The sequence below is a fragment of the Staphylococcus sp. IVB6240 genome (assembly GCF_025558425.1).
Taxonomy (GTDB): domain Bacteria; phylum Bacillota; class Bacilli; order Staphylococcales; family Staphylococcaceae; genus Staphylococcus.
This window is the reverse complement of the sequence record NZ_CP094718.1, coordinates 57,672-980,417: the sequence shown is the minus strand read 5'-3', so window position 1 is coordinate 980,417 and position 922,746 is coordinate 57,672. Positions and strand designations below refer to the sequence as shown.

Annotated in this window: 861 protein-coding genes, 12 tRNA genes, 10 rRNA genes, 2 other RNA genes, 26 pseudogenes, 4 riboswitches and 1 other annotated feature (1 of these 916 cut by a window edge); of the genes and pseudogenes, 183 read left to right on the top strand and 728 right to left on the bottom strand. The window is 36.4% G+C overall.

The window, feature by feature from the left end; genetic code table 11:
• The 63 genes and pseudogenes from mutS to MUA88_RS04520 all read right to left on the bottom strand — a co-directional run.
• Positions 1–596 carry the 5' portion of a DNA mismatch repair protein MutS gene (gene mutS / locus MUA88_RS04830; protein WP_481906609.1) on the bottom strand. 1,996 nt of this gene lie to the left of the window's left edge, so the window shows 596 of its 2,592 coding nt (coding positions 1–596); it begins with the start codon at positions 594–596; the stop codon falls past the left edge of the window.
• A 134-nt stretch (positions 597–730) separates the two neighbouring features.
• Entirely contained in the window at positions 731–1,243 is a 513-nt protein-coding gene (thiW, locus tag MUA88_RS04825) for an energy coupling factor transporter S component ThiW (protein WP_262604979.1), read from the bottom strand.
• Positions 1,244–1,354: 111 nt separating this feature from the next.
• Positions 1,355–1,747: a YlbF family regulator gene (locus tag MUA88_RS04820; RefSeq protein WP_262604978.1), complete on the bottom strand. Its 393-nt coding sequence runs from the start codon at positions 1,745–1,747 to the stop codon at positions 1,355–1,357.
• On the bottom strand, positions 1,747–3,291 hold the full coding sequence (miaB, locus tag MUA88_RS04815; RefSeq protein WP_262605891.1) for a tRNA (N6-isopentenyl adenosine(37)-C2)-methylthiotransferase MiaB: 1,545 nt from the start codon (positions 3,289–3,291) through the stop codon (positions 1,747–1,749). Before miaB ends, MUA88_RS04820 begins: the two co-directional genes overlap by 1 nt.
• Positions 3,292–3,438: 147 nt before the next feature.
• A complete protein-coding gene (locus tag MUA88_RS04810; protein WP_262605890.1) occupies positions 3,439–4,305 on the bottom strand; it encodes a 2-oxoacid:ferredoxin oxidoreductase subunit beta in 867 nt (288 codons plus the stop codon).
• Positions 4,306–6,066 carry a 2-oxoacid:acceptor oxidoreductase subunit alpha gene (locus MUA88_RS04805; protein ID WP_262604975.1) on the bottom strand — a complete coding sequence of 587 codons (1,761 nt, stop codon included), beginning with the start codon at positions 6,064–6,066 and terminating at the stop codon, positions 4,306–4,308. It lies immediately after the preceding gene.
• A gap of 119 nt (positions 6,067–6,185) precedes the next feature.
• Positions 6,186–6,980 (bottom strand): TIGR00282 family metallophosphoesterase, encoded by a 795-nt coding sequence (locus tag MUA88_RS04800; protein ID WP_262604974.1) that lies wholly within the window; start codon positions 6,978–6,980, stop codon positions 6,186–6,188.
• A 134-nt stretch (positions 6,981–7,114) separates the two neighbouring features.
• Positions 7,115–9,265 carry a heavy metal translocating P-type ATPase gene (locus MUA88_RS04795; protein WP_262605888.1) on the bottom strand — a complete coding sequence of 717 codons (2,151 nt, stop codon included), beginning with the start codon at positions 9,263–9,265 and terminating at the stop codon, positions 7,115–7,117.
• Positions 9,252–9,629 (bottom strand): ArsR/SmtB family transcription factor, encoded by a 378-nt coding sequence (locus MUA88_RS04790; protein WP_262604972.1) that lies wholly within the window; start codon positions 9,627–9,629, stop codon positions 9,252–9,254. Before MUA88_RS04790 ends, MUA88_RS04795 begins: the two co-directional genes overlap by 14 nt.
• Before the next feature lie 137 nt (positions 9,630–9,766).
• Positions 9,767–11,326 (bottom strand): ribonuclease Y, encoded by a 1,560-nt coding sequence (rny, locus tag MUA88_RS04785; RefSeq protein WP_262604971.1) that lies wholly within the window; start codon positions 11,324–11,326, stop codon positions 9,767–9,769.
• Positions 11,327–11,628: 302 nt separating this feature from the next.
• Positions 11,629–12,678, bottom strand: a complete 1,050-nt coding sequence (recA, locus tag MUA88_RS04780; RefSeq protein WP_262604970.1) for a recombinase RecA — start codon at positions 12,676–12,678, stop codon at positions 11,629–11,631.
• A gap of 206 nt (positions 12,679–12,884) precedes the next feature.
• Positions 12,885–14,045 (bottom strand): CinA family nicotinamide mononucleotide deamidase-related protein, encoded by a 1,161-nt coding sequence (locus MUA88_RS04775; protein WP_262604969.1) that lies wholly within the window; start codon positions 14,043–14,045, stop codon positions 12,885–12,887.
• A gap of 241 nt (positions 14,046–14,286) precedes the next feature.
• Positions 14,287–14,871, bottom strand: coding sequence for a CDP-diacylglycerol--glycerol-3-phosphate 3-phosphatidyltransferase (gene pgsA, locus MUA88_RS04770; protein WP_262605887.1), 585 nt, complete (start codon positions 14,869–14,871; stop codon positions 14,287–14,289).
• A 39-nt stretch (positions 14,872–14,910) separates the two neighbouring features.
• Positions 14,911–15,306: a helix-turn-helix domain-containing protein gene (locus MUA88_RS04765; protein ID WP_262605886.1), complete on the bottom strand. Its 396-nt coding sequence runs from the start codon at positions 15,304–15,306 to the stop codon at positions 14,911–14,913.
• A gap of 16 nt (positions 15,307–15,322) precedes the next feature.
• Positions 15,323–16,156 (bottom strand): YmfK family protein, encoded by an 834-nt coding sequence (locus tag MUA88_RS04760; RefSeq protein WP_262604966.1) that lies wholly within the window; start codon positions 16,154–16,156, stop codon positions 15,323–15,325.
• A gap of 46 nt (positions 16,157–16,202) precedes the next feature.
• Positions 16,203–16,904, bottom strand: coding sequence for an elongation factor P 5-aminopentanone reductase (ymfI, locus tag MUA88_RS04755; protein ID WP_262605885.1), 702 nt, complete (start codon positions 16,902–16,904; stop codon positions 16,203–16,205).
• Positions 16,901–18,190: an EF-P 5-aminopentanol modification-associated protein YfmH gene (gene yfmH / locus MUA88_RS04750; RefSeq protein ID WP_262605884.1), complete on the bottom strand. Its 1,290-nt coding sequence runs from the start codon at positions 18,188–18,190 to the stop codon at positions 16,901–16,903. Before yfmH ends, ymfI begins: the two co-directional genes overlap by 4 nt.
• Entirely contained in the window at positions 18,183–19,448 is a 1,266-nt protein-coding gene (yfmF, locus tag MUA88_RS04745) for an EF-P 5-aminopentanol modification-associated protein YfmF (RefSeq protein ID WP_262604963.1), read from the bottom strand. Before yfmF ends, yfmH begins: the two co-directional genes overlap by 8 nt.
• A gap of 25 nt (positions 19,449–19,473) precedes the next feature.
• Positions 19,474–20,190, bottom strand: a complete 717-nt coding sequence (locus MUA88_RS04740) for a GntR family transcriptional regulator (RefSeq protein ID WP_262604962.1) — start codon at positions 20,188–20,190, stop codon at positions 19,474–19,476.
• 3 nt (positions 20,191–20,193) lie between these two features.
• Positions 20,194–22,560, bottom strand: a complete 2,367-nt coding sequence (locus MUA88_RS04735) for a DNA translocase FtsK (protein WP_262604961.1) — start codon at positions 22,558–22,560, stop codon at positions 20,194–20,196.
• A gap of 131 nt (positions 22,561–22,691) precedes the next feature.
• The gene (gene rnjB, locus MUA88_RS04730) at positions 22,692–24,365 is read right to left on the bottom strand and encodes a ribonuclease J2 (RefSeq protein WP_262604960.1); all 1,674 of its coding nucleotides are present in this window, start codon (positions 24,363–24,365) and stop codon (positions 22,692–22,694) included.
• A 173-nt stretch (positions 24,366–24,538) separates the two neighbouring features.
• Positions 24,539–25,441 (bottom strand): annotated as a pseudogene (locus tag MUA88_RS04725) (nucleotidyl transferase AbiEii/AbiGii toxin family protein).
• 109 nt (positions 25,442–25,550) lie between these two features.
• The gene (locus tag MUA88_RS04720) at positions 25,551–26,150 is read right to left on the bottom strand and encodes a DUF6088 family protein (protein ID WP_262605883.1); all 600 of its coding nucleotides are present in this window, start codon (positions 26,148–26,150) and stop codon (positions 25,551–25,553) included.
• A gap of 154 nt (positions 26,151–26,304) precedes the next feature.
• The gene (gene pnp, locus MUA88_RS04715) at positions 26,305–28,398 is read right to left on the bottom strand and encodes a polyribonucleotide nucleotidyltransferase (RefSeq protein ID WP_262605882.1); all 2,094 of its coding nucleotides are present in this window, start codon (positions 28,396–28,398) and stop codon (positions 26,305–26,307) included.
• Positions 28,399–28,556: 158 nt separating this feature from the next.
• On the bottom strand, positions 28,557–28,826 hold the full coding sequence (rpsO, locus tag MUA88_RS04710; protein WP_095116414.1) for a 30S ribosomal protein S15: 270 nt from the start codon (positions 28,824–28,826) through the stop codon (positions 28,557–28,559).
• A 105-nt stretch (positions 28,827–28,931) separates the two neighbouring features.
• The gene (locus MUA88_RS04705; protein ID WP_262604957.1) at positions 28,932–29,903 is read right to left on the bottom strand and encodes a bifunctional riboflavin kinase/FAD synthetase; all 972 of its coding nucleotides are present in this window, start codon (positions 29,901–29,903) and stop codon (positions 28,932–28,934) included.
• Positions 29,904–29,921: 18 nt separating this feature from the next.
• On the bottom strand, positions 29,922–30,839 hold the full coding sequence (truB, locus tag MUA88_RS04700; RefSeq protein WP_262604956.1) for a tRNA pseudouridine(55) synthase TruB: 918 nt from the start codon (positions 30,837–30,839) through the stop codon (positions 29,922–29,924).
• A 109-nt stretch (positions 30,840–30,948) separates the two neighbouring features.
• Entirely contained in the window at positions 30,949–31,293 is a 345-nt protein-coding gene (gene rbfA, locus MUA88_RS04695) for a 30S ribosome-binding factor RbfA (RefSeq protein ID WP_095116408.1), read from the bottom strand.
• Between the two features lie 117 nt (positions 31,294–31,410).
• The gene (locus MUA88_RS04690; protein WP_262604955.1) at positions 31,411–31,566 is read right to left on the bottom strand and encodes a hypothetical protein; all 156 of its coding nucleotides are present in this window, start codon (positions 31,564–31,566) and stop codon (positions 31,411–31,413) included.
• 254 nt (positions 31,567–31,820) lie between these two features.
• Complete coding sequence (locus MUA88_RS04685; RefSeq protein ID WP_262605881.1) at positions 31,821–32,132, bottom strand: efflux permease Rv1217c-related protein; 312 nt, start codon at positions 32,130–32,132, stop codon at positions 31,821–31,823.
• Positions 32,133–32,172: 40 nt separating this feature from the next.
• Entirely contained in the window at positions 32,173–34,368 is a 2,196-nt protein-coding gene (infB, locus tag MUA88_RS04680; protein ID WP_262605880.1) for a translation initiation factor IF-2, read from the bottom strand.
• Positions 34,369–34,379: 11 nt separating this feature from the next.
• Positions 34,380–34,691 carry a YlxQ family RNA-binding protein gene (locus MUA88_RS04675; RefSeq protein WP_262604952.1) on the bottom strand — a complete coding sequence of 104 codons (312 nt, stop codon included), beginning with the start codon at positions 34,689–34,691 and terminating at the stop codon, positions 34,380–34,382.
• A complete protein-coding gene (gene rnpM / locus MUA88_RS04670) occupies positions 34,688–34,975 on the bottom strand; it encodes an RNase P modulator RnpM (protein WP_262604951.1) in 288 nt (95 codons plus the stop codon). The genes MUA88_RS04675 and rnpM overlap by 4 nt, the downstream gene beginning before the upstream one ends.
• 11 nt (positions 34,976–34,986) lie before the next feature.
• Positions 34,987–36,177 (bottom strand): transcription termination factor NusA, encoded by a 1,191-nt coding sequence (nusA, locus tag MUA88_RS04665; RefSeq protein ID WP_262604950.1) that lies wholly within the window; start codon positions 36,175–36,177, stop codon positions 34,987–34,989.
• 20 nt (positions 36,178–36,197) lie between these two features.
• Positions 36,198–36,665 (bottom strand): ribosome maturation factor RimP, encoded by a 468-nt coding sequence (gene rimP / locus MUA88_RS04660; RefSeq protein WP_262604949.1) that lies wholly within the window; start codon positions 36,663–36,665, stop codon positions 36,198–36,200.
• A gap of 124 nt (positions 36,666–36,789) precedes the next feature.
• Entirely contained in the window at positions 36,790–41,100 is a 4,311-nt protein-coding gene (locus tag MUA88_RS04655) for a PolC-type DNA polymerase III (RefSeq protein ID WP_262605879.1), read from the bottom strand.
• Positions 41,101–41,389: 289 nt separating this feature from the next.
• A complete protein-coding gene (locus MUA88_RS04650) occupies positions 41,390–43,093 on the bottom strand; it encodes a proline--tRNA ligase (RefSeq protein ID WP_262605878.1) in 1,704 nt (567 codons plus the stop codon).
• A gap of 27 nt (positions 43,094–43,120) precedes the next feature.
• The gene (gene rseP, locus MUA88_RS04645; protein ID WP_262604946.1) at positions 43,121–44,401 is read right to left on the bottom strand and encodes an RIP metalloprotease RseP; all 1,281 of its coding nucleotides are present in this window, start codon (positions 44,399–44,401) and stop codon (positions 43,121–43,123) included.
• Positions 44,402–44,407: 6 nt separating this feature from the next.
• Positions 44,408–45,538: a 1-deoxy-D-xylulose-5-phosphate reductoisomerase gene (locus MUA88_RS04640; protein ID WP_262604945.1), complete on the bottom strand. Its 1,131-nt coding sequence runs from the start codon at positions 45,536–45,538 to the stop codon at positions 44,408–44,410.
• A gap of 15 nt (positions 45,539–45,553) precedes the next feature.
• Positions 45,554–46,336 carry a phosphatidate cytidylyltransferase gene (locus MUA88_RS04635; RefSeq protein WP_262604944.1) on the bottom strand — a complete coding sequence of 261 codons (783 nt, stop codon included), beginning with the start codon at positions 46,334–46,336 and terminating at the stop codon, positions 45,554–45,556.
• Between the two features lie 14 nt (positions 46,337–46,350).
• Positions 46,351–47,112: an undecaprenyl pyrophosphate synthase gene (uppS, locus tag MUA88_RS04630; RefSeq protein WP_262605877.1), complete on the bottom strand. Its 762-nt coding sequence runs from the start codon at positions 47,110–47,112 to the stop codon at positions 46,351–46,353.
• Positions 47,113–47,404: 292 nt separating this feature from the next.
• Positions 47,405–47,959, bottom strand: a complete 555-nt coding sequence (gene frr / locus MUA88_RS04625) for a ribosome recycling factor (RefSeq protein WP_262604942.1) — start codon at positions 47,957–47,959, stop codon at positions 47,405–47,407.
• Between the two features lie 18 nt (positions 47,960–47,977).
• Positions 47,978–48,700: a UMP kinase gene (pyrH, locus tag MUA88_RS04620; protein WP_095116382.1), complete on the bottom strand. Its 723-nt coding sequence runs from the start codon at positions 48,698–48,700 to the stop codon at positions 47,978–47,980.
• Positions 48,701–48,855: 155 nt separating this feature from the next.
• Positions 48,856–49,734, bottom strand: coding sequence for a translation elongation factor Ts (gene tsf, locus MUA88_RS04615; RefSeq protein WP_262604941.1), 879 nt, complete (start codon positions 49,732–49,734; stop codon positions 48,856–48,858).
• An 87-nt stretch (positions 49,735–49,821) separates the two neighbouring features.
• Positions 49,822–50,610 carry a 30S ribosomal protein S2 gene (rpsB, locus tag MUA88_RS04610; protein WP_095116378.1) on the bottom strand — a complete coding sequence of 263 codons (789 nt, stop codon included), beginning with the start codon at positions 50,608–50,610 and terminating at the stop codon, positions 49,822–49,824.
• Between the two features lie 164 nt (positions 50,611–50,774).
• Positions 50,775–51,548 carry a GTP-sensing pleiotropic transcriptional regulator CodY gene (gene codY, locus MUA88_RS04605; RefSeq protein WP_262604940.1) on the bottom strand — a complete coding sequence of 258 codons (774 nt, stop codon included), beginning with the start codon at positions 51,546–51,548 and terminating at the stop codon, positions 50,775–50,777.
• A gap of 13 nt (positions 51,549–51,561) precedes the next feature.
• The gene (gene hslU / locus MUA88_RS04600; protein WP_262604939.1) at positions 51,562–52,971 is read right to left on the bottom strand and encodes an ATP-dependent protease ATPase subunit HslU; all 1,410 of its coding nucleotides are present in this window, start codon (positions 52,969–52,971) and stop codon (positions 51,562–51,564) included.
• Positions 52,972–52,987: 16 nt separating this feature from the next.
• Positions 52,988–53,530, bottom strand: a complete 543-nt coding sequence (gene hslV / locus MUA88_RS04595) for an ATP-dependent protease subunit HslV (protein ID WP_262605876.1) — start codon at positions 53,528–53,530, stop codon at positions 52,988–52,990.
• A 6-nt stretch (positions 53,531–53,536) separates the two neighbouring features.
• Entirely contained in the window at positions 53,537–54,427 is an 891-nt protein-coding gene (xerC, locus tag MUA88_RS04590; RefSeq protein WP_262605875.1) for a tyrosine recombinase XerC, read from the bottom strand.
• A gap of 323 nt (positions 54,428–54,750) precedes the next feature.
• Positions 54,751–56,058, bottom strand: a complete 1,308-nt coding sequence (trmFO, locus tag MUA88_RS04585; protein WP_262605874.1) for an FADH(2)-oxidizing methylenetetrahydrofolate--tRNA-(uracil(54)-C(5))-methyltransferase TrmFO — start codon at positions 56,056–56,058, stop codon at positions 54,751–54,753.
• A 20-nt stretch (positions 56,059–56,078) separates the two neighbouring features.
• Entirely contained in the window at positions 56,079–58,148 is a 2,070-nt protein-coding gene (topA, locus tag MUA88_RS04580; protein ID WP_262604935.1) for a type I DNA topoisomerase, read from the bottom strand.
• A gap of 102 nt (positions 58,149–58,250) precedes the next feature.
• Complete coding sequence (dprA, locus tag MUA88_RS04575; RefSeq protein WP_262604934.1) at positions 58,251–59,123, bottom strand: DNA-processing protein DprA; 873 nt, start codon at positions 59,121–59,123, stop codon at positions 58,251–58,253.
• Positions 59,124–59,255: 132 nt separating this feature from the next.
• Positions 59,256–60,164 carry a succinate--CoA ligase subunit alpha gene (sucD, locus tag MUA88_RS04570; protein ID WP_262604933.1) on the bottom strand — a complete coding sequence of 303 codons (909 nt, stop codon included), beginning with the start codon at positions 60,162–60,164 and terminating at the stop codon, positions 59,256–59,258.
• A gap of 21 nt (positions 60,165–60,185) precedes the next feature.
• The gene (gene sucC, locus MUA88_RS04565) at positions 60,186–61,352 is read right to left on the bottom strand and encodes an ADP-forming succinate--CoA ligase subunit beta (protein WP_262604932.1); all 1,167 of its coding nucleotides are present in this window, start codon (positions 61,350–61,352) and stop codon (positions 60,186–60,188) included.
• 256 nt (positions 61,353–61,608) lie between these two features.
• Entirely contained in the window at positions 61,609–61,878 is a 270-nt protein-coding gene (locus MUA88_RS04560) for a hypothetical protein (RefSeq protein WP_262604931.1), read from the bottom strand.
• An 85-nt stretch (positions 61,879–61,963) separates the two neighbouring features.
• Positions 61,964–62,575: a hypothetical protein gene (locus tag MUA88_RS04555; RefSeq protein WP_262605873.1), complete on the bottom strand. Its 612-nt coding sequence runs from the start codon at positions 62,573–62,575 to the stop codon at positions 61,964–61,966.
• Positions 62,576–62,610: 35 nt separating this feature from the next.
• Complete coding sequence (locus MUA88_RS04550; RefSeq protein WP_262605872.1) at positions 62,611–62,994, bottom strand: hypothetical protein; 384 nt, start codon at positions 62,992–62,994, stop codon at positions 62,611–62,613.
• A gap of 147 nt (positions 62,995–63,141) precedes the next feature.
• Positions 63,142–63,927: a ribonuclease HII gene (gene rnhB, locus MUA88_RS04545; RefSeq protein ID WP_262604928.1), complete on the bottom strand. Its 786-nt coding sequence runs from the start codon at positions 63,925–63,927 to the stop codon at positions 63,142–63,144.
• The gene (gene ylqF, locus MUA88_RS04540) at positions 63,914–64,795 is read right to left on the bottom strand and encodes a ribosome biogenesis GTPase YlqF (protein WP_262605871.1); all 882 of its coding nucleotides are present in this window, start codon (positions 64,793–64,795) and stop codon (positions 63,914–63,916) included. Before ylqF ends, rnhB begins: the two co-directional genes overlap by 14 nt.
• 276 nt (positions 64,796–65,071) lie before the next feature.
• Positions 65,072–65,725 carry a Crp/Fnr family transcriptional regulator gene (locus tag MUA88_RS04535; RefSeq protein ID WP_262604926.1) on the bottom strand — a complete coding sequence of 218 codons (654 nt, stop codon included), beginning with the start codon at positions 65,723–65,725 and terminating at the stop codon, positions 65,072–65,074.
• Between the two features lie 131 nt (positions 65,726–65,856).
• Positions 65,857–66,084, bottom strand: a complete 228-nt coding sequence (locus MUA88_RS04530; protein ID WP_262604925.1) for a heavy-metal-associated domain-containing protein — start codon at positions 66,082–66,084, stop codon at positions 65,857–65,859.
• A gap of 77 nt (positions 66,085–66,161) precedes the next feature.
• On the bottom strand, positions 66,162–68,015 hold the full coding sequence (locus tag MUA88_RS04525) for a heavy metal translocating P-type ATPase (RefSeq protein ID WP_262605869.1): 1,854 nt from the start codon (positions 68,013–68,015) through the stop codon (positions 66,162–66,164).
• 257 nt (positions 68,016–68,272) lie between these two features.
• On the bottom strand, positions 68,273–69,271 hold the full coding sequence (locus MUA88_RS04520; protein ID WP_262605868.1) for an alpha/beta hydrolase: 999 nt from the start codon (positions 69,269–69,271) through the stop codon (positions 68,273–68,275).
• Between the two features lie 628 nt (positions 69,272–69,899).
• On the opposite strand from MUA88_RS04520, the gene MUA88_RS04515 reads away from it, so the two are divergent.
• Both MUA88_RS04515 and MUA88_RS04510 read left to right on the top strand, forming a co-directional pair.
• On the top strand, positions 69,900–70,283 hold the full coding sequence (locus MUA88_RS04515) for a GtrA family protein (RefSeq protein ID WP_262604922.1): 384 nt from the start codon (positions 69,900–69,902) through the stop codon (positions 70,281–70,283).
• A 62-nt stretch (positions 70,284–70,345) separates the two neighbouring features.
• Positions 70,346–72,895: a YfhO family protein gene (locus MUA88_RS04510; protein ID WP_262604921.1), complete on the top strand. Its 2,550-nt coding sequence runs from the start codon at positions 70,346–70,348 to the stop codon at positions 72,893–72,895.
• Between the two features lie 202 nt (positions 72,896–73,097).
• On the opposite strand, the gene rplS is transcribed toward MUA88_RS04510, so the two are convergent.
• From rplS to MUA88_RS04415, 19 genes are all read right to left on the bottom strand, one after another.
• Complete coding sequence (rplS, locus tag MUA88_RS04505) at positions 73,098–73,448, bottom strand: 50S ribosomal protein L19 (RefSeq protein ID WP_044360991.1); 351 nt, start codon at positions 73,446–73,448, stop codon at positions 73,098–73,100.
• Positions 73,449–73,564: 116 nt separating this feature from the next.
• Positions 73,565–74,287 (bottom strand): tRNA (guanosine(37)-N1)-methyltransferase TrmD, encoded by a 723-nt coding sequence (gene trmD / locus MUA88_RS04500; RefSeq protein WP_262604920.1) that lies wholly within the window; start codon positions 74,285–74,287, stop codon positions 73,565–73,567.
• Positions 74,284–74,787: a ribosome maturation factor RimM gene (gene rimM, locus MUA88_RS04495; RefSeq protein ID WP_262604919.1), complete on the bottom strand. Its 504-nt coding sequence runs from the start codon at positions 74,785–74,787 to the stop codon at positions 74,284–74,286. Before rimM ends, trmD begins: the two co-directional genes overlap by 4 nt.
• A 245-nt stretch (positions 74,788–75,032) precedes the next feature.
• On the bottom strand, positions 75,033–75,308 hold the full coding sequence (rpsP, locus tag MUA88_RS04490) for a 30S ribosomal protein S16 (RefSeq protein WP_095116331.1): 276 nt from the start codon (positions 75,306–75,308) through the stop codon (positions 75,033–75,035).
• A 119-nt stretch (positions 75,309–75,427) separates the two neighbouring features.
• Positions 75,428–76,795, bottom strand: a complete 1,368-nt coding sequence (ffh, locus tag MUA88_RS04485) for a signal recognition particle protein (protein WP_262604918.1) — start codon at positions 76,793–76,795, stop codon at positions 75,428–75,430.
• Between the two features lie 13 nt (positions 76,796–76,808).
• A complete protein-coding gene (locus MUA88_RS04480; RefSeq protein WP_262604917.1) occupies positions 76,809–77,141 on the bottom strand; it encodes a putative DNA-binding protein in 333 nt (110 codons plus the stop codon).
• On the bottom strand, positions 77,128–78,345 hold the full coding sequence (gene ftsY / locus MUA88_RS04475) for a signal recognition particle-docking protein FtsY (protein WP_262604916.1): 1,218 nt from the start codon (positions 78,343–78,345) through the stop codon (positions 77,128–77,130). The genes MUA88_RS04480 and ftsY overlap by 14 nt, the downstream gene beginning before the upstream one ends.
• Before the next feature lies 1 nt (position 78,346).
• The gene (gene smc, locus MUA88_RS04470) at positions 78,347–81,916 is read right to left on the bottom strand and encodes a chromosome segregation protein SMC (protein ID WP_262605867.1); all 3,570 of its coding nucleotides are present in this window, start codon (positions 81,914–81,916) and stop codon (positions 78,347–78,349) included.
• 3 nt (positions 81,917–81,919) lie between these two features.
• Positions 81,920–82,651, bottom strand: coding sequence for a ribonuclease III (gene rnc / locus MUA88_RS04465; protein ID WP_262604914.1), 732 nt, complete (start codon positions 82,649–82,651; stop codon positions 81,920–81,922).
• 95 nt (positions 82,652–82,746) lie between these two features.
• The gene (locus MUA88_RS04460) at positions 82,747–82,980 is read right to left on the bottom strand and encodes an acyl carrier protein (RefSeq protein ID WP_044361001.1); all 234 of its coding nucleotides are present in this window, start codon (positions 82,978–82,980) and stop codon (positions 82,747–82,749) included.
• A 186-nt stretch (positions 82,981–83,166) separates the two neighbouring features.
• A complete protein-coding gene (gene fabG / locus MUA88_RS04455) occupies positions 83,167–83,904 on the bottom strand; it encodes a 3-oxoacyl-[acyl-carrier-protein] reductase (protein WP_262604913.1) in 738 nt (245 codons plus the stop codon).
• Positions 83,897–84,823 (bottom strand): ACP S-malonyltransferase, encoded by a 927-nt coding sequence (gene fabD, locus MUA88_RS04450; RefSeq protein WP_262604912.1) that lies wholly within the window; start codon positions 84,821–84,823, stop codon positions 83,897–83,899. The genes fabG and fabD overlap by 8 nt, the downstream gene beginning before the upstream one ends.
• A complete protein-coding gene (gene plsX / locus MUA88_RS04445; RefSeq protein ID WP_262605866.1) occupies positions 84,816–85,802 on the bottom strand; it encodes a phosphate acyltransferase PlsX in 987 nt (328 codons plus the stop codon). Before plsX ends, fabD begins: the two co-directional genes overlap by 8 nt.
• Position 85,803: 1 nt before the next feature.
• Positions 85,804–86,364, bottom strand: coding sequence for a transcription factor FapR (fapR, locus tag MUA88_RS04440; RefSeq protein ID WP_262605943.1), 561 nt, complete (start codon positions 86,362–86,364; stop codon positions 85,804–85,806).
• Positions 86,365–86,966: 602 nt separating this feature from the next.
• Positions 86,967–89,012, bottom strand: a complete 2,046-nt coding sequence (recG, locus tag MUA88_RS04435; RefSeq protein WP_262604910.1) for an ATP-dependent DNA helicase RecG — start codon at positions 89,010–89,012, stop codon at positions 86,967–86,969.
• 2 nt (positions 89,013–89,014) lie between these two features.
• Positions 89,015–89,884 carry an L-serine ammonia-lyase, iron-sulfur-dependent, subunit alpha gene (gene sdaAA / locus MUA88_RS04430; RefSeq protein WP_262604909.1) on the bottom strand — a complete coding sequence of 290 codons (870 nt, stop codon included), beginning with the start codon at positions 89,882–89,884 and terminating at the stop codon, positions 89,015–89,017.
• Positions 89,885–89,898: 14 nt separating this feature from the next.
• Positions 89,899–90,564, bottom strand: coding sequence for an L-serine ammonia-lyase, iron-sulfur-dependent subunit beta (sdaAB, locus tag MUA88_RS04425; RefSeq protein ID WP_262604908.1), 666 nt, complete (start codon positions 90,562–90,564; stop codon positions 89,899–89,901).
• Positions 90,565–90,741: 177 nt separating this feature from the next.
• Positions 90,742–92,409 carry a fatty acid kinase catalytic subunit FakA gene (fakA, locus tag MUA88_RS04420; protein WP_262604907.1) on the bottom strand — a complete coding sequence of 556 codons (1,668 nt, stop codon included), beginning with the start codon at positions 92,407–92,409 and terminating at the stop codon, positions 90,742–90,744.
• A gap of 12 nt (positions 92,410–92,421) precedes the next feature.
• Positions 92,422–92,796, bottom strand: coding sequence for an Asp23/Gls24 family envelope stress response protein (locus MUA88_RS04415; RefSeq protein WP_262604906.1), 375 nt, complete (start codon positions 92,794–92,796; stop codon positions 92,422–92,424).
• Between the two features lie 527 nt (positions 92,797–93,323).
• Here MUA88_RS04415 and rpmB point away from each other — a divergent pair.
• A complete protein-coding gene (gene rpmB, locus MUA88_RS04410; protein WP_086429264.1) occupies positions 93,324–93,512 on the top strand; it encodes a 50S ribosomal protein L28 in 189 nt (62 codons plus the stop codon).
• Positions 93,513–93,635: 123 nt separating this feature from the next.
• On the opposite strand, the gene MUA88_RS04405 is transcribed toward rpmB, so the two are convergent.
• The 9 genes from MUA88_RS04405 to def (MUA88_RS04365) all read right to left on the bottom strand — a co-directional run bounded on the left by MUA88_RS04405 (position 93,636) and on the right by def (MUA88_RS04365) (position 102,653).
• Positions 93,636–94,274: a thiamine diphosphokinase gene (locus MUA88_RS04405; RefSeq protein WP_262604905.1), complete on the bottom strand. Its 639-nt coding sequence runs from the start codon at positions 94,272–94,274 to the stop codon at positions 93,636–93,638.
• 5 nt (positions 94,275–94,279) lie between these two features.
• Positions 94,280–94,930: a ribulose-phosphate 3-epimerase gene (rpe, locus tag MUA88_RS04400; protein WP_262605865.1), complete on the bottom strand. Its 651-nt coding sequence runs from the start codon at positions 94,928–94,930 to the stop codon at positions 94,280–94,282.
• Positions 94,930–95,805 (bottom strand): ribosome small subunit-dependent GTPase A, encoded by an 876-nt coding sequence (gene rsgA / locus MUA88_RS04395; RefSeq protein ID WP_262605864.1) that lies wholly within the window; start codon positions 95,803–95,805, stop codon positions 94,930–94,932. Before rsgA ends, rpe begins: the two co-directional genes overlap by 1 nt.
• Positions 95,806–96,008: 203 nt before the next feature.
• Entirely contained in the window at positions 96,009–98,093 is a 2,085-nt protein-coding gene (gene pknB / locus MUA88_RS04390) for a Stk1 family PASTA domain-containing Ser/Thr kinase (protein WP_262605863.1), read from the bottom strand.
• Entirely contained in the window at positions 98,090–98,833 is a 744-nt protein-coding gene (locus MUA88_RS04385; protein ID WP_262604901.1) for a Stp1/IreP family PP2C-type Ser/Thr phosphatase, read from the bottom strand. The genes pknB and MUA88_RS04385 overlap by 4 nt, the downstream gene beginning before the upstream one ends.
• 6 nt (positions 98,834–98,839) lie before the next feature.
• On the bottom strand, positions 98,840–99,934 hold the full coding sequence (rlmN, locus tag MUA88_RS04380; RefSeq protein ID WP_262604900.1) for a dual-specificity RNA methyltransferase RlmN: 1,095 nt from the start codon (positions 99,932–99,934) through the stop codon (positions 98,840–98,842).
• Position 99,935: 1 nt separating this feature from the next.
• Positions 99,936–101,240, bottom strand: coding sequence for a 16S rRNA (cytosine(967)-C(5))-methyltransferase RsmB (rsmB, locus tag MUA88_RS04375; RefSeq protein ID WP_262604899.1), 1,305 nt, complete (start codon positions 101,238–101,240; stop codon positions 99,936–99,938).
• Positions 101,240–102,172 carry a methionyl-tRNA formyltransferase gene (gene fmt / locus MUA88_RS04370; RefSeq protein ID WP_262605862.1) on the bottom strand — a complete coding sequence of 311 codons (933 nt, stop codon included), beginning with the start codon at positions 102,170–102,172 and terminating at the stop codon, positions 101,240–101,242. The genes rsmB and fmt overlap by 1 nt, the downstream gene beginning before the upstream one ends.
• A complete protein-coding gene (gene def / locus MUA88_RS04365; RefSeq protein ID WP_262604897.1) occupies positions 102,165–102,653 on the bottom strand; it encodes a peptide deformylase in 489 nt (162 codons plus the stop codon). The genes fmt and def (MUA88_RS04365) overlap by 8 nt, the downstream gene beginning before the upstream one ends.
• A gap of 309 nt (positions 102,654–102,962) precedes the next feature.
• On the opposite strand from def (MUA88_RS04365), the gene MUA88_RS04360 reads away from it, so the two are divergent.
• Positions 102,963–108,866 (top strand): SdrD B-like domain-containing protein, encoded by a 5,904-nt coding sequence (locus MUA88_RS04360; protein WP_262605861.1) that lies wholly within the window; start codon positions 102,963–102,965, stop codon positions 108,864–108,866.
• Between the two features lie 92 nt (positions 108,867–108,958).
• Here MUA88_RS04360 and priA read toward each other — a convergent pair whose 3' ends face one another.
• From priA to gmk, 4 genes are all read right to left on the bottom strand, one after another.
• On the bottom strand, positions 108,959–111,367 hold the full coding sequence (priA, locus tag MUA88_RS04355; protein WP_262605860.1) for a primosomal protein N': 2,409 nt from the start codon (positions 111,365–111,367) through the stop codon (positions 108,959–108,961).
• Positions 111,364–112,575, bottom strand: coding sequence for a bifunctional phosphopantothenoylcysteine decarboxylase/phosphopantothenate--cysteine ligase CoaBC (gene coaBC, locus MUA88_RS04350; RefSeq protein ID WP_262605859.1), 1,212 nt, complete (start codon positions 112,573–112,575; stop codon positions 111,364–111,366). The genes priA and coaBC overlap by 4 nt, the downstream gene beginning before the upstream one ends.
• A gap of 123 nt (positions 112,576–112,698) precedes the next feature.
• A complete protein-coding gene (rpoZ, locus tag MUA88_RS04345; RefSeq protein ID WP_262560629.1) occupies positions 112,699–112,908 on the bottom strand; it encodes a DNA-directed RNA polymerase subunit omega in 210 nt (69 codons plus the stop codon).
• Positions 112,908–113,531, bottom strand: a complete 624-nt coding sequence (gene gmk / locus MUA88_RS04340) for a guanylate kinase (protein ID WP_262604894.1) — start codon at positions 113,529–113,531, stop codon at positions 112,908–112,910. Before gmk ends, rpoZ begins: the two co-directional genes overlap by 1 nt.
• Positions 113,532–113,872: 341 nt before the next feature.
• Here gmk and MUA88_RS04335 point away from each other — a divergent pair, with 341 nt between their 5' ends.
• Together MUA88_RS04335 and MUA88_RS04330 are read left to right on the top strand one after the other, a co-directional pair.
• A complete protein-coding gene (locus MUA88_RS04335) occupies positions 113,873–115,579 on the top strand; it encodes an Rqc2 family fibronectin-binding protein (RefSeq protein WP_262605858.1) in 1,707 nt (568 codons plus the stop codon).
• Positions 115,580–115,797: 218 nt separating this feature from the next.
• Positions 115,798–116,211 carry a VOC family protein gene (locus MUA88_RS04330; RefSeq protein WP_262605857.1) on the top strand — a complete coding sequence of 138 codons (414 nt, stop codon included), beginning with the start codon at positions 115,798–115,800 and terminating at the stop codon, positions 116,209–116,211.
• Between the two features lie 47 nt (positions 116,212–116,258).
• On the opposite strand, the pseudogene MUA88_RS04325 reads toward MUA88_RS04330, so the two are convergent.
• From MUA88_RS04325 to bshC, 33 genes and pseudogenes are all read right to left on the bottom strand, one after another.
• Positions 116,259–117,083, bottom strand: a pseudogene (locus MUA88_RS04325) (N-acyl homoserine lactonase family protein).
• Positions 117,080–117,520, bottom strand: coding sequence for a MarR family winged helix-turn-helix transcriptional regulator (locus MUA88_RS04315; RefSeq protein WP_262605856.1), 441 nt, complete (start codon positions 117,518–117,520; stop codon positions 117,080–117,082). The pseudogene MUA88_RS04325 and the gene MUA88_RS04315 overlap by 4 nt, the downstream one beginning before the upstream one ends.
• Positions 117,521–117,716: 196 nt before the next feature.
• Positions 117,717–118,325, bottom strand: coding sequence for an orotate phosphoribosyltransferase (pyrE, locus tag MUA88_RS04310; RefSeq protein ID WP_262604889.1), 609 nt, complete (start codon positions 118,323–118,325; stop codon positions 117,717–117,719).
• Entirely contained in the window at positions 118,325–119,017 is a 693-nt protein-coding gene (pyrF, locus tag MUA88_RS04305) for an orotidine-5'-phosphate decarboxylase (RefSeq protein ID WP_262604888.1), read from the bottom strand. The genes pyrE and pyrF overlap by 1 nt, the downstream gene beginning before the upstream one ends.
• Positions 119,018–119,938 carry a dihydroorotate dehydrogenase gene (locus tag MUA88_RS04300; protein ID WP_262604887.1) on the bottom strand — a complete coding sequence of 307 codons (921 nt, stop codon included), beginning with the start codon at positions 119,936–119,938 and terminating at the stop codon, positions 119,018–119,020.
• Positions 119,935–120,699, bottom strand: a complete 765-nt coding sequence (locus tag MUA88_RS04295; protein ID WP_262604886.1) for a dihydroorotate dehydrogenase electron transfer subunit — start codon at positions 120,697–120,699, stop codon at positions 119,935–119,937. Before MUA88_RS04295 ends, MUA88_RS04300 begins: the two co-directional genes overlap by 4 nt.
• Positions 120,700–120,713: 14 nt before the next feature.
• Positions 120,714–123,887 (bottom strand): carbamoyl-phosphate synthase large subunit, encoded by a 3,174-nt coding sequence (gene carB, locus MUA88_RS04290; RefSeq protein WP_262605855.1) that lies wholly within the window; start codon positions 123,885–123,887, stop codon positions 120,714–120,716.
• Positions 123,880–124,980: a carbamoyl phosphate synthase small subunit gene (locus tag MUA88_RS04285; protein ID WP_262604884.1), complete on the bottom strand. Its 1,101-nt coding sequence runs from the start codon at positions 124,978–124,980 to the stop codon at positions 123,880–123,882. The genes carB and MUA88_RS04285 overlap by 8 nt, the downstream gene beginning before the upstream one ends.
• On the bottom strand, positions 124,980–126,257 hold the full coding sequence (pyrC, locus tag MUA88_RS04280) for a dihydroorotase (RefSeq protein WP_262605854.1): 1,278 nt from the start codon (positions 126,255–126,257) through the stop codon (positions 124,980–124,982). The genes MUA88_RS04285 and pyrC overlap by 1 nt, the downstream gene beginning before the upstream one ends.
• A gap of 14 nt (positions 126,258–126,271) precedes the next feature.
• On the bottom strand, positions 126,272–127,150 hold the full coding sequence (locus tag MUA88_RS04275) for an aspartate carbamoyltransferase catalytic subunit (protein WP_262604882.1): 879 nt from the start codon (positions 127,148–127,150) through the stop codon (positions 126,272–126,274).
• Positions 127,151–127,163: 13 nt separating this feature from the next.
• The gene (locus MUA88_RS04270) at positions 127,164–128,462 is read right to left on the bottom strand and encodes a uracil-xanthine permease family protein (protein WP_262604881.1); all 1,299 of its coding nucleotides are present in this window, start codon (positions 128,460–128,462) and stop codon (positions 127,164–127,166) included.
• Between the two features lie 199 nt (positions 128,463–128,661).
• Entirely contained in the window at positions 128,662–129,186 is a 525-nt protein-coding gene (pyrR, locus tag MUA88_RS04265; RefSeq protein ID WP_262604880.1) for a bifunctional pyr operon transcriptional regulator/uracil phosphoribosyltransferase PyrR, read from the bottom strand.
• A gap of 387 nt (positions 129,187–129,573) precedes the next feature.
• The gene (locus MUA88_RS04260; RefSeq protein ID WP_262605853.1) at positions 129,574–130,491 is read right to left on the bottom strand and encodes an RluA family pseudouridine synthase; all 918 of its coding nucleotides are present in this window, start codon (positions 130,489–130,491) and stop codon (positions 129,574–129,576) included.
• Positions 130,492–130,494: 3 nt separating this feature from the next.
• Positions 130,495–130,980 carry a signal peptidase II gene (gene lspA / locus MUA88_RS04255; protein WP_262604878.1) on the bottom strand — a complete coding sequence of 162 codons (486 nt, stop codon included), beginning with the start codon at positions 130,978–130,980 and terminating at the stop codon, positions 130,495–130,497.
• Between the two features lie 369 nt (positions 130,981–131,349).
• Positions 131,350–132,003 carry a hypothetical protein gene (locus MUA88_RS04250; RefSeq protein ID WP_262605852.1) on the bottom strand — a complete coding sequence of 218 codons (654 nt, stop codon included), beginning with the start codon at positions 132,001–132,003 and terminating at the stop codon, positions 131,350–131,352.
• A 214-nt stretch (positions 132,004–132,217) separates the two neighbouring features.
• Positions 132,218–132,553 carry a hypothetical protein gene (locus MUA88_RS04245; RefSeq protein ID WP_262604876.1) on the bottom strand — a complete coding sequence of 112 codons (336 nt, stop codon included), beginning with the start codon at positions 132,551–132,553 and terminating at the stop codon, positions 132,218–132,220.
• 256 nt (positions 132,554–132,809) lie between these two features.
• On the bottom strand, positions 132,810–135,557 hold the full coding sequence (ileS, locus tag MUA88_RS04240) for an isoleucine--tRNA ligase (RefSeq protein ID WP_262605851.1): 2,748 nt from the start codon (positions 135,555–135,557) through the stop codon (positions 132,810–132,812).
• Between the two features lie 188 nt (positions 135,558–135,745).
• Entirely contained in the window at positions 135,746–136,345 is a 600-nt protein-coding gene (locus MUA88_RS04235) for a DivIVA domain-containing protein (RefSeq protein ID WP_262605850.1), read from the bottom strand.
• A gap of 25 nt (positions 136,346–136,370) precedes the next feature.
• The gene (locus MUA88_RS04230) at positions 136,371–137,141 is read right to left on the bottom strand and encodes a YlmH family RNA-binding protein (RefSeq protein WP_262605941.1); all 771 of its coding nucleotides are present in this window, start codon (positions 137,139–137,141) and stop codon (positions 136,371–136,373) included.
• Between the two features lie 175 nt (positions 137,142–137,316).
• Positions 137,317–137,607, bottom strand: a complete 291-nt coding sequence (locus MUA88_RS04225) for a YggT family protein (protein WP_262604873.1) — start codon at positions 137,605–137,607, stop codon at positions 137,317–137,319.
• A 10-nt stretch (positions 137,608–137,617) separates the two neighbouring features.
• Entirely contained in the window at positions 137,618–138,184 is a 567-nt protein-coding gene (locus MUA88_RS04220; RefSeq protein WP_262605849.1) for a cell division protein SepF, read from the bottom strand.
• 4 nt (positions 138,185–138,188) lie between these two features.
• Positions 138,189–138,863 (bottom strand): YggS family pyridoxal phosphate-dependent enzyme, encoded by a 675-nt coding sequence (locus tag MUA88_RS04215; protein ID WP_262605112.1) that lies wholly within the window; start codon positions 138,861–138,863, stop codon positions 138,189–138,191.
• Positions 138,853–139,674 (bottom strand): peptidoglycan editing factor PgeF, encoded by an 822-nt coding sequence (gene pgeF / locus MUA88_RS04210; RefSeq protein WP_262604871.1) that lies wholly within the window; start codon positions 139,672–139,674, stop codon positions 138,853–138,855. The genes MUA88_RS04215 and pgeF overlap by 11 nt, the downstream gene beginning before the upstream one ends.
• 178 nt (positions 139,675–139,852) lie before the next feature.
• Entirely contained in the window at positions 139,853–141,010 is a 1,158-nt protein-coding gene (ftsZ, locus tag MUA88_RS04205; RefSeq protein WP_262604870.1) for a cell division protein FtsZ, read from the bottom strand.
• Between the two features lie 29 nt (positions 141,011–141,039).
• Positions 141,040–142,434 (bottom strand): cell division protein FtsA, encoded by a 1,395-nt coding sequence (gene ftsA / locus MUA88_RS04200; protein ID WP_262604869.1) that lies wholly within the window; start codon positions 142,432–142,434, stop codon positions 141,040–141,042.
• Positions 142,435–142,799: 365 nt separating this feature from the next.
• The gene (locus tag MUA88_RS04195; protein WP_262604868.1) at positions 142,800–143,684 is read right to left on the bottom strand and encodes a cell division protein FtsQ/DivIB; all 885 of its coding nucleotides are present in this window, start codon (positions 143,682–143,684) and stop codon (positions 142,800–142,802) included.
• A gap of 13 nt (positions 143,685–143,697) precedes the next feature.
• The gene (murD, locus tag MUA88_RS04190) at positions 143,698–145,047 is read right to left on the bottom strand and encodes a UDP-N-acetylmuramoyl-L-alanine--D-glutamate ligase (protein WP_262604867.1); all 1,350 of its coding nucleotides are present in this window, start codon (positions 145,045–145,047) and stop codon (positions 143,698–143,700) included.
• Complete coding sequence (gene mraY, locus MUA88_RS04185; RefSeq protein ID WP_262605848.1) at positions 145,048–146,013, bottom strand: phospho-N-acetylmuramoyl-pentapeptide-transferase; 966 nt, start codon at positions 146,011–146,013, stop codon at positions 145,048–145,050.
• 334 nt (positions 146,014–146,347) lie between these two features.
• The gene (locus tag MUA88_RS04180) at positions 146,348–148,498 is read right to left on the bottom strand and encodes a penicillin-binding protein (RefSeq protein ID WP_262604865.1); all 2,151 of its coding nucleotides are present in this window, start codon (positions 148,496–148,498) and stop codon (positions 146,348–146,350) included.
• Complete coding sequence (gene ftsL / locus MUA88_RS04175; protein WP_262605847.1) at positions 148,479–148,877, bottom strand: cell division protein FtsL; 399 nt, start codon at positions 148,875–148,877, stop codon at positions 148,479–148,481. The genes MUA88_RS04180 and ftsL overlap by 20 nt, the downstream gene beginning before the upstream one ends.
• Positions 148,878–148,889: 12 nt before the next feature.
• The gene (rsmH, locus tag MUA88_RS04170; protein WP_262604863.1) at positions 148,890–149,825 is read right to left on the bottom strand and encodes a 16S rRNA (cytosine(1402)-N(4))-methyltransferase RsmH; all 936 of its coding nucleotides are present in this window, start codon (positions 149,823–149,825) and stop codon (positions 148,890–148,892) included.
• Positions 149,826–149,843: 18 nt separating this feature from the next.
• Positions 149,844–150,275 (bottom strand): division/cell wall cluster transcriptional repressor MraZ, encoded by a 432-nt coding sequence (gene mraZ / locus MUA88_RS04165; protein WP_262604862.1) that lies wholly within the window; start codon positions 150,273–150,275, stop codon positions 149,844–149,846.
• A gap of 144 nt (positions 150,276–150,419) precedes the next feature.
• Positions 150,420–152,033: a bacillithiol biosynthesis cysteine-adding enzyme BshC gene (gene bshC, locus MUA88_RS04160; RefSeq protein WP_262604861.1), complete on the bottom strand. Its 1,614-nt coding sequence runs from the start codon at positions 152,031–152,033 to the stop codon at positions 150,420–150,422.
• A 131-nt stretch (positions 152,034–152,164) separates the two neighbouring features.
• Here bshC and MUA88_RS04155 point away from each other — a divergent pair, with 131 nt between their 5' ends.
• A complete protein-coding gene (locus tag MUA88_RS04155) occupies positions 152,165–152,617 on the top strand; it encodes an N-acetyltransferase (RefSeq protein ID WP_262605846.1) in 453 nt (150 codons plus the stop codon).
• Between the two features lie 259 nt (positions 152,618–152,876).
• Here the strand turns inward: MUA88_RS04155 and MUA88_RS04150 are convergent, their stop codons facing one another.
• Entirely contained in the window at positions 152,877–153,008 is a 132-nt protein-coding gene (locus MUA88_RS04150; RefSeq protein WP_262605845.1) for a beta-class phenol-soluble modulin, read from the bottom strand.
• 376 nt (positions 153,009–153,384) lie between these two features.
• On the opposite strand from MUA88_RS04150, the gene MUA88_RS10940 reads away from it, so the two are divergent.
• Together MUA88_RS10940 and MUA88_RS04145 are read left to right on the top strand one after the other, a co-directional pair.
• Positions 153,385–153,456, top strand: coding sequence for an alpha-1/alpha-2 family phenol-soluble modulin (locus MUA88_RS10940; protein ID WP_106904272.1), 72 nt, complete (start codon positions 153,385–153,387; stop codon positions 153,454–153,456).
• A gap of 211 nt (positions 153,457–153,667) precedes the next feature.
• Positions 153,668–153,741: transfer RNA gene (locus tag MUA88_RS04145), tRNA-Arg, on the top strand.
• Positions 153,742–153,910: 169 nt separating this feature from the next.
• Here MUA88_RS04145 and MUA88_RS04140 read toward each other — a convergent pair.
• The 43 genes and pseudogenes from MUA88_RS04140 to MUA88_RS03940 all read right to left on the bottom strand — a co-directional run bounded on the left by MUA88_RS04140 (position 153,911) and on the right by MUA88_RS03940 (position 188,100).
• The gene (locus tag MUA88_RS04140) at positions 153,911–154,099 is read right to left on the bottom strand and encodes a hypothetical protein (RefSeq protein WP_262605844.1); all 189 of its coding nucleotides are present in this window, start codon (positions 154,097–154,099) and stop codon (positions 153,911–153,913) included.
• A complete protein-coding gene (locus MUA88_RS10915) occupies positions 154,092–154,208 on the bottom strand; it encodes a hypothetical protein (protein ID WP_346014880.1) in 117 nt (38 codons plus the stop codon). The genes MUA88_RS04140 and MUA88_RS10915 overlap by 8 nt, the downstream gene beginning before the upstream one ends.
• Positions 154,209–154,634: 426 nt before the next feature.
• Positions 154,635–155,276 carry a hypothetical protein gene (locus MUA88_RS04135; RefSeq protein ID WP_262604857.1) on the bottom strand — a complete coding sequence of 214 codons (642 nt, stop codon included), beginning with the start codon at positions 155,274–155,276 and terminating at the stop codon, positions 154,635–154,637.
• Between the two features lie 13 nt (positions 155,277–155,289).
• On the bottom strand, positions 155,290–155,952 hold the full coding sequence (locus MUA88_RS04130) for a hypothetical protein (RefSeq protein ID WP_262604856.1): 663 nt from the start codon (positions 155,950–155,952) through the stop codon (positions 155,290–155,292).
• 158 nt (positions 155,953–156,110) lie between these two features.
• A pseudogene (locus tag MUA88_RS04125) lies at positions 156,111–156,683 on the bottom strand (N-acetylmuramoyl-L-alanine amidase); the annotation flags it as partial.
• A gap of 16 nt (positions 156,684–156,699) precedes the next feature.
• Positions 156,700–157,716 (bottom strand): restriction endonuclease subunit S, encoded by a 1,017-nt coding sequence (locus MUA88_RS04120; RefSeq protein WP_262605842.1) that lies wholly within the window; start codon positions 157,714–157,716, stop codon positions 156,700–156,702.
• On the bottom strand, positions 157,694–159,604 hold the full coding sequence (locus tag MUA88_RS04115) for an HsdM family class I SAM-dependent methyltransferase (RefSeq protein ID WP_262605841.1): 1,911 nt from the start codon (positions 159,602–159,604) through the stop codon (positions 157,694–157,696). The genes MUA88_RS04120 and MUA88_RS04115 overlap by 23 nt, the downstream gene beginning before the upstream one ends.
• Before the next feature lie 346 nt (positions 159,605–159,950).
• Positions 159,951–161,420, bottom strand: a complete 1,470-nt coding sequence (locus tag MUA88_RS04110) for an SH3 domain-containing protein (protein ID WP_262605840.1) — start codon at positions 161,418–161,420, stop codon at positions 159,951–159,953.
• Between the two features lie 35 nt (positions 161,421–161,455).
• Positions 161,456–161,947 (bottom strand): phage holin family protein, encoded by a 492-nt coding sequence (locus tag MUA88_RS04105; RefSeq protein WP_262605839.1) that lies wholly within the window; start codon positions 161,945–161,947, stop codon positions 161,456–161,458.
• Positions 161,947–162,237: a hypothetical protein gene (locus MUA88_RS04100; protein ID WP_262605838.1), complete on the bottom strand. Its 291-nt coding sequence runs from the start codon at positions 162,235–162,237 to the stop codon at positions 161,947–161,949. Before MUA88_RS04100 ends, MUA88_RS04105 begins: the two co-directional genes overlap by 1 nt.
• Before the next feature lie 42 nt (positions 162,238–162,279).
• On the bottom strand, positions 162,280–162,447 hold the full coding sequence (locus MUA88_RS04095; protein ID WP_262605837.1) for a hypothetical protein: 168 nt from the start codon (positions 162,445–162,447) through the stop codon (positions 162,280–162,282).
• Positions 162,434–166,774, bottom strand: coding sequence for a phage tail spike protein (locus MUA88_RS04090; protein ID WP_262605836.1), 4,341 nt, complete (start codon positions 166,772–166,774; stop codon positions 162,434–162,436). The genes MUA88_RS04095 and MUA88_RS04090 overlap by 14 nt, the downstream gene beginning before the upstream one ends.
• Positions 166,775–166,789: 15 nt before the next feature.
• Positions 166,790–168,298: a phage distal tail protein gene (locus MUA88_RS04085; protein ID WP_262605835.1), complete on the bottom strand. Its 1,509-nt coding sequence runs from the start codon at positions 168,296–168,298 to the stop codon at positions 166,790–166,792.
• Complete coding sequence (locus tag MUA88_RS04080; RefSeq protein ID WP_262605834.1) at positions 168,295–173,232, bottom strand: phage tail tape measure protein; 4,938 nt, start codon at positions 173,230–173,232, stop codon at positions 168,295–168,297. Before MUA88_RS04080 ends, MUA88_RS04085 begins: the two co-directional genes overlap by 4 nt.
• 16 nt (positions 173,233–173,248) lie before the next feature.
• A complete protein-coding gene (gene gpGT / locus MUA88_RS04075) occupies positions 173,249–173,392 on the bottom strand; it encodes a phage tail assembly chaperone GT (RefSeq protein WP_262605833.1) in 144 nt (47 codons plus the stop codon).
• A 59-nt stretch (positions 173,393–173,451) separates the two neighbouring features.
• Complete coding sequence (gene gpG, locus MUA88_RS04070; protein WP_262605831.1) at positions 173,452–173,823, bottom strand: phage tail assembly chaperone G; 372 nt, start codon at positions 173,821–173,823, stop codon at positions 173,452–173,454.
• 67 nt (positions 173,824–173,890) lie between these two features.
• Complete coding sequence (locus MUA88_RS04065; protein WP_481906607.1) at positions 173,891–174,070, bottom strand: hypothetical protein; 180 nt, start codon at positions 174,068–174,070, stop codon at positions 173,891–173,893.
• Positions 174,071–174,087: 17 nt separating this feature from the next.
• A complete protein-coding gene (locus tag MUA88_RS04060) occupies positions 174,088–174,711 on the bottom strand; it encodes a major tail protein (RefSeq protein WP_262605830.1) in 624 nt (207 codons plus the stop codon).
• 12 nt (positions 174,712–174,723) lie between these two features.
• Positions 174,724–175,134 carry a hypothetical protein gene (locus tag MUA88_RS04055; RefSeq protein WP_262605829.1) on the bottom strand — a complete coding sequence of 137 codons (411 nt, stop codon included), beginning with the start codon at positions 175,132–175,134 and terminating at the stop codon, positions 174,724–174,726.
• Positions 175,135–175,139: 5 nt separating this feature from the next.
• The gene (locus MUA88_RS04050; protein ID WP_262605828.1) at positions 175,140–175,541 is read right to left on the bottom strand and encodes an HK97 gp10 family phage protein; all 402 of its coding nucleotides are present in this window, start codon (positions 175,539–175,541) and stop codon (positions 175,140–175,142) included.
• Positions 175,531–175,899 (bottom strand): hypothetical protein, encoded by a 369-nt coding sequence (locus MUA88_RS04045; RefSeq protein ID WP_262605827.1) that lies wholly within the window; start codon positions 175,897–175,899, stop codon positions 175,531–175,533. The genes MUA88_RS04050 and MUA88_RS04045 overlap by 11 nt, the downstream gene beginning before the upstream one ends.
• Positions 175,883–176,170 carry a phage gp6-like head-tail connector protein gene (locus tag MUA88_RS04040; RefSeq protein ID WP_262605826.1) on the bottom strand — a complete coding sequence of 96 codons (288 nt, stop codon included), beginning with the start codon at positions 176,168–176,170 and terminating at the stop codon, positions 175,883–175,885. The genes MUA88_RS04045 and MUA88_RS04040 overlap by 17 nt, the downstream gene beginning before the upstream one ends.
• 17 nt (positions 176,171–176,187) lie before the next feature.
• The gene (locus tag MUA88_RS04035; protein WP_262605825.1) at positions 176,188–177,387 is read right to left on the bottom strand and encodes a phage major capsid protein; all 1,200 of its coding nucleotides are present in this window, start codon (positions 177,385–177,387) and stop codon (positions 176,188–176,190) included.
• A gap of 11 nt (positions 177,388–177,398) precedes the next feature.
• Positions 177,399–178,112, bottom strand: a complete 714-nt coding sequence (locus tag MUA88_RS04030) for a head maturation protease, ClpP-related (RefSeq protein WP_262605824.1) — start codon at positions 178,110–178,112, stop codon at positions 177,399–177,401.
• Complete coding sequence (locus MUA88_RS04025; RefSeq protein WP_481906606.1) at positions 178,075–179,253, bottom strand: phage portal protein; 1,179 nt, start codon at positions 179,251–179,253, stop codon at positions 178,075–178,077. Before MUA88_RS04025 ends, MUA88_RS04030 begins: the two co-directional genes overlap by 38 nt.
• Positions 179,254–179,272: 19 nt before the next feature.
• Positions 179,273–180,940, bottom strand: coding sequence for a terminase TerL endonuclease subunit (locus MUA88_RS04020; protein WP_262605822.1), 1,668 nt, complete (start codon positions 180,938–180,940; stop codon positions 179,273–179,275).
• Positions 180,927–181,307 carry a hypothetical protein gene (locus tag MUA88_RS04015; RefSeq protein WP_262605821.1) on the bottom strand — a complete coding sequence of 127 codons (381 nt, stop codon included), beginning with the start codon at positions 181,305–181,307 and terminating at the stop codon, positions 180,927–180,929. The genes MUA88_RS04020 and MUA88_RS04015 overlap by 14 nt, the downstream gene beginning before the upstream one ends.
• 127 nt (positions 181,308–181,434) lie before the next feature.
• Complete coding sequence (locus MUA88_RS04010; RefSeq protein ID WP_262605110.1) at positions 181,435–181,734, bottom strand: HNH endonuclease; 300 nt, start codon at positions 181,732–181,734, stop codon at positions 181,435–181,437.
• Between the two features lie 605 nt (positions 181,735–182,339).
• Entirely contained in the window at positions 182,340–182,738 is a 399-nt protein-coding gene (locus MUA88_RS04005; RefSeq protein ID WP_262605820.1) for a hypothetical protein, read from the bottom strand.
• 64 nt (positions 182,739–182,802) lie between these two features.
• Positions 182,803–182,952 (bottom strand): DUF1514 family protein, encoded by a 150-nt coding sequence (locus tag MUA88_RS10975; RefSeq protein ID WP_498050572.1) that lies wholly within the window; start codon positions 182,950–182,952, stop codon positions 182,803–182,805.
• The gene (locus MUA88_RS04000) at positions 182,952–183,179 is read right to left on the bottom strand and encodes a hypothetical protein (protein WP_262605819.1); all 228 of its coding nucleotides are present in this window, start codon (positions 183,177–183,179) and stop codon (positions 182,952–182,954) included. The genes MUA88_RS10975 and MUA88_RS04000 overlap by 1 nt, the downstream gene beginning before the upstream one ends.
• Positions 183,179–183,361, bottom strand: coding sequence for a transcriptional activator RinB (gene rinB / locus MUA88_RS03995; RefSeq protein ID WP_262605818.1), 183 nt, complete (start codon positions 183,359–183,361; stop codon positions 183,179–183,181). Before rinB ends, MUA88_RS04000 begins: the two co-directional genes overlap by 1 nt.
• On the bottom strand, positions 183,354–183,503 hold the full coding sequence (locus MUA88_RS03990) for a DUF1381 domain-containing protein (RefSeq protein WP_262605817.1): 150 nt from the start codon (positions 183,501–183,503) through the stop codon (positions 183,354–183,356). The genes rinB and MUA88_RS03990 overlap by 8 nt, the downstream gene beginning before the upstream one ends.
• 36 nt (positions 183,504–183,539) lie before the next feature.
• Positions 183,540–184,058, bottom strand: coding sequence for a dUTP diphosphatase (locus tag MUA88_RS03985; protein WP_262605816.1), 519 nt, complete (start codon positions 184,056–184,058; stop codon positions 183,540–183,542).
• Entirely contained in the window at positions 184,058–184,345 is a 288-nt protein-coding gene (locus MUA88_RS03980) for a hypothetical protein (protein WP_262605815.1), read from the bottom strand. Before MUA88_RS03980 ends, MUA88_RS03985 begins: the two co-directional genes overlap by 1 nt.
• Positions 184,332–184,532, bottom strand: coding sequence for a hypothetical protein (locus MUA88_RS03975; protein WP_262605814.1), 201 nt, complete (start codon positions 184,530–184,532; stop codon positions 184,332–184,334). The genes MUA88_RS03980 and MUA88_RS03975 overlap by 14 nt, the downstream gene beginning before the upstream one ends.
• Positions 184,525–184,743 (bottom strand): hypothetical protein, encoded by a 219-nt coding sequence (locus MUA88_RS03970; protein WP_262604833.1) that lies wholly within the window; start codon positions 184,741–184,743, stop codon positions 184,525–184,527. The genes MUA88_RS03975 and MUA88_RS03970 overlap by 8 nt, the downstream gene beginning before the upstream one ends.
• 157 nt (positions 184,744–184,900) lie before the next feature.
• Positions 184,901–185,074: a helix-turn-helix domain-containing protein gene (locus MUA88_RS03965; protein ID WP_262604832.1), complete on the bottom strand. Its 174-nt coding sequence runs from the start codon at positions 185,072–185,074 to the stop codon at positions 184,901–184,903.
• Positions 185,075–185,170: 96 nt separating this feature from the next.
• Positions 185,171–185,587: a RusA family crossover junction endodeoxyribonuclease gene (locus MUA88_RS03960; RefSeq protein WP_262604831.1), complete on the bottom strand. Its 417-nt coding sequence runs from the start codon at positions 185,585–185,587 to the stop codon at positions 185,171–185,173.
• Positions 185,574–185,792, bottom strand: a complete 219-nt coding sequence (locus tag MUA88_RS03955; protein ID WP_262604830.1) for a hypothetical protein — start codon at positions 185,790–185,792, stop codon at positions 185,574–185,576. The genes MUA88_RS03960 and MUA88_RS03955 overlap by 14 nt, the downstream gene beginning before the upstream one ends.
• Positions 185,789–187,027: a DnaB helicase C-terminal domain-containing protein gene (locus MUA88_RS03950; RefSeq protein WP_262605813.1), complete on the bottom strand. Its 1,239-nt coding sequence runs from the start codon at positions 187,025–187,027 to the stop codon at positions 185,789–185,791. The genes MUA88_RS03955 and MUA88_RS03950 overlap by 4 nt, the downstream gene beginning before the upstream one ends.
• Positions 187,020–187,373, bottom strand: a complete 354-nt coding sequence (locus tag MUA88_RS03945) for a replicative helicase loader/inhibitor (RefSeq protein ID WP_262605812.1) — start codon at positions 187,371–187,373, stop codon at positions 187,020–187,022. Before MUA88_RS03945 ends, MUA88_RS03950 begins: the two co-directional genes overlap by 8 nt.
• Positions 187,345–188,100 (bottom strand): conserved phage C-terminal domain-containing protein, encoded by a 756-nt coding sequence (locus MUA88_RS03940; RefSeq protein ID WP_262605811.1) that lies wholly within the window; start codon positions 188,098–188,100, stop codon positions 187,345–187,347. The genes MUA88_RS03945 and MUA88_RS03940 overlap by 29 nt, the downstream gene beginning before the upstream one ends.
• 54 nt (positions 188,101–188,154) lie before the next feature.
• On the opposite strand from MUA88_RS03940, the gene MUA88_RS03935 reads away from it, so the two are divergent.
• Positions 188,155–188,637 carry a hypothetical protein gene (locus MUA88_RS03935; protein WP_262605809.1) on the top strand — a complete coding sequence of 161 codons (483 nt, stop codon included), beginning with the start codon at positions 188,155–188,157 and terminating at the stop codon, positions 188,635–188,637.
• Between the two features lie 15 nt (positions 188,638–188,652).
• Here MUA88_RS03935 and MUA88_RS03930 read toward each other — a convergent pair whose 3' ends face one another.
• From MUA88_RS03930 to MUA88_RS03895, 8 genes are all read right to left on the bottom strand, one after another.
• Positions 188,653–189,327 carry a putative HNHc nuclease gene (locus MUA88_RS03930; RefSeq protein WP_262605808.1) on the bottom strand — a complete coding sequence of 225 codons (675 nt, stop codon included), beginning with the start codon at positions 189,325–189,327 and terminating at the stop codon, positions 188,653–188,655.
• Positions 189,328–189,338: 11 nt separating this feature from the next.
• Positions 189,339–189,755 (bottom strand): single-stranded DNA-binding protein, encoded by a 417-nt coding sequence (locus tag MUA88_RS03925; protein ID WP_262605807.1) that lies wholly within the window; start codon positions 189,753–189,755, stop codon positions 189,339–189,341.
• Positions 189,755–190,426, bottom strand: a complete 672-nt coding sequence (locus MUA88_RS03920) for an ERF family protein (RefSeq protein WP_262605806.1) — start codon at positions 190,424–190,426, stop codon at positions 189,755–189,757. The genes MUA88_RS03925 and MUA88_RS03920 overlap by 1 nt, the downstream gene beginning before the upstream one ends.
• Positions 190,426–190,908, bottom strand: coding sequence for a siphovirus Gp157 family protein (locus MUA88_RS03915; RefSeq protein WP_262605805.1), 483 nt, complete (start codon positions 190,906–190,908; stop codon positions 190,426–190,428). The genes MUA88_RS03920 and MUA88_RS03915 overlap by 1 nt, the downstream gene beginning before the upstream one ends.
• Positions 190,909–191,178, bottom strand: coding sequence for a DUF1108 family protein (locus MUA88_RS03910; RefSeq protein WP_262605804.1), 270 nt, complete (start codon positions 191,176–191,178; stop codon positions 190,909–190,911).
• A gap of 81 nt (positions 191,179–191,259) precedes the next feature.
• Positions 191,260–191,439 (bottom strand): hypothetical protein, encoded by a 180-nt coding sequence (locus tag MUA88_RS03905; protein WP_262605803.1) that lies wholly within the window; start codon positions 191,437–191,439, stop codon positions 191,260–191,262.
• A gap of 1 nt (position 191,440) precedes the next feature.
• Positions 191,441–191,764, bottom strand: a complete 324-nt coding sequence (locus tag MUA88_RS03900) for a DUF771 domain-containing protein (RefSeq protein WP_262605802.1) — start codon at positions 191,762–191,764, stop codon at positions 191,441–191,443.
• A 99-nt stretch (positions 191,765–191,863) separates the two neighbouring features.
• Positions 191,864–192,028, bottom strand: a complete 165-nt coding sequence (locus MUA88_RS03895) for a hypothetical protein (RefSeq protein WP_346658230.1) — start codon at positions 192,026–192,028, stop codon at positions 191,864–191,866.
• 79 nt (positions 192,029–192,107) lie between these two features.
• On the opposite strand from MUA88_RS03895, the gene MUA88_RS03890 reads away from it, so the two are divergent.
• Positions 192,108–192,647: a hypothetical protein gene (locus tag MUA88_RS03890; RefSeq protein WP_262560540.1), complete on the top strand. Its 540-nt coding sequence runs from the start codon at positions 192,108–192,110 to the stop codon at positions 192,645–192,647.
• Positions 192,648–192,704: 57 nt separating this feature from the next.
• On the opposite strand, the gene MUA88_RS03885 is transcribed toward MUA88_RS03890, so the two are convergent.
• From MUA88_RS03885 to MUA88_RS03875, 3 genes are all read right to left on the bottom strand, one after another.
• A complete protein-coding gene (locus MUA88_RS03885) occupies positions 192,705–192,911 on the bottom strand; it encodes a hypothetical protein (RefSeq protein ID WP_262605801.1) in 207 nt (68 codons plus the stop codon).
• Between the two features lie 88 nt (positions 192,912–192,999).
• The gene (locus MUA88_RS03880; RefSeq protein ID WP_262605800.1) at positions 193,000–193,785 is read right to left on the bottom strand and encodes a phage antirepressor; all 786 of its coding nucleotides are present in this window, start codon (positions 193,783–193,785) and stop codon (positions 193,000–193,002) included.
• 21 nt (positions 193,786–193,806) lie between these two features.
• A complete protein-coding gene (locus tag MUA88_RS03875) occupies positions 193,807–194,034 on the bottom strand; it encodes a BetR domain protein (protein ID WP_262605799.1) in 228 nt (75 codons plus the stop codon).
• A gap of 173 nt (positions 194,035–194,207) precedes the next feature.
• Between MUA88_RS03875 and MUA88_RS03870 the strand changes: the two genes are divergently transcribed.
• The 6 genes and pseudogenes from MUA88_RS03870 (at position 194,208) to MUA88_RS03850 (ending at position 198,665) form a co-directional block, all read left to right on the top strand.
• Positions 194,208–194,822: a LexA family protein gene (locus MUA88_RS03870; RefSeq protein ID WP_262605798.1), complete on the top strand. Its 615-nt coding sequence runs from the start codon at positions 194,208–194,210 to the stop codon at positions 194,820–194,822.
• Between the two features lie 10 nt (positions 194,823–194,832).
• Positions 194,833–195,000 (top strand): annotated as a pseudogene (locus tag MUA88_RS10910) (DNA-binding protein); the annotation flags it as partial.
• Positions 195,001–195,118: 118 nt separating this feature from the next.
• Positions 195,119–195,484 (top strand): FlgT C-terminal domain-containing protein, encoded by a 366-nt coding sequence (locus MUA88_RS03865; RefSeq protein WP_262605797.1) that lies wholly within the window; start codon positions 195,119–195,121, stop codon positions 195,482–195,484.
• Positions 195,485–195,536: 52 nt separating this feature from the next.
• Complete coding sequence (locus MUA88_RS03860; RefSeq protein WP_262605796.1) at positions 195,537–196,565, top strand: Abi family protein; 1,029 nt, start codon at positions 195,537–195,539, stop codon at positions 196,563–196,565.
• 353 nt (positions 196,566–196,918) lie between these two features.
• Positions 196,919–197,572 (top strand): CPBP family intramembrane glutamic endopeptidase, encoded by a 654-nt coding sequence (locus tag MUA88_RS03855; protein ID WP_262604809.1) that lies wholly within the window; start codon positions 196,919–196,921, stop codon positions 197,570–197,572.
• 67 nt (positions 197,573–197,639) lie between these two features.
• Entirely contained in the window at positions 197,640–198,665 is a 1,026-nt protein-coding gene (locus MUA88_RS03850; RefSeq protein ID WP_262605795.1) for a tyrosine-type recombinase/integrase, read from the top strand.
• Positions 198,666–199,320: 655 nt separating this feature from the next.
• On the opposite strand, the gene MUA88_RS03845 is transcribed toward MUA88_RS03850, so the two are convergent.
• The 3 genes from MUA88_RS03845 to MUA88_RS03835 form a co-directional block, all read right to left on the bottom strand.
• A complete protein-coding gene (locus tag MUA88_RS03845; RefSeq protein WP_262604807.1) occupies positions 199,321–199,428 on the bottom strand; it encodes a putative holin-like toxin in 108 nt (35 codons plus the stop codon).
• A 542-nt stretch (positions 199,429–199,970) separates the two neighbouring features.
• Positions 199,971–200,774, bottom strand: coding sequence for an LPXTG cell wall anchor domain-containing protein (locus MUA88_RS03840; protein WP_262604806.1), 804 nt, complete (start codon positions 200,772–200,774; stop codon positions 199,971–199,973).
• 174 nt (positions 200,775–200,948) lie between these two features.
• A complete protein-coding gene (locus MUA88_RS03835) occupies positions 200,949–201,332 on the bottom strand; it encodes a hypothetical protein (protein ID WP_262605794.1) in 384 nt (127 codons plus the stop codon).
• Between the two features lie 167 nt (positions 201,333–201,499).
• On the opposite strand from MUA88_RS03835, the gene MUA88_RS03830 reads away from it, so the two are divergent.
• Positions 201,500–202,594, top strand: coding sequence for an IS30 family transposase (locus tag MUA88_RS03830; protein WP_481906600.1), 1,095 nt, complete (start codon positions 201,500–201,502; stop codon positions 202,592–202,594).
• Positions 202,595–202,706: 112 nt separating this feature from the next.
• On the opposite strand, the gene MUA88_RS03825 is transcribed toward MUA88_RS03830, so the two are convergent.
• The 14 genes from MUA88_RS03825 to zapA form a co-directional block, all read right to left on the bottom strand.
• Positions 202,707–203,405: a prolipoprotein diacylglyceryl transferase gene (locus MUA88_RS03825; RefSeq protein ID WP_262605793.1), complete on the bottom strand. Its 699-nt coding sequence runs from the start codon at positions 203,403–203,405 to the stop codon at positions 202,707–202,709.
• Between the two features lie 364 nt (positions 203,406–203,769).
• Complete coding sequence (locus MUA88_RS03820; protein ID WP_262604804.1) at positions 203,770–204,099, bottom strand: hypothetical protein; 330 nt, start codon at positions 204,097–204,099, stop codon at positions 203,770–203,772.
• Positions 204,100–204,371: 272 nt separating this feature from the next.
• On the bottom strand, positions 204,372–204,872 hold the full coding sequence (locus MUA88_RS03815) for a YfcE family phosphodiesterase (RefSeq protein WP_262605792.1): 501 nt from the start codon (positions 204,870–204,872) through the stop codon (positions 204,372–204,374).
• 2 nt (positions 204,873–204,874) lie between these two features.
• Entirely contained in the window at positions 204,875–205,456 is a 582-nt protein-coding gene (locus MUA88_RS03810) for an XTP/dITP diphosphatase (protein WP_262605791.1), read from the bottom strand.
• 12 nt (positions 205,457–205,468) lie between these two features.
• Complete coding sequence (racE, locus tag MUA88_RS03805) at positions 205,469–206,266, bottom strand: glutamate racemase (RefSeq protein WP_262605790.1); 798 nt, start codon at positions 206,264–206,266, stop codon at positions 205,469–205,471.
• Positions 206,267–206,434: 168 nt separating this feature from the next.
• Positions 206,435–207,241 carry a succinate dehydrogenase iron-sulfur subunit gene (gene sdhB, locus MUA88_RS03800; protein WP_262604800.1) on the bottom strand — a complete coding sequence of 269 codons (807 nt, stop codon included), beginning with the start codon at positions 207,239–207,241 and terminating at the stop codon, positions 206,435–206,437.
• Complete coding sequence (sdhA, locus tag MUA88_RS03795; protein WP_262604799.1) at positions 207,241–209,007, bottom strand: succinate dehydrogenase flavoprotein subunit; 1,767 nt, start codon at positions 209,005–209,007, stop codon at positions 207,241–207,243. The genes sdhB and sdhA overlap by 1 nt, the downstream gene beginning before the upstream one ends.
• Before the next feature lie 33 nt (positions 209,008–209,040).
• Positions 209,041–209,652, bottom strand: a complete 612-nt coding sequence (locus MUA88_RS03790; RefSeq protein ID WP_262604798.1) for a succinate dehydrogenase cytochrome b558 subunit — start codon at positions 209,650–209,652, stop codon at positions 209,041–209,043.
• A gap of 163 nt (positions 209,653–209,815) precedes the next feature.
• On the bottom strand, positions 209,816–211,606 hold the full coding sequence (gene uvrC, locus MUA88_RS03785) for an excinuclease ABC subunit UvrC (protein ID WP_262605789.1): 1,791 nt from the start codon (positions 211,604–211,606) through the stop codon (positions 209,816–209,818).
• 178 nt (positions 211,607–211,784) lie between these two features.
• Positions 211,785–212,099 (bottom strand): thioredoxin, encoded by a 315-nt coding sequence (gene trxA, locus MUA88_RS03780; protein ID WP_262605788.1) that lies wholly within the window; start codon positions 212,097–212,099, stop codon positions 211,785–211,787.
• A 76-nt stretch (positions 212,100–212,175) separates the two neighbouring features.
• Positions 212,176–214,524, bottom strand: a complete 2,349-nt coding sequence (locus MUA88_RS03775; RefSeq protein WP_262604795.1) for an endonuclease MutS2 — start codon at positions 214,522–214,524, stop codon at positions 212,176–212,178.
• Positions 214,525–214,540: 16 nt separating this feature from the next.
• Positions 214,541–216,253 carry a DNA polymerase/3'-5' exonuclease PolX gene (gene polX / locus MUA88_RS03770; protein ID WP_262604794.1) on the bottom strand — a complete coding sequence of 571 codons (1,713 nt, stop codon included), beginning with the start codon at positions 216,251–216,253 and terminating at the stop codon, positions 214,541–214,543.
• A 191-nt stretch (positions 216,254–216,444) separates the two neighbouring features.
• Positions 216,445–216,963: a CvpA family protein gene (locus MUA88_RS03765; protein ID WP_262605787.1), complete on the bottom strand. Its 519-nt coding sequence runs from the start codon at positions 216,961–216,963 to the stop codon at positions 216,445–216,447.
• 1 nt (position 216,964) lies between these two features.
• The gene (gene zapA / locus MUA88_RS03760; protein WP_262605786.1) at positions 216,965–217,231 is read right to left on the bottom strand and encodes a cell division protein ZapA; all 267 of its coding nucleotides are present in this window, start codon (positions 217,229–217,231) and stop codon (positions 216,965–216,967) included.
• Between the two features lie 153 nt (positions 217,232–217,384).
• Between zapA and rnhC the strand changes: the two genes are divergently transcribed.
• Entirely contained in the window at positions 217,385–218,317 is a 933-nt protein-coding gene (rnhC, locus tag MUA88_RS03755) for a ribonuclease HIII (protein WP_262604791.1), read from the top strand.
• Between the two features lie 1,302 nt (positions 218,318–219,619).
• On the opposite strand, the gene pheT is transcribed toward rnhC, so the two are convergent.
• The 5 genes from pheT to MUA88_RS03730 form a co-directional block, all read right to left on the bottom strand.
• Positions 219,620–222,025 (bottom strand): phenylalanine--tRNA ligase subunit beta, encoded by a 2,406-nt coding sequence (pheT, locus tag MUA88_RS03750; RefSeq protein ID WP_262605785.1) that lies wholly within the window; start codon positions 222,023–222,025, stop codon positions 219,620–219,622.
• The gene (pheS, locus tag MUA88_RS03745; protein WP_262604789.1) at positions 222,019–223,083 is read right to left on the bottom strand and encodes a phenylalanine--tRNA ligase subunit alpha; all 1,065 of its coding nucleotides are present in this window, start codon (positions 223,081–223,083) and stop codon (positions 222,019–222,021) included. The genes pheT and pheS overlap by 7 nt, the downstream gene beginning before the upstream one ends.
• Positions 223,084–223,431: 348 nt before the next feature.
• Positions 223,432–224,178, bottom strand: a complete 747-nt coding sequence (locus MUA88_RS03740; RefSeq protein WP_262604788.1) for a TrmH family RNA methyltransferase — start codon at positions 224,176–224,178, stop codon at positions 223,432–223,434.
• Between the two features lie 203 nt (positions 224,179–224,381).
• Positions 224,382–224,555, bottom strand: coding sequence for a 50S ribosomal protein L32 (rpmF, locus tag MUA88_RS03735; RefSeq protein WP_044359826.1), 174 nt, complete (start codon positions 224,553–224,555; stop codon positions 224,382–224,384).
• 62 nt (positions 224,556–224,617) lie between these two features.
• Positions 224,618–225,145 carry a YceD family protein gene (locus MUA88_RS03730; RefSeq protein ID WP_262605784.1) on the bottom strand — a complete coding sequence of 176 codons (528 nt, stop codon included), beginning with the start codon at positions 225,143–225,145 and terminating at the stop codon, positions 224,618–224,620.
• Between the two features lie 127 nt (positions 225,146–225,272).
• On the opposite strand from MUA88_RS03730, the gene MUA88_RS03725 reads away from it, so the two are divergent.
• Positions 225,273–226,406 (top strand): nucleotidyltransferase, encoded by a 1,134-nt coding sequence (locus MUA88_RS03725; protein WP_262605783.1) that lies wholly within the window; start codon positions 225,273–225,275, stop codon positions 226,404–226,406.
• 80 nt (positions 226,407–226,486) lie between these two features.
• On the opposite strand, the gene coaD is transcribed toward MUA88_RS03725, so the two are convergent.
• Both coaD and rsmD read right to left on the bottom strand, forming a co-directional pair.
• Entirely contained in the window at positions 226,487–226,972 is a 486-nt protein-coding gene (gene coaD / locus MUA88_RS03720; protein ID WP_262604786.1) for a pantetheine-phosphate adenylyltransferase, read from the bottom strand.
• Positions 226,965–227,516, bottom strand: coding sequence for a 16S rRNA (guanine(966)-N(2))-methyltransferase RsmD (gene rsmD / locus MUA88_RS03715; RefSeq protein ID WP_262604785.1), 552 nt, complete (start codon positions 227,514–227,516; stop codon positions 226,965–226,967). Before rsmD ends, coaD begins: the two co-directional genes overlap by 8 nt.
• A gap of 60 nt (positions 227,517–227,576) precedes the next feature.
• Between rsmD and MUA88_RS03710 the strand changes: the two genes are divergently transcribed.
• The gene (locus tag MUA88_RS03710) at positions 227,577–227,966 is read left to right on the top strand and encodes a DUF7147 family protein (protein WP_262605108.1); all 390 of its coding nucleotides are present in this window, start codon (positions 227,577–227,579) and stop codon (positions 227,964–227,966) included.
• On the opposite strand, the gene MUA88_RS03705 is transcribed toward MUA88_RS03710, so the two are convergent.
• Positions 227,967–228,224: a DUF2129 domain-containing protein gene (locus MUA88_RS03705; RefSeq protein WP_481906564.1), complete on the bottom strand. Its 258-nt coding sequence runs from the start codon at positions 228,222–228,224 to the stop codon at positions 227,967–227,969.
• A gap of 83 nt (positions 228,225–228,307) precedes the next feature.
• Between MUA88_RS03705 and MUA88_RS03700 the strand changes: the two genes are divergently transcribed.
• Positions 228,308–229,237, top strand: a complete 930-nt coding sequence (locus tag MUA88_RS03700; RefSeq protein ID WP_262605782.1) for a lysophosphatidylglycerol phospholipase D — start codon at positions 228,308–228,310, stop codon at positions 229,235–229,237.
• Between the two features lie 42 nt (positions 229,238–229,279).
• On the opposite strand, the gene MUA88_RS03695 is transcribed toward MUA88_RS03700, so the two are convergent.
• The 6 genes and pseudogenes from MUA88_RS03695 to lacA form a co-directional block, all read right to left on the bottom strand.
• Positions 229,280–229,714, bottom strand: a complete 435-nt coding sequence (locus tag MUA88_RS03695; RefSeq protein WP_262605106.1) for a YlbF/YmcA family competence regulator — start codon at positions 229,712–229,714, stop codon at positions 229,280–229,282.
• Positions 229,707–230,783 (bottom strand): CAP-associated domain-containing protein, encoded by a 1,077-nt coding sequence (locus tag MUA88_RS03690; RefSeq protein WP_262604783.1) that lies wholly within the window; start codon positions 230,781–230,783, stop codon positions 229,707–229,709. The genes MUA88_RS03695 and MUA88_RS03690 overlap by 8 nt, the downstream gene beginning before the upstream one ends.
• Before the next feature lie 155 nt (positions 230,784–230,938).
• Positions 230,939–231,918 (bottom strand): annotated as a pseudogene (gene lacD, locus MUA88_RS03685) (tagatose-bisphosphate aldolase).
• A 14-nt stretch (positions 231,919–231,932) separates the two neighbouring features.
• Positions 231,933–232,862 (bottom strand): tagatose-6-phosphate kinase, encoded by a 930-nt coding sequence (lacC, locus tag MUA88_RS03680; RefSeq protein ID WP_262605781.1) that lies wholly within the window; start codon positions 232,860–232,862, stop codon positions 231,933–231,935.
• 12 nt (positions 232,863–232,874) lie between these two features.
• Positions 232,875–233,390: a galactose-6-phosphate isomerase subunit LacB gene (gene lacB / locus MUA88_RS03675; protein WP_262605780.1), complete on the bottom strand. Its 516-nt coding sequence runs from the start codon at positions 233,388–233,390 to the stop codon at positions 232,875–232,877.
• 27 nt (positions 233,391–233,417) lie between these two features.
• On the bottom strand, positions 233,418–233,846 hold the full coding sequence (gene lacA / locus MUA88_RS03670) for a galactose-6-phosphate isomerase subunit LacA (RefSeq protein ID WP_262605779.1): 429 nt from the start codon (positions 233,844–233,846) through the stop codon (positions 233,418–233,420).
• 425 nt (positions 233,847–234,271) lie between these two features.
• Between lacA and MUA88_RS03665 the strand changes: the two genes are divergently transcribed.
• The 3 genes from MUA88_RS03665 (at position 234,272) to MUA88_RS03655 (ending at position 236,655) form a co-directional block, all read left to right on the top strand.
• A complete protein-coding gene (locus MUA88_RS03665; RefSeq protein ID WP_262604779.1) occupies positions 234,272–234,763 on the top strand; it encodes a PTS sugar transporter subunit IIA in 492 nt (163 codons plus the stop codon).
• A 41-nt stretch (positions 234,764–234,804) separates the two neighbouring features.
• Positions 234,805–235,107 carry a PTS sugar transporter subunit IIB gene (locus MUA88_RS03660; protein ID WP_262604778.1) on the top strand — a complete coding sequence of 101 codons (303 nt, stop codon included), beginning with the start codon at positions 234,805–234,807 and terminating at the stop codon, positions 235,105–235,107.
• Between the two features lie 147 nt (positions 235,108–235,254).
• A complete protein-coding gene (locus MUA88_RS03655; protein WP_262605778.1) occupies positions 235,255–236,655 on the top strand; it encodes a PTS galactitol transporter subunit IIC in 1,401 nt (466 codons plus the stop codon).
• Between the two features lie 145 nt (positions 236,656–236,800).
• On the opposite strand, the gene MUA88_RS03650 is transcribed toward MUA88_RS03655, so the two are convergent.
• From MUA88_RS03650 to cyoE, 3 genes are all read right to left on the bottom strand, one after another.
• The gene (locus MUA88_RS03650; RefSeq protein ID WP_262604776.1) at positions 236,801–237,556 is read right to left on the bottom strand and encodes a DeoR/GlpR family DNA-binding transcription regulator; all 756 of its coding nucleotides are present in this window, start codon (positions 237,554–237,556) and stop codon (positions 236,801–236,803) included.
• Between the two features lie 199 nt (positions 237,557–237,755).
• Complete coding sequence (locus MUA88_RS03645) at positions 237,756–238,217, bottom strand: DUF420 domain-containing protein (protein ID WP_262604775.1); 462 nt, start codon at positions 238,215–238,217, stop codon at positions 237,756–237,758.
• A 25-nt stretch (positions 238,218–238,242) separates the two neighbouring features.
• Complete coding sequence (gene cyoE / locus MUA88_RS03640) at positions 238,243–239,154, bottom strand: heme o synthase (protein ID WP_262604774.1); 912 nt, start codon at positions 239,152–239,154, stop codon at positions 238,243–238,245.
• 246 nt (positions 239,155–239,400) lie between these two features.
• Here cyoE and MUA88_RS03635 point away from each other — a divergent pair, with 246 nt between their 5' ends.
• On the top strand, positions 239,401–240,309 hold the full coding sequence (locus tag MUA88_RS03635; protein WP_262604773.1) for a COX15/CtaA family protein: 909 nt from the start codon (positions 239,401–239,403) through the stop codon (positions 240,307–240,309).
• 51 nt (positions 240,310–240,360) lie between these two features.
• Here MUA88_RS03635 and MUA88_RS03630 read toward each other — a convergent pair whose 3' ends face one another.
• From MUA88_RS03630 to MUA88_RS03620, 3 genes are all read right to left on the bottom strand, one after another.
• The gene (locus MUA88_RS03630; RefSeq protein ID WP_262604772.1) at positions 240,361–243,813 is read right to left on the bottom strand and encodes a pyruvate carboxylase; all 3,453 of its coding nucleotides are present in this window, start codon (positions 243,811–243,813) and stop codon (positions 240,361–240,363) included.
• Between the two features lie 277 nt (positions 243,814–244,090).
• Entirely contained in the window at positions 244,091–245,308 is a 1,218-nt protein-coding gene (gene ftsW, locus MUA88_RS03625; protein ID WP_262604771.1) for a cell division peptidoglycan polymerase FtsW, read from the bottom strand.
• A gap of 96 nt (positions 245,309–245,404) precedes the next feature.
• Positions 245,405–245,680, bottom strand: coding sequence for an Fpa/YlaN family protein (locus tag MUA88_RS03620; protein WP_262604770.1), 276 nt, complete (start codon positions 245,678–245,680; stop codon positions 245,405–245,407).
• 136 nt (positions 245,681–245,816) lie between these two features.
• On the opposite strand from MUA88_RS03620, the gene MUA88_RS03615 reads away from it, so the two are divergent.
• Positions 245,817–246,299: a hypothetical protein gene (locus tag MUA88_RS03615; RefSeq protein ID WP_262604769.1), complete on the top strand. Its 483-nt coding sequence runs from the start codon at positions 245,817–245,819 to the stop codon at positions 246,297–246,299.
• 3 nt (positions 246,300–246,302) lie between these two features.
• On the top strand, positions 246,303–246,488 hold the full coding sequence (locus MUA88_RS03610) for a DUF2197 domain-containing protein (RefSeq protein ID WP_262604768.1): 186 nt from the start codon (positions 246,303–246,305) through the stop codon (positions 246,486–246,488).
• A 21-nt stretch (positions 246,489–246,509) separates the two neighbouring features.
• Here MUA88_RS03610 and MUA88_RS03605 read toward each other — a convergent pair whose 3' ends face one another.
• Both MUA88_RS03605 and typA read right to left on the bottom strand, forming a co-directional pair.
• Complete coding sequence (locus MUA88_RS03605) at positions 246,510–247,637, bottom strand: NADH-dependent flavin oxidoreductase (protein WP_262604767.1); 1,128 nt, start codon at positions 247,635–247,637, stop codon at positions 246,510–246,512.
• A 137-nt stretch (positions 247,638–247,774) separates the two neighbouring features.
• Positions 247,775–249,622: a translational GTPase TypA gene (typA, locus tag MUA88_RS03600; protein ID WP_262604766.1), complete on the bottom strand. Its 1,848-nt coding sequence runs from the start codon at positions 249,620–249,622 to the stop codon at positions 247,775–247,777.
• Between the two features lie 97 nt (positions 249,623–249,719).
• Here typA and MUA88_RS03595 point away from each other — a divergent pair, with 97 nt between their 5' ends.
• Entirely contained in the window at positions 249,720–249,905 is a 186-nt protein-coding gene (locus MUA88_RS03595) for a DUF5325 family protein (protein ID WP_262604765.1), read from the top strand.
• A gap of 76 nt (positions 249,906–249,981) precedes the next feature.
• Here MUA88_RS03595 and MUA88_RS03590 read toward each other — a convergent pair whose 3' ends face one another.
• Complete coding sequence (locus MUA88_RS03590; protein ID WP_262605777.1) at positions 249,982–250,797, bottom strand: inositol monophosphatase family protein; 816 nt, start codon at positions 250,795–250,797, stop codon at positions 249,982–249,984.
• A 111-nt stretch (positions 250,798–250,908) separates the two neighbouring features.
• On the opposite strand from MUA88_RS03590, the gene MUA88_RS03585 reads away from it, so the two are divergent.
• Positions 250,909–251,520, top strand: coding sequence for a YktB family protein (locus MUA88_RS03585; RefSeq protein WP_262604763.1), 612 nt, complete (start codon positions 250,909–250,911; stop codon positions 251,518–251,520).
• A gap of 372 nt (positions 251,521–251,892) precedes the next feature.
• Here the strand turns inward: MUA88_RS03585 and MUA88_RS03580 are convergent, their stop codons facing one another.
• The 13 genes from MUA88_RS03580 to MUA88_RS03520 form a co-directional block, all read right to left on the bottom strand.
• The gene (locus MUA88_RS03580; RefSeq protein WP_262604762.1) at positions 251,893–252,372 is read right to left on the bottom strand and encodes a DUF4064 domain-containing protein; all 480 of its coding nucleotides are present in this window, start codon (positions 252,370–252,372) and stop codon (positions 251,893–251,895) included.
• Between the two features lie 131 nt (positions 252,373–252,503).
• Positions 252,504–253,541 carry a lipoteichoic acid stability factor AuxB gene (gene auxB / locus MUA88_RS03575; RefSeq protein ID WP_262604761.1) on the bottom strand — a complete coding sequence of 346 codons (1,038 nt, stop codon included), beginning with the start codon at positions 253,539–253,541 and terminating at the stop codon, positions 252,504–252,506.
• Positions 253,542–253,635: 94 nt separating this feature from the next.
• Positions 253,636–254,706, bottom strand: a complete 1,071-nt coding sequence (locus MUA88_RS03570; RefSeq protein ID WP_262604760.1) for an ABC transporter substrate-binding protein — start codon at positions 254,704–254,706, stop codon at positions 253,636–253,638.
• Entirely contained in the window at positions 254,703–255,515 is an 813-nt protein-coding gene (locus MUA88_RS03565; protein WP_262604759.1) for an ABC transporter permease, read from the bottom strand. The genes MUA88_RS03570 and MUA88_RS03565 overlap by 4 nt, the downstream gene beginning before the upstream one ends.
• The gene (locus tag MUA88_RS03560; RefSeq protein WP_262604758.1) at positions 255,512–256,318 is read right to left on the bottom strand and encodes an ABC transporter permease; all 807 of its coding nucleotides are present in this window, start codon (positions 256,316–256,318) and stop codon (positions 255,512–255,514) included. The genes MUA88_RS03565 and MUA88_RS03560 overlap by 4 nt, the downstream gene beginning before the upstream one ends.
• Positions 256,305–257,405 (bottom strand): ABC transporter ATP-binding protein, encoded by a 1,101-nt coding sequence (locus MUA88_RS03555; protein ID WP_262605776.1) that lies wholly within the window; start codon positions 257,403–257,405, stop codon positions 256,305–256,307. Before MUA88_RS03555 ends, MUA88_RS03560 begins: the two co-directional genes overlap by 14 nt.
• Positions 257,406–257,417: 12 nt before the next feature.
• Entirely contained in the window at positions 257,418–257,957 is a 540-nt protein-coding gene (locus MUA88_RS03550; protein ID WP_262604756.1) for a helix-turn-helix domain-containing protein, read from the bottom strand.
• A 127-nt stretch (positions 257,958–258,084) separates the two neighbouring features.
• On the bottom strand, positions 258,085–258,357 hold the full coding sequence (locus MUA88_RS03545; protein ID WP_262604755.1) for a UPF0223 family protein: 273 nt from the start codon (positions 258,355–258,357) through the stop codon (positions 258,085–258,087).
• A 72-nt stretch (positions 258,358–258,429) separates the two neighbouring features.
• Entirely contained in the window at positions 258,430–259,836 is a 1,407-nt protein-coding gene (lpdA, locus tag MUA88_RS03540) for a dihydrolipoyl dehydrogenase (protein WP_262604754.1), read from the bottom strand.
• Between the two features lie 3 nt (positions 259,837–259,839).
• Positions 259,840–261,144 (bottom strand): dihydrolipoamide acetyltransferase family protein, encoded by a 1,305-nt coding sequence (locus tag MUA88_RS03535; RefSeq protein ID WP_262605775.1) that lies wholly within the window; start codon positions 261,142–261,144, stop codon positions 259,840–259,842.
• Between the two features lie 183 nt (positions 261,145–261,327).
• The gene (locus tag MUA88_RS03530) at positions 261,328–262,305 is read right to left on the bottom strand and encodes an alpha-ketoacid dehydrogenase subunit beta (protein WP_262604752.1); all 978 of its coding nucleotides are present in this window, start codon (positions 262,303–262,305) and stop codon (positions 261,328–261,330) included.
• A 3-nt stretch (positions 262,306–262,308) separates the two neighbouring features.
• On the bottom strand, positions 262,309–263,418 hold the full coding sequence (pdhA, locus tag MUA88_RS03525; protein ID WP_262604751.1) for a pyruvate dehydrogenase (acetyl-transferring) E1 component subunit alpha: 1,110 nt from the start codon (positions 263,416–263,418) through the stop codon (positions 262,309–262,311).
• Positions 263,419–263,574: 156 nt separating this feature from the next.
• The gene (locus MUA88_RS03520) at positions 263,575–264,207 is read right to left on the bottom strand and encodes a YkyA family protein (RefSeq protein WP_262604750.1); all 633 of its coding nucleotides are present in this window, start codon (positions 264,205–264,207) and stop codon (positions 263,575–263,577) included.
• A gap of 360 nt (positions 264,208–264,567) precedes the next feature.
• Between MUA88_RS03520 and def (MUA88_RS03515) the strand changes: the two genes are divergently transcribed.
• The 3 genes from def (MUA88_RS03515) to rnjA all read left to right on the top strand — a co-directional run bounded on the left by def (MUA88_RS03515) (position 264,568) and on the right by rnjA (position 267,623).
• Complete coding sequence (def, locus tag MUA88_RS03515; protein ID WP_262605774.1) at positions 264,568–265,119, top strand: peptide deformylase; 552 nt, start codon at positions 264,568–264,570, stop codon at positions 265,117–265,119.
• A 606-nt stretch (positions 265,120–265,725) separates the two neighbouring features.
• Entirely contained in the window at positions 265,726–265,941 is a 216-nt protein-coding gene (locus MUA88_RS03510; RefSeq protein ID WP_095116104.1) for a DNA-dependent RNA polymerase subunit epsilon, read from the top strand.
• Positions 265,941–267,623, top strand: coding sequence for a ribonuclease J1 (gene rnjA / locus MUA88_RS03505; RefSeq protein WP_262604748.1), 1,683 nt, complete (start codon positions 265,941–265,943; stop codon positions 267,621–267,623). Before MUA88_RS03510 ends, rnjA begins: the two co-directional genes overlap by 1 nt.
• Before the next feature lie 57 nt (positions 267,624–267,680).
• Here the strand turns inward: rnjA and MUA88_RS03500 are convergent, their stop codons facing one another.
• Positions 267,681–268,340: a potassium channel family protein gene (locus MUA88_RS03500; protein ID WP_262604747.1), complete on the bottom strand. Its 660-nt coding sequence runs from the start codon at positions 268,338–268,340 to the stop codon at positions 267,681–267,683.
• Between the two features lie 295 nt (positions 268,341–268,635).
• Here MUA88_RS03500 and MUA88_RS03495 point away from each other — a divergent pair, with 295 nt between their 5' ends.
• Complete coding sequence (locus tag MUA88_RS03495; RefSeq protein WP_262604746.1) at positions 268,636–268,863, top strand: glutaredoxin family protein; 228 nt, start codon at positions 268,636–268,638, stop codon at positions 268,861–268,863.
• A gap of 48 nt (positions 268,864–268,911) precedes the next feature.
• Here the strand turns inward: MUA88_RS03495 and ptsP are convergent, their stop codons facing one another.
• The 5 genes from ptsP to auxA form a co-directional block, all read right to left on the bottom strand.
• Positions 268,912–270,630 carry a phosphoenolpyruvate--protein phosphotransferase gene (gene ptsP / locus MUA88_RS03490; RefSeq protein ID WP_262605773.1) on the bottom strand — a complete coding sequence of 573 codons (1,719 nt, stop codon included), beginning with the start codon at positions 270,628–270,630 and terminating at the stop codon, positions 268,912–268,914.
• Complete coding sequence (locus MUA88_RS03485) at positions 270,630–270,896, bottom strand: phosphocarrier protein HPr (RefSeq protein WP_095116095.1); 267 nt, start codon at positions 270,894–270,896, stop codon at positions 270,630–270,632. The genes ptsP and MUA88_RS03485 overlap by 1 nt, the downstream gene beginning before the upstream one ends.
• 153 nt (positions 270,897–271,049) lie before the next feature.
• Entirely contained in the window at positions 271,050–271,580 is a 531-nt protein-coding gene (locus MUA88_RS03480) for a DUF697 domain-containing protein (protein WP_262605772.1), read from the bottom strand.
• 54 nt (positions 271,581–271,634) lie between these two features.
• The gene (locus MUA88_RS03475) at positions 271,635–272,807 is read right to left on the bottom strand and encodes a class I SAM-dependent rRNA methyltransferase (protein ID WP_262604743.1); all 1,173 of its coding nucleotides are present in this window, start codon (positions 272,805–272,807) and stop codon (positions 271,635–271,637) included.
• Positions 272,808–272,947: 140 nt separating this feature from the next.
• Complete coding sequence (gene auxA, locus MUA88_RS03470; RefSeq protein WP_262605771.1) at positions 272,948–274,267, bottom strand: lipoteichoic acid stability factor AuxA; 1,320 nt, start codon at positions 274,265–274,267, stop codon at positions 272,948–272,950.
• Positions 274,268–274,533: 266 nt separating this feature from the next.
• Between auxA and graF the strand changes: the two genes are divergently transcribed.
• The 4 genes from graF to MUA88_RS03450 all read left to right on the top strand — a co-directional run bounded on the left by graF (position 274,534) and on the right by MUA88_RS03450 (position 277,760).
• Positions 274,534–274,665 carry a glycopeptide resistance-associated protein GraF gene (gene graF, locus MUA88_RS03465; protein WP_262604741.1) on the top strand — a complete coding sequence of 44 codons (132 nt, stop codon included), beginning with the start codon at positions 274,534–274,536 and terminating at the stop codon, positions 274,663–274,665.
• Positions 274,666–274,746: 81 nt separating this feature from the next.
• Positions 274,747–274,846, top strand: a riboswitch (TPP riboswitch).
• 133 nt (positions 274,847–274,979) lie between these two features.
• The gene (locus MUA88_RS03460; RefSeq protein ID WP_262604740.1) at positions 274,980–275,555 is read left to right on the top strand and encodes an ECF transporter S component; all 576 of its coding nucleotides are present in this window, start codon (positions 274,980–274,982) and stop codon (positions 275,553–275,555) included.
• A 14-nt stretch (positions 275,556–275,569) separates the two neighbouring features.
• Entirely contained in the window at positions 275,570–276,976 is a 1,407-nt protein-coding gene (locus tag MUA88_RS03455; RefSeq protein ID WP_262604739.1) for an ABC transporter ATP-binding protein, read from the top strand.
• Positions 276,969–277,760: an energy-coupling factor transporter transmembrane component T family protein gene (locus tag MUA88_RS03450; protein ID WP_262604738.1), complete on the top strand. Its 792-nt coding sequence runs from the start codon at positions 276,969–276,971 to the stop codon at positions 277,758–277,760. Before MUA88_RS03455 ends, MUA88_RS03450 begins: the two co-directional genes overlap by 8 nt.
• Before the next feature lie 150 nt (positions 277,761–277,910).
• On the opposite strand, the gene purD is transcribed toward MUA88_RS03450, so the two are convergent.
• From purD to purE, 11 genes are read right to left on the bottom strand one after another with little or no spacing between them, the layout of a single operon-like run.
• Positions 277,911–279,149 (bottom strand): phosphoribosylamine--glycine ligase, encoded by a 1,239-nt coding sequence (gene purD, locus MUA88_RS03445; protein ID WP_262605770.1) that lies wholly within the window; start codon positions 279,147–279,149, stop codon positions 277,911–277,913.
• 15 nt (positions 279,150–279,164) lie between these two features.
• On the bottom strand, positions 279,165–280,643 hold the full coding sequence (purH, locus tag MUA88_RS03440; RefSeq protein ID WP_262605769.1) for a bifunctional phosphoribosylaminoimidazolecarboxamide formyltransferase/IMP cyclohydrolase: 1,479 nt from the start codon (positions 280,641–280,643) through the stop codon (positions 279,165–279,167).
• 15 nt (positions 280,644–280,658) lie between these two features.
• Positions 280,659–281,225, bottom strand: coding sequence for a phosphoribosylglycinamide formyltransferase (gene purN, locus MUA88_RS03435; RefSeq protein WP_262604735.1), 567 nt, complete (start codon positions 281,223–281,225; stop codon positions 280,659–280,661).
• 2 nt (positions 281,226–281,227) lie between these two features.
• Positions 281,228–282,256, bottom strand: a complete 1,029-nt coding sequence (gene purM / locus MUA88_RS03430; protein WP_262604734.1) for a phosphoribosylformylglycinamidine cyclo-ligase — start codon at positions 282,254–282,256, stop codon at positions 281,228–281,230.
• Positions 282,257–282,259: 3 nt separating this feature from the next.
• Positions 282,260–283,681: an amidophosphoribosyltransferase gene (purF, locus tag MUA88_RS03425; RefSeq protein ID WP_262604733.1), complete on the bottom strand. Its 1,422-nt coding sequence runs from the start codon at positions 283,679–283,681 to the stop codon at positions 282,260–282,262.
• On the bottom strand, positions 283,660–285,849 hold the full coding sequence (gene purL / locus MUA88_RS03420; protein ID WP_262605768.1) for a phosphoribosylformylglycinamidine synthase subunit PurL: 2,190 nt from the start codon (positions 285,847–285,849) through the stop codon (positions 283,660–283,662). Before purL ends, purF begins: the two co-directional genes overlap by 22 nt.
• Positions 285,842–286,522: a phosphoribosylformylglycinamidine synthase I gene (gene purQ, locus MUA88_RS03415; protein ID WP_262605767.1), complete on the bottom strand. Its 681-nt coding sequence runs from the start codon at positions 286,520–286,522 to the stop codon at positions 285,842–285,844. The genes purL and purQ overlap by 8 nt, the downstream gene beginning before the upstream one ends.
• A 1-nt stretch (position 286,523) precedes the next feature.
• Entirely contained in the window at positions 286,524–286,784 is a 261-nt protein-coding gene (gene purS, locus MUA88_RS03410) for a phosphoribosylformylglycinamidine synthase subunit PurS (protein ID WP_262560453.1), read from the bottom strand.
• Between the two features lie 3 nt (positions 286,785–286,787).
• Positions 286,788–287,489, bottom strand: coding sequence for a phosphoribosylaminoimidazolesuccinocarboxamide synthase (gene purC, locus MUA88_RS03405; protein WP_262604730.1), 702 nt, complete (start codon positions 287,487–287,489; stop codon positions 286,788–286,790).
• 1 nt (position 287,490) lies between these two features.
• The gene (purK, locus tag MUA88_RS03400) at positions 287,491–288,618 is read right to left on the bottom strand and encodes a 5-(carboxyamino)imidazole ribonucleotide synthase (protein WP_262604729.1); all 1,128 of its coding nucleotides are present in this window, start codon (positions 288,616–288,618) and stop codon (positions 287,491–287,493) included.
• Entirely contained in the window at positions 288,605–289,087 is a 483-nt protein-coding gene (gene purE / locus MUA88_RS03395) for a 5-(carboxyamino)imidazole ribonucleotide mutase (protein ID WP_262605766.1), read from the bottom strand. Before purE ends, purK begins: the two co-directional genes overlap by 14 nt.
• Before the next feature lie 209 nt (positions 289,088–289,296).
• Between purE and folD the strand changes: the two genes are divergently transcribed.
• Entirely contained in the window at positions 289,297–290,154 is an 858-nt protein-coding gene (folD, locus tag MUA88_RS03390) for a bifunctional methylenetetrahydrofolate dehydrogenase/methenyltetrahydrofolate cyclohydrolase FolD (protein ID WP_262604727.1), read from the top strand.
• 474 nt (positions 290,155–290,628) lie between these two features.
• On the opposite strand, the gene qoxD is transcribed toward folD, so the two are convergent.
• The 5 genes from qoxD to MUA88_RS03365 all read right to left on the bottom strand — a co-directional run bounded on the left by qoxD (position 290,629) and on the right by MUA88_RS03365 (position 295,377).
• Positions 290,629–290,919 (bottom strand): cytochrome aa3 quinol oxidase subunit IV, encoded by a 291-nt coding sequence (gene qoxD, locus MUA88_RS03385; RefSeq protein WP_262560448.1) that lies wholly within the window; start codon positions 290,917–290,919, stop codon positions 290,629–290,631.
• Positions 290,916–291,524 carry a cytochrome aa3 quinol oxidase subunit III gene (qoxC, locus tag MUA88_RS03380; protein ID WP_262604726.1) on the bottom strand — a complete coding sequence of 203 codons (609 nt, stop codon included), beginning with the start codon at positions 291,522–291,524 and terminating at the stop codon, positions 290,916–290,918. Before qoxC ends, qoxD begins: the two co-directional genes overlap by 4 nt.
• Positions 291,517–293,502, bottom strand: a complete 1,986-nt coding sequence (gene qoxB, locus MUA88_RS03375) for a cytochrome aa3 quinol oxidase subunit I (protein ID WP_262605765.1) — start codon at positions 293,500–293,502, stop codon at positions 291,517–291,519. The genes qoxC and qoxB overlap by 8 nt, the downstream gene beginning before the upstream one ends.
• 2 nt (positions 293,503–293,504) lie before the next feature.
• Positions 293,505–294,608, bottom strand: a complete 1,104-nt coding sequence (qoxA, locus tag MUA88_RS03370; RefSeq protein WP_262605764.1) for a cytochrome aa3 quinol oxidase subunit II — start codon at positions 294,606–294,608, stop codon at positions 293,505–293,507.
• A 439-nt stretch (positions 294,609–295,047) separates the two neighbouring features.
• On the bottom strand, positions 295,048–295,377 hold the full coding sequence (locus tag MUA88_RS03365) for an immunoglobulin-like domain-containing protein (protein WP_262604724.1): 330 nt from the start codon (positions 295,375–295,377) through the stop codon (positions 295,048–295,050).
• A gap of 203 nt (positions 295,378–295,580) precedes the next feature.
• On the opposite strand from MUA88_RS03365, the gene MUA88_RS03360 reads away from it, so the two are divergent.
• Positions 295,581–296,726: a globin domain-containing protein gene (locus tag MUA88_RS03360; RefSeq protein WP_262604723.1), complete on the top strand. Its 1,146-nt coding sequence runs from the start codon at positions 295,581–295,583 to the stop codon at positions 296,724–296,726.
• A gap of 91 nt (positions 296,727–296,817) precedes the next feature.
• Here MUA88_RS03360 and MUA88_RS03355 read toward each other — a convergent pair whose 3' ends face one another.
• Positions 296,818–297,447 carry a PepSY domain-containing protein gene (locus MUA88_RS03355; RefSeq protein ID WP_262604722.1) on the bottom strand — a complete coding sequence of 210 codons (630 nt, stop codon included), beginning with the start codon at positions 297,445–297,447 and terminating at the stop codon, positions 296,818–296,820.
• 262 nt (positions 297,448–297,709) lie between these two features.
• On the opposite strand from MUA88_RS03355, the gene MUA88_RS03350 reads away from it, so the two are divergent.
• The 4 genes from MUA88_RS03350 (at position 297,710) to MUA88_RS03335 (ending at position 304,147) form a co-directional block, all read left to right on the top strand.
• The gene (locus MUA88_RS03350) at positions 297,710–298,906 is read left to right on the top strand and encodes an LCP family protein (protein ID WP_262604721.1); all 1,197 of its coding nucleotides are present in this window, start codon (positions 297,710–297,712) and stop codon (positions 298,904–298,906) included.
• Positions 298,907–298,930: 24 nt separating this feature from the next.
• On the top strand, positions 298,931–299,401 hold the full coding sequence (locus MUA88_RS03345; protein WP_262605763.1) for a DUF2538 family protein: 471 nt from the start codon (positions 298,931–298,933) through the stop codon (positions 299,399–299,401).
• Between the two features lie 156 nt (positions 299,402–299,557).
• Positions 299,558–299,983, top strand: a complete 426-nt coding sequence (locus tag MUA88_RS03340; RefSeq protein WP_262604719.1) for a GNAT family N-acetyltransferase — start codon at positions 299,558–299,560, stop codon at positions 299,981–299,983.
• Positions 299,984–300,166: 183 nt separating this feature from the next.
• Positions 300,167–304,147: a GW dipeptide domain-containing protein gene (locus MUA88_RS03335; RefSeq protein WP_262605762.1), complete on the top strand. Its 3,981-nt coding sequence runs from the start codon at positions 300,167–300,169 to the stop codon at positions 304,145–304,147.
• 118 nt (positions 304,148–304,265) lie between these two features.
• Here the strand turns inward: MUA88_RS03335 and MUA88_RS03330 are convergent, their stop codons facing one another.
• Positions 304,266–306,065 carry an acyltransferase family protein gene (locus tag MUA88_RS03330; protein WP_262604717.1) on the bottom strand — a complete coding sequence of 600 codons (1,800 nt, stop codon included), beginning with the start codon at positions 306,063–306,065 and terminating at the stop codon, positions 304,266–304,268.
• 233 nt (positions 306,066–306,298) lie between these two features.
• On the opposite strand from MUA88_RS03330, the gene MUA88_RS03325 reads away from it, so the two are divergent.
• Together MUA88_RS03325 and MUA88_RS03320 are read left to right on the top strand one after the other, a co-directional pair.
• Positions 306,299–307,309, top strand: coding sequence for an acyltransferase family protein (locus MUA88_RS03325; RefSeq protein ID WP_262604716.1), 1,011 nt, complete (start codon positions 306,299–306,301; stop codon positions 307,307–307,309).
• Between the two features lie 134 nt (positions 307,310–307,443).
• Entirely contained in the window at positions 307,444–308,613 is a 1,170-nt protein-coding gene (locus tag MUA88_RS03320) for an aminotransferase class I/II-fold pyridoxal phosphate-dependent enzyme (protein ID WP_262604715.1), read from the top strand.
• A gap of 62 nt (positions 308,614–308,675) precedes the next feature.
• On the opposite strand, the gene menB is transcribed toward MUA88_RS03320, so the two are convergent.
• The 4 genes from menB to MUA88_RS03300 are packed head-to-tail and all read right to left on the bottom strand — an operon-like array spanning position 308,676 to position 313,309.
• Positions 308,676–309,491 (bottom strand): 1,4-dihydroxy-2-naphthoyl-CoA synthase, encoded by an 816-nt coding sequence (menB, locus tag MUA88_RS03315; protein WP_481906563.1) that lies wholly within the window; start codon positions 309,489–309,491, stop codon positions 308,676–308,678.
• Positions 309,492–309,506: 15 nt separating this feature from the next.
• Complete coding sequence (gene menH / locus MUA88_RS03310; RefSeq protein WP_262604713.1) at positions 309,507–310,301, bottom strand: 2-succinyl-6-hydroxy-2,4-cyclohexadiene-1-carboxylate synthase; 795 nt, start codon at positions 310,299–310,301, stop codon at positions 309,507–309,509.
• Positions 310,288–311,961 carry a 2-succinyl-5-enolpyruvyl-6-hydroxy-3-cyclohexene-1-carboxylic-acid synthase gene (gene menD, locus MUA88_RS03305; protein WP_262604712.1) on the bottom strand — a complete coding sequence of 558 codons (1,674 nt, stop codon included), beginning with the start codon at positions 311,959–311,961 and terminating at the stop codon, positions 310,288–310,290. The genes menH and menD overlap by 14 nt, the downstream gene beginning before the upstream one ends.
• The gene (locus MUA88_RS03300; protein ID WP_262604711.1) at positions 311,954–313,309 is read right to left on the bottom strand and encodes an isochorismate synthase; all 1,356 of its coding nucleotides are present in this window, start codon (positions 313,307–313,309) and stop codon (positions 311,954–311,956) included. Before MUA88_RS03300 ends, menD begins: the two co-directional genes overlap by 8 nt.
• Before the next feature lie 179 nt (positions 313,310–313,488).
• On the opposite strand from MUA88_RS03300, the gene MUA88_RS03295 reads away from it, so the two are divergent.
• Positions 313,489–314,427 (top strand): 1,4-dihydroxy-2-naphthoate polyprenyltransferase, encoded by a 939-nt coding sequence (locus MUA88_RS03295; RefSeq protein WP_262605761.1) that lies wholly within the window; start codon positions 313,489–313,491, stop codon positions 314,425–314,427.
• Positions 314,428–314,489: 62 nt separating this feature from the next.
• Here MUA88_RS03295 and MUA88_RS03290 read toward each other — a convergent pair whose 3' ends face one another.
• Genes MUA88_RS03290 through MUA88_RS03280 form a run of 3 tightly spaced genes read right to left on the bottom strand, consistent with a single transcriptional unit; the run spans position 314,490 to position 316,465 of the window.
• Positions 314,490–315,251, bottom strand: coding sequence for an ABC transporter permease (locus MUA88_RS03290; RefSeq protein WP_262604709.1), 762 nt, complete (start codon positions 315,249–315,251; stop codon positions 314,490–314,492).
• Positions 315,248–315,898 carry an ABC transporter ATP-binding protein gene (locus tag MUA88_RS03285; RefSeq protein ID WP_262604708.1) on the bottom strand — a complete coding sequence of 217 codons (651 nt, stop codon included), beginning with the start codon at positions 315,896–315,898 and terminating at the stop codon, positions 315,248–315,250. The genes MUA88_RS03290 and MUA88_RS03285 overlap by 4 nt, the downstream gene beginning before the upstream one ends.
• Positions 315,899–315,901: 3 nt before the next feature.
• On the bottom strand, positions 315,902–316,465 hold the full coding sequence (locus tag MUA88_RS03280; RefSeq protein ID WP_262605760.1) for a GNAT family N-acetyltransferase: 564 nt from the start codon (positions 316,463–316,465) through the stop codon (positions 315,902–315,904).
• Positions 316,466–316,610: 145 nt separating this feature from the next.
• Here MUA88_RS03280 and MUA88_RS03275 point away from each other — a divergent pair, with 145 nt between their 5' ends.
• Positions 316,611–317,027, top strand: a complete 417-nt coding sequence (locus tag MUA88_RS03275) for a YolD-like family protein (protein WP_262605759.1) — start codon at positions 316,611–316,613, stop codon at positions 317,025–317,027.
• 141 nt (positions 317,028–317,168) lie between these two features.
• Here the strand turns inward: MUA88_RS03275 and MUA88_RS03270 are convergent, their stop codons facing one another.
• Both MUA88_RS03270 and MUA88_RS03265 read right to left on the bottom strand, forming a co-directional pair.
• Positions 317,169–317,771, bottom strand: a complete 603-nt coding sequence (locus MUA88_RS03270) for a CPBP family glutamic-type intramembrane protease (protein ID WP_262604705.1) — start codon at positions 317,769–317,771, stop codon at positions 317,169–317,171.
• 6 nt (positions 317,772–317,777) lie between these two features.
• A complete protein-coding gene (locus MUA88_RS03265) occupies positions 317,778–317,963 on the bottom strand; it encodes a YkvS family protein (RefSeq protein ID WP_095116015.1) in 186 nt (61 codons plus the stop codon).
• A gap of 191 nt (positions 317,964–318,154) precedes the next feature.
• Here MUA88_RS03265 and lplA point away from each other — a divergent pair, with 191 nt between their 5' ends.
• Entirely contained in the window at positions 318,155–319,147 is a 993-nt protein-coding gene (gene lplA / locus MUA88_RS03260; RefSeq protein ID WP_262605758.1) for a lipoate--protein ligase, read from the top strand.
• A gap of 88 nt (positions 319,148–319,235) precedes the next feature.
• On the opposite strand, the gene MUA88_RS03255 is transcribed toward lplA, so the two are convergent.
• A complete protein-coding gene (locus MUA88_RS03255; protein ID WP_262604703.1) occupies positions 319,236–319,445 on the bottom strand; it encodes an IDEAL domain-containing protein in 210 nt (69 codons plus the stop codon).
• 357 nt (positions 319,446–319,802) lie between these two features.
• Here MUA88_RS03255 and MUA88_RS03250 point away from each other — a divergent pair.
• From MUA88_RS03250 to MUA88_RS03240, 3 genes and pseudogenes are all read left to right on the top strand, one after another.
• Positions 319,803–320,303: pseudogene (locus MUA88_RS03250) on the top strand (competence protein ComK); the annotation flags it as partial.
• A 552-nt stretch (positions 320,304–320,855) separates the two neighbouring features.
• Positions 320,856–320,930, top strand: a tRNA-Asn gene (locus MUA88_RS03245).
• Position 320,931: 1 nt separating this feature from the next.
• Positions 320,932–321,020: transfer RNA gene (locus MUA88_RS03240), tRNA-Ser, on the top strand.
• A gap of 500 nt (positions 321,021–321,520) precedes the next feature.
• On the opposite strand, the gene MUA88_RS03235 is transcribed toward MUA88_RS03240, so the two are convergent.
• The 10 genes from MUA88_RS03235 to MUA88_RS03190 all read right to left on the bottom strand — a co-directional run bounded on the left by MUA88_RS03235 (position 321,521) and on the right by MUA88_RS03190 (position 332,915).
• Positions 321,521–322,120 (bottom strand): hypothetical protein, encoded by a 600-nt coding sequence (locus MUA88_RS03235; protein WP_262604701.1) that lies wholly within the window; start codon positions 322,118–322,120, stop codon positions 321,521–321,523.
• The gene (locus tag MUA88_RS03230) at positions 322,107–322,259 is read right to left on the bottom strand and encodes a hypothetical protein (RefSeq protein ID WP_262604700.1); all 153 of its coding nucleotides are present in this window, start codon (positions 322,257–322,259) and stop codon (positions 322,107–322,109) included. The genes MUA88_RS03235 and MUA88_RS03230 overlap by 14 nt, the downstream gene beginning before the upstream one ends.
• A 545-nt stretch (positions 322,260–322,804) precedes the next feature.
• Positions 322,805–323,218 (bottom strand): GNAT family N-acetyltransferase, encoded by a 414-nt coding sequence (locus MUA88_RS03225; protein ID WP_262604699.1) that lies wholly within the window; start codon positions 323,216–323,218, stop codon positions 322,805–322,807.
• Between the two features lie 302 nt (positions 323,219–323,520).
• Positions 323,521–325,032, bottom strand: coding sequence for a bifunctional metallophosphatase/5'-nucleotidase (locus tag MUA88_RS03220; RefSeq protein WP_262604698.1), 1,512 nt, complete (start codon positions 325,030–325,032; stop codon positions 323,521–323,523).
• 173 nt (positions 325,033–325,205) lie between these two features.
• The gene (locus MUA88_RS03215) at positions 325,206–326,564 is read right to left on the bottom strand and encodes a TrkH family potassium uptake protein (protein WP_262604697.1); all 1,359 of its coding nucleotides are present in this window, start codon (positions 326,562–326,564) and stop codon (positions 325,206–325,208) included.
• Positions 326,565–326,583: 19 nt separating this feature from the next.
• A complete protein-coding gene (locus MUA88_RS03210; RefSeq protein WP_262605757.1) occupies positions 326,584–328,227 on the bottom strand; it encodes a S1C family serine protease in 1,644 nt (547 codons plus the stop codon).
• A 191-nt stretch (positions 328,228–328,418) separates the two neighbouring features.
• Positions 328,419–329,213: a TerC family protein gene (locus MUA88_RS03205; protein ID WP_262604695.1), complete on the bottom strand. Its 795-nt coding sequence runs from the start codon at positions 329,211–329,213 to the stop codon at positions 328,419–328,421.
• Positions 329,214–329,412: 199 nt separating this feature from the next.
• A riboswitch (yybP-ykoY riboswitch) is annotated at positions 329,413–329,518 on the bottom strand.
• A gap of 102 nt (positions 329,519–329,620) precedes the next feature.
• Positions 329,621–331,183, bottom strand: a complete 1,563-nt coding sequence (locus tag MUA88_RS03200) for a peptide chain release factor 3 (RefSeq protein WP_262604694.1) — start codon at positions 331,181–331,183, stop codon at positions 329,621–329,623.
• Positions 331,184–331,201: 18 nt separating this feature from the next.
• The gene (locus tag MUA88_RS03195; RefSeq protein ID WP_262604693.1) at positions 331,202–331,441 is read right to left on the bottom strand and encodes a YueH family protein; all 240 of its coding nucleotides are present in this window, start codon (positions 331,439–331,441) and stop codon (positions 331,202–331,204) included.
• Positions 331,431–332,915, bottom strand: coding sequence for a UDP-N-acetylmuramoyl-L-alanyl-D-glutamate--L-lysine ligase (locus tag MUA88_RS03190; RefSeq protein WP_262605756.1), 1,485 nt, complete (start codon positions 332,913–332,915; stop codon positions 331,431–331,433). The genes MUA88_RS03195 and MUA88_RS03190 overlap by 11 nt, the downstream gene beginning before the upstream one ends.
• Before the next feature lie 368 nt (positions 332,916–333,283).
• On the opposite strand from MUA88_RS03190, the gene MUA88_RS03185 reads away from it, so the two are divergent.
• Positions 333,284–334,459, top strand: a complete 1,176-nt coding sequence (locus MUA88_RS03185; RefSeq protein WP_262605755.1) for a diglucosyl diacylglycerol synthase — start codon at positions 333,284–333,286, stop codon at positions 334,457–334,459.
• A complete protein-coding gene (gene ltaA, locus MUA88_RS03180) occupies positions 334,437–335,624 on the top strand; it encodes a lipoteichoic acid biosynthesis MFS flippase LtaA (protein ID WP_262604690.1) in 1,188 nt (395 codons plus the stop codon). Before MUA88_RS03185 ends, ltaA begins: the two co-directional genes overlap by 23 nt.
• 33 nt (positions 335,625–335,657) lie before the next feature.
• Here the strand turns inward: ltaA and MUA88_RS03175 are convergent, their stop codons facing one another.
• From MUA88_RS03175 to MUA88_RS03165, 3 genes are all read right to left on the bottom strand, one after another.
• Positions 335,658–336,167 carry a 2'-5' RNA ligase family protein gene (locus tag MUA88_RS03175; protein ID WP_262604689.1) on the bottom strand — a complete coding sequence of 170 codons (510 nt, stop codon included), beginning with the start codon at positions 336,165–336,167 and terminating at the stop codon, positions 335,658–335,660.
• Positions 336,168–336,217: 50 nt separating this feature from the next.
• A complete protein-coding gene (locus tag MUA88_RS03170) occupies positions 336,218–336,955 on the bottom strand; it encodes an esterase family protein (RefSeq protein ID WP_262605754.1) in 738 nt (245 codons plus the stop codon).
• 77 nt (positions 336,956–337,032) lie between these two features.
• A complete protein-coding gene (locus MUA88_RS03165) occupies positions 337,033–338,616 on the bottom strand; it encodes an alanine/glycine:cation symporter family protein (RefSeq protein WP_262604687.1) in 1,584 nt (527 codons plus the stop codon).
• A 306-nt stretch (positions 338,617–338,922) separates the two neighbouring features.
• On the opposite strand from MUA88_RS03165, the gene cozEa reads away from it, so the two are divergent.
• Both cozEa and fabI read left to right on the top strand, forming a co-directional pair.
• Positions 338,923–340,011 (top strand): lipoteichoic acid biosynthesis protein CozEa, encoded by a 1,089-nt coding sequence (gene cozEa, locus MUA88_RS03160; protein ID WP_262604686.1) that lies wholly within the window; start codon positions 338,923–338,925, stop codon positions 340,009–340,011.
• Positions 340,012–340,153: 142 nt separating this feature from the next.
• Entirely contained in the window at positions 340,154–340,924 is a 771-nt protein-coding gene (fabI, locus tag MUA88_RS03155; RefSeq protein ID WP_262604685.1) for an enoyl-ACP reductase FabI, read from the top strand.
• 141 nt (positions 340,925–341,065) lie between these two features.
• On the opposite strand, the gene MUA88_RS03150 is transcribed toward fabI, so the two are convergent.
• Genes MUA88_RS03150 through MUA88_RS03125 form a run of 6 tightly spaced genes read right to left on the bottom strand, consistent with a single transcriptional unit; the run spans position 341,066 to position 346,985 of the window.
• Positions 341,066–342,898: a monovalent cation:proton antiporter family protein gene (locus tag MUA88_RS03150; RefSeq protein WP_262604684.1), complete on the bottom strand. Its 1,833-nt coding sequence runs from the start codon at positions 342,896–342,898 to the stop codon at positions 341,066–341,068.
• A gap of 11 nt (positions 342,899–342,909) precedes the next feature.
• Complete coding sequence (gene mgtE, locus MUA88_RS03145) at positions 342,910–344,295, bottom strand: magnesium transporter (protein ID WP_262604683.1); 1,386 nt, start codon at positions 344,293–344,295, stop codon at positions 342,910–342,912.
• 21 nt (positions 344,296–344,316) lie between these two features.
• The gene (locus MUA88_RS03140) at positions 344,317–345,171 is read right to left on the bottom strand and encodes an RluA family pseudouridine synthase (RefSeq protein ID WP_262605753.1); all 855 of its coding nucleotides are present in this window, start codon (positions 345,169–345,171) and stop codon (positions 344,317–344,319) included.
• Entirely contained in the window at positions 345,168–345,977 is an 810-nt protein-coding gene (locus MUA88_RS03135; protein ID WP_262604681.1) for an NAD kinase, read from the bottom strand. The genes MUA88_RS03140 and MUA88_RS03135 overlap by 4 nt, the downstream gene beginning before the upstream one ends.
• Positions 345,978–345,979: 2 nt before the next feature.
• Positions 345,980–346,621: a GTP diphosphokinase gene (gene yjbM, locus MUA88_RS03130; protein ID WP_262605752.1), complete on the bottom strand. Its 642-nt coding sequence runs from the start codon at positions 346,619–346,621 to the stop codon at positions 345,980–345,982.
• A gap of 16 nt (positions 346,622–346,637) precedes the next feature.
• The gene (locus MUA88_RS03125; RefSeq protein ID WP_262604679.1) at positions 346,638–346,985 is read right to left on the bottom strand and encodes a UPF0738 family protein; all 348 of its coding nucleotides are present in this window, start codon (positions 346,983–346,985) and stop codon (positions 346,638–346,640) included.
• 131 nt (positions 346,986–347,116) lie between these two features.
• On the opposite strand from MUA88_RS03125, the gene MUA88_RS03120 reads away from it, so the two are divergent.
• From MUA88_RS03120 to MUA88_RS10905, 6 genes and pseudogenes are all read left to right on the top strand, one after another.
• On the top strand, positions 347,117–347,695 hold the full coding sequence (locus tag MUA88_RS03120) for a CYTH domain-containing protein (RefSeq protein ID WP_262604678.1): 579 nt from the start codon (positions 347,117–347,119) through the stop codon (positions 347,693–347,695).
• A gap of 122 nt (positions 347,696–347,817) precedes the next feature.
• A complete protein-coding gene (locus MUA88_RS03115; RefSeq protein WP_262604677.1) occupies positions 347,818–348,189 on the top strand; it encodes a truncated hemoglobin YjbI in 372 nt (123 codons plus the stop codon).
• Positions 348,190–348,205: 16 nt separating this feature from the next.
• Entirely contained in the window at positions 348,206–349,000 is a 795-nt protein-coding gene (yjbH, locus tag MUA88_RS03110) for a protease adaptor protein YjbH (RefSeq protein ID WP_262605751.1), read from the top strand.
• Positions 349,001–349,236: 236 nt separating this feature from the next.
• Positions 349,237–350,443 (top strand): annotated as a pseudogene (locus MUA88_RS03105) (MFS transporter).
• A 353-nt stretch (positions 350,444–350,796) separates the two neighbouring features.
• Entirely contained in the window at positions 350,797–352,818 is a 2,022-nt protein-coding gene (locus tag MUA88_RS03100; protein WP_262604675.1) for a helix-turn-helix transcriptional regulator, read from the top strand.
• A 308-nt stretch (positions 352,819–353,126) separates the two neighbouring features.
• Entirely contained in the window at positions 353,127–355,361 is a 2,235-nt protein-coding gene (locus MUA88_RS10905; RefSeq protein ID WP_481906605.1) for an LPXTG cell wall anchor domain-containing protein, read from the top strand.
• A gap of 288 nt (positions 355,362–355,649) precedes the next feature.
• Here the strand turns inward: MUA88_RS10905 and pepF are convergent, their stop codons facing one another.
• The 4 genes from pepF to spxA all read right to left on the bottom strand — a co-directional run bounded on the left by pepF (position 355,650) and on the right by spxA (position 360,049).
• The gene (gene pepF / locus MUA88_RS03085; RefSeq protein WP_262605750.1) at positions 355,650–357,461 is read right to left on the bottom strand and encodes an oligoendopeptidase F; all 1,812 of its coding nucleotides are present in this window, start codon (positions 357,459–357,461) and stop codon (positions 355,650–355,652) included.
• A 73-nt stretch (positions 357,462–357,534) separates the two neighbouring features.
• Positions 357,535–358,494: a competence protein CoiA gene (locus MUA88_RS03080; RefSeq protein ID WP_262605749.1), complete on the bottom strand. Its 960-nt coding sequence runs from the start codon at positions 358,492–358,494 to the stop codon at positions 357,535–357,537.
• Between the two features lie 123 nt (positions 358,495–358,617).
• Positions 358,618–359,322: an adaptor protein MecA gene (gene mecA / locus MUA88_RS03075; RefSeq protein ID WP_262604672.1), complete on the bottom strand. Its 705-nt coding sequence runs from the start codon at positions 359,320–359,322 to the stop codon at positions 358,618–358,620.
• 331 nt (positions 359,323–359,653) lie between these two features.
• Positions 359,654–360,049 (bottom strand): transcriptional regulator SpxA, encoded by a 396-nt coding sequence (spxA, locus tag MUA88_RS03070; RefSeq protein ID WP_044360477.1) that lies wholly within the window; start codon positions 360,047–360,049, stop codon positions 359,654–359,656.
• 315 nt (positions 360,050–360,364) lie between these two features.
• Between spxA and trpS the strand changes: the two genes are divergently transcribed.
• Entirely contained in the window at positions 360,365–361,357 is a 993-nt protein-coding gene (trpS, locus tag MUA88_RS03065) for a tryptophan--tRNA ligase (protein WP_262605748.1), read from the top strand.
• A gap of 60 nt (positions 361,358–361,417) precedes the next feature.
• On the opposite strand, the gene MUA88_RS03060 is transcribed toward trpS, so the two are convergent.
• The 6 genes from MUA88_RS03060 to opp3b all read right to left on the bottom strand — a co-directional run bounded on the left by MUA88_RS03060 (position 361,418) and on the right by opp3b (position 368,014).
• Complete coding sequence (locus tag MUA88_RS03060; RefSeq protein WP_262605747.1) at positions 361,418–361,966, bottom strand: DUF4256 domain-containing protein; 549 nt, start codon at positions 361,964–361,966, stop codon at positions 361,418–361,420.
• Between the two features lie 101 nt (positions 361,967–362,067).
• Positions 362,068–363,732, bottom strand: coding sequence for a peptide ABC transporter substrate-binding protein (locus tag MUA88_RS03055; protein WP_262604669.1), 1,665 nt, complete (start codon positions 363,730–363,732; stop codon positions 362,068–362,070).
• Between the two features lie 21 nt (positions 363,733–363,753).
• Entirely contained in the window at positions 363,754–364,695 is a 942-nt protein-coding gene (locus MUA88_RS03050) for an ABC transporter ATP-binding protein (RefSeq protein ID WP_262604668.1), read from the bottom strand.
• Positions 364,696–365,769, bottom strand: coding sequence for an ABC transporter ATP-binding protein (locus MUA88_RS03045; RefSeq protein ID WP_262604667.1), 1,074 nt, complete (start codon positions 365,767–365,769; stop codon positions 364,696–364,698).
• Positions 365,770–366,026: 257 nt separating this feature from the next.
• Positions 366,027–367,088, bottom strand: coding sequence for an oligopeptide ABC transporter permease (gene opp3C, locus MUA88_RS03040; RefSeq protein WP_262604666.1), 1,062 nt, complete (start codon positions 367,086–367,088; stop codon positions 366,027–366,029).
• Positions 367,088–368,014, bottom strand: a complete 927-nt coding sequence (gene opp3b / locus MUA88_RS03035; protein WP_262604665.1) for an oligopeptide ABC transporter permease — start codon at positions 368,012–368,014, stop codon at positions 367,088–367,090. The genes opp3C and opp3b overlap by 1 nt, the downstream gene beginning before the upstream one ends.
• A gap of 252 nt (positions 368,015–368,266) precedes the next feature.
• Between opp3b and MUA88_RS03030 the strand changes: the two genes are divergently transcribed.
• Positions 368,267–368,647: a DUF3899 domain-containing protein gene (locus MUA88_RS03030; RefSeq protein WP_262604664.1), complete on the top strand. Its 381-nt coding sequence runs from the start codon at positions 368,267–368,269 to the stop codon at positions 368,645–368,647.
• A gap of 85 nt (positions 368,648–368,732) precedes the next feature.
• Here MUA88_RS03030 and fabF read toward each other — a convergent pair whose 3' ends face one another.
• Together fabF and MUA88_RS03020 are read right to left on the bottom strand one after the other, a co-directional pair.
• Complete coding sequence (gene fabF, locus MUA88_RS03025) at positions 368,733–369,977, bottom strand: beta-ketoacyl-ACP synthase II (RefSeq protein ID WP_262605746.1); 1,245 nt, start codon at positions 369,975–369,977, stop codon at positions 368,733–368,735.
• Positions 369,978–369,993: 16 nt separating this feature from the next.
• Complete coding sequence (locus tag MUA88_RS03020) at positions 369,994–370,935, bottom strand: beta-ketoacyl-ACP synthase III (protein ID WP_262604662.1); 942 nt, start codon at positions 370,933–370,935, stop codon at positions 369,994–369,996.
• 150 nt (positions 370,936–371,085) lie between these two features.
• On the opposite strand from MUA88_RS03020, the gene MUA88_RS03015 reads away from it, so the two are divergent.
• On the top strand, positions 371,086–371,280 hold the full coding sequence (locus MUA88_RS03015; RefSeq protein ID WP_262604661.1) for a DUF2929 family protein: 195 nt from the start codon (positions 371,086–371,088) through the stop codon (positions 371,278–371,280).
• 52 nt (positions 371,281–371,332) lie between these two features.
• On the opposite strand, the gene MUA88_RS03010 is transcribed toward MUA88_RS03015, so the two are convergent.
• The 4 genes from MUA88_RS03010 to MUA88_RS02995 form a co-directional block, all read right to left on the bottom strand.
• Positions 371,333–372,220 (bottom strand): 5'-nucleotidase, lipoprotein e(P4) family, encoded by an 888-nt coding sequence (locus MUA88_RS03010; RefSeq protein ID WP_262604660.1) that lies wholly within the window; start codon positions 372,218–372,220, stop codon positions 371,333–371,335.
• A gap of 328 nt (positions 372,221–372,548) precedes the next feature.
• Entirely contained in the window at positions 372,549–375,161 is a 2,613-nt protein-coding gene (gene clpB, locus MUA88_RS03005; protein ID WP_262605745.1) for an ATP-dependent chaperone ClpB, read from the bottom strand.
• A 150-nt stretch (positions 375,162–375,311) separates the two neighbouring features.
• Positions 375,312–377,129: an acyltransferase family protein gene (locus tag MUA88_RS03000; RefSeq protein WP_262604658.1), complete on the bottom strand. Its 1,818-nt coding sequence runs from the start codon at positions 377,127–377,129 to the stop codon at positions 375,312–375,314.
• A 209-nt stretch (positions 377,130–377,338) separates the two neighbouring features.
• Positions 377,339–377,647, bottom strand: coding sequence for a metal-sulfur cluster assembly factor (locus MUA88_RS02995; protein ID WP_044360495.1), 309 nt, complete (start codon positions 377,645–377,647; stop codon positions 377,339–377,341).
• Positions 377,648–377,758: 111 nt separating this feature from the next.
• Between MUA88_RS02995 and MUA88_RS02990 the strand changes: the two genes are divergently transcribed.
• Both MUA88_RS02990 and MUA88_RS02985 read left to right on the top strand, forming a co-directional pair.
• Positions 377,759–378,580 carry a Cof-type HAD-IIB family hydrolase gene (locus tag MUA88_RS02990; protein WP_262604657.1) on the top strand — a complete coding sequence of 274 codons (822 nt, stop codon included), beginning with the start codon at positions 377,759–377,761 and terminating at the stop codon, positions 378,578–378,580.
• 14 nt (positions 378,581–378,594) lie between these two features.
• Positions 378,595–379,920: a CoA-disulfide reductase gene (locus MUA88_RS02985; RefSeq protein ID WP_262605744.1), complete on the top strand. Its 1,326-nt coding sequence runs from the start codon at positions 378,595–378,597 to the stop codon at positions 379,918–379,920.
• Positions 379,921–379,982: 62 nt separating this feature from the next.
• Here MUA88_RS02985 and MUA88_RS02980 read toward each other — a convergent pair whose 3' ends face one another.
• The 6 genes from MUA88_RS02980 to MUA88_RS02955 all read right to left on the bottom strand — a co-directional run bounded on the left by MUA88_RS02980 (position 379,983) and on the right by MUA88_RS02955 (position 391,350).
• Positions 379,983–380,366 (bottom strand): YisL family protein, encoded by a 384-nt coding sequence (locus MUA88_RS02980; RefSeq protein ID WP_262605103.1) that lies wholly within the window; start codon positions 380,364–380,366, stop codon positions 379,983–379,985.
• A gap of 275 nt (positions 380,367–380,641) precedes the next feature.
• Complete coding sequence (locus tag MUA88_RS02975) at positions 380,642–381,544, bottom strand: fumarylacetoacetate hydrolase family protein (RefSeq protein ID WP_262605743.1); 903 nt, start codon at positions 381,542–381,544, stop codon at positions 380,642–380,644.
• A gap of 82 nt (positions 381,545–381,626) precedes the next feature.
• The gene (gene addA, locus MUA88_RS02970) at positions 381,627–385,262 is read right to left on the bottom strand and encodes a helicase-exonuclease AddAB subunit AddA (RefSeq protein WP_262605742.1); all 3,636 of its coding nucleotides are present in this window, start codon (positions 385,260–385,262) and stop codon (positions 381,627–381,629) included.
• Complete coding sequence (addB, locus tag MUA88_RS02965; protein WP_262604653.1) at positions 385,259–388,726, bottom strand: helicase-exonuclease AddAB subunit AddB; 3,468 nt, start codon at positions 388,724–388,726, stop codon at positions 385,259–385,261. Before addB ends, addA begins: the two co-directional genes overlap by 4 nt.
• A gap of 138 nt (positions 388,727–388,864) precedes the next feature.
• Positions 388,865–389,443, bottom strand: a complete 579-nt coding sequence (lepB, locus tag MUA88_RS02960; RefSeq protein WP_262604652.1) for a signal peptidase I — start codon at positions 389,441–389,443, stop codon at positions 388,865–388,867.
• 575 nt (positions 389,444–390,018) lie between these two features.
• Positions 390,019–391,350: a glucose-6-phosphate isomerase gene (locus MUA88_RS02955; protein ID WP_262604651.1), complete on the bottom strand. Its 1,332-nt coding sequence runs from the start codon at positions 391,348–391,350 to the stop codon at positions 390,019–390,021.
• A 199-nt stretch (positions 391,351–391,549) separates the two neighbouring features.
• Between MUA88_RS02955 and MUA88_RS02950 the strand changes: the two genes are divergently transcribed.
• The 3 genes and pseudogenes from MUA88_RS02950 to MUA88_RS02940 all read left to right on the top strand — a co-directional run.
• A complete protein-coding gene (locus MUA88_RS02950) occupies positions 391,550–392,752 on the top strand; it encodes an argininosuccinate synthase (protein ID WP_262604650.1) in 1,203 nt (400 codons plus the stop codon).
• On the top strand, positions 392,745–394,118 hold the full coding sequence (argH, locus tag MUA88_RS02945) for an argininosuccinate lyase (RefSeq protein ID WP_262605741.1): 1,374 nt from the start codon (positions 392,745–392,747) through the stop codon (positions 394,116–394,118). The genes MUA88_RS02950 and argH overlap by 8 nt, the downstream gene beginning before the upstream one ends.
• Before the next feature lie 310 nt (positions 394,119–394,428).
• Positions 394,429–394,719 (top strand): annotated as a pseudogene (locus tag MUA88_RS02940) (ornithine carbamoyltransferase); the annotation flags it as partial.
• Positions 394,720–394,827: 108 nt separating this feature from the next.
• Here the strand turns inward: MUA88_RS02940 and MUA88_RS02935 are convergent.
• The gene (locus MUA88_RS02935) at positions 394,828–396,036 is read right to left on the bottom strand and encodes an IS110 family RNA-guided transposase (protein WP_262604648.1); all 1,209 of its coding nucleotides are present in this window, start codon (positions 396,034–396,036) and stop codon (positions 394,828–394,830) included.
• Between the two features lie 284 nt (positions 396,037–396,320).
• Between MUA88_RS02935 and MUA88_RS02930 the strand changes: the two are divergent.
• Positions 396,321–397,034: pseudogene (locus MUA88_RS02930) on the top strand (Rossmann-fold NAD(P)-binding domain-containing protein); the annotation flags it as partial.
• Between the two features lie 19 nt (positions 397,035–397,053).
• Positions 397,054–398,007: a carbamate kinase gene (gene arcC, locus MUA88_RS02925; RefSeq protein WP_262605740.1), complete on the top strand. Its 954-nt coding sequence runs from the start codon at positions 397,054–397,056 to the stop codon at positions 398,005–398,007.
• Positions 398,008–398,031: 24 nt separating this feature from the next.
• Here arcC and MUA88_RS02920 read toward each other — a convergent pair whose 3' ends face one another.
• From MUA88_RS02920 to MUA88_RS02900, 5 genes are all read right to left on the bottom strand, one after another.
• Positions 398,032–399,276, bottom strand: a complete 1,245-nt coding sequence (locus MUA88_RS02920; protein WP_262604646.1) for a Glu/Leu/Phe/Val family dehydrogenase — start codon at positions 399,274–399,276, stop codon at positions 398,032–398,034.
• A gap of 102 nt (positions 399,277–399,378) precedes the next feature.
• Positions 399,379–400,581, bottom strand: coding sequence for an ornithine--oxo-acid transaminase (locus tag MUA88_RS02915; RefSeq protein WP_275982317.1), 1,203 nt, complete (start codon positions 400,579–400,581; stop codon positions 399,379–399,381).
• Positions 400,582–400,781: 200 nt separating this feature from the next.
• On the bottom strand, positions 400,782–402,326 hold the full coding sequence (gene pruA / locus MUA88_RS02910; RefSeq protein ID WP_262604645.1) for an L-glutamate gamma-semialdehyde dehydrogenase: 1,545 nt from the start codon (positions 402,324–402,326) through the stop codon (positions 400,782–400,784).
• A 352-nt stretch (positions 402,327–402,678) separates the two neighbouring features.
• On the bottom strand, positions 402,679–403,284 hold the full coding sequence (locus tag MUA88_RS02905; protein WP_262605938.1) for an arginase family protein: 606 nt from the start codon (positions 403,282–403,284) through the stop codon (positions 402,679–402,681).
• A 23-nt stretch (positions 403,285–403,307) separates the two neighbouring features.
• Positions 403,308–403,529 carry a hypothetical protein gene (locus MUA88_RS02900; protein ID WP_262604644.1) on the bottom strand — a complete coding sequence of 74 codons (222 nt, stop codon included), beginning with the start codon at positions 403,527–403,529 and terminating at the stop codon, positions 403,308–403,310.
• Positions 403,530–403,805: 276 nt separating this feature from the next.
• On the opposite strand from MUA88_RS02900, the gene ygs reads away from it, so the two are divergent.
• On the top strand, positions 403,806–404,195 hold the full coding sequence (gene ygs, locus MUA88_RS02895; protein ID WP_481906561.1) for a S1 domain-containing post-transcriptional regulator Ygs: 390 nt from the start codon (positions 403,806–403,808) through the stop codon (positions 404,193–404,195).
• 93 nt (positions 404,196–404,288) lie between these two features.
• Here the strand turns inward: ygs and mhqD are convergent, their stop codons facing one another.
• The 6 genes from mhqD to MUA88_RS02865 all read right to left on the bottom strand — a co-directional run bounded on the left by mhqD (position 404,289) and on the right by MUA88_RS02865 (position 408,023).
• Complete coding sequence (mhqD, locus tag MUA88_RS02890) at positions 404,289–404,879, bottom strand: methylhydroquinone degradation carboxylesterase MhqD (protein ID WP_262604643.1); 591 nt, start codon at positions 404,877–404,879, stop codon at positions 404,289–404,291.
• 16 nt (positions 404,880–404,895) lie between these two features.
• Positions 404,896–405,504, bottom strand: coding sequence for a flavin reductase family protein (locus MUA88_RS02885; protein WP_262604642.1), 609 nt, complete (start codon positions 405,502–405,504; stop codon positions 404,896–404,898).
• Between the two features lie 21 nt (positions 405,505–405,525).
• Positions 405,526–406,488: a ring-cleaving dioxygenase MhqE gene (mhqE, locus tag MUA88_RS02880; RefSeq protein WP_262605739.1), complete on the bottom strand. Its 963-nt coding sequence runs from the start codon at positions 406,486–406,488 to the stop codon at positions 405,526–405,528.
• Positions 406,489–406,561: 73 nt separating this feature from the next.
• Positions 406,562–406,993 (bottom strand): MarR family winged helix-turn-helix transcriptional regulator, encoded by a 432-nt coding sequence (locus MUA88_RS02875; protein WP_262605738.1) that lies wholly within the window; start codon positions 406,991–406,993, stop codon positions 406,562–406,564.
• 153 nt (positions 406,994–407,146) lie between these two features.
• A complete protein-coding gene (locus tag MUA88_RS02870) occupies positions 407,147–407,407 on the bottom strand; it encodes a DUF1871 family protein (RefSeq protein ID WP_095115890.1) in 261 nt (86 codons plus the stop codon).
• 22 nt (positions 407,408–407,429) lie between these two features.
• Positions 407,430–408,023: a peptidylprolyl isomerase gene (locus MUA88_RS02865; protein WP_262604639.1), complete on the bottom strand. Its 594-nt coding sequence runs from the start codon at positions 408,021–408,023 to the stop codon at positions 407,430–407,432.
• A gap of 72 nt (positions 408,024–408,095) precedes the next feature.
• Here MUA88_RS02865 and kapB point away from each other — a divergent pair, with 72 nt between their 5' ends.
• The 8 genes from kapB (at position 408,096) to MUA88_RS02825 (ending at position 414,376) form a co-directional block, all read left to right on the top strand.
• Positions 408,096–408,476 carry a sporulation phosphorelay system protein KapB gene (gene kapB, locus MUA88_RS02860; RefSeq protein ID WP_262604638.1) on the top strand — a complete coding sequence of 127 codons (381 nt, stop codon included), beginning with the start codon at positions 408,096–408,098 and terminating at the stop codon, positions 408,474–408,476.
• A gap of 130 nt (positions 408,477–408,606) precedes the next feature.
• Positions 408,607–411,024, top strand: a complete 2,418-nt coding sequence (locus MUA88_RS02855; protein WP_262605737.1) for a Na+/H+ antiporter subunit A — start codon at positions 408,607–408,609, stop codon at positions 411,022–411,024.
• On the top strand, positions 410,987–411,433 hold the full coding sequence (locus tag MUA88_RS02850) for a Na(+)/H(+) antiporter subunit B (protein ID WP_275982320.1): 447 nt from the start codon (positions 410,987–410,989) through the stop codon (positions 411,431–411,433). Before MUA88_RS02855 ends, MUA88_RS02850 begins: the two co-directional genes overlap by 38 nt.
• Complete coding sequence (gene mnhC1, locus MUA88_RS02845) at positions 411,433–411,780, top strand: Na+/H+ antiporter Mnh1 subunit C (protein ID WP_095115882.1); 348 nt, start codon at positions 411,433–411,435, stop codon at positions 411,778–411,780. Before MUA88_RS02850 ends, mnhC1 begins: the two co-directional genes overlap by 1 nt.
• On the top strand, positions 411,770–413,269 hold the full coding sequence (locus MUA88_RS02840) for a Na+/H+ antiporter subunit D (protein WP_262605937.1): 1,500 nt from the start codon (positions 411,770–411,772) through the stop codon (positions 413,267–413,269). Before mnhC1 ends, MUA88_RS02840 begins: the two co-directional genes overlap by 11 nt.
• A gap of 1 nt (position 413,270) precedes the next feature.
• Positions 413,271–413,759 (top strand): Na+/H+ antiporter subunit E, encoded by a 489-nt coding sequence (locus MUA88_RS02835; protein WP_262604635.1) that lies wholly within the window; start codon positions 413,271–413,273, stop codon positions 413,757–413,759.
• A complete protein-coding gene (locus MUA88_RS02830; protein WP_262605098.1) occupies positions 413,749–414,042 on the top strand; it encodes a Na(+)/H(+) antiporter subunit F1 in 294 nt (97 codons plus the stop codon). The genes MUA88_RS02835 and MUA88_RS02830 overlap by 11 nt, the downstream gene beginning before the upstream one ends.
• Positions 414,020–414,376 carry a Na+/H+ antiporter subunit G1 gene (locus MUA88_RS02825; RefSeq protein ID WP_262604634.1) on the top strand — a complete coding sequence of 119 codons (357 nt, stop codon included), beginning with the start codon at positions 414,020–414,022 and terminating at the stop codon, positions 414,374–414,376. The genes MUA88_RS02830 and MUA88_RS02825 overlap by 23 nt, the downstream gene beginning before the upstream one ends.
• Before the next feature lie 47 nt (positions 414,377–414,423).
• On the opposite strand, the gene MUA88_RS02820 is transcribed toward MUA88_RS02825, so the two are convergent.
• From MUA88_RS02820 to MUA88_RS10935, 5 genes and pseudogenes are all read right to left on the bottom strand, one after another.
• Positions 414,424–414,732 (bottom strand): GNAT family N-acetyltransferase, encoded by a 309-nt coding sequence (locus tag MUA88_RS02820; protein ID WP_262605097.1) that lies wholly within the window; start codon positions 414,730–414,732, stop codon positions 414,424–414,426.
• Positions 414,733–414,738: 6 nt separating this feature from the next.
• Entirely contained in the window at positions 414,739–414,927 is a 189-nt protein-coding gene (locus MUA88_RS02815; protein ID WP_262604633.1) for a GNAT family N-acetyltransferase, read from the bottom strand.
• A gap of 417 nt (positions 414,928–415,344) precedes the next feature.
• Positions 415,345–415,512: a hypothetical protein gene (locus MUA88_RS02810; RefSeq protein ID WP_262604632.1), complete on the bottom strand. Its 168-nt coding sequence runs from the start codon at positions 415,510–415,512 to the stop codon at positions 415,345–415,347.
• 115 nt (positions 415,513–415,627) lie between these two features.
• Positions 415,628–416,161 (bottom strand): annotated as a pseudogene (locus MUA88_RS02805) (cysteine hydrolase family protein).
• Between the two features lie 30 nt (positions 416,162–416,191).
• Positions 416,192–416,341, bottom strand: a pseudogene (locus MUA88_RS10935) (hypothetical protein); the annotation flags it as partial.
• A gap of 591 nt (positions 416,342–416,932) precedes the next feature.
• Between MUA88_RS10935 and argS (MUA88_RS02800) the strand changes: the two are divergent.
• Positions 416,933–418,611 (top strand): annotated as a pseudogene (gene argS, locus MUA88_RS02800) (arginine--tRNA ligase).
• Between the two features lie 349 nt (positions 418,612–418,960).
• Here argS (MUA88_RS02800) and MUA88_RS02795 read toward each other — a convergent pair.
• The 6 genes from MUA88_RS02795 to MUA88_RS02770 all read right to left on the bottom strand — a co-directional run bounded on the left by MUA88_RS02795 (position 418,961) and on the right by MUA88_RS02770 (position 424,575).
• Positions 418,961–419,338: a PaaI family thioesterase gene (locus MUA88_RS02795; protein WP_262604629.1), complete on the bottom strand. Its 378-nt coding sequence runs from the start codon at positions 419,336–419,338 to the stop codon at positions 418,961–418,963.
• A gap of 25 nt (positions 419,339–419,363) precedes the next feature.
• A complete protein-coding gene (locus MUA88_RS02790) occupies positions 419,364–420,677 on the bottom strand; it encodes a Na+/H+ antiporter family protein (protein WP_262605736.1) in 1,314 nt (437 codons plus the stop codon).
• Between the two features lie 192 nt (positions 420,678–420,869).
• Positions 420,870–422,336, bottom strand: a complete 1,467-nt coding sequence (locus MUA88_RS02785; RefSeq protein WP_262605735.1) for a M17 family metallopeptidase — start codon at positions 422,334–422,336, stop codon at positions 420,870–420,872.
• Positions 422,337–422,484: 148 nt separating this feature from the next.
• Positions 422,485–423,687, bottom strand: coding sequence for an NAD(P)/FAD-dependent oxidoreductase (locus MUA88_RS02780; protein ID WP_262605734.1), 1,203 nt, complete (start codon positions 423,685–423,687; stop codon positions 422,485–422,487).
• Positions 423,688–423,966: 279 nt separating this feature from the next.
• Positions 423,967–424,326 carry a HesB/IscA family protein gene (locus MUA88_RS02775; protein ID WP_262604625.1) on the bottom strand — a complete coding sequence of 120 codons (360 nt, stop codon included), beginning with the start codon at positions 424,324–424,326 and terminating at the stop codon, positions 423,967–423,969.
• 12 nt (positions 424,327–424,338) lie between these two features.
• Positions 424,339–424,575, bottom strand: a complete 237-nt coding sequence (locus tag MUA88_RS02770; protein WP_262605733.1) for a YuzB family protein — start codon at positions 424,573–424,575, stop codon at positions 424,339–424,341.
• Positions 424,576–424,839: 264 nt separating this feature from the next.
• On the opposite strand from MUA88_RS02770, the gene MUA88_RS02765 reads away from it, so the two are divergent.
• Positions 424,840–425,904, top strand: a complete 1,065-nt coding sequence (locus tag MUA88_RS02765; protein ID WP_262604623.1) for an NAD(P)/FAD-dependent oxidoreductase — start codon at positions 424,840–424,842, stop codon at positions 425,902–425,904.
• A gap of 51 nt (positions 425,905–425,955) precedes the next feature.
• Here the strand turns inward: MUA88_RS02765 and MUA88_RS02760 are convergent, their stop codons facing one another.
• Positions 425,956–426,198 carry a NifU family protein gene (locus MUA88_RS02760; protein WP_044360536.1) on the bottom strand — a complete coding sequence of 81 codons (243 nt, stop codon included), beginning with the start codon at positions 426,196–426,198 and terminating at the stop codon, positions 425,956–425,958.
• A gap of 103 nt (positions 426,199–426,301) precedes the next feature.
• Between MUA88_RS02760 and MUA88_RS02755 the strand changes: the two genes are divergently transcribed.
• Positions 426,302–426,643 (top strand): YuzD family protein, encoded by a 342-nt coding sequence (locus tag MUA88_RS02755; protein WP_262604622.1) that lies wholly within the window; start codon positions 426,302–426,304, stop codon positions 426,641–426,643.
• 49 nt (positions 426,644–426,692) lie between these two features.
• On the opposite strand, the gene MUA88_RS02750 is transcribed toward MUA88_RS02755, so the two are convergent.
• Genes MUA88_RS02750 through MUA88_RS02740 form a run of 3 tightly spaced genes read right to left on the bottom strand, consistent with a single transcriptional unit; the run spans position 426,693 to position 428,883 of the window.
• Positions 426,693–427,658, bottom strand: a complete 966-nt coding sequence (locus tag MUA88_RS02750) for a 2-hydroxyacid dehydrogenase (RefSeq protein ID WP_262605732.1) — start codon at positions 427,656–427,658, stop codon at positions 426,693–426,695.
• 4 nt (positions 427,659–427,662) lie between these two features.
• Positions 427,663–428,448 carry a 5' nucleotidase NucF gene (locus tag MUA88_RS02745; protein WP_262604620.1) on the bottom strand — a complete coding sequence of 262 codons (786 nt, stop codon included), beginning with the start codon at positions 428,446–428,448 and terminating at the stop codon, positions 427,663–427,665.
• Positions 428,449–428,883 (bottom strand): DUF86 domain-containing protein, encoded by a 435-nt coding sequence (locus MUA88_RS02740; RefSeq protein WP_262604619.1) that lies wholly within the window; start codon positions 428,881–428,883, stop codon positions 428,449–428,451.
• Between the two features lie 98 nt (positions 428,884–428,981).
• Between MUA88_RS02740 and MUA88_RS02735 the strand changes: the two genes are divergently transcribed.
• The gene (locus MUA88_RS02735) at positions 428,982–429,248 is read left to right on the top strand and encodes a DUF3055 domain-containing protein (protein WP_262604618.1); all 267 of its coding nucleotides are present in this window, start codon (positions 428,982–428,984) and stop codon (positions 429,246–429,248) included.
• Between the two features lie 70 nt (positions 429,249–429,318).
• On the opposite strand, the gene MUA88_RS02730 is transcribed toward MUA88_RS02735, so the two are convergent.
• The 19 genes from MUA88_RS02730 to sufC form a co-directional block, all read right to left on the bottom strand.
• On the bottom strand, positions 429,319–429,687 hold the full coding sequence (locus tag MUA88_RS02730; protein ID WP_262605096.1) for a YutD family protein: 369 nt from the start codon (positions 429,685–429,687) through the stop codon (positions 429,319–429,321).
• Positions 429,688–429,706: 19 nt separating this feature from the next.
• Positions 429,707–430,624, bottom strand: a complete 918-nt coding sequence (gene lipA / locus MUA88_RS02725) for a lipoyl synthase (RefSeq protein ID WP_262604617.1) — start codon at positions 430,622–430,624, stop codon at positions 429,707–429,709.
• Positions 430,625–430,709: 85 nt separating this feature from the next.
• A complete protein-coding gene (locus MUA88_RS02720; protein WP_262605095.1) occupies positions 430,710–432,029 on the bottom strand; it encodes a bifunctional metallophosphatase/5'-nucleotidase in 1,320 nt (439 codons plus the stop codon).
• 15 nt (positions 432,030–432,044) lie between these two features.
• Positions 432,045–432,875, bottom strand: coding sequence for a sulfite exporter TauE/SafE family protein (locus tag MUA88_RS02715; RefSeq protein ID WP_262604616.1), 831 nt, complete (start codon positions 432,873–432,875; stop codon positions 432,045–432,047).
• Positions 432,876–432,881: 6 nt separating this feature from the next.
• Positions 432,882–433,730, bottom strand: a complete 849-nt coding sequence (locus tag MUA88_RS02710) for a DUF72 domain-containing protein (protein ID WP_262604615.1) — start codon at positions 433,728–433,730, stop codon at positions 432,882–432,884.
• A gap of 102 nt (positions 433,731–433,832) precedes the next feature.
• Positions 433,833–434,900 carry an NAD(P)H-dependent flavin oxidoreductase gene (locus MUA88_RS02705; RefSeq protein ID WP_262605094.1) on the bottom strand — a complete coding sequence of 356 codons (1,068 nt, stop codon included), beginning with the start codon at positions 434,898–434,900 and terminating at the stop codon, positions 433,833–433,835.
• 30 nt (positions 434,901–434,930) lie between these two features.
• Positions 434,931–435,929, bottom strand: a complete 999-nt coding sequence (locus MUA88_RS02700) for a hemolysin family protein (RefSeq protein ID WP_262604614.1) — start codon at positions 435,927–435,929, stop codon at positions 434,931–434,933.
• Between the two features lie 292 nt (positions 435,930–436,221).
• Positions 436,222–436,833, bottom strand: a complete 612-nt coding sequence (locus MUA88_RS02695) for an FMN-binding negative transcriptional regulator (RefSeq protein ID WP_262604613.1) — start codon at positions 436,831–436,833, stop codon at positions 436,222–436,224.
• A gap of 11 nt (positions 436,834–436,844) precedes the next feature.
• Positions 436,845–437,351: a GNAT family N-acetyltransferase gene (locus MUA88_RS02690; RefSeq protein WP_262604612.1), complete on the bottom strand. Its 507-nt coding sequence runs from the start codon at positions 437,349–437,351 to the stop codon at positions 436,845–436,847.
• Positions 437,352–437,446: 95 nt separating this feature from the next.
• Complete coding sequence (locus MUA88_RS02685) at positions 437,447–437,848, bottom strand: MFS transporter (RefSeq protein ID WP_262605730.1); 402 nt, start codon at positions 437,846–437,848, stop codon at positions 437,447–437,449.
• A 207-nt stretch (positions 437,849–438,055) separates the two neighbouring features.
• Positions 438,056–438,646 carry an MFS transporter gene (locus MUA88_RS02680; protein WP_262605729.1) on the bottom strand — a complete coding sequence of 197 codons (591 nt, stop codon included), beginning with the start codon at positions 438,644–438,646 and terminating at the stop codon, positions 438,056–438,058.
• A gap of 252 nt (positions 438,647–438,898) precedes the next feature.
• Positions 438,899–439,102: a hypothetical protein gene (locus MUA88_RS02675; protein WP_262604609.1), complete on the bottom strand. Its 204-nt coding sequence runs from the start codon at positions 439,100–439,102 to the stop codon at positions 438,899–438,901.
• Positions 439,103–439,135: 33 nt separating this feature from the next.
• Positions 439,136–439,249 (bottom strand): DUF2335 domain-containing protein, encoded by a 114-nt coding sequence (locus MUA88_RS10930; protein ID WP_481906570.1) that lies wholly within the window; start codon positions 439,247–439,249, stop codon positions 439,136–439,138.
• 110 nt (positions 439,250–439,359) lie between these two features.
• Complete coding sequence (locus tag MUA88_RS02670) at positions 439,360–439,554, bottom strand: hypothetical protein (protein ID WP_262604608.1); 195 nt, start codon at positions 439,552–439,554, stop codon at positions 439,360–439,362.
• Positions 439,555–439,745: 191 nt separating this feature from the next.
• Entirely contained in the window at positions 439,746–441,143 is a 1,398-nt protein-coding gene (gene sufB, locus MUA88_RS02665) for a Fe-S cluster assembly protein SufB (protein ID WP_262604607.1), read from the bottom strand.
• Between the two features lie 77 nt (positions 441,144–441,220).
• A complete protein-coding gene (gene sufU / locus MUA88_RS02660) occupies positions 441,221–441,679 on the bottom strand; it encodes a Fe-S cluster assembly sulfur transfer protein SufU (RefSeq protein ID WP_262560331.1) in 459 nt (152 codons plus the stop codon).
• Positions 441,669–442,910, bottom strand: coding sequence for a cysteine desulfurase (locus MUA88_RS02655; protein WP_481906608.1), 1,242 nt, complete (start codon positions 442,908–442,910; stop codon positions 441,669–441,671). Before MUA88_RS02655 ends, sufU begins: the two co-directional genes overlap by 11 nt.
• 28 nt (positions 442,911–442,938) lie before the next feature.
• Entirely contained in the window at positions 442,939–444,246 is a 1,308-nt protein-coding gene (gene sufD, locus MUA88_RS02650) for a Fe-S cluster assembly protein SufD (protein WP_262605727.1), read from the bottom strand.
• A gap of 27 nt (positions 444,247–444,273) precedes the next feature.
• Positions 444,274–445,041, bottom strand: a complete 768-nt coding sequence (sufC, locus tag MUA88_RS02645) for a Fe-S cluster assembly ATPase SufC (protein WP_262605726.1) — start codon at positions 445,039–445,041, stop codon at positions 444,274–444,276.
• 310 nt (positions 445,042–445,351) lie between these two features.
• Between sufC and popT the strand changes: the two genes are divergently transcribed.
• Positions 445,352–446,200 carry a polyprenyl-phosphate transporter PopT gene (popT, locus tag MUA88_RS02640; protein WP_262605725.1) on the top strand — a complete coding sequence of 283 codons (849 nt, stop codon included), beginning with the start codon at positions 445,352–445,354 and terminating at the stop codon, positions 446,198–446,200.
• 55 nt (positions 446,201–446,255) lie between these two features.
• Here the strand turns inward: popT and MUA88_RS02635 are convergent, their stop codons facing one another.
• The 8 genes and pseudogenes from MUA88_RS02635 to MUA88_RS02600 form a co-directional block, all read right to left on the bottom strand.
• Positions 446,256–447,077, bottom strand: a complete 822-nt coding sequence (locus tag MUA88_RS02635) for a MetQ/NlpA family ABC transporter substrate-binding protein (RefSeq protein WP_262604602.1) — start codon at positions 447,075–447,077, stop codon at positions 446,256–446,258.
• Positions 447,078–447,136: 59 nt separating this feature from the next.
• Positions 447,137–447,960, bottom strand: a pseudogene (locus MUA88_RS02630) (MetQ/NlpA family ABC transporter substrate-binding protein).
• 120 nt (positions 447,961–448,080) lie between these two features.
• The gene (locus MUA88_RS02625) at positions 448,081–448,896 is read right to left on the bottom strand and encodes a MetQ/NlpA family ABC transporter substrate-binding protein (protein ID WP_262604601.1); all 816 of its coding nucleotides are present in this window, start codon (positions 448,894–448,896) and stop codon (positions 448,081–448,083) included.
• A 23-nt stretch (positions 448,897–448,919) separates the two neighbouring features.
• Positions 448,920–449,615 carry a methionine ABC transporter permease gene (locus MUA88_RS02620; protein ID WP_262604600.1) on the bottom strand — a complete coding sequence of 232 codons (696 nt, stop codon included), beginning with the start codon at positions 449,613–449,615 and terminating at the stop codon, positions 448,920–448,922.
• Complete coding sequence (locus MUA88_RS02615; protein ID WP_262605724.1) at positions 449,608–450,636, bottom strand: methionine ABC transporter ATP-binding protein; 1,029 nt, start codon at positions 450,634–450,636, stop codon at positions 449,608–449,610. Before MUA88_RS02615 ends, MUA88_RS02620 begins: the two co-directional genes overlap by 8 nt.
• A 92-nt stretch (positions 450,637–450,728) precedes the next feature.
• A riboswitch (SAM riboswitch) is annotated at positions 450,729–450,837 on the bottom strand.
• A gap of 39 nt (positions 450,838–450,876) precedes the next feature.
• Positions 450,877–451,194, bottom strand: a complete 318-nt coding sequence (locus MUA88_RS02610; RefSeq protein ID WP_262604598.1) for a thioredoxin family protein — start codon at positions 451,192–451,194, stop codon at positions 450,877–450,879.
• A gap of 139 nt (positions 451,195–451,333) precedes the next feature.
• On the bottom strand, positions 451,334–451,714 hold the full coding sequence (gene gcvH / locus MUA88_RS02605; RefSeq protein WP_262604597.1) for a glycine cleavage system protein GcvH: 381 nt from the start codon (positions 451,712–451,714) through the stop codon (positions 451,334–451,336).
• Positions 451,715–451,783: 69 nt separating this feature from the next.
• Positions 451,784–452,137, bottom strand: a complete 354-nt coding sequence (locus MUA88_RS02600; protein WP_262604596.1) for an arsenate reductase family protein — start codon at positions 452,135–452,137, stop codon at positions 451,784–451,786.
• A gap of 193 nt (positions 452,138–452,330) precedes the next feature.
• Between MUA88_RS02600 and MUA88_RS02595 the strand changes: the two genes are divergently transcribed.
• Positions 452,331–452,654, top strand: a complete 324-nt coding sequence (locus MUA88_RS02595) for a thioredoxin family protein (RefSeq protein WP_262604595.1) — start codon at positions 452,331–452,333, stop codon at positions 452,652–452,654.
• A gap of 52 nt (positions 452,655–452,706) precedes the next feature.
• Here MUA88_RS02595 and MUA88_RS02590 read toward each other — a convergent pair whose 3' ends face one another.
• The 3 genes from MUA88_RS02590 to MUA88_RS02580 all read right to left on the bottom strand — a co-directional run bounded on the left by MUA88_RS02590 (position 452,707) and on the right by MUA88_RS02580 (position 455,050).
• A complete protein-coding gene (locus tag MUA88_RS02590) occupies positions 452,707–453,255 on the bottom strand; it encodes a nitroreductase family protein (RefSeq protein WP_262605723.1) in 549 nt (182 codons plus the stop codon).
• 61 nt (positions 453,256–453,316) lie between these two features.
• Entirely contained in the window at positions 453,317–454,036 is a 720-nt protein-coding gene (gene aroD / locus MUA88_RS02585; protein WP_262605722.1) for a type I 3-dehydroquinate dehydratase, read from the bottom strand.
• A 9-nt stretch (positions 454,037–454,045) separates the two neighbouring features.
• Positions 454,046–455,050, bottom strand: coding sequence for a D-2-hydroxyacid dehydrogenase (locus MUA88_RS02580; protein WP_262604592.1), 1,005 nt, complete (start codon positions 455,048–455,050; stop codon positions 454,046–454,048).
• Positions 455,051–455,185: 135 nt separating this feature from the next.
• On the opposite strand from MUA88_RS02580, the gene MUA88_RS02575 reads away from it, so the two are divergent.
• Positions 455,186–455,605: an Ohr family peroxiredoxin gene (locus tag MUA88_RS02575; RefSeq protein WP_262604591.1), complete on the top strand. Its 420-nt coding sequence runs from the start codon at positions 455,186–455,188 to the stop codon at positions 455,603–455,605.
• Positions 455,606–455,664: 59 nt separating this feature from the next.
• Here MUA88_RS02575 and MUA88_RS02570 read toward each other — a convergent pair whose 3' ends face one another.
• A complete protein-coding gene (locus MUA88_RS02570; RefSeq protein WP_262604590.1) occupies positions 455,665–455,904 on the bottom strand; it encodes a hypothetical protein in 240 nt (79 codons plus the stop codon).
• 227 nt (positions 455,905–456,131) lie between these two features.
• Between MUA88_RS02570 and MUA88_RS02565 the strand changes: the two genes are divergently transcribed.
• Positions 456,132–456,791, top strand: a complete 660-nt coding sequence (locus MUA88_RS02565) for a hypothetical protein (protein ID WP_262604589.1) — start codon at positions 456,132–456,134, stop codon at positions 456,789–456,791.
• Positions 456,792–457,042: 251 nt separating this feature from the next.
• Here MUA88_RS02565 and MUA88_RS02560 read toward each other — a convergent pair whose 3' ends face one another.
• The 15 genes from MUA88_RS02560 to MUA88_RS02485 form a co-directional block, all read right to left on the bottom strand.
• Positions 457,043–457,411: a hypothetical protein gene (locus tag MUA88_RS02560; RefSeq protein ID WP_262604588.1), complete on the bottom strand. Its 369-nt coding sequence runs from the start codon at positions 457,409–457,411 to the stop codon at positions 457,043–457,045.
• Positions 457,412–457,517: 106 nt separating this feature from the next.
• A complete protein-coding gene (locus MUA88_RS02555; RefSeq protein ID WP_262604587.1) occupies positions 457,518–457,826 on the bottom strand; it encodes a phage head closure protein in 309 nt (102 codons plus the stop codon).
• Positions 457,827–458,036: 210 nt separating this feature from the next.
• Entirely contained in the window at positions 458,037–459,680 is a 1,644-nt protein-coding gene (locus tag MUA88_RS02550; protein WP_262604586.1) for a terminase large subunit, read from the bottom strand.
• Entirely contained in the window at positions 459,673–459,993 is a 321-nt protein-coding gene (locus MUA88_RS02545; RefSeq protein WP_262604585.1) for a hypothetical protein, read from the bottom strand. The genes MUA88_RS02550 and MUA88_RS02545 overlap by 8 nt, the downstream gene beginning before the upstream one ends.
• Positions 459,994–460,410: 417 nt before the next feature.
• Positions 460,411–460,692, bottom strand: a complete 282-nt coding sequence (locus MUA88_RS02535; RefSeq protein WP_262604583.1) for a head-tail connector protein — start codon at positions 460,690–460,692, stop codon at positions 460,411–460,413.
• A 57-nt stretch (positions 460,693–460,749) separates the two neighbouring features.
• Entirely contained in the window at positions 460,750–461,979 is a 1,230-nt protein-coding gene (locus MUA88_RS02530; protein ID WP_262604582.1) for a phage major capsid protein, read from the bottom strand.
• Between the two features lies 1 nt (position 461,980).
• Positions 461,981–462,547, bottom strand: a complete 567-nt coding sequence (locus tag MUA88_RS02525; protein WP_262604581.1) for an HK97 family phage prohead protease — start codon at positions 462,545–462,547, stop codon at positions 461,981–461,983.
• Positions 462,534–463,778 carry a phage portal protein gene (locus MUA88_RS02520; protein WP_262604580.1) on the bottom strand — a complete coding sequence of 415 codons (1,245 nt, stop codon included), beginning with the start codon at positions 463,776–463,778 and terminating at the stop codon, positions 462,534–462,536. Before MUA88_RS02520 ends, MUA88_RS02525 begins: the two co-directional genes overlap by 14 nt.
• Before the next feature lie 47 nt (positions 463,779–463,825).
• Positions 463,826–464,158, bottom strand: coding sequence for a hypothetical protein (locus MUA88_RS02515; protein WP_060551474.1), 333 nt, complete (start codon positions 464,156–464,158; stop codon positions 463,826–463,828).
• Between the two features lie 310 nt (positions 464,159–464,468).
• A complete protein-coding gene (locus tag MUA88_RS02510; RefSeq protein WP_262604579.1) occupies positions 464,469–465,917 on the bottom strand; it encodes a DNA primase family protein in 1,449 nt (482 codons plus the stop codon).
• The gene (locus tag MUA88_RS02505) at positions 465,881–466,813 is read right to left on the bottom strand and encodes a primase alpha helix C-terminal domain-containing protein (protein ID WP_262605721.1); all 933 of its coding nucleotides are present in this window, start codon (positions 466,811–466,813) and stop codon (positions 465,881–465,883) included. Before MUA88_RS02505 ends, MUA88_RS02510 begins: the two co-directional genes overlap by 37 nt.
• Before the next feature lie 30 nt (positions 466,814–466,843).
• Entirely contained in the window at positions 466,844–467,140 is a 297-nt protein-coding gene (tscT, locus tag MUA88_RS02500; RefSeq protein WP_262604577.1) for a type II toxin-antitoxin system toxin TscT, read from the bottom strand.
• Positions 467,141–467,142: 2 nt separating this feature from the next.
• Complete coding sequence (locus MUA88_RS02495) at positions 467,143–467,553, bottom strand: pathogenicity island protein (protein ID WP_262604576.1); 411 nt, start codon at positions 467,551–467,553, stop codon at positions 467,143–467,145.
• A 10-nt stretch (positions 467,554–467,563) separates the two neighbouring features.
• Complete coding sequence (locus tag MUA88_RS02490) at positions 467,564–467,758, bottom strand: pathogenicity island protein (protein WP_262604575.1); 195 nt, start codon at positions 467,756–467,758, stop codon at positions 467,564–467,566.
• A 13-nt stretch (positions 467,759–467,771) separates the two neighbouring features.
• A complete protein-coding gene (locus MUA88_RS02485; RefSeq protein ID WP_262604574.1) occupies positions 467,772–467,990 on the bottom strand; it encodes a helix-turn-helix transcriptional regulator in 219 nt (72 codons plus the stop codon).
• Positions 467,991–468,194: 204 nt separating this feature from the next.
• Between MUA88_RS02485 and MUA88_RS02480 the strand changes: the two genes are divergently transcribed.
• The gene (locus MUA88_RS02480) at positions 468,195–469,034 is read left to right on the top strand and encodes a helix-turn-helix domain-containing protein (RefSeq protein WP_262604573.1); all 840 of its coding nucleotides are present in this window, start codon (positions 468,195–468,197) and stop codon (positions 469,032–469,034) included.
• Complete coding sequence (locus tag MUA88_RS02475; RefSeq protein WP_262604572.1) at positions 469,024–470,130, top strand: site-specific integrase; 1,107 nt, start codon at positions 469,024–469,026, stop codon at positions 470,128–470,130. The genes MUA88_RS02480 and MUA88_RS02475 overlap by 11 nt, the downstream gene beginning before the upstream one ends.
• A gap of 124 nt (positions 470,131–470,254) precedes the next feature.
• On the opposite strand, the gene ssrA is transcribed toward MUA88_RS02475, so the two are convergent.
• The 15 genes from ssrA to MUA88_RS02400 form a co-directional block, all read right to left on the bottom strand.
• Positions 470,255–470,615, bottom strand: a transfer-messenger RNA (tmRNA) gene (gene ssrA / locus MUA88_RS02470).
• A gap of 75 nt (positions 470,616–470,690) precedes the next feature.
• Complete coding sequence (gene smpB, locus MUA88_RS02465) at positions 470,691–471,155, bottom strand: SsrA-binding protein SmpB (RefSeq protein WP_262604571.1); 465 nt, start codon at positions 471,153–471,155, stop codon at positions 470,691–470,693.
• Between the two features lie 17 nt (positions 471,156–471,172).
• Positions 471,173–473,518: a ribonuclease R gene (rnr, locus tag MUA88_RS02460; protein WP_262605720.1), complete on the bottom strand. Its 2,346-nt coding sequence runs from the start codon at positions 473,516–473,518 to the stop codon at positions 471,173–471,175.
• Between the two features lie 41 nt (positions 473,519–473,559).
• Positions 473,560–474,300, bottom strand: a complete 741-nt coding sequence (locus MUA88_RS02455; RefSeq protein WP_262604569.1) for an alpha/beta hydrolase — start codon at positions 474,298–474,300, stop codon at positions 473,560–473,562.
• 110 nt (positions 474,301–474,410) lie between these two features.
• Positions 474,411–474,644, bottom strand: a complete 234-nt coding sequence (secG, locus tag MUA88_RS02450) for a preprotein translocase subunit SecG (RefSeq protein ID WP_095115665.1) — start codon at positions 474,642–474,644, stop codon at positions 474,411–474,413.
• 68 nt (positions 474,645–474,712) lie between these two features.
• Entirely contained in the window at positions 474,713–475,180 is a 468-nt protein-coding gene (locus MUA88_RS02445; RefSeq protein WP_262605719.1) for a hypothetical protein, read from the bottom strand.
• A gap of 110 nt (positions 475,181–475,290) precedes the next feature.
• Entirely contained in the window at positions 475,291–476,379 is a 1,089-nt protein-coding gene (locus MUA88_RS02440) for a YkvI family membrane protein (RefSeq protein ID WP_262604567.1), read from the bottom strand.
• Positions 476,380–476,384: 5 nt separating this feature from the next.
• Positions 476,385–477,728, bottom strand: coding sequence for an aspartate aminotransferase family protein (locus MUA88_RS02435; RefSeq protein WP_262605936.1), 1,344 nt, complete (start codon positions 477,726–477,728; stop codon positions 476,385–476,387).
• A 235-nt stretch (positions 477,729–477,963) separates the two neighbouring features.
• Positions 477,964–479,268: a surface-displayed alpha-enolase gene (eno, locus tag MUA88_RS02430; RefSeq protein ID WP_262604566.1), complete on the bottom strand. Its 1,305-nt coding sequence runs from the start codon at positions 479,266–479,268 to the stop codon at positions 477,964–477,966.
• Between the two features lie 122 nt (positions 479,269–479,390).
• Complete coding sequence (gene gpmI, locus MUA88_RS02425) at positions 479,391–480,908, bottom strand: 2,3-bisphosphoglycerate-independent phosphoglycerate mutase (protein WP_262605718.1); 1,518 nt, start codon at positions 480,906–480,908, stop codon at positions 479,391–479,393.
• 1 nt (position 480,909) lies between these two features.
• Complete coding sequence (tpiA, locus tag MUA88_RS02420; protein ID WP_262605717.1) at positions 480,910–481,671, bottom strand: triose-phosphate isomerase; 762 nt, start codon at positions 481,669–481,671, stop codon at positions 480,910–480,912.
• 41 nt (positions 481,672–481,712) lie between these two features.
• On the bottom strand, positions 481,713–482,903 hold the full coding sequence (locus MUA88_RS02415; RefSeq protein WP_262604564.1) for a phosphoglycerate kinase: 1,191 nt from the start codon (positions 482,901–482,903) through the stop codon (positions 481,713–481,715).
• Positions 482,904–483,094: 191 nt separating this feature from the next.
• Positions 483,095–484,102, bottom strand: coding sequence for a type I glyceraldehyde-3-phosphate dehydrogenase (gene gap, locus MUA88_RS02410; protein WP_262605716.1), 1,008 nt, complete (start codon positions 484,100–484,102; stop codon positions 483,095–483,097).
• 31 nt (positions 484,103–484,133) lie between these two features.
• Positions 484,134–485,162: a sugar-binding transcriptional regulator gene (locus tag MUA88_RS02405; RefSeq protein WP_262604562.1), complete on the bottom strand. Its 1,029-nt coding sequence runs from the start codon at positions 485,160–485,162 to the stop codon at positions 484,134–484,136.
• Positions 485,163–485,814: 652 nt separating this feature from the next.
• Positions 485,815–486,462 carry a hypothetical protein gene (locus MUA88_RS02400; RefSeq protein WP_262604561.1) on the bottom strand — a complete coding sequence of 216 codons (648 nt, stop codon included), beginning with the start codon at positions 486,460–486,462 and terminating at the stop codon, positions 485,815–485,817.
• Between the two features lie 476 nt (positions 486,463–486,938).
• Here MUA88_RS02400 and MUA88_RS02395 point away from each other — a divergent pair, with 476 nt between their 5' ends.
• Positions 486,939–487,844, top strand: a complete 906-nt coding sequence (locus MUA88_RS02395) for a TIGR01777 family oxidoreductase (RefSeq protein ID WP_262605715.1) — start codon at positions 486,939–486,941, stop codon at positions 487,842–487,844.
• Positions 487,845–487,971: 127 nt separating this feature from the next.
• Here the strand turns inward: MUA88_RS02395 and MUA88_RS02390 are convergent, their stop codons facing one another.
• The 3 genes from MUA88_RS02390 to clpP form a co-directional block, all read right to left on the bottom strand.
• Positions 487,972–488,460 carry a GNAT family N-acetyltransferase gene (locus tag MUA88_RS02390; protein ID WP_262605092.1) on the bottom strand — a complete coding sequence of 163 codons (489 nt, stop codon included), beginning with the start codon at positions 488,458–488,460 and terminating at the stop codon, positions 487,972–487,974.
• A gap of 52 nt (positions 488,461–488,512) precedes the next feature.
• Positions 488,513–489,298, bottom strand: a complete 786-nt coding sequence (locus MUA88_RS02385; RefSeq protein WP_262605714.1) for a VOC family protein — start codon at positions 489,296–489,298, stop codon at positions 488,513–488,515.
• A gap of 140 nt (positions 489,299–489,438) precedes the next feature.
• Positions 489,439–490,056 carry an ATP-dependent Clp endopeptidase proteolytic subunit ClpP gene (gene clpP, locus MUA88_RS02380; protein ID WP_262605091.1) on the bottom strand — a complete coding sequence of 206 codons (618 nt, stop codon included), beginning with the start codon at positions 490,054–490,056 and terminating at the stop codon, positions 489,439–489,441.
• Between the two features lie 640 nt (positions 490,057–490,696).
• Between clpP and MUA88_RS02375 the strand changes: the two genes are divergently transcribed.
• Complete coding sequence (locus tag MUA88_RS02375) at positions 490,697–490,897, top strand: cold-shock protein (RefSeq protein ID WP_044360936.1); 201 nt, start codon at positions 490,697–490,699, stop codon at positions 490,895–490,897.
• Positions 490,898–490,946: 49 nt separating this feature from the next.
• Here MUA88_RS02375 and MUA88_RS02370 read toward each other — a convergent pair whose 3' ends face one another.
• The 21 genes from MUA88_RS02370 to fakB1 form a co-directional block, all read right to left on the bottom strand.
• The gene (locus tag MUA88_RS02370) at positions 490,947–491,312 is read right to left on the bottom strand and encodes a DUF1304 domain-containing protein (RefSeq protein ID WP_262604558.1); all 366 of its coding nucleotides are present in this window, start codon (positions 491,310–491,312) and stop codon (positions 490,947–490,949) included.
• Positions 491,313–491,617: 305 nt separating this feature from the next.
• Entirely contained in the window at positions 491,618–492,562 is a 945-nt protein-coding gene (whiA, locus tag MUA88_RS02365) for a DNA-binding protein WhiA (RefSeq protein WP_262604557.1), read from the bottom strand.
• A 20-nt stretch (positions 492,563–492,582) separates the two neighbouring features.
• Positions 492,583–493,599, bottom strand: a complete 1,017-nt coding sequence (locus MUA88_RS02360) for a gluconeogenesis morphogenetic factor MgfK (RefSeq protein ID WP_262605713.1) — start codon at positions 493,597–493,599, stop codon at positions 492,583–492,585.
• Positions 493,596–494,510, bottom strand: coding sequence for an RNase adapter RapZ (rapZ, locus tag MUA88_RS02355; RefSeq protein WP_262604555.1), 915 nt, complete (start codon positions 494,508–494,510; stop codon positions 493,596–493,598). Before rapZ ends, MUA88_RS02360 begins: the two co-directional genes overlap by 4 nt.
• A 170-nt stretch (positions 494,511–494,680) precedes the next feature.
• Positions 494,681–495,613 carry a thioredoxin-disulfide reductase gene (trxB, locus tag MUA88_RS02350; protein ID WP_262604554.1) on the bottom strand — a complete coding sequence of 311 codons (933 nt, stop codon included), beginning with the start codon at positions 495,611–495,613 and terminating at the stop codon, positions 494,681–494,683.
• Positions 495,614–495,688: 75 nt separating this feature from the next.
• Positions 495,689–497,125 (bottom strand): tetratricopeptide repeat protein, encoded by a 1,437-nt coding sequence (locus tag MUA88_RS02345; RefSeq protein WP_262604553.1) that lies wholly within the window; start codon positions 497,123–497,125, stop codon positions 495,689–495,691.
• A gap of 15 nt (positions 497,126–497,140) precedes the next feature.
• Positions 497,141–497,626 carry an acyltransferase gene (locus MUA88_RS02340; protein ID WP_262604552.1) on the bottom strand — a complete coding sequence of 162 codons (486 nt, stop codon included), beginning with the start codon at positions 497,624–497,626 and terminating at the stop codon, positions 497,141–497,143.
• Positions 497,627–497,628: 2 nt separating this feature from the next.
• Positions 497,629–498,471, bottom strand: a complete 843-nt coding sequence (gene lgt / locus MUA88_RS02335; protein WP_262604551.1) for a prolipoprotein diacylglyceryl transferase — start codon at positions 498,469–498,471, stop codon at positions 497,629–497,631.
• Positions 498,468–499,409 carry an HPr(Ser) kinase/phosphatase gene (gene hprK, locus MUA88_RS02330; protein ID WP_262604550.1) on the bottom strand — a complete coding sequence of 314 codons (942 nt, stop codon included), beginning with the start codon at positions 499,407–499,409 and terminating at the stop codon, positions 498,468–498,470. Before hprK ends, lgt begins: the two co-directional genes overlap by 4 nt.
• Positions 499,410–499,659: 250 nt before the next feature.
• On the bottom strand, positions 499,660–499,923 hold the full coding sequence (locus MUA88_RS02325; protein ID WP_262605712.1) for a hypothetical protein: 264 nt from the start codon (positions 499,921–499,923) through the stop codon (positions 499,660–499,662).
• An 87-nt stretch (positions 499,924–500,010) separates the two neighbouring features.
• A complete protein-coding gene (uvrA, locus tag MUA88_RS02320; RefSeq protein ID WP_262604548.1) occupies positions 500,011–502,854 on the bottom strand; it encodes an excinuclease ABC subunit UvrA in 2,844 nt (947 codons plus the stop codon).
• A gap of 5 nt (positions 502,855–502,859) precedes the next feature.
• Entirely contained in the window at positions 502,860–504,842 is a 1,983-nt protein-coding gene (gene uvrB, locus MUA88_RS02315) for an excinuclease ABC subunit UvrB (protein ID WP_262604547.1), read from the bottom strand.
• Between the two features lie 218 nt (positions 504,843–505,060).
• Positions 505,061–505,303 (bottom strand): CsbA family protein, encoded by a 243-nt coding sequence (locus tag MUA88_RS02310; protein ID WP_262605090.1) that lies wholly within the window; start codon positions 505,301–505,303, stop codon positions 505,061–505,063.
• Between the two features lie 5 nt (positions 505,304–505,308).
• Positions 505,309–505,950, bottom strand: a complete 642-nt coding sequence (locus MUA88_RS02305; RefSeq protein WP_262605089.1) for a YfbR-like 5'-deoxynucleotidase — start codon at positions 505,948–505,950, stop codon at positions 505,309–505,311.
• A 99-nt stretch (positions 505,951–506,049) separates the two neighbouring features.
• Positions 506,050–506,817, bottom strand: a complete 768-nt coding sequence (locus MUA88_RS02300; RefSeq protein ID WP_262604546.1) for a CHAP domain-containing protein — start codon at positions 506,815–506,817, stop codon at positions 506,050–506,052.
• A gap of 183 nt (positions 506,818–507,000) precedes the next feature.
• Positions 507,001–508,123, bottom strand: a protein-coding gene (prfB, locus tag MUA88_RS02295; protein ID WP_262604545.1) for a peptide chain release factor 2 whose coding sequence is annotated in 2 segments (ribosomal slippage) — positions 507,001–508,050 and positions 508,052–508,123 — 1,122 coding nt in all. Because the reading frame shifts where the segments join, the coding sequence is not laid out codon by codon here.
• Between the two features lie 34 nt (positions 508,124–508,157).
• Entirely contained in the window at positions 508,158–510,686 is a 2,529-nt protein-coding gene (gene secA, locus MUA88_RS02290) for a preprotein translocase subunit SecA (protein ID WP_262605711.1), read from the bottom strand.
• A 235-nt stretch (positions 510,687–510,921) separates the two neighbouring features.
• Entirely contained in the window at positions 510,922–511,479 is a 558-nt protein-coding gene (gene hpf, locus MUA88_RS02285) for a ribosome hibernation-promoting factor, HPF/YfiA family (protein ID WP_262604543.1), read from the bottom strand.
• A gap of 64 nt (positions 511,480–511,543) precedes the next feature.
• Positions 511,544–512,104 carry a ComF family protein gene (locus MUA88_RS02280; protein ID WP_262605710.1) on the bottom strand — a complete coding sequence of 187 codons (561 nt, stop codon included), beginning with the start codon at positions 512,102–512,104 and terminating at the stop codon, positions 511,544–511,546.
• Between the two features lie 98 nt (positions 512,105–512,202).
• Positions 512,203–513,489: a DEAD/DEAH box helicase family protein gene (locus MUA88_RS02275; protein ID WP_262604541.1), complete on the bottom strand. Its 1,287-nt coding sequence runs from the start codon at positions 513,487–513,489 to the stop codon at positions 512,203–512,205.
• Positions 513,490–513,601: 112 nt separating this feature from the next.
• Positions 513,602–514,486 carry a fatty acid kinase binding subunit FakB1 gene (gene fakB1, locus MUA88_RS02270; RefSeq protein ID WP_262604540.1) on the bottom strand — a complete coding sequence of 295 codons (885 nt, stop codon included), beginning with the start codon at positions 514,484–514,486 and terminating at the stop codon, positions 513,602–513,604.
• 364 nt (positions 514,487–514,850) lie between these two features.
• On the opposite strand from fakB1, the gene MUA88_RS02265 reads away from it, so the two are divergent.
• Positions 514,851–515,492 (top strand): YigZ family protein, encoded by a 642-nt coding sequence (locus MUA88_RS02265; RefSeq protein ID WP_262605935.1) that lies wholly within the window; start codon positions 514,851–514,853, stop codon positions 515,490–515,492.
• Positions 515,493–515,793: 301 nt separating this feature from the next.
• Entirely contained in the window at positions 515,794–517,002 is a 1,209-nt protein-coding gene (locus tag MUA88_RS02260) for an IS110 family RNA-guided transposase (protein WP_262604648.1), read from the top strand.
• A 432-nt stretch (positions 517,003–517,434) separates the two neighbouring features.
• Here MUA88_RS02260 and pepT read toward each other — a convergent pair whose 3' ends face one another.
• The 3 genes from pepT to MUA88_RS02245 are packed head-to-tail and all read right to left on the bottom strand — an operon-like array spanning position 517,435 to position 519,964.
• Positions 517,435–518,670: a peptidase T gene (pepT, locus tag MUA88_RS02255; RefSeq protein WP_262604537.1), complete on the bottom strand. Its 1,236-nt coding sequence runs from the start codon at positions 518,668–518,670 to the stop codon at positions 517,435–517,437.
• Between the two features lie 13 nt (positions 518,671–518,683).
• A complete protein-coding gene (locus tag MUA88_RS02250; protein WP_262604536.1) occupies positions 518,684–519,187 on the bottom strand; it encodes a threonine/serine exporter family protein in 504 nt (167 codons plus the stop codon).
• A gap of 15 nt (positions 519,188–519,202) precedes the next feature.
• Positions 519,203–519,964, bottom strand: a complete 762-nt coding sequence (locus tag MUA88_RS02245) for a threonine/serine exporter family protein (RefSeq protein ID WP_262604535.1) — start codon at positions 519,962–519,964, stop codon at positions 519,203–519,205.
• A 433-nt stretch (positions 519,965–520,397) separates the two neighbouring features.
• Between MUA88_RS02245 and MUA88_RS02240 the strand changes: the two genes are divergently transcribed.
• Positions 520,398–522,038 carry an NUDIX domain-containing protein gene (locus MUA88_RS02240; protein ID WP_262604534.1) on the top strand — a complete coding sequence of 547 codons (1,641 nt, stop codon included), beginning with the start codon at positions 520,398–520,400 and terminating at the stop codon, positions 522,036–522,038.
• A gap of 45 nt (positions 522,039–522,083) precedes the next feature.
• Here the strand turns inward: MUA88_RS02240 and gdpS are convergent, their stop codons facing one another.
• A complete protein-coding gene (gdpS, locus tag MUA88_RS02235) occupies positions 522,084–523,154 on the bottom strand; it encodes a GGDEF domain-containing protein GdpS (protein ID WP_262604533.1) in 1,071 nt (356 codons plus the stop codon).
• A gap of 286 nt (positions 523,155–523,440) precedes the next feature.
• Here gdpS and MUA88_RS02230 point away from each other — a divergent pair, with 286 nt between their 5' ends.
• Positions 523,441–524,481, top strand: coding sequence for a glycosyltransferase family 4 protein (locus MUA88_RS02230; RefSeq protein ID WP_262604532.1), 1,041 nt, complete (start codon positions 523,441–523,443; stop codon positions 524,479–524,481).
• Between the two features lie 65 nt (positions 524,482–524,546).
• Here the strand turns inward: MUA88_RS02230 and MUA88_RS02225 are convergent, their stop codons facing one another.
• From MUA88_RS02225 to MUA88_RS02215, 3 genes are all read right to left on the bottom strand, one after another.
• Positions 524,547–525,653 (bottom strand): glycerate kinase, encoded by a 1,107-nt coding sequence (locus tag MUA88_RS02225; RefSeq protein ID WP_262604531.1) that lies wholly within the window; start codon positions 525,651–525,653, stop codon positions 524,547–524,549.
• Positions 525,654–525,766: 113 nt separating this feature from the next.
• Complete coding sequence (gene ytxJ / locus MUA88_RS02220) at positions 525,767–526,087, bottom strand: bacillithiol system redox-active protein YtxJ (protein ID WP_262604530.1); 321 nt, start codon at positions 526,085–526,087, stop codon at positions 525,767–525,769.
• 236 nt (positions 526,088–526,323) lie between these two features.
• Complete coding sequence (locus tag MUA88_RS02215) at positions 526,324–527,202, bottom strand: EMYY motif lipoprotein (protein ID WP_262604529.1); 879 nt, start codon at positions 527,200–527,202, stop codon at positions 526,324–526,326.
• A 116-nt stretch (positions 527,203–527,318) separates the two neighbouring features.
• Between MUA88_RS02215 and MUA88_RS02210 the strand changes: the two genes are divergently transcribed.
• The 3 genes from MUA88_RS02210 to MUA88_RS02200 all read left to right on the top strand — a co-directional run bounded on the left by MUA88_RS02210 (position 527,319) and on the right by MUA88_RS02200 (position 529,176).
• The gene (locus tag MUA88_RS02210; RefSeq protein ID WP_262605709.1) at positions 527,319–527,834 is read left to right on the top strand and encodes a GrpB family protein; all 516 of its coding nucleotides are present in this window, start codon (positions 527,319–527,321) and stop codon (positions 527,832–527,834) included.
• 83 nt (positions 527,835–527,917) lie between these two features.
• On the top strand, positions 527,918–528,853 hold the full coding sequence (murB, locus tag MUA88_RS02205) for a UDP-N-acetylmuramate dehydrogenase (RefSeq protein ID WP_481906560.1): 936 nt from the start codon (positions 527,918–527,920) through the stop codon (positions 528,851–528,853).
• A gap of 5 nt (positions 528,854–528,858) precedes the next feature.
• Entirely contained in the window at positions 528,859–529,176 is a 318-nt protein-coding gene (locus tag MUA88_RS02200; protein ID WP_262604526.1) for a CHY zinc finger protein, read from the top strand.
• 63 nt (positions 529,177–529,239) lie between these two features.
• Here MUA88_RS02200 and nrdF read toward each other — a convergent pair whose 3' ends face one another.
• The 3 genes from nrdF to nrdI form a co-directional block, all read right to left on the bottom strand.
• The gene (nrdF, locus tag MUA88_RS02195) at positions 529,240–530,202 is read right to left on the bottom strand and encodes a class 1b ribonucleoside-diphosphate reductase subunit beta (RefSeq protein WP_262605934.1); all 963 of its coding nucleotides are present in this window, start codon (positions 530,200–530,202) and stop codon (positions 529,240–529,242) included.
• A gap of 118 nt (positions 530,203–530,320) precedes the next feature.
• A complete protein-coding gene (nrdE, locus tag MUA88_RS02190) occupies positions 530,321–532,426 on the bottom strand; it encodes a class 1b ribonucleoside-diphosphate reductase subunit alpha (RefSeq protein WP_262604525.1) in 2,106 nt (701 codons plus the stop codon).
• Positions 532,389–532,787, bottom strand: a complete 399-nt coding sequence (gene nrdI / locus MUA88_RS02185; protein WP_262604524.1) for a class Ib ribonucleoside-diphosphate reductase assembly flavoprotein NrdI — start codon at positions 532,785–532,787, stop codon at positions 532,389–532,391. The genes nrdE and nrdI overlap by 38 nt, the downstream gene beginning before the upstream one ends.
• An 821-nt stretch (positions 532,788–533,608) precedes the next feature.
• Between nrdI and MUA88_RS02180 the strand changes: the two genes are divergently transcribed.
• The 3 genes from MUA88_RS02180 to MUA88_RS02170 all read left to right on the top strand — a co-directional run bounded on the left by MUA88_RS02180 (position 533,609) and on the right by MUA88_RS02170 (position 536,703).
• Complete coding sequence (locus tag MUA88_RS02180; RefSeq protein ID WP_262604523.1) at positions 533,609–534,487, top strand: DMT family transporter; 879 nt, start codon at positions 533,609–533,611, stop codon at positions 534,485–534,487.
• Between the two features lie 19 nt (positions 534,488–534,506).
• Complete coding sequence (queF, locus tag MUA88_RS02175; protein ID WP_262604522.1) at positions 534,507–535,007, top strand: preQ(1) synthase; 501 nt, start codon at positions 534,507–534,509, stop codon at positions 535,005–535,007.
• Between the two features lie 184 nt (positions 535,008–535,191).
• Positions 535,192–536,703: a peptide MFS transporter gene (locus MUA88_RS02170; RefSeq protein WP_262604521.1), complete on the top strand. Its 1,512-nt coding sequence runs from the start codon at positions 535,192–535,194 to the stop codon at positions 536,701–536,703.
• Between the two features lie 189 nt (positions 536,704–536,892).
• On the opposite strand, the gene MUA88_RS02165 is transcribed toward MUA88_RS02170, so the two are convergent.
• The 6 genes from MUA88_RS02165 to MUA88_RS02140 all read right to left on the bottom strand — a co-directional run bounded on the left by MUA88_RS02165 (position 536,893) and on the right by MUA88_RS02140 (position 545,009).
• The gene (locus tag MUA88_RS02165; protein WP_262605708.1) at positions 536,893–537,420 is read right to left on the bottom strand and encodes a 5' nucleotidase, NT5C type; all 528 of its coding nucleotides are present in this window, start codon (positions 537,418–537,420) and stop codon (positions 536,893–536,895) included.
• Positions 537,421–537,494: 74 nt separating this feature from the next.
• A complete protein-coding gene (hisC, locus tag MUA88_RS02160; RefSeq protein WP_262604519.1) occupies positions 537,495–538,544 on the bottom strand; it encodes a histidinol-phosphate transaminase in 1,050 nt (349 codons plus the stop codon).
• A gap of 142 nt (positions 538,545–538,686) precedes the next feature.
• Positions 538,687–540,201, bottom strand: coding sequence for an ABC transporter permease/substrate-binding protein (locus MUA88_RS02155; protein WP_262605707.1), 1,515 nt, complete (start codon positions 540,199–540,201; stop codon positions 538,687–538,689).
• Positions 540,198–541,154: an ABC transporter ATP-binding protein gene (locus MUA88_RS02150; RefSeq protein WP_262604517.1), complete on the bottom strand. Its 957-nt coding sequence runs from the start codon at positions 541,152–541,154 to the stop codon at positions 540,198–540,200. The genes MUA88_RS02155 and MUA88_RS02150 overlap by 4 nt, the downstream gene beginning before the upstream one ends.
• Positions 541,155–541,344: 190 nt before the next feature.
• Positions 541,345–543,123: a DNA helicase RecQ gene (recQ, locus tag MUA88_RS02145; RefSeq protein WP_262604516.1), complete on the bottom strand. Its 1,779-nt coding sequence runs from the start codon at positions 543,121–543,123 to the stop codon at positions 541,345–541,347.
• 11 nt (positions 543,124–543,134) lie between these two features.
• Positions 543,135–545,009: an ABC-F family ATP-binding cassette domain-containing protein gene (locus MUA88_RS02140; protein ID WP_262604515.1), complete on the bottom strand. Its 1,875-nt coding sequence runs from the start codon at positions 545,007–545,009 to the stop codon at positions 543,135–543,137.
• 113 nt (positions 545,010–545,122) lie between these two features.
• On the opposite strand from MUA88_RS02140, the gene MUA88_RS02135 reads away from it, so the two are divergent.
• Positions 545,123–545,938, top strand: coding sequence for a ZIP family metal transporter (locus tag MUA88_RS02135; RefSeq protein ID WP_262604514.1), 816 nt, complete (start codon positions 545,123–545,125; stop codon positions 545,936–545,938).
• Between the two features lie 68 nt (positions 545,939–546,006).
• Here the strand turns inward: MUA88_RS02135 and ltaS are convergent, their stop codons facing one another.
• The 7 genes from ltaS to MUA88_RS02100 form a co-directional block, all read right to left on the bottom strand.
• Positions 546,007–547,941: a polyglycerol-phosphate lipoteichoic acid synthase LtaS gene (ltaS, locus tag MUA88_RS02130; protein ID WP_262604513.1), complete on the bottom strand. Its 1,935-nt coding sequence runs from the start codon at positions 547,939–547,941 to the stop codon at positions 546,007–546,009.
• A gap of 448 nt (positions 547,942–548,389) precedes the next feature.
• Positions 548,390–549,391: a 5-oxoprolinase subunit C family protein gene (locus tag MUA88_RS02125; protein WP_262605706.1), complete on the bottom strand. Its 1,002-nt coding sequence runs from the start codon at positions 549,389–549,391 to the stop codon at positions 548,390–548,392.
• Positions 549,391–550,071, bottom strand: coding sequence for a carboxyltransferase domain-containing protein (locus MUA88_RS02120; protein WP_262604511.1), 681 nt, complete (start codon positions 550,069–550,071; stop codon positions 549,391–549,393). Before MUA88_RS02120 ends, MUA88_RS02125 begins: the two co-directional genes overlap by 1 nt.
• Positions 550,072–550,086: 15 nt before the next feature.
• Positions 550,087–550,305, bottom strand: coding sequence for a hypothetical protein (locus MUA88_RS02115; RefSeq protein WP_262605705.1), 219 nt, complete (start codon positions 550,303–550,305; stop codon positions 550,087–550,089).
• A 3-nt stretch (positions 550,306–550,308) separates the two neighbouring features.
• Positions 550,309–550,917: an aminotransferase class IV gene (locus tag MUA88_RS02110; RefSeq protein ID WP_262604509.1), complete on the bottom strand. Its 609-nt coding sequence runs from the start codon at positions 550,915–550,917 to the stop codon at positions 550,309–550,311.
• Positions 550,918–550,919: 2 nt separating this feature from the next.
• Entirely contained in the window at positions 550,920–552,062 is a 1,143-nt protein-coding gene (gene pabB, locus MUA88_RS02105; protein ID WP_262604508.1) for an aminodeoxychorismate synthase component I, read from the bottom strand.
• Positions 552,046–552,639 carry an anthranilate synthase component II gene (locus tag MUA88_RS02100; protein ID WP_262604507.1) on the bottom strand — a complete coding sequence of 198 codons (594 nt, stop codon included), beginning with the start codon at positions 552,637–552,639 and terminating at the stop codon, positions 552,046–552,048. Before MUA88_RS02100 ends, pabB begins: the two co-directional genes overlap by 17 nt.
• 449 nt (positions 552,640–553,088) lie before the next feature.
• Between MUA88_RS02100 and queC the strand changes: the two genes are divergently transcribed.
• The 4 genes from queC to MUA88_RS02080 all read left to right on the top strand — a co-directional run bounded on the left by queC (position 553,089) and on the right by MUA88_RS02080 (position 555,700).
• Entirely contained in the window at positions 553,089–553,760 is a 672-nt protein-coding gene (queC, locus tag MUA88_RS02095) for a 7-cyano-7-deazaguanine synthase QueC (RefSeq protein WP_262605704.1), read from the top strand.
• Positions 553,757–554,185, top strand: a complete 429-nt coding sequence (queD, locus tag MUA88_RS02090) for a 6-carboxytetrahydropterin synthase QueD (protein ID WP_262605703.1) — start codon at positions 553,757–553,759, stop codon at positions 554,183–554,185. The genes queC and queD overlap by 4 nt, the downstream gene beginning before the upstream one ends.
• Entirely contained in the window at positions 554,186–554,902 is a 717-nt protein-coding gene (queE, locus tag MUA88_RS02085; RefSeq protein WP_262605702.1) for a 7-carboxy-7-deazaguanine synthase QueE, read from the top strand.
• A gap of 108 nt (positions 554,903–555,010) precedes the next feature.
• Positions 555,011–555,700, top strand: a complete 690-nt coding sequence (locus tag MUA88_RS02080) for a hypothetical protein (RefSeq protein ID WP_262604503.1) — start codon at positions 555,011–555,013, stop codon at positions 555,698–555,700.
• 195 nt (positions 555,701–555,895) lie between these two features.
• Here MUA88_RS02080 and MUA88_RS02075 read toward each other — a convergent pair whose 3' ends face one another.
• From MUA88_RS02075 to MUA88_RS02065, 3 genes are all read right to left on the bottom strand, one after another.
• A complete protein-coding gene (locus MUA88_RS02075) occupies positions 555,896–557,533 on the bottom strand; it encodes a CDP-glycerol glycerophosphotransferase family protein (RefSeq protein WP_481906559.1) in 1,638 nt (545 codons plus the stop codon).
• A 77-nt stretch (positions 557,534–557,610) separates the two neighbouring features.
• A complete protein-coding gene (locus MUA88_RS02070; RefSeq protein ID WP_262604501.1) occupies positions 557,611–558,639 on the bottom strand; it encodes an alcohol dehydrogenase catalytic domain-containing protein in 1,029 nt (342 codons plus the stop codon).
• Positions 558,632–559,348 carry a D-ribitol-5-phosphate cytidylyltransferase gene (locus tag MUA88_RS02065; protein WP_262604500.1) on the bottom strand — a complete coding sequence of 239 codons (717 nt, stop codon included), beginning with the start codon at positions 559,346–559,348 and terminating at the stop codon, positions 558,632–558,634. Before MUA88_RS02065 ends, MUA88_RS02070 begins: the two co-directional genes overlap by 8 nt.
• 412 nt (positions 559,349–559,760) lie before the next feature.
• Between MUA88_RS02065 and MUA88_RS02060 the strand changes: the two genes are divergently transcribed.
• Complete coding sequence (locus MUA88_RS02060; protein ID WP_262605701.1) at positions 559,761–560,348, top strand: hypothetical protein; 588 nt, start codon at positions 559,761–559,763, stop codon at positions 560,346–560,348.
• 74 nt (positions 560,349–560,422) lie between these two features.
• Complete coding sequence (locus MUA88_RS02055) at positions 560,423–560,680, top strand: GlsB/YeaQ/YmgE family stress response membrane protein (RefSeq protein ID WP_262605087.1); 258 nt, start codon at positions 560,423–560,425, stop codon at positions 560,678–560,680.
• A gap of 49 nt (positions 560,681–560,729) precedes the next feature.
• Here the strand turns inward: MUA88_RS02055 and MUA88_RS02050 are convergent, their stop codons facing one another.
• Positions 560,730–561,359, bottom strand: a complete 630-nt coding sequence (locus MUA88_RS02050; protein WP_262604498.1) for a TetR/AcrR family transcriptional regulator — start codon at positions 561,357–561,359, stop codon at positions 560,730–560,732.
• A 7-nt stretch (positions 561,360–561,366) separates the two neighbouring features.
• Positions 561,367–561,594, bottom strand: coding sequence for an ABC transporter permease (locus MUA88_RS02045; RefSeq protein WP_346658231.1), 228 nt, complete (start codon positions 561,592–561,594; stop codon positions 561,367–561,369).
• Positions 561,595–561,866: 272 nt separating this feature from the next.
• Here MUA88_RS02045 and MUA88_RS02040 point away from each other — a divergent pair, with 272 nt between their 5' ends.
• Positions 561,867–563,075 carry an IS110 family RNA-guided transposase gene (locus tag MUA88_RS02040; RefSeq protein ID WP_262604648.1) on the top strand — a complete coding sequence of 403 codons (1,209 nt, stop codon included), beginning with the start codon at positions 561,867–561,869 and terminating at the stop codon, positions 563,073–563,075.
• A gap of 101 nt (positions 563,076–563,176) precedes the next feature.
• On the opposite strand, the gene MUA88_RS02035 is transcribed toward MUA88_RS02040, so the two are convergent.
• From MUA88_RS02035 to ybaK, 8 genes are all read right to left on the bottom strand, one after another.
• On the bottom strand, positions 563,177–564,079 hold the full coding sequence (locus tag MUA88_RS02035) for an ABC transporter permease (RefSeq protein WP_262605700.1): 903 nt from the start codon (positions 564,077–564,079) through the stop codon (positions 563,177–563,179).
• 1 nt (position 564,080) lies between these two features.
• Complete coding sequence (locus tag MUA88_RS02030) at positions 564,081–564,800, bottom strand: ABC transporter ATP-binding protein (protein WP_262604494.1); 720 nt, start codon at positions 564,798–564,800, stop codon at positions 564,081–564,083.
• Between the two features lie 479 nt (positions 564,801–565,279).
• The gene (locus MUA88_RS02025; protein ID WP_262604493.1) at positions 565,280–566,287 is read right to left on the bottom strand and encodes a glycosyltransferase family 2 protein; all 1,008 of its coding nucleotides are present in this window, start codon (positions 566,285–566,287) and stop codon (positions 565,280–565,282) included.
• 218 nt (positions 566,288–566,505) lie between these two features.
• Complete coding sequence (locus MUA88_RS02020; protein ID WP_262605699.1) at positions 566,506–567,852, bottom strand: hemolysin family protein; 1,347 nt, start codon at positions 567,850–567,852, stop codon at positions 566,506–566,508.
• 422 nt (positions 567,853–568,274) lie between these two features.
• Positions 568,275–570,179 (bottom strand): PTS fructose transporter subunit IIABC, encoded by a 1,905-nt coding sequence (locus MUA88_RS02015; RefSeq protein WP_262605698.1) that lies wholly within the window; start codon positions 570,177–570,179, stop codon positions 568,275–568,277.
• A gap of 1 nt (position 570,180) precedes the next feature.
• Positions 570,181–571,104 (bottom strand): 1-phosphofructokinase, encoded by a 924-nt coding sequence (gene pfkB, locus MUA88_RS02010; protein ID WP_262605697.1) that lies wholly within the window; start codon positions 571,102–571,104, stop codon positions 570,181–570,183.
• A 2-nt stretch (positions 571,105–571,106) separates the two neighbouring features.
• Positions 571,107–571,856, bottom strand: a complete 750-nt coding sequence (locus tag MUA88_RS02005; RefSeq protein ID WP_262605696.1) for a DeoR/GlpR family DNA-binding transcription regulator — start codon at positions 571,854–571,856, stop codon at positions 571,107–571,109.
• A gap of 205 nt (positions 571,857–572,061) precedes the next feature.
• Entirely contained in the window at positions 572,062–572,544 is a 483-nt protein-coding gene (ybaK, locus tag MUA88_RS02000; protein WP_262604488.1) for a Cys-tRNA(Pro) deacylase, read from the bottom strand.
• Between the two features lie 364 nt (positions 572,545–572,908).
• On the opposite strand from ybaK, the pseudogene MUA88_RS01995 reads away from it, so the two are divergent.
• A pseudogene (locus tag MUA88_RS01995) lies at positions 572,909–573,226 on the top strand (transposase); the annotation flags it as partial.
• 161 nt (positions 573,227–573,387) lie between these two features.
• On the opposite strand, the gene norA reads toward MUA88_RS01995, so the two are convergent.
• Positions 573,388–574,551 carry a multidrug efflux MFS transporter NorA gene (gene norA, locus MUA88_RS01990; RefSeq protein WP_262605695.1) on the bottom strand — a complete coding sequence of 388 codons (1,164 nt, stop codon included), beginning with the start codon at positions 574,549–574,551 and terminating at the stop codon, positions 573,388–573,390.
• Between the two features lie 303 nt (positions 574,552–574,854).
• Between norA and MUA88_RS01985 the strand changes: the two genes are divergently transcribed.
• Complete coding sequence (locus tag MUA88_RS01985) at positions 574,855–575,562, top strand: CPBP family intramembrane glutamic endopeptidase (protein ID WP_262604487.1); 708 nt, start codon at positions 574,855–574,857, stop codon at positions 575,560–575,562.
• A gap of 81 nt (positions 575,563–575,643) precedes the next feature.
• Here MUA88_RS01985 and mdh read toward each other — a convergent pair whose 3' ends face one another.
• From mdh to MUA88_RS01965, 4 genes are all read right to left on the bottom strand, one after another.
• On the bottom strand, positions 575,644–576,582 hold the full coding sequence (gene mdh, locus MUA88_RS01980; RefSeq protein ID WP_262604486.1) for a malate dehydrogenase: 939 nt from the start codon (positions 576,580–576,582) through the stop codon (positions 575,644–575,646).
• Positions 576,583–576,782: 200 nt separating this feature from the next.
• Positions 576,783–577,067: a hypothetical protein gene (locus MUA88_RS01975; protein WP_262604485.1), complete on the bottom strand. Its 285-nt coding sequence runs from the start codon at positions 577,065–577,067 to the stop codon at positions 576,783–576,785.
• Positions 577,068–577,105: 38 nt separating this feature from the next.
• Entirely contained in the window at positions 577,106–578,014 is a 909-nt protein-coding gene (locus MUA88_RS01970; protein WP_262604484.1) for an aldo/keto reductase, read from the bottom strand.
• 78 nt (positions 578,015–578,092) lie between these two features.
• On the bottom strand, positions 578,093–578,983 hold the full coding sequence (locus MUA88_RS01965) for a CobW family GTP-binding protein (RefSeq protein ID WP_262605933.1): 891 nt from the start codon (positions 578,981–578,983) through the stop codon (positions 578,093–578,095).
• 253 nt (positions 578,984–579,236) lie between these two features.
• Between MUA88_RS01965 and MUA88_RS01960 the strand changes: the two genes are divergently transcribed.
• The 5 genes from MUA88_RS01960 (at position 579,237) to MUA88_RS01940 (ending at position 582,925) form a co-directional block, all read left to right on the top strand.
• Positions 579,237–579,683 (top strand): MarR family winged helix-turn-helix transcriptional regulator, encoded by a 447-nt coding sequence (locus tag MUA88_RS01960; protein ID WP_262604483.1) that lies wholly within the window; start codon positions 579,237–579,239, stop codon positions 579,681–579,683.
• Between the two features lie 238 nt (positions 579,684–579,921).
• Entirely contained in the window at positions 579,922–580,773 is an 852-nt protein-coding gene (locus tag MUA88_RS01955) for an undecaprenyl-diphosphate phosphatase (RefSeq protein WP_262604482.1), read from the top strand.
• 230 nt (positions 580,774–581,003) lie between these two features.
• Positions 581,004–581,753 (top strand): hypothetical protein, encoded by a 750-nt coding sequence (locus MUA88_RS01950; protein ID WP_262604481.1) that lies wholly within the window; start codon positions 581,004–581,006, stop codon positions 581,751–581,753.
• Positions 581,753–582,214, top strand: coding sequence for a YaiI/YqxD family protein (locus MUA88_RS01945; protein WP_262604480.1), 462 nt, complete (start codon positions 581,753–581,755; stop codon positions 582,212–582,214). Before MUA88_RS01950 ends, MUA88_RS01945 begins: the two co-directional genes overlap by 1 nt.
• Positions 582,215–582,358: 144 nt before the next feature.
• The gene (locus MUA88_RS01940; RefSeq protein WP_262605085.1) at positions 582,359–582,925 is read left to right on the top strand and encodes an LOG family protein; all 567 of its coding nucleotides are present in this window, start codon (positions 582,359–582,361) and stop codon (positions 582,923–582,925) included.
• A 28-nt stretch (positions 582,926–582,953) separates the two neighbouring features.
• Here the strand turns inward: MUA88_RS01940 and MUA88_RS01935 are convergent, their stop codons facing one another.
• The 3 genes from MUA88_RS01935 to MUA88_RS01925 all read right to left on the bottom strand — a co-directional run bounded on the left by MUA88_RS01935 (position 582,954) and on the right by MUA88_RS01925 (position 584,435).
• Positions 582,954–583,532: a GNAT family N-acetyltransferase gene (locus MUA88_RS01935; protein ID WP_262604479.1), complete on the bottom strand. Its 579-nt coding sequence runs from the start codon at positions 583,530–583,532 to the stop codon at positions 582,954–582,956.
• A gap of 152 nt (positions 583,533–583,684) precedes the next feature.
• Positions 583,685–583,984: a hypothetical protein gene (locus MUA88_RS01930; RefSeq protein WP_262604478.1), complete on the bottom strand. Its 300-nt coding sequence runs from the start codon at positions 583,982–583,984 to the stop codon at positions 583,685–583,687.
• Between the two features lie 97 nt (positions 583,985–584,081).
• The gene (locus MUA88_RS01925; protein WP_262604477.1) at positions 584,082–584,435 is read right to left on the bottom strand and encodes an SA0632 family lipoprotein; all 354 of its coding nucleotides are present in this window, start codon (positions 584,433–584,435) and stop codon (positions 584,082–584,084) included.
• 212 nt (positions 584,436–584,647) lie between these two features.
• On the opposite strand from MUA88_RS01925, the gene MUA88_RS01920 reads away from it, so the two are divergent.
• On the top strand, positions 584,648–585,331 hold the full coding sequence (locus MUA88_RS01920) for a hypothetical protein (RefSeq protein WP_262605694.1): 684 nt from the start codon (positions 584,648–584,650) through the stop codon (positions 585,329–585,331).
• Between the two features lie 322 nt (positions 585,332–585,653).
• Here MUA88_RS01920 and MUA88_RS01915 read toward each other — a convergent pair whose 3' ends face one another.
• The 10 genes from MUA88_RS01915 to MUA88_RS01870 form a co-directional block, all read right to left on the bottom strand.
• The gene (locus MUA88_RS01915) at positions 585,654–586,148 is read right to left on the bottom strand and encodes a DUF456 domain-containing protein (protein WP_262604475.1); all 495 of its coding nucleotides are present in this window, start codon (positions 586,146–586,148) and stop codon (positions 585,654–585,656) included.
• Positions 586,149–586,170: 22 nt separating this feature from the next.
• Positions 586,171–587,376 carry a sugar efflux transporter gene (locus MUA88_RS01910; RefSeq protein ID WP_262604474.1) on the bottom strand — a complete coding sequence of 402 codons (1,206 nt, stop codon included), beginning with the start codon at positions 587,374–587,376 and terminating at the stop codon, positions 586,171–586,173.
• A gap of 136 nt (positions 587,377–587,512) precedes the next feature.
• On the bottom strand, positions 587,513–588,400 hold the full coding sequence (locus MUA88_RS01905) for a LysR family transcriptional regulator (RefSeq protein WP_262605693.1): 888 nt from the start codon (positions 588,398–588,400) through the stop codon (positions 587,513–587,515).
• 122 nt (positions 588,401–588,522) lie between these two features.
• Entirely contained in the window at positions 588,523–589,086 is a 564-nt protein-coding gene (locus tag MUA88_RS01900; RefSeq protein WP_262604472.1) for a ribonuclease FAU-1 family protein, read from the bottom strand.
• 392 nt (positions 589,087–589,478) lie between these two features.
• Entirely contained in the window at positions 589,479–590,192 is a 714-nt protein-coding gene (locus MUA88_RS01895) for a YebC/PmpR family DNA-binding transcriptional regulator (protein ID WP_262604471.1), read from the bottom strand.
• Positions 590,193–590,268: 76 nt separating this feature from the next.
• Positions 590,269–591,270 (bottom strand): HesA/MoeB/ThiF family protein, encoded by a 1,002-nt coding sequence (locus MUA88_RS01890; RefSeq protein WP_262605692.1) that lies wholly within the window; start codon positions 591,268–591,270, stop codon positions 590,269–590,271.
• A complete protein-coding gene (locus MUA88_RS01885; protein ID WP_262604468.1) occupies positions 591,270–592,037 on the bottom strand; it encodes a thiazole synthase in 768 nt (255 codons plus the stop codon). Before MUA88_RS01885 ends, MUA88_RS01890 begins: the two co-directional genes overlap by 1 nt.
• 1 nt (position 592,038) lies before the next feature.
• Positions 592,039–592,239: a sulfur carrier protein ThiS gene (gene thiS, locus MUA88_RS01880; protein ID WP_346014894.1), complete on the bottom strand. Its 201-nt coding sequence runs from the start codon at positions 592,237–592,239 to the stop codon at positions 592,039–592,041.
• On the bottom strand, positions 592,239–592,835 hold the full coding sequence (locus MUA88_RS01875; protein WP_262604466.1) for a thiamine phosphate synthase: 597 nt from the start codon (positions 592,833–592,835) through the stop codon (positions 592,239–592,241). The genes thiS and MUA88_RS01875 overlap by 1 nt, the downstream gene beginning before the upstream one ends.
• A gap of 95 nt (positions 592,836–592,930) precedes the next feature.
• Positions 592,931–593,040: riboswitch (TPP riboswitch) on the bottom strand.
• A 134-nt stretch (positions 593,041–593,174) separates the two neighbouring features.
• Complete coding sequence (locus MUA88_RS01870) at positions 593,175–593,807, bottom strand: Bax inhibitor-1/YccA family protein (protein WP_262605691.1); 633 nt, start codon at positions 593,805–593,807, stop codon at positions 593,175–593,177.
• A gap of 226 nt (positions 593,808–594,033) precedes the next feature.
• Here MUA88_RS01870 and MUA88_RS01865 point away from each other — a divergent pair, with 226 nt between their 5' ends.
• Positions 594,034–594,918 carry a LysM peptidoglycan-binding domain-containing protein gene (locus MUA88_RS01865; protein WP_262605690.1) on the top strand — a complete coding sequence of 295 codons (885 nt, stop codon included), beginning with the start codon at positions 594,034–594,036 and terminating at the stop codon, positions 594,916–594,918.
• Between the two features lie 168 nt (positions 594,919–595,086).
• On the opposite strand, the gene MUA88_RS01860 is transcribed toward MUA88_RS01865, so the two are convergent.
• The 16 genes from MUA88_RS01860 to MUA88_RS01785 form a co-directional block, all read right to left on the bottom strand.
• A complete protein-coding gene (locus MUA88_RS01860) occupies positions 595,087–596,088 on the bottom strand; it encodes an inorganic phosphate transporter (protein ID WP_262604463.1) in 1,002 nt (333 codons plus the stop codon).
• 13 nt (positions 596,089–596,101) lie between these two features.
• Entirely contained in the window at positions 596,102–596,719 is a 618-nt protein-coding gene (locus tag MUA88_RS01855) for a DUF47 domain-containing protein (protein WP_262604462.1), read from the bottom strand.
• Between the two features lie 545 nt (positions 596,720–597,264).
• Positions 597,265–598,473: an IS110 family RNA-guided transposase gene (locus MUA88_RS01850; protein ID WP_262604648.1), complete on the bottom strand. Its 1,209-nt coding sequence runs from the start codon at positions 598,471–598,473 to the stop codon at positions 597,265–597,267.
• Positions 598,474–598,777: 304 nt separating this feature from the next.
• Positions 598,778–600,685, bottom strand: coding sequence for an ABC transporter permease (locus MUA88_RS01845; RefSeq protein WP_262605689.1), 1,908 nt, complete (start codon positions 600,683–600,685; stop codon positions 598,778–598,780).
• Complete coding sequence (locus tag MUA88_RS01840) at positions 600,675–601,436, bottom strand: ABC transporter ATP-binding protein (protein ID WP_262604460.1); 762 nt, start codon at positions 601,434–601,436, stop codon at positions 600,675–600,677. Before MUA88_RS01840 ends, MUA88_RS01845 begins: the two co-directional genes overlap by 11 nt.
• A 105-nt stretch (positions 601,437–601,541) precedes the next feature.
• The gene (locus tag MUA88_RS01835) at positions 601,542–602,561 is read right to left on the bottom strand and encodes a sensor histidine kinase (protein ID WP_262605688.1); all 1,020 of its coding nucleotides are present in this window, start codon (positions 602,559–602,561) and stop codon (positions 601,542–601,544) included.
• Positions 602,548–603,228 (bottom strand): response regulator transcription factor, encoded by a 681-nt coding sequence (locus tag MUA88_RS01830; protein ID WP_262604458.1) that lies wholly within the window; start codon positions 603,226–603,228, stop codon positions 602,548–602,550. The genes MUA88_RS01835 and MUA88_RS01830 overlap by 14 nt, the downstream gene beginning before the upstream one ends.
• A 194-nt stretch (positions 603,229–603,422) precedes the next feature.
• Complete coding sequence (locus tag MUA88_RS01825) at positions 603,423–604,451, bottom strand: alpha/beta hydrolase (RefSeq protein ID WP_262605687.1); 1,029 nt, start codon at positions 604,449–604,451, stop codon at positions 603,423–603,425.
• 42 nt (positions 604,452–604,493) lie between these two features.
• Positions 604,494–605,561: a YkvI family membrane protein gene (locus MUA88_RS01820; RefSeq protein ID WP_262604456.1), complete on the bottom strand. Its 1,068-nt coding sequence runs from the start codon at positions 605,559–605,561 to the stop codon at positions 604,494–604,496.
• A gap of 397 nt (positions 605,562–605,958) precedes the next feature.
• On the bottom strand, positions 605,959–607,353 hold the full coding sequence (locus MUA88_RS01815; RefSeq protein WP_262605686.1) for an MDR family MFS transporter: 1,395 nt from the start codon (positions 607,351–607,353) through the stop codon (positions 605,959–605,961).
• 183 nt (positions 607,354–607,536) lie between these two features.
• Entirely contained in the window at positions 607,537–608,037 is a 501-nt protein-coding gene (locus MUA88_RS01810; RefSeq protein WP_262604454.1) for a hypothetical protein, read from the bottom strand.
• 100 nt (positions 608,038–608,137) lie between these two features.
• On the bottom strand, positions 608,138–609,154 hold the full coding sequence (locus MUA88_RS01805) for a FecCD family ABC transporter permease (RefSeq protein ID WP_262604453.1): 1,017 nt from the start codon (positions 609,152–609,154) through the stop codon (positions 608,138–608,140).
• Positions 609,151–610,152 (bottom strand): FecCD family ABC transporter permease, encoded by a 1,002-nt coding sequence (locus MUA88_RS01800; protein ID WP_481906568.1) that lies wholly within the window; start codon positions 610,150–610,152, stop codon positions 609,151–609,153. The genes MUA88_RS01805 and MUA88_RS01800 overlap by 4 nt, the downstream gene beginning before the upstream one ends.
• Positions 610,153–610,173: 21 nt before the next feature.
• Entirely contained in the window at positions 610,174–610,977 is an 804-nt protein-coding gene (locus tag MUA88_RS01795; RefSeq protein WP_262604451.1) for an ABC transporter ATP-binding protein, read from the bottom strand.
• Between the two features lie 472 nt (positions 610,978–611,449).
• The gene (locus MUA88_RS01790; RefSeq protein ID WP_262604450.1) at positions 611,450–612,283 is read right to left on the bottom strand and encodes a YitT family protein; all 834 of its coding nucleotides are present in this window, start codon (positions 612,281–612,283) and stop codon (positions 611,450–611,452) included.
• A gap of 339 nt (positions 612,284–612,622) precedes the next feature.
• Complete coding sequence (locus MUA88_RS01785) at positions 612,623–613,849, bottom strand: NupC/NupG family nucleoside CNT transporter (RefSeq protein WP_262605685.1); 1,227 nt, start codon at positions 613,847–613,849, stop codon at positions 612,623–612,625.
• A gap of 433 nt (positions 613,850–614,282) precedes the next feature.
• Here MUA88_RS01785 and MUA88_RS01780 point away from each other — a divergent pair, with 433 nt between their 5' ends.
• From MUA88_RS01780 to MUA88_RS01770, 3 genes are read left to right on the top strand one after another with little or no spacing between them, the layout of a single operon-like run.
• Positions 614,283–614,519, top strand: a complete 237-nt coding sequence (locus tag MUA88_RS01780; protein WP_262604448.1) for a FeoA family protein — start codon at positions 614,283–614,285, stop codon at positions 614,517–614,519.
• Positions 614,512–616,506 carry a ferrous iron transport protein B gene (feoB, locus tag MUA88_RS01775; protein ID WP_262605684.1) on the top strand — a complete coding sequence of 665 codons (1,995 nt, stop codon included), beginning with the start codon at positions 614,512–614,514 and terminating at the stop codon, positions 616,504–616,506. The genes MUA88_RS01780 and feoB overlap by 8 nt, the downstream gene beginning before the upstream one ends.
• The gene (locus MUA88_RS01770; RefSeq protein WP_346014892.1) at positions 616,460–616,681 is read left to right on the top strand and encodes a FeoB-associated Cys-rich membrane protein; all 222 of its coding nucleotides are present in this window, start codon (positions 616,460–616,462) and stop codon (positions 616,679–616,681) included. The genes feoB and MUA88_RS01770 overlap by 47 nt, the downstream gene beginning before the upstream one ends.
• Positions 616,682–616,723: 42 nt before the next feature.
• Here MUA88_RS01770 and MUA88_RS01765 read toward each other — a convergent pair whose 3' ends face one another.
• The gene (locus MUA88_RS01765) at positions 616,724–618,454 is read right to left on the bottom strand and encodes an ABC transporter ATP-binding protein (RefSeq protein ID WP_262604445.1); all 1,731 of its coding nucleotides are present in this window, start codon (positions 618,452–618,454) and stop codon (positions 616,724–616,726) included.
• A 224-nt stretch (positions 618,455–618,678) separates the two neighbouring features.
• Between MUA88_RS01765 and pbp4 the strand changes: the two genes are divergently transcribed.
• Positions 618,679–619,953: a penicillin-binding protein PBP4 gene (gene pbp4 / locus MUA88_RS01760; RefSeq protein WP_262604444.1), complete on the top strand. Its 1,275-nt coding sequence runs from the start codon at positions 618,679–618,681 to the stop codon at positions 619,951–619,953.
• Positions 619,954–619,994: 41 nt separating this feature from the next.
• Here pbp4 and tagD read toward each other — a convergent pair whose 3' ends face one another.
• From tagD to MUA88_RS01745, 3 genes are all read right to left on the bottom strand, one after another.
• Positions 619,995–620,393 (bottom strand): glycerol-3-phosphate cytidylyltransferase, encoded by a 399-nt coding sequence (tagD, locus tag MUA88_RS01755; protein WP_262604443.1) that lies wholly within the window; start codon positions 620,391–620,393, stop codon positions 619,995–619,997.
• 75 nt (positions 620,394–620,468) lie between these two features.
• Positions 620,469–621,566, bottom strand: a complete 1,098-nt coding sequence (gene tarB, locus MUA88_RS01750; protein WP_262605683.1) for a teichoic acid glycerol-phosphate primase TarB — start codon at positions 621,564–621,566, stop codon at positions 620,469–620,471.
• 78 nt (positions 621,567–621,644) lie between these two features.
• Complete coding sequence (locus MUA88_RS01745) at positions 621,645–622,448, bottom strand: ABC transporter permease (RefSeq protein WP_262604441.1); 804 nt, start codon at positions 622,446–622,448, stop codon at positions 621,645–621,647.
• Between the two features lie 323 nt (positions 622,449–622,771).
• On the opposite strand from MUA88_RS01745, the gene tagH reads away from it, so the two are divergent.
• Positions 622,772–623,566, top strand: coding sequence for a teichoic acids export ABC transporter ATP-binding subunit TagH (gene tagH, locus MUA88_RS01740; protein ID WP_262604440.1), 795 nt, complete (start codon positions 622,772–622,774; stop codon positions 623,564–623,566).
• A gap of 71 nt (positions 623,567–623,637) precedes the next feature.
• Here the strand turns inward: tagH and tarA are convergent, their stop codons facing one another.
• Positions 623,638–624,420: an N-acetylglucosaminyldiphosphoundecaprenol N-acetyl-beta-D-mannosaminyltransferase TarA gene (tarA, locus tag MUA88_RS01735; protein ID WP_262604439.1), complete on the bottom strand. Its 783-nt coding sequence runs from the start codon at positions 624,418–624,420 to the stop codon at positions 623,638–623,640.
• 313 nt (positions 624,421–624,733) lie between these two features.
• Between tarA and MUA88_RS01730 the strand changes: the two genes are divergently transcribed.
• Positions 624,734–625,507, top strand: a complete 774-nt coding sequence (locus MUA88_RS01730) for a M50 family metallopeptidase (RefSeq protein ID WP_262604438.1) — start codon at positions 624,734–624,736, stop codon at positions 625,505–625,507.
• A 106-nt stretch (positions 625,508–625,613) separates the two neighbouring features.
• Here MUA88_RS01730 and MUA88_RS01725 read toward each other — a convergent pair whose 3' ends face one another.
• A complete protein-coding gene (locus MUA88_RS01725) occupies positions 625,614–626,261 on the bottom strand; it encodes a metal-dependent transcriptional regulator (RefSeq protein ID WP_262604437.1) in 648 nt (215 codons plus the stop codon).
• 120 nt (positions 626,262–626,381) lie between these two features.
• Between MUA88_RS01725 and MUA88_RS01720 the strand changes: the two genes are divergently transcribed.
• Genes MUA88_RS01720 through mntC form a run of 3 tightly spaced genes read left to right on the top strand, consistent with a single transcriptional unit; the run spans position 626,382 to position 628,901 of the window.
• Positions 626,382–627,161, top strand: coding sequence for a metal ABC transporter ATP-binding protein (locus MUA88_RS01720; protein WP_262604436.1), 780 nt, complete (start codon positions 626,382–626,384; stop codon positions 627,159–627,161).
• The gene (locus MUA88_RS01715; RefSeq protein ID WP_262604435.1) at positions 627,136–627,975 is read left to right on the top strand and encodes a metal ABC transporter permease; all 840 of its coding nucleotides are present in this window, start codon (positions 627,136–627,138) and stop codon (positions 627,973–627,975) included. The genes MUA88_RS01720 and MUA88_RS01715 overlap by 26 nt, the downstream gene beginning before the upstream one ends.
• Complete coding sequence (mntC, locus tag MUA88_RS01710; RefSeq protein WP_262604434.1) at positions 627,972–628,901, top strand: manganese ABC transporter substrate-binding lipoprotein MntC; 930 nt, start codon at positions 627,972–627,974, stop codon at positions 628,899–628,901. Before MUA88_RS01715 ends, mntC begins: the two co-directional genes overlap by 4 nt.
• A gap of 54 nt (positions 628,902–628,955) precedes the next feature.
• On the opposite strand, the gene MUA88_RS01705 is transcribed toward mntC, so the two are convergent.
• The 8 genes from MUA88_RS01705 to MUA88_RS01670 are packed head-to-tail and all read right to left on the bottom strand — an operon-like array spanning position 628,956 to position 635,353.
• A complete protein-coding gene (locus MUA88_RS01705; protein ID WP_262604433.1) occupies positions 628,956–629,396 on the bottom strand; it encodes a Na+/H+ antiporter subunit G in 441 nt (146 codons plus the stop codon).
• Positions 629,371–629,673 (bottom strand): monovalent cation/H+ antiporter complex subunit F, encoded by a 303-nt coding sequence (locus tag MUA88_RS01700; RefSeq protein WP_262604432.1) that lies wholly within the window; start codon positions 629,671–629,673, stop codon positions 629,371–629,373. Before MUA88_RS01700 ends, MUA88_RS01705 begins: the two co-directional genes overlap by 26 nt.
• The gene (locus MUA88_RS01695) at positions 629,670–630,152 is read right to left on the bottom strand and encodes a Na+/H+ antiporter subunit E (protein ID WP_262604431.1); all 483 of its coding nucleotides are present in this window, start codon (positions 630,150–630,152) and stop codon (positions 629,670–629,672) included. Before MUA88_RS01695 ends, MUA88_RS01700 begins: the two co-directional genes overlap by 4 nt.
• Positions 630,153–631,652 carry a Na+/H+ antiporter subunit D gene (locus MUA88_RS01690; RefSeq protein ID WP_262605682.1) on the bottom strand — a complete coding sequence of 500 codons (1,500 nt, stop codon included), beginning with the start codon at positions 631,650–631,652 and terminating at the stop codon, positions 630,153–630,155. It abuts the gene before it with no gap.
• Positions 631,645–631,989: a Na+/H+ antiporter Mnh2 subunit C gene (mnhC2, locus tag MUA88_RS01685; protein WP_095115379.1), complete on the bottom strand. Its 345-nt coding sequence runs from the start codon at positions 631,987–631,989 to the stop codon at positions 631,645–631,647. The genes MUA88_RS01690 and mnhC2 overlap by 8 nt, the downstream gene beginning before the upstream one ends.
• Positions 631,986–632,411: a monovalent cation/H+ antiporter subunit B gene (locus MUA88_RS01680; RefSeq protein ID WP_262604429.1), complete on the bottom strand. Its 426-nt coding sequence runs from the start codon at positions 632,409–632,411 to the stop codon at positions 631,986–631,988. The genes mnhC2 and MUA88_RS01680 overlap by 4 nt, the downstream gene beginning before the upstream one ends.
• Complete coding sequence (locus tag MUA88_RS01675; protein WP_262605681.1) at positions 632,398–634,779, bottom strand: DUF4040 family protein; 2,382 nt, start codon at positions 634,777–634,779, stop codon at positions 632,398–632,400. The genes MUA88_RS01680 and MUA88_RS01675 overlap by 14 nt, the downstream gene beginning before the upstream one ends.
• Positions 634,780–634,801: 22 nt before the next feature.
• Entirely contained in the window at positions 634,802–635,353 is a 552-nt protein-coding gene (locus MUA88_RS01670) for a tyrosine-type recombinase/integrase (RefSeq protein ID WP_262604427.1), read from the bottom strand.
• Positions 635,354–635,587: 234 nt separating this feature from the next.
• Between MUA88_RS01670 and sroA the strand changes: the two genes are divergently transcribed.
• Both sroA and MUA88_RS01660 read left to right on the top strand, forming a co-directional pair.
• Positions 635,588–635,794, top strand: coding sequence for a sigS mRNA-stabilizing protein SroA (gene sroA, locus MUA88_RS01665; RefSeq protein ID WP_262604426.1), 207 nt, complete (start codon positions 635,588–635,590; stop codon positions 635,792–635,794).
• Positions 635,795–635,807: 13 nt separating this feature from the next.
• On the top strand, positions 635,808–636,023 hold the full coding sequence (locus tag MUA88_RS01660) for a DUF2922 family protein (RefSeq protein WP_262604425.1): 216 nt from the start codon (positions 635,808–635,810) through the stop codon (positions 636,021–636,023).
• A 50-nt stretch (positions 636,024–636,073) separates the two neighbouring features.
• On the opposite strand, the gene MUA88_RS01655 is transcribed toward MUA88_RS01660, so the two are convergent.
• Entirely contained in the window at positions 636,074–636,307 is a 234-nt protein-coding gene (locus tag MUA88_RS01655) for a hypothetical protein (protein WP_262604424.1), read from the bottom strand.
• 198 nt (positions 636,308–636,505) lie between these two features.
• Between MUA88_RS01655 and MUA88_RS01650 the strand changes: the two genes are divergently transcribed.
• From MUA88_RS01650 to sarA, 3 genes are all read left to right on the top strand, one after another.
• Positions 636,506–637,441 carry a DMT family transporter gene (locus MUA88_RS01650; RefSeq protein ID WP_262605680.1) on the top strand — a complete coding sequence of 312 codons (936 nt, stop codon included), beginning with the start codon at positions 636,506–636,508 and terminating at the stop codon, positions 637,439–637,441.
• A gap of 419 nt (positions 637,442–637,860) precedes the next feature.
• Positions 637,861–638,724, top strand: a complete 864-nt coding sequence (locus MUA88_RS01645; protein ID WP_262605679.1) for an HlyD family secretion protein — start codon at positions 637,861–637,863, stop codon at positions 638,722–638,724.
• A gap of 566 nt (positions 638,725–639,290) precedes the next feature.
• Positions 639,291–639,662 carry a global transcriptional regulator SarA gene (gene sarA, locus MUA88_RS01640; protein WP_262604421.1) on the top strand — a complete coding sequence of 124 codons (372 nt, stop codon included), beginning with the start codon at positions 639,291–639,293 and terminating at the stop codon, positions 639,660–639,662.
• Positions 639,663–639,713: 51 nt separating this feature from the next.
• Here the strand turns inward: sarA and MUA88_RS01635 are convergent, their stop codons facing one another.
• From MUA88_RS01635 to hemQ, 18 genes are all read right to left on the bottom strand, one after another.
• The gene (locus MUA88_RS01635) at positions 639,714–640,433 is read right to left on the bottom strand and encodes a hypothetical protein (protein WP_262604420.1); all 720 of its coding nucleotides are present in this window, start codon (positions 640,431–640,433) and stop codon (positions 639,714–639,716) included.
• Between the two features lie 135 nt (positions 640,434–640,568).
• Positions 640,569–641,075 carry an SA0570 family protein gene (locus tag MUA88_RS01630; protein ID WP_262604419.1) on the bottom strand — a complete coding sequence of 169 codons (507 nt, stop codon included), beginning with the start codon at positions 641,073–641,075 and terminating at the stop codon, positions 640,569–640,571.
• Between the two features lie 94 nt (positions 641,076–641,169).
• Entirely contained in the window at positions 641,170–641,970 is an 801-nt protein-coding gene (locus MUA88_RS01625; RefSeq protein ID WP_262604418.1) for an alpha/beta fold hydrolase, read from the bottom strand.
• Complete coding sequence (locus MUA88_RS01620; RefSeq protein ID WP_262604417.1) at positions 641,957–642,673, bottom strand: HAD family hydrolase; 717 nt, start codon at positions 642,671–642,673, stop codon at positions 641,957–641,959. Before MUA88_RS01620 ends, MUA88_RS01625 begins: the two co-directional genes overlap by 14 nt.
• 43 nt (positions 642,674–642,716) lie before the next feature.
• The gene (locus tag MUA88_RS01615; RefSeq protein WP_481906558.1) at positions 642,717–643,679 is read right to left on the bottom strand and encodes a FecCD family ABC transporter permease; all 963 of its coding nucleotides are present in this window, start codon (positions 643,677–643,679) and stop codon (positions 642,717–642,719) included.
• The gene (locus MUA88_RS01610) at positions 643,672–644,520 is read right to left on the bottom strand and encodes an ABC transporter substrate-binding protein (protein ID WP_481906567.1); all 849 of its coding nucleotides are present in this window, start codon (positions 644,518–644,520) and stop codon (positions 643,672–643,674) included. Before MUA88_RS01610 ends, MUA88_RS01615 begins: the two co-directional genes overlap by 8 nt.
• Positions 644,521–644,761: 241 nt before the next feature.
• On the bottom strand, positions 644,762–646,420 hold the full coding sequence (gene argS, locus MUA88_RS01605; RefSeq protein ID WP_262605678.1) for an arginine--tRNA ligase: 1,659 nt from the start codon (positions 646,418–646,420) through the stop codon (positions 644,762–644,764).
• Position 646,421: 1 nt separating this feature from the next.
• Positions 646,422–646,832, bottom strand: coding sequence for a YwiB family protein (locus MUA88_RS01600; protein WP_262604413.1), 411 nt, complete (start codon positions 646,830–646,832; stop codon positions 646,422–646,424).
• Positions 646,833–646,961: 129 nt separating this feature from the next.
• Positions 646,962–647,489, bottom strand: coding sequence for a YwhD family protein (locus MUA88_RS01595; protein ID WP_262604412.1), 528 nt, complete (start codon positions 647,487–647,489; stop codon positions 646,962–646,964).
• 22 nt (positions 647,490–647,511) lie between these two features.
• Positions 647,512–648,810: an HD domain-containing protein gene (locus MUA88_RS01590; protein WP_262604411.1), complete on the bottom strand. Its 1,299-nt coding sequence runs from the start codon at positions 648,808–648,810 to the stop codon at positions 647,512–647,514.
• A gap of 24 nt (positions 648,811–648,834) precedes the next feature.
• The gene (locus MUA88_RS01585) at positions 648,835–649,314 is read right to left on the bottom strand and encodes a GNAT family N-acetyltransferase (RefSeq protein ID WP_262605932.1); all 480 of its coding nucleotides are present in this window, start codon (positions 649,312–649,314) and stop codon (positions 648,835–648,837) included.
• Positions 649,315–649,399: 85 nt separating this feature from the next.
• A complete protein-coding gene (locus tag MUA88_RS01580; protein ID WP_262605677.1) occupies positions 649,400–649,939 on the bottom strand; it encodes a flavodoxin family protein in 540 nt (179 codons plus the stop codon).
• A 176-nt stretch (positions 649,940–650,115) separates the two neighbouring features.
• Positions 650,116–650,454, bottom strand: a complete 339-nt coding sequence (locus MUA88_RS01575; RefSeq protein ID WP_262604408.1) for a YuzB family protein — start codon at positions 650,452–650,454, stop codon at positions 650,116–650,118.
• Positions 650,455–650,548: 94 nt separating this feature from the next.
• The gene (locus MUA88_RS01570; RefSeq protein ID WP_262604407.1) at positions 650,549–652,093 is read right to left on the bottom strand and encodes an SLC13 family permease; all 1,545 of its coding nucleotides are present in this window, start codon (positions 652,091–652,093) and stop codon (positions 650,549–650,551) included.
• A 263-nt stretch (positions 652,094–652,356) separates the two neighbouring features.
• Positions 652,357–652,821, bottom strand: a complete 465-nt coding sequence (locus MUA88_RS01565; RefSeq protein ID WP_262604406.1) for a threonine/serine exporter family protein — start codon at positions 652,819–652,821, stop codon at positions 652,357–652,359.
• Between the two features lie 11 nt (positions 652,822–652,832).
• Positions 652,833–653,591 carry a threonine/serine exporter family protein gene (locus tag MUA88_RS01560; RefSeq protein ID WP_262604405.1) on the bottom strand — a complete coding sequence of 253 codons (759 nt, stop codon included), beginning with the start codon at positions 653,589–653,591 and terminating at the stop codon, positions 652,833–652,835.
• Between the two features lie 22 nt (positions 653,592–653,613).
• A complete protein-coding gene (locus MUA88_RS01555) occupies positions 653,614–654,960 on the bottom strand; it encodes an APC family permease (RefSeq protein ID WP_262604404.1) in 1,347 nt (448 codons plus the stop codon).
• A 221-nt stretch (positions 654,961–655,181) separates the two neighbouring features.
• Positions 655,182–655,940, bottom strand: coding sequence for a hydrogen peroxide-dependent heme synthase (gene hemQ / locus MUA88_RS01550; protein ID WP_262604403.1), 759 nt, complete (start codon positions 655,938–655,940; stop codon positions 655,182–655,184).
• Positions 655,941–656,103: 163 nt separating this feature from the next.
• Between hemQ and pta the strand changes: the two genes are divergently transcribed.
• From pta to MUA88_RS01535, 3 genes are all read left to right on the top strand, one after another.
• A complete protein-coding gene (gene pta / locus MUA88_RS01545; protein WP_262605676.1) occupies positions 656,104–657,093 on the top strand; it encodes a phosphate acetyltransferase in 990 nt (329 codons plus the stop codon).
• Positions 657,093–657,932: a lipoate--protein ligase family protein gene (locus tag MUA88_RS01540; RefSeq protein WP_262605675.1), complete on the top strand. Its 840-nt coding sequence runs from the start codon at positions 657,093–657,095 to the stop codon at positions 657,930–657,932. The genes pta and MUA88_RS01540 overlap by 1 nt, the downstream gene beginning before the upstream one ends.
• 100 nt (positions 657,933–658,032) lie before the next feature.
• A complete protein-coding gene (locus MUA88_RS01535) occupies positions 658,033–658,173 on the top strand; it encodes a hypothetical protein (RefSeq protein WP_157728659.1) in 141 nt (46 codons plus the stop codon).
• 58 nt (positions 658,174–658,231) lie between these two features.
• On the opposite strand, the gene MUA88_RS01530 is transcribed toward MUA88_RS01535, so the two are convergent.
• Together MUA88_RS01530 and MUA88_RS01525 are read right to left on the bottom strand one after the other, a co-directional pair.
• Positions 658,232–659,935, bottom strand: coding sequence for a DHA2 family efflux MFS transporter permease subunit (locus tag MUA88_RS01530; protein ID WP_262604400.1), 1,704 nt, complete (start codon positions 659,933–659,935; stop codon positions 658,232–658,234).
• Positions 659,936–659,950: 15 nt separating this feature from the next.
• Complete coding sequence (locus MUA88_RS01525) at positions 659,951–660,598, bottom strand: HlyD family secretion protein (protein ID WP_262605674.1); 648 nt, start codon at positions 660,596–660,598, stop codon at positions 659,951–659,953.
• A gap of 120 nt (positions 660,599–660,718) precedes the next feature.
• Here MUA88_RS01525 and MUA88_RS01520 point away from each other — a divergent pair, with 120 nt between their 5' ends.
• Positions 660,719–661,276: a TetR/AcrR family transcriptional regulator gene (locus MUA88_RS01520; RefSeq protein WP_262605673.1), complete on the top strand. Its 558-nt coding sequence runs from the start codon at positions 660,719–660,721 to the stop codon at positions 661,274–661,276.
• A gap of 271 nt (positions 661,277–661,547) precedes the next feature.
• On the opposite strand, the gene MUA88_RS10890 is transcribed toward MUA88_RS01520, so the two are convergent.
• The 3 genes from MUA88_RS10890 to MUA88_RS01505 are packed head-to-tail and all read right to left on the bottom strand — an operon-like array spanning position 661,548 to position 662,522.
• Positions 661,548–661,847, bottom strand: a complete 300-nt coding sequence (locus MUA88_RS10890) for an ATP-binding cassette domain-containing protein (protein WP_276580938.1) — start codon at positions 661,845–661,847, stop codon at positions 661,548–661,550.
• Position 661,848: 1 nt separating this feature from the next.
• Positions 661,849–662,382 (bottom strand): ABC transporter ATP-binding protein, encoded by a 534-nt coding sequence (locus MUA88_RS01510; RefSeq protein ID WP_262605672.1) that lies wholly within the window; start codon positions 662,380–662,382, stop codon positions 661,849–661,851.
• Positions 662,383–662,393: 11 nt separating this feature from the next.
• Complete coding sequence (locus tag MUA88_RS01505; RefSeq protein WP_262604396.1) at positions 662,394–662,522, bottom strand: hypothetical protein; 129 nt, start codon at positions 662,520–662,522, stop codon at positions 662,394–662,396.
• Positions 662,523–662,861: 339 nt separating this feature from the next.
• On the opposite strand from MUA88_RS01505, the gene MUA88_RS01500 reads away from it, so the two are divergent.
• The 5 genes from MUA88_RS01500 (at position 662,862) to MUA88_RS01480 (ending at position 666,935) form a co-directional block, all read left to right on the top strand.
• On the top strand, positions 662,862–663,374 hold the full coding sequence (locus tag MUA88_RS01500; protein WP_262605671.1) for a DUF4242 domain-containing protein: 513 nt from the start codon (positions 662,862–662,864) through the stop codon (positions 663,372–663,374).
• A gap of 97 nt (positions 663,375–663,471) precedes the next feature.
• The gene (locus MUA88_RS01495; RefSeq protein ID WP_262604394.1) at positions 663,472–664,212 is read left to right on the top strand and encodes an ABC transporter ATP-binding protein; all 741 of its coding nucleotides are present in this window, start codon (positions 663,472–663,474) and stop codon (positions 664,210–664,212) included.
• Positions 664,213–664,225: 13 nt separating this feature from the next.
• Positions 664,226–665,182 carry an ABC transporter substrate-binding protein gene (locus MUA88_RS01490; RefSeq protein ID WP_262605670.1) on the top strand — a complete coding sequence of 319 codons (957 nt, stop codon included), beginning with the start codon at positions 664,226–664,228 and terminating at the stop codon, positions 665,180–665,182.
• Positions 665,183–665,190: 8 nt separating this feature from the next.
• Complete coding sequence (locus tag MUA88_RS01485) at positions 665,191–665,877, top strand: ABC transporter permease (RefSeq protein WP_262605669.1); 687 nt, start codon at positions 665,191–665,193, stop codon at positions 665,875–665,877.
• A 14-nt stretch (positions 665,878–665,891) separates the two neighbouring features.
• Positions 665,892–666,935 carry an acyl-CoA dehydrogenase family protein gene (locus MUA88_RS01480; RefSeq protein ID WP_262605668.1) on the top strand — a complete coding sequence of 348 codons (1,044 nt, stop codon included), beginning with the start codon at positions 665,892–665,894 and terminating at the stop codon, positions 666,933–666,935.
• Positions 666,936–667,036: 101 nt separating this feature from the next.
• On the opposite strand, the gene MUA88_RS01475 is transcribed toward MUA88_RS01480, so the two are convergent.
• From MUA88_RS01475 to MUA88_RS01460, 4 genes are all read right to left on the bottom strand, one after another.
• Complete coding sequence (locus tag MUA88_RS01475) at positions 667,037–668,488, bottom strand: APC family permease (RefSeq protein ID WP_262604390.1); 1,452 nt, start codon at positions 668,486–668,488, stop codon at positions 667,037–667,039.
• Between the two features lie 303 nt (positions 668,489–668,791).
• Entirely contained in the window at positions 668,792–669,154 is a 363-nt protein-coding gene (locus tag MUA88_RS01470) for a DUF423 domain-containing protein (protein ID WP_262604389.1), read from the bottom strand.
• Positions 669,155–669,169: 15 nt separating this feature from the next.
• Complete coding sequence (locus MUA88_RS01465) at positions 669,170–669,490, bottom strand: DUF5327 family protein (RefSeq protein ID WP_262604388.1); 321 nt, start codon at positions 669,488–669,490, stop codon at positions 669,170–669,172.
• Position 669,491: 1 nt separating this feature from the next.
• Positions 669,492–670,151 carry a uracil-DNA glycosylase gene (locus MUA88_RS01460; RefSeq protein ID WP_262604387.1) on the bottom strand — a complete coding sequence of 220 codons (660 nt, stop codon included), beginning with the start codon at positions 670,149–670,151 and terminating at the stop codon, positions 669,492–669,494.
• Positions 670,152–670,308: 157 nt separating this feature from the next.
• On the opposite strand from MUA88_RS01460, the gene thiD reads away from it, so the two are divergent.
• The gene (gene thiD / locus MUA88_RS01455; protein WP_262604386.1) at positions 670,309–671,139 is read left to right on the top strand and encodes a bifunctional hydroxymethylpyrimidine kinase/phosphomethylpyrimidine kinase; all 831 of its coding nucleotides are present in this window, start codon (positions 670,309–670,311) and stop codon (positions 671,137–671,139) included.
• A 344-nt stretch (positions 671,140–671,483) separates the two neighbouring features.
• Here the strand turns inward: thiD and MUA88_RS01450 are convergent, their stop codons facing one another.
• From MUA88_RS01450 to MUA88_RS01395, 12 genes are all read right to left on the bottom strand, one after another.
• Positions 671,484–672,683 (bottom strand): MFS transporter, encoded by a 1,200-nt coding sequence (locus tag MUA88_RS01450; protein ID WP_262605667.1) that lies wholly within the window; start codon positions 672,681–672,683, stop codon positions 671,484–671,486.
• A 259-nt stretch (positions 672,684–672,942) separates the two neighbouring features.
• Positions 672,943–674,124 carry a DUF1958 domain-containing protein gene (locus MUA88_RS01445; protein WP_262605666.1) on the bottom strand — a complete coding sequence of 394 codons (1,182 nt, stop codon included), beginning with the start codon at positions 674,122–674,124 and terminating at the stop codon, positions 672,943–672,945.
• A gap of 165 nt (positions 674,125–674,289) precedes the next feature.
• The gene (locus MUA88_RS01440) at positions 674,290–674,790 is read right to left on the bottom strand and encodes a hypothetical protein (RefSeq protein WP_262604383.1); all 501 of its coding nucleotides are present in this window, start codon (positions 674,788–674,790) and stop codon (positions 674,290–674,292) included.
• A 322-nt stretch (positions 674,791–675,112) separates the two neighbouring features.
• A complete protein-coding gene (locus MUA88_RS01435) occupies positions 675,113–675,370 on the bottom strand; it encodes a hotdog family protein (protein WP_262605665.1) in 258 nt (85 codons plus the stop codon).
• Positions 675,370–675,726: a VraC family protein gene (locus MUA88_RS01430; protein WP_262604381.1), complete on the bottom strand. Its 357-nt coding sequence runs from the start codon at positions 675,724–675,726 to the stop codon at positions 675,370–675,372. Before MUA88_RS01430 ends, MUA88_RS01435 begins: the two co-directional genes overlap by 1 nt.
• Complete coding sequence (locus MUA88_RS01425; protein WP_262604380.1) at positions 675,680–676,840, bottom strand: thiolase family protein; 1,161 nt, start codon at positions 676,838–676,840, stop codon at positions 675,680–675,682. Before MUA88_RS01425 ends, MUA88_RS01430 begins: the two co-directional genes overlap by 47 nt.
• A complete protein-coding gene (locus MUA88_RS01420; RefSeq protein WP_262605664.1) occupies positions 676,837–678,195 on the bottom strand; it encodes an AMP-binding protein in 1,359 nt (452 codons plus the stop codon). Before MUA88_RS01420 ends, MUA88_RS01425 begins: the two co-directional genes overlap by 4 nt.
• A gap of 110 nt (positions 678,196–678,305) precedes the next feature.
• On the bottom strand, positions 678,306–678,851 hold the full coding sequence (gene hxlB / locus MUA88_RS01415) for a 6-phospho-3-hexuloisomerase (RefSeq protein ID WP_262604378.1): 546 nt from the start codon (positions 678,849–678,851) through the stop codon (positions 678,306–678,308).
• A 4-nt stretch (positions 678,852–678,855) separates the two neighbouring features.
• On the bottom strand, positions 678,856–679,491 hold the full coding sequence (hxlA, locus tag MUA88_RS01410) for a 3-hexulose-6-phosphate synthase (protein WP_262605663.1): 636 nt from the start codon (positions 679,489–679,491) through the stop codon (positions 678,856–678,858).
• A 204-nt stretch (positions 679,492–679,695) separates the two neighbouring features.
• A complete protein-coding gene (nagB, locus tag MUA88_RS01405; RefSeq protein ID WP_262604376.1) occupies positions 679,696–680,421 on the bottom strand; it encodes a glucosamine-6-phosphate deaminase in 726 nt (241 codons plus the stop codon).
• 10 nt (positions 680,422–680,431) lie between these two features.
• Complete coding sequence (locus MUA88_RS01400; protein ID WP_262604375.1) at positions 680,432–681,100, bottom strand: N-acetylmannosamine-6-phosphate 2-epimerase; 669 nt, start codon at positions 681,098–681,100, stop codon at positions 680,432–680,434.
• A 17-nt stretch (positions 681,101–681,117) separates the two neighbouring features.
• Positions 681,118–682,644: a maltose/glucose-specific PTS transporter subunit IIC gene (locus tag MUA88_RS01395; RefSeq protein ID WP_262605662.1), complete on the bottom strand. Its 1,527-nt coding sequence runs from the start codon at positions 682,642–682,644 to the stop codon at positions 681,118–681,120.
• A gap of 122 nt (positions 682,645–682,766) precedes the next feature.
• Between MUA88_RS01395 and MUA88_RS01390 the strand changes: the two genes are divergently transcribed.
• The 4 genes from MUA88_RS01390 (at position 682,767) to folE2 (ending at position 685,684) form a co-directional block, all read left to right on the top strand.
• Complete coding sequence (locus MUA88_RS01390) at positions 682,767–683,573, top strand: MurR/RpiR family transcriptional regulator (RefSeq protein ID WP_262604373.1); 807 nt, start codon at positions 682,767–682,769, stop codon at positions 683,571–683,573.
• A gap of 82 nt (positions 683,574–683,655) precedes the next feature.
• Complete coding sequence (locus tag MUA88_RS01385) at positions 683,656–684,036, top strand: YojF family protein (RefSeq protein ID WP_481906557.1); 381 nt, start codon at positions 683,656–683,658, stop codon at positions 684,034–684,036.
• A gap of 18 nt (positions 684,037–684,054) precedes the next feature.
• Positions 684,055–684,732, top strand: a complete 678-nt coding sequence (gene bshB2, locus MUA88_RS01380; protein ID WP_262605661.1) for a bacillithiol biosynthesis deacetylase BshB2 — start codon at positions 684,055–684,057, stop codon at positions 684,730–684,732.
• Between the two features lie 70 nt (positions 684,733–684,802).
• The gene (gene folE2, locus MUA88_RS01375; protein WP_262604371.1) at positions 684,803–685,684 is read left to right on the top strand and encodes a GTP cyclohydrolase FolE2; all 882 of its coding nucleotides are present in this window, start codon (positions 684,803–684,805) and stop codon (positions 685,682–685,684) included.
• 151 nt (positions 685,685–685,835) lie between these two features.
• On the opposite strand, the gene MUA88_RS01370 is transcribed toward folE2, so the two are convergent.
• The 4 genes from MUA88_RS01370 to tadA all read right to left on the bottom strand — a co-directional run bounded on the left by MUA88_RS01370 (position 685,836) and on the right by tadA (position 688,372).
• Complete coding sequence (locus tag MUA88_RS01370; RefSeq protein ID WP_262604370.1) at positions 685,836–685,925, bottom strand: type I toxin-antitoxin system Fst family toxin; 90 nt, start codon at positions 685,923–685,925, stop codon at positions 685,836–685,838.
• Between the two features lie 430 nt (positions 685,926–686,355).
• Positions 686,356–686,922 carry an NADPH-dependent FMN reductase gene (locus MUA88_RS01365; RefSeq protein WP_262604369.1) on the bottom strand — a complete coding sequence of 189 codons (567 nt, stop codon included), beginning with the start codon at positions 686,920–686,922 and terminating at the stop codon, positions 686,356–686,358.
• 31 nt (positions 686,923–686,953) lie between these two features.
• Positions 686,954–687,811: a Cof-type HAD-IIB family hydrolase gene (locus MUA88_RS01360; RefSeq protein ID WP_262604368.1), complete on the bottom strand. Its 858-nt coding sequence runs from the start codon at positions 687,809–687,811 to the stop codon at positions 686,954–686,956.
• An 84-nt stretch (positions 687,812–687,895) separates the two neighbouring features.
• Positions 687,896–688,372, bottom strand: coding sequence for a tRNA adenosine(34) deaminase TadA (tadA, locus tag MUA88_RS01355; RefSeq protein ID WP_262604367.1), 477 nt, complete (start codon positions 688,370–688,372; stop codon positions 687,896–687,898).
• Between the two features lie 65 nt (positions 688,373–688,437).
• Between tadA and MUA88_RS01350 the strand changes: the two genes are divergently transcribed.
• Both MUA88_RS01350 and MUA88_RS01345 read left to right on the top strand, forming a co-directional pair.
• Positions 688,438–689,061, top strand: coding sequence for a deoxynucleoside kinase (locus MUA88_RS01350; RefSeq protein WP_262604366.1), 624 nt, complete (start codon positions 688,438–688,440; stop codon positions 689,059–689,061).
• Complete coding sequence (locus MUA88_RS01345) at positions 689,048–689,710, top strand: deoxynucleoside kinase (RefSeq protein ID WP_262604365.1); 663 nt, start codon at positions 689,048–689,050, stop codon at positions 689,708–689,710. Before MUA88_RS01350 ends, MUA88_RS01345 begins: the two co-directional genes overlap by 14 nt.
• A 54-nt stretch (positions 689,711–689,764) precedes the next feature.
• Here MUA88_RS01345 and MUA88_RS01340 read toward each other — a convergent pair whose 3' ends face one another.
• From MUA88_RS01340 to MUA88_RS01320, 5 genes are all read right to left on the bottom strand, one after another.
• The gene (locus tag MUA88_RS01340; RefSeq protein ID WP_262605660.1) at positions 689,765–692,359 is read right to left on the bottom strand and encodes a YfhO family protein; all 2,595 of its coding nucleotides are present in this window, start codon (positions 692,357–692,359) and stop codon (positions 689,765–689,767) included.
• A 225-nt stretch (positions 692,360–692,584) separates the two neighbouring features.
• Positions 692,585–693,322: an HAD family hydrolase gene (locus MUA88_RS01335; RefSeq protein ID WP_262605659.1), complete on the bottom strand. Its 738-nt coding sequence runs from the start codon at positions 693,320–693,322 to the stop codon at positions 692,585–692,587.
• 236 nt (positions 693,323–693,558) lie between these two features.
• A complete protein-coding gene (locus tag MUA88_RS01330; protein WP_262604362.1) occupies positions 693,559–694,641 on the bottom strand; it encodes a branched-chain amino acid aminotransferase in 1,083 nt (360 codons plus the stop codon).
• Between the two features lie 171 nt (positions 694,642–694,812).
• A complete protein-coding gene (locus MUA88_RS01325; RefSeq protein WP_262604361.1) occupies positions 694,813–695,772 on the bottom strand; it encodes an NAD-dependent epimerase/dehydratase family protein in 960 nt (319 codons plus the stop codon).
• Positions 695,773–695,991: 219 nt separating this feature from the next.
• Positions 695,992–697,182: a glycine C-acetyltransferase gene (locus MUA88_RS01320; protein WP_262604360.1), complete on the bottom strand. Its 1,191-nt coding sequence runs from the start codon at positions 697,180–697,182 to the stop codon at positions 695,992–695,994.
• A 112-nt stretch (positions 697,183–697,294) separates the two neighbouring features.
• On the opposite strand from MUA88_RS01320, the gene MUA88_RS01315 reads away from it, so the two are divergent.
• Together MUA88_RS01315 and MUA88_RS01310 are read left to right on the top strand one after the other, a co-directional pair.
• Positions 697,295–698,461, top strand: a complete 1,167-nt coding sequence (locus MUA88_RS01315; RefSeq protein WP_262605658.1) for an amidohydrolase — start codon at positions 697,295–697,297, stop codon at positions 698,459–698,461.
• Positions 698,462–698,997: 536 nt separating this feature from the next.
• Entirely contained in the window at positions 698,998–699,105 is a 108-nt protein-coding gene (locus tag MUA88_RS01310; RefSeq protein WP_095115235.1) for a putative holin-like toxin, read from the top strand.
• A 222-nt stretch (positions 699,106–699,327) separates the two neighbouring features.
• On the opposite strand, the gene tuf is transcribed toward MUA88_RS01310, so the two are convergent.
• The 30 genes from tuf to MUA88_RS01160 form a co-directional block, all read right to left on the bottom strand.
• On the bottom strand, positions 699,328–700,515 hold the full coding sequence (tuf, locus tag MUA88_RS01305; RefSeq protein WP_262604358.1) for an elongation factor Tu: 1,188 nt from the start codon (positions 700,513–700,515) through the stop codon (positions 699,328–699,330).
• A gap of 153 nt (positions 700,516–700,668) precedes the next feature.
• The gene (gene fusA / locus MUA88_RS01300) at positions 700,669–702,750 is read right to left on the bottom strand and encodes an elongation factor G (protein ID WP_262605657.1); all 2,082 of its coding nucleotides are present in this window, start codon (positions 702,748–702,750) and stop codon (positions 700,669–700,671) included.
• Positions 702,751–702,895: 145 nt separating this feature from the next.
• Positions 702,896–703,366 (bottom strand): 30S ribosomal protein S7, encoded by a 471-nt coding sequence (gene rpsG, locus MUA88_RS01295; RefSeq protein ID WP_014614746.1) that lies wholly within the window; start codon positions 703,364–703,366, stop codon positions 702,896–702,898.
• Between the two features lie 65 nt (positions 703,367–703,431).
• Complete coding sequence (rpsL, locus tag MUA88_RS01290; RefSeq protein WP_044359258.1) at positions 703,432–703,845, bottom strand: 30S ribosomal protein S12; 414 nt, start codon at positions 703,843–703,845, stop codon at positions 703,432–703,434.
• A gap of 94 nt (positions 703,846–703,939) precedes the next feature.
• Positions 703,940–704,194, bottom strand: a complete 255-nt coding sequence (locus MUA88_RS01285; protein WP_262604356.1) for a ribosomal L7Ae/L30e/S12e/Gadd45 family protein — start codon at positions 704,192–704,194, stop codon at positions 703,940–703,942.
• A 189-nt stretch (positions 704,195–704,383) separates the two neighbouring features.
• Entirely contained in the window at positions 704,384–708,001 is a 3,618-nt protein-coding gene (gene rpoC, locus MUA88_RS01280) for a DNA-directed RNA polymerase subunit beta' (protein WP_346014889.1), read from the bottom strand.
• Positions 708,002–708,160: 159 nt separating this feature from the next.
• Positions 708,161–711,715 carry a DNA-directed RNA polymerase subunit beta gene (gene rpoB / locus MUA88_RS01275; protein WP_262605656.1) on the bottom strand — a complete coding sequence of 1,185 codons (3,555 nt, stop codon included), beginning with the start codon at positions 711,713–711,715 and terminating at the stop codon, positions 708,161–708,163.
• 209 nt (positions 711,716–711,924) lie between these two features.
• Positions 711,925–712,533, bottom strand: coding sequence for a class I SAM-dependent methyltransferase (locus MUA88_RS01270; protein WP_262604354.1), 609 nt, complete (start codon positions 712,531–712,533; stop codon positions 711,925–711,927).
• Between the two features lie 241 nt (positions 712,534–712,774).
• Entirely contained in the window at positions 712,775–713,140 is a 366-nt protein-coding gene (gene rplL, locus MUA88_RS01265; protein ID WP_103358666.1) for a 50S ribosomal protein L7/L12, read from the bottom strand.
• Positions 713,141–713,184: 44 nt separating this feature from the next.
• On the bottom strand, positions 713,185–713,685 hold the full coding sequence (gene rplJ / locus MUA88_RS01260) for a 50S ribosomal protein L10 (RefSeq protein ID WP_095115223.1): 501 nt from the start codon (positions 713,683–713,685) through the stop codon (positions 713,185–713,187).
• A gap of 49 nt (positions 713,686–713,734) precedes the next feature.
• Positions 713,735–713,873 (bottom strand) — a sequence feature (ribosomal protein L10 leader region).
• A gap of 103 nt (positions 713,874–713,976) precedes the next feature.
• Positions 713,977–714,672 (bottom strand): 50S ribosomal protein L1, encoded by a 696-nt coding sequence (gene rplA, locus MUA88_RS01255; protein WP_262604353.1) that lies wholly within the window; start codon positions 714,670–714,672, stop codon positions 713,977–713,979.
• A 193-nt stretch (positions 714,673–714,865) separates the two neighbouring features.
• On the bottom strand, positions 714,866–715,288 hold the full coding sequence (gene rplK, locus MUA88_RS01250; protein ID WP_044359250.1) for a 50S ribosomal protein L11: 423 nt from the start codon (positions 715,286–715,288) through the stop codon (positions 714,866–714,868).
• Positions 715,289–715,453: 165 nt separating this feature from the next.
• Positions 715,454–716,002, bottom strand: a complete 549-nt coding sequence (gene nusG, locus MUA88_RS01245; RefSeq protein ID WP_262604352.1) for a transcription termination/antitermination protein NusG — start codon at positions 716,000–716,002, stop codon at positions 715,454–715,456.
• Positions 716,003–716,021: 19 nt separating this feature from the next.
• Entirely contained in the window at positions 716,022–716,201 is a 180-nt protein-coding gene (gene secE / locus MUA88_RS01240; protein ID WP_262604351.1) for a preprotein translocase subunit SecE, read from the bottom strand.
• An 18-nt stretch (positions 716,202–716,219) separates the two neighbouring features.
• On the bottom strand, positions 716,220–716,363 hold the full coding sequence (rpmG, locus tag MUA88_RS01235) for a 50S ribosomal protein L33 (protein WP_262604350.1): 144 nt from the start codon (positions 716,361–716,363) through the stop codon (positions 716,220–716,222).
• 58 nt (positions 716,364–716,421) lie between these two features.
• The gene (locus MUA88_RS01230; protein WP_262605655.1) at positions 716,422–716,724 is read right to left on the bottom strand and encodes a helix-turn-helix transcriptional regulator; all 303 of its coding nucleotides are present in this window, start codon (positions 716,722–716,724) and stop codon (positions 716,422–716,424) included.
• Entirely contained in the window at positions 716,702–717,004 is a 303-nt protein-coding gene (locus MUA88_RS01225; protein WP_262604348.1) for a sigma factor, read from the bottom strand. Before MUA88_RS01225 ends, MUA88_RS01230 begins: the two co-directional genes overlap by 23 nt.
• Positions 717,005–717,083: 79 nt before the next feature.
• Positions 717,084–717,605: an NYN domain-containing protein gene (locus MUA88_RS01220; RefSeq protein WP_262604347.1), complete on the bottom strand. Its 522-nt coding sequence runs from the start codon at positions 717,603–717,605 to the stop codon at positions 717,084–717,086.
• A gap of 3 nt (positions 717,606–717,608) precedes the next feature.
• Positions 717,609–718,358, bottom strand: coding sequence for a 23S rRNA (guanosine(2251)-2'-O)-methyltransferase RlmB (gene rlmB / locus MUA88_RS01215; protein WP_262605654.1), 750 nt, complete (start codon positions 718,356–718,358; stop codon positions 717,609–717,611).
• Positions 718,359–718,361: 3 nt separating this feature from the next.
• A complete protein-coding gene (locus MUA88_RS01210) occupies positions 718,362–718,712 on the bottom strand; it encodes a Mini-ribonuclease 3 (RefSeq protein ID WP_262605081.1) in 351 nt (116 codons plus the stop codon).
• Between the two features lie 43 nt (positions 718,713–718,755).
• Entirely contained in the window at positions 718,756–720,156 is a 1,401-nt protein-coding gene (cysS, locus tag MUA88_RS01205; protein WP_262605653.1) for a cysteine--tRNA ligase, read from the bottom strand.
• On the bottom strand, positions 720,140–720,781 hold the full coding sequence (gene cysE / locus MUA88_RS01200) for a serine O-acetyltransferase (RefSeq protein WP_262605652.1): 642 nt from the start codon (positions 720,779–720,781) through the stop codon (positions 720,140–720,142). The genes cysS and cysE overlap by 17 nt, the downstream gene beginning before the upstream one ends.
• Positions 720,782–721,080: 299 nt before the next feature.
• A complete protein-coding gene (gene gltX / locus MUA88_RS01195) occupies positions 721,081–722,535 on the bottom strand; it encodes a glutamate--tRNA ligase (RefSeq protein ID WP_262604343.1) in 1,455 nt (484 codons plus the stop codon).
• A gap of 339 nt (positions 722,536–722,874) precedes the next feature.
• Positions 722,875–723,357 carry a 2-C-methyl-D-erythritol 2,4-cyclodiphosphate synthase gene (gene ispF, locus MUA88_RS01190; protein ID WP_262604342.1) on the bottom strand — a complete coding sequence of 161 codons (483 nt, stop codon included), beginning with the start codon at positions 723,355–723,357 and terminating at the stop codon, positions 722,875–722,877.
• Positions 723,350–724,048 (bottom strand): 2-C-methyl-D-erythritol 4-phosphate cytidylyltransferase, encoded by a 699-nt coding sequence (gene ispD / locus MUA88_RS01185; RefSeq protein WP_262604341.1) that lies wholly within the window; start codon positions 724,046–724,048, stop codon positions 723,350–723,352. The genes ispF and ispD overlap by 8 nt, the downstream gene beginning before the upstream one ends.
• Positions 724,049–724,091: 43 nt before the next feature.
• A complete protein-coding gene (radA, locus tag MUA88_RS01180) occupies positions 724,092–725,453 on the bottom strand; it encodes a DNA repair protein RadA (RefSeq protein WP_262605651.1) in 1,362 nt (453 codons plus the stop codon).
• A gap of 156 nt (positions 725,454–725,609) precedes the next feature.
• On the bottom strand, positions 725,610–728,057 hold the full coding sequence (locus MUA88_RS01175) for an ATP-dependent Clp protease ATP-binding subunit (protein WP_262604339.1): 2,448 nt from the start codon (positions 728,055–728,057) through the stop codon (positions 725,610–725,612).
• A gap of 16 nt (positions 728,058–728,073) precedes the next feature.
• Positions 728,074–729,075 carry a protein arginine kinase gene (locus MUA88_RS01170; RefSeq protein WP_262604338.1) on the bottom strand — a complete coding sequence of 334 codons (1,002 nt, stop codon included), beginning with the start codon at positions 729,073–729,075 and terminating at the stop codon, positions 728,074–728,076.
• Positions 729,065–729,601 carry a UvrB/UvrC motif-containing protein gene (locus MUA88_RS01165; RefSeq protein ID WP_481906587.1) on the bottom strand — a complete coding sequence of 179 codons (537 nt, stop codon included), beginning with the start codon at positions 729,599–729,601 and terminating at the stop codon, positions 729,065–729,067. The genes MUA88_RS01170 and MUA88_RS01165 overlap by 11 nt, the downstream gene beginning before the upstream one ends.
• A gap of 20 nt (positions 729,602–729,621) precedes the next feature.
• Complete coding sequence (locus tag MUA88_RS01160; protein ID WP_262605080.1) at positions 729,622–730,083, bottom strand: CtsR family transcriptional regulator; 462 nt, start codon at positions 730,081–730,083, stop codon at positions 729,622–729,624.
• Positions 730,084–730,248: 165 nt separating this feature from the next.
• Between MUA88_RS01160 and MUA88_RS01155 the strand changes: the two genes are divergently transcribed.
• On the top strand, positions 730,249–731,454 hold the full coding sequence (locus tag MUA88_RS01155; protein WP_262604337.1) for a NupC/NupG family nucleoside CNT transporter: 1,206 nt from the start codon (positions 730,249–730,251) through the stop codon (positions 731,452–731,454).
• Positions 731,455–731,579: 125 nt separating this feature from the next.
• Here the strand turns inward: MUA88_RS01155 and pdxT are convergent, their stop codons facing one another.
• Together pdxT and pdxS are read right to left on the bottom strand one after the other, a co-directional pair.
• On the bottom strand, positions 731,580–732,137 hold the full coding sequence (pdxT, locus tag MUA88_RS01150) for a pyridoxal 5'-phosphate synthase glutaminase subunit PdxT (RefSeq protein ID WP_262604336.1): 558 nt from the start codon (positions 732,135–732,137) through the stop codon (positions 731,580–731,582).
• Between the two features lies 1 nt (position 732,138).
• Positions 732,139–733,026: a pyridoxal 5'-phosphate synthase lyase subunit PdxS gene (gene pdxS, locus MUA88_RS01145; RefSeq protein ID WP_262560070.1), complete on the bottom strand. Its 888-nt coding sequence runs from the start codon at positions 733,024–733,026 to the stop codon at positions 732,139–732,141.
• 107 nt (positions 733,027–733,133) lie between these two features.
• Here pdxS and pdxR point away from each other — a divergent pair, with 107 nt between their 5' ends.
• The gene (gene pdxR / locus MUA88_RS01140) at positions 733,134–734,534 is read left to right on the top strand and encodes a MocR-like pyridoxine biosynthesis transcription factor PdxR (protein ID WP_262605650.1); all 1,401 of its coding nucleotides are present in this window, start codon (positions 733,134–733,136) and stop codon (positions 734,532–734,534) included.
• A gap of 74 nt (positions 734,535–734,608) precedes the next feature.
• Here pdxR and MUA88_RS01135 read toward each other — a convergent pair whose 3' ends face one another.
• From MUA88_RS01135 to MUA88_RS00805, 67 genes are all read right to left on the bottom strand, one after another.
• Entirely contained in the window at positions 734,609–736,537 is a 1,929-nt protein-coding gene (locus tag MUA88_RS01135) for an FUSC family protein (RefSeq protein WP_262605649.1), read from the bottom strand.
• Between the two features lie 73 nt (positions 736,538–736,610).
• Positions 736,611–736,725 (bottom strand): 5S ribosomal RNA (gene rrf, locus MUA88_RS01130).
• A gap of 73 nt (positions 736,726–736,798) precedes the next feature.
• Positions 736,799–739,723, bottom strand: a 23S ribosomal RNA gene (locus MUA88_RS01125).
• Positions 739,724–739,877: 154 nt separating this feature from the next.
• Positions 739,878–739,954 (bottom strand) — tRNA-Ile (locus tag MUA88_RS01120).
• A 104-nt stretch (positions 739,955–740,058) separates the two neighbouring features.
• A 16S ribosomal RNA gene (locus MUA88_RS01115) occupies positions 740,059–741,609 on the bottom strand.
• Between the two features lie 233 nt (positions 741,610–741,842).
• Positions 741,843–741,957 (bottom strand): 5S ribosomal RNA (gene rrf, locus MUA88_RS01110).
• Between the two features lie 73 nt (positions 741,958–742,030).
• Positions 742,031–744,956: ribosomal RNA gene (locus MUA88_RS01105) — 23S ribosomal RNA — on the bottom strand.
• Between the two features lie 357 nt (positions 744,957–745,313).
• A 16S ribosomal RNA gene (locus tag MUA88_RS01100) occupies positions 745,314–746,864 on the bottom strand.
• Between the two features lie 132 nt (positions 746,865–746,996).
• Positions 746,997–747,072: transfer RNA gene (locus MUA88_RS01095), tRNA-Ala, on the bottom strand.
• Between the two features lie 18 nt (positions 747,073–747,090).
• Positions 747,091–747,164 (bottom strand) — tRNA-Pro (locus tag MUA88_RS01090).
• A gap of 9 nt (positions 747,165–747,173) precedes the next feature.
• Positions 747,174–747,250 (bottom strand) — tRNA-Arg (locus MUA88_RS01085).
• Between the two features lie 15 nt (positions 747,251–747,265).
• A tRNA-Leu gene (locus MUA88_RS01080) sits at positions 747,266–747,354 on the bottom strand.
• A gap of 8 nt (positions 747,355–747,362) precedes the next feature.
• A tRNA-Gly gene (locus MUA88_RS01075) sits at positions 747,363–747,437 on the bottom strand.
• 18 nt (positions 747,438–747,455) lie between these two features.
• Positions 747,456–747,528 (bottom strand) — tRNA-Lys (locus MUA88_RS01070).
• A 6-nt stretch (positions 747,529–747,534) separates the two neighbouring features.
• Positions 747,535–747,610: transfer RNA gene (locus tag MUA88_RS01065), tRNA-Thr, on the bottom strand.
• 3 nt (positions 747,611–747,613) lie between these two features.
• Positions 747,614–747,689, bottom strand: a tRNA-Val gene (locus tag MUA88_RS01060).
• Positions 747,690–747,703: 14 nt separating this feature from the next.
• Positions 747,704–747,818: ribosomal RNA gene (gene rrf / locus MUA88_RS01055) — 5S ribosomal RNA — on the bottom strand.
• Together the 16S, 23S and 5S rRNA genes with 9 tRNA genes alongside form the textbook arrangement of a ribosomal RNA operon.
• Before the next feature lie 395 nt (positions 747,819–748,213).
• Positions 748,214–749,701 (bottom strand): lysine--tRNA ligase, encoded by a 1,488-nt coding sequence (gene lysS / locus MUA88_RS01050; protein ID WP_262604333.1) that lies wholly within the window; start codon positions 749,699–749,701, stop codon positions 748,214–748,216.
• Positions 749,702–749,721: 20 nt separating this feature from the next.
• Entirely contained in the window at positions 749,722–750,714 is a 993-nt protein-coding gene (gene dusB, locus MUA88_RS01045) for a tRNA dihydrouridine synthase DusB (protein WP_262604332.1), read from the bottom strand.
• Between the two features lie 46 nt (positions 750,715–750,760).
• Positions 750,761–751,240 carry a 2-amino-4-hydroxy-6-hydroxymethyldihydropteridine diphosphokinase gene (gene folK, locus MUA88_RS01040; protein ID WP_262604331.1) on the bottom strand — a complete coding sequence of 160 codons (480 nt, stop codon included), beginning with the start codon at positions 751,238–751,240 and terminating at the stop codon, positions 750,761–750,763.
• 1 nt (position 751,241) lies between these two features.
• A complete protein-coding gene (gene folB / locus MUA88_RS01035; RefSeq protein WP_262605648.1) occupies positions 751,242–751,604 on the bottom strand; it encodes a dihydroneopterin aldolase in 363 nt (120 codons plus the stop codon).
• A complete protein-coding gene (folP, locus tag MUA88_RS01030) occupies positions 751,594–752,385 on the bottom strand; it encodes a dihydropteroate synthase (RefSeq protein WP_262605647.1) in 792 nt (263 codons plus the stop codon). Before folP ends, folB begins: the two co-directional genes overlap by 11 nt.
• Positions 752,386–752,656: 271 nt before the next feature.
• On the bottom strand, positions 752,657–753,586 hold the full coding sequence (gene cysK / locus MUA88_RS01025) for a cysteine synthase A (RefSeq protein ID WP_262604328.1): 930 nt from the start codon (positions 753,584–753,586) through the stop codon (positions 752,657–752,659).
• A 127-nt stretch (positions 753,587–753,713) separates the two neighbouring features.
• Positions 753,714–754,595 (bottom strand): Hsp33 family molecular chaperone HslO, encoded by an 882-nt coding sequence (gene hslO, locus MUA88_RS01020; RefSeq protein WP_262604327.1) that lies wholly within the window; start codon positions 754,593–754,595, stop codon positions 753,714–753,716.
• Positions 754,596–755,098: 503 nt separating this feature from the next.
• Positions 755,099–757,180: an ATP-dependent zinc metalloprotease FtsH gene (ftsH, locus tag MUA88_RS01015; protein ID WP_262605646.1), complete on the bottom strand. Its 2,082-nt coding sequence runs from the start codon at positions 757,178–757,180 to the stop codon at positions 755,099–755,101.
• Between the two features lie 172 nt (positions 757,181–757,352).
• A complete protein-coding gene (gene hpt, locus MUA88_RS01010; protein WP_262604325.1) occupies positions 757,353–757,895 on the bottom strand; it encodes a hypoxanthine phosphoribosyltransferase in 543 nt (180 codons plus the stop codon).
• The gene (gene tilS / locus MUA88_RS01005; protein WP_262605645.1) at positions 757,885–759,174 is read right to left on the bottom strand and encodes a tRNA lysidine(34) synthetase TilS; all 1,290 of its coding nucleotides are present in this window, start codon (positions 759,172–759,174) and stop codon (positions 757,885–757,887) included. Before tilS ends, hpt begins: the two co-directional genes overlap by 11 nt.
• A 115-nt stretch (positions 759,175–759,289) precedes the next feature.
• Complete coding sequence (locus MUA88_RS01000; RefSeq protein WP_095115156.1) at positions 759,290–759,667, bottom strand: S1 domain-containing RNA-binding protein; 378 nt, start codon at positions 759,665–759,667, stop codon at positions 759,290–759,292.
• Positions 759,668–760,111: 444 nt separating this feature from the next.
• Positions 760,112–760,492, bottom strand: coding sequence for an FtsB family cell division protein (locus MUA88_RS00995; RefSeq protein ID WP_262604323.1), 381 nt, complete (start codon positions 760,490–760,492; stop codon positions 760,112–760,114).
• A gap of 25 nt (positions 760,493–760,517) precedes the next feature.
• Positions 760,518–760,775 (bottom strand): RNA-binding S4 domain-containing protein, encoded by a 258-nt coding sequence (locus MUA88_RS00990; protein WP_262604322.1) that lies wholly within the window; start codon positions 760,773–760,775, stop codon positions 760,518–760,520.
• Positions 760,765–761,949: a MazG nucleotide pyrophosphohydrolase domain-containing protein gene (locus tag MUA88_RS00985; RefSeq protein ID WP_262605644.1), complete on the bottom strand. Its 1,185-nt coding sequence runs from the start codon at positions 761,947–761,949 to the stop codon at positions 760,765–760,767. Before MUA88_RS00985 ends, MUA88_RS00990 begins: the two co-directional genes overlap by 11 nt.
• Complete coding sequence (locus tag MUA88_RS00980; protein ID WP_262604320.1) at positions 761,949–763,478, bottom strand: oligosaccharide flippase family protein; 1,530 nt, start codon at positions 763,476–763,478, stop codon at positions 761,949–761,951. Before MUA88_RS00980 ends, MUA88_RS00985 begins: the two co-directional genes overlap by 1 nt.
• A complete protein-coding gene (gene mfd, locus MUA88_RS00975) occupies positions 763,456–766,980 on the bottom strand; it encodes a transcription-repair coupling factor (RefSeq protein WP_262605643.1) in 3,525 nt (1,174 codons plus the stop codon). Before mfd ends, MUA88_RS00980 begins: the two co-directional genes overlap by 23 nt.
• On the bottom strand, positions 766,977–767,549 hold the full coding sequence (pth, locus tag MUA88_RS00970) for an aminoacyl-tRNA hydrolase (RefSeq protein ID WP_262604318.1): 573 nt from the start codon (positions 767,547–767,549) through the stop codon (positions 766,977–766,979). The genes mfd and pth overlap by 4 nt, the downstream gene beginning before the upstream one ends.
• 189 nt (positions 767,550–767,738) lie before the next feature.
• Entirely contained in the window at positions 767,739–768,386 is a 648-nt protein-coding gene (locus MUA88_RS00965) for a 50S ribosomal protein L25/general stress protein Ctc (RefSeq protein ID WP_262605642.1), read from the bottom strand.
• A 140-nt stretch (positions 768,387–768,526) separates the two neighbouring features.
• Positions 768,527–769,492 (bottom strand): ribose-phosphate diphosphokinase, encoded by a 966-nt coding sequence (locus tag MUA88_RS00960; protein WP_262604316.1) that lies wholly within the window; start codon positions 769,490–769,492, stop codon positions 768,527–768,529.
• A 67-nt stretch (positions 769,493–769,559) separates the two neighbouring features.
• Complete coding sequence (glmU, locus tag MUA88_RS00955) at positions 769,560–770,930, bottom strand: bifunctional UDP-N-acetylglucosamine diphosphorylase/glucosamine-1-phosphate N-acetyltransferase GlmU (protein WP_262604315.1); 1,371 nt, start codon at positions 770,928–770,930, stop codon at positions 769,560–769,562.
• 369 nt (positions 770,931–771,299) lie between these two features.
• Positions 771,300–771,587 (bottom strand): septation regulator SpoVG, encoded by a 288-nt coding sequence (gene spoVG, locus MUA88_RS00950; RefSeq protein WP_262604314.1) that lies wholly within the window; start codon positions 771,585–771,587, stop codon positions 771,300–771,302.
• A gap of 113 nt (positions 771,588–771,700) precedes the next feature.
• Entirely contained in the window at positions 771,701–772,078 is a 378-nt protein-coding gene (locus MUA88_RS00945; protein ID WP_262605641.1) for a RidA family protein, read from the bottom strand.
• Between the two features lie 18 nt (positions 772,079–772,096).
• Positions 772,097–772,918, bottom strand: a complete 822-nt coding sequence (gene purR, locus MUA88_RS00940; protein WP_262604312.1) for a pur operon repressor — start codon at positions 772,916–772,918, stop codon at positions 772,097–772,099.
• A 27-nt stretch (positions 772,919–772,945) separates the two neighbouring features.
• On the bottom strand, positions 772,946–773,794 hold the full coding sequence (gene ispE / locus MUA88_RS00935) for a 4-(cytidine 5'-diphospho)-2-C-methyl-D-erythritol kinase (RefSeq protein WP_262605640.1): 849 nt from the start codon (positions 773,792–773,794) through the stop codon (positions 772,946–772,948).
• 405 nt (positions 773,795–774,199) lie between these two features.
• On the bottom strand, positions 774,200–774,466 hold the full coding sequence (locus MUA88_RS00930; RefSeq protein ID WP_262604310.1) for a Veg family protein: 267 nt from the start codon (positions 774,464–774,466) through the stop codon (positions 774,200–774,202).
• Between the two features lie 100 nt (positions 774,467–774,566).
• On the bottom strand, positions 774,567–775,457 hold the full coding sequence (gene rsmA, locus MUA88_RS00925; RefSeq protein ID WP_262605639.1) for a 16S rRNA (adenine(1518)-N(6)/adenine(1519)-N(6))-dimethyltransferase RsmA: 891 nt from the start codon (positions 775,455–775,457) through the stop codon (positions 774,567–774,569).
• A gap of 6 nt (positions 775,458–775,463) precedes the next feature.
• On the bottom strand, positions 775,464–776,003 hold the full coding sequence (rnmV, locus tag MUA88_RS00920) for a ribonuclease M5 (protein ID WP_262604308.1): 540 nt from the start codon (positions 776,001–776,003) through the stop codon (positions 775,464–775,466).
• A 35-nt stretch (positions 776,004–776,038) separates the two neighbouring features.
• Positions 776,039–776,806 carry a TatD family hydrolase gene (locus MUA88_RS00915; protein WP_262605638.1) on the bottom strand — a complete coding sequence of 256 codons (768 nt, stop codon included), beginning with the start codon at positions 776,804–776,806 and terminating at the stop codon, positions 776,039–776,041.
• A gap of 76 nt (positions 776,807–776,882) precedes the next feature.
• The gene (gene metG / locus MUA88_RS00910; protein ID WP_262605637.1) at positions 776,883–778,850 is read right to left on the bottom strand and encodes a methionine--tRNA ligase; all 1,968 of its coding nucleotides are present in this window, start codon (positions 778,848–778,850) and stop codon (positions 776,883–776,885) included.
• A 66-nt stretch (positions 778,851–778,916) separates the two neighbouring features.
• Positions 778,917–779,759, bottom strand: a complete 843-nt coding sequence (rsmI, locus tag MUA88_RS00905; protein WP_262604305.1) for a 16S rRNA (cytidine(1402)-2'-O)-methyltransferase — start codon at positions 779,757–779,759, stop codon at positions 778,917–778,919.
• Between the two features lies 1 nt (position 779,760).
• Positions 779,761–780,009 carry a GIY-YIG nuclease family protein gene (locus MUA88_RS00900; protein WP_262604304.1) on the bottom strand — a complete coding sequence of 83 codons (249 nt, stop codon included), beginning with the start codon at positions 780,007–780,009 and terminating at the stop codon, positions 779,761–779,763.
• Positions 780,002–780,727 carry a tRNA1(Val) (adenine(37)-N6)-methyltransferase gene (locus MUA88_RS00895; RefSeq protein WP_262604303.1) on the bottom strand — a complete coding sequence of 242 codons (726 nt, stop codon included), beginning with the start codon at positions 780,725–780,727 and terminating at the stop codon, positions 780,002–780,004. The genes MUA88_RS00900 and MUA88_RS00895 overlap by 8 nt, the downstream gene beginning before the upstream one ends.
• Positions 780,728–780,740: 13 nt before the next feature.
• A complete protein-coding gene (gene yabA / locus MUA88_RS00890) occupies positions 780,741–781,100 on the bottom strand; it encodes a DNA replication initiation control protein YabA (protein WP_262604302.1) in 360 nt (119 codons plus the stop codon).
• Between the two features lie 13 nt (positions 781,101–781,113).
• Complete coding sequence (locus MUA88_RS00885; RefSeq protein ID WP_262605931.1) at positions 781,114–781,917, bottom strand: PSP1 domain-containing protein; 804 nt, start codon at positions 781,915–781,917, stop codon at positions 781,114–781,116.
• Positions 781,918–781,922: 5 nt separating this feature from the next.
• Positions 781,923–782,852 carry a DNA polymerase III delta subunit-related protein gene (locus MUA88_RS00880; RefSeq protein ID WP_262604301.1) on the bottom strand — a complete coding sequence of 310 codons (930 nt, stop codon included), beginning with the start codon at positions 782,850–782,852 and terminating at the stop codon, positions 781,923–781,925.
• Positions 782,853–782,968: 116 nt separating this feature from the next.
• Positions 782,969–783,298 carry a cyclic di-AMP receptor DarA gene (gene darA / locus MUA88_RS00875; protein WP_262604300.1) on the bottom strand — a complete coding sequence of 110 codons (330 nt, stop codon included), beginning with the start codon at positions 783,296–783,298 and terminating at the stop codon, positions 782,969–782,971.
• Positions 783,299–783,370: 72 nt separating this feature from the next.
• Positions 783,371–783,991, bottom strand: a complete 621-nt coding sequence (gene tmk, locus MUA88_RS00870) for a dTMP kinase (protein ID WP_262604299.1) — start codon at positions 783,989–783,991, stop codon at positions 783,371–783,373.
• A 1-nt stretch (position 783,992) separates the two neighbouring features.
• Positions 783,993–785,333: an aminotransferase class V-fold PLP-dependent enzyme gene (locus MUA88_RS00865; protein ID WP_262605636.1), complete on the bottom strand. Its 1,341-nt coding sequence runs from the start codon at positions 785,331–785,333 to the stop codon at positions 783,993–783,995.
• A 356-nt stretch (positions 785,334–785,689) separates the two neighbouring features.
• Positions 785,690–785,804 (bottom strand): 5S ribosomal RNA (gene rrf / locus MUA88_RS00860).
• A gap of 73 nt (positions 785,805–785,877) precedes the next feature.
• Positions 785,878–788,803: ribosomal RNA gene (locus MUA88_RS00855) — 23S ribosomal RNA — on the bottom strand.
• A gap of 356 nt (positions 788,804–789,159) precedes the next feature.
• Positions 789,160–790,710: ribosomal RNA gene (locus tag MUA88_RS00850) — 16S ribosomal RNA — on the bottom strand.
• A 482-nt stretch (positions 790,711–791,192) separates the two neighbouring features.
• Positions 791,193–791,789: a recombination mediator RecR gene (gene recR, locus MUA88_RS00845; RefSeq protein WP_262604297.1), complete on the bottom strand. Its 597-nt coding sequence runs from the start codon at positions 791,787–791,789 to the stop codon at positions 791,193–791,195.
• A 1-nt stretch (position 791,790) separates the two neighbouring features.
• Positions 791,791–792,111, bottom strand: a complete 321-nt coding sequence (locus MUA88_RS00840; RefSeq protein ID WP_103358368.1) for a YbaB/EbfC family nucleoid-associated protein — start codon at positions 792,109–792,111, stop codon at positions 791,791–791,793.
• A 120-nt stretch (positions 792,112–792,231) separates the two neighbouring features.
• Positions 792,232–793,932, bottom strand: coding sequence for a DNA polymerase III subunit gamma/tau (dnaX, locus tag MUA88_RS00835; RefSeq protein WP_262605635.1), 1,701 nt, complete (start codon positions 793,930–793,932; stop codon positions 792,232–792,234).
• Positions 793,933–794,083: 151 nt separating this feature from the next.
• Positions 794,084–794,620, bottom strand: coding sequence for a GNAT family N-acetyltransferase (locus tag MUA88_RS00830; protein ID WP_262604295.1), 537 nt, complete (start codon positions 794,618–794,620; stop codon positions 794,084–794,086).
• Positions 794,621–794,905: 285 nt separating this feature from the next.
• Positions 794,906–795,175: signal recognition particle sRNA large type (ffs, locus tag MUA88_RS00825), an RNA gene on the bottom strand.
• A gap of 60 nt (positions 795,176–795,235) precedes the next feature.
• Positions 795,236–795,961: a trehalose operon repressor gene (gene treR / locus MUA88_RS00820; protein ID WP_262605634.1), complete on the bottom strand. Its 726-nt coding sequence runs from the start codon at positions 795,959–795,961 to the stop codon at positions 795,236–795,238.
• Positions 795,962–795,977: 16 nt separating this feature from the next.
• Positions 795,978–797,618 (bottom strand): alpha,alpha-phosphotrehalase, encoded by a 1,641-nt coding sequence (gene treC, locus MUA88_RS00815; protein ID WP_262605633.1) that lies wholly within the window; start codon positions 797,616–797,618, stop codon positions 795,978–795,980.
• 100 nt (positions 797,619–797,718) lie between these two features.
• Entirely contained in the window at positions 797,719–799,161 is a 1,443-nt protein-coding gene (gene treP / locus MUA88_RS00810) for a PTS system trehalose-specific EIIBC component (RefSeq protein WP_262605632.1), read from the bottom strand.
• Between the two features lie 193 nt (positions 799,162–799,354).
• Positions 799,355–800,959 carry an L-lactate permease gene (locus MUA88_RS00805; RefSeq protein ID WP_262605631.1) on the bottom strand — a complete coding sequence of 535 codons (1,605 nt, stop codon included), beginning with the start codon at positions 800,957–800,959 and terminating at the stop codon, positions 799,355–799,357.
• Between the two features lie 545 nt (positions 800,960–801,504).
• Between MUA88_RS00805 and lqo the strand changes: the two genes are divergently transcribed.
• Positions 801,505–802,995: an L-lactate dehydrogenase (quinone) gene (lqo, locus tag MUA88_RS00800; protein ID WP_262605630.1), complete on the top strand. Its 1,491-nt coding sequence runs from the start codon at positions 801,505–801,507 to the stop codon at positions 802,993–802,995.
• 17 nt (positions 802,996–803,012) lie between these two features.
• Positions 803,013–803,114 carry an SE2200 family small protein gene (locus tag MUA88_RS00795; RefSeq protein WP_262604289.1) on the top strand — a complete coding sequence of 34 codons (102 nt, stop codon included), beginning with the start codon at positions 803,013–803,015 and terminating at the stop codon, positions 803,112–803,114.
• Between the two features lie 120 nt (positions 803,115–803,234).
• On the opposite strand, the gene MUA88_RS00790 is transcribed toward MUA88_RS00795, so the two are convergent.
• The 3 genes from MUA88_RS00790 to MUA88_RS00780 form a co-directional block, all read right to left on the bottom strand.
• Complete coding sequence (locus tag MUA88_RS00790; RefSeq protein WP_262605629.1) at positions 803,235–813,887, bottom strand: GA-like domain-containing protein; 10,653 nt, start codon at positions 813,885–813,887, stop codon at positions 803,235–803,237.
• Between the two features lie 468 nt (positions 813,888–814,355).
• Positions 814,356–815,081: a DUF3169 family protein gene (locus tag MUA88_RS00785; protein ID WP_262605628.1), complete on the bottom strand. Its 726-nt coding sequence runs from the start codon at positions 815,079–815,081 to the stop codon at positions 814,356–814,358.
• Positions 815,082–815,251: 170 nt separating this feature from the next.
• On the bottom strand, positions 815,252–816,133 hold the full coding sequence (locus tag MUA88_RS00780) for a LysR family transcriptional regulator (protein ID WP_262605627.1): 882 nt from the start codon (positions 816,131–816,133) through the stop codon (positions 815,252–815,254).
• Positions 816,134–816,247: 114 nt separating this feature from the next.
• Here MUA88_RS00780 and MUA88_RS00775 point away from each other — a divergent pair, with 114 nt between their 5' ends.
• On the top strand, positions 816,248–816,817 hold the full coding sequence (locus MUA88_RS00775) for a sugar O-acetyltransferase (RefSeq protein ID WP_276580969.1): 570 nt from the start codon (positions 816,248–816,250) through the stop codon (positions 816,815–816,817).
• A gap of 12 nt (positions 816,818–816,829) precedes the next feature.
• Positions 816,830–817,813 (top strand): alpha/beta hydrolase, encoded by a 984-nt coding sequence (locus MUA88_RS00770; protein WP_262605626.1) that lies wholly within the window; start codon positions 816,830–816,832, stop codon positions 817,811–817,813.
• A gap of 59 nt (positions 817,814–817,872) precedes the next feature.
• Here MUA88_RS00770 and gtfB read toward each other — a convergent pair whose 3' ends face one another.
• The 8 genes and pseudogenes from gtfB to MUA88_RS10925 all read right to left on the bottom strand — a co-directional run.
• Positions 817,873–819,216, bottom strand: a complete 1,344-nt coding sequence (gene gtfB, locus MUA88_RS00765; protein WP_262604283.1) for an accessory Sec system glycosylation chaperone GtfB — start codon at positions 819,214–819,216, stop codon at positions 817,873–817,875.
• Positions 819,209–820,717, bottom strand: a complete 1,509-nt coding sequence (gene gtfA, locus MUA88_RS00760) for an accessory Sec system glycosyltransferase GtfA (RefSeq protein ID WP_262604282.1) — start codon at positions 820,715–820,717, stop codon at positions 819,209–819,211. The genes gtfB and gtfA overlap by 8 nt, the downstream gene beginning before the upstream one ends.
• Positions 820,718–820,733: 16 nt before the next feature.
• A pseudogene (gene secA2 / locus MUA88_RS00755) lies at positions 820,734–823,124 on the bottom strand (accessory Sec system translocase SecA2).
• Entirely contained in the window at positions 823,121–823,999 is an 879-nt protein-coding gene (asp3, locus tag MUA88_RS00750; RefSeq protein ID WP_262605625.1) for an accessory Sec system protein Asp3, read from the bottom strand. Before asp3 ends, secA2 begins: the two are co-directional and overlap by 4 nt.
• A 1-nt stretch (position 824,000) precedes the next feature.
• On the bottom strand, positions 824,001–825,539 hold the full coding sequence (gene asp2 / locus MUA88_RS00745; protein WP_262605624.1) for an accessory Sec system protein Asp2: 1,539 nt from the start codon (positions 825,537–825,539) through the stop codon (positions 824,001–824,003).
• Entirely contained in the window at positions 825,529–827,073 is a 1,545-nt protein-coding gene (asp1, locus tag MUA88_RS00740) for an accessory Sec system protein Asp1 (RefSeq protein ID WP_262605623.1), read from the bottom strand. Before asp1 ends, asp2 begins: the two co-directional genes overlap by 11 nt.
• A 10-nt stretch (positions 827,074–827,083) precedes the next feature.
• Positions 827,084–828,307, bottom strand: coding sequence for an accessory Sec system protein translocase subunit SecY2 (gene secY2 / locus MUA88_RS00735; protein ID WP_262604278.1), 1,224 nt, complete (start codon positions 828,305–828,307; stop codon positions 827,084–827,086).
• 87 nt (positions 828,308–828,394) lie between these two features.
• A pseudogene (locus MUA88_RS10925) lies at positions 828,395–829,933 on the bottom strand (LPXTG cell wall anchor domain-containing protein); the annotation flags it as partial.
• 1,102 nt (positions 829,934–831,035) lie between these two features.
• On the opposite strand from MUA88_RS10925, the gene MUA88_RS00720 reads away from it, so the two are divergent.
• Positions 831,036–831,254, top strand: a complete 219-nt coding sequence (locus MUA88_RS00720) for a hypothetical protein (RefSeq protein WP_262605964.1) — start codon at positions 831,036–831,038, stop codon at positions 831,252–831,254.
• Between the two features lie 749 nt (positions 831,255–832,003).
• Here the strand turns inward: MUA88_RS00720 and MUA88_RS00715 are convergent.
• Positions 832,004–832,132: pseudogene (locus MUA88_RS00715) on the bottom strand (KxYKxGKxW signal peptide domain-containing protein); the annotation flags it as partial.
• 527 nt (positions 832,133–832,659) lie between these two features.
• Between MUA88_RS00715 and MUA88_RS00710 the strand changes: the two are divergent.
• Positions 832,660–833,394, top strand: coding sequence for an NAD-dependent protein deacylase (locus tag MUA88_RS00710; RefSeq protein WP_262604276.1), 735 nt, complete (start codon positions 832,660–832,662; stop codon positions 833,392–833,394).
• A gap of 51 nt (positions 833,395–833,445) precedes the next feature.
• Here the strand turns inward: MUA88_RS00710 and deoB are convergent, their stop codons facing one another.
• The 9 genes from deoB to MUA88_RS00665 all read right to left on the bottom strand — a co-directional run bounded on the left by deoB (position 833,446) and on the right by MUA88_RS00665 (position 843,243).
• A complete protein-coding gene (gene deoB / locus MUA88_RS00705; protein ID WP_262604275.1) occupies positions 833,446–834,624 on the bottom strand; it encodes a phosphopentomutase in 1,179 nt (392 codons plus the stop codon).
• Between the two features lie 30 nt (positions 834,625–834,654).
• Positions 834,655–835,317 carry a deoxyribose-phosphate aldolase gene (gene deoC / locus MUA88_RS00700; protein ID WP_262605622.1) on the bottom strand — a complete coding sequence of 221 codons (663 nt, stop codon included), beginning with the start codon at positions 835,315–835,317 and terminating at the stop codon, positions 834,655–834,657.
• A 13-nt stretch (positions 835,318–835,330) separates the two neighbouring features.
• Complete coding sequence (locus MUA88_RS00695; RefSeq protein ID WP_262604273.1) at positions 835,331–836,686, bottom strand: MFS transporter; 1,356 nt, start codon at positions 836,684–836,686, stop codon at positions 835,331–835,333.
• A gap of 12 nt (positions 836,687–836,698) precedes the next feature.
• Positions 836,699–837,406: a purine-nucleoside phosphorylase gene (gene deoD / locus MUA88_RS00690; RefSeq protein ID WP_262605621.1), complete on the bottom strand. Its 708-nt coding sequence runs from the start codon at positions 837,404–837,406 to the stop codon at positions 836,699–836,701.
• A gap of 339 nt (positions 837,407–837,745) precedes the next feature.
• Positions 837,746–838,483, bottom strand: coding sequence for a GntR family transcriptional regulator (locus tag MUA88_RS00685; protein ID WP_262604271.1), 738 nt, complete (start codon positions 838,481–838,483; stop codon positions 837,746–837,748).
• A 256-nt stretch (positions 838,484–838,739) separates the two neighbouring features.
• Positions 838,740–839,207, bottom strand: a complete 468-nt coding sequence (locus tag MUA88_RS00680; protein ID WP_262604270.1) for a hypothetical protein — start codon at positions 839,205–839,207, stop codon at positions 838,740–838,742.
• Between the two features lie 394 nt (positions 839,208–839,601).
• The gene (locus MUA88_RS00675) at positions 839,602–840,963 is read right to left on the bottom strand and encodes a gluconate:H+ symporter (protein ID WP_262605620.1); all 1,362 of its coding nucleotides are present in this window, start codon (positions 840,961–840,963) and stop codon (positions 839,602–839,604) included.
• 18 nt (positions 840,964–840,981) lie between these two features.
• Positions 840,982–842,358: a four-carbon acid sugar kinase family protein gene (locus MUA88_RS00670; protein ID WP_262604268.1), complete on the bottom strand. Its 1,377-nt coding sequence runs from the start codon at positions 842,356–842,358 to the stop codon at positions 840,982–840,984.
• Positions 842,359–842,367: 9 nt separating this feature from the next.
• Positions 842,368–843,243, bottom strand: a complete 876-nt coding sequence (locus tag MUA88_RS00665; protein ID WP_262604267.1) for an NAD(P)-binding domain-containing protein — start codon at positions 843,241–843,243, stop codon at positions 842,368–842,370.
• Positions 843,244–843,363: 120 nt separating this feature from the next.
• Here MUA88_RS00665 and MUA88_RS00660 point away from each other — a divergent pair, with 120 nt between their 5' ends.
• The gene (locus MUA88_RS00660; RefSeq protein WP_262604266.1) at positions 843,364–843,966 is read left to right on the top strand and encodes a GntR family transcriptional regulator; all 603 of its coding nucleotides are present in this window, start codon (positions 843,364–843,366) and stop codon (positions 843,964–843,966) included.
• 396 nt (positions 843,967–844,362) lie between these two features.
• On the opposite strand, the gene MUA88_RS00655 is transcribed toward MUA88_RS00660, so the two are convergent.
• The 7 genes from MUA88_RS00655 to MUA88_RS00625 form a co-directional block, all read right to left on the bottom strand.
• The gene (locus MUA88_RS00655; RefSeq protein ID WP_262605619.1) at positions 844,363–845,085 is read right to left on the bottom strand and encodes a membrane lipoprotein lipid attachment site-containing protein; all 723 of its coding nucleotides are present in this window, start codon (positions 845,083–845,085) and stop codon (positions 844,363–844,365) included.
• A gap of 510 nt (positions 845,086–845,595) precedes the next feature.
• The gene (locus MUA88_RS00650; RefSeq protein WP_262604263.1) at positions 845,596–846,582 is read right to left on the bottom strand and encodes a hypothetical protein; all 987 of its coding nucleotides are present in this window, start codon (positions 846,580–846,582) and stop codon (positions 845,596–845,598) included.
• Between the two features lie 173 nt (positions 846,583–846,755).
• Positions 846,756–847,508: a hypothetical protein gene (locus MUA88_RS00645; protein ID WP_262604262.1), complete on the bottom strand. Its 753-nt coding sequence runs from the start codon at positions 847,506–847,508 to the stop codon at positions 846,756–846,758.
• Between the two features lie 153 nt (positions 847,509–847,661).
• Positions 847,662–847,859: a helix-turn-helix domain-containing protein gene (locus MUA88_RS00640; protein WP_481906555.1), complete on the bottom strand. Its 198-nt coding sequence runs from the start codon at positions 847,857–847,859 to the stop codon at positions 847,662–847,664.
• Between the two features lie 10 nt (positions 847,860–847,869).
• Positions 847,870–848,193, bottom strand: coding sequence for a DUF2975 domain-containing protein (locus MUA88_RS00635; protein WP_262605618.1), 324 nt, complete (start codon positions 848,191–848,193; stop codon positions 847,870–847,872).
• A 35-nt stretch (positions 848,194–848,228) separates the two neighbouring features.
• Entirely contained in the window at positions 848,229–848,384 is a 156-nt protein-coding gene (locus MUA88_RS00630; RefSeq protein ID WP_262605617.1) for a hypothetical protein, read from the bottom strand.
• Between the two features lie 87 nt (positions 848,385–848,471).
• A complete protein-coding gene (locus MUA88_RS00625; protein WP_262605616.1) occupies positions 848,472–849,695 on the bottom strand; it encodes a Fic family protein in 1,224 nt (407 codons plus the stop codon).
• Positions 849,696–850,033: 338 nt separating this feature from the next.
• Between MUA88_RS00625 and MUA88_RS00620 the strand changes: the two genes are divergently transcribed.
• The 4 genes from MUA88_RS00620 to xylE all read left to right on the top strand — a co-directional run bounded on the left by MUA88_RS00620 (position 850,034) and on the right by xylE (position 855,534).
• The gene (locus MUA88_RS00620) at positions 850,034–851,188 is read left to right on the top strand and encodes an ROK family transcriptional regulator (protein WP_262604258.1); all 1,155 of its coding nucleotides are present in this window, start codon (positions 850,034–850,036) and stop codon (positions 851,186–851,188) included.
• A gap of 121 nt (positions 851,189–851,309) precedes the next feature.
• The gene (xylA, locus tag MUA88_RS00615) at positions 851,310–852,632 is read left to right on the top strand and encodes a xylose isomerase (RefSeq protein WP_262605615.1); all 1,323 of its coding nucleotides are present in this window, start codon (positions 851,310–851,312) and stop codon (positions 852,630–852,632) included.
• A 5-nt stretch (positions 852,633–852,637) separates the two neighbouring features.
• Positions 852,638–854,128, top strand: a complete 1,491-nt coding sequence (gene xylB / locus MUA88_RS00610; protein ID WP_262604256.1) for a xylulokinase — start codon at positions 852,638–852,640, stop codon at positions 854,126–854,128.
• A 17-nt stretch (positions 854,129–854,145) separates the two neighbouring features.
• The gene (xylE, locus tag MUA88_RS00605; protein ID WP_262604255.1) at positions 854,146–855,534 is read left to right on the top strand and encodes a D-xylose transporter XylE; all 1,389 of its coding nucleotides are present in this window, start codon (positions 854,146–854,148) and stop codon (positions 855,532–855,534) included.
• A 115-nt stretch (positions 855,535–855,649) separates the two neighbouring features.
• Here xylE and MUA88_RS00600 read toward each other — a convergent pair whose 3' ends face one another.
• The 3 genes from MUA88_RS00600 to MUA88_RS00590 all read right to left on the bottom strand — a co-directional run bounded on the left by MUA88_RS00600 (position 855,650) and on the right by MUA88_RS00590 (position 857,558).
• Positions 855,650–855,781 (bottom strand): hypothetical protein, encoded by a 132-nt coding sequence (locus MUA88_RS00600; protein WP_262604254.1) that lies wholly within the window; start codon positions 855,779–855,781, stop codon positions 855,650–855,652.
• Between the two features lie 73 nt (positions 855,782–855,854).
• Entirely contained in the window at positions 855,855–856,190 is a 336-nt protein-coding gene (locus MUA88_RS00595) for an SdpI family protein (protein ID WP_262604253.1), read from the bottom strand.
• Positions 856,191–856,880: 690 nt separating this feature from the next.
• Positions 856,881–857,558: a YjiH family protein gene (locus tag MUA88_RS00590; RefSeq protein ID WP_262605614.1), complete on the bottom strand. Its 678-nt coding sequence runs from the start codon at positions 857,556–857,558 to the stop codon at positions 856,881–856,883.
• Between the two features lie 41 nt (positions 857,559–857,599).
• On the opposite strand from MUA88_RS00590, the gene MUA88_RS00585 reads away from it, so the two are divergent.
• Positions 857,600–857,815 carry a hypothetical protein gene (locus tag MUA88_RS00585; RefSeq protein WP_346658013.1) on the top strand — a complete coding sequence of 72 codons (216 nt, stop codon included), beginning with the start codon at positions 857,600–857,602 and terminating at the stop codon, positions 857,813–857,815.
• 129 nt (positions 857,816–857,944) lie between these two features.
• Here MUA88_RS00585 and MUA88_RS00580 read toward each other — a convergent pair whose 3' ends face one another.
• The 5 genes and pseudogenes from MUA88_RS00580 to MUA88_RS00560 all read right to left on the bottom strand — a co-directional run bounded on the left by MUA88_RS00580 (position 857,945) and on the right by MUA88_RS00560 (position 861,240).
• Positions 857,945–858,640, bottom strand: coding sequence for a zinc ribbon domain-containing protein (locus MUA88_RS00580; RefSeq protein ID WP_262604251.1), 696 nt, complete (start codon positions 858,638–858,640; stop codon positions 857,945–857,947).
• 21 nt (positions 858,641–858,661) lie between these two features.
• Positions 858,662–858,877, bottom strand: a pseudogene (locus MUA88_RS00575) (hypothetical protein); the annotation flags it as partial.
• A gap of 327 nt (positions 858,878–859,204) precedes the next feature.
• Positions 859,205–859,273, bottom strand: a pseudogene (locus tag MUA88_RS00570) (zinc-ribbon domain-containing protein); the annotation flags it as partial.
• Positions 859,274–859,488: 215 nt separating this feature from the next.
• Complete coding sequence (locus tag MUA88_RS00565) at positions 859,489–860,409, bottom strand: YdeJ family lipoprotein (protein WP_262605613.1); 921 nt, start codon at positions 860,407–860,409, stop codon at positions 859,489–859,491.
• Positions 860,410–860,535: 126 nt separating this feature from the next.
• A complete protein-coding gene (locus MUA88_RS00560; protein WP_262604248.1) occupies positions 860,536–861,240 on the bottom strand; it encodes a GntR family transcriptional regulator in 705 nt (234 codons plus the stop codon).
• 122 nt (positions 861,241–861,362) lie between these two features.
• Here MUA88_RS00560 and MUA88_RS00555 point away from each other — a divergent pair.
• The 3 genes and pseudogenes from MUA88_RS00555 (at position 861,363) to MUA88_RS00545 (ending at position 865,611) form a co-directional block, all read left to right on the top strand.
• Positions 861,363–863,270: pseudogene (locus MUA88_RS00555) on the top strand (beta-glucoside-specific PTS transporter subunit IIABC).
• A gap of 13 nt (positions 863,271–863,283) precedes the next feature.
• Positions 863,284–864,720 (top strand): annotated as a pseudogene (locus MUA88_RS00550) (6-phospho-beta-glucosidase).
• 66 nt (positions 864,721–864,786) lie between these two features.
• On the top strand, positions 864,787–865,611 hold the full coding sequence (locus tag MUA88_RS00545) for a Cof-type HAD-IIB family hydrolase (RefSeq protein ID WP_262604247.1): 825 nt from the start codon (positions 864,787–864,789) through the stop codon (positions 865,609–865,611).
• A gap of 131 nt (positions 865,612–865,742) precedes the next feature.
• On the opposite strand, the gene MUA88_RS00540 is transcribed toward MUA88_RS00545, so the two are convergent.
• The 5 genes from MUA88_RS00540 to MUA88_RS00520 form a co-directional block, all read right to left on the bottom strand.
• Positions 865,743–866,258, bottom strand: a complete 516-nt coding sequence (locus MUA88_RS00540) for a YceI family protein (RefSeq protein ID WP_262604246.1) — start codon at positions 866,256–866,258, stop codon at positions 865,743–865,745.
• A gap of 150 nt (positions 866,259–866,408) precedes the next feature.
• A complete protein-coding gene (locus MUA88_RS00535) occupies positions 866,409–866,609 on the bottom strand; it encodes a TM2 domain-containing protein (protein ID WP_095114983.1) in 201 nt (66 codons plus the stop codon).
• A 57-nt stretch (positions 866,610–866,666) separates the two neighbouring features.
• Positions 866,667–867,335 (bottom strand): ABC transporter ATP-binding protein, encoded by a 669-nt coding sequence (locus tag MUA88_RS00530; protein ID WP_095114981.1) that lies wholly within the window; start codon positions 867,333–867,335, stop codon positions 866,667–866,669.
• Positions 867,336–867,352: 17 nt separating this feature from the next.
• Complete coding sequence (locus MUA88_RS00525) at positions 867,353–868,402, bottom strand: ABC transporter permease (RefSeq protein WP_262604245.1); 1,050 nt, start codon at positions 868,400–868,402, stop codon at positions 867,353–867,355.
• A 191-nt stretch (positions 868,403–868,593) separates the two neighbouring features.
• Positions 868,594–868,677, bottom strand: a complete 84-nt coding sequence (locus MUA88_RS00520) for a type I toxin-antitoxin system Fst family toxin (RefSeq protein WP_262605076.1) — start codon at positions 868,675–868,677, stop codon at positions 868,594–868,596.
• A gap of 3 nt (positions 868,678–868,680) precedes the next feature.
• Here MUA88_RS00520 and MUA88_RS00515 point away from each other — a divergent pair.
• Positions 868,681–869,549 (top strand): annotated as a pseudogene (locus MUA88_RS00515) (ATP-binding cassette domain-containing protein); the annotation flags it as partial.
• A 42-nt stretch (positions 869,550–869,591) separates the two neighbouring features.
• Here MUA88_RS00515 and MUA88_RS00510 read toward each other — a convergent pair.
• The 5 genes from MUA88_RS00510 to MUA88_RS00490 form a co-directional block, all read right to left on the bottom strand.
• On the bottom strand, positions 869,592–870,074 hold the full coding sequence (locus tag MUA88_RS00510) for a CPBP family intramembrane glutamic endopeptidase (protein WP_262605612.1): 483 nt from the start codon (positions 870,072–870,074) through the stop codon (positions 869,592–869,594).
• 15 nt (positions 870,075–870,089) lie between these two features.
• Positions 870,090–870,434, bottom strand: a complete 345-nt coding sequence (locus MUA88_RS00505) for a hypothetical protein (RefSeq protein WP_262604241.1) — start codon at positions 870,432–870,434, stop codon at positions 870,090–870,092.
• Positions 870,435–870,471: 37 nt separating this feature from the next.
• Positions 870,472–870,789, bottom strand: coding sequence for a helix-turn-helix domain-containing protein (locus MUA88_RS00500; RefSeq protein ID WP_095114966.1), 318 nt, complete (start codon positions 870,787–870,789; stop codon positions 870,472–870,474).
• Positions 870,790–871,040: 251 nt separating this feature from the next.
• The gene (locus tag MUA88_RS00495) at positions 871,041–871,463 is read right to left on the bottom strand and encodes an antibiotic biosynthesis monooxygenase family protein (protein WP_262605611.1); all 423 of its coding nucleotides are present in this window, start codon (positions 871,461–871,463) and stop codon (positions 871,041–871,043) included.
• 30 nt (positions 871,464–871,493) lie between these two features.
• A complete protein-coding gene (locus MUA88_RS00490; protein WP_262605610.1) occupies positions 871,494–872,867 on the bottom strand; it encodes a cryptochrome/photolyase family protein in 1,374 nt (457 codons plus the stop codon).
• 183 nt (positions 872,868–873,050) lie between these two features.
• Here MUA88_RS00490 and MUA88_RS00485 point away from each other — a divergent pair, with 183 nt between their 5' ends.
• Positions 873,051–873,476 carry a pyridoxamine 5'-phosphate oxidase family protein gene (locus tag MUA88_RS00485; RefSeq protein ID WP_262605609.1) on the top strand — a complete coding sequence of 142 codons (426 nt, stop codon included), beginning with the start codon at positions 873,051–873,053 and terminating at the stop codon, positions 873,474–873,476.
• A 178-nt stretch (positions 873,477–873,654) separates the two neighbouring features.
• Here the strand turns inward: MUA88_RS00485 and MUA88_RS00480 are convergent.
• Together MUA88_RS00480 and MUA88_RS00475 are read right to left on the bottom strand one after the other, a co-directional pair.
• Positions 873,655–874,036 (bottom strand): annotated as a pseudogene (locus MUA88_RS00480) (FAD-dependent oxidoreductase); the annotation flags it as partial.
• Positions 874,033–874,293 carry a hypothetical protein gene (locus MUA88_RS00475; RefSeq protein ID WP_262605608.1) on the bottom strand — a complete coding sequence of 87 codons (261 nt, stop codon included), beginning with the start codon at positions 874,291–874,293 and terminating at the stop codon, positions 874,033–874,035. The pseudogene MUA88_RS00480 and the gene MUA88_RS00475, both read right to left, overlap by 4 nt.
• Before the next feature lie 424 nt (positions 874,294–874,717).
• Here MUA88_RS00475 and MUA88_RS00470 point away from each other — a divergent pair, with 424 nt between their 5' ends.
• From MUA88_RS00470 to MUA88_RS00460, 3 genes are read left to right on the top strand one after another with little or no spacing between them, the layout of a single operon-like run.
• On the top strand, positions 874,718–876,232 hold the full coding sequence (locus tag MUA88_RS00470; RefSeq protein WP_262605607.1) for a class I SAM-dependent DNA methyltransferase: 1,515 nt from the start codon (positions 874,718–874,720) through the stop codon (positions 876,230–876,232).
• On the top strand, positions 876,222–877,493 hold the full coding sequence (locus MUA88_RS00465) for a restriction endonuclease subunit S (RefSeq protein WP_262605606.1): 1,272 nt from the start codon (positions 876,222–876,224) through the stop codon (positions 877,491–877,493). Before MUA88_RS00470 ends, MUA88_RS00465 begins: the two co-directional genes overlap by 11 nt.
• Positions 877,477–880,599 carry a type I restriction endonuclease subunit R gene (locus MUA88_RS00460; RefSeq protein WP_262605605.1) on the top strand — a complete coding sequence of 1,041 codons (3,123 nt, stop codon included), beginning with the start codon at positions 877,477–877,479 and terminating at the stop codon, positions 880,597–880,599. Before MUA88_RS00465 ends, MUA88_RS00460 begins: the two co-directional genes overlap by 17 nt.
• Before the next feature lie 130 nt (positions 880,600–880,729).
• Here the strand turns inward: MUA88_RS00460 and MUA88_RS00455 are convergent, their stop codons facing one another.
• The 15 genes from MUA88_RS00455 to MUA88_RS00385 form a co-directional block, all read right to left on the bottom strand.
• On the bottom strand, positions 880,730–881,506 hold the full coding sequence (locus MUA88_RS00455) for an EcsC family protein (protein ID WP_051605018.1): 777 nt from the start codon (positions 881,504–881,506) through the stop codon (positions 880,730–880,732).
• Positions 881,507–881,537: 31 nt separating this feature from the next.
• The gene (locus MUA88_RS00450; protein WP_037576880.1) at positions 881,538–881,717 is read right to left on the bottom strand and encodes a hypothetical protein; all 180 of its coding nucleotides are present in this window, start codon (positions 881,715–881,717) and stop codon (positions 881,538–881,540) included.
• A gap of 6 nt (positions 881,718–881,723) precedes the next feature.
• Positions 881,724–882,026 carry a hypothetical protein gene (locus MUA88_RS00445; RefSeq protein WP_262605604.1) on the bottom strand — a complete coding sequence of 101 codons (303 nt, stop codon included), beginning with the start codon at positions 882,024–882,026 and terminating at the stop codon, positions 881,724–881,726.
• Positions 882,027–882,526: 500 nt separating this feature from the next.
• A complete protein-coding gene (locus MUA88_RS00440) occupies positions 882,527–883,405 on the bottom strand; it encodes a helix-turn-helix transcriptional regulator (protein ID WP_262605603.1) in 879 nt (292 codons plus the stop codon).
• 207 nt (positions 883,406–883,612) lie between these two features.
• Positions 883,613–883,828, bottom strand: a complete 216-nt coding sequence (locus tag MUA88_RS00435) for a hypothetical protein (RefSeq protein ID WP_031886433.1) — start codon at positions 883,826–883,828, stop codon at positions 883,613–883,615.
• A gap of 18 nt (positions 883,829–883,846) precedes the next feature.
• Positions 883,847–884,356, bottom strand: coding sequence for a DUF1643 domain-containing protein (locus MUA88_RS00430; protein WP_262605602.1), 510 nt, complete (start codon positions 884,354–884,356; stop codon positions 883,847–883,849).
• Positions 884,357–884,368: 12 nt separating this feature from the next.
• On the bottom strand, positions 884,369–884,680 hold the full coding sequence (locus MUA88_RS00425) for a DUF960 family protein (protein WP_105966009.1): 312 nt from the start codon (positions 884,678–884,680) through the stop codon (positions 884,369–884,371).
• 95 nt (positions 884,681–884,775) lie between these two features.
• Positions 884,776–885,114, bottom strand: coding sequence for an SAUGI family uracil-DNA glycosylase inhibitor (locus tag MUA88_RS00420; RefSeq protein WP_262605601.1), 339 nt, complete (start codon positions 885,112–885,114; stop codon positions 884,776–884,778).
• A 105-nt stretch (positions 885,115–885,219) separates the two neighbouring features.
• The gene (gene ccrC, locus MUA88_RS00415) at positions 885,220–886,896 is read right to left on the bottom strand and encodes a cassette chromosome recombinase CcrC (protein WP_262605600.1); all 1,677 of its coding nucleotides are present in this window, start codon (positions 886,894–886,896) and stop codon (positions 885,220–885,222) included.
• A gap of 224 nt (positions 886,897–887,120) precedes the next feature.
• Positions 887,121–888,740, bottom strand: a complete 1,620-nt coding sequence (locus tag MUA88_RS00410) for a DUF5906 domain-containing protein (RefSeq protein WP_262605599.1) — start codon at positions 888,738–888,740, stop codon at positions 887,121–887,123.
• Positions 888,740–889,108, bottom strand: coding sequence for a hypothetical protein (locus MUA88_RS00405; protein ID WP_262605598.1), 369 nt, complete (start codon positions 889,106–889,108; stop codon positions 888,740–888,742). Before MUA88_RS00405 ends, MUA88_RS00410 begins: the two co-directional genes overlap by 1 nt.
• On the bottom strand, positions 889,101–890,201 hold the full coding sequence (locus MUA88_RS00400; RefSeq protein WP_262605597.1) for a DNA polymerase: 1,101 nt from the start codon (positions 890,199–890,201) through the stop codon (positions 889,101–889,103). Before MUA88_RS00400 ends, MUA88_RS00405 begins: the two co-directional genes overlap by 8 nt.
• Positions 890,202–890,425: 224 nt before the next feature.
• Positions 890,426–891,901 carry a DUF6038 family protein gene (locus tag MUA88_RS00395; protein WP_262605596.1) on the bottom strand — a complete coding sequence of 492 codons (1,476 nt, stop codon included), beginning with the start codon at positions 891,899–891,901 and terminating at the stop codon, positions 890,426–890,428.
• Positions 891,902–891,918: 17 nt separating this feature from the next.
• Entirely contained in the window at positions 891,919–892,425 is a 507-nt protein-coding gene (locus MUA88_RS00390; RefSeq protein WP_019469178.1) for a DUF8453 domain-containing protein, read from the bottom strand.
• Positions 892,426–892,954: 529 nt separating this feature from the next.
• Positions 892,955–902,995, bottom strand: a complete 10,041-nt coding sequence (locus MUA88_RS00385; protein WP_262605595.1) for a YSIRK-type signal peptide-containing protein — start codon at positions 902,993–902,995, stop codon at positions 892,955–892,957.
• 234 nt (positions 902,996–903,229) lie between these two features.
• Between MUA88_RS00385 and MUA88_RS00380 the strand changes: the two genes are divergently transcribed.
• On the top strand, positions 903,230–904,324 hold the full coding sequence (locus MUA88_RS00380; RefSeq protein WP_481906604.1) for an IS30 family transposase: 1,095 nt from the start codon (positions 903,230–903,232) through the stop codon (positions 904,322–904,324).
• A 301-nt stretch (positions 904,325–904,625) separates the two neighbouring features.
• On the opposite strand, the pseudogene MUA88_RS10920 reads toward MUA88_RS00380, so the two are convergent.
• Together MUA88_RS10920 and MUA88_RS00365 are read right to left on the bottom strand one after the other, a co-directional pair.
• Positions 904,626–905,768, bottom strand: a pseudogene (locus MUA88_RS10920) (IS3 family transposase).
• A 188-nt stretch (positions 905,769–905,956) separates the two neighbouring features.
• Positions 905,957–908,020: a heavy metal translocating P-type ATPase gene (locus MUA88_RS00365; RefSeq protein ID WP_262605592.1), complete on the bottom strand. Its 2,064-nt coding sequence runs from the start codon at positions 908,018–908,020 to the stop codon at positions 905,957–905,959.
• Between the two features lie 651 nt (positions 908,021–908,671).
• Here MUA88_RS00365 and arsR point away from each other — a divergent pair.
• Genes arsR through MUA88_RS00345 form a run of 4 tightly spaced genes read left to right on the top strand, consistent with a single transcriptional unit; the run spans position 908,672 to position 911,017 of the window.
• Positions 908,672–908,986, top strand: a complete 315-nt coding sequence (gene arsR / locus MUA88_RS00360) for an As(III)-sensing metalloregulatory transcriptional repressor ArsR (protein WP_262559971.1) — start codon at positions 908,672–908,674, stop codon at positions 908,984–908,986.
• Positions 908,983–910,275, top strand: a complete 1,293-nt coding sequence (arsB, locus tag MUA88_RS00355) for an arsenite efflux transporter membrane subunit ArsB (RefSeq protein ID WP_262605591.1) — start codon at positions 908,983–908,985, stop codon at positions 910,273–910,275. Before arsR ends, arsB begins: the two co-directional genes overlap by 4 nt.
• A gap of 17 nt (positions 910,276–910,292) precedes the next feature.
• Entirely contained in the window at positions 910,293–910,694 is a 402-nt protein-coding gene (arsC, locus tag MUA88_RS00350; RefSeq protein WP_262604239.1) for an arsenate reductase (thioredoxin), read from the top strand.
• Positions 910,695–910,717: 23 nt separating this feature from the next.
• The gene (locus tag MUA88_RS00345; protein WP_346657954.1) at positions 910,718–911,017 is read left to right on the top strand and encodes a chromate transporter; all 300 of its coding nucleotides are present in this window, start codon (positions 910,718–910,720) and stop codon (positions 911,015–911,017) included.
• 171 nt (positions 911,018–911,188) lie between these two features.
• Here the strand turns inward: MUA88_RS00345 and MUA88_RS00340 are convergent, their stop codons facing one another.
• Positions 911,189–911,731, bottom strand: a complete 543-nt coding sequence (locus MUA88_RS00340; RefSeq protein ID WP_262559970.1) for a recombinase family protein — start codon at positions 911,729–911,731, stop codon at positions 911,189–911,191.
• A 113-nt stretch (positions 911,732–911,844) separates the two neighbouring features.
• Between MUA88_RS00340 and MUA88_RS00335 the strand changes: the two genes are divergently transcribed.
• The 3 genes and pseudogenes from MUA88_RS00335 to MUA88_RS00325 form a co-directional block, all read left to right on the top strand.
• The gene (locus MUA88_RS00335; protein WP_252559394.1) at positions 911,845–913,296 is read left to right on the top strand and encodes a SulP family inorganic anion transporter; all 1,452 of its coding nucleotides are present in this window, start codon (positions 911,845–911,847) and stop codon (positions 913,294–913,296) included.
• A gap of 12 nt (positions 913,297–913,308) precedes the next feature.
• Complete coding sequence (locus MUA88_RS00330; protein ID WP_252559391.1) at positions 913,309–913,722, top strand: universal stress protein; 414 nt, start codon at positions 913,309–913,311, stop codon at positions 913,720–913,722.
• A 10-nt stretch (positions 913,723–913,732) separates the two neighbouring features.
• Positions 913,733–913,925: pseudogene (locus tag MUA88_RS00325) on the top strand (IS5/IS1182 family transposase); the annotation flags it as partial.
• A gap of 372 nt (positions 913,926–914,297) precedes the next feature.
• On the opposite strand, the pseudogene cstB reads toward MUA88_RS00325, so the two are convergent.
• Positions 914,298–915,632, bottom strand: a pseudogene (gene cstB / locus MUA88_RS00315) (persulfide dioxygenase-sulfurtransferase CstB).
• Between the two features lie 110 nt (positions 915,633–915,742).
• Here cstB and MUA88_RS00310 point away from each other — a divergent pair.
• Entirely contained in the window at positions 915,743–916,837 is a 1,095-nt protein-coding gene (locus MUA88_RS00310) for an IS30 family transposase (protein ID WP_262559967.1), read from the top strand.
• A gap of 368 nt (positions 916,838–917,205) precedes the next feature.
• On the opposite strand, the gene MUA88_RS00305 is transcribed toward MUA88_RS00310, so the two are convergent.
• Genes MUA88_RS00305 through MUA88_RS00280 form a run of 6 tightly spaced genes read right to left on the bottom strand, consistent with a single transcriptional unit; the run spans position 917,206 to position 922,536 of the window.
• A complete protein-coding gene (locus MUA88_RS00305) occupies positions 917,206–917,841 on the bottom strand; it encodes an ATP-binding cassette domain-containing protein (RefSeq protein WP_262559965.1) in 636 nt (211 codons plus the stop codon).
• Complete coding sequence (locus tag MUA88_RS00300; RefSeq protein WP_262559964.1) at positions 917,834–918,601, bottom strand: ATP-binding cassette domain-containing protein; 768 nt, start codon at positions 918,599–918,601, stop codon at positions 917,834–917,836. The genes MUA88_RS00305 and MUA88_RS00300 overlap by 8 nt, the downstream gene beginning before the upstream one ends.
• Positions 918,568–919,335 (bottom strand): ABC transporter permease, encoded by a 768-nt coding sequence (locus MUA88_RS00295; RefSeq protein ID WP_262559963.1) that lies wholly within the window; start codon positions 919,333–919,335, stop codon positions 918,568–918,570. Before MUA88_RS00295 ends, MUA88_RS00300 begins: the two co-directional genes overlap by 34 nt.
• Positions 919,335–920,291 carry an ABC transporter permease gene (locus MUA88_RS00290; RefSeq protein WP_250396298.1) on the bottom strand — a complete coding sequence of 319 codons (957 nt, stop codon included), beginning with the start codon at positions 920,289–920,291 and terminating at the stop codon, positions 919,335–919,337. Before MUA88_RS00290 ends, MUA88_RS00295 begins: the two co-directional genes overlap by 1 nt.
• A 2-nt stretch (positions 920,292–920,293) precedes the next feature.
• Positions 920,294–921,847 carry an ABC transporter substrate-binding protein gene (locus MUA88_RS00285; RefSeq protein ID WP_262605590.1) on the bottom strand — a complete coding sequence of 518 codons (1,554 nt, stop codon included), beginning with the start codon at positions 921,845–921,847 and terminating at the stop codon, positions 920,294–920,296.
• Entirely contained in the window at positions 921,844–922,536 is a 693-nt protein-coding gene (locus MUA88_RS00280) for a class I SAM-dependent methyltransferase (protein WP_262559960.1), read from the bottom strand. Before MUA88_RS00280 ends, MUA88_RS00285 begins: the two co-directional genes overlap by 4 nt.
• Between the last annotated feature and the right edge of the window lie 210 nt (positions 922,537–922,746).

The window sequence follows — 922,746 nt, the reverse complement described above, 5'->3', positions numbered from 1 at the left end:
TTGACTTGATAGTTTGTTTCCGAAATAGTGTCACGGACTGTCATGGTTTCTGTAATCATACTGAATTGACGCTTTAGATGGTCTGGCAGTGGTTGTGTCACAACAATTTCATTAGGTTTAATCGTCGTTACTTCATTAATTAATGTACTTTCATCTTCAAAATGTGTGACTTTTAATTCACCTGTTGAAATATCACAGTAACTGAGCGCATAGTCGCCATCGTGAACAAAACTTAAAATATAGTTATTTTGTGTTTCATCCACACCACCTTGTTCCATCACAGTACCTGGTGTTACGATACGCACAACTTCACGCTTTACCATCCCTTTGACTTGTCTCGGATCTTCCATCTGTTCACAGATGGCTACTTTATATCCATTTTGAATCAGTGTTTCAATATACCCATCAGCTGAGTGAAATGGTACACCTGCCATTGGTATCGGGTTTGCTTTTTTCGCGTCACGTTTCGTTAATGTAATTTCTAATACACGTGCTGCTGTAATCGCATCTTCATAAAATAATTCATAAAAATCACCCAGTCTAAAAAACAGTAAAGCATCTTGATGTTGTGACTTAATTGAAAGATACTGTTTCATCATCGGTGTCACATTTGTCATTTTATATCACAATCCTTTAAATCTCTTTTTTTCATTATGTATATCATTTACGCTTATATCCATATGTATAAAGGCTAGACGATACGCAACATTCGATTCGCCTAGCCTATTCGTCATTTTAACTTGTGTTTTGTATAATTTTCTATCTTTTTAAGCAATCCGCGCTTCTTCAATATGATCAGTAAAGCATAGCTAATCGCTGCCCCAATCATACTTGATAGGATAAATGCGGCCATCAATGGTTTAATTAAAAAGCCATCCATGTGTAAAATCCAAGCAAGTGGGATACACATAAGACTCCCAATAATTCCTGTCCCAATCACTTCACCAATGGCAGCGACAAAGAGATGACGGTTCACATAGTAAAAGAGACTCGCTAAAAGCACACCAATCATACTTCCTGGAAAGGCAAATGCTGTACCCGTACCAAAGATAACTCGAATACATGATGAGATAAATGCTTGCGCAAGTCCATACCACGGACCTAATAACACAGCACTTAAAACATTAATAAAGTGTTGTACTGGCGCTGCTTTAATCGGACCAACTGGTATGACAATGACTGTACTTAATACAACATTCAGCGCAATCAATAACGCCGTTAACGTTAGTTTTTTATTATTCATTATCTATCTCCTTTTCATGAACTTTTAAGAGCTTGATTTCATTGTTAAAACAAATATTTGTTGACATGCTTAACGTTCAACCTTGATCTCCAGATTATTTGTTTTAATCATTTACTCACTTTTATCTTCTGATGCCTCTGTTTCAAGTTGGGTATCCAACCGAGTAATGTCTATTCCGTCTTCTAATGTCTCAATAATAAATTGAATCGCATCATTGGCCTCTCGCTGTGCTTGACGAAACTCCGAAACGATCGGCATATCATCAATTTCTGTTTGAATAGCTTGAATGGTTTCCTCAGAACGTTGATATGCCACTGGCTTGTCATAATTCTGCAAGTTCACAGATTGTTTTTGTTGTTGTTTCAACATATTCATTTGTTCAGCAATATGCTCATTTTGATGAATTTGTGCTTCAACTTGTTTATAGTATTGGACAGTTTCCAAATTTTGAATGGATTGCTGCAGCTCACGTGCTTTGCGCAACACATCTTCTTTATTTGTCATTATTGACTCACCAAAGTTGCGTCACTCACACCGATAAATTCACCATTTAATGAATATTGTTTTGCTTCCACAATCTTCACATCAACAATTTTACCAATCATTGATTTTGGTGCGCGGAAGTTCACAAGTTTGTTACGTTCTGTGTATCCTGCTAACACTTCATCATCTTTTTTACTTGCACCTTCACATAAAACTTTCACTGTTTTACCTTCATATGCTTTTAATGCTTCTGCTGAATACTTACCGACTAACTGATTCAAACGTTGTAAACGTGCCTTTTTAACTTCTGTAGGCACATTATCTTTCATTTTAGCAGCAGGTGTGCCGTCACGTTGAGAGTAAAGATACGTATACGCATGCTCAAAGCCTACTTCTTCATACAACGTTAACGTTTCTTCAAACTGTTCTTCAGTTTCATTTGGGTAACCAACGATAATATCTGTTGTTAATGCTACATTTGGAATAGCTGCTTTAATACGACGCACTAAATCTAAATATGCTTCACGTGTGTATTTACGTCCCATGATTTTAAGCACTTGGTTATTCCCTGATTGTACGGGTAAGTGAATGTGTGGCACGATGTTACAACCTTGTGCGATTACTTCAATCATGCGATCTGTGAAGTCCCATGGATGACTTGTTGTAAAACGGACACGTGGAATATCAATTTTCGCAATATCTTCTAATAAATCGCCAAGACCATATTCGATATCTTCTAAGTCTTTACCGTATGAGTTTACGTTTTGACCGAGTAATGTAATCTCTTGATATCCTTGTCGTGCAAGATCACGTACTTCATCAATAATATCTTGAGGACGACGGCTACGCTCTTTTCCGCGGGTAAATGGCACAATACAGTATGTACAGAATTTATCGCAACCATACATAATATTTACCCATGCCTTAATACGACCTTCTCGTACTTTCGGTAAGTTCTCAATTACATCGCCTTCTTTTGACCATACTTCAACGACCATGGCTTTTGAAAGATAGGCTTCTTCCAAAATTTGAGGTAGACGGTGAATATTATGGGTACCGAAAATCATATCTACGTTTTGGTATGATTTTAAGATTTTATTGACGACTGATTCTTCTTGTGACATACAGCCGCATACACCAATTAAGCAATCTGGGCGTTCTTTCTTAATATGTTTTAAATTCCCAATTTCACTGAATACTTTATTTTCTGCGTTTTCACGGATCGCACATGTATTCAATAAGATCACATCCGCAATATTCACATCTTCTGTTGGCGTATAGCCAAGTGCTGACAAAATACCCGCCATGACTTCTGTATCATGGGCGTTCATTTGACAACCATATGTTTTAATTAAAAATGTACGTCCTTTCCCCATATCACGATATTTTTCATCGATTTGGAAGTCACGGTTATAGACGATTTCTTCTTTACCACGTTTTTTTGCTTCTTTTAAACTTGGTGGCTGATAAACGTGATCAAAATACTTGCTGTAGTCTTTTTCTTCTTTATCTTTACGATTTGCAAGAACATCTAGTGTCCCAGCTTTTCTTTGTTCTTCATTCACATGCAAAACCCTTTCTGCCCTTATATCATCTCTCAATTATATTAAAAATTAGTATAAAGTGCAATTTCTCATCGTCCACAATATGATCCCATAAATAGAGAAAGCTGAAGTTCCTATTATAGGACTTCAGCTGTTCACTTTAAAAATCTATACAAATTGTTTTGTTAATGATTCAAATTGTGTTTCTGTTAATTGAATATCTTGATGTGCTAAAGGCGTTTCACCTAGTGATTCAATTTGTGATTCATAAGATGGTGTTTCTGTATCTTGATATACAATCCCTTTTACAAGTGAGTCATGTTCAACAACTGTTTGAATCGCACGTTGTTTATCTGACGTATCATAACCTTCAATATCATTTAAATCCGTTAAATGTTCCTTGAACCAATCGTACGTATTGATTTTATTGTAAGTTACGCATGGTGAGAACACATTTACAAATGAGAATCCATCGTGATTAATCGCATCTTCAATCATTTTTGTTAATGCTTTAATATCACTTGAGAATCCTTGTGCCACAAATGTAGCACCTGATGATAATGCTAATTCAAGTGGCGCAACATTTTGTTCAATGTTCCCTTTTGGCGTTGTTTTTGTAACAAAACCTGGTGCTGATGATGGTGATGTTTGACCTTTTGTTAACCCATAAATTTGGTTATCCATAACGATATATGTGATATTCATGTTACGACGTAAAGCATGGATTGTATGTCCCATACCAATCGCATAACCATCTCCGTCACCACCTGAAGCAATAACAGTTAAATCACGGTTTGCCATTTTTACCCCTTGTGCAAGTGGTAATGCACGTCCATGAATTGAGTGAACACCATAAGAATTGACATAACCTGATAGTCGTCCAGAACAACCAATCCCTGTAATTAATGCCACTTCATCTGGTTCTAAGCCAACATTTGCAGCCGCTTTTTGAATGGCAGCTTGTACTGAGAAGTCACCACATCCTGGGCACCAGTTCGGTTTGACGTTATTTCTAAAATCTTTGAATGTAGCCAATTAGATTCTCTCCTTTTGTGAATTTAAAAGTGATAAGCCTTTCGTTTCGATTTCATGCGGTAAGAATGGTGTGCCGTCATATTTCGTTTGGTTTACTAATTTGTCACCTAAATTCACATTCATTTTGATGATGTTTGCAAGTTGTCCTTGATAGTTGTGTTCTACCACGACTACTTTTTTCGCACGATCAACTGCTTCTTGAATGATATCTGTTGGGAACGGGTGTAACTGACGAATTTGTAAATGTTCCACTTTGTGTCCGGCAGCTTCTAAACGTTCTGTACCTTCTTGAATGGCACCTTTTGTTGAGATAAAACCAAGATAAAGTAAATCTGATTCTTCATATTTTAAAGAACCTTCAACTGGTTTTTCAATACGTAAGTTTGCTGTTTTACGCATACGTTTATCCATTTGGTCTTGACGGTTTTGTGCCGCTTCACTCGGCTTACCTTGTTCATTATGTTCAACACCTGTGACATGGTGAATACCACCTTTGACACCAGGAATCGGTCTTGAAGATACACCTGATTCTGTCACTGCATAGCGTTTGTAGTAATCTTTATCTTCAGGATCACGTTCGATATCTTCTGTAATTGTTGCACCACGGTTGATTTGAACTTTATTGAAGTCTAAATTTTTAACCGTTTGCTTACCAAGTGATAATTGTAAGTCACTCAATAAAATAACTGGACATTGATACATTTCAGCTAAGTTAAATGCCTCAACTGTTAAGTAAAATGCATCTTCTGCATCAGTTGGCGCTAAAACAATTTTCGGAATATCACCATGTGTTCCGTAAATCATTTGCATTAAGTCTGACTGTTCCTGTTTTGTTGGAAGACCCGTTGATGGACCTCCACGTTGTGTATTCATGATGACAAGTGGTGTTTCTGTCATACCAGATAAACCAATCGCTTCCATCATCAATGAAAGACCAGGACCTGCTGAAGCTGTAAACGCTCTGACACCACCATAGTTTGCACCTATCGCCATTGTTGCGGCCGCAATCTCATCTTCTGTTTGAATGACTGTACCGCCTACTTCTGGTAAATGATCAATCATGTACTCCATAATTTCAGATGCTGGCGTAATTGGATAAGCTGCCATAAAGCGTGAACCGCCTGCAATTGCACCTAAACCAATCGCTTCGTTTCCAATCATATATAAATGAGGTACATTTTCACTTTCAGCTAAATCAAAGTCGCCTTTGATATTGCCTAGTTCTTCATTCATTAAGCGATGACCTTCGTGTAATGCCTGAATATTGAGGTCAACGACTTTTTCACCTTTTTTCTCGAACATACCGGTAATAAGCGCTTCAAATGGTTTAATATCTAATGACATTAACGCAGCGGTTGCACCGATTGCTACCATGTTTTTCATTAAAGTCGTACCCAATTCTTTTGCTGTTTCTGTAAAAGGCATCACAAGTAGTTGCGCTTTACAATCTTCAGGTTTTTCTGGCTTCGCTTTCGCATCCGCTAAAATCACACTATCTTCACGCATTTCATGATGATTCAGTTCAATCGTTTCTTGATCGAACGCAATTAATATATCTAAATCGTCACTAATCGCATGTACAGGTGTTGTTGACACACGGATTTTATTATTCGTATGTCCGCCCTTAATGCGGCTAGAAAAGTGACGATATCCGTATAAATAATATCCTTTGCGGTTCATCGCAGTCGCAAAGATTTCACCCGTAGATTCAATCCCTTCACCTTGCTGACCTCCGACTTTCCACGATACTTGAGATTTCATTCATTTAGCCTCCTAGACGTTTATCTTCTTTGTTTATCATATCAAAAGAACCCACTATATGTGCAATAAAATAGTGGGTTTTATTAAAAATCATACTAATGGACGATACGTTTTTTTCATTAATACTTCATTGGGTGATCTTCATTGATAAGTACACGTTCAATATGTTTCGCTGACCCATCTGAGTTAAGTTCAATAAAGACACCGGATAACACACTACGCCCTTCATCAGGTACAACATGTCGTTGTGGCAAACTCGTAATAAAACGTTCGATCACTTCATCGCGATTAATTCCTAAAATACCATCGTAATAACCTGTCATGCCAACATCTGTGATGTATGCTGTCCCTTGTGGCAAAATACGTTCATCTGACGTTTGAATATGCGTGTGTGTACCAACAACAGCACCCACTCTACCATCTAAATACCAGCCCATCGCATTCTTTTCAGAAGTTGTTTCCGCATGAAAATCCACAAATATATAATCTGTTTCTTTTTTCGCTTCTGCAATCAATTGATCTGCTTTTTTAAATGGATCGTCAATATCTTGCATAAAGGCACGACCTTGCAAATTGATAATAGCCAGTTTCTTATCATTTAATTTAATTGTACGCATACCAATACCTGGTGCTTCTTCAGGAAAGTTTGCTGGTCGAACCATACGTGTCGCATCTTCAATAAATTCATATATTTGACGTTGACCGTATGTATGATTCCCCATCGTCATAAAGTCCACACCATCACGCAGTAACTCTTTATAAATTTTTTCAGTAATCCCTTTTCCATGTGCAGCATTTTCTGCATTCACAATAGTCACTGATGGACGATAATGTTGCTTCAATTGTGATAATTGCTCGCTGATAGCTTGTCGTCCTACCTTACCGACGATATCTCCAATAAATAAAATTCTCATTTAATACGTCCTCTCTTCATTGACACAGGGGGTTGAGACAGATGACATCCGTATGATAGCAAATCGATGAGCAGTGTCCCAACCACTTGTATAAAAATACTCACTTATCTATTTTAACGTGCGACTTTTCGATGTCAATGCTCCGTTATATCTTTCACATATAAAAGTCGAAGGGCATTTAATGTGACAAGCAGTGTGGCACCCATATCAGACATAATCGCAATCCATAAAGTCAGCCAGCCTGGAATGACGAGTAACAAGGCTAAAATTTTTAAGCCAAGCGCAATGCCTACATTCCACTTTATCGTACGCATTGTTAAGCGACTCAAGCGAACAGCATATGGTAGTTTCGACATATCATTACTTAATAATGCAATATCTGCCGTTTCTAGTGCTGTATCCGTACTTGCACCACCCATTGCAATACCGACATTTGCACGTGCTAATGCCGGTGCATCATTGATACCGTCGCCGATCATTGCAACTGGTTGCTTGTCACCTAACTCTTCAATATAGTTCAACTTATCTTCTGGCATTAAGTTTGCATATACATCTGTAATGCCAACTTCATCACCAATTGTTTTCGCAGTATAAGCGTGATCCCCCGTCAACATCACACGCTGTGTAATACCAAGTTTTGCCAATTGTGCAATGACTTTTTGAGATTGTGGTCGTACTTGATCTTGTAACGCAATTAATAAATGTAACGCATCGTCTTGTTTTACGATTACAACTGTTCGACCTTGCTGTTGTTGTTTTTCAATCTGTTCATCAATCTCAGGTGTTAATTCATCTTCAAATAACTTAGGTTGTCCTATAATCATTGTGTGTGGACCAAATGTTCCTTGAATGCCTTGTCCAGTTAATGTTTGCACATGATCCATCGTCTGATCTTGTGCATGATCTATTTTATCTTCAAAATAGTAAACAATCGCTCGCGCAAGTGGATGTTGTGTTGTTTGCTCTAAAGCGACCACACGATATAACATGTCTTGATCAGTTGATGTTTCTGATAATTGAATGACATCCACAACATGAGGCGCGCCTTGGGTTAATGTTCCTGTTTTATCAAACGCCATTGTTTTCACTTTACTCAACTGTTCTAAATGAATACCACCTTTAATAAGTACACCGTTTTTAGCTGCTGTACTAATACCCGAAACAATTGAAACGGGCGTAGAAATAATTAATGCACAAGGACACCCCACAACAAGTACTGATAACCCTTGATAAATCCAATCATACCAGTTTGCACCTGTGACGATAGGTGGTATCACCGCAACACCTAGAGCGATGATCATAATAAGCGGCGTGTAATACCGTGCAAATCGTTCTATAAAAGCTTGTGCCGGTGCTTTATTGACTTGTGCTTCTTCAACCATTGCAATCACTTTAGCAATCGTTGTTTCATCTGAAGCTTTTGTTACTTCAATTTCCAAAATACCATCTTGGTTTAATGTTCCTGCATAGACCTCATCTTCAATACCTTTTTCAACCGGAATCGACTCACCAGTGATTGCTGCTTGATTGACCGTAGCATGACCTGATCGAACAATACCATCTAACGCTATCTTTTGGCCGGCCTTTACATATAACCTTTCTCCAACTGCCACTTCTTCAACAGGTACCTCAATCTGATTGCCATTTCTTAAAATGATGGCCGTATCTGGGGCAATGGTCATCAGTGAAGCCATGGATTCTCTCGCTTTATCCATTGAAAAACGTTCTAGTGCTTCACTTAATGCAAATAAAATCACAACAACAGCGACTTCTCCCCATTCGCCGATAAGTATACCGCCAATCACTGCAATGGTCATAAGCATACGCATATCAAACTCTAAATGGATAAGATTACGCAATCCCTCTTTTAATAGTGATAAGCCGCTTATCATGACTGCCGACACGAATAATAATGGTGTGAGTATCGTTTCAGTATCATATAACCATTGTGACAAATAACCAAATACAATAAGCAATGTTGAAAACCATAAAGTTTGGTGATTCATAAAAAATTGCTGTATTTTTTCAATTAATGATTGTGGTGCTTTTTCTATCAATTGTTCAGTCTTTGCTACTTCATCATCAAAAACTTCAATATTCTCAAAAGCACCTGCTGCCTCTATCTCTTCTATCGTTGGTGAACCTTGTACATAAATTTTTGAAGCGCCAAAGTTCACTGTAGCAGATGACACGGATGGCAATGCCTCGACATTACGTTCAAACTTCGCAGCACAATTGGCACACGTCATCCCTTCTACACGATATGTTTTCTTATTTGTTGTCATACGTCATCACTTCTTCCTTATGCGCAATCGAAATCATCATAATTTGGCGAATGTGTGCGTCATATATGCGATAAAAAGCACGCTTCCCTTCTTTTCGATAAGTCACCACACCATTTTTATACAGTAAACGCAAATGATGAGACGTATTTGCAACTGTTAAATTTAATACTTCAGCTAAATCACAGACACAGAGTTCATCGTGCACACATAATAAATAAGTAATCTTAGCACGATTAATATCTGCAATACTTTTAAACATCAGACTGACACTCTCAATATTAGTTTGAGCCAATGTTTCTTTTGCCTCTTGAACATGTGCCTCATCAATTATAAATGCATCACAACCCATTTCATTTTTAGCCATTGTATCTCACATCCTCATTCAAGTATTCACTTGAATATAATATAACGAATCCCTACTTTTTATTCAAGTATCCACTTGAATGTTCCATTCTAAAAATGGCATAAAAAAACAACCCCACACATTGTGAGGTTGCTTCTCTATTTTGCATATTCGACCGCTCTCGTCTCACGGACAACTGTCACTTTAATATGACCTGGATATTGAAGTTCCCCTTCAATTTGGTCTTTAATATCTCTCGCTAATCGATGAGATTGTAAGTCATCGATTTCTTCTGGTGATACAATCACGCGAATTTCACGTCCCGCTTGAATCGCAAATGCCTTTTCAACACCATCATAATTTTCAGAAATGGCTTCAAGACGTTCTAAACGTTTGATATAATTTTCCAACGTTTCTTTACGTGCACCTGGACGTGCTGCTGATAATGCATCTGCAGCTGCCACGAGGATTGAAATAATTGATGTTGGCTCTACATCGCCATGATGTGAATGGATTGCATTAATTACAGTTGGTGATTCACCATATTTCTTTGCAAGCTCCACACCAATCTCCACATGACTACCTTCAACTTCGTGGTCAATGGCTTTACCAATATCATGTAGTAAACCAGCACGTTTCGCAATTGTAACATCTTCATTCAATTCTGCAGCTAACATACCAGATAAGTGCGCTACTTCAATTGAATGTTTCAAGACGTTTTGTCCATAACTTGTACGGTAATGCATACGACCAAGTATTTTAACAAGATCTGGATGCATATTGTGAACATTTAATTCAAATGTCGCTTGTTCCCCAGCTTCGCGAATGATTTCATCTACTTCACGACGCGCTTTGTCGACCATATCTTCAATTCGTCCTGGATGGATACGACCATCAGATACTAAATTAATTAAGGCCGTTTTAGCGATCTCGCGGCGTATAGGGTCAAAACCTGATAAGATGACTGCTTCTGGTGTATCATCAATGATTAAATCGATACCTGTTAACGTCTCAAGCGTGCGAATGTTACGGCCTTCACGTCCGATGATACGACCTTTCATTTCATCATTCGGTAAGTTAACAACAGATACCGTTGATTCTGACGTATGCTCAGCTGCGAATCTTTGTACTGTCGTTGCTAACAACTCTTTCGCCGTTTGATTGACTTTTTCTTTTGCTTCACGTTCTTTTTCCTTAACAAGCACTGCAATATCTTGTGACAATTCATTTTCAACACGTTGTAATTGTTCATCACGTGCTTCTTCTTGTGTGAGACCGGAGATGCGTTCTAATTCTTGTTCGTGTTTCATTATTATTGTTTGAACACTACTCTCTTTTGCATCTACTTGTTGTTGTCTTTCTTCAAGTTTAGATTCTTTTTGGTCTAAAATCTCATCCTTCTTATCAAGTAAATCAGATTTTCGTTCCAAGTTTTCCTCTTTTTGAAGAAGTCGGGATTCTTGTCGTTGAAGTTCGCTACGACGTTCTCTCAGCTCGCTTTCAACTTGCTCACGAATCTTTTGGTTTTCTTCTTTTGCTTCAAGCAATTTCTCTTTTTTTAGATTCTCGGCGTCTTTTCTCCCCTGTTGGACAATATCATCAGCAGTATTTTTAGCTTGTACTTGCTGTTGATGTATTAAATTTTGGGCGATAAAATACCCCGCAACAACTCCTAGAATAATACCCAGCAAAATGAGTAAGAGGGTTAATAAATTCACACAAACACCTCCTTTTTCTAGGATTTGATCTGTATATAAACAATTCTATATGATTATATGAATATCACTAAAAATCATACATGTATAATTGTACGTTTTGAAGTCAGAAAAATCAAGACTTGAGTCATGACAACATCATCAATTCTTTAACTTATGAAAGTGAAAATTTCCTATTATTTTACTTTTTGTTCTGTGCATATCTTTAAATAAACAGTTGGTAGCTGATCTAAGTTAATCAATAAAAGATGGAACAGCCCGTCGCAACAAGCCATCCCACCTTAAATGAGTCTTTTTATTTTATATTATGCATCAAATAATGTATCTGCTTCTTCTGTTTGATCTTCAGCCTCAACTTCTGAATCACCAGCGATGCCTAATTTTTCACGTAGCTTTTGATCAATTTCCGCTTCTAAAGCTGGATTCTCTTTTAAGAACAGTTTTACATTTTCTTTACCTTGGCCCATACGTTCTCCATTATATGAATACCATGCACCAGATTTATCTACAATATCATGCGCAACACCCAAGTCGATTAACTCACCTTGGCGAGAGATACCTTGTCCGTACATAATATCTACCTCAGCCACTTTGAATGGTGGTGCTACCTTATTTTTTACAACTTTAATTTTTGTACGGTTACCAACTATATCTTGCCCTTGCTTCAACTGTTCGGCACGTCTTACTTCTAAACGAACAGAGCTATAGAATTTTAAGGCACGTCCCCCTGGTGTTGTTTCAGGATTACCGAACATAACACCTACTTTTTCACGAATTTGGTTAATAAAGATAGCTGTTGTTTTAGATTTTGAGATTGCTGCTGATAGTTTACGCAATGCTTGTGACATTAAACGTGCTTGTAAACCAACATGCGTATCTCCCATTTCGCCTTCAATTTCAGCTTTTGGTGTTAATGCTGCTACTGAGTCGACAACAACAATATCGACAGCACCACTACGAACAAAGGATTCTGCAATCTCTAAACCTTGTTCCCCGTGATCGGGTTGTGAAAGATATAGGTTATTAATATCAACACCTAACGCCTCTGCATAAACTGGGTCTAATGCATGCTCGGCATCGATAAATGCTGCTACCCCACCATTTTTTTGTACTTCAGCTATGGCATGTAAGGCAACTGTTGTTTTACCAGAACTCTCTGGTCCATAAACTTCAATGATACGTCCTTTCGGGTAGCCACCTACTCCTAGTGCGTGGTCTAAGGTTACTGATCCTGTTGAGATCGTTGATACGTTACGGTCTTTGTTGTCACCCAACTTCATAACCGCACCTTTCCCGAATGACTTTTCCATATTTTTGATTACTGTATCTAGTGCTTTCTGACGTTCATTATCCAATGATTGTACCTCCTAGTAGCGAATATCGTTTCGTTCTATCTATTCTAATTATCACTTATATAATTTGTTAAACGTTTATTCCATGTGCTTTTGTTGATTTATTTATACTATACAAGCTCCAATCTGAAATTACAAGTATTTTAGCGAATATTTGTTCGCTTATTTTCGATTGGTGTCCAACAATACGAACAAACGTACTTTAGTTTCTACTTCTCAAGTGTTGCTTCTTTGAGCCAATTCAACCACTCAATGAGCACATAGTTTTGACTGCGGTCTCGAATTAGATTGCGATATGTAGCCATTTTAAATTGCTTTAATCCAAATAAATCACCATCTAAGAAACCGATATACACTTGTTCATCAACTGCTAAAAGACTGATTGCTTGTTCTGTATTGAATTGTGATTGAACAAGTTTTGCACTGACTTGTACCTGTTCTTGAATCGATGCATCTATTTGTATATAGGATGGATGATGCAATAGATAGCCTTGCAAACGCTGTTGATGATCTGCTTGTTTTAAACGTGCATTCAGTAAACCATCTGTTACGCCATCATACACTGCAATACTTTTTTGCTGATGATTCATAACAGCTTGTTCGGGTGTCATGTTGTCCGAACCATAGTAAAATTCACCAATTCTAGAAAGGATCTCTATTTTGATAGGCGCAATCAATTCTCGGCATGTTTCAATATCCTCACCACTTGCTGTTAAACGGATTGTAACCTCATGTTTTCCTGCTAAAGGAGCAATCGTTGGATTTGATTGTTGCTCGATAAGATCTAATAATTCCGTTTCAGCCTGAGACTCACCAATACCACAAAAACGTAGTACTTCAGAAAAGATTGTCTGATCCGATTGTACAAAGAACGGCATCATTTCATTATCGACCATAGGCTTCATCTCACTTGGTGGCCCAGGTAACATGACAACATGTGTATCCTCATAGACAACATACATACCTGGTGCCATTCCTACACGGTTCGCCAAAACTTCAGAACCTTCTATAACAAGCGCTTGTTGTTTATTATTAGGTGTCATCACTTTATCTTGTGATGCAAAATAAGATTCAATAAACGCAAGTGCTTCTTCGTCCATAATTAATTGTTTATTCAACACTTCTGCCACTGTTTGTTTTGTTAAGTCATCTTTCGTTGGCCCAAGACCACCTGTATAAATAACAGCATCATATTGATCAATTGCTCGTTCTGTTACACGTTTTAAACGCTCTGGGTTATCACCTACAACAATATGTTCTAATACATGGTGACCCGCTTCATTTAACACACGGGAAATATATTGTGCATTTGTGTTGGCAATCTGCCCTAATAGCAATTCAGATCCAACACCAATGATACAAACTCTCATCTCCTGTTTCCTCCCCAAAAATCACTTTCTATCATGATAAATTATCTTTAAAATGCTTATTCATTATACCCTACACACGATTTGAATAACCAAGAAATGCTTCATATTTCATCAAATAAATCTCAATCATTATCGATTATCCATGATAACGACTCAACATTTTCTGCACTTAAAAAAGTGATATTCAAAACCTCTTTAAAGATTAAGAATATCACTTTATACTTTTTCTCATATCTCGAGATTATTTTTTATCTTGTAAAAAGACGTCGCGTCCTTTATAGAAATATTCAACACCAGATAAGATTGTGAAGAATACACCAATATATAACAATACTTGTCCGAGAGAGAAACCGATCCATTGACTTAATGGTTCACCTAATAAAATAAATACTAACGCAACCATTGTAACAGCTGTTTTAACCTTACCTAATTGACCAGCTGCACTGACAAATCCTTGCTCAATTTGTAGTAAACGTAAGCCTGTGACAGCAAACTCACGTGCAATAATAATAATGGCAACAACTGAATTTGTAAGACCGAGTTCAACGAGTACAATCAATGACGCTGATACAAGTAGTTTGTCTGCTAATGGATCCAAAAATTTACCCATATTCGTGACGAGTTGCCATTTACGCGCAAGGTAGCCGTCCACAAAGTCACTAATAGATGCCAAAATAAAAATTAAGCCGCTGATTAAAAATTCAATACGTACCTCTTGTCCTCCAAAAAATGCCATTTGCCCCATACCAAAATCAACAAGTGCAAATAACATAAAGAGAGGAATTAGTATCACACGAAATAGTGTGATCTGATTAGGTATATTCATGATTCATCCTCTTTCTAATAATCTTTTTATACCGATTCATTATAACACAAGTCCAAATACAGCCCAAAAAACAGCTGTTACACCAATAAGACTTGCAATAATCATCGCAACTTGCTTTGTTTCTTTATCACGATTTTGAAATTGTGCTGATTTTTCGCCATTTGATAATTGTTTCAATGCTTCTGAAGCAAAACGGTGGGTTTTCGGTAACTCTTCTCGATGTTTTTCAAGAAGTTGCACACTATCCATATTGACCGCTTGTGCATATTTACGTATAAAACCAATTACGTATGTAGGTTGATTCAACGTCTCAAATTGATTATTTTCAATCGCAATTAACGTTTCACGTTGGATATGTGTCCGAGATTCTAACTCAGTTAGTGTCATCCCTAAACGCTCTCTCTTACTCTGTAAAACTTCACCAATTAATCTCACTGATTCAACCTCCTACTTAAAATCCTCCGAAACCATCACCAAATCCACCAAATGGATCACCAAAATCTAAGTTATTTTTACTTTTTACAGTTTTTTGTTTCATCTCATCATATGCAATTTCTTGATTCTCTTCTGCACGTAATTCAATGATGTAGTCAAAGTCATCCATTTCATACTCACTCGCTTCGACGAATAAATCTGGATGTTCCACCACCTTAGCAGATGGTAAAGTCATCACTTCACGCACTAATTCTTGATGTTTTGGGTTTTGTTCCCTTGCTGTTACAGCTCCATCAATGATATAAACGTGATCTTTGTCATATTCACCTTTGATTAATGAACTGCGAACTGTTTGTTTAATGAGCGTTGAACTAATAAACAACCAACGTTTATGAGCGGAAACGCTCCCTGCAACAATTGACTCTGTTTTTCCAACTCGTGGCATCCCACGAATACCAATCAACTTATGACCTTCTTGTTTGAAAAGTTCTGCCATAAAGTCTACAAGTAGCCCCAAGTCATCTCTTTCAAAGCGGAAGATTTTTTTGTCTATTTCATCTTGTTTCAAATAACGACCATGGCGAACAGCCAATCGGTCTTTTAATTCAGGCGGTCTTAATACATTCAATGAGATATCATCAATTTCTTTCAATAATGTCTCAAAGCGTTTTACCTTTTCTTCACTATCTGACTTAATGATAAATGCACGTGTTGATGTTTGTATCCCATTGATAGAACCAATATTAATCCCCATCATACCGAGTAAGCTTGAAACATCCCCTAGTAAACCTGCTCGGTTCTTATTAATATCATACTCCAAATACCACTCTTTTTTTTCAGTCATCGACATATCGCTCACCCCTTCAAACACGGATCTCTTTTTCATATTATAGCAATTATGTGTACCAGCCACCATTAATACGTTGAACTGTACCCGTAATACTTTGAGCACGTGGTGAAATCAGATGATTAACAATATGTGCAACTTCTTCAGGGGCAACAAAACGATTCTGTGGCAGTTCTTCCAATAAAGCGGAACGTGTTTCTTCGTCCAATTGTTCAGTCATCGTTCCTGATACAACACCAGGTGCAATGGCATTAACTGTGACAGAAGTCATCGCAAGCTCTTGACTTAATGCTTTCACAAAGCCAATTTGAGCAGCTTTCATTGAAGAATAGATGGTTTCAAAACTCGCTCCAGCTTCTCCCCAAATCGATGAAATCGCAATAATACGGCCATGCGGTCGTTGCATTAACTGCCCGACAAAATGCTGGCAGAGTTTTATAAAATTAAATACATTAATACGGTATGTTTCATCAATTTGTGCATCCGTCATGTCTTGTAGCATGCCGAACACACTGCGGCCACTGACATAAATCAACGCATCTAAGTTTTGAATGAAAGATAAGCGTTCAAAGTCGATTGACTGCGACACATCTAGTTGAAGTAATTGGACTGGTTGACCATCATATCGCTTCGTTAATTCATCAGGCGATGTACGATGATATGTCAAAATCACTTCATATCCTTCAGAAAGTAACTCTTGAACAACTGCTGTACCTATTGTACCAGAGCCACCTACAACGAGTGCTTTCATGATGGTTTAATCTCCAATCGGCTATCTACAACATTCTCTAAATCCAAGCGTTGACGAGCCGTTTCATTCATTGAATCTAGCGTAATTTCATCAATGATTTCTAGCAATTCAAATAATGCCACACCATCAAAATAATATTTTGTTGCTTGGTTCGCAATATGTTCTGGTGAGTTCAAGCTTGAAATATACTCACCGATAAATTGTCTTTTCAGTAATTCAAATGCTTTTTCATCTTCAACACGCCCAAGTTTAGCTTGCAACTCTGCTAACAAACGCTCCTTCAATTGATCAGGTGCATCTGTTGTTGATGTGACAAGTGAAAAACTGTATGTGTGTTCAATGACCGTTTGATAGCTAAATGTCGCATCAATCAAGTGTTCATTCAATAATGATTGATAAAACGGTGTCTCTTCTCCATAAATCAATTCAAAGAAAAATGACATTTCCATATCTTCTTGCACACGTCGTCTTTGTGATACATCCAATTGATTATTTTTAAATCCTAACATCAATCTTGGTGATTGTACTTGCATCTCTTCTCGCATCTCAGCTTCAAGTACAGGATGTGCTTCTTGTAAAGGATCTCGAACAATCTCAGGTTGTGCTTCAATATGACGTGCATCTTCATGTGTTTTTACGAGCTCATAAATATGTGCCGGATCCACATCACCTACCACAAATAACACCATATTAGATGGATGGTAAAATGTTTCATAACATAAATATAAGTCATCTTTCGTAATGTCATAGATGCTTTCAACACTACCAGCAATGTCTACTTTAACAGGATGGTCATGATACATCCCACGTAAGGTATTAAACATCAGACGATAACCAGGTTGCTCTTGATACATTTTAATTTCTTCAGCGATAATCCCTTTTTCTTTTTCTACTGTTTCTTCAGTAAAATAAGGAGATTCCACCATTTTTAAAAGGCGTATGATATTTTCATCAATATAGTTAGTCGCACTGAATAAATAACTTGTACGATCAAAACTTGTAAAGGCATTGACTTGTGCATCATATTCCGCAAACTCCGTAAATAAGTCACCCTCTTCTTTTTCAAACAACTTATGTTCTAAAAAGTGCGCTACCCCGTCAGGCACTGTCACAAATTCGTCTGATTGATGTGGCTTGAATCGTGAATCTAATGAGCCAAAATTCGTTGTGTACGTCACAAATGTTTTTTGAAATCCACGTTTAGGAATAACAAAAAGTGTGAGTCCATTATCCAATTGTGCTTGATGTACTGTTTCATCGATGTGTTGATAATAGGTTTTATTCACTTTGATCCACCGCCTTTGTCATAATATAAATGGTATCAAGTTGTGCCTTTTGACATAACTCTTGTATATCCGCTTTTGTTACTGCTTGAATACGTTCAATAAATGATGTCTCAGGTTCAGGTTTTTCTACTAAAATTTGATTATGCATTAATTCAATCATTTGTTTAGGGCGATCTTTCAGTTCTTTGCGGTGCGATAAAATAATCTTTTTCGCAAGCGCCATTTTTTCTTCAGTAAAATCTCCCTGCTTGAATTGTTCGAAAGCCTCAATAATTGTATTCTTTGCGTCTTCATAATCAGCACTTGATACACCACTTAGCACATATAGAAAACCATTCTTGCCATCAATTTGTGAGTAGATCGAATAAGCTAGACTTTTCTTTTCACGAACTTCGTTGAAAAGTACAGATGATGGGTCGCCACCAAACATCATATTAAACACAACGAATGCGGGATAATCCACTTCACCATATTGTGTTGGAAAACGGAAGCCCATATTGAGTTTAGCTTGATCAATCTCAGCTGTTTCAACGACTTCATTGACTGCTTTATCAGGATAAATATCTTGTAACTGATGATTGCGTTCATACATGAATGGCTTCAAATTAAAGGCAGCTTTCAGTTTTTCTTCTGCTGCTTGCTCATCTACATTCCCCACCACATACACTGCACAACTATCATGTTCAAGCATATTTTGATATGTATCGAATAGCGTTTTAGGTGCGATACGATCGATTTGTTCAAGTTGACCAACTGCTGGATAACTATAAGGATGGTCCCCAAACATATTTTTTAATAGATGCAAGTACGAAAGTTGCGTTTTATTATCTTCAATCGCAATCAACTTATTTTGTAATAATCGTTTTTCTTGTTGTAAAAATGTCTCATCAAACGCTCCTTGATTCACAAGTGGATTCAAAATCACTTCTTTAAGGAGTTGAATCCCTTCATCAAATAAAGGCAGTGAATCCTGTAAAAAGCGTTCATTTGCAATTTCTAAACTCACTGTTATCACGTGATGATCCTTGAATTTTGACACATTACTATTTAAATATGCCCCATATAAATATGACAAATGCTGATTAAAATCTTTATCTGTTGGATATTGTTTCGTCGCACGAACAAGCATTTTACTAAGTAATGCTCTTGCTGTCATTGTTTCAGTATCTAATGGTGCCATAAATTTAAACATGATCGTTGTCGTTTTAAATTTATCAGTTGGCAGTACACGTACTGGTAACTTTTCATATAATGTCATATATCTTCCTCCCTTATAAACCAAATTATTGTCGTTTTCTAACCGTCTTAAACTTCACGAGACTACTCTTAAAATAATTCAATGAATAAAGTATCGGTTTTCCATCATTTGTATAATGAACTTGTTTCAATAGCATCAAGCCATCATGTGGATCTGCTTCAAGTGCCTCAGAAATATATGGTTCGTAGCTAATCGCTTCAATTTCTGTTTCAGCATATGCAATGGTTTGTTGTGTTGCACTCTCAATTGCTTTAAAGATAGACGTTTGCTGATCGTGTGTGTCAAAATATTGTAGGACATTCTCAGCAACTTTATCCAAGCAATAAACAACAGGACTATCGTCAGCTGTTCGAATTCTTTCGATAACTGTCATCGTCGTTCCTTCTTCAAGTTTTAACACACGACAATCATCTCGTGATGCCGGTTCTTCATCTAAACTTAAAAAGACTGTCCCTTCACGATATCCTTTATCTGTAATCATGCGACCAACACTCATTAACTCGTCAAGCGGATAAAAGAAGGGCTGCATCTTCTTGACACGTGCACCTTCCTCAAAGTTTTCCGTTACGATTTGTTCTGTAACAAGTTCATGAATCGCACCTTGTACATCATCCGTTTTTACGTCACATGTTCGTGCAATCGTTAATAAACTTGGTAACATATCACTTGGTTTTAGTCGTCCACTTTCTATCTCTGCTAATACCCACTCTTTTACTTTATTTACATCTGGATTAATAGACACGTATTACACCTCTTTATCATTTAAATCTACTAGTATTTGTCTTGGCTTGCTTCCCTTTTGTGGTCCTATTACTTGATTGCGTTCTAAATCATCCATAATGCGAGACGCGCGATTATAACCAATTCTAAATTGACGTTGTAATAGAGACGTACTTGCTTTTTGTTGCTCAATAACGAATAAATACGCATCGTTATACAATGGATCATCGCTTTCTGCTGCAGATGCGTCTACTTGACTATCTGGTGTCATCTCTTTCACATAATTGGCTCGTTGTTGTGCTACTACATAGTCAACTACTTTTTGTACTTCTTCATCACTTAAGAATGCACCTTGAACACGTGTTCTAGTAGAACCACCATTTTTAATAAACAACATATCCCCTTTACCGAGTAACTTCTCAGCACCACCGCTATCAATAATTGTACGAGAATCGGTTTGAGAACTGACCGCAAATGCGATACGTGATGGAATATTATTTTTAATAAGCCCAGTAATAACGTCTACAGATGGTCTTTGTGTCGCAATAATTAAGTGTATACCAGCTGCACGCGCCATCTGTGTGATTCGTGTAATGGCAGTTTCTACATCTTTACCTGCTACCATCATTAAGTCAGCCAATTCATCAACGATCACAACAATATAAGGTAACAATGGATGTTTTTCACCAAGTTCTTTATTTTGTCGTTCTATAAAAGCATTATAGCCTTTGATATTACGTGTACCTGAATGTTGGAAAAGATCATAACGTCGCTCCATTTCACCTACCACTTTTTCCAGTGCCTGTGCAGCTTTATGAGGGTTTGTCACAACAGGTGTTAACAAGTGTGGAATGCCATTATAAACATTCAGTTCCACCATTTTCGGGTCAATCATCATCAGCTTTACTTCATGTGGCTTGGCATTTAACAAAATACTTGTAATCATACCGTTAATACACACAGATTTCCCACTACCTGTTGAACCAGCAACAAGTAAATGCGGCATTTTATCTAACTCTGCTGTGATTGGTTCACCAGAAATATCACGACCAAGTGCCACTTCCAATTTATTTTTTGCTGGAAACTTCTCATCCAACACTTCTTTTAAGGTTACAAGTGAAATATGATCATTTGGTACTTCTATACCTACCGCAGATTTCCCCGGTATCGGTGCCTCAATACGGATATCCTTCGCTGCAAGGGCAAGTGCTAGATCACTATGCAAGTTCACAATTCGGCTTACTTTCACACCTTGTGCAGGTTGAATTTCATATTGTGTAACGGCAGGTCCAATTCGAATTTGTGTCACTTTGGCATTTACACCAAAGTTTTTGAGTGTTGTCTCAAGTAATCTACCTTTTCTTTGGACTTCCGATTTTGCAACTGATTGCTGTTTTGTCGGTGCATTTAATAAAGAAATAGGTGGTAACTTGTACGCTTGATTTTCAACTTCACCCGCTTCTGAAATAGATCCTTCAGCAGGTGTCATATCATCCGAAGTTTCTGTTTCATCTTTTGTTACTGACTGCTTAGGAGATGAGGTTGCTGTATTTTGCATTGATTGCGTTGGTGTTGGAACATCATTCACAGGTGTATTGGCTTCAGCCTGACGTGATGTTTGGTGTCTGAGAATCGGGATAGAAGGAATATCTTCCTCATCTTCCTCTTGTACTTCAACAAAGTTTGACACATCTTTAGGTGCTGTACTTTCTGCAGCACGTTGTTGTCGTTTTTGTTCTTTTTTTTCTGAATGACTCATGCGGTGTTGCTCATATTGTTTTGTTAAAGAAAAATAAGCTTTCCCAATACTTTTCTTTGCCTGTTCAAACCATACTTTTAATACATCACGATGACTTTTTTTGGCGAGTAAAATACCCGTTGATACCAATAACAAAAGTGTCAAGATAACAACACCTGCTATAGAAATAAGGGGCACAAGTATTTCGAGTAAATAATATCCAATAACACCCCCACCGAAATTGGGAAATGTTTCTGTTTCATACTGTTTAAATACATATGATAAGACATGTTCCCTTCTTGCTTGCATACCATTTGTGATACGGTAAATGATTTGTGCAACAAATAAGAGCGCAATTTGTCCAACAATGGACCCTGTTAAACGTCTCGTTCTTGGTAACTTGCCGTTATACGCTAAAAAGCCTGTCGCTAAAAGGATAAGAATATATGTTAAATAACGTGTCCAGCCAAATAAATAATTAAAAAAACTATCAATGCCTACCCCTATCATGCCCAATTGAAAAATGCCGAGGACAATAATAACAACGACGATTATCGCTATGACAAAGCGAATGGGTGAATCTTGTTTCTTTTTCTTTGGTGCACGTTTCTTACTGCGCGACGTTTGTGATTTACGCTTTTTTGTTTGCGCCATACATCGTCACCTACTACTTTCTATCAAAATATGTATTATGTAAAAAAGCGAACCCACTCTTCAAAACTAAAATACATTTTAAAGAGTAGGGTTCGTTTTTTATAGTCGTTACTATCGTATAAGACGTATTGTTAAATCTCAGAAATAACTGGAATAATCATTGGACGTCTGCGTGTACTTTCAAATAGTAATTTACTAATTTGATCACGCATGTTTTGTTTGATTTCTGACCATTCAATACGTTTTTCTTGCAATCCTGCCTCGACGATTTCACGTACCTTTTCTTCCGCTTCTTTTAATAAAGCTTCACTCTCACGTACATAAACGAACCCACGTGATTGAATTTCAGGACCTGCAGCAATACGACGATTTTTTGGATCTAATGTTACAACTGCGATAAAAATACCATCTTCTGCTAACAAGTGACGGTCACGTAACACAATATTACCGACATCACCGACACCAATACCATCGATTAACACGTTGCCTGCATTAACTTTTTCGTTCAACGTCATATCGTTACCATCAAAGTTAATCACATCGCCAGATTCCACTAAGAAAATCTTTTCAGCATCTACACCTGCTTCACTTGCTAACTTCGCATGTGCAATTTGCATCTTAAATTCCCCTTGTACAGGAATGAAATATTCAGGTTTCATCATATTTAACATGAGTTTAAGCTCTTCCATACAACCATGACTCGATGCATGAATTTGTTTGTTGTTCGGGATAACAATCGCACCAGCACGTGCAAGTTCATTCAATGTATCACCGATAATCACTTCCATGTTTGCTGAAGCAGTAATTGCTAAAAATACTGAGTCGCCACGTTGGATATTCATGATTTTATGTTTATTTTGTGCCATTTGACTCAATGCTTCTACAGGTTCACCTTGCATACCTGTCGCAATGATAATGACTTCGTTTTTTGGATAGTTTTCCACTTCATTAATTGGAATAAGTAAATCTTTTGGAATATCGAAATACCCCATTTTACGTGCAATGCTAAATGAACTTTCAAGTGAACGTCCCAAGAATGACACTTTACGATTCAAGCGACTTGCAATATTTAACACTTGTTGAATACGCACAAAGTTAGATGCATAACATGATACAATAATACGACCTTGTGCTTTAGTGAATGCATCAAACATATGGCTTTCGATCACATTTTCTGGCGTGTTATAACCTGGTTTTTCTGCCTCTGTTGAATCACTTAATAATGCAAAAACACCTTCATCGCCAATTTCAGCCATGCGTTTCAAATCAGGCGCATAATGACCATGTAAACTTTGGTCAAACTTAAACTCGCCCGTGTAGACAATGGCACCATAAGATGTATGGATGCATACACCTAAACTATCTGGAATACTGTGTGTTGTATTGAAAAATGTCACGTTCACACTCTTGAAGCGCATAACAGATTCATTATTAACGACATAATAGCGTACTTTTTTGTCAATTTGACGTGCACGCATATTTTCTTTAATCAATCCAATTGTCAACTTAGAACCATATACTGGTGCATCCACTTGTTCTAAAACATATGATACAGCACCAATCGCGTGTTCATGACCATGCGTTAAAAAGATCCCTTTTAACTTATGCTTATTTTCAATGACATATTGAATGTCTGGGATTACGATATCAATCCCAAGCATTTCATCTTCTGGGAACTTTAACCCTGCATCTAGCATAAACATTTCATCGTCAACTTCTACGATATACATGTTTTTAGCAATTTCACCCACACCACCGAGTGGTATGATACGTATATTTTTATTTTTCTTTTTTACTAAATTCAAAATGTTACCTCCTAATAAATATAACCCGTCCATATTACAGTCATACTTTATTATAGTAGATATTAGACATTGTGTACACTGTTTAAGGAATATATGAAAGATAAAAGATATTAAACGCACTTGACCATTCTATGTGAAGATTGTATGCCAATTTTAACTTGTATCATTTCATTTTATCTCAAAGTAATATTATGAATCTCAGTTTCTAACATCTTAATCATTTTCATCACTTCTTCAAATGAAGGATAATCATTAAAAAATATTTCTTTCATATTCTCATAGTCTTGTTCAATTTCTTTTAAACGATATGATTCTGGTATTAAACGAATTTGCTCGAGCGTTGCTTCATCATACTTCGCCCAATTTCTAGGATAAAATTTCATTTTAAATTCAACTACTTTTTCTAACAAATTATTAGATCGAAAAGCTCTTTCCTTGTAAATAGACTGACTGAAGCAATACAAATCGTAATAATGACGAGCATATCGAAGAGGCATTTTACTTGTTTCCGGACGATTTGCTTCGTGATACAAAATGGTTGTCTTTTCCCAAAAAGTCCTCTCCGGCAACACTGTTCTCACGGCAATACTTTCTCCTTCAAAAAGTATAGGATAAATATCCATCAAACCCGGTTTCACTTCAACAATTTCAGACGGTGTCCATGCTGCTAACGCTCCAATCTCTAATCGAACAAATGGTTGAATATATCTAGATAAAGATTCACTTGGATACCTGAATAAAATTGTCTAAGAATCATTAGGATCAATAATCAAACTAAATTTATCCATTAATTTGGATGACAATGCATCATTCAACTCTGGTAACAGATGTGTCTCAAGAAATGCTCTTGCCTTATTATTTGATTGTTTATTAAACTTTATTTGTCTTGTATTTGAGCGAATTGCCCAAGGTTCATTCACATCATACCCTAATGCTCTCCAATCCAAAATCAAATCTATATCTTCTGAAAATCTTTTAATGAGACCGTAACATTTAGATAGACTTGTCCCCCCTTTAAATGTGAAGTGTTTTCGCCATTGACTTTGATTAAATATAAAATTTAGAATAAAGCACACCCAATAATCTTTCTCTAAAATAGCTTCATTTACTCCTAATTTATTTGATGCATTTTTAAAAACTGCTTGTAACTCATAATTAGATACTGATTTAAAATTAAATATTATTTCACTCACCTATTTCACGTATAATACGATAAATCCAAGCGGTTGTCATTTTTCCTTCTTCAAGTATTAATGCTTTATCATTACTATCTAATCTCTCTCTCAGCAATTTAATATGGATTTTATTGATATTTTCTTTACCTATCGTTTTAATAGCTTGAATAACAGTTGCTGTTAATGTGGACATTTGAGAAATTTGATTGTTCGTATTTTTTTTAAAAGTGATTTTCGTATTCCCAATTGTATAGTCAACATATCGCCCATCAGAGATAAAAATCCATTTTGAAGGCACTTGTGACGATAAACCTAAAATATTTAGCGCCGTATTTCCTGAGGGGGCAATTGTCCAATGATGTTTGCGTGCAATGGCATTGGCAACTTCTTTTGTATCCGCAGATTCATATTCATTGATCACCTCAATATATCCTGGATTATGATATACCCCTTTTAATACACGTTTGATTTCGCCATTATCTACCATTCTATTCAAATTCTTTCTAACTGTTTCATAATCAGCAATCTCTAAAAAGTCATTTGCAATAAATACTGTATTTTTAGGAAGTCCTTCGATTTTTGATTTGATTTCTGATTTATACGTTGTCATACTAACCACCTCTTGTCCCAAATATTATACATTTTTGGGACAATTATGCGAATTATTATTAATATAATAATTTAACTAAAAAAGCAGATGATTAAGGTGCAATACCTTAATCTATCTGCTTTTTCAAGTCATTATTATATTTTATTAATTGTAGTTATAGTAAAACTTTATGAGATGCGTTGACACGACCTTGTTTATCGATTTCAGTAACCTTCACTTTGATCACGTCACCCATCGCTAATTTATCTTCAACTTTTTCAATGCGTTCTTTTGAAATTTGTGAGATGTGTACTAAAGCATCTTTGCCAGGGAACAACTCAACAAATGCACCGAATTTTTCAATGCGTTTTACTTTAGCATCATAGATTTGACCTACTTCTGCTTCACGTACAATGCTTTCAATCCATGCACGTGCTTGGTTGATCATCTCTTGATCTACAGAACCGATGTATACAGTACCATCTTGTTCGATGTCTAATTTAACACCTGTTGCATCAATGATTTCGTTGATTTGTTTACCGCCTGGTCCGATGACATCACGGATTTTCTCAGGTTTAATTGTCATGATTTCCACTTTAGGTGCATATGCACTTAATTCAGAACGTGGTTGATCAATTGTTGAAAGCATGTGGTCTAAAATAGCAAGACGACCTTTACGTGCTTGTTCTAAAGCTTCTTCAATCACTTCTTTTGTTAAACCATCAATCTTAATATCCATTTGAATAGCTGTAATACCATCTTTTGTACCAGCAACTTTGAAGTCCATGTCTCCTAGGGCATCTTCCATCCCTTGAATATCCGTTAAGATTGTGTAGCTTTCCTCACGTGTCACTAATCCCATTGCGATACCTGCAACTGGTGCTTTAATCGGTACACCAGCATCCATCAATGCAAGTGTTGAACCACAGATAGATGCTTGTGAAGATGATCCATTTGATTCTAATACTTCACTTACAATACGAACTGTGTATGGGAAAGTTTTTTCGTCTGGAATAATATATTTTAATGCACGTTCACCTAATGCACCGTGACCAATTTCACGACGACCTGGCGCACGAACTGGTCCCGTTTCACCTACTGAGAAGTTCGGGAAGTTATAGTGATGCATAAAACGTTTCTGTTCTTCTTCTCCAAGACCATCAATTAATTGATATTCTGAAATTGAACCAAGTGTTAATACAGATAACGCTTGTGTTTGACCACGTGTAAATAAACCTGAACCATGCGCACGTGGTAATAAACCAACTTCAGATGATAACGGACGAATTTCATCCGGTTTACGACCATCTGGGCGAATTTTTTCATCTGCAATTAAACGACGTACTTCTTCTTTAATTAATTTATTGATTGTCGAGTTAACTTCTTTAAGAACCGCTTCATTTTCAGGATCATTTTCATCTTCAAATTGACCAATTACGCGTTCTTTAATTGCATCTAAGTTTGCTTCTCTCTCTTGTTTGTCAAAAGTTAAGATTGCCTGGTTTAAGCCTTCTTGTTGCGTTAATTCAACAACGCGATCAATAAGTGCTTGGTCTTTTTCTTCCGGTACAAATTCACGCTTCTCAGGTTGTAACGTATCAATAATTTGTTGTTGGAAGTCACATAAACGTTTGATTTCTTCATGTCCAAATAAAATCGCTTCTAACATTTCTGCTTCAGTGATTTCGCTTGCACCCGCTTCTACCATGTTCACTGCATCTTTATGACCAGCTACTTCTAGATCTAAACGTGAAACTTCTTTTTGTTCGAAGTTCGGATTGATTACATATGCCCCATCGACATAACCTACATTAACCCCTGCGATTGGACCTTGGAACGGAATATCTGAAACACTTAAAGCCATTGATGATCCGATCATCGCTGCCATTTCTGGTGAACAGTTTGGATCTGCACTTAATACGGTATTGATGATTTGGACATCATGACGATAACCGTCTGGGAACAATGGACGAATTGGTCTGTCGATTAGACGTGCTGTTAATGTTGCTTCATCACCAGGACGTCCTTCACGTTTTTTGAAACCTCCTGGAATTTTCCCTGCAGCATACATTTTTTCTTCATAATTCACTGTTAATGGGAAAAAGTCGCCGTCACGTGGTTCTTTCGATGCTGTTGCTGTAGATAACACAACTGTATCGCCGTAACGTACTAATACAGCACCATTCGCTTGTTTTGCGAGTTGTCCCGTTTCTATTGTTAACGGTCGGTTTGCCCATTCCGTTTTAAAAACCTTTTTTTCTTGAGACATGATGAATCTCCTCTCCTACTGTTTAAACATTTCGTACTTTTTTATACATATAAACATTATAGCTTACATTTTCTCTATTTAATAGTTAAAAAAAGAAAGAAACCAAATCATTGGTCTCTTTCGATTTCACTTTATCTCTAAAGATATTTTGCGTAAAATTAACGACGAATACCTAAAGACTTAATAAGTTCACGGTAACGTTGAACATCTTTGTCACGTAAGTAGTTTAATAAGTGACGACGACGTCCTACCATTTTTAATAAACCACGACGTGAATGGTGGTCTTTTTTATGAGTACGTAAGTGTTCGTTTAATGCAGTGATTTCTGCAGTTAAAACAGCGATTTGTACTTCAGGTGAACCTGTGTCTGTTTCGTGTGTGCGGTATTCTTTGATTAATTCGTTTTTGCGTTCTTGTGAAATTGCCATGTGTCAATTTCCTCCTTTAAATTTGTAATATGCCTTAATCTGAGTAAGGCGTCGGAGTCTCAACCTACCAAGACTAAGGTCTCTATCGAATTCATTCAATAGACTTTATATAGTATATGATACATCATCTTCAAAATCAACTGATAAAAGGTATTTTGCACGTTCTTTGTCTTGATTCATCTGTGCAACTAGTGGATCAATGCCATCAAATTTCATTTCTGGACGAATATAATGATGCCAGTTTAACGTCACACGTTCTCCATAAATATTTTCTTCAAAATCAAAAATATTCACTTCAATAACAACTTGTGGTAAGTCATCATGGAAAGTCGGTTTAACACCCACATTACAAACGCCTCTATATACCTTATCGCTTGTACCAATTTTCAAGCTCACAGCATAAACACCTTTTGCAGGTAACACGTAATCATCACTCAAATGAATATTTGCTGTTGGGAATCCAATTGTACGACCGCGTTTTTCACCTTGAACAACAGTCCCTTTCACTTGATAACGATAACCTAGTGCTTCGTTAACCTCTGCCAGGTTGCCCTGTGTTAAATCACGACGAATGGCTGTTGTTGAAATTTTTTCATCATTTAAATCTTGTTTGCTAACAGTAATACATTCAATCTGATCTGTATATTCCTGTAACATCGCCATGTTACCTTTACCATACTTACCAAAAGTAAAGTCAAAGCCAGCAACTGCTACTTTTACATGGTTATTGACAAGGTAATCTTGAATAAACGCTTCAGGTGATACTTCCGCAAAACGGCTTGAAAAATTAACAACGATACAGTAATCAATTCCCTTACAACGCAGTAATTCAAGTTTATCATCTAAAGGTGTTAAATAAGTCGTGCGCTTTTGTTTAGGATTTAGAACAACTGATGGATGTGGGTCAAATGTCATGACAGCTTTTTTCAATCCTCGTTCTGATGCTACTTCATCCAGTTTTTTAAACAACGCTTGATGACCTCGATGTAAACCATCAAAAAAACCAAGTGCGATGGCAATATCTTCTTGAATGTATTGATCCTTTTGAATAGGATGTGTAATTTCAATAACTTCCATTTTTACGTCATACTCCTTCTAGTTAAATACCTTTTTCGGTTTGATTTCATTTTCTCTTGATGGATGCACCTCATATATCGCTAAAACTTCATCTGTAGTTGCATCAACCATGATAAGTGTTTGATTAAAATCAATATCAAATTGCGCGCGTTCAAACTTCTGGCCATTTTTAATTCTTTGAATAAGATTTGCATCACGCACTTTATATTGTGGGAAAGCTTTTAAGCCATATATGAGCGGTAATAGCGCATCCGTTAACGTCTCGTCGTCATGACGTGCTTGAATGGTTTCTAATGTGAGTGCTTGTGCGTTATCAAAACCACCACTATTTGTTCGTGTTAAGCGTGACATGTGTGCTGGATAGCCAAGTGCTTTCCCGATATCCGTTGCAAGTGTTCGAATATATGTCCCTTTACCACAAGTCACATCCATTTCAAACGTTGCCTTACCATCATTAGTGATAACATCAGATACTCTTTGAATGTTTTCAATATGTACCTGACGTTCAGGACGTTCGACTTCAATCCCCTGGCGTGCATATTCATAAAGTTTTTTACCATTTACTTTGACTGATGAATACATCGGAGGGATTTGTGTCATCCATCCTGTAAATGCTTTCAATATGTCATCCACACCTTGATTGGTAATAACATTCGCATCCACTTGCTTCTGATCAACCACATCCCCTGTTTGATCTTCAGTTGTTGTAGAAACACCTATTGTCACTTCGGCGTGATAGGTCTTCCCCATATCCATGACATAGTCACTCACCTTAGTAGCTTGTCCAATACAAATAGGCAACACACCATCTACTTCTGGATCCAAGGTACCTGTATGTCCTACTTTTTTTGTTTTGAGAATTTTACGCAGTTTAAATACAACATCATGACTCGTCAAACCACGTGGCTTAAAAACCGGTAATATACCATGATACATAAATATGGCTCCTTATCCGTATAAATTTCAAACAGAACTATAAAAAACAAAAGCTAGGATATATGATTCATCGGTTTAGACCGCATGACATATCCTAGCCTTATCACTGTTAATCTTGTTTGTGTAAACCTTGAATTAATTGTTCGATACGATTACCGTATTCAATCGATTCGTCATATTCAAATTGTAATTCTGGAATAATTCGGAGGCGCATACGTTGCCCAAGTTCTGATTTTAAGAAACCAGTTGCCTTTTCTAGTCCTTTGAATGTATCTTGACGTTCTTTGTCATTACCAAGCACTGTGAAATACACCTTTGCTAATGACAAGTCATTCGTAGGTTGTACATCTGTAATTGTTAAAAATCCAACGCGTGGATCTTTTAATTTATTGTTGATGATATCCATTAATTCTTTTTTCATTTGTTCACCAACACGTTCAGCTCTCATGTTCATCTTTTTCACCTCTTTATGTGTTGTTTCGCCGTTCACTTCAATAACTCATTATATATGACGAGTGAAGTGAACGTCAATCATTGGCGCTTGTCTTAAAACTTGTTACATTGTTCTCGATTATTCAATTTTATTTCTGATACCACATATCAGAAAGACAAGTCCCATTAAAAAAATAATTAAAGTGCCACCCCAGAGGTCGGGAGATAATATAAGCATAATCAATGCCATTAAAACCCCTGCAATTCCTAATAATAAATCAAGCTTTCCATTCATTTTATTACCCCACTCAAGTCAATGTATCTTAATACATTGATTATACCATTTTAAATTATTTTCTAATAGTGACATAAGATTGATATTTAATTCCACAATAATTCAAAAAAGATCTTGCAGTCGATTAATTTTGTCAGGTTTGGAGTGATATGGCATAAATTTTGCTCTTTAAATCAAGCAGTAGAATGGATATTAGCTGACTTTTCGTCCTCTCACACCACCAAGCGTAAGAATTCTATAAACGATTATGGTTGCTATCCAATTAAATCTCTTTTTCGATAACCTACATATCCTAAGACGATAAATAGAATACTCATTATAGTTAAAGTTATAAAAGTGATCACATCAAAACTGTCTTTTGGCATTTGTTGAAGCCAATTCAATATAGCTGGTTTTGAAAACCATTCTGGTAAGTCTAAAATATTGCCGAAGTAGGAGATGATAAAATTATATCCAAGATATGCATAAGTAATTTTTCCAAATTTTGGTTCCCATCTAAACGCTAAAGCTGCAAGACTCGCAAATAATAATACAGCAGGTAAAAAAGAAAGAAAAACAAGCTTCACTTGATTACTATCAAATGAAACGTGTTTCTCTTTGAACTATTTATCTTTCAATTTCAACCATAATGAATGCTTCGATTACGTCGCCTTCTTTAAGGTCATTGAATTTCTCGATTGTGATACCACATTCGTAACCTTGCGCTACTTCTTTCGCATCATCTTTGAAACGTTTTAATGAATCAAGTTCACCTTCAAAGATAACAATACCGTCACGGATAACACGTACGCCAGCATCTCTTGTGATTTTACCGTCAGTCACGTAGCTACCTGCAATTGTACCCACTTTAGAAACTTTGAATGTTTGACGTACTTCTGCTTGTCCGATTACTTTTTCTTCGTATTCAGGATCAAGCATACCTTTCATTGCTGATTCAATTTCTTCAATAACATTGTAGATAACACGGTGTAAACGCATATCTACGTTTTCAGCTTCAGCAGCACGTTTCGCACCAGCATCTGGACGAACGTTGAAACCAATGATGATACCATTAGACGCATTTGCTAATGTAACGTCTGATTCGTTGATGGCACCTGTCGCTGTATGAATAATACGGACATTGACGCCTTCAACATCAATTTTCATTAATGATGCTGCTAATGCTTCAACAGAACCTTGAACATCACCTTTAATAATGACATTTAAGTCTTTCATTTCACCTTGTTTCATTTGTTCGAACAAGTTATCAAGAGAAACGTTTTTGCTTTCTTGACGTTGTTGGATAATGCTTTCTTGTTCACGTGCTTCACCAATACGGCGTGCTTTTTTCTCATCTTTAAAGACTACGAAACGGTCACCGGCTTGTGGTACAGCACTTAAACCAGTGATTTCAACTGGTGTTGATGGACCTGCTGTTTTAATACGTTTACCAAGGTCATTCACCATCGCACGTACTTTACCGTGTGTATTACCAACTACGATCGCATCTCCTACATGTAATGTACCATTTTGAACAAGTAATGATGCTGCTGGTCCACGTGATTTATCTAATTCAGCTTCGATAACTGTTCCGACTGCTGCTTTATCCGCATTCGCTTTTAATTCTTGTACTTCAGAAACTAATACAAGCATTTCTAATAAGTCATCGATACCTTCACCACTTAAAGCTGAAAGTGGAACGAAGATTGTGTCGCCACCCCAGTCTTCAGGAATTAAGTTGTATTCAGCAAGCTCTTGCATTACACGGTCTGGATTTGCTGTTGGTTTATCAATTTTGTTTACAGCGACAATAATTGGTACTTCTGCTGCTTTTGCATGGTTGATGGCTTCGATTGTTTGTGGCATCACACCATCATCTGCAGCAACAACAAGTATTGTAATGTCAGTCACTTGCGCACCACGTGCACGCATTGTTGTAAACGCCGCATGTCCCGGTGTATCTAAGAATGTAATTTTATTGCCTTTATTTTCGATTTGGTATGCACCGATATGTTGTGTGATACCGCCTGCTTCACCTTCAGTAACATGCGTGTTACGAATAGAGTCAAGCAATGTTGTTTTACCATGGTCAACGTGACCCATAATTGTCACAACTGCAGGACGTACTGTTGCATCCTCATCTTCTTCAACGTCTTCAAAGTAAACGTCTAAGTCGTTTGCATCAATAACCACTTCTTCTTCAATTTCAACACCATAGTCTGATGCTACAAGTTCTAACGCTTCTACATCTAATGCTTGGTTGATGTTTGCCATAATACCAAGTAAGAAAAGCTTTTTGATGATTTCAGATGCATCTACACCCAACTTACCAGCAAGTTCACCTACTGTAATGCCTTCAGTGTAAGTGATTTTAGATGGCATTTCTTTTGGTTCAGCTGGTTTTGATTGTTGCTGTTGTTGTTTTTTCTGTTGATTATTTTTATTATTACGTTTATTTTTCTTGTTGTTTTGTTGGTTGCCTTTATTATTTTTAGACTGTTGGTTGCCTTTATTATTTTTAGACTGTTGGTTGCCTTTATTATTTTTAGACTGTTGGTTGCCTTTATTATTTTTAGACTGTTGCTTTCCTCTACCTTGTTGGTTGTTGTTATTAGCTGGTTTGTTGTCTTTCTTAGGGGCCGCTTCTTTTTTATCGTTATCAGCTTTTTTGTTGAAAGCTTTGTCTAAAATTTTCACATGATCCGCTTCTAACGTTTGCATGTGGTTTGACACATCAACACCATTTTTCTTTAACTCATCAATGGCATCTTTACTTTTGATGTTTAATGATTTTGCATATTCATAAATTCTTTGTTTACTCATTCAACCACTCCTTACTCTTCTTCATCGATCATTGCTATTAACTTCTTAGCAAAACCGCTATCTGTAATCCCGATATTTACACGTGACGCTTTTCCAATAGCCACTCCTAATTCATGTCGATTGCTTACTACACGATAAGGTGTTTTGTAGGTTGTACATTTGTTCATTAATGTTTTCTTCGTATTCGGTGATGCATCCTCTGCAATCAATACAAGTTTCAACCGACGTTTCTTGATTTCTGCTACAAGAACAGATTCTCCTGTTTTCACCTTACCTGCGCGCATGGCTAACCCTAAAAAATTCAAAAATTGTTGTTGATTCATTTGCTAGGTATCTCTTCCCGATAAATTAATCGAATAATCTCTTTATACACAGGTTCTAATGTTTCTTGAGATGCTTTGAAAAATTGCTCAAGTTTTTGTGCTTCCTGTGCTTGTTCTACTAACGCAACATCTTTGCTGACGTATGCACCTCGACCTTGCATTTTACCAGTCGCATCTGCTGCGATGTTACCTTCTTTATTTTGAACAACACGAATCATTTCTTTTTTTGGTTTCATCTCGTTGGACAAAATACATTTTCTCATAGGAATTTTTCGTTTTTTCATGAAAATCCCCCCTATTTTTCTTCTGATTCATCCTCTAATTCAACGACCTCTTCATTAACATCATTGACGGTGACTTCATCCGCTGTTTCACTATCAACAACTACTTCTTCATCCTCCACTGCTGGGACTTCTTCAGTAGTTGGTTGAGGTTGATCAAGTCCTAATTCTTTTGCATCAGTTTCAGACTTAATGTCGATTTTCCAGCCAGTTAATTTCGCAGCTAAACGGGCATTTTGTCCACGTTTACCAATGGCAAGTGATAATTGATAATCTGGAACGATGACTGTTGTAGATTGATTTTCTTCATCAACAATCACATCAACTACTTGTGAAGGGCTTAAAGCATTGCGTACAAAGACTTTAGGATCTGCATCCCATTGTACGATATCAATTTTTTCTCCACCTAGTTCTTCAACAACTGCCTCAACACGTGCACCTTTTGCACCGACACAAGCGCCGACTGCATCAATATCATTGTTTTCTGCATATACACTGATTTTTGAACGATCTCCTGCTTCACGCGCAACAGACTTCACTTCAACTGTACCTTCAAAAATTTCTGGCACTTCTTGTTCAAATAAACGTTTTAATAAACCAGGATGACTACGTGATACAAAGATTTGAGGTCCTTTTGTAGTTTGTTCAACTTTGTTCACATACACTTTAATGCGTTCATTTGGTAAGTATGTTTCATTCGGGCTACGTTCTGCTTCAGATAAAACAGCTTCTGTTCTTCCTAAGTTTACGTATACATAGCGATGATCCACACGGTCAATAACACCTGTTACGATATCATTTTCTTTATCGATAAATTCTTCATATAAAATTTCACGTTCTGCATCTCTTAAGCGTTGCATAACAGCTTGTTTTGCTGCTTGTGCCCCTACACGACCGAAGTCATTTGGTGTAACGTCTTCTTCGTAAATGTCGCCAATTTCATATGCAGGGTTTTTAACTAATGCTGTTGATAAGTCGATTTCCTCACGATCATCAAAGACTTCTTCCACTACTTCTTTACGTGCGATGACGTGGAATGTACCACTGTCTAAGTTTAATTCAACACGTACGTTACGCGCACTTTCATAGTTCTTTTTATAAGCTGTGATTAATGCGGCTTCAATCGCATCTACTAATACTTCTCTTGGAATTCTTTTTTCTTTTTCTAAATATTCAGTTGCTAATAATAGTTCATTACTTTTCACGAATCTTCCTCCTTACATCATTAAAGCATGACTGCATGACGTGCTTTCGCTATTTTATCTCGTGGGATTGTGATTACTTTTGTTCTAGCTTTAATCTTCACGGTCATTTCAATTGTGTCTTCCGCTACCGCTGATAATGTGCCGAGCCATTCTTTATCACCGTCAATTGGTGCATATAGTGATACAAAAACAGGTTTTCCGATTGCTTTTTGGAAATCTTCCTCTTTCTTAATAGGTCTTTCTGCACCTGGTGATGCAACATCTAGATAATAGGCTTGTGAAATGGGATCATGTTCATCCATGACTTCACTAAAATGTTCTGATGCACGTGTACAATCATTTAAATCCACGCCACCTGGTTTATCAATTGAAATACGCAAATAATGATCGCGTCCTTCTTTTACAAACTCTACATCTACTAATTCATACCCTAAGTCGTCAAGGACAGGTTGTATCAACACTTCTACTTGCTCTGTAATTTTACTCATACGTGCCCCCCTATCAGTGACATACAAACAGAAAAGAGCGGGTAACACCCACTCTTTCTGCTTGAGTCCATTTTTATAAGCAATATTATTATAGCACATATCCAACATGACGACAAATGAGAAACTACATGTCAAAGATAGACAGTTGTGCTTTGTCTGGCATATTTGGTAATGAACCAAGTTCGTCCAGATATTCAATAATCTTTGCTGAAACACCCGCTTTTTTATTTAAATCTTCTTTTGATAAGAATGGTCCTTCTTCACGTGCTTCAACAATACGACGTGCTACGTTTTCACCTAGACCTGGTACTGCAATGAATGGTGGAATAAGCGTGTCACCTTCAATAATAAACTCGAAGGCTTGGCTTTTCTCTAGACTTACTGGTTGCATTTTATAACCACGGTGTGCCATTTCATTCATAATTTCTAAGACGACTAAAACATCTTTTTCTTTTTTACCTAGGTCCATAAAGCGACTGTACATATCTTTCACTGTATTTCGAATGCTATCTTTGTCTTTAATCATTGTTAATAGATCAAAGTCTGATGCACGGACTGTGAAGTAACTAGCGTAATAGTATAAAGGATGATGTACTTTGAAATATGCAATACGTACGGCCATTAGTACATATGCGGCTGCATGGGCTTTCGGGAACATGTATTTAATTTTTTTACATGAATCCAAATACCATTCTGGCACATCATTATCACGCATCGCTTGTTCGAACTCATCCGTTAATCCTTTCCCTTTACGTACGGATTCCATGATTTTAAAGGCAAGGGCAGGTTCCAGTCCAGCGTACATTAAAAATACCATGATATCATCACGACAACCGATACAGCTAGATAATGTACATGTTCCGCTTCGTACGAGGTCTTGAGCATTACCAAGCCATACGTCCGTACCGTGTGATAGGCCAGAAATTTGAACTAGTTCTGAGAAAGTGGTTGGTTTCGTATCTTCTAACATTTGACGTACGAAGCCTGTCCCAAATTCTGGCACACCGAATGTTCCTGTCTTAGCGAGAATTTCTTCTTCTGTCACACCAAGTGTTTCAGGAGAACTAAAGATACCCATTGTTTCTTTATCATCTACTGGAATCGTTTTTGGATCAATGCCAGAGAGGTCTTGTAACATACGAATCATGGTTGGATCATCGTGTCCAAGAATATCGAGTTTTAAGACGTTATCATGAATGGAATGGAAGTCAAAATGTGTTGTCATCCATGCTGAGTTTTGTGCATCTGCAGGATATTGAATCGGTGTGAAATCATAAATATCCATATAGTCTGGCACAACGATAATACCCCCTGGATGCTGACCTGTTGTACGTTTTACACCGGTACAACCTTTCACTAAGCGGTCTACTTCCGCACCACGTTTATGCATGCCTTGGTCATTGAGATAACCTTTTACGAATCCAAATGCTGTTTTTTCAGCGACTGTACCAATTGTCCCTGCACGGAACACATAGTCTTCACCAAAAAGCACTTTGGTATAGTTGTGCGCATGTGGTTGATATTCCCCACTAAAGTTTAAGTCGATATCCGGTACTTTGTCTCCTTTAAATCCTAAGAATGTTTCGAACGGAATATCTTGTCCTTCTTTAATCAATGGTGTTCCACATTCACATGTTTTATCCGGTAAGTCAAATCCAGAACCAACTGAACCATCATTAAAGAATTCACTCTTCTTACATTTTGGACAAATATAGTGTGGTGGTAACGGGTTCACTTCCGTAATTTCAGTCATTGTCGCAACAAAACTTGAGCCGACCGAACCACGTGACCCTACTAAATAGCCATCTTCTAATGATTTTTTAACCAATCGCTGTGAAATCAAATAAATAACCGCAAAACCATTACCAATAATACTGTCTAATTCTTTTTCTAAACGATCGATAACAATTTGAGGCAGGTCATCACCATACAACGCTTTGGCATTGCGATAACTCATTTCACGGATTTCTTCATTCGCACCATCCATATTTGGTGTATGTAACTTATCTTTAATCGGCACAACTTCTTCAATACGATCTGCAAGCGCACGCGTATTCGTCACAACTAATTCCTTAGCACGTTCTTCCCCTAAGAAATGAAAATCAGCTAACATTTCATCTGTAGTACGGAAGTGTGCTTCAGGTAATGTCGAACGGTTCAATGGATTACCTGGTTGTGATGCAATTAAAATCTTACGTGCAATGCCATCATGTTCATGTAAATAATGAACATTTCCCGTTGCAATCACCGGAATTTGATTGGTTTCTCCTACCGCAAGTATACGCTCATAAATTTCTACAAGTGTTTCGTGATCTCGAATCAGCTCTCGATCTAATAAGTCTTGATACAAAGCAGGTGGTTGAATTTCAATGTAATCATAATACTTCGCAATTTTTTCAACTTCTGCTTGATCACGTTGCATCACTGCTGTAAATACTTCCCCTTCATCACACGCTGTTCCGACAAGAATTCCTTCACGATGCTCATCTAATACCGAACGTGGAATACGTGGTGTACGGTAGAAATATTTCACTAATGATTGGCTGACAATTTTAAATAAGTTCTTTAAGCCCGTTTGGTTTTGTACGATTAACGTTACGTGTTGTGGACGCGCACGCTTATACGCATCTTCATTTGATAACTTTTGGTTAATCTCTTGATGATTATGTACATCTAATTCTTTCAACTGAGCTAACATCTTCACAAAAATATAGGCAGTTGCTTCTGTATCATAAATCGCTCTATGGTGTTGTGTGAGTTCTACACCATATTTTTTAGCTAAGAAGTTCAAGCCGTGCTTACCATAGCTTGTATTAATCGTACGAGAAAGCTCTAGCGTATCGATAACACCATTTGTTGAAGGTCCAAAGCCTAATCGCTCATATCCCGTATCAATAAAGCCCATATCGAAGGAAGCATTATGCGCAACAAATATCGCATCGCCGACCCACTCTTTAAATTCTGTTAAGACCGTTTCAATTTCTGGCGCATCTCTCAACATATCGTCATTAATATGTGTCAGGTTTTTAATCGTTTCAGATAATTTTTCATGTGGATTACTAAAGCGTTCAAACTTATCTATAATTTCGCCATCTTTTACTTTTACGGCAGCAAGTTCAATGATTTTATCATACTGGTTTGAAAGACCTGTTGTCTCAACGTCAAACACGACATAAGTGGCTGATTGAAGCGGTATATCTGTTGGCTTATAAGCAATAGGCACCCCGTCATCAACAAGCATCCCTTCCATACCATAAATCATTTTAATGCCATGTTTTTTCGCTGCAGCATATGCATCTGGATAGGCTTGTACAACATTGTGATCCGTTACAGCAATCGCATCGTGTCCCCATTTAGCCGCCTGTGCGACATAATCTCCAATATTCGTCACACCATCCATTTGACTCATCGCTGTGTGCAAATGGAACTCAACGCGTTTTTCTTCGGCTTTATCTTGTTTTTCCGTATGCTTAACTTCTTCAATGTCAGACATCATCATCACAAGATCACGGATGTACATATCCTCTTCAATGCGACCTTGCGCACGAATCCACTTACCTTCTGATAGTGCCTTGAAATGCTCTAAGTCATCTTTGTTTTTACGTGTGAACATTTTTAATACAAGTGAATCTGTATAGTCCGTTACTTTCAACTCAACAATATGACGTCCACTCTTCAACTCTTTCAAGTTAATATCAAAAATAACCCCTTCAATTGCCACTTTGAATTCTTCCTCAATAATGTCAGAAATTGGACGAACATTTTCAACTTGAATCGGTTTACCAATTTGGCATTTATCGACTGTTGCACCACTTTCTTCTTGTTTAGCACGTTGTTCTTTCATTTTTTCAATTTTTTCTGTTGCTTCACGCGCACTCTTTTCATCTTCTTCTTGTATATGCGCTTCTAACGATGCAAGATCATCATCTTGACCTGACGTATCTGTTTCAAACACGACTTTATCAACATCAAAACCACACTGTTTCAATGCTTTTACCAAACTACCATTACATACTTTATCAAAGTGATCTCGTTCAATATCATTTTGAACCAACACTTTTACGACTGGCCCAGAGATAATCAAACGTTTTTGACGTAATTGTCCTTTTACTTTTGGAGACAATGCCGTTTGATCAATACAGTCAGCGAAGTACTTTAATAAATACTCGTCTTGGTTGGCTGATGATTGTACGCGAATTTGCCAGTTTACCTTAGCAATATCTTTAAACGTTTCTTTCATCGCATGCGTGAATACAGCATAATCTTCATAACGCATTAAATATGGCAGTGTGATGTGGAACGTCCATTCACGTGTTTTTTCAGAAACATCCACACGTGTTAAAGCACTTTGCGACACCATATCTTCATCAAAATGATCGAGCATATTCAGTTGTTTAAGTAGAATTTTAAATTTTTCTTGGTTCTGTATGTCCATATTTTAATCCACCTTATTGATCGTATAGATAAAGCCTCTATATGTATAAAAATATGAATAGGAGTGGGACTGAAATCTCACTATTAACAAGAGTTCACAGCCCCACCCCAACTAGGATGCTTGAGTTTAACGAGCTTTGTAGAGTTTGGAACAAAAGTGCTTTTCATTTTGTCTCATCACTTATAGTAACTGTTTCTCAAAACATAAATTTACTATGTCTCAATCTCATTTTCATATCATTAATCTCAACAATTATATTCTATTATAGCAAATGCTTGCAATTGAAAGCTTAGAGTTGCTCATAAAGTCCATCGATATAATCAACTAATGCATCGACTTTGATTTCTTCACTTTCAACTGTGTCACGGCGTTTCACTTCTACGATACCGTCTTCAGCATTTTTACCGACAACGACACGAATTGGTAAACCGATAAGGTCAGCATCATTGAATTTAACACCTGCACGTTCTTGGCGATCATCATATAACACATCATATTTTTCTTGAAGTGTTGCATAAAGTTTATCTGATAACTCGCTTTGTGCTTCTTTTTTAGGATTCACTGTAATTAAATGTAAATCATATGGAGTTACTGACTTCGGCCAAATAATACCGTTATCGTCATGGTGTTGTTCGATAACAGCACTTAATGTTCTTGATACACCGATACCGTAGCAACCCATTGTTAAGTTTTGTTCACGACCTTGATTATTTAATACTGTCGCTTTCATTGCTTCAGAGTATTTTTCACCTAACACGAATACTTGTCCTACTTCGATACCTTCAGCAAACTTCGCTGGTCCCGAACCATCTGCAAGTGGTTCACCTTCAAGGATGAAACGGAAGTCTCCAAAGCCATCTACTGTAAAGTCGCGATCAATCACAGCATTGACGAAGTGATAGCCATCTTCATTCGCACCTACTGGGATATTGACTAAGTCTTGTACAGAATGATCTGCGTACACTTTAATATCACGATCTGTAACAGGGCCTAATGATCCAGGAGCAGCTCCTAATAAATTGCGAATCTCATCTTCCGTTGCCATTTCAATGTTATCTGTTTGGAAGTAATCTTTTAACTTCACGTCATTGATTTCATGGTGTCCTCTAATTAAAATCATCGCAAAGTCGCCATCCACTTTAAATATCATTGATTTCGTTGTTTGTTCTAATGGTAATTCTAATAATTCTGCAAGGTCTTTCGCCGTTTTAATATTTGGTGTTGCGATTTTTTCTAATGCTTTTGGTGCTTCTTTTTCTGCATCAGATGGTGTATAAACAACTTCTGCTTTTTCAATATTTGCAGCATAATCACTATTTTCACTGTAAACAATCGTATCTTCACCTATCGCACTCAATGCATGGAATTCATGTGTATAATTCCCACCAATCGCACCTGAGTCAGCAACAACTGGACGTACATTTAAACCGACACGTTTGAAAATGCGTTTATAAGCATCATACATATCTTGATACGTCTTCATTAAAGAGTCTTCATCCGTGTGGAAAGAATAAGCATCTTTCATGATAAATTCACGACCGCGTAATAAACCAAAACGTGGGCGCTTTTCATCACGGAACTTTGTTTGAATTTGGAAAAGTGTTAATGGTAATTGTTTATATGAACGCAATTCATCACGAACTAATGATGTGATGACTTCTTCATGCGTTGGTCCTAATGCAAATTCACGTTGGTTACGATCACGTAAACGCATCAGTTCTGCGCCATATGCTTCCCAACGTCCTGATTCTTGCCATAATTCTGCATGTTGTAAAACTGGCATTACCACTTCTACAGCATCAATACGTTCCATTTCTTCACGAATAATTTCTGAAATTTTGTGAATAGCTTTTGTTGCAAGTGGTAAATAACTGTACACACCTGCTGTATTTTGTTTAATCATTCCTGCTTTCAAAAGAAGTTGGTGGCTGATTGCCTCTGCTTCTGCAGGAACCTCACGTAATGTCGGTATAAAGACTTTCGATTGCTTCATTCTTAAAAATGCCTCCCTTTATATGAATTATAAGAAATATCTTTGTATGTCGTTCCAAGTAACTAAAATCATGATAATCATCACAAATACCGCACCTGCTGCAACAATAACTGTTTCAGCTTTTTTATTTGCTGGTTTTCTAAAAATAGCTTCGTATAATACGAATAAAATACGGCCACCATCTAATGCTGGAATTGGCAATAAGTTCATAATTCCTAAGTTGACACTTAATGCTGCTGTCCAAGTGATTAAGTTGATAAGCCCCGTTTTTACAACAGTGTCCACATTTTTATAAATACCAACAGGACCGTTTAACATATCAAAACTAAAATCACCCGTGAAGATACTGCCAATCATACTCACCACTGCAATAAAAATGAGTTTACCAAAACGTAATGTTTCTTCCCCTGCATATAGAATGGGGTCGACTAATGAACGCTCTTTAGTTGGTAAAAAACCAAGTTGGTAATCTGTTTGCTTACGGTTTTTAGTCACTGAGACTTCAGATTTTTCTGGTGTAAATTTTTTAGTAATGGTTTGACCATCACGATCCACCTTAATCTCAGTCTCTTTTCCATTTGTTTCTTTTAAGGCAGATTTCACATCACGAAAATGGTTGATTTTCTCTCCGCCAATTTCAGTGATCGTATCTCCTTTTTTAAGACCAATTTGTTCAGCTGCCATGCCTTTTGCAACTTGATCAATGGTCGGTGTCGGCGTACCTTGATAATATGCGAGCCCGAGCAATAATACAAAGGCCAAAATAAAGTTGAACAGTGGTCCAGCGAATAACGTTAAAAACTTTTGTAATGGTTTTTTGTGTGTAAATTGACGATCGCGAGGTGCAATTTGAATCAAACTACCATTCTCAACAAAGTATGCTTTTTCAGCAATCTTATATTGATGGCGTGCATCATCATATGCTGCGATACCTTCAATGTACATCTCTTCTTCTAAATCCACTTTTTTTACTTCAAGTGCTTCAATTTGTTGGAATTTATGTTGATCATCAAGAATGACATGTGTGATTTCATCTTGTTCATTCAACTTAATACGGATGTGCATCCCTGGTTGAACAGGTGATTCTTCTAAACCATCTCCAGCCATACGTACATATCCACCAACTGGTAAAAGACGAATGGTATACAATGTTTCATTTTTTCGGAAAGATAATATTTTTGGTCCCATCCCTATCGCAAATTCTGGACACATAATACCTGCACGTTTTGCAAAAAGCATATGTCCATATTCATGTACGGTAACAAGTAAACCAAAAACAATAATAAATGCAATAATGGTTACAAACACAGATTGCTACACCTCATATTCCTTATTTTTATACTGATGATCCACTGCTAATATTTGTTCAAGTGTCGGTTGTTGGATCACTTGGTGTGCGTCCATTTCTTTTTCAATGAGACGTTCAATATCTAGAAAGCCAATCTCACGGTTTAAGAATTTCGCAACAGCGACTTCATTAACTGCATTCAACACGACTGGCATAGTACCACCTATTTTCAATGCATCATAAGCGTATTTTAAACATTTATAGCGTTCTAAGTCCATTTTTTTGAAGTTGAGTTGTGCTACTTCTGCTAAGTTAAGCGCAGGTGCATCATGTTCGATGCGATTTGGATAAGTAAACGCATATTGAATTGGCATACGCATATCTGGTGTTCCAAGTTGTGCCATGACACTTGTATCAACAAACTCTACCATCGAATGGATAATGCTTTCTTTATGCAAAATTGTATCAATTTGATCAATTTCCAAATCAAATAACCATTTTGCTTCAATGACTTCAAAACCTTTGTTCATCATTGTAGCTGAATCAATCGTAATCTTTTGACCCATTGACCAGTTTGGATGATTTAAGGCATCTTCTACTGTTACATCTTCAAGTTGATCACGTGTTAAATCTCGAAATGAACCACCACTCGCAGTGATCGTAATTTTCTTCACTTGTCGATGATCTTCACCATTCAAACATTGAAAAATCGCTGCATGTTCCGAATCAACTGGTAAAATATTCACACCATATTTTTTAGCATGTGCCATGACGAGTTCACCTGCAACAACAAGTGTTTCTTTGTTTGCAAGTGCAATATCAATACCATGTTCTATTGCTGCAATGGTAGGTGGGAGTCCGACACTCCCAACTAATGCATTTAACACGAGATCATTGTGCGAGGCTGTCGCTACTTCCTTCAATCCCTCATCACCATATACAACTTTTACATCTAAGTGTGAAAATCGTTGTACATCTTCTTCAAATTGTACAGATACGATTTCTGGGTGAAGTCGTGATGCGATCGCAACAGCTTCATCAACACGACGTCCAACAGTTAAACCTACCAACTTAAAATGATCTGGATGACGTTCAATCACATCGATCGCTTGTTGACCAATCGATCCAGAAGCACCTAATATTGCTATGTTTTTCATTTATTTCACTTCACTTTACATTTGAATTAAGAATATATTCATTAATGGTAATACGAACATAAAACTATCAAATCGATCAAGAATACCACCATGTCCAGGTAAGAGACGACCCGAATCTTTAACACCAAAATGACGTTTAAATCCTGATTCCACTAGGTCGCCAAGCTGGCCAAACGCACTTAAAACCACTGTTAAGACAAGAATCCAAACCATATTCAAGTCAAATGATACAAAGAACATGAATACGATTGGTACTAATAGACTACAGAATAGACCACCAATAAATCCTTCGATAGTCTTATTTGGGCTAATCACTGGCCATAGCTTATGCTTCCCAAAAGAGCGACCAAATATGTATGCACCTGTATCTGTCAGCCAAACAATTAAAAGACCGAATAGAATGAAATGTAACCCTGCTTCTCGTGTTTCATAAAAATACATAAATCCTATACCGACGTATGCTACGGACATCAAACAAAAGGCAGCGTCCATAAAACTAAAACGGTTTTTAGACATGACGGTGTAACTTAAAATAACAAAACTTAAAATAATGAGCCCCTTTTGTTGTAAAATCGGCACCCATGTCCCAAATTCTTCAGGAAGCATAATGATCATCAAACCGGCTGCGCTTATCAATCCAGGTATTGATAGAAAGCGGATTCGATTCATATTCAACAATTCTTTCAAGGCAATTAATGCAAGACCAAATGTAAATACCATTAACGTGTTACCACCTATTAATAAAATAGGCAAAAACACAATCAGTGCGATTATTGTTGTAATCGTTCTAACCTTCATCTCAATACTCCTATCTACAATCCCCCAAAACGTCTTTGGCGCGATTGATATGTTTTTATACATGCTGTTAAATCTTCTTCACTAAACTCCGGCCACATTTTTTCATTAAAAATAAATTCACTATACGAAAGTTGCCAAATCAAAAAGTTGCTAATACGTTGTTCACCTGAAGTGCGGATCAATAAGTCAGGATCTGGGAATTCAGATGTCATTAAATAACGCGAAAACTCTTTTTCAGATAACTGATCAATCTCACTATCAGACGCATTTTTATATTGCTTAATGACTTGATGAATGCCATTCATAACTTCTGCACGTCCCCCATAATTAATCGCAAAAATAAGTGTTAAACCCGTATTATCAGCTGTTTTTAACTTTGCTTCTTCAATTGCTTGAATTGTTTTAGTTGGTAATTCATCCATAAAACCAATTGTTTCAACCTTTACATTTTTCTCAATGAGTTCTGGTAAAAATGTATTTAAAAAGTTAACAGGAAGTCCCATGATGTAATTAATTTCTTCTTGTGGCCTTGACCAGTTTTCAGTTGAGAATGCATATAACGTTAAATACTTCACATCTAAATCACTTGCTGCACGCGTAATCGCCTTAATTGTCTCCATTCCTTGATAGTGACCTTTAATTCTTGGCATTTTACGCTGTTTTGCCCAACGTCCATTACCATCCATAATGATCGCAATATGCTCTGGTATATGCTGCAAGTCTAACGCATCATGCTGCATCTGTTTATCGTCGTTCTTTCTAAATTTCTTAAACATGCGTGTTCCTCCGAGCCTATAGTGTCTCTAAAATATATCATCTTACAGTAAAACATTCACCTATCATTCTACCACACTCAATAAGCTCATTAAATAAACATAAAAAAAACTGTACCAAAGTCTGATTCGGTACAGTTTCAGTATTTTGATTCCTATTGTTCACCTATCGAATGGCACTCATTTCCATTCACATCTCAAATTGTAATAACCACTTCTATACATGAAGATTTCCATCCACATCATATATAACGCGATGCCACATTATGAGATGAATAGACGCAATACGTATCATCTATACAGACATAATATCTTTTTCTTTATCTGCAACGAGTTGATCAATTTCTTTAATTGCTTCATTCGTAACATCTTGTACTTCATCTGAAGAAGAACGTAATTCATCTTCTGAAATTTCACCGTTTTTCTCTTGTTTTTTCAATGAGTCATTCGCATCACGACGAATGTTACGAACTGAAACTTTTGCGTTTTCACCTGTTTTCTTCACTTCTTTAACAAGTTCTTTACGACGTTCTTCAGTTAAAGCAGGCACAGTAATACGGATCACTTCACCATCACTTGTAGGGTTCACACCTAAGTTTGCAGCAATGATGGCACGTTCGATTTCTTTTAATGATGTTTTATCATATGGAGAAATCACTAATAAACGTGCTTCAGGCACATTGATACTTGCTAATTGTTGAACAGGTGTTGGTGCACCATAGTAATCTGCATTAACGCCTGCTAAAAGGTTTGAATTGGCGCGACCAGCATTAATTTGTGCTAATTCACGCGATAAGTTTTCTGCAGATTTTTTCATACGATCTTTTGCGTCTTTAATAATTGCATTCATTAATAACTCACCTCTATATTATTTTGTAATGATTGTTCCAATATCTTCACCTAATACAGCACGTTTGATATTTCCTTCTTCCATAATTGAGAAGACTTTTAATGGAATATCGTTGTCCATACAGAATGAAGAGGCTGTTGAGTCCATTACTTGTAATCCTTCTTGTAATAATTGGATGTAAGTTAGGCGCTCATATTTTTGTGCATTTGGATCTACTTTTGGATCAGCTGAGTAAACGCCATCTACATTGTTTTTACCCATTAAGATTACTTCTGCTTCTACTTCAGCTGCACGTAATGCTGCTGTTGTATCAGTAGAGAAGTATGGGTTACCAATACCTGCTGCAAAAATAACAACACGTTTTTTCTCTAAATGACGAATAGCACGACGACGAATATAAGGTTCTGCTACTTGTTTCATCTCAATTGATGTTAACACGCGCGTATCACAATCAAGTTGTTCGAGACTATCTTGTAATGCTAATGCGTTCATTACTGTTGCAAGCATTCCCATGTAGTCCGCAGTACCACGGTCCATGCCTAAGTCACTTCCCGTTTTCCCTCTCCAGATGTTACCGCCACCAACAATAACGGCTACTTCTGTATCAAGTTTCGCTACTTCAGCTACTTGTTGTGCAATACTTTTGATAATGATTGGATTAATACCAAATCCTTTTTCTCCTGCCAATGCTTCTCCACTAAGTTTCAAAACGACACGCTTATATTTTGAAGTTTCAGTCATCATTAATTAACCTCTCTATACATATTATATGGAACAATACAAGTAAAGAAGACACAATAGGTATCTTCCTTAGCCACGGCTTCAACATCAATGCATTGAAGTCATGCAAAGGAGGACACAACAGGTGTCTTCTTTCTTATACAAAACCGTGTTGATTATTTCATTTGTCCTTTTACTTCGTCCGCAAAGTTTTCTTCGCGTTTTTCTAAACCTTCACCAACTTCGTAACGTACGAAGTCAACTAATTTACCACCTTTTGATTTAAGGAATTGTTCAACAGTTTGGTCAGGATCTTTAACGAAGTCTTGGTTAACTGCACAGATTTCTTGTAAATATTTACGTAAACGACCTTCAACCATTTTTTCAACGATGTTTTCTGGTTTACCTTCGTTTAATGCTTGTTGTTTTAATACTTCTCTTTCGTGAGCGATTTCTTCTTCGCTTACTTGATCAGATGAAACATATTTAGGGTTGATTGCAGCGATGTGCATAGCAACGTCTTTTGCAGCTTCTTCGTCAGTTGAACCTTCAACAACTGAAAGTACACCAATGCGTCCACCCATGTGTAAGTATGCACCGAATGCATCATTATCAGTTTTAGTTCTTACTTCGAAACGACGTAAGCTTAATTTTTCACCGATTGTTGAAATTGCTTCTGTCATGTGTTCAGAAACTTTTTTACCGTTTGGTAATGTTGTTTCATTTAATGCTTCTACAGTATCAACTTTAGTGTCAAGGATTTGGTTAGCGATTTCTTTTACAAGCTCTTGGAAACCTTCGTTACGTGCAACGAAGTCAGTTTCAGAGTTGATTTCTACAACTACAGCGTCGTTACCTTTAACTTCTACATGTGTAATACCTTCAGCTGCAATACGGTCTGCTTTCTTAGCAGCTTTTGCGATACCTTTTTCACGAAGGTAGTCAATCGCTTTATCGATATCACCTTCAGTTGCTTCAAGCGCTTTTTTACAATCCATCATACCAGCGCCAGTTCTTTCACGTAATTCTTTTACAAGTTTAGCTGAAATTGCCATTCAGTATTCCTCCAATATTAATTTATAGTTTATTTTAAAAAAAGGGAGATAAGCATCAATATCTTATCACCCATTTAAAGATTCTACTTACTTAGATTCAACAGATGCTTCAGTTGATTCTGCTTCAGTTGTTTCTGCTTTTTCATCTTCATTTAAGTCGATGTTTTGCTCAGCTGCTACTTCGTCGTTAGATACGCCTTGTTGACCTTCTAAGACAGCGTCAGCCATTTTACCAGTTAATAATTTAACCGCACGAATCGCGTCATCGTTCGCTGGGATAACGTAGTCGATTTCATCTGGGTCACAGTTTGTATCAACAATACCAACGATTGGAATGTTTAATTTACGTGCTTCAGCAATCGCGTTACGCTCTTTACGAGGGTCAACTACGAATAATGCTTGAGGCATTGATTTCATATCACGAATACCGCCTAAGAATTTGATTAAACGGTCGTATTCTTTTTTAAGTTCAACAACTTCTTTTTTAGGAAGTACGTCGAATGTACCGTCTTCTTCCATTTTTTCAATTTCTGAAATGCGGTGTACACGTTTAGAAATTGTTTTGAAGTTTGTTAAGATTCCACCTAACCATCTTTGGTTAACGTAGAATTGACCAGCACGTTCTGCTTCAGCTTTCACTGATTCTTGTGCTTGTTTTTTAGTACCTACGAATAAGACTTTACCGCCTTCTTCAGATACTTGTTTCACGAAGTTGTAAGCTTCTTCAACTTTTTTCACTGTTTTTTGTAAGTCGATAATGTAGATACCGTTACGCTCAGTGAAGATGTACTTTTTCATTTTTGGGTTCCAACGGCGTGTTTGGTGACCGAAGTGAACACCAGCTTCTAACAATTGTTTCATTGAAATAACTGCCATAATAAAATTCCTCCTATTGGTTATCTTCCTCCACGTTAACTCATATAAAAACGATTTGAACAACCGCACCCATTTATATGCTCGTTAGACGTGTGTGTTTTGGCTTTTCATAGCCGCATATAAATATACCATATTGGTTCTCTATATGCAACAGTAAAAACTGATTATTCTACACGCTCTAATTCTTCAAGAAAGGCTTGTTTTTTAACTTTAATAAATGTCCCTTTCATACCAAGTGAACGTGATTCAATAACACCTGCACTTTCTAATTTACGTAAAGCATTTACGATCACTGAACGTGTAATACCCACACGGTCAGCTACTTTTGATGCAATAAGTAATCCTTCTGTACCACCAAGCTCTTCAAAAATGTGATCAATTGCTTCTTTTTCAGAATATGATAAAGAGTTGATTGCCATTGAGATGGCTGCTTTGTCGCGTGCTTCCGCTTCAATTTCAGAATGTTTTTCACGTAGAATTTCCATACCAATAACTGTTGCAGCATATTCTCCTAATACAAGGTCGTTTTCTTCAAATGGTTCTGATAAACGGCCAAGCACTAATGTACCTAAGCGTTCCCCACCACCAATAATTGGGAAGATTGTTGTCTCTGAGTCTTCAAATAAGCTTCTGCTTTCAAGTGGGAAGACTGATAATGGGTCTTCAATATCAATGTTAGATGTTGTTTCATAAACATGCATTAACTTTTCCGTATATGCATCTGGAATATGTTTGTCATCTAACATTTTAATAATACGGTCATTTTTTAATAATTCATTTAGGCAAGATCCTAAGATTTTACCTCTTCTTGAAACGATAAATACGTTTGTCACTGTTACTTTACTAATTGTTTGTGCAACATCTTTAAAGTTTACCGAAATCCCTTTATGTTTTTGTAATAAGCTACTTAATTCTCTCGTCTTTGATAATAAGCTCATATTTCTACTCCTTTTATAAAATAAATTCACTTAAATCTTTATTTGTTGAAATTGTTTTTAACTTGTCGTCTACATACTGTGGCGTAATATCAACATGTGCATGTGGCATATTCGCCGCTTCAAATGATAAATCTTCTAACATTTTTTCTAAAATTGTATGCAATCGTCGTGCACCAATGTTGTCCGTTTCCTGGTTGACATGATATGCCATTTCAGCAAGGCGTTGAATTGCTTCTTCTGTAAAGTTCACAGTCACTTCTTCCGTCTGAAGCAATAATTCATATTGTTTAATCAATGATAATTTTGGTTCTGTTAAGATTCTTACAAAGTCATCCACTGTTAAACTTTCAAGTTCTACACGAATTGGGAAACGCCCTTGCAATTCCGGAATCAAGTCACTTGGTTTAGATACATGGAACGCACCTGCACCGATAAATAACATGTGTTCCGTACTTACCGTACCATATTTTGTTTTAACCACGCTACCTTCAAGAATAGGTAGAATGTCACGTTGAACACCTTGGCGTGACACATCTTGGCCCATTCCTTGACTGTTAGATGTGGCTACCTTATCAATCTCGTCAATAAAGATAATCCCCATCTGTTGTGCCAAATCTAATGCTTCTTGATTTGCTGTCTCATGATCAATCATTTGATCTGCAAATTCATCAGTCAATATTTTACGTGCTGTTTTAACAGGTACTTCTTTCTCAACTTTTTTCTTAGGCATCAGTTGATTCATCATTTCTTGCATTTGCTCATTCTGTTGCGTTCCTAACATACCAAGTGCACCTGGGTCTTGTTCGACTTTGATGCGTACTTTTTCTTCTTCCAATTGACCCGCTAAAAGTTGACGTCTGATTTCAGAACGCTTAGTTTTAATTTCTTCTGTTGGTGGCTCTTCCTCTTCTTCTTGTTGCTGACCAAAATTAGGTAATGCTCCACCAAACAGCGATTCTAATGGGTTGTTCATATTTTGTGCTGCTTTCTTCTTCAGACTCGGCACAAGCAATTTAACAAGTTTGTCATTTGCTTTAGCTGAAGCTTCATCTTGAACAGCTGCCTTTTTTTGATCTTTAACTAATCGCACTGCAACATCAACAAGGTCACGGACCATGCTTTCAACATCACGACCTACATATCCAACCTCAGTGAACTTTGTCGCTTCTACTTTTACAAACGGTGCTCCAACAATTTTGGCCATACGTCTTGCAATTTCAGTTTTACCGACACCTGTAGGTCCCATCATTAAAATATTTTTTGGTGCAATCTCTTGTTTCGTTTCTTCATCTAACAAACTGCGACGATATCGATTTCGTAATGCAATCGCAACTTTTTTCTTCGCTTCATCTTGTCCTACTATATACATATCCAACTCTGAGACAATATCTTTTGGCGTTAACTTAATACCATTTGTATTCATCAAATATAAACCTCCATTATAATTCTTCAACGATGATATGGTCATTTGTAAATACACATATCTCAGATGCAACTTTTAAACTTTCATATGCCATCTCACGTGCTGAAAGATGAGATGCATGTCGTTTTAAAGCACGACCTGCACTTAGTGCAAAGTTACCACCTGAACCAATTGCAATTAAATCATCATCAGGTGCAATCACTTCACCCGTACCGCTCACAACTAATAAATTGGAAGCATCCATGACGATAAGCATTGCTTCAAGTTGACGAAGCTGCTTATCTCCTCGCCATTCTTTAGCAAGTTCTACTACGGCTCTTTCTAATTTACCGCTGTACTGCTGTAGTTTGGTTTCAAACTTTTCAAAGAGCGTAAAAGCGTCAGCAACACTACCAGCGAATCCAGCAATAACTTTGCCATTGTATAATCTTCTTACTTTTTTGGCGGTGTTTTTCATAATCACTTGTTGCCCTAATGTCACTTGACCGTCACCAGCCATTGCAGCTTGTCCATTATGTCTCACTGCATAAATCGTTGTTGCATGAATTGATGAACTCATAAATCATTACTCTCCTTTAGTCGCACGTGGGTGCGCTTGTAAGTAAACATGTCGTAGTTGTTGATTCGTCACATGTGTATATCGCCCCGTTGTCGATAAATTTACATGCCCTAACAAGCTCTGAACTGTTCTGAGATCTGCGCCTGCATCTAATAAATGCGTCGCAAATGTATGTCTCAACTTATGCGGATGAATCGATGTGACACCCGTTGTTCGCTTTACAATGTCATTGAGTAAATAACGGACGCCTCTTTCCGTAATCGGCTTCCCTTGCATATTTACAATGAGGAATTCATGTGTTGTATGCTGGATAGGTCCGAACGAAGAAAAATATTCCAAGAGGCTTTGTCGACAAAACTCTCCAAATGGAACGATACGTTCTTTCTGCCCCTTACCCATGACTTTGAGTACAGACATCGATAAATCAACATCAGATTTTTTCAATCCAACAAGTTCAGATACTCGAATTCCTGTTGCATAGAGTAGTTCGAGAACAACACGGTCTCTCAAACCCTTTTTTTGATCTTGCATCACTGTTTCAAACAGTGCTTCCATTTCTTCAGCATAAAAAAATGATGGTAAGTAGCGTTCCTTTTTCGGATGTACCAATTGTACAAATGGATTCGTGATATGCTCGTCTATCGTCATCCAATAGGCATAGAAACTGCGCAACGTTGAAATTTTTCGTGAGACGGTTGTACGCTGCAGTCCCATGTCATATAACAATTGTAAAAATCCCCTCGCATCTTGATAGCTAAAAGATTGCAATGTTAATTGCTCCTGTACCAAAAAGCGATTAAATTGAACGATGTCATCATGATATGCTTTCAATGTATGTTCTGAGAATAGGCGCTCATATTTGAGCATATTAATAAATTGTTGTTGGATTTCTTCCAATGTAAAAACCCCTCCATCATAAGCATTGTAGCACAATGACAAGGGGAACTGCATTGAATAAGTGTGAAATATTCACATTTATCTAAATTTTACTACTTTTGACTGAGAAACTAAATTCTTACTGATTTTATAAGGTTTTGGCTACAAACTTATAAGAGTGACTTGATATGCAAATAGGCTTTAAAAACCTTTTTGTATACCAGTCACTCTTTAGTGTTGATGAAATTGTTGTTGAAGATTTATAGTGCTGACACGTGATTCATAATAAGCAATCTAGTGAATCACTTCATACCGCTCTCCATTCTACAATCTTTGATATGAAATTAATTTAACGTCTTTTTAAAACTGTCAAGGTAAGTTAATGCACGATCAGCTAATGCTTCATAACGCTCTTTCTTATCCTTGATGCGTTCAGGTGATGCTGGAACGAGTCCAAAGTTCGCATTCATCGGTTGGAAGTTTTTATTATTTTCTGCATGAGAGATATAATATGCCATACTTCCTAGCATCGTTTCTCTTGGGAAAATAACATCCCCTTTACCGAGCATACGATGTGCGAGATTAATTCCTGCAATCATACCACTTGCTGCACTTTCTACATATCCTTCTACACCTGTCATTTGACCAGCAAAGAATAAGTTTGGACGTGCTTTGAACTCATACGTTTCAGATAAAACACCTGGTGAATTGATGAATGTATTACGATGCATTACACCATAACGAACGATGTCTACATTTTCAAGCCCAGGAATTAAACGTAACACTTCTTTTTGTTCGCCCCATTTTAAACGTGTTTGGAAACCAACAATATTATAAAGGGTACCCGCTGCATCATCTTGTCTTAATTGAACAACCGCATATGGACGTTTTCCTGTTTTTGGATCTTCCAATCCAACTGGCTTCATTGGACCAAATAATAATGTTTTAGAACCACGACTTGCCATCACTTCAAATGGCATACATCCTTCGAAATACTTCTCTTTTTCAAAGTCTTTCATCGGTGCCACTTCTGCCGCTAATGTTGCTTCATAGAATCGTTCAAATTCTTCTTTTGTCATCGGACAGTTAAGATATGCTGCTTCACCTTTGTCATAGCGAGATTTTAAGTACACTTTATCCATATCGATAGAGTCTTTTTCAATGATCGGTGCTGCTGCATCATAGAAATACAATTGATCTGCACCAGTTATCGCAACGATTTCTTCCGCTAAGCCTTCAGTTGTTAATGGGCCTGTTGCAATAATCGTTGGTCCCTCAGGAATCTTTGTAATTTCTTCATTTTTAACTGTTACATTTGGATGATTTTTAAGTGTACCTGTAATGTATCCTGCAAAATCATGACGGTCAACAGCAAGTGCACCACCCGCTGGTACACGTGCTTTATCTGCTGCCGCAATGATAAGCGAATCTAAGCGTCGCATTTCCTCTTTTAAAACACCTACCGCATTCGTTAAGGCGTTCCCTCTTAACGAGTTAGAACATACAAGCTCAGCAAACTTGTCCGTATGGTGTGCTGGTGTTTGTTTAACAGGACGCATCTCATATAAATTCACTTTAACCCCACGTTGTGCAAGTTGATAGGCTGCTTCTGATCCTGCAAGACCTGCACCAATAATATTGACTGCTGTCATTGAAATGCTCCTTTATTATATTATTTTACTGCTTCTTCTTTATAATCACAGTTCGAACAAACGACTTGCGTTGTGCGACCTTTTTTATGTTCTGCTAAATAATGATTACATTTTGGACAATCACGTCCGATTGGTTTATCCCATGAAACAAAGTCACATTCTGGATAATTTGAACAGCCATAGAATATCCGGTTCTTCTTAGATTTACGTTCAACGACGTCTCCTTCTTTACATGTTGGACACTTCACACCAATCGGTTTGACGATTGCTTTTGTATTGCGACAATCAGGGAAGTTTGAACATGCCATAAACTTACCATAGCGGCCCATTTTAATGACCATTGGATGTCCACATACTTCACAATCTTCGCCAGCTGGTTCATCTTTAATTTCGATTTTCTCCATTTCAGACTCAGCACGCGCGACATCTTGCTTGAAGCTGTTATAAAAATCGCCAACTACTTTACGCCAAGCAATTTCACCATCTGCAATTCTATCTAGTAATGTTTCCATATTTACAGTGAAGTCTACATCAATAATCTCAGGGAAATATTCTTTCACCTGTTCATGTACGATTTCCCCTAATTCAGTAGGTACAAAACGTTTACTTTCACTTTTTACATAGTTACGTTTCTGGATGGTATCAATGGTTGGTGCGTATGTTGAAGGTCTACCAATTTTCAATTCTTCTAATGTTTTAACCAGTCTCGCTTCAGTATAGCGTGGTGGTGGTTGCGTAAAGTGTTGCGCTGGTTCAATATTAGTCGCAATCACTTCATTGCCTTCTTCTAATTTAGGGAGACGATTTTCTTTTTCTTTCTTCGCATCATCATCCGCTTCAACATAGAGCGTCATGAAACCTTTAAATTTAATTGTTTGGCCATTTGCACGGAACTTGATATCTCCTTGCTCTATGTCGACAGCAACTGTATCTAGAATAGCAGCTGCCATTTGACTCGCTACAAAACGTTCCCAAATTAATTTATATAATCTAAATTGATCACGTGTTAAGTAGTTTTTCACTTCGTCAGGTGTACGCAACGTACTTGTCGGACGAATGGCTTCATGGGCATCTTGATCACCCTGTTTACCCTTGTTAACAGTTTTAGAAATATATTCTTTACCATACTGCTTCTCAATGTATGATTTTGCTTCAGCTTGCGCATCTTTAGAGATACGTGCTGAATCAGTTCTCATATAAGTAATCAAACCAACTGTGCCACCACGTTTTAAGTCGATACCTTCATATAATTGTTGCGCAATCATCATTGTTTTTCGGGCTTTAAAGTTTAATTTACGTGCCGCTTCTTGTTGTAACGTTGATGTTGTAAATGGATTCGCCGGTTTACGCGTACGTTCTTTTTTAGTTACCTTCGTCACTTCAAAACGGTCACCATCTAAAGCATCCGTAATTAATTTGACATCATCTTTATTCGTTAATTTGAAAGGTTTCCCTTTATAATGAAGAAACTTTGCAGTAAATTTAGACTTTTGATAACGAAATGCGCCTTCAATTGTCCAATACTCTTCTGGTTTGAAGTTTCTGATTTCATTTTCTCGATCAATCACAAGTCTTAAAGCGACGGATTGTACACGCCCTGCTGATAACCCTTTTTTTACTTTCTTCCAAAGTACAGGAGAAATGTTATAACCAACTAATCTATCTAAAATACGTCGCGCTTGTTGTGCATCCACGAGCTCCATTTCAATACCACGTGGGTTTTTGAAACTTGCCTTCACTGCATCTTTTGTAATTTCGTTGAATACGACTCTATTATCTGTTTGATCTTCTAGGTCTAATATATTTGCTAAATGCCATGCAATTGCTTCACCTTCACGGTCCGGGTCACTTGCAAGAAAGACTTTTTTTGCTTTCTTTGCATGTCTCTTTAACTCTTTAACGACAGGACCTTTCCCACGAATTGTAATATATTTAGGTTCGTAGTTATCTTCTACATCTACGCCCATTTGACTGCGCGGTAAGTCTCGCACATGTCCCATTGAGGCAATCACTTTATATTTTTTTCCTAAATATTTTTCTATTGTTTTAGCTTTTGCAGGCGATTCAACAATGACAAGATTCTCTGCCAATGGAGATCCCCCCTTGCAATTTCTGATTACAAATGTAAATGATAAACGCTCAAATTTATATTTGTCAATGTTTTACTATTATTTCACTAGGGTTTTCCGGAATTATTGACAATAATCTTTCATAATATCTTTTTCTGATAATATAATTTCAGCACCTTCTTGAATTCTAAGCAAATTGCCTTTTGTATAAGGATTATATATATCCCCCGGTAAAACATACACATTGCGATTTTGTTGAAGTGCTTGATCCACTGTAATTAGTGCACCACTTCGTTCTTTCGCCTCTGTAATGAAAACACCTTTTGAAAGACCACTAATGATTCTATTTCGTTCTGGAAAACGAAATTTTGCCGGTGGAACGAATGGCGGATATTCACTGATTGTTATATGATATTTCTCCATCTCATCACGTAAGTATCTAGTATCTCTTGGATAATGATGTAAATGTCCAAAGCCTAATACACCGATTGTTGCACAGCCATTTTTAATCGCAATTTCATGAGCAAGTGCATCCGCACCTTTTGCTAGACCGGAAACAATTGTCAATTTCGCTTTTGCAAAATGTGGCATAAAATCACTTAATACTTTGTTCGTATATTGTGTATGTACTCGTGATCCTACAATTGCAAGTGTATTGGAATGTTTTAAAAGTTGGCATTTACCTCTGCAGAAAAGAATAGGTGGTGGATCATAAATGTACTTTAATAAATGAGGATATTGGGAGTCATCAATACTGACAGCATGAATATTTTGAGTAATCAATTGTTGTTCAATCACATGGATATCTATAGTTTTAAGCGTATTTACTTTAGCTTGGATATGTCTGTCTCGACATGCCTCAAGCCTTTCTATTAATATATGTTTCTTACCTACAAGTTTTTCAAAATCTGGGAATAATCTATAAATTTGGCGGGTTGTAAAACCACTATAAATGAGGAGTAAAAGTAGCTGTTTATTTGATAACGGTTCTGTCATCAGACACCTCCGATTTTAAAAATGAGAATGCAAAAATGGCAGGACCTCATTCTTCATTAAAGAATGTAGGCCCCACCTTAAACATTTGATACATTATAAAAACGTAACAAATGCTTTTTATAAAATCATTACTTATTTATTCACTGTTAAAAGTGATTCATAAATACCTGCTTCTTTAGCAGCTTCAATTAAAGTTGCACCAATTTCAGATGGTGTATCTGCTGTTTTAATACCACAGCTATTTAAAGTTTTAATTTTTTCAGCTGCTGTCCCTTTACCACCAGAGATAATCGCACCGGCATGACCCATACGTTTTCCTGGAGGAGCTGTTTGACCACCAATGAAGCCAACAACTGGTTTTGTCATGTTAGCTTTAATCCATTCTGCTGCTTCTTCTTCAGCAGTACCACCGATTTCACCAATCATAACAACTGCTTTTGTATCTTCGTCATTGTTGAATGCTTCTAATACATCGATGAAGTTTGTACCATTAACTGGGTCCCCACCGATACCAACAGCTGTTGATTGACCGATGCCTTCTTCAGTTAATTGATGTACTGCTTCATAAGTTAATGTACCTGAACGAGATACAACACCTACATGGCCTTTTTTGTGAATATATCCAGGCATGATACCAATCTTAGTTTCATCTGAAGTGATAACACCTGGGCAGTTAGGTCCGATAAGACGTGTCTTCTTACCTTCTAAGTAGCGTTTTACTTTAACCATATCCACAACTGGAATATGTTCTGTAATACAAATAGCTAAGTCTAACTCAGCATCTGCACATTCTAAAATCGCATCTGCTGCGAATGGTGCAGGTACATAAATAACTGATACAGTTGCACCTGTTTCATTTTTTGCTTCTTCTACTGTATTGAATACTGGTACGCCTTCAACCACTTGGCCACCTTTACCTGGTGTAACACCTGCTACGATTTGTGTACCATATTCTAACATTTGTTTAGTATGGAAAAGGGCAGTTGACCCTGTAATACCTTGTACGATAACTTTCGTATTCTTATCTACAAATACACTCATTTTAGTTGTCCCATCCTTTCCTTACGCTTCGTTTACAAGTTTAACAATTTTTTGTGCACCTTCAGCCATTGTGCTTGCTGGCTCGATTGCTAAACCTGATTCTTCCAAGATTTGTTTACCTTGTGCAACATTAGTACCTTCTAAACGTACAACTAACGGTAATGTAAGGTCTACTTCTTTAACCGCTGCTACAATACCTTCAGCAATAACGTCACAACGCATAATTCCACCAAAGATATTTACAAAAATACCTTTAACGTTATCATCACCTAAGATGATTTTGAATGCTTCTGTAACTTTTTCTTTTGTAGCGCCGCCCCCTACGTCTAAGAAGTTTGCTGGCGTACCATTGAAGTGGTTAATTGTGTCCATTGTAGCCATTGCAAGACCTGCACCGTTAACCATACAACCGATGTTACCATCTAAAGCGATGTAAGAAAGGTCATATTTTGATGCTTCGATTTCTTTTGGATCTTCTTCTTCTAAGTCGCGTAATTCTTGAATATCTTTGTGACGGAATAATGCATTGTCATCAAAGTTGATCTTAGAGTCTAAAGCTAATACGTCTCCATCACCTGTTAAAACAAGTGGGTTAATCTCAACGATTGAGCAGTCTTTTTCAATAAACACGTTGTAAAGTGAAATTAAAAACTTAACTGCTTTGTTGACTGATTCTTTAGGAATATTGATGTTGAATGCAATACGACGTGCTTGGTATGGTGCAAGACCTACCACTGGATCGATTGTTTCTTTGAAAATCTTTTCAGGTGACTTCGCAGCAACTTCCTCGATCTCAGTTCCCCCTTCTTCAGATGCCATTAATGTGACACGATCCGTTGCACGGTCAATAACAAAGCCTACATAGTATTCTTTTTTGATGTCCGCGCCTTCTTCAATGTAAAGACGTTTTACTTCTTTACCTTCAGGACCTGTTTGATGTGTTACTAGAACTTTGCCTAATAACTCATTCGCATACGTTTCAACCTCAGATAAAGACTTAGCAATTTTAACACCGCCAGCTTTACCACGGCCCCCTGCATGGATTTGTGCTTTTACTACATAAACATCTGTGTCTAATTCTTTCGCTTTTTCAACAGCCTCTTCAGCTGAGAATGCAACACGCCCCTCAGGTACTGCTACGCCCATTGAGCGAAAGATTGCTTTTCCTTGATACTCATGGATATTCATACTCCATCCTCCTGTTTCTTAAGGTTAAGTTCAATTACAATTATAGAAAATGTAAGCGCTATTGTAAACAGATACATACTACTTTCATATATTCATTTTTTGTATTTTAAGCCATTCAAAACAAAAAACACTCGCTTAAGACACCATTCATAAAACTGTATACAAATATATGATATTGCATCAGCGTCCCAACTTGTAATAAAAAAACACCCCGTTTGAATAAACAAACAGAGGCGTTATGATTCGCATTGATGTATTATTTATCAGTTTGGAATGTCACTTGTGTTTCTTCATCCATCGGAACACTCACAATTTTTTGATCGTCTTCAGCAGATTCTACGACAAAGTTGTGTTCTTTCAATAAACGAATAAGATCTAATTGTGATAATTCTTCTACTGATACATTTAAGTTTTCTTCAATTTCATTTTTGATTTTTGCTAATGTTGCTTCGTCTTCAGTAATCTCAGCTTCTTTTTCTTCAAAATGTACTAAGACTGAATATAGCTTTTGTAATGTTTCATCCATAAATTAACATATCCCTTTCTTTTTGGCATGTATATATTTAGTAAAACATAAATCTAGACGTTTGAAAACTATTTACTATGATCTTCTATTGGGTTACTTCAATATGGCCCTGATGATATCGAACACTTTGACCTTGCTGAACTTTTTCATATTCCTCTTTAGTCAATACAATAAGACGTTCTTGATCGTTGTTCCCTTTTATCGTCACAGTATATAACTTTTCGCCATCTTTCACATATTTTTTTAAAATTTGCTTTTGAGATTCGATGGACATTTTCTTTTGTAATTGTGAATCATGATGATATTTATGACCTGTTATCATTTGATAAAATAGTAAGTTATTATAATAACCCGTAATTTGATATTGCATATAAAAAGGCAACCCTTCATGATATGTTGATCGAACAGGCACCATTGGATGGTAACTTGATGATGATTTCAATTGCTGTTGACTAGTAGTTCTACTTTTCTGCACCCCACGTTGTTTTGTTCCTTGCAATTGTTGACTTCTAGTCGCATTTTGTCTCGCACTGTTAAGTTGTGCACGTTGCATAGATTGTCGGCTTGCATTGATTGACGATTGTCTTGCTGTCATACTTGAACGAGATGCACTACTCGATGAGGAACTCGTTGTAGATTGCGTTGATGAAGTCGTACTGTTCGCTTCCATTTGTTCAGGAATTAATAATGGCAGCATGAAAAAGCAAATGAACGTGACAAAAAGTCGATTTCTCATTGGCCATCACTCAATTCACTCTTTTCGACTATTTCTCCTTCTACATGATCGTCACCGAATGTCATATATGGTGGACGATATACATGTACCTTCTTCCCGTCTTTCACAAAAAATGGCGCACTATCATCTTCAATAATATGTTCATAAACATAGTCTAAGTTCGTATACATATGTTTTAGTTTTCCTTTTTGTTTGTACGCAATATCTACTTTAGGATAATCTTCGTCACCGTTGTTTAAAATTTCATAATAGACAAGTTCATGTTTATATTTTTTTATCGCTTCTTGATCAGGAGATTTTACAGGTTCTTCTCTACCACATGCACTTAATGTCATAAGAAAGAGTATTAAAACACTACTCATTGTAATCAACTTTTTCATTCAATCATCCTTTCGATTTATTAAATATTAAACATGATTCACTCATCACACTTACTTCCATTATATTGTAATAGTACTCATAGCGCAAAGTATCAAAAAAATCACTCACCTGTTAAACAAATGAGTGATTATACAAACGAAAATGATTTACTTATATCGTGATTTGATGGGTTCAAATGATAAACGATGGATTGGACAAATACCTTGACTCTCTAGTCCAGCAAGATGTTTAGCCGTCCCGTATCCTGCATTATGCTCAAAATCATATCCAGGATAATCTTTAGCGTATGCACCCATTAAGTCATCTCGGTATACTTTAGCGATAATGCTAGCCGCTGCAATAGACACACTATTGGCATCGCCTTTAATAATATTTTGTTGAGGCGCTTTTAGTTGCTCTAGTGTCATCGCATCGATTAAATAGTGAGTAGGTGTTACAGATAAGTCTTCAATGGCACGATACATTGCTAACTTAGTTGCCTCATAAATGTTTAGCGTGTCAATCTCTTCAACTGTTGCAACACCAATCCCCCATGATCGAACATTTTCTTTCAATGACTGATTCAATACTTCACGTTTTTCTGCATTCAACTGTTTAGAATCATTAATACCGATATGTTGATGATTCGGTTCCAATATCACAGCACTCGCAACAACGGGACCCGCTAATGGGCCACGTCCTACTTCATCAATACCACATATTAATGCGTCAGGTTGTCTTTCTAAAATATCTTGTTCGTAGCGAGACATCCGTGCATACTGTTTCACTAATTGTTCCTGTTTTTCCAGTTGTTTTCGACGGGATCGAAAAGCTGCCTGTACTCCTTTACGCGTATCATTACGATCTGGGTGCGCATCAAGCATATCAATTGTCGGAACATCTGCCAGTAATGCTTTGATTTCTTGAATGGTTTTCTTCTTAATCTCTGTCATCTGACATTTCCTTCAATTCATCATATAGGTCAAAACAGTATGCACCGATTTTTGCATTACGAATATCATTAATAATCAACTCTATAACCGCTTCGTAGTCTATTTCATTTCCTCGTTGCAATAAGCCACGTTTACGACCAATCGCATCAAACCATTCTAAGTTTTCCGCATCTTTCGGTACATCAATTTTATAGTGTTGAATAAGGCTTTCATAATCGTGTTCAATTAGAAAATTCAAGCCATAAATCGCCACTTCATCCAAATGGACAATACTATCCTTAATCGCACCTGTCAGACTCAGTTTTTTACCGATAAGCTGATCTTCAAACTTCGGCCATAAAATCCCTGGCGTATCTAATAATTGAAGTGACTTCCCAACTTTAATCCATTGTTGTTGTTTCGTCACACCCGGTTTATTACCTGTTTGTGCAATAGAACGGTTGGCTAGTTTATTAATTAATGTCGACTTTCCAACGTTTGGAATGCCAACGATCATCGCACGAATGGCACGTGGTTTAAGTCCTTTCGCTTTTTCACGTGCAAATTTTTCTTTTGTTGCTTCGATTGCTGCCGCTTCAACTTGTTTCAAACCTTTACCGTGCTTGGCATCTACCGCAACTGAATATGCCCCCTTATCCTTGAAGAACGCATACCATTTTGACATTTCACGTTCATTTGCCATGTCTTTTTTATTTAAAATAACGACACGTGGTTTTTGCTGAATCACTTCATCAATCATCGGATTTCGTGAACTATATGGAATACGTGCATCCACTAATTCAAATACAACATCAACCTTTTTTAATTGTTCAGTCACTTCACGTCTTGCTTTTGCCATATGTCCAGGGAACCATTGTATTGTTGCCATTATATTTATCTTCCTTTCACCATAAAAATACATGTTTCAAAATTTTTTATCTTAACATCACACGCTATCACGATGTGTTCTATATATTTCTGATTGTTTAAACCATTCTATATTGTAACATGATTTTTTATGAACGTTGTTTCAATTTTTAAATAGATGACTCCGTAATGGTTATGATAGATATCCTCTAAATATTTTATAAAAAAGAACATGAAAAAAGGTGCCATCATCACTCACATATATGATGCAAACGATCTAACACCTCTCATCAGTTATTCATATATTTTCTAAACCTGAAACATCTAAAATTGAAATATTTCGTCCTTTTCTATCAATGTAACCCAATTGTTCAAGATATTTTAACTTTCTTGATAATGTTTCTGGTGTTGTCCCTAGGAAAGTAGCTAAGTCTTTCATAGACATCGGGATAACCACCTTGTCACTTTCCTCAGCTGTCATAAGATCTAATAAATATGATACGAGTCGTTCTTCAATTTTCTCCATTGAAAGAAATTGTGTTTGTTGCTCTAACTGTGCCACTTTTTGCATGTTGAACTCTAGTAATTTCATAGAAAGATGTGGGTGTTCTACCAAAATCTCATTAAAATCTTTTTTGCTAATTGAACAAATTGTTGTTTTCCCTAAAGCCTCTCCAAAACGCGCCTCATTTTCAACACCGAATAATTGGCTTTCCCCTTCATAATTTCCTGGTTCAACAACACGTAATAATTGTTCTTTGCCATTACTCGATAATTGATAGATTTTCATATTCCCTTGGGCAACAATATAGAGTTGCTCATCACCTGGTTGAAAGATGACATCGCCTTTTTGGAAATGGGATACCTTAGCACGTTCGTTAATTCTTTCCAGGTCTTCTTTGTCGAGTTGATGGAATAATGGGACCAACGACACACACAAATGTTCTGACATCAAATCCCTCCTCTGAGCTTGTTATTCTACCTTCAGTTTAACGTACCCAAACCTTTTATTGAACTATTTGATATCAGATTTTTAAGTTAAACAATCTGATTCTCAGATGCTGATGATTCCGTTGGTATTCCTTACTTTTCCGTTGCTTTTAAAACTTCATATCCCATTGATTCAATCGTATTCACAATTTGATCTAAGTTTACTTTTTCTGAATCGAATGTTGCTTTTACTTTACTGGCATTGAACATCACTTTGACAGTCTCTGCATTGACACCCTCTAAACGTTTCATTGCAGCTTCTATTTTCTGAATACATGATGGGCAAGTGAGTGTTTCTAATTTTAAAGTAGCGTTTTTCATAATAATCTTCCTCTCATATTTGGTAGTTTTATCGTAACAATTTATAACGTTTTAGAAATTGATATCTATTAAGTTTTTCATATTTTTTGTTTATATTTTATTAGGCGCATACCATTTAATATAACAACTAAAATACTCGCTTCGTGGACAAACATGCCAATTGCCATATTCATCCAATTACTGAATATAATACTTAACAGAAGTACGACGACAACGAGCAATGCGATCACAATATTTTGAATCATATTTCTTCTAATCGCTTTGGCTAACCCAATAGCGTGTGGCAAATGATGGAAATCTTCATTCATTAAAACAACATTGGACGTTTCAATAGCAACATCTGTTCCAGAACCCATTGCAATACCAATATCAGCAAGTGCAAGTGATGGACTGTCATTGATACCATCCCCAATAAAAGCAACAGTTTCATTATTTTTCTGTAATTGACTAACGAAAGCTGATTTATCATTAGGCAGCATATTGCCACGGCCTTCCGTTAACGCTAATGCTTGGACGACACGATTCACTGTCCCTTGGTTATCACCTGATAAGACAATTTGTTTTTTGACACCTAATGCTTTTAATCGTTCTAGATCTTGTTTTAGTCCATCTCGAACTTGATCTTGTATGCCGTGGATCAATGCGATTGTGCCATCCACTACTGTGATGACAATTGAGTTCCCTTCACTTTCAAGACGTACAATATCATTGTTGATTGTTTCTGTGATTTCAACTTCAAATTGGTCTAAAATTTGACGGTTACCTACGATGATTTGCTGGCCATCAATTGTCGCAGTCATCCCGCCACCTTTGACTACATTTAAATCAGTGACTTCATATTTTTCAACTACATCATAATAATCGATAATCGCTTTGGCGAGTGGATGGTTTGATGAAGACTCCAGACTCACCAAATAGTTAATCGCATTCTTGTGCATATTTGAATAGATGATTTCTTCATTTACGCGAGGCGTCCCATAAGTTAAAGTTCCAGTTTTATCGAATAAAATGGTATCAATATGACTTAAGCGATGAATGACTTCACTGCCTTTCAATAAGATGCCATTTCTCGCACCATTTCCTAATCCTGCAACGTTAGATACGGGTACACCAATAACTAATGCACCTGGACATCCAAGGACAAGAATTGTCACAGCGAGTTCTAAGTTTTTCGTAACCATCCAAATGACAATGGCTAATACTAAAATAAATGGCGTGTAGTATTTTGCAAATCGATCAATAAATCGTTCCGCTTCAGATTTTGAGTCTTGAGCCTCTTCCACTAACTCAATAATCTTACCGAATGTCGTTTCTTCCCCGACTCGTTCTGTTTTAACATGTAACATGCCATCTTCCAACATTGTTCCTGCAAAAACTTTGTCGCCAACTTCCTTAGAAACAGGGATGGATTCACCTGTAATACTCGCTTCATTAACGGTCCCACCTCCGAATGTGACGACACCATCAACAGGGACACTTGTTCCAGTTTTTACAAGTATCGTATCAGAGACGTCGATCTCATCAATGTCTGTTTCAACGAACTCTCCGTTACTTTCTAGTTTTAATGCTGTTTCTGGTGATAATGCGACTAAATTTTGAATCGCAGACCGTGTTTTATTTAATGTACGTTGTTCTAGATAAGCCCCTAATAAAAATAGAAAGGCCACGACAGCAGATTCTTCAAAATTTTTAACAAATAATGCCCCAATGATTGCAATAGAGACAAGTAAATCAATACTGACTATTCGCACTTTCAATGCTTGTATTGCTTGTACAAAGATCGGCGCCCCACCGAAGATAGAAGCAATAACTAAAAGTCCTTCTACTATCATTGTATTGCCCAAGGTGATATGTGTAACAATTGCCACAACTAATAACAATGTAACAATGAGTAGTAAGTAATTCTTATATTTTAAGATAAGCTTTTGCATATGATGACCTCCTTGTTAATTTAAGGATAGTACATGATATGTAGAAAAAAATTGTTTAATATCAAGTTTTGACATAAAAAGGAGTGGGACAAAAAAATCTTTGTCACTTTAAAAGATTTTTTCGTCCCACCCTAGAAAAGGTGACTAGAAGTTTTTCACTTCAGACACTCACTGCTATTTAACTTATTTCTATATTCAAAGGAATGAGCTGAGCACTATATCTTAGTTCCTTATTAAGAAATCAGGTTTCTTTTTAATTATTGTTCCAACACAGACGCCATAAAATCCAATTGTGCTGTATGTACTTTTTGTGCATACGAATTTTCAACTTTAAGTTCAAATACATGAAAAAGTAATGCTTCTGATTGATCAAATACGACGAGTTGAGAGTCTACACCTAAGTGCTTTAATTTGTGATGAAGTGCCTGTGCCTGTTTTGTAAATGAACCAAAATTCCCATCACTCATAAAAGTTGGTGGAAATTGCTTATTTACATTATTTAAGATAGAAGATTCCATCACTTCCTCCGAATGCGCTACATCATTCGTTTGGAAATAAGAACGAATCAGCGTTTCGAATAACCAATCTGTCGCAAATAGTTGTGTATTCCCTACTTCAGGGGTATCTAATAGGCCACTCACTGAAATAAAGCCTTTAGGTACCATGTGATTGTCTACATTTGCAGGTACAATTCCCAATTCTTTAGCATAACTTTGATTGGTAAGTAACAATACCAACTGTCCACTGACTTGCGCACCCACTGAGTCACCAGAAAAGATCATTTTACTTGGATCTATACCATATGTTTCAGCATGTTTTATCACATATGAAAGTGCTTGATTGGCTTGAACAAGTGTATCAGGATAATGTGCGTCAGGGCTTAAAGTATAGTTGATGTTGACCACATTGTAACCTTGTTTCACAAATTGATATAAAGATTGTTCACGATAAGTTTTGTCATCAAAAGCATATCCTCCACCATGAATATAAAATAAAGTGCCTTTAGGTTCTGGTGAGGTATAAATATCTAATACTGTATTATCTTGGTGCTGTTCATAAACAATATTTTTGTAATACATCGTCCCGTCATTACTTTCTGACTTTTGTGTTTTACCAGTCAATTTTCCGGCTATAATATCCTGGGATGCACGTGTTAATGTGTCGGGATAAAATGCGTTATATGTCAGTCCCATTAAAATCACGCGTAACAGAATCAAAAACATATAACCTGACAATGCAATCAATTTTTGAATCATATTTGTTTTTTGAGGTCTGTATGTTCGTATATCATAAAATATTCGAATTAAGCTACCTATCGCTGTTATCAGTATAGAAATGGTCATTACTGGATAGCTTTGCCACATAACAAGTAGGACATTTCCTATTATTGAAATAAGCGCTATACCTTTTATGACAATTCCTTCTTGGTAACGGAAACCAATTATTACGCGTATAAATAGTATGATGATTATGATTGATGCGAACAAAAGCATATTTTGAAAAAAGATAAATAAGCTCGTGGCCAAAATAAATATAGCGGTATCTAAATATTTGATGTAGTTCATGTGTGTTCTCCTTGTTGATACACTGATGATACTATTTTGATTTGAAAAAATAAATTAAACTACAAAAATGAGTTTGAATAATACATACATTTCATCAAATTATCGTTTTTTAATTCATTATTTTATAAACTTATATTTGTTAGAACAGCCATTTATGTTTTTCAGCTTCTGCTTAAGGATGATTTCCTTAGTAATTATCCATTTACCGACACAAAATTGATAACCTATGAAGAATGTTTTATGGTATATTTTATCAGTAGGTTTTATGCTTTAAGTACAATTGTGCTTAGTATCATATACGAAAGTAGGATTTATAAAGATGAAAAACGAACGTCTTTTTGAAATAATCCGTTTTATTATTGTAGGCGGATTAAATACAGTTAACTATTACATTGTCTATTTACTGTTATTACACGTATTTCATATACAATATTTAATCAGTCATATTATTGGATTTATTGTAGCTTTTATCATCTCGTATTATTTAAATTGTTATTTCGTTTACAAGGTGAAACCAACACTTAAAAAGTTCTTAGCATTTCCACTTACACAAGTCGTCAATATGGGTGTTCAAACATTGCTCATCTATCTATTTGTAGACTTCTTGGATTTCAATGAATCGATTGCGCCATTTGTTGGGCTTATCGTTACAATTCCAATCACATATGTTTTATCAAAGTTTATTTTAACGAAGCGCTTCTAGCCTTTGAGTGAAAGAAGAAAGAGTGAAAGAAATTGAAGAATAACTACCGCATCCGAGGTCGGATGAAAATTGTACTACTTGCATTTTTTGTAGGTGCGATTGTGTACGCCCCGGTACTCTATCGCTTCCTTGCACACGGTGTCATTCATAGCGGAGAAGGAGACGGCTTCAAACAAATGATGCCGTTCCAACTTTTCCTATATGAACGTATGTCTAGCCTATCCTCTTTTTATGATATTGGTTTAGGACTAGGCGGAGATTATTTTACAGATTTATCTTATTACTACACAACCTCTCCTATAATGTATATTAACTTCCTATGTATCAAACTTTTTCAAATGTTTGCCTCTATAGATCCATCACAAATTGATTTTTGGCCCGCAAATCAAATTTTTGTTGCGTATTTCAAATGTGTTTTAACTTTCTTAGTGACGTACGGTATGTTTAAAAAGTTTAATTTGCGTAACCCTTATCGTTTTGTAGGAGCGATGTTGTATAGTACATCAACAATTTTATATTATTTTAACTTTACTTGGTCATTTTTTGGTGACATCATGCTATTCTTACCCCTTTCTATTTGGGCAATGGAACGCTTTTTTAGAAAACGGAAGATTGGGCTTTTTATTGTTGCCATAGCATTTACATTATTTTCTAACTTTTATTTTAGTTACTATGAAGCTTTGGCGCTGGGTGCCTATTTAATCTATCGTATGATTTTCACACACCCAGATGACGTCATTACACGTTGGAAAAAATTATGGTTACTCATTCCAGCTGTGCTGATGAGTTTATGTATTGCATCATTCGGTTTTTTAACAGGTGTTCACTCATTTACAAATAATGACCGACAGCTGAATGATTTTGAAATTCCAGCCGTCATTGATTTCTCACAAAAATATCATATTTTTTCAAACGGCTTTTATTTTACAATTACTTTTATAGCACTGGTCGCATTGTTCACTTTCAAGTTTTACCGCTATTATTACTATCGCATGTTCGCAATATTAACTTGGGTATTATTATTCGGTGCACTTACACCTTATTTTGATAGCATGTTCAATGGATTTTCATACCCGCAAAGACGTTGGGGTTACTTACTCATCTTATCAACGAGTGTTCTTATTTCAATATGGTTGCGATACATTACCGAACTCACATGGCGAGATTATTTAATTTCTCTATCGCCATTGATTCCTTTAGGATTTGCAACTCTCTTCTTTTCTGAAGGTCGTATGTGGTGGATGATTGCGAGTGCTCTCATCTTGATGATACTAGCCTATTATGTATATTATCGAAAGCCAATATCTAAACAAATAATGTATCTCATTGCTGGCTTATTTGTGATTCAGCAGTTTCTATTATTATTAAACTATCATACAAATAATATCATCCCGCATGAAGCGGACACATCAAGGCTTCATTCAGCGAAGTATCACAGCGCTGAACTTCAGAAAAAAATAGATGAAATCACAGATAGACAATCACCTCTTGAACGCATTGATTACATGAGTAACTATGCAGTTAATTCAAGTATGATTTATGGTTTTAACGGTGTTGCACTTTATTCAAGTATCTTTGATGGTGAAATTCTAGAATACTATGATAAACAGATGCAGATTAATATGGAATATGATAGTAACAGTACATATCGTCTACTCGGTGATCGTGCGAACCTCTATGCATTATGGGGTGTGTCTGACCGAATTAAAAAAGGAGATGACCCATCTATTGCTTTTGGTATGAAACCTGAAGAACAGATTCAAGAAGGCAATACGACATGGTTGCATAGTCAAAATACTTTTCATTACCCCGCTACTCATCTTACTTCTAAAGTATATGATGAGAAAGATTTAAAATCACCGCTTGATCGTGAACATGCCATGTTACAAGGTGTTGTATTAAATGGGGAATCAAAGAATACGACATTTAAAGCCAACCCTAATCTTTTAAAAACAGCGACGATAACACCCCGTGATGCTGAAAAAGATGGTAATCGCTTAAAAGTTAAGAAGACACTTGGTGGCCTCGATATTTCAATGCCAGCAAATGCTCAAAAGCAATATAAAGACTATTACTTAGAGATGGACGTCGAATTGCTAAGTCCAGATCAAGCACACTATTTAAAAGTCGATGATTTCCATCAACGTCGTACGAGATTAGATTATAAATATAAACGCTTTGTTACACATATCACAGTAAGGGTTCCTGCTAAAGAAACGATGCAGCTTAAACTCAAAAAAGGAACATATCGTGTGAAAATTAAAGGAATTTATGGTGAAAACTACGAAACCTTAAAACAAGCACAACAAGATGTGACCCCTGTTAAAGTCACACAACATCAACGACATATGCGCGTTGATTTGCATCCAAAGACATCTTCTTATCTTGTACTTCCGCTTCCATACCGTAATGGATTGAAAGCAGAAGCGAATGGAGAAGCAAGACCTGTAAAGCAAGGAAATGGCTTACAAACGGTGATTCCAGTTAAAAAAGGAGATCGTAGTTTAATACTCAGCTACGAACTACCTTATTGGCGTATTTACGTTGCCTTAACGATAATTGGATTAGTCAGTGCCTTTATATATCGTGGGTGGTTACGCCGCAAAATATAAATTTAAAGAATCGACAACCTTTCTATTATGGGGCTGTCGATTCTTTTTGGTTTGTTTTCTATTGCTTTTATCTTTCTTTAGGGTCAATATGCTTAACATTGTAACGGCAAATTGCATAAAATCAAAAAACAGACTTAATATCTGATTATCAGATATCAAGCCTGTTTTTATGTTAGTATCGCACTGTGGATGTACGATATGATTAACGGATTTCTTGGATACGTGCTGCTTTACCACGTAAGCTACGTAAGTAATAAAGTTTCGCACGACGTACTTTACCACGGCGTTTCACTTCGATTTTCTCGATTTTTGGTGTGTGTACAGGGAATGTACGTTCAACACCAACACCTGAAGAAATTTTACGAACTGTGAAAGTTTCTGAGATACCGCCACCGCGACGTTTAATTACAACACCTTCGAATACTTGGATACGTTCGCGAGTTCCCTCTACGATACGTACGTGTACACGTAAAGTGTCACCAGGACGGAATGATGGAATATCATCACGTAATTGTGATTGTGTTACTGCTTCGATTAATTTGTGGTTTGTCATTATTTATTCTCTCCTTCAAACTATGTTCTTGCCTTGACAATAAATAGCAGCGGATCATAGTGTTATTTGTGCTTTCACACTTAAAATATACTAGCATACTTCAGATTATAATTCAATCATCTTTTGAAACGTTCGATAATTTTTTTATCTTCATCCGTTAATGGATAAGATGCTAATAAATCCGGACGCTTTGTAAATGTTCGATATAACGATTGTTCATGACGCCATTTTTCAATATGTGCATGATTACCTGATAACAATACATCTGGTACATCATGACCATCAAATGATCTTGGACGTGTGTATTGCGGATATTCCAATAAGCCACTTGAAAATGAATCATCTTCGTGTGATACTTGATTGCCAAGTACATCCGGTAATAAACGGACAATTGCATCGGTCATAACCATAGCAGGTAGTTCCCCACCTGTTAAAACGTAGTCACCTACCGAAATCTCATCAGTAACAAGTTGCTTACGAATGCGCTCGTCATACCCTTCATAATGTCCGCAAATAAAAACAAGGTGCTCTGCTTCAGACAATGATTCTGCAAGCTTTTGATTAAATGGTTGTCCCTGTGGTGTCATTAAAATCACACGTGTCTCTGGTGTCGTCTCTAGCTCTCTCATCGCATTGAATATCGGTTCTGGTTTTAATACCATTCCTTGACCGCCACCAAACGGATAGTCATCCACTTGATTATGTTTATTGTTTGCATAATCTCTAAAATTAATCGTTTGTGTGGATAGCTGACCTTTTTCACGCGCTCGTTTCAAAATAGATTGATTTAATACACCTTCAAACATTTCAGGGAATAGTGTTAAATAGTCAATTCTCATTCATTTAACAATCCTTCCATTGGTGTAATCACGATTTTTCTCGCATCGACATCTACACTTTGTACAACATCTGCAATGTAAGGGATAAGGTGCTCTTTTTCGCCTTTAACGACCCAGACATCATTTGCACCTGTTTCAAAAATTTCTGTCACACGACCTATTGGTTCATCCCCATTAAACACTGTGCAGCCAATGATATCAGAATAATAGAATTCATTTTCTTCTAATTCTATCTCTTCATGATCACGTTCCTGAGTGAGCTTAGCCCCTTTTAAATGCTCAATATCATTAATGTTATGGATACCTTCAAATGTGAGCATGTGCAAGCCTTTATGCATGCGATGTCCTCTGACAGTGAGGTCTGTTGTTTTCCCTTTTAATTCTGCTTGCAGGACTTCACCTGGTTGGAAGCGAACATCTGTAAAGTCAGAGTCAGATTTTACCTTCACTTCCCCCTTAATACCATGTGTATTCACAATGGTACCTACTTCAATCTTCACACAAACTACCTCCTTACAATTTTTCTATTACGAATGCGCTTCTTTCATATCTTCTTTATGTCCGTATTCCAGAAGCAAAATTCTCGGCAGAACTTCTCAATTTAACAAAATAAAAAAGCTATTTTGCGCATTGCTTCCGTTCTGCTCGAATTTAAAACGCTTCTTTCATATCTTCTTTATTTCTAATAAAAACAGTGAGACAAAACCACTATTTGATTTGTCCCACTGTTTAAGTGTGTTTCGTATTATTTTGAACGTTTTTGTTCGTCAAATGTTTTTAAGATACCTTCACGTGATAAGATGTTGTGAACTGTATCAGTTGGTTTCGCACCGTCTTTTAACCATTTTAAAGCTAATTCTTCGTCGATTTTAACTTCTGGTGCATTCACTGCTGATGGGTTGTAAGTACCGATTTGCTCGATAATACGACCATCACGTGGTGAACGTGCGTCAGCTACAACGATACGATAGAATGGATTTCTTTTTGAACCTAAACGTGTTAAACGAATTTTTACTGCCATTTATAATTCTCTCCTTCAAAGTCATAAGTTTTGTTATCTACAAGAAATAATAATAACAGGTTATAGAACCTTTGTAAAGAGAAAATACTTTACCTTTTTATTTTCTTGTAAATCATTTTCTAGAACGGTAAGTTCATGCCTTTCAACATGTTTTGTAATTGGCCTTGTTTGCCTTTTTTACCTTTACCGCCACCTGTAAATTGTTTCATCATCTTCTTCATATCATTAAATTGTTTGATAAGACGATTGACTTCTTGTAATGAACGACCTGAACCATTCGCAATACGACGTTTTCTAGATACGTTCAATTTTTCTGGATGTTCTCTTTCGTCTAATGTCATTGATTGAATAATCGCCTTGATATGATCAATTTGCTTGTCACTCATATTTAATTGATCCAAGCCTTTTACTTTGTTCATACCAGGAATCATTTTCATAATGTCATCCAATGGGCCCAAGTTTTTCACTTGATCCAATTGTTCTAGGAAGTCATCCAATGTAAATGATGAAGTACGCATTTTTTTCTCAAGATCTTTAGCTTTTTCTTCATCAACATCTTGTTGCGCTTTTTCAATTAAGCTTAAAACATCACCCATACCAAGAATACGAGATGCCATACGTTCTGGATGGAAGAGTTCTAATCCATCCATTTTCTCACTCATACCGACAAACTTGATTGGTTTCTGTGTGACGGCACGAATAGATAGCGCTGCACCACCACGTGTATCCCCATCTAATTTTGTTAAAGTAACACCTGTTACATCAAGTTGTTGGTCGAATGATTCAGCTACATTGACAGCATCTTGACCTGTCATCGCATCTACAACCAACATAATTTCATTTGGTTTTGCAATTTCTTTGACTTCTTGCAATTCATTCATCAATGCTTCATCAATATGCAGACGACCTGCTGTATCGATAATCACAAAATCTAAGTGTTCTTCTTTGGCATGATTTAAAGCATTTTCAACAATTTGTTGTGGTTTAATTTGATCGCCTTCTGAATAAACAGGGATATCAATTTGCTTACCCACCGTTTGTAATTGTTTGATGGCAGCAGGTCGATAAATATCAGCAGCAACTAATAGTGGCTTTTTGTTGTATTTCTTGCGCATTAAGAGTGCTAACTTACCTGCAGTTGTTGTTTTACCTGCCCCTTGTAAACCAACCATCATCACAACTGTTGGTGGCTTTTTCGCCATTGTAATCGAGCTGTTGTCTCCACCCATTAACGTTGTCAATTCTTCTTGAACAATCTTGATGACTTGTTGTCCAGGTGTGAGTGATTTCATGACATCTGAGCCAAGTGCACGTTCTGAAACTGTCTTAACAAAGTTTTTAACTACTTTGAAGTTAACGTCTGCTTCAAGTAAAGCCAGTCGTACTTCACGCATCATTGTCTTGATATCAGCTTCAGTCACTTTACCTTTGCCTTTAATTTTTTGCATTGTCGCTTGTAAACGATCGGATAATCCTTCAAACGCCATAAAGTGACCCTCCTTATTCTAATTCTTCCAATTCTTGTATATATTGTTCGAGTGTTTCTGGTTCATGAATATGATCACGCAACGCACGATATAACTCTTGGCGCCGAGTGAAACGACGGTATAAGCCGAGCTTCTCTTCATAATCTTCTACAAGCTCACCCGTTCTTCTTATGTTATCATACACGGCTTGGCGGCTCACTTCAAATGTATCTGCTATTTCACTCAATGCATAGTCCTCTAAATAATATAAGCGTAAATAATTACGTTGTTTTTCAGTGAGTAATGATTGATAAAAATCATATAAATAATTCATGCGTAATGTTTTGATTAAATCATTCTCTGCCATCACTGTCTGCCTCTTCTGTTTGTGTTTCTTCATCCGCAACATTTTCTTCAATCATATCTGCAAATAAACCATACACGTAACTTTCTGCATTAAATGGTTGAAGGTCATCCATTTGCTCACCAAGTCCTACATATTTAACTGGAATATGCATTTCATTACGGATTGCAAGTACAATACCACCTTTAGCTGTTCCATCTAATTTCGTTAATACAATCCCTGTTACATTCGTTACTTCTTTAAATGCTTTTGCCTGTGCTAACGCGTTTTGACCTGTTGTTGCATCCAAGCATAATAAAACTTCATGTGGTGCATCTGGCATCGCACGACCAATTACACGTTTTACTTTTTCAAGTTCATTCATTAAGTTTTGTTTGTTCTGTAAACGACCTGCAGTATCACAAATTAAGATATCTGCACCTTTATTTTTCGCTGCATTCATCGCATCGTACATCACTGCTGCTGGATCCGCACCTTCACCTTGGCGAATGACTTCAACGCCGACACGTTCACCCCATACTTCAAGCTGTTCAATAGCCCCCGCACGGAATGTGTCACCAGCTGCTAACATTACTTTTTTACCTTGTGATTTGTAACGATGCGCTAGTTTACCGATTGTTGTTGTTTTACCTACACCGTTGACACCCACCATTAAAATGACATTTAAACGTCCATCTTCAATTGCCATCTCTTCAGATTTGTCGTCTTCTTGATGATAGATTTCAACAATTTTTTCAACAATGGCTTCACGTAAGTCGACGGTCTCTGTGATATTACGACGTTTTGCTTCCATACGTAACTCATCTACTAATTCCATGACCGTATTAAAGCCAACATCTGCTTGAATCAACATTTCTTCTAATGCTTCAAAGAAATCTTCATCAACTTTTCGATAATGGGCTAATAAATTATTTAATTGATTTTGGAAGTTCTCACGTGACTTTTCAAGTCCATCACGGAACTTCGCACCAATTTTTTGAGATTCAATTTCTTCAAATTCTTCAATTGAAATTAAGTCATCATCAAAGTCTTGATGAGACCAATCGTCATTTGTTGCTGATGACGTTTGTGATACGTCAGATGTTACTTTTTGGGCCGAATCTTCTTCATCACTGCTTAGTTCTGTTTGTGTTTCAACATTTTCCTCTTGTGGTTTCACTTCTTCAGACTTTGCAAACTTATCTTTTAATCGTTTAAAAAAGCTCATGTTATTGTTGCTCCTCCTTCATCACTTCATCAATTGTATTTAAATTCACACTGACTAATTTAGATACTCCCAGTTCTTGCATGGTTACGCCATACAGTCTATCACACATTTCCATTGTCCCTTTACGATGTGTAATAACAATGAATTGCGTTTGTTCAGAGAGTGTTTTTAAATAAGATGCATAACGCATGACATTTGCTTCATCAAGTGCTGCTTCCACCTCATCTAATATAACAAAAGGTGCTGATCGTACTTGTAAAATCGCAAATAATAATGCAATGGCACTCAACGCGCGTTCACCCCCACTGAGTAATGACAAGTGTTGTAACTTCTTGCCCGGTGGTTGAACTTTAATATCCACACCTGCTGTAAGATAATCATCTTCAGTCAATAGCAATTCTGCTTGTCCGCCACCAAAAAGCGTTTGAAATACTTCTGAAAAATGCTTTTGAATTGCATGGAATGTTTCACTAAAGCGTGTGACTACTTCTTGGTCCATTTCATCAATCAACTGTTCCAGCGTTGCCTTTGCTTCTCGCAAATCATCACGTTGTGCGCTTAAGAATGTATAGCGTTCGTTGACTTCTTCAAATTGTGCGACTGCATTCATATTGACAGGCCCCAATTCATCAATAGACATTTGTGTTAATTTTACTTTTTGTCGCAATGCCTCTATCTCTTGTCCATGATCAGGATAGGTTTTGGCAGCATGTTCATAGGTCATATGATAGCGCGTCGACAAATGGTTAAGGCCATGATCAATTAGAACATCCAAACGTGATTGCGCCCCTTTTATTTCTTGGTAGCGATTTTCAACCATTAGAAGTTGTTGATGTGTATCTTCCAATGCATGTTCATTTGATTCAATCAATTGTTCAATCGATTGACGTTTAATGCGCAATTCATCCTGTTCTTGTATCAACAAGTCTTTTTGTGATTGCGTCGATTGGATTTCTGTTTCTAACTTTTTCAATGTCGTATCATCATTTACTTCATCAGAATTCACAATGGCTAATTGTTCTTTTAATTTTTGTTGTTGTGTTTTGATTTGATCATGCGTTTGTTTTAATCGTGTTTCTGTCTGTTTTTGTGTACGCAGACGTTCATTTAACACGGCTAAGTCAGATTGTTTCTGATGTAACTGTTGCTGACATTCAGCAAGTTGTGCTTTCCCTGCTTTTGTTTCTGTTGTCAATTGCTTAATTTGGCGATCCAAAGTAGTAAGTTGCGCTTCAATTTCATCCTTGCGCTTTTCTTGTTCAGCAAGTGTTGCCTCACCTTTATCACGTTGATAGCCATCATTTTTTTCAAATTCAAATGCTTCATGATCATGTTGAAGGCGTTGTACGATTTCTTGATATCGATCATGTTCCAAGTCTAAGTCATGTAGTACTTGTTTTAAGTGATTGTATTGTTGTTGTAACTTCACATATTCATCACTATATCGTGTCTGCTCTGCCTTTTTATCAGCACAGAAACGTTCTAGTTGCTTAGTTTTTTCTAGATAATCTGCAAGTTGTTCCTCTAACTGATGAACTTCATCTTTTTGACGTAATAACGATTGACGTTGTGCGGTACCGCCACCTGTCATTGAACCACCTGGATTAACAACGTCGCCATCTAATGTAACAATACGTACTTTATAACCAATCATTTGTGCCACTTCATTGGCATGCTTAAGTTCATCTACAATCAGTATGCGACCTAATAAATGATTCATAATTGGTTGATATACTTGTTCAGTTGATACTACATCGTTCGCTACAGCGATAAAACCTGGATGTTGTTGTGCTTTTTGAACCAAATACGGCTCCATTTGTTTAGATTTAATGACATTCAGTGGTAAAAATGTTGCACGTCCAAGTCGCTTCGTTTTTAAATATTGAATCGCTTGGCGTGCCGATGCTTCATCTGTTGCGATGACGTGTTGCATACTTGCCCCTAATGCCGTTTCAATCGCAGTCGTATACTTAGAAGGTACATCAATTTTCTGTGCTACAGCACCGTGAATCCCTTTCAAAGTATCTGTCGCTTTTAGCACTGCTTTGACACCTTGATAGAAAAAGCTCAAATCATCTTCTCGCATTTTCATACTATCAATACGTGACTTCAATTTATCATTGTAGCGATAGGCTTGATGTAACTTTTCTTCAGACTCAGATTGTAGCTGTGTCACTTCAGTGAGTGCCAATTCTGTTTCTTTACTTCTCGTTGTGACACTTTCAAGTTGTTTTTGTTTTTCTTGCTGTTCTGATTTAACACGTGCTAGTTCTGTCTTAGCTTCATTTAATTTGGCATAAGACTCAGACATGCGTGAATCTAAGCGTGATTGTTTCTTTTGATGTTCTTCAAGTGTACGTGTCAAAAAGCGAATCTCGTTATTAATAGCAGATTGCTCAGTCATTAACTGATAATATTGATCCTTTAACGTTTCTACATCCTCATCTTTAATAGACTGTAGGTCATGATATGCCGTTTCGAGTTCATGAACTTCCTGTGTCAGTTGTTGTTTTTGTTTTTTCAACGCAGCAAATTGTTCCTGCACTTCTGACAATTCTTGATCGACATCAGTTTGTTGTGCGTTCAAATCCAACTGCTCTTCTTCTATTCTGGCATTGGTCTGAGATTGGTTTTTTTGACGCTCTTCAATCAGATGATATTGGCCTGTCAGTTTTTCAACTTGCTCTGTAGCTTCTATAAGTTTTGCATTGAGTTGTTCTAACTGACTATCAAGATCAAATCGCTCTCCCTTTTTTGATTTAATGGTATGCATCAAATGATGTTTTTTACTTTGCGCACGTTCTTGTTCGCCCTTCAAATCATTAAGCGTTTCATCGTGTTCTGCAATTTGTGCCTTATAAGCGTCAATATCATGCACCGTTACTTTGACATCACTTTCCTGTAAAATTTCAGAGAGTGCTGTATATTCTTTGGCAATCGCCGCTTCTTCTTTTAAAGGTTCTACACGTGCCTCCAAATCAACAAGAATATCTTCTACTCGCGTCAAGTTATCTTCTGTTTGTTCAAGTTTATTTAATGATGCCGCTTTACGCTTCTTATACTTCAAAACACCAGCAGATTCTTCAATAATTTGACGTCGATCAATCGGTTTTGCATTTAATACTTCATCAACACGACCTTGAGAAATAATACTAAAAGCTTCCTTGCCTAAACCAGAATCAAGAAAAAGCTCTGTTATATCTTTTAAACGTTGTTGATCATTATTTAAATAATATGCACTCTCTCCACTACGATACAATCGACGTGTAACAACAACTTCATCCGCATCAATATTAAGAATACGTTGAGAATTATCAAGCTTCAACTGCACTTCTGCATAATTTTGTGCATTTCGATGTTTAGCACCTGAGAAAATAATATCTTCCATCTTGCTACCACGTAATGAACGTGCAGATTGCTCACCTAATACCCATTTGATCGCATCGGTAATATTACTCTTTCCACTACCATTTGGTCCTACAATTGCTGTGACACCTTTATCAAACTGTATTTGAGTCGGTTCTGCAAAAGACTTAAAACCATATGCATCAATAGACTTTAAATACACCATCGCTTACTCCTTATTGGTCATTTTTACATAGGCTCTTTCAGCTGCCTTTTGTTCTGATTCTTTTTTTGTTCTACCTTGACCTACTGCAATAGGTTTTGCATCTAACAATACTTCAGATGTGAATTGTTTGTTATGCGCAGGGCCTTCTTCTTTTGCAATACGATAGGTTAATTCACCTAAATGATATTGATGGATATATTCTTGAAGTTTCGTTTTGAAATCAACAACCCCCATCAATGTCTCATCTTCAATATGTGGGAAAATCGCATATTCCGCAAATTGTCGCACAACTTCTAACCCTTGATCTAAATATAATGCCCCTACAAACGCTTCAAATGCATCTGAAACTAAGGCTGGACGTGTACGCCCCCCTGTTTTTTCTTCGCCATTACCTAACAAAATTAATGGATTCAAATCAATATTCGTCGCAAATATTACAAGTGAGGGTTCACACACAATTGTTGCACGCATCTTTGTCAAATTCCCCTCAGGTAGATGAGGATATTGATCGTATAAATAGCGTGATACCGTCAATTCTAATACCGCGTCACCTAAAAATTCTAATCGCTCATTGTGCATTAAGCGTGGCATATTGAAATCATTAATAAAACTTGAATGTGAAAATGCCTGTTGATATATGTCTACGTTATTGTAAGGTAACCCTAGCTCTTTCATTTTTTGATCGAATTTTTCTCTAAATATTTCAACCAGTGTTTCTTTGCTCAACTTAGCCATTTCTATTGCCTCCTTTTTTTATTGCAAATTAATGGTATAAAAACATCTTTTAGTAAAAAAACTGAGCCGACAAACATCGACTCAGATGAAATTAATTATTTTTCAAGTGTATTAATGAAATTAACAGCGTCGCCTACTGTATTGATTTTTTCCGCTTCTTCATCCGGAATTTCTGTACCGAATTCATCTTCTAATTCCATCACTAATTCTGCGATGTCAAGTGAATCTGCGCCTAAATCATCTTTGAATGATGCACCTTCAGTGACCTTATCAGCATCTACGCCTAAACGGTCAACGATGATGTCTTTTACTTTATCGAAGTTTTCCACAGTCTGTCACCTCCTTTAAAGATTCAAGGATACACCCTTGGTCGACTGTAGTGATTCTTTTAACTGATCATACCCGACTGTTATATTTTGCCATGATATTGTCAGAATTACAAGCCACGTCATCGTGTGTTTTCTTAACAAGGCGTTTCCTTTATATTATAGCATGGATCCTGCCATATAGCAGATTTATTCCATGTGCATACCACCGTTGACATGAATCGTCTGACCAGTGATATAACTTGCTTTTTCAGATGCTAAAAACGCAACAGTATGTGCGATATCTGTATCTTGTCCAAAACGACCGAGTGGAATTTGACCTTTCATTGTCTCTTTCAACTCATCACTCAATGCATCTGTCATATCTGATACGATAAATCCTGGTGCAACAGCATTCACTGTAATATTACGCGATGCCAATTCACGTGCTGCTGTTTTGGTCATCCCAATCACACCTGCTTTTGTTGCAACATAGTTAATTTGACCAGGATTCCCAACTGCACCAACAACACTTGTTAAGTTAATAATACGTCCTTGGCGTTGTCTTAACATTTGAGGTGTTACTTTTTGGATACAGTTAAACACACCTTTTAAGTTTGTATCAACAACATCATCCCACTCATGTTCTTTCATACGCATCAGTAAGTTATCACGCGTAATACCTGCATTATTTACAAGCACATCCACTGAACCGAAAGTTTGAACAACCTCTTTGATCATCGCTTTCACTTCATCTCCATTGGCAACGTTTGCTTGAATGGCGATACTTTCTTGCCCTTTATCTTGAATTTCTGCAACGACTGCTTCTGCTTTTTCTTTATTACCTGCATAGTTTACAACAACATGATAACCTTCTTCAGCGAGTTGTAATGCGATACTACGTCCAATACCACGTGATGCACCAGTTACTAATGCTACTTTAGTCATTCGCTAACCATTCCTTTACATCTTCGAGTGTTTGAATCGAAGTTATTTTAACATCTCTATTAATTTTCTTTACAAGACCCGATAACACTTTATTAGGACCAATTTCTACAAAGTGTGTGACACCTTGTGCAATCAACCATTCTATTGAATCAATAAATTGTACAGGTGAATACAATTGCTCAATCATATGTGCTTTGATCACTTCTGCATCTGTTTCACCCTGTGCATGAACATTTTGAACAACAGGTACTTTTGCATCATGCCAGTCAAATTGATTGATATAATCTGAAAAATCATCTGCAATGACTTTCATCATTGACGCATGGAATGGACCAGACACTTGCAATGGCATCACACGTTTCGCACCTAAAGACTTTCCTTCTTTAACAAGTTGATTAATCGCCGTTGCATGACCTGATACAACAATTTGACCCGGGCAATTGATATTGGCAGGTTCTACCACTGCTTCATCCGTTGAAATTTTATCACAAATGTCTCTTACTTCTTCAAGTGATAAGCCAAGGACAGCAGCCATGCTCCCTACACCACTTGGAAAGGCTTGTGCCATTAACTCTCCACGACGACGGACAATCTTAACAGCATCTTCAAATGCTAGTACACCATTCGCAACAAGACTAGAATATTCTCCAAGACTATGTCCTATTACATAATCTGCTTCAGGTTGCCCCATTGCTGTATATAGTGCTGCACTATGAGCTAATAATGCAGGCTGTGTATTTTCTGTTTGTGATAAAACACCCTTGGTATCTTCAAACATTGTTTCCAATAAGTCGAAGTTCACACTAGTCTCTGCAGTATCTAAAAGTGATTTTGCTGAAGTATCTCCTTCATATAAATCTTTAGCCATACCTACTTTTTGTGCCCCTTGACCTGGAAACATAAAAGCTGTTTTACTCACTCGCTTCACCAACCATTTCACGCATATTATCTACAATTTTAGTTTCAGATGCGACTTTTGCCTGGCGGATGGCTGAATAAAATGCTTTGGCGTTCGAACTACCATGTGTCTTTACAACAACGCCATCTAGTCCAAGCAACACTGAACCACCGTATTCCGAATAGTCCATTTGTTTCGCGATGCCTTTAATATCTTTTTTCAATACAAGTGCTGCCAATTTATTTTTAGCACTTGATAAAATATTTTGCTTAATGACTTTTCCAAATGATTTTGCAACACCTTCTAAGTTTTTCAAAATCATGTTACCAGTAAAGCCATCTGTCACAATAACATCTGCTTCATCTTCTAAAATTGATTTCGCTTCAATATTACCGACAAAATTAAATTGTGATGTTTCTGCCATTAATTTATATGCTGCTTTTGTTAAGTTATTGCCTTTTTGCGCTTCTGTCCCAATATTTAACAATGCAACTTTTGGATTTTCAATACCACGTAATTTTTTAGCATAAACATGACCTAAAACAGCATTTTGATAAAGATGTTCTGCTTTGGCATCTGCATTGGCACCTAAGTCTAATAACACCGTTCCTTTTCCACTGACAGATGGAATCGTCGCAACAAGCGCAGGTCTTGCAACACCTGGTAATCGGCCAACAACAAATAATCCAGCTGACATTAACGCACCTGTATTCCCAGCAGAAACACAGGCTTCTGCTTCACCATTTTTCACTGCTTCTGCCATGCGAACCATTGAACTATCTTTTTTTCTTTTAATCGCACGAACCGGTTCATCTTCCATTGTGATTCTTTCTGAAGTATGACGGAATGTAATACGTGGATGGTTTAACGTATATTGCGCTTCGTCACCAAATAGGATTATTTCTAGATCTTCAAAATCATTGATTGCCTTTTCTACAGCTTCTAAGACGATTTGTGGTGCATCGTCGCCACCCATCATATCTACAGCTATTTTTACCATGTTATTCATCCTCACTTATATAATACATTTTGAAAATACCTTCAAAAACCTTTTCGTCACCTACATATGAGCTGACAGTCATTTCATAATATTTATCATCATGATGTGCAACTTTTGCTTCAGCCATCACACTATCACCGAGATGTACAGGTTTTACGAAATGGATATGACTCTCCTTCGTTAAAACAAAACCATGTTTAATCATGGCAACACATAATGAGTTCGCCTGCGCAAACACAATATGACCACGTGCGATATTATTTCGAGAGAAGACATCATTTCCCGATATTACTAGTAATGACTTGGCAGATTGATTAGGTTCTAACGCAATAATATCGCCGATAATATCTTGATTCTCCAAAGAACTAATATGCGGATACTGTTCTTCAGCAACTTGTTTTACTCGCACACGCAATTCTGGAATATGTAATTGATTACGATCAAGGCGAATGGTCTGAATACTCACTTCATACATTTCGCTTAATGCTTGATCGGTTATAAAAGGATTTTGTTCTATCGTTTGTTGAATTAACTTTCGTCTTTCATTTTTATTTCGTTTCACTTCATCGCCACCATCATTTAGTACCAAGTCATAATTGGTTATTGTATATTTTAACACGTTCTTACTTATCTTCAAAATGATTTAATATAGTCATTTCTAAAGTAAAAATAATCCATTGTGTTTGAGTATATAAATAAGCAGGGATAATGAAAACTTATATTCACAAAAGTTTTCATTATCCCTGCCTCAAATCATTATTTAATTTTTTTAAATATTAGAAACCCTTGATGGCAGTAGATGACTGATATGTGACTTCACCTAACGGCTCGTCTCATATCTAGTCATCCTTGCCGGGGCACTATATATCAGTCTCAGACATATTCATTTTATATGCTGGTAAACTGATAAACGGTGTCCCAAAAGCAGGATTTTCGGCAGAACTACCACGATTTCGGCAAAATTTGAAAAGCAATTTTGCTCATCATTTTGTTCTGTTCATAGCTATATTCGCTTTTTATTCCTATTTCTTTATACACTAAAAAGCCTTGATGGCAGTAGATGACTGATATGTGACTTCACCTAACGCTCGTCTCACATCTAGTCATCCTTGCCGGGGCACTACGACGAAATCTTTGCTTCGCATGAGATTTCTGTAGTGCTCCCTAATCAAAGCTTTGATGTAACATATTTCGTTCGATAAATTCTCTTAGGCGATCAAATTCTTCTGTAAAGAATCGGCCGGATTGAATCATTTCCGCCGCTTCATCACGCGCGACTTCTAACATACGATAATCTTCAACTAGGTTTGCAACTAAGAAATCTGGCAAGCCGCTTTGTTTTACACCGAAGAAGTCGCCCGGTCCACGCATTTCTAAATCACGCTCACTTAATTCAAAACCATCTGTTGTTTGTGTCATGATGGTCATCCGTTCAATCCCTGTTTCCGTTTTAGGAGAGGCGATTAAAACACAATAACTTTGATGATCGCTTCGCCCCACACGGCCACGCAATTGATGGAGTGTTGAAAGACCAAAACGATCAGCATCATAAATCATCATGAATGTGGCATTCGGAACGTTAACACCTACTTCAACAACAGTTGTTGATACAAGAACATCCAACTCATGAGCGCTAAAGCGTTGCATCACATCATCTTTTTCATCTGGACGCATTTTACCGTGTAATATACCAATGTGACGATTTGGCAATTGCATTTTTAAGTTCTCATACAATGCAATGACATTTTGCACGTCCTCTAAATGTTCAGAGCTTTCAATAAGCGGTGAAATCACATAGGCTTGACGCCCTTTTGCTAATTCTTGTTCCATTTGACCAAGTACACGATCATAGCCCTCATGCTTCACCCAATGTGTGATGATAGGCTTACGTCCTTTAGGCATACTTTTAATAGAGGAGACGTCCATTTCTCCAAATACAGAAATTGCCAATGTTCTCGGAATAGGTGTCGCTGTCATAAATAACACATTGCTCAACGCACCTTTTTCACGTAATTTCTGACGTTGTTCTACCCCAAAACGATGTTGTTCGTCTGTAATCACAAGACCTACGTCATGAAAAACAACATCATCTTGAATGAGTGCGTGCGTACCAATCAAACAGTCGATTTCTCCATTCGCTAATTGTTCCAAAAGAAGTTGTCGCTTCTTACCTTTAACAGAACCTGTTAGTAATGCGACATTCATTCGATCACCAAAAAGTGACGTTAAACTTTCAGCATGTTGTTCTGCTAAGATTTCTGTAGGTACCATTAAGGCAGACTGATACCCCGCAGTTTTTAAAGCATACATACAAACGGCTGCAACGACTGTTTTCCCCGATCCAACATCTCCTTGCAGTAAACGATGCATTCGAATAGGCGCCTTCAAATCTCTAAATATTTCATTGATACTTTGTTTTTGACCATCTGTCAATTCAAACGGCAAATCATTGATAAAGGCTTTGACTAATTCAATATCATACTGCACTGCAACGGCTTGATCCGAACTTTTTTCTAAGCGATTCAGCCACTGCATTCTTAACTCAAACATAAAAAATTCAGTAAACGCAAAAGTACGTCTTGCCCTTAAAATCATTTCTTGACTCGGAGCCTCATGTAATGTGTGAAGCGTATCATGCAATGATTCCAATTTGTATTTCTGTCGTAATGTTTCGGGTAACCATTCATGAATCGTAACATCCTTTAACGTTGCTTGAATCATATCTCGTAAATTTTTCTGTTTGATGCCTTCTTTCACACGATATACAGGTGTGAATTGCGCATCAGCCAATTGTGTCATATCCGTAAACATCTTTTGCCCATTAATCTCTTGTTTACGACGTGACCAACGGCCTTTCACAACTACAGTATCATGCAATTGGACTTTGTTTTTAAGATAATGTTGATTAAAAAATACAACTTTTACAGCAATATCATTGATCATCATATGCACTGTAAGTTTAGAGCGATTTCGTCCTAAAAAGGCAACAGTCGGTGTAGAATAAACTTGCCCTTGAACAGTAACTGTTGACTCATCTTCTGCTTGTGTCAAATCTACAATGGAATTATCTTCATAACGTGTTGGCAAATATAATATTAAGTCTTGTACCGTATGAATATTCATTTCATTTAACAAGGTTAAACGCTTTGGTCCAAGACCTTTAATGTCTTTCAGTGCATAAGGATTTTCAATTATCGCTATTTTTGTCATTTTTAATCACCAAATATTTGTTGTTTTAAACGTTCTCCAGTTGGTGTACCTGCCAAACCACCTCGTCCAGTTTCTCGCAATTCAACAGGCATTGTTTGACCGATACGGTGCATGGCATCAATTACTTCATCTGTCGGAATACGAGATGAAATACCTGCTAATGCCATATCTGCAGAGACAATCGCATTAGATGCACCTGCAGCATTTCGCTTAACACATGGAACCTCTACAAGTCCAGCAACTGGGTCACATACTAATCCCAACATATTCTTCATACAAATAGCAAATCCTTCTGCTGATTGTTGTGGCGTCCCACCTGCTGCTTCGACAATCGCTGCCGCTGCCATGGCACTCGCTGAACCTACTTCAGCTTGGCAACCACCGGCAGCCCCTGAAATAGAAGCATTATTTGCAACGACAAAGCCAAAAGCACCTGATGTGAGTAAAAAGTTAAGCATGCCTTGTCGATCTAGTTGCAGTCTCTCTTTTAAAGCAAATAACACACCTGGTACAACACCCGCAGATCCTGCAGTTGGCGTCGCACAAATTTTACCCATTGCAGCATTTACTTCGTTTGTCGCAACAGCTTTACTAATTGCATCTAAAACTAAGTTGCCAGCTAATGCTTGGCCACTCGCCATATATTGTTGCATTAAAACGGCATCGCCACCTGTCAAACCTGTTTTAGAAGTAACACCATTGAGTCCTTCTGCAACAGCATTTTCCATTGTTGTTAAGTTGCGATCCATATGCATATAAACTTCTTCTTTCGTCAAACCTGACACTGACATTTCTTGTTCAAGCATCACTTCATAGATGGCTTTCCCTTCAGCTTCACATTTAGCAATTAATTCTTTTACACTCTTAAACATTCGAACCCCTCCAATCAATCTTCACCCATAAGTGATACTGTGATAATACCTGGTATATCTCGTATTTCTTCAATCATTTCGTCACTGATTGATTCATCTAATTCACAAGTCATCAGTGCCTGATCTCCCTTTTCTTTTCGTGAAACATGCATGCTTCCCACATTGATGCTATTTACCCCCAGAATATTCGCTACTTTCCCGATTGTACCGAATGTGTCTTTGTGGAAAACAAGTAATGTTGGGTAGTTACCACTAATATTGATTGGGAATCCATTAATTGCGACGATTTCAATTTTACCACCGCCAATAGAGACACCTTCTACTGAAATGGTTGTTTCACCATCAGTCATATCAATAATGGCTGTATTTGGATGTGAACGATCTTCAGACATTTCAATAAAGTTCACGCGCATACCAAGCTCATTTGCAGTTTCTAAGCTTGTTTCGATGCGACTATCATCCGTGTCATACCCTAACAAGCCACCTACTAATGCGACATCCGTTCCATGGCCTTTATAAGTTTCCATAAATGAACCAAATAGGTAAATATCTGCTTGTGCAGGTTGCCCTCCAAATAGTGATCTAGCAACAAGACCAATACGCACAGCCCCCGCAGTATGCGATGACGATGGCCCCACCATCGTTGGTCCTATAATATCGAATATGCTTTTAAATTTCATAAGCTTCCCCCTGATTTTCATTATTTCTATTGCCATTATAACAATACCCAATTCTTTGTAAAATGTTCTTGATTTCCATCAATTTAACATAATACACGCACAAAAAGTGGGACAGTCTTCTCAAAGTAATTAAGAAAAAATGTCCCACTTGTCTATTACATTCTACAATCTATCACTTTATTCAACAGAGAATAAATATGGATAAATTGGTTGTTGTCCGTTTTGAATTTCAATTTCAACATCTTCAAAGTGTTCTTCTACATATGACTTAATAAATGATGTTTGTGCTTCAGTCGCTTCTTCACCAGTGATGACAGTTAAAATCTCACTATCTTCACTCAGCATAGCTTCTAAAGTTTGTTTCAATGTCTCGTTAACATCACGATCACTTACAACAATCTTATCTTCAATTAAGCCCATGTAAGCATCTTTTTCAATGTTGATACCATCAATTTTCGTATCACGTACTGCATATGTGATAGAACCTGATGTGACGTCCGCTAATGCTTCTGTCATCGCGTCAGCATTATCTTGTAATGAAGCAGTTGTGTCATAACTAAACATCGCTGCAATACCTTGTGGCACTGTACGTGTCGGTACAACAACAGCTTCTACATCCACAATTTCAGCGGCTTGTTGGCTTGCCATTTGAATATTTTTGTTATTCGGTAAGATAATGGCACGTTTGCAACCACTTTCTTGAATGACTGTCACAATATCTTCAGTAGATGGATTCATTGTTTGACCACCACTAATAATATGTGTTGCACCCATTGATTTAAAGAGCTTCGTGATTCCGTCACCCATTGAAATCGTAATAATCGCTGTTTCCACTTTTTCAGTAGCTGCTGGTCCTGTTGTTGCTTCTTTATCAGATTTTCCAGCTTCTTTACGCAATACTTCACGGTGTTGCTCACGCATGTTTTCAGCTTTTACTTTAATTAATTCACCATATTTTTGACCGAATGAAAAGACTTCTCCTGGTGTTTCAGTATGAACGTGAACTTTAACGATTTCATCATCACTAATAACAAGTAATGAGTCACCGAATTCACTCATATCTTCTCTGAAAGTTGCTTCATCAAATGGCGCTTTACCTGATTGGAAACGAACCATCATTTCTGTACAGTAACCATAAACGATATCTTCTGTATTAATGACACCGTGGAAATCATGGTCATCGTTGAAGAATTCTTCTTTGTCTACTTTTGGTGTTTTAGATTCAATTGTTTCACCGTTCATCGCTTTAATAAAGCCTTCATAAACAAGTGTTAAACCTTTACCACCACTGTCGACAACACCTACTTCTTTTAATACAGGTAATAAGTTAGGTGTGTTTTCAAGTGATTTTTGTGCTGCTTCATATACTGCTGTCATGACTTCTAAGCAGTCATCTGTTTTTTCAGCCGCTTCAACTGCCGCTTTCCCAGCATCTTTTGCAACTGTTAAAATTGTTCCTTCAACTGGTTTCATAACTGCTTTGTAAGCTGTTTTGACACCTGCTTCGAAACTACTTGCGAATTGTTTTGCATCAATTTCATTATACTCTTCAAGTGCTTTTGAAAAACCACGGAAGATTTGTGACAAGATAACACCTGAGTTACCACGTGCCCCCATCAATAAACCTTTAGAGAAAGATTTACCTAAGTCACCAATATGACTTGTTGGATTGTTTTGTACTTCCTCTTTACCTGAAGTCATAGATAGATTCATATTCGTCCCAGTATCTCCATCAGGTACTGGATATACGTTGAGTGAATCAACTAAATCAGCATTGTTTGATAAGTTTTGAGCCCCTTGTATAATCATATCGGCAAATAAATTACCGTTGATTTTCGTAACCATGCAAATGTCCTCCTATTTGTCGTTCCCGTCATTGTTAAAACGTACGCCTTGTACGAATATATTAACTGAGTTTACTTTTAATTTTAATGTGTGTTCTAATGTATATTTTACTGTTGATTGTACATTTTGTGCGACTTCTGAAATCTTAACGCCGTAGCTGACGATAATATACATGTCTACATCTAAAGTACCGTCATTTTCTCTTACAACAATCCCTCTTGCGTAATTTTCATGACCTAATATTTCAGCAATACCATCGCGTACTTGTTGACGAGATGCCATACCAACAATTCCGTAACATTCAACTGCTTTGCCGCCTACTACAGAAGCGATCACCTCATTTGAAATATCGATACTACCGTAATCATTTGTAATTTCTAATGCCATATCGTTACGCCTCCCATTCTCTTTTAATGCGTTTCATTCATCTAAAGTGTTAAAGTTCATTATTCAAATTGATTGTTTTAATCTTAAAATACTAAGGTACATATTACAAATATTTTACTATTTACAGAATACGTACGCTACTATAATGAATAAATGAAGATAGTAAACGAGGGTGTGAAAGAAGTGTTTTGAATTCGAGCAAAACTCAAGCAGTTTTTAAAGTAGCTCTTTTGTTTTGTTGAATTGTAACTGTTGAGAATTCGACTTCTTGGACACAGACATAAAGCAGTTGGACACTACTTTTAAAACACTATTCATCAATTTTCCAACCTATAAATGCATTATGTCTCAGCCTTATTTCCTACCTTGTAAGTAATCACAATAGTAAATTATAACAGAAACTCATGCGTACACAAAGTAATTTATGAATATCTCTATCTTTTTATTGCACATATTCTGTGATTATGATATATTACCGTAGTATGTAGTAGCAAAGTGTATTTGTATTTCTTAAAGGAGGTACGATGATGGGTAAAGAATGTTTCGTAACAGGACGTAAAGCATCAACTGGTAACAGACGCTCACACGCATTAAACTCAACGAAACGTCGTTGGAATGCGAACTTACAAAAAGTGAGAATTCTTGTTGATGGTAAACCTAAAAAAGTTTGGGTTTCAGCACGTGCTTTAAAATCAGGTAAAGTAACACGCGTATAATTTTAATATTATAAGAATCAAACGAGACTATATGTGGCAGTCTCGTTTTTTTGTATCCTTTTTTAATAAAAGAATAGACATTATTCATGTTTTGAATAATGCCTTATCCTTACTTAGTTAATTCTATTTATCTCGACTTCTCATTTGATACACCATGCCTCGGTGTACATAAACGGTCCCCGCTTTATCTTGAAATTCATTTGAAATGGTTAACGTTGAACCTATTTTTAACACTTCTTGATCCAAATTATATTTGAACCCTTTCAGTGATAAAGTAACCGCATCTGTCGCAGGAACAAAAGAGATATATGGATAACAAAGAAGTCGGTCTATTACATGTTCTCCCTCTGTAAGCAGTGAAATTTCATTCTGGTCGTCTAATAACCGAATTCGATATGTTTGATTCTCTGGTGCTTTCAATAACTGCATTGCACCCATAAAATGATCGAGTCGACCACCTGTCGCACCGTAGATATCAATTTCTTCAAATCCTTGTTCAATTGCTTTTACGACCCCTAATGCTAGATCAGTATCTGCTTTTTCAGCTGGAACTGGAGCTATATCTGTACGTTCTGCAATCCATCGTCGTTCTTCATCGGAAACTGAATCAAAATCACCGACTGTTAAATAAGGCTGAATGCCTTGTTCCAATAAAATTTTCGTACCACGATCAACGCCGCCCCATACTCCATCCTGATTGTTCACAAACACATCTGTCGGGAGTCCACGATCACTACATAATAACTGAATTCGTTTTGGCATGATGCTTACGCCTGCCCTTTTAAACGACTTACAGCATCTGCATAATCTTCTTGGTTAAAGAAGTATGAGCCGGCAACTAACCAGTCAGCTCCTGCTTCAACAACTTGTTGTGCGGTTTCAGCATTGACACCGCCGTCCACTTCGATTTTGAATAATAAGTTTTGTGCTGAACGCACATTTTTAAGCTCACGGATCTTATCAAGTGTTGCAGGAATGAACGCTTGTCCACCAAACCCTGGATTTACAGACATCACAAGAACAAAATCGATATCGGTTAATAATGGCTGAATCATTGAAACTGGTGTGCCAGGATTAATTACAACCCCAGCCTCTTTCCCATTCGCCTTAATTTTTTGAATTGCCCGGTGAATATGTGGTGTTGCTTCTACATGAACAGAGACTTTATCAGCCCCTTTTTGACAAAATTCATCAATATAAGGTTCTGGATTGGCAACCATTAAATGCACATCAATTGGCAATGAAGTACCTCTTCTCACTGCTTCTAAAATAGGAAAACCAATTGAGATATTCGGAACAAATTGACCATCCATGACGTCAAAATGTAATCCATCAACACCCGCTTTTTCAAGCGCCTCAATTTCATCGTTTAAAGTTAAAAAATCTGCTGAAAGTAAAGAAGGAAAAATATTTGTCATTAGTATCGTACCTTTCGATTAGATATTTCTTGGAATAGTTGTTCATAATGTTGGTATCTAAATTCAGCGATGTCTCCATCTTCCACCATCTTTTTCACATGACACTTAGGTTCATTCGTATGCGAACAGTCCCTAAACTTACACAGCGCACTCGCCTCTTTTATTTCTATAAAATAATCACCTAAATCTTGCTTTTCTATATGATCAAAATCAAGCGCACTAAAGCCAGGTGTATCAGCAATATAGCCATTTGCACGTGGATATAGTTCAACATGACGTGTCGTATGTCGACCTCGGTTTAAAGATTGTGAGATACTATTTGTTTCTATTGCTAATTCTGGACGGAAACGATTCAGCAATGTAGACTTACCGACACCTGATTGACCACTTAGCACGGCAATGCCCGGTTCCCATTCATTAAATACCGCTTGGACATCATCATCTTCACCCACAAATTGCGTTTCATAACCAATTTGTTGATAAACTTCCAAAAACTGCTTAATTTTTTCACGTTGCGCTTCGGAAGCTAAATCTTTTTTCGTTATGATAATTCGCGGTGATAGATTGTAAGAATGTGCAATCACTAAAAAACGATCCAACAGTTGTGTTGAGAAGTCTGGTTCTACAGCACTCATTACGATCACGAGTACATCGATATTACTCACTGGTGGTCGTTTAAGCTCATTTTTACGCTCATGAATATGTTGAATATAGCCAGAAGCATGTGTCTCAAAATCAATATCTACAATATCACCAACAACGGGTGTTATTTGCTTTTTTCTAAAAAGACCACGTGGTTTTGCATCAAATTGTTCACCTTCCACATCCACTCGGTAAACACCACTGATCGACTTAATTATTTGTCCTTTTTTCAAATTCACACCTCTTCTAAATTTTCATTTTCAAATTATACTCATTATATCAAAATATGCTACGGGATACAGCTAGAGGGTTGGTCAAAAGCACATAGGATTTTGCGTTGTAAATTGCAATTCACAAAGCTCATGATATTCATGAAAGTAAAAAGCATCCAGAATACCGATTAGATTCGACATCCTGGATGCGCAACATTTATTCGTTAAAAATCATCATACTTAATTTCTTTACTATCTACTTCTTTACCGTCTACAACGACACGATAACTTGCACTACCACCATCTTCAATCGTAAAGTTCAAAACTTGTGATGTACTGTTTTTAATTTCAAATGTTTTTGGACTTTTGCCATCATTGTTTTTATCTTTCACATATACTTCTACTTTTTGTGGTTTATTATCTTTTCCAGAGTATGGAATGACTAATGATTGCGTATACGTCTTATCATATTTTGGTTCGTCTTCTGAATCATCATCTTCTTTTGTTGATGATTTGGATACGTCTTTAGATGAATTCTCTTTCGGTTTATTTTTCAGCTTGTCTGCTTTAGATGCACCTTTAGATACAATAAACTTTACTTCTGATCCTTCATCCACTTCAACATCTTTCGGCGTTTGTTGAATAATATGATCTTCTTTAACCTTATTATCTTCACGTTCATCAGTCACTGTCACTTTTAAACCTTCTGCCTCAAGTTCAGCTGTCGCAACGGAAATATCTTTGTACGTATAATCTTTTACATACACTTGTCGTTTACCTAGAGACTCTGTAATCTGAACAGCTTCTTTCTTCACAGATACTTCTGATCCAGGCGTAATACTTTGCCCTTCAATATGACCTTTAGGAATCTCATTTTGTGTATATGCTGTTGTATAGCTCACTTTTTCAAAACCTAAATCGCTCAATATTTTTTCTGCTTCAGACTTTGATTTCCCTACTAAATCCGGCATTTTTTCGATATGTTCACCTTTAGAAATCATCAGATCAACAGCACTGTCTTGTTTAACCTTCGAACCTGCTTTTGGGTTAATAGATGCTACTTGCCCCTCTGCGTATTGATCACTATAAGTCTGAGACACTTTGCCTACTTTAAGATTTTTTTCTGCTAGTGTGTCTGTCGCACGTTGTTCCGTTTGACCTAACACATCTGGTACTTGACTATATTTATTCCCCATCACTGCAGCAGCTACAAAAAAGGATAATCCTAAAAACAGCAATAATAATACCAATCCTGCAAACACTTTTTTCTTACGTGAACGCTTTGGCTTTCCTGCATATGCTCCGGCCATCGCTGCTCGATGCGTACGCGGCGGTGGTGTTGGATTAGGTTGCTTCTTTTCTGTTTCAACAATTGGAATATGCGCTGTTTGGTTCGTTGCTGGTTCCTGTTGTTGTTTTAATGCACTTTTATCTAAAGCAACTGTTTTAGTAATTGCCTCATCCGCTTTATAAACAGGCTCGTTTGAACGATTTGGTTCTAATACTGTCGCAACATCATGTGCCATTTCTGACACGGTTACATATCTATTAGCCGGTTCTTTCTCTGTGGCTCTTAAAATAACGTTACTCAGAGCTTGTGGGATTTCTGATTGTTGTTCCGTAATATTAGGAACAGGTTCTTGAATTTGTTTAATTGCGATACCAACTGCTGTTTCACCACTAAACGGTGGCTCACCAGTTAACATTTCGTATAAAACAATCCCAATCGAGTATATATCAGAACGTTCTCCAGTTTTTTCGCCTTTTGCTTGTTCAGGTGATAAGTATTGAACAGTCCCTATCACATGATTGGTTTGTGTCATCGTTGTTTCACTTAATGCTTTTGCAATACCGAAATCAACAATTTTTAATGTATTTTGTGGATCAATCATGATGTTTTGCGGTTTAATATCTCGATGAACGATGCCTTGCTCATGTGCATGTTGGATACCTTGAAGAATTTGTTCAACAAAATCGATCGCTTGTTTAGGCGCAATCGGGCCATGTGATTTTATATATTCAGATAAAGTCATGCCGTCAATATATTCCATCACAAAATAGAAACAATCATCTTCCTCACCGACATCCAATACACCTACGATATTCGGGTGAGACAATTGCGTCGTATTCTGAACTTCGCGTTCAAAACGGTCAATTGTCTTTTGTCGTTCACTTGCTGGAATCTGTATCATTTTGATAGCAACTTTGCGATCCAAAATCGTATCAACAGCACGATACACTTTGGACATACCGCCGCCACCTAGGATTTCTTGAATCTCATAGCGTTCATCAATCATACGACCCATCATACCGGTTCACCCGCAATCTCTGCCAAAATAAACGTTACATTGTCTTTCGCTTCATTCTCTTCAGCTCTTGCCAATAAACGTTCACCTAAATCGTACAAATTTGCATCTTCATTAAGGATTTCTTGTAATTCGGATTTTGTCACATAGTCTGTCAAACCATCCGTATTCATCAATAAATACTGATAAAAATGAGTACGTCTTGTATAAATATCTGGTTTTACATGTTTATCCGTACCCATTACTTTTGTAATAATGTGACGTTTAGGATGTTGAAAAGCTTCTTCTTCGGTTATTTGTCCTAGCATGACGAGTTGATTCACAAATGTATGATCCATCGTCACTTGATTACATTCTCTACTATTAATTAAATATGCACGTGAATCACCGATGTTAGCGAAAATAATATGATTATCAAACACAATGGCACAAACACAAGTTGTTCCCATTCCTCTATATGCTTCATTTTCCTGAGACAATGTATAAAGTTCAAGATTCACCTCTTGTAATGTGCGTTTCAACCAAGCTTCTGCTTGATCCGCTTCGATTAAGTTTTCACGTTCAAATCGTGTTTGTAGTGATTCTAAGACATATTGCGACGCCACTTCACCTGCCAAGTGACCACCCATGCCATCGCACATGACAAGTAACTGTTGATCTGTCTGGTTATAAAACACACCAGCAGCATCTTCGTTTTGATCACGGTAATCTCCTGTTATCGAATAAAGTTCTGCGTTTAACATCGCTTTCTACCTCGTTTCTGCTTCTCGTTCCTTTGCACGCAATTGACCACATGCTGCATCAATATCTGCACCTTGTTCACGACGAATCGTTGCGTTAATGCCGAGACGTTTTAGTTCTTTTTCAAACTTAAAGATATCTTCTTTTGGCGTTTTGACATAGTTACGTTCTGGTACGTGGTTCACTGGAATTAAGTTTACATGACAATTTAGATGCTTAATCAATGCTGCAAGTTCACGCGCATGTGTTAACTGATCATTCACACCACCGAACAAGCCATATTCAAACGTAATACGACGATTTGTTTTCTCTTGGTAGTATTCGATCGCTTCAATTAACTTTTTCACATCATAGGCACGGTTAATCGGCATCAATTGTGAACGAATTTCATTATTTGCGGCATGTAGACTAATTGCAAAGTTGATTTGTAATGATTCATCCGCAAAGTCATAAATACGTGGAACGATACCTGAAGTAGATACTGTAATATGACGTGCACCAATATTTAAACCATTGTCATCATTAACGATTTTTAAGAAGTCCATCATCTCATCGTAGTTTTCAAATGGTTCACCAATCCCCATGATAACGATTGATGATACACGCTCGTCTGTTTCATCTAATGCTTTTTGTACAGTTAATACTTGTGAAACAATTTCACCTGCTTCAAGGTTACGCTTTAAGCCACCTAGTGTTGAGGCACAGAACGTACAACCAATTCGGCAACCTACTTGTGTTGTTACGCAGACTGAATTGCCATACTCATGTCGCATTAAAACTGTTTCAATCGTATAGCCATCTTGTAATTCAAATAAGAATTTAATTGTTCCATCGCGACTTTCTTGTCGAACAACTGTTTCTAATGTTGTCATTGTAAAGTTATCGGCTAACAATTGACGTAGATCTTTTGATAAGTTTGTCATTTCTTCAAACTGATCAACACGTTTTTCGTATAACCATTCAAATATTTGTTTCGCTCTAAAACTTTGTTGTCCATGTTCTTTTAACCAATCTTTCATTTCATCAAAGCGAACTGAATAGATGGATTGTTTTTCAAAATCAGGTAAGAATTTGTTCTTTTTCTTCTTTTCTGCTGTAATCATCTCACTGATCCTTTCTTCTAATCTTTGTTATAAAAAAGCCGTCTGCATCGTAATCTTGTGGTAAAAGTTGTAATGTTTTAACTTGTTGATCTGTTCTTGGATCTTTTATCGTTACGAATTCAAATTCTGGATGTGCTTTCAAAAATGTATAAATAACATTCTCGTTTTCCATTTGTTCTATTGTACAGGTTGAATAGATCAGCTCGCCACCTATTTTTAAATTTTGAGCAACATTGTTAAGGATTTGTAATTGAATCTTAACCAATTCATCAACCGTTTCTTGTGTCATCGTATATCGAATTTCTGGTTTATGACGTAAAACACCTAGTCCACTACATGGTGCATCGACTAAAATACGATCAAATTCACCTTCATATGGCACCGTTGCATCATGTTGATGTGCTTCGATACCAGAGAGTCCTAATTTATTGATATTATGCTGAATCAATCCAATTTTGTGGTCATGAATATCAGTTGCCAAAATATGACCTGAACCATCTAAAATTTCAGCCATATGACATGACTTACCACCTGGTGCGCTACAGCAATCCAACACATTGTGACCAGGTTGTAGATTCATCATTTCAGCTACAAACATAGAACTTTTATCTTGAATGCTAATTTTACCTTGTTTAAATAGTTGAGATTGCATCACACCAGTTCCTTCGACAATCAGACAATGTGTGATATCACGATCTTGCTGTACGTGATATCCTTCTTCTTCCAATTGTTGAACAACAGATGCAACTGATATTTTTGTACGGTTTACACGCACTGTCTGAACAGCAGGCAATAGCATTTGTTCTGCAATAGCTTCTGTCGTTTCTAAACCAAAGTGCGTTTTCCAATGTCGGATAATCCATGTCGGCAAACTGTAACGAACAGACAAGCGTTCATCTTTATTTTTAACACTATCAATATTTCTCAATGGTTGTGTTGTTGCTTGTCTTAAGATGGCATTCACTGTGTTACCTGTTTGTTTGCCGCCACGTTGCTTTGCAATTTCAACTGCTTCATTAATAATTGCGTGTGTCGGAATCTTATCCATATAAACAAATTGATACAAGCTCATCCACAAAAGTCTTCTTACCCAACCTTTAACTCTTGTCTTGATAAAAGGTTTTAGATAAAAATCTAATGTCAGTTTTCGTTTTAATGTCCCATATACAAGTGCTGTATACAACCCTCGGTCTGCAGGACTCAACTCATGCTCTTGTAAAACTTCATTCATTTTTAAGTTACTATATGCGCCATCCTTTAAGACCGCTTCTAATGTCTCGAAACTTAGTTCTCGTACAGTACTCATTAATGTAGTTCCTTTCCTACTAATGCATCTTGATAGCCACTTAAGAAGTTTGCAACAGGCATACGCTTTTTACCTGCGAGTTGAATTTCAGTTAACGCAATCGCATCATCAGAACCTGTTCCAACAATGATTTGTTTTTTTGTTGTTTCAAGGATTTGTCCTGGCATACCTTTTTTATCTGAAACAATTTGTGCTTGGTATAGCTTCATCACTTTATCATCCAGCTTTGTATAAGCTACTGGCCATGGTGATAAGCCACGAATATGGTTAAAAATAGCACGTGCATCTTTTGTCCAATCAATACGTTCATCTTCTCGTTGAATGTTAGAAGCAAAAGTTGCTTTATCAGATTCTTGCGGCGTACGTGCATTCGTTCCATTTAAAATGCTTGGCAGCGTTTCCTGTAAAAGCGCTGTTCCAAGATCACTTAACTTATCATGCATTGATCCTACATTATCCGTTTCTTCTATTGGAATGGCACGTTGTGAAATAATGTCTCCAGCATCTAATTGTTTTACCATGTACATAATTGTGACACCTGTTTCTGCTTCACCATCGATAATAGATTGATGAATTGGTGCACCTCCACGATATTTAGGTAGTAAAGACGCATGCACATTAACAGCACCATATGTTGGGTGTGAAAGTAATGATTCTGGCAATAATTGTCCAAAAGCTGCAGTGACGATTAAATCACACGGCATATTTAATAGTGTTTCTAACTCTTCAGACCCTATAAGCTTTTCGGGTTGGAGAACAGGAATATCATGTGCCACTGCTACTTTTTTCACAGGGGGCGGTGTCAGTGTTCTTTTTCTTCCTACAGGTCTATCTGGTTGTGTAACAACAGCAATCACTTCTTCTGTTTCAATTAACATCTCTAATATTTTTGTTGAGAAATCGGGTGTTCCCATAAAAATAATTTTACTCATCCTCTAAATACGCCTCCAATTCATCTTCCGTTACTTCTTTATGCATTTTATCAATAAACAAAATACCATTAAGTGTATCCATTTCATGTAAAATCATACGTGCGATATCATCATAAGCTGTCAACTCTACTTGATTTCCATTTAAGTCATTACTTTTCACAACAATCATACGACTTCTTTCAACTTCACCATAACGTCCCGGTACACTCATGCAGCCCTCAAGCTCTGTCGCCATTTCTGAACTTGCTGAACTAATTTCTGGGTTAATCAGTTGTAGTAAACCATCTTGCCCCATATCAATAAGTGCTACTTGTTGATTGACACCAATCTGTGGTGCCGCAATTGCCTGACTCCCCATCTCATACATTGTATCTTCCAAATCTTCTATTAATGAAGTTAATTTTTCATCATATTGAGACACCGGCTCAGTCTTCTGTCGCAAATTGGATGTGCGATAATTTAAAATTTTTTTCACTGCCATAATGCACACTCCTCTTTCGAAATTCATCATTTCATTATAGCTTAAATCTGTGTTAAACGATAGTTTCACAATTTTTATTCACTTTTAAAACCTGTTATATCAATATTTTTGGCATTCTATAAATTTAATAATTTCAAAACGACAATAATAGCTAAAAACAATAGTACGCATTCCTAAATATTAGTATCGTAAAATAGAAATAAAATAAATTTTTGTATTAAATTTCGATGTTGTTTTTATAAAAATGTTAGCATATAATTTCTTTAGCAGTATGAATATACGCTAAATTATATGTATAGGGGTGTAAATATGAGCAATAAGTACGATTTTATTCCGAATCGGTTGAATAAGTACTCTATTCGAAAATTTACGGTCGGCACGGCATCAATTTTAGTTGGTGCAACATTACTTTTCGAATTAAGTGATGACGCCAAAGCGGATGAAATTGAAACACAGGAAACAGCAGTCGCAAACGATGATGACACAGATGATCATAGCGATGCACAAACAGAAGACGCAGCCCTTCTGAACAACGAAAATGTGTCAAGTGAAGAAACACTTAGCACAGAAGAAAACAGCGTAGAATCTCCATCGATCAACACAGTAGAAAACACACAAGTTGAAACAACAAATGAAGAATCAACAGTAGCAGAGGAAAATGTTAAGACAGATGCAAAAGTTGATACGGTGAAACCAAGTATCGAAACAGAAAATACTGCAACAGATTTAAAAGAGGCATCTGAAGAAACTACACCAGCTAAAGAGGAAAAGGTTTCTGTAAAAGAAGAAGATGCAGTGAAAACATCAGAAGTTGTTACAGCAGTGAAAGAAGCATCACAACCAGAATCAAATACTGATACAATAGATGCTACAGCTGTTGAGAACACATTAACTCCAGCAGATACACAACCAGAACAACCCACTTCAAAACAAAACTTAATTCTAACTCCATCATTTGAAGACATCAGCACGAATTCAATTCCAACAGGTAACATTCCAACAAATGAAAAATATTTTGCTGCAATACTAACACCAGGTACAGGGTTTAGAACGGGATATTATTACCAACCTACGACATATATATATCCTAGACGTTGTGGTTGTGGTACACCACCTCCACCGCCTCCACCACCAAAACCAGTCATTCGTTTGCATAAACTAGGTGATATGGTATGGAATGACTCAAATAGAAATGGTATTCAAGATTTAGATGAAGAACAAGGTATTAGTGATGTAACAGTTGTATTAAAAAATGCGTATGGTGAAGAAATCAACCGTACTACAACGGATAAAGATGGTTACTACACATTTACTGACTTACCTACTGGCGAATACACTGTAAAATTTGAAACACCGAGAGGTTATCGCCCTACACTAGTTGGACGTGGCTTTGACGATAGTAAAGACTCTGATGGAACAACAGCAAATGTCTACTTATCTAGTGATGACTTAACAATTGACTCTGGATTCTATCAAATTACACCAACATACAATATTGGTGATAAAACTTGGAAAGATGAAAATCAAAATGGTATTCAAGATGAGCATGAGGAAGGTCTTGGTGGCGTAACTGTTATTTTAAGAGATAAAGATGGTAATGAATTAAAACGTACGGTATCAGACGCTCATGGTGATTACAGCTTCAACAACTTAGATCCTAATGACTATATTGTTGAATTTGTCACACCGCATGCATATGCACCAACTATCTCAAATATTGGTGGTAATTACTATGATGATATTGATTCTGATGGATTAAAAGTTAAAGTTCACTTAACAAATAATGATGTCACTATCGACTCTGGGTTCTATCGAATTGCAGACACTGTTCGTGTCGGTGACTATGTATGGGTAGACAAAAATAAAGATGGTGTTCAAGGAGAAGACGAACAACCTTTACCAGGTGTCACTGTTATTTTAAAAGATTCAGAAGATATGGAAATTGCTCGTACAGTTACTGATGAAAATGGTAATTATATTTTCCAAGATTTAGAGCCTGGTCACTATGCAATCCAGTTTGTTACACCAAAAGATTATAAACCAACTCAAGCTGAACGTGGTGGCGATGATGAAAAAGACTCGGATGGTATCTATGTAGAGGTAGAATTAGATGATGATGACGTTACAATCGATTCTGGTTTCTATAAAAAACCTTCTACGCTCGTTCTAGGCGACTACGTTTGGGAAGATGTCAATAAAGATGGACTTCAAGACAGTAATGAACCAGGACTTGCAGGTGTAACTGTTATTTTAAAAGATGGTCAAAATCATGAAATCACACGTACTACTACAGATGGAACGGGTCACTATCAATTTGATCATTTAAGTAACGGAAACTACATTGTTGAATTTGTTACACCTAATGACTACCAACCAACTTTAGTTGATCAAGATATTACCGGTAAAAAAGACTCTAATGGTTTAATTGTACCTGTTCGACTTGATGAAGATAATCATACGATTCATTCAGGTTTTTATCGTACAAATCACTCATACAAAATTGGTGACTACGTATGGGTAGATGAGAATAAAGATGGTATTCAAGATGCAAATGAAGCACCCCTACCAAATACAACGGTTATTTTATATGACCATAACGGCGAAGAAATTAAACGTACAGTAACAGACGAAACAGGTCATTACCTATTTGATCAACTTCAAAAAGGTAACTATGTTGTTGAATTCTTTGCACCTGAAGGCTATACCGTAACAAAAGATAACCAAGGAACTGATGATTCAAAAGACTCTGATGGCTACCTTGTAAATGTTAATCTTACTGGAGATGACATGACGATTGACTCTGGTTACTACAAAGTACCAAAGCTAGATCTCGGTGATTATGTTTGGGAAGATACAAATAAAGATGGTATCCAAGACGAAAATGAACATGGAATTCCTGGTGTAAAAGTAACATTAAAAAATGATGAAGGTTATCCTATTAGAACAACTACAACAGATGAGAACGGTCACTATATTTTCAAAAATGTCACAGTTGCACATTATACAGTGGAGTTCACTACACCAGATGGTTATGAACCAACACAAGCAAATCAGGGCTCTGATGATTCAAAAGACTCTGACGGCACTACAGTTGACGGTGCATTAAGTGATCACGATATGACGATTGATGCTGGATTCTACAAGAAAAAATATCAATTGGGAGACTATGTATGGGAAGACACGAATAAAGACGGTGTCCAAAATGACAATGAGTCCCCTATTAGTCATGTCGTTGTAATTCTTAAAGATGCTCAAGGTAATGAAATTACTCGTACAGAAACTGATGACACAGGACATTACTTGTTTGATGAACTTGAAAAAGGTAAATACACTGTTGAATTTGTGACGCCAGATGGTTATACAGCAACAACGACTAATCAAGGCGATGATTCAAAAGATTCTGATGGTCTTGTTGTACCTGTTGACTTACAAGATAACAACTTAACAATTGACTCTGGTTTCTATAAAGCAACATATCAAATCGGGAACAAAGTTTGGGATGATACAGATAATGACGGTATCCAAGATGAAGATGAGCCAGGTATTCCAAATGTCACAGTTATCTTAAAAGATAAAGATGGTAATCCAGTAGAAACAAAAACAACTGATGAGAATGGTGAATATCATTTCCCTAATGTTCCTCCTGGTGACTATACAGTTGAGTTTGTTACACCTGATGGTTATGAACCAACAAAACCAAATCAAGGTACAGATCCAGAGAAAGATTCTAATGGTACAACTGTTGAAGTACATGTCACAGATAATGATGAAACAATTGATTCTGGCTTCCATAAAAAACCAAAATATAAAATTGGTAACTATGTATGGGAAGATATTGAAAGTATTGAACTTGCGGCTGAAAACGAAGAATATGCAGATTTAGGCTATCAAGATGAAGATGAAAATCCTATTGCAAACGTCACAGTCATTTTAAAAGACGCTTCTGGTTCAGAAATTAATAGAACAACAACTGATGCTGAAGGACATTACTTATTCGATAATCTTGATCCAGGTCACTATACAGTTGAATTTGTAGCACCAGATGGTTATGTACCAACACCGGAACACCATGCACCAAAGAGACCATGGGATGACAAAGTACCAGAACTTGACAAAACACGTGATTCAGACGGTTTAGTTGTTCCTGTTGACTTAACAAACGATGACTTAACGATTGATTCTGGATTTGTTAAGAATGATTTCATGTTACATGGTATGGTATCCATCGACATGAATGATAACGGTACAAGTACTTATAATGGTATCGGACAACATGATGACCCAGACATGTTTGCTGAAAATGTTACTGTCATCTTAAGAGATGAAAACGGTGTTGAAGTTGCTCGTACAACGACAAATACACATGAAAATCCAAAGAGCTCAGGCGATGCAATAGTGGATGGCTATTGGTTTGAAGGCCAATACGTATTCCCTCATTTAAAACGTGGTCATTACACAATTGAAATTATCCCACCTGAAGGCTATCGCCTTTCAACATACAACCGTATTGTTCCGAATAGTATAGATTATGTGGAAATACCAGATGAATGGAAAGTAACTAACGAAGGTCTTTTAATCCCAGTTGACTTGAAGAGCAGTGAATTCAATCATTATACGGTTCTAACACATGATGTAACCCTTGGTGATAAAGTTTGGGAAGATACAAATAAAGATGGTATGCAAGACCCAGATGAGCAAGGTATCTCAAATGTTACAGTCGTATTAAAAGATGCAAATGGCACTGAAGTTGCGCGTACTACAACTGACGAAAATGGTAATTATAAATTTAAACAACTTGTTCGTGGTCATTACACAGTTGATTTCGAAACACCAGCTGGATACACATCTACCCTTTCAAACCAAGGTAGCGATGATACAAAAGATTCTGATGGATTATCAGTTGAAGTTGACTTACAAGATGATAACATGACTATCGATTCTGGTTTCTATAAAATACCATTATTTACAATCGGTGATAAAGTTTGGGAAGACACAAACGAAGACGGCATTCAAGATCCTAACGAACCAGGATTATCAGGAGTTCATGTTACTTTAACAAATGAAAACGATGAAGTCATTAAAGAAACAACAACTGATGAAAACAGTGGATATCACTTTGATGAATTACCACCAGGTACGTATGTTGTGAAATTTGAAACACCAGAAGGTTATACACCATCCCCAGTAAATACAACTGAAACTGATAAAGACTCGGATGGTACATCTGTAACTGTAACACTTAAAAATGACGATGAAACAATTGACTCTGGATTCCATAAAACAACACCAGATCCAACAACTGATGTAGATACTGATGGCGCCACTGATCCTAATACACCTGATGTAGATACAGAAGAACATCCAACAACACCAGATCCAGATAAAGATACAGACTCAGATAGTGATGCAGACAGTGATTCTGATTCGGACAGCGACTCTGATTCGGATAGTGACTCTGATGCCGACAGCGATTCTGACTCAGACAGCGATTCGGATGCAGACAGCGATTCTGATGCAGACAGCGATTCTGATGCAGACAGCGACTCTGACTCTGACAGCGATTCTGACTCTGATAGTGACTCTGATTCGGACAGCGATTCGGATTCTGATAGTGACTCTGACTCCGACAGTGACTCTGATTCGGACAGCGATTCGGATTCGGACAGTGATTCGGATTCGGACAGTGATTCTGACAGTGACTCTGATTCGGACAGCGATTCTGACTCTGACAGCGACTCTGACTCTGACAGTGACTCAGACTCTGACTCTGATTCGGACAGCGATTCGGATTCGGACAGCGATTCGGATTCGGACAGTGACTCTGATGCTGACAGTGACTCTGATGCAGACAGCGATTCTGATGCAGACAGCGATTCTGATGCAGATAGCGACTCGGATTCTGACAGCGACTCTGACTCGGATAGCGATTCTGACTCGGATAGCGATTCTGACTCGGATAGTGATTCTGATGCAGATAGTGACTCTGACAATAGTATCAATGAAGATATTGTTACTGAATCAGAAAATGAAACACAAACAAGTTCAAACAGTAAATCTTCAGATAACAACTTAAAAGATCAACAACATAATCTGAAAGCTTTACCTGAAACTGGTCAAAACACTGCAAATACAACATCATTTGGTGCATTATTTGCTGCTATTGGTTCATTACTTCTATTCGGGCGTAAGAAAAAACGTGAAGAAAATAAGTAATATCTAAAAAAAGAGGGGCGCGTCCCCTCTTTCTTTATACAAAATAAGCTACGATTCTCTACATTTTGTAATGAATCGTAGCTTTTATTTTTTTACATCATCATATAGGGACCGATATCTATACGAAGTGCAAGTTTATCTTGTTCGTAACGTTCATGATAATAATCATCTAAATAACGTAACGCATTAATTAATTCAGGTTCACTTTTATATTTTAATAAAATTTGAAAACGGTATTCATTATTGATACGTGCCAATGCTGCAGGTGCAGGGCCAAGAATAAATGACTTATCTGTCACATGTTGTAATATAGTTTGATGCACGTGGGTCGCTGCTTGTAATGCAACTTTCATTTTCTCATGTGTTATCGTAAAGTTAATCAAGAAGAAGTATGGTGGATATTTCGCTAACTGACGAAACTGCATTTCCTTCTCATAAAAGGCCAGATAATCGTTGGCTTGTACATCTTGAATCGCATAGTGATCTGGATTGTATGTTTGAATAATCACTTCACCTGTTTTTTCATGTCGTCCAGCACGACCTGCTACTTGTGTCAACAATTGGTAAGTTCTCTCACTCGATCTAAAATCAGGTAGATTTAACATGGTATCTGCATTCAATACGCCTACTAATGTTATGTTCGGAAAGTCCAAGCCTTTCGAAATCATTTGTGTACCAAGTAGAATATCTCCTTTACCCTCACCAAAAGCTTTTAATAATTTTTCATGACTTCCCTTTTTACTCGTTGTGTCAACATCCATTCGAATAATTCGAGCAGTAGGAAAACGCTCTTGAATCAATTCCTCTACACGCTGTGTCCCTGTACCCATTTGTTGAATATGTTCACTCCCACAACTTGGACATTGGAATGGCGCTGGTTCATGGTAACCACAATAGTGACACTTCAGTTCATGTGTTGTTTTATGATAGGTCATTGAAATATCACAATTCGGACATTGTGGTACGTGGCCACAATCACGACAAAGCATAAATGACGCATAACCACGGCGATTTAAAAATAATACCACTTGTTCTTGCTTATTCAATCGGTCTTCAATTGCTTTTGCCAAATCTTCTGAGAATATAGAACGATTGCCACTTGCCAATTCCTCTCTCATATCACGTATTTTAACTTCAGGTAATTGTTGATTATTCACACGCGTTGGCATAGAAAGCAATGTATAGACATTCTTAGTAGCACGGGCATAACTTTCCAGGCTTGGTGTGGCACTACCTAATACAAGTGGGCATTGATGATAGCGACTACGCCATTCTGCAATTTCTCTGGCATGATAACGTGGATAATCCTCTTGTTTATAGGTTGCTTCGTGTTCTTCATCAATGATAATCACACCTAAATTTTTAAATGGTGCAAAAACACTTGACCTGGCACCAACACTTACTCTTGCGCGTCCATCTCGAATTTTTTGCCATTCATCATATCGTTCTCCATGAGATAAACCAGAATGTAGAACAGCCACTTCATCACCGAAGCGACCTTTAAATCGTTGTACCATTTGCGGTGTCAATGCAATCTCTGGCACGAGCATCATTGCTTCTTGATGTCGTTCTAACACTTGATCAATGATTTGCAAATATACTTCCGTTTTACCAGAACCTGTGACACCATGTAATAAAAATGTCTCAGCTTGTTTTGATTCTGCTGCATGATTGATTTGATCATAAGCAACTTGCTGTTCTTTCGTAAGTTGGCGCTTTGTTTCTTTTTCAAAAATACGTCCTTCGTAAGGATTACGTTCAACGACAACATCGTATTTTTCAATCACACCATTACGTTCTAACGTATTGATTGCTGATTCTGAAAAACCCATTTCCTTCAACTCTCGCAGTCGGACAGGGCGATGCTGTTCATCTAATAAAAATGCCAGCACATCGTACTGTTTAGGTCTTTTCTCTAAATCCATTAAAATACTATCGCCCATGTCTGGTTGAATGACTCGCACAGCACGTTGTTTCTTTTTGGCTGTATGCTGTGACAACAGGGTCACTTCATGCACCGCACCCTGTTTCATATAAGCTAATAAGTCATTCACATCTTCATTTGCTTGTGCAGCTTTATATGGGTAAATACCTTCTTGATTAAACCTTTGTAATAAATATTCCGGTAATTTTTCAGCTTCAGTTATCTTAAATGCTTTTGTATATTTTGCTTTAATGGCACTGGGCAACATCGCTTCTAAAATGGAGATACGTTTTGACACAAAGTAATGACTATACCACTCACTCAATTTAACGAGTTCTTCTGTCAATTCTGGTTGAATATCCTTTACTTCATAAATGGGTTTCAAGCGATGTATCTCAATATCTGATTGTTCATCTGGTACGATTTGCATCACATAGCCTTGAATTTTTCGAGGACCAAATGGAACAAGTACACGCACACCAGGTTGTACAACATTCTGTAAATCTTCCGGTATGAGATAATCGAACGTTCTATCAACACTTTTAGCTGCAACATCCACAATAACTTGTGCAATCATTCATGCCATCTACTTTCTAATGTACCTAAAATTTTATATGCCAGTTCTTTCTTTGGCCCTTTTTCAATTGGTTGGGCATCTCCTTCTTTAAAGTATAATGTCACTTCATTTTGATCCGAATTAAAACCAATCGAACGGTCCCCAACATTATTCGCAATAATTACATCGGCTTTTTTACGCGTTAATTTATCTTTTGCATAATGTGCCACATCACGTGTCTCAGCAGCAAATCCGACTAATTTTTGATGTGTTTTATGTTCTCCTAAATATTTTAAAATATCTTTCGTACGGTTAAATTCAACCGTTAAGTTACCATCTTGTTTTTTTAATTTATGTTCTAATTTTGACACAGGCGTATAATCTGATACGGCAGCTGTTTTAAACACAATATCTTGTGCATCAAAACGTGAAACAACCGCTTCAAACATATCTTCTGCACTTGTTACTGGAACAAATGTCACATCTTGTGGAACTTCAATATGAGTTGGTCCTGATACTAATGTTACTTCTGCTCCTCGACTAACGAGTGCTTCTGCTAAAGCATATCCCATTTTTCCTGATGCTCGATTGGACACATAGCGCACTGGATCAATCTCTTCAATTGTTGTACCAGCTGTAATCAATACTTTTTTACCTGTAAAATATGTGTCAGTTAATATATTTTTCTGTGTGTTTGTTTCTCCTAGCTGTTTGAGCGAAGCAATGATATCTAACGGCTCTGCCATACGCCCTTTTGCGACATATCCACACGCTAAGAACCCTTCGCCTGGCTCAAGAAAATGATAGCCATCCGTTTTCAGTGTCTTCATATTTTCTTGTATACGCGGATTTTCATACATATGCACATTCATCGCCGGTGCAATTAACTTTGGTGCAGTCGTAGCAAGCAGTGTCGTTGTCACCATATCATCTGCAATGCCGTGACTTAACTTAGAAATGGTATTCGCTGTAGCGGGTGCAACAATCACAGCATCTGCCCAATCGCCTAATGTAATATGTTGGATCTCTTCTGGATTCTGTTCAATAAATGTATCTGTATATACAGCATTTCTACTAATAGCTTGAAACGATAATGGCGTTACAAACTGTTGCGCATTGTCAGTCAACATCACACGAACATCGTACCCTGCTTGTGTTAACTTACTCGTTAAATCAATGGCTTTATAGGCTGCGATTCCACCAGTCACCGCTAATAAAATGTTTTTCATAATGTCACTCCTGATTTTTATACTCTTATGAGCATTATAATATATTTATGCTTATTTTTGCTGAATATATCTATGAAAAAAAGACTCAGTCTCACTCGGAGCCAAGTCTTCATTCAATATTTATTAATAGTCTTTTAAGTCTACATTCGGCTTAACTTTACTTGAAGCCATCTCTTCTAATGCGCGTCCTACCGTCTTCTTACTCGTATAATCATCGAGTAATAATCCTTCTGGGTCTTCTTGAATTTCTCTTGCGCGTTTAGCTGCTGTCGTTGCGATGAGGTATTTAGAGTTCACTTTATCTTGTAAATGATGTAACGGTGGATATAACATTATTTTTTAGCCTCCAATAACATTTTTCGATATTTTGCTTCGATGCGTTCACGCTTCAGGTGTTCAGCTTCCACAATTGATTGAATACGGTCTTTTGCTAAGTCTACTTCATCGTTAACAACGACATAATCATAAAGATTCATCATTTCAACTTCTTTGCGTGCTTCATCCACACGTCGTTGAATTTTTTCAGATGATTCTGTACCGCGACCAATTAATCGTTCTTTTAGATGATCAAGACTCGGTGGTGCTAAAAAGATAAACAATGCATCAGGAAATTTTTTACGCACTTGTTTCGCACCTTCTACTTCAATCTCAAGAAATACATCATGACCTTCATTCATAGTGTCTTTTACATATTGAACCGGTGTCCCATAGTAGTTCCCTACATACTCTGCGTATTCGATAAAAGCATCTTGTTCAATGAGTTGTTCAAATTCTTCACGTGATTTAAAGAAATAATCAACGCCATCTTGCTCGCCTTCACGCATATCACGTGTCGTCATCGAGATTGAATATTTATAAGATGTATGCGGATCATCAAATATACGTTTTCTTACAGTTCCCTTCCCAACACCAGAGGGACCTGAAAGAACGATAAGTAAGCCTTTTTCAGTATCCATGCCTAACGACCTTTCTACGTTATTCTTCTAGTTATTATCATATCTTAACACAAGTTGATTTCCCTTGTATAGGGCGAGTATTACAACACTTCATATTTTACAGTAAGTGACGTTATTTAGAAATACATTTTTATAAAAAAGCATGCGACATAATTATAAAATGAACGAAATGTCACGTCCTAAATTCATAAGCAGGCTGTTTAACCAGCAATAAACTATATTCGTTTTTTATCTTTTATTAAATATGTTGTCTATTCCTATTCTCAATTCGTACAATCTCTATCCCTTATTTGTGTATGTTATAATAATGAAATGAATGAATAGAAAGGTGGCAATGAAATATGGCTTTTGATGGCCTCTTCACGAGAAAAATGGTTGCTGATTTACAAAGTTTAGTCAGCGGTCGTATTCATAAAATTAACCAACCGGAGAATGATACAATCTTGATGGTCATACGACAAAATCGTAAAAATCATCAGCTCTTGTTATCCATTCACCCTAACTTTGCACGTATTCATCTTACAACTAAAAAGTACGATAATCCGTTTGAGCCACCCATGTTCGCACGTGTCTTTCGTAAACATCTTGAAGGTGGCATCATTCGTGCCATACGTCAAATTGATAATGACCGTCGTGTGGAAATAGATGTTGAAAGTAAAGATGAGATTGGCGATACAATTCATAGAACCGTTATTTTAGAAATTATGGGGAAACATAGTAATCTTATTCTAGTTAATGAGGAATATAAAATTATTGAAGGTTTTAAACACCTCACACCAAATACCAATCAATATCGTACCGTGATGCCAGGCTTTCAGTATGAAGGTCCCCCTGCTCAAAATAAAAACAATCCATATGACTATCGTGGTGAAGATGTATTACAGTTTGTAGATTTTAATGCAGGACGTATCGACCGACAATTGCTACAGGCTTTTGAAGGTTTCTCTCCTTTAATTACAAAAGAGATTGTGTCACGTCGTCACTTTATGACAGCACATACGTTGCCTGAAGCATTTGATGAAGTTATGGCTGAGACTGATGAAGCAGATGTACCTGTTTTTCATAAAAATCATGAGACAGGTAAAGAAGATTTTTACTTTATGGCATTATCACAATTTGATGATGACGTTGTGCGTTATGAATCTCTCCACGAATTGCTAGATCGCTTTTATGATGCACGTGGTGAACGCGCACGTGTCAAACAACGTGCCAATGACCTCGTAAAACTTGTTCAACAACTATTACAGAAGTATCAAAATAAATATCGCAAGTTATTAGATGAACAACAAGGCACACAAGAAAAAGAGTTACAACAACTATACGGAGAATTAATTACAGCAAATATTTATCAGTTGAAACAAGGAGATAAATCGTTAGAGGCGCTCAATTATTATACGGGGGAACAAGTGACGATACCGTTGAATCCAACAAAGTCTCCAGCAGAAAACGCGCAATACTACTATAAGCAGTATAATCGTATGAAAACACGCGAACGCGAGCTCACACACCAATTAACCTTAACAGAGGAAAATATACAGTATTTCGAAAATATTGAGCAGCAACTGGCACATATTACAGTGGACGATATAGATGAAATTCGTGAGGAATTAGCTGAGCAAGGCTTTATTCGCCAACGTAAACAGCATAAGAAAAAGAAATCAGGCGCAATCAAATTACAAGCCTATCAGTCTACAGATGGCGATACCATTCTTGTCGGTAAAAATAACAAACAAAATGATTACCTAACAAATAAACGTGCACAAAAATCACACTATTGGTTCCATACAAAAGATTTTCCGGGCAGTCACGTCGTTATCTTAAACGATGCCCCTTCTGATCAAACAATAGATGAAGCTGCGATGATTGCTGCATACTTTTCAAAAGCGGGTCAATCGGGTCAAATTCCTGTAGACTTTACACAGATTAAGCATGTCCATAAGCCGAGTGGTGCAAAGCCTGGGTTTGTGACATATGATCATCAACAAACACGCTATGCCACACCGGATTATGATAAAATTCAATCTTTAAAACAATCAGAGTCTAAATAAGTGTTATCTTAAATACCAACGTAAGAATAGCCAACCTAAACCAAGAATGGCTAACATTGCTAATATTGGAATCACTAAATTCATGCTAATCATCAATAATAACCTCCACATATGATTTATTCTTATTGTAACTGGTTATATAAAGAAGTAAAAGTGTAAGACTATGCAAGTTCTGTAAATAGTAAGTTTAAAATTATATTGCAAAGGAGTTAATACAAATGCAAATTCCTAAAATCACACCATTTTTAATGTTTAATGGCGATGCAGAAGCAGCCATTAAAAAGTACACATCACTTTTTGAAGACAGCGAAATCATTACAATGGTCAAATACGATGAAACAACACCAGAACAAGCTGGCAAAGTACAACACGCCATCTTTACTTTGAACAATCAAGTTTTCATGGCGATTGACAATATCAATGGTACACCAATCGAAATGACACCTGCCACATCACTTTATATTACTGTAAAAGATGTCTTTGAAATGGAACGTCTCTTCAATGGCTTAAAAGATGGTGGCGCGATTCTAATGCCTAAAACAGCAATGCCGCCTCAATATCGCGAATTCGCTTGGGTACAAGACAAGTTTGGTATGAACTTCCAACTCGCCTTACCCGAAAAGCAAAAATAACGCAAAAAAGACCTCACTTGGAGGTCTTTTTTTCTGGCTCTTCACACTTATAATGTAATGACATGCGGTTTTGTATTCGCATCATGGTTTGCTAAAGCTTCGATACAATTTTCATCATTTGCTTTCTTTTTCACCCAATTCAATGATGCACGCGCTTCTTCTTTGTTATCTAATACACCTGGTAAAATATTTTCTTCCCAAGATTTATTTGCATAGCCAACATCAGCTGCTAATAATACGAATTTGTCATCATCTTCTTTTTTTATCATCGTTGCACATAATCCTTTACTGTGCCCCGGACACCATATCATTTGAACTGTTTGATCACCAAATAAATCAAATGAATAACCTTTTGGACCTAATCCAGTATGTGATAATGGGAATGATTTGAGCGTAACACCCTTCCACTCATGAGAAAGATAATGCATTTTATCCTTTTTAATCGCTTTGAATTCAGGCTCACTTAATAAAATATTTTTAGCATCTTTAACATGTCTTAAACCATCAACATGATCACAATGCATATGACTCATTAACACATAATCAATGTCTTTCGGTTCGTATCCCAATCGTTTTAATTGTTCATGTACTGCTTGTCCTTCAGGTAAATCAGCCTTGTTGACCGGATATTGGAAGAGTAAGTTTCTAATTTGTTTCGTTCTATTATCTGTATGCCAGCCTGTATCAATTAATATTCAACCTTTTGGATGTTCAACTAAATATACAGATACTGGAATACTAATCTGATGTTTCTTTGAACGGAATAACCCTGTCCAAGCAAGTGGTCTGTTTGATTCATAGCCGAATGGAAGTGCTTCGTCAACAATGACTTCTCCTGTGTGTAATACATGTATCTTGATGTCGTTTGTCATATATTTTTCTCTCCTTGTTTTAGCAACTGGTCAACTTCACGCATATTTGAAAAAAATTCAGCTGCTTGTACTTTGTCTAAATTTAATTTCTTCATGAATGATTCATAAAGAATGCGTTGTCTTTCTTCATAAAAACGGATGCCCTCATCTGTTAGTGTAATCACTTTTTCTCTTTTATCTGATGAACTAATTCGTGTCACAAAACCTTTTTCCTCTAATTTTTTCACTCTTTTAGAAATGGCTGTTTTAAAAACACCTTGTTTCTCCGCAATAGTCTTTAAAGGAAGCTGTTTGTGCTTGAGTAATAATTTAAAAACACCTAATTGTTCCCTAGAGATATCAATGTTCTGTTCTTCAATCACTTCATTGATAAGTTGATTCACTTTAATAAATGTTAAATGCATATTGTTAAATTCTTCAAAGGTGGATTGATCCATACCTAACCTCCTTTGACATATAGCACACCTAGGTGTACTATATGTCAAACATTACAATTTAATAAGAAAAAACATTCAACTTTCATGCTGAACGGTCTGATAAATCTTGTATATAGCTAAATGATTCAAAATATAAAAAAAGGCGGGATAGCATTTCATGCCATCCCACCACAAAGGTAAAGAGTCATTTATTTAATTATAATTGATTTCTCCAAGACACCAATGTATCAATATCTTCTGAAGTGATTTTACCTTGTGCTTCTGCCACTTCAATCAATTCATCATAGTTACTGATTGTATAGAATGGTACTTTTGCCTCTCCGAACATATCATCTGCTTTTTGTAAGCCATAAGTAAAGATGGCAACAACACCTAAAACTTCAGCGCCGGCTTCACGCAATGCTTCCACAGCTGTAATTGAAGAACCTCCTGTTGAGATTAAGTCTTCAATGACAACGACTTTCTTCCCGTTACTATTTGCACCTTCAATTTGGTTTTGCTTACCATGACTTTTACTTTTTGAACGGACATAGTTCATTGGTAAGTTCATTTTATCTGACACGTATGCTGCATGTGGAATACCCGCTGTTGCAGTACCTGATACGATGTCTACATCTGGGAAATGTTTTTCGATTAATTCTACTAAACCATCACGAATCGCTTCACGTACTTCTGGGAATCCTAATGTAATTCGATTATCACAATAAATAGGTGATTTAATACCTGAACTCCATGTAAACATGTCATTCGGTGACAATGAGACTGCTTCGATATCTAATAATGATTGTGCAATTGCTTTTACCATTAACCTAACCAACTTTCTGTAATTTGTTGATAACTTGCGACCGGATCATCACTTTGTGTAATCGGTCTCCCTACTACAATATGCGTCGAACCAAGTGCCTTTGCCTGTTCAGGCGTCGTGACACGCTTCTGGTCATTCACAGCAGTGTTTGCTGGACGTACACCAGGCGTTACCTTTAAAAAGTCTTTCCCACAGTGCTCTGTAATTGGTGCTGCTTCTAGTGGTGAACAAACTACACCATCCAATCCAGAATCCTGTGCAAGTTTCGCGTAATGACATACCGCTTCTTCCATTGTCATATCGATTTTCTGTTCATCATGCAGTTGTTGCTCTGTTGTTGAAGTTAATTGTGTGACTGCAATAATCTTCGTATCAGGATTTGTACGTCTTAATCCTTCAACTGCGCGTTGCATCATCACTGAACCACCTGCTGCATGCACATTAACTAAGTCGACATTCAATCGACCTAAGCCTTCCATTGCTTTTCCAACTGTATTTGGAATATCATGAAGTTTTAAGTCTAGGAAAATATCATGTCCTTGTTCTTTGATTTCTTCAAGTAATGCAGGGCCTGTTTGATAAAATAGCTCCATACCTACTTTTACAAATAAAGGTGTATCAAACTTGGCTAAAAATGTCATCACTTCTTCTTTTGTCGCAAAATCTAATGCGATAATCGGTGTCTGTTTCATTTATCCACGCCCTCCTTGTGTCCGACCTTTCAAATCATGGATATGCGTCACACCTAATTCATCTAAGCGTGCTGGTAAGGCATCGATAATATCTTTACACACTGTTGGATTTTGGAAATTAGCTGTACCAACGGCAACCGCATCTGCCCCGACTGAGATAAAGTCAATGACATCTTGTTCATCTTGCACGCCGCCCATTGCAATAATCGGTATATCTGGTAAGGCTTTGCGCACTTCATAAACCATGCGTAATGCAACAGGTTTAATCGCTGGGCCACTTAGACCACCGACTACATTGTTAATAATCGGTTTACCTGTATTCGCATCAATACGTAATCCAACAAGTGTATTAATCATCGTTAACCCGTCTGCATATTCTGCAATGGCAGTTGCCATCTCAACAATATTTGTTACATTCGGTGATAATTTCACATATACTGGCACAGAAGAAACAGCTTTTACTTTACGTGTGAGTTCAGCTGCAACTTGTGGATCGACACCAAACTGCATGCCGCCTTCTTTAACGTTCGGACATGAAATATTTAGTTCAAGTGCTTTTACATTCGGTGCTTTTGAAATATGTTCAGCGACATATACATAGTCTTCTTCAACAGAACCTGCGACATTCGCAATAATCGGTACATCATATTGCTCTAATGCTTTAAGTTCATGATCTAAAATATGATGCACCCCTGGATTTTGTAAGCCAATCGCATTGATCATGCCACTATCTGTTTCAGCTACACGCGGTGTTTCATTACCGAAGCGAACTTCTTTTGTAGCTGCTTTAATCATGATTGCACCTAGTTCTGACAGATCATAAAACTGACTATATTCTTTCCCAAAAGCGAAACATCCACTTGCTGGCATAATAGGGTTTTTAAGTGATAAACCTGGGATTTCTACATTCAATCGACTCATAGTACCACCGTTCCTTTTTCAAATACTGGACCATCTGTACATACTTTGACATAGTCTGTTGGACTCTCCGGTACATGGCATACACATGCAAAACATGCACCAATACCGCATCCCATACGCTCTTCTAGTGAAATGTAGCCAGGAACATCTTTTAATGTGTACAATTCCGTCAATGCTTTTAACATCGGTTTTGGACCACACGTGTAGTAAATATCATAATCTACTGGTAATTTATCAATGACTGTAGTTACAAAGCCTTGTGTACCCAGTGATCCATCTTCTGTTACGATATGTGTCTCACCTAGCGCTTCAAATTTTTCTTGATAGAAGACATCTTTTTTAGAACGAAAACCTAATACATGTACCGTTTCAATACCACGTGCATTAAGTTGTTTTGAGAGTTCATAAAGCGGTGGCACACCAATACCGCCACCAACAAGCAGTGCTTTTTTCTTTGCTTTTTCGACTGGGAAGCCATTACCAAGAGGTGCAAGAATATCTAACGCATCCCCTTCACGTAATGCTGCAATTTTCTGTGTCCCTGCCCCTTCTGCACGAAACAACATTGTAAAGCTTTGATTTGCTGGATCAATCTCACAAATTGAAATCGGACGTCTCAACATATGTTGTGATCCTTGCCCTGCTTTGATGTGTACAAACTGACCCGGTTGTTTTAAAGATGCAACAACCGGTCCAGCCACCTTCAATTCATAAATACGATCTGCAATCTGTTCATTTGAAATGACTGTTAATTTTTCCACCGCTTTCGTCCCTCCTACATATTACGCATTGAGAATGTCATGCTTTCAATAACGTTTGTTAATGCATTCGCTGTATCTAATGATGTTAAACATGGTACGCCGTTCTCTACTGAAGTACGACGGATTTGGAAACCATCTCGTGCAATCGTTTTACCTTTTGTCATTGTATTAATTACAATTTGCACGTCGCCACCTTGGATTTTAGAGATCAAGTCATCTTGTCCACCAATTTTGCCAACTGTTTCTACTTTGATACCATGATCTGCTAGTTTTTGCGCTGTCCCTGCTGTTGCGATAATTTTATAACCTACCGCATTCAATCTTTGCGCGATTTTTACCATTTCATCTTTATCTTTATCACTTACGGTAATCAGTGCTGTACCGTAGTCTTTAACCGTCATACCTGATGCTGTTAAACCTTTGAATAAGGCTTTTTCAAGTGTTAAGTCACGTCCCATGACTTCACCTGTTGATTTCATTTCCGGTCCAAGTGTGATATCTACATTTTTCAACTTGTTAAAGCTGAATACTGGTGCTTTAACGAAGACACCTTCTTGATATGGTTGAACCCCTTGTTTAAATCCAAGATCTGCTAATTTTTCTCCCATGATGGCACGCATAGCCAATTGCGCCATTTGAATGCCTGTAATTTTACTTAAAAATGGTACTGTACGACTGGCACGTGGGTTTACTTCTAGGACATAAACGCCATCGTGTGCTAAAACAAACTGGATATTGATTAAGCCCACAATGTTTAACCCTTTTGCTAACTTCACTGTGTATGCTTCCAGTGTATCAATTTCTTCTTGTGACAATGTTTGTGGTGGGTATACTGCAATTGAGTCTCCTGAATGGACACCGGCACGTTCGATATGTTCCATAATACCTGGGATAATCACTGTTTCCCCATCACAAATGGCATCCACTTCGATTTCCTTACCTGTTAAGTAACGGTCTACAAGGACTGGATGATCCGGGCTTGCTTTTACCGCTTCTGTCATATAGTTATGAAGTTCATCATCATTATAGACAATTTCCATCGCACGTCCACCAAGTACATATGAAGGTCGTACGACAACCGGGTAACCAATTTCACGTGCGTTGTCTAGTGCTTCCTGTGCTGATGTTGCTGTCTTACCTTTTGGTTGTGGCACATCGATGTTACGCAATAAGGCTTCAAATTCTTTACGGTCTTCCGCTCGGTTTAAGTCTTCTAATGATGTACCTAAAATTTTCACACCATGTTTTGCTAACTTATCTGCCAAGTTAATCGCTGTTTGTCCACCAAACTGAACAACCACACCTTTAGGCTGTTCGAGGTTGATAATGCTCATAACATCTTCTTCTGTCAGTGGCTCGAAGTATAATTTATCTGAAATTGAGAAGTCCGTTGATACCGTTTCAGGGTTATTGTTTACGATTATGGCTTCATAACCTGCATTTTGAATGGCCCATACAGCGTGTACTGTCGCGTAGTCAAATTCTACCCCTTGTCCAATTCGGATAGGACCAGAACCTAAAACGATGATCTTTTCTTTGTCAGTAACAATCGATTCATTCTCTTCTTCATAAGTACCATAGTAATAAGGCGTTGCAGATTCAAATTCTGCCGCACATGTATCAACCATTTTGTAAACTGGGTGAATATCATGTTCTTGACGTAATTGTGCAACCGCTTCTTCTGTCATTTCAAAGCGATGCGCAATTGTACGGTCACTAAAGCCATAACGTTTGGCCAATCTCAAGTAATCAATATCCCCTTTATTTTCTTTAAGGGTATGTTCGATATCAATGATATTTTTGAATTTATTTAAGAAGAAGTAATCAATTTTAGTCATTTCATGTAGTTCTTCTAATGTTGTCCCTCGACGAATCGCTTCTCCTATAAAGAAGAGACGTTCGTCATCCTGTGCTTCAATACGCTTTTTAATGTAGTCAAGGTCGAATGATTCGCCATTTGGTAAGCCGAGATGATGCACACCATACTCCAGTGAGCGAATAGCTTTGAGCAATGACTCTTCGTACGTACGACCTATCGACATGACTTCCCCAGTCGCCTTCATTTGTGTTCCTAATTCACGTTCACCTTTTTCGAATTTATCAAATGGGAAGCGAGGGATTTTAGATACGATATAGTCTAAGCTTGGTTCAAATGCTGCGTATGATGTACCTGTTACTGGGTTTTTCATCTCATCCAATGTTAAGCCGACCGCAATTTTTGCAGCTAATTTCGCAATTGGATAGCCTGTTGCTTTAGATGCAAGCGCTGATGAACGTGATACACGTGGGTTTACCTCGATAATGTAGTAATTCATTGAGTGTGGGTCTAAGGCGAGTTGTACGTTACATCCCCCTTCAATACCTAAGGCGCGAATGACTTTTAATGATACGTCACGTAACATTTGGTATTCCACATCAGACAATGTTTGGCTCGGTGCAACAACAACTGAATCACCTGTATGAATGCCGACTGGGTCAATGTTTTCCATGTTACATACAACAATGGCGTTATCGTTTTTGTCTCGCATCACTTCATACTCAATCTCTTTATATCCAGCGATTGATTTCTCAATTAAACATTGTGTGGCTGGGCTGTATTTCAAACCGTTCGATACCACTTCTTGTAGCTCTTCATCATTATGACAAATACCGCCACCTGTTCCACCCATTGTGAAGGCAGGACGTACGATTAATGGATAACCCACTTGTTCTTTGAAAGCAAAGGCTTGTTCTAATGTATTAACAATGTCACTTTCAGGAAAAGGTACATTTAAGTCGTTCATCAATGTACGGAATAATTCTCTGTCTTCCGCTTGGTTAATTGATGATAACTCTGTACCTAACAATTGCACATTGTTAGATTCAAGCACGCCACTTTCATGTAGTTCAATGGCCATGTTCAAACCTGTTTGTCCACCTAATGTTGGAAGTAACGCATCTGGTTGTTCTTTACGAATGATACGTGCGATAAAGTCATGTGTTAGCGGTTCGATATAGACTTTATCGGCAATTTCTTTATCCGTCATAATGGTTGCAGGGTTAGAGTTAACTAAGATAACGCGATACCCTTCTTCTTTTAATGCAAGACATGCTTGTGTCCCTGCATAGTCAAATTCTGCAGCTTGACCGATAATGATTGGACCTGACCCAATTACAAGAATTGTTTTGATATCATTTCTTTTAGGCATTGTGAACGCGCTCCTTTTGTTTGTATTCTTCCATTAAGTCGATGAATTGATCGAATAAATAGTTTGAATCTGTTGGACCTGGACATGCTTCTGGATGGTATTGAACTGAAAAGGCTGGTAATGTTTTATGTTTTAAGCCTTCAACCGTTCCATCATTCAATGCAATGTGTGTAATTTCTAAGTCTGTATTCGCAATCGATGCTTCATCAATCGCATAACCATGGTTTTGACTTGTTAAAGCGATTTTGCCAGTTGCTAAATCTTTAACTGGATGGTTAGCACCACGATGACCGAATTTCATCTTAAATGATGTAGCACCTTGTGATAGTGCGAATAACTGATGTCCTAGGCAAATACCAAAGAATGGGATTTTACCGAGAATACCATTAATCATATCTAATGCAACTTTTACATCATCTGGATCTCCAGGGCCGTTTGATAACATCACGCCGTCCGGAGACATTTTTAAAATTTCTTCTGCTGTAGTGTCATAAGGGACAACTGTTACTTCACAACCACGTGCATTTAACTCACGAACGATATTTTGTTTTTTACCGAAGTCAACAAGTACCACACGTTTATCAAATCCTGTTGATACATATGGTGTTTTCGTTGATACAGTTGGTACTTCTGTTCTTGGAAGCTTAACTGCTTTTAATGTTTCAACCATTTCATTTATTTCATCTTTATTGTCAACAAATGCTGCTTTCAACACACCATGTTCACGAATTTTTTTCGTAATACTGCGTGTATCTACCCCACTGATACCAGGAATGTCATATTCTTTTAACACTTCATCAAATGATTTTTGTGCACGGAAGTTGCTTGGATATGCACACGCTTCTTTTACAACGACCCCATTTAATGTCGGTGTTAATGATTCAAAATCATCATAGTTCACACCATAGTTACCAATTAGTGGGTACGTAAATGTAATAATTTGACCAGTATATGACGGATCTGAAATGGTTTCTTGGTATCCTGTCATTGCTGTATTAAAAACAATCTCGCCTTTTGTTAAGGTATCTGAACCGAGCTTGAAACCTGAATAAAATGTACCGTCTTCTAGAACAATATAACGTTTCTCAAACATTATGCGTGTTCCCCCTCATATCGAATGTCGCCTTCTACCATTGTTAGCACTGGATTTCCGTATACCTTTTCGCCTAAGAATGGTGTGTTTGATGCTTTAGATAAGAAATCTTCTGCTTTAATTTCAAATTCATCTTCTAAGTTGATTAAAGTTAAGTCAGCCAATTCACCTTCTGCTAAGCACCCGTATGGTAAGTTGAATGTTTCCGCTGGTTTGATTGTTAAGTAATCGACCAATTGTTGTAATGTCCATTCACCTGTTTTCACATAGTGTGTATATAATAACGGAAATGCTGTTTCACTGCCGACAATACCAAATGGTGCACGTGTCATTGTTTGAGCTTTTTCATCTGCAGCATGTGGTGCATGGTCTGTTGCAATACAATCAATTGTGCCATCGAGTAGGCCTTGAATTAACGCTTCTTTATCCGCTTGGCTACGCAATGGTGGATTCATTTTATACATTGCATTATCTCCAGGTACATCTTCTTCTGTTAAAAGTAAGTGATGTGGTGTGACTTCTGCAGTTACATGAATACCTGCACGTTTCGCATCACGAATCACGCGTACACTTTCTTTTGTAGAAACGTGACAAACATGGTAATGACAACCTGTCGCTTCACTGAGTAAGACATCTCGAGCAATTTGAACAGATTCACAAATATTCGGAATTCCTGGAATACCTAACTCTGCACTGCGCTTAGCTTCGTGCATCGCCCCACCATAGATCAAGCTATTGTCTTCACAGTGTGCCACGATGGCTTTACCTTGTTCTTTTGCTTTTTGCATCGCTTCATACATCATCGCTGCTTCTTGTACACCGACCCCATCATCAGTAAAGGCAAAGGCACCTTCTTCTGTTAATGCCTTAAAGTCGACATGTTGTTTACCCGCTTGACGTTCTGTAATCGCCGCATACGGTAATACACGAACATGCGCATTATCTGAAATTAATTGGTTCAATCTATCCATATTTTCAACTGAGTCTGGAACAGGTTTTGTATTTGGCATTGGACATACTGTTGTAAATCCACCACGTGCTGCTGCAAGTGTTCCCGTTTCAATTGTTTCTTTATGTTCGCCACCTGGTTCTCTTAAATGAACATGTACATCTACAAATCCTGGTGCTAAAAATTGACCTTTCGCATCAATCACAGTCATATCGTCTGTTGCTTCAATCGCTGGTGCAATTTGTTTTACTTTTTTACCTTCGATCAAGACATCTACCTTTTTTAATGATCCTGCTTCTAAAATTTGTGCGTTTTTAATTAATTTCATGTTTTTTCGCTCCTTTAAGATTGTATCGTTTCAGTTAATACAGCCATGCGTACGTATACGCCATTTTCCATTTGTTTAAAAATGCGCGACTTTGGTGCCTCAACGAGATGATCTGCAATTTCAACATCTCGATTGACTGGCGCTGGATGCATGATGATGGCTTTCTCTTTCATTTGTTCGTAACGCGCTTGAGATAAGCCATACTGCTCATGATACGTACTTGCTTCAAATCCTTGTGAACCACCATCATGACGTTCATGTTGTACACGCAATAGCATCACAATATCAACATCAGATATCACATCATCAAGTTCCACATATTCCCCTGGCATCTGATCGTCTTGCCAAATCTCTGGACTTGAGAAAACAACTTCTGCGCCAAGTGCTGTCAGACTGTGATAATTACTACGTGCAACACGTGAGTTTTTAATATCACCACAGATGACAACTTTCAAGCCTTCAAAACGCCCGAACTCTTCATAAATGGTCATCAGATCTAAAAGGCTCTGCGTTGGGTGCTGACCACTTCCATCGCCTGCATTAATAATTGGAATTCCCATTTCTAACAGCTGATTATAGTAATCATTTTCTTGATGACGAATGACAAGTGCATCACAACCAATGCTTTGTAATGTACGACACGTGTCATACAATGATTCACCCTTATTTACAGATGATGTCGCCGTATCAAAGTTAATGACCTTCATATCGAGTCGCTGCTCTGCCATCTCAAAGCTACATTTCGTACGTGTTGAGTTTTCAAAAAACAAGTTTGCAATGTATTTCCCTTTTAAGTCGGGTTGATGATCACCGTTTTTATATGCGATAGCTGTATCTATCAAATGCTGCATTTCTTCAATTGATAAGTCTGCCATTGAGACAAGATGTTTCATGATGGATCCTCCTTTAATTCTTACCTTTTGGAAGTATTAAGTTTAAGATGATACCCGCTGTAGCTGATAATGCCATACCTTCAATTGTTAGGCTCACACCAACGTCTGTTAGATTCAGCATCATATTACCAATACCGATAACTAAGATGACTGATGCAATCACTAAGTTACGGTTTTTCGCAAAGTCCACTTGACTCTCAACAATCATGCGTAAACCACTTGCTGCGATCGTACCGAATAAGAGGATTGAAACCCCACCCATAACTGGCGTTGGAATAGAGGATACAAGCGCTGTAAACTTACCAACAAATCCTAAGATAATGGCAATCACTGCAGCACCACCGATGACGTAGATACTGTAAATTCTTGTAATCGCAAGTACACCGATGTTTTCACCGTATGTCGTACTTGGTGGTCCACCAATAATACTTGAGAACATTGTTGAAACCCCATCACCAATAATTGAACGGTGAAGGCCTGGATCTTTGAAGAAGTTACGTCCAACAATTTTATTAATAACCATTTGGTGTCCGATATGTTCACTCACTGTTACAAACACAATTGGTAACATGACTGCAACCAGTCCGATGTGGAATGATGGTGTGTAGTCAGCAAATGGAATGTAGATATCTGGGAATTGGAACCATTTTGCTTCTGCTACTGGTTTGAAATCAACTATTCCGAAAATAATTGCTGTAATATAACCTGTGACAATCCCGATTAAAACCGGAATCAGCGAGAAAAATCCTTTCGCAAATCCTTGTACAAGTAGTGTTACAAACAATGTAATCCCTGCAACAGCCACATACGTTAAGTTGTAATCTTCCATAGCTCCTGAGTTTTCAAACATGGCCATGTTGACTGCTGTTGGTGCTAAGCTTAATCCGATAACCATGATGACTGGTCCAACTACAACTGGCGGTAACAAACGCATCAACCAGTTCGTACCGCTAAATCGAATGGCAATACCAATGATGATATACATCACACCACTCATGAAGAGTGCGACTAACATATCGCCTAGGCTGTTTGTACTTAGCCCTGTAATAATTGGTGTAATAAATGCAAAACTTGAACCGAGATACGCTGGAATTTTACCTTTTGTAATTAAGATATAAAGTAGCGTCCCAATCCCTGAAGCGAGTAATGCTGATGATACAGGTAAGCCTGTTAGGAATGGTACTAAGACTGTTGCCCCAAACATTGCAAATAAGTGCTGCAAGCTTAAAAATGCCCATTGACCTGCCTTTGGTTTTTCATTCACATCCAGTACAGGTGTGACTGTTCGTTCAAACATTTGTTCATTTTCCATGTTGTTCTTCCTTTCGTTATAAAAAAAGTCCCTTAACTTGATTCGTTAAGAGACTGGGGCTGGACGAATTTGTCAGGTATGTATCTGCCTTCATCGATTTGGATACAGATGTTCCAAATCTGGCTTTCCAATGATTTCAGATAGTCCTTCAATTGTCGTCGCATACCTTTGCCAGTCTCTCGTACTGAATTAAAAGGTTCTATGTAATTTCAACCGCATTGCGATCGTCTATTTCTGTTAAATAAACATTCACGGATTCATCACGTGACGTTGGGATATTCTTTCCTACAAAATCTGCACGTATCGGTAACTCACGATGGCCACGATCTACAAGTGTCGCCAAACCAATTTTTTGTGGACGGCTATGTAATAAAATGGCATCTAATGAAGCACGAACTGTTCGACCTGTATACAACACATCATCCACAATAATGACAACGCGATCCGTTAAATCTGTGTCAATTTGATATGTTTTGTCATTAACCACATGACGCGTGTGTTTATCATCACGGAAGCTCGTAATATCGATTGTCCCTGTTGGCACATGTGCATCTTCAATCTGCTGGATTTTTTGTTGAATGCGATTCGCCAAAAATTCACCACGTGTTTTCACGCCTAATAATACAAGGTTTTCTGGACCTTTGTTATACTCTAAGATTTCATGAGCAATGCGTGTTAACGTACGATTAATTGCAGATTCATCTAAAATGATCCGACTTGTCACCGTAATCCCTCCTTGGCATACAAAAAAACTCACGCCTATCAGACATGAGTTTACTCAAAGTACAATCGCTCTATATGTATAGATATCCGTCTCTCGTACGTCAATCTACTATTAGCCATTGCTTCAATTCGTATATTTCATGTCTTTTGAGCCTCTCTGGACTCCCAGTTAAAGACGTTATCGTTTTGTTTGTTTTGCTGGTACTATCTTATCGTTTTTCGCGTGCTTTGTCAAAAGGATTTGAGAAAACATTACAAATAAATCATAAAATATTAAAATTTAGTGCTCGGTAAAGTATAGACGGTCACCCGTTTCGTTTACTACGACTATGAAAAAAGAAGTTCTAAGTTAAGGACACATGCCTTTCATAGAACCTCATAATTATTATTAGATTTCTTCACGGCGCGCTTGTTCAATGACCGCTTCGAATTCTTCAGGAAGCGGTGCAGTACGCTCAATATATTCACCAGTTCGTGGATGTTCAAAGCCAATCACACCGGCATGTAATGCTTGTCCACCAATCTCAGGTGTTTTCTTTGGACCATATTTTGGATCTCCAACTAATGGATACCCAATATATTTCATATGTACACGAATTTGGTGCGTACGTCCTGTTTCTAATTGACAAGATACCAACGTATGGTTTTTAAAGTTTTCTAAAACATTAAAGTGCGTGATTGCTGGCTTACCGTCATCTTCAACAGCCATTGATTGTCGGTCATTTTTATTACGACCAATCGGTGCATCAATCGTACCGAATTCATGTGGAATATGACCATGTACAAGTGCTGTATATTTTCTTGTAACTGTCTTTGCCATTAATTGCTCTACAAGTGCTCGGTGTGCAACATCGTTTTTCGCAATCATCAATAAACCAGACGTGTCTTTATCGATACGGTGAACAATACCTGGGCGAATCTCTCCATTGATCCCCGATAAGTCTTTAATTTGATACATCAGACCATTCACAAGTGTTCCTGAGTAATGTCCTGCTGATGGATGTACCACCATTCCTTTTGGTTTGTATACAATTGCAACATCTTCATCTTCATAATAAATATCTAAATTTAAATTTTCAGGTTGAATATCTGCTTCAACCACTTCTTTTTCTGTTACAACGACTTGATCGTCTAACTTCAGCTTATAGTTTGATTTAACTGGCTTACCATTTACCGCCACTAAACCTTCTTTGATCCAATCTTGAATCTGACTACGCGACCAGTCACCATTGAAACTCGGTAACACTTTATCAATACGTTGTAAATGATGTGTCGCATCTTCAATTTTAAATTGATGTTGTTCCATAAATTACACCTTTCTCTTATCGTTTGATTTATCTGTTAATAGGATAATGACAAGAATTACTACCCCTATTGTCAAGCTCGCATCAGCAATATTGAAAATCGGAAAATCATAACCAAAAATATTCGTATCTACAAAGTCCACCACTTGGCCATTTAATAGTCGATCTATAAAATTCCCAATGGCGCCTCCAAGTAATAAGCTGATTGCAACTTGCATTAACATATGATCTTTAGCTTCTTTAATATAAAATACAATGAGTGCGATAATAATCACAATCGTAATCAGGTAGAAAAAGTACATCTGTCCACTTAAAATGCCCCAAGCAGCACCGTCATTACGATGTGACGTTATAGACAGGAAGTTGGGAATCACATTAAATGATTCACCGATCGTCATTTGTGTCGCAATTACCCATTTTGTCAACTGATCTGCGATTAATACGATGATCAGTATTGTAAGCGATAGCCCGATATAATAGTGTCGTTTCATCCAAATTAATCCTTTCTATATGGATTCATTGCTATATTATACCATTTGGCAAAGAAGAAAGGTACTTATCATATACAATCATGCATACGAAAACGTAGAACCAAAAATTTTTTCTTTAATTGTTATACATCATTAAAATAAATGTAATTAATATAAAAGCTAAATTCACAATAATATTGTAACTCGGTAATTATAGTATTTATCCAAATTTCCAATACTTTTTACTTTATTCCACATATATTTAGTATGAAATGATATGTGGATGGTTAATGGTGCGTATTAAGTCCATAAAGAAAGACAGATAAGTGTTTTTCTGCATTCACTTATCTGTCTTAATTTAATATTATTTCATATTTTTAAGTCACTGTTTTACTTTTCTTTAAAAATTAGGTCATGAAAGTCATCAAAAAATAATTGTAATATTTTCTGTCCAAAGTCATTCGCATAATCTTCACTTTGAAGTTCATCTTCAAACCACATACCATTAATATATTCATGATAGTGTCCTATTTCATGAGCTAAAATTTCTAATATATTTAACACAGCAGCATGAGTTCCATGTGATTTCTTTATACATCGATAATCTTGCAATGATACTTTTATTTTAGGGTACATTGCTAAACGATGTGGTAATTCAATATAACCATCACAATGTTTTAAATTTTTCTTTGTAAATGTAATCGTCAAACGAATTGGGAACTTCAATTGTTGGTCCAAAAACGTTTCAAACAATTGCACCATTTTAATAATTCTCTTAGGCATGTCTTTTTTATATTTAATTTTCAACCCATGTTTTAAGTGTCTTTGATACATAGGTGTCATAAAGATATATTGATGAAACATCGCTTCTTTTTCTTGATACATTCTTTTTTCATATTGTGAATACTGACGAATGTATTCTTGAGCATCACAATCTTCTTGATCCATTACATAAAACTTACTAATTTGTAAAGCTAAGTCTCCTAGTACATCAAAAATAATTGATATGAATACATCCTGCTCTAACTCTTTTTTCTTTTTCATATCTCGTTCGATATCATATAAAGAATAATAAATTTTTCTATCTTTCATATCTACATGACAATCATATAAATAGCCGTATGACAGAATAAGATGGTCATGAACAATTATTTCTATTGGTTCTTTAAACTGACGATGAAGATTAAGCCACTTGATATAGTCATCTATTCGTTTAATAAAATGTGCATATTTTTTTCTATATGTTTGGTTAAAGTAATCATTTATTTCCTCTTTTTGTTAGATCCTCTTGTTTTTTTCCAACTTTATGTTTTTTACTAGGTGTGTGTTTTATAGTTTTTCGACCATTTCTATATTTACCGGTGGATTTTACTCTACCATTTTGTCTGGCTTTATTTCTAAGTTCTCTGCCCATTTTAATTTTCCCTCTTGCCTGTGCAGTATTTTCAAAATTAAAATGGTTGATAGCTTTAAGAGAAGTGACATTGCGATCCAATTTCTCTTCCCTTGAATAATCGATTACTTCTACAACTAAAAAAGAAACTATTATTACAATGAAAATTTTTCTAATTAGCTTTATACCATTCAGCTCCAAAATTTTGTATTAACACAAATTTTATTAAGTACTTAATAAGATAATATACTCAGCCAATATCAGCGTCAACAACAACTTAATAATATTATAAATTCAATTTTTATTAATTTATTTTTACTAATTATCAATCATTCGTATATTCCTTTATACATGTAAAAAATGTCATTTTTAACATTGTTTCTAACTAAAAGAAGCCCCTTTAAACAATACGTTGTTCAAAAGGAGCCCCTTATTAATCTTTAATTTTAATTTTTTCTTATCCAAGTGTTTTTACAACTTGTTGACAGCGTGGACATAAGTGCGTTAACTCGCCTACTGCACCTAAATCGTCACTGTAGTTCCAGCAACGTTCACATTTCTCACCGTCTGCTTTTGCAATTTCAACTGTTGCGTATTGGTATGCTTGACCAGCTGGTGCATCTACCACTTCCACTTGAGAAACGATGAATAATTGATTTAAGTCATTGAAGTCTTTTAAGAATTCAACTGTATCAAATGACTCACTGTTACCAATAAGGACTTTCGCCTCTAAAGATTTACCGATAACTTTTTCATTACGTGCTGCTTCTAAGGCACGGTTCACATCGTCTCGTAATGCCATGAACTGTGACCATTTATCTAATAACGCTTGGTCTACTTCTGCAACTTTAGGCATATCTGTTAAATGAACGCTTTCAACTGTTTCTTGTTCAATATGTGACCAAACCTCATCCGCTGTGTGAGGAATGATTGGTGCTAATAATTTTGTCATGTTTACTAAGATTTCATAAAGTACTGTTTGCATGCTACGACGTTTGTGCGCTGATTGTGCTTCGATATATAAAATATCTTTACCATAATCTAAGTAGAAGTTACTTAATTCAACGTTGATAAAGTTTTGAACTTCTTGATAAATATCTAAGTAATCATAGTTATCAAAGTGTTCTAAAGTGCTATTCGTGAACTCACGAAGACGGTTTAAGATGTAACGATCCACTTCTAATAAGTCACTTTCAACTACTTTATCTGTTTCAGGATTGTAGTCACTCACGTTACCAAGTAAGAAACGTAAAGTATTACGGATTTTACGGTATACATCTGCCACTTGTTTTAAGATTTCTTCAGAGATACGAACGTCTGCAAGGTAGTCTACTGAACTTACCCATAAACGTGCGATGTCTGCACCTTTTTGTTTTACGATAGTATCCGGTACAATCACGTTACCAAGTGATTTACTCATCTTTTTACCTTCGCCATCCATAACGAAACCATGTGATAATAACATTTTATATGGTGATACTTGACGTGTTGCAACTGATGTTGTAATTGATGAGTTGAACCAACCACGATATTGGTCACTACCTTCTAAGTACATGTCTGCTGGGAAGCTCAATTCTGGACGTGTTTCTAATACACCACGGTGTGAAGATCCTGAGTCGAACCATACGTCCATGATGTCTTCTTCTTTTGTGAAGATACCATTTGGACTACCAGGATGTGTGAAGCCTTCTGGTAATAAGTCTTTCGCTTCACGTTCGAACCAGATGTTTGAACCATGTTCTTCAAATAAGTCAGCCACGTGGTAAACAGTTTCTTTTGTCATGATAATGTCGCCATTTTCAGCGTAGAATACTGGAAGTGGTACACCCCATACACGTTGACGAGAAATAACCCATTCGCCACGGTCACGAATCATATTGTAGATACGTGTTTTACCCCAGTCAACTTTGAATTTTGTTTGGTCGATGGCATCTAAGATATCTTGACGTACTTTTGAAATAGAGGCAAACCATTGTGGTGTTGCTCTGAAAATAACTGGTTTTTTCGTACGCCAGTCATGTGGGTAACTATGTGTAATAAAGTCTAGTTTTAAAAGTGCACCTTTTTCTGTTAAGAGCTCAGTAATTTCTTTATTCGCTTTATCGTAGAACATACCTTCAAATTGGCCTGCTTCTTCTGTGAAAACACCTTTTGCATCAACTGGGCTAATAACTTCTAAGTCGTATTTTTGACCTACAATATAGTCATCTTCCCCGTGTCCAGGCGCTGTATGTACACAACCTGTACCTGCATCTGTTGTTACATGCTCACCATTGATCACAAGTGATACACGATCGATGAATGGGTGTTGTGCTTCTACATATTTAAGTTCAGAACCTTTGACTTCTTTTTCGCGTACGATTGTTTCTTTATCCCAACCAAGTTGTTCTGCAACTTCATCAACTAACGCTTCAGCAACAATGTATTTTGTACCTTCTACATTCATTTGAACGTATGTCAATTCAGGATGTACACTGATCGCAACGTTTGCTGGTAATGTCCAAGGTGTTGTTGTCCAGATAATGAACTTCGCATCTTCATCTACGACACCTTTTGAATCTTTCACGTCAAATGCAACATAAATAGATGCTGAACGTTTATCGTGATATTCGATTTCTGCTTCTGCTAATGATGATTCACTTGATGGTGACCAGTAAACAGGTTTTTTACCTTTATAGATTAATCCACGGTCAGCCATTTCACCAAACACACGAATTTGTGCTGCTTCATATTCTGGTTTTAATGTGATATATGGATTATCAAAGTCGCCATTCACACCTAAACGACGGAAGTCTGCTTTTTGATTTTCAATTTGTTCCATCGCAAATGCTTCACACATTTTACGGAATTCAGCTGTAGACATTTCTTTACGCTTAACGCCTTTTTTCGTTAGGGCTTGTTCGATTGGTAAACCATGTGTGTCCCAACCCGGAACATATGGTGCATAAAAACCTTGCATTGTTTTATAACGGACAATAAAGTCTTTCAAGATTTTATTTAGCGCATGTCCCATATGTAAGTTACCATTCGCATAAGGTGGGCCATCATGTAGAATGAAATGTGGTTTCCCTTCATTTTTCGCTAATAATTTATTGTATAAATCTTGTTCACGCCATTTTTCCTGGATTTGAGGTTCTTTGTTTGGTAGTCCCCCACGCATTGGAAATTTTGTTTTTGGCATTAATAATGTGTCTTTGTACTCCATTTACTTTACACTCCTTTAACTAGAAAGAACTCTAAGCTCAATTACAGGGACGGCTATACCGCGGTACCACCCTGATTAACTCAGCTTAGAGTTCTCTCGTTAACATTTATGGATTTTTAAAAAGTCAGTGATACAAGAAAAGGTCATCTACCAGGCTCTCACCACCCCTGGCTCGCTATAGAGATGAATTATTTTTCTTGCTTGTCTGCTTCTTTTTGTTCAGTTTTTTCCGGTGATTCTTTTGATTTTTCTTTTTCAGCTTCAGTAATGTCTTTTTCATTAAGATGTTTGAAGTTTTCTTCAGTCACTTGTTGTGCATCTAAATCATAATTGAGTAAGTAATCCCAATCATCATTCTTTAACAAGTCTAACTGTGCTTCAACAAGCATCTTGAAACGCGAACGAAAGACTTTAGATTGACGTTTCATATCTTCAGTTTGGAATGAAATACGTCTTGCTTTTTCAAGGCTATCATTTACAATGTGTTCACCTTCTGCATTCGCCTTAGCAATAATCGCTTCTTGTTCTTTTTGTGCCGCTGCTTTCGTTTCATCTGCAGCGCGTTGTGCACTTACTAACGCTTCTCCAACTGATTTCTCAACTTCTTTGAATGATTTGATATGTGAGTCACGTTCAGCTAAAAATTGTTCTAATTGTTTTTTATCTTCTCTTAAACGTTCAATCTCACGTGATAATTCACTCAAGTAAGATTCTACTTCTGTCGGTTCAAAACCATTTTTAATTCGTGTGAATGATTTATTTTTAATTTCACTTGGTGTATAAGCCATGATAAGTGTCCTCCTCCATCATACACTATTTAAATAATGTTTGATAGGTTATTCTCAATTTATCTTTTTTCGTACGATCACCAATATGAGTTATGCGCGCTCTTCCATATCCTTGAATGGATAATAAGTCTCCCTGCTCCAATTGATAATCGACAGCTTCGATTACAGTGTGATTGACTTTCACACGCTTACGCTGAACAAGTTCTTTTGCAATCGTTCGAGATTTATGTATCATTTCTTTCAACACAACATCCAAACGTAATGCACTCACTGTTGCATCTACTGTTTGCCAGTACGCTTTTGATTGTACCATATCTTGTAAGGAAACAACATGTAGTTTAACTGATGCACCTTTAATCTTTGTTAATTCCATTATGATATAAGATTCTAACTGATTTGTCAAAACAAACTGAATACTTTCACCAACAATGATGTCACCTACTTGTTCTCTTTCAATCCCTAATGACATAATTGTCCCTAAAATATGACGATGTTCTAGTGTTACAAACTTCTCAGGATATTGAATCTCAATAACACTCAACTCAAAATCACTTTCTTCTGGTACATAGTAGTCAGGGGCAACAATGGCACGACATCTCTCAGCATTTAAGCCACCGTTAAAATGAACTTTCATATCTGGAAAACTTCCAACAATGACTTCAAGAATGTATTGTCCTCGTGGATCTAAAAAATGTGTAAGTACTGGTGCATATTGTTCAGATGCTGTTCGTACTTTATCCAACAAACTATCTATCGTTGGACGTTCTTCAGCTCGAAAATGTTGATAGATATCTATTTAAGACACTCCCTCTCATATAACATGTAATGCGAAAAATCCCGTAATAAGACACACTGCCTTAAGACGGGACCTAAATTTAAGCAACTATCCATACAACCTTGTCACCCAAAAACAGCGGGCTTCGAAAATGATGACGCATTAGCTTCATCTCATTTCGTCGATAGTTTTTATTTTAGTAAAACTGATTAATAATAAATTGATATATCGCAACGATTCCCTGTGAAAATAAATTCAAGACAATAAACGCTACAATTGGTGACAAATCAATCATACCAAGTGGCGGGATAAAACGTCTAAATATCTCTAAATATGGTTCATAAATTTTTGCCATATATTGTCCAACTATGCTCTCTCTCGCACCAGGTAACCACGACATAAAAATATAGATAATCATGCCGATTGAATAGATGCGTACGATAAATAATATAAATTGTACAATGGTTGTTAATAATTCTAAACTCATGTTTATCTCCTTATTCGTATTGCGTCTCCATAGATTCGATATGATCCGTAATACTTCCAGCAACTTCTACATTGTCAGGTGTACATAAGAAAATATCCGCACCTACACGTTGAATATCCCCACCAATCGCATAGACTGTCCCACTTAAGAAATCAATGATACGTTTGGCAGATACTTGATCAATACGCTGTAAGTTAACTAAAGTTGCACGACGATTTTTGAGCTCATCTGCAATATCTTGTGTATCTGAAAATACACGTGGTTCAAATAAGCACATTTTTGAACTTCTTTGTTGTTCAACTTCTTGAGTTTGATTCATACTTACCACATTCCCTTGCCCTTGATTGTTCGATTGTTGAGGCACTTGATGCAATCTTTCATTCTTTGGTGGTTTAATACGTGTCGGTTGTTTTTTAGGAACTGATTGAATCGCACGAGGACGTTCGGTAGCTTGTTTTGTAGTACGTGCTGGCTCCGACTCCGCTTGTGGCTGTCTACGTGTTTCTTGCTCCTCTACAAACGTTTCCTCTTCTTCTTCAATTGTAAAAAAATTGTTGAACAAATCTTTAATTGCCATGAGTTCACTCCTCTTTTCCTACTAGACGCGTGCCGATCCTTACAAATGTTGCGCCTTCTTCTGTTGCCAGAGCATAATCATTACTCATTCCCATGGATAATTCCGTACATGGTGCATGTGTAAATTGACGTGCTTGGATCTCATCACGTTTATGTTTAAGTTGTTTAAAAATTGATTTCAAATAAGCTTGATCATCCGTATAAGGTGCCATTGTCATCAAACCAACAACACGGATGTGTTCATATTCCTCTAGCATCTCAATAAATGGTATCACTTCATCAAGACTGACACCATGCTTAGACTCTTCACCAGAAACATTGACTTGAACAAAGCATTTAATTTCATGTTCAGCACGTTTGTTAATCTCTTTTGCTAAACTTTTTCGATCTAAAGCATGTAAATAGTCGATCTCATTAATGACATCTTTCACTTTTCGTGATTGTAACGAACCTATAAAATGCATTGTAACATCACTTGGTAGCGCCGCTTTCTTCTCTAAAAATCCTTCAAGACGATTCTCGCCAAAATGACGAAGTCCAGCATCATATGCCTCTTGAGCTCGCTCTATTGTAACATATTTTGTAACGGCAATCACGTTTGGTAATGTTGCATCTTTCGCTTTCGATACGTGTTCTGTTAATGTTTTTTCAATTACTTGCAAATTTTCTTTAACTGACATCTTCATTCATCGCTCCTTCGCTTGATTGGGATATGAAGGCTAGCATACGTCCCGTTTTACCTTTTTCAATACGATATGAGAAAAATCGATCTAATTCTTCAGAAGTGGCATGCTTTGTAACATAAATATTTGATTCTGGTATACCACCATGAATACATAAATATTTATTAATTTCTTTTAAATCAATACCATGCCTATCTAGATCACGTGTGTCAATCATAGGTGTAACATCTATTGGTAGATTTTTGAACTTAGATAGAATGTCGTCATTAATTTCATATGAGTTGGATGTCGCTGGTCCAATAACAACATAAAGGTCGTGTAAATCATATGGAAACTGTCCAATCATTTCATTTACAATTTGTTGTACCGTGCCACGCCAGCCAGCGTGAGCCAATCCGATAAAATGATGTTTCGGACTATAAAAATAGATTGGAACACAATCCGCATAACACATCGTTAGTACTGTATCACTATCATACGTATACATCCCATCTATTCCATGAAGGACATCATCCGATAATCTATCAATATTTTTACCACGATCTGCACGCGTGACTTCTACTACTTCATGGCCATGCATCTGAATCGGAAAGACCCATTGATTACGCGGTATGCCAATCTCTTCAGCAAGTATATTTTGATGGTGCGTCACATTTTCGGGCATGTCATCAATATAACGGGCCATATTAAATGCATTGTTTGGATACGGGCTGACACCCCCTTGTCGGGTTGTAAATCCAAGTGTTACACCATGATCCAGTGCGGCTTCATATGATAAATAGTGTTTGCGTTGTAAAAATTGTTCCATTCCTTACACTCCCTTCGTCTCAACGACATATCTTCAAATGCTAAACTTGACCAACCGTTAAAAAACGAAATGCTAGGACAATGAAGTAATGACATTTGCCCTAGCATTTTTCTACTCAAATTTGAGTATGATCACTATCTCTAGACAGTAACCAATTTATTTATAATGACGTCAAAGTTTAGCGACGTGTTCTTCTTGAGCGTCGTTCTTCTCTGTTACGGATAAAACTTGGAATATCATCTTCAGCTGTGCTATGTGCACGTGAAGAATCAGCTTCTTTGTCCGCTACACTACCGCCACCAAAGCTAGACTCTTTAGAAGTTGTTTGTGTTGCGCTTGCACCGAAACCTGAATGTCCTTGCTTACGCGCTTGAGATGATGGTTTATCTTCAAAACCTGTCGCAATAACAGTAACCACAATTTCATCTTGTAATTCTGGGTTGATGACAGTACCGAAAATCATGTTCACATCTTCATCAGCTGCATCTTGTACGATATCCGCCGCTTCTTGTGCTTCGAATAATGAAAGTGATTCTCCACCTGTGATATTCATAAGCACACCTTGTGCACCAACGATTGATGTTTCAAGTAACGGTGATGAAATGGCTTTTTTCGCTGCTTCTACTGCACGGTTTTCACCTGAAGATACACCGATACCCATTAAGGCAGAACCTTGGTTAGACATAATTGTTTTAACGTCTGCAAAGTCTAAGTTTACTTCACCAGATACAGCGATCAAGTCTGAAATACCTTGAACACCTTGGCGTAATACATTATCCGCTTCTTTGAATGCTTCCATCATTGGTGTAGACTTATCAACGATATCTAATAAGCGGTCGTTAGGAATAACGATTAATGTATCAACTGCTGCTTTCATAGATTCAACACCAGCAGCTGCTTGTGTTTGACGTTTACGTCCTTCAAAGCTAAATGGACGTGTTACAACACCAACTGTTAAGGCACCCATTTCTTTTGCAATTTTGGCTACAACTGGTGCTGCACCTGTACCAGTACCGCCACCCATACCAGCAGTAACGAATACCATATCTGCACCTTGGATTGCATCTTCAATTTGTTCACGTGATTCTTCTGCAGCTTTTTTACCGATTTCTGGGTTTGCACCTGCACCTAATCCACGTGTTAATTTTTCACCGATTTGGATTTTTGACTCAGCTTTAGATAAGTTTAAAGCTTGGCCGTCTGTATTAATTGCAATAAATTCAACATTGTTCATACCGTGATCGATCATACGGTTAACAGCGTTGTTACCGCCACCACCGACACCGATAACTTTAAGTGTCGCCAAATGATTAAACCCTTGTTCAAATTCTAACATTTAATTTTCCTCCTAATCTTTGTAGCCAATCAATCAAACAGAGATTTCATAATTTTTTTGAATTTACTTTCTTCTTGTTTTGGTTCACCGTTTTCAGCGTCTGTGTGTTCAACATATGTGTCTCCACTCGCATCTTCTTCAATCACTTCAGAAGATTGTTCATGAGGTTGCTTTTTCGGTTTTCTCTTAAAGAATGATTCAAATCCACCTGATTTTGTTTCTTGTGATTTTACATCATTTTCAATAACTTCTTCTTCAACTTCCTCGTTATCATGATTACTAATTGTAACATAATCTAATAACTCATCAAAAGCAATACTGCTAGAAATTGTTGAAATTGCTGAAGAAAATTCTGGTTTACGCACACCCATTTGTGATGGTGTGTGAATACGCACTTTTTCGCTCACCATATCTTGTAAAAGTTCTTTAACACCTAGTAAGTTTGCTGAACCACCTGTTACAACAAAACCACCATTTACTTTCGTTAAGTCAAGTGCTTCTAAAATGTCAAAGACTTCAAAGAAAATATCCTCAACACGTGCTTCGATCACGTCACTCAATTCTTTTTGTGTATACTGAGCAACTTCTTCTGAATCAAGTTGCTCTACGGTAAACACATCTTGATCTGACGCTGAATCATAAAAAGCATGACCATACTGTTGTTTAATCTTTTCAGCTGATTCGTATGTTGTATTTAAAAATTGTGCAATGTCATCTGTAATGTGACGTCCAGCCATTAGAACCACGTCGGCATCTACTAACTCGCCACACTCATAGTATGCGATTTGTGTTAAATCTTCACCAATATCGATGACGCATGCGCCTAATTCTCTTTCAGTTGGTGTCAAAATAGAACGATAATTGTATGAATCAGAATATACGTCTAATACATCAACACCACTAGATTCTACACATTTGATCATGTTAATAAGTACAGATTTGCGAATTGCAATCACACCTGCATCCACTTGTAATGAATGACGTGCAACCAGTTCTTTTGGATCTGTTACTTCATTATCTTCATCAACAATGAATCGAATTGGGAAGACATTCACAACTTCTGTGTCTGGGGCATCGTTTTTATTACGGATGCCTTCAAGAACTGTTTCGATATGTGTTCCTTCAATTTCAGTGTCTTCATGGAACTCAATTCTGTTTGTTTCATCATACACTTCTGTTCCAACAATCGGTAATTTCAAGAATACTTCTTTAATATCTATTCCCGAAGCGATAGAAGCTTTTTTAATTGTGTCTCTAATAGCTTGTTTTGCGACATCAAAGTCATCAATCAAGCCATTTTTTATTCCACTCGTATAGGTTTGCCCTGTACCTATCACGTTAATTCCGTTATGAAATTTTTCACCAACAATCGCTTTCACGCTTGATGAGCCAATATCTACACTCACATAATAATGCTCTTCCATAGATAGGCACCTCCTGACAGTTGTTTACATATTTACACTATTATAAGTTTACAATAACACTCTACTAATGTGAACTATAAACCTATTGAAATTCTAACTTTTTTAAACTAATTTAATATACTAAAATCATAGCCACTCATCTAGGGAGAAATGTCATTGAATCGTGATTTGATAATGTGATGTCGCTATTTCAACCTCTATACCACTCTTATCCTCATTCTATCATCCCCTTTTTTTAAAAGTATTATAGATACGGATATAATAAAGCGCCGAAACAACATACAATACTCACTAATGATGCTGTCTCAAGCGCTACGAAATAACTTGAGTTATCTTAAATGATGGGTGTTTTAATCAATTCACGTTTAATTCTCATCTTGCTCATGTTCTTTGATTTTATTTAACGCTTTTTGAAGTTCATTTTTGGCTTCATCTTCTAACTCGGTCTTATTGACGACTTGTTGTGAACTTGCCGATTCGTCATCTCCATTTGCATCACTGCCATATGGAATAAACGTTGCACCAACTGACAAATCAATATAACCAGATTGCTTTAATTGACCAGATTCATCTTTTTCTAACGCATGTGACATACTTGGATAATATTTAAGCTTTCGTGCAATTGTTTTTGTATTTCCCAATACTTCAATACCATCACGCATATAAAGACGAATCAGGTGGGGTTGATTCTTTTTAGGTTCATAGACAATTTCTGAGATTTGTGTACGAGTTGTACGGTCCATTTTTTCTAGCGCTTCAACTAACTTCTGTTTTTCCGTCCTTTTAAAGCCTTTTAAATAAGGTGCCTCGTTTGGTAAGGTTTCTTCAAAATTTTTAAGGATACGCCCATTTTCAATAACCGGTACGTCATTCCCTTTCACTGTCATGATACCTACAACTTTATGTTCAGTAATATTCACTTGCAACGTATTAAAAAGCCCTTTATTAATATCTACTTGTTTAATCAATGGGTGTTTTACAATACGTCTTTCTGCTTCATCACTGTCGTAAGAATAGACCCTCGTCTCATTGTTAATCTTTAAATCTTTTTTTATTTTATCAGTTGCAACATAATGGTTCCCTTCTACGTTCACACTTTTTACAATGCTGATAGGTGTATACATATATAACAGAATAGCCACAACTATAAGCAAAAGACCTAATACAATACTAAGCTGTATACGACGACGCTTTTTCAATTCGCGCATCCGCTTTTCTTTAAGAAATGTTTGATCAATCTTTTCAGTCATTCATTCCACATCCTTAATGTGATGGCAATTGATTGCGAAAAGCCTCAGTGAACATTTCACCGCGTTGTTCAAATGTATCATATTGATCCCAACTTGCACATGCTGGTGAAAGTAGAACGACATCATTCGGTTCAATAACTTCTTGAATTTTCTCAACAGCATCAACAACATCAATTGCACGAATTACTAACTTCCCTTGGCTCTCCCCTAGTTTAACAAACTTATCTTGTGTCTCACCAAAGGCAACCATGACACGTACGTTATTCATATAAGGAATGAGGTCATCGAATCCATTTCCTCGATCCAATCCACCACATAACCAAATGATTGGTTGTGTAAATGATTTTAATGCAAATTGTGTTGCTAACGTATTTGTTGCTTTAGAGTCGTTATAATATTTATTTGTTTTATTATTTCCAATGTATTGGAGACGATGTGCAATTCCTGAGAAAGTTGTCAATGATTGAATAATTGCACCTACAGATACACCAGCTAAAATCGCTGCCAATGTAGCTGCTAAAATATTTTCTAAGTTGTGCTTCCCTGGTAGCACAATATCATCTAAATGAATTAAATGAATCCCTTTGTATACAATATAATCATTTTCTACATAGATACCATCAACGGGTTGTTCTGTAGAGAAATATAAAATTTTAGACTTAATTTCAGCTGGATTAATCAAATGACGTTGCTGATAATTAAAGATTAAATAGTCGCTACCCGTTTGATTTCTAAAAATTTGTCTTTTAGCATCTTGATATTCTTCCAATGATCCATGATAGTCAATATGTGCTTCATAGATATTCGTAATAATCGCGATATGCGGACGATAATGTTCAATACCTAGAAGTTGGAAAGATGACAATTCCGTAATCAAATACTCATCAGCACGCACATCCTGAGCAACTTTAGAAGCAACATAGCCAATGTTACCTGCTAAATGACCCACCTCACGACTTTTGTTAAACATGTCCCCAAGAAGTGATGTCACGGTTGTTTTACCATTTGTACCTGTAATACCAATGATCGGCGCTTCAGAAATTAAATAACTTAATTCAACTTCTGTAAGAATTTTTAAACCACGTGCTTGGGCTTCTTGCAATAGAGGGACACTGTATGGAATACCCGGGTTTTTCACAATAATAGGATTTTCGTCTAATAGAGCAAGGGGATGAGAACCACTTACCACATTAATACCTAATGCTTCCAAATCTTTTGCATGTGGGTCTTGGGATAAATCTTTACCGTCATTAATTGTTACATCTGCACCAAGACGATGTAAAAGTTTACCCACTTCATAACCACTTTTCGCCATACCAAGTACAAGTACTTTTTTGCCTTTTAACCCTGTATAGTTAATCAATTAGCTCACTCCAATCCATAATCCGATGAGACCTGTAATTAAACCAACTGTCCAAAATACTGTTACGACTTTCCATTCGCTCCATCCTTCAAGTTCGAAGTGATGGTGTAATGGACTCATTTTAAATACGCGTTTGCCTGTTAACTTGAAAGAAGTAACTTGAATCATAACAGACAATGTTTCTAATACAAATACAAGACCAATAAATAACAATGATAGTTCCTGATTTAGCATAATTGAAATCGTTGCGAAAATACCACCTAACGCTAAGCTACCTGTATCACCCATAAACACTTTCGCTGGGTTAATGTTATATGGTAGGAAGCCTGCAAGTGCAGCAACCATAATGATACAGAATAAGCCGATTGCTGGTTGTTCCAGCACGAAACTCATAATTGCATACATTGTAAAACCAATAATTGATAAACCTGTTGCTAAACCATCTAAGCCATCTGTTAAGTTCACAGCATTTGAAAACCCAACTTGCCAAAAGACAATGAACAGTACATAAGCATAAGATAATGGGATTGCTGCTTCAGTAAATGGTAAGTTGATATCTGTTGAGAATTCAACACCATTAAATCCTTTTGCAACAATAAAGAAAATCACTGCAATTACAATTTGTGCTAGAAACTTTTGCTTACTTGTTAAACCTTGGTTATTTTTCTTAACAACAATAATGTAGTCATCAATAAATCCAATAAGACCAAATCCAATCGTCACAAAAAGTAACAATAATAACGGACTTGCTTGATCAACAAAGATACTTGCGATGATTGTAGTTACAATTGCACCAATTAAGAAAGTTAGCCCTCCCATAGTTGGTGTTCCTGTTTTTTTCATGTGACTCTGTGGTCCTTCTTCTCGAATACTTTGACCAAACTTCATTCTTTTTAATGTCGGAATTAAAATCGGCACTAAAACTGCTGTGATTACAAATGCGATAATTGCGCTAATAATAGCCATAATAAACTCCTTTTTGATTCGTATATTTTGATGCTAATTTCCAGAGAGTGGACAAAATTCCATAGAACTTTAACAGCGTTGCGAACAAATCTGCCTTTGAAACATCATTAAAAATATGAAATTGTTAGAGGCGTATTTAAAATTTAAGAGCGTTAGGTCAATCAGAAAATTATTTTTGACGCTATCGAAAGACTTTCTCCTAATACACTGACATTCTGTTTAAGACTGATTATATTAATAGACTTTAAAGATACAGACAAAGTGATACCAACAAGATGTCACGTCTATTTAGACAACACGATCTCATTGGCAACCACTAAAATACACATCTCTTTTAAGATTCCTCTTGTGAAGACATTTCAACTTCTATTTTTGTATTTTTATCAATTGGCGATTGCACACCAACTGTTTGTGAAGTGACAAAGCCACTGCCTTTCACTTTCACTTTTATACCTGTTAGAGATTCAAATGCAATGATGTCATCTCGTGTCCAACCAGTCATATCCGGCATTGTTAAATCTCCATCTGTTAATAACATTACGTTACTATTTGGAAGCAATCTTGTATTTGATGTCGGGCTTTGACTTACAATTTTTTCGCCTTGTCCAACGATGATTGCATTCATCGACTTATCTTCCAATGCTTGTTCTGCTTTTTCAACAGTTTTCCCAGATACATCTGGCACTTTTTCAATGGATATTTTCTCATTAATACCCTCTTCACCCACATTTAAATATTGCAATGTGTTTTTCATGATTGGTACAAATGCTTTACTTACACCCATTTCATAAGCTTCCTGGTCATTCTTCTGAGCCAAACTCATCCCTGCATATACAATAACGCGAGGATTTTTACTCGGGGCATGTCCCATAAAGCTTACAAAGTATGGGTTAGGACCTTGTACATATCCACCATTTTCAGGGTCAGCTACTTGTGCAGTTCCCGTTTTACCTCCAACACGATAGCCATCAACTTGATAATGTGATGCGTGGCTCTCTTTACTGTTCACCACTTTATCTAGTTCATTTACCACTTTCTTGGCTGTTTTTGGTGTTATTGGTTTTCCTGTCACTTCTCTTTTACCCTCTACAAAGGTTTCATCTGTGACTGGATTCATAACTGATGAAATAAAGTATGGGCACACCATTTCCCCTTTATTAAAGAATGCTGACTGTGCTTGCAACATTTGTGCAGGCGTTACAGTCGTCGATTGACCGAATGCACTTGTTTTTTGCATTAATTCATTTTCCCATGCAATATTACCACTTTGTTCACTTTCAAATAAACTGCCAGTCGACTTACCAAAGCCAAACTTTTCATACCATGACTGCATCTTACTTGCACCCACAAGGTCTTGGAGTTTCATCATCAATGTATTAGATGAATACGTAAACCCGAGGCTCATCGGAATTTCTCCCCAACCTTTTTTATTCCAGTCATAAATACGTGACCCTTCAATATCTCGATATCCTGATTCATATTTTTCTTTAGGTTTAAACTTACCTTCTTGTATCGCCGCGGCAAGGCCAAACGATTTGAATGTCGAACCAGGCTCATACAAGTTTTGATACATATCATTCGCCCATTTTTCTCCAAAGTCTTCTCCTGTTTCTGGATTAAATGTAGGTCGTTGGCTATATGCCAGTACTTCTCCTGTTTTTGCATCCATCACGATTGCAAATAAGTCTTTCGGTTTATAATGTTCTACCATTTTATCTAATGCTTCCTCTACAAACACTTGTATATTGGAATCGATTGTTAGGTGGACATCGTCGCCTCGTTTTGGCGCTACTTCATTTTTTGAATTTGGAATGATGTATCCCCAAATATCTTTAGTATATGAAGCATGACCTTTTTCTCCTGATAAATAACTATCAAAGATCTTTTCAACACCAAGAGCCCCTTTTAATTCGCCAGTATCAGGGTCTTTTTGTGCCATACCCACTAAATGAGATGCAAATTTACCATTAGGATAGAATCTTTGCACTTCAGGATACATTGTAATCCCTGGTAATTTCATATTTTCGATTTTTTCCTTATCATGATAAGTTAAATTTTGACCAGCTTTCCCAAATTCTACTTGGAATGCCTTTTTCATTTTCAATCGTTTTTCAATATCTTTTTCTGACATATCAATCACTTTAGCAAGTTGCTTTGCTGTCTTCTTCTTATCGACAACATGCCTTGGTTCTTTAGACTCCTCACTCGCCCGCTTATCGATAACTGCCGCTAAACGAAAACGGTCTACATCTTCGGCGAGAACTTTACCATGACGATCATATATTTTCCCACGTTCAGCAGATTGATCTAATTGTGCTAAATATTTTTGGTTGGCTCGCATAATCAAATCCTCACCCGAGGAATGACCGGAAATCATTATAAATCCGTATCTCAAAACCAATGAAAAAAAGAGCAGCCCGAGTACACCTGTCAGGAGGACTGCTCCTAGTTTGTTCTTTTTGATTTTAATTTTTCGTTTCGCCATTGTTACGCACTACCTTTACATTCTCATTCTGTAGACTCATGCCTTGCTTTTGAGCTTTGTTATAGATGCGTTCATATGAAGCATTTTTCATCGTTTCAGATTTCAATGCGCTATTTTGACTTGATTGTTGTTCAATTTTTTGATCTAAATCTGCAATTTTACCCCTTGTATCATAGGCGTCCATTTTAAGAGACAACATAAAGATACTAATTGCAGCAATTAATGCAATCATAGATATGTATAGCAGTTTTTCAAATCGTGTAAATTTGACTACTACTTGCTTTTTTATTGTTTTTTTCTCAGGAGTCGATATTTTAGGTTCATTTTGCGGGTCTGCTACGTGCTGGTGATACGGTTCATATATTTTTTCTACAGCCATAAATAATCTCCTTTATTTTAGTATTTCTGCAACGCGTAGTTTTGCACTTCTTGCTCGATTGTTATCTGACAAGTCAGAATCAGTTGCGACGATTGGTTTACGATTCACACGTTTTAACTTAGGTGTATATTCTTCAGGAATGACAGGCAACCCTCTTGGTACTTCTGGACCTTTTTCATATTCTTGGAACATTTGTTTACATAAACGATCTTCTAAAGAATGGAAAGTAATGACAGAAATACGTCCACCCACTTTCACACATTCAATCGCTTGTTCCAGGCTGTCTTCAAATGCTGCCAGCTCGTCATTTACTGCAATACGAATTGCTTGGAATACACGTTTAGCAGGATGTCCGCCTTTACGTCGTGCTTTAGCAGGAATCCCCTCTTTAATACATTCAACAAGCTCTAATGTCGTCGTGATAGGTTGTGCTTCACGTCTCGCCTCAATTTTTCGGGCGATTTGTTTTGAAAACTTTTCTTCTCCATAACGGAAAAAGATTTTAACCAAGTCTTCGTACGACCAATCATTTACAACTTCATATGCTGATAGGTCTTGTGTTTGATCCATTCGCATATCAAGTCTTGCATCATGGTGATAACTAAATCCTCTCTCTGGTATATCCAATTGAGGACTTGAAACACCTAAGTCGTATAAAATACCATCGACTTTTTCAATTTCTAAATCATCTAATATCTGTTGTAAATGTCTAAAATTACTGTGCACAAAAGTGACTTTATGCAAATCATCTTTCAATTTTTCCTGTGCATGTTCTATGGCTGTTGTATCTTGATCAATAGCGATTAAACGCCCTTCATCAGATAGTTGACTCAAAAGGTATTGCGAGTGTCCAGCGCCACCAAGTGTACAGTCAATATAGACACCATCTTCTTTGATATTCAGTTGATCGACTGTTTCTCTTAGTAAAACGCTAATATGATGAAACACGCCATAACCTCCGTTATATTAAAAATCAAAATCTATTAAATCCTCAGCAATTTCTTCAAAATTCTCTTCGGATTCATCATAAAAATCATTCCATGTTGCACGATCCCAAATCTCTATACGATTAGAAACACCTATAACGGTACATTCTTTATCAAGATTGGCATATTCTCGTAACTTTGCTGGAATATTAATTCTTCCTTGTTTGTCTATCTCCACTTCAATGGCTCCTGAAAAGAACATGCGCATAAATTTACGCGCATCACGTTTCGTCATAGGTAAGGTTTTCATCTTGTCTTCTATCGTTTGCCATTCTTCTAGTGTGTAACCAAACAAACATTTATCAAGGCCCCGTGTGATAATGAAACGTTCATTCAAGTCATATCGAAACTTAGACGGAACGATCATTCGCCCTTTTGCATCAAGCTTATTTTCGTATTCGCCCATGAACATTTCTTCTCACCTCACCTTATTTATAATTTACCACATCTCACCACTATCCTCCACCAATTCTGTAAAATTAATAAAATTTTATCTTAAAATCAAAAAAAGAGAGTGAAACGCATATAGCGAATCACCCTCAAAAGGTTGATATATCTATAGTTTGATAATGATTTGATCAAAAGTGTAAGGAAGTGGAGGGAAAGTGGTAGATGCATACACATTTAACCCATTTTCGTTCAAAATTTGTAATGGATTCCATACACGCTCTTGTAAACCACCCATTGGATGAAGTGTTTGTGTTAACACTTCAAAATGACGCATACTAATTTCATTTTCTCTTGCAATATTATTTAAGTAACGTGACTTAAGGTATTCCAATTGATACATTTGAATCTCTTGGTTTTTCTTCACTAAATTTTTATTATCTTCTGTATCAGACATTTCTGCAGTTACTGTTTCATAAAATGCTTGCTGCGTTTCATGCATTTTTTCAATTTGTTCAAGCACTACTTCTGACGCATTCGCACGAATAAAACGGTCTCGTGCCGATTGTGTGCCCGTTTCCATCACTTCTTCTAATGTTAAATCATATTTCTTTAATAATTTTTCAGTATTTGATGTTAAATAAGTCATTCTCATACGTGGTAAAACGATTGGCATTTGAACATCAAATAATTCAAACACACCTTTTAATTCTGCCCAGTATTTAATTTCACTTGGTCCACCTATAAAGGCAACTGTATTAAATAGCCATTCCTCCATTAGAGGTCGTGTGACAACATTATTTGAAAAGCGTTCAGGTGCTTCATCTACAAGTGATAACAATGCCTCTCTTGAATAAGTTTTATCACTCTTACTTAACTTAAATTCCCCATCTACATATGAAAGTAATTGACGTTGATCCTCTTCATGAAGAAAAAGATGGACATTCGTATCCGTTTGAATCATTGCTGTTAGGCCTGCTTCAGTCGTCTGGCTTTGAGCATTACGAAAAGCTTGATCTACTTCTTCATGTCGCTGGATAATTTCTTTCAATAAAGGCATCTCTAAATTTCTCAATGCAGTATCTTGTGCATCTATCAATAAAATACCGCGTTCACCAAAGCACAATTGGATCATTTGTTTAAAAACATCCACCCATGACTCTGACTGTTGTATCATGCGGTCAATTTCATCAAACAATTGCTTTGAATATACTGTTTCAGGCATCGATTCAAAAAATTGCACAAGTGTATCATGTAATGCCTCACGATCTGGAGCATAACGAGAAACGGTTGTTTCAGGTGGTGTCATCGTATGATATTTTACTTTCTTCAACTGACCGATTCGTTGATTCATCACATACGTATGATTCACCTCATCAAAGTCATGGTCTTCCCCTGCAATCCAAAATACCGGTACCACAGGTTCTTTATATTCTGTAGATAATTCATCTGCCTTCGTTACAATTGATAAAATTTTATGAAATGTATAAAGTGGCCCAGTAAATAATCCAGCTTGTTGTCCCCCAACAACAACTTTTGCACCTTCAGATAAAGCAGCAATATTTTCTAATTGCGCCTGTGTCAGTGTTAAGTCTGACATGTATTCACGTACAACATTAGCTACTTCTTTCTCTCGCCCATTACTTTTATATGCCATACGTTGTTTGTAGCTTTCATCTTTATTGGGATCATATGTAAAAAATTGTAGGATGTCCGCATTATGATTCGTGTATTCTTTAATAAATGAATCATTTTCTTTAATCGTGATATTTAAACAATCCATGCTTGTATCTCCTTATACTGTAATCATTACCAGTATAAGGGTTACACGTCTATCTGACAATTTTACGGCTTACTTCAATAACTTTCAGAATTGCGTTATAATAGAAGAAAGTCAACAAAGGGGGTCATCCAATGGCAAAGGTAACGCACCTGGATATTAACTATAAAACTGAAGAATTGTTTGCGGCATTTCGTGAAAATTTTGGAAACAAAGATTTATACTTAGTAGATGAATTACATGGTGAAATGATTGATGCAAGTTCTGACTCACCTTTTTACGGTATTTTTGTCGGTGAGAAACTTGTAGCGCGCATGGCACTCTATCGTAAAGGAGAAGTGGAAGAAACATACTTCCCTGATTACGAAGACTATCTTGTTATATGGAAAGTTAAAGTGCTAAAACCTTATTGGAGGAAAGGATATGGTTCTGATCTTCTAGAATTCGCGAAGTCATTCGGCCATCCGATCAAAGCAATTGCACGTTTTGAATCAAAAGGCTTCTTTGTAAAAAATGGATTTGAAGATTTAGAGGCTAAAAATGATGATGGGCATGACATTCTCGTATGGGCACCAAATAAGAAATAAAAGCGAGAGAGATTGAGACAAAAGCGCAAATTATATAATGTCTCAATCTTTTTTATTAATGACAGAAAAAAAGCTAGAAGCACATCATAAGGTGTGTTCCTAGCTTTCATTTTATGTTCATTTAGAGGAAACTTGCTAAAAAACTTGAAATTCAACAAATCGCACTTATAGATTAAATCACTTATTAATCATACGATTTGACGCTTTTCTTTATACAACTACTTTAGTATTTGTTTCGACAATAGCTCAATAACTTAACTTAGCCGAAGAAACCAGAGATAAGACCAATGCCTTGTGCTAAAATATCAGCAATACCTATTCCCATTGTTACCCAGTCTTGATCTAAACCTGCTTGTACCGTATCTTTAATTGCATTAATAAATTCTGACATAAATATGTACACTCCTTAAATAAGACTATTTCAAAACCAAGTCATCGTAATTGATGACTTCGCTTTGTTAACTACACTATAGCTTATCTTTTACCGTATCGGTCCGATATTCCCTAAGTCGTTATATTTCATTCATAACTGTTAAAAGATAATGTTATTTTAACAGTTACGTTGCCTAACTGTTAATTGCAATAAGTATATTGCTGCATTAATATCAGAACTCATTTCTCTACAACACATAGGCATGCCTAACTGTTAGTAACTCTTGAAAAAAAGACAGCTGCGAAACCATAGTTATGAGTTACGCATTATCTCACTCCTCTACAGTGATGTTCGTTAAACTATCATTAAATCATTCAAAGAGGAGGTCGCTAATATGACTTGGGCGAGTATCATTCTAGGTATTGTAAAATTAATTAAAGGTTTAGTCGACACATTCGCAAAATAAGATATTGATATCATACTGAGACACACTGCAGATGTCTCAGTATTTTTTTGTATTTATACAAGTTTCTATATAATGTTTTGATTAACAGTTTAATTTAAACACCATATATGAATTGTAAAATTTCTGCATATGAGTTAAATGGAAAGAAATTTATTGAGTAATCTGTTGATTTATTGCATGGACTTAGATATAATAAGTTTTGTGTTAAAAAGTCCTGGTAGCTCAGCTGGATAGAGCAATGGCCTTCTAAGCCATCGGTCGGGGGTTCGAATCCCTCCCAGGACGTTACTTATAGAAATTTAAAGACATTTTAATTTTAAGAATCCCGTAAACACGGGGTTCTTCTTTATTTTGTTTAGAATTACATGCCATATCTCACTAATTTTTAGGGACTTTTTAGGGACCCAAACTTGTATAATTAACCCCACCCAAATTAATGAGTGGGGTTTGGTTATTATTCTTCTAGTTGCTTTTGGTAGTTGTATAGTTTTTCGGCAGTTTCTAAAGATATACCGCCAAGTTGTCTAACGCCTCTTCTTAAATCTGATATGCGTGCCTGTGATATACCCGTATCTTTATGAATTTGGTAGCCTGATACATTACTATCTAGTAATTTTTGAATCGTTAATTTAAACTCAGTCATTTCTTCTCACATTCTTTCTTTTTAAAAAGTAAATGTGTGTTTTCCTTCCAACAAACAACAATAATGGTAGGCTTAATACAACTAGTGATAAATACATTTGTACTGTCATGTTTGAAAACCCCCATAAATTATTATATACTTCAAGTGTAGGAGGAGCCAAAAGGCTCCATTAGATTACTTGTCTTGGTTATCTTGTTTGGTCCCCAGATAACCTAGGTGCCACATTCTAAGTTGTTTTAATAGCGCTGGAAGAACTAGTATCAACAACGATGCCGGTTGTTCTAGCGCTTTTTCTATCAAGTAAACCAAGGTTTTACCCTCCCTTCACTTGAAGTGTGTAAGTCATTAACTAACTTACATATATAATTATACTACCCAAACGGAATATATTCAACCCTTTTTCTCAACTTTTCTCTATTTTTCTGCACAAAAATAACCGCACCAGTTAAGGTACGGTGAAAGGTTAACCTCAAGTGCACTCCACAGATGTGTCTCGTTGTTTTAATTTGACTAGTGGTATATGCTTTCGTTTATTTTACAAATCAAACAAATCATTTATTAATTCCAAGCATTCTTCATATGTAATAGTTGTATAAAGGACTATACTCCCGTATCTAGAAACACTAAAACTAATCTCTTTGTCTAAAAACGGATATACAACAGCAACTGTGGAAAGATCTCCTGATTTATCCATTAGTCCATAAATTTCAGTGTTATGAACCTGGTCTCCATTTAACATTCCACCAGTTACAGTTTCTATAGTAACATTTTTGAACTGTGCCTTTCTAACGTTATTAGATCTATTTTTTATTTCATCTAAATCAATTGTTCTTGCGCTATAATTCAAATTAAATTGCTCATCAAAAACATCTTTTATAATGTGGGCAGCAATTTTGTTAGCATATACTACTAGATTACCATCGGATAACCTATAAAAAGCTTCATATCTATTCCTTACAATAACACTAGACAAATTCTTACCTAGTGCTCTTACTTGTATAGATTTTGGTTCGTCAACGACTAAATTACATCTAATATACTCTCCAATCTCCTCATTGATAAACAATTCTGTTGTCAATTCTTCTTCAACATCATTTAAAACTTCATAACGAGTTGTTGTTATATTATTAATTTCTACTTGGTGGTTTTCTGACTCAAATACCCATATTGACTGCATTTATCTCTTCTCCTTAAACAATCATAAAATCATTTGCAATTTTATATATATTTTTCGAACTTTTACTTGTATAAGATAAACTATTTTTATTAATAATCACTTCTTCATTTAAGTCATCGATTAAAAACGCTGTATCTACATGAAGAATCATACTCTTTACATTCTCTTCTTTAATTCTATGCGTAGAAGCAGACAAATATGGATTTTTAATATTGTTGTAGATTATCTTTAAATTATAGGTTCCTTCATTATTTAAATTGCGATTATTGAAGTCCTCACATATATTGATAAACTCATCAATTGCCTTTTTGGCTTGTTTATAATAAGTTCTAGTCAAAGTCATACGTACAAATGAATTTTCTCCATACTCATCGGTAGGAAAGTCATCTTTTTTAAATTGAATTATAAAATCATTCATATTTATGATGATGTTATTAGTATTAGCATTCATAACAACATAGTTTTCTTTTTTTAAAAGTTCTTTTATACCTTTAAAATTTATATCACTTTCACCAATATACCGATAACTTAATGTTATTTCAGTCGTTTTAGCAAATTTAAAAATCTTAGAAACAAACATATAAAACCTTATTTTTCTGTAGTAAAAAAAGGAGAAAACACCATAACAAGCTCCTAAAACTCCGGCAACATTACTTACCAAACCTAGATAATCCATATTCCCACCTCCCTACAGTAATTTTCAATCCATTATATCATAAAAACACCACACTTTTAACTAGCATAGGTGGCGGTAAATAAAGCCGGATTAGTTACCGGTAATCTATATGTATTATAGTACAAAAAACAGGGCGACCGTTACAGCCACCCTAAAATTTACGCCCATTCAATAGAACCCCAGTATTTCTCACTTTTAATTCTTTCGTATTTATCTGTAATTTTACAAACAGCACAATAAAAATGCTTTTTACTTGCACCAGGTGCTTGATATTTAAATCTTATCCACCAATAGCCGTTCTTTTTAATGACTTGGTCAAACTTAACCCAATCATTTTTATTGTAAAGCCATGATGCCTGGTCAACCACTTCTCCGCTCAATCCAGGCGAACGTCTAACCTTTATTGCTGTATTTGGATAAAAGACACCGCCCCAATTCCAAGCAATCTGTTGCACTTGTTTTTTACCTGCTGGTACGCCTCCAATTGGTTTACCGTGAATTGCACCTGCAATATCTTTAGCATACTTATCATAGTTCTGCTTGATATAGTCCATGTCTTTTTTGTTTGTAATAAAACCCAGTTCAGCCAGCCTATAATTGACATTAATTTCAGCCGATACATTTGCATTCAAAAGGTCATTACGCCCTGTCACGCCCCGAATTTGACCGACATTCGACTTAATAACAGACTGAATTGCGTTATCAATCGTATCAGCTTTAAATTGCCCTGAAAAACGAAATATTTGTTTATAATCTGTCGAATATTTCGTTTTCTTTTCGTTTCATGTATTGCTCCATAAATTCATAGTCAGGGTGATTGTTTTTAGTGGGGAGGCTGATTATTTGTTTTTTCATACGTCTAGCGTTAAATTTATAACCGTATTGATATTTTTCTTTCTGTTTTAATATCATATTTTTTATAAACAGATAAGTATATTTGTTGCCTTTGTTCCTTAACGATAATCTTTTAACATCATCTGAAAATATGGCTTTGTATGGATGATAAAAATTTTCTACAACACTGCCATTATAATTAACTCCTAAAACATTAGAATCTTCACTAGAATTTGTGTTGCTGACATAGTTAGTAATTCCATTATTGCTATCAGTTGATCCAATAAATGGGGTCAAACCTCTTACGAAATCATTTTTAGTTAGTCTTTTCCCAGACTTTATTAGAAATAGAGATTCTATAAAATAGTTTTCCCACCTAACCTCATCTAACTCTCGCCAATCAGAAATTTTGTGTTTTTGTTTCACTTTTACTTGTGATTTTATATTAAAATATTTTTCTTTGATATAGCGTTCCATGAAGTCATAATCAGGACTATTATTTTTAGAAGGAAGCAATATTTTACGTCTTTTTACTCTTAATTGGTTTAGACCATAACCATAGTTATATATAAATTTCTGTTTATTGTACATAGTTGCAATAAACAAGCCTATATATTTATTTAAGCTTACGTTATAGCCTATGTAAACATTTTTGTGCGGTATAAAATCTTCTGTTTTATAAAGAGTTAGTCCAACAGAACCTTCTCCAGTTTTAATAAAAACTAAAGCGTTTCCTTCTACTTTCAGTTCTTCATTATTAGCGAAACCTACCACACCATTATTTTTATATTTTGCCCCTATACACGGTAACTTTGAATCATTTTTTAAATTCAATTTTGAAAAGTCAGACGTAGTCCCAGATTTAATACTGAATAACTCATCAGTTGTAAACGCCTTCCATTCTCTATCACTCAGTTTCATCTTCATCATCGAATAAATACCCCCTGCCGTGCAGTTTCATGTCGAATTCGAATGATAAATAATCAGCAATTGTTTTTTCAAAGTCCTCATCAGTAGGTATTTCTTCATTGTAGTAGAAGAAGCTATGTAACCATTCATCCTCCCAAGTAATAGGGGATTTAACTAAAAAGTTAGTATCCGCATCTTCATAATCATTTAACACGTTTAAAAGATAATCTTTTTTTGATTTCTCAGTACCATCTCCAACTAATCCCACATGTTTACGCACTATATAACCATCATCAGAAAAGTTTACAAAATTAACACGTTTTTTGTTGTCTTGTGGAATACCTGCAGTGAAAATTGCTATGCATGGATTTACTCCCACGCCATAAAAGGTATCTTTATTAAGCGTAATTACTGTTTCTAATGAATGTTTTTCTAGTATTTCACGCTTGTAATCCTTATCATTTTTAGTTTTGCCAATCATTGTACTTTGAGGAACGATAGCGGCTAACTTAGCGTCCTTTTTCATTAGTGATAATGTTTCGTTGATAAAACTAATTTCTGATAAGTGACTTAAGTTTTTCGTTTTAGCTTGTGAATATGGAGGATTAATTAATGCCTTAGTAATTTGAGTTTTATATAGTCCTTTTTCAACATGGAATATGTCATCACGTTTTAGATTACTTTTACCATCACCACGTAAAATCATATTTGTAGTTGCTATAGCGAATAGCTTTTGTTGTAATTCAATTCCATGTAATTGTTTTTGTTTTATTTCAGCCTTTTTAATTTCATCACTTGTTTTTCCTAACATTCTATTCATGGCAGCTATTAAAAAACCACCCGAACCACAGCACGGATCTAATACATAATCGTTTTCGTCAATATCAATTAATTCACACATCAGGTTTGTAATATGTCTAGGTGTTAAGACTATACCTAATGGATTGCCATCATTTCCTCCATATTTTACAAATTCTCCATAAAAATTACCTAGTATATCCATATCAGAGTGTTTGATATTTTTCTTTAATTTATTACTTAGCTTGATAGTAAAATATCTTAATGGTGTCATCCCTAAATCTTCTCTTAATCTATTTAACGTCAAATCGTTCTGTATAAAAGTGAAATTGTCTTTTAATTCACCAATTTTAGCATGAGGCATTAAACTTTTATTTCTTAAATATTTATCAATAGCATCAAAGAGGATTTCACCATCTTTAACACCCTCACCTTGAAGTCCTTGTAGTTTATCCACATTAAAAATCACTTCTTCATTTTCTAAAGCTAGTAAAATTGCGGACACTACAGAAGCTTTCTTTTCGCCTTCAAGCGAACCGTAGTTCCTTAAATCCTCGTGCAAATCTGCAGCAATTTTATTAACTTCTATTAATTCTCTTTCTTCTTTAGGTAACTCTCCTAATACAGAAACACGATAAAATTCTTCAATATTTTCTTCTTTTAAATCCTCTAAGTTGTTTATATCTGAAATATATTTATAGCTTTTACTATCTACGTAATGTATGCTAATTTTATTCGAATGACCATCTCCAGATGCGCCAACAGCAAAAACCTTATCAATTATATTTGTATGTTTAATAATATGTCGTGCGTAATGCACTGCGCCATTAACAGCATAATCTTTCAATATCTCTGGTGAATCTAAAATTAATTCGTCGCCTTCTGATTTCATTTCATGCTTATGTATATCTTTTTTATCTTCAACAACAACTAAAAATCCATCACTAAAAAATAAAAACTCTGGTTTACCTACTTTTCCATTTAAACTTTTACTTGCCGTTTTTAGCGCTTCCGCTATTTCAACATTACTGCTTTGTTGTTCATCGTAACTTACGCCTAAACTTTCAATTTCTTTTCTTATAAATTGATCTATACCAGTTTTTTCATTCATTTATATTACCTCATTTTATTACATGTATAGCATTATTGTAGCATTTATAACGATTTTTAGACATAAAAAACAACCACCCAGTAACTAGTATGGGTGGTGTAGCGACTGTAACAACTCTATGTTATCAAGATATGTGTATCGAGTGATGACAAGGAAGATGTCTCCTGTGAGACCAACAGTCAGATATACGGCCTCTGCCGGGCTATATAGTCCACTCCTACTATATACGCATGTAATTATAACATAAAAAATAGGCAAGTACCGAAGTACCTGCCTACTACTCACAATTTCAACTTGAGAGAGAAATGTTAAATAAAGTATGTAGAAATAATACCACAATTATATATTAACTGATTTCTCCCCATAAGTCACCTAATATCTGATTAGGCGGTGCGACGCCGTTCCACTCTCTAACTGGTAAATACAGACGTTCACCTTCAAAGCTATCATAACCTACCCACACGTGACCATCTTGTAACATTACTTCATCATAATTAATAGTGGTACCCGGTTGAAGCTTGCCTGCTTTGTTACCCTTGATTCTGAAAGGTCCTTCTTTCCACACTTGAATTTCTTCATTTCCATTTTTGAATGTGGCTTGTTCATTCTTCCACCATGTACCGTATTTATTCTTATTCCAATCAGTCTTTTTAACCACTTGCTTTTTCTCTTGCTGCTTAACTTCTTGTTTAACGTCAGATTGTTGAACCGTTTCTACTTTGCTTACTTCTAGCTTTCCACCGTCATAATAATGTTTGATGCGTTTGATGAAGTAGTCTTTCATTCTATTAATATTTGCAGCTGTGTAAGGTGCTCCTTTACCAACATGCAACTCCCATGAACGATGTGGACAAGAAGTACCAAAGAATTCGTTATGCAGGCGTACAGTGTTGCGATTAACTGGTAATCCGTACGACTTCATCACGTCCGCAGCTACTTTTAATGTCGCTTCTTCGTTTTCTAAGAATAATTTGTCTGATATTCTACCAGGATACGACTCACACACTTCAAAACCAATAGCATTTGCGTTTGCCCATTGATTACCACAGTGCCATTCAACGTAATCTGTTGGATGATACCAAAGTACCTCATCACGATTGACATACACGCTCGCCCACCCATTAACGTGTGTACCATTGTTTTCACGTGCATAAAGCCAAGGTAGGTATTGACTCGGTGTCATGCTTCCATAGTCATTATGGATAATCACAGCTTGAATGCTGGGCTTCGGCGCTGTAATCTTATTACCTTTAATATGATTTGAATAAATATGTTTCAATTCTTTCACGCTCCCATTTTTAGATTTATCTTGCTTTTTATTTAAGTTAGTAATATCGTACTTTTCCATCGGCAATCCACTGCACACTTGCGATTTTTCATCTTTAGGCGAATCTTTTGGTCTAAGTTGTAAATGTATGTGTGCAGACATTGGATTGTCGCAATAGTTACTGCTACCTTGTAACCCTACAATGTCACCTTGATTGACTTTATCGCCAACAATAAAACGCAATGAACCACGCTGTAAGTGACCATATATCCAATCATTTTCGTTGGCGTCTTTAATCACTAAAGTACCGCCAAAGTTACCGTAGTCATTAGATTCAACCACAGTGCCACTAGTGACTGCAGGCACATCATTTGTTGTATTCGTATATAAATCGAATGCACGGTGGTAACCGTCACAAAATTCATCATAATTAATGCCATTCTCTGTATAGTTACGGTAACCATAATTGTTAGGATAATTATCATATGTGCGTGGATCAGATGATATCTTCCAACCTCTTTTAGTTAAATAGTCAATAGCTGTTAACACTTATTTCCCTCCAATAAAAAAAGAACCGACATAAGTCAGTCCTTTTTCTCGATTTTGATATTCATTTCTGCTGTGTCACCTTCAAGATCACGAGAATGCTTGCTTGAAAATTCTTCTTTGATTTCAGTTGTGACAGATGTGCCTTTTTCTTTTTTGATAACTGCTAATTTTTCAGCTATTTCTTGCGGTACAAAAACGCCCATTTCAGCACAGTTTTCCACAATGGATAAGCCTTCGTTGGCAATGTAGAAAAAGATTGTAATTACTAAAATTCCACCGTTAGTCCCTAAAATTTGATCGATGATATTCGCAAGTACGATAATACAAAAAATTAACAGCTTACGAGCGTAACCGAACAGTGATTTTCGACTCCATAGCTTGTCTTTTTTTAATGCTTTAGCTAAGCCTGTGAAAATATCAACAGCCATCAAAATCATTAAGAAATATAGTAACCTAAGTTCACCGGCATAGATAAACGTTTTAAAGGCTTCACTTTCAGTAAAGCTTACTGTAACTGCACCAAGCATTATTCAGTAGCCTCCTCGACATCTTTTTCAACATACAGTTCGCCATTTTCATCAAACTTAGTACGTTCAATGCTTTGCTTAACATAGTACGTTTTCGTATTGTTTTTGAAGATTTTAGCAAGCATATTTTGTAAGCCACACGCTTGTTTTGCTTCGTCCTCTGTTTCAAATTTAAATGCATTGTCGGGCGATACGCCACGTGTAAAACCATTGCTAAAATTCCGCATAAGTGGGCTTTCTTCTCCTTGCGGATTAACCTCGACTAAATAAAATTCTGTAATTTGTTCCATAATAAAACCTCCTAAAATTTGGTATAAAAATAGTGGTATAAGTTACTCACTTACACCACTATCATTTTCATCGGTATTTTGTTTGTTTTCTAATTCCTCTTGATACAGTGCGAGCAAAATTGCATTGTTTTTTTCTAACTCGGCGATTCTGTTTAATAAGTTGTTAATCACTTTGTTAGGGTCTGCTTGTAGTTGGTTATTTTGATTCATTTATTTGTTCCTCCAATTGTTTGATTTGTTTTTGTTGGTGTTTTATCACAGGTATTAAATGAACCCATAATCTATCATATTGAATACCTTCGATTTCGCCGTTACTATCATAAGTTACAAACTCAGAAAGTCCAACATTTTCAACGTCTTCTGCAATTAATCCAGAATGTCTTTTTATAACAAAAAAGTCATCACTCAATCTTTTACCTGCTTCTATTTCTTTCGCATAAGTTTCTGATTCTGCCTTATCAAACCAATGTTTTACGTTTAAATTTAATATTGATTTCGAATGTTCCAGTTGTTCATCTTCTGTCTTATATTGGTTATCAATATCTAATTTGTATTTACTTGCTGATGTCGCACGTCCTAGTGTTCCATATGTAGTGACATAAACATTTGCGCCATAGGAATAAGTTCTGTTGTAAACCGCCTTAGACGCTAATCTGTCGCCATCTGAGTCACTACCAGCAATTAGAATGTCTTGACTTTGCATACCTATATAACCATTTCCAGCACGACGTTTAATTAGGTTGAATTCACCAACACCAGCTTCAATCGTCGTATTTCCACCTCCAGTGCTGCTGCCGTCTACCACTTCAACACGTGGATTAGATGAGGCTTTGTAAAATCTCAAACCTGAGCCAAAACCATTAACATCTGAGCCATATAAGATATAACCATTTGTTTTATAATCCAATGTTTCATTAGAAACCGTTAATGCGAATGTATTATGACCGGGGCGATTAAGTTTATAAGGTCTAAAATAAATAGGCGACTGCCTACTTTCAATGTTTACTGACGCATATGAATCAATCATTACTTTGTTAAGATTTGATTGTAAACCTAATACACCAGAACTAAATAAAGTTAAACCTCTGACATCGCTGTATTCTGTTGAGAAAAATTCGATTGTACCAGAAGTTAAATCATCACCAGACCCGTCTAAGAATGTTGATATACCAAAATCAGAAAAAGACAATTTTGTTTGCTTCTCATAATTAGAAAATGATAAATAACCATTTTTCATAACGGTATTAACTGTATTGGTTGAACTAGTTTCTCTCCAAACTCTGTCGTATCGACCATTTAATTCTAAGGTATCATTTTTAATATTGATATAATTTATACTGTCCCCCCCTCTGATACCAATATTATTTACATTGATGTCTAAACCTTCCTGCGATAAGTTTAAACGGTTAATGATTTCATCTTTACCGACTTTATTATTTACATTACCAGCTAACACTTGAAAATCTTTGTTCACATTGATATTGACACGGTCACCCCTCAACATAATACCATCAGGTCCAACAGTATGTGATTGAATGCTACCATTTTCATCATATCTAAAACTTAAACCGGTTGTAGTATTAATTGTTAATTCAGCCAAAATACGAGATAACGTTTTTCGTGACGCATTAAATTCTTCCGAAGTTGTACGTGCATTGATGTCAGTGCCATTCTGATTAATCTGTGTTTGCATAACATCAAGCGTTTTATTAGTTTCTGCTTTTGTTTCATCAATATCTGCTTTGACATCTTCAGGCGCAGGCGTCCAGTCCGTAGCTTTGTTGCCTTTTTCTATTTTGATGTTTTCAATTGTAAAACGGTCTCCGTTGTTATTGTTGTAGAAACTCAATTTCCATAATGTACCCGTTTTAGTTGTTGATACTAATGGTAAAGTGAATGATAGCCTTTGTTTTTTATTGCCGATATTTTTAAATACCGTTCCTCCAAACTTGAAATCAAAGTTGGTTAAAGCATCATATACTTTTAGTATTTCACCGCGTTCCATTTGCACATCAAAACTTATCGTTATGATTTCGCCCAACTGTAATTTACTATGTGCACTTGTGATTAAAGTATCCCAATACTGATTATAATTGTTCGAAGTATCATTGATAGCCTTTTTGATATTTACGCTGTTTTCTAATAAATTTCTGCCGCCGACTTGCACATTGTTCACTGCTGTATTAATTTGATTTGTTGTTGCAGCTTTGTTATCTGTATATTCTTTGATGGTCACACGGTCATTAATCGCATTACTTAATTGTTGACGTTGCGTGTCTGCGCTGTTTAAACGCGTGACTATATTATTTTGGTCTGCGTCGTAACTTGTTTGCGATACTTTACTATTGATTTGTGCAGGTAACACATCTAATTGCGCTTTTTGTTCATTGACTTGTGTTTGCAATGGTTGTAGTTGATCATTAAGCATACGATTTACTTCTGTTTTTGTAGCTGTGTATTGTAGACTATCTTGTAGCTGTTGTAAGTTACTTTCAGCAGTATTTAAGCGAATATTTAATGGCTTAGTAACGTCATTTATAACGTCTTCTTTCACTGCTTTTATCGAATTAGACAACTCACTTTTTGTTAGTTTAAACGTGTTATCAACTTCATTTTTCAAATTCAATGCAGACGCATCAGCATATCGTTTTAGATCAAGACTTTCAGCTTCTATTCTTCTATTCAAACTTTGCATAGTGTTGTCTAGTCTTTCGCCAACTTCTACAACAGATTGATGCATACCTTCAACAGCAGAATTCAAAAGCATACTTGTAATTTCACTAATACGATTTTCATCAGGGATATTAGATGTTAAAGTTTGATTCGTCGAGTCCCAACGTCCACCTATCGTTTCAGCAACTTTACTCATAGCGTCATTAAACTTTTTATCAGTATACTGCGACTGTAGTAATTTAAAGCGTTCGTTGATTGATAATTTAGCATTTTCCACTACATTATAAAGAGTTTGTAATTTCTCTCTATAAGTAAGAAATAATGCTTGAGTATCTATTAACTTGCCTATCGTAGCAGTTTCATCTGTCATACCGTCTAGGTTATTTTTGATGTTATTATAAACTGACACGGTAGCGTCAAGTTTAGCATTTAACTCATCTTTCAAATCAAAGTCCACTAAATATTCACTATTAATAACCTCATGCATTTCATTTAATAATTTGCCATGTTGAATGGATAGGTTAACAAAGGTATTAGTTAATTCGCTATACAGTGCTTTTTCACGTGTTATCCCACCTATATCTTCAGCTTTCTCTGCCGTCGCATTAATCCATTGCCCCTCCCAATAACGACGCAAAACTGCGACTTTAGGATTATTTGTATCTAACCACAACATATCGTTAACTGGATTTTCTGGCGGTTCAACACCTTTGATAATCTTACGTTCGAAATACTCAAGCTTACCCTCAACCATATCAGCAACGATAGTATTCACATTTGTAAATTGATCATTCAGTTTTTGTTGTATATAACCAAGCTTACTTTCAAAATAGCGTCGTAAGTCACTTTCTTTATGCTCGACAATTTTACCGAATGTGTAAGTACAGTCGCCACTGATTAAATCTAAGTCAAAGCCAATCACTTCGCTTTCTGCATATAAACTAGGCGTGAAGTCAGTGTTTTTAATTCTAACCAAGTCACCAAAACGAATTGTTTCATGTGGGTATTCTTGTTCGATGTTGACAACACTTACTTCATACGAAATCGCAGCCGATTTATGCTTATTCAGTTCTGTTCTAGCAAGTGTTTCAAGTCTCTGTCTAGTCATATTGTCTTCTTGCGTTTCTGGCTCATATAAGCCCCAAATATAACGTTGTGGTAACCCTAATTGTTGTTGTGCCTCATCATCATGTACAACCAAACTGATACGCTTACCATTCTCGTTTTCTGGACCAAAAGCAAAAAGTGCCGTCTTCACTTCTGAAAAGTCGACTTTGCGCTTCATACTTAACAAGTCTTTTCCATAAACTATTTCTTTACCTTTAAATAAAGGCGTTGGTTTATGCATATTAACTAAACGCTTTACCACTTCATAGCCATCAATGATGATTTCATAATCGGCAACAACGTCATGCGCTGTTTCAAGTTGACTAATCATCTCCAAAGGCGTTCTGACGGATGTCCACGAATTTGTTTTAATACCTGCATAATCACAATCACCAACAGACCAGCCACTATCTCGCAACGTTTCATATAACTTTTGATTAATTGTCATCTTCTCGTATTGACCAGCTGGAATTGGTTTAGATGTACTAATATCGACTAGATAAGAAGCTGTACATTCAACTTCTGTATACTGACCACTATCTTCAATATGGTCGACAATAAATTCACGATAATTATCCATCTGGTCTTGAATCAAGATACGATTACGCTCTTTAAAGTTGATTGCTTTAGAACTCAAAACAATCAAATTGAGCGTTTCTGCATCAGCTGTTCGACTATACATCGCTTTAATAATCGCATTATCAGCTTTGCTAAAAAAATCAATAATGTGACCACTGTAATTTAAAACATGAATCAAGTTATTCCCCCCTTCCTATAAAAATCTATCTTGCCATTTAACTGTTGTGTCAAAAGTTTCAGGTGGATATATGACTAGTTCAGATGTGCCCGCATCAATATTAAGATAATTTGAACCCAAATCTTTGAGATGTAATGCGTTTTCATCGTTGATTGTTACTAACTTCTGACGTGTATCAATCATAATATCATCGCCACTTCGGATTACGATAGGCGTAATATCTTCGCTGTTCGGTAACAATTCTTGGATACTAAACCCTAGCAAAGAAGCATATAAACTTTTAGCGTATTTAGCATATTTCCCGGAATACAAACGTGCTATGCGTACTTTACGTTGGTACAAATTACCACGATCAATAATCACACGTTCATCTTTCCCGAGTGGTTTTTTTCGTTTAGGGTCTTTGTATAAATCATAAAAAAAACTAGTAACCTTCAAATTATTGCCTTTTCTTTCTAAAAACATAAACGGATGAATATATTTACGTTTTTTGTATGTGGTAGGCACGTCACGTGTATATATCTTTCTGGCGCTTCCATGCTCATCATAAGCAAAAACAACAATTTTTGAGTTATTACTATTTGCACTTGTATTGACATACACAATGCTAAATTGCGTTCTGTTATTTTCATCCACTAAATAAGCAACTGATTTGCTAGTACCAATACCTAAATATTGCCGTACAGACAGTTTAAAACGTATCCTGAAATCCTGGATTGATCGATTTAATGACTTATAAATAGCAGCGCCATGCCACCCAGTTTTGGTGTTACTACCCCAAACCGACGGGTATATACTTTCATTTCCCCCCATTACCTTGAAGCGTCCGCCCATTGCATCTCCGCCATCTAAAAACGGACCGAAACTTGTATCATTCGGCATGTACGCCCAATTGCCAATACCGTTTTTATTAAATTCGTCATTAAACAGGTACGGCGACACATCTTTCGTTGTTTTTTCAGCATCTTCGGACTTACCAACCATAAAATAGTCTTTGTCTCCGTTGGCGATCATAAAGTTCGTGCTATCTTTTAATGCACGTGCTTCAATGGTAATTGGTGTTGGTGCAGTACCTAGATTAACGACTGAAACAGAATCACTGATAGCCGTGTTTGTATAGACTTTCCCTGAATATTTATAAGGGTCTGTTAATATGACTTTGATTTTAAAAGATACAATACCTTGCGTATTTGTTGCTAATTCAATCGGCCCATCAAAATAGGCATACCAGTACCAATCTTTTTTAGAAAGTTGTAGCTTAACCGCTTCATCATAATCAAAGAATTTAACTATTTCGTTTAATATCTCATCATGCGTTTTACGTCCAGCCAAATAGTCGTTACGTACAATTAAAGGTAATTCAAATTCATAGCCTTCCAACTCTCTAAACTTTTTCACTGTACCTGCACGACCAGGTACATTTTCAACACCTGTGACAAAATGAAACGAGGGTATTTCAAACCCTCGTTCAACAATAAGCCAATCTATCCTTTTATCATTTACAATAATCGTTTCGTTTGTCATGTCGCGAATGCACCACCTCTATACTTGTTCAATTTATTTGTTAGACGCTCACGTTTGTCTTGAAATCTGTTATGCGCACGTTCCATTGAATCCTCATCAACAATTAATTCTTTAGCTGCAATTTCAAGCAATAATTCCATTTGTTTGCGTTGCTGGTCAATCTGTATTTGTTGATTCTGAATCATTTGTAGGAGTAACGATGTGTCGTTCGAACCGCCTGTTATATTCGGTAGTTGCCCAGGACGTTTATTATTTGATGTTTTACCATTGTTAATATCTTGCGCCGCTAAAGCAAGTAACTTCATCGAATCGCTATATAAAGCAGGGTCAGTTGAAATTACATATTCAGGATAACCGCCTTCTGCCAGGTTATACCAACCGGCGTTTTTGATAAGTCCTCCACTAGCAAAGCGCTTAGCTTTGTCCAATAAAGAACTTCCATGATTGACTTTGGCATATCGCATACCCGCCATTAAGTTATCTAAAGTGTTATTATATTTACCGTAACCTTTAGCTTTAAATGCTTCGAAAGTAGATTTACTAATATCTAATAAACCTGTGCCATTTTTTTTATTAATTTTCTTTGACCAAAAATCGACAAATCGTTTAGTTGTAGGGAGCCCAGTTTGATTTAATGCAGTTTTGACAGTTTCAGTAATGCGTCCTAAACCACCGCCACCTTTTCCACTTACTTTTAATCGACCTTGTCTTTGAGCCCTCCATAAATAAGGTTCAGGGTCTACATCTCGACCGTTTTTTCTTATACCTAAATGTAAATGAGGTCCTGTACTAAATCCTGTATTACCAGTAAGACCGATAACATCTCCTGCCTTAACAGTTTTACCACTAGGTGGAGTTTTACTGAAATCTCTCAAGTGTGCAAATATCATTTCCATTGCACCACTTATAACCTTTACCCAGTTACCATATCCACCGTGCATAAATGATTGTCTTGCTACTTTACCGCCCATAGGTGTACGTATGGTTTTATAAACGAACGGGAAGTCAACGCCTTCGTGGAATGGACGTCCAGTAGCTGCCGTATAAGCAGCTGTTCTACCGTAGTGATAGTTAATCAATCGAGGATCTAAAATACCACCTTTGATGTCTCCACCGGCTGAATCAAGCCCGCCTTTCAACCATTTAATAGCGCCATCTTTAATTTTGTTCCAAGCGCCACGTGTTATTTGTCCAACAATACCCATTCCTTTAGTTAAACTACCAAAATCAATACCTAATGAAGATAAAAGTTTGTTAAGTAGTTTACTAGGTTTGCCCACAAAATCTAAGACGTCGCCCAATCGGTCTTTCAACCAATCACCAGCACTTCTCATTTTGCTACCAATCCAATCTGTAGCTTTACCAAACCATGTACCCATACTAAACCTTGGAAGTTCACCAGTCATTTGTTGACGCACGCCACCGCTTATAACACGACCACCCTTAGGGATGATAGTTGGCGTATCTTTTGCAGGTGTTAAAGCAGTTCGGCCATTCGGATATTGAATCAACTCACGGCGACCATCACGACCTTTACCGTTACCTGGTCCTTTATCTCCTACAATAGCCATTGTGTCTTGTTTCATACGACCATCAGATGTAGTTTTAACACTTCTATTGATTTGTTGATTATGGACCGTACCAGTTGAAAGTGTAGGGATCTTAGGTAAACTTAATTTTGAACCTACCCAGTTTAATCCTCTAATTAAACTATTTAAACCACTCTTAATTTTACTTACCATTCCGCCAATATGACTTTTAATTCTATCAATTATGGATTTCAATCCATTCTTCATGTTATTAAATGTTCTTCTAACACCTCCCCATAATCTTGAGGCAATGTCTGTCACTGAACGTTTTATAGAGTTCCAAACATTTACAATACTATTTTTCACTCGATTAAAAATATTTCGAGTTCCTGACCACAAATAATTCCAAGTTCTTTTTATTGAGCTCCATAAATTTGAAGCAATTTTTGATACTGTTCTTTTTATAGAGTTCCATAAATTTGTAATCCATGATTTTACTTTGTTAAAAATACCTCTTGTTCCACTATAAAGGGCATTCCATATGTTTTTAACGGAAGACCATAAAGACCTTACAATACTTAAAACTTTATTCTTTATACCTGTCCAAAGTTTTGAAATATAACTTTTAACTGCATTAAAGATAGTGCTAGTTGTATTTTTAACTGCTGTAAAATAACGCTTCACAGCATTAAATATGAACTTAACTGCATTCGATATAGCATTTTTAATACCATTCCATACAAATTTAATGAATGTCCATATCCCGTTAAAAATTGATTTTGTGATTGATAATATACGTTTAAATATAGAACTAATAATTGACCATATAAACTTCAACACAGTTTCTATAATGCTTTTAACACCATTAAACGCTTTACTAATAACACCTTTGAAGAATCCACCGAATATTTTTACGACTTTAAGTATCTTGCCGATAAACCATAACTGAACTAAATTCCAAATAAGCGTCAACGCACCACTAAAGACTTGTTTAACATCTTCCCAAACTTTGCCCCATTGACCAGTAAAAATACCGCTAAATATCTTGACAATACCTAGTATGACATCTAAAGCTCCATTAATAATACCTTTGATATTATTCCATGTATCCACAATCAAAGTTTTGATTAGTGGCCATAAGAATTTCATGACTCCCCAGATAATCTGCATACCTATTTTTACTGCAGGAACAATCACATTCATAAACACTGTTTTTACAACGCCGCCTAATTCTTGTAGTATTGGCCATAAGAAGTTTTTAACTTCTGTAAATACTGTGACAATAGTATCCCATACATTTATTAGAGCTTGAACAATCGTGTCTCCGTTTTTATTCCAAAACTGAACTAACTTCCGACCTATGTCTTGTACAAATTTCCAAATCGCATTAAATGCATCAATAAACGCTTGTCTGATTTGCATTAATGTTGTTGTTACTTTAATCGCGGCAGCTTTAGGCATAATCTTTGAAAGTAAATCAACTGTAGGCAAAGTATTTCCTGAGAAAAGATTTTTTAAAGCGTTGAAAACTTCTTTAGCTACATCCCAAAGTTTTTTGAATCCGTCAATAACGGGGTCTATAACTGCATGTACAATGTTTCTAAATGTTTCAGATTTTTTATAAGCAATTACAAATGCTGTACCGATTGCTACTATTGCTGCAATTGCTAATCCTACTGGACCAAGCATGAATTTAAATGCTCCACCTACAAGAGTTAAACCTTTAGCTGCAAATGGTGCTTTGGTACCTAAGAAGTTCATTACACCACCAGCTTTTGTGATACCTGTCATCACAGGACCTATTGTAGTCATAATACTTCCTAGTGCTGCGGTAAACGCACCTGTGGTTAAGATTAAAGGACCTAAAGCTGCAGCGAATATACCTAATCCTACTACTCCGGTTTTCACCCAACCAGGCATATTTGTAAACTTATCAGCTAACATTGCAAGAAAATCAGCGGCTTTACGTATATGTGGTGCTAGAACATCACCTATACTAATCGCCATTGATTCGATAGCTGACTTCATTTTACGGATAGACCCGCCTATGCCACCTTCCATTTCATCTGACATACGTTTGCTTGCTCCTGCGGAATTATCAATAGACTTAGTTAACTTTTGATAATCTTCATCTGACGCATTAATTATAGGCAAAATACCACTCATTGCTTCTTGACCAAATAAGGTTTTAACAGCGGCAGATTGCTGAGCTTTAGATAATCCCCCTAAACTACCTCTTAATTGATCCGTGATATCCCTGAAAGGCAACATTTTGCCCTCACTATCAGTGATTGAAATACCTAAGCTTTCCATCGTCTTTTTAGCTTCGCCAGTCGGCTTTGCCAATTTAGTCATCATGGATTTTAAAGCTGTACCAGCTTGCGATGCTTTAACTCCTGAATTAGCCATTAACCCCAGTGCTATTGATGTATCTTCCACAGAGAATCCGAATGAGCCTGCAACCGGTGCTACATATTTAAATGCTTCGCCCAAACCTGCTACATCAGTGTTGGCTTTCGAACTCGTTTGTGCTAATACATCAGCAAAATGACTACTGTCTTTTGCTTTTAAGCCGAATGCGCTCAATCCATCCGTAACAATATCACTGACTTGCGCTAAATCCTCACCAGATGCAGCCGCTAACTGCATGACACCGTCAATACCACTCATCATTTCTTTGGTATCCCAGCCGGCCAAGGCCATAAAATTCAGAGCGTCAGCCGATTCACTAGCGCTAAATTTAGTTTTAGCACCCATTTCAAGTGCTTTGTCTCTCAATAAATTAAACTCTTTACCCGTAGCACCTGATGTCGCTTTAACCTTACGCATTGAGTCATCAAAGTCTATGCTTTTCTTTGCGGCAAGTCCAAAGCCTGCTACAACCGGAGCAGTAACATACATAGACATTGAACGACCAACACTTTTCATCGATTCACCAACACTAGTAAGTTTTGGTCCTATATCTGTAAACTTTTGACCTAATCGACCAAAACTACTATTAGAGACTCTAGCTGCTTCTTGCGCTTCTTTTTGGAATCTTTTGAAACCATCTACAGTTTGGTCTAGCTCGTGTTCGAGTCTATTTAATGTATCAGCTTGTTTATTATATTCTGTACGCAACCTAACAGCAGCAGCGTTATTCGCTCCTTTATCTTTAACCATTTGTTCATATTGCTTGCGCAATTCTTTAACATTGTTACGTTGTTGTTTCGTCGCAGCATCTAACTCATGTATTCTATTCTCATAACTCGCCATTGACTTTTCTGAGTATTTAAAGTTGTTACTTGATAATTTCAAATCAGAGTTGAGTTGCCTAAAACTACGCTTAATACCTTTAAGTGTTGAACCAATCCCCATATCTTGCATAGATAGGTCAATCTGTAAACCCTTAATTCTTTCTGCCATATTTCCACCTCCTTACTTATAAATTGGTGAATGCATCTAACATACTGTCTTTCTTATCAATTTGTTTGACGGGCTTTCTACCGTCTTCAATAACATCCATAAAAAAAGAAAAGGGCATGTCTAGGATGTCGTTAATATCCTTACCGCCCTCTTTCATCATGTCGTATGCTACTTTTTTTAAATTTTGTTTGTGTTCAGCCCATGTGATGACTTTTTTATTTAAATCATCTTCGCTAATTGCTTTTTTCTTTGCTCGTCCATTTGGCCTTGTGCGATGAATTGCACTTGTGATTTGATTTCTTCAACCGCATCAGGTGCATGTAAACGATCTAATAAATCGTCACTTGTGAATTGATTATTGTACACATCAACAACAAAATCAGTCATGCGTTTAAACATTTCTTTTTCTGTTAGTTCGCTACCGTCTTCAGACGTACCTTCCATAATGTCAGTCGCTTCATAAATTTTACGGAATGGGATAAAGTTAGGTGTGAAATGCGTCTCAACCTCGAAATTACCGTTTTTATCCTCTTTAGCGTTACCTTCTTTATCTAATACTACTAATTTAATGTAATTGATTTTTTTAGCCATGTTTAAAACTCCTTTTAATATAATAATTTTTATTTGCGAATAAAAAGAGGGCGCAATGCCCTCAAAATTAATCTTCAATCTTTTTGATTAGTGGTTTACGTTGACGATTGTCACTTGATGAAAGTTCTAAAATACGTTCTTCATCAATTTTCTTATTCACTGGACGCGGAAATGTGTTCCCTTTTTTATATAACTTGTCATTGTCCTGCAAATCTTTAAAAGTTTTTAATACTTCATATTTAGCCATTGATATAGCCCTCCTTATTATGCGCCAATGTCAGGTTCTTCTGTGTCTTCGGATACTGATTTGCTAGGGTGTTCTTTACCAAATACTTTTTTCCAAATTGTATCACGCATGACAGTTACACCTTTTTCATCGCGACCGAGAAGCATAGTTTGTTCTTTCTCAAAGCCTTCAACTTCAGCAGACATGAATTCAGCTGTAGATTTGTCTTGAGAGAATTCAACACCATCTTCTTTAGGTTGACCAGAAACTTCAGGAAACGTGAACATACCTTTAAGCAATCCAACATATTCAGACGCGCCAGTTTCTGTTGTTTTTTCGAAGATAACCGCAACATATGGTGGCGTATTATTACCTACACCAATCACACCATCACTTGATTTATCAAGTCCAAATAATACTTCTCTATCTTCGATTGGTAAATGATGGAATGTAGATTCTAGTTCAACTGTTCCGTTAGATACTGCTAGTTCAGCAACACTATTATCTCCATGTGCTTTTTCAATAGATTGTTCTTTTGATACCTGAATTTCTTGTAAATATTTAATACGTTCAGGGTCAGTTACACCTGAAACTTCTTCTGTATTCAAAGGCATATAGTAAAATCCTGTAATACCTGTAAACGAATTGTATTTTTTTGCCATTCTTAATTCCTCCTATAAATTTAATTCAGTACGATAAAAGGTCCCCTCGTATCTACGAGCGGACCTGTACATTTTTAATTCTTCGTCATATTCCGGTTTTGCATTTGATGTGTTTTCCATTTTCAATTGTTCTTTCATTAACCGTGAAATGTGATAGCTAACTTTATTCCTTACAAAATATGATTGATACTCCTCGGATTCAGGCACAAACACATCAATTTGTACGAGGTAGCTTAATGCAAGGTTGTCATTGTCTGCGTATTCGACAGGTAATGTGTCATCAATTTCACTCATCACAATATATGGCTTGGTCATATCTGACGGTTCAGGGTATTCATAGAACTTAATACGATTATCAACATATCGTTGCACTAACGTATCTTTAATAAGGATGTTATAAATATCCATTAAAATATCTCTCAATCGTATCAACCCCTTTTTAACCTTTGTTTAATAGCTTGGACATAGGCTTCTTGACCGCTTCTCATGGCGCGTTCAACTGCACCTTTACCTCGCGGGTTAGGGTTTTTAATAGTGCCGAACTCGTTTAAATGAATGATTCTCCAACGATTTTTAGGGCCTTCCCAATAAATCTTTATAATACGTACTCCATTTGAAGTGAAGGGTGCAGATAGTTTTACTTCAGCCTTACTTGCACCTGTATCTTTGGAATCCTCAAAGTTACGCTTGATATTTTCGACAACCACCTTGCCTCCAACCTTTAAAGATTCATCAATAATGCGTTTCATTTTCGTTTTACCGTAAAGGTTTTCAAGTTCACGTTCTAGCTCTTTCATACCTTTTAATTCGACATTGACTCTATTCGCCATTAGCAACACCTACCACTTTAATCATTTCTTTATTGCTCGAATTGGGCGCGAAATCAATCACTTTAAACGTTGAATTTTCATACAATCCATGAATGAGTTCAAAGGTGTCTGAATGATTGATATGATAATCGACATGTGGGTTTCTAAAATTAATAGTGATTTTATGGGTACCAGTGACACCGCTTGTCTTTTCTAAATCTTTTGTTGAACTTTCATAGACTTCGCAAAGTGTCGTAAATGCTTTTTCTTTCTTTTTACTTCCAGGAAAAGGACCGTCGTTTTCCACCATACGAAAAAAAGTAACAGGAACTCTCAAGTCCCCATTACTTATTTTAGGTGGTCTATAATTCTTGTTCATAATCAACCTCCTTCATGTTTTCTAACGCGAAAGATGTGATTTGTCCTAAAAAGTTCTCATGAAAAAATTCTAAACTGTCGTTATATGCATACCTTGTACGCTCATAAACAAGCTCAACTCCACGGTTATTCTCATTCATGTCAAACTCTTGGCAACGATATTTAATATCTTCATAAGATTGTTCGAGTAATGATTGTATATGCTCATCTTCGAACATATGAAAAATTTTTAATCGTCTCTTCATTTCTTCAACATGATTTTGAGTGATCATTTAACCACCCCTTTCAATTATGCACCTACATCTGATTCTTCGGAGTCAGATGCTACAACATCACTAAAAGAATAAACCTCAGCTACCTTGTTATCATCTGGCATACCGTGTGCATACTGTTTGGCAATATACACATTCGCATCTTCCAGTGCTAATACTTCGCCGTATTCGCGAATTTGTGTAGCCCCTTTATACATCGCATAATAACGCGATGGAACGAAAGCAATAATTTTACCTTTTTCAACAAACTCAGATGGTAAAATATCTAAATTGAAAGGCAATGAAGTAACCCATTGACCATTAGCGTTTTGAATCGTGTATTTAGCTTGAATTGCAAATAATTGGTCAGGGTTAACAAGTAATGACACCTTTCCTGAAATGTTAATACGCTTACCATTTTCTTTAACAGATAACGAATTCATAAGATTTGATAATTCAGTCACCGTCGTTTTAGCATCAGCGAACGTAAGTTTTCCTTTTTCTGTTTTATCTTTAACAGAAGTAATATTACCACTGTCATCTTTTACCATATCTTTAATTAATCCAACAGGTTGGTTCTGTACTGGACCATTACCTTTTACAATACCTTCTTCTAATTTAGCTCCCATAGCTTCTGCTAGTTGTAAACGAACATAACGCTCTACCCATTCTGGACCAAAGTCTAATAAATCTTTAGGTACAATCGCGAACGCTGTTAGTTTGTTTTGAGAGAATGTGTATTCACGGAAATTAGCTTGAATTTGTCCTTGAATTTTACCGAAAATCTCACCCCACATTGCAGCTCCATCAGGATCACCTGCAATAATACGCGTTTTAATACCTGCGATTTGGAAATTAATTTTAGATAACAAAGGACGTTCGCTTTGCATGTCTTCAAACACTCGAGAAACTGTCGTCTCAGGTAAAATGATTTCTTCCTTATAAGTGTCTAAATTAGCATCATCTTCAACTAAATTTGTGAAAAATCGTTTTTCTTCAGATGTTAATACGTTTTGACCACGCTTCATTAATACTTGTTCATCTGTATTAGCATTTAAAGCCTCTTCGCGTGCATCTTTTAAAATATTGTCATGCAAATTAGATGAGAAAGCAGCCATGTATTCTGCATACTTATTCTCAATCGTTTCTGAGTCAGCGTCATTACGCACTGCCTCAAAATATTCATTTTTCAATTTATCTACGTTGTTTTCAATATCATTCTTAAATTTAACAACCATTTAAATACCTCCTATAAATATCGTTTTTTCTTTGGTTTATGTTCACTATTTTTGAAATTAGATAGTTGAATTTTCAATCCCTCGATTTCATTTTTCATAGCAATCATTTCGCTATTGTTTTCCACAACATCTTGGGTTTCTTTAGGTGTTTCAACCATATCTTTAGTTTTGTCCGCAAACCCTTTATCAACAGCATCTTTCGCTGTAAACCAAGTTTCAGCAGTCATAAGTTGCTCAATTTCTTTTTCATCAAGCCCTGTTTTATCTTTGTAAACTTCGACAATCGATGCATCTACTGTTTCTAAAGCATTTAATGTCTTCTTAACGTCTGCCTTATTACCAATTGCGATGGTCGCTGCTTCATGAATCATCAGCGAAGCACCTTTGCTCATAACAAGTTCATCAGCAGCCATTGCAATTATAGAAGCAGCACTTGCAGCTAAAGCAGTCACTTCAACAGTAACGTGTGATGAATGATTCTTTAAATAGTTATAAATTTCAATCCCTTGAAAAGCATCACCACCTGGGCTGTTTAAGCGAATTACAATATCTTTATCTACACCATCTAACACTTCTGCAATATCATGGCTGTTAATGGTTTCATCTGCAAAAATTGAGGCTTGTGCAACAGGACCACTAAGAGTGAGAACGATCTTATCGTCTTTCACTTCATTTTTAAAAGCATATTTAGACGTTGCTTTCATTAGCTCTTGTTTCGTCTCCATTTTCATTCTCACCCCCTTTCAAGTCATCTTCAGTTTGATAGTTTTTAGTCAAAATAAAACGGTCTCCACCGTCAACAGGTGCAAGACCGAGCATTTCTCTCACTTCATTTTGTTTAGCTGCGCTTGATGATATTAATTTATCTACTTTTTCAGCGTTCTTAATTGGGTCTACCGCATTGATGCCAACAACTTTTATACGTTTCCCTTTTAAAAATTCGGTTTCTGTAAAAAATTTGCTATTCAACTCGTCTTCTATTTTTGCGATTAAAGGATTAATACAAAAATCAATATATGCAGTCATAGCATTACTTAAATCAGCGACATCACCATGTATCAAATTCGATGGAATACCTATAATTTTAGCGACATCATCAATAATCATGCGCTTAACTTTTTGCAAGTTTTCACCACTGTTATCTCTACCTGATGAATTATTTTTAGAAATTTCTTCAAACTGAAATGGTGGTATTTCAGGAACAATTGCTGTGCCATTATTATTAAGCTGTCCATATATTTTGTTAATAAATTTTTGCATTCTCTGCATACTAGCGTTGTCTAATTCTCCAGCACCTTTAGTAGTTCTTACAACACCTCTTATTTGATTCATCCGTAGTTGTGTGTCCATCATACGACCAAATAATTCACCATAATCAGCAAATAAACTTTCAACAAAACGTTGTAATTTATTGTTGTTATAGTTCAAATAGATGACTTCATTCATCTTAAATGAACGTTCAAATTTGAAATCTTTTACTACAACATCTTTAAAAATATCTTCATAAACCGCAAATTCTTCTCTGTAAAAATCATCAGCTATCAACAAATCATCTGAATCAGTTTTAATGATTAAAACCTCATTATCGTAAACCAACCTATAAATAACTTTGTGCCAAAAATCTGATGCACTTGAATCTGTGTTAGGCCTAACATTCAACTTATAATATAATTTATCTCTTTTTAATTCCTGGCCATCTTTAACCCAGAACTCTGATTGACTAAATGTTCTTGCGATAAAATTAATTGATGTTTCAAGAGCCATACGTTTTAAATATGAACGACTTGCAGGGTCGTTCTCTAATTTTAAATCGAGCATATCTCTCACTTCTAAATTGCGTTTAAATACTGCATCCAGAAACCTCAATTCACCACCTCCTTTATTACTAAAAGTTAAGTTGATCTAACAAGTCGAAAGCTTTATCTAAATCAATTTCTTGTATTTCATCTATGCTATATAAAGCATGTAAGAAAGCATGAAATCCATCAGTTTTACGTCTGTGTTCATCTTTTTTAATAAACTCTTTATTACCATCTTTTTTAACTTGAACAGCAACATTATTTGTATACCACCGCATTAAAGGATTATCTCCGAATATAATTCTGTGGTTTGCAAATAAAGTTTCTATACGAGGTGCTAGTTTACTATGTACACCTCTTGGATTCCTTAACACTTCAATTTCAAATCCGGCTTCTTCAAATAGCGGACGCATTAAATCCATACGGAAATTGTCAGCCACGACTTTTTGAATCGCATATTTTTCGCGCATTTTTATAAACCAATTGACTATATGTGCAGGATTGATAGACGGCTCATCAACAATAGTTAAGTGTCCTTGACGCTCCCACTCTTTGATAGGAGGCTTTAACTGTGCTTGGTCCAAATACTCTTTACGCGCAAATGAGTGAGAGAGCCAAACAACGTTATCACCTTGTTTAAACAACAAACCTACAGCTGCAAAATCTTTAATACTAGCATAATCAACACCACCTATTGCAGTTTTATTTTTTAGTGGTGGTATATCACGATTTGTGGCAAGTACCTCATCACGTGAAGCGACAATCTTACTAGAATCTTCTTCGGGCAAGTTCATACGTTTAGTCATAAAGTTTTCATAGCCACTTGGACTGTGTTTTAAATCGTGATATTGGTTTAATACTTTACGAAAAAGACGTTTGCCGTAATCACTCATAGGCTCTTCAAACATCGGATTTGCTTTAGACCACTTAGAAGGGTCGTCCTTCTCATCTTTATGATCTAACCGACATATAAACGGAAACAAACGGTCATCAGTCGCACGTCCTTCTAATATTTCTTTAGAACGCTCTTTCATCTTATCTAAGAAGCCTTCACGTACAAATCCATCAGTACCTATAAAAAACTCTCTAGGGTGCTTAACTTTACCTAAACCACTAGAGAATACATCTACAATATCGTTGTTTTCATATCTGTGAATTTCATCATAAATAATAAATCCTTCACGACCACCATCTTTACTACCTGCATTGCTTGTAGCATATTCAAACTTACTTTGTGTTTTTGTGGAAGTGATTCTAAGCTTGGTTAAATCAAATATTCCCGCACCCTCTTCATCATTAACAGAACCTGTATACAAACCATGTTTAGTAATCGCTCTATGCATTTCTTCAAATGATGTTTTAGCTTGTTTTTCTGTATTTGCAACAACTGTTCCGTCATAATTTTCGATACCATGTAATTCGCTAATGAAGTATGTTGACAATCCACTAATCAGACCGTTTTTACCTGCACCACGGGCTACAAGCCAAAAGAATTGTTCGAAGTATAATTCGTCTTCTTCATCAAATAGAAATACAAACGCAATCAAAAATTTTTGAAACGGTTGTAATTTAAAGTAAAACCGTTCAATAAAAGCGATACACAGTTCAATTTGTTCATTATCAAAATACAAATCATCTCTGTATAAGACATTATTTTCTAAATGATCAATAAGTTTTATCCTATCACTATTAAGCCTGATTTCACCATGCTTGTATTTATCTATATACCATTTAACATGCTTATTTATTTGCATCTAACAAACCTCTCAATCCTTTAACTTCTTTTTCAACAGCCGCTTCCACTTCGTCTGGTAAGAGTTTAATCAACTGTTGTATAACTTTCTGATATGCATTGTCTCTTGAGTTGAACAATTTGGCGATAGGTCTTTCTCTCTCGTAAGGAGGTGTACTTTCAGATTGTGTAAAAAGTTCGTAGTCTCCATTTTGCTGAATGTCTGTCCATGCATCATCAAGTAACACACGTAACCTCGCCGCCTGCACAATCAACCCTTGCGCAACTCGTTTTTTATCATCCGGTATGGATTTAAATATTTTATCTAAACGTTTAACTTCTTTTTCTACACGCATTTCGTGTTCTTTTATTTGTTTCTCATCTCTCATTGCTTCACTTCCTTTCTCTGTCAGGGGTAGGGTCGTATGTGAATAATTCACAATAAATGTCGGGAGAAGAGTTCCCCTGCCCCGTTTCCCCATGAGTTATTTTATTAGAAAAGTTTTAGGCGGGGGGTTACCACCATTCATCACCAGTCCATTTCGTTTCTTTTTTAGGAAATGGTTTCCCTCTTTGATATCTGTTATGCTTTTTGTTATGACAACTAACACATAAAGTTACTAAATTATCCATATCAAATGCTAACTCTGGATAGCTGTCTAATTCTTTTATATGGTCAACATCTAACGATTTATGTTTAGAGTGATCGATAGTTTTTACAATGCCTTGTTTTTTACATTCTTGACACTCATAATTATCTCTCTTCAAGACCTTCTCCCTAGTCTCACGCCACTTCTTCGACTTATAGAATCTCATCGTTTCTTTATCTACTTTACGATCACTAGCTGGTTTGCTTTTACCATCGTTAAACCATTCACGAATAACTTTCTTTAACTCTTCTTTGTTTGTTCTGTTACTGTTGTTCACACGTTCAATACATGTATCTATGTCTGTGCTCATTCTAACTGTATGATAGTTAGATAGCCTGTCAGTTATCTTCGTGGATAGGTAGGTAGTGATGATATACAATCTACCTTCATCTATATGTTGTGCGTAATCTAACATCATATTGCGTACAAGCAAGCAAGTATCATGAGCTTGTGATATATGTTGTTGATAACTACTAAACGTTATCGCTTGTGATATAGCGTCATAATCATAGACCATATCACCGTCAGTTATATGTTGTTTAACATATGTAGTCTTACCACTTGCTGGTGGACCGTACACGATTATTATATCCACAAGCTCACCTCCATAAAGAAAGACATGACACCAGGTGCCATGCCTAAATATAATATAGTATTGATCGCGCGTATGTTTGCAAATTGATAATATTGTTGTAACTCAATTATATAAAATTAATTCAGCTAAACAAAAATGTGTGTAATCTGTGTAAAGTGTGTAATCTGTGTATTCTGTTACCTTTGCACTTTCATATATACATCTACTATCTGATTGATTCTGCTATATATATTCTTTCTGCTGGACTTCATAAATACTTCGATAGCAGTTATACTTTCTCCTTGTTTAAGCAGCTGCAAGATATAATAGTTCTTATCATTAGTAATCAAGTGTTCATATTCATCAATGAAAGCTACCTTGTCTATTAAGTCTTGTGTCTTACGTCTATCCTTGTCATTACGTATCACACGTACTAATACTTTATCTCCAGTGTTGCCCTGACCTTTAGGCATAGCTGATTCAATACCATACTGTCCGATTGATGTACTATCATACTCATATACTTGATGATCAATCAATCTGCGCATCCAATGATAATCCATTATTAACTGCTTTACTTCAGATGGTGTGTACATTCGTTACCTCCGCCAAGAGTAATATACACTTATTATAACATTTAGTTATAATCAAAGCTATTATCTATAATTTTTTATTATCAATATTAGAGATGTTTTTTGCCATATTAATATAAGCGTTCCGATAAATCTCTAACTCTTTTTTAAGCCTTGAACTAATCCTCATTTCGATAAGTAACAGAATGCCTAATATTACCGATATGATAATCCACATTAGTCTGACACCTCTGCACGCTTCTCAAATTTTTCTAGCGCATCTTTACTAGCATCAACTTCGACGTTTTCAATTACAGATGTTTGTAGAAAGTTTTTATGTCCATTAGAATCAATGACTTTGATAAATTTTTTATTATTCAAATCATTCAATACAATATGTTCATACCGCGTGTTATAAAACGCATAATATGTTTTATTGTTAATTGTGGTTATAGTTAACATCATTAGTCTGTTACCTCCGCTCTAAAATCATTTAAGTCGAATTGATCCGTTTCTAGTGCGTAATCATTCGGTGCAGTATCAATATCATCTTCGCTTTCTAAAATAGTGATGAGTAGAGAAGTGAGATACTTCCCTAACTCATACATAGCGATTAAGAATAAATCTTTAAGTATGCGTTTAATCATCCCGTTCACTCACTTTCTTCTTAGCTTCCTCTCTATCTTCTGCCTCTACCAACGTCATACGTTCATTCTCTCTAGGACTTTCTACATGTCTATGCACATGACCTGTGCTATCTTTGAATTCTCTGATTAGGAATTGTTTCACTTCCTCAGCACCTCTTTCACTTTAGTTAGTATGTCTTTAGAATCCTGATGACCCGAACCCTTTTTCTCCTCTTGCAGTTTCACTATCAAATTCTTCTACTTCTTCTAACTCTGGCGTCCATATAGGTACAATAACCAGTTGCGCTAGTTTGTCGCCTTTATTAATAACATAGCTGCCGATTTTATGACTATTTAACTCATCGTAAATATGCTTATTCTCAATGTTAATCAATGTCTGCGTCCCATAACCGTTAGGCAAAAATAAAGATATATCGTTTTTAATATTAATTTTCATATTCCCGTGAAAACCTGCATCAATCTTGCCTGTTTCAATCACAAGGTTAGTCTTGCTACTCACACCACTTCTTGATGTCAGCAGTCCCACATAACCTTTCGGAATATTGACAGCAATGTCTGTTGCAATTAATGCTTTTTCTTGCGGCTCAAGAACGACGGTTTCTGCTGCGTAAATATCAAAACCTGCGTCTGTACTATGATTGCGTGTAGGCATAGTTGCATTATCTGATAATAATTTGATTTGTAATTGGTTAGTCATTATCTGTTCTCCTTTTCACTGTATAAAATTGCATCTAGCTTGTGTCTTAAATTGATGTGGCTGACGAATAGATCAACCACCTTATCTAGCTTATCTTTGTAGTTGTCACGTTCAGCTTTCAACTTGTCACGTTCTTCACGTACTCTAGCAATGTCTTCAATCAGTTCATCACGTTGGCGTTTATAATCGTTACATTTCTTTGTCATCTCATAGAGTTTTTCTGTTAAAGTGTACAAACTCTTAACAACATTGCGATATTCTTTTATAGATAACTTAACTTCTGCCATTCCTTACACACTTCCTGTTCCTTTTAATATCTGCACGATCGACCAACATCGTTACTCTGTCTTGATTTACTTTCACAACAAAACCTTTTACACCTTTATCTTCTAGTTCTTTTTGTAACTGTGTTGGTGTTTTGCCTGTTGTATTTACACGATAGCGTTGATTAACGTTATTAGTTAAATTACGCATTGAACTGCTCCAGCTCTTCCGCTGTGTATAATTCACTTTTGTGTTTAATGTGCTTAAACTTTTTTTCTGAATAAATGCCATCGTATCGTTTGTAATAAGGACCATAACCTATTACATTTACCAGTTCCTTTCCTGGTATAACTAACAATGCCGGATGACCTTCTCTATCATATAAACGGTAACTACTTACCGATGAATAATTACTTCTCATCAGCTTTCTCCTCCCAATTATCAAATGCTCTTGCGATACGTTGCTCACGTCTTTTACGTTTCAATGCTCTTTCATGTGCTGACGTTATTCTCTCTCTGATAATCTTCCGTACCGCTCTTCGTTACTTAATCGTTGCTCTTTTTTTACTAATTCATTATTAATCACGATAATCATATACTCCTTTGCCATAAATTAATTCTGGTCCTCTTAAACCTCGATTATATCTACCACGCAAAGTAGTATATGGTACGTTATATTTTTTTGCTGCACTTCTAATAGAAATACGTTCTCCATTTAAATAAACATATGTTGCTCTAGGATTTTTACGCATATTTACCAACTCCAGTATTTGTATTTATCGAATTTATCCATTTCTGTTTGTGCTATTTTCTCTCATTTACGTTTTAACGCTATTACTTTTCGCATATTAATCACCTTCTATAATTGTTAATACTGTTCGCGCAGTCTCTGCATATTTTTTGAATGTTTTGATTTCATAAATAAGTGTATCATCCACCCATAATAAATTGTTACCTGCATCTAATATCGTCTTAAGTAAATTATCAATATCAGGCTTTATAGTGTGATGATTTCCTATACACGCTTCTTTTTTATACTTCGGCCACGACTTACTAGGTTTGAAGTAAAATTCAACCGTCAGTCTTATTGGCTTATCTATCATCAAATGTGGTAGTTGATCAGCTACAAACTTTTTATGCTTCACATATGGTGCAGGCATATAAGTATGCCCACCACCACTAAATCTCGGTCTTGATGACCCTTTCGGATTTCCGAGATTTCTATCGTTTTCCAAATAAAATATTTCTATTCTAGTTTCTTTCATGTCTGCTCCTTTGATTCACATCTAATTCATCAAAAATCAATCTACTAACTTCATCATAGTCGTCAAATGGACTTATACGCTCTCTCACAAGCAATCTATCGACTGCCCAACCCAATTGCACCATAAATAATTTCATGCGTGTATCGTGGCTGTATTCAACGCTGAAGAGGCGTCTCAAAAAGTCTTTGAATTCTAGTACCGTCATGTAAAGAACCTCTGCGTTGATTTGTAGTATTCAAATTTCACAACACCAGTTGAACCATCTTTGTTTTTAGCTACGTTAACTTCTAATTCAGATTTATCATCTTCATGCACTTCATCACGGTTATAGTAGTCATCACGATATAGCATAAAAATCATGCTGGCATCCGCTTCGATACCACCCGATTCTTTTAAGTCGCTCATCATTGGTCGTTTATCATTACGTGCCTCTACGCCCCTATTCAATTGTGATAATAGAACTATCACGCAACCCGTTTCGTTCGCTATAATTTTTAAATCACGACTTATCTTCTCTACGTCCACACGTCTGTCATTAGAAGGGGTGTCTGACGTCATCAGTTGCAAGTAGTCAATGAATATGACTTGCGGTTTATCTGACTCTTTAGAAGCTTGCTTACGTATTATAGACGGCGTCAGATTGCTCTCGTCATAAATATTGATATTAAACTGCTTTATCTTATTCAAAGCGTTCATGACCTTGTTGGTATTCTCCGTGCTTAATTCTGTTGGTCGCTTAATATCCGACAATGGAACACCTTCAATCATTGCGACTAAACGTTCTACAACAAGATTTCCTGTTGTTTCCAAGCTAAAAAATGATACTTCATATCCAGCTTTCGCAATGTTCCACATCGTGTTTAATGCAAATCCAGTTTTGCCCATTGACGGCCTTGCTGCTATTACATTCAATTGTCCTTTTTCAAAGCCATATATTTTGTAATCGAGTAGTCCGTATCCAGTCTTAATCAACTCTTTTGGTTTATCACTCAATACTGATTCCATGACTTCTGCTAAAAACTCATCTGTTCTATTACCTTGTTCAATGTCGATGTCTTTAAGACTATTTAATTGATCGAGTAAATATAGGTATTCTGTTTGATTAGGATTACTCAAAAAACCTTGAGAGTATTCTACAGCTTTACGCGTCACATAGTCGTTCAGTAGGTTGATTTGATCGTTCATAAAAAATGATGGGTCCGTACCCTTTGACTTACTAATCTGTGTGAAGCGGTCTACATTAACAAAACCTTGCTCGTCACGACATTTGAAGTAAATCTCATTGGGATTTACTTTCCCGACTTCAACAATGTAGCTAATAATCTTACTCACATCTTCATCAACAAACATGTAAGGCTTTAATTTGAATTTTGCATACAAGTCAGGCCACTTCATCAAGTTGCATAAGATTGATTCTTCTGTGCTTAATCGATCAATCATTACTACGCAACTCCTTGATGAACGCACGTGCCTTACGTCGTGTTTCTTCCCACTCTTGTCTATATGCAGGGTCATGTTCTAGCTTGTATTGGTGTGTCTCTTCAACCGGTTTTTCATCTATTTCGAATGCTTTAGGTTTACTAGCAAGAACATCTGCAATAGTAGGTTTAAACTTACTTGCTTTCATAAAGTTATTGAGCTTAATGATTGTTTGCTCATAATCTCCATTACGCATCAACGTTTCTACCCACGTAATAGCTTTCTGCTTATTTTGGTTAAACCCCATATCGTATAGATCATCAATCTTTTGAAGAATGCTAATAGCCTGTTGCTTGTTCATAGCCATCGACATCATCCTCCACCATTAATTGTTCAAGTACATTACCACTTGGTTCAGCTACTTCTTGATTTAGATAACCTTCAAATTTTGTACCAAATAACGTTTCAGGTCTTAGGTACTTTTCCATGTCTGTGCCTTTCCATTCTCCAACTTTGTTATCAATTACCTTTTTAAAATCATCTAATGTGAATCCTTCATCTGTTCTAGCACGTATGACTGTCTGATTCTTTTTAGTAGTTGATTTATATTGCTTGCCTGTTTGTCGATTCAAATAGCCAATTACAAATTCATATGGATACACGGTCGGGTTGCCCGACAATATATTACTGTCATTATTAGTTAAGTTATTATTAGTGGAGTTATTATTAGTAGTGTCGGGTTTCCCTAAGTGGGAATTTCCTAAGTAAGCTTTTCCTAAGTAGGAATTTCCGACATAGGTTGGTTGTTCATAAACTTGATATTCGTATTCTTTGAAATGACCTTTTTCATCTCTAATTCTCTCTTTATGAATGTAACCTGCATCTTGTAATTCTTTCATTCCGCTTCTTACACTATCTCGTCCATCTAAAGCATGTTTTTGTAATTCAATCTCATAGACTTGCCAGTCATCAGGTCTGCTTAATAGATAAAGTAGAATTCCTTTTGCTTTCCAACTTAAGGAAGCATCAGTAATAAAATTTTTGTGCACAGTTACAAAGTTGCCACTTTCTTTAAAAACTCTAAACGTTGCCATAACAACAGCTCCTTTCTGTTATAATTTAGCTATCAACTCAAGGAGGTAATAGCTATGGTTTGGGTACCTTTTATAGCATTGATTGTTTCAATAATTTCTTTAACTTTGACTATTTATAAATATTGGATCGATCATAAAGAGAATAAGTTAAATATCACAGTCGATTTAAAAAATCATTATGTTGCAGATTACCGTAATGTGTTTGAACTAAATGTAATTAATAAAACTAAAAACCCTGTATCAATCACTAAAATTTTAATATGTGATAACGTTGAAAATATGAAAATTGAATCATTACAAAGTAAAGTGTTATTAACAAAAACTAAAAACATTAGAAATGAGAGTAGTAAATTACCTGTAAATTTATCTTCATTAAGTTCTGAAAAAATATTCATAGTTTTCGATTTACAAAGACCATTACATAGTTATGATTTTGAAATTCATACTAATAAAGGTATTCACACAACTAATTACAAAGGGAAATTAGTGAAAGTACGACGCCTATTAGACTTAGCAGGATTATCGATAAATAAATAATGTGATCCTTTTTACTCATTGGCCAACTTCTCCTTTCAACATTTTATTCAAACGATCATCTACATCGACCCAACTGTCGTGTAAATGATATTTATCATCAAAATTTTCTATTCCTACGTTATGTTGCTCTGTATGATGTTCTCTGCACAAAGCTAATACTTTATTACCATAGTGATTAATCTTCGTTCTATCTCGTCCTCGTCCAACCGTTTCAAGATGTGCTAAATCACTTTTTGGCTTACCACATATAACACAATTGCGGTTGACAGTTGACCAGTATAGGAATGATTTGTCTTGCTTCAATAAATTGCTCGTTTTGTAGCTAAGTGGTATGTCGTTGTGAAATGTCCAATCAAGTGTGATTTCGATGATTTGGCTAGCCTGCATCCTTGTGCAATTACTTAGAGAAATACGTTCATCATAGCCGTAGTATGTTCTTACATACTCGATAAACATATGTCTCATATAGTCCATAGGCTGCCCTGTATGCGCCTCTATGTCGTTGCACAAGGCGAATATCTTACGACGTTGTTTGCCAGTGATTTTGAATGGATCTACGACATTTACATCAACCTCTACATCGAACCCGTTATCGAGTAGCAACGTTTCCTTATCACCTAATTCAACACCCGAGATGACAACAGTTGTAGTGCCGTCATCTTGAGTGATGTAGCTAGTAATTAAAGGCATCTAATCACGTCCTAGAAAGGTAAATCCGAGAACTCGTCATCACTGTTATCAAAAGGATTATTCTGCGCTTGTCCTTGTTGTTTAGGTTGATTGTTAGATTGGCTATTATTTTTAGGTTCTAAAAATTGCACGCTGTCGCAAACGACTTCAGTTACATAAACACGTCGGCCTTCTTGGTTTTCATAACTGCGTGATTGTAAGCGGCCATCTACACCTGCAAGATTTCCTTTATTTAGATAGTTTTTCACATTTTCTGCTTGCTTACGAAAAACAATACAGTTTATAAAATCTGCTTGTTGTTCTCCGTTTTTATTTTTGTAATTGCGGTTAACTGCCAATGTAAAAGTTGCTACCTCCACGCCTGATTGCGTTGTTCTGAATTCGGGGGCTTTTGTTAATCGTCCTGCTAATACGACTCTATTAATCATTATTCATTCTCCTTTACTTGCTTACTCCAGTTATCTATTTTTTTAATACATGTACTGATTTGACTGTTAGTCAAAGATTGTAAGTCGCTAATACCTAAATTCTGTTGCACGTCTTCTACGCTCACTTGCTTTCCTTGTGATTGCATAAGTTTGCTAAATTTGAGCATTTTTTGTTTTAAGGTTCCAATAGCTTTTGCATCAGGTTTTGTGTACTGTTCACGTTTTTGCTTAGCGTCTGCATCGTCTTCATCTGTTGGGATATTAAAGAATTTCATAAGAAAATATCGTTCAGCATATGTTAAAGCTGTACCGTGCGCTTTAGAAACGTCATCTTGTTGACCTACTGCGTAAAAATGGCATTCCAGCCTATCAGTAGGATTGTCAGCATCAATCCATACGTAAATTAACTGCATTTCAACTACAAATTCTGTTGTTACAACTTCTCTATTTAGTTTTTTGTTATATTTTTTTACTTCAATAGGCTTGTAGTTTTCATTCACTGTTTTAGGAACCAGTAGTAAATTGTGCTCAATCATTTTTGAACGTATTCTGTGTAACACCTGAGATCCACTTACATATGAATAATTGAACCCTTTAGTATCTTTGGTAAAACCTTCAATATTAGCTTTCACGTCTGCTATCTTTTGATATAGGTTTAATTTTTCGGACATTATTTAATCACCAGACTTTCACTTGCTTGTAGTTCGGCTCCTTCCACATCTGCACCAGCTTTAATATCTTCTTTAATCTGTGTTTTATTGAGTTTAGGTGGTTGCGGAATATAGTAAGCCTTGTCGATTAAGCTTTCATTTGTGATAATCACGCTAGGTGCATTCTTACGTTTGTAAATGTGGTTGGTAGGCGTTTTGTACTTCTTCAAACCACGTTGTTCAAGCATAACTTCCAAATAGCTTTTTAAACGGTCTGATAAGTTTGCTTTCTGTTTTTTCATTTTCTGCAAACGTTTGATTTCTGCATCGATTACACCAACGTCCCCATCAACGCTACGTTTTAAGCCGATAATATTGTCGACTTTCTCGTGCGTTTCCGCTTCGATCGAGTCTAATGTATCTTGGATAATTCCAGGTTCTACGTCATCCCACATATCTAAGACTTGTAGGTAACGTTCGTTGATCTCGAATAAATTACTCATCTAAAATCCCCCTCCTTTCATAAAGCGAGCCATGATTTTGTCTAAATCATCAGCGTTATTTTCAATGTAGTTATAAATTGACTGCCCTAAAATTCCATCAACTTGATCAACATAATCACGGTCAGAGATGTCAATGTAATCGATAAGCTCATTACCTAAAGTCTTAATAGCCACTCTAATATTAAAGTCACGTCTAGTGACTTCTTTTCTAAATTTGAAGCCGTCAACTTCGATAGTTGACACATATTTATGTCCCTTTTCAAAATGCATTTGCTTGTTCCTCCTAATTTGATATAATTAGGGCTGAAACTATTTCCAACATTTCAACCCTTGACTGTTTGCTAATTGCTGTTAGCATTCAGTCTTTTTTAATGCATTTAACATGTAATGTGTGCCGTGATAAGTCACTGCACTACTGATTAGTACTGATGCTATCAGTGTGGTAAAATACGCTCCGCCGAATATTAATATGGTCGATAATATGGCGCTTACTGCTACAACCATTGCGTACGCAACTAATTCTTGTCTCATGTTAACCACCTCCTTTCGCCTTGAGTATTTCTTCAAAATTTTCATCAATGAAACGATTCATTTTCCTAGCGTTAAAACGCCAACGATTAAAATTTTCATCAGGGTAATGCACAATGCCTTTTCTCCTCAATTCCTTTTCGAATATTGAGTTTTCTAATAACTTCTTTTTAATTGTGACTTCAGAAGCCATTTTTAGCTTCTTTTTTAAATCATCCATACTCCAAACTGGATCTAGCGTCATCTCTAGTAGCTCGAGATATTCCGATTTTTCTATTAAAACGTGAGATTCAGGGATTGAAACTGAAACTTGTATAGTTTGTGTCATTCAAACACCTTCTTTCTAAAAGTCCTTCATGTAATCCATGTCTTTGCCTAGACCGGTAACTTCCCAATCGTTAGCCGTTAAGTCCTCTGCTGAAGGTTGTCACCTCTGCGCGTAAGTCTTTTTTTCTGGAACAGTGTACAACATTCCGTGATGTACATCGTTTGTAGGTAATAGCTCCCCTCTTAACCCCTTTTCTCTCATGTCTCTTCTATAAATAGCTTTACCTTTCTCCATCGCTAATTTTGTCGCTTCTTGAATGTTCATTGTTTCTCTCTCCTTTTACGTTATTCGTTTTGTTATTTGTTATAATTTATTTATCTCCTGTGAAAGGAGGTGAATAGCTATGGGTGTAATTGCAATTTGTGTATCTATTTTCAGCTTTGTGTTAACTGCTCTGAAATACTATTTGGATTATATGAAGGACACACTTAACATCGAAGTCGTGCCTACTAGAAGCTCTACATATCTTCAAGCTGATAAATCTAGTTATAACGATATGACTTTTGTCAACTTCACAAAATTCCCGATTTCCATAATCGATGTTGAATTTGATATTGAAAACACAATTGGAGAGCGGAAAACTTTTAAAATTGTTCCTTATGAAAATAAAAACTATTCAATGCCATTTACTTTAGGTCCTTACGAAAGCTTAGAATGTAAGTTTTTACTTGATGAATATTCCGTGATATGGCAATGGGATGTAACTATTAGAGTCATAACCAATAAAGGTACTTACACAAAACCTGTTGTTATAGAATCATTGAGAGAATTCCGAGAATCAAACCAATTAGTGACAGAGATAACATCAATAAATAAGGTAAGTGCTCTTTCCAACCCCAAGGGTGGTTTTCTAAAGAAGTTTTTACATCATTTAAAAACTTGAACATTTCAATCCCTACTTTCTGTTTATTAATTCTGATATTTATTTAGACCTTGACGCCTAACCTTTTCGACCTCTTGTTAAATCAAGGGGTCTTTTAGCTTTAGAAATTTCTGTGTTTTGAATGTGATGCAATAATTTACTACTAACTTCTTCAAAAATTCTTATGACCTGTTTGTAAGATAAGTTATACTCATGTATTAGCTGATAGATTTGACGTTCTACTGCACCTTCTGCTAAATCCAAATTGTGTTTATAATTTTTCATGGCTCCTCACTCCTTTTTCTTTAAAATGTTTTGTTGTTATCTTTCATTAAAGCGACTGGGTTTCTTTGTGTGTTGTGTATTTCCTCTTTTATGTTGGTTGTTTTTCAATCACCGGTAGGATGTTGTTGCGTTTCAGTAAGTCATAAATAAACAATCTACCTTTTTGCGTCCATTTAGTTGTAACTTTTGAACGCTCTTCATCTAATGGATAAGTGCTTGTGTGCGTGTATCCATTATCTTGGTACTTTGCATATAGCAACCAAATGTCGCCTTGCTTGTACTGAACGCCTAATTCATGAAGTAATTTGTTTAATCCTCTAGCACTCATTCCATAATCCTTAGCAATTTTAGTTACTGATAATAAAGATTTATTTTGAAGAATTAAGTCATAATAAGTAGCTTTAGGTTGCAACTCTTTCACTTGTTGTTCAGCAACTAGTCGACCTTCACGTTCTTTCTTGAACTCTGTAAGAACGTTGATAATGTAATCTGGATTTTGTAATGTCTGCTCAATTACACTATCTGTTGCGTAGATACCGTGTTTGCGAATGGATGGTAGTACTTCTGAAGTGACCCAACGTTTGAAATTTTTTGCTATCTTTCTAATATTTTTATTTTTACTTTGCTTAGCAGCATCGAAAATCAAACTATATAAACCCGATTCATTTATAATTACCATGTTTCTATTTTGACCTGATGCACTAAGTTGGTGCGTCAGCTTATCCTCATTATCAACGTGGTTCCGAATAGCATTGTCAGTTCTCGCATAACCTAATATTTCGGCAACATCTTTACCTACAAAATATGGTTCCTCGTCTACTGTTAATGTTCTTACTGGTAATTCTTCAAAATTGAAAATTTGTAATTCTTCCATGCTATACCTCCTAAGTGTCTTTTACGACACTAATTCTTCAAAAAAAATATCATTCATTTGCTCCTTAGTTAAATTAAGCACTTTAACGATAGCTTTAATTTCTTTAATATCAAATTCCTGCTCTCCTCTAATCCTACTATAATATGCACTTTTTGAAAGTTTTAGTCCTCGCTTATTTAGCTCCCTTAAAAAATCATTTACATGCATTTCTTTGATAGCCAAAGTAGAATAAAGTTTTGCTTTGTTCATCACTTAACACCTCCTGTGTCTTTTAAGATACTTTAATCTTACACGCTGCAAGTCATAAAGTCAACACTAAAGTGTCTAAAAATACATTTTTATTTTATCTACCTATATAATTGTTGCTTTTATGATACTTTAGTGCTATATTCAATACATACTAATTAGGGGGGGTGTTTGATATGAAACCTGACATCAAAAGTAGACGTAAGGAATTAAATTTAACTCTTGAACAAGTTGGAAATATAGTTGGTGTGGGAAAATCTACTGTTAGAAAATGGGAAACTGGCGATATAGAAAACATGAAGAGAGACAAAATCGTAAAACTAGCGAAAGCTTTAAAAGTTTCCCCGTCCTACATCATGGGGATTGAAAATGAACAACCTAAACTAGATACCCTACCAGTCAAAAAAATTCCTGTTCTCTCTAAAATATCAGCAGGAATGCCTATTTATACAGAGGAAAATTTAATTGATTACATATATTTTGCTACTAAAAACCTCAATTCTAATAAAGAAGAATTCGGTTTGTATGTGTCTGGAGATAGTATGGATAAACTGTTTCAAGAAGGCGATATTGTAGTAGTCGAAAAAGATGCTGTTGTAGAAAATGGTCAGCTCGGCGTTGTAATGATTAACGGGTATAATGCTACTGTAAAACGCGTTAGGTACAATAATGATCAAATTATATTGATACCTGAATCAAACAATCCACAACACTATCCGCAAGTTTACGGTAAAAATGATGAAGTAAAAATAGTTGGTCGTGTCGTGGCAAGTCAAAGACTTTTTAGATAAAAGGAGTGCTTTAAGCGGAGAGTACACAGTAAAGCGTGTTAGATGAACTGAAACGAAGCTGCATTTAGATCCAGTAAGTTATTCAGATGAATTTAAAACAAATTCATTCGATTTAGAATCTGTTGATGAAATAGAAGTAATTGGAAAAGTGATTTATAACTATCAAATATTTGAGTAACCAAAGCGTAGAGCTGGTGGGGAAAGTGATTTTATAACCCCCTCCACTCTGGGGCGAAGGAGTAAGTATAAAATGGGTGCACCACCGTACCTTTATTATTTAGATTGGAGGTTTAAAAATGGGCAAAAGACTAGGTGTAGCTGCAATACTTGATGAATACACAATAATTATAAATGCCGGAAAATTAGACGGTGTTAGCAAAGGTGATTCACTATCTGTCCTTTCAAGTAATATCATTGAAATTAGAGATCCGTTCACGGATGAGGTACTACATGAATTGAAAAGAAGCAAAGCTAGATTGAAAGTAGTTAAAGTATTGGAAAAAGTTTCCTTTTGCAAAGCTAAAGATGACACCAGTTACATTTTCAGTAACATAAACTTCGCTAGTAATCCTCAGAAAAAATTAAGGACAGATTCTACTTCTTTATTGGATGTCCCAACACAAGAACCTATCAAAGTTGGAGACGTAATTAGATTTGACTAAAACAAATACATTATGCTAGTATTTAAACATACGGAAGAGCCCTCACTGATAGTTGGCTAAAGAATTAATATCACAGCGTGATAGCCCCCCTGTATGTTTAAAAGCATACAATGGGGGTTTTTCTTTTGGAGTTGATATCTTGATTGAGTCTAAAACATATTGTGAATTAAAAAGTATTTTACAAAATGAGAAAAATATTAATATTATTTCTGATGAACATTGTATATCGTTGTTAAAAACTTACGGTTACTTTAACTTAATTAACAATTATAAAACTGATTTGACCGAGACACTGAAACACGAAATAGTTTCTATAGATGATCTAGTACACTTAAAAGAATTTGATAACGACCTTCAAAGTTTGGTTTTTAAGAATTTAATAAAAATAGAGACTACCTTAAAGTCTCATTTGTCATACTTAATGGCTACCAAATTTGGTGTGACAGAAAATGAGTATAAAAATCACTTTAGTTATAAAAATCATATCAGTGCTAAAAAAGTTTTTAAAAATATTGAAAATAAAAAGCATATAAACTTCAATAAGCTTCCGGCAAAACATTATAAAGATAAATACAATGACATCCCTCCTTGGGTATATCTAAAGCATATACCTTTAGGAGATACTCTTAATATTTTCAAAGAGTTAAATACTGACGATAAAGCTGAAATAATCAATGAATGGCCTGAATTCCAGCAATTTGCAGTAAAAGATAAAATAGAGATATTCATCGAACTTATTTATTTTTGTAAGGATTTCAGGGACTCTATAGCACACGGCGGTAGATTGTTAAATTATATTAGTGATAAAAAAATAAAGTTTACTTTATTAGAGAAGATGTTAAAACCTTCAATCATGAACAAAAAAGAATTCTCTACTTATTCAGGCGGCTTCTTTTTATTGACTTTAATAATTACCATTTTATTACCTTCTCTCAAAGAGAAAAATAGATTTTCACAAGAATTCAGAAGTTTCTACAACCTATACTTACAGGAAACTGAGAACCACTTCCTTGAAATGTTTCATATGGTGGCTAACTTACCAGAAAACTACGTTATCCGCCTTCAAAACACAATTTGGTGAGCATATCGATGTGGTTTCAGCAATCCAATATTTTATGGTAATGCCTACCTACAATCGTCAATAAAGTCATAAATCTTGTTGGTAAGGTAGTTTTATAGTAACTGATTAAACCGCTTAAAGCGTTTAATAAATAAAAATTAATCTAAGGAGAGTGGCAAATTTTTGAGATAGATATATTTGAGGTTAATATAATGTAACGCCAATATCCCTAGATGATTCGAAAAGGGGCAAATAGGGATATTTCAAACATAAAATATCTTATCTTTTTATGTTATTTATAAAATGTTCTTGCCAACACAGTAATTATTAATGTAATTTAAATATAAACACTAAAACATCTAAGGAGATTGCTTATGAAAAAACTAAAATTATTATTTGAAGATAACCACTTAGTCAACAATGATGTATACTGGAAGGCTGTATTAAAAGCTTTATTTCTCTCTTATATCTTTTATAATGCATTCGCATTAAGTGATTACGTTACAAAAAACTACATATTTGCAATCATTGCAATCATTATAATTATAATAGGAGTGTGGGCTACTAACAGATTAAAATTTAATTTATTGCAATTTAAAACATTAAACAGAAAAGATATATTAATTACTATACTAGGTTTCATTCTATTGTACTCTTTCGATGAAATATTTGAATATTTGAAACCCGGACTATCCCCTAACGACACATTAATTGTTCATGAATTCTCAGGAACACCTTTTATACTACTAATAATTAGTATCGCAATTATTCCTGCGATTGTAGAAGAAATTATTTTAAGAGGATTTCTACTCCGAGTAGTTTTTAGAGGACATTTATTTATAGGGTTAATTATTTCAAGTATTATTTTCGCGTTATTACATGAAGGGAATACTTTTATAGACTATATCCCTTATTTTTATTTTGGTCTTATTGTTGGTATATCTTATCTTATTACTAAAAGATTAGAAGTTGCTATAATTATTCATTTCTTAAATAACTTTATAACTCTTTTTGAATATTTTAACTAATCTAATTGGATACAGGGTACCTTCCACGTACCCTTATTATTTTTTACTTTTTTTGAGGAGGGATAGTATGCAAACACGATGTTATGACGGGAAAAAGTGGCAATATGAGTTTAAATACGAGGGTAAAAGATATCGTAAGAAAGGTTTTAGGACCAAACGTGAGGCTAATTCAGCGGGATTAGATAAGTTAAATGAGTTGAGGCAAGGCATTGAATATGAGCCTAATTTAACACTTTATGACTATTTCAAAACATGGTGCGAAACGTTCAAGAAGTCCACTGTGACACCTAAAACTTATAAGTCTTACGCTTCTGCTATAGAACATATCAATAACCACCCTATCGGAAAGAAAAAATTAAAAGACTTATCTAGGTATCACTACCAAGATTTTATTAATGAATTTTCAAAAACGCATTCTAAAGAATCTATCAGAAAGCTAAACGGCTATATTAGGACATCTTTAGACGATGCTGTTTATGAAGGACTTATAGCAAAGAACCCTACTTTTAAAATAAGTTATCGAGCAAATAACCCCAATAAAAGCGAAGAGAGTAAGTATATCAGTCTGAAAGACTATGAATCGTTAAAACAATATTTAATAACAAAAAACAATGCATCATCACTCGCATTATTCATTATGATTTGTACTGGTTGTCGAATTAGTGGCGCTTTAAATTTAAAACGTGAATATATCAATCAAGTTAAAAATGAAATATATATTGACGAACGTAAAACAGATTCATCTCCACGTTATGTTTCTGTTAGCTCAAAAGATATTCAACATATAGTTAAATCAATTGATCAATTACCTAGAGCAATAGACGGTTCTATATTTGGTCATCTGACAAATAATGCGGTTAACAAACGGTTGAAAATCTATTGTAACAATCTAGGTATGAAAGAAATAACTTCACACGCACTACGTCATACACATTGTTCGTATTTATTAGCAAAAGGTGTTTCAATTCACTACATTTCAAAAAGATTAGGCCATAAGAATATATCAGTAACTACCGAAGTTTATTCACATTTACTTGAAGAGACATACAAAGAAGAAGATGAAAAAGCAATTCAAATAATTAGCGTCATGTGATTTTAGGGACCCATTAGGGACTCTAAACCCTATAAAAGCCATTGTTATAAGCTTTATAGTATCCCTCCCAGGACGTTAATTACCCCATTGAAATTGTTGTTTCAATGGGGTTTTGTTATTTTACGTGTCAAGAAAGAGTCAGTTGACATATCATTAAATCCTCCTCAAATTAATGAGTGGGATTTGGCTACTTATCTTCCAATTGCTTTTGAAAGTTGGGAGGTTTTTCGGCAGTGTTTAAAGTTTTAACACTGATATACCAGTATCTTTATAGAATTGATATTCTAATACATGATTATCTAGTATTTTTGAAGCGCTGCTTATAACATAGTCATTCCTTCTTACATTCTTGCTACTTAAATAATACATGTGTGTTTTCTTCCAACAAACAATAAAATCGTTCAAACATTTGAATCCACTCTATTCACGTGTTTCATCTTAATAAATTTAAACTCTAATCTTTTTATAGTTTTTAATACAGTTTAATAAATATATTAATATAATGTATGCTGTTACATTGTCCTAATCATTTTGATATGCTATATTAAATATATAAAGGGACATGCTGTAACATGTCCCTATGAGCCCGTTAAAAAGACGGTGACTATATTGTAATAAAATAATCATCACAATGTTATCAAAGTTAGAGTGATGGTTATTTTTTTGTAGATAACTTGACAATTGCTATCATTAATCCTATTAAGGAAATGACGAATGTGCCAAATCCTATCATTAGAACTAATGCATCTGCAATAGAAATCATACAGGCTTCTCCTTTTTAAAGATTCGACCTATGACATTCATAGGCATCACCTCCTTATACTCAGATAGCCACCATCCACTTAACTTGCTCTTTTCTATTCTATCACATTTCAATCTACTTTTTTACATAGTTTCTTTTGTTACTAATAAACTTTATTCAATTAATATATTTCTTAATGTTGTCCCAATACTTTTAGTATGCTATATTAAATATATAAAGGGACATGCTGTAACATGCCCCATGAGCCCGTTAAAAAGACGGTGACTTTTTATTTAAGGTTAAAATAACCTTCACTACTCAGTCAAAGTGTAATTGAACCAGAAAAGTTTAACTTTTCTGGTTCATTGCAGTTAATGTGCCGTGTATTTTTACATATCCCATTCTATAATTCATGCCATTTATCCTATCGATGAAACTTATACGCTGACAAGCAGTAACGTAAACTTATGTCGTAGTCATCTATGGTATATTTTTATAAACAACTATCATTTGAATATATTTAAAGAGATCCCAGGTTAGACCTGAGATCTCTTTTGTTTTTCTTACATTGATTTACGACGGAAGACACGTAATGTAATCATACCAGTTAATAATGCAAATAAGCCTGCAAATATGTTTGCTCGCTCTGCTTGACCTGTATTAGGTAATAGCTTTACGTTATCATCATTTTTCGCTGGTGTTGATGTTTTAGTTTCTGATGGCTTCGATTCATTTGGATTTTGTGTTGATGTTGGTTTCGTTTTACTTGGGTTATGGGTTGATGTTACTTTTGGTTCTGTCGGTTTCGTTTCATTTGGGTTTTGTGTTGGTTTTGTTTCACTTGGTTGTGGTGTTACTGAAGGCTTTGTTTCATTTGGGTTTGTTGGTTGAGTAGGATTATTTTCATTTGGTGTTGTCGATGGTGGTTGATGATTCGTTGTTGGTTTTGTCGGTTCATCAATTCTTGTTAAATCTTCCAATGCTTTTTGAGCTGCTTCTTTATTTTTCAAAGCATTTGCAAGTTTTGCCTCTGCTTCTTTTAATGCCTTATTATTACGTTCGACTAAAGCTTTGGCATCACGAATTGCTTTTTCTTTTTCTTCATTACTAGCATCCATTAATTGTCGTTGGTTCTTCAAGTCTTGAATGTTTTTCTCAATATTTGAAATATCTTTCTGATACTGTCCGATTTTAGACTCTAAAGCTGCTTTATCTTTCTTCAATTGATTAAGTTTACGTTTCAAATCAGCTGAATGGTCAACGACTTCTTCTGTAACATATCGGAAAGTAGTTTTAGGTAGAAACTTAACTTTTCTACCATCTATTTTATACTCAACAACACCCTGGCTATTCTCATTCTCTGTCACACTATAATATAATCCTAGGTCATTAGATTGACTATTATACACAACATTATAATAATCATGATCCGTAAAACTTTTATCTTTATCCCCTGCAATACCGATACTTATTTCTCCGTTAGAAGTTAAGAGATTTGAACGATGACCATAACTTTTAAGTAAATTCCCGTATTCTGAAAACTATGACAATGCCATTTTATATGCAATTTCTTTGTCAGAATATGGTGCATCAGACTCCAATATCATGCCTGAAATGTTCTCACTACTCATAAATTCTGGATGAGGCAAATTTGTTATATGATCAAAGTTATCAGCTAATTCTACCGCTCTACCCGCAGAAAAATCTTTAAGCTCTTGTCTATCTGTAAGATGCACTTTACCTGGTAAACCATTAATACGTTTCAATTCATTAATATAGTCCACAAAATATTCTCCAATTTTGTCGATATCTGGAACGTAACGACCTTTTGTGTACTTAATTGTTTCAGTTCGTGGTTCACCATCAAACTGAATATCCTCTACCCATGAATTGGACCAAAAACCTTTCTTATCTTCTTCTTCCATAACTGGATGATTGACGTGAACTTCTGTTTCTTTAACAGTTGGTTTGTAGTTATTAATTTTAGGTGGATTTTATAATCAACTTAGCCACCTTTAGACAAAAAAACGCCACGTGAATTTCATGTTATTATTGAGGCTACCAGACCAAATCAATAAAGGAATGAATTCACATGACGCATACTTATTCTAACATGACAAACCATAAAGGAACACACTTAAGTTATGAAGAACGTGTTCAAATAGAAACACTTAAAAATTTAGGTTTTTCAAATCGTGCAATAGCGCGTGAATTAGGACGTGCACCTCAAACAATCAATAACGAAATTCATCGAGGAACAACACGTCAAATTAAACGACAAAAACAACAACATAAAGTCTATGAATATGAGACGCAAATTTATTTTTCTTCACTAGGTCAACAACGTTATCGACAAAACAGACAACAATGTGGTGCTCAGCCCTTATGGAAGAAGAACCCATTATTTATGCCATGGGCAGATCACCTCATGAAAAAGAAACGCTGGTCACCTGAAGCAGTCGTGGCATATGCTCACAAGGAACAATGTTTTGAAAGAGAAGAAATCCCTTCAACAACGACAGTATATGCTTGGATAGATCAACAAATCATGGAAACTAAGAATATTGATCTACTAGAAAAATTAAAAAGACGTCACTCTACTCAGAATAGCTACCATAATCATCCACACAGTCGAGTGCTCGGTCCAAGTATTGAGACACGTCCTAGTGAAATTGAATCACGTCAGTCTTTTGGTCACTGGGAAATAGATACCGTAATAGGAACTAAAGACAAGTCAAAGCCAGTTATCTTAACACTTGTTGAGAGACAAACGCGTTTTGAAATACTAGAAATAATAGAAAGTAAAAGTGCTGATGCGGTGTCTCACGCATTGAAAAACTTATTTGACTCCTTAGGCGAAAAAGCACCAAAAATCTTTAAATCTATCACATCTGACAATGGTTCAGAATTTGCATTGCTGTATGAAGAATTTGGCCATATGATAGAAATATACTTCACACATCCATTCTCATCATATGAACGTGGGACAAGTGAAAACCAACATAAAATGATTCGTCGTTTTATTCCAAAAGCACATGATTTATCCAATGTTCAAAAACGCTTCATAAAAGCCATACAACAATATATGAATGACTATCCTAGAAAGACTTTAAATTACAACACAGCTCATCATCAAATGACAGAATGTTTAAAGCACCTCAATCTGTATGGATCTTTCCAAAGCTAAAGTCTTAGCTTTGGTTACCTGTTGAGTATTAATTGATTAAAACCAATCAATCCTCAACAGGTTCGAATACGGTTAACCCTTGTGTACACCTCAGTCATTATAGGTGGCTAACTTAAACTTGAAATTCTCGGTTATTAATTTTATTTTCTTTTTCGGCAATTTCTCTAGACTTTTGATTCACCTGTTCTTTAGTAGCATTCACTTTAGACTTTGTATTATCTAATTTTTTAGTTTCATTATCGATTTGTTGATTAATCTGTTTTGTGGAAGTTGACTTAACTGATTGTGCTGCTTTTAATGCTTGATCTGCATGATTCTTCTCTTTCAATGCTTGTTCTTTTTCTGTTTGTGCAGTTTTGACTTCTTGATTCGCAGTATTTAAATTATTTTGTGCATTTTCAATTTCTTGTTGTTTTAATTCTTCTTTAGATACTTCTGCTGGTGCATCATCTTTTTCTAAAGGTTCTTCTGATTGAGGTTTTTCTGGTTGCGTAGATGGCTCATTGTCTGATGGATTTTCTGTAGATGGTGTTTCTTGAGGTTCATTTGCTGTAGGTTGTGTTTCTTCCGGAGTAGCGGTTTCTATAGGTTGTGATTCAGAAGGCTGTTCTTCTTTATCAGTCGCAGTACCTTCAGTTTGCGGCGTTTCTGTTTGAGATTGATTTGAAGGTTGAGGTTGCGCTTGATTATCGAGGTCATCATTCGTTGTAGGTGATGTTTCTTCTGCAGCTAGAGCATCATGTCCACCAGCTAATAGTGCTGTTGTTGCTAATCCTGTGACTAATGTACTTACAAATAATTTTTTCGACATTTACATGTCCCCTTTCATGTATGAGTGAATATATTTTAAACAACCAACTGATATATTTCTCTCTAAATCGTCGACTGAAAAAAATTATGATAAATACATATTTGTGTTGATTATAAAATCTTAGTAAGTGTATAAGCTTTTGTAATGACATTCTAACATATATAGATGCAAATATTAATATAGTTTATAAAATCATCTATAAATTATATTGATACACCTTATTAACCGTGAATAATCGTTTTTTTCATTATCTTTTAAAAAGCACTTTATTTATGCAGATACTAAAAAAGCACAATACCCTTTTACCTTGAACATTCAAGTTAAGTTGGTATTGCACTTTGAATTGTTATATTTTTTCTATATTCTATTTATCAAATAAGTTACTCTCGGAAGATAATGTAGCAGGATTACTTGTTTTATAATCTACAAATTGCCCAATATATTTTTCATATGTGTCATCTTCAATTAACTCTAAATCTTCAACTCTACCAGTAGAACGATTGTATTTAAATTCGTCACCCAAACGATAAGTTGCAACGACTTCTTGTAATATTAAAACGACAACAAACTCTACATCATCTAGTCTTTTAGGAGATATCTTCCATTTTCCTGAAACTCTGTCTTTAAGAGGTTTATCACTTTCGTCATGTTCTTTTGATAACTTGATCACTAAAATGTTTTTCTTATCGTCCAATATTATCCCTCCTTATTAATAAAATACGTATATTAAATTAATAATTTACACAATTAATTCATATAAACATTATCATACAATCAATATAAAGTAAAATAATTATAAGTATTAATATTGATAATATTAGTATTTCCTCAACTTTTTCTAATAAAAGAGAGTAAAACATATAGCTCGTTTTAAGCAGAATGTTTTACTCCAATATGAATATTAAGAGATTCTTTTAGAAAATCTTTTCTTGATTCAATTTAAGATCGTATAACAATATTATTATTTTATTCAAATTTAATACTTTCAATTATTTGATGCTGACGATTTAGGAAATTCAAGTTATATTTTTTATTCTCTTCAATAATTTCAGCATATGTTTCTTCAATCGGGCTACGTGATTGTGAAATACTCCCTGGATTAATGACATGTAGACCATTAATATTCTCATAACGTGCAACATGTGTATGACCATATAAAGCGAATTGTGCTCCATTTTGCAGTGCTTGTTCTGCTAACATATTTCTAGAACCATTCACACCATAGAGATGCCCGTGTGTGTAGAAGATTTTAACCCCATCATACGTTTCCATACCAGCTTCAGGAAATTCCGGATAAAAATCCATATTTCCTTTCACACGATGATACAAACTTAATTCTGTATCATCATACTTAAACTCTGAATCACCGAGATGGAAAAATGCGTCGGCATCAGCATGATGTTGATAGATATCATATAAAATACCTGTTTCTGAATGATTATCACTAACAACAATCCATTTACTCATAACTACGCTCCACCTTCAATATATGCTTGTAATTGATCGATTGCTTTACGTCTATGACTGATTTCAGCCTTTTCTGATGCTGTGAGTTGCGCCATTGTTTTACGCATTTCAGGCACGAAGAAGACTGGGTCATAGCCAAAGCCATTTTCTCCTGTACGTTGTAATGTAATCTCTCCATCAACTGTTCCTGTAAAAGTACGCGTGACGCCTTCAGCAGTTGTCATGCTAATCACACAAACAAAGCGTGCAGATCTATCTTCATGTCCTTCTAGCTTCTCTAATACTTTATCGATATTCGCTCCATCATTTTTTTCCTCGCCGGCATATCGTGCAGAATAAATACCCGGTTCACCATTCAACGCCATGACTTCTAGCCCACTATCATCCGCAATGACTGTTTTTCCTAATGCTTTCGCTGCTGCTTCAGATTTTAAGCGCGCATTCTCTTCAAATGTTGTACCAGTTTCCTCAACATCAAAATCCTCTATCAATTCATTGATGCCAATAACATCTGTTTCGTTAAAAATTGTTTTAAAATCATTAATTTTTCCTTGATTAGATGTTGCGATTACAATTTCTGTCATCGGACATCCCTCCTAGCTTAATTGTATTTGTTCAACTTTTGTATCTATTTTTAGCCATTCTTTAATAATATATTCCATATGCGTCACATCTCCATTCGCGAAAAAGCGATGTTGTGGTGCTGGATTATAATGGGCATGTTCATGACTAAAGGTTAATAACGCACTTACTTCACGTGCTGTTTCAAGACCTGATGAAATCACAACTTTTCGCTTTCCGAAGTAGTCATAAATGGGTTGATATAGTAGTGGATAATGTGTACACCCTAGAATAACGGTATCTGCATCATGTTGACGCCAACTTTTCAATGTTTGATGAATGACGATATTCGTAATCGTTGGATCTTTATATTTCATTTCTTCAACAAGTGGAACAAATCCTGGACACGCTATTCCCGTCACTTCTACATGGGGATTAATACGTGTAATTTGATGGCGATAAGCTTCTGATTTTATCGTTCCTTCTGTTCCTAGCACTAGAACCTTTTGATTTTTTGTCGTCATAATAGCGGTTCTAGCACCTGGTTCAATAACACCAATCACTGGTATTTTTAATTGTTCTTGTAATGGCTTTAAAGCAACTGCTGTCGCTGTATTACATGCTATTACGAGCATTTTAATATTATATTTTGTTAGATATTCAGCCATCTGTATTGTGAATTTTTTTACTTCGTCGCCACTTCTTGGTCCATATGGGCAACGTGCAACATCTCCTAAATAATATATTGTTTCATTGGGGAGTTGTCGCATAATTTCTTTAGCAACGGTAAGTCCACCCACCCCAGAGTCCATGACACCAATTGGTCTTTCCATGGCTTTCATCCTCTTCTCTGTATTTATTAATGACCATTTTAACATGTGGGAGATTACATTTGCTAGAAACTCAATTTTTTATCCATTGTTTCTAAAGGTTTGAAACATGATTTCTCCCATAAAAATAGAGCTGAAACAAAAGGATGTTCCAGCCCTATCTTTGTATAATTAGTCCACTAAATGATCAGAACCAAAGAATGATTTGAACATATGGAATGATGTTTCTCTATTTAAAGCTGCGATTGATGTTGTTAATGGAATACCTTTTGGACATGCTTGTACACAGTTTTGTGAGTTACCACATGCTTGTAATCCACCCATATCCATCAATGCATTTAAACGTTCGTCTTTTGTCATTGAACCTGTTGGGTGAAGGTTGAATAAACGAACTTGTGAGATTGCTTGTGCACCAACGAAACTGTTATTACGTGTTACGTTAGGACAAACTTCTAAACAAACACCACATGTCATACATTTAGATAATTCATATGCTGTTTGACGTTTTTTCTCAGGCATACGTGGTCCAGGACCTAAATCGTACGTACCATCGATTGGTACCCATGCTTTCATACGTTTCAAGTTGTCGAACATACGCGTACGGTCAACTTGTAAGTCACGAATAACTGGGAATGTACTCATTGGTTCAAGACGGATTGGTTGTTCTAATTGATCAACGATTGCCGAACATGATTGACGTGCACGACCATTGATGACCATTGAACAAGCACCACATACTTCTTCTAAACAGTTCATATCCCAAGTTACAGGTGTTGTTTTTTCCCCTTTATCATTGTAAGGGTTACGTTGAATTTCCATCAAACATGCGATGACGTTCATGTTGTCACGATATGGAATGACGAATGTCTCTTCATATGGTTGTGACGTTTCATCTTTTTGACGCTTGATGATTAATTTAACCGTTCTATCTGAATTTTTATTTGGTTGTTCTACCGTTTGCTCTTTAGTGCTTGTCATTATTTTTTACCCCCTTTTGACTTACTTGTGTAGTCACGTTTACGAGGTGGGATTAAGCTCACATCAACTGGTTTGTACGTAAAGCTTGGTGCTTCATGTGGCCCTTTGTATTCAGCTAATGTGTGTTTTAACCACTCTTCATCGTTACGATTTGGGAATTCTGGTTTATAGTGCGCACCACGTGATTCGTTACGGTTATATGCACCGATTGTAATAACACGTGCTAACACAAGCATGTTCCACAATTGACGTGTGAAGAATACAGCTTGGTTACTCCATTGTGAAGTATCTTCCATGTCGATATTTTCATAACGTTGCATCAATTCGACAATCTTCTTGTCTGTTTCTAATAAACGCTTATTATCACGTACAACAGTTACGTTTGCTGTCATGATTTCACCAAGTTCACGGTGTAATTTATAAGCATTTTCAGTACCCTTCATGTTTAATAACTTATCAAAGCGTGCTTGCTCTTCATCAACACGTTTTTGATATAAGCTATCATCCATATCCACATATGATTTCTCAATGTTTTGGACATATTTTACAGCGTTTGGTCCAGCTACAGTACCACCATAAATCGCTGATAATAATGAGTTGGCACCTAGACGGTTACCACCGTGTTGTGAGAAGTCACATTCACCAGCTGCAAATAGACCATTAATGTTTGTCATTTGATCGTAGTCTACATACAAGCCACCCATTGAATAGTGAACTGCTGGGAAGATTTTCATTGGAACTTTACGAGGGTCATCCCCTGTAAATTTCTCATAAATCTCAATGATACCACCAAGCTTAACATCAAGCTCATGTGGATCTTTATGTGATAAATCAAGGTATACCATGTTTTCACCATTGATACCTAACTTTTGGTTAACGCAGACATCAAAGATTTCACGTGTTGCGATGTCACGTGGTACTAAGTTACCGTAGTCTGGGTATTTCTCCTCTAAGAAATACCAAGGTTTACCGTCTTTATACGTCCAAATACGTCCACCTTCACCACGTGCTGATTCAGACATGAGACGTAACTTATCGTCACCAGGAATTGCTGTTGGGTGAATTTGGATGAACTCACCGTTCGCATATTGTACACCTTGTTGATATACGATAGATGCTGCTGAACCTGTGTTGATCATTGAGTTTGTCGTTTTACCGAAGATGATACCAGGACCACCTGTTGCCATGATAACGGCATCAGATCCGAATGATTTGATTTCAGATGTTGTAATGTTTTGAGCAACGATACCACGTGCTGTATTTTCTTCATCTTTAACAACACCTAAGAATTCCCAACCTTCGTATTTCGTTACAAGTCCATCAACTTCGAAGCTACGAACTTGCTCATCAAGTGCATATAACAATTGTTGACCTGTTGTTGCACCTGCGAATGCTGTTCTGTGATGTAATGTACCACCGAAACGACGGAAATCTAATAAGCCTTCACTCGTTCTATTAAACATAACACCCATACGATCTAGTAAATGAATGATCTTAGGTGCTGCTTCAGTCATTTTTTGTACAGGCGGTTGGTCCGCTAAGAAGTCCCCACCGTATACTGTGTCATCAAAGTGAATCCATGGTGAGTCACCTTCACCTTTTGTATTAACTGCCCCGTTGATACCGCCTTGCGCACATACTGAGTGAGAGCGTTTAACTGGAACAATCGAGAACAAGTCTACATGTGCACCTTGTTCTGCCGCTTTAATTGTTGACATGAGACCCGCTAGGCCACCACCGACAACAATAATTTTCTTCTCTGCCATAAAATAGTCACTCCCCTGAAATGATTAAACCGCTTATAAGAACGCTAAGATCGCACTTACACCGATGTATGATACTACTAAGAATACTGCTAATGAAACCCATGTGAAAATACGTTGTGACTTAGGTGATTGTAAGATACCCCATGTCACTAAGAATGACCATAAGCCATTCGCAAAATGAAAGACTACTGCGATGATACAAACGATATAGAAAATCAACCACAATGGGTTCGTTACGATATCGTGAATCATATCGAAGTTTACTTCATGTCCAAATAATTTTTGGATACGTGTTTGCCACATATGCACCATTACGAAGATAAATGTTAATAAACCTGATAAGCGTTGGAATAAGAATAACCAGTTACGCGTATATGAGTAATGACCAATATTGTGACTTGCAGTAAATGCAATATGAATACCGTACACCGCATGGTATAAAATTGGAATGTAGATCATAATGATCTCTAAGGCGTACAAAAATGGTAATGAGTCCATAAAGCCTGCTGCTTTGTTAAATGCCTCTACCCCTTTAGTCGCTTGATGGTTTACCATTAAATGTACTAATAAGAAAGCACCTAATGGCACAACCCCAAGTAACGAATGTAAACGTCTTAGGTAGAATTGGTTCTTTGATTGTGTCAAAGGAAGTCCCCCCTGCGATACTTTTTAATTTTTGATTTCTTTTAATATTTGCCCTGATTATAGAAAACGTTTGCATCAACGTTTAAAAAAAAGAAATCAATTCACTAATATTGTAACACTAATTGTGACAAATTTGGGTATGAGAATGATTCTCATACCAAATTTATCCAGAAGGCTCGTGAAGTGATTGATAGACATTGTTTGCGGCCTGTTTTGGTAGGCCTGCTGCATGTATTTCTTCAACTGTTGCTTCACGCATTTTTTTAATAGAACCAAATTTTTGTAGTAAGTTGGCTTTTCTTTTCGGACCAATGCCATCGATTTGATCAAGTACAGATTGTAATCCTGTCTTTCGGCGTGTTTGACGATGGAATGTAATCGCAAAACGGTGTACTTCATCTTGAATGCGATGTAGAAGATAAAATGCCTGACTATTTTTCTTAAGTGGAATGATTTCTGCTTCCTTACCATATAATAGTTCTGCTGTTTGGTGCTTATCGTTTTTGGCAAGGCCTGCTACCGGGATATCTAATCCTAGTTCATTCTCTAACACATCGATAACGCCTGACATATGTCCTTTCCCACCATCAACAATAATCAAGTCTGGCAATGGTAAGCCTTCATTTAAGACACGCGTATATCTTCTGCGTACCACTTCACGCATTGTTTTATAGTCATCGGGTCCTTCTACCGTTTTAACTTTATACTTTCGATAGCCTTTCTTATCAGGTTTACCGTCAACAAATGTAATCATTGCTGAAACGGGATCTACCCCTTGAATATTTGAGTTATCAAAGGCTTCAATGCGAATCGGTGTTTGAATGCCCATCGCTTCTCCAAGCTCATCAATCGCATGGATCGTACGTGATTCATCGCGGGCAATCAGTTCGAACTTATTTTCTAGTGAAATACGCGCATTTTTGTTTGCTAAATCGACCAATTGTTTTTTCTGACCACGTTGTGGCGTTAATATCGTTGTATCCACAACAGATTGAATCATCTCTGTATCTAACCCTTTAGGCACATGGACTTCTTTCGGTAATAAATGCTGATTAACTTGATAAAACTGTCCAATAAATGTATAAAATTCTTCTTCAGGTGTTTGTTGAAGAGGAAACATCGTTGCTTCTCGTTCTATCAAATTCCCTTGTCGCACGAAAAAGACTTGAATACACATCCAACCTTTATCGACACTATATCCAAAGACATCACGAATTGTTTGATCTGTTGAGATGACTTTCTGTTTATTCGTTAAGTTTTGAACATGTTGGATTAGATCACGATACTCTTTCGCCTGTTCAAATGCCATTTCTTCACTTGCTTCAAGCATCCGTGTTTCTAAATGTTTAAGAATCGTCTTATCTTCTCCATTTAAAAAGTCAGATATTTCACGTGACATACGTTCATATTCTTCATTTGCTACAGGATAGACACAAGGACCTAGACACTGGCCAATATGATAGTAGAGACATAAACGATTTGGCATTTTATCACACTTACGGAATGGATAGATGCGATCGAGTAGTTTTTTCGTCTCATAGGCTGAATAGGCATTTGGATATGGACCAAAATATTTTCCGCTTCCTTTACGCACCGTTCGTGTCACAATTAATTTTGGATGACGTTCCTTTGTAATTTTAATGAAAGGGTATGTTTTACCATCTTTTAATAAGATATTATATCTTGGCTGATATTTTTTGATTAAATTCAGCTCTAATAATAATGATTCCGTCTCAGTAGAAGTGACAATATATTCAAAATCTACTATTTCACTTACTAACCGTGTTGTCTTCGTATCATGCGACCCTGTAAAATACGAACGCACACGATTACGCAGACGTTTGGCCTTACCAACATAGATGACTTGTCCTTGACGATCTTTCATCAAATAACAACCTGGTTCTGTTGGTAGAACACTTAACTTCTGCTTAATTTTCTCTTTCACCTCTTCCAAACAGATTCACCTCCCGCTCATATCTTGCTACTTTTCTATACCCGTTTTATTTATTAAATATGGATTTATGTAAAATGATTGCATTAAAAAGCCTATCCGCAATCATGCGAATAGGCTTTTTATTATTGATCCAGTGTTTGCTCTATCAACCTTAAACGCCTGGGTAGTCAATTATCTCTTATAGGTGTTTATCTAAAACTTGTGCTAAGTTTTCTTTAGGTTGGAATCCAACAATTTTATCAACTGGTTGACCGTTTTTGAATACGATTAATGTTGGAATACTCATTACTTCAAATTTAGCAGCTGTTGCTTGGTTTTGGTCTACATCTAATTTTAAGATGTCTGCTTTACCTTCGTAGTCTGCTGCTAAGTCTTCTAATACTGGTGCAATCATTTTACAAGGCCCACACCAAGTTGCCCAGAAATCTACTAATTTAACGCCTTCTTCTACTTGTTGATCAAATTTTGCATCTGTTGCTTCAATAATAGCCATATGTTATAGCCTCCTCGATTTTTAATGATGAACAAATTATAACAAATCAATTCTTACCTTTCACTTTAAATGCTCATTAACGTAGAGTGGCCACTGTTACGCCAAAGCCACCTTCACTTGGCATACCCATGCGGAAGTCTGCAACACTCTTATGACGTTTGAGATGTTGTTGCACACCTTTTTGCAATGCGCCTGTACCTTTACCATGAATAATATAAACATCTTCATAGTTACTTAATACTGCTTGGTCTAAATATTGGTCCAGAGCCACCATCGCTTCATCATAACGATAGCCTCGCAAATCTAATTCCATTTTTACCGTTAATCGATTTGTACGTGTCACCATCTTACTTGGTTGTTGTTTTGTTTTTTCCTTCTTCTCTAGGTCTTTCAATGGCAGTTTCATTTTAATAATACCCATTTGAACCACTGCTTCTTCATCATCTAATAGTTCTAATACTTCACCTTTTTGACCATAAGATAGTACTTTCACTTCATCGCCTGCTTTGATTTCATCCCAGCGCTGTTTTTTCACATCTTGTTTGATTGACTTCGCTTCATACTGACTTTCAAGTTGTTTCTTCTTATCAATCAACTCGTGTTCTTTAACTTCAGCACCTTTTTGATCACGCATGTCACGCAATGATTTTACAATATCATCCGCTTCTTGAGTCGCAGCAATCACATGCTGGTTCGCTTTTTCTTTCGCTTCTTCCATCAAACGTGATTCAAAGTTTTGGTATTTCTCATATTGTTGTGTTAAGTCACGATGAATTGTTTCCGCTTCACGCACGAGACGTTCCCATTCAATACGCTGATCATCTACTCGTTTTGCATTGTGTTCTAATGAAGCAATCATTTCATTAATTTCTTGTTCATCTTGACCAATCATCGTTTTAGCATGATTAATGATTTTCAAACCAAGTCCTAAACGTTTAGAAATTTCAAAGGCATTTGAACGTCCTGGTACACCCATTAATAACTTATAAGTTGGGCTTAGTGTGTCTACATTAAATTCAACACTCGCATTCATCACACCTTCACGATTGTAACTATATGCTTTTAATTCAGGATAATGCGTTGTTGCCATGACTAATGAGCCAATTGATTGAACGTGGTCTAAAATACTCATTGCTAATGCAGCACCTTCACTAGGATCTGTTCCGGCACCTAACTCATCAAATAAAATCAGACTATTCGCATTGGCTTCTTCCAAAATACCCACAATTGTCTTCATATGAGAAGAGAACGTCGATAATGATTGTTCAATCGATTGTTCATCACCAACATCACAGAAGACATTGTCAAACACACTCAGTTGACTGCCATCTAATGTAGGAATTAATAAACCAGACTGTGCCATCACAATGATTAAACCAAGCGTTTTTAGTGTGACGGTTTTCCCCCCGGTATTCGGACCAGTAATAATGACGGTTTGAATGTTATCTTCAAATTCAATCGTATTCGCTACGACTGTTTCTCTATCCAAAAGTGGGTGAAATGCTTTTGGTAAGTATACTTTGCGTGTTTCCGAGAATGTTGGCTTTGTCCCTTTAATTTTCGCTGCGTAACGTGCTTTGGCAATTAAGAAATCTAAATGCCCCATAATTTCTTCTGCAATCAAGCAACCATCTCCATCTGCAGCAACTTCTGCCGTTAGTGCCATTAAAATACGATTCATCTCCGTTGCCTCTTCACTTCTTAAGCGAGACACTTGATTGTTTAATTCCACAACAGATGATGGTTCGATATAAAGTGTTTGCCCAGATGCTGATTGATCATGAACAATCCCATTAAAATCTTGTCGATACTCTGCTTTAACTGGAATCACATGGCGTTCATTACGCACGGTTACGATTGCATCAGACAGTTTCTTTTGGTTCCCTGTCGACTTCACAATACGGTCTAATTGTGCTTTCACGCGTTGATTTGTTTTTGAAATACGACTACGAATAGCTTGTAACTCTGTACTTGCTGAGTCAAACAAATCATGTGAATCACATGTTTGATGGATTGATTGATAAAGTGGCGTTAGCACCGGGAGACGTTGCATTTGTCCATCTAGAATTTCATAATGGATACCTTCCTCATCTTCCACGAGTTGATTGTAAAATGTTTTGAATTGATTTTGAACTTGTATCAATCGCTTTATCGCATTCAACTCTTGAACATTTAATGTACCACCAATTTGCGCACGCTTCACATAAGTAGATACACTTGATAATCCACTCAAACTAGGGATACGATATTGATTATAAATTTGGGCGACTTCATCCATTTCATCCATTTGAAATGTTACAGTATCAAAATCCTTTGCCGGAGTCAGTGATTGCACTTTGGCACGTCCTAAATCACTAACCGCTTCTTGTTCTATCATTTCTTTTACTTTATTAAACTCTAATATATCTAAAGTTTTTGTTTTCATTAAAACCCCTCATTCTCTAGTTACTCTGCTTAGGGTTGGTGATGAATGCTTTAAAAGCTTCACGTGACATAGCGTTTAATACATGTTCACGCTTCACCCATCCTTTTTGTGCTGTCGCCACACCATATTTCATAAATTCTAAATGATCAACATGATGCGCATCTGTATTAATTGTAACCATCAAGTCTGGATGTTGACGTAATACATCTGCACTCAAATCTAAGCGTTTAGGGTTAGCATTAATTTCTAACACCGTTCCCGTTTCACGACAAAGTGCAATCAACTCATCCATATTGGGTTCATAACCTTGACGTTTCCCAATAATTCTACCTGTTGGATGTGCAATATGTCGAACATATGGATTTCGACAAGCTGTCTCCAAACGTTTCATAATCTCTTCTTCACTTTGATTAAAACTTTGGTGAATCGCAGCAATGACATAGTCTAATTGTGCAAGCACTTCATCGTCGTAATCTAATGAGCCATCTGGTAAGATATCCATCTCAATACCTGAATAAATATCAATCTCATCATACTCTTCATTCAACGCACGAATTTCTTCATTTTGTTTTAATAAGCGTTCAACAGACAAGCCATTGGCCACACGTAAACTTTGAGAATGATCAGTAATGCACATATAGTCGTAACCTTTTGCAATATTCGCTTCAATCATTTCTCGTAAACCAAATGCACCATCACTTGCAGTTGTATGCATATGAATATCTCCACGCATATCTTCTAATGTAATAATAGAAGACAAGTCTTTTTCAAATTCTGAACCATCCTCTCTCATACTTGGTGTAATCCATGGTGTATTAAAATGTTCGTAAATCGCCTTTTCACTATCTAATTGGATTAACGTACCATCTGCTTGTTCAATACCATATTCACTTACTTTTTCATTACGTGCTTTTGCAAGTTGACGAATACGAATGTTATGATCTTTAGAACCTGTAAAATGCTGAAGTGTATGGTAAAAAGCGGCAGGTTCAATCATACGGAAGTCTACACCAATTGTTTCATCGTCATATGATAGCGTTAAAGATACTTTTGTTTCACCTACTGCCACTTTTTCAACCAATTGTGGTATCGCCAATAGTTGTTCTTGTACTTTTAAAGGATGATCTGTACTAATAATATAATCTAAATCTTTACTCATTTCTTTCATTCGACGGAAACTACCAGCCACTTCAAAACGATGGATCTCTGAAATTTGTGAGAGATAATCCGAAATCAATTGGTTCAACCCGATCATTTGATCAATTGGATAACGTTCTTTCTTAGCACCTAGTTCTTTCACTGCTGCTAAATACTTTTCCTCAGTTTTTTTACCAAAACCACTCAATGAAGAGACATCTCCCGCTTCACAAGCAGCTTGGAATGATGCTTTATCTGTAATATTTAGTTCCTTATAAAGTCGCGCAATACGTTTACTGCCTAGCCCTGGTATTTTTAATAATGGAATAAGACCATTTGGCACTTCTTCTTTCAACGCATCCAATACAGGTGTTTCCTGAGTTTTGATATACGTATTAATCACTTCACCGACACCTTTACCAATATTTTTAAGTGCAGTAACGTCTTCAATTTGATCAAGTGGGCGTTCATCTGTTTCTAAACTTTGAGCCGCTTTACGATAAGCAGAAATTTTAAATGTATTTTCTCCTTTTAGTTCCATATATGTCGCAATTTCTTCTAATAAACGTATGACATCTTTTTTCGTTAACACATCTTCACCTCATTAAAAAAGGAAAGGGACAAACCGCATCTTCAAGTAAAGATATCATCTTGTCCCACTTCAGCCATGATAACCACATACTATATCAAATGTAACTTATATAATATCGTCAATCATTGGCTGTCCATTATTTGATTATATTTCAATAACTTATTAACCTGTCTGTACTTATAATGATTTGCTTATAAATGCAATGTCATTTCCGATAATAAAGGTACTTTCAACACAAACCATTGACCTAGTTGTGTCTCTGCTATATACGTTTGTAACTGTGGATACGGGATTAACACCGCAATATAGCTGACAAAATGTAAGAAAATAACACCAGAAACAAGACCTGTTCCTATACCTAATATGCGTAATATTAAACTTCGGTGTCGTGAACCAAATATCCTCGACACACTACTAAATACCATATACATCATCGTTTTAACAATGAGAACGATAATAATAAAACCACATACGCGATCAAAACGGACTTCTGGTTGATTCAGTGACAATACATAATGCGCATCATATGCCAAGGTTTTAGGAAAAGGTAAAAACAAACGCAAATAGTCACTGAATGGCTGATAATACTGCATGGCCACCCATAAACCAAACAAAGTGCTACTTAGATGTAAAAGACTCCCTATCAATCCACGGTGGAATCCTGTCATCATAAATAGTAGTAACACGATACAAACAAACAGCAAATACATGCTATTTACCTCGGTGTTTTAATCGTTGAACTTCTTCTCTAAGACGTGCATTTTCCTCTTCTAAAAGTACTAATTCATGCATCACATTCACTGCTGTTAAAACAGATTTTCTCACTGAATCCAGTCCTGCATTACGGCGTCCAAGCTCTCGAATTTTACCGTCTACCAGATCCGCAACATAGCGGATGTGTTCTGGATCATCTTCACCAACAATCGTATAGTGCTGGTCATTTATCGTTACATTGATTCGGTTTTTGAACTCACCCATCTACATTCACCTAGCCTATTATCAATAAATTTATTTATCACGGTACATTATACACGAGTTCATTTATTTTGTGTATGATTCCTTCGTTAGTTCATCTATTTTCTATTTATATGTTACTATTTGTTAGGACACAACTAGAAAGCGGTGAAATCAATGTCAAATCTTGTAATGGAACTTTCCACAGAAGAAGTGATTCTATTGCGTGGAAAATTAAAAGCAGTTCGTGGTAACTATCCACCTGGTATGATCTTTCGTTCTAAATATCAAGGTGTAACCATCAGTATATATAATTCAAAAAAAGCAATGTTTCAAGGAGCAAATAATGAAAAAGTAGCCATGGAACTTCTCGGTAGAGTGACCCCATCGCCATCTAAAAAATCAAAAAGCACATCGAACCAAAGTACAAATATTAACTACAATACATATAACTGTATCGGTAGCGATGAAGCAGGTAGTGGGGATTACTTTGGCCCTCTCACAGTTTGTGCATGTTACGTCTCAAAAGAACACGTAGAAGTATTAAAAACTTTAGGTGTTGATGATTCTAAGAAACTGACAGATGCTAAAATTGTAGAACTTGCAGAACAACTTGTCACATTCCTCCCCCATTCACTACTCGTATTGGATAATCCAAAATACAATGAACGTAAGGCATTGAATTGGTCGCAAGTAAAAATGAAAGCTGTCTTACATAATGAATGTATTAAAAATGTCTTACAAAAAATTGATGAAAATGCATTAGACTATATCGTCATTGATCAATTTACACCAAGGCCAACATACGAACGTTACGCAATGGGCGACGTTCCTTTGAAAAATAAAACATGTTATGAAACAAAAGGTGAATCTAAGTCACTGGCCATTGCCGCTGCTAGTATCATTTCTCGATATGCATTTGTCAAACATATGGATGCCCTTTCCAAGCAGTACCGTACAACTATTCTAAAAGGCGCTGGCCCAAAGGTAGATGTTGCTGCCGCAAAACTCATGGCAAAACATGGTGTTGAAGTCGTTGACAGTATTACTAAAAAAGATTTTAAAAATCGGGAGAAAGCTTTGAAGATATTGGAACAACGCAAAAAGTAATAAAAGACGCAATGAAATCAGAAATTGGATTTCGTTGCGTCTTTTGAGAGAAACTGAGTTATGATAGATCGTTCATTTATATCAGTCTATCGATTACTATGATATTAATAACTAAATGAGTTATTTTTCATTATCTTTCTTCTATAAAAAATAACCATCTAGCATATACTTTGGTCAGTATACTAGATGATTTCACCAATAAACAAAGCCACCGTCTTTTTAACGGGCTCTAACGCTAATCTCTTGTTCATATAATATAACACACATAAAATCCATTCAATGGTGTAAGCAAATGCCCATTCGATAAACACTTGAGTCAGTGTCTAAGGGATGGTTATTCCATATATTTTAGTATCCTATCATCTTAATGAATTAAATCAGCTTAAATACCACACATAACAAAATGTGTAAAATATAATTAAAAACGAAACTTAATTGTGATAGAATAGTAACTGAGCAAGTTGGATAGATGGTGGCTAACTCTTTTAAAAGGGGTGATGCCTATGATTATAGTTGTAACACCCAGAAAGGAACAACATGACTGATTACGAAATGCTAATGGTTGTATTAACAATCATTGGCATTGTAGTCGTTTCAATTAATAGTCAAAAAAAATAACCATTCCCAACTTTTGACGAAGTAGGAGAAATGGCTATTTTTCATTTTCTCGAAAAGTCACCGTCTTTTTAACGGGCTCTGAGAGACATGTTGCAGCATGTCTCTCTTTTTTTATAATATAACATACTCATTAAGTCTATTCAATGTTATAAGCGTAAAAAGCCCATTCGACAAACACTTGAGTCAGTGTCTGATGAATGGTCATTTCATGTATTTTAGTATCCTATCGAACTAAACCTAGATATTCCTCTTAATAAAGACGTGTGAAATATAATTAAAAATAAAACTTAATTGTGATAGAATAGTAACTGAGCAAGTTGGATAGATGGTGGCTAACTCTTTTAAAAGGGGTGATGCCTATGATTATAGTTGTAACACCCAGAAAGGAACAACATGACTGATTACGAAATGCTAATGGTTGTATTAACAATCATTGGCATTGTAGTCGTTTCAATTAATAGTCAAAAAAATAACCATTCCCAACTTTTGACAAAGTAGATGAAATGGTTATTACCATCAAATTAAAAAGTCACCGTCTTTTTAACGGGCTCTGAGAGACATGTTGGAGCATGTCTCTCTTTTTTTATAATATAACATACTCATTAAGTCTATTCAATGTTGTAAGCGTAAAAAGCCCATTCGACAAACACTGTAGTCAGTGTCTGATGAACGGGCATTTCTATTTTATCCTCTTAATGTTACACCTTCTACTTCAAGTGCAGATAAAATCTTACTGTGAACTTCTGTAACTTGTTCTTCAGTTAACGTCTGTTCTTTATCTAAATATGCTAAACGGATGGCTACTGATTTTTTGCCTGCTTCCATATGCTCACCTTCATACACATCGAATACTTTGGCATCTTGTAGTAATTTACCACCATTTTCTCGAATGGTTGAAACTAATTCGGCTGCTTGTACTTCTGAATTTACTACGAGAGCGATATCACGTGTCACACCAGGGAAACGTGGAATTGGTTGATAATTAATATAACCAACCGCTTGTTTCATGATATGGTCATAGTTTAATTCGAATACATAAGTACGTCCAAGGTCATAATCTTTCGCAACGCTTGGGTGTAGTTCACCGATGAAGCCAATGCGTTTACCATTTAATAAAACAAAAGCTGTACGTCCAGGGTGTAAACCATCTACTTGCCCTACTTCATATTCAAACGAAAGTGCTAATTTATCTGCAACACGATCTACAATTCCTTTTGCAAGATAGAAATCAACCTCTTCTTTTTTACCTTGCCAAGCATTTGACGTATATTCACCTGTCATAATACCACTTAAATACTCCACTTCATCAGGCATAGCGCTGTCTTCTTTTCCGAAGAACACATTACCAATTTCATAAAGCGCAATATCATTGTTTTTACGTGCAACATTATATTGTGTTGCATCGATTAAGTGTGGAATCAAGCTTTGACGTAATGTTGCATAGCTTTCACTCATTGGCATTAACAATGAAATCGTATCACGTTGCTCAGTTGTGAATGCTGTTGCACGCGCTTGATCAACGAGTGAGTATGTGATGGCTTGTGAAAGCCCTGCACCTTCTAGTGTATGACGAACGACACGTGTTTTACGTTGACGGTCTGTTAATGCACCACTTGTCACTTCTTCAAATACTGGTAATGATGAAGGAATAATATCATAGCCGTAAATACGTGCGACTTCTTCCACTAAGTCCGCTTCAATCGTAATATCTCGACGGCGTGATGGTACACGTACTGTTAATGTGTCACCATTTTCTTTTGTTTCAAAACCTAGTTGTTCAAAGATTGCAATGATATCTGCCTTTGGTAAGTCAAAACCAATTGTACGGTTAATACGATTTACTGTAATATTGATTTCTGTTACAAATTCACCTAAATCACCACTTGCAACACGACCTGCAAGTGTTTCACCTTCCGCAAGTGTTTCTAATAAGTAGCATGCACGATCCACAGCTTCATCTACAAACTCTGTCGCAATGCCTTTTTCAAAACGACTTGATGCTTCACTGCGTAGATTCAAACGACGTGATGTATGACGAATTGAAGCTGAATCAAAAATGGCACCTTCAACAACGACATTTTGTGTCTTGTCAGTGACCTCTGAGAAGTCCCCGCCCATCACACCACCTAATGCAATTGGTGCTTGTCCATTTGTAATGACGATATCTGAAGCAAGCAATGTACGTTCTTGATCGTCAAGTGTCGTCATCTTCTCATCCGCTTGTGCTTTACGTACTAAAATTTCTTTTGAACCGATTTGATCTTGGTCAAACATATGCAATGGTTGACCATATTCTAATAAGATATAGTTTGAGATATCCACAACATTGTTAATTGGACGAATGCCAGCTTTCATTAAACGTGCTTGCATCCATTCAGGAGATGGTGCAATTTTTACATTTTTAACGATACGCGCACTGTAATATGGCACTTTATCTTCATTTTCAACTGTAACTGCTAACTCATCACTTGCTTGAGTTGATTGTTCCGTTGGTGTTGCTGTTGGACGTTGAACTGGTAAGTTATACAATGCACCAACTTCATAAGCTGTACCAATCATACTTAACGCATCTGCACGGTTAGGTGTCAGATCAAATGACATCAACTGATCTTCTAAATGCAATGCTTCAAGTGCGTTTGTACCTGGCTCAACAGCCGTTGCAAAGTTATAAATACCTGCTTCATATTCTTTTGGCGCCACATTACCTGACAAACCAATTTCTTGTAATGAGCAAATCATACCTTCAGATACTTGGCCACGTAATTTGGCACGTTTAATTTTAATGCCACCTGGTAAACGCCCACCTACTTTTGCAACAATAACTGTTTGACCTTGATCTACATTTGGTGCGCCACATACGATTTGTACGGGTACTTCTTCTCCAATATTCACTTGGCAAATATTTAATTTATCTGCATCTGGATGTTTCTCGATACTTTCAACATAACCGACAACAAGATTTTTAATACCTTCAGTTAGGTCGATCACTTCATCCACTTCAATCCCTGTGCGAGTAATTTTCTCTGCTAATGCATCAATTGGTGCATCTACAGCAACGTAATCTTGTAACCATTCTTTAGAAATTAACATGTTGTTTCACCTCGATCTTCTACACCTTTAAATTGATTTAAGAATCTAACATCATTTGTATAGAAATGACGAATGTCTTCAATACCATATTTCAACATTGCAATACGGTCAGGTCCCATACCAAATGCGAAACCTGAATATTTCTTAGAATCGAATCCTGCCATTTCTAAAACGTTTGGATGTACCATACCGGCACCTAAAATTTCAATCCAACCTGTTTGTTTGCAGACGTTACAACCTTTCCCTTTACATTTGAAACATGAAACATCGACTTCTACAGATGGTTCTGTAAATGGGAAGTAACTTGGGCGTAGACGAATTTCACGGTCTGCACCGAATAATGACTTCGCAAGTAATTCAAGTGTTCCTTTTAAGTCACTCATTTTAATGTTTTCATCGACAACAAGTCCTTCAATTTGCGTGAATTGGTGACTGTGTGTCGCATCGTCTGAGTCACGACGATATACTTTACCTGGACAGATGATTTTCACTGGTCCTTTACCATTACGTTGTTCCAAAGTACGCGCTTGCACTGGAGATGTATGTGTACGCATTAAAATATCTTCTGTGATATAGAAGCTATCTTGCATGTCACGTGCTGGATGTGATTTCGGTAAGTTTAATGCTTCAAAGTTATAGTAATCTTGTTCCACTTCATAACCTGTTACAATTTCATAACCTAGACCTAAGAATAAGTCTTCAATTTCCTCAATTGTTCTTGTTAGTGGATGTGCTGCACCATTTGCAACTGGTCGTCCTGGCAATGTAACATCAATTGACTCCTGTGCCAGTTGTTCATTCAAAGCTGCTTCATTTAAAGTGACTTGACGCGTTTCAATCGCTGCTTCAATCGCTTGTCTCACTTCATTCACTTTTTGACCATATGCTGGTTTTTCTTCTTTCGGTAAATCTTTCATATGTTTCATCAAGCCAGTGACAAGTCCTTTTTTCCCTAAGTACTGTACTTTCACTGCTTGTAACGCTTGTGCATCTTGTGCTTGTTCAACTGCTTCCAATGCATCTTGTTTGATTGTTGTCATTTCATCTGTTTGCACCATTACAATGCCTCCTTATATCCATTCATTACATGCCACATTATGATTCGTTACGTACCTTTTTACGAAAAAAGACTCCGCCCCTCAAATATGGGACGAAGCCTTGCCGTGGTACCACCCAGTTTTATGCATAAATATACGCATACACTCTGAAGATATGTTGATAACGGATCATAACACCCGACTTAAATCTCTTTAAGTAGCCAAAAAGGTGAACAAACTATGTAAGTTGAGGACGACTCCCAGTCATAATCGTCCTTCCCTGAACAAACTCCGATAATAGTTTTCGTCTTTTTATTAGCACATGTTTAATTATTAACAAATCTATTATATACATCTCAAATGTATGGGTCAACCTTTTAAATGGAACATGAGAATGCCTGCAGCAATGGCTACATTCAAACTTTCTGCTCGCCCATAAATGGGAATCGTGACATTTTGCGACGTTGCAGCAAGTAGTGCCTCAGACATTCCTTGCCCTTCATTACCTAATACAAGTGCAAATGATTCCTGTTTTGATGGCACATTGTGATAAGAAACTGCGTCTTCTAATGCAGTGCCATAGACTGGACCTGAAAAGTTTTTAACATAGTCGACAACATCTTCCACTTCAATCGTTGGAATATGAAAGACGCTTCCTTGACTCGCACGTAATACTTTTTCTTGATAAACATCTGCTGTCCCTTTTGCTAGCACAACTAAATCCAATCCTGCAGCATCTGCCGTACGCATAAGCGTTCCTAAGTTCCCAGGATCTTGGATACGATCCAAAATAAGTACTTGTTTCGCTTGTTCGACCGTTGCTGTCGCTTTTTGGATAACTGCAAAAATTCCTTGTGGTGTCACCGTTCCAGATAACGCTTCTGCGACTTTTTGATTGATGACGTAACATTCTTTCGCAGCATTTTGTAAATTTTCAGAAACACGTGAAGGGTCCATCATAAACAATTGTTCTACAATGATGCCACTATCGACCGCTTCTTCAATCAAATGAAATCCTTCTATGATCGCAAGCCCTTGCTTATCGCGCTCTTTTTTCTTTTTTAGCTTATTATAATTTTTAACTTTTCCATTTTGTACCGATGTAATTTCTTCCATAACTAACCTCTTTTCATCTACAAAATAGCTTGACTATGAAACCATTTAAATCTTGACATATATTATACAAGTCAGTTCATCACACCCATGCCAACAAATCTATTTTATAGAATATAGTAAAAGACTCAAAGTCATCATGTAAACATGTATACTTTGAGTCTTTGACATAAAACAACTATTCAAATATCGAAAAGTGTTTACTATTATTTAGAAACGACTTCTTCGCCTTTGTAAGAACCGCAGCTTGGGCATACGCGGTGAGCTAATTTTAATTCACCACAGCTTGGGCATTCTTGCATACCTGGTACTGCTAATTTGAAGTGTGTACGACGTTTGTTTTTTCTTGTTTTAGAAGTTCTTCTTTTTGGTACTGCCATGATTAATCCTCCCTTTTATTCGATTCCTTATGACGCATTGCTGCTAAAGCTAGTGTGCGTTATCATTTTTCATCGTATAATTTTTGTAATTTTTGAAGCCTCGGATCGACTTGCACATTTGAGTCATCTTGAGATGGGTCATTATCCAAATCATCTTCGTCAATAACTTCCCAACCTCGACCACCAGTTAACATCTTATCGCTATCTTCAGCGATAACACGCATTGGTTTTTCAAGCATGACAATCTCTTCCGCAATACTGCGTAAATCAATCATGCCATCTGAGACAAGATGATAGTGTTCATCGTCCTCATCTTCGTACAAACCATCTAAATCAAACACTTCTGTCGTTGTAGTATCGAAAGGAACTTCTACAGGGACAAGTGTACGTGCACATGGCATCGTATACGTTCCACGTAAGCGCATTTCAGCTACAACCTCAGTAGATTTAACATTTAACACACCGTCAACCTGTACTTCTGACAAGTCGATAATATCTAACTGACGCGCTAAATCGTTAAATTCAATTGTTTGATCAAATTTAAAAGGTTGTCCTTGGTATTTTCTCAATTGTGTTATTGACCATTTCATATGGCTTCACCTCTAACAAGCACAAAATTTATTTTAACTTTTGCTAGGCAAGTTGTCAAGATTTTTTCTTAACATGCTTAAGTTTTGGTACAATACTCATAATGATATATGAAAGGACAGAATGCAAATGAAAAGTGTTGCTTTAATCACAGAATATAATCCTTTTCATAACGGTCATCTTTATCATGCACAAACAGCCAAAAAATTATCACAAGCGGATGTCACAATTGCGATTATGAGTGGCCATTTTGTCATGCGTGGTATGCCGGCTATGTTCAACAAATTTCAACGTGCACAAATGGCATTAGCCGGTGTGGATCTCGTCATTGAACTCCCACTCATAGGTTCGCTCTCTTCCAGTGACTATTTTGCAAAAATGGGTGTCTTAATGGCAGATTTTTTATCGGCTGATGCATTATGCTTTGGTAGCGAATCTGGTCATATCGAAAAATTAAAACAAGTTGCCACGCAGTTACTAACACTTGAAGAAAAAACATCTTTTCAACAAGCCATCAAAGAAGGTAAGACGTATGCACGTATCGCATCTGACCACCTAGATAATACGTTAATGAGTGAGCCTAATAACATCCTTGGTATCGCCTACTTGAAACAACTTCAAGTGTTAAATAGTTCTATCACACCCTTGACGATTCAAAGGCAACATACCCACCACCATCACCATCATATCACTCATGATACATTTGCGAGTGGAACAGCAATTCGTCAATCACTAATCAATAACGATATAACTTGGCAAAATATGATACCTAAGGAAAATCAACAGCTTATGAGTCAGCCTTTTTTTAATAATGAACGTTTATTCGACTTTTTAAAGTTAACGATTTACCAACAAGATGCCGTATCACTCAGCAACATCTATACAATGACAGAAGGCTTTGAACATCGTTTAATCAAAACTATCAAAACAGCAACTTCTTATGATGATCTCATGCAAAAATTAAAAACAAAGCGCTATACATACACACATATCCAACGTGTACTAATGAATGTGTTATTGAACATTTCAAAAGATACTGTTTCTCATACGATTGATGCCGCACGTGTTCTAGCGATGTCAACCCAAGGACAAGCTTATCTTAAATGGTTAAAACAAACCTCTCCAGATCGTCAAATCATCACAAATGTGAATCAAAGTAATGCTCACCTGTTTACAAATGAAATTAAAGCAACACATATTTATAATTTATTAACCCAGCAAACACAAACAGATTTTAATACACCTGTCTTTATTAAGAAGTAAAAAATGTGATGGGCGTGGACTACGAAGTCTTTACTAAACATAAAGATCTCCACACCCATTCTCATCACACTTTTATAGTTTTATTGTTGAAACTTGGAGAGTAACGCCTTTTCTACATGTTTCGGTACAAATTCTGAAATATCCGCATTATATTGGGCAACTTCTTTTACAACGCTTGAGCTAATAAATGAATATTCAGTAGAACTCATCATATAGAGTGTTTCCACACGACTGTTTAACTTTTTATTCATAGATGTTAAACGCAATTCATATTCAAAGTCACTCACCGCACGCAAGCCACGAATAATCGTGTTTGCACCAATTTTGTCACAGAAATCAACGAGCAAGCCACTAAAAGAATGGACTTTCACATTAGGTAAATGTGCTACCGAATCTTCAATCATTTTGATACGTTCTTCTACACTAAATGTGCCGCTCTTCTTCATATTACGTAAGATGCAAACATGCAATTCATCAAATCTATCAGAACTTCTCTCAATAATATCAATATGGCCATATGTGATAGGATCAAAACTCCCAGGAATGACCGCTTTAGTTTTAACCATGGTTTTCCTCTTTTCGTAAAATACATGTGTCAGTCAGGCCATAGTGATAACGTTTCATTTCTTCAAAAGGTGCTGTTTTAATTACTTCACGATGGCTAAACTCACACACGATGATACCATTGTTTTTTAATAAATCAAATGCATGAATTTGTTCTAATGCTTTATCTATCAATCCTTTTTCATATGGTGGATCTAAAAAGATAATATCGAACTGTATTTCACGTTTACTTAATGCTTTAAGGGCACGATCTGCATTGTTGCGATAGACTTCTGCTTGGGACTCTAAACCCAGTCGTTGCAAGTTATTATGAATAACCTTGACTGCACGACTATTTTGATCAACAAAGATCACTTTCTCCATCCCTCTTGACAAGGCTTCTATGCCAAGACTTCCGCTTCCACCAAACAAATCTAGTCCAAGTCCATCTATGTTTTGTAGGCTATTAAAGATGCCTTCTTTTACTTTATCCATTGTCGGTCGCGTATTACGACCTTCAAGTGTTTCCAAAGATTTACTCTTATGCTTGCCTGCGATGACACGCATTCTCTCACACTTCCATTCTCATTTTATTTTTACTATACTTTAGGTTAAGGAGGTAAAATGATGCAACAATCTTTTATCGTATTAGGCAACGGCCTAACAGACTTATATGAATTTCAAGCTTTAATTGATCACAATCACGAACGCATCTCGCGTATCGTCTTTTTCCATACACCTAAATCGAAACATCAACGTTCTTCGGTTGCTATCATCATGCAACCAACACCTAATCGTAAGTTCCAAGCGATGTATATCATGTTGGATGCGATGAATTATCCATACCCTGAAGGTAATAAGAAGTTTACAATGATTCAATCTTTCGCAACACCTTATCACATAGAAATGGTGGGCATCGATGCTCATGCGCCAGATGATTATCCGGAACTCGACCTCTATTTTAATTATCTAAAAAGCGTACTCAGATTACAGCACTGGATTCCGCCATTAGAATAGTTAGTTAACCCCTTCATGTTTCTCTTTATCATAAACCTTTTTTAAATGTTTATAAGGGGAACCTGTTATTTGCGTTACATATTTTAATTTATCTAGTTTGTCTACAACCTCATCAACACATTCTGCGTCGACGTACATGTAGACATATTTAAGTTGTTTATTGCTGTAAACAATATGCCCATATTTTCGAATATGTCGTTCATGCTTCATGTTTTTTAAATAGACAATGAGTTTTTCTCGTTGTACGATTTCCAACATCTTCACCTCACACTCTCTACTTATCCTACCATGAGTTGAACTGTAGAGAAAAGCAGTAATATTAGTTTTAAAGGAGAGATTTTATGACAAAAACAAACCGTGTCCTCACAGGTTCTCTAGTAGGGATTGCTAGTTTGATCAGTGGTGCCCTCTACATCACTAATAAAAATAAATCGATTCAAAAGCGAGAAATCAAACCATTCTTCACGCACAAAGCCCCCTATGTCTTTAGCCATCGCGGTGGAATGCAAGAACGTCCTGAATCGACAGAACTTGCCTTTGATCACTCTGTTGCTATGGGCTTGACTGGTTTTGAAACAGATATTCGTATCACTAAAGATGAACAAGTCATTGTATTTCATGATGCCACAGTCGATCGAACAACGAATGGTTCAGGTGCCGTATCACAACATACATTGTCTGAACTTCAACAATTAGATGCCGGTTATCGCTTTACCAATATTAATGGCCGCAAACCATATCAAAACCATCCACAAGCTAAAATTATGACAATGGCAGCATTGTTACAACGCTATCCAGATCAGTTGGTTAATATCGATATTAAGGACCATCCAAATAGTTATGAAGGAACGATTGCGGCTGAGCGTCTATACAAAGTTATTAAAGAAAATCATGCAGAATCACGCGTTCTTGTGACAAGTTTCTATAAGGAGCAAATCGAACGTTTTCACACATTGGATATTCAAGATGAAATTGCCATTGGTGCTAGCCAACATGAAGTTACTGAAGGGATTTTGAAGTGCTATAGTGGATTAGGTCATCTATACCAAGGATTAGCCGATACGTTCCAAATGCCAACCGTTCATAAAGGACTTGTACTGACACAACGTAAATTGATTTCTTGGTTAAATCAACAAAATATTGCACCTGGTTTTTACGGTGTCAATAATGTTGACTATATGGTCGATTTAGCAAACAAAGGTGTTCACACATTAGTGACAGATCGACCAACAATCGGCAAACAATTTTTAACATTTTATCAAAGTAATTAAGTGCTAAAAAGGAGCAGTCAAGCGACTGCTCCTTTTCCTATATTATGCGTGACATTGACAACCGCCACCTGATCCACATCCACAGCTGGATTGATGAAACAATGGCGTACCAGCATCCACTTTCACATGTTCAGATACACTTGATGCTAAAATAGTCACGACTTCATCCAATAACAATTGCAAATCATGCTCGCTTTGCTTAAAAGCGACAACTGTCTTATGCGTTTCATATGCACGTTTTTGACGTCGTGTCGCAAGCATCACTTCTTGATAATCCGGATGATAACGCCCAAATCTTTGAACTTCTTCATAGCGTTCTTTCTCTTTCATAAATGCTTGATAGTATGACTTAGCCACATCATCTTGATCGAGATTCATCTTAGCTTTGCGATAGTTTTGAAAAACATCTGATTGACGTATCATACTTGCTAACGCATCTGTCTCATCCAACACATCAACAAAAGCCTCATCAAACATCATCTTGATCTGCCCCTCGCTCTAAAAAGATTAGTAAAAAGTAATTGTCGTCTATTTTACCACCCATTTCATCATACTTTCCACTCAACAACCTTGAACGGTGTGCATCTGAATTCATCCAACTATTAACCAGTGTGGGTACATCGCTAAAATTATACCCTACATTTTGTGAGATAGACTGATAACTCAACGGCGTCTCATTAATTAAGCTCATTAAGTTATTTTCGGTAAATTCTGCAGAGCTATCATCAACAGATTGAAAAAGATTAACAGTTGCAACATTCTCAAGCGTACTATTCACCTCTAAGTGATCTCGATGATGCAACTCACGCATTTCATTGGTCAATTCATAGAGTGTCAGCAGCTGGTTGGCATTTTGATCCGGATTTCGCTTGTCAGAACGTTCATGTGACATTGTAAAGCTATCATCCATTTCATTACTAGAATACGGATTCATGTCCACTAATGCTTGCTTATCTAAATAGCGCACGCCCATGATTTTGTTGCTTTGCTGATCAATAAAAACTTGCGCAAAGATATCATTAAATTGAATTAACGCCTGTGTTTTCACATCTTTATCAGATAGTTCGAAGTGATAATGCTTATCGCCAATATCAAATTGTGGTTCTGTATTTAAAGAATAGTTGTTGTAAAGGTTTGTGGCATCTTCTCCAATTTTAATAGGACCACTTTCTGATTCTGTTGTTTTACCCGTTACATAAGCAGATTTAACCTCGTTATCTTTCGTCGTAATCAACATATATGCTTTATCTCGCTTAAATACATATGTTTGGTATCCTTGTAAATAATGATAAACACGATCTGCTTGACCATACTTTTTGGTCACTTGTGTCATGGATTCACCAACTAGCAATCCTAAGCCTTTTTCTAACTTTGGATTTTCTGCTGTTGTTGATTGTGCAGGTTGTTTTGCCTTTTCATATCGGCGTTCTTCATTGTGATTTGGGTTTTCTAGCACATCAAATTCTAAACGTGGTGCATAAAATAAATAAACTAAAAATCCAATTAATATGAAGACACCTATTATTTTAATCAAATATCGTTTCATAGCACACTCCTTTACACAAAATTCCATATAATATCTATTCTATCTTATTTGTATAGTAAAGATAAACCACTCTCACTTACATTTCATTAAAATAATTAAAAGAACAAAAAATAGCCGACTGAAATGGAGTTTGCCATGTTCAGTCGACTTTTAAATTAATGAAGTTCAACAGGTGTTGCGGTTTGTTCGAGCACACGATTTAATGCTTCAATATTTTGACGCCCTTGTTCATTCATCCAAGCTACAGCTGCAGATTCTCCTTCTGAAACATAACGCTCTACGCCATCAGCCCATGTCGCACGACCGCACAATACACCATTAAATGTTGAGCCTGCTTCTTTAGCAAATCTTAATGTCTCCTGGAATAATGATGCCTTCACACCCGCACTTAAAAAGATAAACGGTAAATCTGTCGCATCAGATTGTTCTTTAAAGTAGTTAATTGCTTCTTCTTTTGTATACACATGTTCATTTTCTGAATAGCCTTCAACATAATTCATATTTACAGGCACTTCTACTTTTAAGACATTGACACCATAGCGTGAGTCAGAAAATTCTTTCATCATTGTGTTGACCTTATGTGGTTTCTTCTCTGCATATTCTTTAGAAGTCGCATCAGCAATTTCTGCATCATATGATACGAGTTCTAAGAAAAATGGCAGATTTTCCGCATGACATTCAGACCCAATACGTTCGACAAATGCTTGTTTTTGATGATTGATTTCATCAGGCTCATCTACATCATAGTAAAGTAAAAACTTACATGCATCTGCACCCGCTTCTTTCAATCTTTTAACAGACCACACAGATAGTAAATCTGGTAAACGTCCAGGCGTCGAGGCATCATAACCTGTTTTTTCATATGCTAAGAGTAAACCTGTATTTTCCGCTCTATCTTCTGCTGCTGGCAAACCATATTCTGGATCTAACAGAATAGAAGATGCATATTTCGTTAATTCTGAAGAAACGATTGTTTAAATTTCACAATCTCATCTTCATCCGCTTCTGTGCCCTTTACTTTGCTAATCATTTTCTTTAACGCACCACGTTGATCAATGGCTAAAGCACCGATAATTCCTTTATCATTGCATAACTGCTTTAAATATTGCGTCTTTTCTTCACTTTTTCCCATTATTTTACGACTCCTTTTTATACCTTTTCAACGATAATTTGGTCATATAATTTTTGATAATTCGTCATGTCTACGAATCCTGTTATCTCTTCTTGTGCATTTAACATCCCAAGAACATTGCCTTGCTTTAGGATATGTTCATCAGATTCATTTTTTTCTATTGCTGCAGCCATTCCAGCGACTGTCGCATCACCAGACCCCACTGGATTCACTACTTGAATTTTAGGAATTGTCACTCGATAATAAGTGTCTCCATGTTTCGCTAACGCGCCATCTGCACCAAGTGACACAACAATCCATGCCACGCCTTTGAACAGTGGATCAGCTAACGCTTCTTTTAGCTCATCAGTTTCAGCATGAATTGTACGACCCAACAGACCTGATAATTCAGTGTTATTTGGCTTAATCAAATATGGCTTAACATCATGTTTTAAAACCTTTTCTAAAGCTTCACCACTACAATCCAATACAACCGGCGTTTCCTGACAGACTGTTAACATTTGTTGATAAAAGTCTGTTGGCATTCCTTTAGGTAAACTACCTGAAATCGCAATTAAATCTGCTTGTTCAGCTAACTTTTTAAGATGCACAAGAAAAGATTGCGCCTCACTGTCTTTAATCAAGGGACCACTTTCTAAAATTTCCGTCTGCTGCCCATTTTCATGTAAAATTGCGATACAATTACGCGTTTCACCACTGATGGGTAAGAAATCGTGGTTAATTTGATGCGCTGCCAAATCTTTGGTGATCGCTTCACCTAACACACCACCCATTAATCCACTCGCTAGGACATCCGCACCAAATTGATGGAGTACTCTCGTCACATTCAGACCTTTACCACCCGCTGTTTTGCGTACATCCGTCACGCGATTCACCGTGTCGAGTTGGAGATTTTTAAGCGAGTATGCCATATCGATAGAAGGATTCATTGTAATCGTTAAAATCATCTTCTCACCTACTTAGTCGTGATATTCACCGCGCTCCCACTTCTCTATAAATTCATCAAAGAAGTGTGGATCATTTTGTTCATCACTCGCCGCTTCTACACGTGCAATTTTGGCAATTAGCTTTTTGTTTTCTTCAGTTTCTTGATATTCTGCTTTAATGAACGCCTCAATAATGTCACAGATTAAAAATTCACCTGTCACACACCCACCAAATCCAATAACATTCGCATTTAAAGCTTCTTTCGCATAAACAGCTGAAGTCATGTCGCGAACTAATGCACTGCGTACACCCGGCACTTTATTTACTGCATTATTAATACCGACACCAGTTCCACATATGCATACACCTAAATCTGCTTCACCACTTGTCACGGCTCCCCCCACTTTTTTACCGAAAATAGGATAGTGTGTACGTGTGAAGTCATATGTCCCAACGTCTAACACTTCATAACCTTTTGCTTTTAAGAAATCTGACACTGCCATTTTTGTATCTGTTACAATGTGGTCACAACCAATTGCAATTTTCATTTCATTCATCCTTTCTCAAATTGATTATTAAGCCATTTTATTCAACATATCGACACGAATTTGATGACGTCCGCCATCATAATTTGCCGCTAAAAATTCTTTAACAATGTTTAACGCAAGTTGCTCTCCAACAATTTCTGATCCAAGTGTGATTAAACGCGCATCATTATGCTCTCTAGTCATATAAGCAGAACGTTCATCAGACACTTCCGCCGCAATCATGCCCTTTACTTTTGTTGCTGTAATAAAGCTACCTACACCATATGTATCAATCGCAATTCCCAAACTATCTTTGTTTTCTTTTAAGTCATTTACAATTACTAAAGTTGATTCAACAAAGTCGACTGCTGCTGATTCGGTTTTATCTACAACTGTAAAATTTTGTGCTGTTAAATATTCTTTGATTGCATTCTTCAACTTCAATCCATCATGATCTGAACCAATTACTACACGCATTACCAACGCCTCCTGAATGTATTTGTTTAAATGAGAACATTTTTAAAATGTAGACTTGTCCTCCTATAGGTAGATATTTTTAAAAAGCAAAGTGATATTCGTTTTATTTTGTTCGTTTTACAAAAACAAACAATAATAAGTCGTATAAATCGCCATCAAAACATAATATTCTAAAATATATACCGTTAAATTTGGGATACTTTTCATAGTTAAAATGACTTGAATCATCAATAAATATCACTTTTATCACATTTCAAAATACCCAACCTTGTTACACACATATAATAAATCATAATCGAACATTTATCAACATATTATGTTTGATTACTTTTGTTTTTGTGTTGACAGTCACTATGTAAACGGTTAACCTAAAAGTGCAAACAAGAAAGCAAACACAATTAAACTTTAGAAAGGAGTTGTTCTGTTTGAATACCTTATTTTTTGAAGATACCGTGTATATTTCTGACAAAAAGTCACAAGCAGGAGTTTTTGAAGAAGTATATGAGGATTTGTTACAGAAAAATTTGGTCACTGAAGCTTTTTTACCAAATATTTTGGAGCGTGAAAAAAACTATCCGACTGGATTAGATCTTTCACCCGTTTCTCATGAGTTACCTAATATCGCAATCCCGCATACGGAAAGTACTTATGTGAAAACGTCACGTATTATTCCAATTAAGTTAAAACATCCCCTAACATTCCATAATATGATTGCACCTGATGCAACTTTGACAGTGACATTTTTGTTTATGATTTTAAATGAAAATGGAGAAGCACAAGCAGGGATGTTGGCACAGATTATGGATTTTATTAACTCAACAGATAAAGAGGCATTAAATACATTTTTTGATTCAGAGAATACGCAAACGATTTATCAATTTTTAGAAAAACACTTTACTATTGAAGATTCTGTATAAAAACAGATGACATCATAGTTTATTTAAGGAGAGGATTTATTATGATTAAAATTTTAGCTGCTTGTGGTGCGGGGGTAAATTCAAGTCACCAAATCAAAAGTGCATTGGAAACAGAATTAAAAAATCGTGGCTATCAAGTTGTTTGTGATGCGGTAATGATTAAGGATGTCAATGAAGAGATGTTATCTCGATATGATATTTTTGCACAGATTGCGAATACAGATCTTGGATTTGACGTGAATATTCCAGTAGTGGATGCAGGTGCAATTCTTTATCGTATTCCTGCTATGGCAGAACCGGTTTATCAACAAATGGAAGATGTCATTATGTCATTGGATAAATAACGAGATTGTGAGAGGCGTGCTTAGAATTTGAGCAGAATTAGAGCAATGAGTAAAATTGCTTTTTAATTTTATCGAATTGCGACATTCTGCCGAAAATTCTGCTCCTCGAACACTGACAAACGGGGTAGCGAAAGAAGGGATGTAAAAATGAATACAATTATTGATATTGCAAATAGTCTATTTAACCCACTTATTAACTTGGGAGCAGCACCATTAATGACCATTGTGCTGACGATCATTGCATTATTTTTTAAAGTTAAACCTGCCCGAGCACTTGAAGGTGGGATTAAGCTTGGGATTGCTTTAACAGGGATCGGTGCGATTATCGGTATTTTAACAACTGCATTTTCAGAAGCCATGACAGCATTTGTTGAAAGAACTGGGATTTCATTAAACATTACAGACGTTGGTTGGGCACCTTTGGCAACAATTACATGGGGATCACCTTATACATTATATTTCCTTTTAGTGATGGTAGTCTTAAACATAGCAATGCTCGCATTGAAAAAAACAGATACACTTGATGTTGATATTTTTAACATCTGGCACTTAGCCATTGTTGGGTTATTTGCGATTTTCTGTGGTGCAAACTTATTAACTGCGACATTATTAGTACTTTTTATTGGTGTATTAAAAATTTGGAATTCAGATTTAATGAAACCGACATTTAATGACTTATTAAATGTACCTGCAACAAACCCTATGACGACAACACATATGAACTTTATGATGAACCCAATCATTATGGTGTTCGATAAAATTTTTGACAAAGTATTCCCTTGGTTAGACAAATATGATTTTGATGCTGCAAAATTGAACAGCAAAATCGGTTTCTGGGGTTCAAAATTTGCAATCGGTATCTACTTAGGTGTATTTGTAGGCTTACTGGCTGGACAAACTCCTACTGAAATCTTCACACTAGCATTTACAGCGGCAGTCTGTTTAGAACTCTTCTCACTCATTGGTTCATGGTTTATCGCTGCTGTTGAACCTTTATCACAAGGGATCACTGACTTTGCGAACAAACGTCTTAAAGGCCGTGCCATTAATATCGGTTTAGACTGGCCTTTCATCGCTGGTCGCGCTGAAATTTGGGCAACTGCCAATGTATTAGCACCTATTATGTTACTAGAAGCAATCTTCTTACCAGGTAATAAACTATTACCTCTTGGTGGTATTATTGCCATGGGTGTGACACCAGCATTATTAGTTGTGACTCGTGGCAAATTGATTCGTATGATTGTTATCGGTGCCGTGGAATTACCACTTTTCTTATGGTCAGGCACATTGATTGCACCATTCGTTACGAAAACAGCCAAAGCAGTTGGTGCATTCCCTTCTGGTTTAAATGAATCTGTCATGATCTCTCACACAACAATGGAAGGACCAATCGAAAAATTCTTAGGCTATCTTGTTGGTCATATGACACAAGGTGAATTGACTTTCGTATTATATGCCGCACTCGCATTAGCAGCTTACCTACTTATTTTTGTATGGTACGCATATGAAATGAAAAAACGTAACGCTGAATACTCAAAAGCAGAATAACAATTATTAAGGTGAAACAGTCATTTCCATTGCTGTTTCACCTTTTCCAAAATTGAAGTATCATCATAAATTTAGGCTTTTGAGGACCAACAAATGGTGTCTCAAAAGCCTATTCAAAATAAAATTTTCAGTAACTCTAAAAATTTTATACAATATATTTTTCTTCTGTTTCCACTTTTTCATAATGCTTTTGTTCATCATCATCGATAATAACTGCTGTGATATCTTGAAGATGATAAAAAACAGAAAAGTCCTTCTTACCCACCTTTGAATGATCAATTAATAAATAACGTTCTACTGAGTTATCTAGTGCCAATTTCTGTGTTTGTCCTTCTTCAAATGTAGATGTCATAATTTTTTGTTCGCTCAAGGCGTTGCAACTTAAAAATGCCTTATGAAAATTCATATCCTCTAATGATTTGTTCGTAATCTCTCCAATAAAACATTGTGTTGTTTCTCGGAATTCCCCACCTAATAAATATATTTTATGGTTATCTTGGTGATTTTTTTGTAACTCCTGGAAGATAGGTAAACAATTCGTCACAATGCGTAAAGAGTTACCGCTAATCACTTTTGCAAGCATTTCTAATGTGGTGCCTGGTCCGAGAAAAATGGTGTCTCCATCATGAATGAGTTCATTCGCTTTTTCAACAATTCGTTGCTTTTCTTCCTTATACATAATTTGTTTTTCATCATGGGAAAGTTCAACTTGGCGATATAAATTTTTTAATCTCGCACCACCATGTACACGTTCCAACAGTCCTTGTTTTTCTAACTCATCTAAATCACGTCGCACTGTCATATCAGATACGGAAAGCTTTTCCATGATCTCGCTTACCTTAACCGTTCCACTTCTTTCTAATAGGGACATGATTGCATGGAATCGTTCTGTTTTTAACATGTTATCGCCTCTCTCTCTTGACACTAAACGTACAAATTCATAGCTTTAGCGTATCAAATTATGAATGATTATTCTACCAGCAGTCATCAAGATTTTACTTAATTTTTTATCTGTCATATTCTTAAATTTAAATCTTTCTTATTTCAAAAAAACTGACTGACATTTCTTATGAATGTCAGTCAGTTTTATAATCATCTTCTTAAAAACCAAATGTCGCTTTAATTAATGATGTTGTTTCTCCACCAGGATAGAGAACATATAGTAATAAATAGACAGCTACACCTGTAATGGCAGTGAAAAACCAAATGATAGATGCAACAGGTCCTGTTTTACGGTGTACGTCATACTTGTCTTTAAGACCTGTGAAGATCTGAATGATGCCAAATACAGCACCTATTGTTGCTAGTATAATATGGAATACCAAGAAAATTGTGTAGTAGATACGCATAGAATCTGGTCCACCAAAAGCGGTATTTCCAATAAAGATCGTACGACTTGCGTATATTGCAAAGAATAATACGGCGAATATTGCTGCCCACAGCATGACTTTTTTATGCTGCTCGATTTGACGTTTCCAAATGAGACGCCAACCAATTGCTACAAGCACTGCACTGATTACTATACATGTTGTACTAATGGTAGGTAAAATAGGTAAGCTCATCTTCTCATCCTCGCTTATTTGTCTTCTAAATCCATTTAATTAAAGATATCACTACGACAAGTGCAAAAAATACTACAAGATAGTTCAATGAATAAATAAACATTTTTGTTGCCCATTTAGATTCATCTGTTGTAGCTTTAAAACTTGTTAATCCTAACCCAATCCATCCTAGGTTAAGTATTGTCGCTAACACAATAAATGTCGTACCAAGTTCTTGCATCACAAATGGTAGTGGTAATAGCGCAAACAGCCATAAGAACATGCCGATACGCGTTCTATTAAAACCTTTTACGGATGGTAACATAGGAATATTTGCTAAGCTGTACTCATCACTGCGTTTGATTGCAAGTGCATAAAAGTGAATTGGTTGCCATGCAAATACGACAGCAAATAATGCTAAAGCCATCACACTTAATTGACCATCTATCGCTACCCAGCCAATGAGTGGTGGAACTGCACCTGGAAAACTACCTACAACGGTATTCCAAGTCGTATGTCGCTTAGACCATATTGAATAAAATGAAACATATCCAACAATACCAGCTAAACCAATGACGCCAGCTGGGACATTAATCATAAATAAGAGCAACTCACCTAAGATCATCATCCCCATACTTAATATGATAAGATTACGATCTGAAATACGGTCATTCACTGTCGGGCGATTTTGTTTACTTGGCATTAACTGATCTATATCTTGGTCATAATAGTTGTTAATGGCACACGCACCACCCATAACAAGTGTCGAACCTAGCATCATCACAATCAATTCTGGCATAGAAGATAAAAATGATTTATTTGTCATCACGATAGCAAGCCAACCACCTGCAAAAGCGGGAATCAGGTTTCCTTGTACAAGACCTAACTTAATGATTGCTTTAAGCTCTTTATATGAAATACGTCCAGTAGTTTCCGGAACTACTTCTGATTTCGACATTGATTTACCCCCCTTTTTTGTCATATATACCAATGATATATGAAAGTCCTATAATTGACTAGCTTTATTCCGAAATTTTTGTGACACTTTATCGACATTCGGTAATCATGACTAAATTAGTACAGATTATCAGAGTTCTTTTTGCTATAATATAGAAGAATTCCATAGAGGGCAGTTTACTATTTTCATACAGCAATGCGACCGACAGCTGCTCAGGAAAAATATTATATATCGAGGTGTTTAGCATTGTTTAAAAAGCGCAACCTTAAGTGGTTATCCGTTTTAGCAACACTCATGATGATGTGGGTGCAACTGGGTGGCGCACTCGTTACAAAAACAGGTTCTGAAGATGGTTGTGGATCAGACTGGCCATTATGTCACGGTGCCTTACTTCCTGAAAACTTACCTATTGAAACAATTATCGAATTGAGTCATAGAGCTGTTTCTGGTTTATCACTTTTAATTGTAACGTGGCTTGTCATCACTGCATGGAAAAATATTGGACATATCCGTGAAGTAAAACCTCTTTGTAAGATTAGTGTTGGTTTCCTATTAATTCAAGCCTTAGTAGGTGCTGCAGCTGTTATGTGGCAACAAAATGATTATGTATTAGCATTACATTTTGGTATCTCATTAATTAGTTTTGCATCTGTCTTTGTGCTCACGCTCATTATTTTCGATCTTGATCAAAAATACGAAGCAAATATTGTACACATCAAAAAGCCATTACAAATTTATACATTTATTATGACAGCTGTTGTGTACGTTACAATTTATACAGGTGCACTTGTTCGTCATACTGAATCAAGTCTTGCATATGGCGCTTGGCCTTTACCATTTGGTGATCTCGTACCACATGGTGTCCACGACTGGGTGCAACTCGCACACCGTATTATGGCAACACTTGCTTTTACAATTATTTTATTAACATATATTCACGCTGTTAAAAATTATTCAGATAACCGTACGATTCACTATGGTTATACTGCTAGCTTTATTTTGATTATTTTACAAGTCACAACAGGTGCTTTATCAATTATTACGGAAGTTAATCTGATTATCGCATTATTACATGCGTTGTTTATCACATTACTTTTCGGCCTGATCAGTTACTTCATCTTACTCATTCTAAGATCAAATCGTGGCGAACAATAATCATTCATAAAACGCTTGTCACCTCCGGGATGACAAGCGTTTTTCTTTTCTTTATGATTCCATTTTTTCTACTTCTATTAATAAATCTCCTGTTTCAATACCATCATTACTTTGTACATGAATCGCTTTCACTATTCCTTTAAATGGTGCTTGAACCGTTGTTTCCATCTTCATGGCTTCTGTCACAATAAGTGATTGTCCTGCTTCAACCGCTTCATTTTCTGATACTTTGACATCGATAACTGTACCAGGCATTTGCGCGCCAATATGTGTTGGATTACTCTTATCTGCTTTCGGTTTGGCCATATGCACAGCTTGAATATTCTCATCTTTAATTTGAATACGTCGTGCTTGTCCATTCATTTCAAAGAAGACTGTGCGCATACCGTTATCATCTGGTTGTGTGATTGTTTGCAACGTAATGACTAATACTTTCCCTTTATCTATTTCAATCTTAATCGTTTCATTATCGCGCATACCAAAGAAGAAAGTTGGCGTATCTAGAAGTGATACATCTCCGAAACGTTCGAATGTTTGGATATACTGTTCGTACACTTTTGGATACAATGCATAACTGACCACATCTTGTTCTGTTACTTCACGCTGTTGTTTTTCTTGCAGTTCTTCTTTTAATGCATCAAAATCAACAGGTGCTAAATATTCTCCTGGACGGTCTGTAAGGGCTGGTTGTCCTTTTAAAATAACTTCTTGTAACTGTTTGTTGAAACCATTTACTGGCTGACCTATTTCTCCCTTAAAGAAAGAAACCACTGAATCTGGGAAATCTAATTTATGGCCTTCAGATAGCACTTGTTCTTCATCCAACTCGTTCTGTACCATATACAATGCCATATCCCCAACTACCTTGGATGACGGTGTTACTTTAACGATATCCCCAAATAATAAGTTAACACGTCGATACATATCTTTGACTTCACCAAAACGTTCTCCTAATCCGAGACTTTTGGCTTGTTGACGTAAGTTTGAATATTGACCACCTGGCATCTCATGTTTATAGATTTCTGTGTGTGGTGATTTCATATCACTTTCAAAGTCTTCATAATATGGTCTGATTGCATCCCAATAGTGTGATAAACGTTCATGTCCTTCAATATCCATACGAATATCACGTGAGAAACCACTCATCGCATAGTATAGTGAGTTGCTACTTGGCTGACTTGTTAAACCTGACATCGCTGCAACGGCTGTATCAATGACATCCACTCCTGCATTAATCGCTTGGTTATACGTTAATATTCCATTACCACTAGTATCATGCGTGTGTAAATGGATTGGTAAGTCCACAGCTGCTTTCAATTCACCAATTAACTCATATGCCGCACGTGGTTTTAATAAGCCGGCCATATCTTTAATGGCTAACATATGGAAACCTTCACGTTCTAATGTTTTCGCTAAGTCAACATAGTATTCTAAAGTATAGACATTTGAACGTGTTGTATCTAAAATATCTCCAGTATAACAAATCGTTCCTTCAGAAATTTTTCCTGCTTGTTGCACCGCTTCATTGGCAACTTTCATTTGTTCTACCCAGTTAAGCGAGTCGAAAATTCTAAAGACGTCTACACCTGCTTTTGCACTTTCTGCTACGAACTTTTGAATCACATTATCTGGATAGTTTTTATAGCCTACTGCATTAGAAGCACGTAAAAGCATTTGGAATAACACATTTGGTATCACCTTTCTTAAGTGTGCGAGACGATCCCATGGATTTTCTTTTAAGAAGTTGTACGCCACATCAAATGTCGCACCACCCCATAATTCTAATGAGAAGTTATCCTGCATGACATGTGCTGTTTCAGGAGCGATTTGTAGTAAATCATGTGAACGTACTCGGGTTGCTAACAATGATTGGTGAGCATCTCGGAAAGTGGTATCTGTAATCAGCACTTCCTCTTGTGCTTTTACCCATTCTGCTACTGCATCCGGACCTTCTTCATCTAATAACTGTTTGGTACCACGCAACTGCGCAATCTCTTGTGTATTCACTTTAGGAATTTCTGCAGGTTCAAAATGTGGTTTTGGACGTTTTTCAACGCTTGGAAAACCATTGATTGTGACATTACCGATATATTCTAGTGTTTTCGTACCACGGTCTCTTGATGGTTGGATTACAAATAATTCAGGTGCTTGTTCAAGAAACTTCGTTGTATAGTCCCCAGATGCGAATTGTTCATGTTGAATCACATTATATAAAAATGGAATATTTGTTTTCACACCACGAATTCGCATTTCCTGAAGTGATCGTGCCATTTTTTCACGTGCTTCTTTATAACTAATCGCATGTGTTGAAATCTTTACAAGTAATGAGTCATAAAATGGTGATATTTCAGCACCTTGGAACGCATCTCCTGCATCCAGACGTACACCAAAACCACCACTTGAACGATATGCAACAATGCGCCCTGTATCAGGCATAAAGTCTTGCGTTGGGTCTTCTGTTGTAATACGACATTGAATCGCATATCCCATTGATTGAATGTCTGCTTGTTGTGGTAACGCGATACGTTCGCCATGTAATGCTTCACCATCTGCAATCAATAATTGTGTTTTAACAATATCTACACCTGTAATCATTTCTGTAATAGTGTGTTCTACTTGAATACGTGGGTTTACTTCAATGAAATAATATGAATCACCTGATACCAAAAATTCAACTGTTCCTGCATTGACATACTGAATTTGTGTCATAAGATCTACTGCTGCCTGACAAATTTCTTCACGCAGCGATTCAGATAAACTCACAGATGGTGCCACTTCAACTACCTTTTGATGACGACGTTGAACAGAACAATCACGCTCATATAAATGAATGATGTTGCCTGCTTTGTCCCCGATAATTTGAACTTCAATATGCTTTGGTTCATCAATAAATTTCTCTATGTAAACTTCACTACTACCGAATGACTTTTCTGCTTCAGATTTCGCACGTGTGAATGACTCTGATAATTCCGATGCATCTCGAACGATACGCATCCCTTTACCGCCACCACCACTTGTGGCTTTGATCATTAATGGATAACCTGCTGTTTCAGCAAATGCTTCTGCCTCTTCCAAATTTGCGACTGGGCCGTCTGTCCCTGGAATAACAGGTAAATTTGCTTTAATCGCTGTCGCACGTGCTTTCACCTTGTCACCAAACATATCAAGATGTTCAAGCTCAGGGCCTACAAAAATAATCCCTTCTTCTGCACAACGTTTTGCAAATTGCATATTTTCACTTAAGAAGCCATAACCTGGATGAATGGCATCCACATTTGCTTCTTTAGCGATTTGGATAATGCGTTCGATGTTTAAATAAGATTCAGCAGGTCCAAGGTCTTCGCCTAATAAATACGCTTCATCTGCTTTATAACGATGTAAAGCCCTCATATCTTCCTTAGAATAGATTGCTACTGTTTGAATACCGAGCTCTGTTGCGGCTCTAAAAATACGAATTGCAATTTCACCACGGTTTGCGACTAAAATCTTTTTGATACGTTGCATAGTATCAGCCCCCTATTTGATGTGTATGCCAAGTGTGCATGTTACGTTCATTAACTTGTTGATAAGGAATGATTATTCTAATGATAAGAATTAGTTATCTCTATTAATAATATTAAATAATCAACACCCTTATTTTAAAACGCCATTTCCTTATTGTCAAAATTTTATTATCTATTCTAACGGACTGTTTTATAGGCACATTTCTGAGGATATTTCACTAATCAAAAAAGATGCCACAAAGTACTCGTTACTTTGTGACACCCTTTTTGGTTTATATTTATCTTTGTTGTTTTTCATAATATCGTTGTCTGGCTTCTTCATATTTGATTTGTTTACCGATAAGTAACAATAGCCCCATCGCCAAGCTTAAACTCATCATAGAAGAACCGCCAAAACTAATGAATGGTAGTGGCACACCTGTTAACGGAATCAAACCTGATATGCCTCCTAAGTTAACAAATGCTTGAATACCAATATAGCTTGCAATTCCGACGCAGACAAGTTTATAAAAATATGAATTCGTTTTTGCAGCCATTGTCAGTGCACGATACACAATAGAATAAATAAGGATTAATATGATAAGCGCACCAATAAAGCCTAACTCTTCACAAATTACTGCGAAGATAAAGTCTGTATGCGGCTCAGGCAAGTACCCTAACTTCATGACACTATTACCTAGTCCTCGTCCAAAGAAGCCACCATTCCCAATAGCCAATAATGAGTTGGCCAAATGATAACCAATCCCTGATTCGTAATTGAATGGATTTTCTAATGCACTAAAACGTGCTGTTAAATAGGCAGGTAACACGTTTATACGGAAAATGATAATAATCACTAATACCGTGATGAGTCCTAAAACAGCATACATCATAATCTTAAGTAAATTTTTAATGCCAATTCCAGAGTAAACAATAATACAGAAGAAAATGGCACCAATTAACAATGTTTGTCCAATATCTTTTTGTAATAATACCAAGCTAATGATAAATCCTACAAAAATAATCGGCCCAGTAATGACGCGTGGTGTTCTTTGTATTTGGATTTTTTTTCGATCAATGATATACGGCACATAGAGAATAATACCGATCTTCAGTAACTCAGAAGCCTGTAAGTTCATAAACCCTAAGTTCAACCAACTCTTAGAACCATTGATTTCACTACCCAAAACAAGTGTTGCAAATAATAACAGCAATAGAACACCCATCATACCGAGTTGAACATTTCGATTTTTAATAATACGTACATCCATGATATACGCCATAAAGAAAACGATCGTAAATCCAACAATGACATATACCAACTGTCGCATGTAAAAATATGTACCTGAAACTGGTACCCCACCCGTTAATGTTCCACGCGTTGCAGGTACCATACTTGCACTGTATACCATCGTCAGTCCAATGAGACATAGCGCAAGATAAGTAAGTAATAATGGAAAATCGATATATTTAGAGGATCTCAAAATATATCGAAAAAATTGATTGATTCGGTTCATTGATTTATAACATCCAATTCGTTACATTTATTGCTGATAACATGACAATGGGACAATCGTCATTTAAGTTAAATGATAGTATTGTCCCAATCGGTGTTATACGCGTAAAAATGCTTCGTGTAATTTTGATAACTCTTTCTCAAGACGTAACATTAACGCCTTCCCATCTTCTTGATCAACTAAGCCAAGATTCACAGCAAAGTTAACTTCCTTCTGTAAACCATACATCTGTGTATCCAATACTTCTTCGTATAACGGACACTGTGGCATTGTTAAATTATCTATTTGAACTTTGATTAATTGTAAAATGCGTTCTGCATCTTGGTTCAATTGGTCATATGCAGCAGTTCTATAATCGTGTTGCTTGCTCATGACAGACTCCCCCTATTGATTTATCTTCATGTAAAAATTCTATCTCATCCCATAGTAAAAAGCAAGTAAATTCCAAAGCCCACACGTTTCATATATGTTAAAATAGAACTATTCAAAACAAGGGAGTGCATAATCTATGATTCAAATCAAAGGTGCTGTTAAATTTCCAATTACACTGGATAGTACAACTTGGATATTTGATGACCGTAAAGTAACAATTGAAGATTTAGAAAAAGGTGTTTTTGAAGGCGAAAAGCCAATTAAGTTTGAAGACAATCGTGAATGGAATAGAGCTATCCTTGAAGGTCAAACAAACCCACCAACACTTAACTCAGAAATCGAATATAAAAAGCGTGCTGTCTTAAAGGGGTCTTTTGCAATTAATATGACACCATTTTTCAAAAATGCAGAACCACATGATTCAGCTACAACTATTCGTTTATCAAATGCAACGGATCATATTGATATCCCATTTTCATTATTACCATACTTATTCTTCCAATTTGCTAAAGACGGCAAACGTCTATATGAAGATGACGGTGTAGATAGCTTCATTTACACACAAGATGAAGGTTACCAATATAAATTCCAACACGTTACACATATTGAGGTGTTATAGCAGATGCGAAAAGTCACTTGTGTCATCTGTGATACCGAAGTGCTCCTTGATGAAAGTACTTTGTTATCGAAACGTCTAAAAAACAATCCCATTCGCACATTTATGTGTGACGAATGTAAAAGTCGTTTAGACACACCAAGACAACGTCCTTCTCATGCGATGTCTAACGAAAAAAGTCATGATGCGTAAGTTTGCATCATGACTTTTTCTCTATCTATCATTTTTCTTAGGTGATGAATAATGTTCTGTTTTGAATGAGTTCCATAACTCATCTGGCAGTGAATGTTTATCTTCTCTTTCAGCATCAAAGTAGTCAATAATTTCATCTTCTCGACCTGCTGCAATTTTTTCTACAAGCTCAGGATCAAATAACAAGCCACGTCCGATCGCAATCAAAGGCGCACCTGTTTCTTGTGCAGCAAGAACATCTTCTCCATTAAAAATTGAGCCCACACCAATTAATGGCATACGACCATCAATCCAATCAAGTAACAGTGAGATACGTTTTTCGCCTGCATATTCACCTTCTCTTGTTAATGAATGAATGTCACCTAAAGAAACATGTAAGTAATCCAGTGGTTTTTCAATTAATGTATCTACTAAACATTTTGTACGTTCCATAGTGATACCTGGTGTCTCTGCTTCTTCTGGTAAGAAACGATATCCAACAATAAAGTTTTCAGGCCCTTCTTCTTCCGCAACACGTAACACTTCATCCACAACAGCTACTGGGAAACGTAATGGTTCTCCCCATATGTCATGTCGACGATTATAATACGGTGAGAAAAATTGATGAATTAAATAATGGTTTGCACCGTGAATTTCAACACCATCAAAGCCTGCTTTAATCGCAAGAGACGTGGCACGACCAAAGTCTTTGATGGCTTGTTGAATCTCTTCACCTGTCATTTCACGTGCACTGTGAGGTTCTTTTTCACCCCATCCATATGTTTCAATCTCACTTGGTCCCTTTACATCACCGTTCGGCACATATTGTGGTAATGATTTGACACCACCATGATGAATTTGAACGATTGCTTTAGCACCATTCTCTTTGATTGCCTCAGCCACACGGCGTAAGCCATCTAAATCGGCTTCTTTTGAAATAGAAGGTTGTCCAGGGAAAGCTTGACCTTCCACACTTGTATAACTTGCCGCTGTAATCGCAAGACCGAGTCCTTTTGTTCGTGACGACATATATGCCACTTCTCGATCAGAAACTGTACCGTCTTCGTTTGAAATCGTATGCGTTAACGGTGCCAGTACAAAACGATTGCTGATTGACTGACCATTCGGAAAAGTCAATGGTTGGAACATTGGTGCAAATTTTTCATTCATGCTAAACATCCTCCTAATTATCTATCTACAATATGAAATATAGTAAATGAGACTTACTTCTAAATCAAGTTTTTGAACTCAAACTCGATTGAAATAAGTCTCATGTATGTTAAAAATGATTCATTAGATGTTAAGGATTATGCGTTATCTTCCATCATTTGTTTGATACGTTTTGCTTCTTTTTCGCGTTGACCTTTGTTTAAAATTTTCTTTCTTAAACGAACATTTTCAGGTGTTACTTCGACAAGTTCATCATCATTAATAAATTCAAGTGCTTCTTCAAGTGACAAAATACGTGGTTTTTTCATTGTTTCAGTTTGATCTTTCGTTGCTGAACGAACGTTCGTTTGATGCTTAATTTTTGTGATGTTTACTGTTAAGTCATTTTCACGGTTGTTTTGTCCTACGATCATACCTTCATACACTTCTGTACCTGGTTCCATAAAATTGACACCACGATCTTCTAAACCTAAAATCGCATATTCACTCGCACTACCTTGGTCCATCGATACAAGCACACCGTTACGTCGACCACCAAGACGACCTTTAATACGTGGACGGAATTCATCAAATGTATGGTTGATAATACCATAACCACGAGTCATTGACATAAACTCAGTTGTATAACCGATTAAACCACGTGCAGGTACGTTAAAGATTAAACGTGTTAATCCATTATCTGTTGTAACCATATCAACCATTTCACCTTTACGTTGTCCAAGTGATTCAATGATTGCTCCCGCATATTCTTCTGGAACTTCTGCTTGAACACGTTCGAATGGTTCATGAAGTTCACCATCGATGTCTTTTAAGATAACTTGTGGTTTTGATACTTGTAATTCAAAACCTTCACGGCGCATGTTTTCAATTAAGATAGATAAGTGTAACTCACCACGACCTGCAACCGTCCATGCATCCGGTGAATCTGTTGGTGTTACTTTAAGAGATACATCTGTTTCCAATTGTGTATCTAAACGTTCTTGGATTTGACGTGCTGTTACGAACTGACCTTCGCGACCTGCGAATGGTGAGTTATTTACACGGAACGTCATTTCTAATGTTGGTTCATCGATACGTAGAACTGGTAATGCTTCTTGTTTGTCTTGAGGTGTAATTGTTTCACCTACGTTAATATCTTCCATACCTGAAACAGCGATAAGATCACCAGCGTAAGCTTCTTGAATTTCTTCGCGTTTTAAGCCAAAGAAACCAAAAATTTTCGTTACACGGAAGTTTTTAACAGATCCGTCTAATTTCAATAATGAAACACTGTCTCCTACTTTAATTGTTCCACGGAATACACGACCAATACCAATACGTCCAACGTAATCGTTATAGTCTAATAATGCTGGTTGGAATTGTAAAGGCTCATCACGGTTATCAATTGGTGCTGGTACGTAATCCATAATTGTTTCATATAAACATTGCATGTTTTCATCTTGTTTATCTGAATCAAGACTTGCTGTACCGTTCACTGCTGAAGCATAAACAACAGGGAATTCTAATTGTTCATCATTCGCATCTAACTCGATAAATAAATCTAATACTTCATCAACAACCCCTTCAGGACGTGCTGATGGTTTATCAATTTTATTGACAACAACAACCGGTTTTAAGTTTTGCTCTAACGCTTTTTTCAATACAAAACGTGTTTGCGGCATTGTACCTTCGTAAGCATCAACAACAAGAACAACCCCGTCTACCATTTTCATAATACGTTCTACTTCACCACCAAAGTCTGCGTGACCAGGTGTATCTAAAATATTAATTCGTGTCCCTTTATAATCGATCGCAGTATTTTTCGCTAAAATCGTAATACCACGTTCTCTTTCAATGTCATTTGAGTCCATTGCACGTTCTTCAACATGCTCGTTCTCACGGAAAATACCTGATTGTTTTAATAATTCATCGACCAATGTTGTTTTACCATGGTCAACGTGAGCAATAATCGCAATGTTGCGTACATCTTCTCTTCTACTTGTCATACTGTAATTCCTTTCATGAGTAAATTGCCACTTTCTTTTGTAACTTGTTTATTATATCATAGAAATGCACAGATGAAAGTATGAGGTGGGGTTAAGAATGCAAAAATCTAAAACTATTTTTCTAGTTTTGGCAATTATTGCCGTTTTCTTTTTAACAATGTTTAGTTTTGCTATTGCTGCCGGCAGCGTATTGTGGATGGTGATTACATTCGCATTGATGATGGTAACATTTGGTTATGGCTTTACATTGAAGAAAAAATATCGTGAGAATGACTGGTTATAACATCTTCAACGCACCACATAAATATTTGAGAGGGATATGACATGCTGAGCTTGTATCATATCCCTCTCTTTTATCTTTAACTGCGATAATTTGTATGCCATGGTGCTAAGAAATCATGATGTGGTTGCATATATTTTTTAAGAATGACATCATGGACACCTTTATTTCCAACAATCACAGAATCAGGGTTTGTAATCGTTAGTGGATCACCCATGAAATTCGTTACAACGCCACCTACTTCATGTAAGATAATCATCCCACCTGCAAAATCCCAAGGTTGTAATCTTGGTGTGATGTATGCAGCTAATTGACCTGTTGCGACATAAACAATTTCTAACGCTGCTGAACCATATGCACGCGCTGTTCTTGAATCACTAATAATAGGTGCTAACACTGGCGTAATCTTCTTAGCTGCTAACCAGTTTGGATTCATCCCAATAACACTTTGTGCTAATTGTGTATCTACAATCGGTTCTAATAAACGTTCATTTTTATATGCGCCAAATCCTGCTTTTGCATGATATAACGTATCAGCCATGACATCATACACAAACCCGGCATACGGCTCGCCATCTTTAAAAATTCCTACTGAAATCGCAAAATTTTCACTTTGATGAACAAAGTTTAATGTACCATCAATGGGATCAATCACCCATACAATCCCTTGTAAATCTGTCACATCATGACCGTGACCTTCTTCTCCAATAATTTGATGATTGGGATAAGTGGTTTTTATTTCATCTACTAAAAAAGTTTCTACTGCTTTATCCACATTTGTCACGAGGTCATTGGGATTTGACTTCGTTTCAATATCTATTGATTCATTCATCCATTTTCTCAAATGATTACCCGCTTCTAACACGAGCTGTTTCGCATAATCGTATAAATGCATATGCCTCACTCCTAATGATTCTATTATACATGAAAATGGTTGAATTTGAATGTGACACGTTTTGAGATATGCTACAATAAAGACATTCTAATATAATTTAGGAGGTTTCCTATGGGCCGTTATACATTTGATAAAGAAGATTTTAAAGTTTTTGAAGTCGATGGATTAGCTGAACGCATGTCAGCCCTTGATAAACACATTCGACCACAACTCCGTGCATTAGGAGACTATTTTGCGGAATATCTAGAAAGCGTCACTGGTGAGACTTTTTACCCACACGTGGCAAAACATGCACGACGTACTGTGAATCCTCCAAAAGATACATGGGTCGCAATTGCAACAAACGTACGCGGGTATAAAATGTTACCACATTTCCAAATTGGCTTATTTGAAGACCATCTCTTTGTGATGTATGGCATGATGCATGAAAATCCGAATAAAGCAAAAGATGTCGAAGCATTTGAAAGAAATTGGGAAACTTTAATCACACTTCCTTCTGACTTTCAAATCTCACTCGATCATACAAAACCTGATAAATCTAAAATCAGCCATTTATCAGAAGAGGATGTTGAAAAAGGGATTCAGCGTGCCAAGAATGTAAAGAAAGGCGAATTCTTTGTTGCACGTTCTCTCAAACCAGGTGCTCCCGAACTTGCAGATGATGAGCGATTCATTGCTTTTCTAGAAGAAACATTTGATTATTTACTTAAATTTTACCGATAATTAATGTAACGAGGTTGCGAGAGAAGCGTTTAGAATTTGAGCAGAATTCGAGCGATGAGTAAAATCGCTTTTTGATTTTATCGAATCGCGAAAATCTGTCGAAAATTCTGCTTCTCGAACACTGATACAACGAGGTTGTGAGAGAAGCGTTTAGAACTCGAACAGAACTCGAACAGCGATCAAAATTGATTCCCAAATTTTGTAGAGCTATGTTTAGTGCTCTCAGTTCTGTCGAAAGTTCTACTTCATGGACACTGACACCCCCATTTCCAAGTAAATAAATTGATTATATTTTATCTCTATTTAATCCAAAAAAGTGAGACAGCCATAATTGCTGCCTCACTTTTTTTCAGTCTGAACTTTAATAAATTCTTAATTAGATACCACATAATGTGGATTTTTTGGTTTACGCACGAATAACATAATCGCTGCTACTAACCATAAAAGTGCTGCAATAAAGCTACCACTTAAGATGACGCTTAATACAGCTGCTAGAATTAATAAAATACCTGCTAATACTGCTTTTTTGAATAAGAAGACAGCAATTAAAGCTAAGATGAATGGAATCACTGTCATAACTACTGCCAAGATGATATATGTTGTAGGATTAATACTATTTAATATATCTGGATCTTGACCTTGTTCCATTAATGCTTGTCTTACTTCTGGATTTTCCGATTGTAGTTTAGGTACCATAGCTGCTGCACCTGTTAAAATAAGTGCCCAGATAAGGTGTAACACAAGCCCAATCCAAGTTAATACCTTTTCAATTTTTCTATTGAATGGTTTGTTTGGTTCCATTTGTGGTGATATTGGTTCTTGATATGACTGATATGAATAATTATCTGACATCATTTTTCCTCCTTTAGAATGTTGTTTAATTTAAATTTAAACATAATTTATCACTTTTTTCTATTTTACCCATAAAAAACAAGCTAGAAACATATTGTATATCATAACAACTGTTTCTAGCTTGTTTTATTTTATTTTTCTTCTTTTTTTACATCTTCTGGTGTATCTTGTGTATGACTTCTCTCTTGATTCATCTTCATGCGATCTTCATAATTTTGACGACGCTGAGATGATGCACTTGGTCTATTTTGACGCTGTTCTTTCTCATAAACTTTTTTAGCTTTACGAGCAGCTTTTCGTTCTGCTTTTAATTGTGCCTTTTCTTCCTTCTTCTGTTGTTTTAATGTTTCTTTTGACAACGGCACTGTATCTTCTTGTGTATGATACGTATAGGCATAATTATCTTCCGAGTTTACATCATCATTGTGTGAAGAGGTATCTGTATAATCTGTTTCGGTATCTTTTACTAAAGTATCATCTAAATGATTCTCTTCTTCTGTTATATGACTCTCAGTTTCTGTCGCATCAGATTGTTTATGATGGTACTTTGCTGAACGTGACATAAATGCTGTGTCAGATGGTTGTTCTGTCAACTCGTCTTCTGATTTCTTCTGTACTGTTGATTCTTGTGGTTGTGCCACTTCTCGTTGTGCCTCATATTGTGGTTCGTGAACTGGTCTAGATTGTTCAAATTGAAATGCATCATATACTGGAACAGATTCCAGGCGATCTTTACGACCAAACATCATTAAAGCCACAATAAAGAAAAAGATAGGGACTAATATGAAAATCAATGGCAATGTAATTAAAGCCACTATTAAAAATAAAATACCTGAAAGAATACGATGATTCATTGAAATCAATGCTAAAAATGAAATTAACAAGCATACGATTAAATATACAATAAATGCCCAAACACCATTTTGTAGTTGAATCACTAATTCTGTTACTGTTAAATTATAGTTCGTCAGTATGTTCTGTACTGTCGGGTTATTCGCAAGTTCTATTTCTAAATTTTGTATAGAATTTTCATTACTAAATAAGACAAGTCCAAAGAACATCGCGATGACTGTTGTCCCTAATATTAATAACCAACTCAACCAGCCCATGATCTTTTCAGCTAGTCGATTTACAGGTCGTCTAATTTGTGTATATACTTCGCCTGTCATATCGTCACTCCTTGTTATTTCCTTATATTATATTGAGTCGATACACTTTTCACAATGCATGAACGATCATTATTTTATATATAAACTTATTATGTCACAGTCCCATCTTGAAGTTCAAGAATCGCTCATTGTATTCACTTAATACATCTGTTCCAAGATCTTTATATACTTCTAAACGTTTCTGTGTTTCTTCAGTGGGATATACGCGTGTATCATTCTTAATTTCATCTGGTAACATTTCTCTTGCTGTTTTATTTGGCGTCCCATATGCGACCCACTCGGTGTTTTGACGGTTTACTTTAGGGTCTAATAAAAAGTTCATAAATTTATGAGCACCTTCAACATTTTGAGCTGTTTTTGGAATGACCATATTATCAAACCATAAGTTAGAGCCGTCTTTTGGAACAACATAATCAAATCTGTCATCCTCTTGGAATAACGGTGCTGCAGAGCCACTCCAAATAACAGCGACACTCGCCTCATGTTGTTCAAACATCATGGTTACTTCATCTCCAACAACACCTCGAATATTAGGTGCAAATGTTTTAAGATGCGCTTCTGCTTCACTTAAGTGATGTGTGTCTGTATCATTCAAACTATACCCAAGACTGTTTAATCCAAACCCTATCACTTCACGGGCACCATCCACTAAAATGACATCATTTGCCAATCTAGGATCTTTCAAATCAGTCCAATGTTCAAACGTCATATCAGGATATTTTTCACGATCATATAAAATACCGACCGTACCAAAAAAGTATGGTAAAGAATAGACATTATTTTTATCAAATGGTTGATCCATATAATAGGAATCTAAATGTTTCATATTTGGGATTTTTTGATGATCTAATGGGATGAGTAATTGAGATTTTTTCATTTTCTCAATTGTATAATCGCTTGGAAAAGCAACATCATAGTGCGTTCCACCATTTCTAATCTTTGCTTCCATCGCTTCATTTGAATCAAATGTTTCATAGATGACTTTAATGCCTGTTTCTTTTTCAAACTGATGAATCAATTCAGGATCGATGTACTCTCCCCAGTTATAGACATACAATTCTTGTTGTTCTTTATTCACACTGTCGTGACTAATCCAATAACCAATACCAAGACTAATGATACCTAGTATGAGTGCACCGCCTATCAATTGTACAAATTGCTTCATTGTGCCACTCCTCGTCTTTTAAGTTGATTTTTACGCTGTTGTCTTTGCAGCAGTTGATAACCTAATAAACCAATCATGATGACAGCAAATAACAATGTAGAAATGGCATTAATTTCCATACTCACACCACGTCGTGCCATAGAATAAACTTCTACAGATAATACACTAAAGCCATTCCCTGTTACGAAAAAGCTCACTGTAAAATCATCAAGTGAGTATGTCAATGCCATAAAAAATCCACCGATAATCCCAGGCATTAATTGCGGTATTAAAATTTTTGTCAGCAACTGCCATTCTGTTGCACCTAAATCTCTACCCGCGTTAATAATGGAATGATTCATTTCATAGAGTTTTGGTAATATGACAATCACCACAATTGGAATACAAAAGGCAATGTGTGATACGAGCACAGATGTAAATCCTAAGCTAAAACCTGTGTAGTGACCAATGGCTGTAAACATAATTAAAAATGAAGCACCGATCACAACATCTGATGAAACCATTAATACATTATTTAATGTAAGTAATGATACTTTAAGCATTTGTTGTCTGATTTGGTATAAGACCAGTGCACCAAAAAGTCCAATTACTGTTGAAACAGCAGCGGCAATCAGTGCAATCGCAATCGTATTAAACACAACTTGCAGTAGTCGCTTATTTTCAAATAATGCTTGATAATGTTCGAGTGTGAACTTCTCAAAATGTACCATATTCCCAGCACTATTAAACGAATACAACATCAAAAAGAAAATCGGTAAATACAGTATGACAAGGAGGAAGAATAAATAAGCTTTACCATACCATTTCATCGTGACATACCTCCTTGATTTTTACTGCGTGTGAAAATAAGTGTAATCATCATAAATAACACGAGGAATAAAGCAATCGTTGCACCCATACCAAAGTTCTGAATCACTAAAAATTGTTCTTCAATCGCTGTACCGATATTGATGACCTTATTTCCTGCAATCAAACGTGTAATCATGAATAATGAAAGTGCCGGAATAAACGTTACCTGTATTCCAGTCTTAACCCCTTCAATTGTTAGTGGGAATAATACTTTTCGAACAATTGTGAGTGGACTTGCACCTAAGTCTTGTGCCGCATAAAACAATTGATCCGGAATATCTTTCATACTATTGTAAATTGGTAATAGCATAAATGGTAAATAGATATATGCCGCAACGATTACAAAAGCAGGTGCAGTAAATAAAATGGTTTGTGATGGAATATGCAACAATCTTAAAAACTGATTGATAAGTCCATCATGACTGAAAATACCAATAAATGCATATGTCTTAAGTAGTAGATTCATCCATGTTGGGATAATCATCACTAATAACCAACTTGCTGCATGCTTAGATTGGCGGATGAAATACGCTGCTGGATAACTAAACAACAAGCAAACAATTGTAATAATACCAGCATACATCACTGACTCTAATAACATCCGCATATATCGCCACGTTAAAAACTGTTCATAGTTTGTCAGTGAAAAATGACCTTCCAAATCAACAAATGAAAAATAAACAAGTAATGCAACTGGTATAATGATAAATCCAATCATCCACAGCCAATATGGAATGGCTAACCATCGATTAAGATGTTTCATCGTTACCATCTCCATATCCTTCAATACGTGCATCAAATTCTTCCTCTGTTTCGCCAGGTACCATTATATGAATTGCTTCTGGTTCAAAATCAAGTCCTACACGTGATCCAATATCAGCATTTTTTGTAGATTGTATTGTCCACTCATAACCTTTGCGATCTTCACAAATAATTTCATAATGTACACCGCGGAAAAGTGTTGATAAAACCGTTGCTTGAAACAACCCCTGTTCTTCGGGAACGAGTGAAATATCTTCTGGTCGAATTACCACTTCTACAGGTGTATTCGGTGCAATATCTTGGTCCACACAATCAAAATCTTGCCCATATATATTCACGACAAAGTCCTCAATCATCGTACCATCCACAATATTAGATTCACCGATAAAATCAGCAACATAACGGTTAACTGGTTCATCATAGATATCAATAGGCGTCCCGAATTGTTCTACCTTTCCACTACGCATGACAAAAATATAATCACTGAGTGCCAGCGCTTCTTCTTGATCATGCGTTACAAAGATAAAAGTAATGCCTAAACGTGATTGAATCTCCCTTAATTCGTATTGCATCTCTGTACGTAACTTAAGGTCTAACGCAGACAATGATTCATCCAATAATAAAATTTCTGGCTCATTTACAATGGCACGTGCAATCGCAATTCGCTGCTTTTGTCCCCCACTCAATGCTTGAATAGGACTATGGATATATGATTCTAATTTCACAAGTTTTAATGCTTCTTTAACTTTCTCATCAATCGCTTTTTTATTAAGCTTTTTCAGCTTCAACCCAAAAGCCACATTGTCATAAACATTTAAGTGTGGAAACAATGCATAATCTTGAAACACTGTATTCACTTGACGCTTATTCGCAGGCAGATCATTAATTGTTTTTCCACGATAGACAATATTCCCCGCATCTGGTGACTCAAAACCAGCAATCAGCTTCAGCATTGTCGTTTTACCACAACCTGAGGAACCTAGAATAGTATAAAAATATCCAGACTCAATCTCTATATCAATACCGTCTAAAATCACTGATCCATCATACATTTTGGTAACCTGATCAAATGTTAATAAAGGTGCCATGTATGTTTCCTCCTATAAATAAGATGATGTTGCGACAAGTAATAAACGTACCGGAACATCTCCATTGTTTGTTAATCGATGTGCTTTTGTTGCTTTAAAATACAATGCATCACCCTGTTTCGCGTCAAAGAGTTCATCACCAAATGTCAGCGTAACCGTACCTTCTAGACAATAGATGAACGTGTCAGACATGGATGGCTCAAATGTTTTATATGAAGCTTGTGGTTGTAACGTAAGCAATAATGGTTCCATTTCAAATTCATTCGATGTTTTAACAGGCCATTGTAGAAAGTATCCTTTATCACTTTCATCATATGTCAACTGTTCCTCTTGTGGATAATGAATCTTGCTTACTGCTTGTTGCTCAAAGAAGTCACGTGGTGTCGTACCAAGCACTTCAAGAATATTAAAGAACGTTTCCATATTCGGTGACGTCTTATTACTTTCTATTTGCGAAATATACCCTTTAGATAAATCTGTTCGCTCCCCAAGTTCTTCTTGAGTCAGATTTTTAAGATGCCTTAAATTTCTAATCTTTTGGCCAATTTCCATTTTTTCACCTGCAAGTCATCATTTATATATTTAAAAACAAAAAAGCTGTATTAAGTTTACTTTTACTAAACATTTTGTTTAACGCTTAATAAAAATAACAAAATACAGCTCGAATTACAACCATTTTTTAATGATTACTTAAAGTTTTATGATCAGGATGATTCTTTGCATTTTTCACAGCCAAATAGCTGTCATAACCACTACTTGATTTGAATTCTGAAAAAATATTTTTCTCATCTGCTTTACCAGGAACGACCTTTTTAAACGCACGATATCGTTCCATTAAAGTTTCTCTTTCAACAGATGACTCGTAATATGATTCAATCGCATTAAAAAATGATATAACAGCCACCATTTCATCTTGTGACCAGTCAACATCTATAGGATATTGATATTCCATAGAATAACCCCCTTTATACAGAAAGAGAGGCCAAGCACCATGGCCCAGCCTCTTTTGATATATCAACACAAATTACATTGTGTGGATTGGTAAACCGATTGCTTTTTCAGCAGCTTCCATGCTCATTTCACCTAATGTTGGGTGAGCGTGAACAGTTAATGCGATGTCTTCTGCGTTCATACCTGCTTCAATAGCAAGACCTAATTCAGAAATAACATCAGAAGCACTTGTACCAACAACTTGTGCACCGATTAAAGTATCGTCTTCTTTAAGTGTGATTAACTTAACGAAACCGTCTGTATCGTTTAATGATAATGCACGACCGTTTGCTTGGTAAGGGAATTTAGAAGCTTTGTAAGCAATGCCTTCTTCTTTAGCTTGTGCTTCAGTGTAACCAACTTGTGCAAGTTCAGGTTCAGTGAAACATACAGCAGGCATACCAATGTAGTCAACTTCTGCATTTTGTCCTGAGATTGCTTCTGCAGCAACTTTTGCTTCATAGCTTGCTTTATGTGCTAATGGAAGACCCGGAACAATATCACCAATTGCGTAGATACTGCTTACTGAAGAACGACCTTGTTTGTCAACTTCGATTAAACCACGTTCAGTAAGCTTAACGCCAGCTTCTTCTAAACCTAATTCATCAGTGTTTGGACGACGTCCTACTGTTACTAATACGTAATCAGCTTCGATTGTTTTTTCTTCGCCTTTTACTTCATAAGTAACTTTCACACCGTTTTCAGTTTCTTCAGCTGATTTTGCTAAAGCTTCAGTTTCGATTGTCATACCTTTAGATTTCATTTTTTTCTTAACAGGTGCAACCATTTGTTTTTCGAATCCACCAAGGATTTCTTTAGCACCTTCAAGAATTGTTACTTCAGTACCGAAGTTAGCGTATGCTGTACCTAACTCAGAACCGATGTAACCACCACCGACAACAACTAATTTTTTAGGTACTTCTTGTAAGTTTAAAGCACCAGTTGAGTCTAATACACGGTTACCAAATTTGAAGTTAGGAATTTCGATTGGACGTGAACCAGTCGCAACAATAGCGTTTTTGAAAGTGTACGTTTGTGCACTTGATTCGTCCATAACGCGTAAGCTGTTACCATCAACGAAGTAAGCTTCACCTTTAACGATCTCAACTTTGTTACCTTTAAGTAAAGATTCAACACCGCCTGTTAATTTGTTAACAACAGAACCTTTGAAGTCTTGTACTTTACCAAAGTCTAATGAAACGTTTTCAGCTGTAATACCTAATTCGCTACCGTGTTGAGCTTGTTCAAAACGGTGTGATGCATTTAAAAGTGCTTTTGATGGGATACAACCAACGTTTAAGCATACACCACCAAGGTTACCTTTCTCAACGATTGTTACTTTTTGTCCTAATTGTGCTGCACGAATTGCTGCAACGTATCCACCAGGACCTGCCCCTACGACAATAGTATCTGTTTCAATTGGAAAATCTCCGACTACCATATTTTACCCCTCCATTAATAATAGTTCTGGATTGTTTAATAAACGCTTGATATGGTTCATAGCGTTTTGACCAGTCGCACCATCAATTTGTCTGTGGTCAAAGCTTAATGATAATGATAATACTGGTGCTGCAACGATTTCGCCATCTTTAACGATTGGTTTTTGAGCAATACGGCCAATACCTAAGATAGCAACTTCTGGGTGGTTGATAACTGGTGTGAACCATTGTCCGCCAGCAGAACCGATGTTACTAATAGTACATGTTGCACCTTTCATTTCATCAGAAGTTAATTTACCATCACGTGCTTTAACAGCAAGTTCGTTGATTTCATCTGAAATTTGGAACATAGATTTACGGTCAGCATGTTTCACTACAGGTACTAATAAACCTCTTTCAGTGTCAGCTGCAATACCGATATTCCAGTAATGTTTGTGTACCACTACACCTTCTTCTTCATTGAATGAAGTGTTAAGTGCTGGGTATTTTTTCAATGCTGAAACTAATGCTTTTACAACGTATGGTAAGAATGTAAGCTTCGTACCTTGTTCAGCAGCAACTTCTTTGAATTTTTTACGGTGATCCCATAATGCTTGAACATCAATTTCATCCATTAATGTTACGTGAGGCGCAGTGTGTTTAGAGTTAACCATTGCTTTTGCAATCGCCTTACGCATTGCAGGAATTTTTTCTGTAGTTTCTGGGAATTCACCTTCAGCTGATGCTGCTGGTGCTGCAGACGCTGCTGGTGCAGTTGATTCTGTAGATTCAGCTGATGCTGCTTCAGTTGTTGCTGCAGCTGCTTGGCCACCGCCGTTTAAGAATGCATCAACGTCCTCTTTTGTAATTCTACCATTTTTACCGCTACCATTAACAGCCTTAATGTTCACATTGTTGTCACGTGCATATTTACGCACTGATGGCATTGCTTTAATGATACGATCTTCGTCTACTTCTACATCTGCTTGAGGGGCTGCAGCAGGTGCTTCTTTAGTTTCTTCTTTAACTTCTTCTTTTGCTTCTTCTTTAGGCTCGTCGTCGTGTCCACCTTTAAATTGAATATCGCCTGCATCTGGTGCGTCGATTTTAACAATTGTGTCACCAACAACTGCTACTGTACCTTCTTCAACTACAACTTCTTCAATTGTTCCCGTTACAGGAGATGGGATTTCTACAACTGATTTGTCGTTTTGTACTTCACATAGAATGTCATCTTCTTCAATTGTATCTCCAGCTTTAATAAACCATTTTACGATTTCACCTTCGTGGATACCTTCACCAATATCTGGTAATTTAAATTCAAATGCCACGTTGTTTCCTCCTAATATTAAATCATTTTTTAACTATCTCATTGCGAGACGTTCATTTAAAATCTCAAAAGCAGCTCGCTAAATGTAAATCACTCAGCAACAGCGAATGTTTTTACAAAGCGAGCTTACTTTCTATGCATCATTGCTCAAAAAGAGACAACTCACCTAACAATCAAACTGTTATTAGAATTCTAATGTTTCTTTTACTTTTTCAATGATATCATTTTTATTTGGTAACCATACATTCTCAGCTTGTGTGAATGGATAGATAGTATCTGGTGCTGCAACACGTCCGATTGGTGCTTCTAATGAAAGAATTGCACGTTCTGATAATTCAGCAACAACGTTAGCGCCTACACCAGCTTGTTTTTGTGCTTCTTGAACAACAACAACACGACCAGTTTTTTCTGTTGAAGCAACTAATGTGTCAATGTCTAATGGTTGAACAGTACGTAAATCAATAACTTCTACTGAGTGACCTTCTTTTTCAAGTTCTTCAGCAGCTTTCATTGATTCTTGTACCATTGCACCGTAAGTAATGATTGTTAAATCAGTACCTTCACGTTTAACGTTTGCTTTACCAAGTTCAATTGTATACTCTTCTTCCGGTACTTCTTCACGGAATGAACGGTATAACTTCATGTGCTCAAGGTATGCAACTGGGTCGTTGCTACGGATACTTTCGATAAGTAAACCTTTTGCATCATATGGACCTGATGGGATAACTACTTTAAGACCAGGTGATTGCGCAAGGATACCTTCTAAGTTATCTGCGTGAAGTTCTGGTGTATGCACCCCACCACCGAATGGTGTACGGATTGTAACAGGTGCCGCTTTTGAGTTACCGCTACGGAAACGGTGACGTGCGATTTGTCCAGCTACAGAGTCGAATACTTCATATACGAAACCTAAGAACTGGATTTCCATGATTGGACGGTAGCCTTGAGTTGTTAAACCTAATGCTAAACCACCAATACCAGATTCTGCTAAAGGTGTGTCGAATACACGGTCTTCACCGAATTCTTTTTGTAAACCTTCAGTTACACGGAATACACCACCGTTAACACCAACGTCTTCACCAAAGATCAAAGTGTTTTCGTCGTTTTTAAGTTCAGTTGCTAGCGCGTTGTTAATCGCTTGAACCATTGTCATTTGTGCCATGGCTTACTTCGACTCCTTCTCTTTGTAAATTTCATATTGTTCAGCAAGGTTTTGAGGCATATCTTCATACATGATATCCATCATTGAAGTCACTGTTTGTTTTTCAGTGTTGTCTGCTTCTTTAATTGCTGTTTTAATTTCTTCTTTAGCTTGTTCGATTACTTCGTTTTCTTTTTCTTCAGACCATAAGCCTTTGTTTTCTAAGAATTTTCTGAAGCGAACAAGTGGGTCTTTTTTCTCCCATTCAGCATCTTCATCAGAAGTTCTGTAACGTGTAGGGTCGTCACCAGCCATTGTATGTGGACCGTAACGGTAAGTCATTGTTTCGATTAACGTTGGACCTTCACCAGCGATCGCGCGTTCACGAGCTTCTTTAGTTGCTTGGTATACAGCTAATGCATCCATACCATCAACTTGGATACCAGGAATACCTACAGCCACTGCTTTTTGAGCTAATGTTTGTGCAGCAGTTTGTTTAGAACGTGGTGTTGAAATTGCGTAGTTATTATTTTGAATTACAAAGATAGCTGGTACTTTGTAAGCTGACGCGAAGTTGATACCTTCATAGAAGTCCCCTTGTGAAGAACCACCGTCACCAGTGTAAGTAATTGCTACAGCTTGTTTACCACGTTTTTTAAGACCGAATGCTACACCAGCAGTTTGGATGTATTGAGCACCGATAATGATTTGTGGGCTTAATGCATTCACGTCTTCCATTTGGTTACCTACGAAATGTCCGCGAGAGAATAAGAAAGCTTTAGTTAATGGTAAACCGTGCCAGATTAATTGTGGTACGTCACGGTATCCAGGAAGAATAAAGTCTTCTTTTTCTAATGCGAATTGTGAAGCAAGTTGTGACGCTTCTTGACCTGCAGTAGGTGCATAGAAACCTAAACGTCCTTGTCTGTTTAATGAAATAGAACGTTGGTCTAAAATACGTGTCCAAACCATTCTTCTCATTAATTCAACTAATTCTTCATCTGATAGATCTGGAAGCAAATCTTCGTTAGTTACATTACCATCTGCATCTAGGATTTGAACCATTTCAAACTTCGACTCAGTATCTTTCAATACTTGTTCTGCATCGAATTGGGCTTTTAACTTAGCAGCCATGCAATTCACCATACCTTTCCCGTTATATATATTTCTTCTTAATTAAGAATAACATAAAACTGTGTAACTTTTAAGTGATTTGATGCAAGTTCTGTAGCAGTTGACAGCATTACAGTTGTAGAAACTGTTATACTCTTTAACACAAACTGTTACAGTCTATTTTTTGATAACTTCTTCTACATCTCGTCTTTCAGATTGCATCTTGCGAATTGATTTTGTGTACGCTTTAACTGTGTTATTCATTTCTTTTTGTGCAGACTGTAATTCTTTTGAACGTTGATCCACACCTTCTTGTGTGCCAGATTGATCTTGGAAATAACCAAATAAATCTTTTTCTTTTCCAACAAGCTCTTTGTAATTGTTAATGAATGCTTCATGTTTTTTATATTTATCTGCTAACGCATCATTGAATTCTTGTAACTCTTTTTTATCCGCTTCATCTTCAATTTTACTTGTTGTTTTTTTCATTTTTTCAAAGACTTTTTTAGATTCACCCATCGCGTCTTCTTCTTTTTGTAATTGTGCTTCACGCTTACCAGCATTTTCAAGGAAAGCTTTTACTTGATCTTGTACTTGTGAAACATCTTTACCTGTAATTTCTTTTGAGATTTTTTCCTTTTCTTTTTCAAGTTTGTTCATCTCATTATTTACTTTTTGAATCGGTGCCTCTACTCTTTGAAGGTTACTTAAATGTTCATTATAATTATCTATCTGTTCGCCATCTTTGTTACAACCCGCTAATAAAATCGTCGCTGCTATTGCAATACCTGCAGTTTTCGTTAATTTCATATGTCATAAATCCTCCTTCATTGTCAATGGTCATTTTAGATAAAAGAGACGAAGAAAGCAAACAATAATTAGGGTGAAACATCATAATTTACGTCCTTAAAAACTGATTTACAGCCTTCAAGAAGCAGAATCCTTGTCAGAACCGTCTCATATTTAAATATTTTATCTTAGTACCCCTTGTCAAAGTAGCTAGATATGCGGCCATACTTAAAGCATGTAACCCAACTCCTACACGTATTTCTAAAATGTATGAATTAGTTTCGATTCTCACAAGCTTATTTTCTAGTTGACCATCAAATATAATAGATGCAAGAAGGATACATTATTTGATATATTGTTACGTAAGGAAGGTGTGTCTATATGTTAACAATGAAAGATATTATTCGTGATGGTCATCCAACACTTCGTCAAAAGGCTGAAGCGTTAACTTTTCCACTCACAGATGAAGAGCGTCAAACTTTATTAGATATGCAAGAATTTCTGCATAACAGTCAAGATCCAGAAATGATTGAGAAATATCAACTAAGAAGTGGCGTAGGTCTTGCTGCACCACAAATCAATGTTGCTAAACGTATGTTTGCAATCTATCTCCCAGATGATGGTAATGGCAAATCTTACGACCTAGGCATTGTAAATCCAAAAATTGTCAGCCATAGTGTTCAAGATGCATACTTGCCAACTGGTGAAGGGTGTCTCAGTGTGGACGAAGACATTCCTGGTCTTGTACATCGTCATCATCGTATTACATTAAAAGGCTTTGACATTGATGGAAATGAAGTAAGTTATCGACTTAAAGGATATGCAGCGATTGTATTCCAACATGAACTTGATCATCTAAATGGTGTGATGTTCTATGACCATATTGATAAAGAAAATCCACTTACACCACGAGAAGGTGCGATTGAGGTATAAAATATAAGAACAGTATGTAGTTAGTAAATGAAAAGCTTATATAGGAATCTATTTTACGTTATCCTAAAAGCTTGTCCTAACATACATGCTGTTCTTTTTTATAAATGCACTCCCAATATTTGAATATCTTCTGCCACTACACGCTTACTAAATTAAGTTCGACACCCTTTTCTTTTCTAACATTCTGCTTTATTTATTCGCTCAGTTCATGTAAAATAAAACCTAACTGGGTCGAAAAGTTCGGATCATAATCAAGTTATGCGCTGGGAAATCTATAAACAATCTCCCAACAAGCAGGATTTCTGATAGAACTAACATGATTGAGACAAAATTTGAAACGTAATTTTGCCTTTTGTTCAGCTCTACTCAAATCCAAAGCGCTTATATCCCAACCTCTTCGCACATCAAGTACGGAATTAAATGATCGACAGCATACGACAATTGTATGATAGCAATACATGAATTGAATTCTGTTAAACAGTGGTTTGACATTCATTCGATTCATATTTTTTATTTATCGTTGCATCATGAGCGTTATCAACTATATGAATATATCGTATCGTTGTCACAAATATAAACAAAGATATCTCTAGGAGGCATTTATTAATGGCAATTTTTAAAGTATTTTATCAACATAATCGTGATGAAGTGATTGTACGTGAAAACACACAATCTACTTATGTTGAAGCTCAAACAGAAGAACAAGTTCGTCGTTTCTTGAAAGAACGTAACTATAACATTGAATTCATAACTAAATTAGAGGGCGCACATTTAGAATATGAACAACAATCAGAACACTTTAATGTGGAGCGCGCTGAATAATGAAACAACTTCAAAAAAATGAGGTTGGCGTTTACGCGCTTGGCGGTTTAGGTGAAGTAGGTAAGAACACTTATGCCGTTGAATATAAAGATGAAATTTTAATCATTGATGCAGGTATTAAGTTCCCTGACAATAATCTATTAGGGATTGACTATGTAATTCCTGATTATACGTATCTTGAACAGAATCAAGATAAAATTGTGGGACTTGTTATCACGCATGGTCACGAAGACCATATCGGTGGTGTGCCCTACCTGCTTAAAAAGATTAATGTTCCAATTTACAGTGGTCCACTTGCGTTAGGACTTATTCGTAATAAATTAGAAGAACATAAATTACTACGTACCGCATCTTTAAATGAAATCACTGAAGACAGCGTCATTGAGTCTAAGCACTTCAAAGTGAGCTTTTACTTAACGACGCACAGTATTCCAGAAGCATATGGTGTCATTGTTGATACACCTGAAGGTAAAATTGTGCATACAGGCGACTTTAAATTTGATTTCACGCCAGTGGGTGCCCCTGCGAACATGGCAAAAATGGCTCAGCTTGGTGATGAAGGTGTCCTATGCCTATTATCTGACTCAACCAATTCACTTGTTCCAGACTTTACTTTAAGTGAACGTGAAGTAGGTCAAAACGTCGATAAGATATTCCGAAATTGTACAGGACGTATCATTTTTGCGACATTCGCATCAAACATTTATCGTGTCCAACAAGCAGTTGAGGCAGCCGTTAAATATAACCGAAAAATTGTTACCTTTGGTCGTTCAATGGAAAACAATATCAAAATTGGTACAGAACTTGGTTATATTAAAGCACCACCTGAAACATTTGTTGAACCAAGTAAAATCAACAGTATTCCTAAGCATGAATTACTCATTCTATGTACAGGGTCTCAAGGTGAACCTATGGCAGCACTATCGCGTATTGCTAACGGAACACATAAACAAATTAAAATCATTCCAGAAGATACCGTTGTATTTAGTTCTTCACCTATCCCAGGTAATACGAAGAGCATCAACCGTACAATCAATGCATTATATCAAGCTGGTGCTGAAGTCATTCACAGTAAGATTTCAAACATCCATACATCTGGACACGGTTCTCAAGGGGACCAGCAATTGATGTTACGACTTATTCGCCCAAAATTCTTCTTACCAATTCACGGTGAGTATCGCATGCTCGTTGCACATGGTCAAACAGGTGTGGATTGTGGTGTTAAAGAAGAAAATGTGTTTATTCATGACATTGGAGATGTCCTTGCACTTACTCGTGATTCTGCACGTACTGCAGGACGTATTCCATCTGGTAATGTACTTGTAGATGGTAGCGGTATTGGTGATATCGGTAACGTTGTCATTCGTGACCGTAAACTCCTTTCTGAGGAAGGTCTGGTCATTGTTGTTGTCAGCATTGACTTCAATACGAACAAGTTACTATCTGGTCCAGATATTATTTCACGTGGCTTTGTCTATATGCGTGAATCAGGTCAGTTAATTTATGATGCTCAGAAGAAAATCAAACAAGAAGTGATTCAAAAGTTAAATCAACAACCTGATATTCAATGGCATCAAGTGAAGTCTTCAATTATTGAAACTTTACAACCATATCTCTACGAACAAACTGCACGTAAGCCAATGATTTTACCAGTCATTATGAAAGTGAATGAAACAAAATAGATAAATACAAAGAGGTCATCCCCTTTCATAGTGGGAATGACCTCTTTTTTATATGTCTTAATGTGCTATTTTCTTTTCATAACGCGTTAAATCATTATCATGACCAATCATAATTAAAATATCATCAAATTCCAATGCCATATCTGGATCTGGTGATACGATGATTTCTTTACGACGCTTTATCGCAATGATATTAATACCATATTGTGCACGAATATCTAAATCAATCAGTGTTTTTCCTGCCATCGCTTCTGTTGCTTTCATTTCAACGATTGAGTGCTCATCAGACAGTTCCAGATAATCCAATACTGTTGCACTTGCTACATTATGTGCAATACGACGTCCCATGTCACGTTCTGGATGTACGACCGTATCCGCACCAATTTTATTTAAAATCTTCGCGTGATAATCATTTTGCGCTTTCGCTGTCACTTTTTTAACACCAAGTTCTTTTAAAATCAGGGTTGTTAATGTACTCGCTTGAATATTTTCACCAATTGACACGATGACATGGTCAAAGTTGCGAATCCCTAAACTTCTCATGACTGCTTCATCTGTTGTATCTGCTACGACAGCATGAGTCGCAATATCACTATATTCATCGACACGGTGTTCATCTTTATCAATGGCCATAACATCCATATCTAATGCATTCAGTTCACGAACAATGCTTCCGCCAAAACGTCCTAAACCGATTACCACATACTCTTTATCCATGATTGAACCTCCACCATTTTTATGCAATTTCTAAAAAGTTCTGTTTAAGTTTATTTAAATTCTGATTTCATCTAATGAATATATTTATTTTCCACCCTTCGTTTCATCTTGTCAAATGTAACTGACACCTTTACATTGAAAGTCTACACCGATATCACACTAACTATGCTATTTTCAAAAACACTATGTATCATTAATCCGAATCATAAGCTAAGTAACATCTATTGACCACTGCAGATCAACTATGTTAAGTTAACGTTGATTTATCATTATCTTTTATATTTTGAGGTGTCAAATGACGAACGTAATTATTTATACACAAAATGATTGTCCACCTTGTACATTTGTAAAAAATTACTTAACAGAACATCAAGTGGCATTTGAGGAACGTAATATTGCAGATTCAACATATCGCAATGAAATGATTGACCATGATGCATTTGCCACACCGTTTATTTTACTTGATGATGAACCTATGTACCAAGTGGATATGGACAAGCTCAATCAAAAATTAGGCCTTTAAATAAACATGAAAAAACCTGAGATGAACAATCATCTCAGGTTTTTTGCTTTATTTTGAAGTCGCATCGTTTACAAGTGTAATGACTTCATCCACTGTCGCACAGTTCATTGCACGATCAGCTAATTGTGTCATTTCAGTTGTGCTTAAACCTTTAATTTGACGACGTGCTTTTAAGATTGACGTTGCACTCATTGAGAACTCGTCTAATCCTAAACCAAGCAATAATGGAATTGCTGTTTCATCGCCAGCCATTTCACCACACATACCTGTCCATTTACCTTCTTTATGAGACGCGTCAATAACTTGTTTCACAAGACGTAAAATAGATGGGTTATATGGTTGGTATAAATAAGATACACGCTCAGACATACGGTCTGCCGCCATTGTATATTGGATTAAGTCGTTTGTACCGATACTGAAGAAGTCAACTTCTTTCGCAAAGATATCAGCTAAAGCAGCTGTTGATGGAATTTCCACCATGATACCTAATTCGATATCATCGCTTACTTCCACACCTTCACGCTTTAAGTTTTCTTTTTCTTCAAGTAATAATGCTTTTGCATCACGGAACTCTTGAACAGTCGCAACCATTGGGAACATAATGTTCAATTTACCGTATACAGATGCGCGTAATAATGCACGCAATTGTGGACGGAAAATTTCAGGTTGATCTAAACATAAACGAATCGCACGGTATCCTAAGAATGGGTTCATTTCTTCAGGAAGATTTAAGTATGGTAGCTCTTTATCTCCACCAATATCAAGCGTACGAACAACGACACGCTTACCGTCCATTTCTTCTAATACTTTTTTGTATGCTTCGAATTGTTCATCTTCTGATGGCATGTTGTCACGACCCATGTACAAGAATTCTGTACGATATAGACCGATACCTTCTGCACCATTGTTTTTAACACCTTCTAAGTCGTTAGGTGTCCCAATGTTTGCAGCTAATTCAACATGTTTTCCATCGATTGTCGTTGATGGTTCATCACGAAGTTGTTTCAATGCTTCGCGACCTTCAAAGTACATATCACGTTTTTGTTGGTATGCACGTACTTCATCTTGTGAAGGGTTCACGATAACGTCACCTGTTAAACCATCGACAATAATCATGTCACCTTGTTTTACAGATTCAGTAATTGATTTTGTACCAACAACCGCTGGAATTTCTAATGAACGGCTCATAATCGCTGAGTGTGATGTACGACCACCAATATTTGTTACAAATCCTTGCACATATTGTTTGTTCAATTGTGCTGTATCAGAAGGTGTTAAGTCATGTGCGACAATAACAACACTCTCATCAATAATACTTGGATTTGGTAATTCAACACCTAAGATATGTGCAAGTACACGTTTAGATACGTCACGGATATCCGCTGCACGCTCTTTCATATACTCATTATTCATTGATTCAAAGATTGTGATGAAGTTTTGCGTCACTGTTGTTAATGCATGTGGTGCACTTGCTTTATCACCTTTAATCATTGCTTTAATTGGGTTGATTAATTCAGGATCATCTAATACTAATAAATGCGCATCAAAAATAGCAGCCTTATCTGGCCCTAATTGTTCTTCCGCATTATTTCTGATTTTTGTTAATTCAATTTTGGCATTGTTTAATGCATTATTGAATTTTTCAACTTCAGTAGATTGATCTTCTGTTGTCTCTTGACTATAACTTAAATCGGGTTCTACGAGCATATACGCTTTGGCAATAGCAACACCCTCAGAAGCTGCAATTCCCTTATTTAATGATGACATTATTTTGTCAAACCTTCTTTTGATAAGACTTCAGTAATTGCTGCAATTGCTTCTTTTTCGTCGCTACCATCTGCGTAGATTGTAATTTCAGCGTCTTTACCAACACCTAAGCTCATAACACCCATAATTGATTTTAAGTTTACTTTTTTCGCATTGTATTCTAATTGTACATCTGATTCAAATTTTGAAGCAGTTTGTACTAGCATAGTTGCTGGACGTGCGTGAATTCCTGTTTCGTCAATAATTACATATGATTGTTGTTCCATCTTATATCTTACTCCTTCTATTGCTTTAATTTTTAGCATAAGCTATTTAACTTCGCTACATGCCTTAACATTACCAAAATTAGCACGTAAATTCAATTGTGAAACCATTATCATGTCGCATGTTTGCTGTTTTTTTACAAATTATCGAACAAATTATAATAGAGACTTGACAACATTTTCACATTTCTGAATATGCTCTTTACCTACTTTGTTCATGAAGTAATAACTGAGAGATGCTGAAACTACTTGACCTACGACAGGGAACCATCTTGTTTGTTTGGCAGCCGTACGTTTCGCCACATCACGAATCAATACTTTCATCAAGCCATCTGAGACCTTTTTACCAATCAACTGACTACCTTGAATACCTGCTGCCATGACAATACGGTCTTTCATGTCATCACTCATTTTATTTACTTGTTTGTGATCCAAGCCATATAGTTTATTGATATCTTCTATAACATCTTTCATCAACTTCATATCAACACCAAAGTCAAATCCTGGAATCGGCACAATTGTTGCACCTGAAGATAACATCGCTTTCTTTTTAACTATATTTTCTGCTTGAATTCTGCGCTCTGCCACTTCTTCATTTGTTTGTGGTAACACATGTTTATTTTTTATTTTTTCTATATTAAATACTTTATTACCTACAAGTTCTGTCACTTTATTTGTTAATTTCATGATTCATCCACCTTTCGTGTATAAGACCCTATCTTATACCCCTTTTAAAGGTATTTAATCCATCAAAGTAACAAAAACAACTTTTAAATATTTAGATGGCTTATAGTGTGGATGCGTTTTAAAGTCTTTTGGCAAGCCCATGACCTCATCAATCTGATATGAGAGACCTTTATCAGACAATGTTTTTTTGATCATATTCTTAAATGCTTTTAGCGTATACATACTATGATTCGTACTCAATACAAGTGTGCCACGCTCGTTTAGTATAGGTAAGGCACCTTCAATCAGTTTGTCGTAGTCTTTCATCACTGAGAATGTTTTTTTCTTATTTCTAGCAAAACTAGGTGGGTCAATGACAATTGTGTCAAATGATAAGTTGTGGCGTTCGGCATACTTAAAGTAATCAAATGTATCCATCACATATAAAGATTGTGTTTTCGGATCGATCCCATTCAAACCGAAATTCTCTTCAGTCATCGGGCGTGAACGGTTTGCAAGGTCTACACTTGTTGTTTGTTCTGCTTGACCAGCTGCAATGACTGAAAAAGCACCTGTATAACTAAATAAATTAAGAACATGTCTTTCCGTACTATAATAGTCACGTATTTTTTTACGAACTTCTTTTTGATCTAAGAAAATACCTGTCATCGGTCCATCATCTAAATGGACGTTATAAAAAGTGAAGTTTTCTTCAATGACGATAGGAAATTCAGGTGCTTCCCCCATTACAAAGCCACCTTCAATATCTGAATCTTTAAAGCGTGTTTTTTCATAAATTGATGTATAGTCAAAAACAGACGTAGCCGCAGCAATGATATCATCACGAAAAGCATAGATACCACGTGAGTACCACTGAATTAAAAGATGGCCATTATAGTTATCGATTGTTAATCCACCTATGCCATCTCCTTCTCCATTCAATAATCGAAATGTATTTGTGCCATCAATATGATAATAATAGTCACGCTCTTGTTTTGCTGCTTCAAATAAATTTTCAAAAAATGCTTGATCAATATCTTCATTTTCATCGTATGACAAGACCCAACCAAGTCCTTTATGCTGATGACCGACATATCCAGTTGCGATATAAACGCCTTTATCTGTTTTAAGATGGAATACATCACCACTTTTCAACGATCTCTGTTGATAAATATCCTCTTCTTCAATCAGTGGATAGCCGTTGAAATATTTCGTTTCTTTCCCGCTATTTAAAATTGCTGTTTTCATTTTATCAGCCTTTCCTCAATGAATTCTTTTCTATCTTAACACGTGATTAGATCAGAAATCGATTTATGTAAAAGATTCCCCCTATCTTAATACTAAAAATAAAAAAGAGCGAGAGATTTCTCTCCCACTCTCTATCGTTCCTATTCTTTTGTCGCTGGTTGACGCAATTGCAATATGAAAGCAATCGTTGCTGGTATTAGCATCAATACGAGAATTGGTGTGATGAAAATAGATAATAACAATCCATGGAATAGAATCACAACATATTCTGTAATTAACTTAAAGAATAGAATACTAATCATAAACAATTGTAAATAGTAGTGCTTTCCTCTAAGCATAAATGTCACTGATGTCACAATGTATGCAATCGCAATGAGAAGTAGTAACAACAAACTGATCCACTCATAGACATACTGTGTTTGTGACAATTGCCAGTCACCTGATGCAAATAATGAGTTACGATTATTAAATTCAAGTAGTATGAAGAAAAATAAAATCACACCACATGCGATATTAACGTAAGCTCTCTTGAACCATTTTGGTCGTTTACGTAAGAAAGATGGAATATCATCTTCTTCAAGCTTCGTCCAACCAAACCATTTTTCTTTAATGTGATCTCTTTTCGTACGTATCTTTTCAATATTAATACTACGACGCGTACGGTGCGAAATATCATGCGTGAACTCAGATGTACGGTTTTGAATATCTTTAAACTGCACTTTAGACTGATCACTATATTGATATTTTTTGCTGCGTAAATATTGGCTGGCTGCCTCATCCAACTCTTCATGAAAGACAGGTAAAGAACGACGTAAAAACAAGAAGTTCCATATTGCCATTTGACCCAGTAGCCATAACACTAAAAAGAAAGTATTAATACTCAGCACATCAATGGGTGCTACTTCTCGTCCTTCAAGTCGTGAATATAACGCTAATTGTGTAAATACATAACTAATACCATATCCAAAAATCAACCACAAGTAGTGTTGCTTTCGGTGCAATGGATTAAGTTCATCTTTAAAAGTAATATAACCAATATGAATTAAAAATGGGAAAATAAAAATAAATGCTAAAATCCCATAGACTTGTGACATAAAAATTAATGTTAATACGAAGAAAATAATACCGATTAATAGGAAAAAGATCGATATGTCGTAATCAAATCGTGTTGTATTGGTTAAAACTCTTGCAATCACTAACATTAGAATCCCAAATGCCAGTATAATCAAACCACTCACTAATGGGAACTCTCCAATGTATTTACTCATTACACGGATAATCTCATGGAAAAAGGTCATGATAAAATCCCAAACATTATCAATACGAGATACATGATGTTTACCTGAGTTGAGTTGTTCAATAAGCGGTATATTTACGAAAATAATAATACTCAGCAATATTGCAAGCGCACCTATAATATAGGAATAAATCACTTCGGTGTACTTATTAAAAAAGGACATCCTCTCACCTCATAAATTATTATATATGAACAATTGTCTGATGTCTTTATAATTGATTAAATTCAGTCTCTAGTATGACTATAAATTTGTGATAGTCAAAATCATTTTAAATGTGTGTTAGTTAGATTAAACTCATCAACCGAATAATGAGAAAGTTGCTTTAGTCCTCCAATCATCCACATACTAAAAAAACTCCAAAAATCATGTTTAATAACCCATAGAACGGATATAGATAACTAACAATAAAATTAAAGGAGTGTTTTATCATGTCAGAAAAAGATTTAAAAAAAGCAGCTGAACAAGCTAAAGAAAAAGAAGAACAATTAAAAGATAAAGCTAATGAGGCAAAAGATGGTATCGATAAAACAAAAGACGATATCCAAAGCACGTTAGATTAATATTCTTATATCAAGTCAAGAGGCATTCATTCTCTTGACTTTTTGTTGTGAGACATGTACATTGTTTATATCAATTGAATACGCACGCACTAGGGGTGTGAGAACTGAGATGAGGAATATCCTCAAACCCTTTGTACCTGACCTAGGTGATACTAGCGGAGGAAAGTGTACGACGTTTATATTTAATATTTGCGGCAATGAGACGCACATTTATTTGAGTTGCTTACATAATAATAGTTATAGCCTCGTTCATAGATCGACGCATATCCCTACTCTAGGGGTGTGCGTTTTTATTTTTTAGGAGGTCCTTTACAATGAAAAAAGGCTTAACATTATCAGACATACTCGTGACAGTTCTAGTCTCTGTCATTTTCGGTGTGGTTTACAACATTTGGTGGGTAGTTACTAAAACGATTCAGCCATTAGGTTTACAAATTGACCAACTTTTATACGGTATGTGGTTCGCAGCAGCCGTTGTAGCATATCTTATCATTCCTAAAATGGGGATTGCATTACTTGCTGAGTTTGCAGCTGGTGCTGGTGAGACAATTATGATGGGTCGTTTTGATATTCCAACGATTGTCTATGCGCTTTTACAAGGTCTCGCTTGTGAGCTTGTTTTTGCAATCGTTCGCTATCGTTCACGCTCATTTATGATTGCACTTTTAGCAGGTTTATCAGCTGCACTCATTAGTTTACCAATTGACTGGTATTATGGTTATTTAGGTGAGGTTGCACAATGGAATCTTATCCTCTATATTGTCTTCCGTATCATTAGTGGTGTCGTACTTGCAGGTGCCTTTCCATATTATCTAGTCAAAGCACTTGATCAGACAGGTGTCACTAAGTTATTCAGACCAGCATCTAAAGACGACTATGATTCCTTATAAGGAGAGAACATACATTGCTTAAAGCAAAAAATCTACGCCTAAAATATCCAAGTGCAACCACTAAAATATTTGATGGTCTCGATATCGAAATCAAAGATAAAGAAAAAGTACTCTTACTTGGGCCATCTGGCTCTGGTAAAAGTACGCTACTCAATGTATTAAGTGGCATTGTACCTGATCTCATTGATTTACCAATGAAGTATGATGAATTGGAGGTAGCTTACCATGCAGGTGTCATCTTCCAAGATCCAGACTCTCAATTCTGTATGCCACAAGTGAACGAAGAACTCGCGTTCATACTAGAAAATCAACAAGTGCCTCAAGAAGAGATGGATGAACGTATTCATGATGCACTTAAAAAGGTACAGCTTGATGTCAATCCCAAACAATCTATTAATCAATTAAGTGGTGGCATGAAACAAAAACTAGCCATTGCTGGTACGTTATTAATGGAAGCAGACACTTTGTTCTTGGATGAACCAACTGCGATGTTAGATATCGAAGCAACTCAAAATCTGTGGGACTTACTCAAAGACTTATGGGCCGATCAAACGGTATTAATCGTAGAACATAAAGTGGCGCATGTTTGGGATTACGTTGATCGTGTTATTCTCATGGATCATCACGGTCGCATCATTCAACAAGGTACGCCAGACATGATATTAGCAAATTTTGAGGACGTATTAACGGAATATGGTGTATGGCATCCTCATGCATGGGACTCCGCGCCTCCTCCAACACATACTAAAGATACATCATCACAAAGTTTCCATTTTAAATACAAAGATGGTGCTATCCAACGTAGTAAAAAAATGCTCTATCATGTTCCTGAGCTTGAAGTTCATCCAGGTGAATGGTTAACAATCACTGGCAAAAATGGAACGGGCAAAACAACGTTATTCGAATCAATGATGCAATTGATTCCTTATCAAGGGAAAATGCAATGGAATCAACAGACATTAAAAAAAGTACGTGATGCTGCCAGTCATATATATTTGGTTTATCAAAATCCAGAACTCCAATTTATTCAAAACAGTGTTTACGATGAAATCTTTGTGAACTATGAATACATGGATCCGCAACATGCTGAGGAGCAAACGAAGGCAATGCTAGCACTACTTGATCTCGCGCATGTTTCGAAACAACATCCTTTCGAGCTTTCAATGGGACAAAAAAGACGCCTGAGTGTCGCAACTGCATTAAGTACCAATGCAGATGTCATCTTACTCGATGAACCTACATTTGGATTGGATAGTCATAATACGTTTAAATTAATTACACTATTCCAAGAGCGCGTTGCAAAAGGTCAAACGATTATCATGATTACACATGACCCACATATTATTGAACGCTACCCATCACGACATTTTGAAGTGTCAGATGGCATGTTGCATGAATTGGAGGTGCCATCACATGATTGAATCGTGGAAAACGCGTCATACTTTTATGGATAACGTCAATATTGTGACAAAGCTCTTCCTAGCTGTTGCTTTGTTCTTCTTCATTATTTTTGTTCATAACTTTGATGTCATGTTATATTTGGCACTTTTCATGCTTGTCTTTTTACTTTGTGTTGCAGGCACAAAATGGAAAGTCGTCGCTTCATTTGTAATGATGGCTACGTTCTTTGCACTGACTTCATCATTATTTATGATTTTTTATGGTAATGGGACCCACGTGTTATTAGAATTTGGCTTTGTCAAAATTAGTGTTGAAAGCTTAGTCAGAGGTTTACATCTTGCTCTAAGAACCATCGTCATCAGTTACTTCGGATTATCCATTGCGTTCACATCGCAAGTCATTATGATTTTCTACAGTCTTATGCAACATCTCAAAGTACCACCGAAAGTTGCTTATGCCTTTATGGCTGCATTTCGTATGATTCCGTTAATGATTGAATCTGTATTCCAATTACGCAATTCACTCAAAATGCGCTATCAAATGATTAGCAACAAAAACTATAGTGGTTTTAAAAGATTTAAACATCTCTTGATTCCTCTACTTAGTCAAAATATACGAAAAGCACACCGTCTTGCTGTGGCAATGGAAAAAAAAGGATTTCATGATGGGAAGCGTACCTACTACTATCATGTCCCATTCAGCTATCGTGACCTTTTACTAATCGTTATCATGCTAGGCATCATTACATTAGCATTTACCAGTGCAAGTTATCTACCGATTACAGGTATTTTAGATGCACGTTAGTCAATCATAATCTATCATTTGCGTTTTCACGATCTCGAGGATGTGAAAAGGCGTGATAAACAAGTAAGCATACCTTTCCCGTTTATCGTATGCTATCGAACATAAAAAGATGATTTGGAAACTTACCACTTCCAAATCATCTTTTTTGTATTATAATGCTTTGTTTGCAATATCTTTACGATAGAATAATGCATCACTCTTAACTTGTTCCACACGTCGATATGCCTCACGTTGTGCATCTGCAATTGTATCGCCTTCACCAATGGCTAAGATCACACGTCCGCCTGCATTGACATAAGATGTACCGTCATGTTTTAATCCACTCACAAAATAATGATCAATATCTGATTCAAAACCAGTGACCACATGCCCTTTTTCATAAGCATTTGGATATCCTTTCGAGGCTAACATCACGCCGACGACTGAATCTTCTTTCCAAGACATATTAATGGGTTCTCTTGCCTCTAGCTGTATGATATGTGCCATTAGATCACTTTCCATACGTGTCAGCAATACTTGGGCTTCTGGATCACCAAATCGTGCATTGAATTCAATCACTTTCGGTCCTTCTTCTGTTAAAATCGCACCGATATAAAGGAGACCAAAGAAGTGGTACCCTTCTTCTTGTAGCGCACGTGCAATGGGTTGCGCAATGCGCTCATTCGTGACATCTAATACATCTTGTCCAATATGTGGAACAGGACAATACGCACCCATACCTCCTGTGTTTGGCCCTTCATCATGATCATAGGCACGCTTGTGATCTTGCGCAATTGTATCAAATGGCACCGCATAATCTCCATTTACAAAAGTCATTAAAGAAAATTCTTCACCTTGTAAAAACTGTTCAAATACAACTTTACTATTCTCATCAGGATATAACGTTTCAACAGCATCTCTAGCTGCTTCACGGGTTTCAGCAATAATGACCCCTTTCCCTGCTGCAAGACCGTCTTTCTTTAATACGATAGGCAGCTCACATTGCTCAATATAGCGCAATGCGTCTGTTTTTGTATCGATTTCTTGATATTCGGCAGTTGGAATATCATATTTTGCCATCAGTTGTTTTGCAAATGACTTCGAGCCTTCAATTTGAGCAGCCGCTTTATTTGGGCCAAACACTTTAACACCTGCTTTACGTAAACGATCCGCAAGACCTTCTGTTAATGGCTGTTCTGGTCCAATGACTGTCCATTGTATTTTATGTTCTTGCGCAAAAGTAACAATTTTTTCATGTTCTGTCTCAGCAATTTCTGAATGTACTTCTGCCACATGTGTCATCGCATCATTCCCTGGAATAGCAAATACCTGTTCAACAAGTGGTGATTTACTTAATTTCTTGGCAAGGACATGTTCACGTCCACCGCCACCAATAACTAGAATATTCATAAGTAATGGTCCCCCTTAATGTTTGAAATGACGCATACCTGTTGTCACCATTGCGATGCCGTGTTTATTTGCCATATCAATTGAATCTTGGTCTTTAATAGAACCACCTGGTTGGATAATAGCTTTAATACCTGCCTTAGCAGCTGTTTCAACTGTATCATCCATTGGGAAAAATCCATCTGAAGCAAGAATCACTTGATCGTTCATTTCAATCGCACGTTCAATTGCAATTTCAGCTGAGCCTACACGATTCATTTGACCTGCACCAATACCCACTGTTTGCTTGTTATTTGCTAAGACGATGGCATTACTTTTCACTGCTTTAACAACTTTCCATCCTAACAGAAGCGCTTCCCATTGTTCATCCGTTGGTGCAACTTCTGTCACAACTTTCATCTCTGATTGAGGCACATCAAAAGTATCTTTATCTTGCACGAGGTAACCACCCGAAACAGATACAAACTCTTGCTCATCAGAATCATTTGTCATGTCGACTTCTAATAATCGGATATTTTTCTTTTGTTGTAATACCGCTAAAGCCGTTTCATCAAATTGTGGTGCAATAATCACTTCTAAGAAAATACTGTGTAATGACTCAGCTAATTCCTTAGTTACTGGACGGTTCAGTGCCACAATCCCACCAAAAATAGATTGACTATCCGCTTCATAGGCGTTTAAATAGGCTTCATGAATTGTTTCTCCAATACCCACACCACATGGATTCATATGTTTCACCGCAACAGCTGCAGGACCTTCAAACTGTTTTACCAATGTCAATGCGGCATCTGCGTCTTTAATATTGTTATAACTTAACTGTTTCCCATGATGTTGTGTTGTACCAGCTAACGTATTAGCTGCATGAGATGTACGGATAAACGTAGCAGATTGTTGTGGGTTTTCACCATAGCGTAATACTTCTTCATTCTTACTAAAGAAATTCGTAATTGCTTGATCATATTCAAACGTATGTTTAAATACTTTGATCATCAATGATTTGCGATACGCTTCATCTAACGTTCCTTGTTGTAACTTTGAAATAACATGATCGTAGTCTGCAGGATCAACAATTGTTGTCACGTGCTTAAAGTTCTTGGCAGCTGCACGTAACATTGTCGGACCACCAATATCAATATTTTCAATCGCATCCATTTCTGTTACATCAGGATTCTTAACCGTCTCTTGAAATGGATATAAATTTACAACGACCATATCGATCAAGTCGATATTTTGGGCTGCTAATTGTTCAAGGTGCTCAGGCTTATCACGATCTGCCAAAATACCACCGTGTACAGCTGGATGTAATGTTTTTACACGTCCATCCATAATTTCATCAAATTGTGTGAGTTCTGATACTGATGCTACTGGCACACCTGCCTCTTCAATCGCACGGTATGTACCACCTGTTGAATACAACTCAAAACCTTCTGCTACAAGTTTTTTCGCAAATTCAGTAATACCTGTTTTATCAGAAACGCTTAATATCGCTTTTTTCATCCGTCTTCAAGCTCCTTATTGAATAATCTGTTGTATGACTTCTGGATACAATTCGTATTCCAATTCTTTAATGCGTCCTTCTAATGTTGCTTTCGTATCATCCTCATAAATTGGGCATGATCGTTGTGCAATAATTTGTCCCGTATCCATTCCTGCATCCACATAATGCACTGTTGAACCTGTTTCTTTTTCACCATTGTTTAGCGCCTGACCTACTGCATCAATTCCTTTATACTTTGGTAACAATGATGGATGGATATTCAAGATTTTTCCTTCATAGGCACTTAACAATGTCTGGCCAATTAAACGCATATATCCTGCAAGTACAATCCATTCCACTTGTTCTTCTTGTAACTGTTTTAACACTGCCGCTTCATAAGCTTGTTTGTCAGAATAAGTGCGTGGCGAAAATGCATGCACAGGAATATCATGCTGTTGTCCCAGTTGAACACAAGCGGCAGTCGGTTGATCTGTGTATAATGCTGTTACTTCAATATGTGGTAACGCACCTTGCTTCACACGATGCATAATATTATCAAAGTTTGTACCAGACCCTGATGCAAAAATTGCTATTTTAACCACTATTACGCCTCCACTAAGCGGATTGTCTCTGCTTCTTCAGTTATTGTACCGATAGAATAAGCTGCGACATCCATTGATTTTAATATCTCATGTACACGTTCTTCATCTTCTGCATCCACTACAAGCGTGTAACCAATCCCCATATTGAAGATGTGATACATTTCATCCAACTCAATTTCTCCCGTTTGTTGTAACCAATCAAAAATTTTAGGCGTTGGGAATGCTGACGTATTAATTACTGCTGTTTTTCCTTCTGGTAAGGCTCGTGGAATATTTTCATAAAAACCACCACCAGTAATATGTGTCATCGCTTTAATACGCACTTGTTCTTTAACGGCTAATACTGGTTTTACATATAGCGCAGTTGGCGTAAGGAATGTTTCAAGATATGAGCGATCACCATCAAATTTTTCATGGACATCAATACCTGACTGTTCGATTAATCGACGTACTAAGCTGAATCCATTTGAATGAATGCCATGTGACGCCAAACCGATCACAACGTCACCTGTTTTCACACTTGAACCATCAATATAGTCTTCTTTTTCAACAGCACCAACAGCAAATCCAGCAACATCATATTCGCCCTCATGGTACATTTCACCCATCTCCGCTGTTTCTCCACCAATTAATGCCGTATTTGTTTCAACACAACCATCACTAATGCCTTTGACGATTTGTGCAATGACTTCTGGTACCACTTTATTTGTTGCAATATAGTCTAGAAAATAAAGTGGTTCTGCACCCGTTGTTAATATATCGTTGACACACATAGCTACAGCGTCAATCCCAATTGTGTCATGTTTATCGTGATCAATGGCTAGTTTTAATTTTGTGCCGACACCGTCAGTTCCTGATACGAGTACAGGTGCCTTCATATTCAATTGTGAAAGATCGAACGTTGCACCGAATCCTCCTAGTCCACCTAATACTTCTTTACGCATCGTGCGCTCTACGTGACTTGACATTTGTTTTACTGCTTCATAACCCGCTTCAATATCAACACCGGCTTTTTTGTATGACTCAGCCATTGACTACACTCCTCTTCTTTTCAATTCTTTATCTTCTGGTAATAAATTATCGACAATTTCAATTGGATAGTTCCCTGTAAAACATGCATTGCATTCACCTTTAGATCCATATTGTTTAAAGACTTCATGCATGCCATCGACTGATAAATAAGTTAATGAATCTGCACCAATCATTTCTCGAATGGTTTCGACAGAATGCTGTGCAGCCATTAATTCTGCATGCGTGGATACATCAATCCCGTAATAACAAGGATTCTTTAAAGGTGGTGATGAAATACCCATATGTACTTCACGTGCACCTGCAGATTTTAATGCTTTAACAATGTATTTACTTGTCGTTCCACGTACAATAGAATCATCAATGACAACTACACTTTTGCCTTCTACAACATCACGAATCGGTGAATGTTTCATACGTACTTGTCTCTCACGCACGCTTTGATCAGGTGTGATGAATGTTCTACCAATATATCTATTTTTTAATAGTCCCTGCTCATTTGGAATACCTGTCTCTTCTGAAAATCCTTTTGCAGCTTGTAAAGATGAGTCAGGAACACCAATCACAATATCTGCTTCAATGCCCATTTCTTTTGCTAATTGACGTCCTAATGCTTTACGCACTTGGTAGATAGAGTGCTTTTGGAATTCAGAATCAGGTCGCGCAAAATAGATGTACTCCATCGAACACATATGTTGATGAATATCGGGTGTATACGTATCATAGTCGACATAGTTATCCCCAGAGAATGTGATCAACTCTCCCGGTTCAATGTCACGGATATACTCTGCACCAATCGCTGTGAAAGCACATGTTTCACTGGCAACACAGTATGCGCCATCTACCTTTCCTAACATTAACGGACGGACACCACAGTTATCACGTGTCGCCGTTAATTGTTTTTCGTTTAATATGACACAACTAAAAGCACCTTTTACTTGATTTAAAGCAGCTTTTTGATTCGTTTTAATCTGTTGAGACTTCCCCTTGATCAATAAATGCGCGAGGACTTCTGAATCACTTGTTGTTTGGAAAATACCACCTTCTGATTCAATCGCACGGCGTATTTGATGCGCATTGGTTAAATTACCATTATGGGCAAGCCCTAAATCACCTTTTGAATGTTTGAATAAAAAGGGTTGCACATTCGAGATTTCACTGGCACCAGTTGTAGCATAACGGACATGACCAATTGCACTCTGATATCCTTCCAAAGACTTCAGTTGTTCATCTGAAATCGCTTCTGTCAGTAGTCCCATACCACGTGCGCCGAATAATTGTTCACCGTTAGAGCAAACAATACCCGCACCCTCTTGACCACGGTGTTGTAAACTGTGTAGTGCTAAGTATGTTAAGTGTGCCGCGTAAGGATGATTCCATATGCCGAATACACCACATTCTTCATTTAATCCACGGATGTCATACATGCTTCAATAGCCCCTTCCCATGCTTCTTTCAATTCAGATGTACGACGTTGAATAGTAATATTTTGTGCTGTTACTTTAAAGTCATCAGTATTTGTGAAAGTCCCGATTTCAACTGCATTGTCAATATTCAAAGATTGTCCTGCTTTTACAGCTACAATATAACGACCTTGTGTTTCGCTAAAGAGTTGTGCATTACTTAAGTCCACATTTGCTTCAAGCCCTAACTTATAAAATGCACTCATACGTGCCAATGTGATGAGTAAACCGCCTTTTCCGACTGTTTGTACATGTGAAAGGACACCCGCTCGTATCGCTTCACGAATTGCCTCACCTTTTGTCGCTTCTTCTGTTAAGTCGACCGTTTCAGTTTCATGGTTTACATCACCGTATAATAATTTTTCAATTTGACTCCCACCAAAACTATCTGTTGTTTCGCCTACCACATATAACTTGTCACCAGCTGATGGTGTAAAATCACGAAGGTAATCAATATCTTCAACTAAACCGACCATTCCGACAACAGGTGTTGGGAAGATAGATGATGTACGTGTTTCGTTATAAAGTGACACGTTACCTGAAACAACTGGTGTCTCAAGCACATCACACGCTTCTGCCATACCACGTGTTGAATCAATCAGTTGTTGATAGATATGTTTCTTTTCAGGTGAACCATAGTTCAAGCAGTCCGTCATCGCTAAAGGTTTCGCCCCAACTGCAATCAAGTTGCGATAAGCTTCAGCAACAACCATTTTGCCGCCTTCATATGGATTGTTGAATACATAACGTGCCTCCCCATCAATCGTAGAAGCAACAGCTTTATTAGTACCCTCTACACGAACAACGGAAGCTTGTAGACCCGGTTTTACAATCGTATTGGCACCGACTTGTTGATCATATTGACGATATAAATATTGTTTTGAAGCAATTGTTGGATGTGTTAATAAGCGATCAAAGACATCCTCAACATTAATATCACTGTAATCATTAGCAGGCTTATCATGCTTTAACGGCTCTCCTTCAAGCACGTAAACAGGTGCCTCATGGTCTAACGGTTTTACAGGAATATCTGCAAACACTTCACCTTCATAAGTTAATACAAAGCGATCTGTATCTGTTACTTCTCCAATAACCGCACTATCCAATTCATGCTTATCAAATAAATCTAAAAACTTTTGTTCTGTGCCTTTCTTAACAACTAATAACATACGCTCTTGTGTTTCAGAAAGCATCATTTCATAAGGTGAGATACCTGTTTCTCGAACTGGTACTTTTTCTAATTGTAAATGAATGCCACTACCACCTTTTGCTGCCATTTCAGATGATGATGACGTTAAACCAGCTGCCCCCATATCTTGAATACCAACAAGTTCTGGATATGTGATGGCCTCAAGTGTTGCTTCCATCAATTTTTTACCAACAAATGGATCCCCAATTTGTACTGAAGGTCGCTTACTTTCACTTTCTTCAGTCAGCTCTTCTGATGCAAATGTCGCACCGTGAATACCGTCACGCCCTGTTTTTAAACCAACATAAATCACTGAGTTACCAGCGCCTTGCGCAAGTCCTTTTTGAATCATGTCATGATCAATGACACCGACACACATCGCGTTAACAAGTGGATTTCCATCATAGCGGTCATCAAATTCAATTTCACCGGCAGTTGTAGGAATACCGATACAGTTCCCATAACCACCAATACCAGCCACAACTCCACGTAATAAACGGCGATTCGTTTTCTCAGTCAGTTCACCAAAACGCAAACTATTCAATAAATTAATCGGACGTGCACCAATCGATACGATGTCACGGATAATACCTCCTACACCTGTCGCTGCACCTTGGTACGGTTCAATCGCTGAAGGATGGTTGTGTGACTCAACTTTAAATACGACTGCTTGATTGTCGCCAATATCAACAACCCCAGCACCTTCACCAGGTCCCATTAAGACATGTTCACCTGTTGTTGGAAATTGCTTTAAAAATGGTTTTGAATGCTTGTAAGAACAATGTTCACTCCACATTACAGAAAAAATACCTGTTTCTGTATAATTCGGTTCTCTCCCTAAAATTTCTTCTACTTTTTCAAACTCCGCATCACTTAATCCCATATCACGATAAATTTTTTCTGATTTAATGTCGTCTGCAGTTGGTTCTAAAAATTTAGGCATTTTGTTCCCTCCAGCTTTTCACCATAGATTCAAATAATTTCACACCATTGTCTGTTCCTAAAATTTGTTCTAGTGCACGTTCTGGGTGTGGCATCATACCACATACATTACCTTGTTTATTTATAATTCCTGCAATATCATCATGTGACCCATTTGGATTGTCCTGATATTTCAAAATAATTTGATTATTATCGACCAATTCTTTATAAATATCCTCTGTACAATAGTAATGGCCTTCACCATGTGCAACTGGATAAATGACAGTCTCATCTTCTTCGTAAAGTGTTGTAAATGGTGTTTGATTATTTACAATTGTAAGTGGTTCATTACGGCTTACGAATAAATGAGAATCGTTGTGTAATAATGCACCTGGCAATAAACCAATTTCTGTTAAAATTTGAAATCCATTACAAACACCAAGCACAGGTTTTCCTTCATCTGCCAAACGTTTCACTTCTTCAATAACTGGTGCAACAGCTGCAACAGCTGCAACAGCACCTGATCTTAAATAGTCACCGAATGAAAAACCACCCGGAATCAAAACACCATCAAATCCATCTAATGACTTTTCTCGATAATCAACATATTCTGCATCTACTCCCGCTTTGATCGCTGCATTATACATATCTCTATCGCAGTTTGATCCTGGGAATCTGAGGACGGCAAATTTCATATTATGCATTCTCCTTTTCATCCAAAACATGATAGCTGTATTCTTCAATCACTGTATTCGCAAATAACTTCTCACTAAGTGTTGTTACAACATTGTGCACTGCTTCATCAGATGCTTCATCCACTGTAAGATAAAGTACTTTACCTACACGGATATCGTTTACTTGTTCATACCCTAAGTCGTGTACAGCACGAGTAAGCGCTTGTCCTTGTGTATCTAAAACTTGTGGTTGTAATGTGATGTGTAATTCAATTGTTTTCATAATTTATAATGCCTCCAGTTTTGTTAAGAATGCTTGATACGTGTCAATAATTGATCCTGTGTCTTCGCGATAAACATCTTTATCGAAGTTTTCTTGTGTTTCTTTATCCCAGATGCGGCAAGTGTCTGGTGAGATCTCATCTGCTAGAAAAATCGTTCCTTCTGCATCTTTGCCAAACTCGATTTTAAAATCTACGAGGGATAAGCCCATTTGATCCATGAGTTGAACCAATGCTTTATTTACTTGTAACGCTTGATCTTTCAGTTGTTGGATTTCATCTGCTGTTGCAATGTGTAAAAGTTGAACATGATCATCCGTAATCAGTGGATCATTTAAATCATCATTTTTATAGAAGAATTCGACAAGCGGTTGATCAAACTGATGTCCTTTCTCAAAACCAAGTCTTTTTGTGATAGAACCTGCCGCAATGTTACGAACAACAACTTCTAAGGGGATAATATCAACTGTTTTTACGAGTTGTTCTGTTTCTGATAGCTGGCGTACAAAGTGACTTTCAATACCTTGATCACTCAAATGTTCAAAAATATGTGCAGTAATTTGATTGTTCAATCGACCTTTGCCAGCCATTTTATCTTTTTTTGCACCATTACCAGCCGTCACTTCATCTTTGTACTCAATTCTTACAATATTTTGTTCCTCTGTGTCGTATACACGTTTTGCCTTGCCTTCATATAAAAGACCCACCTTAGCCTTCTCTCCCTTCAAATAGTGCCAACATGTCTTGCTCTGTTTGGGTTGTATCATCTGTGAGTATCGTCATATGTCCCATTTTACGTGCAGGTTTTCTCGTTTCTTTTCCATAAATATGGAGATGCCATTCTGGGTGTGTATCAAATTGCTGTTCCAATAAGTCGAGGTCTTTACCAAGTAAATTCATCATCACTGCAGGTTTCAACAATGTAATTTGCTTTGGTAATTCGTGACCTGCTACCGCTAATATATGTGTATCAAATTGTGAATAATCACATGCTTCTATTGAATAATGTCCGGAATTATGTGGACGCGGTGCAATTTCATTAACGAATAATTCTCCTGTGTCATCAATAAAAAATTCAACAGTAAATGTACCTACAAAATGAATGGCTTTCACGATTTTTTCTACTTCTTCACGCGCTTTTGCTGTCTCATCTATACGTGAAGGCACAATCGTTTTAAAGAGTATTTGGTCCCGATGTTCATTCTCTTGAAGCGGGAAGTATACAATTTGCTGTACTTGCCCCACCGTTGCTGTAATCGACACTTCTCGATTTAAAGTTAAAAATTGTTCTGCCACACATTCTTGATCTTTTACTAGCTCGCGTGCATACTCTAAATCGTTTTCTGAATGTATGAGAATTTGTCCTTTTCCATCATAACCACCAAAACGCGTTTTTAAGATAAACGGATATCCGATTGTTTCGACTACCTCATCTAATTGATTCACATGAGATACATGTTTAAATGGAACAATTTTCACGCCTGCTTTTAGAAGTGTTTCTTTCTCCGTTAATCGATCTTGTAATAAAGTAATCGCTTGATCTCCTTGAGGCACATTAAATGATTTTGTCAAATGCTTAAGTTGATGTGCATCGATATTCTCAAATTCATATGTGATGACATCTGATGTACGGCCAAGTTGTTCTAATGCAGCCATATCATCATAAGCAGCATGTATAAATTCATGCGCAACGTATTGGCAAGGACATGTTTCATCTGGATCTAGTACTACGACACGATATCCCATTCTTTGTGCAGACTGTGCCATCATTTTACCGAGCTGTCCACCGCCAATAATACCGATTGTTTGACCTATTTTTAACTTATTGAAGGTCATCTTGCATCGCCTCAACTTTCTCAACTAATGACGTTTCATAAGCCTCAAGTTTTTGTTGTACCTGACCATCAGTCATACCAAGCATACGCGCTGCTAAAATACCTGCATTTTTGGCTCCTGCTTTGCCAATTGCTGTTGTTGCGACTGGTATTCCGCCTGGCATTTGAACAATTGATAGTAACGAGTCAAGTCCTTTCAAACTTTTAGATTCAATAGGTACACCTATAACTGGTAATGTCGTCATAGATGCAACCATTCCTGGAAGATGTGCAGCGCCACCAGCACCCGCGATGATGACAGAATAGCCATTTTCACGTGCATGTGTTGCAAATTCAACCATCATATGTGGCGTACGATGTGCAGAGACTACCTTCTTATCGTACGGAATTTCAAATGTTGCTAACATGTCACATGCTTCTTGCATAATGTCCCAGTCAGAAGAACTTCCCATTATGACAGCAACTTTCATTATGAACACCCTTTCAAAAATTTGAAATTTGAATCACTTTAGTTGTATATTACAGGTATAGCATAACAATACTAAATGTATATTTCAATGCAAAAATCGAACTTTATGTATTAAAAACGAAATAATCTTCGTATTTCGTTCGTTTATAACGCATATTTTTGGTTATAATTAATAATAAAGTTCGAATAATTCAAAGGAGGATTTTTGTTATGAGCGCAAAAATATTAGATGGGAAACAAATTGCAAAAGATTATCGTCAAGGATTACAGGATGAAGTTGAAGCACTTAAAGAAAAAGGTTTCACGCCTAAACTTTCTGTTATCCTAGTTGGTAATGATGGTGCAAGCCAAAGCTATGTTCGATCTAAAAAGAAAGCCGCAGAAAAAATCGGGATGATTTCAGAAGTCATTCATTTAGCCGAAGAAACATCTGAAGAAGATGTTTTAAAAGAATTAGAACGTTTGAACAATGATGAATCTGTGAGCGGAATTCTTGTTCAAGTACCTCTTCCAAAACAAGTAGATGAACAAAAAGTATTAGATGCCATTGATCCAGATAAAGACGTTGATGGCTTCCACCCAATCAACATTGGTCGTTTATATCTAGACGAAGCAAAATTAATTCCATGTACACCACTTGGCGTTATGGAACTGTTAAAACATGCTGACATTAATCTAGAGGGTAAAAATGCTGTTGTGATTGGACGTAGCCACATTGTTGGACAACCTGTTGCAAAACTTCTTACACAACAAAATGCAACAGTAACTGTGTTACATTCACGTAGCCAAAACATCCACGATCACCTAATCAATGCAGATATCATTGTAAGTGCAGTAGGTCGTCCAGGTATGGTAACAAAAGATGACGTTAAAGAAGGCGCTGTTGTCATTGATGTCGGTAATACACCTGATGAAAATGGTAAATTAAAAGGCGATGTTGACTATGACGCAGTAAAAGAAATCGCAGGCGCTATTACACCAGTTCCAGGTGGCGTAGGTCCAATGACAATCACAATGGTACTTAACAACACACTCATCGCTGAAAAAATGCGTCGCGGCTTAGAATAATATAAATATACATTTTAAATTTCAATAAATAAAAAAGACAAAGCGTGTAGCGATATTTCGTTACATGCTTTGTCTTTTTTATATCCCAATATTTAAGTAAAGGATATATATACTTTTTAATAAAATAGATTCACACAACCAAACGTGATACACATTTCATATGTATGAGGCTGTATCCCCCATTAATGACTGTAGAAATCGTGTACAGCTTCTTCTACCTTAAAACTTTAATATTTTTTCTTTTATTTTTAGTCGTTTTAATATATCATGACATATAGGCGCATGATGTCTCCTCTTAATTTTTTGTTTAGGCACTTAAAATGATAGAGGCATGAGCGCTTATTTTGTATCTAAAATGATAAAACATAAAAAAGGCGGGATAGCATTTCATGCCATCCCACCACAAAAGGTGAAGGACCTAAAAAAGGCACATACGCGTTGCGTATGTGCCTTTTACTATAACACGATAACCATTTATAAATGGTGACCGTGAGCACCTTGCATTACCCAGTATGAACCGATAACTGTAACAAGTGTAATAATAATGGCGAAAATAACTTTTGCAAGTTGTAAACGACCATCTTTACCTTCAGTTAAGTGCATGAACATAAGGAGTTGTAAGAATGCTTGAATAAATGCAAAACCAAAAATAATTGTGATTTTAGCATTTAATGCTAATGACGTATAAAGAGTTACAAAAACTGCTAGTAACGTTAAGATAATTGAGGCGATGAAGCCTATTGTATGTTTTACTAAAGTACTCATCCGCTATACACCATCCCTATCATATACACGGCAGTGAAGATGAAAATCCAGATAACATCTAAGAAGTGCCAGTATAAACTTGAAATAAATAACTTCGGCGCATTGTACTTATTCAATCCACGTTTTACAACTTGGATTAGTAATCCTGTAATCCACACGATACCTAAAGATACGTGAAGACCGTGTGTACCAAGTAAGATAAAGAAACTTGACCAATAAGATCCAATTTGTGGCGTAGCACCTTCATGTGCATAGTGCGCGAATTCGAAAATCTCGAATCCAACGAAGCCAACACCTAATAATACAGTGATTGCCATCCAAATTAAAAGTAACTTTTTCTTTTCTTGGCGCATGTAGTAGATTGCGATACCACAAGTATAAGAACTTGCTAAAAGTAAGAATGTCATAATTAATACAAGCGGAAGTTCAAACAATTCAGTTGTCATCATACCGCCATAGCTACCACCATGTTGCAAGATTAACAACGTTGCGAAAAGCGTACCAAAAAGTGCGAATTCAGCTGTAAGGAAGATCCAGAAGCCTAGCTTGTTTAAATTTCCTTCATGCGTACGTGAATCAATTGTAGTGACATTGTTATTACTCATGACTCATAGCCTCCCTTTCTTCCTGACGTGCTTTTCTTAAACGTGCTTCAGTTTCAGCAACTTCGCTAGCAGGGATATGGTAACCATGATCTTCTTGGAAACTTCTCCAAATCATTAATCCACAGATACCTACTAATGAAAGGATCGCTGGAAGTAATGTTTCAAAGATTAAGAAGAAACCACCGATTGTGAAGAACACACCCATCCAGAAACCGATATGTGTATTATTCGGCATGTGAATGTCAGTGTAATTATGGTTATCTAAATAGTGTTTACCATGTTGTTTCATTTCAACGAATGTATCGATGTCATCCCATTCTGGTGTAATTGCAAAGTTGTATTTTGGTGGGATTGCAGATGCCGTTGACCATTCTAAGCCACGACCTAAGCCGCCCCAGTTGTCGCCAGTTGCTTCACGTGGTGCTTTAAGATGACTGTAAACAATGTTTCCTACGAAGATAAGGAATGCTACTGACATCATAGCTGCACCAATTGTTGAGATAAGGTTCAATAAGAACCAACCTTCTTCTGGACCATAAGTGTATAGACGACGTGGCATACCATCAAGACCTAAGATGAATTGTGGTAAGAATGTCACGTTGAAACCAATCATGAATAACCAGAAGAACCATTTGTTAGGTTTTTCAAATAACTTGTATCCCATTGCTTTCGGATACCAGAAAATCATGGCAGCGAAACAAGCGAATACTACACCCGCTACGATTGTGTAGTGGAAGTGTGCTACTAAGAAATATGAGTTATGGTATTGGAAGTCCGCAGACGCCATTGATAACATAACCCCTGTTACCCCACCGATTACGAAGTTCGGAATGAACGCAAGTGAGAATAACATTGGTGATTCAAATGTAATACGACCTTTGTGAAGTGTGAATAACCAGTTAAACATTTTCACACCTGTTGGTACAGAGATTAACGCTGTACTAATAGAGAAGAATGAGTTAACTAATGCACCATTACCCATTGTGAAGAAATGGTGAACCCAAACTAAGAAACTTAAGAACGCGATACCGCCTGTCGCCCATACCATGCTTTGGTGACCGAATAGACGTTTACGTGCGAATGTTGGAATAATTTCTGAGTAGATACCGAATGCTGGAAGAACAAGAATGTATACCTCAGGGTGCCCCCATACCCAGAAGAAGTTTGCCCAAAGCATTGGCATACCACCATTAGCTACTGTAAAGAACGCTGTATCGAAAATTCTATCAGTAGTCATTAATGCAAGTGCTACTGTAAGTGGTGGGAATGCTAATAAGATGATTAACATTGTGATAAATGTTGTCACAACAAACATTGGCATTTGCATAAATTTCATACTTGGAGATTTTAATCTCATAATTGTTACAAAGAAGTTGATACCTGTAATAAGTGTACCAATACCTGAAATTTGGATTGCGACTAGGTAATAGTTCACACCAGGTCCTGGACTAAACTCACCAGCTAATGGCGCATAGTTTGTCCAACCTGCAGCAGGAGATCCACCAACAATAAATGAAAGGTTGAATAATAACATACCTGCTACAAATAACCAGAAACTAATATTGTTAAGTACTGGGAATGCAACGTCACGTGCACCGATTTGTAATGGAACAATGATGTTCATTAAACCAATTACAAGTGGCATCGCCATGAAGATGATCATGATTACACCGTGCGTTGAAAAGATTTCGTTATAGTGATTTGAGTCTAAGAATGGGTTGTCCGGAATTGTTAATTGGATACGTAGTAGGATCGCATCAATACCACCACGAACAAACATTAACACGGCACAGATTAGGTACATTAAACCAATCTTCTTGTGGTCGACTGACATGAACCATTCCTTGTATAAATATCCCCAAAGCTTAAAGTACGTAATTGCGGCAATGACACCAATTACTAAGAATGGTGCACTAATTTGAGCCATGGTAATCATCCAGTTACCACGTACGAGAAGCTCATCCCATGGAAAGTTCATCATTAATGTCCACCTCCACTTTTATGATTTTTGTGTGCCTCTGCATCTTTGGCACCTTTTTGAATTGATTCCATTTCATCAATTGTATGTTCTTCATCCTTCTTGAACTCATTGTCATACTTTTCATCGTTCTTAAGGATGGCAGGTTTCATACCATGGCGTGGGTAGTTTTCATTCGTAACCGTCACTTTACGTGCTGGTTTGTTCGGTTCGCTTAAAACACCTGTTGTTTGATCATGTGTGAAGTTTAAGTCCTTCTGAACAAAGTTGAAGCGTTTGTATGCATGGAAAATGTATTCCGGATCTGCAGCCGGGTCTACGAATGCCATATGCGTACCGCTGAATGTTAACTGTTCATTTTCCGTGATAGGTAAAAGTTGTTTGTCGAAAGTATCTTGATCGATGACTTTCTCTGATTGCGCTTTTTTCACCCATTCATCGTATTTTTCTTGACTTACTGCGTTAACTTGGAAAGTATGGCGTGAGAAACCTTCACCATTGAAGTTAGAGTTACGTCCACGGTAAGTACCTTCCTCATCTGCTTGCATCGTCCATTCCATTGTCATTCCAGTCATCGCATATTTTTGACCGTGAAGTTGTGGAATCCAGAAACTTGTCATTGTGTCCATCGCTTGAAGCTTGAACGTAATTGGACGATTAGTAGGAATTGTTAAATGGTTCACTGTTTCAATTTTTTCCTCAGGATATGCGAAGAACCATTTGTAACCACCGCTCACTGCGTAGACAACGATTGGGTCGTCTTCAGATTTTGGTGGCTCCTCAAAATCGTAAAGTGATTTAACAGTAGGAATCATTAATGCAACTAAAATGAATACAGGAATGATAAACCATACTGTTTCAAGTAATGCGTTGTGGTGTACTTTTCCTGATTCTGTTGTTTTCTCATAACGATACTTCCATGTGAAAACAGCAAAAAGGATACATACAACCGCAACAATGCCAACCATGAAGATAATTGAGTAGATAATCAAGAATCTCAATTCACTTGCTTGTGGCCCTTTTGGGTTTAAGACTTCCATATTAGAACAGCCTGTTAATAGTAACAGTGTTCCAAACGTTAGAAGCAAAGACTTTAATTTTGACACTTTTTTAACCTCCTAATTGTACTATTGTAGGGCTTACATCCAATTTTAAAATAATATGCAATATTTACAAGAGGCTTTTTGTTATTTTAGCAAATAAAAAATACTAAAGACCTTGTCAGTCTAGGCGTAGCGTGGGATGAGAGTTTTTCGAAAAATATGTGTACATTTTGTGAAACACCTAAAAATGTGATTTAGAACATAAAATGTAGTCAATTCAAAGTGGGATAAGGATTGGAAACGCTTTCTAAAAGGTGCTAATTGAAAATGTTTATCAATAAAAAGAGGGTATTTAATAGATAGATGTAGGGAATTTACTTATATCTTGTACACGATGGGATTTGTAAAATAGTTACTAGTCAGGCAGCTTAATGTTATAGTTAAAGAAAGACTGAATAATGTAAGCCTTTTCAGACTAGCGATTATCAGCCTTTAACCTAACTTATTGTGGTGCATCGACAACTTTGATCACACGTGACGATGTTTCAATGGCACCATCAGAATCTGTGACTTGGTATTCAAGTTGATATGTCCCTTTTTTAGACGTATCAAAATGACCATTTACCTTTATTTTATCGGTTAAGTCACCATCTTCTTTGTCGTACGCAGTAACACCAGCCAATGGGTTATATGTCTTACCCACTTCAATAATAGTATCTTCTGTTCCCTTTATAGATGGTACTGTGTTGGATGTTGCTTCCACACTAAGATTTGGTGTAACGAGTGTTGCTGAAACACCAATTGCTGATAATGATTGAAGTAATTTATTCATATTCTGTGTGGTCCTCCATTCTGTATGTACTGACATTGTCTATTATACATTTTTTCAGATAAGATGGAATCCTACTATAGACTTATAAGTTTTAAAATTTTGTAAACGCTTATTATCTCGCTTGCAAATGCAATGCGTTTTTGTTTACGCTGAGCATAAACAAGTGAATAATATATAGTAAATACCTTTAAGGAGTGATTCTAGTGTTAACACAAGAAGAAAAAGGGATTATTTTAGAAACAGTTCCCGTATTAAAAGAAAAAGGAACAGAAATCACATCACGATTCTACAATAGAATGTTCAATCAACACCCTGAACTACGCAATATGTTTAACCAAACAAACCAGAAAAAAGGTTTTCAATCAACAGCCTTAGCTCAATCAGTGCTTGCTGCTGCAGTAAACATTGATGACTTCACACCGATTGTTCCAATTGTTAAAGAAGTTGGATACAAACACTGTGCATTAGATGTACGTGAAGAACACTATCCAATCGTTGGCGAAAACTTATTAGCAGCGATCCAAGATGTTGTTGGTGTGGACGAAAACCACCCTATCATCAAAACTTGGGCAAAAGCTTACGGTGTTATCGCAGATGCATTTATTTCTATTGAAAAAGAAATCTATGCTGGAATGGCTTGGGAAGGTTTCAAACCATTCAAAATTGACAAAATTGAAGAAGTCACACACAACATCAAAGCTTTCACTGTTGTATCAAAAGATCAAGATTTAAGCCAGTTTGTACCTGGTCAATACATTACAGTTGATGTTGAAAGCGAAAAATTACCTTACCGTGCAAAACGTCATTATTCAATCGTTGACGGTGGTAAAGACTTCATTACTTTCGGCGTTCGTCGTGAAGTAAGTGAAAATCATGAAGGTGAAGTTTCTACAATCTTACATGATGAGTTCAAAGAAGGTGACATGATTAACTTATCTGCACCAGTTGGTGGATTCCAAGTACACAATGTTGAAAAACCTCAATTATTCTTAGGTTCAGGCGTAGGTGTTACACCATTAGTATCTATGTACCGTCATGCTGCACAACAAGGTACTAACGTTAAATTCATCAACGTTGCTGCTTCAGAAAAAGATGTTGCTTTCAAAGCAGAACTAGATAAAATCACAGCAGAAGCTAAAGATGCGAAATTACACACACACTTACGTGATGCAGAAGGTTACTTAAAAGCTGCAGAACTTAAAGATTACCTTGCAGATGATACTGAAGTTTATATCTGTGGTGGTACACCATTCTTACAATCAATGATTCAAGAGTTACAAGAATTAGGTGTTGACGAAAACAGAATTCACTTCGAAACATTCGTTCCACGTTTAAGTGTTGCAGTCTAATATATTTATAGAGATGGTTGCGATTAGATCGCAGCCATCTTTTTTTGCCTAAAAACAGCGAGGCAACAATCGCTGCCCCGCTTCTCTTTAATTACTTATCTTCACCAATTAACTTACCTGACTTCGCATCAATTAAATATTCACGTTCATCATTTTGACTCGTAATCTTGACTTCATAAACAAGTTGTCCATCATCTTCATTTAACTTCCATTGTTTTAAGTCACCTTTTAATTCTTTTTGAGCCGTCTTAACTGCTTCTTCATAAGAAATCATATCTTTATAGTTAATCGCTTTGTTATCTTGGTTATCGTTTTCTGTTTCTTCTTCAGTTTGAATCACTTTATTATCTTTGTCAGATACTTTCACTTCTGACTCTTTGTTTCCATTTACTAAATCAATTTTATAAATCCATTCTCCATTATCTTGCTTGTACTCAATTTTTTTCATTTCCCCATCAAAAGCGCCTTGTGCAGTTTTAATCGCTTTTTCTGGTTCAGTTTTAATATCTTTTAATTGGACCGTATTGTTATTTTGATTATTTGATGACTGCGTATCGTTTTGATCATCTTTACTATTTTGATCATTGTCTGTTTCTTTTGTTGAAGTTTGTGTTGTTTCTTGTTTATCATCATTTTTATTCATATTATCGTCATTGTCATTGCCACAAGCGGCTAAAACAACTCCTGCAGATAATAGTAACGACAAAATTTTAAATTTCATATTTATTCCCTCCGATTTTTAATCTTTATTACTTTATGTTCTACCCCATTTAAAAAGTTAAATTCATCTTTTCGTTAAATTCGGTCTTAAGTATGAGACCACAACTAATTGATTGTTAATAACTTTTTACAATCACTATAACTTCTTCAATATTTTTATATACACTAACGTTTATTCGTTCCAAATGATTGAAAGTATCCTGTAAAATACATTACAATAAAGTATGATTTGTAATTCAACACTTTTTTAGGAGCAATGATCCATGAATAGAGGACTTAAATTATTATTAACAGTATTAGCATTAATGCTCATTGTTGTCCCTACCATTTTTGGTTTCATGTTGTTTCATTCATCAAAAGGTGCTTTTAAAAATTCCTTTTCCGAATCAGACACACGTCAATCCAATTTAAGAGAAAAACCTGTTGATGCAACGGCAGATCCGATCTCTATTCTTTTCTTAGGAATAGATGATAGTAGTTCTCGACGTGAAAATGGCCAAAGTGCGGAACAATCAAGAACGGATGCCATGATTTTATCAACTTTAAATCCAGACACCAAAAAAATTCGTTTACTTAGTATTCCCCGAGATACATTAAGCTACATACCTGAAGTCAATTACTTCGATAAAATTACACATGCGCACGCATATGGTGGGCCTAAAGCTTCCATGGAGGCTGTTGAAGAAACACTCAATGTACCTGTCGACTATTTTATTCGTATCGATATGGACGCATTTGTGAAAACAGTAGATGAGCTTGGCGGGATTGAATATGATGTCCCTTATGACCTGAATGAGCCAAACACATCAGATCAAGGTCGTATCAAATTAAAAAAAGGGAAGCAATTGCTTAATGGCGATGAGGCATTGGCAATTACACGTACACGTAAACAAGACTCTGATTTAAAACGTGGCGAACGTCAAATGGAAGTACTCAAAATTTTATTCAAAAAAGCACAAGAGACACAATCATTAAGCAAGCTCGATGATATTATAGAGATTGTAGGAAAAAATGCACATCATAACTTATCATATGATGAAACAAGATCTCTCATTGTAACGTATCTATCTGGCAGTGCAACAATGAAGTCTCAACAACTACAAGGCGAAAATGAGCTACTAGATGGCATTTACTACATTAAACCAGATGAAGATGATCTTATTAAAACCAGCAACTTGTTAAGAAAAGATTTAGGTTTGTCTAGCATAAAAAAAGATGATATTCTCATGTACCGAGTTATTGATGCATACGGTGATGTTCCACCTCTAGCAGAAATTGATGACTTTTTATTAGATAAAACTTATCGAAGTTCTGATGATGAAGCAACATCATCAGATGTAGATTTTTCAAATGAAACACAAAATGAATATCCAGCATATCATGATCAACAAATAGAACAGTCTCCATATACTGATCCTGGAACGACAGACAATAATCTATATGAAGCTAATGTATATTGAATAAAGATGAAAGGAGGCTCTTACATGACAGGCCATACTCAAGAAAAAATTAATAAAATAAATGAAATGTTCAATATGCTAGAACGCCAGATTGTTCATAGTAAAGATCTTGCACATTTCCGCAATCAGCTATTCTTTGTCAATCATGCGCATAGAGAAAACTATGAAGCGCTATTACTTTATTATACTGAAAGCGAAACAAATCCTATTATTGATGGTGCATGTTATATTGTTGCGTTGCCAGAAATTTTTGATGCGATTGATGTGTTCAACGCCCCTCTCCCTTTCTCATGGGTATACAATGAAGATGTATTGACGCCAGAAATGACAAACTTAAGTATTCCAATTCAATATCTTGTGGCTGCGGCATTGGAAGTCACAGATGTTCATATTTTTAAACCATCTGGTTACACAATGGGATTAAATAACTGGAACCTTGTTCAAATGCGTATCTTTTGGCAATATACGGCACTTGTAAGAAAAAACGCTATGTAATTTCATTTATTTATATACAAAGAAGGTGTTACTTCTATTTTAGATAGAAGTTTAACACCTTCTTTTGGTTTTATAAGTATTTATTTGAAATAAACAATTGCAGAGCTAAAATATTTTATATAATATAAAAACAATTCATAAATAAGGAGTGATAATATGTTTAAAGAAGTGCTAAATGATAAAGAATATGAAGATGTACGTGCAATACGTGATGCCGTTTTTATTCAAGAACAAGGCGTTTCTCCTGATGAAGAATATGATGACAATGAAACCCATGCACATTACATCATAGGTTATAATGACGCAGGCGATCCTATTGCAACTGCACGTTATCGCGGTGTAGAGGAAATAGCTAAAATTGAACGTGTCGCTGTTATGAAAGACTATCGAGGACAAGGAATTGGCAAGGAGCTTATCCAGTTTTTAGAACAGCTTGCGATAAAACATGGTTTCTCTCACTTTAAACTCGGTGCACAAATACAAGCAATTCCTTTTTATGAAACATTAGGATATGAAGCATATGGTGATATATTTATGGATGCGAATATCCCTCATCGATATATGAAAAAAAGTATAAATTAATAACTATAATGACACGATTACTTTGAAGTGCTAAACCACTAAAAAGTTGGTTTCCTATATTTACGTATACAATATTAAAGTTAAATTACAATCTAATTAAAGATCCCTATTTCAGCGTTCAAAGTCATATAATAATAGTATTCGATTTTCAATAAAGTTTTATGAGTTCAAAGGAGAAATGAAATGGCTAAAAAATTTGGGTATAAGACACCTTCTATGATTGCATTAACAATCGCTGGAACAGCTATGACTGCTCATCATGCTGATGCTGCAGAGACAACAGCTACACAACAAGAGCCTGTTAATGTTTTAAATGATGAAACTGCAAAGCAACAAGGGGAAGTTGCAAAACAAGAAACAACAGAAAATAATAATCAAATTGCTGGTACACAAACGTATTCAGATCCAGCGAAAGTACAACTTAACTCAGATGTAAATAATGAGGCAACTGATGTCGAAACACAACAGTCAGTTCAACCTTCTGAAGTATCTCAAGAGGCTACTACTGATGCATCTACTGAACTAACATCAGAAGAAGCACCAATTGATGAACAAGATATCGCTATGCATAGTGAAGCGGAAGATAATACATCTTCTGATTCAACTTACGCAACAGCAACACCTTATTTAGCACAATCAAATGAAAGTGCAAATCAAAATGTAGATAATACAACGTCACAAAATGATCAAACTGTAAATGAAACAGAAGTATTAAATGCGAACGCCCCTACTCCTCCACGTGTAGGTGGTAAAGGTAGCTCTGCAACGACGCCAGACACAGCGACTACTTTCCGCGCGGCTGTTGCATCACCACAAATGTCACAACCAACTTATAAACCAAAAGTAAATTCAGCTATTAACACATATATTCGCAACCAAAACTATACAGTACCTAAGTATGAAGAAGACTATTCTAGTCACATTCCACTTTATGGCTATCGTGGTGGTGTTGGTAAGCCTGAAGGTATCGTTATCCATGATACTGCAAATGACTCATCAACAATTGATGGTGAGATTGCTTACATGAAACGTAACGCTAACAGTGCTTTTGTACATGGTTTTGTCGATGGTAACCGAATTGTAGAAACACAACCAACGGATTATCTTGCATACGGTGCAGGCTATGCAGCAAATCAGCGTTTTATTCATATGGAATTAGTACATGTTCATGACTATGATTCATTTGCACGTCAAATGAACAACATGGCTGACTATGTTGCAACAAACCTTCAATATTATGGTTTAACACCAAATAGTGCTGAAGAAGATGGTCGTGGAACTGTTTGGACACACCTTGCTGTTACAAGACATTTAGGCGGTACTGACCACGTTGACCCACATGGATACTTACATGCGCATGGATATAGTTACAACGAATTATATGACCTTATCCAAGAGAAGTATCAAACAAAAATGGGTATTACAAGACCAGTAGGATCTTCAACAGTATCTAAGCCTGTTGCTACGAAACCAACAGCTACTAAGCCAGTCGTTACAACAAAACCAAGCACTACTACAAAGCCAACAACAAATACCGTTGCAAAACCAACAACGCCTAAAACAACAACAGCGAGTCAAAATCACTTAACTGTAGCAAACGATTTAGGTTATGGTCGTATTAATACAGCTAACAAAGGGCTTTATGCAACTGTTTATGACCAAAAAGGTCTTCAAACGAATAAAACAAATCAAACATTAAAAGTCACTAAAACAGCTAACCTTAACGGTAAACAATTCTATTTAGTAACAGATGCTAAATCTAATGCGTTGATAGGTTGGGTTAACAAAGGTGATGTTCAATACCAAAAAGCACAAGCCGAACAATCATTACGTAAAAACTATACTTTAAAACCAGGAACTACAGTATACAGTGTGCCTTGGGGTACAAATGCACAAGTTCAAGGTCAAACATCAAAAGCAACAGCTCAAACTTTTGCTACTCAAAAACAACAAAAAATTGGCAATACACAATGGCTTTATGGAACTGTAAACAAATTAACAGGTTGGGTAAATTCAAATAATATCATTGCAACACCTGTTAAAAAGCCTGTCGTTAAGCCTACTGCAACACAACCTGCCGTAGCTAAACCTATTACTAAAGTAGTTGTTAAACAACCTACTACTAAAACAATGACAAAAACACCTGTAAAAACAAATGTTATTTCACCATTGAAAGTAACAAGTGATTCAGGTATGGGCCGTATTAATACGAATAATAACGGATTACGTGCGACTGTTTATGACAAAAATGGTATCAAAACAACTGCCACTGAACGTACAATGCGCGTATCTAAAAAAGCTTCATTAAACGGCCAAAACTATTACTTAGTGACAGATTATTTATCAGGAACACATATCGGTTGGGTAAAACAACAAGATGTGAACTATCGTCAGAGTGAATATGCACAAGTCATTAATAAAAACTACACAATCGATGCTGGTACAAAACTATATGCCGCACCTTGGGGTTCAAGTAATCAAGTCGTTGGAACTGTTACAGGTAAAAATGGGCAAGCATTCAAAGCAGTAAGACAACAAAAAGTTGCAAACACTGTTTACCTATACGGAACAACAGATCGCCTTGCTGGATGGGTTGCACAAAGTGCCCTTTCATTACCAAAAGCAACTTCAAATGTGACTTCACATGTTTCAAGAATTGGTCGTTTAAATGTTAACAACCACGGCTTAAAAGCAACTGTTTATGATAAAACGGGCAAGAATGCTGATCGTTTTGCTGACAAAACATATAAAATTACGAAAACAGCTACTGCGAATAATCAAAACTATGTATTATTGCAAAATACAAATGGTAAAACACCACTCGGTTGGGTTAACGCGAAGGATGTCTTCAGTCAATCATTAGGTTCAACAAAACCAGTGAAAGCAACATATACAGTTAACAACAATACATCAGGTCTTTATTCAATGCCTTGGGGTACATCTAAACAACGTATTGACTCATTAAAACAACTTGCTAACCGTACTTTCAATGCGACTAAAACAGTGGCAGTCGGTAACGATACTTTCGTTTATGGAAATGTGAACCGTAAAACAGGCTGGATTAATCAACTAGACTTAACACCTGTTAAAAATTCACCTAAAAAAACATCTGTAGTTAGCGCAGTAAAACCATATAATACCGTGGCGACACGTGCTGTTACGAAGCCAGCAAATGAGCCAGCAAATGAGCCAGCAAATGAGCCAGCATTGACACAAACATTGAATGATTCAAATCATTATTTTATCAATAACAATTATGGTTTCTACTATAACAATGCAGGTGATAGAACAGCAGCAGGTCAACTTAGCAAATACTATGAAAATGTCTTTAAAGTGAATAAATCTGCTATTGTAAACGGCATTACTTGGTACTATGGTACTTTCCAAGATGGTAAAAAAGGTTGGGTTAAAGCATCTGATTTGCGTTCACAATTAGTAAAACAGTATAAATCTGCATATACATTGAACCAAGCAGTGAATAAACAATATTCATTAATGCCAAAACCACAAATTCAACGTGTTGCTGGTACTTGGGAAGATGCAACAGTTTCAGAAACGCGTCGTGCTATGGATACAGAACGAATTGCAAAAGATGCACGTGAAAAATATCAATTCTTAAAACTAGACCAATTCCAAGGTTTAGAAGCGAGTGATTTAGATAAATTATTGAAAAATAAAGGTATCTTGCATGGACAAGGACAAGCGTTCAGAGAAGCGGCTATCACACATAACATTAATGAAATTTATCTTATTTCACATGCCCTATTAGAAACAGGTCATGGTACATCTCAACTTTCAAATGGTGGTTACGTAAATAACCAAAATCAAGTTGTTACAAATCCAAGCAAGAAATACTACAATATGTTTGGTATTGGTGCATTCGACCATGATGCCGTACGTAACGGTTTCAAAACAGCACAAAATAACGGTTGGGACACAGTAAGAAAATCAATCGTTGGTGGCGCTGAATTCATTAAAGAAAGATATATCGGTGCTGGACAAAATACACTTTACCGTATGCGTTGGAATCCTCATAATCCAGGTGTTCACCAATATGCTACAGACATCACATGGGCAAGCCATAACGCTAATCGTATGAAAGATTATTATGATCTTATCGGTCAAGTTGGAAAATACTTTGACATCGATATGTATCAAAAATAAGAAACGTATAATATGAAACAGCTGCAGCACGTTAACTGCAGCTGTTTTCTAGTTCTATACTGAAACATAAAAAGCCATCAGATTTGGAACTGAATATCCAAATCTGATGGCTTTTCTATTATTCTTTTGATTGATTCTCTTTAATATTTTTATCTAATTCTTCTACAAGTCTTTGAATACCTGGGTGCTCTAAATGAATTCCATCATAAGCGAAGAATTCTGTATGACCGACACCTGCTGAATACCAATCCACTAAAGTAACATGTTTATATTTTTTAGCTGTTTTTTCCAATAAGCCATTTACATGATCACGATAGTCTCTTGGTACAGTCGTATTCACTACATAAACATCCGCTTTATCAAAGTAACGCACAAGTTCTTCAATCTGTGCTTTATCAAAATCACCATTCGTTCCTATTTGTATAACAACGACCTGTCCTTCTTTATTATACGAAGCATAGTTCGGTGCTACATTAATTGCTTCTCCAATAGAACGCCCTACTTGTGCATCAATGGTTGGTGTTTGATAATGTTCATCAAGGTAATAGCCCATCCCTACTGTTAACGAATCACCAATAAATAATGGCGATAATTTTTTAGGGTCAAATGCAGCTTCTTGACTTGGTTCCTCCACAGAGGGTTCAGGTTCCTTTTGTACTTCTTTTTTCTCTGTTTTGTATTCAGTCACCTTCTGCTCTTGTTTAGCAAAGCTATCAAAGCATCCTGCCAACACCAAAGTAGTCATAATGATCGCTGCTGTAATTATCAACGTTCTTACCGATGATATCACACGTGCTTCTTTCATATAGAATGCACGTAAACCATGGCGTCTAAATGGTGTTTCTACATATCGATATGATATTTCTGCCATTAAAAATGTGAGAATAACATCGATGAAATAGACGTATAATGGATATTGTCCTGCTACAAAATTTTTATGAACAAAAGTAATAATCACAAAATGCCATAAATACAAGCTATAAGAACGTTTACCTACATATAAAAAGAGTGGGTTGCCCATAGCTTTGGCAAGCATGCCTTTAGGTTGTACAACACTTGCAATAATCAATAATGTTAATAATGAAATGACATAGAAGCCACCACTATATAACCAGAATTGTTGTTCATTCACTGCTACGAATAATGTTAATAAAACAAGAAGTGCCATACCACCTAATATATCTACTATCATTCTGCTGGATTTAGCAGGGTTTGTTTTAAGTTTGAATGCTGGCCATATAAATGCAAATACAACACCTAATAATAATGTTTGTAGACGTGTATCTGTTCCAAAATAAGTTCTTGAGTTATTTGCATCTGGCATTGATAAATGAAACATCCAAAAAGCAGATAGAATTGAAATAATGAAAAATGTGATAACCACCCATTTTTTCTGCTTAAATATTTTTAAAAATGCCAACAATACGAGCGGATAAAAAATATAAAACTGTTCTTCTACTGCCAATGACCAAAGATGTTTCAGCGGCATCGGTTTGAACTGATCAAAATAATCGATATCCTGAAAAATATACCACCAATTTGAAATATAAACTAACGCAGCGACAGCATCACCTTTTATCGCTTTTAAAATTTCAGGTTCAAAGAATACAACATAAATTACCGAGAATAAAACCACGAACAACATGGCTGGAATTAATCGTTTAAAACGTTTAAGCCAAAAGTTTACTAAATCAATTTGTCCATTATTTTCATATTCAAATAGTAAAAGTGATGTAATCAAATATCCTGAGATTACAAAAAAAGTATCAACGCCTAAAAACCCGCCTGATAACCATTGGGCATTTAGATGGTAAATTATAATACCTATTACAGAGATAGCGCGTAACCCATCTAATCCTGGTAAATACCTAGGTGGATGTTTTAATCGCTTTAACTCTGAGAAGTTCGCATTCGTCATAGCTATGTATCCCCTATTCTTATTTTATTTTCATATTTTAAATTAAGGGTCCTATATCATTTTTCCAATTTAACATATCTTTATGCAAAATAAAATACTTTCTCATACCTAATTGCGCACGTGGCGCTAATGATTGAAATTACTATTCAGACTTCATATTACTTTTTTTATTGCATTTACCATAATGTTTATACTACATTAAATATGACGTTTAATAAAGGAGCACATATAAGATGGTTACACTTAAAGAAAGAGATGCATTTTTTGATAATGCACGTGCAGCACTTATTTTTTTAGTTGTTTTCGGACATTTAATTCAACCTTACACATCTGAACAACCTTTTTTGACCGCACTTTATCTAGTCATTTACAGCTTTCATGTGCCAGCCTTTTTATTTATTTCAGGTTTTTTCGCAAAAAATATTGGTAGAGAAGGCTATCTTGAAAAGGTTGGTAAAAAGTTACTAGGTCCGTACTTAATTTTCTATGCTTTTTTCTCGGTCTATTATTTTTTGACAGGCAAGAATAGTTCCGTTGACTTAGATCTCTTTTCTCCGGTCTTTGCATTATGGTTTTTACTGACATTATTTTCTTTCAATGTCATTCTCTTAGTTGTACGTCAATTCAAACCGATTTACGTATTACCTGCAGCCATAATGATTGCTATCTTCTCTGGTTTTTCTACAAACATAGATGGTTATTTAAGTTGGTCACGTACATTGGTTTTCTTCCCAGTATTCTATATCGGTTACTTATTAAATGATAACTTTAGTCATACCATACGTCAGAAAAAATATGTGCCTTTATCAATTGCTGTATTGGTTGGTTTTATGATTTTTTATTATTTCCATCCAATTGATTCTAGCTGGTTACTCGCTAGTTCCCCTTATCAACAAATTGAAGGATTCGACATTATTTTAAGTCCACTTAAGCGATTATTATTTTATGTTGTTATTTTCACAGCAATGATGGCTTTTCTTAATTTAACGCCAGAAAAGCATTACTGGTTTACATATATCGGTTCACGTACGATGTATGTTTATCTTCTTCACGGTATTTTTATTGGCTTAATTCGTGGGCAGCATATTTATCCATTTATTGATGCACATCCAGCACTGGGCTTGTTATATAACTTTATACTCTCTTGCTTTATTGTCTGGATTTGGTCGACAGATTTTGTTGCGAAATGGACAAGTCCGTTCGTTCAGTTAAAGTCGCCCGCTACCTTCAAACCTTATAAATAGTATCATGATATGTCAGTGTTATGAATCCAATTTACGGGATCTCATACACTGACATTTTTTCATTTCCATTCAATCTCTTAGCTACAATATGGTATCATTAAAGACAATTCTTTCTTTATACAGGACGTGATTTTATGAAACTTGAACTTAATGAAAATAGTAAATATTTAAAAGCACCCAGCATCCGACAATTCTCAAGTAAAATTAGTCAAATGACTGATGTTGTCAATCTTACAGTTGGTCAACCAGACTTTCCAATGCCTGAAATGGTTAAGGAAGCTTATCAAACAGCTATTGCCAATAATCAAACAACCTATTCTCACAATAAAGGCTTATTAGAAACGCGTCAGGCTGTTTCAGAATACTATAAAACACGCTTTGATATTTCATATGATCCAGAATCTATCATTATTACAAATGGTGCTTCAGAAGCTTTAGATACTGCTTTACGCTGCATTATCAATCCAGGTGATGAAATATTACTGCCTGGTCCAGTATATGCCGGCTATATCCCTTTGATTCAATCTCTGGGAGGGGTTCCCATTTTTATTGATACACGTGAGACAGGATTAAAAATAACACCTGATTTGATCAGACAACATTTTACAGAGAAGACACGTGCTATTATTTTGAACTATCCTTCTAATCCTACCGGCATGACACTGTCTGAAAATGAAGTTTCTGAGCTTGTTAACTTACTGAAGACTTTGCCAATCTTTGTGATTAGTGATGAAATTTATGCAGAAAATACATTTAATACTGTGCATACATCTTTTGCACGTTTTTCTGAAATACATGATCAATTGTTATTAATTAACGGTCTAAGTAAGTCACATTCAGCGACAGGTATTCGTATCGGCTTCCTGTCTGGCCCTCAATATTTAATTGAGAAGTTAACGTTTATGCATGCTTATAACTGTATTTGTGCCAATGTTCCTTCTCAAGTAGCAACGATTACAGCATTAAGTAAAGCGATAGATGCACCTAAGGAAATGAATAAAGCCTATATCGAACGTCGTGATTATTTAGTGTCTGAACTCACTGACATGGGCTTTTCATTGGCTGCCGTGCCACAAGGGGCATTTTATATTTTCCCTAACATTCAACAATATACAGATGATGACATGCAATTTTGTGTAGATGTTCTGGAACAAGCACACGTGGCTATGGTACCAGGTTCTGCCTTTACAGATTGTGGTCGTGGTCATATTCGTATCTCTTATGCATATGATATGACACAACTTCAAGAAGGTATGGCTCGACTGCGCAAGTATTTATCAGAAACATATCCTGACAAAATATAAAAATAAAACGGACGCTTGTGTGTACATTTTATACACATAAACGCCCGTTTTTTTATCTGAACTTATGGGAATTTAGGGAATTGATCGAAGTCTGGATCACGTTTTTCTTTAAACGCATCGCGTCCTTCTTTCGCTTCATCTGTTGTATAGTAAAGTAATGTCGCATCTCCAGCAAACTGTTGTAAACCAGCTAAACCGTCTGTGTCAGCGTTCATTGCTGCTTTTAAGAAACGTAATGCCGTTGGTGAATGACGTAAAATCTCTTTACACCATTGTACTGTTTCATCTTCTACTTTATCGAGTGGTACAACTGTGTTTGCCATACCCATTTCTAATGCTTGTTGTGCATCATATTGACGGCATAAGTACCAGATTTCACGTGCTTTTTTATGGCCAACAATACGTGCTAAGTAACCTGAACCGTAACCTGCGTCAAATGAGCCTACTTTTGGACCTGTTTGACCGAATTTAGCATTATCTGCTGCAATTGTAAGGTCACAAACGACTTGTAGTACGTTACCGCCACCGATTGCATATCCTTTAACCATCGCAATAACTGGTTTTGGAATGACACGGATTAAACGTTGTAAGTCTAATACATTTAAACGTGGAATTTGGTCATCACCTACGTAACCACCATGACCACGAACTTTTTGGTCTCCACCTGAACAGAATGCTTGATCTCCTTCACCTGTTAAAATGATGACACCAACACGTTCGTCATCTCTAGCACGTGTAAATGCATCAATCATCTCTTGTACCGTATTTGGTGTGAATGCATTGTGTACGTGTGGACGATTGATAGTCACTTTCGCAATGCCTTCAAAAAATTCATATTTAATCTCTTTATATTCTTTTAGTGTTTCCCATTGTCTCAACTGGGTCAACCTCCTCTAGTTAGCTAAAATAAACGCTAGTATCATTGTATCAAATTTTTCATAATCTTCCACATGAACTGTGTGTCCTACTTCAGAAACAATTTGAATATCCGCTCGTTTAAATTGTTTCATCATCTCATGTGCAATGCCAACAAACTTTTCATCCCACTCTCCAACAATCAGTTGTACAGGGCATGTGACTTTTTCAAGTTTCGGCCATAGATTAGGCATATTTCCTGTACCATAATCAACGAGTGCCTTGGCAAGTCGTTCAGGTTGTTGAGATAAGCGCATTTGTCTAATACGTTGTTGCTCTTCTGTTGATAAAAACTGTTGTGATTGAAATAGCGGTAAACGTTCCCAATCATTAACAAAAACTTCTATGTTTGCCACTTGCAATACACGTGCACGCGCTTGATCTACCTGTTGGCGTTCAATACGGGCCACCTCATCTTGGATACCAGGCGAACCACTCTCTAACGCCAATCCTGAAAGCATCTCACTGTGTTTTGTTGCATAGCCAAGGGCAACACGTGCACCCATTGAGTAGCCATGTAAATACAAGTCATCCTCTTTGTATAACAATAGCAGTTCATGAAGTTGTGCAATGATCCAGTCAAAATTCCATGTTTCTGCCATTGATGATAAATCTTCGCCATGTCCTGGTAGATCGATTAACAACACATTGACTTCTTTCGTCAATGGTTCAATATGTCCTTGAAATGTCGATTGATCACTAATAAAACCATGCAACATCACGACTGTTTTCTTTGTCTCTTGTTGTGATGGATACCAATTATAATGTAACATTTGCCACCTCATCTAAACATTGATAAAGACCTTGATGCATATCGTGGTTTCCCTCTCTCGTTGTCACAATTTCCATTAGATGTGATGACATCTCAGGTAATTTTGTATACGACAATGTTTCTAAATCTGGAATATGCTTATAACCCAATCCATAAAGCATTGCAACATGTTCAAAGTCAAGACCAGTTGGCGTTCCAAACAAACGTTCAAAATGCTCAGGAGCCTGCTGTTTTTGTGGTAAATATGAGAAAATACCACCACCATCATTATTTAATAGCACAATATTCATCTGAATGTCATTGAGTTTTGACATAAGCAAGCCATTCATATCATGATAAAGTGCTAAGTCACCAATTAAGAGTGTCACAGAACGATGCACAGCCATTCCAAGTGCAGTAGATACAATACCATCTATACCATTGGCACCTCTATTTGCATAAATACGCGCTTCATTATCAAAATACAAGTTATCAATATCTCTAATTGGCATACTGTTGCTTACAAATAAACAATCGTCTTTGCCAAGTTTCTCCAAAAGGCGACTGACATAAGCCGCTTCTCCTGTCGCACGTTTTTGATAAGCTGTTACTTCAGCACGCGCTTGTTTCTCCAATGTCTGCCAATCTTTCAACCACTTTTTACGATATGCAGTTGGTATAGTTTCCAATGATCTAAAAAAGTCATTTGCCGACATCTCAAAGAAATAGTCAGGCTTTTTAGGGAATGCATCCCTATCACCACTATTTTGAACAAGAATCTGTTCAGCAGATGTTTGCTTAAGCCATTGATTGAGCTTTTTAGATATTACAGGTTTCCCCACTCGAATAACAAAATCTGGTTCTAATGGTAAACCAGCTCTTAGCAATAGGTCATAAGTGGCTATAACATTTGGGTGTTGTGTACTACGTATACCATTCAATGGATCTGCTAAAATGGGTAAATCATACACTGTTGCAAAAGTTAAAATTTGAGAAATATCTTGATGTTGCATATCACCAACAATGATCAATCCTTTAGGTTGACGTAACGTCTTCTCTAAAATGGTCGGATCCATCGTTTTTTGATAATGCGTTGGTGTATACGTGTGTGTTGTTAATAAATCATCACGTGATAAATCAGGTGTTAGTGGTTCTGCAAATGGTAAATTGAAATGAACCGGTCCTTGTTGTGGTCCATCAAAATATTGACTTGCACGCTCCAGTTGATATTGGCTTGTCTCAATACAGCCTATCGTGCCATCTGCCAGTGGCATATCAAATTGGTATCGCACATAATTTTCAAACATATTCACTTGATTAATTGCTTGTGGTGCACCGATACCACGTAACTCATGTGGACGATCACTCGTCAGTACCACTAAAGGCAAGCGACTAATATCACTTTCAGCCACAGCTGGTACATAATTGGCACTCGCTGTTCCTGATGTACAAAGAAGTGCGACAGGTCGTTCACTGCCCTTTATTAATCCTAAAGCGAAGAAAGCTGCGCTACGTTCATCAGGGTGAATCCAAGTTTTTATTTCTGGATGACATTCAAATGCAATGGCTAATGGTGTAGAACGTGAACCCGGACTAATCACGACCTCACGAATACCATATGCATATAATTCAGAAGCAAAATGAAAAACTTGCTCTGTAAGATATTGTTGATGTTTATCCAATTTCTGTCACTCCTAAAGCGCCCATCATTGGACTGAATTTCAAGGCTGTTTCCGCAACCTCTGCAGCTGGATCTGACTCTTTCACAATCCCCGCACCTGCATAAAGTATCGCTTCATCGTCATTTAACAACATCGAACGAATCGCAACAATAAATTCACAATCATCATAAATATCAATCATACCAACAGGCGCACCATATAAGCCACGTGCTGCAAACTCATGTTCATCAATATAAGTCATTGCCATTGCTTTTGGATATCCACCTAATGCAGGTGTCGGATGTAAGGCATCGATTAATGACATATGTGAGTGCCCTTCAAGTGGTCCCCCTATTTCCGTATATAAATGATAAAGATGATCATTTTTTAATATTTTAGGTGTTGTATCGTAAGTTGCTTCCTTAACAAAAGGATGTATATCTTCAAGGATACTATTCACAACAATTTGATGTTCACCTAAGTTTTTATGATCTTGTAAAAATGCTTGCAGTCGTTTTTCATCATCTGCAGGATTCTCTGTACGATGCAATGTACCAGCAACTGCCTTTGTTGATAACATGCCATTTTCAACTCGGAATAGTTGTTCTGGTGTTTGTGAAATAAATGTATGATCTCCAGACTCTATCACAAATAAATAGCTATTTTTTTCATTTTGCAGTGCATTTTTTAGAATTGTATCGATATGTACCTGTGAGGCAAATTTTATTTTTCGTTGTCGTGACAAAACGATTTTTTCATCATCTGCTAATTGTGCAACAGTGCGTTCAACTAAAGATTGCCACTCGTCCTGCTGTACATTTTCAATTTGAACAACTTCTGGCAATGCGACAGTATCTTTAACAACTGCTAGTGATTCAAATTGTTTAATTAAATCTTGTAACCCTGTCATTGAGAACTTCGCACGTTCTACTGTATAAGTTAAAAATGTTTCTCCCTCTACATTAGAAATCAGCACTTCTGGTAAAACAAAGTGATTCTGGCCAAACGTTTGCCATTCTTCACTTGTGCGCTGTTCAGAAAATTGGAATCCACCACAAAGTCTTAAATGGTGCTTATCACTTTCTGGATTTACAAATAAAATTTGATCTCTTAATGTTTGCCATTCTTTAAAAACAGCTTGCTTATTTGAGTGTTCACGCTTAATTTGAGTCGCAATGCGATATCCAAAGTAAGCTGTCTCATTATCGTTTAAGCGAAAATAAAATCGACTCCCTACTGCCTCTTTTGTCGCATCAAACAATGTAATTGAATCAATGGAATGGGATAATTTTACTTCTACTGATATCCATTGTTGTTTGGCTTGCTTGATTGTATCCTTGATTGCCTGTTCACGTGCGTCAACAGTCATCTTCTTCTCACTTCTTTCATCATAATCATCTAATTTTTTTCATCATTTTATTTTAACATTTTTATGCCGTATTGTGTGCGTAAGAACTTGAAACATAAAAGTTTGGCATTGATTTAAAATGTAATATTTTCTATACTAATTCTGTATCATAAATACTAATAATCGAGGTTTTAATCTATATGGGCACGCAATTTAAGCAACATTCATCTTTTCACAAATATTGGCAATTGATGCGTCCACACACATTAACTGCTTCTGTTGTTCCCGTTTTAGTAGGGACAGCAACTGCAAAGCTTTTTATGTTGGGGAGTACAGACCATCTCTCACTCGGACGACTCATTGCTATGTTATTGGCTTGCTTACTCATCCAAGCTGCAACCAATATGTTCAATGAGTATTACGACTATAAAAAGGGCTTAGATGATCACGAATCCGTGGGTATTGGTGGTGCGATTGTTCGATATGGCATGACACCACAATCCATTTTCAACTTAGCTATTGCCTTTTATGTCGTTGCCGCTTTATTCGGACTTTTCCTAGCCGCACAAACATCGTTCTGGCTCATTCCAGTCGGTATTCTTTGTATGGCAGTAGGCTATCTTTATACAGGCGGTCCTTTCCCGATCTCTTGGACTCCACTAGGCGAACTATTCTCTGGCATATTTATGGGTATGTTTATTGTACTAATCGCTTTCTATATTCAAACAGGCAATGTACAAGGTTATGCTGTTTGGATTAGTATTCCAATCGTCATTACAATCGGATTAATCAATATGGCGAACAATATCCGCGACAGAGTCAAAGATGCACAAAGTGGTCGACGTACTTTACCAATACTTTTAGGTAAACAAGGGTCACTCTATTTCTTAGCAGCATGTTATATTTTTGCTTATTTATTTGTTATTTTTACAGCATTTTTCAAAGATGGCGGTTCACTATTCTATTTACTTGTTTTATTCAGTTTTCCAATGCCTGTGAAGGTATATCGCCGCTTTAGTAAAAATGATACACCACAAACAATGATGCCTGCTATGGCTGCCGCGGGTAAAACCAATACATTCTTTGGTTTATTATACGCACTCGGTATCTACATAAGTGCATTACTTGGTGGTATCTAATATTCATTCAAAAGAGAGACAATCCCTGTATGATTTTCAGGAATTGCCTCTCTTTTTTATTATTATTCATCTATTTGTATCAGTTGGTGACGTTGATTAAAGAACTGTCGATAACTCAAATAGGTCGCTACAAAAGCTGAAATAATCGTGGCTGTCGTATGTATAAACACAACCATTAACTGGAATTTTATCGCTTCTAAAGGGGGAACACCTGCAATAATAAGTCCTGTCATCATACCTGGAATAGATACAAGTCCGTATGTTTTCACAGAATCAATCGTTGGCACAATCGCCACTTTAATACTTTCACGAATGGCGTCTTTAGCTGCTAGTTGTGGTGCTGCACCGAGTGATAACTTTGCTTCAATCGCTGCTGTTTCTTTTCTAAAAATACGATCTAAATTTTGGTAGCTTAAGTTGATTGCAATCATCCCGTTACTACCAACCATACCCGCAATTGGAATTAATTCATTGGGCTTCATACTAATCGCACCTGTTAGTAGCACACCTCCTAAAGAAATCAAAGCACCTGACATGATAGCTGCAAAAGAAATCCAAAAAACATGTTTCATCACTGACGAGGCACGTTTTCTTGTATTTGCAGCAGCATTAATCATAATCACGAGGATTAATAATAGAACAATCCAAGTCGTTTCTAATTTGAATACGAATTCTAACATATATCCAATAATTACAAGCTGAATCACAGCGCGCACAGCTGCAATTATTAAGTCCTTTTCAATAAATAATCGCTCTTTGTATGAAATAACAATAGGCACTAACAACAAGAGTGCTGTTAAAGCTAATGATGTCGTACTCATCATGTGAGATGTACCTCCTTCTCTAACACACCATCTTTAATAATTAATTGACGATCAAAAGAACGATGACTCTGTTCATCATCATGTGTAATCCACATCACTGTCATCCCTTGAGCAACGAGATCAAATATTAACTTTTCAACGCGCATGCTATTCTGATGATCGAGTGCACTGGTAGCTTCATCTAGCAATAAAATATCAGGCTGATACATCAGCTGACGTGCTATCGTCACGCGTTGCTTCTCACCACCTGACATACGATGCACGCTATCAGATAATTGATAATGTTCCAGACCTACCGCTTTCATTAATACTTGTGCACGCTCTTCATCAAAGTCATCATTTCTAACAATAGATGGAAAGCGTAGATTATCTGAAACTGTATCGCCAAATAATTCGATACTTTGCGATAAATAACTGACGCGCAATCTCAATTCTTCGGGTGTATAATTTTCATAAGCTTGATTATCAAAAGTAAGCGTCCCTTCAGTCGGGCTAATCAAATCCCCAATCAAGCGTAGAAGTGTACTTTTCCCACTTCCAGATGGCCCTGTAATGGAAATAGCTTCACCTTTATTTACCGTTAATGATAAGTTTTTAATAATTGGCCGATCGTCCATCGTATAACTGACATGATTAAGTTCTAACATCCATTAACCCTCGCCTCTATATGTCATATAGTAGTAATCATGATGATAAAGTTTCTTTTGCGACTTCACTTCAAAGCCTAACTTTTTATATAAATATAAGGCAGCTTCATTATCATAATCACAGTTTAAACTCCAAGTTGTATGTGGGTCACTTTGCAGTAAGTCTTTCAAAAGTTGGCTAGCCACCCCACGTCCTCGATATTTTGGGAATGTCGCAACAGATTCAATATATGTATCTGTCACATCCGCCTCCATAACTGGTAATGGTGTCATCGTAGACAATGGAAGTCTTGTTGCCGCTTCTAGTGTTTCCCAAGACGACTCATAGGCCTGTTCATCACGCCCAGGGTATGCAATAATCATCCCAGCTACCTGTCCATCTATTTCATAAATGCGTACATGGTCTAAATGGTTTCGGTATTGTGCTTTGACCGTACTCTCTTCAATCGCTTTAATCACCTGTTCTTTAGAATAGCGTGTGATAATTTCCAATTCCATATCTTTCCAAATAATATATGTCAATTGTGCAATGGCATGTATATCTCTTTCTTCAGCTTGCCGAATCATCCACTTACAACTCCATTCTCATAAATATAATTTTATTGTAGCTTAATTCGTACTCTTTTTGAAAATAATTGTCTTCCGCGAATAGAATATACGTTCTATAACTTCATAAAAAAAGAACATATGTTCTATAATGGTTTATGAGGTGATGATGATGAATGATAAAAGTTTACCCTTACAATATCAACAAGAGACAGACTATCACAAAATACCTAGAGAATATTTAAAAACAAATATCCCTAAAGGACGTGGCATTGTAAAATGGGCCCCTTTTGCTACTTTACCTGAACAATTTGAACGCTTAAAACAAGCTGAGCAAACACAAAACAAACAAGCTCAACCTGTTTTGAGCGAAGACCAACTATATGAACTAAATTACATGCTGCATCTAAAATTATCTACACAGACACTTGGAACATTACAATACTGGTCTGATGGAGAAATACATACGCTTAAAGGTTATATTTTAAGTATTCATTCACAAAACAGAACACTCACTATGACAAACAAACAAAAAACAACGCAAGTATCGATCCCTCTCCATCAAATCTATCGCATTGATTAACACTTGAATGAACGTAAAAAGTGCAGATATTTGATCTGATATCGATTCAAATACCTGCACGTTTACCTTAAAGATAAAGTAAAGCCCTGACCTGCATCCTCAACACCCATCATATGATAGTGTTGAGGATGCGTGGCCCGATTATCCATGAAATATTAATAAAATAACGACCGCTACAATTTGTGCAACTGTTGTCGTTGCAATACGTCTTGTGTAAGCATAACTCATACCTAAGACAAGCTGACATACAAAAATAAATACAACGATCCACCAACGATCTAAATATATAAAGAACGTACTAGATACAACTGCACAAATTAAAATACTGATCCATGCATGATGAAATTTTCTATCTAACTCCTTATGAAGAATAGATCTTAGATAAAGTTCATGGCATGGCATGACAAACAACAGTGTAACAAGCATTTGCCATTTAAAGTAAACACCCGTACGTGATAACTGCCTAATCAAAGACATATAAGTTAAATCTTTCGTGATGAGAGAGAATACGACTTGGATGAGTACGAGTATGACACCTGCTATAAGTCCAATTCCTATAGATGTAAGTAGTCTCTTTGAAGTAATATCACGTTGATAAAAAACATAACTAATTCCTGCAATAAGCATAATACCAGTGTAAAGTTGCCAATAAACATTATGTTTTCCCCACATTATCATTAAAATCATGTGGAAAGCGATAAAACTTAAAATAAACCATAGTAGCGGCTTGTTAATAGTTTTCATAATACCTTATCCTTTTTGCTCTACAATTTTATAACGCTTGTGATTGATGACTGTTTTCTCAGGTAAGTCTAGTGTTGCAAAGTTATCCATAATTGTTAAGTCAACAATGACAGAGTTATCATTAATTTTTTCAACTTTCCCTTTCAGACCATCGTGAAATTCTACAATATCGCCTACTTCTGCTATTGTCATCACATTCGCCCCCTTAGAAATTAACTAGCCTATATTGTACTAAAGTTTAGTTCTTAAATAAACTATTTCCTCCATATTTTGTTATTTATCCATATAATCCCTCAAATTAAAGTTCAATTATTGGAAAAAAGTTCGAAAATGGTGCATAACTATATTTAAGGGCATATTGGGTATAAAGGAGAATTCAGACGATGAAATTTATTAGTAATAACAACAATACAGATCCAACATTAAACCTTGCTATGGAAGAATATGTATTGAAAAACGTCCCAATGGATGATGACGAAAGTTATTTCTTATTCTATATTAACAGACCTTCTATCATTGTAGGAAAAAACCAAAACACAATTGAAGAAGTTCATCAAACTTATATCGATGAGCATCATATTGATGTTGTCCGTCGTATATCTGGTGGTGGCGCTGTTTATCATGATTTTGGTAACCTTAACTTCAACTTTATTACAAAAGATGATGGTCAAAGTTTCCACAACTTCAAAAAATTCACACAACCTATTGTTGATGCATTAAATAAAATGGGTGTAGACGCTGAAATGACTGGAAGAAACGACATTCAAGTTGGACAAGCAAAAATTTCTGGTAATGCGATGGTAAAAGTAAAAGATCGTATGTTTAGCCATGGTACGTTGATGTTAAATAGTGAGTTAGACGAAGTACAAAATGCTTTAAAAGTTAACCCTGCTAAAATCCAATCAAAAGGGGTTAAATCTGTTCGTAAACGTGTCGCAAACATCGTAGAATTTTTAGATGAGCCAATTGATATTGAAACATTCAAATCAATTATTTTAAAACAATTATTTGGTGAGTCAGATGTTGAAACATATCCGTTAAGTGATGAGGATTGGAAAAACATTGAAAAATTAGCGGATGAAAAATACCGTACTTGGGATTGGAACTACGGTAAAAACCCAAAATATAACTTTGAACGTGAGCATAAGTTTGAAAAAGGATTTGTCCAAATCAAGCTAGATGTGAAAAAAGGACAAATTGAACATGCTAAAATCTTCGGAGACTTCTTTGGTGAAGGGAATGTTGAAGAATTAGAACGTGCACTTGAAGGTGTTACACATCAAAAACAAGCCATTCATGAAGCATTAAACGACTATGACTTCCATAATTACTTCGGTGCCATTCCTAAAGATGAGCTGATTGATTTAATGGTATAAATATAAAAATAACAGGACAATTCATCGTATGACGGTGAGTTGTCCTGTCTATTTAAGTATGAAAAAAAGACACATCTCGTTAGACAATTTATTGTGCCTCCAACTGATTAAATTCTTTCGTATAAGTCATGAAAGCCTCTTTATTTTTATTGATTAATGCTGTATCAATAAGTTGTTCTAATTCTGCTTTTCTATGACGTTTTAATGCCGCCTCGATGACTAATTCTGCGCCTAATCGATTGACTGCGACCATTGGATTGACAGATAACTGTTGCTTCACATCTGTTTTATGTTTCATGATGTTCTCCCCCTCTGACTGGTTGTTTATTTTTGATAATACACAGTATACCGAAATCAAACTTAAATTGCAATGAATTTTCTGAATTTTTTAAAGTTTAAAAACAATAAACTTTTATATTCTTATGCACAATTTTCAGACTTCTTTATTGACAATCTTACATTGCGTTTTATAATTAATTTTATATAAAGAGATAACAATTCTGAAAGGATGATATCTTATGCATCAACAAAGTCAAACCAATTTTTCTATTGATCCAAATGTAATGGTCATTCGGCCAATTAGTGGATCAGAAGGCACTTATACGCGAACCGAACTCCTCTACAGTAATGGAAAACGAAGAACGTACGTCCTCTCCGCTATATAGAAATGGCCTGTCGCTACCGTTACAATACTTACACTCACATTAAAGGCGAAGTCAAAACTCTAACTGGCATTACAAGCAAACCACCCTTTTTTCTCCCAGATTCAAGTCCTATTACCTTTTTCTCCTCACACTCAGATCGCATTCAAGAAAATTGTTGGATCAACGTTGATTATATTCGCAGGATTGAACATTATAAAACCGGCAAAAGTAAAGTGCATTTACATGGTGGTCAAAGCCTAATTGTCAATGTTTCAAAATATACCTTACTACACCAATATCAAAATGGTATTTATCTCGCTTATAAATTACTCCGTCAAGAAATAAAAGCTGGCGAGCTTGTAAAAAAATATAATGAAACACAACATGAAGAATTAATAAATATCGTCAGAGACTTTGTTCATACGCTTAGAGACATTCGCCTCACATTAAACTCCGAACAACATTATTATCATCCAAAGATCGCAGAAGATCCTCCATTTAAAAATTACTAGTGATTTTCCTTATATTCTTTCCCTCTTCTCAGAAAGTCTTTTTGTCATATTCTGTATAATTGTATTTAAACTTAAAATAGCTATATCAATTTTTAAAATGACTATCCTAGTGCTTTATCAAGGCTGAGGCATATTAAATGGCAAGGAGAGAAGCTGACTGTCAGTGTTTAAGTAGTAAGACTTTTATCAGACTTGAGCGTAATCAAAAAGATGTGAAGTTTTTTATTGTAATGTAGCGCCCTATATAGTTGAATAAATATATGAAAGCCACAAAAGATATAGACTCGTATCAATCAACTACTACACAAAATTCGATAACATCAAAGTCAATTATTCTCATTACTCTAATTCTGTTCAATTCCTAACTGCGACTTTTACATTGATAACCTTGTTTTGGAATTATATAAATACAAAACAGGTGTGCAAAACAGTAAAGTTAACAGAATATATACTTCGATAGTGTAAATGTTCTGTTAACTTTTTTACTTAATCTCTTGATTTATCTGATGATGTTGTTATAATAGTATTTGTGTTAAGAAAAGTTAACATTATTCCACAGTAGCTCAGTGGTAGAGCTATCGGCTGTTAACCGATCGGTCGTAGGTTCGAGTCCTACCTGTGGAGCCATGGAAACGTACTCAAGTTGGCTGAAGAGGCGCCCCTGCTAAGGGTGTAGGTCGCGAAAGCGGCGCGAGGGTTCAAATCCCTCCGTTTCCGTTATTAACCCCCTTGAAACAAATGTTTCAAGGGGGTTTTACGTGTCAAAAAAATATTAATTTAAAAACCAAGGGGGTGAAACATAATAAATTTGTGCTCTGGGAAACCGATTGTCAGTTTTCGAGAAGCAGAATTTTCGACAGAATTTCACGATTCGATAAAATCAAAAAGCGATTTTACTCATCGCTCGAATTCTGCTCAAATTCTAAGCGCTTCTCTCACAACCTCGTTTCAAACGGTGTCCCAAAAGTAGGATTTTCGGCAGAACTGCCATGATTTCGGCAAAATTTGAAAAGCAATTTTGCTCATCGTTCGATTCTCCTCAAATCTTAAGCTCTTTTGTCCAACCTCTTGATAACTATTCATATTTTTATGGAATGAGACATGTATTTTAGCTATTATCAACTTAACTTCTATTTCTAATACACGTTGTCATTTACAATCCAAATGATGTATACAATCTACAAAAAATTGAAGTTATAATGCGTTTTAATAAAGTTTCATTGATACTTATAGAATGCTGAAACTAATATTTTTGATTCCTTTTCGTCATTATGATTTTTTATTACCTTACTTTGAAATACTTTAAATCCACATTCTTCACAATAAAAATGTTTTAATTTCTCGTTTTGATACCAATCCACACATATATGTCTTAGTGCTATAGATTTATAAATTCGATTACCTATAGATAGCGCATAATCCATGATTAATTTTCCAGGGAACTCATTTTTATACCTATCATTCCTTGCAAGTTTTGTAATTAAAATCGCTGGAAATTCATTATTCTTCTTTGCGTCAGAAGATATTTTCTTCTTTATCTTATTACTAACGTTATCATCAAGCTTTATGTTTACAACTTTTAAACAAAAATAACCAATAAACTCAAGAGTATCCGTATTAATAATAAGGTAAGTTCTTAATAGATTTTGATCATTTAATTTTAAAGATTTTTCTTTTAAAAATAAGGAAAGTGTAGGATTTAGTTTAGTACAAAATTTTTCACTTTCAGATTTAAAATATGCTTCAAAATGATTACTATCTTCTATAAAAGTCCTTACTTCACTTAAACTGTATACATAATGATTATTTATTTTCATGCTTTTCTATTTTTTTAAAAGGATTTATTTTAGAGTTTTCTTTTTTTAGCATATTGTTAAAAGGTTTAAATTTTCCAGTAGCAAATATAATAGCTTCATGTTTATTCAACGTAATTGTACCTCTTTCTTTTGATACCATAATTCAGCAACTCCTATCCTAATTGAATTTTATTATTATCATATTTTCATAGCGGCTATAACTTCATACATTTAGAATATAAAAAGAACTTATCACTTGTTCAAATTTAAATTCTATATTGAATGTCACAACTCAGACTGCATATAGTGCTTAAACACAAATATATAACCTTTATGTTCAACTGGCAATAGATGACATCAGATTCTATATATTAGTTTTTGCAAATAACATAATAATATATAAATTAAAATACAACTCATGTATATTTAATGTATCCTTAATATCTCATATAAGCCATATAAAGTATTTGAAGTCCAAATGTATAGGAACTATCAAATACATAAAGTTATTATCATATTGTAAATTATCCTAGACTTATCTTTTGTGGGTTTTAATACTTTATATTGTATTAATCTTTCTTGTATTAATCTTTTAACCAAAATCAATTTTGCAAAAAAAGAAAGAGGAGTATCTTAGCCTCCTCTTTCTTCAGTATAGATCTATTAAATTTAATTCCTCTACATCAATTCTCTAAAACTCAGATTCTAATCTAGTTTTGCAAATGCTACAATTGACCCTTTATCACAAGAATCAAAGCCATTTTTTTCATAAAAATGTCTAACATCAGGTGCTTCTTCAGTTAAAAGGACTTTTTGTCTAACATTACTATATTTACTCAACATTTCTTGCAGTAATTTAGTCGCGACCCCTTTATTCTGATACGCATTTAACACAAGTATGTCTTGTATATAAAGAATTGTTTGTCCGTCACCAACCACTCTAATCAGTCCCACTAACTTATCATCATCCCAAGCAGTAATCACATCTAATGATCTTAACACAGCTTGTTTTAAAACTTTTAAGTCGTTTGTATATGCAGACCAACCCACATCATTATATAATGCTTCCAATTTATCAATGTGAATATCTTTTTTATTTGTATTAAATTTAATCGTCATTTTTATTCCCTCCCCTAGGTCAAGACATGAGAAATTTATGCTCTATGATATTTGTTTTTACATGTTTGTTCTTTTCTAGCATACATTAAACATTAAAATGACTTAGTGCAATATACAAACTGTCCAGAATAAATGGCTTAATCCACATAAAAGCCCTACAAAAACGTTCAATCTATCACCTTATATGATAAACACAAAATAAACGATTAGTGCGATAACACTCCACCCAATAAGTCCTTTCACCTTTTCTTCACGCGTTGTTTTTCTTACTGTTACTGATACTTTCATAGCTAATCCCCTCTTTATTTATATCCAATAATTGAAATATTATTTTCTTCTACATGAATAGGTTGTTCTTTACGTAGTAGCTCAGCAACCAATTCTGGCACTGTTTGTGGCATTCGTTGATGAATCACAATATTTTTTAATAAGTGACGATAATGTCGATAGCAATAATCTGTCATTGCAACACGATACGTATAATTTTCATTCAATGCAAAATCAACAACTCTTTGATATTTCGGCCGTGAAACATCAATCGTATAATGAAAACCTGTCCAGAATTGATAAAGGGTTGGATCTTGTGTTTCTTCTATTGTCACTTGCTGTTCGTCCACTGATAGTAGTGCTGCAGAATGTTCAATCAAACGTTTAATTTCTGCACCTGATAAAGACACATCAAGCGGCTTATCTGGATGTGGGAAGGTTTGATATATCTCTTCACTATGCAACTCTCCTGATAATCCTTTTGAAGTTGGTAAAGGAACGTGTACACATGTCACATCACTCGGCACCGCTAACTTCATGGCATCACTTAATAGTTGAATAAACGGATGTCGATGCTGCAACAATGGTGAAAAGGATTCATATGATAACTGTTGTGCATCAGAGTGAATCAATTCGCGACTCCACTTTCTAATTGCTTTACGATCATAATGTGTTAGTTTCAATAGTGATTCACTTTCTTCATATTCTTCTAAATGAACAATATTCGGTGTAATAGATAAAAGTTCATTTGTATTACGTCTTTTTCGGAACTTCAAATCAACATGTATGAGCTTCTCTGAATTTTTGCCAGCTTGTACAAATGCTGTTCTACCTTCATAATCTGCCATTGTTTCAAATTGATGACCTGTAATCATTAGGTCAACAATACCTGCTTCTTTCATGATTGCTTGTGCTTGATTTTCTAAATTTCCATCTACGGTTTGTATTTCTCTTGCACGATCTCCATGGTATAACACGATTAAAAAGTCTGGTTCTGCCACTTCATGAATATAACGAATCCAGCGTTTTGAGGCTGTAACGGCGTGCTCCACAGCAATATCTTGTTCCATTTCAACATTTTCATGCTGAACCATTTTATCTGATGTCAAACCGACAACTGCAACGCGGACCCCATCAAATTCCTTCACTAAATAAGGTGTTGAGAAATACGGTTCTTTTGTGAGTGAGTAGGTAATATTCGCAGACAACCAAGGAAAACGTGCAAATGCTACAGAACGATTTAGAAAATCTAATCCAAACTTAAATTCATCTGCACTAATGCCACTTGCATCGTAATTTAATGCATTCATCAGTTTAATCATCGCATGACGTTTATACGGCGCGATGATGGCATAATAAAATGAAACAATACTACCTGCCAAACTCCCCCCATTATCAAGCAGTAATACATTTCGATATTGTGTACGTACATCATTAATATAAGTCCCTGCACGATATATGTAGGAATCATCCTCACCATATAAAATACGACTATGCATATCTGATGTTGCTAAAATTTGAATTCTTACTTCATCATTCTGACGCATTACTGAACACACCTTTGTTTAATCATTCATAATCAAATTCATTATTTATTTCATTTTACCATAAGCATTTCAGACACATATATATTTTCAAATAAAAAGAGCTGTTTCCGCTTCCACTCAGCTTCCTTTGCTCAGTGAAAACAGTAAACAACTCTCAATATTTATTAAAATGATTATCCAATTTGAATATGTTCTTTTGGATAATGGTATTTCGCAACTTCTCGATTACCACTGATCATAATGATGAATGATATCAGCCCCACACGTCCAACGAACATGAGGATCATTAATACGACTTTTGATATATTACCTAGTTCAGATGTAATACCTGTTGATAAACCGCACGTTCCAAAGGCTGACATGATTTCAAAATAAATCTGTATAAATTCAAGATGTCCACCTTCATTTAACATAATGATAAATATCCCTACGAAAGTAAAAAATACAGCTAAAATCAATACAGCAAAAGATCGATGAATATCTTGAACATGTATTTCTCTGTTAAATACTTTAATCGCACTACGTTCAGCATTTGGCTTATAGTTCAATATAAATAATACCAAGATGGCAAATGTTGTTGTACGAATCCCACCGCCTACTGAACTTGGCGATGAACCAATAAACATGAGTCCACCCATTAATAAGTTCGTCGCATCTGAAAACTGTGACACATCAAATGTCTGTAATCCGGCACTTCTCGTTGTTACAGATTGGAAGAGTGCATAGAAAAATGTTTTATGCCATGTTTCCCCTTTAAAAACACCATTCGTTTCAATGAACAAGATACCTATCGTTCCTAATACGAGAATAGCAAGGTACGTGACAGTCGTAACCTTCGTAAAAAGTGAAAATCGAAAGTTAGGAATTCTATTTTTTATATATGCCTTTATTTCTAATAAAACCGGAAAACCAATTGAGCCTAATACAATCAAGAACATCACAATTGTTTGGACAAAATAATCATTCGCATATGGAATCAGAGAATCTCCAGTTATATCTAAACCACCATTAGTTGTGGCAGAAATAGAAACAAATACACCTTGTAAGATAGCTTCTTGTAAGTTATGCAAATCTCGATAAAAATAAAATGTCAGCAAAGTGGCACCTACAAATTCAATCACTAATATTGCACGGACAATATCTAAGATTAATCGAACTGTTCCACTCATTGAGTCCTTATTATTATCTAACATAATTAACTGACGCTCACGAATACCGATATGCTTTCCTAAAACAACCCATAACAGTGTACCGATTGCCATTACACCGATACCACCCGTATTCAAAATAAATAAGATCACAATATATCCAAATGATGAATATGTTTCTGAAATATTGATCGGTGTTAACCCAGTCACACTCACCCCAGATACAGCAACAAAAAGTGTATCAATTGGTGCCACTTGCACACCAGGCTTATGGACACCAGGTAAGTTCAATAGTAAAAAAGCAACGATAATTGCAAAAAGATAATACATCACAATACCCTGTTGCGGACTGGACTTTTTAAACAATTGACTAATTATTGACATTGTCATTCACTCCAACGTATTACAGATCAACTGAGATATGCTTAACCTCACCGTCACGTAGTACTTTAAATTTAACTGGTTTATCTTTATCTAAATGCTGAAACATTTTCTGACGATAAACAAGCTTGTCTTTCGTTGGTTTACCATCCACTTCTACAATCACATCGCCTGTTTCTAATCCAGCTAGACTTGCTGCGCTATTTTTCGTAATCTGATCTACAACAGCGCCTTCCTTCACATTGTCATTAATACGATATGAACTACGCTCACTTTCTGATAATGAAGCGACATCTTTTAATTCCATTCTTAAGTTTGTATAGTTAATTCTACCGTCTTTTTGAAGTTTGTCTGCAATTTTTATAGCATCATTCATTGGAATTGCAAATCCCATTCCCTCAACATTAGGCATTGATATTTTTAACGACGCAATTCCGATTAACTTGCCATCACGATCAATAACTGCTCCACCAGAATCACCTGGATTAATAGGTGCATCTACTTGGAAAGCACGAACGAGTGTATCATACTCGCCATCTTTATCTATATCAATTGGAACATTACGATCAATACCTGAAATAATACCTTGACCAATTGTATTTCTGAAATCAAGACCTAATGGATTCCCAACTACGAGTACCGGTTCTCCTAAAATTAACTTTTCAGAATCCCCTTGTTTTAATGGCTTAAGTTGTTTTTCATCTACTTTTGAAGCTTTGACAGTCATCACAGCAACATCCGACCATTTATCCTGTCCAATCACTTTTCCTTCAACTGTTTTATTGTGCCCATATGTCAATGTATGTACTTTTTTATTACCAACAACATGTGCATTCGTTAAAATATAAAGTAAGCCGTCTACTTTTTTGTAGACGACACCTGAACCACTTTCATTTTGTACTTGCCCTTGTTGCTCTGCATCCTGCACTGTTTCTGGTGTTGTTTCTTGATTGTTTTCAACTGCAACTACAGATTTCGTCGCCGCATTTGCGTGTTTCATAGTTTCAGTCATACTCTTTTGTGAAGTAGAGTGGTCATCACCAACGGCACCTGTTGTATGACTACCGTTCACATTTTTAAAGATAGAAAATAATAAAATCAAAATAAGTATTGCTCCCAGTACAATAAGGATTTTAGCCCATTCACGTGATACAAATTGTGTCACGCCTTCAGTCCAATCTCTTTTCTTTGTATACTGATGTCTAGGTTTGCTTTCACCTTCTGATGTTTCTACATTTTCTTCAGGTTCTTTTATATCTTTATCTTGTTGTTGCGCTTTCTCACGTTGAATATCATTTGCTTGTTGTTTATACAAGTCTTGTTGAATACGCATCTGTTCATTTGATTTTTGTTTTTCCGCACTTGGGTCCTGACTGTTTGAATCATTGTTTACTTCAACAGTTGTTTTATCTGAACCATTTACTTTGTATAATTTTTTACTTGTTTTCTTCTCGTCATGTGTGATTTTTTCAATACGCGCTTTACGTAGATTATCTTTCACACGTTCTTCATTATTTTTGGCTTGCTCTTTTTCTTTCTCAGCTTTTAGCACATCCGCTTGCTCTTGTTCCTTAATCCGTGCTTCACGCTCTTCATTATGGAAAAATTCACGACGTTTTCGTCCATAAGCTCGTCGTGGGATCACATGCTTTTTATCTCGATCCATTGCGCGCCCTCCTTAAATATCTTTGTTACTATTATGCCATAACCCCATTTAAAATTCCGTAAAATTTCCTTATCTATCACTAAAAGTTAACATAAAAAGAAGTTAAATTGTATGTTTATCCTAGAAATTTTTTCATACATCCATAAAAAAACACACGTACCATTGAATGATACATGTGTCATATACATAAATTATGAATGGTCTTCTTTTTTGTTCTTCACTACAGATGTAAACCAACCAAGAACAACTAAACCAATCATAACAACCCAGAAAATAATTTGCCATGTTGCTGAATGTGGGAAATCATGTGGAATTAATGCGATATCTTCATGTGCTAACACAAGAATCACTAACTTAATACCTACCCAACCAACAATTGCGAAGGCTGCTCCTTCAAGACCTGGATATTTATTTAAGAATTCAACAAAGAATGTTGCAGCAAAACGCATTAAGATAACACCGATTAAACCACCTGTTAGCATGACACCAAATTGTCCGGCATCCATACCACCAAAGTGAACACCAATTTCAGGTAATGTTACGGCAATAGCAAGTGCGGCAAGCATTGAGTCAATTGCAAAGGCAATATCAGCAAATTCTACTTTTGCAACGGTACCCCAGAATTCTTTCGGGCTTACTTCTTTATCGAAATTATAGGCGTCATCGCCCAATTCGTCACCTGAATGATCGGCATCTTTCTTTCTAAAGAACTGGTACAGATTTTTAGCTGACATGAATAATAAATATGCTGCTCCTAGCGCTTGGATCCACCAGAAATTTGCTAAAATACTGATGAGGAACAGTGCCAAAAATCGAAAAACAAAGGCACCTAATAAGCCATAAAATAATGCTTTTTTACGTTGTTTTGGCGGTAAATGTCTCACCATTACGGCCATTACGATTGCGTTATCTGCTGCCAGTAAACCTTCTAAGAATACTAACACGAGGACAACCCAACCATAGGATAAAATTAAACTTGGATCCATTAAAGATCCCTCCTCTTCCATATATCGGCGTTAGAACAAAATGACTAAATACTATCAACAAAAGATGAGCACCATATTAAAAAAGATTTCTACCTGTAATCACGTCATAATACTATGCAAGTTTTAAACGATTTGTTCTAACGTTATTTTTTACAAAATTAAAGAGACCTATGCTAAATAAATAGCAAAGGTCTCACTTAGCATGATTATCATGCCCACTTTACCGGAAGTTTTCCTTCGTAATGACGATAAAGTGCTGTTAACGTATCGTAACGTTAACCAAGTTACTCCCCTCTGACATCAGATGTCATAGGTATTTAATTTATGCTTAAGTAGTATAACAAACTTCTTCAATAAATCATAGCTAAAAGTTTTGTGCGACACAATCTTTTCACATATCGTTTTTATTACAATAAGCTATACAATTTGATATTTGGGAACTTCTCTTCGAACCAACGTGTCGCAAAGTCATTCTCAAATAAGAACACTCTGTTGTCGTAGCGGTCACGCACAAGAATCGAACGACTTGAATTCATCTTATCTTCTACATCTTCTTCATTTTCAATCCAACGTGCAATTTTCTTCCCAACAGGTTCCATAATCACATCGACATTATATTCGTTATTCATACGGTGCTCGAATACTTCAAATTGTAATTGTCCTACAGCACCGAGAATGATTTGGTTTGTGTGTAGCGATTGATAATATTGAATCGCCCCTTCTTGAACCAACTGCTCAATGCCTTTATGGAAATGTTTTTGTTTCATCACGTTTTTTGGTGATACTTTCATAAAGATTTCAGGTGTAAATTGCGGTAAAGCTTTAAAATTGAATTTCTGATTGCCACCGACAAGTGTATCCCCAATTTGGAAGTTTCCAGTGTCATATAAACCAATAATATCCCCAGCCACTGCATGGTTAACCGTTTCTTTATCATCCGCCATAAAACTTGTAGAACGTGTAATTTTAGATTTTTTTCCTGTACGCTGTAATTTCACATCCATACCACGTTCAAATGCGCCACTCACAATACGCATAAAAGCAATGCGATCACGGTGTTTCGGATCCATGTTTGCTTGAATTTTGAAAATAAATCCAGAAAATTGATCATCAAATGGACTTACTTCTGTTTCTTCTTCAGTTTGACGTGAATGTGGCATTGGTGCATGATCCACGTAAGCATTTAAGAAGTTTTGCACACCGAAGTTTGCAAGCGCTGAACCGAAAAATACAGGTGTTAAGTTCCCTTTTTTCAAAGCTTCCTCATCAAATGATTCGCCCGCTTCATCTACAAGCATTAATTCTTCAATCGCTTGTGTAAAGCTACTATCATCTGCAATTTCATGTGATTCTTCTAATTCATAATCTTCGTTAATGTGTAAAATATTTTCTTCATCACGGAAAGGTTCAATTGTACGCTCGTGACGATCAATAATACCAAAGAAGTTTTGACCCATACCTACTGGCCAGTTCATTGGATATGTCTCGATACCTAATGTTGTTTCAATTTCATCTAATAATTCAAATGGCTCTTTACCAACACGGTCTAATTTATTAATAAATGTAAAAATCGGAATACCACGCATTTTACAAACTTTAAATAATTTTAATGTTTGTGGCTCAATCCCTTTTGCACAGTCGATAACCATAACTGCACTGTCTACTGCCATTAATGTACGGTATGTGTCCTCTGAAAAGTCTTCGTGTCCTGGTGTATCCAAAATATTAATTTTGTAGTCATCATAATCAAACTGCATAACAGAACTTGTGACCGAAATTCCACGCTCTTGCTCTACTTTCATCCAGTCACTTGTTGCGAACTTTCCTGTCTTCTTCCCTTTAACTGTCCCTGCTTCACGAATTGCACCACTAAAATATAATAGCTTTTCCGTCAAGGTTGTTTTCCCAGCATCCGGATGCGAAATAATCGCAAAGGTTTTACGTGCTGATACTTCATCTTTGATACTCATCTCAAAACTCCTTCTAATCTATGTTTCTTGTACCCATTGTGTAATACGTAAGGCTAATACTTCTGCTTCTTGTTCATCTAATACATTAAATAGATGCATCACAATATGTTCTGTCAGTGCTTCACCAAATAATTGATCATCAATCATCATAGACCAATTCAAATCTGGTACGGCAACGACGAAATAATCTTCTTTTTTATTTTCGTAAATAAATACTTTCGCTGAGTAATTCTCACTATGACTTTCTCTAATCTTCATCTGGACGACCTCCAAACTTCTCATAGGCAGCTTCTAAACCAATCAAATCATCGCGATGTGGTACTTTTACATGACCAGCCATAATTTGGAATGGTTCACGCCCTTTGGATGCTAAGACGACTGTATCACCTGGTTCAGCCATCTCAATCGCATGTCGGATCCCCTCTGCTCGATCTGTGAATTCCACATAATTTTCATGTGTCATTCCTTTTGCTAACTCTGCTGTTAACATTTTCGGATCATCATTTGCCGGGTTGTCAGGCGTTAAAATAACATAATCAGCACGTGAGGCTACGCGACCCATTTCTGGTGTTTTCGTCAAGTCGCGTTCTCCAGCCATACCGATTAAGAAAATCAACTTCTGCTTCACAAAAGGTTGTACCGCATCTATTAACTTAGTCATACCATCTGCTGTATGGGCATAATCAATGATTAAATCAATTGGAAGTGATGGATCCAATACTTCTAATCGCCCTTCTACAGGCTCTAGTGTCTCAACTACTTGTGTGACATGCTCTAAACTTTCACCACTTGCCCATACACCTAACATCGCTGCCATCAGGTTGGCAATATTAAATGCACCGACATAAGGTGACTTAACGGGATATGTCCCAAATGGTGTCACAAAGTCAAAAGTAACACCTTGCAATGTGGCTTTAATATTTTTTGCCATAAATTGTGCATCTTCTTCAATACCATATGTAAATACTTCATATGGGGTTACAGTCTTCAAATACTCTGAAAATGGATCATCATTATTCACGATAGCATACTTAGCTTGTGACACATCTTGACCTAATTGACTGAATAACAATGATTTAGCATGACCATAAGCTTCCATTGTACCGTGAAAATCTAAATGATCTTGCGTTAAATTTGAAAAAATAGCAACATCAAAAGTAACACCACTTAAACGCCCTAAGCTTAAACCGTGAGATGACACTTCTAAAGTCATTGCAGCCGCATTTGCTTGAACCGCTTCGTGCAATTTTTTAGTCAGGGATACCGTCTCAGGTGTCGTATTTTGCCCTTTAGTGACGTGTTCATTAATTTGAAAACCATTCGTTCCTAAATAAGCGCTCCCCTTATCAAGCTTTCGGAAAATATGATGTACCATCGTTGCAATCGATGTTTTACCATTGGTACCTGTCACACCAATTGTTGTTAGTTGTTGACTAGGAAAGTCATACAAACGATGTGCCAGATGACTCGCAACACGCAATGTATCTGGTACAATCACTTGTGTCACATCACCTTCTAATTCTAACTCCCGACTTACCACAACAACTTGACAGCCTTGTGCGACAACCTTTTGTGCAAAACGATGACTATCTACCGTATAGCCTTTAGAAGCAACAAAAATACTTCCTTGTCTTGCTGTTCGTGAATCTGTCGTAATATCGTCTATTTCTCTATCTAGCGTTCCTACTACTTGTTTCATTAATATATGTTGAAAAAGTTCTTGCGCATTCACACATATCTCTCCTTTTTTATACACTCATTCATTATACACGTTTCATCACAAAATTATATAAATAGCACATGATTTTTTCATCTTATAAAAGGGTACTATATGTTGTAACTGTTGAACCAATATATTAAGATAATAGAATAATTAAATCGTGACCTAAGGATGTTACATCATCAATTTGTACTTTGACAAACGCATAACAATGTCAAAGGCAAAATTTTGTCCTAACATCTATCTTTTTATGTACTGCAAACTAAGTTTAATGATTAAATGGTAAAGGTGTTCTCACAAATGATGTATTAGAAATATTCATCACATGTATTACAAATCGTACGTTCCTTTACGTCTAAACGATATTGGAGGCTGCTCACATGAGTACTCAAAAGAAAAAAGTATTAATATTGACTGGTTCCTTTGGCAATGGCCATACCCAAGTCACTAATAGCATTGTGTCATATTTAAATAAAATGCAATTGCATGACTTAACGGTCATCGAACACGACTTATTTTTAGAAGCACATCCGATCATCACAACACTATGTAAACAATGGTATATCAATAGTTTTAAATATTTTCGTCGTATGTATAAAACTTTCTATTATAGTCGTCCTGAAAAAATAGATAAGTGCTTCTATAAATATTATGGATTGAACAAACTTTTAAACTTATTATTAAAAGAAAAACCAGACTTAATATTGTTGACATTCCCAACACCTGTTGTATCTGTATTAACAGAACAATTTAATATGAATATTCCAATTGCGACTGTTTTAACAGACTATCGCATGCATAAAAACTGGATTACACCAAACTCAACACGTTATTATGTCGCAACAGAAGACTTAAAAGCAGAATTAACAAATATCGGTATTCCAAGTGAACAAACGAAAGTGACAGGGATTCCAGTATCCGCACAATTTGAAACACCTATCGATCGAGAACAATGGCTACTTCAACATCATCTAGATCCAGATGCACCAACGATATTGATGTCAGCAGGTGCTTTCGGTGTATCAAAAGGTTTCCAACAAATGATTGAGCGTATTATAGCTGAGACACCAAATGCACAAGTTGTCATGGTTTGTGGCCGAAATAAAGCGCTGAAACGCCAACTTTCAAGTGATTTTAAAGGGACTAAGAATGTGCTGATATTAGGATACACAAAAGAGATGAACGAATGGATGGCCGCAAGTCAACTTATGATTACCAAACCTGGTGGCATTACGATTTCAGAAGGCTTGGCACGACAAATTCCAATGATTTTCTTAAATCCTGCACCTGGTCAAGAGTTGGAGAATGCTTATTACTTTGAAGCTAAAGGATTCGGTAAGATTGCACAAACACCTACTGAAGCAATTAATATCGTGACACATTTATTACAGCAGCCTCAAGAACGCCAACGAATGGTACAGCATATTATCGATGCACGTGTTTCCAACTCGACTCAAAAACTTTGTGACGACTTACTTCATTTACTTTATGATGCAACTGCATATCAAACTGTTTATGGAAGGGTTCCTTTATATGCAAGATTACTCGTTAAATAATAAGCAATATATGAAAAATTTTTCTCTATTAATTATTATTCTATTCCTCATGGAGTTTGCACGTGGCATGTATGTACTCAGTTACTTGCCATTATTACCAACAGCGACATCGATTGCTGTTGGTATTACATCTGCTGCCATTTCTATACATTTTATTGCAGATGCTGTCTCTAACTTCTTTATTGGATTTATTTTAAAAAGATGGGGACCACGTATTGTTTTAACATTAGGCTTTATTTTGGCTCTTGTGAGTTTAATTCTCGTCATCTTCATGCCAACTTCCCCAATTGTTCTCATGACAAGTGCTTTAATGCTAGGTGTGGCAGTCTGTCCTATATGGGTCATTATGCTAGCAAATGTTGATGAGCGTACACGTGGAAAACAAATGGGCTATGTCTATTTTGCATGGCTTGCAGGCTTACTCGTAGGAATGATTGGTATGAACCTTATCTTTAAGAGTCATCCTATTACTTTCAATTTCTTAATGCCTTTAATTGTCGCTGTCGCATTTATACTCTACTTTTTTGTCAAAGTACGATTGACAGATTACCATACTAAAAATGCACACGAACAATTCAAACAGATTATTAGCGTCACGCGTCGTCATATCATTCTTTTCCCAGGTATTTTATTACAAGGTGTTGCAATTAGTGCGTTAATTCCCATTCTGCCACAATATGCAATTGATATTGTAGGCGTGACAACTGTTGAATATACCGCTGCAATTATTATTGGTGGCATTGGCTGTACCATCTCGATGCTCGGTTTATCTAAACTAATCGATCGCTTTACCAATCGTTTTATGTACAGTATGATTTTTGTCGGCTTTCTATGTTATGGTATGGCGATGATTTCCTTCACGCTGATTACGAACATCTTTATTGTATGGGGAATTGCACTGATTGTTGGATTGGTTTATGGCTTACTCCTACCATCATGGAATACATTTATGGCGGGATTTATTCACCCCTCTGAACAAGAAGAAACATGGGGTGTAATTAATAGTATTCAAGGTTTTGGTGCAATGATCGGTCCTATTATCGGTGGACCGTTATCTCAATATTTTGGTAGCCCGATTTATACATTTTACTTCGCAGCAGGTATCATCTTTTTCCTTGCATGCTTCTATGGTTTGTACTTTTTAAAACTTCATCGTACAACGTAAAAAACGCCCAATCTCTTGGGCGTTTTTTGTGAATTAACCTAATTCATATGTTTCGATGACTTGCCATTTATCTGCTTCTTCATCGAATTGTAATAATGATAATTGATCGATTGTTTCTTTGTGGTCAACACCTGCTAAACGAACTTGACCGTAGATATCTTCAAATTCTTGGCTCGTTAAGCCTTGTGCAATTGTGAAGTGTGGTACAAATGGATGTTCCGCTTCACCATAAAATGCATCGCCGTCAAAACGGTTAAATAAATCTTCTAATACATCCGTTTTTTCGACTTTAAAGTAAATCACATTTGTTGTCGGTGCAAAGTTTGAAGCTTTTGTCGCATGAATTTCAGCAGGTTGAGCCCCTTCTAAGCGTTTTGAAATCTCTGCTTTCACTTCTTCAAGCTCACTATCATTAACTTCAAATCGACTTTTCACTGTAATATGAGGTTGAATTTTAATGTATTCTTTATCATAACGCTTACGATAGGCATTGACCTCATCTCGAAAACTTTTTGATGGAATTAACGCTAACCCTAAAATCATGGAAAGTCCTCCTTTGTTTATGTTTGTATCCATTATAGCAAAATTTTACTTCATTGGTTACTCAAAAAGTACTTTAACATATCTGGAAGTACTGTTCGCCACGTTTTCCAATTATGCCCGCCGTCCAGTTCATGATATTCATATTGTGTTGCTGCAGCTTGTATCACCTGTTGTAAAGCACGATTTGGCGTAAGAAAATCAGCACGTTTCCCATTGGTTGGTAACTGAAAATCAATTTCTTCTTTACCAATGACATGCCAAATATTCAAATACTCTTTGAATTGACAACGTTGGAATAGCTGTTCTACTACATCCTCACTATGCGGGCTGAGTACTCCTACTTGGTTGACAATACGCGGATATGAGAACGCACATAATAATGCGATGCTTCCAGCCAAGCTATCGCCAAATAGGTAGCGTCCTTCTGGTGCTTTGTACGTTGAAAATGTTTCTTCAATCCAAGGCAATATTTCATGGATAACTGCCTGTACAGTTGCAGCTGCCTTTTCACCTTGTGGATGAAACTCAATGCGACGTTTATTGACATTTTCATAATGAAAACCAACAAAAATCGCACGTGAGACTTCATTTTGTTTACGCAGTCGTTCATAAACACGATGAATCTGACCAAATCTTAAAAAGTCTCGACCATCAAAACAAAAAAGAATGTTTGCTAGCTCTGTTTCCAAATAATCTTCTGGTAAATAAATGGATAAAGTAATGTCTCGTGCCAAATGTCGACTCGTAAACTGCGTCTTATTGACGACGCCTACTTGAAACCCTGACATAAAAAGCGCCTCCTCATACGAATTACTTTCATTGTACAGGAGACGCCTATGATATTCACTAATAAATATAGTAATTATTATTTTTTCTTAGGTAACTCAATACCTTCTTCACGTAATCGTTTTGGATAATCTTCTAACCAGAACGTTGCATTCGGTACAATATTTGGATCAGGTTGGTAAATTGCCGTCTTCCCTGTACCATGTTGTTTTTTATGTTCCTCAAAATCTTTCAATGAATGCATAGCTGGCTTGATTAATAACCAAATAGCAATGATGTTTAACCACGCCATCATACCGACCCCTAAGTCACCCATGGCCCATGCAACATCGGCTGTCTTAATCGCACCGTAACCCGCTGCACCAATTAGTACAACACGGATGACATTACGCCATAACTTATTTTGATTTTTCGCTAATCGATTGGTCATAAAACTCACATTTGTTTCGGCAATGTAGTAATACGCCAAAATTGTTGTAAATGCGAAGAAGAACAATGCGATAGCAATAAAGTATGAACCAAATCCTGAGTACATTGGATCAAAGTGATAATTTGAACCTTGAAGCGCTTTGTCGATACCTGCTTGTGCATACATTGCTGTACCTGAATAGTCTTTACCACCATCTGCAGTTTGAACATAAACATTTGCATCGTGAATCAATCTTGGTGAACCATCTGACGTTGTTGATCCATCTGTTGTATTATATGTACCTGAGATAAGAATGATTAATGCTGTTGCTGTACAAACAAATAATGTATCTACATAAACTGAAAATGCTTGAACAAGACCTTGCTTAGCTGGGTGAGAGACCTCTGCAGCCGCTGCAGCGTGAGGACCTGTCCCTTGACCTGCTTCGTTTGAATATAAGCCACGCTTGACACCAATTTCAATCATGGCACCAATAATACCACCAAACGCAGCTTCCATACCAAATGCAGATTTGAAAATAAGTGCAAATAAAGCTGGTACTTGTTGGATATTAATGAAGATAATCACAACTGCCATTAAAATATAAATAATTGCCATAAACGGTACAACTGCCGTAGCTACTGTTGCAATCCATTTAATCCCACCAAAAATAATCAGTGACAAGATAACAATCAGTACGACTGCAATGACCCATGTCGGTATCCCAAAAGCATTATGCATTGAACTTGCAATGGCATTTGATTGCACACCTGGCAATAAAAGTCCTACTGAGATAATTGTAACGAGTGCGAATAATAATCCGTAAATTTTACCAAACTTACCTTTGATTCCTTGCTCAATATAGTAAGCAGGTCCTCCTCGATACTCACCATCTTCTTCACGTTTAAATATTTGACCGAGTGCAGACTCAACATATGCCGTACCTGCGCCTAAAAACGCGGTAATCCACATCCAGAATACAGCCCCTGGTCCCCCTATATAAATCGCTGTTGAAACCCCGACAATATTCCCGGTACCAACACGTCCTGCCAGAGATAAAGCAATCGCTTGGAAACTTGAAATACCTGTTGGTGACTTCTCACCTTGGAACATCAATCGAATCATTTCTTTAAAATGCCTTAATTGTAAAAACCGTGTCATTAAGCTAAATGAAATACCTGTTAACAATAATCCGAATACAAGTGGTTTACTCCATACAATTGTATTCAGCCATCCCACTATCGTTTCTACCATGCACATACCCCCGTATATTTTTTGACCCCTTTGAATTTTCTGATAAATCTGATTCAAGTATACCCATAAAAAACAATTCCTTGCAACACAAATTTTTTTAGTGGCATATAAAATATAAATTGAAATTTACCTATTTCCCGTTGCTATAAAAGCATTTTAAAAGTTATTACTTAATCCTATCTTCTATGATAAATCTGTTTATTTTTACCTTTTTATCAACAAAATTTTTTTATTTTACATTGTGTCTTTACAGTAGTTGCTTTTAGATTATAATGTATATTATGAATTGAAAAAGGAGGTTCATTAATGACCAATAAAGCTTGGTTTAGAGCAGGCGTAGCAATCTTGCTTCTGTTTTTAATCATTAAACTATTTATAGAAGTTCATTTTATTTTTAAACCGATTATTATTATTATTCAATCGATTTTACTACCATTATTGATAAGTGGATTTCTATTTTATATCTGTTTGCCATTTCAAAAGATGTTAGAAAAACGACGTGCCCCAAGATGGGCAAGTATTACTATTATTCTATTAGCGCTAACAGCAATCGGTGGCGGTATCTTCGGTGTTGTAGGTCCTGTGATTGCCACTCAGATTGAAAACTTAATTCATCAATTACCATATTTACAAAAAGAAACACAAAATCTGATTAACTTTGCGTTAGATCAACGTGATAAATTACCAAGTGAAGTGACAGATAAAATTAATGAGATGATTTCTAAGTTTGGTGCAATGACTTCAGATATTTTATCGAATTCATTAAATATTGTTACAAGCATTATTTCAACACTATTCTTATTAATCTTAGTACCATTCTTCTTAATTTATATGTTAAAAGATCATGAACGTTTTATTCCTGCCGTTGCTAGATTTTTCAATGGCGAACGTAAAATCTTCGTTGTTAACTTATTAAAAGACTTAAACCAAACATTGATGTCTTATATTCAAGGACAGGTCACAGTGAGTTTAATTTTAGGTGCGATTTTGTATGTTGGTTATACGATTATCGGCCTTGAATATACATTATTACTTGTTATGTTCGCGATTTTTGCGAATATGATTCCATTCCTTGGACCTTGGATGGCATTCTTGCCAGCAGGTATTCTTGGTATTATTCAAAGTCCAACGACGTTCATTTGGGTCTGTGTGGTCACATTAGTTGCACAACAATTAGAAGGTAATGTGATTACACCGAATGTAATGGGTAAATCATTAAATATCCACCCACTTACAATCATCGTAGTCATCCTAGCTTCTGGTAGCTTAGGTGGTTTTGTACTTATCTTAGTTGCAGTGCCACTATACGCTGTCTTAAAATCTATCGTACGTAATATTTTCAAATATCGTCATCAAATCATTCATGCAGCTCAAAAAACTGTCGATAGTGATTAACCAAAAAACCATTGGCCGCCTCGGTCAATGGCTTTTTTGGGATTCAAATGGAACCTGACAAAAATGTTTTTCATTGTCATAAATTAGTACCAGATGTTAAAATTGTTTTAATAAATGGTTATTCGAAAAGGAGCTTTTTACATTGATGAATTTAGAAAATAAAACATTCGTTATTATGGGAATTGCCAATAAGCGCAGTATCGGTTTTGGTGTCGCAAAAGTATTAGATGAATTAGGTGCAAACCTTGTTTTTACATATCGAAAAGAAAGAAGTTTTAAAGAATTAGACAAACTCATTGATCAACTTAATCAATCAACAAAACATGTCTATCAAATTGATGTTCAAAGTGATGAAGATGTGATTAATGGCTTTGAACAAATCGGTAAAGAAGTTGGTAACATCGACGGCGTCTTCCACTCAATCGCCTTCGCAAACGTTGAAGATCTTCGTGGACGCTATTCAGATACATCACGTGAAGGATTCTTACTTGCACAAGATATCAGTTCATATTCACTTACAATCGTCGCACGCGAAGCACGTAAAATTATGAATGCTGGTGGTAGTATTGTAACTTCAAGTTATATCGGTGGTGAGTATGCAGTCCCTAACTACAACGTGATGGGTGTAGCAAAAGCAAGCTTAGAAGCATCCGTTAAATATTTGGCTGCCGACTTAGGTCAAGATAACATTCGTGTTAACTCAATCTCAGCTGGCCCTATCCGTACATTAAGTGCACGTGGTGTTGGAAACTTCACTTCAATTTTAAAAGAAATTGAAGAACGTGCCCCACTTAAACGTAATGTGGATCAAATTGAAGTTGGCAAAACTGCAGCATACTTATTCAGTGACTTCTCATCAGGTGTCACTGGTGAAAACATCCATGTTGATGCAGGGTTCCACGCAGTTAGATAATAGTCGTAGGACGAGATTTTGAGAGAGGTGGTTTTCTCATCTTTCTGATTCTAAACGCTCATTTCACAAATTTATCCTCTTATTTTTAACTTCTATAAGTAAAGAGACTGGCAGCCATTACACTGTCAGTCTCTTTTTTGGTTAAAACATTTCTAATTCAATTTTCAGTTGATCTACATATTCTTTCGTACCCGTTACAATGAGTCGGTCACCATATTGTAACTGTGTATCACCATGTGGCACGATGGATTCATTGTTTCGAATAATGCGTACGAAAATAATATCTCCGCCAAATGGGAAGTTACGTAGTTGCATTTGATCGAATGCATAGTTGTACATTCCAATTTCGTATAATGATGTTTCAACATTACTTAAGAGGTTCAGCATGTTTGGTGTTTCAATCATACCTTTTAGTAAGATTTGGTTACTTTGGAAATTACTGAACAACTCAATATTTTTACTGCGTATTGCTTGGTCCTCATCATTCGTTTCAAGACGACAAATCACACGCTCAACACCATAATCTTTTGCCATCAATGCAACTTGACGGTTGATTTCATCATCATTGGTCGAACATACCACAATATCGCTGTCGAATAAGCCTAGTCGCTTAAGCATTTCTGATTCATAATCCGGTATCTCTACCATTGTAATATCATTCGACAATGTACGATGATCTGTTAAATCCTTACGATAATACAACGTCACATCATATAATTGTGAACTTAAATTTTGTGCGATTGGAATAGACAATTGGTTCTTACCAATCATTGCCACTTTAATTGTTCGTTGCATTTCATCAGGAATTGGAATTAAACGTTTAAATACAATCGGCACAAAGACACATGTAATGACTGCACTTAAAATCATAATGCCTGATATTTCTTCACTAATTGTTCCTAGACTTTCAGCAATTTTAGCTGCTGCGATAACAAGAGATAACGTCGATGTCAGTAAGAATCCAGAAGCAATCGTTGTTTTCATATCAAACCAGCGTCGAATGACCATAACTGGGATAAGCTTAGAAACAACAAATGTCACAATTAAAATTGGAATAATGATCAATAACATCGGTTCTTTAATTAGTGAAGGAATGTCTAAATCGACCCCTACCATAATAAAGAATATTGGGATAAAGAATCCGTAACCAAATGAGTCTAACTTTTCAACTAAATCTTGTTCTGGTCCTAATAGAGAAACGACGACACCGGCTAAGAAAGCACCGAGAATGTTTTCAGCACCCACACCTTCCGCAAGTGCAACTAATAAGATAATAAGCGCAAAGACCGCACGAATCCCTATTTGTGTTGTCCCATCCATAAGTTTATTAATTAATGGAGCACCTTTGAATAGTCCTCCCAAAAAGTAGAATAAAATCGTAAAGACAACAAGGATACCGATCAGCCAAATCGTACCGCCACCTGATGCATTAATCGCACCATATAAAGTTAATAAGAGCATTGTTCCTAAATCGGCTAATACAGCTACTAACAAAATAAATTGTCCAATTGTTGTACGCATTAAATTCATTTCTTTTAAGGTTGGCACGACAACCCCAAGTGAAATGGTAGAAATAATGATGACCATGAGTAGTACATCATCAATGAGGCCTACCCATTTAAATCCATAAGCGAGAATGATTGAAATAATCATAATAAGCATAAACACATATATCGCTAATTTTAAATGGCTTGGCTCTTTACTTGCTTCTTGATTCTTTTTCGTTTTATCTTTTTTAAATGCATTGAAGTCAATCTCAAGTCCACTTAAAAACATTAAAAAGATAAAGCCAAGTGTTGATAAAATATTTAATACATCATCACGATGTACAAGATTTAAAAAGGAATTTCCGATGATAATCCCCATTAAAATCTCAGCAACAACGACTGGTAAAAACGAAATTTTTAACTTGCTGAGCAAAATAGGTGTTAATAACGCCGCAATAATAACGACGACAAGTGACACAAATTCCATAGATGTCCCCCTCAGATGAGATAATTCATGAATGATGTTGCTAAACCGAAGTAAATCAACATACTCACGATATCGTTAATTGTTGTAATAAATGGTCCACTCGCTACGGCTGGATCAATACCTAATTTATTCATAAAAAGTGGTATCACTGAACCAATTGTTGTCCCCACTGTCATCGCAATTGTTAAACTTGTTCCAACAATGAGTGCAAGGAATGGTTGTTGATAAATAATAATAATAATTAAACAAAGTGATACAGCACATGTAATACCTGTTAAAAAGCCACTTCCAGATTCACGTAAAGCAAGCTTAAACTTGCTCTTCTCATTAATTTCACCAGTAGAGATATTACGAACTGACACGGCTAATGATTGTGTACCAGAGTTTCCTGACATCCCGCTAATGATTGGTATAAATGCAGCTAATAATGCTACTTTTTCCAAAGTTTCCTCAAAGGATCCAAGAATTGATGCTGTGATCATACCGAGTACGGTTAAAATCAATAACCAAGGCAAACGTTTCAGTGCCGTTTGGAAGATGGTATCATCTGTAGAGTCAATATCTGATACCCCGGCTAAACGTGAGTAGTCTTCACTCGCCTCTTCATCGATAACGTCAACGATATCATCGATTGTAATAATACCGAGTAGATGATTTTGATAATCTACTACTGGCATTGCGATGAAGTCATAGTCTCTCATCGTTTGTGCAACATCTTCTTGGTCATCCGCAACATTCGCACTGATAACACGTTCACTCATAATATCTTCTATATAAGTGTCATTTTCAGCAATAATCAAGTCTCTCAGTGACAAGACACCCACCAGTTTTTTCTGTTCATCCACAACAAAAATAATATAAATGGTTTCAGCATCAGGTGCTTGCTCTTTAACATGCATTAATGCCTCGTGTACCGGTGTATTAATCGTCAACGAAATATATTCCGTTGTCATAATACCGCCGGCTGTATCTTCATCGTAATGAAGCAATGCTTTAATCTCTTTTGCTTCTTCACGATCCATCAACATTAAGAGACTGGCTATTTTACGCTTCGATAACTCATTTAAAATATCTACGGCGTTATCGTATGACATATGTTCTAGAATGTGGCTGGCATATGTCGCATTCATCTCTTCAAATAAATCTTCATAATCAGACTCATCAATTTCTAAGTGTTCAAAGAAATCTGCTACTTCTTCAGGTGATAAGTACTGATACATCTTTTGTCGGGTCTCTGCATCACTTTCTTCAAAGTATTCACTTTGATCGTACGCATGTAATGATAAAAATTCTTCGCGGAAGCCATCGATATCTTCTTTTTGAATGAGATCATCGAGTAATGGCTTGTTGTATTGTTCTTCATCATCTTGAATTAACATTTCATTTTCTACTGACATATGCGTCACCTCCAATATGTTCTATAGTTTTTTTAGTATTTGTCCAAAGTGAGGTTCAGGTGCTGTGACATGTACAGATTCTCCCGTAATCGGATGTTCAAACGAAATGTCTGCACATTTTAACAGTTGTGTTTGATAATCTTCATGTACCTGTCCATATAGGCCATCTCCAATAATACCGTGTCCGATATATTGAAAATGGACTCGTATTTGATGCGTGCGCCCTGTCAGTAATTGAACACGACACCACGTATAATTATCTGTCGTTTGAATCGGTGTATAAACCGTCTTCGCATATTTGCCATCTTCTGTAACAATGCGATTAATAATACTATCAGACGCACGTCCAATAGGTGCTTCGATGACACCTGAAGCTTGTATTTTACCCAGACATAAACATTCATAGACCTTTTCTATGGCAGTTAACGACATTAAATGATGGACATGACGTGATTTCGCTATCACTACAATTCCCATTGTATGTCGATCTAAACGCGTAACAATATGTGGGATCCCAGTCGCGTTTTGTTGTTGCATATGTGCTAATGCTTGTTCAACCAGACTCTCATGTGGGTGTTCACGCGACGGAGCACTATTCTGATGTGCAGGTTTCGCAATAATAAGTAACCATGCATCTTCATATAATACGTTTAGCGGTTTTTCATATGGTACAAGAGATGCACTCGGAACCTCATCTGGTAATTGCACCACAATCTCGTCTCCCACTTGCAACAGATGTCTCACAGTTCTATGTTGCTGATTAACAAGTAAAGCGCCATGTTGCTTTATGGCGCTAATCGTCTTTTTCGAAAAACGTTGTTGATATAAAAATGTTTTAAGTGTTTGTACTTCAGTGGCAGCGTACTTAAAAATCACACATCTTCACCACTTGAAATGAATGAATCATGGACGCGTTTCCAGAATGGGAATGGACGGAATCTTGCAAAGCGAATCTTTTCGTTGGCAACACGGTATTGAATAGCGTTCACATTTTTATGTTTAACACTCACATGGTCAATCGTTGTTAAGATAACATCATGATTGACGGGCTTAATATGGCATGTGTGATGTTTTGGGAGTACGAGTGGTGACCCCACTGTACGGAATACACGGTTATTAATAGAGGCAATTTCTGCAATTTGTATTGCTTCTAACGATGGATGTATCAACGCACCACCTAGTGCTTTGTTATATGCAGTCGAGCCTGATGGTGTAGACACACACAGACCATCACCACGGAAACGTTCAAAATGTTGACCACGAATATCTAAATCAACTACAAGCGTTGTGCCATTTTCTGTTTTCATTGTCGCTTCATTTAAGGCCAAATAGCGTGTTTCATAGCCGTCATCGTTATAACGCACAATAATTTCTAGTAACGGGTATTCAATCACTTGAAACTCAGAATTGTGTATTTCAATAATTAATTTTTCAACTTCGTGTGGTAACCAATCGGCATAAAAACCTAAATGTCCTGTATGTATACCAACAAACGCACATCGAGATAACATATGACTATATTGATGGAAAGCTTGTAGTAATGTGCCATCTCCCCCAACAGAAATCACTATTTCAGGATTCTCTTCGTCTTCTATCATTTTAAAATCTTGCATATGACGCATCATTTTGTGCTTGAGTGCTTCTGATTTTGCATCGCCCTTTGAAAGGATGACGTAGCGCATGATTACACCTCGCTGTCTTCATGCTTATGCGCACGTTTTTTAGAATAATATTTCTGAGCTTCTTGGATTTCATCTCTAATTTCCGACATTTCTTCATCCAATGAAAAAGCCGCTTCTGCTGCACGTTCAAGACGATTTTGAATTTCTGGTGGATAATCACCATCATATTTATAACGCAACGTATGTTCAATCGTCGCCCAGAAGTTCATCGCTAAAGTACGGATTTGAATTTCTGCGAGTATTGTTGTTTTTCCATTGAGTGTTTCAATCGGATACTCAATAATCACATGGTATGAACGATACCCACTTTGTTTTGTATTGCTAATATAATCACGTTCTTCTACCACTTTGAAGTCTTCACGTTGACGTAGCAATGCAACAACCTTATCGATATCTTCTACAAATTGGCACATCATGCGCAATCCTGCAATGTCATACATCTCTTCAGATAAGTGGTCGAATGGAATACCCCTTTTATTTGCCTTATCAATAATGCTTGTGATGGGTTTAACACGACCTGTCACAAACTCGATTGGTGAATGATGCTCTGTGACTTCGTATTGTTTTCTTAAACCTTTAAGTTTAATCTTCAACTCATCAATTGCTTGACGATAAGGTGCTAGAAAAATGTCCCATTGATTCATAATTCTTCACTCCGCTTCATACTAGTTCAAACGTTTGCTCTACCGCCTCAACGAATGACTTACCATAATTAGAGTTCCCCTCTATGTTGTCTAATAAATACTCTAATTCATTCTTAAAGCTTGTTAATTCTAATGTATCATTAATGATGATTTTCTTATCACGATGTTCATGTAACATAGACCAAGTCTCTTGCACAAAAATTAAATATGAATATGCTGACCCATCATCTAAAAGGTGCACGAATGCATAATTATCACTATCGACTATCATTTGACCGGCATCAGTGAATCCTTCTGTTGATTGTTCTGTATAACATAAAACTTGATCATCTTTAATTTTAATTTCATTGACATAAATACGCATAGGTACTCCTCCTTATCATGTTATAGTTTAACACAATTTTACTATTGGCTCATCGGTCAATTACTTCATTTGTTAAATCCTTTTCTTATCATTAAAATTACTGCATAATAAATAAAAAGGAGCGACAGATTATGGCAATAGAACAAGAAATTGAATTCAAGCAATTATTGGATAAAAAGACGTACCAAATGATAAAAGACGCTTACTTTTCTCAAGACCAACCCTTTACGCAAACAAACTATTATATAGATACACCTGACTTCCAATTGATGACACATAAAATGGCACTGCGTATTCGTGTACGTGCAGACAAGTCTCATGAATTCACTTTAAAAGTCCCTGCTGAAGTTGGACTTACAGAGTATAACCATGAGACTTCATATACACCTATACAAGATGCAACGATACCTTCAGATATTATTCCTAATGAGATTAAAGAAGTGCTCACTCAACATGATATTAATCATTCTCAACTTATCATATTAGGAAGTCTCACCACACATCGTTTAGAAACAAATACGACTTCAGGTTTACTCGTACTTGATCACAGTGAATATTTAAATACAGAAGACTATGAATTGGAATTTGAAGTTTCTGACTACGATGAGGGGTACCACGCATTTACACAAATACTTAAAAATTATCACCTCACACATGAGCCACCTTTAAATAAAGTACAGCGTTTCTTCCATAAACGACAAAAAATGTAATGGAGGTGAAACCTTTATATTTTAGAAGTTTTTGTGATCTTGTAGGCATAAGTGTTTTTACTTTGAAATGGACAAATTCATGTTATTATTTATATATATAATGAAAATAAAAGGTGATACGCATGAAACAGACGCCTTATGAAATAATCGGGCAAGAAGCACTTTATAAAATGATTGATCATTTCTATGCGCTAGTAGAAAATGATGACCGAATTAATCACTTATTCCCTGGTGATTTTGCCGAAACTGCACGTAAACAAAAACAATTTTTAACACAATTTTTAGGTGGACCAGATCTTTATACACAAGAACATGGCCATCCGATGCTGAAAAAACGTCACATGCCTTTTGTCATTGATCATCATGCAAAAGATGCATGGTTAGAAAATATACACACAGCTATTGAAACAGCACAATTCCCTGATGGTGTCGGCGACTATTTGTATGAAAGACTGCAGTTAACTGCGAACTATATGGTTAACACAGAAAACTAATTGTAGGTGAACAAAAATGACGGAAGAATTGAAGGTTATAGCGAGTAATAGTGAATACCAAAATAATTCAGACCTTACTCCTGTAAGCAAAATTGAGATCTATTCGTTTTTTGATCCTTTTTGTAAAGACAGCTTTAAACTATCCGCTATCTTGGCCAAGTTAAGAATTGAATATCATCAATATATCTCTATTCGTCATATTTTGAATCCATCTTTACGGGTGCTTACTAAGTGCCAGGCACAAAGCACTTCCGACCGAGATAATATTGCACTTGTGTTTAAAGCAGCAGAGTTACAAGGTCGTTCACGTGCACATCGTTTTATGCATTTATTACAGAATGAGATTATTCCAAAACGTGATATTGTCACTGAAGATATGATTGCAAAATGTATCGTTAATGCAGGACTTGACTATGATGTGTTCAAAAAAGATATCAAAAGCGGTAAACTACGTGATAGCCTGAAAGTAGACTTGCATATCGCACGTGAAATGGATATCGAGACAGCCCCTTCACTTGTATTCTTTAATGAAGACATCCATGAAGAGGGATTAAAAGTTGAAGGTTTATATCCTTATCACATCTATACCTATATTATTAATGAAATGATTGGCACAACGATTGAAAAAAGCTTACCTCCAACACTTGCTGATTACATTCAACAAAAACAGCTTGTAACGGAAGAAGAATTGTTAACAATCTACGAGTGGCCAGAACGTACACTCCGTAAAGAATTAAAAAAACTTGCACTACAACGTAAAATTGAGAAGCTCAAATATCCTGAAGGGGAATATTGGAAATCTCGTTTATAATATTTGTATCGATATACTATTACCACAACATTTGATTGTGGTAATAGTATTTTTTTATTCTTTTGAAATATGATTTAATAATATCCTTATACAATAGCGTACTTACCCTATAATTCATGCATATAAACACTCCTTTTTCATCACTTTTTACTTATTATTTTAAATCATTCTTTTTTCGAAAATATGGTATTCTATTGAGTATAACAAGGGATACATATTTTAAGGGAGAAATAAAGGTGTGGGAGAAACTCAGTACAACATTAAAAGTACGGTTAATCAGTAACTTTTTTCAAGAACTTATCACAAAACCGCCTTCTTACCTTTTATCGCACTTTATATTACAGATATGCCGAATGCAAAAATTGCTGGGATATTTCTTACTATTTTAGTACTAGTCAATTTTCCAGTCACATTACTCGGCGGCTATTTTGTAGAAATATTCCCTAAAAAAGCATTGTTTTAAACTACCAATTTATCATAGGCATCATGTTACTACTGATGTCACTTACAATGATTGGCAATCAAAACATTATATTTTTCTGTGCCTGCTACACTATTTATAATCTAGTGTGGGGACTGCAATATCTCGCCATGGATACGATTATCATGGACGCGATTACGCCAAATATAGAAAATTACATTTACAAAATTGACTACTGGTTTACTAATTTGGCCATGGCATTCGGTGCATTGCTTGGTGGCATAATGTACCATCAAAACAAAGCCCTCCTTTTCTTCATTGCTTTTATCATTTTTCTACTCGTATTAATGGCATTATGGAAATGCGTCCCTAAGGATGAATCAAGCAAACCTATTAAAACAGATATGACTAAAAATATGTTTTCAATCTTTAACAGCTATGAGGTAGTGCTTAAAGATATACGCTTCATTATGTTGACGATTGGATTCAGTATGATTATGATGGGCGAATTATCTGCGTCCTCATACATCGCTGTACAATTAAAAGAAGAATTTAGTACTGATTTGATATTTCATATAGATGGCGTAAAAATGTATTCTGTCCTAATGATTGTGAATACGATATTAGTTATAACTGCTACTTATATGATTTCAAAAATAATTGTCAATTACACTGAGAAAAAGATACTCATTCTAGGCCTTGCCATGTATATCATCGGATACAGTCAAATTACTTATCTCAATGACTTTTATCTTTTAATCATATTTATGATTATCGCAACAATTGGAGAAATTATTTATGTCCCTATTTATGCTGAAAATATGTTTAAAATCATTCCTAAAGATAAAAGAGGGACTTATTCAGCACTGAATTCACTTGGTTTTAACTTTGCTGAATTAGTTGCCCGTTTTGGAATTGTTCTTGGTGTATTTTTATCTTCAAAAATGATGGGACTTTATACATTCATTTTTCTATGTATTGGTGCTGTTTTTAATGAACGTCTCTATTTATGGTCACTTTAAGCAGACAAATATAACAGAATAAGTCCATAACATGCCCCAGCCTATCTTCACAGGTTGGGTTATGTTATGCTTATGGCACATAAAAAATCAAAAATTGTTTAATCTCTCTATCTCAATAATTAGTTATTACAACTTTGACTACTTACTTCTTTAAAAATACTTCATAGTTTCAACATACTATCTTTCAATCCATAAAATAATCCAATCACTATTAATAAAAATAACAAAACAAATACTTGAATAATTTATTTATTTGTTACACATCCTCACGTATAATATATAGGTTATTACAAGTTTCCAACATCTATTGATTTTTACTTAAATTCTTTCAATTTATGTAAGGAGATATTCCGATGTTTCCTAAAATTTATTATTTGGCTGAACCTATGACACAGCCTGTACGTTGTTTTGATAGTTTAATTCTATTACTTTCTTTAGACGATGACATCACTATCGTAAAAGACGGCCAACAATTTGAGCATGGTACAGTGCATTTAATTAATGAATCTGAACTCTATGAAATCAAATCAAAAAATGTTTTAATTTTTTATCTCCCAAATGATTTATTTAAAGCACGTAATATAGATATTTTTAACCAATATTTTTCAATAAACCAACCTGACGATTTAAAAGTAAACTTAAAATCACTATTTAAATATTACCAGTTTGAGGAAACATCTACAGAGCCTGCAAAACAATTATTAACACAGATTTTGTATGATATCACACGGGTTACGGCTCCTTTCAAACAAACATCAACTGATGTGTTAGGTGGAATCATCGACTATATTCATCAAAACATTCATCAGCACACAACTTTAGAAATGTTATCAAAGCAATTTTATATTTCTACGTCTCATCTTTCATTATTATTTAAAAAACAGATGAATATGACCTTTCATGAATATACAGCCTCATTAAGAATTGCTAAATCTATGAAAGATCTATCTCATGATAATAAGAAGATTAAAGTGACAGCAGATATTTGGAATTATCCTAGTTCGACAAATTACATTATTCATTTTAAAAAATACTTAGGTGTCACGCCCAAAAAATATAAAAGTCTATCAGCACAAGCAAAAGGCATTCCATTAAATACGCTTATTTCAGATGATGACGTACTTAAACAGCTTAAGTTTGAAGTAGAAGAACAAAAAGAAGATATTTTGGTTCAAATTGATGACACAACAATTACAGAACACCCTTTTTCATATTTCAATCTCATCGATATTGGTCCTTTTGAAAATATAGATTTAATTATGAATGAACCTGTTTTCAGTTATAAAAACATTTCAAACTATAGGCTTAAATCTTATGTTTATGTGAATGAACCGATGGAAACTATCATTGAAAATCATCAAGATGAAAGTATGATAAAATTTAAAAAACTTTTAAATCTACAAGTGCCCATTGCACTCAAATTATCAGAAATTGAAAGCTATCAATTTATCTCTAATATCATTAAAGATCTATACTTCTTCAAGAATGAACACCCACTGACAATGCATCATGATAATCACATCTTACTTTTATTGGATTTAAATACAATACCTCTTTCTGCTATAAAGCAAATTCAACATAATATCTATGATACACAAATTTCGATTGCCGTTGATATTACAGACTATTTTATTTTTGATCAACCATTGGATGAATCTATATCAGAGTTGCAAACTGATTTTTATGCAATTGATTTTAAAAAGATTAAAGACTTTCATCAACGTACACAGCAAGAAGTAACCTTCAAAACAATGCAATCGACTTTATATGCATTTATGATACAAAATAATATAAGACATAAAGCCATCTTCTTAAATTATTATGAATTCTATGCGCCAAATCTTTTAAATAACAAGGCTCTATTTTTAGAAGAATCACTCAAAGGCCGTGAATTTCTTGCAGGTGCAACAATTAATTTTACGCAGAGTACAAATAAAAAACCCTCTGTTGCGATATTTGATAATATCGAAAATAAAAGGCCTTTTTTCTTTTTGGGATATATGCTGTTAAATTTTTCAAAATATCCATGTTATTATGGCCATCGACACATTATCACACAGACAGTACATGGTTATAATGTACTCACTTTCAACATAGAAGATTGTCCACAAAATTTTAAAATCAGTATACCTGAGTCTTCTAAACACAAAAACATTTTAATTTCTACTGAGGTACTCAACAATGAATATGGTGGTGTAGATCGAATGATAGATCAAACAGTCACCGATAAAAGTTATTTTCCTTATGCTTTAAAATTCAAATTAAGTCAATATAATAGCCCCTATATCAATGTTCAACAACATGATTTTAATCAGGCGCCCTATCAAGTTTGTGTACCACCAAAATCTATTACATTGGTCACTTTATATACATGATTAGTACAATTCCAGTCATTTCAATACACTCTGAAACGATTAACTAAAGTTTCGGAGTGTATTTTTATTCCACAAAAAAGCGAATGATTACTTCTGAATTTTTAGGATAATTTAACACACCATCATACATTACGATATTTTCTCATTATTTAAATAGTTTTACAGTTAATTAAATTTTTAATCTTCACAAAAAAGACGTTAGCGATATTATTTCAAGAGATACTATGTACATTTAACATTTTGTTTCTAGTTAAATGTAAATAAGTCAAAAATTAAATTTACCTTAGTATTTTGAAAGGAATATGCGTATGAAAAAGTATCAACAATATAAAAAATATGATCAACAAAAACAAATCTTTAATATTCGAAAATTATCGTATGGAACAGGCTCTGCCTTACTTACAACATTACTATTTTTAGGTATGACACAAAGTGTAGAAGCAGCCGAAATCAACGAAGTATCTGAGACAACATCTGGGGGAACAGCAAATACAGAAACTGTTGAAGAGAATAATCATCCTGATGTAACTGAAAGCGATGAAATTAATCAACCAGCTGAAACAGTAAATGACACAGAAGAAACACCTACAGAACCAGTGACAGAACCACTTGAAAACACCCCTATCAATGAAGAAGAAACAGCATCATCAAATATTAATGATACAATTTCACCTCATGAGGAAACTGATGAATCAGCATATGACATAACATCATCCCACTCAAACTACCCAGAACCATTTAATTTAAATAATGATAATACACAACCACCCGTTTATAATGATGCATATAATGGAGGTATGAATAACGTTTCTAATATAGGTGGTGGTGGCGCAAATGTCACACCTGGCCATGCCAGAATTCAACCAGATGGTCGTATAAAATATGATTATGAAGTTTCTATCAATCCCATCAAGTCGAGCGACCATATTCAAACAGGAAGTACATTCAATATTACTGTTCCTCACTTTGTTGAAAATGTTAAATTTACGCTGATTGGAACACGTGATGAAAATAGTGTACCTTATCATGTCGATCTTCCACTTGGACTCATCACTTTTGAAGAATATACTGAAGAGGAAGGAGAAAACCAACGTTTTCAAAACATTCCTACCTATGAGGAATATCTTGAACTAAAAGAAAGTGGGAAAATACCCATTTCAGTTGTAGAACATGTTGTTCACAGATATGAAGATGGAGATTCTTGGACAAGTGCATATACTGGTTTAAGTTCAAATCATTTAGCACGCATTTTCTCTGTGAACACACTGATTTCTGGTCCAATCGGTTTAAAAGTAGAATTTGATATTTCAAAAGAACAATTTGAGAAAACACCTTATTTACCTTTAGATGTAAGACTCGGCTATCGAGGTTTCAGAGAAATTAATGGTATTCAGCAATATACTGACGGCTCTCAGCCTTTAGATGATTACAGACCATTTACACGAATTGATCAGGATTTTGATAAAATAAGTTTATATTATTTTGTTGAACACCCAGAAGATATAAAGTTAGGTGACTTTGATGAACATGGTTTATATAGTCAACCAGGTGTTGCTGTAACAAGAAATATGGGAGATTGGTCTAAAATTGGTCCAGATATTTCATATGCAACCTTTATTTATCCACTCCGATTCAATTTGTTTCATAATCTTGCTGTATCATATGATGCACCACTCAATGAAGACTTAGCTGACATTGCTGTTGTTGCACCTGATGAATTAAGTTTAATTGTAGACGAAACAGATTCTGACAGTGACTCTGATGCAGACAGCGACTCAGATTCGGACAGTGATGCGGATTCTGATAGTGATTCGGATTCCGACAGTGACTCGGATTCCGACAGTGACTCGGATTCCGATAGTGACTCAGATTCCGACAGTGACTCGGATAGTGATTCTGACTCCGACAGTGACTCAGATTCCGACAGTGACTCAGATTCCGACAGCGACTCAGATTCCAACAGCGACTCAGATTCCGATAGTGACTCTGATTCCGATAGTGACTCTGATTCCGATAGTGACTCGGACAGCGACTCGGATAGCGATTCGGATTCTGACAGTGACTCGGATTCCGATAGTGACTCTGATTCCGATAGTGACTCAGATTCCGATAGTGACTCGGACTCGGACAGCGACTCGGATAGCGATTCGGATTCTGATAGTGACTCTGATGCAGATAGTGACTCAAACTCGGACAGCGACTCGGACAGTGACTCCGATTCCGATAGTGATTCAGACTCTCATAGCAATTCTGATTTAGGTAACGACTTCCATTTTGACAGTGACCATACTTCTTATAACAACCTAGGTCATATCTCTGAAATAAATCATATTTCAAATTTATCAACACATATCAATACTATTTCAACTTCTCATCATGACAATAATCACAACAAAAACTTAGTGAATAGTGAAGATGAACACGATCATAACTTGCCAAAAACAGGTAGTACATCACACAGTACTTTAATTGGTTCTCTCTTGGCAGCATTCGGTTCTCTTTATTTAATCGGAAGACGTCGTAAAAAGCACTCTGAAGAATAATAAATGAACACCCCAAAAGTTGGCATTTCAAAACCAACTTTTGGGGTGTTTTTAGAATTCAATATCATATATATCACTTATTACAAAAAAGACATAAAAAAACGCCGTGCTCTAACACGGCGCTAAACAAAGGGGATGGGAGAAATTTTTCACTTCAAACAAAGGGGTATGTTTGTTATGTGATTAATTTCATGGTCATAATATATCATGCCCATACCGATGTTTCAACCCTTTAACTCACAAAAATTAAACTTTTCACAAATCCGTCATATTGTAAACGAATACAGTTTACAAAGCGTCCATTAATGCTTCAAATGCGTCTAATTTTTGCTCAAAAACATGCAATGCATCTTCAATTGGTTGAGGTGTTGTCATATCTACACCTGCATTTTTTAATAATTCAATTGGATAATTTGAACTTCCTTTTTTCAAGAATTCATTGATGTATCTTTCAACAGCAGGTTCCCCTTCTGTTAAAATTTGGTGACTTAAACTTTGAGCTGCACTGTATCCAGTTGCATATTGGTAAACATAATAGTTCATATAGAAGTGTGGGATACGTGACCATTCTTTACTAATATGATCGTCAGTTTCAACCACATCACCAAAATATTGTCGGTTCAATTTAGCATATTCTTGGTTCATACGTTGTGCAGTCAATGGTTCTCCTGCTTCTTCAATTTGATGAATCTTATGTTCAAATTCAGCAAACATTGTTTGACGGAATAATGTCGCTCTAAAACGTTCTAGCTCTTGGTTTAATAAAAGTAGACGACGCTTATCATCAAGATGTTGTTCCATGTAGTAGCTTAATAATGCTTCGTTACATGTAGAAGCAACTTCTGCAACAAAGATAGAGTAGCCACTGTATGTTGATGATTGATTTTTTCTACTGAAGTAACTATGTGCAGAATGTCCAAATTCATGAACAAGTGTAAATAAATCTGAGACAGTATCTGACCAGTTCAATAAAATAAATGGATTTGTTTGATGTGCACCTGAAGAATAAGCACCTGAACGTTTACCTTTGTTTTCATATACATCTACCCAGCCATTTTCAAGACCTTCTTTGATGACATTTAAATATGTTTCTCCCATAGGTGCTAAACCTTTTAACATCCACTCTACTGCTTCTTCGTATGTCATATCAAATTTGATATCTTTCACAAGTGGTGTATACATATCATACATTTTTAAGTCATCAATACCTAATAGACGTTTACGTAATTCTGTGTATCTATGCAATAAAGGTAAGTATTTATGGATTGTCTTAACAAGATTATCATATACCGCTTCTGGTATGTAGTTATTGCTCAATGCTTGCTCACGTGCTGTTTTGTAGTTGTGTGTACGTGCATTAAATACATGTTTCTTCACTTCACCTGCTAATGTCGCACTTAATGTATTATTATATGCGCCGTATGCTTTATATACGTTATTATAGGCAGACTGACGTAATTCACGGTCATCTGACTCTAAATATTTAATGAACGTCCCTTGTGTTAATGGGTGCTTATTACCATCTTTATCTGTGACATCCTCAAATGTTAAATCAGCATTCTCAAACATACTGAATACATTACTTGGTGTTGATAAAGCATCTTGTGCTTCTGTTAATAATTTCTCTTTATCTGCATCTAAAACGTGTGGGCGTTTATGGTTGACCATTTCTAAAGCAAAAGCATAATGTTTCAATCCTTCATGAGACGCTAAAAATGATTGAATTTTTTCTTCTTCTACTTGTAGTAATTCGGGCACTAAAAAGCTCCATGCTGAACTAAATCGAATGATTAGTTGATGTGCACGTGACTCTAATCCAGTGTAATGATCGTTCCCTGTATCTTGGTCTTGTTTCAGATGTGCATATACATAGACTGACTCCAGGTCTGCTTCAATCTCATCTTGAAGGCGCAATGCAGCATAAAGTGTTTCTGCCTCATCACCAAGATGTCCTTTGAATTGTTCTTCTTCGCCGATACGGTTAGAAACCTTTTCGAAAGCTTCTTCCCAAGCTGCATCGTCTTTGAAAATTGTTGTTAAATCCCATGTGTGCTGTGGAAACTTTTGCTCTTGTTCTTCACGAGTTCTTTGAATTGTCATACTTTTCCTCCTTAAAATGTGAGATAATTAATACTATTTTCTCATTTTTTGGCAAAAAAATCACATATAAAACTTATATTTTCATTATTTTTCTATATCGTTGAACTAATTGCGCAACAATTTGCTGATGTGGCAGTGATTCTTTCGCAAAATAACGGAACTTTAAATACCTTTGTAATGCTTCAAATGGGTTGTGTTGTTGACTGATTGTCTCTAATAACTTCAACTGCCATTCAACAGGATGTGTATAGATATAGATTTGTTCTGGAAAAATATATCCCGTTAACTGAACGACTTGAGTATCGCTGAATTTCATATGATACATCATGGATAAAGTGGGTTCATGGACTGTATTCTTTCTCCTGCATTGAATAATATGCTGTAGAATACGTGTCGTTGATAACTTACGTACTATCGTCATTTCGCTATACTTGCCCTCTTGCACTTCGCTTAATTGCTGATAGTCCATAGGTTCACAATCTGCATGAAATTGTCGTGACGATAGACCCATCATATGATATAGACGATAAACTCGATGTGTAAATGGATGAATACCATACAACATACAGTGTTTTGGATCAATACAAGCCTGCTGAAGTTGATTTAAAGTATACACACCGTTTTTATATTTGGGCAGTAATGTGAGCCATATGACTTGATAACCATTCCTCTCTAATCCTTCTGTTCTTTGACGAATCAAATCTATTGATAAACGGCTTAATTGGATTTCTATCGCCGTGTGACCAACGACAATATCTGGTATTTGTTGTATTTCATGGATATATGGTTCCAGTTGTACATCTACATGACTTTTTGATAACTCACGAAATATATGTAACTTTAATTGATAGTGCAACATCGATTCACCATGAGCACAGTGACTCGTCTGATGACGATGTGCAAAATGCGCGATATTTTTATAACCTTGTTTTAAAACTAATGGTTCATGACAAACTGGACAAAAGTATGTTATTTCTTTTTGTGCATGCTGTGCTAAAATACGTTCTTTTTGTTCATTAAAGGCTGTTAGCATGTGATTCACCTCAATCCATCACACGCATTAACCTCATGAATTACTTTTGTATTTAAATAGAAAAAGCACATCAACAGACACTCATCGTCTGCAATGTGCTTTGAAATAAACATTTCACTGTTTTTATAATGTAAAGTATCGTTTCACTTGTTCAGTGACGTTATAACTCATAACAATTTTACCGTAATCATTTAGATATAACTCTGTCTTATCACTCAATGACGCAAATTCTAACATTTGACTATAGAAATTATGAATTTCTTCTTCTGTTACACTTGCATCAAAGTGTATAACGTAATAATACTGTTGATCTAACATATAAAGTAAATCTTCAAATTGTGTTAATTGTTGATTATGGCGATGTGCATAAGCAATGACTGATTCTAAATCATCAAACTTAAAGATAGCTGTTTGCGTCAATGGTACTTTACCACTAGATACACTTTTACGCGTTTTTTGTTCTTTCTTCGTTGCATGATTCTCTTCATGTGCTTCTGGTTCTTTGAAAGAATTTGATAAAAGATCACTTAAATGGTTGTCAATTTCTTCAAATGCGTTCATGTCATCTGACATACCCATTTCTGGTTCATTTTTTGATTTCGAAATCGTCACTTCCACGCCCTTTTCAAAAGCGTGTACTTGAATCCATAATGGTCCCTCTACAACAAAATCCTCTTCTTCATTGACTTCTTCCATGACAGACCAGAAGAACTCTTCACCGCGCTTACGGTTCGTCCATAAATCTTCACGTCTAAATCCACGTGCTTCTATATCTGTATAAGTGATAAATAATTTAACTGTCATATCATCAATGCGCTCTATTCTCATATCATCACACTCCTTTACAGTTGATGAATAGTATACTTATTGTATGAAATCATCTTTAAAAATACAATTTTTTTGTTTCTGCTATTTGTGATACTGATTTTTACATCTTTATTATATCATATTGCATATTTTTCTAAATAAAATTGCCTATATATGAGCTGGCCAAATCACGCCAAAAATCTACTTTTTCTGAAGCATATCATCCATTAATCTATAAAATGATAACAAAAAAACAGCACGCATGCGACGCACTGTTTCGTGTCTACTCACGGACGCAATCAACCATGAATAGTCAAATATTTAAATTAAAAAAGTGTCTTCAAAAATTAAGTTAGTCTACCATACGTTGTGCTTCAAGCAATTGGAACGTACGCACTTTACGTGGTAGGAAACGGCGAATTTCATCTTCATTGTAACCAACTTGTAATCTCTTCTCGTCTAGGATGATTGGACGACGCAAGATACCTGGGTTATCTTGAATGATTGTGTATAAATCTTGAAGTGGTAATGAATCGATATCCACGTTTAACTTTTGATAAGTTTTTGAACGTGTTGAGATAATTTCATCTGTTCCATCTTCAGTCATTTTAAGGATCTCTTTGATTTCATCTAAAGTTAAATGCTCAGAGAAAATATTTCGCTCCGTATACGGAATGTCATGTTCTTGTAACCATGCTTTCGCTTTACGGCAAGATGTGCAACTTGGTGAAGTAAATAATGTTACCATACATCTCACTCTCCTAGTTTAATGAATTTACATTCATCATAATTTTTAACGTTTCTTGTTTGACTGCACAATATATGTCAAAACGTTTTAAAACTTTAGCCCTTGTCTTCTAACGTTATGATTTTATTATATGTGGTCAACATTAAAATTAAATGAGAAAATGCAATTTAAATTTTTTTATTCAAATAATCAGACTTAAGTCGTATAACCTTATCTAATCAATTGATATTTATACCTTATCACAAATTACAAACAAAGAAAATACTGATATAATAGTTACAACAATATACATGATAGAAAGTAGGCTTTTTAATAATGAAAACTTTATTTTCCGGTATTCAGCCAAGTGGTATTCCTACATTAGGAAACTATATCGGCGCACTGAAACAATTTGCAGAGATTCAAGATGATTATAACTGTTTCTTCTGTATTGTTGATCAACATGCCATTACAGTACCTCAAGACCGTTTGAAGTTACGCAAACAAATTCGTCAATTAGCAGCAATTTATCTTGCATCAGGACTTAATCCAGATAAGATTACTTTATTTATTCAGTCAGAAGTCCCTGCACATGTTCAAGCAGGATGGATGTTAACAACGATTTCATCAATTGGTGAATTAGAACGAATGACGCAATATAAAGATAAAGCGCAAAAACAAAATGATGGTATTCCGGCTGGTCTCCTTACATATCCACCACTTATGGCAGCTGATATCGTCTTGTATAATACAGACATCGTACCAGTTGGCGATGACCAAAAACAACATATTGAGTTAACGCGTAACCTCGTTGATCGCTTTAACAGTCGCTATAATGATGTGCTCGTTAAACCTGAAATTCAAATGCCTAAAGTCGGTGGTCGTGTCATGAGTTTACAAGACCCTACAAAAAAAATGAGTAAGAGTGATGACAATCAGAAAAACTTTATCTCTTTATTAGATGAGCCACGTCTGGCTGCTAAAAAAATCAAAAGTGCAGTTACAGACTCTGACGGAATCATTAAATATGATAAAGAAAACAAACCTGGCATCTCTAACTTATTAACAATTTACTCTAGCTTAACAGGCACACCAATCGCGACATTAGAGGCACAATATGAAGGTCAAGGATATGGCGCTTTCAAAGGTGACTTAGCAGATATCGTTGAAAAATTCTTAATCGACTTCCAAGAAAAGTTCAATACATTCTATGAATCAGATCGATTAGATGAAATTTTAGACGAAGGTCGTGATAAAGCACAACGCGCATCATTCAAAACATTGAAAAAGATGGAAAAAGCGATGGGCTTAGGCCGTAAAACAAAATAATAAATAACCATAAGAGGGAGATTAACTGTCATAAATCAACAGTCAATCTCCCCCTTTCTTTTAAATTTTAAGCATACCTCGAAATCCTCTCGCACCATAATAAGATTCTGCACCGTTATGATATGTGAACACAGTGCCGTATCTGTAATCACAGAACAATGCCCCACCTAAGTCACGAATATGATCAGGTGTCACAATCCAACTCGATGTTTTCTTATCAAAGATACCAAATGTTTGAAGATGTCGATATTGGGATTCTGTTAACAGCTCGATCCCCATCTCTTCTGCCATCACGATAGCACTCGTTTCAGGTTTATACTTCTTACGTAATGCCCATGCCGCTTGATCATAACAAACACTTCTATGCCCTTTAGGACTTTCTGCTGAACAATCTACAAATGCGTACTGACCGTCTTCTAGTACAATAACATCTGGTTCACCTTCAGTACGCTCCATTTCACTCAGCGACCATAACTTTGTATCTGATACCAACAATTTTTGTTCTATGTCATCCCAAGTGACACCTTCATGGCGTTCTGGATACTTTTCAAAACGTGTTTTTAATGTAACTAATAAAGCTTCTTTCTCTGTTTCTGTTATTTTAGTCATTTAGTTTCTCCTTAGCTCATTATATGGATATCATAACAAGTCGATCTATAAAACGCGACAAAAACAGAGCCCTCTATGTCAAAGGACTCTGCTTATCATTGTTATTTTTCTTTCTTTTTACCTGTTTCTCGATCAATACTCTTATCGATATACGCGTATTTCAATGTTGTGTCGCCACCAATATTATGATACTGCAAGTTTTTCACTTGTGGGTTCGTCAAATGCGCTTCCCCTTTTTGGTAAATCGGCGTGATTGGCGCATTGTTCAATAGAAGTTCTTCCGCATCAATTAATGTTTGATTACGCTCTTCTTCTTTTTGTAATAATGCACCATTGGCATCTTTCAACATCTTATCGTATTCTTTGTTGCCCCAACCAGTATTGTTTGATGAGTTACCAGTTGTCATGATATTTAAGAATGTTAATGGATCAGGATAGTCTGGACCCCAACCAGAAAGTGAAATATCGTAGTTTTCACTTTGTTCTCGTGCAATACGCTGTTTGAATGGTAACTGTTGAATTTTAATCGTAACACCAGGTAAGTTTTTCTCAATTTGTGCTTTAATAAACTCTGCTGATATTTTTGATGCAGGTGTATCTTCTGTATTTAGCTTAAATGTAAATGAGTCTTCACCTAAAGTTTTTTTCGCTTTTTCATAGTTTTCTTTCGCTTTTTCAGGATTATAAACTAATGGTGAATTGATTTGATCAGCAAAGTCCGAATCATCTGGTGCTTTGGCTGTTGCTTTTGATGTGAAACCATCACTCGGTGCTGACCCGTTATTTAACACTGCATCAACATATGCTTGCTTATCTACTGCTTGTGCGAGTGCTAAACGCATATTTTTATCCTTGAATGCAGGTACCGTACCTTGATTCAATTTTAAATAGAATGTTGCTGCAAGAAGACGTTTCTTTAAAGCTGGATTATCTTTGTATTTTTCAACTTGTTCAGATGAAATCGTTGTATCATCCACTGAATTTGTATCATATAAAGACGCCCCTGCTTGACCATCTTTTAAGACTTTATAATTCACTTTGTCTAACTTCACAACATCTTTATCCCAGTATTTATCATTCTTTACTAATAGAATTTTATCTTCTACTGCCCATTCTTTTACTTTAAATGGTCCATTGTATACCGCTTTATCCTCATTCGTTCCATAACGATCACCATATTTTTTCACAACTTTTTCATTTTGTGGCATATATGTTCCAAAAGCGAGCATTTCTTTAAAGTATGGAATAGCTTTTGTCAGTTCAAATTGTAACGTATGATCATCTAACGCTTTAACACCTAGTGAATCTACTTTCTTTTTACCTAAGTTGATTTCTTCAGCATTTTTTAAGTCATACATAATATATGCATACTCTGAAGCTGTATCCGGATCGACGACACGTTTCCATGCGAATTCAAAGTCATGTGCTGTTACTGGATCGCCGTTTGACCATTTCGCATCTTCTCTTAACTTCACAGTCCATGTCTTACCATCTTCAGAAATTTTTGGTTCCCCTTTGGCTACACCTGGCTGTGCTTTGTCGTCACCATCTAATACATAAAGTCCTTCATACACTTGATTGAACTTATCAAAACTCACAGTATCTGTTACTTTCGCCGTATCTAGTGATGACATATCTTGTGGAATTACTTTACGAAAGACTTGTCCTTTATCATCATAAATCCCTTCGCCGCTGCCACATGCTGAAAGGACGAGTGTAGCAGCCAAAAGTGGCGTGAATATTTTCAATGTTCTCCGTGTCTTCACTTGACATTCCCCTTTCAAAAATTATACACGTTCTTTTTGATAATCTGCCTGAAACTTTTCGAGTTCTTCTTCAGTCGCAAACACTAAATGATCAGGCGCCACTTCATGTAACGTGCGCGCATCATTTTTGCTTGGATCATGCTTGTAAGCAATACGCTTTCTTGTTCGCTCTGTTTCTGGATCAGGCTGTGGTACGGCTGATAACAATGATTGTGTATATGGATGCACTGGATTGTTGTAGATTTGATCTGCGGTACCAATCTCAACAATACGGCCGAGGTGCATGACCGCAATTCTATCTGATATGTACTTCACCATTGAGAGATCATGTGCGATGAATAAAAACGTAATATTACGTTCACGTTTTAACTTCTGCATTAAATTGACAACTTGTGCTTGAATCGATACGTCTAGTGCAGAAATGGGTTCATCGGCAATGATAAACTCTGGTTCAACAGCAAGGGCACGCGCAATACCGATACGTTGACGCTGACCACCTGAAAACTCATGTGGATAACGGTTCGCGTGACTTTTTCGTAGTCCCACCGTTTCTAATAAGTCATATACACGCTTTTTTCGATCTCGACGATCAGAGGCAAGTCCGTGTATATCAATCCCTTCCGCAACAATATCCATCACTTTTAAACGTGGATTCAATGATGCATATGGATCTTGGAAAATCATTTGAATTTTTTTATTAAATTTCAATAACTCTTTGCGATTTTTGATTTCTTGTATATTAACCCCTTCGTAAAGCACCTTACCATCTGTCACATCGTTTAATTTAATAATCGCTTTTCCTGTTGTTGATTTCCCAGAACCTGATTCGCCAACAAGGCCAAATGTTTCCCCTTTATAAATATCAAATGAAATATCGTCAATCGCGCGTACTTCATTTGGTTTACCAACATTAAAGTATTGTTTCAAGTTTTGTACTTCTACAAGTTTCTCCCTGTTTCCCATTTAAAACGACACCCTTTCTACACGTTCTGGTTTGTCGAAATTATTCGGCATCTCACGCTGTTTTCGTTTTACAATCGGTGGTGGATCAACCACTGGTGCGCGCTCATCCAGCAACCATGAACGTACAAAATGTGTTGGAGAGACACTAAACCATGGTGGCGCCTCTTTGAAGTCAATCGCTAATGCGTATTCACTTCTCGCTGCAAAAGCATCTCCCTTAGGTGGATGCACCAAGTCAGGTGGTGTCCCAGGAATCGCTAATAATTCCGTATCCTCTTCTGTTTCTAAATCAGGCATCGATGACAATAAGCCCCAAGTGTATGGATGGCGTGGATCATAGAAAATCTCATCCACATTCCCTGTTTCAATCATTTGTCCACCATACATGACAGCAACACGATCGGCTACATTCGCAACCACACCTAAGTCATGCGTGATGAATATAATTGCTGTATCAATCTTTTGTTGGAGTTCCTTCATCAAATCTAAAATTTGTGCCTGCATCGTTACATCAAGTGCTGTTGTTGGTTCATCGGCAATTAAAATTTTAGGTTCACATGCTAATGCTAAAGCGATAACGATACGTTGACGTTGTCCACCTGAAAATTGATGTGGGTAGGCATTAAAACGTTTTTCTACATTTTTTAAACCAACTAACTTTAATAATTCAATCGCACGTTTTTTAGCGTCTGCTTTGCTTAAACCGATATGCTTAATAATTGGCTCCATCACTTGCTTACCAATTTTCATTGTAGGGTTTAATGACGTCATTGGATCTTGGAAAATCATTGAGATCTCTTTCCCACGCAACTTCATTAATTCTTTTTCTGATTTCTGCGTTAAATCCTCGCCATCAAATAAAATTTGTCCTTTTTTAATTTTACCTGTCGGACCTTGGAACAACTTTGTAATTGCTTTTGTTGTCACTGACTTACCAGAGCCAGATTCACCTACAATCGCTAATGTTTCCCCTTTATCTAAATAGAAATCCACACCACGAACTGCTTGCACTTCCCCTGCCGTAATATCAAAGGAAACATGCAAGTCCTTCACTTCTAAAATATGTTCAGACATGGTATCATCCTCCTTTTGTCAGTGTTCTGGGAGCAGGGCTTTCGGCAGAATTTCGCAATTCTAGAAAATCAAAAAGCGATTTTTCTCATTGCTTTCATTCTGCTCAATCCCTAAACGCTCCCTTCACATCCTCGTTCTTGTCAGTGTTCTGGGAGCAGGGCTTTCGGCAGAATTTCACAATTCAAGAAAATCAAAAAACAATTTTCCTCATTGCTTACATTCTGCTCAATCCCTAAACACTCCCCTCACATCTTCGTTTATTTACGCATTTTAGGGTCGAATGCATCGCGTAGACCGTCACTGAATAAATAGAAAAATAAAATTAATAAACTTAAAATAAGTGCTGGAATAAATAGTTCATGAGGGTGAATCAGTAGCATCGCACGACCTTCATTTACTAATGAACCTAGTGAAGATTGTGGTGCTGGTACCCCAATACCGATAAAGCTCAAGAATGCCTCGAAGAAGATGGCATTTGGTACTGTAAACATTGATGTTACGATAATTGCACCTAATGTATTCGGTAAGATATGTTTAAAAATTAATTTTAAGTCTGATGTTCCGAGTGTGCGTGATGCTAATACGAATTCTTGGTTTTTCAATTTTAAGAATTCTCCACGAACAACACGGCTCATGCCGATCCATCCTGTGATGGTCATCGCTAAAATAATTGTCCAAATCGATGGTTCGAAAATTAATACGAAGAGGATCACGACAATCAATGTCGGAATAGATGAAATAATTTCGATAATACGCTGCATCACGTCATCTACACGACCACCGAAATATCCGGAAATCGCTCCGTATATGACACCGATAAAGATATCAAGAACAGCTGCGACAAAACCGATGAATAATGATACTTGCGCACCTTTCCAAGTACGCGTCCAAAGGTCACGACCTAATTGGTCTGTCCCAAACCAGAAGTTTTCTTTTACTTTTGCATTCTCATATGCATTTCCTTCTACACCTGAACCGTCAAATGGAAGAAATGGTACTTTATCAAGAACAGCAACTTTGGGTGGTAAATTACGACGTTCTACATCTTGTTCTGCATAACCATGACTATTCAATAAAGGTCCAATCAAAGCTAATAGTAAGATAATTAATAGCCCAATCATTCCGACAACTGCAAGCTTGTTGTGTGTCAATTGTGTCCATGCATCTTGCCAAAACGTACGTCCTTCACGTTGTAATGCCTGTTGATCAAGGTCTGGTGTGCCTGTACGTACGAAATCTTCATGCATCACACCTGTTGTTTGAGCCATTGTTGCACCTGATGGATCATCTTTTGGTAAATGATGTAAATCTTTCGTCATTATTTTTTACCCCCTTGTACACGAATACGTGGATCGATTAATCCGTAAAGTACATCGACAAGGAAAATTGAAACGATAAACAATGTACTGAACAATAACGTAATCGCCATAATTACAGAAAAGTCATTCGTTGTGATCGAACGAACGAATTGATCCCCTAGTCCGGGTACCCCGAATATATTTTCAATCGTTAATGTACCTGTTAAAATGCTCGCTAACATCGGAACTAGGATTGTGACAACTGGAATCAATGCATTTCTGAGTGCATGTTTAAATAAGACTGCGTATGTTGAATTCCCCTTTGCTCGCGCCAATAATATGTAATCTGAACTCAACACTTCTATCATTTCTGCTCGAATATAACGTGCGACTGTTGCAAGAACAACCGCTGATAATGCAAGTGAAGGTAAGACAGCTGTTGATATACCTTCCCAACCTGCAACCGGGAACCATTGTAACTTAACTGCGAAAAGATATTGAAGTAACACAGCAAGTACGAATGATGGTACCGAAATTGCGATAACCGAGATGAGTGTCGCTAAATAATCGACCCAGGTGTTTTGCCTTGTTGCTGCTATTACTCCCAATACAACACCTAATACGACACCGATTGCCATCGCTATCAGACCCATTTGGAGTGATGGAATTAACCTTGGTTGAATCAATTCCCATACAGGTTGTCCATCATATTGGAACGAATTCCCAAAATCCCCTTTCACAACATTTGCCATATAATTCGCATATTGCACAGGTAGTGGATCATTCAGCCCATATTTTTCATTCAGGACTATTTTTTGCTCTTCACTCAACTTCTCATCATTGAATGGTGAACCTGGCATTAATTTCATTAGGAAAAAGGTAATTGAAATGATAATCACTAATGAAATCACCATATACAGCAAGCGCTTAAGTGTATATTTAAGCATATGTATTTCCCCCTTTGTTCAATTAACATTCCCTTCAAAATTTTCAGAAATATTAATGTAATTATAGTCTCCTATATTTTTATATTCAAGATGTTTTTTTAATATACATATTGTTAATAATTAAGAACGTTATTATAGCAACATTTCTAAAGATTAATTTTTAACATAAAACTTTTGAATTGTTGATGATTACAAAAACTTAGATTACAATATTTTATTATTAGCTTAATATTTATAAGAAGGAGGATATTAATGAAGCGATTTAATATTAATACTTTAATATACATATTGATGACCCCAGCCATTACTTTTCTCATTTGGTTAACTGGTACACATACATGGGTCCACTTTATCAATACATTCTTTACATTATCTATCATCACTCTCATTTTGCTTTTCATGTTACTACTAGTCCAAGAAGGGATTTTTGATGTAACAAGTTATGGTTTTAGAAAGTTTCGCTATCAACTTATGCGTAAGAAACATCGTGAAATGTACGAGGAAGATGAGTTTTACAACCCCAAATCACCAAAACGTGAATATTATGTGGTTCAACCCTGGATTAAACCCGCACTACTTGTGAATACAGTGTATTTAATTCTTTCTTTTATTTTGGCATTTACGTTAGGTTAAGCCATTCTATAATAACAATAAAAATAAGCGCGCACTTTCATAAACTTTTAATTAGTGTATGAAAATACGCGCTTTTTCTATTTAATTATTGTTCAAATTTTTTAAAGACTAGTACTGCGTTATGTCCACCAAAACCTAAACTATTACTCATTGCGTGGGTAATATCATGATCTACTGCCTCATTCGGCGTGATATCTAAATCAATTTCTGGGTCCATTGCATTAGCATGAATGGTTGGTGCAATTTTCCCGTCTCGAATTGAGAGTACAGAGAAGATGGCTTCAATCCCGCCAGTCGCACCTAATAGATGACCTGTCATTGATTTGGTAGAACTGATTTTTAATTGCTTAGCTGCATCACCAAATGTTGTTTTAATCGCTTTGATTTCGAATAAATCGCCAATTGGTGTACTTGTACCATGTGCATTTAAATATTGTACTCGATCCGGTGTGATGTCTGCATCATCGAGTGCCATTTTCATCGCACGGGCACCACCTTCACCGTCTGGTCCTGGCGCTGTAATATGATGTGCATCACCCGTTGATCCATAGCCAACAACTTCAGCATAAATTTTTGCACCACGTGCTTGTGCAGACTCTAATGATTCTAATACAACAATGCCTGCACCTTCACTCATAATAAAACCATCGCGTCCCTCTTGGAATGGACGGCATGCTGTTTCGGGATCATTGTTTGTTGAGAGTGCACGACTTGCACTGAATCCTGCAATAGACATATTTGTAATTGGTGCTTCTGTACCACCTGCGATCATTGCGTCCGCATCGCCACGCTCGATAAATTTAAATGCTTCTCCAATTGAGTTTGTTGCTGTTGCACAAGCCGTTACGGTAGAACCATTTGGCCCTTTTGCACCAAGATCTATCGATACTTGTCCAGTTGCCATATCTGGAATTAACATAGGTACGAAGAATGGGCTTACACGTCTCGGTCCACGCTTTTTCAATTGCTCATATGATTCTTCAAATGTCTCCATACCACCAATACCTGAACCAATCCAAACACCTATACGATCAGCATTTGATTCATCGATTTTCAATTGAGCATCTGCAACTGCTTGACGTGCTGCTACAACTGCGTATTGTGTAAAGCGTGACATTTTGCGTGCTTCCTTTTTTGGAATATGATCTTCAATGTTAAAATCTTTTAGTTCCCCACCGATATGAACTTGAAATGGCTCCGTATCAATACGTGTAATCTTATCAATACCATTCACACCATTTAATGCATTTTGCCACATCGTTGGCACATCATTGCCAATAGGTGATAATGCTCCTAATCCTGTCACTACGACACGTTGTTTCTTTGTCATTGTGTTGCCTCCTCTATTATTTTCCCCAGCGAATCACGATAGAACCCCACGTAAGGCCGCCACCAAAACCTACTAATACTAATATATCATCATCTTTAATACGGCCATTTTCTAATTCTTGACCAATGCTTAGCGGGATGGATGCAGCAGAGGTATTCCCATATTTATCTACGGATACGCTCATTTTTTCTTTTGATAAACCTAATCGTTCGCGTGCTGACTCCATAATACGGATATTCGCTTGGTGTGGAATAAACATATCGACATCATCTGCAGTCAGTTCAGCCTTTTCTACGACACGTGCTGAGGAATCTCCCATCACACGTACAGCAAACTTAAAGACTTCTCGACCATTCATGCGAATTAAGTCTGTTTCTTGTTCTTGGTATAAGTATTTGCCACCGATACCATCTGAACCCAATTCATAGCTTAGGATACCACGGTTACCAGACACTTCACCAATAATAGCAGCCCCTGCACCATCACCAAATAAAATAGCTGTACCACGATCATTTAAGTCTGTAATTTTAGATAGCTTTTCTGCGCCTACAACTAAAATATTTTTATAATCTCCTGATAGTATAAACGCTCTTGCAGTCACAATGCTATACATAAATCCTGTACACGCAGCAAGTTGGTCCATAGATGCTACTTTGGACAATCCTAAACGTTCTTGTAACTTATTTGCAACTGTTGGAAAACGATGATCACCTGTTGATGTTGCAACAATAACCATGTCCACATCTTCCGGTTTTATACCTGCATCTTCTATTGCTCTCACGCTCGCTTCATATGCGAGGTCTGATGTATCTTGTTCTTTATTTGCCCAGCGACGTTCTTTTATGCCTGTCATTTGTGAAATCCATTCATCTGATGTATCCAGATATGCTTCAAAATAATGATTATCAACAACATTCTCTGGAACATAAGCGCCAAATCCTTTAATTCCTACATTCATGGTTTGAACACCTTCTTTTATTTTTTTAATACCAGGTATTAATTTAACACAAGGTACTAAAAAATAAAAGCAATAAACTTGCCCCTACTATACAATTAAACAAAAGAGCTTTATAATAGCACTATCAGCAAAAATGGAGGCGTGTACATAATGAAATATGTCATTACGTTTATCTGGGCTGTTGTATTATTCGAGATGGTGAACTTCGTATTAAATAGCTTAGGCGGTGGCGGACCACTTAACGTAGTCACACCTATCGCGCTAGCTGCTTTTGTTTTTGTCATTATCTTAATTTTAGATACAGCTGGATCAACACCAAACAACCATTCAACTGAATCACATTAACAGTAAAAGCCATTGCGTTTATGATATTGACACAATGGCTTTTTTTAATAAATTATTTAACTGCACCTTGTTTCAACTGTTGTGTTTCTGGGTCAAAGTAAGTAATGGATGATTGACGTAATTCAGATTTTTGCTCAGCGCTGATGCTGTAGTCGTTGTTGTATAAAGTGGCTTCCCAGCTACCGTACATTGGATTCGGGAAGATGATATATCTGCTACCAAAATCATCTTCATGTTGTTTTACGAATGTTTCACGTCCTTCAGGTGTCGCTGCTTTCGGCTCATCAAAATCTAACAAGTTGTCACCGAATAATTGTACAAGGCGATATTCTGTTTTAATGCGATCACGGCGTTCTGTTTTGCCATGTTCCCCTTCTTTTTTAAGCAATACATGTGCTTCATCAGCTTGTGGTAAACCTTGTTGTTTTAAGTTTTTAATCGTTGCTTGAAGGTCTTCTTCATGAGAACGATCTGAGACATAAAAAATTTCTACATCGTGCTCATCTGCATATTTCAAGAAATCTTTTGCCCCATAAACAGGTTTTGCTTGTGCTGATTGTACCCATTCATGCCAACCATCAGGGAATGATGCACCTTGCAACGTATTATATGCTTGGTATGGTGAGTTATCTAATACTGTTTCATCAATATCTAAAGCAATAGCCAGCTTTTTCCCACCTTTATGCTTTTTGATGTGTTCATCTAGTGCTTCTTTCGCTGAATTGTAACCTTGTGCATATAGTGCCTTAGCTTCAGCAGAATTTTGATACCAAGCCACGCCCATCATATTTTGTGAAGCTAATTGTGCTGTTGCATCTTCCTCAGTCATTTGCTGCTGTTGTACGGCGACATCACTTCCAGCTTGTGCATCATGTGGTACAGATGTTGTCACAAGACCTAACGCCAAAAGTACCGCTGAAGTTTTTGTCCATTGATTCATCTACATCACCCTTATATGTATATTTTGGATTGAGTCAAAATATTATTTTAGAACATCACTGATAAGTTATTGTTCTGATAAAAATATATTTATATTCAACCCTGCTTGTTATTATAACATAACGAGTTTAATAAAAATTTATATACTAGAATAAGAATAAAGTTCGTAAACATTCGATTTCATATCATCAATTCAAACATTATGTATAAATTAAAATAATAACTCATTTCTTAAACAATACTATTCTCACTTACAAACACTGCTCAAGTTTAATGATTTCATGACAGTAAAAAGGCGCACACGATATTCGCATACGCCCTTTTGACTGTTATTCTTTTTCTAATGGTTTATTGATATCAAAGTGAATGGCACTATCTTGTAAATAACCGTGTACATGCGTACCCTCTTGCAAGTTATCTTTAATGATTAAGCGCGCCAATGGTGTTTCTACATGACGTTGGACAAATCGTTTTAATGGACGTGCACCATACTCTGGTTCATATGCTGTTTCACCCATCCATTTTTTCGCCTCATCAGTTAAATCTAATGTAATACGTTGATCCATTAATCGCATATTTAAGTTTGTTAAGATTTTATCAACGATCATTTGCATATCATCTACTGATAACGGACGGAATAATACAATATCATCCATACGGTTTAAGATTTCCGGTTTGAAGTAAGCATTTAAACTTTGCATCACTGCTTTTTCTGTTTCTTCAGTGATTGCACCTTCATTTTTAACATTTTCTAATAAAATTTGTGAACCGATATTACTTGTCATAATGATAATGGTATTTTTAAAGTCTACACTACGGCCTTTAGAATCTGTTAAACGTCCTTCATCTAAAATTTGTAATAAGACATTAAAGACATCTGTATGTGCTTTTTCTACTTCATCCAATAAGATGACTGAGTAAGGATTACGTCTAACCGCTTCTGTCAATTGTCCTCCTTCATCATGTCCTACATAACCTGGAGGCGCACCGATTAAACGAGAGACAGCGTGTTTTTCCATATATTCACTCATATCAATACGAATCATATGTTTTTCAGAATCAAACAATGTCGATGCGAGTGATTTTGCAAGTTCTGTTTTACCGACACCTGTAGGCCCTAAGAATAAGAATGAACCGATTGGACGACTTGGATCTTTAATACCTGCTCTGGCACGTACAACCGCATCTGATACTAGATCAACCGCACGATCTTGACCTACAACACGTTGATGAAGAATATCCGATAAGTTCAACAGTTTTTCTCGTTCTGTTTCTACTAATTTTGATACTGGAATACCTGTCCATTGACTAACAATTTCTCCAATTTCCTCATCTGTTACGACTTCTCGAATGATACGGTCGCTATCTTCACCTTGTGTTTCTTGGAAAGCTGCTTCTAATTCTTTTAGCTCTTTTTCCAATTGTGGGATTTTACCATGTTGTAATACAGCTGCTGTTTCAAGGTCATAGTTATTTTCCGCATCTTCTAATGCTTTACGGCTTTCATCCAACTCTGCACGTTTTTCTTGGACTTTCGCAATTTTTTCTTTTTCTTGCTCAACGCGTGCTTGTAGTTGGGCTTGTTTTTCTTTTTCTTCCGCTAATTCTTCTTGAAGTTCTTGCAGACGTACACGACTTGCTTCATCAGATTCTTTTTTCAATGCATTTTCTTCAATTTCTAATTGCATCACACGACGATTAGCTTGGTCCAGTTCTGTTGGGTTTGATCCCATTTCTGTGCGAATCGTAGCAGAAGCTTGGTCTACAAGGTCAATCGCTTTATCTGGTAAAAAGCGATCTGTAATGTAGCGATCTGATAATTCCGCTGCTGCGACTAACGCACGGTCTTGAATGCGTACACCATGGTGCACTTCATAACGTTCTTTTAAACCACGTAAAATTGAAATAGTGTCGTCAATATTTGGCTCTTTTACATTTACTTTTTGGAAACGACGTTCTAATGCTGAATCTTTCTCGATGTATTCACGATATTCATTCAAAGTTGTTGCCCCAATGCAATGCAATTCACCACGTGCAAGCATTGGTTTTAACATATTTCCGGCATCCATTGCACCATCTGTTTTTCCTGCACCAACAAGCATATGAATTTCATCAATGAATAGTAAGATACGACCATCTGAATCTTTCACTTCTTTTAAGACTGCTTTGAGTCGTTCTTCAAATTCACCACGATACTTAGCCCCTGCTACTAAGGCGCTTAAATCGAGTTCGAAAACTGTTTTATCAAGTAAAGAATCCGGTACATCTTTTTTCACGATACGTTGTGCAAGGCCTTCTACAATCGCTGTTTTACCAACACCTGGTTCACCGATTAAGACAGGGTTGTTTTTGGTTTTACGGCTTAAAATACGAATTGTGTTACGAATTTCTTCGTCACGACCAATAACCGGATCCATGTTGCCCTTACGTACTTCTTCTACTAAATCACGTCCATATTTTGGTAATGCTTCATAGTTCACTTCAGGATTTTGTGTTGTCACATGGTTTCCCCCTCTGACTTTTTTTATAATTTCTTTAATCACTTGTTCTTTATATTCAACGAACGATGCGGTTGTTTCGTCTACTTCCATCGCAGCTAACAACATGTGTTCCATAGAGATGAATTGATCATCATATGCTTTCATATGTTGTTCTGCTTTATTAAATAATGTATTTGTCTTTGGCGATAAATATTGTCCGTACTGAACATTATCGCCGGTTACTTTAGGATATTGTGTTAATTTTTTATCGTATGCTTTGGCAAGTGCCTCTGTATCTATTTCTGCACGTTCTAAAATTGTTTTGTATAAACTCTCATCTGCTTCAAGAACTGCTTTCAGTACAGCTTCTGTTTCAATATTTGTTAATTGATAAGTTTGTGTTGATTCAATCGCTTTTTGTAAAGCATTTTGTATAGAATGCGTCATCTGATTAATATCCAAAATACGTCACTCCTTTATTTCAAAATAGGTCAATTTGACTTTGACTTTCTTTGACCTTAATTTAATTATACGCTCGCCTTTTCTAAAAATCAACAAAAAAGGATAGAAAACACAAGAGAATTTCAACTGTGTTTCTATCCTAATCTTGATTTATTTCTGATGCTTTTTCATCGATTTAATAATTTCATCAATCAATGCGTTGACACCATCCGCTTCTAAATGAATACCATCTGGCGCAAAGTATTCTGTGTGTCCTTGTGATCTTGCATGCCAATCAACAAGATGCACATTGTCACGCTTTTGTGCCGCTTGCTTAAACAAGTCATTGACGTGCGCTTGATAGTCACGCGGAACACTCGTATTGACTAAATAGACTTGTGATTTCCCTAAAAGATCCAGCAATGTATCTAATTGCTCTTCAGTAAAATCACCATTCGTTCCGAGCTGTAATACGACCATATCATCCTTGTCTTTATAATCCGGGTAGTCTTCCCTCACAAGTGGAATTGCTTGAACAAGCTGACGTCCAATCAAACCATTAATACTCGCGTGTGGTACCTGTTCTTTGAATGTATCACCGATGTCTACCATGACAGAATCACCGATTAAAAGTGGTTTCCAGTTTGCATATTGTGACGCTTGACCTTTCACTTCTAATCCCGCAACTTTCATATCGCCCAAAGGTATCGGTACAGTGATATATTTTTCAATATCATCTGTATTAATGGCTGTGGTATGTGTTTTTTCTTTAGCCAATCCATTGAAGGCACCTAATAAAATCAACAACGATGGTACAAGTAATATAATCGCTAGCCATGCGCGCTTCACATTTAATACTCGCCATTGCTTCAAGTGTTTAAAGTCAAATATCTTAAAGCCAGAATGACGGAATGGTGTTTCTATATATCGATATGAGAATTCAGCCATTAAGAACATGAATATCGCCTCAATTACATAGACCCACAATGGAATTTGTCCCTGTACAAAATGATGGTGGATTAAAACAATAATCGGATAATGCCATAGATATAGGCTATAGGAACGTGATCCAATATATAGAAATAATGGATTCCCCAATAATTTTGAAAATCCGCCACCAGGTAACACAGCACTTGCGATAATAAAAAGTGTTAAGACACTAATAAGCGCAAAGCCGCCATAATACAAGCCACCCTGTGATTCATTAACAAATCGGAAACATAAAAATAAACCAACTAACGCAACAGCCCCGATGCCATCAATAATAAAACGTGACTGACTGGCCGTTTGCAGACGTAACTTAAATGCAGGCCATACAAAAGCCAATATCACACCTAACAACATCGTTTGTAGACGTGTATCCGTCCCGAAATAAACACGTGCCACATTCCCTTGTGGCTCATACAAAATTCCCATTGCCACAATAGATATCACTATAAAAAATAAAATAGTATATAACATAGGCTTAAGACGCTTAACAAAATGCAGCAAACCAAGTAAAACAATTGGAAAGAATAAGTAGAATTGTTCTTCAATAGCCAGTGACCATAGATGCTTTAGTGGTGCGACTTCAAATTGTGCAAAGTAATCAACATCTTGAAAAATGTACCACCAGTTACTTACATAAAATAGCGCAGCAAATGCATCACCACGAACAGATTTAATTTCAGATGGTACGGTTAATAATGTTAGAATCAACACGGACATAATTAAAAAAATCACGGCTGGCAAAAGACGTTTCAATCGTCTGATCCAGAATGACACCAGATCAATACGTTGTGTATTATGATATTCGGTTAATAATAAACTTGTGATAAGGTAGCCAGAAATAACAAAAAACGTATCCACACCTAAGAAACCACCTGGTAACCATTGCGGATTAAAGTGATAAATAATGACGGCAAGAACAGCAATGGCACGTAAACCATCAAGACCAGGCATATAACGTGTTTTAAGTTGCTTTTGAGGCGTTTTAGTAAAATTCCACATGTTTATCATTCTTTCTTCTTATAAATTTTCAAGTTTAATTTATGTTTAAAAAGTCGTGATCATCATCTTGAGTAGTATGTACATTACATATCATACTTTATAATTCCCACGATATCACTATAAAATTTCTTAAAAAAAGAACTGAACCTTTTATCTAAGTTCAGTTCTTCGTCATGATTGCTATATTGTATTTAATGATATATCAATGATTAGCTAACGCCTAATGCAATTTTAGCGTAACGTGACATCATATCTTTGTTCCATGGTGGATTCCATACGATGTTTACTTCAGTTTCTTTAATCTCTGGTAGTTCGCCTAATGCTGTTTTTACTTGATCCACAATTTGTGGTCCCATTGGGCATCCGATTGATGTTAATGTCATTTCAACTGTACATAAACCATCATCATTTAAGTCAACTTTATAAACAAGGCCTAGATTCACGATATCAATACCAAGCTCTGGGTCAATAACGTTCTCTAATGCACCTAAAATACTATCTTTTAATGCTTCTTCCATGCCTATTCACCTCTTCATTTGTCGTTACTATCAATATATCAAAATCATTACATTTCTACAATAAAATGCTATGATAATCATATACTGAACTTTAGAATTTAGGAGAATACCATGAAAAAACATTTAATTTGTTTAGATTTAGATGGGACTTTATTAAATGATGATAAAAAGATCCCTCCATATACATTCCGTGTCTTAAAGGCACTTCAAGCCCAAGGGCACGCACTTATGATTACAACAGGACGACCATATCGTGCGAGCAAATTGTACTATGATCAACTAGAACTCGATACGCCAATCGTCAACTTTAATGGTGCATTCATCCACCATCCTGGCAATTCAGACTTTCCTACTTATCATGAACGTCTTGATGAAGGCATTGCGACAAGTATTATTGAAACGTTAAAAAAAATGGATATCCAAAATATGATTGCCGAAGTAGGTGACCAAGTCTATATCGACCGTCCTGATAATCGTTTGTTTGATGGTTTTAGCATGGGGAATCCTAATATCAAAGTCGGCGATCTCGAAACACTCTTACATGAAGACCCTACAAGCTTATTGGTTGAGGCTGAAGAACATATGATTCCACGTGTCAAACAGGTTTTAACACGCTTTTATGCCGAGAATATTGAACACCGACGTTGGGGTGCACCATTCCCTGTAATTGAAATTGTCAAACGTGGGATTAGTAAAGCTGTCGGAATTGATATTGTTCGTAAACACCTTGGTATTGAACGCAATGAAATTATTGCTTTTGGCGATGAAGATAATGACCTTGAAATGATTAAGTATGCCAAACATGGTATTGCAATGGGGAATGCCATTTATGAATTGAAATACATCGCAAACGACACAACGTTATCAAACAATGAAGAAGGCATTGGTATCTATTTAAACGACTTCTTCCAATTAAATATTCCAAAATCATAAAGGAGGACGACCAGATGACTAAACAGAAAATTATTGTTGTCGGTGCAGTTGCAGGTGGTGCAACGAGTGCCAGTCAGATTCGTCGTTTAGACCCTGATAGTGATATCATAGTCTATGAAAAAGACCGTCATATGAGTTTTGCCAATTGTGGACTCCCATATTACCTTGGAAACGTGGTGTCATCACGTGATCAATTATTACCCATGACACCCGAAAAATTCAAAGAGAAGAAAAATATTACCGTGAAATTGCAACATGAAGTAATTAATGTGGATACAACAGCACAAACTGTCGAAGTTAAAGATCATACCACTGGTAAAGTGCTAAAAGATCACTATGATATTTTAGTATTAAGCCCAGGTGCGCGTGCACGACGTCTTGACTTTGATGTCCCACACCTATTCACACTGCGTAATATGGAAGACACGGATGCGATTGAAAACTATATCACATCACATCAAGTACAACGCGTGTTACTCATTGGTGCAGGATATGTCAGCTTAGAACTACTCGAAAACATATATAAACGTGGCTTATCACCCACATTAATTCATCGTTCAGAAGCGATCAATAAACTTATGGATCAAGATATGAATGCGGCTATTTTATCAGAATTAGATGCACGAAATATCCCTTATCGTTTGAATGAAGAAGTTGTTTCTATCGATGGTCAAACGGTTACTTTCAAATCCGGTACGGTAGAAGATTATGACATGATTATTGCTGGGGTCGGTGTCCAACCTAACTCTGATTTCTTAAAAACATCTGGAATTAAGATGGACGAAAAAGGTTACATTCCGGTTAATGACCGCTTCCAAACAAATATCCCAAACGTCTATGCTGTTGGTGACATTGCAACGCATCACTATCGTCATGTTGACCTTCCTGCACATGTACCACTCGCTTGGGGTGCGCATCGTGGTGCAAGTGTTATTGCCGAACAAATTGCTGGTAATAAAGATGTTGTCTTCCAAGGTTTTCTAGGTGCGAGTATCGTTAAGTTTTTTGACTATACACTTGCAAGTACAGGTGTATCACTCTTAGACCTTGAACATTTTGATTATGACATGGTTGAAGTAAAAAATGGCACACATGCAGGCTATTATCCAAACAATACACCTGTACATTTACGTGCCTACTACGACAAACAAACACGTCAACTTTTACGTGCAGCAGCCGTTGGTAAAAGTGGTGTGGATAAGCGTATTGACGTGTTATCAATGGCGATGATGCATCGTGCAACGATTGATGATCTCACTGCTTTTGAAGTAGCATACGCACCACCCTATAGCCACCCAAAAGACCTGATCAATATGCTTGGCTATAAAGCACGTCCGTAAAATTTAAAAAACGTCATTTAGTTCGTTCTTACAACGAGAACGACTAAATGACGTTTTATTTTTTAATGGAATAATGCTGTAATAGGTCCCCAAGGTAAGATCGTACCTAAGATTGCTGTAATCACAACAATGACCCATGTCCAGATGAATAATGAACGATTTGAAACTTGCTTTTTCTTACGTGCAATTGTGACTTCCATTAAGCCAATAATGTTCAGTCCGCCTACCATTTTCAAAGTTAACAACATATGGCTGGCATCTGCACTTGTAAATGCTTTGGCAATTAACCAGAAACCTGTAATCAGTACGAAAAGCATGAATAAACGCATTGTCATATGCAATGGTTTGAATAATGGCGTTGGGCCTTGTTTGTTAGAAAAGTTTTCATATGTTGCATAAAAAAGTATTAATAGCATGACAAAACTAATAATGTGTAAATTAATCAATACCATAATTATATCCTCCTAATATAAATCGACTTACATATCATAACATATCCTTATTCTCCCAGATATTGGAATGCTTGAAATGTGATGCTTTGTTCAAAATTAAATAGACCACTCCATAAAACTACCAGCTGCAAGAACGAGATTGTGAAAGGTATGTTTAGAGATTGATGATGTCTCGGTCTCAAAGTCACCCTGTTCAATCTTGAAATATAACCCCCTAAGGTATAAAAAATGAGGCAAAATAACTTTGCCCCATTTCAATAAACATTATATTATTTTTCAATAAATGTTGTTAATGTACCGATATTATCGATTGTTACTTTCACTTCATCACCAGGTTGTAAGAATTTCGGTGGATTCATACCTGCACCTACGCCTGCTGGTGTACCAGTTGCAATAATATCACCTGGATTTAACGCAACATATTTAGAGATTTCTTCAATTAATTCATCAATTTTCAATACCATTTGTGATGTATTTCCATCTTGGCGAATTTCATTGTTTACTTTTGTAACGATATTTACATTTTCAGGTGTTGGAAGCTCATCTTTTGTAACAATATAAGGTCCCATTGGGCATCCACCTGTTAAGCTCTTAGATAAAAATGCTTGGTCGTGTGCTTTTTGAGCAGCACGGTCTGTAATATCGTTAATGATTGTATATCCGTAAACATAGTCTAATGCTAAACCTTTTGGAATTTTCTCACCTGACTTACCAATTACGACCCCTAACTCACCTTCATAATCCAATGCATCTGTAATATCTTTATGGTTAGGAATTGTTGCTTCGTCACCTGTTAATGATGAAGCCGCTTTTGTAAACACATATAAGCGTTCTACATCATGATCTAATTCTTCAGCATGTGCTTTATAGTTACGACCAAACGCAATCACGTTGTTTGGCGGTGTAACAGGTGGTAAAAATTCAATATCCGCATATTGAACTTTGTAGTCTGCTGCGTTGCCACTTTCTTCAGCTGCAACAACCGCTTTTCTTACTTGCTCTTGAAATTCTAATGTTTGGTTATGTTGTAATCCTTCAAGTAATGTTTTCGGTTGGAATTCTGTTGAACCAAAATCAGCAAATACTTTTCTTAAATCCCAAGCCGCTTCTTCTCTCTTAACTTTAACACCATACGATTTTTCACCATTGTGTTTGAATGATAAGAATTTCATTCACTATCAACTCCTAACATATATCTTATTGCCATTATAACGAAAATTTTAGATAAATCACAAATTTTTGTCATTATCTTATTTAAATCGTAATTTCACCAAATTTAAAGAAATATAATGAGCCAGATACTTTTTGTTTCAATATCGCTTCTAATGCTTGTTGATAATATTGCATTTGAATACGATACTTCTCTTTCAATTGCTGTGCCAAGTCTTCATCAGACATACCCTTACGACGTACAAAAACATCTGTCTTATAGTCCACAAAGTAATATTGTCCATTTTCTTCAAAAACAAGGTCAATCATCCCTTGAATAATCGCATCTTCTTTTGCACCTTTTTCTACATCATTTTGATTCACTATAAAAGGTAATTCATGATAGCGTGCATCACTTTTCGCAATACGCAAATACAAATCACTTTGCACAAATCCTTTTATTTCTTCAACATTGATATCTTGAATCGCCTCTACATCAATAATGGCACGTGCCACTAAGTCATCAAAGTATGCATATAACTCTGGGTCAGTTAAACGTTCTTCTTTAAAAGGTAGATGTTGCATAACCGTATGCATTAATGTTCCTAGTTCAGCCGCATTTCGTTTTTGTTCTTGCATAAACTGAGGACGTTCGTAAGTCACTGCACCAAGACGATATTGTCGCACACGTTCATAATTTGTATCTGCCTGTTCTGTTTCTAATTGACGTTTTAATTCAGAAACAGATTGTTTTGATGGATGTGTGACAGCATTAATATGAGGATATTCAAATAATAAACGCGTTTTAATGTCTTTTTCTATATCTGAAGTAACGGATGCACTTTGAAGACGCTCCTTCAATTTTGCTACCGATGTTACTTGTTGTTCAGATGTTTCATCATCTAATGGAAGAATATCTTGTGCATCTACATGTTGAATGACAATTGTAGGTTTCAAATAATTTGGAAGTTCATTCTTCCCTTGCACAAATTGCTGTTGTGGTAATAAATGTGTTGCTTCATATTTGCTTAATACACTGTATATTAATTGAAAAGCATTTCGTGCGGTAAAGCGTTCAATCGTTCCAAGTCTATCATCAGACACAGACCATGTTGTTAATGTCTCTAATTTATCTGCATCATCAACAGTTCCAATCAAATATAATTGCTCTTTTGCACGGGTTAATGCCACATATGTGAGTCGCATTTCTTCAGAGATTAATTCCTTTTGATTGATTAAATCTATACTCATGGAGATTAAGGACGGGTAAAACAAGCCATGCTCGGTATCATAATATTGTAAACCTAATCCTTCATATTGATTTAAAACGACAGGCTGGTTTAAATCCCCTTTATTAAACTGGCGACTAAGGCCAGAATATATGACGAATGGGAACTCTAAACCTTTACTACCATGTACTGTCATCAATCTAACAACATCATCATTAGGCCCGATAACATGTTCTTCTCCAAAATCTTTGTCTCGATCCATCATTTCATCTATAAATCGAATAAACTGGAAGAGACCACGATAACTTGAATTGTCAAACTCAATCGCTTTATTAAAAAGACCATGTAAGTTGGCTCGACGACCTTTCCCACCAACTAAGCCACTAAAATATTGTGTAATGTAATGATCATTAAATAACTTATCAATGAGTTGATACACTGGACGTGATTGACTATATCGACGGTAACTTTCCAAATTTACTAAAAATCGTTCAACTTTCTCTTTCAACTCTGGTGCTGCTTCTTCAGAAATGAGATATTGTTGCATTGATTGATAAAAATAATCTTCATTTGGTGCAACGACTCGAATCTGCGCCAACTCTGCTTCAGTAAATTGATAAATCATCGAACGCATCAGCCCTACGAGATAAATATCTTGTAACGGATTATCGATTGTTCTTAAAAATGACAGCATCAATCGTACTTCCGTTTGCTCAAAATAACCCTGCTTACTTTTCGCAAATAAAGGAATATTCTTGTCTTTAAAGACTTGTTGAATGTTTCTAGAATTAGATGTGGTCGCCTCTAAAATGACAATATCTTTATATGTAGCTGGTCGATACGACTGTGTTTTAATATCAAACACTTGTTGCTTATCCAGAATCGCTTCCACTTGTTGTGCGATCAGCTGTGCCTCTTGCTCTCCTTTATCCATATCACGCGAACTATCTTTTAATAAAGCTGTTAAATGGACTGGATATGATACATCATCAAATGGCGCCCCTTCATATAGACTAGCCGCTTCATCATAATCAATCTCTCCAATCGCAGGATCCATCATATGTTTAAACAAATAGTTTGTCGTCGCGAGCACTTCTTTACGGGAACGAAAGTTTTGAGATAAATCAATACGTTTCCCGCTTGGTTGATCAGTTTGATTAAATGCTTCATATTTTCCAATAAATAAACTTGGGTCTGCTTGACGGAATTTATAGATAGATTGTTTGACATCACCTACCATAAATAAATTACCATCGGATGTATCGCCTCGTTTGATACTCGAAATAATCGCCTCTTGTACACGGTTCGTATCTTGATACTCATCGACTAATATTTCATCAAACTGTGCACGATACGACTCTGCAACTTGTGATGATGAACCATCTTCATTGAGTAAAATACGTAGTGCCATATGTTCATAATCGGCAAAGTCAATAATATTACGTGCACGTTTCGCAGCATCAAATGCTTGAATCACGTCTTTCGTTAATTTAGCTAGATAAGTAACACGTGGCGCTAAATCTGCCAACTCTTTTTCCAAAGTGACTTCATCTCGTGCAACGAGCTCTTTTGCCTTTTCAATATAGTCTTTATACCGATCAAAGCTATCTTTAGCACTCTCATATGCGCCGTTCAGCATTGCATCTTCTTTTACTTCCTTGGGCTTATTAGGCATTCGAGTGAATTGATATGCTCTTAAAGCGGCTTTGTCAATCTGTGTTTCTGACATCAACTGTCTTATGAAATCACGATGTTTATCATAATATGCAATATGCTTTTCATAAGGGCCTACTAATTCAAATTGTTCATATGCTTGTTCTAATATTGTACGTGCTGCCTCCAAGTATAACTGGATATACTGATTCAACGTTGACATATAACGTTGCTGTGAATCATTTTCACGGTATGGCTGATCTAAAGCATCAAGCCACTCAAATGGTTGTGGATTTGCAACACTGAAATAATATAGTTTTTTGATAATCTTTCTAAGATCTTCATCACTTCGATCAGAAGACAAATGCTCGGTTAATGTAACAAAATGTGGGTCTAATCGATCATAATGTTGTTCAAAAACATCATCAATCACTTGTTCTAATAGCAGTACATTTTCAACTTCACTCGCTGTACGGAAGTTTGGATCAATATCAAGTTGATCATAATGTTGTTGAATCAGTTTCAAACAAAAACTATGCAAGGTTGATATCTGTGCCTGATGAATTTTACTACGTTGATTTTTCAAATGATGGTTATTTGGATCGTCCAATGATGCTTGTTGAATGCGTGCTTCTATACGGTGCTTCATCTCACGTGCACTTGCATTCGTAAATGTCACAACAAGTAAGCGATCAACATCGATGCCATCACGGATAATGCGTTGTATGATACGCTCAACTAAGACTGCTGTTTTACCAGACCCTGCTGCCGCCGCAACAAGAATATCTTGCTCTTTAGCGTAAATACTTTCCCATTGCGCATCAGTCCATTGTACGTCATTTGGTTTCGTTGGAATCATCGTGTCTCCTCCTCTTCGTCACTTGTTGCAAGTAATTCTAATGGTTTAATTTTTTCATCTACACGTCGATATTTTGCACTATCAATCAAGCTGTCGACATGACATACTGATTTATACTGACAGAAACGACATGGGAGTGTGTTGTCATATTTTAATGGCGCTACTTCTGTATGACCGTCCATAATTTGGGAAGCGGTTTCTACAAAGTTTTCTTTATTTCGTTGCATCAATAAGCGAATAATGTCTTCATTCACCACTTTACTATAGGCATTGAACTTTCCTGCTTTGGTCATTCCTACAGGGACAATATCCGAACCAAAACCACTCTCTAAACGACGGTCAAAGGCATCTACCACATCTGGGTCATTATTGAGTAGACCATCCAGTTTGTATGATTTTAAAAATTGCGCTTCATAATCATCTGGGTTTACCTTATCCCACGAACGTTTTTTATCTTTAAATTTATGCACATGCATGTATAAAAAGCCACCTGGTTTCACATCATCTGTTAGACCTAATCGGACTTTGTTTTGTAGTGCGATATCCATATAAGTCATCATTTGCATTTGCAGTCCATAGTATACCTTCACTAAGTCCAATTCAGAACTTTTCTCAGAAGACTTATAATCTATAATATTAATAAAACTTTTTCCGTTCTTATTAAATACATCAATACGATCAATTTGACCGCGTATATTAATCGGTACACCTTGCTTAGTCGTTAATGATGATGCGATTAATTCATCATCAGAATGTGGTTTTTTACGGAATGCTTTTTCGAAAGCAATCGGTCGGAACTGTGAATTTTCTGATTGATATCGTAATGCCTGCAATGTCGCTTGAACAATTGCACCGATACGTTGAGATAAATAACGATAATAAGATGTTGCATTTAATAGGTTAAACTGTACTTTTGGTAGATAAATATCAAGTGCTTCTTGAGTTAATGCCTGAATTTGTTGTAGTGTTAACTTTTGGAAACGACCTTCCACTTTTTCAGCAATATATCGTAAAACATCATGGAAAATTGTGCCAAGATCAAAGTTTTGCAACTCATACTTTGTACGTTCATTTAATCTTAATCCATGAGACGCATAATGTTTAAAAGGACAACTGTTATATCCTTCAAAGCGTGATACACTCGCATTAATCGTTTTGCCGTATAATGCATAAGTGAGCTCTTGATCTAATTTCACCGTATCATTTTGATAATCTAATGCAGTCGTTAAGTGTGTCATCCCTCTGCGCAATTCAGGCTCTTTCGACATAATATCATACGCCGTGAACCATGTATCAGGAATAGCTTGTCCGTCCATCCATGCACGTAATGATTCAAATAAATGCACTTTCGTTTGATGTGGGTGCACAATACAGCGCATTGCCTCTTGTATATTTAATTGTGAAATATTTTGTATCTCAACTGCTGGCAAAATAATTTTTACATCATTTAAATACGGACTTGCTTCCTTCTCAGCACCACTACTATCCATCAAACTATATGTCATTGTCAGTCGCTCACATGCTCGAGTCATTGCAAAATATCCAACAAACGCTTCATCCATTTGTAAAATATCCGCAGTCGGACTAAGCTGCATACCTGTCTGAAGTTCAAATGCTTTTTTCTCATCATCTGACATGAGACTCTTACCATTAATTGCTTGAGGCAAGACCCCATCATTCATCCCTATGAGATACACATGACACTTATTATCAACTTTAGCTAAATCCATTGTTCCAATTGTCACTTGATCCATTGTTTGTGGAATCATTGAAAACTCTAGACCATTTAAACCAACATTTAACAATTCTAAAAAGCGTGTATGACTCATCTCTTGTTGATCAAACACTGCAACAATTTCATCTAAGATACGAATAAATCCTTTCCAAATTTGATCCACTTCTTCAGCTTGTTCATGTCGCCCATGCACTTCTAATTCATCACGGTATGTCATCAAATGTGACGGCAACTCAAAAGCCTCTAGTACTTCATAAAGTGCCGTTGCATAGTCTACAGCATGGCCACCTTCTGATAACTTCTGCTCTAATCGCAATAATTTTTGTACAACCGATTCTTTCATTAAAATGACACGCTGAAATGTCTCTTCTTCGTCCTCAGTTCTTGAACGATGACGTTTAATCCCCATTGTCTTAAAGCTATCCAATTGGAAATATTTATCATCAAACCATCGATTCCCAAAAATCCCACGTTCCATCGCATAATTTTCCAGTATATCTATTAAATAGCGGCTGTTAGGAATATTTTGTGTGAGTACATTTGTTTTAAATAATCGCATCATCGGTTCAAACTGCCAATTTGTTTTTAACGCTTCAATCATACTAACGAACATCTCCATAATCGGATGATGCACCATTGATTTCTTCACGTCCACATTATATGGAATATCATATTGTGACAAAATGGACTCCAATAAATACACATAGTTTGGATCACGATATAAGATTGCAATGTCTCGATAACGATACTGATTGTCCCTTACATCTGCTAAAATTTGTCGTGCAATTTCATTCACTTCTTCACGCACAGATGTTGCTTCAAAAATAGTTACTGCACCATCATCTGATTGTATTCCTTGTGGTTGTAGCGCATCGAATTCTGTAGCAAGTGCCTTTAAGCTTGGATATTTAAAGCGTTGTACCTCGTTAAAACGAATAATTTCCAATGATTTCTCTGATTGAACGGCAATTTCACGTAAATGTGACAGTGACTCAGATGGTTTACGATACATGCTTAATGGATCAGTGTCCCCATTTGTCGTCAATAAGACCGTCACAGATTTTGCATGGCCCACAAGTGCCTCTATTAATTGATATTCTTGTGTCGAGAAGTTATGAAAACCATCAATATAAATATCTGCACGACGAAGCCAATCAGACTTAGGAATCATTGATATAAAGCGTTGCATCAAACCTTCACCTGTTAAATAGTCTGAGCCCATTCGTGCTTGTAATGTGTCATAGACTAAGCTCATATCGTGTAATTTATCTTGTGTTCTATTTGCTAACTGACTATTCTTTGAACTGTTTGCAACAATTTCAGGTGTAATCGCATATTTTTCAAAATCTTGAATTTGTTCACGAACTTTTGTACTAAATCCTAAATATTTTACTTGAGATTGGTAGAGTTTCAATTGTTTACGAACATCTTGTAAAATCTGATAAATCATCATTTCTATCGATGTTGATGATAAACGCGTTTCACTAACACCACCAACCTCTTGAAAGACCCGATGACTCAATCTTTCGAAGTGCAAAACTTCTGCACGCAAGCTCCCTTTTAGTGATGGATTACTCACAAAAGCTTGTTCATATAAATACGTTCCTTGTGTAGGCGTCACGACAACAATTGGATCTCCTATCGGTCGCTCTTCTATTTTCTTTTTAATTTCATCCATCATCGCGGTACTTTTCCCTGTACCAGCGCCTCCTATAAATGCACGAAACATATGGTTCCCCCTCACACTTAAATAACATTATCATTATTATATCTCTTAAATATAGATAACTTAAATATTTTACTAACCATTAGAAAGCAAAAAGTCCAGCCAGTAAATACTACATTACTCGCTAGACTTTTTCTTAAATTATGGTGATTCTTCTGTATGGTCTGGATTAAAGTTAAATTTAAAATCACTTACTGGCCAGAATCTTAATGACACCTTACCAACAATTTGATCTTTATCAATTAAACCGATTGTTCGGCTATCTTTACTAACCTCACGATTATCACCTAATACCAAATACTTATCTTTAGGTATTTTATATTTGCCATCACTGCCTTGTAAATCTTGAGAATTTAAAGGTCCGGTAATTTCATCATATGTTTTATGTTTTAGATTATAAGCTAGATATGGTTCATCTACTTTTTTACCATTTAAATAAAGTTGATCATTTTTATATTCGACATGATCCCCTGGTTTACCAATAATACGTTTTACATAGTCTGCTGATTCATCAGCATGGAAGACAATCACATTACCGTTATCAAGGTGACCCAGCGTTTTGCCAATCTTATTAACAATTAAGCGATCACCATCTTTTAATGTTGGATCCATTGAGTCACCTTGTACGTTGTAAGGTCTAATAATAAATGTATAAAGTAATCCAACGATAAGTAGTGCTAACCCTATCGAAATAATCCATTCCATTGTTTCCTTTTTCACTTTTGACACCTCTTAAAATTAAAATTAAAATTAAATGAAGCCTTTGAGCTAGAGTAAATCACTCGTGTCATCTTACGTCATTCATCATCATATAAACTGTACTTTTTATCATATCACATATGTAAATTTAAACGTTAATGTTTTCTGTGTGTCTAATATTTCAATATAGTTACATAAATATGCAAAGGAACCAAATCCCTTCATTATTTCTCAATAGTTTTAAACATCAGAGTCATTTAATAGAGATCTCCCTTTAAGTTATTTAAAAATGTAGATAATATGTACTTAAAAATTGAAAAAAAACGCATAAGAAGTCAATAATCAATATAGCTATCATTTATAGAGAACCCACTTCAATCCCACCGGAAATACAGTATATTAAAAGGAGGTGAATGTATACATGCGCATTTAGGCTTTTGTAGGAACATTCATCAATCTATTTACAAGATTAGAACTTTACAATAAACACCATCAATCATTTAGACAATCACTTATTCTCACACATTCTTTATATCTCCGCAAAAAAACACACGCTATCTATAATAAATAACGTGTGCTTTCATACATATATACAACTATAAACGTGCTTCTAAATCTTTTTTCTTATCTTCAAATCCTGGTTTACCAAGTAATGCAAACATATTTTGTTTATATGCTTCTACACCTGGTTGGTTGAATGGATTTACACCTAATTGGTAGCCACTCATTGCTACAGATAATTCAAAGAAGTATACAAGATAGCTGTAAGTTTCAGCATCTAATTTTGGTAATGTCACGACTAAGTTTGGTACGCCACCATCTGTGTGTGCTAATAATGTACCTTCAAATGCTTTTGTATTCACTTCATCAACTGTTTTACCAGCTAAGTAGTTTAGGCCATCTAAGTCATCTGCATCTTCTTCAATCGTAATGTCATATTTTGGTGATTCAACTTTTAATACTGTTTCAAATAAGAAGCGACGTCCTTCTTGTACATATTGACCTAATGAATGTAAGTCTGTTGTGAAGTTTGCGCTTGATGGATAAATACCTTTCAAGTCTTTACCTTCAGATTCACCAAATAATTGTTTCCACCATTCATTAAAGTATTGTAATGATGGTTCATAGTTAATCAACATTTCTGTTGTATACCCTTTACTGTATAAAATATTACGGATAGATGCATATTGGTATGCAATATTTTGTGTTAAATCATCAGATGATAATTCTTCACGTGCCTTAGCTGCACCTGCCATCATTGCCGCAATATCAATTCCTGCTACTGCGATTGGTAATAAACCAACTGCTGTTAATACAGAGAAACGTCCACCCACATCATCCGGTACAACGAATGATTCATATCCTTCATTTGTCGCAAGTTGCTTTAACGCACCTTTAGCTTTATCAGTTGTTGCAAAGATACGTTTTACAGCTTCTTCTTTACCGTATTTTTCTTCTAACAACTGTTTGAATAGACGGAATGCTACAGCTGGTTCTGTTGTTGTACCAGATTTAGAGATAACATTTACTGAGAAATCTTTACCATCTAAATACTCAATTAATTCTTGTGTATATGATGAAGAAAGATGATGACCTGCAAAAATAATCTCTGGTACATCATGATTCTTTTTAAATGTTGGTGTAAGCATTTCAATTGCTGAACGCGCACCTAAATATGAACCACCAATACCAATCACAACTAATACATCTGAATGTGATTTAATGGCTTCTGCCGCTTTTAAAATACGGTCAAATTCTTCTTTATCATAATTTACTGGTAAATCAACCCATCCTAAAAAGTCATTGCCAGCGCCTGTTCCTTCATGGATTGTACGATGAATCAGTTTCACTTGATCTTGTTGTTGATCTAATTCATGTTGTCCAAAGAATTGTAGTGCTTTTTTGTAATCAAATTGGATATGTGTCATGCACTTTGCCTCCTAAATTAACTGAACTCACCTTTATTTTACTAACATATATTATTAAATTCAATTAAGTCGAATAGTCCGAAAAATCTTTATAATAAATAATGCATATTTATTTAAATACTTGCATAATAAATCATAACGTGCTAATATACGAATTAAGCAAAAGACATTAAACATTAAACACAGAGGTGACAGTTTTATGAAACAGAAGGTAGTATTAGCATATTCAGGTGGTTTAGATACAAGCGTGGCCGTGCAATGGCTGATTGAACAAGGATACGATGTTGTTGCATGTTGCTTAGACGTTGGTGAAGGAAAAGATTTAGACGTTGTTTATCAAAAAGCGTTAGATATGGGTGCCGTTGAGTCTCACATCATTGATGCAACAAAAGAATTCGCGGAAGAATACGTGGGCTATGCAATCAAAGGTAACTTAATGTATGAACAAACGTACCCACTCGTATCTGCATTGTCACGACCTTTAATTTCAAAAAAACTCGTCGAAATTGCACATAAAACAGATGCGGTTGCAATTGCACACGGATGTACAGGTAAAGGAAATGACCAAGTACGTTTCGAAGTAGCAATTAAAGCATTAGACCCTAACTTAAAAGTAATTGCACCAGTTAGAGAATGGGGCTGGAGCCGTGAAGAAGAGTTAGAATATGCCAAAAAACATAACATTCCAGTACCAGTTGGCAAAGATTCTCCATACTCAATTGACCAAAACTTATGGGGCCGTGCAAATGAATGTGGTGTATTAGAAGATCCATATGTTGCACCACCTGCTGATGCTTATGATTTAACAAACGAATTAGAAGATACACCAGATGAAGCAGATGAGATTATCATTACATTTACAGAAGGTCTTCCTACTCATATCGATGGTAAAGCTTATGAATTAGATGATATGATTCTACATTTAAATGATGTCGCAGGAAAACATGGTATTGGAAGAATTGACCATATTGAAAATAGACTTGTAGGTATCAAATCAAGAGAAGTTTATGAAGTACCTGGTGCTGAAGTGATCTTAAAAGCACATAAAGGTTTAGAAACGATTACACTTTCTAAAGATGTTGCACACTTTAAACCAGTGGTAGAAAAGCAACTATCAGAAATGGTCTATAACGGTTTATGGTTCTCTCCACTTACAGATGCCCTAAAAGCATTCATTGATCATACACAAAAATATGTAACAGGTGATGTGAGAGTTAAGCTCTTCAAAGGTCATGCTGTTGTTAATGGTAGAAAATCAGACTATACACTTTATAATGAAAAATTAGCAACTTATACAAAAGAAGATGCATTCAATCAACAATCAGCTGTTGGCTTTATCGATATTTTCGGTTTACCAACACAAGTGAATGCAATGTTACACGGAGGTTATGCAGATGAGTAAAAAAGCATGGGGCGGTAGATTTGAAGAAAAACCAGAAGATTGGGTAGATGCGTTTAATGCATCTATCCACTTTGATAAAAACTTAGTAGATGAAGATATTCAAGGAAGTATCGCCCATGCTACAATGCTCGCAAATCAAGGCATTTTAACGCAGGACGAGGCTTCTATAATCATTTCAGAACTTAAAGTCATTCAACAAGATATCCACGACAACAAAGTTCCTTTACAAGAGTCTCTCGAGGATATTCATCTCAATATCGAACACGAACTCATTCAACGTATTGGTTCTGTTGGTGGTAAATTGCATACAGGACGTAGCCGTAATGACCAAGTTGCAACAGATATGCATTTATATACGAAAAAAGAAGTTCAAAATATCATCACAGGTATCACTTCTTTCCAACAAACAATTGTTACATTAGCAGAACAACATGTTGATACGATTATGCCTGGCTATACACATTTACAACGTGCTCAGCCCATCTCATTTGCACATCATGTCATGACTTATTTTTGGATGTTAGAGCGTGATAAATCGAGATTTACAGATGCATTAAAACGTATTGACTTATCTCCATTAGGTGCTGCTGCGTTAAGTGGTACAACATATCCAATCGATCGACATGAAACACAATCCTTACTTGGGTTTGGTGGTATCTATGAAAATAGTCTAGATGCTGTTAGTGATCGTGATTACATCGTAGAAACATTACACAATATTAGCTTAACCATGGTCCACCTCTCACGTTTTGCTGAAGAGATTATTTTCTGGTCATCAGAAGAAGCAAAGTTTGTCACATTATCAGATGCTTTCTCTACAGGTTCATCCATTATGCCACAGAAGAAAAACCCAGATATGGCTGAGTTGATTCGTGGTAAAGTTGGTCGTACAACTGGCCATCTGATGAGTATGTTAATGACACTAAAAGGTTTGCCATTAGCATATAACAAAGATATGCAAGAAGATAAAGAAGGACTATTTGATGCTGTTCATACACTGAAAGGTTCATTAAAAATCTTTGAAGGTATGGTAGCAAGTATGTCCGTCAATACAGATAGATTGGCTACAACTGTCAGACAAGACTTTTCAAATGCAACTGAGTTAGCAGACTATCTCGTTATGAAAGATATTCCATTTAGAGATGCTCATGAAATTGTTGGTAAGCTTGTACTCTGGTCTATTCAAAATAACTTATATCTTCTTGATGTACCATTAGATGTCTATCAAGCACAAGCACCAGAAATCGATAAAGATATTTACACATATCTTCAACCAGATGAAGCAGTTAAACGTCGTAAAAGTTATGGCGCAACAGGTCAAGATGCGGTTAAACACCAAATTGAAGTTGCAAAACAACATTTATAATTAATTGAACAGGGATAAGGTAAGTATATAAAGACGTTCATCTAATAAAGGTGTCTTTATATTCAATATACTTATCCCCTTTTTATATATTTTTTAGTAAGTATATAAACTATTCTACATATTAGATGAGTACTTAAGGCATGCGATACTTTAATTAATAAGCATCATTAAAGTAAAACTTTTTAAAAAGCTCCTCCCTTTTACCAAATGAAATATACTACGTTAATTATTCTATTGCTATTCACTTATAACCTTTTATTTCAGAATATTCTAAACATAATCATATGGCATCATTGAAAGGAGTTACATCATGAAAAACTTAAAACATAAAGACTTTTTAACATTATTAGACTTCTCACAAGACGATATACAATTTTTACTTGATTTATCTACAGAGCTGAAACATGCAAAATATTCAGGGACAGAAGAACAAAAATTAAAGGGTAAAAATATTGCGATTATTTTTGAAAAAGATTCAACGCGTACACGCTGTGCATTTGAAGTAGCTGCATATGATCAAGGGGCACATGTCACTTATCTTGGACCAACAGGCTCACAAATGGGAATAAAAGAATCTACAAAAGACACAGCTCGTGTCCTACGATTAGTCAAGCACTTTATTTAAGTGAGTGCTAAAAAAGGCATCACTAAATAAACCTATGTTAGTAAAAAATTTTTGGAATGTGTTATTATGATGGTAGATAGGTTATCAGTGCGGTGACATTCGATAATCGTATTCTTTATTGTTAATAACTAAGTGATGAATAGTTTTTAACAGCTTGTTCACACAAGCAATAACTGCAGTCTTATGGCCTTTTCCATAAGGCTGTTCTTTTAATTTATAATAGTAATCAACAATGTGGTTGGCATATAGTCTTTGTACTTTCAACATGTTTTGTACAATGATGTAAAATAATGACCTTGCACGTTTATTTCCTCGCTTATTTATTTTGTCTTTGTAATGTGTTTTTCCTGATTGATATCTTTTTATATCAATACCAATATAAGCATTCAGCTGTTTATGAGAAGTGAAAGCACGTATATCACCTAGTTCTCCAATTACCATAGCTGCAGTTAACTCTCCAATACCTGGAATAGATGTTAATATTTTAAATTCATCAAGTGTTTGAGCTAAGTCAATAAGTTGAGTTTGAATGGCTAATTGTCTTTCCATTGAATTAAGTAAATCATCAATTGTGTAGATGAGTTTATCTACGAAGAATGAATCAGCGGGTACTGATGGATAACTTTCATTCGTATAAGAAACTAACTTCTCCACATATGAATTTACCTTTTTGTCTGACAATCGTTTATTAGTACTATTAGCGATTAGCTCTTTCAATTTTGATACATTATTAACATCTACATAATCTGGATGTGGAAATAGCTTCGCAACTCTCAACGCGATTTTAGAGTATCTGTCTTTAAATAAAATTTGTAGTTCTGGAAAGGTCATATCTAATAACTGAATCAATGTACTTTTTAAGTATGTCATTTGATTAGAAAGTTCTTCATAATATCTTGTCACTTCTCTTATTTTGATGTGAATATCTTTTATCATATTTTGAGATGGTTGCTTATTATAATGCTTCGCAAGATTTGCCAACTTATGAGCATCTGATTTATCTGTTTTCCATGTTCTAAGTGTATTTGTCATTAACTTAGACTCTAACGGATTCACTATACTGTAAGGGATGTAATTTTCATTACAGAATCTTTCTAGCGGTTTGGAATATATACCTGTTGATTCAAGAAGGATATAAATCCCTGCATATTGTTTTACATAATTCAATAGATTTTCAAAGCCGCTTTTATTATGAATTAATTCAAACTCGTCTATAAAAGTTTCGTTTGAATAATGTGCAATAAAGCTTTTCCCTTTCCCTACATCGATACCAAAATATTCGATATAAATCACTCCTATTCTTTTTATCTAAGAAGCTTTAACTTCACTGACCCTTATTTTTTTCACTTTCCCATACACGATCTCACTGGACCCAACATACTAAAATCGAATTAATAAGGAGAGTGAAGTTCTCCAGTTTTTTATACGGATTCGTTGACCCTCGGAGCTGTTCGGAGCACTTCTCTCTACTACTATTCCATAAACTCAAATAATGCGCTATTGGCAAATTTTAGTAAATAAAAAAGTAGTGAAGTTACCTACCGTCGTAGATTTCTTCACCACTAATCTTAGTATGTTTATTAGGAAGAATGTATGACGACATTGAATATCGTGGCTTTTCACAACAAACCGTAGAAGACTTAGCAGCATATTCCGGCGTACCTGTATGGAATGGCCTCACTGATGAAGACCATCCTACACAAGTACTTGCTGACTTTTTAACAGCTAAAGAAATGTTGAAAAAGCCTTATCATCAAATACGCTTCACTTTTATTGGAGATGGACGTAATAATGTCGCAAACGCATTAATGCAAGGTGCTGCGATTATGGGCATGACGTTTCACCTTATATGTCCCAAATCCCTAAACCCAACAGATGAACAATTAAAACAATGCAAAGATATTGCCATACAAAATGGTGGCCACATTCTTGTGACGGATAATATCGATGAAGGGATAAAAGGTTCTGATGTTATTTATACAGATGTTTGGGTATCTATGGGTGAACCAGATGACGTTTGGGAACAACGTATTAAATTATTAGAGCCCTATCGTGTGACTAAGGAATTAATGAATAAAACAGGAAACCCAAATACGATTTTTGAACATTGCTTACCATCATTTCATAATACGGAAACGACCATCGGCAAACAAATATACGAAAAATATGGACTCACTGAAATGGAAGTCACAAATGAAGTATTTGAAAGTGAACAATCCGTTGTTTTTCAAGAAGCAGAAAATAGACTGCATACAATTAAAGCTGTCATGGTTGCAACACTAGGAGAATAGATGAAAGGAGTGATCAAAAATGTCTAAGATTGTCGTCGCTTTAGGTGGTAACGCCCTAGGTCAATCTCCTAAAGAACAATTGAATGTATTAAAAAATACAGCTAAGTCATTAGTCAGTTTAATCGATAAAGGACATGACGTTGTCGTGAGTCATGGTAATGGTCCACAAGTCGGAAGTATTAACCTAGGATTGAACTATGCTGCTGAACACCATCAAGGTCCCGCCTTTCCATTTCCTGAGTGTAGTGCTATGAGCCAAGCTTATATTGGCTATCAAATGCAAGAAAGTATACAAAATGAGTTATACGCCATGGGTATTGATAAACAAGTTGTAACACTCGTTACCCGAGTAGAAGTTGCAACTAATGATCCTGCCTTTAATCATCCTACTAAACCCATTGGCTTATTCTATACAAAAGAACAAGCACATGAAACCAAACAAATAAAGGGATATACTTTCATTGAAGATTCTGGGCGTGGTTATCGTCGTGTTGTCCCTTCAGCACAACCTATTAATATTATTGAATTAGACAGTATTAAAACATTAAACACAAGTGGAAAATTAGTCATCGCAGCTGGTGGCGGTGGTATCCCTGTTGCCAAAGAAGCAAATTTTTATAAAGGGATTGATGCTGTGATTGACAAAGACAAAACAAGTGCGTTATTAGCAGCACATTTGAAATTTGATCAGCTCATTATTTTAACAGCTGTAGATTATGTTTATCTTAATTATGGCAAAATTAACCAGAAGCCACTTAAAACAATATCTGTAGATGAAATCCAAAAACATATTCCTGATAATCAATTTGCTAAAGGGAGTATGCTTCCAAAAGTCGAGGCAGCGATACAATTTCTCGAGAAAAATCCTAAAGGTAGCGTTTTAATTACCTCTCTTGAAAAGTTAAAAGATGCATTAGATGGCAAAATAGGTACGTATATACACAATGAAAAAAACAGAGACACCATCATGTAGTGTCCCTGCTCTGAAATTATGCTTTTATGCCCAACCACGATATCTTGCTGCTTCAGCTGTACGTTTAATACCTACAATGTATGCTGCAAGTCTCATATCGATTTTACGGTTTTCTGATAAGCTATAAATTGTGTCAAATGCTGTAACTAACTTTTCACGTAACTTTTCATTAACTTCTTCTTCTGACCAGTAGTAACCTGTATTGTTTTGTACCCATTCAAAGTATGATACTGTTACGCCACCTGCACTAGCAAGCACGTCTGGTACTAATAAAATACCGCGATCCGTTAAGATCTTCGTTGCTTCTGGTGTCGTTGGACCATTCGCTGCTTCTACAACGATATCTGCTTTAATATCGCCAGCATTATCTGCTGTGATTTGGTTCGCAATCGCTGCTGGTACAAGAATATCACAATCTAATTCAAACAATTCTTTGTTCGTAATTGTATCTTCAAATAAGTTTGTTACTGTACCGAAACTATCACGACGATCTAATAAGTAGTCGATATCTAAACCTTCTGGATCGTGTAATGCACCGTATGCATCAGAAATACCTACAATCTTAGCACCTGCATCATTTAAGAATTTTGCTAAGAAACTACCTGCATTACCGAATCCTTGAATAACGATACGTGAATCTTTAATTGTTTTACCACGACGTTTGGCTGCTTCCTCAATCGCAATAACAACACCTAATGCTGTTGAGCGGTCACGACCTTGTGAACCACCTAATACGATTGGTTTCCCTGTGATAAATCCTGGAGAGTTAAATGCATCCATTTGGCTGTATTCATCCATCATCCAAGCCATGATTTGAGAGTTCGTGAAAACATCTGGTGCTGGGATATCTTTTGTTGGTCCTACAATTTGAGAAATTGCACGAACGTAACCACGTGATAAGCGTTCTACTTCATGAATACTCATTTGACGTGGGTCACAAATAATGCCCCCTTTTCCCCCACCATAAGGGAGGTCAACGATACCACATTTTAACGTCATCCACATAGACAATGCTTTAACTTCTTCTTCATCTACATCTGGGTGGAAACGAACGCCACCTTTAGTTGGTCCCACAGCATCATTATGTTGTGCACGATAACCTGTAAAAGTTTTAACCGTTCCGTCATCCATTCTTACTGGAATACGTACTGTTAAAAATCTTAACGGTTCTTTGATTAGTTCATACATTCCATCATCAAAGCCCAATTTGTGCATCGCTTCTTTAATGATACCTTGCGTTGACGTCACTAGATTATTTTTTTCAGACATGATCCATCTCGCCTCTTTTTCCTACTTTTGTTTTCGCTTACATGAGTATTGTAACATATGCCAATCTTTTTTAAAGTCTTTTATTAATACTGTTTTGGTTGATTATTTAGATTGTGAAAATACCTTTTTCACTTTTTCAATCGCATAATCTAACTCTTCTTTCGTAATCACTAATGGCGGTGCAAAACGAATCACAGTATCATGTGTTTCTTTACATAAAATGCCTTCTTCTTTTAAACGTTCACAGTATGGTCGTGCATTTTCATGTAATTCAACACCAATGAATAAACCACGGCCACGAACTTCTTTAATTGCTGGATGATCAATTTCAAGTAATGCATTTTTGAAGTATTCTCCAAGTTCTTGTGAACGTCCTGGTAAATCTTCGTCCACAATCACATCTAAAGCAGCAATTGAAGCGGCACATGCAAGTGGATTTCCTCCAAATGTAGATCCATGAGAACCTGGTGTGAAGACATCAAGAACTTCTTTATCTGCTAATACAACAGAAATTGGGAATACGCCACCACCCAGTGCTTTACCTAAAATATAAACATCTGGTTTAACATTATCCCAGTCAGTCGCAAATAACTTACCTGTACGACCAAGACCAGCTTGAATTTCATCTGCAATAAATAGCACATTATGCTCATCACATAATTCACGAACTTGTTTTAAATAGCCTTCTGGCGGGATATTGATACCCGCTTCACCTTGGATTGGCTCAATTAAAACAGCTGCTGTGTTTTCATTAATTGTTTCTTTTAATGCTTCAATATCGCCAAATGGTACATTTTGGAAACCTTCTAATAATGGACCATATCCACGTTGATATTCTTTTTCTGATGAAATTGAAACAGGCGCCATTGTACGACCGTGGAAGTTACCTACCATGGCAATAATTTCAGCTTCATTCGGCTTGATACCTTTTACTTCATAAGCCCAACGACGTGCCGCTTTTAAAGCTGTTTCAACTGCTTCTGCACCTGTATTCATTGGTAATGCTTTTTCTTTACCAGCAAGTTTACAGATTTTTTCGTACCATTCCCCTAAGTTATCGCTATGAAATGCACGAGACACAAGTGTCACTTTGTCAGCTTGATCTTTAAGTGCTTGCACGATTTTTGGATGACGGTGTCCTTGGTTTACTGCAGAATATGCAGCTAACATATCCATATATTTTTTACCTTCTGGATCTTTCACCCATACGCCTTCAGCTTCTGAAATAACAATTGGCAGTGGTAAATAGTTATGCGCACCATAATGATTCGTTAACTCAATAATTGACTCTGATTTATTTGTCACGTGTATTCTCCCCTTTACTTCTAAATGATATAAATATAGGGTATATCAATTACAGCTCAAAAACGTCTTCATTCGTTTCAAATATTCTGCAAAGGACATACCCTCATCTCTTGTCGTCAACACGGGATTGAGGTATGCGCCATATACTTCTTATATAACTAAAAAGTGATATAGCTTACCTCAATCACATGATTTATTTTTTATAAATGTTCAGAAACTGTGTGGCCTTGCATGTGAAGTACTAAGTAGTCTGGACCACCCGCTTTTGAATCTGTACCTGACATTTTGAATCCACCGAATGGTTGGTAGCCTACGACAGCGCCTGTGCAACCACGGTTAAAGTATAAGTTACCAACCATGAAGTCACGACGTGCTTGTTCTAACTTCATTCTGTTGTTAGAAATAACGCCACCAGTTAAACCATATTCAGTATCATTCGCAACTTGAATTGCTTCATCAAAATCTTTTACTTTTGTGAAACCAACAACAGGTCCGAAGATTTCTTCTTGCATAATGCGAGAATTTGGATCTAAGTCTGCAAAGATCGTTGGGTGTACAAAGTTACCTTTTTCTTCATCTGTGTTACCACCAGTCACTAAACGACCTTCTTCTTTACCAATTTCAATGTAATTTTTGATTTTATCTAAAGATTTTTGGTCGATAACTGGACCTACATACGTATCTGGTTCAGCTGCGTTACCCACTTTAATTTTTTCAGTTTCAGCTTTCACACGCTCTAATAATTCATCATAGATATCTTGGTGTGCAATAACGCGTGAGCATGCTGAACATTTTTGTCCAGAGAAACCGAATGCTGAGTATACAATTGCATCTGTTGCAACTTGAAGGTCTGCTTCACTATCTACAACAAGTGCATCTTTACCACCCATTTCAGCAATCACACGCTTGATGTGATTTTGACCTTCTTGGATCACTGCAGCTTTTTGAATAATTTCTTTACCTACATTTTTAGAACCTGTAAATGAAATTAAGCCGACATCTTTATTTTCAATTAAGAAGTCTCCAATTTCACTAGAAGAACCAGGAATCCAGTTTACAACACCTTTTGGTAAACCAGCTTCTTCAAGTACTTCCATAAATTTATAAGAAATAATTGGTGTGTTTGATGATGGTTTTAATAACACTGTGTTACCTGTTACAACTGGTGCAACAGTAGTACCAGCCATGATTGCATATGCAAAGTTCCATGGTGAAATAACAACACTCACACCTACTGGAAGGTAGTCGAATTGGTTATATTCACCTGGGCGGCTGTTTACTTTTTTGCCATCTTTTAATTCAAGCATTTGACGGCCATAGTATTCCATGAAGTCGATTGCTTCTGCAGTATCTGCATCGGCTTCTTTCCATGGTTTACCGCCTTCTTTAGATAATAATGCTGAGAATTCGTGCTTACGTTTTCTTGTAATTGCAGCAGCACGGAATAATACATTAGCACGTACTTTAGGATCAACATTTCTCCATGTTTTGAATGCTTCTTTTGCCGCTTCTAAGGCTTGTTCAGCATGTTCTCTTGACGCTTTAGAAACATAACCAATTGTCTCTTCTCTATTCGATGGGTTATACACACGTGTTGTATCGTCTGTGTATACACGTTCCCCACCGATGATGAGTGGATACGTTTTACCTAATTCACTTTCCACTTTTTCAAGGGCGCGATAATAAGCCGTACGGTTCTCCTCTTTTGTGAAATCTGTAAATGGTTCATGTTTGTATGGAATCATTCAAAATCCTCCTTTGTTTTTGAGAAAGCTATATACTTATCATGACATAACCCACCATTATTTGTAAAAGAATTTTCAGTCTTTACAGAATTATCTTATAAACAAATTTGTGATATATGTATATCAATCAAAGCAACTGTATCCATGATTATTTTTCATCATATAAAAGCGCTTTCATTTACAAGCATTATAGCCATAATTTAGACAAATTTCAACTATTAGAGGCTCTATTTTCGAAAAAACATCGTTATCTCTTTTTCTTGTCACTTAATTCATCAAATATCGTAAAAAACCACTCAATTATAATTGAGTGGTTTATCCAGAGTTATTTAAAAGTCTTCATATAATTTTATTAATTAAATATATTAAGCTTGTTAAAGATATTTTTTAAATTCATTTGATCCCACGGCAGATATTCCGCAATCGTGAAGCCAACAATTTCATTATTTTCAAATAAACCAGTTAGTATTTCTTCTAATTCATTTAAAGACATTTTCCCAGCTGCTGCGGGAAATTCACTAACATTTGGTTCAGCAAAATAACTAGAACGAAATTCATTCGGATTTAATACATCTATATCAAAATGAATGGCAATTTTTGAAAAATTATTTTGATTAATCCATTCTTGTATTTTAGGATAATCAAAGATTTTATCGTTTTGTAGTTCATAAGAAAAGTCTAATTCTTTTAAATTTTCTACTTCAAAATCTAATAAATCTTGCAATCCAACATATAAAAATTGATTTGGCTTTAGTGGTGATGACATGAATTGAGAAAGTTCATTGTCACCTTTACCAATTAAGTTCGCAACAACCATAGCATGTTCATTCGTAAAATCTTTAGGGTAAGAAATATCAGGATGTGTATCAATCCATATCCCACCTAAATCACCTGAATATTTCGCATTTAAATAATCAAAAGGCGCTTGAGATACCATACAATTGCCACCTAGAGTAATTATTTTTTCAGGTGCTTCATTATTTAATATTTCTTTTGCTTTTTTGACGTTATTGATGATTTGAGATTGACCATAAACACCATTTTCTTTAGCAAGTCACCATTATTATGCTCGACAGTCACTTGTACCTCTTTTTGCTCATCATTTTGGGGAATGAGTTGTTTGAGAAAAAATGCACCATCATAGTATTCTGTTCTATTTCCTGATTGCCAATCTGGATAAACAAGTCTTAATGTTTTTGACATCTTCTCACCTTACTTCTTTAATTTTACTTTATTATAAACTAATTAAAAAATTGTGTTAAACTTTTAGCTTTAAATCCATTCTCATCAACCATAAAATAACCCTAAAAACTTTGAATAACAATGCTAAGATATCGCTATAAACCGTCTCTATATAGATACTACTTCCGTTACAATAATCACAGTTATTTATTTAAATTATGCACTCTTTAATTAGGATAATTTTCTGAAATATGCTATTATAAATATGTTAAATTTTAATCATATAAGGGGTTATGCATGTTGAAGAAACAGTATCGTGTCGGTCAACATATCAAGGTGCGTGTGACTGGTATTCAACCCTACGGCGCTTTTGTTGAAACCCCTGACAATACTGAAGGATTAATTCATATATCTGAAGTCATGGATGATTATGTCCATAATTTAAAAAAACTTTTAACACCTGGTCAAATCGTCAAAGCAAAGATTATTTCTATAGATGAAGCTGGGAAGTTAAACCTATCACTAAGAGACAATGATTATTTTAAAAATTATGAACGTAAAAAAGTGAAACGTTCAGTATTGGACGAGATTAAAGAAACTGAGAAGTATGGGTTTCAATCTTTAGCAGAACGGTTGCCAACTTGGGTGGAACAATCCATAAAGCGAATTGAGGATTCATCTAAGTAACACGTACATAAAAAGCCTAGGTGCCAATGCGGTGCACCTAGGCTTATTTTATACTTATTCTGATAAATCATTTCAACATCTAGTTAACGATTTTCACAATATCTTTTTACCTGCAAGGACAGCTGCTTGTGTCATTTCATGGCTATTTACCCATGTTTCGTTCACTTTAGCATTTCTCTCTTTAAAGATGTTGATCACATCTTTACTCTGTTCTTTCGTCACAATCGGGTCGTTTTCCCCCATTGACAGGAATACTTCAAATTCTGATAAATCTTTTTGATTATCTTCTACATCTACTGGATAAAGTGGTGCGAATAACAATGCTTTTTGAAATGGCGTTTCTTCTCTCAAAATAAGGTTAATCGCAATGTTAGAGCCATTTGAAAAACCAACTGGTATGACATCTTCTAATTTAAAATTATATTTTTCAGCAGCCGTTTTTACAAAGTGAAATAATTCTTTTCCTCTGTACTCTAAATCTTCCAAATCATATTTGCCTTCTCCCAATCTTTTGAAGAACCTCGCCATACCATTTTCTGATACTTCACCTTTAACACTTAATACGCTATAAGTTGGGTCGAGCATTTCTGCTAATGGCAATAAGTCTGTTTCACTACCACCTGTTCCATGTAACAATAAGAAAACTGGCTTACCTTGTTCACCTTGTTTAAAAATATGTTTCATTTTTTAGCACCTCTCTTTAATCTGGTCTTTCAATCGTAAATGTTTGACCAATTTCAGCATAATCATTACCGGCAAGTCTACTGACTGCTTTCAGCTTATCTTTATTAATATATCCCTCACTATAAATCGCCTCATCAAAATGATAATATTTCACTTCTAAAAGTAATAAATCAGAAATAGGTACATGATCTTTATAAATCGGAATATGTTCTTTTAATACTGTTTCAAATCTCACTTTACTTTGCTTTAAACCTGATACAGACACTTCGACAGAATCCACCTCTTCAAATTCCGTACGAACTCGTTCACTCTCATTTGGTTCTAATACAGCAGCAGTTTGATTGGCATCATTTACATTATCTGTATCTACAATATGCACAACCGCTTCTTTATTTTGTAAAATATTACGTGCGGTATCTTTTAATTCTCCATTCACACGTTGAACGGCTATTGACACAATAGGAGGATCAGAAGATACGATATTGAAGAAACTGAAAGGCGCAATGTTCAATATGCCACTATCAGTCTGTGTTGTAACAAGCGCGATGGGTCTCGGAATAATTGATCCAATCAACAATTTGTAATTTTCTTTTTGTGATAATGTTTCAGGTCGTATCTCCTTCATCAAATCTCTCCTTTTTATAAATTAGTGTTCTCTGCTTGTATCGAATGCTTTGATATCAGACTCAATATAATCACGTTTGGCTTCTAAAAATGGTGGTAATGATAGACTTTCTCCCAACGTTTCATACGGTTCATCTCCCATAAATCCTGGACTATCCGTAGAAATCTCTATTAGTATATGCCCAACTCTTGCATATAAAGCTTCAAAGTAGTATCGATCCACATGACCAGAATGTCTAATCCCTAATTTATTATACTTTTCTTCCCATGATTTAATTGCTTCATGATCTTTTACTCTAAATGATACATGGTGAACTTCTCCATACCCTTGTCTTGCTACAGGGCTTTCTTCGTCTTTTCTCAAAATGACTTGACCACCATTACCACCCTCTCCAACTTCTAATAATGTCACATCATCTTCTTCAATAATTGGTTTCATACCATAAACTTGTGTCAACATTGATTTAAAATCATCATAGTAACTCACAGTGATTTCAATAGGACCTAGACCATAGATTGCTTTATCTTCTGGTACTGGACCGTTTTTCCAAGGCGCACCAGGTTTAACGCCTTCATTTTGTTCATCTGATATTAATTGATATCTTTGACCGTCTTCTTCTTCAAACGGCAATACCTTTTTACCAAATAATTCTTGAATGCCATCATGTTTAACATCAAATTCTTCAAAACGATTTAAATAATATTCTAGCGCTGCATCATTAGGTACTCTAAATGCTGCAAGACTTATTGAATTTGTCCCTCTAACACCTTTAGGGTTATTTGGAAAATCAAAAAATGTCATATCTGTGCCTGGTGATCCTAGGTCATCTGCAAAAAATGTATGATACGTATAAATATCATCTTGGTTTACTGTCTTTTTAACTAAACGCATTCCTAATACTTCTGTAAAAAATTCATAGTTTCTCACAATATTATCTGTCATTGCTGTTACATGGTGGATACCGATAAGTTCTTGATTACTCATTTTATATTCCTTCTCTCTTTAACTTTATTATTTCGATTTCGAGATAATTTCTTTTAAAAAAATTACGCTGCATCTACTCAGTAGAATACGCGCTCATTTTTTTTAATGCTGTTCTCAATACAGTCAGTTCTTCATCATTTAGGCTAGAAAAGATTTTCTCAATCGTTTTTGCATGTAATGGAAATATTTTACACATTAACTCATACCCTTTTTCTGTCAAAACTGCATATATAACACGTTTATCTTTAGGGTTTTGTCGACGAATGACATAACCTTTCTTAACAAGTTGATCAATGACATATGTTGTACTACTACTTGCGATGAGTATACGATCTTTAACTTTTTGAATAGGCTGTTCACCTTTGTGATATAAAAGTTCCATTACTGCAAATTCCGTCACATTTAAACCATAGTTTTTCATATCTTGCTTAACTATTCGGTCTAACATATCATTTGTACGTTTAATACCTACAAACGCTTTTAAAGCTTCATCATTTCTGTTCACATCATCACCTAAATTGTTATTATTTCGAATTCGAGATAATTATAACTTGGTTTAAATCCAAAGTCAACCACTATGATTTAAAATATTTACTTGTAAGATAGATGATAAAAAAACCCCAGACATCACGACTTACGCTACATCCGGGGCTATATTTTAAATCACTTCACAAGATTGTTGTAATTGCACGGCTTCTCTCGCTTTTTGTAAGCATGCATCTTTTGGAAGCGACACTTCAAACGAAAACTGAAAGATTTGTTGAAAGGCTTCTGCAATTTCAGTCGGTTCACCATAGTGATGAACGGCATCCATCATTTCGTAAACTTCTGCATCTCCCATTGTTGGATCATCAAAGTTCATCGGATTCCATGCTGCCAACAGCTGATATAAGTGAATGTTTAATTCATTGTTAGACATGATGCATACTCCTTATCACTTCTTATTCTTCAATATCAATTGATTCAATCACTACGTCATACACTGGTTTGTCTTGTGCACCAACTTTAACACTTGCAATATCTTCTAACGTGTCTTCACCTTCAATCAATTGACCAAATACTGTATGTTTTTGGTCTAACCAAGGTGTACCACCTTTTTCACGATATGCTTCAGCAATTTCTTTAGGCCATCCACCATTTTCTAATTGATCTGCCATTTGTGCTGGAATATCTTTCATTTGCACAATAAAGAATTGTGAACCATTTGTACCAGGACCAGCATTTGCCATTGATAATGCACCATAAATATTAAATGCTTCCATAGAGAATTCATCTTCAAATGGTCCGCCATAGATACTTTCGCCACCCATACCAGTTGCAGTTGGGTCACCACCTTGAATCATAAAGTCATTAATCACACGGTGGAATGTAATGCCATCGTAGTAACCTTTTTTAGAAAGTTCAACAAAGTTTTTAACAGTTTTTGGTGCAATCTCTGGGAATAATTTTAAAGTCATATCCCCTTTATTTGTGTGCATAACTGCTTTTATTTCATTATCTTGTATTTCTTTTGTCAATTGTGGGTAGTTTGTCATTTTAATGCTCCATTCATGATAAAATTAAATATACTCTATATTTTAACATATTTAAGAAAGGATGGAATTAACATGCTTTATCGTTTTGCACATAAATCTGGCGTTTACGCTGTTGAGGTCGTAGATGACACGGCTGATCAAATCTTAGTGAAGGTGGTACAAGTCATCAAACACCCAAAACAAGGTGACTTACATAGTCCAAATGAAGTGGAAGGTGTGTTCTTTCATGAACGCAAAGCGTTAAGTTTATATGAAAAACGCTATACAACAAAGAGTAAGTTAAAACCATTTGAGGGAGACGTTCAAGAATACACTGTTTCACTTCAACAAGCATTAACAAAGTTAGAACGTGATTTACAAGAAACAGACTCTGCATATTCACGTGCTGCCTTACAATGTCTCAATAACTTGAAAGTAGATTATACACGACAATACAAAGTTGATTTCAAATAATTTTTTGATGCGTTTCTTCTTATTTAAAAGTGACGGAAACATGCATCCGTATGCGACGTGTCATGTTTTTCACACTATTCATTATCATGTATAATAAGCATATCGTATTATTTTTTAAGGAGGACAATTTATGAGTTGGTTACATATTGCGGTGCTGTTACCGCTGATATCTGCACTACTCATTCCTATCTTGTATCGCTTCTATAAGCGGATTCATTTAGGATGGTTTGTGTTACCGATTCCTTTTGTGTTGTTTATATACTTCTTATCGTATATCAAACCTACTATGTCCGGACATTATACAGAAAAGTCCGCTGCATGGATGCCACAAATCGGTATGAACTTTGACATTTATGTAGATGGGCTCAGCCTTTTATTCAGTCTATTAATAACAGGTATCGGAAGCCTTGTCGTACTCTATTCTATTAGCTATTTAAGTAAAAAAGAGCAACTTGGTAACTTTTATTGTTATCTATTAATCTTCATGAGTGCGATGCTTGGTGTCGTTCTTTCAGATAACCTCTTAGTTTTATATTTCTTCTGGGAATTGACATCATTCTCTAGTTTCTTGCTCATCTCATTCTGGCGTCACAAAGAAAAGTCATTGTATGGTGCGATGAAGTCAATGATGATTACTGTCTTTGGCGGATTATCATTGCTCGGTGGATTTATCCTGCTTCATCAAGCATCTGGCACATGGCGTATTCGTGAAATGATTGAACAAGTATCAGACATTCAATCATCACCATTCTTTGTGCTTGCAATGGTATTTATTATCTTAGGTGCCATGACGAAATCTGCACAGTTTCCATTTTATATTTGGTTACCTGATGCAATGGAAGCACCAACTCCAGTCAGTGCCTACCTTCACTCAGCAACAATGGTTAAAGCTGGGATTTATTTAATCGCGCGCTTAACACCTATCTTTGCTGTATCACAAGGTTGGATTTGGACAGTTACCGCATTTGGTCTTGTCACACTCTTCTGGGGTTCACTCAATGCGACAAAGCAACAAGACTTAAAAGGAATCCTTGCATTTTCAACCGTTTCGCAGTTGGGTATGATCATGTCCATGCTCGGTATCGGTGCTGTAAGTTATCACTTTGAAGGTGCAGACAGTCAACTTTATGTCGCAGCATTTAGTGCAGCCGTATTCCATTTAATCAACCATGCAACGTTCAAAGGTGCATTGTTCATGATCACTGGTTCGGTTGACCACGCAACTGGAACACGTGATATAAAAAAATTAGGTGGTCTGATGACGGTTATGCCGATTTCATTTACGCTATCGATTATCACATCACTTAGTATGGCGGGTGTTCCACCATTTAATGGTTTCTTATCAAAGGAACAATTTTTAGAATCAATGATTACTGTTACTGAATCAGGTATTTTTAACTTAAGTTCAGTTGGCTTATTACTGCCGATTGTTGCAATTGTAGGTAGCATGTTCACATTCGTCTATTCATTTAAATTCATCTCAGAAATTTTCCTTGGCGAATATACACCTGACAAACTACCACATAAAGCACATGAAGCATCATTCTTAATGAATGTTTCACCAACGATTTTAGCTACTTTAGTGATCGCTATTGGTTTATTCCCTAGCTTGGTGTCTGCACCATTTGTAGAACCAGCAGCAAAAGCAATTGCGAATGTGGATTCAGTACATGCTGAATTTCATATGTGGCATGGTTTCACACCAGCCTTTTTTGCAACATTAATCATTTATATTGTAGGGGCTGTATTATTACTTACTTTCAATAAATGGGTGCCTGTATTACTCAAAATACCAACATCTATTACATTGAATCATTGGTATGATCAAACTGGTCGATATACACCTTACTATGCAACTCAGATTACGCGTACATATATGACAGGATTTATTCGTAACAATCTCGTTATCATCTTCTTCATGATGATAGCCATCACATGTATCACACTTATTTTCGTACCGTTTACATTCGACTTTGTGAAAGTATCACCGGTACGTCTATATGAAATGATTTCTGTTATTACAATTATTGTTGCAGCAACGATGATTATGTTCGCACGCTCTCGACTATTCAGTATTATCATGCTGAGTGCAGTCGGTTATTCAATGGCAATCTTCTTTATCTTCTTCAATGCGCCTGACTTAGCATTGACACAGTTTGTCGTTGAAACAATCTCTACAGCATTGTTCTTATTATGTTTCTATCACCTACCTAATATGAGCCGTTATAACGAAACACGATCATATAAAGTAGGAAATGTTTTAATTTCAATTGGTGTCGGTGCTGTCGTAACAATTTTAGGTTTAATTGCCTATGGTAACCGTCACTTTGACTCAATCAGTAGTTTCTACAAAGAACATGTCTATGACCTAGCTGAAGGTAAAAACATGGTTAACGTAATCCTTGTTGACTTCCGTGGTATGGATACATTGTTCGAGTCATCTGTACTCGGTATTGCGGGTATGGGTATTTATACACTCATTAAACTACGTGCAAAACACAAAAATGGTTATGAAAGGGTGGAGAAGATTGAACAGGCAAAAAAATGATTTAATATCTCAATATTCAGCACTGATTATCTTTTTCTTAATTATGATGTTCGGCTTCTCACTCTTCTTAGCCGGTCATTATACACCTGGGGGCGGCTTTATTGGTGGCCTACTTGTATCGAGTTCACTGGTTATCTTAGCAGTCGCATTTGATGTAAAAACATTGCGTAAAGTTTTCCCTTGGGACTTTAAAAAGTTAATCGCACTTGGTTTGACGTTTTGTGTGATTGCACCCATGTTAAGTTGGACATACGGTAAAAACTTTTTTACACATACGTCAGTTGATATTCCGCTTCCCCTTTTAGCACCAATGCATCTGCATACTGCTGTTATTTTTGATACAGGTGTGCTACTTGCGGTTGTGGGAACGGTCATGACAATAATTCTAACGATTGGAGAGAATGAGTAATGGAAATAGTATTAATTTTTGTTTGCGGCTTCTTAACTTCTATTAGTGTTTACCTCATTCTGTCTAAAAGTTTAATCAGAATTATTATCGGTACTGCATTATTATCACATGCCGCAAACTTATTTATTTTGACAATGGGTGGATTGAAAACAGGTCGCGTCCCTATTTATGAGAAAGGCGTTAGCAATTATGTCGATCCAATCCCACAAGCATTGATTTTAACGGCAATCGTTATCTCATTTGCAGTTACAGCCTTTTTCTTAGTATTAGCCTTTAGAAGTTATAAAGAACTTGGCACAGATAATGTAGAACGTATGAAGGGGGTACCACAAGATGATGATGAATGAGAACTTACTTGTCATGGTACTCGTTGTGCCAGTCATTACAGCAATATTATTAATTTTTATCGGGTTACGCCCCTTTATTAAACGTTATGTCGCATTAACAGGTACACTCATAACTTTAGGATTTGCCTTGCTTAACCTCTACAATGTATGGAAAGCAGGTCATCCAATTGTCTTAAAACTCGGTTCTTGGAAAGCACCATATAGTATCGTCTTTGTACTCGATTTATTTAGTGCTTTACTCGTCACAACAAGTGTGATTATCACACTTTTGATTATCCTATTCTCATATCAGTCTATTGGCTTACACCGTGAAACGTATTACTACTACTTCACTGTGATGTTCATGTTAACAGGTATCAATGGTGCCTTTATTACTGGGGACATCTTCAACCTATTTGTCTTTTTCGAAGTCTTCTTAATGGCTTCATATGGACTGATGGTCATCGGTGGAACAAAGATACAATTACAAGAAAGTGTGAAATACTTACTGGTTAACGTTGTGTCATCCGCATTCTTCGTTATGGCTGTTGGTATTTTATACTCAGTTGTCGGCACATTAAATATGGCGGATATCAGCGTTAAACTGGATGAGGTTTATCAAACACATCCAGGCCTAGTAAGTATCGTGTTTATTTTATTCATTTTCGTATTCGCAACAAAAGCCGGGGCATTCCCAATGTATGTCTGGCTTCCAGGTGCGTACTATGCGCCACCATTTGCTATCATTGCATTCTTTGGTGCATTACTAACAAAAGTCGGAGTTTATGCCATTGCGCGTACAATGAGCCTATTCTTCCATGACACATTGACATTCTCACACTATACAATTCTCGCCCTTGCCCTACTCACAATCATTTTTGGCTGTGTCGGTGCTGTTGGCTTTAGAGATACAAAACGTATTATTTTATACAATATTATGATTGCTGTAGGTGTGATTCTTGTCGGTGTGGCCATGATGAATGAAGCAGGTATTGTGGGGGCCATCTACTACACACTTCACGATATGCTTGTAAAAGCTGCATTGTTCTTCTTAATTGGTATTATGTATAAAATTGCTAAAACAACAGACTTACGAGACTTTGGTGGCTTAATACACCACTATCCAGTGCTCGGTTGGACATTCTTTATCGCTGCACTCAGCTTAGCAGGTATTCCACCATTTAGCGGCTTCTACGGTAAGCTTTACATTGTTCAAGCAACATTTGAACGAGGCTTTTATTTCAGTGGTATTATCGTACTACTATCAAGTCTTATCGTGTTATATTCAGTGATTAATATCTTTTTAAATGGATTCTTCGGCAAGAGTTACGGATATGTTTATAATCCACACTTGCACCACAGAGGCTTACTAGCAGTATCTATTTTAGCAGTTGTGATCACAGTCGCATTCGGTCTCTTTGCTGGTGAACTCTATCCGATTGTGGCTGAAGCAGCGAAGTCATTCTATCAACCGGAAACATATATTGATAGTGTATTGGGGGTGAAATAATATGGCAGTACAAATTGTGATTAATTTAGGACTTGCCATCTTTTGGTTATTTTTATCAGGTAGCTACACGATGAATTCCTTCGTACTTGGCTATTTATTCGCAATGCTACTTGTATTCCTGATGCGTAAACTTTTACCAGGTCGCTTTTATGTCATCACTTTGTATAACGTGATCAAGCTTGTCTTCGTATTTATTTCAGAATTAATTAAAGCTAATATCGGTGTATTGCGTATTATTCTTCAACCTCAAATCAAAAATGAATCTGCATTCTTTGTCTATGAGACAGACTTGAAGCATAAATGGGAAGTCGCTTTACTTTCCAACTTAATCACATTGACTCCAGGTACAGTGGTTATCGGTGTCAATGATGATATGAAACGTCTTTACATCCATTGCTTGGATTTTTCAACGAAGGAAGAAGAAATTGCAGCCATCAAAGGTTCACTTGAAAAGGCTGTTAGAGAGGTCGGTGAGTATGATGAACTATGATATTTTTATAATTATTGCGCTTGTCATTGTCGTACTCTCAATATTAGCGATTCTTGTACGTGTTATTTTAGGTCCATCATTACCTGACCGTGTCGTTGCTTTAGATGCAATTGGCATTCAGTTAATGGCTGTTATTGGGCTGTTCTCCATCATTTTGGGAACACGTTATATGATTGTTGCCATTTTATTAATTGGGATTCTTGCCTTTTTAGGTACAGCTGTTTTTGCTAAATTTATGGATAAGGGAGAGGTGATCGAATATGACAGAGACAGTCGTGATTAGTATCGGTCTTATCTTAGTTATCACTGGCGCCCTATTCAGTGCACTTGCTGCAATCGGGATGTTGCGTTTAGATGATGTTTATTCACGTGCTCACGCAGCAGGAAAAGCAGCAACACTTGGTACGATGTTGTTACTCACAGGTACATTTATTTACTTTATCGGTAAAGAAGGCTATGTGAACTTCCATCTATTAATTGGTATTGTTTTCGTATTCATTACGGGACCTATTGCCAGTCACATGGTATTGAAAGCAGCGTATAACCTAAAGACGCCTGCTTCTAAACGATTAAAAATGGATGAAGTTAAAGAAGACCTTAAAGGAATGAAACTTTAAAATAGTTAAAAGCGTACAGTCCATGTGATTGTACGCTTTTTATATACTCATCTATTAAAAAAATAGACATTCCCTTTTTCTTCATAATCGTCTAATGATAGATCATATATAAATCCGAGTGACTCTGCTGTCTTAATAGATGGCACGTTATTCACTTTTGTTAAAATAAGCATTCTATATCGATTCTCAGTTAGCATCAATACATGCTCCATAATACATGTGATGGCTTCTTTTACGTATCCCTTTCTCGTTTTTTCAGTAGCAATGCGATAATAAATATTAAGAACTGTTTCCCCTTGAAGCTTTGTAAATTGTAAACCGCAAACACCAAATGGTTCATCTGTTGATTTGTCTATTAATATTTAATAACCAAATTGATGTGCGTCGTGGTGCTTCTTCCATACTTCATATGTTTCTCTAAAATCTTCAATCTTTTTCACTGGTCCACTTGGATTGTATTGCTGTGTGCTAGGATCTGCATGAACTTTGAAAATGGTTTCTATATGTGCTTCTGACGGTACACTCAAATATAATCGTTCAGTTTCTAACATGTATGACCACTCCTCATATTTTATTACCCCACTTCAGTAAAATAACTAAAAACGCAAATTCCAAGTTTAAGTTAGTAATATCATAACAGACATTTTGATTCCAATAACGATTAACTCATCAAAAGTTGTCATGAATAATAAAGTGATTGATCATATCCAAATACTCCAATATCGAATTATTTATAGTTGTATATGAACATATTATCCTTGCGCCATTTACTATTTAGAACTCGGGTAGTGTTGGATTGTATCTTGTTAGGCAGACGCGTCCATTCCACATAACCTTATATAGTATTTCTGTTCATCAGTGCAAGTGTTTGTGTCCGACTTCTTTCGGATTACACTTCGCTATGAAAAGCCGAAATAAAGAAGGATGAATAACATTAAAGTGGCCCCTACTTCAAGTACACTTTAATGTTATTCACCCTTTTCTTTATATCCAATAGCTTTCCCTGCTAAAACCCCTGATAAAATATAGCCTAGGAGTCTTAATATAGAATCCCTTAATTCAGTTTTAAAATAAAACATAGAAATAAAAAGTAAAATCGCCAATATTAGAAGAAACTTGCTTTTTATATACAACATTGTGTCAGCCCCTAAAAATAACTAATCTGTCATATTTCATGTTAACATAACTTTTTTGTTCCAATTCCTGTTCCTCGTGTCTAAACAAATATTATTGATTAAACTACTCACTTCATCACGTTGTATATAAATCTTTGTATTCATCATAATACAATACCTCTATGCAGTTTAACCAATCTAAAACCGTTCCAATGAAATCATAGATATCTAAACCTTTCATTTCATAGGTTTCTTCATCATTTACAGTTGCTGTGGCATCTTCAATAAATGTCACCTTAATATCTTCATGATATGCATTTATTGCAGTAAATAAACAACAGTATTCCGTATTGAAACCAGTTATAAATATATGGTCTATATTTTTTTCTTTTATATACTCTTTAAAATTTTTACTAGTAAAAGCACTAGGCTCACTTTTTTTCAAATACAATACTATTCTTTGTATCTACTACTATCTCAATATTATCTTTCTTTGTAAAAATAAAGGGCTCTTTTCAATATCATAATCAATATGTTTAATAAATATTACTTCATTCTTATTTTCTTTAAAATGAGAAATCATTTTTTCTATTCTATCAACTCTTTCTTGAAAATCACCTTGTTCTACAAAACCTTTTTGAAAATCTAAAACTACTAGAGCTTTACTCATATGATATACACTCCTTAAATTTTTAAAATGTTATATATATATACATTCTTTTAGAATATTTATTACAGTATATTTATCTCTGCCCTCTTTATCTAATAGTGGATTGTATTCCATTATATAGATACCAATTATATTGTAACCTTTTAAGCCTTTTATAATATCTAAAAAATCATCCGTAGTTAAACCAAACGGAAGTAAAAGCTAGAAGAGTTAAATTCATGTAGATCTAAACAATTCACATCTATGTATAAGTGTAAGTTTTTACTAATTAGTTCTAAATCATTAATTTTATAAAAAATACCGATTAGTTTATTATCATCAGTTACTATATATACAACATTGTATCACCCCCTAAAAATAACTATGATTGTCATATTACATTTTAAAATATCTTTTTATTACAATGCCTGTTACTCTTCACAATAAACACCCTTGTCTTTCACTAACAGTTCTTACTACCAAACTTGTAAAGGACTTTCACCGTTCCGAATGAATACAAAAAGAACTGCAAATCTCTTAAAATATAAATATTTCCTCCATTCTACGAAATTAGTTACATGTCTTCTAGTTAAGCGAACAGTACCAATATAAAAATCGTGATTAACTATAATTTTCCAACTTTACAACAGAATCTCCTATTTTTCAGGAGTTTATAAAGTAAATATTTAGGACGTAATTGCATGGTCTTTGTATCTAATGATATAATACTGAAATATTAATTGTCGTATTCTAATAATAACAAAAATTCTAAATTTTTTAAAAAGGAGATGTATGCATTTGAAAAAAATATGTTCCGAAATATTAAGTAATCATATTTCTGAATTGAGTAATGAAGAAATATTAGATTATATTGAATACCCTAAATATGAAAATCAAGGGGATTTGTCCTTTCCATGTTTTGTGCTAAGTAAATATAGAAAAAAAAGTCCCCAAGAAATAGCAGATAAACTATCACTAGAAATAGATGATGAAAAAATTATTAAATTAGAAAGTAAGAGTGGATATTTAAATATATTTTTGGATCCTAAATTATTCGGTATAAAAGTTATAAATGATGTATTAAAAAAATCCTCTAACTTTGGCTCGAGAAATATAGGAGATGGGAAAGTAATTACAATGGATATATCTTCTCCAAACATAGCTAAACCTTTTTCTATGGGACATTTAAGATCTACAGTAATAGGTAATTCAATATCTTTAATAGCAGAAAAATTAAATTATAAACCTATTAAAATAAATCACATAGGAGATTGGGGAACATAGTTTGGCAAACTAATAGTAGCTTATACAATGTGGGGAGAAGAAGAATTAGTAAAAGAAAACCCTATCCAAGAGTTGTTTAAATTATATGTCAAATTTCATGAAGAAGCAGAAAAGAATGACCACTTGAATGAAGAAGGACGAGAAGCCTTTTTGAAGTTAGAACAAGGTGTAGAAGAGTATATAGAATTATGGAAATGGTTTAGAGAGGTATCTTTAGCTTCATTCAATAAAATATATAATAGGCTAGGAGTCCCTTTGATTCATATAATGGAGAAGCTTTTTACAATGATAAACTACAATCAGTTATCGATATTTTAAAAGATAAAAATTTACTTCAAGAAGATAATGGAGCAAATATTGTAAAATTAGACAACCTACCACCTGCACTTATTCAAAAAAATAATGGATCCTCTTTATATATAACTAGAGACTTAGCTACAGCTATATACAGAAAAAATAATTATGAATTTTTCAAATCATATTATTTTGTTGGGAATGAACAAAGATTACATTTTCAACAACTTATTGAAGTATTAAGATTAATGGGAGCCGAATGGGCTACAGATATTGAACACATACCATTTGGAATGATTCTGAAGAACGGCAAAAAAATGTCAACTAGGAAAGGGAAAGTGATTTTTTTAGAAGAAGTGTTAGATGAGGCTGTATATATCGCCAAAAAAAATATATTAGAAAAATCTCCAAATACTGAAGATATTGATGAAATATCCGAAAAGATAGGCGTAGGATCAGTTATTTTCAATGACTTAAAACATGAACGTCAGAATGATATTGAATTTAACCTAGAAGATATGTTAATGCCAGAAGGAAATACATGTTTATATATTCAGTATACTAATGCAAGGATTAATGCAATATTAAGAAAATCTAAAATCAATTTAACTAATATAGAAATTTCAAATATTAATGAAGATTTATGGACAATAATTAAGGATTTATTGATTTTTGAAGAGACAATAGAGAATGCAATGATAAAACAATCACCCGCAGAAATATCAAAATATTTATTGCAACTTTCTAGACATTTTAACAACTATTATGGAAAGACTAAAATTTTAAATGAAAATGCATTATTGGAATCAAGATTATCTGTATTAAAAGCAGTTTCTATAGTTTTAGAAGAAGGTCTCAGGTTATTAGGAATACAAGCACCGCGTTCTTTATAAAAATAATAGGAATTAAATTAACGAGAGAACTTGCGAATTTCAAGTTAAGTTAGCTAATTATAGTGAATGAGATTTAAACTGAGATTAGATATATCTTCAATAAGTAACCAAATCTGAATATTTAGATTTGAAAAGGACCATAAAAATTGAATGTCTTTAAACATTCTTCCATTGGATGTAGAGATGTGTTATCTTTTAATGTCTTTCTAAGATAATTATTCATTTACATTGCCTTTCGCTAACGGTTCCTACTACTAACCCTATAACGGACTTTCACCTTCAAACTATTACACATGACAGACGCAAATAAAAATGGAACAGCTCATTAGCCATTCCATTTTTATTATTGTTATTTCGTTATTTTCTTAATCATCAATGTACCACGCATCACACTAATTAAACGTCCTTCATCATCTGTGATTCGAATATCCCAAACGTGTGTACTACGCCCTTGATGAAGAATTGTTGCTTCTGCGTATATATATCCATCTGTTGCTGACTTAATATGATTCGTATGCATTTCTAAGCCAACGGGTATTTCTTTTGTTGTATCAACAAGATTTGCTGAACCCATAGAACAAGCCGTTTCGCCTAATGCCATTGTTGCGCCACCATGCAAATAACCAAATGGCTGTTTCACTTGATCTTTCACTGGCATGGACATCTTCAAAAATCCGTCTCGTTGTTCTAGGACTTTCATTTCTAGTAAATCTACTAAATTAGTCATGACGTATTCCTACCTCCACTTTGTATTATAGTACAAGTGCAGCAATTGTTCCCATTACGATAAGTGGAATATTGTAGAATACAAAGTTCGGTACACATGTGTCACGAATTTGATCGTGTTGACCATCAATGTTTAAACCTGCTGTAGGTCCAAGTGTTGAATCACTTGCTGGAGATCCTGAGTCACCTAATGCGCTCGCTGTACCAATCAATGCAATTAAAGCCATTGTGCTTAGGCCAATTGATTCACCGAATGGAATAAACAGTGCTGAGATGATTGGAATTGTCGCAAATGATGAACCAATACCTAATGTGACAATTAAGCCAATGACATACATAAGGACGATGCTAATAAACTTATTATCGCCTGCAATTGTTGTAAGTCCTTCAACAAGCTTTTGCACATCTCCTGTTTCATTCATCACGCCTGCAAATCCGTTCGCAGTTAAAATTACAACACCAATGTATGCCATAATTTTAATACCATCAACAAACTTATCATCTAAATTTCTCCAAGTGTATGCACCTGATAAGAAGAATACAAGTACACCTGCTAATGCACCAAATATCATAGAGTCTGTCACTGTTTGAACAATGAATGTCGCTAAAATTGCAACTACAGTTACGACTAGTACATATGGTTTTAATTCTGTTTGATTCACTTCATCATTCATTTGAATTGGCTTATATATTCGTGGCTTGCGATAATAAATTAATGCCAGTATTAAACCAATAATATATCCACTTGCCGGAATAATCATTGCCTTCCAAATCATTGAGAATTCAATGGGGTGATTTGCTTTTTCAAAACCTTTTTGAATAATCTCTTGGAAGATATGACCAAAACCAAATGGTAGTAAAACATATGGGAAACATAGACCAAAGCCGATAATCACCGCAATTAAACGACGGTCCATTTTCAATTCATTAAATAAGCTAAGTAACGGTGGGATGACAATCGGAATAAACGCTATATGCACTGGGATCACGTTCTGACTCATCACACTTAATACGAGTAAACTAATAATGATGACACTTTTCACTTTAATACGAGAAACTTTGGTATCTTCTGCACGAATAGCACGAATAATCTTCTGTACAAGATAATCTGTGATACCACTGTATGAAATCAGTGCCGCAAATCCACCCAGTAAAGCATAACTTAATGCCACTTCTGCACCATCAACGATATTTGATGTGAATACGGAGATTGTTTTCTCAAGTGATAAACCTGAGATAATCCCCCCTACTAGTGCACTTATAAATAAACTAATGACGACATTCAGTCGACATAAACATAAAACAATCATTAATAATACTGCGATTAATACAGCATTCATTCCGCCCACTCCTTTAGTTCATTACCAAGTTAAAGTATTGTGTATACAATATAACAATTGTAACTCCTTAAGTCAATATGTCTTTTTTAAATCATATGAAATAATTTGTGTTCAAAAAAGAAAAAGAGTGAGTATATGCCTTTTCATAAGACAGTTCTCACTCTTTCGTATCCTTCTTATTTCAATTGTATCTTATCGTGTCATCAACCAATTAACAATTGTAGGTATCATATATCCTGTTGGTCCCTTAGGTCCTTTATAAGATGATTTCGTTGTTGTAGCTGGTCCTGCGATATCGACATGTAAATGAGGTGTTTCTCCACTAAAATGCGTGACAAATGCTGCTGCAAATAATGCTTTGCCGTGCGCATTCACATGATTTGTTAAATCAGCAACATCTGATGCTTTAATATTTCGACGTTCTGTTTCAGTGATTGGTAATTCATATACCGCTTCATCTACGCGATTTGCTGTTTCCAATATTGCTTGTAGTAGTGCTTTATCCGCATTTTTATTGAATATTGCTGCTTTATCTTCTCCTAAAGCAACAACTGCCGCACCTGTCAGCGTAGCAAAATCAATAATTAACTTAGGTGCGAATTGATTTGCATAAAATGACGCATCTCCTAGTACAAGACGTCCTTCTGCATCTGTATTAGGTACCTCAACTGTTTCGCCACTTAATGCTGTAAAGACATCATCCGGTTTCATCGCATTGTTATCAATCATATTTTCTGCTGCTGCAATTACCGCAACAATGTTCACTTTTAATTTCAAATTTGCAATCGCATCAACCATACCAATGACATTCGCTGCACCACACATATCAAATTTCATTGTTGGCATGCCTGTTTTTGACTTGATTGAATAGCCACCTGAATCATAAGTAATCCCTTTACCGACTAATGCAATGACATCATCTGCCTGCTCTGAATTTCCTTCGTATTTTAATGTAATCACGCGTGGTGGATTAACAGAGCCTTTTCCGACTGCATGAATTAAACCAAATCCTTCTTGTTGAATGGCTGACTCATCTTTGACATCAACTTGAACTTTCGTACCTTCAAAATGCTCTTGAACAAGTGTGGCTAAATAATCAGGTGTTAATATATTTGGTGGTATATTACCTAAAGTTCTCGCATAATTAATAGCCTTTCCAAGCTTTTGTCCTTGATCAAATGCTTGTTGATGTTCTTCATCTGCAGAGAGCCATTCAATATTCAATTCAAATGGTGCCACTTTGTCAGATCGGTAACTATCAAATTCATATGTTGCCTGTTCATATTGTATTCCCATTGTTTGAAAGACATATTGTGAATCAACTGATTTTGATAAAAATGTGTATGGATATAGTTGTATCTCAGTGATACGTTCTTGTTGAAGATATTGAAATAAATTACCCCCAATTTTTAAATAGTCACGTTGTTCTTGATGACTGATATTCCCTAGTCCTACTGTTACAAATTTATGCTGTACATCATCTACTGTTACTGGAACAACAGAAACCGCACCTAAATGACTTTTAATAAACTTTTGTTTTTTTAATTTTTGAAGTGCTTCAGATAATGTGTCGTCTGGGATTGCGTTCGTTACATATTGATTGAATTGGTCAGGAATCCCTATTACATAAACTTGCTCTTTTTCTCTTTTTGTTGTCATTGCCAAATCCCCTTTCAACTTATTGATTCTATTGTAGCAAATCAGGCCACCTCGTCTCTATACGTGTGCCCTTTTCATATGCTATGACAGCAAAAAATCGAGCAAGTGCGTAAAGCACCACTCGATTTTTCTAGTCATTTATATTCGATTAAAATTTACCTTTTTTGTAAGCTAAGCCTAAACCACCAATTTTGAAGATGGCACGTGTATCAATAACACGTTTCATGAAAGCAGCTTTTTTACCAGTGATTTCACGGCCGTAAACAATACCTACACCGTCATGACGACCTAATGAACATACTGTACCACGATCAACGTAAGTAAAGTTTTCAGTTGGTTCACCTTTCAAGATATGCGCAATGTTTGTCGCTGTTTTTTCACCTTGTTGCATTGCGATTTGTGCAGTTGTTGGTAATGGACGTTCTCCACCTTCTGGGATAAACGCTGAAACATCACCGATAACGAAGATGTCATCATAGCCTTCGATTGTTAAGTCTTGTTTAGTCACAATACGACCACGTTTTACACCTTCAAATGATTTTTCCATTAAGTTGCTACCACGAACACCTGCAGCCCATACTACTGTATTTGCTTCAAGTTGTTGTTCTTTGTCGTCTACTTTTACAACAAAACCTTTTTCGTTTGCAGCAACGATTGGTGTACCTACTTTAAATTCAACACCGCGTTCTTCTAAGTAGCTAACTGCGTGGCTAACTAACTCTTCAGAGAACATTGGTAACATTTTTGGTGCTGCTTCAACACAAGTAATTTTTACTTTGCTTTGATCTACACCATATTTGTTTGCTAATTCTGGAATACGGTCAGTTAATTCACCTAAGAATTCAACACCTGTGAAACCAGCACCACCTACTAAGATTGCTAAGTCTTTTTCATCTTTTTCTTTAGATGCTGCATAGTTTGCAAATTTGTCTTCGATATGACGTGAAATTTGACGTGCTGTATGAACGTTCTCAATTTGGAATGCATGTTCTTTCATACCTTCAATGCCGAAAGTTTCTGATTCGAAACCTAATGCAACAACAAGAATATCGAAATCAAAGATACCACGAGTTGTTTCAACTTTTTTCGCATTGCGGTCAATTTTTGTTACTTCAGCTTTTACGAAGTTTACATGCTTTTTAAGTACGCTTTCGATTGGATATAATAAATCTTCATAGTTGATTGTTCCAGCTGATGCTTCGTGTAACCATGTTGACTCATAGTGATATTCGTTTTTGTTTACTAATGTGATTTCTGCATCTTCTTCTGAAAGTTGCTTTTGGAGTTTTGCTACAGTTTGTAATCCTGCATAACCAGCACCTAAAACAAGTACTTTTTTACGTTCTGCCATTCTCATTCACCTATTCCTTCATCATTTTATTAATACATTTGATACTGTATACCCACTTTATTAAAACAGTACACAAATTCTTAAAAGATAATCATCTATTAGTTTATAGTTTTTTTAGTCTAAATTCAAGCATTCGTACGATTTCTTTCTTATTTATTAGAACCATTTTTTCATCAGTTAAATAAGATAGCCTCAATAAATGAAAACGCTTAAAAAACCATACAAAAATAATCATTCCCATATTAGAACATAGGAATGGTTATTTTTGTTTTTAGATGATTAACATTCTTCTGGTGTACCCGCTACTTTATCTGTACGGAATGAGCTACCACAACCACATGAAGCAATCGCATTTGGATTGTCAATTTGGAATCCGCCACCCATTAATGATTGTTTAAAGTCAATTGTCGTCCCGTTTAAAATAGGTGCATCTTCAGGATCAACAAGTACTTTTAAACCATGAAATTCCAATACTTCATCATTTTCTCCTGGTTCTGCTTCTGCTGTCATACCATATGTTAAACCTGTACAACCGCCACCGTTCACTTTTACTTTTAAATACCCATCTGGCATATCGTTTTGTTTTAACATATCTTTTACTTCATAAGCTGCTGCTTCAGTTAATGTTACTGTAGACATATGATTTCCTCCTTAAAATAACCAAGTTTCTTCTATATGCGAATATATATTTTTTAATAACTCATCAGGTGTTTCACCTTCAACAAGGTCCCCATTCACAAGTGCATAAAGTCCCGAACTACAAATACCACAATTTTGTAGACATCCATAGTCTAACACGTCCACATCTGGGTCTTTGTCCAACTCATCAAAAACCACTTGAGAACCTCTTGCCAAATTAGAAATACAAAACTCGACAATTGGATTCATCCTACACCTTCTTCTTTCAATTTAATGATGCCATTATAGCAAATATCCTCACAGTTCGCTATGTCTCGGCTCACATAGAAATAAACGGAATAAATTCCGCCACTGACTTCCTTCCTATGATTGTAAACAGTTCAAAAAATGTCTATAATTAAATATGAACAATTATCAAACTTTTAAGTTATTGTACGTGATAGAGTTACTTTCAAAGGGGCATTGATAAAGTACCCTATCACATCAATCATCATGGTTAAAGGGGAGTTAAAAATGAAAAGTTTAGTTTTATTAGGTGGCGGATACGGTAATATGCGTATCTTATCAAGAATATTACCAGAGGCTTTGCCTGAGGATTTTCGTGTCACATTAATTGACCGCATGCCATATCATGGATTAAAAACTGAATTCTATGCTTTAGCTGCTGGTTCAAAATCTGATAAAGAAGTTCGCGTAAACTTTCCAAAAGATGAGCGTATTAATACTGTCTATGGAGAGATCACAAACATTGATCTCGATAACCAAATCGTCTCTGTCGGACAAACACGTGTTGATTATGATGACCTTGTTATCGGCCTTGGTTGTGAAGATAAATATCACAATGTACCAGGTGCTAAGACACATACATATAGTATTCAAACATTGGCAGACGCTCGTAAAACGTATCATGATATTTCGGAATTACCAAGTGGCGCACAAGTTGGAATTGTGGGGGCAGGTTTAAGTGGGATTGAACTTGCAAGTGCGCTTCGTGAAAGTCGTGATGACCTTGATATCTTCTTGTACGATCGTGGGGACCGTATTCTCAATCAATTTCCTGAAAAACTAAGCAATTATGTTAAAAAGTGGTTTGATCAACATAATGTAACAGTTGTTCCAAACTCTAATATTGTCAAAGTTGAACCAGGTACACTTTATAACAAAGATACGAAAAACGAACATGACTTAATCGTATGGACAGCAGGTATTCAACCTGTGTCACTCGTTCGTAATTTACCTGTTGATCTGAGTCGCAGTAACCGTGTCATGGTCAATCAATATCACCAAATTCCAACTTATCCCAACGTCTATGTTGTTGGGGATTGTGCAAACTTACCATTCGCACCGAGTGCACAACTTGCAGAAGAACAGGCAGATCAAATTGCCGACGTCTTAAAGACACTTTGGCAAGGGAAGCCACTTCCTGAAAAAATGCCAGAAATCAAAATTCAAGGTTTCTTAGGCGCACTTGGAGAAAAGAAAGGCTTTGCTTATTTGATGGATACGACTGTGACAGGTCGACTTGCATCGATCTTAAAATCCGGTGTCTTATGGCTCTATAAACATCATAATGGTTAAACGAAAAGCCTGTGGCAACATCAACGCCACAGGCTTTCTATCTATTTTCTATTAAAATACTTGTTCTACCTCAATAACACCAGGCACTTCTTCTACAAGGGCACGCTCAATACCTGCCTTCAATGTAATTGTACTACTTGGGCAAGTCCCACAAGCACCTAATAATTGAAGTTTTACAATTCCATCTTCTACGTCAACGAGTGCACAGTCACCACCATCACGGAGTAAAAATGGACGTAATTTTTCAATGACTTCTGCGACTTGATCGTACATTGTTGTATCTTCAGTTGGCATATACAATGCCTCCTTTCAACTTAAATGGTTCATATTCTTCCTCTTTCTTATTATAATAGAAATAGTATCGAAAATCTATTCTATTAACTAGGGGGATGTTCAAATGACAAAAGTGAGCGTAGTAATATATGGAGCTGAAACTGTTTGTGCAAGTTGTGTCAACGCACCAAGTGCACGCAACACCTATGATTGGTTAGAAACGTTATTACCTAAAAAATATCCAAATCTTAACTTTAAATTCACATACATCGATATTGACCGTGACACAGAGAACTTAACAGATCACGATGAACAATTTATTGAGCAAATTCGAAATGACGAATTATTTTATCCACTTGTAACGATGAATGACGAATATGTTGCTGATGGCTATGTGCAATTAAAGCCATTAAAACGTTATATGTCAGAGCATTTTGACGTCACTGACACAACAAGCGAACAATAAAAAATGGGGTTGGACAACTAAACAATATTGTCCAACCTCATCCTATTTTCTATTTCATAAAGACTTGGTTACGTGCTGATTTTCCTTGCACGACGTCTTCAATATTTAACACACATGTTTGAATCATCTGATCACGTGTTAGCACTGTAGCACTACCAATATGTGGTGTAACAATCGCATTTGGCAATGTTAATAATGGATGGTCCATGCGAATTGGTTCATCACGAACAACATCCAATGCACAACCTGCAATTTCACCTGTTTGTAATGCTTCTACAAGGTCTTCTTCTACAACGATATCGCCACGACCAATATTCACGAATATGGCATCATTGCGCATCATTTTGAATACCTCTTTGTTGAATTTATCACGTGTATCAGGTGTTGATGGTGCTGTACAGACAATGAAGTCACTTTCGCGAACAAGTGTCTCGAAAGACGTATAAAATGCGCCAAGTTCATTTTCTGCCTTCGTATTACGTGAACGGTTATGATAAAGGATATCTGCATTAAATCCTTTTAAACGGCGGGCTAATGCTCTACCAATTTCACCCATACCAAAAATACCGACTTTTGAACGATAAATATCTTTTCCAGCTAGTAGATAGGGTCCCCAGCTTTCCCATTTGCCATCTTTTACATAATCAATCGCTTCTGATAGACGGCGAGATGCTGCCATCATCAATGTGAAGCCTAATTCAGCTGTTGTTTCACTAAGAACATGAGGTGTATTAGAAATGACGACATCACGCTTCTCAGCCTCAGCAAGATCAATATTGTCATAACCCACTGCCATATTGGCAATAATTTTTAAGTTAGGTGCTTGTTCAAGCAAATCACGATCAATTTTTTCACTCAATGTAATGAGTAAAATTGTTTTATCTGCAGCTGTCTCCATAAACTGTTCACGAGGCATCGGTGTTAAATGATGATCCCACATCTCAACTTCACCGATTAATTCTAAACGCTGCTTAAATTTTTCCGGAATTCGACGTGTTACTAAAATTTTCTCCATACGATCACTGCCCTTTTTCAATTTCTTTTAACAGTACTGTTAAATTCTCAATACTCACTGTCGGTGGGATATCTTTAGCTAAAGCTTCTTCTTTAGACGTCACACCAGTTTGTACATGAATGGTATCAATGCCAATATTGATACCTGACATAATATCTGTATCGTATAAATCACCAATCATCGCTACTTCTGACTTGTCTAACTGCAATAAGTCTAGCGCTTTTTGCATGATTGGTGTTTCGGGCTTACCGATAAATATCGGTTCTGTTTTAGAAGACACTGTGACCACACTTGTTAAAGAGCCGTTACCTGGTAAGAAACCTTGCTCTTTCGGTATAGACGGATCTTTATTTGTTGAAATAAATGTCGCCCCACGTTGAACCGCTAACGTCGCTTTTGTTAGCTTTTCATAGTTGATATTCTCATCCAATCCCACAACAACAAAATCAACATCGGTATCATCTTTAAGGTCTAAACCAGCAGATGATAATGCGGTTCTCAGACCTGTGTCACCAATCATATACACAGACGCATGAGGCTTTTCACTACTAATATAATCAGCTGTTGCCATGGCAGATGTCACGACTTCTGCTGGTCTTGCGTCGATACCAATTGAAGCTAACTTCTCTACCACATCTTCTGGTGATTTTGTTGAATTATTAGTTACATATAAATGTGGAATGTCATATTGATTCAATCCATTAATAAATTCAACTGCGCCTTCGATCACCTGACTTCCTCTATATAAGGTACCGTCTAAGTCAATTAAATACGCTTTATATGTTTTCATCTATTCTTGTGCTCCTTTACCAAATGCTGTTACAGGTACATTTTCATGTTCTAAGAAATGTAAGATTTCCTCGATAAATTGTTGATAATAAGGAATTGCACGATCAAATAACGGAACTAAAGTTTGACTATCCAATTCATCATATAAATGAACAAATTGACGTCTCACATCGATTGTCTCATGTAAGACTGTTTTCGTTTCCTTCGATATCGCACCTTCCAATTCTAAAATATCTACAACATCTTTATAGTTGCCTGGATCACGCAAAATAAAGGCATCGATAATCATATTACCAATATCTACCGATGACTCGATCAGCATCTGTGCCACACGTTCAAAGGCATAGCTATTCGTTTTAACTGATTCATAATCTTCCGTTAATCGTTTTAAATATGTGAGTTTTTTTGATAACTGTTCTTTGTCTACAAAATACATATTTGTCACCCCTATTCCTATCTATCATATCACAATTTTGCGTGTCACTTCATTTCTCGATATACTGATACTATACGATTTTTGAAGGAGTTCTTAATATGATAGATATGTTTTTATATGATGATGTCGAACCATCACAAATCCGTTTTGTCGGCTTTATCGGTGAAGAAACACGTTATGATCTTATCTTGCTTCAAACAGACCGTCATTATGGTAAAACACTCGTCCTTAATACACAGACAAATAAATTTGGTATTATTGGGACAGATGACCTGGATGAAGAAGGATATATTGCCTATATACTTGGCGTCAATGAAGCTGAAGGAGAAGAACTCACAGATTACTTACGTGATGTCATTAGCTAATTAAATAACTGCAAAGAACCCCATGATTTAGAAATAATCACATTCCTAAATCATGGGGTTTCAGTGTATATTAACTTTGAATAGTCGGCTGGATTTTAACATCTTTTAACTTATCTACTTCGTCAATTTCAACTTCTTCTTGTAGTAATTGTTGATCGACTTCCTGTTTGGATAAACGTCTTACAACAAAGTAAGCACATCCGAAGTTACAATACTCTAATAAGTAGTCTTGAATGGTTGAGAAGCGTTTATTAAAATCTGCTTTTTTATAGGTATCTCTATAAAATCCTTTCAATCGAAGTTGATCATAACCATAATCGCCAACTACAAAATCATATTTATCTAGAATTTCCGAATAACGTGATACAAAATCTTCTTCGTTAAAAGCATCTCGATACGACTCTATCAATTCAAAATAATGATTGCCTGCTTTGATCATATCTGCATCACCTAAATGCTTATGAATTAAGTTGTTCATTGCCAAGACGTTGTTTTGCTTTAGCTGCTTCGTTTACTTGCTCGTCAGCATGGTATGAGCTTCGTACAAGTGGACCTGCTTGACAATGTTTGAAGCCTTTTTCCATCGCAACTTTACGTAACTTACCGAATTCTAATGGTGTGTAGTATTTTTGTACTTTCAAGTGTTTACGTGAAGGCTGTAAGTATTGACCAATTGTTAAGATATCCACATCATTGGCACGTAAATCGTCCATTGTTTCATGGATTTCTTCAATTGTTTCACCTAAACCAACCATGATACTTGATTTTGTTGGAATATCTGGTTGTAATTCTTTAGAACGACGTAAAAACTCAAGTGTACGATCATATGTTGCACGTGCACGAACTCTTGGTGATAAGCGACGTACTGTTTCGATATTATGGTTTAAAATATCTGGACGTGCAGCCATTAATGTTTTCAACGCTTCGTAATCTCCCCCCATATCTGAAGGTAAGATTTCAATTGTTGTATAAGGGTTGCGTTCACGAACTTTACGAACTGTTTCAGCATATACGTTTGAACCTGCATCTTTTAAGTCATCACGCGCAACAGCTGTAATAACAACGTGTTTCAAGTTCATTAATTCTACAGATTCTGCAACACGTTCTGGCTCACCTAAGTCCAATTCATTCGGTAAACCTGTTTTAACCGCACAGAAACGACAAGCACGTGTACATACATCACCTAAAATCATAAATGTTGCTGTACGACGCGCACCCCAACATTCATGGATATTTGGACACTTCGCTTCTTCACATACAGTATGCAAGTTTTTCTCTCGCATCATCTTTTTAAGACCTGTATAGTTTTCGTTCGTGTTTAACTTTATTTTTAACCAATCTGGTTTGCGTAAAATTTCTTCATTTTTCGTAGCCATAGCAGTGGATACCCTCCTGTGAAATTCAACTCTGTATTTATTATAACGGACTTTATTGAAAATTAAAACGACCTTGTCTCATGTTTTAGTCAGCATCTATATATGATTTAAAAATATCACGTAAAAATGCTGGTAACAGATAATCAATCGGTTGCCCTTTAAGCATTGGGAAATAACGTCCAAAAGTATACATATCAATCGTTCCTAGTTGATAGACTTTATCGTCTTTAATCTCTTTACCATTTACAAAATATCGATTGCTTGATTCGATATATCCTGCATTATATAAAATATAGCCTCCAAAAATATCTCCTCGAAAACCTAATCCTTGTGCATGTTCATACATATACGTTTGTTCACGCGCAGTCAGCAGTACTTCTTTAAGTACGCGTCCTGTTACTTTAGCTCGAACTGTATTAATTGGGTGAGGTAGCATTTGATGAATGTCGTATTCTGTTAATATTTTATTTTCATATCCTTTGACCATTAATCCTGCATTAATAATCGTACAGTCTGCACCAATATATTCATGAACACTTTCAGCCAGTTGATATGTCGCCTGCGTAATAAAGTTTGTTTCTCTTTGCAAAGTCATTGGTTTTGAAACAACAGGTGTATTCAATAAAGAACGGCCTTCTTTATCAAAGTCCACTGTTACTTCATGTAGCGTTTCTAATGGATGTAATGTAGCCTGCTTATGGATAACTTGTCCATTTTCAATATCCAGTGTCACTTCTCCTAAATAATGACCATATTTACCTGCTGCTGCCATCAGCACACCGTTAGACATCTCGCCTTCTAAGAAATGGTGATGTGTATGAGAACCAAGTATGACATCAACTTCTGGCAATACTTTACAAAGCTCCTGATCAAAGAAGATGCCTGCGTGACTCATAACAACCAAGACATCATATGCCCCTTTTTGTTGACGAACCACGTGTTGAATTGCAGCTAATGGATCCGTAACAAGCCAGTCTAACGCACGATAGAATGGTGTGAAAGCAGCTGTTATACCTATAAATAAGAAACGTACACCTTCAATCTCTTTTATATAAGATTCTACAAAGTTATTTGGTAACTGACCCGCTTCATCAAATACATTTGCACACGTCACTGTAAAGTTCGCATCATCATATAATGTATTCAATGCGTCATGCGATATTGTCATCCCTTCATTATTACCAATTGTTGCGATATCACAATTCGCATCATTGAGTAACTGAACATTTCGCTTACCCATCGTTCCTTCCGTCACCGGTAACGATAAATCAACATGATCTCCAATATCTAAATAGAGAGAGGGATGATTCAAGTTTGGACGATGCTTCGCCATATACGCAGAAATTCGCGCATATGCATCGAGATGACTATGTATATCATTCGTATGATACAATGTGACACGCATCATATTCACCTTCCTTTAACTAAAAAATGATCTTGTTATTAAGTAGACACCCAGTATAAGCATTACCATGCGTAATATCAGTACAACGGTATCAGATTTGACCGAACGATTGATTCTAACACCTAATCTGGCACCGAACCAGCTTGCGATGATAAGAATCAGACTATATCCCCAGACAACATGTCCGAGTACGATATGCCCGACAGAACCTGTAATACTTGAGAAGAAAATCATCATCATACTTGTACCAACTGCGACATGTGGTGGAAAACGAAATACAAGTAACATCAGCGGTGTCATCAGTGCACCACCCCCGATACCAAAGAGACCAGAAGTCATACCAATTAAAAATGATAAAATAATCGCAACAGACGGCACGACACCATAGCGGTATGTCTCACCATGCGCATCTGTAAATGACTTCATATAACGTTCTTGTTGAAAGGCTTGAATCGGAGGAATTTTATGTCGAATCATTAATAATATAGAAACAAAGATTAGGAAGATACCGAAATAACGGTTAAAAGAATGCAATGTTAAGTACTGGCTTAGGTATGCGCCAATTAATGCACCAGGAATAATCCCTATTAAGAATATCATGCCATTCTTAACATCTACTTGTTTTTGTTTTAAATAACCGAGACTTGATGACAAACCCGTTACAATTAAAATAATTGAGGATGTCCCTATCGCAGTCTGGGGTGTGATTCCTTGTAAAACATCAAGTGTCACACCAAAATAAATCAATGTTGGCACAATAATAATACCGCCACCAATACCCACAATAGAGCCAATAACGGCAGATAAAAAGCCAACTAATAATAAAATGATGATACTCATGATCATGTCTCCTTAAAATAACTTTAACTGTTGTGGCGCCAAACCCTCATAATCAATCCCAAGAAAGCGTTGAAATGTTTTGGCATTTTGAGCTGCATGGCCACCTGAATTATTGTTAAACACAACATAAATTTTCTCAGCTTTTTGATCGAGAATTTGAATCTGATTAGCCAGCTTTTGCAATTCCTCATCATTGTATTGATATAAATAGCGGACATCTCGCCATTCTTGGTCGGTCATATCTTTTTTAGTCCAACCATGTACATTCCGACCGTGCATGCGAACAAGACCAGTTGCGTGTGTGATGCGGTTGACAAAAGGGACGCAGCCTTCTCCAACTTGTGGCTCATCACAGACTGCATGAATCAGTTCATGTTCTGTTAAAAACGAAAGTGTATGTTCTTTCATATCATCCTCAAACCATGAACGATGGCGGAACTCAATACAAACAGGAAGTTGTTTAAGTTGTGCGCGTACATAACGAATATAATTAATATTTTTCGTTGTACAATCAAACCATGGTGGGAATTGAACTAATACCATTGCCAGTTTATCTGATGCAATCAATGGTTGTAACATTTGTCGAAATTCCTCAAACAGTGTATCTATCGAGTCTACATAATCATGATAGTCTGCATGTAACGTCAATGCTTGATGAATTTTAACAACAAATTTAAAACGTTCCGGGGTTTCTTTGATCCATTTGACGATGTTTCGCTCTGGCTGAATCGCATAATATGAAGCATCCAACTCTACAATAGGAAAGTGACTCGCATATGTTTTGAGCTTATCAGATTTTCTCTGCATGTCTTCATACAAGCTATCGTGATCACCCCACCCTGTTAGACCAATCTCTATCATTCTTTGTCTTCCCTTCTATTTTAGCACATTCATCGTACCATAATGATGCATACACCATACAACATTCTGACTGATATCATAAAGAGAAAACAGGCACAACGATTAGTTGAGCCTGTCTATTTGTTCTTGCGCTTCTGTTAATAATGACTTTATCAGTGTTTGAGCATCCGTATCTCTTGCAAGACGCCCACCTTGTCCACTCCATATATGCGTCCATTGTGCATTATTTTCTTTAGCTGCAGTGGCACGTAATTGTTTCGTTAAATCATTTTGAATTGGATAAGGTAACACTTTATCAGGTACACTTTCTAAGTCGTCAATCAATGCGTTACGAATCCCTCTTGCTGCTTTACCACTTAAGACTTTCGTTACGACTGTGTCTGTTTCAGTGCTATTTAATATTGCCTCTCTATGTACTGGTTGCGAGGCACTTTCTCGCGTTGTTAAAAATGCTGTCCCTAGTTGAACACCTACAGCGCCTAACATATGACTCGCTATCCATCCACGACCATCCATAATACCACCGGCTGCTATCACGGGAATACTTACATGGTCTACCATTTGTGGAATGAGCGCCATTGTCCCAACGAGTGAAGTCGCACCATCTTGTTGAAAGGCAGCACGATGGCCTCCCGCTTCACTTCCTTGTGCAACAACTGCATCCATTCCAACACGTTCTACTTCTTGTGCTTCTGCAACCGTCGTCGCACTTCCTACAACGATAACACCTGCTTCATGAAGTTTTGATACGATATCCACCGTTGGTACACCAAATGTGAATGTACACACTGCTACCTGGTGTTTTATCACCACATCAATTACTTGTTGAAATACCTCAGAATCATGCTTCCCTGCTGTTGGTGTTTCTAACGATAAAGCCTCACGATATGATTGTAAGTGGTCATTCATCGTATTGACCGCTTCATCCGTATATGTAAAAGCCTCTGGAACAAATAAATTTACCGCAAATGGCTTAGAAGTTAACTGTTTCACTTCTAAAATTTCTTGCTCCAATTTTTCGGGTGTCATATAACCCGCACCAATCGTACCAAGACCTCCTGCTTCTGATACATTCGCCACTAGTTCTGGCGTCGTTGATCCTGCCATCCCTGCTTGAATAATTGGAAATTGAATACCACACTGTTCAGTAATCGCTGTTTGATACCACATCATATCATCCCCTTGTTTTATGTTTAAGAATTATCGAACGCGATTCAATTTTTCTTGTTCCACACGATCCAACTCATCCTCGATTTCCATACCTAACATTTCTTCTATCAAATCTTCATGAGTTACGATAGCATCTGTTCCACCGTATTCATCCAGGACAATCGCCATATGTTTTCGTGTAATCGTCATTTTACGAAGCACCCATTCTGCTCGGTTATGCTCGTAAACAAAGAGTGGTTCAGAACTATAATCCATTACTTTGTTATCCGGTGCTTTACTCCAAGCTAATAAATACTTTGAGTGGAAGACACCCACCACATTATCGATATCCCCTTCATATACCGGGTACCGTGTATAAGGATGATTCATGACGATATCATACACTTCATCATATGTATCTTCTACCGATAAAGACGTCACATTAACACGTGGTGTGTTGCTTACATCATCAATTTTAAGCCGATCAAAATCCATCACGCCTTGAATACGATTGCGTTCCATTTCATTGAAAGCACCCTCTGTTCCCGCAATCGCAACCATTGTACGTACTTCCTCTTTCGACATTTTTTCCACTTCTCGTCCTCTTGAAAGGAATCGTGTCAGCCCATCTGTTATCGCATTTAATATCATTGTGATTGGTTTGAAAATCACCACGAAAAAGCGAATAATCGGGAAAACGAGGCGTGCAATTTGATCTGCGAACGTAGCAGCAATTGACTTAGGAATGACCTCAGCAAACATAATAATGATGACCGTTAAGATGGCAGATGCTAACCCAACATTGACACCCATATCCACAGCAAGTATTGTCACAAGCGTTGGTAATAAAATGTTTGCGATATTATTCCCAATGAGAATTGTCGTAATAAACTCACTTGGTTTTTCTAATAATTTTAATAACTTGGCAGCTTTTGTATTGCCATTGTCTGCCTCTGCTTTTAATTTAACTTTGTTCGCCGCAGTCAGTGCTGTTTCACTGCCTGAAAAGAAAAATGATACAAAGATTAATAAAATGATCGCAATGATCACTAAACAGCGCCTCCTCATTAACTATAATATTGAATCTAATCACTTTATTTTTTATAAAGCAAAAGTTCGATTAAATATATTTTCTAATATGATATCTTGAAAAGCAAGTTACAGGTTTTATCGACTGAGATACCTTAAAAATTGAAAGATGGTAGAAGTTTGATAACCTTACACACTTCATACCATCTTTGTATTATTTTGACCTACTTCAATTTTTGAAAGGTCTATTTTGTATTGATAAGCCACCAAGATCGTATAACGCCTTGGAACATTCCGTAAAATTGAAAGTCCGTTACAGACCATATTTTTTGATTTCTTCTGCAAGTTTCGATGGAGAATCATTTCCCGTCTGTTTCAAATGTTTCGCAATGTTGTTTTTGTCATTTTCACTACGCGTTTGACTCAACTTATAAGCAGCTTCAATTTCTGTTACCTTTATCTCAAATCCTTCAATACCATGTATCTGCTTTTTCGTCTGTTCCGACAACTGACCCCAAGTCGCGCCATTTTCACGATGTCCTTCATAATGATCGAGTAATTTTTCTAACGCCTCAGCCAGTTCATCATAAGATTGTATACGACTCGAACCATAAGCATGAATACTTTGATAATCCCATGTGGGTACATCCTCTGTTTCATACCACGAAGATGACACATAATCATGAGGACCATGGAAAATTGCGAGTACTTGATCATTGTCAGTTAATGTCTGAACTTGCGTATTGCCCTTAGCCAGATGCCCTACTAAATACAATACTTCTTCGCGTTCTTCCACCATCACTGGAATATGCGATGCAATTGGTCTCCCTTCAGAAACTGTCACCATTGTAATAAATGGATATTGAACCATAAATGCCTTCATTTCTTCATAATCGTGCATTTGATAATATTTTGGAATATACATAAACATGCCCCCTACAGTTCTGTTTTCATAATATAGTCCGTTTGCGGATCATCTCCCATATAAAATGTATGTGCACCAATTTTTTCAAAACCATTCTTCTTATAAAAGGCAATCGCATTCTCATTCTTTTCCCATACACCAAGCCATATGTATCGACAATTCAATGATTGTGCAACTTCCACAGCTTTCTCATATAATTTTGCCCCAAGGCCCTGCTTTTGAAATGCATTCAAAAGATAGATACGTTCAATTTCAAAATGTTGTTCATCAAAAGGTTCCGTTTGCGCATCAAATGCATTCAACTTCAAATATCCCGCAAGTTCATTTTTTGCATAAATAAAATAAAAATATGAATTTGGATTCTGAAGTTCCTTTGTTAACTTCTCATCTGTATACGCAGTGGCTAAATGTTGATCCATATGTTCTTTTTTATTGTATGGACCGAATGTTTCATCAAACGCCTGGCAAGAAATCGCCTGCAATGCTTTCAAATCTTCTAATGTACATGGTCTAATCACTCATAACACATCCTTATCTCTATCAAACATGTAATACATTTTGTTGTCTGAATTGTCTGTTTTTAATGGGTAAAAATATTTTACAGTATCACTATTTATTTATCAATCACTGTGTATTTAAATGGTTTGAGAAGTGCCATACCTAAGATAATGATCAGACCTAACATGCCATAAATCAATATTGCTTGTACAATACCTACTTTGTCTGAAATAATTCCTGAAAACGCATAACAAACACTCGATAAGCTTGTTGATAAAGCAATCATCCCGCCTCTCACTCTACCTAAATATGAATTGGGAACGTATTTCTGTAAAATTGTTGTAAAAGGCACATTGAATAATGATATAAACATACCTAATAAAAATAACAATACAATTGCAATACCTATCGTGCGATTAAAACTTAAGCAGATAATACACATACTTTGTAGCAAAGGAGCAATGACAAACCAACGAAACAATTTCTGCATTTTAAACTTACCAATCACATATGCCATCATCATGCCACCTAAAATACTAGAAACTTCTAAAATCGAGTAATGAATAGACTGACCATACAAAATTTCTGAAGTATACGGAATTAATAACGTAACGGCAGGTGTTATCGCTAAATTCGCAGCAATTGCAATGACAGCAATCCATAATAACCACTTAGTCTGGAAAATATACGTAATCCCATTCTTCCAAAGTACAAAATAGTTATCCTATTCATCTGTTTCTTGTTCATTTACCTTATATGTCTCTTGAACAAAGTAAAGTAAGATAAAACCAACAAAAAACGAAATCGCTTCAATAAATAGAATCATTTCAATATCGATCAGTGTAATAATGATACCACCTAATAGCATCCCTATTAAAAAACCCATACGATCGAGTATCGAGATCCAAGAATTAGCAGTCACATAGTCGTCTTCTTTAACAATTCTTGTAATTATTTTTATTGATGATGGGTCATAAACAGATTCCAATGCAACTAACAAAATCATCATCGCCACCATATAATAAATACTGATGTCGAAAAAATACATTGCCACCCCTACAAAAAGCAATATAATACAGCGAATCAGCATTGTTGTTCGCATCAATAATTTTGGATCGTATTTATCGCAAATGGGCGTTAAAAATAAATTAAATACAAATCCTGCCAAAAACGTTGCCGTCGTTAATAACGTCAGCGAAGTGACTGTTGTTTGCTCAAAATAATACCAATATAACGCAATATATGTCATCGACGCCCCTAATGTCGAGACACAAGATGCTAAAAACAATAGTGTATAGTTTTTATTAATCATCATAATTCCCCCCTTTTATAATGAATTAGTATATGTAAATCCCCCATAAGTTTATCATTTCATAAATATTGTATTTTTTCAAAGGTGTATTTTTCCACAGATATAAAAAGTGAGACAGCATATCATGCCACCCCACTATAAAAGTTACAAACCAAAATAAAACGATTGGTTAAGAACTAAACAAATGCACAGCAAAATTTATATCATTCTCCAAAAATGGTATGTTATAAACCTTCCTGTGCATTACAAATATTATTATTCTTTTCTTCTTATACTATTAACTTTTGAATTAATCATGCTTACCACAATATTCCCGAGTGATAATGAACCAATAATGCCTGATGCCAATTCGCTACCAAATACGCCTAATATTACGGCACCAACGATACCAACGATTGAAATAATCGTACTTGAATATATCCCTTTTGATGTAATCGTATTATTACTTTTATAATACAATTCTTGTTCTGTTAACTCAATATGAATTCTATATTACTGATTTTTCTCTGCCATTTCAATAATCCTATTAGCAGAACCAGGTAATACCTCTTCATATTTGCTAAAATCTTTTGGGTCAGGTAAAGGACCACTTTTCGTTAAAAAGATTTCTCGCGCAATAATTTTTTGACGTTCCTCAGAATTATTGGCATTTTCTAACTTTTGCTCTAGGACTTTTACTTCATTTGATACTTTTTTACTTGCCGTTCAATTAAACCTTACCTTCTAGAATAGTTATCTAGGGCATTCTGTATATCTACACCTATGTTTCTCCAATCTTCAGCCACTCTATCTCTATCATCAATTAATGCTCTATGCATTTTCCTATCTTTATTTCTTTTGATGCCATTAAAACCAATCAAATCACCAGAAATCATATATGCTTTAGCAACTGTTTTAAATACATTTTTCATAACAATTACCTCCTAACATATGCTCATCATAATATGTACCCTTTACTATTTCAAGAAAATTTTATTCAGAGGTATTAAAAAAATGGGACAGCATATGATGCCATCCCACCACAAAATGGTGAAGAACCTAAAAAATGGTATCAAACCACCTAAGTAAATACTTAAATAGCTTGATACCATTGGGTTTCATCCTATCCGATTGATCCTTCCATCTCGAATTTGATGAGACGGTTCATTTCAACAGCATATTCCATTGGTAATTCTTTAGTGAATGGCTCAATGAAGCCCATTACGATCATTTCTGTCGCTTCTTCTTCAGAAATACCACGTGACATTAAGTAGAAGAGTTGTTCTTCTGATACTTTAGAAACTTTTGCTTCGTGTTCTAAAGAGATATTGTCATTGAAGATTTCGTTGTATGGAATTGTATCTGATGTTGATTCATTATCTAGAATTAACGTATCACATTCGATGTTTGAACGTGCACCTTTGGCTTTACGTCCAAAGTGAACGATACCACGGTATACAACTTTACCGCCATCTTTTGAAATTGATTTTGATACGATTGTTGAAGATGTGTTTGGTGCTTTATGAATCATTTTAGCACCCGCATCTTGAACTTGTCCTTTACCGGCAAATGCGATAGATAATGTGCTACCTTTCGCACCTTCACCTACAAGAACACATGCTGGGTATTTCATAGTCAGTTTAGAACCCATGTTACCGTCTACCCATTCCATGTTACCATTTGCATGAACAAGTGTACGTTTTGTTACAAGGTTATATACGTTGTTTGCCCAGTTTTGAATTGTTGTGTAACGAACGTGTGCATCTTTGTGTACAATAATTTCAACAACTGCTGAGTGTAATGAGTTTGTTGTGTACACAGGCGCTGTACAACCTTCAACGTAGTTTACTGATGCGCCTTCATCCGCAATAATTAATGTACGTTCGAATTGACCCATGTTTTCAGAGTTAATACGGAAGTAAGCTTGTAACGGCGTATCTACTTTTACGTTTTTTGGTACGTAGATGAATGAACCACCAGACCAAACTGCTGAGTTCAATGCCGCAAACTTGTTGTCGCCTGCTGGAATAACAGATGCAAAGTACTCTTTAAATAGCTCTTCGTTTTCTCTTAATGCTGTATCCGTATCTTTGAAGACAATCCCTTGTTCTTCAAGTTCTTTTTCCATGTTGTGATATACGACTTCCGATTCATATTGCGCAGATACACCTGCTAAATATTTTTGTTCCGCTTCAGGAATACCTAATTTATCAAAAGTTCGTTTGATTTCTTCAGGAACTTCATCCCATGAACGCTCAGAACGCTCAGATGGTTTAACGTAGTAAGTGATATCATCAAAATCTAATTCAGACAAGTCGCCGCCCCATTGTGGCATTGGCATCTTGTAGAATAATTTTAAGGCTTTAAGACGGAAATTTAACATCCATTCCGGTTCACCTTTCATATTTGAGATTTCACGTACAATGTTTTCTGTTAAGCCACGTTCTGATCTAAAAATCGATACGTCTTCATCATGGAAGCCATATTTGTAATCGCCCACATCAGGTGCTTTTTTAGCCATCAATCAACACTCCTTTATATTCTTAGCATGCTAGGAGCGGAATGAAATCCACTCCTTTTCTATCATTTAACAGGCACTTACTCGTCTTCTGTTGTGCCCTTACCTTCTTTTTCAACTGTTCCTTTTTCTAATGCTTTCCACGCTAGTGTTGCACACTTAATACGTGCTGGGAATTGAGAAACACCTTGTAATGCTTCAATATCTCCCATATCTTCAGTGATAGTGTAATCTTCACCAAGCATCATTTTCGTGAACTCTTGGCTCATCTCCATTGCTTCTTTAAGACTGTGTCCCTTAATTGCTTCTGTCATCATAGACGCACTTGACATAGAGATAGAACAACCTTCACCTTCGAACTTAGCATCATGTACCATGCCATCTACAATATCAAAAGTTAAGTGGATTCGATCACCACACGTCGGGTTATTCATATCAACTGTCATCGTGCCATCTTCTATCACACCCTTATTACGAGGGTTTTTGTAGTGATCCATAATGACAGAACGATACAATTGATCTAAGTTATTAAAATTCATATGAGAAAAACTCCTTCGTTCTCTTTAATCCTTCGATAAGTTGATCGACATCTTCTTTCGTGTTGTAAATATGGAAGCTTGCACGTGCTGTAGATGATACGTTTAACCATTTCATCAATGGCTGTGCACAATGGTGACCTGCACGCACTGCAACACCTTCTGTATCAAGTGCAGTTGCTACGTCATGTGGATGCACACCATCCATATTAAACGTGATTACACCTGCACGCTTATCAACAGCAGGACCATAGATATCAATGCCTTCAATTTGAGACATTTGCTCATAAGCATATTGAGTGAGCTCTTGTTCATGTGCATGAATCGCATCAAAACCAATTGCTTCAATATACTCAATAGCCGCTTTCAAACCAATCGCTTGGGCAATCAATGGTGTACCTGCCTCAAACTTCGTCGGTAAGTCTGTCCATGTACTTTCATATAATCCTACAAAGTCAATCATATCGCCACCAAATTCAATTGGCTCCATATTTTGTAAATGTTGGCGTTTACCATATAAAACACCAATACCAGTAGGACCTAACATCTTATGACCACTAAAGCTATAGAAATCCACATCAAGCTCTTGAACATCTATTTTCATATGTGGTGCTGATTGTGCACCATCAACTGAAATAATCGCTCCGTGTACATGCGCTACTTCAGCAATTGCTTTCACGTCATTAATGGTACCTAAAACATTTGATACATGGGCAACTGCAACGATTTTCGTTTTATCCGTAATTGTCTCTTTAACTGCTTCTATTGTAAGCTCTCCATCTTCAGTCATTGGAATAAACTTCAATGTCGCACCTTTACGTTTTGCCAATTGTTGCCATGGAATGATATTTGCATGATGTTCCATTTCTGTCACAACAATCTCATCGCCTTCTTGGATATTTGCATCACCATAACTATGTGCAACAAGGTTAATAGATGCTGTTGTTCCTCGTGTGAAGACAATTTCTTCAAAATATTGTGCATGAATAAATTGACGAACCGTTTCGCGAGCCCCTTCATAACTATCTGTTGCTAATGAACCAAGTGTATGCACACCACGATGAACGTTTGAGTTATAACGTTCATAATAATCATCTAGCGCTTCAATCACTTGTTTTGGCTTTTGACTTGTTGCCGTTGAGTCTAAATATGCAAGGCGCTTACCATTGACTTTTTGTTCTAAGATGGGAAAGTCTTGAATGATTGCTTTTACATCTAACTGAGTATCAGCCACGTCTACCACAGACCTTTCTAAAGATATGTTATTTACCTACTTTAAGTTCGATAACTTCGCGTAATTGACGTTGTACATCTTCAATTGGTAATTCGCGAACAACTGGGTCTAAGAAGCCATGGATAACTAAACGTTCTGCTTCTTCTTGTGAAATACCACGACTCATTAAGTAGTAAAGTTGTTCAGGGTCTACACGTCCAACTGATGCTGCGTGACCTGCTTCTACATCATCTTCATCAATTAATAAGATTGGGTTTGCGTCACCACGTGCATTTTCAGATAACATTAACACACGAGATGATTGGTTAGCTGCTGAACCTGTACCACCATGTTTGATATGACCGATACCATTAAAGATTGATGATGCATTTTCTTTCATAACACCGTGTTTTAAGATATAGCCATCTGTTTCTTTACCGTATTGTACGATTTTAGACGTTAAATTAATTGTTTGATCTCCACGACCTACAACAACTGACTTCAAGTCTGATGTTGAACGATCACCGATAAGATTTGTTATATTATCAATGATTTGGTTACCTTCGTTCATTAAACCTAATGACCAATTAATTGTTGCATCGGCTGCAGTGACACCACGGCGGATAATGTAACCTGTAAATCCTTTATCTAAGAAGTCTACAGAACCATAAGATACTTTCGCATTTGGTGCTGCAATTACTTCTGAAATAATATTGATTTGGTTACCTTCACCACTTGTTGTAGATAAGTAGTTTTCTACATAAGTCAGCTCTGCACTTTCTTCAGTCACGATTAATACGTGGTTGAAGAAACTAGCATTTTCATCGTCATGTAATACGACATATTGAATTGGATCCGCAACAACAACGTTTTTAGGAACATATACAAATACGCCACCATTCATCAACGCTGTGTGTAATGCAGTTAAACGATGTTCATCAACAGTTACCGCATCTTTCATATAATACTTTTCAACTAAGTCGCTGTGATTTTTCAACGCATCGCTGATATGTTCAATAATCACACCATCTTGTTGTGCTTTTTCATTTACTTTTGTGAAAGCAAGTGAGTTGTTATGTTGGATGATAAGATTTTCTGTTTCTTCTACATTTATAATACGATCGATTTCAGTTGGTAATGCTTTAAGATCTTCAAAAGCTGCACCTGTTGTATGGTGTTGTTTGAATGAATCAAAATCCCATTTATCGATCTTTGTTTTATCTGGTTTTGGCATTTCTAAAGACTCAGCTTGTGCTAACGCGTCTTTTCTTAGCGCTGTCATCCAAGAAGGTTCGTTTTGAGCCTGTGAATAATCAACAAGTTGCGCTTCAGAAATATTTAATGTTTCAGTCGTCATAATTATTTCCTCCTATATTGATGATTATTACTTCGCTTCTAACGCTTCGTATTCTTCTTTAACCCACTCGTAACCTTCTTCTTCAAGACGTTTTGCTAATTCAGCACCACCTGATTTAACAATGATACCGTTGTACATTACGTGTACGAAGTCAGGAGTGATGTAGTCTAATAGACGTTGGTAGTGTGTGATGATTAATGAACCGAATTCTTCTCCACGCATTTCATTGATAGCTTTAGATACAACTTTTAATGCGTCGATATCAAGACCTGAGTCGATTTCATCTAGGATAGCGAATTTAGGTTGTAACATCATTAATTGTAAAATTTCGTTACGTTTCTTTTCCCCACCAGAGAAACCTTCGTTTAGGTAACGTTGTGCCATGTCTTTATCCATTTCTAAGAAGTCCATGTGCTTGTCTAATTGCTTAATGAATTGCATTAAGTTGATTTCTTGACCTTCTTCACGTTGTGCATTGATTGCTGAACGTAAGAAGTCCGCATTTGTCACACCAGTGATTTCAGATGGATATTGCATTGCAAGGAAAAGACCTGCTTTAGCGCGTTCATCTACTTCTAATTCAAGTACATTCACACCATCTAATAATACTTCACCTTGAGTGATTTCAAATGATGGATGACCCATGATTGCTGAAGATAAAGTTGACTTACCTGTACCATTTGGTCCCATGATTGCATGTATTTCATTTGTGTTAATTGTTAAGTTAACACCCTTTAAGATTTCTTTATCGTCAATAGATACGTGTAAATCTTTAATTTCTAATACTGATGGCATTGATATTCCCTCCAAATAAATGATTGATTCCTTGTACTAGTTTATAATAATTTTAATGTAACGTCAAAACCATACTTCAAATCTACATGCCTATTATAACCGAATTAATCAGTTTTATAAACCTTTTAGGATCGTAAAACCCCCTCTATTTTATCCTTAAAATAATTGGGGGATTCCCTATGTTATTGATAATAAAGGGACTTCTGTTCTCAATAGGTGCTAATAGGTCCTAAGTCCTATGACGTAGAGATAACAGATGTGGCAATATTGTGTTATGATAAAATGACTTATGATGAAAGGAATCATTTTTATGTCTAAATTTAAACTTTCAAATATCCCTCGAGGGTTTGCCATGGGAATTAGCGACCTGATCCCAGGTGTGAGCGGAGGGACAATCGCTTTATTATTAGGAATCTATGATGACTTCATTGCTTCTGTCAGTGGTGTCTTCTCTAAAAACTTCAAACAAAGTATTGCCTTTCTACTTCCAATTGTTATTGGAATGGGTCTTGCAATCGGTGGTTTGAGCAGTCTCATTAACTATCTTTTAGCAGAACATACGATACCAACAATGTACTTTTTCTTCGGATTAATTATTGGAATTGTGCCATTTTTAGTGCGTATTTCAAAAATAAAACAAACATTCACAGTAAAGCATTGGGCAATTTTAGTAGCAGCGATTGTATTTTTAGCTGTCATGGCCCTTTTCAAAGGTGATACAGCTCATGGTGCACCTGCTTATATCGATTTATCAGCACCTATGTTGATTAAATACTTTATTGCAGGGATTTGTGCTTCAAGTGCTATGTTATTACCAGGTATTTCTGGTTCATTTATTCTATTAGTATTTGGTGTTTATAGTACGGTGACTTATTCAATTTCAGAACTTGTTCATTTTAATTTCCAAGCTCTCCCAGTGATTATTACTGTAGGAATGGGAATTCTAGTTGGTTTTCTACTGGCGAGTAAGTTAATTACTTATTTATTACAACACTATACGTATATGACGTATGCTGCTATCTTGGGGCTCGTAATCGGATCATTATTCTCTGTATATCCGGGCATCCCAGCAAGTGGTATCACATGGTTTGTATCTGTCTTAACGCTTATCGCAGGTTTCGTGATTAGTTACGTATTAGGACGTTACACTGAAGCATAATTTCAAAGTAAAAACAGTATTTTAAGTCGACATTAACTTAAAATACTGTTTTTTATTATTTTGCAGGAATCACTGCGCCATTATATTCTTTTTTAATATAATCTCTCACTTCATCAGATTGAAGTGCTTTAATCAAGTCTTGGAATTTCTTATCATCTTTATGTCCTTTTTGAACAACTAACACATTTGCAAATGGTGAAGATTCATCTTCCACTACAATTGAATCTTCAAGCGGCTTTAATCCATTATCAATCGCATAGTTTGAGTTTAGAATCACAGCGTCACCTTCATTATTGTTATATGTTTTAGGTAAGAATTCTGCACCTTGTTGGTTATCAAATTGGATATTCTTTTTATTTTCTACAATATCATCGAACTTAGCATCTTCAATTTTGACACCATCTTTAATTTTGATTAAACCTTCTTTAACGAAGAATGATAAGAAACGACCTTCTTCAGCTGGATTATTAGAAACATAGATTTTTGCACCATTGGGTAAATCTTTAAGACTTTTATGCTTTTGGCTATATACACCCATTGGCGTTGTTAACACTTTCCCAACTTCTTCTAATTGATAACCATGTGATTTTTGTTCTGCTTTTAAATATGGAACGTGTTGGAACATATTCGCATCGACATCACCTTTATCAAGTAATTTATTAGGGATCTTATAATCATTGACTTCTCTTACTTCAACATCGTATCCATCTTTTTTAAGAATGTCTCCTGCCTTTTTCACGACTTCTCCATGCGGTATTGGTGATGCTGCTACAACAATTTTCTTATCATCTTTTGATGCCTCTTTTTGTTGTCCACATGCTGTTAAAACGACAGCGAATACAACTACCAATAGTGTAAATAGTCTTAATTTTTTCATTGAAATACCCCTTTCTTCTTTTCCCCACTTTGAAATTTATTTAATTTTCAAAGCTATATTTATTCAGCTGGTGTTACTACACCGTCATATTTCTTAATGATAAAATCTTGAATATCTTTTGATTGTAAAACTTCAATTAAAGCTTTTATTTTTGCATCGTCTTTATGTCCTTCTTGAACTGCGATTAAGTTTGTATATGGATTGTCTTTGCTGTTTTCAACTGCAATAGAATCTTTTTGTGGGTTTAATTTTTGCTCAATTGCAAAGTTAGAGTTAATGATTACCGCATCACCTTCATTATTTTGATACGTTTTTGTTAAGAACTCTCCAGCTTGTTTGTTGTTGAATTTAATGTCTTTTTTGTTTTCTACAATATCATCAAAAGTTGCGTCTTGAATTTTAACGCCATCTTTAATTTTAATTAAACCTTCATCTACAAAAAATTTAAGGAAACGACCTTGTTCAGATGGGTTGTTAGAAACGAAAACCTCTGCGCCATCTGGTAAATCTTTTAAGCTTTTATATTTTTTGAATAGACAGCCATTGGTTCTAAGTGAACATTACCTGCTGATTCGATTTTATATTTTTTATTTTTCTTTTCAGTCTCTAAGTATGGTGTGTGTTGGAAGAAATTTGCATCGATTTCACCTGCATCTAACAATTTGTTAGGTGTTGTGTAGTCATTGATCACTTTTACTTCTAAATCATAACCTTTATCTTTTAATAGTGCTTTGGCTTCTTCAAGAATTTCTGCATGAGGCGCAGGAGATGCTGCAACAACAATTTTCTTATCTTCTTTTGACGTCTCTTTTTGTTGACCACATGCTGTTAAAATGACAGCAAATGCAAATAATAATAGTGTGAATATTCTTAATCTTTTCATTGAAATCCCCCTTTCTCCTTCATCCCACTCTGAAATGAGTGATAAAAAAAGACGGGGTCACGCTGTGCCTTTTACACAGTGTGCTCCCATCTTATTATTTAATTCTCAAAGTAAGTAACCTTATTCTGCTGGAGTTACTGCACCATCATATTTCTTATTGATAAAGTCTTTGATGTCTTTAGATTGTAAAACTTCAATTAATGCTTTGATTTTCGCATCATCTTTATGTCCTTCTTGAACTGCAATTAGGTTTGCATAAGGATTGTCTTTGCCGTTTTCAACTGCGATAGAGTCTTTTTGCGGGTTTAACTTTTGCTCAATTGCATAGTTAGAGTTGATAATAACCGCGTCACCTTCGTTGTTTTGGTAAGTTTTTGGTAAGAACTCTGCCGCTTGTTTGTTGTTGAACTTAATGTCTTTTTTGTTTTCTACAATGTCATCAAAAGTAGCATCTTGAATCTTAACGCCATCTTTGATTTTGATTAATCCTTCATCCACGAAGAATTTAAGAAAACGACCTTGTTCAGCTGGGTTGTTAGAAACGAAAACTTCTGCTCCATCTGGTAAGTCTTTTAAGCTTTTATATTTTTGAGAATAGACAGCCATTGGTTCTAAGTGAACATTACCTACTGATTCAATTTTGTATTTTTTGTCTTTCTTTTCAGTTTCTAAATATGGTGTATGTTGGAAGAAGTTTGCATCGATTTCACCTGCATCTAACAATTTGTTAGGTGTTGTGTAGTCATTGATTACTTTTACCTCTAAGTCATAACCTTTATCTTTTAATAATGGTTTAGCTTCTTCAAGGATTTCTGCATGAGGTGCTGGAGATGCACCTACAACAACTTTCTTATCATTTTTGTCTTCTTTGTTACCACATGCAGCAAGTGCTACTGCTAAAACAAGAACTAATGCAATGGATAAAATTCTTTTCATAATTATATGCTCCTTTTAAAAAATTATCGTTTATCTATTTTATTTGTAAACCAATCCCCTAAGAATTGAATTACAAAAACGATGATCAAGATTAAGATAGTTGAAACTAAGATAACGTCATTTTGGTTACGTGTAAAACCAGTTAAGTAAGCTAAGTTACCTAAACCACCGGCACCGATAACACCGGCAACTGCTGTAGATCCTACAAGTGCAATGGCTGTTACGGTAATACCTGAAATCAATGCTGGCAATGATTCTGGAATTAAAACTTTCAAAATCACTGTCCAAGTATTTGACCCCATTGAACGTGCTGCTTCGATAACACCTTTATCAATTTCTTTAAGTGCAATTTCAACAAGTCGACCGTAGAAAGGTGAAGCACCGATAATTAACGCCGGTAACGCACCCGTTGGACCACTGATTGTTCCGAGAATCAAGCTTGTAAATGGAATTAAAAGCAAGATTAAAATGATGAACGGAATAGCACGGAATAAGTTTACAAAGAATGATACGATGCTATAAAATACACGACCAACCTTCGACTTACTCTTAGATGTTAAGAATAAGATAATACCTAAAACTAAACCTAGTACAAATGAAAATACCGTTGAAATCACAGTCATATAAAGTGTTTCATACGTTGCAATCCAAACTTCTGGCCAACGAATATTTGGCATTGTGATCATCTCATTTAAGATTTCACTAAAACTCTTACCCATGTTTAATCACCTCAACTAGAATGTTTTGCAACTCTAAATCATGTTGTAAATGATTAAAGTTTTCCTGTGAAATAGCTGGGATATGTAGGAGTAAAAATCCTGCTGCACCCGTTTTTGCTTGTTTGATATTGCCTTCTAAAATATTCACAGTGACATTATGTTTTCTTGCGATATATGAAACGACTGGTTGCGTCGTATTTTCACCAGAGAATGTTAACTTGATGACCCTGTCACCTGTTTCAAGTGGTAATGCATTCGCAATACTTTCGAAGTCATGTTCTGGTTGCAAGTCTTCTTGAACAAATCGACGTGTCACTTGATGTTGTGGGTTTTCAAAAACTTCTGATACTTTCCCTTCTTCAATGACACGGCCATTTTCCATCACGGCAACTTCATCACATACACGACGAATCACGTGCATTTCATGTGTGATGATAATAATTGTGAGGTTTTGTTCTTTCTTCAACTGTAGTAATAAATCTAAAATCTCATCAGTGGTTTGTGGATCTAGCGCACTTGTCGCTTCGTCACACAATAGCACTTCTGGATCATTTGCTAATGCTCGAGCAATCCCAACACGCTGTTTTTGACCACCTGACAATTCTGATGGATATGCATGTTCACGGCCGGCCAAACCAACGCGTTCTACTAATGACTTCGCTTTTTCTACGGCTTCCGCTTTAGGGACACCTGCAATTTCTAATGGGAACTTAATATTATCTAAAACAGTTCGTGACCATAATAAATTGAAATGTTGGAAAATCATGCTTACTTTTTGTCTCTTTTGGCGTAATGCTTGTTTGCTTAATTCAACGATATTATCGCCACCAATGATGACGTCGCCCGATGTCGGTGTCTCTAGGTAGTTAAAAAGCCTTACAAGCGTACTTTTACCTGCCCCAGAGAATCCAATAATGCCATAAATCGTTCCTTTATCAATATTTAAATTGACATGATCGACTGCAGTGACAGATTTGGATTTGCTTTCATATTTCTTTACAATATTTTTCAGCTCAATCATATTGCTCCTCCTTGTGCTAAGCATCTCTTACGCCAAATAAAAATTGCCTTCTCTTTTGAAATGAAAGAGAAGGCAATTTATAAGGTACCTTTCTCTCATCTTCAAAAGTTTGTTACAACTTTATGTGACTTGGCACCATTTCTATTACTAGACGGTTGCCGGGCTTCACAGGGCACATCCCTCCACCACTCGTGATAAGAGTTTTCTGAATATTGAATTGTTTAAATCATACCACCGCAATCAAGATTCGTCAATAACTTTTTTTATTTTTTCTAACAAAAAAGGTACTGACTGAAATGCATAGAGCCTTTCAACCTCTTGATCTTTTTTCATGATCAGTAAAACAGGTACTGACATAATCTTATTTTCTTGATTAAATTCTGGATAAAAATTTAAATTCACCTTCGTTAACGGTAACGCCAAAATCTTATTGGCAATATCTAACATGTGTTCAGAAACTTTGCATGTCCCACACATGCTTGTATATCCAAAAATGAGATGAACTTCTTCATCAAAGTGTTCTGTCAGCACCTCATCTTGTGTGTGATTCTGTGTCATCTTGTACAACCTCTCACCTTGTTATTCTAGGTTGAGAGTAGCACCTTATACAAAGTTATGCTACTATATCGGCTTCTTTATATACAAAAATCCGGAATGAAATTGTGATTCACATTTTCATTCCGGAAATTTAGTATTATTATTCGCCAATCATTTCTTCGTAAGCAGCTGCATCCATTAATGCGTCTAACTCACTTTCGTCTGATAATTCAACTTTAACCATCCATGCATTTTCGTATGGTGATTCGTTAACAGCTTCTGGCTCATCTTCTAAGCTTTCGTTAACTTCAACAACTTTACCTGATACTGGTGAATAAAGTTCAGAAACTGTTTTTACAGATTCTACGCTACCGAATGTATCGCCTTCTGTTACTTCATCGTCAACTTCTGGAAGCTCAACGAATACGATATCGCCTAATTCATTTTGTGCGAAATCAGTAATACCGATAAGTGCTGTATTACCTTCCACTTTTACCCATTCATGTTCTTTTGAATATTTTAAATTACTTGGCACTGCCACTTGAATCCCCTCCAATTGTTAATGTTACATTCATTCTGACACATTGCTGAATATCTATCAACTATTTTCTTACAGCCACGTTTCTCGATAAGTTTCTTCTTTGAATCCAACAGTCACTTTATCTCCAGAAACTGCCAATGGTCGTTTCACTAACATACCATCTGTTGCTAGCAATTCTAACATTTCATCGTCTGACATCTCTGGAAGTTTATCTTTTAAATTTAACTCACGATATTTTGCACCGTGTGTATTAAATAATTTTTTAACTTCTATTCCCGTAGATGCTACAATTTTTTCAAATTCTTCTTTCGTAGGGTTAAGCTGTACAATATCAATTGGTTCAAAGCTCACACCTTGCTCTGTTAAAAACTTAGCGGCCTTTTTACAAGTTGTACAATTTTTGTATTGATAAAACTTTATCATAAACATACCTCCTGTATTCACTTAACTCAAATATAACAAACATTTAAAAATATTGCTCTTTTTTATAAAAAAATTATTATTTAACACTTTATAAATTACGTCATCTTATACAGCAAGCAGTTGCAATTTGAATGACTTCCCTTTTTAATTTCGATATAATGAGCTTACGAAAGAATAAGAGGAGGCATTTTTCATGCAAGCTATTAAAGATATGTCACAATTCAATGAAGTGATCCAAAGTGCAGAACCAGTCATCGTAAAATTCGAAGCAGGCTGGTGCCCTGACTGTAAAGTAATGGATATGTGGATTGATCCAATCGTTAAAAAATATAATGAGTATACTTGGTACGTTGTAGATCGTGACGAAGTTGAAGAAGCAGCAACAAAACATGATGTTATGGGTATTCCAAGTATTTTAATTTTCCAAAATGGTGAGAAGCTACACCACTTACATTCTGCAAATGCTAAAACACCAGAACAAGTTGAATCATTCTTAGCTGAAAGTTTTGGTAAATAAGATGACAAAAACGCGTATGAAACTGGAACCTCCATTTCATACGCGTTGTTTTTTAAATAAAATCAGTCACAAGACCTCTATTTTTTCTCTCACATTTCTTCATCTTGTCTTCTTCTTTAAGGTCTGTTAAATATATAAAGCCTACAAGACGTTCATCAGGTAACACACCAAATGCTTGTCGTACTTTTGGATTGAAAATATATTGTGGTGTTTTCCAACATGTACCAATACCTTGTTCGTAAAGCAATAGCAATAAATTCTGTGCAAATGCACCAACAGCGAGATAATTTTCATTTTCTTCACGTTGACGCGTATCACATTTCATAATCAACGCAACAAAACCACCTAGATTTGTTACCGCATCATAATGACTTTGCTGTTTTTCTGGCTCCTTTGGAAACGCATAGCGAGAAATCTCTCTACTCATTTCACCCAACTTATACTTTGGTACATAAACTGTACGCCATGGCTCTCTCATACCATGATTTGGTGCTTCTGCAGCATCAATGATTGCTTGATGTACTGCTGCATCATCGATATGCATGTCGTGTTTGAACTTCTTGATACTTCTACGATTCTTAATGGCGTCTTGAAGTTCCATCTCTATCTACCCCTTATAGATTGATAACTATTATCAATTATACGAAATTTCATACCAATTATCAATCGTATAGCTTTACTGCATCAAAGAGTTGCCTCACCGAAATTTGGCCAGGTGCTACCGCTTCTTCCAATGCACCAAATGATAAACAACCTCCAAAAGCAGATTGTGCTGTACGTGTTATCAAGCCTAAATGAGACATCGAAATACCTGTCACCCATTGTGTCAGTGCATCACTTGCCTCTGAAACTGCATGTAACACGCGTAAAACATCTTCTCTCGATTGTGGCATAACGGCAATTTTTACATGACTTGCCCCCATTTGAGAAAGACGAAAATACGTTTTTTTCATGACATCGAGTGAAGGGGTTTCATTGAAGTTATGATATGAGGCAACAATCATAGCACCTTGCGCAAGCATCTTTTGGCATGTCATGCTGCGATCAACCTCTGGCTCCCATTCCACGTCGATAAAGTCAATTTGCGTTAGCTTACTCAAATCAACGAGTAATTGTTGATATGCTGATTCCTCTAGGTCACCCTCTCCCCCCTGTGATTGGGTGCGATACGTGACAAGAATCTGAAATGATCCATTCAGCTCTTTTAAGGCGCTCACCATTTGTTCAACCATCTCAATATCACAACTTGGTATGGCATCAATGCGTAATTCTAAAATATCAAAATAAGGTATATTTTCAGTTGCTTTTTCTAATTCATGCGCAGTTAAACGCTGTGATTTCGGCATAAGACTTGCAACAATTTGGGGTTTCACTTCATTCACCTTTTCTATTTATGGATTGACAATATGATCTGCAGTTTGCGTATTAATATATGATAATACGTCATCCAATGGAATATCAACTAAGTTTTGAACCGCTTCATCTGTATAAAAAGCGACATGAGGGGAGATTAAAACTTCGTCACGTTCAAGTAGGTGACTTAAAATCGGATCTTCTAATGGTTTATTTGTCCAATCATGTGTAAAGTATGGTCCTTCATTTTCATACGTATCAATAGCAGCAGCAGCTACAGTACCATCATCCAACTTACGAATTAATGCTTCTGTATCTAATACAACACCACGCGCTGTATTAATGACGAGTAATCCTGGTTTCGCATGACTTAACACCGCCTCATTCACAACGTATTTGTTTTCGGGTGAACCTGGGATATGTATTGTTAATACATCAATATCTTTCACTAACTCTTCCAATGAATCTACATATGTGAGCACATTTTCTAATTCTGGATTTGGTGCTAAATCATATGCCACAACTTCTGCACCGAAGCCGTTGAAAATTTTTGCAGCACGACTGCCAATTCGTCCTGTACCAAGCACACCAACTTTCAGAGATTCTATTGTACGTCCTTGTACCTCTAAATCCCATGTGAAATCTTGTACAGCCACATTGCGATCAATACGATCAGTATGACGTACTAAGGCTAAAGTTCTTGTCACTGCAAATTCAGCAATTGATTGCGGAGAATAACTTGGGACATTTGAGATTTTAATGCCTGCTTCGTTCGCAGCTGGTAAGTCATACATATCAAATCCTGCAGAACGCTGTGCGATATGGTGAATACCATTATCCGCCAACACTTTAAAATAATTTGGATCTACCTTAGTCATTTGTGAAATCGTAATACCATCAATATCTTCAAGTTGTGACAGATGTTCTCCGCCTAAACTATCCTCTGTTAAAACGACCTCTACTTCATCTTTATGTTGCTCAATCCATCTTTGTAATGCAGGTTGTTCATCTACTCTGACATCAAATACTTTAATTTTCTTCATAACATCACCCTTAGTTATCAGTTTTTTCAGAATAGAATAACTATATCGCAATTTTTTAGATTTGAAAAGCTAAATTATTTGAATCACGTCTTAAGGGGAGTATAATGAAAAGACCATTTTAAGGAGGCAATCATTATGTCAATTATTTATGAAACAACAGCAACTAACACAGGTGGCCGTAAAGGTACTGTTCAAACTGACGATAAAGCTTTAGACTTACAAATCACACCACCAGATAACACAGACACAGATTCAACAAACCCTGAGCAATTATTCGCTGCAGGTTACGCATCATGCTTTAACGGTGCTTTTGATCTAATTTTAAAACGCAACAAATTCCGTAAAGCAGAACCAGTCGTGTCAATTACAGTTCGTTTAGTAGATGACGCTGAAGCTGAAAGTCCAAAATTAGAAGTAGACATTCATGCAAAAGTTAAAAACATGAGTCAAGAAGACGCAGAAAAATCTTTACAACAAGCACATGAATTCTGCCCTTATTCAAAAGCAATTAACGGAAACGTTGATGTCGCTTTAAGTGTAGAAGTCGTAGAATAATTAAGATAAAAAACGGGTATGCCGATCAACTTAAGATCAGCGTACCCATTTTTTATAAACTATTTATTTTTATCTTTATCAGATGCCATATCTAGAACTGTTAAGATCATCGCAAATAGAAAAGCAAACATCAGCCAATTATCATAAATACGATTTTCAAAAAAATGCGTAAAAGTGATACGATCAACCACATTAAAGAAACGTGGATTAGGTGGCACATAGCCAATCAGTTTCACCACTATTATCAAAACAACACCGGCAATGAATGTGCTGAGAAAAGTTTTTAGCAATCCCTTCATAAAAATCCCCCTTTGTTCACTATTATGATAAAACACTAAAAAATGATAATTGCTAGAATGACAGGCCTTCCATTCATTTCGATGATGCTATATTAAACGTCTAAATAACAATTGAAATAAAGCAATATTCTTTCTTCTCTCATTTTAATTGATATTTATTACTTTAAATTACATTAAATAAATATCATTATCATGTATAATTATATATGTATAAGGAGATGTTTAGAATGAAAAAAGCTTTATGTATCATTTTTGTAAGCTCATTCGTTTTATGTGGATGTTCACCCCAAAATGATTCAAGTAATCATGAGAATAAACAGAGGCATACTGATGAACAATCAACAATTAAAAATCAAAATAATTTCAGTAACCAAACATCTGCGACACAGATTTCACCACAAGACGCTGAAAAAATACTCCATGATTATTATATTAATGTTAAAGGCCTGAGTGAAGGGCAAATTTTAGAATTTAAAACAAATTTAAATCGAAGTAACGAAAATGAATATTACATTGAACACCTTGTCAGAGATGCTGCTGGCACACCTATGAAAGTATGTGGGGTGGTTAATAAACATACTGGAGATGTTATTAACATTTTTGATGACATGAGCCCTGAAGAAAAGGCGAATTATGAAGATTTTAAAAAACGAAGTCCAAAATATATTACACCTCAAGATGAAACAACGCTTCAAGAATCAAATCCAAATTCCAATCAACCAACGATACAACAAGAACCTCTTAATAAGGCGAGACAACAAGCCATAAATGAAGGCATTGACATGGATAATCCATCAGAGGAAGACATTCAAAGGATGCGAGAGTTAAGTAAACAATCACCATATGGTATGCAAGAACCCACACAATTCATGGGGATAAATGAATAATATTTATATCAACACTACTCTTTTTAGGGTGGTGTTTTTTTAATCTGTGGCAATACTGTGGCACCAAAAATAAAAAGCCCACAACCACGCGGATTGCAAGCTCTATAGTGGAGGCGGCGGGAGCTAGCAAAAGGGGTTATTTATTGATTGCCTACCTCCTTGAAATGCTGTCATATCAACGTTTTCGTTAACTTTACACATCAGTGTAAAATGTTAAAATTGAAAAAACAACATAAATTTGTGCACTCATATCATTCCCAGACTTTATCTGGTAATTCTAATGTTTCAATTGTCATATCAAATGACTTCTTGTACCCTTCATATTCATCATAAAGCCATGATGTATTTCTATCATTATCCCGAACCATTTCGCTCATAATATTATAAATTTTCTTAGCCTCTGAAGCGTACTCCTCATTAAATCGTTCAAAATGTTCATGGGTAAAGCAAAATAATTCAATACTTTCTAATGTTGAATACACTTCGTTTAAAATAATAATCTCATCTTTATCAAAGCTATTCGCTTCTGGATCAATTATCTTTTCATACAAGCTTTTAATTCTAAAGTCTGCAAATTCAATCTTTCTTTTTACGAAATCTCTATGACTTAAATTAATCATATTTTCACCCCATCTTTTTACTCTATTATAGCATGTTGTGTTACATCTAACGCGCCATTACCCACAAATCATAATTATAATGCATCTGAATGCGTTTCTCAGCGTCTTATTTGTACGCTTTTCCATAAATTGTTAGTGTTCTATTTAATCCATTATCATTTTGTACAGATTCAATATTGAAATCTAAATCTTTCCACTTGATACGCTGTTTTGGTGTTATACCCTCTCTATATCTAATAATGAATCTTACAGGAATTTCTGATGCTGTAAGTCCAGAACCCAAATACTCATTTCCACGTATTGTTTTTATATCTGCCCATGGTTCAGCAATTACCTTTTCTTTGTAGCTGTTGGGCATTGGTCCACTACTTACCCTTTCAATTATTTTTATTTTATTATTAAAGTGATATGCCATTGTTTTACCTCCTTTTTGAATAAATATACTCCCAAATCCTGAGGCTTTACCGACGATATCTCGAGTTTCACCTTTTTGTTCCGGCCCACGGTCCGGGTCAAAACTTTTTCTTTTTTTCTTTCTTTAGCTTTTTTTGCTTCAATACGTTCAAGCTGTTGAGCGTAATTATCAATGCCCTACCCCTGACGTAACGATTCGTTCCCCCAGCTACTACATCGCTCTTAAAAAACTTTCATAGTTATCAAACAAACCCACATACGCATCTAATAATGATGCCGTGCCGTCGATGCGACGTTTGGGTGATTGATTCTTAACAGGAACGATATTACCGTTACGGTCAGTTTCTATCCCCGTATTAGTTAAGCACCACTTCAATATAGGATTGTTATTATAATTAATTTTATGCTTCTCTAAATCAGCACCCATATTTTGCATTGGTAGACTTAATGTCTTTGCTCCTTGTGGTGTACGTACCATTTTAAAGCCGTTAGCTTCCATCTCATCAACCCAGTACCGAGCTGAATAATTATCGTAATATATCCATAGTGGCGTGATGTCATATTCATTCAACATCTCTAAAAACCAATCTGTGATGTCGCTGTAATCAATTGTATTGCCTCTACACAAACGAAGTAATCCTTGTTCATACCATTTGTCATAAGGTATCTTATCTTCGTCTACACGCTTTCTGAGGTTATCCTCAGGCAACCAATACATCTGATGCACATAACGTATTTCTGTTTCAGGTTCTACAAATAACAATGTGGCGCAACTCAAATCGGTTGTGATACTTAAATCAGCACCACCTATCGCATAACTACCTGAGAAGTCACGTATATCAAAGGTATCTTCATTATTAATCGCCTCAAATGTGAGCCATGCGCTATGTGTAACTTCACGTATATTAAAATCTTTAGTTAAGATACCCGTTAAGTCATTTACATTGTTTTTAGCACGTGCAACTTTGCGTTCTAAGTCCTCTACCTTTTTTGATACACCTAAAGCAGGATTTGCCTTTTGCCAGCATTCAGGTATCTTATATTCAGCTTTATGATCTAACTCGTACATAATCGGTAAAAAGTTATCATCTTCAAATTTACCGTCAACCACGTTACAAGCATACTCATATAAGTCATCAAATATCGTACCTCTATGTGTTCCAGCCGTTGTAATCATAATCAATAACGGTTGTGTACGTGCTGACTGAGATTGTTTCATTACTTCATATAAATTGCGGTCTTGAATAGAATGTAATTCGTCAATCACAACAAGATGTGCATTCAATCCATCTAATGAATTTGAGTTTTTAGCTAAAGACTGCATCTTGCTAAAGTTATGCGCAAAATATAAATCACTCTTACGCTTACGGATATTCTTGTTTAAATCAGGACTCTGTACAATCATCTCATGTGCTTGATCGAATAAGATATTAGCTTGGTCACGTTTCGATGCAACTGAGTAAACTTCTGAGCCACTTTCTCCGTCGGCAATCATCATATATAATGCAATCGCACTTAACATTGTTGTTTTACCATTCTTACGACCTACAAAGAAAAAAGATTCAGTATAACGTCGGTAACCTGTTTCCTTATCTACAAACCCAAATAGCGCCGAAATATAGGCTTTTTGAAACAAATCTAACTTTAGGGGCTTACCCGCCAGCTCACCTTTAGAATGACGGCAGAAACGCTCTATAAAAGCGATAGGGCGTTCTGCTTTAGATTCATCATAAATGTATTTGTCGTGATGCTCCATGTCATCTAAGAGCTTCTTATATTGTTTACGTACACGTTTTGAAGCTACAATATCGCCACTTTCAATTTTTTGGTAATACTGTTTAATGTAGTTAGCCATTCGTCACAAAGTCCATAAACGCATCTGATTTTTCTACTCGTTGAGGCAGGAACGACAATAGTTGCTTATAAGTGGCGTTATACTTTGTTACAGTTGTATTGTATGACTTCATAGCTGGGTTCTCTTTAAGGTATGATTGTTCACCTTGTGTAAATACGTATATTGCACCATGCTCACGTACAGTGCGTTTTAATTCGTCCAGTGTTTCTTTCATAAATGTTAGCTCTTCTAACAAATCGTAAGCTATATGTTTGTTTTCTATATCATTTTTATCAATGTATGTTTTAAGTTTTTCCAAATTGATATATTTCATTTTCATATTCTCCAATCTTGATTTTTAGGTACCCCTAAATATTGAAAATATTGGGTGGAGGAAAAGAAAACTCCCTGCACCGTTTCCCAGACACTCTTTTACCTCCGAAATTATAGGGGGGGTACTTAATTAATTTATACTTTTATTATATTTCCGTCTTTATCGAATTGTAATCCTTCCCCAATTGCTGGTGTCCCGAAATGTTCCTGATTATGGCACGTCTGACACAATGCTTCCAAATGGTCGTGGTTCAATGATACAAATGGATTCTTATAATTCTCAGCATTCAAATGTATTTTATGATGACAAATAGACGCTAACCCACCGCAACGCTCACATATATAGTGCTGTTTCGACATATAACTATCTCTGCACTTAACCCATTCACTACTTTTATAAAACGAATGTGGAATACTTCTAACCATTATACTCACGTCCTAACGCTGTCAAAGATACCAATAGTCCATCTATTGTACGTTTTAATCGCTCACTGTCTTGTGTATGTGGGTCAAACCACAATTGCAATATAAACTTAGCTGTTGTTTGTGCAAGTGGTTCTACTGGTTCATCTAACCAATCTCTGCCTGTGGTTAGATATAAGTAGTTAGGAATAGTTTCGATTAATGGAGTGATGATGTCGTCGTTGAAATCCCCATCTATCCTTAATGCGTTACGTGCATCTTCTATTGATATAATCATTGTTTCACTTCCTTATGAAAAAGGACACCAGCTATTAACTGATGCCCTAGTTATTTATTACGCTCCTACATCAGATGAAGCACTTGTTAACTTAACGAAAGCATCATCAACTAAAACGCGTGTATCTGCGACCGCCATTGCTCGATAGTCAATCAAGCCTGAACGGAATGAAGACTCACGAGAAGATTCAAGCATAATGCCTTGCGGTAAGTTGTAACCGAGATAGTTAAAGTCTCCTAATAGAATTGTGCCGTCTTCGATATTGTCATCAATAATGACTGGCTTACCGAAGATATAACCAACATTCTCACGTTGCGCATCTTGTACAAAGATAGGACGTTTATTACCATCTTCAACGCCATACACTGTGTTATATAACGTTGCATTGCTCATAGCGAATTTTGCATTTTGTGCATAACCACGTTTTAACATTCCCAACGCTTTTGTGAAATCAGTATATTTTCCTGTAAGCTCTAAGCTGTTTTCATCATTCCATGTGATACCTGTCAATATACCTTGACCTTGATTGTTACCCGTACCATTAATCAATGCGTATTCGATCGCTTCTACAACGCAGTTAGTCAATTCTTCAACAAGATATGATTCAAATGCTGAAATACTCATCGTTTTAGCTTTCACTGAGATACTAAAGATTTTAATAATCTCATTCGCTTCAAAAGATACCGCTGTTGTAACTACTTTGTCTGCCTCTACTTTAGCCCCCTCAGTATGCCATTCGGCGCGCTCTTGTGGCGTACTAATTGGGATACGGATTTTTGTAGGCATATTGAATGAACGTACATTTGCAAGTAAGCCACCTTGTGTACGCGCACGACGAATCACTTCGTTTAATGTTTGTTCTGGTATGACTGCTGATGCATTTGAAGATGAAGTAAATTCATCTGCGCGGTGTTCTGATTTTTGAATATCCATAGCGTGATTGAATGAACGTTGTTCCACATCTGATAATTCTTGTCCTAACATTTTCTTAAAGAATGCTGATCGGTATTCTTCTGTACCGAATACATTATTATTTTGAACTTCATTATTTTGTTTAAATTGTTGTCCTGTAATAGGGTTATATGAACGATTTTCCACTTGTTCTTGCTCCTTTTCTTTAATGTTTTCTTTAGCTTGATTTAAGCCTTCAATTTCAATATTTAACTTTGTCACGTCTGCTTCTGGGTCATTTTCGATTGTGCCTCTAATTTCACCAGCCCGTGTTTCAATATCTTCAAGTGACGCATTACGATAATGATTAAATGCTTCTTGTACTGTATTAAACATTTTATTTTAACTCCTTTGATTGTAATTTGTTCAAACCGATTAAGGCTTGTTGTCTTGCTTTGTGTTTAAGTTCAGCTTCCTGAATTTGTTGTCGTGCTTCTACGCTTGCTTCTGCATATGCAGGATAATTCACAACACTAAACTCAAGCACCTTATCAATTTTAGTTATAGTACGTGTGCGTGTATTCACATCATATTGACTACCGTCAGATACTGTGAAACCAAAACTCATACCTGAGAGGTCGCCCCGTTTTACTGCCGTATAAACAGAGCGGGCTTCTTCCGTATCTGGTAAGGTCGCGCGGAAATGCATACCAATATCATCAGTCCATATATCCATCGTCTTAGGTGATTTCGCTAGTGGTATACGGTTCACATCATGTGACACTAAAAGTCGTGTATCGTTGAGCTTCAAGCCATCTAACGCATTACGTTTAATGATTTCGGTATATGATCCTGTAGGCGTAGTAATCTGCGTTGGTTTATTAAATACAATTGCTGTTCCCTCAAGTACCATTTCGTTACTTTGGGAATCTGTTTGTATTTCTGCACTTCTAATTTCCTTCATCTGCCTTAACCTCCTTATCTGCCATTTGATAATTCTTTGCTAATGTTTTTTCAATATAGTTCAAACTTTGTATGCGTTCATCTCCATCTTCAACATGAGGCAAGTTCATTAAGTCACGTGCTTCATTAATGGTCAATAAGCCGAGTGGCAACAATTCTTTGATAATCGTTGATTTCGATTGATTGCTTGCATACTGTAATTTTGATGATTCATATATAATGCGATTGCTAAAAGACTGTTCACGTTCAGTAAAAATCTTTTCGGTAAGCTCTGAGGATAACTGAATAGCGAAAGGTTCAATGACTGATTCAAAGAACGCTTGCCATGTGTTCTCATCATAACTACCTGTCACAATAGCTTCATTGATTCCTAAATACTCATATATCTTTTGTTTAATCACTTTTATTTGGGACGTATCCACCTGAACATCTGATATATTTAATTGCTGGTAATCCATCGACGTATCTAATGGAACAACTCCGCCATTATTTGCCATTGATAAATAATTGTTTGTAAATTCTTCTTTTGCTTCTTTTAACTTACTAGGACTCAATGCCTGATTGTATTTCAGAATACCTCTGATTTGAGCAGAATTCTTAATTGCCTCAGTCATACCATCATTTTGTGTGTGCGCAAGTTGTAACGTATTCATGATTGCATCGTTGTTATCACCGAGTAATTCATTAGAGTTAAAGTGACGACGCAACACGGCTATTTCTGATAAATGAAAATGGACAACTTCACCATCGTTGAACAAAAATTTTAGGTACATTTCACCTACACCATCAACCACATATTCAACACTACTTGGTGTTAACGGATATAAGTTTTTCAAGTTGCCTTTATTGTCCTTTTGTACAAGGATAAATGCGTTATTGAACAAGTAGTATTGTGTGGCCACTTTATATAAAAAGTCATAACCACTCATATACGGATTGGGTCTATTTTGTAAGATTCTGTTAATTTTATAGTTATTAAAATCTTTCGTATTGTTTACATGCTTGCCTGATAACTTCGCAATATGGCGTGCAATGGTATCTACTGCACTACGATATATGTCGTTTGAATATGCATCACCTGAAAATTGAGATAATGACTTAAAGCCACCTGTGAGCATTTCAAACTGTTGTGCAGTGGTACGCTCAATAGTTTCAAGTCCTAACATCTTATTTAACCACTTCGGCACATCTTCACCTTCTTTACAGAATATTTGTTCGTCAAATAAGTACATACGTTCGATTTATACATCTAAATTATACCACACTAGGGTATATAAAGCTAGTTGTGGTAAGGGTTTACGTATTTAACTTCTAATTCTTTAATACTTTTTTCACTTGCATTAAAATGCCAATTTAGACGAGTTTCATCTTTAACTTTGAATCCAGCTTTTAACATTGCGCCTTTAAACTGACCATTTGTGATGTAACTACCCTCAAAAGTGCCTGACAACGCATCGCTATATTTACGTTCAAATACGTGCTTTAATCCATATGAGGAACGTCTGACGTTAAACGATTTAATTTTATTGATTGAGTAACAAAATTCGAGTAATGCGTTTTTCTTTATCTCATTTAATTCTTCAAAGTGTTCTGGTTTATTGATATCAGTCATTTTAATTCTCCATTCTATTTATATTTGTGTGTAGGGAGTGTAGGAATAAAAGTTACTACATTTGCCAAAAGTTACTACACAATCATTCAAAACATTGATACAAAAGGAGTTTTGAGTAATTAAGCCATTATATAAACCTACTACATAAGTTACTTCATTTATAAAAAGTTGCTACACAAGTTACTACCTTATATGAATTTCTACTACATTAATCTATATGTAGCTACATAAGTTACTACTTAAAAAAGCGATAATAAAGGTGCTTAACACGCTCTGTAGTAACTTTTCTGATTTGTAGTAACTTTTTCGTTTACTCCCCGCACACAGATTTAATTTTTTTATACAGGTTGCTACCTTTTCTAGGTTCAATAATGTTTGATCTATCATTATATTTGTCATCAGTATCATATGGTGCTACATCATAAAGAACTTCACTTTTTTTGTGATAAAAATCTATACCATAACCTTTATAAGGTGATCTAACACGTTCAACTGTGTACCCTAATCTTATTAATTCTTTAGTGAAATTATGAACCTTCATCACTTCGTATCCATAACGCTTAGCCCATTGGCGATAAATTTCATACGCGACTTCTCTTGCCCTGCCATCTACGGGGTGGATAGGTCTTTCGCCTTCCATGTCCAAAAAGTGGCGCACAGGTTCATTTTCATATTTGTAGCTCTGAATTAAATCATTACTTTCATTAACTTTAGTAAAGTCACCTGTTTCTAGCAATTCGGGCAAATGTTCCAAACACTTATTTAATAATGCAGACATAACATCGGGATTATTTAACTTCTTATTGAGCCCTAACTCTTTAGGATAGTAGCCCTCACCAAATGTACGATTCATTGGAACAATAACCATTCTGCGATAAAATCCATCTGTTTTATCACTAGCCTGTGGTATATTGTTGCCTGCAAAAAGAAGTTTGTTGTGCGGTGTGAAATCAAAATCTTGTTTGCCTTTAGGATTTACATTAATTCGGTTACCTGTGGCGATTGATTTATAATTCCCAGTGTCTTTGATATATGTGTTATCCATGTCATCATCAATATTAACCATCTTCCCCATCAAACGCGCTGGTTTAAATTCATGGCTCAAATCTTTAAATTTAAGAGATGTCGTATTCCTTTTACCGATAAAGTCTTGGATTAATTGAAGTATTGTTGATTTACCGTTACTTCCATTTTTGGTTTTAACACCTGCACTATAAAAGAAAATAGTTTTACCGATAAAGTTTTCTTTATACAAACAATACGCTATAATTTGATATATAAGTTTCTCGATTTGGGCATCTTCATTGGATATGCTCGTGATAAAACTCTCTAATTTTTCACTTTTTTTACTTTGGTCAAAAGTCACATCAATTTTCGACGTCGAAATATGGTTAGCTGAATGCTTATGAAGTTGATGTGTCTTTAGATCCAAGACGCCATTGTTAACCACTAATTTATGTGGCTCTAATTCCTCATCTTTAAATTTAATCGACATCGCCTTTATTTTGTAAAACACTTCACGATTCTGATGTTCTTTAATATTCGGCATCTCTAAATAAGTCATTTGTCTTATTGTTTCTTCGTCTAAATGCTGGTAAAATTCACCGTTAAAAAAATGAATATTTTCATCTATCATAATCATATTGTATTTTCTAGCTAACATCTCACTGAACTTCGTGTGATTGAATTTGTCGTCATATTCAATTTCTTCATTGTATTTCTCTAGTAAATGGTCGTCGATGTTACTGATTTTATCCATTTTTTTTCCTCCTTCTCTCGCAAATGAATTCTTAAAATTGAATTGAATGTTTTAGCAACTTCTTTTTCTTGTAATGGAGGATTGCAACTTTCGCCCCAAGCAAGAGCTAATCCGTGCACTAAATGACCATCAACATGTCTGCGTAACAGATGACCAATCACAGAAGCTAATGCTTGATTCCGTCCACCTTCCTCTACCCCGAATGCAATATCACGCCAATATCCTGAATTTTGTTTGTTATATACAACTTTGATGTTCTGAGATTCGCCCTCAGTTGCATCGAGAGGGTATTTAGCAAGGCAACTGTCCAATTGACCACGTGTGATGAACGGTGCATCATTGATGTACCAGTGAAATGGTGCATCTTTACCACTTATAACGGGCAATGCGGATAATTGAATAGGTTTAAAGCACGACTCGTCTATTACTTCACCAATATATCTCGATAATGCCCCAGCATACTTTTTATACTCATCAGGCTCTAAAATATCGTCTACAGGGACAAGCAAACGGAATCTTGGCCGTAATGACTCATTGTTTTCATCATGAGTATCACGGTGTCTATAAGTGCTATATATGAAGTAAGCAAAGTGCTTCATCTTGTTTTTGACGTTATCGAGAAATCGGTTCATATCATCGATGTCGTCATAGTCCAAAGAAAACACTTGTCGATACATTACATTTTCTTTCAAGCGACGGTGTGATATACCTTCAGCATCAGCTACATCACCATATATTGCTAGCTTATTAGCGTATTTGTCGTGGCTGATAACTGGACGAGTTAAAAACTCGCACCAGTCAGACCACTTAATGTTTTTTACATTTTCTGTTCCCTTAGATGTTAAACTTTGATATAATAAAATAAGAAGTTCGTCATCGTGCTTTAAATTGAACATGGCATTTATTAGCTCCTTTCATTAAAATTACTATGCGTTATCAGTTCTGTCGCCAAACTTCGCTGATGACGCTTTTTCTATGTCTTTAAACTCGTTTATCTTCTTGTCTAACCTATCAGTGTACATGTACAACAAATCGAATAACTGTTCACAGTGAATGCGGTGTTCATTGTACGCATATCCATATCTTTGTACTTCTTCCATACTTTTCAGATTATGCGTAGTAAATACCTCATCAATAAACCAGCTATGCGTTGAAATTAAATCTTCTAATTTCTCTTTAATAATCTCAATTTCTTCCATAAGCCATCTAATTTCGATATTCATACCTAGTATTCCTCCACTTCGATATTTCCTACAATATATTCCAACGCCCACTCTAACATTCCGATTATGTGACCTTTACGATCTGTTGTGTGTTTGTGCTCACCTTTTTCGTTAATAACACTATAATGGTAAACTTTTTGTGTCTCGTGTCTCACATCATCTAATGTCGCAGTCACTTCTTCAATAATAGAAAATGCTTCATCTTCAAAATCTAGTTCAGCAAGAATACTAAACAATTCTTCATGCACTAACTTTAAAAATCGTTCATAAAAAGTAGTGTCATCATACTTATGTTCTGTCATTGAATGAAATCTATCTTTGACTGATAAAAATGTATCATCATTTTCTTCATATAATACTTTTTCCAATGCTCTAACAACTTTTGATAATTCATATTTTTGCTTAACCTTCATCCTTAACTACCTACCTTTTTATTGTTTTTAATTTTGCAATGCGATCAAAGTTGATTTCCATGCACGCTATACTAAAATTCTTGCTTACTTCTGGAAAATACTGCTCCAATACTTGTGGTGATACATTCAAAAGCAAATTGCGATTTGTATCCTTGATGTTATACCAGCCAGCAACCGTTTTAGTTATAATTACTTGTTGTTTCATATTGTTTCCCTCCTTACTGTGAAACTGGAAATTCTGTTGAAAATAATTGTTCAATTGGTATACCATACATCTCACTAAGTTTAGTAGCTTCAGGTAATGTAAAATACGCACCGCCTAACTCTTTTAAGCTATATCTTTGTGGCGATATACCTAATTTTCCAGCTACAAATCGCTGTGTGTGACCTTGTTCCTTTCGTGTGATGTACAATACTGGGTAATGAATTTTTGTCATTTTAGCCCGCCTCCTGATTTGAACTTTTTAGAACCTAAAATCAAAAATTTAAAGTTCTTAAATAGTACTTTTTAGAACTTACAAGTTGATAATACCACCTAAACCAAAAGTAGTCAACAAAATAATTGTACTTTTTTGAACTATACAATAAAATGAAGAATGAACATTAACTTAAATATTCATTAAATTATAAGGAGAAATAGTATGTATGATAAAAAAGAAATTGGCAAACGGATTAGAGAAATAAGGATGAGTTTAGGAAAAACACAAGAACAGTTTGGAGACTTGTTCTCAGCAAGTAAAGGTAATGTTGCAATGTGGGAAAAAGGCGCGACATTACCTAATAAAAAAAGACTTTTGGAAATTTCACAAAAAGCCAATATAACTTTAGATGAATTACTATTCGGCGATATTTTCAATTATATATATATAAATATTAATTACGATATAGTTGAAGATTTATTTGATGATTTTGATATGTTTGCAAAGCATCGTATTGCAGATTTAATATATAGTGTTACCTACTTCAAATACCCTGAAGTATTTGAACGTAAAAATTATAAGGAAATATTAACTCTTTGCGAGAACAACCTACGTACTGAGGTTGAACTCTTAATAGCAGATGGAAAAAAAGCATATGCTAGTTTTAACAGTAAACCAAAAATTCTCATCGATTCTAATAAAGATAGTTATTTAGTTAACTTGTATTTACAAGACTCAAAAATTAAAAATATAGATTATATTATTGATTTTAGATTTTTAGTTAACTATGCAGAAGTTAACAATTTTAAATTTGATGAAGAATTAATTAATTATAATGAACCTATAATGGAGTTATACGAAATATTAAGTGATTATTTTAATAAAACATCAGATGTATTCGACTTAATAGATAAGTCCACTATACTAATAAATACGCTTGAGAATCAAAATTATGACAGTGATCCGATAGGTGAAAAGCTAATAAATTTCATTAAAAACGACATGAATGACACATTTGTTAGTTTAATAGAAGATAAACAAGGTGATACCCATGACACATAATTTAAGACTATCCCACAATATATATAAAGACACTAAACGTGGCACATACTACTTCCGTATCACATACTATGATAAAACTAATAAACGCCAATTCATAACTCGTAAAGGTTTTAAAATGCGTAAAGATGCTGTAAAAAAGTGTAATGAAATTATGGATGAGATAGAGGGGGTTGGTAAACATAATAGATTACCATTTGATAAACTCGCTATGGAATACATAGAGTGGTACTCAGCACGCCGTAAGCCGTCAAGTACAAAAGCCCTTAGAACACATATAAACAACCACTTAGTCCCTTATTTTTGCTCTATGGACGTGTTTAATATGACTCCACAAGACATTATGAAATTTCAAAATAAAAAGATGCGTGAGAAATTTTCAGGAGATTACTTACAGAAGATGCACACTTATCTTGTTTCTGTTTTAAATCATGCTATGAAATTTCACGATTTAAAACAAAATGTAGCATCTAATGTGGGTAATTTTGAAGTTGAGAAAACAAAACGGCTAAACTATTGGACTCTGGAGCAATATAATAAATTTTATACTGTACTAACGGAAATCGAACAACAAGCCTTTTTTAAACTACTTTTTTACAGTGGTGCAAGAAAAGGTGAAGTTAGGGCATTAACTTGGGCAGATATTAACTTTGAAGAAAATTATATATCCATAAATAAAACAGATTATCATGGTGAAGTTACTTCACCTAAAACTAAGGCGGGCATACGTGATGTTTATATGCCTCAACATATGATGGACACATTAAAAGTATTTAAAGATTGGTATAAAGAACATAAGGTCTACAAAGATGATTATGTATTATTTGGCGATTTTTTCAAAGCATACAGTGAAAATAAAATTGATCGTTGGTATTCTAAAAATTTTAAAAAGGCTAATGATACACTAGATGAAAGTGATAAACTACCAAGAGTTGTACTTCATGAGTGGAGACATAGCCATGCATCATTACTCGTCAATCTAGGTGTTAGCGTGATGATTATAGCACAAAGACTCGGACACAGTGACACCGCAGAAGTTTATAACCGATATGGTCATCTATACCCAAGTACACAGAAAGAAATTGTTAAACTCTTGTAGAGTAATAATTTTCATGTAAACACTGCTCTTTTCAGAGTGGTGTTTTTATACGTTGTGTACTATCTGTGCACTTTATGTGCACTCTAAAATAAAAAGCTTGCAACGATAAGGGTTGCAAGCTATATAGTGGAGACGGCGGGATTTGAACCCGCGTCCAAAGGTCCTGATACAAATGTTTCTACGTGTGTAGTCTATCGATAAGTTTCACATCATGCAAGGTGACAGACAACCAACATGATGCTAGTTTGATTGATCTCTCCACGTCAGACTTCAAACGGCAGTGACGTGTGTAGCCTACTTCAGTTGAATCACGTTAACCGCACATAGGCGATGCGGTTAGGTGATGCAGAGTGCGCTTAGGCAGCTACTGCTAAGTTATTGTTAGTTTTGCCAGTTATTATAAACTGAGTGTGTTGATGACGAAGACAACCCTCCGACACGCTTCATAAGCTCGGGGGACCCCTGTCGAATCCATAAACGCCCCCATAACAATATAATGTGCTTTATTTTCACTTCAAATCACATTATATCTTATCAAATATTACCTTACAGTGCAATGTTTAGTACTTTTGTTTCATAGCACGTGCCATATCTCGTTTAACAGCTTTTTCTTTTAAAGATTGGCGCTTATCGAATTTCTTCTTACCACGCGCAACGCCTAACAAGACTTTACAGTGACCCTGCTTTAGATAAAGTTTCAGGGGAACGATTGAATATCCAATCTCACGAGTACGATCACCTAGCTTCACAATTTCACGTTTATGCAATAAAAGTTTACGTGAGCGTAGAGGGTCGTGATTAAAACGGTTCCCTTCTTCATAAGGTGCAATGTGCATGTTTTGTAAGAAAATCTCACCATTCTTCACTTGTGCATAGCTATCTTTTAAGTTTGCACTACCGCGTCGAATAGATTTAATTTCTGTCCCTTGTAATACAATGCCTGCTTCAATCGTATCTTCAATCTGATAATCATGTCTTGCTTTACGATTTTCTGCTAAGGTTCCTTTACCTGACTTTTTCGCCATACGGGTCTCACCTCAACTTATTTTTTCTTTCTACGTGCTTTCTTCTTGATACTTTTATCTTTGTAGAAAGGCTTGTGTTTTGTTTTGTTTTGTTTACGTTCATTCTTGCCTTTTCGTTGTTTACGTTTTTTCTTACCGTCTTTTTTACCTTTAAATTGGTTGCCCTTTGTCTTAATCTGAATCGTTTTACCTTGTTGCTTCTTATCACGGTTCCCTTTCAAATCAATCGGCATACCAACCACTTGGAAGTCGATTTGACGTTCATCCACATCAACATGTACGACTTTGACTTTAACGGTATCCCCAATACGATAGACTTTCGCTTTATGTTCACCAATTAAGGCCATGTGGTGTTCATCAAAGTTATAATAGTCATCTGTCATGTTTTGAATGCTCACAAGTCCTTCAATCGTATTTGGTAACTCGATAAACATACCAAAGTTCGCTACAGAGCTAATGACGCCTTCAAATTCATCACCAATATGTTGAATCATGTACTCAGCTTTTTTCAATTCATCTGTATCGCGCTCTGCTTCAATCGCACGACGCTCACGATTAGACGTATGTGTCGCAATCTCTGGTAATGCATCTTCCCAACGACGCATTGACTTGCCATCCATTGACTGTTCAATGAGATATTTTCGAATTAAACGATGGACGATTAAGTCCGGATAACGTCTGATTGGAGATGTGAAGTGTGTATAATAATCAGCAGCCAATCCAAAATGTCCGAGATTATCCGCTTCATATCGCGCTTGTTGCATAGAGCGTAACATCATTGTTGAAATCACGCGATCTTCAGGTCGACCTGTCACTTCTTCTGAAATTTGCTGCAACGTACTTGGGTGAATTTCTTCCCCAGTTCCTTTAATCATCATGCCGAAATTTGTAATAAAGTCAAAGAATTGACGTAGACGTTCTGATTTCGGTTGTTCATGGATACGATATAGGAATGGAACATCTTTTTTATTAAAATGTTCAGCAATCGTTTCATTCGCTGTAAGCATGAATGATTCAATTAAACGTTCCCCTTCACCACGTGTACGAATGACGACATCTTCTGGAATCCCTTCACCGTTCACCTGTACTTGTGCTTCAGGAATATCAAAGTCAATCTCGCCACGACGTTTACGCATATCGATTAAACGATTTGACAGTGTTTGTGCTAAATCTAACATCGGTGTCACTTCTGCATAATGTTGGCGAATTGCTGGGTTTTGTTCAGTAATGATTTCATTAACTGCATCATACGTCATACGGGCATCAGAATGGATCACACTATCAAAGATTTCATGTTTAACGACTTCACCACGTTCATTGATTTCCATACGACAACTCATTGTCAGTCGATCCACATTTGGATTCAATGAACAAATACCATTACTTAAGCGATGTGGAATCATCGGAATCACACGGTCTACTAAATAAACACTTGTGGCACGATCATAAGCTTCACGGTCGAGTGCACTACCTTCTGTCACATAATAACTCACGTCGGCAATACTTACAGTTAACTCAATATGGCCATTATCTAACTGCTTCAATGCAATCGCATCGTCGAGGTCTTTCGCATCTGCACCATCAATCGTAATCGTTAATTCATCTCTTAAATCACGACGGCCTTTTATTTCTTCTGGCTTAATTGACTCAGGCACAGCTTCTGCTTCTTTTAATACATCGTCTGGAAACTCAATTTCAATACCGTGTTGGTAAATGATTGATAAAATATCGACACCCGGATCATTTTTATGACCTAAGATAGCAGATACTTGTCCTTCTGGGTTATTTGTACCATCTGAGTATTGCGTAATCTGCACCAATACTTTATGTCCTTCGACAGCACCTAAATCCTGACCTTTCGGAATAAAGATATCTTGCATAATACGTTTATCATCTGGAATCACAAATCCAAAGTTGCGTGCTTCTGAGAATGTTCCAACCACTTGTTGAACAGCATGTCGCTCAATCGATTTCACTTCACCCTCGAACTTTCCTTTCCGATAATCACCACGAGATTTTTGTACTTCAACAATCACCGTGTCGCCATCCATCGCATAATGAACCTTACTTGGTGGAATGAAAATATCCTCCATCGTATCATCTTCAGGACGTAAAAATGCAAATCCTTTTTTATTTTGGCTTAAAGTCCCCTTTACCAATCCTGGCTTCGGACCTTTCTTTTGGTATCGATCTTGTTTCGTACGTGTCACAATACCCGTTTGTTCTAACTCGTTTAAAACTTTAATCAAGTCACGAAATGACTCTGCACTACTCAAACCAAGTGCATCTTGAAAGTCAGATACAGACATTGCACGATAATCTTCTTCTTGAATCAGATTTAATATCTCTTGTTTTAAATTCATTGTTTGCCTCCTTTCCTATGATATTTTTATCTGTCACTGGCTTACTCGCTCCAATCCAGTGATTCTAAAAATTGATAGACTTCTTCAAATACTTGTTCTTTTTCTTTATCTATTGTAATGACGTGTCCTGAGTTGTGATACCAAGACAATGCTTTTTTATCTGAAATTGCTGTATCATGAATGACATTTGCAGAATCAGGGTTAATCATTTCATCATGTTCAGATTGAATGACTAATAATGGATCCATTACTTCATCAAGACTATCACGAACACCTTGTATTGTATCTTGTAATTCTTTTAAAGTTTCTGTCGGATGAAAGACTTTCATCTCACGTTCAATTGTTTCTTCATCTTTTCCTTCATATTTCTTGAAGTTACGTGCATAGTCTAAAAAGCCTTCAAACATAGCACCTTCTGTTTTGATATAAGCAGGCGTACACATTGTTACGATACCATTCACATCTCGGTTTAGACTTAATTTAAGTGCAAAAACGCCACCTAATGATAGACCAGCTACGGCAATTTCATCGTATCCTTGATCTACTAAATAATCATACCCGTCTAACGCATCTTTATACCATACATGTGGACTTGATTTTAAAATCTCCTCAGGCGGTGCTGCATGCCCTTCATAATGAGGGGCATGTGATGTATAACCTTTTTTTTGAAGATAACGACCCAGTTGTCTTACATCAGAACTATTGCCAGTGAAACCATGTAATAATAATACTGCACGCTTTCCACCCTCAAATAAGAATGGCTTTGGAAGTTGAATTTTCATATTAAAATCGTGTCCTTTCCTAATATCTCATATAGTATTATTTAGTATTATTCTAGCGATTTAAATATCTCGGTACAAATAAAAAAGTCCGACTACACAACTGTCGGACTCTACATATCAAAGTAACTGATACTTAACATTAATACAAAGAAAATAATTGATAGTACAATTGTCAATCTATGCAAAAATAAATCTATACCACGTTGTTTTTGCTTACCGAATAATTGCTCAGCTCCACCACTAATGGCACCTGATAAGCCATTACTCTTACCTTCTTGTAATAAAACAACTGTGATGAGTGCGATACAGTCAATAATCAGTAATACAACAATAAAAGTATGCATCAGATTGTCCTCCATTCATCATATACGAAAGCTATTTTATCACATTATTTCACTTACGACAATGCTGACTATCGATTGAACGTTGTTTTACGCTTAACACTTGTTGTAATCATAAACGCAGCAACAGCGATTGAACCTAACACAACAATGCCATATGGTACTAAAGCGAAAAATCCCTTTACATGAAAAATGGTACTATATAAAATCGGTGGGTTTAGCAATGCGTTAAATACTTGTGATACAAATACTGCAACCATGAACCACCATAGATATGGATGTTGAAACTTGATCGCAACAACACCTGCTGAATAAGCAAGGATATACAGAATACCTGTATAACGCAAGCTATTACTAATCGTATTGATAGCATTTTTGCTGACATTATTACCTGATTGTTCTAGCATATGACCAATCACTTGACCATCTACTATCACCACTTGATGTATTGTGAGACATACCGCGAACAAAAATGAAACATACGCTAATAGTTTACCCGTATGATTAGCACGAACCTCTGTGTCTGTATGTTGAGACATAGTCTTATTCCTCCAAAATGATTTATCTTCACTATACCAAATCTACAGTACAATTAAAATAGAGATCGTTGGATATCCGTGCGATATGTCATACATCTTATTATGGCTACTTACGCTTTTGTTCCTTTTTTAAAATGATGGTACACCGTATGAATCACAATGACGATTGCAATCAAGGCACCTACATAACCAACAAATGGATAAATGGTTGCAACGAGTGAACCGAATGGTAATGTACCACCTAAAATAAAGATGACACCTAATACAATCGTTATAATGATATCCAGTCGTTGATTGACATAACGCATCACTTCATTTTTTACCAGCCAATACATCGGCGCTGTTGTAGAATAAATACCTAAAATGATACACACCGCAAAGAATAGTGCAATCACTGGATGTATCGTATTTCCGATATAAAGCAAAGGCACTTCTAGTTTGATGACTTCTTGATAATGTACAAGCATTGCAACAACCATCATGATGACCGTAATCATCAGACCTGATGCACCTAATACTGCTGTAGCAACTGCCTCTTTTTTATTACTTACTTCACTACCCAATTGCGTAAAGAACACCGTACCAGCAAGCATGTTATAACAGAAGAACAAGATAGCTGATTGCCAAAAGTGGCCAACAGGTTGTAATTGTTTTGCAGCTTCTGGCAACGTCTCAAACGATGGGATGTGACCAAGTTGAGTAAAAAAGACAAAGCCACAAATACCGATTGTCAATACGACAATAACTGGCCCAATTAAGCCAATAATATCAATCAACTTATGCAACCCGAGTATTACCGTGATCATTGCTAATAATCCCATTCCTAAAAAGCCAATCACTGATGGTAACTTAAAGTGCTCTGAAACAACTGCGCCAGTCCCTGCAATCATGATCACAACAATGCTGAACAAGAAGAGCAATGCGAAATATTCTATAACACGTCCTAAAATATTGCCAAAATAAACTTTGAAAATATCTCCTGGCTGACTTAATTTTAATTCAAACCCTTTTAACATAATCATTGAGCCTATCACACAGAACAATAACATTGAAATCAATGCCCCTACAATTCCGATAGGTCCATACGATGCGAAAAATTGCATCACTTCTTGTCCTGTTGCAAATCCAGAACCAATTAAATACGCAATATATGCGCCACTTAGCTTTAAAACTTTTTTCCAATCCACTGTATTCGTCATTGTTATTACCACCCTTGTCCTTCTACTTGATACGTATCAAGTTCACCATTTTCTACTCCTTGGATTGCTGATTCTAAGATGGTTAATGCTTGGTCTAACTCATCGTCTGTGATAACGAGAGGCGGCTGGAATCGTAATACACTTCCAGCAATTGCAATAATCACTACGCCATGATCAAAGCAATAATTACATATTTTCAATGCTGCTTCAGCGTCCTTTGTTTTGTTGCGCTTATCCGTTACAATATCGATACCAATAGATAAACCTTCTCCACGTACATCTCCAACACAGTCATATTTTGTTTGCCATTGTTGTAATTGTTCTTTCACACGTTGACCTTTTCTCGCAGTTTCTGCAATTAAGTTATCTTCTTCTAAAATATCAATCGTCGCAAGTGCTGCTTCACAACATACTGGGTTGGCGCCTGTTGTAAATAGGTGTGCCGGTGCATCCAATGCATCCATCACTTCTTTTCGGCCCACAATCGCTGACATTGGCATTCCTCCAGCAATTGACTTACCATATGCAATTAAATCCGCTTCAATATCAAAATGTTCAACTGAGCTAAACTTTCCTGTTCTTCCAAATCCTTGTTGAATATCATCAACAGCTAATAAGATGCCATGTTCTTTGCATAATTCAGAAAGTGCTTCAAAATAACCTTTAACTGGCTCTAATAAACCACCATCTCCTTGGAATGTTTCGATCAATATACAAGCCACTTCTTCTGCCGGTACGTATGTTTCAAACATTTCTTTCAGTGGTGCCAAATATTCATCGACTGTATTCGCATTTGATGCACCATACATTCCCCGATATGCGTCTGGATATGGGATGTGGAAAAATCCTGGTAATAGCGGTCCAATTTTCCGACGCATATTTAATGAAATTGTCGATGCTGTAATGGAACCATATGTAGAACCGTGGTAGGCATTTGTAAAACTAATCACATAAGGTCTCCCCGTAAAACCTCTTGCAAATTTAATCATGCCATCCACTGCATCTGAACCAGTTAATCCAAATAACACCTGTTTTTCAAAGCTTCCTGGTGATAATTGGCATAATCGTTCAGCTAACTTAGATAATGGTTCGTGATGCATATATGCAGGTGTATAATGGACCATCTTTTCCGCCTGCTTCTTAATCGCTTCAACGATTTTTTTCGGTGTATGCCCCACATTTTGTGAACTCGCACTTGATAATAAATCAATATATGATTTGCCATTCACATCTGTTAATGTTGCGCCATGCGCTGATTCGATAACAAGTGGATAGTATGGTATCCTACCAGCTTTCGCAAAATACTTTTTATCATGTTCAATTACTTTCTGTACTTTGTCTTCTTGCATCATAAAAGCCCCCCTAAACAAATAAAACAAGTAATATTAATGAATATTACCAAGTATAGGCGCAAATATAAACAACTTATCAGATTTTTCTGATAATTTATATTCCAAATATATATTTTATCAATATAGAAAAAATGAAATTTAAATAATATAAGACCTCTGATTATTACACTATTCATACGCAAAAAAGCTATCCGTTATAGCAACGGATAGCTTTTTCAATCATCTACAAATCTTATTTATCTAAGTTATAGAAAGATTTAATACCTTCGTATTTTGCTGTTTCATATAATTCATCTTCAATACGTAATAATTGATTGTATTTTGCAATACGGTCTGTACGTGATAATGAACCAGTTTTGATTTGACCTGCATTTGTCGCAACAGCGATGTCAGCAATTGTAGTATCTTCAGTTTCACCTGAACGGTGTGAAACAACTGCAGTGTAACCAGCTTTTTGAGCCATTTCAATTGCTTCAAATGTTTCAGTTAATGTACCAATTTGGTTCACTTTGATTAAGATAGAGTTACCGATTTTGTTTTCGATACCTTTTTGTAAGATTTCAGTGTTTGTTACGAATAAGTCGTCACCTACTAATTGAACGCGGTCACCGATACGTTCAGTTAATAATTTCCAACCTTCCCAGTCGTTTTCATCCATACCGTCTTCGATAGAGATAATTGGGTATTTGTTAACTAATTCTTCTAAGTAGTCAACTTGTTCTTCAGCTGTACGTTTTGCACCTTTTTCACCTTCGAATTTCGTGTAATCATATACACCGTTTTCGTAGAATTCTGATGATGCACAGTCAAAGCCTAAGAATACATCTTTACCTGGTTCATAACCAGCAGCTTTAATTGCTTCAAGGATTGTTTCAACGCCATCTTCTGTACCTTCGAATTTAGGAGCGAAACCACCTTCGTCACCTACAGCTGTTACTAAACCACGAGATTTTAAGATTTTAGCTAATGCGTGGAATACTTCTGCACCGACACGTAATGCTTCTTTGAATGTTGGTGCACCTACTGGTAAGATCATGAATTCTTGGAATGCGATTGGCGCATCTGAGTGTGAACCACCGTTTACGATGTTCATCATAGGTGTTGGTAATACAGTTGCATTGAATCCACCTAAATATTTGTATAAAGGTTGACCTAAGAAGTCTGCAGCTGCACGTGCAACAGCGATTGATACACCAAGAATCGCATTGGCACCTAATTTACCTTTGTTAGGAGTACCGTCTAATTGGATCATCATTTTGTCAATTGAATTTTGATCTAATACTGCAAAAGCGCCTTCAATAATTTCAGGTGCAATAATTTCGTTTACATTTTCAACTGCTTTTTCTACACCTTTACCAAGGTAGCGTAATTTGTCACCATCGCGTAATTCAACGGCTTCGTGTTCACCTGTTGATGCACCTGATGGTACTAGCGCGCGACCGAATGCACCGCTTTCTGTTAATACTTCTACCTCTACTGTTGGGTTACCACGTGAGTCTAGGACTTCGCGAGAGTATACATCTGTAATAATTGGCATAATGATTAAATCTCCTTTTTGTTGGGATTGATGCCTGCCATGAAACATGAGCAGGACATCCATCCTTCATATTGTCTTCTTATTTTTTATTATAACGATTGTGCATCGTTTCTCAAAATTATTTAATGCTGAATTAATGTTTCACCTGTCATATCTGCTGGTTGTGTCACACCAAGTAAATCAATTAGTGTTGGTGCTAAGTCACCTAGACGACCAGTTGGACGTAATGTAACGCCTTCTTTTGTCACAATCACAGGGACTGGGTTTGTTGTATGTGTTGTCATTGGTTGATCATCATCTGTTAATACTTCATCAGAGTTACCATGGTCAGCTGTAATAATCGCTGTACCATTCATGTCGATAATCTTATCAACAACAACACCTAAACATTCATCTACTGCTTCAATTGCTTTGATTGTTGGTTCTAGCATACCACTGTGACCAACCATGTCTGGGTTTGCAAAGTTAAGGATGATTAAGTCTAAATCACCTTTATCTAGCTCTTCTAACAATGCGTCACGTACTTCATACGCACTCATTTCTGGTTTAAGGTCATATGTTGCTACTTTTGGTGATGCGATTAAGCGACGACGTTCACCTTTGAACTCTTCGTTTTGACCACCACTCATAAAGTAAGTAACATGTGGGTATTTTTCTGTTTCTGCAATACGCAATTGTGTTAAACCATGATCTTGTGCAACTTCACCAATTGTATTTTTTAAATCAACTTTTTCAAATACAATGTGTGCATCAACGTTATCTTTGTATTTAGTGAATGTTGCATAGTATAAATCATTGACTTGTTCCACTGGGAAACCGTCAAATGCTTTATTAGTAAAGACTTCTGAAAGCTGTGCTGCTCTATCAGGTCGGAAGTTGTAGAAAATAACAGCATCTCCGTCATTGACACCTTCATTTTGACCTGCTACTACGAATGGCTCAACGAATTCATCTGTTAAACCTTCAGCGTAGTTCGCTTCAACACCTTCACGCGCTGTTGCATATTGTGTCTCACTAAAACCTCTGATAGCATCGTATGCTTTCAATTCACGTTCCCAACGTTTATCGCGGTCCATTGAGTAGTAACGGCCAGAAACTGAAGCGAATTGACCCACACCAAGTGCTTTAAATTGCGCTTCTGTTTCATCAATATACGTTAATGCTGATTTTTGATCTACGTCACGACCATCTAAAAAGGCGTGTACGTAAACTTTATCAAGACCTTTACGTTTTGCTAATTCTAAAATTGCAAAAAGATGTTTGTAGTGACTATGAACACCACCGTCTGACAATAAACCGAAAATATGCAACGCTGCTTCATGATTTTTCGCATGATCAATGGCATCGTTTAAAACGCCATTATCAAAGAAATCTCCATCTGCAATAGACTTATTAATACGTGTCAAACTTTGGTACACAATACGGCCAGCACCAATATTCATATGACCAACCTCAGAGTTACCCATTTGACCTTCAGGAAGACCAACGTCTAAACCACTTGCTTCAATTTGTGTCGTTGGATATTTTGCAGCATATCGATCAAAGTTCGGTTTGTGTGCTAACTTAACAGCATTACCGTGTTCTTCTTCTCTATTTGCAAAACCATCTAAAATAATTAGGGCTGTAGGTTGTTTTGCCATCTTATTTTGCACCTTCTAACAATTGAACATAATCTTCAACTTTTAATGAAGCACCGCCGACTAATGCACCATCGATATCTGTTTCTGCCATGTATTCTTTGATGTTGTTTGGTTTCACACTTCCACCATATTGAATACGTACAGCTTGTGCGACTTCATCATTTGTTAATTTTGCAACTGTTGAACGGACTACTGCACACATTTCGTTCGCATCTTTAGCTGTTGAAGATTTACCAGTACCGATAGCCCAAATTGGTTCATAAGCAATCACAAGTTCTTTTACTTGTTCTTCTGATAAACCAGCTAAAGCTTTTTCTACTTGTCCTTCAACAACAGCGTTCGCTTTACCTTGTTCACGTTCTTCGTCTGTTTCACCAACACAAATAATTGGTGTCATACCGTGTTTGAATAACGCATGCGCTTTTTTGTTAATTTCTTCGTCTGTTTCGTGGAATAAGTCACGGCGCTCTGAGTGTCCGATTACAACGTAGCTTACGCCTAAGTCTGCTAATGCAACAGGTGATGTTTCTCCTGTAAATGCGCCACTTTCTTCAAAGTATGCATTTTGTGCACCGATTTTCAAACCAGGCGCAACGCCTTCTTTAGTTAATGTAACTAATGCGTCTAATTGAATTGTTGGTGCACAGATCACTGCTTCTACTTCATTTGTATCTGGAAGTGCTGGAAGCGCATTGACAAAGTCTTTTGCTTCTTGCACTGTTTTGTTCATTTTCCAGTTACCTGCAATAATTGGTTTTCTCACTTAAAACACTCCTAGTTTGTTAATAATATTTTCGTGTTTGCTTATTTATTTGCAATGGCTTTAATACCAGGTAATTCTTTACCTTCTAAATATTCAAGTGATGCACCGCCACCAGTTGAAATATGTGTGAAGTCTTCTTCAAAGCCTAATTGCATTGCTGCAGCAGCAGAGTCGCCACCACCGATAATTGTTGTTGCATCTTTCAATTGTGCAATGGCTTCGCATACACCGATAGTACCTTGTGCAAAGTTGCTAAATTCAAATACACCCATAGGTCCGTTCCATACAACTGTTTTTGCACCTTCAAGTTGTTTTTTGAATAATTCAACGGTTTCAGGTCCGATATCAAGTGACTCTTGATCAGCTGGGATTTCGTCTACAGATACTGTTGTAATCTCAGCATCGTTAGAGAATTCTTTCGCCACTTTACCGTCAACTGGTAACACGATTTGGTCACCTGCGCGTTCAAGTAAATCTTTCGCAAAGTCGATTCTATCAGCCTCTAATAATGAAAGACCAATTTCTTTACCTTGTGCTTTTAAGAATGTGTAAGCCATACCGCCACCGATAAGCACTTTGTCTGCGATATTAAGTAAGTTTTCAATCACGCCAATTTTGTCAGATACTTTGGCACCACCCAAAATCGCAACTACTGGTTTGTCTGGATTTTCAACAACGCCACCAATGAATTTGATTTCTTTTTCCATTAAGAAACCAGCAACTGTTTCAAGGTGTGTTGAAATCCCTACGTTAGATGCATGTTCACGGTGTGCTGTACCGAATGCATCGTTCACAAAAACATCACCTAAAGATGCCCAGTATTTACCAAGTTCAGGATCATTTTTAGATTCTTTTTTACCGTCAACATCTTCAAAACGCGTATTTTCAAACATTAATACGTCGCCTTCATTTAATTCTTGAATCGCTGCTTCTAATTTTTCGCCGCGTGTTTCAGGGATAAAAGTCACTTCTTTATCTAACTTTTCTGATAAGCGTTTTGCTACAGGTGCTAGTGATAACTTTTCTTTGTCACTTTCTTCTTTTACTTTACCTAAGTGAGAGAATACAACGACTTTCCCACCTTGCTCAAGAATATATTGCAACGTAGGCAATGCTTGAACGATACGGTTGTCGTTTGTAATTTCGCCATCTTTCATAGGTACGTTAAAGTCTGCGCGCACAAGTACTACTTTACCTTTTAAGGCTACATCAGTTACATCTTTCTTTGCCATGTTTAAAATCCTCCTCAAAACAATTGTTTATTTCAGTTTAAACCAAATCTTGCTTTTTATTAAGAATTTTATTACTTACTTTCCTTTTAAAATAGGCGGAGAAGCGTTTGTGCTCCCCCGCCTAGTATCAAACTACATTTCTGTTAGAAGCACGTATCGTCATTACGTCCTTAACTTATGTTATCGCACGCTTATTTTGCGTGGTCTGCTAAATATTCTAAAGTACGAACTAATTGTGCAGTGTAAGACATTTCGTTATCGTACCATGAAGCAACTTTAACTAATTGACGGTCACCAACTGTCATAACACGAGTTTGTGTAGCATCGAATAATGCACCGAAAGTCATACCTACTACGTCTGATGATACGATTTCGTCTTCAGTGTAACCGAATGATTCGTTTGTAGCGTCTTTCATAGCTTGGTTAACTTCGTCTACAGTTACTTCTTTTTCAAGAACAACTGTTAATTCAGTTAATGAACCTGTTGCAACTGGTACACGTTGTGCGCCACCGTCTAATTTACCAGCGATTTCTGGGATAACAAGACCGATTGCTTTAGCAGCACCTGTTGAGTTAGGGATGATGTTTTCTGCTGCTGCACGAGCACGACGTTTGTCGCCTTTACGGTGTGGTGAGTCTTGAGTATTTTGGTCACCAGTGTATGCGTGAATTGTAGTCATAAGACCTTCAACGATACCGAATGAATCTTGTAAAGTTTTTGCAACTGGTGCTAATGAGTTAGTTGTACATGATGCACCTGAAACAACTGTTTCTGAACCATCTAATAATTCGTGGTTAACGTTATATACGATTGTTTTTAAGTCGCCAGTACCTGGTGCAGAGATTAATACTTTTTTCGCACCTGCTTCGATGTGTGCTTCAGCTTTTTCTTTTGAAGTGAAGAAACCAGTACATTCAAGCACAACGTCTACACCTAAGTCAGCCCATGGTAATTTTGATGGTTCTGGTTCTGAGAATGATTTAACTTCTTTACCGTTTACGCGGAATCCACCATCAATTACTTCTACTTCTTCAGTAAAACGTCCTTGCATTGTATCGTATTTTAATAAGTGTGCAAGCATGTCGTCATCTGTTAAGTCGTTTACTGCTACAACTTCAATGTTTTCAACATCTTGAATTCTTCTAAATGCTAAACGTCCGATTCTACCAAATCCGTTAATTGCTACTTTTACTGCCATGTGAGTGGCCTCCTTAAAATAAATATAATTTTTAATTTTTTAATAAATCATGTGTAATAATTTTTGCCGCTGCCTCATCTATAACAAGTATTGTATTTTTAGGTGCAATTTCTAAATATGCTTTAATTGCATTCCCTTTAGAAGTTCCACCTGCCACAGCAAAAATGTGTTCTTTGGATTGCACTTCTTCTAATTGAAGTCCAATCGTTTTTACTTTGTGGATGATTTCACCATTTTGGTTAAAGTAATAACCAAAGGCTTCACCCACGGCATTATGATGTTGAAGTTTTTCTATGACTTCTGATGATGATTGTCTACGATTTGCCATTTTCAGCGCATCACCAATGCCGTGTACTATGAATTGTGATTGTCTTATTCTATTCAATGTGTTAACGACAGACGGTTCTTGTAATAAGTTTTGATATGTCTGTTCGCTCACTTGATCCGGGACATAAAGCGTTGTATAACTACCGCCAGTACGTTGTGCCATAGTGGAACAAATCGTATTTGCCTGGAAAACAACATTTTCGCCGAGTCCTCCGCGAGCAGGTACAAACAATACACTAAATGGTAATTCTGACATAGCGTTGCTTACCGATGCCATTGTAGAACCACCTGTAACCGATACTATCGCGTCTTCATACAATTGCTTTTCAAGTATCTGTCCTGTAGTACGACCCAACTCAACTTTGACATTTAAATCTGTATCACTGTTACCAGGAATGACATGGACTTCACTAATGTTGTAATGGTCTCGAATGATTTTAGCTAAGTGATGTTCATCAGAATAATGTGTGAAATAATCTTTTAACTGATGCATTACATCAATACCTTCAGAAGTAATTGTCATACCTGTTGGTTTTACCAAGATGAGATCTTGATGTTTCAACAAATCTGTTTCTGATCGCAGTACCCTTTCAGTTAAATTCAAAATTTCACTAAGTGTACGTCGACCGATCGGCTGGTATTTCTGTATTGCTGTCAAAATTGAAAACCGTCGATACATTTTATCTATCAAGTCAGGCACTAGTTTTTGTTGCACTTGAATCATATGTTTCAAGAGTCACGCCTCCTTAATAGTGAACAGGGGGTCATCTTGGAGCCAAGAGAGTGACAATTTAGGTCCCGTTGACTCTAAAAAAATATCTAACCTGCTTTACAAGTACATCATACTATGGATTTTAGAGAAATGCAAGTCAAAACTTATCCCACTTTTAAATTTATCGGGGCGTTTATCGTCCAACCATTTCTTAAATACATCATAGCACACCCCATTACTTAATGTAAAAGTTTTTGTACTTTGATATTAGAAATCTGTAGCTAAATTGTGAACAACCTTTCAAATATGACGATTTCTTACATATATATACTTGTCATCTACAAATTAAGTAGTTGTTTCTTTCTCCTTCCCTAATTTTCATTTATAGTAAATATGAGGTGATTTTATGGCATATAGCAATCAGAAGCCTGAAGTAATTGATCTCGATGACCCACGTTATAAAAGACCAGAGCATTTCGAACATCCACATAAACAACACGATCAACAAAATTATCAAATTTATACACGCTCTTTCGGATGTACACCGATTGGCTGCTTGCCCGGTTGCTTATTTTCAATTCTGATATCCATTTTATTAACTTTATTGCTAAATCTCATATTTTAGTGGTGTAAAAAAGGAATCGCACAATATTCGTGCGATTCCTTTTTCATTTTATTGACCTGTATTATTATTTGAAGGTTGACCCGATTGTGACTGAGGTGCTTGGCGTGTGTTTGTTTGCGGTTGTTGTGTTTGCTGAGTTTGTTGTCTTGGTTGACTTTGCTGCTGTGTTTGTTGCGGTGCCGTTTGCTGTGTCTGATTTTCTGGTTGAGTTGGCTGTGCAGGTTTAGCCTCATTCGATTTGTTTTCTGGCTTTTCTTCTTTTGAATTATCTTCAGGCTTTTCTTTCTCTTCTTGTTCGGCTTCTTTTTTAGGTTTTGTTATTTGCTTTTGATTTTGTTGTTGCACTGCTCTTCTTGCTGCAGCTGCATTCGCTGCATCTCTTTGTTGTTGTTCTATCAGTGCTTGCTCTTCTGCTGCTCTTTGCGCTGCTTCTTGTTCTTCTTTAATTCTTTTTTGTTCGCGTTTCTTCTTCAGTTCTGCTTCGCGTTTTTCTTTTTTCTCTTCTATTTTCTTTTCTTTTAAGCGTTGATCACCTTTTTGTGATTGATCAACAAAAGCAAAGACTGCGAAAACTAAACTTCCTATTAAAAACAAGACAATAATAATACTTAAACATCCTGCAAATTTCTTTTTACCTGAGCCTCTACCATTATCTCTATATCTAGGTCCTTGATTACTTCGTTGTGGTGCTGGCATATCAATTACTCCTTCTCTATACAATCTCCATTTATCTCATAAGCACATAATTATCTCTACAATTAATATAAGACACCTTTATTTGATTATCATACCCTATTACTAGAAAATCAACCTTTCAATATAAATTAATGACAAGTTTATCAAAATAAATGTATAAAACACTTTTTATTACCTAATTAACGTTTTATCTTCTTTAAAACTGTAAATAATAAAACAAAGTGAATTATTAAAATTCTGATTAAAATAAAATAAGACCGGAATGCTGCATCATTCCAGTCTCTACTAAAGGGAGTCAAAATAACCTTCGTTTGTATATTATGGGGTATACTGTTTAATTAAGAGATGTATTAATTTTTTCGAAGGTATCTTTATTATAGCGTACTTTGTGAAAAAATAAACAAATATAATTTGAATATTATATGGCTTTTAAATGTCCAAAACTTGAACATTTAATTAAGAAAGGATGAGACACAATGACGACTTATCTCATTAGTGGTGGTACCGGACTTGTTGGTCAACACCTCACTGAACACCTTCTCAAATCTGAAGAAAATACCATTTATATTTTGACACGTTCAACACATGATTCTAATCACCCACAACTCCACTATATTAATTGGCAAGAACCTGAGTGGCAGCAGCAAGTACCGGCAATTGATGTTGTGATTAATTTAGCAGGTGCCACACTCAATCATTATTGGACAAAGACACATAAGCAATTGATGATGACAAGTCGCATCCAAACGACATATGCATTATTTGATCTTTTTAAGTCTCGCGAACAAGTACCTCGTGTCATCTTTAATGCAAGTGCTATTGGTTATTATCCTCCCTCAAATACAGCAATTTACACAGAAACATTTCAAAGACAACCACACGATTTTCTATCTGAAATCGTTTATCAATGGGAGCGACAAGCAAGACAGTTCGAGCAACTTGGTACCCGGGTTATTTCTGGGCGGTTTGGTATCGTATTATCAGGCAAAGGTGGTGCTTTACCAGTTATGACCTTACCCTATCGTTTATGGATTGGCGGTAAACTCAGCGATGGAAATCAACCTTATTCATGGATACACATTGACGATTTGATTCATGCCATTCTTTTCCTCATTCACCAAGAAAACGCTAAAGGTGCTATTAACTTAACCGCACCTTATCCTGTCACACAACATCATTTTGGTTTAAATATTCAAAAAGTGTTACATCGACCACACTATACGCGTGTACCGAAGTGGGTATTACGGCTTATATTAGGAGAGATGTCCACTTTAATTCTTGAAACACAATATGTAAAACCTCAACGTCTCTTAGAACTTGGCTATCAATTTAAGTATCCAAAGTTAACAGAAGCATTAGAACAACTTCTCATAAAAAAATGATAAATGTATCATATGATTACAAAACTTAAACACCTAACACAATGACTAGAAGATACCCAACTATTCTTCTAGTCATTTTTATATGGAGCTATTTATTCAATTTGTTCCCTCATACTTTTCTGTAACATTACTTCAACTGTTTTTGATAAAATGCTAAATCAAGCCATTGACCAAATTTATAACCAACCTTATTCAACGTTCCTACATGTTCAAAACCACGTCGCTCGTGTAATAATCGACTGCCTTGATTCGATGCATCAATTCCCGCGATAACTGTTTGATATCCATTAGCTTTTAAAATTTCTTCTATTCGTTCAAGCAAATAAGATGCTATCCCCATGCGATGATAATCTGGATGAACATAAACTGAATGTTCGACTGTATACTGATATGCTGGCCAATTTCGAAATGAACCATATGTCGCAAATCCCACGACTTTTTCTTTTTTTACATATACATAGACTGGGATATCAGCCACTTGTTTTGCCTCTAACCATTGTTTACGCTCAGATAATGTCGTTTCATCGTACGTATATACAGCTGTTGTATTTCGAATGGCATGATTGTATATTTCTAAAATTGCTGGCACATCTTCCATAGTTGCTTCTCGTATCATCATATAAGACCTCCTTTTAGCCTCATACATATCATACCAAAATAATGTTCACTTAATGAATCACATTAATTGTCATTTCAAGGCCTTCAGGAGTCGTCACTACACGAGGCTCTAATGCATCACTTACCATATTAAAGCTGACTAACCCATAAGTTTTCTCAGCATCTTGAAGTACTTTTCGAGATTGCCATGCATTGACCGCAATATGATGATGATATGTACCATCCGACATAAAAACGGCACTTGGCAATTGCGCTACTTTTTTTAAGGTAAATTGCTTATAGAATGCTGCCGATGTTTTTACATTATTTGTTTTTAAATGTAAATGACCGATTTTTGCCTCTTTCGGCATCCCATGCCATGCACGATCACCTGCAATTTTTAATAATCGATTAACATCTAGTTCAAGGGTATCCATCACGACTTGATCGCTTTGCCACGACCAAGTATCGGCATCACGGTCGGCATATACTTCGATGCCATTCCCTTCAAGATCTGTAAAATAAATCGCTTGACTGACTAAATGGTCACCACCTGAAACGTGTATTTGATATTGTAATAGGTGACGAAGCAGTCGACCTACATCTGTTTCATCTGGCAATAGAAGCGCAACATGAAATAAACCTGCTTCACTTATTTCTGCATCTCTTCCATTTTCCAATGCTTTTAGAACTAATTGATGACCACTTTCTCCAATATTTAAAATTGCCTGCTCATCTGTCATATGAGATACCTCTAACCCAAGGACCTCTGTATAAAATTGAACTTGTCTTTTTAAATCTTTTACATTTAGCATAATACGCGATACATGTGCTAAATGACGTTGATGAAAATTCATAAACTCACTCTTTCTGTTATATTAAGTATAATTAATATACTTGTAGCGTGGCGAATTGTCATCTATTCTGATTTTAAAACTTCAAAAATTAAAAGGCATATCACATCGAATGCGATACGCCCTTAATATTGTATAGACTATTATGCTTGTTCTGGTACCATCACTTCATCGATTAAACCATATTCTTTAGCTTCTTCAGCTGTTAAGAAGTTGTCACGATCAGTGTCTTTTTGAATTTTTTCAATAGATTGACCAGTACGTTCAGATAAAATTTTATTTAATTTTTCACGTGTTTTTAAGATGTGATTTGCTGCGATTTCAATTTCAGTTGCTTGTCCTTGAGCGCCACCTAATGGTTGGTGAATCATCACTTCTGCGTTAGGAAGTGCAAAACGTTTACCTTTCGCACCTGCAGCAAGTAAGAATGATCCCATTGACGCAGCCATACCGATACAAATTGTTTGTACATCTGGTTTGATGTGTTGGATTGTATCGTAAATTGCGAAACCAGCTGTTACACTACCACCTGGTGAATTAATGTATAAGTAGATATCTTTCTCAGCATCTTGTGCTTGTAAAAATAATAGTTGTGATACAATTGAGTTTGCAACATTATCATCAATTGCTGAGCCTAACATGATAATACGGTCTTTTAAAAGACGTGAATAAATATCATATGCACGTTCTCCACGATTTGTTGTTTCTATTACTGTAGGAATTAAATTCATAAGTTCCTGCCTCCTATGATCTTGATTTATTTGTTTATAGTTTATCGCAAAAGTCAAAAATGGTCAAAACTTAAGCATTCATAAATTTCATGTTATACTATACAAGGTCAAAATCATCGTATTAACTCCTCGTAGTGTAATGGATAACACTTAAGATTCCGGTTCTTACAATGAAGGTTCGATTCCTTCCGAGGAGGTTAAAATAATCGATTTTACAAGCTTTATCAATACTTTGTGACCAACACGATACAAAACCTTGCCTATTAAATGAGGGGGGTTTTAATTTATCTCCAGTTTCTTTTAATACTTATATATTTTTCATTTAACATATAATTACTTTTTAAAAAGTTGATCAATTTCTCTCAACAACTTTAATTTCTCAAATACAAAAGAAATGCTTTAGATTACTTATTGCTTTATGAAATTCTGAACAACATTCTTTATGGTGTTTTATGTAACTAATAGAGTGCTTTAACTAATATTTTTCACTTATTTAAACTTTTCATTAAAATTCCCTTTACTTTTACGCATAATACCTGTATAGTTTAATTTATCGTAATAAAAGCTCGTGTAATTGAATTGTAGTTTATTTTTAAGAATATACTCCTTTTGATGAAAGAATTTTTTTACAGAAATAATAACGTGCAATCATGCACACGGAGGTATTCTTATGTATAACGGTACAGTAAAATGGTTTAACGCAGAAAAAGGTTTTGGTTTCATCGAACGTGAAGAAGGTAACGACGTATTCGTTCACTTCTCAGCTATCGAAGGTGAAGGTTACAAATCTTTAGAAGAAGGTCAACAAGTGGAATTTGATATCGTATCAGGTGACCGTGGTGACCAAGCAGCTAACGTTATCAAACGTTAATTCGTTATCATATCACAAAAAGAGACATTTCATTGAAATGTCTCTTTTTTTATGCCAAGAATAAGATGCTAAGCACTGCAATAATAGGCAATGTTCCCTGTTTGAAGAAAATACTTTTATCACTTGAAATCCCGCCATAAATCGCAACACCAATGATAAAGATTAAGAGCATCAAGCTAATTTCTTTTGGGTTTTCTGAAATAAATGCACCATATAAGAGCATAACACCAATTAAGCCATTATAAACGCCTTGGTTTTTAAGGAGTGTTTGAATATTGTGATCTTCTAACTTTTTCTTACTGATACTAAAAACACGACTTGTTTGATCAGATGTTGGCTTAATCGTTTCTAAGTACATAATGAAAAAGAATTCCAATGACACTAAGACAACGAGTATTGTTGATATGATTGACATACTTTCCCTCCTTTATTCATTTCCTCACTCGAGCTATTTCAACATATATTTTCGATATGTATGATTTTCAAAATATCAAGGATGATTCTCTTACTTTACGCTCGTTACCATCAAAAATACAAATAATTGAACTTGAAAACAGCAATTAATCAGAGTATGTCATATAAGCGTTTAGGAATTGCACAAAATGAGCGCAGCGACAAAACAAGGTTAGGACAAATTTGGGTGGTTGGGTACCATTTCGTTTCCCAGCACACAAATTAGTTTATCCTAACCTTGCATCTAATTGATTATTTAATTCTTCATCAAATCTCAAATTGCTCGCCATTTCGAATTTTATCTGCAAGCTCATTAAGTTTTCTTAGACGATGGTTCACGCCTGATTTAGAAATGGTACCTGTACTCACCATTTCACCAAGTTCTTTTAATGATACATCTTGGTTTTCAATGCGCAATTTTGCGATTTCTCTTAGTCGATCTGGTAAGTTGTCTAATCCGATCTCTTCATCGATTAGCTCAATACTCTTAACTTGTTTCATAGCAGCACTGACTGTTTTATTCAGATTGGCTGTTTCACAGTTAACGAGTCGATTTACAGAGTTTCTCATATCTCTCACAATACGTACATCTTCAAATTTAAGTAATGCTTGGTAGCCACCAATTAAGCTTAAAAATTCTGCAATACGCTCCGCTTCTTTCATATACGTAATCCAGCCTTTTTTACGCTCTAACTTTTTCGCATTCAATCCATACTGGTTCATTAGCTCCGTTAATCCTGCCGAATGACTTTCATATAATGAAAAAATTTCAAGATGGTATGAAGAGGTTTCTGGATTATTCACAGAACCACCCGCTAAAAATGCACCACGCAAATAACTACGTCTCATTTCGTCAGTTGCTACCATCGTTGGATCAATGTCATGCGTAAAGCTACCTTCTTTTAAAATACCTAGCTCATCTAGAATTTCTCTTGCTTTCATCTTAATACGACAAATATAGATATTATTCTTTTTGAGTTTCATTTTTTTACGAACTAGAATTTCTACTTCTACATTAAATACTTTTTTAATTAATGAATAAATGCGTCTCGCCGTTGTTGCATTTTCTGTTTGAATGTTAATTACAAATTGTTGATTAGACAGACTGAGTGCTCCATTCATACGTATCAACGCACTGAGCTCTGCCATGGCATCTTCATTATTTACTTCAACTCTTGTCAATTCATTCTTCATGTCAGATGCAAAGCTCATATGATTGACATCCCTTTCCTTTAACGTCCGTCACCATGTTTGTTCGATTTTAATTGATCAGGATCAAACTCGATGGTGCTAATTTCTCGTAGTGCAATTTCATATATCATTTCTGCAAGAATCTCTGTACGATGTCGAACATGATGATTTTCAGAGATTAAGGCTAAATCTTTCCCTGTTACCAACTGTACACCACGTTCTTTCAGAGATGCTTCACTATAATAAACAGGTTGTGATCCCTTTGCTTCATATTTTTCTAATATTTTATCGTCAAATGTCAATTCATTTGCGATAACGAAGTCTAAAACATTTTGTCCTAATTGTTGATGAATCGCATCAATATGATCTACCACTGAATACTCATCTGTTTCACCAGGTTGTGTCATAATATTAGAAACATACAATTTTTTAGCCTCACTTTCAACAAGTGCTTGGCTGATTCCTCTCACACATAATGTTGAAATGACACTTGTATATAATGAACCCGGACCCAATACAATTAAGTCTGCATCACGCAATGCTTCTACAGCTTCATCCATTGGCTGTGCATCAGCAGGTTCTAAATAGACACGTTTAATTTTTTTATGCTTTTTAGGAATGTTTGACTCACCTGCAACAATTTCTCCATCTTCCATCTCAGCATGTAGCGCCACACTGGATACTGTTGAAGGAATCACACGCCCTTTAATATTTAAAATTTTACTCAGCTCTTTGACAGCATGACCAAAATCTTGGGTAATATTGGTCATCGCTGCGATCAACAAGTTACCAAGTGAATGTCCACTTATCTTATCCTCTTCAAAACGATATTGAAACAGTTGTTCCAATGTCGGCTCGGCATCACTCAAAGCTGCAAGGACATTTCGCACATCACCAGGTGCTGGAATATCCATTTCATGACGGATTTTCCCTGTACTGCCACCATCATCGGCAACAGTTACAATCGCTGTTATATCTATCGGAAACGTTCTTAATCCTCTTGCTAATACAGAGAGGCCTGTGCCACCTCCAATGAGCACTAATTTGAGTTGTTTCATTTTTTCTCGCCACTTTCAATATGTGCATCTCGATGATACACATAAATATTATAGTCAAAAATGCGTTGAAGCTCGTCCGCCAAGCGTTGTGCTAGTGCGACTGAACGGTGTTGTCCTCCTGTACATCCTATTGCAATAACGAGTTGTGATTTTCCTTCTTTTTGATAACCCGGAATGGTAAAGAGTAATAAGTCTAATAACTTACTATAAAATGTCTCTGTTTCTTGCCACTTCATGACATAATCATAAACAGGTGCATCCATTCCTGTTAATGGACGTAATGCTTCAATATAGTATGGGTTTGGTAAAAAGCGCACATCAAATACAATGTCTGCATCAATTTGAATACCATGTTTAAATCCAAAACTTGTCACATTAATTGTAAATGAAGGCCCTACCGCTTTATTAAAATATTCGGCAATGCGTTTTTTAAGTTGCTTAGGTGTCAGTTTGGTTGTATCCACAATAAAGTTAGCGATGCTTCTTACTTCAGCTAATAATTGACGTTCTTCATCAATCGCTTCTACTAAAGTCAAACCTGTCTTTTTTTGTAACGGATGTTGACGTCTCGTTTCTTTGTATCGTGAAATCAGCTTTTTCGTTTCTGCATCTGCATATAAAATATTCACATGTACTTGCGCATCATTTTTAATCTTGTTAATTTCTTCAACAAAACTTTGGAAAAATTCACGGCCACGTAAGTCAATACCAATTGCCACTTTTTGAAGTGACGGTGTTTTTTCAGCCATTAATTCAATAAATTTTGGTAACAATATCGGCGGCAAATTATCCACACAGAAGTATCCCAAGTCTTCTAAACTTTGAATTGCTACCGACTTTCCTGCGCCAGATAATCCTGTGACAATAATTAATTCGCCCTTTGTAACTTCTTTATTTTCTCTATCCTGCATATATATAACCACCATTCATTCTAGTCTCTTTTAGTGTACATGAAAACCGTCTTAAGTAGTAGGGTTACATAAAAAGTAAAAGGTGTTTTGAACAAATGCATAAGGAAAGACTGAACAATTTCATTCAGCTTTGTTCAGTCTTCATCAATACTATTATTTTGCAGAAATAATTAATCTTCTAATGCTTCGATATATGATTGTACGCTTTGCGCAGCGATACTACCATCGCCTGTTGCTGTAACGATTTGGCGAAGTCCTTTTTCGCGCACGTCCCCAGCAACATAAATGCCTTTTACAGCTGTACTCATATCATCATTTGCCACAATATAACCTGCTTCATTTGTAATACCTAAATTTTCAAACGGTTTTGTGTTTGGTTTCATACCGATATAGATGAATAAACCATCTGCATCTACCGTTTGTTCTGAACCATCTACTGTTGAAGCTAATGTTAATGAACCTACCTTACCATCTTTCGCATTAACTGATTTTAATGTATGGTTCCAAATGAAATCGATTTTTTCATTTTTGAAAGCACGGTCTTGTAAGATTTTTTGTGCACGCAATTGATCACGACGGTGTACAATTGTAACTTTATCAGCAAATTTAGTTAAGTATGTGCCTTCTTCAACAGCAGAGTCCCCGCCACCAATTACATAAACATTTTTATTTTTGAAGAATGCACCATCACATACTGCACAATAGCTGACACCTCTACCGCCAAGCTCTTCTTCACCAGGTACACCGATTTTTTTGTATTCTGCGCCTGTCGCAATGATAATTGCTGTTGCTTCAACTTGACTTGAACCTAAGTCGATCACTTTGTAGTCGCCTTTATCTTCAATGCCTTTAATGTCTCCATATTTATATTCCGCACCGAACTTTTTCGCATGGTCAAACATTTTATTTGAAAGGTCTGGACCAGAAATCATTTCAAATCCTGGGAAGTTCTCTACTTCTTGTGTGTTCGCCATTTGTCCACCTGGCATACCACGTTCAATCATTACTGTATTTAAATTTGCGCGTGATGCGTAAACAGCCGCAGTCATCCCTGCTGGCCCTGCACCAATAATCGCAACATCATAGCGTACTTGTTCTGTCATCGATTGTTCCTCCTCTTTATCACATCTAGTTATCATATCATTGTTATTTTACGACATTTATTTTTACTGCCAAACTTATATGCTCATTAGTTCATTCAATGCTTCTGAAAATGCTGCTTCAGGTACATCAAACAACTGACAACACTCCGTTTGGCTTTGTTTTTGATCTGTTGCACTATAATACAAATAAGTGACTGCTGCAACAAATGGTTTAACCGCTTCTCTGGAATTGTTTACTGCCACCAAATCTTCTGCATATGCAATCCATCTCAAATAAAGTTCTGTTTCACCTTGTAGCTCAGATTGCTCATATAACGTCAACATACCACGGTGAATGAAATCTAATTTTGTTAAGTGAAGTCCTTGTATCAAATAGGATAAATACAACTTTTCATAATCACCCAAAGATTCCAATATGGTCCATACATCTCGTGTCATTAAAACTTCCTTACCATTTAATTGATTCAGTAAAAACAAGCCATATATACGACGATGTTGATCCTCACTTGTTAATAATGGCGCGATATTGGTATCAAAAAATGTAATACGTTCATCAATGACCCAAGGTGGTAATCCCGGATATGCACGGTCAAACGCTGATAACTTATTCCAGAAATACTCACTTTGCGCTTTATTTCCCAGGTAATAATAATTAACAGACAATGCATTAAACAATTGAAAAGTTTGTGCTTTTCCTTTTCGATGAAGTGGTAAAAGTAATTGTTGAGATGCTTCGTATTGCTTCAGGTAACTCAATACAATACCTAACTTAAATGTTTCATCATCATTCATTGGCATGATTTTATTCAAGCGTTTTAAATAATGCTGAAATAATAATTGTTCATTCATATTGTGTAACAATAATGTATAGTGACACAATGCATAAACATCTGATGAATCCTCTTTTAATAATCGCTCATACATTTCCTTCGCTGCTTGATTCTCATTCAGATATAAATAACACATCGCCAACAAGTTACGCACTACTCTACTTTCTTGGATGGCTTCATCTTGTCTTAAAATGTATGCACGTGCCTCCAGTAAACGCCCTTCTCCAAATAAATATTGAAAGACCACTTGAACTGTAAACAGTTGACTCTCCTCTTGTAGTACCTCATCATCATGATAAGCAACATCAAACATCATTTCTAATTCTTCTCGATAATCGCCATCATCTGTAGAAAATGCATAATTCAATCCAAATAAATAAGCTTTGTTAGGATCATTAGCCGTTGTGTTTAATTGACTCAAAGCATAATATGATTCTTCTAAATTACGTCCTTCACTTATCTCATCATAATATAAAGACTCTGCTTTACGTATATTACGTAGATTTTCGTAACATGTCGCAAGTTCTTGTCTCGCTTCAAAATTTTCAGGTGACAATTCCAACACTTTTTCTAGGTAGTATCGTGCTTTGTCATATTCTTGCTGACGTAACTTTTGTGATGCGATTTTGTAATAAACCGATACTTCTTGATTAAACGGTATGATCTTTTTTTCCTGTGTCATCCTTGTCACCTCTTTCTATTTTTCTAAATGTATTTGTATCGGTGCACCGTATGCAGTCGCATGATCTGGAATATCTTTAGAAACAACACTCCCTGCACCGATACGTACATGACTTCCAATCGTTACACCCGGTAAAATGGTTACATTCGCACCGATCAGTGTATTGTCTCCGATCTTTACATCTCCTACACGCAATGCACCGATGACAAATTCATGTGTGAGTATCGTAGCATTATAACCAATAATCACATTGTTGCCAATCGTAATACGTTCCGGATAAAGCAAATCCGGGAGTGCTTTAAACGCAAATGCAGACTGTGTTCCAACTGACATTTTTAATAAATGACGATAAATAGCACGTTTCCAACTGACGAAAGGGATATAGCGAGACACTTCGATAATGAATGTATTTTTAAACATCTTTGTAAAACGAATATATCGATATAAGTACCACAAAGGGTTGCGATGCTGTGAATGAATAGTTGTCAGCCTTCTTGCCATTCTTATCGACGCCCCTTAGTATATGCACGACCTGGCCAAGATAATACAGGCGCTTGACGATATTGCATCGCTTTGTTAGACATGCGCTGAATGACAATCAATACCACACCAACAATAATTAAAATGATCGACATCATCTGTGCGACACGTAATGTGTCAGTTAACATCAAGCTATCTGTGCGTAGTCCTTCAATAAAGAAACGTCCGATAGAATACCAGATCAGATACAATGCAAACGTCTCACCAATACGTAGATGACGTCGTAACACCACTAATAAAATAAACCCAATGACATTCCATACTGATTCGTATAAAAATGTTGGATGGTAGTATTGTCCATCAATATACATATTATCAATGATAAATTTGGGGAGTGACAAATCTTCAAGAAAGGCTCTTGTCACCGGTCCACCATGAGCTTCATGATTCATAAAGTTGCCCCATCGTCCGATACCTTGGGCTAAAATAATACTCGGTGCAACAAGGTCAGCAATCTGTAAAGGGTGCCAATTTTTACGATAACAATAGTATATCCCCATACCAAAAGCACCGATCAAGCCACCGTGAATTGCGATACCCCCATGCCAAATCATCGGAATTTCAACAGGATATTGACTGTAGTAATCAAGATTAAACAGGACAAAATAGAGTCTTGCCGTAATAATTGCCACAATCACACAAACGATCAATAGGTTGATAAGGTCATCTTCTTCAAAGCCTATTTTCTTTGCACTGCGTTGCGCAATCACATAGCCAAGTAAAATAGCTGCTGCAATAATAATGCCATACCATCTTACGGATAATCCGCCAAGTTGAATCGCTACTGGATCGATGTAAGCCATCATGACTCTTCACCTTGCTTTAATTGACTATTTTTTTGAATTTCTGCATTAAGTCGTTCATTGAATTCTTCTGCTGTATTAATACCCATCACATTTAAGCGATAGTTCATCGCAGCTACTTCAATAATTACTGCCACATTACGTCCAGGACGAATTGGGATGGTTTTCTTCGTAATATCCGTATCTAAAATTCTTAACTTTTCTTCATTTAAACCAACGCGGTCATACATTTTGCCTTCACGCCATGTTTCTAAATTAATGTTAAGTTGGATTCGTTTTTTTAGCAGAATGGAACCTGCACCAAAGAGTGTCATGACATTGATAATACCCAATCCTCGAATCTCTAAAAGATGCCTAATAATCGTCGGTGCTTTACCGATGAGTTCATCTTTTACGACTTCTTTAATTTCAACGTTGTCATCAGCAACAAGACGATGTCCACGCTTAACGAGCTCTAATGCTGTTTCACTTTTACCAACACCTGAATCTCCTGTGATTAGCACACCGACACCATAAACATCGACTAAGACGCCATGAAGGGATGTTGTATTTGCTAACTCATGCTCAAGGTACGTTGTGACACGGCCCATCACACGAGTTGTCGCTTCCTTAACATAAAGAAGGGGTGTATCTGTATCTTGTGCTGCTTGAAGCAATTCTTCCGGTGCTTCATGTCCTCGTGTAATGATGATTGCGGGTGTATCGGGACGGCATAACTTACGCATGCGCCCTTGACGTTCCTCATCACGCAATAAATTATAAAAAGACAATTCTGTCGTACCTAATACTTGAATGCGATTAGAAGAATAATGTGAAAAATAGCCCGCCATTTCTAGGCCAGGTCGTGAAATATCTGTATTATGAATTGGGCGATCTAGACCTTCTTCTCCCGCCACGACTTTCATATCAAAACGTTTAACAACATCTTTAGTAGTTAACATCTCTTCACCTCATTTTATGTAACTCCACTCTATCATAACAAATTGTTAACAGAACTGGGAATTTAATTCTATTGGTCATAATAGTTTCATATTTTAAACATACAAGGTTATGAAAGGTGCGTTTTGAATTTGAGCAGAATCCCTTCAAATAAGAAAAGCCAAAGGAAATCCACTGTATTTCATGCTTTCTGATACAGTGAATCTTCCAATGGGCTTATCATAAAATCATTATTCTCGCAAATAACACACGCTATTTTTTCTTCAATTCCTCAGACAGCTGTTGTAATGTTTTTTCAAGTTGTTGAAATGGATTGGCTACATCGGTATTGTTTTCTTTTGCTTTTTTCAACTGTTCGTCTGCAGTTTCTACACCTTTACGTACTGTATCTGTCACATTTTGAACCGCTTCACGTATAAAATCTTCCACTTTTACCTCTACTTGTTCAGCAGTTTGTTCTTGTGTTTGTGTAGTAGTGTTCGCTTTTGCTTGTGTCGCTGTACGCTCTTGCTTCATTGCATCCAATAGTAATGTTGCGTCATCAACACTAATCTTACCATCTGCTAAAAGTTCTAATACTTTTACTTTTGCTGTATCGATAGACTATTCCTCCATTCGTAATCGATCTCGTTCTAAAATAAGTTTTAAATATTTACCTGTATACGATTGTTCATTATCTGCAATTTCTTCTGGTGTACCTGTCGCAATAATTGTACCGCCACCATCGCCACCTTCAGGGCCTAAATCAATTAAGTGGTCAGCCGTTTTTATCACATCTAGGTTATGTTCAATGATAACAACTGTGTCACCATTTTCCACTAATTTGTTTAAGACTTTGAGCAATCGTTGTATATCATCTACATGCAAACCTGTTGTTGGCTCATCAAGAATATAGATAGAACGGCCTGTGGAACGCTTATGCAGTTCAGAGGCCAGTTTCACACGTTGCGCTTCTCCGCCCGATAATGTTGTCGCTGGTTGTCCAAGGGTAATATACCCTAATCCAACATCTACTAATGTTTGTAATTTGCGTTTAATCTTAGGAATGTTTTCAAAGAACTGTGTTGCATCTTCTACTGTCATGGCAAGAACATCAGCAATACTTTTTCCTTTATATGTCACTTCAAGTGTTTCTCGATTATAACGCTTTCCTTCACAGACTTCACATGGCACATAAACATCTGGTAAGAAGTGCATCTCAATCTTGATAATACCATCACCTTTACATGCTTCACAACGTCCACCTTTAACGTTAAAGCTAAAACGTCCTTTTTGATAACCACGAACTTTCGCTTCATTTGTTGAGGCAAAAACATCTCGAATGTCATCAAATACACCGGTATATGTTGCCGGGTTGGAACGTGGTGTACGTCCAATTGGCGATTGGTCGATATCAATAATTTTATCTATTTCTTCCATACCTGTGATTTCATCATGATCACCAGGACGTACTTTAGACTTATTGATTGCCTTTGCTAATGATTTGTATAGGACTTCATTAACAAGTGAACTTTTTCCTGATCCAGAGACACCTGTAACGACATTCATCACTGACAGTGGAAAATCTACATTAACATTTTTTAAATTATTGCTACGTGCACCTTTAACAGAGATTTTACGATCTGTGATTTCACGGCGATGTTCGGGTAGTGGGATAAACTTGGCACCACTTAAATATTGCCCTGTCAGTGACTTTTTATTTTTCATCACTTGTTTTGGTGTACCACTTGCAACGACAGCACCACCATGAACACCCGCACCTGGTCCAATATCAACAAGATAATCCGCTTCGTACATCGTGTCTTCATCATGTTCTACCACAATCAGTGTATTACCTAAATCACGCATTTCTTTTAATGTTTCAATCAAGCGATCGTTGTCGCGTTGATGTAATCCGATAGATGGTTCATCTAATACGTACAAGACGCCAGATAAGCGTGAGCCGATTTGTGTGGCCAGACGGATACGCTGTGCTTCCCCACCTGATAACGTCCCTGAAGCACGGTCTAATGTTAAATAATCTAGACCAACATTATTTAAAAATGTTAATCGAGCTGTGATCTCTTTTAGAATGAGGCGGGCAATTTGTGCATCTTGCTCAGAGAGTTCGATATTTTCATAGTAATCAAGTGCTTCTCGAATAGATTGTGAGACCACTTCTCCAATATTTTTGCCTGCAACATAAACAGAAAGTGCCTCTTTACTTAAACGTTGGCCATGACATGTTTCGCATGGTTGTTCCGCTAAGTATTTACGCATCATTTCACGTGTATATTCAGATGGTGACTCATTAAAACGACGCTCGATATTTGGTACCACACCTTCAAATGGCATCGTACGTTTGCGTTTTTCTCCAGAGCGTGAGTTAAAAGTAAATGTAATTTCTTTATCACCTGAACCATAAAGAATGATGTTCTGCTGACGCTCGGTTAACTTACCGAATGGTTTGTCCATATTGATTTTATACACTTCACATACACGTTTTAATAATGTTGGATAAAAGTCTGAACTTTTTGGCTCCCATGGTAAGATGGCACCCTCTGCTAATGTTTTTGTACGATCCGGAATGGCAAGATCTACATCAACCGTTAATTTTTGGCCTAGTCCATCACATGTTGGACATGCACCAAATGGACTGTTAAAACTGAACATTCTCGGTTCTAACTCACCGATTGTAAAGCCACATATTGGACATGCATGCTTTTCTGAGAATTCCAGTGCCTCTCCACCAATGACATCAACGACGAGACGTCCTTCAGCCAATTCAAGGACGGTTTCTATTGAGTCAGCTAAACGTGTTTCAATACCAGGTTTCACAACAAGACGGTCTACGACAATTTCAATTGTATGATTTTTGTTTTTATCCAAAGCAGGCACATCTGTAATATCCATGATGTCACCATTTAAACGCACACGCACATATCCTTTTTTACTAATATCTGCTAATAACTTCTCGTGTGACCCTTTTCGATGATTGACGACAGGTGCCAACAGTTGAATTTTTGTACGCTCTTCTAATTCCATAATACGATCTGCCATCTGTTGCACAGTTTGTGATTCAATCTCAATACCATGTTCCGGACAAATCGGCTTACCAATACGTGCGTACAGTAAACGGATATAATCATAAATCTCAGTAACTGTTGCCACTGTAGATCGCGGATTTTTACTTGTTGTTTTTTGATCAATAGAAATCGCTGGTGATAGCCCTTCGATTGTATCAACATCAGGCTTATCCATTTGTCCTAAGAATTGACGTGCGTAAGCACTTAAAGACTCTACATAGCGTCTTTGTCCCTCTGCATATATCGTATCAAATGCGAGTGATGACTTACCTGACCCTGATAATCCTGTCATCACAATAAACTTATCTTTAGGCAGTTCTATATCCACATTTTTTAAATTATGGGCACGTGCCCCTTTCACTACTATTGATGGTCCTTTCATGTACGTCACCCTTCTGATTTAAGTTCAAATAATAAATCTCTCAATTCGGTTGCCTTCTCGAAATCTAACGCCTTCGCTGCTTCTTTCATTTGTTTTTCGATATTTTGAATTGTTTTTTGACGTTCTTTCTTCGTCATTTTCTTCGGTACTTCTTTGCGATCTGCTTCGTTTGTTTCTTCCGTTTCCACAGTCGCACTAATCACATCATGAATTTTCTTATTAATTGTTTGAGGTGTAATACCGTGTTTCTCATTATATGCCATTTGAATTTCGCGTCGTCGTTCCGTTTCATCAATTGCCACACGCATTGAATCAGTAATCTTATCTGCATACATGATCACTTCACCTTTATCGTTACGTGCTGCACGGCCAATTGTCTGGATAAGCGAACGTTCCGAACGTAGAAAACCTTCTTTATCTGCATCTAAAATAACAACGAGCGATACTTCCGGAATGTCGATTCCTTCACGTAATAAGTTAATACCGATTAAAACATCGAACGTTCCCATACGTAGATCACGAATGATTTCAATACGTTCTAACGTCTTAATCTCAGAATGTAAATAATTTACCTTCACGCCCGCTTCTTTTAAGTACGTCGTTAAATCTTCACTCATTTTTTTCGTTAACGTTGTAATTAATACACGTTCATTGCGTTCTACACGTGTTTGGATTTCACTTAATAAGTCATCAATTTGATTTTTAGATGGACGCACATCGATTTTTGGATCTAATAGACCCGTTGGACGAATAATTTGTTCAACCATCTCATCTGTATGTTCCATCTCGTATGGACCTGGTGTGGCAGATACATAAACTAACTGATGTGCCTTTTCTTCAAATTCTTCAAACATCAATGGTCGGTTATCAAGTGCACTTGGCAAACGGAAACCGTGTTCAACAAGTACGTTTTTACGTGCTTTATCCCCATTATACATACCTCGAATCTGAGGTAATGTCACATGAGATTCATCAATCATAATCAACCAATCGTCTCCAAAGTAGTCCAGTAACGTATAAGGCGTTGAACCAAGTGGACGTAATGTTAAATGTACAGAGTAGTTCTCGATACCTGAACAGAATCCCATTTCACGCATCATTTCAAGATCGTAGTTTGTACGTTGTTCTAGACGTTGTGCTTCTAAGAGTTTATTTTCACTACGCAATTTTTCAAGTTGTTCTGCGAGTTCTTTTTCAATTCGGCCAATGGCAACTTTCATTTTCTCTTCACGTGTTACGAAGTGAGAGGCTGGGAAGAGCGCGAAATGTTCACGTTCACGCAATACTTCACCCGTTAAATAATTAATTTCACTCACACGATCAATCTCATCGCCAAAGAATTCAACACGAATACAAAGTTCATCACGTGAGGCTGGGAAAATTTCTACCACGTCACCACGTACACGGAATGTCCCACGTTGAAAGTCGATATCATTGCGTGTGTATTGTACATCGACTAACTTGCGCAACAGTTCACTACGATCCATTTCCATACCCGAACGAATACTTACAACCAAATCTTTGTATTCTTCTGGGTTACCCAAGCCATAAATACAACTCACACTGGCAATAATGATGACATCGTCACGTTCGAATAATGCACTTGTCGCTGAGTGACGTAGTTGGTCGATCTCATCGTTAATTGATGCATCTTTTTCTATAAATGTATCTGTTGATGGTACATACGCTTCTGGTTGATAGTAATCATAGTAACTAACAAAATATTCGACTCTATTTTCAGGAAAGAACTCCTTAAATTCACTGTATAATTGCCCTGCAAGCGTCTTATTGTGCGCAATAATCAGTGTGGGCTTACCTGCACGCTTAATCACATTACTCATCGTAAACGTTTTACCTGTTCCTGTAGCCCCTAATAACGTCTGATGGCGCTTACCCTCTTGAATTCCTTGAACTAACTCATCAATCGCACGCGGCTGGTCACCTTGTGGGTCAAACTTAGATACCACTTTAAAGTCATGATGCTCCATGCACACTCGTCTCCTCATCACATAATTATATGGCTATTTTACCAAATCTTAAGATAAAAATACAAACATCTGTTCGTTTTTGACTTTCCAATGCTCTATACCCTTTTATTCTTAAAAATCAAACACGATTAAGCCCTCCATAATTCAACGCTTAAAACAAAACATAAAAAACCACTTAAAACCTTATTTTCTCAGTTTCAAGTGGTATATAGTTTCTCTTATTCATATCCTTTAAAATCATCATGACGATGAATTTGCAATGTATCCACAATGATATACCCTGCCAATATTGATACGACATCTATAAAAATAATCCATTCATTGTGGAAAAAGCCTTTATAAACTGACGTGCCAATGATAACAAGTGTCACGCATGTACCAATCCATTTGCTACGTGTGATGGCACTCAGTACCACGACCAATACACATGGAAAAAAAGCGGCTAACGCATACCATATCACTTTGATCACTGCTTTCTATTATTTAATATATGCATAGTCGTTTCACGCAATTCTGTGCGCGGAATAAATTTTTCTGTTAGCATCTCTGGAATAATGTTATCAATAAAATCTTGTACTGAATGTAAATGATCAAATTGCATAATCGTTTCTAAACTCATTTCATAGATTTCAAAAAAGAGTGGCTCTGGGTTACGCTTTTGAATCTCACCAAATGTTTCATACAATAAATCAATTTTATCAGCGACAGATAAAATTTGGCCCTCTAACGAATCGTCTTTCCCTTCTTGTAAACGTTGACGGTAGATGTCTTGATAATCCTCGGGTATTTCTTCAGAGATGAACGTATCAACCATTTCTTCTTCCACCTGTGAAAAGAGTCTTTTTAGCTCACTACTTGCATATTTTACAGGTGTTTTAATATCACCTGTAAATACTTCAGCAAAGTCATGATTTAATGCTTTTTCATACAAACTCTTCCAGTCTACTTCCTTGCCATAATGTTCTTCTACTGTTCCCAGATATTGTGCAATTTTAGTCACTTTAAAGGAGTGTGCGGCAACATTATGCTCAAAGTATTTGAACTTTCCAGGTAAACGAATGAGTTTTTCTAAATCTGATAGTCTTTTAAAATATTGATGAACACCCATGATTAATGTTCCCTCCTTGTTACGCATCTTTATAGTTTATGATACTATAACACACTTTCTTACTTTTACGCACTTCAATTTCTGGAAGTAACAGGAAAGTTAATAAATATATTGGTAGTCATCAGAGTAGGGTATGACGCGATGGCTGATTATCCCTTGGCCTTTCCAATTCATTTCGGAAATATGAATTTTATTCTGATCACACGCTTCAACAATCGCAACATGCCCATAAGTACCTTGTTGTGATACAAGTATGGCATTGACACGTGGATACTTGGATATAGTGTAACCTTCTTGTTGCGCATGGAATAACCAAAATTTTGCATGCCCCCAATTTCTTGAGATAGGAAGATGTCGTTTAACACGTTGTTCATAAATATAAGCAGTACATTGTCCAGGTGTGTATGCGTTCTTAATAGATGCATTGTGTAAAGTTTGGGGATTCACTCGTTTTGTTAATAGATAAGGCAATGATTGAGGAGGAAATAATTGAAAGATACTCGGTAATTCCAAGTGTGCCATTCCCTTCTCTGAAACAGCAATATATTGGCTGTCATTTTGAAATGGAAAAGGATTATATTTTTTTATTTTATGAAAATCAATTTTTTGTTGCGTTAAAAATTGCGCTAATGATTGGTCTTTAGGTTTCATGAGGATATGTTCGCTAGGTAATTTAATTGTTTGGTTTTCTTTAAAATATAGTGGCGTTTTTACAAGATGGTTAAGCTGTCTAATACGATCTGTTGTTGTCGCAAACTTTTGAGCTAACTGTTCAATCGTTATATTCTTAGTTAATTGTACTTGTTGTGTTGAAGAAAAAGGGGTTGATATCAAAGTAGCAACGATGAGCACATTGGATAGTCGCATGATTGTCATCTCCTTAAAAATTGTGGAGATAGTATATCATGCTTACATTCAAAAATGAGACACCCTCTTGATTTGTGACACAAATGAAATAACATACCATTATTTTAAAAATCGAAAAAATAGATGTATAAACGATTTAAAAAAGCCTCCACATAAAATATGTGAAGACTCATTGTTCATTTATTACATTGTCTGAGACTGATCGTTCATTTGACTGCGTAGATAAGCATCAATAAACATACTTATATCGCCATCCATTACTGCATTGACATTTCCAGTCTCTACATTTGTTCGATGATCTTTCACCATTGAATATGGGTGGAAGACATATGAACGAATTTGACTGCCCCAACCAATTTCTTTTTGTTCACCACGAATTGCTGCAAGTTCTTGTGCTTTTTGTTCCAATTCAAGTTGATACAATTTGGCCTTCAGCATTTTCATTGCCGCTTCACGGTTTTTGATTTGTGAACGCTCATTTTGGTTGTTCACAACGATCCCTGTTGGATGGTGCGTAATACGGATAGCAGATTCTGTTTTGTTAATGTGCTGTCCGCCGGCACCTGATGCACGGAATGTATCAACTGTAATATCATCTGGATTCACTTCGATTTCAATCTTTTCATTGTTGAACTCTGGAATGACATCACATGATGCAAAAGAAGTATGTCTACGTCCCGATGAATCAAAAGGTGAAATGCGGACAAGACGATGTACGCCTTTTTCTGCTTTCAGATAGCCATAAGCGTTATGACCTTTGATGACAAGCGTAACACTTTTGACCCCCGCTTCATCACCCGCTTGATAATCGACCACTTCAACCTTAAATCCTTGTTGTTCACAAAAACGTTGATACATACGCAACAACATATTTGTCCAGTCTTGTGATTCCGTACCACCTGCGCCTGGATGTAATTCTAAAATCGCATTATTGGCATCATGTTCACCGTTCAACAATAACTGTAATTCAAAGCGATCTAACTTAGGTGCATAATCATTCACCGTTTCTTCAAGATCTGTTTTGATATCTTCATCAAACTCTTCTTGCAATAACTCGTGTGTCGCATCCATTTCTTCTATATCAGAAGCAATCTCATAATACGTATTCACAATTGCCTTTAACGCATTATTTTGATCAATGACTTCTTGCGCACGTTGTTGGTCATCCCAAAACGTAGGTTCTGCCATCATCTCTTCAAATTCTTGAATATTTGTCTCTTTGTTTTCTAAGTCAAAGAGACCCCCTAAGTTGTTCTAACTTTGATGCATAGTCATCAATATGACGTTTGATTTCAGATAGTTCCATACACTATCGCTCCTTTACATCTACTACACGTTATCTATTTCCCATGACAGTTTTTATATTTTTTACCACTGCCACATGGACATGGATCATTACGTCCAACGTCATCTTTTTTAACGATTGGCTGAGCTTTTACTTTCTCTTTTCCATCGTTTGCTGAAAGATGTTGACCTTCTAACTCTTTTGTTTTTTCACGTTGCACATCATCCTCAACTGAAACGATTGATTTCAATACAAATTTACTTACGTCTTCTTCAATACTTTGCATCATATTATCAAATAATTGGTGACCTTCATTTTGATAGTCGCGCAATGGATTTTGTTGTCCATATGAACGTAAATGAATCCCTTGTCGTAATTGATCCATTGTATCGATATGTGAAGTCCAATGATTATCAATTGTGCGTAACAGAATCATACGTTCAAATTCTGGCATTTGTTCTCCAAGAACTTCTTTTTGTTTCTTATAAACCTGTTCGACTTTTTTCCAAATAATTTCATAAATATCTTCACGGTCTTTTCCGTTAATTTCAGAAACTTCAAGTTCCCCTTCATGTAAGAACACATCTTCTACATAGTGAATTAGTGGTTCATAGTCTGGGTTTTCTTCATCTTCGTTAACAAAGTATGAAATGGTACGATCAAGTGCTGTTTTGATCATCGCAATCACTAATGCAGAGCTTTCAGGCTCATCGATAATCTTATTGCGTTCTTCATACATGATTTCACGTTGTTTTCTAAGCACTTCATCATATTCTAAAATACGTTTACGCGAATCAAAGTTGTTCCCTTCCACACGTTTTTGTGCTGACTCCACTGCACGAGAAACCATCTTAGATTCAATTGGTGTTGTATCATCCATACCAAGACGATTCATCATGTTTTGCATACGTTCAGAACCGAAACGGACCATCAAATCATCTTCTAATGATAAGTAGAAACGACTGTCACCTTTATCACCTTGACGACCTGAACGACCACGTAATTGATCATCGATACGACGTGATTCATGTCGCTCTGTACCGATAACAGCTAAACCGCCTAAGTCTTCTACGCCTTCACCAAGTTTAATATCCGTACCACGACCAGCCATGTTTGTCGCAATCGTTACAGCACCTTTTTGTCCTGCACCAGCAACGATTTCCGCTTCTTTCTCATGGTTTTTCGCATTTAAGACAGTATGACGGATACCGTGTTTTTTCAATAACTCAGAAATATATTCTGAAGTTTCTACTGCCACTGTACCAAGTAATACTGGCTGTCCTTTACGGTGTTTTTCAATCACTTCTTCTACTACCGCTTGGAACTTACCTTTTTGACTAATATAGATTAAGTCACTGCGGTCAATACGTTGTACCGGACGGTTTGTAGGGATTTGTGTCACGGTCATATTATAAATATTACGGAACTCTTCTTCTTCCGTTTTAGCTGTACCTGTCATTCCTGCTAATTTGTGATACATTCTGAAGTAGTTTTGGAATGTGATAGATGCCATTGTTTTTGATTCATTTTGAACTTTTACGCCTTCTTTAGCCTCGATTGCTTGGTGTAAACCTTCAGAGAAACGACGTCCAGGCATACTACGACCTGTAAATTGGTCGACAATTAAAATTTCGCCTTCTGATACCATGTAATCCACATCGCGTTGCATTGTATAGTTTGCACGTAATGCAAGGTTAATATGATGAATGATATCTACGTATTTCAGGTCATACAAGTTGTCGATTTTGAAGAAACGCTCTGCCTTATCAATCCCTTGTTCAGTCAACTGAATATTACGTGTTTGTACATCATAATTATAGTCTTCTTCACCTTTTAACATCTTCGCAAAGACATTGGCTTGTGTGTACATTGATGTTGATTTTTCAGCTTCACCAGAAATAATTAATGGTGTACGCGCTTCATCGATTAAGATAGAGTCGACCTCATCAATAATCGCAAAGTGCATTGGGCGCATAACACGGTCTTCTTTGTAGTTCACCATGTTGTCACGTAAATAGTCGAAACCTAATTCGTTATTTGTACTATACGTAATATCTTGCGCATATGCTTCACGCTTCGCTGTCGTATTGAGACTATTTAAGTTAAGACCTACCGTTAAACCTAAGAAGTTATACAGTTCTCTCATTTCTTCACATTGTACAGAAGATAAGTATTCGTTGACTGTGATAACGTGTACCCCTCTACCTGTTAAGGCATTTAAATATGTCGGCATTGTCGCTGTGAGGGTTTTCCCTTCACCAGTTCTCATCTCAGCAATATCACCACCATGAATGGCGATACCACCCATGATTTGTACTTTATATGGTGACATGTTAAACACACGTTTTGCTGCTTCACGTACTAATGCAAAAGCTTCTGGTAGAATTTCATCTAATTTGTTATTTTGTTTTTTAATATCATCTATTGCTTGTACTTCTTCTTGGAATGTTTTTGTTTTCTGTCTAATTTCATCATCTGTTAAGATTGCCATATCTTCTTCTAAAGCAATCACTTTATCAGCAATTTTACTTAAACGTTTGACTTCTCTTTTATTACCGTCAACCCATTTGGATAAAATACCCATTTTGTTCGCTCCTTTAGCTTAAAACTCTGTCGCTTACAACAACTCATCATAACATTATTTAGTATACTTTTATATCAATATACCTTTACGAAATATCATTATACCATGATATGTACTTTTACAACATGTAGACCCCTTTAGCTTTTTGATTATGACCCATTAAAAGGTAAAAAGCCAAGGTACGGTACGCACCTTGACTTTTTCTTCTACAATACGCATGTTTACGATTGTTTAATTATTCAGTTTCAATTAAACCATATTTACCGTTTTTACGACGATATACAATGCTTGTTCCGTCTGTATCACGATCATTGAATACGAAGAAGTCATGACCTAAAAGATTCATTTGTAAAACAGCTTCTTCTGGATCCATTGGTTTTAAGTGGAATGTCTTAGAACGAATAATTTCGATATCAGATTCTGTTGCTTCTTCTACTTCTGGTTGCGTTGGTTGTGCATCTACGAAGATATCTTCTTCGCTACCGCGGTCACGGTGTTTACGATTGACACGTGTTTTATATTTGCGCACTTGACGCTCAAGTTTACTTGTAATTAAGTCAACGCCAGCATATAAATCATCATGACGCTCTTCCGCACGGAGTGTTACATTTTTAAGTGGTATAGTGACTTCAATCTTAGTACCATTATTTTGATACGTTTTCACTTTTACATGTGCTGTTGCATTCGGTACATTTGTGAAGTAACGTTCTAATTTACCGATTTTCTCCTCAATGTAATCTCTCATAGCATCTGTGATTGTGAGGTTGTCCCCATGAATTTCAAATTTAATCATAGTGCTCGCTCCTTTCAACCTCTTGTTGTATTATCTTTCTTACTTATATTTTAACATGTTTACGCTAACGTGCAAACGTTAACATATCTAATTTTCTGACTTTTGTTGAAAATAGCTTTATACCGGCGTTATGAGCAGTTTTACCCGTTGTGTAAATATCATCTACAAGTAAGATACGTTTGTTTTCGAGCTTTTTTTCATCGGTCACTTCTATAGGATTTTGTATACGAAAGCGTTCTTTTTTAGTTAAATCAAATTGTTTTTGTCGATTTTCCATCGTCAGAACATCATCAAATTGGATCCATTTTGACTGTAATACATATTTTACTGGGTTAAATGTTCTCAAGTCATCGTTCAAAGGGGATGATGGCATCGGAATCACGATATCATAAGTTGCTTTTGGCCATACAACATAGCGCGCAAGTACTTCTCCAAGTGCAACATCCTGCATGAATTTATATTGTTGTATGATATCTTTCATCAAACCTTCATATCTATACGATGCAAAAATATGATTAAAACGTACATCTGTATATTCAAGATGCTCGCAAGTCATACATCTGCCATCTACTAAAAACCCCTTACAATATCGACAAGAAATATCATGTTCAATTTGACATGCCATAAGTTGACTCCGACAATGCGCACACAATAAATGTGGTGACTCAAATAAATTGCTGAATGATAGTGTCTCAGAAAAATGACTTCGACAGACAAAACACTTCATATATCAAGCCATCCTCTCTTTGTTGCTAATTGATTCATATATCTAATCTCTTTTCGTGCATGATACATAGCACGTGTGCGACCTTCATGAAAAAATAATACCTCTCCAGTAGGACAAAGTGCTTTACGTCCCACGCGACCTGCAATTTGAATTAATGCCGTCGACAAATAGCGATGGCTTTCCATCACCCATGCATCCAGTGCTTGCATCGTAAACCCTCGTTCTAATATGGTTGTCGTTAACATGATCGTATACTGTCCGTCACGTAATGCCTGTACTTTCTCAAGGCGTTCAGGGTCCTCACTAAATACATAGCACATCTTAGGTACATGTGAACGATATGTTTTATAGAATTGTTGCATCGTATCAATATGGCTAAAAAACAATAAGGTAACACGCTCTTTTGATTGTTGATCATACATTCTCTGAAGTAAATATGGTTGTATTCGATGATAGCGTACTTTAAAATATTTAAATTTGGGAACAACCAGTGGATGTCGGTGAAAACGTGCAGGTAACGTGACAACGTTCTCTTGTTCAACTTCCTTCAATAGCTTTTTAGGTGGTGTTGCAGTCATGTATATGATACTTTTACGGACTTGACTCGCTTGTTGTAGTGCTCTCATCAATGTTTCATCCATCGATAAAGGGAAGGCATCTACTTCATCAACAAAAATAACATCAAAATGACGTTTAAAGCGATACAACTGATGAACGGTAGATACAACAAAATGGCCATCGTATTGTTGGTGACTAGCTTGGTGTAAGACATCAATAGACTCATCGCAAAACGCCTCACATAATCGCTTGCTCACTTCAATCACCACATCTACTCTTGGCGATACAATTGCGACATTATGGCCATGCTGACGCGCATAAGCAATTGCCTCAAAAATCATCTCTGTCTTTCCTGCACCTGTGACTGCATGTAGAAGTAATGTGTCACCATTTTTCACTGCTTTCAATATACTTTTCGATGCATATTTTTGCTGATCTGATAAGGTGAACGCCAATTCATAATGACCATCTGAACTGATATTTCTACTTTCTGTTATCCATACTCGATCTACTGTAGACATCCTTCCCATTTGAATACATTTTCGACAATAAGTAATGATCTGTCCTGTTTTATAATGGGGGTATGTATAAAAGTCATTTGAAGACTGTGTATCACACTGCATGCAACACCATGTACCTTCTACTTTCACAACACCAAATGTTTCTTTTGCGATACGCTCTGTTGTTAACTGCGACTGATCATTGACTAGCTGACCATAAAGCATGCACTGCCCCCTTTCATAGCATTTACACGCTTTATTTATCACAGTTACTTAACATGAAAACTAAAAAAGCTACTAATCCTCTCAAAGAAGTTTAGTAGCTCTTATCATAATCTTATTCTATACCAAATTCATCCATTGAATACGCAACATAGCGATCTGTTACACCAATACCAAATCCACCTAAGCCTAAATGAGATGAAATAACAGGACCAAACTCAGAAAAGACGATATTTTTTTCTGGGTTATTTTCAACCATTTCTTTATACACTCGATGTGATTCTTCCTTGTTGTCTCCACCTATAATCATAATAGTCGGATTATCATATTGGTTGGCAAGTTCTAAAGCTTTGTCTTCAATCATTTTTAGCGCACGTTTTTTCGTACGTACTTTTTCATAAGGGACGATTAATCCATCCTCAAATGTTAAGACAGGTTTCATCTTTAATAAATTACCAATCCAAGCTTGCGCACCCGTAATACGTCCACTTTTGTGTAAGTTCTTCAAATCATCGACAACTAAGTATGCACCTGTTTTATCTCGCATATCTTCTAAGTCAGCCAATATTTCTTGAACATTTTTACCTTCTTCAATGAGGTCAATGGCGCGCAAAGCAAAGGCGCCTTCTGGTAGACATGCAATTTTTGAGTCGAATGGGTAGACATTAATACCTTCCACCATATCTGCTGCTTGAATGGCTGTCTGATATGCGCCACTAATACCACTTGATAAGTGTACGACAATGACATCTGTGTATCCTTCATCTCTATATGCTTCATATGCACGAATCATTTCACCAATTGCTGGTTGACTTGTTGTTGGTATTGAATCTGATTCGGCTAAAATTGAATAAAATTCATCTGCAAAAATTGTTTCATTTTCTTTATGGTTCTGTCCATTTTCTAAAGTAATACTTAAAGGCACCGTACGAATATGATGCTTTTCTAAGATAGATTGAGGTAGATAGCTTGTTGAATCTGTCATCACAGCTATTTTCATCTCATCGTCCTCCTCTATAAGTTAAAACGTGCTTACTTCACGTTCGTTTTTTAAACGAGATACAAACTACAGTGTACTACACTTCATCATGAAATGCCTCTATTAAATTAAATTCATTTACTAAAGTCATCGTTCTTCAGACAAACTCGTTTAGTTGCATTTCTCACATTAATTAATCAACACTTTTATTGGTTATGATCAAATTATCTTCTATTATCATACATGCTTTTAGTTTAAATTTCATGTATTATTTATCATTAAAAAGTTGAAGGCGTTTTCTCTTATTCTACATGCTTCACTATTCTTTCTCTTTCGTTCTATAGTATAATAATAGTTAAGAATTTCTATGTAAAGGATGACACAAATGACACGTTCAGTCGTTACAATCAAAGACGAACATGAGATTGAAAACATCATTAATAAATCTCGATTCATCGCTCATATCGTGCCGGTTGAAACTGAAGAAGATGCAAAAGAATTTATTGCGCGTAAGAAAAAAGAACACCGTGAAGCAACACATAATTGCTCAGCTTATACAGTAGGTGATACCATGCACATTCAAAAAGCGAGTGATGACGGTGAACCAAGTGGGACGGCAGGTGTACCTATGTTAGAAATGTTAAAAAAACATGATGTTCACAATGTCGCTGTAGTAGTTACACGCTATTTTGGTGGTATTAAGCTAGGGACAGGTGGCCTCATTCGTGCTTATGGCGGTGCTGTGCGCGATGTGATACAGGACATTGGACGTATTATTCTACGACCTGCTATCCCAATGCAAGTAACTATTGATTACGATCTCACAGGTAAGTTCGAATATGAGCTACAATCAACTACCTTCTTCTTGCGTGATACGGTATATACAGATAAAGTAACCTATCACATTGATGTCATTGAAGAAGAACGTGATGATTTTATTGCTTTCTTAAACACACATACGCAAGCAAAGTATGAATTGGAAGAATCAGATGTCAAACGCCTGCCATTTGACTATGAGGAAAATTAAAATACGACAGCAAAAAAACATACTAAGATTAGTGGTGAAGAAATCTACGACGGTAGGTAACTTCACTACTTTTTTATTTACTAAAATTTGCCAATAGCGCATTATTTGAGTTTATGGAATAGTAGTAGAGAGAAGTGCTCCGAACAGCTCCGAGGGTCAACGAATCCGTATAAAAAACTGGAGAACTTCACTCTCCTTATTAATTCGATTTTAGTATGTTGGGTCCAGTGAGATCGTGTATGGGAAAGTGAAAAAAATAAGGGTCAGTGAAGTTAAAGCTTCTTAGATAAAAAGAATAGGAGTGATTTATATCGAATATTTTGGTATCGATGTAGGGAAAGGGAAAAGCTTTATTGCACATTATTCAAACGAAACTTTTATAGACGAGTTTGAATTAATTCATAATAAAAGCGGCTTTGAAAATCTATTGAATTATGTAAAACAATATGCAGGGATTTATATCCTTCTTGAATCAACAGGTATATATTCCAAACCGCTAGAAAGATTCTGTAATGAAAATTACATCCCTTACAGTATAGTGAATCCGTTAGAGTCTAAGTTAATGACAAATACACTTAGAACATGGAAAACAGATAAATCAGATGCTCATAAGTTGGCAAATCTTGCGAAGCATTATAATAAGCAACCATCTCAAAATATGATAAAAGATATTCACATCAAAATAAGAGAAGTGACAAGATATTATGAAGAACTTTCTAATCAAATGACATACTTAAAAAGTACATTGATTCAGTTATTAGATATGACCTTTCCAGAACTACAAATTTTATTTAAAGACAGATACTCTAAAATCGCGTTGAGAGTTGCGAAGCTATTTCCACATCCAGATTATGTAGATGTTAATAATGTATCAAAATTGAAAGAGCTAATCGCTAATAGTACTAATAAACGATTGTCAGACAAAAAGGTAAATTCATATGTGGAGAAGTTAGTTTCTTATACGAATGAAAGTTATCCATCAGTACCCGCTGATTCATTCTTCGTAGATAAACTCATCTACACAATTGATGATTTACTTAATTCAATGGAAAGACAATTAGCCATTCAAACTCAACTTATTGACTTAGCTCAAACACTTGATGAATTTAAAATATTAACATCTATTCCAGGTATTGGAGAGTTAACTGCAGCTATGGTAATTGGAGAACTAGGTGATATACGTGCTTTCACTTCTCATAAACAGCTGAATGCTTATATTGGTATTGATATAAAAAGATATCAATCAGGAAAAACACATTACAAAGACAAAATAAATAAGCGAGGAAATAAACGTGCAAGGTCATTATTTTACATCATTGTACAAAACATGTTGAAAGTACAAAGACTATATGCCAACCACATTGTTGATTACTATTATAAATTAAAAGAACAGCCTTATGGAAAAGGCCATAAGACTGCAGTTATTGCTTGTGTGAACAAGCTGTTAAAAACTATTCATCACTTAGTTATTAACAATAAAGAATACGATTATCGAATGTCACCGCACTGATAACCTATCTACCATCATAATAACACATTCCAAAAATTTTTTACTAACATAGGTTTATTTAGTGATGCCTTTTTTAGCACTCACTTAAATAAAGTGCTTGACTAATCGTAGGAATGGAGCTGGGACATAGTGCTCAGCTCCTTCCTTTTGAATGTAGAAATAAGTTTAGTGGCAGTAGGTGTCTGAAGTGAAAATGCGTTTTTGAAAACTTTGTGAGCACTACAAAAATCATAAACATTTATAATGATTTTGTCGTAGTGCCCCTGCAAAGATGATTAGATGTGTGACAAGTTTATTAAGTAAACGTAGTCACATATCAATCAGCTACTGCAAAACTTCTAGTCACCTTTGCCGGGGTGGGACGACGAAATCTTTTATAGTCATAAAGATTTCTGTCCCACTCCCCTTTTTGTATAATCAATGTTTTAATACTTACTTTTCAAATTCTGTTTCTGTCGCTTTTTGTGCGATACCGATAATCACTTGTGTTGCCAATGCCATCACATCAATAGATGCATATTCATATGGGCCATGGAAATTATCACACCCCGTAAAAATATTCGGTGTAGGTAAGCCCATAAATGATAATTGTGAGCCATCTGTACCTCCACGAATCGGTTCTGTGTTCGGTGTAATCTCCAAATCAGCAAATACCGATTTCGCCAATTCAATAATATGTGGATGTGGTAATATTTGCTCTGCCATATTATGATATTGATCATTAATGACAAGCGTTACCGGTTGATAGTGATAACGGGCATTTATGTCTCGTTGAATATGAATCATTTGTTGTTTACGTTTTTCAAATGTTTCACGATTATGGTCTCGGATAATGTATTGCGCTTTTGCTTTTTCAACATTTCCCTCCAATTGCATCAAATGATAAAAACCTTCATATCCTTCTGTATGCTCTGGTACTTCTTCTGCAGGCAGTAATTGGTTGAAGTATGTAGCTAAATTCAATGCATTGACCATTTTATGTTTTGCAGAACCTGGATGAACATTTACCCCTTCAAATGTCACCACCGCTTCAGCAGCATTAAAACTTTCAAATTGTAGCTCACCTAATTGGCTACCATCCATCGTATATGCAAAGTCCGCATCAAAGCGTTCTACGTCAAAACGATGTGGTCCTCTACCAATTTCTTCATCTGGTGTAAAAGCAACACGAATGCGGCCATGTGGCACATCTGGATGCATCATGAAATAACGAAGTGCTTCCATAATTTCCACGACACCAGCTTTGTCATCTGCCCCTAATAATGATGTACCATCTGTTGTCATCAGTGTATATCCTTTTACTTTTTCCATATCAGGGAATACTGCAGGGTCAATAGAACGCCCTGAATCACCTAATTGGATGATATCACCATCGTATGCCTCAATCACTTGAGGATTCACGTTAGCCGCATTGAAATCCGGTGATGTATCAACATGTGCTAAGAAACCAATTGTAGGCACTTCTTTATCAAAATTAGAAGGTAATGTTGCGAAAAGATAACCATATTCATCCATATCTGTCTCTAACCCCATTGTCTTAAGTTCTTCTTCTAATAAACGCAATAGGTCCCATTGCTGTAGTGTAGAAGGTGTCGTCTCACTTTGAGGGTCTGACTGTGTATTAATTGTGACATAACGCGTTAATCTTTCTATAATTGCATCTTTCATCCTCATCCACTCCTTATATGCGGTTATTCATATGATAACCTTTGCGATATGTTTTGCCTTTAAGTTTACCATAACCTTGTTTTATCCGCGTATAAATGTAGTAAAAAATCTCGGCACATAAAATACCAAATGCAATGGCGCCTGCGTTCAGTGTCACTTCCAAGAACTGGTTGACTGCTGCTGTATATGAGTTCGTTACTAACAAACGTGTCGCTTCATAAGCTGCTCCCCCAGGTACAAGCGGGATAATGCCTGGCACAATAAAGATAATAACTGGACGTTTATAATGACGACTCATCGTATGACTCATAATACCTAAAATAAAACTTCCGAAAAAGGCAGCCATGATCGTACCGTAATTCAAATCAAGCGTAAATTTATAAATAATCCAACCCGTAGCACCTACAAAACCAGATGCAACTAACAAACGTTTAGGTGCATTAAATAGGATAGAAAATAGCATCGTTGAAATAAAACTAATTAAATACTGTGCAACATAATATAATACCGTCGTCAATGTAGCCCCCCCTTTCTAAAAAATAAGTAATACAATCGCAACACCCGCACCAATAGCAAATGCTGTCAGGGCTGCTTCTACGCCACGTGACATACCTGCCAATAATTCACCCGCCATCAAGTCACGTATGGCATTTGTAATGAGAATACCTGGTACGAGCGGCATCACGCCGGCAATCGTAATAATATCTTGATTAATGGCCCAGCCTATTTTTGTGAAGAATGCCGCGATGACAATCACTACTGTTGAACTAATAAACTCTGAAAAGAACTTAATTTGGATAAATCGTTGTACAATGTCGAATGTCAAAAATGCCCCTGCTCCTGCGAGTACCGCAAATGGGAAGTCATGACGAACGCCACCAAACATAAACATGAAAAATCCTGATGCAATGGCTGCTGATAGAAACTTCACAACAAATGAATATTGTAATGACGCTTGTTCTAAGTGAATCAATTCTGATTTTGCCTCATCTAATGATAATTCATTACGTGAAATTTTACGTGAGACATTGTTAGCAATTGCTATTTTCTCCAAATCAGTTGTTCTGTCACGCACACGAACGAGTCGTGTATTCGTACGGTCATTCAGTGAAAAAATAATTGCTGTTGATGTTACGAAAGAATATGTATCTTCTAGTCCAAAACTCGCAGCAATACGTCCCATTGTATCTTCTACACGGTACGTTTCAGCACCACTTTCCAACAGCACTTTTCCTGCGAGTAAAACAACATCTATGACTTTATTTTCATCTATAATCGTCAATGCTTCGGGCATGGAATATCCTCCTTTTGTTTCATACGTCAAATCAATTGTCAGTCTACCTTGTAATAGCGGGTGTTGCAATACAAAAAGACAAATCAACAAAACTTTTTAACAAGTTACTTAAAGATTAAAAGAAATGATTTACACTTTTCACGAATCGTCTTGAAAGAACAAAGGTATAGCTCAAATATTATAGCAGTATTGGACATTCTACTGAAAAATATTTAGCAGTTACAAGTGTTAGAATTTCTATAGCATCTCCCACCTTGTCTCCTTCTATGACAATTATTTTCTTTTTATTAACTACCCTTTTTATTAATAGTTAACTATCATTAATCATATTTTATAAGTATTAATCATGTATGTGTAATAAGTTATTTTAAAAATATTTTGATAAACTTTGAGATTATTAATATAATACCTTTCACAAAAGGGGGATGCATTTATGAATATCATTATATTTGGGTTTAGTCAGTATACGCATGATTTATACTGGTCATATTTAAATGACAAAACAAAGTTTAATAAAATAGTCATTGTAGATTTACAATCATCAAAAGATGAAATAGTAACATTGACCGCTCATAGTAACGTTACTTGCGATACATATTTTTTGGATGATGACATAAAACATATGCGTCAGCTACCATCAGACGTCTATCAAACATTGCAAAATATTGTTACAAATGAGCACATCACACATGCCATCATTGCCACTGAGCCACGCAGTCATGATATCTATATTGACTTTTGCTTAAATATGAATCTCCATATTTTATGTGATACACCACTCACTTTACCGATGTATACGAATACGCCAGTAGGTGCCTCATCTATCATTGAAAACTATGAAAAAATCATTAAAAAATGGCAATCACAAACAGATACCTTATTTGAATTATCTTCACTGGAACGTGCACATAAGGGGTATCAATATGTATATGAAATAATTGAAAATATTGTCAAAACATACCAGGTACCCATTCATAAAATTCATGTTTCTTCCACGAAAAATAATCTAGTAAATCCGAATGATATGATTTTACAAGAGTCTCAACCATACAAATATGGCTATGGTCATCTAATGCACGAAGGACACCACTTAATTGATTTACTCACTTTCTTTGCGAATATTAACAAAAAATACGGTTTTATAGAAAGACGAAAAGCGTATCGTGTATCAGATTATCGACCAAACGATTTCTATCGTTATTATGGCAAACTACTTAATCAATCAATTCATGGTTTATCCAATGATAAAATATATGATAATCTCAATATTCTTAAATATTTTGGAGAATTTGAATTGCATACAGCCATTGACTATATGGATGAATCAGAACATAAAATCATGACAGGAACGATTGATTTATCACATTCAAGTCACACGCAAGAAATAATAGAGATAAGTATCGGTCCATTAATCACTGTTAAAATAATCAATGATACAGACCATCATTATTTTGATATTCATATCTATAGAAATTCTCAGTTTATTGATGGCAAACCTTTCGAGATCATTAAGCTAGAGCAGACACAGGATCATTTTCTTACTCAAACGACTCATTTTGATTTACTTGATGACTTTTTCCTTTATAAACAGTCCCACACAAATATTCTTGATCATCAAGAAGAGATAGAAATACTCACGCATATTCATCAAGAAATGGCACAAAAGTTAGATATGTCACAATTTCGGTTTGCTGTAGAACTCATCATTGAACATAATGGTAAAATTTTAGTTTGTAGACGTCGTCCTGATGTAAAAATTGCACCTGGCGTGTGGAATGTCCCCGCAGGTAAAGTGCAATACAACGAAAGCATGGACGCCGCCATTATCCGTGAAGCCAAAGAAGAAACAAACTTGGATATTTCAGATTTCAGCTGTCTCGGTTATCAATTTATCAATAAAGCACATCAGCGTTGCGTTTACACATATCACGTCCACGTTGATGATATTTCAAACCTCATTATTGATACCGGCGAATTTGATCAATATGACTGGATCGACGCATCAAATGTAGATAATTATGATTCTTTAAATCCTCATATTAGAGATGCTATTATTCAATTGACGCATGTATAACGTAAAAGACCTCAAAATCCATCTCGAATTTTGAGGTCTTTCTTCTTATTGTATTTTAATAATTGGGTTGAACATCACTTTATTGCGGCCTTCATTTTTGGCAACATGCAACATATCATCGGCATCTTTAAAAACTTTGCGCTGTGATTTGTAAACATCATCAGTGAGATAACCGACACCAATCGATACAGATAATTTAATCACTGTTTTATCTGGTAAATGAAAACTCGATTTCTCAACAGCAACACGAATACTTTCTGCTAGCTTTACACATTCGTCTAATGAACAGTCACGTAATACAATTGAAAATTCTTCTCCACCGTTACGGAAAATTTTCGTATCTTTAGGCACATAATTTTCCAATAAATGTGCCATTTGTTTAAGAACAGCATCTCCCGCTTTATGAGTGTGTGCATCATTGACATCTTTGAATCCATCAATATCAATCAACAGCAAGCCTAAACTTTGATTAAGTTGTTGCGCTTCGTTTGATATGGCATTCAAGTGTCTATCAAATTCTTTTACATTACCTAACCCTGTTAAATAATCTATCTTATCTTCATTTTCATAGCGTTCTATTAAACGGAAAAATCGATGTACATCCATATAAAAGAATGCAGTCACCAAAGTCGTCACAATTGAAAGTGGCAGTAAATAAAGTACCGCTTCTGTATCATAATGAGGTGCGAACCATGCGATTGCTAACAAAATAAGAATACTCATGACATTTAAAATTTGAATGGCGATAATATGGTTATATTTGATAAATGGTCCAATCGTACTTGCAACCCCTGCGATAATAATCAGTGCAATTGCAAACACAAGGGGCATGGCCAGTACAAAATACCCGACAAGTGCGATGATTACTGCTGACACAAACGTATAAAATCCATTTGTATATCGCCCCAAGAAGAGTATTGGTACAAAGGACAATTGAATCGCATAACCAGCAATCGGTACTGGATAAAATGTGAGTAGTAATCCAACAATTGTCATTAAAACTGTCATGTAACTTTTTGAAAAACGAAAATCATGTGATTCTGCATATTGCAAACGATGGAATACGTAAATACCGGCAATCGTCACCGAAATATTATAAATAATTGCTTCTATCATAAGCGTCGTCTCCTTTGTATCAACATCTATTGTATTGGAAAAGTCAACTTTTGTCATCAGCAACGTTCACAAAACCTTTTACAGAAATAGTATAATTTAGAGATTTAATAGGTTAACATGTGATAAGATAATTAAAGCTAGAATTTAAGTGCGAACTTTAGCAAAGGTATAAAACATATACATATATCATACTCTTTTTACATTTTTTGCCTTTGACTTAATACATAATAGTAAGTAGATATTAAAACATTTTTAAAGTAATTATTTTAGTTATGAGGGTGACCTGATGTATACATTAACACTCATTACAGTCTCTATGATTGTCAGTTTGATCATAACACCCGTTGTGATCGCAGTGTCGAAAAAATTAGATATTGTTGATAAACCAAATTTTCGAAAAGTACATACTAAGCCGATATCAATGATGGGTGGCGCTGTCATACTTATCTCATTTTTTATTGGGGTTTGGTTAGGTCATCCAATTGAGCGAGAAACTAAGCCACTATTGCTCGGTGCCATTGTTATTTATCTCGTTGGTTTAATCGATGACTTATATGATATTAAACCGATATTTAAGTTACTCGGACAAATTGTAGCCGCTTCGATTGTTGTTATGTATGGCGTCACAATTGACTTTATTTCTTTGCCAATAGGACCAACGATTTACTTTGGCTGGTTCAGTATTCCATTTACGATCATATGGTTTGTGGCAATTATTAATGCCATTAACTTAATTGATGGTTTAGACGGTCTTGCCGCCGGGATTTCAACAATTGCCTACATTACTATTGCGTTTATCGCAATATTACAAGGCAATATTTTTATCATTATGATCTGTAGCGTACAGATTGGGGCATTATTAGGTTTTCTCGTCTTCAACTTTCATCCAGCTAAAATTTTCCTAGGGGATAATGGGGCATTATTGCTTGGTTTTATTATTGGCTTTGTATCCCTTCTAGGATTTAAAAATATTACATTGATTTCATTATTTTTCCCGGTAGTAATCCTAGCAGTACCATTTATTGATACATTATTTGCGATGATACGCCGTGTAAAAAAAGGACAGCGTATCATGCAAGCAGATAAATCTCACTTGCATCATAAAATACTAGAATTAGGATACACACACCGTCAAACTGTCATCTTAATTTATGCTATCGCAATATTATTCAGTGTCGTAAGCGTTATTCTCTATTTATCACAACCGTGGGGTGTTTTCTTAATGCTCATCCTGATTATTATTACGATTGAATTAATTGTAGAGTTTACAGGACTTATAGATGATAATTATCGTCCGCTCCTTAACATGATTACTAAACGACATTAATTTAAAATAGCCATATTTCCAAAGGATGCTTATTCACCTTGGAAATATGGCTTATTTTTATCATCTTAACGCTTAAGTAGTTTAATGGCTTGGATCACATAATTACGTAATTGGATACCTAACTTAAAATCTGGAAAGGTCTTAGGCATTTCAATGAATGTATTAAACATGCCTGTTACACCTAATGATTCAAATCGCGCAAACTTATCAGATGTACCACAAATTGCAATACTTGTTTTATCATATTGTTGCGCAAGCTCTGCAATGCGTAATGAAGATGTCTCAATTAATTGATCTTGTTCGTTCACACCTTCACCAAAAATGATTAAATCCGCTTGTTGAATTAATTGATCCAATCCCATAATCTGATCTACTAATACATGGCTCGTTACAATTTCAGCACCTAATAATGCTTTTGAAACAGCTGCTATACCGCCACCAGCACCACCACGTTCTACAGGACCTAATACAATGCGTAAGTTATTTTTGAATAATTCACTGTAATACCATAACAAATTATCTATCTCAACCGCTTCATCATGTGTCATACCCACTTCTTCAAAGCGCTGAGAAATTTCACTTTTCTTGCCATATAAATGGCTTTCAAAGTCACTCAAAATTTGAATACGTGCATCGTAAATATCATCACGTAATTCTGAAACATCAATGCGACGAATATACTTAATCTGGCTTGCTCCTTGTCGCATATCTACTTGGTCACCTTCATCATTATAGAAGCGAACACCTAATGCTTGAAGCATCCCAGCGCCACCATCAAGAACTTGTGTTCCACCGACCGAGATAGCCACATGCTTCATTCCTTGATCAAGTGCATGATTTAATACTTCTCCTAATCCAAAGCTTGTCTGTTGAATTGGTTTTACATCTGCTGTTAAAAATTGGCTTGCCTCTATAACTGTCAATCCTGATTCTATTTGACCATATGATGCTGTTATCGGACGCATTTGTGCATCATGAATATCTATCTGGTATTGTGTTCCTGAATGCCACAATAATGTTGCTTCTAACAACTCATGACGTCCGTTGAATAATGGTACTTGGACAATGTCAGCATTTTCAATCTGACTTGCGACTGCTTCTTCAACAAAACGATTCGCATCATAGCTTGAAAGAATACCTTGATAAGCATCCATTGCTACTAGTACTTTCATCTCGTCACCTCATTCATTCAATCATTCCCTCATTTTACCATAAAATGCGATAAAAAAAGAACGCGTAACCACTCCAACATTGATAGTAGAGCCTTATCACGTTCTTTCGTTTCCTATCCTTCTGCTTCTGCTAATGCAGATACATTAATATTTTGATGGCTATCATGCCACACGACGTCTCCATCTACAAAATAAAGGGCTTGTGGCGTTTCGTGCTTAATGCCTGTTTTCTCTTCGATGTAGTTAGACAACTCTCTATCTTGTTGTACGACAAGATAGTAACCATCCATATCACGTTCATACAAGAACTTATTAAATTGATCTAATGCACTTTCTGAAATTGGACAAGTATTACTGTGCTTTAAAACAAAGATATCATGGTTGTCTTTAATTACTTGTTCGAATTGCTCTATCGAAGTCAGCTTAATTGCCATGTTATTTTTCACCTCTAAGTAAAATTTCATTTCGTCTCTTTGGCAAACTTTCCATCTTACTTTCTTTTCGTAACGTTTACCATTATACACATTATGATGTCTGTTGTTAACCTCTAAATTATCATCACATGATTCACATTATTGAAATCGCACACTCAAGCATCCCCTATCATCACCTTCAAATAGGGCCCGTTTGTCTTTCCTTTACCTTTAACCATACCCGTTTAAACAATGATTCAATCACTGAGCTTTTTGTAAGCATCTCGAGACGCATCATTATAATGGCTAAGGTCTTTAGATGTCAATGGTAACGTATTAACATCTATCTGTTTTAATGATTCGCTATATTCAATTGCCTTTACGCGTTCTTCATAATAACGTTCAAGATTATGATACATCTCAATCGCATTTTGTCGCGCTTGACTCACAGCTTGATTATGTAATTGCTTTTGATTCAATGTACGTATTTGTTTTTGAATAAGTGGGATTGTTTGATTCTTAAAAACATCTGCTTCATTTTTCTCAGTCACTGCTTCAACACTCTTTTTAATATCATCATTATTTTTTTGAAGCAATTCTTCTAAGTCTGTAACCTCTTTTACTCCTTTTTCAGATGTTTGTGCTTCTGCAATCAACGCTTCAACTTGTGCTCGATGCGATTCAAAAGACTGCGTATAATTTAAAATATTTTCATTCGTCTCCAATGATGCAATATATTGAGTAATGAATTGCTCAAGGCGCTCTATTTCTCGCTCTTTGCCTTGGACACTTTTTAAATATGCCTGTTTAACAGATTTTAAATCTTTATTTGTGTCAGGAAGTGCATTTACTTCTTTTTGGTATGCTTTAAATTTAGGCTTAAGTTGTTCTTGTATCTTTTTCTCCACACCTTGGAGTTTCTCTTTATGGCTATCTGTTACATCATCTTCTACCCATTTTTTCATCTTATCAAGTGCCATACGATTTAAGGTTTCATTAAAAACCTTCTCTTCCTTTTCAACATGTGCCAATTGCGCATCAAACTCTTCTTTTTCACGCTGTGTCTGTCCAGCACAACCTGTCAAAACAAATATACTGATCAAACAAAAAAATAACACCTTTTTTACATGACTCACGTTATCACCTCTTAACAGTTCGTATTATACCGAAACATATTTAACTTGAAAATGATATATGTTATAGTAATGCAGAATTATAGCATTATATGTACAGAAGCAACGAGGAGGCCTCCATGTATCCATATGTTCAACCTTTCGTAACCCATTTACCGAAAGATCACACTGCACAACAATACGATAACTATCGTACTTTATTATTTGAACTGTTAGATTCTCCAATCAAATCAACGCAGCACATTGGAGGAACTAAGCATTTCAATTATCCAACAGAACCCATCCTTGATATTTTAGTCGGTGTAGATAACCTACACGACATTACATCATTAGATGAAAAGCGATTAAACTATGCAGGATTTTATCGATTGCATCACACCTATCACAAGAAAGTCATGATGGCGCGCTTTCATAACTTATCAGATTTAAAACAACAAGTCCGCCTACATATCATACAGCGCAACACACCATTATTCGATGAGTATATTGCGATTGATCAATTACTAACCGAGTCTCCTGAAGCAATCAACTATTTTAAAGAGCAAAAACAAAGATTATTCTCTGAAAGTCAAAAAATTAGAGATTATGAACAAGATAAGCAATCATTATTTGCACAGCTTCGTTCAATGTTATAGTGACTTGATGAGTTGATACATGACTTTGAAGGATAAGAACAGTTAAAATAGAAGTAATGATAATAGAAAGGATGTTACAAAGAATGAATTCGAACATCTTGCAAGACCTTAAAAAAATTGTCCCAGAAGACATTATTAAAGTAAATGAACCCCTAAAAAAATATACGTATACAGAAACAGGTGGTATTGCTGATTTTTATATTTCACCTAAACAATATGAAGATGTACAACAAGTTGTGAAATATGCTTATACACATGAAATTCCTGTGACTTACTTAGGAAATGGATCAAATATTATTATTCGCGATGGCGGTATTCGTGGTATTGTATTGAGCTTGTTAGAACTCAACCATATTCAAGCATCTGATGCAAATATCATTGCTGGTAGTGGTGCAGCCATTATCGATGTATCTCGAAAAGCACGTGACTTATCTTTAACTGGCCTTGAGTTTGCATGTGGAATTCCTGGTTCAGTCGGCGGTGCCGTTTATATGAATGCAGGCGCATATGGAGGAGAAATTAAAGATGTCATTGATTATGCGCGCGTCATTAATGAAAAAGGTGAAATGCTGCAACTGACACATAATGAACTTGCATTAGATTATCGCAACAGTATTATTCAAAGTGAGCATTATGTTGTATTAGAAGCTGCTTTTACACTCACTCCTGGAAAACAAGAGGAGATTCAAGAAGTCATGGATGATCTTACAGAACGACGCGAATCAAAACAACCACTCGAATATCCTTCATGTGGTAGTGTTTTCCGTCGCCCACCAGGACATTTTGCAGGTAAGTTAATTCAAGATGCAGAACTACAAGGACATCGTGTGGGTGGTGTTGAAGTTTCAAAAAAACATGCTGGCTTTATGGTGAATGTTGACCATGGGACTGCAACAGATTATGAAAACCTAATCAAACATGTTCAACAAGTTGTCAAAGAAAAGTTTGATGTCAAACTTGAGCGTGAAGTTCGTATTATTGGTGAATCTCTCGATGATGATTCAACACTTAAAGGATAATGACGATGGTACACGTATATGGTGCAACAATAGATCATCAAACACGTTGTAAACATTATCATACGGATGTTGATATTATTGCGATTAAGTTCAAATGTTGTAACAAATACTACCCGTGCATCCATTGTCATGAAGAAGACGAAACACATCCTGTTGAACCATGGCCTTCAGATACTTTTGAGCATACAAAAGCGATTCTCTGTGGTGTTTGCCAACACGAAATGACCATTCGTAGTTATATGGATCATACACATTGTCCAAATTGCCATGCCTTGTTCAATAGTCGATGCCAGTTTCATTATCATCACTACTTTGAAATTTAATAGCAAAAGAAGCGGTACGCACTTTGTAACTTGTGCGTACCGCTTCTTTTATCGACTATTTATTTAAAATAAAAAGTCTTCATCACGCAATGCCTCAACATTTAAGGCAAGTGTGTAACCATCACCTTTTACAGAGAAGAAGTCATGGTTTTTCGTTGTTGTATCCAATGCGTTTTCAATAATCGGATTGAACTCACACTCTTCGAAATAAGGTTCAAATCCTAAGTTTGATAATGCTTTATTACCGTTATAACGAACGTAGTTTAAAACATCTTCTGTTAAACCGATTGGATCATACAAACTATGTGTATATGATTCTTCATTGGCATATAGTTCTTCTAACATCTTGTACATTTCACGATCTGCTTGTTGTTTTTCGCTCTCTGATAATTCATTACGTAAACTTTGCGCATCTAATCCTGTAAAAACACCATGGATAGACTCATCTAATAAGATTTTACGGATAATCTCACCTGATGTTGTCATACGACCTTGTCCCGCTAAATACAGTGGGTAATAAAAACCAGAATAGAATAAGAATGTTTCTAAGAAGACACTTGAAACACGTGCCATGTATTGATCATAAATAGATGCTTCTTTTTTCCATAATTTATGATAATTACCAACAATTTTTTCAGATTTAAATTTCAAATGTGGTTCTTCTAACACCCATTTATCTAATAATTCATTCGTTTCTTTAGAAGGTAATAATGTCGTAAAGATATGTGAGTAACTTTTCGCATGAATTTGCTCCATCATTCCCATGAATGAATACACAGCTTTTTTTCGTAAATCTTTCGTATGCATCATAATTAACGGCATGCCATCATCAGCTTGGTGCGTATCTAACCCTGTTAAGCCTGCCAATGCCTTTTTAAATGCATCTTGCTCTGCTTCCGTTAAAGTTTTCCAGCTTGCGATATCTTTAGAAACCTTAAATTCTGTTTCCACCCACATCTGTGCAATATTTTGGCGCCAAAACATATTCGTCATGTCTTCTTGTGTATTCCAGTTAACAGCAATCATTGACATAAAATCTCCTATCTATCATTTTTCCTATATCAGTAGCAAGTGATATCGTGTATATGAAGGTCTTTATTCCTTCAAACACGACAATCATTCACTGTTTATCACTTTATCCGTTCTATATTGCACAACTTGTACATTCTTCAACGCTTAATAATTTATTGCGCGTATAATAGAGTGATTTAAGCCCTTTATGATGTGCATATACATAGAGACGTGCCAATTCTCGTGTTGAAATATCTGAGTTAACATATAAAATCGTTGAGATACCTTGGTCAATATGTGTTTGAATTGTTGCGATTAAGTCGATTAACTTCATTTGATCTGTGTTAAATGCTGACTTATAGTACCACATTGTTTGTGGTGACAAGAATGGCATTGGATAGAATGTCTCAGCATTTCCATACGTACGGCGTTCAATTTGATCAACGATTGGCATGACTGAGCTTGTTGCGTTTTGCACATATGAAATACTTTGTGTTGGTGCAATCGCTAAACGATAGGCATGGTAAAGACCATATTTTTTTACATCTGCTTCCAATGCACGCCAATCTTCTTGTGTTGGCACGTGATGTGGTTCAAACAATGTCTTCACTTTATCATACTGTGGTAAGAAGTCTTGTGTTGTGTAGCGTTCAAAATAACGACCACTCGCATAGTCAGATTGTTCAAATCCTTTGAATGCTTCACCACGTTCTTTCGCAATTTGCATTGAGCGTTCAATTGAATAATAGTTCATCATCATAAAGAACACATTCGCAAAATCTTTTGCTTCTTCAGACTCATAGTTGATTTGGTTTTTCGCTAAATAACCATGTAAGTTCATGACACCAAGTCCTACTGAATGTAGCTCGCTATTCGCTTTTTTTACACCTGGTGCATTTTGAATATTCGCTTCATCACTTACAACTGTTAATGCATCCATACCTGTATGAACAGAATCACTAAATTTATCAGACTCCATCACATTTACAATATTCAATGAACCTAAGTTACATGAAATATCACGTTTAATTTCATCTTCAATACCATAATCATTAATAATTGATGTTTCTTGAAGTTGGAAAATTTCTGTACATAAATTACTCATTTTAATTTGGCCAATATTACTGTTCGCATGTACACGGTTTGCATTATCTTTAAACATCAAATATGGATAACCTGATTGCAATTGTGTTTGTGCAATCATATTCAGCATTTCACGTGCATCTTTGCTTTTCTTCATAATATTTGGGTTCTCAACAAGACGATCATAGTATTCATCGATGTTGATATCATCTAATGTAATACCATATTCTTGTTCAACTGTATGCGGTGCAAACATATAGAAATCTTTGCCCTCTTTCGCTAAGTCAAAAAACTTAGAAGGCACAATTAATCCAGTTGAAATAGTAGATAAACGTAAGTCTTCATCCGCATTTACCTTTTTCGTATCTAAAAATTCTTCCACATCATAATGGAAAATATTTAAATAAACAGCACCTGCACCTGGGCGTTGGCCAAGTTGGTCAGCATAGCTAAAGCCACCTTCAAGTGATTTTGCAACGGGTAATACACCTTTTGCCACACCTTTGATACCTTTGATTGCTTCGCCACGCGCACGTAACTTAGATAAGTTGATCGCTACACCGCCACCAATTTTACTTAATTGTTTTGCTGTAGAATCAATAAAGTTGATAGAATTCAAGCTATCATCGACTTCTAATAAGAAACATGACACTAATTCACCGCGTCTTGCACGTCCAGCATTTAAGAATGTCGGAGTGGCTGGTTGATAACGTTGTTCAATCATCGCTTGAACAAAACGTTTCGCTAATGCCACATCACCTTTCGCTAAGTAAAGCGATACGATTGTAACGTGTTGGTGGTAATTTTCTAGATATTGTGATTTATCATTTGTTTTTAAAGCGTAATCTTTGAAAAACTTACTTGCTGACATATAACTGGCAAATTTAAACGACAATGCATTCGCAAAGTCGATGATGTCTTGTAATTGTGCCTCTGTATAATCATTAAATACATTGTAATAGAACTGATTTGCAACTAAGAAATGAAGGCGGGCAAGTTCGCTATCAAAGTGGACTGTTTTATCATGAATCTCTTCTAAATAGACATTTAAGGCTTCTTGGTCTTTTTCCAAGTTAAAGAAGCCGTTCTCGTTTCTTTTCGTTACTTCATTATTTAACTCAATATGATTGTAGTGCTTCTCTTCCATAGCTTTCATCAAAATTAACCACCTTCTCTTTAAACTCAATAGTATCTTTTAAAGTACCATGCAATTCAAACTTCATCAGCAAAGGAACCTGATATGTTTCTGAAATAGTCACGCCCGCTTTAGCAAAGTTATTGCCCCAATTTCGATTACCACTGCCAGCAACACCTCTCAGCATGCTATGGTTTTCTTTTAAAAATTGGTCAACAGGTGCTGGCACTTCTCCAAAACCAATTGTCCCTGTAACTAAAATAAATGGCTCTGAAACTTTCTCAGAGGCATTTTCTTCTGTAATTTCATACAAATTATTTAATTCTGTACGCTTGAGAAATCGTCTCACATTCCCTGTAAAAGAATAATAAACAATTTTCATAAAACGACCGCCTTTCACACTCTATCACTAAACAGTGAGATTGGGACAAAATCTTGCTGTTGGAACACCGTTTGAAACGAGGTTGTGAGAGAAGGCTTAGAAATTGCACAGAATTCGATCAATGCATAAAATCGCTTTTTGATTTTATCGAACCGCGAAATTCTGTCGAAAATTCTGCTTCTCAAACAATGACAATCGGTTTCCCAGAGCACGAACTTATCATGTCTCAAACCCATTCGATATAAAGAATGAAGTGGTTATGATATCTCCCGAAAACAGAACGTATATTCTGTATTTATTTAAAAATATATGTAGACAAGATTCATATTAAGTTGCAGAATCACGGAGTATTAGATACTCTTTCTAGCATCTTAAATCACGTACATGCATCCTGTCTTATATAAGTTAACTAACTAAGATGCATATATTGTATTCAAACAGTGCAAAACACAATATATAGTGTGTATTTCGTAATATGAATACAACATTCTGTGCTTTATTATACCTAAGACCACATTTAAAAGAAAGAGAAAAATGTTACATGTTCAAACCACAATTCATTAAAAAGCGATGGTATCAATGTATAAAGAGATTTTAAAAAATTTATTTGGGTAAACTGCTTGTTTTTCTCTTGCAAAAATTAGGAACTTCGATAACAGAACATTTGTTCGTATATTATTATACACCTTATTGCTTAAAAATCAATGCACTTAATGTACCATCATTTTGAACATAAAAGCAAAAAATTGAAATGTAGCACAACCCATTCTTTTATGCTACTATAGAAACGTTGAAAATTTAGTTTATGTAGAGGCGATTAAATGAATTCAAAAATGAAAGGCATTATCGCTATTTTAATTTCTGCTATTGGTTTTAGCTTCATGGCAGTTTTTTTTCGTCTTGCTGGCGATTTGCCTGTCTTTCAAAAGTCATTGGCGAGAAATTTTGTTGCGATGTTTATCCCCTTGTTTTTCATCTTAAAATATAAACAACCCTTTTTTGGTAAGTTGAGTAGCCAGCCTTTATTAATCACTCGATCAATGCTTGGCTTAACAGGTGTTCTACTCAATATATATGCGATTGACCATATGGTATTGAGTGATGCGGATATTTTGATGAAACTCAATCCATTTTGGACCATTCTATTAAGTTTGATTATTTTAAAAGAACATATTGCACGCTATCAATTTGTCGCAATGATTGTTGCGATTATTGGAATGCTCTTTGTTGTTCAACCAGAGTTCTCATCCGATGTATTACCTGCTGTAATCGGATTGTTATCTGGTATTTTTGCTGCTGGCGCTTATACAACAGTCCGTGCCCTGAGCACACGAGAAGCACCATACACAATTGTATTTTACTTCTCATTCTTTTCAGTTGTCGCACTATTACCATTTGTACTATTCACATATGAGCCTATGACTACGATGCAGATGACTTATTTAGTTTTTGCAGGATTATCGGCTGCTGTCGGACAAATCGGCGTCACTGTTGCTTATAGTTATGCACCTGCCAAAGATATTTCTATTTTTACGTACGCATCAATTTTATTTACTGCCCTTATTGGGTTTATCCTATTTGGAGAATCACCTGACTTCTATGCAGTGATTGGCTACGTGATTATTCTGACAGCAAGTTATTATATGTTTGAAGCTGCACGTCGCTCAACATCACCAAAACGACAACAATCTAAATCATAATAATACAGGAGGTCTTACTATGTCTGAAGGACGTTCAAAAGAAGACTTAAAAGATATCACATTACTTGGTAACCAAAATAATACGTACAACTTTGACTATCGTCCAGATGTCTTAGAGTCATTCGACAACAAGCATCAAGGTCGTGATTACTTTGTTAAATTTAATTGCCCAGAATTTACGTCACTGTGTCCAATTACTGGACAACCTGACTTTGCAACGATTTATATTTCATATATTCCAAATGTTAAAATGGTTGAGTCAAAGTCATTAAAACTTTATTTATTCAGTTTTCGTAATCATGGGGACTTCCATGAAGATTGTATGAACATTATTATGAATGACCTCATTGACTTAATGGATCCCCACTATATTGAAGTTTGGGGTAAATTCACGCCACGCGGTGGTATCTCAATTGACCCGTATACAAATTATGGTCGACCAAATAGTAAATATGAAAAAATGGCTGAATATCGTATGATGAATCATGATCTTTATCCAGAAACAATTGATAACCGCTAATACCTGTTTGAAAAGCATTATATAATCGATAAGAACGAGTGATGAATGAGACAAATTTGTACATTCATCACTCATTTTTTTAATTGATGAAAAATTAGAAATGTTATTTTTTCAGAATTTTCTTGTTAAAACTATTTAATAGGTATAAAATAGTTTTAACTCTCAAAAAGGAAGGGACGGTATTATGAGCAAACATTACACAAGGGAAGAGATCATTAACAGTACTCCACGTACGGGTTTCTTTGGTCATCCAAAAGGGCTGAGCACCCTGTTCTTTACAGAGTTTTGGGAGAGATTTAGTTACTATGGTATGAAAGCCATTTTAGCTTATTACATTTATTACTCTGTAGCCAAAGGTGGCTTCGGTCTTGATCAAGGCGTTGCACTTCAAATTGTATCTATGTATGGTGCGCTCATTTATATGAGTGGTGTTATTGGTGGTTGGATTGCCGACCGTATCATCGGTACACGACATGCGTTATTCTACGGTGGTATTCTCATCATGGTAGGTCACATCCTATTATCACTACCGAATAACTTCACACTCTTATTAGTCGCACTATTATTCTTGATTATCGGGACAGGTTTATTGAAACCAAATATTTCATCAACAGTCGGCTTATTATATGAAAAGAATGACCCAAGAATGGACTCAGCATTCACAATCTTTTATATGTCAATCAATCTAGGTGCTTTAATTTCACCTTTAATCATTGGTTGGACACAAATTAATATTGGATTCCATGCTGGATTTGCTATTGCAGCAGTCGGAATGTTCTTCGGATTACTTACATATTTTTTAACAAACAAAAAGTATTTAGGTTTAGCAGGGTTAGAAGTACCTGACCCATTAACGAAAGAAGAACGTTCAAAGTTTATCAAAATTATTAGTGTCGTTGCTGTCATCATTGTAGTTGTGTGTGTGGTACTCTCTATGATGGGACAACTTAACATTGCTAACTTCGCTAACTTTGTTACATTCTTAGGTGTTGGTTTACCATTATTCTATTTCGTTAAAATGCTTACAAGTAAAAAAACAGCAGACTACGAACGTAAACGTGTCTATGCATATATTCCATTATTTATCGCTTCTGTTGCATTCTGGATGATCCAAGAACAAGGTTCAACAGTGCTAGCACAGTTTGCTGATACAAAAACACAACTTGATTTAGCAAAAGTAACAGGTGGCTTAATTGATTTCCACATCCCACCTGCTTGGTTCCAATCATTGAACCCATTATTCATTGTTGCATTTGCACCATTGTTCTCAATTTTATGGGTGAAACTTGGACGCTTTAATCCACCAACTGTTCTTAAGTTTGCGATTGGTGTATTATTAGCGGGTGTTTCATACTTAATCATGGTTATTCCATTATCTACAGGTGCAGAATTGATTAATCCATTCTGGTTAGTAGCAAGTTTCTTAATCGTTACATTAGGTGAGCTTTGCTTATCACCAATTGGTTTATCAACAACAACTAAATTGGCACCTGAAGCCTTTACAGCGCAAATGATGAGTGTATGGTTCTTATCAAACGCTATGGCACAAGGTATCAATGCGCAAATGGTTACAGTTTATACAGCTATTAGCTCAAACCAATACTTCTTATATTCAGGAAGTATTGCCCTTGCCATCGGTGTGTTATTATTCATTGCTTCACCATTCATTAAAAACTTAATGCAAGGTGTTAAATAATTCATAAAAAACAGGCATTTCCCACTTGCGGGAATGCCTGTTTTTATAATACCATTTTAGAAAATGAAAGACTTATATTGATGAAGAAGTCGTTTTATAACAAGATATGTTAGCCCGTCTTCCACTTCTCCCTTGTAAAATATAGAGACACCTCTTTTGATAAGTCAAAGGAGGTGTCTCTATAATGTCTTATTTTAAAAAGTAGTCTTCTACTTCACGCCAGTTTTCTAAGCGTTCAAAGTCTGTATTTCCTTGGTTATGTGGGGCACCAAACATTAATGGTTTCCCTTTAAAAATACTGAGTTGTTTTGGATTATCATCAATTAAATAATCTGTTGCTGCAATATTTTTACGTCCACAAAATACAAACTGCTGTGGATCTAAAAATGGAAAATGTTCAAGTAACCATTCATATTTATCATGGAAAGAAGTAGGGACATCCATTGCCGCAGTAACAATATATACATCATACTTCTCAGCTAACTTTTCTACAACTTCTTGCGCATCTTTAATGACCGGTAAACGCCCAAAGAAGCCATCCTCTTCTAAAATTTCACGAACCAATTTTTTATGTTCAGGCATGATATTATATATCTTTTGTCCTATCATCGCTTCAATGGTAATGCCTAATTCCGTTCGGCGATTAAATTCATCTAAAATCGCTCCTAATGTGTCCGCTAAAACTTCATCCATATCAATTCCAATTGATTCTCTCATGCTATCGCTCCTTGTGACTGTCTAACTGTATTTATTATAGCAAATTGTTACCTTAACTTCCTTTCAGACAGATCTTAAAATTGGGATAGCACTTCACGAATTGCTGTATTCTGTTCAGGGAAACCGAAAGTAATACGCACACCATTTGGAAAGGCACGTGCAATAATTCCAGCCTTAAGTAATGCTTCATCTAATTCTGCCACACGATCTGTTTCGACAAAAATAAAGTTTGTTTGTGTTGGATATAATTTCAATGTTGTATCAATGTTCTCAAACTTTTCACGTTCTTCTTTATTCAATGCCACAGTTTTTTCTAAATATGTTTGATCTTTGAATGCTGCTAAAGCCGCTTGTTCAGATAAACGTGTTGTATTAAATGGCGGACGAATCACATTGAGTTGTTCAGCTAATGACATTGGTGCAATCATATATCCAATACGCAACCCTGCTAAGCCGTATGCTTTGGAGAATGTGCGCAACATTGCAATGTTGTCATACTTTTTCATTAGTTCAATCGTATCTGGATAGTCATCTGCTGTCACATATTCAGCGTAGGCCTCATCGAATAAAATGGTAACGTGAGATGGTATTTTTTGAATAAAAGCTTCAATTGCATCTGCATTATGATATGTACCTGTCGGATTATTCGGGTTACAAATCCATACAAGTGCCGTTTCATCATCCACAGCTTCTGCAATACCATCTAGATCAAAAGTCCCGTCTTGTAAAGGGACTTGGACAATATTAGCATCTTCAACAACAGCATTGTGGAAATATTGACCAAATGTTCCTTCACTCGTTACGACCTTATCTCCAGAACGAATGGTAGTACGTGAAATAATTACAATCATTTCATCTAAACCTGCACCAAATACAACCTGGTCTTGGTCTACACCATAGTGTGTCGCAATCACCTCTTGTAATAATGGCGCATTTGGTTCAGGGTATAAAAATAAGTCATCTACATGTGACTTAATGGCTTCTTTCGCTTTGGGTGATGGGCCATAGACATTTTCATTGGATGCAAGCTTATGTAACTCACCTGTAATGCCTAACTTTTTCTTTAATGCTTCTGGTGATAAACCAGGCGTATATGCACGCAACTGAGAAATTTGTGACTTCATATTCATGACCTCCATATATTTCTGAAAATTTAAAATATGTTAACTATTATAACCATTAACGCGTTAAATAGCTAGTGTTGATTCCTTTCTTTTCTTTGTAAAAAACGAAGTAGAATCAAAAACATTCTACTTCGTTTTATAACTAATCAATTAAGTGATTCTTTTTTAGATAGTCTTTTGCGACATCGTAAGGACGCTCACCTTTCTCTGCAACACGATAGTTCATATCTTGCATTTCTTCATCTGAGATTTTACCTTCAAGCTGATTCAATGCTTTGACAACTTCTGGATGTTCATCAAGAAAAGCTTGTTTAAAGAGAGGTGCTCCTTGATATGGTGGGAACACGTGTTGATCATCTTCTAATACGACCATATCATATTGTTTTAATTCTGCATCAGTTGAATAGGCATCAATCAAATTGATATCCCCTTTTTCAACAGCTTGATAGCGTAATTTCGGCTCCATTGTTTTGACTTGATTGAAATTCAAATCATATGTCTTCTGTACTTTAGGATAGCCATCTTCACGGTCATTAAATTCTAATGTAAATCCAGGTTTCATCTCACTCTCTACACGCTTCAAATCACTGATTGTTTTTAAATCGTGTTCTTCAGCAAATGATCTTTTCACTGCCAATGCATACGTATTATTGTATTTCATCGGTTTAAGCAATGTCATATCATATTTTGATTCCAAGCTTGTTTTCGCCTGTTGGTATACTTCTTTTTCTTCATTCGATTTTGGTGATTCTTTCGTTAGCTCACCTAACACAGTTCCTGTAAACTCTAAATAACCATCTATCTCATCTGCCTTCAAAGCATTGAATAGGAACGTTGTTTTCCCCATTCCGTCTTTAACATCAACCGTAGCATCTGTTTCTTCTTCAATGATGATCTTATACATATTTGTAATAATAGACGGTTCTGTTCCTAACTTACCTGCAACTGTAATTTCATCGTTTTTATTCGCTAACATAGGAGCTAATGAAACACCTAACATCACAATGAGGATTGCTGCAAGTGTCCCTAACATTTTACGGTATGATACGCGACTGAGTATACTTAAAATAATATCAAATGCAATAGCAAGTAATGCAGCGGGAATCGCACCAATTAGAATCAATGACGTATTATTTCGATCGATACCTAATAATATCAAGTCACCTAAACCACCTGCACCAATCAATGCGGCGAGCGTTGCTGTTCCAATAATTAAAACCATTGCAGTACGCACACCTGCCATAATAACCGGCATTGCAAGTGGCAGTTCTACACGAAGTAGTCGACGTGCAGGCTTCATCCCAATCCCTTTTGCCGCTTCAATCAGCGATGGATCAACGCCTACAATGCCTGTATACGTATTACGCAAAATTGGTAATAACGCATAGATAACGAGTGCAATCACAGCTGGTACTGTCCCAATACCAAATAATGGAATCATCAAACCAAGTAAAGCGAGCGACGGAATCGTTTGAAGTACAGCCGCCACATTAATAATAGGTTCTGATAACTTCGGTGTTTTCGTTAATAAAATACCGAGTGGTACACCGATGAGCACAGCAATGAGTAATGCGATAAAGGATAGCTCAATATGTTCAAGTAATGCACTGAGTAGTTCACCTTTACGTTCAGCAAGTGTTGAAATAAATGTATTCATCGTGCATCACCTCCCTTATTTTGAGAGAGGAAGCGGAATATATCTTCTCGTGTCAGTCGCCAACGTTGGCCATCCACTTCAATTAACACCGCTTCATGCGTTGCAAGTTCACGATAGACATCACTGACTGCATCTCCTCGATGGACGATTGGCAAGTTCGTTTCATTCTCTGAAGTCGGTGAACCTGCCAATTCAGCAATTTTACCAATTGTGAAATGATTGAGCACGACACTTGTTAAGTCACCAATGAACTGTTGTACGAATTCATTTTTAGGCGTTTTAACAAATTCATTCGGCGTCCCAATTTGTTCAACACGCCCTTGATTTAATAGACAAATACGATCTCCTAATTTAAATGCTTCTTCAATATCATGTGTTACAAATACAATCGTTTTTTTTATTTTACTCTGTAAGTTAAGTAAATCATCTTGAAGCTTTTCTCTAGTGATAGGGTCTAATGCACTAAATGGCTCATCCATCAATATAACTGGTGGATCTGCTGCCAAAGCTCGGACGACACCTACACGTTGACGTTGTCCTCCTGAAAGTTCGCTTGGCATTCGATCACGATATTGTTCGGGTGGCAATCCAACCATCTCTAATAATTCATCCACACGTGCATCGATTTCTTGCTTTTTCCATTGTTTCATCAACGGGACTTGCGCAATATTATCACGAATGGTCAAATGAGGGAAAAGAGCGATTTGTTGTAATACATACCCCATATCCCAACGCATTTCGTACACAGAATAATCACTTACTGGCTTTCCTTTAAAATAGATATAGCCTTCAGATAAGTCGATCAAGCGATTAATCATTTTCATTGTCGTTGTCTTACCTGAACCAGAAGGGCCAATAAGCACAAAAAACTCCCCTTCTTTTACTTCTATATTGACACGATCGACAACTGTTTTGTCACCATAACGTTTCGATACATTTTCAAATTTAATCATTGTCTCACTTCTTTTTAATTATTTAACATCTTAAAAATATCATACCCGTATCGCGAATGATTACCCTTATTTAAACATATTTTTTTAAACTTTTATTTCTATTTGCTTATTTGTCATTTTGAACAAAGTAAAAACACTGGTTACCACAGACTTATTCATCATCTGCTTGCCAGTGTTTTGATTATTTAGTTTATGCAGTTGTTTTATAGGCTTGTATGACTTCTAAAAAGGCAGGACAATAGTGCTTCAGTTTATAGCTTCCCACACCTTCTATTTGAATCATATCTTGTTTTGAAGTTGGTTTTCGTTTCGCAAACTCTTCCAATGTAAAATCTGTAAAAATATTTACAGGTGGTACCTGCAACTTATCACTCAATTTCTGACGTACTTCTAAGAGTTGCTCTAAAAGTTTTCGGTCAACGCCTTCCACTGTATTGATCTTAACAATCTCTTTAGATTTACGTCGGAATGGTGTGGTATGGACCTGTGTTTCATCCTTAAGTATTTGCTTCACCGTATCATCACATAATAGAATCTCATCTTGCGCATTTAGATAACCTTTAAAACGCATTTCATCAATCAAGTGATGTAACTCACCGGTCGTATACTCTTTCATAATGCCATAAGTCGACAAGTCTGAAAATCCTTGATGCTGAATGTAATCAGATTGTTCACCACGCAGAACTTGAATCACTGTTTGATATGACTCTTGCTGGTTTAGACGGGCCACACAACTAATAATCATTTTTGCTTCTTTCGTCATATCATATGTCTTATTTTTGGCAATACAATTGCTACAATGACCACATTCTTCAAGACGTTCATTCGGTTCAAAATAATGAACGAGTGTCGCTTCCAAGCACTGCTTCGTCTTAGTGTAATGGATCATTTTCGTTAATTTTTCACCCATTTTATCCTGGTAATCTTCATCTGCTTTAGATGATGTAATGAAATATTCATGTAGTCCAATATCGCGTTCCGTAAATAATAAAATACAGTCACTTTCTAGACCATCACGTCCAGCACGCCCGGCTTCTTGATAATATGATTCCAAATCACCCGGCATATTATAATGAATCACAAATCTAACATTTGATTTATCAATCCCCATACCGAATGCATTCGTTGCGACAACCACACGCGTGCGATCATATAAGAAATCATTTTGTGCCGCTTCCCTTTCTTTTGCTGAACGTCCTGCGTGATAGAACGTGGCAGAGACACCTGCATCTTCTAATGCATTGTGCAGTGCCTCGACTTGTTTGCGTGTCGCACAGTAAACGATACCTGAAGCTTGTGCATGCTGTTTGATATATTGAATCACAAACTTTTCGCGCTGATATGTTGGGTTTACTTCGAATATGAGGTTACGGCGTTTAATACTCGTTTTAACTACATGATTCGACTGAATATACAAACGCTGCATAATATCTTGTTGTACTTCTGCTGTTGCTGTAGCTGTCAATGCAACGATTGCAAAGCGCTGTGGTAATGCAAGTACTGTATGAATAACAGCTTGATAACTCGGGCGAAAGTCATGTCCCCATTTAGAAATACAATGTGCTTCATCAAATGCGACTAACGCAATTGACAAGCGACGTAATAACGCAACAAAGCGTGGTTGTTCTAATCGCTCTGGCGCAACGTATAAAAACTTAATCTCTCCAGCACGCAACTGCGCTTCAATCTCTTGTTGTTCCTTGGTGCTTTGGCTGCTATTTAAATAAGCAGCTGAAACACCCATCGTTTTAAGTTGATCAACTTGGTCTTTCATTAGTGATATAAGTGGACTAATCACCAAAGTTGTTCCAGATAATTTAAGTCCTGGTACTTGATAACAAAGAGATTTACCACCACCAGTTGGTAACACACCTAATGTATGTTGTCCGTCCAAAACATATGAAATAATTTCTCGTTGTCCGGGTCTAAATTTCTGATATCCGAAATAATGCGATAGTACCTCTTCCATCTGGATCCCTCTTACTGTTCCATAATTTCTTCTAGTTCACTCCAACGTGTCATATCCTGTTCATACTGTATTTCTAGTGAGGCTTTTTCATCGTTCAATGTTTGAATTACTGTATAATCTGCAACTGCAGCAACCATCTCTTCATCAATTGCTGATAAGCGTGTTTCTGCCTCATCAATTCTTGTTAGTAACAGTTCATATTCACGTTTTTCTTTATAAGATAACCCACGTTTCTTAGGTTTTTTTGATGTTGTATTCACTGGCTTTTCTTGTACTTCAACAGCCATTTCTTGTTCTTTTTTGAAAGCTAAATAGTCTTCAAAACGACCAAGTATCATATCGACTTGACCATCATGAACATACCAATAATAATCCACCACTTTATCTAAGAAATAGCGATCATGGCTCACTGTAATCACTGTTCCTCCAAATGTCTGAATATAATCCTCTAATATTGTTAAAGTTTCAGTATCTAAATCATTTGTCGGTTCGTCTAGTAGCAACACATTTGGTTGATGAACAAGTAAGCGTAATAAGTATAGACGTTTCTGTTCCCCACCTGACAATTTATAAACCTTCTTGCCATGTGTTTGTGTTGGGAATAAAAACTGTTCTAATAATTGTGTGACTGAAACAGTTGTACCATCTTGTTGTTTCGCCACTTCTTGTTCTTCACGTAAAAAGTCAATCATACGAATATCTTGTTTTAAACGTTCATCCGTTTGTTTAAAGTAAGCAACCTTTACTGTTTGCCCCACTTTTAATACACCACTATAGTCCGTATCTTCACCTGCTAAAATATTGAGTAATGTTGTTTTACCTGCACCATTCTCTCCAACAATACCAATTTGCACACCTTTTTGAATAATTGTAGTTAAGCCATCAAAAAGTTTACGATTATTGATTGTTTTACCAATGTTTTCTAACTCAAACACTTGTTTTCCCAATCGTGAATGTGCTAGATTCAATGATCCTTTTTCTTGTGTATGTTGTGATTTCACTTGAGCTTCTAACACTTTGAAACGATCTTGGCGTGCTTGTTGCTTTGTAGTTCTCGCCTTAACGCCTGCACGCATCCATGCTAGTTCTTGCTTGAACAAGGCCCGTTGTTTCGTTTGTTGTTTTGCCACAACTGCTTCTTGTTCCGCACGCATTTCAATATACGTTTCATAATTTCCTGGATACGATGATAGTTTACCACGCTGTAACTCAACAATACGTGTCGAGACTTCATTTAAAAAGTAGCGATCATGCGTAACAAATACAACCGTTTTCGGATAAGATTTTACAAAGTTAATCAACCAATGAATCGATTCAAAGTCTAAATGGTTGGTTGGCTCATCTAATAGGAGTAAGTCTGGTTGTTCTATCAATGTTCGTGCTAATACCACACGTTTTTGTTGCCCACCCGATAACTCTCCAATACGTTTTGTTGTATCATGAATGCCTAACTTCGATAAAATTGTTTTAATCTCTGCACTGTAGTCCCATGCGGCCAATCGATCCATTTCAGATTGTGCTGTCATCATTTCATCTAAAGCTTTATCTGTCTGTAACGCTGCATATTGTGATGTTGCCAACTCATATCGCTTAATGGCCTTCAATGTTTCAGTATCTGCACTATACACGACATCATATACAGTCATTTCTTCATTTAAATAATGTTGTTGTGATGCATAACGAATACGGTATTGTTTAGGGTGTGTCACTTCACCATCAAAATCTTCATCCATACCAGCGATTACTTTTAATAAAGAGCTTTTACCTGTTCCATTAATCCCTACCAAACCAACACGCTCTTTGTCAGAAACTGCAAATTCTAAGTCATCAAATATCACTTTATCAGCAAATGATTTATTTAAATGTTCAATTTTATACGCTGCCATCCAACATACTTCCTTTTACCTTATAGATTTACTCAACTATATCTGTTAATCTTAAATCAGTTCTATCTATTATACCTTTTTTTCTATTCAAATGATACAAGGAGACAAACGCTATGTTGAATTACATTGCCGATAGCCCACCATTTGTACAAGCACTTATTGCAGGATTAATTACATGGTTACTCACTGCACTTGGTGCCGCTACGGTATTTTTATTTAAAACAGTAAATCAAAAAATATTAAGTTCCATGCAAGGATTTGCAGCGGGTATCATGATTGCTGCAAGTTTTTGGTCATTATTGCAACCTGCCATCGAAAGCAGCTCAGATAGTTCGTATCCATGGTTACCTGCCGCAATTGGCTTTTTACTCGGCGGTATCTTTATTCGTTCTTTAGACTACGTGATTCCACATATGCACCGCAATGCGCAAGACCGCTCTCAAAAAGTTGAAGGGGTTGAAACTGGATTGAGTAAGAATACCTTACTTTTTCTTGCAATCACACTACACAACATTCCTGAAGGTCTCGCAATTGGTGTTGCATTTGGCGGAGTAGCAACTGGGAATGAACATGCAACATTACTTGGTGCATTAGGTCTCGCAATCGGTATTGGGATTCAAAATATTCCTGAAGGTGCTGCCCTTTCACTACCAATGCATGCTGCCGGCCAATCTAAATGGAAATCTTTTAACTACGGGCAAGGCTCTGCACTTGTAGAACCTGTTTTTGCGACGTTAGGTGCTGCAGCTGTTCTCATTGTCACACCTATCTTGCCTTATGCACTCGCTTTTGCTGCAGGTGCCATGATTTTCGTTGTCGTTGAAGAATTAATTCCCGACTCACAATCTGGTGAAAATACTGACCTCGCGACCTTGAGCTTAATGCTCGGATTCACAATTATGATGATATTAGATGTTGCATTAGGTTAAGCATGCATATCTACTCAAAAAGCGACTGGCTTTGCACACAATGTGTAAAGTCAGTCGCTTTTTTGGTTCTATTTTTCACCTTTAGAACCCGCTTCATATTTATATTTCGTTGGATCTACTTTATTAAAGTCCGGATTGTCATAGAATCGGAATAAGTCACCGTTCAAGATTTTATCTGAAACTTCAAGGTCTGTTTGAACTTGCTGCTTCATTTTATCCAAGTCTGCTGGTGGTGTCTCCATTGGTTCATTATCTTTATTGTTGTACACCTTACCATTTACATACTTGTAATCTTTTGTTACAAAGTCACCATTACGGAATGGTACCACTTCTTGGTGATCTTTTGACAACATGTCTGTACCTAACATTAAGTAGTTAGATGTATCAATACCAAGTAAGTGAAGCAATGTTGGCATCACATCAACTTGTCCAGCGTATGTTTCATCTACTTTTGGTTCAACACCTGGTGCTTTAATCCAAAAACCAGTTTTATTTAAGTCATTGAATTTTGCTGGTGTAATTGGTTCACCTAGTAACTCACTCATTGCTTTATTATGATTTTCTGAGATACCATAATGGTCACCATAAAGAACGATGACTGAGTCTTCATAAAGACCACGACGTTTCAAATCTTCAATGAATGCTTCAACTGATTCATCTAAGTAACGCGCTGTCTGAATATATCCATCTACTGTATTGTTACCTGTATCACTTTTTTCAATTGTTGCATCTTCTTCACTCAACATGAATGGATAGTGGTTTGTCAGTGTCACTAAATGAGAATAGAACGGCTCTTTTTCTTTATCAAGATATTCCGCTGACTCTTCAAAGAATTTTTTGTCCTTTAATCCTAAATTCTCTAAGTTTTCAGGTGACATATCATAGTATGTTGCATCATAAAACTTATCAATACCAAAGTGTCTATATACTTGATCACGGTTCCAGAAAGTTTTGTAATCACCATGCATCACGTTTGTCGTATAGTCTTGTTGTTGGTGTAAAATGGCTGGTAATGATTGGAACGTGTTGTCACCTTTTAATGAAAAGGCAGATCCTTGTGGCAGGCCGTATAAACTATTATCCATTGTAAATTCAGCATCTGATGTCTTACCTTGACCTGTTTGGTGATAGAAGTTTGGATAATATCTAAAGTCATCTTGTCCAGAAGCTAACTTATTTAAAAATGGTGTCACTTCTTCACCATTTACTTTTTTATTAATTAAGAACGTTTGGAAACTTTCTAAGTGAATTTTAATGACGTTCTTACCTTTTGCCTTACCATAGTATTCTGGATTTGGTTCTGTATTTTTCTGTTTAGAGTAATTCAATACTTCTGTCAAATCATCTTCAGAAGCCAATGCTTTTTGTTGATTGTTTTCAATGGTTTTTACACCGTCATATACAGTGAAGTTGTAAGGTCCTAAATATTTCACTAAATATTTATGGTCGAATGTACGTGTTAACAATTCTGGGCGGTCAGCCTCTGCAAACGCTAGGTTCAAGAAGAATAACGCAATCGCTGTCCCCATCACTACAGGAACGAACTTCTTATGGAAGACCTGTTTGCTCAACCATTTTTGTTTAAACATTAATACAAATAAGTACACAAAAGTATCTATAAAGTATACAAAGTCATACCATTGGAATGACGCACTGACAGCTCCACCCATCGAGTCCACATTGCTCACTTGGTTTAGTGTACTAAATGTAATGAAATCTGAGAAAAATCGGAAGTACACAACATTGGCATACAATACAATGGTAATTAAAATGCCACCAATAAACATGAACCAATATGCCTTTCTACCTTTGAAAAATAGAAATACACTCAATATCAATGCAACCAAACTATATGGGTTCATTAAAAGTATTAAGTTTTGTACAAGTCCTTTCACCCCAAGTGACAAGTCCACGTAATAGGCAAAGTACGTTTTCAATGAGATGGTTAATACCATCAATAAGAAAAACGTAAAAATCCCTATTTTTTTATTTCCTTTTTTCATGTATGTTCCCCCGTTAATTATGCATCTCTTAGGTTTTTTATAGTAAAATAGCACGAATCCGCATGTTAGAACAAAACGATGCACTGCACCGTTTGCTTTAATTTTTAAATTAATCTATTTGTAATCTTCTTGTAACATTCAATATAAGTTCAGTATAACAATATATACGAATTAGTGACAAATTTCAAGTGATAACCAAAAAGGTTCCTTAAAATACTTGATAATTTTGTAATAAAATCACTTTTCATACAGCTACTCTTTTTATTATAGAGGATGACTTTCTTTTTGTATTCAGACTCTAGTTGTAGTGAATTGGAACAAAAGTATTGCTTTATGTCTCCATTCTATCCGTGTTAGAGAAGCAGAATACTCACAAACAGTTTCCCATAGTACAAATTAGTCTCCTCGTTCTACTCGAATTCTAACTGCACTTCTCACATCCTCTTGCTTAAGACATTTCTTCTTTCATACGATATTCTATACCCGTAAAGAGATGACGACACCATTTATGATATTTAAATAAATTCTGTTCAGCTTGTGCAATATCAATCATTTGAAATTTCACTTTAGACCCTTGTCGTTTTTGTGCAATTTTTGATAAATGATAAGTGGCAATGGTCCCCACTTGTGGGTAACTTCCTAGTGTATAATGGTCATTCAGCAAAATGACCGGAGATCCATCTTTTTTAACTTGTATTGTGCCTCGTTTCACAGATCGATGCGGGGGCATCCCTTCATAATGTGCCTTTATCGGCAGACCATCTAATACAATCCCCATACGATTTGCTTTGCTTGTTACTGCATACTCTTGTTGTGTAAATAATCGTAAACTATCTGCATCAAAATCTTCCGTCCCTTTGTTCGGAATGACATGTATCACATCAGATAAATAGTTAAATGATAATGTATAACCATCAACGCCCCATGTCGTCGTACCTGTTTCTTTTAAACGTTCAAACAGTTGACGATGACCTTGATGATAGTTACGTTTTAAGTTAATCTCATCACCAGATTTCAATGTACGTCCTTGAAATCCGCCAATTTTTGAGAGCGTATCTGTAGACACAGATCCCAACCATGAATCAAGTTCAAAACCACCTGCAACAGCCAGATAAACACGCGCACCTCTGTGTAGCGCATCAAAGTGTAGAACATCTCCTTGATTCATCAAATAAAGTTTATTAATTTTAATTTGTCGATCATCTGTACGCGCAATAGTAATAGCACCTGATAGTGCAATTAAAGTAGTTTCAGTGAAGCGTATGCGTGCCATGCGATTAGTCATTTCTAATGTTGCTTCACTTGGATGATTCCCAACTAATCGATTGGCTATTTCATGTGCAACAATATCAAGTGCACCACTACGAATGATACCCAAATGTTCATAGCCCTGTCGCCCAATATCTTGAAAACTTGAAAAAAGCCCACCATCTTCAATGATTAATGTCATCACATATCACGCCCTTCTTGCAATGCATCAAATTTCACATAATCTCCCAATGAAATGTGTGCAAAATCTTCTTTGCTTGAATCAAATAATTGTAATGGCGTCCAACCAATCACTAACCAGTCTTCATATGTATCAATCGTTGTAATGCCACATTTATTATTTTCTAGAATAACCGAACCTGCTGGAATAAATCGTTTTTCTGATGCTGTATGATTAACAATTATTTTTGGATCAACACCTGATAAATATGGAAATCCTGGTGAATAACCCATCATTGATACAAAATAGTCACTGGATGTATGGTAGTGAACAAATGATTCTTCCGTCAGTTCTAATTCTTCCAAAATACCTTTTAGATGTGGACCATATTCTCCACCATAATACATAGGAACTTTGACACATCTACGTTGCTTTTTCCATTTTTCTTCTGATAGATCTATTCCTAAGATAAAATCTTTCATATATAAAAATGGTGATGTTATATCCAATTGTTTCATCATCATCTGTGCATCATAAGAAATCAGCATATCTGTTTCTGTAGGAACAATTTCTGTTATAAACGGAATATTTTGTTCGTCGAGATAATGCTTTAAAACAAGTAATCGTTGTGTTGCATTAGGTGTCACTTGACCACGCAAAGACACAACAATTGCTTGGTCCCCCTGACTATAAACTTTCATTCGGTCCACCTCATTTTATGTTTCATTATAAAACATTTTTAATAATTGCGTTATATTCTGTATCAATTCGCCAACAAAGTAGTAAATCACAATGACTTCTATGAAAATAACCACACTCACAAGCAAATAAGCGTAAGCATAACGCCCACTCCGTTTAAAATGAACACCCATTTTCTTTCCAAACCACATCAATAAAAGAAACAATATAAAATAACCTAAAATCTTCATGACCATCACTCAACTCTCTATAAATCGCACTGGCACCCACTCTCTCAAGCTATTAATCATCCATATCGGTTCTTCTAACTCGAGTGCAGTTTTTAATGTATGTAGTGTTAAGTCCGCTTCCTTAATTTCACCTTGATCTAATAAAGCTTGTCGCATACATCCTCGTAAAAAATTATCATGATAACTGGGTGTTAATAATCCTTGGTCATTCGAAATAACCAAGTTTCCAATATCAAATTCTAATAACTGCCCTTCTAAATTATAAAAAAGTACCATATCTGTCTGATGATCATGTTGTAAAAAAGCACGCTCAGATGTCTTGTGTATCCTTTGCCAAAAAGACGTATCGTCATCAATTTCTACAAGTCGAGCAGTCATGAAAGGTTTATCCATTAATTCCCCTACTTCAGAAGATAAGACACCTTTATCAGATAGGTTTATCTTTAAACGAAAACACCCTTGCTCGTGTACTCTTTTTAAATCTGAGATAACTTGTTGCCATTCCCTTTGAGAAAATGGTATATCTAATGCTTTAGCAGAACGCGAGATTCTTTCAACATGATATGTTTCACGTGGAATCATTCCTGCTTCCAAACGCATCGTTTCAAATAATTGCATATTTATAGCCCCTTTAAAATACGTGTCTTATCTTGAAATTCAGCATATTCTTGTGCAGGATCTGAGTCAATCGTTATACCTGCACCTACACCATAGATGAACTTTTCTCCTAGTCGTTGAATGGTTCTTATAGGCACATTAAATACTGCATTTCCTTCTGGTCGTAATAACCCAATCGTACCACAATATCCATGACGTGGTGTGGGCTCAAGTCGATGAATGATTGACATCGTATTTACTTTAGGCGCACCTGTAATTGAGCCACATGGGAATAATGCAGCAAACAAATCATTTAATGACGTCTCTTGTTTCACTGCGCCACGAACCATTGTTGTCATTTGATATACGGTTGGATACGTTTCAATCGCACATAATTCTCCCACACGCACTGTGCCATGCTTTGCGATTCGTGCAATATCATTTCGTAACAAGTCCACAATCATAATATTTTCAGCTCTATCTTTCGCTGATTGCTGTAACAACTCATAATTCTGTTGATCTTGTTGTGGCGTTGCTCCCCGTGGCATTGTCCCTTTCATTGGTTTACTCATCACAACCTTCTCAGACTCGTCAAAAGGTCCCACTTGGAAAAATAACTCTGGCGATATGGAAGCAATTTGTAACACATCCGTATCAATCAATGCTGTATATCCACCATTCGCTTGCTGTGTTAATTGATGATACAGCACACTCATAGACGTTGCTGCTGCCGCTTCAAGTCTTGTTGTATAGTTCACTTGATACGTCCAACCATCTACAATTTCTTGCTGAATCGATTGAATATTTTTCATAATTGTCTCTTTGGTTTCAGTAAATTGAAAAGATGGCGAAATCACCTGCTCTGTTGTCTCCCACTTTACACTCGCCTCATCAACAGGTGCCTCAAATGCATAACAAGCCGCATATATACCATCTATTGGCGTATACACCTTAAAATCTGTATTATAATAAGCCGCTGCTTCATAAGGAAGGTATAACGCAACGTAATAACCCGCTTGCTGTAACCGTTCTGCCTCCACAACAACTTTGCCTACTTCTGATATTTGATGTGCAATGTATGAAGCACTCGGTTCATCAAACGTATAATGATATTTCTCTGTCGTTTGTTCATCTATATAATATGTATAATTAAACTTCACAACCATTGCTAGACCCTACCTTATTAAGAAAGTTACGTATTTGCGCATGTCCATGCTCTGACAAAATAGATTCCGGATGATATTGCACCGCATAAATAGGCAATGTCTCATGTGCTACAGCCATAATCATTTGTTCCTTATTCGTTGCAGTGACAATTAATGGGGATTGAGTCGTACTCGGATCTGCCATTAATGAATGGTATCGCATCACATGAAAAGACGCTGGCAACCCTTTGAATAATTGTGAACCATCATGTGTGATTTCTGTTGTATGTCCATGGACAGGAAATGGCGCATGTACAATCTTTCCGCCATAGTAAGTAACTATTAATTGAAAACCTAAACAGACACCCAATATCGGCATACGTGTTTCAAAATGACGTAACACATCTTGTAATATTGGATAATCTTCTGGTGCGCCCGGTCCAGGAGAAATAACAATTGCCTCGGGTTGATAAGCCTCCAAACGTTCAAGCGTCACCTCATCGACATCGATCACTTCGACACGATGTGTACTCTCTGTCTTCAAATAATCTACAATATTGTATGTAAATGAATCTTTATTATCAATCATTAATATCATCTGTTCTACCTCATTTATATGGTATTAACTCTATTATCACAAATGTCTCTCCAATTGACAAAAATGAATATCTACTATAAAAAACAAACTAAATTAATATAATTGAGATATGAAATAATCGATCAAAACGATGGTATATTTTTAACAAATACAGACTGTACCTCTTTGATATTCTGATAGAAAACTGAATGCCCACCTACCAACAGTTGATTTCTTTGTTCAGATGCGTTACATTAATCAACGTAAAATAATCAAACAGAGGTTCCTAGCGTATACTAAACCCTCTATAAAAAACTAGACTATCATTTTCCGTCTGTTTTTATAGGGACGGACTTTTTTATGCATTTTTGCACAATATTGCCCGTCGTATAAAGATTATGGTTATCTACTTTTTATACCCCCTTTCTCAACTGCTTGGAATGCTCAGAAATTAAAGGAGCGACATCAAAATGTCAAATGCACTCAACCAAGAAAAAGCACTTGTCGTATTTAGTGGCGGTCAAGATAGCACAACATGCCTCTTTTATGCCAAAAAACTCTTTAAAGAAGTAGAGTTGGTCACCTTTGAATATGGTCAACGTCACGCTAAAGAAATCGAGGTCGCAAAAGCGATTGCTGAAGATCAAGGTTTGAAACATCATATTTTAGATATGTCATTACTATCACAACTTTCTCCTAATGCACTGACATCAACTGACATTGATATCGATACATCTGATGAGATTCCCAATACTTTTGTCCCAGCACGTAATCTTCTCTTCTTATCATTTGCTGGTGCGCTAGCTTATCAAATCAATGCCAAACATATTATTACAGGCGTTTGTGAAACAGACTTCTCTGGCTATCCAGATTGTCGTGACCAATTCGTTAAATCAATGAATGTCACAATGAGTTTGGCAATGGATCGAGATTTTGTTATTCATACTCCACTCATGTGGCTTGATAAAAAAGAAACTTGGGCACTTAGTGATGAACTAGGCGTATTAGACTATGTTCGAAATCAAACACTTACATGTTACAACGGTGTCATTGCAGATGGATGTGGTACATGTCCTGCTTGTCAACTCCGTCAGCGTGGCTTAGAACAATATCTTAACGAAAAAGGAGCACACCAATCATGATGCAACAAATCTATCCAAATATTGACCATCCGTACAGCTTTGAACTAAATAAAGACTTTAACTTTTCAGCAGCACACTACATTCCTGCACCAGAAGCTGGAAAATGTATGCGTACACACGGTCATACTTATTTCGTCAACTTAACAATTGCTGGAGATGCACTAGATGACACAGGGTTTTTAATTAATTTCAGTGAATTAAAAGCTTTGATACATGACCAATTTGACCACTATTTACTAAATGACCTTCCATTATTTGAAGGTAAAAGCCCGTCTACAGAAGTGGTTGCACAAACAATTTATGAAATCGTAGCAGATCGTCTTGCCGAATTACCACACGCGCCAAAATGCTTACAAGTTTTCTTACGTGAGACACCATCAAGCTATGTTGTTTATCGTCCAAAACGTACGAAGGAGCAACTATAAATGGCTGTAAAAATACCAGTACTTGAAATTTTTGGTCCAACTATCCAAGGTGAAGGTCAAGTCATCGGCCGTAAAACGATGTTTGTTCGCACAGCAGGATGTGACTTTCGCTGTAGTTGGTGCGACTCTAAGTTTACATGGGACGGCTCCATGCGTGATGAAATTGAAATGCTAACAGCCGAAGAGATTTGGCAACGTTTAAGTGAAATCGGCGGTGACTGTTTCGATCATATCACCATTTCTGGCGGCAACCCTGCACTTCTTAAAAACTTGCAATCCTTTGTTGATCTGTGTGAAACAAAACATATTCAACTGGCATTAGAAACACAAGGAACAGCATTTCAACCATGGATGCGTCAAATACATGATTTAACTATTTCACCGAAACCCCCTAGTTCTGGAATGGATCAGAACTTGGAGCAATTAGATGCAGTGATTGCACAGTGTCGACCTGAATCAATTAGTCTTAAAGTCGTTGTATTTGATGAAGCAGACTTGGCATTTGCGCAAAAGATACATCAACGATACCAAAATGTTCCATTCTTTATTCAAGTCGGCAATCCTTACTTAGATGAAACAGTTGAAAATCATACAGCAAAACTTTTAGATCGCTATGAATGGTTAATAAACCAAGTTATGTCAAATTCAACACTTAACCATGTCCGTGTGTTACCACAATTACACACATTGTTGTGGAGTAACCTTAAAGGGGTGTAAAATAATGAGAAGAACAGTTTTTAAATGATGAATAATCTACGAACTTGATAGACAGTCTCTCTCATTCAACCTGTTCTCTTTCCACTTATCCCAATCAAGAGGAGTGACATGATGAAACGTACACAACGTTCTGACGTTTATCCAAGAGTTGAAAAAGTTTTAGAAGACGGTACCATTATTGCTTACGATAAGCATAATCAGCTGAATACAGATCTCAATATTCATACTTTAACAGATCAACAACAATATGATGTTTTTGGCGGTATTATTATCAAAAACACATCACAACATCCACATACACCAGACTATGAATACTTGCGCCAAAAAGATTCCGAACTTCACCAAACACAACGTAAAAATAAATGGCTACTCGTTGGCTTAGTAGTCGCATTATTGGTAATCGGGCTATTTCTATTAAAATCTTGTACGAATGATACTGACGAAGCAATTGAACAAGTAGAACAAAATAATGCTGAACAAGCGGAACTCTTACAACAAAAAGATTCTGAGTTACAAGAACAAATTAAAGACACGCAAGAAAGTATTGCGTCTAACGATACAGCGTCACAAAGTAAAATCGATGACCTAAAACAACAAATTCAAGATTTAAGAAATGATATTAACAGTAAAAAAGCGGATCAAGTTGCAAATCAATATGACGATACCGTTGATAACTTACAGAATGCCGAAAATGAACGCCAAAATGGTAATTCGGAAAAAATGCAAGAACAACTAGACCGCGTCAATTCAAAACTTGATGAAATCACACAAAAAATTAGTGATTGGTTTAATCAATAAAATAAAATAGAATTTTTTACATTTATTCTTTGACTAAGTAGATATAACAGTGTTCTTAACTAGAAATATTTATAAAATGAACATAAATACCCCTTATACTTACTCATCGCAAAAAATCTGCACTACACAAAATAAGGTAAGGAGAAAATCATCTCCTTACCTTATTTTTTAATTTAAACTATGATTCGTATCAGATTACGAGCCAAATAGATGACGTACAATTCGCTCACTTGATCTTCCATCTACAAAATTATAGTGCTTTTTAACAAATGGTGGTACTTTTTCAATTTCGTAATCTTCCTTGTATAGCGACTCAATAAGATCATCAAAAGATTCTACTATCTTACCTGGTACAAATGTTTCATATGGTTCATAGAAATCTCTTAAACTCACATAATCTTCTAAATCAAATGCATAAAATAGCATTGGACGCTTGAATAATGCGAATTCATATACGAGTGACGAGTAATCACTGATAAGAACATCTGTAATAAATAAAATGTCATTGACTTCTCTATAAGTTGAGATATCTGCAAAATATGGCTGATACTCTCTCGGAATATTAAGCTTATTTTTCACAAATGGGTGCATTTTAAATAAGACCACCGCATTTTTTTCCTCACAGAACTTTGCTAAACGTGCAAAGTCAATTTTAAAAAATGGATAATGTGCTGATTTATGCCCATTCCCTCTAAAAGTTGGAGCGAATAAAATAACTTTTTTCCCATTAATCATTGGCAATTCATCTGTCATTTCTTTTACAATTTTATCTTTATATTGTTCATCAAAGAAAATATCTGTTCGTGGTACACCTGTTGGTATAATATTGCGTTCTTTTATGCCAAAAGCTTCTCCATAGAATGGTATATCATTTTCTGAAGACACGAAAGCCTTCGTATAATTTCTATGATTAACAGAATCAAAGAATGGGCCTCCTTGTTTTCCTGTTCTACTAAATCCAACTGTCTTAAAAGCGCCAACTGCATGCCACAGCTGGATAATTTCTTGGCTTTTTCTAAATTTCACTGTATAAAGCAATGGATGGTAGTCATCTACAAAAATATAATCTGCCTTACCTAATAAATATGGAAGTTTAAATTTATCTACAAATTTTCTTCTTTCGGTTATGTCAGGCTTAAACAAACTATGAATTCGATACTTTTCATCAAGTTTACGCTCCAACATTTCATCATAAACAAACTTAAAGTTACCACTCATCTCTGCTCTTGAATCCGATGTGAATAGTACAGTATTTCCTTTCTTTAGATGGAAAAACTTAGTTGTGTTAAATATTGCTCGGAACATAAAATTTCTAATTTCAAATGATTTGCTATTATATGCCATTTTAAACTCTTGTAATTTTGTCGCAAGTTTTCCTTTTTTCTCTGGCGGTTTATTAAATTCAACTTCTATGACAAATTCATTAACTTCTCTAGAAATCTTCGGCATAACAGTATAAGTGGTTTTCGTTGAGATACCACCTCTTTGGAATTCGTGTCCATAACGTTCAAGTAAGAAATTACTTTTACCGTTCTTAGTTGAAATCTGTTCATATTCAACCAACTCTTCATCTTCTAAATCATAATGATCAAGTGATAACAATGATTTATTTACACCCACAATGTCATCCATTTCGCCTTTAAACACAATCAAATATTCATCAGATGGCAGATAGTCTCCATCATTTAAAATCGCAACGTTAAATCGGGCCTTAAATTTTTGACCTTCTATCTGAACATCATTTGCTACCATTTCAATTGTCTCTGTTAAATTTCGTAATACTAATGTTTTATTACTAAAATCAAAATCTATACCGTGGCCTTCTACATACATCTGAACTCTTTCCCAGTATATGTTGTCTACCTTCAAATTATTATTACTCAACGCTCCTATTCACTCCTTGTATTAATTTACATTACCCACTTGAGTGTAGTTTTGCCCCATGAAGTTGATAAATCACTTTCAAATGCTTGAATTACATCATTGATTGTTTTTACTTCAAATTCGTTACCTTTTAATAGGGATAATTTCTCAACAACATCTGGATTATCTTTATAAAATTGTGCTACTTCTCTAAAATCTTGTGCACCACTTCTACTACTACCATACATTGTTAAACCTTTTTCCAAAACTAATCTTGTATTTACTTCAATAGGATATTCAGTAACACCTAACAAACTAATAGTACCCTCTGGTGAAATATGGTCTATAATTTGTTCGACAGCAGATTGACTACCTTTACCACCTACGCATTCAAACGCATGATCAAATGTTAAGTCATCTGGAATATTATAAATATGAAATGTTTTTGTTACAAAAGAAAAATGTCTTAATTTGTAATCAGTCTTACCAAATACATAAATCTCAGCATCCGGGTATTTTTTACGTAATAATATAGCCGTAATATAGCCTAAGTTGCCGTCTCCCCAGATTGCAAATCGATTCTTATTTGCGTGTGATTTCTTTTCAAATCTTTGAAGTGCGTGCCAACTAACAGTTACAAGTTCCGAATAAGCAATAGTACTTAAATCACTGATACTTTTATCTATCTCAACAACTCTATCATGATCCATAAAGACATAGTCTTGCATGAAACCATCATAACCACTAGATCTAAACTTACTCGTTGGTAGATAATTTTCTGCTATAATTTCATCTGTTTTAGTTGGCGTATTGGGCACCATAATCACTTTTGTACCAACATCATACATACCTTGACTATCATAAACAACTTCTCCAACCGCTTCATGAATCAAAGACATTGGTAATTTCTTTTTTAGAACATCTTCTGCTCTACTACCAGTGTAGTATCTTTGATCAGCTGCACAAATTGATAAGTACAGTGGTCTTACAATTACTTTATTACTGTTGATATCTTCATTATTATATGTTACTTCAAACTGTCTAGGCGACACTAACTGATAAACCTGATTAATCATTTAGCATCCCACCCTTAATGATAGAGTTAGCAACTTTCAAATCATAAGGTGTTGTAATTTTAATATTGTATAGCTCACCTAAAACTAATTTTACTTTTTGATTTGAAACAACAAGGATTTTACATGCATCAGTTAGTATTTTTTTATCTTCTTCAGATAAATTATTATAGTTATTACGTAACAAATTAATATTAAATGACTGAGGTGTTTGTCCTTGATACATTTCATTTCTTAGTGGTATAGAGTTTATTGTGTCGCCATCCGTTGAAGTAATAATAGTATCCGTTGCTGTAATTACCGTATCTACTGCACCAAACGCTAGTGCGCCCTCAATATTTTCTTTAATAATTCTATGAGTTAAAAACGGTCTTACTGCATCATGAGTAACTATGATATCTTCATCTGTAATACCATGTTGTTCTTCGATTGATTGAATAATATTCATGATTGTTTCGTTACGGTCTGTTCCACCTTGTACTACTTTAATTCTCGGATCATTAATGTTATTCATTCTCAAAATATCTTTAGTGTGAGATATCCATTTTTGAGGAGTTGCAATAAAGATTGCATCAAAATTATTTGTTAGCAAAAACTTTTCAACTGTGTGAATTAGGATTGGTTTGTCATCTAAATCCAGAAACTGCTTTGGTAACGGAACATTTCCCATTCTGGATCCTATACCACCAGCTAATATACCTGCATAAATCATTATGTCACCTTCTCCTTATTATTTTATGTATTGTCTAGTATTATTTATATTTTTTCAATCATGGAATGTATCTAACCATTATCAACCTAAACTCTAAAAATTCAATAGTGTTAGGCCAAAGCCAATATTTTAGTATAAACTATAAGATTTCATAAAAATTAGAAAAGCAAACTTACATCGCTTCTGTTCTTATCAAATACTAACATTTTCATTACTGTAAGATAGCATTTGTGCCTTAAATTATATCATGGCATTACTAAATCTCAAAGTTGGAACCTAATTACAATATATTTTAGGTATCCATATTTTTAATAGTCATATATTATTTAACATGTTTGTAACATTTCACATGATAACTCATGACTACATTGTTATAATGGAGAAATGAAATGCAACAAGTTAGGAGAGTCACATGGTCACATTTGTTATTTTAAATGCTATTGTCGTTATCGCTGTCCTCGCAATTGACTTATACCGACATCAATTTCAAACATTATATTTTAGTAGCGTACTATTGGCTATTACAATAAATGGCTTTATCAATTTAATCTTACTAAGTAAACTTAACTTTATCGCTGTATTTACTGTGCTTATGTACTGTATTTGGACAATTTTACAATATTACTTAAATCATCACTATTATTCCTTTTGTATTACACAACAGAAATTTTTAACAGGTATTCTAACGATCATGATTAGTATTTCTCTTGTTGTAGTAGATCAAACGGGTGACCAATCATTCTACATGTCTGTTCCATATTTGGCGCCTGCAATATTTGCATTTGGCGCGATTATTTTGTTTTCAAGTACGTTTAATTCAGAATGGTTTCAAAAATTATATTATCGTCTGAAAATTAAACAACCACTTTGGATTGGAACGCTTTTTATTTTAATAGCTATGGTTATCATCGTCTCACTTACACCTTTTTGGTATTTGTTCATCCTACTCTATACAGGACTTGGTATTATTTTATATGTAGAAAAAATATTTTTTTTATAAAAAGATGATTAAAATATGAGGCACCGGGTATAACAGTATTATCACAAAGATTTAAATTTTAAAAGGAGGCTATTATAATAGGCTTTATTGTCATGTTAATAGTAGGCGGACTCATTGGTTGGGCTGCCGGAGCAATTTTAGGAAAAGACATCCCAGGTGGGATTTTAGGTAATATTATCGCTGGTTTACTCGGTTCTTGGGTAGGCGGAATGTTCCTAGGCGCATGGGGACCATCATTCGGTGGCATCTATGTATTCCCAGCACTTATCGGTTCAATTATCTTTATCGCAGTTGTATCACTTATTTTAGGTGCATTACGTGGTAAAAAATAAGCTATAAGATAGCAAAAACGGTTTGCATTACGCAAACCGTTTTTTTATGTCAGCTTTCTCTTAAACTTTTAATAATTTGAGCTTCTACTATTTCTAACTCTTTATCAATCTCACCTGTTTTAACTGAAAAAATCTGCGTTTGTAGTACATAGGTAAAAAGTGGCCCAATGATTGTTCGAATCCGGTCAGCTTGCGTGAGCTTTTTATCTATCTTTTCATCAGCATCTAAAATCTTATTGATGTGATGAAATAAATCTGGCATTAACTTTTGAAAATTCATTGCCAATGCATCCCTCAAGTTCGGTGAAATCATCACTTCTTGCAAAATAATTTTAAGGAAATCCACATTTGATGATACAAATGCATAACGATCTCTAACAATAAAATGAATTAAACTTTCTAAATCTTCTTGTTGAGATAAACTTTCTATAAATGGCTTCCCTACAATCTCTTTTAAAGGTTCAAGTACCCCCATTAGCAATGCTTCTTTTGTACTAAAATATTTAAAGATGGTTGCTTGACTAATACCTGCCTCTTTCGCAATTTGAGCTGTAGAAGTGGCATGATAACCTTGCTCTGAAAAAAGTTTAATTGCAGCTAACATCGCTTTTCGTTGTCCGGGTGGCATGGACGCACTTTCTAATTGCTCTTTGAATGTTGGAAATTGATTTGTATTCATGACTTCATTATACCTTACGATAACGTTTTAGAACAATGATATTCAGTACAGTTAAAACAACTAAGAAGATCATTAAAATACCTAAGTCTCCTATCATTTTATCCCATCCATTCCCCCAAAGAATAATTTGTGATAACGCATGACCTGAATATGATAATGGTAAAATTTTACCGATGATTTGAACCCAATTTGCCATATTTTCTAAAGGAATAAGTCCTGAGAAACATACTAAGATTAGTGGTGAAGAAATCTACGACGGTAGGTAACTTCACTACTTTTTTATTTACTAAAATTTGCCAATAGCGCATTATTTGAGTTTATGGAATAGTAGTAGAGAGAAGTACTCCGAACAGCTCCGAGGGTCAACGAATCCGTATAAAAAACTGGAGAACTTCACTCTCCTTATTAATTCGATTTTAGTATGTTGGGTCCAGTGAGATCGTGTATGGGAAAGTGAAAAAAATAAGGGTCAGTGAAGTTAAAGCTTCTTAGATAAAAAGAATAGGAGTGATTTATATCGAATATTTTGGTATCGATGTAGGGAAAGGGAAAAGCTTTATTGCACATTATTCAAACGAAACTTTTATAGACGAGTTTGAATTAATTCATAATAAAAGCGGCTTTGAAAATCTATTGAATTATGTAAAACAATATGCAGGGATTTATATCCTTCTTGAATCAACAGGTATATATTCCAAACCGCTAGAAAGATTCTGTAATGAAAATTACATCCCTTACAGTATAGTGAATCCGTTAGAGTCTAAGTTAATGACAAATACACTTAGAACATGGAAAACAGATAAATCAGATGCTCATAAGTTGGCAAATCTTGCGAAGCATTATAATAAGCAACCATCTCAAAATATGATAAAAGATATTCACATCAAAATAAGAGAAGTGACAAGATATTATGAAGAACTTTCTAATCAAATGACATACTTAAAAAGTACATTGATTCAGTTATTAGATATGACCTTTCCAGAACTACAAATTTTATTTAAAGACAGATACTCTAAAATCGCGTTGAGAGTTGCGAAGCTATTTCCACATCCAGATTATGTAGATGTTAATAATGTATCAAAATTGAAAGAGCTAATCGCTAATAGTACTAATAAACGATTGTCAGACAAAAAGGTAAATTCATATGTGGAGAAGTTAGTTTCTTATACGAATGAAAGTTATCCATCAGTACCCGCTGATTCATTCTTCGTAGATAAACTCATCTACACAATTGATGATTTACTTAATTCAATGGAAAGACAATTAGCCATTCAAACTCAACTTATTGACTTAGCTCAAACACTTGATGAATTTAAAATATTAACATCTATTCCAGGTATTGGAGAGTTAACTGCAGCTATGGTAATTGGAGAACTAGGTGATATACGTGCTTTCACTTCTCATAAACAGCTGAATGCTTATATTGGTATTGATATAAAAAGATATCAATCAGGAAAAACACATTACAAAGACAAAATAAATAAGCGAGGAAATAAACGTGCAAGGTCATTATTTTACATCATTGTACAAAACATGTTGAAAGTACAAAGACTATATGCCAACCACATTGTTGATTACTATTATAAATTAAAAGAACAGCCTTATGGAAAAGGCCATAAGACTGCAGTTATTGCTTGTGTGAACAAGCTGTTAAAAACTATTCATCACTTAGTTATTAACAATAAAGAATACGATTATCGAATGTCACCGCACTGATAACCTATCTACCATCATAATAACACATTCCAAAAATTTTTTACTAACATAGGTTTATTTAGTGATGCCTTTTTTAGCACTCACTTAAATAAAGTGCTTGACTAATCGTAGGAAAAGAGCTGTGGCATAACAACTAAAGGAATAAATTGCATCATTTGGAATTCTGACTTAGCAAGTGTTGACATCAAAATACCAAATGCTAAGGCAACCAATGCTAAAACAAAGTTTACCAATACAACATTAGCAATATTTCCGACCACTTCAATTTTCAATAAAGTAATTGTTGCAAAAACAATGACTAACGTTTGAATAATCGCTAAAAATCCATAACTGAGCATGTAGCCAAATACGATATCTGAACGACGTACAGGTGTAGCTAATAGACGATCTAACGTACCAGATGTTCGTTCTTTAAGTAATGCCATACCAGAAATTAAAAATACAAAGAAGAAAACCATAAAGCCCATCAATACCGGAATCATTTTAATAAAGAATCCTGAATCTTCATCACCATAATCATAGTGTTCATCTATCGAAACAGAAGGCTTTTGTAATTGATTTGCTGCGTTCGGATTTGGACTTGCTTTTACCATATCTTGTACTTTTTCAGTCATCTCTTTTACTTGTGTTGCTGTTAGTGATTGTTTAAACACTTGTTTACTCATTGCAGTCTTGGAAGCATCTCGGTTTGCATAAGTAACACTAAAATTTTCATTATCATCTGTTTCAACAATCGCATCCACTTTTTCTTTCGTAAGTGCTTTTTCAGCTGTTTCTGTACTATTATATTTTTTAGCCGTTACATGATTGACATCGTTCATCGTTGATACGATATTTTGGTCGACACCTACTACTGCCATATTCACTTCTGTTGTGTTGTTTGCTGTAAACATCACATTCATCAGCCACATGATAAATATCGGAGCAACAAACATTAATGCAAGTGTACGCTTATCTCTAATCAATTCTTTAAATACTTTTTTCGCAATCGCAAATGCTCTCATGTTAATATCCTCCTTCTGCTTTCAAAAATGCTTCTTCAACAGTATTTACTTGGTATAAATCTTTTAGATGTGCAGGTGTATCAAATGCAATAACATCACCATGTAATAGTAATGCTACTTTATCTGTAAGTTCCGCTTCATCCATAACATGTGTCGTAATCAAAATACCACAGCCTTCTCGACGTAAGGCATCCAGTTCTTTCCATATCTTTCTTCTTAAAGATGGATCAATTCCAACTGTCGGTTCATCTAAAATCAATAATCGTGGCTTTCCTAAGAGTGCTATCGCTAAAGATAAACGACGTTTCATACCGCCTGAATAACTCCCTACCCTTTTATTCAAATGATCTGTTAATTCTACTACTTCTGATACATGCTGAATTTGTTGCTTTAATTCTTCTTTTTTAATCCCTTTCATTTGACCAAAAAACACTAAGTTTTCTTTCGCTGATAGCGCTTCATACAAAGCATCAGATTGTGCCATATAACCAATATCTGCAAGAATTTTTCGATTTGGCATAGAAATATCTAATACAAACGCTTCACCATCATCTGCTTTTTCCATCCCTAATACCGTTTTAATTAATGTTGATTTACCAGAGCCTGATGGGCCAATCAATCCGATAATTTCGCCACCTACTACATCAAGTGACACACCATTCAATACAACTTGTGAATCAAATGCTTTCTTCAATTTATTAACTTCAATCATCTTTTCCATTATTATCACCTCTCAAGATTAAGTGAGCAATCACTTACTAACTAATTGTAGTATAGTGAGTACTCACTTACTTATCAATATTTATTGAACAAAAAAGAGGAAATCCTCAATAAAAACAATTTTCTCATAGAAATCAATAAATCAGGGAATCTCAATATTAATGTATTGCTATGTTCACACTTTGTAGCTCTGAATTTCGTCAACCAAGTGATGTCATGCAACATTAAGAATAAGAGAGACAATATATGACTGTAGTAGACATATTAATCATGAACATAGATCTGATAAACATGTACATACTGTTAAAGATAATTAAATCATTATGATTATATGTAGTATCGCTGTTAAAACATATACCAAAAAATCCCCCTTAAACATTGGATTTTTTAATTCCAACGTTAAGGGGGATGATTAGAATATTATTTTAGAGAAATTTATCGAAATGTATACTTTATACATCTCTTGGTAGAACTTAAATATTACTTAGAACTGATATGTTGTTCTTCTACATTGCTTGTATATGGGACTTCAAATGATGCTTCAGAAGGACGTTCCACATTTGCTGCACGAACAATATAATTTGGTCGTTGCTTAACCTCATAATAAATACGTCCAATATATTCACCGATGACACCTATTGAAATCAATTGAATACCACCCATTAGGAGAATGGCAGCTATCATCGTAACATATCCAGGAACAGATACACCATTTATGAAAGTATCTATCAGTAAATATATGATATAAAGTAAACTTACACCAAAAACTGACAAACCTAAATAAATCATGGCACGTAAAGGCTTATTATTGAAAGAGATCAAGCCATCAATTGCATAATTGAGTAAACTACTAAATGACCACTTCGACTCCCCTGCTTCTCGTAAAACATTATCATAACTAAGGATTTTAGTATGATAACCAATCCAAGCAAAAAGCCCTTTAGAGAATCTATTGTATTCACCCATACTTACCAGCGCACGAACTGCACGTTTACTTAATAAACGGAAATCACCGATACCATCGACGAGTTCAATATCTTCAACCCAGTGATTAATCATCTTATAATATAAACGCGTCATCCATTTACGGCTTGCTGTCTCACCATCGCGATTACGCTTCGCAATAACTTGATCATAACCTTCTTGATATTCTTTTATCATATCAGGGATCAATTCAGGAGGGTGTTGTAAATCTGCATCGATCATAATAACTGCATCACAATCAACACTATGTTCAAAACCCGCTATCATAGCAGACTCTTTACCAAAGTTTCGACTGAATGAAATAAATTTTACTACCTCTGATTCCGATGCTGCTTCTTGTAAAATATCAATGGTTGTATCTTTACTTCCATCATCAACAAATAATAAATCATATGTGTAACCTTGTTTTTTTGCATCGACATCTAATATTTCCTGTAACTTATCAATTGTTCGTTGCAAAATAGCTGTTTCGTTATAACAAGGTACAATTACTCTCACTTTCACGATTCGTACACCTACTTCATTCTTCTAGTTTCATCATTAAATAGTACATATTGTACTTATATTTATAGCAGAACTTTAATCTGTTCAAAGTTTTATCGTATTTATTTTACAATTCATTATAACTTATCTTTTAAAATTTTACATGCGCAAACTAATCATAAAGCAAAAGAACATCACTTTGAATCATATTTCAAAATTGATGTTCTTTACTCTAGGAATTAATCTTCATTTTGTTCATCTTCATCTATATTCTTTGGACGTTCTGCATTATATTCATAACGTAATAAGACATGAATAATTTGATGATTCTCTATCTCAGAAATAACCCAACGATCGAATACGGTATCCACAAAATCATCCTGTTCAAGATTTGTATTTTGTGCTTGCAACCAGCCACCAATCGTATCAATGTCTTCTGAATCCTCAAATTCAATATCATATTGTTCTTCAAGATCGCTTAACAACACACGTCCATTAATTTGATATGTGTTTTCATCTAATGGCACAATGTCATTGACTTCATCGTCATCAAACTCATCACGAATCTCTCCAACAATTTCTTCCAAGATATCTTCCATTGTCAAAATACCAGCTGTTCCACCATATTCATCGATAATAAGACTAATATGGACATGCTCGCGCTGCATACGAACAAGTGCATCACTAATGCGTGTTGTTTCAGATATCATCGGTAATTCATGAATATAATCACTCGTCTTAATTGGGACACCTGATGCATATTCTGTTAAAAATTCTTTCACATTAATAAAACCTTTGATGTGGTCTTTGTCCCCATCTTCAGTAATCGGATAACGTGTAAATTGATGTTCTTTGACTGTTTCCAGAAGATCATCAACATTAAATGGCTCATTTAATGTTACCATCTGTGTTCGAGGTACCATGATATCTTTAGCATGACGTTCATCAAATGAAAAGATATTCTGCATGTAAGCTAGCTCTGTTTGGTTAATTTCCCCACCATGATAACTATTATTCATGATGATTTTTAATTCTTCCTCAGACATCGCTTCATTTGTTTCATTTGGGTCCACACCAAACATACGAATGATTAAGCGTGCAGAACCATTCATTACCCAAATCAATGGTTTCATAATAAAACCAAAATAATAAAGTGGACGTGCATAAAGTAATGCAATACGCTCTGTATATTGAATGGCTAATGTTTTAGGTGCAAGCTCACCTACAACCACATGAATGTAAGTCACAATAGTAAATGCTGTAACAATTGAAATCGTTGTTACAAGAGCACCTGGAATGTTAAGAAGTTCAATCACAGGATGTAGTATACGTTCAAATAGTGGTTCACCTAACCAACCTAACCCCAGTGATGTCACGGTAATCCCCAACTGACAAGCTGAAAGATAATAATCCAAGTTGGAAATCATCTTTTTCACAACACGTGCGTTACCGTTTCCTTCTCCAATAAGTTGTTCAATTCTCGTTGCTCGCACTTTTACTAATGCAAACTCCGATCCTACAAAGACTGTTGTCAATGCGATTAATGTAAAAAATATGATTAAATAAATTATGGTCGTACTGTCCAATTAGTTCCCTAATAACTAGGGATTCACCTCCGTTAAATTAACACCACTCAATAGAAAGTGATGTCGTTATGTTTTTGTCTGTGACAGATGTTCTCTGATACATTACACATACTAGATCCTTCCCATTGAGCTACCTCCAGACATAAAAATATTAATTTTATCATACCACAACTTTTTATGAATTTATACAGAATAATATCTAAGTGGATGAGGTTTAGATAAAAGCACTTTGTTACCTTTAAAAAGTTTCAAAGCATACAAATTGATGACGTCTTATTCCATTTATGTGGATGACAATTAAATTTACCCTTACCGCACAACTTAAAACGAAAAGAAGTTTGGAAACTTATTTTTTATTACGATCCTTTCTTTAATCCAAAAAAAGAGACTGATCATCCGATTCAGCCTCTTTTGAAGTTTAATTAGATTGTTGGTGTGTCTGTTGGTTTTTTCTTCAATAAACCGTACATAACCGCACCCACTAATGATCCAATTAAAATAGCGATAATTGTAAATAATGAGTGGCTCCAGTCTGTACCGAAGATTACCACAAGTCCACCATGCGGTGCTTGGATTTGAGAACCAAATAATAATGCTAATCCACCTGCGATACCTGATCCAACCATCATTGATGGAATGACACGTAATGGGTCTGCAGCTGCGAAAGGAATAGCACCTTCTGTAATGAAACTTGCTCCCATTACAAAGTTTGGAACGATAGAACCTTTTTGAGCTTTTGTAAACTTGCTACCGAAAATTAACATTGCAAATGCAAGTGCGATTGGTGGTACCATACCACCGACCATTGCTGCTGTAATTGGTTCTGGATTACCTGCTGTTAATGCTGCTGTACTAAATACATATGCAGCTTTGTTAAATGGTCCACCCATATCAATGGCCATCATCGCACCAAGTACAACACCAAGAATAACTACGTTTGTACCTGATAAACTATCTAAACCTGAAATTAATGCATTGTTTAACCATGCTGCTGGTGTATTAAAGATATAAATCATTGCTAGACCAGTCACCGTTACTGAAATTAACGGATAAATTAATGTTGGTTTTAAACCTTCAAGCATTTGTGGGAAGTTCTTTGTTGCTGCTTTAATACCTTCTGTTAAGTAACCTGCTAAGAAACCTGCAATAATACCACCGATAAATCCTGATCCACCTGATACGGCTAACATACCACCGACAAGACCAGCTGCGAAACCTGGTTTATCAGCGATACTACGTGCGATGTAACCAGATAAGATCGGAATGATTAACGCAAAGGCACTCTTACTACCAATTTCCCATAATGACGCTGCAAATGCATTATAATGTGCACTTTCTGGATCAAAGGCATTTGGATGGAACATGAATACGATAGCCATTAAGATACCACCCGCGATAACAAGCGGTAACATATTTGATACACCGTTCATTAAATGTTTGTAAATGGTTTTACCGACACCTAATTTTTCATCATTATCTTTTGAAGTGCTCGCACCTTTTTCAGCTACGAATGGTTTTCTACTTTTATCTAATGCTGTGTTGATTAATTCTTCTGGGCGTTTAATTCCGTCTGCAACTGGTACTTGTACAACATTTTTACCATCAAAACGATTTGTCTCTACATGTACGTCTGCAGCTACGATAACACCATCTGCTTTTTCAATATCTTCAGCTGTTAAGTGGTTTTTAATTCCACCGGCACCATTTGTTTCAACTTTAATTTGTACACCCATTTCTTCTGCTTGTTTTTTCAAAGCATCACGTGCCATAAATGTGTGTGCAATACCTGTTGGACAAGCTGTCACAGCAAGTACATATGGTTCGCTTGCATCTAAGTCTGCTGGTGCTACTACTTCATCCTCATCTGCTACTTCGTCATCTGCTTTATTAATAATTGCTAACACTTCTTCTGGAGATTCAGCATGTAATAAAGCTTCACGTACTTTATCATCCATTAAGATACCTGATAATTTTGCAAGTGCATCTAAGTGTGTTTGTGCGCCTGATGCTGGTGCAGCAATCATAAAGAATAAGTGTGCAGGTTGCATATCAAGACTTTGATAATCGATACCTGCTTTAGATTTACCAAAAGCAATTGCTGGCGTATCTACTGCTGCTACTTTGGCATGTGGAATTGCAATTCCTTCTCCAATCCCTGTTGAGCTTTGTTCTTCACGCGCATGAATCGCCGCTTCAAAGTCAGCTAAGTTATTTAACTTCCCTGCTTTATTTAATTGTTGCGCTAATTCTGAGATAGCTGCATCTTTCGAAGTTGCTGCAAGGTCCATTGCGACTGTTTCTTTTGTTAATAACTCTGTAATTCTCATTTTACCCCTCCTCATTCAACTGTGTAATGCTAATGTTTTCCAATAATGTATCAATCATCGAACGTTCTGCTAAGTCATCATTAAATGCTGTTGCTGAACCTGATGCAATCGCTAATGCTAATGTTTCTTGTTGTGATAACCCTTTTGTAAGACCTGCTACCATACCTGCCACTGTACTATCACCAGCACCAACCGTATTAATAACATTGCCTTTTGGCGCTGCGACTTTAAATGCTTGTGACTTGTCAAGGTAAATAGCACCATCTCCACCAAGTGATACCAACACAGATTGGGCACCTTTTTCTAATAGCTTACGGCCATATTTAAGGACCTCTGAATCAGACGTAATAGTCGTATCAAACATTTCTTCCAATTCAACCTTATTCGGTTTAATCAGTTTTGGTCCATATGGTAAAATCCCTTCAACTAAAGACTTTTCAGCATCCACAACAAATTGTGCGCCAGTTTCTCTAACAATTTTTGCCATATCTGCATAAATGGTTTTAGATACACTGCTTGGTACACTTCCTGCAATAACAACAATATCTTCTGATGTCGTTTGACGAAGCTGTTCTAATAAAGCCTTGATATTGTCTTCTGTAATCGTTGGGCCTGTCGCATTAATTTCTGTTTCTGCACCACTCTTCAACTTCACATTGATTCGTGTATCTTCTTCAACTTGTGTAAAAGCTGTTTGAATACCTGCAGAAGTGAGTGTATCTTCTACAAACTGTCCTGGAAAGCCTCCCACAAAACCAAGTGCAGTCGATGGTACATCAAGTGTTTGTAATACACGTGATACATTAATACCTTTACCATCAGCAAATTTCGCTGTTGCTGTTGTTCGATTGAGTGCTCCTGCTTCAAATCCGTCTACAAACATGATGTAATCGATAGATGGATTTAGCGTCACTGTATAAATCATAATTACCCTCCTAGTAGTTCTAAATTTGATTTCTCTAATATATCCTTACCTAGCTTACGTCCATTTTCTGAAGTTATCACAATAGGTGGTTCTGTTGCTTTAATCGTTGCAAAATGTGTCTGATGAAACTTTGATGCATCTGCGAGAACATAGGTTTGTTGACTTTGCTGTATAGCTACTTCTTTCATCAAAGCTTCACGCTCATCTGGCGTCGTTAAACCGGTTGAAATATCAATCCCGTTGATGCCTAGAAAAGCTTTATTGAAACAGTAATTTCTTAAAAAGTTAACTGCACGTGTGCCAACAACAGCCATCGTTGTCGATTTCATCTCACCACCCACAATATAAGTACGAATCCCTTGTTTCAATAATGCTTCAACATGCGTTAAACCATTCGTTACAACTGTAATGTCTGTTGCTTTAATATAGGGGACCATCTCTAATGTGGTAGATCCTGCATCTAAATACACACAATCATTTTGATTGATTAGGTTAGCTGCTTGTTTTGCTATCTCAATCTTTTCTTCAATATGCTGAGTACGTTTTGTTGATAGTTCTGGTTCTATCGCTATATCTACCAATTTGGCTCCACCGTGGACACGAGTTAATAACCCTTCTGCCTGTAACTTTGTTAAATCTCGACGAATTGTTGATGCGCTTGAACCTGTATAATCCATCAACTGCTGTAAACTCAAAAAGCTGTGTTGCCCTAAAACATCAATAATGAGTGCATGTCGCTTATCCGTTAGCATCTAACCACCTCAATTCCCTTTTAGTATAATGTATTCGTTTTCAGTTAGCAATCAAAAACGTTCATTTTCATTCATTTTCAGTCATAAAAGGTCACAAAAAAGACACATGCAATCATTTTCATCCATCACCTTATTCAATGAATAAAATAAAAGAGACATACAAAGTGATTGTTTTTTCACACTTCATATGTCTCTTTTTCAAATTTTATTCTTCTACAGCAACTGAAGTTACTTGTGCTTCTGCTGCTTGAATTAAATCATCTGGGGCAACACCCATTTGAACACCACGTTGACCTGCACTAACAAACACTTGTTCAATATTTTTCACAGATTCATCAATTACAGTTGGGAATTTAGTTTTCATACCAATTGGTGAACAGCCACCACGGATATAACCTGTTACCTTTTTCAAACCATCAAGGGGCATTAAGTTTAATTTTTTCTCATTTACACTCGCTGCAGCAGCTTTCATATCGAGATGCCCAGAGACTGGAATAACAAATACAAAATATTCACGGTTGCTATTTGTTAACACCAATGTTTTAAAAACTTGTTCTTCTTTCACACCAATGCGTTCTGCTACTTCTGAACCCTCTATATGTTCAGCGTCTACTTCAAATGTACGCATTTCATAATTTATTTTCGCACGATCTAATATACGCATTGCATTAGTTTTTTTGGTCTTCATCTTTCTTTCACCTCTGATTAAAAAATCAACGTTGCTTTATCCCCTTAGCAATGGGTTTATCAGTTATTACAGCACTATAGGCTATATATTTTCAATTGACTCTGTTTCAATTCATACACTCAATTATACATATTGTAATACCATAAACTAAGTCAGATAAAAAACTATCTATACTATAATAATTTCCTCATTTTATATTCTTAACTATTATATCACGAGCTTTTTTTAGAATCGTATTGTTCGCACTAAAAAAGGGACTGAGAATAAGACGTAATAAATTTCTAATCTGAGAATGCAATTGTCAGTATTCAAGAAGGAGCATTCTCACTTCAGTCACCCATTACCATAATATTTATTTCTACATTCTAAAAAACAGCTGAATGCTTATATTGGTATTGATATAAAAAGATATCAATCAGGAAAAACACATTACAAAGACAAAATAAATAAGCGAGGAAATAAACGTGCAAGGTCATTATTTTATATCATTGTACAAAACATGTTGAAAGTACAAAGACTATATGCCAACCACATTGTTGATTACTATTATAAATTAAAAGAACAGCCTTATGGAAAGGGCCATAAGACTGCAGTCATTGCTTGTGTGAACAAGTTGTTAAAAACTATTCACCACTTAGTTATTAACAATAAAGAATACGATTATCGAATGTCACCACACTGATAACCTATCCTTCTATATCATAACATATTAAAAATTTTTCTGGCATAGGTTTATTTAGTGATGTCTTTTTTAGAACTCACTTAAATAAAGTGCTTGACTAATCGTAGGAAGGAGCTAAGTACTATGTCTCAACTCCATCCCTGGTAATGATAATATATGGCTTATGACTGTGTATGGTATCGACGACTGATTGCTTTTTCGATCATAATGACGACACATCCAATTAACATGAATAAAATGGACATGAATAATGGATACTCAATATTAACATCGTAGAGCCCCCCCGCAATAAGCGGACCAATAAAATTCCCCATACTTGTAAACGTTGAGTTCAAGCCACCTGCAAAGCCTTGACGATTTCCAGCAATATTTGAAAAGTAATTTGTCAATGCTGGACGAATGAGGTCAAAACCAATGAATACAACAAAGCAGATCAGCATGACATGCCAATATGAATGGGCAAAAATAAGTAAACCTAAAACAACTGCTGAATAAATGAGCGAATAAACAATAAGCATTAATTCATTAAGATAACGTACCATTTTATCGAATAAAAACACTTGGAAAATCGCTCCAAAAATACCGCCACCTGTGATTGCAATAGAAATATCTGCAGGTTGGAAGTTAATTTTATCTGCTGTATAGAGCGGGAATAACGTTTCAGACGCTGATAATCCAAAAGCTAAAATTAACGTTAAAATAGCAGGTGTAATGAATTTTTTAACCTGTATTTTCTCAAGTTCAACTTTTTCAAAGGATTGAAAGCCTTGAGTTGTTTCTTGTTTAGGTGATTGAACAAATACTACCGTACCGAGAAATGCAAGTACACCGAGTGCACCAGCAAAGTAAAACGGCATACGATGAGAAATCTCTGCTAGAAAACCACCCGCTCCTGGACCAAGAATGAAACCAGCAGAAATGATTGCTGACATGTACCCAAAGTTTCTTGCTTTATCTTGCATAGGTGATAAGTCTGCGATAAGTCCTGTTACACCTGGCATAATCGTGCCAGCACTAAAACCTCCTAATACACGAGACACTAGTAACAAAGAAAATGTATGACTTACTGCAAATAAAAATTCTGAAACACTAAATAAAATCAATCCGATACATATAATTAATTTCTTTCCTAACTTATCCGCCATTGCACCACCAAATGGCGAAATAATCATCTGTGCTAGCGCAAATGCGGCAACCATTACACCAAGGTCCGCTCCTGTTAAACCTAAGTCCTTCAAATAAACTGGCAAAACAGGGATAACGAGACCAATTCCAAGAAACACTAAGAAAATATTCAAATATAAAATAATAAATTGTTTCTTCATATAAACCTCTCTCGTTGTCAAAATTGTAGATTGAAATATTATATACTAACAAGAAAACGATATAAAGATGTTTGTTCGTTGTATTTCGCTATAATATAATATTTACAGTAAAAGAAGGGGTTGGGGCATAAGAAATTCATGTGCTAGAATCCGATTAACGGTGTTCCAAAAGCAAGATTTTCGGCAGAACCCCCACGATTCCGGCAAAAATTTGAAAAGCATTTTTGCTCATCGTTCGATTCTGCTCAAACCCTAAATGCTTTTGTCTCAACCTCTTTTATTGAACCCCTTGGAGGTAATCACATGTTTCAATCATCAACCAAAGTAGCGTGGCGTGACTTATGGGCCATTCTTATTTATTTTTTAGGACAAGCTACTTTACCTTTCATTGTTTTAGCAGTTTTCACACAGTTAAACATCAATATACCTGAGCCTATCATGCTCATGATTGGTATAATATTGACATCGCTATTGGTTATTTTATTTATCATCATCTCACATCGCCATAAATTTCAATTACACTTTGTTGAGAACTTAAAAGATTTACGTCAACATATCAAGCTGATACTTTTTACATATGTTGCCTATCTCTTATCAAACGGTTTGTTTATGGTGATCATGACGCAGTTGCCTAAAAAATGGCAATTCCAAGATACTGGAAACCAAGATAGCTTGATGATCTTTTTTGAACAACCTCAATGGCTACCATTTGTATTTTTAGGTATTGTGATACTCACACCTATCACAGAAGAACTGCTATTTCGTCACATCTTAATTGGAGAACTTGGTAAAAAGTTTGGTATTGGTTTTATGAGCATCATCTCTGTCGTCTCTTTTGCATTACTACATATGCAGGTGGCACAATCACCATTAGAAATTGTTCCCTATCTCCTGCTTGGCACGATGTTCACCATTACTTACGTTAAAAGTAATGGAAACATTGCCGTACCCATCGTGACACATATATTTAATAATGGCATGGCTTTAATCGCTATATTACAACAAATGTAATCATTACTAAAAGACCAGCAGTTGATTCCCCAATTGACTGCTGGCCTTTATTCATTCTATGTGTTGATACACCATAAATACTTATTTTTGACGTAATGATGCTTTCACTTTTTCAACGGATTCTGCAGATTTTGCTAGCTGTGCACGTTCGTCATCATTTAAAGATAATTCTACAATGCGCTCTACACCGTTCGCTCCTATAATCGTTGGTACACCAATATATAAATCATTTAAATCATATTGCCCCTCACAATAAGCAATCACAGGAATCAAGCGTTTTTTATCAAATAAGATTGCTTCAATCATCTCATAAATAGCAGCTGATGGTGCATAATAAGCTGAACCATCTCCAAGTAACTTAACAATTTCCGCACCACCATTACGTGTTCGATCTACAATTGCATCAATTTCTTCTTTAGGCATTAAATCTGTCAACGGCACACCATTTACTTGACTGTGACGTACTAGTGGCACCATTGTATCACCATGTCCACCTAAAACAAGACCTGTGACATCTTTAACAGCAACATCTAATGCTTCTGCGATAAATGTGCTGAAACGCGCTGTATCCAGAACACCAGATTGTCCAATAACACGCGAGCTTGGTAAACCAGATGCTTTATATACTGTATATGTCATCGCATCAACTGGATTTGTTAAAACGATAATCGTACAATTCGGTGAGTAACGTACAATTTTCTCAGTAACAGTAACCATAATTTCTTCATTTGTTTGTACAAGATCATCACGACTCATGCCTGGACGACGTGGTACACCTGCCGTAATCACAACCACATCTGAATCTTTGGTATCAGCATAATCAACTGTCGATGACACATGTGTATCAAAACTAAGGATTGGACCACTTTGTAAAATATCTAACGCTTTCCCCTTCATTGGTTGTTCATTTTTTTCACGATCAACAATAAGCACATCTGCAATTCCCTGTGTTGCAATAATAAATGCTAAAGTTGCCCCCGTATGGCCCGAACCAATAATAGATACTTTTTTACGTTTCATATCGTATTTCCCCCTTACTTATCATTCAATTTCATTATAACACTGTCATCTGTGATATTTAACTAAAAATTGTAAGCGCTTTCTAATAGTGTCGAGAATCATCATAACTATCTTTACATAAAAATACGAGACTGAGACATCATAAATGCGTACTCTAAACATGTGCTTAAAATAAACTTTGTCTCAATCTCGCTATATCATTAACTAAGCCCTTTAAATAAGGTATTTACAAAAAAGCCAAAGACACCTGTGATACACAATGTTAAAAATAATAAATAAAGCGTTTCCTTGCCATACTTAAATAAAAATGCAGTAAATGTCGCAATCACGTTATAAACCATGAATACACCCAATACTGTAACAAGCCAGATTGGTTGTGAAGCAAAGGTTAAGAGTAGTGCAACAATCAAACCAAATAATAAGTATGGTAAGGCAACAACATACATTCTGAACTGATTACGTTGTTTGTATTCTTTTTCTGTCATAGTTACTGCCTCGTTTCTTTCATATGAATCTTTCATTTTTACGGTATATCATATCCTTGTGCTGCTGTGTAGATATCAAACCACTCTTGATCATGTAGTGATATATCTAATCCTGCGATTGCAGCATCAACACGTTCTAAACGTTGTGTTCCTAAAATAGGCATAATCGTAGCTGGATGTCTTGTAAGCCATGCAACCACTACAGCTTCGACTGATGTATGATGTGCTTCTGCAACACGTTTTAATACAGGTAAGACACGCTGAGCTATTGGATCATTTTCATCAAATAAACGACCACCCGCATAAGGTCCCCACGCCATGATTTTAACCTTATCTTTATACATATCATCTAACGTACCATCATGGAATGACTCAAGCATATAAGGTGATACTTCCACTTGATTGACTGCGATATGAAAACGATCATCTTTTAAGCATTCATTTAATAATTCATATTGTGAACGTCTAAAGTTAGATACACCAAATGCACGTACTTTTCCTTCATCCACTAATGTTTTGAGCGCATCAGTGATTTCACACGGTTTCATGAGTGGCGATGGTCGATGAATCAATAAAGTGTCCACATAATCTACTTGTAGCTGTTGTAATGAACGCTCCACAGCGCGCTTGATATGTGTTTCACTTAAATCATAGCGATGCCCCTTTTGATCCGGATGAATATCATTCGGTTGTACAATACCACACTTGGTCACTATCTGAATACGGTTGCGTAGCTCTGGTGATAAAGCTAATGCTTCACCAAACATTTTTTCGACTGTATAACTCCCATAAAGATCTGCATGATCCATTGTTGTAATGCCTCTCTCAACAAGTTCATGCAGAAAACGATTCATTTCTTGTGCTGACATTTTCCATTTATCTGCACGATAAAAACCTTGTATTAATTGAGAGTATGAAACGTGTTGATTTATTTTAATTGTCTTCATTCACTTCACCTCAAGTATCATCATTTCTTAATTAAATTGTAGCGAATATCATCGTATAATGCATGTATTGTCCAGACTTTAACCAAATTGTAATAGTTCCAACTTATTTTTCAGTGCTGGCTTATCAAGTTTCTCTCCTATCAATACGACAGTAGTAGGTAATTTCATATCACCCATACTTTCAAGAGCAGGAAGTCCTCCTGAATACTGTAATAAATATATTTCATTTGGAAACTCTCGAAATTGAACATAGCCCTTCATTCTTAAAATGCTATCTGGCATATTTAAAATAAATTGGACAAGTTGCTCATGTGATATTGGATGCGTAAAGTCATAACTTAATACTTCATAGTGGGTATGAGGATGTGACGTCGATAGATTTACTTTATCTATTGTCGCTTGTCCATGCTTCACACTTTCTTTAACTTCTCCATAGATCGCCAAATCAATCTGGCTGTACGGCGCTAGTTGTGAAACATATTGTATCACTTCTTGACGCGCTTCATCGGAATTTAGTAGATCGATTTTATTTAATATCAGTCGATGACTTGCACGAATCTGATCATCCATTAGCGTTTCAGTTGCTTCGGTATTTTCATTCTGTAACAAGCGCTTACTATCCACAATTGTAATAACTAAAGGAGCTTCATATACATTTGAAATGATAGGATCTTGGCATGCAGATAGCAATTCAATAGGATTTGCAATACCCGTTGCTTCGATCACTACATGTTGTACTTCCTGTTTAGAAAGTTGATGTAACTGCATGACTAAATCATCTTGCAAATCACAACAAATACACCCTTGCAACATAGATACAGACAATGCTGTTTGATTCATAATATGACTATCCACATCAAAACGACCAAATTCATTAACAATCAACGCCACTTGATTGCTTTCTTCAAATATTTTATTCATATACTGATTTAAGAATGTAGTTTTCCCACTTCCCAAAAAGCCACTCACTATTGTGATTTTTATTTTTTTATTGTCCACAAGTATCTCCCCACTTAAAAATTTTTATAAATCTGTTATAATATGTATGTTGTTTTAGTCTTATGGCTTGATTAAGTATCAAGCTTCTTCTAAAATGACCGCATGCTATAATTTTACAATAGTATGATTCATAGCACTACTATTTCATAACGGCTCACTATTACGGACGAAACATGATCCGTCAAAGAGAGAAAGCGGATAATATGTCTGGAGGAGAATGCGGATGTCTAATCATCTAAACTTGAAAGGTCAAGTATGTTTTAATTTATACAACGCACAACGACAAGTGAATCGGTACTACACAAATCAAATTTTCAAAAATCACGGTATTACCTACCCACAATATTTAGTACTTAGAATATTATGGGATGAATCACCTGTGAATGTAAAAAAGATTGTGACAGATCTTGCGCTTGATACTGGTACCGTATCACCATTGCTAAAACGCATGGAGCAAATGGATTTAATCAAACGTGAGCGTTCCGAAGTAGATCAACGAGAAGTTTTTGTTTATCTTACTGATAAGAGTAGCGCTATGGAGTCGCAACTTTGTGATGCTGCAACTTTTGTTGCCAAAGCATCTTCACTCACCTTAGATGAAATCCACGAGCTGAATGTTTTGCTCGAAAAAGTAATTGGTAGCTTTAGTGAAGAAAATAAAGCCAAGTAGTAAAGCTTATGGATATTATGAATCATTGTAATGGAAACGAGCCAATAGAATCCCATATACAATATATCTTTTATCCACCCCAATTATATATATTAAATCCATACGCCTGTTAGGACACATCGTCTTAACAGGCGTTTATTTCATACTTTAGTCTGAAAAGTTTAGACTCAACAGACTCGTTACATTATGGTATGCTATGATGTGCAAAGAAATTAAATAGAATGAAGAGGAATTTTTTATGCTATTTTATGAATTAATTAAAGCACTTATTTTAGGGATTGTCGAAGGATTAACAGAATTTGCGCCTGTTTCATCAACAGGTCATATGATTTTAGTTGATGATATGTGGTTAAAATCAACTGAATTTTTAGGTTCTGAATCAGCATTTACATTTAAAATTGTCATTCAACTTGGCTCTGTTTTTGCAGCAGCTTGGATTTTCCGTCACAAATATTACGAAATGTTTCATATTGGAAAATATGCACCAAGTCATCAAGAGGGTCGCCGTTCAAAACCTAAGCGTCTAAAGTTAACACATATTCTTGTCGGAATGATTCCTGCAGGCGTCCTTGGATTATTATTCGATGATTTAATTGAGAAATATTTATTTAGCTTACCAACTGTTCTAATCGGCCTATTTTTAGGTGCTGTTTATATGATTATTGCAGATAGATATAGTCGCAATGTGCGAAATACGGTATCAGTAGATGAAATTTCATACTTCCAAGCATTTGTCATTGGTCTTTCACAAGCAGTTGCGATGTGGCCAGGTTTCTCACGCTCAGGCTCTACTATTTCTACAGGTGTTCTGATGAAATTAGATCATAAATCAGCATCAGACTTCACTTTTATTATGGCAGTGCCTGTGATGTTAGCAGCCAGTACGCTATCAATCGTAAAACATTATAACTATATCGACTTATCACACATTCCATTTTATATCATTGGGTTTTTAGCAGCATTCATCGTTGGTTTTATCTCTATCAAACTTTTCTTAAGATTGATTCAAAATGTAAAATTATTACCATTCGCTATCTACCGCATTGTACTCGTAGTCGTGATTGCAGTTGTTTATTACGTTATTTTATAATATTCAAGTTCATCGTTTACGCCAACATCTTTCATCGATGTTGGCGTTTTTTAGATTAAAGACATTGCATAACAACGCCATAGTGAGTGAATAAGTTGAAACATATTAACATGACTCTTATTACGCGCTGCTAACCGCTTCAATCACATATTCGTTTTGGGTATGTGTGTTTATTTTATGGTACATTGGGTATAAAGTTATCAATGAAAATAAAAATGGAGGCAACGTCTATGAATAAAACAATTAAAATGATCATCACAGTACTTCCAGTCTTTTTAGTACCACTCATTTTAGAACGTAAAAAATTCAAGGAACACCCAGATGTCCAAAAACTAGCAGACACTTCAAAAACTGTTGCAACAAAAACTGGGCATGCAGCAGTTCATGTAAAAGATGGTGTTGTAGATCGTACACAACAAGTGAAGTCACAGGTTAAAGCTAAGAAAGCACGATATGACCATAAAAAAGCTATAAAACAAGCTGAAGCTGAAGAACGTGCCATGCGTCCTGAGAATGTTCATGCACGTGGTGAACAACTTGCAAAACAAAATAGTAAAGGTATTCAAAAACTAGATAAAAAACTTCAAAAAGTTATTGATAAACGTCATAAAGCCGAAGAAAAAGCACAAGCACTTCGTCAAAAACAAATGAAAAAAGATTTAACACGTATGCAAAAATATTCGAAACAAGTTGGTTTTGAGCCGAATACGGTAGATCCAGATGTAGAAGCTCACGGTAATAAAATTGCTAAGAAAAATAAAAAGAAAGTCAGCAAGTTAGACAAAAGACTCCAAAAGAACATCCAACAACGTCATAAAGCTGAAGAGAAAATTCGCAACAAACGTCAAAAAGTGATGAAAAAACAACTAAAACAAGTTCAAAAACAGAATAAAGAAAAACAATCTGATATTTCTAATCCTAATGCAACTGAACAACCAAAACGTATCAAAACATTATCAGAACATCACGTACAAAAATAATGCAAATCACAGGTATATTAGTTGATGGAGATGCCTGCCCAGTTATTGACACAATCATCCATGTGTCACAAAACGCAGGTGTCTCTGTTTTTATATTTCGTAGTTATGATCACTTTTCACATCAAGTGTATCCAGACCATGTACACATAAAATATATGGATGGTGGACGAGATGCAGTAGACTTTTCACTTCTGCGTGACGTTAAAGAAAGCAATATTGTCGTAACACAAGATTATGGATTAGCAAGTTTAGCCCTCAATAAAACACCGTATGTCTTACATCATACAGGACAACACTACACACCTGATAATATCGAACAACTTTTAGCACAGCGTTATCATCATCAACAATTACGACGTACAACGAAACGTCACAATAAAGGACCAAAGCCTTTTACAGAAGTGCAACAGCAAAATTTCAAACAAGCATTGATAGAAATTTTAAATCAATCAAAGCACTAAAAACATATCTTTTATAACAAGTTATCTACCTAACAGAAAGCAAGAAACATTATTCCAATACTATTTACAAACAGCCATCATTTGTTCAGCAGAAAGAAAACACGTATACTACAATTAACAAATGAAGGAGATGGTAAGATGACAATCAAAAGAGTTGCTGTATTTTGTGGTGCTAATAAAGGAAAACACCCAGAATATGTAGCATCTGCCTATGCATTAGGTAAATATTTAGCAGAAAACGATATTGAACTGGTTTTTGGTGCCGGTTCGGTTGGGATAATGGGCGCTGTGCAGGATGGTGTGTTAGATCACGGTGGTAAAGCAATTGGTGTCATGCCAAAAATGTTGGATGATCGTAAAATTACAAGCCAACGATTAACAGAGCTCATACTGGTTGACTCAATGCATGAACGCAAACAAAAAATGGCGGAATTGGCTGATGCCTTTGTAATGGCACCCGGTGGCGCAGGTTCTCTTGAAGAATTTTTTGAAATATACTGCTGGGCACAAATTGGCATCCATCAAAAACCAATTGGCATTTATAATATCAATCAGTTTTATAATCCTTTGCAACAACTCATCGAACATATGATAAGTGAAGGCTTTATCGATGCCAAATATCAAGAACTTGTACAATTATATGATTCACCTGAACAATTAATAGCAGGTTTAAAACAAGCACAACCCATTTCAACACGCACTTATGACTGATTGCTGTACATAAAAAGACCGAGTCCTCTTACTGGTTCTCGGTCTTTTCCTGTATTTCATTCTCTCTGATTAGATCAATACGGTAACGGACTTGTCGCTTAAGTGGATGCTGCAGCCCTAATTGTCTAAATTCAAACTTATCATAGCGCTGCATCCCTATCTTTTCCATCACACGAATGGACGCTTCATTCTGTTCTGCTGCAATTGCATAGACTTCTTTAATCCCTTGATTCTTTGCATAGCGCAACACTGCTTCTGCCGCTTCAGTTGCAATACCGTTATCCCATACATCAGGTAACAGTCGCCATCCAATCTCATAAAAAGGTAAATTAGAAAATGGATAATCTTGTTTCTCAGTTAAATAGTTTAAACCTACCATTCCAATCCATTCTTTTGTTGCTTTAAATTCCACAGCAAACAAACCAATATGATGGGTATTTAAATAACTACGAATGGAATTAAATAACTTTTCCGTCCTTTGATAACTTAAAATACTGGGGAAAAATTGACGGGCTTGTCGATTTGCATTTAACTGTTGTAAACGCTCCAAATCCGAGGTCTCCCAACTGCGTAATCGCAATCGTGCTGTTTCGATATATACTGTCACCTCATTCTGCCCCCTCTCTACCGACTAACTTTTATAAAAATAGTCTCTGAAAACGCATCTATCATCTCATTTTTTGAAGTCAATCTATTCTTATACAAATAAAAACGTTCTAGAGCATAAAACGCTTTAGAACGCATGAAACGATACATATCTTATGCTCTTGAAATATAACTAATTAATTGAATCTTTACTGGGACTTCTTTCAAACGTTCCTGATTATAATCTTTTACAATCGTGAAAACTGCATCGATGTAATCATTGCGATGTTTCAAACGATATGTCGCCGTATACGTTTCCCAATCGTGAGAGAAGTTTGGCTTTAACGCAATAACACGTTCAAGTTTTCCTGTTGTATCATATATTTCATAGCCCGTAATATTTTCAAGTTCTCTTCCTAATGTTACGAGTGACATTTCACGTCCTTCTAAAAGTGCAAATTCTTTTTCATACATGATCGCTTTCCTCTTTTCTTTACATTCATTTTCTATATACTTTCAAATACCCTACAGATATGTCTACCAAACGCATATAACAATGGCTCAAACGTAATTATGACTGTGTTTTATCTCCTTCATCTGTGGCATTCACATCGTCTGCTTGTTTCGCAGGGTCTTCCTTGTCTTTATGCTTGGTTTCGTTGTCTTGATCATCAGAAGAATCCGTATCATTATTTTGTGATTCTGTTTCATCACTACTTGTTGATTGGTGGATTTTATCTTCTGCTTCTTTTATCTTTTCATCAAGTGTTTCACTTTGTTCTTTAAGTTTTTTATTTTCTTTTTTTAACATTTTTTGTTCTTTTTCTAATGACTGAATTTCATCTTGTAACTTTGATTTCTCACTCTTACCACACCCTGTCAATACGAGTGTAGCCATTAGTATGATGACACCTATTTTTTTCATATTTGCCTCTCCAATATTGAATTGCTACTTTTCTATTTTAGCATGTATAACCATTCTACGCATGTCATTCAACATAATTTCATTCTTAAGTATTTCACCAATTTATACATCTTCTACATATCATTAATTAACAACACTGATTGATTTATTAAGTTAAACTCGTCATAATAATAGGTATTCAAAATGTAGGTTTTTTCAAGAGGAGGTGTGATATGAAAACAACGAATGAATTAATGAAAGAAAATAATGTAAAATCATTGCGTTTAAACAATACAGATCGCCAAATATTTGAAAGTTACATGACATATGTTCGTGCCGATATGCGTGTCAATGCTTACGATTCTGAAAAAGTATTACAACAAATTCTTGCACACTTGCTCAAAGCTGAAAATAAAGGCATGCACGCCATGGATTTTTTCAATCATGATCCTAAACAACATGCAAATGACACCATTAAAGCTCTACCGAACCATACATTCATCAATATCTGTCAGTATATCTATCAGTACATTATCTTTTTACTAGGCTTATTTTGTTTTTTTAAAGGATTTCTTGGGTTTTTCATTAATGACCCACGTATTTTCATTTATACATTTCCATTGGTACTGATAAGTGGATTACTCGTCATCTTTTTATTTGTATGGTTCTGCTTTAAAATGGTACAACTTCAAGCTTTCCATTACTCACGACTCGCTTGGTTAATTGGATATCTCGTTCTGATCGCACTATTCATTTTAATGTTTCAAATATTTTTCTTTCCACAACAACTGTTTCAGTTTGGTCCGTATATCTTAGTGGGAAATTGGACATTCGTACTCATCTCATTTGTCATCTTACCAATTGGTTTATACCTAAATAGTAAGCAACAAACAAATAACCGTGCTTCATGGCGTTAAAAGGAACGAGGTTGTGAGAGAAACGATTAGAATTTGAGCAGAATTCGAGCGCTGAGTAAAATCACTTTTTTATTTTGAGGAATTGCAAGTAGTAGATTTGATATATGTCTATCCTTATCATCTTGTCACATATCTAATCACCTTTACAGAGGCACTACAACAAAATTGTTCAACATTTTCTGTAGTGCTTCCAGTTCTGACAAAAGCTTTTCATCTAAAATATAAAAAAAGAAAGAGGCTAGGACAAACTTCTGCTTTGGAAAGTCGTGTTCATACGATCTCCAGAGCAAGAATACCTCTGTCTTAGCCTCTTTTTTATATTTTAAATAAGTAGTGCATCCACAAAGAACCAAATTATCATTAGAAACATGACGACAGCTTGTACAACGGTACTTGTAAAAATAGCAGCAATGGTTCCAATACTGGCACGTATCGCAGTTTTTATATCAATACCTTGTAACAATTCAACTACTAAAACGACAATAAATGGAACAATCAAAATACCGAATGGTGGCAAAATAAACGCCCCAACAATCACTGCAATTAAAGCTGATTTTTCTGCTATTTTTGAACCACCAAAGCGATTTACGAAATAGCGACTGAGCAGTAAGTCTGAAAGGAAAATCAACAATGTCCAAATCACTGCTGATCCCCAAAACCACCATGATAAACGCTCACTGTCTATACCAAATTGATATATAAAGAACCCAATCCAAAGCATTAATACGCCTGGAATAATCGGCTTAATTAAACTAACAAACCCTAGTATAAATGCGCATAAAATTAATAACCATAAGGCGGTATGTAATACATCCATGTGATTCGCTCCTTTCTCATATTTATGCTGCTTTGCTTGATTTCACTTCTTTTTTCGTAAACAAGATTAATATAAATCCACATGCAAGAGAGAAGGCTGAAACATAAAAAACATTGCCAAGACCAACCCAGTTACTCATTGCACCACCCAGTAAGTTACCAAGCAACTGTCCGATCACCATTGCATTAGCAAATAATGTTGAAGCATAACCTGGGAATTGTGGCAAAATATCTTGGAAGTAACTAATACCAATTCCTAGTAAAACAGCTAAAAACGCCGCTAATAATACTTGTCCAACGAGCATCATGTGTACACTTTCAAAGATACCGACGCTAGCGAAGAAGGCACTCCCACAAACTGCTGCAATCGCAAGCAATGTTCTCGTTGATACACGGCTTGCAACAATACCTAATATAATCATAAATGGGACTTCTAACCCTGCACATAAGCTTGCTAAATGACCCACATATTTTTCATCTTCATGTAAATAATTCGTGACATATAATGGCATATTCAACGTATACATCCATTGACCAATATGTAATAAAATGAATGCCAAGAACGGCACAATCAAATAAGTATGCGTCAACATAGAAGGGGCATTTTGTTCTGTATGCACTTGATTACTCACTGGTTTGACTGCTTTAATATCCTTAAAGAAGAAGAGTTGCAAGACTAACGTTGTTAAGATGATCGCAACTGTTCCACTGAATAAACCGTTATATCCCATTGATTGATTTAAAATATTCCCTACTAATGGACCAAATAAGAAACCAAATGAGAACATAGAACGTAATACAGAGTTTGCAAAAATAGCACGGCTACTTGATGTCGATTGGTTAATCGATTCACGTGCTGAAGCATACAACTGAGGCATTGCAGGAGCAAAGAGTCCTTGGAAAATAGCGTATAGAATAATAAATAAGATAATATTATCTACATAGAATGGTAGTGTAAAACTAATAGCCCCCATAAGCAGTGCAATGACAATAATTGCTTTTCGGTTAATGGCGCGTGTATCTGAAAAACGTGCAACAATTGTATTCATTGTAAATTGACTGATCGCAGCCAAAGCAAGTAACAGACCAAATTGATTGGTTGTCATACCTAATTGATTGGTAGCAAACAACACAAAAAAGGGTACGGTTACCGCAATTCCCATACCTATCAGCATCATATTTACAACAAATAATTTATAGTTTTTAATCGTTAATAAATCACGAAACATAGTTTTCTCCTTTTCTAATGTATCAATCAGCAAAATAAGTGCGTTTAGGCATTGATAAATCTTAAATATGTGATAAATTCAATCCACATATCCATTTGCCTGAACACGCACCTATCATTCTAATGGAATTCTTCTATTATACATCAACCATTTGATGTAATACATTTGTTTCTTTAATATATGACTTCAAAACACCAATAAATGCACTCACTTGTGGTAACTGCATCATACTCATGTCATAACTCAAATATGTCGCACGAACCAATGGACGTTCTTCAATATCTACTTTAATCATCGTGAACTGTTCCGTATCCAAGTCTTTTGTCATAATTTCAGGTAAGATTGTAACACCTACACCACTTAATAATAGTGCTTTACACGTCGCAACTTGATCCACTTTGATACGAGCATGATAATCTTGCGACATATGTTGATGATACCATGATTTTATCTGGTTAATATATACCGGATCGGCTTGGAATTCTATAAATGGCAATTTATGTATTTCCGCCGTTTTACTTTTTGGATAAATAAAATAATGTTGATCATCCATCAAATGATCATTATGTTTATTTAACAATTGATTACCTCTCACAATCATAATGTGATAGTCATTATAATGTTTTTTTATATCATCACTGGAACCAACATGTAACTTCACTTCTACGTTTGGGTATTCAGCTGTATAACGACTCAGTACTTCTGGTAATAATGATTGACCAACAAGTGAGGAACATCCAATAGACAAGTTCCCGTTAATCGCACCGATATGCGCTTTGATTTTATCTTTAAATAAATGTTCTTGATTCAACATTTCTTTTGCATGTGCAATCACCATAGCCCCTTCAGTTGTTGTAATGAGTTGCTTTTTCGTACGTATAAAAATTTCAACACCAAAATACCGCTCAATTGATTTCAAACGCTGTGTTACAGCAGGTTGTGATATATATAATTGCTCTGCTGCTTTACGCAACGTTCTTGTTTCGTCCAATGTAATGAGCAAACGATAATCATCCATCTTCATCACGGTTCCTCCTCTACAAATTCGCATTGTGTGATGATCTATAGTTCTAATATCCAACTTAATTCATATCTTCTTACAGTCTGGCACAAAATATCGCCGAACTTAAGCTTATTAAAGACTATTCAATGCATGCCGAATCGTCCTCGTCTCGGCTGCTTATGACGGATTTTATTGAAACAATACATTGCTTTTTCCTGTATACTATTAAAATCTTCATCAATTTGAATCATGAGCTGATGTGCAATAATATACGCTTCATGATACTGTTTTCTTGTAATTTGTTTCGTACGCAACGCACGCTCAAGATCTTCCTGATCCACTAACTCATACTTTCCGTTTGGTAACACTAACACATCCAAATATAAATCTACTGTACGTGCCTTCCCTTTTTGCGTAATATTTTTCAAATTAATATCAAAATAATATTGTAGTGGTTGTCCATCTTCATTGAACATGACCGTCAAACTATAACGTTTTTTCTCAGGTACAATTTGTAGCCACTGATACTGTTCATCGGCAACAACCATCTTCTTACCGACCACTGTTACTTCTAATGGCTCTCTCACTTTATTAATTGTAATTAAGCCAATAATCCCCTTAAATTTATTATTGTTCACTTTCACTTCTATATAATCACGGTCTAAGAGGCGACGCCAGTGACGTTTATCGATATATTTTACTTTCACAGCCACCATCCTCCTTTTGTTCATTATATAAAATTAATAGACCACTGTCACTCGTTCGAGCATTCATGTCAACTTAAGGAACACGTCATATGTATAAAACTTTTATAAAATAATCATAAAATTTTATCTTCACTCTAAGAAATAGTATTTCAATAGTTATATGTTAAGTTAAAATAGCTACTTATGTTTTTGACCTTTGACTTGTAATTATTTTATCTCTCAGCTCAAAGAGACACCCTTCTCTTATCAAAATTTATCATGATAAGAAAGGGTGTACGACACTCACTTATTATTCACTATATTTGCAACCTATTCCAATATCATTAAGATACACAGTCAGGTCACCTAAGTATTATTTATGATATTCAGTTTATTAACGACTCTTCCGTCAATTACAATGAAACATTATGGAAAACATGTTGTACATCTTCAAGGTCTTCCAATACATCAACAAGTTTTTCAAAATTCGCTAAATCATCACCTGATAATTCAACTTCCGATTGTGGTAACATCTCTAATTCAGCCACTTCAAAATCTTGAACACCTAAATCACGTAATGCTTTTTGTACAGATGCAAATTGATCAGGCTCTGCATATACAATAGTAAGACCACCTTCTTCAATCACATCACGCACATCAATATCTTGTTCCATCAATTGTTCTAACACAGTATCTGCATCATAACCTTCAAACGCAAATGTTGCTGTGTGATCAAACATATACGCAACAGATCCTGATACACCCATGTTACCGCCGTTTTTACCGAATGCAGCACGCACATCAGATGCTGTACGATTTACATTATTTGTTAAAGCATCCACAATTAACATTGAACCACTTGGACCAAAGCCCTCATAGCGTAAAGCGTCAAAGTTCTCATCGCCGCCACCTTTTGCTTTATCAATGGCTCTATCAATAATATGATTCGGTACAGAATAGGTTTTGGCACGCTCTAACACAAACTTTAATGCTTGGTTTGATTCTGGATCCGGTTCACCAGACTTGGCCGCTACATAAATTTCTTTACCAAATTTTGCATAGATACGGCTTGTATTTTTGTCCTTTTGTGCTTTTTTCTCCTTAATGTTATTCCATTTACGTCCCATTCTTCCATCTCGCTTTCAATTGCTTTTTAGACTACCCTTTATTATACATGGTATTTTTATTTGAAAGCAACATGTGTCAAATATCATCCTCTATAAATAAAGATTCACGTATCGTTTCAGCTACTCCAACACTTTCCGCACCATACACTAATAAACGCCCATCTTGATATAAGGTCATATCATATACATCCACCATTAATCGCTTCACATATGGGTTCTCCAACCCAACGCGCACATGTGACTTCAAAGGCGCATCAAAAATTTCTTGTGGAAGTCGAAATTGATATACACCCCCGCACAATTCACGTACTTGCCCGGAGTCTTTTTGTGTTAAATGGTGATATTGCTTTTGTCCACATACTAAGCAATCTGGTTCTTTCAATTCTGACACATCTACCGTACGCATCTTATGCGTATATACATCAATCGTCGTCATATGACTTGTTAATGATCCGTGCATAATATAATGAAAAACTTCTGCAACAATGAGGCTACATGCCATGTGTACTGCAGGAGGTAATACCCCATTAATTTCACAACGCTCCATTGTTTCTGGCATTTCTGGCATGATGCACTGCAAACAAGGTCCTTCATCATGAACAGGTAGTACACTCACTTGACTTCCTACTACTGCACCATATATATAAGGAATCTTCAATTTTCTCGTTGCTTCATTCAATAAATAGCGCATCTTAAATGTATCCATACCATCTAATACCATGTCGGGGTTGACTTGTTCTAACAGACTTAAAATGTTTTGTGCAGTTATTTCTTGATTATAGGTTACAACTTCCACTTCATGATTCATCGCATTTAAATGTTGCTTTAATGCTACTACTTTCGGAAGCATTGCTTCAGCATCTGCTGTTACATAACAACTTTGTCTGTGTAAATTAGACAGCGTCACAATATCTTTATCCACAATTGTTATTCGCCCTACACCACTGCGTACCAATTGTTCTGCCACACCACTGCCTAGTGCACCAACCCCCATGACAATCACATGAAGGTTTTGAAGTTTTCGTTGTCCTTCTTGACCAAAATGGGCATATTTTATCTGTCTATCATAACGTGTCATTATAAGAAGCCTAATCCTTCTGATGGGCTAGATTGTACTGCATTATATTTAATCGGAATACGTCCTGCCTCATAGCTTAAACGTCCTGCTTCAATTCCTTTTTTCATCGCTTCTGCCATCTTCACAGGATCTTTTGCGCGTGAAACTGCAGAGTTTAATAAAATAGCATCTGCACCAAGTTCCATTGCTTCTGCACAATCCTTTGCTGATCCGATACCTGCATCAACGATAACCGGCACTTTACTTTTTTCAATAATATAACGCAAATTAAGCGGGTTACTAATTCCTCTTCCTGTTCCGATTGGAGACGCTAACGGCATGATTGCATGCACACCTAACGCTTCTAAACGTTGGGCTAAAACAACATCATCTGAAATATATGGACAAACAATATAACCTTTTTCTAATAGAATTTCACATGCTTTATACGTTTCAAAAGGATCTGGCAATAAGGTATCGTCATCACCAATGACTTCTACTTTAATCATATCGCAGACACCTGCTTCATTTGCTAATTCAGCAATACGCACCGCTTCCTCTGCCGTTTTCGCCCCTGCTGTATTTGGAAAAGTAATAAATTGCTCTAAATCAACATTTGCGAGTGGATTTGGTAGTTCACGATCATATAAATGCATACGTCGTACTGCAAATGTTAATACCTCTGTTCCAGATGCAGCAATTGCTTCACTTTGAACCTGCTCATTATCAAATTTTCCCGTACCTAAAAATAATCTTGAGTTAAATTTTAAATTTCCAATATTAAACATTTTATCCGCCTCCTACAAATTCTAACAATTCTAAACGATCATCTGGTCGCACATAAGTCGATGCCCATTCTGAACGTTTCACAACCGTTTCATTATGTTCAACTGCCATGCGTTTTGCTTCAATACCAAAATGATCCAATACATCTTGGATCGTTGTGTCTGATTCAAATTGTTGTCGTTCACCATTCACTTGTATTTCAATCATGTCATTCCCTCCTTTTTCTGATGCCACTTCTGCACCATTTCTTCAAATACTGGAACTGATGTATCAAATGCACTACGAATACATGCTATCCCTACAAAATCTGAGTGAATTTCTTCTACAGTTTTAATATCTACGCCACCTATCGCAACAAGTGGCCAACTTCCTGATATCGCCAATTCTATTTCTTCATTTGTTCGTGGCGTCTTACCTTGCTTTGATGCGGAAGGAAACACATGACCATATATGCCAAAGTCTAAATGATGCGCCTTTGCTTCAATAATTGCTGAAATACTATGAACAGACATACTAATACGATATTCAGGACTCTCTGCTTTTAGTTGATATGCGATTGGGTCACCTTCTTTAAAATGCAATTGTCGAATCCCCATATCTTTGGCTAATTTAATGTCGGAATGAATGATGATTTTGGACTTAGGAAATTCTCTAAGTCGTAATAATGCTATCCATTCTGCTAAAGCTTTTTTGGACATGGGTGTCCTTAGTAACACGCCGTCAATTTGAGGTTCTATCATTGCTAAACGTTCAATATGTTTAGCTGTCAACACATCATAAGGTGTCACTGCAATAATCATGTAACGCCTCCTTTTTCAAATGCCACTTGTCCTGTATTGCAAAATAAAAAAGCTACTCTTCCACACAATAGTAGAAAAGCAGCTTCACAATTTATACGTAAGCAAAACCACTTTCCTACGCCAGTACTAACTGGATCAGGTTCAGGAATTTTGAAATACGTTTCAATCTCAGCCATCGTCTCTTATGGCACTTCCAGTGGATCATTTGATATTTAATTTTTAATCTTTCTAATGTCATGATATTAAAAAGTGCATCATAATTCAATATATTCTAAAAAGCATTTTAAAATTGTAGACCTTAAATATATTTAAAGATAATCTATATAAATTAAGATGTTATTATCTTCTCATTGTTTGGGCCAAGTTTAATGCATGACGAATAATACGGAATAAGTTTAAGAATAGGTTAAATCCCATCTCTCTTGGAGCAAAAGCACCACGCTTTAATCTGTTGAAATCATATAGCGTATATAGCAAGAAAAGTCCTAATCCTACTACTGAAATAACAGTATATAACATTGGAACGTGGAATATCCAAGCTACAATACTCATACAGATGAGCGCAATAAGTGTTACAAATAAATATTTCCCCATACCCGATGCATCACGAATGACAAAAAATCCAAGTATACCAAATACAACAAATCCTGTAACAGCCAATGACACAATCATTAAAAAGGTTTGACCACCTAGATTTGCTAATGAATACATGAATGTCGCATAAGAAAGCAATCCTGCTACAATTGTATAAATGTGTGAAATAATAGGCCCACTAAAACGTGCACGCTGCAAAACCATTGTGATTAAAATTAACATAGCGAGCCCAATAGACATCGGTTGGCGCCATTCTGCTGGTAGGTATTGGCCAAAATATACTGAAATACCAAATATTAACCAATAATACATGAAAAATAACCAAACTTGTCCATAGCGTTTATGATAAGACGATTGTTGTTTTGTACTTTCGTTCATAAAAATCTCCTTTATATTACACTAATGTGATTGAATGTAACATTTACTTTAACATATGTCTATTTTATCTCACAGCACTTTATTTATGAGTGAGGGATTAATAAACATTTTAAATTCATTACATGTTTGTAACATTTCACAAATTTAAAATAATGTTTGATATTATGTATAAGATGATAATTGTAGAAAAAATAAGATTCTTTTGAATACATAAGGAGGAAACACTTTGAAAAAATTTGCACTTGCATTAACCGTTACTTCTGGTGCTGCAGCAGTCCTTGCTCACCAAGATGCAGAAGCTTCTACACAACACGCCGTACAAGCTGGTGATTCTTTATGGGACGTAGCAGCACAATATGGCACAACAGTTGAAGCTATTAAACAAGCTAACGGGCTTACAAATAATATGATTTTCCCTGGTCAAACACTATCAATTAGTGCCACTTCAGGACAGTACACTACTCAAAACCAAAATACATCACAATATAATACATCAACATCCCCTGCCACATCTTCACAGTCGTCAAGCAATGGTCACACAGTTGTTGCAGGTGAATCTTTAGACATCATTGCAGCAAGATACGGTGTAACAGTTCAAGATTTGATGAATGCTAACGGTATGTCTGGCTACTTAATTCATCCAAATCAATCTTTACAAATTCCAAGTCAATCAAATACAAGCACTGCAACTGCTTCATACTCAAATGCAACAGCTGTAGGCTCCGGTAATGGAACAACAGTCGCACAAACAAGCACTGCGAATCAATCACCATCATTCAACCACCAAAACTTATACACTTGGGGACAATGCACATGGCATGTTTTCAATCGTCGTGCTGAAACTGGACAACCTATTAGCACATATTGGTGGAATGCAGATCATTGGGCAGGTGCTGCCTCAGCCGATGGTTATACAGTAAACAACGTGCCTCAAGCTGGTTCGATTATGCAAACAACTGAAGGCGCTGTAGGTCATGTTGCTTACGTTGAACGCGTTAATCCAGATAACAGTGTCTTAGTATCAGAAATGAACTACAATACAGCACCCGGTCAAGTAGGTTACCGTACTGTACCAGGTTCACTTTCAAATTCATATAATTATATTCATTAATATATAAAGAAGTTGGGATACCGATAGATAGCGTCCCAATTTCTTTTTTGGATAAACTGATTCAATTCTGAGAACATGTTAAACTTTTCCACTTTATTAAGTTAATCTTTCATGCTATATATACAAAAAAGGATTGAGACATTTTTATATGCCTCAATCCTTTTTATATTAGAAAAATAGGTTCAAAATGAGATAAATGACTGCCGAAAGTACCGCAGAAATTGGTAATGTAATGAACCATGTAACAATCATACGTTTTGCTGTATTCCAATGAACACCTTTAATACGGTTAGCTGAACCTACCCCAAGGATAGATGATGATACAACGTGTGTTGTAGAAAGTGGAAAGTGTAATGATGATGCTACGAAAATTGTTAGAGCAGATGATAAGTCAGCTGCTGCACCATTAGCTGGACGGATTTTCATAATATTCCCACCAACTGTTTTAATAATTTTCCAACCACCTACTGCTGTACCAAATCCCATTGCTGCCGCACAAGCTATTTTTACCCATAATGCTGGTTCAACACTTGTTTGCATGCCTGCAACAATTAATGCCATCGTAATGATACCCATTGACTTCTGCGCATCATTCGTACCATGTGAGAATGATTGTAATGCTGCCGTAAAGATTTGGAAAATACGGAAGTTACGATTTGTTCTTGCAAGATTAGCATTTTTAAAGACAATCTTCACAATTGAATACATGGTAAAACCTACAGTAAAAGCAATTAAAGGTGACAAAATCAGTACGAGTACAATTTTTGTAAATCCTTGTAAATGTAGCACGCTGATTGAACCAGCTGATGCAATTGCTGCACCTGCAATCGCACCAATTAAAGCATGTGATGAAGAACTTGGGATACCGTAGTACCAAGTCACCAAATTCCATATAATTGCTGCAAGAATCGCTGCAAGTACAACGACTAATCCATTATCAAGATGGAATGGGTTAACGATTTCTTTTGTAATTGTTGATGCAACACCCGTAAATGTTAATGCACCAATAAAGTTCATAATAGCTGCTAAAAAGATGGCATGTCTTGGTGACAATGCACGTGTTGAAACAGCTGTTGCTACTGCATTGGCCGTGTCATGAAATCCATTGATAAAGTCAAAAACCAACGAGAATATAACGATCGCAATCGTTACAAATATCAAATACTCCATAAGTGAGGACTCCTTAGCTATTTTTCATGATTATTGTTTCAAAGTTGTTTGCGACTGCCTGACAACGGTCAGCAATATTTTCTAAGCTCTCATAAATATCTTTGATCTTAATCAAAGTAATTGGGTCCGTTTCACTATTGAAGATATGTTTAATAGATTGTCGTAAAATACCGTCACAATTTGTTTCATATTCTTTAATATTAATTGAATGTACACGCATATGTGATAATTTCTTTTCAGTTAATAATCCAATGGCCAACTTCATCTCACCAATAGCCTTTTGAATATTGTCCACAAATTCGAGCATGTATTCATCTGAATATTCGATAGAGTACATTTCAAACATGGCAGACGTTTCTTCCATTGCGTCAAGTACGTCATCAATAGCGTTACACAATGACATAATGTCTTCACGCTCGATTGGTGTAATGAATGTTTGGTTCAAGTCTGTAATAACTTGATGCATCAAATCATCACCGTGCGATTCATACGTCTTAATGTTTTCAGCATAAGTTCTTAAATCAAGGTGCGTTTTAAAGTCCATCTTGCCGAACTCTACTGCCGCTCGATCTAGGTTGAAGATCATATCTTCTAATCGCTCCATGAACTTATCCTTTTTCTTCTTAATCATGTTAAATCCTCCGTTCAGCGATTGGTGCAATCACTTTTAAGAGAGTTAATTCAACTTTAATATTACAATTCTTAAAAATGATATTAACGCTTAAGACATGATTGTCGCCAAATTGCCGTTTATTTATTCAAATGACAAAATGTCACTTGTATTCATTCAGATTTTTTACCTATATTTGAAAATATCACATATTGTAACAGTCGACAATCAAATTTACAAAACCTTAACATTTTATTTTCTTATAAAACGTGTAATAAGGGAGTGGGACAGAAATCTTTATTACTATAAAAGATTTCGTCGTCCCACCCCGGCAAGGGTGACTAGAAGTGAAAAAAGTTTTTTAAAACGCATTTTCACTTCAGACACCTACTGCCACTATACTTATATCTATATTCAAAAGAAAGGAACTGAGCACTATGTCCCAGCCCCATATCCTACGATTAGTCAAGCACTTTATTTAAGTGAGTGCTAAAAAAGGCATCACTAAATAAACCTATGTTAGTAAAAAATTTTTGGAATGTGTTATTATGATGGTAGATAGGTTATCAGTGCGGTGACATTCGATAATCGTATTCTTTATTGTTAATAACTAAGTGATGAATAGTTTTTAACAGCTTGTTCACACAAGCAATAACTGCAGTCTTATGGCCTTTTCCATAAGGCTGTTCTTTTAATTTATAATAGTAATCAACAATGTGGTTGGCATATAGTCTTTGTACTTTCAACATGTTTTGTACAATGATGTAAAATAATGACCTTGCACGTTTATTTCCTCGCTTATTTATTTTGTCTTTGTAATGTGTTTTTCCTGATTGATATCTTTTTATATCAATACCAATATAAGCATTCAGCTGTTTATGAGAAGTGAAAGCACGTATATCACCTAGTTCTCCAATTACCATAGCTGCAGTTAACTCTCCAATACCTGGAATAGATGTTAATATTTTAAATTCATCAAGTGTTTGAGCTAAGTCAATAAGTTGAGTTTGAATGGCTAATTGTCTTTCCATTGAATTAAGTAAATCATCAATTGTGTAGATGAGTTTATCTACGAAGAATGAATCAGCGGGTACTGATGGATAACTTTCATTCGTATAAGAAACTAACTTCTCCACATATGAATTTACCTTTTTGTCTGACAATCGTTTATTAGTACTATTAGCGATTAGCTCTTTCAATTTTGATACATTATTAACATCTACATAATCTGGATGTGGAAATAGCTTCGCAACTCTCAACGCGATTTTAGAGTATCTGTCTTTAAATAAAATTTGTAGTTCTGGAAAGGTCATATCTAATAACTGAATCAATGTACTTTTTAAGTATGTCATTTGATTAGAAAGTTCTTCATAATATCTTGTCACTTCTCTTATTTTGATGTGAATATCTTTTATCATATTTTGAGATGGTTGCTTATTATAATGCTTCGCAAGATTTGCCAACTTATGAGCATCTGATTTATCTGTTTTCCATGTTCTAAGTGTATTTGTCATTAACTTAGACTCTAACGGATTCACTATACTGTAAGGGATGTAATTTTCATTACAGAATCTTTCTAGCGGTTTGGAATATATACCTGTTGATTCAAGAAGGATATAAATCCCTGCATATTGTTTTACATAATTCAATAGATTTTCAAAGCCGCTTTTATTATGAATTAATTCAAACTCGTCTATAAAAGTTTCGTTTGAATAATGTGCAATAAAGCTTTTCCCTTTCCCTACATCGATACCAAAATATTCGATATAAATCACTCCTATTCTTTTTATCTAAGAAGCTTTAACTTCACTGACCCTTATTTTTTTCACTTTCCCATACACGATCTCACTGGACCCAACATACTAAAATCGAATTAATAAGGAGAGTGAAGTTCTCCAGTTTTTTATACGGATTCGTTGACCCTCGGAGCTGTTCGGAGTACTTCTCTCTACTACTATTCCATAAACTCAAATAATGCGCTATTGGCAAATTTTAGTAAATAAAAAAGTAGTGAAGTTACCTACCGTCGTAGATTTCTTCACCACTAATCTTAGTATGTTTTATTGACTATACAAATATTTAAGTAGTATATTTAATCGTTCTTTTAGCATGAATAAATGCGATAATCGCAAATACCGCATAGATTGCAGAATAAATAACCATCATCATATATGCAGGTACCAAATTCGGACTGTCCGCCAAAACATTAAAAGCTTTAGTAGCAAAATATGCATGACATAAACCGATAATCAGTGGTAGACCAAAGTTAAAAAGTGTTTTTAGTGCTAGACCTTTCGTCATATCTTGATGTGTATAGCCGATTTTACGTAATATTTGATAATTGTGCATTTCATCATCCGTCTCATCCATTTGCTTGATATAAATGATACAGCCTGCTGCTATAAGGAAAACAATACCAAGGAAACTACTCACAAAAATAAACATACCTGTAAATGCTAATGACTCTTTCTCAATAGCAGAGCGTGGTGTTGGATTTGTCTTATTGAACTGTCCATTCAATTCATTCGCCAAATGCTTATCCTTATCTTGTTTTAATTCAAAGCCTATTTGCATACGTTTTGGCGTTTCTTTGTTATTTGCATTAGCTGGTTCAAGTTGTTTAAATGTCTTTTCATTCACTACAGCAACAGGTGAACCAAATAACAGGTTGTTAGCAATATAGTTTTGACTCGTCATCTTACTCACTTTTAACGTCTGTTGGTGGTCTCCTTTACCTAAGACGACTTGATTCCCTTCTTCAACTTTTACACCCTTTTCTGTAATTGAAAACATATTAACAAATTGTACTTCTCCTGGCGCAACATCAATTTCTTCTAATTCTGAATCACGCATAAGAGGTGTCACATCAAAGTATTCGCCTAATTTATGTCCTTTCCCTTTAATAGGCATTTCAATAAGGTGTTGCGCATATTTCTTGTATGGAATGTTTTTCTCTTTCAAAGCATCTTCAAATTTCTCCGCTAAATTTGTATCAAAATATGTGTATTCATAAGGTGATGTTAGATTTACATTTTTTTGTACACTTGATTGACCTAATGCTGCAAATGATAAAACAGTAATCGTAATTGCTGAAATAATTCCAATAAGTGTTAACGAAAATGCATTTTTCTTCATACGATGCATAATAGATGATGTGAACACGACATCTGTTACTGTCACATTTCCTTTTTTGAATGTCTTCAATGTTTTAAAGACAAGTGACACGAAACTTCTAAAGAAAAAGTAAGCCCCTATCACCGTTAAGAATAAAATACCCAATGCCACAAAAAAGATCGCACCAATTAAGTATTCCGTTTCAAACATCACTGTTGATAAATAATAACCTGATCCAATCATCCCTATACCAAGTATACCGAAAATAACTTCCCACAATGTGATGCGGAATGTCGTTGCTTCTGATTTTTGTACATCACTCATTAATTGTACGATAGAACGGCGTATAATAAAGATGAAACTTTGAACCATAATTAACAACCATGCACTTATCACAAGCACTAATGTTACAACAACCGCTTCTAATTGAATCCCCATTTTAATATCGATAGGGATGTGCATAAATTTTTTAACAATGAGTTGTAGTAAACGAGATCCGAAAATACCGATAATGATACTGACAAGGGTTGTTGAGACAAAAATAGCCAGTTGCTCAATACCTAACATACGCATGAGGTCTTTACGAGAAAGGCCAATCAATTGGAATAGGGCAAAACTTTTTGCACGCTTTTTAATAAAAAGACGATTGGCGTACATTAAAAAGAAAAGAATAATGATAAATAGGAACTTTTCACCAATACTTGCCGCTTTCGCTAACATTGCTGTCCCATCTGATGCCGTCACTTCATCTGTATATTTCAACGTTACAAAACTAAAATACATACTAATACTTATGATTAAAGAGAGAAGGTATATGGCATAATGTCTCAGATTTTGTGCTAAGTTTTTAAAAATGATTTGATTAAAGCTCATAAGTGACACCACCTAATACACTTTGATTGTGAATAATTTCTTGATAAAAGTGTGCGGTTGTCTTATCTCCTTGAAAGAGTTCCGTGTGGATTCGACCGTCTTTTAACATAATGACACGATCTGAATAACTTGCTGCAACAGGATCATGCGTGACCATCACAATCGTTGTTCCCATATCATGGTTGATTTGTTCAAGACGAACTAACAAGTCTTGTGCACTCTTTGAATCAAGTGCTCCCGTCGGCTCATCAGCAAAGATAATGGCTGGTTTTCCGATAAGTGCACGTGCGGCTGCCGTTCTCTGCTTTTGTCCACCTGAGATTTCATTAGGGTACTTATCCCCAATTTCTTGAATACCTAATGCTGCTGTTACTTCTTCGTATCGACGTTCTTTTTCAGTACGGCTCAAATTCATTATTGAAAGTGGCAACATGATATTTTCTCGAACAGTTAGTGTATGAAGTACATTATAATCTTGAAAAATAAATCCTACTTCTTGTTTTCGGAAGTTTGATAATTGTTTATTCGACATACGTGTAATATCTTGACCATTTACTTCAATTTGGCCATTTGTTACATAATCAATGGAACTGAGTACATTAAGTAAGGTTGTTTTACCTGACCCTGAAGGCCCCATAATTGATACAAAGCCACCACGCTTTACCTCGAGATTAATATCTTTCAACACTTCAAATGATTGATGATGATTTCCGTATACTTTTGTCACATGCTTAGCATTTAAAATAGACATGTGGCTTCACTTCCTTTTCGTATTTGTTACATTTATCATACCGATTCCCACCATTTATTGCGTTTGAATCATATAACAAAACGCATGACTCATGTGACAATTTTGTCACTTTGACATGCGTTGCGTATGTTGATTCTGTTTTGAAAAGAATAATGTCACTGATGTACCATGCCCAACCTCTGACTGTACATCAATGGTTAGTCCTAACGCCTCTTTGACACTATCGACAAGATACAATCCCATACCCGATGCATTTTCTGTTTCAGGAATATCCCCTGTAAAACCACGAGAAAAGATTCTCGGTAAGTCATGTGGTGGAATACCACACCCTTTATCTGCTATCGACAGTGAGACATGCGCGTCCTCTATAACACCCCGAATGACGATATCTCCTGTATTCGTGTATTTGACCGCGTTAGAAATGATTTGGCGTATCACCATTTTACACCATCGTTTATCCGTATAAACTTCTATCTCCGATGGTACGTCTATTTCAAATCCTAAACCTTTTCGCATACTAATGTGGCGTGTTTCCCTCACTTCTTCAACCACTAATTGGCGTAATTGCGTGACTTCAAAAAACATATCATGGGCTTGATGATTAAGCCGTGATAAAAAGAGCTGTTGATCTAACATATAAGCAATACGAGACCATTCATACATTAATTGTTGTCGTCTCGTAAAATCGGGTTCTTGTTCAATCAATAACTTCATTGCAGTCACGGGTGTTTTAATATCATGGACAAACTCTGTCACTGCTTGCTCATTCATATTCAACCAATGGCGTTGTTCTTCTAACGTTTGTTTCTGCGTTACGAGCTTATTTTCTAAATAATCTAGGATATATTTTTCGAAAGGACTTTCTGCATAGTCTCGATGATGGATTTCACGAATATCGACACCCTCTGATATCTTCTCATAAAACTTTATTTCTTTAATATACATGAAAATCAAATAAAAACTACCCACAATCACTTGCAACCCTAATACAAACCATGCACTATCTATCGACATACGTTGATCTAAATAACCCACACCTATCAGGATCATATCTAATAAGATGAGCAACATGATCCATGCATAACGCTCGCGCAACCAGATTGCAGTCCATTTAAAGTGTTTCATGTGCCATGTAACCCTTTCCTACTTTTGTTTCAATCGCTTGTTGCATATCAAATATCCGCAATTTTTTTCGCAAACGATTAATATTTACTGTGAGTGTATTATCACTGACAAACGACTCATCATCCCACAATGCTGTCATCAACTCATCACGTGATACAATTTGATTCTTTTTAGCGAGCAACACATCTAAAATCAACATTTCTGTTTTAGATAGTGTGATACATTGATCGTTGCGTTCAATACAATCTCTTGTTAAATCAACAACACATCCTTGCCACATCAACGTCCGCTTTGTTTCTTGATTGTATTGATAAACACGTCGATAAATAGCTTGTAACTTCGCAATAAGTACAGGCATATGAAATGGCTTTTGCATATAATCATCTGCTCCCAATTCCATACTCATCACTTGATCCATTGGGTTATCTCTCGATGAAAGAAAGACAATAGGTACATTGGATTGACTTCTAATTTGTCTTGTCCAATAAAAACCATCATATTTTGGTAACGTCACATCCATAATGACAATTTGTGGTGCGACTTGTATGTATGTTTGTAGTACATGACTGAAATCTGTTGCTGGAATCACCTCAAAATCCCATTGGACAAGTGCATCAATAATTTGCTGACACAATGTTTCATCATCTTCAACTAATAGAATCTTCATTAGGTTCCCTCCTAAACAGGTCTATGACATATATTTAATATAGTCCTTTTAATTCAAAAAGTCTTACATAATCACACACAAATTTGAAATAAAATAAGCACCTATTCGCAAAAGTGAGCCATTCATGTTTAGGAATACGCGGTTATCGATTCCCCTCTACATCTTAGCTCCAAGTGAATAAGTGCTGTTACATATTAGTTTGTATCATATGGATTTAAATTAAGTTCTGTATGTGGTGTACTATCTTCAGAAATATCACGCTGTGTTTGTTTCGTATGTCGACTTAAAAAACTCAATATACGTCTAATATTTTCCTTAGATTCCTTTTTCTCTAAATGGAATTGATATTGGTGTTTTAATTCATGTGAGCCATCATAAAAATGTGTGTCTACTGCTACATCATGTTCACGCAATACCTTTGCAAATGTCTCATTTTGTGTCATAAATGGATCAGCATCACCTACAGATAGATACGTGGCAGGATACTGACTTGTCGCTTGTTCCACTGTAGACATCTCAGTAATCTTTTTAAACTGGTGTTCCCAGTCTTTAACACCTGTATAACTTCTCATAAATAAATCAATACGTGGGAATTCTGTCTCTCTTACTGTCTCCATATCATAAAAACCACCTAAAAATATGGCCCCTTTGATCTGTTTCGGTGTGAATTGCTGTGGAAAATCCATTTGCTGCCTCAACATCGGATTCGTCTGGATAGCTGCAAATTGACTATTAATTTGTGCACCTGCAGAGTCTCCACCAATAATGACCTGATTCAAATCAATCGGCAAGTTGCGTTCATTCTTCTTAATGAAATCAACCGCATGACGCATTTGCATCAAAGGCGTGGGATATTGATATTCAGGTGCTAAAGCATAGTTCACATTTACTACCACGTAACCTCTCTCAACAATGTGAGAAAGCAAAGCATTTTTATATTGTTTGTCTCCTGCAATAAAGCCTCCGCCATGTGCCCAAAAAATGACAGGCAGTTTATCGTTTGCATTTACACGACTTGGCATTAAAATATCTAATTGGCTGTTGGGCAAACCAGACATATATGTAATATCTGTGTAAGCTTCAACATTTTTATTTTGTACAGCTGCTTTATGTTTTGTCTTTTGTTCTTTTTGCTGTATAAAAAAATAGCCGGTAACGAGACCGGCTACGACAAATAAAATGATTAAAGTAATGATAAACCATCTTTTTTTTCGGTATGTCATAACGATCTTTCCTTTCACGGAAATTGTAACATACCTTTATGATTAAGCAATAAATTTCTTATCTTGAGATTTTCTATAGATGTATTTTACAACAACACCTGCAACGATAATTAAACCGATTGCCCCCATAATTGGGTATACATACTCAATTAATACTTCGAATCCAGCAAAGCTTAGCGCATATGCTAGTGGCACAATAATAGAAATCATGATGTAGTATTTTTTAGAATATGGTGTTGTAAAACGAGCAGCAAATGAATATGACAATCCTAAAATAGTATTGTACATAACTGCAAGCATTACAATAGAAAGAATGAATGTTAAGATTGGTGAAATATTATTTGCTAATACAAGTGTTGGAATGGCTGAACCTTCAATACTTGGATATTCTGATTGCAACGCAAAGTTAATCAATCCTAATAACACTAAGTAAACAATACCACCCATGAGGCCACCCATACCTGATACCATACGTTTTGAAGCATCTCCACCGATAGCAACAAGTGTACTAAAACCAACAGCAAAAGCTAAACCACCATAGTTAAATCCTTTCCAAATCCCCATTAGAAGACTCGGTTCTTCTACGACACCGTTGATTTGTGAGAATGAAATAGAACCTTTAAATAGATATGTCGCTGCGATAATGACAACAAGTATGATTAATACTGGAGTCACAAGACCTAACGCACCAACAATTTTATTAAAGTCCATCAATAATGTTAAATACACAAGCACACACATAATCAACGCACCTAACCATACTGGTACGTTAAAACTTTCTTGGAATGTTGAGCCTGCACCTGCAATCATTGTAATCGTTACAGCAAATAACGATAGAATGAGCACATAGTCAATAATAAGACCAAATTTTTTCCCAAATAAATATTCTAGTGTTGTTTCATGATTGTCTGCATCAAACGCCGTTCCAATTTTAGCAACCTGGCGTCCAATGAAGGTTAAAATAATCCCGGAAATAATCACACCAATGTATGAATATATACCGTATTTACTAAAGAATTGTAGTACTTCTTGCCCTGTTGAAAAGCCGGCACCTACCACAACTCCGACATAAGCAAAAGCAATTTTGATTGCTTCTCTATATTTTTGCATCTGTTTTGACCTCCTCGATTTGCAAAACACGTTAAACATTAAACCATAATATACGATTTATTTCAAATTTAACAAGGTTGTCAAAAATCCCAAACCCCTTGATATTAAAGAGATTGAAGTAGTATTAAATAGATTTTTAGAGCTTTATTCATACATGAATATGTATATCAATACATAAATAGATGTTTTTATCGTATAAAAATACGCTGTTTTTATTTTAACTATATCAAATGAATTGATTTTACTTGTTTTTTATTGTATTTAGTTACAAAAAGGGTATTAAAATGGTTTTATACACTTATTCACATTGGTACTCACTTTATTTTTCATTCAATAATTAAAAAATACGTAGATGATCAATTCCGAAAGTCATATTGTTCACCTACGTATTTAAATATTATTCTGTTACTTGTTGCTTACTTTCTTTTGCTGAATTTGTTAGTGTCACAGCAATTACAATGCCAATCACAATCAGTGCAATTGCAAATAAGTATGCTGCATGTAAACCAGCAGTCATCGCATGATTCTGTACGGATTGTGTTACTTGTGCATGCTTGCTCATTTCGTTGTTTTGAACTGCTGTCAAAATTCCCACAAAGACAGAAATACCAGCAGAACCTGCAAGTGGTTGTAATACATTAAAAATTGCTGTGCCATGTGGATATTTGTCCATAGGTAATGCATTCAAACCATTTGTACTTGACGGCATCATAATGGCTGCCACTGCTACCATCAGTAACATATAAGCTACAATAAATTGCCAAACAGGTACACCTGGATGAATCGTTGTATAGAAAATCATCACTGCTAATAACGTTACAAGTCCTGGGAGAATCATTTTACGAGGTCCAATACTGTCAAATATTCTTCCCATAACTGGTGATAAAAGACCATTTAGTAAAGCACCTGGCAATAAAATTAAGCCGGCTAATTTAGCTGAAAAGCCCATAGGCCCTTGTAAGTACATTGGCATCACAATTTCAGAAGCAAATAGGCTCATCACTACGATGACAAAGATTAACATACCACGACGATAGTTACGAACTTGTAGTACACGGAAATCTAAAATAGGTATTTCCAGTTTTAATTGACGGCGAATAAAAATTACTACCGCAATAAGTCCTATTACAAATGGAACAAGTATTTGTGCAGATAAGATATCCATATCACTTGCCATCGAAATACTGTAAATCACACCTGTAATTCCGATTGTTGATAAAATAACAGACAAAACATCAATTTTAGGACGTGTTACTTCACCAACATTTTCAAGATAACGCCATCCAAAAATAAATGCGAAAATCATAAATGGAATGACAATAAAGAATAACCAACGCCATCCTAAATAGTCTACAATCACACCAGATAATGTAGGTCCAATGGCTGGTGCGAACATAATAATGAGACCAAAAAGTCCCATGACACGCCCACGTACAGATGCATCAAACATCATTAACATGGTGTTCATGATTAAAGGCATAATGAGACCGGTTCCTATTGCTTGGATCATACGCCCTGTTAATAACATAGGGAAGTTCACAGCCATACCTGCGATAAATGTTCCTATCGTAAATATAACAATAATGAATAAAAACAATCGTCTAGTTGTAAACCATTGGATAATTAAAGCTGACAATGGAGACACAATTGCTATAACCATCATAAATCCACTTGCCATCCATTGAACAGTTGCTCTAGATATATTGAATTGCTCCATCAACTCTTTTAATGCAATATTGAGCAACGTCTCATTTAAAATCATAAAAAAGGCTCCTACTAAAAAGACCGCCATTATTATTTTGTTCTGCCATTTTATTTTCTCCTTAAATTTAAAGTAACTTTGCCATTATACATATTTGATAATTAAAAGAAAAGTTGAATGCTCGAGTATACTTATCAGACTAAAAAAATAGCTAAGTAGCATGTATTACATGTCCATAAATGTGTAATACACTACTTAGCTATTTAAAATAAATTATCTTGCATCTTTATGTTCTGCTATTTGATCAAAATCAACAACTACTTGATCCATTCGTTTCGCTGTTTCTTTCAATATATTACGTGCTACTTTATTATTCGGGTCTAGTTTCAATATCTGTTTTGCAGTATTAAATGCTTGTTTATCAGATATCACAGGTTCCGGAATCGCATGTAACAATAACATCTGCAACAAGCTTTTGACTTCTTGACCATTTGTCAATTCAATGGATGCCTCTGCATGATAATACGCTGCATCTAGTGCACCGGGCACTTCACTCAAGGGATATACAAGCAATAAGAAAGCTAAATCATGAATTTCTGATGTTTCTCGTTCTTTAATCATATCCAGTAAACACGTGTAATACATAACACTTTCTTCATCGTGGGCACTTGAGATAAATGCTTCTTCAAATTCTAGGAACTCTGTTGCAGCCATTAAATGTTTCACTGATTCAAATTCACCGTTTAACACATGGTTTTTAATTAAATCTTTCATGGCGCTCCTCCTAAAAATATCCTGTCGTTATATTCAATATTATTAGTGTACCATATATTTTATGTTCATACCGCTTTTTTTAACAATCGCATTATTGTTATTAAAGAGCACGTGTACGATACATCAGGTAGAGGAAGTATGGTGCACCAATGATTGCAACTACAACACCTGCAGGGACTCCTGTTGGTTGAAGAACTACTTTACCAATCGTATCAGATACAATTAATAAAAGCGCACCAATAATCAAAGCAATCGGTAAAAAATACTGGTGTCGTGGACCTACAATTGATTTTGCAATATGTGGGCCCATCAATCCGATAAAACCAATCGAACCTGCAACAGACACTGCTGCAGAAGACAGCATCACTGCAATACATACTAAAAGAAAGCGTGTTTTGTTTAATGAAATACCTAAGCTAATTGCTGTATGTTCATTTGTATGTAGTATATTGAGTGTTTCTGACTTATAAAAGAGATACGGCACAAGTAATAACAACCAAGGTAAGAAGACCCATACAAATGGCCAACTATCGCCCCAAATATTGCCAGCAAACCATGTCGCAATAAATTCTGATTGATCTCTATCAAATGTTGACATGATTGTAAGTGCACCACCAGATAGTGCCGTTGAAATACCTACACCAACCAATACCATACTTGCCGGTGATAACCCTTTTTCCCCACTATAACTGAATACGAAGATAAAGAGTGCTGTCAACAAACCACCTATCATACTTACAAACGGTAAAATATAAATAAACTGGTCTGCATTGATATGTCCAATCGCAATAAATAATGCAATCGCAAAACCGCTTCCTGCATTAATACCTAAAATCCCCGGCTCTGCTAACGGATTTTTAGTCACGCTTTGTAATATTGCACCACTCATGCTTAATGCCATACCTGCAAGTAATGTGATGAAAATGCGTGGGAGTCGAAAATCTATCAAAATTAATTCATCTGCATATGAGCCCTTACCAAACAATGTTTGTATGATTTGAGAGAAAGACATCGAGTACTCGCCTGTTGTCATACTCCAAATAATAGCCGCTATTAACAAAACAAGAGCGCTGAATAATGTAATACGTTGTCGTAACTTTTGCTTGGCTTGTATCATATCGTGCGCCCTCCTTTACGAATAAGGTATAAAAAGTATGGCACTCCGATAAATGATATAATCGCGCTCATTGGTGCTTCACCAAGCATTCGTGCCAAGACATCTGCTGCTAATACGAGACTTCCTCCTAATACCGCTGACATCGGTAATACTTTAACATAGTCTGTCCCTACTAAAAAACGGACAATGTGTGGGACAATGAGTCCTACAAATGCAATCTGCCCTACCATTGCAACAGAAATACCTGCCAACAACATAGTTAATAACAAACTGAATATTCGAATCGTTTTAACGTTCTGTCCTAAACCGGATGCCAGTGTATCGCCCAAGCTTAAAATGGTTAATTGTCTGCTCATCAACATTAATAGAAGAATTGCTACAAAGATAATAGGAGCACTCATCCAGACTTGTTGCCAGTTAGTACCTGAAACACCCCCAGCACTCCAAAAATTAATCGATTGATTCAGACGAAATATTAATGCAATCCCTTGACTCAACGCGGTAAGCAATGCACTCACGGCTGCACCGGCAAGTATTAATCGCATTGGATGAAAGCCATCACGTCTGGAAGAACCAATCATTAACACGAGCATACCACCAAATACGGCTCCGATGAATCCAGCAAAAATCAACACTAAGAATGGTGCACCTGGATAAAATGCAAATGTTGTCGCCAAAGCAAAAGCAGCCCCTGCATTTAAGCCAATTAAGCTAGGGTCTGCTAATCCATTTTTTGTTACACCTTGAATAACAGCTCCAGAAGTCGCCAATGCCATACCGACTAATACAGCTCCAATATTTCTAGGAATACGAATTTCCGAAATGACATTATGCACCTGGTTTGTAGGATCATAGTGTAAAATCGCTTCTAAAATTGTCGGAAAATGTACACGAGCCTCTCCTAAAACGATAGAGAGTATAAACAATGCACACAGGATAACGATACTTAAAATAAGTTGTATCGAAAAGTTAAGTTGACGCTTTTGGTTTCTATTCATCATAGTTTTCCTCTGCACATTTTATGCTTTATCATAATGCTTGCATAATAAATTATAAGTCACTAACATTGGCTTTCCTGTTCTAGGGTCTGTACTCAATTCTGCGTCAATATTGAATACTTCTTCTAGAATTTCATTGCATAACACATCTTGTGTTTCACCTTGTCTAACGATCTGACCACTTTTCATCGTAATGAGATGATCAGAAAAACGAATTGCTTGGTTGATATCATGTAATACCATAATAATCGTTGTACCATGTTCTGCGTTTAATTCTTGTACAAGCTCTAAAATTTCTAATTGATGTGAAATGTCTAAATATGTTGTCGGTTCATCCAAGAAAATAATATCCGTTTTTTGTGCTAATGCCATTGCAATCCAAACACGTTGTCTTTGCCCACCACTCAGATCATTAACTGCTCGATGTTTAAAATCAATTGTCCCTGTCACACGCATAGCCCAGTCAATTTCTTCTTTATCCTGTTCACTTAATCGACCAAAACCTTTTTGGTGTGGAAAACGTCCATATGATACCAATTCACCTGCTGTTAAACCATCTGCAACATCTGGTGATTGCGGTAAAATCGCAATTTTTTTTGCCACTTCTTTCGTCGGTTGCATTTGGATATTCTTACCATCAAGTAAAATTTCACCGTTCTTTGTTTGAAGTAAGCGTGACAATGCTTTTAGTAATGTTGATTTACCACAGCCATTTGGCCCAATGATAGACGTAATCTTACCGTCTGGAATCACGACATCTAAATTATTTACAATGACACGGTCCCCATAACCGATTGTGACTTCTTTACCTGTCAATCTGCTCATTGTTCTCCCTCTTTCTATATCTCATGCATCTCATTTATATCACTACTTTAAATCTTATTGAGAATGATTATCATATTAAAGTATTATATCATTTTTTCTATCTTTTGACTAACTGTATGGCGTAGTCTAAGACATAATAAATTTATGTGCTGTTAAATAGATTGACACCGTTCAAGACAAGGCTGAGACATAGCACTTAGCTCGTTCCTTTTGAATATAGCAATCAATATCACGGCAGTAGGTGTCTAAAGTGAAAATGCGTTTTAAAACCTTTGGGCGTACGATAAAAACCATGAATATTTACAATAATTTTGTCGTAGTGCCCCGTCAAAAATTCGAGTCGTCTTGATGGATGAGATAGAAATCTTTGATAGTAACAAAGATTTCGTCGTCCACTCCCAACGTCAAATAAACCCAAAAAAAAGGACACATGATATCACATGCATCCTTTATATCCGTTCAATTATTATATTTAATCTTCTACCCAGAAACCATTACCATAGACATCTCGAACATCATGCACTACGACAAACGCATCCTCATCAATTTGTCGAATTAATCGCTTCGTACGAGACAATTGTGTTTTACTAATAACCGCATATAACACATCTGTATCTCTTTTTGAGAAATAACCACGACCGTTCAGAATCGTAATACCTCGACCAATATCTTCATCAATCATTTTAGCAATACGATCTGGTGATTTAGAGATGATAGTTACCGCCTTTTTCGGGTTAAGCCCTTCAATAACAAAGTCCATCACTTTCGTACCAATATATAAACTGATTACCGTCACCAATGCGCGGTCTAATGGAATCACACTTAATGAAATAAGTACAACAATCAAATCGAAAAAGAGTAGTGCATAAGGTGTACTCACATCTAAATACTTATTTGCAATTCGCGCTAAAATTGTTGTCCCTGCTGTTGTACCTCCAGCTAATACAATAACACCAATCCCCAGTCCAACTGATAATCCACCAAATACGGCATTGACCATTATATTTTCTGTGTGTACTTGCCATGTTTCAGTTAAACTTAAAAACAGTGAAATTAACACGGTCGCAACGATTGTCAAATACATACTACGCTTACTTAGAAACTTGTAGCCCACTACGATAAGAATCGCATTCACCACAAAGTTCGTCATGGCTGGTGAAATATGGAATGCATAGTACAAAATAATTGCAAGACCTGTCACGCCACCTTCACCTAAATCTCCAGAAATAATAAAAGCATTGACACCCAATGCAAATATAAACGAGCCCACAAGGACCAATATTAAATCTCTGACTGTACGTTTCACCCAATCACACCTTCCCTTTATCTAACGCTATCATAAGCCATATTATCACAATTTGGACACAAAACGAAATCCCGAAAAAATTTTTAACTAAAAAATTAAAAAGTATTAAATTTTCTGATTTTTTAGTTTACTTACTCATTACCTCTATGTATAATTAGAGATACCTTATTCGTTGTTTTATACAACAAATAGGATATCTCCTTTGTGTTGTTTATAGTGAGAATAGTTTTGCTCATAGGTAGGTATTAGCTCGAGTACCTACCTTTTTATTTTTGCGTAAATAACAAAGCACACATGTGATGGACCTCCATCCTATGTGTGCTTTTCACTATTTTATGTTTACCATGCAAATAATCCTACAAAGCCTGCTGTTAATAATGACACTAAAATCCCTGCTAATAACATCATCGGAACATATTTAGATACAAAATCTGAGGTACTTTCTTTTACAATTCCCTTTAATGTACCGATAATCATACCAATTGTTGAGAAGTTTGCGAATGAAATTAAGAAAGTAGAAATAATCGCACGTCTATGTGGATCATAGTCATTTACTTCTCCTGCAATTTCACCCATCACAACAAATTCGTTTGTCACAATTTTTTTAGCCATTTGTTGTGCCACTGGCCACGCTTCTTCAAATGGTAGCCCTAAAAGTAATGCAACTGGCCACATGAATACACCTAAAATTTGGTCTAAACCAAAGCTGCCTTTGATATTCATAATAGAAGCAACACCACCTGTAATTAGGTGAATTAAACGGTCAGCTAATTCAGCAAGAGCAACAAAACTAATAACAAATGCAATGATGATTAATACAAGTTTTCCTGCATTTAATACTGAGTCTCCTAAGAATGAGAAGAATGGTTGACGTGCTTCATTCGAACGCAAGTCATATACAACATCTTCTTCGGGATCGATTTTGATAGGATTTAAGATAGATGAAACAATCATCGCATTGACGATATTCAATGGAATCGCTGTTAACACTAGCTCACCTGGAATCATCGTTACATAAGCACCGACAATTGCACCTGATACAGAACTCATTGACATCATCGCAATCGTTAACACACGTGCATCGTTCATGCGTTTCAATTGTTCACTAGAAACCGCAAGCGCCTCTGTGTTACCTAAAAACATCATTTCGATACCAAAGAATGATTCAAACTTTGGTTGGCGCGTTACTTTAGCAAGCACCCAGCCAATACCTCGAATAATTCGTGGTAAAATACCTAAGTACATTAAAATATCAAATAATGGTACTACAAGTAGTATCGGCATTAATGCACTGACAGCCATATCCATTTGTTCGTTTGCTGTAAAACTACCAAATGCAAAGCCAATACCCGCAAAAGCAGCATCAATTAACCAAGAAATACCTGCCGCTGCTTTCTCAACAACAAATGTGCCTCCTGGGAAATATACAAAAAACCAAGCCAAGATTAAGTTTAATACGATTAACACACCCACAGAACCCCATTGAATGTTTTTGCGGTCACGTGAGAAAATAACGGCAACACCTAAAAACACCAACAAGCCTATGATATTAATTAATAAGAACATAACCTCATACCTCTAATCCTTCTAATGTATTTAAATCAAAGCAATTATACCATGCAACAGAACTTGTGAAAATACAATTTGTAAACGCTATAATTCAAAAAACACGATACTAGAAACAGACAACACGATTCTCAATACTTATACTTTATTTTCCTCAAAAAGAATTAAGACTTTCTATTAAAACTACTTTTATAGAAAATCAATACATATTTATATAAACAATAGACGAAAACGTTAACATATCCTTTAATTCCAACTATAAAACTAAGATAAACATCCACATATCAATATTTTAAAAGATGATATGAAATCGCATTATTTTTTCGATAATTTTACACATTTAATCACAAATTCTTATTGCATCCTACTTAAAATAGACGTATTCTATAATTGAAAATGATTATCATTATATATGTAAAGAGTAGGTGATCGTATGATTCATGTAGCAAACGCTGAAGTAGGTACACCCTATCGTATTAAATCTTTAAATATGAGTAACCCTCAGTTAAAACACCGTTTGCGTGCACTAGGTTGTATGGAAGGCAGTAAAATTTCAATTCATCAAAAAGGATTATTTAAAGGCCCATGTACACTCAATATCAATGGCCAACAAATCTGTATAAGAAATTGCGATGCTTGCAACATTCGATTGGAGCATCACTATGAGTAGCACATATTGTATTTTAGGTAACCCAAATGTTGGAAAAACCTCTCTCTTTAATGCCCTCACAGGTTCATATGAATATGTTGGGAACTGGAGTGGTGTAACTGTTGAGAAGAAACTTGGAAAACTTAAAGAAAATGCCGGACAATTAGTCGACTTACCGGGGATTTATGATCTTGTTCCCATTTCACGAGATGAAACGGTTGTCACAACGTATTTATTAAATGAACAATTCGATGGCATGGTAAATATTATCGATGCTGCACAGATTGAGCGTAACTTTAATCTGACAGTTCAACTTATGGAGTTTGGTGCACCACTACTTATTGGGCTTAACATGGTAGATGTTGCGAGCAAACGCGGTATCCGTGTTGATCATCAAAAATTAATGACACAATTGCGAACACCCATTATTCCAGTTATTGCACGTACAGGAAAAGGGAGCAGTGATGTATTAAAAGCACTCAGTGATCATCATATCTCTGCCAGCCGACCATTAGTGATTGATTACGGCCAAGAAATTGAAGATGTGATCCATGCGCTTATCACATCGCTTCCTGACACACTAACATTAGATCGTAAACATTATCGATTTTTAGCAATACAGTATCTATTAGGTAATCCAGCCGTCAAAACGTATCTAGGTCCAGATTTATGTGGGCAACTCAATCAAACAATTAGTAAATCATCATCTCTTAGTGAGGCTGATATTGCTCAACAAATACAAGCATATCGTCAAGATTATATTCATCAAACACTCTCAAGTGTTGTGTCATATCCTGATGCACATAAACATCATCTTACTGAGCGTGTAGATGCCTTATTAACACATAAAATACTAGGTATTCCTATATTTTTAGGTATTATGTGGCTGATTTTCCAAACAACATTTACATGGGTCGGTACCCCACTTTCTGATCGTCTAGATGAATTTTTTGGTGGTCCACTCACAGACTTCACTAAAGATTTGATGTCTACCATTGGTATTTATCCAGCACTACAAGACTTAGTCACTGACGGGATTATTGCTGGTGTAGGAGGCGTACTTGTCTTCGTCCCACAAATTTTAGTCCTATTCTTCTTTATCTCACTATTAGAAGACTCAGGCTATATGGCACGTATTGCCGTGATTATGGACCGTATTATGGAAAGTTTTGGTTTGAACGGTAAATCTTTTATTCCTATGATTATAGGCTTTGGATGTAACGTTCCCGGGATTATGGCAGCACGTAGTATTGAAGAGGAAAAAGAGCGTCTAACAACCATCCTTATTGCACCATTTATGTCATGTTCAGCTCGTTTACCTGTGTATGCTTTGTTCGTGGGTATCTTCTTCGCTCAAAATCAGGCACTTGTTGTATTAAGCTTATATGTACTAGGTATTATTGTGGCTCTTATCGTCAGTTGGATTTTATCAAAAACTATCCTAAAAAAAGACACATCTATTTTCGTCGTAGAACTCCCACCTTACCGTCTGCCATCAATCAAAACATTGTGGCGTAGTACTTGGGAAAAAGGGAAAGGATTTGTTAAAAAAGCAGGGACATTTATCTTTGCAGGTTCAGTGATTATCTGGTTGCTTAACTATGCAGGTCAAAATGGTCTTGATGTACCAATTGAAGAAAGCTTCCTACATATGATTGGTGCAGCCATTGCTCCAATTCTTGTACCACTTGGCTTTAGTTCATGGCAAGCAGCTGCAACTTTAATTCCAGGTTTCCTAGCAAAAGAAGTTATTGTAAGTGCCATGGCGATCATTTATGCGGTGAATGATGATGCGCTTGTTTCAATGGTCGCAACACACTTCACAGCATTATCTGCCTATTCATTTATGGTATTTATCTTACTTTATGTGCCATGTTTAGCAACAGTCGCTGCTATTCGTAAAGAAACAACTTCATGGAAGTGGACATTATTCGCTGGTACTTACCCATTCGTCATCGCATATGTCATTTCAATGGCAATCTATCAAATCGGTTCACTCTTTATATAAGGAGGTATATATTATGACACTTTTGATTAATTTAATACTTCTTGCACTTATTGTAGGCTACTCTGTCTTTGTCTTAGTACGTTATGTCAAACGTTCTAAACAAGGAAAATGCAGCGCTTGCGAAAGTAACAAACACTGTCCAACAGAAAGCCTTCCAAAACATTTACAATCCTAATGAACATCCCCCTCTTGCCATACCAGCACTAGGGGGATGTCTTTACATATTTTGTTTCGTCAAACTTTGCGTTTCTACAAATTGCTGATATTTATCATGTGTTTGCATCAAGGTTTCATGACGTCCAACACCTGTAACACGACCTTGATCTAGAAAAACAATTTGCTCTGCTTTCTTAATCGTTGATAATCGGTGTGCGATGACTATTGTTGTGCGATTCATCATCAGTGTTTCTAAAGCCTCTTGAATTTTTCTTTCACTTTCACTATCTAGGTTTGCTGTTGCTTCATCCAACAAAAGGATATCTGGATTTTTTACAAAGCTACGCGCTATATCGATTCGTTGTCTTTGGCCACCAGAAAGCTTTAACCCACGTTCACCAACAATCGTGTCATAGCCTTGATCGAATGCCATAATAAAGTCATGACAGTGTGCTAAACGTGCATAATGTATCAATTCGTCATCAGACACTTCTCTATCAATACCATACAAAATGTTATCTCGAATCGTCCCATTCATCATCGCATTACTCTGCATGACATAACCAATTTTACGACGCCAATCAGTTAATGATAATTCATAAATAGATTTCTCATGATAAATAATATCACCTCGTGTGACATCGTACATACGTTCAATCAAGCTAAATATCGTACTTTTACCTGATCCAGATGGTCCAACAAAAGCCGTCACTTTACCTGGTTGAATACGCAATGATACATCTTTAAGCACCGGTTGCTCATCATAGCCAAAATCAACATGATCAAATACAAGATCACCTGTAGTAATTGGATGGTCATCATCTGGTAATGTAATATTTTCTAAAGGCTCATGTAATATCTCATCAATACGACTACTTGCTCCTACAGCTTTCTTATAATCAGTAATCAATGTAGATAAATTTATTAATGGCATTGATAAATTTAATACATAGAAAATCATTGCGACAAGCGTCCCAGCTGAAATAGCACCAGACGCTATGCGAAAGCCACCAAAACCAAGAATAATACCAATTGTTGCCAGCATAATAATCCCAGTTATTGGTTGTATAACAGCAGCAATTTTAGCTTGTTTTAAACCAAGTCGGTAAATCTCTGATAAATTTTTATGCGCTTTTTCTAGCTCTATTTTCTCTGTATTTGATACTTTTACTAAGCGCATCTCAGTTAGTACGCGACCAAGCAAACCACTGAATTCAGCAATTTCATTTTGTGTATGTCGCGAAATTTTTTGCATGACTCTCCCAAGAGGAATCATCACAAGAATGAACATTGGAATCGTGATAAATGTCATCAATGTCATTTGCCAATCAAGTATAAACAGCATGATAAAAGAGCCTATCAATGTGATGACAGATGGTAAAAGATTGGGTAACTTTTGTGAAATAAAGTCATTAATCACCTTTGTATCATCCGTCAGACGACTCATCAGTTGCCCACTTTCATTTTGATCAAAAAAGGGCATTTTTAAATGAATAATATGTTGCCATAAAACTGAACGAATGGCATATATTATCTTCTCACCAATCTTGTTAAGTAAATAATAGCCAACACCACTTAAAATAGCATTTAGTAAAAAAACGGCAATCAGTGCCCCAATAAATAAAGAATTAATAGATGATAAAGTGAATTTATCAACCATTTGACCAGTAAATAAAGGGACCAACAAGCCACTCAAACTGCCTAAAGATGAAATCACAACAGCCGTAATAATCAATCCAACAGGCCAAGAAATCTTCTTAAGCAAATAAATTAAAGGATTATTTGATTCCATATTAGATATACCTCATTACATAAAATTCTCCCAAGACACCACGCACTCTCACGTCAGTGTGACGGTTGTCTAACCGCTTTAAGTATTCTCATATTCCCATAACTCTTCTAATGTTAATGAAATAAATCAATGTCATAATCATTGAAAATTTCAATGTCATACATAAATATGCTAATATAAGTATGTTATTTTTGCATTTTATATGCACCTAGAAGGAGATTTAAATGAAAAAGATACTATCCACTATCATCATTGTATTCTTCGCTACTTTCAGTATAACACCTTTCGTAGAGGCAAACACACTGTCACCTGTCGATATTGCACAACAAGCAGGTTATTCTGTCGATGAACGCTATCAACCAGTTGGTCTGGTAAGTATTAGTGAGACTGGACAGATACTTTACAATTATGAAGGGAACCAAAAATGGGATCCTGCTTCTATGACAAAATTGATGACCATGTACTTAACACTTAAAGCTGTAGACGAAGGAAAAATTAAGCTAACGGATACAGTGAACATTACGGATGAGCACTACCGTATGTCAACATTGCCAGAATTAAGTAATACCAAGCTTTATCCTGGAGAGACATATACTGTCGCAGAACTTTTACAGATTACCGTATCAGCATCAAGCAATGCGTCTTCACTTATTCTAGCGAACCTTGTTGCGGATAATACATCTGATTTTGTGGACCTAATGAATGCAACTGCAAAAGATCTTGGCATGAGTGATACACATTACGTGAATCCGACAGGTGCAGAAAATAGATTACTACTAGATTATGCACCTAAACGTTATCGTTCTGAATCTGATACCGTTACTTCTCCACATGATTATGCGATTTTAGCACAAAGAGTTGTGCATGACACACCAAATATTTTAAAGTTTACGAAACAAATTGCTCCAACACAACATGGTGTTACTTACTATACTTATAATCATCTTTTAGAAGGTGCAAATATGAGTGTACCAGGAACAGATGGTTTAAAAACAGGTTCTAGTGATGTTGCAGATTATAATAGTACTGTAACGACAAAACGTGGAAACTTCCGTTTACATAGTGTCATTATGGGTGTAGGTGATTATTACGCTATAGGTGGCGAAGAACAGCGTGACATGATCAATGCTAGTACTATTAACTATTTATTTGATCAATATGAATATCGTAAAATACTCTCAAAAGGTAAACATGATATTAACGGCACACAGTATTATGTGACCGAAGATTTTTATGATGTTGTACCTAAAAATATGAAAGATCATTATCAATTTATTGTTGAAGACGGAAAAGTTCATATTAACTATGACCGAAAATTTATTTCAAAATCATATGGCCCTCCTACTGTAAAAGTAGAAAGACCTATTATTCACAATTCTAAATCAATTGTAGAATCCAGTTGGTCTGCACATCCAATACTCACCGTATTCGGTCTTTTTTTCTCAGTCGTTTTACTTAGTCTCCTTATATATTATGTCATTTCACATTTACGTAAATAAAAAACGTTCTTTTCGATTTTCCTCGAGAAGAACGTTTTTTATTACTTAACATCTTTGCCATATAGTTCTTGTTTGATTTGCGTTGTAGAAATACCTTCTGTGCGTTTTAAATAAATAACTTCACATTTGTCTTTTAAAAAGTCAAATTCACCTTCCCAATCATGACCCATAACAAATGTATCAATTTCATATTTTTCTACATCATTTACTTTTTGTTCCCAATCATTTTCTGGAATGACTAAATCAACATATCGAATAGATTCTAACATCGTCTTGCGCTGTTCATAATCATAATACGATTTTTTATTCTTAATACGATTAAATTCATCACTAGATAAGGCCACAACTAAATAATCACCTAATTCACGTGCACGGCGTAATAATTCTATGTGTCCATAGTGTAAAAGATCATACGTTCCATAAGTAATTACGCGTTTCATCTCTACAACTCCTTCAATACATTCATATGTTAGTAAAATCATAGCATAACGATTCCCACCACTCAAACATCACTGTTACTGGTATACCACTTCATCTACATAATCCATCAACTTTTCTACACTATCTTTTGTATTAAATGTATGCCAATCATCAAATAGCAATTTGAGATGTGTTGATTTAATACGTTCATATAATTCATCTTCCTCATACACTTTATAGTTATCAGGAATTTGATAATAATAGCTATTTAAGCCTCTCATACGTTCATAAATCTTCTCATCATATACATAAAAAATAGAAGGTTTTCCGATTACACTGGCTTCAATGGCCAGTGAACTATAGTCTGTAATGATGACATCAGCTAATATCAATAATTCTGGAGTACTTAATGAGATACGATGACTGTTCTCAGGTGCTTCAACTGCTGGATGGTAATTACTTAGCAATGTAAATTCTGGCAATGCATCTTTAAACGCTTGCTGATCAATGATATGGTTTATTTGTCCTTCTTCACGATAAGTTGGTAAGTAAACCGCAACCTTTCCCTCTATTCCCAGCTGACCTTTTAGACGTTGTTGTTCTTCTTGAACATCTCTGTTTAAGTAGTGACTTAGACGCGGTAACCCACACTTAAGTAGCTGTTGATCTTGTATACCAAATGATCGTTTAAAACAGTCCCCCATTTGTGTAGAACCAATCAAATACTTATCTACCGCATGATAAACAGCTTGATGTTGTGCCACTTCTTTGTGATGATTCAAATTAACTGAATGATCTTCTAAACCAAAATTTTTTAAAGCACCTGCCGCATGCCAAGTTTGGATGATTGTTTGATTCGGCTGCTTCTTATATGCTCCAAATAAATGATAATATGTATCAATGAAAATCACTTTGGCTGAGCGAAGCACTTGGATTTGGCGATATAAATTTCGATGACTCATTAATTCACATTTTACCCTTTTATTATCCTTTAAAGTTTGAAAATGTATGTCTTTTGCTATAACAGTTACCTTATAGCCTCGTGCTATTAATGCTTCAATAACAGGTAGTAAATCTTCTTTAAATGTCATCATTACAACAATATGTTGATCTTGGACCTTTTGTTGTTTGACCAACCCTTGTATTAAAGTGACTAGACTCAGATATCCCTTTTTTATCACAGCTCGTAACATATATTACACCTCATTATATATTTCATATAAAAATTGCCTTCAATACATTTTCGTGTACTGAAGGCTTCTTATTCAATATTACATAAAATCAGCAAAATAGTCTCTATAACGTACATGCATCATTGAACCAACTATAAAGAATAACAATACTACAAATACATTATATAGCGCTAACTCCCAATGCGTAATGAAATACCACTCTTTAAAGAGAATTGCAGCACGATAACTTTCCGCAATAAAATAAATAGGGTTGAACATCATTATCTTTTCTGGTAATGATCCAGGTTCCGGTACCCATAAAATAGGTGATGCATAAAACAAAACACGAAGTATTGCTTGCATCGCCATTTGTGTATCGCGTACTAATACCGCTAATGTTGATGTTAACAATGTGACAGATGTTGCAAATAAATATGCAAAAGGAATATAGACCAATAACTGGATAATATAAATAGACGGTTTAACACCTGACACAGTACAAAGTAGAACAATGGCGAATACTAATATTAAGTGCCCATATAGTTTACTCGTCACAATATACGTTGGAATGATAGAAAGCGGAAAATTCATCTTTGCCACTTGTTTATATTTCGTATTGATCGACTTCGTTCCTTCCAATACGCCTTGATTTATGAAGAACCACATACTAATCCCCACAAGTAACCAATAAATAAATGGTATACCGTCAATGGCACTATTGCTACGGATTCCAAAACCAAACACAAACCAATACACTGCAATTTGAATAATTGGATTAATCATTTCCCAAGCTAAGCCTAAATAGTTGTTATGGTTTGTTATCTTCAATTGGAATTGCGCTAATCTTTGAATTAAATAAAAGCTCTTTAAATGTTCTTTTAACACTATCGCTACGGAATTCATTATTTACCACGCTTTCATTTGATACGCATGATATTGCAGTTACTCTAACAACTGTACAAACATCGTATCGTCATGTATTCTTTATATGAATATACTACCTATCACAAGAAACAGGGAGCACATATTAATCAAAGTGACAATATGATTTTATAAACTTTTTAAATTATAATCAGTCGTATAAAGATAAGAAGCAAAATCTTTTAAGCGTTATCTACTCTCAAATTGAATATCCACTTAATAATATATTATAATCTATATACATAAGTATGTGAAAGTAAAACTCATAAATTTCCATATAAATTTAACGTAAGGACTGTAAAGACATGAAACCAACCGTTACAATTGACCATATTACAAAAGAATATCGCATATATCGTAATAATAAAGAACGTATTAAAGATGCCCTGCTACCAAAACACAAAAACAACACTTTCTACGCATTAAATGATATATCGTTTGAAGCATATGCCGGTGACGTTATCGGTCTTGTCGGTATTAATGGATCTGGCAAGTCAACTTTGAGCAACATTATTGGTGGCTCACTTTCTGCTACAAAGGGTACAGTAACACGTAATGGTGATGTCAACGTGATTGCAATTAATGCCGGTCTTAACGGGAATTTAACAGGGATTGAAAATATTGAATTTAAAATGTTATGCATGGGATTCAGTAAAAAACAAATTAAAGAACTGACACCTAAAATCATTGAATTCAGCGAACTGGGCGAATTTATTTACCAGCCGGTTAAAAAATATTCAAGTGGGATGCGATCAAAACTTGGTTTTTCAATTAGTGTTACCGTAGACCCTGAAATACTTGTCATTGATGAAGCATTATCCGTTGGTGACCAAACATTCACACAAAAAAGTTTAAAAAAAATATATGAATTTAAAGAAGCAGATAAAACGATCTTTTTTGTTAGCCACAATTTAGGACAAGTTCGAGATTTTTGTAATAAAATTGCTTGGATTGAAGCTGGACGTCTTAAATCGATTGGTACTGTAGAAGAAATACTTCCACAATACGAGGCATTTCTCAAAGACTTTAAAAAGAAGTCAGCCAAAGAACAAAAAGCGTTCAGACAACAACTTGATGCTAATCGCTTTGAAATTAAATAACAATTAAAGGCCATGAAGTGTATTTCATGGCCTTTATTTTGTATTTCTCTCATTTTAACTTTAATACATTATTATCTATGCGCTATTTTCTGTTTAAAAACTGCCATAATAAATTTCGGAATTCGTTTGAGTCTATGGATTCGTTTGATATCCTTAAAGCTACGATAAAGCCACTCTAAATTGAGTTTTCTCCATATGAGTGGCGCTCGTTTCACTGTACCACTAAACACATCGATAGATCCGCCGACACCCATCATAAAAGTATGTTCAAAGGCATCACGATGTTGTGCAATCCATTGTTCTTGTCTTGGATAACCCATCCCCACAAAAATAAAGTCCGGTTGAAAATCACGTATTTCATTTACCACTGTGATATCATCTATTTTAAAGAAGCCATGGTGTCCAGCAACAACACTATTTGGATATTGTGTTTGAATATTTCTTACTGCTTTCGTAATCACTTCATCCGTTGCCCCTAATAAAAATACACGCTTTTCTTCTTTATCAGCAATCTGCAAACAAGTTTCCATCACTTCTATACCTGGAACACGTTCTTTCAAAGGCGTCCCCAGTATTTTTGCCGCTTTTACAATACCCGTGCCATCTGGAATGATGTAATCAGCCTGCTGTATCACATTTCTATATGATGGTGTTTCCGAAGCATAATGAATAATTTCGGGATTTGCTGTGACAACAAACAAATTATGCTTAGTTTCTGCCTTACTATATGCTTTAATCACTTCATACATGTTTGTCATCGTTACATTATCAAACATAAATCCTAAAACATTCACTTGTCCATGCTGTTTTATCAAGGAATATGCATGATTGTTTGAAGGTTTAGATGTATTCATCATCAAAGCTCCTTTCACCTATTTTTCATTTAATATTTATTTCACTTTATCACGTAATACCATCAAATTCATCTCTATCCTTAAAATTCCTACTTCTATGCTATACTTTTATACCATAATAGGAGAATGGGATTAGTCGTTTTACAAAACGTCTTTCAGTTTCAAGCGCCCACTGCTATGGTACGTATCTCTACATCCCTAACGAAGCGAACACGATATTTCAACGCCTAATATAAGACTGAGGACCGTAGAATATCTGCATCATGTACATTATACTCTATATTAAATGACACTATAGAAAGGATTATTAACTATGAGTGAACAACCATGGCTGATTTCACCTATTCCAATATCTATTTTTCTACTCTGTATGATTACAGGACTGTACTTATTAAGTTACTATTATCGAAGCCATCCTATTCTATCGGCACTTAACATTGCATTCAATTACATCCCTGTGCTTACGCATGAATTCGGACATGTACTTTTTAATCGATTAAGTGGTGGCCGTGTTTTAGATTTCGTTGTTGTGATGACACGTAGAGAACGTCAAGAAACCGGGCAACAGGGATATGCTGTCACACAAAGTAAAAGTCGAATTGGTCAAATTTTTACGACAATTGGTGGTTATATTATGCCACCACTTATGCTCAGTATTGGCTTGATTATGCAAAGCAAAGGTCAAGGTGTTATATTTATTCTTTTATATGTTGCTATCTTTTTATACTTTACGTTTGTAACATCCAGAAAAGTCGCACCTATGATGATAATCGCCTTTCTTTGTCTTATTGTCTATCTCGGTCTACAATCTGAAAACCTACATAATTATTCATTGATATATCTACTCGTTTATCATTGGTTACTTGGTACGTTGTTGGGTGAAGTCATTCAATCATCCATTACGATTGCACAACTCACTTTTGCACGTCCGCAACCTAATTGGGATGGTACCGCATTGCGAAATATTACACATGTGCCAACCTTTGTATTTTCTTCATTATGGATATTATTAAATGGTGCAAGTATATACTTTTTATTCGATCAACTCTTTACAGGTCCCTATACCCTCTCGCTGATTCTGATATAACACAAAAAAGCGTACTGAAACTGAGACTTCATCAATTCCTGCATTGAGAAACCGTTAAATGGTATTCTAAACGCAAGATTTTGTCTCAACTTAGTACGCTTTTACTTTATTCCTTCTCTCCAAAAATAACCGTTGCATTATGATAGCTTAAAATAACGGTTTCTTCTCGGCTCTGAATTTCTAACATTTGATTAATCTCATCTTTTCGCTTAATCGTAACTGTATCACCAATAGACATCCCCTTACTCGATAAGTACACAAGTAAGTCTGTTTTATCACGCACGCGGCGAATGACAACAACATCGCCCTCATCATATTCTAAAAGTGACGTGCGATAATATTCTTCATATGATTCATCTCTTGGAATCACCCCACCATGTGGACATGTTTCTGGGTAATTTAATAATGCATCTAATCGATCTACAAATAAGGGAGACACACGATGCTCTAACACTTCTGCTTCTGCATGTACTTCTTCCCATGTATAGCCTAAAACCTCTATTAAAAACAATTCTATCAATCGATGACGTTTAATAACATCCAATGTATAACGCAAACCCACCGGTGATAACTTCACACCTTTGTATGGTTTCGTTTCTACATATCCTTCTTTTTCTAAACGTCCTACCATCTCACTCACTGAAGGGGGCTTAATATTTAAAAACTGAGAGAGGGTCTTGTTCGATACGTATGTTTTCACACCATCGTGACCTAAGATTGCCTTCAGATAGTCTTCCTTTTCTTCCGTTAACATACTTTCACCTCTTGTAAAGATTACTTACATTGTATCACGAAATGAATTGACATTAGTAATTTTCAGTATATAATATTAAATAGTTAGGGTTACCTAAAGTTTTATTAAGAAGGTGTTAAAATGCTTTCAATAGAAAATTTAGATTTATATTTAGGGCGCAAACATATTTTAAAGAATATTTCATTAGAACTCCCCCTTCACGGTGAAATGATTGGGATTATGGGCCCGAATGGAAGTGGGAAGTCCTCTCTTATTAAGTCAATGATTGGTGAACTCCCTGCAAATGGTTCCATCACACTAAATCAGCAGCCAGTAAAGCAATGTTTAACTGATATTACATATATTCCACAAAAGTCTCAGCTTGATTTAGACTTCCCAATTAATGTGGAAGATTTAGTGCTCTCTGGCTGTTATCAGGATACCGGCTGGTTTAAACGTATACCTAAAAGAATGAAACAACGTAGAGATGCACTTCTGCACGAATTATCACTCTATGAATTGCGTAAACGTGCGTTAAACACACTGAGTGGTGGACAACTACAACGTATTTTTATTGCACGTGCACTCATGTCAGAAAGCCAAGTCTACCTGTTAGACGAGCCTTTTGTCGGTATTGATTTTAAAAGTGAAGCCATTATATTGGAGAAACTCGAAACACTTAAGCAAGAAGGGAAACTCATCTTAATTGTACATCATGATTTGGCAACCGCTTCTCAATACTTTGACCGTATCTTACTGCTTAATCAATCAGTACAATTTTTCGGTGAAAGTTCTGAAGCATTAAAGCCTGAACATATTGAAACTGTATTTTTGAGTCAGCAATCACTAGCAAACTCAGAAGACCATGCACATCATAGAAAGGAGTCAGAACAACATGTCATTCATCCAACATCTCTTTGAGTATCAATTTCTATCACGTGCTATGTTGACTGCTGTACTTGTTGGCATCGTATGTGGTGTTGTCGGATGTATTATCATCCTTCGTGGCTTATCACTAATGGGTGATGCGATGAGTCATGCTGTGTTACCAGGTGTCGCGCTCTCTTTTCTATTCAACATTCCAATGTTCATTGGTGCACTCATTACAGGCATGTTGAGTAGTGTGTTAATTGGATATATTTCTGACAGTTCTAAAACTAAAAAAGATGCTGCCATTGGTATTACATTTACTGCCTTTTTAGCATCAGGGATCATTCTAATAAGTTTGATTCACAGTGCAACAGATTTATATCACATATTATTTGGTAACATTTTGGCAATTACACAATCTGCATTTTATACAACTTTATTTGTGAGTGTGATTGTCTTATCACTCATCGTCATCTTATATCGTCCACTCAAAATTTCAACACTCGACCCTGTTTTCAGTCGAATGAGTGGATTAAATACTAAATTGCTGCACTACTTTGTCATGCTTTTATTAGCACTTGTCATTGTCGCAAGCGTCCAAACAGTAGGTGTCATTCTCGTTGTTGCACTGCTTGTGACACCCGCATCAACTGCTTATCTTATTACGAATAAGCTTTCAACAATGATGCTGACATCTTCTCTTTTTAGTGTGATCAGTGCCACATTAGGTATTTATTTAAGCTTTAAATTTAATTTGCCAAGTGGTGCAGTGATTGTGCTTATTGCAACATTGCTGTATGCCATCACATTTATTTTTGCAAAACTCATTCAATCTCATCATAAAGGAGCGTATCAAACAACATGATTAAAAGAATACTTACGTTATGTATTATCGCACTCGTATTAACTGCATGTAGTTTTAACAGTAATCAATCACACGATAAGGTGAAAGTTGTCGCAACAAACTCTATTTTAGCGGATATGGTTAAAAATATTGCTGGTGATAAAGCAGAAGTACACAGTATCGTCCCAGTCGGTCAAGACCCACACGAATATGAAGTAAAACCAAAAGACATTCAAGCGTTAACGGATGCTGATGTCGTTGTCTATAATGGTTTCAATCTAGAAAGTGGAAACGGTTGGTTTGAAAAAGCATTAAAACAAGCTGATAAGTCACTTGATGATGCATCTGTTGTACGTGCCTCTAAATCTGTGAAACCAATCTATTTAAAACAAGGCGATAAATCTGAAGAAATGATTGACCCACATGCTTGGTTGAGTATTAAAAATGGGATTCAATACGCTAAAAATATTCAACAAGCACTCATCAAATCAGATGACGCCCATAAAGATGATTACAAAAAACAAGGCGATGCATATATCAAAAAATTAGAAACACTCAGTGAAAAGAGTCAGGATAAGTTCCAAGACATCCCTAAAAATCAACGTGCGATGATCACAAGTGAAGGTGCATTTAAATACTTCGCACAACAATATGACATCACACCTGGTTACATTTGGGAAATCAATACAGAAAACCAAGGAACACCACAACAAATGAAACAAGCCATTGATTTTGTGAAACAACACCACATCAAAAACTTACTTCTTGAAACAAGTGTTAGTGATAAAAGTATGAAGAGTCTCGGCGAAGAAACAAATGCCGAAATCTTTGGTACTGTTTATACAGATTCTATTGGTAAAAAAGGTAGCGATGGTGATTCGTATTATAAAATGATGGAAAGTAACATTGATACCATTCACCAAAGCATGGTTCAAAACAACAAATAATATAAAAGTAGCGTCTTCCAATGTCATTCATTGAAGGACGCTACTTTTATATAACTATTCTTTATCGAGTCTTGAATAGATCTTTTTACGTCGTTTTGCACGCTTTTCAATACGTATTTGACGTTTCTGTTCTTCATCAATATCATCTTGATTTAGGTCAGCATCTCCTGTGTTCGCATCTTTCTGATACATATATGCACCTGTGCGATAAGCCGCACGTGATACAAGGTGCCCCCCTACTGGCGATGTAATATTAATAAACACCAATGCTAATAATGTTCGTACACCCACATACCCTTGGGAGAAGATAAAGTAAATAAATACCCCTACTAATGTTAATAGTACGGCTGCTGTTGATGCTTTTGTTGCGGCATGAATGCGTAAAAAGACATCTCTAAATCGTACTACACCAATCGCACTAATCAGCGCGATCAAGCTGCCTCCAAATACCATAATGGCTGCAAATAACTTAATGATTTCGTTTATTGTTGCCATTAAACACATTCCCCCCTTCAATAAAGCGAGAAATCGTTATGGAACTTAGGAACGAAATAATCGCAATTAAAAGTACTGAATCTAAGAATGAGACAGTATTAAACAATAAGCTCAGTACCCCTACAATACACATGACAATCGCACTGATTGCATCGAAGGCAACGACCCTATCTGCAGTAGTAGGTCCTTTAATGAGACGAAATAATGCTACAACAAGAGATACAGCAAATAGTACGAGAGCAGCTGTTAAGAAAAATTCTGTCCATGCTGAAATCATTTCGTCACCTCCAAAATAAGTGCTTCATATTGTTTGATACTCTTCAATAAACTTTTACGCTCTTTATCTGTTAAATCAATCGCATGAATTAAAAATAGATTCGGATCTCTATTCACCCGGATGATTGTTGATCCTGGCGTAATAATAATCATAATTGTCAAGAAGGTAATGGCCCAATCTGATTCGAGTTTTGTTTCATAACGGACAAGGCCAGGAGCCATTTTATTTGTTCGAAACAAGACGTAGTTTGCAATCGAAAATGTTGATGTAAACAATTGATACAAATAAATCATCAAAAATTTAAATGATACCCAGATTTTTTTCGGATAAAATTCTTGCCCGAAGAACTTATGCAATAAATAAATGATAATTAAACCAATTAAATAGCCAAAGAAAAATGTAGGAAAACGAAAGGCATCTTCATCTTGAAATAGTACCCATAAAATAGCGATCATCATATTCAAACCAATTTGTCTCATCTAATGACCCCCTCGTAAGTCCGGATTGACCATTTTTTCATACATTTGTACATCCATATTCATCTTTGTAGCTAAATCCGTCACTTGAATAATAGGTGGTGCCATCAAACCAAGTAGTAGCGTCACAACTGTTAAAAACATAATAATATGTTTTCTTACAGGCTTGATTGGTTTATATTCAATAACCGCGCCTTTTACATCGTTACCAGTATACATATGGAAGAAAACACGGAAAAGGCTAAACATTGCAACTAAACTTGTGATAATCATCAACGTAAGTCCAATATAATGTTGATGTTCAACAGCACCAAGGAAAATTAATAATTTCCCGGGAAATCCACTAAATGGTGGTACCCCACCAATCGCTAATGTTACAACGACAAAAGCAACACCAAGCCATGGTTCTTTTTTAGCTAAACCTTTCAAATGACGATATTGGCGATATCCTGTTGTATAAACAATAATCCCAATGACTAAGAATAAAAGGGCTTTTACTACCATATCATTCATCAGATAGAAGATCGCACCATTAATCCCTTCAACTGTATTTGTTCCTAGACCAAAGATCACAAAACCGATAGATAAAATGACTTGGTATGCTGCTATTTTTTTAATATCTTTATACGCGATTGTTCCGACGGCTCCAATGACCATCGTGATACATACCATAAAGACAAGCAATGGTTCAACAACATTTCCGCTTTGGTTAAAAATTAATGTGAAGAAACGAATCAGTGCATAGGCACCTACTTTTGTCATGAGTGATGCAAACAATGCTGCAAGTTCGGTATTTAATACGGCATATGCTTTAGGAAGCCACATGAATAGTACCAGTACTGCCTTAGATCCAAAAGCAACAATGAATGACATTGCGACTAAATGAATAGCTGTGGGATCATCCATTTCTTGAATACGTATCGCAATGTGTGTAAAGTTTAACGTCCCAACTTGTCGATACAATAAGCTAATACCAACGAGAAATATCCATGATCCAATGACGTTCAGTACGACATAGATAATGCTTGCACGCAATTGTTCAACGGATTGCCCCAGTGTTACTAATACAAATGATGCGAGAAGCATAATCTCAAACATCACGTAAAGATGGAATACATCAGACGTTAAAAACGACCCAATAACTCCTGTCGTTAGAAAGAGGATAAATGTTGGCAAGTAATAACGACTCGCACGCTTTTCACCACGACCAAATCCAAACATAACAATGGACCAGACAACAAAGAAAGTGGTCGTTACAAGTAATAAACTTAAAGCATCTCCAACATATTGAATACCAAATGGCGCTGGCCAACCTGAGAAGTCCAATACGATCGGTTTATAGCGCATCACATAGATAAGCATGTAAAGCGATACAATAAAGCCAGAAAACAATATGAGCAATGAAAAACGACGTGCTAGTTTCACTTGTTTATTGAACATACCAACGAGTAATGCCCCAACAAGTGGTAAGAGAAGTGGTAAGGCTAATAAGTTATCATTCATCGTCTTCACCTCGCGTTAACACATCAATCTCATGTTCTTTCGTTACTTTAAAAGTACGGTATACCAGTACGAGTAGAAATGCGGTAATCGCAAAGCCGATAACAATTGCCGTTAATACAATCGCTTGTAACAGTGGATCCACATAATTCTCATATCCTGACACAATCAATGGTTCTTTTTTATCAACAGTATACTCACCCATACTCATGATAATAATGTTGCCGGCATACGTATAAATCGCAATACCAATCACAATTCGTATCAAATTACGAGAGAGCACCATATAAGTACCAATGAATACTAAAAAGCCAATAACGATAAGTAAAATAATATTCATGATCGCCCTCCACTCAATGATAAAATTGTTGTCACAACTGTACCGACAACGATAAGTAAAATACCAAATTCAAATAGCGTAATTGTTGATAAGTGTACCTCTCCAAAATATGGGAAGTCTACATACCAATCATGCTGATATAGAATATTCTTACCAAAAAATACAGGTGCAACCGCCGTACCGATGGATATTAATGCTCCGACAAGACTTAAAAGACGGAAGTCAATCGGTAGTGCCTCTAAAACTTGGGCCACATCATAAGCTAAAAACATTAAAATAAATGCCGAGCTCAGTACTAATCCGGCAATAAAACCACCACCAGGATTATTATGACCCGCAAAGAATAGATAGAGGCCAAACGTTAAAATGATAAATACAACAACATGCGTTACGGTTCTTAATACTAAATCATTCTCTTTCATCTTGACCTCTCCTATCTTTAAAGTTTAGTAATGTATAAATACCGAAACCAGCAATAACAAGCACAATGCCTTCTGCCATCGTATCAAGTGCTCGGAAGTCACCCAGAATAGCATTTACAATATTTTTACCACCAGATTTTTCATAAGCATCATGATAGTATACAGAGATTGTCTCTAGTGCATCTGCTTGTTGAATCATGAAAACAAGTCCAACGACTGTGAGTGCTGTCATCAGTGAGATAGTAATTTTTACCGTTTCACGTTTCAAATCAAACTGACCACGTGGAATATTTGGAAGTCGTGAAAAACTTACAATAAAGAGTACTGTCGTAATCGTCTCTGTTACAAGTTGTGTAAGTGCTAAGTCTGGTGCACGCATTAAGATAAAGAACAATGCGACAGCATATCCAATACCCCCTGTTAAAATGACCATCGTTAAACGCTGACGGATAAAAATCAATGCAATTCCGATAAGAATAATCGTCAACAACAGTAATACGTGAAACAGATGATAATCTGTCACATCAATGCGATACAACTCTGGTACTCCCACACGATATAAACCGTATAGATTAATCGCAAAGTAAAAAACAAACGTAATGACAATATAATAATTCAATCGATTGTTCATTAATGTACGCAGTCCCCAACCAGAGTGGGTTTCAAGAGACTGACCAGAACGTTCAAGTAGCTTTGGAATCGTCCATTTTTTCGGTTCAACAATCAAGTATTTCTTCAAATCAACACGTAATACAATGAATGTCCCTACTACAATAATGATTAAACTCATCATCAACGGTGCATTAAAACCGTGCCAAATTGCAAGATGTGGTGCCAAGGTCGCTGTTTCTTCATTTACTACGACACTTGAAAACGCTGGCTGAATCAAGTTCGTTCCAACCCAATCCGGTACGATAAACACAATGGGTAATAACAGTGCTAATACCACCGCTGGTAAAATAAATAATTTGGGTTCATGTACATGTTGTTTGCTCTGTGCTTTGCCAAAGAACGTGACTTTAATCATATTTAAAGCGTAGATGAAGGTGAAAATACTGGCGATAAAACCAATACTCACAATGATAAATGTTAAAATTGAGTTAAATGCTGATAATTCATTCGCATGAATTAAGCCCTCAAAAAACATTTCTTTACTGATAAAACCATTTAAAAGTGGTACACCCGCCATTGATAATGAGGCTGCAAACATCGCTATCATTGTTAATGGGAGATAGCGACGTAAACCACCTAAATAACGAATATCACGTGTTCCCATTTCATGATCAATCAACCCAACGCCCATAAAAAGTGTTGCTTTGAATAGTGCATGATTAAATAAATGGAAGATGGCAGCAAATAAAATATAAGCATACGCTTCAAGCATCACACTGTCCGTTGCTTTTGCAATACCTCCACCAAGACCCACCATGGACATAATCATACCGAGCTGACTAATCGTTGAATATGCAAGAATTCCTTTTAAATCACTTTGACGAATGGCTGTATATGATCCATAAATCATGGTAATTAAACCAACAAAAGTCACACTATACGTATAAAAGTCGCTATATCCTAAAATAGGTGTAAAGCGCATTAATAGGAAAATACCTGCTTTAACCATTGTTGCTGAATGTAGATAGGCACTGACAGGTGTCGGTGCTGCCATCGCTCTTGGCAACCAAAAATGAAATGGAAATTGTGCTGACTTTGTAAAAGCACCTAATAATAGCATCACAATAATTGGAATAAATAGTGGATGTGTTGCAATTTCTTCACGCATCGCAATCTGTTTAGTGATTGTGTTCGTTCCTGTAACAACATACAACATCATAAAACCAACAAACATTGCCAAACCGCCTAGAACCGTTACCATAAATGATGTCATGGCGCCCTTTTGGCTTTCTGTACGGTCATACCAGTAACTGATGAGTAGAAATGAAGAAACACTCGTCAATTCCCAGAAAACATACAATATGATTGTATTATTTGATAAGACAATTCCGATTATACTGAACATAAACAAGATAAGATAGGTAAAAAATCGAGGTAAATCATCATGTTCATAAGATAGATACTGTGTTGCATAGAAAAATACTGCCACACCAATCAGAGAAATAAGTAGCCCGAAGAACAAACTTAAACCATCTAACCGTAGCACTAAGTTAATGTCATACGCTGGCAACCATTGATATATTTCAGTTACATAGTGCTGGTTCAACACTTTGGGAATATGGTATAGAAAAACCCCTGAAGCAATCAACGGTGCAATTAATGCAATATAGCCTGGTAATTGCTTCGTTTGCCATTTCATCATTATGAGTAAAAGTAACATAACTACTAATAATGAAATGAGTAAGCCAATCAGCATAAAGATGCCTCCTTATTATTTTTTATAAATTAAGCACAATATTCGTATGGGCATCCTCTTTAGATACGCCAATAAACTTTCTCGTTTCTTGTGCTGTTTGATGTCCTAAATATTTTTGAATAATTGAAATAGACACACCTGAACGATATGTATGATAAGCAAATGTTTTACGTAAGGTTGTTAATCCAACATGGGGGATACCTAATTCTTGGGCTGCTGAATGTACAATACGATACGCTTGTTGACGACTTAAGCCCTTTTTAGTTCTTTTAGATTGGAACAATAGATCCTCAAATGCCAGCCCTTCAGTTTCAATGTAATCCATCAACTCTTGCCTTAGCACTTCTGGCAAGACAACACGAATCTCTTGGGAACAACAAACGTCCCAATGTGTAATCATTGCATGCTTTCCTTGCAACACATCTAAAACAGTCAAATTGAGTAATTCATTCAGTTTTATACCCGTATGTATCGCAAATTTAAACAGTAAATAATCTCTTTGTGACTGTGCTTTTAAGAAAGCATACATTCTTTTTATATCTTCATGATTTTTAATTGGATCTACACATTTCATCACATTCACCCCCAACATATATGTTTCATATATAATCATATAATATATTTATGTTACATTAAAGAATTTATTCTTGTATTCTTTTTAAAATTTTTCTATTTTATGACAGCTCAATTCACAAAATACTTGTCGTCAAGTCATGTATGCGTTTACACCTATTTGTACGATTTCCAACATTTTTTGTCCCTATTCTATTATTTGTTTCGATATATAAAGTGAAAGGAGGTCAAACATATGAATACAAAACAAATTTCACTCATTTTGACACAGAACATCATCACTTCAGAAGGAAAAGTAAGTAAAACAACGCGTAAAATTAATCAATTAAATCCAGATGCAAATAACGACGATTTACGTAGCTTTGCTTCAATCATTGAGACTTTAACCGGAGAAAAATATGACCAAGTTGAAGTCGTCAAAACATCTACTATTAATATGTAAAGGAGATTATTTCATGAACAACAAAACTTTAGATATCACATTTGATACAGTTCAGCAAAAGCCCGTCCGTCTCTCTTTGGCAAATATCCAGCAAAAGATAGTGAAAGAAGTCGTATCATCACAAGCTGAAAACATTGCAAAATTAAATATTTTATCAACACCGAGCTTACAAGTTACACATGCTAAAACAGCACAACTTATCGACAAAACTGTTACAATTCTCTTCTAAATTGATAAAAGCGCAACGAAGCACCTATCGTGCTCCGCTGCGCTTTTTTATTAATCATATCGTGGTCGAAAACGTACTTCATCCCCGTAAAACACTTTACGTCTGCCTAATTTTTCACATATTGCATATTTATCATAAACTTCTATTACTCGTGCTAATGTTTTATACGACTTAGCAGCATTAAGTACTTCTACATAATAACCTATTCCTAATTCCGATTCACTTTTAACATTCACAAAAAACATTTGATCATTTAATACCCGTACGACTTCATGTTGCATCATCTTTATCACCACACTTATTAATCACTTCAGATTCTATATTAGAAATTACCTTGGCTCCGTTAACTTATTTACTTATTTTTGATACTTGTCAAAGCATATCAGTCCACATGATATCTTACAAGACAAAGTTTTGTTACATATTTTTGAATTAATAGTATAATAAGGCTATTCAATCATATCTATCAAAGGTGAATAAATATGCTTTTTTCACTAATATTGTTAGGTTTAGTTGCAGGAGCCGTGATCCCTTTTCAAACTTCTATCAACACTAGACTTAGCTATTATACACAGTCTACATTCTATGCCTCTACCATATCATTTTTTGTTGGTACGTTGTGTTTAATGATACTCATCGTTAGTTTATCTCCACATATTCTCTCAATAAATTATTGGCAGACACTCACTATAGATGAAACATGGTTCATTGGTGGCATCATGGGCGTACTCTTTTTAACAGGCAATTTACTCTTATTACCTAAAATCGGGGCTTCATTGACAGTTATCTCAACAATTACAGGGCAAATCATGATGGGATGCTTGATAGATACTTTTGGTTGGTTCCATATCTCTCCACAACCTTTTACATTTATTAAAGCATTGGGGTTATGTCTGCTTCTTTTTGGAATTGTTCTAATGAATATACAGAGGCGTCACACCATGCTAAAACAATCTAATGATTCACTTATTTTATGGATTGTTGCTGGATTATTATTTGGCTGTGCGCCTCCTATACAAGCTGCTACGAATAGTGCATTAGGTCAAAACGTGAATTCTCCCTTTTTAGCAGCCTTAATCTCATTCACTGTCGGTACAATCACATTATTTATGATTACTGCCATATGTCATAGAAAATTCCGTATTAAACGTATCCACAAAGAATATGGTTCACTGAGATGGTGGTATTTTATCGGAGGCGCATTAGGTGTTTTATTTGTCACAACAATCATTATTTTAACCGCATATATCGGCGTAACTTACACATTAGTCGCAACGATGATAGGACAAATTCTTGCCAGTCTTATAATTGATCACTTTGGATTATTGGGAATCCCATCACGTAAAATAAGTCCACAACGCATCATGGGACTCATCATTATTTTATTTGCCGTTGTAATCATTCATTTTGCTCCCTAAACAAGGCTGTGAAAGGAGGGGTTAGGATTTAAGCAGAATCTGCCCAATGAGTAATATCGCTTTTGATGTTGTCAAATTGCATGTAGTAGTTGATTGACATGCGCCTGTGTCTTTTAAGACTTGTCACATCCCTAATCACCTTTACAGGGGCATTATAACAAAACTTTTATATTTTTCTGTAGTGCTTCCTATTCTGTCGAAAGTCCTGCTCCTTGTACGCTGACATTCGGTTTCTCAGCATATACATTTATTATGTTTCAACCTCGTGGTACGAACTGTTATCATCCAAATATTCTTGTAATGTGTAAATTAAAAAATGGCTATTTATGTCTTTCAAATATTCACAAATCAAAACTTGCCTATTCGTTAACAGTTTGTATAATAATGGTCGTAAACAAACTAAAAACGAGGTGTTTATAATGAATCGATCCTTAAAATACACGCTTATTTGCGCTACACTCCTAATACTCTTTTGTATTCCTTTCTATATTTGGTGGCATATAAAAAATCCTCCTATCCAGACGATAGAAGCCAAGTTTTCATACCCATATCAAACAACAGGTATTGTGCAATCAGACTATTACTATCTTATCCGTTATCAACCAAAATATGGTCAAATTCAAGATATCCACGTTAAAGATGGCCAATCTATTTCTAAAGAATCCTCTGTCCTCACATACTACAATCCACTTATCATCCCAGAAATAAATGCGCTATCTAGTATTACCAAGCAATTTTCGAATACACAACAAGCTTTCACCGGATTACGTGAACTCGTTAAATTAAAGTCTCAACTCTATACAACGATACAATCACCTATCCAAGGAATCGTGCGTTTGCATGAAATTGTACCTTCAAAAAAAGATTCAATAATATTAGAAATACAATCAAAAACACAATCTATTATATTAAATTTACCTGAAGAAATTTATACAAAATTGGCACATAATCACACTGTCAAATTAGAACACATTGGTACACATCAAATCGTCAAAGGGCACATTACTGCTATGCTAGAACCTTCTAACACCTCTATTTCAGATAAACAAAATCTGTATTATCATGCTTATATTAAGATAGATAAACATTATCCTATCGGTTCAAAATTTACAGTTTATTTAGGTACTCCAAAAATGATTTTTCCTTCTGATATTTTATTGCATAAAAATTATGTTGTAATTCATAAAAATGGGAAATATGTTAAACGTATAATAAATTATGATAGAATGAATAAGCAACTTATAATTAAAAGTGGAATATTTGCTGGTGAGAAAATTGTATGAAATCCTAGCGAAACAGCCTTAAAAATCAAGTAGTCAATCCACCCACCTACCCAGTATTTTTATCACAACTGTTTCCCATTGTTATTGTAGTCACACGCATATGCTGGTATGAATATAACAATTTGTCTGCATTCAAATTTGTTATATAGATTTTTCACCTAAATTCTTTCAGACCAATACCTCTTTCATTACTAAGCACATTTTCTTACATTCATTTTCAATAAGTAAAATAACAGATACTTTTACCGGACACGCTCTATCATGATATATATTTAATTTTATATAATAATACTTACTATTTTATTGAATATATATTTTGAAAGTAAGCAAAGTTAACCTGCCATAATATGCAAGTCATGTATATCAGCGCAGACTATTACATTCACATGTTGGACTGCTGAAGTAATACAAGGTTTGAACACTTTGAATCTTTAGCCACCTAAGTCAAGGGAGACAGAGATAACCTTTTCACACAATGTGATGCGACGACAGTTTGCATACTATGTGCACACTCAATGATATAAGTGAATTATTTTTAGCGATGTATTATTTAGGAGGCTATTGCAATGACTGTATCAAAAATTAAAAATTGTTTTGAACTTTTATCCATGGTAACTTATGCGGATAAATTAAAAACTATGATTAAAAAAGAATTCCATATGACATTTGAAGAATTTGCAGTATTAACTCATTTAAGTCATAAAATTGAAGCTGAGTATTTCTTAAAAGATATCATCAAAAATCTTAATTATAAGCAACCACAAGTAGTAAAAGCGGTTAAGAACCTCTCTCAGGATGGTTACTTTAGTAAAAGACGTAACGAACATGATGAGCGTACTGTAATTATTTTAGTTGATGATAATCAGCGTAAAAAAATTGATACACTTTTAGATCAAGTGAACACAAAAATTAAAGAAGCAAATATTAAACCAAATTAAGAAAAATGGCATATATTGATGGACTTTCCACCAATATATGCCATTTTATGTTCAATTCTTATCTTTATTAGATGATAAATCAATTGTATAAATAATGATCATTACAAGTAACATAATCCATAATGCAATCGATATATATTGTGCAATTTGTGAGTCTGGCACAATGATATCAATCGTTTTTTGTAAAAATAGTAGACCAATCCCTGTATATTCATAATGACGACGGGACAATCCGTATACTGTGATGACCATCCCTATCATAGCAACTGCTATATGCGGATATTGCGTGACAACATGAATACCTAATGTCATATCAAATGTATGCATTAGAATGAGTACAAATGATGCTACTGCAAGAAATAATCCCAAATAGCGCTCAGACATATTATGATATAAATAATTTTTATGTTTTATTCTCAGATATATAAGTGCAGATATAGGTAGAATAACGAGCATATATAAAATAAATAAACCTGTAACTGCTCCGAATGGGACAAGTTGCTTATGATACAAATAAGCAATCATAATAAAATTAATCACAAAAAAGACCACAGGATTAAAATGCATAATAAATAAATTCTTTTGTATCGTCAAAAGAATTTCAGCTACAGATTTCTGTCTATAAGCTGTGTAATCTATATTTTGTTCTTCAGATTTTTGAATATCTTTTCTCAAACTCTCTTTAACATCACCAATGACTCTTGGTGCAACGCCTTGGTCTGTTAAATACATTTCTACGTACTTTAATAATTCACGATCATTCTCTCTCATCAAAAGCCTCCATTTTTCAAAGGCGGGAAATTTAAAGTCCATATAGAACGATTAAATTCCGAGTATATCTACTGACTCACCAAATCAGCTTCAAAGCTTGAAAATACCTATAATTTTTTAGTTTTACTTTATACACTATGCTTTTATATCTATACGGTATAATTTTAAAACTTTATCATTTGGATGTTCTGTGGCAAATTGGTAGGAATTTTTGCCATCCGAAATATATCCTGTATTCCCTGTTATTTTATTATAATGTGCACGTTTAATCGCTGTATCACTCGTAAATTTTTGGACTTCTTCATAACTAGGTCCTTGAAGTTCATCATAACTCATTGATACATAGATTACTTTAGCTGTAGCTTTATCATTATTTGCGGTAATACGCAGTAAACCTTTTTCTGTATGATATTCATAATATTGTTCATCACCAAATGCAGCACTCGTATGAATTCCTTTACCCTTTTTACGGATAATGTCTTTCATGTCTTGCCCTATTTTAACTCCTTCTAAAACTCGTTTCCCTTTTTGTAAGGATTCAACAGATTGAATCATGTTTCCCTCTGAAGCATGAACAGGTACAATGTTAAAAGTCAGTAACATTAAAATTGTTAAAACCCAGGCACACAAGTGTTTTCCCATGGAACATACACTCCTTCTTCTTCCAGTTTAAACTAACTTGCTATGCCCAGTATAACCTAAATGTCAAAATAATAACAGTAAGATTACAAAAGTATTACAATTCCATATTCTTTGTTGTTTTATGCATGAAGTCTTTAACTGTTTTAAGAAAATGGTCTTTTTCTTCCACAAATGGATAAACGCCTGAACGTTTAAACAGTGAAAATGTAGCATAAGATAATTGATCTGCAACATCTTTTGCTTCTAAAGAGGTTACCCTTTTATTGGCCTGACCTGAAATAACGAGTGTACGTGTATGAATATTCGGTAATAATAGTTCAACATTTGTATTAAGAAAAGCGTTGTCCACTGCTGCAGCTTCATAATCCGTTAGTAAAGCTGCTGAATCATTAACACCTTTCAAAAACTTTCTCACTTTTCCATTTGAATAATACAAATGTTTCTCTAAAAACTTCTCTTGCTCACTTTTATCCCATGTACGTATTTTGGCAGCATACTTTCTAAACAAACGGTCATGAGGTAATATGTCGTCTTGTACCGTCGGATTAATCAGCACTAATTCTTTTACCATTTCAGGATGACGTGCAGCAAGATCCAATGCGATAGAACTTCCTAATTCATTAGCAATCACAGTTGCACTTTCAATATATAAATAATCCTTCAATTCCTTAATATCTTGGCTGAAGTCATTAAAACTAATTTTTAATGGTTTATCTGAATAACCATGTCCACGCATATCAAGTAATATCACTTGGAAATATCTTGATAAACGTTGTGCAATGTCTTCAAATACTGTGTGATTCATATAAATAGAATGAATCATGACAATTGGATAACCGTCCCCCATTGATCGATAATTAATAGCCGTTCCATCAGACGTTCTAAATAATTTCATTCGTATCTACCTCCTTAGGCACCTCTAAAATTTCTAATAATTGTTCAAGTGATGTGATTTCATAATCCATTTCTGACTCAAGCGGTGCAAGTTCCGCATCATGATGTTCGTGACGATACCAAACACTTATCATTTCTAGTGCGTGTGCAGGTGCAACATCATTTAAGGCATCATCTCCTACATAGAGGACTTCTTGTGGCGTTACTTCCAATTTTTCCATAATATCTTCATAAATACGTGGGTGCGGCTTGCGAAAACCTACATTTTCAGATGTGGAGAGATGGTTAATATAATCTTCAATACCTAATGCGTACACGCGGTATTGTTTAATTTTTGATTTTCCGTTTGCAATGACACCAATTCGATATCCGGCCTTATGAAGCTTTTTCAACGTATAATGTGTATCGTGAAATGGAAAGACATAACGATAAAAATGCATCTCAAAGTCCCTGAATAAATCCTTCCAACTCAGTCGATCGACATTAAATTGTTTAAGAATTTCTTTATATAGATCAGGCTTATCATGATCTTCATCATCATCTAATTCAATAAATTTTTTACGGAAATCTGAAAACTGTACACGTACAAAATAATCATGAAATCGTTCATATTGTTCCTCTATGAACTTCTCTCGTGACTTCTCACGATCTAACAATGTCCCCTCTAAATCAAATATAATTGCTTTTATATGCGATGTGTTCATTTGTTAACCTCATCACTTTCTTTAAAAATTCTATGCTTATATACTAATCAATCGTTTTTCGTCCTTCAACGATCATCAAATAAAACATTAATGGAATCCCCAATAATGCTAATACAATGCTTGCTGGCAATTGTATTGGTGATAATATTTGTGCACCTAATACATCAGCTAATACCATAACAGTCCCACCAATAATGAGATTCAGAAGCATTTTAAATGACAAACTTGCATGTATGGTACGTTGAATAAATTGAGGTACAACCATACCAATAAAGCCAATCACCCCTACATATCCTATGATAACTGTCGCTAAGATTGTCGCAAACATTAATACAGTTAATGAAAGTCGTTGAACATTGAGTCCCAGTGCTGCACTAGACAGTGTATTTAATTGTAGTAACTTAATCTGTGGTGTGAGTAAAAATAAGCATATCACTACAATAATCAATGTTACTAGTACATAGATTACTTCCCGATATTCTGCAGATGAAAACCCACCAAATAAATAACCCAATATATTTTGCAGACGCTTAGGATTTAATTGTACAAGCAAATAAAGTGCAGCATTCAATAGTGCACCGATCATAATCCCAGATAATATTAAAGATTTCGTTGGATAACCTGATGTTAATAACTGTGCAATACTAATAACAATAAATAAAGTTACGATACCAAAAATAATTGCGAATGGCGCAACCCACATAAATGCCAGTCCAGAAAAGATAGCAATGGCTGCACCTAATGTTGCTCCATTTGCTAAACCTAGTGTAAAACTATCTGCTAAAGGATTGTTCAAAATCAGTTGATACATTTGACCTGCCAACGTCAGTCCCATACCTGCTAATAGCGCCAATAACACTCTCGGCAATCTGACTTGCCATATCAATGTTGGTGTAAGCGCACTCTGCCAATCTAACTGACTAAACAATGCATATGCGACAATACCTATCAAAAAAAGGCTCCATACACTCAAGGTTATGAAGCCTTTCCACTTATGATTATTCATAAATTGCATCTCTCAATTTTTTCATTCCGTCATCTAGACGTGGACCAGGACGTGATAACAGGTCATCATTTAATGCTTTGATGCGTTCTTTTTTCACTGCTGTTACCTCTTCAAAGCCACCACGTTGTGAGACTGCTTGTTGATAGTCAGCTGTTGTCACACCTGATGTTGTCAGCATTACATCTGGATTCTTTTTGATGATTTGTTCTTTATCAACTTTTGGCCATCCTTCTTGATCAGCGAATACATTTTCAGCTTTTAACTGACGTAACATATCATTCATGAATGTATGATTACCTGTTGTATATATTTCAGGTTCAGATGCAATTTCAACAAAGACTTTTGGTGCTGTCTTTTTCTCAGGAATACCATCGATGACTTCTTTAATATTCTTTTTTGTTTCTTTAACAAGAACTTGTGCTTCTTTTTCAGTACCTGTTACTTTACCAACCTGTTCAAATGTTTGGTACATTTCATCAATCGATTTTGCATCCTTAATATATACGACTTGAATGCCGCTCTTCTTCAAGCTTTCTAATACTTTTCCTTGTGATGCTTTTTGTGTTTCGTGTGCAACGATTAAATCTGGCTGGGCTTTGATGAGCGCTTCTTTATTTAAGTTCATTGCATCAAATTGTTCTTTATCTTTCACTTCTTTTGGATAATCATCTACTGTAGACACCCCTACTACTTTGTCACCAAGACCTAACTCATACAAGATTTCTGTATTACTAGGCATTAAAGAAATAATACGCTTTGGTTCTTTACCAGATGACTTACCACCTTCATCAGGCTGGTGTGCATTAAAACTACACCCCGCTAATATAAGCATCATCACCATTAATAATACAATATGCTTAATTTTCAACTTTCACACCTCTATTATTAAATAAATATCACAACTTGCTACATGGAAACATGGGGCTGGGACATCATCAATTTGTGCTCTGGGAAATCAAAATGTCAGTGTGCGATAAGCAAGACTTTCAATGGAACCCAAAGCACTTCTCCCATAACTTTGTTAAAAACTGATGCTCTCTTCAAACCGATTCAACCATACGTCAACGCTATCGTACTATCTATTACATACTTTCAGGTGCTGATACACCGACAAGTTTCAGTGCATTACGCAATGTAATACGTACAGCATCAATCAAGGCTAAATGCGCTTGCGTTTTGGCATCGTCATCTGTTAAGACTTTCTCAGCATTATAAAACTTATGGAAGTGTGCTGCAAGATCTTGAATATAGTTTGTAATACGGTGCGGTGCTCTTGCTTCTGCTGCGCCTTCAATCACGGTTACAAACTCAGCAACTTTCTTCAATAATTCAATGGCTTTTTCATGTGTGATTGCACTATAATCACTACCCGCTTTCACTTCATAACCTTGTTCAGCTGCTTGACGTAAAATAGAACAAATACGTGCATGTGCATACTGAGCATAGTAAACAGGATTGTCTTGAGATTGTGTTTTGGCTAGTTCCATATCAAAGTCAAAGTGTGTATCCGGACTACGCATTGTTAAGAAATAACGGGCCGCATCAATACCGACTTCATCCATAATTTCACGCAATGTGATGGCATTACCTGTACGTTTACTCATTTTCACTTCCACACCATCTTGCATCAAACGTACCAATTGCATGATTTGAATTTCTAAACGTTCACTATCTACACCAAATGTTTCAAGAGATGCTTTCAAACGGTTGATATAGCCGTGATGATCCGCTCCAAACAAGTTGATTAACTTATCATTGCCTCGCTGAATTTTATCGTAATGATAAGCGATGTCTGGTAAGAAATATGTGTATGTACCATCTTTTTTGATAAGTACACGGTCTTTGTCATCTTTAAAATCTGTTGTGCGTAACCATGTTGCATCGTCTTTTTCGTACGTGTAGCCAAGTTCATTCATTTTTTCTAAAACGGCTTGAATGTCGCCTTTTTCATATAGACTCGTTTCACTAAACCAATTATCAAAATGGATATTGAAGCCTGCTAAATCTTGACGTAACTTGCGCATTTCGTAATCAACACCCAGTTTACGGAACACTTCAATACGTTCACTATCTGACATCTCTTGAAGTTCAGGACGTGTTTTTGCTAAGTCTTCCCCTATACCTACAATATCTTTACCATGATAACCATCTTCTGGCATCGCCATTTCTTTACCTAAGCTTTGCCAATAGCGTGCTTCAATTGACTTCGCTAAGTTTGTAATTTGGTTACCGGCATCATTGATGTAATATTCTCGTGTCACATCATAGCCTGCCGCATCCAGAATGTTACTCAACGTGTCACCTACTGCCGCATTACGCGCATGACCGATATGTAAGTCACCTGTTGGGTTAGCTGATACGTATTCGATTAATACTTTTTCATTTTTAGGCGTTTCAACAAGACCATATTGTGTATCCTTATTTAATACATCATCAATCACGACATGTAAGTAACTTGAATCTAAATAAAAATTAATAAACCCTGGACCAGCAATATCTACTTTTTGGACGTGTGCCGCTTCAGTATCTAAGTTTTCAACAATCAGTTGTGCAATCTCGCGTGGATTACGCTTTGCAATTTTTGTTAAAACCATAGCAATATTTGTTGAATAATCACCATTTTGTGTATCTTTAGGGATTTCAACTTTAATCGCTGGAACTGTTTCAGCAAGTTCTGCTTTCTTGATACTTTTTTCAATTTCTTCAATTAATGTTTGTTTCACTTGATCAATGATATTCATTCTAACACTCCTCATATGTCAATTCGTATTGATAGGTGCCGATTGGTTCCTCACCTTGATATAGCTTGTAATGTACTTTGAGCTTACCACCAGTTGCTGTTAGAAAGTGTAGCACGCGCAATGTTTCAACGGTAAACACCATCTTGCCTTCTGGAATGTGATAATACGATGTCGTTTGCTGACCTTCTACCAGATGTAATGTCATATGGACATCGCCTTTACGTATAATTTTAATACCGTCATCTGTTACTTTAACTGTCACATGTACGTTATTACCTTCGATTGTCTCATCATAGCGTATAAATTCAGCATTCTTTTGAACACGCACACCTTGTGTCTTATGTGTGTATTGTTGTTTCGAATCACCTTGTTTAACGACTTGATGTGTTTGAATTGTTACCTGTTGTTCCACAGAGGTATCCACCTTACTTTGCGAAATAATACAAGACATTATAACATACAATTGCTATAAAAAAAGCGTGAATCTGCAAAGCTGGGGAATCCTCCCCAACTTGCTATCAACACACTCATTTCACTTCATCTATACTTCTAATGCTTGACGTAATTCATTACTAGAATTGCGCCACATTTCTTCGTTATGCTGTTTTAAAAATGTTGCAAGCACACGTTTATTGTCCTCACCAATTTGATCAATAATCACTTTATGTTTCATCGACTTATCCATCATATTTACGTGCTCAGGCATGCTTTTAAATCCACGGCGAATTTGTTTATTCACTAATAAATACGCTGCTGTTAAGCCTGCATAATAAGGACCTTGTGCCCCTCTTTCAGTTGTCACCCAGCAGAGCCAATATGGTTTTGCACCATCCACATCAACCGTTTCTTTGTCTGTAATCCATTTGACACCTTTTTCTACATCGGCACGTGCATGCATTGCACCAATATCAATAAATGCTTCTTGCGCATCAATATCAATAAAAACAGGTGCGATATTATCCAAACTAATTGCACCAATATTTGTACCTTTGTGACCATCTAATGGGTCGTTTTTAATAATGTTAAAATTAAAACCTTTTTTCTCTGCCACGAAGACGCCTCCATTCATCGTTGTTATATGATCTTAAAGATTATTTTAATTCATTAAGTAAGTTAACAATCGCCTCTTTAAGTTCTGTATCTTGAATATTCAATACGAGTTCTTTCGGATAATACAATTTGTAGTCTTGACGTTTGATCCCTGTAATACTAGAGATAATACGAGACTGACTGCTGATTTCTCGAATATCTCCATTCGGTTTCAACAGATGAATTGATTTACGATTAGAACCCGGTCTATCATAATCATACGGTAAGTCTGAAATAGAATCACTCACAAAATAATATGCTGGATCAATACCTGCCTTTTCAAAGAGGTCTATTAACTCCGTTTGCGTAATGTAACTACCATCAAACGGTAGAAACTTTAATAAATCCCGTTGAATAAACCGTCGGGATAAATCACTTAGAATCTGATCTGTTTCATGCATCCATTCTTTTAAATAAAATACCACATCTGTCTCATCTAACTTAATATACGCTTCGAGTGTCACATTATTTTCGAAAAATGGCACAAAGTCTCGAGGTGCCGTTTGAAATTGATAACCTTGCTCATATAAATATTTTGCACGTTTAAAACAATTATTTAAGAGAACTTCTCCACCACGACTGACAGGGTGAAAGTAAACTTGCCAGTACATCTGATAACGGCTCATGATAAAGCTCTCTACCGCATGCATACCGCTTTCTTTAATTAAAACTTCATCTGATGATGGACGCATCAAACGTAAAATTCGCTCCATATCAAACTTACCATATGATACACCTGTAAAGTACGCATCACGTTGTAGATAATCCATACGATCAGCATCAATTTGTGATGAAATCATTGAAATGACAAGTTTATTATCATGTGTCTTGTTAATCACTTCTGCCACTTCTTTTGGAAAAGTCGGTGATACTCGTTTCAATACATCATTTACTTCCGTGTCACCTGTAATAATGGCTTGGGTGTATGCCTCATGATCTGTGCCAAATATCTTCTCAAAACTATGCGAAAAAGGTCCGTGACCTAAATCATGTAGCAATGCTGCACATAATGCCAATGGACGATCAGCATCTCGCCATTCTTGTCGTCCTCTGAACGTCTCATCAATCATACGTCTCACGATTTCATATACACCAAGTGAATGTCCAAACCGACTATGCTCTGCAGTATGGAACGCAAGATTTAATGTCCCTAGTTGTTTAATACGTCTTAAACGTTGAAATTCTTTTGTTTTAATTAAATCCCAGATCAACTGATCCTGGACATGGATATACCGATGGATTGGGTCTTTGAACACTTTTTCTTCAGACAATTTACGATTGACATATGTTTCTTCTACCAATCGACATTCCTCCTTTAAGAGGCACTAGGCCAATTGCTTTTTCATCAATGCAAGTGACATTGTCTCGCCATACATCACATGTTCGTATGTACGTATCACTTCAAAGCCTTCACCTTCATAAAACGCTACCGCTTTTTCATTGTGCGTATCGACTTCTAAATATACCGCATCATATTGTCCTTTATAATTAGCCAATCCTTGTTCTAAAAGTAAACGACCAAAACCTCTATTTTGAGAGTGAGGACGCACATAGTGAGCTGATAGATAGAGTTCGCTTCCTTGGATAAAGTTTGCAAACCCAAGAACTGTTCCATCTTCTATCGCTACTAAAAATAATTGTTCATCTAATCTTTTAAGCAAATGTGCCTCATTATATGAAGCTGCTAGTAAATCATTCACAGTACTCGCAGCATATATATTTAAGTACGTGTTGTACCACGCTTTTGTTGCAACATCGCGAATACCAATGACATCTTCGGGTGTCGCTTTTCTCACTTCATACACCATATTATCGCTCCTTATACGCTATAGAATACCTTTGATTATACCACAAATTCTACTTCATATGAGGAGTATTTAAGCCTTGCTACTATGCTTGTTCCGCTGCATATTGCTCATTCCATTTTGCCGCTTCATTCATTGCATACGTATCTTTGGATATTTCTCCGGGTGATTTCGCATAACCAATCAAATAATCTTGTAAATGTGCCCCTAAAAATTGCAAACTATAATCAACTTGTTGCACACAAGGTAGTGCCTTCACGCGTGGGCTGTCACCACCTATTAAAATCAATCGGAAGTTAATATCTGATAGACGCGTTTTCGCTTTTTTATATTTAGAAGTCTTTAATACTTCAGAAAACTGTTCTATAAAATCTTGCATCGTTGTACTAATGGTATACCAATTAACAGGAGAAACGAGTATGACATGTTCACTTGATAGTATTTGTTCTGTCACGCGCTGAAAGTCTCGACAAATATCATCATCGCTATTCACATCGTCGTTCTCTGATGATTCAATGACATCTGCTAAATGAATCCATTTATAGTCTTGTCCTTCAAGTACATGTTCTGTTAGCTTAACCGTGTTTCCCTTCTCACGACCACCGCCAAATAATACTGTAATCATTTTTAAACATCCCTTTTTATTCTCTCTTTATCTATATTTGTATAGGTCTTATTCCCATTTCAGACAAACATTATTCATGGAAGTGGTGATTTGCTGTCACACATATATATAAAGGCATACAAAAAAGCCTGTACCCAATAATGAATACAGACCCTTTTAATTTATATATCAAGTCGTTATTGCTGTTTGCGTTTCGCTAACTTTTCTTTTAACTTACGATCTTGTTCTTCTTTACGACGCTTTCTTTCTTCATTACGCTTTCTCAAACGTTCTTCTTCTTCTGGATCGCGTGGTTTTTGAAGTTGCTTCTCAACCTTTTCCATTAATTCGTCTTCTGTCAGTGCGGCAAGTGGACGGTTATTAACGAAAGCGAAAGTTTTACGTCTTCCTGGTCCGCAATACGATTGACAGCCAATCTCTATTTCAGCATCAGGATCAAGTTTTTTTAATTTTCTTGTGACACTTTTAAGATTTACTGCCTGACAATCATCACAAACCATGAATTTGTTTTTCACCTAACTCCACCTCTCTTAGCATCATACCGCTATTCATTTTACACGTCTTTGAAATAATTTCAAGACTTATGTCTAGGCGTGAGTGTACTACAAATTAAGATTTATGCAATGGAATACTTTGTGTCACATCGATACCTAACACGGGTGGCAACACAAAATAAACAACAATAATAATGACTACGATACTAATCAAGTTCATAATAAAACCTTTAATGGCCATCTCTTTAATTGCGATTTTACCTGTCCCAAAGACAATCGCATTAGGCGGCGTTCCAACTGGTAACATGTATGCACAGTTTGCAGCCATTGCAGCTGGTGCCATTAATAGTAATGGATGAACGTTAATCGCTACAGATAGTGTTGCTAGAATCGGTAAAATCATCGTTGCTGTTGCTGTGTTTGATGTGATTTCTGTTAAGAACAAGATGAACACTGTAATCACAATAACGATTAGAAGTGGGCTGACGCCTTTTAATGATGTCATTTGTAAGCCTAACCATGTTGCTAGACCACTTTCTTGAATCCCTTTCGCAAGTGCGAGACCTCCACCGAAGAGTAATAAAACGCCCCAAGGTAATTCTTTAGCGACTGACCAATCTAAGATACGTTTATGTTTATCTTTGGCTGGAATCAAGAACAACAGAATTGAAACGAAGATCGCAATCGTACCATCTGCAATCATATCTGTAAAATGCCAGTTTGATAACAAGAATTCACGTGAAATCCATAAGAATGATGCTAAGATAAAGACACAAAATACGACTTTCTCTTCGTATTTAATTGAACCAAGTCCTTCCAGCTTATCTTTAATTACTTTTTGCCCACCTGGCAACTCTTTCATATCATGTCTAAAAGCAACAAATTGGAAGTATAACCAAGCTAAGAAAATCAAAATAATAACAGTTGGTATACCGATAATCATCCATTTCGCAAAGCTTAATTCTTCTCCAAAGTTCGCCGCATATTGCCCTTTTAAGATAATAAGTGGTGGTGTCCCAATCAATGTTCCTAAACCACCAATTGTTCCGGCATAGCCAATACCTAGTACAAGCGAACGTTCAAACTTTGCAATGCTTGAGTCATCTTCATGATTTTCTTTTAAAGCATGTGCTTCTTTAATAATAGCCAATCCAATTGGAATCATAATCATTACAGCAGCAGTATTTGAAACGAACATAGATAAACCACTTGTTGCAACCATGAATCCAAGTAAGATACGCCCTGTACTTGTTCCGATTGAATTAATAATTGTTAAAGCAATACGAGTATGTAAATCCCAACGTTCCATTGCGATTGCGAGAATAAAACCACCTAAGAATAAATAAATGATGTCATTTCCATATTGTGCAGAAACAGTTGCACTGTCCATGATATGTCCTAATGGCATCAAAACTAATGGCAATAAACTTGTTGCTGGAATAGGTATCGCCTCTGTAATCCACCAAAGTGCAATCCATACAGTAATGGCTAATACATATAACCCTTTAAAACTAAGGTCATCTGGACGTACAAATAGTAATATTAACGCAAACATTAATGGCCCCATCACAAGTCCAATAAGTTGTGACAATGTATATGATGGCTCCTTTTTCTTATCCGTAAAAAAAGTCAATAAACGAGATTCTTTTGGATTTGTCATAATGCTCCCCCTTGCTGGCTTCTCTTTTTCTCTCATCAATGATGTACCACATTTTTAAACAGTATATCACAATAAAGTGGTAATATGATAGCGCTTTTTTACACATATTTCTGACTTTTTAAATAAAAGGAAATGGTTATATTTTATTCTTAAAATCTATCTTCAAACAAGAAAAGACTGATGACTATTCAGTAAAAACACTGGATAACATCAGTCTCTCATATAAGGTTAGAAAATAAGATTTCTATTTCATAATTTTATCTTTATTTTTGTTGACGTTTTGGTCGAATAATCTGTATAGGCTTTCTAATAAACGACTTGGCAAATTGATCAGACATAAGTAGACCGACCGCAATGGCACCTGCAATCAATGTAGCTCGGATAAAGATGTCATTCGCCTCATTGAATTCTAACGTCAATAATTTTTGTGCTGCTTTAAAGAAAATACTCCCTGGCACTAGCGGGATAATCCCCGGTACCATAAAAAGAATAACTGGCGACTTATAGCGACGTGCCATAACATGACTCATAATACCAAGAATAAAACTACCACATAGGCTGGCATAAATACTATCGATACCGAAAGTCATATGAACGAGGTGAAACGTTAAATAACCAAACCCACCACATAATCCTGCTGGTAGAAATAAACGACGCGGTGCATCATAGATAAAGGCAAAGCAAAATGCGGTTAAGAAACTACATAAAAATATAATTGGAATCGACATTGCTTCACCTCCTAAAATACAATAAATGCAGTGGTAATACCTGCACCAATCGCAAATGATGTGACGATTGCTTCTAAGAATTTTGCTGTAAACATGAGCATGTGTCGTTCAAACAGGTCTTGGATTGCCGTTGTTATTAATACCCCTGGTACGATAGGCATCACACCTGCAGTGATGGTGGCAGCAAGATTAGGGCTTCCAATCCAATGATTAATTGGAATAGCAACCATACCGATTACAATCGCGCCTAAAAAGTCCGGAATGAAAAGAGTCAGCTGTTTCCCTTTCATATACTCTGTTACAAAATAACCTAATGCACCAGCAAGTACAGCAGGTAATAAATCTTGCCAGCCGCCTCCTTGCAAGTATAAAAAGCCCATAGAAATAAGTCCTGCAAATAACATTTTATGCCATAACTTATAGCGATGAGAGGTTTTATCAAGTTGTTTAAGTGTTTGATAAGCTTCATCAAACGATAATTTCTGTTGCGCAATTTGTCGCGAAATGTGATTCACTAAAAATACTTTGCGCAAGTTAGTATCATTTTTTTTAATTTTTACCATACGTGTGTCATGATCCGGTGATAAAGAAAAGTTAATAAAAATATTCAACGCATAACCTTGTGTTTCTTCATAACCATATGCGATGGCTATACGCTGCATGGTATCTTCCACACGGTTTGCTTCTGCGCCGCATTCTAATAATATACGGCCAGCAAGCATCACAATATTCATCACGTCTTGATCCGACGGTCTTGATTGAATCAACATTGGCACCTTCTTTTCAAAATCTTTATGTTCTCTTTACTGTAAAGAGATACAGTGGCACGCCTAGGAGCAATCCTACAATCGCAATGCCTGACCCTATTGGATCTGAAATCAATGTATTAATCACAATAAACAAACCACCCGCTATTGCAATAAGCGGTAAAAATGGATAAAGTGGTACCGAAAACGCGCGTGCTTGCCCTTTATTTCTACGTCTTAAAATAAACAGACCAACAAAAGATGCCATATAGAAAAAGTAAATAATAAAAATCGTGATTTCTGATAAATAATCCGCATCAAAAATTGTTGGGAAACAAACACTTAGCATGAGGATCAACATCGCCAGTGCACTCATCACAATATGCGCCCCAATCGGTGAGCCGAAACGCTTGCTGACATATTGAACTTTTGTTGAATACGGTAATAGATTATCTTGTGCCATCGCAAATGGAATACGTGGAAAAGTAATCAACTTACCATTCAATGTACCAATGATAGAGATAATTAAACCGATATTTACAATTTTCGCCCCGATATCACCAAATAAGAGAATTGCCGTTTCGACACTGACACTATTTCCATATAAATATACTTCTGAAGCTGGAAGTGTCTTAAATATCGCAATATTAATCAACGCATAGATAAATGTCACGATTAAAATCCCTATCAACATTGCTAATGGTAAATGTTTCTGTGGATTTTTCATTTCTCCCGCCATAGTCGTTAACATGATCCAGCCATCATAAGCAAAAAGTGTAGCCAGTACTGCTCGGCCAAAGTTAACAGTGCCATCCTGATTCATAACCAATTGCGTCACGTCACTGCCAAATACCCCTTCTTGACCGTAAATGAGTCCGAAAACTGCAATCGCAATAATTGGAATCAGTTTTGCAATCGTAGAAATATTTTGCATCATATTGGCATAATATGTACCTACCATATTCAATAAAAGTAAAAATAAGAAAATACCTGCCCCAATAGGTATCGTCCAAAAACTACTGATTACAAAGAACTTTGTAATTAAAATCCCTAAAAAAAGAATAAGTGACACGATAATTGCTGGTCCATATAAAACAGTTAATGTATATCCTGTTAAAAACCCCCAAAATGAACCATAAATATCTTTAATGTAGGCATATAAACCACCTGTACGTGTAATTTGTGCACCAACTTCAGCAATTGTTAAACCTGATGCTAATGTAAGTGCACCACCAAGCAGCCAAGCCCAAAGTGCTAAACTACTCGTCCCAGCATAGGCCAATACAGAACTCGGTTTAACGAATACACCAGAACCTATGATGGTACCAACAATAATTGTGACCGCTGTAAACAATCCAATCGTTGGTTTTAAAGTTTGCTTATTAGATTTCATTATAACGCCTCCCCTTTATTTCTTTTGCGTCATTGTCCTTACTATAACATGTGTATATGGAGAAATCTTTTATTTATATCAAGTTTTGTATTTCACTTTTATCGTTTATCTTACTATCGTATAAAAGTTCATAAATGGGGAAACATCATCAATTCGTGTACATCAAAAAGGCAAAAAGAAAACTGGCTCACACGTAATGTAAACCAGTCTCATGTCTATCTCTATTTTTCAGGTAGTGCCATCATTGTATGAAGTGCTTCACTATCTAACTTGTTACCGATGAAGAAGCTACCAAACTCACCATAACGCGCTGTTGTTTCATCAAAGCGCATTTCATAAACAATTTTTTTGAATTGTAATACATCATCTGAGAAGAGTGTGACACCCCACTCAAAATCATCAAAACCAACAGAACCTGTAATAAATTGCTTAATTTTACCTGCATATTTGCGACCAATCATGCCGTGATCATACATTAACTTTTTACGTTCTTCCATTGATAACATGTACCAGTTGTATGTTTCATTACGACGCTTGTTCATTGGATAGAAACAAATATAATCTGTTTCTGGTAATTGTGGATATAAACGCGCACGTACATGTGGGTTTTCATAAGGATCTTCATCAGATTGACCTGCAAGATAATTACTTAATTCAACGACTGATACGTATGAATATGTTGGGATGAAGTGATCCGCAATCGGTAACTTGTTGATTGCTGTTTCAATGGCAGTTAAATCTTTCATTTCTGGGCGTAAGAACCATAATAAGATATCTGCTTTTTGACCTGCCACATTATATGCAACATGATCTCCTTCTCCAGCTTCTTTAGCACCTTTCAATTCAGTGAGTAACTCTTCAAACTCTGAAAGCATTTGTTTACGTTCTGCTTCAGGTACTAAACGCCATGATGCCCAATCAACTGCATAAAATAAATGCAAACTATACCATCCATCTAAAGTTTCTGCTGCATGACTCATTCAGAACACTCCTTAATTATTAATTTACAAGTAAATATTATCACATTCCCTACTTAAAAACGAAAAAAACGGCGTGCAATGAGCGTCATGGAAATCTGAAGAAAAATAGCGTATAATAATAAACGGAAAATTATGCTATACCATGTCAAAGGAGGACATAATTATGTCTAGCTTATTAAATGTATTCAAAGACAAGTTGTCAGGCAAAAACGTTCGTATTGTATTACCAGAAGGAGAAGATGCACGTGTATTATCAGCAGCTGTTGAATTACAAGCTTCTGACTACGTAGCACCTATCGTATTAGGTAATGAAGAGAATATTAAAAAATTAGCCACTGATGAAGGCTTAAACGTTGAAGATATTGAAATCATTCAACCAGATACAAGCGACCTTAAAGCTGAATTAGTAGAAAAATTCGTAGAGCGTCGTAAAGGTAAAGCAACAGAAGAACAAGCACAAGAATTACTTAACAACGTAAACTACTTCGGTACAATGCTTGTTTATGCAGGGAAAGCTGAAGGTCTTGTAAGTGGTGCAGCACACTCAACTGCAGACACTGTACGCCCTGCATTACAAATCATCAAAACAAAACCAGGTGTTTCAAGAACATCAGGTGTGTTCTTCATGATTAAAGAAGACAAACAATATCTTTTCGGTGACTGTGCCATTAACCCAGAACTTGGTGCATCAGACTTAGCTGAAATTGCCATTGAAAGTGCGAAAACAGCACAAAGCTTCGGTATGGAACCAAAAGTTGCAATGTTGAGCTTCTCAACAAAAGGTTCAGCAAAATCAGACGACACTGAAAAAGTAGTTCAAGCTGTTGAACTTGCACAAGAAAAAATCGAAAATGAAAACTTAACAGATGTTGTCGTTGATGGTGAATTCCAATTCGACGCAGCAATCGTTCCAGAAGTTGCGAAGAAAAAAGCACCAGGTGCAAAAATCCAAGGTGATGCGAATGTATTCATCTTCCCTAGCTTAGAAGCTGGTAACATTGGATACAAAATCGCACAACGTTTAGGTGGCTTTGACGCTGTAGGTCCTGTCTTACAAGGTCTTAACTCACCAGTGAATGACTTATCACGTGGCTGCTCATCAGAAGACGTTTATAACTTATCTATCATTACAGCAGCACAATCATTACAATAATGGATCTCGCTGCTAAATATTTCAATGGCGTGACTTGGCGTTACATCGACCATACAACAGGCCTTGAACCAATGCAGTCTTTCGCATTTGATGACACTTTTTCTGAGAGTGTCGGCAAAGACTTGTCTCCAAATGTTGTAAGAACTTGGATCCATCAACACGTCGTCATCTTAGGCATACATGATTCACGATTGCCTTATTTGAAAGAGGGTATTTCATACTTAACAGATGAACAAGGTTACAATGCAATTGTACGTAATTCTGGTGGATTAGGTGTGGTACTCGATCAAGGGGTGCTGAACATCTCACTTATTTTCAAAGGCAAAACAGAGGTTACCATCGATGAAGCATTCACAGTGATGTATCTGCTGATTTCTAAGATGTTTGAAGATTATCATATCGACATCGATACCTATGAAATTGTGCATTCTTATTGCCCAGGAAAATTCGATTTAAGCATTAATGGTAAAAAATTTGCAGGTATCTCTCAACGCCGTGTACGCGGTGGTGTGGCTGTTCAAATTTACCTTTGTGTAGAAGGTTCAGGTGCTGAGCGTGCACAACTCATGCATGATTTTTATGAACGTGCGATTAAAGGTGAAGTGACAAAGTTCAGTTACCCTGATATCCATCCAGACTGTATGGCATCATTAGAAACATTACTCAAACGTGACATCACAGTACAAGACGTCATGTTTAAGTTGCTGTATGCCATCAAAGATTTAGGTGGTACTTTGAATACGGACCCTGTGTCACCAGATGAGTGGTCACGTTATGAGCACTATTATGATCGTATGCTTGAACGTAATGCAAAGATTAATCACCAAATTGAAGACTAATATAAACAAACCTCAATCAATAAAATTTTGTTGATTGGGGTTTTTATATACGCACAAAAGATGGTTGGATATAATATAAATAATAAAGGGGGAAAAGAACATGAATAATAGCAATTATCTTGTGCCAGCTGGTCTTTTCATCGGAATCGGTTTAGGCAGCTTATTTGATCAACTTTTAGTGGGTGCCTGCCTCGGACTCGGCATCGGCTTATTCATTAAATCATTTGTGAAAGATAAATAATTATAATAAACCAAAAATCACAGCCTCTCCATCTTTGTTGAAGAAACTGTGATTCTTTTTATTCTTTCGACATATAATATGATTTATCATGTAAGAAAAAGCTCATGATAAGCGCAAGTCCACTCAAGGCTGTCGCAACCCAGAAAGCACTGTTCACACCATCAACTGCTGCAAGTTCATTCACAAACTGTAAAATAGCTGCTGTTGCTTGCTGTTCTCCACCTAGTTGCTGTGCCAATGACTGTAACTGATCTTGAATAAATGGCTGTGTTGTATCTAAATCTTGCTGGAATGTTGCAAGATGCGTATCCGTTTGTTGTGTCATAACGGTTACTAGAATAGCCGTCCCAATAGAACCAGCTAATTGACGCATTGTATTGATTAATGCATTCCCATGTGAGATGAGTCGCGCAGGTAACGCATTCATACCTGCCGTCATAATAGGCATCATGATAAAACTCATACCGAAAGAACGTACAATATAAATCCATAAAATCGATGAATAAGGTGTATCCATCGTCAGTTGTGTTAATTCCCATGTACCATAAGTCGTAATTGTTAAACCAATAATTGCCAGAGGTTTAATACCAATTGTATCTAACAGTTTACCGGCAATTGGCCCCATAAAGCCCATAATCAGTGCACCAGGTAAGAGTAACAATCCCGAATCAATCGCTGAGAATCCACGTAAATTTTGCAAGTATAGCGGAAGTAAAATCATCCCACCAAATAAACTCATTGTGACAATCATATTGATGGCTGCAGTCAATGTATAGCCTGGATATTTAAGTACCTCAAAACTTAACATCGGTGCTTTCATCGTCATTTCACGAATAACAAATGCGGTTGTAAAAATCACTCCGATCACTAACATGGCAATAATTTTTGTAGATCCCCAACCATCGTTACCCGCTTCACTAAAGCCATACAATAACGCACCAAAACCAATCGTACTAAATATCACCCCTGGTACATCTGCTTTTGGTTGTGAGGTACGTTGATACATACCAAACCAAAAATATGCGAAAACTAACGCTATCAAGCCTATCACAAACATACCGATAAACATGGTATGCCAATCATAATGATCAACGATATAACCAGAAAGTGTCGGCCCGATTGCTGGTGCTAGTATCATTGCAATTCCTAATGTCCCCATTGCCATCCCACGTTTTTCTGGTGGGAAAATCGTCATGAAAACATTCGTTCCAAGTGGCATCAAGATACCTGCACCTGCTGCCTGCAATATACGACCTGACATCATGATTGGAAAGTTCCAAGCAATCCCACAAACCAGTGAGCCAACAGAGAATATCAACATAGAGAATAAAAACAAACGTCGATAGGAATATTTCTCAAATAAGAACGCACTGATTGGAATTAATATCCCATTCACTAACATAAATCCTGTCATTAACCACTGTCCTGTCGCAGCAGTAATATTGAAATCTGTATTAATTTTAGGGAGTGCGGTATTCAACAATGTCTGATTCAATATGGCAATAAACATACCAAATAACATTGCAGCCAATACTTTATTACGTGTAATCCCTTCTTTAAATCGATATTGCGTGACGGTTCCCTTCACTTGATCAGTAATAGATGCGTTTACATCTATCTCATCGTTATATTCGTCTATCAACTGTGCTTGATCGACATCTTTGTTTAAGTTTATCTGTTTTTTCTTACGACGTTGCAGCAACATGAGGTTCATCAATATAATCACGATAAGTGAAACAATGCTATATATCATCACAAACATTGGATGACCTCCTATTTAATTCTTATGAATACTTACTTCTGCGTTCATACCTGGTAGAACACCATTTGATGGTTGGCTATCAAACTCAATTTTTACAGGAATCACTTGTGTCACTTTTGTATAATTCCCGTCACTATTTGATGAAGGCATTAAAGAAAAACTCGATGCTGTCGCTTGACCAACATGAACAACTTTCCCCTTCACTTTAGAATCTTGGCCATCAATCGCAATATCAACTACTTGACCTGTTTCTACATCTTTCACTTCTGTTTCGTCAATATTCGCTGTTACATAACGTTTATCCAAGTTATACGCATAAGCTAAAGGTTGCCCAGCTTGTGCCATACTCCCTTTTTGTGCAGACATTTTCACAACGGTTCCTTCTACAGGCATCGGGATATCCATTGTTTGAACATCGCCAGTTTCAGATTTCACTTGTACTTTTGCAAAAGTATCGCCTTCTTTTAATTTGTCTCCTTCAGCTACTTTCAACTCTGAAATTTGACCCGAAGCAGGTGCTGCTATTTTAATTTGTTCACCATCTATTTGCGCATTTTCTGTTTTGACATAATTGGTTGACTGATTATAAAAATAAAATCCTCCAATTCCAATGATGACGAGCAATACAATGGTAATGATATTAATCATGACTAACTTCTTCATTATGACAAATTTCCTTTCCTTAAAATTCAATATCCTGTATTATAAAACCATCATTCTGCACATACCACAGACAATTTCAACAAATGTGTCGGATTTAAAAATTAACACCTTGGTGATTTTATGAAAAAAACAAAAACATATTATCAAATTTGTAAAGCACTGATTAGACTTCTTGAACATCATCCTTTTGAAGCAATTACCATTAAAGAAATTTGTGCAGAAAGCGGTGTACATCGTTCAACATTCTATGCACATTTTGAAGATAAGTATCAACTATTTGAAGTGATTAAACAATTTCATATGAAGCGTTATGAGCGGCTGATGGCGTCAACAACATACACGATTGAACATAGTGATTTAGAAACGACTAAATCCTACATTTTAAAAGGGTTCCGATTGTTGTTTAAATATATTCTGCGCTATAAATCATTTTTTCAAACGATTATTGTGACAAACACACAACCTGTCTTGATTAGAGATTATATGAAGTTTACCCAACGCACTTATACTGCCATACTAAAATCTTTACCTGAGATGCATCGTTCAGATTATTTCATTCATTATACAATCGGTGGTGAATTAGCCATCATCTATAAATGGTTATCAAATGATTGTCAGGAGACACCTGATGAAATGGCATATATTCTGAATGCTAATCTTATGAAGACAAAACGTTAATTTAAGATAAGATTTGTATAAGCTACTAAAAATTAAATAATATTTCATATTTATTAAGAGTTAAGAATTAATTCACAGATAATTAAGATTTTATTAATATTCATGCCCCAAAACACTCAAAAACATGTTACATTATTCTTAAGCAAAAATATGGGCAGGGACCCATATCATTTTGTGCTTTCATTTTCAAAAAAGTTCTCCAACTTAAAAAGCCTATTTCTCTCGATAGCGTAGCGACTGTCGTTAGAAATAGGCTTATTTAACTTTTTATTTATTTCACTGCCAATATATTTTTTTCGTTTATTATCCATTCTTTGTTGTAATAATCACCATGTATTATTTCATCTTGTGTAATTTCAATGACTGTTTCAACCTGTTGATGAATGACTTTTCTTATAAAATCTGTATTTTCTTTATCAAGTCCTGCTGAAAACTCGTCTATTAATATAAATTTAGGTTCCTTAATTAAAATACGTGCTAATGCAATTCGCATTTTTTGACCACCTGAAAGACGATTGCCACCTGCTCCAGCAGTGTAATACCATCCATGTGTATTAATTAAGTCTTGCAAATTACATTGTGTCACAACATGATTCAAATTTTGTTGATTTTTTAATTTTATTCTTATAAATCTTTGGTGTGATGACAGGAATAATGGAAAACAATATAAATAATAAACCTAATTTGTAATTGATGACTAACACATAGATAGCTGAGATAATGGAAAAACCGACACAATATGTAAATAGAAATAAAGATTTTATATAGTTTGTCTCTAGAAATTTGAAATCATTTACAATAAAACTTAATAACTCTGAACGTAATTTTAAGTGATCACTATTAAAATACTTCTGAATGATCTTTCCTTTATACTCAGTATTAAAATTTTTAATGAATTTTTGTTGATATACATTCCATAAATATAAAGCTGTTCGAATGATTGCATAACCAATAATGCCAAATATAAAATAATTTGTTAATCTTTTAATCTCAACGGAATGTACAATATCAGCTATAAGTGTTGGGATGACAAGTCCATCTAAATCTGTGATTAACATAAACACATATAATAAAATAAGTTTTGGGCTTAGTAATTTAATTTTCAAAGTTAACCTCCTTATACAATAAATACTGAATGAACTGGATCTGGTTCATTACATGAGGGTGCACCATATGATGTACAACTTGCTTCTAAATAATCATAGGATTCTAATTTAATTTCTAAACGTTGTAATTCTAAAAACATCCATACGAGTAACAATACCAATAAATTGTATAACAACTCTATAAAATTATATCACTTTTTACACAAAAAACAGAAAATTCAAAAATTATTATATAGAATATTTTTATTCCTTAAATCTAGGGAGTATGTGAATTTTCTCATTCTGTTCAAACTTCAAAAATGTTTCTTCCAATCTCATCTTCAAACTCATTTCTTAATCCGTTCAAGCGATATTACACTGAATCTACTATTTAAATCCTCGTACATTTTCCTGTTTAAAATTAATATTTATTTATATCCTTGTAAACAGATAGGAATTATAGTAGTATTTACTTATTACTATTTTAGGGGGTATATATTATGACTTTATTTTTACTAGAAGCTAATGATTTAAGCAGTTTTTCAACAAAAGAGGCGTTAGAAGAACAGGCAAGCAAATTAACAACGGGAGAAATACCAACGCTTATAGAAGTACAAGCTACATCAAATCTGACTCACGGATACTTTATTGTCGAAGCAAATAGCAGTGATGAAGCGAAACAATTTTTAGAAGAAGCTTCCATCAATATCAATCTTGTCAAACAAGTTAGATTAGTCGGCAAAGAATTAGAAGATGTTAAAAAAGGCGATGCCCATGTAGATTTTCTCGTTACTTGGAATATTCCTGAAGGCATCACAATGGATCAATATTTAGCACGTAAAAAGAAAAATTCAGTGCATTACGAAGAGGTGCCTGAAGTACAATTCCAACGTACTTATGTATGTGAAGATATGTCAAAATGTATTTGCCTATACGATGCACCAGATGAAGATGCCGTTCGACGTGCACGTAAAGCAGTAGACACACCTATAGATGGTATCGAAAAATTATAACACGTAATATTTTCTGAATAATCAAATATATAAGGGTTATGTGCATACATAGCCCTTATCATCTATCACTCAACAAGATAAGATCCGAGGTGATTTAATGATTCACATTAACCATATCCAACATCAATTTGACAACAATCTTGTTATTAAGGATTTTGAGTTAAAAATTAAAAAAGGTAATATCGTCACATTTATAGGTAAAAGCGGTTGTGGTAAGTCAACATTGTTAAATATTATTGGTGGATTTTTAAAGGCAACCTCGGGAAAAGTGACGATTGATGGCCAAGTTAAAACAAGCTCATCTCCAGATTGTTTAATGATTTTTCAACACCATAATCTACTTCCGTGGAAAAATATCAATGACAATATCCGTCTTGGTTTACCTCATCATATTAGCGATGAAGAGATAAACACACATTTAAAAACAGTGGATTTAAATCAAAAAGGCAAATTATTTCCAGAAGCATTATCGGGTGGTATGAAACAGCGTGTTGCACTCTGTCGGGCACAAGTTCATCAACCAAAAGTCATTCTCATGGATGAACCTTTAGGCGCATTAGATGCGTTTACACGGTATAAACTACAAGATCAATTGATACATTTGAAAGAAAGAACAACGGCAACCATCATTTTAGTGACACATGACATAGATGAAGCTATTTATCTATCCGATGATATTGTATTACTTGGGGAGGGTTGTGAGATCCTCAGTGAATATCATATAGCCGCATCACATCCCAGAAATCGTAATGACAGTCATTTATTAAAAATTCGAAATGATATTATGGAAAAATTTGCATTAAATCATCATTTAGCAGAACCAGAATACTATCTATAAGGAGTTGAAATGATTGAAAAAATTTATTTTACTTACTTTCATATTCCTTATTATCCTTTCTGGCTGTAACTTGGACACGCAAAAAAATAGCTCTCATCACACAGGTGAAAAACAAACACTAAAGATTGGCTACTTACCCATCACGCATTCAGCAAATTTGATGATGACAAAAGAAATACAACAGCACACTGACAACTCGAATTATAACTTGGAATTAGTACGTTTTAATAATTGGCCTGATCTAATGGATGCTTTAAACAGTGGCAAAATTGACGGTGCTTCTACACTTATTGAACTGGCAATGAAATCAAAACAAAAAGGATCAGATATTAAGGCTGTCGCTTTAGGTCATCATGAAGGGAACGTTGTTATGGGAGAAAAAGGTAAAAATGTATCAGATTTTCACGAACATGAGACCTATCATTTTGCGATACCACATCGCTACTCAACACATTATTTATTATTAGATGAAATGCGAAAACAGCTGAAATTAAGTTCAAACTCTTTCAGTTATCACGAAATGCCTCCAGCTGAAATGCCTGCTGCACTCAATGAAGGTAGCATTTCTGGATATTCTGTCGCAGAACCATTTGGCGCACTTGGTGAAAAATTAGGAAGTGGTCATACTTTATATCATGGCAGTGACATCATACCAGATGCATATTGCTGTGTACTCGTACTTAGAAGTGACCTCATCAATCAACATCAAGAAGTTACTAAAAATTTTGTTTCAGATTATAAAAAAGCTGGCTTCCAAATGGAGAATAAAGATAAAAGTATCGAAGTAATGGACAAAAACTTTAAACAAGATAAAAAAGTTTTAGCACAATCAGCTGAATGGACTTCTTACGGTAATTTAGCAATTGAGAAAAAAGGTTACAACAAAATTAAAAAATTAGTAGATGAGAAAAAGCTTTTTAAAGCACCAACGTATAAAGATTTTGTTGATCCTACGTTGTATAAGGAGTGATAGATGACATGACGGTTAACAGTATTAAAAAATGGTCATTACCTATTCTTACTTTTATTATTTTTCTTTTAATATGGCAATGCATCATCACTGGGGATATATTTACAAACTTAGGTATCAGCTTGTATCGCTTTATTGTAGGTTTTATACTAGCCATTATGATTGGCATACCTGTTGGCTTTTTATTAGGACGTCGTTCTTCACTATTTAATGCTATAGAGCCATTATTTCAATTAATAAGACCTATCTCTCCTATTGCATGGTCTCCATTTATCGTTTTGTGGTTTGGGATTGGTAGCTTACCTGCCATTGCCATTATATTTATCGCTGCATTTTTCCCGATTGTTTTTAATACCATCAAAGGGATTAAACATATTGAACCTCAATATTTAAAAATTGCATCTAATTTAAATTTAAAAGACTGGTCATTATACAAAAACATTCTATTTCCTGGTGCCTTCAAACATATGATGGGTGGCATACATACAGCAGTCGGCACAAGTTGGATTTTCTTAGTGTCCGGTGAAATGATTGGCGCACAATCAGGTCTTGGTTTTCTGATTGTAGACTCACGTAATATGTTAAACCTAGAAGATGTTTTAGCAGCCATATTCTTTATTGGTGTATTCGGGTTCTTAATTGATCGCATGATTAGTCACTTTGAAAAATTAATCTTAACACGCTTTGGTGAATGAAGGAGTTGAATTGTATGAGTTTAAACACACATATTGAAGATAAACTAAAACCATATTTAATAGAAATTGATGAAGGGTCTTATTATCCGAAAGACTTTATTCGTACTTTGTTTAAAGAAGGTTATTTCAAGGAAGATGACATTAAAAACAACTCAGAAATTATAGAAAAAGTATCCGAATCTTGTTTGACGACGGGTTTCTGCTTATGGTGTCAATTGGCATTTTCTACTTACTTAAAAAATGCGGAATCCCCCTACTTCAAACAAGACCTACAGCAGAAATTATTATCAGGTGAAATTTTAGGTGCAACTGGATTGTCGAATCCAATGAAGTCATTTAATGATTTAGAAACATTCAACCTGTCACATCACTATGATGAAAACCAACAGCTGATTGTGAATGGGAGATTGCCAGCAATTAGTAATATTGGACCTGATCATTATTTTGGTGCAATCTCTAAGAATGCTTCATCTGATGAACTTGTTATGTTTATTGTACAAGCTAACCAAACGGGTATCACAATGCAGGAAATGTCTCACTTTTTAGGTGTGAATGGGTCAGCAACTTTTTCAATAGATATGCATCATGTTCTAATACCAGAAGAACATATTATTACACACAATGCAAAAGCATTCGCATCACAAATACGACCACAATTTGTCGCATTACAGATTCCCATCGCATTAGGCGCCATTCGATCATCACTTGATTTAATCCACCAATTCTCTCATGCACAAAACGGCATTAATCAATATTTAGAATATGATGTGCAAGTATTTGAAAATCAATACGATCAGATTAGGAAGCAATTTTATGATGTATCAGAGAAGAATGTATTACAAAATAAATTTGAAGATCTGATTGAACTAAAGAAATCAGCAGGCTATTTGTTGCTTGACGTAAATCAAGCATCGATGGTGAATGGCGGCTCAAAAGCATATGCTTATCATTCACCACAAGCACGTAAATTAAAAGAAGGCTTTTTCTTTGCGGCATTAACACCGACGTTAAGACATCTAGGTAAACTACAAGAAGAATTAAAAGCAAGTGTTTATTAGTTCGCAGTTAAGATGACAACTTTTATCATGTATTGATATAAATAAACATCCAGTTATACCATTCTTTTTTAGAATCATATAACTGGATGTTTCATATTTCTTTATTCATCTAGCATTTTTTCAACGTCTTTTTTACGTGTATCTAAAATCAATTGTGATAATTCATCTTTATCCATACGGCGAAGTTTCGGTAAACGAATAAAGAAGAATACCAGTCCTAATAATGTCCAGAAACCTAATGCAATATGCGATGGTAAAGATAATGATGCTGGTGAAAACGGTAATAACAAGAGTGCTAAGAAAATAAATGAAATCACTGCACCAATCATTGCAAGTGTTTTATAGACTGGACCATAAGTTGTACTATTTTTATCGTAGCTAAATAACTTCGCAGCTGACAAACAAGTAACAAAATAAGCAATTGAAACACCTGTAGACGACATATCTACAATCCATGTTAATGCTGTACGCCCTAACCATGGTGCAATTAATGTTAATGCTACTAAGAAAATAATCGCAACATAAGGTGTTTTATAACGTGGATGTAACTTACTGAAAACAGTTGGCATAATTCCTGAACGTCCCATTGAGAAGAGTAAACGACTTGCACTCAATAAAAAGCCATTTAGTCCTGTAAAAATCCCCATGATAATGGCAATCGCAAGGACACCTAAACCAATATTTCCGAAAGCTTCACGTGTCACAGCACCTGTTGTCCAAAGACTATCATTCTCTGATGTCAGCCAACCTGTGTATAAAATCATCATAATATATGTGATGGCAGCTGCTAATAAGCTATACACAATTAACTTAAATGTTTTGTTGGGTGAGAAGTTAAATTCTTCTGCTGTTTGTGGAATATTATCAAATCCCACATATGCCCATGGTGCGACTGATACAATCATAATGATCGCTGGGAACCAATCATAAGTTGGTCCATGATATGGTTTTAAATTTTCTAACGAGAAACTTGAACCAAAGAATGAACTGACAAACATTAAAACAACGACGATGACCATGGCAATACAGAAATAAAATTGTAATGATCCTGATACACTTGCGCCATAAATAGTAATCACCATGAACACAAGAAGTAATACGGAGGCAATAATAATTTCTGTAATGTAAACATCCCAACCAGCAATGGTGTACAACTTACCGACTTCGATGGCATCTGGGACTAAAAACTTAATTAATAAGCTAAATGCCGTTGCATTCAGTGCGACGACACAAACATAGCCAAAAGTTAAGAACCATGATGAAAAGAAACTAACATATCGTCCAAAACCTAAAAAGCTAAATGCAAATGCCCCACCAGAAACTGGAAAACGTTCAACCAATGCACCATAACTTACGGCAATGATCATCATCAGTAATGCCCCAATAAAAATACCGATGGATGCCGCAATAGGACCTGCTGTTTGAATCCAATCCCCTGGCAGAATAAAAGAACCCCAGCCAATACAAGAGCCATATGCAATTGCCCAAACGAACTTTTCAGATAAGTTCTGTTGCAAATCGCCTCGATCTGGCTTTTTATTTTTCTTTGCCATAAATATATTTCACCTCTAATATCCTATATACCCTAGATAAAATTTTATTAACTATTTTTGAGTATTTGAGCCATTAATCATACATTAAAAATTGAAACATATCAAAAATTTGTCATACAATGTACAAAAAAGAGTGAGGTGTGGCGCCTCGTTCAAGAGACGTTACACCTCACTCATTTAGCCATTCTCACTGTGTTATTCCTTATCTTCGGGATTATCTTCATTTCGCTTCCATAATGCCGAAGCAAGTGCACTAAAAATATGACTTAGAAAATTAAAAATTGCTTCCATCATACATCACCCTTATATTTTAAAAGATGCAATAATCAGCATGAGCCATCCAGCAATAAATAATACACCACCAATTGGCGTAATGGCACCTAATACGCTGATTTGCGTTATTGACAAAATGTAAAGTGATCCACTAAAGAAGACAATACCGAAGAACATAAGCCATCCAGCCCAACTAACATTCAAGTCAAACGCACCACCGATAATACCAATTAAAATGAGCCCCAGACCATGGTACATTTGATACATCGTTGCTTTTTCCCAAACAGACATGTAATGCTCAGAAAGCTTACCGTCTAACATATGTGCACCAAAAGCGCCTGTTCCCACTGCCATCATTGCGTTAAGTGCACCTAAAATAATAAAAATCTTCATGCTTTACTTCCTCCTCTAAAAATCAAAAATAGATTCGCCATTACCAATCGCATCATCTGTTACTAAACGATTATCCGCTGTTTTTGGTACCGTACTGGATTCTGTCACACGTCCACCCATCAAGCGAATTTCTTCTTCTGATACTTTTGTAGACGATACAGGTGTCTGTGTAGGGGTTACGACACTTGATGTTGCTTTAGGTGTTTCTTGATCTGTATATAAAGCTGTTAAGGCATGAATTGCGTAGATATGTTTATCAAATGCAGCATCTGTTGTGGCTTGATCCGCTTGCATCAATTCATGCTCTAACAATTGAATTAACTTTTCTTTTTGCATGCTATAACTCCTCTCTTTCACACCATTGAATAGGTTCTATCCCTCGTGATACCAAATAAGCATTCGCTTTTGAATAAGGTTTTGAACCGAAGAAACCACGATACGCTGATAAAGGGCTTGGATGTGGTGACTTAATAATATGGTGTTTTGTTGTATCGATCAGACGTTCTTTCTGTTGTGCAGGTTTCCCCCATAGTATAAAGACGACATCTGATTTATGTTTTGAGATGGCTTCAATCACTTCATTTGTAAATATTTCCCAACCAATATTGCGGTGTGAATGCGCCTCCCCTTGACGTACTGTTAAAACGGTATTTAACAGTAAAACACCTTCTCGCGCCCAATCTTGTAAATGGGGCGATGTACGCCGACACCCAAGATCATCAGCGAGTTCTTGATACATATTACGCAATGACGGTGGCATCTTCGCCTCAGGTTGTACTGAAAAGGCTAACCCATGCGCTTGATTTGGACCGTGATATGGATCTTGTCCTAAAATAACCACTTTCACTCGATCAAATGGTGTTAAATCAAATGCTTGATAAATATTCTCCCGTGCAGGATATATCACTTTTGTTGTATATTCTTTTTCTAAAAAATCGTGCATCTCTTGAAAATCATGTCTGGATGTAATGTCATGAAAAATAGTAGACCATTCCATCATCTTCACCTCATTCCACATTTTAACATAAAATTTATAGAAGAACGTTGATGATATCGTTTGGAAATGTTTGCAGCCACGCACGACCATGATATGATAGTAGTTAAGTATGAATTCGCATTTAGAATAGAAGTTTAAAAAAGGGAGTGGCTATAACATGGCATTAAAAAAAGTATTAACAATCGCAGGATCAGATACAAGTGGTGGCGCAGGAATGCAAGCCGATCTTAAAACATTCCAAGAATTAGACACATACGGTATGGTGGCACTTGCTGCTATCGTAACAATGGATAAAGAAACATGGTCACATGATGTTTCACCAATTCCATTTGAAGTATTCAACAAACAACTTGCAACTGCAATCAGTGTTGGTCCAGATGCAATTAAAACAGGTATGTTAGGAACAGAAGAAGTGATCAAACGTGCTGGGGAAGCGTTTGAAGAATCTGATGCACAATATTTCGTTGTAGACCCTGTAATGGTATGTAAAGGGGACGATGAAGTATTAAATCCAGGTAATACTGAAGCAATGATTCAATATTTATTACCAAAAGCAACGGTTGTAACACCAAACCTTTTTGAAGCAGGTCAATTATCAAAACTTGGATTATTAAAATCAATGGATGATATGAAAAAAGCAGCTGAAATCATCCACGAACAAGGTGCACAACACGTTGTCATCAAAGGTGGTAAAGCACTCGATCAAGATAAATCATATGATCTATACTATGATGGTCAAACATTCTATCAATTAACAACGGATATGTTCCAACAAAGCTATAACCACGGTGCTGGATGTACATTTGCAGCTGCTACAACAGCAAACCTTGCAAATGGACAATCACCAAAAGAAGCCGTTGTAAATGCTAAAGCGTTCGTTGCTTCAGCAATCAAAAACGGTTGGAAAATGAATGACTTTGTAGGTCCTGTTGATCACGGTGCATACAACCGTATTGAAAAAATTGACGTTGAAGTGACTGAAATTTAATCACAATTCTAAACGCCATGGGTTATCTTAACCACATGGCGTTTCTTTTGGGAGTGGGACAGAAATCTTTATTACTATAAAAGATTTCGTCGTCCCCCCCGGCAAGGGTGACTAGAAGTTTTGCAGTAGCTGATTGATATGTGACTACGTATACTTAATAAACTTGTCACACATCTAATCATCTTTGCAGGGGCACTACGACAAAATCATTATAAATGTTTATGATTTTTGTAGTGCTCCCAAAGTTTTCAAAAACGTATTTTCACTTCAGACACCTACTGCCCTAAACTTATATCTATATTCAAAAGGAAGGAACCGAGCACTATGTCTCAGCCACGTTTCTTTTATGCTTCTGCACTATTTTCATAACGATTAGAGACAATAGAAAATATGAGAAGTACGACTAATAATGCCATTCCAGTAACGAGAAAGATGATGCCTTCATATTGATTTAATATCAATCCATAAAATAGCATTGAAATAGACATTAACGCTTGAACAATAGATTGATTCATTGAGAAAACACGTCCTTTATACGCATCATCTACTGTTTTTTGCAAATATATGCTGTACGGAATATTAAGATAAGGCATAGTGAAACCAATCGCCACATATACACCAATTAGAAAAATAAATGCTATATTGCTTGAGGTTTCAAAAAATAAGAAAATACCTAATCCGCTTAAAATCATACTATAAAGTGCAATGGCAACCTTTAAATTTCTGAACAAATGCGCTTGAATAGGAAATACTGAAAATAGTAAGGATGTTAAAAAAATAGAAATTGTTAAGGATCCTTCAATGACACCAAACTGTGCAGAGTTAAGTGACAATGTTTGGATAGCAATAATAGGCACACCGACTACAACTGAGTTAACAAAAAAGTTCACACTAAGTCCAACACAAATAAATAGTAAAATTATTTTTTGCTGCTTCATATACGAGATACCTTCTTTAAAGTTCGTCGTAAAAGAAGCACGCTCCCCCTTCTCCAAATAACTTTTTAGCGGTAATAGTAATAATAAAATAAGTGAAATACTTTCTGTTAGCAGCGTAAGTGTCGCTAATGTTTGTATTGATAACATAGCAATCAAGACACCCCCAACCATTGGTGATAAAAACGTAACGACTGTAATAATCGTTTGTCTTAGCGATACGATGCGTTCCAAATATTCACCTACAATCGTTTGTAAATTGGATTGCAGAATCAACATGTTCACACTATCCGTTATCGTGAGGATCATCCCAGTAATAATGATTAATTGTATGCCTGCTATATCAAATAAAAAGAAAAACACCGCAAGTATCCCAATCGTCGCTGTCTGTGCTATGATCACCAACCGTCGATTATTGATACTATCTGTAAACACCCCAATTATCGGACTTGCGCTAATTCCACACAGTACAATTAGCGCTAAATACACGCTATATGTATAACTTGTATCCGTATACTGCAGTATGTAAAATGCACAAGCAAAACTAAAAACACGCGATCCAAAATTCGATACAATATCGAATAATACTAATATGATTGCCTTTTTCATTACATAACCCCCCTTTGTTTTGCAATGAATTAAAAACATGTATAATTAAATCATAAAATTATTTTCTGAAAATTACAATAATTTTTTAACTGGTATTTTTCTCAATCTATAAAATAAAATAAAATAAGATAAGGCGTGCAAGGTAGCAGAGATAAAACGCTGCTATCTTGTACGCCTTTAAATTATACACGCATTTTTTTACGCCACCACATTATAAAAATGATAAGTAATATTACCAAAAATACGCCGCTTCCGATAATCATAAATGGCCATGGCTCCTTGCCAAATAACTCAAACCCTTTTTCTCAATAGAGACTGTTGGTACTTGATAGCCTAATAAAAATTGACGATTATACTTCAATGAAATACGTCCATTTTCCTCATCAATTTTAAAATCCTTATCTGAAACGTTCATGTTTTTAGGGACAACATCGTATAAATCCTTTTTCACATCATACTTCTGATCTTGAATACGATGCTCCCCTTTTGATAAAACTTTCTTATACGTATAGCGATCGAACATCTCTTGTGTTATACCATTTGCTATAAGATGTCGTGCATGTTTTGCTCGATTATCATTGTAAGGTGCCACTTGTAACACTGCTGTTTGAAGTCTGAGATTATGCTGTTTTGCCGTCAACATAAAATGATAAGCCTCATCACTCGTTCCTGTCTTCAAACCATCAACACCTGGCATGCCATTCGCTTCACCCGGCAATGAATAATTTGTCGTCTTTTGCATGCCACCTTCTTGATTGAGCGTTCGCTGTTTTGTGATGTCGAGAATTTCTGGATGATCATTCACAAGACGTGTTGCTAAGATGGATAAATCATACGCAGATGAAGTAGGTTTGCCTGCATTCATAAAATCTTTAGGTGCATACTGTTTCAACCATGCATTATCTAGACCAGCTGGATTTGTAAAATATGTATCATTCATCTTAAATTCACGGGCTTTATCATTCATTTGTTTCGTAAATGTGGAAACATCCCCTGAAACTTTATCCGCTAGTACCATTGTCGCCGCATTACTCGACACCATAATCGCTTGTTGCAACAATGCCTCTATCGTCACTTCTTGACCTTCTTTAATTGGATAAGTTGATACATCAGGTAACTGTGCCACGGCTTGATGGTCTTTTGTAATTTTCACCTGATCTGTAAGTTTTAATTCACCTTTTTCAACCGCATCATAAACAAGATAAAAAGTCATCAGCTTGACTACTGATGCTGGGTAAAGTGTTTCCTCGCCATGATAGTCATAGAGTATTTGACCTGTCTGTGTTGTTGTCATTGCAGACTGTGGTTGATACTGACTAGCGGCCTGAGATTCATGTCTTTTAGTTATCTCATACGGTGCCGTCTCTGCTTCAACAGTTCCAACCAATAATAACTGTAACATCGTAAAAGCCATTATTACTTTTAAAAACTTAGTCCTCATACCCTGCTACTCCTTAACTCCATACATAGTCAATAAATCAAGCATACGTCAATTAACCGCCCATATCAACATTGGTTTATTGAATGATGAAATTACTTAGGTTTTCTAAAAACATACAAAAAGACCCAACACATTGTAAAGAATGTGTTAAGCCCCTTTTCCTTACTATAAAATGACACCCATTAAAATGATAATTGTTTTAATAACAAAAACAATAGTTGTAAACTTTTTAGATTTACTAAAGAAATAATACAGGGATGTAAATGTGATAAGGTCTATAATAGGTATATAGTTCTTAAAGATACTAAATGAAATATGGAACCAATCATTTAATATTAATGCTGTCATATTTGCAGCAGTATATCCAAGCACCAGTGCAAAAAATAAATCTTCATTTTTACTTTCTTTGTTTCTATCAAATATTAGAAGCAATAACTTAATTAAAAAGAAAGTAAAGATAAAAACTAAAATATTGGAAAGCAACACAACGATAGTTGTAAAGAAATGCATTTGTGTTTCTGTCATACTTAATGATTGCTGAATTGTTTCCACCTGTTTTTGTAAATTTGATTGATTAGCAGTATAAGTGTAAAATAACATGATTGATGAAACTAAATAAGGCATCATACTAGCAATAAGAAGAAGTGATTTTTTTAATATTTTCATAATATGATCCACCTTCAATTACAAATTTATTTTGGTATATGTACCCAAAATATATCAACACTTTCTTTATCAATATTAGAAAATGTTTCATCAATCATATTGCGATTTTGTTAACTACACGATATCTTATCTTTTTCATGTCGTGTTAAATCATTCTTAACTCATCATATTGCATACCTAATTGTATTTTTCGGTGGTTTTTCTTAACAGTTACGCTGCCTATCTGTCATACACATTTCATAAGCAGTCACTATTAATCAATATAAAATACAACTTTTTAACATACTTCAATTACCTTCTCTAAAATTCAATTTTGCTAACGTCACACTACTATCATTTTCACTTTTACTACACCTTGCTCGTTCTTCACAACAAAGCTGCAGCTCTCTTGATACACGTTTAATGGCTCATTGATATACACGGGCTGCTTATAGCGTACGTTACAAGCCATATTTTGCATACCATAGTCCTGTAATACTTTTTGTACAACCATTTGACCTGGCACAATATGATTATGAATTGGATTGTCATCTCTCACTATTTTCAAATACTGCGTTACATCATCTTTTGAAAACTTCATCATTTTACCCTCCGTACAAAGGTTTGTTGAATCACATTTTGATCATTTAATACCAGTTCAAACAGGAATCGCTCAAAATTTTTAACTTGTTTCACAGATTTAAAAGTTAATGTAGCTTTAATCGTTTCATGACAAAAAAGTTTTTCCGCCTCTTTTAATACCGTTTCAACTAACATTATTTCTATCCCCATAAATGATCTAAAAATCTCAAAGTCACACCAATAACGCGCAAAATAGAGTAGTGGCATTTCCTGAGTCAATGGCATTTCAAATAGCGCTTGGTACGCATGTAAGGATGATACATCGACTTTAATGTGTCTTGTCTCCTTCTGACCAACGTTCGAATAATGCGGCATTTCCCATTCCTCCTCCAATGCCCATCGTAGCAAGTGTCAGTTGCTGCTTTTTCATATGGAATAACCGTGTCACTAAAATCGCACCACTTGCACTGTACGGATGGCCAATCGCAATGGCACCACCGTACTGATTTAACTGTGATGTCTTAATATTCAACGCACGCTGTGAGGCAAGTACTTGTGATGCAAAAGCTTCATTCAACTCTATAGCATCAATATCTGTGACATTTAAATCATGTTTACTTAATAAATGAGATACAGCTGGCACAGGACCAATCCCTAGTATGTTGGGATCCACACCGTTAATCGCATAATCGATAAATTTTAATCCTTCTGTTATCCCTAATGACAATGCATATTTCTTAGACATCACAACCACTAATGCTGCACCATCATTTTTAGCACAACAATTCCCTACAGTGACTGTCCCATTTGGATAAATAGGTTTCAGACGTGTTAACAGATTCAGGCGAACATTATGACGCATCCCTTCATCTTGTGCCATCCATTCACCGTTTACTTTAAGTGGCAAAATTTCCTCATCTAAATATCCTGCATTAAATACCTGAGTTGCTTTCGCATAACTGTCATATGCAAATTGATCTTGGTCTTCACGAGATATATCATAGATGCGTGCAACATTATCAGCTGCTTCAATCATTGTTGGATCTTGTCCTTCAGGTGCAAAAGAAGCCCTTTCATAAAACTGCGGTGGTTCATTTTCATAGAGTGATGTTGGCCGCTTCATCTTCCATGGTGCTCGACTGGTACTTTCTACACCACCTGCGATGTATAAATGCCCTGCGCCTGCTTCAACCATCCGACACGCATAGTGAATCGCTTCAAGTCCCGAACCACATTGACGATCGACTGTCACACCTGGTATAGATATATCAAGTCCTGCTTCCAATAAACTTTTTCTTGCGATATTGCCACCATTTCCAACAATATTCCCTAAGATAACATCATCAAGTTGGTGCCAATCGACTGGCAATGTTTCTTGAAAGTACTGTATCAATGGTTTCACCAAATCCTCTGGTTCTAACTTCTGCAATTTGCCACCATAACGCCCAATCGGTGTACGTTTGGCTGCAACAATCACCGCTTCATTCATTGCCAAGCCCCCTGTTCATATAAAAGTTGTGCTGCACGTCTTGAAATCTTCCCACTTGCTGTACGTGGTAACTTGGGCACACAAATCAGTTTGGAAGGAAATTCGTAGCGTGATAATTCACTTTCTAATTGACGACGTATCTCTCGGTAAGTGAGTTGGTCATCGCCTTCATAAAGTCCGAATGCAAGTTCTCCAAACTTTTGATGTGTCTGAAATATGATCACCACTTCATCAATCCCCTTTATTGTTTTAAGTGTCTGTTCAATCATATAAGGAGAAATATTTTTACCACCAATAATCATGCGATCTTGAGTGCGGCCATGTAAATATAAAATATCTTCTTTAATTGATGCATAATCCCCTGTTTCTATCCATTTAGGTACGGGTTCACCCATATAACCAGAAAACGTCATAGGACTTCTAACGTATAGTTTTCCTACACCTTGCGCATCTTGATCATCAATGCGCACTTCAACACTTGGAAATAATCGACCAACTGATTGAAGTGGTGACGTTTGATCTCGATTCACACTAATAAAGCTTGCTTCGGACGTTCCAAAAAACTCATAAATCGTCATTGCCGGGAATTTCGTTTTTAACTGATGATGCAGTTTTACAGACAATTTATCTCCGGATACAAACAGATATGTTTTTAAGTCATTCAATGATGATTGATGCAACCAATCATGAACCATAGTCGGTACGAGAAAAAGGCAGCTTGGTCGATAAAACTGTTGTATCGCATATTGGCATTGTTCAATATCATAATCATCTTGACCAATAAATGTACGACCATAAAATAATGCATACACGAGCACATATAATGTCAATGAATGGGCGTAAGGTCCTAAAGCAACCATCACGGGTCTGTGTTGAATATCGGGTTCAGATAATAAGCGTTCATTTTCTAGAAATGATGCAATCCAGGATGGTTCATCACGATAAAATGCTTTCGGTAAGCCCGTTGTTCCCGATGTAAATCCAATATGTAATAAATGATCTCTATCGTATCGTAACCCTTGATAATTGGTTTGTTTTAAACCATCATCATCCCAAATATAAGAAAATGCATACTTTACGTATAATGCATCACGACGTTGTTCCGTCCAGTGTGGGTCCATAACACAAGGGACGGCTCCCTTATGCAATAGTGCAAGATACGACACAATAAACTTCTCCATATTATTAAAAGACACAGCGACACCACAGGCATGACATTCATCTGGTAACAATAATGCTGCTTGTTGAACGCAGCTCCATAATGCTTCATACGTGACTGCTGTTTGATTTATATAAAGTGCCACTTCATGTGGCTGTTGCTCTGCATAATAGGCAATACGTTTTAATAATTCCATTTGACACTCACTTCTTTGAACAAGTTTTCTTATATTCTATCATAATGTTCAAAGGCAATATAAAAAGCCACTGGTTACAACAATATCGCTCCCAATGGCTCCTACACGATTTATTCTAAATTTGCATGATTTTCTTGCATGGTTTCTTCGCTAATGTTTAACTGTGTCTGTATATCTAAGACAAGACTATCTAATAACACTTGTGCACTCTGTTCAAATAAACTACCTAATGGTTGTTGAGAACCTTCTGCACGTTGTTTCGTACTCGCCGGTAACACAACTGTTGTATCAGCTAATTGACCAATTGGACTGTCCATTACAGTTGATAATAGTAAGACATGCGCACCTACTGCAACGGCTTTATCTGCAAGCAATTGTAAATGCGTTGTGGAACCTGAACCAGATACGATGATCAAGCAATCACCCTCTTGAATTGAAGGTGTTGTTGTTTCACCTACCACATACGCTTGTTGGCCTAGCTGATTCAAACGCATCGCAAAGCTATTCGCTACAAAGCCAGAGCGACCTTTACCCGATACGAAGACTTTATCTGCTTGCAAGATTTGTTTTACAAAATGGTCTGTCGCTTCTGTATCTACTTGCTTCAATGTTTGTGACAGTTCATCAAGGATTAATTGATAGTTACGAGTAAACATTGAATCACCCTTCAATCGCTTCACGGCATTGTCTTGCTGCTTCACGAGGATCATCTGCATTTGCGATACCGCCACCTACAATAATAAGGTCTGGGTTCTCAGCTGCAACTTCTTTAATTGTATCTGGTTTAATACCACCAGCTACTGCTACTTTCGCATTGTTAATAACAGATTTAACACGACGTAAGCTTTCTAATGGAGATTGTCCTTCAGCTTGTAAGTCATATCCTGTGTGTACAGCAATGTAGTCTGCACCCATATCATCTATTTCTTTGGCACGTTGTTCTAAATCTTGTACCGCAATTAAGTCCACTAATAATTCTTTACCTTGTTTATGCGCTTCTGCCACTGCATTCTTAATAGATGCATCTTCAGCAACACCTAAAATTGTGACAACATCTGCGCCAAACTTCACAGCTTGACTCACTTCATAATCAGCCGCATCCATAATTTTAAGGTCTGCTAGTACCTTAACATCTTCATCTTTCACGTTATCTTTTAAATGTTGTACGGCTGGTAGCCCTTCATTGATTACAATTGGTGTACCGATTTCTACAATATCCACATAATCTGTCACCTGTTTGGCTAATTTTGCCGCTTCTTCTTTATTTAATAAATCAATTGCTAATTGTAATTCCATCGTTCTACTCAACTCCTACATCAATTTTATCTAACATGATACATTTAATGTTGTACCATTGTGTATACTTATTAAACATATCCGATAAATTTAATCGAATAAAATACATAAGAAACGCCATATTTTTTAGGCATAAAATTTAAAAAACGACCGTCTCACGCACTATTTTCTAGCTTGTGACGATACGGTCGTTTGTTTTATATATTAATCTGGCATTGCTGCATCATCAACATACACTTCAACGTTTGGATGCAGATGTAAAATGGTTGCTGGCACGTCTGGTGTGATGTGTCCCGATGCCAATTGTGTCACGGCTTCTTTTTTGTGTTCTCCAAATGCCAGTAAAATAATGCGTTTTGCTTTCATAATAGAACGTAACCCCATCGATATGGCTTGTTTAGGAACATCTGCTCTATCATCAAAATAGCGACTGTTTGCTTCAATCGTACTATCTGTTAAGTCAACGCGATGAGTCACACTATCAAATGGTGTTCCCGGTTCATTAAAACCAATGTGTCCATTTTGACCAATCCCTAATATTTGGATATCCACTGGTCCTTTTTCATCTAATAATGCTTCATATCGTTCTGCTTCCGACTCCGGATTTTCAGCTGCACCATTTGGCAAATAACGTTTCTCTGGGTCAAAACCTTCATATTGATTGAATAAAATCTCATTCATATATTGATGATAGCTCGCTGGATGGTCTGCCTCTAATCCAACATACTCATCTAGGTTAAATGTCTCAACCTGACTCACATCTAGTTGATTTTTCTCTAACAATGAAACTAATGACTCATACATTTCAATCATCGTGCCGCCTGTTGCCAAGCCTAACTTACTTTCTTTTTTTTGTAGTATCTGTTTATACAGTTCTGTTGCGACATAAAATGATGCTTGTTTCATTGAGCCTAAATTTGTTATTTTCATACCTAACCTCCTATTGAATCATGCTGACAAAACGTTTGGTAATATCACGTGGACGTGTGATTGCGCCTCCTACAACAGAGGCATAGACACCTTTATCAAAAACAGCTTTCAACATTTCAGGTGTGATCACATTTCCTTCTGCAATCACTTTTTGTTGTACATGATTTAAGACATCTGTTAAAAAGGCAAAGTCATCATGATAAAGTAACTTTCCTTTTGTATCTTCGGTATAGCCGTGTAATGTTGTCCCAATATAATCAAAACCTAATTGATCTGCATTTTTCGCTTCTTCTAATGTGGCAATATCTGCCATTAATTCCACTTCTGGTGCTTCATTTCTAATATATTGCACTAATTCTTCTAATGATTCTGCTGGACGTTGTCGTAATGTAGCATCCAATGCGATTACTTCACAACCACTTTCTAACAATTCATCCACTTCTTTTTTCGTTGCGGTAATAAATACAGAAGAGTTATCGTAATCACGTTTCACAATACCAATGACTGGTAAGTCAACTTCTTGTTTAATTGCGATAATATCTTCTTTTGAATTTGCTCTAATACCAACTGCACCGCCTTCTTTTGCTGCGAGTGCCATCTTACTCATAATGAATGATGAGTGAAGCGGTTCATCTTCTAATGCCTGACAAGATACGATTAATCCTTTTGGTAATTTCATAATATTTTTCTCTCCTCTTATAAAGCTTCTTCTACTTCATTTTTAATAGATGTGACGTGGGGACCATATACAATTTGAACACCATTGCCCTTGCAAATAATCCCTCTCGATTCTGTTGATTTTAATTTCTCCTCATCTACCTGTGTACCATCTTTTAACGTCACACGCAATCGTGTTGCACAACAATCGACAACTTCAATATTGTCAGCACCACCTAGACCTTCAATAATTGTTTGTGCACGTTCACTTTTCGCTACTGATTGGACCGTTTCTTCCTCTTCACGTCCATGTGTTTTAAAGTTAAATTTTGTAATTAAAAATCTAAAAATCACATAGTACAGTACAAACCAAACAAGCCCAAGTGGAATAATCCACAGATAATTGGTTTTTGCTTGTCCTTGTAAAACACCGAATAAGATAAAGTCAATAAAACCGCCACTAAATGTTTGTCCAACTGTAATATTAAAAATATCTGCCATCATAAATGCCAAACCATCTAATACAGCATGAACTACATATAATAATGGCGCCACAAATAAGAAACTAAACTCAAGTGGTTCTGTAATTCCTGTTAAAAATGATGTTAATGCAGCTGAAAGCATTAAACCACCCACCACTTTTTTCTTTTCTGGTTTAGCAGTATGATAAATCGCTAATGCTGCGCCTAACAAGCCAAACATCATCGTAATAAAACGACCCGACATATAGCGAGATACCCCTTCATAATAGTGCTGAACATTTGGGTCTCCCAATTGTGCAAAGAAGATATTTTGCGTACCTTGTACCAATTTGCCATTAATTTCTAATGAGCCACCTAATGCTGTTTGCCAGAATGGTAGATAGAAAATATGATGCAATCCAAAAGGTCCGAGCATACGTAAAATAAAGCCGTAAATCAATGTACCAATCACACCTGTTTTATTCACTAAGCCACCTGCACCAAAAATAACAGCTTGTACGGCTGGCCATACAAAGAACATCACAACACCTAAAAAGATAGCAGCAAATGATGTAACGATTGGAACAAAGCGAGAACCACCGAAAAATCCTAAAAACTGTGGTAAATTAACCTTGTTATATTTATTGTGTAAGACTGCCGTTAGTATCCCTACAATAATCCCACCAAACACACCTGTTTCTACTGTTTGTATTCCAAGTGCCATACCTTGACCTGCCTTAACAAGTTCGTCACTTGCAGCTAGGTTATCTGTAATAGTGAGCAGTGCATTCATCGTCGCATTCATAATGAGGAACCCTAACATAGAAGCGAGCCCTGCCGTCCCCTTATCACTTTTTGCGAGTCCGACTGCAACACCTATCGCAAAGAGTACTGGTAGATTTTGAAAAACAATATTACCCGCCGCACTCATCAATACAAAAATATGTTGTAACAATGGAATGTCTAACACCGGATACGCTTTGATCGTATTCGGATTGCTCAATGCGCCACCAATCCCTAGTAAAAGACCTGCTGCTGGCAAGATTGCAATAGGCAGCATAAATGACTTCCCAAACTGCTGAGCTCTATCAAACATTTTACTCATACGCATTCACCCACTTTTCATCTAATGATTACCTTAAATATACCACTCTGCAATTTTTTCTCAATATATAGCATTGAATCGGAATTTCTTTTCAAATATACTGAGGAAAAAGGGAGAATCTGATGAAAATTGAAAATCGCATTCAAAAATATCGTCATACTTTGACAAAAACTGATCAAAAAATTGCGAACTATATTTTGAAACTAGAAAACCATACAGATATTGGTGCAATCCATACAATAGCTATGGCTGTCGACGCTTCACCATCTAGCATCACACGCTTTGTTTATAAACTCGGCTATGATAGTTTCCAATCTTTTCGCTTTGCTGTTTTACAAGAAAGACAAACTGAAACAATCAATAACAGTCCATCCATTCAAGTGTTACATCAGCACTATACGTCCATTCTGAACCATACTGGTGAATTTATCGTAGAAGAAGATTTAATGTATTTAGTACAGGCCATACAACAGAGTGATAAAGTCATCTTCATCGGTATTGGCAGTTCTGGTTTAAGTGCACAAGAATTATATTTCCGTACTGCACGTATGGGCTTTAATACCATTGCGATAACAGATGCACATTTAATGTCCATTGTCGGTCAAATGTGTAATGCACAAACAACAATTATCGCTTTGACGAACAGTGGCGCTACAAAAGAAATTATTGCCAGTATTGCTCATGGACGTGCCAGTGGTGCAAAAGTCATTGCCCTCTCTCATTTTGAGACAGAGGCACTTACACAGAATTGTACACGTATTATCACAACAGCTGATAAACGTCATACACAAGACGCTTACTTCATCAATAGTCAACTCTCTAATCAATTTATTATTGACCTTATCAGTTACCATTTGCTACAAGATCCTACATGCCTTGAACACTATTCAAGAAGTTATCAGGAACTCATTTCAAAACATAGTCATTAAAAATTCTACTGGTTTTACGCAATAAAGTGAGCAGAGGTATATAAATTTAGGTGAGTTTTTAGTAAAATAAACAGATAAACTGATGAGGAAGGCAGTGAAAGATTTGCAACCGATTACAAATGAAGCCGTTCAAGCGTTATTAGATCAATTTGCGAATAAGCCTGTCTATTTACACGTTGAAACAACTAACGGCGCATATGCCAACCATTTCGATCAACGCGTTTTTAATGCAGGAACTTTTTTACGTAATATTCAAGTCACTTATCAACATGCTCAGCTAAAAGGTGGCGACAAAGATCCGTTTCGTGTAGGCTTAAAGTTAAAAAACAATGGTTGGGTCTACGTACAAGGGCTCACACATTACGAATTAAACGACAATGGTGAATTTTTACTTGCTGGTTTTAACTATGAAGGACAGTTGGCAGCAGCACTTGAAATCAGCCACCATCCATTTGAAACATAATAAGGGAGTTGAAATTTTATGACATCTGAAAAACATGTATTGGTCATCTTTCCACACCCTGACGATGAGACTTTCTCTTCAGCAGGTACATTGGCACGCTTTGTCGATCAAGGCATCCCTGTGACTTATGCTTGCTTAACACTCGGACAAATGGGAAGACATCTCGGAAACCCACCTTTTGCGACACGTGAATCACTGCCAACAATTCGTGAACGTGAACTAGAACAAGCAATGAAGGAAATCGGGGTAACTGATTTACGTAAAATGGGATTACGCGATAAAACGGTAGAATTTGAGCCATATGACGAAATGGATGCCATGGTTCAATCACTTATCAATGAGACACAACCAACTACAATTATTTCATTTTATCCTGGATATGCTGTACACCCGGATCACGAAGCAACAGCAGATGCAGTCGTTCGTACTGTTGGTCGCATGCCTGAAGGAGAGCGCCCAAAATTATGGCTTGTCGCATTTAGTAATGATGCGTTTGATGCGCTTGGTGAACCTGATGTTGTTAATGATGTTTCAGCATACAAAGACCATAAATTACGTGCATTCAAAGCACACGCTTCTCAAACGGGACCATTCCTGGAACAATTGGCAAACCCTGATAGAGATGTCTCTGGTGCACCAAATGATGCGGAAACATACTTATCTAAAGAATTTTATTGGACTTATCGTTTTGAATAAATTGCAGAGGTTGAGATGAAAGCGCAAAGTATGTTGTCTCAACACCTGACATTTTAGTGGAGGAAGTAACATGACTGAATTTGATTTATCAACGCGTGAAGGCCGTTGGAAACATTTTGGTTCAGTGGATCCTATTAAAGGAACAAAGCCAACAACCAAAGCAGAAATGACGGATCTTCAAAGTACGCATAAAAACTTTTTGTTTGAAATTGAACAAGTAGGCATTAAGAACCTTGTTTATCCCGTATGGATTGACCAGTTTCAAACTGCGGGTAACTTCAGCTTTTCAACAAGCTTAAATCAAGATGAAAAAGGCATTAATATGAGCCGTATTTTAGAAGCGGTAGAATCAGAATATGATAATGGGATTCGTTTAGAATTTGATGCACTTACATCATTATTGCACACACTCAAATCACGTATGAATCAACATAGTGCTGGAGTGGATGTAACAGGCAAATGGTTTTTTAATCGACTCAGTCCTGTTACTGGTATCAAAGCAGTTGGTCATGCCGATGTATCATATGGCTTAGCTGTTCAAGGCGATAACGTCACACGTAAAACATTGACTTTAACAGCTGCTGTAACGACACTGTGCCCATGTTCTAAAGAAATCAGCGAGTATTCTGCACACAATCAACGTGGTATCATCACCGTTAAAGCTTATATTGATAAAGAGGCGCCGCTTCCATCAGATTACAAAGAAGTATTATTAGATGCTATGGAAGCCAATGCGAGTTCAATGCTATATCCTATCTTAAAAAGACCGGATGAAAAAAGTGTGACAGAACGTGCCTATGAAAACCCACGATTTGTTGAAGATTTAATTCGACTTATTGCAGCAGACTTAGTAGAAGTATCATGGCTCACAGGTTTTGATATCGAATGTCGTAATGAAGAATCCATTCATCAACACGATGCTTTTGCAAAATTAACATATCGTCAACCATAGTAGTGAATGAAAAATATGTAGAAGGTTACTTGCTTTCATATTTATTATGGTAGTATAATTCAACTACATTGTATGAATCATTTTAAGCACCAAAGCCCCACACTATTGCCGTAGTGTTGGGCTTTATTAGTGATGATGGCTATCATCGCCATTATTTTTGCTTGTTGCGATTACCTAGCCATTGAGCAAATATCGCAACAAAACAGCCACTTATAATTGTGGCTACAATATTTTCTACCACGGTGTTGAGACATAATAAATTTGTGCTCTGGGAAACCAATAAACGGTGTCCCAAAAGCAGGATTTTCGGCAGAACTGACACGATTTCGGCAAAATTTGAAAAGCAATTTTGCTCATCGTTCTGTTCTGCTCAAATCCTAAGCGCTTTTGTCCCAACCTCCTCCTTTCAACGTCAATTCGACGCCAAAAGTTTTGGCGATGATTTGATATTATCACGCACGTTTATTTTCGTCACATTTGATTCTGTGAATTTTCGTTATGATATATCCTTAAATTATTAAATATCCACTTCGCTTCTGATTATTATTTCAATATATCATTAAAAATTCCTACCTGTTATTTAAAATCAGTAAAACTTCATAAATGTGCTATCATCCGGCAATACTAAAGGTACCGATTCAAAAATAATGATTCGGTACCTTTATTTTTTCTTATTTTAAATGTTCATATGGACTGTTGTTAGCAAACGACAAGATTTGATCAATAAATAATTTTGCACGAAGTTGGAATTCATCGTTTGATAAGTACAACGTACCATCTTCATGTTTATCATAATCTGAATCATGTGTTGCGATTTGTGTTGGTACAGCAATACCAAGTAATGAACGAACAATCACACGTAAATGTGAAAGTGGCTCTGCACTTACAATACCACCACTGTTGTTCACTAATCCCACTGGTTTCATTTTGAAGTCATCCATTGTTAAATGATCTAAAGCATTTTTTAAGATGCCAGAGAATGAACCATGATAATTTGGTGTTCCTAAAATAATAAAGTCCGCTTCACGTGCTAAACTTTTAAGACGTTCTGCATTATTTTGATAATTTTCTGGCACAGGGTTCTGACCAGTAAAATCCAATGTATGAAGTGGTTGTTCTGCTAAATCAAAAATAGTTACTTCTTCATTATGTGATTCAATTTGTTCTTTTAAATATTGTGCTAATGCATTTGTATGTGAACCGCGTTGTGCACTTCCTACAATAATAAGTCCTTTCATCTTTCCAAAACTCCCTTTATAGTTTTCCTTCTTATTTTAATACATGATAGATGGCTTTTGCGACACCACTTTCTTCATTTGAAGCTGTCGTGAATGTAGCAAGTTCTTTAATCGCCTCAACACCATTATCCATAGCAATCGGATGCCCTACACGCTCTAACATGGAGGCATCATTCATATTATCACCCACAGCCATTGCATCTTGCATATCAATATTCAATTGATCTGCTATCGCTTGAAGTGCCATTCCTTTTTGAGCTTCTGCATGCGTCACTTCAATATTACCAATAGAAGAAGATGAGACAGCCAAGTTCACGTGCTCAGAAAGTTCTTCTTTAACACGTGCCACTTTCTGTAAATCTGTATCAAATGCCAATATTTTCATAATTAATTCGCCTGGTACAGACTCAATTTGTTCGTAACTTGATACCACTTTCAACGTGCCATTATCAATACGGGACTGGATGTGTTGGCGTATCACTTCTTCATCTGCATGCTGTCCTGCATGTTTTGCAATATCTACATAAATTGCTAAATCTTTCTCAGGATCTTCTGTATATATCCCTCTGTTTGTATACACTTGATAATATACATCTGCTTGTTTTAATTTATTCTGAATAGCATCAGACATCTCTTTGTTCAAACTTGCAGTATGTACGATATTAAAGCTTTCATCTCTAACCTCTGCACCATTCAAACAAATATAAGGGACTTTTAATCCTGCTTCCGTCACGGGTCTACTCGCCTCATAAAATGCACGCCCTGTCGCAATGACGACTGTTACACCTTTTGATTGGGCATATTTGATAGCTTCAATATTCTCAGATGTAATCTCATGCGATGCATTTAACAACGTCCCATCCATATCTGTTGCGATTAACTTGACCATCACATTTCCTCACTTTTTATTTACTTATTATATATATAGATATACTCAGATACCTTTATTTTAACAAAATTTAACTTATTTTTTTCAAATTTTGTTTTCTTGCTTTTTGCGTTGACGTAATGTTTTAAAAAATGCCTTTAACTGCTGACTACATGAATAAGCCAATACCCCTTTTACTATATTAGCACGATGGTTCATGCGTGAATCTTCTATAAGGTTCATCAAACTACCGCTACAACCACCTTTAGGGTCGTCAGCCCCATACACCACTTGATCAACACGACTCATCACAATTGTTCCTGAACACATCACACACGGCTCTAAAGTAACATATAAAGTACATCCTTCTAAACGCCATGTTCCCAATTCACGTGCCGCTTGTTCCATTGCAAGATGTTCTGCATGAGCCGTTGGTAATTGGATGGTTTCCCTCAAATTATGTGCGCGTGCAATAACACGGTCGTCTTTCACAACGACTGCGCCAATAGGTACTTCTCCTTTTTTAGCTGCTTGATATGCTTCATCAAGCGCAAGTGACATATAATATTCATGACTTCTCATACATAAATGGCCTCACTTATGTTAAAATTTGTAATACTGACTACTATGAGATGGAGCGAAAACAAATGACAAAACCTTTTATTGTTATTGAAGGACCGATTGGTGTTGGTAAATCATCACTCACACACAAGTTGAGTCAATCTTACCATTTTTATGAGGCAAAAGAAATTGTCGGAGAGAACCCTTTCCTATCTGACTTTTATGAAGATATTTCCAAGTGGAGCTTTCAAACAGAAATGTTCTTTCTCTGCAATCGCTACAAAGCTTATCAAGATTTGGCAGAACTTCACGATGGCATTGTATGTGACTACCATATTTATAAAAATAAAATTTTTGCACGCAATACACTTTCACAAACGGAATATGAGAAGTTTTCTCGTATTTATGATATCTTGACTGAGGACTTAATCACACCAGACTATACAATTATCCTCGATGCAGATTTATCTGTATTAAAGAAACGTATCGCTAAACGTGATCGTAGCTTCGAAGCACATATTGAAGATGACTACTTATTAAAACTCAAAGAAGACTACGCCACGTATTATAAACAATTAACAGAAGACGGTCATCAAGTACTCTGGATCGACACAACAGATATTGACTTCGTAAGCAATCCTGAAGACTATGACCAAGTATTATCACGTATTAATGAATTAATCGGAGGACAATCACATGACAAACTATAACATACCGTCAGACGCGGTTATTACAATTGCTGGTACAGTAGGTGTTGGTAAATCATCACTCACACGCGCACTTGCTGACAAACTAAACTTTCGTACATCTTATGAAAACGTTGATCACAATCCATATTTAGATAAATTTTATGATGATTTTCGTCGTTGGAGCTTTCACCTACAAATTTACTTTTTAGCTGAACGCTTCAAAGAACAAAAACGTATGTTTGAATATGGTGGCGGCTTTATTCAAGACCGTTCCATTTATGAAGATGTTGATATCTTTGCAAAAATGCATCAAGAACAAGGTACAATGACAGAAGAGGATTTTGAAACATATTCAAACCTGTTCGACGCCATGGTGATGACACCATACTTTCCAAAACCAGATGTACTCATTTACTTAGAATCAGATTATGACAGTGTGATTGACCGCATTAATACACGTGGCCGTCAAATGGAGATGGATACAGATCCAGAATATTGGCAAATGCTATTCAAACGCTATGACAATTGGATTAATCAATTTAATGCATGTCCTGTTGTTCGTGTAAATATTAATGAATATGACTTATATGACGACCCAGATTCAATTGATAAGGTTATTGCTAAAATTTCACATATTATCCAAACACATCGTCAAATCGACCCACGATAATAGCTAAAATCCCCTCGCTAACAGATAGCCAGGGGATTTCCTTTTGCAACATATTTAATGAATTGATTTGATATCTCGACGTAACCACTTACGGTAAACGAAAGCAGCAATAAGACCTAAGATTGTCATAATAAGATATAAAGGCCAATGTGGTAATTCATAATGAATCACAACTTCTTTTTCACCTTTATTAACTGGAATAATGGTTTGAATACCATTTCCTTTTTTCACTTCTCTCTTCTCACCGTCTAATTCTGCTTTTAAACCATCACGATATGGCATTGGAAGCACAAGGTAAGACTTCTTCGTTGGATTCATCTTAACTTTAATATCACGCTTTGTTTTCGTTACTTTGACTGGCTTCACATCGTCTTTTGCTTTTTCTAAAGTTGAATAATCCTCACCGTAAATACCTTTAATATTGACACGGTATGTACCCTTTTTAAGCTTGAGCTGCATAGGCTCTTTAGCAGGTACTCGAACCGTTACTGGTGTGACAAAACGTCTATAACGTTGGGTAAGTTCCTTACGATCTTGGCGGAAATCATCTACAATTAAGTAGTGTGGAACATCAGGATGCAATAATTCAACATCCATTTCTAAGTAATAATCTTTATATCTCTCTGAAAAATCAGATGGCATAGAGATATCGAGTCCACCATAATCTTTTGAAACTGTTAAATTAAATCCTTTCTGTTTTGCATCACGTGGTGTGATTTCTGCAAGTTTAACCATATTCGGATTTGGATAGAATAGCGTATTCGCTTTTTCTCCTTCCATTACAACACCTTCAAGCATTGCATGCTCTCTGTCTAATGGTGATTTTAAATCTTCTGCCTCAAACACTTTTGATGTTAAATGTGCTGACGGATAATCAATTGTATTGTGACTATGTGACCATGTAAATGTTCTATCTTTAATTTTCTTTTGTGGCCCCATGCCATAAACATCAGCTATATCCTCACTTCTCTTGATACGATCAGAGACATTCCATAATGCGTATAAGTTTGCACGATTACCTAACATACGATAGAGACTATTACCATCATATCCCATGTTAATCTGCATTTGTTTATCATAGTAGTCTAAAATCTCACCATCAAAGATACTAGAATAAAGAGAAACACCATTGAAGTCATATAGCATACCAGAATTAACTGCAAAATGACTCATATAATCGATACGCTCCATTGGAGAATCTTGTTTTTTCTTAATTTCATCTATTTTCTTTTGTAACACTTCACTATGATAATCCTCTGTGTGTAGTATTGATTCATCTCTCTCATATATCGTCATACAATTAGCTCGATAATTTAGAAGAAGCACAAATTGTTGAACAACAAAGAGTCCAATTATAAGGTAGATCATATTTTTTGAAAAACCTTTTTGTGAATAAATACAGTAACCAATGACACATAAAATCAATGCAGCTACAAACATCCACGATAAACGACCTACAGACATATTAATTGTTGCAATTACTAATGGAACAATCGGCACTAATGATACTAAATAATTACGCCACATTAACTCTGTAATGTGTTTTAACCATAATGCGATCATAACACTTGTCGATAATATTAATAAGAATCCCCATCGTCTTTCTGGAAATGATAGACCATTGAATAAACTATCCATATAAGGTGTCAATGAACCAATTAATAAAATCCAAGACAGTATCGCAAACATACGATAATAATAATGGCGATAAAGTTTAAACGTAAACAATGCAACTAATGCAATAAATGTAATGGTAAACTCAAGACCACTTGAAAAGATGTGATATCTTGGTGAAAAGTCGATCAACAGTGGCACTTCAAAATCAATCAGTTTACGATCATTATTAAGAAAAGAACGTACACCTGTTAAGAAACCAAATGAAGCGAGGAACAGACTAATTAATACAGATGGAAAAAGTAGCCATAATTTTTTCCAACGTGGCACAATGTCTTCAGGGTGCGTATCAATCATACGATAAACAAGATATGCCATCAGACCAAGTGCAACATAATAACTAAAGTAAAAATTCGTAAATAATGTTAATACAATCGCAACAATAAACAATCCAATCTTACGTGTTTTGAAAAAGCGCTCCATTCCCCAAATAGCAAGTGGCAAGTATAGCATGACATCTCCAAAAAACGACCATGCAAAATTAAAGAAATAAAACACTGTTGAAGCACTATAAAGCATTGCACCTAGAAATCTATATGGTTTCTCCATTTGGAACATTCTTAACATCCCATATGCAGCCAAAAAGGTAAGTACACATTTAAAGTAAGCCACAACAATTTGGTTCATTGCCCAAAAATCAAGACTAGATGGGTCCACAAGACCTAATATATCGAATATTTTAATACCTAAAAAATTGGCATACATGATAGGAGAAGTCGTGTAATAATAAGCAAGATCTGTAAAGTAATCTCCACCTAAACCAAATCCAATATCATATAGAGACGAAAAATTAGACATTCGCTCATATAAATAGGCTTGAAATGGTATCATTTGTTTAACACCATCAAACTTTCCACTGTAAATAATTCCATGAACAACATAGCGATAAAGCACTGGAACATACACAAGCGCCCCAACAAAAAGTGCCATGCCCAGTAATTTTAGCCATTTAGCATACGGAAAATCTTTTTTCAATAGTATTCCTTCTTTCTTCACTCTTTAAATATGACTATACGCATCAAATTATGTATTTATCTTTTATAAAATAATGATTCTCCTAAAAGATAATCGTAATATATCTCACAACATTTATTTCAGAGCTTTTAATTGTCACACTCGCACTCATTATAACAGAATTGCATATACAATATAACAGTAAATCATATCCAGTTCGATACAGAAATAAATGTATTATTGTGCTCACTTTTCTTTTTCACTCTGCTTCACATCTTTTAATACAATATTATTCCACCCCTCCAGATAATCTATCAATTGTGTGACATCTTCTAATACAACATCCGCTTCGTCAAATGTCGCTTCACGTCCCAAACCAGTTTTCACACCAATGTTTTTAGCACATCTAGCGCGCTTCCCTGTTTCCATATCTAAATCTGTATCACCAATCATAATCATCTCTTCTCCCTCTACCCCAAGTGACCATAGTGGCTGTAGAAGACGTGGATCTGGTTTTTCATAATTATCGCCATTTGTTGAAATCACACATGAAAACACATCTTCCATCCCTGTTTCGTTCAAAAAGTGCGACACGCCTTGAGCATTATCCCCTGTCACAATTGCCAATTGATAACCATGGCTTTTTAGTTGAATCAAAGCTTCACGAACCCCGGGATACAACTTACTTTCAGGTTCGCGAGTATCAATTAACTGTTGACTACGTGCGCAAACCCAGTCATATGTATCTACATGAGTATATTGATTAAATATGGCTGTCATTTCTTCAAGTGAGCCAGATGCCATGACACTTCCTGATCGAAATGCCTGCTCTTCTATTCCAATAGCATCATAAACTATGCTGCGTTCTGCTATTTCAAAATGTTCACACACATCGTCTACTAACTGAATACCAACCTTGACCCAACTTTGATCAAATTGAATCAGCGTACCATCTTTATCAAATAATAACCATTTAATTGCCATCCTTGTCACCTATTTCCTGGAATTTTCGTTCTTCATCAACCATTATGTACAAAGGAAGTTAGATATAATGATTTGGGTCTCTTACTCCCTCTAATACCTTCAACTATCTTCTTTATATACACCATAACATGTTTGATCTTCCAGTTGAATGAGTGTTTTATTTCCGTTCTTCAAAACAAAAAACACCCCACACCATCATTTTGATATGGGATGCCTTCATCTATAAGAATGATTACTTATCTTTCATAATGTGGTACGACTAAACGCCAGTTATGTGGATCATCTAACTTACCACTTTGAATACCTGTATAGTTGTCATATAACGCTTGAGTGATTTTTCCTGTTTCATTATTATTGATAACCATTTTTTGATCTTTAAATTGTAATTCACCAACTGGAGAAATCACGGCTGCTGTACCTGTACCAAAGACTTCTTCTAATTCACCTTTTTCATAGTGCTCGAATAACTCATCAATAGATACACGACGTTCTTCTACTTCATAGCCGAGTGTTTCAGCTAATGCAAGTACTGTTTTACGTGTGATACCAGGTAAGATACTACCATTTAATGATGGCGTCACAACTTTTCCGTTAATTACGAAGAAGATGTTCATGCTTCCAACTTCTTCAACATATTTTTGTTCTACACCATCTAACCAAAGTACTTGGTCAAATCCAAGTGCATTCGCATTTGCTTGTGCTAGTAAGCTAGCTGCGTAGTTACCCGCAACTTTCGCAAAACCAACACCACCACGTACTGCACGAACATATTCATCCTCAACATAAATTTTTGTAGGACGTAATGAGTCTCCACCATAATAAGATCCTGATGGTGATAAAATAATTAATAAACGGTAATTTTTAGACGGGGCTACTCCTAATATACCTTCTGTCGCAAAAACAACTGGACGGATATACAATGATTGTCCTTCACCTTCAGGAACCCAATCACGGTCTACGTCAACAAGCTGTTTTAAACCTTCTAATAATAAGTCCTCATCAATGCGTGGCATTTTTAAACGCTCTAATGAGACATTAATACGTTTGAAGTTTTCATCTGGTCTAAATAAGACAACTTCTCCGTTATGTTTATATGCTTTTAACCCTTCAAATACAGATTGACCATAATGTACACTTTGTGCAGCTGGTGAGATTTCAATAGGCGCATATGGAACGATTTTCAAATCATGCCAGCCTTGGCCTTCTGTATATTCAAAACTTAACATATAGTCTGTAAATACTTCACCAAATGTTAAAGAGGATTGATCTGGTTTCTCTTTTAACTCTTGGCGTTGTTCTAATTTCACTAAATCTGTCATAATAAATGCCCCCTGTAAAATATGTAAATGTAATACAAGCATTATAACAACTCAATCATAATAATTCAATGAGTTTTTAGAAAATTTAATATATTCATACTCATTATCTAAATATGAAAAAAGAGACAGTACACGCCTTCTAAACATGCACTATCTCATAAGTTATCAGTATTAAGCTTTTTGATTTTCTTTTTCTCTAATTGCATCAAGCATACGTTTTGTCATTGCTGCTAAGTCATATTTTGGATCAAAGCCCCATTCGCCACGCGCACAGCTTGTATCAATACTATCCGGCCAGCTCTCAGCAATACCCTGACGTACAGGATCTACATCATAGTCTAAAGTGAAGTTTGGATCATGTTCTTGAATGGCTGCTTTAACCATTTCTGGTTCAATACTCATTGCACTTACGTTATATGCGTTACGGTTAATTAATTTGCCGCCATCTGCTTCCATCAACTTAATAATGGCATCAATGGCATCATCCATGAACATCATGTCCATATATGTTCCACGATTAATATAGCTTGTATACTTACCTTCACGAACTGCTTGGAAATAAATATCAACAGCATAATCTGTTGTTCCGCCACCTGGTTCCTTTACATAAGAAATAAGGCCTGGGAAACGTACACTACGCGTATCTACTCCAAATTTTGTGAAGTAGTAATCACATAATAACTCACCTGAAACTTTGTTCACACCATACATTGTGTTTGGACGTTGGATTGTAACTTGAGGTGTATTTTTCTTAGGTGTATTCGGACCAAATGCACCAATTGAGCTTGGTGTGAAGAATTGTAAATCATATTTACGTGCAGCTTCTAAAGCATTCACTAAACCACCCATATTTAGGTTCCATGCAAGTAATGGTTTTTGTTCAGCAGTTGCTGATAGTAATGCTGCCATATGCATCATTGTGTCTGGTTTAAAGTCAGCAATTAATTGTTCCATTTTTTCAGCATTAGTTACATCTAAAATTTCAAATGGACCTTCAGCGACAATAGAGCCTGCTTCTGGCTCACGAATGTCTGTTGCTAAAACATTTTCATTCCCATAAATTTCACGACATTTTACAACAAGTTCTGTACCGATTTGACCTAATGCACCAGTGATAAATATTCTTTTCATAAATGATGACATCTCCTAACTGTCTTTCTGATAAACACAAATGTTTTCTTGTTATGCTCATTAACTAACTCTTTGTACACATTATAACATTTAAGCGCTTACTTGTACACGTAGGGAAAACACCTAAAGTTTACATTTCTCTATAAAACATGACGATATCTCCTTATATTTAAAAAGCGCAGCAACTTTTATGAGTCACTACGCTTATGTGTATATTAATTATGAGATAACATTTAATTCTTTACCAACACGTTCATATACAGCCAATGCTTCATCTAACATTTCTTTTGTATGTGCAGCTGTTGGCATATTACGTACACGGCCTGTGCCACGTGGTACCGTTGGGAAGACGATTGATTTAACATAAACGCCTTCTTCCATTAAACGTTTACTAAATTCTTGTGTTTTCTTCTCATCACCAATAATAACTGGTGTGATTGGTGTTTCTGATTCACCTGTATTGAAGCCTAATTTATTTAAGCCTTCTTTAAGATAATTTGCATTATCCCATAGTTTATCATGAAGTTCTGTAGACGCCATTAACTTTTTCACTGCTGTTGTAATAGCTTTTGTGTCTCCAGGTGCTAAAGATGTTGAGAATAAGAATGGACGTGATTGAACTTTTAACCAGTCGATTAATTTTTGAGAACCCGCAACATATCCACCTACAACACCAATGGCTTTAGATAATGTACCAATTTGGAAGTCAACCTTATCTTGTAATCCAAAATGTTTTACTGTTCCAGCACCTTTACCCATTACACCAGAACCATGCGCATCATCCACATAAACCATAATGCCATATTCTTCACAGATTTCTACAATTTCAGGTAATTTGGCAACATCGCCATCCATACTGAATACACCATCTGTAATGTACATTACTTTATTATATTGACCAGATTCTACAGCTTCTTTTGCTTTTTGACGTAAATCATCCATATCTGAATGGTTTACACGAATGATTTTCGCTTTTGATAAACGGCAACCATCAATAATAGATGCATGGTTTAATTCATCTGATAAGATTGCATCATTTTTGTTCATTACAGCTGAGATTGCTGCCATGTTACAGTTAAAACCTGATTGGTAAGCAATTGCTGCTTCTGTACCTTTAAATTCTGCTAAAGTTTTTTCTAATTCATCATGTAAGTCAAGTGTTCCGTTGATTGTACGAACAGCACCTGCACCCACACCATGAGAATCTACAGCTTCTTTAGCTGCTGCTTTTAAGTCTGCATCTGTCGCAAGGCCTAAGTAGTTGTTAGAAGATAAGTTGATATATTCTTTGCCTGCAATTTTGATTTGAGGGCCATTTGCACCTTCAATTGTGTCAATCTCGTTGTATAATCCATTGTCTTTCAAATAGTTAATATTTTCTTCTAGAAAGTCGTGTAATCTTTGTACCACGATTCATTCCCCTTTCCTATTTGCTAATACACCCTTATCATATCGTATTTTGAAGAAAGTTAAAAGCAAGTGTATAATATTATCATAATCTTTATAAAGGAGTGGATGACCCATGACGGATTGGTTTCAACGTGCTATCGAAAAAGAACATGAAACCATTGCGATACGCCGTCACTTGCATCAATATCCAGAGCGCTCATTTCAAGAAACAAAAACACATGCATATATTCTTGAAAAGTTAAAAGAACTTGACTTCGACATTCAAGAACGTGTGGGTGAAAATGGTATTGTTGCAACGATTGGTAATACTGAACAAGGACCAACCATTGCTTTGCGTGCAGACTTTGACGCATTGCCAATAGATGATATGAAAGAGGTCCCTTATCGCTCAAAAATCCCTGGAGTGATGCATGCTTGTGGTCATGACGGTCATACTGCCATCTTATTAACCGTTGCCGAACTCCTACATGAACATCAATCAGAACTAAAAGGAGCCGTTGTACTCATCTTCCAATATGGCGAAGAAGAAATGCCTGGTGGTGCACAAGGCATGATTGCTGATAATGCACTTGTCGGTGTTGATAAAGTATATGGCAATCACTTATGGAGTGGCTATCCTACTGGGACAATCCATACACGCCCTGGTGCTATGATGGCACAACCAGATGAATTTAATATTACAATTTATGGTAAAGGGGGGCATGGTGCAAAACCTCACGAGACAATTGATCCGATTGTCATCATGGCAGAGTTTATTTTAAGTACACAAAAAATTATTTCTCGTACACTTGATCCAGTAAAACAAGCAGTCATCTCATTTGGTAAAATTGAAGCTGGTGATGCAGATAATGTGATACCAGATACAGCACATTGTCGTGGAACTGTTCGTACTTTTGATACAAACGTACAAAAACATATACATGTAAAGTTAGACAAACTGCTACAAGGTCTAGCTGTGGCTAATGATATCACTTATGACTTAGATTATGTTAATGGTTATCTACCTGTTTATAATCATGAAGCTTCAGCAGAAATTGTTAAAACAGCTGCCAATGACTTAAACTTCCGGTACCATGATTCTGATTTAATGATGATTGGTGAGGACTTCTCTTATTACTTACACGCTTTACCTGGTGCCTTTTTCTTTACTGGTTGTGGTAATGCAGAAAAACAAACAGACTGGCCTCACCATAGTCCTCACTTTGATATTGATGAATCAGCCATGAAATACACAGTGAGCACATTTATGAAAATATTAGAATTAGAAAATGTACTTTAAATGACGAAAAGACCTTAAATCTCATAACTGAAATTTAAGGTCTTTTCTAATTGTCGCAATCATTAAATTAAACCATAAAAAATAACCACCACTTTCTTTGACGCGAATTGGTAGTTATTTTTTAATTATCAATAATAGTCACCGTCTTTTTAACGGGCTCATGGGACATGTAACAGCATGTCCTATTTAGATACAATTTTTAACATAATTTATTTCAGAACGCAATATGCATGATTTTGTCTTATTAATTAAATAGCTTTAAATATCATCTTTGAAATTAAAATTTTTCTCTACCATAGAACCTGATAATTAATTTCTTTATTAATGTGTCATCACACGATAATCATCGTCTTTAATATACGCTATGTACCCATATTTTCACACAATTCTTATTTAATAAAAATAAATATATAGTTTTAAAAAGAACGTTGTGCTAGAATATTATCGAGCAAGTTAAGTGGATGGTGGCTATCTGAGTATAAGGAGGTGATGCCTATGAACGGCATAACTGAAATCTTTAGAAAGGAAAAGCCCGTATGGTAAGTATTGCAGACGCATTAATCTTAATGATTGCATTCGGCACTTTTGTCGTATCTTTATTAGGACTTGTTGTCGCAATAATAAAACTCGACCATAAAAAATAACCACCACTTTCTTTGACCGGAATTGGTAGTTATTTTTTAAGTACTAATGATAGTCACCGTCTTTTTAACGGGCTCATGGGACATGTAACAGCATGTCCCTTTTATATTTTAAATGTAGCATAGTTTACTTTTTTATGCAATACATCATCAATTGGAATACATACAAAAAGGCTAGCGCAAATGCGCTAGCCTTTTCTATTATCTCAAAGATAAAATTTTATCTTATTTGTGGATTTCAGTTACAACGCCTGATCCTACAGTACGTCCACCTTCACGGATAGAGAAACGAGTACCGTCTTCGATAGCGATTGGAGAAATTAATTCAACTTCCATTTCAACGTTATCGCCAGGCATTACCATTTCAGTACCTTCTGGTAAGTTAACAACACCAGTTACGTCAGTAGTACGGAAATAGAATTGTGGGCGGTAGTTAGAGAAGAAAGGAGTGTGACGTCCACCTTCGTCTTTTGATAATACGTAAACTTCCGCTTTAAATTTTGTGTGTGGTGTAATTGAACCAGGAGCAGCTAATACTTGACCACGTTGTACATCTTCACGTGAAACACCACGTAATAATGCACCAATGTTGTCACCAGCTTCAGCGTAGTCTAATAACTTACGGAACATTTCTACACCAGTAACAGTTGTTTTAGCTGATTCGTCAGTTAAACCGATGATTTCAACTTCTTCACCAACTTTGATTTGACCACGTTCAACACGGCCAGTAGCTACTGTACCACGACCAGTGATTGAGAATACGTCCTCAACTGGCATCATGAATGGTTTGTCAGAATCACGTTCTGGAGTTGGGATGTACTCGTCAACAGCTTGCATTAATTCTAAGATTTTTTCTTCGTATGCAGCATCGCCTTCTAAAGCTTTTAATGCTGAACCAGCGATTACAGGTACGTCATCGCCTGGGAAGTCGTATTCAGATAATAAGTCACGAACTTCCATTTCAACTAATTCTAATAATTCTTCGTCGTCAACCATGTCAACTTTGTTTAAGAATACTACTAATGCTGGTACACCAACGTTACGTGATAATAAGATGTGCTCACGAGTTTGTGGCATTGGACCGTCAGCAGCAGATACTACTAAGATACCACCGTCCATTTGTGCAGCACCAGTGATCATGTTTTTAACATAGTCAGCGTGACCTGGGCAGTCAACGTGTGCATAGTGACGTGTTTCAGTTTGGTATTCGATGTGTGAAGTATTGATTGTGATACCACGCTCTTTCTCTTCTGGAGCGTTGTCGATCATGTCGTATGATTGAGCTTCACTGTCACCGTGTTTTGCTAATACAGTTGCGATAGCAGCTGTTAAAGTTGTTTTACCATGGTCAACGTGACCGATAGTACCAATATTGGCATGTGTTTTTGAGCGATCAAATTTTTCTTTTGCCATTATGAAATCTCTCCTATTCAAATTAAGAATTATATTTTTTAATATGTCTCATGAAAGTTACTCACCTTCATGAGGCATATTTTCTTTACTACCTTTATAAAGCATTTTAATGAAAAAATCAATTTATAAACAAGTGATAATTAAACGAATGAATTATTCACCTTTATTCTTTTTGATAATTTCCTCAGAAATTGATTTTGGTACTTCTGCATAATGATCAAAGTACATTGTGTAAGTACCGCGACCTTGTGTGTTAGAACGTAATGATGTTGCATAACCGAACATTTCTGAAAGTGGAACATAAGCGTTAACTACTTGTGCGTTACCGCGTGCTTCCATACCATCAACGCGTCCACGGCGTGCTGTTACGTCACCCATGATATCGCCTAGGTATTCTTCAGGCATTTCGATTGTAACTTTCATCATTGGTTCTAAGATGACAGGATCACATTTTTTAGCAGCTTCTTTAAGTGCTAATGATGCAGCAATTTTGAAGGCCATTTCAGATGAATCGACATCATGGTATGAACCGTCAAATAATTTTGCTTTTACATCGATTAATGGATATCCAGCTAATACACCGTTTTCCATTGTATCTTTAAGACCTTGTTCAACTGAAGGGATGTATTCACGAGGAACAACACCACCAACGATAGCGTTTTCGAATTCGAAACCTTCACCAGTTTCGTTAGGTGTGAATTCGATGTGAACGTCACCGTATTGACCACGACCACCAGATTGACGAGAGAATTTACCTTGTACTGCAGCGGATTGTTTGAACGTTTCACGGTAAGATACCATTGGCGCACCAACGTTAGCTTCTACATTAAATTCTTTCTTCATACGGTCAACGATAATGTCAAGGTGAAGCTCACCCATACCACCGATGATAACTTGACCAGTTTCTTCATCAGTATGTGCTTTGAATGTTGGGTCTTCTTCTTGTAATTTTTGTAAAGCTTGTGCCATTTTATCTTGGTCAGCTTTAGATTTAGGTTCAACTGATAAGTGAATTACAGGCTCTGGGAATTCCATTGACTCAAGAATGATGTCATTTTTCTCACCACAAAGCGTGTCACCAGTTGCAGTGTCTTTAAGACCTACAGCAGCAGCGATATCACCTGAGTAAACAGTGCTGATCTCTTCACGAGAGTTCGCGTGCATTTGTAGGATACGACCTACACGTTCACGTTTATCTTTAGTTGAGTTTTTAACATATGAACCTGAAGTTAATGTACCTGAGTACACACGGAAGAATGTTAATTTACCAACGTAAGGGTCAGTCATAACTTTGAATGCTAATGCTGCGAATTCTGCATCATCATCAGCTTTAGCGACTACTTCTTCTTCAGGGTTATCAGAACGGTGACCAATGATAGGTTTAACGTCTAATGGTGATGGTAAGTAGTCAATAACTGCGTCCAACATTAATTGAACACCTTTGTTTTTGAATGCTGTACCACATAATACAGGGTAGAATTCAACATCTGTTGTTGCTTGACGGATAGCGTCTTTAAGCTCTTCAACAGTTAATTCTTCTCCACCTAAGTATTTTTCCATTAAGTCATCGTTTGTCTCAGCAACTGCCTCGATTAACGCTTCACGAGCTTCTTCAGCGCGTTCTTGGTAGTCAGCTGGGATTTCGATTTCTTCGATTTCAGTACCTAAGTCATTGTTGTATTTGAAACATTTCATTGTAACTAAGTCAATGATTGCTTCAAATTCATCTTCAGCACCAATTGGTAATTGGATAGGTGCTGCGTTCGCTTGTAAACGGTCATGTAAAGTGCTTACTGCGTATTCGAAGTTCGCACCCATTTTGTCCATTTTGTTTACAAATACGATACGTGGTACACCGTAAGTTGTTGCTTGACGCCAAACTGTTTCAGTTTGAGGTTCTACACCTGATTGTGCGTCAAGTACTGTTACTGCACCATCAAGTACACGTAATGAACGTTCAACCTCTACAGTGAAGTCTACGTGTCCAGGTGTATCGATGATGTTTACGCGGTGACCATTCCATGCAGCTGTTGTTGCAGCTGATGTGATAGTGATACCACGGTCTTGCTCTTGTTCCATCCAGTCCATTTGTGAAGCACCTTCATGTGTTTCACCAATTTTATGAATACGGCCAGTGTAATAAAGAATACGTTCAGTAGTCGTCGTTTTACCAGCATCGATGTGAGCCATGATACCGATATTACGAGTGTTCTTCAACGAAAAGTCTCTTGCCATGGGTATTCTTTCTCCTTCCAGAATAATTGGATTATATAGTCAGATATAGCTTTACCCTAAGCATGTATAAGACAAACACCAAACTGCTTATGCAGCTTGCTGATCATCATTTATACGATAAGTGCTCAGGGGATTAGCGTTTATCTTACCAGCGGTAGTGAGCGAATGCTTTGTTCGCTTCTGCCATTTTGTGTGTGTCTTCACGTTTCTTAACGGCTCCACCAGTGTTGTTGGCTGCGTCTAAGATTTCGTTAGCTAAACGTTCCTCCATAGTTTTTTCACCACGAAGACGCGCATAGTTTACTAACCAACGTAAACCTAAAGTAGTACGACGCTCTGGACGAACTTCTACAGGTACTTGGTAGTTAGAACCACCTACACGGCGTGCTTTAACTTCAAGTACTGGCATAATATTGTTGATTGCTTCATCGAATACTTCCATTGCATCACGACCAGAACGTTCTTGAACTAAGTCGAATGCTGAATAAAGAATACGTTGAGCAGTCCCACGCTTACCATCTAACATAATTTTGTTAATTAATTTTGTAACTAATTTAGAGTTGTGAATTGGATCTGGTAACACATCTCTTTTAGGTACTGATCCTTTACGAGGCATAATACAAGTCCTCCCTTCCTATTATAGTTGATTATTGTTCTATTTGAGTTTAATGTCGATTAAACTTATTTTTTAGGTTTTTTAGTACCGTATAATGAACGGCTTTGCATACGACCTTCAACACCTGAAGTATCTAATGCACCACGTACGATATGGTAACGCACACCAGGTAAGTCTTTTACACGTCCACCACGAACAAGTACAACACTGTGTTCTTGTAAGTTGTGTCCGATACCAGGAATGTATGCGTTGATTTCAATGTTGTTTGATAAACGCACACGCGCATATTTACGTAACGCAGAGTTTGGTTTCTTAGGTGTCATTGTACCCACACGTGTACATACACCACGTTTTTGTGGTGAATTTAACTTAGTGAATTGTTTTTTCTGACTGTTGAAACCTCTATTTAAAGCAGGTGAGTCTGATTTTTTAGTTTTGCTCTGTCTTGGTTTACGTACTAATTGGTTAATAGTAGGCATTTATTGTCCTCCTCTCTTGTCCTCTTAATTCCACACATCCAGGTGGTTCATTTTTAAGTTAAATAAAATTTAGTAAGCATTACACTTACTAATCTCATTTCAGTAATGCAACAACTGTTGCTTTTACCTTTATACCAACATGTTCTCCAAGTCGTTTTCTGCTTGGAAAGAACGTAATAGGTATCGTATTTTGATTGGCAAAGCTTAACACGCGTGCTAATAAATGAATATTAACATCTTCACCTATAATCAATTCCTTGACTTGCTGTCTCTTTAACGCTTTAAGCGTTTGCTTGAGACCCACAACATAGGTTTCATTATCTAAGCGTGTGACTTTTTCATTAGACATTTTCATATCCTCCAAAGTACTGCTTGCATCAACCTTTACTATATTATCATCTCTATCAACAGTTCGTCAACACTTATTGCTAATAAATCACAGGATTTTATAGTTCTAACAGTACTCACTATTTCATTTTAACAATATTTATAAGAAAAGAGATGGGGCCACATTGTGCCCCATGCTCTCACTATATGATTACTCAGTGATAAATTGTGTTTCAACGTTTTCTGGTGCTTCTTCTTTCTCAATAGATACGTCACTGTAACGTTTCATACCTGTACCTGCAGGAATCAATTTACCGATGATAACGTTCTCTTTCAAGCCGAGTAAGTCATCTCGTTTTCCTTTGATTGCTGCATCTGTAAGAACACGTGTCGTTTCTTGGAATGAAGCTGCAGACAAGAAACTTTCTGTTTCAAGTGATGCTTTCGTGATACCAAGTAATACTGGTTTTGCAGTCGCTGGGCGTTTACGCTCTTTGAATGCATCACGGTTTGCATCTGTGAAGTGATGGATGTCTACCAATGAACCTGGTAATAACTTCGTATCGCCAGCTTCAATGATACGTACTTTACGTAACATTTGACGTACCATTACTTCAACGTGTTTGTCATCAATTTCTACACCTTGCATACGGTAAACTTTTTGTACTTCTTTAAGTAAGTACGCTTCAGTTGCTGTCAAACCAGCTACCGCTAAGTAGTTTTTCGGCTCAATTGAACCTTCAGTTAATACTTCACCGCGTTCAACAGATTGTCCGATTTCTACTTTCAAGCGTGATGTACCTGATGCAAGATATGAACGTGATTCGTTCGCACCTTTAATCACAATCTCTTGTTGTCTGTCTTTACCAACTGTAATGTTGTCTACCACACCTTCGATCTCAGTAATCACGGCTTGACCTTTCGGATTACGTGCTTCAAAGATCTCTTGGATACGAGGTAAACCTTGCGTGATATCGCTACCGGCTACCCCACCAGTATGGAATGTACGCATTGTTAATTGTGTACCAGGCTCACCGATTGATTGAGCGGCAATTGTACCAACTGCTTCACCCACTTCAACTTTTTCACCTGTCGCTAAGTTTTTACCGTAACATTTTTCACATACACCGTGACGTGTGTTACAAGTAAATGCTGAACGGATGTACATCTCTTCAATGCCTGCATCTGTAATTTCTTTAGCGATTTCAGCTGTAATTAATTCGTCTGGACGAATAATGACTTTATCTGTCTCTGGATGACGAATTGTCTCTTTAGAGTAACGGCCTTCAATACGCTCGATGAATGGTTCGATCATTTCTGTACCTTCTTTGATATCTGAAACGAGTAAACCACGGTCAGTACCACAATCTTCTTCACGCACGATAACATCTTGTGCAACGTCAACAAGACGACGTGTTAAGTAACCTGAGTCGGCTGTCTTAAGTGCTGTATCGGCAAGACCTTTACGCGCACCGTGAGTTGAGATGAAGTATTCTAATACTGTTAAACCTTCACGGAATGATGATGTGATTGGAAGTTCGATAATTTTACCAGATGGAGCGGCCATCAGACCACGCATACCTGCAAGTTGCGTGAAGTTAGATGCGTTACCACGGGCACCTGAGTCACTCATCATAAAGATTGGGTTTGTTTTATCAAGAGATTTCATCAGTTTCTCTTGGATTCTATCTTTCGCTTGTGTCCAAATTTCAATAACTGCATTATAACGTTCTTCTTCAGTTAATAAACCACGGCTGAATTGTTTTTGTACGCGTTCAACAAGTTTTTCTGATTCGTCTAAGATTTCTTGTTTGTCTGGTAATACAACGATGTCGGCAACACCTACAGTAATACCTGCTTTTGATGAGTACTTGAATCCTAAGTCTTTCATTAAGTCAAGCATCATTGACGTATCTGTAATGCTGAAACGGTTAAACACTTCTGCGATGATATTTCCTAAGAATTTTTTATTGAAAGGTGGTACAAGTTCAGTATTTTCAAAGTATGCTTTTAATCCACCTTCACCTAGTTCAGTTGCGTCAACAAAGTATTTGTCTGGCGTATTCTTTTCTAGGTTTGTTGCAGTTGGTTCGTTAATATATGCAAATGAATCAGGAATGATTTCATTGAAAATTACTTTACCAACTGATGTTGTTAAGATTTTACGGTTTTGCTCTTCTGTAAATGTTGGGTTGTTAAATGATGCCGCTTGTACACCAATACGTGTGTGTAAGTGTACATAACCATTAGCATACGCTTTTAACACTTCATTTGTATCATTAAATAACATACCTGTATTTACAGCATCTTCACGCTCTAATGTTAAGTAGTAGTTACCAAGTACCATATCCTGAGAAGGTGTAACTACTGGCTTACCATCTTTAGGGTTCAAGATGTTTTGTGCCGCAAGCATTAACATACGTGCTTCTGCTTGTGCTTCTTTTGATAACGGTACGTGTACGGCCATTTGGTCACCGTCAAAGTCCGCGTTGTATGCTGTTGTAACAAGTGGATGTAAACGGATCGCACGACCTTCTACAAGTGTTGGTTCGAATGCTTGGATACCAAGTCTGTGAAGTGTTGGTGCACGGTTAAGCAATACTGGGTGTTCAACGATAACGTCTTCTAATACATCCCATACTTCATCTTCCATGCGTTCAATTTTGCTTTTCGCATTTTTGATGTTTGTTGCAATTTCACGTTGCACTAACTCTTTCATAACGAATGGCTTGAATAATTCAAGTGCCATTTCTTTTGGTAAACCACATTGGTACATTTTCAAGTTTGGACCAACGGCGATAACTGAACGACCTGAATAGTCAACACGTTTACCAAGTAAGTTTTGACGGAAACGTCCTTGTTTACCTTTTAACATGTGTGACAATGATTTAAGTGGACGGTTACCTGGACCTGTAACTGGACGACCACGACGACCGTTGTCGATTAAAGCATCAACAGCTTCTTGTAACATACGTTTTTCGTTTTGTACGATGATGCCAGGTGCACCAAGGTCTAATAAACGTTTTAAACGGTTGTTACGGTTGATAACACGACGGTATAAGTCATTCAAGTCACTTGTTGCAAAACGGCCACCATCAAGTTGTACCATTGGACGAATCTCTGGTGGGATGATTGGAAGTACATCTAAAATCATCCAAGCAGGATTGTTTCCTGAGTTACGGAATGATTCAACAACTTCTAAACGTTTGATCGCACGTGTTAAACGTTGACCTGTTGCAGACTCTAATTCATCGCGTAAAAGTTTAAGTTCTTCATCTAAGTCAATTTCTTCTAATAGGTCTTTAATACCTTCAGCACCCATTTTAGCTGTAAATTGACCAGGGAACTTATCGTAATAATCACGGAATTCTGCTTCAGAAAGCAATGATTTTTTCTCTAAACCTGTTGGACCTGGATCTACCACAACATATGAAGCAAAGTAAATAACTTCTTCTAATGAACGTGGTGACATATCCAATAATAAGCCCATACGACTTGGAATACCTTTGAAGTACCAAATATGTGATACAGGTGCTGCAAGTTCGATGTGGCCCATACGTTCACGACGTACTTTAGATTTTGTAACTTCTACACCACAACGGTCACAGATCATACCTTTGTAACGTACACGTTTGTATTTACCACAACTACATTCCCAGTCTTTTGTTGGTCCGAAGATTCTTTCACAGAATAAACCATCTTTTTCTGGTTTTAATGTACGGTAGTTGATTGTTTCTGGTTTTTTAACTTCACCTTTAGACCATTTGCGGATTTTTTCTGGTGAAGCGAGTCCTATTTTCATGTAATGGAATTTATTTACATCAATCAAGGAGCCTACCTCCTTTAGTTTAAATTAGCTATGCAAATTGATTGATAACAACGTCTGATTTATATCGTTATTGTATAGCTGAGACGTTCATCCAAAACACGCATGGGCATGGTTTAGATGAAACACTCTCAGCATACACTTCTATTTGACAGTTAGTGATTATTCGTTTGTTTCGACTGGAGCTTCTTCAACAGCAGCTGGTTGCTGTGCATTGAATTTTTGATCTTGAGCATCATCGTCTTCGATATCACTCATATCGATTTCTTGATCTTGCTCGTCCATCACTTTAACATCCAATCCTAAACTTTGTAACTCTTTCATTAATACGCGGAATGATTCTGGAACACTTGGTCTTGCAATGTTTTCACCTTTAACAATTGCTTCGTAAGTTTTCACACGACCGACTGTATCATCTGATTTGTAAGTCAAGATTTCTTGTAATGTGTATGCAGCACCGTATGCTTCAAGTGCCCATACCTCCATCTCACCAAATCTTTGACCACCGAATTGCGCTTTACCACCAAGTGGTTGTTGCGTAACAAGTGAGTATGGTCCTGTTGAACGTGCGTGAAGTTTATCGTCAACCATGTGTGCAAGTTTCAACATGTACATCACACCAACAGAAATACGGTTGTCGAATGGTTCACCTGTACGGCCATCGTAAAGGACTGTTTTACCGTCACGTGCCATACCAGCTTCTTCAATTGTTGACCATACATCATCGTCGTTCGCACCATCAAATACTGGTGAAGCAACGTGAATACCTAAGTTCTTAGCAGCCATACCTAAGTGTAACTCTAATACTTGTCCGATATTCATACGTGATGGTACACCAAGTGGGTTTAACATGATGTCAATTGGTGTTCCGTCTGGTAAGTAAGGCATGTCTTCTTCAGGTACGATTTTAGAGATGACACCTTTGTTACCGTGACGACCACACATCTTATCCCCAACGTGGATTTTACGTTTTTGAACGATATAAACACGTACTAATTGGTTAACACCTGGAGAAAGCGAATCATCGCCTTCTTCACGGTTGAACACTTTAACATCTAATACGATACCGCCAGCACCGTGTGGTACACGTAGTGACGTGTCACGTACTTCACGAGCCTTTTCACCAAAGATAGCGTGTAATAAACGTTCTTCTGCTGTTAATTCAGTCACACCTTTAGGCGTTACTTTACCAACAAGGATGTCACCATCTTTAACTTCTGCACCAACATAAACAATACCGCGATCATCTAAGTTTTTAAGTGCATTTTCAGATACGTTTGGAATATCACGTGTAATTTCTTCAGGTCCAAGTTTTGTATCGCGTGCTTCAGATTCGTACTCTTCAATGTGAATAGATGTATAAACATCATCTTTCACAAGACGTTCACTCATGATTACGGCATCCTCGTAGTTATAACCGTCCCAAGTCATAAATCCAACGACTACGTTACGCCCAAGGGCCATTTCACCAAGTTCCATAGAAGGACCATCAGCTAAAATTTCGCCTTTAGATACAACATCGCCAGCTTTAATGATTGGACGTTGGTTATAACAAGTACCTGAGTTTGAACGTTTGAACTTCGCTAATGGATAGCGATCTAGTTCACCTTCATACTCTTGGCCATTTTCCTCAATTAAACGTCTTACTAAAATTTCTTTTGATTGAACGTGTTCAACACGACCACGATGTTTTGCAATGACTGCTGCACCAGAGTCACGTGCTGCTACGTGTTCCATACCTGTACCAACAAATGGTGATTCAGGATTTAACAATGGCACCGCTTGACGTTGCATGTTTGCACCCATTAAGGCACGGTTAGAGTCATCGTTTTCTAAGAATGGGATACATGCTGTCGCAGCAGAAACAACTTGCTTCGGTGATACGTCCATGTAATCCATTTTTTCTTTTGCCATAGTTGTGTTGTTACCACGGAAACGACATACGATTTCATCATCAATGAAACGACCATTTTCGTCTAAGCGTGAGTTCGCTTGTGCAACTACATAGCTATCTTCTTCATCAGCTGTTAAGTAGTCGATTTGGTCAGTAATTGTATTCGTTTCAATGTCTACTTTACGATATGGTGTTTCAATAAAACCAAATTCATTGACACGCGCATAACTAGATAGTGAGTTGATTAAACCAATGTTTGGTCCCTCTGGTGTTTCAATCGGACACATACGACCATAGTGAGAGTAGTGTACGTCACGCACTTCCATTTGTGCACGTTCACGTGTTAAACCACCAGGCCCTAATGCTGATAGACGACGTTTGTGCGTTAACTCAGCAAGTGGGTTCGCTTGGTCCATGAATTGTGATAATTGAGAACTACCAAAGAACTCTTTAATTGACGCAATAACTGGACGGATATTGATTAATTGTTGTGGTGTGATTGATTCAGTATCTTGAATTGACATTCTCTCACGCACAACACGTTCCATACGTGATAAACCGATACGGAATTGGTTCTGTAATAATTCACCTACAGAACGTAAACGACGGTTACCAAGATGGTCAATATCGTCTGTATAACCAATACCATGTAATAAGTTAAAGAAGTATGACATAGATGCAACGATGTCAGCTGGTGTAATACATTTCACTTCAGAATCAGGGAATGCATTACCAATCACTGTTGTTGTACGACCTTCCTCATCGTTTGGTACGTATACTTTGATTGATTGAATTTCAACTGGCTCATCAACAATGCTATCTGGTAACTCATACACTTGTGCATTCGCATTTGATTCAAGCACATCCATAATTTCGTCTAATTTACGACGATCAAGAACTGTACCTTCTTCAGCAACGATTTCACCCGTTTCAGTATTAACGATTGGTTCCGCTAACTTCTGATTAAATAAACGGTGTTTTAAATGTAATTTTTTGTTTGCTTTGTAACGTCCAACGCTTGCTAAATCATAGCGTTTTGGATCAAAGAAGCGTGAGTATAATAAGCTCTTCGCATTTTCAAGTGTTGGTGGTTCACCTGGACGTAGACGCTCATAGATTTCTAATAATGCCTGATCTGTATTTTCAGTGCTGTCTTTTTCTAACGTATTGCGTAAGTATTCGTTATCACCAATCAAGTCGATAATCTCTTGATCTGTTGAATAACCTAAAGCACGTAATAATACTGTTAGTGGGAGTTTTCTTGTTCTATCGATACGCACATAAACAATATCTTTAGCGTCTGTTTCATATTCCAACCATGCACCACGGTTTGGAATCACTGTCGCGTCATAGTTCACACGACCATTTTTATCTAACTTCTCATTGAAGTATACTGATGGCGAACGCACTAATTGTGAAACGATAACACGTTCTGCACCATTGATCACGAAAGTACCTGTTTCAGTCATTAATGGGAAATCACCCATAAATACTTCTTGATCTTTTACTTCGCCTGTTTCCTTAATGATTAAACGAACTTTCACACGTAATGGTGCTGCATAAGTCGCATCACGGTTTTTAGACTCTTCTAAATCATACTTAGGTTCGCCTAGTCTGTAATCAACGAACTCTAAAGACAAGTTGCCTGTAAAGTCCTCGATTGGTGAGATATCTCTAAACATCTCTAAAAGGCCCTCTTCCAAGAACCAATCATATGATTTTGTTTGAATCTCAATTAAGTTTGGTAATTCTAGAACTTCTGAGATTCTTGCGTAGTTTCTACGTTTACGATGTCTTCCATATTGGACAAATTGACCTGCCAAACAGATTCACCCCTCAAATATTGTGTCGTACTTTACAGCTATATTGCATATCAAGACAAAAAGAAAACGGTAGCACATGTTTGATGACACCATTTTCTGTTCTAATCACGCTATTTTTCAATGTTACAATGAAACTTTACCCGTAAAAGTACACACTTGTTGAACATAAATTTTTCATCTTATTACTTTACCATACATATATATCAAAATCAACATTTAACACTTTTCAATATATGATAGCCTTTACTATTCCTAATTGATTCTGCATTTCCAAAGACTGCCATCATCTTTTTCTTAGCTGAAGGCATCCCTTGTTTCTTTTGAATAACAACATATAATTCACCTTCATGCATCAGCTTATCATAAGCATCTTCCAATATCTGATGTACAACTTGCTTTCCAGCACGAATAGGTGGATTGGTTAAGATATAGTGTTGCGATGCCGCTGCTACTTCAGCTAATCCATCACTTTCTTGTATTGATACATTATCAATCTGATTACGTTTTGCATTTTTACGTGCTAACTCAAGCGCTCTATGATTGACATCAAGCATTGTAAGCTGATCGTGCGGCGCAACTTTAGCAAGTAACAATCCAATCGGACCATACCCACACCCAACATCCGCAATTAACTTCGCTTGACCTGGTGGATGCTCACTCAAAAATGTTTGCACTAATAAATCAGAACCAAAATCAACCTTATCTCTTGAAAAGACCCCTGCATCTGTCGTTAATGTTAGGCGCTGTTTATAGCACTCATAAACGATTTCTCTTTCATCAGATTGTGCATCAGGATGTGCGTCATAATAATGACTCATAGACCTTCACACCTTATTTCTATATAAATTCTTTTAATATAAATGAGGTTAGGATAAAAGCGTTGACGATTTAAAATGAATCGAACAATGTATAAACTATGTTCTGCACCTTATCGAAAGTCCCACTTCCGAAACATCATTTAATTGTTTGCTCAATACACATTCATGATATTTCTGACTCATTTATATATTCAAAAACCCGCTATTTTCATGAAATAGCGGGTTTTCACTTATCAATGAATTATTTTAATTCTACTGAAGCGCCAACTTCTTCTAATTGTTCTTTAAGTTTTTCAGCTTCTTCTTTAGGCATAGCTTCTTTGATGATGCTTGGAGCACCGTCAACTAATTCTTTAGCGTCTTTTAAGCCTAAGCCAGTTGCTTCTTTAACAGCTTTAACAACTTTGATTTTTGATGATCCAGCTGAAGTTAACTCAACGTCAAATTCAGATTTTTCAGCAGCTGCGTCTCCACCTGCTGCGCCTGCTGCTGCAACTGGTGCTGCTGCAGTTACACCAAATTCTTCTTCGATTGCTTTAACTAAGTCGTTTAATTCTAAAACTGACATTTCTTTAATTGCTTCAATGATTTGCTCTTGATTAGCCATGTTAATATTCCTCCATTTTTTAACTAATTTGTTTAATGTATTGATTACTCTGCGTTTTCTTCTTTGTTTTCACCAACAGCTTTAACTGCATAAGCGAAGTTGCGGATTGGCGCTTGTAATACAGAAAGAAGCATTGATACAAGACCGTCGTGTGATGGTAATGAACCAACTGTTTTAACTTCTTCAGCAGTGATTACGCTACCTTCCATGACACCTGTCTTAATTTCTAAAGCTTCGTGTTCTTTAGCGAATCCAGCGATAACTTTAGCTGGTGCAACGACATCTTCAGTTGTGAAAGCAACTGCAGTTGGTCCAGTGAAATGTTCATCTAAACCTTCGATACCAGCTTGTTCAGCTGCACGACGTAACAATGTGTTTTTGTAAACTTTGTATTGTACGCCTGCTTCACGTAATTGCTTACGTAATTCTGTCACTTCAGCTACTGTTAAACCACGGTAGTCAACTACTACTGTAGAAACAGAAGATTTAAGTTGCTCTGCGATGATGTCAACTTGTTGTTTTTTCGCTTCAATGATTCCAGACATTTAGACACCTCCATAGATAATTTTTATGCTTTTAAATATCCAAGATGTCTCTCGAATAAAAAAAGCACTTTTTACCCAGGGCAAAAAGTGCTTGAAAGTTTTCACGTTCAAGTCAATTTAGCCTCGGTAGGATGATCTTTTAAGTATATTCATACTCCTACTGTCTTAGGTAAAATATTCAACAAAGTTAAATATAACTGTTTTCTTCTCATTAGTCAACAATTATTTCTAACTTTGTTTAAAATAAAGCGCAAAACAATCTAGTGATCATTTTACGCTTGTATCAATAAACTATAGTTTGAAAGTTGCAGTATCTACTTTGACACCAGGGCCCATTGTAGTTGTAACTGAAACTGATTTGAAGTAAGTACCTTTAGCTGATGCTGGTTTCGCTTTTGTTAAAACATCTAATAATGTTTTGAAATTGTCTACAAGTTTGTCAGCATCGAATGATACTTTACCGATAGATGCATGTACGATACCTGCTTTTTCAGCACGGTATTCAACTTTACCAGCTTTGATTTCTTCAACAGCTTTTGTAACATCCATTGTTACTGTACCTGTTTTAGGGTTTGGCATTAAACCTTTAGGTCCTAATACACGACCTAATTTACCAACTTCACCCATCATGTCAGGTGTTGCAACAACAACGTCAAAATCAAACCAACCTTGTTGGATTTTGTTCACGTATTCAGCGTCACCAACGTAGTCAGCGCCTGCTGCTTCTGCTTCTGCAATTTTGTCGCCTTTAGCGAATACTAATACACGTTGTGATTTACCAGTACCGTGTGGTAATACTACCGCGCCACGGATTTGTTGGTCGTTTTTACGTGTATCAATTCCTAAACGGAATGCTACTTCAACTGAAGCATCGAAGTTAGCAACTGAAGTTTCTTGAGCTAATTTAATCGCTTCTTCTACAGCGTAGAATGCTTGGCGATCAATTTTGCTAACTGCTTCTTGATACTTTTTACCTTTTTTAGCCATTATTATTGTCCTCCTTTAGTGGTGTTATCGGAATGTCCTCCCACGTTTACTTGCCTTAATAGCAAGTTGAGCGCAGATAGCCCATGCGTCTTTGCGCTTTTACAATGTCATCTGACATAACAAAGGGGTCTATCTGCGTTCACTACAAAATTTATCATTTGTTCGTTTTAATTACGTGTTGACGTTAATACAATTACTCAACAACAATACCCATACTACGTGCAGTACCTTCAACGATACGCATAGCCGCTTCTTCGTCAGCAGCGTTTAAGTCTGGCATTTTTGTGTTAGCAATTTCACGTACTTGATCTTTAGTTACAGTAGCAACTTTTGTTTTGTTAGGCTCACCAGAACCTTTTTCAACGCCTGCTGCTTTTTTAAGTAAAACTGCTGCAGGTGGTGTTTTAGTAATGAATGTAAATGAACGGTCTTCATATACATAAATTTCTACTGGAATGATTAAACCTACTTGTTCTTGCGTACGTGCGTTAAATTCCTTTGTGAAAGCCATAATGTTCACACCGGCTTGACCTAATGCAGGACCAACTGGTGGTGCTGGGTTTGCTTTACCTGCTGGAATTTGTAACTTAACTACTTTTTCAACTTTTTTAGCCACGATGTGCACCTCCTTGATATCGTGATGTGGTCACAGGGCTCATTTTTGCCCTCCCACTCTTAACATTTCGTGACGAAATGTAGCGCTATAAATGCGCGACCTCGTTATTATATCATCTAGATGTTTAGATTACAACACAAAACTTTATTTTCTTATTACACTGATTTAAAGTTTTTCAATTTGGTCAAATTCTACTTCAACTGGTGTTTCACGACCAAACATATCTACCAATACTGTCAATTTGAATTTGTCTGCTTCAATACTTTCTACTTCACCAACTTGGTTTGCAAATGGGCCAGAAGTAACACGTACTTGTTCGCCTAATTCAACTTCAACATCAATTGTTTTTTCTTTCATGCCCATCTGTTTCAAGATAAAGCGTGCTTCTTCAGGTAATAATGGGTTCGGTTTAGAACCTGCCCCTGCTGATCCAACAAAACCTGTTACACCAGGTGTATTACGTACAACGTACCAAGACTCATCTGTCATAACTAATTCTACTAGTACGTACCCTGGGAATGTTTTCTTCATTGATTTTTTTGCTTTACCATCTTTTACTTGTGTTTCCTCTTCCTCAGGAATCACAACGCGGAAAATTTGTTCAGTCATATTCATAGACTCAACACGTTTTTCCAAATTTTGTTTTACTTTATTCTCATATCCTGAATAGGTATGAACTGCATACCAATGTTTCGCACCGAAATCTTCAGACATGCTGACATCTCCTCACTCACTATTTTATCATTTTAATTACTTGACCAATTCCAATATCTAAACCGTAGAAAAATAGCAAGAAGAACACTACTGTAAGTACTACGATTGTTGTATATTTTACAAGTTCGGGACCGGTAGGCCAACTTGTTTTTTCCATCTCTGACTTGACACCTTGGAAGAAGCTCTCTTTTTTAGCCATAGTCGTCTTTCCCTCCAATTATTTGGATTCTTTATGAAGCGTATGTGTTTGACATGCCGCACAAAACTTCTTTAATTCTAATCGATCTGTTCGATTGGTTGATTTTGGAAGATGGTAGTTGCGGCTTCCACATTTTTCACAATTAAGCGGTACTTTTTTCACTTTAACTCACCTTAATCCTATAATACTCATTAACTATACATAAGGTCACGTTCAGTTGTCAATCTACATTCACATGCAATACAGCTTTCAATTTCTCTCGTACACGGTAGATCGTATTATATATTTTCTTTGGGGGCAATGCCATCTCTCGTGCTATTTCTGCCGGTTTCCACTCTTGGTATAAATATTCACACACTTGTCTTTCAATTGGTGTAAATGTTCTAAATGACTCTTTATTTACCGAACATAACATATCATTGTAAATGGCTGCATCTACCGGATTTTCATAAACATGACATTTGTAAGCATTTTGATATTGTGTAGATTGCATATACAAATCAAAAATACGTTGTCTGTTCATTTTTTTTGCGTCGATAGTCTAACTTGCGTCTACGAATTGTTCGATTGATGTAATGTTCAAAGGGGGCTGAGTGCGTCTCAGGAGAATGACATAATTTTTGATATAAGCGAATGACCGTCTCTTGAACTAAGTCTTCACGCTCATAATCATGAATACTAAAATCATCAAAAGACTGGGTCGCCCGCTTTCGGATATCTTTCAGTTGTAGTTCTAGGTGGTGGAATTCACTAGCCGAGGAAGCTGGAAGATAAGGACATGGGGATTTTTCAATTTGATTCATTGAATCGCCTCGCTTTATTTACAGGGTGGGATATTAGCGTATGAATATCCTCCCAAAAAATCAAATCGAGACCTTTCAATTATTGATGTTTACCACGTCTTATTTTTTCAAATTCTGTTAAGACTTCTTCCGACAAGTGCATTCGTGTACGTGGTTTTTGTGCTTCAAAAGATGAGAGCGTTTTGGTAACAGCTGTTTTATTTTCTTTTAAATGGCGCCACATTTCTCTAGAAGAAATACGGTAAGCCCCCGTACCAAAGATAGCATGTTGCTCGCTCATATCACTCGTTACAACGGTAATATGCGTTAAATGTTTATTATAGATATTATAAACATAGCGTTCAATAAAGCTATCTGCCGTTTCTCCCTCTTTTGTAAATATCACCCTCACGCCATGATACACTGTCTCTGACTGTGGTGAGCCTTGTTCGTATGCATCAAACACACAAATGATATGCCCCTTCACGAGTGCATTATAGTTTGCGATTTCAATGAGTAATTGTTCTCGTGCTTCCTCAAGGTTTTCCTTGGCAAGGCGCATTAATTCTGGTGATTGGCCGATCATATTATAACCGTCAATAATCACATAATAATCTTTCATGAATTACTTGTCACCGCCAATAGGTTGACGTTTTCTCAACACCTCATACATCATCAAACTTGCTGCAACTGACGCATTTAAGCTATTCACATGACCGACCATTGGAATCTTAATATAGAAATCACACTTCTCTTTGACACGACGACTCATTCCTTGCCCTTCACTGCCGATGACAATTGCAAGTGGCATATCTGCTTGCATTTGACGATAATCCGTTGCATGATCGGCTTCTGTACCTGCCACCCAATATCCTTGGTCTTTCAGTACATCAATTGTTTGAGATAAATTTGTAACACGTATTACTGGTACGTGTTGGATGGCGCCTGTTGATGCTTTAGCAACTGTTTGTGTCAGTGCAACTGAACGACGCTTAGGAATAATAATCCCGTCTACACCCGTTGCATCCGCTGTTCTCAGAATAGAACCCAAGTTATGAGGATCTTCTAAACCATCAAGAATAAGAACGGTTGAAAGTCCTTCTTTCTTTCCTTGTTGTGCCAAGAAATTTTCTAATGTCTCATATTCATATGGCGCAATATATGCTGCAACCCCTTGATGAGGCGCTGTTGAAATTTGGTCTAATTTCGATTTTGGGACGGTTTGTACCACCAATTTTAAATCTTTCGCATATTTTAAAATATCGTCAATCTGCTGCTTTTTTACACCCTCTTGAATTAAGACTTTATTCACAGCATGGCCACTCGTAATAGCTTCACGAACGGCATGACGTCCAACGATTACTTCTGATTCCATTATCTAACACCTCTTTTCTACTTGTCTTACAATTTCACTTAACAATGCACCCATTCGTGATGCTTGTTCTGTTAAATGTAAATAGCCAATTACCGCTTCAAGCCCTGAGCTCTTGCGATATGTTTGAATATCCGTATTTTTTGCTTTTGTATGACTTTTAGCGTTGCGACCACGCTTTACAATAGCTAATTCTTCCTCTGTAAACCAATCATCTGCTAACAACGTTTCTAATGTCTGTGCTTGACTTTTAGCAGAAACGAACCGTTTGGCCTCTTGATGCAAACGGTTCGGTTTACTTTGATACTTTAAAATAATGTGCTGACGAACAAACTGATCAAGCACCGCATCTCCCATATAGGCAAGTGTGAGTGGGCTTAATTGTTTGAAATCATTCGGATTACACACGTTTAAATCTCACACCTTGTAGCGTATCTTCTAATAAAATATTTTGTGCTTTGAGTTGGTCGCGAATCTCATCTGCACGAGCAAAGTCTTTGTTTTTACGCGCTTCATTACGTTCTTCAATTAATGCTTCAACATCTGCATCCAGCAATTCTTCTGTACGTGATGATTGAAGTGGAACACCTAATACATCGCTAAAGATTTGGAATACTTCTTTAAAGCGTGTGATAACGGCTGTTGCTGTATTATCTTCTAACAAGTATTTATTTGTTAATTTTGCTAAGTCATACCAAGCAGTAATAGCATTCGCTGTGTTAAAGTCATCATCCATCACTTTTTCAAATTGTGCTAAAATCGCATCAATTTGGTCGATATAATCCTGTGCAACTACTAAGTCTGTCGCAGCTGATTCACGTGCAATCAGTGCCTCATAACTATTGCGAATACGTGTTAGTCCACTCTTCGCAGCTTCAACAAGCTCTAAGTTATAGTTAATCGGGCTACGGTAATGAACACTGATCATGAAAAAGCGTAATACATCCGGATCTACTTCTTTAATAATGTCATGAACTAAAATAAAGTTCCCAAGTGACTTACTCATCTTCTCATTATCAATATTAATGAAGCCGTTATGCATCCAATAGTTTGCAAATGGGGCATGGTTATGACATTCAGATTGTGCGATTTCATTTTCATGGTGTGGGAATTGTAAATCACTACCACCTGCATGAATATCAATTGTTGGCCCAAGTTTTTCAAATGCCATTACAGAGCATTCAATATGCCAGCCTGGACGCCCTTCACCAAAAGGACTTTCCCAACTAATTTCACCAGGTTTCGCTTTTTTCCACAATGTGAAGTCTAAAGCATCTTCTTTATTTTCACCTTGTTCAATACGCGCACCGACTTTTAAATCGTCCAATGATTGATGGCTTAACTTCCCATACTCATCAAACTTGCGTGTTCTGAAGTAGACATCGCCGCCACTTTCATAAGCATATCCTTCATCAACAAGTTTTTTAATGAATGCAATAATCTCATCCATATGATCCATAACACGTGGGTTCGCTGTTGCAGGCTTAACATTCAATGCCCCTGTATCTTCATGGAATGCTTTAATATATCTTTCAGCAATTTCCGGAACGGTTTCATTCAATTCTTGTGAACGTTTGATGAGTTTATCATCTACGTCTGTGAAGTTCGATACATAATTCACTTCAAAACCTTTATATTCTAAATAACGTCTTACTACATCATAATTGATTGCTGGTCGTGCATTACCGATATGGATGTAGTTGTAGACGGTTGGTCCACATACATACATTTTTACTTTTCCTGGTTCAATGGGCTTAAAGGGCTCTTTTTGGCGCGTTAATGTATTATATAATGTAATCATCTTTAATCTCTCCGTTTTTCGTTTGTTCGAGTTGTCTTTCAAGTTGTTTAATTTGTTCGTAAATTGGGTCTGGTAAGTTCAAGTGATCGAAGTTTTTACCGATGCGCTTGCCACCTTGTTTTACAATACGTCCAGGAATACCTACAACTGTTGTAAAACTTGGAACATCTCTTAATACAACAGAGTTTGCTCCGATATTCACATTCGAATGCACTGTAATGTTCCCTAAAACTTTAGAACCCGCTGCAATCAGTACATTATCACCAATATCAGGGTGACGCTTTCCTTTTTCTTTACCTGTACCACCTAAAGTAACACCTTGATAGATCGTTACATTGTCTCCGATTGTACACGTTTCACCGATAACAACACCCATCCCGTGATCGATGAATAGACGACGTCCAATCTTGGCACCTGGGTGTATTTCAATACCTGTAAAAAAGCGTGAAATTTGTGAAATAATGCGCGCTGATACGTAATGCTTTTTTTGATACAATTTATGCGCGATTAAATGACTCCATACAGCATGCAAACCAGCATATGTCGTAATGACTTCAAAGGTTGAACGTGCAGCTGGGTCCTGTTCAAATACCATCTTCACATCATCCATCATGCGTCTTAACATATCGTTCCCTCTTTTCTCACGGTTTTAATGTGCTTTGTAAAAATAGCACCTCTAACATCAATTTGTCAGAGGTGCTATTGCACGGTTCCACTCTCAATTAATATACACACATCAAATCATGTATTGTATATTCACTTATTGGTTTTATAAAACTGTTATCCTAAAGGTGCATTCGACTATACAGGTGATGTACTCGCAGCATCCGTACACTCTCTGAAACACTTGTAATAGCTTACTAATCCTTTATTCCAAATTCACTTTAATAGTAGTCGATTTAACTACCGATATCAAGTTAAACACTATAGTAACTTTTGAATACGTGTCAATACTTTGTCTTTACCTAATACTTCAATTGTATTCGGTAACTCTGGTCCATGCATTTGTCCTGTCACAGCAACTCGAATTGGCATAAACAGATTTTTCCCTTTAATACCTGTTTCTTTTTGGACCGCTTTAATTTCTTTTTTGATATCTTCTGCTTTGAAAGTTTCAAGTGCTTCTAATTTCGCACTCAATACGCGCATCAATTCAGGAACTTGCTCCCCATTCAATACTTCTTGAGCAGCTTCATCAAGTTCTTTTTCATCACGGAAGAACAACTCAGAAAGTGGTACAATTTCACCCGCATAACTCATTTGTTCTTGGTATAAAGCAACCAACTTGCGACCCCATTCAAGGTCCGCTTCAGATGGAGACTCCGGTAATAGACCTGCCTTAATCATATGTGGCAATGTCATTTCAAATACTGTCTCTGCATCTTTTTCTTTCATGTACTGGTTGTTAATCCACTCAAGCTTTTGTTTATCGAAAAATGCAGGTGATTTTGAAAGACGTTTTTCAGTAAAGATATCGATGAATTCTTGTTTAGAGAAAATTTCTTCTTCACCTTCTGGAGACCAACCTAATAACGCGATAAAGTTAAAAATCGCTTCAGGAAGGTAACCTAAATCACGATATTGCTCGATAAATTGTAAAATTTGACCGTCACGTTTACTTAGCTTTTTACGTTGTTCATTCACAATCAATGTCATGTGACCGAAACGTGGTGGTTCCCAACCGAATGTTTCGTAAATCATTAATTGTTTTGGTGTATTTGAAATATGGTCATCTCCACGAATTACATCTGTAATTTCCATGTAGTGGTCATCCACTGCTACCGCAAAGTTATATGTTGGGACACCGTCTTTTTTCACGATCACCCAGTCACCGAAGTTATCTGATTCAAAAGACACTTCGCCTTTAACCATATCATCAAACTTGTACGTACGATCCTGTGGTACACGGAAACGGATAGATGGTTGACGACCTTCCGCTTCAAATTGTGCACGTTCTTCTTCTGTTAAATGTGCATGCTTACCACCGTATCTTGGCATTTCACCGCGTTCGATTTGCTCTTGTCGTTCCGCTTCTAATTCTTCTTCTGTCATATAACATTTGTATGCTTTATCTTCTGCTAACAACTGATCGATTAATGGTTGATAAATGTGTCCACGCTCTGATTGGCGATAAGGACCGTAGCCTTTATCTTTATCCACTGATTCGTCCCAATCAAGACCTAGCCATTGTAAGTTATTAAATTGTGATGATTCACCATCTTCTAAGTTACGCTTTGAATCCGTATCTTCAATGCGAATTACAAAATCGCCACCGTAATGTTTAGCGAATAAATAGTTAAATAATGCTGTACGTGCGTTACCAATATGCAAATATCCTGTTGGACTTGGTGCATATCTTACTCTTACTCGTTCACTCATCGTATTCACTCCTGTTTTTATCTTCAATTTTTATATTATAACACGGGAACACTACAGAAATCTCATGTTTTAACAAAGATTTCATCGTAGTGCTTATGAGGTATGAGGGAAGCGCTTTGGATTTGAGCAGAATCAGAACAATGAGAAAAATTGCTTTTTGATTTTGTCGAATTACGTGTAGTAGTTGATTGATATGCGTTCGTGTCTTTTAAGACTTGTCACATATCTAATCACCTTTACAGGGAATGTTTATGTTTTCTGTAATACTCCCTATTTTTCTGAAAAACCTGCTCCTTGAACACTGACATCTTTTGATTTTAAGTCAACTACGCTCACCTTTTACCCCTGTTTTTGTACAACTGAAACAATGGCTTGTGCTGCAATACCTTCTTGGCGACCTGTAAATCCAAGTTTTTCACTTGTCGTTGCTTTCACATTGACCCATTCAATACCGATTTCAAATAAATCCGCAATCACTTGACGCATTGTATCGATGTGTGGACGGAATTTTGGTCGCTCTGCAATAATGGTTGCATCTACATTATTAATGACATAGCCTAATGCTTTTACTTCTTTATATGCTTCTTTTAATAATACTTTTGAATCGGCATCTTTGAAGGCCATATCCGTATCTGGAAATAATTTACCAATATCTCCAAGCGCACATGCACCTAACATTGCATCTGTTATTGCGTGTAACAAAACATCGGCATCGCTATGTCCTTTAAGTCCATGTGTATGTGGAACTTCAATTCCTCCAATAATGAGAGGTCGTGTTTCATCAAAAGCATGGACATCGTATCCTAACCCTACTCTAAACATGATCTATGCCACTCCTTTTTTCAATAATTGCCTGTGCATTTGTTAAATCTTCTTCTGTTGTTACTTTAATATTATCGTAATTGCCTTCTACCATAAATACTGAATGTCCTGCATACTCAAGTAGAGAGGCATCATCTGTACCAACAATACCTTTTGTACGTGCCTGATCATATGCATCTTTTAATACTTGATAAGTGGCACCCTGTGGCGTTTGTACTTGCCACAAATAATTGCGATCTAACGTCTCAGTCACGAATTGATCACGAACGACTTTAATTGTATCTTTGGCTTTCACACCAATCACTGCTGCACCGTGTGTATGTATTGCATCTGCGAGGTCATGAATTGCTGATTGTGTGATAAATGGACGTGCACCATCATGTACTAATACAACATCCTCACCCGGCAGTTCTAATTGATCAATAACTTTATGAATGCTTTCTTGACGCTCTCGACCACCCTCGATGAATCCCTTTACTTTATCAAAGCATGCAAGGCGCGTTGTCAATATCTGTTGATCCTCAGGTTGAACAGCAAGATATATGCCTTTACAAGCTGGATCTTGTTGGAACACATGGACAGTATGTTCAATGATCGTTTGCTGTGAAATTTCAATAAGTAATTTATTATACGTACGTCCCATACGCGTCCCTTTACCAGCCGCTGGGATAATCACATGATAATCTGTCATTCACTTAGCCACCTTTTTATTTTATTGCTATGTCTGATTTTTATCATTTCAACGCATATTTCAATGCTTCATGTACCGACGTGACACCAATTACTTCAATACCTTCAGGGAACGTCCATCCCCCGATATTTGTTTGAGGAATAATGACACGTTTAAATCCCAACTTAGCTGCTTCTTGCACACGTTGTTCAATACGTGACACACGTCGCACTTCCCCTGTAAGCCCCACTTCGCCTACAAAGCAATCCAAACCATCTACAGCACGATCTTTGAAACTTGTTGCTGTCGCGATAATAATCCCTAAGTCGACAGCAGGCTCTGTTAATTTCACGCCCCCTGCCACTTTAATATAGGCATCTTGCTGTTGTAACAAGTAGCCTTCTTTCTTCTCTAGCACAGCCATTAACAAGCTTAAGCGATTATGGTCGATCCCCGTTGCCATACGACGTGGGTTGTTGAAGGTAGTTGGTGTAACAAGTGCTTGAACTTCAATTAATAATGGGCGTGTCCCCTCAATCGTAGCAACAATTGTCGATCCTGGCACATTAGATGAGCGCTCTTCCAGAAACATTTCTGATGGATTCACAACGCTATGTAACCCTGACTGTTTCATTTCAAAAATGCCCATTTCATTTGTAGAACCAAAACGGTTTTTCACCGCGCGTAAAATACGATACGCATGATGCTCGTCCCCTTCAAAATAGAGAACAGTATCTACCATATGTTCTAACAAACGTGGCCCTGCAATCTGACCTTCTTTTGTCACATGACCTACAATAAATGTCGCCACATTCATTTGTTTAGCAATATGCATCAAACTTTGTGTACTCTCTCGTACTTGTGACACTGACCCTGGCGCTGATGTAATATCTGGATGAAAAATCGTTTGAATCGAGTCGACAACAATCAACTCTGGCTCTAATTTTTTCACGGCTTCATGAATAATTTCTAAATTCGTTTCCGCAAAAACATTTAAAGCACTCGCATCTTCTTCTAAACGATCTGCGCGCAATTTTGTTTGGTTTAATGATTCCTCACCTGTGATATACAGAATCTTACGTTCTTTAGATAATGACGCACACATTTGTAATAACAAGGTTGATTTCCCAATTCCTGGATCACCACCGATTAATACAAGTGACCCCTGGACAATGCCCCCACCTAATACACGATTTAATTCTCGACTTTTCGTCAAAATACGAGGTGCTTGTTCTTGTTTCACATCATTCAATTTTTGAACTTTTGCTGTTGATTCAGAGCGTACACCATGTTTCGCACTCGTTGTCTTCTGTTCAATCGTCTCTTCCATACTATTCCATGCGCCACAATTTGGGCACTTACCCATCCACTTGGGAGATTGATAACCACACGCTGTACATTCAAAGGTTACTTTCTTTTTCGCCATACCGATAACACCTCCATCTCTTTTATCTCCTCATCTATTTTATACTGGTGACCGTTACTTGACAACGGCGACACTATCATACATTTAAACAAAAAAAAGATTGAGCACGAAACCTCTATATTAAAAGGTTCCGCCATCTCAATCTTTAAACATATATTATGCTGTTGGCTCTGCTGATTCACGTTCTGTTACATTGTATTGGAATGTTTCACCATCGTAATCAACTGTTACCAATTTACCATCTAATTCTTTTCCTTCAAGAATTAATTCACTTAAGTTGTCTTCTACTGTTTTTTGGATTGCACGAACGAGTGGACGTGCACCATATTCCGGGTCATAACCTTCAGCTGCAATTTTTTCTTTTGCTGCTTCTGTCACACTTACATGAATATTTTGTTCAGATAAGCGTTTTGTTAATTGATTTACCATTTTTGTAACGATTTCTTTTAATTCGTCTTTATCCAATTTGTGGAAGACGATAATATCATCTACACGGTTTAAGAACTCTGGACGGAAGGCATTTTTAAGACTCTTCATCATTGTATTTCGAATTGTTTCATAGTCGCTGCCTTCTGATTTGCCACCAAAACCTGCAAAACGTTGATCTTGTAATTCTTGTGCCCCAACGTTAGAAGTCATGATAATCACTGTGTTTCTAAAATCAACACGGCGACCTTTTGTATCTGTTAAATGACCATCATCTAGTACTTGTAATAATACGTTGAAAATATCTGGATGTGCTTTTTCAATTTCATCAAATAAAATAACTGAGTAAGGTTTGCGACGTACTTTTTCTGTCAATTGACCTCCGTCATCATGACCTACATATCCAGGAGGTGCTCCGACTAAACGACTCACAGCATGTTTCTCCATGTATTCACTCATATCAACACGAATCATCGCATCTTCTTCACCGAACATAGATTCAGCAAGAGCACGTGCGAGTTCAGTTTTACCAACACCTGTTGGTCCTAAGAAGATAAAGCTACCGATTGGACGTTTTGGATCTTTAAGTCCTGCACGTGCACGACGTACCGCTTTAGAAATTGAAGTCACGGCATCTTTTTGACCAATGACACGCTCATGTAATGTTTCTTCAAGGTTGAGTAAACGATCAGATTCCGTTTCATTCAATCGTGTTAACGGAATGCCTGTCCAACCTGCGATTACTTCTGAAATATCATCCGCTACAAGTTTTGTATGCTGCTCACCTTGATTATTTTTCCATTCATTTTTTGCCGCTTCATATTGTGATTCTAATTTTGTTTGTTTATCACGTAAGTTAGCTGCATTTTCAAATTCTTGCGCATGAACTGCCGCATCTTTTTCATTTTTCACTTGTTCAATTTGTTGCTCAAGATCTTTTAAGTTCGTTGGTGTTGTATGATGTCTTAAGCGTACTTTTGAACTTGCTTCATCGATTAAGTCAATCGCTTTGTCTGGTAAGAAACGGTCTTGAACATAACGGTCACTTAACTTCGCTGCTGCTTCGATTGCTTCATCAGAAATGTTAATGCTGTGATGCGCTTCATAACGATCTCTTAATCCTTTTAAGATTGAAATGGTATCTTCAACACTTGGTTCGTCTACTTGTACAGGTTGGAAACGACGCTCAAGCGCTGCATCTTTTTCGATATGCTTACGGTATTCATCTAATGTTGTTGCACCAATGCATTGGATTTCTCCACGTGCTAAAGCTGGTTTTAAAATGTTTGATGCATCGATTGCACCTTCTGCACCACCTGCACCAATCAATGTGTGTAATTCATCGATAAAGAGAATGACATTGCCCGCTTGATGAATTTCTTCCATTACTTTTTTCAAGCGTTCTTCAAATTCACCACGGTATTTTGTACCTGCTACCACTGTCCCCATATCTAATGACATGACGCGTTTACCTTTTAATGTTTCAGGTACTTCGTTGTTAACAATTGCTTGTGCTAATCCTTCTGCAATCGCTGTTTTACCAACACCTGGTTCACCAATTAATACTGGGTTATTTTTCGTACGACGACTTAATACTTCAATCACACGTGTAATTTCTTTGCTACGCCCCACAACAGGATCTAATGTGCCATCTTTAGCAATCACTGTTAAGTCACGTGCTAAACTATCTAATGTTGGTGTATTGTCTGATTTAGAAACTTGACCATTATTTGATGCCATTTCTGGGCTACCAAGTGCTTTAACAACTTGTGCGCGTGCTTTTGTAATATTTAAATCTAAGTTCGCAAATACACGTGCTGCGACACCTTCATTTTCACGAATTAATCCAAGTAAGATGTGTTCTGTTCCAACAAAGTTGTGTTGAAGTTTACGTGCTTCATCCATTGATAGTTCAATGACTTTTTTTGCACGTGGTGTATAGTGCAATGTACCGATGTGTTCTTGTCCGTGACCAATCAATTTTTCAACTTCATTGACTACTTTTTCTTCAGTAATATCAAAGCTTTCTAATACTTTTGCTGCAATGCCTTCTGGTTCCTTCATTAAACCTAATAATAAATGTTCTGTTCCAATATTCGAATGATTGAATCGAATTGCTTCTTCTTGTGCATGTGCTAATACACGTTGTGCACGTTCTGTTAATCTACCAAATAACATAAGTTAACCTCCAATTTTATAAATACTGTCTTAAAATATATGCGCGTTTTGCTTCGATTGGATGCGCTGTTTCCTCATCTATTAAAAATGGTGATTGTATCGCAATCATCATTGCATTAAAATCAAATTCCGGCATATCTAACACACCGAGATCAATACCTAGCTTAATATCGCTCAAACGATAAGACGCCTCTTCTACAGAAATACGGCGAGCATATTTTAAAATACCGAGAGAACGGTAAATGCGATCTAGCGTCTCATTCTCCTTGTGTGCTAACAAGCGTTGGCGTTCTTCTAATTCTTCATTAATAATTTGTGACACCAACTCTGTTAATGCCTCAATAATCTCTTCTTCTGACTTACCAAGTGTGAGCTGATTCGACACTTGGTACACATGACCATACACTTGTGACCCCTCACCATAAATACCACGAATCGTAAAGCCAAAACGGTTGATGGATTGGGCAATACGGTTCATGCGTTTCATAATGGATAAGGCAGGAAGGTGTAACATCACACTAGCACGCATACCTGTTCCAATATTTGTTGGGCAAGTTGTCAAATAGCCAAGCGTCTCATCATAGCTAATATCAACCTCTGCGTCTAGCTGATCATCAATATCTGATGCACGTTGATACAGGTCATCTAGTGCTAAGTCATTGCCCATTACTTGGATGCGTACATGGTCTTCCTCATTAACCATGACACTCACTGTTTCATCGTCATTCAACAAAACTGCCGCAGCGGGCTGTTTTGTGAGTTCTGGACTGATCAAATGCTTTGCTACAAGCTTATAGGCACTTTGTTGATCCATATCAGATAATCGTTTCACTTTTAAATCTGTGAGTGCATCTTGTACCTCATTCACGACACGATGTCCTTCATCTTCATTAGGAAACATCAAAGGATGAACGTAATTTTCAAGGTTACGTGCTAAGCGAATGCGTGAAGACATAACGACTGGTTGAAGAACTTCCTGTTGTTCATTTTGCAACGGTGCATCATATTCATTCGTCATCTTGTCTCAACACCTCGCTTTGTTTCGTTTCTTCTAATGCTTGGATTTCGTCACGGACAACAGCCGCTTCTTCAAAAGCTTGTTGTGCAACGAGTTTTTCTAAGTGGGCACGCTTTTCTTCAATTTGACGTCTTAATAAACGTTTGTTATGTGATGACTTCGGATACTTACCCGAATGCTCCAAGTGACCCCCTTGTACACGGCGTACAATATCAGCCACATCATCACGAAATGTGTCATAACAATCTCTGCATCCAAACTTACCAACGTGTGCGATATCCTTTAATGTCATCTGACAAGTTGGACAGCGCTTTTCTTCACGATACATCATTTGATCTACATTAATACCGTGTTTTGCTGCAAGATGTTGTAAGATTTGCTGAATGACAAATGTACCTTCTACATCATCACCTTCATGCCACTGTGCATCTGAATGTCCATGTGAATGATCTTGAGACAGATGAATGTCCGTTTCTTTATGTGAATTTGCTTTTTTCAATTGTTGCTCTTCTTCATGACGATACATGACGCATCACCTTCTCACCTTTAATAATAATTAATCACTGGTAACAATCGTTTCATGATATTGGCACGAATAATATCACGTGCAGCCACATCTAATTTCAATGTTTCACGATCAATCACTGCTGCAATCATTTTCGCTTCACGCTCTGAAATTAAGTCATTCTCTAACAAGCCATCTATAATATAGTAAGCTTGCTGTTGCGATAACGATGTACCAATCAGTGACATCAAGTGTTTAATGTAGTTGGCGTGATCTTTCGTTTCAATCTTAGTGATACGAATATAACCACCGCCACCACGTTTACTTTCTATTTCATAACCGTGTTCATTCGTAAATCTTGTCTTTATTACATAATTGAGCTGAGATGGTACGCAATCAAAACGTTCGGCAATATTCGCACGTTGTATTTCCACAACATCCGCCTGTGCCTCTTCAAACAATTGCTTAATGTATTGCTCTATAATATCTGACATATTGTGCATCATATCACCCCTTTTGACCATCTTTGACTATATTATATGACCAACTTTGACCTTTTTCAAACAATATGTTTTTTATTTCTTAATTTTGTCATGTTAATGCTTACATTTATGTTGTATTATAGAGTTAGTGAAAAAAATAATAAATTTGAATTAGAGGTGTAATACATGCATATTATTATTGGGATTGTCGGCATCCTTGTTTTCTTAGCCCTTGCGCTAGTTGCAAGTTCAGACAGAAAGAATGTTCGCTGGCAATACATTGGTCTTATGCTTGCTATCCAAGTCGTTTTAGCCTTTTTCTTACTCAAAACGAGCATTGGGATTAAAATTGTCGGTGGTGTCGCTGCCGGATTTGGATACTTGCTTAAACAAGCAGCAGAAGGGATTAACTTTGTATTCGGTGGTTTAATGAACGAAGGCGAATCAACTTTCTTCATTAACGTTTTATTACCGATCGTATTCATTTCAGCATTAATCGGTATTTTACAATACTTAAAAATTTTACCAGTCATCATTAATGTACTTGGTTTCTTAATCTCAAAAGTAAACGGAATGGGACGTTTAGAGTCTTATAACGCAGTTGCTTCAGCTATCTTGGGACAATCTGAAGTATTCATTTCATTGAAAAAACAACTGCCATTCATTCCAAAACACCGTTTATACACATTAACAGCATCAGCTATGTCAACAGTTTCTGCGTCAATCGTTGGGGCATACTTCACAATGATTAAACCGGAATATGTAGTAACAGCCGTTGTCTTAAACTTATTCGGCGGTTTCATCATCGCATCTATTATCAATCCATATAAAGTAGATGAAGAGAATGATAAGTTATTAATCGATACTGAAGAAAAAAAACAATCATTCTTTGAAATGTTAGGGGAATACATTTTAGATGGTTTCAAAGTTGCTGTAATCGTAGGTGCTATGTTAATTGGTTATATCGCATTGATCTCATTATTAAATGGTATCGTAGGCGGTATTATCGCAATGGTTTCAGGCGGTTCATTAGATTGGAACTTCCAAACATTAATCGGATTCATCTTCGCACCACTTGCATTCTTAACAGGGATTCCTTGGAGCGATGCTGTTGACGCTGGTTCAATTATGGCAACAAAATTATTATCAAATGAGTTCGTTGCAATGACAGAACTTGCTAAAGTACAAGGCTTATCAGAACGCGCTGTTGGTGTTGTATCTGTCTTCTTAGTATCATTTGCCAACTTCAGCTCAATCGGTATCATCTCAGGTGCTATCAAATCATTAAACGATGAAAAAGGTGACGTTGTTGCCCGCTTCGGATTAAAACTTTTATTCGGTGCAACACTTGTATCATTCATCTCTGCAACAATCGCAGGATTCTTTATTTAAATATGACAAAAGCCATTCAAGTTCATTATCGAACTCGAATGGCTTTTTCTTATGGAAAGATACGGTTTCTAAAACAGTATTTATCAATCATTGATAACGTCCTGCTTTAAACTTTACTTTTTCAATTATAATGAGACTACTTTTTCAATAAAGTAACGCATCATCGATATATCTTCTGTTAATTCTGGATGGAATGACACACCTAAGTAACGTCCCTGTTGTACCGCAATGATTTTGTCATCAATGGTACCAAGTACAGCAACACCCTCACGTACAGATTGGATATGTGGCGCACGGATAAAAACACCTTCTACTGGTTGTTCAATCCCTTCAATATCTAACATCGCTTCAAAGCTATCTACTTGGCGACCAAATGAATTACGTTCAACCGTAATATTCAACTTTTTCAAGTACCCTTCTTCGCCTTCAATATCATCTGCAAGCACGATGAGTCCTGCACAAGTACCATACATCGGTAGTGAAGATTCACGCAATGCCTCTCTGAAACCATATAACGTCATCAGACGACGTAACGTTGTAGACTCACCACCTGGTATCACCAAACCATCTAACGTCTCTAACTGTGCGACAGTCTTCACAGCGACCGCCTCGTGACCACATGCTTCAATTTGTCGCATATGCTCACGAACAGCCCCTTGTAATGCTAATACACCAATTCTCATCTTACCAACCACGCTCTTGCATGCGTTCTTCTAATGAAAGTTGATTGATATCCAAGCCTTTCATTGCCGCACCTAAATCTTTCGCAAGACGACCAATTAATTCATAATCTTGGTAATGTGTTGTTGCTTGTACAATCGCCTTAGCAAATGTTTCTGGATCCTCTGATTTAAAAATACCTGAACCAACAAACACACCATCCGCACCAAGTTCCATCATCAATGCCGCATCTTGTGGCGTTGCAACACCACCTGCCGCAAAGTTAACAACTGGTAAGCGACCATGCTTTTTAATATCTTGAAGGATATGGTAAGGTGCACCAATATTTTTCGCTTCTGTCATCAACTCATCATCACTCATCACAGTAATACGCGCTACTTCTTGGTTCACCTGACGCATATGGCGTACTGCTTCCACAATGTTACCTGTACCTGGCTCACCTTTTGTACGTAACATTGCCGCACCTTCGCCAATACGACGTGCAGCTTCACCTAAATTACGACAGCCACATACGAATGGTACCGTATAGTCGCTCTTCTTCAAATGGAAAACTTCATCCGCTGGCGTTAATACTTCTGATTCATCTATGTAGTCGACACCCATTGCTTCTAATACACGTGCTTCTGTAATATGACCAATACGACACTTCGCCATGACTGGAATTGATACAGCATTCATTACTTCTTCTACAATTTTCGGGTTACATGCACGCGCAACACCACCTGCTGCACGAATATCTGATGGCACGCGCTCAAGTGCCATGACAGCAACTGCACCTGCAGCCTCTGCAATTTTTGCTTGCTCAGCATTGACAACGTCCATAATGACGCCACCCTTTTGCATTTCTGCCATCCCACGTTTAACACGTTCTGATCCTACTTGCTTTGTCATAAAAAATTTCCCCCTTTATAGTTGTTTAGATGTAGCTTATACTATTAACTGAACTGGTTAAAGTATCAAATTAATAAAAAATAAAGAGGTCAGATTGGAGAAGTTCTATGGAAATGCTCATGTTTCATATCGATAAGTCACAAAACCAACCCATTTATATGCAATTATATGAAAATATTCGCAGTAGCATCATTAACGGACAACTACAAGAAGATGAAAAATTACCATCAAAGCGTTTATTAGGTGACTATCTATCAATTAGTCAAACAACGATTGAAAATGCCTATGCACAATTAATTGATGAAGGCTATATCTATAGTAAACAACGTTCGGGTTACTTTGTGAGTGATATTGATACATTGCCATTGACTACATCTCAAAACGATATCGAATCAAAGACTATTTCAATGCCCAAAACTTCCTCACAATCACGTTACAATTTTCAGTTAGGTGCGATTGATAAAGCGCATTTTCCATTTAAACAATTTCGTAAGTTTGCTAAAGAAGCGTTTGATACACTTCAGGACAACTTAGTAGAATCTGGGAATCCTCAAGGAGAATTTGCATTGAGACAACAAATCAGTCACTATCTCTTTCACAGTCGTGGCGTACAATCTACACCTGAACAAGTGATCATTGCATCATCAACAGAACAATTGCTGTCTATCATTACAGATTTATTGCCTGAGCAGCACGCATTTATGTTGGAAGATCCGATTTACCCGCAAGTACCACAATTACTCAATCGGAAACATATCCCATATAGCTTTATCCCTGTACAAACAGACGGTATTCAAATGCGTGATATTGAACAGTGTCAAAACAATATTATTTATATTACACCTAGTCATCAGTTTCCTACAGGTGTGACCATGAGCTTACAAAATCGAATTAAATTACTTAAATGGGCAAACCAGCATCCTAACCGTTATATTATTGAAGATGACTACGATTCAGAATTTCGCTATGAAGGAAAGCCCATTCCAGCACTCCAAAGTTTAGATAATGGAGAACGTGTCATATATGTGAGTACTTTCTCAAAATCCATTGCACCAAGTATTCGTATTGCTTATGCTGTCTTACCCATTCATTTAGCAACACAATACCAAAGAACAGAGAATATCGAAGGTGGCACCGTTCCGCGTCATACACAATACATTGTTAGTCAATTTATGGAAAGTAATCAATTTGAGCGTCACCTTAACCGTATGCGTCGAATTTATCGTCAAAAGCGTGATATCCTTATCAATTATTTAACACAGTTCCCGTCACTTATTGAAATTGATGGTGCTCAAACCGGCATGCATTTTGTTATTACAATCAAAAATGGTCTGAGCGAACAGGAGTGTCTGCAACGATTCAAGTCATATGATATTAATCTGCAACCATTATCAGATTATCATTGTCAATACCAGGAAAATACACCACGTTTTGTCTTAGGTTTCGGAGGCATTGAAGATGATGACCTACAATACCATGCCGAACGACTCATACATGCTTTACAATAAAAATCGTATTACATATCTAGCTACGACAAAAACCTCCTTACACAGTCGATATATGACTTGTAAGAAGGTTTTTCTTAGTGTTCTAATAAATGTGGATTACGTTGATCCCCTTTATCATATAAAGCAATTTCCTGTAACTGCATCAACGCACGTCGTATTTGTGCATAATGATTCAAGTCTGGTAAAGTCGTCATTTCTTGCTGAACAATTCCGTATTCCAGATGCTTAGCAATGTTCTCAAACACAAGTAAGTATGACCCCATTGTCTCCGCATTCAATAGATCTTTAGGTGGGTATTGTAAACATTGAAGTAACTTAAAATGAATTTGTTGTAAGAGAAACATCGCCGGATAATAATATTGCGTTCGTTTCCGATTAGAAGACCACTCTCCATAAGCATGACGATACATTGTCTCCATATTATCTAACTGCAACTTTAGACGTAAGCTATCACGATGTACCGTTCTCTCAACTGGATATCCATTATCCGAAAATAAATAATGAAACATTTGACTTTCAATACGTACAACATTTCCCATCATTTCCGGTAGACGTTTACTTGCCAAACGTTGTCCAATTAAAAGCACACCTATTACTGCAATAAGAATCCCAACAGTCGTATCAAGGAATCTTGGTAACGCAATCATCATCGTTAAATGCCCTTGTGCTAGACCTCCTAATAAAATAACTTGCACGGTAATTGCAATCATTGCCAAAGCATAATTTGCTCCAATCAACATCTCAGTCAATGCACTGCATATACACATTACCAGCACGACAGTAATCAAATTCGGCTCAAATAGTAGCAGCCCGATCGCAATCACAATACCAATCAACGTCCCAATCCAACGACCACCTGCCCTTTCAATACTGGCAATAGTCGTACCTCCAATAAGTACAGTGTGCGCACTAAGTGGGATCCAATAAGCCCGTTCAAAGTCAAAAGTCAGTGCAATCACAATCGCACATCCCACAATCAATGAATATCGCATAGTCGCAATAAAATTCATTGATTCTGGTGTCAAATTGTATCGAAGTCTTGCCAAATATTGAGGAGACTTTACCTGTGCCTGACGTTTTACTTGATCATCTGGCATATGTAAAACCTCGTCTATCTTATAAATGAGTTGAACTAAGCCATCAAATTTTTCTGGAACGTCTATCCGTTTACGCCAAGCCTCATCAGGTGAAACACCTTCAATCATACTTGAAGTCAGATAATCCATCATTTCCAACACAATGGGTGGTAATGGACGATGCCCTTTAGCATTTAGTTCAAGCAACTCAGAGTAGATTCCTTCAGCCACATAATGAAGGAGAATAAATCGTTGATATGACGCAGACTTTCTTTGTAGAGACGATCGCGTCGTACTCAAAATATCAGATGACAAAATCAATGTCGTAACAGCTGTCTTTGTTAAATCATTGAACGTGACTTGGTCATTAAAGTGATGCACCAATTGTCTAATCTGAATATAATCTTGTTGCACAGCTGCTTGTTCAGGTTGTTCCCCTTTTAACTTACTTTCCACATATACAAGAATCATCCCTAACAAGCCACCACATCCAACTAAAGCACCTCGATACAAAAAGGCATGAGGATCTTCAGGCATTACACTCGATAAACTATAAGCAATGATAAAGAATGTTGAAGAAGGCCCCGGAATATGGAGTGTGGTAAAAACATAATACGGAATGACAGCTACTAAGAGCAGCCCAATACCAAATAAAATCGGGTAACTTACAGTGAATGTCCCCAACATCATCGCAACAACTAAACCACATGTCGCAAAAGTCACTGCACGCATACGCGACGTAAAGGTCCCTTTAAAAACATAAATATGTGCAAATGTCCCAATTGAGACGAGTAATGCAAGTGACATGTTATGCGTGCACACACCATATAAAAGTGGCAAGAGCATCAACAATCCTTGGCGAATACCACGATTCATATCAATCTTATTGGTATCCACATAAGTGACATGTTTTAAATAATGCTTCATGTTCTTTCACCTTTCTTCTCTGCTTTTAAAACACAAAAAAAGAGAAGTCATATTGACCTCTCTTAGAAGAATTACCTGGCACCGTCCTACTCTAGCGGAACGTCAGTTCAACTACCATCGGCGCTAAAGAGCTTAACTTCTATGTTCGGCATGGGAACAGGTGTGACCTCTTTGCCATTGGCACCAGATAAAATGAATGTTATACATTCAAAACTAGATAGTAAGTATATCAGTTACACAAACAAAACCTTGTGAAAAAATTTGATTAAGTCTTCGATCGATTAGTATTCGTCAGCTCCACGTATCACTACGCTTCCACCTCGAACCTATTAACCTCATCATCTTTGAGGGATCTTATAACCGAAGTTGGGAAATCTCATCTCGAGGGGGGCTTCATGCTTAGATGCTTTCAGCACTTATCCCGTCCATACATAGCTACCCAGCTATGCCGCTGGCGCGACAACTGGTACACCAGAGGTATGTCCATCCCGGTCCTCTCGTACTAAGGACAGCGCCTCTCAAATTTCCTACGCCCACGACGGATAGGGACCGAACTGTCTCACGACGTTCTGAACCCAGCTCGCGTACCGCTTTAATGGGCGAACAGCCCAACCCTTGGGACCGACTACAGCCCCAGGATGCGATGAGCCGACATCGAGGTGCCAAACCTCCCCGTCGATGTGAACTCTTGGGGGAGATAAGCCTGTTATCCCCGGGGTAGCTTTTATCCGTTGAGCGATGGCCCTTCCATGCGGAACCACCGGATCACTAAGTCCGTCTTTCGACCCTGCTCGACTTGTAGGTCTCGCAGTCAAGCTCCCTTATGCCTTTACACTCTTTGAATGATTTCCAACCATTCTGAGGGAACCTTTGAGCGCCTCCGTTACTCTTTAGGAGGCGACCGCCCCAGTCAAACTGCCCGCCTGACACTGTCTCCCAGCACGCTAAGTGCTGCGGGTTAGAAATCCAATACAATTAGGGTAGTATCCCACCAATGCCTCCACGTAAGCTAGCGCTCACGCTTCTAAGGCTCCTACCTATCCTGTACAAACTATACCGAATTTCAATATCAGGCTACAGTAAAGCTCCACGGGGTCTTTCCGTCCTGTCGCGGGTAACCGGCATCTTCACCGGTACTATGATTTCACCGAGTCTCTCGTTGAGACAGTGCCCAAATCGTTACGCCTTTCGTGCGGGTCGGAACTTACCCGACAAGGAATTTCGCTACCTTAGGACCGTTATAGTTACGGCCGCCGTTTACTGGGGCTTCGATTCGTAGCTTCGCAGAAGCTAACCACTCCTCTTAACCTTCCAGCACCGGGCAGGCGTCAGCCCCTATACGTCACCTTACGGTTTAGCAGAGACCTGTGTTTTTGATAAACAGTCGCTTGGGCCTATTCACTGCGGCTCTTCAGAGCGTGAACCCTAAAGAGCACCCCTTCTCCCGAAGTTACGGGGTCATTTTGCCGAGTTCCTTAACGAGAGTTCGCTCGCTCACCTTAGAATTCTCATCTTGACTACCTGTGTCGGTTTGCGGTACGGGCACCTATTTTCTAGCTAGAGGCTTTTCTCGGCAGTGTGAAATCAACGACTCGAAGAAACGTATTTCTTCTCCCCATCACAGCTCAATCTTAACGAGTGCCGGATTTGCCTAACACTCAATCTCACTGCTTAGACGTGCACTCCAACAGCACGCTTCGCCTATCCTACTGCGTCCCCCCATCGCTTAAAACGAATTTAGGTGGTACAGGAATATCAACCTGTTATCCATCGCCTACGCCTTTCGGCCTCAGCTTAGGACCCGACTAACCCAGAGCGGACGAGCCTTCCTCTGGAAACCTTAGTCAATCGGTGGACGGGATTCTCACCCGTCTTTCGCTACTCACACCGGCATTCTCACTTCTAAGCGCTCCACATGTCCTTGCGATCATACTTCAACGCCCTTAGAACGCTCTCCTACCATTGTCCTACGGACAATCCACAGCTTCGGTAATATGTTTAGCCCCGGTACATTTTCGGCGCAGTGTCACTCGACTAGTGAGCTATTACGCACTCTTTAAATGATGGCTGCTTCTAAGCCAACATCCTAGTTGTCTGGGCAACGCCACATCCTTTTCCACTTAACATATATTTTGGGACCTTAGCTGGTGGTCTGGGCTGTTTCCCTTTCGAATATGGACCTTATCACCCACATTCTGACTCCCAAGTTAAATTATTTGGCATTCGGAGTTTGTCTGAATTCGGTAACCCGAGAGGGGCCCCTCGTCCAAACAGTGCTCTACCTCCAATAATCATCACTTGAGGCTAGCCCTAAAGCTATTTCGGAGAGAACCAGCTATCTCCAAGTTCGATTGGAATTTCTCCGCTACCCTCAGTTCATCCGCTCACTTTTCAACGTAAGTCGGTTCGGTCCTCCATTCAGTGTTACCTGAACTTCAACCTGACCAAGGGTAGATCACCTGGTTTCGGGTCTACGACCAAATACTCATTCGCCCTATTCAGACTCGCTTTCGCTACGGCTCCACATTTTCTGCTTAACCTTGCATCAGATCGTAACTCGCCGGTTCATTCTACAAAAGGCACGCCATCACCCATTAACGGGCTCTGACTACTTGTAAGCACACGGTTTCAAGTTCTCTTTCACTCCCCTTCCGGGGTACTTTTCACCTTTCCCTCACGGTACTGGTTCACTATCGGTCACTAGAGAGTATTTAGCCTTAGGAGATGGTCCTCCCAGATTCCGACGGAATTTCACGTGCTCCGCCGTACTCAGGATCCACTCAAGAGAGGTCACGTTTTCGACTACAGGATTATTACCTTCTATGATTAACCTTTCCAGATTATTCGTCTAACATGTCCTTTTGTAACTCCGTATAGAGTGTCCTACAACCCCAACAAGCAAGCTTGTTGGTTTGGGCTCTTCCCGTTTCGCTCGCCGCTACTCAGGGAATCGATTTTTCTTTCTCTTCCTCCGGGTACTAAGATGTTTCAGTTCTCCGGGTCTGCCTTCTTACATGCTATGTATTCACATGTAGATAACACGACATAACTCGTGCTGGGTTTCCCCATTCGGAAATCTCTGGATCACAGCTTACTTACAGCTCCCCAAAGCATATCGTCGTTAGTAACGTCCTTCTTCGGCTTCTAGTGCCAAGGTATTCACCGTGCGCCCTTAATAACTTAATCTATAGTTATTAATTATGTGAGTCGTCATTTGACGACTAGCGATAATTTTAGTTTCAAGCTTTCGCTATTCACTCGGTTTTTTCTTGGTAAAATCATTTATACTTACTTATCTAGTTTTCAATGTACAATTAAATCATTTAAGTTTTAATTTAAATGGTGGGCCTAAGTGGACTCGAACCACCGACCTCACGCTTATCAGGCGTGCGCTCTAACCAGCTGAGCTATAGGCCCATTTATATTTTTGAATCCTCAATAATGAGCATTCAAAACTGAATACAATATGTCACGTTAATCCGCTTATCACCTAAAGGTGATATTCCGTATATTATCCTTAGAAAGGAGGTGATCCAGCCGCACCTTCCGATACGGCTACCTTGTTACGACTTCACCCCAATCATTTGTCCCACCTTCGACGGCTAGCTCCAAATGGTTACTCCACCGGCTTCGGGTGTTACAAACTCTCGTGGTGTGACGGGCGGTGTGTACAAGACCCGGGAACGTATTCACCGTAGCATGCTGATCTACGATTACTAGCGATTCCAGCTTCATGTAGTCGAGTTGCAGACTACAATCCGAACTGAGAACATCTTTATGGGATTTGCTTGACCTCGCGGTTTTGCTGCCCTTTGTAATGTCCATTGTAGCACGTGTGTAGCCCAAATCATAAGGGGCATGATGATTTGACGTCATCCCCACCTTCCTCCGGTTTGTCACCGGCAGTCAACTTAGAGTGCCCAACTTAATGATGGCAACTAAGCTCAAGGGTTGCGCTCGTTGCGGGACTTAACCCAACATCTCACGACACGAGCTGACGACAACCATGCACCACCTGTCACTTTGTCCTCCGAAGAGGAAAACACTATCTCTAGTGCGGTCAAAGGATGTCAAGATTTGGTAAGGTTCTTCGCGTTGCTTCGAATTAAACCACATGCTCCACCGCTTGTGCGGGTCCCCGTCAATTCCTTTGAGTTTCAGTCTTGCGACCGTACTCCCCAGGCGGAGTGCTTAATGCGTTAGCTGCAGCACTAAGGGGCGGAAACCCCCTAACACTTAGCACTCATCGTTTACGGCGTGGACTACCAGGGTATCTAATCCTGTTTGATCCCCACGCTTTCGCACATCAGCGTCAGTTGCAGACCAGAAAGCCGCCTTCGCCACTGGTGTTCCTCCATATCTCTGCGCATTTCACCGCTACACATGGAATTCCACTTTCCTCTTCTGCACTCAAGTTTTCCAGTTTCCAATGACCCTCCACGGTTGAGCCGTGGGCTTTCACATCAGACTTAAAAAACCGCCTACGCGCGCTTTACGCCCAATAATTCCGGATAACGCTTGCCACCTACGTATTACCGCGGCTGCTGGCACGTAGTTAGCCGTGGCTTTCTGATTAGGTACCGTCAAGACGTGCACAGTTACTTACACGTTTGTTCTTCCCTAATAACAGAGCTTTACGATCCGAAGACCTTCATCACTCACGCGGCGTTGCTCCGTCAGGCTTTCGCCCATTGCGGAAGATTCCCTACTGCTGCCTCCCGTAGGAGTCTGGACCGTGTCTCAGTTCCAGTGTGGCCGATCACCCTCTCAGGTCGGCTACGTATCGTCGCCTTGGTAAGCCGTTACCTTACCAACTAGCTAATACGGCGCGGGTCCATCTATAAGTGACAGCAAGACCGTCTTTCACTATTGAACCATGCGGTTCAATATGTTATCCGGTATTAGCTCCGGTTTCCCGAAGTTATTCCAGTCTTATAGGTAGGTTACCCACGTGTTACTCACCCGTCCGCCGCTAACGTCAGAGGTGCAAGCACCTCGTCTGTTCGCTCGACTTGCATGTATTAGGCACGCCGCCAGCGTTCATCCTGAGCCAGGATCAAACTCTCCATGAAAGAAGTAAGCTTGATTAGCTCGTTTGATTGTTTAAGTCAATCACTCTTGAAAGTACTACTCTGAGTACTCAAATTATCGGAATTAACGTTGACATATTGTCGTTCAGTTTTCAATGTTCATGTCTTTCTTTTGACTTGACAAGAAATAATTATAAACACTTCTTAATCAAAAGTCAACTCTTTTATTAATTTTTTCAAAAGAAAAATGACCTCATGGTCATAATAAAAGAATTACCTGGCACCGTCCTACTCTAGCGGAACGTCAGTTCAACTACCATCGGCGCTAAAGAGCTTAACTTCTGTGTTCGGCATGGGAACAGGTGTGACCTCTTTGCCATTGGCACCAGATAAAATGAATGTTATACATTCAAAACTAGATAGTAAGTATATCAGTTACACAAACAAAACCTTGTGAAAAAATTTGATTAAGTCTTCGATCGATTAGTATTCGTCAGCTCCACGTATCACTACGCTTCCACCTCGAACCTATTAACCTCATCATCTTTGAGGGATCTTATAACCGAAGTTGGGAAATCTCATCTCGAGGGGGGCTTCATGCTTAGATGCTTTCAGCACTTATCCCGTCCATACATAGCTACCCAGCTATGCCGCTGGCGCGACAACTGGTACACCAGAGGTATGTCCATCCCGGTCCTCTCGTACTAAGGACAGCGCCTCTCAAATTTCCTACGCCCACGACGGATAGGGACCGAACTGTCTCACGACGTTCTGAACCCAGCTCGCGTACCGCTTTAATGGGCGAACAGCCCAACCCTTGGGACCGACTACAGCCCCAGGATGCGATGAGCCGACATCGAGGTGCCAAACCTCCCCGTCGATGTGAACTCTTGGGGGAGATAAGCCTGTTATCCCCGGGGTAGCTTTTATCCGTTGAGCGATGGCCCTTCCATGCGGAACCACCGGATCACTAAGTCCGTCTTTCGACCCTGCTCGACTTGTAGGTCTCGCAGTCAAGCTCCCTTATGCCTTTACACTCTTTGAATGATTTCCAACCATTCTGAGGGAACCTTTGAGCGCCTCCGTTACTCTTTAGGAGGCGACCGCCCCAGTCAAACTGCCCGCCTGACACTGTCTCCCAGCACGCTAAGTGCTGCGGGTTAGAAATCCAATACAATTAGGGTAGTATCCCACCAATGCCTCCACGTAAGCTAGCGCTCACGCTTCTAAGGCTCCTACCTATCCTGTACAAACTGTACCGAATTTCAATATCAGGCTACAGTAAAGCTCCACGGGGTCTTTCCGTCCTGTCGCGGGTAACCGGCATCTTCACCGGTACTATGATTTCACCGAGTCTCTCGTTGAGACAGTGCCCAAATCGTTACGCCTTTCGTGCGGGTCGGAACTTACCCGACAAGGAATTTCGCTACCTTAGGACCGTTATAGTTACGGCCGCCGTTTACTGGGGCTTCGATTCGTAGCTTCGCAGAAGCTAACCACTCCTCTTAACCTTCCAGCACCGGGCAGGCGTCAGCCCCTATACGTCACCTTACGGTTTAGCAGAGACCTGTGTTTTTGATAAACAGTCGCTTGGGCCTATTCACTGCGGCTCTTCAGAGCGTGAACCCTAAAGAGCACCCCTTCTCCCGAAGTTACGGGGTCATTTTGCCGAGTTCCTTAACGAGAGTTCGCTCGCTCACCTTAGAATTCTCATCTTGACTACCTGTGTCGGTTTGCGGTACGGGCACCTATTTTCTAGCTAGAGGCTTTTCTCGGCAGTGTGAAATCAACGACTCGAAGAAACGTATTTCTTCTCCCCATCACAGCTCAATCTTAACGAGTGCCGGATTTGCCTAACACTCAATCTCACTGCTTAGACGTGCACTCCAACAGCACGCTTCGCCTATCCTACTGCGTCCCCCCCATCGCTTAAAACGAATTTAGGTGGTACAGGAATATCAACCTGTTATCCATCGCCTACGCCTTTCGGCCTCAGCTTAGGACCCGACTAACCCAGAGCGGACGAGCCTTCCTCTGGAAACCTTAGTCAATCGGTGGACGGGATTCTCACCCGTCTTTCGCTACTCACACCGGCATTCTCACTTCTAAGCGCTCCACATGTCCTTGCGATCATGCTTCAACGCCCTTAGAACGCTCTCCTACCATTGTCCTACGGACAATCCACAGCTTCGGTAATATGTTTAGCCCCGGTACATTTTCGGCGCAGTGTCACTCGACTAGTGAGCTATTACGCACTCTTTAAATGATGGCTGCTTCTAAGCCAACATCCTAGTTGTCTGGGCAACGCCACATCCTTTTCCACTTAACATATATTTTGGGACCTTAGCTGGTGGTCTGGGCTGTTTCCCTTTCGAATATGGACCTTATCACCCACATTCTGACTCCCAAGTTAAATTATTTGGCATTCGGAGTTTGTCTGAATTCGGTAACCCGAGAGGGGCCCCTCGTCCAAACAGTGCTCTACCTCCAATAATCATCACTTGAGGCTAGCCCTAAAGCTATTTCGGAGAGAACCAGCTATCTCCAAGTTCGATTGGAATTTCTCCGCTACCCTCAGTTCATCCGCTCACTTTTCAACGTAAGTCGGTTCGGTCCTCCATTCAGTGTTACCTGAACTTCAACCTGACCAAGGGTAGATCACCTGGTTTCGGGTCTACGACCAAATACTCATTCGCCCTATTCAGACTCGCTTTCGCTACGGCTCCACATTTTCTGCTTAACCTTGCATCAGATCGTAACTCGCCGGTTCATTCTACAAAAGGCAGGCCATCACCCATTAACGGGCTCTGACTACTTGTAAGCACACGGTTTCAAGTTCTCTTTCACTCCCCTTCCGGGGTACTTTTCACCTTTCCCTCACGGTACTGGTTCACTATCGGTCACTAGAGAGTATTTAGCCTTAGGAGATGGTCCTCCCAGATTCCGACGGAATTTCACGTGCTCCGCCGTACTCAGGATCCACTCAAGAGAGGTCACGTTTTCGACTACAGGATTATTACCTTCTATGATTAACCTTTCCAGATTATTCGTCTAACATGTCCTTTTGTAACTCCGTATAGAGTGTCCTACAACCCCAACAAGCAAGCTTGTTGGTTTGGGCTCTTCCCGTTTCGCTCGCCGCTACTCAGGGAATCGATTTTTCTTTCTCTTCCTCCGGGTACTAAGATGTTTCAGTTCTCCGGGTCTGCCTTCTTACATGCTATGTATTCACATGTAGATAACACGACATAACTCGTGCTGGGTTTCCCCATTCGGAAATCTCTGGATTACAGCTTACTTACAGCTCCCCAAAGCATATCGTCGTTAGTAACGTCCTTCTTCGGCTTCTAGTGCCAAGGTATTCACCGTGCGCCCTTAATAACTTAATCTATAGTTATTAATTATGTGAGTCGTCATTTGACGACTAGCGATAATTTTTAGTTTCAAGCTTTCGCTATTCACTCGGTTTTTGCTTGGTAAAATCTTTTATACTTACTTATCTAGTTTTCAATGTACAAGTCATTAAATTGGCAAGCCTTTTCATTCTGCTTCATTTCTTTCTTCACTTGCTCAGTTACATTAAGTAATCTTCGCTGCGTTCATCAAGAAATTCATAGACTGAGAAATGCTTTCAATTTAATTTTTAATTTTAGTTGAATCCTCAATATGAGCATTCAAAACTGAATACAATATATCACGTTAATCCGCTTATCACCTGAAGGTGATATTCCGTATATTATCCTTAGAAAGGAGGTGATCCAGCCGCACCTTCCGATACGGCTACCTTGTTACGACTTCACCCCAATCATTTGTCCCACCTTCGACGGCTAGCTCCAAATGGTTACTCCACCGGCTTCGGGTGTTACAAACTCTCGTGGTGTGACGGGCGGTGTGTACAAGACCCGGGAACGTATTCACCGTAGCATGCTGATCTACGATTACTAGCGATTCCAGCTTCATGTAGTCGAGTTGCAGACTACAATCCGAACTGAGAACATCTTTATGGGATTTGCTTGACCTCGCGGTTTTGCTGCCCTTTGTAATGTCCATTGTAGCACGTGTGTAGCCCAAATCATAAGGGGCATGATGATTTGACGTCATCCCCACCTTCCTCCGGTTTGTCACCGGCAGTCAACTTAGAGTGCCCAACTTAATGATGGCAACTAAGCTCAAGGGTTGCGCTCGTTGCGGGACTTAACCCAACATCTCACGACACGAGCTGACGACAACCATGCACCACCTGTCACTTTGTCCTCCGAAGAGGAAAACACTATCTCTAGTGCGGTCAAAGGATGTCAAGATTTGGTAAGGTTCTTCGCGTTGCTTCGAATTAAACCACATGCTCCACCGCTTGTGCGGGTCCCCGTCAATTCCTTTGAGTTTCAGTCTTGCGACCGTACTCCCCAGGCGGAGTGCTTAATGCGTTAGCTGCAGCACTAAGGGGCGGAAACCCCCTAACACTTAGCACTCATCGTTTACGGCGTGGACTACCAGGGTATCTAATCCTGTTTGATCCCCACGCTTTCGCACATCAGCGTCAGTTGCAGACCAGAAAGCCGCCTTCGCCACTGGTGTTCCTCCATATCTCTGCGCATTTCACCGCTACACATGGAATTCCACTTTCCTCTTCTGCACTCAAGTTTTCCAGTTTCCAATGACCCTCCACGGTTGAGCCGTGGGCTTTCACATCAGACTTAAAAAACCGCCTACGCGCGCTTTACGCCCAATAATTCCGGATAACGCTTGCCACCTACGTATTACCGCGGCTGCTGGCACGTAGTTAGCCGTGGCTTTCTGATTAGGTACCGTCAAGACGTGCACAGTTACTTACACGTTTGTTCTTCCCTAATAACAGAGCTTTACGATCCGAAGACCTTCATCACTCACGCGGCGTTGCTCCGTCAGGCTTTCGCCCATTGCGGAAGATTCCCTACTGCTGCCTCCCGTAGGAGTCTGGACCGTGTCTCAGTTCCAGTGTGGCCGATCACCCTCTCAGGTCGGCTACGTATCGTCGCCTTGGTAAGCCGTTACCTTACCAACTAGCTAATACGGCGCGGGTCCATCTATAAGTGACAGCAAGACCGTCTTTCACTATTGAACCATGCGGTTCAATATGTTATCCGGTATTAGCTCCGGTTTCCCGAAGTTATTCCAGTCTTATAGGTAGGTTACCCACGTGTTACTCACCCGTCCGCCGCTAACGTCAGAGGTGCAAGCACCTCGTCTGTTCGCTCGACTTGCATGTATTAGGCACGCCGCCAGCGTTCATCCTGAGCCAGGATCAAACTCTCCATAAAAGAAGTAAGCTTGATTAGCTCGTTTGATTGTTTAAGTCAATCACTCTTGAAAGTACTACTCTGAGTACTCAAATTATCGGAATTAACGTTGACATATTGTCATTCAGTTTTCAATGTTCATTTTAGAAAATATGGTGGAGACTAGCGGGATCGAACCGCTGACCTCCTGCGTGCAAAGCAGGCGCTCTCCCAGCTGAGCTAAGCCCCCATAATTTATTTAAGTAAGTCGGGAAGACAGGATTTGAACCTGCGACCCCTTGGTCCCAAACCAAGTGCTCTACCAAGCTGAGCTACTTCCCGTTATTAAAATGGCGCGCCCGATAGGAGTCGAACCCATAACCTCTTGATCCGTAGTCAAACGCTCTATCCAGTTGAGCTACGGGCGCATTTTAAATTTTAGATGGTGCCGAGGACCGGAATCGAACCGGTACGGTAATCACTTACCGCAGGATTTTAAGTCCTGTGCGTCTGCCAGTTCCGCCACCCCGGCAAAAATAATGGAGCAGAAGACGGGATTCGAACCCGCGACCCCAACCTTGGCAAGGTTGTATTCTACCGCTGAACTACTTCTGCATTATAAAATTGATATGATGAGCCATAGAGGATTCGAACCTCTGACCCTCTGATTAAAAGTCAGATGCTCTACCAACTGAGCTAATGGCTCAAGAAATGGTGCCGGCCAGAGGACTTGAACCCCCAACCTACTGATTACAAGTCAGTTGCTCTACCAATTGAGCTAGGCCGGCAAATGGTGGAGAATGACGGGTTCGAACCGCCGACCCTCTGCTTGTAAGGCAGATGCTCTCCCAGCTGAGCTAATTCTCCATTATTATGCAATAGACTGGCAACGCCCTACTCTAGCGGAACGTCAGTTCAACTACCATCGGCGCTAAAGAGGTTAACTTCTGTGTTCGGCATGGGAACAGGTGTGACCTCTTTGCCATTATCACCAGACAATTGTTATTTCGTAGTGCGTCGTGACTACTTTATTAATAATACTAGCTTTGCAATAACTTTTCAATAGTTAATTTTACACTTTATTGATGCTTTTTGCAAACTGCTTATGTTTTTCTGTCAGCTGTTTTCAGCGACTTTTATATAATAAACAATCTCTTTATAAATGTCAACACTTTAGATAATCTTTTTATAAATTTATTTCTCTCTACTAAACCGCACTTAATATACGAACGGCTTTTAAATATCATTACCCTATTACAGCCTTCAAACTATCCTATATCTTTATACTTTTTCTCATCATTAGTCTCTATAATATAAAAAGCGAACCACAAACACAAATCTCATTACCTTGCATTTGCAGTCCACTTTTTTCATATGATGATGCTGAACTATTATTTTTGACGCATGTAAGGGAAAAGTAATACGTCACGGATAGACGGTGCATCTGTTAATAACATCACTAGACGGTCGATACCAATACCGAGTCCACCTGTTGGCGGCATACCATATTCTAATGCCTCGATAAAGTCATCGTCCATTTCATGCGCTTCATCATTACCTTGTTCTTTTTCTACAAGTTGCGCTTCAAAACGTTCACGTTGATCGATTGGATCATTAAGTTCTGTGAATGCATTCGCATGTTCACGCCCTACAATAAATAGCTCAAATCGATCTGTAAAACGTGGATCTTCTGGATTCTTTTTCGCTAATGGTGAGATTTCGATTGGATGACCATAAATAAATGTTGGTTGAATAAGCGTTTCTTCTACTTTTTGTTCAAAGAATTCATTTAAGATATGACCATACTTCATGTGTTTATCTACTTCAATACCATGTTCTTTCGCTACTTGATGCGCTTCTTCATCTGATGAAATATCAAAGAAGTTAACACCTGTTGCTTCTTTAACGGCATCTACCATATGTAGACGACGCCATTTTGGTTCTAAATCAATTGTTTCTCCAGCGTATTGGATTGAAGTTGTTCCTAATACTTGGCGCGCAATATGTGCAACCATTTCTTCTGTAAGTGACATGATGTCTTTATAATCTGCATATGCTTCATATAATTCAATCATTGTGAATTCTGGGTTATGACGTGTAGAAACACCTTCATTACGGAATACACGGCCAATTTCATATACTTTTTCAAGCCCACCAACAATCAGACGTTTCAAATGCAATTCGATTGCGATACGCATGTAAAGTGTTGCATCTAACGCATTATGATGTGTTACGAATGGGCGTGCAGCTGCACCACCAGCGATTTGATGCATCATTGGTGTCTCAACTTCTAAGAATCCTTTACTATTTAAGTAATTACGCATTTCTTGAACAATACGGCTACGATTAATAAATGTTTGTGTTGACTCTTCATTTGTAATCAAGTCTAAGTAACGTTGACGATAACGCTGCTCAATGTCTTGAAGACCATGATGTTTGTCTGGTAATGGACGTAATGCTTTAGACAAAAGTTTGAATGATTTCGCCTTAACTGACAATTCGCCTGTATTTGTTTTAAACATAACACCTTCAATACCTACGATGTCACCTAAGTCTGCTGATTTCCAGATATCGAATGCTTCGTCACCAACTTGGTCTTTTCTTACATAGATTTGTAATTGCCCTGTTAAGTCTTTGATATGTGCAAAACCAGCTTTACCTTTACCACGTTTTGTCATAATACGACCGGCAATAACGGTACGGCTTTCATCTTCTTTATCTGCAAGTTCTTCTTTTGAGTACTGATCCCAATCTGCTTTTAAGCTTTCTGCTGTACCTGTACGTTCGAACTTCTCACCAAATGGATCAATTCCTAAGTCGCGTAATTCTTGTAATTTTTGGCGACGCACCTGCATCTGATCATTCATTTCTTCTGTCATTCTTACCTCTCCTTTTCGTCTTACACTTCTACTTTTTGTTGTGCGTTCATTTCATCTCGGAAATTCGTAAGTATCTCAATCATTTCCGCTTCCGTCTCTGCTTGATTCAAGGCTTTACGTGCTTTTCCGTTACCGCGCACACCTTTGAGGTACCATGATGCATGTTTACGCATTTCCATGACACCTACTTTTTCACCTTTTAATTCTACTAAACGGCGCAGATGTAATAAAGCAATTTCAACTTTTTCTTCAATTTGTGGTTCTTCAATCAATTCTCCTGTTTCAAGATAATGTACTGTTCTGTATATCATCCATGGATTACCAAGTGCTTCACGACCAATCATTACAGCATCTACGCCTGTTTCATCAAGCATTTTTTGTGCAAGTTCTGGGCTTGTTACATCACCATTTCCAATTACCGGAATAGAAACTGCTTCTTTTACTTGGCGAATGATATCCCAATCCGCTTGACCTTCATACATTTGTACGCGTGTACGACCATGAATAGAAATAGCTGCAGCACCTGCACGCTCTGCTGCTTTTGCGTTTTCTACAGCAAAGATATGATCTTCATCCCAACCAATACGCATTTTACATGTGACTGGCTTGCTCACACGTTCTGTGACAGCAGAAACCATTTCATATATTTTATTCGGGTCTAATAACCAACGCGCACCTGCTTCACACTTGATAATTTTAGATACAGGGCAGCCCATATTGATATCAATAATATCCGCTGTTGTATGTTTGTCTACATATTCTGCAGCTTCAACAAGCGTTTCCTTTTCACCACCAAAGATTTGAAGTGAAAGTGGTCGTTCATTTTCATCTATATATAACATTTTCATTGTCTTTGGGTTATTAAACAAAATGGCTTTATCACTGACCATTTCAGCGCATACAAGACCCGCTCCAAATTCTTTCACTGTAAGACGGAATGCCGCATTACAAACACCTGCCATTGGAGCAAGTACGACTCTGTTCTCTATTTCAACATCTCCAATTTTCCACATAACATGGATTCCTCCATTCTTTCCGTTCTATCTATTAAACACGTATTCATCCACCATAACGAACAACGGTGTCATCAGGTTTTACAAGTGTATGAATTGCCTTGCCTGATCTTGGTTCAATCACATGTGGTGCGATGTCATTCAGCGGGATCATCACAAAAGCACGTTCTGTCATTCTAGGATGTGGGACCGTCACACGCTCTGTTTCAACAATATCTTGTCCATATAAAAGCACGTCAATATCAATTGTACGCGGACCCCAACGTACTTCACGTACGCGATGTAACGCTGCTTCCACCTCAAGAGCTACATCTAACAATTCGATCGCTGATAATGTCGTTTTGACATGTACACACACATTAAGGAAGTCTGGTTGATCTACATAACCCACTGGCTTTGTTTCATACATCGGCGATACAGCTATCACATCAATCTGAGCATGTTGATCTAACTGAGCAATCGCTTCTTTTATTTGTGCTTCACGATCACCGATATTCCCACCAAGTCCTAGATACGCGTCTATCATTTTACTTCACCCTTACTATCTCGATACCAACACCTTGATAATAACCTGGTATTGGTGGATTTTTCTTAGTGATTCTTACTTTCGTTTCCATTACACGATTATAGTGTGAATTTATACGCTTTGCAATACGTTCAGCAAGATGTTCCAATAAATTCACCGGCTCACCTTCCATGATTGCCTTCACATCTTCATACACTTCTCCATAATGGACCGTATCTTCTACTCGATCAGAATGACCAGCTTCTTTAAGATCTACTTTCATTTCAATATCTACTGTAAAGATTTGTCCAATCTCATTTTCAGCAGGTAATGCACCATGATAGGCATAAAATTCTAAGCCTTGTAAAAAGATTTTATCGCTCATTTTCATAACCTCTCAAACTGTCCATCGCTTTTGCTAAACGTGCATTCATCAATACGTTATGAACACGGACACCATGAACACCTTTCATAATACCGTATGCTGTAGTCGCAGCTGTCGCTTCATCACGTTCATCCACTTGATTATCTCCACCAAGAATTTCCTTGATAAAGCGCTTACGGCTTGTCGCAAGTAATACTTTAAAACCAGTTGCAACGAGTGCATCAAGCTGCGCCATTACTTCCCGTTCTTCTTCACGTGTTTTCGCAAAACCAATACCTGGATCAAGCCAAATATGCTCTTTTGGGATTCCGGCTAGTTCAGCTTTGTTAGCTTGTTTCAATAATGTCACAAGCATTTCATCCATAACTGGTTCATCACGTTGACCGTCTCCATTATGCATTAAGATAATTTCAGCGTCATGTTCTGCTACGACTTTGAATATATCGGGGTCATAAAGCCCTGCCCATTGATCATTAATCATCGTTGCCCCTGCTTGGAGTGCCGCTTCTGCTACCTCACTGCGATATGTATCCACTGACAGTGTAGCTGGAATTCCTTTTAACGCTTCTACTACAGGCACAACACGTGCTATTTCTTCTTCAACTGAAATTTCTTCAAAGCCAGGGCGCGTTGAAATACCACCGACATCAATAATATGTGCACCCTCTTGGATCATTTGGTTGGCATGTGCAACTGCTTTATCCAATTCAGTGTATTGACCGCCATCAGAAAATGAATCAGGTGTCACATTTAAAATCCCCATGATTTGTGTCTCACTCATCAGAATACTTCCTTTCCAAGTTTTTCACGAAAGTTTTATTTGATTCAATGGATTTATTATAACAAAGTTTGCCGCATACAACGGATATGTAAGCTCGACAAAATTGTCAACGAGGCAATGGGAATGTTAGTAAATCATATAAGTAGCACTTTTAATCTTGATAGCAATAAATAAAATCATTCTCTTTAAAACTCACCCGTCTCATCTTAGTCCAAAACATAAAAATTCCCGTTAATGTATAGCAATCACATTAACGGGATAAAAGCATTAATTAATCAAAGTTGTAAAGTGGTGTTGAAAGGTAACGTTCACCATTACTTGGTAAGACTGTTATAACTGTTTTTCCTTTACCAAGTTCTTTAGCTTTTTGAATTGCAGCATAGATTGCAGCACCTGAAGAAATACCACCTAAGATACCTTCTTCTTTTGCAACACGACGTGATGTTTCCATCGCTACTTCGTTACCAACTTTGATTACTTCTTCATACACTTCAGTGTCTAATGTACCTGGTACGAATCCAGCACCTAAACCTTGTAATTTGTGAGGTCCTGGTTCTCCACCACTTAATACTGGTGAGTCTTCTGGCTCAATCGCAACGATTTGGATATCTGGGTATTTTTCTTTTAATACTTTACCTGCACCAGATAATGTACCACCTGTACCGACACCTGCTAAGAATGCATCAATTGTTTTGCCTTCGAATTGTTCAACAAGTTCTGGACCTGTTGTTAACTCATGCACACGTGGGTTTGCAAGGTTTTCGAATTGTTGTGGCTCGAAATAACCGTGTTCTTCTTTTAATTCTTTCGCTTTTTTAATGGCACCTTTCATTGCTTCTGCACCAGGTGTTAAAACAAGCTCTGCACCGTATGCTTTTAATAAGTTACGACGCTCTTGACTCATTGTTTCAGGCATTGTGAAAACGGCTTTGTAGCCTTTTGCAGCACATACAAATGCAAGACCGATACCTGTGTTACCACTTGTTGGTTCTACAATTGTATCACCTGGTTTGATTTTACCTTCTTTTTCAGCTTGTTCAATCATTGCTAATGCGATACGGTCTTTAACTGAACCACCTGGGTTTTGGTATTCTAATTTCACATAAATGTCTGCTGCGTCTTCACCTGCTTGATGACGTAACTTCACTACTGGTGTTTGACCAATAATTTGCGTAATGTTTTCTACGGGTTTTCTTACCATATTCGATAACCTCACTTTTGTTATATTATTCATTCAAATACTTAGTTAATATATCGGATATAATTAGTGTATCATTGTTCAGACAATTTCAAAAGTAAAATGAATGATATCACACAAAAATTTCACATTATTTCATGGATACAAGTAATTCTTCTAGTTCTGCTTCTGTATATTGATATTTTGTACGGCAGAAGTGACATTCCGCTTCGGCACCGTGATCTTCGCGAATCATACTTTCAATTTCCGCTTCACCTAGACCTTTAATTGCTGTTAAGAATTTGTCGTGACCACAGTTACATTCAAATTCAACAGGCATTGTTTCCAAGAATTCAACGTTATCCACACCTAGAATTTCTTGTAGCATACTTTCTGGCGTATGACCTTGATCAATTAACTTAGAAACGGGTGTCATATTGTTGATTGCTTCTTCTAATTTTGTAATTGTTTCTTCTTTTGCACCAGGCATCACTTGAATAATAAAACCACCTGCCGCTTTAATTGTGTTGTCTGGATTAACAAGAACACCTACACCAACAGATGACGGTACTTGTTCACTATTTGCAAAGTAGTATGTGAAGTCTTCGCCAAGTTCACCAGACACAATCGGACTGTTTCCTGTATAGTAATCGCGTAACCCAACATCTTTTACAACGTTGATAGAACCATTCGTCCCAACTGCACGACGTACATCTAATTTACCATGATCATTTAATGCAAAGTGGGTTTGTGGATTTGTTACGTAGCCACGTACTTTTCCTTGTGCATTCGCATCTGCAACAATTTTACCAATTGGGCCATCGCCGTTTACTGTCACAGTTAATTTTTGTTCACCTTTTAACATGGCACCCATCATAACCGTAGCTGTCATCGTACGACCTAGTGCTGCAGAGGCAGTTGGCCATGTATAATGATGCGTTTGTGCTTCTTGAATCGCATCTGTTGTTTTCGCACTATATGCACGGACTTCTCCACCATATGCGAGTGCTTTTACAATATAATCTTGCGTCATTTTCTCTAATCTCCTTTTTTAATATGACAATGTGATGATACGAGTACGTCATTGATTTCGTTTTCTGTTAAGTCAGAGGTTATTAAACCATAAAATCGTTCCCTATAAAACCATTAAGTAACACACGCTTAACTTTTGCATGATTCAAAAATCCGTTTCACTTAATTCTCAAGAAATTTCAACTCAATAACCTTGTCCAAGGGATATCCTTTTTCTAAGGTGCTCAATTCATTTGATGACCTTTATTCATAGAACGGTTGTCACAATCTATAAATAAAACATCTCCATCTCAGCGTTCTTCTTAGAAATAAAGTCCCTACTCACAGCGACTTCGTTCAAATTTGATTATCATATTTTATCTATGTTGCACTATCATACTCGCGTAGACTCATAAGTACAACTGATATGACTCACACGACATTTTTACCATAATTCGAACCATAAAAAAAAGACCTTCTCAATAGATGGGGTGTTCCCTCTATGAGAAAGTCTTATTCAACGACCTATGATTGACGTGGTGGTGTTTGATCATCACCAGGTTGATCGATTTCCGGTGCTTGATCGTAAGCTGTTGTATCTTCATCATCTTTATCTTCTGATGATGTTTCGTCACGATCTGATGCACTTGTATGCGAACGGTTAGTCATATCTTCTTGTTCACGACGAATCTCTTCGTATGATTTACCATACTTACCTTCACTGTATTCATCATCTTCAGAACGTTCAACGACTTTTGCATCATCATAATTCACTTCAGGTAGATGTCCTTCATGGAATAATGATTGAATTTGCTCAGCCACTAATGTCTCTTCTGTTAATAATGTTTCAGCGATTAAACGTAATTGTGATTCGTGTTCTAATAAGATTTGTTTACTGCGTTCATATTGTTCTTTAATGATACGCTGTACTTCTTTATCAATTTCAAAAGCAATCTGACCTGAATATTCAGGCTCTCCTGACATATCTTTGCCTAGGAAGACTTGACCGCCACCATGTGAGAATTGTAAAGGTCCAAGTTTTTTACTCATACCATACTTCGTTACCATCTCACGTGCAATTTGTGTTGCACGTTCAAAGTCATTTGAAGCGCCTGTAGATACTTCATTAAAAATGATATCTTCTGCAACACGGCCACCTAAAAGACCACTGATCTTATCTAACAATTCGGGTTCTGTCATTAAGAAACGATCTTGTTTTGGTAACATCATCGCATAACCACCGGCTTGACCACGTGGTACAATCGTTACTTTGTGAACGACTTCTGCTTCATCAAGCACCATACCAATAACAGTGTGACCTGCTTCGTGGTGCGCCACAATGTTACGTTCTTTTTCAGAGATCACACGTGATTTCTTAGCTGGACCTGCAATAACACGGTCTGTTGCTTCTTCAATATCACGCATATCGATTTTTTTCTTACCGCCACGCGCAGCAATTAATGATGCTTCATTTAACAAGTTCTCAAGGTCTGCACCTGAAAAACCTGGTGTACGTTGCGCAATGGCTTTAAGGTCTACCGTCTCATCTAATGGTTTGTTCTTAGCATGTACATGTAAAACTGCTTCACGTCCTTTAACATCTGGACGACCGACTTGAATTTGACGGTCAAAACGACCTGGACGTAAAAGTGCTGGGTCTAAAATGTCAGGGCGGTTTGTTGCTGCAATCATAATGATATTTTCATTTTCACCGAAACCATCCATTTCAACTAATAATTGGTTCAATGTTTGTTCACGTTCATCATGTCCACCGCCGACACCGGCACCACGTTGACGACCCACTGCATCAATCTCATCAATAAAGATAATACATGGTGCATTCTTTTTAGCATTTTCAAATAAGTCACGAACACGGCTTGCACCGACACCTACGAACATCTCAACAAAGTCTGAACCACTAATTGAGAAGAACGGCACGCCTGCTTCACCCGCTACAGCACGTGCAAGTAATGTTTTACCTGTACCTGGTGGACCTACTAAAAGTACACCTTTAGGAATACGTGATCCCATTTCTTTAAATTTCTTATTGTCTTTTAAGAAGTCAACGATCTCTACTAATTCTTGTTTCTCTTCATCTGCACCCGCAACATCTGAAAAACGAACACGGCCTTTTTGACTATCGTACATTTTTGCTTTGGATTTACCAAAGTTCATCATACGACCGCCACCACCGCCGCCTTGCGCTTGACTCATGAAGAAAATGAAGAGCAGTGCGATCACTAAGACTGGGATTAATGTTGAAATGATGCTAACAAAAATACTCTGTCCTTCTTCTTCTTTGACTGTGAATTCTAATCCTTTTTGGTTTTGAGCTGTATCAGTGATTTTATCGAGCTCTTTATCATTATTAAACAATACCGTTGACGCAAAGTCATCGTTATTTTTCAACTTACCGCTCACTTTATACACATTATTTTCTGGTTGAATCTCCAATGACTTAACGTCACCCTTCTCCAACTTTTGCATAAATTGATTATAAGTAAGTTCTTTCGGGATATTACCATTGCCATTAACCCATGAAAATAACCCAAAGATGACGACGCCCATCATCGCTAAAAATAGCACGTTACGAAAAGCTTTCTGCATGCGACGTTTCCTCCTACTCCAAATATAAAGCTAACAAAAATTTTACCATAATCTAAAGTCTTCTTGCTAGTAATTGTGCTTAATGTCACTTGTATACAACAAAAGACAGATTTCCATAGTTTCTAACATCTGTTTTGAATCTTCCTATGGCAACCCGTCTTTCATCATATAACTATCCTTGCGTGTAAATTTCAGGCTTCAACGTACCAATATAAGGTAAGTTACGGTACTCTTCTTTATAGTCAAGACCGTATCCAACAACAAATTCGTCCGGAATCACTTTACCTACATATTTCGCTTGAATATCTGCTTTACGACGATTTGGTTTGTCTAACAACGTCACAATCTCTAATGAGTTAACGCGACGTGATTCTAATAATTCCGTAATAGATTTCAATGTTGTGCCTGTTTCAAGAATGTCTTCAATGATTAAGACATCTTTGTTTTCAATTGATGAGCCTAAGTCTTTTAGAATTTGTACTTCTCCTGTTGACTCAGTACCACCGTGATAACTTGATACATCCATAAAATCAATCGCAAGTTTTGTGTCGATACGTTTGATTAAGTCTGTCATGAACAAAATAGAACCTTTTAAGATCCCAACACAGAATAAATCTTTATCTTTGTAATCCTCAGTCAAAACGCGTCCAAGTCGTTCGCAAATCTCTTGAATTTCTTCTTCCGTTAATAAAATATCTTTTAAATCATTTTTCATTTATGTCATCTCCCAAATATTGAATGTGTATATATTGATGATATGTAGCATGTTGGTAACACGTTCCGACTGCCAAAATCTCATCTTGATCTGTTGTAACGATCGGCATCTGTTCTCGTTGTCCTCGAGGAACTTTCTGATCAATCATAAGCCGTGTCACTTTTTTATGGTGTCCATTTGAAAGTTTTACACGGTCACCGGTCTGGCGTGTTCGAATATATAACACCGGATGCAATCGAAAAATATCTTCTGCAATCTCAATGTGATATGAACCGATATCATACGTGCCTCCTGTCGTCACAGCTCGTGATGACAGTGCTATTTCTGTCTTAGCAGGCACTATGACTAATTTATCATACACGATATCGACATGCCATCTGTTTGTATGCATTAATGTCGTTTGTGCAACATCACTGTGCAGTTTAACAAACCAATCTTGATACGTACGTTCACTCACCGTCACGACTGATTCGAAGTGCAGGAGTAGCTCGTCCAAGACTTTCATTTTAACATGCGGTGATAATTGATTGAATGTTTTTCTTGGTACTTCCCAATGTTGTGTTCCTTTTTGGATCACTTCCCGGGAAATAAATTGTCTCGCCTGTTCTGTAAAAAGAGCTAATGCTTCTTCATGAACCGACATCAGCTTCAGTAATTGCTCACTTTGTAAATGTGGATTTTCTTCAATACGAGGTAGTAAACGATTACGAATATCATTACGTACATAAGCATTGCTTTGATTACTTTCATCTTCAAAGTATGGTACTGCATGCTGTTGTTGATAGGCATGAATTTGTGCCTTCGTTGTTGTGATGAGTGGTCGAATTAGACGATAGCCTTCCCGTTGTTCACTTGATGGGATACCTAATGAACTACGATCCACACGACCTGTAAAGATACGATAAAAGATCGTCTCTAGCTGGTCATCTTGATGGTGTGCCGTCAATAAATAATCAGCTTGTAAATTTCGCACCATATCATCAAACCAAGCATAGCGTAACTGTCGGGCTTCATTCTGAATACTCCGTCCCGCTTCAGTCTCTTCTGTTAAATCTAAGTAGTGAATATGTAACGGAACACCTCGTTCCTGACAATAAGCTTCTAAAAATTTGGCTTCTTGATCAGAGGCCTCTCGCAGTCCATGATGCACATGTAAACAAGTGAGTTGCTGATACGTATCGGCATATTCTGTCAGTAATTGATGTAAAAGCACCATACTGTCAATTCCAGTTGATACAGCTAGTACAATATGATCCGTTGACTGCCAAAATGGTTTCATCACACAAGCACTCCTTGATTTAATCTTCTTACACTGTCGGTTCTTCACTTTAACAGCGAAAAAGAGGTTGAGATTCAAAGTTCCCTTCGTTTCTCAACCCCTAGATTGTGATGACTTATCGACGTGAACCTCGGCCACCACGTCTTGACTCTGCTTGACGTTTCACAGAATTAAGTTTATCTTCACTATCTTTTAAGAAGTTAGATAGTTTTTTCTCAAAGTCTTCCGGTTTTTGTGCTGGTTTTTGTCGACGTGGACGTTCTTTTGCTTTTTTGATTGATAAACTAATTTTACCATCATCCGCAATAGAAAGTACTTTTACTTCAACTTCATCACCTAATGATAGATGATCTTCTACGTTCTCAACGTAATTATCAGCCACTTCACTGATATGCACAAGCCCGCTCTTTCCTTCTGGCAACTCCACAAACGCACCAAATTTTTTGATACCAGTGACTTTACCTTTGACTTTACTTCCTACTTCGATTGCCATTGTTATAATGAATCCTCCCGAGTTCGATATTTAACTCTATTATACGGTTGTTTGACTATTTACACAACGACAAAAACCGATTTAACCCTTTTCTTTAATATTTTTATCACGAGGTTGTGAAAGGAGCGCTTAGAATTCGAGTAGAACTAGAACAGCGATCAAAATTGATTTTCAAATTTTGTAGAGCTGTGAAGTTCTACCGAGAATTCTGCTCCTTGAACACTGACATCACGAGGTTGTGAGAGAAGCATTTAGAATTTGAGCAGAACAAAAGTCATTTTCAAAATTGATTTTTGATTTTGCAAAATGACTGAGTTCTGTCGAGAATTCTGCTCCTCGAACACTGACATCACGAGGTTGTGAAAAGAGCCTTTAGGTTTTAGCAGAATTCAAAAAGGCGACATGCTGACTGTTTCTGACACTTTCAACATGCGCCCTTCTATACTATTCTTGTTGATTATTTTTCTGATCTTCAGGCAATTTAAAGATGACTTCACCGTCATTGCTCAAATAGTATTCATCTCGTGCAATTTTTTCGATATATTCATCATCATTTAAATTATTCAATCGTTCTTTTAATTCAATTTCTTCATCTTGAATCTTCTGGTATTCTTCTTCTTTCGCTTGTCGCTCTTGAGAGGCTTGTTGATTACTGTGCATTTGTACGCCCACCATGATTAACAAGACAATAATAACCGCAAGAAGTCCACCTCCAAATACGAGCATCCGTTTCTTAACGACTTTTTTTAAGCGTTCTTGACGCTGACGCTTCGCATTTTCTTCTGATGTGTATTGATTGCCAATACCTTGCACTTTTTTGCTCACGTGGCATCACCTCTCTCAACATCCATTACTGTAATCGTTCTTCTTTAACAAGCTCGTACATACCTTTTGCATTTTCTTTTGTTGCATGTTCATTCAATGCCGTTACTTTAACCGTTACGACTTTCTGACCAAAACGAATGACTAACTCATCGTCTATTTTTACAGTGGTACCTGCTTTGGCTGTTTGACCATTCACTGCAACACGACCTTGATCGCTCAACTCTTTCGCAAGCGTACGGCGTTTGATTAGACGCGATACTTTTAAATATTTATCAAGTCTCATGGTTTCCTCCTTGTGCCAAATATTGATCTAGCGCTTCTTCTGTAAAGTCCTTATTTTTGACTTCATCATACAGTTTTAAGAAATGACGTGCAAATACTTTCTCGAACTTCACACGTGTTTTTTTACCTTCTGCGGCTTTTTGTGTCTGCCAAATTGACATCACATCTTCCACATCATCTGCTTTTTCATCATTAAATACATGTGGATGACGGCGAATCATTTTATCTGATAGGGATGTCACTACCTCACGTATATCCATGTAGCCTGACTTCTGACCGATATGTGCGTGTAATAAGACTTGAAGTAAAATATCTCCAAGCTCTTCAATCATATGCCAATCATCTTCATGATCAATTGCTTCGAAAAGTTCAAATGTCTCCTCTAATAAATAACGTTTCAATGTTTCATGCGTTTGTACTTTATCCCACGGACATCCTGTTTCATCATCTACTAACTGCGCAATGACCTGATTTGCAAAGTCAAAATCACCGTACAAAGCTTTTTCATCCGTCACAGCTGGAATAAATACACTTGTTAAGTTTGTGAAAATGGCTTGATGATCTAATTCATAAAGTGGCACTTGGGTAACTGCTGCACCAGATTGATTTGCGCCATCTACAATAAATACTTCAAAGTCATCTGGATAGCGTTCCATCAATGTCAGTTTCAACTCTCCTGCCACCATCTCACTATAGACTTGCGTTAAAATAGTTGCCGTGCGTGGATTCAGTGCTACAACATCTAGCGCTGTGGCATCAAGCATCGTAAATCCATCATTTGGATCTACATCTACTGCTGCGAAAATATCATCAATGAAACTACGTCCGCCTTTTAATACGACTTTAACATCGTAGTCTGCTGCACGCGTCAATAATAGCTGTGTCGTCGTTTCGGCAACACGTGGATGTCCAGGAACGGCATAAACAATATCTTCCTGTTGTGCACGTTCCAACAATTGCGTTGTAATCGCTTCGTATACGGGTTCGAATGTATCGTATTGTTCATATACATGATCAAATGATTGAATCTCTATATCTGATAGCTCTTGAATGACTGGATGGTCTGCTGTTCTTACATATAAGCATTTTTGTTGTGTGATTAAGCGATAAACACCCATCGGCAACTCATCCAAACCATAGTTACCAAGACCAATAATTGTTAATTGATGTGTCATCATTTTCTCCTTTTCTTCCAGTTATACATTTTATCTCCAAATGGTAAGTGTGACCATTCTTCTTCATCTAAAATATTAAGACGTACTAACATCCATCCGATTGTCAAAACGCCGATCATCGCTGCAACAAGCAGTTCTAATAAGCTACCGAATCGAGATGTAGCAGGTATGAGCCACTGGCTAAGTTGAACAGTCACTGTCATGATAACTAATGAAACAGCTAACTTGCCATAAAAGTTTTTTAATCGATGAAGTTGGTAACAGCGCACGACACCTTGATGCAGCGTCATAACGGTGATCACTAGAGATAGGACAGTAGCAAGACTGGCACCTAGCATCTCAATATGTGTAATGAGCAAAATATTCAGTGCTAATTTACTCACTAATCCCATTAGAACGGCACCTATAATCAAGCGATAACGTTCATAAATCTCTAACAATGCCATATACATCATCATCATTGAAACACAGATAACAGTGAGCATATAAATCGTCAGTGTCATCGTCAATGCGTTGCTTTCAAAAAAGACCCGATTCAAATTTGGCAATAAGTTCATCAAGCCAATACCACTTGCACTACTAATAACAATCGTCATTTTAAGTGAAGCATTCGCATAACTATTCATCTCATCAATCGCACCACGTCGTTTCGTATCCGTCAACAATGGTACTAAAACAAAACAAAATGTCGTGGTAACGATAAGTCCCATTTGAATAAAAGAGGCACCTCGATCATATATCCCCTTTTGCATAATAGCATCTTGAAATGCATATCCCGCACCAGAGCGTAACATGTTTACAATTGTAAAACTATCGACAACTTGCCATAAAATCACAATCAAGTGACTTACCGCAAAGATAATGATTGCGATAAAGAATTGTCGCAATGGGAGAGAAGGCGCTTGTTGCTCGAATGACTTTGTATCACGTCGCCACCACAAGTACAATGTAGAAACGATAAAACCAGCAGTCGATGCATAGATCGCCCACGTCCCAGCTGTATAGATCGATACGTCCTGACGAATAAAATAGACAATGACGATACCAATGATCCCAACACGAATACATTGTTCAATCACTTGTGAGTAAGCTGGGTAGTTCATTTGATGTTGTGCTTGGAAATGTCCGCGTAACAGTCCTAAAATACCCACTACAAGAAAGCTGACACTTGCCGCCTGTAGCATAGGCGTTAACTGAGGGTCTCCCATCCATCGGGCAATCTGACCTGCTCCCATATATAACAGAGCCCAAATAAGAATACCCATTGGTTCCATGATCAAAATCAAGCGACGAAACATAGGACGACTCGGAGGGCGACCGTCTAAAATTTGTGTAAAAGCACTTGGTATCGCATTGCTCGATAACACGACGCCTAATGCAACGATTGGATATATTTGTTGATACGCATACAGTCCTTCATCTCCGAGTACATTCTGATAAGGCACACGATATAATGCACTCAGTACTTTCACTGCGATTAAAGCAACCGTTAAGACAACGACACCATTAAATGCCGCTTTCGACTTCATCTTCTAACCTCAAACTTTCTGCTAGAATCTTCGCTAAAAACTTCAGTGATTCCAACCATTGATTACCTTTCTTCAAGGTCACTTTCATACTGCCATCTTTCACACCCAGTGTCATACTACGACCAAGTGGCTCAGATTGACGGAAGAGTTCTTCACCATTGATACGATTCGTTCCTGCTGGTGTCAACAAGATTTCAATCGTCTTGCCTGTATCTTTCACATGTTGCACGCCTACTTGTAATAAATACGTTTTAATTTCTACAGAATCTAATAAATGGGCAACTTCTTGTGGATATTCATTAAAGCGATCTAACAATTCATCTTTAATGTCCATCAATTGTGTATGTGTTTCTGTTGCACGTAATTTTTTATAAATCTCAATTTTTGCTTGTTCATTTTGAATATAAGATGCTGGTAAATAGGCATCCAATCGTAAATCCATTTCAAGTTCTGGTGCCTGTGCTTCCACTTTGACACCGCGTTTCTCATTAACCGCTTCTTCCAACATTTGCGCATAGAGGTCGTAACCAACAGAATCAATAAAGCCGTGTTGTTGCTTTCCTAATAGGTTCCCTGCACCACGAATATTCAAATCGCGCATCGCAATTTTAAATCCGCTACCAAGCTCTGTAAATTCCTTAATCGCTTGTAGACGATCTTCTGCTGTTTCGGTGAGCACTTTATTTTGTGGATGTAAGAAGTAAGCATACCCAATACGACTTGAACGTCCCACACGTCCACGTAATTGATACAATTGACTCAAGCCAAAACGATCCGCTTCTTCAATAATCAGTGTGTTCGCATTCGGCACATCCACACCTGTTTCAATAATGGTTGTTGTGAGCAGAATGTCATACTCACCGTTAATAAAGTTCAACATCGTTTCTTCGAGATCTCGCTCTGTCAGCTGTCCATGCGCCACACCAATCTCCGCTTCTGGCATCAGCATGCGCAGCTGTTCGCGCTTCTCATAAATGGATTGTACTTTATTATACAAGTAGAAAGCCTGACCTTCCCTAGATAATTCACGTTCTAATGCTTCTTTGATAAAGTTCGCATTTTGCTCTAAGACGTATGTTTGAACAGGGAAACGGTTTTCAGGTGGTGTTTCAATCACTGATAAGTCGCGCACACCTAACATACTCATATGCAATGTTCTCGGTATCGGTGTTGCTGTCAATGTGAGGACATCCACATTTGCTTTCAAGGCTTTAATTTTTTCTTTATGTCGCACACCAAAGCGTTGCTCCTCATCGACAATTAACAAACCAAGGTCTTTATATTCAATAGTCTTGCCTAATAGCTTATGCGTACCTACCACAATATCAACAAAGCCTGATTTTAAGCCTTCTTTTGTTTCTTTGATTTCTTTTGCAGTACGGAAACGACTCATTAATTGAATTTCAACAGGGAAATCGCGCATGCGTTCAATCAATGTTTCATAGTGTTGTTGTGCCAATATCGTCGTTGGAACAAGAAATGCTACTTGTTTCCCTGACATGACTGCTTTAAACGCCGCGCGTACGGCCACTTCTGTTTTACCGTAACCCACATCACCACAGAGTAGACGATCCATTGGGCGCGCACTTTCCATATCGGCCTTAATTTCTCGAATTGACTTATCTTGGTCTTCCGTCAATTCATATGGGAAGTCCATTTCAAAAGCATGTTGCTCTTCAGTATCAGGTGCAAATTGGTAACCGACAGATTGCTCACGCTCTTTGTATAGTGCAATCAATTCATCAGCAATATCTTCAACGTTACTTTGTACTTTCGCTTTTGTTTTTTTCCATTCACTGCCACCTAATTTATATAACTTAGGTGTTTTATCTTCTGAACCGACATATTTTTGTACTTGGTCCATCTGATCAACAGGAACAAATAGCTGATCTGTTCCCTTATACTGAATCTTCATGTAGTCACGATGCACATCGCCTACTTCAAGTGTTTCAACACCCAGGTAGCGTCCCACACCATGATGTACATGAACGACATAGTCCCCTACATTCAATTCTTGATATGACTTAATCTTCTCAGCATTCGTCAATGTTTTACGACGTTTTTTAGAAGTCTTCTTCTGTCTTGATTTGAATAGTTCACGTTCGGTGATCACAACGAGAGACATATAGGGTAGTTCAAAGCCTTCTGATAAACTCCCTTCAACAATCGCTGCATGACCAGGCAACATCGCTTCAATATCCGGTTCTAACAATGTTGGCACATGCATCTCACTGAGCATCGCTTGAATACGTTCTTTTTTCGTCTCTGTTTCCGCAACAATGACCATACGATATTCTTGACGCATAAAACGTTGAAGTTCAGAAGTCATAATATCGTACTGACCATAATACTGTTGGACGGGCTTACATGAAAACTTGAAAATCTCATCTAGCTTCACAGGCATCGATGCAGTAAACAATGTAAAATACGTAATCTGTCGCTGACGAATCAGTGTTTCAAAAGCATCATCATCCATAAATCGCTGACCGATAAAGCCTTTTCCACTTTCTACAAGATTTTGTAAAAAGTCAGTCGTCTCTTCAGTCAATGTATCTTCAGTTTCTTTTACCCGTTGGTATTCATCGACTAACACAATCGCATTGTCTTTAAAGTAGTCTATGATGGTTTCTGACTGCTCATACATAAAGGCAATCAATCGTCTTAACACTTGAGGATCAAAACGTTCTTCATCCGTAATATGAAAGGCATCATACGTATCTTTTAAATCTTGGCGGAATGATTTTTCAATTTTTGGACGTGTTTCTTCATAAGCTGCTGTTAATTTTTCAACTGTATGCGATCTCACCGACTCAGTCATAATAAAATCATGCGTTGTCGTAATTTCGATCGTATCAACATTTTCCAATGAACGTTGTGTCTCCACATCGAATAAGCGCATGGAATCCACTTCTGTATCAAATAACTCAATACGCACCGGTTCGCCAAGTAGTGGGTAAATATCAATAATGCCACCACGAACGGAAAAATCACCAATATTCGTTACAACGGACTCTCGACGATACCCCATACTCACAAGCTTCGTTAAAAATGCATCCAAATCTAGATCATCACCGATATTTAAAACCATCTGATGTGATTGCCATAATGCTTTTGGTGTAAGTAATTTCTTCAATCCATTCAATGGAACGACAAATAACCCGCGACGCTCATGCGCGAGTGCTGTTAATGTACGGACACGTTCACTCATAAACTCTGGGCTTTGTGTTGAAAACTCTTCAGTCATCATATCTTGAACAGGATATTTATACAGTTCATCATCCGGCACAAACTGTAATAAGTCGGCTTCTAACTTATCTGCTTGATACAAGTTATTTGTCACCAATAAAACTTGTTTATGACTCGACTGGTACGTCTCTGCAATCATAGCTGCTTTGGCAGAAGGCGTCAATCCTGTCACTAACAGGTTATTGTCGCCTACTTTTTCCATTAAAGCATTAAACTGTGTATCTCTCTTTATGATTTCATTAATGATTGGTTTCACTGAATCTCACCATTGTAGTGTGTCATGACATTCTCAAAAGTTTCACCGCCGATGAATGCTTCCACTGCCTTTGCAACATGTTCAATGACTGGTTGCATCGTTTTCATTTCTGAATCAGAAAACTTTTGTAGAACATAGTCAGGCACGGACATCCCATTGGTCGGTCGATCAATACCAATTCGGATACGTTTAAAGTCACTTGTTCCTAGGTGTGCAATGATGGATTTCATCCCATTATGACCACCTGCACTCCCTTTTTGTCTCAAGCGGATATTGCCTTGTGCCAAGTCAAGATCATCATAAAGCACTAATAAGTCTTCTATTTCAATATTATAATAATCCATTAATGGGCCGACTGCTTCTCCAGAAAGGTTCATTAATGTTAAAGGCTCAATCAACATGACTTTTTCGCCATTGATACGCGCAATTGTATAAGCCCCACGAAATTTTTGCTTATCCAATGTTATTTGATGTTGATCTAACAACGCATCAATGACTTCAAAGCCAATATTGTGTCTTGTGCGCTCATAGCGTTTGCCAATATTTCCTAAACCCACAATACATTTCATCACTTGTTCCTCCATTATTCTCATTACACTTACACTTGTGTGATTTATCTCCATTTATGTCGTTAATTATCACGATATATGACCTATCTATCGTAACACAAAAAGCCCTTTTTTCGCTCTATTGAACACTGTTGCCCGTAAAAAAAGAGCACTACCCATTGAGATGGATAATGCTCTTTAGAAGATATCTTATTCTTCTTCAGATTCTTCTTTTTCTTCGCCAACAACTTCAGGCTCTTCAGTAGTTGCTTCGCCTTCCATTGCTTCGATTTCTTCTTCAGTTGGTTCTTCTGTTGGTGCAACAACAGATACAACTGCTTCTTCAGCATCATTTTCGATAGTGAAGTCGCCTGATACTTTAATGTCTTGTACGCTTAAAGTATCACCAACGTTTAATTCGCTGATATCCACTTCGATGCTTTCAGGAATGCTGTCAGGAGTAGCAGTAATGTTTAAGTCGAATAATGGTTGTTCAACTACGCCACCTTCTTTTGCACCAGGTGCTTCACCGATTAAGTGAACTGGTACTTCAACAGTACGCTCTTCGCTCATGTTGATTGCTAAGAAGTCGATGTGTGTAATTTGGTTTTTAAGAAGATCGAATTGGTAATCAGATACCATTACTTTGATTTCTTTTGAACCTACACCTAAAACGATAACACCGTTACGTCCTACTTCACGAATCACTTTGATGAAATCTACTTCATCAACTTTAACTGATACGTTTTTTGTACCGTAACCATATACTACTGCTGGTACTTTACCTGCTTCACGGATTTTACGTAAATCTCCGCGTGTTTGTTTACCTTGACGAATAATAGACTTTAATGAAGCCATATTCATTTTCCACCTTTCCGTTGCACGTCTCTCGTGCAGCATTTGCCCATCAGCTTATTCGCTGCTTGCAAATGTGTATTTGTCCGTCATGACACGAACAGAGTTATTCTACACAGATTTTAACAAGAAGTCAACCTATCTTAGACAAATAATACACTTACTGATTCACGCTCATACACACGGATAATCGCTTGTGCTAATAATTCAGCAACAGAAAGTTCTTTGATGTTTTTAGGTTTTTGTTCATCTTTTAATAAAATTGAGTTAGTCACAATCAATTCTTTAATTGCTGAGTTTTCAATTCGTTCTTTAGCAAGGCCTGATAATACTGGGTGTGTACAGCAAGCATATACTTCTGTAGCCCCTTTATCTTTCAATGCTTGTGCAGCTAATGTGATCGTACCTGCTGTGTCGATAATGTCATCGATAATAATTGCTGTTCGCCCTTCAATTTCACCCACAATGTTCATCACTTCTGCAACATTTGGTTTTGGACGGCGTTTATCAATAATAGCAATTGGTGTTTTTAAAATGTCCGCAAGTTTACGTGCACGTGTTACACCACCGTGGTCTGGAGAAACTACAACACATTTCTCTGGATCGATATCTTTATTATTGATGAAGTAATCAGCTAAAATCGGTACGCCCATTAAATGATCAATCGGAATATCAAAGAATCCTTGAATTTGTGGTGCATGTAGGTCTAAAGCGATCATGCGATCTGCACCTGCTGTTTCAAATAAATCTGCTACAAGTTTCGCTGTAATCGGTTCACGGCTACGTGCTTTGCGGTCTTGACGCGCATAACCATAGTAAGGTACAACGATTGAAATTGTCGCTGCAGACGCACGTTTACATGCATCAATCATAATTAATAATTCCATCAAGTGAACGTTCACTGGATTTGAAGTTGGTTGAATAATAAAAACATCACAACCACGAATACTTTCTTCAATATTGATTTGAATCTCACCATCGCTAAAACGTTTTACTGTACATTTTCCAAGTTCCACACCCACTTGGTCTGCTACTTCTTTTGCGAGTGGTTCATTACCTTTCAATGAGAAAATCTTCAGAGACGAGTTTTTATATTCGGTATTTAACATGATAAATCCTCCAATAATTGTTTTGATCACTAATTTATTTTAAATTTTATTCCACTTATTTTACACTTTATGATTCTGTTGACTCATTGTCTAAGTAGCCTGCTTTTGTGACTTGTCTTGCACGTCCAAGTGCCAAACTCTTTTCAGGAACATCATCTGTAATCGTTGAACCTGCTGCAACAAGCGTACCGTCACCAATTGACACTGGCGCAACTAAGTTTGCATTACAACCGATAAAGACATCTTTACCAATTGTTGTCTTAAACTTGTTCACACCGTCATAATTCACAGTAATCGTACCGCAACCAATATTTGTACGGGCGCCCACTTCTGCATCACCGATATAACTTAAGTGTGATACTTTTGCACCGTCATCGATACGTGCCTTTTTAACTTCCACGAAATTACCAATCTTCGTTTCTTGTCCAAGATCTGCACCTGGTCGTAACTGCGCAAATGGCCCAATTGCTGATTTTGCACCAACAACCGCTTCGGCAATCACTGATTGTTTGATAACTGCGTCATCATTAATTTGACTATCGCGTATTTCAGAATATTGACCAATACGCACATCGCTTCCGATTGTTGTTCGACCTGTAATTCTGACACCCGGCTCAATAATGGTATCTGGACCAATTATCACATCTGGACCAATGTATGTTGTGTTTGGATCAATAATCGTCACACCTTCACGCATATGATATTCATTTGTGCGAATACGATACGCTTGTTCTGCACGACTCAATGCAACATGATCATTGACACCCATAATTTCATCAAAGTCTTCTGTATGATACACACCAATATGACCTTGTTGCTGTAAGATAAGTGTTAACACTTGTGGAAGGTAGTATTCACCTTGTGCATTATTGTTATCTACTTGATCTAATAATGTAAATAACGTTGCATTATCAAAAGCGAAAATACCTGAACTGATTTCTTGAATTGCTTTTTGTGCTTCTGTCGCATCTTTCTCTTCAACAATTTCTAAGAGTGCGCCTTGTTCGTCTCTTACAATACGACCATAGCCAAAAGGTTGAGCTGTTGTCGCTGATAGCACAGTTGCTTGTGATTTTGAAGCCTCATGATGTGCCATTAATTTTGATAATGTTTCTGAGGTGATCAGTGGTGTGTCACCACATACCACTAATGTAATGCCTTGTTGTGTTGCTAAATGTTCTGCCGCTTGCTTCACCGCATGTGCAGTTCCTAGCTGTTCTGCTTGAAAACTATATTGTGAAGTCTCTCCAAGTGTTGCTTTCACTTGCTCTGCTCCATGACCAACGATCGTTACAATATTCGTTACACCTGATTGTTGCACTTGATCAATCACATGCGCAATCATAGGCTTCCCAGCCACTTCATGAAGCACCTTGTATTGCTTTGATTTCATCCGCGTCCCTTTGCCAGCTGCTAAAACAATCGCGTGTCTCTGCATGGTAATGAACCTCCAGTTTTTTTGCACTTCTCTATAATTATAATTTAAGCGTGTGTACACTTTCAAGAAGTAAAACAAGAAACACGATATTCACATAATAGAAACTCTGACAAAAAGGCTTAGTATTTACAAAAAATTAACCGATAAGCAAAATTAGATCCTAAATTTTTCCAAAATCGTACTATCCTTGCTGAAAAATCTCCCACTTAAATACTTATAAACCATTTCCAAAAGCAAACACTCATTATGGTTCAATCCCAATCCAAAATTCAAAAAGAGGCTAAGATAGGAACAATTAAAAGTTCTATCTTAGCCTCTGTGTAGACTGATTCACATCACCATGTATCTTCTGCCTACTTTTCAGTGTTATTATTCTTCTGTTTCTTCTTGCGCTGGAAGTACTTCGTCTGTCTCGTCATATACTTTCATTACGGCATCTTGAATTTCTTTTCTCATTTCTGAGTTGATTGGATGTGCAATATCACGGAATTCGCCATCTGCTGTACGTTTGCTAGGCATTGCGACAAAAAGACCTGAGTTGCCTTCAATAACGCGTAAATCATGAATAACAAAAGCATCTTCAAGTGTGATTGATACTAAGGCCTTCATTCTTCCTTCCGTTTGTATTTTTCTAAGTCTAACATCTGTCACTTTCATAAGTGCGCCCCCCATAGATTTGTATATAATTTTTTAGAACGAGTTTGAGACACTACTTGTTTGCGCTCAGGGGAGTCGCTGAATGACTCCCAAAACAAGTATTGATCCAATCTCTATTCTTTAACTTCAGCAATCATTTCGATTTCAATCTTTACATCCTTTGGTAAACGTGCAACTTCAACCGCGCTTCTTGCTGGTTTATGTGCATCAAAATATGAACCATATACTTCATTTACCTTTTGGAAGTTTTCCATGTCAGATAAAAAGATTAACGCTTTAACCACGTGATCTAAATCAGAGCCTGCTTCTTCAAGAACAACTTTCAAGTTTTCAATGACTTGTTTCGTTTGTTCCTCAATAGCGTCACTCACAATCTCCCCTTCTGTATTTAATGGGATTTGACCTGACGTATAAACCATACCGTTAACAATTGCTGCGTGTGAATATGGTCCAACTGCTGCTGGTGCTTTTTGTGTGTTAATTAGTTTCATGTTGTTCGCTTCTCCTTTTTAAAATTTAGATAAACTATTACCTGGTTCCACTTTGAAGTCTTGGTTATATTCATCAACATCAGACAAGCGGACAAGAGAAGTGTAATCTTCAATCAATCGCTGTTTTACTTCTTTGGACTCCACAAGTACAGATACCCCTTTTACCTGTGCTTTAAACTCTGCCATCAGATTCATAACTCCATTGATTGAACCTCCCGCACGCATAAAATCATCTACTACGAGCACATTTGAATGTTCTTTCAATGTTCGCTTTGACAATACCATCGTCTCAATCTTTCTTGAAGAACCGGATACATAGTTAATCGATACGGTAGATCCTTCCGTCACCTTATTGTCTTTACGAATCACAACTACTGGGAGATTGAGTACACTTGCCACAGCATTCGCAAGAGAAATCCCTTTCGTTGCAATCGTTACAATCGCATCAAGCTCTTCATCCATATAGATGGTTGCGATGAGTTTACCTACCTTTTTCAATAATGTAGGATTCCCCATCAAATCAGATAAAAAGAGATAGCCACCGGGTAACAATCTGTCCTTTTCTTGCAATAACGACGTCACCTCTTGCACGACTGCTTCCGCTTCTTCGCGTTGCATCTGAGGTCGATACCTGACGCCTCCACTCGCACCTGCAACGGTCTCAATTGAACCGAGTCCTTCTTTAACAACTGTGTCTTTAATAATCTGAACATCTTCGCTAATCGATGACTTTGCCTGTTGAAACTTCTCTACAAAGTAAGTCAGCGGTACGAGTTTATTTGGATTGCTAATTAAATATTGAGTCATGTAAACAATTCGTTCACTTCTTTTGTATCGCACCTTTATTATTCATCCTTTCTCTATCAGTTAACCAAGTGTCCTCACAAGGTAAACATCGTTGCAACAACCACATACAGCGTTATAAATATGACGTGCTTGACGCTCTCGCTGTGCGAATCCGTACACAGTTGGTCCACTGCCACTCATCAATGCTCCGTCTGCGCCACTGTTCAACATCGTTCTTTTGATTTTCTCGATCTCAGGTTGTAATTGCATTGAGACAGGTTCAAGTCGATTGGATAGACTTTGACACATCAGTTCATAATCTTCTTCTTCAATCGCTTTTAAGCATGCCTCTGTATGTACATCATATGGTTTACTTAAGTCAAGTCCCCCATAAACTTCAGGTGTTGATAAACCTGCTTGTGACTTTGCAATCACCACCCAAGATGATGGTGGTCGCTTCAAGAGCTCGAGTTGTTCTCCACGCCCTTTACACAAAGCCGTTGTTCCATACACACAGAAAGGAATATCTGATCCTATCTCTGCAGACAATGTACTCAATTCTTCCAATGATAGATCCAACTCAAATAAACGATTCAGTCCACGCATCGTTGCAGCAGCATCGCTGGAGCCTCCTGCTAAACCAGCCGCTACAGGAATATTTTTATCTAAAGTAATCGTCACACCTTGTTGAATGCCATATGTTTCTTTCATCAACTGTGCCGCACGATAAGCTAAATTGCGTTCATCTGACGGAATAAAGCTTTCATCCACTTTCAAAACAATCTTGTTATCACGACGTTTTTGAAAAGATAAGCGATCATTCAAGTCAATCGTTGTCATAATCATCTCAACTTCGTGATAACCATCATCTCTTTTGAACAAAGTGTCTAATGTTAAGTTAATCTTAGCTGGCGCTGTTTCATAAATCATCACAATTTCCTCTTTCAAGTTGGTATTACAGTGATTTTACCATAATTAGCCGTATAACTCGAAATTAAATTTTAGGATACTAAAAGTACATACAAAGTTTTATAAAATATTACATGAATCTCATATTCGTATAATAACCTCAATTAACAATGAAAACAACCGACATTTGAAAAGTTCTTTTAATATTATAAAAAAGTTTAAACACACACATATTAATAGCAGGATAATCTTAAAAATTTTGAAGATATAAAAATTATCCCTCTATATAGAATCAATGAATCAATATTTAAATCTCATGCATCAAATACGACTGTCTAATATCCCCCATAAATGACTAAAAGCCATCCAATCCCATGATTGAATGACTTTCTGCTTCAATATAAATGCTGTTATGCATATTTAAATTTATCTTGCGCTGACTTCTTGATAAGTGTCATCGTCGACAAATGAGACATGTACATTTTGTGTAAGTACATCCGCATATGTATATGACACACGCTCAAAGTTGTGTTTATCCGGATCAAGTTCAACAACGAACACTGATGGGTACGTTTCCGTTAACACACCACAACGTTCAATTGTTTTCTTACGTCCCCCATTAGCTTTAAGTACAATACGATTCCCTAACTGACAATCAAGTCGATTTTTGATGTCTACAATAGATTTTGGCATATCGCTCCACCTCGCTATAGGTGTATTATAACACAAAATTAGCGTAGAAGTCAACAGAAATCTTTAATTTTAACAAGGCATATTTGTAATGTCAATTGTTTTAAACTTTTAAATTCGGGAAATTTTTCAATTCGTCATACAATCGTGCATATTCTTGTATTGACAACGTTTCCCCACGTCTTCTCGAATCAATACCAGCTTGTTCAAGCCACAAGTGGATATCTTCTTTATATTGTTTTCCGTCTATAAATAAATTTTGATAGTTATTTAAAATCGTTTTTCGTCTTTGTGCAAATGCACCCTTCGTCATTTTAAAGAAAAGTGCGGTATCATCAATGTCGACCAGTGGTTGTGGACGCTTCATTAATTTAACAACGATTGAATCTACATTTGGTGGTGGCATGAATACCGATTTCGGTACCGTCATCACAGTTGAAGTTTCAGTATAATATTGCGTCACAATAGATAAAGAACCATATGCCTTCGTGCCGACTTGTGCGTTTAAACGTTCACCCACTTCTTTTTGCATCATCACAACATACCCATCGATTGGGATATTTTGTTCTAAAAGCGTTAATAGAATAGGTGTTGTAATGTAATACGGTAAATTTGCAACTACCATGATTTTATCGCACCCTTGTAAATATGTTGCGATTTCACTGGCAACATCTGCCTTTAAAATATCTTGATTAATTACTGTGACATTATCATAAGGCGCCAGTGTCTCACCTAATACGGGAATCAGACGCTGGTCAATTTCAAATGCAAGAACTTGTTTCGCGTGTTTGGCTAATTGTTGTGTTAATGACCCCATACCAGGACCGATTTCAATAACACCTGTATTCTCATCAATCCCTGATGCATCGATAATCTTGTGTATAATATTGACATCGATTAAAAAGTTTTGTCCTAAGCTTTTCTTAAAACTAAATCCATACTGATTCAGCAACGCTTTCGTTCTCGAAGGCGTTGCAATATCTTTTTCGAACATATCTGTTTACTCCTCTATTTCCAATGCGCGTCGCACATCTTCTTCTGTATAGCCAAACGCATTCAGTTTTTTTAATAATTGTTTACCATTCGAATGACCGATATGAAGCTTTCTACCTAATATTTCTCGTCGACGTCTCGCATCTGGTCCAATAATCAAACCTAAATCAATTAACACGGCTTTATCGATCGTTTCTTCACCTTCAGATAAAGGCGTCGCAACATGCATCAATGCTTCTCGAATATCTTCTAGAGAGGCATGTTCTACACCAATTTTACCACGTTTACTTTTAGCTGCTTCTCGATCGATAAAAGCATGTTTGACACCTGGAACCGCATTGCGAATCGTTGTACGTATTTTATCACCCGGGAAATCAGGGTCCGTCAATACTATGACACCTTTCGTCTCATGCGCTTGTCGTATCACATCTAACACTTCCTGATCAATCGCGCTCCCATTGGTTTCAATTGTTTCACATGTAACGGCACTTTTCACACGTGCTGTATCATCACGGCCTTCCACGACGATAAATTCATTAATTTTCATGATGACACCTTCTTTTTAATCTTTCCCAGCATATATTATAAGTTAAAGAGTCTCTCTGCATTTTCAGTCGTTTGTTTTGCGACTTCTTCATATGTGATGCCACGTAACTCTGCAATTTGTTCTGCCACAAGTGTGACACGAGCAGGTTCATTACGCTTTCCACGATATGGATGTGGTGTTAAATAAGGCGCATCCGTTTCCACTAATAAGCGATCTAACGGTACATGTTTTGCCACTTCTTTTGGTTGTTTCGCATTTTTGAATGTAACAGGGCCGCCCAATGAAATATGGAAGTTGAGTTGATTAATCACAACATCAGCAATTTCTGGTGAGCCACTAAAACTATGCATAATACCGCCCACTTCTTCTGCATGTTCTTCAATTAAAATATCAATACAATCCTGTGTTGCTTCACGATTATGAATCACAATTGGGAGTTTCACACGTTTCGCCAATGCAATCTGTTTACGGAAAACCTCTTTTTGGACATCTTTTGGTGATTTATCCCAATGATAGTCTAATCCCATCTCACCGATACCAATCACTTTTGGATGTTCTGAGAGCTTTTCAATCCAAGATAAGCGTTCCTCAGTAAAATCAATGGCATCAACTGGGTGCCATCCGATAATTGCATAAATAAAATCATAGTCTTCAATCAATTGCATCGCACGCTCAATCGTTTTCGTATCAAATCCAACAACAAACATGCGATCAACACCCGCTTCTAACGCGCGATCAATCACTTCCTGTAAATCTTCATCATATTGATCTGCATTTAAATGAACATGTGTATCAATTAACATGTGTCTTCCTCCTTCATAGTCTTCTTATAGAAAAGAGGTGAGTCTCCAATACATGACCTCACCTCTTCATACATCATTATTTAATCACGGCACCATTTGGTACAGCATTTGGTAAGCTGATTAAAGTCAGCACACCATCTTTTTCAGCTGATAAAATCATACCTTCAGATTTTTGGCCCATTAATTTCGCAGGTTTTAAGTTTGTAACAACAGCTACTTTTTTACCAATGATATCTTCTGGTTGATAAAATTTCGCAATACCTGAAACGATTTGGCATTTTTCATGACCTAAATCAACTTGAATTTTTAAAAGTTTATCAGATTTTTTAACATTTTCAGCATCAATGATTGTCGCAGCTTTTATCTCTACTTTGTCAAATGCCTTGATATCGATTTGTTCCTTACTTGGTACAACATCTGCTTCTGCTTTTTTAGGCTGCATAGATGTTTTAATATGATCTACTTCAGCATCCACGTCTAAACGAGGGAAAATCGGTGTTGGTTTGTCAGTCACAGTGATCGGTGCTATCAAACGACCATAAGATGTTAAACTATCTAATTCGAATAATGACGCGTCATCAATGTTCAGTTGTTCAAAAATTTGTTTTGGCGCATTTGTTAAGAATGGACGTAACAATACAGCGGCAAAGCGAATGTTTTCAACAAGATGTGCCATCACATTGCCAAGCATGTCTTGTTGTTCAGGATCTTTCGCTAAAATCCATGGTGTTGTCTCATCAATATATTTGTTTGTACGACTGATGAACTTCCATACTATTGATAATGCCACTGAGAATTGTAAGTCTTCCATATTTTCATGGTAGGCTTTAACTGTATCGAGTGCCATTTGTTCCATCTCAGCATCCAACTCATGTTTTGGACCTGCATAAGCTGGCAACTCACCATCAAAATATTTATTAATCATTGAAAGCGTACGGTTCACAAGGTTACCTAAGTCGTTTGCTAAGTCATAGTTTGTACGCTCAACAAAGGCTTCTGGTGTGAATACACCGTCAGAACCGAATGGGAGTTCACGCATTAAATAATAGCGCGTTGCATCTAATCCATAACGATCGATGAGGACGTTTGGATCCACTACATTTCCTTTAGACTTACTCATTTTACCGTCTTTCATTAAGATCCAACCATGCGCAAAGACTTTTTTAGGTAGTGGTAAGTCAAGCGCCATTAAAATAATTGGCCAAATAATAGAGTGGAAACGTACGATTTCTTTTGCCATTAAATGAATATCTGCAGGCCAATATTTGCGGAATAATGTGTCATCATCTGTTAAATAGCCTAGTGCAGAAATATAGTTCACCAATGCATCTAACCATACATATACGACATGTTTAGGATCTGATGGGACTTTTACACCCCAGTCAAATGATGTACGTGACACAGCTAAGTCAGCCAAACCTGGCTTAATGAAATTGTTGATCATCTCATTTTTACGAGATGGTGGTTGAATGAAGTCTGGATGTTCATCGTAAAATGCTAATAAACGATCCGTATAATTTGAAAGTTTAAAGAAGTAGCTTGCCTCTTTTACAAGTTCAACTTCATGGCCTGAATCCGGACTTTTACCACCGACGATTTTGCCATTTTCATATACAGGTTCAACTAATTGTGTTTCAGTATAGTATGTTTCATCCGGCACAGAATACCAACCTTCGTATTCGCCAAGATAAATATCACCTTGTGCCAATAATTTTTCAAAGATTTTTTCCACAACAACTTTATGGCGTTGTTCTGTTGTACGGATAAAATCATCATTAGAAATATCTAGCTTCTTCCAAAGCGCCTTAATTTCCTTAATCATACCGTCTAAATAGTCAATTTCAGATTGACCTGCTTTTTGTGCTTTTTCTTGAATTTTTTGACCATGTTCATCTGTTCCTGTTAAATAGCGTACATCATAGCCTTGCATTCTTTTGTAGCGTGCAATCACATCTCCAGCTACTGTTGAATATGCGTGCCCAATATGCAAGTTACCACTTGGATAATAGATTGGTGTCGTAATATAAAATGTTTCTTTCACCATCGGCGCTCCTCCTCATTTCTTATCTAATCTAATATATCTAAATTCCCTTTTATTTTCAATATATGCCTACGATTGTACTTCTATGTCATGATAGATATTGTAAATTGTTTTTGATGGCATTTCTCTCTCTTGTGCCACCTGCTTAATCGCCTGTTTCGGTTTCATTTGTTGCGCAATATAATGTTCTACATGTTCAGTAATAGAAAGTGCCTCATACCACGCATCTGTCTCTTGTGCTTCCTTACCTTCTATCAAGACGACAAACTCACCTTTCAGCGGGATAGCATCTTCCAACTGTGCGATTAGTTCCGTCACAGACCCTGTTTCAATCTGTTCAAACTTCTTCGTCAGCTCTCGCCCTAGTGTTACATTTCTCTCAGAATCTATCTCCGCAATTGCCTGTAGCGTATCTTTTATACGAAATGGTGATTCATACAAAATCAGCGTGCTCTCTTGAAACATTCTTACCTGCAATACTTCAAGTTTTTCACGTGCTTTACGTGGTAAAAACCCTAGAAATGTATACGTAAATGATGGCAGACCACTCGCCATCAGCGCAGTCAACCCTGCATTCGCTCCAGGAATCGGTACGACATGAATGCCTTCTTCTCTCGCACGCACAACCAGTTCGTATCCCGGATCAGAAATCAACGGAAGCCCCGCATCTGACACTAGTGCAATATCTTGCCCTTCTTGTAACAATGAAATAAGTGCATCTGTCATCTGTTCTTTATTATGCTCATGATACGATTTCAACGGTGTCTCAATTTCAAAATGATGACATAATTTGCGTGTGACACGTGTGTCTTCACATGCAATGGTAGATACTTCTTTTAAAGTACGAATCGCACGAAATGTGATATCTTCTAAGTTCCCGATAGGTGTTCCTACTAAATATAAATGCGCCATATTATCGCTCCTCAATTAACGCTAATTTTTGTTGGCGTGTCAGTTGTTTTATCGCATACTCACGCTTTAGCGCTTCTGACTTCGTCTCATAAATTTCATAATATTTAAGACTTACCGGACGTCTTATTTTTGTATATTTGGCCCCTTTACCTTCATTGTGTTTTTGAATGCGCGCTGTTAAGTTCGTTGTATAACCGGTATAAATAGACTTATCAGCACACTCAAGCATATACGTATAATGTTTAGCCATAATACACACGTCTCATCTCTGGTGTATATTCATTATTGTCATCATAAATATAGAATGGTGATGCAATATGCAATCCTTGATTACCACCTTTGCGTGCTTCAACCACAATCGTCTGTGCTTCTTTGCCAGCCTTACTATAAATCATATGTAGTTGTTTCGGTTCAAGTTGGTAACGTCTCATCGATGTCACTAAATCGAGCAATCTTTCCGCCCTATGTACCATAACGATGCGCCCACCTTGCTTCAAAGCATGATTTGCTACACGTAAACAGTCATCCAGCGTACAATAGATTTCATGACGCGCAATTTTATGTGCTTCTAATTGATGTTGGTGCACTTGATTCGCCTTGAAATAAGGCGGGTTACATGTGACCAAGTCAAATTGTGCAGGTTTAAAATGTTTCGGAATTTCATTAATATCCATTTCTTGAATCGTAATACGATGCGATAATTCATTTTCTGCAACACTTCGCTGGGCCATACTCACAAGTTTGGGTTGAATTTCAATACCAGTGATCTCATTATGCCCTTTATCCGACAGAAGTAACGGAATGACACCATTACCCGTACACATATCCAGGATACGATCTCGTTTACGAACATTAGTAAAATGTCCTAATAACAACGCATCCGTTGAAAAAGAAAAGACCGCATCATTTTGAATAATGCGCAAGTCTTCTTTCAACAGATGATAAAATCTTTCATCAGCCTCTAACATAGTACCCCACCTATCACAACTTATCATTCAGAATATCCATACAGAAAATACAATCTTGTCCATTACGGTGCTTACCAAAAACATCATGACAAATATGGAAACCTTCATGATATAACGTCGCAAAATACTCTCGACTTTGTAGTTGTTTCTTTTGAGGCGTCTTCTCCTCTGATGTATTCGAAACACGTTCAACAGGCGTTGCTTCAGGCTCTTGATTCATCAATGTCTTCAAGTTATCATTCTCAATTTGTAACGCGACATTCTCCTCAACGAGCTCAACAGTCAAAGACTTCAGTGCTTGCATATCTTCTTGGATACGATTTACATTATTTTCTAGCTTTACTAAATGATTGAACAGTTCATTTCGATCCAATATGCCTGCCTCCCTATTTTAATAACTCTAACTCTTCAATATGGTATTCCATCAATTGATTATCACATTCCAAACGAACCTGCATTGTGACATCTATAATATTAAGCGATACAACTTCTCCCGTGCCTTCTGGTGTTTCAACTGACGCACCGATATCTGGTAAACTTGCACGTGCTGATTCATAAAAATCATTTTCATACTTCAAACAACACATCAGACGACCACATGCGCCAGAGATTTTTGTAGGATTCAGTGATAAATTTTGATCTTTCGCCATTTTAATAGAAACTGGCTCAAAATCACCTAGAAAAGTCGCACAACAAAGTGAGCGACCACAAGGACCAATACCGCCTAGAAGTTTCGCTTCATCACGCACACCAATTTGGCGTAATTCAATACGTGTTTTCAGTTTTTGAGCCAACATACGTACTAACTTACGGAAATCAATACGTTCATCAGCTGTAAAGTTAAAAATCACCTTCGCACGATCTAGCGTGTATTCACAATTCACAAGTCGCATATCCAAGGCTAGTGTCTGGACATATTCCTTGCACAATTCAAAAGCCTCTGCCGCTCTTTCTTCATTGTTATGATATGCTTCAATATCCGCTTCCGTTGCCACACGAAGAATTGGTTTCAATGGTAAGACAACATCCGCCTCATCCACCATTTTGGGTGCATATTTTACAACGCCCATTTCAATACCACGATGAGATTCAACAATAACGTGCGTTCCCTCTATTAGTGTCTCATCCGATGGTGCATAGTATTCCAGTGTGTTTGTCTTTTCAAAATATATTCCAACAACGAGATGCACAGGCATCACCCTTTCATCTTAATCACAATCTGCTCAAAAACTAACGTTGGATTGACATTTTGCGTCAATTTTTTATGTGCTTCAGTTATCACTTCAACAATATGTGTCAGTTGCGCATAACTTAACTGATGCACCATCTCTTGATAACTTCCTGCTAATTCTGTAAATATTATTTTTTCGCTCATACCTACTTTGGTATAAAGAATATCTTGAAAATACGCATTGACTGCTGCCAATACGAGTTGCTGTAACTGTCTATTTTTAGCATGTTTCAATAACTCTATCACACCAATTAATGCCATATCCTGTTGTTTCACAAGCTTTTCACACCATTGCATTGTTACTTGTCTCAATGGGGCGAGTTCATAAGTCTCAACCAATTGTTTTGCTACTTCCACTTGTGTGGTATAAGTGCTTAGTAATGCCGCAATCGGTCTTGAAAATTCTGCTTGTTCCACCAAATATGTGACAAAATCAGTACGTGCCATTGGTTTAAAATACACGTGCTGACAGCGTGAATGAATCGTATCTAAAATTTGTTCAGGCTTAGTAGATAACAAAATAGCCACTGTATTTGTAGGTGGCTCTTCTAAAAACTTTAGAATACTGTTCTCCCCTTGCACCGTTAACTTTTCAAAGTCTTGAATCACATATACTTTATAATTACTTTCAATCGGCAATCGGTTCATATGATGGACCAATGCTTCAATCTGGTCTTTTTTTATATTTGCTTCATCCGTTTGCACATAATGAAAATCTGGATGATTATGCATCTGCACTTTAGTACGACATACTTCATCATCTTGGCACAATATTAATTGCGCAAATGATAAGGCCGTAGAAGACATCGCTTCCGCATCATTGCCTTCAAATAAATAGGCATGTGATAACTTGTCATTGCGATGTGCCGCTGTTAAACGTTCAATCTCTGTCATTGTGCACAATCCTCCTTATTGCTTTGTTGCACGTACGAATGATCAAATTGAAAAAAGGTTGAGACAGGTTGCAATCCTAAGACGTGCATACACTGCCACAACCTTCACTATCATTTTTAGAATTGATGAAAGGCATCTACCGGCATCACGAATACTGTGGCGCCGCCCACTTCCACTTCAACAGGATATGGAATATAGGAATCTGCACTTCCGCCCATCGGTGTAATTGGAGAAACAAGTTGTTCTCTGTTTCCACAAGTCGTATCGATCAGATCTAATATCTCATCTACACGCGCATCGTCCACACCACACAAAAACGTTGTATTTCCTGCACGCAAAAAGCCACCTGTTGTTGCTAATTTTGTTGCACGAAAGTTATGTTTAACTAGTTGATCCGAAAGTTCTTGGCTATCTTGGTCTTGAACAATCGCTATAATCATTTTCATTTTTGTCACACCTCTTACCCATTATTATAACATATCTTATTAAGGGTCTATACTGACATCCGATTAAATTTCTTATGATTTTCTTTCAATTTCTTTTTGAATCACAGCCACAACATCTGCGACTACTTCATCCACAGATTTACTCGCATCTATCACCGCAAAACGCTCCGGATTTTGCGCAATCAACTGTTTATAACCACCAATAACCGCCTCATGAAATGCAACATCTTCCTTGTCCAATCGATTTTGTTCGCGTTGATTATCGGCAATACGTTGACGTCCTAACTCTGCTGGAATATCTAAATAAATCGTGATGTCTGGATCATGACCTTCTATCGCAAAGTCATTAATACGCTGTACACCTTCCACACCAATTTGACGCGCATACCCTTGATACGCCAACGAACTATCAACAAAACGATCACATAACACAATACGGTTCGCTTCGAGTGCAGGAAGTACCTTCTGAACAAGATGTTCGCGTCTTGCCGCCGCAAACAATAGTGCTTCTGTACGCCCATCCATTCCTTCTCCATCCAATAAAATATTGCGAATGGCTTCAGCCGTCTCAACACCACCTGGTTCGCGCGTTGTCACCACATCATGTGCCTTTTCAAGCTCTTTCGCAACCGCACTTAACACCGTTGTCTTCCCTGATCCTTCTGGCCCTTCAAACGTAATAAATAATCCCATGTCAGTCATCCTTCACTTTTATTTTGCCATCTTGTAATCCTTCAACTCTTAGTTGGGATTGATACCATTTTGCTATTAATTTTATCATAGATTTCGTTATCTTTTCGCCTTTGAGCATGCTCGGAATACCCGGTGGATACAACACCAAATGTTGTGCTAATACTTTGCCTTCAGCCTTTTCAAAAGGAAGCCAATAGCTATGCGTTATATGCTGTGGTTCATAGCGCCCAGAACCTGTATAGAGTGCTTGTTGCATTGACTGCGTATCCGTCATACTTTCTGTAAATGTCATATGATGAATACGTGTAATCAAATCCTCAAACGGATAAGCATCTCCCTTATGCCATAACGGTAACACCCATAAAACGTGATGTGAATCCGACAATTCTACATAAATACCAACAGACTCCATCACTTGCTGCAAGGTATCTCCTGACATACCCGGACGATAAATCAATAATTTCAACGGATCATTCATTTCTTTAAAAGATAACCCACATTTACTTAAAGCATCTAATAACTGCTGACGACGTTCAAAAAACAACTGACTCTCATATCCTTCATAAAAATCATTTGCAGTCTCTAAACTTGCCATTAATAAATAAGACGGACTTGATGATTGGAATGTTTGTAGTAAACGAATCACCTCATCACGTTGTGGTGCGTCTTTATGTATAAATAAAACAGAACTCATCGTTAAGCTTGGCAATGTCTTGTGAAATGACTGCACAACAAAATCAGCCCCAAAATTCAGTGATGATACCGGAAATCCTTCCAAATCAAAATGTGCACCATGTGCTTCATCTACTAAAACAGGACAATGGTTTTCGTGAAAATGTTGAATCGTCTCTTTAATATCAAAAGTTTGCCCATAATAATTGGGATACGTTACCACACCTAACTTACCAGATGATTGTTGTCCATGGGTCATATCAGGCTGTATATATTGAGATGACTGTTCATCTACTATGGTTGGCAATATAGTAGCTTGTTGTCCCCCTAGATCCAGTGCATTAAAAACCGATTTATGCACATTGCGTGCTAAAACAACATCACCCTCTAATAGTTGAAACGCATGAATAACTGACAGAATACCACTTGTCGTTCCATTCACAAGGTAAAAGGCATCATAATCTGGATGACGTGTCACACATGTCATACTTTCTTTCAGTACGCCTTCAGGTTGATGCAAATCATCAAAACCTGTAATTTCTGTAACATCATACTTCGCCTGTAAAAAAGACATATTACCAATCATGCCATTTTTATGCCCTGGCACATGCATCGATATCGGTTCTTTTTCAGCCCATTCATTCATTTGATGCCATAATGCACGCTTCATATGCGACGCCTCCATTTCTTACTCTTTAATATGATAGCACAAATAAAAAGCAATCATTGTCGTGAAATTATTGCCAATTTTAAAACTATTATATTTTCTGTAGTTTAACAAAGCCAAAATTAGTTGAAGTGAGGCGCCTTGGCAAGCGAGTATTAAAGAAATGATGGTACTCAAAAAGCGCACAATTAATCATTAACTGTACACTTAAATGAATATAGTGATTACTACGTGTTCTGATTAAGTTAAATATAGAATGAGTTATTTTTAGTTATCTGACCACCACAAAAGATGGACATCCAATATATCTCCTAGAACGCAAAAAAAGAGAAGTCATATTGACCTCTCTTAGAAAAATTACCTGGCACCGTCCTACTCTAGCGGAACGTCAGTTCAACTACCATCGGCGCTAAAGAGCTTAACTTCTGTGTTCGGCATGGGAACAGGTGTGACCTCTTTGCCATTGGCACCAGATAAAATGAATGTTATACATTCAAAACTAGATAGTAAGTATATCAGTTACACAAACAAAACCTTGTGAAAAAATTTGATTAAGTCTTCAATCGATTAGTATTCGTCAGCTCCACGTATCACTACGCTTCCACCTCGAACCTATTAACCTCATCATCTTTGAGGGATCTTATAACCGAAGTTGGGAAATCTCATCTCGAGGGGGGCTTCATGCTTAGATGCTTTCAGCACTTATCCCGTCCATACATAGCTACCCAGCTATGCCGCTGGCGCGACAACTGGTACACCAGAGGTATGTCCATCCCGGTCCTCTCGTACTAAGGACAGCGCCTCTCAAATTTCCTACGCCCACGACGGATAGGGACCGAACTGTCTCACGACGTTCTGAACCCAGCTCGCGTACCGCTTTAATGGGCGAACAGCCCAACCCTTGGGACCGACTACAGCCCCAGGATGCGATGAGCCGACATCGAGGTGCCAAACCTCCCCGTCGATGTGAACTCTTGGGGGAGATAAGCCTGTTATCCCCGGGGTAGCTTTTATCCGTTGAGCGATGGCCCTTCCATGCGGAACCACCGGATCACTAAGTCCGTCTTTCGACCCTGCTCGACTTGTAGGTCTCGCAGTCAAGCTCCCTTATGCCTTTACACTCTTTGAATGATTTCCAACCATTCTGAGGGAACCTTTGAGCGCCTCCGTTACTCTTTAGGAGGCGACCGCCCCAGTCAAACTGCCCGCCTGACACTGTCTCCCAGCACGCTAAGTGCTGCGGGTTAGAAATCCAATACAATTAGGGTAGTATCCCACCAATGCCTCCACGTAAGCTAGCGCTCACGCTTCTAAGGCTCCTACCTATCCTGTACAAACTGTACCGAATTTCAATATCAGGCTACAGTAAAGCTCCACGGGGTCTTTCCGTCCTGTCGCGGGTAACCGGCATCTTCACCGGTACTATGATTTCACCGAGTCTCTCGTTGAGACAGTGCCCAAATCGTTACGCCTTTCGTGCGGGTCGGAACTTACCCGACAAGGAATTTCGCTACCTTAGGACCGTTATAGTTACGGCCGCCGTTTACTGGGGCTTCGATTCGTAGCTTCGCAGAAGCTAACCACTCCTCTTAACCTTCCAGCACCGGGCAGGCGTCAGCCCCTATACGTCACCTTACGGTTTAGCAGAGACCTGTGTTTTTGATAAACAGTCGCTTGGGCCTATTCACTGCGGCTCTTCAGAGCGTGAACCCTAAAGAGCACCCCTTCTCCCGAAGTTACGGGGTCATTTTGCCGAGTTCCTTAACGAGAGTTCGCTCGCTCACCTTAGAATTCTCATCTTGACTACCTGTGTCGGTTTGCGGTACGGGCACCTATTTTCTAGCTAGAGGCTTTTCTCGGCAGTGTGAAATCAACGACTCGAAGAAACGTATTTCTTCTCCCCATCACAGCTCAATCTTAACGAGTGCCGGATTTGCCTAACACTCAATCTCACTGCTTAGACGTGCACTCCAACAGCACGCTTCGCCTATCCTACTGCGTCCCCCCCATCGCTTAAAACGAATTTAGGTGGTACAGGAATATCAACCTGTTATCCATCGCCTACGCCTTTCGGCCTCAGCTTAGGACCCGACTAACCCAGAGCGGACGAGCCTTCCTCTGGAAACCTTAGTCAATCGGTGGACGGGATTCTCACCCGTCTTTCGCTACTCACACCGGCATTCTCACTTCTAAGCGCTCCACATGTCCTTGCGATCATACTTCAACGCCCTTAGAACGCTCTCCTACCATTGTCCTACGGACAATCCACAGCTTCGGTAATATGTTTAGCCCCGGTACATTTTCGGCGCAGTGTCACTCGACTAGTGAGCTATTACGCACTCTTTAAATGATGGCTGCTTCTAAGCCAACATCCTAGTTGTCTGGGCAACGCCACATCCTTTTCCACTTAACATATATTTTGGGACCTTAGCTGGTGGTCTGGGCTGTTTCCCTTTCGAATATGGACCTTATCACCCACATTCTGACTCCCAAGTTAAATTATTTGGCATTCGGAGTTTGTCTGAATTCGGTAACCCGAGAGGGGCCCCTCGTCCAAACAGTGCTCTACCTCCAATAATCATCACTTGAGGCTAGCCCTAAAGCTATTTCGGAGAGAACCAGCTATCTCCAAGTTCGATTGGAATTTCTCCGCTACCCTCAGTTCATCCGCTCACTTTTCAACGTAAGTCGGTTCGGTCCTCCATTCAGTGTTACCTGAACTTCAACCTGACCAAGGGTAGATCACCTGGTTTCGGGTCTACGACCAAATACTCATTCGCCCTATTCAGACTCGCTTTCGCTACGGCTCCACATTTTCTGCTTAACCTTGCATCAGATCGTAACTCGCCGGTTCATTCTACAAAAGGCACGCCATCACCCATTAACGGGCTCTGACTACTTGTAAGCACACGGTTTCAAGTTCTCTTTCACTCCCCTTCCGGGGTACTTTTCACCTTTCCCTCACGGTACTGGTTCACTATCGGTCACTAGAGAGTATTTAGCCTTAGGAGATGGTCCTCCCAGATTCCGACGGAATTTCACGTGCTCCGCCGTACTCAGGATCCACTCAAGAGAGGTCACGTTTTCGACTACAGGATTATTACCTTCTATGATTAACCTTTCCAGATTATTCGTCTAACATGTCCTTTTGTAACTCCGTATAGAGTGTCCTACAACCCCAACAAGCAAGCTTGTTGGTTTGGGCTCTTCCCGTTTCGCTCGCCGCTACTCAGGGAATCGATTTTTCTTTCTCTTCCTCCGGGTACTAAGATGTTTCAGTTCTCCGGGTCTGCCTTCTTACATGCTATGTATTCACATGTAGATAACACGACATAACTCGTGCTGGGTTTCCCCATTCGGAAATCTCTGGATCACAGCTTACTTACAGCTCCCCAAAGCATATCGTCGTTAGTAACGTCCTTCTTCGGCTTCTAGTGCCAAGGTATTCACCGTGCGCCCTTAATAACTTAATCTATAGTTATTAATTATGTGAGTCGTCATTTGACGACTAGCGATAATTTTAGTTTCAAGCTTTTGCTATTCACTCGGTTTTTGCTTGGTAAAATCTTTTATACTTACTTATCTAGTTTTCAATGTACAAGTCATTAAATTGGCAAGCCTTTTCATTCTGCTTCATTTCTTTCTTCACTTGCTCAGTTACATTAAGTAATCTTCGCTGCGTTCATCAAGAAATTCATAGACTGAGAAATGCTTTCAATTTAATTTTTAATTTTAGTTGAATCCTCAATATGAGCATTCAAAACTGAATACAATATATCACGTTAATCCGCTTATCACCTGAAGGTGATATTCCGTATATTATCCTTAGAAAGGAGGTGATCCAGCCGCACCTTCCGATACGGCTACCTTGTTACGACTTCACCCCAATCATTTGCCCCACCTTCGACGGCTAGCTCCAAATGGTTACTCCACCGGCTTCGGGTGTTACAAACTCTCGTGGTGTGACGGGCGGTGTGTACAAGACCCGGGAACGTATTCACCGTAGCATGCTGATCTACGATTACTAGCGATTCCAGCTTCATGTAGTCGAGTTGCAGACTACAATCCGAACTGAGAACATCTTTATGGGATTTGCTTGACCTCGCGGTTTTGCTGCCCTTTGTAATGTCCATTGTAGCACGTGTGTAGCCCAAATCATAAGGGGCATGATGATTTGACGTCATCCCCACCTTCCTCCGGTTTGTCACCGGCAGTCAACTTAGAGTGCCCAACTTAATGATGGCAACTAAGCTCAAGGGTTGCGCTCGTTGCGGGACTTAACCCAACATCTCACGACACGAGCTGACGACAACCATGCACCACCTGTCACTTTGTCCTCCGAAGAGGAAAACACTATCTCTAGTGCGGTCAAAGGATGTCAAGATTTGGTAAGGTTCTTCGCGTTGCTTCGAATTAAACCACATGCTCCACCGCTTGTGCGGGTCCCCGTCAATTCCTTTGAGTTTCAGTCTTGCGACCGTACTCCCCAGGCGGAGTGCTTAATGCGTTAGCTGCAGCACTAAGGGGCGGAAACCCCCTAACACTTAGCACTCATCGTTTACGGCGTGGACTACCAGGGTATCTAATCCTGTTTGATCCCCACGCTTTCGCACATCAGCGTCAGTTGCAGACCAGAAAGCCGCCTTCGCCACTGGTGTTCCTCCATATCTCTGCGCATTTCACCGCTACACATGGAATTCCACTTTCCTCTTCTGCACTCAAGTTTTCCAGTTTCCAATGACCCTCCACGGTTGAGCCGTGGGCTTTCACATCAGACTTAAAAAACCGCCTACGCGCGCTTTACGCCCAATAATTCCGGATAACGCTTGCCACCTACGTATTACCGCGGCTGCTGGCACGTAGTTAGCCGTGGCTTTCTGATTAGGTACCGTCAAGACGTGCACAGTTACTTACACGTTTGTTCTTCCCTAATAACAGAGCTTTACGATCCGAAGACCTTCATCACTCACGCGGCGTTGCTCCGTCAGGCTTTCGCCCATTGCGGAAGATTCCCTACTGCTGCCTCCCGTAGGAGTCTGGACCGTGTCTCAGTTCCAGTGTGGCCGATCACCCTCTCAGGTCGGCTACGTATCGTCGCCTTGGTAAGCCGTTACCTTACCAACTAGCTAATACGGCGCGGGTCCATCTATAAGTGACAGCAAGACCGTCTTTCACTATTGAACCATGCGGTTCAATATGTTATCCGGTATTAGCTCCGGTTTCCCGAAGTTATTCCAGTCTTATAGGTAGGTTACCCACGTGTTACTCACCCGTCCGCCGCTAACGTCAGAGGTGCAAGCACCTCGTCTGTTCGCTCGACTTGCATGTATTAGGCACGCCGCCAGCGTTCATCCTGAGCCAGGATCAAACTCTCCATGAAAGAAGTAAGCTTGATTAGCTCGTTTGATTGTTTAAGTCAATCACTCTTGAAAGTACTACTCTGAGTACTCAAATTATCGGAATTAACGTTGACATATTGTCGTTCAGTTTTCAATGTTCATATCTTTCGTCTTTCGACTCGACAAGAATTAATTATACACAAGTTATCAATCAAAGTCAACAACTTTTTAAAATTATTTTTTGTCGTTTTGTTAAGTGATTTGTTTGTCGCTCAACAAGATATAACTATACAGCCTTTCAACAGGTTGTACAACACTAAAAATTACACTCTTTAGATCACTTTTATCTTTTTGAACATTTATTACCAATTTTAATTGAAATAAATAAAAAAGAGCCGAGACAGACATATTTCTGCGACTCGGCTGTATGATAAGACATGTTGATGTTAAAGACAGCTTTATAGAATGAATGCCATCTTTTCTACCAAAATCTAACCATGTTTCTATTTTCTTCTATAGAAGTTTACATTTCTGTTCGTCCTGAAATAGCTTTTGATAAAGTCACTTCATCTGCATACTCTAAATCGCCACCAACAGACAATCCTTGCGCAAGACGCGTCACACGAATACCCAATGGTTTCACAAGCCTAGAAAGATACATTGCCGTAGACTCTCCCTCTAAGTTAGGGTTCATGGCTAGTATGAGCTCCTGTACACCTTCATCTTTCAAACGCTCTACAAGTGCCGGAATGTTGATATCTTCCGGACCAATACCATCCATTGGAGAGATTGTTCCGTGTAGTACGTGATAAAGCCCTTTATATTCTTTCATTTTTTCCATCGCAATCACATCTTTATCATCTTCAACGACACAGATGATAGATCGATCACGCTGCTTGTCTTCACAAATGTAGCATGGGTCTTGTTCCGTAATGTGACCACATGTACTACAATAAGTCAGTTCTCGCTTCACATCCACTAATGCTTTAGCAAACTGTACAACATCGTCTTCTTTCATCTCTAATACATGAAAAGCCAGACGTTGAGCCGTCTTAGGACCAATGCCTGGCAATTTCATAAAGCTGTCGATCAGCTTTGATATCGGTTGTGGATAATGCATACTACATCAATCCTGGAATGTTAAGACCTTTAGTATGTTTGCCAAGACGATCTGCTGTAAGTTCATCTGCTTTGTTCATCGCTTCGTTTGTTGCAGCAAGTACTAAGTCTTGTAACATTTCAACATCTTCTGGATCAACTACTTCTTCGTTGATGATGACATCCACGACTTCTTTATGACCTGTCACGATAACTTTAACCATGCCACCGCCAGCTGTACCTTCAATTTTTTCTTCTTTTAATTTATCTTGTTCTTCTGCCATTTTCTTTTGCATTTTTTGCATTTGTTTCATCATTTGTTGCATATTACCGCCACCGCGCATAATCAAGTTCCTCCTTTAATATCACAATAGCGATTGAGACCTACTATAGAATGTCTATAAATAATATCTCAACCGTTCTTTAACATTTGTTTCCAATTATACATACCTTTTTTTGACTTGTCATGTTTCGCTATCCACTTCATGAACAATGTCTGCTCCAAAAATATCTTTCGCTGCTTGCACAGCACTTGGTTGCGTCTGTGATGCTTTTGCCTGTGTTTGTGTAGGTTGTTCATTGCTATTGCGTTTCAAGCCTTCTATATAATCACTGCGTACTTGCATCCATTTATCAGCCGGAACACCGACGACTTCTACAGACTTATTGATGATATCTTTCACGACTTTTTCTACACTTTGACGCTTCTCTTCATCTTTTTGCAGGATTTCACAATGAATTTCTTCTTCAAATTTAATAAGCACTTTATCTTCACTAGCTGCGACTGGCTCTGAATTTTGTAGCAGACTAACCAATGCTTTTTGTTCTCGGTCCTTAGCATATTGAATCACATCGAGCCATCGTGCTTTGATACTAGCAATATCTTCTTTATTCGCATTGTCTAATACTTTAGCGATACGTTCTACTGAGTAAGTCGCAGTACCATTACGACGTTTCATTGGTTGTGCTTTTGGAGGTGCTTGTCGACTTGGTCCTTGCGATTTAAGTGTCTTAAGTTCTGATTCCAATTGATCTAAACGTGCTAATAGTGCTGAATCTGTCTGTGTAGGTGTTTGTATTGCTGTAGCGTCGGCTCCTGAACCTACATTCGCCTTAATCATTTCAGATAATTTCACAAGCAATACTTCAAAGTGCACATTTTGGTTCACACTGAAGCGTATAGATACGAGCGTGTCGTTAATGACATCGATTATTTGATATAGCACATTGAGTTCTAACCCACTGAGCGCATCATACTCCATTGTGGCACCCGTTGTCTTAGCCATAATGGTATCTCGAACGAAATAAATCATATCATTAATCAGTCGGTTCACTTCTTTACCTTGACTCACAAATGTATGATATCGTTCAAACGCAGCGTGGACATTCCCTTTGACAATGTCCTTCATTAATAGGTTCAGATCTGCACCCGCTAAGCTACCTGTCACATCCAACGCATCTTGTAGCGTTAAATGATCATCACCAAATGCGATAGCTTGGTCCATGATACTTAGTGCATCACGCATCCCACCTTCTGAGACTTTAGCAATGAAGTCGAGTGCCGCTTCGTCATAACCAATCTCTTGTGTTTCTGCAACGTATTTAAGTCTAGATACAATTTGCGACTGATTAATCGCTTTGAAGTCAAAACGTTGTGCACGTGAAATAATCGTTGGTGGAATTTTATGTGGTTCTGTTGTTGCCAAAATAAAAATGGCATGTGCAGGTGGTTCTTCAAGCGTTTTTAACAACGCATTAAATGCACCTGTTGTTAGCATATGCACCTCATCAATGATATACACTTTATATCGCGACTCACTTGGTGCATATTTAACTTTATCACGAATGTTCCGTATCTCATCGACGCCATTATTACTCGCAGCATCTATCTCAATGACATCCGAGTTCGTCCCGAGTGTGATACCTTTACAAATGGCACACGTATTGCATGGCTCACCATCATGATTCGTTTCACAGTTGATGGCCTTCGCAAATATCTTCGCAATACTCGTCTTACCTGTTCCACGAGGACCGCTGAAAATATATGCATGTGATTGTTTCCCTTTTGCAATGGCGTTTTTTAATGTTTTCGTCACATGTTCCTGACCGACAACATCTTCAAAACTTTGTGGTCGAAACATACGATATAGCGCTTGATAATCCACTGTTGCACCTCCGAATATACAATGTTTTCATTATAGCATGTTCCGTTTATTTTGTACGTGCCATACACAGTTATATAAAAAAGTTTGAACGTTAACGGCATCACTACATATGTCATGTTGCCCATCACAGTTCAAACTTTCTTCATACGTTTTATATATTAAAAAAATGTTCTGGATACTGAACTTCTCCGTGTGGTGGATCTTCTAAGGAATCCCATAAAAACTTCACACGTACCGCTTCATTTGGCGCTTCAAAAGGAACAGTAATCTGATGCTCAGCTGCCACTTCATAATCCATTTGCGCATAGAATTCAGGATACCCCACGACTACAATTGTTGTGTACTCTTGCGCATATGCACGCTCTTCCAAAGCTTGTACCAATGCTTTGCCAATACCTTTATTTTGATATACCTGTGTTACAGAGAGTGGCGCTAATGCAAGTGCAACATATGATTCATCTTTACTTTGTATTGTGACTTCACTACACATCGCATGCCCTATGATCTCATCATCTGCTGTTTTCGCAATCACTTCTAATTCATAACGATAATCTGGTGCCATACGCAAACCTTTAATAAGTTGTGCTTCATTTTTTTCAGATTCAGGTACATCTTTAAAAGCTTCCTTAATCATTTCTAAAGATGGCTCGTAATCCATCTCTGTCAGTGTACTAATAAAAATCGACATTTTAGCGCCCCCTATTTTATAGTTAAACATACTCTTAGACTTCAACTGAATTCCTGTCATAAGAAAAGTAAGCCAAATCCATTATTCAGCATTATTATAACATTTATCTTGTATATGATGCGTAAGTTCGTGCTATAGGAGTATACATCATAGAGAATGACTCGGCCTCCAACCACCTCAGTCTCTCCCAACACAAAAACAGAGTTGAAACAATCGCTCAATGCGCATCGTCTCAACTCTTTATATCTCAATATATGTTTTATTTCTAATTTAAAAAATTAAAAACCGTGCACCTCTGTATTGAACGTGCATCACAAGCGTTACCAAAGTCGATAGCTAAACCTCGGCTACCCCACGGCACATATGAGGATCCACTTAATGCTGCTTCCGTCAGGACCTGACATGGTTCATGGGTTCATATTGCATAGGACCGAAGTCTTCAAACACCTCGTGCTTTGGGCAGACCTCACAAATACACATCCGCGACAAAGGAATTCAGCCTCGCATAAAGCGGATTTCGAGTCTAGGGAACCGCTACCTCCCCGCTTAGCACGGTACGATTAATATTACTATAGATCCTTATGGTTTTGCAAGCGTAATCCTATATAGCCGTCATTATTTTTGTCGTCGTGAAAAATCAACAAAGCAAAACTCCGTTGCCAAGTGCTTAGAAATATTGTATTGAAACTTAGTCGTATCTCTAAAATGTACAATACCTCTCACTGTTGCCGTGTAGTTCGGTGTCACATCTCCAAACGCTTCATATTCCGCTGCACCAAATGGCTCAAATGTAATAGACTTGCTTGAAAAACTAATATCATAACCCTTCACTTGTTCAACATACGTATATAAAGAATCTAATAAATGACTTTCTAACAAGTCGGGAAATAAGTCATACAGCAAGTAGTCTTCATCAATGATTTTAGCATGACCTTCCATTTTTCGATGACGAATAATGTGCCACAAAGGTGTGTTAATAGAAGCATTGAGTGCTTGTTGGACTGTCGGCACATCACCCGCAAGGATTTTTTCAAATGTATGCAATACCGTATGATGTTCTTTTCCTTGGCGTTGTTGTACTTCTTTATAACTCACTAAATCTGCGAAAGGAAATTCTGTCACACCTTGATAAATAACAACAGATCCTTTACCACGTATTTTTTGTATCATGCCATCAGACACTAACATGTCCAAACTTTTTCGGACTGTTTCACGTGACACATTGTATTGTTTCACTAACTGAGGTTCTGATGGTAGCCGTGTACCATAAGTATACGTCCCATCAATGATATCTTTTCGCATTTCTTCATATATAAGTCTAAATTTATTTTGCTTTGTCATGACTTGTCTTCGCCTCTTACTTTGATTCTATAGACAGAACATATGCCGCATAAGGTTCGAGGTACCCATCCGTGACATCCCCATTCTCAACAATCACTTCACCATTTCGCTCAATATCATCCGGTAACTTCACAGGCTGATCTGTCATATTTGCTACAACAAGCCATGTCTGTTCTTTATAGTTTCGTTCGTATACAAAAAGCTGTTCATGATCCATATAACGCGGCACGATATTACCATACGTCACAATATCATGTGTATGACGTAACGCAATTAATTGTTTATACATATAAAAAATGGAATTCTGGTCTTCCAATGCCGCTTCAACATTAATGGTTTCATAGTTTGGTGACACATCAATCCAGGGTGTTCCCGTTGTAAAGCCGGCATGCAACTCTGCAGACCATTGCATCGGTGTGCGAGAGTTATCACGAGATTTCTGACCAAGAATGGTTAAAATTTCTTGTTCATCATACCCCTGTTCTACAAGTGCTTGATACGCATTTAATGATTCAACATCTCGGTACTGTTTGATGGATGTAAAGTGAGGGTCTGTCATCCCAATTTCTTCACCTTGATAAATATACGGTGTTCCTTGCAATAAATGTAGCACAATCGCAAGTGTTTTCGCACTACGTTGTCTTAATCCCTCATCTAAATCTGTCCCAAAGCGAGATACGACACGTGGCTGATCATGGTTACACCAAAATATTGCATTCCAACCGCCACCTTCATAAATACCTGTCTGCCACTCCATCAAAATTGTTTTCAACTGCTGTAAATCAAACTTTTGATTCGTCCACTTTCCCCCATCTTTATAATCCACTTTAAGATGATGGAAGTTAAAAACACTATGTAGCTCTTGTCTCTCTGGATGCGTGTATTGAATACAATGATCAATTGTTGTAGACGACATTTCCCCTACTGTCATAAAGTCCTTATCACCAAACGTTTCACGGTTCATTTCGTGAATATATTCATGGACACGTGGCCCATCGGTATAAAATTCTTTACCAATTGCCTCTGAATCTTCAAATGCACCTTTAGAGATTAAATTAATCACATCAAAGCGAAATCCATCCACACCAAAATCAATCCAATAGTTTAAGATGCTGTACAATTCTTTACGTACATTTGCATTCTCCCAATTTAAATCAGCTTGCGTGACATCGAATAAATGCAAGTAGTATTCTTCTGTTTGCTCATCATATTGCCAAGCATTCCCACCAAACTTCGACATCCAATTAGTTGGAGGACCGTCTTGAGAATCTTTAAAAAAGTAATAATCACGGTACGGACTCTCTTTAGACTGACGAGCCGCTTTGAACCACTCGTGTTCTGTCGATGTATGGTTAATGACAATATCCAAAATCACTTTGAGACCACGTGTATGTGCCGCATCAAGAAGTTCACGCAAATCTGCTTTCGTACCAAATTGCTCGTTGATTTCATAATAGTTGCTGATATCATAGCCATTATCATTCATTGGTGAATCATAAATAGGTGTTAGCCATAAATAATCGACACCTAAAAACTGTAAATAATCCAACTTGTCGATAATACCACGTAAATCGCCCTCACCATTTCCTGTTGTATCATTGAATGACTTGGGATAAATCTGATAGACAACAGACTTTTTCCAATCTTGTTTTTTCATTATTTTGCCACCTTCCAAATGCTGTATATTGATACTGTAAAAACAATAGGAAGTAGAAAAGTGTTCATCCTCTTCTACTCCCCCTATCTTATTCATTCACTTAAATTTCTTCAGACTTATCGACCATCTTTTTCGTCTTCTCTCGACTGAACTTAGAAAAGATCACTGTTAAGATAGCTGGCACGATCATCGAAATAATTGTTGCAATCGCAAAGATACCCCAGAATTCACGATTGATCGAGATAATCGCTGGTACACCGCCAACACCGACTTTACCAAGTACGCCAGCTCCGCCAATCAATGCACCTGTCATCATCGTTGTAATGATACAGGCAAAGAATGGATATTTCAATGGCAAGTTAACACCAAACATCGCTGGTTCTGTTACACCTAAAAAACCTGATAAACTTGAAGTTGCTGCCAAACCTTGTTCTTTTGCCATTTTACGCTTTTTGAAAATATACCAAGCACCTAACGCAGCTGAACCTTGCGCAATATTAGATTGTGCTAAGATCGGCCATAAATATGTTCCTTGTAACTCACTACCCATTAATTGGAAGTCCACTGCTAAGAACATATGATGTAATCCTGTAATTACTAATGGTGCATAGAAAAGACCGTAAATCGCTCCGCCGAGCCAACCGGCACTTTCAAATAATGTTGTGATGGCAACAGTAATTCCTTTACCAATCCATAAAGCAGCTGGTCCAATGACTAAGAATGCCAAGAACCCAGTCACTAAAAGAGCTACCGGCGCTACAACCAATAATTTGATTGAATCAGGTGTAATTTTGTTCATACCTTTTTCAATTTGAGCAAGGACGTAAGCAGCAATTAATACTGGCAATACTTGACCTTGATAGTTCAATTGTTCAATCGCAAGACCCAAAATATGCCACTTTGGAATTTCGTCTGCTGTTCCGATTTCATATTGTGATAACAGTTGTGGATGCATTAAGACAAGGCCTAATACAATCCCCAATACTGGACTACCACCAAATACACGCATCGCACTCCAACCCACTAAAGCAGGTAAGAAGATAAATGCTGTTGTCGCAATCACGTTAATGATGTTCGCAACATCTGCAATTTCTGGAAAACGTTCAACAATCGATGGCGCACCTTTTGTCCAATTCATTGTTAGTACGTTATTAATCCCCAATAACAGACCTGCTGTAACGATTGCTGGCAAAATAGGAATGAAGACATCACCTAGCAACTTAATTAAACGCTGTAACGGATTCCCTTTCTTCGCAGCTTGTGCTTTTGCTTCATCTTTAGATACCGCTTCAGCACCTGTTTCACTGACAAAGACTTTATATACCTCATCCACTGTACCTGGACCAATCACAATTTGATACTGATTATCCGCCTTGAATTGTCCTTTGACCAATGCATTATCACTCAATCTCTCTTTATCCACTTGACCATCATCATGTAAGACCAATCTGAGACGCGTCACACAATGCGTCACAGATTGTACATTTTCTGCACCACCAACAGCTTCGATAATATCCTGTACATCCGTTCGCTTAACTGCCATGTCATACACTCCTTCTCTTTCTAACTTGTATAGACAAATTATAACTTGTATGTACAAGTTTTGCAAAGGCTTTCATAAATATTAAAAAAAGTGCCAGGATTGGGACAACTTTCTGCTTTAAGGAATATCTTTTATTGATTTCCTAAGCATAAATTGGTATGTCTCAACCCCGACACTTTATCACTTATTTAATTTAGAAGAAAAGCGTTGCCATAATCAATGTACTAATACCCACTAAGATACAGTACAACATTGCTGGTCCGAGTGTCTTACTAATAACGCTACCTTCTTTACCCGGCATATTCACGACAGCACATACTGCGACTACGTTATGCACACAGATCATATTCCCTGCTGCAGCACCAATGACTTGTGCGCCAAGTACTGTATACACATCTGCGCCAATTGCTTGTGCGATATTCGCTTGAATTGGTGAGAAAGTTAATGTCGATACAGTCGCACTACCTGTAATGAACGAACCAAGCGCACCTAAGAATGGTGCAATGACAAGCCATACATCACCAAATGCATGTGCCATACCATCGGCGATAAATTCAGGCATACTCATTAATTCATTGGCATTTAATCCAGAGTTGCTGAATACGTGTACCATTGCTAATGTTGCAATCAATGTAATTGTAGTAATACGAATTGTTTTAATGGAATCACGACAAGCTTTTGTAAAGTTTCTCATTGATTTGCGTTGGATAAGTACAGCTAAGAATGCAGATAACAATAAAATCGTACCCGGCGAATACAGTAATTCCCAACTAGAAGAAATACTTTCATATCCTAAAATCTCATTCCATGAAAGATTGAAAACAGATGTTGTAAAGTCTTTAACCGGTGCAACGACACGTGTTAATAATAGAAGTACTACAACGATAAGGTAAGGAGACCATGCAGATAACAAGCTCATCTCATGTTTTCCTGTCACAGTTGTTACTTCATATCCATCTTCAAGTGCATCTTGCCAAATTGTTTTAGGTATTAAGATACCTTTTCTCGCAGTAAATACTGCCACAACAAGTACTGTTAATGGTGTTAAAATCGATACAAATTCTGGACCTGTTAGCATCGCATAAATCCATGCCATTACGACATAAACAATACCAATAAGTAATGTCCAAGGCACAATTTCTAACACTGACTTCAATCGATTACCTTTTCCGAAGAAGATTACCATTGTTGCGACAATCACAAGTGGAATAAATACACCACTTAATAAATCAATTGCTGTGACGCGTAATGCTGTCATGCTGAACAATGCTTCATCCGCATCTTTTAATGTACTAAGTCCTACTAAAATCGGTGTTCCGACTGCACCGAATGATACTGACACACTATCCGCAATCAGCGCTGTCACAACACTCGTCAATGGTTTGAACCCAAGTGCAACCATTAGTGGCGCTGTTACCATTGCAGGTGTCCCAAATCCTGACGCACCTTCAATTAGCGAACCGAATAGAAACGCTACAATAATGACTTGTACACGCATATCATGTGATACATTTTGGAACCCCGCATTGATACGTGCAACCGCATTTGTTTCGCGCAACGTGTTAAGTAACGCTAAAGCACCGAATAAAATCAAAATAATCGTTAATGTTTTATGTACACCTTGTAAGAATGACGCAGCGATCACACCGCCATCAATTCCCCAAACAAAGTAACCTAAAATTGTGACAACGACTGCGCTAATCGTCATCCCAACGAGTGCTGACATACGTAGCACTACTAAACATGTAAATGGAACGATTACTGCACTTAACGCTACAAGCATTAATAAGGCATTCATCTAAATTCCCCCAATAACTGAATGAATCGTCATAGTCATCTGATGACCTTATGACTGGTTTAATCAAATTGTAAGCGTTTTTTTATATTAATTCAATCTTAAACTTATCAACTTTGTATACATTTTACTTTTAAAAATGAATACATATTTAAATACTTATATTTTCACCAAACCTCATAGTATTCAATCTCTTGATACTACTGACTTTTCAGTTGTTTTCACCTTGTCAATAATGCAGACGATTTTGTCACTTTTTGTACGTATTTTAAAAGAAATGATTTTGATTGATGTCACTGATGCCCCTTCATCTTAAAAATCTGATTTAACACTCAAAGGCACAAATGTGTCCATAGGTGTCTTGAGTTCCTTTTTTAATCTTTTTCATCCATTTGAAAACGGGGACATCCGTGTTTTTTGAAAGTTATATAATATTTTTTAATATCAATAAGCATATGGCATTTAAAATGGAAAAAGTCTGTTATATAATAAGTCATAACAAGGTAAAACCATGCCTTGCTCTTAAGCCAAACAGAAAGGTGATCTTTATGACAAGCAAACACAGCAAAGATATTATTATTATTGGAGCAGGTGTACTAAGCACAACGTTCGGTTCAATGATCAAAGACCTTGAGCCCGACTGGAATATTAAGCTTTACGAGCGATTAGATCAGCCAGGTGAAGAAAGTTCAAACGAGAACCATAACGCAGGTACTGGACATGCTGCACTTTGCGAGCTTAACTACACAGTACAACAACCTGATGGCTCTATTGATATCGAAAAAGCGAAAAGTATCAATGAAGAGTTCGAGATTTCAAAACAATTCTGGAGTTATCTTGTAAAAAGTAAAAACATCGATACTCCAAGAGACTTCATCAACCCACTTCCACACATTTCATTCGTACGTGGTGTAAACAACGTGAAGTTCTTAAAAGCACGTTACGAAGCGATGAAACAATTCCCTATGTTCGATAACATCGAATATACAGAAGACATCGAAGTAATGAGAAAATGGATGCCATTAATGATGAAAGGTCGTAGCGCAAGTGACGTTATGGCAGCAAGTAAAATTGATGAAGGTACAGACGTAAACTTCGGTGAGTTAACACGTAAAATGGCACGCAGCATCGAAAAACACCCGAATGCAGCAGTTCATTATAACCACGAAGTAACAAACTTCCACCGCCGTGAAGATGGCAAATGGGAAGTAAAAGTCCGCAACCGTAAAACTGGTAACGTTCAAACTGAAATTGCAGACGTTATCTTTATCGGTGCTGGTGGCGGTGCGATTCCGTTATTACAAAAAACAGGTATCCCTGAAAGTAAAAACTTAGGTGGATTCCCTATTACAGGTCAATTCTTAGCATGTACAAACCCATCTGTTATTGAAGAACATGGGGTGAAAGTTTACGGTAAAGAACCACCTGGTACACCTCCAATGACAGTACCTCACTTAGATACACGTTACATCGATGGTAAGAAAACAATCTTATTCGGACCATTCGCAAGCGTTGGACCTAAATTCTTGAAAAATGGTTCAAACTTAGACTTATTCAAGTCAGTTAAACCATACAATATCACAACGTTGTTAGCGTCTGCTGCGAAAAACTTACCATTATTAAAATACTCTTTTGATCAAATCTTAATGACAAAAGAAGGTTGCATGAACCACTTACGTACATTCGTTCCTGAAGCACGTGACGAAGACTGGGAGTTATATACTGCTGGTAAACGTGTTCAAGTTATCAAAGATACAGAAGAATACGGTAAAGGCTTCATCCAATTTGGTACAGAAGTTGTAAACTCTGAAGATCATACTGTCATTGCATTACTTGGCGAATCACCAGGGGCATCTACTTCAGTATCAGTTGCTTTAGAAGTAATCGAACGCAACTTCCCTGAAGAATTATCAGCTTGGAAAGCCAAAATCCAAAAAATGATTCCTTCTTATGGCAAATCATTAATCGATGATGAAGCATTAATGCGCAAAACACGTGAACAAACTTCTAAAGACTTAGAATTGAACTATTACGAATAAAAGGAGTGCGCACCGATATGAAAAAATTAATTGTTGTGTCAATTATTCTTGGTGTAGCAACAGCTGCATTAAAACGTTATCAAACACATGTTAACAAAATGCCAAATATCGAATACTAATCTATAAATGATAACCCCCTCTCTTTAGGATGTCATGTCCCAAAGAGAGGGGGTTTTGTTTGTCTTGGTAAGAAAAAAGCAACAGACCATTTAAGGTTCTGCTGCTCCTTTCATTAATGCCTATTTACTTTCTTTTTCATCTTTACGTCTTCTGAAGAACAATAGTCCACCTAAAGCAGTGATCAATCCACCAAATAACGTGATTGGTTGTTGTGAATCTTGTCCTGTTTCTGGTAATTCATGAAGTGTTTGTTTTTTACCTTCTGAATCTTTGTGAGACGGTGCTTCTTCCTTAATTGTCTCTCCATCTACAGGGATTGAATCATTGCCTTTTTCTGTCGGTTTCGTTGGTGATACGCCAGGTTTTTCTTGTTGACCTTCAGTATTCGTGTCCTTATCAGATTGGTCGCCATCATTCTTGTCGGTAACTTCTGGAACTACGATACCTGTCAATTTATCAAGTTCTTCTGGTAAATCACCTTTTTGATCCTCTGGTAACGCATCGACTTTAGCTGTCGCTTCCGCTTTCTTCGCTGCTGCCTCTTCTTGTAGACGTTCTAATTCTGCCTTTTCATCCGGTGTAATGATACCATCTGCTTGTGCTTTGGCTAATGCATCTTTTGCCGCTTGATCTGCTTGTTTCGCGGCTTCTACTGCATTTTCCGCATCTGCTCGTTGGGCATCTGTTGTATCGGCTACTCCATTTTCATCAGAATCATTTACTTCTGGAATTATAATACCGTCTAACTTATCTAATTCTGATGGTAAGTCGCCTTTTTGATCTTCTGGTAAAGCATCGACTTTTGCTGTTGCTTCAGCCTTCTTATCAGCTGCAGCTTCTTGTAGTTTTTCTAATTCTGCTTTTTCCGTTGGCGTGATTAATCCATCTTTATTTACCTCTGCTAATGCATCTTTTGCCGCTTGATCTGCTTTCTTCGCTGCTTCTACTGCTTTTTCCGCATCTACTCGTTGCGCGTCTGTACCATCGGCAATTCCATTTTCGTCTGCATCATTTACTTCTGGAACTGTAATTCCATCTAGTTTTTCTAACTCTGATGGTAAATCACCTTTCTGATTTTCTAGTAATGCTTCAACTTTTGCTGTTGCTTCCACTTTTTTATCAATAGCGGCTTGTTGCAGTTTTTCTAGCTCGGCTTTTTCTGTCGGTGTGATTAAACCATCTTCTTTCGCTTTAGCTAATGCATCTTTTGCGGCTTGATCCGCTGCCTTAGCTGCTTCCACTGCTTTTTCCGCATCTGTACGTTGAGCATCTGTATCGTCAGCTACTCCATTTTCGTCAGAATCATTTACTTCTGGAACCGTGATGCCGTCTAGCTTATCTAATTCAGCCGGTAAGTCACCTTTTTGACCTTCTGGTAAGGCTTCAACCTTAGCTTCTGCTTCCGCTTTCTTCTCTGCTGCGGCTTGTTGTAATTTTTCTAACTCTGCTTTTTCAGTTGGCGTGATTAATCCATCTTCATTTGCCTTAGCCAATGCGGATTTCGCGGCTTGATCAGCTTGTTTTGCCTCTTCCACTGCTTTTTCTGCATCTACTCGTTGAGCATCTGTATCGTCAGCTACTCCATTTTCGTCAGAATCATTTACTTCTGGAATTATAATTCCGTCTAACTTATCTAACTCTGATGGTAAGTCGCCTTTTTGATCTTCTGGTAAGGGTTCAACCTTAGCTTCTGCTTCAGCCTTCTTATCAGCTGCAGCTTGTTGCAGTTTTTCTAGCTCGGCTTTTTCTGTTGGTGTAATTAAGCCATCTTCGTTTGCCTCTGTTAATGCATCTTTCGCGGCTTTATCCGCTGCTTTTGCATCTGCGACTGCTGCCTCTGCTTCTGCTCGTTGAGCATCTGTTGTATCAGCTACGCCGTTTTCATCTTCGTCAGTTACTTCTGGAACTATGATTCCTTCTAGTTTGTCTAACTCTGATGGTAACTCGCCTTTTTGATCCTCTGGTAATGCTTCGACTTTTTCTGTGGCTTCAGCCTTCTTCTCTGCTGCATCTTGTTGGAGTTTTTCTAGCTCAGCTTTTTCTGTTGGTGTAATTAAGCCATCTTCATTCGCTTCAGTCAATGCATCTTTTGCCGCTTTATCCGCTGCCTTAGCTGCTTCTACTGCTGTCTCTGCTTCTGCTCGTTGAGCATCTACATCATCAGCTACGCCATTTTCATCTTCGTCAGTTACTTCTGGAACTGTGATTCCTTCTAGTTTGTCTAACTCTGATGGCAACTCGCCTTTTTGGTCTTCTGGCAATGCTTCAACCTTAGCTGCGGCTTCAGCCTTCTTATCAGCTGCAGCTTGTTGGAGTTTTTCTAGCTCGGCTTTTTCTGTTGGTGTGATTAATCCATCTTCATTCGCCTTAGCTAATCCATCTTTTGCCGCTTGATCTGCTTGTTTCGCCTCTTCCACAGCTTTTTCCGCATCTGTACGTTGAGCATCTGTCGTATCGGCTACTCCGTTTTCATCTTCGTCAGTTACTTCTGGAACTGTGATTCCTTCTAGTTTGTCTAACTCTGATGGTAAGTCACCTTTTTGGTCTTCTGGTAATGCTTCAACTTTAGCTGCGGCTTCAGCCTTCTTATCAGCTGCAGCTTGTTGGAGTTTTTCTAGCTCGGCTTTTTCTGTTGGCATGATTAAGCCATCTTCGTTCGCTTCAGTCAATGCATCTTTCGCGGCTTTATCCGCTGCTTTTGCATCTGCGACTGCTGCCTCTGCTTCTGCTCGTTGAGCGTCTACATCATCAGCTACACCATTTTCATCTTCGTCAGTTACTTCTGGAATTGTGATTCCTTCTAGTTTGTCTAACTCTGATGGTAACTCGCCTTTTTGATCTTCTGGTAATGCTTCAACTTTTTCTGTGGCTTCAGCTTTCTTCGCTACTGCCTCTTCTTGTAGACGTTCTAATTCCGCTTTTTCCGTTGGCGTGATTAAGCCATCTTCGTTCGCTTCAGTCAATGCATCTTTCGCGGCTTTGTCTGCTGCTTTTGCCTCTGCAACTGCAGCTTCAGCTGCTTCTCTTTGTTTGTCTACATCGTCGGCTACACCATTTCCATCTTCGTCATTTACCTCTGGAACTGTAATTCCATCTAGTTTGTCTAACTCAGTTGGTAATTCACCTTTTTGATCCTCTGGTAAATCATTAACTTTCTCTTCTGCTGCTGCTTTCTTCGCTGCTGCCTCTTCTTGTAGACGTTCTAATTCTTTTTTATCTGTTGGCGTGATTAAGCCATCTTCATTTGCCTTCGCTAATGCATCTTTTGCCGCTTTATCCGCTGCTTTTGCCTCTTCGACTGCAGCTTTGGCTGCTTCTCTTTGCTTGTCCACATCGTCAGCTACGCCATTTTCGTCTTCGTCAGTCACTTCTGGAACTGTAATTCCTTCTAGTTTGTCTAACTCAGTTGGCAAATCACCTTTTTGGTCTTCTGGTAATGCTTCGACTTTAGCTGTTGCTTCCGCTTTCTTATCTGCTGCGGCTTGTTGGAGTTTTTCTAGCTCGGCTTTTTCTGTTTGTGTGATTAAGCTATCTTCATTTGCCTTCGCTAATGCATCTTTTGCGGCTTTGTCTGCTGCTTTTGCCTCTGCAACTGCAGCTTCAGCTGCTTCTCTTTGTTTGTCTACATCGTCGGTTACACCATTTCCATCTTCGTCATTTACCTCTGGAACTGTAATTCCTTCTAGTTTGTCTAACTCTGTTGGTAATTCACCTTTTTGATCTTCTGGTAAATCATTAACTTTCTCTTCTGCTGCTGCTTTCTTCGCTGCTGCCTCTTCTTGTAGACGTTCTAATTCTTTTTTATCTGTTGGCGTGATTAAGCCATCTTCATTTGCCTTCGCTAATGCATCTTTTGCCGCTTTATCCGCTGCCTTAGCTGCTTCCACTGCTATCTCTGCTTCTGCTCGTTGAGCATCTGTTGTATCAGCTACGCCATTTTCATCTTCGTCAGTTACTTCTGGAATTGTGATTCCTTCTAGTTTGTCTAACTCTGATGGTAACTCGCCTTTTTGATCTTCTGGTAATGCTTCAACTTTTTCTGCGGCTTCAGCTTTCTTCGCTACTGCCTCTTCTTGTAGACGTTCTAATTCCGCTTTTTCCGTTGGCGTGATTAAGCCATCTTCGTTCGCTTCAGTCAATGCATCTTTCGCGGCTTTGTCTGTTGCTTTTGCCTCTGCAACTGCAGCTTCAGCTGCTTCTCTTTGTTTGTCCACATCGTCAGCTACACCATTTCCATCTTCGTCATTTACCTCTGGAACTGTAATTCCTTCTAGTTTGTCTAACTCAGTTGGTAATTCACCTTTTTGATCCTCTGGTAAATCATTAACTTTCTCTTCTGCTGCCGCTTTCTTTGCTGCTGCTTCTTCTTCTAGACGCTCTAATTCTTTTTTATCTGTTGGCGTGATTAAACCTTCTTTATTTATATCTTCTAACGCTTTTTTCGCTGCTTGATCTGCTGCCTTAGCTTCCTCTACAGCAGCTTTGGCTGCTTCTCTTTGTTTGTCTACATCATCGGCTACACCATTTCCATCTTCGTCATTTACCTCTGGAATTGTAATTCCATCTAATTTATCTAACTCTGTTAGTAACTCGCCTTTTTGATCCTCTGGTAAATCATTAACTTTCTCTTCTGCTGCTGCTTTCTTCGCTGCCGCTTCTTCTTGTAGACGTTCTAATTCTTTTTTATCTGTTGGCGTGATTAAACCTTCTTTATTTAAATTAGCTAATGCATCTTTCGCCGCTTTATCTGCTGCTTTTGCCTCTTCGACTGCAGCTTTGGCTGCTTCTCTTTGCTTGTCCACATCGTCAGCTACGCCATTTTCGTCTTCGTCAGTCACTTCTGGAACTGTAATTCCTTCTAGTTTGTCTAACTCAGTTGGCAAATCACCTTTTTGGTCTTCTGGTAATGCTTCGACTTTAGCTGTTGCTTCCGCTTTCTTATCTGCTGCGGCTTGTTGGAGTTTTTCTAGCTCGGCTTTTTCTGTTGGTGTGATTAAGCTATCTTCATTTGCCTTCGCTAATGCATCTTTTGCGGCTTTGTCTGCTGCTTTTGCCTCTGCAACTGCAGCTTCAGCTGCTTCTCTTTGTTTGTCTACATCGTCGGCTACACCATTTCCATCTTCGTCATTTACCTCTGGAACTGTAATTCCATCTAGTTTGTCTAACTCAGTTGGTAATTCACCTTTTTGATCCTCTGGTAAATCATTAACTTTCTCTTCTGCTGCTGCTTTCTTCGCTGCTGCCTCTTCTTGTAGACGTTCTAATTCTTTTTTATCTGTTGGCGTGATTAAGCCATCTTCATTTGCCTTCGCTAATGCATCTTTTGCCGCTTTATCCGCTGCTTTTGCCTCTTCGACTGCAGCTTCGGCTGCTTCTCTTTGCTTGTCCACATCGTCAGCTACGCCATTTTCGTCTTCGTCAGTCACTTCTGGAACTGTAATTCCTTCTAGTTTGTCTAACTCAGTTGGCAAATCACCTTTTTGGTCTTCTGGTAATGCTTCGACTTTAGCTGTTGCTTCCGCTTTCTTATCTGCTGCGGCTTGTTGGAGTTTTTCTAGCTCGGCTTTTTCTGTTGGTGTGATTAAGCTATCTTCATTTGCCTTCGCTAATGCATCTTTTGCGGCTTTGTCTGCTGCTTTTGCCTCTGCAACTGCAGCTTCAGCTGCTTCTCTTTGTTTGTCTACATCGTCGGCTACACCATTTCCATCTTCGTCATTTACCTCTGGAACTGTAATTCCATCTAGTTTGTCTAACTCAGTTGGTAATTCACCTTTTTGATCCTCTGGTAAATCATTAACTTTCTCTTCTGCTGCTGCTTTCTTCGCTGCTGCCTCTTCTTGTAGACGTTCTAATTCTTTTTTATCTGTTGGCGTGATTAAGCCATCTTCATTTGCCTTCGCTAATGCATCTTTTGCCGCTTTATCCGCTGCTTTTGCCTCTTCGACTGCAGCTTCGGCTGCTTCTCTTTGCTTGTCCACATCGTCAGCTACGCCATTTTCGTCTTCGTCAGTCACTTCTGGAACTGTAATTCCTTCTAGTTTGTCTAACTCAGTTGGCAAATCACCTTTTTGGTCTTCTGGTAATGCTTCGACTTTAGCTGTTGCTTCCGCTTTCTTATCTGCTGCGGCTTGTTGGAGTTTTTCTAGCTCGGCTTTTTCTGTTGGTGTGATTAAGCTATCTTCATTTGCCTTCGCTAATGCATCTTTTGCGGCTTTGTCTGCTGCTTTTGCCTCTGCAACTGCAGCTTCAGCTGCTTCTCTTTGTTTGTCTACATCGTCGGCTACACCATTTCCATCTTCGTCATTTACCTCTGGAACTGTAATTCCATCTAGTTTGTCTAACTCAGTTGGTAATTCACCTTTTTGATCCTCTGGTAAATCATTAACTTTCTCTTCTGCTGCTGCTTTCTTCGCTGCTGCCTCTTCTTGTAGACGTTCTAATTCTTTTTTATCTGTTGGCGTGATTAAGCCATCTTCATTTGCCTTCGCTAATGCATCTTTTGCCGCTTTATCCGCTGCCTTAGCTGCTTCCACTGCTGTCTCTGCTTCTGCTCGTTGAGCATCTGTTGTATCAGCTACGCCATTTTCATCTTCGTCAGTTACTTCTGGAATTGTGATTCCTTCTAGTTTGTCTAACTCTGATGGTAACTCGCCTTTTTGATCTTCTGGTAATACTTCAACTTTTTCTGCGGCTTCAGCTTTCTTCGCTACTGCCTCTTCTTGTAGACGTTCTAATTGCGCTTTTTCCGTTGGCGTGATTAAGCCATCTTCGTTCGCTTCAGTCAATGCATCTTTCGTGGCTTTGTCTGCTGCTTTTGCCTCTGCAACTGCAGCTTCAGCTGCTTCTCTTTGTTTGTCTACATCGTCGGCTACACCATTTCCATCTTCGTCATTTACCTCTGGAACTGTAATTCCATCTAGTTTGTCTAACTCAGTTGGTAATTCACCTTTTTGATCCTCTGGTAAATCATTAACTTTCTCTTCTGCTGCTGCTTTCTTCGCTGTTGCCTCTTCTTGTAGACGTTCCAATTCTTCTTTCTCAGCTGGTGTGATTAAGTTATTTTCGTTTGCCTCAGCCAACGCATCTTTCGCTGCTTGATCTGCTGCTTTTGCCTCTTCGACTGCAGCTTTGGCTGCTTCTCTTTGTTTGTCTACATCGTCAGCTACGCCGTTTTCATCTTCGTCAGTCACTTCTGGAACTGTAATTCCTTCTAGTTTGTCTAACTCTGTTGGTAATTCACCTTTTTGATCTTCTGGTAAATCATTAACTTTCTCTTCTGCTGCTGCTTTCTTCGCTGCTGCCTCTTCTTGTAGACGTTCTAATTCTTTTTTATCTGTTGGCGTGATTAAGCCATCTTCATTTGCCTCAGCCAACGCATCTTTCGCTGCTTGATCCGCTGCTTTTGCCTCTTCGACTGCAGCTTCGGCTGCTTCTCTTTGCTTGTCCACATCGTCAGCTACGCCATTTTCGTCTTCGTCAGTCACTTCTGGAACTGTAATTCCATCTAGTTTGTCTAACTCAGTTGGAAAATCACATTTTTGGTCTTCTGGTAATGCTTCGACTTTAGCTGTTGCTTCCGCTTTCTTATCTGCTGCGGCTTGTTGGAGTTTTTCTAGCTCGGCTTTTTCTGTTGGTGTGATTAAGCTATCTTCATTTGCCTTCGCTAATGCATCTTTTGCGGCTTTGTCTGCTGCTTTTGCCTCTGTAACTGCAGCTTCAGCTGCTTCTCTTTGTTTGTCTACATCGTCGGCTACACCATTTCCATCTTCGTCAGTTACTTCTGGAACTGTGATTCCTTCTAGTTTGTCTAACTCTGATGGTAAGTCACCTTTTTGGTCTTCTGGTAAATCATTAACTTTCTCTTCTGCTGCTGCTTTCTTGTCCGCTGCAACTTGTTGGAGTTTTTCTAGCTCAGCTTTTTCCGTTGGCGTGATTAAGCTATTTTCATTTGCCTTATCCAATGCATCTTTCGCTGCTTGATCTGCTTCCTTCGCTGCTTCCACTGCTTTTTTCGCTTCATCCACTAGCGCATCCACATCATCAGCTACGTTATTCCCATCTTTATCATTAATCTTTGGAACTGTAATTCCATCTAGACTTGATAATTCACCAGTCATTGTATCTTTTTGCTCTTTTACTGATTGTGGTTCCTCTGGTAATTTTGCCACGGCTGCTTCTGCAGCAGCTTTTGCTTCTTCCGCCTTTTGAGCTAAGTCTTTTAACTTCGCTTCTTCTTCTGGCGTGATTAAGTTATTTCCATTCGCCTTAGCTAATTCTGTTTTCGCGGCTTGATCTGCATCCTTCGCGGCTTCTACAGCTTTTTTCGCGTCATCCACGAGCGTATCCACGTTATCAGCTACACCATTTTCATTTTCATCCGTTACAGCTGGTACATCAATACCTGTTAATCCTGCTAATGTGGTTGGCATATCACCTTGATACGCAGCTGGTAATTGGTTCACAATATTTGTAGCAGCTGTTTTCTTAGCTATAGCATTTTGTTGTGCTGCAGTTAATTTTTCTACTTCTGTCGGCGTAATTAAACCATTTTCGTTCACCTCAGCCAACGCTGCTTTCGCCGCTTCGTCTGCTTTCTTAGCTTCTTCTACTGCTGCCGCCGCTTCATCTATTCTACGGAATGCATCTTTAATATCATCTGAAACATTCATTACCGCAACAGTTTTATCTGTTGTAAGATTGTCCCAACTTTGTGCGCTGTTATCAAATGTATAAGTAAGTGGTACTTTTAATACTTCTTCATCTTTATCATAGTACTGTTGAAGTGCTTGCCATTTTGATGTGTTGTTCTCGATGTCTGCTAAAGTTAATCCATGACTTGCCGTAATTGGTAAATCATAAATTTTGTTATAGTACGTTGCATTTTTCAATAAATTTAAATCTTTATTACCATTCTTACCAGGTACAATAGTTAAGTTATTGTCCGTACTTGCACTCTTATCTGCTGTGAATAATGATGTTGTATTTTCTTTTAATGTTAACTTAACGCCTTCTGGTGCTTGAACACCTAACGTAACATTTGTCGGTAATGTATTGGTTTTTCTCACATCACGCGCAGGAACGGTTTGATGTATCACAAATTGATCATCTTGCCCTGTTGTTGTTGAAACATCTTCCACATGATATGGCGGTACTTGTAATAGTAAAAGACCATCCGGATGGAATGCAGGACCACTAGCCCCCGAACCTGTGATTGTATAGTTAAGTTGACTTTGATTTTCAAATGTCACTGTCACACGTTTATTGTTATCATAAGTGCCACCAAAATTACCAGACCCTGACGTTAAGGTTACTTTATCCTCAGTTAACTCCATTAAAGCAGATGATTGCTGTCTTGTTTCATTACTGACATAAAGTTTATCCACTTGATTACGTTCAAACGTAATCGATTTTCTTGAGTCTTTACTCTTAGTCGCACTGTAATCATCTAGGTCATAAACATTTAATAGACCACTAACTGATGTTTCTGCACCTTTAATACTATCAAGTTGTTGAAGCAATGCATCTTTAGTCGTTTGTGATAGTTGAACTGTATTATATAAGTTATCAAATTCACTTTGCTCTTTATGTTCGACAAACGTTAAGTCTACTTTTGCGCCTCCACCTTTTCTTGAAGCAAGAGAAAGATAGTCTCTACCTGACATAAAGAAATATCGCGTATTTGCTGCATCCCCGTCTTTTGATGGGATGATAGACACTTTCGCAATAGCATCTACAATATGGCCACCCGCGATTCCGACATTACTCAAATATACATAAGCTTCTGGTGCATTATTGCTTAACTCAACATATGTCCCACGATATGCCACTACGGTACCTGAACTATTTGTTGCGAGTTGCTTCTTCGTAATCGTTCCATTGGAATTTACTAAAAATGCATACGACTTACTTTTACCATCTACAAATTTTGGAGAAAAGTTAATATTACCTGGTGCAACAGCTATAGATGGATCATTTAACTTTTGAACCAAATCTCCTGGGTAATCAATGATTTTCCCTGTATAAGTATCTGCTGCGCGTGTTGTTGGAACACTACGGAAAGCAGAACGAAATGCTGTACCGCTTGTTGTTGCGTATGGTTTATTTTTCTCTAATTCTTCAGAAAGTGCCACTGCTGCATCATATCGAGTAGCTGGCACGTCTGGTGTTTCTACTGTCTCATTTGATTGAACAGTTTCACCCGCTGTCACCACTTCTTCTGTTGATGTCGCTTCATTCGCCTCTTGATAATGATCAGGTTGTTTTACTTCTGTTACTGTTTCTGATGCTTCTGCGATTTCTTGTTTAATCGCTTCTGCAGGTGATTTCTCTTCTTGTGTCTCAGATGCTGTTTCTGTTTCTTCTGTTGTTGTCTCTTTTTCTGTTTCAGTTTGCTTTTCAGTCGCTGTTTCTTCTGATACTTCTTGCGTAGTTTCTTCTTCTACTACATCTGTTGTTTCTGACTCATCAGTCGCTACTTCTTCTTGTTCTGATACGTCTGTTGCCTCAACTTCTGATGGTTCGGCTTGTACAGTTTCTTCATTAACTAGCGCTTCAGATACTTCTGTTGCTGCCTCTTCAGCGACGGCTGGCTCGCCTTCTCCAGTTTGTCCTTCAGAAACAGTATTTGCTTTTGTTTCTTCTGCTGCTTGAGCATCATTATTCACACCGAACAATAGTGTGGCACCAATAAGTAATGAAGCTGTGCCAAAGCTTACTTTTCTAATCGAATACTTGTTAAGACGATTAGATAAAAAATTGTTTTTGTTATTCATTTAAATAAAACCTCCAAAATAAACTTGCTTATATTTCTTTTTAAATCATTAATTGTGTCATCTTATGGATAAAGTTGCTGGGTAAAAGTTAAAAGTAGTTGTAAATACTAAAAATTGGATTAAAACGCAGTATTGTTCTAAATAAAAATCTTAGCTTTATCACACTAAAAAGAGTTATTTATGTCTTATAATTAGACGTTACAGTTCAACAATATAGATTTTTTTATTTTTTTGCAAATTTTAAAAGCCTTTCACGTTATTATAAAAAATAAAACTAAATACTCTAATCTCATTAATAATGATTGGCAACTTTTATACTGTTATATCTATTTCCCTAAATACGTTTTGAATTTACATTATTTTTTAAATTTAAGTCATTCTCACAATAAAAAAGACAATAATCTTATTAATTATAATTATACTAAGATTATTGCCTTTTAATTTTATGAAATTGTTAACAAACTATGACTATTTGTAAAACTTCCGTACTCTGAATTGGTAACCAAATAGATTGTATGCGAATAAGAAGACTAAAATGATAACACCAAAAGATTGATTAATCCCCGACTCAAGTGAGAAGATACTGAGCAAGAAAATACCAAGAACGATAAACATCGTATTCATTGTATGTACTTTATACATTGATAACAATGTAATATGTTGCTCGCCTTCATCCATCAAATTCAAAAGTTTTTCTGTGTAGTTTTTTTCACCCAATTTTGGGAAACGTGGATCATACTCCTGTACAAAAATGCCATATGGCCACGAACTAACGGATGCTATGAAGAAAATAACAATTACAAATAGTGTCATCGCTGTACCACTATTATTCAGTACAACGAAGAGCATAAAGATAAAACTTAACAATAAATAAACTTGTGTAATCACACTGGTACGCCAAAATAATAATGATATCTGTGATTCTATTTGATCTGTTTCAGTATGTGTATCCGATAGTGTTTGTGTCATTTCTCTTTTCTGTTTTAGAATATGTTTTTGTAACCATAATTGGTAACATAGCAAACCAATTATCATTGCGATAATTGCATAACCAACCATTTTCACTGTTTGATCTTCAGCGAAATGGAGTTCTGTTATAAAGCGAAATCCTTTTGAATCAGCAAAAAGCAAACCAATCATACCACCAATGATGCCGCCGAATAACATGGTTAATATTGTACGCATTACTTTCATGAAACTTCCTCCTTTATGCCATCCCTTTTCAATAATTACTATGATTTATATGTATTGTATAATATACGAGTCAAAGAGACAAGTTCATTTGTCAAAATCGATAGTGTAAGAAAGGTGGAATCAGGAAGTACGTTTTTCTAGTCCCGAGATCAGCTCTGTCTCATTGCCTCTTATATATCTCTCGCAAGGACTGCTTTCAACTTTTCTAAAAAGAACTGTGAACTTGTTGATAGTGGTTTGCCACGTTTCCAGATAACACTAAGTTTCGACGTAATTTTTGGTTCGAATGGTATAAATATTAAGTCTGTACCTGTTGTATTCACAATGCCATCGAGCATCACTGCATGGCCAACTCCCTCTGCCACAAGTAATGAGGCATTATATAACAAATTATATTGCGCCACGATATCTAATGCCGCTTCATCCATGTTCAACTGATCTGCCAACATTCGTGTTGTTCCTTGTTGTGCTGATACGATTAATGGGCGTCCTACCAATTGCGCACCAGTTAATGTCTCATATTGTGCAAGTGGCCCATTTTTTCTCGTCAAAACACCCCAAACGTCTTCATCATGTAGTGATAAAACCTCATACTCAATCTTATTAATCGGTTCAACGATGAGTCCATAATCTGACAGACCATTGTCTAACTGTTCTAAAACTTGTTGCGCATTGCCACTCTGTATATGGAAACGTGTGTTAGGATACGTTTGTTGTACTTCTTTTATCGCTTTCGCAATGGATGTGACGGTGTGAGATTCTGCTAAACCAATTGTCACTGTTCCATATATATCATGACTTGTTGCTAGGTTAGCGGTTGTCATATCAACGAGATTTAAAATATTATTGGCCTGTTCTGCCAAATAACGTCCTTCTTGTGTTAAAGTCATATGTTTGCCTTTTCTCTTAAATAATGTCACACCTAATTCTTCTTCTAACCCTTTCAACTGACGAGAGAGCGTTGGCTGTGTGACATGCAGAAGATTTGCGGCGGCACTGATATTTCCTTCTGATACAACTGTTAAAAAATAACGTAAGACTCTGTTTTCCATCTTCTCACTCCTATGCTTACGAGGCATAAATTTATATTCAATATAGGTATTGGTAATATTTACAGTTTCATTATACGATAATTACACATACTTTTTAACATTGAGCCGACGTATATGATTGATTATTTATGGGATGATACTTTCATTGGTACACCGATTCATACAGACAATCCACTTTTCACAAAGATTCATGAAGTTGTTGATGCGAATGCACCGCACGTTATGGCTTTAAATACACAACAGCATACTCAAGAAGAGAAACGTCAATTATTAGAAGAGATCACAGGACATCCCCTTGATCCAACTGTTCAAGTCAATCTCCCTTTTAATACAGACTTTGGCAAACATATCTCCATTGGTAAGCATGTATTTATTAACAGCAATGTGATGTTTACGGACTTAGGTGGCATTACATTAGAAGACCATGTATTGATTGGTCCTCGTGCCAACTTAATCACGGTCAATCATGACATCGATCCACAGACAAGGCGTTCACTCACCGTGAAACCTATTAGCATTAAACGCAATGCATGGATTGGTGCGGCTGCAACCATTTTACCTGGTATTACCATTGGTGAAAACGCAGTAGTAGGTGCCAATGCCCTCGTCACAAAGGATGTGCCACCTAATACAATTGTCGGTGGCAATCCTGCACGTATTCTTAAAACAATTGAACCATCATAAGGAGGACTTATTATGACAAACACAACAGATCAATATATCACACATACATGGGATAAAGTATTCCCAAAGAGTGATAAAGTCACACATACAAAAGTCACTTTTCCAAACCGCTTTGGCATCACACTCGTTGCAGACTTATATCTGCCTAAAGATGCTGGCGATGAACCCCTACCAGCACTTGCTGTAAGTGGACCATTCGGTGCTGTGAAAGAACAATCTTCTGGTTTATATGCGCAACAAATGGCTGAAAAAGGTTATCTTGCTATCGCGTTTGATCCATCTTATACAGGAGAAAGTAGTGGCACACCCCGTTATATGGCATCACCAGACATTAACACAGAAGACTTCCAAGCAGCGGTCGACTTCCTCACCAATAATCATCTCGTTGATAAAGAGCGTATCGGTATTATCGGTATCTTTGGTTGGGGCGGACTATCATTGAATGCTGCTGCAATTGATACACGTGTCAAAGCAACAGTTGCTACCACGATGTACAATATGAGTCGTGTGAATGCGAAAGGCTATTATGATGCAGAAGACAGCCCAGAACAACGCTTAGAAAAGAAAAAACAACTAAATGCACAACGTACGCAAGACTTTGCTTCTCAAGATCCAGAACTTGCTGGTGGTGTGGTTGATCCATTACCAGACGATGCACCACAATTTGTAAAAGATTACTATGCGTACTACAAACAACCACGTGGTTATCATCCACGTTCATTAAACTCAAATAGAGGTTGGTCTATCACAATGCCCCTCTCATTTATCAACACACCATTGTTACATTATATCGATGAATTAGAAAGTGCTGTACTACTCATTCATGGCGACGCTGCACACTCTTTCTACTTCAGTGAGGATACGTATAAACAACTTAAAGGCGATAACAAAGCATTTCATGTCATTCCAAATGCTTCTCATGTAGACTTATACGACCGTCTCGACATCATTCCTTTCGATATGATTGATGACTTTTTCCAAAAATATTTAAAATAAACACACAAAAGCCGTATCATTCAAGCAATTTAAGCTTGTGATACGGCTTCTTTTTTATGCTAATTAAAAAGCTGTGACATCATATGATTGAAGTCTTTTATGTTGACTTCGTGTACGTGTGCTTTTTGATACATCTGTCGTGCCTTGAAGTAACGTGGCTTGTGCTGAATATCTTTCAATGCTTGTATCAGTTCTGAAACACCTTGTCCTTCTTTACTGAACAAGTTTTCAGGTGCTGTGACAGCCTTATTATGTGCATTTTGTTGATATCCTAAAATAAGCAAGTCATGGTCAAATGCGCTACGGACGGCATTAATAATCTCGCCACCTTCATTGATATCTAAATAAATATCACATGATTGATAGAGTTTGTTCACTGTTCCAATTTCAATGGCAGGGAACAATCTCACATTGTCATAGCGTTCAATGGCCATAAGTTTATCCGACATTTCTGTTACGGCACCAATATGGAATGTCGCATTTGGACAAGCTTCTACAATGGCTTCAATATGCGGCAACTGATCTGAATTCGTCATTGTCATAATGTGTGGTTGCTGTGTATTTTGGCGTTGGTAATCATAAATATAGCCGCCTTTAAAGACATAGTTACGTTCCACTTCAGTCATTTTTTCTGTTAAAACATCGTATTCATGCGCATCTGGTACAACGACACGATATTGTCTTGTATGATTGTTTTCTAACATTGAGGCCATATTTCCCGGGATATTTCCACCACTCTGTTCTTGCCAGAATAAGATATCTTCTCCTGGGGTATCCAAATAATAGCTCAACAAGAATGGTGTCCCTAATGAATTCATGATGATACCTTGCATATCTAATTGCAATACCTTCATAAAAAATTGTAAAAATTGAAACTTACTGTTGAAATGATGCGCTTTACCTTGCCAATTGAGGATGATAGTTTGCGCAACATAGTTTTCATAAATCACTTCATACCCTTGTTGGTCTAAGTATCGACGGAAAATCTTCTTACCATTTAAGTCATAGACCGTCTTCGCAAAGCAAACGCCTTCTTGTGTGTAATGATCTACATACTGCAAGCGGCCTTGCTCATCTAACCATTCTACACGATTGATAATACGTGGCTTTAATCCTTTTTGATATTGAATCTTAGCACGTACTTTTCCCATATCTTTAACGGTTGCTTCAGTGTTGTTGCCTTCAACTTCCCAGTAACGTGGGATATCAATCTGATTGAAGTAACGTGACTTGGCATCGTCTGAGATTTGATAGTTCGCAAAAAAGCGATATGGCGTCACGATCGATGCTGGTAAAAAGCCATTATCTTCCAAAACAACCGTCTCATGCTTGTGACCGGCAAGTTGCAATGTCGTATAGAGTGTTTGTGCTGGATAATCAAAATATTCAAATAGATTAATCATGAGACACCTCCGAAATCAAGTCTTGCCATTGTTGTTGAACGTCAGGTGTTAGGTACGGACGTGCTAATTGATAAGACGTTTTATGCGGTTGCTTTGGTCCATCATTAAAGAATCGAACGATGTGTTCTGCATAGCGCGCTACAATATCCTCCGAACTTTCTTCTTTTACATCAATTGGAATGAGATAGCCGTTCTTCTGATCTCTAATAAATGTTGGATTTCCGTAGTTCACATCAAAACCAATCATACCGAGACCAGAGCCAACCGCTTCTAACAATGTTAATCCAAATCCTTCACTTGTTGATCCTGACACGAACAGTTGATAGTTCGCATAGACATCATCCAACTTCACGTGTCCTTTTAGGTGAATAAAGTCTTGTGCCTGATGCTCTTGAATGATTGTTCGCAGTGCTTCTTTTTGGCCACCTTCACCATAAATATCAAACTGCAATTCAGGTACTGACTTTTTCGCAATGATCGCCGCACGTACAAGCCAATCAATATGCTTTTCGCTGGCTAATCTGGATGCACTAATCATCGAATACGGACGACGTTTAGTTTTAGGGTACTTCAGTTCATGTACACTCCCCACTGGAATCGTCACCACTCTAGGTTTTACATTCAAATACTTGTTAAATTGCTCAGTCAGAATTTGATTTTGTAAGTCTGTGGCTGTGATATAAAAATCAATTTCATCATGCTGCGCAAATTGATATTCATAGTAATTGTTCCATAAGACGTGATCTTCATCTGTCGCATTCACGCTGAAATGTTCGGCATGCACGACGACACCCACTTTGGCATCACCTTTATTTTGTAAAATGGCCTGTCCCACTGCTGAGGCACGGTCAAGAATAACAATATCTTCAGACGTTAACTTCAATTTTTGAATAAAATACGCAATAAACGCTTCACGGCTATATAATTTTTGATCAGGAAAGTCATACAAGTTCGTCTTCCCATCAATATATTCTGTATACGCAACTGTGCCATTCTCGTTATAGAACTGACGCATATACACTTTCGCTGCTTTATCACTTGGCGCATAGTATTCAGAAAAAGTACGCACATAGCTATAAAAATCTTTTCGTACGAGCATACCGTTAATGACAAACTCAGCACGGTCTACAATGTCTTGATCTTCATACTTTAAATAACACGTAATAAAGTTTTGTTCACCAGGAAGGTAGAGACGCTTGATCTTCCCTTCATGTGTCTCATGTTCTACAGATTCATGGATATCGTTCACAATATCAGTCACCGTATATGTTGTTGGTGCCACTGGAATATCCGTAAAGTATTGATACAACCAGATCACTTCATCATCTTTAAAGCCAATATTCTCTGTTAGTGTTTGGATATTCTCATTGTTAATAAACTCTAAAAACACAAACTTCGTCGATACGTTCAGTCCTCTTAGGAGCTTGGCTCTGTAACTTTGAGCATACTCTAAGCCACTACTTGCCCAGCCAATGCCAAAGTTAATATTATAAATTGTCACGTTTCAGATCACCTCTTTAATTTGGAAAATGTATTACGAGATCGCCTTGCTTATCAAATGTCGCCACACTTTGACATAAGTTATGGATGATATGCGTTTTAATGACATCTCGCATGGATTCAAAAGATGCCAATGCAACACGATGGTATTCAAAGATTGCGTTACGCTGTCCGTTTTGTCGATTATTAATACTCCCGCGCAGTTGTTGTAAATGATCGACTTGTTGTATCCAATTGCTATCAATCGCTTTGAGAATCGACTTCTGCACAAATCGCATAAACATGTATGTGTCACCGATAACTTGCTGTTGTGCAGCCAATTGTTGTTCAAATAATGATACAAGATGGGCTACAACGGCTTGCTCACGGTTTAAATCAATCTCTTCTAATTGTCCTGTATATTTGAAACTAATTTGCTGATATATATAATTACGCAAGTTCTCTTCATTATTCAAAGCTTGTTTGCGATACGCTTGTTGAAATACTTCTGTCGCAAGTTGGTGTAATGCCATCTTGTCGATATCCCACTGTTTCAGCACACGATCACGTTCTTCATAAATCATCTCACGTTGCGCACTCAAACTTTTTTCATACTCATTCGCCATTTCTCGCATGGCTACCCCTTGTTCTTAAGATACGCGTTGTGCACGTGTCACGATATGTTTCACACGTTGTTGGAACAATCAACTCTCGTCTAATCCTTGTTCACTAATTCGTTCAAGTTGCTGACTATCCAAGAGCTTACTCTTACCCCAACGCTGAACCACATAGTCTTCTAGGGAAATGTAAATCTGTGATGAACCTGGGTCGCCTTGTCGTCCAGCACGTCCACGCAACTGACGGTCCACACGGCTATTCTCCATATGCTCACTCACAATAACTGCCAATCCACCGAGTTCTTTCACACCTTCTGCTAGTTTAATATCCGTCCCTCGACCTGCCATACTCGTCGCAACTGTGACCGCACCCAATTGTCCCGCTTCAGCAATCATTTGGGCTTCTTTAGCAACGTTTTGTGCAATCAATAAGTTATTCGGAATATCTCTATCGAAAAACTGCATGGAAAAGTACTCTGCCAATTCAGCTGTTCGTGTGATAAGCAAAACTGGACGGTTGGTTTTATACAATTCACAGACACGTTCAATGATCGCTGCATTTTTTGAATCTGTATCTTTAAAAACACGATCAGGATAATCAATACGTTCGATTGGCTTATCCGTTGGTATTTGAACGACAATTTTGCCATATAAGTCTAAAAACTCATTTTCTCCTAACTTACTCGTCCCAGACATACCTGCAAACAATTCAAATTGACGGAAGAGATTTTGAAACGTAATCGACGCCATCGCACTCATGTCTTTTGAGATCTCGATACCTTCTTTCGCTTCAATCGCTTGATGTAAGCCAGATTGTAACTTTGTACCCGGCAGCATTCTTCCCGTCACACGGTCAATCAACACGACTTCTCCATCGTAAATAAAGTAGTCCAAGTTGGATTCAAACAGATATCGTGCACGCAATGCTAGGTTAATATTACGCACTAAGTCGAACATCTGTGCCTCGTATATATTATTCACGCCAAAATAAGCATTCACCGCCGCGATCCCTTCAGGCGTTAACCACACAGCCTTTTCTTTGAGATTCAATTCAAAATGCTGATCTTGTTCTAACGTTTCTACAAATGTCTTTGTAATACCAAATAAATTCGACTGAACACGTGGGGCACCTGAGATCACTAATGGCGTTTGTGCAGCATCAAGAATAATCGAATCCGCTTCATCAATAATGCCAAAATACAGCTCTGGTAAGAACTTTCCTTCTTGGCCATCCGCAAGATGATCGATGAGATAATCAAAGCCGAGACGCCCATTCGTTGTATAAATAATATTATGCGCATAGATGGCTTTTTTCTCACCCGGTTGATATTCATAATCCGGTTCATCTACAAAGCCCAGTGAAATCGTTAGTCCTAACCATTTAAACAATGGCGCCATCTCTTCACAGTCACGCGCCGCCAAATAATCATTCGTCGTGATTAAGTAAGCCCCTTTACTCGTCAGTCCATGTAGGTACAGCGGCATCGTCGCAGTTAACGTTTTCCCTTCACCTGTCTGCATTTCCGGCATATTACCTTCAGCCATTACAATGGCTCCTAATACTTGTACTTCTTTAGGATACATGCCGAGTACGCGCCAACTTGCTTCTCGTGCCACTGCATATTCTTCCGGTAACAAGTCCATCACTGATTCGCCTTGTGCTAAACGTTCACGGAATTCATGTGTCTTCGCTTGTAATGCCTCATCGCTTAAAGCACGACACGTCTCATGCCAGTCATTCACTTGTCGCAATCGTTTAGAAAGACGCTTCAAACGCCTTCCATTAATGACATTTTGAATATATGGTTTCATGACTGTATGCCTCCGTTTAATAATGCTCTATCTAAATCCTGTAAATGGTGGCTCTTATGAAATAAAGGCATTACCAATTGATGTAGTGACTGTAACACTTGGCCATATACATGAACCATTGCCATATCTTGCTCATCCAAATCACCTTCTGAAGTCACCCAAGCTTTTGCATTCAAGGAAATGGCCAGTTGATGCGCCAGTCGATTCGTATCAGCAGTGTAACCAATCATATTTAACGCATATCCACGCGCTAAAGGTTCTAAGCAGGTCACCATCTGTTCCATATCATCCAGTCGTCCATGTTCAATCAGAATGACATTATGCACACCGTCTATCACATCACGCGTCAATCTTTCTTCCCCCACACAAATAACATTCATCGTTGGTGTTTCAGACTGTTCATTCAAAATGGGTGAAATCGTCAAATCAGATTTTGTCACTTCATCTTGTTGGTCTGTAATATGGATTGCTCGAAAATGCACTGATGTTGCCGCTGCATTAATCATTTGTATCTCATAAGAGAACGCCTCGTCAGGGTAGGTTACGTCCATTTCCTTAGATTGAATAATGATATGTTCTAACGCCACACCATTGCGCTTCTTAAAATTGATTTTGAAGTACACGCCACCTGCTGGTTCCACATCAAAATCAAAGGTAAAGCGATACGTGTGTCCATGTTTCAAAATGGGCAGTTGTGGAATTGCCTTATCAGTACTATAAACTGTCATCACCTTCCATTCATGAATCACACATCCAGAAGGCATCAATGCATTTTCAAAGTACGTCATTTGTTTAGTTATCTCTAAATGTGATCCATACATAAAAGTATCAGGCGTGACTTGTGTCCATGGAACCACATGACTATTTTGTTGCATCTTAACGCTCCCTTCCGAATTGACTTTCTAGTATCAGATGATAGAAGTTCACAAACCAACTTGTAATTGTCGGTGAATCATCATTGTGTCGCCCAGGCACACCCCTTTGCATGACACGTGCATGTTGACTACTGAGTATTGGCAGTAACATGTTAAATGCTTCTTTGTCATAGTCATCATGCATCATGTAGGAAATCGCAAAGGTCGTTTGAGAGAAGTCTGCTTGGTTAAAACAACGCCAAAACTTGTCATTCAGTCGCTGTATCGCTGCTTCAGAGAGGTCACCTTCATTTTTACGCAAGACATCGAGTGACGTACCAAAATCATTCGGTCGCACCAATGCCATATTCTTCGCAACAGTTCCGATATTAACTAGAGGTTTACCCACGATAATCGCTGCGGGGTTCAGCTGTGCTCCATAATACAGCGCACCGAACGAGCCCATCGACAGTCCCGACAATACGAGCTCATTATTTTCAAAGCCTAACTCATCCAATCTATTTTGAATGACTTGCTTAATCGCACGTTCATAAGATGGCGAACCGAGATAGAATGCGCCCCCTTCTACACGAGGGTCACCGATTAAAATAAACGGGGCATTCAGTTGGTTCATCATAAAAAAGCCTTCAAAGCCTTCCGCAGAACGATAACCACTAAAATACACATTCAACGGTGGCTTCATATCGCCAGGGTTAAAGTAATGGATAAACTCATTACGTGCTTCATCCGTATAACGTTGGCCACCTAAAATAAATTGTCCCATATCCAAACGTGACCAACGCTTATGAACCGCACCCATTCGTATCGTGCCTGTTCCTTTCGCGCGCATCGTCATAACAATATACGCATCATCATCACGACTTGGAATTTCCAACGGTGTTTGTAAGTCCTCATGACGCAAGACAAATTGTTCATCCACTTGATCTGTTGTACGAAATGGGACGAGACGACAAACAAACTCAATCTCAACATCACCAGATAATGTATATTCTGGCCAAACTTGTATCACTTTATTTTTGTCATAGATGAGATGACGTTGCCACGTTAATAACGGCATCATGGTATCCCCAAACTGTCCTGATAGCACAAAAGCATTATTCCCTTCATAATGTGCTGTTCCATCAAATGATCGAGATGCCATACAAAACTTAGGTGAGATTTTGTCACCATATTGCCCGGGAAATGTTACTGCCTTTAACTTTTCCAATCGTTCCGCATCATCTTTATATATGAACGGTCGAATGATTTGACGTTGAACAATCGGATTTTGCGCATAACCTGTGTCCCAATACGCTTGATCAATGTAGGTTGTGTAAGGTGTACTCAATGTTTCTAAGACTTGAATGAACGCATCAGAAAATGGTGCTTGAACAAAGATAAAATCAAACGATCCTATCTCTGACAAGGCTTCCAGTTTCGCTTCCGATTCCGTTATGACTTGCTCTGTCGTAACAAACTGCCAAAGTGTTTCTGACTGTTGTTGCATCGCATTAGATAAGTCATGGTCTCCTATTTGTAATACTTTAAACTTACGCGTCATTACTTTCACCTTCAATCAATACATCTAGTTGCGCAATAATTTTATCCGACGCATATTGTTTACCTAACTTCATTGCATAAGCATAAGACTGATTCCAATTTTTCAATTGAATTAAGTAAAAGTCTAGTGCGTCCGGCAATTCCGAATCACTTGTTAAAACAATGCCATTCATCCGATGTTGTACATAATCTGTCGCTCGCATATTGATTTGTGGCAAACCAGCACTCAAGCTACTGATCTGTAAGAATAAGTCCGGTTCATGTGACAGATCAATCATCACACGTAACGTCGCAAGTGCTTCAATCACATCCAGTTCAAATGGCACACTTTTCAGTTCCACAAATATCGTTGATTCATCTTCTTTCATCAGTTCTCTCATCACTTCTGATGAGCCATTCGGCTGTTGCAATTGTGTATTCATACTATCCACTTTCTGAACCAACCATTGTGGCACCGTATATTTCTGACGTCGCGTTAACAACGTTAGTCGCAAGGCTGTATCTCGATGCATATAGTCCATGAGTTGATCTAAAATTTGGCCAAGTCGTGCATCTGCCAAGCCATCTATCCATAAGCCAATATATGTTTCATGTAACTGGCTACTGATATTCGGCAATGTTTGCGCATCAAATGGCGTAATGCGCATCAGTTGGTTCGTCAACTGGTGTGTTGCCTGATATGTAGCCAATAGTTGTTCATTTTCCAACGTATCAACAAGCCAATTCGCATGTGGATCCAATGTTTGAATTTGGTCATCCACTGTTTGGTGTCGCTGTTGAAATACAGAATAACAGCGATGATATGAAGAAAAAATCTTTGCGAGCGCCTCATTATGCCGGACATCGGAAGCAATCACCACTGTATCTTGTGACTCAAATGTACGATGGCGATACTGTGTAACATATTCAACAATCACAGCCTCCATAGATGGATAGTGACTTTGTGAAAACATAGATTGATATGGGGCATGAACCGCTACCTCTCCACTCGGTAATGTCACTTCCAGAATCCAATCACCCGTACGTGTTAAATACTGTTGTTTCACATGTGTGCCGACCTCATTGTAAAAATCGATACGCGATATATAACCACGATCATCCACAATGTAACCATACTGCTTTGTCTCAGACTGATAGACATCAATACGAGAGACAAACCCTTCTTGACTAAAGTGAATATTTGCATACCGATCGTCAGGCATCATCGCACGGATCATCGATGGTAAATAGATGAATTCCGTCCCCACTGGCCAATCCAACTGTCGATAGTCAACAGCTTTCGGCGTCGCATGTTGGAACCCTTGAATCTCATCAAAGACAGACCAATATGTCGCATCAAACAATTCATAGCGATGTAAAAATGTGCGTAAGTTGGGCTTATAATTCAAGACAATCAGTTGAAACGGCTGTTCATTTTGATGATGCATCGACATCAGACTAATCATGTCATCGAAAGCGGTTGTCGATGATGTCTCTTCTATCTCACTATGCCACATAGCTTGCTGACTATACCAAGCCGGTATGAAATATTTCATAAAATTCTCCTTACCAATACTTTGTTAAAAAAGGTTTGTATTTGTCGAAATAAAAATATGTTCGAATGGTTTCTGCGATATTGATACTAATATACATCATAATCATCATTTGGATGACGAAATAGATTTGTTGTGAAAACTGTGGAACTAGCAACGAAAAGTACAAAGGTATGCCGATAGTTGCACCAATCATCAGTGCACCTGTCCAGCAGATAATACGTGCTTTATGATTTAAATAATGTTCTGTTTCTTCCCCTGGTGAGACACCTTCAAAATAGTGGCCCGCCTTCAAAAATTCTTTGGACTTCTGTTTCGTGTTAATTAACAACCGTGACAACGCGTAACTTAAAATAACTTGCAATACGATATAAATGGTTACACCTATTGGATGACCAAGTTCTATGATATGAAGCGGTTGATCTTGACCAACAACAAGGTATGCCATCACATTTACTAAACTACTTAATAAGATAAAAACCGATAAACTAATCATAATCGAAATACTGCCGGCAGGATTTAATTTCCATGCGACAAAAGTTTGGGCATTATTTTGCGTGACTTGCATAATATCACGATACGGTAAACGATATTCAACCAGCTCAATGCATAACAGAATCAACATCACCAACATGATCAGACCAAGAATGACGCCCATGATGATGTGATCCATAGACGTTGGGTCTCCATGATGACGAAGTGTTGAACGGATGATACTTAATAAGACAATTGGCATGGCTCCTGCGATACCATAACGAATATTTTGATCCGCTAACCATATCAACAACATCGTTCCCGTCACAATAATCATTAACAGCATCGCAATCGTGGTCCAATCCACTTGCTTCATTTCTACATGACGCGAAATCACAAAAAGACCTTGAACCACACTAAAAGTCAATGCCAGTAACTTTTCTTGATAGTGCTTCTCTTTACGCGTCATCTGCATCATTTTTTCTACATTTTTATAACGCAACAGCATTAAAACGACCATCGCTGTTAACCAAGGACCGAGCCCCAAAGAAAAAATATTGAGATTCTGAATATCACCACCGACATTCGTCACTGCAAGTTCATAAAAAGATTGCTTGCCGTTCTCCATCTTTGACTGACTCAAAATAGGAATACGACTACCCAATATGTATATAAATAAAATCAATAATGTAAATGCTGACCGCTTGTATACAATTTTATATTCGTACTGATGTAAGATGCGATGTAATAAGTTGTTCTTCACGTTAAACCTCTTTTTAAAACATGTTGTCAAAGAGGCAAACACTCATCTAGAGTGCTGCCTCTCCAACGCATGTCATATTATTTATTATTACTTAGACTGTTCTTTCTTTTGCTCTTTTTTAGATCTTTTAAACAATCCTAGTCCTCCAAGTAACGCTGCAACGCCACCCATCAGACCATAGTTATTTTCTGATGCTGCTTGTCCTGTCTCAGGAAGTTCTCCTTTAGCTGAGTCTACCATAGATGTACTATGAGATGCTTGACTTTGTGACATAGACTCGCTTGTGTGCATTGATGTTGATGTACTTGTTGACATTGAACCATTCATACTTGTTGAAGTTGAAGTGCTCATTGATGTCGAAGTGCTTGCACTCATTGACATTGAAGTACTCATGCTTGTTGAAGCTGATGCACTCATTGATGTTGAGTTACTTTCAGAAATTGATGTGCTTTCTGATAATGATGTATTTGTTGATCCAGATACTGATTCGCTTACTGAAGTTGAAACGCTCTCTGATGTCGATGCGCTTGTTGACGCTGAATCACTTTCGCTCACTGATGTTGATGCACTTGTTGATGCTGAATCAGACTCACTCACTGACGTTGACGTACTCATTGACGCTGAAGCTGAGTCACTTACTGACGTTGACGCGCTTGTTGATGTTGAAGCCGAATCGCTCACTGATGTTGATGTGCTTGTCGATGCTGAAGCTGATTCGCTCACTGACGTTGATGCACTTGTCGATGCTGAAGCTGATTCACTTGCTGATGTCGACACGCTTGTTGATCCAGATACTGATTCACTTGCTGAAGTTGAATCACTCATTGATGCTGAGTCACTTTCACTTGCTGATGTCGACGCACTTGTTGATACTGAATTAGATTCGCTCACCGATGTCGATGCGTTTGTTGACGCTAAATTAGATTCACTCACTGATGTCGACGCACTTGTTGATGCTGAATTAGATTCGCTCACCGATGTCGATGCGCTTGTTGACGCTGAAACTGAATCACTTACTGATGTCGACACGCTTGTCGATGCTGAAGCTGATTCGCTTACTGATGCTGAAGCGCTTGTCGATGCTGAAGCAGACTCTCTTGCTGATGTCGATGTACTTGTTGATGCTGAAGCTGATTCACTTGCTGATGTCGACACGCTTGTTGATCCAGATACTGATTCACTCGCTGATGTTGACGTGCTTGTTGATCCAGATACTGATTCACTTACTGATGTCGATGTACTTGTTGATACTGAATCAGATTCGCTCACTGATGTCGACGCACTTGTTGACGCTGAAGCTGATTCGCTCACTGACGTTGACGCACTTGTCGATGCTGAACCACTTTCGCTTACTGATGCTGAAGCTGATTCACTTGCTGATGTCGACACGCTTGTTGATCCAGATACTGATTCACTCGCTGATGTTGACGTGCTTGTTGATCCAGATACTGATTCACTTACTGATGTCGATGTACTTGTTGATACTGAATCAGATTCGCTTACTGATGTCGACGCACTTGTTGACGCTGAAGCTGATTCGCTCACTGACGTTGACGCACTTGTCGATGCTGAACCACTTTCGCTTACTGATGTCGACGCACTTGTTGACGCTGAACCAGACTCGCTTACTGATATTGATGCACTTGTCGATGCTGAAGCTGATTCGCTTACTGATGTCGACGCACTTACACTCTCACTATTCTCAATACTTGTACTTTCTGAGATGCTCTTGCTTGTCGACGCACTTACACTCTCGCTATTCTCAATGCTTGTACTTTCTGAGATGCTCTTGCTCGTTGAGGCACTTACGCTTTCACTATTCTCAATACTTGTACTTTCTGAGATGCTCTTACTTGTCGACGCACTTACACTCTCACTATTCTCAATACTTGTACTTTCTGAGATGCTCTTACTTGTCGACGCACTTACACTCTCACTATTCTCAATACTTGTACTTTCTGAGATGCTCTTGCTCGTTGAGGCACTTACGCTTTCACTATTCTCAATGCTTGTGCTTTCTGACTTGCTTGTCGACGCACTTACACTCTCACTATTCTCAATACTTGTACTTTCTGAGATGCTCTTGCTCGTTGAGGCACTTACGCTTTCACTATTCTCAATACTTGTGCTTTCTGAGATGCTCTTGCTCGTTGACGCACTCATACTTTCACTATTTGCTTTACTTGTACTCGCACTTTGGCTATTTGAAAGACTCGTACTTGCTGACTTGCTTGTCGACGCACTCATGCTTTCACTATTTGCTTTACTTGTACTCGCACTTTGGCTATTTGCAATACTTTGCGAGGTACTTGCACTCTGGCTATTCGCTACACTTGTACTTGCACTTTGACTATTTGCAATGCTTGTTGATGTACTAGCACTCTGACTATTCGCTTGGCTCACACTCGTCGATATAGACCTGCTTGTTGAAGCTTGTGATTCACTAATAGAAATAGATTGGCTTTGAGACGCGCTTGAAATCGGTTCCGTTCCTGGGATTTCTCCTACCAAATTGAAGTAGTTTCCTTGGTTACTTCCATCCTGTGTCGCAAACGGTTTGAATGACCAAGCTGTATCACCAGATGGGTTTGTGATAGGGACTGTAATCTGAGTTGTTAACCCTGCACCTTGATCTGCATATAATTTATTAAGAATACTTGTGTCCCACCAGTAACCACCATCTTTTGCATTAACACCAAAATTTTTAGGAACTGGTTTTGTAAGGAACGTGTCAGAATATCCTGCTGGTGTAATACCCACTGTAGCTGTCGTTGGTGTACCATACGCACTCCCTAGTTTCAGCATGTTTGTTAAACTATCTTGTGAAGCTGCAATCGTTACATTACTATTCTTCGGTTTCTCTATTGTATCCGTATTTGGATTATCATATGACACTGTATATTGGAATGTCATATTTTTTCCATCACTCGTTACCTTTAATTTGTAGTAAATCGTTTGGCCATATAGCGTATCTGTTCCTGACCCCGTAAATACTTGTTCTGTTGGTACAGTTGTTGCCGCACGTGATAATGAATAATCAACCGAACGGAAAGCAAAACCACTCAAGTTTTGAACCTGTTTTTCAACTGCTTGAGATGTAGATGTCGACTGAGAAGTTGTTACTTCCGCTGTTGTTGTGCTATTTGATGTCACTTCAATAGTTGAAGTTGTATCTGCTTTATCAGAAGTTTGTGTTTGTTCTGATGTTATATTTTTATTTAAAGTTTCTGATTGTTCGCTCGTATTTTTTAATTCTGATTGACGCTCACTTATTGATTGTGAGGCTCTTTCACTTTCAGATTGTGATAACGACTTCGATTCTGATTCAGATGCACTTGATTGTTCTTCAGAAGTGGATTGCTTACTTTCACTTTCTGTAGATGTACTTTCTGATGACGTTTCGCTCTCACTTGCGATTTGGGATTCACTTGTTTCTGATGGTTGTTCACTTTCAACCGTTGACTGTGATTGTTGAATCACTACAGAAGTTTGGTCACCGACTGTTTGGCTATTTGTTGCCAATTCAGATGTGACTGGTGTTTCAGATGCTGCTAATGCTTGTTGATCATGCAACATATTAACTGTAAATAATCCGCCTGTAATGGCTGTCGTTTTAAGTGCGTTGTCTTTGATGATTGTGCCGACATTTGTTTTATCGTTTTGCTCTTTATCAATCTTGTCTATCACAAACGACAAGCCTAACATTTTAAGTAATTGAATCTCTTTTAAACCTGCTTTAACCCAGTTTTTACCAGATTTATAAAGCTTCACTCTCGCTTTTTCTTCTCTAAGACTCTTATTAAATTCCCTTGATTTCCTTGTCATTGCAAAACTCCCATTACAAATTTTCATACAATATAATGGTATATTTAGGCTATAAAATTATATTGATATTGCTTAATATTAATTAAAATTTCATCTTGTGGACAATATAATTGTTTCTTGTGATTTTCACATAAAATAACAAGTGTAAAAAGTAATATAGCCAAAATGCTTGTTTCGCCTTTTGTAAAACCATTTTCATCATTCAAATAAATAATTAAACTTATTCATTGTTGTGTAACTGCACTAATAAGATAACGTTTCCAAAAAATATCTCAAAAATATTGAAAAAATACCTTAAATTTCTATTTATGAATTGTAAGCACTTTATCTTTATTTCAAAGGAAAAATATTGATTTGTTATAAATTTAATATTTAAACAACAATATGAATTTTTAATAATATCCGAACTTTAGAAACTCAAATCATACATCGCCATAATACTTAGAGAATGGGTACTTCACGCCTGAAATAAACATATGTTACGATTAATGTATCAACATCAATCACTAAAAACGGAGTGATACAAAATGAATACTTCAATCAAAAAACTAAAAGAAATCATTGATACTTCTGATCGTATCGTTTTCTTCACAGGTGCGGGTGTTTCAGTCGCTAGCGGTATCCCTGACTTCCGATCAGACGATGGTTTGTATCATGCAATTGAACAAAAGGGAGCCTCACCAGAGTACTTATTAAGCCATGATTATTTAAAAGCAGACCCTGTTGATTTTATGGAATTTTGCCATCAGTACTTGCTGTTTTCTGATAAAAAGCCAAATCCTGTTCATGATTGGATCGCACAGTTAGAGGCGCAAGGACGCTCTCTTGGAGTCATTACACAAAATATCGACGGCTTACATTCTGATGCAGGGAGTCAAAAAGTAGATGAATTGCATGGTACACTCAATCGTTTTTACTGTACAAAAAATACACATACGTATACGAAGGCTGAAGTAATCGACCAACATCTATTACGTTGCCCAGAATCTGATGGACCCATTCGTCCTGATATTGTGCTATACGGAGAAATGCTCGATGAACCAACTATTTTTAGTGCCCTTAATAAGCTACAAAATGCTGATACACTTATCGTTTTAGGATCTTCACTACTTGTACAGCCAGCTGCCGGGCTCATCTCCAACTTTACCGGCCAAAATCTTGTGATCATTAACCGTGATCCAACACCATTTGATCGCGACGCCCAACTTGTCATTCATGACGACATGGTATCTGTCGTTAAACAACTTCAAAACAACAACTAAACGAACAAAAAACTCTATCCTGTGCGTACAGTGATAGAGGTTTTCTTGATATTATTTCAATTCTTTTAAATAACTACGGCCAAATTCTGGTAATTCAACACCGAAGTTATCAGCGATTGTTGTACCGATTGAGCTAAATGTTGTGTCGCCTTCAAGGGCTGCGCCACCTTTGAATTTCGGGCTGTAGAACAATACCGGAATATATTCACGTGTATGGTCTGTACCCTCTGCTGTTGGGTCATTACCGTGGTCAGCAGTGATAATTAATAAGTCATCTTCACGCATATTGTCTAATAGTTCAGGCAAACGTTCGTCAAAGTCTTTCAATGCTTGTGCGTAACCTGGCTTATCACGACGGTGACCATATAGCGCATCGAAGTCTACAAGGTTTAAGAAGCTTAAGCCTTTGAAGTCTTTCTTCACGACGTTCATTAATTGATCCATACCGTCCATGTTGCTCTTCGTACGGATCGCTTCTGTCACACCTTCACCATCATAAATATCATTGATTTTACCAATCGCAATGACATCATGATCGGTATCTTTCAATGTATTCATCACGGTACGACCGAATGGTTTCAATGCGTAGTCGTGACGGTTACTTGTACGTGTGAAGTTACCTGGTTCACCCACATATGGACGAGCAATGATACGTCCGATTAAGTACTTCGGATCTTTCGTTAATTCACGAACTTTCTCACAAATATCATACAGTTCTTCAAGTGGAATAATGTCTTCATGGGCTGCGATTTGTAGCACAGGGTCGGCAGATGTGTAGACGATCAAGTCGCCTGTTTCCATCTGATGCGCACCCCACTCATCAATGATTTGTGTCCCTGATGCTGGACGGTTCGCTACGACTTTACGTCCTGTCAGGCGTTCGATTTCCTCAACAAGTTCATCTGGGAAGCCGTTTGGATACACTTTGAATGGTTCATTAATGTTTAAGCCCATGATTTCCCAATGACCTGTCATCGTATCTTTCCCAACGGATGCTTCACTCATTTTTGTGTAGTATGCAGATGGGGCATCGACACGCCCAACGACTGGTAAGTCATCAATGTTTCCAAGACCGAGACGTTCTAAGTTTGGTAACTTTTGATCAAAGCCTTCTAATGTATGTTTTAACGTATGTGATCCTTCATCGTTGAACGCTTTCGCATCAGGCGCTTCCCCGATACCGACAGAGTCCATAACGATTAAATGGACACGTTGAAATGGTGCTGTCATCACAATCACTCCTCGTATGATTTGTCTCTCTTAATAATCTGTATCTGCTTCTAATCCTTGCATAATTTGTACGCCTGCACTTGCGCCGACACGTGTTGCGCCTGCTTCTAACATCGCTTGGAAGTCTGCCAAGTTACGTACACCACCTGATGCTTTCACTTCAAGTGCGTCACCTACTGTATCTTTCATTAACTTCACATCTTCCGGTGTTGCGCCACCGCCTGCGAAACCTGTTGATGTTTTCACGAAGTCTGCGCCTGCTGCTTTTGATAATTCACAAGCTTTCACTTTTTCTTCGTCTGTTAATAACACTGTTTCAATAATCACTTTGACTGTTTTGTCGCCAGACGCTTTCACAACTGCCGCGATGTCTGCTTGAACATCATCATAGCGACCATCTTTTAATGCGCCGATATTAATAACCATATCGATTTCGTCTGCGCCTTTAGAAATGGCATCTTTTGTTTCACATGCTTTTACTTCAGACGTTGAGGCACCGAGTGGGAAACCAATCACTGTACAAACAAGTACATCTGAATCTGCTAATTTTTCTGCTGAATATGCCACGTGTGTTGGGTTGACACAAACTGATTTGAAGTTGTATTCTTTCGCTTCTTCAATAATCTTGTCAATTTGTTGACGTGTTGATTCTGGTTTTAATAATGTGTGATCAATATATTTTTCGTAGTTCATGTTATAACTCCTTTTATGCTTCTGTTTTTGTCCAACGGTTTAAGATAATGAATAATACAAGTCCAACGATACTCATCACGCCTAAGATAGCTAAGATTACACCAAAGTGTGATGTAAGGGCTGTATTACCCGGGAAATTAAGTGCTTTAAGATCAATTAAAGCCGCCGCAATCGCAATACCTACTGATACTGCAACGTTAATGATCAAGTTGTAGAATCCAATCGCTACCCCTGTCATATTTACGTCGATTGTACGAATTGCTTCGTTTAATAATGGTGCATACATTAACGCAAAACTACCTGCGAAGAAAATCATTGAGATAACGAAGATAGAAACGTGTTGTCCCACTGCGAACGCTGGTAAGAACAAGCTCAAGGCAATTAACGTAATCGCTGTAATAATCGCTTGTTTTGAATTTAAGAAGTTCGCAATTTTACCACTCAATGCACCAACCACCACAGCTACCAAGTAACCTGGGATGAGTAATAATGATGTTGTATCTAATTCAAAGTGATAGATTTGTTCCATAATGAATGGGAACGTGAAAATATAACCAAGTTGTATCATATACATCACAAATACGATAAATAAGAATGATGCATAACGTTTGTTTTGGAAGAATTTCTTATCAACCAATGGGTGTTTCGCATTTTTGATATATAGAGCGAAAATCGCGATGACAACCAATGCAGCTGCTAAGTACCACCAGTTAAAGTTCGTGATAAATAACATCACTGTTGTTGCAATTGTAGACACTAAGACTAAACCAATGAAGTCAAGATGCGCTTTGTTCTCTGATTCTTCTTTTGGTAACAGTTTGAATAAGAACGGTAACGTAAACACAACGATCAACGCGATTAAGAACATGTTTGTCCAGTGAAGATACGTTGAAATAAAGCCACCTGATAACGTTCCGATAACAAGTGATAATGAATAACTACTTGTACTCAAACCAAGATATGTCTTCTGATCTTCTTTAGATAAGTACTTCGCTACATAAATAACATATAACGTTTCTGCCGCTGCAAGCCCTGCTGTTTGAATAATACGTCCTGCTAATAACAGTGGGAAGTTGCTTTGGAAAATATAACCAATAATAGAACCGATAATGATTAAAAATACGCCGTAAATGAACAGTGTACGAATACTGATCGCATCAGAGAGTGATGAATACACCACTGCTCCAATACCAATTACAAGACCTGCAAGAGTCGCTTGCCAACTCACTGTTGTTACAGAAATATTTAAATCATTCGCAATCGCAACTGAGATTAATTTGAATGAGTTGTCGATTACTAAACTAAATACGAATAGGAAGAGTAAAATCGGTACAGCTTTTTTAATTTTGTCATATGATGCTGTTGTCATCGTCGCCACTCCTTAAATGAGAGATAGTGCAATTTCAATCATATCTGTAAACGCACGTTCTCTTTCTTCTGGTGTTGTTGCTTTGTTATGAATAAGATGGTCACTTACTGTAAAGACACCTAATGCTTCAACGCCTGCATATGTTGCATTCATGTATAACGCTGCAGATTCCATTTCAACACCTAAGATGCCCATACGTTGCCAACGTTCGTTCGCTGTTTCATCAGCATTGTAGAAAATGTCACTTGATAAGATATTACCTACGTGATAGTTAACACCTTTTTCACGTGCTTTGCTTACTGCACCCTCTAACAAGTTGTATGATGCAATCGGTGCGTAGTGTCCTGGTAAGTTGTATTGTTTCACGTAGTCTGAGTCTGTTGATGCACCTTGAGCAATGATGACATCGTATAAGTCGATGTTTTCTTGCATTGCGCCACATGAACCAACGCGAATTAATTTCTTACATCCAAATGTGTGAATCAACTCATAAGAATAAATACCAATTGAAGGAATACCCATACCCGAACCCATGACAGATACTTTTTGACCTTTGTAAGTACCAGTGTAACCAAACATGTTTCTCACGCCGTTAAACTGTTGTACATCTTCTAAGTATGTCTCCGCAATAAACTTCGCACGTAATGGATCTCCTGGTAATAAAACTGTTTCAGCAATTTCAACGCCGTTCATCGGCTTAATATGTGGTGTAGCTTTCATAAATAACGACCTCCGAGTTGTATAGTAATTTGTCTATTTGTCTAACCACTTATATCTTAACGCTTATGGATAGCGCTTTCAATATGTAATTTGTGACAAATTGACGAACAATGTATTTGAGCAGTTATCACACATCTCGGAAAGAGCCATATATCTATTAAAATACTAAAAAAACCTTATTCTACAAGGATCCCCCATATATTCAAAGCAACAAAAAAGCCATATAAGACTGCACTCTCTACGTGCAAAGCCTCATATGACTTTTCTTTTTATATGATGATTATCATCTAGACAACTTGTATTCATTTTAGACAACTTCTACTATACAACAGAGCTTGTCTATGTCGTTTCTTTCATTCGTGTGACATTAATATCGGCCTGTATATTCGGCACGTACCACTTATTAATCATCACGGGACTCTCATGGCCAGTGTATAACGTCTCCGCAACGAGCCAACAATGATCCCCACCATCAAATGTGTATCCATCATGTGCAAAATGTGGGTTCTGTGTCATTGAAAACTTCAAATCCGACTGTGCCGCATATTGGTATACCTGTTCTTCAACAAATGCACGCACCGCTGCTTCATCTTGCGTTGACACCTCATACAGATCAATCACATTGATAGGAATAAAAGTAAAACACATCGCATCCGTGTTTTTAGACGTATTTCCTTCACGAACATAATAACGCTCCATCGCCACCACGGCAGAAGGATGATCTGGAAACAGATGATTCGTATATTCACTTTCCAAATCCACACGATAGTGAATCGTTTCTAAAGTCATTGCCTCACGTGACATCTGTTGGAGTGGGTGCGCCAGATGCGCCATACTCGATGTACTATGATCGCGATGTTGTGACACAACAAAATGCCCTTTCCCACGAATACTCTCAACGACACCATCTTCCGTCAATAACTTGATTGCCTGGCGTAACGTCATGCGGCTCACACCAAAACGTTCACACAGCACCTTCTCTGTTGGTAATGACTCTCCACCTGGAAACTTGCCCATTTGTATTTCTTCATAAAGTGTATTATAAATTGTTAAAAATTTTGGCTGTGCTTGCGTCACCAAAATAACCCCCAGTATCTTCATGCTTATATCTTCATCATACACCAATTTCATTCACAACATAATGGCAATATTAAGACAGACAAGACACCCCTCTGAGTGCCGGAAGTGTAAGGGTAGTCTGACCTAGTCGTGTTGCTATTGGAATAAAGGGGATTACCTCTCTGTTAAGTTAAAATCTCATTATTTAGATACTGTATATTGACTTCTAGAAACACATTTATTGTATTTCATCCATATTTAAGATCTTAATTTTTTAAGAACGATTTATCTTATTATTAAGTTTTAATTCATCATGAAAATATTGTAGAGTGGAATATTTTACCAAGGGGATAGATTTCAATGTAGCTTTAGCATAAATATAATCTTTAATCATAGCATTATACTTACGTTGAACTGCAGAATGTTGTTGCTTTAAATAGTTATTTACGTTTTTGGGGATATGTACTTTCGTTTTATGCTGTAAATAGTCCTGATTACTAATGACAATTAATTTAGTTAAATCTAAAGCAGAATGCGGCTTATTAGGCTGTTCATATCCAAGGTGGATTTTATATTTGTTTGGGACTGTTTTACAGTTGCTTCTAAATGGTATACAAATTCTATTAGTCCCATTTTTAAAAGAATAATAATAAGGTCTACTTCCCCCTTTATTATCAATAATTTCTTGTCCTTGTAAATAATCTTTGAGAAATAACTGTTGGTCTAAACACACAATTTCCATTAATCATTCACTCCAAAATAATAGAAAAGACGTTATAAACGCCTTTTCTATGACATACTGCTATACCAATACAATTAGTATCTTTTCATGTAGTATTAATTTTATGTCTGCGCCACAACGCCGACTCTAGTAATGTAGTATTAATTTTTATATCTGCGCCACAACGCCGATTCAAGTTAGTGTAGTATTAATTTTATGTCTGCGCCACAACGCCGACTCATTTACACTTATATTATATCACGAGAACACTACCATTCAATATAAGTTTACATAGCATCATAAAAATTATCATCTTTTATTTATATCTAACTAGCAACAATGTGTAAAAACGCTTTAAACGCTAATGCATTAAAACAGTGAAGCGCATACGTCTCCACTGTTTTATATCAATCTCTTAAATAATCATACCTAGTAGTAGAACAAAACCTAATCCTAATACGGATAAAATAGATTCTAACAATGTCCATGTTAGAAATGTTTCTTTCATTGATAAGCCAAAATATTCTTTGAACATCCAGAATCCGGCGTCATTCACATGTGAACAGAAGATACTACCTGCACCGATTGCTAATACAACGAGTGCTAAATTCACATCTGATGATTGTAACATTGGGAGTACGATACCCACTGATGAAATGGCAGATACCGTTGTTGAACCTAATGCTAAGCGCATCAGCGCGGCTGCCAACCAAGCTAAGACAATCGGTGACATGCTTGTATCACTGAATATATTAGAGATCGCATCACCGACACCACCATCAATTAACACTTGCTTGAATGTACCGCCACCACCAATAATTAGTAATAACATCGCAATCGGTGTAATAGCGGCTGTAACCGAATCCATAATATGGTTCATTGTACGTTGCTGTCTAATACCCATTGTATAAATAGCAAATAACACTGCAATTAACATCGCTGTTGATGAAGATCCAAGGAAGTAAATAAATCCTTCTAATCCACTCGCTTTACCGTCTTCATGACCTGTTACAAGTTGTACAATCGTTGCAATAATCATCAAGATAACCGGTAAAAGCGCTGTTAATAAACTGATACCAAAGCTTGGTAATTTATCTACTTTTAATTCTTCTACACCATTTACCGCATCCACTTCATTTTCTTGATTAAACGCAGAAGGTACCAGTTTACGTGCAACAGCAGGGAAAGTAGCCCCTACAATCATTGCTAGTGGAATACCAATAATAATTCCATACATTAATACATAACCGACATTTGCATCGACTGCTTCAGCAATTGCTACTGGACCCGGATGAGGTGGTAAGAATCCATGTGTCACCGCAATCGCTGCAGTCATTGGCAAACCAACTTGTAATCTTGGAATATCCATACGTTTCGCCAAAGTAAAAACAAGTGGAATTAATAAGACAAACGCCACTTCTAAGAATAGTGAAATACCAATAATAAATGATGCAATAATCATTGCCCATGTCACATGTTTCGCACCAAATGTGACAATCAATGTATCAGCAATTTTCGTCGCACCGCCACCATCTGATAGTAGCTTACCTAAAATAGCCCCAAGACCAAAAATAATCGCAATATGACCAAGGGTATCGCCCATCCCTTTTTCAACTGTCGCAACAACTTGATCAATCGGCATACCTAGAATAATACCCGTTACCATTGATGTAACAATTAAGGCAATAAAGGTATTCAGTTTTAATCCCATAATTAAGAATAGTAATAATGCAACACCAATAATAACGCCAATAATCGGCCAGAACTCTCCCAACATATATCAGTAACCCCTCTCTTAACCTTTACGTGTTTTGTTTATTTCATAGACATTCGTTAACGTTTCAACATCCCCAACATTTCCTGGGAAAATCACATATGGCATACCAGCATATTTCGCTTCTTCTCCTGTGAGCCATACCGGTACACCTGCCGTCACTTGTCCAATCACTTCTGCTTTCTTAATACCAAGTCCTTTCGTTGCGACATCACTCGACGTAATGCCACCTTTCGCAATGATAAAACTTGGTTGAATCGCTAAATCTTGTACAATTTGTACCAAGCTATTAGAAATCTGCGTTGAAATATTTAAGTTTTGATTAATATCATTTGTCTTCACAACATCACGTGATGTATACAATGCGACATCTTTACCTTCACTTAATAATTTCTCTACTCGTTGTGTTAAATCTTGAATATAACCTTCAAGTAAATCAGGCGTTTCTAATATTTTGACACCAAATTCTACGGCTTCAATATCTGTATTTGATAATAAATGCTGTAATTGATCTGATGATTTCTTCACATGTGAACCGACAATCATCAATCCCCCATGTCCACTCTGTTGATAATCATTAAGTTGAATGATTTCACCTGGTGTCTGACAAATTGCTTTCACGAATGAGGCCGCTGTTCTAAAAATAAAACGCTTCGGCTGTTGATTTAGAAATGTAATTAAGCTCGCTACAAAGTAATCCATATCTTCATCATTCAACGCATCTACGACTACTGCATCAAAATTTGAAAGCTGCGCAAACACATCAAACAGTTTCTCTCTATTTCTTAATTGTTGGAGCGTAATATGTTTCACATTATCAGCTTTAATCTCACCATTACTTTTCTCATCAATAAAATCTGCCATTGTTGTGCTCTTAAATCCAAATGTTGTATCATTTGCAAACTCACTGTCAGCCACTGGCATAAGGGTTCCGTTATCTTCTAAATAATGCACACCTTCATATGTAAAACGATTCCCTTCAAAAAATGCTGGTAAGTAAAATACCGCATCAAATGGCTCATCTGCTGCGTCATTTAAAACTTTTGGTTCTAAATAGAAATGACCACGCAATGTAGAATCCCCACGGCTAATCACCATATAAGGTACATCTAATTTTTGAGAAATAGCTTCAATATTTTCAATAATAGTAGTGTGTAATGTTGTTGTTTCTGTTTCTGTGAGTGCACGTGAGTTCGTTAAAATATAGAACATATTGTGAGGTTGTTGGAATCCATCTTCAATATACTGTAAAGACCAATCTGTATACACTGGTAAATCTTTCACTGTTTGTGTCCCTGTTGGATCATCATCTAATACAACGATTTTAAAATTTAATGTATCAAGACCTTTACGAATCTCATCACCTTGTTGTTGTTCAATCAATTGTCGATTAAGCATGCCTATCACCTACAGTTTGTTAATGTTTTCAATATATTTGATCACACCTGAATGATCATTCGTTGCTCGGTCAGATGCAACTTCTGCCTTATACATTTCCTTCACCATATTCGCCACTGGTAATGCCAAATTAGCTGTATCTGCCGTCATCATGACATTTTTTAAGTCTTTATAGTTAATATGAATCGTTCCGCCAGGCGCATAATCCTCTGCGATCATCTTAGGGAACTTCGCTTCCATCACCGCTGAACCTGCGAGACCACCACGAATTGCTTCAAACATATCTTCTAGTTGAATATTGAATTTTTTCGCCAATACAACCGCTTCAGATAGTGCCACAATATTCGTATTTACAATAATTTGGTTTGCAAGTTTCACAACACTACCTGCCCCCACATCACCGACTCTAATCACAGAACGTGCAATCGGATCTAATACGCTTTCCACTGTTTCTAGCGCACCTTCATCACAACCAATCATGACAGCTAGTTCACCTGTTATCGCAAGTGGTTCCCCACCGCTCACTGGCGCATCAAAATACTGCACGCCAACATCTTCTAATGTTTTATGAATTTCCATTGCATCACTTGGTGTAATAGAACTTGTATCAATCACATATTTCGTATTAATCGTTGCTTGCGTTGTCAAGGCATCTTGACCACTATACAGTACTGCTTTTACAATTTCACCATTTGGTAACGACGTAATAATGTAATCTGCTTCTTCAGCCATAACTGCCATTGATGCAGACTTCCCACCTAATTGAACCAACTCATTCACAGCCGCTTCATTCACGTCATATACATAAACCTCATGTCCTGCATGAATAAAATTTTTCGCCATCGGTTTTCCCATAATACCAAGTCCAATGCATCCAATTTTCATGTGTACCCCTCCAAATGTAAACGTTTTCTTTTGTTATTGTATATCATTTATCTTAAATTGTATACATTTTTCTTCTTATTCATTTTGTAGTACACTAATTTTGTTAAGGAGGATAACCATATGATGCGTAAAGAAACACCTGTCTATCAACAAATGCGAGATGATATTATTAACGGTATTTTAAAACCTGGTGAAAAAATTACAGAAGTAAAAATGGCTGAAAAATATCATGTCAGTCGCACGCCTATTCGAGAAGCAATCAAACAATTAGAAATGGAATATTTAATTAAAGACGGCTTTATTTTCATTCCGAACGCAGAAGAATTTAGAAAGATATTTGAGCTACGCATCTTACTCGAAACACACGCACTCAAAAAAGCAGCCATCGTCTTTGTCCAAGAAGATATCGATGAACTACGCAGTTATACAAGTATTGATGTAGAAGCAGATGAAAACTTGGTCATTGAAACAAACGATCAATTTCATAAAAAACTAATGAGTGCCACACATAACGAATTTATTATGGAAACCTATGAAAAGATGAAAGGCTTTATCTTCCTATTCAGTAAAACTGTCATTAATAAGCGACGTCATGGTCTGATTGATGAACATAAAGAAATTGTGACCGCATTAGAAAATAGAGAAATTGATCATGCCGTAAACTTACTAAAAACACATCTAGAGAAAGACTTAACCTTCACATTACATTACCTTGACTTATAACGTAGAAAAGCCGTAAAGAAGAGATGTTCATCATTTCTTTACGGCTCTTTTATATCATTTTTTGGCATTTTCCCTAGTAAAAGGAAAGTAAGTGCAACAAGTAATATTCCATTTGCTATGGAAAATATAAATATGTGTTCATGGATAACTGACAATGGCACGATATATTTCATCGTACATTGAACAAGCATAGCAATGATCCCGAATTTTAATGCATACATAAACCTTTCCATAGCCTCACCCCTTTTGTTTATTATAACAAAAGGAGAGGGAGTAGAAAAATACACCTAGATAACCGGTTCTAAAAAGAAAACACCCCTAAAAGTTAGATTTTAAACCTAACCTTTGATGCCTTCATCTAGATTCATTTCTATACAAATCGATATGCATTATTGATTAATCTACCTCATCTACATATTTATCATCTTTAGAATCAAGCACAACCTCTTCAACTTTGTCTCCTACTTCAGTAATAAGATATGCATTCTCTTTTTTACTTTTAACACCAGCATATTTCTTATCGTAAATATCAAAAGGATAAATAGGAACGGATACTGGTAATGTGTATTCACCACCACTCCATTGTCTCTTAAATGTAAATTTTTCATATTTTGTTTCATTACCAGAACCGTCTGTAACTACTTTTAAATTCATTTTTTCAAATTCTGGTTCTAAGTATTGTTTATTTTTCAATTCATTATATCTTTTCTTAAATTTTTGCTTTTCACTTCTATCATATACACCATAATGATCTTCTATACTTGTTTTTAGGTTTGATAACTCATCGTTCTTATTTTCATTGAAGTTATTTTTATAAAGTTCTAATGCTTTTTCTTTAACCTCATCGTTGCTCATTTTCGTAACTTCACCTAATGTAATATCACTGTCTTCCATATAATAAAATTTAGTTTCACCTTTTTTAGAAATAATCACATAATCGACATAAGAATCTTTATCAACATCTTCCGTATAGTCACTAGAATAATCTATCAGATAACTAACATTCTCTTTTCCACTATTAAAGACTTCTCCCATCTTTAACTCTTTTGAATTTGTCACATTTGAACATCCTGTTAATAAAAATGCAGATACAATTGCACCAAGCAAAATTTTTTTCATTTGCTTAATCCCCTTTTCCTATAAATATTTTTCAATTGCTGCCTGTATTTGATTATGTTCCTATTCTCTCACACAAAATTGAAATATTGAAGCACTGATTTATTGTTTTAATGATAAAAATATAATCTTCTTTTTTTATTTTCTAAGAATGTTACGCGTGCTTTGTAGAATTAATAATAATTTAAAAGGAGGGGACCTTGATGCCTTCGTATATTACAATCTCCATCATTATTTGCATTCTGGCACTTCAATATTTCATGGCAAGTCGTAGATCAATCATATGGGGAGCCATCCTTCCAATACTATACGTCATGGTAATGATCTATTTATATGTCATACACCACTTCCCTAATTTCCTAACATTCTTCCTGTTTTTAATTTTAGGTGAAATTTTCCTTATTGAAGAATGGGGTCGTGGTCGTAAAAACATCAAAAAATAATATAAAAAAGTGTGAGCAAGATATCGCCGTATCTCGTTCACACTTTTTGTTTTTGTTATTAAAATTTTATTTACTCTTCAATACCTTTTTCATCATATTTTGTGACCGTACCGTCTTTGCTAACAATATATGATCCTGCTAGATTACCTGACTTATCAAGGAATGAGAAGCCCCAGCTACCATCATCTAATTGTGCAGGTTCTTTGTATGTGTAAGTATCCGTATCTAATAAGTGACCTTCATAGTCTTCCACTAAATCAATCACATTTGCACGAGTTACCGTTGTGCCTGATGTACTTGATGAACTTGAGCTTGATTCACTTTCGTCTGAATCACTTGAATCCGATGAAGATGTTTGTGGTGCTTTGGCTTCTGGTGGTTCTGGTCCAATTACAATTCTGCTTGCCAACCCTTTATAATCTTGGTTGCTATATTTACTGTATAAATCTTTGACACTGTTGACATTAACTAAGGCAGGATTGTTTTCGTTAAGAAGTTCATTATATGAAATATTATATTGAGTCGCATATAAAATAACCTGGTCATCTGTTACAGCCACAAAACAAACTGCAGCAATTGTTTTTTGAGGATATGGTTTATACAGTCTTAGATCACTTGGTGCACCAGGTACCGTAAATTTAGTTTCAGGTGTCAATGTAATCTGACTTACAGGCTTTACTTGCCTTGCTGTTTCTGCTGGTCCATTAGCTATTTGTGTAAATTGGCCATTTGCCATATCATTTGCCGTAATACTTGATTCCTTAATATTAGGATCATACAACGCCAATGCGACTCTTTCTTCATCCGTTAAGTTTTGTACTGCTTCTTCTACAGATAAATTTTTCTGCTTTGTCTGGTTTGTATTACCATTATTTTGATTGTTTGATTGATTATTTCCGTTAGTATTATTGTTATTTGACTGGCTTTGATTTGCTTGATTTTCATTATTTTGCCCTGCATTATTCGCTTGATTGTTTTGCCCGTTATCCCCGTTTGAGCACGCAGCTAATGTTGCAACTAAAGCTGTTGTTGTTAGAATACCCAATACCTTCTTCACAGTCATATCACCCTTATTTTAAATTTTTATATTGATTACAATTGTATTATCTCATAAGCTTTTTAGACATTAAAGATCTATATCCTTTGATGACTTATATATAAATGACAGCTACACAAAAACGCCACATTCTCTTTGGTGGGGGAAAATATGGCATTGGTTTGATATTATATTTAATCTTTAAAAGCGTCTAGAACTTCTTGTCCACAATTTACTTTTAATAAATTCTCTTTTTTAAACGATGGACTTTGAGAGCTACTTGTAGCATAACACCTTTTATAAGAACTTAATTCAGGTATTGCATTCATCCATTCGCTCCTAGACCTAGTAATTATAATCGTAACATCTCTCTTTCTAAGTCTCTCTTTTATAATGTTAAACACAAACTTCTGTGAGAATAAATAACCATGCTTTTTTATCATTCTATTTACTAGCTTATCTAGACCTTTACTATACTTTCTCGAATGGTATGGAAAATATTCAACTAATGCAATTTTTTCAGTAAAATATTTGTCAACACTTGTTGTATCTTCTTTACTTTTCATCTTTTCAATTTTTTCATTATATTGTTTTTTGAACAATGGCTCTAACTTATCCCAAAATCCTTTTTTTTCATGATAAAAATCAAACTCAAAAAATTTTGGTTCTTCAAAAGTAAGATTCTTTTGTATCACTTCTGCATAATTACGGTTGGCATAATTTTTACGATATTCTTCACTCATGCTTGGATTCAAACTGAGTACCAACACATTCGCACTTTTAATATCACCAATATAATGCAGTGGAATAACACCAAGGTCTAATTTGTAAACTTCGTCTAAATTTTGATACTTATCATCGTTTATTAAATCGACAAGAAATGCTTTATCATGCTCAGCATAATTATTGCCTGCTTCTTCTACTATATTTTCCCAAGGATTTTTCATGTATTCACACAACCTCTCTAGTAACTTGTTAAAAAATTATAGTACAAATTATAATATAAGAATATTGATTTAATGATTCACTACTTTAAAATTTTAAATAAAAAAATACCACATCTCCTCTAGAAACAGAAATGTGGCGTAATATTAAAAGGTTTATTCATTTACGATAATATCACCAGGTTGACATTCTAAATAGTTACAAATCGCTTCCAGTGTGCTAAAACGTACTGCCTTGGCTTTACCCGTTTTTAAAATTGATAAGTTTGCGATCGTGACATCCACCGCTTGTGACAATTCTGTCAGTGACACATTACGTTCTTTTAACACTTCATCCAGTTTTATCTTAATCATCACTGCACCTCTAAATCGTTAAGTCGTGTTCTTCTTTAATATCTAAGGATTTTTTGTATATCGTTGCCACTGTCGTTATAAATGTACCTATCACTAATAATAAAGTCGATGTCATAATGTCATGATTTAACACATGCTGATATTGTCCTTCAACATGAATTAATAAATCAGATACATTTGTGATAAAAGCATAAATAATTATCAATAAAGAAATATATAAAAGTAAATTCGCATTATCCCATGAAAAAATGGATTCTCCTTTAAATGTCCTTGTCAGCTTTATCGTTAAAATAATGATTGCACAATATAGAATGAGTTCAATAATGTATACCAAGGCATGTAACTGAATTGAAAGTGAAGCATGCAGAATTAAATTTTCAAATAAGCCATTATACTTAAATAGTTTTTTATACCTGTTACAATACCTAAAATCAAAAAGGCATATAATAATACAATAGATATTAAATCCATACGTTCCATCTTCAACTCTCTTTTGGCTGTCTTAACTCTCTTACTTCTTTTCATGACACATCACCCCTTTATCGTTATTCAATAAAATTTTATCACTTATTTTATTGAATAACAATAATTTTTATTGATAAACAGTAAAAGCTAAATTGCAAGTAATGACTCAATAAATCCGTCACTCAACTCGTAAACAGCAGGATTTCTTTTTAATTGAACAAGTTGCTCTTCATATTTTTGAATGACATGATTAATTTTATTTCTAGAAAACTCTGTAACGTTTTCAATCTGTTTCAATGGAATACGCGAATAATGACTTCCGAATATTTTATCTTGTAATAAAATAAATAGAACACCGTATTCATATTTGTCTGATGCTATATTTTCTAATGCGTTACTTAAATTTTCTAATAACACCTTATTATGTTCGAAGCGCTCTAAAACTTGATGCTGCCCTTCAATCAATAAATCCAACATTTCTTCTATAAAGATTGTTAACTCCCCTTTATTATAAAAGTTAGAAGTACTTTCAAATGCCTTATTGTATTTTGATTTATTGCGATTGACCGTATATGAAAAAGTCAGTGCTGTAAATGGATCGAGTGTGTCATGCAGCATTTTTGCTAAAATATATCTTCCAACGCGTCCATTCCCATCGTAAAACGGATGGATATATTCAAAGATAAAATGACTTGCCATCATTTTGAATATTTGAGGTGCCTCATCATATTTGATAAACGTAAGCATCCCCTGTAAGTATTCAATGATTTCTTGTTCACTTGCGACGTTTCTATGCACCCATCTATCTCTAGATCCATCATGTACACCAACAGGGTTTTTTCTAAACATAACACCATCTGGCATATCTTTCTCTTTGATCTCAGTTGACACCAATTTATCAAAGAGCTGTCTAATATCTGAAATTACATTTATTTCTCCGTCATCATCGTTCATCATCATATATTGACTAACCAATCCATCAAATCGTTTATGGTTGGATTTAACCTTGTTAATTGATGCCGCAATTTCTTGTTTGGTACTTCTAATATTCTCAGTTTCATTCGTACTTTGTAATTCATTAATTAATAAATGTCTCATGTATGCGTGATTTGCCACATCTGGTAATAGCATAGATAACGTTTTGATTTTCGCCGTATTGCGTAATACCGTTTCTAAATGAGAAGTCAGCTTCTTTGTCATAGTGAAAAATAATGGATATGAAATAGAAGTTTTTTGTTTCTCATCCTGAATTGGATGAATTTCTAAACCTATCAAATAAGTCGAAAAACTATTGATTCTCAGCTCATATTCTTTTTTCACTTCTTCTAACCCATACATATGAAAAACAGTTTTTAATGATTTATATGACATATTAAACACCTTCTTATTTATCATATTTCAAAAATATGATGGTTATACATATAAGTAGTATATATGTATTCTTCAAATTACGGAAGTTTTTTTATGTAAGTCATTTAAAAATATTATATAGCCACCATCTATAAACTGACTAATGCAAGAGAAAGTTACGTGCAAGTTACATACATGTTAAACAATTCTGCCTCATATCTATTCCTCCCCATCTCTTTTCCCTTTTCACGACACATGCCACGATTTAGTGCTATACTTATGTATTATTAATAACAGGTTGTTTACGAGATACCTGTCTAATGTCTACGCAGTAAGAACATATTAAAGGGGTATGCACAATGAAACAGATGCAACACTTAGCCTTTACTGCCAATGATCAGATGGTACTGAAGGCGATTTTTAATCATAAACCAATTTCTATGACGGAGATTGCACGATTAACAAATACGAATAAGGCGACGATTTCAAGTGTTGTCAATCGCTTAAAAACGCAAAAAGTGATTCGAGAGGCTGGTCAAGGGGAAAGTACGAAAAAGGGTGGACGAAAAACAATCTTACTCGAAATTAACCCTGACTTTTGTTATACCGTATCACTGGATTTTACTTATGATTCTGTAGATATGATGGCGAATGCATTTGATGGCCAAATCATAAATTATGAATCCTATCCACTTTCTGAAAAAACAATGGCACAAGCTTTAGCGATTGTGGAAGAAAAACTAGATCCAACCAACCAACTGGGTACACAACACGGTTTGCTTGGTATTGCGGTGTCTATCCACGGGATTGTCAATCAAGACCGCTCGATTCGTACATTGCCATTCCTCGAGTTAGGCGACATCTCCGTAGCAAATCGTTTAGAACAATATGCGCAAGTGCCTATACTTATTGAAAATGAAGCAAACTTGGCTGCCTTGTATGAACATGCGCTACGCAATCATACGTGTACGGAAAGTCTAGCTACACTTAGTATTCATAAAGGGATTGGTGCTGGACTCATATTGAATAACCAACTTTATCGTGGGGCGGATGGTAGTGCTGGTGAGATTGGGCGATCGCTAGTTCTTGTTACAGATACACAGCCTGCACACTATGACAAAATTGAAAATATTTGTTCTCAAGATGCGCTGATTTCACGTCTTCGTGATCGTTTAGATGAACCGCTTACGTTAGAGACCATCGCAACTTATTACAAAGCGCAACATCCAATGGTACATGAAGAAATCGCAAACTTTATTGACCGAATTACTGTACTTATTCATAACTTTTCAATCCAGCTAAATCCAGCACATATTTTTATCAACTGCCCAATTATGAATGAAATTCCTGATATCTTAATCCACATTCAAGGCAAGCTCCATGCTTATTCTCATGATGCAGCGATGATTCGACTGACTTCCAATGTCCAATATGCGACGCTGTTTGGTGGTGCTTTAGGCATCACACAAAAGATTCTCGATATCGATAATATCAAACTTGATTTTTCATCCTAACAAGACAATCCAAATTCGGGTTGTCTTTTTTATTTACGAAAACGTTTACAAAATTTTAAAAAGGTGCTATATTCTAGTTAGTTAATTTATTAAACAAACTAACATGCAGGAGGTTTTCTCTATGACATATTTCAATATAGACAAAGTAACTTATGAAGGACCCACATCAACAAACCCATTTAGCTTTAAGTATTACAACGCAGATGAAAAAATTGGCGACAAAACAATGAAAGAACATTTAAGATTCAGTGTCGCTTACTGGCATACATTCACTGCAGACTTATCTGACCCATTCGGTGTAGGAACAGCACAACGTGATTGGGATCAGTTAGATGAAATGGATAAAGCAAAAGCACGTGTAGAAGCGATTTTTGAATTTATGGACAAAACAGGTATTGAATATTTCTGTTTCCACGATGTTGATATCGCACCTGAAGGCAAAACATTAGCTGAAACAAATGCAAACTTAGATGTCATTACAGACTTAATCAAAGAAAAAATGGATGAAACTGGTAAGAAGTTATTATGGAATACAGCAAACAACTTTACACATGAACGTTTTGTTCACGGTGCAGCAACTTCATCTCATGCAGATGTATTCGCCTATTCAGCAGCAAAAGTAAAAAAATCATTGGAAATCGCAAAAAAATTAGATGCTGAAAACTTTGTATTCTGGGGTGGCCGTGAAGGTTATGAAAGCTTACTCAACACGGACATGAAGTTGGAGTTAGATAACTTAGCACGTTTCTTCAAAATGGCAAAAGCATACGCAGATGAAATTGGCTTTACAGGTCAATTCTTAATCGAACCAAAACCAAAAGAGCCAACTTCACATCAATATGATACGGATGTTGCGACAGCACATGCATTCTTACAAAAATACGGCTTAGAGGATGTCTTCAAATTCAATATTGAAGCGAACCACGCAACACTTGCAGGACATACATTCCAACACGAATTACGCTATGCGCGTGACAATGGCATGTTAGGTTCTGTGGATGCGAACCAAGGTCATCCGTTACTTGGTTGGGATACAGATGAATTCCCATCAGATGTTTATGAAACAACACTTGCGATGTATGAAATCTTGAAAAATGGTGGTTTGACTCCGGGCGGTCTTAACTTCGATGCAAAACCAAGACGTACATCATTTGCTCAAGAAGATTTAGTTTTAACGCACATCGTAGGTATGGATGCTTTCGCACTTGGCTTACGTATTGCACACAAAATGATTGAAGATCGTTTCTTTGAAGACATCGTCGACAATAAATATGCATCATATAAAGAAGGCTTAGGTGCAAAAATTGTGAATGATGCTACTTCATTTGCGGAGTTAGAAGCACATGCATTAGAACTTGGCGATATCGAGCTAGAATCTGATCGCTTAGAAGTCATCAAGTCACGCATTAATCAATATATTTTAACGATTAACAACGAAGGATGATCCATATGAACTATGTTATTGGCATGGACATCGGTACGAGCGGCTTGAAAAGTCTTAAAGTCAATATGGAGGGAGACGTTGTAGATCAATACAGAGTCTCTTATCATACAGACCACCCACACTCTGGATATAGCGAGATGGATCCGGAAGTATGGTATCAAGCCACGATCGAGAGTCTCACATACTTTTTTAAACAAGCTGACGCACAGGACATTGTAGGTATTAGCTTTTCTGGACAAATGCATGGCCTCGTAACCATTGATGATCAAGGTAATGTCATTCGCCCTGCTATTTTATGGAACGATACACGTACGGCTGATGAGGTTCACGCATTACTTGATACAGTCGGGTTAGAAACGTTCTTAAAGGAAACGCAAAACACGGTATTAGAAGGCTTTACCCTACCGAAGTTAATGTGGGTCCGTCGCCATGAACCAGATCATTACAATCGCATTCATAAAATCATGTTACCGAAAGACTATATCGCCTACCGTCTGACAGGCAATATCTTCAGCGAACCATCTGATGCATCAGGAACATCACTGTTTAATGTTAAAGAAGGCACATGGTCGAATCCTTTATTACAACAATTAGACATTCGTGAAGAAATTTTACCGGACATCATTCCGTCACATGGTGAAAATGGTGTACTGACAGACGCTATCAAGCAACAACTTGGCATTTCACATGATGTCGCTATTTATCAAGGTGGCGCTGATAACGCATGTGGCGCACTCGGTTCTGGTATTACGGACGACAAAACACAAATGGTCAGCATCGGGACATCTGGTGTCGCACTGTCTATCCAAAATGATCCACAGTTCGAGAATGATGGCAGTGTCCATTACTTTAACCACTGTGTCCCTAACCAGAACTACATGATGGGCGTGACGCTATCGGCAGGTTACAGCTTGGGCTGGCTCAAAAAGCTTTTACGTCCAGATGAAGACTTTGAACAATTTCTTGAAGGTTTAGAGAAAACGAAGGCCGGAGCAAATGGTTTATTATTCACACCATATCTTCTCGGTGAACGTACACCTTATAACGACACAACCATACGCAGTAGCTTTACAGGCCTTGATGCGACAACAACGGATCATGACCTGAAACGTGCTGTCATTGAAGGGATTACTTTCTCTATTCACGAGAGCGTTAATATCATTCGCCAGAGTGGTACACCAATATCACAAATTGTCTCAATTGGTGGCGGTGCCAAAAATGCAAATTGGCGCCAAATTCAAGCAGATATCTTTAATGCGCAGATTATCACACTGACGCAGGAACAAGGACCTGCTTACGGTGCAGCAATTCTTGCAGCCATGGGTTCTGGTTGGTTTGAAGACTTCCAAGACATTCGTGAACAATGGATTAGTTACAAAGAGACCGTTCAACCAAACGCAGAACAGCACCAAATTTATCAGAAACTGTTCCCAATCTACCAGTCAGTTTATCAACACACACAAAGCATTTCTCAACAGTTACTGTCATTCAAATAAACAAGGGGATGCATTCCATGAGAAACTATGATAATAAAAAATTCATTTTCACTATTGCCTTAATCGCAACGCTCGGTGGCTTGTTATTCGGTTATGATACAGCCGTAATCTCTGGTGCCGAGCAATCATTACAAAAATATATTACAGCAGATTATAACGATCTGATTCACGGCCTTACCGTTTCAAGTGCTTTAATCGGGTGTGTGATCGGTGGGATTCTATCATCAACACTTTCTAGCCGATTAGGTCGTAAACGTACATTACAAGTTGCGGCTATTCTATTCATCATTTCAGCATTACTGTCAGGCTATCCGGAATTTTTATTCTTCACACCTGGCGAACCAACACTTGCATTACTGATTATGTTTAATATTTATCGTGTCATTGGTGGGATTGGTGTCGGTCTAGCATCAGCGATTTCACCAGTATATATCAGTGAAATCTCACCTTCTAGTATTCGTGGACGTTTGGTATCATTCAACCAGTTCGCGATTATCTTCGGGATGCTCGTTGTATACTTCGTTAACTATGGCATCATCTATGGAGAAACACTCGATTGGATCCAAACAATCGGTTGGCGCTATATGTTCGCAACAGAAGCCATTCCAGCAGCTGTCTTCTTCTGTTTGTTGTTCTTCGTGCCAGAAACACCACGTTACTTAACATTGATCAACAAAGAACAAGAAGCATTGTCTGTACTGAACAAAATCTATACATCCGCCGACCATGCACAAAAAGTTTTTAATGACATTGTATCAACGAAAAATAATGAAACAGATATCAAAGCACCACTTTTCAGTTTTGGTAAAACAGTCGTTATTGTTGGGATTTTCCTATCCATCTTCCAACAATTTATCGGTATCAACGTCGCACTGTACTACGCACCACGTATCTTTGAACAACTCGGTGCAGGTGGTAACGCAGCTATGGTTCAAACCGTTGTGATGGGCTTAGTCAACGTTATCTTTACCGTTGTCGCTATCTTATATGTCGACAAATTTGGCCGTAAACCATTACTGATTATCGGTTCAACAGGTATGGCCATCGGTATGATAGGCATGAGTGTCCTTACAGCAAACGGGACATTCGGCATCATCACACTGTTATTCATGGTTATCTACACAGCGTCATTCATGATGAGTTGGGGTCCGATTACATGGGTATTACTCTCTGAAATCTTCCCGAACCGTATTCGTAGTGGTGCCATGGCCATTGCCGTTGCAGCACAATGGCTCGCAAACTTTACCATCACATCAACATATCCGTCTATGATGGCATTCAGCGGTACATTCACATACGGATTCTACGCATTGATGTGTATCTTATCTGGCCTCTTCATCTGGAAATTCATCCCAGAAACAAAAGGCAAAACACTCGAAGAACTCGAAAACGTATGGCAAAAATAACAACAATCCCCCAGCGATACACCGTGAAGTGTTCGTTGGGGGATATTTATTTAGCGTTCTTTTCTCTTCATTTCTCGTATTCCAAACAACATCATCAAAAGACCATGTACAACTGTTAATCCTTTAAAACCAGTGAACTGACTGAAATAAAGAACAGCGTTAGAATGACTTCAGCAACAAGTAAAACAATGATAATTGCTAGTAAGACTTGTTGTGACTTTGGCATAGACGGTTTCTCTTTATCCATATTGCCTCCTCTATCGTGCTTATTTTTCAACCATACATTCCCCTATGCAAACCTTAACACAGATACTACATGACTAATCTAACTGTCGATTGACTTTCCAATACACCACAAAGTGAACTAAAAAGAAGATAATCACCTGGGAAATAATCGAAGTGATAAATAACTTATCATTGTTCATTATTAATAAAGCAATATCAATGATGAGCGGCACAACTGAAACCACCCATGTATAGTGACAGGCTTTTACAAATAGTTCTGTATAAAGCTTTTGTGCCCGTTCCCAATTCTTTTGACTCTTCATCGCCTTCTTAGAACGGAATCCTGAAAAATAATTCATATGTATCGGTGGTGCACCCACAAATAGGCGTGTGATCATTAAACTAATGAAACTGCTTATGAGTAAGATCATTGGTAAACTCCTTTTACTAGTTAAATTATAGAGTATTTGTTCAGGTCCTCTAGCATAAATATTATAAAAAGTGAGAGATAGTCTTTTATGATAAAATATAGTAATTAATTAAGGAGAAGGTTAGTGAAATATTTACTAGAGTATTTAAATGGCTTACACACACCTACATGGATAATTGTGGCCTTAATTGTAACATTCAATTTAATAAGAACTATTTACCTTTTCTTTAGCAATATTAGTTTCTTCAAAATCATTGAAAGAAAAGCTCTAAGAAAGCGTAAAAAAAGAAAGTTCAAACGCTTGTTAATAACAAAATTATATCTAAGCATATTCTATATAACATTTATACTTTCGATACTATTTAACTCTTTTTTAATAACCATGATAATTAACTCCCGCTTCGAATATTCCTTAATCACTTTTTATTTAAGCATTATTTTAATTTTCACACTTCAATTTTTTGCAATTTTTAAACTCACAAAAAATATGATAAATCACGACCATCTAATACCTCTTCGAAAAAAACAGACTAAAAAATAAGTGTTACCGTCCAAGTTAAAAAATAAGAAAAGCAATTAAAAATATTGTTTTTCTTATTTTTTAGATTTACACATCAAAAAGATATTCTAGAAATGAATACCATCATACTCTTTTCTAAAATATCTATTGATTTAGATGAAACTTTCTTTATTAATCTAAGAATAAGAATGCCAGTGGTGTCACAATGATTAAACTAAGAATCGAACGTTCAAACCAGATAATCACAAGTTCATGTATCTTTAATGGTATGTGTGTAGACATCATACTTGGAACGCTGGCTGAAAAGAATATGATTGTGGACACTGATACAACAGCAATTATAAATTTAGTCACAATTGGTGCACCGACTACAATAAGTGATGGTAAGAACATTTCTGTAATACCAATGGCTGTCCCTTTTACAGCTAAGAATGGTTCTGGAATTTGTAAAAGTGCTGTTAGTGGATAGAAGATATACGCAACATAGTTAAAGACTGGTGTATACTCAACAAGTAACATAAAAATAAGCCCAATTGATAAAATTGTAGGCAAGATGCTCATCGTCATCAAGATACCTTCTTTAAAGTTTTTCCATACATTCTTCAATAAACTTGGCGATTCTTTAACAGTTGTGAGTCCTCGCCTCCATGCGAGTGAAACCTTATCTTTAAAAGACAAATAACTTAAATCTTCTTCAACTTCAGACGTATCATAATATTCTGTACTCATGCGACTAATAGGTGGAATACGTGTTGTCAGTGCTGTGACTGCAAAGGTAACGAACAGCGTGACAAAGAAATATAAATTCCAATGTGACATCAAATCTAAAGTTTTAGCAATAACAATCATAAATGCCACCGTTACTGTCGAAAAACCAGTAGCAATATGGTATTATCATCGGTAAACCACAAAATGGTGAACACTATGAAGCATATAAACGTACTTGGCAAACCATGTTAGAAGACTTTGACCTACATGATCTACCCGTCTTTTATAATGCAAGCTTTGGTCACAATGAACCGAAATGTATCATTCCATACGGTGCCACAGCTTCTCTGGATGTCACCAACAAAACCTTCACGATTCATGATAATACCTGTGAATAAACAAACAGCATGCCTTGTACAAACTTAAACTTGTACATGACATGCTGTTTTATGTTGTTCTATCACTTTAAAATACCTCTATACACCTAACTATCGGAATGCCAAGACCCATCCAACAGTCCCAACATCTTATCTGCCAAACTGATATTGTGGTCCATTTTCAATCGCAACGACATACCCATCTCGCACATGGGCATAGATACTAAAGCCATTGTTCGGATTGTTATCGTATAACATTGGGCTTCCACCACCTATTTTAGGCCCACCATGGAAGTTTGTAAATTGTTGTGTCGTTACATTATCTGGTGTGACATAAACTTTTGAGACTCTATCATTGGAATCGTATTCCACACCCATATTGTTGTACTTCTGAATCACTGTTGAATCGTATAACTGAACCGTGCCGGTAGACTGCCCCGCAACTTGTTCAATTTGTGAACGTGTCATACCTACATTGAAACCATTATATCCACCAACGCTTGGTGTATTCATAAAGTCCGCACTAAAGCTATCCGTTAATACATTGACCGATGTTTCTGCTCTCGGTGCATGACCCAGTACTTGTTCGCTATTCGGCGTGTTCGTGCCATTCTGTGTTTGGGATGCTGATTGATTCGCTGAATTATTTTTAAATATTTGAAGCCCCGCAAAAGCTAATCCCGCTAATAAAATCAATACACCAATAATACCTATAATCCATGGCCATGGACTACTCTTTTTTGACTCAACATATACTTCAGATCGTGCAGCCACTGGTTGACCACAGCGATTACAAAATGGTTGATTCTCTTTTAATGCATTTCCACATTTCGTACAATATACCATCGTTATCCCCCTCACCTTTTTCTATTCTGGTCGTCCTTTTTCATCATATTTCGTCACAGTACCGTCTGAATCAACAATGTAAGAACCTGCTAAGCGCCCTGACTTATACAAAATTGAAAAGCCCCAACTGCCATCTGCACGTTGTTCTGGCTCTTTGAACGTGTAAGTACTTGTATCTAAATAATGTCCTTCATAGTCCTCTACCAAATCAATCACATTACTGCGTGTTACCGTTACAGGTGCAGTTTGTATTGGTTTTTGATTAGGTTGTGGTCCATTATGAATTTGTTGTGGCTGAGGTTGTGTTTGTTGTACGTTTTGTACATTTTGATCACTCTGCATACCGTTATTCTGCATATTCTGGTCATTCTGCACAGTCCCGTTATTTTGATTATTTGTCTGATTTTGTGTTGTGGATGGGTTTAACACTATATTTTTATACAATTGAAGCCCCGCAAATCCAATCCCAGCTAGTAAAATCAAAACACCCATAATTCCAACAATCCATGGCCACTTTTTTGCTTTAGCCGGCTGAGCATATTGTGCGGATCTTGCGTTCACTTTATGGCCACAGTTCGTACAAAACTGCTGATTCTCTTTGAGCGGACTCCCACAATTCGTACAATATTTCATGACTTTTTCTCCTATATTCACCTTTATTCTCGACGACTTTGTTGATATGTATCTCGACTAATAAAAGTACGTTTTTATTAACTCATTATACCTTGTACACAGCCTATAAATAAATATCATTTTATGAAAGTTTTCATGATTTTATTCCACAATAATAAAAAAACTGCCGATAAAGTTATCTCCTCCATCGACAGTTTGTGTTTATTAATTATATTTTAAATTTGACGCCCTTTTTCATCATATTTTGTTACAGTGCCATCTGTATCAATAATATAAGAACCAACTAGATTACCCGACTTGTCTAAAATTGAAAAGCCCCATCGACCATCTGGAAATTGTGCAGGCTCTTTAAACGTGTACTTTGTTGTATCTAATAAGTGACCTTCGTAGTCTTCCACTAAGTCAATCACGTTACTACGTGTCACTTTTGTACTTGATAAACTCGATGATGCGCTACTTGATGATGAACTACTACCTGTATTTGAGTTAACTGGGCCACTATAACTTGTTAGTCCATCTTGTGTGATTAGCGATGCAACATAGTCGATATCTTCTTTTGGTAAGTTGGTATTAATAGGCACTGTGCGACCATTTGCCAAAAGTCGCTCTGTTTCCTGTCTTGAATAATCTTCATCTTGCCATTCCGCTTCTTGGAATTTTGCTGGAATATTATCATAGAAAGTAATCGTGCCATCATTGTTATCTTTAAAAATTACATGTGCGATACCGCTTGTTCTCAATCTAACCACGCCGTCTGGATAATGTGCAGATGCATTCGGATTGTATGGAAAGACTGACTGACCTGACATATCAACGGGTGTATATGTCATGCTTGCATTAGGTAGTTGGTTGTAATCTCCAAAGCTTGTTAACATCACTTGCGCATAATATTCACGCGTGTTTTTAGGATACACATCCCCACCTTTATTACTCTTTTGTGTTTGATTATTTTGTTGTGTCCCATTATTCATCTTTTGATCATTTTGTGCATTCTGATTTTGCGTATTTTCCGTATTATTATTGTGATTACTTGTTTGTGATTGTTGCGTATCCCCCTCGTTGTTTCCTAAAAAACCACAACCTGCAAGTAATACCGTACTAGTCACTAAACCAATCCATAAATCCCTCTTTTTCATCTCGAACCTCCACAAACTATATGATTAATTCAATTATACAATATTTCAAAATCTTATAATCTCTTTTCCTAAAAAGTTCAAAAAAGGTACCTTCCTGTCACAAAACAAAAAGGTACTTCAATATTTTTAATTACTCACTGATTGTAGGAAGAACTTAGCATATTTATAGTGATACACCACTTTTGAATAGTCAAATGGGATACCTGTTGCTAAATACACAACTTGTTCCATATATAACCCGGGTGATAATGTCGGTAAGTCTAAAGTGTCAGCTTCCACTTCATTTAATTGATCGACTGTTAAGTAGACGTCCGCAAAGCTAATTGTCATCTTATAAGCTGTTTCTAAATAATGAAAAATAGACTGCTCAGCGATTTCTTTATTTAAATATGGAACAACTTGAACTGGAAAGTATGAGACTTCCTTACATAACTTTTCATCATCCATATAGATGAGGCGTTCTACCAAATAAACTGGCGCATCGACATCGATATGCAAGTTGTTGGCCACTTCTTCATCGGCAACAGTCTTTTCAACTTTCAATACATCATAGTGAATATTGTGTTCTTGGAAGTTTGCGCTAAAGCCACTTGTGACAAGTAAGCTCATATAGCCTTCACGACGTTGACGTCTGACGAAAATACCACTACCTCGCTGTTGGAAGATGGCACCACGTTTTTCCAGTGTATCTAATGCCTTACTAATCGTGCTTCTGCTGACATTATAACGCTTCGTTAATGTATCCAGGCTATCCAGTTTTGTTCCTTGTGGCAAATTATGTTCATGAATATGTTGTTCAATTTCGTATGTGATCTGTTGGTATTTGTTCACGGTTGCGACTCCTTTATTAAACCTTTCACTTATTATACACAATTTTAAATAGTTACTCACTTGAATAATTGTACCGGTACAATTATAATGTTAGGTAATAACAAGAAATTTCGTAGGAGATGATGATTGTGTCAAAACCAGTACGCAACTATCAACAGCTTGCAAGTGACATACTTGAAGCTGTGGGTGGCGAAGAAAATATTGTCAATGTCGCACGCTGTGCCACGCGCTTACGCTTAGTATTAAAGCGTTCAAATCCAGAATTTAAACGCAAAGTATCCGAATTAACGGGTGTCATTACTGTTGTAGAAAACGGAGGACAATTCCAAATCGTTATCGGACAACATGTCGGCGAAGTGTATGATGCATTTACAGCCATTACAAATGTAGAAGATACAACAGATGAAGCTGTTCAAGAAAAAGGTTCTATCCTTAACCGTGTGATCGCCACAATGTCAGCTGTATTCGCACCATTTATTTACATACTAGCAGCAGCCGGTATTCTGCAAGGGACACTGATTTTAATTAATTTAGCCTTCCCTGCATTCGAAAAAACAGGCACATATGAAGTATTCAGCTTTATCTCATAGGCGCCTTTTACATTCTTGCCTATCTTTATCGCATTAACTGCCGCAAAGCATTTCAAAGTTAATATCTACATCGCATTGGCCTGTGCAATGGCACTTGTCAGCCCAACATGGACAGAAATGGCAGGCAATATCGCAAATGGTGAAACAATCCGCTTCTTCGGTATTCCATTAAGCGAAACGGTATATACATCAACTGTATTACCACCACTTTTCTTAGTTTGGGCATTGTCTTACGTTGAACGCTTTCTCAATAAAGTGTTCCCAGAAGTCGTTAAAGCTTTATTCGTGCCATTATGTAGTATTGTGATCATGGTGCCTCTGACACTTTTAGTAATCGGACCGTTATCAACCATCTTCGCAAACGGCGTGGCCGGTGGTTACAACTACTTAGCTGAAAACTTACCAATCCTAGCAGCCATCATCATTGGCGCATTCTGGCAAATCTTCGTTATTTTCGGCGTACACTGGGGCATTACACCAGTTGTACTTGCGAACTTCGACAACTTTGGTCGCGACTCGTTCCAAGCGTACCAAACGATTGCGGTTATCGCGCAAGTCGGTTCAGTACTCGGTGTCTTCCTTAAAGCCAAAGCACAAGAAACGAAGAAAATCTCATTATCAGCAGGGATTACAGGTATTTTCGGTATTACAGAACCAGCGATTTATGGTGTGAACTTACGATTCAAAAAGCCATTCATTATCGGTTGTATCTCAGGGGCAATCGGGGCCGTTGTCGCAAGTTTCTTCAATCCATACTACTACGTTTACGCTGGACTACCTGGTCCATTAACAATCGTTAACACCATAAACAGTGATAACCCATCATCATTCATCGGTGTATGTATCGGTGTGGCCATTGCCATCATCTTACCAATTGTACTTATTCAAATCTTTGGTTACGGTGATGACAGTGTCAAACAAGCAGATATCGAGCCAGTGAAGTTAAACAATGATGCAGAAACAACGACAGTACAAGAAGACTTAGAAGTACACATTCAAGCACCTTTAACAGGTGACGTCATCGTATTATCTGATGTTGCAGACCCTGTCTTCAGCTCAGGAGCAATGGGAGACGGTCTCGCAATTAAGCCTACGAAAAATGAAGTTGTCGCACCTGTGGATGGTTCTATCGTTATGACAACACCATCAAAACATGCGATCGGTATTCGCAGTAACTCAGGAATTGAAATTTTAATCCACGTAGGTATGGATACAGTTCAATTGAATGGAGAACATTTCGAATTACTTGTACAAGATGGCGACGCAATTACAGCGGGTCAACCACTGTTACGCTTTGATGCTGAAGCCATTGAACAAGCAGGCTATTCGACAGTAACACCTGTTATTATTACGAACCATGCAGAGTTTAATGAATTAATTAAAACAACAGACAAACCCGTAGCACACGGTGACAATATCATTGAGGTTATTAAAAAATAGAGGAGGCAATATCATGGCATTACCAAAAGATTTCTTATGGGGTGGCGCATTCGCTGCACATCAATTTGAAGGTGGTTGGAACAAGGACGGCAAAGGTCCTTCAGTAGTAGACGTCTTAACTGCAGGGGCACACGGTGTTCCACGACGCATTACAGAAAAAGTAGAACCAAATGAATTCTACCCAAACCATTAAGCTGTTGATTTTTATTCTAACTATAAAGAAGATATCGCCTTATTTGCGGAAATGGGCATCAAAGTTTTAAGAACGTCTATCGGTTGGACACGTATTTTCCCAAAAGGTGATGAAGCAGAACCAAACGAAGCAGGTCTTCAATTTTATGATGATGTCTTTGATGAATTATTAAAACATGGTATCAAACCAGTCATTACATTAAGTCACTTCGAAATTCCACTTCACCTAGCAAGAGAATACGGTGGTTTCAGAAGTCGTAAGGTGGTTGACTTCTTTGAACACTTCGCAAAAGTCGTATTTGAACGCTATAAAGACAAAGTGGAATATTGGATGACCTTCAATGAAATCAATAACCAAATGGATGTGAATAACCCATTATTCTTATGGACAAACGCAGGGATTGAAATCCAACCAGGCGAAGATGCGCGCAGTGTGATGTATCAATCTGCACATCACCAATTACTCGCAAGCGCAAAAGCCGTGATTGCAGGACATGAAATTAATCCAAACTTCAAAATTGGGGCCATGGTTTCACATGTCACGGTATATCCATACTCATGTCACCCGAAAGACATCATGGCAGCAGAAATTGCGAATAGAGAGCGTTTCTTCTTCCCAGACGTACAAGTGCGTGGAAAATATCCAATGTATGCCTTGAAAGAACTAGACAGTCTTGGTGTGAAACTGCCAATCGAACCAGGCGATGAAGAAATTCTTGCGCAAGGAACAGTAGACTATCTCGCATTCAGTTACTACATGTCTACAACAGTGAAACATGACGTACAAAACAACGAAACAGACAATATTGCGAACGGTGGTCTACCAAACGGTGTGAAAAACCCTTATATCGGCGCTTCTGATTGGGGTTGGGAAATCGACCCAGACGGCTTACGTTACGTGTTAAACACATTGTACAACCGCTATCAAATTCCATTGTTCATTGTTGAAAATGGCTTCGGTGCAGTCGATGAATTAACAGAAGACAACACTGTTCACGATGCATCTCGTATTGATTACTTTAAAAATCATATTCAAGCGATGAAAGATGCAGTGGAGTTAGACGGTGTTGACTTACTTGGTTACACACCTTGGGGCATTATGGACATCGTCTCATTTACAACAGGCGAAATGAAAAAACGTTACGGCATGATCTATATAGATCGTGATAATGAAGGTAACGGCTCAATGAAACGCTACAAAAAAGATTCATTCGACTGGTACAAAAACGTCATTGCGACAAATGGAGAATCATTATAATCAACGTTATAAGGGACTGTTGCCGTCAATGTAGCAGTCTCTTTTTTTTGAAAGGATGAAAAAGACATGCAAGACATTCAATTAATTGCTTTAGATTGTGATGGTACACTCATTAATGATCAAGGACATATCACCGAACGAACACAACAGGCACTGATTACCGCTCAAAAACAAGGCATTAAAGTAGCATTGGTTTCCGGTCGCCCTCGTACGGGTTTCCATTATGAGATTGAGGCGTTACAACTTCATCAACATCATGGCTTGATTGGTGCTTATAACGGTGGACTTGTTCTTGACGTTATAACAGAAGAAACGCTCTTTAAAAAGGGAATCGATCTAGTAGAAGCACGTGAATTTTTAACAGCCATACAAAACTTAAAGCTGACTTACATTGTGGATCACGATGGCAAACTATATACAAATACACCAGACAATCAATACGTTCAACATGAATCTCACGCACATCGCTTAGAGCTTGTCTACGAACCAAAGTTGCATGAGATGATTGACTTCCAGCCAGTCAAAATTTTATTAACACAGGATCCTGACTATATTGATACAATCACACCAAATATTCAAAACCTTTGTGGTGAAAATCTTCATACCATTCGCTCGACACCCTTTTACTTAGAAATCACTGCGCGCGGTGTAAATAAATCACATGCCTTAGATCATATATGCCAAGCAATCGGCATCCAAAAGCGAAATGTCATCGCATTTGGTGACCAGCTCAATGATATAGAAATGTTACATGATGCAAGTATCAGCGTCGCAATGGGCAATGCGACACAAGAAATTAAAGACATTGCAGATATCATCACTGACGATAACAATCATGACGGTATCGCAACGGTAATCGAGGAGCTACTGGAGGCCCAACAACAAAGATAGAGTAGCCTTCTACTACTATTCCTTTAGACCACCCTCTGTCTTAATATATATAAAATATGGGCCTACATCATACTTATTTCTGCAAATTAAAAGGAGTTGAGCACAATGTCTCAACTCCTTTTTCACTTTGATTAGTCTTCTACTACAAACTCAACAGATGCTTCGAATTTTACATCTTTACCTAACATCACGCCACCAGTTTCTAATGCTTGGTTGAATGTAATGTCATAGTCTTCACGATTAACTTTACCAGTTACGATGAATCCTGTAACTTGTGAACCGTCTAATGGATTTTTGCTTACACCGTTGAATTCTACGTCAAATGTTTCTTCACGTGTAACACCTTTGATTGTTAAGTCACCTGTCACGCTGTCTTCACTTACTTTTTTAGTAACGAATGTGATAGAGCTGAATTCTTCAGTTGCGAAGAAGTCACCTGATCTTAAGTGATTGTCACGATCTTCATTAGCAGTGTTGATTGATTTTGGATCAATTGTTACGTTTGCTTGAAGTGTGCTCAAGTCATTGATGTCACCTTCAACATTTACTGCGAAGTCATCGAAGCTTCCTTTTGTACGTGAAACCATTAAGTGTTTAATTTGAAAATCTAAATCGCTATGTGCCTTATCAAAAGTAAATTTTGTCATGATAATTCCTCCAAATAATTAAGTATAAATTTTATATTAGAGTCAGTTTATCAACTTTATTTGAATAATGCAATGATTTTATCTCGAAATCGTAATATTTTTTTATATTTTAAAAAGAGATCGCTTTACACGACCCCTTTTCACTTCAGATTAAACGGTTATTTTACCATTGTCAGATGGTCTGAGTAAGGCAATAATTGCTTCAATAATAGCAATCACGCCTGGAATACCTGTCCAACAAAATAGCAAGTACAAGACACCCCAGCCTGTTTTTTTCGCATAAAACTTATGTGCACCAAGACCTCCTATAAAGAATGCAAGTAGTACATATGCAAATTTATCCACTACCATACGATCAACTCCTTCTATCTTTTATCATATATATTTTATTTGATTTGACCTCACATATCAATTCTGTACTTCTTCCAGCACACCATCTTCCATGTGATACACTTTGTCGCAATATGATGTCAGTCGCTCATCATGGGTCACAACGATACACGTTTTATTTTGTTCTTTAGACTGTTCTTTTAAAATACGCATGACTTCCATCGCATTTTCCGTATCCAATGCAGCAGTAGGCTCATCTGCTAAAATAATTGATGGTTTTGTATACAATGCTTTCGCAATCGCAACACGTTGCTTTTGACCGCCTGATATCTCACTTGGAAGTTTGTTTTCAATCGCATCCAAATTCAACTGTTTCATCAGCTTTTGATACGCTTCTTCACTCAAGATATCCTTCTTCTGTTTTGCCAACAACTTGAATTGTTGTTTCACCGTTAAAAACGGCACCAAGTTCGTTGCTTGTAGAATAAAACCAATCTCCTGCATACGTGTTTGTGCGAGCGCTTTTTGAGACATTTTGGAAATATCTTGATTATTAATTAAAATATCACCAGAAGTCGGTGTTTGTAGCGCACCGGCCATCGTCAAAAACGTACTCTTACCAGAACCTGAAGGACCAATAATCGCAATCAATTCATTCTTCTCAAACTTCAATGATGTTGGCTTTACAGCTTGTATCGTTTGATTTCCATCTTTAAAATCTTTCGTTACATTTTTAAATTCTAACATGTTATTTTCACCTTCCTTTACCCAATTGCTTTCAATGGATCTACTTTTCGAATCGTCAATATTGAGAATAAGCTACCGATGAGTGACACAACGATAAGTACAACCCCATAAATAATGAGCGTCACTGTGTCGAACTTAATCGGCACAGCACTTGGTAAAAATGCACCTGTTAGTAGTGTTAAACCGAGACCAATCAACGTTCCAATCAATGCGATAATAAATGTTTGTGATAACACAGCTTTTGCCAAATAACCATTTGTGAAACCTTGCGCCTTGAGCACACCAAATAGGCTTGTTTTTTGTAGCGTAATGACGTATAGGAAGATACCAATCACTGTCGCCGAAATAACAAACAAGAATGAAATCATAAAGTTTAATGTTAAATTCTGAGCTTGATAGCCTGGTAAATTTTCAACAAAGCTTTCCATTTTAATTGCTTCCAAGTCGCTCTCTATCGTTTTCTTTTCCCAATTCTTATCTTTTACAACAACTGCATTTGTCACTTTATCATTTAAAGAAGGGTTCAGTTTTTCAATTGTTGCCTCATTTCCAAACAACACCGGAGAAGCATTGTATTTCGCACTTTCACTAAATCCAACAATTTTTACCGTTTCATCAGATTGTGATAAAGAAAGTGTATCCCCTACCTTGAATCCTTTTTCTTTCAGTGTTTCATCCGCAATGACTTCATTGTCGGCTTTAAATTGCTTACCTTCAATCATCTTAGGAATTAAGAATGAATCATCTTCCACACCGAATAATAAGGCATTTTCCTCTTTGTCACCATTTGATACAATCACACCTGCTTGTTTCAATGTCGCTTGTTTATCATAAACATCCACAACATCCTTTTTCTCAAATAATGATTGTTGCACGGTTTGATTTGCATCTTTATTGAGTACAATCGCATCTGCCTGCCAACGATCAATACCCTCTCTATTCATATTCATCAACCCACTTGCCAGACCAGATAGTAAAAACAACAAGTAACTGATCATAATAAGTACACCGATAATGAGACCAAATTTTAACTTATTACGTTTAATTTCATTCCAAGCTAAAAACATAGACATCCTTCTTCCTTATTTATTAAATGTTTTATTATATTCCCATATACAAGGAAATTATGCAGTGATTTTGATGATTTCACTCCGTTTATTTAAACTATGTTATAATATTAAGTAATCACTACTTCTTACATGTTACACAAAACCCCCATACTACCGCGAATAGTATGGGGGTTCTTTTGTGCTAGCTTTTAGTCACCTTTTTTATTATTGTCCTGTGTACGCAGCCAGTGCGTAAATAAAGCAACAATACAGCCACTAATGATTTTGACTATTTCTTAAAATCATTAGAAACACGATTGAATCAACTTGAAGTGAAACATCAGCCTAGAAAAACTCAACCACTTAAAATGGATGTTCTTCATGCCGAATCTTTGAAAAAACGTATTGTCATTCGAGTGGAAGATCTTACAGGGATAGTTAATAACAAAACCTTATGGAATCCGACCAGTTTCAATATTCGTGGTGGTGAAAAACTAGCAATTATTGGAGACAATGGCGTTGGTAAAAGCACCTTAATTAATAAGATTGTTCATCTGACCCTAATGTTTCACTCTCACCATCAGCTAAAATCGGTTATTTCAGTCAAAATTTGGATATATTAAACCTTGAAAAATCTATATTAGAAAATATTCAAGATTCATCTAAGCAGAATGAAACATTGAGCCGAACAGTCCTTGCAAGAATGCACTTTTTTAAAGATGATGTTCTAAAACCAGTCAAAGTTTTAAGTGGTGGTGAACGCGTAAAGGTTGCACTTGCTAAAATTTTTCTAAGCAACGTTAATACATTAATATTGGACGAACCAACAAACTTCCTAGATATGGAAGCAGTAGATGCAGTTGAATCTTTATTACAAGACTATGAAGGCACTTTAATTTCCGCTTCTTATGATAGACGCTTTATTGAAAAAGTGGCAAATCGAATCCTGATGATTGAGAATCAGGCGGTCAACGTATTTGAAAGTAATTTTAACCAGTTTAAATCTGAGAAAATGAAACAAGAAAGAAGTACAGCAGAAGATGAAAAAATGATACTCGAGATGAAAATAACGGAGATACTCAGTAGATTAAGTATTGAACCAACAGATGAATTAGAGCATGAATTTCAAAATCTCATCCAGAAAAAACGTGAACTTGATGATTGATATCAGCTAAAAAAGTAATAAACAAACCGAACTAATCGATAGTTAGTTCGGTTTGTTTAATATTATATTCTTGTGATTAACACCCTTTGAAATACACAAAATAAGAATGATGGATATGTAACCTAAAATCGAAATGAAAGATGCATCCATACCGTATTCGCCACCAGTCAACCAAACATTATCTATTTTGATAATATACTGAAAAAGACTGTAATCTACTTCAACTTTAGTAACAGTAAATATTCCTGCTATGTTCCAACACATATGCAAGGCAACACCTGCCCATATAGAATTAAAATAATACGAAGCAGTAGCATACATAGTACCTGCTAAAAATCCTGCTAAAATTAGCAAATATAAGTCAATACCTTCTAATTTACCATTAAATAAGTGCACAATACTGAATAAAAAGGAACTCAAAATAATTGCAAAGACAATATTTGTTTTCTCTTCAACATATTTTAGAAGTATACCTCTAAATACCATTTCCTCAACAATAGGTGCAATAATTCCTGAAATAAACACAACAGACAGTAACATTTAAATATAATCCGTCTTTGAATCTAATTGTGTCACTATAAACTCACCTGGTATAAAAGTGATATAAATCAAATTTACAACTACCGGTAGAAAAACACCTAGAAGGATACACAGTGGAAATATCTTAATATGCGTTATACGATAATCAGACAACTTGCTCTTTAACCCTTTGTTAACGAGCCATTTAATCAGCATTACAGTTACAATAAGGTTAGTCACTCCATGAAATACGTACTCTAACCCTTTCCAATTGAAAAAATGCCATAATATCCCTAAATTTTGTGCAAATACTGAAATGCAGAATAGTAATATAACCATACCTAAAATTTTGGCTGTCTTTGCCATCTAATGACCTCTTTCAAAAAATTATGTAGGTAACATTCTATCCGAAAATTTGTCCAAAAGTACCACAGATAACAAGGACAATGATTAAAATAAACCACCATTTTTCATTAGCAAATTCCCAAAAATTCATAGGTAATCTTTCTCTAGAATTTTTAGTCTGCACACCGTTTACTAATTCATCAAGACTTATCTCAAACAGTGTTGCTAATTCATTTAACATCTGAAGGTTAGGCTCCAAAACACCTTGTTCCCACTTTGAAACTGACTGTCGTGTTGTATTCAGTTTTTCTGCCAACGCTTCTTGAGTCAAACCCGCCGCTTTTCGATATTTTCTTATCTGAGTACTAAGTTCCATATATGTCACCTCTTAATAAATGTATCAAAGTGCATGTCAAATTCTGCATATCATTCAGTTCATTTTGTCTCTAAATGAGATCGTTTCATAAAACTTAAAGTCAAAAACCGTATCATTTATGGTATGCTTCCCCTTATCAATGATTTTGCTAAAATTTTTATATCGCTTAAAAAATAGGCAAGTTAGTATTTAAATAACTCGCCTATATGTTTGCAGAAATATCATTTAATTAAAAAATTATGTTATTTAAATTATAAACTAATATTAAATGATAGGTTTCTGTTTACAATAGATTTATCAGCACCTTGCTTGGTTCCTCTATTTTTATGGGATGCTTTATATTCCTGAGACTCTTGCCAATGTTTGTAAGCTGCTTCGTCTTGCCAAAACGTAATGATAACATGATGTTCATGTGTACTATGTGGCTTTAGAAATAATAGATTTTCAAACCTTTCAGTATTCTCTAGATGTTTATCTCTATTTAAGAACACACGCTCGAAGTCTGCCTCTAAACCAGGATTAGCATATAAATGGTTTAAAACTGCATAACCATATTGTGGCAAATCATTAATTTGTTCTAATATAGTATAGTGATATGTCACATTAAATCTATTAATAGTTGCCTCATTATTATTTTTTTCTAAATAAATACGATGTATTTCATTTTTCAACAAATGAATCACTCCTTTTTATTGGGTGATATGTCAAAATTTCTTAAATTTATCCATAACATAATCTCTACTATTTTTATGATTCACGATAGTCTGTGGATAATCTTTTCCAATTTCAATATGATAAATTTCTTGTAACTTGTCTTTATATTTAGTTGGATCATGAATGTATTTACTGCTCACATCATTAAATATTTCTAGCTGTGTTTTAATAAAACACCCTTGCGCATCAAAACGCTCACTTTGACGTATAGGATTAAACATTCTGAAATAAGGCACTGCATCTGTTCCAGTTGATGCTGACCACTGCCATCCATGTACATTAGATGCATTATCATAATCTATCAAATACTGTCTAAAGTACTCCTCCCCCCAAGTCCAATCAATAAATAAATTTTTCGTTAAAAATTGTGATACGACCATTCGTAAGCGATTATGCATATATCCTGTACGATTCAGCATCTTCATTGCAGCATCAACGATTGGGTAACCAGTTTGACCTTTTTTCCATACTTCAAAATGTGTTTTATTATACGACCATTGCATGTTTCGATATTTTTCAGAAAAAGATTTAGTTGCCGTTTCTGGATACTGTGTCATTAACACATAATAAAATTCACGGAATAGAACCTCTCTTATAAAAGCTTCATAATTTTTTTCATCGCTCTCATAATCTTCAAGTAAATCATTTATAATTTCACGAATATCGAGTAGTCCATATGCTAAATATTCACCTAATCCACTTACAAAATCCTGCGACACATCGTCAGTCAATTTATCATAATGAGCTATGTCACCATTTAAAAAATCATCCCAAGCTTTACGCGCTAACTTTTCTATATCTTTATTATTTTCAAATTTTAAGTCACTTTGATTTGAACCCTTTTCCGCAATTTGAGACAACTGCTTAAATTGATAACTTTTTTTAGGGGTGTGTACTAAGTCCTGACGATTTGCTTTATAAAAACTAGTAAATACTTTATAAGGCTGTTGCTGTTTATTAAAAGTCTTTGTTGGCTCAAAATAATGATTCACGCGCTGTCCAATTACTGTAACTTGGTGATTTTCAAAAGCCTTTTTTACATGAGGATAGTCATATATTTCTTTGTGATAACTCATAATATCTTTTGCTACTAATACGTGAGATAACGCCAATGTTTCTGCTAATTCACCTAGCTTTTCGTATGTGACAATATAAGGTTGTATATCATGCTTATCTAAAGCATTTACAAATCCTTTTACAACTTTATAGTAATAGTCACGTTTTACTTCTGATGCGTCAGTTAAATCTTCTAAAGGTAAGATAAAATACAATTTATTTATCTCATTTTGATGCTTCACTATATATTGAAAAAGTGGATTATCTTTCGTTCTAAAAACTCTGTTAAGTATGACTCCTAAATGCATTTTATTGCCTCCCAGCTTGTTTCATACAAATTCACTTTATAATTGTCCTTTAACTTAAGATTGTGTTTTCAATCATATACCCGTTTTAACTTTTGTATAATTCACTAAAAAATAAAATAAATTTTAATACCTTACATATTATAGGCAACTTCAGGGTATATTATTATCAGAGGTGATTAAATTATGAATAACGAACACTTACAAAATGAAATTGAAAATATATTAAATACATCAAAAATAGGTGTCTTATCTACTGCACATAACAATACACCTAATAGTAGATACATGGTATTTTATAATGATGGACACACACTTTATACTAAGACAAGCATTGAGTCTAAAAAAATTGCTGAATTTAAAGATAATCCCAAAGCTCATGTACTTATAGGTTACGATGAAACGAATAATCGTAGTTTTTTAGAAATTGATGCTAATGTTGAAATACTGAAAGATCAAGAGACTATTGATTGGATTTGGAACAAACAAGATAAGTCCTTTTTTGACTCTAAGGATGATCCAAACTTGTGTGTAATTAAAGTAATGCCAAAATCCATAAAAATTATGAACGATAAAAAATTAGACGCACCACAAACCATTACGTTCGATTAGTTAAAAAGGCGAGCCTGGGACATAAATAGATGTCTCAGGCTCGTTTTCAATTTGGCAGTAGGTGACTGAATTGAAAATGCGATTATATATCAAGCTTTTTTCAGTCCTAGTCACCCTTGCCGGGGTGGGACTACGAAATCTATATTAGAAAATTTGATTTCTGTCACACTCCCGTTTTTTATATACCATTATTAATATCTTCTAACATAGCATCAACTGTAATTTTAGCACTCGTCAGTACAATTGGCACTCCTGCCCCCCGGATGAACACTAGCTCCAGCAAAATACAAATTTTTGTAATCTCTGCTCACATTAGGCGGTCTGTAATAGTTACTTTGTGCTAAAGTAGGCATTAAACCAAAGGCTGCTCCAAATTTAGCATTATAATCTCCTTCAAAATCCTTAGGCGTATAAATAATTTCTGTCACAACTTGCTTTTTCAAATCTTTTAACGCTTTAATCGTAGAAAGCTTATTGTAAATAATATCTTTCACTTGTGTGATTGTTGACTCATTAGACCAATCCGTATTACTTGTTTTCAATTCTGAAACGGGCATCAGCGTACTCTTATAAGTATATCGTCTAAAGTAGTTATCAACCTTATTGAATTTGTTATATGATAATCTAATATTAAATTTTCTTTTAAATCATTATTTTCAAAGCTTTTAAAACTCTCTTCCATTTCTTCTTGCGCTAAAGCTAGAAAAAAGCGATTTCTATCATACGAAACCATCAAATCTGCAATACATTGCTTAGCTAAATTATCAAATATGCTCTTATCATCATACATAGTTTTGTTTACATCATAATTAAACATTTAACACCCTCCATTGTTTTTTTATATTACTAAATTTTTTCTTTCCCCTTATAATTTTAATAACAGAATAATTCACTAGATATTTGAACGCAAAATTACTACTAATATACAGTATTATTGATTAACAATATCTACAATAACCACAATCATCGCATAAATAGTAGTATTAATTGTCACATTTATTGCACCATCCACTCCTATATTTCTTATCATACTTTTTCAACTTATATTTTTTTCATTAAAAAACCTTTTTTGCTTAATTGATTATATAATAAGCTAGCTATACTTTTGTAACTAGCTACTTAATTTCACTTACCAAATATCACAAATAATATTTTTTCACATAGAAAACCACAAGAAAAGTCACATAAAGCCTTAATATTTGATATATTTGTGTAAAGGATAACATAAAGGCGGAATATAAATGGCGACAATTGGATTTGAAGAAAAATTATGGCAAGCAGCAGATAAATTACGTGGCAGTATGGATGCAGCAGAATATAAAAATGTAGCATTAGGTATTATATTTTTGAAATATGTTTCTGATTCTTTTGAGGAAAAATATGAAGAATTATTGAATGATGAATATGCTGATGAAGAAGATAAAGATGAATATTTAGCAGAGAATATTTTCTGGATTCCTAAAGAATCAAGATGGCAATACATAAATGATAATTCTAAGAAGTCAGAAATTGGTCAAATTATCGATAAAGCTATGATAGCAATTGAAAGAGAAAATGAGTCTTTAAAAGGGGTATTGCCTAAAGATTACGCAAGACCTGCATTAGATAAAGAAAAATTAGGAGATATTATTGATTTATTTACTTTCAAGGTCGGAGACTCTGAAAGTAAGAAGCAAGATGTCTTGGGACGTGTTTATGAATACTTTATCGCAAAATTTGCGAGCGCTGAGGGTAAAAATGCTGGGGAATTCTACACCCCTGCTTCAATCGTTAAATTACTTGTTGAAATGATTGAACCTTATCAAGGTAGAATTTATGACCCTTGTTGTGGGTCGGGCGGAATGTTTGTACAAAGTGAACATTTTATAGAACGTCATCAAGGCCGTATAGATGATATTGCTGTTTATGGTCAAGAATCTAATCCAACAACTTGGAAATTAGCAAAAATGAATTTGGCTATTCGAGGTATAGATAATGATTTAGGTGATCATCATGCAGACACATTTCATAATGATTTACATAAAGATTTGAAAGCTGATTTTATATTGGCTAACCCACCATTCAATGCAAGTGATTGGGGACAAGAAAAATTATTAGATGATTATCGCTGGAAATTTGGTATTCCTCCAAAAGGAAATGCCAACTATGCATGGATTGAACATATGATTTCAAAACTTGCACCAAGTGGTACAGCAGGATTTGTATTAGCCAATGGTTCAATGTCTACAAGTGGTAAAGATGAATTAGAAATACGTAAAAACTTAATTGAACAAGACTTAGTAGAATGTATAGTTACATTACCAGGGCAACTATTCTATTCAACTCAAATTCCAGTATGTTTGTGGTTCGTGACAAAAAATAAAGCTAAAAACGGCAAGAATGAACGACGTGGAGAAGTACTATTTATAGATGCTAGAAATATTGGAAGTATGGTATCAAGAACATTAAAAGAATTCTCAGATTATGAAATAAAAGATATAGCAAATGTATATCACTCATGGCGTGGTACAAACGATAATCAATATGAAGATAAAGCAGGTTTCTGTAAAGTAGCAAAGACAGAAGAAATAAAAAACAATGAATATATCTTAACACCAGGACGTTATGTAGGCTTAGCAGAAGTAGAAGAAGATTCAGAACCATTTGAACAGAAAATGGAAAGAATCACAGCAGATTTAAGTGAACAATTTGCGAAATCAAAAGAACTCGAAGACCAAATCCGAAAATCATTGGAGGGATTAGGTTATGGAGTATAGAAAACTAGGTGATTACTGTGAAGTCAAGGGTGGTAAAAGATTGCCTAAGGGTGAACAATTAGTAGAATATGAAACAAACCATCCGTATTTGAGAATCTCAGACTATTCAAACGGGAGTGTAAATCTTAATAATTTAAAATATGTAACAGAGGAAACGTTTCAAAAAATTTCAAGGTATATAATAAATGAAGGAGATATATTCCTTTCCATAGTAGGGACTATTGGAATAGTGGATTTTATTGATTATAAATTAGATAGCGCTAGCCTAACAGAAAATGCAGTGAGAATACGTTCGTTTAATGAAAGCGTTTTAAGCACTAAGTTCTTATCCTATTTTCTCAAGTCAGATCAAGGACAGAATGAAATGTTTATTAGGACTGTGGGCTCTACACAACCAAAGCTAGCAATCACAAGAATAAAAGATATAAATATTCCTATAATAGATATAAAATCTCAACAAAAAATTTCTAATATTTTAAGTACTATTGATGAGAAAATCACCTTGAATAAAAATTTAATAGCAAATCTTGAAGAACTTTCTCAAACACTATTTAAACGTTGGTTTGTTGATTTTGAATTTCCTGATGAAAATGGAAATCCATACAAATCAAGCGGCGGAGAGATGGTTGATAGCGAACTGGGAGAGATACCAAAAGGATGGAATGTGAAAAACTTAGATGATATTGCAAATTATGTGAATGGTCTTGCTATGCAAAAATTTAAGCCTACTGATAATCAAAACAGCCTACCAGTTGTCAAAATTAAAGAATTAAAAAATGGTTCTACTGATGAAAATAGTAATAGATGTACTTCTGAGATACCAGATAAAGCACTAATAAATGATGGTGATATAATATTTTCTTGGTCTGCTACATTAGTAGTGAAAATGTGGTGTGGTGGAAAAGCAGGTTTAAATCAACATTTATTTAAAGTTTCATCTGATAAGTATCCTAAATGGTTTTATTATTATTGGACTAAAAGATATATTGATTATTTTATTGGAATTGCTAACGATAAGGCTACAACAATGGGACATATTAATAGGAAACACCTTAATCATGCAAAAATATTAATACCTAATGATAGTACTTTAGAAAAATTTTCAAGAACTTTTGATGATCTACTTGAAAAAGAATTAAGTGTAAGTAAAGAAATTAAAAGATTAATAGAACTACGTGACACATTATTACCTAAATTAATGTCAGGTGAAATTGAGATACCTGATGACATCGAGGTGAATGAAGATGAGCTTTCAATTTAGTGAAGATGATTTAGAACAGGTGTCATTGAAGTGGTTTGAGGGTCTTGGTTATTCTGTTAAGAATGGTCGAGATAGTGGTGAAAATGGGATTATGAATGAACGGGAGAGCGACAAAGATGTTGTGCTTGATGATCGTTTGGAAGCAGCTTTAAGACGTATTAATCCTGAACTCAATAATAGTGCTATTGAACAGGCTATACGTGAAATTTCTATTGAGAAGTCTCCTAGTTTATTAGAGAATAACCGTTCTTTCCATGAAATGGTTACAAATGGTATTGAGGTTGAACACTATAATAATGACGGTGAGACGATTAATGATTTGGTATATGTATTCGACTTTGATAACCCAGGAAATAATGATTTTTTAGCGGTTAATCAGTTAACTGTTGTAAACGGAGATTATAAAAAGCGACCTGATATTGTGTTATTCATAAATGGATTACCAGTAGTGGTCATTGAACTGAAAAATTCTACAAATGAATCTGTTGGTATTGAAGACGGGTATCATCAGTTAGAAACTTATAAAATGAGAATTCCACAATTATTTAATCATAATGCAGTATTAGTGACGAGTGATGGTGTTAATACAAAAGCTGGTTCTTTAACTGCTGATTATGATCGTTTTATGACTTGGCGTACTAAAGATGGAAAAACTGAAGATTCATCAACGTTTCGCAGTTTAGATATATTGATTCACGGTATGCTAAATAAGGAAGTACTATTAGATTTAATTCGTCATTTTGTTTTGTTCCAAGATGACGGTAAAGGACATATAGTTAAAATATTAGCTGCATACCATCAATACTATGCAGTGAATAAAGCTGTTGATCGTGCTATGGAAGCAACATCTGAACGTGGAGACGGCAAGGGTGGCGTTATTTGGCACACACAAGGTTCTGGTAAGAGTTTGACAATGGTCTTCTTCTCAGGAAAGTTAATTCAAAAATTAAATAATCCAACATTAGTGGTCGTAACAGACCGTAATGACTTAGACAATCAATTGTATGGTACTTTTGTTAAGTCCAAAGGACGCTCAGGTAAAGGATTACTAAGACAGACACCTAAACAAGCTGAATCAAGAAAAGAATTGAAAGAACTATTATCTGTAGAATCAGGTGGTATCGTATTTACAACTATGCAGAAATTCGAACCTGACGAAGGTCAAGTGACAATGGATGCATTAACAGAACGTAAAAATGTAGTAGTAATGGCAGACGAAGCACACCGCACACAATATGGCTTCAAAGCAACTTACGATGAAAAAGGTGAAGGTATTAAATATGGATATGCAAAATATTTAAGAGATGCTCTACCTAACGCTTCGTTCGTTGGTTTTACTGGAACACCTGTATCTTCGACAGATAAAAATACGCAAATGGTATTTGGAAATTATATTGATGTATATGATATGACACAATCTGTAGAAGACGGTAGTACGGTTAAAATATACTATGAAAGTCGTATTATTCCATTAAATTTACCAACCGATTTAGATATTGATGAAGCATATGATGTCATTACTTCTGACCAAGAAGAAGATACTAAATCTCGATTGAAATCTAAGTGGTCACGTATAGAAGCTCTATCTGGTGCAGAACAACGTGTACATGCTTTAGCAACTGACATTATTAATCACTTTGAAACAAGGCAGAAGGCAATGAAAGGTAAAGGTATGATTGTCACAATGAGTCGTCGTATTGCAGTCGATTTATATGATGAAATTGTAAGGCTAAAACCAGAATGGCATTCAGACGATGATGACAAAGGTGTTATCAAAGTGGTTATGACAGGTTCATCAAGCGATCCTCAAAACTTCCAAAAACATATAGGTCCGAAAAAGAGAAGAAACCTTCTAGAGAATCGCATGAAAGATGTTAATGATGAATTGCAACTCGTAATTGTGCGAGACATGTGGTTAACAGGATTTGATGTGCCTTCAATGCATACAATGTACATAGATAAACCGATGAAAGGCCACAATTTAATGCAAGCTATTGCACGTGTTAATAGAGTATTTAAAGATAAACCGGGCGGCTTAATTGTTGACTATGTAGGTATTGCTGAAAGTCTGAAGGAAGCATTAAAAGAGTATACAGACTCTGATAGAGAACAAACAGGTATAGACACAGATAAAGCGCTTGAAGTTATGCTAATGAAATACGATATCATTCAAGATATGCTATATAATCATGACTATTCTGATTTTGAGTCAGAAGATCAATTAAATCGCTATAATGCTATCTCAAATACGATGGATTATATCATTGGATTAGGTGAGAAAGAACGAGAGCGATTTGTGACAACAGTGACAGAGCTTTCTAAGGCATTTGCATTATGTGCAACAGAGGAAGCTGCTCGAGAACTGAATAGTGAAATTGCGTTTTTAAAAGCCGTTAAATCCGGACTTGTTAAATTATTAGCTCCACCTAGTGAAGGAAGCAAGCGTAAAAAGACACCTGCTGAAATAGAAGCAGAAATCAATCAATTGATTTCAAAGTCAGTTGTAACTGAAGAAGTTGTAGATATTTATCAAACACTCGGAATTGAAAATCCAGATATCTCAATCTTGTCAGATGATTTCTTAAAAGATGTAGAAGGATTACAACAAAAAAATGTTGCAGTTGAGTTGTTAAACAAATTACTTAAAGGACAAGTTAAGTCATTAATGAAAACAAATGCTACAGTATCTAAAAGATTTTCTGAGATGCTAAGTAAATCAATACAAAAATACAACAATCGTTCTATAGAAGCTTCAAAAGTCATAGAAGAATTGATTCAAATGGCGAAAGAAATAAATCAAGAAAAACAACGAGGAAAAGACTTAGGTCTGAGCACGGAGGAAATTGCTTTTTATGATGCATTAGCCTCTCATGAAACTGCAAAAGAAGCAATGGGGGATAAAGAATTACGAGCTATTGCACATGAATTAACAAAAACGGTCAAGAATAATATGAGTGTAGACTGGTCAAAACGTGAGAGCGCAAAGGCTAAAATGAGAGTCCAAGTAAGACGACTATTAAAGAAATATGGTTACCCACCTGATCTTCAAAAAATGGCTGTAGAACAAGTTGTAGAACAAGCAGAACTAATGGCCAGCCAACAATAAAAATAAATTAATCATAGCATCCTTCACCGCAAAGTGAGGGATGCTATGATTTTATATAAAAAGAGTCTATATCATTTTTCAAATGATGTAGACTCTTGAAATGAACATTAAGTATTTATAAATGAAGTTGTTAATCTATTACAACGCCTTCAGCTTCAATAATTTTAACATCCTTAGCTTTTTCCTTTGAAGAGTAGTTGATTGAATTACTTAGTTCATTTTTTAATTTTTTACCCATCGGTTTAAGAGAAGCATAATTCATGCCTCCAGATACAACACCGCCCACAACAGGTATAGCTTTAGAAATACCTTTGGCAAAGGTATCTTTTGTCAGTTTAATGCCAAATGTCTTTAGAACCTTTTTTAAAATCGGATAGTATACAGTCTTAGTCAATGCTTTTCCAGGAATAGATTTGAGAGCTTGTGTAGAAGCTTGCTTCGATAATAATCGAACAGTAGAACCAGCAGCAGTCACACCTAGCATTACTCCTAAATAGATAATCAACATATTTTTAGATTCCTCACTAAGCTCACCACTATCGTTAAACAAGTCCTCAAGTCCATAGATATAAGAAAGTTCTTGAGCTAGTTTTAATGCAAAACCATAAAACTGTACCATATCTGCGGGGATAGTTGCAGCTAAAGCAATGCCTCCAGGTAAGCCAGTCATAAATGAGGTGCTTGTAGATTTAATTAATGCATCGTTGATAGCTCTATTGGCTACTTTATCCAAATCTTTTTTTGATACAAGTTTTACTGGCCCGTTTTCAATTAATTCATTCATATCAATGTTGTAATCCGAAAACGCTTTTAGCAAAAATTCCTTTCGTTTTACTTTAACAAATGGTAATTTTACTGCTTGTTCGATAACTTGTAAGGCTTTGTTTTCATCATTTTTTTGTTCCAATTTCATTTTCCCCTTTATATTAATTTATAATTTATCTAACTTTTTTCCAGAATGGGTTTAAAAAGGCAAGATATATAACCGCAAATAACACATAGGCTATAATCAATAATGTCATAAACGAAAATCCTCCAAAAGCCAGACCAATTTGTATAGCCATGAATACACAAAATAATTGTAATAACAGTAATATAATCCCTTTTGCTAATGTCATTTTTTATCACTCTCCATACATTTTTTCATATCTGTCATCTAATCTATGTTGTAGTTCATTAAGTTCCTTATTTGACATACTATCTTGACCTGTAAAAATGCTTAGCGTCATAGAACCGTACATCATAGGAAGCCAAAGAACTAACATAATTAGAAAGGAGGCGAACATTATAGGTAGCCGTTTACCATTTTTGATCCCAAGAAAAAATTGTTTTAACTTACTTTGTGATAATTCTTTCATGTTACTACTTTTGATATGTTTTTGAGAATCTTGTATTTTTTTATTTAGTTTGTCTTTATAGTTATTCATTTTTATCCCCCTATATTTTAATTGATTTTACTAATATCTGGCGTAATGTCGTATTCATACACTTTGTCTTTTAAAATTTTTTTCACGAATCTGTAATCTGTAAGATTTTGGATTATCTTTTATTTGATAAGCAATATCTAAGGATACTGTCATTCTTGGACTAAACGATGTGCCGTCGATGTATCTTTTATCACTCGCAAACTCTACCATCAATAATTAGTTTGAATGTTGCATTTGGCTTAAGTATATTATCTTTATTTTTTAAATTTTCAATTTGCATATGAACATGAAGTTTGTTTTTGTATTCGCTTGGGTAGTCATTATATGAAATTTTGTAACCATCTGGTTCTATTGATTCTTCTTTTGAAAGCTTTGTAGTATGATTTTTAAATAAAATAAATAGTATGGTTATTAATCATATGATAATAATTACTATTGTCTTTTTATTGACTTAGCTAATAAAGGTTACCTCATTCTTTAAAATATTTTTATTAGTACTTTTAAATTTGAATTTGCTGTTTTAAATATGTTGACTGAAGAAGTAGCAGTTCATCAATCACTATTTCTCTTAAATCTAGTGGAGATATAATACGAACTTGAGACCGATAATTAAAACAAAGTTGGATCGCTTCATAAGGCAACATATCTTCAATTGTAACTACTATTAAATTTTTGAAGTACTTCTCAATAATATAGTTTTCATAATATAAATGAATATCTTTCCAAATGTCTTTAGTCATTTCTAACGTAACTTGCGTACGTTCATCATCAGTAATATCTTCTTCTTTAAAGGATTTATTTGAGGTTTGAATGTTTAAATGACCAACATTTGTTCTTAGTAAATTTCCTTCCATCAAGTAGGTTAAATAAAAGCCATAGTTGTTATAGTTTAATGTAATAGGGAGTATGTTTTCGTTATCTTTCAATAAATAATTTTTTGTATTAATTGCCTGTGTAGTTATAGCTAGATTACTTACCGAAGGTATATCGCTATCAACTATAAATTTATCAAGATACTGATATAATTCATTTTGATGGTTTGAATGGTGTTTATTGATGAGCTCCTTTAAATATCGGTAGAATGGATAGCTAATAGTGGGCATGGTGACGTATAATTTTGTCAAAATATCATACATATAATACAGATTTTCATTTTTATCATGATTTATCGTGTAACTTTCAAGATCGTAATCATACTTCACTTCATATTGAGTATCCAGCCAGTGTTCTGATTCATACAAGAAATTTCTTATATCATCGATATCTCTTTGAATCGTTCGTGTACTCGTGTTTAACATTAAGGCTAATGACTTCTTATTCACTTTTTTATTTTGTAACAAACGATGGTAAATCGTGAGTATACGAAAAGCACGATCCAATATGGCACCCCCTTTGAATTACATTTTATACAATAGGTTTGTCAAAATATGTCATTTCCTATAGAAAGCGCTAATTATTTAAAAGTTTTATTTGAGGTTGAGTTTTCTTTAGTTTAGAGGCCTTTTAAAAAATAGGCGGTTTTTAGAAATGTGAAGTTGCCAAAATATGTCTTTATCCGTGTTTTATTAGTGAATGATTATTCCTAACTATGACATTTTATCGATATATCTTTGGACGAGTTGATTTAAATCGTTATTAATAAACGTCAAGATAGCGTCATTGTCCATATAGTCTAAATAAATTTGGTCTAGTATTTCGTTATCATTAATGTCATAAAAATAACTCACAAGACTTTTAAAGACAGTATCATGAGCTGAATTTTGTAATATTGATTTAAGCGATTGCCAATCTATGTTTGTCATTGGTATCGTCTCCTTTTCTTAGAAGGGTTTTAAATGCCATTTTTGTCTTGCTTTTGGATTGAGTGGATGCATAATTTCGTTTGTTTCAGGATTTATAAGTTTTTTCACTTTTTTCTTATGGGGTTTCAACATCTCTAATATCGTTTGAACACGTTGCTCGACCACTGGACGTTTGGCGTAAGCGCCATAAGCCAATATAATCTCATCAGCTTCTGAAATACTTTTCATTAAATGAATATCTGTATGCTTGTCATAAGGCGACTGAATATGTTTTATATTTCCGGAGGAAGAGATATTTGAAAAAAGATTAACAAAATAAATAGCGCCTAACTTGGCGTTACTTGATAATGCATTGAGGACTAATACGTTCGTTAGATCTAAAGAGGTTACCCCATCATAATGAGGATACATTGTAATAACGGTGCACGTAGATTTTGATGCGTCCCATGTCTTTTTGAGTAGATAACGATGTTGCCCGTCATCACTAAAAATAGCTTCGGTTTCGAGTGTGGATTGGATATGTTTCATTGCTAATCTCCTTTAGTATTCTTCGGGTAGTAACATTACATAATAAGAAAAGTCTACATCGTCCTCTCGGATGACGTAGACTTTACTAATGTTTACCTGATGATTGTCATTTGCTTTTGTATATTGAAAGTATTCGGGATTTTCTTGAGTATGTCTTATAAAAAGCTTTTGTTGATGCATAATAAACTGAAAGATATGAAAATAGTCCAAGGGTTCTTGTTCGTTCGATTGGTTGGTATCTTTTTGTAGGACGAGGTCCCATATTTGATGTTGTAAGGTGGGGGATAAGTTATTGGCAATACCACGTGTAATATATCTATTCATAAGCGTTTTCCCTTCTTTCTGATTCTTTCATCCAAGTTATTATTTCACTTAGAACTGTAATGACTAGTTGTGTGAATTTGATGTATTTATGCATATTATTGTCCTCCTGTTAGTAAGTATCGTTGATCCAAAAGGGGCATGATAGTGTTGTGTAGGTATAAGAAATCCATATCGTGATTTTCATCGATATAGCCGATAGCTATGAGTTGTTTCTGATGGTAGAGGATGAACGGGTAGATATTACTTTCATGAAGTGTATCAGAGTAGTAGGTATAGGTTTGAAGTATTTTATTACTGAGTGGGCCAAGTCTTACGTATTGATCAGGTAGAATATCATCAGCGACTTCCTCGATGGATTCACATTCCCACTTTTCTTCCTTTGGTAGGTTGAATAAGTTGGTTATATAGTGCTTGAGTTGTTGTTCCAGTGTCATCATTATGACCTCCTAATGTATTGGTTTGATGTAGTCATGTGATACATCATTTAGATAATATATATTTGATTTTTATTTAATTTCTCTCACTTTTTTCACTAATAACTAAGTGGTAAAAGTGGTGATTTGGTCGATGAAATAATTCTTTCGACCGTCTATCTCGAATTGGAATTTGGGCATAAAAAAAGACCCCCAATCTTTTTTCAAAGATTGAGGGATAAGACTTTCGTCAATTTTATACCTTACAAGTTTTACTTGTTTATCTGTCGTAATTTCAATAGAGTCAATCAACATCTTCATAAGTTGATTTTTTGCTTCTGGTGTAGCTTCTCTCAAGTAGATACTAAATCGGCTAATCATCATGGTTAAACGGCTTTTAAGTTTATCAAAATCAGGTACTTCAGCTTGTGATTCCCTAGCTTGTTGCGTTTCTTTAATTTGCTTATCTAACATCTCTAGTTGTTCATTTATCTGACTTTGTTTTGCTTTTAACATTTCGCTATCCATTTGATCATCTAAGAACAATTCTAACAATCGTTCTTGTTGTGTTTTAAGCTTAGCTTTTTGTTTTTCTAAACTATCAATGTCATATTTAATTTCTGTTTGGTTACTATGCTTTTGTTTCAGTTCTTCTATCACATTTGATGCAATCTGCTTAATAACATCAGGTTGTGAAAGAATACGATTCAAATGAACATTGATTACGCGTTCGACGACTTCAGCATTAATCGCATTACTATGACATGCAGAACTCCCTGAGCGGTTGAATAATGAACAAATGTAATAGCGTTTGATTGTCCGTTCTTTCGACTTTTTCGTTTTATAATAAGTCCGTCGGCATACCATATTATTGCCGCACTCTGGACATTTAATGAGCCCACGAAGATAGAAATCTCCACCAATAGGTCTGCCCGGTTTAAAACTTTTAGAAGCTAATTTTTCATGCACTTGATCAAATACTTCTTCACTTATAATTGCTTCATGTTTACCTTTGACCAATATCACATCATTTTTATCACTTTTGCCACTTCTTCGCTGTACAGCCCAGTTTTGATGGTTATTGAATCTGACATAGCCTTTATAGACTGGATTATTCAAAATGTATTTAACACCATACACTGAAAATGGCTTTTGATTAATAGTACGATACCCCTTTTGATTAAGTACGGTTGTAATGGCTTTGAGGCCTTTATTATGATTCAAATATAAATCGAAAATTTCACGTACAATATTAGCTTCATTTTCATCGATAACCAAATCATTTTTCTGAGTAAGTGGATTAAGTGATAACTTATAGCCTAGCACTCTGCCTGTAATAGCCTCTCCACTACGTGCTTTGGCATTCATCGACATTTTGACGTTACTGATCAGTGTTGAACGCTCAATTGACCCTATTAACCCAAACATTGTAACGAGTACTTCTCCAGAAGCATTGGATGTATCAATATTCTCAGAAATCGATTTATAACCTACGCCATGTTCTTTGAATTCATGAATGATATTAAAAACGTCTCTCATTGATCGTGAGATACGATTCAATTTCCAACTTAACACCATTTCGATTTTATTATCCTTAACATCTTGTAATAGACGTTTCATTGCTGGTCGACCTTCAATATCTTTACCTGATATACCTGAATCGATATAAGTTTCATAGTCATAACCTGGATAGTTTTTCACAACTTCTTTGATGAGCACTTGCTCTTGTTCATGGATTGAATAACCACGTTCAGATTGCTCAGATGTACTTACACGTGAGTACAGTGCAATTTTCTTACTCATAATGTACCGCTCCTTTTATTAGATTATTGCTACAGACCATCGGTCTTGTAACATCATATGGATAATATATATTTATAATTTCGTTTCATTTTTATCACTTTTACCACTTAATCATATGAGTACTACAGGCAACTGCCTGTAGTACGTAATTAGATTACTTACCTTTATTGATACGTTCTTCTATGATAGGCACAAGCACTTCTACAAATGCTTCAATTTGTTCATTATTCATCGTCAAAGTCCTCCCAACCTATGTTCAAATCATCTTCGTATAAGAACTCATCATCTGTTACATTCTCATTTTTATCGAATGAAATCATGTCATCTTTTTTATCAGTTTCTTTCCATCCTAAATCGACCCAATACTTATAACCATTATTTAGTCTACTTTGTACATTAAAGTTAGCTTGTACCAAATCATTAATAACTTGAGAGCTTACTTTAATTTCGTCTCTAATAACCTCATTTAGCTTAGACACTTTGATACGTGATCCTGGTTTAATTGCTATAAGTTTTCGTAGTAAATTAATACATGCTTTCTGATTTGCAATACTGACTGATTTGTTAGAAACAAATTCATATCCAAAATTTAACCAGTCGTGAGTAATTTCAGTGACACGACTATTTTCAAGATATTCGATATCTGCTTCTACAATTTTTTGATACACATACATCAAGTAAAGAAAGATTTCTTTCTTCTCACTCATGAGTTTATCAATTAATGAAGTATCCGCTTTTTCAACATAATATTCACATGGAATAACATTAATTCGACGCTCCAAAGCTTTCGCATGTTCAGCAGGAAAATAAAGTACCGCATTTGTACCAAAAACAAGTTTCAAATCCAAAGTGACCTCCACTTGAGTTTTTCCTTTACGATCAACATGCATTGATTCTACAGATAATAACTTTTTGAAGTCATTTACAGTCTTTTCTTGAATCCTAGATTTTCCAATTTCATGACTTGCCATTAGACTTTTGTCAATTAAACTTTCTTTGTCAAAGCGACCTTCAAGCTCATTAAGTGCCTTAGACACAATATCTTTACTATAGAAAAATGATTTAACTAGTTCAATATATACAGATTTACCATTCTTAGCTCCACCGTATAATATGAGACCCCTACGGTATTTAGTATCAGCTGTAAGTAACACTGCTGTATGTTGGAAAAGAAAGTATTGTAAATCATCGTCATAATTCGCAAGTTGTAACATATATTGGTTAAAATATGGCGGTATCTTATCAGTAATTACATCATTTGTACTTAATGATAAATTCAATCGTGTTTTTGGAAAGATATCGATTGAATTTTTAACGACTTGAAACGTATTAAGATCGAACATATTTTCACCACAACCAATATAGTGCTCATTTTCAACAAGTTCTTCTACATCTGTTGATTTTTGCAATCCATCTACGACATTTTTTAGAGTGCTTAGTGAAGGCTTATAATCTACAAGCAATACTTGTATCATTTTAGATATCAAGTCTTGTAATTCATCTCCATTTATCTTTTGCCACCCGTTATCTTTGAAAACAAACAATTCTGAATTAAAACGTTTGATATGAAAAACCTTTATCATCATTTCCATGAGTACGGTGTCATTGGGATTCTTCTTAATACCAAAATAGCTATAGATGTTAGGTCGATAGTCCGTATCTTTTGAGATATTAAGTCGTAACTGATCGATAAGTTCGTTATACATGGTTTCACCTTGAGCCGTTTCTTCTATTTCATTGTCATTATTAACAGTAATAGTTAGGATAGCAATCAGACCTTGACGGTCGATTGCCTCCTTAGCCTCACTTATTATTTTAGTTAACATTTCGAATATACTGCTCATTATAATATTCCTCCAGTTTCATTTAATGGTGCTACATCGTGTACATAATAATTACCGTTATATTGACCAATATGGATTAAATTCATTCTATCAATGTATGGTTCATACGTGTCATGACCCACGCTATAGTTGCTATGACGTTTAAGCCAATCATGAATTGACAACTGATTAGCGCTCGGTTTTGTTGTAATATTACGATTCGCATATACAATCTGATTGTTCACTTCAATTTCATACGTGAATTGGTGCTTTATTTCACCCGAGAAATCTGTTTGGATCACAGAATGTAACGTAGCTACATATATATTATTTTCTTTGATTGGTGTACTACTTGGGATGTGTAGGCTTTGTCCTCTATCGTTATTCATGGTCTACGCCTCCTATTTCTTCCACTGTCACATGTGCAAATTCACCATTGAACAACTGGTTAGCCGTATATTTCATTAACTGACCCACATTTTGTGCAATTTCTTCATCTTCACATTCAATCATAATCGCATCGTGTATCGGTATTATAATCTTGAACGTTTTTTGATCGCACTGTGCTTTGTACACTTTTAGCAGAATGTGCTTGAAAATATAACTCGCTACAGTTTGTACGTAGATTGCCATAATACTACTACCTTGAAATGCGCTCATATCATGTTCAATGCCGTAAGGCATAGGCATGGTTTTATGCTCTTCGATTTGTTTCTTAAGTTCAATGACTTTTGTAAATTGGCTGACCGCATCCAACCATTGCACTTCACTTACATAATGTTTCAACTTGAATTTAGGACTATTGAAGTTGCCACCAAATAGAAACGAACCAATAAATGCACGTTTAACAAATACTCGTAGCTCATCTGGTAAGTCTAATTCACTTAGCAATGTGTCATACAGTCCGTCTTTCTGATTTAAAAAGTCAATCAGTTTTGAATCTTGAGTCATGTACGCAACAACCGAAGGTTCAAATGAGTTGAAATCGATTGTATACACCTTCTTAAATTTTGAAGGTAAAATCGTATGTTGAACTGCTTTAGGTAAGCCTTGAAGATTAAAATTTTTAGTTGTAATTCGATGTGTTCGTGTACCAATCAACGATAATTGCGTATATAATCGATTCGTACCACTTAATGCCTGTTCTAACCTATCAAATAGCTTTTCGATCTTATCAGAATGTTCATCATTCTTGGCTCTTTCAAGCATTGTTGATTTGATATCGGGTAATTTATCGATATTAAGCGTAATAGGTTCTGATTCAATCTCTTCCTTTAATACTTCTAAATTATGATGTACTTCCACATATTGGTCTAACTTAACTTGTTCATCAGCTAAAAGTGCATTATATTTTTGATCTAGCAGTTGGCTGAATTGTTGCTGCAATTGTTGAACATCAGTTTGGTTAGATGATTTGTCCATTAACCATTGCTGTGTTTTGTCACTTTGAGTCAATGACATCAGTTTGTCTCTTGTCTCCATATAAATCTGCTCCTTTATAGCAGAAAGTTGCGCGCTAACTTTTGCTTTAATTTTATTTGTCTTGGCCTCGACAATGTATAATTTAGCAATATTATCCTAAGATGTAATTGAGTTATTAAAAAATCACCAAAAAAAATAAACCCAACAAACCTTGATATAACAAGGTTTGTTGGGTTTATTTTTTTATTTAAGTTTATTCTTATGTTTAACTCTAAAAAACAATCTTAATCTGTTTTAGAACCAAATCTACGACTTTTAATTGCTTTTTTAAAGTCTTCTACGAAAGGTCCTACCATGAAATTATCAAAACTGTAGCCAGACTCTTCTACCTTTAACAGTGTATTCAATGCCTGGGTTACAAAGTAGCTTCCTTGTTCTGTTATTTCGTTTCTCACTACCATTTGGGCATTTGAATAGTTTAACTTCACTTTGTCGTTACTTATATATCTGTCAATTTTAATAATTGCATTATGTACATCTTCAATAGCATATCTTACGTAATCACTATTTATCTTATTAAAATATTTCGGATTAATGCTATATTTCATTAATTCACTTTCTAACCTCTCTAAGTCAAACTTAGCTTGTAAAAAGAAATCTAAATAGCTCGGCTGTTTATTTGCACTCTCTATATTAGCCTCGATAATTTTTATTTTTTTAATAATATTACTTTGGTTCATTGTATGTAACCTATTTTTTTTGTAATATAAAATTCCAAAATTTTGAGAGCTACGTCTTAATGTACTATTGTTCCAAAATTGTTGATTTTTATAAAATTCTGCTACGTCCCACTTTCTATTATTTTTAATCAATTCATGATCAATCAACTTAGATATACTTTTAATAGATTCTTTATGAATATTTTTTCTCAATTTATTTTTCTTATCTAAACTTTCGATAAAATTACTATCAGCTCTTTGTGAACGTTTTAGCATATCTGCAATTAACCAATCAAGCTCCATATACTCTGTTTCATCATAGTCCCATACATCTTTAATTAAGCTATCTAATGGTATTTCATTTTTCTTGTATAATAGGTGGTTTAATTCGTAATCCTTTTTGGGATACTTACCTTCTTTTATTGCATTTGTGTATTCTTCTAATTCATTATTTTCTTTTATTTGGGTGTTTCTATGTTCTTTTGCCATAAATTGAAAAATCGTTTCATCTATAGATTTTAATACTTCATTTTGTAGCTCAATTCTTTTATGTAAGGGCAAAGGTGTCATATATTGGTATAATTCTTGTTCCTTTTTATTAATTGATTCACCAATGCTTAACCATGCTTTAGTATTTTGATATACGTCTTTCGTATGTATGTCTGCAATTAATCTTTTGTATTTAATTTCATTGATAGATTTCATTAACTGATAAGTATATTCCATGTAACTCGAGGCATTTATATTTTCAATCATATCTTTTTTAGATTTTCCATTTTGTTTAAAAGCTTTGGAATTTATATCCACTGGGTAATAGTCAACACTTTTGAGTAACACCTTTATTAATTCTTTTGCGACGCCGTTAAATGTATATTGATTATTTATATCTTGGCCTTTGTAATTGTGAAAATTTTTCATATCAATTTTAAAAAGGTTAGAAATTGTATCCATTTTTTTATTGAATTTATGTGGAGTAAGTTCTAATTCTATGCGAATATCTTCCTTTGAATATAATTTTCTTACTATCTCATTTGATGACATTGCTTTTTAACTCCTTTTTAAATTTTACTAAATAATTGATTTAATGCTGTAAGTATTTCATTTTCAAATTTGCTACCTACATTTTCAACTATAGTATATAATTCTTTATTCGTATTGCTTAAATCAATAGTCAAATATTGAGTTTCATTTCTATTCATACTTATATAACTGTATTCCAATTCGATTACTAAGTCATAGTTATCAGGTAAAATTATGCACGTCGAAATTTGATTAGGCATATATGTTTTATCTTTTTGAGCATTAATAAATTTTTTTAAGTAATCTTGATTTTCAATCCCTTTTACACTTATCTTATTAATTTTTGCTGGGGAATTACCATAATTTTTAATTACAATTTTTTTGACAAACTTACCTATATAATAGCCTTCACAATATACACCAATATAACCTTTATTTTGTGTAATATATGCTTTTCTTGTATATATGGCAGTTATAATAGCTGCAGCACATGCAAAAATCGCAACAATAATTGAGCATATTGAAATTATTATTTCTCTTTCCATCTCTAAACCACCCTCTAAGTTGTTCGCAACTTATTTTTTAGTTTTATTTGTGATACGCTTCTGCGTATCGGTTAGTGGTGCGGTTTTTAATCATTATGTAATTAATTACTTTTGCAATTATTTTTATGATTATTTTTTTAATTTTAAACAATAGATATTGATATAAACACTTGAATGCTTTATAGATTTACTTTGTTATCTCTCATAAAATTTCAAAAACTTGACGGGCTATTTACACGAAAAAATTTCTTCATATATGTATATATAACCCTATCTACATGTAAAAATAACCACCTCAAAGGTTGTCTGTGATAAATCTATTTAAGTGTGGTTTATACTTAAACAAATCACCTTATTATTGTATATAAAACAACTAATATATTATATAATTTAATTAAAAGACATATAAAAAGCAATAAAAATGCTAACATACAATTTTAAGTACCACTACTTCATTACATTCTTAAAACCATTATTTTACCAGTAAAAAGAAGAGCTAGGCAAATCGCCTAGCTCTTCATATTCACTATTACTTTTCTTCTTTTTTATTACGTCGTCTGAATAATAATAATGATCCTAATCCCGCAAATAATACTCCAAAAATAGTACCTTGCTTACTATCACTTTCACCAGTTTCAGGTAAAGCCTTATCTTCATTATTACCTTTGTTATCAGTATTATTTGAAGTGCTACTACCTTCATTTAAATCTGGCACTTGATTACTTGAACCTGCAGAGTCATTATCATCATCTGTATCAACATCATCTGTGATGCCGCCTCCATCTGTATCTGCTGGATCTACTACATCTGATACACCGTCGTTATCTTTATCTGTGATTGTTGATGAATTATCATCTGACTCTTCGTCATTTGTATAACCATCATTATCTGTATCTTCTTCTCCGTCTGTTACGCCATTACCGTCGGTATCGTTGTTCTTCGGATCTAAGTTAGAAGCTTCTTCATCACTATCGTTAACGCCGTCATTATCATCATCTGTATCAACATCATCTGTGATACCGTCTCCATCTGTATCTGCTGGATCTACTACATCTGATACACCGTCGTTATCTTTATCTGTGATTGTTGATGAATTATCATCTGACTCTTCGTCATTTGTATAACCATCATTATCTGTATCTTCTTCTCCGTCTGTTACGCCATTACCGTCGGTATCATTGTTCTTCGGATCTAAGTTAGAAGCTTCTTCATCACTATCGTTAACGCCGTCATTATCATCATCTGTATCAACATCATCTGTGATGCCGTCTCCATCTGTATCTGCTGGATCTACTACATCTGATACACCGTCGTTATCTTTATCTGTGATTGTTGATGAATTATCATCTGACTCTTCGTCATTTGTATAACCATCATTATCTGTATCTTCTTCTCCGTCTGTTACGCCATTACCGTCGGTATCGTTGTTCTTCGGATCTAAGTTAGAAGCTTCTTCATCACTATCGTTAACGCCGTCATTATCATCATCTGTATCAACATCATCTGTGATGCCGTCTCCATCTGTATCTGCTGGATCTACTACATCTGATACACCGTCGTTATCTTTATCTGTGATTGTTGATGAATTATCATCTGACTCTTCGTCATTTGTATAACCATCATTATCTGTATCTTCTTCTCCGTCTGTTACGCCATTACCGTCGGTATCGTTGTTCTTCGGATCTAAGTTAGAAGCTTCTTCATCACTATCGTTAACGCCGTCATTATCATCATCTGTATCAACATCATCTGTGATGCCGTCTCCATCTGTATCTGCTGGATCTACTACATCTGATACACCGTCGTTATCTTTATCTGTGATTGTTGATGAATTATCATCTGACTCTTCGTCATTTGTATAACCATCATTATCTGTATCTTCTTCTCCGTCTGTTACGCCATTACCGTCGGTATCATTGTTCTTCGGATCTAAGTTAGAAGCTTCTTCATCACTATCGTTAACGCCGTCATTATCATCATCTGTATCAACATCATCTGTGATGCCGTCTCCATCTGTATCTGCTGGATCTACTACATCTGATACACCGTCGTTATCTTTATCTGTGATTGTTGATGAATTATCATCTGACTCTTCGTCATTTGTATAACCATCATTATCTGTATCTTCTTCTCCGTCTGTTACGCCATTACCGTCGGTATCATTGTTCTTCGGATCTAAGTTAGAAGCTTCTTCATCACTATCGTTAACGCCGTCATTATCATCATCTGTATCAACATCATCTGTGATACCGTCTCCATCTGTATCTGCTGGATCTACTACATCTGATACACCGTCGTTATCTTTATCTGTGATTGTTGATGAATTATCATCTGACTCTTCGTCATTTGTATAACCATCATTATCTGTATCTTCTTCTCCGTCTGTTACGCCATTACCGTCGGTATCGTTGTTCTTCGGATCTAAGTTAGAAGCTTCTTCATCACTATCGTTAACGCCGTCATTATCATCATCTGTATCAACATCATCTGTGATGCCGTCTCCATCTGTATCTGCTGGATCTACTACATCTGATACACCGTCGTTATCTTTATCTGTGATTGTTGATGAATTATCATCTGACTCTTCGTCATTTGTATAACCATCATTATCTGTATCTTCTTCTCCGTCTGTTACGCCATTACCGTCGGTATCATTGTTCTTCGGATCTAAGTTAGAAGCTTCTTCATCACTATCGTTAACGCCGTCATTATCATCATCTGTATCAACATCATCTGTGATACCGTCTCCATCTGTATCTGCTGGATCTACTACATCTGATACACCGTCGTTATCTTTATCTGTGATTGTTGATGAATTATCATCTGACTCTTCGTCATTTGTATAACCATCATTATCTGTATCTTCTTCTCCGTCTGTTACGCCATTACCGTCGGTATCGTTGTTCTTCGGATCTAAGTTAGAAGCTTCTTCATCACTATCGTTAACGCCGTCATTATCATCATCTGTATCAACATCATCTGTGATGCCGTCTCCATCTGTATCTGCTGGATCTACTACATCTGATACACCGTCGTTATCTTTATCTGTGATTGTTGATGAATTATCATCTGACTCTTCGTCATTTGTATAACCATCATTATCTGTATCTTCTTCTCCGTCTGTTACGCCATTACCGTCGGTATCGTTGTTCTTCGGATCTAAGTTAGAAGCTTCTTCATCACTATCGTTAACGCCGTCATTATCATCATCTGTATCAACATCATCTGTGATGCCGTCTCCATCTGTATCTGCTGGATCTACTACATCTGATACACCGTCGTTATCTTTATCTGTGATTGTTGATGAATTATCATCTGACTCTTCGTCATTTGTATAACCATCATTATCTGTATCTTCTTCTCCGTCTGTTACGCCATTACCGTCGGTATCATTGTTCTTCGGATCTAAGTTAGAAGCTTCTTCATCACTATCGTTAACGCCGTCATTATCATCATCTGTATCAACATCATCTGTGATGCCGTCTCCATCTGTATCTGCTGGATCTACTACATCTGATACACCGTCGTTATCTTTATCTGTGATTGTTGATGAATTATCATCTGACTCTTCGTCATTTGTATAACCATCATTATCTGTATCTTCTTCTCCGTCTGTTACGCCATTACCGTCGGTATCGTTGTTCTTCGGATCTAAGTTAGAAGCTTCTTCATCACTATCGTTAACGCCGTCATTATCATCATCTGTATCAACATCATCTGTGATACCGTCTCCATCTGTATCTGCTGGATCTACTACATCTGATACACCGTCGTTATCTTTATCTGTGATTGTTGATGAATTATCATCTGACTCTTCGTCATTTGTATAACCATCATTATCTGTATCTTCTTCTCCGTCTGTTACGCCATTACCGTCGGTATCGTTGTTCTTCGGATCTAAGTTAGAAGCTTCTTCATCACTATCGTTAACGCCGTCATTATCATCATCTGTATCAACATCATCTGTGATGCCGTCTCCATCTGTATCTGCTGGATCTACTACATCTGATACACCGTCGTTATCTTTATCTGTGATTGTTGATGAATTATCATCTGACTCTTCGTCATTTGTATAACCATCATTATCTGTATCTTCTTCTCCGTCTGTTACGCCATTACCGTCGGTATCATTGTTCTTCGGATCTAAGTTAGAAGCTTCTTCATCACTATCGTTAACGCCGTCATTATCATCATCTGTATCAACATCATCTGTGATACCGTCTCCATCTGTATCTGCTGGATCTACTACATCTGATACACCGTCGTTATCTTTATCTGTGATTGTTGATGAATTATCATCTGACTCTTCGTCATTTGTATAACCATCATTATCTGTATCTTCTTCTCCGTCTGTTACGCCATTACCGTCGGTATCGTTGTTCTTCGGATCTAAGTTAGAAGCTTCTTCATCACTATCGTTAACGCCGTCATTATCATCATCTGTATCAACATCATCTGTGATGCCGTCTCCATCTGTATCTGCTGGATCTACTACATCTGATACACCGTCGTTATCTTTATCTGTGATTGTTGATGAATTATCATCTGACTCTTCGTCATTTGTATAACCATCATTATCTGTATCTTCTTCTCCGTCTGTTACGCCATTACCGTCGGTATCGTTGTTCTTCGGATCTAAGTTAGAAGCTTCTTCATCACTATCGTTAACGCCGTCATTATCATCATCTGTATCAACATCATCTGTGATACCGTCTCCATCTGTATCTGCTGGATCTACTACATCTGATACACCGTCGTTATCTTTATCTGTGATTGTTGATGAATTATCATCTGACTCTTCGTCATTTGTATAACCATCATTATCTGTATCTTCTTCTCCGTCTGTTACGCCATTACCGTCGGTATCGTTGTTCTTCGGATCTAAGTTAGAAGCTTCTTCATCACTATCGTTAACGCCGTCATTATCATCATCTGTATCAACATCATCTGTGATGCCGTCTCCATCTGTATCTGCTGGATCTACTACATCTGATACACCGTCGTTATCTTTATCTGTGATTGTTGATGAATTATCATCTGACTCTTCGTCATTTGTATAACCATCATTATCTGTATCTTCTTCTCCGTCTGTTACGCCATTACCGTCGGTATCATTGTTCTTCGGATCTAAGTTAGAAGCTTCTTCATCACTATCGTTAACGCCGTCATTATCATCATCTGTATCAACATCATCTGTGATACCGTCTCCATCTGTATCTGCTGGATCTACTACATCTGATACACCGTCGTTATCTTTATCTGTGATTGTTGATGAATTATCATCTGACTCTTCGTCATTTGTATAACCATCATTATCTGTATCTTCTTCTCCGTCTGTTACGCCATTACCGTCGGTATCGTTGTTCTTCGGATCTAAGTTAGAAGCTTCTTCATCACTATCGTTAACGCCGTCATTATCATCATCTGTATCAACATCATCTGTGATGCCGTCTCCATCTGTATCTGCTGGATCTACTACATCTGATACACCGTCGTTATCTTTATCTGTGATTGTTGATGAATTATCATCTGACTCTTCGTCATTTGTATAACCATCATTATCTGTATCTTCTTCTCCGTCTGTTACGCCATTACCGTCGGTATCGTTGTTCTTCGGATCTAAGTTAGAAGCTTCTTCATCACTATCGTTAACGCCGTCATTATCATCATCTGTATCAACATCATCTGTGATACCGTCTCCATCTGTATCTGCTGGATCTACTACATCTGATACACCGTCGTTATCTTTATCTGTGATTGTTGATGAATTATCATCTGACTCTTCGTCATTTGTATAACCATCATTATCTGTATCTTCTTCTCCGTCTGTTACGCCATTACCGTCGGTATCGTTGTTCTTCGGATCTAAGTTAGAAGCTTCTTCATCACTATCGTTAACGCCGTCATTATCATCATCTGTATCAACATCATCTGTGATGCCGTCTCCATCTGTATCTGCTGGATCTACTACATCTGATACACCGTCGTTATCTTTATCTGTGATTGTTGATGAATTATCATCTGACTCTTCGTCATTTGTATAACCATCATTATCTGTATCTTCTTCTCCGTCTGTTACGCCATTACCGTCGGTATCGTTGTTCTTCGGATCTAAGTTAGAAGCTTCTTCATCACTATCGTTAACGCCGTCATTATCATCATCTGTATCAACATCATCTGTGATACCGTCTCCATCTGTATCTGCTGGATCTACTACATCTGATACACCGTCGTTATCTTTATCTGTGATTGTTGATGAATTATCATCTGACTCTTCGTCATTTGTATAACCATCATTATCTGTATCTTCTTCTCCGTCTGTTACGCCATTACCGTCGGTATCATTGTTCTTCGGATCTAAGTTAGAAGCTTCTTCATCACTATCGTTAACGCCGTCATTATCATCATCTGTATCAACATCATCTGTGATGCCGTCTCCATCTGTATCTGCTGGATCTACTACATCTGATACACCGTCGTTATCTTTATCTGTGATTGTTGATGAATTATCATCTGACTCTTCGTCATTTGTATAACCATCATTATCTGTATCTTCTTCTCCGTCTGTTACGCCATTACCGTCGGTATCGTTGTTCTTCGGATCTAAGTTAGAAGCTTCTTCATCACTATCGTTAACGCCGTCATTATCATCATCTGTATCAACATCATCTGTGATACCGTCTCCATCTGTATCTGCTGGATCTACTACATCTGATACACCGTCGTTATCTTTATCTGTGATTGTTGATGAATTATCATCTGACTCTTCGTCATTTGTATAACCATCATTATCTGTATCTTCTTCTCCGTCTGTTACGCCATTACCGTCGGTATCATTGTTCTTCGGATCTAAGTTAGAAGCTTCTTCATCACTATCGTTAACGCCGTCATTATCATCATCTGTATCAACATCATCTGTGATGCCGTCTCCATCTGTATCTGCTGGATCTACTACATCTGATACACCGTCGTTATCTTTATCTGTGATTGTTGATGAATTATCATCTGACTCTTCGTCATTTGTATAACCATCATTATCTGTATCTTCTTCTCCGTCTGTTACGCCATTACCGTCGGTATCGTTGTTCTTCGGATCTAAGTTAGAAGCTTCTTCATCACTATCGTTAACGCCGTCATTATCATCATCTGTATCAACATCATCTGTGATACCGTCTCCATCTGTATCTGCTGGATCTACTACATCTGATACACCGTCGTTATCTTTATCTGTGATTGTTGATGAATTATCATCTGACTCTTCGTCATTTGTATAACCATCATTATCTGTATCTTCTTCTCCGTCTGTTACGCCATTACCGTCGGTATCGTTGTTCTTCGGATCTAAGTTAGAAGCTTCTTCATCACTATCGTTAACGCCGTCATTATCATCATCTGTATCAACATCATCTGTGATACCGTCTCCATCTGTATCTGCTGGATCTACTACATCTGATACACCGTCGTTATCTTTATCTGTGATTGTTGATGAATTATCATCTGACTCTTCGTCATTTGTATAACCATCATTATCTGTATCTTCTTCTCCGTCTGTTACGCCATTACCGTCGGTATCGTTGTTCTTCGGATCTAAGTTAGAAGCTTCTTCATCACTATCGTTAACGCCGTCATTATCATCATCTGTATCAACATCATCTGTGATGCCGTCTCCATCTGTATCTGCTGGATCTACTACATCTGATACACCGTCGTTATCTTTATCTGTGATTGTTGATGAATTATCATCTGACTCTTCGTCATTTGTATAACCATCATTATCTGTATCTTCTTCTCCGTCTGTTACGCCATTACCGTCGGTATCGTTGTTCTTCGGATCTAAGTTAGAAGCTTCTTCATCACTATCGTTAACGCCGTCATTATCATCATCTGTATCAACATCATCTGTGATGCCGTCTCCATCTGTATCTGCTGGATCTACTACATCTGATACACCGTCGTTATCTTTATCTGTGATTGTTGATGAATTATCATCTGACTCTTCGTCATTTGTATAACCATCATTATCTGTATCTTCTTCTCCGTCTGTTACGCCATTACCGTCGGTATCGTTGTTCTTCGGATCTAAGTTAGAAGCTTCTTCATCACTATCGTTAACGCCGTCATTATCATCATCTGTATCTGTTATATCTGCAACTGTATCTTTATCCGTGTCTCTATTAACACTGATAATAAATGTTTCGACGGTTTGTCCACCTTGACCATCATCTACTGTTACTTGAACTTCATAGTCACGAACTTCTTCGGTATCTTTCCAATCATTTACTTGTGGAGTACCTTCTATTTGTCCAGTTTCTTCATTATAACTAACGCCTTCAGGTAAGTTTTTAACCGTTGTAGTTAACGGATCATTGTCATCATCTTGAGATGTAATACTAATAGGAGTAATACTTTCCCCTTCTGTAATAATTTGATCCTCAATAGAATCAATTGTAGGGTCATTATTACCTATTTCTGGTTCATCATCAATAATATCTGGTACACGATCATTGTCATAGTCATAAAAATCTAGATATGATGTAGCATAAGAACCTTCTAAAGGCTGGAATGGTGATCCATTATAAGATCCTACTGTACGATTATCTACATAATCTGCTTCTAACCAAGATGAAAAGTCTAAACGCGCATCTTCCGTACTTTCATTTAAATATTCAGCAATTTTTTCTAAAGTAACACCAGGAAGTAATGAATAAGATAATGTATAACTTCTTGATTGTCCTAATGTACCATAAAATACATTTCTATCTAATTCACCTCTAGCATTATTTAAATCACTAATTGTATTATTATCTAGGATTGAGATGCTATCGACTTTACTAGTATCAACCAAGCCATTGTCGTCTGCAAAAACATTAACAACTCTATTTTCGCTGATTTTATTACCATTTTCATCTGAAACGTAAAGTTCAATATTATTTAAATCTATATAAGGTAATAAGTCTTGAGGAACTTGCTCTTTAATATATAAAACCCAATTATAATCCGTTTGTAAAAAGTTTTGGTTTGGCTTAAATGTGTGAACTGAATCTATTGTTTGATTATCTTTATTATAATGAATTTGATTTTTAACTTTTCCAGCTGTAAAGTCTGTACTCTTACTGTTATCTACATCTGTATTAACAGTTGGACTAATAAATGATGTATCAATACTCTCAGCAGCAACTTCACCTTCATTATTAGTCCAAGTATGTAGGACATATACAGGTTTATCATTGGTATACCCTAAAGACTGCAGTGTTTGATTATCTTTTAAATTAATAATTAAATCATGATTGGTAACAACACCAATTATTCCAGATTTAACCGTCCGACCGTTCACTGGCGCACTCCAGTTTGATCCATCACTATTTGATGTCATTTGAACACCATTTAAAGTAATAGATTCAATTTGACTTGAAAATGCTTCTTGTGGAAATGATAAATTAATATTACCTCCATTTGTAAATTGACTTGAAGTAACTAACCATTTTGTTAATTGCAATTTAATCGAACTACTATCTGCATTTTCAAATTGATTTAATCCAGCATATCTTAAAGAAGTATCTTCATTTACTGTTGTTGCATCATACTTTAAGTCTCTCAATAAGTATGCTAAATCAGAATCAGTTGGGAATTGATATTTTGTTTCATTTGGTATATCAGCTGCTAAAGTATTAATTGCTGAAAACATACGAGTTGCTCTAGTAGCCAATGGCTGTTCACTATCAATCTCGTTAGACAAGTTTATTAAAGCCGCCTTCAAAATCTCATCATTAATTTCTTCTGTTGTTGCATTATTATAGTCTATATTAGCAATTTCTATAATCGCATCTGCTTCTTCTTCAGATAACTGCTCTGTTAAATATTGATTCACTATTTCTTCTTTATTTTCTGTATTTTCAAGCTGTTCTTGTAAAGTGGAAGTATTAGTGTTTAAATCAGTATCCTCTGTTACTTCTTCAGTACTTGGTTGCTCTTCTTTTGTTGTATCCTCAGTACTTGATTGCTCTTCTTTTGTTACTTCTTCAGTACTTGGTTGCTCTTCTTTTGTTACTTCTTCAGTACTTGATTGTTCTTCTTTTGTTACTTCTTCAGTACTTGGTTGCTCTTCTTTTGTTACTTCTTCAGTACTTGGTTGCTCTTCTTTTGTTACTTCTTCAGTACTTGGTTGCTCTTCTTTTGTTACTTCTTCAGTACTTGATTGTTCTTCTTTTGTTACTTCTTCAGTACTTGGTTGCTCTTCTTTTGTTACTTCTTCAGTACTTGGTTGCTCTTCTTTTGTTACTTCTTCAGTACTTGGTTGTTCTTCTTTTGTTACTTCTTCAGTACTTGATTGCTCTTCTTTTGTTACTTCTTCAGTACTTGGTGTTTTTTCTAATTCAAACGACTGTGAAGAAATTTCTTTAACAGAACTTTCCTGACCTGTAGTATTCGATATTTCATCTGCTTTTGCTTCATTTCCAATACCAAATACTAATGTAGCACCAATTAATAGTGAAGCTGTTCCAACTGTGAATTTACGAATTGAATATTTATTTAACCTATTTGGCAAAAAATCATACTTTTTTCCTTTCATTTATATTCCTCCCAATAATTGCAATTTAAATTCACTTAATCTAAGTATATAATATTAGTAAGATGAATCAATATAATTTTGCTCAACAGAATTAATTTTTACTTGTAATTTACAAAAATAAAAAAATGAGGTGGATTTTATAATCAACTTAGCCACCTTTAGACAAAAAACGCCACGTGAATTTCATGTTATTATTGAGGCTACCAGACCAAATCAATAAAGAAATGAATTCACATGACGCCTACCTATTCTAACATGACAAACCATAAAGGCACACACTTAAGTTATGAAGAACGTGTTCAAATAGAAACACTTAGAAATTTAGTTTTTTCAAATCGTGCAATAGCGCGTGAATTAGGACGTGCACCTCAAACAATCAATAACGAAATTCATCAAGGAACAACACGTCAAATTAAACGACAAAAACAACAACATAAAGTCTATGAATATGAGACGCAAATTTATTTTTCTTCACTAGGTCAACAACGTTATCGACAAAACAGACAACAATGTGGTGCTCAGCCCTTATGGAAGAAGAGCCCATTATTTATTCCATGGGCAGATCACCTCATGAAAAAGAAACGCTGGTCACCTGAAGCAGTCGTGGCATATGCTCACAAGGAACAATGTTTTGAAAGAGAAGAAATCCCTTCAACAACGACAGTATATGCTTGGATAGATCAACAAATCATGGAAACTAAGAATATTGATCTACTAGAAAAATTAAAAAGACGTCACTCTACTCAGAATAGATACCATAATCAACCACACAGTCGAGTGCTCGGTCCAAGTATTGAGACACGTCCTAGTGAAATTGAATCACGTCAGTCTTTTGGTCACTGGGAAATAGATACCATAATAGAAACTAAAGACAAGTCAAAGCCAGTTATCTTAACACTTGTTGAGAGACAAACGCGTTTTGAAATACTAGAAATAATAGAGAGTAAAAGTGCTGATGCGGTGTCTCACGCATTGAAAAACTTATTTGACTCCTTAGGCGAAAAAGCACCAAAAATCTTCAAATCTATCACATCTGACAATGGTTCAGAATTTGCATCGCTGTATGAAGAATTTGGCCATATGATAGAAATATATTTCACACATCCATTCTCATCATATGAACGTGGGACAAGTGAAAACCAACATAAAATGATTCGTCGTTTTATTCCAAAAGCACATAATTTATCCAATGTTCAAAAACGCTTCATAAAAGCCATACAACAATATATGAATGACTATCCTAGAAAGACTTTAAATTACAACACAGCTCATCATCAAATGGCAGAATGTTTAAAGCACCTCAATCTGTATGAATCTTTCCAAAGCTAAAGTCTTAGCTTTGGTTACCTGTTGAGGATTAATTGATTAAAACCAATCAATCCTCAACAGGTTCGAATACGGTTAACCCTTGTGTACACCTCAGTCATTATAGGTGGCTAACTTAAACTTGAAATCCTTGAAATAAAAAATGACTTAAACTTCAAACAACTATATAAAGTCCATCAATATAATAAAGAAAATATGGATCTATGTCAAGAATACGGGCACAGTAAAAAGATACCGCGCTTCGCTTGCCTCGCGATTCATATTCTTTTAAAGAACCAAAAGAATATGAATCGCGAGGGTGTTTTTATGCATATTTTTTCTCAAATTCAATTGGACTCATATAATTTAGTGTCGAATGAATTCTTTTTGAGTTGTAAAAAGTAAGAATGTATTCCATAACACTGAACATGGCTTCATTCCTTGTTTTGTAGTCACAATGGTGAATTAATTCTTTTTTTGATAATACTGTGAAATGATTCTATACACGTATTGTCATAACAGTTTCCTTTTCGACTCATGCTTGTTTGAATTCCTTTTTCTTTAAGTAATGTCTGATATTCTATAGAAGCATATTGACTTCCACGGTCTGAATGATGAATCAGTCCTTTTCTTGGTTCTTGTATTGTACATGCTTTTCTAAAGGCTGATAACACAAGATCTTTAGTCATTCTTGAAGACATTGACCATCCAATAATTCTTCGTGAAAATAAATCCATGACTGTTGCTAAGTATAGCCAATCTTCTCTCGTGTATATGTACGTTATATCTGCGACCCAAACACTTCCTAATCCGGATACTTTAAATGATTGGTTTAATATATTGGGATATACAGGAAGTTGATGTTTGGAATTTGTTGTAGCCTTATATTTCTTTTTTGTTATTGATTTAATACCTAATTCATTCATTATCCTACTGACTGTTCTTTGTGTGACCGTACATCCTTTGCTTCTTAGTACTTGTGTAATTTTAGGACTACCATAACGTTTTTGACTTTGAATATAAATTTGATAAATATGTTTTTTCAATACATCATGTCTAATTGTACATTTACTTGGTTTACGATTCTTCCAACCATAATAGCCACTTTTTGAAACACCTAACACTTCACACATCTTTATAACACGAAATTCATGTCGGTGTTCTTCAATAAACCTGTATATTACTTCTGGTCTTTGGCAAAGATGTGCATAGCCTTTTTTAATATCTTATTTTCTTCTTCTAGCCCTTTTAATCTTTTTTGTAGATCAACTTCAGACTGTTTCTTAGGGGTACGTTTACCACTACCAACAAATCCTTTTTCACCTTCTTTACGATAAACACTTAGCCATTTGGTTAATGTTTGAATAGGGATGTCTAAATCTCTTGAAACTTCTGTTGCTTTTCTACCAGATTCTACTAACTGAATTGCTTCCATTTTAAAGCTATGATCATATTTTCTTTTAGACATAACGAACACTCCTGTAAATTGATTACTTTCATTATAGCTTAATTTATTATCAATTTACTGTGTCCGTTATTCAGTCTAGCATCATAGTGTCTTTATCTTTTTCATCATTATTGGAGCAAGCTGATAATATTAGTAATGATCCTAATATCATAAAAATAATTTTTTAATCATAATAAAACTCCTATCTTTTATTTTAATTTTAATGTAAAGGCATTAATTGCAACAATAACCGTACTTAGTGACATTAAAATAGCACCTATTGCAGGTGATAAAATCAAGCCGATAAATGCTAAAATACCAGCTGCTAAAGGTACAGCAACAATATTATAACCTGCACCCCACCATAAGTTTTGCACCATTTTTCTCATAGTATTATTTGAAAGGGTCAAGAAATGAATAATATCTGATGGATTACTTTTAACAAGTATGATATCACCTGAATCCACTGCAACATCTGTGCCTGCACCAATTGCTATACCAATATCGGCTCTTATAAGACTCGGCGCATCGTTGATACCGTCTCCGACCATCATGACTTTATTACCGTTACTTTGATAATCTTTTATAATGCTTTCCTTATCTTCTGGCATGAGTTGTGCGTGGACATCACTAATACCTAATTCTTTTGCGACAGCGTGTGCCACTTCATTATTGTCACCTGTAAGCATGACTGGTGTAATATTTCTTGATAGTAAATCAGCTACCATTTGTTTTGAGCTTTCTTTAATTTGATCTCCTTGAGCAATCATGCCAATGACTTGTTGTTCCTCAATTAAATAGCTGATTGAATTACCTTGTTGAGCTAATTTAGTAAACAAGTCATCGTCATAATTAAGTTTATGTTTATCAAGATAAGAGACATTTGTTATTTTATATGTTTTATTACCAATTAGACCTTCTAATCCGACACCTGGAATATTATTAACGTCTTGTGGATTAGTAAATGAAACATTTTTACTTTCCGCAAAATCAACAATACTTATAGCTAATGGGTGATTAGATTGACTTTCTAATGAGGCGAAAAGGCTTAATATTGTATCATTACTCAAATCATTTTTAAAGCTCTCATAATGATTCACAGAAAAGTTACCCTCAGTTAAAGTACCAGTTTTATCCATCATTACATAATCGATATGTTGAGCTATTTCTACAGACTCTCTATTTTTAATAATTAAACCATTATGTGCACCAATTGAAGTAGAACGTGCAGTGACTAAAGGTATTGCCAAGCCTAAAGCATGTGGACAAGCAATGACTAACACAGTTACAAGACGTTCTAATGCAAAATCAACATCATTTTGAATGAGCATCCAGACAATAAAAGAAATCACGCCAACACTTACAGCAAAGTAGAATAAATAACCCGCTACTTTATCAGATAACAATTCAGCACTAGATTTATCATTTTGTGCTTGATTAACAAGTCCCATAACTTGAGAAAGATATCCATCTTCTCCAACAGCTGTAACCTTGACTTGTATTGTTCCAGATCCATTAATAGAACCCCCAATAACGTTGTCATTTTGATTTTTTTGTACTTTTTTTGATTCTCCGGTGACTAGGGATTCATCTATGGATGTTTGTCCTTGAACAATAATACCATCTGTTGGAATGCTTTCTCCGGCTTTTACTTCGACGACATCATCAGTCATGATCTCTGATATTTTAACTTCTTCGCGTTGACCATTGTCCATAACTTTAATAGCACTATTAGGTAATAGTTCTGCCATTTTCTTTAAGGCATCTCCAGCATTTCCGACAGCATTCATTTCTATCCAATGTCCTAATAACATAATTAAAATTAAGGTAGCTAATTCCCAAAAAAAGTCCATTGTATGACCAGTTGCACTATTAAAGTTATTCATATAAAAAGCATACAAGCTATAAATATAAGCTACCGAAATGCCTAGGGCAACTAAGGTCATCATGCCTGGTTTTTTTGTAGCAATTTCATCTTTACCACCAGACAAGAACGGTTTACCACCATAAAAGAATAAAATTGTACTTAATATTAACACTACCCATTCAGAACCTGGAAATGTGAATTGAAAAGGTAAGTTAACACCCATCAGTGGCGATAAAAGAATGATAGGTATTGCAAAAATTAATGAAACAAAAAACTTAGCTTTAAAATTCCCATGATGATGTGCATGGCCACTATGATGATTATGAGATTCATGGTTATCATGATGCATTCGATTGGAATGATTCATGTGATTTTGATGCTTAAGCTCTTCACCATTATTCTTCAAATTAACTCCTCCTATTTATGAAAATATTATATTAGCTATACTTATACTATAACACATACCCCTTAGGGGTATAAAGGTTTTCGATTTATCTACTTTTATGAATTTATATAATTCCGAAACTTATGTCTACACGTCCTACATTAGACCTTGTCATCGATATTTAAAACAATGTTTTAATTAAAAGATCTAATCTTAACTATCGCATGACAATACACTCTGACCAAGGTTATCATTACCAAAACAAGTCATATATTAATATCCTTAAAGAAAATAACGCATTTCAGAGTATGTCTAGAAAAGCAAATTGTCTAGATAATTATTTAAAGAAGCCAGTAAATGAATTTATAATAAACTCATTTACTGGCCATTTTTCTAGTATTTATGCTCAGTCTCTTCAAACTATATTAATCCTTTTTTGATTCTCAAATTCTACGCCACAATAGCTGCATTTTATTAAAGATACTATATATTCAATCAATTTCAAAGTGAGTTACATACAACTTATTTTTTAGTTTTATTTGTGATACGCTTCTGCTTATCAGTTAATGATGCGGTTTTTTCTCATTTCCAAATTCTATAGATTCACAAGAACAAAACATAGACTATCATCTATATAGTTGATAGTCTATGTGGTATCTAGGAGGTATAGTTATGTCTTATCAAGAAGTAGCAACAATATTAAAAGTTTTATCAGATTCAAGCAGGTTAGAAATATTAGATTTACTTTCTTGTAGTGAGCTATGCGCTTGTGACTTATTAAAACACTTTCAATTCTCACAACCTACACTAAGTCATCATATGAAGTCATTAGTAGATAACGAATTAGTTACAACACGAAAAGACGGCAACAAACATTGGTATCAACTTAATCATGCTATTTTAGATGATATTATCCAAAACTTAAACATCATTAATACATCTAACCAAAGATGTGTATGTAAAAATGTTAAATCAGGTGATTGTTGATGACCATTTTAGCAATTGTGATTTTTCTTTTAACTTTAATCTTTGTGATATGGCAACCAAAAGGTTTAGATATTGGTATTACAGCTTTAATTGGAGCTGTTGTTGCTATCATTACAGGAGTCGTAAGTTTTTCCGATGTATTAGAAGTAACAGGTATTGTTTGGAATGCAACTTTAACTTTTGTAGCTGTTATTCTTATTTCATTAATATTAGATGAAATTGGGTTTTTTGAATGGTCTGCAATACATATGGTCAAGGCTTCAAACGGTAATGGCTTAAAAATGTTTGTTTTTATTATGTTACTTGGGGCAATTGTAGCAGCCTTTTTCGCAAATGATGGTGCAGCTTTAATCTTAACACCCATTGTATTAGCGATGGTTAGGAATCTAGGATTCAATAAAAAAGTGATTTTTCCCTTTATTATTGCCAGTGGTTTTATTGCTGATACAACATCATTGCCCTTAATTGTAAGTAATTTAGTAAATATCGTTTCTGAAGATTACTTCGATATTGGATTTATTGAATATTTTAGTCGAATGATTATTCCTAATATATTCTCTCTGATTGCTAGTATTCTCGTTTTATGGTTATATTTTAGAAAATCTATACCAAAAACATTTGATACTGAAAATCTTACAACGCCTAGAGATGCAATTAAAGATCCCAAATTATTCAAGATTTCATGGATTGTATTAGCCATATTGCTCGTTGGCTATCTTGTTAGTGAATTTATTCATATTCCTGTATCAATTATTGCTGGTATCATTGCTTTTATCTTTGTGCTCTTAGCTCGTAAATCTAAAGCAGTTCATACTAAGCAAGTGATTAAAGGCGCACCTTGGAACATTGTGCTATTTTCTATAGGTATGTATTTAGTAGTGTTTGGATTAAAAAACGTTGGTATCACCACAATTTTAGCAGATGTATTATCCAACGTTTCAAGTTATGGATTATTTAGCAGTGTCATGGGTATGGGTTTTATATCAGCCTTTTTATCATCAATTATGAACAATATGCCTACTGTCTTAATAGATGCAATTGCTATCGGAAAATCGAATGTAGTTGGAACAATTAAAGAAGGTATGGTTTATGCAAATGTCATAGGTTCGGATTTAGGTCCGAAAATTACACCAATTGGTTCTTTAGCAACTTTATTGTGGTTACATGTTTTAACACAAAAAGGTGTAAAGATTTCTTGGGGAACGTACTTTAAAACGGGAATCATTATTACTATTCCAGTACTATTTATAACTCTCTTAGGTTTATACTTTACACTAGTTATATTTTAAGAAAAGAGGCTTTAATTATGGATAAAAACACAATTTATTTTATATGTACTGGCAACTCTTGTCGTAGCCAAATCGCCGAGGGTTGGGGAAAGAAAATATTAGGTGAAGATTGGAATGTCTATTCTGCTGGTATTGAGACACATGGTGTTAATCCTAAAGCTATAGAAATTATGAAAGAAGTAGATATTGATATATCAAACCATACATCAGACTTGATTGATAATGATATTTTAAAACAATCAGATTTGGTCGTAACGTTATGTAGTGATGCAGACGATAATTGTCCTATTTTACCACCAAATGTAAAAAAAGAGCATTGGGGTTTTGATGATCCAGCAGGTAAAGAATGGTCAGAATTCCAACGTGTTAGAGATGAAATAGGTAATACAATTAAAGATTTTAGTAAAAACATCAAGTAAATACTTGATGTTTTTGAAAATTAATATCACTCGATAACTTCATAACGGGTTATACTGCAGCTCAAACTGTACCCGAACCGTTATTTACGTTTGCTTCATACATTGATAAGTCTATAGAAGGAATTGGAGGAGCAATTTTGGCTACTATTGCTATTTTATTTCCAGTATTTCTTTTGTTGTTTGGAATTTTGCCATTCTGGGATAATATTAAATCTAATATTTATGCTGAAGGATTTTTAAAAGGGATAAGTGCAGACGTAGTCGGTATTATTATTGCTGCTTTTATAACTCGATTTGGACTTCAAAGATTACATCAGAATTAGATTTTAATTTAGCCAGCTCATTGTTCATATTATTAATTTATTTTAAATTTTCTCTTGGGCTATTGTTTTGATAGGTATTATTTTAGGTATTCTATTTTATTACTATAAACAATAATTAAAATACTTATACTCTATATACACTCCTCTTATTTAATAATTAAGGGGAGTATATTATTTATCTAAATGTCTGTATAATGTGGCTCTACTTATATTTGTTGTTGCTTTTATCTCATTTAATGTATATTTCTTACTCATATACATTTCTATAGCATCTCTTAAACTTTTATCATCACGCTTAGGTCTACCAAGACTTTTACCTTCTCTTGTATAATTCTCTAACCCCATACGTGTTCTAAATTTTACAATATCACTTTGAAAATCAGTAATATTATGTAATGTTTTTATAAAATTTTCATTACTATCTGTAATAAGATTTTTATTTAAATTAATTACATATAATGAAACTCCTTTGGCAGAAAGTAAATCTAGTATATCTACTAAGTGTTTTGTAGAATCTGCAATAATACATAAGTCTGTAATATACAATATATCGCCAAAAACTAATTTTGAATTTAATAATGTATTTAGTTCGTTTCTTTTTTTATTATTAGCATGCATCTCTTCTAGAATATTTTTTGTATATATTCCTATTTTCTTTGTTTGTTCAGTAACACTATCATTTATTGTCACAGGTCTAATATAGCCATATTTCATTTTAATACACCACCTTACATAAAAAAGTATAACATATAGTTTCATTAAGGGGTATACATATGAAACTTATCTGTTATACTTTATAATATAATTAATATAAAGGAGAGAAAACGATGGTTGAAAAATTAAAATCTGAATGGCTTAATCAGCCCAGAAAGAATATACTTGCTGGTATCGTTGTAGCACTAGCATTAATACCAGAAGCAATTGCGTTTTCAATTATTGCTGGTGTAGATCCGATGGTGGGATTGTATGCAGCATTTATCATCGCTACTGTTACTGCTATAGTGGGAGGTAGACCTGCAATGATTTCTGGCGCCACCGGTGCTGTTGCGCTTTTAGTTACACCTTTAGTTAAAGAACATGGTGTTGAATATCTTTTTGCTGCTACGATATTGATGGGATTAATACAATTAATTTTAGGCATACTTAAAGTAGGTCGTTTAATGAAATTTATTCCCCGTTCCGTTATGATTGGATTTGTTAATGCATTGGGTATTATGATTTTTATGTCTCAAATAGAGCATATTTTTAATATATCTATAGCAACCTATATATACGTTATTATAACTTTACTTATTGTATATATAATTCCTAGATTCTTTAAAGCTATCCCTGCACCATTAATAGCTATAATTGTTTTAACGGCACTGTATATGTACACAGGATCTGATGTAAAAACCGTAAGTGACTTAGGCAATATTAAGCAAACTTTACCTCACCTATTAATGCCTAACGTTCCTTTTAATTTAGTGACACTTCAAATTATTTTCCCATATTCATTATCAATGGCTATTGTAGGTTTAGTAGAAAGTCTACTTACAGCTAAAATTGTCGATGATGCAACAGATACACACAGTAGTAAAAACAAAGAATCAAGAGGCCAAGGGATTGCCAATATTATTACTGGGTTTTTTGGCGGTATGGGAGGTTGTGCCATGATTGGACAATCTGTAATCAATGTTAAATCAGGTGCAAATAGTAGATTGTCTACATTTACAGCAGGTATCGTACTTATATTTATGATTATTGTTCTCGGTGGCGTAGTCGTTCAAATCCCGATGCCAATTCTTGCAGGGATAATGGTTATGGTTTCTATCGGGACTGTTGACTGGAATTCATTTAAGTATATAAAAAAGGCACCTAAAACAGATGCATTCGTTATGGTTTTAACGGTTATTATTGTATTAATGACACATAACTTAGCTATCGGTGTAGTTGTGGGTGTTATTTTCAGTGCTATATTCTTTGCGACTAAAATTTCTAAGATTGAAGTTATTTATAAAGAATCAGATAAGCAACATCGTTTTTCTTTTAAAGGTCAAATATTCTTTGTATCAATTGATTCTATGATGGAGCAAATTGACCTTAATATTGAAGATAGTGTCATAGTGTTAAATTTTGATCGTGCTCACCTATGGGATGATTCAGCAGTTGATGCCATTGATACGATTGTTAGGAAATTTGAAGAGAAAAACAATATTGTGTATGTTGAAAAATTAAACACAGATAGCCGAAAAATCGTTTCAGAACTAAGCCAATTAAATGAAAATCATTTAAATTAAGGAGTGTTTTTTATGTATAATTCAATTTTGCTTGCAGCAGATGGTTCAGAAAATAGTACACGTGCAGCTCAAGAGTTACTAAACTTTATAGGTGATTATACAATTGTCACAATACTTACGGTTGTAGATATTGATGAATCAAAAACAGATGTTTTACATGGTCAACAAGGAACTAATTTAACTCAAGAAAGAGAAAGTAAATTACAATCTATTAAAAATTTATTTGCAGAACACAATGTGAATTACGAAATTAAAATTGTTCATGGTACTCCAACAGATAAAGTGGTTGAAATTTCAAATAGTGGTGAATATCAAGCTATCATTTTAGGTACACGTGGCTTAAACAGTTTTCAAGAAATGGTTCTTGGTAGTGTAAGTCATAAAGTTGCTAAACGCTCTCAAATACCTGTAATTATTGTTAAATAATTTAATATTTAGATACATAAATAAAGTCAAAAGAGAACTGGACTTTGTATTAATGGCACTTAATATAAGAAAAGTAATAGCTCAACAAGCTAACTATAATCAAAACAATTATGAAAAATGCAATTTCTATATTATTTTAATAGAAATTGCATTTTTCGCTTGTCCGAGAACTTTATGTCCCGTTCTTTTTTATAACTTTATAAACTGAAACTTATAACCAATATTAATTTATTTAGTTTTCTTTGTGCCATTTAAGACAAAAATTTTATGCCATATAACTCCAAAACTGACAGTATTATCTACTAAATTAATGCTATTGCTTCCAAGTTGAAAGCTTGAAACAGCCTTTTTAATTCATTGAACACCTTTAGGCATAATACTTTTCATATCTTTGCGTGAACTTTTTAAACTTGATACCTTAATACCAACTAAAGTCCATAACGGTTGATAATAATGATGTTCAGCCGCATCTATAATAGCTATTTTCCATTTAAGCTTTGATTTTTTAAAATAGTTCGATACCACTATTATACTAGCTGTACAACCACCCACAATAACAATTTGATAATACTTACTTATTTTAATGATTCTGGAAAACCTTGATAGCCTTCGCTAATATTCACGACATTTTCAAAGCCTTTGTTTTCTAATATACCCACTGCGATTGAACTTCTAACACCTGACTGACAATGTACGTATATTTTAGCCTCTTTATTAAATGGAATATTTTCATTTAATAATTTACCATGCGGAATATTGACTGCTTGATCTAAGTGCCCATTATTCCACTCTTCTTCATTACGTACGTCAAGTATAGATTCTTCTTTACCAGTCATATCAACGCTATGGATGGATTGTGTTAAAATTTCTGATTTTGGTAAACGATAACCTGCTACATTATCAAAGCCAATTAATTGTAAAGTATGCGCTGCTTGTTCAACGGTAGATTTATCACCAATCAAATCTATATTTTTTTCATAGTCTAAATACCAACCGATTTGGTTAATAAAGTTTTTATTGTAAGGAATATTGATTGTACCTTCAGTATGACCGCCATGAAAGGCTTCTTTACTACGAAGATCAAAGGCTATTCTTACATTATCTAAACTAGGAAAAATGTTGTATGGTTGATACATGTTCATACCAAACTGATTAATTTTTTTCATCTGTGCAAAGTGATGGGGTGGCGCTGGTTGATTTGATGTTAATGTTTCAACAAATTTAGATTCATCTGTCACATTAAATGCCCAGTTATTTGTTTTTTCTTAACCTAGCGTAGACATTGGTATGGCACCTAATGCTTTACCACATAGGCTTCCAGCACCGTGTCCAGGCCATATTTGAATATAATCTGGTAAATCTTTAACACCTTCTATAGATTGATACATCTGTTTTGCGCCAATCTCTGTAGTACCTTCCATTTGTACTGATTTTTCTAGTAAATCAGGTCTATCGATATCACCAACAAAAATAAAGTCACCACTAAATAAACCCATTGGAACACTTGAGCCGCCACCTTCATCAGTGAGTAAGAAACTAATACTCTCCGGGGTATGTCCTGGTGTATGCAATACTTCTAATTTAATATTACCTACTCGAATAATATCTTGATTTTTAACAAAATGTGTTTGTTTGGGCATATTTTTATAACTTAATTGCTCATCGCCTGCGCCAGACACATATATATTGGCGTTTAAACGTTTTGCCACATCTCGAATTCCAGAAGCAAAATCAGCGTGGATATGTATTTCTGCAGCTTGTGTAATTTTAAAACCTTCGCTATCTGCAACTTCGATATATTTTGTTAAATCACGAACAGGGTCAATTATTATTGCCTATCCTGTACGTTGACAGCCAACTAAATAAGATGCTTGAGATAAATGATTATCATAAAATTGTTTAAAAAACATAAAAGGTGGATTTTATAATCAACTTAGCCACCTTTAGACAAAAAAACGCCACGTGAATTTCATGTTATTATTGAGGCTACCAGACCAAATCAATAAAGGAATGAATTCACATGACGCATACTTATTCTAACATGACAAACCATAAAGGAACACACTTATGTTATGAAGAACGTGTTCAAATAGAAACACTTAAAAATTTAGGTTTTTCAAATCGTGCAATAGCGCGTGAATTAGGACGTGCACCTCAAACAATCAATAACGAAATTCATCGAGGAACAACACGTCAAATTAAACGACAAAAACAACAACATAAAGTCTATGAATATGAGACGCAAATTTATTTTTCTTCACTAGGTCAACAACGTTATCGACAAAACAGACAACAATGTGGTGCTCAGCCCTTATGGAAGAAGAGCCCATTATTTATTCCATGGGCAGATCACCTCATGAAAAAGAAACGCTGGTCACCTGAAGCAGTCGTGGCATATGCTCACAAGGAACAATGTTTTGAAAGAGAAGAAATCCCTTCAACAACGACAGTATATGCTTGGATAGATCAACAAATCATGGAAACTAAGAATATTGATCTACTAGAAAAATTAAAAAGACGTCACTCTACTCAGAATAGCTACCATAATCAACCACACAGTCGAGTGCTCGGTCCAAGTATTGAGACACGTCCTAGTGAAATTGAATCACGTCAGTCTTTTGGTCACTGGGAAATAGATACCATAATAGAAACTAAAGACAAGTCAAAGCCAGTTATCTTAACACTTGTTGAGAGACAAACGCGTTTTGAAATACTAGAAATAATAGAGAGTAAAAGTGCTGATGCGGTGTCTCACGCATTGAAAAACTTATTTGACTCCTTAGCCGAAAAAGCACCAAAAATCTTCAAATCTATCACATCTGACAATGGTTCAGAATTTGCATCGCTGTATGAAGAATTTGGCCATATGATAGAAATATACTTCACACATCCATTCTCATCATATGAACGTGGGACAAGTGAAAACCAACATAAAATGATTCGTCGTTTTATTCCAAAAGCACATGATTTATCCAATGTTCAAAAACACTTCATAAAAGCCATACAACAATATATGAATGACTATCCTAGAAAGACTTTAAATTACAACACAGCTCATCATAATATGGCAGAAAGTTTAAAGCACCTCAATCTGTATGAATCTTTCCAAAGCTAAAATCTTAGCTTTGGTTACCTGTTGAGTATTAATTGATTAAAACCAATCAATCCTCAACAGGTTCGAATACGGTTAACCCTTGTGTACACCTCAGTCATTATAGGTGGCTAACTTAAACTTGAAATCCTCGACTTATATTTTTATATAAATTATATATAATTATAAATAATTTATATAAAAAGAATTTACATTGACATTGTTGTCCGTTTATCATATGTATAATTATATTAAATATAATAATTTGGAATCTTTTAGTGTTGTCATCATTTTTAAATACTCTAATGGAAAATCATATTGATTTAGACATTGCAGTCCAAATTTTATTTTTTACGTATCATTAAGTATACACCATATTAGGATTTGTGATCTTAATTATTCAATTTATTTAGCTGTAACTGAATTCCTTCAAATTGGCTTAAGACGTATGTATCATGTGAAATAATGATTAATTGTGTCATCTTTAAGGAAATCAACATTTGAAGTATATCTTCTTCATTAATGATATCTAAATTGGTTGTTGCTTCATCCAATATGAGGATTTCTGGTTCTAATATTAAAGCTTTAGCTATCCATACCCGTTGAAATTGACCACCACTTAACGTTGAAACTTTTTGATTAAGTATATTGTATGGTAAGTTACACTGATCAAGTACTGTTTCAATGCTTGATGTATAACGCTGTTTATCAATCTTGTAATTCTTAAGTGGTTCTAATAGTGTAGCTAATACCGTTTTACGTTGATTTAAGGTATCGCGTTGATATTGTGGTACATATTGGATGTGCTTCATCCACTCTTTAGATGTATAAGATTCACGTAAGTTCCCATTAAGATATAATTTGCCCTGATAATCCGTATCTAAGCCAGCGATAATCTTGGCTAACGTAGATTTACCACAACCACTCTCACCACTTATGAGTAAGTGTTGGTCATTAATTGTACATGATATCTCTTTAAATATTAGTTTCGTATCTATATATTTGGTTAGACTCTCTATTTTAAGCATAAGGTTGTCTCCGATGTGCAATCGTAATTAATTTTTTCGTGTAACTATATGTCGGCTTAGTTAAGATTGACGCTGCCTCACCACTTTCTATCAATTGACCTTGCTGCATAATGCTAATATGCGTGGCAAATTCTTTCACTAAGTTAATATCGTGTGTGATAAAAACGATGGTCATTTGGTAGCGTTCTTGTGCCTTAAGAAGGTAATGCATAAACTTTTTAACATTTCCTTGATCAAGTGCACTCGTCGGTTCATCTAAAAATAAGTAGTCCGGACGTCTAATTAATGACATTATAAAGGCGACACGTTGTGCCATACCTCCACTAAGTTCAAAGGGATAACGCTCAAGTAAATGTTCTCCTTGCCTTAAACCAAGTAATTGCATCATCTGTAAGACGTCCTCCTTAATACACTGTTTAGTCAGATGTGTCCGATTGGCTTCATAAATGTATTGGAAATGCTTAGCTAATGTTATATTTTGAAACATATTACTTTGAACATCTTGAAACACTGCATCTGTTTTAGTTAAATCGATGTCAATATCTCCTTGATAACATAATTGTGGTCGTTTCATTCCAAGTATCGTTCTTGTTAACAATGATTTCCCACTGCCACTTTCACCTATAATGCAATGAAATGCACCTTTAGTTACTGTCAAATCAACATCTTTTAACAATACTTTTTTTTGATCTAAAATCGATAATTGATTGACGTTGACTACCGTATTTACTGCGTTATTTTTTTGTTGATGATTTGACATAATAAGGCGAAACCTCCTAACAATACACCAGGAAAGAAGAAGAGCCACGGTGCGCCGTTGAAATAACTTTTCCCATCAAAAAGAATTGTTCCTAACTCAGGCGTCGGCGGTTTAATACCTAGTCCTAGAAAGGCAAGACCAGATATGCTGAGCATCATTTTGCCAAAGTCAGCCGTTACCAAAGCGGATATATTACTCAATAAATGTGGAATCACATGTGTTACTGTCGTTTTGAATGTTGAGTTCCCACTCAATCGTGCATATTGAACAAATGGACGTTTTTGAATATCTCGCGTTAAATTTCTGAAGTAACGTAAATAACGTCCTATCCATCCAATCGTTAAAGCAAGTATCAAACCTATCATGGAGTTACTTACTAAACTTAAAATGACTAATGCGATAATAAATGACGGAATAGCCAACAACATATCGGCAACAAACATAATGATTTGATCTAACCATCGTCTTTCTATGCCTGCAATTAAGCCAAAGATAAGTCCCATACAAACACTTAATAGAATCACTATACCTGTTAAACTCAATGTGACAAGACTACCGACAATCAGTCTTACTAAGAAGTCTCTGCCTAATTGATCGGTACCCAACCAATGTTGTCCATTAGGTGACTCAAGTGGGTTCAAATGTTGCGTGTCTTGCATTAAACCATACGTCACTAATACAACTATCAAACTTAATAGTGAACCTATTGCGATGTACGTTTGATATTTTTTCATCACATCGCACCTCTTTTCTCATTGCCTGACTGCTGGGTATGACGTCGTCGAAGTCTAGGTTCATTCTTCAAGATAATCACATCGCCTAAATAATTCATTAGCATAATAAAGACGATGATAAAGATGACAATGCCCTGAATTAGTGGATAATCTCGTTGGTTAATAGCATTAATCAACAATTTACCTATTCCAGACATGCTGAAGATGACTTCAAGTATTACGGCTTTTCCAATTAAATGAATGACACTGTTAATTGAAATGGTCATTAGTGGTGCAAATATCTCTTTAATTTGTACGATGATACGCGCTTTTAACGAGAAATGTCTTAACTGCGCAAGTTGATACGCATCTTGATCTAACGTTTGCGCCATCAAATGTGCTGTCATCAATAAGATATGACACCCTTCTATAACAACAATTGTGAAGATTGGCAGCACAAAGTGTTGCCATGAACCACTACCTACAAATGGTAACAATTGCCAACGTACTCCTAAATAATAAATGAATAAAATAGCTAACCAGTATTCCGGCATTGAGGTCATCACTTGGGCGAATCCACGAATTCCATTAGCGTAACGTGTATGCGGACGCGTCCCAACGAAGTAACCAACAATATAGCCAAATGGCAACATGATACAACTAGAGACAATGATTAGCACAAGCGTTGGCATGATAGCTTCCATTATCATAGCGGTAACCGCTTCGTTGGTACTAAAGCTGTATCCTAAGTTGCCCGTAAGTGCATGTCCAACCCAATCGATATATCTTAGTAACACATGTTGTCCTAAGCCAAGTTTATGTTGTGCCGCTTCAATATTGTCTTGCGTAATCGACGTATAACCATGACGTTGTAGATACAGAATCGCTGGATTACCAGATGTCTTCTCAACTAAAATGAAGATAATAAACGAACTTACGGTTAAATAAAGTATGAATTTAATTGTACGTTTGAGCATTGTTATTCATTAACTTTCAACGCTTTATAATCAATTGGTGCATCCGTAAGTCCAGAGAATTTGAATTGTTTTACTTTATCACTCACTACAAATGTCTCATTAGGATAAGCAATTGGCACACCATAATATTGTTGATTAAAGTGTTTAAATATGTCATCAAACGAACGCTGTTGGTCTTCTTTTGATACAGTTGATGGGAAATCGTCTAGCTGTTTCGTTAATGTTTCATCATCAGCTAACACCCCTGGTTGACCATCATTATTTTTAAACACTGAACTCATAAAGTTGTAAGGCATTAATGCATCTGAATACGTTCTATAGAAAATCAAATCATAGTCTTTTTTCGTCCATAATGTATCATAGTATGATTGTGAATCTAACGTCTTCACATTTAACTTAATACCGGCTTGTTTAAGCTGGCGTTGCACTTTTTCTGCTTTATCTTTCCAACTTGGGAACTCTGCAGTTTGAATGACTAAGTTAAATGATAAAGGTTTGCCATTCTTTTCAAAGATGCCGTCATCGTTTTTATGATAGCCTTCTGATTTAAGTAAACTTTCAGCCGCTTTCATATCATAATCGTGTGGCTGTTGATTATCTTTAGTCACAAATTGTACGTTCTTCTGGAACAGACCATTTATAGATTTACCCGCAATATCTTTCGCATCGATGCTCTTACTTATCGCTTCACGAATTGCGCGATGATTTAATACATCATTTTTAGGGTTAAATGCCATAAAGTGACTTACTGTGCTAGGTCTATCTTCAATCGTTAAGTTCTTATTTTTCTTATCTTGTTTGATTTGTTCATCTGAGAGCATTCCTAAAGCACCACCAGAAATATCTACAGAACCACTTTGTACTGCAGAATTTCTTGAGTCCCCATCTTCAATCGTTTGGAATGCAAGATGATAATTGACTGGGTGACCGTTGTCGAAATATTTATTTGGCTTCATTGTCGTTTTTTCTTTCCCAGTTTTATCAACAACAAATGCACCTGTTCCAATCGCTTTTTCAAATTTACCGTTTACTTTACCATCTTCTACTGAATGTGGACTCATAATACGCAACGGTCTCACTTGTGTTAATTCATTTAACACTTGATTTGATGGAGATTTCAATCTAATTTGGACCACGTGATCATTTTTAACAACGACCTTATCTAATTTTTTTAACGTTTCTACAGTCGTATCTTTATTCATCGCTTTCGCACGATCAATCGAAAATTTCACGGCCTTAGCATCTAATGCTGAACCATCTGAGAATTTAACGTTCTTTTTCAAATGGAATTCATAAACTTTTCCTGATTCATCAACGCGCCATTTATCTGCTAAACCTGCTTTAAAGCCCTTATCTTTGTCGTATTTAACTAATGCATCATACACTGCACTATAAACGGGCATCGCTGCATCATAGCCTTGCGCGTCAAGTTTATCCGCCTTTGCTTCAGTAGGTAGCGATACCGTAACATCTTTATCTTCTTTTTGACCATTGCCACAACCTGCTAATAAGAGCGTAACACTTGCTGCTACCGTCATTAATATACGTTTCTTCATTTCTCAGTACCTTCTTTCACTCTTGCTTTGATTAAAAATGATTCTTCATATAATGTTTGTAAATAATCATTCGGTGATAAATAAAAATCGCTATAATGTGTTAAATCAATCACGTCAGGTACAGGCTCTTTCATTACTGCAACTTCAAATCCTGCATCCACAAAGCTATCAACGATATGTTTTAGAGAATGATTCTGAGACGGTGTGGCACCATATTGATTAATCGTGTCATCCATAAACTGACGACTCGAGTTATTAGTTAAATCCGCGAATGAAGCGTAATAAACGCCACCTGGTTTCAATACCTCTTTTAAATCTTTCGCATGTTGCGGAATATCCTCTATTAAGTACAAGACAGACGTACTTACAGCCGTATCAAATATGTGCTTCGTTTCTTGTGGTTTATCTGTTAAATAGTATGTAAGTGGACGTTGTCCTTTTAATGTCTCTGCTTTTTCCAAAGATAAACGTGCTAAATCGATGCCAACACCTTCTTTAAACGGTGTTGTATCGTATAATTGTCGTAAAAATCCGCCTTGATTACATCCCACATCTAAAATCGTTTTCCCTTCGATGTCAGATCTATCAAGCATTTCTATCGTTCTCTCCCAAGCTTCTTGATGGTCTCGTGCCATATCATCATCTGATTCTTGACCTTTTTGCCACCAAACGTCATAACTATCAGTCATTTCATTTTTCTCCTTACTTTAAATCGTAATTATTACGTTTTAAATAATACTATACTCTATCAATTTACACAATAAACTTTTTATCTCATAGCTTATTACTTAGTTTTATTACATTTATGTATATCTGTAAGAAAAATGATATAAACTATAAGTCTTATAGTAGTCAAAACACTTCAGACCATTAAAATTATGAAAAATGACAGCTATTAA

What these genes read in the sequence shown, in the direction of transcription:
- thiW (WP_262604979.1), bottom strand. Translation starts at nt 1,243, where the DNA reads ATGAATAATAAAAAACTAACGTTAACGGCGTTATTGATTGCGCTGAAT.
- MUA88_RS04820 (WP_262604978.1), bottom strand. Translation starts at nt 1,747, where the DNA reads ATGACAAATAAAGAAGATGTGTTGCGCAAAGCACGTGAGCTGCAGCAA.
- MUA88_RS04805 (WP_262604975.1), bottom strand. Translation starts at nt 6,066, where the DNA reads ATGAAATCTCAAGTATCGTGGAAAGTCGGAGGTCAGCAAGGTGAAGGG.
- MUA88_RS04800 (WP_262604974.1), bottom strand. Translation starts at nt 6,980, where the DNA reads ATGAGAATTTTATTTATTGGAGATATCGTCGGTAAGGTAGGACGACAA.
- MUA88_RS04795 (WP_262605888.1), bottom strand. Translation starts at nt 9,265, where the DNA reads ATGACAACAAATAAGAAAACATATCGTGTAGAAGGGATGACGTGTGCC.
- MUA88_RS04790 (WP_262604972.1), bottom strand. Translation starts at nt 9,629, where the DNA reads ATGGCTAAAAATGAAATGGGTTGTGATGCATTTATAATTGATGAGGCA.
- MUA88_RS04775 (WP_262604969.1), bottom strand. Translation starts at nt 14,045, where the DNA reads ATGAGAGTTTGTATCATTGGTGTTGGATCTGAATTGCTATTAGGGCAG.
- pgsA (WP_262605887.1), bottom strand. Translation starts at nt 14,871, where the DNA reads ATGAATATACCTAATCAGATCACACTATTTCGTGTGATACTAATTCCT.
- MUA88_RS04760 (WP_262604966.1), bottom strand. Translation starts at nt 16,156, where the DNA reads ATGTCGATGACTGAAAAAAAAGAGTGGTATTTGGAGTATGATATTAAT.
- ymfI (WP_262605885.1), bottom strand. Translation starts at nt 16,904, where the DNA reads ATGAAAGCACTCGTTGTAGGTGGCTCTGGTACAATAGGTACAGCAGTT.
- yfmF (WP_262604963.1), bottom strand. Translation starts at nt 19,448, where the DNA reads ATGACATTATATGAAAAGTTACCAGTACGTGTACTGCCAACTGATAAA.
- MUA88_RS04735 (WP_262604961.1), bottom strand. Translation starts at nt 22,560, where the DNA reads ATGGCGCAAACAAAAAAGCGTAAATCACAAACGTCGCGCAGTAAGAAA.
- MUA88_RS04720 (WP_262605883.1), bottom strand. Translation starts at nt 26,150, where the DNA reads ATGACAACGTATAAATCAGAAATCAAATCAAAAATCGAAGGACTTCCT.
- pnp (WP_262605882.1), bottom strand. Translation starts at nt 28,398, where the DNA reads ATGTCTCAAGAAAAAAAGGTTTTTAAAACGGAATGGGCAAACCGACCG.
- rpsO (WP_095116414.1), bottom strand. Translation starts at nt 28,826, where the DNA reads ATGGCAATTTCACAAGAACGCAAAAACGAATTAATCAAAGAATACCGC.
- MUA88_RS04705 (WP_262604957.1), bottom strand. Translation starts at nt 29,903, where the DNA reads ATGGAAGTTATTGAAATTACACATCCTATTCAAAAGGATCAATACATT.
- truB (WP_262604956.1), bottom strand. Translation starts at nt 30,839, where the DNA reads ATGTATCATGGTATATTACCGGTTTTTAAGCCACGTGGTTTGACGAGT.
- rbfA (WP_095116408.1), bottom strand. Translation starts at nt 31,293, where the DNA reads ATGAACATGAGAGCTGAACGTGTTGGTGAACAAATGAAAAAAGAATTA.
- MUA88_RS04690 (WP_262604955.1), bottom strand. Translation starts at nt 31,566, where the DNA reads ATGAATGGAAAGCTTGATTTATTATTAGGAATTGCAGGGGTTTTAATG.
- infB (WP_262605880.1), bottom strand. Translation starts at nt 34,368, where the DNA reads ATGAGTAAACAAAGAATTTATGAATATGCAAAATCATTAAACATCAAA.
- MUA88_RS04675 (WP_262604952.1), bottom strand. Translation starts at nt 34,691, where the DNA reads ATGAATCAACAACAATTTTTGAATTTTTTAGGGTTAGCCATGCGCGCA.
- rnpM (WP_262604951.1), bottom strand. Translation starts at nt 34,975, where the DNA reads ATGAAAAAACGAAAAATTCCTATGAGAAAATGTATTTTGTCCAACGAG.
- rimP (WP_262604949.1), bottom strand. Translation starts at nt 36,665, where the DNA reads ATGAGTAAAATTACAGAGCAAGTAGAAGTGTTGATACAACCTGTCCTT.
- MUA88_RS04655 (WP_262605879.1), bottom strand. Translation starts at nt 41,100, where the DNA reads ATGGACATACAGAACCAAGAAAAATTTAAAATTCTACTTAAACAACTG.
- MUA88_RS04650 (WP_262605878.1), bottom strand. Translation starts at nt 43,093, where the DNA reads ATGAAGCAATCGAAAGTCTTTATACCGACATTACGTGAGGTTCCTGCA.
- MUA88_RS04640 (WP_262604945.1), bottom strand. Translation starts at nt 45,538, where the DNA reads ATGAAAAACATAGCAATATTAGGTGCTTCTGGATCGATTGGTCAACAA.
- MUA88_RS04635 (WP_262604944.1), bottom strand. Translation starts at nt 46,336, where the DNA reads ATGAAGGTTAGAACGATTACAACAATAATCGCACTGATTGTGTTTTTG.
- uppS (WP_262605877.1), bottom strand. Translation starts at nt 47,112, where the DNA reads ATGTTTAAGAAATTTAGAAAGAACGACGATAAACAGATGCAGCATGAT.
- frr (WP_262604942.1), bottom strand. Translation starts at nt 47,959, where the DNA reads ATGAATGCAATTATTAAAGACGCAAAAGATCGTATGAAAAAATCTGCA.
- pyrH (WP_095116382.1), bottom strand. Translation starts at nt 48,700, where the DNA reads ATGACTGAAACTTCAAAATATAAGCGTGTCGTTTTGAAACTTAGTGGA.
- tsf (WP_262604941.1), bottom strand. Translation starts at nt 49,734, where the DNA reads ATGGCAATTTCAGCTAAACTTGTAAAAGAATTACGTGAAAGAACTGGC.
- rpsB (WP_095116378.1), bottom strand. Translation starts at nt 50,610, where the DNA reads ATGGCAGTTATTTCAATGAAACAATTGTTAGAAGCTGGTGTTCACTTC.
- codY (WP_262604940.1), bottom strand. Translation starts at nt 51,548, where the DNA reads ATGAGCTTATTATCAAAGACGAGAGAATTAAGTAGCTTATTACAAAAA.
- hslU (WP_262604939.1), bottom strand. Translation starts at nt 52,971, where the DNA reads ATGAATACAAATGGTATTAAGTTAACGCCAAAAGATATTGTCTCAGAG.
- hslV (WP_262605876.1), bottom strand. Translation starts at nt 53,530, where the DNA reads ATGAGTTCATCAATTCATGCAACAACGATTTATGCAGTGAGACATAAT.
- trmFO (WP_262605874.1), bottom strand. Translation starts at nt 56,058, where the DNA reads ATGACAGCAGTCAATATTATTGGTGCAGGTCTTGCAGGATCAGAAGCA.
- dprA (WP_262604934.1), bottom strand. Translation starts at nt 59,123, where the DNA reads ATGACAGAACCGTTATCAAATAAACAGCTACTTTTACTCCTCATTTAT.
- sucD (WP_262604933.1), bottom strand. Translation starts at nt 60,164, where the DNA reads ATGAGTGTATTTGTAGATAAGAATACGAAAGTTATCGTACAAGGTATT.
- sucC (WP_262604932.1), bottom strand. Translation starts at nt 61,352, where the DNA reads ATGAATATCCATGAGTATCAAGGAAAAGCAATCTTTCGCTCAATGGGC.
- MUA88_RS04560 (WP_262604931.1), bottom strand. Translation starts at nt 61,878, where the DNA reads ATGGATGAAACATTACAAAAGCTATATTCAGTCTTAGTACATTTTGAA.
- MUA88_RS04555 (WP_262605873.1), bottom strand. Translation starts at nt 62,575, where the DNA reads ATGCTGCCATTATTAATTCCTGAACAAATGGAAGCGAACAGTACGACT.
- MUA88_RS04550 (WP_262605872.1), bottom strand. Translation starts at nt 62,994, where the DNA reads ATGAAAAAGTTGATTACAATGAGTAGTGTTTTAATACTCTTTCTTATG.
- rnhB (WP_262604928.1), bottom strand. Translation starts at nt 63,927, where the DNA reads ATGACAGAGATTAAGAAGAAAACCATTCAAGAAATCAAAGCATTACTG.
- ylqF (WP_262605871.1), bottom strand. Translation starts at nt 64,795, where the DNA reads ATGGCAACAATACAATGGTTCCCTGGACATATGGCAAAAGCAAGACGT.
- MUA88_RS04535 (WP_262604926.1), bottom strand. Translation starts at nt 65,725, where the DNA reads ATGTCAGAACATTTGTGTGTGTCGTTGGTCCCATTATTCCATCAACTC.
- MUA88_RS04530 (WP_262604925.1), bottom strand. Translation starts at nt 66,084, where the DNA reads ATGAAAAACGCTACTTTAAAATTAGAAACACTCACTTGCCCATCATGT.
- MUA88_RS04525 (WP_262605869.1), bottom strand. Translation starts at nt 68,015, where the DNA reads ATGCAAAAGCTTATCTTAAAATATAAGAATTACTTACTACTCATTGTT.
- MUA88_RS04520 (WP_262605868.1), bottom strand. Translation starts at nt 69,271, where the DNA reads ATGATTCAAAAATTGATTGCATTGTCAGGTTATATGTTTTTGATTCTG.
- MUA88_RS04515 (WP_262604922.1), top strand. Translation starts at nt 69,900, where the DNA reads ATGAAAAACGAACGTCTTTTTGAAATAATCCGTTTTATTATTGTAGGC.
- MUA88_RS04510 (WP_262604921.1), top strand. Translation starts at nt 70,346, where the DNA reads ATGAAAATTGTACTACTTGCATTTTTTGTAGGTGCGATTGTGTACGCC.
- rplS (WP_044360991.1), bottom strand. Translation starts at nt 73,448, where the DNA reads ATGACAAACCACAAATTAATCGAAGCAGTAACACAATCACAATTACGT.
- trmD (WP_262604920.1), bottom strand. Translation starts at nt 74,287, where the DNA reads ATGAGAATTGACTATTTAACACTATTCCCTGAAATGTTTGAAGGTGTA.
- rpsP (WP_095116331.1), bottom strand. Translation starts at nt 75,308, where the DNA reads ATGGCAGTAAAAATTCGTTTAACACGTTTAGGTTCAAAAAGAAATCCA.
- ffh (WP_262604918.1), bottom strand. Translation starts at nt 76,795, where the DNA reads ATGGCGTTTGAAGGATTATCCGATCGTTTACAAGCGACAATGCAAAAA.
- MUA88_RS04480 (WP_262604917.1), bottom strand. Translation starts at nt 77,141, where the DNA reads ATGGCAGAGAATGATTTAATCAAAACATTACGCATGAATTATTTATAT.
- ftsY (WP_262604916.1), bottom strand. Translation starts at nt 78,345, where the DNA reads ATGAGCTTTTTTAAACGATTAAAAGATAAGTTTGCAAAGTCTGAAGAA.
- smc (WP_262605867.1), bottom strand. Translation starts at nt 81,916, where the DNA reads ATGGTGTATTTAAAGTCTATTGATGCATATGGTTTTAAGTCTTTTGCA.
- rnc (WP_262604914.1), bottom strand. Translation starts at nt 82,651, where the DNA reads ATGGCTAAGTTGAGCAAAGAAACACTGGTTGAAATATTTAGAGAAAAA.
- fabG (WP_262604913.1), bottom strand. Translation starts at nt 83,904, where the DNA reads ATGACTAAAGTAGCATTAGTAACTGGTGCATCACGTGGTATTGGACGT.
- plsX (WP_262605866.1), bottom strand. Translation starts at nt 85,802, where the DNA reads ATGGTAAAAATAGCTGTAGATATGATGGGTGGCGACGATGCACCACAA.
- recG (WP_262604910.1), bottom strand. Translation starts at nt 89,012, where the DNA reads ATGACAAAAATAGCGATAATTGAAAATCCTTATGCACTGAAAGACATT.
- sdaAA (WP_262604909.1), bottom strand. Translation starts at nt 89,884, where the DNA reads ATGTTTAAGAGTGTAAAAGAATTAATTGCTAAATGTGAAGCTGAAGGG.
- sdaAB (WP_262604908.1), bottom strand. Translation starts at nt 90,564, where the DNA reads ATGAAATTTAAAAGCATATTCGATATTATAGGACCAACGATGGTGGGG.
- fakA (WP_262604907.1), bottom strand. Translation starts at nt 92,409, where the DNA reads ATGGTTACGAAAATCAACGGTAATTTATTTGCCGATATGATTATACAA.
- MUA88_RS04415 (WP_262604906.1), bottom strand. Translation starts at nt 92,796, where the DNA reads ATGGCATTAGAAATTACAAATGATTACGGTAGTATCGATATTTCAAAT.
- rpmB (WP_086429264.1), top strand. Translation starts at nt 93,324, where the DNA reads ATGGGTAAAGAATGTTTCGTAACAGGACGTAAAGCATCAACTGGTAAC.
- MUA88_RS04405 (WP_262604905.1), bottom strand. Translation starts at nt 94,274, where the DNA reads ATGCCAAAACGAATTCAGTTATTATGTAGTGATCGTGGACTCCCGACA.
- rpe (WP_262605865.1), bottom strand. Translation starts at nt 94,930, where the DNA reads ATGACAAATATTTTTCCTTCTTTACTTTCAGCAGATTTTTTAACTTTA.
- pknB (WP_262605863.1), bottom strand. Translation starts at nt 98,093, where the DNA reads ATGATGGGTCGTATGATTGATGAACGCTATGAGATTCAAGAAATCCTA.
- MUA88_RS04385 (WP_262604901.1), bottom strand. Translation starts at nt 98,833, where the DNA reads ATGTTAAACGCAGAACTTTATTCGATAACAGGAGATTACCGTGATCAA.
- rlmN (WP_262604900.1), bottom strand. Translation starts at nt 99,934, where the DNA reads ATGATTACAGCAGAAAAGAAGAAAAAGAACAAATTCTTACCTGATTTT.
- rsmB (WP_262604899.1), bottom strand. Translation starts at nt 101,240, where the DNA reads ATGAGTACTGTACGAGAACTAAGTTTCGAGACATTAGAAGCGGTCTTA.
- fmt (WP_262605862.1), bottom strand. Translation starts at nt 102,172, where the DNA reads ATGAGTAAAATTATTTTTATGGGAACACCCGATTTCTCAACAAAAATA.
- def (WP_262604897.1), bottom strand. Translation starts at nt 102,653, where the DNA reads ATGGCAGTGAAAAAAATTTTAAATTATCGCACATCCAATTTGCGACAG.
- MUA88_RS04360 (WP_262605861.1), top strand. Translation starts at nt 102,963, where the DNA reads ATGAGCAATAAGTACGATTTTATTCCGAATCGGTTGAATAAGTACTCT.
- priA (WP_262605860.1), bottom strand. Translation starts at nt 111,367, where the DNA reads ATGATTGCACAAGTTATTGTGGATGTTGCAGCTAAAAGTGTTGATAGA.
- coaBC (WP_262605859.1), bottom strand. Translation starts at nt 112,575, where the DNA reads ATGAAAAACATTTTATTAGCGGTGACTGGTGGAATCGCAGCCTATAAA.
- rpoZ (WP_262560629.1), bottom strand. Translation starts at nt 112,908, where the DNA reads ATGTTATATCCACCGTTACATCATTTACAAGATAAAGTGAACTCTAAA.
- gmk (WP_262604894.1), bottom strand. Translation starts at nt 113,531, where the DNA reads ATGGATACTGAAAAAGGCTTACTTATCGTTCTTTCAGGTCCCTCTGGT.
- MUA88_RS04335 (WP_262605858.1), top strand. Translation starts at nt 113,873, where the DNA reads ATGGCTTTTGATGGCCTCTTCACGAGAAAAATGGTTGCTGATTTACAA.
- MUA88_RS04330 (WP_262605857.1), top strand. Translation starts at nt 115,798, where the DNA reads ATGCAAATTCCTAAAATCACACCATTTTTAATGTTTAATGGCGATGCA.
- MUA88_RS04315 (WP_262605856.1), bottom strand. Translation starts at nt 117,520, where the DNA reads ATGGATCAATCCACCTTTGAAGAATTTAACAATATGCATTTAACATTT.
- pyrE (WP_262604889.1), bottom strand. Translation starts at nt 118,325, where the DNA reads ATGGTAAAAGCAATTGCACAATCATTATTAGATATCGAAGCAGTCTCA.
- pyrF (WP_262604888.1), bottom strand. Translation starts at nt 119,017, where the DNA reads ATGAAACAGACACCGATTATCGCATTAGATTTTGCGACAAAAGAAGAA.
- MUA88_RS04300 (WP_262604887.1), bottom strand. Translation starts at nt 119,938, where the DNA reads ATGAGTCGATTGAATGTAGAAATCCCAGGTTTATCACTTAAAAACCCT.
- carB (WP_262605855.1), bottom strand. Translation starts at nt 123,887, where the DNA reads ATGCCTAAAAGAAATGATATCAAAACAATTCTTGTAATTGGGTCAGGT.
- MUA88_RS04285 (WP_262604884.1), bottom strand. Translation starts at nt 124,980, where the DNA reads ATGTTTGAGAAACGTTATATTGTTCTAGAAGACGGTACATTTTATTCA.
- pyrC (WP_262605854.1), bottom strand. Translation starts at nt 126,257, where the DNA reads ATGAAATTAATTAAAAACGCACAAATTTTAGAAGCAGGATCATTAAAA.
- MUA88_RS04275 (WP_262604882.1), bottom strand. Translation starts at nt 127,150, where the DNA reads ATGAAACATCTTGTCTCAATGGCAGACTTATCAATTGAAGAAATGCAG.
- MUA88_RS04270 (WP_262604881.1), bottom strand. Translation starts at nt 128,462, where the DNA reads ATGGAAAATGAACAAATGTTTGAACGAACAGTCACACCTGTACTGGAT.
- MUA88_RS04260 (WP_262605853.1), bottom strand. Translation starts at nt 130,491, where the DNA reads ATGGAACAACATCAATTTAAAATTGAAGATGCGACACATCATTTACAA.
- lspA (WP_262604878.1), bottom strand. Translation starts at nt 130,980, where the DNA reads ATGAAACGACACTATTATATCGGGCTATCGCTTACAATACTGATCATC.
- MUA88_RS04250 (WP_262605852.1), bottom strand. Translation starts at nt 132,003, where the DNA reads ATGAAAAAGAAAAAAGAGTTAGAGCAGGATGTATTCATATCAATTATT.
- ileS (WP_262605851.1), bottom strand. Translation starts at nt 135,557, where the DNA reads ATGGAGTACAAAGACACATTATTAATGCCAAAAACAAAATTTCCAATG.
- MUA88_RS04235 (WP_262605850.1), bottom strand. Translation starts at nt 136,345, where the DNA reads ATGGCTTATACACCAAGTGAAATTAAAAATAAATCATTCACACGAATT.
- MUA88_RS04225 (WP_262604873.1), bottom strand. Translation starts at nt 137,607, where the DNA reads ATGAGTTTAGAATTATTAACAACCATTGTACAATTTATATTATTTATC.
- MUA88_RS04220 (WP_262605849.1), bottom strand. Translation starts at nt 138,184, where the DNA reads ATGGCAATTAAAGATTTGTTCAACAATTTTTTTACAATTGAAGAAGAA.
- MUA88_RS04215 (WP_262605112.1), bottom strand. Translation starts at nt 138,863, where the DNA reads ATGTCAGTTAAAGAAAATTTGCAAGTAATTGAAAAAACATTAACAGAA.
- pgeF (WP_262604871.1), bottom strand. Translation starts at nt 139,674, where the DNA reads ATGGAACAATTTTTACAACGCAAACACTATTTATCATATGAAGCCGCA.
- ftsZ (WP_262604870.1), bottom strand. Translation starts at nt 141,010, where the DNA reads ATGTTAGAATTTGAACAAGGGTTTAATCATTTGGCGACACTTAAAGTT.
- ftsA (WP_262604869.1), bottom strand. Translation starts at nt 142,434, where the DNA reads ATGGAAGAGCATTATTATGTGAGTGTAGATATTGGCTCATCAAGCGTG.
- MUA88_RS04195 (WP_262604868.1), bottom strand. Translation starts at nt 143,684, where the DNA reads ATGACTGAAAAGATTGATCAAACATTTCTTAAAGAAAAGCGGATGCGC.
- mraY (WP_262605848.1), bottom strand. Translation starts at nt 146,013, where the DNA reads ATGGCTATTATTAGCGCAATTATCGCATTTGTAATCACAGCAGTTTTA.
- MUA88_RS04180 (WP_262604865.1), bottom strand. Translation starts at nt 148,498, where the DNA reads ATGGCGAAACGAAAAATTAAAATCAAAAAGAACAAACTAGGAGCAGTC.
- ftsL (WP_262605847.1), bottom strand. Translation starts at nt 148,877, where the DNA reads ATGGCTGTAGAAAAAATATATGAACCGTATCACCAGCACGTAGCAGAC.
- mraZ (WP_262604862.1), bottom strand. Translation starts at nt 150,275, where the DNA reads ATGTTCATGGGCGAATACGAAAATAAGCTTGATGCAAAAGGGCGAATG.
- bshC (WP_262604861.1), bottom strand. Translation starts at nt 152,033, where the DNA reads ATGGATTGTTTAAATATCACGATTAAAGAAAATGATTCATTTATTAAA.
- MUA88_RS04155 (WP_262605846.1), top strand. Translation starts at nt 152,165, where the DNA reads ATGGCAAAGGTAACGCACCTGGATATTAACTATAAAACTGAAGAATTG.
- MUA88_RS04150 (WP_262605845.1), bottom strand. Translation starts at nt 153,008, where the DNA reads ATGTCAGAATTTATTAATGCAATTAAAGATACGGTACAAGCAGGTTTA.
- MUA88_RS04140 (WP_262605844.1), bottom strand. Translation starts at nt 154,099, where the DNA reads ATGACTGAGTTTAAATTAACGATTCAAAAATTACTAGATAGTAATGTA.
- MUA88_RS10915 (WP_346014880.1), bottom strand. Translation starts at nt 154,208, where the DNA reads ATGACAGTACAAATGTATTTATCACTAGTTGTATTAAGCCTACCATTA.
- MUA88_RS04135 (WP_262604857.1), bottom strand. Translation starts at nt 155,276, where the DNA reads ATGCAGTCAATATGGGTATTTGAGTCAGAAAACCACCAAGTAGAAATT.
- MUA88_RS04130 (WP_262604856.1), bottom strand. Translation starts at nt 155,952, where the DNA reads ATGGATTATCTAGGTTTGGTAAGTAATGTTGCCGGAGTTTTAGGAGCT.
- MUA88_RS04120 (WP_262605842.1), bottom strand. Translation starts at nt 157,716, where the DNA reads ATGATGAAGATGAAACTGAGTGATAGAGAATGGAAGGCGTTTACAACT.
- MUA88_RS04115 (WP_262605841.1), bottom strand. Translation starts at nt 159,604, where the DNA reads ATGAATGAAAAAACTGGTATAGATCAATTTATAAGAAAAGAAATTGAA.
- MUA88_RS04105 (WP_262605839.1), bottom strand. Translation starts at nt 161,947, where the DNA reads ATGCTTGGTGCAGTTACAGTAAGCTTTACTGAAAGTGAAGCCTTTAAA.
- MUA88_RS04100 (WP_262605838.1), bottom strand. Translation starts at nt 162,237, where the DNA reads ATGGAACAAATTACAGAATTTTATTTAGTCGAGGTTAATCCGCAAGGA.
- MUA88_RS04095 (WP_262605837.1), bottom strand. Translation starts at nt 162,447, where the DNA reads ATGAATCAAAATAACCAACTACAAGCAGACCCTAACAAAGTGATTAAC.
- MUA88_RS04085 (WP_262605835.1), bottom strand. Translation starts at nt 168,298, where the DNA reads ATGACAAACGAAACGATTATTGTAAATGATAAAAGGATAGATTGGCTT.
- MUA88_RS04080 (WP_262605834.1), bottom strand. Translation starts at nt 173,232, where the DNA reads ATGGCAGAAAGAATTAAGGGTTTACAGATTGACCTATCTATGCAAGAT.
- gpGT (WP_262605833.1), bottom strand. Translation starts at nt 173,392, where the DNA reads ATGATGAAAGAGGGCGGTAAGGATATTAACGACATCCTAGACATGCCC.
- gpG (WP_262605831.1), bottom strand. Translation starts at nt 173,823, where the DNA reads ATGGCTAAAAAAATCAATTACATTAAATTAGTAGTATTAGATAAAGAA.
- MUA88_RS04065 (WP_481906607.1), bottom strand. Translation starts at nt 174,070, where the DNA reads ATGGCTAAATATGAAGTATTAAAAACTTTTAAAGATTTGCAGGACAAT.
- MUA88_RS04060 (WP_262605830.1), bottom strand. Translation starts at nt 174,711, where the DNA reads ATGGCAAAAAAATACAATTCGTTTACAGGTATTACAGGATTTTACTAT.
- MUA88_RS04050 (WP_262605828.1), bottom strand. Translation starts at nt 175,541, where the DNA reads ATGGCGAATAGAGTCAATGTCGAATTAAAAGGTATGAAAGAGCTAGAA.
- MUA88_RS04045 (WP_262605827.1), bottom strand. Translation starts at nt 175,899, where the DNA reads ATGAACAAGAATTATAGACCACCTAAAATAAGTAATGGGGACTTGAGA.
- MUA88_RS04040 (WP_262605826.1), bottom strand. Translation starts at nt 176,170, where the DNA reads ATGATCACTCAAAATCATGTTGAAGAAATGAAGAGACGATTAAAAATT.
- MUA88_RS04035 (WP_262605825.1), bottom strand. Translation starts at nt 177,387, where the DNA reads ATGGTTGTTAAATTTAAGAATGATATTGAAAACAACGTAGATAAATTG.
- MUA88_RS04030 (WP_262605824.1), bottom strand. Translation starts at nt 178,112, where the DNA reads ATGGAGACGAAACAAGAGCTAATGAAAGCAACGTCTAAATATGCTTTT.
- MUA88_RS04020 (WP_262605822.1), bottom strand. Translation starts at nt 180,940, where the DNA reads ATGCAAATAAATAAGCATGTTAAATGGTATATAGATAAATACAAGCAT.
- MUA88_RS04015 (WP_262605821.1), bottom strand. Translation starts at nt 181,307, where the DNA reads ATGAGAGATGAGAAACAAATAAAAGAACACGAAATGCGTGTAGAAAAA.
- MUA88_RS04010 (WP_262605110.1), bottom strand. Translation starts at nt 181,734, where the DNA reads ATGAGATTCTATAAGTCGAAGAAGTGGCGTGAGACTAGGGAGAAGGTC.
- MUA88_RS04005 (WP_262605820.1), bottom strand. Translation starts at nt 182,738, where the DNA reads ATGTACACACCATCTGAAGTAAAGCAGTTAATAATGGATTATCATTGG.
- MUA88_RS10975 (WP_498050572.1), bottom strand. Translation starts at nt 182,952, where the DNA reads ATGTGGATTATCATATCGGTAATATTAGGCATTCTGTTACTTATCGAA.
- MUA88_RS04000 (WP_262605819.1), bottom strand. Translation starts at nt 183,179, where the DNA reads ATGATGTTAACTATAACCACAATTAACAATAAAACATATTATGCGTTT.
- rinB (WP_262605818.1), bottom strand. Translation starts at nt 183,361, where the DNA reads ATGATTAAACGCATACTTAAAGATTTATTCTTAATCGCTATGTATGAG.
- MUA88_RS03985 (WP_262605816.1), bottom strand. Translation starts at nt 184,058, where the DNA reads ATGACTAACCAATTACAAATCAAATTATTATCAGATAATGCAACTATG.
- MUA88_RS03980 (WP_262605815.1), bottom strand. Translation starts at nt 184,345, where the DNA reads ATGGCAGAAGTTAAGTTATCTATAAAAGAATATCGCAATGTTGTTAAG.
- MUA88_RS03975 (WP_262605814.1), bottom strand. Translation starts at nt 184,532, where the DNA reads ATGCGTAATTTAACTAATAACGTTAATCAACGCTATCGTGTAAATACA.
- MUA88_RS03970 (WP_262604833.1), bottom strand. Translation starts at nt 184,743, where the DNA reads ATGAGAAGTAATTATTCATCGGTAAGTAGTTACCGTTTATATGATAGA.
- MUA88_RS03965 (WP_262604832.1), bottom strand. Translation starts at nt 185,074, where the DNA reads ATGCGTAAAAATCCTAGAGCAACATATGTTTATTTAAATGGAGAACGT.
- MUA88_RS03960 (WP_262604831.1), bottom strand. Translation starts at nt 185,587, where the DNA reads ATGAAAGAAACTAGAATAGAAATATTTTATTTGGAAAACGATAGAAAT.
- MUA88_RS03955 (WP_262604830.1), bottom strand. Translation starts at nt 185,792, where the DNA reads ATGACGGTACTAGAATTCAAAGACTTTTTGAGACGCCTCTTCAGCGTT.
- MUA88_RS03950 (WP_262605813.1), bottom strand. Translation starts at nt 187,027, where the DNA reads ATGATTGATCGATTAAGCACAGAAGAATCAATCTTATGCAACTTGATG.
- MUA88_RS03945 (WP_262605812.1), bottom strand. Translation starts at nt 187,373, where the DNA reads ATGGCTATGAACAAGCAACAGGCTATTAGCATTCTTCAAAAGATTGAT.
- MUA88_RS03940 (WP_262605811.1), bottom strand. Translation starts at nt 188,100, where the DNA reads ATGGCAACGTTTAGAGTTTTTAAAGAAAGTGGCAACTTTGTAACTGTG.
- MUA88_RS03935 (WP_262605809.1), top strand. Translation starts at nt 188,155, where the DNA reads ATGGTTTGGGTACCTTTTATAGCATTGATTGTTTCAATAATTTCTTTA.
- MUA88_RS03930 (WP_262605808.1), bottom strand. Translation starts at nt 189,327, where the DNA reads ATGCCTTTAATTACTAGCTACATCACTCAAGATGACGGCACTACAACT.
- MUA88_RS03925 (WP_262605807.1), bottom strand. Translation starts at nt 189,755, where the DNA reads ATGATTAATAGAGTCGTATTAGCAGGACGATTAACAAAAGCCCCCGAA.
- MUA88_RS03920 (WP_262605806.1), bottom strand. Translation starts at nt 190,426, where the DNA reads ATGTCCGAAAAATTAAACCTATATCAAAAGATAGCAGACGTGAAAGCT.
- MUA88_RS03915 (WP_262605805.1), bottom strand. Translation starts at nt 190,908, where the DNA reads ATGAGTAATTTATTCGAGATCAACGAACGTTACCTACAAGTCTTAGAT.
- MUA88_RS03910 (WP_262605804.1), bottom strand. Translation starts at nt 191,178, where the DNA reads ATGCATTTTGAAAAGGGACATAAATATGTGTCAACTATCGAAGTTGAC.
- MUA88_RS03905 (WP_262605803.1), bottom strand. Translation starts at nt 191,439, where the DNA reads ATGAGACAAGAATTAGTTGCGTACGCAATGGTTGTAGCAGTAAGCGCC.
- MUA88_RS03900 (WP_262605802.1), bottom strand. Translation starts at nt 191,764, where the DNA reads ATGACACAAACTATACAAGTTTCAGTTTCAATCCCTGAATCTCACGTT.
- MUA88_RS03895 (WP_346658230.1), bottom strand. Translation starts at nt 192,028, where the DNA reads ATGAACATTCAAGAAGCGACAAAATTAGCGATGGAGAAAGGTAAAGCT.
- MUA88_RS03890 (WP_262560540.1), top strand. Translation starts at nt 192,108, where the DNA reads ATGGGTGTAATTGCAATTTGTGTATCTATTTTCAGCTTTGTGTTAACT.
- MUA88_RS03885 (WP_262605801.1), bottom strand. Translation starts at nt 192,911, where the DNA reads ATGAAAAATTATAAACACAATTTGGATTTAGCAGAAGGTGCAGTAGAA.
- MUA88_RS03880 (WP_262605800.1), bottom strand. Translation starts at nt 193,785, where the DNA reads ATGGAAGAATTACAAATTTTCAATTTTGAAGAATTACCAGTAAGAACA.
- MUA88_RS03875 (WP_262605799.1), bottom strand. Translation starts at nt 194,034, where the DNA reads ATGAACAAAGCAAAACTTTATTCTACTTTGGCTATCAAAGAAATGCAT.
- MUA88_RS03870 (WP_262605798.1), top strand. Translation starts at nt 194,208, where the DNA reads ATGAAACCTGACATCAAAAGTAGACGTAAGGAATTAAATTTAACTCTT.
- MUA88_RS03865 (WP_262605797.1), top strand. Translation starts at nt 195,119, where the DNA reads ATGGGCAAAAGACTAGGTGTAGCTGCAATACTTGATGAATACACAATA.
- MUA88_RS03855 (WP_262604809.1), top strand. Translation starts at nt 196,919, where the DNA reads ATGAAAAAACTAAAATTATTATTTGAAGATAACCACTTAGTCAACAAT.
- MUA88_RS03850 (WP_262605795.1), top strand. Translation starts at nt 197,640, where the DNA reads ATGCAAACACGATGTTATGACGGGAAAAAGTGGCAATATGAGTTTAAA.
- MUA88_RS03845 (WP_262604807.1), bottom strand. Translation starts at nt 199,428, where the DNA reads ATGATTTCTATTGCAGATGCATTAGTTCTAATGATAGGATTTGGCACA.
- MUA88_RS03835 (WP_262605794.1), bottom strand. Translation starts at nt 201,332, where the DNA reads ATGGAAGAAGAAGATAAGAAAGGTTTTTGGTCCAATTCATGGGTAGAG.
- MUA88_RS03830 (WP_481906600.1), top strand. Translation starts at nt 201,500, where the DNA reads ATGACGCATACTTATTCTAACATGACAAACCATAAAGGAACACACTTA.
- MUA88_RS03825 (WP_262605793.1), bottom strand. Translation starts at nt 203,405, where the DNA reads ATGTCGAAAAAATTATTTGTAAGTACATTAGTCACAGGATTAGCAACA.
- MUA88_RS03815 (WP_262605792.1), bottom strand. Translation starts at nt 204,872, where the DNA reads ATGAGTAAATGGATTGTTGTTAGTGATAATCATTCAGAAACAGGTATT.
- MUA88_RS03810 (WP_262605791.1), bottom strand. Translation starts at nt 205,456, where the DNA reads ATGACAGAAATTGTAATCGCAACATCTAATCAAGGAAAAATTAATGAT.
- racE (WP_262605790.1), bottom strand. Translation starts at nt 206,266, where the DNA reads ATGGAAAGACCAATTGGTGTCATGGACTCTGGGGTGGGTGGACTTACC.
- sdhB (WP_262604800.1), bottom strand. Translation starts at nt 207,241, where the DNA reads ATGACAAGCACTAAAGAGCAAACGGTAGAACAACCAAATAAAAATTCA.
- sdhA (WP_262604799.1), bottom strand. Translation starts at nt 209,007, where the DNA reads ATGGCAGAGAAGAAAATTATTGTTGTCGGTGGTGGCCTAGCGGGTCTC.
- trxA (WP_262605788.1), bottom strand. Translation starts at nt 212,099, where the DNA reads ATGGCTATTATTGAAGCAACAGATGCAAAATTTGATCAACAAGTAGAA.
- MUA88_RS03775 (WP_262604795.1), bottom strand. Translation starts at nt 214,524, where the DNA reads ATGAAAACAAAAACTTTAGATATATTAGAGTTTAATAAAGTAAAAGAA.
- MUA88_RS03765 (WP_262605787.1), bottom strand. Translation starts at nt 216,963, where the DNA reads ATGTATTTGCTGTTTGTTTGTATCGTGTTACTACTATTTATGATGACA.
- zapA (WP_262605786.1), bottom strand. Translation starts at nt 217,231, where the DNA reads ATGGGTGAGTTCAAAAACCGAATCAATGTAACGATAAATGACCAGCAC.
- rnhC (WP_262604791.1), top strand. Translation starts at nt 217,385, where the DNA reads ATGTCAAATCTTGTAATGGAACTTTCCACAGAAGAAGTGATTCTATTG.
- pheT (WP_262605785.1), bottom strand. Translation starts at nt 222,025, where the DNA reads ATGTTAATTTCTAAAGAATGGTTACAAGATTACGTTGCTGTAGATGCA.
- pheS (WP_262604789.1), bottom strand. Translation starts at nt 223,083, where the DNA reads ATGGTGCAAACAGATGAAATGACAACAATCAAACAAGATGCATTGGAA.
- MUA88_RS03740 (WP_262604788.1), bottom strand. Translation starts at nt 224,178, where the DNA reads ATGGAAGAAATTACATCGGTACAAAATGGAAAAGTTAAAAATTATAAT.
- rpmF (WP_044359826.1), bottom strand. Translation starts at nt 224,555, where the DNA reads ATGGCAGTACCAAAAAGAAGAACTTCTAAAACAAGAAAAAACAAACGT.
- MUA88_RS03730 (WP_262605784.1), bottom strand. Translation starts at nt 225,145, where the DNA reads ATGAAATGGTCAATAACACAATTGAGAAAATACCAAGGACAACCTTTT.
- MUA88_RS03725 (WP_262605783.1), top strand. Translation starts at nt 225,273, where the DNA reads ATGAAAAGTGTTGCTTTAATCACAGAATATAATCCTTTTCATAACGGT.
- coaD (WP_262604786.1), bottom strand. Translation starts at nt 226,972, where the DNA reads ATGGTTAAAACTAAAGCGGTCATTCCTGGGAGTTTTGATCCTATCACA.
- rsmD (WP_262604785.1), bottom strand. Translation starts at nt 227,516, where the DNA reads ATGCGTGTCATCGCAGGCAAGCATAAGAGTAAATCTTTGGAAACACTT.
- MUA88_RS03710 (WP_262605108.1), top strand. Translation starts at nt 227,577, where the DNA reads ATGCAACAATCTTTTATCGTATTAGGCAACGGCCTAACAGACTTATAT.
- MUA88_RS03705 (WP_481906564.1), bottom strand. Translation starts at nt 228,224, where the DNA reads ATGTTGGAAATCGTACAACGAGAAAAACTCATTGTCTATTTAAAAAAC.
- MUA88_RS03700 (WP_262605782.1), top strand. Translation starts at nt 228,308, where the DNA reads ATGACAAAAACAAACCGTGTCCTCACAGGTTCTCTAGTAGGGATTGCT.
- MUA88_RS03695 (WP_262605106.1), bottom strand. Translation starts at nt 229,714, where the DNA reads ATGTTTGATGAGGCTTTTGTTGATGTGTTGGATGAGACAGATGCGTTA.
- MUA88_RS03690 (WP_262604783.1), bottom strand. Translation starts at nt 230,783, where the DNA reads ATGAAACGATATTTGATTAAAATAATAGGTGTCTTCATATTAATTGGA.
- lacC (WP_262605781.1), bottom strand. Translation starts at nt 232,862, where the DNA reads ATGATTTTAACGATTACAATGAATCCTTCTATCGATATGGCATACTCG.
- lacB (WP_262605780.1), bottom strand. Translation starts at nt 233,390, where the DNA reads ATGAAAATTGCAATTGGTTGTGACCACATTGTAACAGATACAAAAATG.
- lacA (WP_262605779.1), bottom strand. Translation starts at nt 233,846, where the DNA reads ATGCGTGTAGTAATTGGTTCAGATCATGATGGATTGAAGTTGAAGAAT.
- MUA88_RS03660 (WP_262604778.1), top strand. Translation starts at nt 234,805, where the DNA reads ATGATTAAAATTTTAGCTGCTTGTGGTGCGGGGGTAAATTCAAGTCAC.
- MUA88_RS03655 (WP_262605778.1), top strand. Translation starts at nt 235,255, where the DNA reads ATGAATACAATTATTGATATTGCAAATAGTCTATTTAACCCACTTATT.
- MUA88_RS03650 (WP_262604776.1), bottom strand. Translation starts at nt 237,556, where the DNA reads ATGTTAAAAACAGAACGATTCCATGCAATCATGTCCCTATTAGAAAGA.
- MUA88_RS03645 (WP_262604775.1), bottom strand. Translation starts at nt 238,217, where the DNA reads ATGAGCTTACCTATTTTACCTACCATTAGTACAACATGTATAGTAATC.
- cyoE (WP_262604774.1), bottom strand. Translation starts at nt 239,154, where the DNA reads ATGTCGAAATCAGAAGTAGTTCCGGAAACTACTGGACGTATTTCATAT.
- MUA88_RS03630 (WP_262604772.1), bottom strand. Translation starts at nt 243,813, where the DNA reads ATGCAACGTATCAAAAAGATTTTAGTCGCAAACCGTGGTGAAATTGCA.
- ftsW (WP_262604771.1), bottom strand. Translation starts at nt 245,308, where the DNA reads ATGAACCGAATCAATCAATTTTTTCGATATATTTTGAGATCCTCTAAA.
- MUA88_RS03620 (WP_262604770.1), bottom strand. Translation starts at nt 245,680, where the DNA reads ATGAGCAAGCAACACGATTATAGAACTGCTGCATATGACCAATTGAAC.
- MUA88_RS03615 (WP_262604769.1), top strand. Translation starts at nt 245,817, where the DNA reads ATGATTCAAATCAAAGGTGCTGTTAAATTTCCAATTACACTGGATAGT.
- MUA88_RS03610 (WP_262604768.1), top strand. Translation starts at nt 246,303, where the DNA reads ATGCGAAAAGTCACTTGTGTCATCTGTGATACCGAAGTGCTCCTTGAT.
- MUA88_RS03605 (WP_262604767.1), bottom strand. Translation starts at nt 247,637, where the DNA reads ATGAATGAAAAATTTGCACCAATGTTCCAACCATTGACTTTTCCGAAT.
- typA (WP_262604766.1), bottom strand. Translation starts at nt 249,622, where the DNA reads ATGACAAGTAGAAGAGAAGATGTACGCAACATTGCGATTATTGCTCAC.
- MUA88_RS03595 (WP_262604765.1), top strand. Translation starts at nt 249,720, where the DNA reads ATGCAAAAATCTAAAACTATTTTTCTAGTTTTGGCAATTATTGCCGTT.
- MUA88_RS03590 (WP_262605777.1), bottom strand. Translation starts at nt 250,797, where the DNA reads ATGCATTTATACGATTATGCGAAACAGCTCGTGTTAGAAGCGGGTAAT.
- MUA88_RS03585 (WP_262604763.1), top strand. Translation starts at nt 250,909, where the DNA reads ATGGGCCGTTATACATTTGATAAAGAAGATTTTAAAGTTTTTGAAGTC.
- MUA88_RS03580 (WP_262604762.1), bottom strand. Translation starts at nt 252,372, where the DNA reads ATGTCAGATAATTATTCATATCAGTCATATCAAGAACCAATATCACCA.
- auxB (WP_262604761.1), bottom strand. Translation starts at nt 253,541, where the DNA reads ATGACAGGCGAAGTATATACACAAATTAGACGACCTGTAAATCGACTA.
- MUA88_RS03570 (WP_262604760.1), bottom strand. Translation starts at nt 254,706, where the DNA reads ATGAAGCAATTTGTACAATTGATAGGCGGTGCACTCATACTAGGTATC.
- MUA88_RS03565 (WP_262604759.1), bottom strand. Translation starts at nt 255,515, where the DNA reads ATGAAATGGTATGGTAAAGCTTATTTATTCTTCCTCCTTGTCATACTG.
- MUA88_RS03560 (WP_262604758.1), bottom strand. Translation starts at nt 256,318, where the DNA reads ATGAAACATCTTAATCGATGGTTAGCCATTCCATATTGGCTGTGGATG.
- MUA88_RS03555 (WP_262605776.1), bottom strand. Translation starts at nt 257,405, where the DNA reads ATGGCACCTTTATTAACATTTGATCAGGTTACCAAAATGTATGATGGA.
- MUA88_RS03550 (WP_262604756.1), bottom strand. Translation starts at nt 257,957, where the DNA reads ATGGAAATTGGCCAAAAGATTAGAAATTTAAGGCATCTTAAAAATCTG.
- MUA88_RS03545 (WP_262604755.1), bottom strand. Translation starts at nt 258,357, where the DNA reads ATGGAATATCAATATCCTATAGATGTTGACTGGTCACAAGATGAAATG.
- lpdA (WP_262604754.1), bottom strand. Translation starts at nt 259,836, where the DNA reads ATGGTAGTCGGAGATTTTCCAATTGAAACAGATACTATTGTCGTAGGG.
- MUA88_RS03530 (WP_262604752.1), bottom strand. Translation starts at nt 262,305, where the DNA reads ATGGCACAAATGACAATGGTTCAAGCGATTAACAACGCGCTAGCAACT.
- pdhA (WP_262604751.1), bottom strand. Translation starts at nt 263,418, where the DNA reads ATGGCTGCTAAGTTAAAAGCCCAATTCGATGCAGAACAAGTATTGAAA.
- MUA88_RS03520 (WP_262604750.1), bottom strand. Translation starts at nt 264,207, where the DNA reads ATGAAATTAACGAAAACTGCAGGTATTGCAATAGCAGCGACGATTTTA.
- def (WP_262605774.1), top strand. Translation starts at nt 264,568, where the DNA reads ATGTTAACAATGAAAGATATTATTCGTGATGGTCATCCAACACTTCGT.
- MUA88_RS03510 (WP_095116104.1), top strand. Translation starts at nt 265,726, where the DNA reads ATGGCAATTTTTAAAGTATTTTATCAACATAATCGTGATGAAGTGATT.
- rnjA (WP_262604748.1), top strand. Translation starts at nt 265,941, where the DNA reads ATGAAACAACTTCAAAAAAATGAGGTTGGCGTTTACGCGCTTGGCGGT.
- MUA88_RS03500 (WP_262604747.1), bottom strand. Translation starts at nt 268,340, where the DNA reads ATGGATAAAGAGTATGTGGTAATCGGTTTAGGACGTTTTGGCGGAAGC.
- MUA88_RS03495 (WP_262604746.1), top strand. Translation starts at nt 268,636, where the DNA reads ATGACGAACGTAATTATTTATACACAAAATGATTGTCCACCTTGTACA.
- ptsP (WP_262605773.1), bottom strand. Translation starts at nt 270,630, where the DNA reads ATGTCATCATTAAATAAGGGAATTGCAGCTTCTGAGGGTGTTGCTATT.
- MUA88_RS03485 (WP_095116095.1), bottom strand. Translation starts at nt 270,896, where the DNA reads ATGGAACAACAATCATATGTAATTATTGACGAAACAGGAATTCACGCA.
- MUA88_RS03480 (WP_262605772.1), bottom strand. Translation starts at nt 271,580, where the DNA reads ATGAAATTAACAAATAAAGTGACAGAACTTGTAGGTAATAAAGTATTT.
- MUA88_RS03475 (WP_262604743.1), bottom strand. Translation starts at nt 272,807, where the DNA reads ATGAAAACAGCAATTTTAAATAGCGGGAAAGAAACGAAATATTTCAAC.
- auxA (WP_262605771.1), bottom strand. Translation starts at nt 274,267, where the DNA reads ATGTCCTTTTTTAATAAGTACACCGAAGTGATTTATTCCTATATTATA.
- graF (WP_262604741.1), top strand. Translation starts at nt 274,534, where the DNA reads ATGTCAGAAAAAGATTTAAAAAAAGCAGCTGAACAAGCTAAAGAAAAA.
- MUA88_RS03460 (WP_262604740.1), top strand. Translation starts at nt 274,980, where the DNA reads ATGAAAAAAGGCTTAACATTATCAGACATACTCGTGACAGTTCTAGTC.
- MUA88_RS03450 (WP_262604738.1), top strand. Translation starts at nt 276,969, where the DNA reads ATGATTGAATCGTGGAAAACGCGTCATACTTTTATGGATAACGTCAAT.
- purD (WP_262605770.1), bottom strand. Translation starts at nt 279,149, where the DNA reads ATGAATATTCTAGTTATTGGTGGCGGTGGACGTGAACATGTCCTTGCC.
- purH (WP_262605769.1), bottom strand. Translation starts at nt 280,643, where the DNA reads ATGAAAAAAGCGATATTAAGCGTTTCTGATAAAACAGGTATTACTGAA.
- purM (WP_262604734.1), bottom strand. Translation starts at nt 282,256, where the DNA reads ATGGCTGAGTCATACAAAAAAGCCGGTGTTGATATTGAAGCGGGTTAT.
- purF (WP_262604733.1), bottom strand. Translation starts at nt 283,681, where the DNA reads ATGTATGACATCCGTGGATTAAATGAAGAATGTGGTGTATTCGGCATA.
- purL (WP_262605768.1), bottom strand. Translation starts at nt 285,849, where the DNA reads ATGCCTAAATTTTTAGAACCAACTGCAGACGACATTAAATCAGAAAAA.
- purQ (WP_262605767.1), bottom strand. Translation starts at nt 286,522, where the DNA reads ATGAAATTTGCCGTCCTCAGATTCCCAGGATCAAACTGCGATAGAGAT.
- purS (WP_262560453.1), bottom strand. Translation starts at nt 286,784, where the DNA reads ATGAAAACAATTGAATTACACATCACATTACAACCACAAGTTTTAGAT.
- purK (WP_262604729.1), bottom strand. Translation starts at nt 288,618, where the DNA reads ATGACCTTCAATAAGTTAAAAATAGGTCAAACAATCGGTATTATTGGC.
- purE (WP_262605766.1), bottom strand. Translation starts at nt 289,087, where the DNA reads ATGAAAGTTGCTGTCATAATGGGAAGTTCTTCTGACTGGGACATTATG.
- folD (WP_262604727.1), top strand. Translation starts at nt 289,297, where the DNA reads ATGAGCGCAAAAATATTAGATGGGAAACAAATTGCAAAAGATTATCGT.
- qoxD (WP_262560448.1), bottom strand. Translation starts at nt 290,919, where the DNA reads ATGAGTACTTTAGTAAAACATACAATAGGCTTCATCGCCTCAATTATC.
- qoxC (WP_262604726.1), bottom strand. Translation starts at nt 291,524, where the DNA reads ATGAGTAATAACAATGTCACTACAATTGATTCACGTACGCATGAAGGA.
- qoxB (WP_262605765.1), bottom strand. Translation starts at nt 293,502, where the DNA reads ATGAACTTTCCATGGGATGAGCTTCTCGTACGTGGTAACTGGATGATT.
- MUA88_RS03365 (WP_262604724.1), bottom strand. Translation starts at nt 295,377, where the DNA reads ATGAATAAATTACTTCAATCATTATCAGCAATTGGTGTTTCAGCAACA.
- MUA88_RS03355 (WP_262604722.1), bottom strand. Translation starts at nt 297,447, where the DNA reads ATGAAATTTAAAATTTTGTCGTTACTATTATCTGCAGGAGTTGTTTTA.
- MUA88_RS03350 (WP_262604721.1), top strand. Translation starts at nt 297,710, where the DNA reads ATGAATAGAGGACTTAAATTATTATTAACAGTATTAGCATTAATGCTC.
- MUA88_RS03345 (WP_262605763.1), top strand. Translation starts at nt 298,931, where the DNA reads ATGACAGGCCATACTCAAGAAAAAATTAATAAAATAAATGAAATGTTC.
- MUA88_RS03340 (WP_262604719.1), top strand. Translation starts at nt 299,558, where the DNA reads ATGTTTAAAGAAGTGCTAAATGATAAAGAATATGAAGATGTACGTGCA.
- MUA88_RS03335 (WP_262605762.1), top strand. Translation starts at nt 300,167, where the DNA reads ATGGCTAAAAAATTTGGGTATAAGACACCTTCTATGATTGCATTAACA.
- MUA88_RS03330 (WP_262604717.1), bottom strand. Translation starts at nt 306,065, where the DNA reads ATGACGAATGCGAACTTCTCAGAGTTAAAGCGATTAAAACATCCACCT.
- MUA88_RS03325 (WP_262604716.1), top strand. Translation starts at nt 306,299, where the DNA reads ATGGTTACACTTAAAGAAAGAGATGCATTTTTTGATAATGCACGTGCA.
- MUA88_RS03320 (WP_262604715.1), top strand. Translation starts at nt 307,444, where the DNA reads ATGAAACTTGAACTTAATGAAAATAGTAAATATTTAAAAGCACCCAGC.
- menH (WP_262604713.1), bottom strand. Translation starts at nt 310,301, where the DNA reads ATGTTACATTATAATTGGTATCCATCACAACAAGAGACAAAGAAAACA.
- MUA88_RS03300 (WP_262604711.1), bottom strand. Translation starts at nt 313,309, where the DNA reads ATGACTGTTGACGCACGTGAACAGGCAATCAAGGATACAATCAAGCAA.
- MUA88_RS03295 (WP_262605761.1), top strand. Translation starts at nt 313,489, where the DNA reads ATGGGCACGCAATTTAAGCAACATTCATCTTTTCACAAATATTGGCAA.
- MUA88_RS03290 (WP_262604709.1), bottom strand. Translation starts at nt 315,251, where the DNA reads ATGATGAGTACGACATCATTAGCTTTAACAGCACTCTTGTTGTTAGTG.
- MUA88_RS03285 (WP_262604708.1), bottom strand. Translation starts at nt 315,898, where the DNA reads ATGTTAGAACTTAATCATGTCAGTTATACGATGGACGATCGGCCAATT.
- MUA88_RS03280 (WP_262605760.1), bottom strand. Translation starts at nt 316,465, where the DNA reads ATGATTCGGCAAGCTGAAGAAAGAGATATACATGCCATTGCACAATTG.
- MUA88_RS03275 (WP_262605759.1), top strand. Translation starts at nt 316,611, where the DNA reads ATGATGATGAATGATAAAAGTTTACCCTTACAATATCAACAAGAGACA.
- MUA88_RS03270 (WP_262604705.1), bottom strand. Translation starts at nt 317,771, where the DNA reads ATGAAAACTATTAACAAGCCGCTACTATGGTTTATTTTAAGTTTTATC.
- MUA88_RS03265 (WP_095116015.1), bottom strand. Translation starts at nt 317,963, where the DNA reads ATGACAATAGCAGAAGTAGGCGATATTGTAGAATTTCACGATGGTCTG.
- lplA (WP_262605758.1), top strand. Translation starts at nt 318,155, where the DNA reads ATGAAATTTATTAGTAATAACAACAATACAGATCCAACATTAAACCTT.
- MUA88_RS03255 (WP_262604703.1), bottom strand. Translation starts at nt 319,445, where the DNA reads ATGAAACATAAAACAGATGTGAAGCAACAGTTATCTGTCAATCCAATG.
- MUA88_RS03235 (WP_262604701.1), bottom strand. Translation starts at nt 322,120, where the DNA reads ATGAAAATAAATAATCATTATGTATACAGTTTAAGTGAAGTAAGGACT.
- MUA88_RS03230 (WP_262604700.1), bottom strand. Translation starts at nt 322,259, where the DNA reads ATGGTATCAAAAGAAAGAGGTACAATTACGTTGAATAAACATGAAGCT.
- MUA88_RS03225 (WP_262604699.1), bottom strand. Translation starts at nt 323,218, where the DNA reads ATGACGATTAAATTTAATACAAATAAAAAAGATATTCACATTGATAAA.
- MUA88_RS03220 (WP_262604698.1), bottom strand. Translation starts at nt 325,032, where the DNA reads ATGCGTCAGAATGATGAAGTAAGAATTCAAATTTTAGCAACATCAGAT.
- MUA88_RS03215 (WP_262604697.1), bottom strand. Translation starts at nt 326,564, where the DNA reads ATGTCAATAATTAGTCAATTGTTTAAAAAGTCCAGTCCGCAACAGGGT.
- MUA88_RS03210 (WP_262605757.1), bottom strand. Translation starts at nt 328,227, where the DNA reads ATGGATCGAGATAAAAAGCATGTGATCCCACGACGAGCTTATGGACGA.
- MUA88_RS03205 (WP_262604695.1), bottom strand. Translation starts at nt 329,213, where the DNA reads ATGGATCCAAGTTTAATTTTATCCTATGGTTGGGTTGTCCTCGTGTTA.
- MUA88_RS03200 (WP_262604694.1), bottom strand. Translation starts at nt 331,183, where the DNA reads ATGAGTATCAAAGATGAAGTATCAGCACGTAAAACCTTTGCGATTATT.
- MUA88_RS03195 (WP_262604693.1), bottom strand. Translation starts at nt 331,441, where the DNA reads ATGAAGATTAGAGAAAGTCATAGTGAGAATTACTCAGCGAAAGTATTT.
- MUA88_RS03185 (WP_262605755.1), top strand. Translation starts at nt 333,284, where the DNA reads ATGAGTACTCAAAAGAAAAAAGTATTAATATTGACTGGTTCCTTTGGC.
- ltaA (WP_262604690.1), top strand. Translation starts at nt 334,437, where the DNA reads ATGCAAGATTACTCGTTAAATAATAAGCAATATATGAAAAATTTTTCT.
- MUA88_RS03175 (WP_262604689.1), bottom strand. Translation starts at nt 336,167, where the DNA reads ATGATTTTAGGGTTAGCGTTAATTCCATCAAAAAGTTTTCGAGATGAG.
- MUA88_RS03170 (WP_262605754.1), bottom strand. Translation starts at nt 336,955, where the DNA reads ATGTCAGGGTTTCAAGTAGGCGTCGTCAATAAGACGCAGTTTACGAGT.
- MUA88_RS03165 (WP_262604687.1), bottom strand. Translation starts at nt 338,616, where the DNA reads ATGGTAGAAACGATAGTGGGATGGCTGAATACAATTGTATGGAGTAAA.
- cozEa (WP_262604686.1), top strand. Translation starts at nt 338,923, where the DNA reads ATGACCAATAAAGCTTGGTTTAGAGCAGGCGTAGCAATCTTGCTTCTG.
- MUA88_RS03150 (WP_262604684.1), bottom strand. Translation starts at nt 342,898, where the DNA reads ATGGAATTTGTGTCACTTGTCGTCGTTATTATTGCGGCGTTATTAACA.
- mgtE (WP_262604683.1), bottom strand. Translation starts at nt 344,295, where the DNA reads ATGTCAGTAGAAAATGAAATGTTAATTCAAGATGATGAAGAACAATAC.
- MUA88_RS03135 (WP_262604681.1), bottom strand. Translation starts at nt 345,977, where the DNA reads ATGCGCTACGTCATCCTTTCAAAGGGCGATGCAAAATCAGAAGCACTC.
- yjbM (WP_262605752.1), bottom strand. Translation starts at nt 346,621, where the DNA reads ATGAATCAATGGGACATTTTTCTAGCACCTTATCGTCAAGCAATTGAT.
- MUA88_RS03125 (WP_262604679.1), bottom strand. Translation starts at nt 346,985, where the DNA reads ATGCGTATTTATGTCAATGAAATTAAAATTAAAGATGATCAAGTTTTA.
- MUA88_RS03120 (WP_262604678.1), top strand. Translation starts at nt 347,117, where the DNA reads ATGGCAATAGAACAAGAAATTGAATTCAAGCAATTATTGGATAAAAAG.
- MUA88_RS03115 (WP_262604677.1), top strand. Translation starts at nt 347,818, where the DNA reads ATGAAACAGACGCCTTATGAAATAATCGGGCAAGAAGCACTTTATAAA.
- yjbH (WP_262605751.1), top strand. Translation starts at nt 348,206, where the DNA reads ATGACGGAAGAATTGAAGGTTATAGCGAGTAATAGTGAATACCAAAAT.
- MUA88_RS03100 (WP_262604675.1), top strand. Translation starts at nt 350,797, where the DNA reads ATGTTTCCTAAAATTTATTATTTGGCTGAACCTATGACACAGCCTGTA.
- MUA88_RS10905 (WP_481906605.1), top strand. Translation starts at nt 353,127, where the DNA reads ATGAAAAAGTATCAACAATATAAAAAATATGATCAACAAAAACAAATC.
- pepF (WP_262605750.1), bottom strand. Translation starts at nt 357,461, where the DNA reads ATGACAATTCAAAGAACTCGTGAAGAACAAGAGCAAAAGTTTCCACAG.
- MUA88_RS03080 (WP_262605749.1), bottom strand. Translation starts at nt 358,494, where the DNA reads ATGCTAACAGCCTTTAATGAACAAAAAGAACGTATTTTAGCACAGCAT.
- mecA (WP_262604672.1), bottom strand. Translation starts at nt 359,322, where the DNA reads ATGAGAATAGAGCGCATTGATGATATGACAGTTAAATTATTTATCACT.
- spxA (WP_044360477.1), bottom strand. Translation starts at nt 360,049, where the DNA reads ATGGTAACATTATTTACTTCACCAAGTTGCACATCTTGCCGTAAAGCG.
- trpS (WP_262605748.1), top strand. Translation starts at nt 360,365, where the DNA reads ATGAAAACTTTATTTTCCGGTATTCAGCCAAGTGGTATTCCTACATTA.
- MUA88_RS03060 (WP_262605747.1), bottom strand. Translation starts at nt 361,966, where the DNA reads ATGACTAAAATAACAGAAACAGAGAAAGAAGCTTTATTAGTTACATTA.
- MUA88_RS03050 (WP_262604668.1), bottom strand. Translation starts at nt 364,695, where the DNA reads ATGGGAAACAGGGAGAAACTTGTAGAAGTACAAAACTTGAAACAATAC.
- MUA88_RS03045 (WP_262604667.1), bottom strand. Translation starts at nt 365,769, where the DNA reads ATGTCTGAACATATTTTAGAAGTGAAGGACTTGCATGTTTCCTTTGAT.
- opp3C (WP_262604666.1), bottom strand. Translation starts at nt 367,088, where the DNA reads ATGACGAAAGATTTACATCATTTACCAAAAGATGATCCATCAGGTGCA.
- opp3b (WP_262604665.1), bottom strand. Translation starts at nt 368,014, where the DNA reads ATGCTTAAATATACACTTAAGCGCTTGCTGTATATGGTGATTTCATTA.
- MUA88_RS03030 (WP_262604664.1), top strand. Translation starts at nt 368,267, where the DNA reads ATGAAGCGATTTAATATTAATACTTTAATATACATATTGATGACCCCA.
- fabF (WP_262605746.1), bottom strand. Translation starts at nt 369,977, where the DNA reads ATGACAAAGAAACAACGTGTCGTAGTGACAGGATTAGGAGCATTATCA.
- MUA88_RS03020 (WP_262604662.1), bottom strand. Translation starts at nt 370,935, where the DNA reads ATGAATGTAGGAATTAAAGGATTTGGCGCTTATGTTCCAGAGAATGTT.
- MUA88_RS03015 (WP_262604661.1), top strand. Translation starts at nt 371,086, where the DNA reads ATGAAATATGTCATTACGTTTATCTGGGCTGTTGTATTATTCGAGATG.
- MUA88_RS03010 (WP_262604660.1), bottom strand. Translation starts at nt 372,220, where the DNA reads ATGAATCAATGGACAAAAACTTCAGCGGTACTTTTGGCGTTAGGTCTT.
- MUA88_RS03000 (WP_262604658.1), bottom strand. Translation starts at nt 377,129, where the DNA reads ATGTGGAATTTTACTAAAACGCCTCAAAAGCAACTTAAAACACGTTAT.
- MUA88_RS02995 (WP_044360495.1), bottom strand. Translation starts at nt 377,647, where the DNA reads ATGGAAGAAGCATTAAAAGATAGTATTTTAGGTGCATTAGAGAACGTT.
- MUA88_RS02990 (WP_262604657.1), top strand. Translation starts at nt 377,759, where the DNA reads ATGAAAAAACATTTAATTTGTTTAGATTTAGATGGGACTTTATTAAAT.
- MUA88_RS02985 (WP_262605744.1), top strand. Translation starts at nt 378,595, where the DNA reads ATGACTAAACAGAAAATTATTGTTGTCGGTGCAGTTGCAGGTGGTGCA.
- MUA88_RS02975 (WP_262605743.1), bottom strand. Translation starts at nt 381,544, where the DNA reads ATGAAATTCTTATCATTCAAACACAATGGTGAAAAATCGTATGGTGTT.
- addA (WP_262605742.1), bottom strand. Translation starts at nt 385,262, where the DNA reads ATGATTCCAACGAAACCAAATGACGTACAATGGACTGATGCGCAATGG.
- addB (WP_262604653.1), bottom strand. Translation starts at nt 388,726, where the DNA reads ATGTTTCGTGCATTTATAGGAGGCGCTGGTACAGGGAAAAGTACCGCG.
- MUA88_RS02955 (WP_262604651.1), bottom strand. Translation starts at nt 391,350, where the DNA reads ATGACACATATCCAATTTGATTACAAAAAAGCACTACAATTCTTTGGA.
- MUA88_RS02950 (WP_262604650.1), top strand. Translation starts at nt 391,550, where the DNA reads ATGAAACAGAAGGTAGTATTAGCATATTCAGGTGGTTTAGATACAAGC.
- argH (WP_262605741.1), top strand. Translation starts at nt 392,745, where the DNA reads ATGAGTAAAAAAGCATGGGGCGGTAGATTTGAAGAAAAACCAGAAGAT.
- arcC (WP_262605740.1), top strand. Translation starts at nt 397,054, where the DNA reads ATGTCTAAGATTGTCGTCGCTTTAGGTGGTAACGCCCTAGGTCAATCT.
- MUA88_RS02920 (WP_262604646.1), bottom strand. Translation starts at nt 399,276, where the DNA reads ATGTCTGAAAAAAATAATCTAGTGACGTCAACGCAAGGTATCATTAAA.
- pruA (WP_262604645.1), bottom strand. Translation starts at nt 402,326, where the DNA reads ATGATTCCATACAAACATGAACCATTTACAGATTTCACAAAAGAGGAG.
- MUA88_RS02900 (WP_262604644.1), bottom strand. Translation starts at nt 403,529, where the DNA reads ATGTCAAAAACATTAAGACTTGTTTATCCAGATTGGCAATCAGGAAAT.
- ygs (WP_481906561.1), top strand. Translation starts at nt 403,806, where the DNA reads ATGTTGAAGAAACAGTATCGTGTCGGTCAACATATCAAGGTGCGTGTG.
- mhqD (WP_262604643.1), bottom strand. Translation starts at nt 404,879, where the DNA reads ATGAAACATATTTTTAAACAAGGTGAACAAGGTAAGCCAGTTTTCTTA.
- MUA88_RS02885 (WP_262604642.1), bottom strand. Translation starts at nt 405,504, where the DNA reads ATGAAGGAGATACGACCTGAAACATTATCACAAAAAGAAAATTACAAA.
- mhqE (WP_262605739.1), bottom strand. Translation starts at nt 406,488, where the DNA reads ATGAGTAATCAAGAACTTATCGGTATCCACCATGTAACAGCAATGACA.
- MUA88_RS02870 (WP_095115890.1), bottom strand. Translation starts at nt 407,407, where the DNA reads ATGTCTAACAATGAATTAAACATTCACTTATATCAGCTGTTGGCAGCA.
- MUA88_RS02865 (WP_262604639.1), bottom strand. Translation starts at nt 408,023, where the DNA reads ATGACAAACTACCCACAATTGACAAAAGAAATACAAGATAATGAAATA.
- kapB (WP_262604638.1), top strand. Translation starts at nt 408,096, where the DNA reads ATGCTTTATCGTTTTGCACATAAATCTGGCGTTTACGCTGTTGAGGTC.
- MUA88_RS02855 (WP_262605737.1), top strand. Translation starts at nt 408,607, where the DNA reads ATGAGTTGGTTACATATTGCGGTGCTGTTACCGCTGATATCTGCACTA.
- MUA88_RS02850 (WP_275982320.1), top strand. Translation starts at nt 410,987, where the DNA reads ATGAAAGGGTGGAGAAGATTGAACAGGCAAAAAAATGATTTAATATCT.
- mnhC1 (WP_095115882.1), top strand. Translation starts at nt 411,433, where the DNA reads ATGGAAATAGTATTAATTTTTGTTTGCGGCTTCTTAACTTCTATTAGT.
- MUA88_RS02840 (WP_262605937.1), top strand. Translation starts at nt 411,770, where the DNA reads ATGATGAATGAGAACTTACTTGTCATGGTACTCGTTGTGCCAGTCATT.
- MUA88_RS02835 (WP_262604635.1), top strand. Translation starts at nt 413,271, where the DNA reads ATGGCAGTACAAATTGTGATTAATTTAGGACTTGCCATCTTTTGGTTA.
- MUA88_RS02830 (WP_262605098.1), top strand. Translation starts at nt 413,749, where the DNA reads ATGAACTATGATATTTTTATAATTATTGCGCTTGTCATTGTCGTACTC.
- MUA88_RS02825 (WP_262604634.1), top strand. Translation starts at nt 414,020, where the DNA reads ATGACAGAGACAGTCGTGATTAGTATCGGTCTTATCTTAGTTATCACT.
- MUA88_RS02815 (WP_262604633.1), bottom strand. Translation starts at nt 414,927, where the DNA reads ATGTTAGAAACTGAACGATTATATTTGAGTGTACCGTCAGAAGCACAT.
- MUA88_RS02810 (WP_262604632.1), bottom strand. Translation starts at nt 415,512, where the DNA reads ATGTTGTATATAAAAAGCAAGTTTCTTCTAATATTGGCGATTTTACTT.
- MUA88_RS02795 (WP_262604629.1), bottom strand. Translation starts at nt 419,338, where the DNA reads ATGACTAATTTAGTAGATTTACTAGAAATGAAAGTCCTAGAACAACGA.
- MUA88_RS02790 (WP_262605736.1), bottom strand. Translation starts at nt 420,677, where the DNA reads ATGAATGCTGTATTAATCGCAGTATTATTAATGATTGTTTTATGTTTA.
- MUA88_RS02785 (WP_262605735.1), bottom strand. Translation starts at nt 422,336, where the DNA reads ATGACAACAAAAAGAGAAAAAGAGCAAGTTTATGTAATAGGGATTCCT.
- MUA88_RS02780 (WP_262605734.1), bottom strand. Translation starts at nt 423,687, where the DNA reads ATGGCAGAACGTAAAAAAGTACTTGTTTTAGGTGCTGGTTATGCAGGA.
- MUA88_RS02775 (WP_262604625.1), bottom strand. Translation starts at nt 424,326, where the DNA reads ATGTCTACAGTAACATTAACTGAAGCAGCAGCTTATGAAGTAAAAGAT.
- MUA88_RS02770 (WP_262605733.1), bottom strand. Translation starts at nt 424,575, where the DNA reads ATGAATCCAATTGTCGAGTTTTGTATTTCTAATTTGGCAAGAGGTTCT.
- MUA88_RS02765 (WP_262604623.1), top strand. Translation starts at nt 424,840, where the DNA reads ATGAAAAGTTTAGTTTTATTAGGTGGCGGATACGGTAATATGCGTATC.
- MUA88_RS02760 (WP_044360536.1), bottom strand. Translation starts at nt 426,198, where the DNA reads ATGCCAACTGAAGATACAACAATGTACGATCAAGTCGCAGAAGTCATT.
- MUA88_RS02755 (WP_262604622.1), top strand. Translation starts at nt 426,302, where the DNA reads ATGACAAAAGTGAGCGTAGTAATATATGGAGCTGAAACTGTTTGTGCA.
- MUA88_RS02750 (WP_262605732.1), bottom strand. Translation starts at nt 427,658, where the DNA reads ATGGAGAAAATTTTAGTAACACGTCGAATTCCGGAAAAATTTAAGCAG.
- MUA88_RS02745 (WP_262604620.1), bottom strand. Translation starts at nt 428,448, where the DNA reads ATGAAAACATATAAAGCGTATTTAATTGACTTAGACGGTACCTTATAT.
- MUA88_RS02740 (WP_262604619.1), bottom strand. Translation starts at nt 428,883, where the DNA reads ATGTATTTTGTAGACAAAGAACAGTTATCAAAAAAACTCACATATTTA.
- MUA88_RS02735 (WP_262604618.1), top strand. Translation starts at nt 428,982, where the DNA reads ATGATAGATATGTTTTTATATGATGATGTCGAACCATCACAAATCCGT.
- MUA88_RS02730 (WP_262605096.1), bottom strand. Translation starts at nt 429,687, where the DNA reads ATGATCAAAGCAGGCAATCATTATTTTGAATTGATAGAGTCGTATCGA.
- lipA (WP_262604617.1), bottom strand. Translation starts at nt 430,624, where the DNA reads ATGGCTACGAAAAATGAAGAAATTTTACGCAAACCAGATTGGTTAAAA.
- MUA88_RS02720 (WP_262605095.1), bottom strand. Translation starts at nt 432,029, where the DNA reads ATGCGTGTCACATTGTATCATACGAATGATATACATAGTCATCTCGAT.
- MUA88_RS02715 (WP_262604616.1), bottom strand. Translation starts at nt 432,875, where the DNA reads ATGATCATGAGTATCATCATTTTATTATTAGTTGGCTTTTTATCTGCC.
- MUA88_RS02710 (WP_262604615.1), bottom strand. Translation starts at nt 433,730, where the DNA reads ATGATAGAGATTGGTCTAACAGGGTGGGGTGATCACGATAGCTTGTAT.
- MUA88_RS02705 (WP_262605094.1), bottom strand. Translation starts at nt 434,900, where the DNA reads ATGTGGTATCAAACAGCGATTACTGAACAGTGTGGTATTCAATTTCCA.
- MUA88_RS02695 (WP_262604613.1), bottom strand. Translation starts at nt 436,833, where the DNA reads ATGTATATTCCAAAATATTATCAAATGCACGATTATGAAGAAATGAAG.
- MUA88_RS02685 (WP_262605730.1), bottom strand. Translation starts at nt 437,848, where the DNA reads ATGGCATATGTGATTGGTAAGTTTAAAATGCAGAAATTGTTTCGTTGG.
- MUA88_RS02680 (WP_262605729.1), bottom strand. Translation starts at nt 438,646, where the DNA reads ATGATGATTAATAAAAACTATACACTATTGTTTTTAGCATCTTGTGTC.
- MUA88_RS02670 (WP_262604608.1), bottom strand. Translation starts at nt 439,554, where the DNA reads ATGAAAAATGTATTTAAAACAGTTGCTAAAGCATATATGATTTCTGGT.
- sufB (WP_262604607.1), bottom strand. Translation starts at nt 441,143, where the DNA reads ATGGCTAAAAAAGCACCTGATGTGGGCGATTACAAATATGGCTTCCAT.
- sufU (WP_262560331.1), bottom strand. Translation starts at nt 441,679, where the DNA reads ATGAATTTTAATAACTTAGATCAATTGTATCGTTCTGTCATTATGGAT.
- sufD (WP_262605727.1), bottom strand. Translation starts at nt 444,246, where the DNA reads ATGACGACTGAAACATTAAATATTTCTGAAGCGCAACTTGTTGATTAT.
- sufC (WP_262605726.1), bottom strand. Translation starts at nt 445,041, where the DNA reads ATGCCATCAGTATTAGAAATTAAAGATTTACACGTATCTATTGACGAT.
- popT (WP_262605725.1), top strand. Translation starts at nt 445,352, where the DNA reads ATGTCTAAATTTAAACTTTCAAATATCCCTCGAGGGTTTGCCATGGGA.
- MUA88_RS02635 (WP_262604602.1), bottom strand. Translation starts at nt 447,077, where the DNA reads ATGAAAAAATTAAGACTATTTACACTATTGGTAGTTGTATTCGCTGTC.
- MUA88_RS02625 (WP_262604601.1), bottom strand. Translation starts at nt 448,896, where the DNA reads ATGAAAAGAATTTTATCCATTGCATTAGTTCTTGTTTTAGCAGTAGCA.
- MUA88_RS02620 (WP_262604600.1), bottom strand. Translation starts at nt 449,615, where the DNA reads ATGGGTAAGAGTTTTAGTGAAATCTTAAATGAGATGATCACAATGCCA.
- MUA88_RS02615 (WP_262605724.1), bottom strand. Translation starts at nt 450,636, where the DNA reads ATGATTGAGCTGAAAAATATTGTAAAGAAATATGAAAGCAAATCCAAA.
- MUA88_RS02610 (WP_262604598.1), bottom strand. Translation starts at nt 451,194, where the DNA reads ATGACACAGAATCACACACAAGATGAGGTGCTGACAGAACACTTTGAT.
- MUA88_RS02600 (WP_262604596.1), bottom strand. Translation starts at nt 452,137, where the DNA reads ATGATAAAGTTTTATCAATACAAAAATTGTACAACTTGTAAAAAGGCC.
- MUA88_RS02595 (WP_262604595.1), top strand. Translation starts at nt 452,331, where the DNA reads ATGCAAGCTATTAAAGATATGTCACAATTCAATGAAGTGATCCAAAGT.
- MUA88_RS02590 (WP_262605723.1), bottom strand. Translation starts at nt 453,255, where the DNA reads ATGGAACTTCAAGACGCCATTAAGAATCGTAGAAGTATCAAGAAGTTC.
- MUA88_RS02580 (WP_262604592.1), bottom strand. Translation starts at nt 455,050, where the DNA reads ATGAAGAAAATTAAAGTATTTGATGTCAGAGTAGATGAACAACCTGCA.
- MUA88_RS02575 (WP_262604591.1), top strand. Translation starts at nt 455,186, where the DNA reads ATGTCAATTATTTATGAAACAACAGCAACTAACACAGGTGGCCGTAAA.
- MUA88_RS02570 (WP_262604590.1), bottom strand. Translation starts at nt 455,904, where the DNA reads ATGAAGGGATTGCTAAAAACTTTTCTCAGCACATTCATTGCCGGTGTT.
- MUA88_RS02565 (WP_262604589.1), top strand. Translation starts at nt 456,132, where the DNA reads ATGAAAAAAGCTTTATGTATCATTTTTGTAAGCTCATTCGTTTTATGT.
- MUA88_RS02560 (WP_262604588.1), bottom strand. Translation starts at nt 457,411, where the DNA reads ATGATTAATTTAAGTCATAGAGATTTCGTAAAAAGAAAGATTGAATTT.
- MUA88_RS02555 (WP_262604587.1), bottom strand. Translation starts at nt 457,826, where the DNA reads ATGGCATATCACTTTAATAATAAAATAAAAATAATTGAAAGGGTAAGT.
- MUA88_RS02550 (WP_262604586.1), bottom strand. Translation starts at nt 459,680, where the DNA reads ATGGCTAACTACATTAAACAGTATTACCAAAAAATTGAAAGTGGCGAT.
- MUA88_RS02545 (WP_262604585.1), bottom strand. Translation starts at nt 459,993, where the DNA reads ATGAAATATATCAATTTGGAAAAACTTAAAACATACATTGATAAAAAT.
- MUA88_RS02535 (WP_262604583.1), bottom strand. Translation starts at nt 460,692, where the DNA reads ATGATTATATCAATAGAAGATGCACGTAACGCATTAAGGATAGATGGG.
- MUA88_RS02530 (WP_262604582.1), bottom strand. Translation starts at nt 461,979, where the DNA reads ATGTTTAATACAGTACAAGAAGCATTTAATCATTATCGTAATGCGTCA.
- MUA88_RS02525 (WP_262604581.1), bottom strand. Translation starts at nt 462,547, where the DNA reads ATGAAGGAAATTAGAAGTGCAGAAATACAAACAGATTCCCAAAGTAAC.
- MUA88_RS02520 (WP_262604580.1), bottom strand. Translation starts at nt 463,778, where the DNA reads ATGTACTTATTTGACGAACAAATATTCTGTAAAGAAGGTGAAGATGTG.
- MUA88_RS02515 (WP_060551474.1), bottom strand. Translation starts at nt 464,158, where the DNA reads ATGACTGATATCAATAAACCAGAACACTTTGAAGAATTAAATGAGATA.
- MUA88_RS02510 (WP_262604579.1), bottom strand. Translation starts at nt 465,917, where the DNA reads ATGGATAAAATCAGTAACATCGACGACCATTTACTAGAGAAATACAAT.
- MUA88_RS02505 (WP_262605721.1), bottom strand. Translation starts at nt 466,813, where the DNA reads ATGTTCAATTTAAAGCACGATGACGAACTTCTTATTTTATTATATCAA.
- tscT (WP_262604577.1), bottom strand. Translation starts at nt 467,140, where the DNA reads ATGAATATCGAAATTAGATGGCTTATGGAAGAAATTGAGATTATTAAA.
- MUA88_RS02495 (WP_262604576.1), bottom strand. Translation starts at nt 467,553, where the DNA reads ATGAAGGTTAAGCAAAAATATGAATTATCAAAAGTTGTTAGAGCATTG.
- MUA88_RS02490 (WP_262604575.1), bottom strand. Translation starts at nt 467,758, where the DNA reads ATGAAACAACAAGTAATTATAACTAAAACGGTTGCTGGCTGGTATAAC.
- MUA88_RS02485 (WP_262604574.1), bottom strand. Translation starts at nt 467,990, where the DNA reads ATGACAAAAATTCATTACCCAGTATTGTACATCACACGAAAGGAACAA.
- MUA88_RS02480 (WP_262604573.1), top strand. Translation starts at nt 468,195, where the DNA reads ATGTATGATAAAAAAGAAATTGGCAAACGGATTAGAGAAATAAGGATG.
- MUA88_RS02475 (WP_262604572.1), top strand. Translation starts at nt 469,024, where the DNA reads ATGACACATAATTTAAGACTATCCCACAATATATATAAAGACACTAAA.
- smpB (WP_262604571.1), bottom strand. Translation starts at nt 471,155, where the DNA reads ATGGCGAAAAAGTCAGGTAAAGGAACCTTAGCAGAAAATCGTAAAGCA.
- rnr (WP_262605720.1), bottom strand. Translation starts at nt 473,518, where the DNA reads ATGAATTTAAAACAAGAGATATTAAATCTGATTCAAGAAGAAGATTAT.
- MUA88_RS02455 (WP_262604569.1), bottom strand. Translation starts at nt 474,300, where the DNA reads ATGAAAATTCAACTTCCAAAGCCATTCTTATTTGAGGGTGGAAAGCGT.
- secG (WP_095115665.1), bottom strand. Translation starts at nt 474,644, where the DNA reads ATGCATACTTTTATTGTTGTATTACTGATTATTGACTGTATCGCACTC.
- MUA88_RS02445 (WP_262605719.1), bottom strand. Translation starts at nt 475,180, where the DNA reads ATGTCTCAACATACAGACACAGAGGTTCGTGCTAATCATACGGGTAAA.
- MUA88_RS02440 (WP_262604567.1), bottom strand. Translation starts at nt 476,379, where the DNA reads ATGACGAATACAGTGGATTGGAAAAAAGTTTTAAAGCTAAGTGGCGCA.
- MUA88_RS02435 (WP_262605936.1), bottom strand. Translation starts at nt 477,728, where the DNA reads ATGCAAGAAGACAAAGTACAGAAAGTAATTGAACATGATAAAAAGTAT.
- eno (WP_262604566.1), bottom strand. Translation starts at nt 479,268, where the DNA reads ATGCCAATTATTACAGATGTATACTCTCGCGAAGTCCTAGACTCACGT.
- gpmI (WP_262605718.1), bottom strand. Translation starts at nt 480,908, where the DNA reads ATGGCAAAACAACCTACAGCCCTAATTATTTTAGATGGTTTTGCAAAT.
- MUA88_RS02415 (WP_262604564.1), bottom strand. Translation starts at nt 482,903, where the DNA reads ATGGCAAAGAAAGATGTAACTGATGTAGCCTTAAAAGGTAAAGTAGTA.
- gap (WP_262605716.1), bottom strand. Translation starts at nt 484,102, where the DNA reads ATGGCAGTAAAAGTAGCAATTAACGGATTTGGTAGAATCGGACGTTTA.
- MUA88_RS02400 (WP_262604561.1), bottom strand. Translation starts at nt 486,462, where the DNA reads ATGCCAGCACCACAACGAAGTAATCAAGGACCTAGATATAGAGATAAT.
- MUA88_RS02395 (WP_262605715.1), top strand. Translation starts at nt 486,939, where the DNA reads ATGACGACTTATCTCATTAGTGGTGGTACCGGACTTGTTGGTCAACAC.
- MUA88_RS02390 (WP_262605092.1), bottom strand. Translation starts at nt 488,460, where the DNA reads ATGATACGAGAAGCAACTATGGAAGATGTGCCAGCAATTTTAGAAATA.
- MUA88_RS02385 (WP_262605714.1), bottom strand. Translation starts at nt 489,298, where the DNA reads ATGAATTTTCATCAACGTCATTTAGCACATGTATCGCGTATTATGCTA.
- MUA88_RS02375 (WP_044360936.1), top strand. Translation starts at nt 490,697, where the DNA reads ATGTATAACGGTACAGTAAAATGGTTTAACGCAGAAAAAGGTTTTGGT.
- MUA88_RS02370 (WP_262604558.1), bottom strand. Translation starts at nt 491,312, where the DNA reads ATGTCAATCATATCAACAATACTCGTTGTCTTAGTGTCATTGGAATTC.
- whiA (WP_262604557.1), bottom strand. Translation starts at nt 492,562, where the DNA reads ATGAGCTTTGCATCTGACATGAAGAATGAATTGACAAGAGTTGAAGTA.
- MUA88_RS02360 (WP_262605713.1), bottom strand. Translation starts at nt 493,599, where the DNA reads ATGAAACAACTCAAATTAGTGCTCATTGGAGGTGGCACAGGCCTCTCT.
- rapZ (WP_262604555.1), bottom strand. Translation starts at nt 494,510, where the DNA reads ATGCAGGATAGAGAAAATAAAGAAGTTACAAAGGGCGAATTAATTATT.
- trxB (WP_262604554.1), bottom strand. Translation starts at nt 495,613, where the DNA reads ATGACAGAACAAGTACGCTATGATGTTGCGATTATTGGTGCAGGGCCA.
- MUA88_RS02345 (WP_262604553.1), bottom strand. Translation starts at nt 497,125, where the DNA reads ATGACACAGGAAAAAAAGATCATACCGTTTAATCAAGAAGTATCGGTT.
- MUA88_RS02340 (WP_262604552.1), bottom strand. Translation starts at nt 497,626, where the DNA reads ATGGCAAGAAGGCTGACAACTATTCATTCACAGCATCGCAACCCTTTG.
- lgt (WP_262604551.1), bottom strand. Translation starts at nt 498,471, where the DNA reads ATGATGGCTTACATCGATCCAGTAGCGATTCAACTTGGCGGATTATCC.
- hprK (WP_262604550.1), bottom strand. Translation starts at nt 499,409, where the DNA reads ATGTTAACTACTAAAGATGTTGTTAAACGTTTTGATATGAAAGTCGTG.
- MUA88_RS02325 (WP_262605712.1), bottom strand. Translation starts at nt 499,923, where the DNA reads ATGAAGCAAGAGCGTACAGCGACACAAGCAAAAGCGAACACTACTACA.
- uvrA (WP_262604548.1), bottom strand. Translation starts at nt 502,854, where the DNA reads ATGAAAGGACCATCAATAGTAGTGAAAGGGGCACGTGCCCATAATTTA.
- uvrB (WP_262604547.1), bottom strand. Translation starts at nt 504,842, where the DNA reads ATGGAGCATCATGACTTTAAAGTGGTATCTAAGTTTGACCCACAAGGT.
- MUA88_RS02305 (WP_262605089.1), bottom strand. Translation starts at nt 505,950, where the DNA reads ATGGGTGTTCATCAATATTTTAAAAGACTATCAGATTTAGAAAAACTC.
- MUA88_RS02300 (WP_262604546.1), bottom strand. Translation starts at nt 506,817, where the DNA reads ATGCGACTATCCAATGTGCTCATCGTTGCTACTTTGATATCAACCCCT.
- secA (WP_262605711.1), bottom strand. Translation starts at nt 510,686, where the DNA reads ATGGGTATTTTATCCAAATGGGTTGACGGTAATAAAAGAGAAGTCAAA.
- hpf (WP_262604543.1), bottom strand. Translation starts at nt 511,479, where the DNA reads ATGATTAAATTTGAAATTCATGGGGACAACCTCACAATCACAGATGCT.
- MUA88_RS02280 (WP_262605710.1), bottom strand. Translation starts at nt 512,104, where the DNA reads ATGGCATGTCAAATTGAACATGATATTTCTTGTCGATATTGTAAGGGG.
- MUA88_RS02275 (WP_262604541.1), bottom strand. Translation starts at nt 513,489, where the DNA reads ATGCTTTATGGTCAGCTAGTCAATGATCAGTCGCAGTTAACAACAGAG.
- fakB1 (WP_262604540.1), bottom strand. Translation starts at nt 514,486, where the DNA reads ATGAAAATAGCTGTGATGACAGATTCAACAAGCTATCTACCTCAATCT.
- MUA88_RS02265 (WP_262605935.1), top strand. Translation starts at nt 514,851, where the DNA reads ATGACACGTTCAGTCGTTACAATCAAAGACGAACATGAGATTGAAAAC.
- pepT (WP_262604537.1), bottom strand. Translation starts at nt 518,670, where the DNA reads ATGAAAGATGCAATTATAGAAAGATTAACGCGTTATGTCACAATTAAT.
- MUA88_RS02245 (WP_262604535.1), bottom strand. Translation starts at nt 519,964, where the DNA reads ATGCCCGAAGCATTGACGATTATAGATGAAAATAAAGTCATAGATGTT.
- MUA88_RS02240 (WP_262604534.1), top strand. Translation starts at nt 520,398, where the DNA reads ATGAATATCATTATATTTGGGTTTAGTCAGTATACGCATGATTTATAC.
- gdpS (WP_262604533.1), bottom strand. Translation starts at nt 523,154, where the DNA reads ATGATAGAAGCAATTATTTATAATATTTCGGTGACGATTGCCGGTATT.
- MUA88_RS02230 (WP_262604532.1), top strand. Translation starts at nt 523,441, where the DNA reads ATGTATACATTAACACTCATTACAGTCTCTATGATTGTCAGTTTGATC.
- MUA88_RS02225 (WP_262604531.1), bottom strand. Translation starts at nt 525,653, where the DNA reads ATGAAAGTACTAGTAGCAATGGATGCTTATCAAGGTATTCTTTCAAGC.
- ytxJ (WP_262604530.1), bottom strand. Translation starts at nt 526,087, where the DNA reads ATGGCAATTAAGCTGACTTCGATAGAGCAATTCGAACAAGTAATTAAA.
- MUA88_RS02210 (WP_262605709.1), top strand. Translation starts at nt 527,319, where the DNA reads ATGTATCCATATGTTCAACCTTTCGTAACCCATTTACCGAAAGATCAC.
- murB (WP_481906560.1), top strand. Translation starts at nt 527,918, where the DNA reads ATGAATTCGAACATCTTGCAAGACCTTAAAAAAATTGTCCCAGAAGAC.
- MUA88_RS02200 (WP_262604526.1), top strand. Translation starts at nt 528,859, where the DNA reads ATGGTACACGTATATGGTGCAACAATAGATCATCAAACACGTTGTAAA.
- nrdF (WP_262605934.1), bottom strand. Translation starts at nt 530,202, where the DNA reads ATGATTGCTGTTAACTGGAATACACAAGAAGACATGACGAATATGTTT.
- nrdE (WP_262604525.1), bottom strand. Translation starts at nt 532,426, where the DNA reads ATGAAAGCTATGGAAGAGAAGCACTACAATCATATTGAGTTAAATAAT.
- nrdI (WP_262604524.1), bottom strand. Translation starts at nt 532,787, where the DNA reads ATGAAAATTGTTTATTATTCTTTTACAGGGAATGTGAGACGATTTCTC.
- MUA88_RS02180 (WP_262604523.1), top strand. Translation starts at nt 533,609, where the DNA reads ATGAATTCAAAAATGAAAGGCATTATCGCTATTTTAATTTCTGCTATT.
- queF (WP_262604522.1), top strand. Translation starts at nt 534,507, where the DNA reads ATGTCTGAAGGACGTTCAAAAGAAGACTTAAAAGATATCACATTACTT.
- MUA88_RS02170 (WP_262604521.1), top strand. Translation starts at nt 535,192, where the DNA reads ATGAGCAAACATTACACAAGGGAAGAGATCATTAACAGTACTCCACGT.
- MUA88_RS02165 (WP_262605708.1), bottom strand. Translation starts at nt 537,420, where the DNA reads ATGAGAGAATCAATTGGAATTGATATGGATGAAGTTTTAGCGGACACA.
- hisC (WP_262604519.1), bottom strand. Translation starts at nt 538,544, where the DNA reads ATGAAGTCACAAATTTCTCAGTTGCGTGCATATACGCCTGGTTTATCA.
- MUA88_RS02155 (WP_262605707.1), bottom strand. Translation starts at nt 540,201, where the DNA reads ATGAATACATTTATTTCAACACTTGCTGAACGTAAAGGTGAACTACTC.
- MUA88_RS02150 (WP_262604517.1), bottom strand. Translation starts at nt 541,154, where the DNA reads ATGATTAAATTTGAAAATGTATCGAAACGTTATGGTGACAAAACAGTT.
- recQ (WP_262604516.1), bottom strand. Translation starts at nt 543,123, where the DNA reads ATGGAAGAGGTACTATCGCATTATTTCGGATATCAGAAATTTAGACCC.
- MUA88_RS02140 (WP_262604515.1), bottom strand. Translation starts at nt 545,009, where the DNA reads ATGGCAGCGTATAAAATTGAACATTTAAATAAATCATTTGCTGATAAA.
- MUA88_RS02135 (WP_262604514.1), top strand. Translation starts at nt 545,123, where the DNA reads ATGTTGAATTACATTGCCGATAGCCCACCATTTGTACAAGCACTTATT.
- ltaS (WP_262604513.1), bottom strand. Translation starts at nt 547,941, where the DNA reads ATGAAAAAAGGAAATAAAAAAATAGGGATTTTTACGTTTTTCTTATTG.
- MUA88_RS02125 (WP_262605706.1), bottom strand. Translation starts at nt 549,391, where the DNA reads ATGACATTAATCATTGAAGATGGTGGGCTTTTTTCAAGTTTTCAAGAT.
- MUA88_RS02120 (WP_262604511.1), bottom strand. Translation starts at nt 550,071, where the DNA reads ATGAAAGTTTATAGTCAGGGGGACCAAGCAATTGTTGTGTCTTTGCGT.
- MUA88_RS02115 (WP_262605705.1), bottom strand. Translation starts at nt 550,305, where the DNA reads ATGGTCATGAAGATTTTAGGTTATTTTATATTGTTTCTTTTATTGATG.
- MUA88_RS02110 (WP_262604509.1), bottom strand. Translation starts at nt 550,917, where the DNA reads ATGCAATTATTTGAAACGATGCGTTTGGAAGCAGGAATGATTCCACGT.
- pabB (WP_262604508.1), bottom strand. Translation starts at nt 552,062, where the DNA reads ATGGTTGTGAAGTTTAATTATACATATTATATAGATGAACAAACGACA.
- MUA88_RS02100 (WP_262604507.1), bottom strand. Translation starts at nt 552,639, where the DNA reads ATGATATTAATGATTGATAATAAAGATTCATTTACATACAATATTGTA.
- queC (WP_262605704.1), top strand. Translation starts at nt 553,089, where the DNA reads ATGTCAAATGCACTCAACCAAGAAAAAGCACTTGTCGTATTTAGTGGC.
- queD (WP_262605703.1), top strand. Translation starts at nt 553,757, where the DNA reads ATGATGCAACAAATCTATCCAAATATTGACCATCCGTACAGCTTTGAA.
- queE (WP_262605702.1), top strand. Translation starts at nt 554,186, where the DNA reads ATGGCTGTAAAAATACCAGTACTTGAAATTTTTGGTCCAACTATCCAA.
- MUA88_RS02080 (WP_262604503.1), top strand. Translation starts at nt 555,011, where the DNA reads ATGATGAAACGTACACAACGTTCTGACGTTTATCCAAGAGTTGAAAAA.
- MUA88_RS02075 (WP_481906559.1), bottom strand. Translation starts at nt 557,533, where the DNA reads ATGTATGTAGAAGGCCACGGTATAGATTTTGATTTTAGTAATAAAACA.
- MUA88_RS02070 (WP_262604501.1), bottom strand. Translation starts at nt 558,639, where the DNA reads ATGATTAATCAGGTTTATCAGTTAGTGTCGCCTAGACAGTTTGAAGTA.
- MUA88_RS02065 (WP_262604500.1), bottom strand. Translation starts at nt 559,348, where the DNA reads ATGATTTATGCAGGTATATTAGCTGGTGGTATAGGATCCAGAATGGGA.
- MUA88_RS02060 (WP_262605701.1), top strand. Translation starts at nt 559,761, where the DNA reads ATGGTCACATTTGTTATTTTAAATGCTATTGTCGTTATCGCTGTCCTC.
- MUA88_RS02050 (WP_262604498.1), bottom strand. Translation starts at nt 561,359, where the DNA reads ATGAATACAAATCAATTTCCAACATTCAAAGAGCAATTAGAAAGTGCG.
- MUA88_RS02035 (WP_262605700.1), bottom strand. Translation starts at nt 564,079, where the DNA reads ATGAGAGCATTTGCGATTGCGAAAAAAGTATTTAAAGAATTGATTAGA.
- MUA88_RS02030 (WP_262604494.1), bottom strand. Translation starts at nt 564,800, where the DNA reads ATGGAAAAGATGATTGAAGTTAATAAATTGAAGAAAGCATTTGATTCA.
- MUA88_RS02015 (WP_262605698.1), bottom strand. Translation starts at nt 570,179, where the DNA reads ATGAGAATTACAGAGTTATTAACAAAAGAAACAGTCGCAATGGACCTT.
- pfkB (WP_262605697.1), bottom strand. Translation starts at nt 571,104, where the DNA reads ATGATTTATACAGTGACGCTAAATCCATCTATCGATTACATCATGTTT.
- MUA88_RS02005 (WP_262605696.1), bottom strand. Translation starts at nt 571,856, where the DNA reads ATGCTAACGGATAAGCGACATGCACTCATTATTGATGTTTTAGGGCAA.
- ybaK (WP_262604488.1), bottom strand. Translation starts at nt 572,544, where the DNA reads ATGAAGACCAAAAAAACTAATGCAATGCGTATATTAGATCGTGCGAAA.
- norA (WP_262605695.1), bottom strand. Translation starts at nt 574,551, where the DNA reads ATGAAGAAACAATTTATTATTTTATATTTGAATATTTTCTTAGTGTTT.
- MUA88_RS01985 (WP_262604487.1), top strand. Translation starts at nt 574,855, where the DNA reads ATGTTTCAATCATCAACCAAAGTAGCGTGGCGTGACTTATGGGCCATT.
- mdh (WP_262604486.1), bottom strand. Translation starts at nt 576,582, where the DNA reads ATGAAACGTAAAAAAGTATCTATTATTGGTTCGGGCCATACGGGGGCA.
- MUA88_RS01975 (WP_262604485.1), bottom strand. Translation starts at nt 577,067, where the DNA reads ATGACAGAAAAAGAATACAAACAACGTAATCAGTTCAGAATGTATGTT.
- MUA88_RS01970 (WP_262604484.1), bottom strand. Translation starts at nt 578,014, where the DNA reads ATGAAGACAATTAAAATAAATCAACACGTTTCATACTCTCAATTAATA.
- MUA88_RS01960 (WP_262604483.1), top strand. Translation starts at nt 579,237, where the DNA reads ATGTCTAATCATCTAAACTTGAAAGGTCAAGTATGTTTTAATTTATAC.
- MUA88_RS01955 (WP_262604482.1), top strand. Translation starts at nt 579,922, where the DNA reads ATGCTATTTTATGAATTAATTAAAGCACTTATTTTAGGGATTGTCGAA.
- MUA88_RS01950 (WP_262604481.1), top strand. Translation starts at nt 581,004, where the DNA reads ATGAATAAAACAATTAAAATGATCATCACAGTACTTCCAGTCTTTTTA.
- MUA88_RS01945 (WP_262604480.1), top strand. Translation starts at nt 581,753, where the DNA reads ATGCAAATCACAGGTATATTAGTTGATGGAGATGCCTGCCCAGTTATT.
- MUA88_RS01930 (WP_262604478.1), bottom strand. Translation starts at nt 583,984, where the DNA reads ATGTATGAAAAAGAATTTGCACTTTTAGAAGGACGTGAAATGTCACTC.
- MUA88_RS01925 (WP_262604477.1), bottom strand. Translation starts at nt 584,435, where the DNA reads ATGAAAAAAATAGGTGTCATCATACTAATGGCTACACTCGTATTGACA.
- MUA88_RS01920 (WP_262605694.1), top strand. Translation starts at nt 584,648, where the DNA reads ATGAAAACAACGAATGAATTAATGAAAGAAAATAATGTAAAATCATTG.
- MUA88_RS01915 (WP_262604475.1), bottom strand. Translation starts at nt 586,148, where the DNA reads ATGGATGTATTACATACCGCCTTATGGTTATTAATTTTATGCGCATTT.
- MUA88_RS01910 (WP_262604474.1), bottom strand. Translation starts at nt 587,376, where the DNA reads ATGTTTCGTGATTTATTAACGATTAAAAACTATAAATTATTTGTTGTA.
- MUA88_RS01905 (WP_262605693.1), bottom strand. Translation starts at nt 588,400, where the DNA reads ATGAAGATGGATGATTATCGTTTGCTCATTACATTGGACGAAACAAGA.
- MUA88_RS01895 (WP_262604471.1), bottom strand. Translation starts at nt 590,192, where the DNA reads ATGGGACGTAAATGGAATAACATTAAGGAGAAAAAAGCACAAAAGGAC.
- MUA88_RS01890 (WP_262605692.1), bottom strand. Translation starts at nt 591,270, where the DNA reads ATGACACGTTATGATAGACAGATAAAATATGCCCATTTTGGTCAAGAA.
- MUA88_RS01885 (WP_262604468.1), bottom strand. Translation starts at nt 592,037, where the DNA reads ATGTTTAATATTGGAAATTTAAAATTTAACTCAAGATTATTTTTAGGT.
- MUA88_RS01875 (WP_262604466.1), bottom strand. Translation starts at nt 592,835, where the DNA reads ATGATTATTGCAGTGACACCTTATGATGTGTTGACAGCTAAACATATT.
- MUA88_RS01870 (WP_262605691.1), bottom strand. Translation starts at nt 593,807, where the DNA reads ATGAACGAAAGTACAAAACAACAATCGTCTTATCATAAACGCTATGGA.
- MUA88_RS01860 (WP_262604463.1), bottom strand. Translation starts at nt 596,088, where the DNA reads ATGGAGTATTTGATATTTGTAACGATTGCGATCGTTATATTCTCGTTG.
- MUA88_RS01855 (WP_262604462.1), bottom strand. Translation starts at nt 596,719, where the DNA reads ATGATTAAGAAGAAAAAGGATAAGTTCATGGAGCGATTAGAAGATATG.
- MUA88_RS01845 (WP_262605689.1), bottom strand. Translation starts at nt 600,685, where the DNA reads ATGAGCTTTAATCAAATCATTTTTAAAAACTTAGCACAAAATCTGAGA.
- MUA88_RS01840 (WP_262604460.1), bottom strand. Translation starts at nt 601,436, where the DNA reads ATGTCTATTTTAAATGCTAAGCATGTGACAAAAGTATACGGAAATCAT.
- MUA88_RS01835 (WP_262605688.1), bottom strand. Translation starts at nt 602,561, where the DNA reads ATGAAACACTTTAAATGGACTGCAATCTGGTTGCGCGAGCGTTATGCA.
- MUA88_RS01830 (WP_262604458.1), bottom strand. Translation starts at nt 603,228, where the DNA reads ATGAAGATTCTATTAGTTGAAGATGATGAAACATTGTGTCAGCAAATT.
- MUA88_RS01825 (WP_262605687.1), bottom strand. Translation starts at nt 604,451, where the DNA reads ATGACATACCGAAAAAAAAGATGGTTTATCATTACTTTAATCATTTTA.
- MUA88_RS01820 (WP_262604456.1), bottom strand. Translation starts at nt 605,561, where the DNA reads ATGCAAAAATATAGAGAAGCAATCAAAATTGCTTTTGCTTATGTCGGA.
- MUA88_RS01815 (WP_262605686.1), bottom strand. Translation starts at nt 607,353, where the DNA reads ATGGCGGTCTTTTTAGTAGGAGCCTTTTTTATGATTTTAAATGAGACG.
- MUA88_RS01810 (WP_262604454.1), bottom strand. Translation starts at nt 608,037, where the DNA reads ATGAAAGATTTAATTAAAAACCATGTGTTAAACGGTGAATTTGAATCA.
- MUA88_RS01805 (WP_262604453.1), bottom strand. Translation starts at nt 609,154, where the DNA reads ATGATACAAGCCAAGCAAAAGTTACGACAACGTATTACATTATTCAGC.
- MUA88_RS01800 (WP_481906568.1), bottom strand. Translation starts at nt 610,152, where the DNA reads ATGAATAGAAACCAAAAGCGTCAACTTAACTTTTCGATACAACTTATT.
- MUA88_RS01795 (WP_262604451.1), bottom strand. Translation starts at nt 610,977, where the DNA reads ATGAGCAGATTGACAGGTAAAGAAGTCACAATCGGTTATGGGGACCGT.
- MUA88_RS01785 (WP_262605685.1), bottom strand. Translation starts at nt 613,849, where the DNA reads ATGTTCTTATTAATTAATATCATAGGCTTGTTGGTGTTTTTAGGTGTT.
- MUA88_RS01780 (WP_262604448.1), top strand. Translation starts at nt 614,283, where the DNA reads ATGATTCATGTAGCAAACGCTGAAGTAGGTACACCCTATCGTATTAAA.
- feoB (WP_262605684.1), top strand. Translation starts at nt 614,512, where the DNA reads ATGAGTAGCACATATTGTATTTTAGGTAACCCAAATGTTGGAAAAACC.
- MUA88_RS01770 (WP_346014892.1), top strand. Translation starts at nt 616,460, where the DNA reads ATGTCATTTCAATGGCAATCTATCAAATCGGTTCACTCTTTATATAAG.
- MUA88_RS01765 (WP_262604445.1), bottom strand. Translation starts at nt 618,454, where the DNA reads ATGGAATCAAATAATCCTTTAATTTATTTGCTTAAGAAGATTTCTTGG.
- pbp4 (WP_262604444.1), top strand. Translation starts at nt 618,679, where the DNA reads ATGAAAAAGATACTATCCACTATCATCATTGTATTCTTCGCTACTTTC.
- tagD (WP_262604443.1), bottom strand. Translation starts at nt 620,393, where the DNA reads ATGAAACGCGTAATTACTTATGGAACGTATGATCTTTTACACTATGGA.
- tarB (WP_262605683.1), bottom strand. Translation starts at nt 621,566, where the DNA reads ATGTTACGAGCTGTGATAAAAAAGGGATATCTGAGTCTAGTCACTTTA.
- MUA88_RS01745 (WP_262604441.1), bottom strand. Translation starts at nt 622,448, where the DNA reads ATGAATTCCGTAGCGATAGTGTTAAAAGAACATTTAAAGAGCTTTTAT.
- tagH (WP_262604440.1), top strand. Translation starts at nt 622,772, where the DNA reads ATGAAACCAACCGTTACAATTGACCATATTACAAAAGAATATCGCATA.
- tarA (WP_262604439.1), bottom strand. Translation starts at nt 624,420, where the DNA reads ATGAATACATCTAAACCTTCAAACAATCATGCATATTCCTTGATAAAA.
- MUA88_RS01730 (WP_262604438.1), top strand. Translation starts at nt 624,734, where the DNA reads ATGAGTGAACAACCATGGCTGATTTCACCTATTCCAATATCTATTTTT.
- MUA88_RS01725 (WP_262604437.1), bottom strand. Translation starts at nt 626,261, where the DNA reads ATGTTAACGGAAGAAAAGGAAGACTATCTGAAGGCAATCTTAGGTCAC.
- MUA88_RS01720 (WP_262604436.1), top strand. Translation starts at nt 626,382, where the DNA reads ATGCTTTCAATAGAAAATTTAGATTTATATTTAGGGCGCAAACATATT.
- MUA88_RS01715 (WP_262604435.1), top strand. Translation starts at nt 627,136, where the DNA reads ATGTCATTCATCCAACATCTCTTTGAGTATCAATTTCTATCACGTGCT.
- mntC (WP_262604434.1), top strand. Translation starts at nt 627,972, where the DNA reads ATGATTAAAAGAATACTTACGTTATGTATTATCGCACTCGTATTAACT.
- MUA88_RS01705 (WP_262604433.1), bottom strand. Translation starts at nt 629,396, where the DNA reads ATGGCAACAATAAACGAAATCATTAAGTTATTTGCAGCCATTATGGTA.
- MUA88_RS01700 (WP_262604432.1), bottom strand. Translation starts at nt 629,673, where the DNA reads ATGATTTCAGCATGGACAGAATTTTTCTTAACAGCTGCTCTCGTACTA.
- MUA88_RS01695 (WP_262604431.1), bottom strand. Translation starts at nt 630,152, where the DNA reads ATGAGACAAATTGGTTTGAATATGATGATCGCTATTTTATGGGTACTA.
- MUA88_RS01690 (WP_262605682.1), bottom strand. Translation starts at nt 631,652, where the DNA reads ATGAATGATAACTTATTAGCCTTACCACTTCTCTTACCACTTGTTGGG.
- mnhC2 (WP_095115379.1), bottom strand. Translation starts at nt 631,989, where the DNA reads ATGAATATTATTTTACTTATCGTTATTGGCTTTTTAGTATTCATTGGT.
- MUA88_RS01680 (WP_262604429.1), bottom strand. Translation starts at nt 632,411, where the DNA reads ATGAAAGAGAATGATTTAGTATTAAGAACCGTAACGCATGTTGTTGTA.
- MUA88_RS01675 (WP_262605681.1), bottom strand. Translation starts at nt 634,779, where the DNA reads ATGCTGATTGGCTTACTCATTTCATTATTAGTAGTTATGTTACTTTTA.
- MUA88_RS01670 (WP_262604427.1), bottom strand. Translation starts at nt 635,353, where the DNA reads ATGAAATGTGTAGATCCAATTAAAAATCATGAAGATATAAAAAGAATG.
- sroA (WP_262604426.1), top strand. Translation starts at nt 635,588, where the DNA reads ATGAATACAAAACAAATTTCACTCATTTTGACACAGAACATCATCACT.
- MUA88_RS01660 (WP_262604425.1), top strand. Translation starts at nt 635,808, where the DNA reads ATGAACAACAAAACTTTAGATATCACATTTGATACAGTTCAGCAAAAG.
- MUA88_RS01655 (WP_262604424.1), bottom strand. Translation starts at nt 636,307, where the DNA reads ATGATGCAACATGAAGTCGTACGGGTATTAAATGATCAAATGTTTTTT.
- MUA88_RS01650 (WP_262605680.1), top strand. Translation starts at nt 636,506, where the DNA reads ATGCTTTTTTCACTAATATTGTTAGGTTTAGTTGCAGGAGCCGTGATC.
- MUA88_RS01645 (WP_262605679.1), top strand. Translation starts at nt 637,861, where the DNA reads ATGAATCGATCCTTAAAATACACGCTTATTTGCGCTACACTCCTAATA.
- sarA (WP_262604421.1), top strand. Translation starts at nt 639,291, where the DNA reads ATGACTGTATCAAAAATTAAAAATTGTTTTGAACTTTTATCCATGGTA.
- MUA88_RS01635 (WP_262604420.1), bottom strand. Translation starts at nt 640,433, where the DNA reads ATGAGAGAGAATGATCGTGAATTATTAAAGTACGTAGAAATGTATTTA.
- MUA88_RS01630 (WP_262604419.1), bottom strand. Translation starts at nt 641,075, where the DNA reads ATGGGAAAACACTTGTGTGCCTGGGTTTTAACAATTTTAATGTTACTG.
- MUA88_RS01625 (WP_262604418.1), bottom strand. Translation starts at nt 641,970, where the DNA reads ATGAAATTATTTAGAACGTCTGATGGAACGGCTATTAATTATCGATCA.
- MUA88_RS01620 (WP_262604417.1), bottom strand. Translation starts at nt 642,673, where the DNA reads ATGAACACATCGCATATAAAAGCAATTATATTTGATTTAGAGGGGACA.
- MUA88_RS01615 (WP_481906558.1), bottom strand. Translation starts at nt 643,679, where the DNA reads ATGAATAATCATAAGTGGAAAGGCTTCATAACCTTGAGTGTATGGAGC.
- MUA88_RS01610 (WP_481906567.1), bottom strand. Translation starts at nt 644,520, where the DNA reads ATGGTGATGATGCTTATATTAGCGGGGTGTAGTTTTAATGCACACCAG.
- argS (WP_262605678.1), bottom strand. Translation starts at nt 646,420, where the DNA reads ATGAATATCATTGATCAAGTGAAACAAACATTAATTGAAGAAATTGAA.
- MUA88_RS01595 (WP_262604412.1), bottom strand. Translation starts at nt 647,489, where the DNA reads ATGAATGGAGGCGTCTTCGTGGCAGAGAAAAAAGGTTTTAATTTTAAC.
- MUA88_RS01580 (WP_262605677.1), bottom strand. Translation starts at nt 649,939, where the DNA reads ATGATTACAGTATTATTTGGCGGTGGTCGTGAGAAGGGAAACACGGTT.
- MUA88_RS01570 (WP_262604407.1), bottom strand. Translation starts at nt 652,093, where the DNA reads ATGACAAATCCAAAAGAATCTCGTTTATTGACTTTTTTTACGGATAAG.
- MUA88_RS01565 (WP_262604406.1), bottom strand. Translation starts at nt 652,821, where the DNA reads ATGTCGATTCCAATTATATTTTTATGTAGTTTCTTAACCGCATTTTGC.
- MUA88_RS01560 (WP_262604405.1), bottom strand. Translation starts at nt 653,591, where the DNA reads ATGTTGATTCAATCAAGACCGTCGGATCAAGACGTGATGAATATTGTG.
- MUA88_RS01555 (WP_262604404.1), bottom strand. Translation starts at nt 654,960, where the DNA reads ATGAAATCTAATAAGCAAACTTTAAAACCAACGATTGGATTGTTTACA.
- hemQ (WP_262604403.1), bottom strand. Translation starts at nt 655,940, where the DNA reads ATGAGTCATGCAGCAGAAACTTTAGATGGATGGTATAGTTTGCATTTA.
- pta (WP_262605676.1), top strand. Translation starts at nt 656,104, where the DNA reads ATGTCTAGCTTATTAAATGTATTCAAAGACAAGTTGTCAGGCAAAAAC.
- MUA88_RS01540 (WP_262605675.1), top strand. Translation starts at nt 657,093, where the DNA reads ATGGATCTCGCTGCTAAATATTTCAATGGCGTGACTTGGCGTTACATC.
- MUA88_RS01535 (WP_157728659.1), top strand. Translation starts at nt 658,033, where the DNA reads ATGAATAATAGCAATTATCTTGTGCCAGCTGGTCTTTTCATCGGAATC.
- MUA88_RS01530 (WP_262604400.1), bottom strand. Translation starts at nt 659,935, where the DNA reads ATGTTTGTGATGATATATAGCATTGTTTCACTTATCGTGATTATATTG.
- MUA88_RS01525 (WP_262605674.1), bottom strand. Translation starts at nt 660,598, where the DNA reads ATGAAGAAGTTAGTCATGATTAATATCATTACCATTGTATTGCTCGTC.
- MUA88_RS01520 (WP_262605673.1), top strand. Translation starts at nt 660,719, where the DNA reads ATGAAAAAAACAAAAACATATTATCAAATTTGTAAAGCACTGATTAGA.
- MUA88_RS01505 (WP_262604396.1), bottom strand. Translation starts at nt 662,522, where the DNA reads ATGTTTTTAGAATTACAACGTTTAGAAATTAAATTAGAATCCTATGAT.
- MUA88_RS01500 (WP_262605671.1), top strand. Translation starts at nt 662,862, where the DNA reads ATGACTTTATTTTTACTAGAAGCTAATGATTTAAGCAGTTTTTCAACA.
- MUA88_RS01495 (WP_262604394.1), top strand. Translation starts at nt 663,472, where the DNA reads ATGATTCACATTAACCATATCCAACATCAATTTGACAACAATCTTGTT.
- MUA88_RS01485 (WP_262605669.1), top strand. Translation starts at nt 665,191, where the DNA reads ATGACGGTTAACAGTATTAAAAAATGGTCATTACCTATTCTTACTTTT.
- MUA88_RS01480 (WP_262605668.1), top strand. Translation starts at nt 665,892, where the DNA reads ATGAGTTTAAACACACATATTGAAGATAAACTAAAACCATATTTAATA.
- MUA88_RS01475 (WP_262604390.1), bottom strand. Translation starts at nt 668,488, where the DNA reads ATGGCAAAGAAAAATAAAAAGCCAGATCGAGGCGATTTGCAACAGAAC.
- MUA88_RS01470 (WP_262604389.1), bottom strand. Translation starts at nt 669,154, where the DNA reads ATGAAGATTTTTATTATTTTAGGTGCACTTAACGCAATGATGGCAGTG.
- MUA88_RS01465 (WP_262604388.1), bottom strand. Translation starts at nt 669,490, where the DNA reads ATGCAAAAAGAAAAGTTAATTCAATTGTTAGAGCATGAATTGATGCAA.
- MUA88_RS01460 (WP_262604387.1), bottom strand. Translation starts at nt 670,151, where the DNA reads ATGGAATGGTCTACTATTTTTCATGACATTACATCCAGACATGATTTT.
- thiD (WP_262604386.1), top strand. Translation starts at nt 670,309, where the DNA reads ATGGCATTAAAAAAAGTATTAACAATCGCAGGATCAGATACAAGTGGT.
- MUA88_RS01450 (WP_262605667.1), bottom strand. Translation starts at nt 672,683, where the DNA reads ATGAAAAAGGCAATCATATTAGTATTATTCGATATTGTATCGAATTTT.
- MUA88_RS01445 (WP_262605666.1), bottom strand. Translation starts at nt 674,124, where the DNA reads ATGAGGACTAAGTTTTTAAAAGTAATAATGGCTTTTACGATGTTACAG.
- MUA88_RS01440 (WP_262604383.1), bottom strand. Translation starts at nt 674,790, where the DNA reads ATGAAAATATTAAAAAAATCACTTCTTCTTATTGCTAGTATGATGCCT.
- MUA88_RS01435 (WP_262605665.1), bottom strand. Translation starts at nt 675,370, where the DNA reads ATGAAGTTTTCAAAAGATGATGTAACGCAGTATTTGAAAATAGTGAGA.
- MUA88_RS01430 (WP_262604381.1), bottom strand. Translation starts at nt 675,726, where the DNA reads ATGCCGCATTATTCGAACGTTGGTCAGAAGGAGACAAGACACATTAAA.
- MUA88_RS01425 (WP_262604380.1), bottom strand. Translation starts at nt 676,840, where the DNA reads ATGAATGAAGCGGTGATTGTTGCAGCCAAACGTACACCGATTGGGCGT.
- MUA88_RS01420 (WP_262605664.1), bottom strand. Translation starts at nt 678,195, where the DNA reads ATGGAATTATTAAAACGTATTGCCTATTATGCAGAGCAACAGCCACAT.
- hxlB (WP_262604378.1), bottom strand. Translation starts at nt 678,851, where the DNA reads ATGTTTACTCGTAACTATCAATTAATCCTTGATGAACTGTCACAAACA.
- hxlA (WP_262605663.1), bottom strand. Translation starts at nt 679,491, where the DNA reads ATGGAATTACAATTAGCAATTGATTTATTAAATAAAGAAGAAGCGGCA.
- nagB (WP_262604376.1), bottom strand. Translation starts at nt 680,421, where the DNA reads ATGAAAATAACAAATTTAGGCTCAATGAAACAAGCATCATTTTATGTC.
- MUA88_RS01400 (WP_262604375.1), bottom strand. Translation starts at nt 681,100, where the DNA reads ATGAAATTACCAAAAGGATTAATCGTATCTTGTCAGGCATTAGAAGAT.
- MUA88_RS01395 (WP_262605662.1), bottom strand. Translation starts at nt 682,644, where the DNA reads ATGAGTAAAATGTTTGATAGAGCTCAGCAGTTTGGGAAGTCATTTATG.
- MUA88_RS01390 (WP_262604373.1), top strand. Translation starts at nt 682,767, where the DNA reads ATGAAAATTGAAAATCGCATTCAAAAATATCGTCATACTTTGACAAAA.
- MUA88_RS01385 (WP_481906557.1), top strand. Translation starts at nt 683,656, where the DNA reads ATGAGGAAGGCAGTGAAAGATTTGCAACCGATTACAAATGAAGCCGTT.
- bshB2 (WP_262605661.1), top strand. Translation starts at nt 684,055, where the DNA reads ATGACATCTGAAAAACATGTATTGGTCATCTTTCCACACCCTGACGAT.
- folE2 (WP_262604371.1), top strand. Translation starts at nt 684,803, where the DNA reads ATGACTGAATTTGATTTATCAACGCGTGAAGGCCGTTGGAAACATTTT.
- MUA88_RS01365 (WP_262604369.1), bottom strand. Translation starts at nt 686,922, where the DNA reads ATGAAAGGACTTATTATTGTAGGAAGTGCACAACGCGGTTCACATACA.
- MUA88_RS01360 (WP_262604368.1), bottom strand. Translation starts at nt 687,811, where the DNA reads ATGGTCAAGTTAATCGCAACAGATATGGATGGGACGTTGTTAAATGCA.
- tadA (WP_262604367.1), bottom strand. Translation starts at nt 688,372, where the DNA reads ATGAGAAGTCATGAATATTATATGTCACTTGCGCTTGATGAAGCATAT.
- MUA88_RS01350 (WP_262604366.1), top strand. Translation starts at nt 688,438, where the DNA reads ATGACAAAACCTTTTATTGTTATTGAAGGACCGATTGGTGTTGGTAAA.
- MUA88_RS01345 (WP_262604365.1), top strand. Translation starts at nt 689,048, where the DNA reads ATGACAAACTATAACATACCGTCAGACGCGGTTATTACAATTGCTGGT.
- MUA88_RS01335 (WP_262605659.1), bottom strand. Translation starts at nt 693,322, where the DNA reads ATGGCAATTAAATGGTTATTATTTGATAAAGATGGTACGCTGATTCAA.
- MUA88_RS01330 (WP_262604362.1), bottom strand. Translation starts at nt 694,641, where the DNA reads ATGACAGATTTAGTGAAATTAGAACAACGCCAAGAGTTAAAAGAGAAA.
- MUA88_RS01325 (WP_262604361.1), bottom strand. Translation starts at nt 695,772, where the DNA reads ATGAAAAGAATATTTATCACTGGTGCATTAGGTCAAATCGGTACAGAA.
- MUA88_RS01315 (WP_262605658.1), top strand. Translation starts at nt 697,295, where the DNA reads ATGACGGATTGGTTTCAACGTGCTATCGAAAAAGAACATGAAACCATT.
- MUA88_RS01310 (WP_095115235.1), top strand. Translation starts at nt 698,998, where the DNA reads ATGGTAAGTATTGCAGACGCATTAATCTTAATGATTGCATTCGGCACT.
- tuf (WP_262604358.1), bottom strand. Translation starts at nt 700,515, where the DNA reads ATGGCAAAAGAAAAATTTGATCGCTCAAAAACACATGCCAATATTGGT.
- fusA (WP_262605657.1), bottom strand. Translation starts at nt 702,750, where the DNA reads ATGGCAAGAGACTTTTCGTTGAAGAACACTCGTAATATCGGTATCATG.
- rpsG (WP_014614746.1), bottom strand. Translation starts at nt 703,366, where the DNA reads ATGCCTCGTAAAGGATCAGTACCTAAAAGAGATGTGTTACCAGATCCA.
- rpsL (WP_044359258.1), bottom strand. Translation starts at nt 703,845, where the DNA reads ATGCCTACTATTAACCAATTAGTACGTAAACCAAGACAGAGCAAAACT.
- MUA88_RS01285 (WP_262604356.1), bottom strand. Translation starts at nt 704,194, where the DNA reads ATGTCTAATGAAAAAGTCACACGCTTAGATAATGAAACCTATGTTGTG.
- MUA88_RS01270 (WP_262604354.1), bottom strand. Translation starts at nt 712,533, where the DNA reads ATGAGTCATTATTATGACGCACATCCTGATGCACAATCTGATGAAAGA.
- rplL (WP_103358666.1), bottom strand. Translation starts at nt 713,140, where the DNA reads ATGGCTAATCAAGAGCAAATCATTGAAGCAATTAAAGAAATGTCAGTT.
- rplJ (WP_095115223.1), bottom strand. Translation starts at nt 713,685, where the DNA reads ATGTCTGGAATCATTGAAGCGAAAAAACAACAAGTTGACATCATCGCA.
- rplA (WP_262604353.1), bottom strand. Translation starts at nt 714,672, where the DNA reads ATGGCTAAAAAAGGTAAAAAGTATCAAGAAGCAGTTAGCAAAATTGAT.
- nusG (WP_262604352.1), bottom strand. Translation starts at nt 716,002, where the DNA reads ATGTCTGAAGATTTCGGTGCGAAACATTGGTATGCAGTTCATACCTAT.
- secE (WP_262604351.1), bottom strand. Translation starts at nt 716,201, where the DNA reads ATGGCTAAAAAAGAGAGCTTCTTCCAAGGTGTCAAGTCAGAGATGGAA.
- MUA88_RS01230 (WP_262605655.1), bottom strand. Translation starts at nt 716,724, where the DNA reads ATGAACAGACAACGTATTTTTGATTTGTATATGCAATCTACACAATAT.
- MUA88_RS01225 (WP_262604348.1), bottom strand. Translation starts at nt 717,004, where the DNA reads ATGAATCAAATTGAAAAATCCCCATGTCCTTATCTTCCAGCTTCCTCG.
- MUA88_RS01220 (WP_262604347.1), bottom strand. Translation starts at nt 717,605, where the DNA reads ATGAAAGATTATTATGTGATTATTGACGGTTATAATATGATCGGCCAA.
- rlmB (WP_262605654.1), bottom strand. Translation starts at nt 718,358, where the DNA reads ATGGAATCAGAAGTAATCGTTGGACGTCATGCCGTTCGTGAAGCTATT.
- MUA88_RS01210 (WP_262605081.1), bottom strand. Translation starts at nt 718,712, where the DNA reads ATGGGAGATGCGGTGCTTGATCAGTTTGTTCGTCAGCACATTATTTTA.
- cysS (WP_262605653.1), bottom strand. Translation starts at nt 720,156, where the DNA reads ATGATTACATTATATAATACATTAACGCGCCAAAAAGAGCCCTTTAAG.
- cysE (WP_262605652.1), bottom strand. Translation starts at nt 720,781, where the DNA reads ATGTTAAGACGCATGATGGATGATGTGAAGATGGTATTTGAACAGGAC.
- gltX (WP_262604343.1), bottom strand. Translation starts at nt 722,535, where the DNA reads ATGAGTGAACGAGTAAGAGTAAGATATGCACCAAGTCCAACAGGATAT.
- ispF (WP_262604342.1), bottom strand. Translation starts at nt 723,357, where the DNA reads ATGTTTAGAGTAGGGTTAGGATACGATGTCCATGCTTTTGATGAAACA.
- ispD (WP_262604341.1), bottom strand. Translation starts at nt 724,048, where the DNA reads ATGACAGATTATCATGTGATTATCCCAGCGGCTGGTAAAGGGACGCGT.
- radA (WP_262605651.1), bottom strand. Translation starts at nt 725,453, where the DNA reads ATGGCGAAAAAGAAAGTAACCTTTGAATGTACAGCGTGTGGTTATCAA.
- MUA88_RS01175 (WP_262604339.1), bottom strand. Translation starts at nt 728,057, where the DNA reads ATGTTATTTGGTAGATTAACAGAACGTGCACAACGTGTATTAGCACAT.
- MUA88_RS01170 (WP_262604338.1), bottom strand. Translation starts at nt 729,075, where the DNA reads ATGACGAATGAATATGATGCACCGTTGCAAAATGAACAACAGGAAGTT.
- MUA88_RS01165 (WP_481906587.1), bottom strand. Translation starts at nt 729,601, where the DNA reads ATGTATCGTCATGAAGAAGAGCAACAATTGAAAAAAGCAAATTCACAT.
- MUA88_RS01160 (WP_262605080.1), bottom strand. Translation starts at nt 730,083, where the DNA reads ATGCACAATATGTCAGATATTATAGAGCAATACATTAAGCAATTGTTT.
- MUA88_RS01155 (WP_262604337.1), top strand. Translation starts at nt 730,249, where the DNA reads ATGCATATTATTATTGGGATTGTCGGCATCCTTGTTTTCTTAGCCCTT.
- pdxT (WP_262604336.1), bottom strand. Translation starts at nt 732,137, where the DNA reads ATGAGAATTGGTGTATTAGCATTACAAGGGGCTGTTCGTGAGCATATG.
- pdxS (WP_262560070.1), bottom strand. Translation starts at nt 733,026, where the DNA reads ATGACAAAGCAAGTAGGATCAGAACGTGTTAAACGTGGGATGGCAGAA.
- pdxR (WP_262605650.1), top strand. Translation starts at nt 733,134, where the DNA reads ATGGAAATGCTCATGTTTCATATCGATAAGTCACAAAACCAACCCATT.
- MUA88_RS01135 (WP_262605649.1), bottom strand. Translation starts at nt 736,537, where the DNA reads ATGAAGCATTATTTAAAACATGTCACTTATGTGGATACCAATAAGATT.
- lysS (WP_262604333.1), bottom strand. Translation starts at nt 749,701, where the DNA reads ATGACAGAAGAAATGAATGATCAGATGCAGGTGCGTCGCCAAAAATTA.
- dusB (WP_262604332.1), bottom strand. Translation starts at nt 750,714, where the DNA reads ATGTGGAAAATTGGAGATGTTGAAATAGAGAACAGAGTCGTACTTGCT.
- folK (WP_262604331.1), bottom strand. Translation starts at nt 751,240, where the DNA reads ATGATAGACGCGTATCTAGGACTTGGTGGGAATATCGGTGATCGTGAA.
- folB (WP_262605648.1), bottom strand. Translation starts at nt 751,604, where the DNA reads ATGAGCGATAAAATCTTTTTACAAGGCTTAGAATTTTATGCCTATCAT.
- folP (WP_262605647.1), bottom strand. Translation starts at nt 752,385, where the DNA reads ATGAGTGAGACACAAATCATGGGGATTTTAAATGTGACACCTGATTCA.
- cysK (WP_262604328.1), bottom strand. Translation starts at nt 753,586, where the DNA reads ATGGTAAGAAAACCCGTAGAAAACATTACGCAAATTATTGGTCAAACA.
- hslO (WP_262604327.1), bottom strand. Translation starts at nt 754,595, where the DNA reads ATGACGCAAGATTATATTGTAAAAGCACTCGCATATGGTGGAGAAGTC.
- ftsH (WP_262605646.1), bottom strand. Translation starts at nt 757,180, where the DNA reads ATGCAGAAAGCTTTTCGTAACGTGCTATTTTTAGCGATGATGGGCGTC.
- hpt (WP_262604325.1), bottom strand. Translation starts at nt 757,895, where the DNA reads ATGAAAAATGATTTAAAAGATATTTTATTAACGGAAGAAGAAATTCAA.
- tilS (WP_262605645.1), bottom strand. Translation starts at nt 759,174, where the DNA reads ATGAAACCATTTTGGCAGTCAACGGATCATATTGTACTAGCTGTATCA.
- MUA88_RS01000 (WP_095115156.1), bottom strand. Translation starts at nt 759,667, where the DNA reads ATGGCAATCGAAGTAGGAAGTAAAGTCAAAGGTAAAGTCACTGGTATC.
- MUA88_RS00990 (WP_262604322.1), bottom strand. Translation starts at nt 760,775, where the DNA reads ATGAGACTTGATAAATATTTAAAAGTATCGCGTCTAATCAAACGCCGT.
- MUA88_RS00985 (WP_262605644.1), bottom strand. Translation starts at nt 761,949, where the DNA reads ATGACACATCAATTAACAATTATTGGTCTTGGTAACTATGGTTTGGAT.
- MUA88_RS00980 (WP_262604320.1), bottom strand. Translation starts at nt 763,478, where the DNA reads ATGAAGTCGAAAGCGGCATTTAATGGTGTCGTTGTCTTAACGGTTGCT.
- pth (WP_262604318.1), bottom strand. Translation starts at nt 767,549, where the DNA reads ATGAAATGTATTGTGGGTTTAGGAAATATTGGCAAACGCTATGAGCGC.
- MUA88_RS00965 (WP_262605642.1), bottom strand. Translation starts at nt 768,386, where the DNA reads ATGGCTTCATTAAAGTCTATTATTCGTCAAGGTAAACAAACACGCGGA.
- MUA88_RS00960 (WP_262604316.1), bottom strand. Translation starts at nt 769,492, where the DNA reads ATGTTAAATACCGAATATAAAAACTCGTCTCTGAAGATTTTCTCATTG.
- glmU (WP_262604315.1), bottom strand. Translation starts at nt 770,930, where the DNA reads ATGCAGAGACACGCGATTGTTTTAGCAGCTGGCAAAGGGACGCGGATG.
- spoVG (WP_262604314.1), bottom strand. Translation starts at nt 771,587, where the DNA reads ATGAAAGTGACAGATGTTAGACTTAGAAAAATACAAACGGAAGGAAGA.
- MUA88_RS00945 (WP_262605641.1), bottom strand. Translation starts at nt 772,078, where the DNA reads ATGAAACTAATTAACACACAAAAAGCACCAGCAGCAGTTGGACCATAT.
- ispE (WP_262605640.1), bottom strand. Translation starts at nt 773,794, where the DNA reads ATGATTTATGAAACAGCGCCAGCTAAGATTAACTTAACATTAGACACT.
- MUA88_RS00930 (WP_262604310.1), bottom strand. Translation starts at nt 774,466, where the DNA reads ATGCCAAAATCTATTGTAGACATCAAAAATCGACTTGATTGTCAGTTA.
- rsmA (WP_262605639.1), bottom strand. Translation starts at nt 775,457, where the DNA reads ATGTTCGAAAAAGATATTGCAACGCCTTCGAGAACGAAAGCGTTGCTG.
- rnmV (WP_262604308.1), bottom strand. Translation starts at nt 776,003, where the DNA reads ATGAAAATTAATGAATTTATCGTCGTGGAAGGCCGTGATGATACAGCA.
- MUA88_RS00915 (WP_262605638.1), bottom strand. Translation starts at nt 776,806, where the DNA reads ATGTTAATTGATACACATGTTCATTTAAATGCAGATCAATATGATGAA.
- metG (WP_262605637.1), bottom strand. Translation starts at nt 778,850, where the DNA reads ATGGTGAAAGAAACATTTTATATTACGACACCAATCTATTATCCAAGT.
- rsmI (WP_262604305.1), bottom strand. Translation starts at nt 779,759, where the DNA reads ATGGCGCATTTATATTTAGTAGGAACACCTATCGGGAACTTAGAAGAT.
- MUA88_RS00900 (WP_262604304.1), bottom strand. Translation starts at nt 780,009, where the DNA reads ATGGCTAAACATTATACGTATATGCTTGAGTGTGCTGATAAGTCTATT.
- MUA88_RS00895 (WP_262604303.1), bottom strand. Translation starts at nt 780,727, where the DNA reads ATGTTAGAGGCTGATGAAAGATTTTATCATCTGTTGAAAGAAGACTTG.
- MUA88_RS00880 (WP_262604301.1), bottom strand. Translation starts at nt 782,852, where the DNA reads ATGACAGAGATTGAACGTTTAACAGCGGCACATCGCAATGACAAGTTA.
- darA (WP_262604300.1), bottom strand. Translation starts at nt 783,298, where the DNA reads ATGAAAATGATTATAGCGATTGTTCAAGACCAAGATAGCCAAGAACTT.
- tmk (WP_262604299.1), bottom strand. Translation starts at nt 783,991, where the DNA reads ATGGGATTATTTATTACGTTTGAAGGGCCAGAAGGATCAGGGAAGACA.
- MUA88_RS00865 (WP_262605636.1), bottom strand. Translation starts at nt 785,333, where the DNA reads ATGAAGCGTGCATTATGGCATCAAATGAATGAATGGGCTGAAAAAGAA.
- recR (WP_262604297.1), bottom strand. Translation starts at nt 791,789, where the DNA reads ATGCATTATCCACAACCGATATCAAAGCTGATCGACAGCTTTATGAAA.
- MUA88_RS00840 (WP_103358368.1), bottom strand. Translation starts at nt 792,111, where the DNA reads ATGCGCGGTGGCGGTAATATGCAACAAATGATGAAACAAATGCAAAAA.
- MUA88_RS00830 (WP_262604295.1), bottom strand. Translation starts at nt 794,620, where the DNA reads ATGTCGATTTTTATTAGTACACTGACAGAGATGGATTACGAGCCATCT.
- treR (WP_262605634.1), bottom strand. Translation starts at nt 795,961, where the DNA reads ATGACAAAGCAAAATAAATTTAGACTTATATATGAAGAAATGCGAAAA.
- treC (WP_262605633.1), bottom strand. Translation starts at nt 797,618, where the DNA reads ATGAAAAAACAAGATTGGAAAAAGTCTGTTGTCTATCAGATTTATCCC.
- treP (WP_262605632.1), bottom strand. Translation starts at nt 799,161, where the DNA reads ATGGCAGTTAAGCGAACGGATGTACAGGATATTATCGAAGCTGTTGGT.
- MUA88_RS00805 (WP_262605631.1), bottom strand. Translation starts at nt 800,959, where the DNA reads ATGAATGCCTTATTAATGCTTGTAGCGTTAAGTGCAGTAATCGTTCCA.
- lqo (WP_262605630.1), top strand. Translation starts at nt 801,505, where the DNA reads ATGACAAGCAAACACAGCAAAGATATTATTATTATTGGAGCAGGTGTA.
- MUA88_RS00795 (WP_262604289.1), top strand. Translation starts at nt 803,013, where the DNA reads ATGAAAAAATTAATTGTTGTGTCAATTATTCTTGGTGTAGCAACAGCT.
- MUA88_RS00790 (WP_262605629.1), bottom strand. Translation starts at nt 813,887, where the DNA reads ATGAATAACAAAAACAATTTTTTATCTAATCGTCTTAACAAGTATTCG.
- MUA88_RS00785 (WP_262605628.1), bottom strand. Translation starts at nt 815,081, where the DNA reads ATGAAAGTAATGCGTACAATATTAACCATGTTATTCGGCGGCATCATT.
- MUA88_RS00780 (WP_262605627.1), bottom strand. Translation starts at nt 816,133, where the DNA reads ATGGAAAACAGAGTCTTACGTTATTTTTTAACAGTTGTATCAGAAGGA.
- MUA88_RS00775 (WP_276580969.1), top strand. Translation starts at nt 816,248, where the DNA reads ATGATTGATTATTTATGGGATGATACTTTCATTGGTACACCGATTCAT.
- MUA88_RS00770 (WP_262605626.1), top strand. Translation starts at nt 816,830, where the DNA reads ATGACAAACACAACAGATCAATATATCACACATACATGGGATAAAGTA.
- gtfB (WP_262604283.1), bottom strand. Translation starts at nt 819,216, where the DNA reads ATGATTAATCTATTTGAATATTTTGATTATCCAGCACAAACACTCTAT.
- asp3 (WP_262605625.1), bottom strand. Translation starts at nt 823,999, where the DNA reads ATGCAACAAAATAGTCATGTGGTTCCATGGACACAAGTCACGCCTGAT.
- asp2 (WP_262605624.1), bottom strand. Translation starts at nt 825,539, where the DNA reads ATGACGCGTAAGTTTAAAGTATTACAAATAGGAGACCATGACTTATCT.
- asp1 (WP_262605623.1), bottom strand. Translation starts at nt 827,073, where the DNA reads ATGAAATATTTCATACCGGCTTGGTATAGTCAGCAAGCTATGTGGCAT.
- MUA88_RS00710 (WP_262604276.1), top strand. Translation starts at nt 832,660, where the DNA reads ATGAATACTTCAATCAAAAAACTAAAAGAAATCATTGATACTTCTGAT.
- deoB (WP_262604275.1), bottom strand. Translation starts at nt 834,624, where the DNA reads ATGACAGCACCATTTCAACGTGTCCATTTAATCGTTATGGACTCTGTC.
- deoC (WP_262605622.1), bottom strand. Translation starts at nt 835,317, where the DNA reads ATGAACTACGAAAAATATATTGATCACACATTATTAAAACCAGAATCA.
- MUA88_RS00695 (WP_262604273.1), bottom strand. Translation starts at nt 836,686, where the DNA reads ATGACAACAGCATCATATGACAAAATTAAAAAAGCTGTACCGATTTTA.
- deoD (WP_262605621.1), bottom strand. Translation starts at nt 837,406, where the DNA reads ATGAAAGCTACACCACATATTAAGCCGATGAACGGCGTTGAAATTGCT.
- MUA88_RS00680 (WP_262604270.1), bottom strand. Translation starts at nt 839,207, where the DNA reads ATGGAAATTGTGTGTTTAGACCAACAGTTATTTCTCAAAGATTATTTA.
- MUA88_RS00675 (WP_262605620.1), bottom strand. Translation starts at nt 840,963, where the DNA reads ATGTTGGGAGAGTTCTGGCCGATTATTGGCGTTATTATTGGTGTTGCA.
- MUA88_RS00670 (WP_262604268.1), bottom strand. Translation starts at nt 842,358, where the DNA reads ATGCTTAATCGACAATTGATTGAACAACAACAAGGTGATGAGATTCGT.
- MUA88_RS00665 (WP_262604267.1), bottom strand. Translation starts at nt 843,243, where the DNA reads ATGAAAATTGGATGCATTGGACTTGGTATTATGGGAAAACCGATGGCG.
- MUA88_RS00660 (WP_262604266.1), top strand. Translation starts at nt 843,364, where the DNA reads ATGATGCGTAAAGAAACACCTGTCTATCAACAAATGCGAGATGATATT.
- MUA88_RS00655 (WP_262605619.1), bottom strand. Translation starts at nt 845,085, where the DNA reads ATGAAAAAAATTTTGCTTGGTGCAATTGTATCTGCATTTTTATTAACA.
- MUA88_RS00645 (WP_262604262.1), bottom strand. Translation starts at nt 847,508, where the DNA reads ATGAAAAATCCTTGGGAAAATATAGTAGAAGAAGCAGGCAATAATTAT.
- MUA88_RS00640 (WP_481906555.1), bottom strand. Translation starts at nt 847,859, where the DNA reads ATGATTAAGATAAAACTGGATGAAGTGTTAAAAGAACGTAATGTGTCA.
- MUA88_RS00630 (WP_262605617.1), bottom strand. Translation starts at nt 848,384, where the DNA reads ATGAAAAGAAGTAAGAGAGTTAAGACAGCCAAAAGAGAGTTGAAGATG.
- MUA88_RS00625 (WP_262605616.1), bottom strand. Translation starts at nt 849,695, where the DNA reads ATGTCATATAAATCATTAAAAACTGTTTTTCATATGTATGGGTTAGAA.
- MUA88_RS00620 (WP_262604258.1), top strand. Translation starts at nt 850,034, where the DNA reads ATGAAACAGATGCAACACTTAGCCTTTACTGCCAATGATCAGATGGTA.
- xylA (WP_262605615.1), top strand. Translation starts at nt 851,310, where the DNA reads ATGACATATTTCAATATAGACAAAGTAACTTATGAAGGACCCACATCA.
- xylB (WP_262604256.1), top strand. Translation starts at nt 852,638, where the DNA reads ATGAACTATGTTATTGGCATGGACATCGGTACGAGCGGCTTGAAAAGT.
- xylE (WP_262604255.1), top strand. Translation starts at nt 854,146, where the DNA reads ATGAGAAACTATGATAATAAAAAATTCATTTTCACTATTGCCTTAATC.
- MUA88_RS00600 (WP_262604254.1), bottom strand. Translation starts at nt 855,781, where the DNA reads ATGGATAAAGAGAAACCGTCTATGCCAAAGTCACAACAAGTCTTACTA.
- MUA88_RS00595 (WP_262604253.1), bottom strand. Translation starts at nt 856,190, where the DNA reads ATGATCTTACTCATAAGCAGTTTCATTAGTTTAATGATCACACGCCTA.
- MUA88_RS00590 (WP_262605614.1), bottom strand. Translation starts at nt 857,558, where the DNA reads ATGATTGTTATTGCTAAAACTTTAGATTTGATGTCACATTGGAATTTA.
- MUA88_RS00580 (WP_262604251.1), bottom strand. Translation starts at nt 858,640, where the DNA reads ATGGTATATTGTACGAAATGTGGAAATGCATTAAAAGAGAATCAACCA.
- MUA88_RS00565 (WP_262605613.1), bottom strand. Translation starts at nt 860,409, where the DNA reads ATGAAAAAGAGGGATTTATGGATTGGTTTAGTGACTAGTACGGTATTA.
- MUA88_RS00545 (WP_262604247.1), top strand. Translation starts at nt 864,787, where the DNA reads ATGCAAGACATTCAATTAATTGCTTTAGATTGTGATGGTACACTCATT.
- MUA88_RS00540 (WP_262604246.1), bottom strand. Translation starts at nt 866,258, where the DNA reads ATGACAAAATTTACTTTTGATAAGGCACATAGCGATTTAGATTTTCAA.
- MUA88_RS00535 (WP_095114983.1), bottom strand. Translation starts at nt 866,609, where the DNA reads ATGGTAGTGGATAAATTTGCATATGTACTACTTGCATTCTTTATAGGA.
- MUA88_RS00530 (WP_095114981.1), bottom strand. Translation starts at nt 867,335, where the DNA reads ATGTTAGAATTTAAAAATGTAACGAAAGATTTTAAAGATGGAAATCAA.
- MUA88_RS00525 (WP_262604245.1), bottom strand. Translation starts at nt 868,402, where the DNA reads ATGTTTTTAGCTTGGAATGAAATTAAACGTAATAAGTTAAAATTTGGT.
- MUA88_RS00505 (WP_262604241.1), bottom strand. Translation starts at nt 870,434, where the DNA reads ATGGCAAAGACAGCCAAAATTTTAGGTATGGTTATATTACTATTCTGC.
- MUA88_RS00500 (WP_095114966.1), bottom strand. Translation starts at nt 870,789, where the DNA reads ATGGAACTTAGTACTCAGATAAGAAAATATCGAAAAGCGGCGGGTTTG.
- MUA88_RS00490 (WP_262605610.1), bottom strand. Translation starts at nt 872,867, where the DNA reads ATGCATTTAGGAGTCATACTTAACAGAGTTTTTAGAACGAAAGATAAT.
- MUA88_RS00485 (WP_262605609.1), top strand. Translation starts at nt 873,051, where the DNA reads ATGAATAACGAACACTTACAAAATGAAATTGAAAATATATTAAATACA.
- MUA88_RS00475 (WP_262605608.1), bottom strand. Translation starts at nt 874,293, where the DNA reads ATGTTTAATTATGATGTAAACAAAACTATGTATGATGATAAGAGCATA.
- MUA88_RS00470 (WP_262605607.1), top strand. Translation starts at nt 874,718, where the DNA reads ATGGCGACAATTGGATTTGAAGAAAAATTATGGCAAGCAGCAGATAAA.
- MUA88_RS00465 (WP_262605606.1), top strand. Translation starts at nt 876,222, where the DNA reads ATGGAGTATAGAAAACTAGGTGATTACTGTGAAGTCAAGGGTGGTAAA.
- MUA88_RS00460 (WP_262605605.1), top strand. Translation starts at nt 877,477, where the DNA reads ATGAGCTTTCAATTTAGTGAAGATGATTTAGAACAGGTGTCATTGAAG.
- MUA88_RS00450 (WP_037576880.1), bottom strand. Translation starts at nt 881,717, where the DNA reads ATGACATTAGCAAAAGGGATTATATTACTGTTATTACAATTATTTTGT.
- MUA88_RS00445 (WP_262605604.1), bottom strand. Translation starts at nt 882,026, where the DNA reads ATGAATAACTATAAAGACAAACTAAATAAAAAAATACAAGATTCTCAA.
- MUA88_RS00435 (WP_031886433.1), bottom strand. Translation starts at nt 883,828, where the DNA reads ATGACAAACATAGATTGGCAATCGCTTAAATCAATATTACAAAATTCA.
- MUA88_RS00430 (WP_262605602.1), bottom strand. Translation starts at nt 884,356, where the DNA reads ATGAAACATATCCAATCCACACTCGAAACCGAAGCTATTTTTAGTGAT.
- MUA88_RS00425 (WP_105966009.1), bottom strand. Translation starts at nt 884,680, where the DNA reads ATGAATAGATATATTACACGTGGTATTGCCAATAACTTATCCCCCACC.
- MUA88_RS00420 (WP_262605601.1), bottom strand. Translation starts at nt 885,114, where the DNA reads ATGACACTGGAACAACAACTCAAGCACTATATAACCAACTTATTCAAC.
- ccrC (WP_262605600.1), bottom strand. Translation starts at nt 886,896, where the DNA reads ATGAGTAAGAAAATTGCACTGTACTCACGTGTAAGTACATCTGAGCAA.
- MUA88_RS00410 (WP_262605599.1), bottom strand. Translation starts at nt 888,740, where the DNA reads ATGAGCAGTATATTCGAAATGTTAACTAAAATAATAAGTGAGGCTAAG.
- MUA88_RS00405 (WP_262605598.1), bottom strand. Translation starts at nt 889,108, where the DNA reads ATGAATAACGATAGAGGACAAAGCCTACACATCCCAAGTAGTACACCA.
- MUA88_RS00400 (WP_262605597.1), bottom strand. Translation starts at nt 890,201, where the DNA reads ATGGAGACAAGAGACAAACTGATGTCATTGACTCAAAGTGACAAAACA.
- MUA88_RS00395 (WP_262605596.1), bottom strand. Translation starts at nt 891,901, where the DNA reads ATGTCATCAAATGAGATAGTAAGAAAATTATATTCAAAGGAAGATATT.
- MUA88_RS00390 (WP_019469178.1), bottom strand. Translation starts at nt 892,425, where the DNA reads ATGGAAAGAGAAATAATAATTTCAATATGCTCAATTATTGTTGCGATT.
- MUA88_RS00385 (WP_262605595.1), bottom strand. Translation starts at nt 902,995, where the DNA reads ATGAAAGGAAAAAAGTATGATTTTTTGCCAAATAGGTTAAATAAATAT.
- MUA88_RS00380 (WP_481906604.1), top strand. Translation starts at nt 903,230, where the DNA reads ATGACGCCTACCTATTCTAACATGACAAACCATAAAGGCACACACTTA.
- arsR (WP_262559971.1), top strand. Translation starts at nt 908,672, where the DNA reads ATGTCTTATCAAGAAGTAGCAACAATATTAAAAGTTTTATCAGATTCA.
- arsC (WP_262604239.1), top strand. Translation starts at nt 910,293, where the DNA reads ATGGATAAAAACACAATTTATTTTATATGTACTGGCAACTCTTGTCGT.
- MUA88_RS00340 (WP_262559970.1), bottom strand. Translation starts at nt 911,731, where the DNA reads ATGAAATATGGCTATATTAGACCTGTGACAATAAATGATAGTGTTACT.
- MUA88_RS00335 (WP_252559394.1), top strand. Translation starts at nt 911,845, where the DNA reads ATGGTTGAAAAATTAAAATCTGAATGGCTTAATCAGCCCAGAAAGAAT.
- MUA88_RS00330 (WP_252559391.1), top strand. Translation starts at nt 913,309, where the DNA reads ATGTATAATTCAATTTTGCTTGCAGCAGATGGTTCAGAAAATAGTACA.
- MUA88_RS00310 (WP_262559967.1), top strand. Translation starts at nt 915,743, where the DNA reads ATGACGCATACTTATTCTAACATGACAAACCATAAAGGAACACACTTA.
- MUA88_RS00305 (WP_262559965.1), bottom strand. Translation starts at nt 917,841, where the DNA reads ATGCTTAAAATAGAGAGTCTAACCAAATATATAGATACGAAACTAATA.
- MUA88_RS00300 (WP_262559964.1), bottom strand. Translation starts at nt 918,601, where the DNA reads ATGTCAAATCATCAACAAAAAAATAACGCAGTAAATACGGTAGTCAAC.
- MUA88_RS00295 (WP_262559963.1), bottom strand. Translation starts at nt 919,335, where the DNA reads ATGAAAAAATATCAAACGTACATCGCAATAGGTTCACTATTAAGTTTG.
- MUA88_RS00290 (WP_250396298.1), bottom strand. Translation starts at nt 920,291, where the DNA reads ATGCTCAAACGTACAATTAAATTCATACTTTATTTAACCGTAAGTTCG.
- MUA88_RS00285 (WP_262605590.1), bottom strand. Translation starts at nt 921,847, where the DNA reads ATGAAGAAACGTATATTAATGACGGTAGCAGCAAGTGTTACGCTCTTA.
- MUA88_RS00280 (WP_262559960.1), bottom strand. Translation starts at nt 922,536, where the DNA reads ATGACTGATAGTTATGACGTTTGGTGGCAAAAAGGTCAAGAATCAGAT.